Raw genomic sequence first — 922,746 nt, forward strand, 5'->3', positions numbered from 1 at the left:
CTCATTACGGAAGTGAATTGATGAAAGGGACGGTGTTCGCTCTACGCTGGACAGAAACGACGATGCCGTTCATTTTGTTTACGATGAATGCAGGGATTATTGCAGTACTTTGGTTTGGGCGCGGCCAAATTTCTACTGGAGATGCCAGTGTAGGACAGGTGGTAGCAGTCGTCAATTATTCCCTGCGGACGATTGGAGCTTTGTCTGCCTTATCTGGTATCGTTGTGGTATTTTCCCGGGCAACTGCATCTACAGGGCGGATTCGAGAGGTTTTGGAAACACCTAATGAAGAAGGACGCGAGCTGGAGACTGTTCCCACACAGGACACACGAATTGAGGGACAAGTGGAAATGGATCGGGTGAGCTTTCATTATCCGGGCAGTGATTTGGCTGTGTTAAAGGATATATCCTTTAAGGCACGACCGGGTGAGCGGATCGCTATTATGGGAGCTACTGGTTCGGGCAAATCCTCACTTGTACAGTTGATTACACGTCTGTATGAAGAAGATGCAGGTCATGTACGCTTTGACGGAAAGGACGCTCGTCAAATGGATGGCTCCATACTACGTGAGGCGATTGGCTACGTCCCCCAAGAGGTGCTGCTATTTACCGGCTCGATTCGGGATAATATTGCCTGGGGGCTAGAGCATGCCAGTCTGGAGCAGATTCAGGAAGCCGCGCGCATGGCACAAATCCATCATATGATTGAACGCTTGCCACAAGGCTATGACACCATGCTCGGACAGCGTGGTGTTAATCTGTCCGGCGGACAGAAGCAGCGGCTGTCGATTGCCCGCGCATTGGTGCGTCAGCCGGCAGTGCTGATTCTGGACGACAGCACAAGTGCGCTGGATGTGGGGACGGAAACCGCATTGCTGAATGCACTCGATGGCCTGTCCTGTACGACATTTCTCATCACGCAGAAGATCAGTTCAACTGCATCAGCAGATCAGATTTTACTGCTGGATGAGGGGCGTCTGATAGCTAGTGGAGACCATGAACATCTCATGAATAGCTCAGAACTGTATCGACGTATCTATGAATCACAATACGGAAAGGAGGAGTCGCATGCTCAAGGAACTCATTGAACCGTTCCGTCAGCCTACGCCGGAATCCGGTGTGCTGCGAAACCCGGCAGGTGCTGAGGGGCGAAGCAAGGCCAAAGCGAAGAACTGGTCTGGCACGGTAGGGCGAATATGGGCTTATCTGGCCCGTCGCAAGGCCAAGCTAATGCTGGTCCTATTCATGGTGTTGCTCAGCTCAGGGCTGTCGCTGCTGGCTCCATATCTGGTCGGTGTAGCGGTGGATGATTTTCTCGAAGGTCCGGGTGGGCGTACATGGATTTATTTCCTCGTCGGATTAGGGGCTGTATATCTGCTGAACTCGCTGACCTCCTGGCTGCAAAACATCTGGATGATTGAGATTGCCCAAGAGACAGTATACCGCATGCGTTTCGATCTGTTTTCACATTTGCATCGACTCCCCATTCCTTTCTATGGCAAACGTCAGCAGGGAGAAATCATGAGTCGTATAACCAATGATATTGAAAATGTCAGTTCTACGCTGAACAGCTCGGCTATTCAGATTTTCTCAAGCATATTGACACTAATGGGTACACTCACAGTGATGCTGTGGTTAAGCCCGCTAATGACTCTGCTAACCTTTATCGTAGTGCCATTAATGGCAGCCGGGATGCGCTGGATTACACGCCGCACCGGGCCTTTATATAAGGAACGGCAGAAGAACTTGGGCGAACTGAACGGATACATCGAAGAAACGCTGTCCGGTCAGCAGATTATTAAAGCATTTTCACAGGAAAAAAGAGTCATCCGTGGTTTTCGTGAGCGTAATGACCGCATTCGGCTGTCGGGCTTCTGGGCGCAAACGATTTCTGGCTTTATCCCCAAGCTGATGAATGGACTGAATAATCTCAGCTTTGCCATTGTAGCAGGGATCGGTGGAATTTTGGCCATTCGCGGCTCGATTACGATAGGGACGATTATCGTATTTGTAGAGTATGCCCGCCAGTTCACGAGACCGCTGAACGATTTGGCAAACCAGTGGAATACACTATTGTCCGCCATTGCCGGAGCTGAGCGCGTATTTGAAATATTGGACGAAGATGAAGAGTCCAAGGATGAACGCGGCGCAGTAAAGCTGAAGCATGTGGAGGGAGCTGTGCAGTTTACGGATGTTTCCTTTGGTTATGATGAGGGAAGCGCTACGCTGGAAGCCATCTCTTTTGAAGCTAAACCTGGTGAGATGATCGCGCTCGTCGGTCCGACTGGAGCAGGAAAAACGACACTGATCCAGCTCCTTTCCAGGTTCTATAGCCCAGACAAGGGAACGATTACGCTGGATGGGCGCGACATTACGACCATAGAGCGTGAAAGCTTGCGCTCCCGTATGGCGTTTGTGCTACAGGACACCTTCCTGTTTCAGGGGACTATTCGTGAAAATATCCGCTTCGGCAGGCTGGATGCCACTGATGAGGAGGTTGAACAAGCATCGAAACTGGCTAACGCCCACTCCTTTATCATGCGGATGAAGGACGGGTACGACAAGGTGCTGGAAGCGAACGGCAGCGGCATCAGTCAAGGGCAAAAGCAGCTGCTGGCGATTGCTCGTGCGATTTTGGCCAACCCTTCTATTCTGGTACTCGACGAGGCGACCAGCAGTATCGACACCATTACCGAGATGAAAATCCAGGAAGGACTGGAGCGGCTCATGCAGGGGCGGACAAGTTTTGTTATTGCGCATCGGTTGAATACCATTCGTCAGGCTGACCGGATTTTGGTCTTAAAGGAAGGCCGTCTGGACGAGCAGGGCTCCCATGAGGAGTTGCTGGCTTACAAAGGCTTTTATAGTGATTTATATTATGGTCAGTTGAGAAAACAAAGCTCATAAGCAGATTTGATCAACAGATTTACATGCATATTTAGAAAGGGCTACCGTGGGGTAGTCCTTTTTAAGTATGTCTTTTTACAGGTACGTATAATTAAAGACTTAACATAGATATTGCCCAATCCGTATTTGTGATCAGAGATGTTTGAAATGGAGATACTTACTGATTTCATATTTAATATACCCATACCCCGTATATGTATGTTAACATAGGCGTGTAACCATAAAATTCTACCTTAAAGGAGATATCATCATGAAAGTCGCAATCATGCTTTTCGATGGAATCACAGCATTAGATGCAATAGGTCCATATGATGTATTTGCCGCTACATTGAAATGTGAAGTGAAGTTTGTCGCTAAGAAAAAGGGATTAGTCAAACTGGACTCAAACATGGGTTATTTGCATGCCGATTACAGTTTTTCTGAAGTATCGTCAGCTGACATTCTTGTTGTTCCAGGTTGCAGTCCGCCAAATTATAAAACTCCAATGAATGACGAAGAAACATTAAATTGGATTCGCCAAGTACATGAAACTACAAAATGGACCACATCGGTTTGTAATGGCTCTCTGATTTTAAGCGCCGCAGGCTTGCTAGATGGAGTCATAGCCACCAGTCACTGGGGTTCCTTAGATCTGCTCCGATCTCTTGGAGCCATTCCAACAGATGAGAGAGTGGTCCTTCAGGGCAAAATCGTTACAGCAGCCGGTGTCTCCTCTGGTATTGACATGGCACTCCAGCTAATCGCATGGGAACTGGGCGAAGATATGAGTAAGGGAGTCCAGTTGATTTTGGAATACGATCCTCAGCCTCCGTTTGACACCGGTTCACCTAAGAAAGCACCTGCTATATTGGTAGAACAAATAAGAGGTATGCTACAAGAGTTTGCAAAACGGGAGCCTCATGTGTAAATCCAGCATCAAAAGGTCTCTTTCCGTATGAGCTTGGCTCAACTAGGTATGTATTTTTATTTACAATGGCCCCTATTTCAACTAATATGGTTTACACATAGTAAAGAGTTACATTGTGTAAACAATTGGAGGGGGCTACAACCATGAGCAGCTTACCTAAGTCTGCTACATTTCCACTTTTTATTTTGATGCTGAATCTGTTTATTGCTTTACTGGGTCAAGGCATGGTGATTCCCATTCTGCCTGAATATCTGAAACAATTTAATGCGGCAGGAGCTGCTGCAGGGTATCTTATTGCCGCTTTTGGAGCGGCACAGTTTATTTTTTCACCTCTAGGTGGTCAGCTTTCGGATAGATACGGGCGAAAATCAATGATCATCATCGGTCTATTTTTAACCGTCATTTCGGATCTCATGTTTGCTGTATCTACGGCATTGCCCCTTCTGTATATTGCCAGGTTTATTGGGGGGATGGGTATTGGATTAATGGTTCCTTCCAATATGGCCTACATTGCTGACATTACTACTCCTGAAACGCGCGCTAAAGGAATGGGGTACTTGGGTGCTTCCATGAATTTGGGAATGGTACTTGGTCCAGGGTTAGGCGGTATGATTGCTGAGTTGGGTATTAGGGTACCCTATTTTTTTGCTGGTGGGCTTGGACTTGTAGCAACGCTGCTTAGCTTATATATGCCAGAGACACTCCCCAAAGAACAACGAAAACCTGTTGGACAATGGGGCCGTAGGGAGCCCATTCGAAAGCAAATCCTGAATTCATTTCGGACGTCCTATTTTCGTTATCTTCTCCTCATATTGATTATGACATTAGGTTTGATGAATTACGAAACGGTATATGCTCTTTTTGTGGAACGAAAATACGGTTTTGATGCCACTAAAATCTCAATGATCATTACGGTTGGTGCCATCATAGGCATTGTGGTGCAAATATGGTTACTTGATTATCTCATCAAGAGACTTGGCGAGATGAAGCTCATACGCATCTCTTTGGTCATGACTGCCATAGCTTTACTTTTAATGATCATTAAAATCAATTTAGGTTATCTGCTGGTGGTATCGGCTCTGTTTTTTGCCTTTAATGCTTTCTTAAGGCCAACAGTAAGTACAATGATCGCCAACTCGGCTGGAGATCGTCAAGGATATGCTGCCGGACTGAATACGACGTATACCAGCCTAGGCAATATATTGGGGCCTATTTTAGCGGGTTTGTTGTTTGACAAACACATTCATATTCCTTATATTTTTGGTGCACTAATCCTTGCATCTGCCCTTTTCTTAACCTTTCAAACATCAAAAAATGAGAAACGGATGGTTGCTAATGACTGAGAACTGGCACCAAAATTTGAAAAACAAAAATCGGGAAGAACTCATTGCGTCTGCGAAGGAACTTTTTATGAAGCAGAGCTTTCTCAAAGTGAATATTAAGGATGTATGCCATGTGGCTGGTGTAAGTCGGGTTACATTCTATAAGCATTTTCAGTCTATGAACGAACTGATTTTTGAGGTCCAAATGGAGATCCTTGAGAGCATGACCGATTTTGTTAGAAGAGCACCTTCAGCCGACATGAATGGTAAGCAGATGCTTACTTCGATGCTTGATGCATGGATTGATTATGCGAGGCGACACCCGGAATATATCAAGTTTATTTTGTTATTTGATCTGCATTACGAAGCTTATGATTCAGATCATGAACTCAAAGAAAAGTACAATAATTTTATTAGTCGAGGAAAGGAACGACATTTCCTGATAGCTGCTCTGGAAGCCGGAATCCAAGATGGATCCTTAAAGTCGGATGATGAATCCTTAAAGACTGCTCATTTTATCTTCACGTCTATGATGGCGTTACTCCAGAAAATGAGTTTGACTTCCAAGGAAGATTGGAATAGCGAATTTCAGGATATAAACATTGCTAACCGATTTGTAGGGATGCTGGTTCAATATTTAAGTACAGAAAGTGATGAATCCTCTGTTTAAGACAGGTGGACACCATAGAATAACACGGCTCAGTCTGCTAAACTGTGGAAATAGAACGGGTACATATACGTTGTCATATTAGCCTTATTTATTTCGCGGAGGTGCGGGGATGAACGGAAGTCTGTTTGAGCCAGGACTGCGGGACGGGGATTATATTCCCCGTTTTTTTGCTTACTATTACAAGCAATGGCGTGACTATACGATGTCTTACCACGATCATCATTCCACTGAAATTATGTATATGATTTCTGGCTTGTGCAGGGTAGATGTACAAACTGGAAAGAATACGGAGGAAAGCATTACGCTGCGCAAAGGCGAGTTTATTATGTTGGACGCAGGCGTCCCGCATCGGTTGGTGGTGGAAGGAGAACAACCGTGCCGGATGCTGAATGTAGAGTTTGGCTTTAAGGAAGGGGTGAGGGTAGGACCGTCTATCCAACAAATAGCAGCGGAGGAGCAGGAAGTCACAGCCTTTATGTCACGTCCATTCCCGTATTTGGTACTATCCGACCTGGAAGAGGTATACTATGCGCTGAAAAGTCTCGTGCTGGAGCTCGATCAACGAAAAGAACAACCGGGTGCCATGGCAGAAATGCTTTTTATGCAATTACTCGTACGAATTGCGCGTCTACGGGAAGAGGCAGAGCGCAGCAATACACAGCAAACAGATATGTACGTTAAGCGATGCATTGAATTTCTCCATCTGAACTATGACCGGGATATTGCAGTCAAGGACATGGCCGCAGCCGTCAATTTGCATCCGGGGTATTTGCATCGAATTTTCAAAAAACATACAGGGCTAACGCTTACCGCGTATTTAACGATGCTACGAATGGACAAAGCCCGTATGCTGCTTCAACAAACGGACATTCCTATTCAAGAAATTGCCGATTATGTAGGTGTAGCCAGCAGACAGTATTTCCACATGTTGTTTAAAAAGCACACAGGCAAAACTCCTGTTGAATACCGCACCGCCGTCGAGCGAGATGTGAGGAATTATGCAGAGGAGGATGGGGACTAAAAAGAAGCCTCTGAACCATTGCCGATTTAGGTCGGTATGAATTCAGAGGTTGTATGATTTCAAGCATTATAAAACGTATCGGGCTTCTTGAAAGCTAAAGTTGGATTATTTTCCGAGCCACATATTTTCCATCTGTTCAAGCGATCTCCCCTTGGTTTCGGGAACCTTACGCCATATAAAGACTACGACGAACAACGAGATGGCTCCGAATATCCAGAAGGTATTGGACGGACCGGCTGAACTCAGCAGAGGAGGGAATGCCTGGGAGACCAGATAATCGCCGGCCCATAAGGCCATCGAAGCAATGGCGACAGCTTTGCCGCGAATGCGGTTCGGAAAGATCTCCGAGATCATGACCCATACAATTGGCCCAAGCGATATAGCGTAGGAGGCCACGTAGATCAATATCATGATAAGCACGAGCGGTCCAGTGGTTAGACCCATTTTGAATGCGGCTCCAATAATGATCAAGCAGAGGGTCATCAAAGAGGTACCGATCATCATCAGCACTTTTCGTCCCGCTTTGTCGATCAGCCATACGGATACGATGGTAAACAACACATTGATCAACCCGATCCAGATGGTCTGGGTCAAAGAAGCGTCCGTACCGAGTCCCATTCCTTTAAAGATGACCGGTGCATAATACAAAATGGCATTGATGCCGGTAATATGCTGCATAATGGCGAGCATGATACCGATAAAGAGAGCGATTTGAATACCAGGCGCGAACAATTGTTTAAATGAGTTGTTTTCATTTTTGAACGATTCCTTGATATCACGCACTTCCTGCTTAGCGGCTTCTTCACCGTGAATTTTCAGCAGAATCGGCAACGCTTCATAAGGTCGATTCTGTTTGATAAGCCATCTCGGGCTTTCGGGTATGAAGAGCATCAAGAGCATAAAGATCAGTCCCGGAACAGCTCCCACTCCGAACATCCAGCGCCAGGCTGTTGAGACACCCCAGGCTTCATCCCCCAAGCTAACGATCCATGAATTTTGAAAATAAACCAGGAAAATGCCCGTTACGATCGCCAGCTGATTTAAAGCAACCAAACGGCCACGGTATTTGGCGGGAGCGATCTCTGCGTTATACACCGGACAAATGGTGGAAGTGATTCCTATGCCGACGCCGCCGATCATGCGAAAGATAACATATCCGGTGAACGTATCTTGAATTGCAGAGCAGATCGAGCCGATGACGAATAAAAATCCAGCGGCCAGCAATACCTTTTTTCGGCCGATCCTTTCACTCATGTAGCCGGAGAGAGCCGCCCCCGTGATACTTCCTACAATCAGACTCGACACCGCCCAACCAACCTGAAATTCGCTCAGCGAAAAACGCTGCTGTAGGAATTCAACTGCTCCCGAAACTACCGCGATATCAAAACCGAACAGTATGCCTCCAAGCGCAGCTACGATGGATACCAGCGTCACAAAAAGCATATTGGGTTTTTCTGATTGAAGCGCTTTCTGTTGAGCGCTTTCATTATGGATGATTACTCCCATATGATCATCTCCCCTCCAGATTCCTAGAACCTCATTCCGTTCTTCGAGGAGAAGTATAACATGCGCTTATAAAAGAAAGGCCGGTGATCGTCTTCAATAAACGGACCTTTTCCCGCACGATTTTGGCTTCGGTTTCCGAATTGGAGACGGAGGGGCTAAATCTAGCATTACCTTGTCATTCGAGCTTAAAAAAATCCATGCCGATGGTCGGCATGGAGGAAGCTCTACGATTTTTGGCCTTTGAACTCCGTGGGAGGAACGCCTGTTATCTTCTTAAAGACACGGCTAAAATAGTTAGGATCCTTATAACCCACTTCAAAGCTGATTTCCTTCAGGGCAAGGTTTCCCTCCTTGATCAGGGAAATAGCTTTATCAATCCGTAGCCGGGTTACGAAGTCGATGAACGTCTCTCCGTATTCCTGTTTAAAAATTTTACTGAAGTAGTGAGGATTCAAGTGGACGAAATCAGCCACTTCTTCCAGTGAAAGATCATCGTTAAACCGTTCCTCAATATACATTTTTGCTCTGCCCAGCATAGTCAGTGTTTGAACCTCCCGCTGTTCGCGTATTCGTTGTAATGCTGACATGACGTACGTCTGCTGAAGCATTCCATTCTCCTCTTTGACGGCAAGTACAGAGGCGTTTCCAGCTTCTGACGACTTCAGTTCATCAAAGTGGCAGTAACCTCCATCGCGCTTGCGTAGAGTGGAGGCAAAAACGGCTTCGAAATAGGACTTGCGGAGTCCTTCCTCGCCGCTATGCAGCGAGCCGATTCCAATAGCCGTTTTTATGCCAAATTGCTGCTGGGCCAGCTCGGAGAGTTGCTGAACAAGATGCTTAATCAGCTGTTGCCAGTCGTTTTCGCTGGTGGCAGGCGGCTTTTGTAAAAAAGTGGCCACATGATGGTCGATCAGGGAGCTCACAATGGAATTGGGACCATGTGTTTTTACATAGCTTCGGAAATGATCGTAAATTTTCTTTTTGTCCTGCTCGTCTGCATATCCTTCAAAGGCAGCAATGATGGCGCTTCCCTGATCAAGAGGAAAGTCCAGCCATTCCGACAGTTGAGAAGCGCTCGAATCCACCGTCTGGTCGACCATAAGCATTAAAGCCAGCTCATTTTCTGCGAGCGGCATCAGCTGTGAGATTTTGTGCCTAAGCTCCAATTTTTCCGTGCGTGCTCGCTTCTCGCATTCAATTTCTTCAATCAGTCGTTTCAGTGTACTGATGATTAGTTCTCGCTTCGCCGGCTTCAGAATATATTCTTTTACGCCCAAAGAGAGTGCCTCACGTGCATAAGCAAAATAATCGTAGGCAGTAACGAGCACGAAGCGGGTATCAGGAAGGCGCTCCTTTAATTCACGAAGCGCTCCAAGTCCGTCGATTCCGGGCATATTGATATCCAGAATGGCAATATGGGGACGGTGCTCTTCTGCGGATTCGATCGCCATGCGTCCGTTGTCGGCATGAATAAACCGAAATACCCCCGGCATCGCCCGTTCCACTATCAATTCCAGGCCTTCTCTTTCCAAAGCCTCGTCATCCGCGATCAACAACCGATACATTCGTTTGCTCACTCTCCTTCTTGACTGGAATTTGTATTGTTATGGTAGTGCCTCGTCCAGTATTGCTACTGATTTCAACCATTCCTTCCTTTCCGTAGAATAACTGCAGTCGCCTAAACACATTCTGCATTCCAAGTCCTGTTGAACTGCCGCTTTCGGCTCCGCCTTCAAGACGGAGCACGGACAGTCGGGTTTCCTCTGTCATGCCCTTTCCGTTGTCCGAAATTTCAATTTGCACATTCTCGCCCGCTCTCGACAGCGTTAATGTGATAATGGCTCCGTGTTCCATATCTGCCACACCATGAAGAAAAGCGTTTTCAATAAACGGCTGGATCGTCAAGGCCGGAATTTGCTGCTGAAGTACGGAAGCGTCAAAGTGAAGATCAAAGCGAATTCTGTCCCGGAAGCGCGCCTGCTGGATGGTTACGTATTCGCTTATATGATCCAGTTCCTCCTGAAGCGTTACGGGCTTGTCCAGCTTTTGCAGACTGTACCGTAGCAGATTAGACAGCGAAACGATTAGGTCGCTGGTCTTCTCCGCCCCTTCCAGGATCGCCAGTTTGGAGAGCACATTTAAGGTATTGAACAAAAAGTGCGGGTTAATTTGATTTTGCAGGGCCAGAAGCTCTAGCTCCTTTACAAGCCGCCGCATTTCCAGACTCTGTTTATCCTTTTCGATAAGAATGCTCAAATCAGCGGACATTTGCGAGATGGCGTCTGACAGTACGCCCAGTTCGTCATCCCGTCGCGGCTGGGGCTTGATATTCAGATCGCCTGTAGCGATTCGCTTCGCCAGTCCGACAAGTCTGCCGACAGGACCAGTAATACTGCGAGAGACCCAGATGGCAAGCAAAACCCCCATCAGCGCGTTCATGCCGAACAACGCCACTCCCAAGCCGTTCATTTGCTCATTCTTGTTCCGAATGTTTTCGATGAGTGGCCGGTAATAAGCCAGTTCAGCATCGATCAGTCGCTGGCCCTCCTCATGAATATAGCCGACGTTTTTCTCCGCTTCAATATAATGTTCAAAAGCCGATTGAGGATCTTGTGCCTTTGCATCCAGAACTGCAGCTTGTTTCTGTTCAAGAAACGTGGCTAACAGATTCATGTAGTCCTCCTCGGCAAAAGAAGGATCAGTCGAGTCGGAGACTTTCTGGATTCTGCCTTTCAGCTGTTTCAATTGGTATTCTGTCGGGCCCTGCACACCCTTGTCGTCTCTTGGATTGAGCAGATAGGCATATAGGAGATTTAAGTTGCTCTCCGCCGATTCGGAGGTTTGCTCGATAAGAAGAATTCGGCCAAGCATTTCATCGTAGCTCTGTTGTACGACCTTTCCGCTTTGGAATACAAAATAAGCGATGATATTGGCGAACACAACTAGAAGAGGGATGAACAGAAGTAGTTTCGTTCTGATCGTCATCGTCTGTCATCTCCGGACATGTTGTCGGGAGCGTCCGCATGCACTTCATACACCCTGGTGTATGTTAATTCCTGGGGATCATGTCCCTTTAGATAATCATTCAGCAATTTTATCGCCTTAGCCCCCATTTCCATTGGCTGTTGAACAAGGGTCAGCTCGATTTTGTGATCTTTGATAGCTTTCAACGTCTCGGTCATATCGTCAAAAGCGAAAATTTGCAAGTTCTGCGCTCCGCGTCGTTCCGAGGCTTCCAGAATGCCAAGGCCGTCCAGTGCACTGAATCCGACCATGTAGCGAATCTGCGGAGAATGAGTGAGCATGTTCTGAGCTTGCTGGGCTGCCTGAAGACGTGAAATGTTGGAGGAGCGAATCTCCACAATGCGGAGCTTGGGATAGCGGTTAATCACGGAACGAAATCCCGCAAGCCTGAGCCGCTGATTCTCGACGCGCTCGCTGCTGATCATAACTCCAATGTCGCCACGCTCCCCAGAGGCCTTCGCCAACAGTGTACCCATCTGTTTTCCTGCTCCTTCGTTATCCGTTCCGACGTAAGCCAGCCTTCGGGAGTCCGGCTCATCTGTATCGATCGTGATGACAGGGATGCCAAGTCCAGCCGCTTTATCGATTAATCGGCGATATTCTGGATCATTTATCCCTTGAACCAGAATCGCATCCGCCTTGGCGGCGATCGCTTTATCCAGCAGTTTGATCTGCTCGGATGGATTAATACGGTCCGGTCCGATATAATCGAGCCTCATACCGTACTGGTCCGCTTCCTTTCGAGCTCCTTGTTCAATGGACCGCCAGTAATAATTGTCCAACTCTTGCGATATCAATACCACTTTTGTGTCGGAGCCCCTGTCATTTGGTGAAACCGTCTTCAATTGTTCTGCAAATTGGTGAATTTGAAGAGAAGACAGAGTGAATTGAAAGAGCAGCCAGGCAAATAGCAGGAAGACGGGGATAAGGATAAATGTCCATTTACGGTTTGACATGTCTTGCTCCTTTGGGAATATTTAAAGACACAACTCATTATACAGTAAACAAAAGAAGCGCACGCAGCTTCGTCAGCGGCAAGCAGCATCTGTTGATGCGAAAGTTAGGATTTTTGACACCTAATTACGAATCTGGTCATGATTTTGATAACGCTTTCCATTGGCATGTTGCTACAATGACGGTATATTACAATTCTAATTACCGGAGGTTGAATGCCGTGTCATTTAAAGTAGCTTTTATTGGAGCAGGAAGCATCGGTTTTACCCGTGGAATTTTGCGAGATCTGTTATCAGTACCGGAGTTTAACGATATTGAAGTAGCTTTTACGGACATCAGTCAGCACAATCTGGATATGGTTACTGAACTGTGTCAACGGGATATTCGTGAGAATGGCTTGTCCATACAAATACAGTCCTCTACGGATCGAAAGGTAGCTCTAAAGGATGCCAAATACGTCATTTGTACAATCCGTGTCGGAGGTCTGGAGGCCTTTGCGACCGATGTGGATATTCCGTTAAAATACGGTGTGGATCAATGCGTGGGCGATACATTATGTGCAGGAGGCATCATGTATGGTCAGCGTGGTATCGCTGAAATGCTGGAGATTTGCAAGGATATCCGCGAGTTAAGTGCACCGGATGTGCTGCTGCTGAACTACTCAAACCCGATGGCGATGATGACCTGGGCCTGCAACAAGTACGGCGGCGTGCGTACGGTTGGTCTATGTCACGGCGTCCAGAATGGACATCACCAAATTGCCGAGGCGTATGGTCTGGAGAAGCAGGATGTGGACATTGTATGCGCCGGAATCAATCACCAAACATGGTACATTCAGGCCTCACATAAGGGCAAGGATCTGACAGCCGGATTGCTGGAGGCTTTTGAACAACACCCTGAATTTAGCCGCACCGAAAAGGTACGTATCGATATGCTTCGTCGTTTTGGCTATTACAGCACAGAGTCGAATGGTCATCTCAGTGAATATGTGCCTTGGTATCGCAAGCGTCCGAATGAAATTGTGGACTGGATTGAATTAGGAAACTGGATCAACGGAGAAACAGGCGGCTATCTGCGTGTATGTACGGAAGGACGCAACTGGTTTGAAACAGATTTCCCCAACTGGATGAAGGAAGACCCACTGGAGTACAAGGAGGAGAGTCGCGGTGAAGAGCACGGCTCATACATTATCGAAGGGCTGGAAACAGGACGTGTATACCGGGGACATTTTAATGTCATTAATCATGGTGTAATTTCCAACTTGCCGGACGATGCGATTATTGAAGCCCCTGGATATGTGGATCGGAATGGCATTTCCATGCCGCATGTTGGAGAACTGCCACTCGGTCCTGCTGCCGTGTGCAATGTTAGTATTTCCGTTCAGCGTTTGGCTGTCGAAGCGGCTGTACATGGAGATGATAAGCTGCTGCGCCAAGCGTTTATGATGGACCCGCTAGTTGGCGCGGTGTGTAATCCGAAAGAAATTTGGCAGATGGTCGATGAGATGCTAGTGGCACAGGAAGCATGGTTGCCGCAATATAGAGCAGCGATTGCCGAAGCGCGCCAACGTTTGGTTGCAGGCGATCTGATTCCAACCCGATCTTATGAGGGAGCAGCACGACTTAAGGTGAAGACGGTTGAAGAAATGCAGCTGGATCGGGATGCCGCCAATAAAAATGCAGGACAATCTGACAAAGGCAAGGATCGTGAAAAAGTACAGAACAGCAATGCTTAACAGCTACTTGATACTATTGCAGTAACGCTCATTCCATGGACCTGCTTATGAGCAAAGATAGATTGAACAACAATAAAGGGGTGTTTTCATGGCCGTAGGCCTGAAACATCCTTTTTTGCTGTCGATAGGTTTAACGATAGGCATAGATAGCAGCCGACAGTTTATCATTGTCGATTTGGGCTGACGGAAATTAAAGAATACAGTCTTGTTTTTTATGAATCCACTCTTTTACTGTCGACTCTGAATCTCCTGAGAGCTTGTCATAACAGGGAAGTTCAACAAAGGATAGAACCGATCTCAGAAAAAGAGAGACCATGCCGAACGGGTGGTGTGGCAATTCATATGCCTAATTAATAATTGTAGTCCTTAATTTATTCAATTTACAGCAGATTTCCAGCTCACTATAATCTAACATAGGAGGTGACAAAAAGGGGAAAATGTGAGCGCATGGACAAATAGAAAGCGCTTACCTTTTGCAACTATGAACGCTACTTTTTCTAGGTAGAGAGAGTAGACGTAACACACATTTAATCATATAACAATCAGGTGCCGACATAGGAAGATTCAACAAAATCTACGGAAAGATAGGTGAAGCAATTGAAAACAAAGCAAGTGCTTCGTAAAGGAATGAAGTATGCTTTTGCGCTATCACTCGTCGCAAGCAGCTTTCTACCAGGTGCAGGATTTACGGATAAAATACATGCAGAATCCCATGTCGATAATCCTTACCAAGGAGCGACAAAATACGTTAACCCTGATTATGCGGCTAGTGTCGACACATCAATTGCCAAGGTTACGGATGCGGACCTGAAGGCAAAAATGCAAACGGTCAAAACATTCCCGACAGCCGTTTGGCTTGATCGTATTGCTGCTATTAACGGCAGTGGAGGCAAGCTTGGCTTGGAAGCACATTTGGACCAAGTATTGGCGCAAAAGAAAGGCAACACACCGATTACGGCGGAATTCATTGTGTATGATCTGCCCGGACGGGATTGTCATGCCTTGGCTTCCAATGGTGAATTGCCGCTGACCCAGGCAGGTCTGGAAACCTATAAAAAGGATTATATTGACAAAATAGCTTCTATTTTTGCAAATCCCAAATATAAGGATATTCGCATCGTAGCGATCATTGAACCGGATAGTTTGCCAAATCTGGTCACCAATCTCGATGATCCGAAATGTGCGCAAGCCAAGTCCACAGGGATTTATGAAGCTGGCGTTAAATACACAATGAATAAGCTGAACGAGATTCCTAACGTGTACAAATACGTAGATATCGGTCACTCCGGTTGGTTAGGATGGGATAACAACCGTTCAGCAACGGTATCTCTGTTTACAACTATTTTCAAAGATACTAGCAAAGGTCTGGCCAGTGTAGATGGCTTTATCACGAATACAGCCAATACTTCACCGCTGACAGAACCTAATTTGCCTGATCCAAACCTGAATATCGGCGGACAACCGATCAAATCGTCCAAGTACTACGAGTGGAATCCTAATTTCGATGAATCGGATTTCGCAGAGTCACTGCATAGAGATTTTGTCAATGCAGGCTGGCCAAGCTCGCTCGGCATGTTAATTGATACAGGCCGTAATGGATGGGGAGGACCTAACCGTCCGACTTCCGCAGTCGGCAATGATATTAACTCCTATGTAAACTCAGGTCGTGTAGACAAACGCTCACACCGTGGTAACTGGTGTAATAACAGCGGAGCAGGTATGGGAACGCCGCCACAAACGGCTCCAGCTGGCCATATCGATGCCTATGTCTGGGCGAAACCTCCGGGTGATTCCGATGGTTCCAGCTCACTCATCCCGAACGATGAGGGTAAAGGCTTTGACCGTATGTGTGATCCTACCTATACAACCAAGGACGGCACATTAACAGATGCTTTGCCGAATGCACCTATTTCAGGAGCTTGGTTCCATGATCAGTTTGTAATGCTGGTACAAAATGCGTACCCTGCAATCGTGCCTTCCACTGGTAGTGTAGACCCAGCTCCTACTGCTCCAGCTGTACCTTCAGGCTTAAAGGCTGCTGTGGGTAATGCACAAGTAACGCTGACTTGGAATGCGTCTACTGGTGCCGACAGCTACACGGTAAAACGTGCGACTAGCGAAGCAGGTCCTTTTACAACCGTTGCGCCTCTTGTAACGGAAAGAGAGTACACGGATAAGGGGCTGACGAACGGAACAACTTACTTCTATGTTGTAAGTGCTACGAATGCGAAAGGAACAAGTAAGGATTCTGCAACGGTAAGCGCTGAGCCAAAAGGTACACCGACAGATCCAACGAATCCTACAGATCCAACGGGTGATCTGGTTGTAATGTATCGTGCCGGGGACACGGATCCAGCGAATAACGCTGCCAAGCCTTTCTTTAATCTGAAAAATAAAGGGACAACACCAGTGAAGCTGAGTGAGCTGAAAATCCGCTATTACTTCACGAAAGATGGCAGCCAAGAGCTACAATCTGCGGTAGACTGGGCGCAAGTAGGTAATGATAATGTGCTGCGCACCATTAAAGACAACTATATTGAAATTGGATTCAGTGCGGCTGCCGGGACGCTTGCTGCTGGAGCACAAACAGGTGATATTCAGATCCGCATGAACAATAGCGACTGGTCTAATCTGAACGAATCCAATGACTACTCCTTCGATCCAACCAAAACTTCTTATGCAGAATGGAACAAAGTAACATTGTTCCACAACGATAAGCTGGTATGGGGAATCGAGCCTTAGGAATTGGGAGAATGTGTGTGCTTGAGCAATTGAAAAGTGAAGAAAAAAGGCTACGGCATAACTGCTGTAGCCTTTTTTTAACGTCTTTAAATAAAGAATTCGATGACCAAGGGAATAAGCATTCAAATTGTGTATAATGAAAAAAAGAATGCTGTTCTACTGTGGAGGACTATCATGAGCAAAAAGTTAATCTTAGATGTAGATACTGGCATTGACGATGCGCTTGCTATTGCGTACGCGGTCCATTCGCCGGAATTGGAGCTACTCGGTATTACAACCACCTTTGGCAACATCTCGGTGGAGGAGGCAACACGCAACTCACTGATCCTGCTAGAAAAACTGGAGGGAGAGGCTCCGGTCGTGTCGGGCGCTCACAAGCCGTATGCCCGAGAGCTGTTCAAGCCGTATTCCCGTCATATTCATGGTGAAGACGGCATTGGTAACCAGCTCAAAGGAGCGCCGTCCCGTCAGGCAGCGTCTGGAGATGCGGCTGATTTTATCATTGGACAGGCTCGTCGCTATGAAGGCAAGCTTATTCTGGTAGCTGTGGGACCGCTGACCAATCTAGCGATTGCTCTGGATCGCTGTCCGGAATTGCCTCAATTACTGGACCGCCTCATTATCATGGGCGGCGCAGTCACGGTGAAAGGCAATGTAACGCCGACGGCAGAAGCGAATATTTATGCTGACCCAGAAGCAGCAGCCTATGTGCTTGGAGCAGGCTTTCCACTTACACTCGTTGGACTGGACGTTACCATGCAGACACTGCTTCCCCAGCAGGAAGTGGACAAGTGGCGTGAGCAAGGGACTGAGCTTGCCATGTTTATGGCGGATATGACCGACTTTTATATGGAAGCCTATCGCCATTTCAGACCTGGTATTGCAGGCTGTGCATTGCATGATCCATTAGCCGTAGGGTTAGCTATTGACCCTAGTTTTGTGGAGACGCGTCCAATGCACATTGCCGTTGAGGTGGGAGATTCCGCCGAGGTTGGCCGCACCCGTGAAGTGCAAAATGAGAGTGAAGCTCAAGCGCTGACTACGGTTGATGTGGCACTTAAAGTAGACGCTGAGCGATTTTTGCGTCATTTTCTTAGCCGGGTGGTATAAAAAAATAATCTAAAGATTGCCGATGAACCTGCATCGGCAATCTTTTGTGCATACATGTTTTAATGGCTTTGATAGCTTTGATATAGAGGAGGGCTCTCCTCAATAAAATACCATATCATGTTAGAATAGGTAGAGTTAGAAAAACTGCCGGACCACAGAGGAGGAGATTCATTGTGTTTTCTGCTGCTCAACGACTGCCTTTGCTGGAACATATGTATAATCATGCCCCGACAGGAATCGTGATTTTGTCGAGGGAGGGGAAATGTCTGTACGTCAATCCCGCCTTTTGCAAAATGGTCGGATATGAGCAGGAGGAGTTACTGGATATCCGATATTACCATCTTTTGTATAATGAGGCTCAGGATCAGCAAGGGTTGAGGGAGGCCTATGCAGGCTGGCTCAAGGCTACGGATCAAGTCTACAAGACAGAGCTGCGTTTAAAGCATAAACGGGGAACAACCGTCTGGCTATCGCTGGAATTAACCATATTTGATGATGAGGCTACTGAACAATCTTATTTGATTGCGTATGCAATGAATGTCACGGAGAAAAAGGACATGGAGCAGGTGCTTTCGGACAATGAGGATTTGTACATGTTGATTACCGAAAATACGCCGGATGTCATCTCTTACAGCACGGCAGACGGCATACTTCAATATATTTCTCCTTCGGTGGAAAAACTCCTTGGCTATACGAAGCAGGAAATGCTCGGCAAAAAACGGCTTCAATTTTACCATATCGAAGATGCCGATTACATGCGTGTACATGGAATGTTCAAGGAAACAGGCATCATGAAGCGGCGTGTACGTCATAAGGACGGGCATTATTTGTGGCTTGAAGTATCGTACCGTATTATTCGGGATGAACAGGGCAAGATCAAGCGAGTTCTATCTATCGGACGAAATATTACAGAGCGCCAGAAGAGCGAGGAGAACCTGGCAAAAGCTCAACAGTTGGCGATGTTCGGCTCATGGGACTGGGATCTGGTCAACAATGTTATGCATTTTTCCAAGGAATTTCGCAGCATATTTGGCTATCGTGTCAAACCGGTGGAAACAAGTATTGACGCATTCATGAAGGCGGTTCATCCCGAAGATACAGAACGGATGAAGCAGATTATCAACAACGTGATCTTAAAGGGAATTCACGAAGAAACCTTTTACCGGATTGTATTGCCCAATGGGGAACAGAAGGTACTGCGTTCGATCTGGGAAGCTGAGATGGACGAGCATGCAGGTAAGCCGGTTCAAGTGGTTGGGATGGTACAGGATGTTACCGAGCATCGGGAAATCGAGCAACGTCTGCGTGAAAGTGAAAACCGTTATAAGTCACTATTTCAGCATAATCCACTTGGGATATGCGCCATGAATATGGAAGGTCATATTTTGAGTGTGAATCCGAGTCTGGAGCAGCTTACGGGTTATACGAGGGATGAGCTGCTTGGAGCTGAAATACTTGTCATGGCTTCTTCTGAGGAACAGGACAAAATCAAGCGTCATATAGAACTGGCTAAGCAGGGGGAGACACAAACCTATGAATCGGAATTCATACATAAGGAGGGGGAGCGTCTATTCATCAAGATGACGAATATCCCGATTTTCGTGCAAGAGGAAATTGTAGGCTGCTACGGGATTATAGAAAATGTCACCCCTCTCAAAAACTACATTGCTCAAATTGAAAAGCTCAGTAACGAGCATTCGCTTATTTTGAATGCGGTATCCGAAGGAATTGTGGGTTTGAGTACCGAAGGACATGTCCGCTTTATGAACCCGGCAGCTGTCGAGATGTTTGGCGTGGGATCAGCCAGCCCGCTGAACGGTTCATGTATAGACGTGATTCGCCATGCTGACGAAATAGGCAGCCATTTTCCAGACGAACAGGCTTCTATTCTCCAAGCGATTCGCAGCGGCGCTTCTTATCAGGCAGAGGAAGCTGTATTTTGGAAAAAAGACGGGTCCAGTTTTCTGGCCTCTTATCGAATCAGCCCTTTGATGGATAACGGCGAGCGAAAAGGAGCTGTGATGGTTTTTGTAGACAGGACGAATGAAAAGGAGATTATTCGGGCCAAGGAGTCTGCCGAACGCGCCGACCGGGCCAAGTCAGAATTCCTGTCTGTGATGAGTCATGAGCTCCGTACACCGATGAACGGCATTATAGGCATGGCCGGGTTACTGGCAGACACGGAATTAGATGAGGAGCAACGTAGCTATATCGATATTATTACCAGCAGTAGCAACGCTTTGATGCAGATATTGAATGAGATACTGGATTTGAGCAAAATCGAAGCTGGCAAAATGTCGTTGCTGCATGAGTCTTTTGTACTGGAGGATGTGGTTGGCAGTGTAGCTGACCTATTTATGACACAGGCTATGGAAAAAGGCATCCAGCTAGAATGGCATGTAGATCAGGAAATGCCAGGGATGCTGGTCGGTGATCATGTGCGTATCCGACAAATATTGGTGAACTTGGTGAGCAATGCGATCAAATTTACGGAGCGAGGGCATGTAAATATTTTTGTGGAGAGAAAGGCTTACAGCCGCCGTAAAAAGAAATGCCTGATTGAGTTTAGTGTAACTGATACGGGAATCGGCATCCCGGCAGACCGTCAGCATTTGTTGTTTCAGCCTTTTTCCCAGCTTCATCCGGCACTGAACCGGAAATATGGAGGGACAGGTCTTGGCTTGTCCATCTGCAAAAACCTGGTCAAGCTAATGGGGGGGTCCATTGGTGTAGATAGTGACGAGGCCAGAGGAGCAACATTCCGGTTCCAACTGGATCTAAAACTGCCGGAAGGGCACACATTTGCGAATATAAGCCGTGATCAGCCTTATGATTCAAAGGAAGGCTAAAAAGAAATAGCCGTGATGCATTCTGCATCGCGGCTATTTTTTGTAAGAAATGTCCAAAGAAAAGATTGACAAACTGTTCTAACTGTAATATTAATGATAGTACAGTTAGAACAGTTGAACATGTATACATGAATTTGAGCCAGTGTTGAAAGGAGGAAGTCCATGTTCGAGCTGGATATCCGCAGCCGTAAGCCGATCTACGAACAGCTTATGGAGAAGGTCAAGGAAATGATCGTGTACGGATCGCTTCAGCCGGATGAGCAATTGCCTTCTGTACGGGCATTGTCCGCTCAACTTACGGTGAATCCGAATACGATTCAGAAAGCGTATCGCGAGCTGGAACGCGAAGGATATATTTATTCCGTCCAGGGCAAAGGCAGCTTTGTCACGCCTACCCAGCAGCAGCCGCAACAAATAAAGCGGGATGAGATTCGGGCGGCATTGTTAAAACTGATGATCGAAGCTGTCCATTTCGGTTTTACACAGCAGGAAGTGGACGACATATACGTGGAAGCTATGCAAACAAAGGAAAGGGGGATGTCCCTTGATTGAATTAAGGGAAGTCACAAAGACATTTACAGAAGAAAAGGCTGTCGATCAGCTTGCCCTCACGGTAAAGAAGGGCTCCATTTTTGGACTGCTGGGCTCGAACGGGGCAGGGAAAACGACCTTGCTCAAAATCATTGCCGGGATTTACCGACCGGATACTGGCAAGGTGCTAATCGGTGGTCAGCCAGTGTATGAGCAGCCTGAAGTCAAGCAGCACATTCTGTTTTTACCGGATACCCCTTATTTTTTCCCGCAAGCGACAATTCGTCAGATGGCCCGGTTTTACCGCTCTATTTATCCAAGTTGGAGTGAGGAACGCTACACACAGCTTACGGATATTTTCAAGCTGGACCCGAAGCGCAAACTTCACCGCTTTTCCAAAGGGATGAAGCGCCAAGCCGCTTTTTTGCTTGCCTTGAGCTGCATGCCTGAACTGCTGGTTTTGGATGAACCCATTGATGGTCTGGACCCGGTGATGCGTAGAATGATCAAAAATCTCTTGTTCCAAGAAACCGCTGCACGTGAGATGACCGTCGTGATCTCATCTCATAATTTGCGTGAGATTGAAGACATGTGTGATCATGTCGGCATTATGCACCAAGGTCGGATGCTATTGGAAAAAGAGGTCGATGACCTCAAATCCGATACGCATAAGGTGCAGGTTGCTTTTCGGGACAGCATGCATGAGGAAGCTGTCTGTAGCCAACTTTCGGTCGTACATAAGGAGCGGAGGGGCAGTGTTCTGCTGCTTATTATCCGGGGTGAGCGAGAGCGGATTGCGGAGACGATTGAAGTGTATGAGCCACATGTATTCGATTTGCTACCGCTGACGCTTGAAGAAATTTTCATTTATGAAATGGAGGACGCAGGTTATGACATCCAACCGATTCTTCTGTAGCGGCGGCGTAATTCGCCAATGCCTGAGACAGCATGGCTGGATCGGTCTACTGTACTTGGCGGGATTACTGTTTACAGTACCGCTGTCATTGTTTATGAGCATTGGTGATGAACAACCACGAGTGGTTTTAAAAAGCTTGTTCGATAGTACAAACTCGGGTAATGAATTGCAAAAATTGATTTTAATGACTGTACCGGTGCTGGCAGGTGTGATGCTGCTTCGTTTTGTTCAGCGACAGGGGCCATCCGATTTGTATCACAGCCTACCTTTGCGTAGAGAGCAACTATTAACGTCACATTTAATTAGCGGTCTTATTCTTTTACTTGTACCTGTATGGCTGACTGCGGGAGTAACTGCTTGGGTTAACACGTCAGTCGAACTGCCTTATATTTTTCAAATTAATGATGTTGGATCGTGGGCTTTGGTCGTGTCCGTCCTTACGATTTTCTTGTTTACTTTTACTGTGTTTGTAGGGATTTGTGTGGGACAATCGTTGCTACAGACCGTAGTAGTGTATGTTTTGCTGTTATTGCCTCAGTTTCTATTCATGATGATAGGGCGTTTTCTAGAACGTAATTTATACGGATATGTGCGGGTGCGAGAAACCGTTGTTCAATATATTAATGGTGGGGAGTTTCGCAGCAATAATAATGTTTGGGAAAACTTATCGCCGTTTGTACGCATTATGGACAACTTGCCACAGCGCGCCTTTTCCTACATGGAGTTACTTGCCTATTTAGGTATCTCTCTGCTGTTTGTCGCCTTGAGTTATGGTTTGTATCGTAAACGCTTGGTCGAAAAGGCGACTCAGGCCATAGCATTTCCTTTCTTACAGCCTTTGTTCAAGGCAGGAGTCATACTATGCGCCATGCTTATACTAGGCGATTATTTTAATAATGCAGGTACAAGAGGAGCAAACTGGTCGATTTTTGGGTATGCACTTGGAGCTATTTTAGGCTATATCGTTGTAGAGATGGTCATTCGCAAGACGTGGCAAATTATGCGTGTTCGTGCTTTAGTGGAAATGGTCGTGTACGGTGTGATCATGGGGCTGGTACTATATATCCCGATTTCAGGTTGGTTGGGTTATGAGGGACGGATTCCAACAGCACACTCCGTAGAAAAAGTTTATGTGGGGCAAGAGGAGCCTCTAGGGGGAGATGCAGAAAAAGAAGCTTATTACTCCCAAGACAGGGCCTATATCGCCTCTGTGCTGAATTTACATCGTGAACTCGTACGTGCACATGCAGCTGGCGAGAAAATGTTGTCCAAAAACCTGGCCGTCGAATCGGCATTCATAGTCTACCGTTTGGATGATGGTTCCACCATGACTCGCCGCTATACATTCCCGGAGAAGCCTTTCCGGACAGAACTGACTAAAGTGATGGAAGCAGAGCCTTATAAAACGGTAAGATACAGGCTGGATAAGCTGCAAGGAAAAGCAGAGACGATTAATATCCAATCCGTAGATGATAGTGAAAGACGAGTGGTTTTAACCAATCCAAAAGAAACTCGTGAATTTGAAGATATACTCAGAGAAGAAGTATTAAATATGAGCTATAGCGAGATGCAATCAGAGAAATATCCATTGGGGAGTGTTTCTATTACAAATAAAGAGTCATCCTCTACCAATAACGAACCGAGCTGGCATCGTGAATTTTCATTTGAATGGCCGGCTTCCTATCACAAGCTTACAGGTTGGCTAGAGCAAAAGGGGTATGCGGATAAGGTGATCATTGATTCCAAGGATATTTTTTCGATACGGGCTGTTCCTATTATTGCTGAAGAGCTTGAACCTTATCAATCCAATCAGTATATTGAAGACTATAATCTATTTAAAAGCATCCAACAGAAGCATAAAGCAATAACGATTGAAGATCCGAAGCTCTGGAGCACTGTACTGGAAAAGCGCAGACCCTATAGCTATACTCCAAATATGGCGAAAGGCACTTACCTGGTTCAGGTCAAGATCAAACCTTTATTTAGTTCAGACCCCCATACACGCTATTGCTATTTTACTCCGAACGATATGACACCGGAGCTTGCCAAGGCATTACCAGCAATTCCTTAAGCTATAACGAAGGACATTATCTGGTTTGGATAGCATATGGACAGAGGTAGATGAACATGGGATGGTTCGGACACGACATATAACAACCTGATCGACGGGCAAGAGCTCCTCCACATTAGAACTGATATAAATAGAGACCAAAGCGTGTACAGTTCAATAGTGGAGGAGCAAAAAATATGAAATATACAGAAGACCGTGAATTTCTACAGTTGTTGGAGCATCATAGGCAGCCATTTTCCGGATGGGATTTTTCATTCATTTCGGATACGGGACGAGTGGCGAGCGAGCCTTTGGACTGGTCTTATGCCAGCAAGGCTTTGGCGTTGATCCATTCCTCCAAGGCGATGCTGGATATGGGAACAGGCGGGGGAGAGCTCTTGTCGCAGTTGAGCCCTTTTCCAGAGATCATATGTGCGATAGAGGCATATGCATCGAACATACCATCGCCAAGCAAAGATTGGAGCCGCTGGGTGTGCACGTGATGGCTATACATGATGACGATTCCCTTCCGTTTGGCGATGCCGGGTTCGATCTTGTGCTGAACAAGCATGAGTCATTTTCGCCAGCGGAAGTGCGCCGTATTTTGCGTCCTGGAAGTACGTTTTTGACTCAACAGGCGGGAGGGCTGGATTGTGCAGGCCTTAACGCCCGCTTGGGAGCACCTGATTACGTGTATGCGGACTGGACTCTTCCTCGGGCACTTGCAGGTTTGAAAAGCAATGGTTTTGAAATCGTAGAGCAGCGGGAACAGTTTCCGATACAGCGATTTTACGATATTGGAGCGATTGTCTATTACTTAAAAGTCATTGAATGGCAGATTGCAGACTTCCAGCCAGAGAAATATATAGAACAGCTGTATGGTCTGTATTTGGACATTAAACGTGATGGGTATTGGGACGTGAAGCAGCATCGTTTTTTGATCCATGCCAGAGCGATATAGAGAAGATTCGATACCAAAGAGGCCTTTCCCGTAGGGGAGGCCTTTTTTGCCATGTTTACCATCCTTTCGTATACTAATCTTTACCATAATTGTACAATGAAGAAGCAATGGCTTACAGACTCATTTCATTTATAAGATATAGGGGGATGTACATGTCTGAACCAAAGGAAGTTATAAGCAAGCCGAAAGAGGGCAATTCTGTGCGGATCGCATGGTTTTGGCCATGGCTGGTCGGTACGTTTATGTTTGGATTGTTTTCAGTCATGTTTAATGTTATTTGGAGTATGGTTGTGGCACCCCAAGTGCAGCTTCTGCTGAGGCATGAAGGTGTAACGGATACAACTGTGATTGTAATACTGCTTCTATATGCATGGATTATCGGTCTCATCTTTGCAGCTTATGGTGCCTTGAGTGCGCGTATGTCCAACATGGGCAAGCTTCCGTTGATGCTGACAGGGCTATTATCATTATTATGCGGGCTGTGGTTGTGGATTGTAGGAATACAAGGGTCAGGTGGTCAACCTGCTGAAGTGTCGGGAGGGGCGTGGGGGCTCTTTTCACTCTATCACGCTTGGGCGGAACCTGTATTGGAGGTATTGGGGTTATATACACAGCGTGGTGGAATCTGGTTTCTGCTGACGGCACTGCTGCCGATATTCGGCATGGTAGTCGGGGTTGGGGTAGATCGTTATCCAGCGGTGACTGACCAGAACGGAAAGGTGGACCATAGATGGCAATGGGTTGTAGCTGCAATATCTGCTACGTTCATGATTGTGCTAGTGATTACGCTCATGCTTCCTCAACGTCCGTACATTGCGGAGAGGGATTTTCCAGTAGTAGATGGTGCTACAGCAGCCATTCCATTCGCGCAGGATATGCTGCATGAATTGACTGGAATGAGCAGGGTTCGTGCGGCTCACGAGCTGAGATTCAACACAACACATCAGGCTTATGTCAATCTGATTGAGAAGAAGGCGGATCTGATTCTGGTGGCAGGACCATCCGATGAGGAATTGCGTCTGGCGAAAAGTCGGGGAATTCAAATGAAGCTTACACCTATCGGGTGGGATGCGTTTATTTTTCTCGTTCATAAAGGCAATCCGGTTAACGGACTTTCTTCGGAGCAGGTGCGCAGCATATATGAAGGATCTATTCGTAACTGGAATGAAGTAGGGGGCAAGAATCAGCCGATCGTTGCTTATCAGCGGGAGGAAAACTCAGGAAGCCAAACATATATGCAGAAGAAAGTGATGAAAGGTCAGGATATGGCTGAACCGCCGCGGGAACTCCGAATTGGTATAATGGGTGAGATGATTAATGCAATTGCTGATTTTGACAAGGATCACAACGCGCTCGGTTATTCATTTTATTATTTCGCAAATGTGATGCATAATCGTCAAGAGGTTAAATTTTTATCTATTGACGGAGTGGAGCCCGACAGAGAACACATTCGTTCGAAACAATATCCATTCACAGCCCAACTGTTTGTAGTTACACGCGAAGGCGAGAAGCCACGTACTTCGATGCAACGATTACTCGAATGGCTGCAAAGCGAAGCAGGAACTCAGGCCATTGAAAAAGGCGGCTTTGTTCCTGTAAACTCGTAATCCTATAACGATTCGAATACAGTCAGTATCGTATATTCACCGCAAGAGTGAAACCAATACAGCAGGGTAATACATAGAATATGCTTTGCTGTGAATACAATACCCGCGCAGCAAGTATATCAACAACATAAGGGGATGAACAAAAATGAAGAAAAAAACATCGGTTTGGGTGCTTTTGCTCGCCGTAGCCATAGTAGCAGCAGGTTGTGAAACAGGATCACAAACAGGACAAACGGCTCAGAACAACCCAAAGGATTCTACATCGGCACAAGTCAATGGTTCGGGAGCCACTGTAGATACACCGGAACAGCAGACTGCTTCTGACGGTAAAAGCAGCACATCCCCGTCCAGCACTGACAAAGCAGTGGAGACAGGAGGGCAAACGAAGACAGATGCTAGTATAGCGAACGTCCGCATGGACAACATTACCGCGCTGCGATTAATCGACGGCCAATCCGGCTGGATCGGCGGTAATGGATGGATTGCCCGAACAGACGCGGCTCCATCCGGTTCAGTCGGTTCAGCTTGGAATGTGCAGTATCAAGGCAAAGGTACGGTTCAACAGATTTTTGCCTTGAATGGAGAGCAGGCCTGGGCTGTTATGGAAGATAGCGGTTCACTGCTGGCAACTCACGATGGCGGCAAGCTTTGGGAAGCTGTCGGGACTGTACCTGAGCAAGGACAAGCGGGCTTTTTACACTTTGTATCATCCAAGGAAGGATTCAGTGGCAACCAATATACCAAAGATGGCGGACAAAGCTGGTCTTCGCTCCCCGTGCCTAGTCACATGGTAGGACAGCCATATTATCATGATCGACAAAACGGCTGGGCAGTAACCCAGAAAACAGATCGCTCGATCCAGATTTTGCACACCGTTAACGGGGGCCAAAATTGGACTCCTGTCATGTCGCGGACAACCGAGGGACCTCTAAACGGAGTAACTATTCGATCGGTAGAACGGGGCAACGCATGGATTGAGCTGGTTGGAGATACGGGGATGAATCAGACGTCGTATTCGCTCTGGCATACGGCTGATAGCGGACAAAGCTGGCGTACTGTACTGGCGAATTCTACTGCCGGCGGCGGTCCGGCACCGGGTATTGGCCAGCAAGACAATCAGGTTGCCAAAAATGAAGGAACGGCACCAGGCATGCTCTATGCGGTTAACAGCAGTACCGCTTTGATGGGTGGGTACTGTGCACCGTGTGACAAGCCTAATACGATTGGTTGGACCAATGACGGAGGCAAGACGTGGAACAATGGCAAACAAGGCTTTGATGGTTATGGCGGTCAGCAAATCGGGATGGCCAATGCCAAGGAAGGCTGGGCTATTTTCTCGGATTCAGAGCAGGCCCCGATCATGTATACCACCTCGGATGGCGGTCAGCACTGGACGCAGAGTCATGTATTTGACAAGCCTGTGACACCAGGCTCCTAAGGAGGGAATATAGTTGAGTCAACATAAGAAAAGTGCGATTACATGGACGGACGGTCGTGGAGTACCACTCATCGGGCAGGGCACGTGGTATATGGGCGAAAAAGCATCGCTTCGGCAAGAAGAGGTGCGTGCGCTTCAACTTGGCTTCGAGCTGGGGATGACGCTAGTAGACACGGCTGAAATGTATGCGGAGGGCGGCGCAGAAGAGATCGTCGGGGAGGCCATTCGAGGCCGCCGGGACGATGTGTATCTCGTCAGCAAAGCCTACCCTCATCATGCGGACCGTGAAGGATTGGCTCAAGCCTGTGAAGCAAGCCTAACCCGAATGGGAACCGAATACGTGGACATGTATCTGCTGCATTGGCGCGGGAATATTCCACTAGAAGAGACAATACAAGGTATGGAAAAACTGCGTGTGCAAGGCAAAATCCGCAACTGGGGCGTGTCCAATCTGGACAAGTCCGATATGGAGGAGCTATGGAGCTTGAGTAATGGCAAAGCCTGTGCTGTCAACCAAGTGCTGTATCACGCGGCTTCGCGAGGTATTGAATATGATCTGCTTCCTTGGAGCCGCACGCATGGGGTACCTGTAATGGCCTATTGCCCGATTGCCCAAGGTGGACGCCTGCGACGAGGACTGCTGGAGCATCCCGTTATGGGAGACATTGCTGCCAGCCACGGAGTAACTCCATCGCAAATTGCACTCGCATGGGTTATACGAGACGGTGATGTGTGGGCAATTCCCAAGGCGGTACAAGAATCGCATGTACGAGAAAATGCAGCGGCAGCAAGCATTCGGCTCACCCCTGAACAACTTCAACAAATAGACGAAGCTTTTCCTCCGCCAACGAAGAAGCAGCCGCTGGATATGGTTTGAAGAAGGAGGAGCCCGATGACAGAATCAGAGACAGAACTACACGAGGTAGATGATCATCTCGACTATGGATTATCCGTTGTATTTATCGGCTTTAATCCCAGCTTGAAATCAGGCGAGGTAGGACATCATTATGCTAATCCACGCAACCGCTTTTGGCGCATATTGGAGGGGGCTGGCTTGACGCCTCGCTTGTATGATCCATCGGAAGATCGGGAGCTGCTAAAGCTGGGCTACGGTTTTACCAACATTGTTTCCCGTCCCACCAGGGGAGTGGAGGACATTACCCGTGAGGAATACGCCGAAGGGCGTCTGAAGCTGCATGCGAAGCTAATGGAATACCGCCCCAAGGTCGCTTGCTTTGTCGGCAAAGGCGTGTACACCGAATATAGTAAAAAATCCAAAGCGGATTGGGGATTTCAGCCTGAACCACTAATTCCCGAAATGCATGAATTTGTGGCACCTTCGTCTAGTGGACTGGTGCGCATGTCGCTGGAAGAAATCACGGATATTTATCGCCGTCTCCAAGGGTTTCTTTCGTCAGAAGCCGTCTAAATGCAATTAAATATGTTAGATGCAGTGAGCATACAAAGAACCATACACTTCAACCCCTGCGGGAAAAAGTGTGTGGTTCTTTGTGCTGCTACTTTTCTATTGTAAGGTTTTGGTCTGCCATGCCTGTTCCACGGGAACATAAGGATACCCTAGATCACGGGCGACCGCTTCGTAGGTGATATGTCCATTCAGGACATTTGCACCGCTAAGCAGCGGCTTGCTTCTGCGAAGGGCCTCTTGCACACCAAGATCGGCAAGTTGGAGAGCGTAGGGGAGCGTCGCGTTCGTCAGAGCGAGCGTGGAGGTTTGCGGTACCGCGCCAGGCATGTTCGCTACTGCATAGTGAATGACGCCATGCTTGACATAGGTTGGCTGATCGTGTGTCGTGATATGGTCAATCGTCTCAACAATGCCACCTTGGTCAATGGCGACATCGACAATCACTGAACCGGGTTGCATTGTCTGCACCATGGCCTCTGTTACGAGCCGCGGGGCTTTGGCACCAGTGATCAGGACAGCGCCGATTAGCAAATCACTTTGCGCCACGGCTTCCGCAATGTTGGACGGGGTGGACACCAGCGTATGGAGCTGATTGCCAAAAATATCGTCCAGTTGGCGCAATCTTTGCAGGCTCAGATCGATCAGTGTAACATCTGCTCCAAGACCGATAGCGACCTTGGCAGCATTGGTGCCGACCACCCCTCCACCAATAATAGTTACTTTACCGCGTTTGACCCCCGGCACACCTGCCAGAAGGATGCCTTTCCCGCCTTTTGGTTTTTCCAACAGCTGTGCTCCGATTTGTACAGCCATTCGGCCTGCAACCTCGCTCATAGGGGTAAGCAACGGTAGGCTTCCTTCCACATTTAGCGTTTCATAGGAAATGGCGGCCACGCCGTTGTCTGTTAAAGCCCGGGCCAGTGCGGGCTCGGCAGCCAGATGCAGATAGGTGAACAAAATCAAACCTGGTCGAAAATACCCGTATTCAGAGGGGAGTGGCTCTTTTACTTTGATAATCAGATCCGCCTGGGACCACACATCTGCGGCTTGCTGAACAAGGATCGCACCTGCAGTGGCATAATCTCCGTCTGTAAAGCCGCTTTCAACCCCTGCATGGCTTTCTACAAACACTTGATGTCCGTGTTGAATCATTTGAGCAGCACCCGCAGGTGTCAGAGCGACACGATTTTCGTTGTTTTTAATCTCTTTTGGAATCCCAATTTTCATTCGTCTCACCTCTCCTAAAAATAATTGTTATCCAACGGCAAATGATTGTTTTTTAGAGCAGCTATGCTGCAGAATCAATGTTTGTTGATCGTGTTATCCAACGGCAAATGATTGTTTTTAGGGCAGCTATCCCTGCTATGGTTTACTGTTGGATGCGACCAAACGAGCTTAGAAAATTGCACTATCATTTGTATGCAGCTTGCTGATTAGTTACATGGACTCAAGCCGATAAATGCAATTCATGTTAGATTAGGTACAGTTTACAAGGGAGGAGACTCCTTCGCATCATACATTTTGTCGGATTATCTGACTTAAAGGCTCGACTTTTTGATGAATATATGTCATATAAAATGACATAAAGACATACACATAGGGAGAATGCCGATGAAAGGTAAAAAAACATTTACCATTGCGGATGTGCTGGAACGTCCTGTTTTCCGGCGGGCGAAGCTGGCAGCGGGGGAACAGGGCGTAAATCGCCGTGTGGGTTGGGTTCATGTGTTAGAAATCACAAATGTATCCCCCTTTGTGAGCCGTCATGACCTGATTTTGACGACCGGCCTGTGGTTAATCCGGAAGGGGGAAGAGCGCGCCGAGTATATGGAGCAGCTGATCCGCTCGGAAGCCGCAGGATTGTGTGTGGAGCTGGGCACGAGCATCCATGAGATCCCCTCTGAAATACTGGAGCTGGCGGAACGGCATCACTTCCCGGTCATCGTATTTGAGCAGCCGGTGCGTTTTGTTGAAATTACACAAGATATTCACTCCCTACTTATTAACCGACATCATGAACTATTAAAAGATCTGGAGCGATTTTCACGTCAGCTTCAGCAGGAAACCCTACGTAGCACCGATATGAACGCCCTCTTGCGTGTGCTTCATGACTATGCTGCCCGGCAGGTCATCTACATGTCCTCCATTGATACCAACCGATTCGTGCCCTCCGTCCAGCCGGATGTGGCGGACCATATTGCAGATTTTTATGCCAATGAAGTGGAATCAAGTATGACTGCCGATCGGGAAGGGCACCTGCTGTTTCACATGAATGAATCCACTGCCGTCTTGTTTCAGCCAGTTGTATGCTTCGGTCAGGTGTTTTCCGCTGTAGGTGTGGTACTGCATAATGAAGTGCCGACGGAAGAAATGTCGCTACTCATTGATTACACAGCCAAGGCGGCCGCTACATTGGTACTAAGAACACAGTTTCTTGAAGACCGATTGCTACGTAATCAAAATGAACTGATTCAGGATGTATTGAACGGCCAGCTTCCCAATGAAGAACAGGCCCAGACCCGGATGGGACTGCGTTTGTTAACGAAGGGTCGGTATTTATTTTGGGCAGGAGTCATCGAAGTAGAGCATCAGGACAAGGACGCAAGTCAGGTGCGCAAGGAATCCATTAATCAGGATGTATTAGTGCTGCTTCGTTCTCTGTTGAAAAAAGAAGCGTTGCACAATCTGTTGATGATGAAGGGAAGTCAATGCTACATCCTTTGTGCCAAGGAGGAATTAACGCTGCGTTCCGAAGCGCAGATGAAAAAAGTGCTGGCCCATACGGTCCAATATATTCAGAACTATGCCGCAGGACAGCTTGATAAAGTGCGCATTCATGCAGGCTTTGGTAAGGTAAGGCACCGCATGACAGAGACGGACCGCAGTTTTGAAGAAGCATATCAGGTCATTGAAGTCGCGCGAAGCGTCCCGGTCATGAAGGAGCGGCTATTTTACGACAGCATCGGAATCTATCAATTGTTGAAAGCAGTGCCTCGCATTCCTTTTCTACAAGAATTTGTACAGGACCATTTGGGTGAGTTGATTGCGCATGATCGTGAGCATCATATGCAACTTCTGGATACGCTGGATGCCTACTTTCAATGCCATGGCTCCAAACGTGATACCGCCGGAATTTTGTATATTCACAGACAGACTCTTTATAATCGGCTGGATAAAATTAACGAAATTGTAGAAGGTAGTTTGTCAGATTCTTACAAACGTCGCTGTCTGGAAATGGCACTTCTGGCTTACCGGATGCTTCAGGCTGAAAATTGATCCTAAATGACTAGCTCTATTTTCCATTCTACTCATTTACAATGCGTATTAACACTGAGATAATAGAAGAGATTACGGAAATATCTTGAAAGGGGATTAATATGAACATAAAAAAATGGATTGCCGTCCCTCTTATTCTGTTAATGGTAGCTTTGACAGGTTGCCAGGCAGTAGGCGGATTTGATGTAAGTAAAAATTTGTTGGGAACACTTGATGTGAAATCCCAGCAGACAACGGAGAAGATTTCTCTTAAATTAACTCCAAAAGAAGGAATCACGCAAGGAGATCAACAAATCGTAGATTTGATTAATTCGATTTCGGTGACTGTAGATGAAGCCAAGGTACAATCGGAGGAAGTTGCTTCCGCCAAGGGTACTTTGCATATTGATAAGTATAATTTGCCATTTGAGCTTGCTTTGGATCGCCAAGGTATGGCTATTCACCTGGAAGGTGCCAAAAAACCTTATTACATATCTTTGAACTCGCAAGAGGGTTTGAGCGGTCTGCCTGCTGGGTTTGATCCGTATGTATATTCCAAAGACGTAAGAGATCTGACCAAAACAGCCGCTGCACTTATGCTCAAGCATGCTCCTAACCCTTCGACCATTTCTGCAACATCTGTAACCGAAGAAGTATACGGTGAAAAAGACAAGGTGAAACTGACCCGTCTCCATACAGAACTGCGCGGTGATGAACTGGTTGCATTGGTAAAACCGTTCCTGACAAATCTGGCCAAGGATGAAGCTGGCTTAAAAGAATTGATCGGTCAAGCTATTGATGTGACTAAAACCATCGCTTCCGGCGTAGCTATTGAGGGTAGTGATAAAGTAACAACAGAACTGAATGAAAACAAAGAAAAGCTGGTCAACGAGGCTTACACTGAGGTTAAAAAGTATTTGGACCTGGCTGTGGCACAGTATGATGTAGGCGTCAGCACTATGTATACACAGGCACCTGAAATCAAAACAGTCCTGAGTGCCAACACGGTGCTGAAAAACGACATGTATTTTGATGAAAAAGGAAATGTTCGCAAAGCACTGACAGACTTGACAGTCGCGTTGCCAGATGTGGACGATCTTCCGGTGAAGTCCTTTACTATTCTGACTGAGACTCAAGCCTGGAACGTCAATGGTAGTGTAACGGCCGATAAAGTAGATCTTTCTAACGGCGTTATTGACTTGAATTCACAAGCTGAATTAACTCCGGGAGCGACGCTGCGCAATTTTGAAGCAAATTCTCCGATCTACAATATTTTAAAAAATGATTTGGAAATTACAAAAGTAGAAACCACTTTCGATCCTAAAGACGATTACTACGTTTTGGAGAATCGTGGAGGTACGGCCTTCATCCCATTGCGTGAACTGACAGGCGAATTGAGCTCGGAATTAAAATGGGATGCAGCTGCCAAACAAACAACTGTAATTGATGATATTACTGGTAAAACGATTAAGCTGAAAAGCGGCTCCAAGCAGGCTGTACTGGAAGGAAGCACATTGACGTTGCCACAAGCTCCATACACGGATGAATATGGCACATTGTATGTCCCTTTCAAATCTGTTGCAGAGGCACTTGGCGCTACTGTAACTCGTAACAATGCTGGAGAATATGTACTGAAACGCGATTAAGAAAGAAATCAAGGTACACCTTTCTTCTTTTTAACGGTTAGTGCATGGAATGAATCAGGTATAAATACAAGAACCAGCCCGGATTAGGGGCTGGTTCTTTTCTAGTTATATTGGTAAAATGCTCATAAAAGCGATTAAAATAAGCGCTTACAGATTAAAATTGTGCCATACTTTTTCACAGGGAAAATTGAGATAATTAAATCATCATTCTGTGTGGAAAACACATACAAGTAGGGGGATATACGATGAAAGATATGGAGCTATTGAATTCCAGCGAGGGACAGATGGTGCTTGCTCGAATGTACGGTCAACAACAAGTTTCCGAGCAAACCTCTCGATATCAATCACTTATACAGGCGTATCAGGAGCATTTTGGTGTAGGGGATATTGAACTATTTAGTGCTCCAGGACGATGCGAAATTGGAGGGAACCATACAGACCACAACCATGGGAAGGTGCTGGCAGGCAGTATTACACTTGATACGATCGCTGTAGCTGCTAAAGTAGATGAATCCGTTATAACCTTCTTTTCTGAGGGCTACCAAACGAAATATGTCATTGATTTAAACGACTTGGCGCCAAAACCGGAGGATGACGGTACGATACTGCTGATCCGTGGCATTGCAGCTGGTTTGCTTGAATTCGGGTATCGCGTTGGAGGATTTCAGGCTTATATATCGAGTAATGTATTCTCTGCTTCAGGATTAAGCTCTTCCGCTTCGTTTGAAATGTTGATATGCACAATATTAAATCATTTTTATAACGAGGGAGCGTTAGATACTGTTGCTAAATCCAAAATTGGTCAGTATGCTGAGAACGTTTATTGGAATAAGCCTTCAGGACTGCTCGATCAGATGGCTTGTGCCTATGGCGGCTTGATTTCCATTGATTTTGAAAATCCGAAGGAACCAATCATCAATCCAGTCCATTGGAATTTTGAACAAAACGGCTATTCCCTGGTTATTGTAAATACAGGTGGAAATCACGCTGATTTAACCGATGATTACGCAGCAGTGCCGAACGAAATGCGTGCTGTGGCTCAGTCTTTGGGCGCTTCTGTTTGCCGTGACTTATCGCCTGAGAATCTGTATGCCAATCTCAAGATGGTCAGGGAAAAAGCTGGGGATCGGGCAGTACTTCGTGCTTTGCATTTTTTTGAAGAAAATAAGCGTGTGGATGAGCAGGTAAAATCGCTGGAGGAAGGGCGCTTTTCTGATTTCTTAAGGCTGGTCACCGAGTCTGGTAATTCTTCCTGGAAATGGCTGCAAAACGTATATAGAAGTGGGATTGATCGGGAACAAGACGTATCGGTTGCACTAGCTTTAACCGAAATGTATTTAAAATCAATTGATGATAGCGCATGCAGGGTACACGGTGGCGGCTTTGCTGGTGTGATCTTGACGATTCTTCCCAATGATCATGTGGATGATTACAAGGAGTGGATCAGCGGAATGCTGGGAACTCCAGTACTCGTCGTCAACGTCCGTGAGGATGGTGCTGTTAATGTAAGCGAATTGATCAATGCTGAACCGACTCGTAGCGAGTGTACTAACTAGTCAGTCGAAGACTTTAACCTATGGGTTAAAGTCTTTGTTCTTTTTATGGCCGATACAGCTTAGACATGCGTTATAATAGAGAGATGGAAGTTCTAATGAAGGAGGGCCTGTCATGGCAATATATCCGTCCTGGTCCTATTCACAATCGAGGGCCCAAACGTTCGACGAATGCTTACGTAAATACTATTATCATTATTACGGCTCGCATAACGGCTGGAATTCGGCACAGGGCACTGAAGAGCAAGTTACGTTGTATCGGCTTAAGCAACTGAGCAACTTATATATTTTATTCGGGAATATTACGCACCAAATGTGTGAATCGGTCATACGCGGGTGGATGGAAAAAGGGGCTGTCCCGCGCACAGCATTTCTGGAGACCGCTATGAAGAACATGTTGAATGACTGCTACAAGGAATCGTTGCACCGTGAGCTATGGCTGCAAGATCCCAAAAATCGGGTCATGCTAGCAGAGATTTATTACGATGATGAAGTGCTTCCGGAACGGATTGCCCGGATTAAGGAGCGACAGCACGCGGTGGTACACAATTTGTACCGTACCGCGGTTTGGCGTGAGCTGCAACAGGGCCAGGCTCGAATCGTTGAGGTGGAAAAGTGGGATACGATGCTCCTACATGAGACAAAAGTATATGTCAAAATGGATTTGCTCTATCGCAGAGACAACGGAGATATGGTTATTGTAGATTGGAAAACAGGTAAGGAAGGCGACTTCTCCGACCAGTTATTTTTGTATGCTTCCTATGTGCAGGAGTATTATCAGCTTCCTTTGGAGAAGATTGAGGTGCGTGTAGAGTATTTGATGACAGGTGAGCATGAAGTATATCGTCCTACACCAGAGGATATCGACAAGGTAGTTGGCAATGTAGGACGTTACATCGAGGAAATGAAGTCCTGCCTCGATGATGATTACTATAATCGACCCAAGCCCGAGTCTTTCTTCACACCGATGCCTTCACGCAGAGTATGCGGAGGCTGTAATTTTCGTGAGGTGTGTAAGTACCGAGCGGTCTGAAATCGAAAAATTAACATCAAAACGGAGTAGGTGGAATGGTGCTGCACAACCGACAACGGTGGGAAGCACCATCCACCTGCATAATGGCTATAACTCTCTCAAATTATGAAACCGCTTTCCAATTCGGAGAATACGAGGTATGATAAGGGTATTATTGGAAATTGTGAAGGGGGACAATGGAAAATGCCGAATACAGGACACACACGTATTCTTTTTCAAGGAGATTCCATTACAGACGGAGGAAGGGGACGGAATGAGGACGCGAACCATTGGCTGGGTCAGAGCTATGTGTATCTGATCGCTGGAGCACTCGGGAGTCGACTGGCTGCTACACAGCCGGAATTTGTAAACCGGGGTGTTTCGGGGGATCGGGTTTCGGATTTGTATGCACGTTGGAATGAAGACACGTTTAGCCTACAGCCGAACCTGCTCAGTATTCTAATCGGAGTGAACGATGCCTGGCGGATCGTAGAGCAGGAGCCGTCCGGGGTGACGGACCGATTTGAACGAGCCTATTGCCACCTGCTGGAGGAGACGCGTGAAGTGATGCCTGATACCGGGCTGGTGCTGTGTGAGCCGTTTATTTTGAAAACAGGAGCTACCGAGGCGCGCTGGGACATTTGGCAAGAAAAAATAACGGGCTACCAGCGTATTGTGCGTCAACTTGCCGACAAATATGGGGCCGTATTTGTGCCGCTCCAGAGCATGTTGAACGAGGCCGCTACCAAGGCGGACGCTTCCTATTGGCTGCATGACGGGGTTCATCCGACAGCGGTCGGGCACCAGTTAATAGCTGATCAATGGATAGATATCGTACAAAAGAGTCCGTTGGCGATTCGTTAACAAAGTCATACATAGTCTATTCCTTGTCATTTTTGGGTAATACACGATTATGGACATCATTACTTATGTTATGGTTCCAACCAAAAATGAATGTCAAAGGGGGTGCTTCTTGCTTCGTCATCAACGGAGCAAGAGAGGGCTATGGAAACGATAAATATCATTCTAGTTATTTTACTTATCACCTTAACAGCTTTTTTTGTGGCCTCAGAGTATTCCATTATCCGTGTTCGGGTATCTCGTATCAATCAATTGGCCTCAGAGGGCAACAAAAACGCGAAAGCCGTTAAAAATATTCTGTCTCGGCTTGACGAGTACTTATCCGCTTGTCAGCTCGGAACCACATTAACTTCAATGGCGCTAGGCTGGTTAGGGGAATCTACAGTTGAGAAGCTGCTACATCCCCTGTTTGTGTTGGCGCATATTCCGGCTGGACTAACGGGAGTACTCTCCTTTTTGCTGGCTTTTCTGATTTTGACCTATTTCGAGGTGGTCGTGGGGGAACTGGTACCCAAAACCTTCGCTATACAAATTGCCGAACCGATGGCATTGTTTTTTGCCCGTCCGATTACGGTATTCTATAAAATAACGTATCCTCTGAATTGGGTGCTCAGTCGTTCTTCACGTGTCATTACGGGGCTTTTTGGGCTAAAAAAAGTATCTGAAGAAGATGCAGCACTCAGTGAAGCCGAGCTTCGACTGGCGTTATCTGAAGGGTTTCGTAGTGGTGAAATTACACCGACAGAATATCGATACCTGAACAATGTATTTGATTTTGACGACCGTGCGGCACAGGAAATTATGGTACCGCGCATCCACATCCGTTCTATATCTCACCAGGCAACGGTAGCCGAGTTTATGGAGCTGATCGAGGACAAAGTTTATAATTTTCTACCTGTAGCTGAACATGGGGACCGGGATCGTATTATCGGGATGATTCGTGTGAAGGAAGCTCTGCATGATTTGGCCCGTGGGCATAGCACAGGGAATACAACGATGGCTTCTTACATTCATCCGGTGCTTCAGGTGATTGAGACGGTTCAGGCTCGGGATCTGCTGATTCAGATGCAAAAACGACGTATTCCAGTAGCGGTGCTGGTGGATGAATATGGTGGAACATCTGGGCTTGTCACCCTGGAGGACATTATGGAGGAGATTGTTGGAGACATTCCTTCCTATACGGATACCGAAACCCCCGCAGCGCTAACACCACTCATAACAAAAACAGATGATCATCGTTACATACTCAAATCACAGGCGCTTATCCATGAGGTCAATCGGCGCTTGGAGACAGATATTGAGGTCGGGGACGTATATACGATTGGCGGTTGGATGCTTTCCGAACGTTTTGATATCCAACAAGGAGACAAGCTGACCAGCGGATTATGGGAGTTTACTGTACTGGAAAAAAACAGTCACCAAATAGACACGATTGAAGCGGTTAAAAAGGCGATTGTTGAACAGAAGGATGACAGTTATTCTCAATGATGGAAAATGGCATGGCGAAGCAATAGATCGCTTCAAATGTGGCGAATGGCCTGCAACGTAAGCGGCAGCGCGATTCGTCCGCTTTTTTGATGTAGTTTGCTGCCTGAATAGCATATTGTTTTTGTAGTTAGGTCAGGGGACTTAAGGATCTGCATCTTTATGCTTATAAATATAAGTGTCTGTGAAAAATACTACTAGAAATGTAGCAATTTTATGGTAAAATGGAATCAAATTTGAGTTTTTTGGGGTGGGCTACAGTACATGAAGATGTCACTAGGTACGAAAATGGTTACTGCATTTGTCTCAATTTCAGCAATAACCTATGGAACAAGCGCTTTTTTTATTTTTGTACTCAAGGACTGGCTTGCTCATGGTACACAGGAATGGGTATACACCTCGATCATTTTGTTATTGGGTGTCCTGTGGAGTGGCATTTTGGGCTGGTTGATCTCAAAATTACTTACACGGCCGATTGTTAGGTTGGCCAAGGCGGCAGAGGAAGCTTCGGCGGGCAACTTGTCTGTCGTCATTCCAGAGCGTCGTTCAGATGATGAAATCAAAGTGTTGTACGATGCATTTCGGCATCTGATGCTGAACATTAAAGATATGTTCAATGAAATCTCGTATAGCACCAGAACAACTTCGCAAAGTGCAGAAAATCTGAGCTTGGCTATTGTGCAGGCTACAGCGCAAATCGAGTCCATGTCTACGGTGGTAGAAGATATTTTGGATGGCGTGGAGCAGCAAAAGCAAGCTTCTGCCCAATCTATTAAAACAGCGGATCGAATGCTAGGCGATTTTAAAATGATGCGTAGCAAATCGGGGCATATGCTTGAACTGTCAGGCCATATGGAGCATTCGGTGGATTCGACACAGACTGTATTTTCATCCCTGATGGATGGCATGGGTGAGCTGACAGCTTCACATAGTCGTTCACAGCAGGTGATTGCACGACTGGAAAAAGAAGCTTCACAAATTGAAGCGATTACAAGCACGGTGAAGGATATTGCCGAACAGACCCATCTGTTGGCGCTGAATGCTTCTATAGAAGCGGCACGTGCGGGAGAAGAAGGGAACGGCTTTGCTGTAGTGGCGCACCAAATTCGTGCACTTGCCGCCCAAAGTACGGAGTCTGTACAGCAAATTAATGCGATCGTTAGCCGTGTACAGTCACAAATCGTAGAGACCGTGGAGTTGATGCATCAGCAAACGTCTTTGGTCAGTGCTGAGGCGGAACGGACAAGCTCTGTCGATCAGACGCTGAACCGTTTGAACGCTATTGTACGTGAATTTGTCGAAAGCATTCGCACCATGGAAGAAGCCGTAACAGAGCAGACGAATCGGGTGGATCAAACCTTTGAGCAGATTCATCGTATCCAGCAAATGTCAGGGGCGTTCTCTGAAGGTGCTCACAAAATTTATACGGCTGCTCATGAGGAGACGGCTATTATGCAGGAAATCTCATCCTCTTCCGAGGACTTGAAAGTGCTTACGAATAAACTCATGATGAAAACACGTGGAATCAACTATAACTAAAAACGTCATGTGAGACATGATGCATATCCATAAAACGTAGCTGCTACACACCGGAAAACGAAACAAAATGGTTCTCCGGTGTGTGGTGGCTATTTTTTAATTTCAAAAAACTCACATTGTTTTCTGGGATGGTAAGCCAGGTCACTGACGCTAGACTGCACAACGATGGTCTGATCGTCAAAACGGATTATAGTGCCGCCTGAGCCAATCAATTGGTCATCTTGAAATACCCGGATACGAAGATGGCGTTCCAGTGCCTCGCTGAAATCCTGATCTGTAATTAATCGGCGATTAATCGGCATGAGTGTTCTCCTTTGAATATAATATCTTTTATCATAAAGGTTAAGGTATTGAACAAGCAAGAAAGATGGCTAGAACATATTCGGCTATTTGGTATAAAATAGAAGGTGCAAAGAGAGAAAGAAATCGAAGGGGGCTTCCAATGGACTGGCTATGGTCAGGGTCTTGGTTCGATGCGTACGCACCGGAAGGGTTTGAAGCTTTTAGTCCGTCACATGGGTTGGCTATACTGGGGCTCATGGTATGCGCTTTGCTGCTGTGGCTGACTCGGGGATGGATTCGGTCGAATAAGCCTGTAAGTGAGGGAATTCGTTGGTTATTAATTACAATCCTCATTCTCTCAGAGCTGACTTTGAATATATGGTATGTGGCACAGCATATTTGGGATGTCCAGACATCATTGCCCTTAGAGCTGTGCAGTGTGACACTGCTGTTGTCCATCCTGATGCTTATGTTCCGCAACCGCTGGTTATATCCGGTGGTCCTGTTTGCCGGAATTGGGGGAGCACTCCAAGCAGTACTCACCCCTAATTTGGCTTATGCCTTTCCACACTATCGTTTTATCCATTTTTTTGTAGCTCATAGTGCTATTATTTTGGCTGCCCTATATATGACCTGGATCGCAGGACTCCGACCGACATGGAAGAGTGTAGGAGGAGTTATGCTATTTCTCAATGGCTTGGCGTTGATGGTGTGGATTGTAGACCGTGCGCTCGGTGCCAACTACATGTTTTTGACCGGAAAGCCGTCGACACCATCGATATTGGATGTTTTGGGACCCTACCCTGTTTATATTTTGGCAGAAGAGGTCATCGCGCTGCTATTCTTTTCTCTTCTGATGCTGTTGTTTGAGGTGCTGCCAGGAGGCAGGTTGTGTGTCCGCCTTCGCAGAGGAGATGTGCATGGTGCTGACAGGGCGCTATAAAATGGTTGTAAAGCCATGCAAAAGCAGCCTTTTCCACTAATGATGACTTGGGATAAGGCTGCTAAGAATGCCTGAGCAGTAGCTTATACGGGGACAACGATCCCCTTTATGCTTAACGCAGCAGCGATTCTGCTCCGTCTACATAGATCTCTGTACCCGATACATGAGATGATTCATCTGAGGCGAGAAACAGGACCAGATTGGCGACCTGCTCTGGCTCACCGGGAGCATCCTCCAGCGGATGCTCTCCGCCCTTCGGAAATTCGACTGGGATTTGTACCTTCTTCAAGTCTTCGGTAGGGTACGTGTTATCATTAATTTTCGTGTCGATAGCTCCTGGGCATATCGCGTTGACTCGGATTTTGTAACGTGCCAGCTCCAGTGCTGCCATTTTCATAAAAGCAACCTGAGCCGCCTTGGTGGAGGCGTAAGCTGAGAACCCAATACCCGAAAAGGTTCGGTTACCGTTGATGGAGCTGGTGATGATAATGCTGCCGCCGTGTTCTTTCAGGTATGGAACAGCATATTTAACGGTGGCGAAGGTGCCGCGTAGGTTAATGTTCATCGTGCGGTCCCATTCCTCCAGCTCCATGGTCTCGATAGGGGTCATGGTGCCATTAATGCCTGCGTTGGCGAACACGATATCCAGCTTTCCGTATGTTTCCGCGACTTTAGCGAACCCCTGCTGAATCATGTCTGGCTTGGCAATATCACATTCCAGCACAAGTGCTTCACCGCCTGCCTGCTCAATGATTGCTTTGGTCTCCTCTGCATGCTCAGGTGTCCGATCCAGCATGACTACCTTGGCGCCTTGTTCTGCAAAACGAATGGCGGTTGCTTTACCGATTCCTGAACCGCCGCCGCTGACCACTGCTATCTTTCCTTGCAATCTCTGCTCTGCCATTGACTATTCCTCCCATTCCGTTCATAAGCTAAACCTGACTCGTTATTCCAATACCTCTGAACGCTAATGGTGAAACAGTAACAGCTGTATTTCATCCCATTTGCGAAATATGGTAACATAGGCGAACCAGTAGGAACTTATAGCCCAAACCTGTAGATTCTGAGCAAGGATCGGAGAGGACGCGAGTGACGGAGGTGGATCGAATTGGATAATAAAAGAAATGACCGACCCGGATCGTCAGACTCTATAACACGAATCGGAAAAATAAAACCATGGGCTCTATCTGGTCCCAGTATTCAAATTGATCCGTTGTTTCCCTATTACGCCAATCGGTCACGGGATAGCATAGCGGATGAGATCGCCCTTGCGGGCTACCAGACCGTGCATTATTTTGTCGTGCGTGAAAATGAAGTGGACGGAGCGCTTGTTGCTGCTTTTCAGCGTAGAGGCATCGCGGTGTGGGCGATGGTGCTGGGCAACGGTTCATTCGGTGTGTCCCAGCTGCCGCCAGCGTGGAAGGAATGGCGCATGGAGCTGCTGCGCGAGCCCAATGACGGTTTTCAGCGGCTTTCGCATTTTGCCCAGGAATATGTGGAATGGAAAAAGAAAGCCGCTGCCCGGCTCGTCACCGATATTCCGTTTGATGGCTTTGAGGTGGCGGAGCCTTATTTCCCCGAATGGAACGGGCTGCGCAGTGGAGTGTACGGGGATATTGGGCCGCATGCACAGCGTGCCTTCCGCGCGCGCTACGGTGAGGATATTCCAAATTTTCGTGATAAGCATGCGCAGAATTACTACCGGAAGGTCCCGAAGCTGTACGCGCAGTGGGTCGATCTGCGCGTGGACGCCGTGAATGGGCTCATTTGTGAGCTGGTGAACGGCACAGGCGGTGTGCGTGATGTCCGGCCGGACATCTGCGTGGCGACCTGGTCGCTTGCTGTGAGCGGACGCGGCGATGTCCTCGGCCAGCTACGGGAATGGCAGGGGCTGGACGCGGTAGCCATGATCGGGAGCGTAGCCCCGGATATGCACGTACTCCAGACCCATTGGCCGGACTGGATGCGCCGCCGCCTGCCGCCACAGTATATTCGCGGCTATGCTCGCATCGCGCAGTCCACACGCGCCGCTTATCCAGGCTTGCCCCTCGGAGTGCAGGCAGATATCGGTTCGCTCGCGCGGATGGTTCGGGACCGCGAGTGGACGCGGCAATTCGGGGCTACCGCCCTGGAGGGCGGCTACAACGCCTGGACTGCCTATGAATACCATTTGGGAGGCTACATGTACGATGAGCCTCCCGTACCTCTTAAGGCGGAGCGTTCCGCCGAAGATGAGGTGATTATTTCTTTCAATAAGCGAATTGCTACGCCGTCTTTAGATGAGCTGCGTATTTGGAGCCGGGAGGACAACGCAGATTCAACTCGCGCTTTAAATCGCAAGCCAGCAAAGGTTTCACGAACACTGCTAGAGCTTGTAGATGCAGCAGCAGACGGAAACCGCCTATTGCTCCGTGTACGCAATTTACCATCAATGGCATTTAGTATGCGTATAGACGGTGTGCAGGATACACCAGAGCTGTGGCTACTCAAGGGAAGAAAGGCACATCGCAATCTTCCCGAACATGAAGTGAAGGTTCCTTAAAATTTGGGTAATAACAAACTAACAGCTGTATAACGGCTCATTTGCCGGAGCATCATGAATTATATATTAAGGCAACATCTTTTCATAACATCAACAATAGTGGAGTGAAAAAGGTATGTGGGATTGGGATTACCTGATTCGGGTCATGTTTGCCGGATTGTGCGGCGCATTAATCGGCTATGAACGTAAAAGTCGAATGAAGGAGGCTGGCATTCGCACGCATTTCATTGTCGGGATCGGGGCGTCGCTTATGATGGTGGTATCCAAATATGGTTTTCAGGATCAGACTGTATGGTCTAACCTGTCGCTGGACCCTTCCAGAATAGCAGCGCAGGTTATAAGTGGAGTCGGCTTTATCGGCGCAGGAATGATTTTTACACAAAAAAATAGAATCAAAGGGCTTACCACCGCTGCGGGCATCTGGACTACAGCTGGCATTGGTATTGCTGTCGGTGCAGGAATGTATGGGCTTGGCGCGGGTGTAACGCTGTTTATTTTGGCGGCTCAGTCTTTGCTCCATAGTCGTTTTTATCAGATGGCTACCCCGTCCACACGGCAAGTGGTAGTTCAGGTTGAAAATGAGCCGGGCGTACTGAATCAAATTAAAGAACTGCTGGAAAACAAAAAGCTGACCATTCACAGCTTTCACGCCGAGCGCATCAATAACGGTGAGCAGTTGATGGTTCATATGCTTCTAAAGCTGTCCCGGTCTGAGGGAGTAGAGGAATTGTTGTCACTGCTGCAAGAGATGGAAGGCATCCGCTCAGTCGAGACCAAATCCAATTAGAGGACTTTACTGCGTATCAGGTAACTTTTTGTCGAATGCTAACAGCCCATGTAACAGAAAAAAACTTTAAAAATAATGATTGAAAACGCTTCCTTTTGTGTATATACTCTTACTACATCCTAGAGACAGCAGCTTAGAAAGCATCAGGGGATAAGCAAAAACGACCTCATGCCTATGCATAAGGTCGTTGCGGTTATCCCGTTTTGAAAGATGGATTATTTTACTTTTACAGGTTCTGGATATTTTTTACCCAGCGTATCAACAGTAACTTTTTTCATCGTAGCCGGTTTGATGGGTTTGTCATTGCTATCCCGCTTGGAGTTGACGATAGCGTCGACCACGTCCATTCCAGACGTTACTTTACCGAAAGCGGCATACTGACCGTCGAGGTAGTCCGCATCGGCAACCATGATAAAAAATTGCGATCCGGCTGAATCCAGATCCGCTGAGCGGGCCATGGATAATACGCCACGTGTATGTTTGAGTGTATTGTTAACGCCGTTACTCTTGAATTCCCCTTTGATACTGTAGCCTGGGCCACCTGTACCGTTACCTTGCGGATCACCACCCTGAATCATAAAGCCTGGGATGACGCGGTGGAAAATGGTACCGTTATAAGCTCCCTTTTGCACCAAGGAGATGAAATTGTTAACCGTGTTCGGTGCTACTTCCGGATACAGCTCAAGCTTGATTTTCTTGCCATCGTTCATGACAATCGTGACAACTGGATGTGAAACAGCCTTGCTTTTGTCTTTAGTTGCAGCGGGAGTTGTGGTGCTTGTCCGGCTTGCAGCTTCCACATCGGTGGCTTTTGTGCCACATCCGGCAACCAGCACGAGCATGATGGCCAGCAGGCACAATGTGTACCATGGGCGTATCGATTTTCGGTTCATTGATATTCCTCCTGAAAGGTTGGATGGTGTAACATCCTAATTTATAGTTTGGGGACAGCGCAGAACACTTTTCCATTTACTATCATACCTTTTTTGTTGGGGATAAGGAAATACGGGTTTGAAAGCCGTATTCTTGACCCATACTGCTGCTATTCCCAAGGAAAGGGGCAGGATCATGATGGAGGTAGACAAAAAGCTGGCTAAAGGTCTCATATGGGGTATGGCGTTCAGTCTGCCGGTTTGGGTAGGAGTGCTGTACTCAGTACAACATATTCGTGACTGGCTATAACATAAAGTGTAAAGATAGGCCAAAACCGCAATGGTTTTGGCTTATTTATATTTGTGCCAGTCCAAATCGCTGTTATTCAACAGGTGTTCAAAGTTGTTGTCTAGCTTCTTTTGTTCAGCTTTTTTTGCTTCAAGGGCACGTTGCCGTTCGTCTTCTTTACGTTTGTCCTGTTCTGCTTGTGCTTCATTGGCTTGAGCCTTAAGCTTGTTCAGCACGTCCTGACTCAACAGATCCTTTAACGTAGCAGGCTTGTCCTGAGCCGCAGGAGTAGGGAAAGACGAATTTCTCTTTTTAGCCATGTCATCATCTCCATTCCATTCGATTATATCAGCTTCTTCGTGGTTGTTCCACGGTGAAAGGCTATGGTTTACGGTAGACTTTTCTAATTTAGAGGGTAATAATGGAATGAACAGAAGGGACGTGTGGCAGCATGCATCTGTATTGGAAGCGAAACCTGATTGTTTTGTGGATTGGAGTATTGTTTTGCAGCATGGCCTATTCCGTGTCGATTCCGTTTTTACCTATTTTTCTGAATACGGAATTGGGCGTTAACGATCATCTGGAACTATGGTCGGGGATTGCCTTTGGAGTTACTTTTTTAGCGAGCGCGTTGATCGCCCCGTTTTGGGGTTCACTGGCAGATAAGTATGGACGTAAGCCAATGCTGATTCGTTCAGGTTTTAGCCTGGCTGTATTGTATCTGGTATGTGCTTTAGTGACAGACCCATATGTATTTGTGGGAGTTCGCTTGTTTCAAGGGCTCCTCTCCGGATTTATTCCTGCGGCGATTGCGCTGGTCGGAACGAACTCGCCTGAAGAAAAAACGGGCTATGCCCTTGGCATTATGGCGACTGCTGGAGCGACTGGCAGCATTATAGGTCCGCTGATTGGTGGTGTGGTGAGCCATTATTATGGCAATCGAAATGCCTTTTTTTTCTCAGCGGCTCTTGTTCTGGTATCTGCGTTCATCGCGACATTTGGCACTAGAGAGGATAGCTTCAAGGGAACCAGTACCCGCTCGCATGTTCGGGATGATATCAAGGAAGCTATTGCGAATCGGCCGTTGTACTTTTTGCTTATTCTGGCTGGATTAAGTACCTTTTCCGTCATGATCTTGGAACCGTTAATTACGGTGTATGTGCTTGAAATGGGTGTGGACCGTAGCCATGCGTCTTTAAGTTCTGGAATTGTATTCTCAGCTGTAGGCATCGCGGCGGTGCTGATGGCTCCCCGATGGGGCCGGATTGGAGGAAAGATTGGCTTTGCCCAAGTGCTGCTGATTGGACTGATCGGTTCGGGAATCGGGAACATCTTGCAGTTTTTTGTAACCAACTTTGTTGGTTTTGGTGCGCTTCGGTTTGGATATGGATTGTTTTATGCGTCTGTCATGCCAGCGATCAATGCAATGACTGTGGAAGTCACCAAGCCGGAGTTTCGCGGACGAGCCTTTAGCCTGAATCAATCAGCTACCCAACTCGCGACGATGGCGGGACCGCTGATTGGCGGCATGCTTGGTAGCTGGATGCCCATTCGCTGGATCTTCGTATTAAACGGTGGCATCTTGCTGGTTGCAGCGTTGTTGCTATGGGCGAAGGGGAAAAACGTTTTCCCGCTTTCAGCCAAAAATAACGCAACGGATCAGAATATTCATTCTGCCGGATAGGACAACTAGATAATTATCCCAAACCCTTACTTTTAGTATATTATTCATAACCCTTTACACTGATCATATGACAGGGAGGGATATATTATGATAAGAGACGACATTTTGCGTCAACAGCTTGAGAATGCCCGTCAAAAGCTGTATATTTTGCAAGCAGAACATGGTTTTAGTCATGCCAGTGTGCTCAAACAGTCTGTAATTATGGATAACCTCATCAATCAATATAACCACCTTTTTTATATAAAGGAAAAAAAGCCGACTGCATAGATATAACCCACTGGGCGAGAACTTTTAGAAAGGCCACTCGCCCTTGTATTGTAGGACTGCAATATCTTTAGGTACGGCTTGTTTGATGTGCACTCATCAATACCCCTATAATAACAACCAAACCGCCAATGATTTGGCGCCATGTAATCGTTTCGTGCAATAGTAAAACAGAGAACAACACCCCAAATATCGGTACCAAATTCATTAAAGAAACGGAACTGCTCGGTGACAGCTTGATTAATCCGTAATTATAAAGCAAAAATGCGATAACGGAGCAGAACACACCTAGATACATTAGCAACATAAACGATCCCGTTGTCGGAGCCTGCCAACTATCCTTTTCTAATAGGGCTAACGGTATAAAAAAGATACTACCTGCAACGGTTTGATAAAAAGATAACGTCACCGGCGGATATTTGTCCACCAACTTGCGCGTCATGAAAGTGTAAAACGCCCACGCAAATCCGGTTCCAATCAATATTAAATTTCCGATGAGCTGATTCTTACCATCCGGGCTTTCGCCAACGGAGGTTAAGAAATATACCCCAATCATGGCCAGTGCTATACCGCAGATTTTATATTTGGATAATTTGACTTTATACAAAATAAATTCAAGCAGCGATGTAATTGCAGGATACGATGCGACAATTAATGCTGCGTTGGAAGCGGTCGTCAGGCTAACCCCTATATTCTCCATTGAAAAATAAAGAGTGATTCCCAAAACCCCACTAAACGAAATCGTAGCCAAATCCTTTGGCTTTACTTTGACATGTTCTTTTTTGATCAGCAGAACGATACCTAGTACGATGGAAGCTATGATAAATCTGGATAGACCCAAGGTAAGAGGAGGGAACGTCGTATAGGCTGCTTTGGTGGCAATAAACGATGTGCTCCAGATCAATAGGGCTAGAATCGTAGAAGTATAGTAAATCCGGTTGCTTTCGCTGTGATGAGCTATGACATTGTTCAAGTTATATCCTCCCTGAGTTCATCCCCTATGAAATATGATAGTGATAGTAGCTACTATAGTTACTACTATGAAAATGCTACTAAAAAGATAATTTGTATATCAGTTTTTGTCAAGGGGAAGTGATATAGTAAGGAAGAACATGAATTGAGGAGAAGACGTCATGAAATCAAAACCAAATATATTAGAAATTCTACGTGATTTGAATTTTAGTGAATATGAGGCCAAAGCTTATGTGACCTTATTGGAAAGCTCTCCACTTTCGGGATATGCCGTTTCATTGAACTCTGGAGTACCGAGATCCAAGATTTACGAGGTTTTGTCGGGAATGGTCAACCGTGGGGACATCATGGTAAGTCAAGAAAATACACCTCTGTATGTGCCGCTTCCTCCACATGAATTGATTGCCCAGAGAAAACGCAAAGCAGAACAGATTTTTAATGTGGCGCAAGAGAGTTTGGAGCAGTATACAGCATCGTTTCAAAACAGAGAGAACATCTGGAATATTTCGGGTTATGAAGCCATTATCAATCGCATCAACGAAGGCGTGAAGGGAGCAAAACACCGAATTTTACTGGAAATTTGGAAAGAGGATGCCGAGGTATTCCGGGATGCCTTAGAGCAAGCTGCTCAGCAAGGAATTGAGGTGATCCTTGTAGCCTATGGTGATCTTGACTTTGATTTTGCTACTGTTTACCGCCATGATATGAGTGAGGAGATTACGTCCGAAATCGGTGGTCGATGGATTGTGCTTAGCGTGGATGACCGGGAGGTTGTAGCTGGCATACTTTCACTTGGTGATGACAGCCGCGCTGCATGGACGCTACACCCGGGTCTTGTAATGCCGATTACGGAAGTGATTATTCATGATATTTATATCATGGAAATCCTATATGAGTTCCGTGAAGAATTGGAGGCAAAATTCGGCCCTAATCTAATCCATCTTCGCAATAAATTCGCTATGGGTCCGAATGGAAAAGGATATTATGTTCCTTTGACCGAAAAAAGCATTAAACGTGTATAGAGATTGTCCGAGGTTCGATATGCCAAAATAAAAGGCCCATGGAGTATGATTCCATGAGCCTAATTTATTGAATGCTGTGCTCTGTTATTTTACGGTTACAATCACACGCTGATAATGTTTCAAAGAATGTTTACCATTGTCCTGTACTTCTGCAATGATATGAATCGTATTTCCAGACTTCGCATCTGCCGGAACTGTGAAAATTGCTGTATTTGTGTCGCTACCTTGCAAATCAATCGTGTCTACGTTCTCGCCTTTAGCTACTTCTCGATGAAGCCCAAGCTGCATATCACCCAGCATTTCAGGTTTAACCTGCGCGGGTTGGACTTTAGAATCTTCATAGGTATCAGCTTCAAAATATCTCCACCACTTATAGGTTAACGCATCACCGTCAGGATCTGTCCCTTCTGCATGCAGAGTTATTTTCTCCCCTGGACTAGCTGTTAGGTCTAATCCTTCTTTAATGGTCAATGTTGGATTATGGTTGGCAGCTTTGTAGTCAGATGCAACAGCCCAATCTGCACGGGCAGCAAAGTCATTTTGAATATCATCAAACCAACGCATCAGAGAATACTCTGCTTCGAATTTTTTCGTATGCACATCATAATCTAACACCGTATTTCTAAATAATTTATCATTAACGACGCCGAAACGACCTCCCCAGCCACCATAGGTTGGGTTTTCCATACTCCGTAATCCGTTATCAATTAAATAGAAGAAGGATGGAGAATCTCCTTCAGAAATAAAGTCATACTTGTCGTATTGTGGGTTTTTCTTTAAGTAGGCTTCACTGCCTCTTTGTTCTTCATCCAATTCACCTTTGATGATATTGCCATCGCCCATCAAGGCATACATATTCAGCAGCTTGCCATGACCATCTTTAATATTTTTGAAGTTCCATTCCCCGTGCAACTTGCTGTTTACTTCTTCCGTGTGCATTTTCCAAGCATAAGCGAAATGCCAGAAGTTAGATTGATCATTGATAATTCTGATGTCAGGCCAATTTTTGGCGATGTAATTATTGTAGCTATCGTCTTGGTCCAAAATGATATACAGAACGAGTTTATCACTTACTTTTTTACGAATCGTTTCCCATTGATCTGTATTTTTATATTCGTCTTCAATGGATTTCAGAGCTCTGGCTGTGGTATTGGTTCCACCCCAGGTTTGTACATACAGATCTCTTTGGTCATCGTCCAGGAAAAGTGTTTTCAGGAAATTGGAACCTTCCGTTTCCTTGTCCATTTCACCTTTATTTGAAATATTTCCGATCTTGGTAACGCTTTTAATATATTCAGGTTTTGGATACCCTTCAGCATGTTTGATTAAGTTAGGGTAAATCTCTCCGTAGGCATCAATCATATCCGTTACCCATTGGGTTCCGGTCCATCTGACTGGCTTGATGCCGGCCTTTTCATCACCTGCATAATGATATACGGAGCTAGTCAGTACAATTCCGGACAAATCCATTTCGTTAGAGTAGAGAAGAAAGCGTATGACTGAGTTCATATCATCTACTTCTCCGTCAGTAGTAATAACCGTTCTAGCCTTGGTCGCTTTATTTTCCACTTTATTTCCCGCTGGTTGTTCTGTTGGAGCAGTGCTTTCATCCTTTACAACGGCTGGGGTCTTACCACTACAACCACTTATGATTAAAATACTTATCATAGCTAACAAAAAAATGCTTAACCCTTTTCTTTTTCTCATTTCTGTTCCCCTCTCTGAACGTTCCTATGATAATTTTTTAGGATTATAACCATGCAGGTATTCTTATTATTCAAGAATTGGGCATAAAAAAACCTAAACATATATATGTCTCAACAAAAGTCGAGCATATATACATTTAGGTTTTGCCTGCATGATCAGTCACAATCCTGATTAGATTCTACATCATAATCTGACAAAATGAAAGCGGTTTATGACTCTTAGCACAAAATTAGTTTTACGCTTTGAATAAACCAGATTCTTTAACTTCAGACAGGAAGTTGTGGAATTCAGGGATGTTCAGCTGTTGCTGAGCATCGGACAAAGCGACTGCCGGGTTCGGGTGAACTTCTACCATGATGCCGTCGGCACCAGCTGCCAGGGCAGCCTTGGCGCAAGGAGCCAGGATGTCCTTACGTCCTGTAGAGTGAGTCACGTCCACCAATACAGGTAGATGGCTTTCCTTTTTCAAAATCGGAACAGCGGAAATATCCAGCGTGTTACGTGTCCATTTTTCATACGTACGAATACCGCGTTCAATCAGCATGACTTGTGTATTACCACGAGAAACGATGTATTCAGCAGCATGAAGGAACTCTTCCATGGTGGCAGCCAATCCGCGTTTGAGCAGAACCGGAGTTCTGGTTTCACCCGCAGCTTTCAGCAATTCAAAGTTGTGCATGTTGCGCGCTCCAATTTGAATGATATCGATGTATGGGATCGCTTCCTCCAAATGTCTTGGATCGACGATCTCACTGATTGTAGCCAGTCCGAACTCGTCGCCAACGCGTTTGAGAATTTGCAGGCCTTCAATACCCAGTCCTTGGAAATCATACGGAGATGTACGCGGTTTGAACGCGCCACCACGCAGAATCGGCACACCGGCTTCCTTGAGAGCCGCACCTACCTCGCGCGTTTGTTGGTAGCTTTCCACTGAGCAAGGACCTGCAACCATGATGGAGGCTTTGCCGCCCACCAGTGTATCTTTAACCTTGATAACCGTGCTATCCGGCTGATTTTTGCGACTGACGATCAGATGTTTTTTGTGTTCTTCTTTTTGATAGTTCAGAGAAGCCTTGAAAATATTTTTGAACAACTGGCGAATCGTAGCATCATCGAAAGGTCCACGATTAGCTGCGATCAGCTTGTCCAGCATTTGTTGCTCACGCACTGGATCAAAGTCAGGTACCCCTTGAGCTTCTTTCAATTTTCCAAGTTGTCCCGCCAGTTCAGCGCGTTGGGACAGCAGCTCCAGCAATTGCAAGTTTGTAGCATCGAGCTGTTCCCGCAACAGCTCCAAAGAATTTTCATTGGTTGACATACAGTACACCCTTCCCGAATTTAAATTGTTTTTTCTTTCAGCCCTTAGACTTTTTGCAGAAAATAACACAAAAAGGCACTCGTCGCAAGGGACGAATGCCGTGGTACCACCCTAATTACAGAAGTATACATGCAAGTCGTCAACGTCATTCAATCGACGGCAGTAACCTCTGAGCTTGATGCCCGTAACGGGGGCTTCCGGAAACCTCTACTGCGGCCAAAGGACTAAATCCTTCTGTCGTCGGTTCAAGGCTCAACTCGGGAGTGAATTTCAACGCGGGATTGCGGTACGCTCTCAGCATTACGTACCTTTCTGTGGAAATCCGATGACGCTTACTTGTCTCCGTCTATGTCTTTGTTCATGGTATTCAAAAGATTTGACCTTATTTTAAACAAAGTGGATGCAGAAGGCAAGCCCTGATTTCCGATTCTAGTTTTTGCATTCCCTATCTGTGCTATCATCTTGCTTGATCCCTGGGTTCGGGCTTTGCTGATGCGACTCCTCGTGGGTTCTCTTCGGCTAAGGTATCGTCTGTATGGGTCTTGTCCGCAGTCCTGCGGTCATCCTCTTCTACAGGATTTAAGGCTTTATAGCGTTTGTACTCCATATCAGCCTGAGATATCGGATCTTTGTACATAGGAGATCAATCAACTCCTTTCGGTGTATACACTTCATTACCCGCATAGCAGGATGAGAAATCGCTTTCTTATATCCTATCATATGCAGTAATTAATCCAGAATATCGTCACTGTCCAGTTGCTCTTCTTCATCCCCGTCTGTACCGTTCAGTAAATCTGTACCATGCAGGAATTCAGCAGGCGCAGAAGGATCAACAGGACTGTTCGGTGTCAGTTCATCGGCATCAGGCACGTCCTCCAGAGGAGTATCTGGTCCCTCGATCAGATTCTCCCAGTTTGTTTCTGCATTTTGCAGGGAAGGCTCAAAATCATGATCCTGTAGCTCAGTCTTTTGATTGTCGCGATTTGCCATCTAACTCAGCTCCTTTGCTTTTTGTTGCTTATTTCGACCTTACCCAAACCGCAGAATGGCTAAACTTAGAGCTAGTGTGTCTGTAAGAAGTTAAAATCATGCGAATAGGGGTATGCTCTTTCTCAATTAGCGTTTTTTTGGTAACTGCTGTGATATGATAAAGAGGAGTTGGAGGGATATGAATTGGAATGGTACATGTTTGGTCCGATGGTTAGCCGAATTCGAGTAGGCCAAAAGGCATCTACTCCAGGCTATTCGCGTACCATTATTCGGCGTCCAGATGGTTTATATTGGACAGACGGCGGACAAGCCGGAAAAATAGTAGAAATACGCGATTATTTATTCTCCGATATTTGGACGATCTATGAGGATGAAGAATGTGAACCTTGGATAGGGCTTAGAGAGCAGATGGAGCAACGCGAACAGGAAATGATCATTAATCAATATGAAGATTTTACAAATAATGATTAAAAAGAACATGATACCCTTATTATGAAGAAGGTATGAACATCATCGTATAGAATAATATAATTTCAGGAAGATAAAAATGTTAAAACATATACAAATTTGTAAATCCTACTACGTAACTTTGAGGTGCTTAATATGAGGCATGTGCCCAAAGCTGTCGCCGCTCTGCTAGCGGTCATTGTGATACTATTGTCGCTGGACCACATTGGCTATGCGGCCAAAATGACCCCGGAAAGGGAGTATAAGATACCCTCCTGGGATATGAGATGGGGAGCAGAAGACGAGGATGGCTCTTTAGATGAGGTAAATGATCACAGTAAGGTCTGGATGCATATTGAAGATGATACACAGCTGCTCAAGCAGCCGGGCAATAGAGGCACCGCCTGGATTCGTATTAAGCTACCTTCGTTAAATGATGAAACACCAGCGGTGCTTTTTGAAAATATTTATGGCAGGCACATTACGCTGTATAAGGATGACACCAATTTTTATGAATCGTACCGTGGCTATAATTATGAAAATAATCGTATTCTGATTCCGCTGAAGCCAGAAGACAGTGGTAAAACATTATACATATGGACGGAAAGCAGTAAAAATAGACTAGGCATTATCGGAAATGTCATGGCTGGTGATTATCGTGACTTGTTGGGAAACCTGGTCAGAATGGATGTCTTGGATATTGTACTAGGCAGCACATTTATCTTTATCGCCCTGGTGCTATTGATTTGCTCGTTTTTCCTGTTCCGTCCAAGTATGGCGATGTGGCTGTCCCTAAGCGCGATTGTATTGTCCATCGGTCTGATGATTGTAACGTATTCACCATTTTTATATACGTTCTATCGCGGCTATGGCAAGCTGTATCTACAACTTTTTGATGTGGCGCTATTTATTCTGCTGCCTTCATTAGCCTTCTTTTTTGAGCAAAATATTAATTCGATTTTACTGATTCGGAAATTCAGAAAACTGTTAACCGCCTACTCTTTGTTCTGCTTCATCATCATGATTGTGAATTTAGGAGCACAGGAGCGACTTAACGATGTATATTATTTCTTCAGTGTAATCGTCCTCGGTATATTGCTCGTAGCTTTAATGGTACTTTTGGTATTTGCTTCGGTTCGCATGGCACTTAAGGGTGACCACGAAGCGATCATTTTATCGACAGGCTTTGCGTTTTTTGCAGTCATCTCTATCGCAGAGCTAAGCTGGTTCTTTATTCGGGACGGACACTACAATATGTTTTTATGGAAATGGGGCGTGTTCGGTTTTGTCCTGGCACTGATTGCGATCTTGGGCAGAAGGCTGGCAGAAAAGCACAAGCAGGTGGTCCGGTATTCCAGAGAGCTGGAGATGTTCAATAATGAGCTCCAACGTTCAGAGAAAATGGAGATTATTAGCGATTTGGCTGCATCTGTAGCTCATGAAGTGCGCAATCCGCTTCAGGTTACACGTGGATTTCTTCAGTTGATGAGCAAGCAAGAGGATGGTAAGAACAAAGACTATCTGCATATCGCTCTGGAGGAGTTGGATCGAGCGTCCGCGATTATTACCGATTTTCTGACTTTTGCCAAGCCGGAGTTTGACCATACCAAAACGTTGACCATATTGGATGAGTTCAAGCATATTGAAGGAATTATCAGTCCAATGGCAAATTTGCAAGGTGGCAAAATTTCGCTGGATATTCCCCAGGAAATCAAAGTGCGCGGGAATTCCTCCAAATTCAAGCAGGCATTTATCAATATTATCAAAAACAGTATTGAAGCGCTACGAGAACAGGGACATATTCATATATGGGCTTATGTGGACAATGGAGAAGCAGTTATTCATATTCGGGATAATGGTGAAGGGATGGATGCTCAGACCTTATCCAGACTAGGTGAGCCTTATTTTTCGAATAAGACTAAAGGCACAGGTTTGGGGATGATGGTGACCTTTCGGATTATTGAAACAATGAATGGCAAAATATCTTTTACAAGTGCAAAAGGGGTGGGAACAGAAGCGACCATCCGCTTCCCCGTAGCCGGATAACATCCGGCTTTTTTGCATTCGGAGAAAACGGAGGGAAGCTTGCTGAGCCCACCCGCATGAGATTAACAAGTATAGATTTAATAAGCTACAAGAACCAATCTACCACATCGCGCGAGGTTTCTGGGATGCAGCGAGCACGCCTGAAGGGTTTGGAGGGATAACCAGATAAAACTGGTCAGACGTTTCCTCTACCGTTTTGATTTGGATATGATCGGGGATCACGACTCCTAACACATCACGAATTGCAGATTTGGGATCAGCCATAAGTTTTTCTCTGAAACTGGCATCCTCCCAAGCTTTTTGAATGACTTGTGTTTGAAGAACTTCAGTAGCCATCAAAAATCACCCTCTCATTCAATTGGTTATATTTACCTAGCCAGTATACCACGAAAGACTCAGAAAAATCTAGCATTATTTCATATTTTTGGAGAGCCAATAATCCAGTCCGCCTCTTCGCAAATGTGAGCGTCCGCCTTCAATTTCTGCTGCCTCTTCGCTGAGCTCTGCTGCGATGGAATGTGCGAATCTACGCAGGCCGTGGATGGAAGGCTCCATCGTCTCTAGCTCCTGAACGGCTTGATTCGCAATGTTCACATAGCTGGCGAGCGCGCTGCGTACATAAATCGCTTCCTGAATTTGTTGTGGTCCTAGTCCTTCACAGTACGTCGTCTTCTGTTCGGCGCTGATATGGGACAATAAGCAGTTATAGCTATGTTCCACCAAATCTTCTGCCCAATCTGCCCAATCATCCGACATTTGGAGCACGAGCAGGGTCAAATCCGTCATCGTTGTAACGGTTTCGATCAGGTCGGCATGGTCTGAGAGCAGTAGAGCACCCGTTCCGGCCATTTTTAACGGACTTGCTTTCAATGCGACCTTATTTCTTTCACCTTGAAAATAGTCTTCTGTTCCTTCGGATATCACACTAACGGCCCATTCGTCCACATACGTTCGGGCATATGACCAAAAAGGAGAGGTTGCCGGAAAAAGGTCCTGATATACGTTCAAACACTCGGTATAGAAAAGCTGGCTTAAAGCGAGTTGCGTTTTACGGTTGTCTGCTGCTGTGTCCATCACATCATCCTGAATTAAATAATGAGCCATGACGAACACGTTGCCGAGTGACAGCTTGCGACATGTTTCGGGGGACAGCCCGGTCAGTTCCTGCAACCAAAATGGAAGCAAATAGCATATGTAATTACGCGTACTGTCTTCCCGCAACGGATTAAACCGTGCGAGGTAGTCTAACCCTTCTTGCTGAAAGGGAACCGGAAATGCGACCGTCCGTTCTTCCGCTTGACGGAATACCTTTTCCAATTCTTCTTTGTATGTAAAATACCATTCCATAGCTACCACCCGCATCTCTTATGAATGTTTTTGTAGCGACTTCTAGTTGTTACCCGCCATTGTACAACAGATTGCAATTTTCAAGAATTTGTTATTTTTAAGTAAGGGATGTTGTAAAAAACAAATGAATAAAAAAAGCTGAAAGAGAAAATATAGATGAAAAAGGATGAAAGGAGGGGCCACAACATGAAAAAACAATGGAAATTGACCGCTGCTATCCTATATGGAGGAGTGATGATGTATGGTACTGCGAGTGCAGGAGCATCCGGTACTGAATCGGGTAATCCGTTGCAAGCTCTCACTCCTAACGATTCTGTCCAAGGAGAAGCCCACCAGTGGAATGTTGAACCACAGGAGGATCACGGACACGGACATATGCAAAGACATAGACACGGCAAAAGGCCGGGCGGCTTGAATCATCATCTCAACGAGAAAGTAGCTAGGCTGCTGGGTATCACTCCTGTCCAGTTGGAGAAAGAGCTGGGACAAGGAAAATCGTTGGCTGAGGTTGCTAAAAGCAAAGGCATTCAAGAGGATCAGCTCATCGATAAATTGAAGAATGAAATGACCGTGGATTTGAAGCGGCTTGTGAACCGTAAGGGTCCGATTACCTTCGACCGCAAGTCCGGGACTTCGAATGAGGCTCAATTGAAGCGTTAGTCTGGGAGTAAAATTGTTTTACAATAAAAAAGGATGGGGGGAACCCATCCTTTCCTTATATTTCAACTTCCTTATCATTCACGATGTCATATTTAGTTACTTTACCAGTATATCTGTCTACGTAATAGAATCCATAAGTTGCAATGTGGTCAGGAAAATCTTCATAAGCTCTTAAAGAGTATTTTGTTCCTTCGATCCCTTCAACCATTACGTGTAAATTATATTTAGCGGCTTCGTTTTTTATTTTATTCAAAAGAATATCGAGTGCTTGATTTTCTGTAATAATATTTTGCTGTTTACCTAAATACAGTTTATTACCATTGATGCTGATTTGTCTGCTTTCTGCAACTCCAATATCCTTAACAGAGATGTACGTGTTTCCGTTGTAAATCAAGCCATCGGCAGTGTTCTTTTTTGTACCCTCTAAAAATATATCAAACTTTTTCACAACAGCATTTATACTTGTTCCAGATGCAGCCATTGCGGTTGCACCTGTAATCATCGTACCCATGATTAAGCCCACTAATAACCCCTTTAATTTGTCCTTCATTTTAATAACCCCTTTATGTATGCTAATTAAATAATACCCCAAATATCACCATACGAAGTGATTGTTGTGAGGAGAGTCAGCTATCTTTAAAAAGCTTAAAAAAATCAATGGTTTCATTAAAATCTTCATCATCTGTATAAATGTTCATGACCTTGCCTATTTCGATTGCAAAATCTACATACTTATTGGGTTTAGCAGATATGATATTCTTATGTATATAGGAAGATTACATATAGTCAGAATATATCATCTTGAAGAGTTTAAATCCATATTTTACGGCAATATCATTAAGTTTTGGTAATCTAACTTGTTGAATTTGGTCAATAAGGATTCAAAGTTAAAAAATAACCAGTCGCCTTGAAATAAACAGCGACTGGTTATGAGTTTTGCTCGGATGCGCGAGTGAAGTGAAACCTACAATAGCTTTTTAAGGTGGGAAATACGGCTATGTGACACGCCAAGCCATTCAGCATATTCGCCTTGCTTGGCTGTGGGATGCTCACGCATGAGAGTCTTCTTAGATGTTCAACCAAATGTTGTGCTGACGATCAATTGACGCTGTTTCCTTTCAAATCGTGTATGCATTTTTTACATAAAAATGAATCTCTAAAATAGCTTAAATCTTGGACCGAATGGCATAAGTGACAGCAGACACCAATATACTTCCGCATACTTAACAACCCTGTTTCAACATCCAAATAAAATTCTAAAGACTCGCCAGCTTGAATCCCCATAGAGGTTCGCAATTCCTTGGGAATAACAATCCGACCTAACGTGTCCAAGGGACGTGTCATACCTGTATTTTTCAAGTGACCTTCTCCTTATCATAATAATATATTATCCAATAATCTCCTAATAAAAAGATAAAAATCTATAAAGTAAAACTATTTATTGATGTTCCAAAAGATGGTATTATCATGAATGAAAAAACAATAATTATACTATTGGTTTCTAAACTATATGGATTATTGAAATGGGAATCTTATGAAGATGCTGAAAGGGTGGTTTATCCATGGAAATCACACCTACGATACAGGCAGAAGTTCAAACCTATCTGAAACGCAAAGGCTTAACCATGACCGAGTTTGGTCACACGATCGATTTGAATGTAGGTACAGTTAGTGGTATTGTGACGGGCAATCGATCTATGTCTGTTCACCAACTGGATAGTATTACTGTGGGAATGAATTTACCACCGGATTATTTTTACGAACGTTACATTGAAGAATGTATTGAAGAATGTCCGCTCAACTGGAAGAAAATTAGCCCGTTCCTGTACCGATGCATTGAGCTAGGGCGATTGGACTGCTTGCAGCGAGTTGTCATTCTGTTATTGGATAACCCTAATTATCTGCCATCGCTCTTTGAAGTCGCCGAAAATGTATACAAAGACGGTTACAACGAAGCAGCCGCTTACCTGTACAAAAAGGTAGCTGAAAGTGAGAAGCAACAGCATTCAGAGCGATTGGCAATCTGCCAGTATCGCTTGTTCCAAATCAACGTCGGACAGGATCGTGCTTTAAACCTTCAGGCTGCCATCGAATTTGCCCCTTTTGTGGATCGCTTAGACGAAATAGAGCAATTGGATGCTTTAAAAGATTTGGCGAATGTATATAGGTCATTAAGCATGTGGGACAAGGTATATGAATTCGCACATCGGATGGGTCAGTTAGGACAACTCCAATATCATCTGGTTCACAATTCCAAGCGAAAAGGAACAGAGCCACGAAAAAAGCTAAGTAGACCATTGTTTGTATACATAGTTTACGCCGAATTGTTGTGTGCTAACGCTTGTGATGCAAAAGGAGATCATGAACAGGCATTGGAACATATTAGGGGTTATGCTGATTTAAATTGGGTAAAAGAGCAGAACCCTGATACGCTTTATTGGAAACAGAAGTATCAACAATGGGCGAAAATTAATACTTACGTTAACAGGCTCATGTCTGGTGATATTAGTGTTCTGCCAGGTTACGTAGAACATATAGCTGCCGAAAAAGAGATCTTTTCCGAGCTACTAAACGTCCTTGAAGTAGCTAATCGCTATAATGTAGATGTAGATCATATTCTCCGGCGGTTTGAATCGCAAATTGTAGCGTATCAGGAGTCATCTTCTTCGGACATGTACACACAACAAGTGTTACCAGAAGAATACGTAAGGTTTTGGTACAAGATAGCCAAGTACAGCCTCAATAAAGGCAGATATACATATGGTTTCAAATGCTTATTAATCGCCTTTGAAAAAGCTGTTACAATTAACCATGTACTACTTATTGCCAATTGTTTTGGATTATTTCTTCATTTCAAAACAAATGCGGCTCCTAAAACACAAGCTCAGTTCCAATCTATTTATGAGGAGGTGTGGGAGAAAAATGATCAAAAAGATGGCTTTCTGCTTGGCGGTAACTAGTTTTTTACTGGTATTCACAGTACCAGCTCAAACTGCAAATCTAAGCCATGGCACGATCCAAGTTCAAGGACACGTTGGTGGATCTTGATCGAGCACTAATTCATTTACTATAGGCCAGCTTATTGCTGGTCTCTTTTTGTATTATTTTGTAATTTTTTGCTTCAAAATTGATCCTGACGTATTTGTACATCCTTTCTTAAAATGAGATTCATGAGGAGGTATGTAGGATGAACAAGGATGAAAAGGTAACGTTTATTCAACAAATGGACACGCCAGACAACACATGCATGATCTTTACGCAGAGTATGGCTTAGGACATGCTTGTGTACTGGAGCAGTCTATGCTTTTGGATGAACTGATTAATCAGTTCAACCGTATGTTTCAGACCAGGAAGCAGCCTCACCAAGTTTTGGACCAGATCCTTAACAACGACGATGGTATGCTGAGTTCATCCCCCCATTCCTATTATGCAAAACTGTGATTTCTCCCACGTAATGCTTATAATTATTCAATATAATGACTTATTTTAAAATAAAATACATATCCATGTCATAAAATGTTAATCAGTTTGGAACATGATTCATCACACTTAGACAGCAAAAAAGCAGAGCTTATTAGAGCATGTTGTTTGAGGATAATTTACATATAATTAATAATCCTTTATGGCAGGTGATAGATGAACATTTTCAAAACAAAAAGCGCCAAATTTATTTCTTAAGAAGTATAAAGGTGTGATGCGAGTTATAAGTGCGAGGTTAAAAGGTAAGGAAGTGATAGGAGCGATAGAGATTGTTCCGTTTCTTTTACACATTACAAATAAAAGAAAAAAATAAAAATATTGATTATGGAAATATTAAACATTATAATGCAAATAGAGTTATTATTATGAATTAATTTCCATAATTGAAGAAACGCTGGCCAGCTTTCGATTATAGCGTTACATTAAAATATGGAGAGTGAGTTTATTATTATGTTGAAGAAATCTAAGATTGCTCTTTCTATTCTACTAATGACCGTTTCCATTCCGAGCTTAGCAGCAAATGCTCAAGGGAAAGAATTTTCATCGAATGAATTTAATCAGTACATTAAAGATGCTATTGAGCAAGAAATACAATTATCAGTTCCTGCCGCTGCAAAAGGGATATCAACATTAAGCAACAAAGAATTTAGCCAATCTGTTGATAGCCTTTTAGAACAAGGAGTACTTAAACAGGATACAATTCAAAAAATTGAAAAGTTGCAGGATGCCGAAGTGGTTATATTGAATATCGACGAAGCTGGCGATCTGGTTGATGCTACTTCATCTAAACAAGGAGATATTAAGGAACAATTTGAAAAGAAAGTTACTGAAGTTACCGATTCAACCTACGTCAATAGTGATGATTATCTAGAAAACAAAAATAACGGGCGTAGAATAACTTTGCAATCTTCTCTTCCAAATAGAGGGAGTTCAGCGGGGAAAGAAACGGGAGCATTCCACCGCTTGCAAACCCCGGCCAGTAATTCATCAATTGTTTACAATGGAGTCATGGCTGATTCTGTAGTTTTGCCTTCATACCCAATAGCCGATGCATATGGAAAGGGTGAGGCAGCATACCTGTACACTGGTGTTGATGGGGTCGCAGAGGTAGGTTTTGAAGGTGTTGTTTCAAAGCAAACTCTGGCAGGATGGTATCCTGTTTTTCATGCCAAGGTACTTCATAATGTGAATGAGGGAGATGACAACGGTTATTCACAACCTCGCTCAACAGACACTACCTATACTTATCGGTCAAAGAAGTTCGATGGTGGTGCGACTATTAATGGTTATAAAGTATTTTATTATGCAGGCAAATCGGATGAGCCTACATTAACTATTAGAGAGCAAATTAACTATTCTAATATCTATGTAGTCAAATTTAATGGTTTGGGTACGACGGGGAGATCCGTTAAAAGAGTTACTGCTGTAGCAATGAATAATGCTGGTTCCCCTTATAGCTCCTTTTCATACGGTTTTAGTTCGCCAGCAATTTGGAACAATATGAGATTCCTAATTAATAATAGCGCTGGCACCAAGTACCCCGAAAATGTCACTAATTTGAGTGATGATGTTTGGAATCATGGTGGCCGAATTGATTATGTCAAGGATTCAAATTATGTAGAGAAGTACACTTTTTATAAACAATAAATGTAATTCTATTTGTAAAGGATTGATGCGTTATGTTAAAAAAGGTAGTTAACACGTTACTTATTTCCTTAATCTTCTTGGTGACAGTAAATCAGGCCAGTGCAGCTCTCCCTAAATATTTGTATAATCTTGTGATTAAAGTCAACAATGTTGAGGTTACATCCGATGCCAATCCTTATATTGAACGAGCAACCAATACAACTTATGTTCCCATTAGATTTGTATCAGAAAATCTAGGCGAAACTGTAAACTGGAACAGAGAAAAGAAAGAGGTTACAATCCGTTCGAAAGATGGTAAGACAGTGCGCTTAACAATTGGAAGCAAAGTTGCTTATGTGAACGAACAGCAAAAAATACTGCCTAGTGCTCCTGTAATGCCAGTATCTCCTAACCGTGTTATGGTGCCACTTAGATTTGTGTCCGAGGTTATGGGTGCTACTGTAGACAGTAGTAAGAAAGAAGAGACTCTGTACGTAAATATTACTAAGGCTAAATAATACGTGCTGTCTTCCCATTGATTTGAGTTAGATCGGTTGTTACTGGTTGAGGACTCAAAAATATATTAGTCTGTAATTCTTGCAAAATTCTAAATAAAAGATAAATATTTTAATTTAGCTAAAATAGGACATTCCCGTTTATTCGAGAATGTCCTATTTAAGTGTTGTACTATTGCTTATCAGATTAGCCAAGCTCCTGTGTGCTTTTGGAAGCACGTTTGGAGGAAAGGAACTGAAAATGAAGCCGCCAGTTCAATCGCTGTCTGCCTTTGGAGCCAACAATCCAGTTGCCGCCGGGCAGATGGGCAAAGAGCCAGCTGATGCCCAGAGAAGCACTTGCCACGACGACAAACGTAATGAGCGTAGCTGTAAAATGATGATCACCTAGTGCAAGCGGACGAGTGTAATGGGATATGAAGGACAGTACGAGCGCATGGGCCAGATAGCCTCCGAAGGAATAGCGTCCAACCCAGTTCAGCATACGACGAAACGGCTCGGAACGCTGGTCTTTTTGCAGATGAAGCAGTAGTCCGTACAATAAAAGCAGCTGTGAGACAATTAGCACGAAGGTGCTTGGCTTCAGATAGGTAGAAATATTGAGATTGATCGTATCGCCAGACTGGATCAGCATCGTGTGACCCATGAGCATGAACAGACCAATAAAGACAAATACATTCCACGGCAATGTCTGTTGGGCCAATCCCCGCCAGGTGTCTGTCATATAGGCGCATACTGCGCCCAGCATAAAATAGAAAAAATACATAACAAAGTTATAAGTGCGGTAATCTAACAGGGTCTGCCCCAAGGATGGCAACCAAGCGCTCCATGCAGACATGTCATAGTAGGACCATTGTAACAGCAACGCATAAGCCGCAGCAGCAATCAGCATCACAGCCAAAACAAGCTGCTTGCGCCTTTTGGTGCTAAAACGACGTAGAAACGTCCGAATCCGTTCGGTTGCTTTTGCAAATAAAGGAAACCAAATATAAAACTGAAAGATCATGACCACAAACCATAGATGATATCCGCTGACGGGGATGATCATTTCCTCGAACATGCCTTTGTAAAAGGATAAATTTACCCACTGCGCGGTTGACCAGTTCTGAGTACATACCCAATAAACAACTGTCCAGCAGAGAAAAGGAACATAAATATCTCGAAACCGTCTGCCAATATAACGGGAATAGCCAATCGGTTTGTTACCATTATAAAATAGCAGCGCCGCAGACAGGAAAACGAACGTCGGTGTGCCAAAACGTGTCAAATGGTACAGCATCGCGAGCATAACGGAATCCGGCTGTTGGATGTCGCTGCGATAAATATATTCGCCAATGCAATGCTGAAGCACGACAGCGAGGTAGGCAAGGCCCCGTAGTTCTGTCCACTCCGCGATACGCGGCTTGGTCATCCATATCACTCCTTTTCCTCAAGATTCGCACATGTTTTTCCTAGCACAATTGTAGGTATTGTACCGTAGGAACATTAGTGCAGGATTAACGCTACCTGAAAGTATAGAGAGTGAAGTGGTTCCAATTTAATATGATTGCGTTTACAATCTAAATAAAAACAAAGCAAATTTAAATTTAAGGATGCGCATAGGAAGAGGAGAGGAAGGATGAAGAAAACGCTGCTCGTGTACATGCTGTTGATTGCGGCCTTTGCTCTCTATGTGTTCAGATATGAACAAACCGGGCGGTTGAATGGAGCTTGGGAGGAAAAAGGGCTGCGAGGCAGTATCGGAGAAACGTATATGATGATTACGTTCCAGTCCGGTTTGGAATATTGGAAAAGCGGGCTCAAAGGCTTCGAGGATGCTGGGGATGCTTTGGGGGTAACTGTGGAGTACCGGGGGGCTACCCGGTATGATGCACAGGAGCAGACGACCGTTATTGAGCAGGCGATTGCCCGTAAACCCGCAGGCATTGCCATATCAGCGATTGATCCCCACTCCCTGATCCCGGTCATTAATAAGGCGCTGGATGCGGACATTCCTGTCGTGCTGTTTGACGCCGGAGCGCCGGGGAGCCGGGCGTATACCTTTTTGGGCACGGATAATTATAAGGCGGGCGTGACCGCTGCGGAAAAAATGGCAGAGCTGTTGGGACGTGAAGGCCAAGTCGCTGTTCTCACACTGCCTGGGCAGCAAAATCATGAGGAACGCTCGCGCGGCTTTCGCGATACCATTCAGCGGCAGTATCCTGCCATGAAGGTGGTGGAAGTGGTAGATGGTCGTGCTGACGTGATGGTGTCTAGGGATGAATCGCAAAGGCTGATGAAAGCTTATCCGAAACTGGCGGGTATTTTTGTGACCGAAGCCACCGGAGGAACAGGTGTGGGTGAGGCAGCACTGAGCCAAAAAAGCAGTCATCCGCTGAAAATTATTTCTTTTGATACGAACAAAGCGACACTGGATATGATTCGTGATGGGACCATCTCGGCAACGATTGCCCAAGGGACATGGAATATGGGCTATTGGTCACTTCAATATCTGTTCCATCTGCATCATCATTTGACAATTCCTGCACCTTCTTCGTCTGGAGATAACACCCCGCTGCCCGTGCGGGTGGATACTGGGATTTCCGTCGTCACCCGAGTGAATGTAGATGATTATTATGCAAAATAAATATTGGAAGCGCATCCACTTAGGGATGCATCAAATGATGCCGAGGTTACGTTTGCGCAATATGCCTTTACGCTATCAGCTCATGGTGCTGTTCTTGCTGTTTGGCATCGTGCCTTCACTGGGACTAGGCCTGCTGGTGAATTGGACGGTGGAACGGATTATTGAGCGGCAGGTGGAAAACCATACGATGCAGTTAATTGGCAAGGTGAACGAAGCACTCGATACCAAAATGGAAAATTTACAGAACATGACGTATCTGATTGCCTTTAATCCTGAAATTGGGGAGTTTTGGAAAGGACGGACGCTGGCTGATGGCCACGCGGGTCATACGAGTAGTGTGATGCCAGAAAGTCAGGCGGAGCAAGCACAGAAGCCTCTCCTTAACCAGGCTCCCGGCTCCAAGCAGGTTGTAAGTTCCGTACAGGAGCAGGATACCTTGTATGAAATGAAGCAATTTTTGCAGGGTTTTACCACTTTATATCCTGAAATTGCCGGGATTCTGATCGTGAACGAAAAAGGAGATTATATCAGCAATGAAATGTATGCTCGAAGTACACGCAGTCTGACGGAAGAAGACTGGTACACACAGGCGGCGCAGCATGCAGGGATATTCACTGTGCTGGGACAGCCAAGTCACCGTAATGTGACCACTCATGTCCGGTACAAGGACAGTGAAATTGTCTCTGTCGTCCGTTCGGTCACGGATTCGGAGACAGGACATGTACTGGGTGTAATTATGATTGATCTTAAGCTGCGGGCTGTGTCGCAAGCTGCCAGAGATGTAACCTTGGGCAAAAGCGGGTATGTCATGGTGACAGATGCCAAGGGACGCAGTGTATATATGCCAGATATGCCTTTGATTGAGCGCATTCCGCCGCAATGGTTCGGAACAGAGGATAGCGGGATGTTTACCCGTGAAGCTGGAGGTAGGGAATTGCTGTTCATGTTTCAGGCCTCCGAGTTCACGGGCTGGAGGACAGTGGGGGTATTCCCGGCACGTGAATCTACACTGGAAGTACGGCAAATTCAGTTCTACGTCGTCTGTTTTGTTTTCATTGTATGTCTGTTTGGCTTAACAGCATCCTTGCGATTGTCCAGTTCTATCGCGCAGCCAATTTTCCGGCTTATGTCTTATATGCGTACGGCAGAGACGGGGGATCTTACGGTTCGCCAATGGAGTGAGCGCGGGGATGAAATCGGAATGCTGGGCCGGAGCTTTAACCGGATGCTGGAGCAAATCCGCCGTCTCATGTCGCTTAGCGAACTGAGGGAACGACAAAAACGGGATGCCGAACTACGCAGTCTTCAAGAGCATATTAAGCCGCATTTTCTATACAATACGCTAGATACCATTCATTGGATGGCCCGAAAAAATGGAGCAGACGACGTATCCGATATGGTGGGGGCATTATCGAGATTGTTCCGCCTTGGACTGAGCAAAGGGGATGACTTTATTCCGCTGCGCTCTGAGATTGAGCATATCTCAAGCTATATGCAAATCCAGCAAACCCGTTATCGTGACCGACTTCGCTGGGAATTAAATGTACCCGACGGGCTGAAGGATCTGTTTGTGTTGAAGCTTATGCTTCAGCCTGTGGTGGAAAATGCGATTTACCACGGCATTAAGGCCAGACGTGGTCCAGGCACGATTTGCGTAGAAGCTAAAGCCGAGGACGGCAAGCTGCTGCTGACGGTACGTGACGACGGTGCAGGGATGACGGCGGAGCGTCTGTGTGAGCTGCGTGAATGGCTGGAAATACCGCTGGAGGCGATGGAAGGAAGACGGAAACAAAAGGAAGTTCGTACAAATGGCAGAAGCTACGGCATGTTGAATGTACAAGCGCGTATCCGATTGTCTTTTGGCGAGGAATATGGAATTACATTGGACAGTAAAGAAGGGACAGGTACCTGCGTTACAATCACTCATCCGTTGCTGCTGGATATGGCGCAACTGAAGAAGCCTTATGACAAAGGAGAGGGTCAGGATGACGAAATCCAAGGGAACAGACAACGCGACAACGGCGAGTCTGATTGACCAAGCCATACCAGAAGTGACGATAGGGACGGCTAAACGTTATCAAGTATTGATCGCAGATGATGAGCCGATCATTCGTGAGGGGATTCGGGACTGCCTAGACTGGACGGCTCTGGGCATGGAGGTTGTAGCAGAGGCCGAGGACGGTGAAGAAGCGCTGGAACTGGTTGGTCAGCTTAGCATCGACATCGTGCTGGTCGATATGAATATGCCATTCATGGATGGAATTGAACTGATTCGGCGGCTGCGGGAAGGACGCTCGGAGTGCCGTTGCCTGATCATTTCCGGGCATGATGAATTTGCTTATGCACAGGAGGCTGTCCGGCTTGGCGTAGAAGATTATATTCTGAAGCCGGTAAATGCGGATCAGCTTCACGCTGCATTGTCACGGCTTCGTCAGCGACTGGACGAGGAGTACAAACGCGCCGCCTATGTAGAACAAGCTGCCGGGCAGATTGAACGGAATATTCCGCTGCTGCGTCAGCGATTTTGTCTGGAATGGCTGGAAGGACAGCACACGGGAAAAGACGTCATGGAGCAGTTGGCGTTTTTACGTCTTCCATCCCGGCCGCCTGTTCAAATCGGTGCGGTACGGTGGCCTGCAGCAGAAGCACGGCAGACGATTATGCGTGAGAATGACCGCCAGTTGTTTCTTTTCGCGGCTGAAAATATTATTGGCGAACTGCTGGAGGATCGATCGCATGTGTTGTTTCGCGATGCGAACGGGCTGATCGGCATATGTCTGTGGCAGGAGGCACCTGAGACGATCGGTGCTTCTATAGAGCAGGCCATTGGACGCTACCTGAATATAGCGGTTCACACCCATGTGGAGTCCAACGAGGGTGGGCTGGAAGGCGCAATCGATGCGTACCGGGTGAGCCGGGATCGGGTGTACGGTGAAGCGCAGCTATCTCCCATCGTACGCCGGGCACGGCAGCTTATTCAGGAAGGTTATGCCGATCGGGAGCTGACGCTGGAAGCTCTTGCTTCGCGGCTACAGGTATCGGCTGTATATCTTAGCCGTGTGCTCAAAAAGGAGCTCAACGACAGCTTCGTGACCCTCGTCACGCGTGCCCGTATCCGCAAAGCAGTGCAGCTACTGGACTCTACGACATTGTCTGTGCTTGATATAGCAGAACGTACGGGATACGATAGTCAGCACTATTTTAGCACTGCTTTTAAAAAAGCCATGGGCGTGTCTCCTGTGCAGTACCGTAAGGGTGGGGGAATTCAGGAAAATTCGTCGGAATAGGAATGTTGGATTGCGGAATTGCCTTGCGCCCTCTCATGATAATCTGGCTAAAAAGTGTGTGTGTAATCACACCCGCACGTTCAGGGGTTTGTTACGCTGTAGATAACGAACAAATATCTATCAATATTTGGAGGAAAACGATATGTTTTGTTATCAGTGTGAACAGACGCCGAGTGGCGGGTGTAAAGTCATCGGGGTGTGCGGAAAAAATGAGACAGTAGCGAGCTTGCAGGATACAATGATTTTTGCATTAAAAGGGATTGCTGCCTATGCGACACATGCTCGTCAGTTGGGATATACCGATCCTGAGGTGGATCGGATCACGCATGAAGCGTTATATATGACCTTAACCAATTCTAACTTTAATGTACAAGAGCATTTGGAGATGGCAATGAAGGTCGGAAATGCAGCTGTACGGATCATGGATGTGCTGGATCGTGCCCATACGGATCGTTTTGGCATTCCACAGCCGATTACCGTCAGCCAAAATAAAATTGAAGGCCAATGCATCGTCGTGACCGGACATAATCTGTACGCGCTGGAGGAATTACTGCGGCAGACCGAAGGAAAGGGCATCAACATCTACACTCACTCGGAAATGCTGCCGGCGCACGGTTACCCGGCGTTGAAGAAATATCCACATCTCAAAGGCAATATCGGTAAAGCCTGGTATGATCAACGCAGATTGTTCGAGGAGTTCCCGGGCGCGATTCTTGCCACGACCAACTGTGTTATGCCGATTAAAGGCACATATGCAGACCGCTTCTTCTCTTATGAAGTAGCAGGGCTGGAGGGTGTTGCCAAAATTGTGAATGACGATTTCTCTCCACTAATTGAACGCGCGCTGGCCCTGCCAGCCGCAGATGTAGACTCGGAGCAGGTGCTTACGACAGGATACCATCATGAGACGGTCATCGGGCTGGCACCTGAAATCATTCAGGCCGTTAAAGACGGACATATCCGTCGTTTCTTCGTCATTGCAGGCTGCGACGCACCGGGCAAAGGCGGCAACTATTACCGCGAGCTGGCGACATCCTTGCCGAACGACACGGTCATTTTGACCACGTCTTGTGGTAAGTTCCGCTTTAATGATGTGGACTACGGCACCGTTGGAGATACTGGCATTCCGCGTTATATTGATTTGGGACAATGCAACAATTCCGGTTCTACTGTGAAAATCGCTCTGGCTTTAGCGGATGCTTTTGGTTGTACGGTGAATGAGCTGCCTGTCAGCATTGTGCTGTCCTGGTTTGAGCAAAAAGCAGTTGCCATCCTGTTAGGCTTGTTCAGCCTGGGCATTCAGGATATTCGCATTGGACCGAAACCGCCTGAGTTTATTTCTTCTGGTGTACTGGATGTGTTGGTGGAGATGTTTGGCTTGAAGCTCATTACGACCGCAGAGGAAGATATGAAAGCGATGCTGGCGTTGTCGTAAGAGGTAGGTAGGGAACTGCAGAGCGCAGTTCCTTTTTTTTGTTTCATCGTTCATCCATTCTAATAAATATATCCGTAAGAATCTTTAAGGCCAGCTCAGTATCTTTGGTTTCACGAGTTCTTAGGAGAGACAAAATGGCTTTTATACTCGAATCTTCTTCGGTAAGCTCATCATTTTCCTTCACATATGTAAGCAATTGATAGACGCCCACGTTCAATGCCTTCGCTATTTTCTCCAGATTTTTCAAAGATATATTTCTCTCCGCACGCTCGATGAAACCAATATAACTCGAATTGAAACCTGCTTTTTCGGCTAAAGCTTCTTGTGAAAGCCCTTTAGACTTTCGAATATCTCGAATACGTGTACCGACTAATTCTAATAGTTCTGACATGAATACACCTCTCTATAGTTAGAAGTGTAGAGAAAGAGTTACATCTAATTAATATGTGTTAGTAAGTAAATTGAATTAAAAACTACTATATAGTAATATTCATTATGAAGCTTATCCGATAGCTAGAAAATTATACATTTTAGTGGTCTCGTGATATGCTACGTTGCTCACATTTGTTTCGGGATTTTGCCAAACCCTTATTTATGAAATTCTAAATCAGGAGTTGATTCCCCATGAAACACTACTCCTTAAGTCCCCAACTACATAGTGATTCCGATTTCAAATTGCCTAAGTATAGTGACACCCACATATTGAATTGCATGATGGATTTTCAAAAGCTTGCCCAATACCAAATGCAGCTTGCCCAGATGATGCGTGATCATAATCAGTTGCGAAACTGCCTCATTCTTTGTGATCGCGCCATGTTTTCTATGGCAAAGGCCATTTATGTACATCGAAATCAAATCATGCCTTTATCCATTAGCCTATCCATAAACGATCTGCTCAGACTAATTCGCTCGGATGCTGAGCCGTGTTTAGATATGGTGCTGTTTATGGGTACCATGCATTATCTGGTTTCGGGAGAGGATGATCCATCCAAGGAGACGATGAAACAAGAGGAAGTAGACATGTTGCTTTATAAAACAGACTCTATTCTAGAACGTCTATCGCGGCGTATCATAACGAATCCATCGAAGCGGTATCCGTCTATTTTTAAAGAAAACCCGTTCAATTAAATTGTTAAATTTTTATCCATAACACCCGATTATTTTAGAGCTGATGATATAATGGCGAAAAGGGAGATATTGGCTAAGGCCAAAACTCTAAAACCTCCACATCAGAAAGGGTGTTATTTGATATGCCTACATACAACAAGCTGGTGCGGGACCGGATTCGGGATATCATTATGTCTTATTTTCACTCGTAAGAGGGAAGTTATGGCAGGAGTATGTAATGAAAATGTCGAATTATAGTTCTTTAGATATAGTTTATCCTTGATTAGGTAGGATATATGGATTATTTTAGATAGTGTAGTTACAGTTTATAACTGTGGAGGAATTTATTTATGTATACTAATAAAAATGAGTACCTTATTGATGTTTTAAAAAAATGTAAACAATCTTCAAAAGAAGCTGTGGAAAACCTGGAGGAATTTAGCGATTTCAAAAGATATATGCATGTTCAGAGACCTGTAGAAGTGGAATTGGAAGCAATAATTAATGAGGCCTATTCTGCCGAAAAGGCTCAATTAATTTTGGTTTGCGGTGGAGTAGGAGATGGGAAGTCGCATATTCTTTCATATTTAAAAGATAAATATGATTTCTTAAGAGATAAAAGTAGCTTTTATTTGCATAATGATGCTACTGAAAGTTTCTCACCTCGAAAGACATCCATTGAAACATTGGCACATGTGCTTAAACCGTTTTCTGATCAAGGTCTTCAAGAAGAAGGTACTCAAAGTATTATTCTAGCAATTAACTTAGGTGCTTTAAATAACTTCATTGATTCCGACGAAGGGAGATATTTCTCTCGTTTACGAGACTATGTATATCAAAAAAGGATCTTAGAGACTGTAATTGAAGATACTCCTGTGGATGACGATGATATATTTAAATTTGTAAATTTTAGCGATTATCACATTTATGAGCTCACTGAGACAAGGCCCAAATCAAGTTACATTAAGGGTATTTTTCAAAAAATCACTCAAAAATCTGACAATAATCCATTTTATCAAGCTTATTTAAGGGACTACAAAACTAACAAAGAGCTTTCCTTGAAGAATCCGATTATGCAGAATTACGAATTGTTTCAGCATGAAGATATACAAGAAAAGATTATTGATCTATTAATACAAGCAATGATAAAGGAAAAATTAATTATATCTACTCGAGCTTTACTTGATTTTATATATAACATTTTGGTTCCATCTTCTATGGAAAACATGAACTATTTACAAGTAAAAGAATATGTACAAAATCAAGATTTCAAGTCGTATATAGCATGTTTGCTAGCCTTTCAATTATTTGAAAAAACTGATACCTCGTCTATACATCGTGCTATAAATCAAATTAATCCTACACGAATCAGGACTGAACAACTAGATCAATATCTCATAGAATTTAAGTCTCGAAAAGATGGAGCTTACCTTTTTGCACAATATATAGACATCAACAGAATGCCTTATTTTGCAAGATCTTTTTTAGTGAATTCACCATGGAGAAATTCAGAAAGTAAAGATTATCAACAATATAAAAAAATGATTATTAAATTGTTTGTTTATTTGTATTATCTGATCCCTAAAGAGGAACATCTTTCTTTTCAAGATGATATTTATGATCAGTTCATGAAAAATCTGTATTATTGGAATAAACGGGAGTGGAGTAAGCTCGCAAAATTATATCGGGAAGATGTAAGAGAAGCCATATATAAATGGAATGGCGAAAGCAATGGTGGTGATCTTGTTTATATTCAAGTTGGACAACCTCAAACGAAATATTATGCTTTGCAAAAATTAGAGGTGGAACCACACGTTAATCAGTCGACTACTTTGATGGAAAAAGAGTTGTCTAAATTTTTAACAGTAATGACATTACAGTTTAAAGCCAGAAATTCTGTTTACTCTGAAGAAAACTCAATTGCTTCAATTGATATAGATTTTTCATTGTATTCCTTGCTAATTCGAATTAAAAACGGATATCGTCCTAATAAGAAAGATAAATTTCATTTTATTAAATTTGTCGAGTTCATTGGTAGACTAAGTAGCATAGGAAATCTAAAAGAGGAAATTGTGTTCGAAAGTAAGCAATTCGGAAAGATATCTCGGTATCGTTTGAAATTCGACTCAACGTTTGATCAATATTCGTTTATGGAGACGTGAATATAATGAATTATTATTTAAATCCAGATTTGATTAGGGAGAAATTTAAATTTACATCTTCAATTAGGCACAACCCCAAAATGGAATTAGAGCTTCTTCCTTATAATACAAAGTTTAAAGAGACACAATATAATTTCAGAGAAGTAGTTGGGGAATTTATTAGATTAGTTGGACAGAAGAAACTTCCTGAAGATGTGAAATCGGATGAGTTGGTTAACAAGGTGCTTGATACGATTGATTTTGAAAATATAAATCAGCGCAGTTTATTCAAGCAAATGATAAAAACCTTGTTTTTAGATGAACAGAATCAGTTATATCTATTCCATCCTAAGACTTTATATTATATAAATACTGCTGAAAATGAAAATAAAAAGCTCGCAATATTTTTGTACAATGTTTTATGGAATCATGAAGAGCCATTGTCTGTGGAAAATATTCAAGAAAGTTCAAATGATCTCATGAGTGAGTTGCTTTTTAAATCACTTCCTGAGTTAAGGGAAATAACAGAAAAACCCAAAAATTATGAAGTGTTATTACCTGAAATTTCAAAATTATTTATTCGAGATTTCAAATGGTTACTTACAAAGAGTGATTTGTTTACTATGCAGGTCGAAAAAATTGTTTCTTACTATTATTTTTTCTATGTTAGTCAGCTATCTCTAAGGAACGAAGGATTGTTTGCTTCTCTGGAAAAAGAAATTAAACCTATTTATTTTACTTTTGAAGGAGAAGAAAAACTATCTAAAACACGTGTGAGTTATGAATATGGTTGGAGAAGTTTGGAGAAATCAATAAATCGTATTTTTTCACACGTTAATTTTCTGAAAATTCTTAATCTTTCAAATGAAGGGACCATTCATACTTATCAAGATATTGCCTGTAGAATTCGTAATATGCCTCAAGAAGATCTTGAAATATTAGATCAACAAATTTTTCAACTGATGGAAGAGTATAAAAATAAACTTTCTGGGGATATAAAATGGGAGCTAATGGGTACAGTGAGGCGTCCATATGATATTCCTGTATTAAATAATATGTATTTGTTTTTTAATATGATCGATCATCAATTCAATCAAACTGGTCGTTCTAAGCTTTATAATGATTATAAACAGTGGTTTGTACATTTTTGTCAAAAATCATTTCTGAAATCACGAGGAAGATCTGGCAAGATGCTTATTTTAGATACAGATTATCTTTTATTCTTTACAAAATTGATTATCCAAGATATGCCTAAAATAAGATTGAAAAAGTTGTTTGAAGAATTCGAAGTAAGAGGCATTATTTTTGATCGTGATACTCAAATATCTATTGTAGAATATTTTGAAAAGCTTAATTTGCTTGAGAAAAAAAGTGATAGTGGGGATGCAATATATGTCAAAGCATTTTTATAATTATCTAGCTCACCAGATCCGAAAATTTTTCTCGGATATTAATGTTCAGCCGGGAGAAAAGTACCATATTCAATTTGAACGAACAGAACAAGTAGAAAACCTTGTAGAGCAAGTTGGTTTATTAGATTATGTAGAACCCTTTTTTATGCAAACAGAGGAAGAATTATTTCAAACCATATGCCTAGTTAATGATACAGTGAAAATTCTTATAGCTTCAAATATAAAAGATGTTACGCCGGATTTTTTGACAACTCTCCGTAATAAAGTAGGTACACAAGAAGAGCAATTTACTGATAAAGCAATGTTACTTATTCATAATTCAAGTTTAGATAGTTTGGTGCAAGGGATGACTTCGTTTTCAAAAGAAGGAATGCCGTTTCACATTAGCTCTATTGAAAGTAATTTGCAGGAATTAATGCAGGATTCGAATCTTTCCAAAGAAGAAAAAGTAATTTTACAATTTATTATGGAGTCAAATAAAGCCCAACAAGGTTTACATGAACAAATTACTTTGTTTGATTATGAGAATATTATGAACGTTCTAAATAATGAAAAATTAGAAGCAAAAGATTATAAAAAATTCAGTTTGTTTTATGACTCGGAATTGTTTCATACTCCCAGAACAGATAAACAGATTAAAGAACGCTTGAAAGATAATCAGTCTTTGTTTAGCGATGTCGAAATGATTCATCAGTATGGACCAATTGATGTGGGCCTAGAAAGACATTTTGATGAACAAGGTGTAAAAGCTCTGTCAGTTTCTGAATGGCAGGATACAGATTTTGGTACAGTTAGACGTTCTAATCAAAAAAAACTTGAGGGTAAAGGACTTGAGTATATTGAACCAAATAAAAAGTTATCGCTCGAAGGACTGACCTATTGGGAGAAGGCAGATGGTGAAACGAAAAGTAAGCAACGAAAAAGAAATATTATTGTATTTAATCCTGAGTTCAATAAAACAGTTACACTTGAACTACCCTTTAATGACTTTATAAAAAATCAGTACATTAGTAAAAATGAAATAAGGCAAAAATTAGACACGGAAGCGTCTGGAAAAAAAATCAAAGTTTGTTTACATCATGAACCTGGTCAGACAAGTTTTTATGGATTAAGGTACAAAACAGAAGTATCTCAGACTTACGATTTTAGAATTGCGATTGTTGAATCTAAGGAAAAATTAATCCAATCCATTCAAACTTCTTTTACAATTAATTTGTCTAAATCTAAAGGTTCTTGCCTCCTAATAAACTCTGATGACGATCAATGGATTTTAAATAAAGGTGCATCTGAGGTACTAAAGGTAGAGCTTAGCAGCGAAATAGAAAATAACCAATTTGATATGGCAGAGTCTGACGAGCTAGTTATCCATAGAAATACAGAGATAGCTAACGAAGAAGAGTTAATTCAGTTCGAAATACGATTACCCTATACTAAAATTCCTTTTGCAGTAAAAGATATAGTAGAACGTCCTGCTCCGATAAGTGGTTTCAATGTGTGGAAATTAAAAAGGGAAAAGCAAGCACACTTTGTGTACCGCTTAGAGAATGAAAAAATGAAGATTGTTCAAGGTACTCGTGAGACGTATGCGCAAGGAGACTTTAAAAAAAGCTTAGAACGGGAACTTAAACTAATTGAGTCTAACCACATGTATTTTTGTGAAGAAGCTGGAGAGGTTATACCTAAAGATATTTCAGTATCAGAGTATTTGAGAGATTCTTATTTTGATTTACTAAGATTTTTTAGAGCAAATGAGTTGCTTCCGAGTTTAGCCTTTTTTAATGATGAATATACGGCATTAGCCAAAAACTATGTTAATGCATTTTTAAAAGAGTTAAATGAATTGGAGAACGGTCAATCTTTAGATTATTTAAAAAGAGACCTAGCGTTGATTGGAACCGTTAAAAAGGGGTCTAAAGATCCGGAGTGGCTCTTTACTCCTTTGCATCCTTTAAATATTGCCTATCAGCTACAATTAAACGATCTTATAGGTTCGGAGGTAATAAATGACGAATTACTGCGTTCCTTAAGGCCAACTAACTTATTACCTTATGTATCATTTAATAAATCTAGATTATTTAAAGCTGTCGAGAACAGTGACTCTTATGAATGGTTGACCTACATTGATCAGAGTTTACCTAGATTTGAATCCTCTAAATTTTTTGTGAGTAAACTTGTGCAGGAGAAAATTATAGAGTTTACAGAGCATTTTTCTTATTTATTCGAATTAGATTATAGGGCTCCTCTGAAAATAAACACGATCAACATGGGAGATTGCCAAGAGATTTTACAGGGATTATTTGAATATTATAAACGTCAGCTTAAAAACAAGATTGAAAAAAAGGATTTATTACCTATTGAACTCAATATATATGCTGAAAAAGGAATCAACAATGTTTTTGAAGAAATGTCTCAGTATTCAGATGCTGATGAAATAGCGAAGATCTTTAATTTGAATCTAGATTTGGAGGGCTATCACTCAGAAGAACTCCTTAATATTTTCCGAGATCAGGTTAAGTTTTATTCAAAAGACGTTCAAATTAATAAATATGAATATAGTCATGTGACTTTTTATCAAATGAGCAAAATTGAGCAGGTTGCGACGAGTAATGCGTCAGAAATAATTACTGGGGTTTCACTTTTTGGATTGGTTTCAGGGATTCCATCTGTATTTATAAATGATGATTATAAAACAGGATTTGGTACAAAGTATTATCGAAAATCAGAGTCTCCTCTTCTCTCAATTGCCCCCAAACTAAATTCATTGTTACGTGTTGCTCGTACGCTGGACAACTATCAGGAAGATATGAATATAGTCACTGCAATTTCAGCTGATCATAAACAGAAGTTGGATTTAGTGTATGATTCAGCACATTGGGTTACCTTTATTGAGCCAAAAGTCGATTTAAGTTTCTTTAAAAATGATGATGCTCAAAAAGATCTGCTAGTGATTCACTATAGTGATCAATATACATCATCGAGTGGATTTGACGCGATAACAGTTACTAAACGTTCTAAACAATATGAGCGTCTTATTGAAGAATTCTTAAGATCTCAAAAAATTGAATGTAATAAAGAAGATTTGCCGCCAATTGTTAACTTCTTTAATGCTATAAATGGAAACTGGCTACTACGATTATTGGCTCAAAAAAATCAGTTTCCAAGAGAGAAAATTAGTATTATCTCAGCCGTGAAATTGGCACTTGCCTCATTAGCACATCGAGATATTATTTGGATTCCGATTTCAATGGAAGAAGTGCTTCGAATTTCAGGTGGTACAGGATTAAAGCAAGCAGACGGGCTGTTCTCGACTAAAAATCTGGGAAAATTCGGGTCTTATAGTGATGATCTTTTATTAGTTGGTATTGAAGATCAAAAAGGTGAACTTTTTGTACATTTGTTTCCGATCGAAGTGAAAATAGGTAATAACTCGTCTACTACATTTGACAAAGCAATTAAACAAGTAAAACAAACCAAAGGATTATTAGTAGAATTCTTAAATGATAAAAATTCATTTAAATCGAGATTATATCGTAACTTCTTTATTCAACTAGCAATTTCTAGTGCCGAAAAAATGAAACTTTATAATGTTTGGCCTGAACAATATTGGCAAAATATAACCAATAGCTATTTGAGAGAAAAATTATCAAATGATGATTACCAAATCTGTAACACACTGCAAGAGTATATTGGGGAGGGGGCAGTAATTTCATTTAAAAAAGATGTTGTTTTTACTGATATAAAGAAGACAGAGGAAGTATTAATATTTAATTATCCTGAACAAAGTGGGTACGACTTCCTTGTTAGAGGAATCGAGGAAATTAAAGACCATATACAAAGTGATTATGGTGATATTCCCAAGGATCAATTACTTTCAAATCTATATGTTTCTAAGAGTGACTATGTAAAAACTAATCAGAACGAGGATACCACGATTCCATTAATAGCTGAAGATTATAATGAATATCGAGTATCTAGTTATCAGGAAATAGCGTCAACTTTCGTAGAGTCAAAAGAGGTAGACACTAATAAATCATTTCCTACAAAACCATTAGAGGTTCTGTTCGGGCATAATGCACAAAGTGGACAAGAAATAAAGTGGTACCCGACTACAACAGATAAAGTTATGCATACGAATACAGGAATTATAGGCACAATGGGGACTGGTAAGACCCAATTTACAAAATCATTAATTACTCAGCTTTACCGAAATAGTAAAGATAATATTCACGGTACGCCGATTGGAATTTTAATATTCGATTATAAAGGTGACTACATTAAACCAGAGTTTGTTGAGGTAACCAAAGCAAAGGTTTATGATTTGTATCACTTGCCATATAATCCGTTATCATTATTTATCACAGATCCTGTTAGGCCCTTATTACCCATGCATACTAGTAATTCATTGACTGATACCATTACTAGAGCTTTCAACCTAGGATCAGTACAATCTATTACATTGAAAGATTTAATTATGGATGCGTATGCACAAAAGGGAATTCTTAAAGGGGATCGCTCAACTTGGAGCAACCCAGCTCCAACCTTTAAAGATATTTACGATTTATATTCTCAAAGAGAAGGAGTAAAAATCGATAGTCTCTATGCTGCATTAAAGGAATTATATGATACCGAAGTATTTGAGCCTGCTGCCGATCAAACAATTCCTTTGTTTTATATGGTTGAAGGGATTACTGTAATTAACTTGTCTGGCTTCAACGAAAGTATTCAAAATTTGGTAGTTTCTATAACTTTAGATGTATTCTATAACCAAATGCAAATGCAAGGTCATAGTGCGATTAAGGGGAACTATCGAGAAATTACGAAAATGATTTTGGTTGATGAAGCAGACAACTTCTTGAGTAAAAACTTCACATCAATTAAAAAAATTCTTAAAGAAGGTCGCGAATATGGAGTAGGTACTATTTTATCTACACAATTCCTTAGCCACTTTTCGACTACTGATAATGATTACGCAAATTATATCTTGACGTGGATAGTTCATAGCGTGTCTGAAATGTCTGCTAAAGAGATCAGGATGGTATTTAGCACGCAAAATAAAGCAGAGGAAGAAAATATTATGAGTAGAATCAAAGCTTTGCAGAAGCACTATAGTATTGTCAAAGTAGGTTCAGACCAACCGACATGGATGAGGGACCGCGCTTTTTGGGAATTGGATAAATAATATAATTTTAACACAAAACTTCATGAAAAAAGGAGGAGGCGTTACGGTATGGATAAGCAGCAATATAGTAAGCAGCATCTACCTGAAGTGGTATATCCTACGCATTTCCAACTAATTTCTAAAGTTAAAATAAATCGTGTCTTATATTTTAACTTTAGAAATCAATATAAATAAAATTTCATATATTTTTATATGTTTTTTACAAGAAGGTGGTTGAATAATGTTTGAACCAAAAGATTTTTTTAGTGCAGAAGAACATAGCATCAGAAGTCTACTTTTATATGAGGATCAAGTATTTCGTATACCAGATTACCAACGTAACTTTGCTTGGACAGTTCATGAACTAGAACAATTTTGGGAAGATCTTAAAACTGTAATTACTGAATCTTATAATATTACTAATTTTACTATAAAATCTATTAAACCTCATTTCTTTGGGACAATTCTTCTTACAAGAAACAAAAATCAATACGAGGTTACAGATGGTCAGCAAAGATTGACTGCTAGTACTATACTTCTTAAAACCTTGTATGACGTTTCTCTTCGTATAGAAAATATTCAGGATCAGTCAGGTATAAGTAGTTTAATCTTACCTTTAATTCAGAAAAATACGTATGGTGAACCTCATAGGCCCAGATTACAACTTGATTCTACAGTGGATAAGTTCTTTAGAGAATATATACTACTTCGTAATAATGCGGTAGAGCGATCAGAATATTTGACTAAACACCCGATTACAATTTCTAATTCTGCTTCGCAGAGATTAAAGAATCTCATGATTATTTTGAAGAAAGAATTAGTGGAGATTTCCCAGTCACTTTGTCACAGAATGAGTTGATTGAGAAGTTAAAATGCTATATTACTTCTTTTACACGATATTTTGTAGTTCTTCAATTGACCGTTAACCAAAGTGATACTGCATATAAAATTTTTGGCACGATCAATAATCGAGGACGCGATTTAACTGATTCCGATATTATTAAAAATGAACTTTTTATGTCAGTACTACCTAATCAAAGGGACCAACTTAAAGAAGGCTGGGATTCTATTTTGAATGTATAGAGAATGAAGATCTAACTGATTTTCTAAGATTTCAATATTCTTCTTCTATTGGTCCTGTAAAGCTCGTTAATCTTTATGATGCTATAACTGGCTATATACAAAATAATGACCCTATTGCTTATCTCGAAAATTTACTAACTGAATCTGAGTGGTATGCAAGAATCAATCTTATTGGTGGGGAATTTTGGAATAGAAATATAGCAGAAAAGCTAAAAATTATAAAAAGTAATTTAGGAATTTCCCATAGTATTCCACTTTTATTAACGGGAGCGGTTTTATATAATCGAGATGTAGAAAGATTTGAACGTCTGGTAAATGCCACCCTTGTATTTTGTTTCCGATTTTTTACAATTGGGAAAAATTCAGTATCAGATTTAGAACGAGAAATAGGTAATATGTCTAGATCACTTCGAAATCCACAAAACATAACTGGATTAGAACAGAAACAAAGGGGAGTAATTCCAGAGCATCGACATATTATAGATATTGACAGTTTGATTTTGTATATGCAAAGTCTTACTGATGATTTAACATTTGAGCGGAACTTCAGAGGATTTTCTACGAAGTCTAGCCCACTTGCCTATTATATTTTTAGTGAGCTAGAAAGAGCATATGTATCAGGAGTTACACCATTGCCACATGGTTCAGAGCAACATATAGAACATATTATGCCCAAAAAACCATCTAGATCCGTGAGTAGAATTAAAGAATGGGCACATGTTAGAAATCTTTCGGAATATAAAGAATATGTATACAGGCTTGGGAATCTCATTATACTAGAAAGTTTTATAAACCAAAATGTTGGTAATTCAGATTTTGAAGAAAAAAAATCCGAATACCAAAAATCGGGACTATACTATCCAAGCAAAATTATAATGGAAGAATACTGGGATTTTGATACGATAGAAACTCGACAAAAGCAAATGGCAAAAAAGGCCGTTCAAATATGGGGATATGAGAATGTCTGAAACAAAACAAGGATCTCGGTTTGATGTGTGAAGGCTAAATAATTATTCAATGATTATTCAAAATAAAGCAAATGACTCAAGGAGTATATAGCTTGAAGAGAGTGAACTAATAAATTTATCTAATTTATTAGTTCACTTTTTTTATGAACTATAATTAATTTAATATTTATTTGATCTGTCTAAAAAAAGCTAAGTCATTCTTATTAATATCTGGGCTTAAAGTAATTCTTATTGTCTGACGGACTTCCTCGAGCGACTTACCAGCAGCACTTAATACATGACTAGGTTTGCTAGAACTGCAAGCGGAGCCAGAGGAGAGAGCTGCAAAAGGGGAGAGCTTCTTTAAAAGCAACTCATTATTAACACCAATAAATTGTAAGCTAATTAAGCCGGGAATTTTATTTTTTTCGTCGCTATTAAATCTTATTTTGTCTCCTAAATTAGTTTTTAAGATGTCTGTTAGGTACTTTTCTAAGTCATTTAACTTTTTAATATTTTTATCAAGGTTTTTAAGAGCTAGCTCAGCTGCTTTCCCTAACCCTACAATATTATGCACAGCTAAAGTGCCACTTCGATAATTGTTTTCTTGACCTCCCCCATGGAGGAGAGGAGTGATACGCGTGTAAATCTCTTTGGACTGCTTTCGTATTATTGCTGCGCCTACGCCTTTTGGCCCACCGATTTTATGGCCAGAGAGAGATAAAAGTCGAACACCCTTAAGCTTATTTAAATCAATTTGGATTTTGCCTACAACTTGGGTAGCGTCTGTGTGAAAAAAAAGACCATTCTCTTCGAATACTGATGATAAATCTTCAATTGGATTTAAAGAACCTATTTCATTATTCCCCCACATAATTGAAGTAAGCATAGGATGCTCTTGAACAACTGCTTCTTTTACTTTTTGAATATTCACTCTAGCAAATTGGTCTACATCTAAATAATTAATCTGAAAATCATGTTCTTCTAAATAATTAAATGTCTCAATGACTGAGGGATGTTCTGCTTTTGAAGTAAGCATTTTTTTGTTAGCATCTGCCTGTCTTCCGTGATAATCAGCAATCCCTTTGATGATCATATTGTTACTCTCGGTAGCACCACTGGTGAAAATAACTTCATCAGCATCACACCCAAGAAGTTCGGCAACTTGTTCGCGTGCTTTGGAGACTGCCTTTTTAGCATTTTCAGCTAATAAGTAGAATTTACTAGAAGGATTCCCATACTCCTCTTGTAAATAAGGTAGCATGGTATTTAGAACTTCAGGATGAATTTTTGTCGTTGCGCTATTGTCTAAATAAAGCATAATATCAACAACTTTCAATTAAGATAGCAAAGCACGAATAAATTTTTCGTAATTTCCTGCACTTTTATATTCGGCAGCAAGTGCTCTAATTCCACGTTCTAAGTGAGCATTAAAATAACCTGGGAAGAACTCTTCGTCTGAGAGTTCTTTTCCTGCTGCTTGTGTAATCATTGCACGGAAAACATAATCGTATTCTCCAGTTACTGTACTACGATTAAGTGTAAGTCCATCAGTAAAATCTTTTGTGATAGGGGTAAGCTCAGCAGAAGAATCTCCAATTTTTAAAGACAAAGCTACTGCATAACGAATTAGTATATTTGGTGTAATACTTGTAGAAGCTTGGAGCTGCAAAAGTATATCTTTCGCATATTTAGATGTTTTTAAAGTGAAATTCATTAGAGGGCGTTCTCCCTTGTAATATTAAAGTATCGACCTTGAATGATCTCTGCTGTTTCTATAGTTTCGTTAAATTCCAATGTGTAGCAGATTGAAGTAATATCTTTAATTAGTTCAAATTGCTCAGAGGAAATTTCAGAGTCTGTAGTAAACATCAATACTTGATCTCCGCATCTAGGTATAAAATATTGAATTAATGCTCTTTTGTGATCTTGATCTAGACGACCAAAGAGAGTATCAAATACAAATGGAAGTTTCCATCCCGAAACTTTAAACATTGCCCAAATTACGGTAAGCATAAGCATTTCTTTTTCACCAGCAGATAAGCGTTCTTTGGTAACTTCTTGTTTCTCCTTATTATAAAGGTGCAATTCGAATGAAGAGTGATCTATATGCATCCGGTCAATATAAGATTTTTTTCTAAAGAGAATATTAATCATTTTTGTAGCTTCTTTGGCTACATCGTCAAGTTTTTTACGCCATTGTCTTTCTCTAAATCGTTGACTCACTTTTAATAGTTTTTCAGTCATCACATAGGAATTCTCTGATTTATGATAGTCTCTGATTTTTTCTGTTATCTTGTTAGAAGTAATTGTTTTTATGTGAATGTTTTCTTTTAAAATATTTACTTCATTGGTGGCAAGTTCAATTGTAAGCTTTAGTTGCTCAATTCTTTTGGTTTTATTTTCTATATTTTCGAGAAGAACTTTAAATTCACTAGCTTGATCGTTTTTTTCAACAGCTCTTCTAAGATTCTGTGCTTCTTCCAATAGCTTTGTATTAGTGTCAAATAATTCAATGAAATTCGAGATCTCTATAGTTTGAATCTGTCTATACAAGCTGTGAATCTCGCTTTGTTGTTCAAAGGAAGATCGATGGAGTAATTGAATATTTTTAGGCTGAATTAAATTAAGAATGCCTTCATACAGTCTATCAATATCTATCATTTGATATGTTGTAGTTGTCTGCAGATTGGTTAGCAATTCATTAAGTTTACTTTTCTCTAAGGTTGATGCAACAAACTCGTAAGATTCGTTTTCTTTTTCTAGTGAAAGTTGCTGATCAACCTGTTTTAATTGGGTACGAGCAATATAAAAAGGGAGTAATGAATTAGCAAAGGTACGAATTTTATCAGTATTTGCTTTTCTAGTATTCTCAATATTATTAATTTTTGTGACTAGCTCTTGACGTTTTTCTTGAATTAAACCACCATGAATTTCAAACTCTTTTTTATCTTTTTTAATCAGATCAATTAAATTTATAATTTCTCCTTCGCTATGTGAAATTAGCTCCTCAGTTTCTCCTAATTTTTGTTCTAGTTCACTGATTTCACTTACCAGTTTATTCTGCTCTTCAATATCTTTTGATGCTTCTAGATTTTTTTGAGAATATTGTAATCGGTAAGTTTGTAAATCTTTCTCTAGGTTCATAAAGAGGTCCAAATTAAAGAGAATCTTTCCTGACTCGCTTAGATATTCAGGAATCTTTTCCTCAGAAACAATTCTAGAGATTTCTTCACCGTCAAAAAGGCACAATTCAAATAATCTAGGAGGCATTTCTTCACGCAGTCGATTTTGGAAATCTGAAATTTCTTGTGCGTTTAAGTGTTTTCCATTTTTTTGAATCGAGAAATATTCTTTGATTTTTTGATTTTTGAACCTCCAGCTGCGAATTAAGGAGTAATGATTGTCTTGAAGATCTTCCGTAGAAGTATAATTAAGTAAAATCTGAAAATCATTTTCGCCTAATTGCAGAGCTTTGCGGTTCAATAACGAGCGTATTTTTCGGAAATATGGCTCATTATCGGTTATAAATCCGTAAGCCATCGAACCAAATAGTACAATTCGAAGAGACTCCAATATAGTAGTCTTGCCTGCGCCATTTTTACCGCCAAGCAAGATAATATTATTTTTAGATGTTGTTCTAAAATCAAATTTGTTTATGTTTCCGTAATAAGCTCCTATATTACGAAGCACCAATTTATTAATTTGCATTGAATTTTGTCCACCTTCTATAGATGTAAGAAATCCTGTTTTAGGGTTTTATCGAATGATTGAAATAGGCCTCGTCTTACTTTAACTCCTGAATAATCTTTTTCTACGGAAATTAATTGCTTGAGCACGCTGAGGTTAACTCCTTCTTCTTGGCAAAGTGTCTCAAGGTCAGTCAACTGGTCTTCCTTGAAAACCGGACGGTCATCATGTTCCCAATCAAAGTCTTCACCAGTTTCATCTTTTACGATTTGAGGTAATCGATCTTCCCATTGTAAGTCATCATGCCAATACTTACGAATAACTTTAAGTTCTTCAATAGTGATCAGCTCAATATTGGGGTCATGAAGCTTGCGTACGGCCTCCTGTGTACGAAGCAGTCTTCTTAAAATTTCCTCCCGAGCTTTAAGAGTGAAGGGGCCAACACCAAATCTCTTTGGGGTTTTGTCTTTATCATCATCTATTACAATAACATCGAGCTCTTCAACTGTAGCTAAATTAATATTGTTATTTTCAATATATTGTCTTATTTCAGATTTATAGATCTTAGGGTAGTTATCAATATCAGAAATCCCCCCCAAATTTGAAGTTAAGTATACTTCACCGTTCATACGATGCTTTTGTCTTTGTGTACGATCTTCTCTAATTTGCACTAAAAAGTTTCTAAACTCGTAAAGTGGTCGAAGCCAATCGACTCCATTATTAATAAATCCACTTAGAGCCTTATCTTCATTAACTACAGTACAAGTCCAGCAGCCAAATCGGCTATTTCCACAAGAACCAGCGCTTTCTTTAACTTCTTTATCTACTATAAGAGGACATTCACTACTTGAATCTTGATACAACTGAAGCAGCTCATTATTATCGTCTCCCCAAGGGGACTCATACTGTAACAAAAATTCCCATACATCATCGAGATTGAACGTACGGATTGGCGCAAATACAAAAGCATTCCGTAAAGTAGAATGCCGCATTAATTTCTTACCTTCAATAGTATGTGATTGCATTACAGCTGCGCGAGTCGAACTTTCAGAATCTCTTACACCGAGAAGCATGATGACTTCACCAAATTGATCTACTTTGTCTAGAATAAAACGATTTGCCGGATCAATCTTTAGACGGTCTGTACACCATCTGAACTTTTGACGAGGTGTTGGATATCCTTTTCCAATAATAGAAGCCCAAAAAGTTTGTTCAACTTTAGGACGGACCTTTTGGGTTTCAATTGGCAATCCTAATTCCAAAGCTTTACTTTGGATTCGTCCTAAAGTTCTAGTTATTTTATCGATTATAAGTGGGGTTTCCACTTGAGTGTCTGAAGAGATTACGTAAACCTTTTTACTCAAAGAGGAAAAATCAAGCTCGCTCAATGCTTGAAATACTAATTGTACAACAGCGGTAGAATCTTTACCTCCACTAAATCCAACTACCCATGGTCGTTCGTCAGCTAAATAAACTTCTTTAACCAGTTCTTTGGCTTCTACAAATTTACTTCCTGTATTAAATATATTAAGTTCCAAGAGAGGGAACCTCCTTAATTTTATTTTCAATTTTTTGTTCTTGTTCTGTTAATGGGAGTCCAATCTTTAATTTAATCAAATTTGCAGTCAATTGAATAGTTTCATTGGTTTTGTTGATGCGTCCAGTTTGTCCATAAGCGCGACCAAGCCAGTCTTTTTTATTGTCACGATTCCAATCAACATGTTTAAGCTTTTTAATGAATCCTTGCCATTCATCTGAATGATGGAAGTAAAGGTAATGTCCAACAATCCCCACAGCTTCTAAGAAAACACCATGAGCAATAACTGAGGTTGCCCTCAGATCTCTAGGGGTTGTTTTTTTATTTAATACATCTTCCCACTCTGTAATAGACTCGCAAAGTATAAGCCAGAAATGCTTAACGAATTCCTTTTCCTGCTCTGAAATCATCTGCCCTTTACCTTTACCTAAGAGTCTGCAGTTTGTATTAAAGATATGATTTAAGGCGAACAATTTAGGCGAGTTTTTAGATAAAGATACTCTTTCTCGGTCAGTGTAACGTTCAAGCAAAGGGATATCAGAAATCAGACTTTTAGTAATAAGTGATAGCTGATCACGGTGATCATATAAAATTCCGATAGATGAAGTTGTGTTAACTGCATGTCGATTTAAATCTGAAAACATTTGCTGAGAGCGAATGAGTCCTAGGTCTTGAAAGAAGACAACTGAAATTGTTTCATCACCTAGTTCAGGTGCAATTTTCAACGCTTCCTCAATTGCCGCTCGCCGATGTTGTCCGTCATTTATTAAGAACTTAGAATCGAGTGAGATAGTAAGGTATCCTATATCTTTAAGTTCTTTGGAGTTTTCCTGGAAAATCATCTCGCCATCAACAGAGGCAGTTAAGGAAGAGAATATGTAGTCAGTAGGGTTCTCAAGAATATAGTTGGTTATATCCGGGATTCTTGATTTATTCATAAGGCGTTGAGCGCGGTGCTCGGCTGGGATTTCTTCCTCATCAAATAAAAAAATCCTAGGAATTAATCGTAAAGGGCACATTACCGTGTAAAATTCTCTCCCAGCTTGGAAACCTCTAAGGGCGGGAAAACTATAACTGAAGTTCATTAGCATTCTCCTTCGTTACGTACGTAATGTTGAAAGATGTAAATTTAATTTTACTTTAATACGAACGAATGTTCAATATATTCGGGTTAAGAATTTTGTCTATTTATGATTGATTCACGGCTGACTAAATAAGATGTTAGAGAATTTTAAAAACATCCTCCCCCCCCCATCACAAAGGTTAAAATTTTATAAAAAAAGTTCAAAACCTGCAAAGACCTTTCCCGGCCTGGAATGATACCATGTGTTTGCACATAAAAAAAGGAGAGGTGCTCATTGCCTCACTTATGTAAGCGCTATCTAACTTCTAGTCTAATTAGCACTGACCTGAGGATTTTACAAAATCCTTACCTTCAAATGACCTGCATCACATGAGGAAAGGGGAACTTCATATGAAAAAAGGAGCTGTTGTCGTTTGGCTTCTGATTTTGGCCCTGATGCTTTCGGCCTGCAATCTGGCGGAGAGTGGAACGGGCAGCAAGGAAAAAGGCTATGTGGGTATTTCCATGCCGACCAAATCGTCCGAGCGTTGGGTAGGGGACGGGGAGAATATGGTTCGGTTGTTTCAGGAGCAAGGCTATAAAACGGATTTACAGTATGCCGAGGACGTGGTGGAAAATCAGATTTCCCAAATCGAAAATATGATCACCAAGGGCGTCAATGTCATGGTCATCGCTTCGGTCGATGGGAACACGCTGACGGATGTAATTCAGAAGGCACACGACCAAGGGATTCAAGTCATTTCTTACGACCGTCTGATTCGCAACACACCGTATCTGACGTATTATGCGACTTTTGATAACTTCAAGGTGGGCGTGTTACAGGCGGCATATATTGAGAAGAAGCTGGGCCTCAAAGAAGGCAAGGGCCCTTTCAATATCGAGCTGTTCGGCGGATCACCGGATGATAATAACGCATACTTCTTCTTTAATGGTGCGATGTCCGTACTTAAACCATACATTGATTCCGGCAAGCTGGTTGTGCGCAGCAAGCAGATGACGATGGCACAGATCGCTACGCTGCGATGGGACGGAGCTTTAGCACAGTCGCGGATGGATAATCTGCTGAGTGCCTACTATTCAGGGGCCAATCTGGACGCGGTGCTCTCCCCGTATGACGGCATTAGCATCGGTATCATTTCATCCCTCAAAGGGGTCGGATATGGATCTGCGAATAAGCCACTGCCGATCATCACGGGACAGGATGCAGAACTGGCTTCAATTAAATCTATTGTAGCTGGTGAGCAGACCCAAACCATATTTAAGGACACCCGCAAGCTGGCTGAGCAAACGGTCGTGATGGCCAACAGCATTTTACAGGGCAAGCAAGCGGAAGTGAATGACGTTAAATCGTATAACAACGGGAAAAAGGTAATTCCTGCGTACTTGCTTGATCCGATCTCGGTGGATCGGACGAATGTGGAGAAGGATATTGTCGGCAGTCACTATTACACCAAAGAGCAAATTGGTCTCAAATAAGAGTAAGAATCCAACCGAAAGGAGCGTATCCCATGACTGGAATCATTTTGGAAATGAAGGGAATTACCAAAACCTTTCCTGGCGTAAAGGCATTGGAAAATGTAAATCTCAAGGTCAAGGAAGGCGAGATTCACTCGCTGTGCGGCGAGAACGGTGCGGGCAAGTCGACGCTAATGAAGGTACTGAGCGGTGTATATCCGCATGGAACCTACGAAGGGGATATTATTTTCCAAGGCAAAACGTGTGAGTTCAAGGATATCAAGCAGAGTGAGGAATTGGGCATCGTCATTATCCATCAGGAGCTGGCATTGATCCCGTATCTCTCGATTGCGGAAAATATTTATCTGGGCAACGAGCGCGCTAGCGGCGGCGTGATTGATTGGAAAGAGACTTTTGTGGGGACACGCGATCTGCTGTATAAGGTCGGTTTGAGTGAAAATCCCAATACATTGGTTACGAACATCGGGGTCGGCAAGCAACAGCTGGTCGAAATTGCGAAAGCGCTCTCTAAAAAGGTGAAGCTGCTTATTCTGGATGAACCAACAGCGGCATTGAATGAGGATGATAGTGAAAATCTGCTTAATTTGATGCTGGAGTTTAAAAAACAGGGCATTTCCTGCATTCTCATCTCCCACAAGCTGAATGAGGTCGCAAAGGTGTCGGATTCGATTACGATTTTGCGGGATGGGAAGACGATTGAGACGCTGGATATGAAAAAGGATGAGGTCACAGAGGATCGGATCATTAGCGGGATGGTTGGACGCGATTTGACCAGCCGTTATCCAGAGCGTCATGCCAAGATTGGCAAAGTTGTGTTAGAAGTGAAGGACTGGACGGTGTATCACGAGCATCATGCAGACCGCAAGGTGCTGGATCAGGTGAATCTGAATATTCGCAGCGGTGAAATTGTCGGTATTGCCGGGCTGATGGGAGCAGGACGGACCGAGCTGGCGATGAGTATCTTTGGCAAGTCATACGGACGCAATATCTCGGGTCAACTGATTAAGGACGGTAAGCCGATCCAGAACAACACGGTTACGGACGCGATTAACAACGGCTTTGCCTATGTGACGGAGGATCGCAAGGAGTATGGCCTCATTTTAATGGATGATATCAAGCGTAATATTTCGTTAACTGGTCTGAGCAAGCTGACGAAGGGCGCTGTGGTCAATGAGCAGGAGGAAGTCGTCGTTGCAGAGGAAATGAAAAAAAGCATGAACATCAAAGCGCCGAGCATTTTACAGAAAACCGGTAATCTGAGTGGCGGTAATCAGCAGAAGGTAGTACTGAGCAAATGGATTTTTGCCGGACCGGATATTCTGATTCTGGATGAGCCGACGCGCGGCATAGATGTGGGTGCCAAATACGAAATTTATACGATTATTCATCGTCTTGCCGCTGAAGGCAAGGGGGTGCTGGTTATTTCGTCCGAGCTGCCAGAGGTACTGGGCTTGTGTGACCGGATTTATGTTATGAATGCCGGGCGGATCACCGGAGAGGTTAGCCGTGAGGACGCTTCGCAGGAAACGTTGATGAGATATATGACCAAGTCAGGAGGCGTGAAGCATGGAAACCATAACTAAACTTTTTAAAAATAACATCCGCCAATATGGCATGATGATTGCACTGGTCGTTATTATGATCTTGTTTGAGGTGCTGACAGGCGGCTTGCTATTGAAGCCGATTAATATTACCAATCTGATTCTGCAAAATAGCTACATTCTCGTACTGGCGATCGGGATGGTGCTGGTTATCATCACTGGGCACATTGACTTGTCCGTCGGCTCCATAGCCGCTTTTGTCGGTGCGGTTGCCGCCATTATGATGGTCGATTGGCAGCTTCCAGCGTGGGTCGCTGTGATTGCAGCTTTGCTGGTCGGAGCGTTAATTGGGGCATGGCAAGGGTTCTGGGTCGCTTATGTACGTATTCCGGCATTTATCGTTACCTTGGCGGGAATGCTGCTCTTCCGCGGATTAACAATGATCGTGCTGGAAGGCCAATCGATCTCTCCTTTTCCGGGGGGATTCCAGAAAATCAGTTCAGGCTTCCTGCCGGATTTTTCATCTACCGGTTATAACCTGGTATCCATCATTGTCGGCATTGCACTTACGGTATGGTTTATCGTGAACGAAATTCGCGAACGCCGCTCTCAGCTTAAATATGGATTTGAGGTTCCGTCACAGGTGTTATTTGTACTCAAATTGATCGTAGTGGCTGCTGTGATTAATCTGTTCACCTTCATGCTCGCGAGCTATGCGGGAATACCGAACATTCTCGTCCTGCTGTTCATCCTGATCGTGGTATACTCCTTCGTCATGAACCGTACAGTTATGGGGCGCCATGTGTATGCGCTGGGTGGAAATGAAAAGGCAGCGGGCCTGTCTGGTGTCAAAACGAAAAAAGTAACATTCTGGGTATTTGTCAACATGGGCGTACTGGCTGCCATTTCTGGTCTCATCTTTGCTGCACGTCTGAATGCGGCTACGCCGAGAGCAGGTACGAACTTTGAGCTGGATGCCATCGCTGCTTGCTTTATCGGTGGAGCTTCGGCGTCGGGCGGGATCGGAACGGTTTTTGGAGCCATTATCGGTGGCTTGGTTATGGGCGTACTGAATAACGGTATGTCTCTGATCGGTCTCGGTATTGACTGGCAGCAAGGGATCAAGGGCTTGGTACTGCTGCTGGCGGTTGCCTTCGATATTTACAACAAAAACAAAAGATCAGCTTAAGCTTATAATCAATATGGAAAAACAAGAAACCTCCAGTCCCACTTAACTTGTGGATGCTGGAGGTTTTTGCTTTGTTAGGTTTTATGACTATTAGCCAACCCAACTAAGTCGTCACCATTTGTCCGCCGTTCACATGCAGTGTTTGACCCGTAATGTAGGAGCCGTCATCCGAAGCCAGCAGCACATAGGCAGGGGCCAATTCATAGGGCTGACCGGCACGCTTCATCGGCGTATTGCTGCCAAAGGTGCGAATGACTTCAGGCGACTGCGTGGCCGGATTCAGCGGAGTCCAGATCGGACCGGGAGCAATGGCATTCACGCGAATACCCTGATCGACCAGATTATTAGCCAAAGCGCGCGTGAAGCTGACAATGGCTCCTTTGGTAGCTGAATAGTCAATCATATTTTTTTGCCCAACATAGGCTGTAACCGATGCCGTATTGACGATGCTGGCCCCAGCCCGCATATACGGCAATGCTTCTGTAGTCATATGGAAGAAGGAAATAATATTCGTGTCAAACGTGTCACGTAGCTGCTGTTCACTGATATCCAGATATGATTCGCGCACAAACTGAATCCCCATATTATTAATGAGGATATCAATACGACCGAAGGTTTCCATCGTTTTTTGAACAACCAGACAGCAGTTGCTTTTTAGCCTTAGATCACCCGGAATTAACAAGCAACGTCGGCCAAGCCTGTGAATGACATCACGAGTTTCCATCGCATCTCGATGCTCATCGAGATAGGCAATGACCACATCGGCCCCTTCCTTGGCAAATGCGACTGCAACCGCGCGACCGATGCCACTGTCCCCGCCGCTAATAATCGCCACCCGATCCTGAAGCTTTCCCGTGCCGATGTAATTTGGATTATCAAAAATAGGGCGTGGAACCACCAGGTATTCCAACCCCGGCTGTCTATATTGATGCTGGGGAGGAAAAGCAATCGGAACTTCTTTACATTGGGTTTCTGTACCATAATAAGGATGTTGATATTGCCAATTCATTTAATAATCCCTTCTTTTAGGCGTTTTGAAATCCAATATATTCAAATTGGGCGCAAACGGTGACTCAGGATGATCGCCTTATGCCGAAATCGTCGCTCCATCCACCGGAATATGGATACGTTTCTCCAGACCTTCACGGTGGATATGTTCCGCAAGCTCGGAGCGGGTCAGCACACAATGGTTGATTGCTTCCATGTGGACAGCCACGATTTGTGTATAAGGGGCATGTTGTGCTACCGTCGTTACATCCTGGGCAGTCATAATAATGGGATCACCCACCGTAAATCGAGCTCCTCCAGCGTTCACTATCGTCCAGTCAGGGCGGTATTTATCCAGTGTTTCCGCAACTTCACTGCACCAGATCGTATCCCCGGCCACATAGATGACAGGCTCGCCTGGAGCCTGAAATACAAAGCCAGATACAGGGCCCATCTGTTCCCCGATTTCTCCGGTTCCGTGATGCCCGATTGTACGAATAATCTCGATTTCTCCCACAGAATCAGCCACCGAAATCGGAGTAACCAGTGTAAAACCGTCAGCCATGATTTGTTCTTCATTTCCGGGCTGACAGAAGACGGGAATTTGTTTGTCCAGCCAGCGTACTGCTGCCGGATCCCAATGGTCTGGATGCAAATGCGTGACGATGACCACGTCAGGCTGTCCAAGCGTTTGCCATTGTGGTGGCAAGGGAACCAGCGGATTGCGGAGAGTGTTTTCCGTATTGGGAACTGGTGGATTTAGGCCAGCATCACTCAGCATCGGATCAATCAGAAATTTTACTCCAGCGTATTCGATCCATAAGGTTGCGTTGCGGATTAGTGTGATTTTCATATATGGAAGCTCCTTTGATCATAAATGTTTTTTTTGACCGAATGTATTTTCGGCCGTTCTTTGTTTCTGCTACAATCATATCTGACGCAAGATATGCAGGCTACGGCCTGCTGAAAGGAAAACCAGCATTCTCGTTTCATCATGAAAGGAAAAATAACTATGGAACTATTCGTACCTGATGAGACCGACCTGCGCATTCTTCATCATTTAATTGAAGACAGCTCTTTAACGCACAAGGAGATTGGTCAGCTTGTTCATTTGACGGGCCAAGCAGTAGGGGCACGTGTTCGAAAAATGCAGGATGCAGGCATTATTGAGGGCTATACACTGCGCTGGAACCCGGAGAAAATTGGGCAGACGATTCATGCCTTTATTACGGTTTTTCTGAATTCAGGAACGACTCACAGTGCTTTTCAGACTTTTGCACGGGAGCATTCCTCTATTGTCGAAATCCATCGGGTGAGTGGGGAAGGCTGTTATTGGATGCGGGTACGCATGTCTTCACAGTCAGAGTTAAATACCATGCTGGATGAACTTACGAAGTTTGGTAACTACAAATTGAGCTTTTCCATTGGCGAAATTTAATGATAAAAGCTTTCGGCATTTTGTGCCGAAAGCTTTTGTTTACGAGGGCTATTGAAGTCAGCGTTATAGGCTCATTTTAAAAATATGCTGCAAGCCGTGTTGGCCCATTTTTGTGTTACCTTCATCGATAAAGCCGCATTTGAGATATAGACTTTGGGCAGAAAGATTACGGGCATTGACGCCCAGTACAATCTCGCGAATATGCGGAAAGTGTCTAGAGATGAACTGTGGTAGCAGAAGCAGTCCTTGTTTAGCAAACCCATGTCCTTGATCTGCGTAGTTAATTGAAAATGCACGCAGTAGCAGTGCCACAGAAGTATTCGTATAGTCTGCTAATTCATCTCCATCGTATAAAATGAAAAATCCAACCGGCCTTCCAGTAGCCGTAATCACGACTGGATGGCGGTGTGGGTCTTCCTTGGCCAGTGCCAGCATTTCAGCTGGCATTCCAGTAAATTGCTTCTGCTCCTCGGGCAAATAAAAGGTATGCAAAATAGCATTATGCTCACAATGGTAAGGGACAAGCCCTACATTATTCATCATTACACTCCGATCTGTACAAATTTTAACTTACTATACATCTCGTTTTGCTAAAAAAAGAAACCTGAACTTGTCTTATTTACGTATATCCATACATAAACTAGCATAGTCAAAAGGAGACGTCTACGCTTATGAAGCAGCTTATAGAATATCGGGAAAGTCAGGATGTATTGCACCAAGAGCTGAAGCAGATTGAAAAGTGGGAGAAGGAGCAGAAGGATATTTTTTTCTGGGAAAAAATCGGCAGATGGCCCTTTATGCTGCTGGATCGGCTGACGCCCAAAATCATTAAGGACAAGCTGGAGCAGTTGCTTAACGAGCTGGGTAGCTTCATTCAAAATGGCGGCAAATATTTGGTGAAAGAAGAAACGGTTCTGAGCAAGCTGAACAAGACGGCCCGTGAATATATGATTCAGCAAAATGGCGCAAATTCTGCCTCGGATACGCAGGATCAGCCTCATGTCGGAGAAAACGCTGATTTAGAACATAACGCCCAATCCACGTGGGATTTGAAGCAGGCGGCTGAGCTCCCGCTAACGATCATGGATCAGACTGCGGACGAGATGACGTCGGGTCGCATTACCTTTGCCACTGCTCAGGGAGCAACCACGGGGATTGGCGGTGTGTTTACAATTGCGGCGGATATCCCTATTTTGCTTGGTTTGTCACTCAAGGTTCTTCAGGAAATCGCTTTGTGCTATGGCTTTAATCCCCATGACAAGCAGGAGCGTATTTTTATTATTAAATGTATGCAATTCGCTTCATCTGATATTGTGGGGAAGAAAGCTGTATTAGAGGAACTGGCCTTGTTCGATGATCCTTCACGTCAGGCACAGGTTTTTTCCCAGATGCAGGGTTGGAAAGAGGTCATTAACACCTATCGTGATCAGTTCGGATGGAAAAAGCTGCTGCAAATGGTCCCGATTGCGGGCATTTTGTTTGGCTCCATTGCCAATCGAAGCGCCATTAGTGACGTAGCTGAAGCAGGGAAAATGCTGTATCGGAAGCGCCGTATTTTGATGCGTTTGGCAGAAGTAGAGAATGGATTCGAACAGAAGTGAGGATTGGAGTAGAAGTGAAGAATGGAGTTCAAGGTCGTTGTTTATAAAGGTGTGCAGCGGCCTAGTTGGCCGCCGCACGTCAGCCTGTTACACTTCGGCTCCATTTTCTTCCGCCCAGCGATTCAGGGTTTTGTCTGTAGGAAGTAAGAAGGTTAAAATGCCGAGCAGTGGCAAAAAGCCGCACAGGAACATAATGTTGGTGATGCCTACTTTGTCGATCCAGTTGCCGAGCACGAGTGCACCCACACCGCCGAGGCCAAAAGCTAGGCCTGTAATGAGACCGGACACCGTCCCGATTTTGCCAGGCACGAGCATCTGGGCATATACGACGGTGACCGAAAAGCTGGACAACATAATAAATCCAATAATCGCCAGCAGGATCGCCGTCCAGAATTGGTTGGCATAAGGCAGCAGCAGCGCCAGCGGTGCAGCTAATACCATGGACAGAAAAATCATGTTGCGTTTACCAAACCGGTCTGCCAGCGGACCGCCAAAGAAGGTACCTAATGCTCCAGCTCCGAGGAACAGGAAAATGTACAGCTGTGCGTCAGCCAATGGCATTTTAAATACTTCCATCAGGTAAAACGAATAGTAACTGCCGACCGAGGTCGAATACCACGAACGAACAAATACCAGCAGAATGAGGACAATCATGGCAAACATAATACGGCTGCGCACTTCGGGTTTCATGCGGCGTGTCGCCGTTTTTTTGCGTGCAATGCCTTCTGTACGCAGGACGTTACCGTACCAGCGGGCAATAAACGATTGGACTACAATTCCGGCTGCCGCAATACCCGTGAACCAAATAGCGCCAAATTGCCCCAATGGGATAAAAATCCAGCTTGTGAGCATTGGTGCCAGCGATTGACCTGCATTGCCGCCAACCTGAAAAATGGATTGTGCCAATCCCCGGCGTGATCCTGCCGCCATATGGGATACGCGCGAGCCTTCCGGGTGAAAGGCGGCTGAGCCCAGACCCACGAAGATGACTGCGATCAGCACCGCTTTATAATCGGCAGCATAGGCGAGCAGCAGCATGCCGGTCAGCGTAAAGCCCATACCGATGGGAAGGATAGCGGGCGTAGGCCGTTTGTCCGAAAACAAGCCAATGACAGGCTGCATGATCGAAGCTGTAAAGTTGATGGCGAATGAAATCCAGCCAATCTGCGTGTAGCTCAGGCTCATAGATTCCTTCAGGATCGGAAAGATCGCTGGAATGACCGATTGAATCGAGTCATTGAACAGATGAACGAAACTGATCGCAATCAGAATCGCAAAAACGGTGCCTTTTGCTTGCGGCCCCTGGAGGGGGAGCGATTGGCCCGTTTCTTTATTTGTAGCAGATTTAGTAGTCATGGCAACCTCCGGGTATGTATGTATATTTTAAGATATAGGAAGCAATCCATTTGCAGCAAATGGCTGAAAGTGGAATAAAGTCCCCCTTTACTCATCGCTGCTTGCCCATTCTGCTGGATACTCTTTATTGCTCGATCCTTTAATTTACAACAGATTATCTTGCTCTGAGTGTATTGTATCTGTATAAGATATCCTTTACTTATTATTTTACTCTCTAATATGCATGAATTGGTTCTATGTGAATGTTGTTGATATTCCTTTTACATATAAATAAGCAAGAAGAATTTAACAAAACTAGGCTCTTTATTTAACAAACTTAAGATATGATTCTTTATGTCATACAACTTGTTGTATAGATAATAGCTCCGTAGAAACAGGATGAAGAGCACAAGAGAAGAGAGGATCTGATTTGAGAATGAAATTGCTAAGGAAACCACTATCAGTTGCATTATTATCTTTACCTTTACTTCTAGGTTCTCTAGGTGGAAGTTACGCGAGTGCGGCAACCCTACCAACAACGGTAACTCCAACAGAACCGTCATGGGGATATTTCGTAGATCATTACAAAAATAATAGTTCTGCTAATAAGACGGAAAGCTCCAATCCGACCCTCGGTCTGCTCTCTGAATTTAATAAGCTTTGGACTCCCGGGGCTACCTGGGACACAGGTACCAAATTAAACAGCAGTGTACTGGACGCTAATATTCAAAAAGTGGTCGATATTGCTGCCCGTCGCACTTCCAGTGAGGCCGATGCGGCTTATTTGGACGACCGTCGAAATCAGAGCTACAGTGTAATCGACGGTCTGGGTTCGCTCACTGATGTATATCGAAAGAAGGCAGGTGCCACGACAACAATCAACGACGTTCCGGCCGATGCCACAACTAAAAAATATGAAGATGAGGGAACAAATGCAGGGGATACCAGCTCCAGTCTCGGCAACGTCGTGAATCTGGTCAATACCTTGCGTGGGGACTACTCTACGACGAACCCGGCCAAATCTTACTTTAGTTATCCTCGTCCGTTCCGTTGGAGCGACAATTCAGTAGTTGTTCCAAGTCTGATCCCTGCCCTCAAATCTGATGCTACTAATGATGGCGGCTTTCCTAGCGGTCATACCAATGCTGCGTATCTCAGTTCTATTGCTATGGCCTATGCTATGCCGGAGCGTTATCAGGAATTACTGACACGAGCTTCGGAGCTGGGAAATAACCGTGTTGTTGCTGGCATGCATTCCCCGCTTGATGTTATGGGAGGACGCGTCATGGCAACGGCGATGGCTGCTGCCATCCTGTCTGATCCAGCCAATAGCAGCTTGAAGAAAGCAGCTTACCAGGATGCTCATAAACAATTGCTGTCCCAAAAAGGTACAGCCCCAGATCGTTTCAGCAATTATGCTACGAACAAAAAAAATTATAATGAACGATTAACGTATGGATTCAGTCAGATTAATCCAGCTACGACGCCCATGACAGTACCTAAGGGAGCTGAGGTGTTGTTAGAAACACGTCAGCCCTACCTTGACAGCACCCAACGCCGTTGGGTATTAGCCACTACAGGTCTTCCATCTGGTTATCCTGTGCTTGACGATGCCGAAGGATGGGGACGCTTGAACCTGTTTTCCGCTGCGGACGGCTACGGTGCTTTTGCCAATAATGTTACGGTGAATATGGACGCTTCCAAAGGCGGTTTCAATGCATTGGATCGCTGGCGCAACCATATTTCTGGTGTTGGAAAGCTGATTAAAAAGGGAACAGGTACGTTGAAGCTTATGGGTAGCAATACGTATTCCGGTGGTACGCAGATCGATCAAGGTATACTTGAAGGTAATTCGGAGACAGCTTTCGGAAGTGGTGCAATTACAAATAACGGGGGAACTCTTCTTAAAAACAATGCTGGAAAGCTGATTGTTGGCAGCAATTACAAACAAACAGCCAAGGGCAAGCTTGAACTCAATCTGCAAAGTAAAAATGATGTGCTCAAAATTAAGGGAACCGCCCAACTTAACGGGAAATTACGCCTGAATTTTGCTAACAAATATATACCAGCTAGCGGTGCCACCATTTTAACCTACGGTAAACGGAATGGAGCATTCTCTTCCATTGAAGCAGCAGGTTTGCCAAGCAATTATAAAGTGAAAATTGTCTATACAGCTGATCGTGTTCAGTTGAAAGTCACGAAGTAACCAAATAGGATAATAAAAAGAGCACCTTTGGAATACACCGGATAAACCATGAAGTTATCCAGTGCCCATTCTGAAGGTGTATTTTTTGTTCCAGTACAAAGCCTATTTTTCGGAGTTATTTATAGCCAAGGGTATAAAAAGGTCAAAATTTGACCTTAATGTAGTAAAATAATCGCGCTGTTTGAAAGCGCAGTCATGTTATTCTTAAGAAGCATATTAGTCCAAGTTTTAAAGGTTCAGACTAACTAAGAGGAACAGAGGAAAGGAAGAAGACTGATGAGTCTTGAGAAAGAATACGTTAAAATAGCCCAGGATGTCATAAAAGGACTTGGCGGAGAAGACAATATTATTTCTATGGCACATTGTGCTACACGGTTGAGATTGATTGTAAAAGACAGGGATATTATTGATGATGAATTTATTGAAAATATTGATAAGGCAAAAGGGGTCTTTTTTACCTCCGGACAATATCAAATTATTTTTGGAACCGGTACCGTGAACAAAGTTTACGAAGCGATGGTCGGCCAGAACGTATCTGCGACATCAAAGGCAGAGCTGAAAGAGAAGGCCTCCACGCAAGATGATAACTTTTTCAAAAGAATGATCCGGGTTTTCGGAGATGTATTTGTTCCCATTATCCCTGCATTGGTAGCTACCGGCTTGTTTATGGGAGTTAGGGGCTTGGTAACTCAGCCTGCACTGCTACAGTTATTTGGACTTACACCGGATGATATTTCTGCGAATTTCATATTATTTACGCAAATACTGACCGATACCGCGTTTGCATTTTTACCCGTGCTGGTCTGCTGGTCTGCATTCAGAGTGTTTGGCGGGTCGCCGATCTTGGGAATTTTGCTCGGACTCATGCTGGTAAGTCCTTCTTTACCTACTTCCTGGGATGTCGCTCAACATGTGAAGGAACCTCTTTTATTTTTGGGCTTCATCAAAATCGCAGGCTATCAGGGCTCCGTTCTGCCGGCGTTCATTATAGGGATCGTGGGGGCGATGATGGAGAAGAGAATCAGGAAATCCGTTCCCGAAGCATTGGACTTGATTCTAACACCGTTTCTGACATTGTTGCTCACACTGGTACTGGGCTTGTTCGTGATTGGTCCCATCTTCCATGAGGTAGAGGTTTTAATATTATCGGCCGTTACAGCTATTTTGAAATTGCCATTTGGTATTGGCGGATTTATTTATGGTGGCATTAATCAGATTATTGTCGTTACCGGACTGCACCATGCGCTCAACCTGATCGAAATACAGATGCTGGTGGATGGCGGCTGGAATATGGTTAACCCGATCAGTTCGGCATCTATTTGTGCACAAGCGGGTGCGGCGTTAGCTGTCGGTCTGAAATCGAAAAGATTAAAAACCAAATCTATTGCCTACCCGTCTGCCGTGTCTGCATTGTTGGGCATTACAGAACCTGCTATTTTTGGGGTGAACATTCGGTACGGCAAACCATTCATGATGGGCTTGATTGGAGGAGCGGTTGGAGGATTCTTCGCACGTATCTTTAATGTTCAAGCCACAGGCATGTCAATTACAGCTATACCTGGTTTGTTATTGTATCTGAATAATCAGATTTTCCTGTATGCTTTAGTATGTTTAATCGGTTTTGGTGTAGCATTTGCGTTGACGTGGATCTTTGGATTTAAAGAAAAAATAGAGAACAAATAGAGATCAAATAAAATTTGGTGGAGAAAATCATGGACAACAAAACATTGCTTGAAAAATTGAACAGTCTTTCAATAGAAGAGAAGATCGGCCAGCTCATCCAACTGACCGGCGACTTTTTTGAAGGAGACATGGATACGGTTGTGACGGGTCCTTTAAAAAAATTAGGGCTAAGCACGGACTATAATATTTATAACACGGGCTCCATATTAAACATTACCAACCCGGAAAAAATAATCCGGCTGCAAACCGATTATTTGGAGAAATCGGTTCATAAAATTCCACTGTTATTCATGGCGGATATTATCTATGGCTATCGAACCATTTTCCCGATTCCGATTGCCCAAGCATGTAGCTGGAACTATGAGGGGATAGAGAATGCGGCTTCGATTGCTGCTCAGGAGTGCTACGAGGAAGGCATTCATGTAACCTTTTCCCCCATGGTAGATATGGTTAGAGATCCTCGCTGGGGGCGGGTGATGGAATCGCCTGGAGAAGATACCTTGCTGGCACAGAAATATGCGCAAAGCGTAGTTCTGGGAATCCAGGGCAGCAATTTGGAAGGTACCGCCGTGCCAGCCCACAAAATTGCCTCTTGCGTCAAGCATTTTGCCGCTTATGGGGCGCCTATCGCTGGACGTGAATACAATGCCGTGGATCTATCGGAGCATGCATTGCGGGAATATTATTTACCTGGATATCAAGCAGCAATAGAAGCGGGTGCCAAGCTTGTCATGACGGCTTTTAATACCTTGAATGGTATCCCTGCGACTGGAAACGAGTGGCTTAACCGTGACGTACTAAGACAGGAAATGAAGTTTAACGGTGTATTGATCTCAGATTACGCCGCTATTGAAGAGTTAATCATGCATGGTTATGCCGAAGACGAGGCTTCCGCCGCCAGGCTGGCACTGTTGGCGGGTGTGGATGTGGATATGAAGACGGCAGTGTACGCTAATCAATTAAAGAATGTAATATCTGGTAACGACTATATGCTGGAGCTTCTGAATGAGGCTGTATACCGTGTCTTACAGCTGAAAAATGATTTGGGGCTGTTTGAGGACCCGTTCCGCGGATTACAGGAAATCGTTAAACGTTCAACCAGCAGCATTCTGTCAGACGAACATAAACAAGCGGCACTGTCCTTGGCAGAAGAATCCGTTGTGCTGCTGAGAAATGAAAATAATGTATTACCATTGTCCAAGGAAACGAAGGTAGCTTTAATAGGTCCCTATGCAGAAGAAAATTCTACCCTGGGTATGTGGGCGATCAAGGGAGAGCAGACAGACACTATTAATTTGAAAACAGGGTTGTTACAGCTTGTTGGCCCCGACAATCTCTCGGTATGTAGAGGAAGTTATCTGCTACCTCTTGATGCAAGGGAAACCTTCGATAAATATGCGGACAAACTGGCGGTTGAAACAAGGTCCGAGGAAGCTCTACTGCAAGAAGCCATTAGGAATGCAAATGAAGCAGAAGTCATTGTCCTTGCCTTGGGAGAAAGTATTTATCAGAGCGGAGAAGGTGGATCACGAACGAATCCGACGCTGCCAGAGCCGCAATTGAGATTACTTCATGAATTATGCTTATTGGGCAAAAAGGTCGTTCTGATCGTATATAGTGGAAGACCTTTGATCCTTACCGATGTTGTTGAAAAGGTTGACGCTATAGTTCAGGCCTGGTATCCAGGAACGATGGGCGGAGAAGCGCTGGCCAATATATTGTATGGGGAAATAAATCCGTCTGGGAAATTAGCGATGACCTTTCCACGTAGTGTGGGTCAAATTCCGATATACTACAACGAGCTGAATACAGGAAGACCGAATTTAAAGGAAAATGGCTCTTATCGCTTTGCGTCCCGATATATAGATGAAGTGAACGAACCCTTGTATCCGTTTGGTTATGGCCTATCCTATACCTCATTTGAATACAGCCTATTAACCGTCAGCCAAAAGGAAATGAAAACAAATGAGTCAGTGGATATCCGTATTTCTGTATCCAACACTGGAACGTATGCTGGGAAAGAAACGATTCAATTATATATTCGCGATAAATTTGCAAGTGTTGCAAGGCCAGTGAAAGAATTAAAAGACTTTAGAAAAGTATTTTTACAAAGCGGCAAGACTACAGTTGTGGAATTTTCAATTGATGAAGACATGCTCAAATTTTATGGGCGTGAAATGGAATACAAGAGTGAGCCAGGTGAATTTGAGGTTTATATCGGTTCAAGCTCACAGGACATTTTGCTAAGCTTTAGTTTTACTTTGTTACCGGAGGATAAACATGAATAAAAGCGACGCTTATCATCTTAAATATCATATTACTCCTCCTTACGGGCTATTAAACGATCCTAATGGACTTGCCTTTTTCAATCAACAATATCATGTGTTCTATCAGTGGAACCCCAAAGGAACCGAACATCGAAATAAATGCTGGGGCCATGTTGTTTCGAGCGATCTGGTGCATTGGCAAAGCAAGGGTGTAGCGCTGGAGCCTTCGGAATGGTATGACAAGGACGGCATTTATTCCGGAGGCGCCATAGTCCATGATGAAAAGCTGTATTTGTTTTACACAGGAAATGTAATCAGGGAAGATGGTGTTAAGGAAAGTTATCAATGCGTAGCCATTTCGGGAGATGGAGAGCATTTGCGGAAAATGGGTCCTTTGTTCGAGCATCCCAAAGGCTATACCAGACATGTCCGAGACCCGAAAGTATGGAGAGATCGGAACGGGAACTGGTGGCTGATCGTTGGCGCTCAAAGAGAGGATTTGACTGGGGATACGCTTATCTACAAATCTACAGATTTGTCTAATTGGGAATGCCAAGGATCATTTTTGGATCATGATCATGAATTCGGATATATGTGGGAATGCCCTGATCTACTTCAATTTGCGGAAAATGATATTTTTGTGTTCTCTCCTCAGGGCTTACCAGAAGCAGGCGAATATTATAGAAACCCTAACCAATCGGGATATGTTGTTGGGAAATTAACGAGTACAGGAAAATTCAACGGGAATCTTGCCAATTTTAAAGAGCTTGATCGGGGGTTTGATTTCTACGCGCCACAATCATTTAAGGTGAATGATAGAACCATTATGTTCGGATGGATGAGCGCGATGAATGAAGAAACGGAGAGGGCTGTTCCAACCATTCAGGAAGGCTGGATTCATGCGCTGACTCTTCCTAGAGAAATAGTGCTGTCTAACGGTGTGCTATACCAGAAACCATTGCCGGAATTACAATTGCTAAGAATGGATGGTGTGTATTCCAAGGAGAACATTCACAAAAATAGGGTTTGGCTGCTGCCTTCCCTGCAGGTGGAATGCACTGTTCATTTTTCGAAGCTTACAGAGAACTTCAAAATGATAGTCAGAAATGCGGTGGAAATTGACTATGATTCGGAAGAAAACAGTTTAACCGTATGGAGAACCAACTGGTTGACGAACCAGAGAGAGTACAGAAAAGCAACGTTAGCCAGTCAACTTGCAGGCATGCAAATATTTATAGAAAGCTCAAGTCTGGAAATCTTTGTGAACGAAGGCGAGGAAGTATTTTCTCTGCGTTATTTCCTGGAAGATACGGAACAACGCAGTGTGATGCTTGAAGCAGGAGACAATGAAGGAGAAATTGAGATTTATCAGTTGCAGGAATGTGACGCCATAATCAATCATTAAAACTTTATTCTTATCTTTTACCTGAGAGCTACAAGCAGGCAAGGAAAGGCTGTTCATTTCTCCGTTTGCGAGAAGAACTGCCTTTTTTTGTCTTAGTCATCTGAAGAGATTTCAGCTTGTGTAGGCATTTTACTATCGGTATAGTATGAGTATTAGAGTATATGACTGAATATAATTACTGTTGATTACTCATAGCTGGTTGATGAGGTGTCGTATGAAGAAAATATATGAACATATTGAAATAGACCGAAGAAAAATGATTAACCTCTTTATGTTTCAATCGACAGATACAGAAAGAGTCATCCCCATGCATTTTCACAGCAATATGGAATTAATCTATTGTACAAGTGGAAGTCTCAAGGTGTGGCATGAAGGAAAAATAACCATTTTGATGGAAAAGGATGCACTGTTCATTAATAGCAATGTACCGCACTCTACCCAAAGTATTACGGAAAACCAGGTCGTTGTATTACAATTTCCAGCTACCTTTTTTGCCAATGAACAAGTATTCATCCAATTAAATACGCAAGAGCAGCAAGTTGAACATACTATACTTTCTAAATTAAGAGAGTTATTTATGGATATATATAACCTGCATATTTCCAAGGGGAAATATGACTATATTTTAGAGCAAAGCCGAATTACTGAACTTAAATATTTGCTCGTTAATCATTTTAGTCAGGCAGCAGACCTACAGCCAGAGGTATTTAGTGAAAAGCAGCAAAAGATAAAGACCATTATGGATTTTATTAAAGAGCATTATGCTGAAAATATTAGTCTGGCAAAAACAGCCCGAATTTGCGGCTATTCGGAGGCTTATTTGTCGAGAATGTTTCATGAATATACAGGTCAGACGTTTACGGAGTACAAGCAAATTCTTTGTCTGGAAAAAGCAATCGATTTATTGGAAACAACAAATAAGTCACTTACAGAAATTTCTTACGAGGCTGGCTTTCCAAACGAAAAATCGTTTAGAAAAGCTTTCAGGGAAGTTATGGGTAAAACCCCTTATGAATATAAAAAATCAAAATTTGATCTGAGTGTGTAAACGACGCCACAAGCGCAAATTTTTTATGGATTATTTTGATAGACTAGAAACATAGGGGCTGTCCTTGAGTCATTTTATGACTATTGGGACAGCCCCTTATTTATATTTGTATGCGAATGAGCAGAGGGGATCAGCCTATCGATTATCCACCGTCTCTGGATACATATCATGGTTCATCATACGATGTTCTGCGATTTGCTCATACTTTGTTCCCGGCTTGCCGTAGTTGGTGTACGGGTCGATCGAGATACCGCCGCGTGGTGTGAATTTGCCCCATACTTCAATGTAGCGAGGGTCCATCAGCTTAATCAAGTCATTCATGATGATATTGACGCAGTCTTCATGGAAATCACCGTGGTTGCGGAAGCTGAATAGGTACAGCTTAAGGGACTTGCTTTCAACCATTTTAATATCAGGAATGTAGCTGATGTAGATGGTTGCAAAATCAGGCTGTCCTGTAATCGGACACAGGCTGGTGAACTCTGGACAATTGAATTTTACAAAATAATCGCGGTAAGGGTGTTTATTATCAAAGCTTTCGAGAATGGCGGGATCATAGGTAAAAGTGTATTGTGTGCCTTGATTGCCAAGTAGGGTAACGTCGGTCATTTCTTCGGGTTTTCTTCCGGTCATATTGAGTGAGGCTCCTTAAAGTTGGTTTAGTTTGGTAAAAGGGAGAGGGAGTTATGGTGGGGAGGTTCGGTTAGGCGACGCTTCGCGAAGGATTTGAGCTTCCGATCGCTGTTGAAATGGGATTCTTTCTGATAAAAGATCTATAGGTTAGAATCCCATTTCAAAGGCGAACGCTAACGCTTCTCCAGCTTCAAATCCTCCGCTCCGCTGCTGACCGCCGTCAACACCATAAAGTCCCTACCCGTTTACATGTGGGTTGGGCAGAAGTGAAATTTCGCTCCTTATATTAAGGAGCGTTATTTTATTGAGAAATCCCGTCCTTGCAGACGAGGGTTTCTCTCTTTTTATATGGCTTTGGGTGTCGAGGGTGTACTTTGACTAATTTGGTGTATCTTGTGTATCACATACAGCTCGCATGGAATATATTGTATATACGTGTTATACTCCGCGTTTGTTGCCCCATACGAGGGTGTGGAGCTGCGGGAGTACTCTTACATCATTGAGCCGGGAATCGTCCATGACACTGTCGATAAGCCATTCATAACGGTGTAAAAGAGACTCTGCGATCTGTCCGATGTTCTCCGTGTTCACATCTGGATTACCCGTCTGGAGGAACAACGGTACGTGTGGATAGCGCTCATGAACGGTGCGGGCATAGGCAAGATCGGTGTCATCGAAGATGACGACCTTCAGGCTGCATGCTCCAGCATATAATCTGACCGATTCATCCTCTGATGCCTTGGCGGACGTTGTGATGGAGACGTTTGTTGTAGACTTGGACTCTCCAGCCATCTTTCGGTTGGTCAGACGGGCTACGATATCATCCAGCACGTCCCAGTTAGTCGTCATGCCAGAGCTGGGCGGCTTCGGGGATAAGGTCACTTCATCGATATCGTACAGCCATTCCTGCCAACGGGAGCCTTGTGTTTCGACAGCGGTGGCAACGCCTTGACTGCGTAGCAGGGTAATCAGCGTCCCAAGCTGTGGCAGCAGGGCAGGGTTGCCTCCGGAAAGGGTCACATGCGAGAACCGTTCGCCGCCGATGGACTGTAGTTCCTGCCAAATATCAGTGGCACTGAGACGACGGATTTGATCCTTGGCGCTGCCGTCCCAGGTAAAGGCGGAGTCGCACCATGAGCAATGGTAATCGCAGCCTGCGGTACGAACAAACATCGTTTTACGACCAATGACCATACCTTCGCCCTGCACGGTGGGACCAAACACCTCCAGCACAGGAATAGGGGCTGCTTTAGCCCTGTCGGGGGTTGCCATAGGTTGGTGAGTAGTTACAGTATTACTCATCGTACATCCACTCCCGTCGAAATTCGGCGTAGCTGGTAGGTGTTTCGAACAGTCGTACAAATTCGGTACGTCCGCCTTCAACACGATTGCAGTATGCATCCGAGGTCAAGGCTGACTCCATTTGTTCAAAGATCCAGACGACCATGTTTTCTGCCGTTGTATTCATTGGCGGGAGCGTTTCATTCAAGTAACGGTGGTCCAGAAAAGGCTCAATTCGCTCTTTCCAGATCGTTTTGATATCACCAAAATCCAGCGTCAGACCTATTTCGCTCGGTATACCGCTTATGCCAAATACGACGATATAAGTATGTCCGTGCAGATTTTTGCATTTGCCTTCGTAACAGTGCAAATGGTGGGCTGCATCGAACGTAAATTGTTTGCTGACGAGAACACGCTTGCGGTGATAACGCAGCTGAGAGCGTTCAATGTCTGTCCCGAACTGTTGGAGCTTGTCGACAATACGAAAGGTACCTGGCTCACGCATGGCCTTCAGCTCCTTGGGACAAAGCGCCACGAACCGCGAGATACTGCTCCAGTCCGGCACGACGGAGATTGCAGGCAGGACACTCGCCACAGCCATCGCCAATGATACCGTTATAACATGTTAGTGTACGGGTTCTTACAAATTCAAAAGCTTTCAGTTCATCGGCCATTTGCCAGGTTTCGGCCTTATTCAACCACATGAGTGGGGTATGAATCACAAAGGGATAGTCCATCGAAAGGTTCAATGTAACGTTCAGTGATTTAATAAAGGAATCCCGGCAATCGGGATAGCCGCTGAAATCTGTCTCGCAAACGCCTGTAATGATGTGGCGCGCTCCTTTTTGCTTGGCGAGAACTGCTGCGAAGCTCAGGAACAATAGATTACGACCGTCTACAAATGTGCTAGGCAGTTCGCCTTCCTCTTGAGTAATGTCAATGTCGGTGCGTGTGAGAGCATTCGGGGCAAGTTGGTTGAGCAGGCTCATATCCAGTACCGTTTGCGGAACACCCAGCTCGCTGGCGATTCCGGCGGCCACTTCAATTTCCTGCTTGTGGCGCTGACCGTAATCGAACGTCACAGTTTCTACTTCGGCAAAATGTTTTTTTGCCCAAAATAAACAGGTTGTACTGTCTTGGCCGCCGCTGAATACGACGACTGCTTTTTCGTTTGTAAACATAAAAAAACCTCTCGATCTTCTTGGAATGGTGTAAGACACAGCGTCTTGTCACGTGGAAGAAGGAGAGTTCTTGAACCGGCTTCAACAAAAAACAGGCCTTGCCCCGCAAATTCATTTTTTAATGCGGAGGACAAAGCGTCGTTAGTTTTTTATAGAGGGAGTTCGCGAACCTCTCCCATGCATGACGCATGGATTTTCTTCATTAGCATCTGCCACAAGGACAGACAGCTTCTTCGAGTAGCATTGCCATTATAGCATGGCAGGGCTATTTGATAAACACTCCACCAAATGGAATGACTTCCCTTAAAAATCGTTTGATCACACCATCGTCGTTCATATCCTGCTGAAGCCGCCGATGATGCTCACCGGCATGAAATAGTACGGTACCGTGTCCGGTCATTTTAAAATGATAGTTCATATGTTGGCTGGCCAAATGGTTACCGTATACGGTTAACTCCAGCTTGGCGTTTTCGGGGTAGGCAATGACACTGCTTGCATCGACATAGATCGGCTCTGACGGATGAAGCTGTTCTTGACATACCAATCCCTGCGTCAAAATACCAATGTGACCTATACCGTCAAATTTCATTTTAATGACATCACGGCTAAACAACATGTTTTTCATGCTTAGCAGCTTGGTACGCATTTGGATGCCGGCGCTGTACCAGAACAGGTTGCGGAAATCGTATAGCAGATCGTCGCCTCCTTCAAGTTTGATCATCTTCAGACTGAAGCCAGGAGGAAGTGCGGCAATTAGCCGGCAAGCCCCTGTGAAATCGGCCTGAATCAGTTTGTGCTTGCGGTACATGCCTTTAATATTCATCAGCTTATCACTGCGACCTGAACTAGGGCCGCGATATGCGATGATTTGTTGCGGATGCAGAACGTGCAGCTTCTCCCCTTCAGTCAGGTCGAGCGTTACGACTGAACCGACGCTTTCATCATAGTGTTGTCCTGCTTGTATGTCCATTCAGGCCTTTCATCCTTTCAGGCAGTTAGTATCTTCCCGAACGTCGACGCATCCCGTAACGCAACAGTCGGATACCGATAAAATAACCGGCCAGCAGAATGATAGCCGTGATGATGAGCATTTTATTTCGGTGTGAAGCCTGATCGCGCTCGTTTTGAAGATTTTTTAGTTCTGTAACGGTGTCGTTCAGCTTGCGGTTTTGTTCCAGCAGTTGGGCGTTTTGCTTCTGATAAGTTTCGATGCTGGTACGGGCCTTTTCCAGATCTTCCTGTGTTTGTCGGTAGCTTTCCTTGAGCTGGTATACATCGCCGGGCAACCGCGAAAACTGCTCAAAGCCTTGATATACATCATCCCAATAAGCAGCATGAACTTCGGGTACACGGGTTACTCCAAAAATAAACAAAAGTGCTAAAGTAGCACAGACAATGCGGCGGTACAAAGCGAAGCGACAAGTTGCTCGTGCCAAGAGATGTCCCCCTTTTGATAAACCAAGATGTTAGATGATACAGATCATTACCCATATCACATGGTTACGTACAAGATCATGATTTGGATGCAGATTTTAGAATATACAGACGACAAACAAAGGGGAAGTATTCTCAAAAAAACTCGATATATTAGTTTAAGTGTACCTTAAAACGGGTATATCAAGGAAGCGGCAACATTCCGGCAGTTTTCCCAACAAACGAGAAAGAACAACCCGCACCTAGTCAGGGCTTGAATAGGAATATATAAGCTGAAATATATTAAAAATAGATATAGAAGGAGATTTTGAAAGATGAACGAAAGAGAACAAAACTATACAATTTTAAAAATCACTGTAAATGGAAAGCCATTATCGAAGGAGCTTGTCGTGGATAGCACTACTTTTGCCCCAATATCCGATATTTGCACAAAGACGAAAGCTTCTGTGACAGAAACTGCAATTTCATAAGTTTAACCATAGAAGTAGACTATCATGTAGCCCGGCAAAAGCCGGGCTATTTTTGCGTATTTATGTAATTAGAATGGATTAAAATGTTATTTGCCGAATTAGGTCCCCTTTCATAAAGATTACCATGTATAATTTTCACAATCAAACATATGTTCCCTGACAATATAGTGTCAGATAACATTGTTAATTTAGAGTTACATGTTCTTTTAGGGGGAATTTACCAGTGGTGAAGTCAATGCTCAATGTAACGTACACATGGGACAAAGAGTCTATATCGGCGAATGGGTCCAAACAAGTAAATCTACTGATAGAATGGGGCTATGGAGCTATACGTAAAAGAAAAGGGAATTTAATACCGAAAGCAGCGGGATGTGACCTTCAACTTCAGTTCAATCCAGAAAACGGGGTAAATCTATTAAAAGCTGAGGGGGTGAGACTCGGGTTTAAACAATCAGAAAACGGAGATTGCATGTGTGTTCACTGTGGCGATGTGCGGCGGGGAAAATATAGACAAGCTATTTTAACGTTTTCTATACCGGCTCACGCGTCCGGAAGACATACGATTGGAATGATCGAGTGGAGTTGGCGCAAGCCATCGCAGGAAAAGCGAACGCTGATCCGCACAGACCAGCTCTATATCCATTACACGCATCATCTTGGTCTGCTGAGCATGCCATCCAACCCGAAGGTGGAAAAATACATAAAGCTGAATGAGACGTCCCCAATTGTAAAAAAGGCATTGCGTATGTATGAGAAAGGGGATTCTGAGCGAGGGACGTTCATCCTTACGAGACAAGCAGATGAATTGCTTATATGTGCAGCTAGAAGCGAAGACATGGATTACCTTGAGGAAGCCGAGTTACTTCTGTCCATACGCAATAAATGGAGCGGGTCTTTTGTATCGTTTACAGCGTATAGCTCTAAGGTCTTTTTTAATAAGGAAATATCGTTAGGAGATGTTCATTTTACGAAGAGTGATAGGTTGAGATAGGTAATTATGCTAGTTTATTTGTGCAAATTAGTGAGTCTAATTTACTATCTTTTTGTAAAGGAGAGACTTCCTTGACTGATCGGTTGATACGTTTAATGCGGATTATTACTATTGTTCAGGCAAATCCAGGAATATTGGCAAGAGAGCTTGCCGAACGTTGTGAAACATCAGAACGTACCATATACCGAGATATGGAGGCGCTAAGCGCTATGCATATTCCGATTACGAATATGGGGCATGGCAAGGGGTACATTTTTATTAGCAATTTTGCTTTGTATCCTCTGAATTGGACAGAAGAAGAGGCAGAGGCTTTTACCAAGCTGGGAGAGATGATGGAAACGATAAAGCCTCTTTTACCGCCAGCTTTTGAAAGTGCTTATGAGAAAGTGATGGCCTCTAGTCAGAAAAAAAAGATGGACCAGACGAGCTTCGCGCAGGAAATGAAAAATATCATCCGGCTCGGCTCGACACTTGATCGGGAAAACCAGCCTTATCTGCTCAGGCTGATTGTTTTGGCGAGTCTTACGCAGCAGACAATTGAAGCGGAATACAGCTCGCCTCAAAATGAAGATGTATCACTGGTGCAAGTAGATCCTTATTGTTTGGTTCCTCAAGACCGGCGGTTCTATATGCTTGGTTTTTGTCATAAGCAATCCGCTATGAGAACCTTTCGGATCAGCCGTTTTCGGAATATGAGGATTTTGCCGTATACGTTTCAAAAAAATACATCTGAAATGGAAATGTTTTTTAAAGGCACCTGGTCGGTGACCAAAGGAAACCAAAATATTCGGTTTGTGGTACGTTTTTCTGCCGATTCTGTATATCGGGTCAAAGAAGAGGAGCTGTTCATCAAGCCTCTTCTCAAGGATTTGCCGGATGGAAGTTTGTTGTTTGAGGTGACGGTCAATCATGACCGTGAATTTCTGGATTGGCTCACATCCTATGGAGCTGAGGCCGAGATTCTGGAACCTTTACGGTACCGCAAACGTATGCAAGAAATGCTGCGAACCTGGGGGGCGTTTTACTTCGATAAAAAGGCAGGAAATCAAGAATAACAGGGGGGAAGATCCCCCGGAACGGGCCGGGGAGCTATCTGCTTAACGGTCCTTAAACAGGTTGGCGAGATTGCCGAAGGGACTGTACTGCTCCTGTTCTTCTTCTGGTGAAGAGTAGACGAGCTTCGAGCCGCGACTTTCCTCATCGTCGGCAGCATTATGAACTAATGTAAGACGATCAAAATGGTGTATGAAAACCTGAGCAGTGTTCACGGCATCATCCAGTGCCCGATGCTGTTGACCATCAAAGTCAATGTTGCACAATTCCAACGCCTGAGACAGGCTCAACTGACGATACTTTCCATTGGAACTAAACAGACGGGAAATTTGCTTCTGTATATCATTTGTATTATGAATCCAACCGAGATCTACATGATGGGTACGACAATGGGATACTAGCTTCTGACGGTCATCCGGGCCCCATGCGCACAAATAATAGGGCGAATCCGTACCGAGCCAGGCAATAAATTGCTTCACAGCTTCAGGAAAGAGTGGAGCGGCATCAATGTCTCGTTGAGTAATACCTGTGAATTGAACGGTATCTGTAGAGATTACAGGCCGATTCGATGGTCTCACAAAACTGTGAAATGTATCTGCAACGAATAGGCCATCATCTCCCTGAATAACTTTGACGGCACCGATATCAATGATTTCGGAGGAATATCTGGCATTACGGCTAACGGTAAATTCAAGATCATAAATAATGTATTGCATTTAATGGACTCCTTCCACACACATAACTGATCCCGATGGATACCGGGACAAATGTTCTCTGCCCGAATAACTCTTCTCCATCATACCTCTCGGTTCACAACTTGTCAGCGGTTAAAAGGCTTGCTTTCAAAAAAAATATGCGATGTCCAAATGAGCTTGGACTATCGCATATCTAAAAACTTCTGACATAAAGCAACATCCGAAACCACTTGGATTCCAGACGCTGCTTATGCAAGCTATTGAATTAGGCCGGGAGGTCTAACTTTTGCCCCGGATAAATGCGGTGAGGATTCTTCAACTTATTCAAATGCTGAAGCTGTTGCCAGGTAGTACCATGTTTGCGAGAAATGTCATACAGAGTATCCCCGGATTTCACAACATATACATGGCTATTGGCAGCTTGTGCAGTAGTCGATGCCTGCTGTGGCTTGCTAGTTTGAGATTTTGCAGGTGCCGATTTCACAGGAGCTGGTTTCGCAGCCGATGTAGAATTGGATTGCGGTATCTCCTGCAGAGGTGCTGGCGTCGTTGTTGGTGGAGACGGCACAGCTTGTGTGGCAGGGACAGAAGTTTTTCCGTCTGCCTTGGCTTCTTGAATACGGCCGTCTGCCTGTACTTGCAGGCTAGCAGAGCCCACTTTTTGCATATAGCGGATTAACGCTTCATCCAGCGATCCGAACATACCAGCCTGCGGGTATTTGGCGAACATCGTATATTGGTCACCACCTACGGCAGTAAAATCATTGGTGACCAGTGTGTATGTTGCCTCAGGATCAAGGGCCTTTCCACCGATCAGGATGGAGTGAACACGGCTGCCTTTGGCTGCTGAGGTGTCTATTTTGAACGAGATACCGGATACCTGAGGGAAGCCCCCGCTTGGTTCTGGATAGGAGGCTGTGCCATTTTCCAGTGCGGCCTGAATGTCAGAGCCTTTCACTTTCAGGGTAACGATCTGGTTGCCGAAGGGCAGTACGGTAATGATGTCTCCCTTGGTAACCGTTCCTGCTTTGATGGAAGCCCGGATGCCACCACCGTTCGTTAAAGCCACGTCTGCTCCCGAAATGTCACGCATAGCATCGGTGAGCAGGTCGCCGAGATTGGTTTCACCCGCACGTACCTTTTCGCGTGCGCCTTCGAGATCTACACTGGTTTGTGCTACAACTTCTTTAAGAATAGGTTCTTGTTCCTTCTGAATGGAGGCGATTAATGCAGCAATGTCAGCGTTGGGCTGCACGTCAGCAGCTTGAGTCGAATCGATCAGCTTGGCTTGCTTTTGGATAACCTTGCCGCCGTCTACCCATAGATCCACTACACCCAGATACTTGGTGTATTCACCTGCACTAGCGATTAACGTGCCATTGTCACCGACCAGGCCCTTTTCCAATACGGTATGGCTGTGTCCGTCGATGAAAATATCAATACCAGGCACTTCTTTCACGACCTTGAGGCTGGTGTCTTTGCTGGATGCATCTTGTCCCAGGTGACCCAGAGCAACGACGACATCTACTTTGCTGCGGATTTCGTCTACTACCGCTTTGGCTTCAGCCGCAGGGTCGGTGAATTGAATGCCCTCCACATTTTTAGGATTGGTTTTATATGCCGTTTCAGGTGTAGTTAGGCCGATAATACCGATTTTAACGCCATCGACTTCTTTAATAGTATACGGTTGGAACAAACGAGTTCCGTCCGTTTGCTTAATGTTGGCGCTCAGTACAGGGAACTGAATCTCCTTACTCAGCTCAACTAGATGCTTCCAGCCGTAATTAAACTCATGGTTACCCGGAACCATTGCATCATAGCGCAGCTTGTTGATTACTTTTACGATACTCTCACCATTGACCAGAGTAGCGAAGGTCGTTCCATGAACGGTGTCCCCATCATCCAGCAGTAATGTATTGGGATTGGCAGCGCGATATTGATCGATAATGCCCGCCAGCTTGGCGAAGCCCATTTCCTTGTCGTTGGCGACCACGTGGGCATGGGTATCATTCGTATGTAGGATGGTGATGTGTTTACCGCTGACTGGAGACGGTGTTGTTCCGGTTCCTGCTGTTCCCGCATTAGCAACTGGGTCCGCTGCTGCTGTGCCGAGACAACCAAGTAGAAGCGCGGCGGTCGTCAAGATCGACGAGAGTTTTTTCCATGAGTTCATGTTGTTCCTTCAACCTCCCATAAAATGAATGAATTAGAGAAACCGCTTACGTCCACATTTTATCAGATGATTGTAAAAATAACTCTTATTTTATATCAAAGCACTACATTTTTTTGAGATATCGGTTGTTAAATCCACCGTCTAGTTACCTATTATTATAGAGGCAATAATAGACAGCAACTCATAGAATAGGAACTATTGTTCTGTTTTGTGATCAAAAAAAAGGGCAGTCTCTTTGGGCAGCCCGATCCGGGGTAAATAGTGATCCAATGTTTCGTCAGCCAACGGTGGATTCCCTGCACTCAGCAACAGCACGGCAAAGCGATTAGCCTGTTGTTCAAATTTTCCTGGAGAAAAGTAGGAATGTTCCTCCATAAAAAAGCGGCTAATGCCTTTATGCAGTCGGTCATGTCCCAATTCATGCGCACAGACGAACCGTTCCCATTCTGGTGTAAGGCCGTTGTGAATGACGATAAATCTTCTGCGCAGCTTGTGATAATACAACCCTTTGGTTGTGGAACCCAGATCGCAATATCGGATATGGATGCCTAGGGCTTTCGCAATATCGAAGGGACAATTGGTACGGTATTTTCGGACAAGTTTGTGAATGAGTTCGTTCATGCGTTCACCTGCTATCCCTGATCTTTGCTCGCCCCGGGATCTGCGGGCTTTTTATGTTTGTTCATTTGCTTGGCTTCCCAGAACAGGCCTGTCAGTACGTCCTTGATCCGTTGACGGTCTTTTTCATCGAGCGGAATGCCATCAAACATTAATTCGTCGTCTTCCTCCAGCATTTTTTTAAAATCCCGGCGGTCTTTGGAGTTTGCCCATTCTGGTACAGTAGAACGATAAAGCTCATGCGGATTTTGCTCTATAGAATCATCATCTGCCCAATATCCGGCGGCCTTCATCATTTCGGTATAGGATACGCTGAGCGCGTCCGCTATTTTGCGGAGGGTGGAGGGTTTGGGAACTCCACGCAGTCCATTTTCGATGCGGGAAATTTGTGAATTACTAATACCTGCGGCATCTGCCAATTGGTTGATGCTCAATTGCTTGTGCTCACGCTGCTGTTTTAGGTAGGTTCCGAATGCTGGCTGTTCCACAATGGAGCTCCTTTCTGCAATAGAATCATAGATTCAGCTCTATTATACCATTAGGTAAATAGTAAAAGCACGTAATATGCCAAAAGGCATAGAAAAGTAGAGCGAATATCCTGTTTTTGGGGCTATATTGCTTTTTTTCACGATGGATACCTATCCTAAATAATGTTATGTTATACTCAAGATACGAACAAAAGGGGAACACAATGTAAACAAGTGCGTTTTTTATTTGAAAATACATCATTGTCAAAAGGCATAATATAAGGAGTGTTGCTTTTCATGAGAAATAACTTACCCGAATTAGACCGTCGCAAAACGCAGAATGCATTGGAGGGTGTATTTGAGAAATACCGGATTTATAAAACAATAACCTTTATGGATCGAGAAAGCTTTATTACTGCTGGCTATACGGATCGCCCGAACGGACCCACGAATGTAACAAGCGACCCAACGGCCCGAACTGCTGTATATAATGTAGATGCTCCTGCCGCCCGCTTGGCCTATTGCCAAATGGTGGATGCCGTAGTGAGCCGCTTGAATGAACGTGAACAGCTGCTCATCCGTGAACGTTATTTAAAGGATGACGACGTGTTCGATTACAAGGTTTACAATTATGTGCTGGACCCACCAGTCAGCAAGGATACGTACACGAAGCTTCGCACACGTGCTTTTTACAAAATGGCGCTAGCGCTGGCAGACCAAGGCGTTCTGAATCTGGCAAGCTTGCAAAAGGGTGCGGATCGAAGACTGGGGTAGGTAAATGCATAGGGGTCACAACCTGTGGCTCTATTAACCTAGACAGCAAGGAGTATGAACCGCAACGGTGAATAAGAAGCATAGGTCTCAATTAAAATAGGAACGGAGGACGGATGTATTGAGAAGTGAACCAGAAATGATGAATATCCTTATAAAGTTTGCTATGAACGATGCGAGAGTTCGATTGGTCACGATGGAAGGATCACGTACAAACTTCAATATTCCTCCTGATTCATTTCAAGATTATGATATTTCTTACTTTGTAACAGATATGGATTCTTTCAAGGAAAGTGATCAATGGCTCCACGTGTTTGGGGATAGGCTTATGATGCAAAAACCCGAGGATATGGAACTTTTTCCATCAGAACTAGGTAACTGGTTTTCATATATCATTCTTTTTGAGGATGGAAACAAATTAGATCTGACACTGATCCCTATAAACGAGGTAGAGGATTATTTTACGAATAGCGATGGTTTAGTTGAGGTTCTGCTCGACAAGGATGTGCTGATCCAAGAGGAAGTGATCGCGAACGACCATCAATATTGGATTAAAAAGCCCACGGCAAAGGAATTTGATGATTGCTGTAATGAGTTTTGGATGGTTTCAACTTATATCGTAAAAGGATTGGCGAGAAAAGAAATCCTGTTTGCTATTGACCATTTGCACGAGATAGCACGACCTAATTTGCTGCGAATGATGGCTTGGAAGATTGGCTCAGAGCAAGGGTACACCTTTAGTGTAGGAAAAAACTATAAATTTATAAATTAGTACCTTCCTAATGAAGACTGGGAAAGTTTACTATCCAGTTACTCTGAAAATGGCTATCGAGAAATGTGGGAGTCTTTACTTACTTGCTATGCATTGTTTAGAAAATACGCTAAGGCTGTGGCCAGAAGTTTGGAGTATGAGTATCCAGATTACGATGAAGCCATCACTAGGTATACTGCAAATATTTATAATTCATTGAATTGAACGATGTAATAACCGCCTTTTTAAAGGGCGGTTATTTTTTTGTGTGCACATCAACAATGAGATTAAACGCATTTTTAATATAAGAACAAATGTTCGCAAAATACCGCCTAACTTCATCCCTAGTCTCTACTTTTATCGTCCATTTCCCCGGCAACGCATTCGTTATAAGGGTGTAAGATTATATCATCGGGAATCAAGACAAGAGGACATACCGAAGACACACACCGTCAAACGTTAGCCGGCCAATAGGGCCGGTTTTTTCATGCGGTCATCGTCTTTGTCACTTCCCGGGAATTCGATGTATAGAAAGGAGGAGTCGTGTTGCCTAAGCAAGGGATGCTGCAATGCATGAGTACAAGGCTACGCCGGCTGAGAGCATGGAAGTGGAAAAAAGCCTGGCTAAACAGCCACAGCATGCGAGCACAGGATACGCAAGGGTGGCATGCCACAGGATGAGACAAGCCTTTAAGCAAAAGCTCATTGACATTATTCCGGCGCTGCAAGGGCGTGTATACGATGTTCAACCCCCGTCGCAGACGGCAGAGGAGCCGTATGCGGTTATGGTGCTGGGCGAGGAAATCTGGAAGTCTTCCTGGGCCGGTTACCGGCAGGTTGTCCGCATCAAGCTGTACGCAGGACAAGCGGGGCTGGCGCAGGCCGATGTATGGGCGAATACCCTGATTGCCGGACTGCACAGAGCATCGGTGACAGGTAAAGGTGAGGACACGTCTGCTTTTACCGCGCACTATTTGGGCGTGCGGGATGCAGAAATGCTGGACACGGTTACGGGCAAGGCCTATAGAACGCTGCGTTTTGGCGTGTATGTGCCTGAAACAGAAGGTGGATCGGCCGCTTCAGCACCTGATGCAGCACAGCCGGAAGAATGGCTGGCAGCACTGGTCGGCTGGACGCAGAAGCAACTGGGCGAATTGTGGTCGGTATACGCCGACGCATGGCCCGCACAGCCGGGAAGCCACGCGGTATTATGGCGGCTGAGCGGCTGTGAAACCCGGATGGCAGGAGCCTCCATGTATGAGCTCCGCAAACGGTTCATCGGGCATATCACTGCCCCGGTCACCACCGAAGAGAACCGCGCAGCTTCCGCGCTGGTCGAAGGCTTTGCCGCTCAAATCCAGCTTCCTCTGGAGCAGGACAAGGGCCGTTATATGTCTACGGCTGAAGCCTCAGCCGATTTGCAGGCGGATGCCATTTTAGACGGTCAGCTTCGGCTGACGCTGGTACAGCGGCGTATGCGTCCGGCTGAGGAAGCGGCATTGATTCGCAGAGTGGAAATTCATCCTATTTTGAAATGAGGTGGTCCGAGTGACCTTGGAAAGCCATGAGAAGACCCCGCTACATAGCGGGCAGGAAGCAAGTGGCCCACGCTATACGCTAGAGGAACTAAAGGAACACGCAGAACAATTGTTTTCTGTAAAAGTAGAAGTGCTGGCAGGCGCCTTTTTTGGCACACAGGACAAGCTGTTTACGGTAGCAGAAGCACACACTAAAATCGAACAATTTATGAAAGCGAAGGTGGATTAATTATGGCAGGCGGAACATGGGAAAACACGAATAAACCGGTATTACCGGGTTTGTATATGAATTTTCAGGCAGCAGCAGCTTCAGCGATTCAAGGTGGATCACGTGGTACGGTCGTTGTACCCGTCAAGGCGAATTGGGGTCCTGTACGTGAGTTTGTAGAGGTGGGCAGCGAAACGGCTATTAGCCAAATCTTCTCCGGCGGCAGTGAGAATGGTGCGACAGCATATTCCACGTTGTATCTGGCTTTGCTGGGCGGTCCGAAAAAACTGCTCGCTTATCGCTTGGCAGATGACACGGCTGCTGAAGCGTCTGTAACACTGAAAAGCGGTGGCGAGACCCCGACCGACGTGCTGCGTTTGAAGGCTTTGTACACAGGTAGCCGCGGTAATGGTTTTGCCGTAACGGTACAGCCAACTTTGGGCGACGAGCAAGCTCGTGAGGTGCGCCTCTATGAAGGAACCAAACTGCTGGGTACGTACAAAGGCAGCGACGGTACGGCTGCTTCGATTGCCAAAGCGCTGAACGAAAACAGCGAAAACGTATGGGTGAAAGCTGAGGTTGTCGGCGAAGGCGGCATTCCAGCGGATGTCAGCGGCGTACATCTGACAGGTGGCAATAGCGGCAATAGCAAGCTGGTTAATGCCGATTACATCGCCATGCAGGAAGCATTGGAAGGACAGGAGTTTAATGTGCTGGCCCTGGATTATGCAGCCGATCTGGCATTGCTGCAAAGCTTTGCTGCCTGGATCAAACGTGTCCGGAATGAAGGCAAAGGCGTCATCGCTGTATTCGGCGGTTCTGCGGCAGATGATGTGTCCAAAACGGCTGTCAGCTTGGCTTCTGCACGTTCTTTGGCACTGAACCATGAAGGCATCGTAAACGTGGGCACAGGCGTACGTCTGGCAGGTACGGACTACAGCTCCGCCCAAACGGCTGCCTATGTAGCCGGACTGATCGCAGGCCAACGGTTGAACCAATCCGCAACGTATGCAGTTACGCCTTTTGAGGATGTAACCCGCCGCTGGACACGTTCCGAGCAGGAACAGGCTGTCCGTAACGGGGTGTTCCTCCTGTTCTTCGATGGCCGTCAGGTCAAAGCGCTGCGTGGAATCAACAGCTTGGTGAACCCGTCTGCCGGACAAAACAATGCGTGGAAGAAAATCCGTTCCATCCGTGTCATGGATGCCATTAACGCTGACTTGCAGCGTGCAGCCGAAGAGACTTACATTGGCAAAATCAACAACACAGTAGAAGGCCGTCTGGCACTCATCGGTGCGATCAAAGAATACCTGGCACAGCTGTCGCTGAGCAACGTGATCGAGGCGGATGGCTACGATGTCATTCTCGATCCGGCTTACTACGGTGATGCGCCAGTTATCAAACCGGAGCCGGATCAAGTGTTCCTGCAATGGAATGTGAAGCTCACCGACGTGATGGAGCAGCTGTTCGGCACATTTTACGTGCAATAAATAAGCATTTTACGCGCCTAAGCATTTCGCAGGCGATCAGTAGGATTAAGGTAGCTTTTTAACAACGAGGGTTTTGTGAAATCCCGAACTATATTATGAATTATTTTGAGGAGGAAAAAGAAATGTTGGATGCTTCAAGAGTTATTTTAGGTACGTTTGGTCAGGCGCATGTGGATGGGGTGTGGCAGACGAATATCAATAAGCTGGAAGCCAGCGTGGAAATGGAAAAACGCGAGCTGAATCTCGTGGGCAATGAGTGGAAGGTGCATAAGCGCGGCATCAAAAAAGGGACGGGGACGATGAGTGGCTATAAAGTTACGTCCGATATGATTCGTCGTGGTTTTAATCGTTTTGAGATTATTACGAAGCTGGATGATCCAGAAGCTTTTGGACATGAAAGTATTCGTCTCATCCGTTGCACTGCTGACAAAATCCAGCTAGCCAACTGGACAGCAGGCGAGGAAGTACAGGAAGAAACGACCTTCACCTTCGAAGGCTATGAGCTGCTGGATCCGATTGTAGCGAACTAAATTGGTTAACGGGGAATTGGGATGCTGTCAGGTGTCCCGTTCCCCAAATGAAAATAAGAATTTGTGAAATTCTGAAATTAACAATAAGGGAGAATGACCTATGAGTTTGAATGAGAATATGACAGAAGAACAAATTTTGGACAGTCTGTTTGAAGCCGCTGAAAAACTACCGGAAGAAACGGTTCGTATCAAGCGCCTGGATATGAAAATTGTGTTGCATGGTCTGACCTCCAGTAAGGTGGACAGCATTCGTGAACGCTGTACGATTCGCCGAACCGTGAAGGGTGCCGTCGATGAAAAAGTAGATACCGAAACGTTCAACGCCTTGTTGATTTCGGAAGCTACCGGAAAGCTGGAAGTGAAGGGCCTGTCCCTTAATGGTTGGGGAGATCCCCGGATTACAAGCCGCTTGAAGCTGTCCGGTGGCGAACAGTCTGTCCGCCGTATGCTGCTGGCGGGTGAACTGGATGCAGTGGGAGATAAAGTGCTGGAACTGTCCGGTTTTGGCGTTGAGATTGCTGATCTAAAAAACTAATCGGCTCCGGGGGAATGACGACGATGCTGTACCACTTGTGGGTCCGGCACCACCTTCGTCCCGGAGACTTTTGGCGGCTTCCCCGCGGTGAGCGCATGCTGCTGCTGGCGTTTGCCGAACAGGAAATGGATAGCATTGCAGCTTCAAAAGCATAAACAAGGAGGTGAACATGATAGATGGCAGAAGCATTAAATTACCGCATGAACCTTGTGATCGATCCCAAAAACGTCATTAAGGCCAACAGAGAGTTGCGCGCAATGGAACGCTATTTTGAGCGAATTCAAGGACGTGTGTTAAAAATCGGCCGTACCCGCATGGCTCCGGAAATTGTCCTGAACGATATGGCCTCCAAAGGCTTGGATAATCTGTTAAACAAGATTAACCGGGTTAAATCTCAGATTATTAATGCCTCGGGGAATGTGAATGTGAAGGTAAATAGCGGCACTGCTAAAGCAGACCCGGTCAAGTCTGATAACAATCTGAGTACGGTTTTGAAAGCAAATACTACTGCTGTAGAGGCCAATACGAAGGCTATTGCGGATTTGAGTACTAAATTAGGTTCTCTGAAGATCGGTGGTGAGGCGAAAGAAGAAGAGCCTAAGGGTTTTTTTGAAAATCTTAAAGATACCCTGGGGGGTGTCAAAAAATTTGGCGAAGGTATGAAGGGATTTTCCGAAACTGGATCTAAATGGAGGGGATTGAAGCAAGAATGGTCTAATGCTGGACCAGTTACGGGAAATACAAGAAGGAAAAAATTAGTTAATGGAGCGAAAAAAATATGGAATAATAAAGGCAGTCTAGGTAAGGCTGCTGGTGAACTTATAGAAAGTGTCGGGGGTACTGGAGACATGTTAGAAGGGGTGATGGATTTTTTTAAAGGCGGTGGCGGAATGATTGGGAATATTAAAAGCGGTGGCAGTGCTGCTATAGATGCAGTTTCTAGCGCGGCTTCTAGTATTATAAACCCAAGCACTGCTGGCGCGGTTGAGGAAGCCGGATCAGGCTTGTTCAAAAACCTTTTAAAAGGCGGCGCGAAAAAGCTATTGGGACCATTAAGTTATGGGATGGATATTATGAATATCGCTCAGTCCGCTCCAGGCAAAGAACGCTCACAAGCCATAGGCTCTGCTATAGGCGGGGGAGTATTGGGAACCGTCGGCGGTATTGTAGGTTCAGTGATTCCAGGAGCGGGTACTGTTATTGGCTCTACACTGGGAAGTATGGCAGGTGATTGGATTGGAGGTAAAATTGGCGGATTAGTCTCAGATTATGGTCCAGCTATGATGGAAAAGGCGAAGTCCGCTGGTAAACTTCTTGGAGAAAAGGCTTCCCAGGTCAAAGGCTGGCTTTCAGATAAGGCTGGAGACTTTGGTAAAAGCTTTTCTGATTTCTTTTCTTTCGGTAAAAAAGATGAACCTAAGAAAGAGCCAGCTAAGCCACCTGAAGCTCCTAAACCTGCCGTACCACCTCAACCTGCTGTAGCTGTGGCTACCAAACCGTTAACACCTATGCCACCATTTCCGGGGTTACCACCCGGCTCTCAATTGATGTATGGACCTCAGCAACCAGGTGCAAAAGGCGTCCCTAATCTTTATGGACCGATGGCTATAGCTAACCAGGGAGTCAATCCAAACCCACTACTAAATACTGCGGCTCATGCGAACAATGGAGCCAAAGCTAAAGGCAAAGGTAATGGTAATCCGACACCTCAAGTAGTTCAGATTAGTCCTGAACAAATGGGAACACTGTCTGGCTTTTTGAAGGATTTTAAAACGGAAACCACCAACCAATTCAATCTTCCTGCGGGGGCTGTACAGGTCACTGTACATGAGAACAAGCTGGATGTGGATGGGCTTATTACGCAAATTGGCTACCGTCTCAAAGCTGAAATTCTGCGTGCAACGCAGAACACCAAGCCAGCAGGCGCTGGAGCTATGTAATGGAGTAGATGGTAGCAATGGGGAAGGAGGAAAGAGATGGAATTTAGTTTGACAGATGGTAAAGGGAAAAAATTTCAGTTTCCGGTGAATCCCGAGGAAGTGACGATCTCACGGCAAAAGGGATTTGATACAACGACAATTTTGTCCTACGGGGAGTTTGACTTTCCGCAAGGGGAGAAGGTGAAGGAAATCTCCTTCTCTTCTTTTTTTCCGAAGGAATACAATCCAGCGTACTGCACATATGAAGACATCCCTGATCCGCAGGAGGCCATGAACACGCTGAATGGCTTTTTGTTATCCAAGAGTCCGCTACGCTTTATCATTACGGAGACAGCTGTGAACGTACCCGTAATTGTAGCTTCTCATAATTCGACCTTTCGGGGCGGGGAATATGGGGATGTGAATTTTGATCTTTCACTGCGAACCTGGAGCGAAATGAAAGTAGCCAAAAAAGCTGGTACCGGTTCGAAGTCTGTGACAGTCAACAAAAAGCCTCGCACGGATATGAAAGAAAAAAAGAAAACTTACACGGTTAAATCGGGAGATTCCTTGTCCAAAATTGCCAAGCTGGAGCTGGGAGACAGCTCCCAATGGAGTCGTATTTATCAGCTTAACAAAAAGATCATCGGGAAAAATCCGAATGCGATTAAACCGGGTCAAAAGCTGGTGCTATCATGAGCTACAAAGTCATTTTACAGGATAAATATGATTTATCTCCTCTCGTGGAGAACATTAATTTGAGAGATTCGCTGGAGCAAATCGCCTATCAGGGGACGGTCAATTTGGTCGTTACGTCCGATATGCCTGCCATATCTCCAGGGATGTCAATCAGTGTTAGCGGTATTCCTTATGGTAAAAAAGACTATGTTCCTCTGTTGTCTCCAGCGGTGATCTGGGAAGTGGAAACCTCCAACAACGGGCTTAAACGTATGACGCTGACGCTATATGACCGTACGGTATATTTGGACAAGTCAGAGGATGAATATTTGCTCCCTGCCAAGCAGACGGCTACCCAGCGTTTTCAGAAATATGCGAGGGATTGGAAGCTGAAAATTGCTTCTTTGCCGGACACAAAAAAGCAGCTTGGGCGCGCCGTATACCGAACTCAGTCCATTTATTCTATGATGCTGGGCGATCTACGGGAAACAGCAAAAGCGGGAGGCAAGCTGTATCATCCACGCATGATTTCTTCCGGCTTGGAGCTGTACGAATTGGGCACGAACAAAGATGTGTACGTCTTGGAGAGAGTGACTGATACGACACAATCCCGTACGTTGGAAGGCGCAGCCACAAGAGTGAAGGTGCTGGCTACGGCGGCCAGTGAAACGGGGAAAGAGGTTCCTTCCAAGGTGATGGCGCTTGAGGAAAAGGACATTGCCAAATATGGAACACTTCAGGTGATCGTACAGGATGACGAGGTGAAATCGGGTGCGGCGGCACGTGAGTTGGCCAAAAGTAAGCTGAGAGGCATACAGCAGACGATATCGGTAAATGCGCCAGATATGAACACGATTCGAGCAGGAGACGCGGTAATGTTAGGTTCCATGAAGCTGTTGGTGATTTCAGTGAGCAGGGAATTGGGCAACCCAGGCAGTATGTCGCTGGAGCTTGGAACGTATGACGATGTAAAAAGGAGGTTTTACCTTGAATAAGGACCCCTACGGGCATTTAGCCACTGCGCTGCAATCTTCATTTCATAAACATACCAAGCAAGCGCTTAGTGGAGTAGGTGCAGTATTAGGTACCATCACCTCCACAGGACTCAAGCTGGATGATTTTAAACATGAGCTTCAGGATTATCTGGTCGCCGAGCTGCCGGGGCTGTTATCTGTACCACGTCATATGTACAAAGGTACCTCAACCTCGGTGGAATCAGAAAATTGGGAAGGCAAAGAGCTGAAAACTTCCTTTTATATTGGGGAAGATGAGCTGGAGGATGTAAATTTGAACCTGAACAAAGGACTTAAGCCTGGGGATCGTGTACTGGCGGTGCGGGTGAATAGTGGTAACGATGTGGTGGTCGTGTGCAAGGTGGTGAATGGACGTGGCTAATTTATTTCCCGAAACAGATGATATGGTTTGGACAGACACAGATGTGACTGACCCGGATGTGTTGGAGGATAACCGCGCAGTATTTGGGCGAAGCTGGCGGTTTGATTTTGAGGCTGGCGAGTTTGTCATGAGCCCTAGCCGTAAAATCGTGACTACAGGCGAGAAAGAAGCCTGGGTACAATGGTGTGAAAAAGCGATTCGCACTCCTCGTTACCGGCATGTGATCTATTCACCTGACTATGGTAGCGAGCTGGAGGAGCTGATTGGCAGCAGCTATGGGCACGGTGTGCAGGAAAGTGAAATTAAACGCATGGTCACGGAAGCGTTACTAGCAGATGCACGTACGGCTAGTGTGGATCAGTTCACGTTTCGCTGGGAAGGTGAGGCATGCCATTTTAGCTGCCAGATTACGAACGTGCGAGATGAAACGGAAATTGTGGGAAGTGTGGTGATCTAATGGCAGACTTGCCGGAATATTTGGTAAACCAGACGGAAGAGGAAATTTTAAATCGAATGCTGGAAAAAGTGCCTTCGGACATCGATAAGTCCGAGGGCTCTTTTATTTGGGATGCGCAGGCGCCGGTGGCATTTATGCTCTCTGAAGCGGCAATCTGGGCGCAGGAGTTGCTGCGTCGAGGTTTTGCCAGCACAGCAGCCAGCGATAACCCGGATTTTCGCTCGCCAGAGCTGGATTTGCGGACAGCAGAACATGGAGTGACACGGCGGGAAGCCGTTGCGGCCTCAGGGAAGGTCAAGTTCACAGGCACAGCGGGGACAATTGTCCCAGCGGGAACGTTGGTGGCGACTCCGGCAGATGATGTATCCGGGGAAGCCTCCATTGAGTATGCGACCACTACCTCAGTCACGCTGGATGAACAGGGTACCGGGGAAGCGGCCATTCGGGCGGTCAATCCTGGACGCAGCGGCAACGTGCCAGCGGGTGTCATTCAGGTGATGGCTACTCCGGTTAGCGGGGTTTCCTCCGTGATCAATACGGAGGAAACCAAAAGCGGCACAGACATTGAAAGCGACCAGCTGTTGCTGGAGCGTTTTTATGCCAAGGTGCGGAACCAGGGTACAAGCGGTAACAAGGCGCAGTATACCCAGTGGGCGAATGAAATTGCTGGCGTGGGTGGCGTGGAGGTTGTTCCGCTCTGGAAAGGGCCAGGAACAGTGGGGTTATATGTGCTGGATACGGACAAACGAGCTGCCAGTCCGGATATCGTGGCTGCAGTGCAAAAGTATATTGATCCGACCCAGGATGGACAAGGCGAAGGGCTGGCACCAGCAGGTCCTGTGGTGACGATCATGCCAGCGGCAGAAGTGGAAATAAACATTTCGGTCAAGGTTCAGCGCACCAAAGAGAAGCCGTCCACACTGGATGAAATCAAAAAGCTGATCGAAAACGGTGTGCGGACGTATTTGAAGCAGCTTGCTTTTTACAAGGCAGATCCATTGGTACGGTATACCCGGATTTCTGCTGTGCTGCTGGACATTCCGATTATTATTGATTTCTCTGATTTGAAAATCAATGGACAGAGCAATCAGAATATTGAGATTGGATCAGGTCAGGTAGCCGTGCTGGGGACGGTGAGCGTCAGTGAGTAACGATAAAACAAACAGTTTTGAAGATTTATTGAATAACACAGACCAGGGAAAACGCGCAAACCGTAGTGGCACTTTTGCTAAGCAGATAACTACTTTAGCAGAAGGTACAGAGGGCCAGATAGACAGCTTGCAGGGCCTTGAGCTATTTTCCTATCTTCCGGCCTATTATGAGAACTCCCGTGTAATGCACGTCGATATGAATGTAAAGGGTAGTGAAATAGATTCCCTATATCTCGCGCTGGATGAAACATTAGCCCAATTTTTTGTTCGCACCGCCACATGGGCGCTGGAAAGATGGGAGATGGAGTTAGGTATCCCGGTCGATTTGGAAAAGCCGTTGGAACATCGACGTTCTGTTGTGGAGTCGAAACTCCGTGGAAGCGGTAAATTTTCAGGAGACTTAATACGGAGAATCATGAACTCTTTTGGTGTGGAAGGGGAAGTAGACTTTCATCCGACGGAGTATAAGTTCGGTATAAGCTTTGAAAACCGTATTCCTGAAAATATGATTGATTTCAAAAAGATCATAGAGGATATTAAGCCTGCTCATCTTGCATTTTATATGAATAACAAAACTAGGCTTGCATTTCTTCATGAGGCTGAAATGGTTTCTCGTATTCGATTACGTTCGAGAGTTCGCTTTTTTGGTGGGAAGCCATGGTATTTAGATGGTGTCGAGTTACTGAATGGAATAGCCTCTTTGTCTGGATGGACAGAGGAGCCTATGCGATATTTGAACCGTACAAAACTAGTCATCCAGCATCGAATGGATCATTATCAGGAAGGCAACGTGAAAATTCGAAACCATTATTGGAAGTTAGATGGCAGCATGATGCTGGATGGAAGTCAGATGTTAAGCTCAACCGAAAAAGTCATTTCAATTTAAAAACATAAAATTTTTATTTTAAAAATAGGAAGGATGGTAAGTATGGCAGAACAAGTTCTAACAGTCACAACTGCTTATGCAAGGGAACAAATGGCGCGTGCCCGCGCTGAAGGAGGAACGCTGACAAAAGTGGTGAAAATGGCGTTTGGCAGCGGAGGCGTAGATCAAGCGGGGAAACCACTGCCTTTGGACGGAGCAGAGCAGGCTTTGAAAAAGGAACTAATCCAAAAGGAAATTACTAGTTTTGAATTCATTGCGCCTGCGACGATTCGTTATATTTGCTCACTAGCGGAAACTGAATTGGCGGGTGAGACTATTAATGAGCTTGCACTAGTAGATTCGTCGGGTAAGCTGACAGCTATTCGTACGATGACTAATAAAGTGAAAGATAGTGATATGGAGTTTATTTTTGAAATTGATGACATTTATTAAGGAGGATGAAGAAATATGAGCATACAACAACCACGCAGATTTGTTACTACCGATCAGGGACATGCAGACGTCCTGAATGGGCCGATTGATACACTTTATGCTAATGATCAGGAATTGGCAGCACAGGTTGAGAATATTAAAAAGGATCCGGCTGGAAACGGGGTTGCTTCCAAGGAAGCGTTAGACAATCATGCTAGCAATACAGATCTCCACGTTACCGCAGCCAAACAAGCGGCATGGAGTGCAGCAGAGGGGAATGCCAAGAAGTATACAGAGCAATATGCAGCACCAAAGCAGCATAGTCACCCGGCATCGGATTTGCCTTCTGCGTCAACACAAGCGAGAGGGATTGTGCAGCTTAATACTTCTACAGGGAGCACAGCTACAGATCAGGCAGCTACTCCCAGTGCGGTAAAGGCGGCTAATGATAGAGCGAATGAGGCTTACAGCCGGGCAGACCAGGCTTTTCAATCTGGCAATGACTACAAGCAACGCTTGGTAGCCGAAATCATTGCCAATGGAGGATCGGCTACAATGTCAGAGGACTTTAATAGTCTCATCTCGAAAATAGCACAATCTGCACAAATGAAATATAAGGTTCAAACGATTCAGCGGGGAACGGCTAACGGCGACCTATTCACGATGCCTGCTGGGTTTAACAGCCTGGCTTCCGGTTCACTCCTGTCATATGGCCCCGGGCTCAGTTCGGCTTTTTATATGTCCATGAGTCAGGACGCTACTGTTTTATTCTACATGCTGGATGGTTCCGGTAGACGGTTTGACTTTCCAGTACACCGTGAACCTTGGAAAAGCGGTTCTACCTACTACTGTACCGGATTCAAAATCGACAAGGCAGTAGGAACAGCTAGTGTTATTTTTTATACGGGATCGGCACAGCAGGGGACTGGTGGCCCGACGATATCAATCAACATCCCAGGAGACTTTAACTTAAAAGGTGGGGTCAAATTGCGCTGTGATATTACGGGCAGCATCACTTGGTACTATCAAAGTTATCTTACAGCTATCGGGTGGTAGGTGGTTGTTATGAGTAAAAGATTAACCAGCGTATCCAAATTGGATACGCTTTTTTTCTGCCCCCACCGTGATCGGGGGCTTATATTACGTCAGGAAATTTTTCCTGACCAACAGATACGGGGGAACAAACATGCATGAAAAGATCGATCAGATTTGGCTGGGGTTTTCCACGGGGACCTTGATCGGTTATTTTTTCGGGGGGTGGACTACAATGTTGACGTTGCTGTGGTGGATGGTCGTGATCGACTTTTTCACCGGATGGGCAGCGGCCTGGATTAATGGGGAGCTGAAAAGCCGCCAAGGGTATTACGGTATTTTTCGCAAGGTTACCGTGTTTTTGCTCATTACGGTAGCCCATCTAATCGACGGTATTCTCGGGGATGCACACTATTTCCGGGATGCCGTCGTTTTCTTTTATTTAGCGAACGAGCTGTTGTCCATTATAGAAAATGTGGGCAGAATGGGAGTGCCGATGCCGGATATTTTGCGGAATGCGGTAGCTATTTTTGAGTCCAAGTCGAGTAGGGAAAAAATAAAGCCATCCAACCCCTCCGACAAAGAAAATAAAGCTTCATAAAGTGCTGACTGTCGCCATTACAAAAAGGCAGAATACCTTATCGCCCTTTTTCGGCGTAAAAGTGGAAAAGCCCAGACCGTTTCCTTGGTCCAAGCATATGGATAACAGAGACAGCGTGCTACAACATTATGAATGACAAGGAGGGAACGCCTTATGCAGAATCGCAGCCCTAACGCTGCCGAAGGCATTGACGTGTCCCGATATCAGGGAACGATTGATTGGAAACGTGTGCGAGCCGATGGTAAATCGTTTGCATTTATTAAAGCAAGTCAAGGACAGCGTTACGTTGATCCGACATTTATCACGAATGCAAAAGGGATCAGGGCAGCCGGGCTTCTGCTGGGGGCTTACCATTTTGTAGATGCGACCAGTGTAAACGCAGCCAAAGCGGAAGCCAGACATTTCGCCGAGGTGCTGGATCAGGTAGGTGGTGCGAAAGCGCTGGATTTGCCAGCGGTGATGGATTATGAAAACAATCCGGGAAAGCTTAGTTCGGCTGCGATTCATGAGGTAGCGCTGGCATTTTTGACGGAATTTGAGCGAGTCAGCGGCCGTAAGCCGATGGTATATACAGGGAATGCTTTTGCTGCCCATTTTAAAGCTCCACTGGGTAGTTATAAACTGTGGATTGCGCGTTATAGTACACAAGTGCCTAATGATACTACAGCATGGAAGCGCTGGGACTTCTGGCAATACAGCGATAGTGGACGGGTTGAAGGCATTCAAGGGCCAGTTGATCTGAATGTATATGCCGGCACAGAGGCTGAGCTACGACAAGCATTTGCAGGAGAAGAGGGGGAAGAGCCAATGACAGCAGAGGAAAAAGCCGCATTTAAGGCCCTGCAGCAGCAGGTGGCCGCTCTTGAAAATAGCAAAGATGTGCTCAAGCAAACAATAAATGAACAGAGTGCTTATATTAAAAAGATGGATCAGCGAGTAGCTGAACTGGAGGCGCGTCAGGCGATGCCAGTACCGGTCTGGGCCAAGGAAGCGATGGCTGCCGCCGTTGCCGTTAATCCGGCAAGTCCAATTGTGGATGCGAAATTGCCAAGCAGTTATGATTTTTATCGCTTACTGGTCGTGTTGAACCGTCTGGGTGTGTTTAAAAAAGCCAAATGATCTTCGAAAGAACTCATCACTGCTTATCCCACCTTTAAATGAAATGAGTATAGCAATTACGCTCAAAGCCTAAATAGACAGGCGGTTAATGCAAGCCGCCTGCCCTTATGGTAAAGTGATGTTTCTTATGACCACTGAATAGGCTGAATCCCAAAAAGGGTAAATGCAAAATGCATCTTTTTTCGAAAAGCAATTCAATATCCTTCTGTCTAATCTGAGCAGTTTCAAAGTCCAAAGGTGTGAAATGAACATTCTGCTGACGAACCGTAAAATCAATGATTCGAATTAAGCTTGGTCATACATTACATATTCGGAATGAGGACGATTGCTTTTGAAATGATCCGCCAATTGAAAGAGCAGGAAGAACGCGTTGAGCTTTTGGCAATTCTGACACGCTATCACTGCAGCATGTTTACCAGCCAGATCGAGCTGTAACAGCCCCTGTATGTTTGTTTATTTCAGAACATACCTGGGAATTTGGATAAAAGGATGGGAATTGTATTGTTAAGGGGAAATGTATACCCATAAAGTGCCTGGCGATCATTTTTCCATCGTAAAAGGCGCTCAAGCCGTATCTGTAGGTTTGGTACTGAATACATTTTGAGGTAAGAACATGCTCCTGCCTGAAGATTGAGGACCACAGGCAGGAGCTTTTATTTGATATGAACGTGTGAGTTGATTTGTAATATTAATTAACATGATGTATAAAAACATAGGGTAATGTATGAAAAAAAACCTTGTCTGCTTCCAGATTTTATAGTAAAGTATCCAATAATCAACTTTGTATGAAACTAATATTCACTACCTGTGAGTATTTATCACACATTCTCCATGACCTAACACAATCCTCTTCCCTTTTATGATATTACATCTATTCCATTACCCTACTGCATCTCTAACACCACTAGATTATAAATGCTTTCTGTGCCTGTATCCTTCAATAAAAGCCTGTCCATAACCTACATACCTTCCCTACTATTACACCTATTTGATGAACTCGGAACCTGGGACTACAGCTTGAGGACAAGCTTGTCATGCCAATCCAAAGGAATTGGTATTCATCCGGTATCAACGAATTAACAATATATAAGGTGTGAAAGGGGTTCGCTGCATGAGCAAAAAGTACGTAAAACACAAAATCTGGACCGTACTGCTGGTACTTGCGCTAGGAACGGTTTTGGTGCTTTCCGGTTGTGGGGGATCAGGTGAAGGAGCAAAACCAGGAGCAGGACAACCGCCAGGTGGAGCGGGAAAAGGCGCGCAGGACACGTTGATCTATGGGCGTGGCGGGGATTCCGTAGCGCTAGATCCTGCCATTGTAACTGAAAGCGAGTCGTTAAAAATTGGAATGCAGGTGTTCGATACACTACTGGAATACAAGGAAAGTACCACGGAGATTCAGCCAGGGCTCGCAGAGAGCTGGGAAGTATCACCGGACGGACTTGTCTATACGTTCAAGCTGCGTCAGGGCGTAAAATTCCATGACGGAAGTGACTTTAACGCAGAAGCGGTTGTATTTAACTTTGACCGCTGGGTTGATCCGAAAAGTCCATACAAATTTGAGGGTGACTCGTTTGACTATTATGATTCTATGTTCGGCCCTGATGGAAGTAGAGTGATTAAGGAGGTTAAAGCGGTAGATGCGAATACCGTCCAGTTTACACTGAACAAGCCGCAGGCTCCTTTTTTACAAAATATCGCTATGCCATCCTTTAGTATTGCAAGTCCCAAGGCTATTAAGGAGAAAAAGGCTGATTTTAAGAATAATCCGGTCGGCACAGGGCCGTTTGTATTTAAGGAATGGAAACGAAACGATACGATCACATTAGAAAAGAATCCAACTTATTGGAAAGAAGGACAGCCAAAGCTGGCTAAGGTCATTGTTCGTTCCATCCCAGACAATACTGCGCGATTTAATGCTTTGCAAAACGGGGAAATTGACCTGATGGAAGATTTGAATCCGGATGATGCGAAGCAGTTGGAAGGTAACAGCGAGTTGGTGAAAATCGAACGTCCCTCCTTTAATGTGGCATACATTGGATTTAATTTAAAGAAAAAGATATTTAATAATCCTAAGGTGCGGCAAGCACTGAATCACGCAGTGAACAAACAGGCCATTATTGATGCATTGTTTGCAGGAGAGGCCAAGCCTGCGGTCAATCCGATGCCACCTACGTTATGGGGATATGACGAAAGCATTCAGGACTACACTTATGATCTGAATAAGGCTAAATCTTTGCTAGCGGAAGCGGGTTTCCCTAACGGACTTCCAGAGCCGTTAACCTTCTATGCAATGCCTGTATCTCGTCCATACATGCCTGACGGCAAAAAGGTAGCAGAGGCCATTCAAGCTGATTTTGAAAAAATAGGAGTCAAAGTCAATATCCAATCTCCAGAATGGGCTACGTATCTGGATGATCTTAAAGCTGGAGAGAAGGATGATCTGTATATGCTGGGATGGAACGGGGACAATGGCGACCCGGATAATTTCCTTTACACATTGCTGGACAAGGACACGATCCCAGGCAATAACCGCAGTTTTTATGTGAATGAGGAACTTCACAAAATACTGGTAAAGGCGCAGGTTGAGGTTGATCAAGATAAGCGTGCGGAATTGTATAAACAAGCACAAGTCATTATTAAACAGGATGCACCTTGGATTCCCTTGGTTCACAGCACACCGTTGATGGCAGGCAAAGCCAATCTTAAGGGTTTTGTACCTTGTCCGGCAGGTATTGAAGCGTACGGTAATATTTATTTTGAATAGCTAAACGCAAGCAGGCGGTGAATAGCATATGAACTCATATATTGTAAAAAGGCTGGCCATATTGATTCCCGTATTGCTGGGCATGACGCTTATCGTGTTTTCGATTATTCATGCTATTCCCGGTGATCCGGCGGAAACAATACTGGGGGACAAGGCCACGGAGCAGTCCAAACAGGCGCTGCGTGAGCAATTAGGGCTGAATAAGCCGTGGTTACAGCAATATGGGACCTATCTAAGTGAGCTGGCACGAGGGGACTTGGGCGATTCCATTCGTACCCGGCAGCCGATTGCCCGGGAAATGGTTCCTTATCTGGCGGCTACGCTGGAGTTGACGGTAGCAAGCATGTTTTTTGCCGTTGTCGTGGGTATGAATGCAGGCATCGTGAGTGCCTGGAAGCGTAACTCCTGGTTTGACTATGTCAGCATGGTCATTGCCCTGGTCGGAGTATCGATGCCGATTTTTTGGCTGGGCTTGATGGAGCAGTGGATCTTTGCTAATAAGCTGCATTGGCTCCCTTCCATTGGACGTATGAATTCTCGTGATCCGGTGGAAGCTGTGACACATTTAGCCGTGATTGATGCGGTCATAGGTGGACGTATGGATCAGGTATGGACTGTCATTAAGCATCTGATCCTGCCCAGTATTGCACTGGGAACGATTCCAATGGCGGTTATAGCGCGTATAACCCGTTCCAGCATGCTGGAGGTTATGGATGCAGACTATATCCGCACGGCTCGGGCGAAGGGGCTGGCATCTTTTCAAGTCGTGTACAAACATGCGCTTAAAAATGCTGCGATCCCTGTGCTGACTGTCATCGGTCTTCAGACTGGATCGTTACTGGGAGGTGCCGTACTAACAGAGACCATATTTGCCTGGCCTGGCATCGGACGGTACATTTTTGAAGCGATCAGCTCGCGTGACTATCCGGTTATCCAAAGCGGAATTTTAATCATTGCGTTCCTGTTCGTCATCATTAATCTGATTGTCGATTTGCTGTACGCCGTTCTCGACCGGCGTATTCGGTATCAGTAATCAAGTCGTCAATTGGTCAAAGGGGGGAGCATGTCCGATGTCGCAATTTTCAATCGAACCCAATAACATACCGACGACACGCAATACATTGGCGCAGTTGCCTGTGGTGTCGGGCCCTTGGAGAGACGCATGGAGAGCTTTCCGCCACAATAAAATGGCGTTCGTTGGTCTGAGCATTATTATCTTCTTTGTCATCATTGCTTTGATTGCGCCCTGGATTGCTCCTTTTGACTATAAAGAGCAAAACTTGGTGAGCCGCTTGCAGTCTCCTTCCGCAGAGCATTGGTTCGGTACCGATGATCTTGGCCGAGATTTGCTGACTCGTACGCTGTATGGCGCCAGAATCTCGTTGTGGGTCGGTTTCTTGTCCGTTATTGGTTCAATGATTGTAGGAACGGCTTTAGGATTAATTGCCGGATTTTATGGAAAATGGGCTGATATGATCATTTCGCGCCTATTCGACATCTTGCTGGCATTTCCGGGGATTTTGCTGGCAATTGCTATTGTGGCCATTCTGGGGCCTTCGTTGGAAAATGCGTTATACGCTATTGCCATTGTCAATGTACCAACGTATGGACGATTGGTTCGCTCCAAGGTGCTGAGTGTCAAAACGGAGGAGTATATTACGTCTGCCAGAGCGCTTGGAGCTAATAATCGGCGAATCATACTCCGTTATATTTTGCCTAATAGCCTGACGCCGATCATCGTACAAGGAACATTGGGGATCGGAACGGCTATTATTGAAGCAGCAGCGCTCGGATTTCTGGGCTTGGGTGCACAACCTCCTGAGCCCGAGTGGGGCAAAATGTTGTCCGATTCGCGGCAATATATCCAAAATGCGCCGTGGACAGTTATTTTTCCGGGGATATCTATCATGCTGACCGTATTGGGCTTTAATCTGATGGGTGATGGCCTGCGGGATGTTTTGGACCCGAGAGCGAAGCGTTAGGGTAAAAATAGCGAGGTATATAAACAGCATCATTCCGTCTACACCGTTTTCCATGCACATTTTTTAGTTTTACTTATATACTTCTATTTAAATAGAAGAAAAGAGGTGTTCCCTGAATCTGGTGGCTGGGGAACACCTTTTTTATATGACTTTGTTTACGTTTAGTGTACTTCGATTCATCCCGTTATGACCTGCAATCTTCTCCGTAAGTCATGTGAGCTTTCCTGTGACGTAAAAAAAATGTATAATCACTCCAATTGAGTACGTAGGGAGTGGGCTTTATGACATGGCAAAACAAAAGAGAACATCGGCAATTTGCGGAGCAGACACGGAGCGATGCTTCACGGGCAGCATATGAACGAGATTATTCTCGATTGATCCATTCACCGACTTTCCGTCGATTGCAGGGTAAATCACAAGTATTTGGCGCAGGCACAGGAGATTATTATCGCACACGGCTAACGCATTCTTTGGAGGTAGCACAAATTGCGCGTGAGGCAGCACGAAGCTTGCTGCGACGTCATCCAGAGGTAGAGTTGGAACAGGCGGATAACGCGGGACTGATCATTGACCCTGAGGTGGTGGAATGTGCGTCGATAGCGCATGACTTTGGGCATCCACCGTTCGGACACAAGGGAGAAGAGGTGCTGGACGGGATTTTGGATCAACTGATTGAGGCGAAGGTAGAAAAGATATCCGCTGCTGGTGGCTTTACGCCAGAGTCCAAGCGTGGACAGGAGGCCTATGCACGCGAGCGACAAATTTATGAGCATTTTGAAGGAAATGCACACAATTTCCGACTGATTATGTTTTTGGAGAAGCGGGAGAATGTAGATGGTTTGAATTTGTCGGACGCTGTGTTACTCGGAATCAACAAATACCCCTATCCAGGAATTCTGAACAAAAAAGGGTTGTACCTGCATGAGTGGGAATATATACGTTCGATCCGCGAGGATTGGGGCATTCCTGACGGTAAAAAAACGCTGGAGGCCCAGCTCATGGATCTGTGCGACGATATTGCTTATTCCGCGCATGATCTGGAGGATGGGATTAAGGCAGGGAAAATTGAGGTACACGAGCATTTCTTATATGATCCATATTTAATTCGTCTGATTACCGAGAAGATCACTACGCTGGAGGATAGTTTCTGGCAAGGCTGGCAACTGGCTGAGATTGAACAAAAGGTAGCGGCAGTGCTGAGCGAATTTTTGAAGGTGTGGAATGGCAAGATGCCGATCTGTGAACATGATTATTCTCGCACCCGCCGTGAGGTGAAGGCATACTGGGTCAGCCTGTTTGTCAGCAGCTTAGGTGTAATCGATGATGGAAACTGGAAAAAGGTAACCTTCGTACGGGAGGGAAGCGAGGATTTGGATATGCTGCGCACGGTGAGTGTATTAAAAAGCTTTGCTTGGGTCACCATGATCCGCGATCTGCGTGTACAGCGTCTGCAAAAACGCAGTGAATGGATGCTCAGACGGTTATGGTTGGCTTTTCTGGACCCTGAAACATCCAAGTCCATTATTCCGACCGATTGGCTCCAGCGCTATGAGCGCGACCAGGCCAAGGCCAAACCGATCTGGACATGGGAGCATATGGTCATTGATTATATTGCAGGCATGACCGATGCTTTTGCTGAAAAAATTTATAATGAGTTATATGGCCTGAAGGTAGGTTCCATTTATGATCTGGACTAACGTTTCATTTAACCCTATATAGTAGAAGAAACTTGTTTAGAACGGATAGAAGGGAGAGGAAAAGGCGTATATGCAACCTCAGTCTTTAGCTATTAACTCGTTGAAGCTCGGTGTGCTTGATATGGTACCGCTGCTGCCCGGCAACCGCCCGGAGCAAGCAGTTCAATGGGCAGCAAAGCTGGCGAAACAGGCGGAAGCATGGGGATATACACGCTACTGGACCTCCGAGCACCATGATATGGAGGGACTGGCTTCCTCCAGTCCGGAAGTGCTGTTGTCTCATATCGGGGCAGTGACGAGGACCATACAACTGGGGGCGCCTATTTTGCTTCCGCATTATAGTCCAGTCAAGGTCGCCGAATGGTTTCATCTGCTGGCTGCTCTATATCCAGGCAGAGTCGAATTGGGTCTGGGGAGGGCCCCTGGCGGGGGGCCTCATGCTTCGATGGCACTGAGCGGCAATTTTCTTCAACATGTGACCGAACTGCCACAGAAGATGGAAGCTCTATTGGCTTTGTTGGAAGGCACATATGAATATGAACAGACCCCCGTGTGTGCCCGTCCAATGCCAGAACAGCCGCCAGCGCTGTGGATGCTGGGTACCAACCGAAAAAGTGCCGAATATGCTGCACAGTATTCAACGGGCTATGTATTCGGCCAATTTATGAGTGAACAGCAAACGGAAGAAATGCTGAGCATTTACCGCTCTAGCTTTCAACCGTCCACACGGATGGACAAGCCCTGTACTATGGTTGCTGTAGGAGCAGTATGTGCGTCGACAGATGAGTTGGCTCAGCAATGGGCTGCTCAGATTTCATTGGGTGATCCGGCGATCCGAGCCAGTTGGCTGGTGGGAACACCATCTGTTATTGCCGAACGGTTGCGTAACTTGCAGGTCAAATATGACAATGATGAGTTTCTGTTGGTCACGCCCATTCCCGATTATGAGCAGCGGCTTCATTCCTACCGACTCATAGCGGAGGCTGTGAATGGTAGTCTTGATTCCAAATGAAAAGATGAAAAGAGAACTGACATGAATAAACAGAAAATTGATACAGATAAAATGGAACCCCGCTACATATATACCTATGCGTGTCATGAGACCGAGCGTGAACTGTGTCTTTTGGAACTAAAATGCTTGTTCGGTCAACAGCCTGTGCATAGTTCCATGCTGTCGTCCCATCTTCGGCTGGAGCCAGGGACCAGCCCGTTTATCCATCTTCGCCTGGATATCATCATCGAGGTGGACACACTGGAGGAGCTCTGTGAAGAGGCTTCCATGTTACAGCTTGAGGAAGGAAAGACCTTTAAGGTGCTGTGCCTTAAAGAAGGGGACAATGAGGCTGACTATGACGAGCGACGCGGGATAGAACGCCGGATTGGCGCACGTATTCACGGGCAGGCGCAAATGAAGATACCGGATGTCACCCTAGGAGTCATACGGGTAGGAGACCGGTGGCTGATGGGCATGTGCGAGTATAGCGACAGATCGTGGCAGGAGCGTCGCCAGAAGCCGCAAAACTATTCTACTGGACTACCCGTTCTGGTAGCTAGAGCACTTGTGAATTTGGCAGCAACGGATCTAACTGCATCTAAGGGAAAGTCTGGCTCTTTGAAACTGCTGGACCCGTGTTGTGGTATGGGCAATGTATTGATTGAGGCATTGAGTATGGGCAAGGATATCCGAGGCTGTGATATCAATCCGTTGGCGGTGCGTGGGGCCCGAGTAAATTTACGTCATTTTGGATATGAAGAAGATCTGGTGAAACTAGGGGATATGAACATGCTCACAGGTAATTACGATGCAGCTATATTGGATATGCCTTATAACCTGTGCTCCGTGCTCCCTGCTGACGAACAAAAAAAGATGCTAAGCAGTCTGAGGCGCCTGGCCGTGCGGGCCGTGATCGTGAGCACGGAGCCGATGGCAACATTGCTATCCGAGTCAGGCTGGACCGTTACGGAGCAATGCCGTATCTATAAGACAGGTATGAGTCGGGAAATCTGGATCTGCAAGTAGCTTGTTAATACTGAGTTTTGTAGTTAACCAAATTCAACGGCAGCTCCTGATCAGTAGCATAGGCTTTCAAATTAGTAACAAAAATATCTACCGCTCGTTCAGCATATCGGTCTGTATCCCCTGCAATATGCGGCGTAATCAGGACATGCTCTAGACTCCATAGTGGATGTGACGCAGGTAGCGGTTCTTCCTCGAATACATCCAGTCCGGCAAAAGCAATATGTTTTTGCTCCAGCGAGCGTACCAGCGCATCTGTATGAACAGTCTTGCCGCGACCGACATTAATGAAGAAGGCGCCTTTACGCATTGCTGCAAATGCTTTTTCGTCAAAGAAGTGATGGGTCTCTTCAGTGAATGGCAAAATATTAACCACAATATCCGCAGCGCCCAATGCTTCATGTAATTGTTCGTTTGTGTACATATGTTCTACATGGGGAGCTTCCTTGCCGGAACGACGAACCCCGATCACCCGCATGCCAAAGGCTTCTGCAATTCGAGCTGTTTCACGGCCAATTTCGCCAACACCTGTAATCAACAGCGTTTTGCCACGTAATTCCGTCAGTTGACCTTCCGGTGGCTGCCATGTTTTCTGACGCTGTAAGAGAGCCGCTTGCTGTAAATAACGGGTATGCGATAGCAGCATTCCAAAGATCTGCTCTGTAATTGGAATCGCATGCACACCGCTCGTATTCGTGAGTGCAATATCGCGCTTTTCCAGTTCGGCAAGCGGAAGCTTGTCAATCCCAGCCGACCAGGTTTGTATCCACTTTAGCTTGCTGTCTGGATGTAATGCTTCCTCGGTAATATGCTTGGACCAGCCTAGAATAACCTCGGCCTCACGAATTTGTTCAGACTCCAATTCCTGGGCTTTGCCAATAATCAACTCGTAGCCTGGAGCCGCTGCACGAACCTGTTTTTTTTGATCTTCCGTCAGTTGATGTAAACTTAAAATGCTTCCCATGATTCATAGCCTCCTCGATGTTTGATTCTTTGGAGTTTCCAATATATTCTGGCGAACCATCCCTTCAAGGATAACAGATTGTCGGAAAATTTGCATAAGATGGGTAGAAACAAGCCCGCGGTGTCATCATATATAACAACAAGTGGCTTTACCCTGATTAGGGACCAACCAAACAGCTACTTTTTGGGATATCCACGGGATATTCATTAAGAAAGGAGAAGAGGTAGATGAAAAATGAATCGCAAAGGCTCTTTACAGCGATCGCTCTCCCGGACGAGCACAAGAAGAAGTTACGTCATTGGGTGGAGCAGGATTTGAACAATTTGTCTTTTCGCAAATGGAGTGACTTCAGAGATTACCACGTGACCCTTCAGTTTCTGGGTGATGTGGCGACCTCGGTTATTCCACAACTTGAGCAGGCTCTCGTACATGCTGCGGCTGAGCATCGTCCGTTCACGCTCGGCGTGGGTGAAGCGGGCTTTTTTGGGCGTGAAGAGTTTCCGCGTGTACTGTGGAGAGGAGTGACCGGGCAGCGAGAGTCGCTGGATCAGCTGTACCAGTCCATACTTCGGGCTACCGAACCGCTGGGTTTTAAACCCGAGGAACGACCTTATCGCCCCCATATTACCCTAGCGCGTTCGTATACAGGAAAGGAGCCTATTTCAGCGTCTGTGTGGCAGTCAGATGACCGAAGCGGTGAGCCTTGGGAAGTGGGGGAATTTGTGTTATATGCAACACGGATGGGGCAAAAACCAATGTACCAAATAATTCAAACATTCCCATTAATGAGGTGAAACCCTTGATCTATCAGCGAATTTAGTGATATAGTGTTTCAGCGTTATTCAAAAAGCGCATTTTGGGTTACATATCTGAGGAATGTGCTTAAAGTTAACGGGAGGAACATTATGGAAATTATTAAAGAACATCGTTGGTTTGCACCTCTTTTGAGTGTGCTGCTTGTTTGTATATTGGGGATAGGCCTCTACGCTGAGGTTCAGCAAACACAGAATAATCATAAAAATGCACCTATGCAATCTCTGAGCTGGTCAGGGAACACTTCGATTCCTACATATGGCGACAGGATGGGGACCCATAACGGGTCAAACAGGACAAGCCCCATCTTTGTCGCTGCTCATGGGCAGCCAAGCTGGAAAGAAATTATGCCGACTCCGTTACCCGCTTCCCAGATGAAGCAGGCGGAACAAGCTCGGAATAACGTTGCTACAGGCAAGAAAAAGCCTGAGGTCCAGCATAGCAAGTCCGCAATCCTAACCCCTCCTACAACCATCTACTTTACGAAGACAAAAATGCTCACTCAGGATGACAAGGCGTTGTCTACCTGGAGCTACCCTGTCTCCGCTAAAGAACTGCTCCTGCTGCAAAAAATTGTGATGGCAGAAGCAGAAGGCGAACCGTACGAAGGCAAAGTGGCAGTTGCCAACGTTGTCTTAAACCGGCTGCGGTCAGCCTCATTTCCCGATACGATTCAGGCAGTGATTTATCAAAAAGCGCAATTTAGTCCGGTTGCGAACGGGCGTCTTCGTCGTGTTCAGCCTAATCAGGATTGCATCCGTGCAGTTACGGCCGCTTTGAATGGCCATAAAGCCGTGCCTGATAACACCTGTTTTTTCCTTTCGCTTACGTTGGCCCAGGACCTTACGGTTCATCATTCGCGTACCAAGGTGAAAACAATCGGTCATCATACCTTCTATAAATAAGCATATTGTATAAATCCCAAGAGCGACAAATAACAGCCCTTTCTAAACAACAGGGTTCAGATTTGTGAGCGTATTTTGTGTATGCAGGTGAAGCCGGTATGCAAAAGAGGTATAATAGGCAAAGGAAAGTAACCTAAATAATGAAAGTGATAAAGGAGGCGTAAATGTTATGAAAATCACATATTATGGACATTCAGTTGTGTTAGTGGAGGCAGAGCGGAAACGGATTATTATCGATCCTTTTTTGACGGGGAATCCTAAAGCAACCGTTAAGGCCGAAGATATTCAGGTCGATGCAGTACTGTTGACACACGGTCACGCCGATCATTTTGGTGATGCAGTTGAAATTGCCAAGCGCAATGATTGCCCTGTAATCGCGGTGGCGGAACTGGCTGAATATTGTGCATCCTTGGGAACCAAAGCTCACGGTATGAATCTGGGTGGTGGTCACCAATTTGACGGTTTTCATGTGAAATTTACGCTGGCGTTTCACAGCTCCTCTTTGACAGTGAACGGACAAACCATCTACATGGGAGAGCCAGCGGGTATCTTGTTGACTATGGGAGGCAAAACATTATTCCATGCAGGGGATACCGGCTTGTTTGGCGATATGCGTCTCATTGGAGAAACCAACTCCATCGATGCTGCAGTATTGCCGATCGGAGATGGTTATACAATGGGACCGGAGGATGCTTTGCTGGCAGCGAAATGGCTACGGGCAAGCCGCGTGATACCGGTGCATTACAATACTTTTCCCGGCATAGAGCAGGACGGAGACGGCTTCTGCGACCGTCTTCATAAAGAAGGTATTGAAGGGAAAGCATTGAAGCCAGGCGAAAGTCTCGAATTTTAATACGGTTTATCGATTTGCGGGAATGTACATGATGGTCCGTATGTATATTAAACTCCTTTGTCAGTCTTTTCTGTTCCTTGGGAATAGAAAAGACTGACTTTTTTAATGAATATTTATACATAAAAATGATATATTTTTGCATTGGTACGTTGAAGCTGTAATGTAAAAGATTTATTATCACAACCATAAAAACTTTGAATTGCTAACACAATAGGTCAATGATAAAATGATAGAACTAATTAGATTCATCAGTGGAATCGACGTGTTTTTCAAGTCAAGCCATTGCATAATTATTGAAAAACATGCGCATTCGGCGGACCGTACCGCCTTGAATACGTCTTATGTTTTTGTCCCCCATTCCTCGTAGTTGTTCTTTGATTTACCTCTTGTTGCCACTGTCTTCTATTCGGCCGCCTGTATTTCAGGCCAGCATGACTTTATAACAGAAAGGTTGCGTTCCATGAGACAGACAGGTTTACCACCCAAACAGGGACTATATGATCCCCAATTCGAAAAAGACGCCTGCGGCATGGGCTTTGTTGCCCACATCAAGGGAAAACCATCGCACGATATTGTAAGTCAGGCTTTGACCATGCTCGTAAACATGGAGCATCGGGGCGGTCAGGGAAGTGAACCAAACTCCGGTGACGGAGCAGGGATCATGATTCAGGTTCCGCATCTGTTTTTTCAAGAGGAAGCGGAGCGATTGGGCTTCAAATTGCCAAAGGCCGGACAATATGGCGTGGGTATGCTTTTTGTATCCAATGATCCCAAAGTTCGTGAGCTGCATGAGCAAAAGCTTAGAGAAATTATTGTGGACGAGGGCCAGAACTGTCTGGGCTTTCGCGATGTTCCAACTTATGACGAAATGCTGGGTAAATCGGCAAAAGCAGCTAAACCTAGCGTACGTCAGGTGTTCATCGGCCGCAGTAGCGATTTGAAGGAAGAACTGGATTTTGAACGGAAACTGTATGTCATTCGTAAACGTGCAGAGCTTGCTATTCGCTATAACCAAGAGGATATGAATGGTGAGTCGTTCTATATTCCAAGTTTGTCATGTCGCAAGGTTGTATACAAAGGAATGCTGACAACCGAGCAGGTAGGTAAATTTTATCTGGATTTGCAGGATGAGCGGGTGACATCGGCGATCGCGCTGGTCCATTCCCGTTTTAGTACGAATACGTTCCCGAGCTGGGACCGTGCGCATCCTTATCGTTTTATGATTCACAACGGTGAAATTAATACCATGCGTGGTAACGTAAACTGGATGCATGCGCGTCAGGCACAGTTTGAAAGTGAAGCGTTTGGCAACGATATCAAGAAGGTTAAACCTGTCATCAACCCAGATGGCTCGGATACAGCTATGTTTGATAATACGCTGGAATTTCTGTATCTGAGTGGACGTTCGCTTCCTCATGTAGCCATGATGATGGTACCTGAGCCTTGGAACAAGCATGAGACCATGGAGCCGAAGAAGCGGGCATTTTATGAATATCATAGCACCATGATGGAGCCGTGGGACGGACCTGCTGCGATGGCGTTTACAGATGGTATCCAAATCGGGGCGATTCTTGACCGCAACGGCCTGCGTCCTGCACGTTACTATGTGACCAAGGACGATCTGATTGCACTGTCATCTGAGGCGGGCGTATTGGATATTGCTCCTGAAAATGTGCTTTATAAGGATCGTCTCCGTCCAGGGCGTATGCTACTGGTGGATACCCAAGAAGGCCGCATCGTTTCTGATGAAGAGTTAAAGGAGCGCATTGCATCCGAAGAACCTTATCAGCAGTGGCTGGATGAGCATTTGATTGATCTGGATGATCTACCTGAAGCACTGGAGCAGCCAGAACCGAAACATGAAAATGTAAATCAGTTGCAACTCGCTTTTGGATATACGTTTGAAGAACTACGCAAACTTCTGGAGCCGATGGCACTTACAGGTGCGGAACCGATTGGCTCAATGGGGTATGATGCTCCACTGGCGGTATTGTCTGACCGTCCGCAACGTTTGTACAATTACTTTAAACAAATGTTTGCTCAAGTTACCAACCCGCCGATTGACGCCATTCGTGAAGAGATAGTGACGTCAACTGCAACGACGATTGGACCAGAGCGCAATTTACTGCATCCAGAACCGGAAAGCTGTCGCCAGATTCGGTTGGATTCACCAGTGCTGTCGAATGAAGAGTTTGCCAAAATTCGTCACGTACACCGTCCAGGCTTCAAATCCATGACCATTCCGATCTTCTTTGAAGCAAAAGAAGGTGCTGAGGGCTTATACAAGGCGCTGGAAGGACTGTTTGAGGCGGCTGACCGTGTCATTGACAAAGGTCATAACATTCTGATTCTGTCTGACCGTGGAGTGGATGCGGAAAATGCAGCCATTCCGGCGTTGCTAGCTGTTTCCAGCCTGCATCACCATCTGATTAAGCAGGGCACACGCACACGTGTGAGCATTTTGCTGGAATCCGGGGAACCAAGAGATATTCACCATTATGCGGTGCTTTTGGGCTACGGTGTGAGCGCGGTTAATCCGTATCTGGCGTTTGAAACGCTGGATGTCATGATTCAACAGGGCTTGCTGCGTGGCATCTCGCACGAAAAGGCAGTTAAAAATTATATTAAAGCGGCAACCAAGGGTGTCGTTAAAATATTGTCCAAAATGGGTATTTCCACGATTCAGTCGTACCGTGGAGCGCAAATTTTCGAGGCCGTAGGCCTAAAGCAGGATTTCGTTGACCGTTACTTCACTTGGACACCTTCCCGCATTGGCGGTATTGGTCTGGAGGAAGTGACGATGGAAGCGCTGGCCCAGCATAACCGTGCTTTCACTGATAAGGACGGCAATGACAAGGTGCTCGATTCGGGCGGCGAATACCAATGGCGCAACGATGGAGAAGAGCATTTGTTTAACCCGCAAACAGTGCATTTGCTCCAGCAGTCGGTTCGCTCAGGAGACTACGAGCTTTACAAGAAGTACACCAAACTAGTACAGGGTGAATCTGAACAACATTTGACGATTCGCTCCATGCTTCAATTGAAGCCTGCTGGTGAGCCTGTGCCGCTGGATGAAGTGGAATCTGCTGCATCGATCATGCGTCGCTTTAAAACAGGGGCTATGTCTTTCGGCTCCATTAGCCAGGAAGCGCATGAAGATTTGGCGATTGCAATGAATCGGATCGGTGGCAAGAGCAACACGGGTGAGGGCGGGGAAAACCCTGCGCGTTTCATCCCGGATGCTAATGGTGATTCACGCCGCAGTTCGATCAAGCAGGTGGCATCTGGCCGATTTGGTGTCACGTCGAACTACTTGGTGAATGCCGACGAAATTCAGATTAAAATGGCGCAAGGCGCGAAGCCGGGCGAAGGTGGGCAACTACCAGGACGCAAGGTGTATCCTTGGGTCGCCGAGGTACGCGGTTCAACGCCAGGAGTAGGCCTGATTTCGCCACCACCGCATCACGATATTTATTCTATCGAGGATTTGGCAGAGCTTATCTACGATCTCAAAAACGCCAATCCACGTGCTGACATTAACGTAAAGCTGGTATCAGAGGTAGGCGTAGGCACGATTGCTACAGGGGTAGCCAAAGGCCGTGCTGATATTATTCTGGTCAGCGGTTATGACGGTGGTACAGGCGCTTCCCCGCAAGGCTCCATCCGCCATGCGGGTATGCCTTGGGAGCTGGGGCTGGCTGAAACGCATCAGACGCTCATGCTGAACAACCTGCGCGACCGCGTGGTACTGGAGACAGACGGCAAGATGCTGTCTGGACGTGATTTGGTCGTAGCTGCCCTGTTGGGTGCGGAAGAATACGGCTTTTCCACAGCGCCGCTCGTGGCGTTGGGCTGTATTATGATGCGGGTATGCCAAATGGATACCTGTCCGGTTGGTGTGGCTACGCAGAATCCAGAGTTGCGCAAAAATTATATGGGTGATCCAGCCCATGTGGTGAATTTTATGCGTTTCATCGCAGAAGATGTCCGTGAAATTATGGCGGAGCTGGGATTCCGCACGATTCAGGAAATGATTGGCCGTACGGATTGTCTGGATACCGTGAACGCCGATTCGCATTGGAAGAAGAAGGGCGTAGACCTGAGCTTGCTGCTGCATGTTCCTGAGCTGGAAGACGGAAGTGTACGTTACCGTGTACAACGCCAAAACCACGGACTGGAAGAAACACTTGATATGCAGAAGCTCGTACCGATGGCTGCGAAAGCACTGGAGAACGGAACGCCTGTTGAGGGAACCTTGCCTATTACCAACGTAAATCGTGCAGTAGGTACGATTCTGGGCAGCGAGGTCACACGTAAGTATGGAGCAGCGGGTCTGCCTGAGGATACGATTCGCTTTAACTTTATTGGATCGGCGGGTCAGAGCTTCGGGGCCTTTATTCCGAAAGGCATTACGTTGAGCGTCGAAGGCGATAGCAATGACTATGTCGGTAAAGGGCTATCTGGTGGTAAAGTTATTGTAAAGAAATCTCACAAAGCGACCTTTAAGGCAGAAGAGAACATTATTATCGGAAATACAGCTTTGTATGGAGCGACCAGCGGTGAAGCTTATATTAACGGAATCGCAGGCGAGCGCTTTGCCGTTCGGAACTCCGGCGCACGTATTGTTGTTGAGGGCGTTGGTGATCATGGCTGCGAATATATGACGGGCGGACGTGTAGCTGTATTGGGTGAAACCGGACGGAACTTTGGAGCCGGGATGTCCGGAGGAATTGCATACGTCTATGATCCTGAAGGAACGTTCCTGAGCCGTTGTAATCTGGAAATGGTGTTGCTGGAAGATGTGGAAGATCCTGCAGAAGCAGCAGATTTGCGCGGCTTGATTCAGCGCCATGTCAATTACACAGGTAGTGAAGCGGGACAACGTATTTTGGATGAATGGCAGACTGCGATTCAGCAATTTGTACGGGTGATTCCAAAGGATTACAAGCGTATGGTTGAACAGATCCAAAAAGAAGAGGCGACCGGTTTGAGCGGGGATGAAGCTCTACTGGCAGCATTTGAAGCCAATATGCGTGAATTGGCGCGTACCGGGGGCTAAAAAGCAGACCCCCAAATTCACTAAAAAGGACTCGCTGAATACCGCTGTTATAGTCACGGCGGTACCAGCAAGTCCTTTTTTTAGGCTGATAAAAATGTGATTTATTACCTTGACAAACGTCATAAATTCTGACATTACCCCCAAAATGTTTTCCTGAAACGGTAAATATGTTATAAAAAGTACCAAATTTTTTGGAATGTAACCGTTTACGTAAGAGTTTATGTCTTGTTATTTATTTTTGGATTGGTTATGATTTTTTTAGAGTACGCAAACAAACCTAATATGCCCATCGTCCCTTCAAAACACAGAATAGGGTGACAGGATGAAGTTGAAGAAGTCAGCAGAAGACAAAATGATTTTTTTATACCGTTATGTATCATTATCTTTAACATCACTTGTTTTTCTGTTCGAAACATCTAGATTAATGGTATGGCAGAAGCTATTACTGATTGTTTTTCTATTTTTATCCGTTACAGCATTTACTTGGATTTACCGTAAATACAGACTTCATGATATGGTATTGAAATGCAGTATTGCACTAGAAACCGCAGGGATCATTTTGCTGTTATTCCCGACCGGAGGGATCAATAGCCCGTTCAAATGGTATGTGATTACTCCCATGCTGGTAGCTTGTGCTCATCTATCTATGAGGTACAGCTGGACGCTCCTACTTTCTTATATCGGTTTGGTGCTCACATTTTGTTATATCTTTTTTACACCAGGTCAATATTTTTTGTGGGATCTTATATTGCAGAACATTAATCTGTTTCTGGTATTGATCGTAACCACAATGGCAATGCAGGTTATTCGCGTCATGAAGGACGAACTGAAGGTGGCTAAAGAACAAGCCAATGAGACGATGGATCATATCAAGTCGATTTACCACATCATGGAGACAACCAGCCATAATGAGGCATTAAATTTAGGTCAGGTCATCTCGGATTACACTGTCAAGCTAACCAAGCAGAGCCGTGCATTTTTCTGGCTGGATAGTCAGGAGGAAGATGCGCCGGCAAGCAGCCAGACAGGCTGGACGGTAGAGGAAGAGGAGCAGCTATTCGAGGAACTGGAGAATTACCGGGAAGAGTTCAGGGAAGAGCGCGAACCATTTTTCAGACATCTGCCGGAATGGGGCGACTTTCTCATGATCACCGTACCGATGACGACCCGCTTTGTAGCGACGATTGGCCTCAAGCTGGGACCGGATCAAAGTTTGACAGGAAGACGCTGGCTTGTGCAACAACTGATATTTTTAGCTGAGCTGAGTGCTGTGTTTTTGGAGCGCTATGAGCTGGAGCGTATTGAGAATCAGTTAATTGTAACGAATGAGCAGAACCGGATTGCTAATGAAATGCATGACAATGTTTCACAAAGTCTTTTTGGTATTGTGTACGCAACCCATTCTCTCCGCCAGACCTGGTGCCATCAGCCTAAGGAGCAGGTGGAGGAACAAATTGATTTAATTCAGCAATCGGCCAACCAAGCGGTTAGAGAGCTGAAGGGGGCAATTCATAGTCTAAGCTCGAAAAAAAGCGGAGGATCAACTTGGTTGGGGACGGTGAAAAGTCATCTGCATACACTCTCCAAGCTGAACCATGTACAAATTGATTTTGACATTCATGGTGATCATTATTCACTTCCGTATTTGTACCAAAAGGCTTTGTTCCGCATCATTTCTGAAGCGGCGGGGAACGCAATCCGTCATGGATTGGCCAAGCGAATTGATGTGAAGTTAAAATTGACGCCCCAAGTGATTAGACTGTCTATTCATGACGACGGAGTAGGGTTTGAGACGGCGAGAATGGTAGCAGGAGGTGAGGCGGTCAGTGCAGGCGGAGGCCTGGGCATGATGAATATGGAATATTTAGCTCAATCGATGGGAGGCGAATTTGATATTTCAAGTCGAATCGGAGAAGGAACACAGATCCGATTGTCCATTCCGGTAAATGCTTATGAATGAGGATTTTACAAAATCCTTGAATACAATGTGTGAACATTCTGCAATACAAAATCTGCGGTAACAATCGGATACATAGGGATTATGCAAATCCTGAACTGTAGACAGGAGGCCGAATCATGAAAATTGTCATTGTCGATGATCATCCTTTAGTACGGAAAGGACTCGCTGCCGTTATATCCATGCAGCCCAATGTTCAGTTCGCGGGAGAGGCCCAGAATCAACAGGAAGCACTTGCAGTGATCGAGGAAACAGATCCGGATTTGGTGCTGCTGGATTTGAAATTAGCTGATGAATCAGGTCTGGATATTATCAAGATAGCGCGCGGACGCGGGTTCAGAAGCAAATTTATTTTGCTGACCTCTTCTGCAACACGTGAAGATTTTCTGAAAGCGGAGGAAGCCTCTGTGGACGGTTATGTGCTTAAGGAGGCTTTGCCTGAGGAACTAATTTACGCGATTCATCTTGTCAACAAAGGACGCAAATATTATGATCCGGCTATTCTCGAAAATAAGCTGCGTGAAGATGCGGGCAATCTCACGGACGACCTGACACCCAAGGAAAAGGAAGTGCTGGTCGAGCTGGGGCAAGGCGCTTGCAATCGTGAAATAGCATCCCGGTTATTTATCAGTGAGTTCACCGTCAAAAAGCATGTCAGTCAGATCTTGGCCAAGCTGCGATTGGCAGATCGTACGCAGGCAGCATTATATGCAAATGCGATTGGTCTAGCGAAGTACGAGCCAACCAATATGATGATGCGCTAACCCATAAGCTACGCAGTAGTTTCATATGCGAGTGGTATAGAGAAATCCTCAAAATCACCAACTTTGGTGGTTTTGAGGATTTTTTCATTTCTATTTACCATAATCGACAAAGTATGGTACAAAAGTATACCATGCCGTGTCCAAAAGTATACATCCCCCTTCCCCTGTAGTGAGGGAGAAAGTGCCGTTCGGTTCCATGTCGTCCATACAACGGATTGTTACAATTAGATCATACTTAAAATAAGAAGAGAAATTGTATGGGAGGGAGGATTTTTGTGGAGAAAACCATTTTGGATTATCTAGTCCTGATCAAAAAAAGATTGTGGCTGATTGCGATTTTTGTCATTCTCTCATGCGTAACGACTTACATTGTGAGCGACAATGTCGTAAAGCCAGTCTACTCCGCTTCAAGCCAACTGCTGGTTAATCATATTTCCGCCAAGCAGGGGAGTAACAATCTGAACGACGTCAACACAAGTCTTAATTTGGTGGAAAGCTACAAGCAAATTCTCACTTCACCTAAAATTATGGACGCTGTGGTAGCGACTCATCCTGAGTTCAATTTGACGTCGCAAAAGTTGGCAGAGAAGCTGCAGATTAAATCCTCGGATAAAAGTCAGGTAATTGGCTTGACGTTTGAGGCAGGGAATTATCCCCAGGCTGCAGCGGTTGTAAACGCGGTAACCCAGAAATTCGTACAGACGGTTCCGGGATTGATGGAATTAAATAATGTGAAAATTTTAAATGAAGCGGACCCGCAGGCTAATCCTGACCCGATTAATGGGAATCCGCTCATGAATATTGCGATTAGTTTTCTCGTATCGCTGATGATTGCACTGGGCACGATTGTGTTCCTGGAGAGCATTAACGGCACGCTGCGCACGGAAAAAGAAGCGGAGGCAGACATCGGCATTCCGGTAATTGCATCGATTCCCCTCATTCGCAAGAAGGACATCGATGGAGTGGCTGGAAATTCCAAAGAACGGGTAGGGGAGCGTAAATATGCTGCGATTGAATGACATGTTGATTACAGAAAGTAATCCATCATCGTATATCTCGGAATCATTTCGATCCCTCCGTACATACATCCGGCAGCAGGTGATTGGACAAAAGGACCGTGGAACGGTTCTATTGTTAACCTCGCCGGAAAGCGGAGCGGGAAAAACAACACTGATCGCCAACATCGGAGTTTCCTTTGCTCAAGAAGGCAAGAAGGTGGCTCTGGTGGATTGCAATCTGCATAGACCAGCGCTGCACGAGATATTCGGTATGGAGAATACCGGAGGTCTATCGGCTTATTTGCGCGGTGGGGCTTCTTCCAAATCTATCGTTAGGCATGGTGGACTGGAGCTATCGGTTGTTCCTGGTGGGGACAGTCTGTATAACGCAGCAGATTTACTCGGTAGCGAACGTATGGCAGAGCTGATGGAAGAGCTTAAACGTGAATATGACATCATCTTACTCGATTCGGCGCCAGCGCTGAATTATACGGATGCTCGTCTGATTGCAGGCTTGACGGATGGTGTGATTCTCGTTGCCAAGCATGGCCGGACCAAACGGGAAGATCTACGCAAAACAAAGCAACTCATGGAGCAGGCTAGCGCGACGCTGGTTGGAATTGTGATGAATCAGGTGAAGTAAGCAACACCAAAATTCGATGAAGCAAGGAGAATGAGTGCGATGATGAAAAAAGTGAAAAAGGCCATTATTCCAGCAGCAGGATTGGGAACGCGCTTCCTCCCTGCCACCAAAGCAATGCCTAAGGAAATGCTCCCGATTATCAATAAGCCTACGATTCAATATATCGTGGAAGAAGCGATTGCTTCTGGTATCGAGGACATCATTATCGTTACGGGTAAAGGTAAACGTGCCATTGAGGACCACTTTGACAACGCATTTGAGCTGGAATCCAAACTGCTCGAGGACGGTAAGCTGAAGCTTCTGGAGGAAGTACAGCGCTCTTCAGGAGTGGAAATCCACTATATTCGCCAGAAAGAACCCAAGGGTCTTGGACATGCGGTATGGTGCGCAAGACGCTTTATCGGGGACGAGCCATTTGGTGTGCTGCTGGGCGATGATATCGTGACAGGTCAGAAACCTTGCCTGCGCCAGCTGATGGATCAATATGAGGAAACACAAAATTCTGTGATCGGCGTGCAGCGGGTACCACAGGAATTCACAAACCGGTATGGCATCATTGAACCGGACCAACAGGACGGACGATTGTACCGAGTGAATAATTTTATTGAAAAACCGGCTCCAGGCACAGCCCCATCCGATTTGGCTATTATGGGTCGTTATGTGTTCTCGCCGAAAATTTTCAAATATCTTGATCTTCAGGAAAAAGGAGCTGGCGGCGAAATTCAGTTGACGGATGCGATCCAAAAGCTGAATCAGAGTGAACGTGTATACGCCTATGACTTTGAAGGCACGCGTTATGACGTAGGTGAACGTCTTGGATATATCTTAACCACTCTTGAATTTGCGCTTGCCAGCGATGATTTGAAGTATCCGGTTATGGAGGCCATGAATGAATGGCTGAAAAAAACCGAGAAAGCAACCACAGCGGGTTGAGAGGAGGTACGTCAGCATGAGCATGGAAAATTTACCGGAGGATGGCGAGGCTGTCATGTCAGGTAAAGCGTTTTACATGCCATACGGAAATACACAAATTCAGGATAAAACGTCCTACCTGGTCACAAAACGCCTCCTTGATATGCTGCTGTCTTTCGTCGGCTTAATTGTCTTGCTTCCACTGTTTGCAGTGGTGGGCATTTTGATTAAGCTCGAAGACCCAAAGGGAAGTGTATTTTTCAAGCAAACTCGGGTGGGCAAGAATGAGAAGTTATTCGATATGTATAAATTCCGTTCAATGGTGTCCAATGCCGAGGAACTGAAAAAGGACTTGATGGAGCTGAATGAAGTGAGCGGCGCCATGTTTAAAATTAAAAACGATCCTCGGATCACGAAAGTTGGCAGTTTTCTGCGCAAGACGAGTATTGATGAGATTCCGCAGTTGTGGAACGTGTTGGTTGGAGACATGACTTTAGTCGGTCCGCGCCCGCCGTTACCCAGCGAGGTTGAACAATACTCCGATTATGACAAGCAGCGTCTGATTGTAACACCGGGATGTACGGGTTACTGGCAGGTGAGCGCACGTAACAGTGTAGGCTTCGAAGAAATGGTGCAAATGGATTTGAAGTATATTCATGTTCGCAATACGTGGCTTGATCTGAAAATCATCATGAAAACAGGCGTTAAAATGCTGTTCTCCAAGGATGCTTACTGATGGATGCATTTAAGCGATGTCCCGCAGTGTCCGTCGTTATTTGCACCTATAACCGGGCGGACCTGCTGGAGAAAACGTTGATGTCTCTACTGAAGCTGGAAGACCTTGCACTGGCTGAGATCATTGTGGTCGATAACCGATCCACCGATCATACAGCAGCGACGATCAAAAGATTCACTGTTGCGCATGGTCAGCATATTCATCTTCGGTATCATTATGAGCGCGAACAAGGACTATCTGCCGCTCGTAATGCCGGCATTACGTTATCAAAGGCAGATGTCATTGCTTTTCTGGATGATGATGCAATTCCGTGTGTTACATGGCTGCAAACAATTATGTCGGCCTTTGGGAACAATCCCGAGCTTACGGCTATGGGTGGGAAAATTGATCCTAAGTTTGAGACGGAACGGCCGAACTGGTTGACAGGGCCGCTTGAACTGCCTTACACGATTATCGATCTGGGGAAATCCGTTCGGGAATATCCAGCGGGCCTGAATCCATTTGGAGCGAATATGGCTATGCGCAAAACGGCTTTCGCAGCCGTCATGTTCCCGCTTCACTTGGGCAGAAAGGGAGATATCCTATTATCTGGTGAAGAATCGTGGGTATTCGAGCAAATCCGTAAAAATGGTGGAACGATTATGTATCATCCGCACATGGCGGTAGAACATTTTGTTCCGGCTTCACGCTTAACGAGAGAATGGATTTTGAATCGCTACTATTGTCAGGGCATGTCTAATGCTGCTCAGGCTGCAGGTCTGCGCGGCAATGCGATGCTGATGGCAAAAGTGGCAGCCAAAGCGTTATACATCACGGTGGATTCCCTGCTGGCACGTACTGAGGGCAGGAAGCTGTTGAACCGGTGCAGGCTTGAAAATATCCGCGGAACGCTGGATACACTGCGCAACCGGAAAAGCGAGTCAGCTGCGGGGTGAAAGATTGAACATGAGTAACTATCCTTGGACTTCCAGAATTAACACCATACAGCATGTTTTTATTTTTCTACTAGGCGCTCTTGCTGTAGGAATTGCAGCTACCTATCAACCTGTGGTCAGTATTGCGGCGGTATGCTTACTGCTTTTGTTGGCTGTCTCTATCCATCATCCAGAGCGCATCAGCTATGCAGTTTTGCTGAGCACAGCGGTCTCGGTCGATTCCCTGTATCAGGGTGGCGTGTTCGGCATTGAGATATTGTCATTGTACAAATTGGGCATTTTGGCTCTGCTAGTGCCTTGCATGCTCGTGTATGGCATTCGTCTCAAGTTCAGCTATCCAGTCTGGGCATTGGTTGTCATGTTGGGGATTACATTTGGATTTTCAGCATGGTTGCCTTTGTTAACGACCTCGATTGCCGTCAAGGCGTTCGTGGGACTATCACTGCCCTTCTTTTTTTTACTGATCCAGTGGAAAAAGGATGTGGCGGAAAAGCATATTCGACTGATCAGTCTGTTGCCGATTATTAGTGTGGTCATTGGATTGGGCTTGCAGGTCCTAGGGTTGCATTCATTTACGGATGTGGAATTTACGGGCGCAGTCAGAGTACAAGGAGCGAATATACCGCCGCATTTGGCAATGCTCTCCTTTCTCGGAATTGCTGTCTCTCTGATTGAGGTCAAGCGTAAACCCAAGCAAGCCGCCTTTTATTACACAGTGTTGGCCCTGAACTTTTTAATCCTGATCGCCACCGGTACACGTGGGCCGATTCTGGCATTGTTATTAATGTTTGCTGTGTATCTGTTTGATATTGCCCGTCAGTACCTCAAGGGAAAAGTCAATTATTTGCTACCGCTGGCCGGATCGTTTTTGGTTGCTCTGGGGGCGGTGGCCCTGCAATGGAACAATTTAAAAAAACGCTCCTTCGAACGGGAGACCGACACAGGCATTGACCTGTCGGGACGCTCGGAGGCATGGGAATATTTTTTGAACAGAGTACATGATTACCCTTGGTCAGGCAGAGGCCTTGGCGCGGTAACGGTTGCGAACGACGGGACGTTATTCAATGGTTTTGTTGTACCGCATAACGAGTATATACGCTTTTATTTTGATACCGGATATATCGGTTGCGGGCTATTAATGCTTTCATTACTGATCGTGTTCGCTCTCATTTACCGGTCACTTGCCAAGTCTATCAAACCTTATTTTGCAACTTTAATTGCCGGTTTTTTGATCTACTCGTTTTCAGATAATACGTTGTCGACGGTTCAGATGATTATTCCGTTTTGCTGGTATTTGAACGCATTATACCAGACATCTACTCAAACCGATTTTCGCAAAGAGAAGTGATACGATGAGCAGAGTGAACATGTTCGATGTCAACTTTGATAATTATGATTTTAATGATCTACTCGAATTTATAGATACTTCTATTGAGCATCAGCGTCATTCCTACATTTTGACCTGTAATGTCGATCATGTGATCAAGCTTCGCAAGGATGATGAATTCCGCAAGGTATATTCGGATGCCGGAGCCGTAGTGGCTGATGGAATGCCTATCATTTGGGCGTCTAAGTTACTGAAAAAGCCCCTCAAACAAAAGGTGTCCGGCTCCGATTTGTTCACCCGGCTGGGAGAGGCTTTTGAGGATCGAGGCTATCGCCTGTTTTTTCTGGGTGCAGCTGACGGTATTCCTGAGAAGGCTATGCTTAATCTCCAGGAATCCTATCCAAACATGAATGTGGTGGGCTGCTATTCTCCTTCTTATGGCTTTGAGAAAAACGAAGAGGAGAACAGATACATTATCCAGTTGCTTCAAGAGGCTCGCCCAGACATCGTTTTTGTAGGTGTAGGAGCACCGAAGCAGGAAAAATGGATTTATAGATATTATGAGACTTACCGCGCTCCAGTTTCGATTGGGGTGGGAGCGACCTTTGATTTCCTGTCGGGAAATGTAAAGAGAGCACCGGAGCTGATGCAGAAGACAGGATTTGAATGGTTTTGGAGGTTGTCTCAGGAGCCTAAACGATTGTGGAAAAGATATTTGATTGAGGATTCCCAGTTCCTCGTTCTGCTGTTTAAAGAGATGTTCAAGCGGAAGCGGATGAAGGGAGGCCAGGGGTGAGAAACATGAGTCGGTTGGCAGATCAGCAGATTTCCTTCTGGCTAGGAAGTCGGCGTGGAATCGGCATGATCGGCATGGGGGTGCTGGCTTGTATGCTACCACTCGCCATCGGATTTGTCAGCGCCAAAATGAATCCCACCATGAGCCAGCAGGGAGCCATATTGCTGGCGATCGTTTTTCCGGCCTTCCTGCTGGCGATCTTGCAATCACGGCAATTGATTTCTTACACATTGGTGGTGTGGGCAGTAGGCCCGGAAATCCGCCGCATTGCAGATTGGCTGGAGGGAACGTATCACTCGGTTTCCTTATTGAGCGTGGCGCCGCTGCTGGTAAGCAGCATGCTGATCATTCCTGTGCTGCGGGGCATTCATCTGGCGGAAAAGCCATTAACCCGGATTGCTGTATTTTTCGGCATAGAGCTGGCCTACGGAAGTGTGGTCGGGTTATTCAAAAATGGTATTGTTTTTGCTTATGATTTGGCCAATTATGTGGTTCCATTGCTTCTATTGCCTTATCTTGCGATTAAGCCTATGAAAGCCAAGGAGTTGGACCGACTGCTGTATTCATACGCCAACATTGCTGTTCTAGTAGCGATATACGGCATTATTCAGTACTTGACGGTGCCTCCTTGGGATGCATTTTGGATGAATCATGTGGAAATGAATTCCATTGGCGTGCCAGAACCGCTTCAAATCAGAGTGTTTTCTTCCATGAACTCGCCCGGCCCATGCGCTATTTTCTTGGCAATGGCACTTGTACCAATGCTGATGGAGAAACGGTGGCGAGGCACTTTGGGATGGATTGGAGTCCTGCTAACAGTCGTTTGTCTCTTGGTCACGCTCGTACGTTCAGCCTGGCTGATTGCATTCGTCATGTTGCTGGCTTACATTCTCAGCTCATCCTCCAAAGGAAAGTGGAAGACCCTGTTTCAACTTGCTATCGTCGGCCTTCTTCTCTATATCATCGTTCCAAAACTTCCGGGGGCAGAAGGTTTGGTGGCTCGCATGCAGACGTTGACAGATATTCAACAGGATCATTCGTACAATGAACGTTTGGATCTACTGCATACTATGCTTCCGGCGATTACTAGCAATCCGGTCGGGCAGGGGATCGGGAGTGTAGGTATCGGAACCAAGCTTGATAACGGCGGCGATCTCGGTGAACTTGGGATTATGGATAATGGTTATATTGCCATTTTCCTCACCTTCGGTATTTGCGGAGCATTCTTTTTCTTCGGTGGTCTGTTCGTTATCATCAAGCGCCTTCTCGTCCGTATTGCCGAACGGAATTCCAGTCAGCCTTATATCAGACTGGCGTTGGCTACATGGGCCGGAGCTGTAGCCAGTCTAATATCGGATAATGGTTTCCCCGGTATGCGCGGCTATTTGATCTGGATGATGATCGGAATAGGACTATGGGCAAAAGATGTCATCGCGGAAAGAAGGTAAAGGCTGTGCAAAACTTACAAGCATTATCCGCACCTGTCCGGACACTATGGTCCACGGTGATTCGGTTTGCCAAAAGCAAGGATAACAGCTCTGCAGCAGTAAAAACGATGATATTCAGTATGCTGATTCTCGTCGTGAATATGCTGACTGGTGTGCTGACGGCACGATTCTTGGGTCCTACTGGACGCGGGGAACAGACAGCGATGGTGAACTGGTCCCAATTTCTTGCCTTCTGCATGAGCTTCGGTGTTCCATCTGCATTGATTTACAATGCCAAAAGGAAACCTGAGGAAACGGGTAAGCTGTATGGTCTGGCCTTGCTGCTGGCTACGGTATTCGGGGGAATGGCGACACTCGTCGGAGTATTTCTAATTCCTTATTGGCTGCGCTCTTTTTCTTCATCGGTCATACTTTTCGCGCAGTGTTCTATGATGATGTGTCCGCTCATAGCGATTTCACAGATCAATAATGCATTGCTTCAAGTTCGCTCGGAATATAAACAATACAATTTATTCCGGTACCTGGTACCACTAAGTACACTGCTGGGTCTGGCGATTCTGATCCTGACGGGGACGATGAATCCGTACACCTCAGCATTGGCTTACTTACTGCCAGGCTTGCCGATCTATATCGGTGTCACGATACGAATGATTCGGCTGTACAAACCAAAGGTGAAGAACAGCTGGACGCAATTTAAAAATCTCTTTACCTACGGTATGGGTTCATACGGGAATGATCTCATGGGGCAGGTTTCCACTTACATTGACCAGATTTTGATTGCAGGTCTGCTCAGACCTGCTGATCTCGGTTTATATGCGGTAGCGGTCAGCCTGGCCCGGATGGTGAATGTATTTTCAACCTCGATCATTGTCGTGCTGTTTCCCAAAGCCTCTGGTCTGGATAAGGAAGAGGCGGTGGCCATAACATTTCGGGCATTTCGAGTGACTTCAACGGCAACCTTTTTGGCTGCGGTGATGTTAATGCTGATTGCTCCGTTCGTATTTACATTGTTATATGGTCAAGAGTTTAAACAAGCGCTTACGGTATTCCGGTTTCTGGTGCTTGAGGTTGCTATCAGTGGAGGTACCATGGTGCTGGCACAACAATTTATGGCGTTGGGTAAGCCCAAACTGGTTACCATTCTACAGGGTGTCGGATTGGCGCTCGTCATTCCATTGCTGTCCATACTCGTGCCGAGATATGGATTGACGGGTGCAGGGATAGCAATGCTGTCTTCGGGGATTTTACGGTTCGTTTTCATTTTATGTAATGTTAAGTTCGTTCTAAAAATGAAAATTCCAAGACTGCTTATTTCCAAACAAGATTTTCAATGGCTCCGATCAACGATGTCACACTACATCCGGAAAAAGCCAGTTAACGGTTAGATAAAGAAGGAGGCACCCGCTAATGAACCACATGTCTAGCGTTCCCGCGGACAACCGGATATCCGTAGTTATTATCGCTCAGGATGATGGCATTCGAATTACAGCCGCCATTAAATCCTGTCAGCCCTTTGCGGACGATATCGTCGTCATTGACGGAGGGAGCAAAGACAATACGATTCAGGTAGCTGAATCATTGGGCTGTCGGGTGTTTTCCAACCCATGGCCTGGTTATGCCAAACAGCGCATGTTTGGTGTTGAAAAAGCGGAATTTGATTGGATTTTCCTGATTGATACAGACGAAGTAGTGGATGCAGAGTTGCTTGGTGACTTGTTGAAAGTAAAGGAAACGCTCCACGATCCGGCCAAGGCATATTCCGTATTTCGCATTGGCGATTTTCTTGGCAAATGGATGAACAAAGGTGAGTATTTGGTTCGTTTGTATAATCGGCGAATTTATGGCATTACGAATAGTCTTGTTCATGAAATGCCAGATGTAGCCTCTTCCCAGATCATCCATCTGGAGGGCGTTTTATGGCACTATGGCTTCCGCAGCATCAGCGATCATATGACCCGTTTTAACAAATATACGGATCTGGAAGCAGAGACGGCATTTAACAAAGGAAGATCCTTTCGGATTACCAGACTGTTGTGGAGACCGCCTGCCCGCTTTGTACAGAAGTATTTTGTTCAAGGCTTATACCGCAAGGGGTTGGCGGGTTTTGCCGTAGCCGTTTTCTGGGTGATGTATGAGTTTCTCGTCTGCTTCAAGCATTATGAGTTAACCAAGCGGCGAAAAAAGATTGAAGTTGTGGATGGCGGACAAACCGAGAAGAAAGGAGAAACCAGCTATGTCGTACAATAACGGATTTCGTATTGCGGCAACAGGGTTGAGCTGGCCGTCCTTGCAGCCAGGGGGTCTCAACACATATTTCAAATCCATCTGTGAGCAGCTTACGCTAGAACGCAATACGCTAGATGCTCTTATCTGTAGTGATGAGCAGCCTCAGGCGCCTGAACGCATTCGTATTCATTCAATTGGCAGCAAGCAGCAATCCATCTGGAAGCGCCGAGAGTTGATGCAAAAATATGCAGCAGAACTGTTCGACAAGCAACCGATAGATGTGTTGTATTCCCACTTTGCTCCCTATAGTGTCGGACCGGCACTGGAGGCGAAAAAAAGAGGAATCCCAGTCGTTACCACCTTCCACGGACCGTGGACGGAGGAAATGAAGATTGAAGGACAGGGAATTAAGCATTTCTTAAAAACAACGTTGGCCAAATCCATTGAAATGAAGGCTTATGGTCTGGCGGATAAATTTATAGTCCTAAGCGAGACTTTTCGGGATATTTTACACGAGCACTATAAAGTTCCACTTAGTAAAATTCATATTATTCCTGGTGCGGCGAATGTAGAAAGGTTCCATCCGGCAGAGGATCGGGAAGCTATACGGAAGCGGCTGAATTTGCCACAAAATGCGACGATTGTGCTAACCGTTCGTCGTCTTGTTAATCGCATGGGTCTGGTACAGCTACTCGAAGCATGGCGACGAGTAACTGAGCGTCATCCTGATCATCTGCTGCTGATCGGTGGGAAGGGCCCTCTGATGGAGGAATTGGCTTCCAAGGTGGCGGAATACAATCTTCATAACCACGTAAGGTTGCTTGGTTATGTGTCGGATGAGGAGCTACCATTGTACCATCAAGCCTCGAACTTGTTTGTTGTGCCAACACAGGCGCTAGAGGGTTTCGGTCTGATCACCGTCGAGGCGATGGCCTCGGGACTACCTGTGCTGGCTACCCCTGTAGGCGGCAACAAGGAAATCTTAAGAGGATTCCGTCCCGAGCTTTTGTTCCAGGGGACGGACAGTGAAGCCATGGCTGAAGGGCTGCTGCGTGTGCTGGATCATCGTGAACTTCTACCGAATGCAAGGGAATGTCGGGACCATGTTCTGAGCAGATACACATGGGGACATGTAGCAGAGCAGGTAGAAGAGGTGTTCCGACAGGTCCTTGACAGAAAGGCGGCGGCGAAATGATGAGAGTAGCTTATATTGACCATACGGCAAGATGGAGCGGCGGCGAAGTCGCTTTGTATAACATCCTGACGAATATCGGGGAACATATCGACCCGCTCGTTATTTTGGCGGAGGAGGGCGATTTGGCAGATCGGCTTCGGCAGCGTGATATTGATGTGCGTATCGTTCCACTAGATGATTCGATTCGCAATCGGGGACGAAATGCCGTTAATCTGGGTGCACCTGCAGCAGCCTTTCGGTTGCTGGCTTACGGCAGAAAACTTGCGCCATTGCTGCGTGAGGAAAAAGTCGTGTGTGTGCACACAAACTCACTCAAATCTGCACTGTATGGTGCAGTAGCCGCCAAATCGGCGAAGCTGCCGTTGATCTGGCATATCCGTGACCACATCGGTCCACCGTATCTGAAGCCGATTGTAGCCAAAGGGATTCGGCTCATGTCCCGCTTTTTGCCTAACGGTGTGATTGCCAATTCCAAATCCACGCTGAGTGCATTGGAATTACCCCCGGACAAAAAGACGCTCGTCGTCTACTCCGCTTTTGCCAAAGCAATTACGGCTCGTGATTCGGCTGCGCATTTGCGTGGCGATGACTCGTTTAACGTCGTATTGGTCGGCAGATTGGCGGAATGGAAGGGACAACATATTTTATTGGAAGCGGCACGTTCTTTTTTACCAGATCAGCGTGTGAAATTCTGGCTGGCTGGAGATGCGTTGTTCGGAGAAGAGGAATACAAACAACGATTGGAATCCACGATGCGCGAATATGGGTTGACCAACGTCAATCTGATGGGACACGTCGATGACATTCAGGGTCTGATGCAGCGCTGTGACCTGCTAATTCATACTTCCATTACACCGGAGCCATTCGGTCAAGTCATTATTGAGGGCATGGCTGCAGGTTTACCAGTGATCGCTTCAAACGAAGGTGGTCCCAAGGAAACGGTGGTACCTAATGAAACCGGACTGCTCATTGAACCGGGAGACCCGGCCAAGCTGGAAGAAGCCATCCGCTGGATGCTGGAGCATCCACAGGAACGTCAGCAGATGGGTGAGAGAGGGATGGAACGGGTCAAGAAACATTTTGTCATCGAGAACACTGTTAAGGATATAGTTCATTACTATAAGGGTTTGTTGGCAGGAGTCTGACCGACATTCGCGTTAAAGGATGATTCAGATGAAAATAGCGATAGCACATGATTACCTAATCCAAATGGGCGGAGCGGAAAGGGTAGTAGAGGTATTCCATGATATGTATCCGGAGGCTCCCATCTTCACAACGGTGTTCAGCGACGAGCGCCTGTCGCGCAACTTGAAGGATGCGGATATTAGAGCCACTTGGCTACAAAACATCCCAGGAGTGAAGACCAATTTCAAAGGAGTGCTGCCGCTGTATCCCATCGCTATCCGTGATTTTGATTTTAGGGATTTCGACATTGTTTTAAGCTCCAGCAGCGCATTTATGAAAAGCATCCAGGTACCCAAACATACGTTTCACATTTGTTACTGTCACACACCGATGCGGTTTGCCTGGGATTACGATACATATATGGCCCGGCAGTCCAAATCCAACCTGCTCAAAAATATGCTAAAGCTGTACATGAACAGGCTGAAAACATGGGATGCCAAAACTTCTCGCAACGTAGACCAGTTTATCGCCAATTCTTCCGTCGTCAAACGGAGAATTCTGCACTATTACCAACGGGAGGCAGATGTTATTTTCCCTCCTATCAATACATCCCGTTTCAAACGTGCTACAAGCATCGGTGACTATTATTTGATCGTATCCCGATTGGTGTCTTACAAGCGCATTGATCTCGCGATCGAGGCATTCAAACGTAACGGTCTCAAGCTGCGCATCGTTGGCGAAGGACCGGATCGTAAACGACTCGAAGGTATGGCTGCCCCGAACATTGAGTTCCTCGGCAGACTTGAGGACGAAGAGGTTAACAAGTTGATGGCCGAATGTCGGGCGCTTGTCTTTCCGGGGGAAGAGGACTTCGGTATTACGCCTTTGGAGGCGAATGCGGCCGGGCGGCCAGTTATCGCTTTTCAGGGCGGGGGAGCGCTGGATACGATTGTTCCTCAGGTGAACGGCGTATTTTTCCGCAAGCATCAAGTAGACGATGTGCTGGAGGCCGTCGCAAAGGTTGAGCAACATGCATGGAATGTGGACGATATCATTACCCATGCTCGCAAATTTGATGAAGATAACTTCAAGGATCAATTGAAAAAGTATGTAGAACAAGCCTATGTGAACTTTCTAAAAGGAGGATGAACGGAATGAAGCTGGCTGTAATCGGTACTGGATACGTTGGACTCGTCTCGGGTGTGTGTTTTGCGCAAAAAGGTAATGAGGTGATTTGTGTCGATCTGGAGCAGTACAAAATCGACATGTTGAACCGGGCAGAATCTCCGATTTATGAACCGGGTATTGAGGAATTGATCGCGTTGAATCTGGAAGCTGGCCGTTTGGAGTTCACCTCGGATTTGGCCGATGCGGTACGTCGCTCGGATATTGTCATTTTAGCGGTAGGTACTCCTTCACTGGCTAACGGCGAGGCGAATTTGTCTTACATTGAACAGGCGGCCGCTGATGTCGGCAAAGCCATGAACGGGTACAAGATTATTATGACTAAGAGTACCGTACCTGTCGGAACGAACGAAAAGATTAAGGATGTAGTGGCTCGTCATACGAGCCTGTCGTTTGATATTGTATCTGCGCCGGAGTTCCTGAGAGAAGGTTCAGCCATCAATGATACGCTTCATCCCGATCGCATCATTATTGGTTTGGACAATGCAGGTTTGCGTGAAACGATGGTCACCCTGCATCAGGTGTTCACAGATAAAATCTATGTAACGGATATCCGCAGTGCTGAAATGATCAAATATGCCTCCAATGCGTTTCTGGCAACTAAAATTTCGTTTATTAACGAGATTGCTAATATTTGCGAAAAGGTTGGCGCGGACGTTACCTGTGTGGCTGAAGGTATGGGCATGGACAAACGGATCGGTTCCTCCTTCCTGCAAGCAGGGATCGGATACGGGGGCTCTTGCTTCCCGAAAGATACGAATGCGCTCATCCAAATTGCGGGTAATGTAGACTATGAATTCAAGTTGTTAAAATCGGTGGTTGAGGTGAACACCGACCAGCGCTTTATGATTGTATCCAAGCTGCGTGAATCGCTGGGTCAGCTAAACGGCGTATCGATTGGCATTTGGGGCCTCGCCTTCAAGCCTAATACAGATGACATCCGCGAAGCTCCAGCACTGGAAATCGTAGAAACGCTCATTCAGGAAGGTGCTATTGTCAAGCTGTATGATCCCATTGCTATGGATAAATTCAAGGAGCGCGTGGATCATCCGAATATTAAATGGTGCTCCTCCCCGCAGCAAGCCGCCGAAAGAAGCGATGCTGTGTGCCTGCTGACGGATTGGGAAGAGTTCAAAGAAGTTGATCTCGTGCAACTGGGCTCTATTCTACACAAGCCAGTTCTGATTGACGGTCGTAACGTATTCACCGAGGAACAGATTCAAGGCTCTGGACTGGAATACTACTCCGTGGGTCGTCCGCGGATGAGTGGGTGGAACAGAGATAAAGTGGAAGCTTAAAAGTGACAGATTAAAAAAGTGACTGTGGGCGGTGGGGGAGACGCTACGCGTTCCATTTGATCTTCCGATCGCTGTTGCAGTGGGATTCTCTGGATTATATAAAACATTCCAAGGTAAGAATCCCATTGCAAAGGCGAACGCTAGCGCTTCTCCAGATTCAAATGGACCGCCTGCTTTTATCGCACAGAGTCACGATTCTTAATCTCCCATCTTATGGGATGGGAGGAGGAAGGGCGTATCGGAAGGAGCGGCACAGTTGAAGCCGCTCCTTCCGATTAAGGCGCCATGCGCTGTACCGCAGCGCCTCCTGTGGAGCAAGCCTACCATGCGGATACGCTATGTTGCTCCTGGAGCAAAGCTGCCATTGCGGTAGTCGAAGGCAATCTTAGCAAGGTGTTACGAAGCCTCGATTACTAGAAGCTTGCAAGCAAGGCAGGCAAACGCCGAGCTCCCGAACGTTTTTTACAGGCTGACCGGACTTAATAATGTCCGGTCGTGCCTTTTGCACCACAAGGTATGATCGATATGATGCATTTTTGAGTAGCGCAGGGATGGATTTGAATCTGAAGAAGCGGAGCGGTCGCCTGTGCCGTGGGATTCTTACATATAGATGTCTTACACAATCCGAAGAATCCCACGGCACAGCGATCGTAAGATCAAATCCAGCCCGTAGCGGGCTACTCAACCTTGCCTCATCCGATCGCCCACACATTATAGAGAGGAAGTGGAGAGTTATGAAGCTCGTACTTTTGTCTGGTGGTTCCGGTAAAAGATTATGGCCGTTATCCAACGATTCCCGTTCCAAACAATTTTTGAAGGTGCTGGAGAGCCCGGAAGGGATTTCGGAATCCATGGTGCAGCGGGTATGGAGACAATTGGGAGACAACGGACTATCCGAATCCTCGTTTATTGCGACAGGGAGAGCGCAGGTTGAAATGATCCAGAGTCAGGTCGGACCGAATACGCGCATCATAGTTGAGCCGGAACGCAGAGATACCTTTCCTGCGATTGCGCTGACAGCGACTTATCTATATTCCATTGCGGGTGTTTCGCCTGATGAAATTATAGCTATATTGCCTGTAGATCCTTATGTAGAGGATGCTTTCTTTGCTTCCGTAGCCCAACTGGAACATACACTTCAGGAGAGTGAAGGCAAGCTTGCATTAATCGGGGTTGTCCCTTCCTATCCTTCAGAGAAATACGGTTATATTATTCCGAAAAACGATGCCACTCAAGGTAGCACAGGCTATCGCGAAGTGAGCCATTTTCAAGAGAAACCCGACCGGGAGCAGGCGGAGCGTCTGATTGAACGCAATGCTCTATGGAACTGCGGGGTTTTTGCATTCAAATTAAGCTATTTGCTGGATATCCTGGCATCCAAGGGTTTGCCGCTGAATTATGAAGAAATGCAAAAGCAATACGCATCTCTGGAGAAAATCAGCTTTGACTACGAAGTCGTTGAGAAAGAGAAGGACATTGTTGTTCTTCCCTATGATGGTTTTTGGAAGGATTTGGGCACCTGGAATACGCTCACAGAAGAAATGTCTAATCAGCAAGTGGGCAGAGGTGTAGTAACGGAGGATTGTGTCAATACAAGCCTTATTAATGAGTTGGACATTCCGGTAGCGATCATTGGAACGAATGATCTGATTGTAGCCGCTAGCCCAGATGGTATTCTTGTGACCAATAAGGCAGAAAGCCCACGCATCAAGGAAGTGCTCAAGGCTCATGATCAGCGTCCAATGTATGAAGAACGTCGTTGGGGGCAGTATCGAGTTGTAGACTATGTAAAGTATGACGAGGGTAATGAGGTACTGACCAAACGAATCCGCGTACACAAAGGTAAAAATATCAGCTACCAGCTTCACTTCAAACGAAGCGAAATCTGGACCATTATTAGCGGCGAAGCGGAAATTATTTTGAATGAGAAGCTGCACAAAGTGAAGGCCGGTGACGTAGTCCGTATCCCTGAAGGAACCAAGCATAGTATTTTGGCTGTAACCGATGTGGATTTTATAGAGGTGCAGACTGGCTCTGAGTTGGTTGAAGAGGATATTGTACGCTTTTGCATGGATTGGAATGAAATTGCCCGTCATCAATTTATCTCATAATCGTTTTCGTAAAAACGAAATAAAGAAGATTTGATGAAAATTTATAACCCAAACTGTCGAAATTGGGCGAAAACCTGTAAATTCATGAACATGACCTATTAAATTTTGGTAAAAAAAAGTCGATACTTAGGTTAAGAAGGAATCCAAACTCCTTCCAACGATAAACGCAGCCCTGTCGAAAGGCAGGTACGCAAAGCTAAAGGGCCTTCCCGTAAGGATGGCAGCCTGGCTACCGAAAGGAAGAGCAAAAGTGAGATTCAATTTTATTCCTCTGTATCGACTGATACGTCATGTACTCCCCGTAGTTATAATTTTTTCTTTGTTTCCCGTCGGATTTGGTGATTCTCTGTCTGTGGTGAATGCCGCTTCATTACAACCTGTTAATTCGGACGCTTGTACTCAGGCCCGTGAACTATACAATTATTTACTCAGCATCTCTGGAAAGAAAACAGTCACTGGTCAGCATGATTATTTGGAAAGTCCAGATGAATTAAGCAACAAGGTCCAAAAAATCAGCCAGGCGTATGTGGGTCTGCACGGCTATGAGATGGGAGCCATCTCCGGTCAATCTGACGCTACAGAAGCAGCACAACGTAAAAATGTCGTCGATAGCGCTATTCGTTGGAGCAGAGCAGGTGGCATTGTGACGATGACTTTTCATGAAGCGCTGCCGGGTAGACCGCTGACTTGGGCCAATGTGCAGGCCAAAGTAAGTCAGGCGGAGTTCAATAAATACGTCACGCCAGGCACTACGCAGTATAACCTCCTCATTGCCGATCTGGATAAGGTCGCTGTATCGTTAAAGCAGCTTCGTGATGCAGGGGTTCCCGTATTGTGGAGACCTTACCACGAAATGAATGGTGACTGGTTCTGGTGGGGAAACAAAAACAATTTCAATCAGCTATGGAATATCATGTACGACCGTTTTGTTAACACGCATCAATTGAACAATCTGCTGTGGGTGTGGAGTCCCAATGCTCCCAATTCCTACACTGTCCCGTATACCCCAAAATATCCGGGGGATGACAAAGTGGATATTTTGGCAGTAGACATCTACAACAATGATTTTAAGCAAAGTCATTATGATGGACTGCTCGAGTTGGCACGGAATAAGCCGATTGCCATTGGCGAGCACGGTGAGATACCTAGTTCTGAGGTGTTGCAGGCTCAGCCAAAATGGGTGTATTCCATGACTTGGGGCAAGATGCTGACCGAGAATAACACAACCACTCAAATACAGGATTATATGAACGATGCGAAGAGTTTGACACGGGATGATGTGAAAAATGGGCTGGCTGCAATCCAACAACCTGGGACAGATGTACCGACCTTACCGGATGAGGGACAAAGTGAGCCTCTCCCAGCTTCACCAGTAGTGATTGCTCCTCCAGCTCCGACTCCTCCTTCCGTTCCTGATGTAGTATATGTGAACGGGCTGCGAGGCGAATATTTCAACAATATGAATTTGAGCGGCAGTCCTGTTTTGATCCGTACAGACAGCAAGCTGGACTACAACTGGCGCGCCATTGCTGCTGATCCAAAGGTAAATGCCGACCAGTTCTCGGTTCGCTGGACGGGTAAAATCAAGCCGCAATACTGCGAGACCTATACGTTCACAACCATATCCGATGATGGTATTCGTGTATGGGTGGACGGCAAGTTAGTGATCGATAGTTGGTTCAAACAAAGCTGGACAGAGCGAAAAGGCAGTATTGCTTTGGAAGCAGGTAAAATGGTAGATCTAAAAGTAGAATACTATGATGAAAAAGGCGATGCGATGGCACGTCTGATGTGGGAAAGTCAGCATGAAGCGAAAGCGGTGGTTCCCGGAAACGCTTTGTTTCTTCCTTGATAGATACTCTTTCCCGGTCAAAAATTTTGAGGAGAGAGGGTGTATCATATGATGAAAAAATGGTTGACCCATAGGTATACGGTCGTATTATCCGGATTACTAGGGGTCGCAGCTCTAGCCATGATCGCTTGGTTTATATACACGCCTTCAAAAAGTGTAGAATTGCAGACAGATAAGGTAGCGGCGGCCAGTCCAGTATGGAAGCTGGGCCAGAGGGATGACTCTTCAGCGGAATTTAAAGGAGTGGTCGGTAGGGATAATATCGAAATTTCTGTAGCAGCAGCTTCTACCGAATCATCTGCTAAAGGAACATTATCGGCGTTATCGGAAGCAGAGAGTACAACAGTTCCGGTATTGCTCAGCAGTGGAGATATTCCTCCCGGTTTGAATGCATCTACGAATCCAGAACTAACACTTCAATATAAGCTGAATCAGGTTCCTCCCAATGGTATGATATTCCGTGTTCGGATTTTGGATGCGGGCAAAGCTGTGCCGCAGATGGCTGTCTTCTCAAATCATCAGTTGTCCGGAATCATTCAGATTGCGGGGGTATCCGGTACTGGGAGTACCTATAATTTCAAAAACAACTACGAGCTGTATATCCCCAAAGAACAATTGCAAAGCGGTGTTAACGTACTCAAGCTAAAGACAGCGCGCTGCCTATACTGCTCCTCTGCGGAAGATAAAAATGTGTGGTGGACTTGGGATGACTTGAGCTTGGAGACGTTAGCTTCCCCTGCGTCCGAACCGGTACATGGGAAATATATACTGACTGGTACGAATGTGAATAATAAAGAATTTTATTATGATCAGGGTGCAGTTAAGCATCTACCATACGTTCTCAAATGGCTGGGAATTGCTTATAGCGGCAACGTCATGAGGGTAACCTGTGCCAGTAATGTAGGTAAGGCATGCACAGACGTGGACGATTACTATCAAACGTTAAAGCAGTATAATATGCAATCGTCTGCTTTGTATCTATACACAGGTGATATTAAGCTGCAAAAAGATGGTACTCTGCCAGAGACGGCCAAGCAAAAGTTGCGTGATTATGTAAAAAAATACGGTTCATACCTTCAATATTATGAAGTAGATAACGAACCTGGATTGTTTAATCGCTCCAAGGCGGTAGACCTGGCTGTGGCTAAATGGTTGAATACGGAAGGCAAGCAATTGGCACCGCATCTCAAAACCGTAGCGCCGGGTTGGGCCTACTGGCCGACATACTCTACCAAGGCGTGCAAAAATCAAACCGGAGGTACGCAAAAATGCGGTGATCCCGATGGATGGGAACGGGACCCGGCGCAGCGTAAACAGCTGGAGGAAGTCACCGACCTGACCAACGGACACGCCTACGGTGAATCGTATAATGAAGAGGGCGGGGGCAGCTTCGTTCAGAATTTGAAAACCTTCGGTGGTTCGAGCAACGGACTGGCGAAAAAGATGTTAAACACGGAGTTCGGTACTAATGATACGCATCGAGACAATCCTGATTATGGGGCTAGTCAGCCGCAAGCAGCGGCATTCGATCGGATTATGCGATCGCAAATCGGGTTTGCCGATATGTTTATCCAGCACGCTGCTTTTTATAAGGATTACACGCTGTTTAAAACGGGCTTTGATCTGCAAAGTCACAACCCAGCTAACACGGAAATTTATCCGTTTGGTCAAGGACAGGACACTCGCGTTAAAATTATGAGACGGTTGAGTCTAGCCTATGCCACGCATGGCAAACCGCTGACTTATACAATCCTGAATCCAGAGGAGACCAAGGATAAGATGGTCTATGTTCGCGCGGTGGATACATCCAAGCTTAAACCGCTAGCAGGTAGCGGCGCTACCTCGAACAAATTGCTGGTGAACTTAGTGAATTTCGAATCCACTACGCAGACCGTTCGTGTGCGGGTAACGATGCCGAAGGCTGGTTTGTACACGGGGGAACGTTTTGGAGCGGGTTCCACCTACACTCAGGCGCAGCGTTCCATATCAGGGCTGAAGGCTTCTCCTGCCCTTGATTTTGAAGAAAAGCTGGGTCCTGGCGAATCGGTACAATATATTTTGGAATTAAAAAGTACAGATCAAACCACGGCCTCTGCCCCAACAGAGGTAAAAGCAGCCTCTATTCAGGATGGGGTGGTAAAGATTAATTGGCTTCAAGCAGAAGGCATATCTTCCTATGATGTGTTGCGTGCTGACCGGATAGACGGTGCCTATCAGGTGATTGCCTCGCAAGTAGAAGGAAGCACGTATACGGACCGCACCGTAAAAGCTGGAAGTCATTACGTCTACAAAGTCCGAGCGACCGGAGGTACTCAGGTTTCTCAGGCAGCCGAGGTTGCTTAGTTACACTGGCATGCATATAGGACCTTACTTAATGAATATCCAACATCATTCCGAAAGAAAGCAAAAAAGAACCTATCAGGAGAAAATAGGACCTGACAGGTTCTTTTTTATTTGTAAATCGTTCTGAATTGCCAATACTTTACGTATAATGGAGAAAAAAATAAGAAAATCCTTTAATATTCTCGTCATAAGACGACAACATTGCAGGTATGTATTCATATATAATAGTTTTGTTCATGACTATACATACATGGTTTGTAGGGAATCTCTTTCTTTCCGGTGACCAAGACTAATAAAGAGAGGTTAGTGCTGAATGAACAAGGAAACAGAATTAGGGGGAAATGGCCCTCTTCTTCGAGACAACGCACGGAAAGCAGGCAAAGCAGCCATCCACTTGGACATCCGGAACGTTTTGCTCCAATGTGGTATCACGACACCAGAATGGCTGGAGGGCGACGCTGATAGAACTAAATGCCAGAAGGACAAGCACGTATAATTTTCAGTTGCTGGTCCTACTTGAGCCAAACATCAAGCAGCGGCGCTTTCTTTATTCCATCATTCGTTCCATTCGAACAAATGCGATAAAACGTTTGGCTTCTTCCTCAGACAAGGTGCGTCCGTCAATCGTTAGGTTAAAACGTTGCAGGATATCCTCGTCGGACAGTTCAAGCTGATCCACAAATTCCCTCACATCTGAATCCAATATGGCTGTCGGGTGGCTCGTACGTCCCACCAAATAATCGATGGTTACCTCGAAAATATCAGCGAGCTTGGTCAGGGTCTCAAAGTCTGGCTTGCGTCTATTTTTTTCATAGTGAGAAAGAGCCGCCCGCGTAATTCCGAGGGATTGCGCTAATTCCTCTTGTTTTAATCCCTTTTGTTCTCGTAATTCAGCGATGCGGGTTCCATAATTCATCTGTTTTTCCTCCTGAAGGCAAGGTTAAGAAAGGTAGAAAAGCAATTTTACGCTTGACAAGATACGTTTTGTATCATAAATTAATTATGAAAGTTACATAACGTATCTTTATTTCGTAGTGTTCACTTATATCTTCATTTATATACTCTACGAGGCCAACGATATTGAGCATGGTGTGCTTATTCGCTGGCTAGACCTTCTATGCGCTATTATACAACATTTTACTATAGATTAGAGGGTCATGCATCGTTCTTTTCCCCGTCATGCAGAGGATCAGTACAAGCGTTATTCCATCGAAAACAAGTCAATCAGGGAGGACTGGTCTTGTGCAGTTGAAAGAGTACATCCGTTTGATTCGCAAAAGAATGTGGTTAATTGGTAGCATTGTACTGCTGGTGTGTACTGTAGTAGGCATAAAAAATGTATATTTTACCCCGCAAGTTTATGAAGCTACCGCCAAGCTCATTATTAATCAGACGCCACGACCAGACCGTGCAGGTGTCGTCGATTACAGTGTAGTGCAAACCAACATAGCCTTAACGAACTCCTATAAACAAATTATGATCTCCTCGGCGATTATGGATCAGGTGGTCGCCAGCTTCCCCGATCTTAAGGTTACTCCGTCAGCTTTGGCGCAAAAATTAAGAGTAAATACCGCAGGTGATTCACAGGTCATGGATGTTACAGTCCGCGACTTATCGTATACGAAAGCTGTAAAAACCGTTAATGCGGTAGCCAAAGTATTCAAACGGCAAATCCCCTCTATCATGAAAATGGACAATGTCACCATCCTAAGCGAAGCCAGTCTGAATGATCCAGCAATTCCTGTGAACAATAATCCCGCTATACAGATTTTTATTGCTTTTGCCATTTCTTTATTGCTGGGAATAGGCTTGGCGTTTTTGCTGGAGGTATTGGATGATACATTTAAAAATGAAGAGGATATTGAAAAAGAACTCGGTCTGCCTACCTTATCCCTGATTACAAAAATGAAAAAAGAAGATAGACGCTCCGACAGCTCTACTACAACTCCTAAACAGGTAGGTGAGGGACAATATGCCGCGATTAATCAATAATCAACTCGTTACATCCCTACATGCTCAGTCTTCCGTTTCGGAGGAGTACCGCATGCTTCGTACTAACATTCAGTTTTCTTCTATAGACGAGCCAATTGAGGTGATGATGGTGGCGTCCGCTCAGGCGGGTGAAGGCAGAACAGTTACGATTAGCAATTTAGCTGTAACCTATGCGCAAGAGGGGAAAAAGGTGCTGGTTATGGATATGGATCTACGTCGCTCCTCCTTGCATCATATGTTTGGTTTGCGCAATCATACAGGCCTTACACGAGTACTTGCCAATCAACAGACATGGCAGGATGTGGTTCAGGAAACCGGAATTGATCATCTGCATGCGATCACGGCTGGACCGAATCCGCCCAATCCGTCCGAGATGCTCAGTTCCCGTAGAATGAAGGCTTTGTTGGTTGAGCTAAAAGAACATTATGACGTGATTCTGATGGATACGCCACCCCTGCTGTCTTTTCCGGATGGCCTCATTGTAAGTGCTATGTGTGATGGTGTCATTTTGGTAGTGCAGGCAGGGAAGGTCAAAAAGGATGTCGTTAAGAAGGCGAAGGCAAATTTAGAAAGAGTAAAGGCACGCATTCTGGGTGTAGTGCTCAATAACGTGAAGCGCCGCGCCGAGCGTGGTATGGAGGAACGCAATCTGACATGAATAAATCGCAGGGAATAAGAATATATAAAATTCTTTTAACAATGCATAAATAATATTTATTAATAAGGAGTGAGGTGATGAGACGTGTCTTCTTCCCGCTCGAACGAGGCCAAAGTGCTGAGCGCGTCAGTGGATGTATATCCGGTCGCTCATGGGCTTGAACGACGACAAGGATGGAGCGTATATCCGTTCGTGAAGCGAAGTATGGACATTATACTGTCTTTTATTGGAATTCTCGTACTGTGCCCGGTATTTCTGCTCGTAATTTTGTTGATCAAGCTGGAGGACCCCAAAGGAAGTGCATTATTTTATCAAATACGTATTGGTAAACATGAGCGGCCGTTTCGCATGATCAAATTTCGTTCCATGGTGTCTGATGCCGAAGCCAGATTGTCTGCATTGCTGGTGGAAAATGAAATTGAGGGTGCGATGTTCAAAATGCGGGACGATCCTCGAATTACCCGTGTGGGTCGCTTTCTTCGCCGAACGAGCATCGACGAACTACCGCAACTCTTCAATGTACTGCGTGGGCATATGAGCCTTGTAGGACCCAGACCCCCATTGCCAAGAGAAGTCCATGATTACACCATGAGGGATAAGCTGCGTCTGACGGTTACACCGGGCTGCACCGGACTATGGCAGATCAGCGGTCGTAATCATCTAAGTTTTGACCAGATGGTAGAACTGGATTTGGAGTACATATCTAGACGCAGTTTCCGTACGGATGTAATCATCATGCTAAAAACATTTCGTGTGCTGCTGGGCTCCAAGGATGCATATTAAAGTCATTTTAACAAAGAGGGGTAGGAGAGAAGGATGGAGCTTCATTCCAACATTTATGTGGCAGGGCACAATGGACTGGTGGGTTCCGCTATTGTCCGAGCGCTTCAGAAAGCGGGATATCGTCATATTATCACTCGCACAAGCCGTGAACTGGATCTGCGCAATAAAGAAGCTGTAGATCATTTTTTTGATACAGAGCCCGTGGATTATGTATTTCTGGCAGCAGCCAAGGTGGGCGGGATTTTGGCCAATAACGAATATCCGGCTGATTTTATCCGTGACAATCTACTTATACAAACAAATGTGATTGATGCCGCATACCAGAAGAATGTAAGTAAGCTGCTATTCCTCGGCTCTACCTGTATCTATCCGAAATTTGCTCCACAGCCGTTGCGAGAAGAATATCTGCTTACGGGTGAGCTTGAGCCTACTAACGAGGCCTATGCGATTGCTAAAATTGCCGGGATTAAAATGTGTCAGTCCTACAACCGTCAGTATGGAACCCGTTTTATTTCGGTGATGCCGACCAATTTATATGGTCCGGGCGACAACTTCGATCTCCAAACCTCTCATGTGCTGCCTGCGCTGATCCGTAAATTTCATGAGGCTAAACTGAATCAATCTCCGACTGTAGAAGTATGGGGCTCCGGTACGCCTCGGCGAGAATTTCTTCATTCGGATGATTTGGCTGATGCCTGTCTATTCCTGATGAATAACTATGAGGGGAATGAGATTGTAAATATCGGTGTGGGTGAGGATATTTCCATCCGTGAGCTAGCTGAACGAGTCAAGAATGTAGTCGGCTATGAGGGCGAAATTACTTTTAATACATCCGCTCCTGACGGAACGCCGCGTAAGTTGGTAGATGTATCCCGGATTTCCGGGCTGGGCTGGTCGGCGCGTATTTCACTAGAAGAAGGATTAAGGTCTGTATACCAGGCGTTTCAAGGTCTGGATCTGGTTGAACAATAAATAACGGTGGGGGAATTGGAATGAAAAAAGCGCTGATCACTGGGATTACCGGACAAGACGGGTCTTATCTGGCTGAGTTGCTGCTGTCCAAGGATTATGAGGTGTACGGGGTGCGCAGACGAACCAGCACGCCGAACTTTGAAAATGTAGCGCATATTCAGAATGACATTCACTGGCTTTCCGGTGATATGACCGATCTGGCTTCGCTGATTGAAGCCGTCCGTCAGTCCGACCCGGATGAGGTCTACAACTTGGCTGCTCAATCCTTTGTAGCGGCCTCATGGCCGCAGCCCTTGGCTACAGGGCAAATTACAGCGTTATCTGTTACCAATATGCTGGAGGCGGTTCGGATTGCCAAGCCGGATGCACGCTTTTATCAGGCATCAAGCAGCGAGATGTTCGGTAAGGTACTGGAGACACCGCAGACAGAAGCGACCCCGTTTTACCCACGAAGTCCTTATGGTGTCGCCAAGGTGTACGGCCATTGGATTACAGTCAACTACCGCGAAAGCTTTGATATGTTTGCTTGCTCCGGTATTTTATTCAATCACGAATCGCCCCGCCGAGGGCTGGAGTTTGTAACACGCAAAGTGTCGGATGCAGTAGCTCGTATCAAGCTGGGATTGCAGCAGGAGCTGCGCATGGGGAATTTGGATTCACTGCGAGACTGGGGTTTTGCAGGGGATTATGTAAAGGCGATGTGGCTGATGCTTCAGCAGGATCGACCAGATGATTACGTGATTTCCACGGGAGAAATGCATTCTGTGCGTGAATTGCTGCAAATTGCTTTTTCTCATGTAGGTTTAAATTACGAGGATTATGTCGTGATTGATCCGCAATTTGTTCGACCGGCAGAGGTAGATCTATTGCTTGGCGATTGTGCCAAGGCGAAAGAAAAGCTGGGCTGGCGATTGGAAGTCGGCTTCGATCAGCTCGTTCGTATGATGGTGGATGCAGACTTGGAGCGTGTAAAAAGGCAGGCTGCAGTCGAAGCTTCTGTCGTCGTGTAAGAGGTGGAGAGGCCACCCGCCTGGCCGGGGGGTCTCTTCGTTGTTGTACATGATTTCAGCTGTATGACACATCAACAGATCAACAGATCAACAGATCATAAAGCAATGTTTAAGGTCATTTTTCAAGATGGAGTAGAACCTATGACATTAGTCAAGAAACGTGCCAAACCGCGCAGAAGCTTGCTGGTGAATACATCCTGGCTGTTCGGTGACAAAATGATTCGCATGGTGTTCGGGCTGGCGGTCAGTATCATCATGGCGAGAGTGTTGGGACCAGAGGAACTGGGAAAATGGAATTATGCGGAATCCTTTTTCGGGATGTTCCTGATTTTCACGACCCTTGGCTTTGATTCTATATTAGTACGTGATCTTGTCAAACACCCCAAAGATGAGCACGAGCTATTGGGTACGGCAGTTCTGTTGAAGTTGTTAGGTACTCTGGTAGCGATTGTACTGTCTTTTTCCTTTATTTCACTGCTCAGACCGGAAGACAGTTCAGTACGGTTAATCAATCTGATCCTGGCCACGGCCTCGGTATTTCAGTTGTTTGATATTATCGATTACTGGTTCCGTGCGCAGATGTTGTCCAAATATACGGTTGTTGCCAAGAATACCGCCTTTGTCCTCGGTTCCACCGTCAAAATCATTCTATTATTGTCCGGTATTCCAGTTTGGGCAGTGGCGTTGTGTGCTCATGGAGAGTTTCTGCTGGGAAGCCTGCTGCTGCTGTATTTCTTCCATAAGGAAGGGCGGCGTGTGAACAAGTGGACGTTCCGCTTCGCAACTGCTCGGCGAATCATGAATCACAGCTGGCCGCTTATTTTGTCCTCCTCCGCTGTATATGTACAGGCACGAATTGATCAGGTCATTATCGGAGAATTGTTGGGAAACGAAGCGGTCGGGCAATACTCCGTTGCACTCCGACTCATCGAGGTGCTGGGCTTTATCCCGGTCGTGCTAACGACAGCTTATGCCCCGGTGGTGACGCGTTCCAAGCAGAAAGGAAGCGACGAATACAGACGGACGTTGTCTAACGTGTATCGGCTGATGTTTATATGCTTTCTTGTGACCTCAGTCCCCTTATTTTTTCTATCCCAATGGGTAGTAGTTGTGCTGTATGGGAGAGAGTTTGCTGAAGCAGGCTCGCTGTTGTCACTGTTTGCGATTCGTCTATTTTTCACCAACTTTAGTGTCGCCAAAAGCTTGTTTATCACCAATGAAAATTTGTTCAAATACACGCTGCTGACCTCGATAATAGGTGCGGTTACGAATATAGCCTTCAATTACGCGCTGATCCCATGGCTTGGTGTCCGAGGGTCCTTAGTGGCGACGATTTTGTCCTTTACGATATCTGTATTTCTATTGGATTTGTTGTTTAAGGAAGTCAAAGCCAATTTGGGTTGGATGATGAAGTCAATCCTGACCTTCTGGCATGTTCATATTACAGTACCGAAAGTTGGAGAGAACAATCATGATACCGATTAAACCATTTGTTCGGCATGAGGAACAGTGCCCGCATTGTGGAGACACGTTACGTGCTGGAGAGGTGCTGTGGCAGGGAATCCACGTATGTATCAGCACTAAGTGTGAGGGTTGCGGACGTGAATATCTTGAGGATATGAGGGTCGGTCATGCGACATATTCACCTTATCGTGTAGAAATGCCTGACTATATCCTGACCGGTGATGCGAAGTCAAGAAAATGGCTCGGAGAGCCTCTACGGCAATCGTTGATGAATCCATCCTATGATTTGGCAGTTGGTATGACCGTGCATAAAATGAAAGCTTCTTCGCGGGTGATCATCATCAACACTATAGATTATTTATATGGTCATGCGTTGCTTAAGCTGCTGAATGTTCAGCGCGAATACGAGCAATCACCGGAAATGGGGATCATCGTTATTGTGCAAAAATCGCTGGAGTGGATGGTGCCGGCATATGTGTCTGAAATTTGGACGGTCGATGTGCCGTTCAGCAAGGCGCGAAACTTTTATCCTCTGCTACATCATCGGATGATTGAGGAATTGATACGTTTTGATGAGGTGTATGTCAGCCCGGCATATTCACATCCCAGCCAGTTTGAAATTGAGCAATTTACAGGGGTCTCTCGTTATGACGAGGAACGTGAGCCGAAGCCACGCATTACCTTTGTATGGAGGGAAGACCGCTTGTGGAGCGGCAGCCATCATATTGCCAGAGCGGTACAAAAATTTCCACAACTCAAACGTGGCCTAAAACCGCTAATTTATCATCAACGCAGCAAAATCATTGGACTGTTCCGCAGACTGAGAGACAGCTTCCCTGATCATTGCTTTACAGTTGCGGGGCTTGGGCGCACGGGAAGCTTCCCAGCATGGATTGCTGATGAGCGCGTCTCACGCTTCGATCGGGATAGTGAAAAGCGCGTATGCGAGGTATACGCAGCCAGCCGATTAGTCATTGGTATTCATGGCTCCAATATGCTGCTGCCTTCTGCACATGCAGGTATGACGATTGATTTGATGCCTAAGGACCGATGGGGCAATTATGCCCAGGACATTTTATTTCACGAAACGGATCATCGGCTTACAGCCTACAAATATCGCTTTGTACCGATGGAATCGAGCGTGAGCTTGGTGGCGGATATGGCAGCTGCCCAGCTTAAAGGGGCAGACCATTTTAATATGCAGATGATGGAGGAAAGACAACGGCAGGGAGAACATTCAAGTTGGAGGGGAGAGGCCGCTTCGGGCAGGGTTTGATCTTGGAGCGGCTATTGTGGATGGAAGCCCGCTACGGGACGGGTTTGATCTTCCGATCGCTGTTGACGTGGGATTCCTTAGGTTGAATAAAGCCCTACAGAGGGCGGAATCCCCGTCAAAGGCGAACGCTGACGCTTCTCCAGCTTCAAATCCTTACCCACCGCTACCCACCGCCGCCAAAAAGATTTTCCCCCAGCCTATAAGGTGGGGGAGGTAAGAGCCGCCTGGCGATAGCTGCGTCCTATCGCAGCGAACTTTACACCGGGCATGTGTACCGATGCAATTAAGGCTCTGTATAGTCCTCTCACAAGGTGAAAGAGTTTGATAAATAGAGTACTCACGGTCAGCAACAATCAAGCCTAATTAAGGCATCTTGGTCAGCCTAGCAGTAGTATAGCCGTGCTTGCTTGTGAGCGTGCCATAACGTGCCAAGCTTACAAGTCGTTTGACGAAGTCAACGCCCTGCATGTATTCGCTCGCGTATATCGCGCAGCGGTGGCGCTTCATGCACAGCATTCCCTTTTTTAAGATGGGGTGACTTTATGGAAACGGCGGTTAGCAGCGGAGCGGTCCATTTAAATCTGAAGAAGCGCTAGCGTTCGCCTTTGCAGTGGGATTCCTACCTCGGAATGTTTTATATATTCAGGAATCCCAGTGCAACAGCGATCGGAGGATCAAATGGAGTGCGCAGCGGGCTCTAATCCCGCCTCCCATAACTCACCCAATATGAAATGGCAGGAGTACTGATGATGATTCCAAAAATATTGTATCTTCGCAACTTTGCCAGCAAGGTGAATGGAGCCTCATACAATTTGCAGGAAGTCGGCTTGGGTAAAGCGCTCGTCCGTAAAGGTTACGATTGCGATATTGTTTACTACAACGATCGTAAGGAGACCCATCTGGAACAGGTCTATCGGCACGAAGGATGCACCTTGCGCATTATTTGGCTGCACGGTTTCAAGTTTTTAAGCAATAGCATCTACAGGGATGTTCTCAAAGATTCTTTTCTGAAAGCTTATGACCTGGTCATTACAACAGAATACAACCAGATCATGACCTACCTGCTATCCCGCAAGTGCCCCGATAAGCTAGCGCTGTATCACGGTCCATATCGAGATAATACACATGCGCTGATTCGCAAACTGTACGATGTTATGCTGCTGCCTAAGGTGACAAAGTCTCTACGCCGAACCTATGTCAAATCCGATCTTGCCAAGCGCTATCTGGAGAATAAAGGCTTTGACAACGTGATAACGATTGGGGTCGGACTGGATCGCAGCAATGTAGAGAGAGGATTCAACAGTGACGACCAAAGCGGAGAACGTGAGGAAAACCGTGAGGTTGCGAATGAACTGCGTCGGATCGGTAATCGCCCGGTGTTGCTGTATGTTGGTGTGCTGGAGGAACGGAGAAATATACGTTTTATGCTGAATACGTTCAAAAGAGTACTCCAAAAGCATCCCGGCTGCCTTTTGTTAATGGTTGGGGATGGACGAAAGTTAGATACGGATCGTTATTGGGCTTATGCTGAGCAACTGGGGTTGACGGATAGTATTATACATTTTTCAAGAGTGGAGCAACGTCATCTGTGGCAGATTTACGGAGCAGCGGATGTGATGCTGTTTCCGACCCAATACGATATTTTTGGCATGGTGCTGCTGGAAAGCATGCTGTTCCGCGTCCCGATTATTTCTTCGGTGAACGGTGGCTCGGTTACCTTGATTGAGGACGGAGTGAGCGGAGTGATGTTGAGAAGCTTTTCGGAGGAGGAATGGGCTGGTCGTATAGACACGCTGCTGGATGATGCTGGGCTTAGACGAAGTCTGGCCGAGAAAGCGTTTCTTACGCTCGAGCGTATGTCGTGGGATCGGATTGCAGATGAAATCGTAAGCCAGCAGCGGATCAAACCCATAAGATCCAATCACGCAATGCAATCAACACAGGAAAGTGGGGCGGCCACGTGAGTCAACAGGTTACCAGACGAATGACCCCGCCTGTAAGCAAAGTACTGATCATCCATAACTTTTATCAGCAAAGTGGGGGAGAAGACAAGGTTGTCGAGCAGGAATCGGCTATGCTGCGTTCCAGAGGAATAGAGACGGAGCATTACTATGTGCATAACGACAGCATTCAAAGCAAAGGCTTGGCCAACATGGCCAAGCTGGCGGTAGAGGCAGCCTGGTCCTTCCCAGAATTCAAAAGGATCAAAGAGCTGCTTTTGCGGGTGAAACCGGATGTGGTACATGTGCATAATTTTTTTCCGGTCATATCCCCATCGGTCTATCATGCCTGTGAACGACTGGGGGTTCCAGTTGTTCAGACACTGCATAATTACAGGCTGATTTGTCCGGCGGCAACCTTTATGCGAGGGAATGAAGTTTGTGAAAAATGCCTGCACGGCACGCTGCTGCACTCCATCCGTCATGGATGTTACCGAGGCTCACAGCTGCAGACGATTCCGGTGGCGGTGATGATTAAGTTCAACGAGCTGATCGGCACATGGCAGCACAAGGTAAGTCGCTATATTGCGCTGACGGAGTTTGCACGGGACAAATTCGCCGAAAGCGGCATTCCGCTGGATCGCATCGCAGTAAAACCGAATTTTATCCATCATCAAACAGTCAAAGCCAAGTATGACCCCAATGATCGTTATTTGTTGTTCGTGGGCCGGATTTCAGCTGAAAAAGGGGTTCGCAATCTGTTGCAAGCCTGGTCACAGCTGGAAGATCGAGGTGGATTGAGACTGGTCATCATTGGCGATGGTCCGGAAAAGGCTGAACTGGCTGCTGTTTATTCGCAGGAAGACATTCGGTTTCTCGGCAAGCAGGATGGAGACACGGTGCTGGATTGTATGAGCCGAGCCATGTATGTGATGGTGCCTTCCATTTGGTATGAAGGTTTTCCGATGACGATTGTAGAGTCCTATTCCGTGGGAACGCCGGTATTGTGCAGCCGAATCGGCGCATTGGAGGAAGTCGTGGAGGACGGAGTGACGGGTTTCCTTTTTCAACATGATGATCTGGAAAATATAAAGACCGTGATTCGCCGTGCAGTAGCCTATGAGAACTATGCAGCTATGAGACAGAAGGTGGCAGAAAACTATGCAGCACACTATACGGAAGAAGTGAATGTGAAGCAACTGCTGGCGATATATAGCGAGGCCATGGAGGAATGTGATTATGAAGCAGCTGCCCCAGTATAGAGTCGGAAGGATTGCGAGCACAGATGTTGCAGCACTGACGTTTCAGGAGACGGTACATACGCTGGAACAATGGGCAGTCGGGCGAAAGGACCGCTATGTATGTATTTGCAACACCCATTCCATTGTCACGGCCGGGAATCATCCCGAGTTCCACGAAGCGCTCACTCAGGCTGATTTGTGTACTCCAGATGGTATGCCACTGGTATGGGCCCTCAAGCTGTACGGGTTCGAGCGTCAGGATCGAGTAGATGGTCCCAGTTTGATGCTCAAGCTGTGCGAACGTGCGCCACAGACGGAGGTGAGAGTATATTTTTACGGCAGTACGCCGGACACACTGGATAGCTTAAAAGACAGGATAGGACAGGATTGCCCTGGAATTCGTATCGCGGGCAGCTTTTCACCGCCATTTCGTGAACTTCAGCCAGATGAGGAGAAGCGGATCATTGAGGAAATCAATGCTTCAGGTGCGCATATCATATTCGTCAGTCTGGGCTGTCCGAAGCAGGAAATCTGGATGCATCGCAACAAGGATCGGATCCGTGGCGTGATGATTGGAGTAGGAGCTGCCTTTGACTATATTGCAGGCAAGGTTCGCAGACCGCCGCTAACGATACAAAGGCTGGGACTGGAGTGGCTATACCGTCTGCTCTGTGAGCCAAAGCGTTTGTGGAAGAGGTATGCCTATAACAATCCAATGTATATCTATCGTTTTCTCAAATCCTATCGGCATAATAAAAGGCTCACGCTCTCTCATAACCGGCATACAGGGAGTGGCATAGAGAAGTGAAGCAGGGCAAAAGTACAGTGAAATGAGACAGCATGTAAAAGGGGGAATTGCTTTGAAGCTATGTGTAATAGGTGCTGGATATGTCGGACTGGTGTCAGGGGTCTGTTTTGCAGCGCTTGGCAATACCGTCGTCTGTATCGATCAGAATGAAGACAAAATTCGTCAGCTGCGTGCAGGTGGAGTACCGATTTATGAACCAGGCTTAAAGGCTCTAATTAAAGATAATGTCGAGCAGGGCCGGCTAAGCTTTACAACAGATACCGCAGCTTCAGTGCAGGCAGCTGAAATTGTTATTTTGGCGGTAGGTACGCCTTCATTGCCGAGTGGTGAAGCCAACTTGTCCTATATTGAAGAAGCAGCGTGTGAGGTGGCAGATGCCATGAATGGCTACAAGATCATTGTTACCAAAAGCACGGTGCCTGTCGGAACGAACGAGCGTATTCAAAATTGGATCGCTAGTCGCACGAACTATCCTTTTGGTGTCGCTTCGGTTCCTGAATTTTTACGAGAAGGCTCGGCGGTCATAGACACTCTACAGCCAGATCGAATCGTCATTGGAGCTTCCGATCCGCATGTATCCGCCGTGCTAACTACTTTACATGAGCCGCTGACAACGAATATCTTAACCACGGATATCCGTTCGGCCGAGATGATCAAGTACGCGTCGAATGCTTTTTTGGCGACCAAAATTTCGTTTATTAATGAGATTGCGAATATTTGTGAAAAGGTGGGTGCAGACGTTACACGCGTGGCACACGGTATGGGCTTGGATCAGCGAATCGGTTCCTCCTTTTTGTCTGCTGGTATCGGCTATGGGGGTTCGTGTTTTCCCAAGGATACGCAGGCTTTAATTCAAATTGCAGGCAACGTGGATTATGAATTTAAGCTGCTGAAATCCGTGGTAGAAGTGAATCAAGGACAACGTTTTAACGTGATCCGCAAGCTGAAAGAGGCGCTGGGTGAGCTGGAAGGAGCTACGATTGGCATATGGGGTCTGGCATTTAAACCGAATACAGATGATGTAAGAGATGCCCCGGCGCTGGATATCATGCAGTCGCTACTGGAGGCAGGGGCGCACATTCGTGCATATGACCCGATCGCTACCGCTAACTTCCGCCGATTGCTGGACAGCTCGGAAATAAAGTGGGCCGATAGCGCACGGGAAGCAGCAGAAGGATGCGATGCATTATGTCTCTTGACGGAATGGGAGGAGTTTGGTGAGGTCGGACTGGGTGAGCTGAACGAGCTGATGAAGTATCCCATTATGATTGACGGGCGCAATGTGTACAGCGAAGAACAAATCAGACAATCTGCCTTTGCATACTATTCTGTCGGCAGGCCACAGATGAACAATCTGGATATAGATCGTCATCAGTCTGTAGTGAATCCGTAAAGGGAGGCTGCGTATGAAACGATGGCTGAAGGTGACATTGGGGGCTGTGGCGTTATTGGTTGTAGGAGGTGCCTCCTATACCGTCTATGTGTATCATTCCTTTAAAACAGCGGCAAATGCGATGTATCATCCGCGCAGCATCGTGCAGCCCGGAGCGGTCTCTACCCTTGCAACGGGCGGAGCAGGGCGCTCCGTAGGGACAGACACTGGATCAAGTACACCAAATCCGGCAGCCATCTCTCAGTTCAAGCCGTTCACCGTGCTGGTGCTGGGTGTTGATCGGCGACCGCACGATCCAGGACGATCGGATACGATGATCGTTCTATCTGTGAATCCCGCCAATGGTTCGATGTTGATGTTCAACATTCCGCGTGATACGCGAACAGAGTTGATCGGTAGAGGGCGTGAGGACAAAATCAATCACGCGTTTGCTTTTGGGGGCGCGGATATGTCGATCCGTACGGTAGAGCATTTTTTGAATCATCCGATAGATTACTATGTACAAATGAATATGGAAGGGTTTGCGAAAATGGTGGACCTTGTGGGAGGAGTGGAGGTCTACAATCCACTTGATTTTCAGTATGAGGGGCATCATTTTGCGCAGGGGAATTTGAACTTGAACGGAACTGAAGCATTGGCCTATGCCCGTATGCGATTTGATGATCCGCGTGGGGACCTCGGGAGAAACGCTCGCCAGCGAGAGCTGCTCAAGCAAATTCTTGCCCAGTCCATCAGCAAGGAAGGGCTATTGCGAGTAAAACCGATACTGGAGGCAGCGGGGGAGCAGATTCGCACAGACATTAGCTTTGACGATATGAAGACTTTTCTGACCCGGATCGGCCCGTCTCTTAAGCAGACGGATACCGTTGAGATAAAGGGACATGGGAGCAAAATCAAAGGTGTGTATTATTACATCGTAGATGAGCAGGAACGCCAACGTATCCATGGAGTGCTGGAGAAGCATTTGCTCACCACTCCCGCATCACCTTAGACATGACCTTAAGCAGACAGGTGTCCTCAGCGAGACCCGTTATTCTCTTCTAAACTCACCTTGTCCCACATACATCTGTAGAGTATTCGGTATAGTCCAACAGAGGAGGGACAGGTGTGCTGCTTAGAAGGAGAGCGGCTTCGGCGTTCGTCCGTAAGCTACTGTATTTTGTAATTATATGTGGATTGCTATGGCTGCTGTGGATGGGGCTACGTGGGGTGATGTCTACGGGGGAAGGGGATCAAGCCGTAGAAGCGCTGAACGAGTTCTACACGATGGAGCAATCGGGGAATTTTGGCGGCTCATGGGAGCTTTTTCATTCCCAAATGAAGAAGAAATTCGAGAAGTCCACGTATGTACAGCAGCGTGCGCACGTTTTTATGCAGGATATGGGGACGGATACGTTTACGTTTGAACTGGGAGAGCCGCAGGCTGAATATGACATTCGTACCGATTCGAATGGAGAAGATTTAGGGAAGGTCTACCGTATTACGGTCACTCAGCACTACAAGACCCGATTCGGTACTTTTGATATTGTACAGCCTTGTTATGTGACGCAGGAAGATGAGGAGTGGAGAGTGCTTTGGATTTACAAGGAAAAGGAACAGACGTGATAAGGTGCTCCCAAAGGTGTTTCTGACAGGATAAATATGGTACAATACTTCCAAAACCGGAAATGTACAGTAAAATGGATGACAGCTTCACTCCGGATGGAAGGAGTTTCATAGCATGCAGCAAGCGACAGGGCAGGTTCCCGTCATACGGATGGAGGGTGTGAGTAAAATCATTTCCTCAAAAGCGATCGTAGACAATCTGACACTGGAGGTTCCGGCAGGACAGGTATTTGGTTTCCTCGGACCCAACGGTGCAGGAAAAACGACCACCATTCGTATGATGGTTGGCCTGATTTCGATCAGCAAGGGTGATATTCATATTTGCGGAGACAGCATCAATACCGATTTCGAAAAGGCTGTTTCCCATGTCGGTGCGATTGTTGAGAACCCGGAGATGTACAAGTTTTTGACAGGCTATCAAAATTTGCAGCATTTTGCGCGAATGTCTCCCGGGGTGAGCCAAGAGCGTATAAATGAAGCGATCCGTCTGGTGGGACTCGGAAACCGAATTCATGATAAAGTCAAAACCTACTCGCTCGGGATGCGGCAGCGGCTCGGGGTAGCTCAGGCGATTTTGCATCGACCGAAGCTGCTTGTGCTGGACGAGCCGACCAATGGCTTGGACCCGCAGGGTATTCGTGAACTGCGGGATTATTTGCGTCAATTGACCCGTACCGAAGGAATTACCGTGTTTGTATCAAGCCATTTGTTGTCCGAAATGGAGCTTATGTGCGACCGAGTGGCCATTATTCAGAGCGGGCGGTTGGTTGATATTAAGCAGTTAAAGAATACAGAGGGAGAAGTGCAGACGGCGGAAATTGCTTTTGAAGTCAATGATGCTGAGCAAGCTTATACGCTTGCTGGAGCAGGGCGCGTCGAAGGCAATCAACTACTGCTTCACCTGGAGCGGGAACAGATTGCAGAGATGAACAGTCTGCTGGCTGCAAATGGAGTTAAGGTGTATGCCATTCGCCCGGTTGCCCGTACGTTGGAAGATCAATTTTTGGAAGTGACGGGAGGCGGGTCCATTGGCTGATTTCTTCAAGCTAGTACATAATGAAAATCTTAAAATCTACTTGCGTGTGCGTACATGGATCATGCTGGGGTTGCTGGCGGTCATCACCGCTGTGATTCCGATGCTGATTTCTCTGGTTTCCGATCAGGTTAGTGTGTGGGATGGCATCGCATTGACAACGTTGTTTACATTTTTCCTCAATACGACGTTTACGGTCATTGTAGCTGCTGATTCGGTGGCTGGCGAATTTACATGGGGAACGATTAAGTTGCTGCTCATTCGCCCTTGGACTCGCAGCAAAATTCTGTTGTCCAAGTATATATCGGTGATTTTGTTCAGCTTGCTTGGAACAATCGTTTTGGTCTTGATGGTTACGCTGTCCTCCTGGCTGATGTTATCGAAGGACGCACCAGCAGGCTCTGTTCCGCTGTTCAGTGATCCGATATCTTACGTAACGCTGAACTTTTTGTATAGCTATATCGCCTTATTCGTGACCATGGCTTTTGCATTTATGTTATCCGCGGTGTTTCGTTCGAGCGCTTTGGCGATTGGTTTGTCCTTGTTTATGATGTTCACCAAAACGGTGTATAACTCTATTGGCTTGTTCAGCACAGATCGTTTTGAATGGACCAAATACGTACTCTTTACGCATATGGATCTGAAAAAATATCTAGATATGCCGCCAGGTACAGTAAGTTCCAATCTAACCTTTTCGCTCGCCGTGCTGGCCGCTTATTATGTGGTATTTATCGCCATTGCCTGGGTGGTTTTCGTAAAACGCGATGTTTCAACCTAAACACGTATCTCTTAGCATGTGTGATTGAATAACACGAGGATTTTGGCAAAATGCTGAGATCACAAAAAGGAAGTCCAATGCCTAGCCATTTGGACTTCCTTTTTTGCTACATATTCTGTAAGTATGGGTATATTGTAATCTATTTTCAGCAAGAATCAATCAATAGGGTCGATTTGCGTTTAAAGAAGTAGAGAGAAACAGAACAGGGGGCGCATGATATGCTGCAAAATAATCGTTTTTTTCGTCTGACTTCAGGAATCGTCATGCTATTGCTTATCATTTACTTGGGCACCAAAGTAAGCTTTATATTCAGTCCTCTTGTATCCTTGGTCAGCTTGCTGGTTGTACCGTTGATGCTATCTTTTTTCCTCTATTATTTATTGAGACCGATTGTAGATGTCATGGAACGGAGAAAAATCAAACGCTCGATTTCCATATTGCTGATTTATTTGGTAATTGGCGTGTTACTGTTCCTCTTCTCATGGGGAGTGTGGCCTACGCTCCGTGATCAGGTAACCAATTTATTTGAGAACGCGCCGAAGCTTATTAAAAGTCTGGTTGATCAATTGAGCCAATGGCGGCATAATCAATCCTTGAGACAAGTGCTGCCTCCGGGTGAAGACCCGCTGTCACAACTGTCAGATACGTTAAACGAAGCTTTTTCAACGCTGTCAGATTATTCGGTAAAGCTGGTATCGTTCGTATCCTACTTTTTTATCGTATTGGCTACCTTTCCCATATTGCTGTATTACATGTTGAAGGAAGGAAGCAAGTTTGGCCCCAAAATGCTTAACTTCTTTCCTAAAAAATATCACAAGGACGCGCTGGAAGTGATGGAGGATATTGATAGTGCGCTCAGCAGCTTTATCGTCAGTCGAGTGCTGATCAATGTCGCGTTGGGCTTGATGATGTTCCTTGGATTTTTGATTATTGGTTTGCCTTATGCCTTGCTGCTGGCCGTTATTTCGATTTTCCTTAATTTTATTCCCTATGTGGGGGCAGTAGCTGCTTCTATACCTGTGGTTATCATTGGATTTCTCGAATCGCCTTCCATGGCGCTCTGGTCGCTGGTGGTGGTGATCGTTGCCCAGCAAATTCAGGATAATTGGCTGTCACCGATTGTCTTTGGCAAGCAGCTGGATATTCATCCGTTGACTGTCGTCATTTTATTGCTAGTTGGTGGCGACCTGCTCGGGATCTTGGGTATCATTTTGGTTATTCCATTGTATATGTGCGGCAAAATCGTCATACGCAAGGTGTACCATTTATTTTTGGAACGCAGAGTGGAGGATATTATGGAGTGATTGGAGGATGTACTGGATATATAGGAGTATAAGCCGGCCCTATCCCGCTTCAGGTTGTAGGGAGGCTTGGCTGTCCTCTATGTCTTGGCTGAAACCGGATTGATTTTCATCCTCTGATTTCTCTGTAGCCGTCGGCGATTCTGACTCTATGTCTTGGTTCATCATGGTTTGGTTCATTTGACTCGTGCCGTTCAGGATGCCACCTTCAGAAATGACCAATGTAGGGGTCGCCGTATTTCCATACAGTTCGCCTGTCGGTGTAATGGTCAGCCGTCCTTCCGTGGTGATGCTACCGAATACCTTGCCGGCAAGAATGACGTCCCGTGCAATGATGTCCGAACGTACAACTGCTGACTCTCCAATGACGACAGTGCGAGTGCTGTAGATATCGCCCTGGAAGTGACCGTCAATGCGAATGTTGGCCTCTGCTTCAATCGTACCTTCAAAGCTGGTGCCGTTCGCGAGCAGTGTATCCGTCGCCGGGGTGGAGAGCTTTTTTTTGGATTCCTTGAACATGATCGTTTTCCTCCAATCCTTTATTGTCGGTATTTTGCAAAATCCTTATTGTACATACAACAATGGATCAACAGGTTGGTTATGCTTGACGATCTGAAAATGAAGATGAGGTCCTGTACTTCTCCCGGTACTTCCCAGCAGGCCAATGGTCTGTCCTTTATGAACACGGTCCCCCGGAGCCACCTGCATACCGCTTAGGTGCATATACCAGCTTTGGAGTCCGTCAGGATGCTGAATGATGATGCACTTGCCGCGAGCTCCGCTGGAAGCAGCCTCCAGCACAGTGCCTGCCCCTGCTGCATAGACAGGATCACCGGATTGACCGGCAATGTCCACGCCTGAGTGAAAAGCGGATCTCCCTGTAAATGGGTCGCTGCGATAGCCGAAGCTGGAGGTCATGCGCCGCGAACCAACAGGCCAAATCGAGGGCCTTCCTTGTTCAGCAAGTGCCAGTCTGCGGGTCTGGAGCAGCTGCGCGGCTTGTTGGCGCTCCAGGTTCTGCTGTACGGCGTTTGCCTGTTGAATAGAGCGCGGAACCGTGCGTTCCACTGTGTCCAGCATAGCTTCGATTTCCTGAAAATCATCCATGGCCTGGCGGGCAAGAAGAGCTGTATTTTCATGCACTGCGATCAATTCGCCCCCGGTATGGCCGGAAGCATCCCAGGAGAGCGGGGTGATGGTTGATTTATTGCTGCTTGCGCTGGAGGAATTTCCGTGTTTACGAATGAATTGCTGCATTTGTTGTTCCAGCTCTGTTACACGCTGGAGACGTTCGCGAATACTGGTGGCTTGATTCGTCAGCTCCATGACTTCCTGCCGCAGTCGCCCAATGGCTGCGTCTTTGTCTGCTACCGTGACCTCCATCTGTAAACTCTGGACAGCAAGATTGGTTTCCATTTGGGAAATAATATGGGAAGAACGGATTTGCAGCCCGATCACGAGCGTAGATATTGATGCGATCACAAGGGTCGGGACGAGAATGACAGCGGCTGCGGAGCATTGTAGCTGCTTGGGCGGTTGCTGTGCATCCCGAATGACAAGCAGGGTCATCCGGCGATTTAGGCTTCCTTTTTTCATAATCGCTCCTTTCCGGACATCGCTCCTATAGTGCTTGGTTACTATCTATTCAGCTTAAGAGGCAAACATGTCAAAAAAATTGGAGCTTTGTATAAAACGTAGATATATAAGGAGGCTTAGACATGCTGTGGTTGCTGTTGGTTTTAATTATTTTTATTTTTCAGACCGGGACGATTCTGCTCTTTGAATTTCGCAAGCCGTCCAAAGCGGTAGCCTGGCTCTTTATTTTGTTTTGCTTCCCGCTTATTGGTTTTGTGGTGTACTATTTTGTTGCTCAGGATTATCAGAAGCGTAAAGTGGTTCGTAAAGCAGGATCGCAGCTATTTCGTGAATTCCGTGAACGTCTATGGGCGCAAACCAAGGTGATTGAAAACGTAGAGCAAATGCACAATCCCCATTTCAAACATCAGGAGCGTCTGTTTAACCAGTTAATTCGTATGTCGGAAAACCCGTTGACTGGCTGCAACCGTACACGTGTGCTGACGAACGGGGAAGAGACTTTCGAGGCCATGCTGACAGCGATGGAACAGGCACAACATCATATCCATGTGGAGTTTTACATATTTCGGGCAGACGAAATCGGAAAAAAATTTCAGGAAGTCATGATCCGTAAGGCACGCGAGGGAGTTAAAGTACGATTCATTGTGGACGGCGTAGGGAGCTACCATTTACCCTATTCGTTTATTCGTACTTGTAATGAGGCTGGGGTCGAATTTCATTATTTTCTACCGCCATTTTTCGCCACGCTGGACCGCCGGATTAACTATCGCAATCACCGGAAAATCGTGGTGGTGGATGGCACGATCGGATTTGTGGGGGGGATTAATGTAGGCGATGATTATCTCGGAAAGTACCCTAAAGTGGGATTTTGGAGGGATACGCATTTGCAGATTGAAGGAGATGGCGTTTATTTTCTGCAAAATGTGTTTCTTAGCGATTGGAAGTTGGCTTCGGGAGAGAGGCTGATGGACGTGAATTTATTTCCTCCACATACCTGCACAGGGGATGAGGAAGTACAGATTTTGAGCAGCGGTCCCGATCAGGTATGGGATACGATTCAGGAATTATGCTTTGGAGCGCTCACGGTTGCCAAAAAGCGGATTTGGATAACAACGCCGTATTTTATTCCCGATCCGGGAATTTATGAGGCGCTGAAGCTGGCGGCCGTCAGTGGCATAGATGTGAAAATTATTATTCCCTACCAATCAGATTCGAAATTGGTACACTTGGCATCACTGTCCTATGTACAAGAATTGCTGGAGGCGGGAGTGGAGTTCTATCAGTATCGAAAAGGATTTATTCACGCCAAAGTGGTGATTGTGGACGATTTGCTCGGCTCGGTTGGGACCGCTAATATGGACATGCGCAGCTTTTTCTATAATTTTGAGTTGACCGCTGTACTTTTTGCAACTTCGGCGTTAGAACGGCTTTCGGCAGACTTTGTAGAGGACATTTCCAACTCTTCCAAAATAGAATTGAACGTGTTTCGTAGACGCCCTCGATCTCAAAAAACAGCTGAAATTCTAACTCGCATGCTCTCTCCCCTCCTTTAGAGGCGGTTTTCGCCGTTTTTATCAATATAATCCCGCTTTATTGTGATTTATGTGCTTTTTGCTAACTTTTTTGCGCAAAATCACAGTTTTATGATATACTAATCATATAACTAAGCGCCGTAAAGGAGAGGGGACTGCGGAGAGCAGCCCCTTTTTCGGTCCAATATACCATACTGTAACGGGGGGATTTATATATGAGTGTAGTGAGCAAGGAAGTCCAAAATCTGTCTGATATTACAGATGTAACCGGAGAGTTGACCAAGATCAGCAAAATTCCAGCTAATCCAAAAAACAAAGTAAAACGCTTATTCCAGCGTGCAGCCATGATCGTGGTTGGTGCAGCGCTGATGGCAGTGGGATTGGAAATATTCCTGGTTCCTAACGGCGTTATTGACGGCGGCGTTACAGGTATTTCCATTATGGCCTCCAAGATTACTGGTTATCCGCTCGGTATTTTCCTGACCCTGTTGAACCTTCCATTTTTACTTATCGGCTACAAACAAATTGGTAAAACCTTCGCTTTATCCACATTATTCGGCATCGTCGTTATGTCCATCGGAACTGCGTTACTTCACAATGTAAGTGCATTGACTCCTGGGGAACCGCTGCTCGGCGCTATCTTTGGGGGTGTCATTCTCGGCGTTGGGGTGGGTCTTGTGATTCGGTCTGGCGGCTCGCTGGATGGCACAGAGATCGTGGCTATTCTCGTCAGTGAAAAAACTCCATTTTCGGTCGGTGAGATCGTACTGTTCGTTAATATTTTCATTCTGGGAAGTGCCGGTTTTGTGTTCGGTTGGCCGAATGCTCTGTATTCCATGATTGCTTATTATATTGCTATGAAAATGATTGATATTACGATTGAGGGTCTGGATCAGTCCAAATCGGTCTGGATTATTAGTGATAAGTACCGTGATATCGGAGATGCTCTGACGGATCGTCTTGGACGGGGTGTAACTTACCTGGAAGGGGAAGGCGGCTTTACAGGCGAGAGCAAAAAAGTGATTTTCGTCGTCATTACCCGACTAGAGGAAGCGAAGCTCAAGAGCATCGTTGAGGATTGGGACCCGCACGCCTTCGTTGCAATTGGTAACATTCACGATGTGAAGGGCGGACGTTTTAAGAAAAAAGGAATACACTAGCGCAAGGGGACAATTTCTCAGCCAATGGCTGCGGGGTTCGTCCCCTTTTTTGTGCTTCAAAGCATGGATCAGGTTGGATGTGTTTTGGAGCGCATATGTTTGAGGAGGTCCTCTACGGGCTGGGGAGGCACCTTGTCGATCAAGTCGCCTACCTGGTTTAATCGTTCCTCAATATTCAGCAAATGGTAGTCAAGTGGTGACACATCTTGCCGTACCTCTTCCCAGGTTAGCGGAGTCGAGACCGTAGCGCCGGGACGTGCCCGTGGAGTATAAGGAGCGGCTAGGGTTTTCCCCTGATAATGCTGCAAGTAATCAAAATAGATGGCTGTTCCGCGATCCTTCTTTAATCGTTCCAGTGTGAACAGATGGGGGTACTTTTCCGTCACAAATTGTCCAACCAACAGTCCGATGCTGCGAAGCTCGTCAAAGGTGATGCCTGTACGGATCGGGACGATAATTTGTACACCTGTGGCCCCGGAGGTTTTGGGGACAGAGTCCAACCCAAGGGAAGCCAACACTTCGCCTACAATGGAGGCAGCCTCCATAATACGTGGCTCTACCTCTCTGGATGGATCCAGATCAATCATCCATTCACAGGGCAGTGGGCTTCCTGTTCTGTGCAGAGAGGGATGAAATTCCAACGCAGCTTGATTACCGAGCCAGAGTAGTTGAGGCAGCTTGCCAAGCACAATATACTCAATGCCATCATGCAGAGCGGTTTCAATATAGTCTGGCCGAGGATGTGGGGCATTTTTCTGATAAAAAAAATCCCCATGGATACCATGTGGCCAACGGATGACAGTCAATAGACGCTGATGACAATATTTGAGCAGGAAGGGGGCCAATACCGCAAGCTTGCGAAGATATAGCGCCTTAGTTACACCTGCTTCGGGCCACAGCGGTTTATCCGGATTTGTGATTGCAATTTCATGACCTTCAATCGTAATCATACCTTTAACAACTCGTCCCATAGTGCTATGCTCCTTTGGCTAACATGCAGCAAGATCATTATTTACAGACAACTGGCAGCACTTCTACATCTACATAAGGTTTAACATGAGCGCGCAGCACAGAATTTATCCATCAAGGGGATTGACAAGATACATTATGTATCATAAATTATAATAAAAATACGATATGTATCTATTAAAATGTCTTGAGCAGAGGTAGAGGAGGAGTGTGCTTGATTGAAAAGCAGGGCGGAAAGCTAGTATTTCTGTTGAGTGTCCCTCGAAGTGGCAGCTCGCTGCTAACCGCCATTTTGCAAAACCATTCCCGTCTGTTTGCCACGCAGGAAATGTGGTTTCTGCTCAGTTTATATGATCTTCCTCAATCACATGCACGGCCATATGGAGGAACAGGAATACTCCGGCAATTTTTTAAAGGCATGGTCCCTCCACATGTATTGGAGCAGGCCTCTCGTTCGTATGCACTTGAAATATATAATGGCCTACTTCAGGGGACGACCGCTGATATGCTTATCGACAAATCACCGCGTTACTATACAGTGCTTGAATTTTTAGACCGTTTGTTCCCGGCTGCCCGTCGAGTGTGGCTTATCCGCAATCCTTTGTCCATCGTGGCCTCGTTTAAAAAGGTCAATCAGCTCCGAAGTGGGCACTTTAACCTTCTAAAGGAACTGGGGAGCCCGCATTTTAATATGAAAATGACAGATATTACGGTTGGTTTGTTCCGTTACGCTCATTATTTTGCCACGCCTCATCCACTTGCATACCCGCTGATGTATGAACAGCTCGTAGCCAATCCAAGGATGGAGATTGAGAAGCTGTGTCATTTTCTGGAGATTCATTATGAGCCTGGGATGGAAAGGTACGGGAACTTTGCGGATACGCCCCAATCCAATCTTTTTTATAGCATGGGAGCGGGTGATCCGTTTGTCATGGAGCATGAACAGGCGCATCAGAATTCGGTACATAGTTGGCAACATCTGTTAAGTACAATGGAAATTGAACTGTATTGCAGAAGTATTGGAGCTCGCTTGTTTAGGCAACATGGTTACGGAGAAGCGCTGGAACAGGCTGAGCAGTTGACGGGAGTCCGCTTTGAGGATGACCCGGATGTAGAGCTGTTGAGTCGGCGTACACACCAGTTCCTCCAACAAAGTGGCTTTGAATGGAAGGTAGCTTATCGGATGCTGGAAGAACAGGATGCAGATAACAAAGAATTCATGACAAATGCAACCTGTCATGCTGCACCTCACAATCCGGCAAGGATGGATATGGCACAGATCGTGAGTGATCGACGAATTCAATCGCTGGAAAACAGACTGGCACATAGCTTTGAGGAACGGAACAGGCTGATCGCGCAGCTTCAAAGCTATCAGCGCCCAAGCCAAGGGTTCCGGTCCCATTTATTGGTCCGAAGGTTCGGGCGCTGGGCGTCTGAAGTATTATCAAGTATCGGAAAAGAAAAGGGGGGAGAACGTGAGTGCAATTGCCGGAATCTATAGATTTGGGCATGAGTCTGTATGTGCTGAAGAAGGCGAAAAAATGATGCAAGCCCTGCAAAAATATCCTGCCGACTGCGTGTGTACTTGGTGTGAAGGTTCCATTTTTTTGGGATGTCATGCCCAGCATGTGACCCCCGAATCTGTTCATGAGCGTCTTCCCTTTTATGATGAGCTAAGAGATTTGGCTATAACGGCCGATGCGATCATTGACAATCGTTCTGAGCTGTTTGAACGGCTAGCAGTTGAGCAGGGGCGGCGGCTAGATATCACGGACAGCGAGCTGATTTTACTGGCATACGACAAATGGGGTGTTGATGCAGCAGGTTATCTGATAGGTGATTTTGCCTTTGTCATTTGGGATGCCAAGAAACATCGGTTATATGGTGCTAGAGATATGACAGGCAATCGTACGCTGTACACCTACCAACATGACGGAGGATTTGCGTTTAGCACGGTAGTTGCCCCGCTATGGGTTCTGTCCTCTCTGCGAAAAGAACTGCATGAACCATGGCTGGCCGAATTCTTATCCATCCGTGCCATGCAGGAATCCGTCGATATTGGGACAACCGCCTACAAGCATATTAACCTGTTGCCTCCCGCACATTGGTTTACCATGGAAGAGGGTAAGCAGACACTCCATAAATATGCATGTCTGGATGAGGTAGAGCCATTGCGGCTCAAAACAGGCGGCGAATACATAGAAGCTTTCCGCGAGGTATTCTCACAGGCGGTAACTGCCCGGTTACGGACGCATCGCGCTGTAGGTGCAGCCCTGAGTGGGGGATTGGATTCCGGAGCGGTTGCCAGCTTTGCCGCGCCATCGCTGCACTTACAACACAAGCCGCTACATGCCTATAGCTATGTACCTGTTCAAGATTTTACAGATTGGACACCACCTACATTGCTGGCAAATGAACGCAGCTATATTCAGTCCACGGCTCGCTATGTGGGTAATATTCATGAAAATTATATGGATTTTGAGGGGAAAAGCCCGTTTTCTGAAATTGATATTTGGCTGGAGTTGATGGAGGCTCCCTACAAATATTTTGAAAACTCTTTTTGGATCAGAGGTTTTTATGAGAAAGCACAGGAACATAATGTCGGTGTTCTGTTGACCGGGGCACGGGGCAATTTTACCGTATCATGGGGGCCTGCACTGGACTATTACGCCCGTCAGTTTCGCCGTTTGCACTGGCTGCAGTCCTTGCAGGGAGTGTGGCGGTACAGCAAACTTACGGGCAATCGTATGTCTCATCTACTGCCTGTGATGTTGAAAAAAGCGACTTCACTTGAAGCTCGTACATGGTTGCGACGTGGCAATCGAAGTCCGATTCCTTCACTGATTCACCCGGAGTTTGCCAAACGGATGAATGTAGAAGATATTCCTGTATTGAGTGGAACGGGATGGAGGAAAAATGCTGATCAGACAAGAAAAGAGAAGTTTTCAAATTTGGCAATTGCCAACAAAAATGGTGTCATGGCGACCAAACTTTCCCTCCGTTATGGTCTGTGGGAACGTGATCCGACCGGGGACAGCCGTGTCATTCGCTTTTGCTTATCAGTACCTTTTGAACAATATGTACAAAACGGCCGGGACCGTGCCCTCATTCGTAAAGCTATGCGTGATCATCTCCCTGATGATGTTCGGTTGAACCAGCGAGTACGCGGCGTACAGCCTGCGGATTGGCTACATCGTATGCTTCCTTGCTGGGACACGTTTATGGGAGAGTTGCAAGTGATGTGTCATGATTTACGAGCTGCTGAATATCTCAATATGGACTACATTAAGACGGCTATGGCGAAATACCGACATCCCCGTCCGGAGCAGGCATCTGATCCGAATATACGACTGTTCATGCACAGCCTGATCGTGTACCGTTTTCTCTGTGGATTGAACTGACTTGGATTTATCCGATCGGACGGTGTGCCATTCGTGGGAGGGGAGGTGATGAGATGAGTAAAAAAGAATGGCAGGAACCGACGATTGAGGTGCTGGATATTAACCAGACTATGGCGGGTAAAGGCTGGAAACAAATTGATTGGGTGTCAGACCATGATGCAGATCTGTATAATCCCAGCTAATGGATAATTATACATGAGCCGATGTTGGGCTGAGCTCCAGAAAGCTCACCGATCATGAGCCGTCTTTATTTCCTTCGGGTTAGGTTGGACCGGAAGAAATAAAGACGGGATTTTAAGAACAGGGGAGTGAGTCCTATCGTTCTCGACAGGAGTGCTCATACCATTTTGGGAAAATATACAGCCTTTGGACTCAGGATTGCCAGCGAGCTGACTCTGCCTGAGCTGATCCCGGCAGAACGGGAATTGGTAGAGGATGTGGTCATTCGACAGGTTGATTTGTCAGCATGGAGGGACAAACTGGAGCAGGCCAATTTTGTAATGCAGGGTGAACGTTTTATGTTCCTAATACCGGGCACGGCCATTTATGCCATCAAGGGAGGCAAGGAAATTGAGGTAAGTTTGTTGCCTGGAGCTGATCCTGACACTGTGCGGCTGTTTATATTGGGCACATGCATGGGTGTTCTACTGTTGCAAAAACGGATTTTACCTATTCACGGAAGTGCGGTCGTCATCGGAGATCGGATCTACGCATTTGTAGGTGAATCCGGCACGGGAAAATCCACGCTGGCTGCTGCCTTTAGACAGGCTGGCTATCAGATGATCAGTGATGACGTGATTGCCATAAACGTGACAGCTTCCGCAGCCATCGTATATCCGGCATATCCGCAACAGAAGCTGGGACTGGAAAGCTTGCTTCAATTGGAGGCATTACGAGAGAACAAGCATCTACGCCAAAGAAAGCACGTTTTTTCCCTAACTGACGACAATCCTATAAAGGAACAATACGGAGATTTGCGTAGGATTGCAGGTGAGTTCAATAAATATGCCGTGCCTGCTGTGGACGAATTTTATAATAATCGGCTTCCCCTGGGCGGCGTATTCGAGCTTGTAAGCGATCCTTCCAACGGTGAGTTGATGCGTGAAGGGGAGCCAGTGGCGGTTGCGGAACAGCCCTTGAACAGTCTGGAGTGCTTGCATACATTACTACAGCATACATATCGTAGGGCGATCATTCCGCGAATGGGTTTGAGTGAATGGTATTTTGATACAGCGGCCCGGATGGCTCGGAAAGTGGAAGGCTGGCGGCTGCTGAGGGACAGCTCCTTTTTTACGGCGTCCGAGGTTGTACAACGGGTACTTGAACTCATTCATAAGGAGGAAAAGAGTTATGGCAGCCATTAATCCAGCTAAGGATCATTATCGCGTCACGTATGGTGAAGAAGTCTATGTAAGTGATATGGACGGAGAAAAAGTGATGATGAGTATTCATACTGGAAAGTATTATAATTTGGGCTTCACAGGAGGAAGGATCTGGGAACTGGCTGAATCCAGTCCTTCACTTGGAGATATTGTAACTGTCCTGACAAATGAATATGAAGTGGACGAGGAACAGTGCAGACAGCAGGTACATACCTTTGTAGCTGAATTGGAGCGGGAAGGATTGCTGAGGCTCCTGCGGGAGTTGGACTAACATGCGGATACAACGGCTTCTTCTCTTGCCTTCAGAGGTTAGGAGATTGTTGCCGGAAGCCTGGCTGGAGTTGGGATGCGCGAGATTTCGCCAGCGTCGTTCTTTTGGATATTACTCAGGGGCTTGGGGGAAATGCATGGAAGAAACTCCCTGGCAGTGCAAGATCGGGCAGGAAAAGTCTATCCGTCACATTTCACAAGCTGTGGATTTGGCCAGCCGCTATACTCCTTGGCACAGTAGCTGTCTTGTACAAGCTGCCGCCGCTATGACGTTGCTGGTACGCAGAAAACTGGACTGCACACTGTATCTGGGCACAGCCAAAAATGCTGCGGGACAATTAGCTGCACATGCATGGGTACGCAGTGGGCCGATCTATGTTACGGGAGAACGGGAGATGGAGGCGTTTACTGTGGTGGGAATATTCGGGAGACGTGCTGGGACAGCTACAAATACGAGGACAGCGGATAAAGGCAGTTCTCTGTTTTAGTGCGATATAAAAGGAACAAAGAGCGTTCAAAGAATCGAAGGAGAAGAATCCATGACCACCAAGTCTATTTTGGAACTTGCGAATTGGAGTGAGGATCAAGAATTAACGTTGTTACTCTCTCTACTTCGTAAAGACGTCAATCTATGGCAGAATACGATGACTGCTTCCCAGTTGCAGGAGATCGATTGGTCCCGCTTGCTGCGTCTGACAGAACACCATCGTGTGATACCTACGGTGTATCTCCAGCTGAAAACGTTGAATCACCCGTTCATTCCCGCAGAATTGCTGCGAAACCTTCAGGCGCAATATCATCGAAACACGCTGCGCATGCTCCATCTTCAAGCAGAAGCCGAGCGTCTGACCAGGCTGCTCACAGCTCATGGAATCCGTGTGCTGATGCTGAAGGGTCCTGCTCTGGCGCAGCAATTGTACGGGGATGTTTCCCTGCGTACCTCTAAAGACATTGATTTACTTATTGCCCCGGATGACATGGATGAAGCGGAGCACTGGATGAAGGAAGCTGGGTATGCGTCCAAAAGCGGAGAAGTGCGCGTCCTTGGCAGTTGGAAGTGGAAGGATCATCATGCCTCCTTCCTACATCCGCAAAAGAGGGTCGAAGTCGAGTTACACTGGCGGCTTCACCCGGATGGGGGGCGGGAGCCCTCCTTTGATGAGCTTTGGGACTGTCGGCAAATGAGTAAAGCCCCAGCAGTTCGAGCCAGTCAGATGGCACGGGTGACTTCTGCCGACAGCAGGACGGTGACAACGTCCTGTATGTATACGCTTGGCAGCCAGCATCAATTTCTGTACCTCAGCGCACACGGAGCGCGTCACGGCTGGTTCAGGCTGCGCTGGTTGGTTGACATCGACAGGCTTGCGGTATGCGCTGTCGATTGGGGGGCGCTACTGCCGCTAATGCGCCGTTACGGGGGCCTGCCTGCGGGCGGGCAGTCTTGGGCACTGGCCGCTGCTCTGTTGGGTACGCCGATCCCGGAGCCGATGCGTCCGATATCGGCTACCCGGCAGGCGCACAGGCTTGCGCTGAGTGCGCTGGCCTTTATGCAGGCCAGTGTCCCCGCGCCGTACCCGGTTGCCAATGGAGCGGGTACAGGCAGACTCGTTCGGCCAGAGCTATTGCCCAGCGTAGCTTTGACCGAGTCAATGAATACCGCCCCTTCGGGTGGCGGTATTTCTGCTAACGGAACCTCGGGCGAAGCTGTTCTGTACGCCGTCAGTGACGCTGCTGGCATACCGAAAGATGCCAGCAGCATCCTAGATGACGCAGTGAATACAGTGGACACTGCTGTGAGTAGCCTTTCCAAGCCTGTAGGTGCTGCTACAGTCGCCTCCAGTCCAGCCATTGCTGGAGCTACAACAAAAGCGTTCACCCCTCAGCCAGTTAGCCGCGCTTACTTGCTTTCCTTAAAGGAGCCAAGACACAGACTATGGTATCTCATCAGCCGTTTGTTTCCTTCTACGAGGGATTCAGTCATTTTTCCACTACCGCGTCAGCTGCATTTCTTGTATATTCCTTTACGTCCATTTCTTTGGCTGAAACGGCGATTTTCAAAGCAATGACCTGATAAGGAGTGTACATGATGACTCACCTGCGATTATATATGACCAAGCTGTATGGCGTGAACGGCGGGGCGTTATTTCTTAATATTGGATGTATGATCATCGTCAGCTTACTGGAGGGTGTCGGCATTTATATGCTTGTTCCTATGCTGGCGGCCATCGGCGTATTTGGCGGTCATTCAGAAATGCCATTTCTGTCGGATGGATTTGATTATTTTTTGCCGTACATTCCTAAAAGCTGGCTGTTGCCGGGGATGTTAATGCTTTTCGTCGTGCTGCTTACCGGGCAGGCTTGGCTTCAGCGTTACCAGTCCATTCTTAACTCACGGATTCAGCAGCGTTTTATGCGATCCCTTCGAATAGATGTATACACTTCCTTTATGAAGGCGCAGTGGGCTTTTTATTTGCGTCAGCGAAAATCTGATTTTAGTCATGTGATGACAACCGAGCTGGCGCGTGTCAGTCAGGGAACGAATTTGCTCCTTCAACTGGTCACAGCCGTCATGTTTACGCTAATCCAGATTGCGCTGGCTTTTTGGCTATCCCCTTCTTTAACCGGGCTGGTGTTTCTGAGTGGATTGGCGCTGTTTGTCGTGTTCCGTCGCTCCATCCGAAATGCCAAACAATTAGGTGACCGTACCACTGAGCTGTCACAGATTTATTTTGCCGGAATTACGGATCATATGAACGGGATGAAAGATATTAAAAGCAATCTGCTGGAAGCAGCGAATATTCATTGGTTTCGCTCCCTGACGCAGCGCATGGAGGCTAATACGACTCAGTTTGTCCGGCAAAACGCGACCACACAGTTTTTTCATCGCATAGCGGCAGCTGTTTTTGTCGTTAGTGTCCTATTTGTGTCGCTTCAGTGGCTGCATGTTACACCTGAAAAACTGATTGTGCTCATCCTTATATTTTCCCGCTTATGGCCCAGGTTTTCCCTTATTCAAGCGAGCCTGGAATATATCATGTCTATGATCTCTGCTTTTGAGAGTGTAACCAAAGTGCAACAGGAATGCGAGGCTTTCTCAGATCCATCTTTAATTGGGCTTACATCCTCTGAGACTCATGTCCCATTCGATTCATCGGTATATCATCTATCATCTACATCTGCACGACAACCTCTATCCCTTCGTAATGGAATAGAATGCAGCCATTTGGATTATTGCTACGAGGGTGCAGCAGTGCCTGCACTACGTCATATTAATTTGTTGATACCCGCCCGCAGAATGACCGCCATTGTAGGGAAATCAGGAGCAGGCAAAAGCACAATGGTCGATGTGCTAATGGGTTTTTTACGCCCAACGGGGGGACAGATTAAAATCGATGGTCATGTGCTGGACGATGAATTGCTGCCGCTGTGGCGGCAGTCGTTTGGCTATGTGTCACAAGACCCGTTTTTGTTCCATGCGACCGTCCGTGAAAATTTGAAGCTGGCCGATAAGGATGCTAGTGAACAACAGCTATGGGAGGCGTTACATTTTGCAGCTGCAGACAACTTTGTTTCCAGACTGCCAGAAGGGCTGGACACAGTCATTGGTGATCGCGGGATTCGCCTGTCCGGGGGAGAGCGTCAACGGCTTGTATTAGCGCGGGCTATTTTGCATCATCCTCCTGTACTCATCCTGGATGAAGCGACAAGTGCGCTGGATGGTGAGCATGAGGCCGCAATTCAGGCAGCATTGGAACGGATGAAAGGTCAAATGACGTTGATCGTGATCGCTCACCGTCTGTCAACGATCAGACATGCAGATCAAATTGTTGTTCTGGATCAAGGCGAGGTCATACAGCAGGGGAACTACCACCAACTGGTAGAAGAGGAGCGGGGGGCGTTCAGTCAGCTACTTTCGTATCAAAGCAGTGTCAGCGTCGCGCCTTAGTCATAAGAGAGTCACCCTCCATGGATATACTGGAAATTTTGCAACAAAAAGGCGCTAATATTTTTTATTCTGATCCTTATGTTCCTGAATATAAAGTAATAAGAAAACAAAGCTTTAGTTTGAAGAGTATTGAAATTAATGAGGTCAAATCTTTATCCATTTTGGCATACCAATGTCTAATCTGTAAGCCTCACGGGGATCTTTTCGCACAAGAAATGAAGACGATTTATAAAGACTTGATAAATGATTTTGAAATACGGAAAATGACAAAAAGCTAATAACAACCCCCTTTTTAACAAAAGGCGTGCATCGATATTAATATCGATGCACGCCTTTATTGATGGTACTGCTCCATATAACCGCACAGCTGTCATCTCTGTCATCAACATGTCATCATTTTCTTTGTGACATGTTGGCGCTGATCAATTACGTTAGCGAGCATTGCATGTCACATGAAATAGTGAAGATTTGTAACTAGCTTAAATGATAGTGAGTGAGTGACAATTGGATTACTGAAGACGACCCAATATGCTTGTATGCAGAAAGAGTCGTACTTCAAAAAAATCAATGAGGTGAATACCAAATTTAAAATTAAAGGTTAAAAAGGAAATTATTAGGGCATGTCAAAAAACTAATAAGTAAGTATTTCAGGAGGTTTTTATGAAAAAGAAAATGATTATTGCACTTGGTGCTTCTGCTATAATAATGGCTAATTTTGTAGGAAGTACTTATGCAGATTCGAAAACAGTAGTTCCTGTTACAGCTCCCTACAATACAAATCAAATAGCGGAATGGTTAGAAGCACATGCAAAGCCTTTAAAAACAACGAATCCAACTGCACCTCTTAATGATTTAAAACCACTTAAGAATATGGTAGGTTCAGCTTCAATTGTAGGTTTAGGTGAAGCTACACATGGGGCTCATGAAGTTTATACAATGAAACACCGTATTGTTAATTATTTAGTATCTGAAAAGGGGTTTACCAACTTAGTTTTAGAAGAGGGATGGGACAGAGCTTTGGAACTTGATCGATATGTTCTTACTGGTAAGGGAAACCCAAGCCAACATCTATCACCTGCATTTAAGACGAAAGAAATGTTATATCTACTTAGTTGGATTCGGCAATATAATGCTAATCCAAAACATAAATCTAAAGTGCGTGTCATTGGGATGGATATTCAATCAGTAAACGAGAATGTTTATAATAATATCATAGAATATATAAAAAGAAACAATTCAGATCTTGTGCCTAGAGTAGAAGAGAAGATAAAAGGTCTTATTCCTGTAACAAAGGATATGAATACCTTTGATAGCCTTACGCAAAAAGAAAAAGAAAAGTATATTTCAGATGCTAAACAAATCAGTGCTTTATTAGAACAAAATAAAAGCTATCTAAATGGAAAATCCAAAGAGTTCGCATGGATAAAACAAAATGCCCGTATTATTGAACAATTTACTACAATGTTAGCGTCACCACCTGATAAACCATCTGACCTTTTTTTGAAACATGATATTGCAATGTATGAAAATGCGAAGTGGACTGAAGAACATCTAGGAAAAACCATTGTTTGGGGACATAATGGACACGTTTCGAAAACAAATATGATTCCTTTTATATACCCTAAAGTAGCTGGGCAGCATTTAGCGGAATATTATGGGGAACGGTATGTATCTATTGGAACATCAGTTTACGAAGGGCAATATAATGTCTATAATAATGACGGTGAATTTGGCCCATATGGAACATTAAAATCAGATGATCCAAACAGCTATAACTACATCTTTGGACATGTCAAAAAAGATCAATTTTTTATAGATTTACGTAAGGCGAACGGAGTGACAAAAACTTGGTTAAACCAACAACATCCCATTTTCGCTGGAATAACTACAGTAGGCCCTGATATACCAAAAACTGTTGATATATCATTAGGTAAATCGTTTGATATACTTGTTCAAATTCAAAAAGTGAGTCCATCTCAACTACATCAATAAATTTGTAATAATGTGGATCAACGAAAAATGTAAGTCATGTTATTCCATTAAAGGGTCATTAGATGGAATAAGTGTTTTCAAATTAAAGGGGATGTAGGATAGAAACACTTCGCCATCCCCCCTAAATGAAAATTTTCTGTCTCTACATTTAGTTATTTCCTTTCTGTAAAGCTCACGTATCTTTACGTTTAGCAGGGCTCCTTTTCTTTTTGACTGGAGCAGGAGAGATGACGTCGCCTGCTACAGCTTGCTGTGCTGTCACGGCTGCTGGTTTACGCGCAGGACGTTTTTTCGCAGCAGGACCAGGATCGGTAACGACAGGCTTCACTGCCTCAATACTGGCTTGGAGGGCAGCCATTAAATCAACCACATTGGTCTGAGGCTGTGTTGGAGCAATTCGCACCTCTTCACCAGCTACTTTATGCTGGATAAGATCCAGCAGACGCTCGCGGTACTGATCCGTATACTTTGCTGCATCAAAAGGGGTAGATAGCTGCTCAATCAGCATTTTTGCCATGGTCAGCTCTTTCTCTTTAACCTCCTCCTGTCCAGGTAAGTTGGGAACTTGAGCAATGGGACGGATTTCGTCCGGGTAAAACATGGTCTCCACCGCCAAGCATTCATCCAGCACGCGAATGGCTGCCAGACTGCTTTTCGAGCGGATGGAGATTTGGGCAATCCCGATTTTTCCGGTATCCTTCATTGCATTCATGAGCAGCTTATACGCATTGGAACCGGCCTGATCTGGGGACAAATAATACGTTTTCTGAAAGTAGATCGGATCAATTTCCTGTAAATCCACAAAGTCCAAAATCACGATATTTTTATCGGCTTGTCCGCTAACTTGCTCCAGTTCCTCTTTGTCGAACATGACAAATTTTCCTTTTTCATATTCGTATCCTTTTCCAATTTCCTCCCATTCAACCTCCTTATCACAAACAGGGCACTTCCGTACATAGCTCAATGGACTCCCACATTCCTTGTGAATATAACGCATGGAAATATCCTTATCCTCAGTAGCTGAAAACATTTTAACTGGCACATGAACCAGCCCAAAGCTGATCGCGCCTTTCCAGACTGTATGCATACCGCCAGTCCTCCTTTTTTTAGCCGCATATTTCATTTTCGATTCCGGACACCCGGGCTGTGAGCATTTCCTTTTTCACTTAGTATGCTTCGCACAAAGGATAGTATGAGGTGCAAATGAAGGCTGCGAATTGCTTTCACTTGCGCATGGTTTCGGTTTTTTTGGTGAATGTTAAGCCATATCCGATTCAAAAGGAGGTACACAATTGATGCCTAGAAAACCTTATCCTCAGCAGATCAGCCATCGTGTGGGGCAAAGTCATATTGCCTTTCGAGGGCCTGCTGGAGGCGAACAGGATGCATTGCCACCCGAGTTTGCCCTTTCACATGGAACGCCACCGCCTTTTCCCGTTGCTGTCGCTCATGTGGATATGGAGGCTGTAGTTTCAACTTCGCCTTCTCATAGCTTTCCTTCATTGGATGTTGAACGGATTATAGACGAAGATTAGGTGACCTATATTTCTAAATATTGCACAAAAACAATGAGCAGGGGGAGAACAGTATGAATGTGGAACGAGCAAAAGCCATTTATGATTCATCCGAAACGATTGCCGTCCAATTGGATGGCCAACCGATTTGGATTGAACATGTAGATGAAGCAAACGGAATGGCAACTGTACAGATTGGCAGCAGACCCGGCGATACACAAACTGTTCGTGTGGATCGATTGGAAGAACAATAGGAGAGGGAATTCAACCTAAAAAGGTTCGCTAATTGCTCAATGAGCAATTAGCGAACCTTATTTTATATAATAAGAGCATTGTGGAGACTAGTTAAACGCCAGACAAGCTAATTTGAAAGTGGAACTGGTTTTTACACTGTAATGGTCTTCAAATGTGGTGAAATCATCAACTCAGCCTCTGTTGCCATTTGAACATCTTCCACCGACAAACCTGGAGCAATTTCCTTGAGCATCAGCCCTTTACCCGGAATAACATCGATGACACCCTTTTCGGTTACGATGGTCTTTACCACATTTACAGCGGTTAGGGGCAGCTTGCATTGTTTCAGTATTTTCGGCGCCCCATTTTTGTTCACATGCTCCATGGCTACAATCACTCTCTTGGCTCCAACCACCAAATCCATGGCTCCGCCCATGCCCGGCACCTTTTTCCCTGGGATCATCCAGTTTGCAAGGTTGCCTTTCTCATCGACCTCCAGGGCACCCAAAACAGTAATGTCCACATGCCCTCCACGTATAATGGAAAATGAAAGCGCACTGTCAATAAAGCAGGCTCCTTTCACGGTTGTAACGTAGTTTCCGCCTGAATCGATACAATCGAGTCTTTCTTTTCCCGGAGCTGCTTTGGGACCAACGCCGACAATTCCGTTCTCCGCCTGCAGCATAATATTAATATTTTCCGGGATGTAGTCCACCGCCATGGTAGGTAATCCAATACCAAGATTGACCACTTCGCCATCTTTGAATTCCTGGGCGATTCTTCTAATAATCAATTCTCTATTATTCATTGTCTCCACCCACCTTTACAATCGCGTCGACAAATATTCCGGGAACGTTGATATGATTCGGGTCAATTTCTCCCGCCTTTACGTATTCGTCTGTCTGAGCAACTACATACTCGGCTGCGGTAGCCATCACCATATTGAAGTTGCGTGAAGTGCCGTTGATGACAAGGTTCCCCGCTTCATCAGCTTTATGGGCTCTAATGAGCGCCACATCGGCTTTGAGCGGTAGTTCGAGCAAATATTCTCTTTCGTCAATTTTAATTTTCTGTTTTCCTTCCTCTACAATGGTGCCTACACCTACTGGTGTTAAAAATCCACCTAAACCGGCTCCGCCTGCGCGTATTTTTTCAGCGAGTGTCCCTTGTGGGAAGAGTTGAACCTCCGCTTCTTTCGTCATCAGGAGCCTTCCTGTTTCGGGATTGGAACCGATATAGGATGCAAAAATCCGCTTGACTCTGCCACTTTTCACAAGTCTATAAATAGATAATTCCGTTGTGCCTGTGTCATTGGAAATAATCGTAAGATTATCAGCGGAATTGGTGTCGACAAGCGCACGCACCAGCTCCTCCGGAATGCCTCCTTGCATAAAACCTCCAACCATAACTGTGTCTCCGTCTTTAATTTTCTTAACTGCTTCTTCAGCGGAGTTTACTTTTTTATTCATGGTTCCGTCTCCTTATCTATTTTTTAGGAAAGCAAAATTTATTGGAGATAATCGTAGAGGACTCTTCCATATGGAAGTGTTAAATCGGCAATAAAATGTTTTCCGCCAACATAAGCTTTAACCGGCAAATCTGCCACCGGAGCGTTGACATGGGGGATCAGGCTTAATCTGGCAGGCCCTGACCAGGCGCCTTTTACAGTAATGTTTTCGAGATTATACGCCACTAACTGAGCAATTTTAGGGGTACCGTCAACGTCAGGAATTAATTTTAAATTAACTTGTGTTTTTGCGATGGCTTTAGCCGTTTCCTTTTCATCAAGAACGTTATATTTGAAAGGGGTGGTTCCCATGGCTACCAGGACGTTATTATAATGCAATGTACCCGTAAGCGTCTCTGTATCCTCGACGATCAGGCGAGGCTTCGCCCATTTTTTCGGAAATCCCCAGATTTCACGTCCCCCCAGAATAGCAGGTGCGTTATCCAGATACATTTGGGCAACAAAATTACACGGTTCTCCATTATAAGTACACGGAATGACAATCCCGCTTTCCTCATAGCTTCCTAAACCGGATGAATCGGGCATTTTGATCCATTCATAGGAAACTGTATTACTTCCATCCGCCTGAAGAGGTTCAGGGACCGCCTGTCTAATCGCAGCGGGATCGGATTCATAGGTAATAATAAAAAATTCCCGGTTGATGAAGCGACATGGTGGGCGTCCATAACTGCCGCTGGCCGCAGGCATGGATTGGAGTGAAAGTACATCTTTTTGATTCATAGCGATCTCCCTTCCTTTTTAAGAGGTATTTCAAGTTTAAGAGGTGTACCTAAAAACCATCTGGAACACGTGCTTTAAATGCGTGCATTCTCAACCAGCATCGCTATTCCCATTCCCGTTCCGATGCATAAGGAGGCTATGCCGTAACGTGAAGATCTTCGTACCATTTCATGAATCAACGTAACCAATACTCTAGCACCGCTTGCACCAACAGGATGCCCGATCGCGATCGCGCCACCATTGACATTCACCTTCTCTGGACGGATTCCAAGCTCTTTTAACACCGCTAATGCTTGTGCGGCGAACGCTTCATTAATTTCAAAGAGGTCAATGTCATCAATAGACATTCCCTGTTGCTTCAGAAGTGACGAAATGGCCTTCACCGGTCCCATTCCCATATATGCAGGGTCAACGCCCACAAGTGAATAACCCTTGATATATGCCAATGGTTTTAATGCATGCTCCTTACATTTGTCTTCCGACACGACCAGCATAGCCGCCGCACCATCATTGATGCCCGAAGCATTTCCGGCAGTAACCGTTCCGTTCTCCTTAAACGCAGGTTTTAACTGAGAAAGTTTATCTTTCGTCGTATTTCCTCTTATGTGTTCGTCTTCTGTGAAATAAGTAGTTTCTTTTTTGTTTTTGATCATGACCGGAACAATTTGCTCTTCAAAAACCTTCTTGTTTTTTGCTTCGACAGCCTTTATCTGGCTTTCATAGGCAAATTCATCTTGCTCAAGTCTTGAAATTCCATATTTTTCGGCAACATTTTCGGCGGTAATTCCCATATGGTAATGGTTGATCGGGCACGTTAGGCCGTCGGCGACCAAGGAGTCTACCAATTCACCGTTACCAAGCTTGTAGCCGTTTCTTGCTTTTTTTAGCAGATAAGGGGCGTTCGACATGCTCTCCATGCCTCCGGCCAAGACGATATCTCCTTGTTCCGCCAAAATTGAATTGTAGGCTAAAGCAACGGCATGAAGGCCTGAACCGCAAACCGTATTTATCGTTGATTCGGGTACATCAATGGGGATACCGGCTTTTAGTGCCGCCTGTCTGGCAGGATTTTGGCCATTGCCTGCTTGAAGAACATTTCCCAAATAAATTTGATCAATCAAAGAAGGCTCTAATTTACTTTGCTGTAGGCATGCTGTCATCACGGTTGCTCCCAATTCAGGAGCGCTTAGAGGTGCAAGGGTTTTATTAAAAGAACCGACCGCTGTTCTCAACGGACTTACTATCGCTACTTTTTTCATAAAAACTCACATTCCTTTCGCTGTGTTCGGACACAATACATCCATGACTGCACTTCAATTCGTACTTTCCGGTCCTAACCTACGAGACGTAGAAACTGCAAGATACATTTACATGCGGGCATATCATGGTGCCTAAGACAGTGAGTATGACGGTCCGATCGCCTTCTTTCCTTTCTGGAAATTAAAACCAGAATTATCATAGTTCTAATACAGATTTTGCTCAATGTTCAAATCTTTACATATATTCAAATACAGATGTTTATAGAGCCATATCGTCCACAATAAGTAGGTCATTCTAATTTTTTCTGTTAATTTCTTGATTTTTCTGAAAATTGTGATTAAAAATTGAATTTTATGTTAAATGAGAAAGTACAAATCAATCTGTGAAAAAAATTTCTTGGTAAATTTCATTTAGCTCATCGCAGGGGAAAAACTCCCTCTATATGTAAATTCGCAACCGACTTATAGCATCTAACCTAAAAAAGGCGCCTGAAAGAGCGCTTTTTATATTGTCTATGAAAAAGCTAGGCAGGTTGCCAAGATAGCGAGTCACTTGTGAACTGGATCAGTAAACTTATGTAGAATCCATATTGCCTGGGTCACCTATAGCACTGACGTTATAACGTCAGCGTTTTATATTTGCTCGTGTGAACAAAAAAAGAAGCCGACTGCTTGAAAGCAATCGGCTTGGAACGTAGAAATTTTATTTTAACAGCTCACGAAAAATGTACGTCTGCCGTCGTGAGCAAACGCGCAAAACGATTACCTAGCACCGCATTGTGATGAGCTACGATTTGTTCGCCGCTTAGTACCTTGCTATCAAATGTACTATGCGCATCCGATACGAGCACGTTGTGCTGGTATCCCAGACTATAGGCACTTCGGCAAGTCGTGTCGAGACAAAATTCAGTCTGCATCCCGGCAATAATCAGCTGGTCTGCAACCAATTCCTGGAGCACATCACGCAATTCAGTTTGGTAGAAGCTGTCCCAGGATGATTTACGGACAATTCGTTCATGAGGAAGAGGACGCACCACGTCGGCGATGGCCCAGCCTACACTGTTTTCCCGGAAATCCTCATCCGCTTCATCGGTATGCTGCACGAAAATGACCGGTGTGCCAGTAGCTCTGGCTTGGGTCAAAAGCTGCTGCAAATGCGCTACAACCTCCTGCTCACGATACAGCTTCTCATCATACATGAACATAGCCTGCTGAACATCAATCAAGAGTAAAACGGTTTGTCCCATCAGTTCGATTCCCTCCTTGTGTGTAACACTTAACTTACAATAGCATGTCTTCATGCCTTGCGGCGACATAAGGTGAACTATATAATAAAGAACAAGTTGGAACGGTCCGATTCGGACGAAAGGTGATTAAAAGAGATGACAATTTCGCAGGAACAGTTTGTATTCCGTTCTGTCTCAGAGACACAGACTGGGACATTAGCAGGCTTTTTGGCAGCCCAAGCGGTTCCCGGAACCGTGATTGTGCTGGATGGAGATCTGGGAGCGGGCAAGACTGCTTTTTCCAAGGCTTTTGCCAGCCATTTAGGGGTGCCGGGTATCGTAAATAGTCCAACCTTCACCCTCATTAAGGAGTACGAGGGCCGATTGCCTTTGTATCATATGGATGTATACCGCATCTCTCAGGACGAGGCGGAGGATCTGGGACTGGACGAATATTTTTACGGGACAGGAGTATGTCTGGTGGAATGGGGTAGTATTATACCGGATATGTTGCCGAATCAGCGGCTTCACATGTATATAGAAACAACGGATGTAGGGGAGCGCTTGATTCACCTGACCGGGTACGGCGAGCCTTATGAACAATGGTGCCGCAGCTTGCGGGAGAATGGAGTTTGAACCATGCAAAGAGAGCATACAGATGTAAATGAAAAGCCGCGTGAGCGGTTTTTGACGTTAGATACAGCGACGACTGTAATGGCGGCCGCCCTGATGAACGGAAAAGAGCTGCTGGGAGAAAGTAATGTTTATGGCGAACGCAATCACTCGGTGCATGTCATTACTGAGCTGGAACGGCTCTTGAGCGAAGCAGGACTGACACGCGATGATGTGGACGGTCTTGCAGTAGGTGTTGGACCGGGATCTTACACTGGTATCCGAATCGCGGTGACCGCAGCCAAAACACTGGCTTGGGCCTGGGGCGTTCCGGTGACATCGATTTCCACTTTGCAGGCTTTGGCTTGGGGTGGATGGAATCATGGTATCGAGATGCAGGGGCAAGAAGGTAAACATGAGTCTGCGAATAACGACTCGTCTGGGGCGCAGGCAGCAGATTGGATTGTGCCTGTGCTGGATGCGCGCCGTGGTCAGGTGTACACGGGGCTGTTCACTGCGAATTCAGTTAACGACAGCGGTAGCCCGCAACGGTTAGAGGCGGATGCCATCCGGTTGATGACTGCGTGGACCGATGATCTGATGCAACGTTTGGAGGTTTTGCCTGTCGAAGAGCGTCCTGCGGTTATTTGGCTCGTCGGTGAAACGACGATTCACGCCGAAACAGCGGAGCGCTTGCGTGCATGGAGCGAGCTTCGTATCGTACCGTATGAGCTGGAAGGAAAATGGGTTGGCCGCCTTGGGGCGGATAAGCTGCTTCGTCAGGAATATGACGAGCTACATACGCTGGTTCCGAATTATACCCAGCTGGCGGAGGCGGAAGCCAATCTGCTTCGTCAGCGCTGAAGAGGCGGTGAGCAACATGGCAAAGAACATACAGCGGGAAGAGAAGCTTGAGTTTCGCTTAATGCAACTGGATGACATCCCCGATGTGCTGGAGATTGAGCATGAAGCGTTCACGCTGCCGTGGACGGAGGAAGCCTTCCGCAATGAGCTGACGATGAATCATTTCGCTAAATATATGATTATGGAGCTTAATGGACGAGCCATTGGTTACGCAGGCATGTGGACGATTATGGATGAGGCGCATATTACGAATATTGCGGTTCGTGAGGCTTATCGTGGACGCAAGCTTGGGGACAAGCTGTTGGATGAGCTAATGCAGACCGCCTCTTATTTAGGGATGGAGCGTATGACCCTAGAGGTCCGGGTAACGAACCGGATCGCTCAGGGCTTGTATGAGAAAAAGGGCTTTAAGCCTGCAGGTGTGCGCAAGGGCTATTATTCGGATAATAACGAGGATGCCGTGATCATGTGGGCGGATCTCCCCGCACACGGGGCATCCGGTGAACAGGAAGGAAGCGTGCAGGAGCAATGACGCAAGCGGAAAAAGCAGGTCCAGGCTCTGCCTTGGGAGAGCCTTGTTATATACTGGCAGTGGAAACGAGTTGTGATGAAACGGCTGTTTCTGTCGTGAAAAATGGCACAGAGGTGCTTTCGAATCTGATCTCCAGTCAGATTGAAACACACAAAGCCTTTGGTGGTGTTGTACCAGAGGTAGCATCACGCAAACATGTGGAAAGCATTACCTATATGCTGGACGAGGCTATGCAAACATCGGGAATCAGTCCCCGCGAGATTTCAGCAGTTGCCGTGACGCAAGGGCCAGGACTGGTTGGCGCATTGCTGGTTGGTATAGTGGCCGCCAAGAGCGCTGCTATGGCGTTCGGCAAACCACTAATCGGAACGCATCATATTGCGGGACATATTTATGCCAATCAGTTGGAGCATGAAATTGTATATCCGTGCATTGCTCTCGTGGTGTCAGGAGGGCATACCGAGTTAGTGCTGATGGAGTCTGAAGGTCATTTTCAACTTATTGGTCGTACAAGGGATGATGCGGTTGGAGAAGCCTACGACAAAGTAGCGCGAGCCATTGGATTTCCGTATCCCGGCGGTCCCCATGTGGATCGTGTAGCCCATGAATCGGAGGAAGTGGTTACTTTGCCGCGCGCATGGCTGGAGCCGGATTCTTATGATTTTAGCTTTAGCGGCTTGAAATCGGCGGTGCTGAATGTAATTAACCAGACGAAAATGCGCGGAGAAACCGTTCATGCGGGAGCGATTGCAAGAGGCTTTCAAGAGTCGGTCGTAGAGGTACTGGTGGAAAAAGCGATTCGCGCTATGCGTGAATACAGTGCGAAGCAGCTGCTGCTTTGCGGCGGTGTTGCTGCTAATCGTGGACTACGTACAGCATTGCGGGAACGTTGTGAGCGTGAAGGCATCGAACTGCTTGTACCCTCCATGAAATACTGTACAGATAACGCAGCGATGATCGGTGCCGCAGCATACGCCAAGTGGAAGCGCGGAGAATTCACCTCATTGGATATGAAAGCTGATCCAGGGCTGTCTCTGGAAGAGTGGTCTGTTCAAACTTAATTGAACGAATAGAAAGGACACGACACATTTAGGGTCGTGTCTTTTTATTCCGTGCTATACAAATATAAAATTATAATTTCAAGAGGATAAAATACAGGAGTTTGAGCGAAAGAATGCCGGCATCTTATTTCCTCGCATAATTCGTCACGATGGTTCACGATGTTTCATGTTCCAGCAAAAAATGATGAAAATTTTATACTGCCCGAATAATGATGTGATTTGTCAAGTTGTGAACAAAGTTATCCACATGTGCCATTCAAAATGTGGATAAACAGGCTCGAAGCAAGCAGGCTAAGACTTTTAGGAGATAGCAGGATGGGGGATATTTTATAGCTATAGTGATTGTGAAATCTGTGGATAATGTGGATAAAAGAGTGGATAAATTTGGTTTTCATTTGAAATTGGCGTTTTATCAATAAAAAAATGGCCTAAAAGGCCATTTTTCAATACCGTCCCTGCACAAAAGCTGTGGATATTCTTGTGTACAAAAAAATAGAAGAGGGAAATGTGAAATTTTTATGGCTAAGATTTTATGCAGCAGCTTTTATGCCTCAAGCAGTTCCTCCCAGGATGCATAGGTTTCAGTCAATTCCTGTTTATGGGTGTTGAGTTGTGCCTGAATATCCTGAAGTGCTGTGTAATCCTGATAAATCTCAGGCAGGGTCATTTGTTCTTCCAACCCTACAATTTGTTCTTCCAGCGTTTTGATCTTGTTTTCCAATGCCTCCAGCTTGCGTTGACGGCTGCGTTCCTCGCTTTTGGCTTGTTTGTCTGCCGCATAGGTGGCCGCGCGTGATTTGGGAGTGGCCTCGTCTGTTGCGGATGCAGAGGCAGATGGGGCCTTGCCACGACTGCTCTGATTTGCCTCGAGAGCTTCCTGTGCGATTTCCTCCAACTCTTGTTTCTTGGCTACATAGTCATCATAATTCCCCAGGAAATGTTCTATACCTTCAGGATGAAGCTCAATGACACGCTCAGCCATTTTGTTAAGGAAATAACGGTCATGGGAGATGAATAACAGTGTACCGTCATAGTCCATCAAAGCCGCTTCCAGCACTTCCTTGCTAAATAGATCCAGATGGTTGGTAGGCTCATCGAGAATTAATACGTTGGCTTCGCGCAGCATTAGCTTGGCCAGGGATACGCGAGCTTTTTCTCCTCCGCTTAATGAAGCTACCTTTTTCAGTACATCGTCGCCGCTAAACAGGAAATTACCCAGAACTGTCCGAATCCGTGCTTCTTCCATATGAGGGTACTCGCTCCATAACTCCTCCAGTACGGTATTGGCGGGGTTCAGGTTTGTCTGCTCCTGGTCATACAGACCGATTTTAATTTTGGTACCCCAGTGGATGGACCCAGCAGCAGGTTTAAGTGAGCCGGTCAGGCATTTGAGTAAAGTCGATTTTCCGATTCCGTTCGGACCAATCAGTGCCACCGTATCTCCTCGTTTTAAGTCAAAAGATGCATGCTGAAATAAAGGCTTTTTCCCCTCATACGCTACGGAAAGATCACGCACCTCTAATACTTCCTTACCCGACATATAGGCAGTTTCAAAAGAAAAGTGGGCTTTTTTCAAATCGCCCATAGGTCGATCCATGCGCTCCATTTTGTCCAGCTGCTTGCGGCGGCTCTGGGCACGTTTGGTTGTAGAGGCTCGCACGATATTACGTTGTATAAATGCCTCCATCCGTGCGATTTCCTCTTGCTGCTTTTCGTAATGCTTGATGTTTGTTTCGTACTCGGCAGCCTTCAGTTCCATGTAGCGGCTGTAGTTGCCTGTATAGCGGGTGGAGCGATGGCGCTCAATTTCAATAATCGTCGTCACCAGTCGATCCAAAAAATATCGGTCATGTGATACGACCAGCAGAGAGCCGGAGTAGCCGCGCAAATAGTCTTCCAGCCAGGTTAGTGTCTGAATATCCAGATAGTTGGTAGGCTCATCGAGCATAAGAACATCTGGGGCGAGCAGTAGGATGCGCGCTAGCGCAAGCCTGGTTTTTTGGCCTCCGCTCAGGGTGGCTACAGGCGTCTCGGGTGCAAATGAACCAAAGCCCATGCCGTGCAGCACGCTGCGAATACGAGTCTCCATTTCATAACCACCGTGATCCTTGAACCAATCTGAGCGTCGTGCATACCGTTCGAGTAGATCGGCATAACGCTTTTCGTGCTGCGCATTGGCCGGATCGGCGATTTCCTGCTCCATTTGCCGAAGTTCCCGTTCTGCTTCAATCAGCGGTGTGAACACCAGCATCATTTCATCCCAGATCGAACGGTCAGAATTCAAGCCGCTATTTTGCGCCAAATAACCGATGCTGGTTTCCTTTGCTTTAAAGATTTGTCCACTGTCATAGGATATTTCACCAGCAATGATTTTGAGCAGGGTCGATTTGCCTGCACCGTTCACACCTACCAGTCCAATACGTTCACGTTCCAATATTTGAAGGTTAATCCCGTCCAGAACGGGCTCAATTCCATAGGATTTCGTAATTCCGGTTACTTGCAATAGCATAGTGTATCGTTCCTCCATTACATTTTGCACAGTTCTTCCTGCCTTTTTCGCAGGTACCTTCCTTCCAGTTTACATGAAATTACCCACTATTGCACTGCTTTCACCCCCTAAACCCTTGAGCCTCGTGTAGTCAATTTGTATAAACAATGATAAACTTAAACGAGAAGTGAAAAAGAATGAAAAAAACTTGCAACGTACAGCACTTACTGACAAATGGGACAATTGCAACGTTTCTAAAGATTATCGACGATTGTGCGGGAGGGCGGATGTGTGGATGTCTGTAATGTGAAGAACGCGCTACGTGTACAGCAACGGGAAGCGCGTGACTCCATGGACCCGCTGACAAGGCAAAAGGCATCGGCTGCGGCCTGTCGGCATGCAATCGAGGCATGGGAGCAGCTTAGAATAGACAGAAACGGGGATATGCTAACATTATTTAGTTATCTCTCTTTTGGCAGCGAGATTTCTACGACTCCCCTCATTGAGCATTGCTGGTCACAGGGAGATCGTGTCCTAGCCCCGAGAGTGGATTCGGTAACCCGAACCATGGAGCTGAGGGAGATGGATCGGTACGGAAATATGGTGCCCGGCGTATGGAACATCCCTGAGCCTGCACTGACATGCAAGGAATGGCTGCCTGAAATGTGGACGGGAATCGACTGGGTTGTTGTTCCCGGCTTGGCCTTTGATCGTCGTGGAGGCAGAATCGGCTATGGCGGAGGTTACTATGATCGCTTTACCGCACAGGTAGAGGCAGAGAAGCGTAATAACGGCTCTGTAGGTCCGCTTTATGTTTCTCTGCTGCTGCCGGGACAACTGTTGGAACAAGTACCCATGGAGCCAGAAGATTTGCGAGTGGACGTGTTGTTTACACCTGAAGGACGCTTAGATTGTAATTATGTAAAATCGACCAAAGATGAATGAAGTAAAGTTGGGTATGTGAAAGGAGCTGTGAGGGAGTCGTGGATTCCTTTACTCATTTTAATGAACAGGGACGGGCTCGTATGGTAGATATTTCGGGCAAAACGTCTACGGTTCGTACAGCAGTCGCCGTGACTCAGATTACGATGAACCCGGCTACATTGACGGCTGTAAAAGAAGGCAGAATCGGCAAGGGTGATGTTCTTGCTGTGGCCCAGGTCGCGGGGATACAAGGCGCGAAAAAAACATCAGACTGGATACCGATGTGTCATCCGCTAGCCCTGACAGGCGTGAACATTACTTTTTCCGATAATGGACATGATGTGCTTCATATTGAAGTTGAAGTGAAGACCGAGGGTAAGACGGGTGTAGAGATGGAAGCTTTGACAGCGGCTTCAGCCGCAGCGTTAACCGTGTATGATATGTGCAAGGCGCTGCAAAAAGATATGATCATCGGCCCTACCATGCTGCAATCCAAAACGGGTGGTAAGCATGGGGATTTTCAAAGGGAGGACCACCGGAAACCTTGACATAGACAACATTGTCGCCGAGAGGGTACTGTGATGTGATGGAGGATGCAGCGCGGCTGTTTCTGATTTTCAGAAGAGAAAGTATTCTTTCATGATAGGAGAAGGGTGATCTTATGGTGTGGAAAACGGCGATCCTAACAGCCAGTGATAAAGGGGCAAGGGGAGAGCGTGAGGATACAAGCGCACAGGTCATCCGGGAACTCGTCGAAGAAGAACTGGGCGGAGAGATTGTGGAATACCGGATCGTTCCCGATGAACCGGATGAGATTATTGCGGCTTTAATCGAAATGACCGATTATTTTCATGCAGACTTGGTGCTAACTACAGGCGGAACCGAACTGGCGATCCGTGATGTGACACCTGAGGCGACCAGACGGGTCGTGGAACGGGAAGTGCCAGGTATGGCGGAAGCCATGAGAATGATCGTGATGCAGAAAAATCCGGCGGCCATGCTATTTCGTGGAATCGTGGGGATACGCGGACGCACATTGATTGTCAATTTGCCAGGAACGCCCAAAGGCGTGCATGAAAATTTGGCAGCGATTATGGATCAACTCCCGGAAGCGTTGCTTATGGTGACAGGCCAGTTTCGGTAGAAGGCAGCCCGTGTGTGTGGTATGATACCTGTAAGAATTTATAAGGACGTATACGGACAGAGGTTTTCATTTTGTCCGTCAACATAAGGAGGATTACTACACATGCCCAATATTGGAGCACCGGGTTATATTTTGTTAATTATTCTGGCGCTGCTGCTATTTGGTCCAAACAAGCTGCCTGAGCTGGGCCGAGCTGTAGGGCGTACATTCCGTGAATTTAAAAACGGGGCACGCGATATTTTATCTGAAGATGAACGGACTGGGCGGAAAGAAAGCAAAGAAAGTGTGGTCCAAGCATCACAGACGACGTCTTCAGAAGTTCAACCTCAGCCTGAGGATAAACGCTTGTCATAGATTTAGTTATTCATTTTTGCTGCTTGTATAATGAACATGAGCCTCTTCTTCAGTGAAGGGCTTTATTTTTTAGGAAGCGCTGTCTGCGTTCCGTTCAGAAAGGAGAAATGGACTTGACCCCATCAGAGCATGAAATGCCGCTAATGGAACATCTGGGTGAGCTCCGCCGACGAATAATTTATGTGCTAATTGTATTTGTATTGGCACTGGCTGGTGGTTTGTTCGCGGCAGGTTCTGTCTATAACTGGCTTATTCGCTCCGGTTCGGCGCAAGCTTTTCAGTTAAATGCATTTTCCTTTTGGGACGGGATCGGTATCTATATGAAGATCGCTATGATCATTGGGATTGCAGTGGCGTTACCGTTTGCATGCTACCAATTGTGGAAGTTTGTCAGCCCGGGATTAAGGCCGCAAGAACGGAGTGCAACTTTGCGATATGTGCCTTATGTGCTGCTTTTATTCATTGTGGGCGCAGCTTTTGCTTATTTCATTATTTTCCCGATGGCGATTCAGTTTACATCGTCCGTCACCAAAAGTATGGGGTTGCAGGAAACGTACGGCATTGCACAATATTTCACCTTTATGTTTAATATTGTGTTGCCTGTAGCGTTGCTGTTTGAACTCCCCCTGCTAATCATGTTTCTGACAGGGATTCGTGTATTAACCCCGATGAGGCTTCGCAAATGGCGGAAGATTTCTTATTTCCTGCTTGTTTTTGTCGCTGTTGTTATCACTCCGCCGGATTTTATATCCGATTTTTTGGTGGCGATTCCGTTGCTGGTGCTGTATGAAGCGAGTGTATATTTGTCATCAGTCGTGTACCGCAAGCAACTGCGTGCACAGGAGGAACGGGAGGCCCAATTGCGTGTAGCTGCGGAATAATAAGACGGGTTCTGAATGGCTCAATAACTAATTTCTCTAAAATTGATCAGCATAGATGTCTTAAAAATAACCATTAGCCTTGAGTTAACGGTTATTTTTAGGATAGGTGGATATAATCGAGAATGGCTGCACATAAAAATTCCCATAAAAAATACATTAGGGACTTGAAATTCAATCTCAAGTTGAGTATCATAAAGTTGGTTGTTAGCACTGACGACTGTTGAGTGCTAATTACATACAACATAACAACCAAATTACAGGATAAACACTTAATAAGGAGGCTATTTTTCATGATCAAACCTTTGGGTGAACGCGTATTGGTGGAAGCAATTGAGCAAGAAACAACGACTTCCTTCGGAATCGTACTTCCTGACTCTGCCAAGGAAAAGCCGCAAGAAGGCAAAATTATCGCGGTTGGCGCAGGCGCATTGAAAGACGGTGCCCGTATTCCTCTGGAAGTAAAAGAAGGCGACCGTGTCATTTTCTCCAAATACGCTGGAACGGAAATCAAATATGAAGGTAAAGAATATTTGATTATGAAAGAAAGCGATATCCACGCGATCATCGGTTAACCGGAACCCGGACAAGACCTAAATATAGGAATTGAAACAAATCATTCATAATCCATAGGGAGGTTTATCACAAATGGCTAAAGACATTAAATTCAGTGAAGACGCTCGCCGCTCCATGCTGCGCGGGGTAGATGCATTGGCTAACGCTGTTAAAGTAACACTCGGACCGAAAGGCCGTAACGTTGTACTGGAGAAAAAATTCGGTAGCCCGCTCATCACTAATGACGGTGTAACGATTGCAAAAGAAATCGAGTTGGAAGATGCGTTCGAAAACATGGGCGCTCAACTGGTTAAAGAAGTAGCAACTAAAACGAACGATGTAGCTGGTGACGGTACTACTACGGCTACTGTTTTGGCTCAAGCCCTCATCACTGAAGGTTTGAAAAACGTAACTGCTGGCGCAAGCCCAATCGGTATCCGTAAAGGGATCGACAAAGCGGTTAAAGCAGCTGTTGCTGAACTGCAAGCTATCTCCAAACCAATCGAAAGCAAACAATCCATTGCTCAAGTAGCTGGTATTTCCGCTGCTGATGATGAAGTAGGCGAACTGATCGCTGAAGCTATGGAAAAAGTGGGCAAAGACGGTGTCATCACTGTTGAAGAATCCCGCGGTTTTGCAACAGAACTGGAAGTAGTTGAAGGTATGCAGTTTGACCGTGGCTACATTTCTCCGTACATGATTACAGATACGGACAAAATGGAAGCTGTACTGGACAATCCATATATCCTGATCACTGACAAGAAAATCACAAACACACAAGAAATCCTGCCATTGCTTGAAAAAATTGTACAACAAGGCAAGCCACTCGTTCTGATCGCTGAAGACATCGAAGGCGAAGCGCTGGCTATGCTCGTTGTCAACAAGCTGCGTGGTACATTCAACGCTGTAGCTGTTAAAGCTCCTGGCTTTGGTGACCGTCGTAAAGCAATGCTGCAAGATATCGCTGCCCTGACAGGCGGTCAAGTAATCACAGAAGAACTGGGTCTGGACCTGAAAACAGCTTCTGTGGACCAATTGGGTACAGCACGTCAAGTGCGTATTACAAAGGAAAACACGATTGTGGTTGACGGTGCTGGAAACAAAGCCGACATCGACGCTCGTGTTAGCCAAATCCGCACGCAACTGGAAGAAACTACTTCCGAGTTCGACAAAGAGAAACTGCAAGAGCGTCTGGCTAAATTGTCCGGTGGCGTAGCAGTAATCAAAGTCGGTGCGGCTACTGAAACAGAATTGAAAGAACGCAAACTGCGCATCGAAGATGCTCTGAACGCAACCCGTGCTGCGGTTGAAGAAGGTATCGTATCCGGTGGTGGCGTAGCGCTCCTGAACGTATACAATGCAGTTGCTGCTGTTGAACTGCAAGGCGACGAGCAAACAGGCGTCAACATCGTGTTGCGCGCTCTGGAAGCTCCAATCCGTACAATTGCTGCTAACGCAGGCGAAGAAGGCTCTGTTATCGTTGAGCGTCTGAAACGCGAAGAAGTAGGCGTTGGTTTCAACGCAGCTACTGGCGAGTGGGTAAATATGATTGACGCAGGTATCGTTGACCCTGCGAAAGTAACTCGTTATGCATTGCAAAACGCTGCTTCCGTAGCGGCTATGTTCCTGACTACTGAAGCAGTGATCGCTGACAAGCCAGAACCAGAAAAGGCTGCAATGCCTGACATGGGCGGAATGGGCGGAATGGGCGGCATGATGTAATTAGGGCCTTAAAACCCTGTAATACCGATATTTAAAGGGCTCCCGAAAGGGAGCCTTTTTTCTATACCATTGCTACACTATGAGGGCTCAAGTAGCTTGCAGCGGAGTTTCTGTAATTCGACAGTTTACATTCGTTCATTTGTTCTAACAGTTTCTATACATACTAGTTGATTAGCCAGTTTAACTTAATTGTCAGATCGCTTTATTGTGGTGTAGTATATATGCAAATTATCCAACGGGGGAAGTTTTGTGGAGCTTCATACTATATTAGCTTTTTTGGGAGCAGCAATTGTTCTCACCATTATGCTGGGTCCTGACAACGTGTTCACACTGACACAGAGCATAGCAAAAGGTAGGAATGCAGGGATATTTACTACTTTAGGCCTTTGCACGGGATTGTTGGTTCATATTTTTGCAGCAACTTTCGGACTCGCGGCAATAATTTATCAATCTTCCTTAGCGTTTGCAGCAATCAAATACGCTGGAGCAGCTTATCTATTATTTTTGGCGTATAAGTCATTTAGAGCAAAAGATACAAGTTTTGAAATCAAGAGTGGAGATACCTTGAGTTACAAGTCATTGTATAAAAAAGGTGTTATCATGAATGTGTTGAATCCAAAAATATCACTTTTTTTCTTGGCTTTTCTTCCTCAGTTCGTAAACCAAGAAAGCGGTAGTGTTTCTATTCAAATGCTAGTTCTTGGAGTGGTATTTTTAATGCAAACTTTAGTGCTTTTTATATTGATAAGTATTTTTGCTGGAAAAGTAGGCTCCTTTCTACGGAAAAATCCATCCTTTTCTAAAAAAATCAATTATATTCAAGGCTGGTTATTTACACTTATCGGATTGAAAATCGCATTTACCCAAAAATAATAGAAGGTAGTACTTTTCAACCCAATCATTAAGGACTAGCTGTTGAGTTAGTCCTTTTTTGTTGGAAAAGCATACAATCCACGCCGGGAACATGGTGGGCGGTCACCAGCAGTACAAGATCATGGACAACGAGTTGGAGCCCATACGGACAGGTCTATGCCTATCTTTTCCTAGATGAAGTTAACAGCCCAATCTTTTTGGTTAATTGCACAATAAGCTAATTTGACTAGACTTTGGAGGTGACCCATTAAATATGTTTCGACATTATTGTTGGCAAAAGAAAATGCATCGGAGAAAATTTAGAAGATGTACAGTTAAAAAATTCAAAGTTTTACCGAAGGTCATTGTGAAAGGAATTCCAGGGCCTCAAGGACCTCAAGGACCGCAGGGATCCCAGGGACTGCCAGGTCCACAGGGAGTTCCAGGTGCTCAAGGTCAGCAAGGACTACAAGGGCTACAAGGAATCCCCGGCCCCGCAGGGCCAGTAGGACCAGCAGGACCGGCAGGAGCAATAGGGCCAGCAGGAGCAACGGGGCCAACAGGGCCTGCTGGCATCGGGATAACAGACTTCTTAAGTGTTTTTAGAGCAGATCCTGGTACGGGGACTGACACGGTTCCGGGTAACTCACCCATTACCTTTACTGGGGTTTTAGCGAATGTAGGCGGTGCATTTACTTTCACTCCTCCATCTCCAACGATAACAATCAACGAGACGGGGAGCTACTTCATCTCATTTTCTATTCACAACCAAGGTGATGCCGACTTCAATCTCACTGTTAATGGAACTCCTATAACACCGTTACCGTTCTCAGGTAATGGTGGGGGGCCTACCGCAGGTGAGGTTATTATAACCGTTACAACAGTTCCAACTACAATACAACTGGTAAATGCCAACGTAACTCCTGCTCTGTTGCACAATAATATTAATACAACTATGACAATATTAAAGTTGACGCCTTAATATTGTTGCTTAGTAGTAGCTTATTCAGTAAAAGGTTTAAGGTTTATGTCTTTTATCCGGTCAGTTTGTCTAATTATTCAGAGACCTGAGTTATGGAGGTAGTGAAATGCAGAATGCCTAGAGAGAGAAGCCCTGAACGGGACAAATCCAGATAGATGTGATTGGAGAGCAGCGGGACGATACGACTAAGGACATCGCCCATTGCCGCTGCTCTTTCTGTTCCTGAAACGTCAGGTCCGCAAATAGAAGTCTATAGACCACTTCTGTTTTCGCGACCTTCCAACTTTAGTCGATACGCTGTTCTATATTCCCTTCCGCTAATGGTGGCTATTTACAAAAAAATCTTATTTTTCAGAGGGTTCTTAAAATCGTATATGATAAGTGCCAGTTTGACTAGGAGTTCCTTTTGAGTCGGATATATTTCAACAATGATCGAGTGGCACATTAGCTTCAAAAGGATGAATGTTAGGTATTGAAATATGGCTGATAACGCGTTAGTATTGTGTATCTGAGATTTCATCTGGAGGCACATTATGAATGATATATTGGCATTTACGATACTGCTCATCTTTATTGTCATGTCACCAGGGATTGATTTTGCATTAATAACAAAAAGAACTCTCACTGATGGCAAGAAGGATGGTTTCAAAATTGTACTAGGTTTAACTAGCGGAGCTCTCGTTCATACATTGGCAGCCGCATTGGGGCTTTCTTTCATATTAATGAAGTCGGCTGTAGCATTTGAGGTAGTCAAATATGCAGGGGCAGTTTACTTGATATATATGGGACTGTCTTCTTTTATAAAAAAAGGAAAGAGTAATTTGATTCAAGAGAAGCAAGAGAATTCTAGAAAATCGGCGTTTACACAAGGATTGGTTTCCAATGCACTCAATCCGAAGGTTGCTATTTTTTTTCTCACATTCCTACCGCAATTTGTTATACCGGGCTATAATTCCAGTTTGCAGTTTTTACTGATGGGCTCTCTTTATGCTCTACTTTCGATTATATGGTTTACTACAATCGTATTATTGTTAAGTTACATAAGAAGATGGTTAATGTCACCCAAAGTTCAAAATATTATCGATAAGGTCACGGGACTCGTGCTGATTGGATTTGGTTTAAATATGATCTTCAAAGTTCAAAAAACAGGATCATAAATAAAGGGACGGGCTATAGAAGCTCGTTCCTTTATGTTGGCTGGTTAAACGCCTTGATTGAAAGCGTTGACATGAATTTCAACCCTCTATATACTTAGCTTAGTTAATTGAAAATGAATAGCACAAGGATTGTTACTGTTACGCAGGCAAAACCTAAGGAACTAAATGCTAAGATCCAAGGATCTTATGTATTTTGTTATCTTAGGTTTTTTTGTTTATAGAAACATGAAGGTATTATGTCCACATCTGAGAGGAGCGACAAACTTGGAATACAAATATGAGCTAGTCCAGGCAGACCATCATTTTCCATTAAAAATTATAGCTCATTCCTCCAATGAACCAGCATACATACCTAGGCATTGGCACGACAGCATCGAAATATCCTATGTACTCTCAGGAAGAATCGACAATATCTATATAGATGGCATGAATTATAGCTCCAAAGAAGGAGATATTGTGCTCATTAATTCGAAAGCTATTCATTCCTTTTCTGTGGCTAAGGGCAAAGGTAGACAGGCTATAACCGTTCTGATTCCTTCTGGATTTATTCGGGAAAATATAAAGGATAGTAATCCCATTTTATTTGATTGTATATCCATTTTTGAAACCAACGAGCAGAGATTACAGCATTTTGAGGAGCTGCGTGATCTGTTAAACACATTATTTGTGGCTTACCTCAACCAGCACAATGACCCTTTAGTACATATTCACTTAACGTCTCTATCTTATAGATTGGTGTACCTTTTATTAATGCATTTTAGAATTGGCAACGAATCGATCCCAGGCTTTAACACGAATAAATATTTGGAGCGGCTGACATTGATAACTGATTATATCAAAGAAAATTACGATCAGAGCCTATCCCTGGATTCTATAGCCCAGGTTTTTGGATTGTCTCCCGAATATTTGTCCCGTTTCTTTGTAAAGCATGTAGGGTTGACGCTCTTTCAATATATCAATGCCATTCGTCTGGAGAAATCTTTCCGTGTTCTTATGAATACGGACCATTCTATTATACAAATTGCGCTACAACACGGATTTCCAAACGAGAAGTCTTTTGCCAGAGTATTTAAAAAGGTATATCAAGTGACACCGCATCAATATCGTAAAAAGCACAAAAGGCGTTCTGAAGCAAGGAGTCAGTAATTGAGTCAGTAATTGACCTGAATTAGGCTAATAAAAGGCAGGATGCAAATAAAAAAATCATTAAAATTAATTATGTAAGCGTTTTATTAATGGTTCTGGGAGGTAAGACATCATGTTTAAACAGTTTAAAAAGGTTGCTAAAACATCTATGTTATTCACTTTAGCTGTCAGTACGACCTTTGCTTTCAGCTCCGGTGCATGGGCCAAGGATGCCAAGGTACAGCCCACCTCATACCGGACGGTTGCGGAGGTGAAGGATTGGGGAGCAGCCATTACGAAGATCATTGTTAACCTGGGTAAGCCGGTACCCAAAGATGCAATAACAAAGGATACATTTAAGGTATATGTGGAAAGAAGCGACAATAGGTTGGTGAATTCCTTTATTGAGAAAGGCCACCGGAAGGTCACGAAGGCCTATGTATCGGACAAAAGTGGCAACCCTGTAAGTAAAACAGGAAGCTACGCTGTGTTGGAAATGGAAATTGGTCCAGCCGTAACTCTAAGCTCTGCCATTCATTATGATGCGGCGGGTTCCGGGTTTAACGCATGGAATGATAACAAATATACGATCACGCAGCAAAAGGCTATTAAAACCCAATCAGGAACAATTTCCGGATTGAAGATTGATACTTCCTCAGGTGAAGTCCGGAAGCTTGTTGATCAGTTTACAATTGGCAAAGCTACATTTGATGGGGTTACTTTAACCTACGCGAACTATGCACCGGCAAAAGACAAAGTGAAAAACCCTTTGGTAATCTGGCTGCACGGTATGGGAGAGGGAGGTACAGATCCGACGATTCCAATTTCGGGGAATAAGGCAGCGAATTTTGCTTCTAAAGATATTCAATCTTATTTTGGTGGGGCTTATGTGCTGGCACCTCAGACCCCAACCTACTGGATGGATGGCTTTACAGGCTTTGGAGACGGAACCTCGAAGTATGAGCATGCATTGATGTCGTTAATTAAGGATTATGTAGCCAAGAACAAAGACATTGATACAGATCGAATCTACATTGGCGGAGACTCCAACGGCGGATACATGACTATGCTGCTGATCCGTGATTATAAGGACTATTTTGCAGCAGCTGTAGTGGCGTGTGAAGCCTTGAAGGATAGCCTTATCACTGATGAACAAATTAATGACATGAAGGACCTGCCGATCTGGTTTGTCGCCGCCAAAACCGACACCGTAGTTCCACCCAACGATTATACGGTTCCGACCTACAACCGTTTAGTGAATGCCGGAGCAAAGGATGTCCATATGTCGTTGTTTGATAATGTAGTGGATACTTCTGGTTTGTATAAGAAGAGCGACAAAACACCGTATGAATACAATGGCCACTGGTCCTGGATTTATGTATATAACAATGAAGTATCGAAGGTGATTAACGGAAAGAAAACAACGATGATGCAATGGCTGGCCTCCAAGACATTGGACTGAAAAGTATAGCTATGTAAAATAAGATGCGGTGCTCACTTTGAGGTTGCGATTTCTCCTCTCACGAGTTAAATAAACTTGTGAGAGGTCTCTTGTATTATCTAATTCTCATGTCGTTCCTGCATATTTTTTGCATAGTCAACGGCGAGCTCACTTTGATTCTCCTTGAAATATTTGTGTTTCGTTCATGTTATTTTTACTCTTTCACTTATTTACCTCAATCAGCCCATCCGGCTTTTCTCGATTAGAGAGTAATTCAGATACAGTGACGAAGGAATAACCTCTTTTCTTGAGCTCAGGGAGAATAATCTTCAAAGCTTCAACGGTTTGTGTGCTTTGATGTACATAATCGTGCATGAGAACAATATCACCGTTACGGGCATTGCGAAGCACCTTATCAGCGATACGGTGTACACCGGGCTTTCGCCAATCTAGGGTGTCCTGATGCCAGGACCATAAAATAATTTTCAGTCCCTTCTCTTTGGATAGCTTGACGAGTGAATCGTTATAGGAGCCGCCTGGCGGTCTAAATAGATGGGCCCCTGCTCCAGTTGCCTGAACAATGCTCGCCTGACCTTGATTCAATTCGGACAGAGCTTTGTTGCGGGAAATATATTGAAAGGATGAATGAAGGAAGGTATGGTTGCCAACTTCATGTCCTTCCTCTCGTTCCCGTTTTACAAGGTGTGGCAGCTTTTCTACACGGCTGCCGACGACAAAAAAGGTTGCTTTCGCATCGTATTTTTGAAGTAAATCGAGAATGGCAGGCGTATTGCTTTCGTCCGGTCCGTCATCGAATGTGAGAGCGATAAGCTTACGATGGGTAGGAACTTCCCATACAATGTCGCCCCGTTCTTCGTAATAGGCTCTTCCCTTTGTAGGAGCGGGAGAGGCGCATGATGTGTCTTGTGTATTCGTATATGGAATGGGGCAAGGACTAATACTCAGCAAAGAAACAGCGATTCCAGCGCATAACAAACGGTTATATTTCATCAGGCTTCTTCTCCGTTCTGACGTATTCTCACATTAGCTTGCCAAGAAGAAGCGTATACCATTCCTCATTTTTTAGAATTATCTTCAGCATATTAGAACTCATGAAGCTTAGTATTGAAGGATATAAGCCCCAGAACAGGTCTTAAGGGTAAATACGGTAAATTAATGAGACTAAGTTCAAGAATGTAGCATAATGTAACAAGGGAACTTCTGCTTTTGCTCTCTCTGAATTAGTTCAAGACCTCTCATGAGTTAATTGAACTTGTGAGAGGTCTTGTTGGCGATTTTGTAAAAAAAGGATTATTACATCCCTCAAGATACTAAGTTAAACTTTTCAAGGTAGCTGAATAGCATCTAATATTAGTAACCCGTCTTGCATATTAATATTTTTTTTAAGCTGTTCTCTTAATATTTCTAAATGCTTACTGAGCAGCTCTATTTTTCTTTGAAATATTTTATTTGTTTTTCTTATTTTAAAGAGGTAGATCAACGCACATGAACATATAAAAATATGAATAAAGCAGAACCAGTAGATTATGGTTACAGATATAGTCCAGGTCCCTATCAGAATCCTCTCCTTACTTCGATTTTATTAGGTGTGTTGTTTCTGCCAAAATCTCATCCAATCGATGCATTGCTTTGTTTTGTTTTAAAGTGCAAATAATAAAAATAAGAGCAAAAATGAAGAGTAGTATTTCACTCCCTAAGAGAAAAAGTAAAGACATTTCATGAAGAAATAAATTGTCAAACATAAATTATCCTCCACATTAAATATATTTTCATATAAATTTATAATATGTTATTTCATCTTAGCATAATACCGTATTATACAAAGGAGAATCGAGTAAAGTCAGTATAGGAACTTAGAGGGAGAAAGATGCTATCTTGAACCTAATTCACTTCCAAAGAGTATTTTGCAAAATATGGTGGAAAGATGAGCGGATATGCTCGCTTACTTGTTGATAACATCCTGTGCCCATGTTAGGTTGTACATATCCATCCTTGGTTTTGCTGTGCAGTGGAGATCAGTCATTGTCCAGTTCTTAATCTTACGAAAAATGGAAGAGGTCGATGGGACAAGCCGCAAAAGTTGATGTGAGGTCATGGGGCTGCGACTCGTTCCTGAACTTCGAACAGGAGATGAGACGGGATGAAAACAGATGAAAAAGAGCTGCGAGCCATTAGTCTGACGTTAGAAGCCGGCGAACACATTCGATCCTGCATTAGGTGTACGTATGATTTGCAACAAAGCTCTCAGAAGATACCGCTTTGTGGAATGCTGGCAGTAACGTCCCAACGAATCATCTTTTATTCCTGCACTATGGGTATTCCTTGGATCAAGTTCATTAATTATCACCATATTTCGCTGGCTAATCTGGAAAAGGAATTGTCAGATACTAAGGGGAGCATCCTGCTGATTAATCAGGGTGTAAATGAGGTGTTCTGCCACCTGCCGAATAGAGAAGATATAGAGCGTTTTGTAGCTGTACTAGAGCAGGAAGCAGGCATCTCCTGTGAGAACTAATGATTATAAGAACACAAATAAATAAAACCTCCAACTTCGTAATGTGCCAAGGGTAGGCTCCTTACGGATTTGGAGGTTTTTTGTCTTTTGGTTAGACAGATTGGATGGATGGAGCGCTAGCTCAACAGGACTATAACCAACAAATTAAATAGCACCAGCGGCAGAATGACATTGTTATAGGCATAGGAGCGATAAGGGCCCGAGGTTTCTGAGGAGGGTGAGTGATACTGCTGAGGGACTCTCAGATACAAGTGATCCGCATCCATGTGCACAATCGTTCCTTCATATACATGATGATCCATCGTTTGTACCCTGACCGTGTGATTCATGTAGGGGCTCAATTGATAATGCAATTGATCATGGACTTTTTTGAGTTCGTGTTGGAATTCTGGTCTAGCTTGATATAAAGTTTGCGGACTGACGGTGTTGTACGGCATTCGCCTCTGACCTCCATACTCATAATAATGATATATCGTATGCGGAAAGCTGTGCCCTTGTGCAGGTACCTAAGTGAGACAGGTTTTACAAAGAGCCAAAACATTAACATATTACTCCAGCCCACTTGATGTTCCCTTTACATCAAAACGATACACTTACTGAGGTTGGTTTGAAAAGAAAGGGGCGTTCCGTTTTGGGTGAACTTAACAAATCTTTGGGACTGGGGACGAGGAGCCAGCAACGGACATCGTCTAAAGCTCGCATACGCACGGGTTCGCTAAAAATTCAAAGACTGCGCGAAAACGCGCTGGCGTATACCTTTTTGGCCCCATCGCTTATTTTATTTGCTGTATTTATGTTTTACCCGATGATCAAGTCCGTTTATCTCAGCTTGCATTCTACCGATCCCGCAGGAAATGTTGCAAATTATGTGGGGTTAGATAACTTTGCTATGCTTTTCAGCTCAGGTCAGTTTCTACAGGGGATTAAGGTCACGCTGCTTTTTGCACTACTGACGGTACCTGTGGGTATTTTATTGGCACTGGTACTCGCTGCCCTTACACACAGTAAATTACGTGGAATGCGAATCTTTCAGTTTGCATTTTCATTGCCCATGGTGTTGTCAGTGGGTTCATCTGCGGTCATTTGGAAATTCCTTTTCCATCCCACGCTGGGGATGTTCAACTATGTACTTTCCCTGTTACATATCAATCCGGTTCCGTGGTTGACCAGCCCTGATTGGGCGCTGTTCTCCGTAGCCATCATGACCATCTGGATGAATCTTGGCTTCAATTACATTATCTTATCGAGCGGACTTCAAGGGATTCCAGATGACATGTACGAAAGTGCCAAAATGGACGGAGCAGGACCGTTGGTCACGTTCTGGCGTATTTCTATGCCGCTGCTGTCACCGACGATCTTTTTTGTGACCGTAGTTTCGATCATTGGTGCCTTCCAGTCTTTCGCTCAAATTAATATCTTGACCAAGGGCGGTCCGGTGAACAGTACAAATGTATTTGTATATTCCATTTATCAGGAAGCTTTTGTTAATTTCCGGTTCGGAACAGGGAGTGCACAGGCCATTGTCTTGTTTGCTGTCATTTTGCTGCTTACAATGATTCAGTTTAAATGGGTGGAAAGAAAGGTGCATTATCAATGAAACAACACCTGAATTCAACATTACTGTATGTGCTGCTTACGATTGCAGCCGCTCTGATTTTGTATCCGGTTATTTATACATTTTTTATGGCGGTCATGTCACCGGAGGAAGCGAGCGCTTACCCACCGAGTTTTTTCCCGCATTCCTTTCATATGGCTAATTTTTCTGAAGTGTTTGAGATCGTTCCGATTGCAGCCTTTATCGGCAACACCTTTCTCATTTCGGGTCTGACAATGATTGGGCAACTGATTACAGCCAGCTTCGCGGCCTATGCCTTTGCCAAAATGGAATTCAAGGGGAAAAACTTCATTTTTAGCATGTTTGTTGCGACGATGATGATCCCTTGGGAAGTTACCATTATTCCCAACTATCTGACGGTACGAAGCTGGAACTGGCTTGATACATATCAAGGGTTGACGGTTCCTTTTCTGGCGACGGCATTTGGAACGTTCCTGTTAAGACAGTTTTTTCTCCAGCTTCCCAAGGAACTGTTCGAGGCTGCTCGTATGGATGGGTGCGGACATATCCGATATTTCCTGTTTCATGTGCTTCCGTTATCGCGCCCTGCGCTCGGAACACTGGCTGTGTATTCGTTCCTGAACATGTACAATTCATATCTCTGGCCTTTACTGGTCACAAATAGCGAGAATATGCGTACCGTACAGATCGGCATATCCATGCTGGAGTTTCAGGAATCGACTTCATGGAATCTGGTATTTGCGGGTACAGCACTTGTCATTTTACCGTCTCTGCTCCTGCTGATCTTTGGATTAAAACAGCTGGTGCGTGGAATGGCAGCGGGTGCGCTTAAAGGCTAATTATAGATGCAAAAGACAGCAACACCTGCGCAAGCAGCCTATATACAAAGCTTTAACACACAAGAGTACCAACATTTCATTCAAGAATCATTTAATCAAAGGGAGAGAAGAGAGATTATGAGATTTTTTCGTTTGAAAAGTGCTTTGACCCTGCTTATTCTGACTGCTATGGTCGTTGCAGCAGGCTGTAGCAACAATACAGCGGCGGAGAAGCCGAGTAATGGTAACGATACAGGGGCAGCAGCGGCTTCACCTGTAAAGCTGACTTGGTGGCATTCAATGTCTGGCAACGGTGAAAAAGCGATCAAGCAGATCGCTGCTGACTTTAACGCCAGTCATAAGGACATTCAGGTAGAGCCAGTATATCAAGGCAAATATGATGACAGCTTGAACAAGCTGAAAGCGTCGCTGGGTTCTAATAGCGGACCAGACATCATTCAAGTATACGAAATCGGCAGTAAATTCATGATTGATTCCAAAATGATCACGCCTGTACAACAATTTATTGATGCGGATAAGTTCGATTTGTCGCAGCTTGAACCGAATATTACACGATACTACACGATTGATGGTAAATTGAACGCCATGCCGTTCAATACGTCAAACCCGATTTTATATTACAACAAGGATGCTTTCAAAGCCGCAGGACTTGACCCAGCTAATCCTCCGAAAACGTATGATGAATTCGAAAAAGCCGCCAAAGCCTTGAGCAAGGATGGTAAATCCGGTGCATCGATTGCCATCTACGGCTGGTTTATGGAGCAACTATTTGCCAATCAGAACGCGGACTATGTGAACAATGGCAATGGGCGCGAACAAGCAGCTACGGAATCCTTGCTGAATTCGGATGCTGGTGTAAAAACACTGACATGGTGGAAGAAAATGATCGATGAAAAGGTCGTATCCAATCTGGGACGTAACTCGGACGATACGGCGAAGGCTTTTTCCGCAGGACAAATTGCGATGACACTGGACTCCACCGCTTCGCTGCGTAATATTGTGGAGCAGGTTGGCGATAAATTCGAAGTAGGCACAGGATTCCTGCCAAGAGCCAATGAAGCAAAAGAAGGCGGCGTGGTTGTAGGCGGCGCGAGCTTATACATCATGAACAACAAACCTGAAGCCCAGCAAAAGGCGGCATGGGAGTTCATTAAATTCGTCGCTTCCCCAGCAGTGCAGGCACAATGGAGTGTGAATACCGGGTACTTCCCAATCACGAAAGCGGCCTATGACGAGAAGGTACTCAAAGATAATATGGTAAAATATCCGCAATTCCAGACAGCGGTTGACCAATTGCATGCATCGGCACAATCCACTGCCACACAAGGCGCAGTAATGGGTGTATTCCCAGAAGCGCGTCAGATTGTTGAAGGTGCGATTGAGGCTGTTCTGAGTGGCCAGCAACAGCCAAAACAAGCTCTGGATCAAGCTGCACAAGAAATTACAGGCAAAATCGCGCAATACAATCAAACGGTGAAGAAATAGTCGGCCCTCCCTTAAAATCGGCTGATAATCCGTAGATGTGCCCCCTTATTAGCCGATTTTATGAAATAACGGATCGAATGAGTGACCCCCTCACTTATTCGATCCGTTTTTGCATTTTCATTTTGGAATAATCGTTTAGACGAAGTGTCTAAAATGGTCATTTTTGCACATTTCCTATTGCTGGATAACTGAAAATGGGCTTATAATAAATACATAATTTTTGTACTGGACGGTCAGTTCAAAAAAGGAGGAAGCATGAAACAGCAAACGAAGGAAATTATTTTTAACGGCGCACTCAAGGCTTTTTCCGAACGAGGATTTAACGATACAAATATGGAGGAAATTGCCAAGGTATGTGGCATAGCCAAAGGAACCCTGTACTACAATTTTAAAAACAAGCAAGAATTGTACATTTACATTTTGAAGATGGGAATGGAACGTTTTGTCCAGGATATCCATGAAGCGATGGCTCAAATTCCTATGGATCAGGTAGAAGTGAGGGTTCGCAAGCTGATCCAAGTACATATTGAGTTCATTGGGAGAGAGCCGGATTTTTGCCGTCTACTGGTCAGTAAGGGATGGGTCTCGCAGGAACAGCATTTTAATATTAGGCAGGTGCTGGCAGACTATTTTGATTTTATGGAGGCAGAGATTGATTCCGGCAAGTTCTATGGGAAAATTTCGAGTAAGCTGGATGCAAAAACGACTGCAAATTGTTTATTCGGCATTTACATTTTTACTCCGATGCGGTCGATGGTGTGGGGCGAAACAATGAATCTGCAGGAAGTTCGCAAAAGTACCGAAGTATTTGTATGTAACGCGCTGGGTATGCAACATTAAATAGACAAGTGGAGTGATGAGAACATGAAAGCCAAAAAATATGCGATTTACATTGTACTTATTATTTTAATCGCTGTAGGAATCTATGCTTTAACTGCTTTCCCACGAGGGAGCAGCAGCTTATCCGCAGATGAGTCTTCTTCTATCCCTACGGCTTATGTAGAATCGGATACGCTCAATGCCAGCTTTAAGATGGCGGGACGTATTGATCAGATGCTGGTGAATGAGGGCGACAAGGTAAAAAAAGGGCAGGTGATAGCCCATCTGGAAAGCCGTGAGCTGGAAGATAAGGTGAAGCAAGCACAGGCTGCATTGCTGGCAGCCAAGAGCAATGTGTCCAAAGCGAAAGCCAGCGTATTGCAGGCTCAAGCAGGCGTAGGCCAGGCACAGGCTACTGTAAGCGCCGCTCAGGCCAAGAAGAGCCAAGGTACGACAGCGGTCAGTGTGACTGCTGAGGCTTCCTCTAGCCAGATAGAACAGGCCCAAGCGGCTGCGAACGCCGCCAAAGCGAAACTGGATGCCCTCAAGAGCGGGGCAAGACCGCAGGAGCTTGAGCAATTGCAAGCATCTGTGAAGGTAGCGAAGGAAACGCTGGACCTGACTGTTAAAAATCTGGAGCGTGCTAAAAAGCTTCAAGAAGCCGGTGCAGCAACTCAGGCCTCACTGGATCAAGCGACATTGGAACATCAACAGGCAGTGGCCAAGTATAATGCAGAGTCACAAAAATTAGATATGGCACGGGAGGGAAGCCGTAAGGAGGAAATTACGGCGGCTGAAGCTCAATACCGTCAAGCCTTGGCTGCAGTGAAGGAAGCACAGGCAGGAGCGGGCAAAGTGGCTGTGCAGCAGGAAGATGTCAAAGCTGCACAGGCTTCGGTAGAGCAAGCGCAGTCCGCTGTGAAGGCGGCGCAATCGACGGTAGAGCAGGCACAATCTGCGGTTGAAGGTGCCAATGCACAGGTAGCTCAGGCGGAAGCTGCACTTCAGGAGGCTCAGACCTATTTGGGATATACTACGCTGCGTGCGCCCGAGGATGGGATCGTAAAATCCAAGTCGCTTAGCTTGGGTGAGATGGCTAGCGCAGGATTTCCGGTCTATACTATTGAAACATCCACACAGCGTTGGGCTAAATTCTATGTACCGGAAACGTCTCTGAACGGTCTTCAAGCAGGGGATACAGTTCAAGTTAAATTACTGTCAGGCGGTAAGGAGCTGAAGGGCAAAGTCATTCTGTTAGAATCGGCTGCGGACTTTGCCATTCAAAAACCGAGCCAAAGCTCCGGTGATAAGGATGTCCGTTCCTTTGGTGTGAAGGTAGCATTACCGGATCTTGCGGCTTCCGTTCCAACAGGCTCCACGGTCCTGTTTACAGGCAAAGGGGCGCAGTAATATGCAGGATTCACAGGAAAGACTTCGTATCCGCGATGTGTTTCGCGAGGAATGGCTGAGTATCTTCCGAGACCGCCGCTTTATGGCTATTCTGCTGATTACGCCAATTGTGTATACGATACTGTTCGGCTTCCTGTATTCGCATCAGCGGATTACCGAGATGCCTGTTACGGTGTATGACGGAGATAATTCACAGCTTAGTCGCCAAATCATTCAGGCGTTCGATGCGACTGATTCATTTGCCGTTACACGGCAAGTGACCAATCAGGATGATGTAGTCCGCCAGGTGGAGACTGGGGAAGCCAAGGTCGGAATTGTCATTCCAGATAACTTTACCACTCGGCTTAAGCATGGGGAAAATCCACCTGTGCTTACGCTGATTGACGGCAGTAATATGATGTATTCCAATAGTGCCAGTCGGATTGCCAATCAAGTCATTAGTAGCGTGAGTGCCGGAGTATCACTCAATTCCATGAAGCAAAAGGGAATGAACGCCGATCAGGCCGCTTCGACGCTGACTACCATCCCGTTCCGATCCAGAGTGCTATTTAACCCGGTATATGATTATAAGCTTTTCATGCCGTTGGGGGTTATTTCTGCGGCTCTCCAGCAGTGTTTGCTGCTAGGTATTGCGTTGTCCTGCACGCGTGATAAGGAAGCAGGGACTTGGGGAAGATTTGGCGCATGGAAAAATACCCCTTGGCGCTTGGCTATTGCCAAGCTGGCACCCTATTATGCGGCGGGAGCTTTCAATGTGCTGACTGTGTTCAGTATTAGCGCTCTATGCTTCGATATTCCGTTTAGGGGACAGGTACTGCCATTGATTTTGGTTTCGCTGGTCTTTAACTTTGCTTTGTGTGGATTAGGGTTCCTGTTCAGTCTCTTTTCCAAGACCAGAGTGGATGCTACGCAAACCCTGATGCTCATTGCTGTTCCTTCCTTTATGCTGTCAGGCTATACGTGGCCATTGGAAGCAATGCCCGGCTTCTTGCGAGGGCTTGCTGAAATATTGCCGCTGACCTATTATCTGGACGCTGTACGGAACATTACGCTCAAGGGACTGGATATCACATACATCTTTAAGGATTTGATTGCTCTGGGCGTCATTGGTTGTGTGAGTCTGTTGGTGGCCTTCGTGATCTATCCGTTATTCTTTAGACAACATCAGACGACAGCACAGCATGCCGATGTGCCGGCTCAAGAAGGGTTCACACTTAAAGGCTGAGAGCAGTTTTAAATATGGATATTCAAAAGGCAGATCAGGAGTAACCCTGATCTGCCTTTTACTTATTAGTATGATTTAAAAGCAGAAGAATTATTATTGCGTTTTGAGATCCTCAATAGAATCAATGGGCACATAGGATGGAACGACAAGTCCGGACATAACGCCAGTCATGCTGGTTCCGATGTCATCTACTTTATCCTTGTATGGAGCCCAATAATCAGCATGCGTCAATGGAAGCCAGGCGGCTGCGGTAGCATCTACACTTCCGCTAGCCACGCCTGTCCACATGGGGCCGATTTCCACTTGCAGGGCTGTTACTTTATAGCCCAATTTTTGTTCTAATACATCAAGCAGTTTCCAATCGGACAAGCCGTAGTCACTAATAGCTTTAGCAGTCAGCTTCATCAGTCTGGCGCCAGGGTCGGTACCGAAAATGCGGTAGCCAACCTCCTTGCCAAAGTCCCCAGTAGCGGCGGAAGCTGGAGCCGCTTCGGCTCCGTTATTGCAATTCAGTAATTGATTTAACATTCATGTAAGCTGGAACGACCAATCCGGTTTTAACACCAGTCATATTCGCACCTAGGTCGTCGAGCTTATCTTTGTATTTAGCCCAGTAATCTGCATGTGTTAACGGCAGCCATGCAGCCGGTGAGGCATCTACATCACCACTAGCGACACCCGTCCACATAGGGCCTGCTTCAACTTGCAGTGCGGTTACTTTGTAACCCAGTTTGTTTTCCATAATATATTTTAGCAAATTTGTACTCGCAATTTCCGAATCCCAAGCTACATAGCTTAGCTTGAAGGTGTCGCCATTGACAGTTTGCAGTCCTTGAGTCCATTCCTGAACCTTGTCGGCATGTTTCTCCGCCCAGTCTTTGGCAGCTTGCTCTGGGCTGGTTCCGGCCTGGATAGCGACCATCATTTCACCCATATCTTCCGCTGTCCATTTGAAACGTTTTAGAAACTCATAAGCAGTAGGAGCATCCTGCTGCAATCCTTTGCGGGCAATCGTATGAATACCCTCAGCTTCACCATAAGACTTTTGAGGGTCTTCCAAATATTTGAGATCATACTTGTTGAACATCCAGTGAGGAGTCCAACCGGTAATAATGATAGGCTTTTTCGCTTTGATGGCTTTGTCCAATGTGGCCGTCATGGCCGCACCAGATCCCTCAACTAGCTTCCAATCAGACAAATTGTAGTCTTGAATTGCTTTAGCCGTCGACTTCATAATGCCTGCCCCGGCATCAATACCAATAATTTTATAATCAACCTCTGCGCCAACCGTATTGGCAGCAGCACTACCTTTGCCAGCAGCGGAATGATCCGTTCCAACAAAATATTGAGATGCGCCAGCGATCAGAATAACTGCTGTAACTGCTGAGGTGATCCATACTTTTTGCTTGCTGGATACGAGGCTTTTGCTTCTTTTCGTCGGTTTAAACAGATTTTGCGTGAAGCGGTCAAGTACAATAGCCAGAACGACCACAGCCAAGCCGGCTTCAAACCCTTTACCAATTTGTAGCTGGGTCACAGCACGATACACAACTGCACCGATACCTTCCGCACCGATCATGGAAGCAATAACCACCATGGACAGTGACAGCATAATCGTCTGATTAATACCAGCCATTAAGGTAGGCAATGCCAGTGGAAGCTGTACTTTAAATAGCTTTTGCGCCGATGTTGAACCAAAAGCATCAGAGGCTTCAATGAGCTCATCCGATACTTGCATAATCCCCAGGTTGGTCATGCGAATGGTTGGGGGGATCGCAAAGATAACAGATGCGATAACACCTGGTACAACACCCAAGCTGAAAAAGGTAACCGCAGGGAGCAAGTACACGAACGCAGGCATCGTCTGCATAAAATCAAGCAAAGGCGTGATAATGCGTGATGCAGATTTACTGTATGCACACCAGATTCCGATCGGAATCCCGATAACAATGGATACAAGCGCAGACGTGATGACCAGTCCGAGCGTATTCATCGTTTCACTCCAATAGCCGAGATTATCAATCAGCAGGAAGCCGATGACAGTAAACAGTGTAAGCTGCACCCGCCCAATCATAAAGGCGATAATCCCGATAATCACGATGAACACCAGAGGGTGAGGAAGCATGAACAAGCCAGAGAAAAAGCCTACTACGGCTTCAATAACTGAAGAAATAACATTAAACAATCCAGCCAGATGAATACCCATCCAGTCTACAATGGATTGAATCCACTCAGCGATTGGCAGTTTCGGTATCATGGGCATTCACCTCCTTTGTAGTAGGTACATCTCCACTTAGTGCACCCAGTAAAGCTCCACGGACGATAACGCCCAGCAACTTCTGCTTGTCATCGACGACAGCCAGTGGCACCTTGGACGAGCTTGTAATTTCAAACAAATCATTAATGACAGTTTCAGCAGGAACCTGCGGTCCGTCCGTGATTAAAATATCTTCAATCTTTAAATTGTTGCGCAGTGCATGAACAGCATCCTCGGCATTAATAACACCCAGTAGCTTTTTGGTGCGATCAATGACGAATAGATTGGAAATCCCACGCTCCCGCATCAACTCCAGAGCTACACGCGGACCGCGGTCCATAGTGATGGTTTCTGGACGAAGCATGACATGAGCAGCCGTCAACACTTTGGACAGATCCACATCCTCGACGAAGCGGGCTACATAAGAGTTAGCTGGTTGGATCATAATTTCTTCCGGTGTACCAATTTGTACGACCACTCCGTCCCGCATCAATGCAATCCGGTCACCAATCCGCAGCGCTTCATCCAGATCATGGGTGATAAAGACAATCGTTTTCTTCATTTTATCTTGAAGCTCCAGCAGCTCATCTTGCATGTCACGGCGAATGAGAGGGTCCAATGCGCTGAAGGCTTCATCCATCAGGAGAACTTCAGGGTCATTTGCCAACGCTCGTGCCAGCCCGACACGCTGCTGCATACCGCCACTCAACTCATCGGGCATTTTATCGCCCCAGTTTTTAAGACCAACCAGTTCCAGCGCTGTTTGTGCCTTTTCCTGGCGTTGTGCTTTATCTACCTTTTGAATTTCAAGACCGTATTCTACATTTTCCAATACAGTCCGATGTGGGAACAGGGCGAACTTTTGAAAAACCATGCTGATGGTTTTACGACGAACTTCGCGGAGTTGTTCTTTGTTCATCTTACGGAGATCTTTGCCGTGGACCAGAATTTCACCGGAGGTAGGCTCAATCAAGCGATTTAGCATTCGCACCAAAGTGGACTTGCCGCTACCTGATAACCCCATAATTACGAAAATTTCACCTTGCTTAATTTGCATGTTGGCCTTGTTAACACCAACAGTAATCTGTTTTTCTTTGGCCAGCTTTTCTTTGCCCCAGCCTTGCTCCAGGAGCGGAACACCTTGCTCTGCGTGAGGACCAAAGAGTTTGCTGACATTTTTGACTTCCAAAATCGTCATACATACACCTCTTCTTTCTATACTTTGCTTGGTATTAACCCCATGTTGCATGATGGATTGAGTATAAAAATCATAATTCTGTACATCCTGAACGGTTAATGACAAAATTAATTGTAACAGAAGCATCACTTACATTTCAAACAAAAAAACTGTTCGTAAAGTACGTACAGAAAAAACTGTACAAACTTTCCTTCAATATGCTCCTTCGTTCTTTAGAATGCTCAAACATTCGGAACTTTACAACCGATAGTGCTTTTTTTAAAATAGACAATGAAATATGACCATAAGAAAAAGATTTATGTATATCCATAATTTTAAAAGTTTACTATCATTAGCAATTTTGCGAATTATGATTTTGAACGATCATGCTGTTGTAATATAGACAGAAGCTTTGCTTTTGAAACATTTCATTCAGTATTGAAAGATTTCATATATGGCGTCAAAGCTAATCCTTTACGGGTAAGTCGTTCATACTAGGTTGTGCAAAATGCTCTAAAATTAGGAGGTTGCAAGCATGAGCTTGTACCAGTTAGGTGATGAGCAGCAGGCTTCGCTGCAAAAAATTCGCAAACGTGTCATAGAAGCTATAGGTAAAAACATGGACCTATATGGGATTACTCTGTCTGCGGGGCATTTGTACGGTTTGCTTTTTTTTGCGGATAAACCGATGACGCTGGACGAGATGGGCCGTGAAATGGAAATGAGCAAAACGAGCATGAGTACAGGAGTTCGGACGTTGTTGGATCTTAAAATGGTGAACAAGGTATGGAGCAAAGGCTCACGCAAGGACTTGTATGAAGTCGAGTATGACTGGTATCAAACCTTTACTGACTTCTTCGCTATTAAATGGAGAAAAGCAGTAGAAACAAATTTACTCGTACTGCGCAAAGCCATTGACGAACTGGACAAATTGATGGCGCAGGGTGAAGAATACGAGGAATTTAAGACTATTCTTCAGCAAGACCGTATGAAAATGAAGCAGGCCGTGGCTTATTACAAGTGGCTAGACCGATTGATTGATTCGATGGAAAGCGAAGAAATTTACAAACTGATTCCGAAAGAAGAGGTTCGGGATTAAGCAAGATCCGCCCATCCTGTCTACAAAATGCCGGAGCGCAAAAGCGCTTCCGGTATTTTTTGGTTTGGTCCTGCGCAAAGGGTATAATAGAGATATGTAAAGATTGATAGTATACCGTTATGTTGAACATACAATATAAAGGAGGGTTCATGATGGAGAGTAATACAGTACATACTCGTCTAGGTCAATTACGTGGAGAAACAGGGAATGGATATCATGTGTGGAAAGGTATTCCATATGCACAGCCTCCTGTTGGAAAACTTCGTTTTCACGGGCCACAGCCTTTGGAGCCTTGGGAGGGTGTACGGGCTGCGACGAGTTTCGGATCCATCTGTCCGCAACCCATGCCCTCCGCTGAAAGTATGACCGGAAATCTGGTGGAACCGCCGGAGCAGTCCGAGGATTGCTTGTATCTGAACATTTGGACACCGGCTTCGAAGGCTCCTGAGAAGGGACGTCCGGTGATGGTGTGGATTCACGGCGGTGCCTTTGTCACCGGGTCTGGGATTATACCTTTATATGACGGGGAACGCATGGCGAAGAACGGGGATGTTGTCATAGTTACGATCAATTATCGGCTAGGACCGTTAGGATTTTTGCATTTGACTCCAAAGGGAAATGGGCTGACCTCAAATGCCGGACTGCTGGATCAAATTGCTGCGCTGGAATGGGTTAGGGATCATATATCTGCCTTTGGCGGCAACCCGGATGAAGTAACGGTGTTCGGTGAATCGGCAGGCGCGATGAGTATTGCTGCTTTATTGGCGATGCCAGCTGCTGATGGACTGTTCCAGCGTGCAATTTTGCAGAGCGGGGCAGCGCAGGTGTTGCCAACTGCACAGGCCGAGCAAGTGGCGGCTGTGTATTTGCAGCAACTGGGTGTGGACACTCAGCATCCTGAGCGATTGTTTGCGTTGCCGACAGAAGCGCTGATGCTCGCTATGGCCAAAACACATGAGGTCATCGGGCCAGGAATGGCGATGATTTATCAACCCGTTGTAGACGGGGTGACCTTGCCGGATCTACCTCTGTCGGCAATCGCCCAAGGTTCAGCAAAACAGGTATCTGTTATGATTGGAACGAACTTGCATGAAGGGAACTATTTTATCCGCAAAGAATCCCATCTGATGAACAAGCTAACAGCACGTCAGGCATTGGAAATGATGACAGGCATGTCCGACATAGGCGACCTGATAGAACCTTTTCCAGTTACCATTGAGGGACAGGCACAAATGTTGACCGATCTCATTTTTTGGCGTCCGGCGTTGGCTCTTGCCGCTGCACAGTCGGTGTATGCATCGGTATGGATGTACCGTTTTGATTGGACACTGCCGGGTCATCCTACCTTCGGACAAGCGGTTCACGGTGCAGAAATTGCTTTTGTTTTCGATAACCTGAAGCTGCTGGGTAAGCTGGGATTAGAGATTCAACCTTCCATGGAGAAGCTTGCTCATGATATGCAGCAGGCATGGGTTGCTTTTGCACGTGATGGGGAGCCTATGCTACCTGAGAGAGCATGGCCGATGTACGACAGGCAACAGCGAGCTACAGCCATTTTTCATCAGGATATTATGGTGGAACATGATCCAGAAGGGGATAGACGCCGCCAGTTAACGGGGCAGATGAGCATATAGGTAAATACGAGGCAACGTCTAAAGGAATCAACGAAAAAGCCTTCGCCCGTATTTTGTATGCGGGCGAAGGCTTTTGTTAGTAAAAAGATACAGTACTGCTGAGCTTTCAGTGGTGAAAATTTCAATAATAGCTGTGGAAGCTAAATCTTAAATCGCTTAACAAGCTCTTGCAGATCCTGTGCCATGTTGGACAACTCCTGTGAGGAAGATGCGATTTCCTCCATGGCTGCCATTTGCTCTTGAGCGGCAGCAGAGGTTGTCTGCGAACTGTCCGCCGAATTGCGGGATAGGCTTGCCAAATGGGTGACAGTGGCGGAAACTTCCTCTGTACTGGCTGAGATTTGTTCAGCAGCAGCGGACACACTTTGAATTTGTTCCACGATATGAGAAGTAGAGCGTTCAATATTTGTAAAAGCACCTTCTGCATCTTGGCTGATTCGTAATCCTTCACCTACCTGATTACGAACATTACCGTTCATCGTAGCGGTAGTGCGTTGAATCAAATCGAGCATCTGCGTAATGATCTGACTGATGGAATCGGCGCTTGCCTTAGACTGTTCCGACAGCTTGCGTACCTCTACAGCGACTACGGCAAATCCACGTCCAGCTTCGCCTGCTCTGGAGGCTTCAATAGATGCGTTCAGGGACAATAAGTTAGTTTGCTTGGCAATGGCAGCTATAGCCGCGTTCATTTGCTTCGCATCGTCCGAGAGCTGTGATAGCTCATCCATCAGGCTAGCCGTTTGGCTTACAGCTTCCAAAATACGGTCCATTTGTGTCCGCACATGGCTGATCATTTGACTGCCTTGAGCTACGTCCTGCTCGGTTTGTCCTGCTGAATCCACGATGGAGCTTGCCGATTCGGCAATCGTGCTGACACCCTTCGCCATTTCTTCAACAGCATTGGCGGTTTGCTCGGATGCCTCGGCGCTGGTCGCTGCATTTTCCGCGGATTCCATAACTGTTTCCGCTACATGTTGCACGGACTCCGTCGTTTGCTCTGTGCTCTCCTTGATTATCAGGGAAGAGGAAGCAAGTCGGGAGGAGGTTTGGTTGACTTCGGAAACCATTGAATGCAAGGAATGCGTCATCTGGTCAAAATTCTGTGCCAGCTCGCCGAACTCGTCCTTTCTAGACAGATTAACACGTTCGGTCAGATTTCCATCACGGACGATCCGTGTTCCTGCTTGCAGCTTTTTGAGTGGGATCAGGAATGAGCGGACCATAAGCACTATGATGATCGCAGCGGCCAGTATGGAAATAGCAATTACAATCAGGCTTTGCTTTAGAATCGGTTGGGCTGCATCACTGTAATCCTCCAGATCCGATAGTGCAACAATGTTCCAGCCGGTGAGAGGGTCCTTAAGTGTAAAGGCCAGCATGTCCCGATTCATAAATTGAATTTGCGACACAGAAGGAGTATCATTTTCTCCGGTTGCCGCCACTTCGGGAAGGCCCTCCATGGTGTCAGCCGGTTTTTTGCCTGTCTTAGTAAAGGCTGTCCCTGTCCCGGATACAACTTTATGTTCAGAATCAACAATAATAAGTCCTCCGCGTTCACCAATCTTCACAGACTCCAGACTTTCACCCATCTTGTCCAGATTCAAAGCCAATGCAACAGCTCCTTCACCATCTTTTAGCGTTGCCGATACATTAACTACTAAGTTCCCTGTCGTAACGCTGGCAACTGGAACACCGACAAATATGTTGCCCTTATGTAGCATCGCGTTTTTGTACCATTTTCTCTCCCTAGGGTCATAATCAGCCTCCTTTTTTATCGGCGAACGGATATATTCCCCTTTCGCATTGCCGAGGAGCGCGGCATCTAACTCAGGATGAGCTTTGACGATGACATCCAACTTTTTCTGAAGGGCTTCTTGGTTGGAACCAATGGAATCAGATTCGATTTCACTGGTAAGCACGTCTACGTCTTTTATAATCGGTGCTACATACTGATTAACATTGCTTCGGATCAGATACAGATTCGTGTTTACGGAATCAGCCATCTGCTGACTGAGCTGTGTCGTGGCCCCCTGGTAAGAAAAGTATCCAATAAGTACGCTTGGAATCAATAACACAGCCAAAAAAGATATTATTAATTTTGTCCTCATTAAATAAAACTGCCTGAAAAACCTGTTCCACCACGGAACTGTTTGTTTTGCTTTAGTCATGGTTTTTTCTCCTCTGTGTCAGATGATCATTACATAGTTTTATTCGACAGAAATCGACTAATTTTATAGATGTAATCTTTAAAAACGAGGAATAGTACACTTTTTTTGAGAAATTAGGTCTTTAGAACTAAAAATAATATGAATATGAATACATAAAAAGCCAAATCAGAGATGCAAAAGCATCTTCACGATTTGGCTTGGGTGAGCATGAAAGAAGATTAAGCTATTAATTTTTCTGCTGACGAGAAATCATAAACAGTGTAATCCAGATCAGCATAAAACCAGTCAATTGCGCTACGGTAACGATTTGCTGGAAAGCGATCCAGTTAATTACGACACCAACCATGGGGAAGCTCAATTCTGCCATTGTAGCATAAGAAGCTTTGGTTGTACTTAAGCCTTTGTAATACAGTAATAAACTGAGAAGACCCGGAAGCAATGCTTGCAGCAGCAAGTTGATAATTACAGCTGCGCCCGCCCATGTACCTGCAGGCATATTCCACGGAGCATGCTCCACCGAGGTGAGAACGATGAGCAGAGGGAGCGCCACCATGAAGCGAAGGGAGGTTACCGTCTCATATTTCATCGAACGAAGCAAGTAGCTGCCCATAACGGTCGAACCGCCCCACAGAACCGCTGCACCCAGTGCAAGCAGACTACCAACGTGAACAAAATCATGAACATGCCCAAAGGGAAGCGACCAACCGAAGGTCAAAAGATACGTTCCGAACAGAGCGATGACAATTAATATTCCAAAATGACGCGGTAGCATTTCCTTCAATATAAAGCGGGCCAGAATAATAGCAACCAAAGGCTGAAGCTTCTGAAGTAAAAGTACTGCATTCAGATCACCGTTGCTGAGTGCCATGGTGAAAATCACACTGGCCAGAGCCGAGCCACCCCATGAGACAAACAAAATAGCGAAAACCTGACGAAATCGTATTGTTTTGAGCTCCTCGCGATGCTTCCACAGCATCGGCGTCAGAGCAATAAAGAGCAGCACATGCTCCATCAGTACGATTTGTACTGAGGTAAATGACTTTAACAAAATAATACGAAACAGCGGGTCTGCACCCCACAAGGCCGCTCCGATCGCGACTAGCCAAAAACCGCTTTTCATGTGGGAACTACGATCAAAACCTTTGGATGATAATACAGTTGATGATTGACTCATACTTATTTAGCTCCTTGCGAATACAGGACCGGTGGCACAAAAACCCCCGTCCATGGCGAAGGCCATGCGAGACGGGGGTTGATCAAATAAACTTGCCGCTTTATGCAAGTTAAATGAAGTTACTGCAACACCATAGTGCAGTATTCATCGACTTTGCGGCATGTTCATACTTCGATCTTCTTCCATCCGGACTTTACCGTCGGCTTTGGCATCTCACCAAATCAGTCCGTATCCTGTTGCCAGATACAGAGTCGCGGGCTTAGCTCCATGAGCCATACCGCCGGTTGGGAATTTCACCCTACCCCGAAGATCCTTATTCCGTTTTTTAATTTCTCCTATAGAATATACCTGTTTTAGAATGAAGTCTAGTGAAAAATGTGTGTATATCTAACAAGGATTTTCATCTTTTTTTGAAAACGCTCTACTAAAATGCATATTACTAGGCAATATCCTTATACTCAATGCGCCGAATTGCCGCATAAGCCACAAGCATTCCCAGCACAGAGAAGCTGATTTGCACGGGAGCAATGGAGCTAAGTGTAGCGCCGTTATTATTGGAGAAAAGCAAGGCTACAATCAGGATCGAGGTCACAATGGTCGTGGGTACTGAGTATCTTCGCATTCCCATATACAGCGGAACTAATCCCATAAAGCTGGCGGCCACGGCATTGATTAGCGTCCGCGCGGATTGCTCGGCCAGTATGGAAAGAGTAAGCTTATCCGGTACAATTATGACAAATTGGTTGAGTAAATGGATCGCAGCCGTAATGATGATTTCCGATATAACAACAGACAAGAATGTAAACAGCAGCACAATTAAGAGTTTGGCGATCATTAGCTTTTGACGATGAATCGGATACATGAACAAGATTGTAATCGATTTGGACTTAAATTCTCCTACGATAAAACGGCACAGTAGAACGGAGGCAAATACAATAAATGTGGCTCTTACCATATTGTCCATGAGATCGAGAAGCTGAGCGTACTTTGTGAATTCGGGCACTCCTTCATTTTGGCTGTCCAGCGCAATAGTACAGAGCAACCCAAGAATGCAGGCGTTGGCGATCAGTGCTGAACGGATATAACCCGCCAGATGAAGCTTTTTCATCTCCAACTGTATTAATTTAAGCATGGGGCTCACCTCCATGTAACAGACGTAAAAAGTAGTCTTCCAGCGTACTGCTTTTCTGATGAATGGAATCGACCTCTACATCATTTAAGATGAGCGTTTTCGTAATTTGCTTCTGCGGTACACTCATATCGTAAATACGTATACTCTGTTCATTGAGTACCTTTATATTGTTCAGACTCAGATGATGCGAGAGGATGTAAGCCGCTTTTTTACAATCGTTGGTCGTAAATTCGATGTATTCCGTATTGGTATCCCGTACCTGTTCCATCGAAACTTCCTCAATCAGCCGTCCGTGATTAATCACGCCTATCGTGTCCGCAATCTGCTCTATTTCCGCTAAAATATGACTGGACACGAGCAGCGTCATCCCATATTCCTTGCATAGCATGTGGAATAACTGCCGGATTTCCTTGATTCCCACTGGGTCCAGACCATTAATCGGTTCATCCAAAATGAGTAACTCTGGCTTGGTCGCAATAGCTCGGGCAATTCCGAGACGCTGCTTCATCCCCAGTGAAAAGTCTTTTACCGGCTTGTCACCCGCATTCCGCAAGTTCACTAATTCCAGTGCATCCCGGACAGCCTGCTTATTATAATAGCCCATGTATTCACAATGAAGTTCGAGATTTTGCTGAGCCGTCAGTCTGTCATAAAAAATCGGGTATTCAATAATCGAACCCATCCGTCCGAGCAGATGATAAGACTTTGGCGTTAACTTTTCACCAAACAATTCAATCTCACCCGATGTCGGCTTGAGCAGGTTGGTAATCATTTTCATGATCGTTGTCTTGCCCGCTCCATTGGGACCGAGAAAGCCATAGGTTTCCCCCTTGCGCACATTCATACTGACCCCTGCTATAATTTCATTGCCCTTCATGGCTTTGGTCAGCTGATGTGTACGTACTATGTAAGTCATGGGTGTTCTCCCTTCGTATGCTGTTGATAATTCAAGAATAAAGGGCGAAATGTTCATTTTTCTTTCGTAATTCTTACAAATTTATTAAGTTGAGCAGTTCGCTTAATAGTTGATTTTCTTCAAGGTAAAAGAGAAGACAGTCTGCTCATAAGGTTTGCTGGTCAATTGCATTTCTCCGTTCATGCATTCAACCAGGCGCTTGGCAATCGTAAGGCCCAGTCCACTGCCCTGTACCGCCTTATTACGGGAATCCTCAAGTGTGTACATGCGTTCAAAAACCTTATCCTGCTCCGGCTCCTGTATGCCTTTTCCACGATCCCACACCTCTATACGCACCGTATCCTGCTGTTCTGACAGAGTTAGGCCTAGCGTTCGACCCTCTGCTCCGTAGCGAAGGGCATTCGAAATTAGATTGCTCAGCACCCGCCCAATGGCTCCTTCGTTCCCCAAGGCATGAATGGGATGCTCCGGGATATCAATATGTACCGTAAAACCCTGAGCCGTCAGCAGATCATAAAACTCCAAAATGCTGCGTCTGCACAGTTCTCCTATCTCCAATCGAGTCAATGGAATGTCCGTGTCGTTGGCTTCCAGCTTCGCCAAACTAAAAAAGTTTCCGATTAGCTCAATCGCTTCGCTTGTCTTTTGATGAATTCTGGATAGCAGCTTTATACGTTCTTCTGGCAAAATATCCGTATCACCATCCAGCATCTCGGCATAACCAAGCACAACCGTTAGCGGGGTCTTGAGATCGTGGGAAATGTTCGAAATCATTTTACGCATAGCGATTTGGCTTCGGTTGTAATCGGCTGATACTCTCAGATTTAAGTCTAGTAGTCGGTTAATTTCCGTCATGAGTCGTTGCAGTTCAACGTCACCTGTGACATACAGCAGCTTTTCGGCATGATTCACGGTCACGATCCGCTCTAGGGAGGTTCGGATATCCCTTAGTTTGTGCTTATAGGCTACACGTTCCCGCCAAAGCCATATGATAACGACTGACATTATGAGGACGACAATCCATACGGAAATGATTTCGATGTTCATATCAACCATTCTCCCATTTGTAGCCGATGCCCCACAGCGTCTTAATGTGCACAGGATGGGAGGGATCTTCTTCAATTTTCTCACGCAGGCGACGAATATGGACGTTAATCACGTTCTCATCACCCATATAATCGTCCTTCCAAATAAATCCGTATAATTGAGCTTTCGTAAATACCCGATTCGGATTGGATGCAAACAGCTTCAGAATATCGGATTCTTTGGCTGTTAGCTGAATTTCATTTCCATCCCGCATGACTGTAAAATGATCAAAATCAATGCGCAAATTTCCATAGGTCAACACTTGTGCTTGTGGCTGTTCCTCCTGCTGTTGCAGACGGGCATAGGTAGTCGATCGGCGGATCGCGGACTGAATACGAGCCGTCATTTCGAGCATTGAAAAAGGTTTGGCAACATAATCGTCTGCCCCGAAGCCCAGTCCAAGCGCTTTATCCACATCGCTGTCCTTAGCCGACATAATCAAAATCGGCACGGCACTACGGGTACGAATTTGTCGGATCACCTCCATACCATCGACCTTCGGCATCATCAGATCCACGAGTACCAGGTCGTAAGTGTGACGTTCAAAGGCAATAAGTCCTTCTTCTCCGTCATAGGCGGTAGTTAAATTGTAGCCCTCCTTGGTGAGTGCTTTGAGCAGCATTTCAGCAATGGATAGATCGTCTTCAATAAGTAAAATATGCTGTGACATAGGTGTGGAACACCCCTAATTTTTAGATTAAGCCCGTGTGACGAACTGTACCTGAATTATATAGAGCAGTGGAGGGGATTTCCATACAAAATATCCAACGAATTTGAATAGGGGGATTTTCGAAGGAAGGTTAAAGGGGTGTTTTTCCCAACCTCTCCAAAATAGTCTATAATCGGATGTTTGGTATACGGTGTTATAATTTCCGGGGCAAGCCTAGTGTGAGAAATTAGGTATGTCAGATCACGAGCTACGGTACAGGACCGTCAATAAAGGAGAGCAATGATGTTTGTTATACGGGGAACACAAAAACTGCTGAAGGAATGGGAGACTGAACCACTTCAAGTTGATATTTATCCGCCTTTGAATAGTTGGCATGCCAGCTTGTTTTTACTGAACCGGAGAAAAAATATTGTGTTTATGCATGATATTTCCCGCTTAAGCGTCACGCTGTTTGGGATTAAAAAATCGCAGTACAAAAACCTGCCGTCTCTTTTTGTACAAACCTTGAAGGAATTAATGATCAGCGAAGGGTTTGATGATCAGATCGTTAAGGCATACATACAGGAAGGCGAGCAGATGCTGGCGACTACGGCGAATAGACATAGTGTGATGGTAACCTTAGATGAGATTATATTTATTATGAAGGAACTGGACATGGAGCATGGGTGCGAGCTGGAAAAGAACCAGTGGAATAACCGGATTGTGTTTAAAACGGATCAATACAAGTACCCGATTGACGTTTTTAAAGAACTGCTGGAAAAGCATTATAAAGTGGAGAGTAGTTGAGAGTATAGCTGCTTACATATGGATAATTTGTTGTTCTAAGCTGTCCTGATTTCTAAAGGATTTCTTCTGATTAGGACATGCCAAAAGAGTATCCTCAAAGTTCATGTAGGCAGGGGATGTTTTTTTTATAACTCACAGGATAGTCATGCTTGCGATGAAATGAATCATAGCGCAATAAACCGTACACTTTGGTAGAATAAAATGATAAACGGTTCGACACCATGGTCAGACTTATAAAACGGGGGGTACATAACGAAGGATGAAGAGGATTGTTGATGTTGCCAAAGAAGCAGGAATTGAAGAAGAGCATCTGGAGACGTATGGCAAATATAAAGCGAAGCTGAATCCATCTCTGTGGGAGCAGTTAAAGGATCGCCCAAATGGAAAGCTGGTGCTGGTTACGGCGATGAATCCCACTCCGGCTGGAGAAGGAAAAACGCTGACAACCATCGGGCTGGCACAGGCACTAAATGCGATGGGGCATAAAACCGTTGCTGCGCTGCGTGAGCCGTCCCTTGGACCTTGCTTTGGAATGAAAGGGGGAGCCGCCGGGGGAGGACAGGCCCAGATTGTTCCGGCGGAAGACATTAATCTGCATTTTACAGGGGATATACATGCGATTTCGGCAGCACATAATTTGCTGGCAGCGATGATTGATAACCATTTATTCCATGGAAATGCTTTGCGGCTGAAGCCAGACCGAATCGTGTGGAAACGGGCTGTCGATATGAATGACCGGAGCTTGCGAAGTATTGTGACCGGATTGGGTACAGGGAATGGAGCGGTAAGAGAAAGCGGCTTTCTGATTACCTCGGCATCGGAAGTCATGGCGGTGCTATGCTTAAGTGAAAATATGGACGATCTTAAAGTACGGTTGGGTCGGATGGTGATTGGATATAACGAATCCGGTGAAGCGGTAACAGCAGAGGAGCTGCACGCGGTGGAAGGAATGGCTGTGCTGCTTCGTGAAGCATTAAAGCCTAATCTAGTGCAGACGTTGGAAGGCACTCCGGTTATTGTGCATGGTGGACCTTTTGCTAATATTGCCCATGGATGTAGCAGTCTGATCGGTACAAAGCTGGCGTTGAAACTGGGAGAGATCGTTGTCACAGAGGCGGGATTTGGGGCTGAGCTGGGAGCGGAAAAGTTTTTTGACATCAAGTGCCGCCAGTCCGGCTTGCAGCCGGATGCGGCTGTGCTGGTTGTAACCGCCAAAGCGCTGAAATATAACGGCGGTGTAGCTAAACATGAGCTGGATGCGGAAAATTTGGAGCAATTGCAACTCGGATTAGCCAATATGAGCCGACATGTACGGAATTTGCAAAAGTTTGGTGTGCCTGTATTGGTAGCGATTAACCATTTTGTAACAGATAGCGAAGCCGAGTTGGATTTGATTTTCTCGGAATGCCGCAAGCTGGGTGTACCCGCAGAGCTTTCACAAGTATGGGCGCAGGGAAGCCAAGGGGGAGAAAAATTGGCCCAAAGTCTGCTGAACTTACTTCAGGAGGATAAAGCCCATTTTGCCCCGCTATATGATCATACGCTTGATTTGCAAGCGAAAATTAGTGTCATTGCCAAGGAGGTTTACGGTGCGGCAGAGGTGGCTTACACGCCTGCGGCCAAACGGGCGTTGGCTGGTATGGAGCAGCTTGGTTTTGGACAACTGCCTGTATGTATGGCCAAAACGCCGTATTCTTTCTCAGATCAACCTTCCTTGCTAGGTGCGCCGGAGGGGTTCACCATTCACGTGTCCAGCGTATCATTGTCCGCAGGCGCAGGCTTTGTAGTCGTGGAAACAGGTAATACCATGACGATGCCAGGATTGCCCAAATCTCCAGCAGCTGAGCATATGTCGCTGGAGGCAGATGGGACTATTCAAGGACTCATGTAGCTTTTGAAAAATAGCAGCATTTCAGCATCAATGAACGAGCAGTTTGGGCAGTGCAGTGAGCAGCTTTTGCCGAGTCATAGCATCGCTCCAGTTCCAGCGGTCTGCTTCTACGAAATATACCTGGCCTTGACGCACAGCAGGGAGGCTGTGCCAGAGAGGGCTGTTGAGCATGCATTCCAGCGTATATTTGGAGTCTGGTGCTGTAGGGACGAGCATAAAAATGCGGTCGCCAGCGTAATTAGGCAGTTCGTTCGGATTAATTTCTGTGAAGCCCAGTCCCTCATCAAGCATCTTTTGGATTGGCTCGACAGGCTGGAAGCCGTGCGGGTGGTAGAGGGCCGATGAGAATCCGGACATGCCCATGACAAAGAGCCGATCGCCATGGTCGAAGATAAAAACAGAGGCGGTTTCTCCGGCTATGATATGCGTGCTGAGCTGCTGCCACATCGCCAGATTACGAGCGGTGAAGGTCGTTAACCAGCGTTCAGCCTCTTGTTCCTTATCGAGCCAGGCGCCAAGTGTACGCAGTCGTTCCTCCAGGGCGGCAAAGGAGTTGAAAGTGACGGTGGGCGCGATGCTTGCAATACGCTCATATTCCTGTTCATCCGAGTTGGCGATGATAATCAGATCAGGATCAAGAGCGCTGGTCAAGCGGGTATCTAGCGGAAGTCCCACGTCAGTTACGTTCTTAAGACGATGCTTATAGACGCTGTATTTACTGAGCCGCAGGCTTCCGCCGATGGCTGTGGCTCCTAACGCGAGCAAATCGCCCATCGTTTCTCCGTGATAGATAATGCGGCTCGCTCGACGAGGGATATGAATATGGTGGCCTGTCCAATCCTTAACGCACACAGAACCGGGAGTGGAAAGCGCATATTTACCCGGCGGAACCCCGGTCATTTGCCTAAAACGCCGATTAAAATAATATTCGTCAGAGAAACCCACCTGACGGGCAATTTCACGTAAAGGCCGTTTGCATTCCAGCAGCAGCCGCTTGGCATGGTTCAAGCGCAGCTCAGTGAGGTAATGCAACGGCTTTTTGCCCGTTATTTTGCGAAACAACTGGGAGTATTGCCATATGGAAACATTGGCCTGTTCGGCAAGCTGCTTGACAGTAATAGGCTTTTCATAGTGGTTTTCCATATATGCAAGGGTGCTTTCCACCGATGCAGGCAATGTCGGATTAGAGCCATCGTTATGCTTAATAGGGACGTGGGCTTCCTGCCACAGTAAGAGCAGCTCTTGAAACATGATTTGCTGACGCAATGCAGAGGTTTGTCTATGCGGCTGCATTGTTTGTTGGGTGCTATAAAATAACTCTTCGGCCAACTGAATAGGCTTGGAGGAAGAGGAGACGATGTATTCACGCGGTTCTGGCAGGACAGATCCATGATATATGGATGGCATACCCGTTGCGTTTTCAACCAAGGTCGCGTCCGATTGTGGCTCCACCGGCATTATAATGACCTTGAACGTGATTTTGTAGTATTCAGGAACAGTTCCATCCAAGGGAGCGATGCGATAGGATTCGCCAGGAGTTAACCAATACCCGTGACCTGTATGGAATACGTATTGTTCTTGACCCACATCCACCCTACCAGCCCCGCCGATGAACATAAGCAGACAGTGATCGGAATTTGATTGAGATATTAGTCCAACGGTAGGCTCGCTAACCAACACAATTCCCTTAAAATGAAAAAGCAGTGAGTTGGGTGCAGGTGAATTTACAGACGACGAAGGCTGATTCACGGTGTAAAGCTCCTTTTATTGAGAATGGTTATCATATATGCATAAGTATACCTCCTTTAGGTTCAACAAAAAAGAAGCCTATCAAAAAGACGATAGGCCTCTCCAATCTTATTTTATGAGCTTAGGCAATTCCTCCAGCAGCCATTCCCGAGTAGAAGCATCACTTTCGGTTTTGCCAATGTCCTGCATGTACACATGTCCCTGCTTGACAGCAGGGAGCTGAAGCCACAGCTTGCTTTTCATTAATCGTTCGGTGGATTGCTGGGCTTCTGAGCTTGGAGTGCTTAGTATGAATATCCGGTCTCCAGCGTATTGTCCGATTACTTCCTGTGATAATTGCACGAATCCTTTGTCCTCATCCAGCGCTTTCTGAATAAGAGGAGTAGGCTTGAGACCGTTCTCTTCATATAGTATCTGTGACAGGCCTGTCCGTGCCATGACGAACAAACGGTCACCGGGATAGTAGGTAAAGACCGAAGCTGTTTCACCAGGCTTAACACCTTGCGCATGAAGTTTGGTCCACATCTCTGCTTCCTTGATTTTATACTGGGCAAGCCAGTCCTCAGCAGCCTTTTTCTTGTTCACAATGTCTCCGAGATGTTGCAAACGCTCGTTCAGCGGAGCGAAGGTATCAAACATAATTGTAGGTGCAATTTTCGTTAACGCTGCGTATTGTTTTTCGTCCGTATCGGCGGTGATGATTAGGTCTGGTTGTAGAGCCAATGTTTTTTCTAAATCAATGGGAAATCCTAGGTCCGATACATTCTGAACTTTTTTCTCATATATCTTTCCCTCGATCATAGAAGTCGATGTACCAACAGCCTGTACGCCTAAAACCAATAGATCCCCATAGTTTTCTCCGAAGTAAGCTATGCGCCCAGGAGTCGTGGGAATGTTTACTGTATGTCCCTTATAGTCTGTGTAGGCACGAGTTGTGGCAGCTTCCGAGGTTGTAGATGCTGTTGTGTTGCTGCTTGCAGTCTGCTTATCAGATGCGCCGCATCCTAGCAGCAATGCAGCCATAAGAGAGAATAGGCAGATCAGAGCAGTGTATTGTCGAGCAGATTTTTTGTTAATCGTAGAGTTCTTGTTGATCATAGCAACCTCCGTATAATAGAATGATTCAGAGTATTGAAAATGAGAATTATTATCACAAAAGCAATGATAAGCGCTGGAACCTCAATACTCAATGGACAAACTTGGTCAATGAATCCGTTTTTGTACAAAATAAGTCTCATCTGTTTTAAGCTCATACAGGCTTCAACATTTTATTGATTTGTTCTTTTTTATAGTATGGAATAACGTTTTTATATATTTGAAAGGGGTTTTGAAATGGCATTGTTTATTACATATGTTTTACTAGGTTTCTCCATAGCATTACCTGTAGGTACCATTACGGTTGAAATGACGAAGCAAGGGCTAAAGAATGGATTCATGCATGGATGGATTGTGGGGCTAGGGGGAATGACCATCGATTTGTTATTAATTATTGGTTTATATTTTGGTCTGGCCTCGGTCTTATCCTTACCTGTTGTACAGGTAATCATGTGGCTCGTTGGAGCCATATTTCTGTGCTACTGGGGTACGACAGCATTAAAAATGCGGATCATGATATTGCGCTAGAAGGAGAGAAAAAGACGAAATCATTATTTTCTTCCTATAACAAGTCAATTTTTGATTGTTGGCTTAGGTATTTTGTTTGGTATTCTTATTCATGATTTAGGTTTGATGACCCTCGTAGCGACAACACGAAAAGCCATGAACCGAACCGCCATCAAGTGGGTTACAATTTGTGCCGGTATGGTTTTGATTGGTTTTTCAGTTTATTTCTTGTATGAATTTATGATCAGTCTCCAAAAGATTTTATAGCATTACACAAGGATACGCTCAAGCTTGTCATGCCAGTCTGCATAAATCGAACAAGTCCTTCATAGACATGTACTAATTCATTTAAAACATGTGCTGAAGGGGTTGATGACATGCGCCGGATTTCATGGATGCTTGCCATGGTCATGTGTGTAACGTTGCTGCTGGCCGGGTGCGGCAAGAAGAGCGCAGATGATGTGGTTAAAGATTTGAGTGACGTGGTGAGCGACCTGAACAGCTACCACGGTACAGCTTTAATGACGCTGCATACCGGCGACACGCCGCAGGAATACAAGGTGGATATTTCCTATCGCAAGCCGTCCTATTACCGAATTGCCATGACAAACGAGAAAAAAGATGTTACGCAAATTGTGCTTCGTAATGATGAGGGTGTATTTGTACTGACCCCCAGCCTGAACAAAAGCTTCCGTTTCAAGAGCGACTGGCCAAACAATCAGGGTCAGGTATATTTATATGAGACGCTGGTTCGCAGCATTATCGGTGATGCCTCCCGTCAGTTGGCTACTGACGATAAATCGTATGTGTTTGATGTGGCCGCGAACTACAACAGCCATGCGCTGGTAAGGCAAAAGATTTGGCTATCCAAAAACAACTATGCCCCTACTCAGGTACAGGTATCTGATGCAAATGCCAAGGTGGTTGTCGATCTGAAATTCGATCAATTCGCTTTTGATACGAAGTTTGACAAGGATTCTTTTGATATGGAGCGGAACATGGCTTCAGGAAAAACGAGTGCGGGTACCGAAAGATCGTCATCTTCAGGTGCAGTGGATTCCAGCGCGCCGCTTGATTCTTCCGGTGCAATAGATGGAACGACTGGCGTGACGTCCAGTGAAGCCGGACAAGAGCAGGGAACCGCAGGGAACGAAGCCCAGCAACCATCAGGTGAAGCGAAGGTGGATGGAACTGCCACAGATGATACGTCCAAGCCACAAGCAGCAGCTAACGCAGAGGCGCAGCAACAAGCACCGGGCACAGCGGATGCTGCAACTGGAACGTCAGCGGGAACGGATGCCGCAGAAGCTGTGATGGGTGAATTTGGCTTGATTGAACCGTCCTACACGCCAGCCGGAGTACAGATCAAGGATACGCCGGAGCTGGAGGATAATGGTACACATGCAGTGATGCTGCGGTATAGCGGAACGTATAACTATACCATTGTAGAGGCGCGTCCAAAAGATCGGGCAGTCGCACTTTCCGCAGGCGAACTGGTTGATATTGGAGGAAGCTTTGCCGTGCTGACAGGAAGTGAACAGCAGACGATGACCTGGATGAATGATGGAATAGAGTTCAGAATCACCAGTGCTGACCTGCCTGTGAGCGAAATGATACAAATTGCCGCTTCTATACAGGATCAATCGGGTAAATAAAATTTTATAGACGGATGCAGACGGTCTAGAGTGTAAAATGTGCTCTGCTACCGCCCGTATCCGTCTTTTGTTCATTCGCAGTCTAAGATGTGCATCGCTTGTATATCCTGTTCTATTGTAGAGATGGTAGAGGAGGCTGGTAAAGTCCCCCTGCCATTGACAGCCACGTCTCTGAACATTACCATTAACCTTTGGAAGCAAGGATTTTGCTACACTCGAATGGTAAAAGGTTACGTTACAGGCTAACAATTGAAGAAGGTGACTGGATTTTGCAAGCACAATACAGATCGACCCGGGCCGAAATCAACCTGGATCACCTTGGCGCCAACTATGAAGCCTTTCGCAAGGTATTGCCTGCGGATAAGCTTATGCTGGTCTGTGTCAAGGCTAATGCCTACGGACACGGTGCCGTAGAAATTTCAAAGGAAATGGAACGCCTTGGTGCGGATTATTTGAGCGTCGCTTTTCTGGATGAGGCTCTGGAGCTTCGTCATGCGGGGGTTGGACTGCCGATCCTTGTACTCGGCTATACCTCACCTGAAGCTGTCCAAACGGCTTGGGAGCATGATATCTCATTGACTGTGTTTAGTGAGGAAGTGCTGGAGGGTATCCGCAGACTGGACCGCCAAGGAAGCGAACGCAAGTTGAAGGTGCACATCAAAATAGACAGCGGCATGGGAAGACTCGGTTTGCTGCCTGGAGAAGCGGCCGTGGCTTTTGTCCGGCAGGCTCACGAATTAGAGCAGGTGCTGCTGGAAGGCATGTACACCCATTTTGCCCGCGCGGATGAAGAAGATAAAAGCTATACACTGCTTCAATATGATCGGTTTCGGGGCGTGGCGGATGCGCTAAGGGAACAAGGTATTACTTTTCCCATTATACATACGGGCAACAGCGCAGCCACCATTGATACCCCTTCCCTTTCCCCCAATATGGTGCGGATTGGCATCAGTATATACGGTCTGTATCCGTCTGATGAGGTTAACCGGCAAGTCATTGAACTGTTGCCTGTGTTGTCATTGAAGACAGCAGTGGTTTATACCAAGACTCTTCCTCCCGGCTGGGGAGTTAGTTATGGCACCCGGTATGTGACCTCTAATGAAGAGCGGATCGGCACACTGCCAATTGGTTATGCGGATGGATACTCCCGTATGCTAAGTGGGAAGGTCGAAGTGTTGATACGCGGTCGTCGCGTCCCTGTACTCGGTACGATCTGCATGGACCAGTGTATGGTATCCTTACAATCTTTCGCAGAGGATGCGGAAGAAATCCAAACCGGCGAAGAGGTTGTTCTCATCGGCCAGCAGTCCGGCGAAATCATTGCGGCGGATGAGCTGGCATCCAAGCTTGGTACGATCCACTACGAGGTGATCTGCATGATCGCAGACAGGGTTCCGCGTGTTTACATGCGAGATCATGTTCCTGTCGTTCGGGTGAACTCGCTTCTTCCAACCCGCTGGAATTAATTTCATAACGCAAATTACCGGATAAAAGCAGGAGTTTTCGTAGAACGTCCCGAAATATGTACAAAGGAAAGAAAAGAGCGCTATAACTGTCAAAAGACGCATTAGGCTCCGCTGACACTTGTATTTCGGGGATCAAACGCCTGTACGAAAACGAACTGCGTAGTTTATAATGGAATGCAGCATAGATGATATACGAATATCATATACATTCTCTTATATTCCGTTTGAATAAATTACCGGGAATAACGTTATAATGGTACAATGGCGACAAGGTTTTGGGGGTGGAAGAGAAGTTGGCCAATTTGCAGAACACCAAAAGAATAATGATCAGTTTGCCAGATCATCTCTTGCAGGAAGTGGACGGGATCGTAGCTATGGAAAATTCCAACCGCAGTGAATTTATCAGGCAGGCAATGAAGCTTTATGTAGGTGAACGTAAAAAACGTTACATTCGTGAAGCTATGCAGCGTGGATACATGGAAATGGCTAAAATTAACCTGACCATGGCATCCGAAGCCTTTCACGCGGAGGAAGATGCAAACAGCACCTTGGGCCGTACAGTTAGCGGGGTGTAATCCATATTGATCGTAAAGCGCGGCGACGTTTTTTTTGCAGACCTTTCACCCGTAGTCGGTTCCGAGCAAGGTGGCGTCAGACCTGTGCTGATCATTCAAAATGATATCGGCAATCGGTTTAGCCCTACCGTGATCGTAGCAGCCATCACTGCACAGATTCAGAAGGCAAAGCTGCCTACACACGTGGAAATCGACGCGGCGACGCATGGCTTTGATCGTGATTCTGTTGTTCTTCTGGAGCAAATCCGGACAATCGACAAGCAAAGGCTTACCGACAAAATTACCCATTTGGATGAAGAAACCATGCGCAAAGTGAGCGATTCGCTACAGATCAGTCTCGGTTTGATTGATTTTTAGTATGATGGAACGACGAGTGAAACGGGAAAGGACAGCGCTCTAGCGCTGTCCTTTTGCATGTCCGAAGAAAAATACTGGTAGGGCTTGCTTTTACGTCACCTGCTGGCGCTTTGAATCATTTTTTGTGATAATAAAAGACATGATGTATGACAAGAGCTGTGAGGAAGAAGGGATAAGTTTGTCTAACGAGGAAATGAAGACGGAAATTGGGCAGGAGCCGAACGAAGCAGAACGCCAAGAACGGATTGTCAAACAAGTGGCGAGAGAGCTGTCGCTGGCACTCAAGCAAATCCGGACAACGATCAGTTTATTGGATGAAGGAAATACAATTCCTTTTATCGCGCGTTATCGTAAGGAAATGACAGGAGAGCTGGATGAAAATCAGCTGCGTGAAATTGAAGATCGTGTGCTGTATTTACGTAATCTGGAGGATCGTAAGGTAGAGGTCATCCGCATTATTGATGAACAGGGCAAGCTGACTGAAGAGCTGCAGGCAGCTATCACCTCTGCGGTTAAACTTCAGGAAGTGGAGGATCTGTACCGTCCATATCGGCAAAAACGTAAGACTCGTGCCAGTGTGGCAAAGGAACGGGGCTTGGAGCCGCTGTCCATCTGGATTTGGGGTCAGCCGAAGCAGGGGGATGCTTTGAAAGAAGCTGAATCCTATGTGAATGCTGAACTGGGAGTCGAAACCCCTGAGGCAGCCATCCAGGGAGCCATGGATATTTTGGCCGAAAATATAGCTGATGATGCGGCTATTCGCCAATGGGTGCGTCGATACACGCTGGATCATGGAATGTTGACCTCTGAAGCGAAGGACACCGAGCAAGAGTCTGTGTATGAGAATTACTACAGCTATCGTGAGCTAGCTAAGAAAATGCCACCGCACCGTATTCTGGCGATTAATCGCGGGGAGCGGGAAGGCATTCTTAAGGTTGGACTAGAGGTAGCGCCAGATTCTATCTACAAATATGTGGCAGGTCAAGTGATTAAAGGATCGTCTGTGGTGGAAGACCTGCTGCGCAGTGTCATTGAGGATGCGTATAAAAGACTTATCGCGCCATCCATCGAACGTGAAGTGCGCGCTGAAATGACAGAGAAGGGCGAGCAGCAGGCCATCTCTATCTTTGCAGGCAATTTGCGCAGCCTGTTGCTACAGGCTCCGATCAAGGGCCGTCGCGTGCTTGGAGTCGATCCGGCCTATCGGACAGGCTGCAAGCTGGCGGTTGTCGATGATACAGGCAAGCTGCTGGAAGTGGCTGTCACGTATCCAACACCGCCGAACAACAAGAAGCGTGAGGCTGCTGAAACGTTCAAGCAGCTCATTGCCAAATATGGCATCGAGTTGATTGTCATTGGTAACGGAACCGCCTCACGCGAGACAGAGCAATTCGTAGCCGAAGTCATCGCGGATATCGGTGATAACAGCCTCGCGTATCTGATCGTCAATGAGGCAGGTGCGAGCGTATACTCTGCCTCTAAGCTGGCACAGGAAGAATTTCCTGATTTGGACGTAGCTGAGCGCAGTGCGGCGTCCATCGCGCGTCGTGTGCAGGACCCGCTGGCTGAGCTGGTCAAGATTGAACCGAAGGCTATTGGTGTAGGTCAATACCAGCATGATGTGTCGCAGAAACATCTGGATGAGAGCTTGAAGGACGTTGTGGAATCGGCTGTTAACCATGTCGGTGTGGATGTGAACACGGCTTCCTCGGCCCTGTTGTCTTACGTAGCAGGGATCAACACGACCATTGCTAAAAACATCGTGAAGTACCGTGAGGAAAACGGTAAATTCAGCAACCGTCGTCAGCTGCAGAAGGTGCCGCGTCTTGGTGCAAAAACCTACGAGCAATCCGTTGGCTTTATCCGTATACCGGGTGGAGAAAATCCACTTGATCGCACACCGATTCACCCTGAATCGTATGCTGTCGTAGACCGTCTGTTGGCGGAGCTGGGTATCAGTGCCCATGATCTGGGTTCAAAAGTTGCAACAGAAGCGTTGAATGTGTCTAATATTGAGCAGTTGGCTGCGAAGCTGGAAGTTGGTGTGCCAACATTGCGGGATATTTTGGACAGCCTCCAGCGACCAGGTCGTGACCCGCGCGACGAGCTGCCATTGCCTGTATTCCGCAAGGATGTGTTGAAGATCGAGGATCTGGCACCGGGTATGGAACTACAGGGAACTGTTCGCAATGTCATTGATTTCGGTGCGTTTGTTGATATCGGTATTAAGAGTGATGGATTGGTTCATATTTCACAGCTACGCAGTGGTTTTGTTAAGCATCCGATGGATGTTGTATCTGTTGGTGATAACGTAACCGTGTGGGTGTTGAATGTTGATTTGAAAAAAGGCAGGGTAGGTCTGACTATGAAACCTCCCGCAGATGCGCAGTCACAGGCATAGTGCCTTAATAAAGCTGTATAACCTTTTGTGAGGGTATAAAAAAAGCCGGAATCTCCGAATCATATCGGAGACTCCGGTTTTCCATTTCTGGATGTTTCTGCTTCTACCCGTTGTTGGCATCAAATTCTATACCAGGTGCTTTATGATAAAAAAACCAACAATCGTTCAACAGTTTGATTTGGCGTCGGTCCTTCTTGTAAAAGGCCCGCATAAGCTGGTTGCTGAGCCATTGAGGCAAGCCGATCTCCTCCTCTGCGTTACATCTGTATGTTTAGCATATGGGGTGGATACCTAAAGTGTGCTTATGAACCAGGGTTAGACTTCGGCCGTCATTTTATAATATGCTTGTCAGTATGAAGCAAAGGAGGGAAACCATAAGGATGGAGTCCGAGTCTCTGAGCAATTCAATGAATCCTTCCATGAGTAATAAAGAACTTCAAGAATGGGTAGAGCGCATCTCGCTGGAGAGTTTTGGCGTGCCGTTTCAACATCAAGCCACCTTTAACTCGCGCCTGTCTACCACAGGCGGCCGGTATTTTATGAAAAGCCATCATATTGAAATTAATCCACATCAACTCGCGGCTTATGGGTGTTCTGAGGTGGAAAAAATTATAAAGCATGAGCTGTGCCATTATCATTTGCATCTGCGCGGAATGGGGTATCAGCATCGTGATGCTGATTTCAAAGCATGGCTGGCTCGCGTAGGAGGAAGTAGGCATTGTCAGACTCTACCGGGAAGGGTGGGAAGAAAGCCTCAGCCTTATCGTTACAAGCTAGTGTGCGTTTCCTGTCAACACGAGTATTTGCGCAAGCGTAAAATGAACCCGCAGCGATATCGCTGTGGAAAATGTGGAGGTAAACTTCGTTTGTTGGCACTTGACGAAACCCCCTGATTCATGGTAAATTAACCATACTGTATGATAATTTACAGTAATGTTCCCTGATAGCTCAGTTGGTAGAGCACTCGACTGTTAATCGAGTTGTCACAGGTTCGAGTCCTGTTCGGGGAGCCATGGAGAGATACCCAAGTGGCTATAAGGGGACCCTCTGCTAAGGGGTTAGACTGCGTAAGCGGTGCGAGGGTTCGAATCCCTCTCTCTCCGTTGGTTTTTAAATGGAATAAAGACGCTCGTATGCATAGTATGATGTTTACGAGCGTCTTTTTCGTTAAGATATGTTTTTTTAGAATTTGTTATATGTAAGACGGACGTGCTGCGTACAGCATGAAGCTGCGTTAGCCTGAGTTGTACGCAGCACGCGACTAATTCCTTCTATTTCACGGCGTCAGCCTCGACGGTGTTGAGTAGGTTCAACAGAGCATGAGCAACGCCATCTTCCACATTGGTCAGGGTCACCTCGGAGCAGACAGCCTTAATGTCGTCTTTTGCATTGCCCATGGCAATACCTCTTCCTGCCATCGTCAGCATGGAAATATCGTTATAGCTGTCTCCGATCGCTACGGCTTCCTGCATGGGGATGTTCAGACGATTCGCGAGATAAAGCAATGCATTACCTTTAGACGCATCCTTATGCTCGACTTCAAAGTTGCGATCTGAGGAGATGACCATGTTTAGACCTTGAAAATCTCGGTAACGTTCACGTCCCCGGTCCAATTTGGCTTGATCAAAGGAGAAACAGAGCACATTATATATCTCTACATCCAGTGGAATCTGCTCATACGAAGCGATGCGGGTATGCCCGGTCTGTTCATATTGTTTTTCAGCTGCGTGTAATAAAGTATCCAGCGAAATATCTGGGTTGGCGCTCAGCAAGCGGTCCATTTCAACAGCAAGTAGCTGATGCCCCTTTTGTGGAGAATAAATAGCACGGTCTGTCATGACCTCATAGTAGAAATCGTTACCCTCAAGCCAGCTCAGCACTTCAAATGTTTCGCTCCGGCCCATAGGAGTAGAGGTTAACTGGCGACGATGCACATCGTGTACAGTGGCGCCGTTTGCTCCAATGACGGGAGTAACCAGCTCTGCTTCCTCTAACTTTGCCCAGGCATCATAAGCGGCTCTGCCAGTGGCAATCGTAACTTGAACACCTTGCTCCTGTGCCTTGCGGATCGCCCTTGCGTTTGCTTTGCTTATTTTTCCTTCCTCATTCAGTAGCGTTCCATCCATATCAATTGCAAACAGTTTCATTTCTCTCCAGCTCCTGTCCTTTGATATCTCTGTTATACATATTGCGTCTAGTTAGAGCGATTGGCTTCATATTTATGAGGGGACAACCACTTCAATATCATGGTGTTGCAAAATTTCCAGCATCGCTGGTTCTGGCAAGCGGTCGGTGATCACGATATTAACCTCAGACAAATCAGCAAAACGATACGGAAAATTGATTCCGAATTTCGAATGGTCTGCAAGGATGATCACCTGATCTGCCTGTTTCATCATCTGATGCTTCAGCATACCGTCTTCTTCATGAATCAGGCTTAGTCCGTGAGATGATATGCCTCCAATCCCGATAAAAGCTTTGTCTACAAAATAGTGAGACAAAGTGGCAATTACGGACGATCCGTATACATATCGGTGTTCTTTTTGCAGGCGGCCTCCCAATAGATGAATGGAGACACCGTCTTTTCCAGATAGTACGTCAGCCTGATTGATTGAATTGGTGATAACCGAACATTCCTGCACATTCAGTCTTTCTGCACACGCCTGTACGGTGGTAGAGGAATCCAATATAATACGATCCCTATCTCGTACCATACTGGCAGCCAATTGTCCGATCACTTGTTTCTCCTCAGAAACAGTGAGCAGCCTTTCGTTATAATTTCCAATTGGATCGTGATGCAGTTTAGGGAGAAGGGCGCCGCCGCGGGTGCGAATAATTTTTTGATGCTCCTCAAGTTTTACCAAGTCTCGGCGGGCCGTATCCCGTGAAACATTAAAAATTTCGCAAATATCATCCACCGAAATCCGTTTGTGAAGCTGTAAGTAATCAACGATTTTTAACATTCGTTCTTCCTGATACATAGAAAGCTCCTCTAATATATAATCATTTCGGTATCTTGTAAGTGATTATAAGTAAACATAAGTGATATTGCAATCATTTACCGTGGTTTTTCAGGAATTATCTATTTGTAGATAAGGAAATTTAAGTGGACGTGCATTTTACAATTATATAAAATAGCTTTTTTGAAATTTTTAAAAAATAAGTATTGCCATTTACTATTCTATTTGATATACTCTTTCTTGTCGCCAAGTTGGTGTACATTCATAAGGCCCGTTGGTCAAGGGGTTAAGACACCTCCCTTTCACGGAGGTAACAGGGGTTCGAATCCCCTACGGGTCATTGTTGTCTTTACAGACTACATGTTGCATGCTTAAGGGGAATTCCTGAGGTCTGGTTTAATGGCGGACAGCTTGGATGAACAGCATGAGCCATTAGCTCAGTTGGTAGAGCACCTGACTTTTAATCAGGGTGTCGAAGGTTCGAGTCCTTCATGGCTCACCATTTATATTTTGTTATGCGGTCGTGGTGGAATGGCAGACACGCTATCTTGAGGGGGTAGTGAGCGTACGCTCGTGGAGGTTCGAGTCCTCTCGACCGCATCAATGGATTAAACGGAAAAGTCTCTCACGTTAGAGGCTTTTTTTATTTGTGCATGGATGCAATTAAACAATGATTATGATGAAATAATGATTCCATAGTATAATATAACGCCAGAATGTTATAGAATAATAAATATATAAACTTATGAAGTGACGGTGAAAAATATGGACACTCAACTGTTAGGAAATATATCAGAAAATATTTTGGGCTTGTTTCCGATTGTGAAGAAGAAATTTTTCACCTACGGTCCGCTTGATTTTCCGTTGCATTTGTCGCCTAATAATTTTCAGGTGCTCATGCTTCTGCGTGAAGTGCGTTCGTCTACAGTATCCGATTTGTCCAAACAACTTAATGTCTCACGCCCAAACATGACTCCTCTGCTGGATAAGCTGGTGGAGCATGGGTTGGCTGACCGCCAATCGTGTGACTCGGATCGTAGAGTGGTGAACGTAGCCATTACAGAAGAAGGCGACGCTTTTTGTGAACAGGTATTTCATACCTTCTCTAATAAAATTCAAGAGAGACTCGTGTATTTGCCGGAAGAGGAATTATTGCACTTGAGTGAAACGTTGAACGAATTGAAGCAGATTTTACTTAAAATCGAAAACTCTGCTACGTGATTGGCGTAAGCGAGCTGACTTAAAGACCGCCCTTTCTTCGGAAAACAGGCGGTTTTTGTTGCATATTGTGGTATAATGAAAACCAACATACATAATTCGGTAATTTTAGCACACGTGATCTTTGAAATGGGAACAGGGGACATGATATCGTTATTTGGAGAGCCTGCTAGGGAGGAAGGAACTTCTATGCAATCTATTTACCAACGCATTGAGGAGCTCATTAAGGAACGAGGTATGACCAAAAAGGCGTTTTGCCAGCAGTTGGGCATTAGTACAGGGAACTTTGGAGATTGGAAAAGAGGAAAAACGACACCAGGCACGAATAAACTCATAGAAATCGCTTCTTTTTTTGACGCTAGTCTGGATTGGATTATGCTGGGTCGAGACGTGCAGAGTAAGGTGCTAAAGGAGTCGCAGGACCCTTATTTTTTTGGAGCTTCAGGGCAACTGAATTGCCAAGGGGTATCGCTAAGTGAGGCGGAAAGAGATTTTATACTTGAGTATATTGAATTTACCCGCTTTCGTAAAGAGAAAAACCAGCCCAATTCAACTACTGATTAATGTTTGCTGTGGGGTTTGATAAGGACATTTTAATGTGTACAATTGAAAATTAATTAGAAAAAGCTACAGTGTCGGAGGGGAAACGTTGTGGGAGATCAAACTATTTATCAGCGGATTGAAGCTTTAATTAAGGATCGAGGAATGACCAAGAAGGCATTTTGTGAAAAGCTTAAAATTAGCTCAGGGAATCTCGGTGATTGGAGAAGGGGAAAAACAACGCCAGGTACCGCCCATTTGATTCAGATTTCGGACTTTTTTAATGTATCGCTCGACTGGTTGATGAAAGGAATTAAGCCGGGGGAAGGCGTACTTCAGGAGCAGAAGGCTGCTTATTTTTTTGGAGTGATGGGGCCATTGAATTGCCAGGCTGAAGATCTTGAGACAGAAGAACAGAACTTTATTTTAGAATACGTTGAATTTGCGAAGTACCGTAAGCAAAAAAGGGAGAAGGACAAAACAAAACTTGAATAATCTATGGCTAAACGCCTGGGTGAATAACCCGTAAAACGAACTGAGGGTTCGGTTTACGGGTTTATTTGGTTTCCTGATAATATGGCGACGCATTGGTTGCTGAAATGCTTGTTCGGTTAGTGTGGTGTCGCCTCCTTATAATCGTTATCGTCGATATTCAGAATTGCAGCAACTTGTTTTCTGTACCTTTGTGCTTTACGGGTGCCGTGAATCAGATTGGACAAGCGTGAAGGCGGAATATTATGTGTCTCGCAAAATGTTTTCTGATCCAGCCGAAGCTCGACAAGCCTTTGTTTGATGGCCCACCCGAAGGAGGTGACAGGCATTTTGTTGTTCAAGAGAAATCGCCCCTTACGGATTCTTACGGAATAATTGGTGTGATATAATAATCATCAGTAAACATGTTAGAATTAACCATCTAAAACTATGATACACTTTTATACGTGTTTATACAATCTTAAATACGGTATTTCGTTAAAATGATTACTTAATTAAGTGCAAAAAGTGAAAATAATCCGATTGTAGTCTGTTAGTGGTGTGAATTTGGATACATGAATAAAAAATACTCTGCCACTTGAGGAAAAGGCAGAGTATTTTTATTGTGACTGCTAGATTGATGAAGCGACGCATCAGAGAGAGGCAGGAAGGTGTTTAAATAGGACTGAGGAGAAAAGGGGGCTAGATGCATTCCATTGGCTACTATGGCTCATATAGGGTGGCTGAGTGATGTAGGAACTGGTCCGATGTCTGTGAAAAAGGTAACGCTGAAATGAGCTTGGTGTAGGTTCGTTAAACTTCTTCCAGATGGTGAGCAACTCGCTGGTCATATGATCGATAAGAGTATTTTTTTCCTCGTAAGGAGGATTGAGCAGTCTGAAGGCATCTTCGATACAGAAGGATACCGCTGTGGCAAAATAGCCGTGAACGGTTTGTTCTATATCGGTTCCGAGGAGGAAGTTAATCCAAGTGTGGACAGTAGCGAGTGTGCCAATTGCATTGTATTGATTGAGTGCGTCTTTCAATTGATCAAATGCAAGCCAAGGATAAAGAGCTTTGGTGAGCTTGAGCAGACGCTGGCCTGAAAGTCGTGACTCTTTTACATACTGCGAGGAAGGATGCTGGGTGTACAGCATTTTATCAATAAGGGCGATCCGCCAACTGTCATTCTGCTGGATGGCTGCATACAGACTTTTGATGGCCATGCCGTCAAGGGTTGTAATTTGAGGGTACCAATCGTCTCGCATGTAATGTTTAAGATCCTGCAGACTGTTCAAGTGTCCGTTACGAAAACGTTCCTCCAGTCCATAATAACGGGTAAAACCACCAATGGGCAGGGAAGGGTCCAACAATAATGCGTAGTTTAGCAACCGGTTACCTTTATGCAGAATGGTTCGCCTCCTTGAAGTAAATATTTGTGTAATGTTATTTAACTTGAATATTGATTTGTAATAAAAAATCGAACATTTATGTAATATATATTTACACTTAAAGCTCTATTGTGTCAAATTAAATAATTTTATTGCTTATATATGTTAAATAAAATTACATTAAAAATAATTATAATATTCTTGTTTACAAATTGTTGCTGAGAGAGTATAATAAATCTGTTGCCTCAATACATTATGACATGCGGTCGTGGTGGAATGGCAGACACGCTATCTTGAGGGGGTAGTGGGCGTACGCCCGTGGAGGTTCGAGTCCTCTCGACCGCATTATGTGCAATACCCAGTTAAAAAAGCATCCTGACACGTTTTACGTGAAGGGATGCTTTTTTTGTTAAATACTTTTCATTATATCATCCCGTCACAGAAACGGTCGTATGGGCAACGGACTGCTCGTTAACTGTAATGAAGAAAGATTGTCAGTATTTCTGCAAAAGCTTCTTAATATCTTCTACAAGCTTATCTGGAGTGGTTTGCGGCGCATAACGCTTAAATACGTTACCTTCTCGTGTAATTAAGAATTTAGTAAAATTCCATTTGATCGCTTTGGAGCCTAATACTCCTGGAGCAGTGTGGGTCAGGTAGCGAAATAGAGGATGTGCCTGATCACCGTTCACATCTGTCTTGGCGAACATGGGAAAGGTCACTCCGTAATTGATTTGGCAAAACTCGGAGATCTCCTCGCTGGAACCCGGCTCTTGTTTGGCAAACTGGTTGCTGGGAAATCCCAAAATTTCAAACCCTTGTTCATGATACTGGTCATATAGTTCTTGTAGCGCCTTGTACTGGGAGGTTAACCCACATTTGCTGGCAGTATTCACGATAAGAAGAACTTTCCCTTCGTATGTGGATAACGGAATTTGTGCCCCTTGTAGGGTCTGTGCATCATATTTATATACGCTCATGATATCCCTCCTCATTCAATATTCTACAATTAAATTGCGAACAACTCAACAAGGGGTTGCAAGTTCAGAAGAGTCTAAGTCTACAGGCATTGTGCTATTGTAAAATCGTATTTTGTTCAAAACGGTAAATCGCACTTCAAATGGAGCAAGTTGAGGTGTTTCTTCTCACAAAAAAGGGTTCATTCGATAATTATCTAGTACATATAGCGCATTTTCTTTCTTTTTTATAAATAAAGGGCAACCGTACCATACCCTAGGCCAATATTGACATGCCTTTCATTTTCAAAAAGGGGTGAAATAGAGAGTTTTAAAGAGATAGGAGAAGCATATGTTGTTTGTAAGCGTTATCCTTAATCTTCTATGCTCTAAAGGGTGATTTATAGCCTTGTCATTGAGCTTTACAGTCTTCCTTGCACGGGTGTATGATTCAAGACGTAATTTCAAATTAACAACAATGAAGCAACAACGAATTGTCTAAAGCGCTGAATTTTGCAGTTGCAAAAACGGGGGAACCAACGAGTATATACTGCTTTGCAAGCCGTGTGTCTCATGGGGTGAATTTTCCGGCCAAGTGCCGTAAATAGGGCGACTCTCACGTCCGAATCCGACAGCTAACCTCGTAAGCGTACAGGGAGAGGCAACAAACCGCCGTGTGCAGCCATGGTTTATTTTATCATGGAATGTATGAAGCCGGAGGAAGCCTTTTTCCTTCGGCTTCTTTTTGTTGTCTTTTTATACCGGGAGAGGAGCTACTGATGGAAGGTCGGTTAATTATTGTCACTGCACCGAATGAAGCGGGCAGAAGTTTTGTGAAATTGCTTATGTTCAAAAAATTGGCGTTTGCAGTTCTCACAAATAGCACCCAGGAGGAACGACAGCTCAAAAAAATGGGTGTGGAGCACATTGTGCGCATCAATACGATGCAAGCGGGAAAATGGAATTTTCCTAAGAAAGAAATTGGTAGTGTGTATTTGTTCGAAAACAGCTTGAATCTAACTTGCCGTTTCCTGCAAATATGTCGGCCACTAACATCAGAATCGATCTATGTTATTACGCACGGCTGTAATCCACAAGGAATTTATCGGGGATTGGGAGCGGACCATGTGATCTACACATTGAACGGAGAGGTGGGTTTCCTGCTGAACGGATAAGCACTTATAACATAGCTGGTTTTATGATTTTATGATGGAATCGGAAATAACGATCTGAGGAGCGATATGGAGGGTATGAACATGATGGATTTATACATGCTGCTCGTAATGGCTGTGAGTTATGGAGTGATACTGCTGTTTGTACGCTGGTGTGACGCGCAGACCTCAAAAGGAGGGCGAAGAGGATGATCGTTGTGCTAGGGCTCACGGCTATTGTGTTCGTGTATTTAATCTACGCACTCCTGAATCCTGAAAAGTTCTAGTCAACTATAGGATCGAGCAGGCAGGAACAGCAGATCAAGAATGCAGCATCAGAGGTGCAGATTTTCGCAAACGTGTGCACTCAATGGATGATCTGAATCAGGTCTGTTGTTCCAAATGCAGGAGCATTTTAAGGAGGAATAGAGGATGGAGCTACTGCAAATTGGAATTGTGATCGTCATATTGTTGCTCTTGATAAAGCCGATGGGTACCTATATGTATCACGTATTTTCGAATGAACCGAATCGGACAGATCGGATTTTTGGTGGAACGGAAAAGCTGATTTATAAAGCTGTAGGCTTGAAGAAACAGGACAGCATGCGTTGGACCACGTACGCTATGAGTTTCATTGCAACCAATGTGGTGCTTGCGGGGATCAGCTACCTGCTATTGCGCTTGCAGGCTATACTCCCGGGCAATCCGGTTGGGAACAGTAATATGGAAGCATCATTGGCCTTTAATACGGTAATCAGCTTTATGACCAATACGAATCTCCAACATTATAGCGGAGAAAGCGGGCTTACGTATCTGACACAGATGGCGTTTGTCACGATGATGATGTTTACTTCGGCTGCTTCAGGGTTTTCGGTTGCTGCGGCTTTTATGAGGGGATTGACGCGGCGCGGTGAAGGGTTGGGTAATTTTTTTCAAGATTTTATTAAAGCCAACATACGAATTTTCCTGCCGCTTGCCTTTGTACTTACGCTAGTGCTGGTTGGGTTAAAAGTACCGCAAACGCTACAGCCTACGGCGGATATTACGACTTTAAGCGGTACACAGCAGCAGATTGCTATGGGACCCATTGCCTCATTGGAATCCATCAAGCATTTGGGCACGAACGGGGGCGGTTTTGCGGGAGCTAATTCTGCGCATCCTTTTGAGAATCCAAGTCCTTGGACGAACGTACTGGAAATTTTGGCAATGTGGGTAATGCCAGCTTCTCTGCCGTATACTTTTGGGTTGTTTGCCCGTAATCGCAAGCAGGGCTGGATTATTTTTAGCTCGATGATGGTCTTGTTCCTTATTTTTCTAACCATAACGTATGTATCGGAGAAGACGGGTAATCCGTTAATCCAGGCACTGGGTATGGATGCATCTCAGGGAAGCATGGAAGGGAAAGAGGTTCGTTTCGGCATTGGACAATCGGCATTATTCACTGCGGTCACAACGGCGGCAACGACAGGTTCGGTTAATAATATGCATGATACACTGACCCCGTTAGGCGGTATGGCTGCTTTAGGAGAAATGATGTTAAACGTCATTTTTGGCGGCAAGGGTGTCGGACTGATGAATATGCTGATGTATGCGATTCTGGGGGTATTTATATGCGGACTGATGGTCGGAAGAACCCCGGAATTTATGGGTAGGAAAATTGAAGGCAAGGAAATGAAACTGATTGCGATTGCCATTTTGGTACATCCGTTTCTTATTCTTGCTCCAACTGCGCTTGCATTTATGAGTCATTGGGGATACGATGCGGTCTCTAACCCTGGATATCACGGGTTGACTCAGGTGCTCTATGAATATGCATCATCTGCGGCAAATAATGGTTCGGGATTTGAAGGTCTTTCGGATAACAATGTGTTTTGGAACGTCACAACAGGAGCGGTTATGTTCTTTGGACGATATGTATCCATGATTGCATTGCTGGCTGTGGCGGCTTCGTTGAATGCCAAAGCGCCGACCCCGGTGACGACAGGCACACTGCGCACGGACAATAAGCTGTTTGGAGCCATCCTAATCGGAGTGGTCTTGTTGATTGGTGCGTTAACCTTTTTGCCGGTGATCGTATTAGGTCCTGTAGCTGAATTTTTGACCATGTGATGAAGAATGAGCATAGAAGGAAAATGAGAATGGATGAACGGGGTGCTTGATCATGAAGGAACAACGCAAACGCATGCTGGATAGAAGCATCTTGAAGCAGGCGGTCAAGGATAGCTTTATCAAATTAAATCCGATGATCATGATGAAAAATCCTGTCATGTTCGTCGTAGAGATCGGTACATTGGTTGTGTTGCTCATGCTGCTGCTTCCCGGTTATTTTGGAGCCGGTAAGGAAATGGGCTTTAACTTGGCTGTATTTATTATTCTGGTGTTCACGCTGCTTTTTGCTAACTTTGCTGAAGCGCTTGCGGAGGGACGAGGGAAGGCACAAGCTGCTTCCTTGAAAAAATCCAAGCAGGATTCACAAGCTAATAAGCTCGTCGGGAATGAGATTCAGGTGGTCAGCTCGACTGCATTGCGTAAAGGTGACGTGGTAATCGTCTCTCAGGGCGAAATGATTCCAAGCGATGGTGAAGTCATTGAAGGTCTGGCCTCGGTGGATGAATCTGCGATTACGGGAGAGTCAGCTCCGGTCATTAAGGAATCGGGCGGAGATTTTTGCTCGGTAACCGGCGGGACGCGGGTAGTCAGTGACCGCATTAAGGTGCGGATTACGACTGAGCCGGGTGAAACGTTTATTGATAAAATGATTTCGCTCGTGGAAGGTGCACAGCGGCAAAAAACGCCAAATGAAATTGCGCTGAATACATTGCTGATTAGCTTGACGATTATTTTTCTCATTGTGGTGGTGACGCTGGCCCCGATAGCCCGTCATTTTAAGATTGATTTGCCTGTTCCCGTGCTGATTTCGTTGCTGGTCTGTCTGATTCCGACCACGATTGGCGGACTTTTGTCAGCTATTGGGATTGCTGGAATGGACCGGGTTACCCAGTTTAACGTGCTGGCCATGTCAGGCAAGGCGGTAGAAGCCTCCGGGGATATCAATACGATGATTCTGGATAAAACGGGTACCATCACCTTCGGAAACCGGATGGCGAGTGAATTCGTGGTTGTAGATGGTATAGAAAAGGCAGAGCTAGCGAAATGGGCGGCAATGAGTTCACTAAAGGATGAGACGCCTGAGGGACGCTCGGTGCTGGAATTGATGCGCAAGCAGGATTACACGCTGGATGAATCTTTGGCAGCAGGTGGAACCTTTATCGAGTTCAAGGCAGAAACCCGGATGAGTGGTCTGGATCTCGTCGATGGACGAAAAGTACGCAAAGGCGCCGTGGACTCTGTCCGGCAGTGGATTGTATCGCAAAAAGGCAGTGTTCCGGCCGATCTGGAGGAAAAAGCGAATCAGGTAGCCGCAGAAGGGGGTACACCGCTGGCAGTGGCGCTGGATGATCGGATATACGGCATTATTTATTTGAAGGATACGGTGAAGCCGGGCATGAAGGAGCGCTTTGATCAGCTCCGGGAAATGGGCATCCGCACGATTATGTGTACAGGTGATAATCCGCTGACAGCAGCTACCATTGCACGGGAAGCGGGAGTGGACGACTTTGTAGCTGAGAGCAAGCCGGAGGACAAAATCGCGGTTATCCGCCGTGAGCAGGAACAGGGCAAGCTGGTAGCCATGACCGGGGATGGTACCAATGATGCGCCTGCGCTGGCGCAGGCAGATGTCGGTCTTGCCATGAATAGCGGCACAGTCGCTGCCAAGGAAGCTGCTAATATGGTGGATCTGGATTCTGATCCGTCCAAAATTATTGAGGTGGTCGCCATCGGTAAGCAGCTGCTTATGACACGCGGGGCATTGACAACGTTCAGTATTGCGAACGATGTTGCTAAATATTTTGCTATTATTCCGGCGATGTTCATGCTAGCTATTCCGCAAATGGGTGCATTGAATGTTATGGGACTGGGCTCCCCGCTATCGGCTATTTTATCGGCGCTTATTTTTAATGCAGTCATTATTCCACTTCTGATTCCGCTGGCCATGAAGGGCGTGAAGTATAAGCCCATGAGCTCGGATCGCCTGTTGGGACGGAATTTACTGATTTATGGCCTAGGCGGTATGGTGGTACCGTTTGCCGGGATTAAGGCCATTGATTTACTGGTACATTTGTGGATATAGCGCAGAAAGGGTGAGCGACATGAGTGGTTTTTATCGGATGTTGTCTGGACGCAGATTTGCTGCGCATGAGAAAGCTGGATCTGGCGAACAAGGTCATAACAAGCGTACAGGAACGGAGGCAGTGTCGGAAAATCAACCGGAGAGACAAGAGATGCGAGGAAGCACGGTTATTGGAGTGGCCTTGCGAACTTCTGTGCTAATGATCCTATTGTGCGGATTGGCATACCCGCTAGTCAGCACAGGGGTGGCGCAAGTCCTGTTTCCGCAGCAAGCAAATGGCAGTATGCTTCGTGACACGGGGGGGCGGGTGATCGGCTCTGAGCTGATTGGACAGACCTTTGCCAATCCGGCGTTTTTTCAAGGTCGGGTATCAAGTATCGATTATAATGGGGCTGGTTCAGGCTCAAGTAACTACGCACCCTCGAACCCGGCATTGGTGCAGCGGATCAAGGATTCTATTGCGGATTGGCAGAAGCATAACCCGGATGTACCCGTCAGCCAGGTTCCGGTGGACCTGATAACGAACTCCGGCTCCGGTCTGGACCCGCACATCTCGCCACAGGCGGCACAGGCTCAAATTCCGCGTATTAGCGGCTTGACGGGGATGGGGCAGGACCAGCTGAAGGCGCTGGTGCAGGAGCAGACAGAAGGCCGCAGCGCCGGAGTGTTCGGCGAGCCGCGTGTGAACGTGCTCAAGCTGAACCTCGCGCTTGAAGCTCAAGTGCAGACGAAGGCTGGCGAGCGTTGAGAGTATAATATTATTGATTTGTCTGATGATTAAGTTAAAATTATACTCACATATGATCAAGGAGGCGGTCCGAATGGTAACGATGAATAAGCGGACAGACTATAGAAGGACAGCGCCTAATCGTCCATAAACTGCGTGTTTTCTTCTTGATGAGGGCAACAAATAATATGCAGGAATATAAAATTATTAAAATGAATGATTTTTCATATCATCAGATTTCTCGGATACGAATGTTGGAACAGCGATGTAAAGATTCTGACGGATCAAGTTTGAGAGTGGGCATAGAAAGCCTTAAAGAAAACGGCGGGGATAAAGCATTCCTTTGTCAAATGGGCAGCCAGCTCATTGGCTACTTCAGTTGGTATACATCAGATGAAATCGAAGCTAATATTAACGCTATGGTTCATCCGGATTATCGGCGTCAAGGTGTGTTCCGCTCCTTAATGAACAAAGCTGCAGTAGAGATGCAAATACAAGGCATCAAAACATGTCGTATCAGAATCCCGTCCAATTCAAAACCTGGAATAGATTGTGTGAGGCACTTGGAGGCGAACTTTAGTACATCTGAATTTACTATGCATTTAGTTCAGTTCCGCTCTGATATGCTACGTCACTCCGGCTTAGTTTTACGACGAGAAGAAGCTCAGGATTTTGATTTTATGGTTAAATGTTCATCACAAGCTTTTGGGGATTCGGAGTCTTGGACAGAGAACTATTTTAAACATACGAGAGAACCAGAACGTGTTACCCACCTCGCTGTAGATAGACTGACACCAGTTGGCATGGTTCGAGTCAATCATATCCATACGGATACAGCAGTTATTCATGATTTCTGTGTACATCCATTATACCAAGGCAGAGGGTATGGCCGGGAAATTCTTGCTCGCGTGGTTAACATCTTGCTCGCCAGGCAGTACACTCAGATTCGACTAGGAGTGGTTACTCAAAATAAACGTGCCTTGAATCTCTACCGATCAATAGGGTTTGAGATTTCTGCTGAGTCTCATTATTATGTGAGTGCAATACACCATTTTAACGATTAAACTAGCACTTATTTATAGAGGACCAGAAAAAAGGGTGAGTAAAAAAAGGTATCTCGCTGCCGCATGGGCAAGCGAGATACCTTTTTATGATTTTGCTACCAATCAACCTGTAATTGTCTGAATAATAAGTACCACATTCAAGGCGATAATGACCCCGGTCACGATCCAGGTCAGCACTTTTTGCCATGTTTTGTTTGCAAATTCACCCATAATTTTTTTGTCACTGGTAAAGAGCAGTAATGGAATGATGGCAAAAGGGAGCTGAATGGATAAAATAACCTGACTTAGCACAAGCAGCTCCTCCGCACCTTTTTCACCTGCAATCGCAGTGACGATGACTGCCGGAATAATCGCAATAAGGCGGGTCACCAAACGACGTAACCAAGGTGAGAGACGAAGGTTCAAGAAGCCCTCCATCACGATTTGTCCGGCTAAAGTACCTGTCACGGTCGAGTTTTGACCTGAGGCGAGTAATGCCACTCCAAACAGTATGCTCGCAAGTGTGGTTCCCAGTAATGGCGAAAGCAGATAATAGGCATCACTAATCTCTGCTACATCTGTTCTTCCTGCTGTATGGAACACGGCAGCTGCTACGATCAAGATGGCTGCATTAATGAATAGAGCGAACATGAGCGCTATACTGGAATCCCAAGTTGCAAATGTAATAGCTTCCCGTTTACCTGCTGATGTCTGCTCATATTTGCGAGTTTGTACAATAGAAGAATGCAGATACAGGTTATGTGGCATTACGGTAGCTCCCATAATACCGATGGCAATATACAGCATGTTTGGATTCGTCAATATTTGTGAGTCCGGTACAAAGCCACCCAATACGCCGCCCCATTCCGGTTGTGCCAAAATGAGATTAATGCCAAAACAGCCGGCAATCGTGGCCATTAATACAATGACGAGTGTTTCCAATGCACGGAAACCTTTATTTTGCAGCAGCAAAATGAGCATAACATCAAATGCGGTAATGATGACTCCGTATAGTAACGGAAGACCGAACAGCAACTTCAGTGCAATGGCTGAACCGATGACCTCGGCCAAATCCATGGCTGCAATGGCAATTTCGCATAAAAGCCATAGGCCGATCGCGACAGGGCGACTGTAAGCATCACGGCACATTTGAGCCAAATCTTTACCTGTAGCAATACCGAGCTTGCCAGATAAGGCTTGCAGCAGAATGGCCATCAGGTTGGAGATTAGAATGACACTAAGCAGTGTGTAGCCGAATTTTGATCCCCCAGCGATGTCTGTAGCCCAGTTGCCAGGGTCCATATAGCCGACAGCGACCATATAACCTGGTCCAGCAAAGGCAAGAAACTTCCGAAACCAGGTGCCATCCTTCGGGATGCTCAAAGAACGATTCACTTCCGATAGTGAAGCGATTTCCGCGAAGTTGCCCTTTGAATTTTTCATACGCTTCACCTTCTTTGTTCATATTGAAATATATTATTAATGACATAGCGATTGCGTTATCCCTATTGTACACCCACAATAGTTTTTGTCTAGTGCAACTTTTATGTGGATAAGCAAATTTATCGTATTTTTGAAGCAATTGGCCATCCTAATTAAAACTAAACAATGGAAAAAACCAAGCTATATTGCTCTCAAGGGGCAGCTTGGTCGTTTTGAATTTTCTAAGTGTAGGCGGCCTTTCAAGTAGGGGCTTATAACATATAGTGTAAACACAAAAGAAGTGGAACTAAACGGTAAATAAAAGGGTTATTATTCCCTTTAAAATGATTCATTTTGCGTGGCTCGTTTAAAGTACATACGAGAAGGAAATCATGTATTAACATGACGAGGATTCCTGCGGAATGCAAATAAGATGGATGAAGGAGAGATGAAATCATGGAAGCGTTATACACAGCCTCAGCAACGGTACATGGTGGAAGAGACGGTACAGTGGCTTCTTCAGACGGAGTATTGAAGCATAAGCTGAGCACACCGAAGGAACTGGGTGGCGCAGGTGGAGACGCTACGAATCCGGAGCAATTGTTTGCGGCAGGCTATGGTGCATGCTATGAAAGTGCGTTGGCGAATGTGGCCCGTAAAGCCAAGGTAAAGGTGGACAATGTAGAGGTCACCAGCTACGTATCGATCGGTAAGGACTCAAGCGACGGCGGCTTCCAGTTAGCGGTGCGTCTGGATGTAAAAATACCGGGGATTGAGCGTTCCCAGGCTGAAGATTTGGCACGCCAAGCACATGATTTTTGTCCGTACTCCAAAGCCACTCGCGGTAATATTGATGTTGAACTCAACGTCATTTGACCGCATTTTTTAAAGATTTCACACACGGCCGCCGTTGGATCGGCGGCTTTTGCACCTAAATCTTGATCCGCTGATATGTGCAACCATTTGACATCACCGCCAAAATTCATTAAGATGTCATAGGTGATTCTGGTCATCAGGTACGAAACAAATTTGAAAAATACGGGTGATATGATGTCTTACAGACCGAATATTGTTAATTTCACGCTGGCTGGTAGCAACGAAAAGGAAGGGCTTTATGAGTTTAAAATGAGTTTGGCCGATGGAACGGAGTGCCGCGTTTTTTCTCAACGTAATCCGGAGTGGACTTTGACGAATATTAGTCGACTGCTAACGACACCTTGCCCGGTATGCCATAAGGATTTTATCTGCAAGTGTATGGATCAGTTCCATGAAGAGTTTTTAGAGCAAATTAATGCTAAACAGCTGTTTGAGAAAGCATTGAGCTAGTTTTTCGAACAGGTAAGGATTATACAGTTCTAGACAAGCGTCGGATATTTTCGACGTTTTTTTGTTTATAATTGAATCGTTGCGTTTTCATGCCGTTGATTTCTCTGTGGAGGTGAAGAACGTTGATGAACCAGTCTAGTCATATCCATATCGAACATTCCATTGTATTGGTGGATGGGGTATGCCACTTTTGTCAGGGAGCAACCCGCTTCATTATCAAACGTGATCCTAAGGGAATATTCCATTTTGGTTCCCTGCAATCCGAGGCAGGACAAGAACTTTTACGTGCAGGTGGACTGTCTACAGATCAACTGGATACATTCGTGCTGATTGAAGACGGTACGTATTATACGAGGTCAACCGCAGCTTTACGGATTGCCAAACGCCTTCGTTTTCCATATCCGCTGGCTTATGTATTCATCTTGATTCCCCGCTTTGTGCGCAACGCAGTCTATAACTGGGTAGCTCGTAACCGATATCGTTGGTTTGGCAAGGATGAAGAGGATCAATGTCAGATCCCCCCACCAGAAATTAGGCAACGATTTTTTTAGTTGCTTCTTTTGTGTTTATTTTTGCGGCGATCATTACGAATCAGCAATATTACAGCTACTGCGATCAGTAGAAGACCCGTAACCGATACATACACGATATGGCGTACATTGGGTACGTTGACCGACAATTTTAGCTCGTTAGACTCTAATGGAGCAATGTCCCAATAGAGTGTTTTTCCGTCATCCGACACACGGTCCGCATTACTGGAAGCAGGTTGGATGGGTAGGGAAAGGCTGAAGTTAAGATCCAGTTGCCTCTCTAGCAATTTGCGTGCGAACACATTCATTTGTTCTAATTTATCACTCAGGCCACGAGCTTCTTCAGGAAGCATCCGAGGTAGATCGAGCTTAAGCGTAAGATCCATATTGGTTGTGAAAAAATGCTGGCTCACTGCGCGATTTATTTCTAATCCCTCAGGCAGATTTGAACCCTGATCGGGATTTTTTTGGTTTGTACTCCAATCCCCTTGATAATGCCCCTTTATTTGATAACCCTTTCTCCCCTGCTCTGATAGCTGCTGTACGTCTACATTGTTGCTTTGTATACGTTGAATTAATCGATCGAGCAGCCCGGGATTGTCCAACATCATCAGTGTCTGGTTGTTTACACTGAACGTTGCATCCATATCTACACTTTGATCCAGATGAACATCTACATGAATGTCACCCCGAGCACAGGAAGTTAGGGCAAGCAGACAACACACCAGCATAAAAATGAGCATTATTTTTCGTAACTGTATTTGTCGACGTTTGTTCCGATAAGGGCTGTATCCTGTTGGGTTCATGACTTGCACCTTCTTTGTATGGTTTCTTTGGTATAGCGACTGGATATCTTCTATATATTACACATTCAGAGAGCCAAAATCGAACGATATAAAAGAATAGTTAAGATTTATATCTCAAAAATGTTTCCCTAGGTAAAAAGTTTAGTGTATACTCTAAAATATAGTATAGATAAAAAATAATTGTCTAAAGTAAATAGTTTGTCCCCCAAACAAATATTAAAAGGAGGATTTTGAAACATGAACAAGCAGTTTAAGAAGGCTTTGCCGCAATGGGTAGCGACGGTTGGAGTGTTGTCTCTGGTTCTAGTCCTAGCGACGGCATGTACAGATGCCAAGAAGACAGAGCAGGGAGCTGCGAAAGAGGCTGGGCAAAAAATAAAGGCTACAACTACCATCGGTATGATCTCTGACATTGTCGGGAAGGTCGGCGGTGCTCATGTGGAGGTCACGGGAATTATGAAGTCAGGTGTTGACCCACATTTGTACAAGGCTTCTCAGGGAGATATGCGCAAACTGGATGAAGCCGACATCATTTTTTATAACGGGTTGCATCTGGAAGGAAAAATGCAGGACATTCTGGAGAAAATCAGCAAGCAAAAACCCGTTATTCCCGTGTCCAAAAACATTGCTCAAAATCTATTGCGTGCAGCTAGCCCAGAAATGGGGTCTGAGTATGATCCGCATATCTGGTTTGATGTACAAAACTGGGTGTCTGCGGTAGAAACCGTCAGAGATGAATTGTCGGAACTGGATGCTGCTCATGCGGAGGATTACAAGGCCAATGCCGAAGCTTATCTCGCTGAGCTACGAGAACTGGACGATTACACGAGAGAGCAGATTGCCAGTATACCGAAGGCTCAGCGCGTACTTGTCACAGCACATGATGCCTTTGGCTATTTCGGAGACGCTTACCAGATTCAAGTAAAAGGCCTTCAAGGCATGAGTACAGAATCAGAGGCGGGCTCACAAGATGTGACCAAGCTGAGAGATTATCTGGTAGAGCATAAAATTAAAGCCATATTTGTAGAATCAAGTGTGCCGAGAAAGGCCATCGATGCCGTTATCCAGGGTGCAGCTCAGCAAGGTCATACCATAAAGGTTGGCGGCGAGCTGTATTCGGATGCTATGGGTGAAGAGGGTACAGAAGATGGAACATATATTGGAATGGTCAATCATAACGTGAATACGATCGTTAGAGCTCTTAAATAAGGAGGCGTAGACACATGGGACATTCACCACTTGTTGTTCGTGATTTATCGGTAGCATATCAAAAAAAGCCCGTTTTGTTCGATGTCTCCTTTGAGGTGCCGGAAGGCAAGCTGATTGGTATTATCGGTCCCAACGGAGCTGGCAAATCTACACTGATCAAGGCCGTGCTGGGGCTAATTCCAAAGCTCAGGGGTGAGGTGCTGGTCTACGGCAAGCCCTATAAGCAACAGTTGCTCAAGGTTGGATATGTACCGCAGCGGGAGTCGGTGGATTGGGATTTTCCGACGAATGCTCTGGATGTGGTTATGATGGGACGGTACGGCAGACTGGGCTGGTTTAAGCGTCCGGGAGCAGCAGATCGTCAAGCTGCGATGGAGAGTTTGGACAAGGTTGGAATGAGCGAATTTGCAGACAGGCAGATTAGTCAATTGTCCGGCGGTCAGCAGCAACGTGTTTTTTTGGCGAGAGCACTTGCGCAGGACGCTCAGCTTTATTTTATGGATGAACCGTTTGTCGGTGTGGACGCGGCAACAGAAAAAGCTATCATTTCATTGCTTAACGATCTGAAACAGCAGGGGAAAACTGTGCTTGTCGTTCATCATGATTTATCTACGGTCACGGATTATTTTGACCAGGTTATGCTGTTGAATGGGCATCTGATGGCGTTTGGAGAGACCGCAGATATTTTTACCGAGAGAAATCTGCAACGTACGTATGGCGGGCGCCTGAGTATACTCAAAACAGGTTCTGAATCCGGCACGATACTCGGAGTGAGGTGAGCAGTGTGACAAGCTTGGTGGCGCTTTTGACAGACCCGAACATGCAGTGGATTCTGCTAGGCTGCATTTTACTCGGTTTAAGCAGCGGGGTGATTGGCAGTTTCATGTATTTGCGTAAGCAATCGCTTATGGGAGATGCTTTGGCCCATGCGGCTTTGCCGGGGGTATGTGTGGCTTTTATGATCACAGGCACAAAATCCATGTTTGGATTTATGATTGGGGCAGCCATTGCAGGGATTGTTGCTACCTTTGCCATCAGTGCGTTAACCCGGTATTCGCGAATTAAAAGCGATTCGGCAATTGCAGCGGTGCTGTCCGTGTTTTTTGGCTTCGGCATTATGTTGTTGACCGAAATTCAGCATAGTGGTGCAGGCAACCAAAGTGGGTTGGATAAATTTTTATTTGGCCAGGCTGCGGCAATGGTGTTGTCTGATGTCTATACGATGGCGCTAATTTCGGTGGTGCTCATCGGAATATGTATATTATTTTTCAAGGAATTTAAGCTGCTCAGCTTTGATCCCGGCTTTGCTCGTGGACTTGGTTTTCCTGCAGGGCTACTGGATAAGTTGTTGATGCTGTTGATTGTCATTGCGGTGGTGGCTGGCATTCAAGCTGTGGGCGTCATTATGATGGCTGCTCTGCTAATTACTCCAGCCGTGTCGGCAAGATACTGGACAGAGAAGCTGGGTGTTATGGTATGCCTGTCAGGTTTGTTTGGTGCTATAGCGGGTCTGGGTGGGACCGTTATTAGCTCTCTGGGACAAAACTTGCCTACAGGACCATTGTGCGTGTTATGTGCGACTGTGGTATTTGGTGTAAGTCTGATCTTTGCACCACAGCGCGGAATGATTTCCAAGGCTATCGTTCGGTTGAACGCCAGAAAAAGTCTGGAACAGAGAGTCGGAGCACAGCCAAGGGAGGAGCGGGCCCTATGAGTTCATTTTATGTGATTCTGACGGGAATGTTAGTGGCAGGGGGATGTAGTATCGTCGGATGCTTTCTCGTGCTTCGGAAAATGGCTATGATCGGTGATGCAATCAGTCATGCGGTACTGCCTGGTATTGTCATTGCCTTTCTAATCAGTGGATCGAGGGATTCGGTGTGGATGATGTTTGGTGCAGCCGTGCTGGGGCTTCTAACAGTGTATCTGATTCAGCTATTCCAACAAAGCGGTCTGCAAAGTGATGCTGCCATTGGCGTGGTGTTTACGACATTGTTTGCTATCGGTGTACTGCTGATCAGCGTGTTTGCTTCCAATGCCCATCTGGATATGGACCACGTTTTGTATGGGGAAATTGCCTATGTCCCGTGGAATACGATAGAGATTGCTGGCTTCGATATAGGTCCGAGGGCTGTGTGGATTACGGGCGCGATGTTTTTGATCAATCTGCTCGTGGTAGGGGGCTTTTTCAAGCAATTTAAAGTCACTTCCTTTGATCCTGCATTGGCAGCTTCATTAGGCATTCCGGTTGTTTTTTTTCATTATCTGCTAATGAGTCTCGTATCGCTAACAACAGTGGCGTCATTTGAGAGCGTGGGTGCAATTCTAGTGGTTGGCATGCTCGTTGTCCCGCCTCTTACCGCTTATTTGCTGACGGAGAAGCTGTCCCGTATGATTGCATACAGCGTGGGAGTTGGAGCTATTAGCTCGATCGTAGGCTTTTATACAGCAACTGTATTGGATGCTTCTATTGCGGCATGTATGCTGTGTGTGTCGGGTGTGTTGCTGCTCTTGGCTTTTCTATTTTCCCCGTCTCATGGTGTGGTATGGCGAAAGTTATTTCAACAGCGAGGAATCGTTGGCGAAAATAGCAAGTGAGTCTCGTAGGAAGTGATCCTATATGAATTACTCAAAATAGCGTGCAGACGGGCATAAAGTGCCTGAATGCACGCTTTTTTACGCTTATGCTAAATTGTGCTGCTTTTTTTGAAGCAAGCTTGTTGGGTCATCTTGAATTAACCGGGACACGGGAGTACATTCTTTATAACCACACAAAAGGGTTCGGAACGAGCTGTTACGCTGCGGGGAGGAACGAAATTGGAGAGCTTCAAACGTAAATCACCAGAGGAAATACTGGATTCCATTAACAAACTGCATCGAGGCAGACTCAAAATATACATTGGTGCGGTCAGTGGCTCGGGCAAAACGTATCACATGCTGCAGGAGGGACAATCGCTGCAGCATGAAGGGATTGATGTTGTAATTTGTGCGGTATCGACTCTGCAGCGGCGTGAGACCGTGGAACAGGTCGGCTCCCTAGAGCGAGTACCCAGTATTCATTGGATGAAGGATGGCGAGGAGCAAAAGGATCTGAATGTGGAAGCTTTGGTGGCACGAAATCCTGAGGTGGTGCTGGTGGATCATTTGGCACATCATAACCGAAAAGACGCCTCATTTCCAACAAGGTTGGAGGATATACGGTATTTGCTGGAGATGGGAATTAGCGTCATTACGACGGTCAATGTTTATGAACTCGAAGGGATCACGGAGTGGGTATATCAGCTGACAGGATTTGAAGCGGAGTATACGGTTCCGGTTGATACATTGGAGCTAGCGGATGAAATTCGTTTAATTGATGCCACCCCGGAGATGATTCTGGAACGGCTGGCGAAAGGTTACATGCATACGCCCAATCCTGAGATGTTTCACCGGGGAAATCTGGGTAAATTGCGTGAGCTCGCTCTGCGATTGGTGGCAGAGGATGTGAATGATTCGCTGGAACGGCACCGAGAGGAGCTAGGCTTGCACGGGGCGTCAGGAGCCGCAGAGCGTATTTTGGTGCCTGTCCAGTATCATTGGAATGGGTCCATTTATGTACGCAGGGGGGAACAGGTGGCAAAGCGGTTGGGTGGAGATATGCTGGTGGTCTCCTTTGTCAGCTCGAAACGCAAGCTGTCCAAGGAATCAGCAGCCTTCAAGCGTTCCATTGAGCAGTTGGCCGACAAGATCGGGGCGACATTTGAAGAAATCCCGCTCCTTTCCCGCAGAAGGCTGCCACGTCAACTTATACATTATGCGGTGACTCACAATGTTACCCGAATTGTTATGGGGCATTCTCGTCAGACTCCATGGCAGGAGCTGGTTAAAGGATCACTGGTGAACGGAATTTTAAAACGAATGAAAAATATGGACCTGCTGTTGATTGCAGACCGAGCTGAGCAGGAGGGTGAACGGATTTTGCCAACGATGAGACAGGAGGAAGGAGATACTGACCCGTATCATCGTTTGAGTGTTGAGGAAGTACAGGCTGAGGAAGCCAAAATCCTGCGCGGCAAGCTCAAAGTATACATTGGTGCTGCTCCGGGGGTCGGCAAAACATACACCATGCTGAGAGAGGGAAATGATCTGCTGGAAAGCGGGATTGATGTGGTTATTGGATTACTGGAAACGCACGGAAGAGCAGAAACACTAGCGCAGGTAGGCTCTCTGGAGATGATTCCCCGCCAGTCTATCGAGCGTCATGGTGCACATTTGGAAGAGATGGACACTGAAGCCATTCTCAGGCGTAATCCTGAAGTAGTGCTAATTGACGAGCTGGCACATACCAACGTTCCGGGAAGTCTGAAATCTAAACGTTATGAGGATGTACTGGCCATTTTGGAGCAAGGTATTTCTGTTATATCCACAATGAATGTGCAGCATTTGGAAAGCTTGAATGACGCAGTAGAACAAATTACTGGCATTCGGGTGAGAGAGACTGTCCCCGACCATATGATGCGTCTGGCTGATGAAGTACAGCTTGTTGATGTGGCTCCCAAATCGTTACAGCAACGGATGCGAGAGGGCAAAATTTACGATCCTGCGAAGGTGGAGCAGGCTCTTAGCCACTTTTTTAAGCTGGGTAATCTAATTGCGCTGCGTGAACTTGCTTTGCGGGAATTGGCAGACGATGTAGATGAGCGGCTAGAATCCTGGGATCGGCACGAGTCACTTCGGGGACCGTGGCGCAGGGAGGAAGTGATTTTTGTAGGCGTGACGCTAAGCGAAAATGCTGAAAGGCTGATTCGCCGCGGTTTTCGTATCGCCTTTCGCCTGAAAGCTGTGTGGATTGTGACTTATGTTCATGTCGGTGAGTGTATACCGGAGAGATTGCACCCTCGTCTGGAACAACTAAAGTTGCTGACCCACCGACTGGGGGGAACCTTTGAAATTCGGCTTGTTTCCAGTCGACGCGAGATTGCCGACATTTTGATTGCTCCAGTGGAAGGATATTCAGGCACGCAGCTCATCGTGGGGCAGTCTTCCCGAAGTAGCTGTTGGGGAAAGACTGCGGTCGTGCCGAGGATTCTCCGTCAAGCACGTCATATGGATGTTCTTATCGTGGCGGATTATGACCCGGATATTAAGCTGGAGACAGATTATTAAAATGCCCAATCCATTCATAAATAGTCATATGCTGGTTACCGGTTATGCACTGCTTCCATAGTATATTCTATCTCAAAGAAATGGAGGCGAGTTTGAATGTATAAACATCGTAAGCATGATTGTCATTTTCCAAAGCCAAAAAAACGTGTTTTTAAGAAAATCATTAAGGTGACTGTGATTAAGTTTAAACCAAAATTTAAACGTGATCACTGGAAACATGAAGACTTTGATAAGAAATGTCATTGCCGGAAACGTCGTCATCATCGCCATCATGACTGTCATCGTCGTCACCACAAATTCTACTAAGATTAAGATCGTAGGGGGCGGGGCTAGATTGCCCGCCTTCTCCTAGTACCAGGATTTGAGGAAAATACTTTCGCAAAAAATACTTGCTCTAACATAGGTGCTATGCTATTCTACCAGTAAATAGATTGCACGTGACGGAAGCACCGTTCACCAACCGTATGTACTTACGGATGGATGGACGGTGCTTTTTTGCGTTCTTGTACTGGGAAAGGGGATGAGCGTATTGGTTCCGGTAAAAGTGGTATTGGCAGTAGAAGGCCGGGATTATATTGAGCCTCTGCTGAATTATGTTCACGGAAGCGAGTACGCCAGAAGGCTCAGGATAACGGCTTTTTCGCAGCCGGAGGCATTTCATCAATACATGATGGAAACCAGCGGAATGAAAAAACCAGATGTAGTGGTAGGTGAAATGTCCTTTCTGAATCTATGGACAGCTCGGGAAGATGCAGATATTCCTTGTTTGGTATTACATGAGGGAGAACAAGTAAGCGAATATGGGCAGCCTGTATTAAAATTTCAGCCTTTATCTGAGCTGGTCGGTTTTATTTTGGAAACGGCGAGACAGAGCTCGAATGGTCGGAAAAGTGTAAACAGTCGGGAAGGTGGAATGATTATCGGCATGGTGGCAGCTTCAGGCGGATTAGGCAAGACAACGGCCGCGCTCAATATGTCCAAGCAGCTGGGGAATGAGGGATATTCCGTATTCTATTTGAATCTGGAAACGGTGGATTCAAGCTCGTTGTTCACTGGTTCAGACAGTTCTAGCGGAACACAAGGAGAAGGAGGACTATCCAGACTGCTGTATGATCTCAAGTCGGAGGGGAATGAGGGCGCTTCGTTATCTGTGGCTTCCTATTGTGTGCATCGTCCTGAAATTCAGTCTGATACGTTTCAACCTGTCTATAATCGCAAGGAATTGACGGATATGACTTGTGATGAAGCGAAAGAGCTCATTCGAACGATTGCTGAAAGCGGGCAGTATGATGTAGTGATCGTAGATAGCGATTCTGAAAATGGTGACCGGGCTCAAGCCATATTTGAAGCTAGTCATAAGCTGATCTGGTTGCTGGCTGACGATTTAATGAGTATGCACAAGTGCGGATTATGGCTGGATGTTTTAGAAACTATGCAGCCTGAAGGGCTTGAAGCCATGATATGCAAAACCAGCTTTGTGGTGAATCGCTACATGGGAACTATGATCAACTCGTTACCTCGTGATTTCATGGAGCTGAACGGAGCGTTACCCTATATACCTTCATGGAAACAGATGCAGCATCGAGAGTTGTTGCTTAGTTCACCGATTTATCAGCGGGAAATCCGTCATTTGTGCCGCGAGCTGCTGGATATGGAGAGCGCAGCACAGCCGACGGCTGCTTGGTCCTAAGGGGATGATGACATTGAATGAGGAACAATTTAAGGCATTGCGCGCAGATATTCGGAACGGGCTGGACGTAACGTCCTCGGTAAAGGATACAGATTTAGTACGGCATATCGAAAAGCGAATTTTACATGACGTAGAGCTGGCAAGCTTAACTTCCCGAGAGAAGCATGCACTTGTCCGCAAAATTTTCAACTCTTTCCGTGGGCTTGATGTGCTCCAACCATTGATTGACGATCCGACCGTTACGGAAATCATGATCAACAGTCATCGGGAAATCTTTGTAGAGCGGGCAGGTGAGGTGATTCAGGTGTCCGATCAATTCGAATCCCGCGAACGACTGGAGGATTTGATCCAGACAATTGTAGCCGGGGTGAACCGAATTGTGAATGAGGCTTCTCCCATTGTGGATGCCCGATTAAAGGACGGATCACGTGTAAATATTGTGCTGCCGCCAGTTGCTCTCAAGGGACCGACAATGACTATACGGAAGTTTCCCGAGCGTCCCATGACGATGGATGATTTGATACGAATAGGTGCGCTCAATACAGAAGCCGCGGCTATGCTCAAAGACTTGGTACGTAGCAAGTACAACATTTTTATAAGCGGCGGAACGGGTTCTGGTAAAACAACTTTTCTGAATGCATTATCCCAGTTCATCCCTTCATCTGAACGGATTATTACGATTGAAGATTCGGCAGAGCTGCAAATTGTGACTGTCCCCAACCTGGTTTCCATGGAAACACGGAACGCGAACACCGAGGGGAAGGGAGAAATCACGATTCGTGATCTGATCCGTTCCTCCCTGCGTATGCGGCCCAACCGCATCGTGGTGGGTGAGGTCAGAGGGAGTGAGGCATTGGATATGCTGCAAGCAATGAACACGGGACACGATGGGAGCTTATCAACTGGGCACTCGAATAATATCCGCGATATGGTCAGCCGGCTGGAAACGATGGTGCTCGGTGGGGCAGAGCTTCCGCTTGGAGTAGTACGGCAGCAGATTAGCTCGGCCATTGATATATTTGTTCATTTGTCACGGTTACGCGACAAATCCAGAAGGGTGTTGGAAATTAGCGAAGTGATTGGCTTTGAAAATGGTGAGGTGACGCTGAATCCCCTTTATCGTTTCCAGGAACGCGGAGAAAGTAACGGACAAATCGTAGGGGGACTGGAACGTTGTGGTGGGGGTCTGCAACATACATTGAAACTGCAAATGGCCGGGATCAAGCCGGAAAGCTGGCACAGGGAAGGAGTATCGGCATGATAACAGGAAAGGCGACTGCCAAGCAAGTGTCACGTGAGATCCCTTCTCTGCCGGATTATACGGTGTATACATTATCGAATGTACAAAAGAGTCTGTGCATTCTCTTTAGTGGAGTGCTGTTCGCGATGATCGGATATCTATTTTATCACCAATGGATATTATCGTTGCTGTGCGCTGCTGGAGCTGTGGTGACACCTCGTTATTTTAGAAAGTTTTTGCTGCAACGGCGTAGGTCTGCCTTAAGCATTCAATTCAAGCAGGCTTTATACGCGCTTTCGTCTTCTCTTTCAGCGGGAAGATCGGTGGAGAATGGGTTTCGTGAGGCTGTAGAGGATTTGAGGTTGCTTAGCCCGGATGGTGATCACGATCTGATTTTTGAATTTAACATCATTACAGCCTGCCTTGAGATCGGACAGCCTGTAGAGGCTGCTTTGCAGGATTTGGCTCGTCGGGCTCAGATGGAGGATATTACGAATTTTGCGGATGTATTTGCGGCTTGCAAACGAACTGGAGGGGATCTGGTGGAAGTCGTACGACGGGCTTCAAATGTCATTGGTGAGAAGCTGGAAATTCAGCAGGAGATCGGTGTAATGATTGCGCAGAAACGTTTTGAATCGAGGGTTATGTTTGCAGCACCTTTTTTGTTTGTTTTGTTTATGACAGTGACAGCGGGAGACTACATGATGCCCTTATACAGCGGTACAGGTATGATTTTATCAACCTTTTGCTTACTTGTGCTTGGTGGCTGTCTCGTGTGGATCAACCACATTATGAAGATTGAAGTGTAAGGAGTGATAGGTGTGTTGATGTTGGTTTGTATGGTCATGCTGGTTCTGCAAGTGGGAGGTTGGGTGGTGCTGAACCAAATGTATGCTGCTAAGTATGCACATTTTCGCCATATGAAGCTGGAAGGACTGCGGCTGCAAAAACTTTCGGTGCCTTTTGTACACATGCTTCATGTCTCACGTGCCACTCATAGGCTGCCTTTGCTGATGTTCAAGCTACAGCGTTCAATACAGAAGTTGTATGGTATGCGCCACAGCGGAGAAAAAACGATGCTTTTTCTGGCAGAAATGTTGGGTTACGGATATATGGTGGCTGCTGGTGGAGCATTAATATCGCTTATGATGGGCGGGGAAGCGACTGGGCTGGTGCTTGGGTTGGGGCTCGGTGTACTGGTGCCAGTTGCGCTGGTCAGGGATTTGCATGGGAAAGTACAGAAGCGGGATCAGCAAATCTTAATGGAATTGCCCGAACTATTGAGTAAAATGATGCTTTTAGTTGGTGCGGGAGAGACGGTGCAACGGGCTTTGCTTCATTGCGTGGAACGTAAAGGGGCAGATACGGTACATCCATTGTATCGGGAATTGCGGCAGGCAGTGGGGGAATGGGAAAGTGGCTATTCCTTTCAACAGGCATTTGAACATCTGAGCAAACGTTGTGGTATTCAGGAAGTGACGATATTTACAACGACAGTTTTATTGAATATGAGGCGTGGCGGGAGCGATTTTGTAATGGCTTTACGTGAGTTATCTCAGACGTTATGGAGCAAGCGGACTTCAATTAGCCGTACAAGAGGGGAACAGGCTTCTTCAAAGTTAGTCTTCCCGATGGCACTAATTTTGCTAACGGTCATTGTGCTGGTGGGCGCTCCGGCTTTAATGATGATGAATATGTAGGAGGAATAAAGTGATGATGACAATTGTAGCGGGTAGTATTCGTAAATTGTACAAGAATGAGGATGGTTTGGGGACGTTAGAAATGATCCTGATCATTGCGATTCTGATTGCGGTGGCGATTATTTTTAAAGATCAGATCAAGAAAATTGTAGAAGGGCTGTTGAAAAAGGCAGATAAAAAAAGTAACGATTTTATGGATTCATAATGCTGCGCAAATTGGTACAAAAAGAGGACGGGAGCTTCTCCTTGGAGGCTTCCCTCGTCTTCCCCATTCTGCTGCTGGTCATTTTTATAATGTTATTTTTTTGCCTGTATATATATCAAAAATCTATATTGGTGCAGGTTGCTTCTACTGCTTCGGAACGAGCCGCTTACAGTTGGGATAATAGCTTTAAGGACCCACGTACAGGAGCATTTGCGCATGGGCAACGTGACTCTCTCTATTGGCGCTTGAAGGATGATGTTATGTTAGGCGCCCTGTTTGGCTGGACCGGAGCCAACAATCAGGAAAGTGTACAGGTACCAGGCGGCAATGAAGGAGGCTCATTACCTGCTCAGAAGCTGTCCAATGCAGAAAATAGAATGCCTGCGGGCATGCATGGGCAGATGACATATAAGAACAGTATGATTTACCGTAAGGTGACCACAGAGCTAAATAAGATCGTGAAGGTACCTTTGTTGAATCAGTTTTTAGATCATACAGATTTACAAGGAAAAATGAGCTCAGGTGTGGTGGAACCTGTGGAATGGATTCGTACAGTGGAGTTGGTCCGTTATTATGGTGCGAAGTTTATGGGCAGAGGCTCAGGTGAAAAGGTAGATCAGGCAATTGTAGGGAAAGTATTGATGCAATATGGGCAAAACGGTCAGTAAGGAGTAGGTAAACGGGAATGTAAACTGGAAAGGAGGAAGCGGGTGTTTGGTAAGGGACGTAATACAAAGGATGGGGAATCGGGGGCAGTCACGGTCTTCCTCATTCTGATTTTGGCGGTCATGTTTGGTTTTATTGCTGTATTTATTGATTACGTGAGAATTGCTGCGCTGCATGTACAGACTGAACGGCTGACCCATGCGGCGGTTCGATCAGTGATGTCTGCTTATGACCCGACATTACAGCAGGAGTACGGCTTGTTTGCTTATGGTAAAGGTGGTGGAGAGCAAATTATGGTCAAAGTGCTGAATGACAGTACGCGGCGTACGGCGCGCGCGCAAACGCTACCGCTAATGAATATGAAGCTGGATTCCAGTTCACTGCAAATGGAAAGGGAGCTTGGTAAATATGCCATATTTAACGAGCAGATCCGTGAAGAGATGAAGTATAAAGCGCCTGTCGATTTTACGATGGAAGTGCTAGAAAAGCTAAAGCCGCTCTCTCAAAATATGAAGGAGGCTTCACACACGGTAGATTTGCTGAAACGGCTGCAAAAGCTGTATGACAGACGAGAGGCCAAACTGGATGACATGCTGGAGAAACAGCGTAAGGCAGGAGCTTATATGGAAGAGGTTCGCAAACGGATTATTAAACAGAGGGGGACATATATGCCCAATCAGTATATATGGGACCCACTTGAGGTTGTAGCCGATATTGCTGCTCAATATAAGCATTACGTGCATGTATATGAGGATAACAAGAAGAGTGTGGACGATGTTAAAATCATGCAGATGGAGAAATATGCAAGGAGGGCAAGGACAGCACTGGATCGCCTGCGACAGGTCATGGTTCAGACTGGAGAGGAGCATGATAAGCTGCTTTTGGAAGCCAAAGAACCGTTGAATGAAGCTCGCCAGATTAATGAAGAAATGCGTAAAGTTATTGTCCAATATAAGCAGAGGGCGGCCAATGCAGGCTATGACGTGGTTTCGGCAGCCCCCACTCCAAGCGGAGCAGGCACCGGCGCCGATCCGTCTGTAGGAAGTGCCCGGCAAAAAGCAGAGGATCTGTTGGTTCCGAACAATGAATTTGAGCAATGGGAAGCAGAAATCGAAAAGCAATGGATTGCAATAAATACTGCTAACAATATAATAACGAGCATGAGACGTACACTATCTTTCTATACAGATCCATTTTTGAATGCAGACATGCTCAAGCAAGAAGTTGCTTCAACGCTCAAGGAGATAGATAAATACTTAAATGCGTATGCTTGGGCGGGAACCGCGAATGTACTCGACGGGGAAGCCAGAATGATGGATACGCGACGCGGCCCGGACAAAGAACGCAAGAAAATGGAAAAAGAGGCGAAAAACAAGCTCAAGCAAGCCTATCGGATCATTGAGGTTCTTTCTAAAGGTAAACAAAGTGCTGAGCAATTCCGAGTGGTGGAGCAGTATTACAATGAAAGTATTTCGTTTAATCAGTCTTCATCCAGTCCATCTGTAACCGCTGATTTGTCCTATGATACCTATGATGCAGCGGGGGCTTCCATGGATAGTATGGATGGTTTATACGAGGCAGCGTCCAACTTACTAACTCAACTGGGAGACGAGTTTTACCAGAATGAATACGCGCTTTCTTACTTCCATCATATGGATTTCAGCCGATTTGGCAGTTTGGCCAGATCAGGTGGAAATGTAGGTAACGCCGCACAGATTTTGGGGGATCGGCTGGAGGTAAATAATCAGGAAGTTGAGTACATCTTGTATGGGTTTCATAATCCGACGAGTAATCTGGCATCTGCCTACGGAGAGATTTTTGCTATGAGGCTTGCCATTCGAACGATGGAGGGGCTAGTTAAAAATAGCTCAAAAGGTAACCCGTTGGTCGTTTTGGCGGCAGCTTTGTTATATGGAGTAGAGAAGGCGATTGAAGATATGATCATGCTGGCACAAAAAGGGGATGTGCCTTTGTCTGATTTTCTGAAATTTCGAATGACTTACAAGGATCATTTGCGATTGTTTCTGATGCTTCATAGCAATAATGAACGAAAAATGTCTCGTATGCTTGCTTTGATTCGCTTGAATACAGATGTCAATCCCGCTGAGCGACGGACGTATGCAAAGGGTGAGGTCAAGAATGGGATGAGGCTGTGGTTTCTACCTGGAGTAATGAAGATGCTCGGAACCGCCTCCAAAGAAGGCGAAAGTATTAAGGGAAGTGTGTACTATGTCACGAAAACAGCGCATTTTTCCTATTAATCAGTATCTACGGCAGGTTTATGGACTGAAGCAGCCTGAACAAGGAAGTATTGTTTTAGAAGCGTCACTGGTGTTGCCATTGTTTTTGTTTTTTATTATTTTTCTAATTTATATGGTCCAAATGACGCTGGTCTCCACAGCCTTGCAGACTACTGCTTCAGAAACGGTTAAGCAGGTTTCGACTAAAATCTACCCGGTGTCTCTAGCCGTGGAGGCAGCGTCCGCTAAAATAGATGCAGCCCGCAAACCGCTAGATGAACTTCCTAAGTTATCTGTGAGTGAATATGCAAGCCAATTCGCTGCCCAACTGCCACCTCCAATCGGCGACTGGGTAGAAAGCGCTGTTCAAGGCGGTCAAAAGCCGCTGGAGGAGCTACGGGGACGCTTGACGGAGGCTGCACTTGATCCTGTTCTGAAGACGATGCTAAAGCCTTTTATGGAGAAAAGTATTCTGGAGTATGACCGTATTCATATAACGAGCGTTCATGTACCCTCTCTTACAGAAACTAAGGACCCTTATTTTAGAGTAGAGCTATCGTATGAACTACCGATGAAGGTTCCCTTTTTGTATCGCAACATTGTGCTCCAAGCGGCGGCTGAAGAACGTCTTTGGATTGGTGATACAGGAGAGGGAGCAGGTACAGATGATGCAACAGGGGATAAGGATGCGCAGCATTCCATACAGTTGCTCGTCAAGCCTGAACCTGCTGTGAAGGGTGTATACAATTTGATCAAGGCCAAGGTTGAACCTGGGACGAATGCTACCCTTTCGGTACTTTATAAGTCAGGTGAAAGCACAGCTCAGCACTTGGGCTGGACCTCAGCCAATGCAGAAGGAATTGTTGAATGGAACTGGTTTGTGGGAACAAACACAACACCAGGTCAATGGAGCTTTGTAATTGAAACGGAGGATGGCCAACGTATTGAGGTTCCGTTTTCTGTACAGAAAACAAATGAGGGATAGGCTATAGACGTATAGAGATAACTACATTGAAAAATGATTTGGCAGGCCTGCTAGTTTTCATTGTTGTAAAGGGGGAAGATCACATTGACGTGGATGTATATTGTGTGTGGAGTTCTGCTGGCGATCGCGCTAGTTACGGATTTACGAAGCATGAAAATACCTAATAAGCTTACGTTGCCCGGCATAGCGGTAGGCTTGCTGTTCAATACTCTGTTCGGAGGTTGGCACGGTTTTTTATTTGCTACTGCTGGTCTTGGCACCGGTTTTGGATTCATGCTGATTTTGTACTGGATGGGAGCTATTGGTGCAGGAGATGTAAAGTTGTTCGGCTTAATTGGAGCCTGGACAGGTGCTGCTTTTGCGTGGCAATCGGCTCTATATTCGATTTTTTTTGCAGGCATTATTGGTATAGGAATTTTACTATGGAAGAGGGAAACCATCATGAGATTGCGGCGCGTGGCGTTTAATTTAGGAGGATTTTTCCTGTTTCGCAGTGGTAAAGCACTGACAAGCGGGAGAGAAGCACACCTCAGGTTTCCTTTTATGACGGCAGTCATTCCGGGAGCGGTCAGTGCTTATCTTTACTTCTTGTCATGACGTGTCCGATTGGGGGGATCATGCTACCTCAGGGAATAAGAATTTGTTAAGGAGGTCATGAATTGTTTGGTTTAAGCAGGGATTTTGCTCGTAATGGCGGAACGTTTATGATACTAAACAAGGATGGCGGGCTCAAGACTGATGATTTAAATTCTGTACAGACCCGAATGATGATTGGCAATCGGATTCCCGGTCTGCTGGAACTTAGAATAAAAGAAGTCGATTTTCAGATCGAGTTACATTACGATATTTCGGGGCGACGTATGCTTTCCCAAGTATGGAAAGGTGGGAATGTGTCGACTTCCGATTTCTATCGAATTCTCTTTGAAGTAGTAGATGCTCTTCATCGTAGCCCACAATATATGTTAAATATCTGCCAGTTTATTTTGCACGAGGATTACATTTTTATAAGCAGTTCAGGTACAAGGGAGACCGTCAGTTTGACCTATGTTCCTTTGTGCAGTGTACAGTATGCGGAACAAACAGGTAGTTATTTTAAGCAGATGGTTATTCGTTTGAGGACTCGTGTGGCTCACCCTCAGGGAGAATCTATACAGCGCATACTTGATCTATGCGAAAGAAATGAATTTGAGTTGGGTGCGTTGAAGGAACTATTGTTGCAAGGGATGGCGGCCAGTGAACAAAGCATCAGCGGTCAGGATGAAGGTAGATCATCTGTTCATTTCTCTCATACCATACAGGGGAACGATGCAGATCGTGGCGGAAGAACGTACGGGCAAGAACATCAGGAGACTCTGCAGGAAATTCAGGAGCTTAAGCGGGTCAATCGACTCAAGCAGTCCACAAAATCAGAGGAAAATGTCGAGGTAGGGGCCGACAACGAAATGGAAGATGAGGAGCCTAAATTGCAACAATATAAAACATACATTGCTCTCGGGTGTCTGCTCGCCTCGGCTATCGTTTGGCGTTATATTTATTTGGATCATCCTGAGACGGTGTCCTTGCTTATTTCGATTGTGCTGACTTCGGTACTTGTCGCTGTTGCTTATATAAGCTGGACGGGGAAACTAGAGCGCAATCGAGCTTCATCTCATTTTTATAGTGAAGCAGTACCTGTAATGGATTCGGAATGGTTAGGAACTACCCCTCCAGCACAACGAAAAAATGACCGTTATCAGGTAGATAAGCTGACTGGGTTTGTAGCGGGACGCCATCATCAAGACAAGCCATCATTCAATTCGAGTGATCAAGGGCAGGAGAGCTGGCGTTGGACTTTTCCAGACTTAGAATCTAAAAGCATGGGAAGTCGAATGCCGGAGAATAGAGGGGAAGTAAGTACAAATTATGACTTACAGGAGCCATCGAGGAAAAGTGCCACGCGGGGAAATGAATTGGACGACAGCGATACCAGCGAGGCTTATTATAAGTCCTTGTCCGGGGTAACGGAGCTACTCAATACTGTATCCAAGCAGGAAACTGTGCTACTTCGTCCAGATCAAGACATACAGAGTCCAACTGTTCAGCACTCGCCGATTGCTTACTTGGACCGTAAGTTATCTGGGAGTGGAGAAACCGAGCGCATACGGTTGCAGCCAGACCAATTCGTTGGTGGCAGCTTTATCATCGGAAGAGATCCGCAATTGGCCCAGTTTGTAGAGCATACGGATGGAGTTTCCCGTTCTCATATTGAGCTTTGCATAGTTACAGGACGACAAAGCCACATTGTAAAGGATTTATCCTCGACGAACGGAACTGTGCTGAATGGAGCGCCTATGGTGCCTTATAAGGAGTATATCATGAAGGATGGAGACACTTTTAACATCGCTGGAGTCTCTTATACTTATCGATTGGATTCTTTTAAATCCTCTAATGCATCTTGAGTAAACGTTAAATGGACATAGTTAAGACTAAGAGAGGCCTGTTATATTCTGGGCTTCTTTTTTATAAATAGAAGATTATTCATAGGCCTAAAATGAGGCAATTCAAAGATCTCAAAGTTTAATTGATAGATTATGTCTAAATCAAAAATGAACCCTAAGCTGGTAGAGATACAAAGATACTATCTATCCTCCATAGAGTTCATTTTTTATTCAACGCTGCTTGTGAGGAGAATGGAGTTCCTCTAGCGCTTCCTTCAGTGAGGAATACTTAAACTTAAATCCGTGCTCCAGCGCTTTACGCGGTATTACCTTTTGACCGTCTAATACAAGCGTGCTCATCTCACCCAATAGCTTTTGAACGAGAAAGCTGGGAACGGGAAACCAGTGCGGACGGTGATATACCTTAGCTACTGTTTTCCCAAATTGGTCGTTCGTCATAGGGTGTGGTGATGAAGCGTTCACTGCCCCGGAAATCTCTGGTGTATGAATGCAATACGAGATCAGACGAACGATATCGGCAATATGAATCCAACTCATCCATTGATGGCCGCTACCTATTTTTCCACCGAATCCGAAGACGTAAGGCATCTTCATGAGTGAGAATGCTCCTTTTTTTCTGTCCAGCACTAGGCTGATGCGTAACTTAATTAGACGGATATCGGCAGGGTAGGCATTGGCAGCTTCCTCCCATTGCTCAACCACCTGAGACAGAAAATCTTCCGAACGGCGCGGACTTTTTTCGTCAAATGTTTCGGTCAAGGAGGTACCATAGGCGGCAACAGCCGAAGCCTGAATGATAACTTCCGGTTTTTTTTGCAGAGCATTCAACGCTTGAGCCAACCGGGCAACGGACAGCAGTCGTGATTGAAGAATTCTTTGTTTGGACTTGTCCGTCCAGCGCTGATTCAGCGTCTCACCTGCTAAATTAACGACCGCATCTGTACCTTCCAGTAATTCAGGCTTTTGTTTTAATTCGTTCCAGCTCATATACTGCAAGCGAGGGCTCGCTTCGTGTCCAACCAGCGGCTTGCGGGTAATGACTTTTACGGTATATCCGTCATCTAGCAGACTTTTGACCAGTGCACTCCCCACCAATCCAGTTCCTCCGCATACGATGATGTTCATGGAGTTATTCTCCTTCCAATTCGAAAAAAATAGTTCTGTTATAAAATATAACCCTTTTTGACGCAAAAGCTTCATATTGAACGTATCTTGTGTACGCTAAAGAAGCTCCATTCATGCTTTAATCTACCTACATTTCAATAACATATATTCTGATGTGCACTATGTCTGTAGGTTCTCTAAGGGAGTCATTTAAAAAAGTTGCCATAAACGCTATGTTGTTTGATTTCAATAATCACGTTAAAATGATTAAATTAAAATAAGACAAGCATAACAGGATAGGGGGATGAATCAAAATCATGCTGAAAATTGGTTCTCATGTGTCCTTCTCGGACAAGGGTCTGCTCAGCGCTACAAAAGAAGCGTCTTCTTACGGGTCCAGCTCGTTTATGATATACACGGGGGCACCTCAAAATACGCGCCGTAAGCCGATGGAGTCTATGTATTTGGAGGAAGGCAAGCAGCTAATGGCGGAAAAGGGAATGGAAGATATCGTGGTGCATGCTCCATATATCATCAATCTCGGCTCTTACAAAGAAAATACTTATGAGCTTGCAGTCAGTTTTCTTCAGGAGGAAATTCGGCGCACACATGCAATTGGTGTGAAAAATATCGTGCTGCATCCGGGGGCTTTTACAGATAAAGATGCAGAGTACGGAATTGGGCGTATTGCTGATGGTTTGAACGAGGTACTGAACGGTGTGAAGGAGATAGATGTCAACATTGCACTTGAAACAATGGCAGGCAAAGGCACAGAAATGGGTCGTAGTTTTGAGGAAATTGCCTCCATTATAGATAAAGTAGAACGCAACGAGCGTCTGACGGTTTGTATGGATACCTGTCACATTCATGATGCGGGTTATGACATTGTCAATGATTTGGACGGTGTACTGGAGCAATTTGACCGTATTGTCGGCTTGGATCGCATCGCAGTTGTTCACATTAATGACAGCAAAAACCCGGTTGGCGCTCATAAAGACCGTCATACGCCAATTGGATCGGGCTGGATTGGTTATCAGACTATTCATAATGTGGTACATCATGAAGCTCTTCAAGGACGTCCGTTTATTTTGGAGACGCCGTGGATTGGAAAAGAAGCCAAAACTCAACGACCAATGTATGAGGTTGAGATTGCCTTGCTTCGCGGTAATGTAAAGGAACGCTTTGGAGATGAGTTCTTGGGTCAGGTGGAGCAGCTGCATTCGTTTTTCAGAAAACAGGATGTGGATGTCCGTAAATTTGTACTGGATACCTGGACTCTGCTGAAAAATGATGCCAAAGCAAGAAAAGCAGATCCACGTGAGCCGCTGGAGCGTCTGTATGACATGATAACGGAAGCAGCACTCTTTCCAGAGATGAGCGAAGACCACATTAATCAACGGTTGATTGCCTGGTTTGCCGGCAGTCATCTGCCAGTGACGGTATAAGATGAGGGGGACTAATAGCCACATGGAACTTCACGTAAAACATCAGCCAAACAGCACTGTATCTACACATGAAAACCGTGCGCGCATGCTTGTATCATGCCCAGATGGGCCAGGTATTGTAGCGACCGTGTCCCGCTTTTTGTACGAGCATGGGGCCAATATCGTTCAATCTGACCAATATACAATGGACCCGTCCGGCGGTATGTTTTTTATGCGGATTGAATTTGATCTGCCGAATTTGAGTGCAGCCCAGTCGCAATTGGAGCAGGACTTTGTCGCTGTTGCGGAGCAATTCCGTATGGAGTGGACGATTTCTGCGGTCAGCCGCAAGAAAAAACTGGCTATTTTCGTTTCCAAAGAAGATCACTGTCTAGTAGAACTGCTGTGGCAGTGGCAGGCAGGGGACCTGGATGCGGATATTTCACTGGTAGTTAGTAATCATCCAGATATGAAGGAGTATGTGGAATCCTTTGGCATTCCATATCACCATATCCCGGTGACAGCCGACACCAAGCCAGAGGCAGAACGCCGTCAGCTAGAAGTCATTGGCGAAGAGATTGACGTGATCATTTTGGCCCGGTATATGCAGATTATTTCACCTAAGTTTATTGAGCATTATCGCAACCGGATTATCAATATCCATCATTCCTTTCTACCTGCATTCGTGGGTGGCAAGCCGTATGCCCAAGCTTATAATCGCGGTGTGAAAATTATTGGTGCTACTGCGCACTATGTAACCGAGGAATTAGACGGTGGTCCAATCATTGAGCAGGACGTACAGCGGGTAAGCCACGGAGATGATGTAAATGAGCTAAAACGGATCGGTCGCACGATTGAACGGGTCGTGTTGGCAAGAGCCGTGAAGTGGCATACTGAGGATCGTATATTGGTTCATGAGAACAAAACGGTCGTTTTTAATTGAACTTAACAATTTCAAATTCATGAAAACTTGTGAGTATATATGTCAGATTAAACAAAGCCCAGTGCATATGGGCTTTGTTTTTTTGTGTGGGGGTAGGTATTTGCATTATATCTGGAACCTATAAAAATTTTTTTGCGATTTCTTTATTTTTTAAATGATGTTAATACATAACGGGTATATTGATATGAGGGCTGTACTACAATTCGACCATTTCGACAATCATCTTTATAAACGATCTGGCAAACTTTCACGGCAAATGGTACAATACTTAAGAATGTATAAGTCATATTGAAACATTCAAGCAGATTCACTCACTTCGATAGCCCTGTTTCTATATTAGTACGGAGGCATTGGAGAGTATGACGGAATGCAATTGACATACTTTATACAATATGAGGAGGCAAACCATGACTGACCAGAATCAAGCGATTCAAAAGGATGAAAACTCCACCATCGACAATTTGTCCATCACAACTATCCGTACGTTGGCAATTGACGCCATCGAGAAAGCAAATTCGGGACACCCTGGTATGCCGATGGGCTCCGCGCCAATGGGCTACCAACTATTTGCTAAAACAATGAACCATAACCCAGATCACCCAACATGGGTGAACCGTGACCGTTTTGTACTGTCTGCAGGACACGGTTCCATGTTGCTTTACAGCCTTCTGCACCTGAGCGGATATGATCTGCCTATGGAAGAGCTGAAGCAATTCCGTCAATGGGGCAGCCTTACACCAGGTCACCCTGAGTTTGGACACACTGCTGGTGTAGATGCTACAACTGGACCTCTGGGACAAGGTTTAGCAATGTCCGTAGGTATGGCTATGGCAGAAGCACAACTGGGTGCAACATATAATAAGGACGAATTTAAAGTTGTGGATCACTTCACATATGCTATTTGTGGCGATGGCGATCTAATGGAGGGTATTTCCCACGAAGCGGCTTCTCTGGCTGGTCGTCTACAACTGGGTAAGCTGATCGTATTGTTTGATTCCAACGATATTACACTGGATGGCAAGCTTAATCTGTCCTCTTCCGAGAGTGTTGCCAAACGCTTTGAAGCTTACAACTGGCAAGTGCTGCGCGTAGAAGATGGTAACGATCTTCCAGCGATTCAAAAAGCAATTGAAGAAGCACAAGCCGATTCGACACGTCCTACGTTGATTGAAGTAAAAACAGTCATCGGTTACGGAAGCCCGAACAAACAAGGTAAAGGCGGACATGGCGGTACTCATGGTTCCCCGCTGGGAGCAGAAGAAGCCAAGCTGACTAAAGAATTCTACAAATGGGTATACGAAGAGGATTTCCATGTACCACAAGAGGTTCGCGAGCACTTTGCTAAAGTAAAAGAGCGCGGTATCGCAGCTAACAAAGCATGGGATGAACAATTTGCGAAATACAAAGCGGCTCACCCTGATTTGGCAGCTCAGTTCGAAACTGCTGTAAACGGCGATCTTCCAGAAGGTTGGGATCGTGACCTTCCGAAATACTCTACAGAAGACAAAGCGGTTTCAACTCGTGTAGCTTCTGGTAATGCACTGAACGGATTGGCTCCAAACGTTCCTTTCCTGACCGGCGGATCTGCTGACCTGGAAAGCTCCACAATGACACACTTGAACAACCTGACGAACTTTACGCCAGAAGATTACGCTGGCCGTAATATTTACTTCGGTATCCGCGAGTTCGGTATGGCTGCTGCGATGAACGGTATGGCTCTGCACCAAGGTGTAAAAGTATTCGGGGGTACATTCTTCGTATTTACAGATTATCTGCGTCCGGCCGTTCGTCTGGCAGCTCTGATGGGATTGCCTGTAACCTACGTTCTGACTCACGACAGTATTGCTGTTGGTGAAGATGGTCCAACTCATGAGCCGATCGAACAATTGGCTTCTCTGCGCATTATCCCGAACCTGACGGTCATTCGTCCGGCTGACGGTAATGAAACTTCTGCTGCTTGGGCTTATGCACTGGAAAACAAGAAAAACCCGGTTGCACTGGTATTGACTCGTCAAAACCTGCCAATCCTGGCTGCTACTGCTGAGCATGCACGCGAAGGTATCAAACGTGGTGCTTATGTGGTTGCAGATGCAGCAGACGGCAAACCGGTTGCTCAAATTCTGGCTACAGGCTCCGAAGTTCAACTGGCTGTTAAAGCACAGGAAGCACTGGCAGAACAAGGTATTCAAGTACGCGTTATCAGCTTCCCAAGCTGGGATCTGTTCGAAAAACAAGACAAAGCATACAAAGATTCCGTTCTGCTGCCTGAAGTTAAAGCTCGTTTGGCTGTAGAAATGGCGTATCCACTGGGATGGGAAAAATATGTTGGCGACCAAGGCGACATTCTCGGTATCAGCACATTTGGCGCATCCGCACCTGGTGACCGTGTAATTAAGGAATACGGCTTTACAGTAGAGAATGTTGTTAGCCGTGTGAAAGCTTTGTTGAAATAAAACATTGGAGCATCAGCAATTAGGAAGAGTTTGTTCATAAAGCAATGATCGTGTATTGCTGGCAAACGATTTACCTGCTGTGTAATCCATGTATCACAAACAGTCGTAACCTGAGTAAGGCTTACGGCTGTTTGTTTCATACATTTGTATTTTGCGAAAAAATGTCTTTGGATTATCAGTGGATAGAGTACGCAGATACAGTCAGATACAGTGTGTGTGTATTTTCATACTGAAGCTGGAATCCAAATTATGTTATGATGCACCATATTCATTCACCATTGAGAGCAGATGAGGGGATAACGAATGACACAGTTTGATGGAGCAAGCGTAGTTAAAAAAGCAAATGTTTATTACGATGGTCAGGTTACAAGCCGTACAGTTATCCTAGGTGATGGTAGTAAGGTAACATTGGGGATTATGTTGCCGGGAACATACGAGTTCGGTACGGATTCCCGTGAGATCATGGAGATTTTGGCAGGGGACCTGAGAGTGTTGCTTCCAGGTACCGAGGAGTGGCTGGAGATACAAGGCACATCAACCTTTCATGTACCTGCGAAGTCTTCCTTCAAGCTGGAAGTACGAAGTGTAACGGATTACTGCTGTTCTTATCCGGAATAATGAGCTGAAAAGGGTAAGAGCACTCAAGCTACAAGCCAAGTGTTCTTACCCTAAAGCTGTGTCATAAATACAAACACACAGCAGCATAGTTATAAAGAAAAGTACAGCTTACTCAAGAGGCTGACCACCAATGGTGCGGCCAATCCATGCTTCGTATGTCTTTACGACAGCAGATAGATCCTCGTCGCCATAGCCTTGTGTTTGTCCGGCTTGAAACAAGCTTTTGGCAATGGACAACATAGGCGTAGGGATGGACAGGCTGTCTGTTAGTGAGGCAGCGAGCTTCAAATCCTTGAGCATCAGGGCAAGTGAGAATTGGTTGCTAAAATCATGCTCGATGATTTTGCGCCCTTTCAGGTCAGCGGCTTTGCTACCTGCCGATCCGAGCTGTACCAATTCTAGGAAGCTGTCTGCTGGAATGCCGGATTTAGCTGCGATGGCAAAGCCTTCAGCCAGAGCGAGGTTATTTATACCGACCATCGTATTGTGAGCGAGCTTGGCCACGGCCCCGCTACCATTTGGTCCCATATGGAGCACCTTTTTGCCCAAGGTATCAAAAACATCTGATTGTGCCGCAATAGCTTCTGCATGACCGCCAACCATGAACACGAGTGTTCCATCTACAGCGGCAGGCTTGCTGCCTGTTACGGGGGCATCAATGAAGGAACAGCCCAGCTTGTCCGCTTCAGCTGCCAGTTGTTTGACCAGCTCAGGTGAAATCGTGCTGTTGTCCATCACGGTCATGCCAGCCGTAAGACCAGCAAACACACCGTCCTGACCGTAATACACGTCACGTATTGATTGATCGTCGCTGACCATGGTAATGACCAGGTGCTGCCCTTCGGCCGCTTCACGAGGGGTTGAGGCTGCACGTGCGCCTTGCTCTACCAAGGGCTCGCAGCGCGAAGCGGTACGATTATAAACTGTGACTCCGAATCCCTGCTTTAGCAGATTGGATGCCATCGGGGCGCCCATCGTGCCCAGTCCGATAAATCCGATGTTTTTCATTGCTAATCACCTTTCTTGTTGGAAGTTGCCGTCCGATGCAGATGCGAGTTCGGCTTGAATTGAATATTGAAACAGATTGATCTCAGTTCATTGTAGCATGGGCATGCTACCCTATCTACAGCAGGGTCTGTCAAGGCACAGAACACACAGGTAACGCAAGCTTGTCAGGCTCAGCAAATTAAAGTATCCTATTCCTAAGTCCTTATGTTCGTATTCATGGTCTTAGTAATACCAAACAGGAGGTTCCAAACATGTCTAAAAAAGTTATTTTTGATTACACTAAAGCTCTCTCCTTTGTGGGTCAGCACGAAATTGATTATTTTGCAGAGCCCATCAAGTTGGCTCATGAGCAATTGCACAACCAAACAGGTGTAGGTTCCGATTTCTTGGGTTGGATTGACCTGCCTACCAATTATGATAAAGAAGAATTTGCGCGCATCCAAAAGGCTGCTGCTAAAATTCAAAGCGATTCCGAGGTATTGATTGTAATCGGTATTGGCGGTTCTTACCTTGGAGCACGCGCTGCGATTGAAATGCTGTCGCATTCTTTCTACAATGCGCTGCCTAAAGATCAACGCAAGGGTCCAGCTATCTATTTTGCAGGCAACAACATCAGCTCTACATATGTGAATCATCTGTTGGAACTGATTGAAGGAAAAGACTTCTCTGTGAATGTCATCTCCAAATCAGGTACAACAACCGAGCCAGCTATCGCTTTCCGCGTATTCCGTGCGGCTCTGGAGAAAAAATACGGTAAAGAAGAAGCGCGCAAACGTATTTACGCTACAACGGATAAAGAACGTGGTGCTCTGAAGAAGCTCGCTAACGAGGAAGGCTATGAATCCTTCATTATTCCTGATGATGTGGGTGGCCGTTACTCCGTGCTGACAGCGGTAGGCTTGTTGCCGATTGCTACAGCAGGCATCAACATCGAAGAAATGATGCAAGGTGCAGCAGACGCTTCCAAAGAATATAGCAACCCGAATGTAGCTGAGAACGAGGCTTACCAATATGCAGCCGTTCGTAACGCTTTGTACCGCAAAGGTAAAGCAATTGAAATTCTCGTAAACTATGAGCCGTCTTTGCATTTCGTATCCGAGTGGTGGAAACAGCTGTACGGAGAAAGCGAAGGCAAGGATTATAAAGGTATTTATCCAGCTTCTGTTGACTTCTCGACAGACCTTCACTCTATGGGACAATTCATTCAGGAAGGCAGCCGTAACATTTTCGAAACGGTAATCCAAGTAGAAAATGTACCTAGTCACATCACCATCGAAGCAGATGAGGATGATCTGGATGGACTGAATTTCCTGGCAGGCAAAACAGTGGATTTTGTAAACAAAAAAGCATTCCAAGGTACATTGCTGGCACATACAGACGGACAAGTACCAAACCTGATTGTAAATATTCCTGACTTGAGCCCTTACTCTTTTGGCTACCTTGCTTATTTCTTCGAAAAGGCTTGCGGCATCAGCGGCTATCTGTTGGGCGTAAATCCGTTCGATCAACCGGGCGTAGAAGCTTACAAAAAGAACATGTTTGCGCTGCTCGGCAAACCGGGCTTCGAAAAAGAAAAAGCTGAGCTTGAAGCAAGATTGTCTGAATAAGGGAACTGTAATCACCGATTCGAAACAGGGTTTCGGTCAGAAGCATTATAGTGTATAGCAACATTCAAGTACAGGAAAGCAGTTCGCCAGCTGCCAGAAGCGGGGAACTGCTTTCTTGTAAAATGAAGTAAGGAAGGTTAGACGTGTATGTTGGAACAATACCGCACCGTACGCGGTGCCGGCAACAAGGAAATTGTAATCCGAAAATCCCGTTTTATCGGCCATATTCAGCCTGTTCAAACTGAGGAAGAAGCAGTTGCTTTTATAGAGCGCATCAAAAAAGAGCATTGGAATGCCACTCATAATTGTTCGGCCTATATGATTGGGGAAAGAGACGAAATCCAAAAGCAATCGGATGACGGAGAACCGAGCGGGACGGCTGGTAAGCCTATTTTGGAGGTTATCCGCAATCAGAAACTGAAAAATGTCGCTATTGTGGTTACCCGTTACTTTGGCGGAATTTTGCTGGGAGCTGGCGGACTGATTCGCGCGTACTCAGATGGTGCTGTTGCGGCTATCGAGGCAGGGGATGCGATTACACGTGTGCTGCATCGTGAAGTTTTTGTGGAATTGGATTATACTTGGTTGGGCAAAGTGGAAAATGAATTACGCAATCGCAGCATCCGTACTGGAGAAACGATGTTTACGGATAAAGTTACCTTAACCTGTCTGCCGCTGGCTGGTGATGCGGAAACCTTCTGCAACTGGATAACCGACTTGACACAGGGACAATCGCTTGTGTCGGAGGGAGAGCAGCTTTACTTTATTGAAGGGGAATAAATAATATGGCTAGAAGAGCAGTAGAACAGGAGTTGTCAAGAGGGCGGATTCTGGAAGCGGCCAGGCACTTGTTTATCACCAAGGGCTACCGTGCGATTTCAATGCGCAGCATTGGCCAGCATCTGGGCTACAGTCATGGTTCGTTATACTATCATTTTAAAGAGAAGGCTGAACTGTTCTACGCCATTGTGATTGAAGATTTCAATACATTGCGTGGGATTCTACTGCAAGCAGCAACAGGCACGCCTGATGATGGCTTGAGTAGATTGGAGTACCTGATGCTGGAATATATCCGTTTTGGCTTGGAAAATCCATATCAGTACGAAATTATGTTCATGATGCACGATGAAGAACTATTTGCATACTGTCGTACAGAGCAAAACCGTTGTGTGGAATTATTTGCGTCTATGATTCGCCAGGAATTGAGTGGTCAGGGACATTCGGAGGAAGAATGCTCAAGAGTACCGAAAAGTCTGTTTTTATCCATGCATGGCTTTGTGTCATTTTATATTCAGGACGGTTTAACATTTGAAGAGATCAGGCCCGCTGCTTTAGCACATGTAAAGCTGCTGTGCAGACACCTATGAGCGTACCTGCATTCACACGCTTCAGCCATGAACATGTAGGGCGCTTTTTTGGGTGTATGCACTTCATGACGGTGACTTATCATTACGGTACTTTGCGAAAGCGACTAAGAATTTAACAGACGATGATGTATCCAGCGGGAGAACATCATCGTCTTTTTTTTGCATGCCTCCGTCAGCCCTTCATAATTTTCACATGGTATTGGCGTCTGCGTGGGCCGTCGAATTCACAAAAATAAAGACCCTGCCATCGTCCAAGCAGCAGCTTTCCATCATGAATGATAACTGTTTGTGAGGGGCCTGTTGTAATGGATTTTAGGTGGGACGCCGTATTTCCCTCCATATGACGATATTGGGGATGTTCCCAGGGATAAACCTCATCCAGCCTTAAAATAACATCATGTTTGACATCTGGGTCGGCATTTTCATTAATGGCGATGCCGGCTGTCGTGTGTGGGCAATAAATTAGGGCTGTTCCTTGCTGCACTCCGCTTTTTTCGATGAGTGCCGCAACCTCACGTGTAATATCACGCATTTCATCTCGCCGTGTAGTGGATAATTCAAAAGTATGCAACATAAATCCATCTCCTTTCTATGTATTACTTTACCCTTTTCATTCTTAGATAATATATAGAGTTGACGAAAATTACTTTCCTTTGATAAAGTATCACATAAGAAAAACAAAGTAAGTTTATTGGAATAATTGATTGAATGTTTTCAAATGAGGTGCGTGCTTTGCGGTAAGCAAGGCTGCTGCTGTTCCTAAACTGGTCCAGAAGCGGAAAGGAAGTGTACGGATATGCATGTGGAAGTAAGAGGATTAAACAAGCATTTCGGTAATTTTCATGCGGTAAAGGACGTATCTTTTGATATTCAGACGGGCCATCTTATTGGTTTGCTCGGTCCAAGCGGCGGGGGGAAAACCTCTATTCTTCGTATTTTGGCGGGGCTGGAGCAACCGGATGCAGGAGAGATCCACTTTCATGGAAAAAGAGTAAATGAGCTGGCACCACAGGAGCGTGGAATCGGATTTGTATTTCAAAACTATGCTTTGTTCAAGCATATGAGCGTGTACGACAATATTGCCTTTGGTTTGAAAGTGAAAAAAATCTCCAAAGCCCGCATCAAGGAAAGGGTCACTGAGTTGGTCGAACTCACGGGGCTCAAAGGCTTTGAGCATCGTTATCCGCATCAGTTGTCAGGTGGACAGCGACAACGGGTTGCTTTTGCGCGTGCTTTGGCACCGGAGCCTCAACTACTGCTGCTGGATGAGCCATTTGCCGCTATTGACGCCAAGATTCGTCAGGAGCTGCGCACCTGGTTGCGAGAGTTGATTGAGCGGGTAGGTATTACCTCCATTTTTGTCACTCATGATCAGGATGAGGCGATTGAAGTAGCGGATGAAATTATGGTGATTAATCAAGGTCAGCTGGAGCAGAAGGGAACACCTTGGGATATCTATAAAAAACCGGGGACCCCATTCGTGGCTTCTTTTATTGGGGAATCCACGGTGATTGAACAAGCGGGTAGTCTCAGAGGCTTCGAGGAGGCTGCCGGAGTGGGAACACGTGCCTTGATTCGTCCAGAGTACATTGATGTCGGACCGAGTGAGGAATTTGTGCTCCTGTCGGCGACCGAGGAAGGCATTGTGAAGCATTTACATTTTCGTGGGAGTGAATGGATGGTTGAAGTCCAGGTCGGGGATCAGCGTCTCATGACATACCGCTCGCTGGAGAAATCTACGCTGGAACCTGGTCAGCAGGTGCGAGTGTTGGTACACCGGGCCTATCTATATAATGAGGAGTCCAGCTGGATGGTGGAAAACCGCCTGAAGGAAGACCCCATGCCTATTATCATTTAAAATAAAACGATCACATATAAGGGGGGTGTCTGGCCTGTTTTACGGCTTTGGACATGCTCCTTTTGTCGTTGGTCGCTGGGATGATTTACGCAGGCTTGATATGTTCGTTATAATAAGAGTAAAAACACCCAGATAGATAGGAGTTAAATCATGAATCGGCTTATTTTTCTTGGCACGGGGGATGCAATGGGGGTTCCGCGTGTATATTGTGATTGTCTCGTGTGCACAGAGGCACGCACGACAGGAACGAATGTAAGGTTGAGATCGTCTGTGCTGATCGAAAGCGAGACAGAGGATTTTATGATTGATTGTGGCCCCGACTGGCGTAGACAGTTAGAATTGCGCAGTCTGCGTTTTATCTCTACAATCCTCGTGACACATGCACATTTTGATCATATTGGAGGATTGCCAGAATGGGCGGATGCCTGTCGCTGGACCGGGAACAGAGGGCGCTTGTACGCTCCACAGGAAGTGATCGACACGATCCTGCGTCAATTTTCCTGGCTCCCCGGGAACCTGGATCTTATTCCAGTAGATCAGGGAGTTCAGCTTGGCGGATGGAACATCCGGGGATGGCGCGTGAATCACGGAAAGAACGGATATGCTTACGCTTATCGGTTGGAAAAAGGCGGCTTCTCATGGGCCTACTGTTCAGATTCGATTGGACTGAATGAGGCGGAAATTTTGCCTTTACATAATCTGAATTTACTCGTATTGGGGACAAGTTTTTACCATGAGGAAGCGGAGTATGCCACTCGCTCGGTATATGACATGCTGGAGGCTCAGGAGCTTGTAGGAAGACTGAAGCCCGGAAGTACGGTGTTTACACATATGTCCCATGATGTGGATATCACATACAACTACGGGTTGCTGGAAGGGATCAGTTTGGCACACACAGGCATGAGTTTGCCGTTAGAATAACGATGGTTTTACCTTTACATCGTTCGACTGATGCGTAGAAGTGTGGAGATCCCTTCTTTAATTTGCAGCTCATTGGCGTAAGAATAGGACAGCCGTATATGCGTCTTACCCTCTGCGCCGAGGGGATCAAATACATTGCCCGGGACAAAGGAAACGGACTCTTGTATACTTTTGGCAAGCAGCTCATTAGGTTTTATCGTAGAAGGTAGCTGGAGCCACAGGTTGAGTCCCCCCGCTGGGCTGGTCCATGTCCAGCCGGAATCGCAGAGGCTGGCCTCCATCGTTTCCTTACGGATCTGGAGCGCGATACATAGCTTTTTAATATGTTGCTGCATACGTGGGGATTGAAAGTATTGTAAAAACAGCTTTTGATTCAGCAGCGGCGATCCATTGTCCACCAGTGCTTTTTCGCTCAGCAGGCTGTCCATAAGCTGACGCCGACAGGTCACGGCTGCGATTCGCAGACCGGGCGCGACATATTTGCTGTAGCTGCGAATATAGACGACGCTACCCGAGATATCATAGGCGAAAATCGGAGAAGGCGGCTTTTGCCCAAAGCTGATATCATAGGTGCTGTCATCCTCGACAATAAGGCAGCCGTAACGCTCGGCCAGTTCGGGCAGACGTTTGCGCTGCTCATCGGGAATCGTAAAGCCGGTCGGATTGTGAAAGGTCGGATTTATATAAAAGAGACGTGGTTTTTCCGTTTTCAGGCACCATTCAACCTGGTCCATATCATAACCTTCCGGTCGTATATCAGTCACAGTCAGACGAGCGCCTTGTCTACGAAATATTTCCATGGCGGGACCATAGGCCGGCCGTTCGATTAGTACACGGTCTCCTGTACGGATCAGAGATCGGGCAACCAAATCGATGGCTTGCTGTGCGCCGGAGGTAATCAGTACTTCGTCCGTGGATACTGCAAAATGCTTATCTGTGCTAAAATGCTGCGCCATGGCATCACGAAGCTCAGCGTCTCCTTGTACAGCAGAATAGGTAGCCGCGATTTTTGGATGCTTTTCAAACACCTGCATCATTAATTCTTTCCAATATCGGTTGGGTAGGAGAGAGGGATCAATCAGGGCCTTGGAAAATTGGAAATCCGCATTCACGGCATGGACTCGGGTGAGTCCATCCATCCCCCTCCAGACGGAAACAGACGGGTCGTCTGCCGCATAAGTGGATTCCGATTGGAAAAGCCGCTTTGTGGATGAACGTTCCGAATAGGCAGTATATGTTCTCAATCCTGCTGCATGGGAAGCGTGAGCGTAATATCCCGATTTATCCTTTACATAGATACGCCCTTGTTGTTTTAACTCCTGATATGCCCGGAATACGGTTAACCGATGCACACCCAATTCCTGAGCCAAACTTCGCACCGACGGCAATTTAGCGTCTGTTGGCCAGTCCCCGCGATCAATCCGTACATTTACGTAATGGATGACCTGCTCATACAGCTTTAAGCTCGGATCTGTCGAGATATGTTCTGTTGAAAACAATAATTCGCTGTTATCCTTGCCCATGCTGTCCACGCTCCTTTGTGTGTATTGTACTATACAGCACTTCCAAAACGTATACAACTGTTCTGTGGTTGCCCATCTGTTCTGTCTGTCTCCTTGTATGCTTGTGAGTAACAGAAGGGAGAGAGAAGTGTCATGATTGGTATCGCCTTTACAGTTATGTGTCTCATTTTTGGCACCACATTTTTGGCTATCAAAGTGGGAGTGGAAGCCGGACTTCCGCCGTTTCTGTCGGCAGGTGCACGTTTTATGGCAGCAGGGGCGATCTTGTTTATTGCGATGAGGCTTTCAGGAAAGGTTCGATGGTCGTTATTATGGCGTAAGGAAATGCTGCTGATTGGGACGGGAACGACCTTCGGCACATTCTCAACACTGTATTGGGCAGAGCAATATGTCAGCTCGGGAATCGGTGCTATTTTGTCAGCCACCGGACCGATGATGATTGTGCTCATGCAGTCTGCAATATTGCGGCAGAAAACGACAAGAATTACGCTCATGGGTTGCATGATCAGCTTTCTCGGGGTCGTACTGGTAGTATTGCCCGGCTTGGCGGTCCAAATCAGCGGTCTGTGGCTGGCAGGTTGCATGGCCATTTTGATAGGGGAGCTGTGCTATTCGGGAGGAGCTCTGTATTCCAAGCGAGTCATGGATGCGTTTCGTGATACGAACCCGATTGCCTTAAATGCAGCACAAATGTTCCATGGTGGTTGGATGCTGTTAGTACTGTCAGCTTTTACAGAGCCTTGGAATTCTGGCGGATGGAATCTGCTGCCTGCCATAGGCTCTCTATTTTATTTGATCCTGTTTGGTTCCATGATTGCGCAGACACTATTTTACTGGCTTATGGCGCGTACGAATCCATTGTTTCCGACCACATGGCTCTACATTTCACCACCGATTGCTGTAGGCCTGGGTGCTTTTTTGTATGGAGAACATGTAAGCTGGTGGATGCTGGCAGGAGTGCTGCTCATTGTGACCGGGTTGATGTGTATGAATAACGGAATTATCCGTCTGGTGAACAGACGTAAGGTACGTTCTGCTGCCTGATACTTTGAAGCAATCAGGTTAGATATGATCTGACACAAAGAGCCTCCAAACTGCCGTATGTTAATGAACCTGCGGCGTTTGGAGGCTTTGTTGTTGAAATACTTTATTTAAGTATTACGGAAACAGTCACTTTCTGCTTATTCAACATTGAGTACGAATTTGTCGATGGCGTGCTTAACACCGTCTTCGTTATTACTGCGAGTAATGTAATCAGCCAGCTTTTTCAAATCAGGAATCGCATTCTCCATCGCTATGCCAAGACCGGCACATTCCAGCATTTCATGGTCATTCCAAGAGTCGCCGATCGCAATGGTCTCCGACAGATCACAGCCAAAATGGTTTGCAAGGAAGGCAAGGGCGTGGCCTTTGGTGCCTTCATGATGCATAATTTCCAGGAAATGAGGCTTGGATTTTGTAATATGCACTTCACTGCCAAGCAATTCGCGAAGTTCGGGAATTAATTCGTCTAATACTTCTGGCTCGTCGATAATTAGCAATTTAGGAGCCGGTTGCTCTATAACTTTACTGAACACAGGCTCTACAAAATATTCCGTGTTGTTCAGCTCGGTGTAATCTTTAATTTTCTGATTATCTTCACGTGTATACAATTTGTCATCGATATACGTTTGTAAATGCAGATTGCGTTCCACGCAGAATTCATACAGACGACGTGCAGCCACGAGTGGAACATAACGCTCATACAGCACGTTTTCGTCGAGCAGGTTTTTAACCAAAGCTCCTTGGTACGTAATAATCGGTACATTCAACCCCGTCTGACGTGCAATTTTGTGAGCGGAGGCATAAGCTCGTCCAGTAGCGAGAGTAACCACCACACCTTTAGCTACAGCAGCTTCCAATGCCTGTTGTGTCGCTGGAGTAACTTCTTTCTGGTCATTAATGAGAGTATCATCAATATCAATGGCAATTAATTTATACATATCGGTATTCTCTCCTTTATCTCTATCATGGGGCAATATTAAAATTGTATCTTATAATATTCAAAATGACAATATCGCATTGAAAAAGGGACGACGCCCATAAGAGCCTGTCCCCTTATAACCACTGAAGTATTGGCTTGAAACCATGGAAAAAAGTAACGCTTAGTCTTCCAAAAATACAAGTCCAACAAAGTCGTCCAGCTCAATATTACCAAAGTAATGCTTCAAATCGAGAGAGGATAAGGCTTGACGGACCTCACCTTCATCATAACGCTTGCCGCGCAAGATATTTTCAATATCAGCAACGTCACCTACACCGAAGAAATCCCCGTAGATTTTAATATCACGGATGTACCCTTCCTTCAGATCCATGCGGATATCTATAATACCGACCGGGAATTTACGTGTGTGCTTGATATTGCTCTCGGGGGATAGACCGTAGTTCCAATCCCACGATTGATAGCGCTCTTTGGAGATTTCATGGATTTTAGCCCAATCCGCATCGGTGAGCTTATATTGAGGCACCTGATCCAATTCTGAGCCAAAGATGGACCGCAGCAGTTCCTCGCGAAATTGTTCTATGGTCATCTCACGGTCCATCAGTTCGCTGATGTTAGCCACGCGGCTACGGACGGATTTTGTGCTTTTGGATTTAAATTTTTCGGGATTGGCGTGCAGCGATGCAGCCACATTGTCCAGATTCAGGTTGAACATCAATGTACCATGGCTGAACATACGTCCACGTGTGGCAAATTGAGCGTTTCCTGAAATTTTACGTTCTCCGACTTGCAGATCGTTGCGTCCTGTCATTTCGGCTTCTACTCCCATTTGGCGGAGGGCGTCAATCACAGGTTGCGTAAATTTGAGGAAATTATGAAAGGACTCCCCGTTATCCTTGGTAATGAAGCTGAAATTTAAGTTACCGAGATCATGATATACAGCCCCGCCGCCGGACAGGCGACGAACGACTTGAATATTGTTGTCTCTCACAAACTCAGCGTTGATTTCTTCAACGGTGTTTTGATGCTTGCCTATAATAATAGAAGGCTGATTAATGTAAAACAGCAGATAGCTGTCGTCCAGCGGTAAATGCTTGAGCGCGTATTCCTCAATGGCAAGATTAATAGCTGGGTCGTGTATGCCCTGGTTGTCGATGAACAGCATGTCCATTCCTCCGTATATACAAACTGTGTATTTTATGTGTGCCTCCCCCTATTGTAACCCAAGTGAGCCATGCACAAAAGCTCATTTGCATTGACGGGACGCAAAAAGCAGCCTCATAATGGAGCTAAATGATTGAAAACGGGCGGAAAGGATATGAGGCAATGATAGAGGTTTACGGTCATGGCGGGGACAGGGAAACAGCTGCCGCGACATTTGGTGGAGCTGCGGCGGATTTTGTGGATTTTAGTGCGAATATTAATCCGCTTGGTCCGCCACCAGAGGTGCTTGAAGCACTGCAAAGCTCATTGGGCACGGTGATTCGCTATCCAGACCCTGGACACCGCCACTTTAAAAATATGCTCGCACGGCGGCTGCACGTTCCACCGGAGTCGTTGAGCATCGGTAACGGCGCGGCTGAAAGCATGGCGCTGCTGCTATTGGGCCTGGCTCCCAAGCGTGTGGGCACAGTGGAGCCGTGTTTTTCGGAATATGCCGAGCTGGCTGGCAAATTCGGAGCCGAGATTCATCGGGTATACGGGAAGGCTTCGCTTCAATGGAAGGCGGACGTGAAGGACATCCTTCAGCTCATGGAGCAGGTAGATGTATTGTTCCTTGGGCAGCCGAATAATCCGAACGGTGTGCAATATGGCGAGCAGGAGCTATATGAACTGGCAGAGGCGGCTGGCAGAACAGGTACCGTGCTGGTAGTAGATGAAGCATTTATTGATTTTATCCCACTGGAACGGCAAATCTCACTACTGCCTGTACTGGAGCGCTATCCTCATGTGATTTTAATCCGATCGATGACCAAATTTTATGCCATTCCTGGCTTGCGATTGGGCTATGCGATTGCTCATCCGGACTATATCCGGCAAATGACGTCCAAACAGGTAACCTGGAGTGTTAATGGATTGGCGTTGCTGGCTGGAGAGGCATGTCTAAGAAGTGGGCAAGCTTATGAGCGCCGCACACAGGAACTGATTGCTACGGAACGCAGCCGCTTGCTGACTGCTTTTGCGGAATGGGGCTGCGGTGTCGTCCCCGGCGAAGCCAATTACGTGCTGGCAAGGGCGCCGGGAACGTGGAGTGCATCGGCTATTCAGCAGGCGCTTGGACAACGTGGGATTCTTATACGTAGCTGTGCCATGTATCCTGGGCTGTCGGCGAGCCATTTTCGAATTGCAGTCAAGGACGCCGAAGCCAATAATATGCTGCTGTCCGCACTCAGTGAAGTGCTGGAGGAGGAGCAGGGGCGTGATAGTTAGCTTGATCATAATGGCAGCCTATTTGCTGGACAGGCTGATCGGCGATCCGAGATGGTTGCCGCATCCAGTCATCGGGATGGGACATGCCATTTCAGCATTGGAAAAAGCGATTCGTCGTAAGGTCCGCAGTGACCGGGGATTGAAACGTGCGGGTATACTGCTTCCACTCATTGTGGCAGGAGGCTCATTTGGGCTTGCTTGGGGGCTATTGCGTGTGCTTGCCTGGATTCACCCATGGTTGTCTGTCGTCGTAGAAATTGTTCTGGTTGCAACCACAATTGCTTCCAAAGGACTAAAGGACGCAGGACTGTCAGTATACCGAGCGTTGCAGGCGAATGACCTGACTGTGGCACGTCGGGAGCTAGGCATGATTGTCGGGAGGGATACGCAGCAGCTTGACGAGCCTGAAATTGTGCGTGGTACCGTCGAAACAGTCGCTGAAAATATCGTGGACGCCATTATTTCCCCGCTTTTTTATGCCCTGATCGGGGGAGCCCCCTTGGCACTGGCATATCGTGCCGTAAATACGCTCGACTCAATGGTTGGCTACAAAAATGAAAAGTACCTGCATTTAGGCTGGGCCTCGGCACGTCTGGACGATGTAGCTAACTACATTCCGGCTCGCCTCACAGCAGTTATGCTTGTGATAGCGGCGTGGTTGTATCGGCTGGATGCTGCAAGAAGCTGGCGAACAGTCAAGCGAGATGCCCATCTGCACCCAAGCCCAAACAGCGGCTTCCCCGAATCAGCAGTGGCAGGTGCCTTGGGGATTCGTCTTGGTGGCTATAATGTGTATCACGGCGTACGCTCCTTTCGGGCATATATGGGCGAAGGGATACGACCGCTGGAGTCGAAGGATATCCGGCATACAATCCGGCTGATGTTCGCCGTATCCACTATGTTTGTAGGGTTGTGTTTGTTGGGCGCTACGGGGTGTTTTGCCTTGGGATGGATGCGGTGAGGAGTGACATCATTTTGAAACAAAATACAGAAGGGAAAAGAGTGCGAGAATGTGCACTAAGTCCGAACCCACAACAGGATATTGAGCCGAATGATGCTAAAGAAGATCTGCAGTGGGACATGGAGCTCGTGCTAGTTCGTCATGGCACAACCTTATGGAATAAGGAACGTCGATATCTGGGACATGCCGATTTGGGTTTGCTGTCTGGAGCAGAGCAGGAATTAAAGCCTTTACGGAAAAAAGTGCAGGGCCAGTCCTTTGCTCGAATCTATTGCAGTGACTTGATGCGATGTCGCCAGACTTTGCGGATCATTTTGCCGGAGTCAGCATTGACGACTGAACGTTCCCTATCTGCTATGCCTCCTATCATGGAGCCACGTCTGCGAGAACTTCATTTTGGCGAGTGGGATGGAAAAACGTATGACATGCTTAAGGATGTGGCGTTGTATCGCGCTTGGATTGATGAGCCGCAACGAATTACTCCTCCTGGAGGAGAGCCTTGGATCGATTTCGTGAATCGTCTGCGCGAATTTCTAGACTCTCTGTATGCGTGGCGTACTGCTATGGACGTTCAGTCCATAGGGTTTAATGCCGCGCCGTCCTCTGTTTTGATTGTTACGCATGGTGGTGTAATTCGTCAGTTGGCTTGTATGCTTATGCCAGGCCATGATTTTTGGAGTCTAAATCCGAAGCCGGGAGATGCATTTAGGATTCGGTTAAGGTTGACTGGACCGCACAACTATATCGCAAGATTGCTTTCTCATTAGGTTAAACACGGCGAATAAAGCGGCTGTTTGGGTTGTAAGCTAACTCTTTTTAACCTATAATCATCAAGTAAAAGAACGGCTTGACTACCATTACATCAAATATCCAGCAGACGAGGTCGGCGCTGTGTGAGGAATCTACTGTTTTCCTTCACTGCGCTGTTAAAAGGGAAGTCGGTGTGAGTCCGACGCGGTCCCGCCACTGTAAATGGAAAATTGCCCATTAGCCCTGTTTTATGTGCCGTCAAGCACATGAAAGAATATCAGGACATGCATCTTCCATAAGTCAGGATACCTGCCCGTCCGCCTGTCACCATAATCCTTCGAGGAAAGGATGACGTGTTCTCAGTGACTGTCCATGCGGAAAGAAGCTGCCCGCCTGCGCACGATCTGTGCTAACGTGACCCCTGTGTCCTAATATGAGGATACGGGGTTTTTTGATAGGAAAAGAAGGCTGGAATGAGGAAATACGGATGATGTTCAAGTAACGCTCTTAACGATTTTTGTATGAAGGGGTGCAAATCATGGCAGTAAAGAAAATAAAGGTATGGACAACAGGTCTATTGGCGCTGATATTGGCAGTTGTGCTGAGTGCATGTGGCGCGGATGGAAAAAATGCAGAAAATAAAGAGGGCCAAGCTCCTCCACAGCAGCCGGGACAGACCGTAACCGCACAAGAGCCTCCGGGCAAAACGGTTTACCCGCTAACGGTTAAGGATGCAACAGGACAGGAATTTACATTCAAAAAAGCACCGGACAAGATTGTTTCCGTCTCCCCGGCAGAAACCGAGGCGCTGTTTGCTATCGGACTGGACAAGGAAATTGTCGGTGTCTCCGACTACTCTGATTACCCGGAGGCAGCTACGAAAAAGCCTAAAGTGGGCGGTATTATGAAACCGAACGAAGAGGCGGTCATTGCTGCGAACCCTGATGTCGTTTTTGCAGGGATTTCACTTAGTGAACAGGCTACGACTAAGCTGCGTGACATGGGGATTATGATTTTTAAAACGGAACCGAAAACCGTTGAAGATGTCATAGCTAACATCGAATTGTATGGGAAAATCACCGATCATCAGAAAGAAGCAAGAGCGGTGACCGACAAGATGAGAGCAGATGTAGCGGAAGTAAAAGAAGGAGTTAAAAATATCGGCAAAGGGCAGAAGCTGCGGGTATACGTCGAATTTTCACCAGGCTGGACAGTGGGTAAAGGCGAATTTATGGACGAGCTGATTACATTAGCAGGTGGTGAAAATGTAGGTGCCACGCAGAAGGGCTGGTATCAAATCAGTGAGGAAAATATTATAGCTACCAACCCTGACGTGATTTTGTACAGCAAAAGTGTGAAGGATGACAAAACAGGCCAAACCCTCGGCGATATCATTAAAGCTCGCAGCGGATGGGATCAAATATCGGCTGTTCGTAACAATCGTGTATTTGCCGTGGACGATAATTTGATCAGCCGTCCAGGTCCACGTGTAACGGAAGGACTCAAGGAAGTGGCTAAGGGCGTGTACCCTGAAATTTTCAAATGAACCGCAAACTGATCGGTTTTGGGGGGACAGGTCTTGTCTTGCTGCTGCTGACGTTGCTGCTCTGTCTTGGCATCGGCTCGGTCAGTCTTCCGGTCAGCCAGATCACAGGTATTTTGATCAACCACCTACCGTGGTTAGGTGATACGTTTACACCGGATTGGAATACATCCGCAGAGCAGATTATTTTGAAGGTCAGATTGCCAAGAGTGTTACTGGGAATGTTGGTCGGAGCAGCGCTGGCGCTGGCGGGAGCTGGATTTCAGGGTGTATTGCGTAATCCCTTGGCTGATCCCTATACCCTTGGGGTATCCTCGGGAGCTTCGGTAGGAGCGGCAGTACTGATTTATTGGGGGCTTCAATTTTCATTTGTGGGTATATGGACCCTTCCGCTAGTCGCATTTATAACCGGCATGCTGACGCTGTGGATGGTGTTGACGTTGGCGCGTGAAGGTGGGAAAATTCCGACCCAAAGCCTCATTTTATCAGGTGTGGTGATGCAATTTTTTTGGGGAGCCATTGTTTCTTTTCTGACAGCCATGTCGAAGGAAACAGTCAATGAAATATTGTACTGGACGTTGGGAAGTCTTAGTCTGCGAGGTTGGTCATATACGGGAATTCTTTTACCTTACGTGATCGTTGGGCTGGTGTTTCTATGGAACCGGGCACGGGTGCTGAATATTCTGGCTTTGGGTGAACGTCAAGCGGCTCATATGGGGGTTCATGTAGATGCGACGAAGCTATATGTCCTGATCATATCTACCTTGCTGACAGCCGCCGCTGTCTCGGTATGCGGAGTCATTGGCTTTGTCGGACTCGTTGTACCACATATCATTCGTCTGGTGACAGGTCCTGATTACCGGATGATCGTTCCGTTATCTGCACTGGGTGGAGCTATTTTTATGGCTTGGGCAGATACGGCAGCTCGTACGCTGTTAGCCCCGACGGAAATTCCTTTGGGCGTGATGACAGCCTTTGTGGGAGCACCGTTCTTCGCATATCTCCTGTACCGGAACAAGAAGCTGCGCAGGGGGGATCTGCTGTGACCGAACCAAGTGAATTACTAAAGGTGCGTGCTCGAGCATTAGAGGTAGCGGGCCTGAGCCGTGCTTATGGGGATTTCCATGTGCTAAAGAATGTTAGCTGGAACGTAGACGAAGGAGCTTGGTGGGGGATCATTGGTCCGAACGGGAGTGGAAAATCCACGTTGCTGCATCTGCTTTCTGGTGTAGACCAGCCGACCTCTGGAAGTGTTCATATCTATGGTAAAAAGATCGATAGCTACAGCAGAAAAGAGCTTTCGCGACTTGTAGCTGTACTCCAACAGGAGGGGATTCCTTCAGTAAGATACACGGTCAGGGAAGTTATAGAAATGGGACGGTTCCCTCATCAGGACTGGCTGGGCAGGGAAAAGGGAGTCGATGTAGAGGCGATCACGGATCGGGTTCTAGCACGATTGAGTCTAACTTCATTAGCTGACAGAACATTGGATCGCTTGAGTGGGGGACAGCGACAGCGTGTAGCTTTGGCGAAAGTGATGGCGCAGGAGCCACAAATATTGCTGCTGGATGAACCTACGACCTATTTGGATTTGCGCTATCAGCTTGAATTTATGGAATTGCTGGCAGAATGGCGTCAAGAAACGGGCGTGACAATCATTGCTGTCTTGCATGATCTGAATTTGGCGGCTCAATTTTCTGATAATTTGCTCATACTTAAGGATGGAATGGTTGAAGGATTGGGAGCTTCAACGGATTTGCTAACAGAGGATCGGATTCGGCGTGTATATGGTGTGGAGCCTGTGATGCTTCCGCATCCCGATAGCGGTGTGCCGCAGCTCTTGCTGCGCAGAAACACTGCGTCTATTGCAGATCAATAGGAGATTGTAAACATACTAAAAAGAGCAGGGAGTGGAAGGTATGAACGACAAGCTGCGTCAGCTGATCGATAGCATAGCCCAGCCGGATGGAGTGGCGGCTTCGGCAGCGTCAGCACATTTGGACCAATTAACAAAGCCACCTGGAAGTCTTGGAAAGCTGGAGAGTTTGGCCATCCAGTTAGCAGGAATTACTGGCGTGGACAAGCCTGAATTTGATCGTAAAACAGTGATGGTCATGGCTGCGGATCATGGGGTGTGCGAAGAGGGAGTTAGCGCCTTTCCAGCTGAGGTTACGCAGCAAATGCTCTATAACATGCTGTCAGGCGGCGCAGCAATTAATGTGCTGGCACGTCATGCGGGCGCTGATGTCCAGGTAGTAGATGTTGGCGTGAATGCGGATGTCTCTCACCCGGATTTGGTGAATCGTAAGGTGCGTATGGGCACTTCGAATATGGCTAAAGGGGCAGCGATGCTGCGTACGGAAGCGGAACAGGCGGTTTTGGCCGGAGCTGAAGCCGTGGCAGAAGCGGTTAAAGGTGGCACAAGACTATTCGTTACCGGAGAGCTGGGCATCGGGAATACGACAGCCAGCGCTGCGGTCGTATGTGCGCTCACTGGGCTTGAGCCGGAAGTTATCGTAGGCCGGGGGACGGGGGTAGATTCGGCGGGGCTTACCCGTAAAATAGCTGTTGTCTGCCGCGCATTGGATGTGAATCAGCCGGATGCCAATGACGCGCTGGACGTGCTGACCAAGGTTGGCGGTCTGGAGATTGCCGCCCTGGCAGGCGTCATCCTCGGCGCAGCCGCACATCGCTGTCCAGTGGTGCTGGACGGCTTTATTTCCGGCGCGGCTGCCCTTGCTGCACGCGCACTTGCGCCTGTGAGCGCGGCGTACATGCTTGCTTCGCACGCCTCAGACGAGCGCGGACACGCGGCAGTGCTTCGCCAGCTCAAGCTAGAGCCCATGCTCCATCTGGACATGCGGCTCGGTGAGGGTACGGGCGGTGCGCTGAGCTTGCACCTGATTGATGCGGCGTGCCGCATTATGCGCGAAATGGCGACCTTTGCCGATGCAGGCGTATCGGACGGTCAGGGAGCCGCGCAGCGATGAAGGCGCTCGTGACCGGCGGGGCACGCAGCGGAAAAAGCGGCTTTGCCGAGCGATTATGCATGGCGCGCGCACCGCGCGCCTGCTATATTGCAACGGCCCAAGCTTACGATGTAGAGATGAAGGAGCGCATCGCTCTTCATCGGCTCCAGCGCGATTCTGCTAGATATGACTGGCAGACGCTGGAGGAAGCGCAGGCGCTGCCGGAGCTGCTGCGACGGCTTGGCGGCGCTCAAGCGTCGCAGCCTGCGCCTATGGTGCTGGTCGACTGCCTGACCCTGTGGCTGTCGAACGTGCTGCTGGCCGCGGGTGAGGAGGGCGAAGCTGCGGCCAGAGCCGCCATGGACGAACTGGCGGCAGCTGTGGAGCAGTATCCGGGGTCGCTCGTCATTGTAACCAATGAGGTCGGTGACGGTATTGTACCAGAATATCCGCTTGGAAGGCTGTACCGGGATTTGAGCGGGATGATGAATCAGCGGATGGCCCGTCTTTGTGATGAAGTGTTTTTAGTGACGGCGGGCATTCCCGTAGAACTTAAACAGCTGGAATATAAGCTATGAGCCGTGAACGTCAGGCTGTTGCTGCGGCTTTTCAATTTTTGTCCCGTCTACCGGTCAAGGCGGAGCTGGATTTTTCCCCGGAATTGCTGAAGCGCAGTGCTAGCTATTATCCGCTGGTTGGAGTGGTCATTGGCATTATTGTCTGGGGCTTTGCGGCGCTTACGGCTATGGTGCTGCCACCGCTGCCGTGTGCGATTCTTACCCTTGCTGTCTGGGTCTGGTTGACGGGCGGACTGCATCTGGACGGGTGGATGGATGCGGCTGATGCCTTATTCAGCTACCGGTCCCGCGAACGGATGCTGGAGATTATGAAGGATAGCCGTGTAGGAGCGATGGGGGTTATTGCTTGTGTGCTGCTACTCATGCTCAAGGCTGCTTTACTGTATACCGTGCTGGTTGAACAAAATGTGTCCGGCTTGTTGTTGCTTCCGATGGTTTGGAGCCGCTGGTTTATGGTACATGCAATGAAGCGCTGGCCTAAAGCCCGTAACGATGATGGACTGGCTGCGCGTTTTGCTGATATGAGTGGTGGACGTGCCGGACTGGCCGTATTTTGGGCTATAGTCGTGACGCTAGGTGCTGCCGCAGGCCAATATATACTTGCAGGACCAGCTACAGCAATAGAGGGATCAGGAAACCTGTCGTTAGCAGGGTCACACTTACAGACGCTCCTTTCGTATGCTGAAAGCCTTCCAATCTGGATAGGCTTTGCGTTGCTTCCGCTCCTGGCTTACGGAGTTGGAACCTTTACAGCAAACCGTATTAATCGCCGTCTTGGGGGACTTACAGGAGATATATACGGAGCTTTGAACGAATTGCTGGAGACGGTTTTGTTGCTGTTTATTGTCGTTTTGTACGGGTTGTGATCCAATTTGAAATGAATTCGTTAAAGGGGAAGAGGCAATTGTCAACTTTCGAACCGTCCCGAACCAACCCGGCAGCTATATTAATGCTTCAAGGAACAGCGTCGGATGTGGGCAAAAGCGTGGTGACGACTGCGCTGTGCCGGATCTTTCTGCAGGACGGCTACCGTCCCGCACCGTTTAAGTCACAAAATATGGCGTTAAACTCTTATGTTACCGAGGACGGCAAGGAAATTGGACGTGCACAGGGAGTACAGGCCGAAGCTTGTGGTATTGAGGCGACGACCGACATGAATCCGATTCTGATTAAGCCGGTCAAGGATATGCACTCACAAATTGTTGTACACGGTGTACCTTATGCCTATATGAGCGCCTCCGATTACCGAAAGGATTTTTTGCCACAAGCCAAGCACACCGTTATGGATGCGCTGAATCGGCTGCGCGATACCTATGATATTGTGCTTATGGAAGGGGCAGGCAGCCCGGCAGAAATTAATTTAAAGGACCGCGATATTGTAAATATGAACCTTGCAGGCTGGGCGGATGCTCCAGTATTGCTGATTTCAGATATTGACCGGGGTGGTGTCTTTGCCTCTCTGGTAGGGACTATTGAGTTGCTGGAACCCCATGAAGTACAGCGTATCCGCGGGTTTATCATTAACAAATTCAGAGGCGATTTGTCCCTGCTTCAACCAGGATTAGACTGGCTGGAAGAACGGACAGGCATTCCTGTACTCGGTGTTCTGCCCTATTTACCGGACATTCGCATTGAAGCAGAGGATTCGGTCGTACTGGACAAGAAGCCTAAGCGGTCAGCAAAGGATAAAGAATTAGATATTGCAGTAATACGGTATCCGCGTATTTCTAATTTTACAGACACGGATGCTCTGGCCGCAGAGCCAGATGTGAGCGTGCGTTATGTCACGGAGGCCGGACAATTGGGCGTACCAGACGCTATTATCTTACCGGGAACCAAAGACACCATCGGAGACCTGCTGGAATTGCGTGAAAGAGGGCTGGAGGAAGACATTCAAGCGGCCATGAAGACGGGACGCACGCAACTGGTTGGTATTTGTGGGGGCTACCAGATGCTGGGCACAGTGCTATTTGACCCCGATGCCGTCGAATCTGGGTTGCCGCAGCAGGCAGATGGATTAGGTTGGCTAGCTCTATCCACGACCTTCTTAAAGGAAAAGCAAACCGTTCGCGTTCAAGGGACCCTGTCTAATCATTGCCCACTTTTGCTATGCACTGCATCTGATTCAAGTTCTGCCTTCAAGCCAGTTATCGAAGGTTATGAAATACATATGGGTGTTACGGAGTATGTCACGGAACCACATGTATCTATAGACAGGACTCGAGACTCAACGAATATGAAAACATTATTCCAGATTCAGCGTGGGGAAGGGATCGCCTTTGAGGAAGGTTGGGGTACGATAGACGGTAAGGTATGGGGAACCTACTTGCATGGTGTGTTTGATAATGATCGTTTTCGCCGATCATGGTTGGATGGACTGAGACAAGCCAAGGGCTTGGCAGCTTTGGATAGCACTTTTACTGTACGTGAAGCCAAGGAACGAGAGTTTGACCGTGTCGCAGAGGTGGTACGCGCTCATTTAGACATGGAGCAAATTTATCGCATTTTGGGGTTGTAATCATAAACTTCTTCATGGAAGAACCTTTAAATCTAAATCGCTTTTAAAAAATAAAGAGGTATCTCTGCAGTCATTTTTGTGACTGAGAGATACCTTTTTAGGATATCAGCTTACTTAATTTTAAATTTCTGAACTGCCTTTTGCAGCTCAGTTGCTTGTTGGCTTAATTGACGAACAACCTCACTGTGACTCTCCATTTCATTCAGTTGCTCATCGGCATTTAAACCGATCTCCTGAATCATATGTTGTGCGTTGGCAGCGATGAGAGCTGTCTCTTCCACGGAAGCAGATACTTCCTCCGAGCTGGCGGATACTTGCTCCGTTGCTGCGGATACGGTTTGAATCGTAGCGTTGATCTTTTGCATGAGCTCACTTAGCTGGTTAAAAGCGAAACTCGCCTGCTGAACCATTTCCGTTCCCGAGTGAATCTCACGGCTAACCTGGGTTACAGAGTCTACAGATTGCTGCGATACTTCCTGAATGGTAACCAAATAGTCTGAAATTTCCTGTGTTGCTTCTTTGGATTGCTCTGCGAGCTTGCGAACTTCCCCGGCAACTACAGCGAAGCCACGTCCATGTTCGCCCGCGCGGGCAGCCTCAATGGAAGCATTCAGGGACAACATTTGAATCTGCTTTGTAATATCGAAAATTGCAGAAACGATGCTACCAATAGCTTCTGAGCGTTCATTCATACTATGTATGTATCGAAGCGACTCATCAGCAGCATGTCCTACCTGTGACATTTGAGCTACAGCTTTTTGAGCAAGCGTATTCCCGTTAACCGTTTCTTTCGTTGCTTCACTGATTTGGTCAGATACATCATTGGCAGAGGAAGCGATATGCTGCACACCTTGAGCAATCTCCTCCATAGCCTGTGCATTTTCAGCAGCAGCAGAAGCGATGCTGTTGCTGCCCTTGGCTACTTCTTCAGCGGCAGCTGTAGAGTCCTGGACTTTTACACTCATAGCCTCAGTTCGACGAAGTAGCTCGTCCGACCCTTTAACCACTGCACCTGATGTAGTAAGCACATGGCCGATCATTTCTTTCAAGTTAACAGACATAGATTGGAAGCTGCGGGCAAGTTGAGCAATTTCATTAACTCCTTGAACCTTTGTTTCTTGCGAAAGATCACCTTGGGCAATTTTTTCGCTATGACGAACCAATTCAGCAATGGGCTGTACAACTTTACGAATGACAAGGGTAGAAATAACTCCTCCCAGTATAAGTGTTACCAGTGTAATACCAATGCAAATCCATAGAATTTGTTGGGATTTTTCCTGTACGAATCCAACATCTTCGTTCACGCCCAGAATCAGATTACTGCCTGATATGGCAAAGAAGGCGGTTTTGTGTACTCCGTGCGAGTCGCTGTAAATACCACTGATATTCATCTCGCCTTGTTTGGCTTCTTTAATATCCTCAACAGGAACGAGAGTATCCTTGACCTTATATGCTGATTTTACGTTTCGTGCGACAACTTCGGCCTTACCATCATCCTTCAGCACCGCAATGTATGCCGATTCTAATTTGAGGGTGTCGACCTTGTCCTGAAGATAAGATTCCATCTGTATAGCAGAGCTGGAACCAGAACCGCTTCCTTGCTGAGCTTGAACGGCTAAGGAAATATTGAGATCCTGATACACATTTTTAGCTCCAGTTTCTAGCAATTGGTCTACTTGAGGCATGACACTGCTATTAATGATACTCATGGAAACTGCATAAAAACTGATGCTGAACAGAAGAGACGCAAAGAACTGAATCAGCAAAAACATAATTCGCAGCTTTGCGCCAAGGGAATGATTAAAACGCTTCATGAAAATTCTCCTCTCACATGATGGTGATAAAACAGACGAATTGCCCTGCTTGATGTAGGTCGCTTGTCCAATGAGAAACTAGACACGCCATGATCTACTTGTTTTCCTTTCTTTGCTTGAAGAAAAGACTGAAAATGTTCGGATTCTATGTATATTTCAGCTGTATTCAAGGGACAAGAATGAGAAAGGGAAGTAATCCATGATTTACTAAAAAGTAGGTTAGACCTATTTTACATAATTAACAGACGGTTGAATAGTCATATTTGCCCAAAAACAAACAAAAAATATATAACTATGGTCTTGGGTGTTTAGATGTAAGTTTGATGTAAATTATCAGGAGTAAGAAACTAAGAAGCTTTACTCGTGCTTTTATAACTATTGTAAAAAAGAAGGAATATAAGTAGTATAAGGAATGCCACTTTTTACAAGCTTCTTCTAAGCTTGCTTTAATAAGTTCGAATGTTGTCTTTAATATACATATAAAAGGGGAAAAGGCAGTTATGGATCGGGAATTGCTTTCTAAGGAAATAAATTTGGAGGTAGAAGGAGAAGATAACCAGGAGCCGACTATAAATAAAGATAAAGTGAATAGAGGAGGGAATCCGTTCAGCCGCCTGTTTGATTTTATCTCAGGTGTATTCACTCCGCTCTTGCCATTGCTAATTGCTGGAGGCATCATTCAGGTGATTGCGCCTGTTTTATTACTCTTAGATTTTTTTTCTGATACTCAAGTTTCCACTGTTTTAGGGTACGTTGGTGGTGTCGTATTTTATTTTTTGCCCATTATGATAGCGGTAAATGCGGCAAGAAAGCTTGGTAGCAATTTATTTATTGCGGCGGCAATTGGGGCCTGCTCATTTCATCCTGGTATTATGGAACTATTGCAATCCGGCCTAAAAATGAATTCAGACGATTTACCCGTGGTGTAGCCACAGTATGTTGCTTCTTTTATACTGATTCTTATTGTTGTCTGGCTTGCATCGAAGATTGAAAAGGGATTGAGTAGGTTCGACTGCTATTCAATTCAACTACTGGTCGTTCCGACATTGACGCTTATCTTGATTGTGCCTTTATTGCTGTTTGTTTTTGGTCCGCTGTGGACGACCCTGGCACATCATTTGTCGGATGGTTTTGCTTCACTGTTTGACGATGCGGACGTATTTGCAGGTCTGCTGTTTGGTGGGACGATACCTGTGCTCCATTTTGCGGGCATGCAATATATGATGTCGATGAACATAATAGAATCCATGGCTACGAATGGCTATGATTCTATTACCCCTGTTGTTGCGGCGGCAGTCATGGCTCAGGCAGGCGCGGCCTTCGGTGTATGTGTTAAATCCAAAAATGCCAAAGTCAAAATACTTGCTGCTTCCACAGGCCTGTTGGCTATGTTTGGAATCATTGAACCGGCATTATACGGCGTTAATGTGCGCTTCAAAAAACCGCTTATCGCGGGACTGGTTGGCGGGGCTATTGGTGGGGCGTGTATGTGTCTGTTTGAAGTGAAGTTGACTGCTTTTGCAGCCTTATCTGGCTTGCTTAGCTTACCCCTGTTTTCCGACACTACATTTGTTTACGCCATTTTGAGCATGCTGATTTCGTTTGTTGCCGCTGGTGTAATTACGTATTTTATGGGCTTTGTGGACGAAAAAGAGGAGCCATCAAAAATTGCATCCGCATCCCGTATCCGTGCTTCCTCGGATTTGAATGTGGAAAAGAGCTCTAACAATTAAGGTGCAACGCAGCGGCTAATTACCTCATGTAAGTGTTTACAAAAAAATCTTGTCAGCTCAGTGTTTATATGATACTATGATGACAGTTAATCAAAACTTCACAATCATGGATTGTTACTGAGCATATCGGGCAAAACCATAAACAGACACTATGTGTCAGTTTTGGTTTTGCCTTTTTTTACTACTCCAAGCGGCTTAAGGTGATGGAATGAAGATAGCAAAGGTGCTGAATAATAACGTCGTAACGGTCATTGATGAACAGCAGAAAGAATTAGTCATTATGGGAAGAGGAATTGCTTTTAAAAAAAACACAGGCGATGAGATTGAAGAGGGGAAAATCGAGAAAATTTTCAAGCTTGAAAGTACCGAGGTTTCCCGTAAATTGATGACCCTGATGTCTGATATCCCTATTGAGTATGTTGAAATTTCTGATGAAATCATCCAGTATGCCAAAACGATACTTGGTGTAGAGTTGCATGACAGCATCTATATTTCGCTGACAGATCATATCCATTTTGCCATAGAGCGTTACCGTTTGGGTATGGACATCAAGAATGCACTTTACTGGGAAATCAAACGAATGTACCGCAAGGAATTCGCGATTGGGACCAAAGCATTGCACATGATTCAGGACAAGCTAGGGGTTACACTTCCAGATGATGAAGGGGCGTTTATTGCCTTACATTTGGTTAATGCACAGCTGAACAGTGAAATGCGCGAAACGATAACCCTGACTAATATAGTCAAGGATATCATAAACATTGTAAGCCGCTTTTTTGTAATGGAGCTGGATGAAGAGTCGTTAAGCTATTACCGCTTTATTACACACCTCAAATTTTTTGCCCAACGGGTTATGAACGGAACTCCTGTACAAAATACAGATAATTCGCTTCATGATATGGTTAAGGTACAATATAAGGACGCTTATGCTTGTGCGGAAAAAATAAGAGATTATACGTCTAAGATCTATGGTCGAAGCTTATCCCAGGATGAGATGCTGTATCTCACGATTCACATCGAACGCATCATTAAGAATCAATGATTTTATGGATGATCAGGGATTTAGGATTGCTACTTCTAAACAAGAAGGCAAAACCTGAATGCTGAAAGAAGATTGGCTTTTATAAAGCTGTCTGCTTTCTGTATTCAGGTTTTTTTTATTCCCAATTTTCACACTATATACCTTAAATAGAAAAGAGGAATGCCTCATGGATCGAAATCAATTATCCAAAGAGATACTTACATTGGTCGGTGGAGAAGAAAATGTAGAGCAGGTCATTCACTGCATGACGCGCTTGCGCTTCAACCTTCATGATGATAAGAAAGCTCAAAAAGAGCAGTTGCAAAAAACGGATGGTGTCATGGGAGTCATGGAGAGTGGCGGCCAGTTTCAGGTGATTATCGGAAATGATGTAGCTAATGTATATAAATCATTGGTGAGTAACATGTCCAAGGCACCGCAAAGTGAAACAGGCGCAAGCACTGCATCCAAGAAAAAACAAAACCCGATCAGCCAACTGTTCGACTTTATTGCGGGTATGTTTACACCTATTTTGCCGGCGATCACCGGTGCAGGTATGATCAAAGGGATTATTGCCCTATTGGTAGCTATGCACTGGATGTCTGATAAGAGTCAAACCTATACGATTTTAGCCGCAATAGGTGACGGTGCGTTCTACTTCCTGCCGATTATTTTGGCTGTGAGTGCGGCTAGAAAACTCGGTAGCAATATGTTTATTGGTGCGGCGATTGGTGCTTCAATTTTACATCCAGACATTACAGCATTACTGGCTTCGAATGTAAAGGTTAGCTTTATTGGTCTTCCGGTGACAGCGGCCACGTATTCGTCGACCGTTATTCCAATTGTTATCGCGATCTGGCTGGCATCCTATGTTGAAAAATTCATTGATAAGTATACTCATGCATCATTGAAGTTGCTTGTTGTTCCAACACTGACTCTATTGATTATCGTACCTTTGACGTTGATTGCTGTAGGGCCACTCGGTTCCATTATTGGTAATGGCCTGTCAGGTGGTATCTCTTGGTTGTTTGAAAATACAGGTGCGCTTGCAGGTCTGCTGCTGGGCGGTACCTTCTCCCTGATCATTATGACAGGTATGCACTACGCATTGGTTCCAATTATGATCGGATCGATTGCAACGTTGGGCTATGATTACATGATTCCAATTATGGGAGCAGCTAACTTGGCTCAGGCTGGTGCAACACTCGGCGTATTCTTGAAATCCAAAAATGCCAAAGTCAAAACAGTGGCCTTCTCCACGAGCTTGACAGCTATTATGGGTGTAACCGAGCCTGCAATGTATGGTGTGAATATGCGGTTCAAAAAACCGTTTACGGCAGCGTTGATCGGCGGAGCTGTCGGTGGCGGCTTCATGAGTTTGTTTGGCACAAAAGCGTACGTCGTTGGGGGACTCGTTGGTTTGCCTGGTCTGGCTATGTTTATTGGACCGACTTTCTTGTACGCAATTCTTGGTCTTATTATTGCATTTGTGGTTGCTGCGATTGTTACCTATGTGATCGGTTTTACAGATGAAAAGGATGAAGAAGCGCCACAAGCAGCAGATGCTGCTGGCGACATCTCTACTGAGAAAGTAGCACAATTTGCGATGAGCTCACTGCCAAAAGGTGAGACAATCCCGGTATTCAGCCCAATTAAGGGTGAAGTTAAGCCGCTCAGTGAAGTCAATGATCCTGCATTTTCTCAAGAAATTATGGGTAGAGGCTGGGCTATTGAACCCTCTGAAGGTCGGGTTGTTTCCCCAGTTGACGGCACAGTGTTCTCCATTTCCAAAAGTGGGCATGCTGTAGGCTTGGTGAGTGATTCAGGGCTTGAAATGCTCATTCACGTAGGGATGGACACCGTTAAACTAAAAGGACTGCATTTCACGCCTCATCTTAAAGCAGGAGACCGCGTGAAGGTAGGTGATCTTATACTGGAGTTTGATCTGATAGAAATACGCAAGGCTGGTTACGAAACGATAACGCCTGTTATTGTTACGAATGTAGATCAGTTTAGCGAGTTGGAGCGCGCCGGGAATCAGCATAAAGTCGTTAAGGAACAGGAACTGTTATATACAGTGATCGTCTAACAGCTAAAGAAATCTACGTATAAATTGAAAACGAATGGTTGTGTTCAAGATAACAAACAGCAAGCCTTCATCTTACGAAGGCTTGCTGTTTGTCGTTTTCATAAAATCTAAGGCTAAAGCAGTTTTATTATTTTTATTTCAATAAAACCTACAAAAATAGTTGGCTTTGTGATATAGTAATCTTCGGATTGAAGGGTCACTTTAGAAAACATCTTACGTTTAAGTTTGGAGGAAAAGATATATGGATACCTTCTTTATTATTTTAAATGTTATCGTGCTGCTTGCACTGCTCGGCGTGTTGGTCTGGATGCAGAAAAAGCGCATCTCTTTTACAAAAAGAGTATTTACCGGGCTCGGCTTCGGACTGATCTACGGGGCTATTCTTCAGTACGCTTATGGGGCTGGCTCAGAGGTCATTACCAAATCGGTCGATTGGTTCAACCTTGCAGGTAATGGTTATGTCCGTTTGCTGCAAATGGTCGTGATTCCGCTTATCATGGTGTCGATTATTTCGGCTATTATGAATTTGAAGGGAAGACAGAACCTTGGCAAAATAAGCGTGTCCATTATTGCAGTGCTGCTGATCACAACGGCGATTGCAGCATCAGTAAGTATTGTAACCAGCCTGTCTTTTGATCTAAAAGCAATTGAGATTCAAAGTGGGGAAAAGGAGCAAGCGCAGGGCCTGAAGATGGAAGAACGCCTGGGAACAGTCCAGGATATGACTATTCCGCAGCAGGTGCTGGAATTTATTCCTTCGAATCCTTTTGAAGATATGACGGGGGCACGCCGTACATCGACGTTGGCGGTGGTTATTTTCTCAGCCTTTATCGGGGTGGCAGTACTCGGATTGGATCGTAAAAAACCGGAGCAGGCGCAAACTTTCCGCAAAGTGATCGATGCAGTGTACGCTGTAGTGATGCGGATTGTAACGCTGGTGCTAAGATTGACGCCTTACGGTATTTTAGCACTGATCACGAAAGTTGTAGCTACGACAAATCCGGATGAAATCTTGAAGTTGATCAAGTTTGTACTCGCTTCTTATGTGGCTTTATTGGTCATGTTCGTTATTCATCTTATTTTGCTGGCCTTGTTCGGCTATAATCCAGTGACATATGTGAAAAAGGTATTGCCTACACTGGTTTTTGCGTTTACGTCTCGTTCCAGTGCAGCGACCATTCCATTAAATGTTGAAACACAAACGAAAAAACTTGGTGTGTCCGACGGCATCGCCAATCTGTCCGCGACTCTGGGAGCAACCATTGGGCAAAACGGCTGTGCAGGTATTTATCCTGCCATGCTGGCGGTCATGATTGCTCCAACGGTGGGCATAGATCCTACAAGCTGGGATTTTATCCTCACGCTTATTCTGGTTGTTACGGTCAGTTCGTTCGGCGTGGCAGGTGTAGGTGGGGGTGCCACTTTCGCTTCCCTGATCGTGCTTTCTACCCTGAATCTTCCCGTGGCCTTGGCAGGATTGCTCATTTCGGTTGAACCGTTGATTGATATGGGGCGTACCGCGTTGAATGTTAATGATTCGATTACCGCAGGTCTTATCTCAGGTAAGGTACTGAAGGAGAACGATCAAGACGTGTTCAACAACCATGGCATGGATCTGGATGCAACGGCGCACTCCTAAGTAAAAGACAGACGGATGGTGTACATTGCAGTCTCATATCGCATCTATCTCATATGTAACACCTGCAGTGTGCACCTCCATACTCAAAGCCGACCCTAAGGTCGGCTCTTTATTTTGAGCTGGTGGCAGTGTAAATTATAGCTGTTCACAAATCCTAATCTATGATACATTAAAATAATGTTTTTCTGGCTTGTCCGGATGAACCGCGGTTCGCAACCATCCCGCGCTATCAAAACTAGGAGGATTTCATGTTTAATCTGTTATGGGGGGCAGGATTTGTCCTCGTCAATTTTATGTTCTTTTTGCTATGTTATCGGTTGTTTGGTAAAAAAGGGCTGTACGCCTGGATTGGCGTTGCTACTGTATTGGCCAACATTCAGGTAACCAAAACCATTGATCTGCTCGGCATTACCACGACATTGGGAAATACAATGTATGTTTCTATGTATATGGCCAGCGATTTACTAAATGAAAAATATGGGCCTAAAGAGGCACGAAAAGCTGTGTGGTTCGGCTTTTTCACTCTGATTATGACGACAATCACGATGCAGATGGTGCTGTTATTTGAGCCTACTGCAACCGATTTTGCCCAGACACCGATGCAACAGCTCTTCGGATTGTTGCCAAGACTTGCGCTTGCCAGCTTGACAGCCTATGCGGTCAGTCAATTGCTGGACGTGCGTCTATACGCCTGGATTCGCAAGTTTTTCCCGGAGCGTCATCAGCTCTGGATTCGCGGCAATGGCAGCACGATGATCAGCTCGTTTATAGACACCCTCATTTTCTGTAGCATTGCCTTTTACGGCTATGCGTGGGGGATATGGCTCGAACTGCTGTTCACCACCTACATCTTAAAATTTGTACTGACTGCGGCGGGTACACCGATTTTATACATCGCACGTAACTTCCGCTTGATAGAAGAGGAGGGGCAGACCCTCAAGCCATGATTGGCTTGGGGTTGCCCCTCTTTTTTATACTTTTGACATATCAATATAAAGAATAGCAATAGATTAGCCCAGCACGGTCAGTTCCTTCGGATAAGAGGTCAGCACTTCCACACCCTCAGAGGTGACCAGAACGTCATCTTCAATCCGCACACCCCCAAGACCTGGCACATAGATGCCGGGTTCGATCGTGAACACGAAGCCTTCATGAAGCAGATCGCTATTGCCTCCATGTACAGATGGGTATTCATGAACACTCATGCCAAGACCATGTCCAACCCGATGGTTAAAAGCAGGGCCATATCCAGCGGCTTCAACAACGGCTCGTGCTGCCTGATCTACGGATGCGCAGGAAACTCCCGGGCGAATGGCGGCAATTCCGGCTTCGTTTGAGCGAAGAACTGTATTATATATCGTTTCCAGCTCAGTCGACAGCTTGCCAATGGCAAAAGTGCGTGTAATATCCGAAGCATAACCATCGGAATATACACCCATATCAAACATGAGCAGATCGCCGTGTTGCAGCTTGCGGGTCCCTGGGACACCATGAGGCAAGGCTGTTTTGGGTCCAGACAACACTGTAGTGTCAAAGGATGGACCATCTGCACCGAGTTTTTTCATCTGGTATTCGATTTCGGCTACCAGCTCGACTTCGGTCACCCCTTCGCGAACATGGGTTAGGCCGTGACGAAGAGCATCTTCCACCAAACGAGCTGCGTGTTTCAGACGTTGTACTTCCTCAGGAGTTTTTCTCACGCGCATGTCTTGAAGCACCGGACCCAAGTCAACATATTGAGCAGCGCCAATGGCAGTATGTAGTTGTTCGTAACGGAGGACGGAGACGTGTTCCTTTTCCAGTGCGAATGCTTTCACTCCGGTACCTGTGCGTTGGCGTAACAGATCATACGGATTGTCTGTATCGGTGTGGGTGGATATACGCGTCACCGAGGAAGCAGCTTGGGCAGCTTCTGCGTCCAGGGCTGGTACAATTAGTTCTGGTTCTTGGTCACGAAGCAGCACGAGCCCTAGAAAACGCTCATGCGGATCACTGGCGAAGCCTGTCAGGTAGTAAATATGTTTGGGATCGGTCACAAGTAGGCCATCCCAAGCTTGTGACTTCAGTTCATCATACAATCTGGTAATTTTATCATTCATAGAGTCTCATTCCTTTCTGTCCATTTATTCATTATAGCTCTTATTACATCATAATTTATATGGCTTATTCTCTTGACTGACTTAATGCTTGCAGACGTGCCTGCACATTCTGATCATAGTAACCACCATGGTAGCAGAGTACCTTATCTACATCCAATACGGTCAGTTTATCGAGGCTCTTCAGAGCCAACGGCATATCCGGCGTAGCCGACTCAGCGGGACCGACCAGTTCACCCTCGACTACACGCAGTTCATCTGCTGCCAACAGTAGCTTGTGTGCAGGCACATACAAGCTGATATGTCCGGGCGTGTGACCAGGTGTATGAATAATCTGTATGCCTCCACAATAAGGCAGATGTTCACCGTCCTCAAGCATATGAGCAAAGCGCAAATCTGGCAGGCGGCGAATCATATCCTCTGCTTGTTGCTTGAGTGCAGGCTCCATCAGATTGATGCGTTCTGGCGTCAGCTTTATAAATGGTCGTTCTCCTGTCATATATGGAATGTCATCTTTATGGGCCAGCAGGGCAGTGTTCGGTAGCAAGTCCAGCAGTGCTTGAACATTTCCGATATGGTCAATATCCTGATGCGTTATAATAATTCTTTTCAGACGGCTTATATCCTCACCCACATCTGAAATAGCCTTGCGCAGAGGCTCCAATTGGCCGAGCATGCCCGAGTCTATCAATGTAAGTCCATCCTCGTCCTTGAGCAGTACAGGATGAATGATCGAATTTCCAAAAAAAGGTCCCATAGACACTTCCAAAATCAAAATTTGAGTTCCAATATTCATATTAAGCTGCTTCGGATTCCTTTGACTCCGAAGCATACCTCCCGTCTCATGTTGTTAAAATTGGTTAATGTAGCGCTGGCTTATGTTCAAGCTCTATTATAAGACCCTTTGGGGTTAATCCGCAAAACAACTCGATATGGCTGTTCAGACGCTTGTCCTGTACAATAAATAAATCATCACAATAGGGGGCAGATACGATAATGAATACGGACTCATCTTTTTCTATTGAATTTGCGCGCATGGAGGATCTTCCCGATATTGTGGATATTTATAATTCCACGATTGCAGGGCGAATGGTCACGGCAGACCTGGAGCCTGTGACAGTGGAGAGCCGCATTCCATGGTTTGAAGCTCATCAGGAAAACCACCGCCCTTTGTGGGTACTAAGACAAAAGGGGACCGTTGCCGGATGGGCCAGCCTTCAGTCCTTTTATGGCCGTCCAGCTTATAACGGTACAGCGGAAATTAGCATTTATGTCCATGAGGATTCTCGTGGAACCGGCACTGGAAGCCGTCTGGTACAGCATTTGCTAAATGAATGTCCTAGACTAGGAATTACAACGTTGTTGGGTTTTGTATTTGGTCATAATGAACCGAGTATTGCGCTGCTGCGGAAGTTTGGCTTTGAGCAGTGGGGATACTATCCACGTGTTGCCGTGCTGGACAGCATAGAGCGAGATCTGGCTATATTAGGTAAGCGAGTAGATTAATATTGAGCTACACAAAAAGGCTGTCCCCACCATCGTCTCATACACTGTCAGTGTAGTGATTTGGGGTCAGCCTTTTTTACTAGCTATTACTTCGCCTTGAACGCTGAGGTTTAAAACGAATGCTGTGAAAGATTTGATTAAGCACCTCAGACAGCACCAATCCGACTGCTATCGCCCCAGCGACCATCAGCGTGCTCATGGCCAGCTCCAGTGCCTGAGGATAATGTTGTTGTACGAACTGGCGCATGGCATTATAAGCCATTCCTCCTGGCACGAGGGGAATCATGCCTGCCACGCTGAAAATAATCACAGGCATTTTGTACAGTCTGGCAAAACCTTGACTGACAATGCCGATAAGGATCGTGGCTATAAGGCTGGCGCTCACAGGTCCCATGCTATCCGTGGTTGAATAATAGACAAGCCAGCCCAGCATACCGACAAAACCACACTGCAGCAGCGAGCGTCGGGGGGCGTGGAACAGTATACCGAAAGCAGCGGTGGCAATAAAGCTTGTGAATAATTGTGCAAGCATAAGCTTGAATCTCCTCCAAATTACATATAAGAAATGATAACCGCAACACCAGCTCCAATGGCGAAAGACGTCAGGCAAGCATCTGCACCTTTGGAAAGCCCTGAGACAAGGTGCCCGGACATTAAATCCCGAAGGGCATTTGTAATTAACAAGCCCGGCACCAGTGGCATGACCGAGCCAATGATAATTTTATCCATCATCTGACCCCAGCCGACGATTACTAACAGAGCTGCCAGCAAGCCGATTAGAAAAGATGCAGAAAATTCAGAGAAAAACTTAACCTTAACGAGTCTGTGAAAATATTGTAAGGCTGCAAATCCGATACCGCCGCACAACACAGCTCCGGGGAAATCTCGCCACATTCCACCAAACATGATCATAAAGCAACCGCTGGCCAACGCTGCAGCGATCAGCTGTACACGATTGGAATAGCGGAGGGGACCACGTTCAATTTCCGAAAGCTCTTTTACGGCTGCGCTGGGAGACAAGGTGCCTGCGCTGATTTTACGTGAAATGGAGTTCACCTCGGTCACCTTGTGCAAATCTGTAGTCCGCTCTACGATCCGGATTAGCTTGGCAGGTTCCGAATCATTAATGGCAAAAAAAATTCCAGTTGGCGTTACATAGCTATGGGACTGGGATATGCCATAGGCCGAAGCAATGCGGGACATCGTGTCTTCAACACGATAGGTTTCGGCTCCATTTTGCATCATCAGTTTGCCTGCCAGCAGACAAACCTCAATGATTTCAGGAGTAGGATAGGAATGATTATTCATGCTCGCTCTCTTTCATGCGTCCCGGGTCGTTCGACCCTGTTGTTTTCATTTATTGTAGCACAAAAAGCCGCCTTTTCAGAGGCGGTTAAATTGGGGAATCTATGGAGTTTATCGAGATTCTATCGTATCGGGAATAACGGTATAGTAGGACTCCTCTAGGTATGTTGCGGCCTCAGACAAGCCCATCAACTTAAGCTGTCCTGTTACAAAAGCACGAAGGGCTGAATGGGTGAACAAATGCCGTGTCTGAGCATCGCGAATAAAGGCCAGTCTGGCTTCACGCGAACCGCTACGGAATAACTCACGTACAGCTTCGCCTTGTTGTTCCCAAAGAAATGGCTCCGTTACGTTCAAGAAGTCGCTCTCCATAGTAGAGCTACGCTTCATAGAAGAAGATGCCTGAATACCCAAGCCATTCAGCGTAGGAGCAACTTCATTTTGCTTACGATCTGCTCGCAAACTGTCGATGTAGGCGGCCATATCTTGAATCGGCAGAATGCCAAAGCGCTCCCGAAAGCGTTCGCGTACAAATGCGGTACGTTCATCCACAGCCTGCAGAGGACGCTGAATAGCATGTCCAGAATAGTCTGCTCCACTGGCATAGTATCGTTTTAATGAACTGTTTTCTGTATAAACAACGCTTAGAAAATCCTGCAAATGGCGGGCAACCACCCATACCCCCGTCCAATCGACGGGAGAAACGCACACAATCGGAGCCTGTGAAAGGTCCTTTTCAAGACCAAAATCGGTTAAAAAGCCATAATGTATCCCGTCCACTCCAGCGTGGGCAAAAGGAAGAACATCAGGCGGTGTAGCCATATATCGCGGAGCGCGGCCCTGTTCCATAATCAATCCCAAATCAAAACTCAGAGAATGCCGGTTCGCTTCAAGCTCCTGCTCAAACTCTATAAGTGCCTCAATCAAAGGTGTGGCTGATCCGTAGGCTAGGTTAGAACCGGAATCCATTGTGTATACCTCCCTTATCAAGTACATCTGTAAAGCATTCATCCCTAAAAGGTACGTGATTTTACACGAAATGTAAACCTGTATGATGAATATTTTCAAAAATGTGACCTTTTACCCGTGTGTTGTCAAAATAAAACGCTTTCGTTCAAACCAGGACAAGATACCTATGTTAGCGCAGTAGAGAAGTAAAGTAAGTTTGCGAAAATGCAGTTTTTTCAGTGTATGTGATCACCTGTGATGTGTGAATGCGAGATACAGGTTGGGAAGGACAGGGTGCAACGGAATAGGTCAGCGGGTATAATATCAGGACAAGGTAAGAGGAGCGTCATCCAAAGATTTAACAGAAAGAAGTGGGCGTATGAACTTGCAAAAGAAGGCTGTTTTTTTTGATGTAGACGATACGATGTACGATCATTTGCACCCTACACGTGATGCATTGCGTACAGTATTAGGATTAAGTGAGCGTTTTCCATATGAGGAAGTCTACCACCGTATTCGCTATTACAGCGATTTACTATCGGCTAAAGGAGGACTATTAGAGGGGAAAGCAGGGCAGGATGAATTGGATGATATGAGGGAAGGTCGTTTTATTCTGGCCTTACAAGAATTCGGGGTAGATATTACCCGTGAGCAGGCAGTGCATGTCCAACAAGAATACTTGGATCGTCAGTACCGAATCGAGTCTTTTGAGGGGGCTACCTCGTTAATTGATGAGTTGAGCTCGGCTGGCTATGTGGTTGGTTTGATTACGAACGGTCTTGAAGAACACCAGATGAGCAAAATTAAAGCCATGACACTGGAAAATCATGTTGCGGCAGAGCATATTTTTGTGTCTGGGACCGTAGGTTATGCCAAGCCTGATCCGCGCATTTTCGAAATAGTGAATGAACGGACAGGAACTTTAGCAGAACATTGCTGCTACGTTGGGGATTCCTGGCGTAATGATGTGGCGGGAGCTATAGCTGCAAATTGGCAGGTCATTTGGTTCAATCACAGGAACGCTTTCCCGGAATCTGATGTGTCGGGGGCCTATAAAACCGCTTCAAGCTACGCAGAGCTAAGAAGGCTGCTCCTGCCGGACGCACGTTAAACACGGCACATATCGTGTAATCCAAAAGAATCTAGCCTATTTTGAAGCTATTTCAAAAGCTGGTCCGTAATACTATTTATCTGTTATAAATAATTCATCTAAAATGGGTAGAACAGAGAAGGAGGGATCGCGCATGGTAGAACCATGGAGGCAGGCAGACGACATCATAAGTCAAGTGACCGTATATAGTACGGAGGATAATGACCCAGTTACCATTAAAACAGCCACCCAAGGCGTACGCTGTATTGGCATTGGGACAGATGCGGCCGTATTTACACTCGATACGTTGCCAGGCTACGCGTTCAAGGTGTATTCAGACATGGCGATCGAAAAAAAAGATGCAGAGGCCGATGTATATGAGCGTTTGCGAGGGTCTGATTTTTTTCCTCATTATTACGGAAAAGGCGATAAGTATATTGTCATTAGTTACGAATCTGGTGTTACATTGCTGGATTGCCTGCTACAAGGAATTCCGGTGCCAGAGCAGGTCATTCTGGACGTGGAAAAGGCGAGGGAATTTGTTAGGTCCAGGGGACTGAATCCCCGTGATATTCATCTCAAGAATGTACTCATGCAAGACGGACGCGCCAAGGTATTAGACGTATCTGAATATGTAAAAGAAGGCGATGACAAGCGTTGGGAGCATTTGGTGTGGGCGTATCATACGTTCTATTCCGGTTTCTCCGAGGTTAAGGTTCCTTCATGGATTTTGGATACGATCAAAAAATGGTATTACAAGCTGGACAACTCCAGCATCAACCTGGAGGAGTTTGCCCAGCGTGCCAGTCAATTGTTTTCGAGATGGAAATCATAACCGCTATGAAGGGTATCAAAATACAGACCTAGCCTTCTATACAAAAGGATTGCACCCGCTTTACGGGAGCAATCCTTTTCTTTTATCTGAAATCTCTAGGTACTCTTCTGGCCGTACCGCTTGCAATCGCGGCTTGAATCACCTTTTTGCGCACCTGTTGTACGGCGCCTTCGTTAAATACACCCGGGATAATATATAGTTTGTTCAATTCATCGGGACGGATTGTGCTGGCAATGGCTTCTGCGGCCGCCAGCTTCATCTCTTCGTTAATTTCACGGGCGCGGCAATCCAGTGCTGCTCGGAATATGCCAGGGAAGCAAAGTACGTTGTTAATCTGGTTAGGATAGTCTGAACGTCCGGTGGCGATGACCCCTGCAATGTCCTCGACATCCTCTGGGTTAATTTCGGGAACCGGGTTAGCCATGGTGAACAGGACAGGAGCTTCCTTCATACGTTTTACGTCTTCTCGTTTCAATATTCCACCTGCCGACAGACCGATAAATACGTCCGCGTCCTTCAGAACCTCAGATAGCGTGCCGGACAGTCGCTCCGGGTTGGTATGCTGCGCATACCAGTTCCACATCGGATGCTCATAGGTTTCATCAGCGGTAAGCGCACCGTGACGGTCTACACCAATGATGTTGACTGCCCCCGCAGATAGCAAAATTTTGGTACAGGCGACCCCTGCAGCCCCGATACCGCAGACAACAATTTTAACGTCAGACAGGGCCTTGCCGACAACCTTGAGCGCATTAATCAGCCCTGCATACAAAACGACGGCTGTGCCATGCTGATCGTCATGAAAAACAGGGATGTCCAGCTCGTCACGTAACCGCTGTTCAATTTCAAAGCATCGTGGCGATGAAATGTCCTCCAGATTAATACCGCCAAAGGCTGGCGCCAGTTGCTTAATGGCCTTAATGATTTCTTCGGTGTCCTGCGTATCCAGGCAGATCGGGAAGGCATCTACGGACCCAAGCTGCTTGAACAGCATGGCTTTGCCTTCCATAACCGGCATGGCTGCATACGGGCCGATGTTGCCGAGTCCGAGAACAGCGCTTCCGTCAGAGACGACAGCGACAGTGTTGCGCTTGATTGTTAATCGGAAAGCCTTGTCCTGCTCCTCATGAATTGCCATGCATACGCGCGCCACATCAGGAGTGTATACCCGGGATAAGTCGTCGCGGTTTTGAATTGGGACCTTGGGCTGCATTTCAATCTTGCCCCCGAGATGTAAGAGGAAGGTGCGATCAGAGATGGACAGCACCTTTACACCTTGAGCTTTTTTAATCCGGGCGATCATTCGGTCGATTTCTGCTGGATCAGCAATGGTGACTGTAATATCTCTCACAGTGGCCTTCTCAGAGGTGCGGATAACGTCAATGGCAATGACATCTCCGCCATGTTCATTTACCAACGTAATCAATTGACCAAACTGGATGTGCTCGGTGGAAATTTCCAGTCGTAAAATAATATTTTTACCGCCAATACCGCCTTGCATACAAATTCCTCCTTTGTCTTTCATAACAAAATAGTGAGATCAATTGATTGCGCTTACAATGGGGAGCGAACCTAAAATCTGGCTGATAGTTTAAATTAGTGGTTTCTTCCCCTATCATAGTGAACATTCTTCCACTTGTACAGATCAAGCTGAGTAATATCTATGATTTTGTATCCAAAAAGGACGAAAGCCCGGCTGAATTTCAGCCCAAGCAATCGTCCTTTGTTCAATGAAATGATCCATTTTTGGTTTACGTCATATTTTTGCCGTAGTAAATTTCGTCCATTTCGATTTTGAGTCGTGTTGATATATTTTGTTGTTCTTTTTCACTCAGACTTTCCTTTGTGTAGCCGAACAGATAGTTGTCCAGATCAAATTGTTTTAGCTTGCATTTGGTATGAAAAATATTTTCCTGATACACGTTTACGTCGATCATGTCATACTGATTGCGCACTTCATCGGGAATATAGTTTTGAATCGAGGCAATGTCATGGTCGATAAAAAGCTTATGACCATTCGTATCACGTGTAAAGCCGCGTACCCGGTAATCAATCGTCATAATGTCAGTGTCAAAAGAATGAGTCAAATAGTGAAGTGCCTTGAGTGGGGAGATTTCCCCACAGGTAGAAACATCAATATCTGCACGAAACGTGCTGATCCCCTCGTCTGGGTGATATTCAGGGTAGGTGTGCACCGTAATATGACTTTTATCCAGCTGTATCACGACAGATTCAGGTAGGGGACCTGGTGATTCTGCATACGATTCATTCGGTACCTCCACAATCGGCCCTTCTGATATAAGCACGGTCACGCTCGCTCCTTGAGGGACATAATCCTGCTGAGCAACATTAAGTACATGGGCGCCGATAATATCGGATACATTTTTTAAAATAGCTGTCAGTCGATCCGAGTTATATTGTTCATCAATATATTCAATATAGGCCTCGCGTTCTTCTTTGGTTTTGGTGTAACAAATATCGTACATATTAAAGCTCAATGATTTGGTCAAATTGTTAAATCCGTGCAGGGTAATCCGCTGTTCCGGTGTTATGGTCATAAGCTATTTCCCCTTATAGTCGCAGTATTCATACGTAATATTCCCAATACGCCTTTTCATATACCGAATCATAAAATCAGCTTTGTAGCGGATAAAATAAAGACTTGAACAAGTATGTCTTACCCGTTTGGCATCATTAAAAACAGGCAGATTCACTTGAGATCCTCTCGATTTTACATGTATGGGAATTAAACGTTAATATACTTTATTTCTTACTCAGCAATTTTTAAGTAACAGAGCTTATAATGTGGACTATGTATACAGGAAAGGAACGAAATTGACAGTGGATTCGTAATGTAACAGAAGATTTAGGTTCGTAATTCCTGAATTTAATGTATCTTATCTTCATAATGCCCAAATCTTAACCGAATATGATTATAGACCCTCAAAAATAGTGACTTTGTACATTGCGTAAAACGAGAAAAGCAACTTCAGCTACTGACATGCGTATAATGAAATAAACGTAACAAGCTAAGAATTGAGATGTTAAATGAATTTTTGATAGCAAACTCATTTTATAAACCTATCTCATGTTACTGTAAGAAAACGGTGGAAGGAGTATCAAGATGCTGGCTTTGTCCGATCCGGTCTGGACCCTGCTCCAAGGCCCCTACGGCTCTTCTCAATACGTCCCAGAAATGTTAAAACAGCTCCAAGCCGGATATGATGGCGAAATAGCTGACACCTTGTATTGGGAGGAACTATATCACCAAAATACGTTGTATACTTGTACATTTGCGGCTGTACCTTACCTAGTAGACATTGCGCTAAAAAGTTCTGATATAGGAATTCGGGCAGATATATATACCATTTGCGGAATATTTGAAGCGAAGAATAATAATCCCTTACATACCAAAATTCCATTAGAATTTGCAAGGGATCAGGTGGAAGTGGATTCTAACCTAGCAGAATATATTTACGTGCAATATCAAAGTGCCATCGTTCGCCTTGCAGAATTGACGGAAGAAATGGTGCTCTATGCGAAAGATCACGAAGGAGACGTCGGCAAGCGATATGTTCTCGCAGCGGCGGCTGCCTTTGAGGGGTATCATTGCGTAGCCTATATGCTGCAAACCTTTGATACAGGTGACGAATATATGCTGGATTGTCCTCATTGCGGTACCCCGCTCTATATTTGGCCTGATGAACGGAGTGAGATTCTCGTTGTCTATGATAAAGACCCTGTAAATTCAAGCAATCTAATTTCCTATCCGATCCGCTCCCGTTCATTGGATCATAGAGATGCAAATATACAGTGGTTGCACGAATATGCTCAAAAAATAGATGAGAAATTGCTTCTTGCCCAGTTACCCTACTTAAACGGTTGGGTAGAATGTCCGGTGTGCCATACGCCTATCTATATATGGGATGAGTTAATGAAAATGGCTGATGGTGTTCGGAGGTATACCGCTTAACTCATAAAAAAAGGGGATTGTCTTAGGACACCCCCTAATTTCTTCTTGTATTTTGACACTCTTCCTCGCGTGTTTTACTTCAGTCTACTCCCAAAACGGATTCAAAAAGGATTTAGGAATGTCGGATTCAAAACGCAGCAATACTCCAGTGACGGGATGAATAAACGACAATACCTGTGCATGCAGACCAAGGCGGCCGATCGACTTGCTTTTGGAACCGTATTTTTTATCTCCAACAATCGGATGACCGATATCCTCCATATGCACGCGGATTTGATTTTTGCGTCCGGTCTCCAAACGTACTTCCAGCAAAGTAAAATGACGATTGGCCTGAAGTCGCTTGTAATGAGTGACTGCATGCTGTCCATCATTCGGATAAGGACTGGAGTACATTTTCAGCGTCTTGCTTTCTTTCAGCCATGAGGTGATTGTGCCCGCGTCTTTTTTAACCTGTCCTTCTACGAGAGCAATGTATGTTCGTTCATACACAACTTCCTTCCACGCTTGTTGCATTTCCTGCTGTATGGCTTCGCTTTTCGCAAACATCATCACTCCTGATGTATCCCGATCCAAACGATGCAGTACAAAAATACGGTTGTACGGATGCTCGCGTCGTACGTGGGCTGTAAGCTGGCGATAGGCTGTGACTTCCTGTTCCTGCGCAGAAGCGACAGAAAGTAGCCCGGCATCTTTATGGATCACGATAATAGCTTCGTCCTCATGCAAAATACGCAGCCCGGTTAGCGGCACCACAGGAGCTACCTTTTCCTTGGAGAGTGCGACAGTTTGTCCTTGCTCCAGCGGGAAATTATGCACAGTACGAGGAATACCGTTGACGGAAACTTGTCCACGAGCCAATGCCGATTTAATGGAATTACGACCCATGCCAGTCACATGCTCAACTAAAAAGCTCAATAGCTCAGCAGGCTCCTGAACGATGTATGTTTTGGCAGGGGCTTTATCCGAAGTATGGGTTCTCCGTGGAGCTTCCGGTCTATAGGAGCCGGATTTTCCGGCGGGTTTGTGGTTGCGTCTGGAATGGCTTGTGTTTGAAGTTGGTTTTGTATGATTTTTCCTTTGAGGTTTCCGATTATTCATGGGTTCTTTCTCCTTCTTGGAGCCGTATCTCTTCATAGTTGTGGACCATTTGCGGCACCGTGTTCACTATATCATGAGAAAACTGCGAATGCCATAAGAGACTAAAACCCGATGGACACACTTCCAGCGGTTGAACATTACCCTTAACCCCGGTAAACTAAAGGTAACGAAAGAAAAGCCGATAGGCGTCGAGGACGCTAGAAATATGAGGAGTTTTGAAACTATGAGTGTACAAGCACCAACATTGGAACGGGCGCAGGACTTGCTGCAAAAATTTTATGGCTATCCCGATTTCCGGGAGGGACAAAAGAAAATTGTGGCTAGTATGCTGGAAGGCAACGATACACTAGGCATCATGCCGACAGGTGGCGGAAAATCGATATGCTACCAGATTCCCGCGTTGTTGCATGAGGGGCTGACCATTGTTGTGTCACCACTGATCTCGTTAATGAAAGACCAGGTGGATGCGCTGACCACGATGGGGATTGCAGCTGCCTACATTAATAGCACGTTGAGCGGTCGAGAAGTCAATGACCGCATACGCGCCGCACGGAACGGAGATTTGAAGTTGCTGTATGTCGCCCCTGAACGATTAGAACTGGACTGGTTCCGTGATGAGATGGCTCAGTTACCGATTTCCTGCGTTGCGGTAGATGAGGCTCACTGCGTATCCCAGTGGGGTCATGATTTTCGTACCAGCTATCTGGCTGTGGCTCCATTCGTGGACGGGCTGTATGAACGTCCAATCGTAGCTGCGTTTACAGCAACGGCTACACCGCAGGTTATGGATGACATCGTACGCCTGCTTCGTCTGCGCTCACCGGAAACGTTCGTTACAGGTCTTGGAAGGACGAACTTGGCGTTCAGTGTGCTGCGTGGGGAGGACAAACGCAGCTTTTTACTGAATTATGCCCGTGAACATGAGGGTGAATCGGGCATTATTTATGCAGCGACACGTAAGGACGTGGATGATTTATATCAACGCCTGCGCGACGCTGGCATGGCAGCCGGACGTTATCATGCAGGAATGACAGATCAGGAACGTGCAGATAGCCAGGAAGGGTTTCTGTACGACGATATCCGTGTCATTGTCGCAACCAATGCCTTCGGTATGGGCATAGATAAATCAAACGTACGCTATGTCATTCATTACAATATGCCTAAAAATATGGAGGCGTACGTACAAGAGGCAGGACGCGCAGGACGTGATGGCGACCCGAGTCAATGTATTTTGCTGTTCGGACCGCAAGATATAGTGACCCAGAAGTTCCTGATTGAGCAAAACCCTCAGGATGAAGACCGTAAGCGCAACGACTACCGTAAGCTCCAGCAGATGGTTGATTATTGCTACACGACTCGCTGCCTGCGTTCGGCACAGCTAGAGTACTTTGGAGAAGCGGAGGAGCATGAAGCCTGCGGCATATGCAGTTCGTGCACAGATGAGCGGGAACTGGTGGATATGACCATAGATGCGCAAAAGATTTTTTCGTGTATTCATCGAATGCGGGAACGGTATGGGGTTTCGATGGTGGCCTCGGTGTTGAAGGGCTCGCGCAACAAAAAAGTGCTGCAGTATGGTTTTGACAGCCTGCCAACCTACGGTGTGATGGGCAACCGCACAGAAAAAGAAATTGCTGAAATTATCAATGTTCTTGTGTCGGAAGGCTATCTGATGCTGTCCGAAGGACAATATCCGGTCGTACGCTTGCAACAGCTTGCTGCTGAAGTGCTGAGAGGTCAGCGGAAAGTCATGCAGCGTGTGGTACGGCATGCCACTGCTTTTGCTGGTGGAGCGGGGTCACGCGGACGAAAGGGACGCGACACCTATCCTGCCGCGGTCAACGAAACCGTGTTCGAGCAATTGCGCCTGATCCGCCGCGATCTGGCCGCTCAGGAGCATGTACCGTCTTATATCATCTTCAATGATGCCACGCTGCGAGAGATGAGCGTAGCGAATCCACAATCCGAGGCAGACATGCTGCGGATCAAGGGTGTTGGTGAAGTGAAGTTCCGCAAGTATGGCAAGCCGTTTCTTGATTTCTTTCAAAATCAGGGGAATACCGGAGGCATGGTAAGCGAGGATGACATTTTTGCAGACGATGTGTACGAGGATTTTGAATAGCTAAACTAAGGATATAAGAGTCCATGCAAACTTATAGAAGGTTGTGACCTATGAAAGTCATTTTATCAACGTTAAACGCTAAATATATTCATACCTCATTGGCCATCCGATGCCTCAAAGCCTACAGTGAAAAGGATTTTGATATCGAGCTGGCGGAGTATACAATTAAGGACCCGGTGATGAACATCGTATCCGATCTGTTTCAACGAGGGGCAGATGTCATCGGTTTTTCTTGTTATATTTGGAACATTGAAGAGACGATTAAAGTTATTGATGTGTTGAAAAAGATTATGCCCGAAGTCAAAATTGTCTTGGGTGGCCCGGAGGTATCTTACGATACAGAGCACTGGATGAAGCGCTTGGCGAATGTCGATTTTATCGTTGTTGGTGAGGGAGAGGAAACCTTCCATCAACTGCTGCAGGAGCTGGAAGGGGATCGCAAGTTTCATTTTGTATATGGACTGGCTTACCGTAAGGGAGAAGAGGTCATTATCATGCCGGGTCGCCCTAAAGCGGATTTGAACGAGCTGCCGTCGCCATATCGTTTTGCAGAAGATATCCCGGAACTCGGGAAACGGGTTGTCTATTTTGAAACGAGCCGGGGCTGTCCGTTCAGTTGCCAATTTTGTCTGTCCAGCATTGAGGTCGGGGTGCGTTATTACGATATTGAGCGCACCAAGTCGGATATTCTGTACCTGATAGACAACGGGGCCAAATTGATTAAATTTGTGGATCGAACCTTTAATATTAAACGCGATTATGCGCTGGAAATGTTCAAGTTTTTGATTGAAAATCACCGTGGCTGTGTCTTCCAGTTTGAGATTACGGCAGATATTATGCGTCCCGAGGTGTTGGATTATTTGGCGGAGAATGCGCCACCGGGTGTATTTCGCTTTGAGATTGGTGTCCAATCAACGAATGACCCCACCAATGAACTGGTTAAGCGCCGCCAGAACTTTACCAAGCTTTCCCGCACCGTTACAAAGGTCAAGCAAAGCGGGAAAATCGACCAGCATCTGGATCTGATCGCCGGATTGCCGTTGGAGGACTACAACACATTCCGTAAAACGTTTAATGACGTTTTTGCGCTTGGACCGGAAGAGCTTCAGCTTGGCTTCCTCAAAATGCTGCGTGGTACAGGTCTGCGCATTGATGCCGATAAGTATAACTATACGTATATGGATGTTGCGCCGTATGAAATGTTGAGCAATGACGTCCTTTCCTTTGCCGACATTGTACGGCTCAAACGCTTGGAAGATGTATTGGAAAAATACTGGAACTCTCATCGTATGGACCATACGGTGAACTACCTGATTGAGCGTGAATTCTCGTCCGCCTTTGATTTCTTTCAGGAATTCGGAGACTACTGGGAAGGACAGGGCTGGCAAAAAATCGGACATCAGCTCGAAGACTTGTTTACGCGTCTCCAATCTTTTTTGGAATCGCGGGGAACCAAGCGCATGGATATGGTGCTTGGGCTGATGAAGCTTGATTATTTCCTAAACCATAAATATAAGCCACGCAAAATCTGGTGGGAGCATACCTTGGAGAAGGATGATTGGTCTAGCTATATGAAAATGATCCTACAGCACCCGGATGAGCTGCTGTCCCCTGCAGCGCTAGATGTGAGCAAGGAGAGTGCTGGTGAGACGGATATGGCTAGTCAACAGCCGCAGCCATACCGCGAGATGATCCCAGCCTTTGCTTCCTTGAAACTGGGTGAAAAGGAACTGCAAAAGCACGCTGTGCTGGATGTGCTACCGTTCAGTCTGGATCATATCCTGAGTGGTGGTAGCCCATTAACAGCCGAAGGCCGCACACTGCTGCTTGTAGTCTATCAGCAAAATGGACAGCAAAAACCGCTCTACTACACCATGCCGATTGGCAAAAATATCGCCGCGATATAATATAAACACCACAAGACATCAACTCTTGGAATACCAGGAGTCGATGTCTTCTTTTTTTTATAAAATATAGATGCCCCCTTCAATTTTTTACATTCAGGAAACCTAGTGCTTTACGATTTTTTACAAAACCAATATATGATGAATTTATCATATATGAATATTAAATTTATTGGAGTGTGACCTTGTGAAAAAGCGTTCCATGAAAAAGAGTATCCTTGCGTTAAGTGCTGTGACTGTTTTGACTGTACCCTTATTATCTGCTGATATCCCTAAAGCTTTTGCAGCCGCGACTCCTACGAAGTCCACTGTCGCAGAGTCCAAGGCACAGAAGGCTACATCAGTTAAAGCGGATGCCCCTAAAAACGTCATTCTTTTTATCGGTGATGGTATGGGAGAAGCCAGTCGCAACGCGATTCGCTTAGCAACGGTTGGAAAATCGGGATTGCTTGAAATGGACAAGATGCCTGTAACAGGCCTGGTTAGCACGAGTTCAGGGGACAACCTGGTTACAGATTCTGCCGCCGCTGCGACTGCCATTGCAACAGGTGTGAAAACGTATAACGGCGCGATCGGAATGGATTTGAATAAAAAACCAGTGACAACCATTATGGAGCTGGCTAAAAAAGCAGGCATGTCTACAGGAGTAGTGACGACAAGCCAAGTGACAGACGCGACGGGCGCTGCCTTTGGTGCGCATGTCGAGAAGCGTTCTGCTCAAAGCGAGATTGCCAAGCAGTATATTGAGAAAAGCAAGCTGGATGTGATTCTGGGCGGGGGTGAGGATTTCTGGTACCCTGCAGGAACAGCAGGCAAGCATCCAGATGCACCGGCAGAAGATCCTGAGGAAGCTAGTAAGGGGACGCAAGGAAATTTGGTGGAGCAAGCGAAGAAGTTGGGCTATAGCTATGTGACAGATCAGGCCGGAATGAAAGCAGCCAAAGGATCTAAACTGCTAGGGCTGTTCGCCAATGAAGAAATGTTTCAAGCTCACAACAAACTAGGCAATTCTTACAACCCAACGGTTTCTTTGCCGGATATGACAGCCAAAGCGCTTGATGTTCTATCCAAAAACAAAAAAGGCTTTTTCCTGATGGTAGAGGAAGAAGGAACGGATGAGATGGCGCATGACAATGAAGGTGAATTAACCATTAAAGCTGGGCAGCAGCTGGATAAGGCTGTTAAAGTAGCTAAAGACTATGCCAAAGCGCATCCAGATACTTTGGTGTTAGTGACGGCAGACCATGAGACAGGCGGTTTGGCCATTGAAGGCGAAGATGCAGAGGATGAATCCGGTGAAGGTGTTTCCAAAGAAGACGGTCCTTTTACCGTAAAAGGCTCTGATGAGAAGTTTTATATCGACTGGACCACCGGAGGGCATACATCCGTTGATGTAGCGCTAACTGCAATGGGTCCGGGTTCCTCCCAATTTAGCGGGAATTACCCGAATACAGCCATTCATGACAAGCTGGTTAAGCTACTTCAATTAAAAAAATAGCCCAGGGTTGAAGCTGCCCGTAAGAGGTTTTCCATATTGGCAATATGGTTTTTCTTGTGATAAACTATAGCCAATAAGTATATACTAAAAAAGAGTGAGGATGCTCTAACATCCTCACTCTTTTACAACAGCCGCTTATAAGGACGGTGGCTGTAGGGTTGGATTAGTAGGAATAGACCGCTAACCTTTTCCAGAGGGCGGTCTATTTCTTTTTGTTGAAGGAAATAATCAAGATCACCAACGTTGCAAATTGAATCATCAACATCAGCGTATCTTTAACCTCCACAGGCATCACCTCCTTTGCAGGAGATTAGCCGACCGCCCATCTAAGCCATTCTGTTGTTAGTTTATAGTATATCATATGGATAGTATTGCTAAAAAGGGCGAAAATGAAAACACCTGTTTCTAGGCGTTTTTTTGTATTATGAACATGCCGAATATACTCAACCTTTAATCCTCCGTTGTTTTCTTCCCCCACACAAATTTCATTATAAAAAATATAATTGTCAGCATAATGAGAAGCAATGCCACCTGCAAGCCATAACGATGAATCAATTCTCCTGCTGCTTGTACATGATCGCCAAAGAGACGTCCGAGCAAAAAGAAGATCAGTGTCCAAATCAAGCCCGTTGAATAAGAAAAGAGGGCATAGCGCCTAAAACTCATTTTATTGATCCCCACAATATAAGGGACAATGTGGCGAACGATCGGCAACAAGTAGCTGATGCATATCGTGAAGTTTCCATACTTATGTACTAAATTTTCTGAAAATGTAATATACTTGTCCATTTTTTTCTTTCGGCGCAAACGATCCAAAATGGGTGTACCCAAGCTTCTCCCCAACACATAACCTAAGGATAGGCCTGATACAACCCCGAGATATACAATTAAAAAAGCAGGTAACGGATGAAGTATCCCCATGCTTGTTACTGCCCCGCCAGTCATCACTATAACCTCGTCTGGAATGGGCAGTCCCACAATTCCGAGCCATAGAGAGAAGAATAATGCTGCATAGCCATATTGTTCGATAATGGAAATTAAATATTCAACATCCATCCCCATACTCCTTTCTTAAGCTTTCTTTCGACATACATAGACGAATGCGGGTGGAACGTTCATAGGTACAAACTTGATTTCTTCAATATCAAACCATTCACCTAACTGCTGCTTCATCTGTTTAGAGTATTGAAAGGCGACAAACATTCCTCCATCCCTGAGTGATAGATGAATTTGTTCCACGATTTGATCTCGCATTGCTTGTGGAAAGTTGAAGAATGGCAGCCCGCTAATTATACAGTCAAGCTGTTCAATTTGGGCATTTTGCATAGCAAGCTGAAGCTCACGAGAGTCGGAATAGCACAAATAATTCGGGAATCTTCTTTTTAAACTTTGCTGCATAGTCGGGTCCTTCTCAAAAAGCAAAACCTTGGGTTGAATTTTTTTCGTAGACGGGATGTATTGGGTAATTGCGCCTGTTCCAGCCCCGAGCTCAGCCACGGCATGAACTTCACTCCATGGAATGGATTCTATCATATTTTTAGCTAAAAATCTGGAACTGGGTGTTATGCTACCCACATATGCAGGCGAGTACAAAAATTTGAACAGGAACATAAGTCTCTCGTGAACCAAATGACTAATACGGATCATACACCTTTCCCCTACCTTTAATTTTCAATATACGTTCATTTATTCTCTGCTAAGAGTAACAAATTATCCCTTTACTTGCTCCTGTCTGGAGTAGGGCTCAGTTCCCCGTCTTGCGGAGGGGACTTTCCTTGACTATAGTCTAGGAAAAAAGAAAAGGAGTAGGGTATGGGTCAGTCTGTATTATTCAGCTAAAATGAAGCAGCTTCAGCAGCAAATTAAATAAATTGAAGCCCAGATTGCACAGCAAGGTGCTCAATCCAGCAGCACGTCAACACCAAAATTGGAAAAGTCCGCTCCAAGCAATATGGAAATGACTCGTACCAGCAGCTCGAATGGCAGTGATATTACTGGGGTTGGAAAATCACAGGATATTTCTATTTAGTCATCCTCTCTCTTCTCCTGTAAGCCAGACGTTGGATAGAAAAGAAAGCAGGCTCTCTGTTACATAGGGAGCCTGCTTTTCCCGTTTTAATTTAGTTCAAAATGAATCATGTGACTAAACATAAAAAAGTATTACAATAAATAACAGTGGCAAGATGAAAGGTTCTTAACTTTAATATTTTATAGATTGTATCAGTAAGTGTTAGTATACATTCTAAATTGGAGGATTTAAGACATGACGTTGGAACCTCAATGGAGTCGAAGTACTAGGGATGAAGCGCGTTTAGTCAGAAATAAGTTGATTGAATTTAATGCGAAACACGTTCCTGCAGATATTCGAACCCATTACGAAGAAATTAATCTTACGCTCAAAAATGAAGTCGGTCAGGTAATCGGCGGTCTTCTAAGTGTACTTTGTTGGAACTGGGTGGAGGTTGATATTTTGTGGGTAGATCAGGGCCATAGAGGAAAGGGCTACGGTTCGCAATTACTTAGTGAAATTGAACAAATCGCTAGAGATAAAGGATGTACTTTGATACAACTGAATACCTTTTCTTTTCAAGCACCTGAATTTTATGAAAAGCAGGGGTATGAAGTAGTCGGTGTCATTGATGAGGCTCCTAGAGGCTTTAAACATTATTATTATAAGAAAAATATCTACTGAGGACTTCATAAATGCGCGTACAGATCAAGGAAGTAAATCAAGATGAAAAGATTATCATTCGTAATATTGGCGAGGAAAAGATATACGGCTACTGGACATATTTTCGGCATGAACTGACCTCGGGATATGCGTATGTTGTTCCGTATGAACAAAGCTTGGAAAAGTTAATTCCCGGCTGTGTCATTTCGGTCGAGACTTCTTCATCCAGTATAGAAGGGTTCAGAAGACTGAGGCCTACAGAAAAGACAGGCATTGTTCGACCTCAACCAAAGCTAGGTGACTATTGGATTCAAGGGATGATACAACAAGTGATGCAAGGCGAAGCAGGCGGGATAGACTGCCTGGAGATTGTTGTAGGAGAGGCTACGTTTGTTTTGGATTCTGACGAATTGAATGGTGATATCCACGTTAAAGCGGGTGACGGTGTCGCCTTTGAAATCATAGGTCTACAGTTGTTTGACGAGGGACTGTAATCGTTCTATGGTGAATACCATATTCAACCAAGATATGTCGGTGAGAAAGTTAAAAGCTAGATCATAGAGCATGTGAATAAAGAAAGGTATGACCGGATTGAGTACAGAAGTGACACACAAAATATATACCATGTGCATGATTCAAGATGGAAACAAGGTATTGCTTATGAACAGACCCAATCGAAAGGGGTTTCCGGGTTATATTGCTCCAGGAGGAAAAGTAGAGTTCCCAGAGAGCATTGTGAATGGAGCCATTCGCGAAGTAAAAGAGGAAACAGGCTTAACGGTTACGGAAATTGTATTTAAAGGAATCGACGAATATTGTGATCCAAGTCAAGGACTGAGATACATGGTCTTTAATTATCTGGCTACAGCAACGGAAGGTGAACTATTAAAAAATCCCCCTGAGGGAGAGCTGCTGTGGGTAGATATGAAGGAAGCACTAAATTTGCCGATGCAGGATTGGTTTAAGCGGAGATTCCCATTGTTTTTCGAGCCGGGAACCTTTGAGGTTAGTTCCGTGTGGCTGGCGGAGACGGATGAAACATTGGAAGCAACGATAAAGAACTATGGTGTGTAGAGATGACGAGGCCATTAGCAGATGCATGGCGTGCTTAATGAGGGGGCGAAGAGTGGGATGCAGAACGTCAGATTGGTCGAGCCGGATCGGCGCTGGAAGGATGCTTATCTTTCATTTTATGAGGAATGGAAAAAAAGCCAGGAGCAAATGGTGCCTTGGGTGATTTCTATAGAACCGTATGATTTTGAAGGTATGCTGACGTTTTTAAGTCAACAGAAAAACGGAATTGGCTTGTCTAAGGGCTGGGTTAAAAGTTCGACATACTGGCTGATGGATGCAGATGACCAGGTCGTCGGAGCAGTGAATATCCGTCATGATCTTAATGAGCATCTGTTAAATGCAGGCGGTCATATCGGTTATGGTATCCGTCCTTCTGCACGAGGGAACAGGTACGCTGTGACTATGCTGGGTCTGGCATTGGGCAAAGCAAAAGAATTGGGTATTTCCAAAGCCCTCGTTGTATGCGACTCCGATAATATCAGTTCCAAAAAAACGATTCTGCGAAACGGCGGAATACCGGACAAGGATTACATAGAGGAAGATGGCAACCGTGTAAACCGGTTTTGGATCGAGCTTTAAGTGAGGGAGGGGAACGCAAAAACTTATGAAAATATGGCCTGAATATGCGCAAAATATCATTGTCGGTGTCATTTTTCAGGGACAGTGGAATTGGTATGTGACGGAAAGAGAGTATTGGTTTTTGAATACCGAGATGGAGGAACGGTTTGGTATCGCTATTTTGGATGAGACCACAGCGGGAGCATTTTTGGAACACATCTGTGAATATAAGGTGGCTGCGGGAGAACTCACGACAATGCTCCAAATGCTAGATGATGCAATCCAGCATAAGGATGAAGTGTTGGAATTCTGTCCTGCTTTGTATGTTGATTTTGACCAGAAAGTTCTCTACTCCCTATTTCCAGAGCCAGCTTCTTTCGAACACTATGTCCCGGTGGGGTGGAAAGGGGAATATCAGAACTTTTTGGAAGTGGTCCCTCCTGCTGAACGATATTGGATGATCCACGGAAGTGACTTTTTCAAAAAATACACCTAAAAAGATAAAGGAGGAAATGAACATATGAATTCTTCCATGCATGAATTTAAGATCATTTCCAAGCACAGAATGTACGATCAATACTTGGTTAAGCTGCGGGCATGCATCAAGCTTTTGGATGAACCCATGTTATGGTTCGCTGATGAATCGGAACAGAACAGAACAGTATTGGAGGAATTGTCCATCATATAATGGTGCATGTGCGTAGAAATGCAGTCAAACTCATGGACCCGACGATTACATACAAGCAAGGGATGGAGGATAGTTTCAAGCCTTCAGTACAAAACAAAGAACAGCTTATGGATAAAGTTGAAGATGCTTTTTCTTTCTTCTTGCAGCATTGGACAACACAGGCGATATAAATATGTATGACGTTTACCATGTGGTGGAGCATACGGCTTATCATTTGGGACAGATCATAGATCGAGTTCAGAGACTGGCAGGTCACCGTTTCCAATTTGTACAGACTGGACTGAATGAAAAAGCATTGCATGCAATAGTGCAGCAATCCTTGCCTGATACACAAGATTAACCAAAGCAATAGCCAGATAACTGTATAAAATGTAGTTTCAAGGACACGAAATCCTCTGTAACAGATATGTTTTTATTTCTTAATTGATATTGATAATTATTATCACTTATAATAGAAGCAGACATAATACGCTATGATAGGGAGAGTTGCAGAGTGACAGAGTCCTTGGAATTATATGATGTAACGATCATCGGCGGCGGTCCTGCCGGTATGTATACCGCGTTTTATAGTGGCATGAGAGATATGAAAACCAAGCTGATCGAAGCCAAGCATGAGCTAGGCGGACGGATGCGCATATACCCGGAGAAGATGATATGGGATGTTGGCGGGGTAACCCCAATTTTATGTGAAAAGCTGATTGACCAGCTGGAGCAGCAGGCACGAACGTTCGAGCCTACGATTGTATTGGCGCAACAGATTACGGGGATGGAGCGGCAAGAAGATGGTACGTTCCTGCTGACTTCTGCCACAGGGGAACAGCACTGGACGCGTACGATTGTTCTGGCCGTAGGCTATGGTATTCTCAAAATGGCTAAACTGGAGATTGAAGGTGCTGACCGTTACGAGGTTACAAACCTGCATTATACCGTACAAGAGCTGGAGCCGTTCCGGGATAAGCATGTCCTGATTTCCGGTGGAGGCAACTCGGCGGTAGATTGGGCGAATGAACTGGAATCTATTGCGGCGAGTGTGACAGTTGTACATCGTCGGGATCATTTTGGCGGACATGAGAAAAATGTAGCCCGTATGAAATCATCTTCGGTCCGTGTTCTCACACCTTACGCGGTAAGTCAGTTACATAGCAACAACGGAGAGACGATTGAGCAGGTGACGATCAATCATGTAGATACGGGCGAAATAGAGATGCTGAATGTTGATGCAGTTATCGTAAATCATGGTCTGAAATCCGATTTCGGTCCCCTGCGAGATTGGGGACTGGATATGGGAGAGTGGCATGCCCGCGTGAGCGACAAGCTGGAAACGAATCTACCGGGGATTTTTGCTGCAGGCGATTTTGTCGAGTACGGAAGCAAGCTGTATCTGATTGCAGGTACGTTTACAGATGCTGCTCTTGCCCTCAACAGCGCCAAGTTGTACATTGATCCGACAGCTGATAAAGCCGCATATGTATCTTCTCACAACAGCCGATTCAAGGAAAAAAACCGCGAGCTTGGTGTCGTGGAATAAAATAAGGCAATCAGTTTATTAGGAAAGAGCTAAGATAGACAAGTGCCAAAGAACTTCCGTTGACTACGATTGATGTGGTGTTGGAGGTTCTTTTTTTGTTAGGTTACCGATTTCTGATGCTAGAGGTTGGATGCTATACACACTATAGAATAAAATGAAGATAGCCTGTCCTTTTCCGCCGTGTACATAGGAGTGGGATTAGAAAAGATAAGGAGCGTGAAAAAATGAGCTTACAAGAGGTGCTTGAACGCCAAGCGATTGATCTACCTGACGATACGCTGGAAGCTTTACTAATCCATAGCAAGAAGCAGGAAGGGCGGAAGGTTCAGCTACGATTGCTAAGTGAACAGGAGCTTGCCGAGAGTATCGAGTGGATGACGCAGATCGAGGTGTTCAAACATATCGTCCCACTATGGACCGATGATCATTCTAATTATGTAGGTCTATATGTAGAGGGGCCACTAGCATATAAATTATGTTACATCAATCACGAGGAAACAGATTTGTCACCGATGTACCGAAGTACAGCTTCGCTGATTGCAGAGTTAGAGCAAAATCCAGCGCTCGATTGGGAACAGCTGCGTAAGGATTACCCATCTGGCGAGCACATAAGCACCGAACAACTAGCGGAAGATATTCGCTGTATGAATGAATTACAGGCTATACTGGAAAAGGACTCATCTATGGACGATGATGTGAGGTGTCAGCTTCTCTACAGCTTAATGGCGATTACGCCTGTCAGTGAAGTGGATTCATTGCTTCCTTATGTGGATGATGAAGATATATATGTACAGGAGCGTGCATGTACTCTTTTGGGATATCATGGGTATCAACTCACGGCCGAATTGTTAAAAGAAGTGATGAAGCATGGTAGCCCGAATGGGAAGCTAGCAGCCCGTAAGGCGCTCTCGATGATTCGCGCTAAGCAATTGGACAAGCATATAAAAAAATAAACCAACCTACATAGCAAAAATGGACGGGATGGAAAGGTGAGTTATGAAGAGACGAACAGAGCAGCAGGAAGCGATGATGGTAGATATTATTCAAAAGGCAGAGCCGTATGTACAGCAGCAGTTGGAGCATGACCACAGTGGTCACGATTGGTGGCACATTGACCGCGTGAGGAAGCTGTCCATTGAAATTGCTGCAAAAGAAGGTGCAGATCCGTTCGTGTGCGAACTGGCAGCACTGTTGCATGATGTAGCGGATGAAAAATTAAATGAATCCAAACAAGCGGGGATGGATAAAGTTGAGCAGTGGCTGCATGTGCATGTAAACGATGCGGATGTGATCACACACGTGATGACCATTATTTCTACAATGTCCTACAATGGTGGACAAAATCCGCCTATGAAAACGCTGGAAGGTCAGGTTGTACAGGATGCAGATCGGTTGGATGCCTTGGGAGCGATTGGGATTGCAAGAACCTTTATGTATGCAGGCTCCAAAGGCAGTATCATGCATGAACCGGATCAAGACTATTCACAGTATGAATATCGTGCCGTAGGTAAAAGTGCTATTTACCATTTTTATGAAAAGCTGCTCAAGCTTAAGGATTTAATGAATACCGAATATGCCCGAGAGCTGGCGGAGGTCCGGCATCAGTGGATGGAGATGTATTTGGAGCAATTCTATAAAGAATGGAATGTAAATGATATCCAACAGAATAGGGGAGGCTGATGCTTCCTAATTGCAAAGATTCGAGGGGAAGAAAGCCCTCTTTTTAATAAATATTAGAAAAAATATTGCAATACGCCGATTTCTCTCCTACTATTGATAATAGTTATCAATGATAATGATAATTATTATCTGTAAAATCAAGTAGGTAGAGGGGAGTCTTTCAGATTATGAAGAAGTTTGCAGTATGGATGTGTACCTTATTATCGGCAAGTTTGCTGTTGACAGCATGTGGTGAAAAAGTTCAGGAGGTGGATAGCTCAGTTCAAAAGAATACCAATGCATCGACACAAACGTCTGTTTCTGACGGAGAAAGTGCCAAGACGATTACATATTTAGATAAGACTTATAAGATGGCCAAGACGGATCATATTATTGTAGCTAGCCTGGAAGCAATGGAAGATGCAGCGGTCCTGGGAGTAAAGCCAACTGGGGCGGTTACTACGGGCGGAAAATTTCCTGAGTACATGGAGAAAGCGATGGAAGGAGCCGCAGATGTTGGTGACCGAATGCAGCCTAGCGCTGAAACGATCCTGAAACTGAAGGCAGATGTGATTCTTGGGAGTTCTAAATTTCGACCTGCGGTGGCAGAACAGCTAGGGAAGGTCGCTACATTGATTCCTGTCTCCCATATTTCAACGAACTGGGAAGCGAATCTGCTAATGTTAGGGCAGCTTACAGGCAAAGAGGCGAAGGCAAAAGAGATCCTGAACAAGTACAAGCAAGATGCGGAGGCGGCCCAACAGAAGCTAAAGCCAATATGGGAAAATAAAAAGGTACTCATGGTACGGATTCGTACAGGGAATCTGTATGTATATCCTGCAGATGTATATTTTAATCCTTCGCTGTATGCTGATCTAGGAGCTAAGGTACCGGAAGAGTTAAATACAGTTAAAGCACAAGAGGCGGTTTCTCTGGAGAAATTGGCTGATATGAACCCGGATTATCTGTTCGTGCAATTCTCGGAAGGAGAGAACAAGGACCAGCCGCAGGCATTGGCAGATTTGGAGAAGAATCCGATTTGGAGCAGCATCAATGCCGTCAAGGATGGGAAAGCCTTCGTCAACATTGTAGATCCGAATGCTCAAGGTGGTACTTCATGGAGCAAACTTGCCTTTTTGGAAGCGGTTATGAACCGACTTTCGCAGTAAAGGTAGGAACATGGGAAAAAAGTTAATCTCTCCTTACCTTATCATCTTCGTTTCTCCCTTGTTTATCGTTTTAACGATACTGCTGTCCGTGATGTACGGAGCTAAGACGATAGAATGGGAGACGATAACGGCTACCTTTTTTCATTTTGATGCTGGGAACGTGGATCATCAGGTTATTTTACACTCTCGTCTGCCTAGAGCGGTCGGCTCTATATTGATTGGTGCTTTTCTCGCGATTTCAGGAGCCATTATGCAAGGTATGACGCGGAATTTCTTGGCTTCACCCTCAATTATGGGGGTGTCGGATGGGGCGGCGTTTGTGATCACCTTAATGATGATCCTTGCACCGAACTCCACTTCGATGGGCCTGATCGGCAGTTCTTTTGTGGGATCGGCTCTGGGGGTGACTATTGTGTTCGGTTTAGCCTGGATGATTCCCGGCGGTCTTGCTCCGGTTCGTATGGCCATTTTGGGAACGATCATCGGCACGTTTTTAAGCAGCTTGTCGGCCGTTCTCTCCATTTATTTTAATGTATCGCAAAATGTAAGCTTTTGGTTTAACGCTCGTCTGCATCAGATGGATCCCGAGATGATCCAATTGGCAATTCCCTTTGCGCTTGTGGCAATTGTGGGAGCGATGCTGCTGGCCAAGCCAATAACACTGCTGTCTTTGGGCGACGACGTGGCCACAGGTCTGGGACAGCGGGCATTACCGGTCAAGCTGGGGTCCATGCTCTGTGTAGCTTTGCTGACAGGTGTTTCTGTTGCGCTGGCAGGAAAAATTGCCTTTGTAGGCTTGTTGATTCCGCACATTACCCGATATTTAATCGGAGTAGATTACCGTTGGGTCATCCCATGTTCTGGTTTGATCGGTGGTGTTTTTTTGGGCATGTCTGATGTGTTGAGCCGTTTTCTTAATTATCCGTTCGAAACACCTATTGGTGTGGTTACCTCGGTCATTGGCATCCCTTTCTTTCTGTACTTAATACGTAGAAAAGGAGGGGGAGAGCATGCGTAAAATTAGTGCGAAACGGCTGTGGCTCGTACTTTCAGGCGGGGCTGCGCTCATTTTAGCAGCCTCCTATATTAGTCTGACTCATGGAGAATTAGACATGACCCTTCGGGAAGTAATTCAGACATTGTTCCGTATTCACCCTACTCCGCAGTTGGATTTGGTGATTTTTGATTTTCGGCTACCACGCATTGTGATTGCGGCCTTGGTCGGCTTAGGTCTGGGGATTGCTGGGGCGGCGGTACAGGGAGTTACACGGAATGGCTTGGCCGATCCCGGCATTTTAGGCATTAACGCAGGGGCGGGAGCAGCAATCGTCATATTTATGTTCTTTTACCAAGGACAAATGGAAATGACAGGCTGGATTGCGGCGTTGGCTATGCCCTTTTTTGGCTTGATTGGAGGTTTGTTGGCTGCGCTGTTGATCTATTTATTTGCTTGGAAAGCAGGACGTCTGGATTCGCAGCGACTGCTACTTGTAGGTATCGCGATTGGCTCGGGCTTCGGTTCCTTAAGCTTATATCTGTCGCTGAAAATGAAAGCCTCGGATTTCGAGATGGCGACAGTATGGATGTCGGGCAGTATTTGGAGTGCTGATTGGAAGCTGGCTGCTGCCGTAATTCCATGGCTTGTCATATTAATTCCTGTTATTTGGTTGAAATCGTATGTGCTGGATCTATTTCAATTACATGAACATACAGCTAAAAGTCTTGGCGTTGCGACCGAAAAGGAAAAGTCTATTCTCCTGCTGTCCAGCATTGGACTGGTGAGTGCCTGTGTGTCTGTTTCTGGAGGAATAGGCTTTGTAGGATTATTGTCTCCTCATATCGCCAGAAGGCTTGTTGGCCTTCATCACCGTTTTGTGATTCCCGTATGCGGTATGGTCGGTATGGTACTGGTGCTGTTGTCTGATTTTGTTGCCAAAACGGTGGTCGCGCCTGCGGAAATTCCCGTTGGACTGATTATTGCGGTGATCGGGGTCCCTTATTTTGTAGTCTTGCTTATGAAAAAAACGGTCTGATTTCATTCGAATTCGGGCTCTAAAGGAGGTTGTTCCCATTAAAGATCTATCTACGCAAGCTTATCATTCCAGCGATGCACATGGAGCTGTGTATGTTCCTCGCAGTCAGCATCGAGTAATGTACTCGCAGGTTGAAAACCGTGAGTATCATATTTATATTGCCATTCCTGCCGAGGAACCTCCTGTATCTGGTTATCCCGTTATTTATGTGCTGGATGCCAATTCTGTTTTTGGAACCATGGTGGAAGCGGTGCGCGTTCAGGGGAGACGACCTGACAAAACGGGGGTTGTTCCAGCTATCATTGTAGGAATAGGCTATCCAACAGAGGCTCCCTTTCATCCTTCACGATATTACGATCTTACACTGCCTGGGACGGCTGTGGAGCTTCCGGTAAAGCCAAATGAAGATGCCTCTAAAGAAAGCGGGGGCGCCGATCATTTCTTGTCATTTATTGAAGATGAACTTAAGCCAATGATCGAGCGTGATTTTCTTATCGACCGCAACCGACAGACGATCTTCGGGCATTCGCTTGGAGGACTGTTCGTATTACATACCCTGTTTACAAGACCAGACTCTTTTCAGGTGTATGTGGCGGGAAGTCCGTCTATACACTGGGGCGGACAAGTTATTATGGATGAAGAGAAACAGTTTGTAGCTTCTATAGCTCAGAAGCATTGGAATAAAAAGCTGTTGATTGCTGTAGGCGAGTTAGAGGCCGGACATTTTACTGGCATGCAGGAAAAGGCCAGGGACTTAGCTACGCGTTTAACGACTAGGGACGATCTAGGACTACACGTAGAGTACCGAGAATTTACAGATGAAGGTCATATATCAGTGCTGCCTGTTTTAGTTAGCAGAGCAGTTCGTTTTTGCTGCTGATTCCAGTTAAATATGCAGTTAGGTATAAATTTTTAAAAGTGTACTTATAAAAAAATGTAAGAAATCTGAGGCTGTTTCCTTTAACCGAGCGTATCGGAGAGGAAACAGCCTTTAGTTTTTTATAAATGTCATATTGATATTATGGATTGTTTGTGTTATTTTATTGTTAATAACAAATTGATAATAACAATATAGAAATAATAAAAAATAAATACTGTAAAGAAAGCGAGGAAGCGCTGATGTTTGGATTTAATTTTGTTAAATTTCAGCCCAGTGAGTATGTCATGAAGGTGAAGAACGGGAAGGTGGTTCGAGAGGGGGTTGGGTTATCTTTTTATTACTACGCGCCGACCACCTCGGTCGTTGTCGTGCCTGTCTCTTCCATTGATGTACCGTTTATGTTTGAAGATATGACAAATGATTTCCAAGCGGTGACCGTGCAGGGGCAACTGACTTATCGGATTGTGGATTACCGCAGAACGACGCAGATTTTAAACTACACGTATGATTTGAAGGAACGACGCTACATTTCGGACGATCCAAGCAAGCTAGCCCAACGGGTGATTAACATTGCCAAGGTGCTTACCAAAAAGTATTTGGAACGTGTCCCACTTAAAGAAGCGGTTCAGTCCAGTGAACGTCTGGCCCAAAACATGACGAAGGATATTGCTCAGCATACTGAAATGGAGAAACTGGGCATTGAGGTCATGGGGCTGTCCATTTTGGCGATTTTACCCAATAAGGAGACGATGAGAGCACTGGAAGCGCAGGCGAGAGAGGAAATTCTTCGCAGTGCGGATCACGCTTTGTATGAGCGTCGTAACGCATCCATTGAGCAGGAGCGGCGTGTGAAGGAAAATGAGCTGAATACGGAAATTGCGGTGGAGACGAAAAAAAGGCAAATCCGCGAAACCCAACTGGATGCCGAGCGTTCCGTAAAGCAAAAGCAAAGTGAGATGAAGGAGGAGCAGTTGCGGTTTGACACGGCCTTGGAAGAGAAAAAGCGCGAACTGATTGAGCTGACCGTAACGAATAAAAAGGCAGAAGCCGATGCCAAGGCCTATGAGCTGACAGCGGTGATGAAATCGTTGCAGGATGTCGAGCCCAACGTACTTCAAGCTATGGCCAACATGGATATGAGCCCGGATAAGCTGATTGCGATCGCCTTTCAAGAGCTCGCAGAAAATGCAGGGAAAATCGGCCAATTGAATATTACGCCTGATCTGCTGCAAGGTCTCATGTCAGATACGGGAACAAGTGGATCAGCAGGATCGAGAGGGTCTGGAGGAAGAGCACGATGAGTAGCCGAATGACTGAGCAGAAGATTATTTTGGTGAAGCGTAAAACGCGACTGGAGGAACTGATTGTCCGTTACAATACGGTGCAGCAGGCTCGCTTCTTTATGGAACGGCTGGGTGCGGATTTCAGTGATTATGTGCTGGAGGATGAAAATTACCGCAGGGCGGTGGCAACGGCGACGTCCGAGTTATCGGCCTTGGGGCGTGTCCAGATTGTGGAGCGGGAGCATGTGCCGAACTTTATTTTTGGTCAGCAGGATACGGTGGTGGTACTGGGTCAGGATGGGTTGGTAGCTAACACGTTAAAGTATTTGACCGAGCAGCCGCTAATCGGCGTAAATCCAGATCCATTGCGCTGGGACGGGGTATTGCTGCCGTTTACTGTATCTGATCTGCGCTGGGTGGTGCCGGATGTGTTCGTGAACAGACGGCCGATTAAAGAGGTTACGCTGGCTAAGGCCCAACTGAATGATGGCCAATCCATATATGCCGTGAACGATTTGTTCATCGGGCGCAAAACTCATGTTTCTGCGAGATATGAGCTGAGATTGGAGGATCAGGTAGAGCAGCAATCGTCCAGCGGTATTATTGTTTCCACCGGGTTGGGGGCGACAGGCTGGCTGACCAGTGTGCTGGCTGGAGCTGCCGGGATTGTCGGCAGTGCTACACGGCATCCGGTCTCACTGACTCCAGATCACCTGATGTCAGATGCAGCTTTCAGTCAGGAGGGTGCAGTAGAAGGAATGGGGCATGATCATCGTGCAACCTGGAGCTCGCCCTCACTTTATTTTACGGTGAGAGAACCATTCCCCAGCCGGACGACTGCTGCGGAGCTGGTATTTGGACAGGTGGCAGTTGAAAGACCGCTGCGCATTGCTTCGCAGATGCCGGAGAATGGAGTTATTTTTAGTGATGGAGTAGAAAGCGACTTTCTGGAGTTTAATGCTGGCATTGAGGCGACCATTGGACCGGCGGAGAAAAAAGGGCATCTGGTGGTGTAGAGGTTTGTACAGGACGGCAATGGGTAATTATGAGTAAGGTACAACCATCAGATGAAATTAAAAAAGGAGGAATCAACATGAGCGACCACACTCAAGACGAAGCGAAAATCCGCAACAAGAAGAACGAGGACGGAGATTCCTTGATGGAGAAAACGAAGCTGGACAATGGCGTGGATATCGAGCCTGAGGCTGATGAATGGATTGCGAAGCCCTCACCAGTATCATACGATGATACGAAATCCTCTTCGCAGAAATAAGACTCTTGCGTCTCAATAGAGCAGTGATGCAAAGACAGATGATCCTTAACCGGGTCATCTGTCTTTTTTACATAATTAATTGAATCTGGAATATACCTTCCATACTAGCTCACGACGGCTGCTTACCTCTGTTTTCAAGAAAATGGCTTTCAGATGATCCTGCACCGTGTAGGCCGTAATATGAAGTGCACTTGCCAGTTCCTTGGTAGAAAAGCCTTGGACAATGAGCCGGACAAGCTGTCTCTCTCGTTCAGTCCATGAGTAGATCTCAGCCATAAGCGGCAGCATGTCCGTTGCTTTAGCAGGCTCAAACCATACGGCCAGTTGCTTCTCGCCCATATGCTCGCGTCCGCCTTGCAGGAGAGTGGCTCTGATCGTGACCCAAGGGGTTTCAGCATCTGCGGAAGGGACACATAGTCTGGCTGGTGCAGTAGAAGTGGATAGCGCTCGCAAGCTTACCGCCCGAACAGAGACCGGCAGCTCGCCATCATGGATTCCCTCCTGCTGCCGAAGCAGCTTTAGCCACTGTTCTGCTACTATATTGGACGAGAGGGGTTCTAGTTGAGTGGAAAGCGTCAGAACACCTGGCTCAAGTTCATGTTCCATAGCTATAGCGGGGGCTGGAGATACACCGACACTGGTTTGACGCAGATGGTAGGCTATGGATGGCGCTAACGCTTCAAGTAGTTGTTGTTCTTCCGTGCTGAATACAGGCTTTCCATAGTGGCGGAACAACGTAAGAAATCCCCAACAGCTTCCTTTGTACATAAATGGAATACGCAGCTCATCGCCGAATCCAGCGGGTTGCAAAACATTTCTAAAACGTGTGCTGCGATCCGGCTGGCCTTGTGTAGACCCATGAAGCGTCGCGATGGACTGTCCTTCTCGCACCAATTGATCGTATTTCATGATATCATCGTGCAGATATTCGTATTCTAGCAGTTTGCTATGAATGTCCTCTACACCCGACTCCGTAAGTGCACCCGTGGAAAGCAGCGTCCGCGGATCTACTGAGGTACAGCATGCCGCATCAAAAGAAACCTGAGTACGCAAGCGGTCGATTAGCGTGTGCTTGTATGTAGGAGATGAGGGTGACTTATTTCCCATTTCCTTGATTGGTTGTTGATCATTCTTAAGCTGTGCAAATTGCGTATAATGTGCGTTCATTCGTTTACTCCTATCGTGAAAGCTGGAGATTCTTAAAGTGCCTCTTCCTAAATCCCATATTTATGGGATGGTGGATATTCGTATTGTCTTTATAATTGAGAATGATTCTTAATTAAATATACAATAAATGAATGGTCGTTGAAGATCAAGGCTAAATGTTTGGAGGAGAGCACATATGAAACAACCCCATATTGGAAATACCGACTCAAATCAACCTATGAGCTGGAATCATCCGAATGTACATAAATATGCGGATACGATTTCTTTAAAAATACCTGGATATACCCATCTGTATGAGATGACAGATTGTTTGATAACCGCACAGCTTGAAGCGCAGGCTCATACCAGGAATATCGATCCGAACGTGCTGATTGTCGGAGCTGGGGGCGGTCAGGAATTGATTACGCTCGGAGGGCGGCATGAGGCATGGTCCTTTACGGCAGTTGATCCCTCTGAGCACATGCTGGATTTGGCACGTCAACGTGTGACACAAGCGGGCATCGGTTCACAAATATCATTTGTTACAGGCACGTTGGAAGAGTTGTCTGGAGAATCGCCTGAAGAACAGCACGAAAAGTACTGTGAAGAATTATCCGATGAACCAGTCTATGACGCTGCTACCTGCCTGCTGGTGCTTCATTTTCTTCAGAGCTTGGAAAGTAAACAGTCATTGCTGCGCCATATATCCGCACGACTCAAGCCGGGTGCACCTTTTTGTCTAGCTTCTATTAATGGGAATCCGCAGGATACTTCTTTTTTCATCCAAATGCAGGCATGGAAAGGTCATATGCTGAGTCAGAACATTTCACTGGAGGACTGGGAACGATTCGCTGCTTCCATCGGCCGCGAGTCAAACCCGGTGTCCAATGCAGCAATTCAGGAACTGTTGATAGATGCAGGCTTTACCCACATCACCCGGTATTATGGTGCTTTTTTAGTGAATGCATGGTTTGCGGTTAAAGAGGGAGAGACGGCTTATGACAAAGGATAACATCATCATTATTGGCGGGTATGGCCATGTTGGAAAAATTGTATGTACAGAGTTAAGTGAAATGTTACCCGGCAAGGTATTTGCCGCGGGCCGCAGTCTGGAACGTGCCACTGCATTCAGCCAACAATCGAATGGCAAGATACGACCCTTGCAGCTTAATATTCATGAACCGATGGACCCGTCGATATTAAAGCAAGCCAAAATGGTTATTATGTGTCTGGATCAGGACAATACAGCCTTGGTACGCACCTGTCTTCAGCATGGGGTGCATTACATGGATATTACTGCGAATGCGGCCTTTTTGAGTCAGGTGGAGCAGTGTCATCAGGAGGCCCGAGCTTATCAGGCCACTGCGCTGTTAAGTGTAGGATTAGCTCCGGGGCTGACCAATCTATTGGCTCTGCAAGCGACACAGCTCATGGATCAGACGGATGAATTGAACATATCATTGATGCTGGGTTTGGGTGATCGACACGGTCAGGCTGCGATTGAGTGGACTGTAGATCAGATTCATACCGACTTGGAGGTGATAGAACAGGGACGCCCAGTGACTCGAAGAAGCTTTACCGACGGCATAGTGGCAGACTTTGGTGCAGGAGTGGGTCGTCATCGGGCGTATCGGTTTCCTTTTTCGGATCAGCAGACACTTCCACGTACACTCGATGTTCCTACGGTCAGCACACGCCTGTGTTTCGATTCGCGCTTGACCACTCGGCTTCTGGCAGGGCTGCGGACAATAGGAATATCAGGTCTGCTCCGAAAGCCAACGGTTCGTGAGGCAGTAGTTCGCAGCTTTGGCAAGGTGCACTTTGGAGGAAATGCTGTAGCGGTTAAGGTAGACGCCCAAGGAACTCTCAATAGCAAGGAGACGAGGGTTGAATGCAGGCTAAGGGGACATCATCAGTCTGATTTAACTGCTAAAGCTGCCGTCTTTGCAGCGCTTGCTCTGTATCGTTCAGAACTTCCATACGGTGTTTTTCACATGGAGCAGGTTTTTTCGTGGGATCGCATGCGGGCTTGGCTGGGACAGCAGGTGGACGTAGATATTCAGGTGAACGGACAGCAAGTATAAAAGTCATATATTCTGAAAAAAAAGACTCTCATATCATCCAAGCTTATTCAGCAATGCCTTGCGGATAGGTCTTGGATTTCTTTTCCTATTGGATTACACTAGAAAGAAGTACATATTTTTGGGAAAGAGCATAGGCGATGATATGAAATGTGGAGCCCCTATGAACATAGCAGACAGCGATGGAGGTGTTCAAGCCAAGATGGATATCGCTTTTATTATCGATTTATTACGTAAAGACGATGTAACCTTAACCCCAGGCTTATCCACCCAGGAGATTACTGAAGTCGAAGACAGGTATGATATTCACTTTCCGCCCGACTTAAGAGAGCTGCTGATGAACGTTCTTCCAGTCGGTAAAAGCTTCATCCCATGGAGAGATACGTCACCACAGCGAATGGGTGTCATTCGGCAAAGGCTGAATTGGCCGCTCGAAGGTATGATTTTTGATGTGGAGCAGAATATATTCTGGCCTTCCGAATGGGGAGAAAGACCAATAGATGTGGAAGAAGCCGTTGATACATGTAAACGTGAGTTTGTCCGTGTGCCCAAGCTGATCCCGATCTATGGACACCGTTATATCCCGGAGAAGCCCTGTGAAGAAGGAAATCCGGTATTTTCAGTGTATCAAACGGATATTATCGTGTATGGAGAAAGTTTGCAGGAGTATTTTAAGCTGGAATTTGGGGAGAAGACTTACGAACGGATTAATTTTGAGGCGGTAAAAACAGTTCGCTTTTGGAGTGATTTATGTAGTTGAATTTCGAATCGTTAGGAAGTTAATGATCATCATTTTCTTGTCCATTTTTTTCTTGCTTATTATGATTGGAGTTATTCAATTTGTTTCGAGCTGATCGGTATAAATTTACGGACAGAAAGGAGCTTGTTATGTCTATAGAAGCCATTATTTTTGATCTGGATAATACACTGATTCACCGCAAACAGGCATTCGCGGCATATACGGAGCGCTTTATAGAACGATTTATTGTGGCAGAAGAACCGGCCAGCCGTGCGGCGGTCGTTGAACGAATACGTCTGGCGGATCAGGACGGCTATCGGGATAAAAGGGATCTGTATACGGAGCTGCATGCAGACCTGAAGCTGAAAAATCCCGATACGACAGTACAGGAGATGCTGGGCTTTTGGTATGGTGAATTTCATAAATTTACGGTACTGATGGACGGAGCCAAGGAAGTGCTGTCTGAACTGCGGTCTCGGGGCTTGAAGCTTGGTATTATTACCAACGGCTCACACCGTTCACAGCAGGCGAAGATTGACCGGGTGATGCTGAGAGATTACGTGGATTCCATTATCGTATCAGGCGGAGTCAACGTCGAGAAGCCTAATCCTCGAATTTTCGAGTTGGCACTGAAAGAGCTGGACATTGCCGAACCTGGTCATGCTTGTTATGTAGGCGATCATCCGACAAATGATATTCGGGGTGCGCAAAGCGCAGGATTGCATACCATTTGGCTGGAAGGCTTTATGACGTGGAATGAAGTAGGTATTGTACCGGATCATCAGGTTGGGAGCCTACGTGAAATCACAGGCTGGCTGGATCGTCTCAGTTATCCATCGAATATGGAGGAGGGAGCATCTTGAGTACCGAGCAGCAACCGAATCCTATTCTGTTATCGTTCCCGGAACAATTCCAGACGGAGCGATTAACCATACGCGCTCCGCAGTGGGGCGATGGAGCAGCGGTCAATGAGGCGATACGAGAGAGTGTACATGAGCTGCGGCCCTGGCTTCCTTTTGCCAGAAATCTCCCTACGGTAGAGGAATCTGAAATCCGTTCACGCCAAGCCAGACTTAAATTTCTGGATCGATCTGACATGATGCTGTACATATTTGATACGGCTTCGGGACAATTTGTAGCCAGCAGCGGTCTGCATCGTATTGATTGGGATGCACGAAGATTTGAAATTGGATATTGGCTCAGAACATCATGGACCGGAAAAGGTATTATAACCGAGGCTGTGCACGGTATTACGGATTTTGCCATACAGCATTTGCATGCCAATCGGGTGGAAATTCGTTGTGATTCCAGAAACACGCGCAGTGCCAAGGTAGCAGAACGTGCAGGTTTTACACTGGAGGGAATTTTAAGAAACGTCGAGTATGATGAAGAGGGAAGCATGGCACACCAAATGGTTTTTGCCAAGGTGCGTGGTGTTGAATTTTAGCAAGCGATTGTATGATATTGCGGGGGGGTTATTATGATTCATGATATGACGAAAAATACAGACAAGTTGGTGTGCATACAATATGACATCAGCTTAAGGTTCAGCAATCTTGCAAGCGCTATCCCAAGAGAAGGATTGACAAAGTTTACAGCAGCATTGCGGAGATTTTCCAGTGTCAGGAAAAGTAGTTTAGTATGAGAAAACTGCGTAAGAGCAGCAATTGGGAAATTAATCGGGAAATAAAGGGAAAGTTCCACTGGAAGACCCGCGCTGCGTATCTGGTTGCCGTGCTGGTCATGATCTTGTTGGGCTTGGGAAGCAGAGCTTTCTCCACCAGGTTACCTGCATTCGTTGCCAATCAATTTGGGGATGCCTTGTGGGCGTGCATGATTTATTTTGGACTGAGAATGTTGTGGGTGAATCGTCGGTTGTCTGTAGCCCTTTGGGGCAGTTTGCTGTTTTGCTTCGCTATTGAATTCAGTCAGATGTACCAAGCTCCCTGGATTAACCACATTCGGGGGACGACCCTGGGCGGCCTAGTGCTGGGCAAAGGGTTTCTGACCGTGGATCTGATCAGGTACACGGTTGGTATTGTGATATCCTGGGCACTGGACCAAGGCTGCCAAAGGCTGGCGGGGATCAATAGACGTATAGATGATGGCAAACCACTCAAATAATCTAAGAAGCGAGGGTTGCGCTTGAAACAAAAGAGAAGGCGTCACAGGTTGTTCGGTAAGATGATTGAGTTATGCGCAGGGTTCAGCTTGTTGTTTGCAACCATACTTATTCCAGGGCAGGCATTAGCCGAAAAGCAGCTTGCGGCGCCTCTTCGTTTTGATTTTGGCCCTGGGGATGTAGCTGACGGCTACATTCAGGTCACTGCCAAGGATGCTTACACGCCTGAGCGTGGCTATGGGTTTACCGATCTTTCCAAGGTAAATGAAGAAAATCGTGGTGGAAGTGATGCTATACGCTCAGATTTTGTTCGTGTTCAAGGCTCAACATTTGTCGTCAATTTACCACCTGCGGATTACACGCTTTCTCTAATTGCCGGAGATACTGCCGGAAACACAGACATTACGGTTAAAGCCGAATCCATTGTTAAAGTAGAGCCTACCGCCAAAACAGCAGGACAATTTGTCGAGGCTGGGTTTGAGCTAGCACTCATCGACGGTCAGCTCGAATTGTATTTTTCGGGAAATGAAGCGAAGATTAACGCCTTGGTTATCACTCCCAAGGAAGCTCGAACGGCTGGAGAGTATCCTTCCGTATACCTTGCGGGAGATTCTACGGTTCAAACCTATAAAGCCTCGATGAAGCCTCAGGCGGGCTGGGGGCAAATGATTGCTCCGTTTTTTACAGATGAAACTATTTTTGTGAATCGTTCTATTGGTGGACGTAGCACGAAGACCTTTTTGGTTCAAGGGCGGTTAGATGATATTTTACGGAATATCCGTCCAGGAGATTATCTGTTCATACAGTTTGGGCATAATGATGCCGCGATCAATAATCAGGAGCGCTATGTTTCACCTGCCGATTATAAAGTTTACTTGAAAACGTACATCCAAGGAGCAACTCAACGTGGTGCGGTACCTGTGCTAATTACTCCTGTAGGTCGCCGCGATTATGATGCAGCAAGTGCTTCGTTTCGGATGAGTTTCCCGGAATATGTGCAGGCGATGAAGGAAACAGCATCAGAGACGGGCGTTGCACTGATCGATCTTAGTCAATTGAGTGTAGCCTACTATGATACACTAGGCCTGGAAGGAACACTTCCACTATTTTTACATTTGGAGCCAGGTGTGTATCCTGCATTTCCTGATGGCGTGAAGGATGATACACATTTTCAGGAGTATGGTGCAGAGCAAATAGCCCGCTTGGTAGCCCAAGGGGTTCGTGATTTGAATATTCCTTTATCCTCTAATGTAAAGACGGAGAATCTGCAATAGCACCGAGTTTCCATAACCATGATATACTCAGAAAATAAGCTGGCCCTACCCAAACCCAGCAGCATGATTTAGGCTTGGGTGGGGCTTTAATGTTCTGGACTTTAAGGAGGAAGTAGTATGACAGTCGCTCAACTTCATAATCTTATTAACGGTCAACTCCTGCATAATCAGCATCGGAGTTTATTTTATATGCGCGAGGGTTCTGTTCTGTTAGGACCTTCAACGGAAATGACGTACTGGCTGACGCAGCGAAGCTCGGAACTGATCCTCATGCTTAAAAGCTTGAAGCGCCAGCATACGTATCATGTTTTTGTGAAGGATGTAGCGGCCCAAATACTGTCCCAGTTTGTAAATACCAATCAGTATCTACATTTTCACGCAGATCATGCGAGGGAGCTTACGGAGCTGTATGATCGATTCTTCACCCGGATTGAAAAGCTGTTCCAAAAGAAGTCTATAGCAGGGGCAACTCTGGAATTACTGTTCCAGCAGCATTATGGGCATTTGAGATATTTTTTAACTCGTACCAATGGAAGTGAAATGTTTGCTAAGTATGCAGAGAGTGAGTATACTTTTTGGATACCTTGTGAGGAATATACACCGGAGTTGCAAGCAAATCTGCTAGGATTGGACATTGCTCGTTTGCAAGAGCCTGTTCTAGATGTTGGCTGCGGATCAGAGGCACGGTTGGTTACTTATTTACGTGCCTACGGAATTGAGGCATACGGAACAGATCGGCTGGCTGAAACAGACGGTTGTATCATCCGAGGAGATTGGTTAGCGACTACTTATGCAGAAAGTAGATGGGGAACGATCGTTTCACATATGGCATTCTCCAATCATTTTATGCATCATCATCTGAAGGCAGATGGTAATATCCATGAGTACGCTCGTAAATATATGGAATTGCTTAAAGCCATTCGGCCAGGAGGGAGCTTTATCTACAGCCCGTGCCTCCCGTTTATGGAAGAGCTTTTGGATGCCCAAATGGGTTATCAAGTAGAGTATTTCCAGTCATATGAAGGTTTTAGAGCTACGAAGATAACGCGTATACATTCATAAGTGCTAGTATCAGCCATTTGTCAGATTCACTCTTGGAATGGTAGTATAAGGATAGATATTACTCTATTTGGGATTCTGTTAATGATCAGGATTCTCATGTCGTTGATTTGATAGCTCAGTTGCCCTGAATAATAAATTATTGTATAACTAACGGAATTTTTCAGGGAAGATTAAACCATATTTTCCTAAAAGCCGATATATGGAAATGAGGCGAGAACACACTGTTATTATGCCCGCCGCAAAATGGATGTAATAATTGGGTTAGGAGAGTAGAAGAAGTGTCCGATCTGTATACAAAAAAAGAAGTAGAAGATTATGTAACGAACGTGGTTTTCGAACGACCTTTAGGTGTAAGCATTTCAGCTATTTTACTGATTTTTAATGGAGCACTCCTGTTGGTGACACAGCTATTGACGCTCAATGCACTAAATGAAGCTTCTACGTTATTAGGCATGTGCAGGGGCATGTTTCAAGGATTTATCGCGTTGCTCGGTTTGGCAGGAACGGTTGCTGGTATTGGTATGTTGTTCGGTAAGAAGTGGGCTTGGTGGCTGGCATTATTTTATTTTACATATGAGACCATGCGTTATGCGTGTGCAATTCTGTTTATTCCCGATGTCTCCCCAATGTTAGGCGGTGCGCAGCTAAGTCCTGCTCTATACTACGTTAAATATGGAATGCGTATTATTTGGAATTTATTGTTTACGTTGTTTATGTGCCGTAGTACCGTGACTGGCTTTTTTCAAACAAGTGAAATCAACAAGTGGAGAGCATGCATCGCATTATTCTTCATCAATGGAATGATGGTGGGGATTGGCTGGTGGTTGACAAGATAGGTTTTGTGATATAAAGGAGGAGATGAATGATGACAACGGAAACGTTTCCGGTTTTGGAAACCGGTCGGCTTCGTTTAAGACAACTTACATTAGGAGACGCGAGGGATGTATTCACCTATTTTTCCAGAGATGAGGTCACAAAATATTATGATTTGGAAAGTTTTACGGAGGTAGAGCAAGCTGAGAAATTTATTCGTTCCATGCTAACCAGATACGAGAAGCAAGCGGGTTTTCGTTGGGGAATTACGTTAAAAGAAGCTCCTGAGCAGGTGGTGGGTACAATTGGATTTCATAACTGGCAGAAGGAGCACTCTCGTATTGAAATTGGCTATGAGCTGGCGCCGGAATATTGGCAACAAGGGCTGATGACAGAAGCGTTGAGAGCGGTAGTGGATTATGGCTTTCAATTGCCGCAGGTTCACCGTATAGAAGCCTTCATTGATCCAGATAACGAAGGCTCCAGACGGCTGCTGCTCAAAAGTGGCTTTACTAAAGAGGGTCACCTGAGAGATTACTTCTATGAAAAAGGTCAGTTTGTTGACGCTGTTGTTTTTGGCTATCTTCGGACGGAGTTTCCCGTAAGTTTATAAATATCCTTTGTCTCCGTAAGGCTGGAGTCGATCAAGCCAGGTCTGCTCCAGCTTTGCCAGTGCATCTTTGACATCAAAGAATTCCGAATCTTTTTTCTTCAAAACGTCCAGCACTTCAAATTCAAACGAATCTTCGCCATATTCATTCCATTCCTGTTGTAGTGGTTTGTTCTTAAATCCACCCATTTGCAGCTCAAAACGCCGTCCATTCAGCGACTTTAAATTCGGCGTGGAAGCGACAAAAATTTTCCCATTGCGTGTATTGCGAATACAATAGATTCCTGCCTCTGTCTTCATCTCCATGTATTGCTGAACTAGTTCTTTTCTTCGATCCATTGTCCAATCCTCCTATTTTATAAGCGCCTAGCTTCAAGATTCCTTCAACCAATATTCACTGCCATCCGGTTTGCGATCCAATAGACCGTATTCAATCATATATCTTCGCACCGTGACATAATCGTCATATACTTCCTGTAAAATCGCATTGATATCTTTCTCATGATATATTTGTCCTTTTACAAAACGGTCTGCAATTTCACGCAGCACAATCAGCTTGTGCTTTTCTTGCATTTTAAAGGTCTTTAGGCGCCCGTCTGTACCCTTCGGAAAATACTTCGTGAGTACCTTTTGTCTCTCGTCTTCCGTAATGTTGTAGCGTTCATCTACCATCCGTGCTCGTACGGGTACTTCTACCATGGCGGGAGCGTGATGGTCTTTCTCCTTTAACAGTTCCATTAATGTGAGAAATACTTTGGCCTGTCGTTCTTTTTCCTTGAGACCAAAGCGATGATTGCGTATGGTAGATGCGCTGCCGATTCCGGTTTCCTTTTGAATGTCCGCATCACCCATGCCTTGATAAAATAACTGAAGTAACCGATTCTGGTGATCCGTCAGTCCGGTCAGCTTTTTGTCCAGACCGATCAAATAGTTAAACACCGAACCGTACGTCCGCTCAATATGAAGACGCATATACCGTTCCGCGTCATAAAATACCCCTTGATCCTGATATATGATGCCTTGTTCATATCGTTGTCCGTCCAAGAGGCAAATTACCTGCTCCCCTTGGCGAATATATCCACGCTTCAGTTCTTCGATACCAGCATTCCAGAATAGTTCGGAATGGTCCATTTTAGCAAACACCTCAATTAAATGATGATTATTTTATAGACAATATAACATTTTGTTTACTTAAAATCAATGAGTGTATATGTGTTTACGATCCCAAACAATGTTCGCTATATACAAAAGAGACATAGAATTGTTATCATATCTAAATTATTGAATTGGATGAAGACGGGATAGTTGCTAATATCGTAATAAGGTGGATTGGTAAACTATGAACAAAGTACGATTAGAAGAAGTCATAGAAAGTGGAGATTTAAAGGAAGCTTTGAAGATAATAGAGGATGTGGGTGAAACATTGGATCATTCATTAGCTCCAATATTATTGAGATATTTAGCAACGACGGATAGTGTATTGCTGAGGAATGCAATCGCTGTTACGTTAGCTGATCTAGGAGACAGTGAAGCAGTGTTACCACTTATCGATTTGTTAAGAAGTCCCGAAACGAAAGGGAATAGAGGCACGCCTTTATATGCTCTAGAATTTTTTGATGTATCTAATCATGTTGTGATGCTGGTAGATTTACTGGATGATAACTTTGAAGTGAGTAGACAATCTTATCAATTGATAAGTAACGTGCAAGATAAAATTACTAAAGCTCAAAAGGATATATGCAGACAAATGATAAGAGGAAAGCTGGAAGATCATAAAAATAAATATAAGCGAGACTTTTTGCTGAATCTTTAGAACTTTTTACATGATTTTATATTTGAGAGGTCTGGTTGAAGTAGTGAAGATAATTAAAAAGCCAGGGGATTTCAATCCTTAGCGGCTTCAAAATAATTGAGAAGCTAAAAATGGTAACTTAAATGCTCATTCCTTGAAAAAATAGTGAGGAGATATGGTATGAAACATAGATTTGCTGTCATGGATGATGAAAGCGGGCTCACAGTTGGTTATTGTGGAGATGTGGTTGGGCTAACGGGTGATATTATGGTCGAAACGTATGAAAAGGTCATTTTTGAACAATTTGTCTTAAATGAGGAATTCATAAGAAACATAGCAAAGACCAAACAATCTGTATCCAACTTGTACATTGTAATTTTAAATGATGAAGAAAAAGGGATTGGAAGCTATCATTATCACCTACCTGAGTCCTACATCATCCATAAACTAAATTATAATAAAGAAAATTTCAATCTGGAGTTAACAGGCATACTTGAAACGAAGCCGTCCTCTGTAGAATTAAGATTATGGGAGTTTTTAAAGGGAACTCAGCCCCATGAAAATAATATATGGCATACCTTCTCTAAAGAAGAGCGATCCGGATGGCTAAACGTGACCAGAATACATTCTGCATCTAATTATTTTGCCAGACGGGATAAACGAGGAGAAGTTTACACCTTAGACGGCGAATACATATCTGATTTTACAACATTTTTTATAGCACTTGGTGAAGCGATTAATGGGCCGGGAGGGTACTTTGGATTTAGCTTGGGCAGTATATCGGACTGTCTCTGTGGAGGTTTTGGGGCAGTAGGTCCGTTCACAATCCATTGGAAAAACGCACATTTTTTCTTGGAGAAATTTCAGGAAAAATGGGATCAAGAAGAGAGATGTTATGGATTATCATCACAACAATATTTTAAGGATCTTCTAACGATCTTAGTATCAGGTGGCGTCACCGTGAATTTTTCTTCGAATTAAGATAGCAAAGCAAGAAGGGATTTTGAAATGGAATATAAATTAATGCACCCCCCTTTTTGCACATAGATATTTGGGAATGGTATCTAGGGAATGTACAGATTCAAAGTGAAAGTGCTTTGGAGTTAGAAGAGGATCATTCAGGAACCAAAGTCTTATTTTAGCGTAAATCGTCCTGTTATCACTGGTTTGACTAAGGAAATAGATATAATGCTTTATTGGAGATTTATCATACGTGGGAGAAATATATTTAAAATCGCCTTATAGAAAGGGATTACGGTGTGAAATCTAATTGAGTGGGAAGATCGGTAAAAAAGTATTTTAAATATTATACAAAGAACAGAGAGCCGTTAACATGTTAACGGCTCTCTTTGTCGTCTTCTGGCAAGTATTCGATCAGTTCACCAGGGAGTACGCCAAGGGTTCTACAAAGTGTATTCAAGGTTGGAAAGTCAATTCGGGCGTTTGCGTTGGAGGCCAAAGCTTTAACCGTATTTCTATTAATTCCCGTAATAGAAACAATATCTTTCTGTTCGAGTCCACGATCCTTCATAATTTTATCAAGAGAAAATCTAATCACAACAATTCCTCCAAGAAGTAATCAAGTAAACTAGTTGACATGTGTAAAACAGAGGTGTATATTTGTATCAAGTAATCTAGTTAACAAGATTATAAGTAAACTAATTTGATGCCTTCATAGTATCAAAATGCTTTAAAATTAGCAACAGTCACTATATTGATAATCCTAACAAATAAATGCGTGAGGAGGCTTAAAAAACGTATAGAAGTTTCCATTTGAAATGCATTTAACAACGTTATGAAATTATTTTGAATGTTTTTTAAAAGGATAGATTGTAATACAGGTTAATATTTCATCGAACTAAGCTGTGATAAATGAAAGATTGGAGCGAGGATGTATGACAGAATCGGTAATAGAATTGGAACGGGTATCCATGGTTCAGGGGCCGTATGATTACCCTCATATGTATGAAATATGCGAAGGAGTTCTTTATGACCGTCAATATTTCTTTTACCTCGAAAATGGCATACTGTGTTTGCGCCATGTAAAGAAGGTGGAGGAATCATATCATACACATCTTTACCTGGATGGAGAGAGCGGAGGCTTGCAACTGGCAGAGGGTGTACAAGGGGAAGTTATGCAAGTTGTCACGGAGATCATTGAGCGCTTGCGTAACAAGGATGGACTGACATTTTTATTCGATGAACTGCTGTGGCTACATGGTAGGGGCCCTATTGAATTAAACCTTTTCAAAAAAAGATGAAGTGACTTTAGGCAGCAGGCAACTTGCTACAAAAAAATCCTTCTATATTTTACATTATTGAATTTTCCGAATAAAAAACAGCTTATGATTTTAGCGAATGTATCAGTTGTTGGCTAATGAATACGAGCGGATTCCGAGTTAATATGGTCAATTCCACCAAAACAGTACCAACAGATGGAGTAAAACCAAAATCACTTCCCAATGATACGTTTTGCTGCTGCTCAGATGTAGGTGGCTGAGGTTCTTCCAAGCCATATTGCTCTACTAGTCTCTCTTTCGTTTTTTGATCTATGACAAAGTCATTCTGTGCAAAGGTATAGCACATAGGAATGCTTAATTGTACTAAAAAAAGTAATAGTGCTGCGGAAATGATTATTTTTTTGCTCTGCATGGTTAGCTCCTGTGATCTCAGATTTTGACCTATACTTCTTTCGTCACTCAGACTAAATTATGCCTTTACAGGCTTTTATGACCAGATTATAATGGTAAATAACAGCAACGATTTACATACACTGATTCATCGGGGTATAGCGCAGCCAGGTAGCGCGCGCCCTTGGGGTGGGCGAGGTCGTGGGTTCGAATCCCGCTACTCCGATTATAATCCAAATGTCCTGCGGGTGCGGATAGTGCGCCTGCCGGGCATTTTTTTGTATATTACATAACCTATTGATCTTTTGTCTCTACTTGGTTTTGAAGCTAGTGTTATAACAAAAGTGTGTACTTGTGAAGTATTGAGGGGAGATAGGATGAAGCCACTTCTGCACGGGATTCGTAGGCAAAAGTGGCATATCAACAATCCCCCCATACTATCATTTATGACTTTTTAATTTACTTATAGAGATTCCTGAAAGGCCTTAGAAGAAGTGCTGTAATCAGCATAACGGGGAAGCACAATAGTGTAGTATATGCCTACCATAACGGTACAGACCCCAACTAATAAAAACAAGAGCTCAATTGAAATAAATGAAGGAAAGCTTACAGCAATGAAACCTAATGTAAGTGACTGGGACAGCATCATTAACGGATTAATCAAACCTTGCACACGTCCCATCATTTGAGGATCTACAATACGAGGCAGCCATCCTCCTATACCGATGTTAATGAACGGAAGTATCAGTGCAATGACAAAATTGATAATCAGAAAAGCATAGAGGTGGTTAACAAATCCAAGTATGCACATACCTATTCCGGCAACCAGAACTCCGGCTGCAATCATTTGGTGTAGCTTTAGCTTGGCGGAGATGAGCGAAGCGATTAGGGTACCAAGCAACACACCAGCCCCGAAAATAATACCTGTCCAAACCATATACTGTTCATAGTTGCCTGGAGCTAGCTTATATTTAAGAATAAACATTGGTAAAACGCTAAAACCACCATTTAAAATACCGAACATAAAAAAGCCTGAAACCAACCAAAGCAATAGTCTGTTGCGTAATATGTAAAGAAACCCTTGTTTAAAATCAATCATGACAAGTTTGAATTTTAATTGTTTAAATTGATGTGCCCCGTTCGGAAGGCGTACTTCCTTGGGAATTTTGCAGGAACGAATAAGCAGTGCAGACACAATAAAAGAAACAGCATCAATGAGGATGGCTCCAGTAATTCCAAGGTGCCAGTAGACGACGGCCCCTAAAGTTCCTCCAAATAACATGAAGAGACTTCCCATCATTTGATTGAGGCCTGCGGCAATGGTGTAATCGTCTTCGGTTAATATTCCCTGTATAATGGCACTTTCGGCTGGAAAGAAAAATTTGGAGATAGCACTACGGATGAAGAGGAGGGCAAATACCAAAGGAATCGAATCGATCCAAATAAAAATAAGCAAGCATAAGGATAAAAAAGCGCTGATCCAGTCACAATTAACAGCAATTTTTTGTCTGTCCATCCGATCTGCCAGCACTCCAACCACGAGAAATACTACCAGCATCGGGAGCGAATACATTAACTCGGCAAGCGTTGCATAGTAAGGCTGATTTGTAAACCGTTTCAACAAATAAAACATGAATGCAGTAACCCCGATAATTCCCCCCATTTGTGAGGCGAAGGTTGCCAGAAAAAACCTGACATAATTCTTGTTTCTGAGTATTTGTTTTAGTCCAGTCACAGTTCCATCCCTTTCGCTTTCAAAGCGGTTTTTAGATGCCTAAGTAAAATAATAGTGAAAAGTAGGAAAATTGTACAGAAAAGTGACTTTAATGTCACTATAAGTTTGAATTTGCATCGTATCGGCAACTTAAATAACCAGCCATCGGTGATATCCGACGGCTGGTTATTTAAGTTGCCATGTGTTTGATTACTGACTCACAGAAGGGTGTCAATCTCCCATTTCAATAGAGTTAGATCCTCGCCATTTGTAATGATCACCTTTTTATACCAGCCGCAGATTTTAGTTTGTGATTAGGAATCATTTTATATCACATCCTATTTTTTAAATGATCAAGGCTACAGAATTACAGAACAACCCGATTCATCTCATTTACGCATGGATATGTTGAGAAAAAGGAAATGCTCATAGCTAGAAAACTTTATACAATGGAAGAGAAATAAGCACTGTGAAATTCGACTTTTGATGATGGATTTCATATAATGTGAACATAGTGTGAATTACTCAAATTAAAGATTTAACAAAACATCAAAATGAAAATGATTTCCGTCCAGCTATGAATTTCAAAATTTGACGGAGGGAACGAGATGACAATGGAAGAGAGCAGCAGACAGGTACCTTGGCAGACGTATTATGGACCTAATCTAGGTTATGTGCAGGACCAGTATGAAAAGTATGTAGCGGACCCCGGAACAGTTGATCCGGCTTACCGCGAGCTGTTTGATCAATGGGGCGAGCCGCCACAATCCGAATATTCGGCTGCTTCCATGATAGACAACAAGTTGCAAGGCCCCCCTACAAGTGCTCTGGGGCACCTTGATTCAAACATATTACAGAAAGCGGTTACAGCGGGTAAAATGGTGTGGAATATCCGTGAATACGGACATTTGGCCGCCCAAATTGACCCACTGGGACTGGATGCAGAGCAGGATACACGTTTGCTTGATCCAGCATCTTACGGTTTAACTGAACAAGACCTGAAGGCTTTTCCAGCCTCTTTAATATGGGATAACGCTCCTGCGGGAACACTGAACGGATGGGAAGCCATTCAACGGCTACGTGTAGCATACACAGGACCGATAGCCTATGAATTTAGTCACATTCATAACGAGGAGGAACGTAGCTGGTTGAATAGCTATGCTGAATCCGGTTGGTCCTCCAAGCCACTCACAACACAGGAACGCAAGTCGTTGCTGGGTAGATTGGTAGAAGTAGAACAGTTCGAAGAGTTCTTGCATAAAACATTCGTCGGGCAGAAGCGTTTTTCCATCGAGGGTAATGATGTGCTTGTCCCTGTACTCGACGAGATTATTCGTCTAACCACAAATGCAGGAGCAAGTCATGTCCTGATGGGGATGGCGCATCGCGGCCGTCTGAATGTATTGGCACATGTGCTGGGCAAGCCTTACAGCAAAATTTTCTCTGAATTTCATCATTCACCGAATAAGGATCTGATTCCGTCGGAAGGTTCCACTGGAATTAATTACGGCTGGACTGGGGATGTAAAATACCATCTGGGCGCAGACCGTTTTGTAAAAGATGGAGAAGCCGTGCAAGCCCGTCTGACATTGGCGAACAACCCAAGCCACCTGGAATATGTCAATCCGGTTGTCCAAGGTTTTTCGCGCGCGGCGCAGGAAGACCGCAGTGAAGCGGGCTATCCGAAGCTGGATGTCAGCAAAGCAGCTACCATTATTATGCACGGTGATGCGGCGTTTCCGGGTGAAGGTATTGTAGCCGAATCACTCAATTTCACCAATTTGCGCGGCTTCCGTAATGGCGGTACAGTGCATATTATTGTGAACAATCGTCTGGGCTTTACGACAGAGAGTGTTGATTCACGCTCGACCCGTTATGCCAGCGATCTGGCTAAGGGCTACGAAATTCCGATTGTACACGTGAACGCGGATAATCCCGAGGCTTGTATTGCAGCGGCTCGTATGGCTGGCGAATACCGCAATCGTTTCAAGAAGGATTTTCTGATTGATCTGATTGGTTACCGTCGTTATGGTCACAATGAATCCGATGATCCTGAAACAACACAACCACTAGTGTATCGTAAGGTGAAGAATCATCCGACGGTTAGCAAATTGTATGCTCAAAAGCTGATGAAGCAGGGCATAGTTGATGAAGCATTTAGTACTGCTCTGATTGAGAAGGTCCAAAACCGACTGAAGGAAGCACATGAGCATGTGAAGAATCAACCAGAAGAGGAACCTGAATTTACAGCTGTGAAGGGGAAAAAAAATCAGAGCTCTCCGGTCCGTACTGCGGTTGAACTGAAAAAGCTGCGCCAAATCAATGAAAACTTGCTCAAATGGCCACAGGCTTTTCATGTATATCCGAAGCTGGAACGAATTTTACAACGTAGAAAAACAGCTCTGAACGAGGGTGAAAAGGTAGATTGGAGCTTGGCGGAGACGCTGGCCTTGGCCACCATTCTAGCAGACGGCAAGCCTATTCGTATGACAGGTCAGGATGCGGAGCGTGCTACTTTTGCTCATCGTAACCTTGTGCTGCATGAGCCCGAAACCGGGCGTACACATTGCCCGCTGCATACATTGCCAGAAGCACGTGCTTCGTTCAGTATTCATAACAGTCCATTGTCTGAGGCGTCAGTCCTCGGCTTCGAGTATGGCTATAACGTGTTTTCTCCTGAGACGTTGGTCATTTGGGAAGCGCAATTCGGCGATTTTGCCAACTGTGCGCAGGTTATTTTTGACCAATTCATTTCCGCTGGCCGTGCCAAATGGAGACAGAAATCCAGTCTGGTGATGCTGTTACCGCATGGTAGCGAAGGACAAGGGCCAGAGCATACGAGTGCACGTCTGGAGCGTTTCCTCCAGTTGTCTGCACAAAATAACTGGACTGTCGCCAATTTGAGCAGCGCTTCACAGTATTTCCATCTGTTGCGCCGTCAGGCTGCATTAAGCGAAAGTGAGGAAGCTCGTCCGCTGGTGATGATGTCGCCGAAAAGTCTGATTCGCAACAATCGTGTCGCTTCGCCTGCTTCTGAATTCAGTGAGGGAACATTCCGTCCTGTGTTGGAGCAACCTGGTCTGGGATCACGTCCAGATCGGGTAGAGCGCATTGTACTGTGCAGTGGCAAGATTGCCATTGATCTAGAGGAAGCGCTGGAGAAGGATAAGAACGGGAACGAGGCAGAAGAGTGGTTGCACATTATTCGTGTGGAGCAGCTATATCCTTTCCCGGCAGAGGAAATTCGGAATATTTTCAGTCGTTTCCCACATGTGAAGGAGTTCGTATGGGCTCAGGAAGAACCTAAAAATATGGGGGCCTGGAGTTACATGGAGCCTCGTCTGCGGGAGGTTGTGCCACAGGGAGCGGAAATTCGCTACGCAGGCAGACCAGATCGTTCCAGCCCGGCGAGTGGTTATCAGCAAGTACACAGCCTAGAACAACAGCGAATTATTCAATCGGCGTTGAAGCAGGATTCCAAAAACAATATTACACTGGGGAGGTAGCGGCTGTGAGCGACATTATAGTGCCAGCAATGGGAGAATCCATCACGGAGGGAACAATCTCCAAATGGCTTGTGAAGGAAGGAGATTCCGTAGGACAGGGAGATGTTCTACTGGAGCTGGAAACGGATAAGGTCAATCTGGAAATTAGTGCGGAAGAAGCAGGTGTGGTCCAGAAAATCCTTCGTCAGGAGGGGGATACTGTGGTTATCGGTGAGGCTGTTGGCTTGATTGGAAGCGGCAGTGGTGCGGAAGCAACTGGTGCCGGAGAAGCCGCAGCGACTCAAGCGCCTGAAGCGCCGTCCGTAGCAACTCCACCAACTTCCGTAGAAAGCGGTGGTAAAGCAGTAGAAAAGTCTGCACCGGCAATTCCCTCCAATAGCGACGGAAATGGTCAGACGGCATCACCATCCGCCCGGAAGCTGGCGCGTGAGCGTGGGATTAATCTGGAGCAGGTACAGGGAAAGGACCCGCTTGGACGTGTGTTCCAAGAGGACGTAAAAACGCATAATGGTGCTGAAGTATCACGTACAGCATCTGTACCTGCGCCTCCCGTTGCCAGCAAGCCTGTGTCCCCGTCTCCATCTCAAACAGAGTACAGCAAGCCTGTGGAGCGGCAGCGGATGTCCCGTCGGAGAGCGACGATTGCCAAGCGTCTTGTTGAAGCACAGCAAACAGCCGCCATGCTTACTACTTTTAATGAAGTGGATATGACCGCCATTCTTGATGTGCGCAAACGCCGTAAAGATAAGTTTAAGGAGAAACACGATGTAGGGTTGGGTTTTATGTCCTTCTTTACGAAGGCAGTGGTTGGCGCGCTCAAGCGCTTCCCTACTGTGAATGCAGAAATCAATGGCGATGATATCGTACTGAAAAAATACTATGATATTGGGATTGCTGTATCTGCTAAGGAAGGTTTGGTCGTTCCCGTTGTCCGGGATGCGGATCGTCTTGGTTTTGCTGAAATCGAGAAGAGTATTGCCGATTTGGCTAGCAAAGCCCGTTCCAATTCACTTTCCCTGGCAGACCTGCAAGGAGGAACCTTTACCATAACCAATGGGGGTATTTTCGGTTCGCTGCTGTCTACACCAATTCTGAATACACCGCAAGTGGGTATTTTGGGCATGCATAAAATCCAGCTTCGACCGATTGCCATCGACGAGGAACGTATGGAAAATCGTCCAATGATGTACATCGCGTTGTCCTACGACCACCGTATAATTGATGGTAGCGAGGCGGTCCGTTTCCTGGTAACGGTCAAAGAATTGCTGGAAGATCCCGAATCATTGTTGCTGGAAGGATAAAAATAAATCAGGCGAGTGCATCTCCTCTGAACGTGCATGACAAAAGCGGACTCTTGCGGGTCTGCTTTTTTTCCTGCATAGTACTAACATAAGGCTATAGACATTGCCGACATTCAGATACAAAAGAAGGGCGGGAACTGTTTTGGACAAAGACTTGCGCTACCCGATTGGACCGTTCGTGGTTCCAGAACCCATTACAGAAGAACAGCTGATCACATGGATCGACGACATTGCTGAATTGCCTGGACAACTGCGTCAGGCGGTTGAAGGACTGAATGAGCAGCAGCTAAATACGCCTTATCGCGAAGGAGGATGGACGATTCGGCAGGTGGTCCATCATTTGGCAGACAGCCACATGAACAGCTATATCCGTTTTAAGCTGGCGCTGACGGAGGATACACCGACAATCAAACCTTATGATGAGGGGCGTTGGGCCGAAATACCAGATGCCAGGGAGCTTCCACTGGAACCTTCGCTGCAATTGCTGGAAGGACTACATGAGCGGTGGGTGACCATGTTGCGTTCGTTGGGGGAAGATCAGCTACACCGTACGTTTATTCATCCTGAATCGGGCCAGACGATCCGTCTGGAACGAAACATTGGTATCTATGCCTGGCATGGCAAACATCACACAGCTCATATTACTTCCCTGAAAGAACGAAATGCATGGTAATTAACTCAAAAATGATGCCCTGATGAAATATGAAGGAATACAAAAGAAACCTTTAAAGCCACTTTAATCGTGCTTTAAAGGTTTCTTTTGCTAATTCCTCACTAGGATGATGACTTGGGTGAAGCTGATAAAGTGGATGCTTCGGAGGCTCCTGACAAAACGGAAACTGAGGTTTCCCCTGTGTTAATATGACGGTCGAGCCAGTCCAAGATGTCGCTCATTACCTCATCTCGATTTGTTTCATGCAGCATCTCATGGCGACCATCAGGATAAAGACGATACTCCACGTCTTGAAGCTCCAAGCTTCGATACATATCCACTAGCGACAACACACCTTTTCCGAACAAGCCCACCGGATCACGATCCCCGGCAAAAATATAAACGGGCAGTTTTGGATTAATTTTTTGCAGCGAAGAAGGCCAGTGGATTTCTTGCAAAAGCCTAAAAAAATCAAGGAAAAAGCCTGTCGTGCAAATAGCTCCGCAAAATGGGTCGTGCACGAACTGATCTACTTCCTCAGGATCACGGGACAGCCAGTCGAACGCTGTGCGTACCGGACGAAAGGCACGGTTAAAGCCGCCAAAGACCATAGCGTTGAGCAGCATGCTGCGATGATCCATTCCTTGCAGTTTGGCTTGCAGCAGGGCAACCTGCTCTCCGAGTTTCAGCAGACTACGTCGTCCGTTGGTTCCCGACAAAATAAACCCGTGATACGTCTGCTGATCATCATACATAATTTTCTGGGTTAAAAAGGACCCCATGCTGTGACCCAGTAAAAAACGAGACTGATCAGGGAATTCCTTGGCCGCAATTTCGCCTAGCTCCAGCATGCCTTTGGCCATTCGATTGAATGCATTGGCTCCCGGCACACCGAGCTTATCAGGATCACCAGCTGTGCGTCCGTGGCCGATATGATCGTTGGCATACACAACGTAGCCAGAAGCGGTAAGTTTTTCGGCCAGCCGAAGGTAGCGGTAGGACGTCTCACACATGCCATGCGAAATTTGAACGATCCCCTTGACGGGAATATTCTGCTCGGGTAGCCATCGGTAAGCAAAAAGCTCTGTTCCGTCATCTTCAGCGATGGTGAAGGTGTATTCCCGCATGATTAGACATCACATCCTTTAGGCTTTAAGGAAGATAAGATCTAAGTACGGTCATTCCGTCATTCAGCGTGTAACCGCCCAGATTGGCAGGGAGCAGGAAACAATCTCCAGCTTTACAGGAAAGAGACTCCGTATTACTGTCCCATGTTATGGTTCCACTGCCTTTGCAAATTACAAGGATAGTGAAGCTATCTTCTGTTGTAGAAAGTGTCCAACTTCCATCTACGATACCCTTTTCTACAACAAAATACTCACAGGATGCCAGTTGGAGCCATTCTCCAGGCTGCAAGCCGTCTGTTTTCATCGTTGTTGCGCCTGCACCTTCGTAAGAGGTTACATTCAGGGAGTCCTCGATGTGCAACTCACGAGGTTTGCCGTCCAGACCGGGACGATTGTAGTCATATAAGCGATAGGTTGTATCTGAATTTTGCTGAATTTCAGCAACCACAACACCCGCACACAGTGCATGCACGGTTCCAGCGGGGATGAAGAATGTATCGCCTGCTTCAACTGGCACCTGACGCAAACTGCCCATGATATCTCCGCTTTCAAGAGCTGTACGCAGACTTTCTCGGGTTACACCTTCGGTCAGACCATAAATAATTTTGGCATCCGGCTTGGCATCAAGCACGTACCACATTTCAGTTTTTCCTAATTCTCCAGCTGGAAGCCCAGCGTAATCATCCGTCGGATGAACCTGAACGGATAAGTCATCATTACAATCCAGTAGCTTGATCAAAAGTGGGAAACGTCCGCCTTTTTTCGATACGCCCTTTGCCCCAAGCCAATCCTGTCCGTAGGTTTCCCGGATTTCATCTAGTCCTTTTCCAGCCAGCTCGCCATTGATGACCGTTGTTGTTCCGTTTGGATGATCGGCAATCATCCATCCTTCACCAATATGTCCTTCTGGTGGGGTCAGACCAAATTGTTCTAAGGCTCGTCCTCCCCAAACTCTCTCTTTGAACTCAGGTTGAAATTGCAGCGGGTATGGCTTTAGCATGATTTCTCTCCTCCATAATGAGTAATGAGTACGATCTAACAGAATGAGGCAATCAAAACGTGCCGCTGGGCAATAGACCAGGATGAATAGACCCATATGGCGCTAAAAATATATGTAAGGCGGCTAAGAAAGTCGCTCATTACCTAAACACACGAGTTTAATAACCCGACATTATTTTTTTTCAACCGCCACTACGTAAGGTGAAGCGTCTCGTTGTAATTGACGGTAAATAATGCTTTGACCGCTGGAGACTGGAAGGGCGGAAGCCCATTGCAGGACGGCTTCTGCTTCTTCCCTGCCTCCGGCGTGCCCTGGATATAATACGGCAGTCAGAATCCCACGCGGCCGCAGCAATTGCAAGGCAGCTTCAAGTGCGACGAGCGTGCTGTCTGTATGCGTGATGACCGTAGGATTGGCGCCTTCGGACGGCAAGTAGCCAAGGTTAAACATGACCGCAGCCACTTTGCCATGCAGTAGGTCCGGAACGGCCTCCCGCATTTGCTCATGGCCCTGCAGCAGTAGTGATACTTCTGCTAATGAAGGGGAAGAGTCTTCTTCCAGCCGACGACGGGCGTAATCCAAAGCTTCCTGCTGGATATCGAAGCCGTAGATATGGCCGCGTTTGCCAGCAGCTTTAGCCAGAAACAACGTATCTGCGCCTGTGCCGACAGTGGCGTCTATAGCAGTATCGCCTGGCTGCACCCGCGCGGCTACTAATTGATGAGCATAGCTCAGAACAGACAGGAATCCCATTTAAGATTTCCTCCAGTATTTTCCCTGCCACGTTTCACGTGATTTCAGTTCATTATCAATTCCGTTAAGCACTTCCCATTTTTTAAGCGACCACATGGGCCCCATCAGTAAATCGCGTGGTGCATCTCCGGTCAACCGATGAACGATCATTTCAGGGGGGAGAAACTCCAGCGTATCTACAATGAGCTTAATGTACTCGTCCTTTTCCAGAAAGCGTAGCAATCCTGCTTCGTATTGCTTAACCATTGGCGTTTTACGCATGAGATGCAGCAGATGGATTTTGATGCCCTGCACATCCATAGCTGCTACTGCGCGTCCTGTATCGAGCATCATTTCATGTGTCTCCTGCGGTAGACCATAAATGATGTGGGCGCACACACGGATATTCCGCTTACGTAGCTTTTCTACAGCATCCAGATAGCACTGAGTATCATGAGCACGATTAATCAGCTCAGAGGTCGATTCATGGACAGTTTGTAGGCCCATTTCGACCCACAGGTACGTGCGTTCGTTCAGCTCGGCTAGATAATCGACTACATCATCAGGCAGGCAATCGGGACGTGTAGCGATGGACAGACCGACAACACCGGGCTGCTCCAAAATAACCTCAAAATATTCTCGTAGTTCCTCAACCGGGGCATACGTATTGGTGTAAGCTTGAAAATAACCAATATATTTAGCGTTGGGCCATTTTATATGCTGGCGATCCCGAATCGTATTAAACTGGGTGACCAAATCATCGCGGCGACGTCCGGCAAAATCACCGGATCCGCGTGCACTACAAAAGGTACACCCCCCTTTGGCAATGGAACCATCGCGATTTGGACAAGTAAAACCCGCATCCAGCATGACTTTAAACACTTTATTTTGAAATTGCTCGCGCATTTCGTAATTCCATGTATGGAACCGTTTATCTCCCCACAGGAGAGGAGCAGGCAACAAATCTGTTTTCATGGGAGGACTCCTTTTTTTACGATCACCCTATTGTAACAAAATTCAATCTTAAATGGGAATCACTTGAGCGAGAAAGTCATTAAAAAGTGCGGATTTTAGGGCTTTTCGGATTGAAAAAGGTTACACAATATGTTATATTGTAAGCGGTACCAGACATATGATAAAAGGACTGTTTTTAATCCTGAAGATAAAAAGTTATCAATTGCTAATGATTATTCTTCAGGGAGGCAGCTATGCTGTTTCTATCGCCTGTTTTAGGGGAAGTGCATGTCGGTTCCATCACAAATAACCCGTGAGGTGATCTTTTATGAATACGCAGGATAAGACGCGTATGGATAAAGTTACTGTTGAGTTAACCTTTGATGAGGCGTTAGCATTGACTGGTGTCCGTTTTGGGCAGGATCGTCAGATTGGAACGGCTGCACGTCAAAAAATCAGAGCCGCTTGCCAAAAGACAATTGATTTTTCACCTGTTGATAGGGTAGACTATGAACAATTAAATTAGTTGGACCCCAATCCAAATATATTGAAAAAGGAATTTCATTTCCGTATCTTCAAGCGGGGGTGGAATTCCTTTTTCCTTGATAACAGAGTATATGGAGGAGTAACATGCGTTTACGCGGAAGAAAAGGAATACGTGAAAGTCTGGAAGAACAGCAGGATCTGGTCATCTTGGAACCAGCACAGTATAAGGGGAAGTGGCAGCAGCTTTTTGGTAATGATCGTCCTATTCATGTGGAATTTGGTATGGGTAAAGGGCAATTTATAAGCCAAATGAGCTACCGAAATCCAGAGGTTAATTATATTGGCTTTGATATGTATGATGAGCTGGTTCGCCGTGCTACAGAAAAGTCCCGTCTGGCCTGGAGTGATTCAGAAGTTGTTACACCGCCTAATATCAAATTGGCACTGGCAAACATTGAACAGATCGAGAGTGTTTTTGAACCAGGAGAAGTAGAACGCATTTATCTGAATTTTAGCGATCCCTGGCCTAAAGCCAAGCATGCTCGCCGTCGTTTGACGCATCCGCGTTTTTTGGACAAGTATCGTCAACTTTTGAACAGCAAAGGACAAATTCATTTTAAGACGGACTCGGAGACATTGTTTGAGTTTTCTCTAAATTCATTCGCTGACAGCGGTCTGCAAATGACGAATATTTCGTTAAACCTTCATCGTGATGGAATCAATGAGGAGCATGTCATGACAGAATATGAACAAAAGTTCATGGGTAAAGGTATGAATATTCATCGTGTCGAGGTGCTGATTGGCAAAGACGCTTTGGAAGAGTACGAAAAAATACGCCTTGAAAAATACGGAAAATAAAAGCAGACAAAATAAATAAACTAAACAAGACAGGGTGCTTCCTTTTAGGAAAGCACCCTGTTCGGTTCCAGTATATCCAAAATACTCTGTGCGCTCTGAAGAGGATAATATCGCGCTACATTATGAATGTGCTCCTGTCGCTTGCGAACGATTTCTGGAAAATCGTATAGCAGCCGGTTCATCCATTTAACGACAACATCCAGCGAAGTAATCGGTTCTCCGAAGCCTTGAGCCGTAAAGTACTGACAATTTTCCTCCTCCTGTCCAGGGAGAGGTTTGTGAAACAGCATCGGAATCCCTTTGGCCAACCCCTCGGAACATGTCATTCCGCCGGGTTTGGTAATGAGCAGATTCGATACCTCCATTAATTTGTCGATTTCCCGTGTGAATCCGAAAATATGAATATTTGGATGATTAAACCGGGGATCTAGCTCCATTTTACGACGGATTTTATCATTATGCCCCAAACAAAAAATAAATTGAATATTTTCTCTCCAATCGGTAAGCGAACGATGTATGACTTCGTCGTTCATCAGGCCCCAGCCGCCGCCCATAACAAGTACTGTCGGAATGGGTTTAAGTCCAAATTGTTCTCTAATTTCATCGTGCCCTGGATGTTCCCAAAAATTAGGATGAACCGGAATGCCGGTCACCTGGATTTTTGATACGGGTACTCCGCGCGCGCGCAGCTTACGCATGACTTCAGGCGTAGATACAAAGTACCGGTCAACCTCAGGACTAATCCATGTTCCATGTGCATCGTAGTCTGTTATGACGGTACACAGCGGGACATGTAAGCCTAAGCGCTTCAAACGTGAAATAACCGCGCTTGGGATGGGGTGAGTACATACCACCAAATCGGGACGAAGCTGCCGGAGAATATTTCGGGTCTGTGTGTAAAACAGACGGTGCAAAGCGAGCGTTGTAAGACGGTTTAATGATTTTTTGTATTGATGACGGTAAACCAATCCGACTAGGCGAGGCTGCGATACAACAGTTTTCTTGTATGCTGTAATAATAAGCGGGGCCATTCTCGGATTCAGAAAGCTCCCCAGCTCCAGTACTCTTGTCTGCACATCCGGAGAAAGCTTCCGCAAGCTGCTTGAGAGCGCGTAGGCAGCTTGAGTATGTCCGGCACCGAAACCTTCCGATAATAATAACACTCGTTTTTTAGCCACTCTCATTTCACCTGTTCCTGCTGGGATGTTCTCAATCATACCATATCGGCTTTAAGGCCAGAATGCAACCGTTCCTATTGCTGCAGACGTTCCGATGACTGCTCCTGCAAGTACATCCGTGGGATAGTGAAGCCCCAGATAAATTCGAGAAAAACCTACAATTATCGCTATAGGCAACAGCAACAGTGCTAGCATGGGTGACTGCAGCATAAAAGGGACGGTAGCTGAAAAAATAGCGGTCGTATGCCCTGATGGAAAAGAATGATCCGACAAGGGATTGCGGAATGTATTCGTACCTGGTAGTGCCAAGTACGGGCGTATCCGCGGGTACAGCTTTTTAACGATAGCTACGGGGATGTGACTGACCGCAAGAGCGATAGCTCCTTTCATGCCGGAGTCTTTCCATGGATACGGAGCGAGCCACCAAATCAGAAGCGTAGAAGCTATTGTAAAGGTAGCCCCGCCTAAATGTGTGAGATAATATAGCCAAAAGTTCAAAAAACGGTTGTGTAAGCGCCCGTTGATCCATTTGAACAATCGCTGCTCCAGATTAACAAGTTTTACGACTAGACGTTGCATTTGGTTTCCTCCGGTTGCCGGTTCAGGTCTGTCGGCAAATATTTTGAATCAATTTGACAGAATCAGATCTTAAGTAATTATTCTCTTGCTCTCATCATATTTTTAAACGCTGTTCATTTCAAGAATCACCACTTATCTGGTTCAATTCTACACAAAAATGTTAATGGAATATAAGCTGTATTGTATAACTTTCTTTGCGTTCATCCGTCTAATAAGATAGAGTGATTAGAAGTGGTTGCTAATTGCCCACAAAAAGGAGGGACCAAAGAAATAAAAAGTTAGCAAATGGATGAAAATAAGACCTAAGCGTCATGAATGAGAGGTCCAGCGCCGCATTCTCGGTTCAAACGGGAATTTGTCGTGTTTTTTTGCTGCTGAGACCCGTTTAGGGGCTTTGACAAAAGATTGAAAACCAACGAAAATCGTAATGGCATTCCTGTGTCAGCCAAAAGGGGGCTGCGCAGAGCCAAAGAAGAAAGCAAGGGTCGGGTCAAAACTACAGAAAAGGCGCACAAAGCGCCGCAACTTGCGCTACACAGATAGAAAACAGACAAACGCAAGATTTTTAAAGGGGTATAAAAAGGGGGTAACAAGAGATCATGTTAGACGCTATTTTCGTGACGCTCCAGATTATACTGGCGGTGATCGCAGTCTATCAGTTTGCATTCTCCTTGTTCGGATTGGTTCGTAAGAAAAGGAAAGAGCAGGCGGCTCCAGAAAAATCATTTGCCATTCTAGTGGCTGCTCACAATGAAGAACAAGTTGTCGGAGCATTGATGGAAAATCTAAAGCAGCTTGACTATCCAAAGGAGCTGTACGACGTATTCGTAATCTGTGATAACTGCACAGATAAGACAGCGGACATTGTTCGTGCTCACGGCATGAATGCATGTGAACGTACGAATCCAAATTTACGCGGTAAAGGCTATGCTATTGAGTGGATGCTCAAGGAGCTATGGGCTATGCCGCGTCAATATGATGCCATTGTCATGTTTGATGCCGACAATTTGGCGCATACCAATTTCTTGAGCGAAATGAACAACGACTTGTGCTCAGGAGCCCGTGTTATCCAGGGATACATTGATACTAAGAATCCTGAGGACTCTTGGATCACAGCAGCATACGGGGTATCTTATTGGTACATCAACCGTTTGTGGCAGTTGTCACGTCACAACCTGAATATGGCTAATTTCCTTGGTGGTACAGGCATGTGCTTTGAAACAAATCTGCTCAAGGAAATGGGCTGGGGTGCAACAAGTCTGGTAGAGGATTTGGAATTCACCATGCGTTGTACACAACGCAACGTATATCCAAGATTTAATTACGATGCCAAGGTGTATGATGAGAAGCCGTTGACATTCAAAGCTTCTTCCAGACAGCGTCTGCGCTGGATGCAAGGTCACTTCACGGTTGCTCGTCGTTATTTCTTCCCGTTGTTGTGGCAGAGTATCAAAGATAGAAGCCTGATTAAATTCGATATGGCTCTTTATGGTCTGAACGTGTATATCGTACTGTTTACCTTCTTGATGACAGTAGCGATGTGGATAGATATTGTATTATTTGGTGGACCCAATATTGAAAATATCTACGTACAATTCCCTGCGTGGACCGGTTTTGTGGCTATAAGTCTGAATATTATCACCTTTTTGATCGCGATGATCTTGGAAAAGGTCACGTTCAAAAAAGTATATCTGTACTTGCTGCTGTTCCCAGTCTATCTGGTTTCGTGGTATCCGATTACGTTCTATGCGTTCTTTACACAGAACAACAAGCAATGGAGCCACACCCAGCATACACGTGTTGTTCGTCTGGAAGAGGTACAGAGCAAGCAAGGTTAATGCTCGTTGAAGTAAAACTATGTAACCTACAGAGGACGTGTACACCTAATTTTTATAAAAGTATTGACGCCTCTGTAGTAGCATGATATGATATTCAAGTATGTTAATTGAAAAGTATGGATTAACAAGCAGAAGGTCCGACTTCTCACCTGTCCGGTATTGCCGGCTGGTCATGATCCAATGATTTGTGAATTGAACTTTCATGATGAATTGAGTATCAGACAGGGATGTCGGCTGCATAGTCGTCATCCCTTTTTTGTGCTTAAACACAATACAACAATAACAGGTTCTGGAGGTGGAGGGTTATTAGTAAGGAACATATGATCAATGATGAGATTCGAGTGAGAGAAGTACGTCTAGTTGGTGCAAACGGGGAACAAATCGGGATTAAACCGACTCGTGAAGCTTTGCAAATGGCGATTGACGCAAACTTGGATCTCGTGAACGTGGCGCCTCAAGCGAAGCCGCCCGTGTGTCGGATTATGGATTACGGTAAATTCCGCTATGAGCAACAGAAGAAAGAAAAGGAAGCCCGTAAAAACCAGAAGATCGTTGACATCAAAGAGGTATGGTTCCGTTCCAACATCGAGGAACATGACTACCAAACCAAGTTTCGCAATGTGGTGAAGTTCCTGAATGAAGGGGACAAGGTGAAATGCTCTGTTCGTTTCCGTGGTCGCGAAATTACCCATGCTAATGTGGGGCAAAAAATTCTCGAACGTGTGAAAACGGAAGTTGCTGATCTTTGTACCGTGGAGCGCCAACCCAAGCTCGAAGGACGCAGCATGATTATGATATTGGCTCCAAAGAGTCAATGACAAATTAAGGAGGAAGTTCAATGCCAAAAATGAAAACACATAGCAGCCTTAAAGGCCGCTTCAAAATTACCGGTACTGGTAAAGTAATGCGTTACAAAGCTTACAAAAACCACTTGCTTTCCCACAAATCCAAACGTGCAAAACGCGTTCTGGGTACTAACCCTGAGATGGCACCTGGGGACGTTAGACGTCTGAAACAAGGTCTTGCTAACCTGAAATAGCATTAAGCACGGCAATAAATAAAGTATAAACATTATTTGGGAGGTCTTTTGATATGGCAAGAGTAAAGGGCGGATTCGTCGTTCGTCGTCGTCATAAAAAAGTATTGAAGCTTGCTAAAGGTTATTTTGGTTCCAAACACCGCATTTTTAAAACAGCTAACGAGCAGGTAATGAAATCGCTTGTTTACGCATACCGTGACCGTCGTCAGACGAAACGTAACTTCCGCAGACTGTGGATCGTGCGTATCAACGCAGCAGCTCGTTTGAACGGTTTGTCTTACAGCAAATTGATGCACGGTCTGAAATTGGCTGGTGTAGACATTAACCGTAAAATCTTGGCTGATCTTGCAGTTAATGATATTAATGCATTCAACTCTTTGGCAACTGTTGCTAAAGGCAAAATCAACGCTTAATTAAGGCGTGAAAACCGCGAAAGTGGTAACAAAGGTGTCCCGAGCAGTACGCTGTGTAGGGACGCCTTTTTTTGTGCATACTTAACACTAAAAAGAACTTCATTTTCTTCAAAATACGAATAAATATGACGTGTGATGGTAGAATGTATGGATTTATTGATTTTGTAACGCTTACATTTTTAGGATTATAAAAAAAATTGACCCAAGGTTATTAATTGTCTAGATTTTAGCCGATCATAATTGTATAATCTCTAAAGTAAGTCTTCTGTACGATCTGTCTCGTCAGTAAATGACATGAAAATGCAAGTACATTTTCTAAAGAAAAGAGACAGTCCAGGGATCTAACACTAAGGGGGAACAGTATCAGCATGAAGAAAATGTTTAGTATGTCTTTGGTTATGCTGCTGGCGATCTCGGTCATTCTCGCAGGCTGCGGTAACAAAAATCAAGGTGCGTCCAACGCAAATGGTGGAGAAGCAGGCGGTTCTGCCAAAGCATCGAATGTCCAACTTGGCATGGTTACAGATGTGGGCGGAGTAAACGACAAATCGTTTAACCAATCTGCTTGGGAGGCACTTCAAGCTATTGAGAAAGAATCAGGGGCTAAAGTTAAATACCTGCAAAGTAAATCCGACCAAGATTATATTCCTAACCTGAACCAATTCGTTAAGGGTGATTTTAACCTGACTTGGGGGATCGGTTTTAATTTGGCGAATGCAATTGGACAAGTAGCAAAAGACAATCCAAACAAAAATTTGGCCATCATTGACAGTGTTGTGGATGCGCCTAACGTAAAATCGGTTGTATTTGCTGAAAATGAAGGTTCCTTCCTGGTGGGGGTTGTAGCTGGTAAGCTTACCAAAACTAACAAAATTGGTTTTGTGGGTGGACAAGACAGCCCGTTGATCAAACGTTTTGAAAAAGGGTTCGAGGCAGGGGTTAAGGCTGTAAATCCAAATGCAAAACTGATTGTGAATTATACAGGTGCGTTTGATAAGCCGGATCTCGGTAAGGCTGCTGCTGCAACGATCTACAACGACGGCGCTGATATTATTTTCCATGCAGCTGGTGGATCAGGAACTGGCGTATTTAACGAAGCACTCGCACGTAAGCAGCAAGGTCAGCAAGTATGGGTTATCGGCGTAGATAAAGACCAATCACTTGAGTTTGGTGATGAAGTAACACTAACTTCGATGGTAAAACGCGTAGATGAAGCAGTAAAACGCGTATCCCAGGAAGTAATTGACGGTAAGTTTAAAGGCGGTGTCGAAACACTGGCTTTGAAGGATAACGGAATTGGTTTGGCAGATACATCTACGAAAAACGTTCCTAAAGACGTGCTTGATCTTGTAGAACAATACAAGCAAAAAATCATTAAAGGTGAAATTACAGTTCCTTCGAAATAAGTTAGATGAAGAACATAAAGGTGGCGACAAGGCTGGTTTATACGACTAGCCTTGTTCTTACGTCTGGAGTTATAAGATTATAACGGTCAATATCAGCTCATTGGAGCACATACTATAAAGTGTATAAGGGTGATCTCATGGATGCAGCGACCCCCGTCGTTGAGTTAAAGCAAATTACAAAACGATTCCCCGGCATCGTTGCCAACGACTCCATCAGCATCAAGCTGCATAAGGGAGAAATTCATGCCCTTTTGGGTGAGAATGGCGCGGGTAAATCTACGCTTATGAATATTCTTTTCGGACTGTATCAGCCGGATGAAGGGACCATTGAAATGGGAGGGAACCCCGTAGAGATTGATAGTCCAAATAAGGCGATTGATCTGGGGATCGGCATGGTACATCAGCATTTTAAGCTCGTACAGCCGTTTACCGTAACCGAAAATATTGTCCTTGGGTCGGAGCCACGTAAAGGTCTGAAAATCAATTATAAAAAGGCTGCCGCAGAAGTACAGCGGTTGTCTGAACAATACGGACTTCAGGTAAATCCGAATGCCAAAATTGAGGATATCTCTGTTGGTATGCAGCAGCGTGTGGAAATTATCAAAACACTCTATCGTGGTGCAGATATTCTAATTTTCGATGAGCCAACAGCGGTGCTGACACCACAGGAAATCTCTGAGTTGCTGGACATTATGAAGCGCTTAGTAGCTGAAGGAAAATCAATTATTCTTATCACTCATAAACTCAAAGAAATAATGCAAATTGCAGATACGGTTACGATCATTCGTCGAGGTAAAGTTATTGATACGGTCAAAACCTCTGAAACAACACCAAATGAGCTGGCGGAGAAAATGGTGGGCCGTCGTGTGTCCTTTAAAGTGGATAAGAAGCTTGCTCAACCAGGACAAACTGTACTGGAGATGAACAAAGTAATCTCTAAAAACAAGGATGGCATTCATGTACTGAATGAATTGAACCTGCAGGTCAAGGCCGGCGAGATTTTAGGGATTGCCGGAGTAGATGGCAATGGACAGAGTGAGCTGATTGAAGCTTTGACAGGATTGCGCAAAGTGGATAGCGGAAGTATCCGTTTGCTCGGAACAGAACTGGCAAATCAGCCACCACGCAAGATTTCAGAGGCAGGCGTATCACATATACCGGAGGACCGCCATAAGCATGGATTGGTGCTCGATTTTTCCATGAGTGAAAATATGGTGCTGGAGACGTATTATCAGGCGCCTTACACTAAAAACGGCTTCTTGAACAAAGACGCAATAGAAAAACAGGCAAAAAGTCTTATCGAGAAGTTCGATGTTAGAACACCAGATATTCATACCAAGGCAAGATCACTATCTGGTGGGAATCAGCAAAAGGCTATCATAGCGCGTGAAATTGATAAAAATCCAGACCTTCTCATTGCGGCGCAGCCTACGCGTGGGCTGGATGTCGGAGCTATTGAATTTGTGCAGAAACAATTGATTGCCCAGCGGGATCAAGGTAAAGCGGTACTGCTTATTTCTTTTGAGCTGGACGAGATTATGAATGTATCCGATCGAATAGCTGTTATCTATGAGGGCAAGATTGTCGGGGAAGTGCTGCCTGAAGAAACGAATGACCAGGAACTGGGACTGATGATGGCAGGAAGTGCAGTGAAGAAAGGAGTAGAGAATGGTTAACCTATTGAAAATATTCACAAAAGACTCCTTTGTTCTGGCTCTGGTCTCTATTATTTTAGGCCTCCTTCTGGGTGCTATCGTGATGTTGATTGGCGGGTATGATCCTATTGTGGCTTATTCCGCTTTGTTTAGTCGCGTGTACGGAGATTCCTACAACTTTGGCGAAGCGATCCGTGAGATGACTCCTTTGATTTTAACGGGCTTGGCATTTGCTTTTGCGGCCCGTGCCGGATTGTTTAACATCGGTGGTGAAGGTCAGTTTTTGGTCGGCATGACAGCTGCTTCGATAGTAGGTATCAAACTCCATGGGCTGCCTGCTATCATTCATGCACCGCTGGCTGTGATCGCAGGAGCCGTTTTCGGAGGCTTATGGGCAGCGATTGCTGGCTATTTGAAGGCCAAGCGAGGCGTGAACGAAGTTATTACCTGTATTATGATGAACTGGATCGGTCTGTATTTGGCTAATTTGGTGATTAATCAGTTCGCACTTATGGAAGGCGAAAATCGCTCTGTGGATATCCAACCTTCCGCTTCCATTTCCATCGAATGGCTGTCCCAGATGATGGGGAATGCTCGGGTTCATTGGGGCACCGTTATTGCTGTGCTGGCAGCAGTGTTTTTCTATATTTTCATGTGGAAAACAAAGCAGGGCTATGAGCTTCGGGCTGTCGGATTTAATCAGGATGCATCCCGTTATGCAGGCATGAACGTAAATCGTAATATCATAAAAGCGATGTTTATTAGTGGTGTTTTTGCCGGATTAGCTGGTGCTTTTGAAGTGCTGGGGGTTTTCCATTATCAATCTGTCATGGCAGGATCACCAGGAACCGGTTTTGACGGTATCGCTGTGTCTTTGATCGGGATGAATAATCCGTTCGGTGTACTACTCGGTTCTGTGTTGTTCGGAACACTTACGTATGGTTCTGCGGGGATGAGCTTTAGCGCGGATGTACCGCCAGAAATTATCCGGGTAGTTATTGGCTCGATTATTTTCTTCATTGCGGCCCAAGGTATTGTGCGTTGGGTTGTAAAGCCGCTCTACTCCAAGCGGAAGAAAGAGAAGGTGTTGTAAAATGAGTTGGTTAACACTTGGTGAATTAATCCATACAACGCTCGTTTTTGCGACGGCGATTATTTTTGCGTCTCTTGGCGGAGTTTTTTCGGAAAAATCCGGTGTAACGAATCTGGGATTGGAAGGACTTATGGTATTTGGGGCGTTTGCAGCAGGTGTTGGCGGATTTTATGCCGAGCAAGCGGGGCTAGGAGGCACCTCTGCGGCCTGGGTAGGTGTGCTGTCAGCTGCAGTGTTCGGTATTTTGGTTTCACTGATTCATGCTGTAGCCTCTATTACGTTTAAAGCTGATCAGGTAATCAGCGGGATTGTCATTAACTTCTTGGCAGCAGGTAGCACATTGTATATGGTTAAGCTGTTATTTGAGGGTGACGGTGACACAGGTCGAATTCAAGGCTTTAACGAGATATCCATCCCTTATCTTGTGGATATTCCGATTGCAGGAAAAGCATTCTTTCAAGCCTATCCAACGACATATCTAGCTATTCTATTAGTTATAATTGGCTACTTTACTTTGTATAAAACACCGTTTGGCTTACGTTTGCGTTCAGTAGGGGAGCATCCAGGTGCTGCTGATACTGTGGGGATCAAAGTCAATCGCCTTCGTTATATCGGTGTTATGATTAGTGGTGCGTTGGCTGGGATTGGTGGGGCTACAATCACTTTGACTACAACCAATATGTTCTCACATAATACGGTTTCGGGGCAGGGCTATATTGCTATTGCAGCTATGATTTTCGGTAAATGGAATCCGCTCGGTGCTTTTGGCGCAGCAGTGTTTTTCGGTTTTTCACAAGCAATTCGCAACTATGTGCAGCTGTTCGCATGGTCGCAAAGTATTCCCCAGGAAATTATTTTTATGTTGCCGTATCTTCTGACGATTATTGTGCTGGTAGCGGCAGTTGGACGTTCACGCGCTCCGGCCGCTTTGGGTCAACTGTATGATCCAAGCAAGCGTTAATAATCCATAGACAGCTGAATGTTTTAAATATACACATTAATGTATATGAAAATCTGGTATCTGCATGTGCAGGTACCAGATTTTTTTACATTGTGCAGGCATTTAAACATACGCTTCTGGCATGAATGGAATAGACTGTGCTATGCAGATTGGACGGACGCTCGGCCCCTGTCAGCTCCAGTCTATTTTGTGGTGGTGGTGAGCTATCAAGGAGCCGTTCAATCTGTCCATCCGTTGAGAAAGAGGAGGAAATACGATGAAACAGGCAGTAACCAGAAAGCAGGTGGAGAAGCTTGTTGGCAAAGTCATCTTCGCTACACGTAAGGATGGCTCCCGGGTCAGCGGCAAGCTGATTCGCATTTCGGGTAACCGACTGATTCTCCAACCAAACCGTAAGAAAAAAGTAAATACGAAGGCGATTATTCCTCTGGTGCTTTTTGATTTGCTTGCCATTGGCACAGCTCCATACGTTGGTGCCTACGGTGGCTATGGTCCAGGTTATGGAGGACCAGGATATGGTCCACAGTATGGACCAAATACAGACGGGGGCTACCCCGGGGTAGGCTATCCGTTTTACCCCAACTTTTTTTAGTTTTACAAAATCATAAACCCGAAAGCCATACTTTTCACAATGACTTTTCGAGTTCGTGACATCGGCTTAGAGCCACGTATCGTAGCATGTGGTATTGATGACGTAGATAAAAATGGATCCCTCGCACATTGTCTTCGTCCACCATCACTTTAGCGCGCTTGCAACGTCGCAATCGACCATATTGCTCAGCATACTCCAGCAACTTTTTTCCGTATCTTTTACCTTGATGAGCCGAAGAGATTGCGATCAAATCAATGTATAATAGTTCTCCATGCAGCATAACATGAATGAAGCCAACAACCTGTGCATTATCCGGTCTGCAAGCTACAAAAGTGATGCCCCGGTTTAAGCGCCGGGGTAATTCTTTGCGTATTTGATCCATTTCCTGAGCACTTAAATGCGATAGAGGGACAAGCTCTTGCTCGATTAGACGAAAGATCATATTGTCATCTTGGGCGCAACGTTTGCGAATCATAAACGGGCCTCCTTTTTTACCCTTTTAACAAGACATGTCATGGCTTTGGAGGAGTACAAATTCTCACTGTGCGGTTTTTTTTATAATATGCGGGTACCTCTTACAAGCGTGCGACTTAGAGGGGCTTAAACAGAGAAACATAAATTTTTATGAAATCTGGGTATTGACTATCCCAGATGGGGGACATATAATGTGTCTAAACATTTGAAAGAATGACATGAACACAACGGCAATGAAGAGGACGAAGTGATTAGGGCTCTTTTGTTCAGAGAGTGAGGCATTAGCTGCAAGCTTCACCAAAATCCCTTTTTAACGAGCTCACCTTGGAGCTGTTTTCCTGAAAAGTATCTGGGCTCCATGAAATTAACGGGGCGCTGGATCGCCTATTAGGGAAAATCGTACGGTCTACGTTACAGACGCCAGATATGGAGATCCTTTGAGATTTCTGTACCTGCCAAGGTTCGATATTGCGAAATATCGGGCAAACACGGGTGGTACCACGGAAGCTACAGCCTTTCGTCCCTCAGTAACAGCAAGTCTGTTCTAGGGATGAAAGGTTTTTTTGTTTTTACAAATGTCAGCTGTATGTAAATTTTGTAAAGGAGGATGACCAATGAGTGCACAAATTCCTGAAGTTAGGTCAACCGATGAATTACGTGAAAAGTGGATGAAGCCTGAAGTGATTACAGGTTCGGAAATTTTACTCCGTAGCCTTTTGCTAGAGGGAGTGGAATGTGTCTTCGGATATCCTGGTGGTGCAGTGCTTTATATCTATGATGCCATGTACGGCTTCAAGGATTTCAAGCATGTCCTCACTCGTCATGAGCAGGGAGCTATTCATGCGGCAGATGGTTATGCACGGGCAAGCGGTAAAGTTGGTGTCTGTATCGCGACTTCCGGACCTGGAGCGACAAACCTGGTAACTGGCATAGCGACAGCTTTTATGGATTCGGTGCCGTTGGTGGTCATCACAGGTAACGTTGTATCTTCCCTGATCGGTACAGATGCTTTCCAGGAAGCTGATATCACGGGAATTACAATGCCGATTACGAAGCACAGCTATCTGGTGAGAGATGTAGAGGATCTGCCGCGAATCATCCATGAGGCATTTCATATTGCCAACACAGGTAGAAAAGGACCCGTGCTGATTGATATTCCGAAGGATGTCTCCGCAGCCCAGACGTTGTTTGTTCCACAGACGGAACCTGTGACCATGCGGGGTTATAACCCGAAAGTATTGCCCAACAAAATTCAACTAGACAAGCTGACTCAAGCTATTGCCGAAGCAGAACGTCCATTCATTCTGGCAGGTGGAGGAGTTGTATACTCCGGTGGACATGAAGCACTTTACGAGTTTGTTCGTAAAACGGAAATTCCGATTGCGACAACATTGCTTGGATTGGGAGGATTCCCAAGTGGACATGAACTCTGGACAGGGATGCCGGGAATGCACGGAACATACACCTCCAACCAGGCGATTCAACAGTCAGATTTGCTAATCTGTATCGGTGCCCGTTTTGATGATCGGGTGACAGGCAAGTTGGATGGATTTGCTCCTCAGGCAAAAATCGTACACATTGATATCGATCCTGCTGAAATCGGAAAAAATGTTGCTGCGGATATTCCAATTGTAGGCGACGTGAAGGCAGTATTGGAATTGCTGAATCAGGATGTGAAACGCGCGGATCTGGCGGATGCATGGAGAGCGCAAATTCAGCAATGGAAGGCCGACAAACCTTTTTCTTATAAGGATTCTGAAACAGTGCTTAAACCACAATGGGTTATCGAATTGTTGGATAAAACGACCAAGGGCGGAGCAATCGTTACGACGGACGTAGGACAGCATCAAATGTGGGCAGCACAGTATTACAAATTCAATCAGCCACGCTCATGGGTCACCTCTGGTGGACTGGGTACGATGGGATTTGGTTTCCCTTCTGCCATCGGCGCTCAGATGGCCAATCCCGACAGATTGGTAATATCGATTAACGGAGACGGCGGCATGCAGATGTGTTCGCAGGAATTAGCCATCTGTGCAATCAATAACATTCCGGTCAAAATCGTAATCATTAACAACCAGGTACTTGGAATGGTTCGGCAATGGCAGGAATTGATCTATAACAATCGGTATAGTCACATTGATCTGGCTGGCAGCCCGGATTTTGTGAAATTGGCCGAAGCATACGGTGTTAAAGGACTGCGTGCTACGAATAAGGAAGAAGCACGTCGGGCTTGGCAGGAGGCGCTTGATACACCCGGACCGGTCGTTGTCGAGTTTGTAGTCAGCAAGGAAGAGAATGTATATCCGATGGTGACGCAAGGTTCGACCATTGATCAAATGCTGATGGGGGACGAATAAAATGACGACAAAAAATACCATTGCTGTACTGGTAAATGATCATCCCGGCGTTTTGCAGCGTGTGTCCGGACTGTTTGGTCGCCGTGGCTTTAACATTGAGAGCATAACTGTGGGTCAATCGGAGGAAGTTGGATTATCCCGTATGGTCATTGTGACTGTAGGAGATGAGAACAACTTGGAGCAGATTGAAAAGCAGCTTTACAAGTTGGTGGATGTGATCAAGGTCATCGATCTCAGTTCCAAGCCGATGGTTGCTCGGGAATTGGCAATGATTAAGGTAAAGGCTGAACCGCCTCAGCGACCAGAAATTATGGGCGTGGTAGAAACGTTCAGAGCAGCTGTAATTGATGTTGGAACGACGAGCTTGATCGTTCAGGTCATTGGCGATACCGAAAAAATTGATGCGATGATCGAGTTATTGAAGCCTTATGGTATTCGCGAGTTGACCCGAACCGGGGTTACAGCTATGATACGTGGCAATGCATAGTATAAAGCTTTAACGATTTACCGCTTATTACGCATTACATCATTAAAGAACCGCCCGCATAAGAGCGGGTGCTCGAAGAGATTTATATATACCAATCATGAGGCGTAGTCTCTTGGAGTACCCGCTCATTATGAAGGGTCCAATTAAAAGGAGGAAATTAACCATGGCAGTTACAACGTACTACGAAAAAGATGCAGAACTCAGCGTATTGAAAGGAAAAACAGTGGCCGTAATTGGTTACGGTAGCCAAGGACATGCTCAAGCACAAAACTTGCGTGACAGTGGTGTAAATGTTGTTATTGGTTTGCGTGAAGGCAAATCAGCTGATGTCGCAAGAAACGATGGTTTTGAAGTTCTGAACGTAGCTGATGCAACAAGCCGTGCAGATGTGGTTCAAATTTTGTTGCCTGATGAAACTCAAGCTTCTGTCTACAAAAATGAAATCGAACCTAACCTGAAAAAAGGCGCAGCACTTTTGTTCTCCCATGGTTTCAATGTTCATTTTGGACAAATCGTAGCTCCTAAAGATAGCGATGTATTGCTAGTTGCTCCAAAATCCCCAGGACATATGGTACGTCGTACCTATGTAGAAGGATTTGGTGTACCGGGGTTGATTGCAATTGAGCAGGACGCAACAGGTCAAGCCAAAGAGATCGGTCTTGCTTACGCAAAAGGCATTGGCTGTACACGTGCGGGCGTAATTGAAACCTCCTTCCGTGAAGAAACGGAGACGGACCTGTTCGGTGAGCAGGCAGTATTGTGTGGCGGTGTGAGCGCACTCGTAAAAGCGGGCTTTGAAACATTGACTGAAGCGGGATATGCTCCTGAGATGGCATACTTCGAATGCTTGCATGAGCTTAAGCTGATCGTTGACCTGATGTATGAAGGTGGATTGGCAACAATGCGTGATTCCATCAGTAATACAGCGGAATATGGCGATTATGTAACTGGACCACGTGTGGTAACAGAAGATACGAAGAAAGCCATGAAGGATGTATTGACTGACATTCAACAAGGTAAATTTGCTCGTGACTTCATCCTTGAAAATCAATCTGGACGTGCATTCCTGACGGCTACTCGTCGTAATGAAGCTAACCATCCGATTGAAGTAGTGGGCGGACAATTGCGTGAAATGATGCATTGGATCAAAAAGTAACAACCTTTTGTACTATAAGCTCGACAACATGAATTATTATAAATATTAAATTACAATGCGGCCCTGCTTATTGCGTGAGCCGCATTGTAATTTAAGGGTCCAAATCCTGAGGAGGTGCGTTAGGTTGCGCAAAATATATATATTTGACACAACGTTGAGAGACGGAGAACAGTCACCTGGCGTGAACTTGAATACTCGTGAGAAAGTGGAGATCGCTCATCAGTTGGAAAAGCTGGGGATCGATCGTATGGAGGCTGGGTTCCCGGCGGCTTCTCCGGGTGATTTGGCGGCTGTGAATGCAGTAGCAAAAGCTGTAAAAAATTCAACCGTTATTGGCCTTTCGCGTGCAAGGGAACAGGATATTGATGCGGTTCGTGAGGCACTTAAGGGAGCACAGGACCCGTGTATCCATATCTTTTTGGCAACCTCGCCAATTCACCGTCAGCATAAGTTGCGGATGGAGAAGGCACAGGTATTGGAAACTGCTCGTGCAGCCATTCGCTACGGTTTGAAGTATTTGCCAAAAGTGGAGTTTTCATTGGAGGATGCAGGGCGTACGGAGCTTGATTTTGTAGTTGAAATGGTCACCATGGCTGTACAGGAAGGGGCTTCTGTCGTCAATATTCCAGATACGGTAGGTTACCTAACACCCTACGAATATGGAAATATATTCAAACATATTAAGCAAAATGTGGTCGATGTGGAGAAGATTCAATTGAGTGCACATTGCCACAATGACTTGGGAATGGCGACTGCTAATACGCTTGCTGCCATCCTGAACGGCGCAGATCAGATCGAGGGAACCATTAACGGTATCGGAGAACGTGCTGGAAACACGGCCATTGAGGAAATCGCCATGACACTAGAGACGAGGCAGGAATTTTTCCAAGCCAAAACATCTCTGCAACTGTCTGAAATTGCACGCACGAGCCGTTTGGTTAGCCGTTTAACGGGGATGGTCGTGCCGGGCAACAAGGCGATCGTGGGTGCCAATGCTTTTGCGCACGAATCAGGTATTCACCAAGACGGCATGCTGAAGGAAAAGACGACCTATGAAATTATGACACCGGAAAGTATTGGTCTGAAAGAAAGCAAGCTGGTACTGGGCAAGCATTCAGGACGTCATGCTTTCCGTGAGCGTTTGATCGAGTTGGGCTACGAATTGAACGAAGAAGATTTGAATCGCGCTTTTGGTCAGTTTAAGGATTTGGCTGATAAGAAGAAGGAAGTATCGGACGATGATATCTTGGCATTGCTGGAAGAAAAATTGGCGGATGCACCTGAAGTCTTCAAGTTGGAAACCATTTTCGTAACTTATGGGAACAAGGCTACGCCTTCCGCACAAGTGCGCCTGGTTAACGATGAAGGTCAGGTAATCGAGACAGAAGCTGAAGGAAATGGTTCAGTTGATGCGATCTATAATGCGATTGATCAAGCCAGCAGCGAGAGTGTTGTACTTTCTGATTACTCCATCAAATCTGTTACCCATGGCAAGGACGCTCTAGGTGAAGTACATGTGGTGCTGACTCAAAACGGAATATCTGTACAGGGACGCGGGGTAAGCACCGATATTTTGGAAGCAAGTGCACGAGCATATGTGGATGCACTGAATGGTTTGATCGACAAGCGTAAAAATTACAGCAATCGCGTAGACTATAAATCCTAATTTTATACAGGCCTAAAAAATGAAGGATCGGATGTTTCCGGTCCTATTTTCTTATTCTCTGATGAAAAAATCAGCTTATAGGCTAAGCCTATTAAATTGATAGATTCTATATCTTGGTCAAAGCCGTACTATTTATGTTACAAAGAATGTATGAGAAATACGGCTCTATGGCTGTATAACAAGAGGAGTGTACGTGATGGCAGACGTTAAAAAGATTGCAGTAATAGCGGGAGACGGAATCGGACCTGAAGTGGTGGCAGAGGCAGAGAAAATTTTGAAACGTACGGAAGAAGTGTTTGGCCTCTCATTTGAAACAGAGCATGCACTGTTCGGCGGGATTGCCATTGATAAGAAGGGGACTCCATTGCCGCAAGAAACACTGGCCGTATGTCAATCTGCAGATGCCGTGCTGCTGGGAGCGGTAGGAGGACCACAATGGGACAACAATCCTAAGGAGCTTCGTCCTGAAACCGGCTTGCTCGGTATTCGCAAAGAGCTTGGTCTGTTTTCAAATCTTCGTCCTGCTGTCGTTTTCGATTGTCTCAAGGACGCGTCTACATTGAAACCAGAGGTATTGGAAGGAACGGACTTGATCGTGGTGCGTGAACTGACGGGCGGTATTTATTTCGGTGAAAAGTACAGACGAGAGAGTGCTCAGGGTGAAGAAGCGGTCGATACTTGCGCATATAATGTAACAGAAGTAGAGCGTATTGTTCGCCAATCTTTCGAAATTGCACAGAAACGTCGCAAAAAACTCGCATCGGTGGATAAGGCTAATGTACTGGAAACTTCTCGTTTATGGCGGGAAGTCGTAAACCGGGTCGCTGTAGATTATCCAGATGTCGAGCTTGAGCATGTATTGGTCGATAACTGTGCCATGCAATTGCTGCGTCGCCCATCCAGTTTTGACGTTATCGTAACGGAAAATATGTTTGGTGACATTCTTAGTGATGAAGCAGCTATGCTGACTGGGTCCATCGGTATGCTCTCCTCTGCATCACTGGGAGAAGGCAGCTTCGGTCTGTACGAGCCGGTGCACGGCTCGGCGCCTGATATTGCAGGTCAAGGACTGGCGAATCCTATTGCAACGATTTTGTCCGTTGCTTTGATGTTCCGCCTCACCTTCGGGTACGAGAAAGCAGCTGACGCTATTGAGAAGGCGGTAGCTGAGGTACTGGATGCAGGACACCGTACGGCAGATATCGCAGTGGATAAATCACAAGCGATTTCGACAGCTCAAATGGGTGACTTGATCGCAGCAGCTATTCGCTAAATTCTCCGGAAACGCACCCGTTCTGAAAAAAAGCTTCCTATTATATAGTGAGGTTATACAGTATAATTATATAGCAAATGTTTGACACAGTAGCTCCTGAGCAATCAGGAGCTACTTGCATATCAGAAAACCCTCAAAATGTGAATAAAGCGTGAATTTTTAAGCTAGTTTAAAATAATTATAAAAAAGTAATGGTTATAATATTGACTTTGATTTCAGCGAATGATAACATTTATCAAGTAGGTTGTTTATTACAAAACAGATGATTGAGAAAAACACAAATGGATGTTTTTCTTACATATTTTAAAGGAGGATTTCACATTATGGCAGAAAGATTGGTAGGAAGACCCGCACCTGATTTTGCATTGGAAACAGTATCTGGAGACGGTCAAGAATTTGGCTCGGTGAAACTTTCCGATTACCGTGGCAAGTGGCTCGTATTTTTCTTCTATCCTCTGGATTTCACTTTTGTATGCCCCACAGAAATTACAGCATTGAGTGATGCTGCTGACCAATTCAAAGAGCTGGATACTGAAATTTTGGGTATCAGTGTAGACTCTGTGCATAGCCACAAAGCATGGATCAACACAGCTAAAGAAAACAACGGTCTGGGCAAACTGAACTTCCCATTGGCTTCTGACATCACGAAAAAAACAGCAAGCGACTATGGCGTTCTGATCGAAGAAGAAGGCGTTGCATTGCGCGGCTTGTTCATCATTGATCCAGAAGGCGAATTGAAATATCAAGTGGTTAACCACAACGATGTAGGCCGCAGCGTAGAAGAAACATTGCGTGTACTGCAAGCTTTGCAATCCGGTGGCTTGTGCCCAATGAACTGGAAACCAGGCGATAAAAATCTGTAATATTAGCTTTACAAGTTGAACTTAAACAAGCAAGCCCCCAACAAGCGGTTACTTTACCGTTGTTGGGGGCTTGCTTGCCTGCGCGATCAAGCGGAAGATATGGGAATAGCCTGTCTGAATCATATAATACAGAGTGAAGTAACAAATAATTATGGAAATGTTGCTGTGTTCTGGAGGAATTTTGCCTGATGAAAGCGAATAAGGTATTGTAGAAGATAAACAAGGCAGAACAGGTTTTGTTCAGAGGAGGCTGAGCCCGGATGAGTTATTGCTGTGGAGCAAGCATGGTAGGAACCAAGGGAACGCTGAAGCATTACCGCACCCAAGTCCATAATGTTCCTTTGCTGTTTTGCCCGGTATGTCGTCGCATTGAAGTTCATTATAAAGTCGAAAATGAGTATGAAATTTTGGCTGAGTATGCACATGGAGATGGGGCATCCGAGATTGATTTTCAGGATTATGTCATGGAAGACGATGACACGATATTCGAAAATTGTGTAAATCGTGAGAGTGAAGATGCATTTGAAATTGTGAAGCGCCAAATTGACATGTCGCTGGATTTATTGACGGTAGCCAAACAAATGAACGATGAGAAATGGCAGGGAGAGCTTAAGAGAAGACTGGCTGTTATGAGTCAAAGACGATCCCGGCTTCAACATAATAAGAGCGGCAGTTGACATCCTACACACCAAAGAAGCTCTCAAATCTGGAGAGCTTCTTTGGTGTGTAGGGCGCTTATTTTAACTTATTCTTTTATTTGGGTAAGTTGCGCAGATATTATGACGAAAGAAAATAGGATAAAAATGTGGATTCGACACTTTTTCCGATTGACTGTGATCCTTAATGTTGTCTATCATAAAATAAGACTCGAATCGCAAAAAATGGTCGGAGTTGATTGAAACTGTTTTCTACACCATTTGAAGGGTAATCGATAGATACCTTTCTCTTCTTCAAGAATATTACACGTCCGATACGGCCAGTTTATCATTCCGATACAAGGGGGAAGCCTGGCATGATCAGTGAATTCCAAGAAGCCTTGCTTGATACCGTGGGAGCTTGCCCTTCCACACAGATCGCCAATAATAAGTATGAAAATGTACTGGAGAACCTGGATAGTGGTATCATGCTGTTTGACAGTGACGGGGTACTGACCTTTATTAACGTGCAAATGGCGAGATTACTGGAGTTACCACGTAGTTCGCTTGCGGGTCGCAACCTGATGCAAATTTTGCATCATCCTGAGTTAAGTCGGTTTAAGAAGAAGAAAATCATGCGGATTTACAAAGAAACTATCTTTCATAGAAAGCGCTATCACGAGTTGATTGATGAGTATGGTCGGCATTGGTTGATAACAGTGACCTACGGTGATCAGATGGATGGCGATTTTTTGTTTAGTGTAAAGGATGTGTCGGATTATAAGCAGATTGAGCAGACGGCGTATCAAAACGATAAGCTGGCAATGTTGGGACGTATTTCAGCCTCTATCGCCCATGAAATCCGTAACCCACTTACTGCAATCCGGGGTTTTATTCAATTGCTTCGGCCGCACTTGGTGGAGTTGGGCAGGGATGAGTATGCTCGCATTATTTTAACCGAAATTGATCGTGCAAACGACATTATTTACGAGTTTTTAAATTCGTCCAAGCCTTCGGCTCCGCAAAAAACGGCTGTATCTGTGATGGGACTGTTGAAAGAAGTAGTGATGCTGACAGAAAGCGAGGCGTTGATGAAGGGCTGCCAGATCGCACTGGATGAAAATGATGAGCTCATGAAGGTTTCCATTGACGTGAAGCAGATTAAGCAGGTTATCCTCAATATGATTAAAAATGCGATGGATGCCATTGAAAGCATCAGCGGGGAACGAGAGGGATTCATTGTTATCCATACAGTGCTTGAGGGCTCTTATGTCCACATCTGCATTGAAGACAACGGGTTAGGCATGGATCACAATACATTATCGCGTTTATTTGATCCTTTTTTTACAACAAAAGAAAGTGGAACCGGCCTGGGATTGGCTGTGAGCTATCGTATAATCAAAAATCACGGAGGATTCATTCATGTAGACAGTAAGCATGGAAGCGGTACACAATTTAAAATCACACTTCCTGTAGTCTAATATGGTGAGATTTTCGCAGAGGGATCCTGTACATACTATTTCTGTTGTGGTGTGCAGCGTTGGGGTATAGGTATCACCTAATTGAAAAATGTCGTCTGAAGCGCATGATCTGAAAAGATGATGCGCTTTTTTGGTACTGTAAGCTCGTGTATTTGCGCAAATGCGAAAATAAATTCATGGATATAGAACAAAAAAATGATTCACCTTTCACAGATTAAATGCTATTATATACCAGAATACAACATTTTTTTTGATACTATAGACTTAAACAACGGCTTCCAAAGCTGTCGAACGTCTTAGATGATCGGAATTTCCGATATGCAGGGGGCTGAAGAGGCTGAATGAATATACGGCTGGAAGTAAAAAAATCGATAGGCATTGGTATTGCCGCCATAGTTTTGTTTGTCTTAGTTCAGTTATTTCACGTAACTTTGAATAAAATATACTCCTACAATGTATTTTTCTTGTTATATCCGATTATAGGGTTTGCTTGTGCGGCGGTTTGTTTTTCTATTTTTTATCAATCTTGGTCCGTTTTGCTGGAACAGTTAACTTGGCAGAGACTTCTTATTGCCCCAACGTTTCTGGTGGCTGGTCTGCTTTATCTGGTTCATATCGTTTCGTTTAGTTTCGTAAGCCTGACGGACCTTGCTTTGTCTCCGGGCATTTCGTTGTGGCTACTGTTTGTAAATCGTGCCTTTACCTCTGTCATGCTTCTATTCGTTTGTTCTCTCCCATTTAGAAAGACAAAGTCTGAATACAAGACAGTGGCTTTATGGGCAGGGATAGGCTGTACGTTGCTGATTCTAGGAGTTATTAAGGCATATGATGCAGGCTTACCGGATCTACGTATACGGTACGAATTAGGCAACCTGGGTTGGACATTGAATCTGGTTGTCATGTTACTGCTGATGCTTACATTTATTTTTGGAGTACGAAAATATCGGAAAGTCCGCCCCGCAGAGTTAGGCATGTTGCTTATGGTTCGTGGGATCGGGCTGTGCGTAGTGAGTCAGTTGTTCTATTTATTTTCTGAGCAAATGAGTGATATCAATCATCTTATAGGACTTTTGACTAACGTGATTGCGTTTTATAATCTGTTGAGCGGTCTGGTCAGGCTTATGGTTCTGGTACCTTATCGGGAAAAACAGGCGGCAGAATCTGAGTTTAATCATATTGCTTATAACGATGATATAACAGGCCTACCCAATCGGCGGCGTCTTTCCCAACGCTTGGATAAAATATTGCGCAATTCATTGAAATCTGATGAGACAGTAGCGCTTTTAGTGCTAAATATTGATCGCTTCAAAGCGATTAATGATTCGCTTGGGCATACGGCAGGCAATTATTTGCTGTATGCGGTAGGCGAACGTTTGGGGCATTTTTGCCGTGAAGGTGAAGCAGTCTTTAGCATGGGTGGAGATGAATTTGCCTTTCTTCTAATGGGCTACGAGGATTCAGATGCCATGCGAAATCGCATAGATGATATGGTGAAGCTGTTCGATCAGCCTTTTGATATTAATGGGGAGTCTTATCATGTGATGGTGAGCGTTGGCATAGCTTTGTACCCGTCGGATGCGAATCAGAGTGAACAACTTATTCAGCAGGCGGATACTGCTGTTCATAGTGCCAAGGAGCAAGGAGTGAATTTTCAGCGGTATGCTAGTGCGATGCAGATGCGAGCGCATGAAAGGCTCCAGTTGGAGAATGATTTGCGGCGAGCGCTTGAAAATGAAGAGTTTTCATTGGTGTATCAGCCACGTGTCCACCTGCAAAGTGGCGAGCTAACGAGTTTGGAGGCGCTGGTGCGTTGGAATCATCCTCATCGCGGGATGGTAATGCCGGGTGATTTTATTCCCGTAGCTGAAGAAAGTGGCCTAATCGTGCCCTTGGGGGAATGGGTGTTGCGTGAGGCATGTCTCCAAAATAAGCAGTGGCAGGAACTGGGGTATCCATCGATCCCGATTTCGGTTAATTTATCCATGCGCCAATTTCAGCAAAAAAAACTGGTGGATGTCATTCGGGGAATATTGGCCTATACGAAACTGGACCCACGCTATTTAGAACTGGAGATTACCGAAAGTATGACTTTTGATAAGGACCGAGCCTTTGAACAGTTGAAAAAAATAAAGGCTATCGGTGTTGCAATCAGTATTGATGATTTTGGAACAGGCTATAGCTCATTGCATTATTTGAAGAATCTTCCGATTGATCGTCTGAAAATTGACCGTTCCTTTGTAAATGAGGTGCTGGTTGACAGCAAAAATGCGGCCATTGTATCTACCATTGCCTCTATGGCCCACCATTTGAAGCTGAAGGTTACGGCTGAAGGGGTGGAGAATGAGGAGCAGCTTCAATTTTTGCAGGCGCAGGATTGTCATGAAGGGCAGGGGTATTACTTTAGCCGCCCCATTCCGGCAGAAGTTTTTGAGAAATTGTTTTTACGTAAACCTGTGAATTGGCTGGCTCAGGATGGCGTGTAGTATGCTTGCATTTTGCAGAAAGGTAAGTTATACTAAATACCATCCTGATTCAGTTAGTTGACAAAGGTTTGTGCATGTCATACATAAGAATCAAGATGTTATATAATGCGGGTGTAGTTCAATGGTAGAACTTCAGCCTTCCAAGCTGATAGCGTGGGTTCGATTCCCATCACCCGCTTACGATTTTAAAAATTTTGAAACCCTTGTGATTCAAGGGTTTTTATTTTGTTTTCAATAAAATATATTTTAGCCGGGATACCAATGAGGAATCCCGGCTTTTTTGTGTTCCTACGAACTATTTTCACGCTGTTAAATAATACAATATTAAATATTTCTCTTATATGCTATAAATAAACAGATAAATAGAACTATTTACCATTTTACGAAAAAAGTATAGTCTCATAATTGGAATTTAATATAAAAGAAGGATGGTGTAGCTGCGATGAGAAAAATCTCTTTTCTTATAGCTTTAGCCTTTGTGCTTTTTACCTTCTCAGCAAGTGCTACGTTCGCTGCAACTGATTTCCCAAATACGTCAACGAATGGCATGTTTGGTTTTGCTGGACAGGCTAAAAGCGAAACTGGAGCTTTAAAGCCTGCTACAACAGGGGGCAAAAATGGTCAGGTCATCTACATTAATAATCTAAACGAATTGAAAAATCAGCTAGGGGATTCAACTCCCAAAATTCTGGTCATCGAAAAGAATATTTCTGCTTCTTCTAAAACTGTGGTCAATATCGGTTCTAACAAATCGCTAATCGGCTCTTATGCGCAAAATAAGCTAGTCAATATTCATTTAAAAACAACAGCTAACTCGGGAAATGTGATCTTTCAAAATTTAACTTTTGAGCACAGTGCCAGCATTAATGGTAACGATGATATCCAGCTATATCTTACGGCGGGCACAAATTATTGGATTGATCATGTTACTTTTGCAGGTCATAATTATAATGCAAATGGCTCGGATCTGGACAAGCTTTTGTACATAGGGCAATCGGCTGATTATGTAACCATTAGCAACTCCAAATTTGCTAATCATAAATATGGCCTTATTCTGGGTTATCCTGATGACAGCAATAAAAATTATGATGGCATGCCCCATATTACGATTGCCAATAATTATTTTGAAAACTTACTTGTACGTGGTCCAGGTCTGATGAGATATGGATATTTTCATGTGAAAAATAATTATATTAATAATTTTCAGTTGGCTTACACAATAGCAACCAATGCACGAATTTATTCCGAAAATAATTATTTTGGAAAAGGTAGCGAAAAGGGTGGTATTCTGGATGATAAAGCCAATGGGGAATTCAAAGATGTAGGTAGTTTTCCAGCTATCACCAAACAAAAATCGCCTGTGACCCGATGGAATCCGAGCAAGAACTACAGCTATCAAGTTCAAACTCCTGAATATACTAAAGAATTCGTAACTAAGTATGCAGGTTCGTCCAATACAACGTTGGTGTTTGGAAAATAAAACGGGTATTGCAAAAATACTGTGATCTGCTATACTGGCTGCAAGTAAGTATCCCATAAAAAGGAAGGTAACCATACGTCCGATGAAGTAAGCACACTGATTTTCCTACTCAACTGCACGTTACTGGCAGGCGGCTGCAAGCTGCAACGGGAGAAGTGTGTCTGAAATGAAAGTAGGGACGTATGCGTATATTTCCGAAACGGGATTTGTTTTTTTCGTTCGCGGTGTTATTTTTCATATGCATAAGTTCTGAAACAATTCATAACAGTCATTCTATATTCCCGTATGCAAGCCGCAGCCTTCTGCGGCTTTTTTATTGCTTCTGGTGTGAAAGCCGGACTGGGAAAGGATGATCGTGGTATGAAAACCATTTTGCGAGTTCGCAATGTAGTCAAAGAATGGAACGGGACAGCTTTATTTGAGAATGTGTCGCTGGATGTGATGGAAGGAGAACGGCTCGCGCTGTTTGGAAGAAATGGAGCAGGTAAAACAACACTATTGCGAATATTACTGGGAGATGAAGCGCCAACCTCTGGTCAAGTAGAGCATGATTTGCCGCTGGAAGAACGCGGCTGGCTGAAGCAACAGGATACGGTGGATGGGTCTCTAACCGCACTGGAGGCCGCACAGCAGGCCAGCCCTAGGCATTGGCGTCTCAAGCAAGCGTTGGGACAGCTGGAAGCTGATCTAGCCGATGATGGAAAGGATATGGAGCAGCAACTGGAGCGTTACGGCGAGCTGATGGATGAATACGAACGCCTGCAAGGCTTTGCTTGGGAGTCTGAGGTGGAAAAGGCGCTCACCCGAATGGGAATGCCTGCACAGACGTGGTCCATTGCTTATGGTGATCTGAGTGGCGGACAGAAGACGAGAGTACGACTGGCTGGCCTGATGGTCAGGCAGCCCAAGCTGCTGGTACTGGATGAGCCAACAAACCATTTGGATGCTGAAAGCTTGCTCTGGCTGGAGCAGTGGCTGTCCTCGTATCTTGGAACACTGCTGTTTGTATCGCATGACAGAGCCTTTTTGGATCAGGTGGCTACGAGTATAGTTGAGCTTACATCCACAGGTATTGAGCGCTATAAAGGCGGTTATAAGGAATATAAAGAGCAAAAGGAGCGGGAACTGCGAGAGCAGGAGACGAGCTATCGGAAGCAGGAACTGGCGAGACAGGCGCTGGAGGAAACGATTCGAAATTACTGGGAATGGTTTCAGCAGGCGCATCGTGGCGCATCCAAGGTTGAGATGGCCATTACGCAGAGTTTTTACAAGGCCAAGGCTAAAAAAAATATTTCCCGTTATCATGCGAAGGAGAAGGAACTGGAGCGACTGGAGGCTAACAGGGTAGAGCAACCGCGTGAAGCTCCGTCTTTGCACATGAAATTAAGTGACAGCGGGTTTCAGGCTAAATATTTGCTGCGTACTGAGCAGGTTGACTTTAGCTACGAAGACCATGTCATCGTGAAAAATCTAAATCTGAACGTTGCACGTGGGGATCGATTGGCTGTTCGGGGGCCCAATGGAATTGGCAAAACCACGCTGCTTCGGTTATTAACAGGTCAGCTCGAACCGAAGACGGGAAAAATAACAGCCAACCCACAGTTGAACATCGGGTATTTTTCACAGGAGTTGGAGCAGCTTCCGGAGGATCAGACGTTGCTCGACAGTCTACTTGCACTCCCAACAATGACCCAAACAGAAGCGAGAACGGTGCTGGGCTGTTTTCTATTTGCCAAAGAGGACGTATTCAAAAGGATCGGAACGCTCAGTATGGGAGAAAAATGCAGGGTAGCTTTTCTGCGTCTGTACTTTAGTGGAGCCAATCTGCTGGTGCTGGATGAACCGACGAATTACTTTGACATTGAAACCCGTGAAATTGTAGAGGATTCTTTACGCCGATATAATGGGGCGTTGGTACTCGTCTCGCATGACCGGGAGCTGGTGCGTTGTACGGCAACTCGGTTACTCGATATGAAGCCGGGCGGCGGATATGAAATCTATGAAGGGACGGCCGACGAAAAACAAGAAGATGAACGGAGCCGTATCCGAGAGCCTAAGGATCAGGAGGAGCGGGAGGAACGTCTTCGATTACAGTTGCGTCTTACCGAACTGATGGGAATGACGGGGACGAATGAAGAAAATGAGGAGCTCTTGAGCGACATCAGGCGCATTCGTGCCAAGCTAGATCAGTTGAATGATCCCGATATCTGAAGGAATGAAATATAGGCGCTGCTTGCCAAAGTGCAGTAGTTTGCATATAATAATGAGCAATAGTTCGTATTTTGAAAATGTCTTGATGGAGAAGAGTAGACAGTGTCCGATTGAACAGGGAGGAAGCGCCGTAGGATTGAGAGCGTTTCTGCAAATATTGGGCTGTTGAAGTTCGCTCCGGAGCAGTTCCTTGAACCTCAAGCGTCATGTAAATGTCGGTTGTGCAAGTAGGGGATACCGGTTCACGACCGTTACAACGTGCAGAGCGAGACGATGATGCATAGCATGAATGATCACCCGTACTGATTGCCACAAGGCAACGCATCGGGTAGCTGAACTTCATTGTCTAACGAGGGTGGTACCACGGTCTTTTCGTCCCTTTTCGGGAGAAAAGACCTTTTTTTGTTGTCTGAAAAGCTGGATATGAAGAAAGGGGACTGAACAGGCGATGAGCGAAACCATCCAAATGAAGGAACATTTGCTGGCCTTGAAGGAAGAAGCACTGGAAGTATTGGAGAAGGTGGCAACACCCAAGGAGCTGGCTGATCTACGAGTTAAATATTCGGGTAAAAAGGGTGCACTGACCGAAATTTTGCGCGGTATGGGCAAGCTGAGCGCGGAAGAGCGTCCAGTTGTTGGACAGGTAGCCAATGAGGTGCGCGAGGCGATTGAAGAGGTCGTTAACCGTAAGCAGGACGAGTTCACGAAAGCAGAAACGAATGAGCGCTTGCAAGCAGAAAAAATCGACGTTACGTTGCCTGGACGCGCAATGCCGCAAGGCGGGCTTCACCCACTTAACAAAGTGATCGAGCAAATCGAGGATATTTTTACAGGTATGGGATATCGAGTGGCTGAGGGTCCGCAGGCAGAGACCGATTATTATAACTTCGAAGCATTGAATCTGCCTAAAAATCACCCGGCACGCGATATGCAGGATTCATTTTACCTGACCGAGGATCTGTTGATGCGTACTCATACGTCACCGGTTCAGATTCGCGCGATGGAGGCGATGAAGGGTGAAACGCCTATTAAGGTAATTTGTCCAGGTACGGTATTTCGACGTGATGATGACGATGCAACACATTCCTTCCAATTCCACCAAATTGAAGGTCTGGTAGTTGGGAAAGACATTCGTATGAGTGACTTAAAAGGAACCTTGCTGCAATTTGCACGCGAAATGTTCGGGGAATCGACCGAAATCCGGTTGCGCCCAAGCTTCTTCCCTTTCACCGAGCCAAGTGCTGAAGTAGACGTGACTTTTGTAAAGAAAAACGGTGAACGCGTGTGGATTGAAATTTTGGGCTGTGGTATGGTGCATCCGAAAGTGCTGGAAATGGGTGGCTTTGATCCCGAGGTGTACAGTGGCTTTGCATTCGGTATGGGTGTAGAACGGATAGCCATTTTGAAATACGGTATTGACGATATTCGTCATTTTTATAACAGCGATCTGTCGTTCTTGAAGCAGTTTGCGCGTCAATAAACAACTATATCAAGGGAAGTGAACCCATATGAAAGTATCATTCGAATGGCTGTCCGAGTATGTATCACTGGATCAAGTGAGTGCGGAGGAGCTGGCAGAAAAAATCACCCGTTCGGGCATTGAAATTGATGGAGTCGAACATCGTAACCAGGGAATTACTGGCGTCGTTGTAGGCTATGTCAAAAGCAAGGAAAAGCACCCGGATGCGGATAAGCTGAATGTGTGTATTGTCGATGCGGGTCAGGGAGAAGACTTGCAAATTGTGTGTGGTGCCAAGAACGTGGATGCAGGTCAAAAGGTACCCGTTGCAGTTGTAGGTTCCAAGCTTCCAGGAGATTTCCATATTAAAAAGGCCAAGCTGCGTGGTGTTGTGTCCATGGGCATGATCTGCTCGGCCAAAGAATTGGGCATGAATGATAAGCTGTTGCCAAAAGAGTTGCAGGAAGGCATTTTGGTACTGCCAGAGGATGCTGAAATTGGTACGCCAATTACGAAGCTGCTTGCCCTGGATGATCAGGTGCTGGATTTTGATTTGACACCCAACCGCTCGGATTGCCTGAGCATGCATGGAGCTGCATATGAAGTAAGTGCCATTCTAGGACGTGACATTTCGCTCGCTGACCCTGCTAAGGATCTGGTGGAAATTAGCGATGCTGCGGGAGATCATTTGTCCGTTAAGGTAGGTACTCCTGAACTGTGCACACACTATGCAGCGCGTTATATCACAGGTGTTAAAGTGGGCCCTTCCCCGTTATGGATTCAAAACCGTCTAATGGCGGCAGGTGTTCGTCCGATCAATAATATCGTAGATATTACGAACTACGTTATGCTGGAATATGGTCAGCCGTTGCATGCTTTTGATGCGGATAAGCTGGAAAATGGAAATATTGAAGTTCGACTTGCTCGTACAGGCGAAACTTTGATTACACTTGACGATCAGGAGCGTAAGCTAGAACCACATATGCTGCTGATCACAGACGGTGTAAAGCCAATTGCATTGGCTGGCGTGATGGGCGGAGCCAATTCCGAGGTTACGGATGCGACAGTCAGCATTGCGTTGGAATCTGCGAAGTTTGACGGCGGTACCGTTCGCAAAACATCCCGCCAACTGGGACTGCGCTCGGAAGCAAGTCTGCGTTTTGAAAAAGAGATTGATCCAGGAGCTGTTATACCTGCTGTAAATCGTGCAGCTGCGCTGATTCAGCGTTATGCAGGGGGCACTGTACACCAGGGCATCGTAGAGTCTGCTTCTGCAAAAGCTAAAAACCACATAATCAAGCTGTCGCTAGATAAAATAAACCGATATTTGGGAACCGAACTGTCCCTGCTTGAGGTGAAGACGATTTTGGGTAGACTTCATTTTGGATGTGGCGATGCAGAACAAGGGGTGCTGGAAGTTGAAGTACCTACACGCCGTGGAGATATTACCATTGATGTGGACTTAATCGAAGAAGTGGCACGTCTGTATGGCTATGACAATATCCCAACCACGCCGATTGAGGGACCGACAACTCCAGGAGCTTTGACGGCATCGCAATCTCTGCGTCGCTCCTTGCGCAGATTACTGGCTCATGGTGGCTGGCAGGAAACGATCAGTTACTCTTTTGTGCATCCGCAAAGCACAGCTTTATTTAATGCTCTGACAGAAGGCAGCCATCCGGTACGTTTGGCCATGCCTATGAGCGAAGACCGTAGCGTTTTGCGTACGAGTATCATTCCGCAAATGCTGGATACAGCGGTGTACAACATGAATCGCAAGCAAGATAATCTGGCGATTTTTGAGATGGGAACTGTATTTTATACAGAAGAGCAAACATTAACCCGCCAGCCGCAGGAAATTCAAGTGCTGAGTCTGCTGCTGACTGGAGTGCGCCGTGAAAAACAATGGAACATCGGAGCCGAAAAGGTTGATTTCTTTGATATTAAAGGTGCGCTTGAAACGGTGTTTGATTATTTCGGACTAAGTGCCAGCATTCGTTATGTGGCTGACCAACCACAAAGCTACCATCCAGGACGTTCCGCTTCGGTATGGCTGGATGTGAATGGTAGCTCCCAGCGAATTGGTACGATTGGGCAGATTCATCCTGAACTGCAACAGTCCTATGGGCTGAACGATACGTATGTAGCTGAAATCGCGTTACAACAGCTCATTGAGCACGCAAACTCCCATATTCAGTTTAGAGAGCTGGCTCGCTTCCCGTCCGTGGAACGTGACATTGCCCTCGTGGTGAATAAAGACGTCGAGGCAGGTGAACTGCTTCGTGTTATTCACGCTGCAGGCGGAGAACTGTTGCAGGATGCACGGGTGTTTGATGTATTCACAGGCAGCAAGCTTGGTGAAGACAAGAAGAGCGTGGCTATTTCCCTGACCTATCGTCATTGGGAGCATACGTTGACGGATGAAGAGATTAATGCGGCGCATTCTCCTGTCGTTACGTCTCTGGAACAAACTTTTGGAGCGGAATTGAGAAAGTAGCAGGAAATGCGGGAAGCCGTATCGAATCTTAGTGACAGAGGTTCGATACGGCTTTTTGGCCTATCATCATAGAAGCTCTCTACTCTGATATTCACCCGCTGCGGGGAAGCCGGACTAATAAGGTTGAACGCTTCACGGAAGGCGGGTTACCCTAGTACCGGACACATCTTAGAATCAACATACAGTAGTATTGAAGGAGGGCATAATTGTGACTACACCAGATCGTACTCGCGTCACTGTAGAGATCTACGGTACTTCTTATAAACTTGTCGGCAGTAATAGTGATTATATGAAGCAGGTTGCCAATTACGTAGATGAACGTATGCACAGCATTTCTCAAGCTCATTCGCGTCTGGATATGCCCCGAATTGCCGTGCTGGCTGCGGTTCATATGGCTGAAGAAGCTGTACAAATCCAGGAGATTCAGAGCCACATGAACCGCTTGGCAGCTGAACGGGCGGAGCTCCGGGGAGATCTGGCCCAACTCCAGACGGCTCTAGGGGAACAGCAGCAGAAAAATACAGATATGCATCAAGCGCTTGTTCAACTAAGGGAAGAAAAAGAAACAACGCAGAAGAAGCTGATGGAGACCGAATCTGCATCAGCCAAGGAAATTGCCGAACTAAGGGGAAAGCTTGAACAGCAGGAGAAAAAAGCGGCTGAACTTGAAAATGCACAAAAACAAGCTAAGCGTGAATTGGAAGAATCTCGCCAAGAAGCTTCTCGTAAGCTGAAAGAGCAGCAAGAGGCTGCAAATGCGCGTGTCCGGCAGATAGAAGAGCAATTGAAGAAGGAAATAGCCGAAACGGCTAAACAAACTGAAGCTAAGCTTTCCGCTGCAGAAAAGGCTCATCAGGAGCAAAAGCGTATAGAGCTGGACAAGTTGCGATCTACTTTGCAGCAAGAGCATAGCCAGAAGATAAGCGAATGGGAGACCAAGTGTTCCGGGCTGAATGAGCAGCTGGAGCAGGAACGTAAACAGGCTGAATTGGCTCTAAATGAGGAAAAACTCCAGCATGAGGAAGCACAGAAACGTGCCGAGGAAGCTGCACTGGAGCAGGAGATTCGGATGGAGGAGCTTCAGGAGCAATTAGAACAAGTACAAGCAGGAAATGCAGAGCTTTCTTCTCGTCTGGAGAAGGCTCAAGAGCAGGCTACAGCATTGGAGCAACAACAGTCCGAGCTGGAGGATAAGCTGCAAGCACAGCAACAGGCGGCAATAGAGCGGGAGCAGGCAGATACGCTTGCGCGTGAAGAACTGCAAAGCAGGTATGATCAATTGGTGGATGAAGCCAAGGCTACGCAGCAGCAGGCGGCTAAACTGGAGGAAGAGCAGCGGCGGATGCAGAAGCTGCTGGAGCAAGCTCATGTATCTTCTCGCAAGCTGCAAAGCGAGCTGGCTACGCTGGCTGAAAGTGAGAAGTCATGGAAGAAGCTTGCAGAAGAACGTCAGTTGGCAGCCGACGAGTTGGAGCTTTCCCTGCTGGAAGCGCGTGAACAGAAGGAAGCGATAGAGGAACAACTGCAGCAGACTGTGGCTGAGGTTGAAGCTGCTAATGATAAATATGCTTCACAGCAGCAACGTCTGGTTCAACTTGAAGCGAAAATTAAGGAGCTATCACCTGAGCTGATTCGTGTTCAGGACGAGCTTGAGAAAGCCCAAGCCCGAGAGCAAGAGGGCGCGAAGGCGTATCAATCGCTTCAGGAGCAATATGGAAGCATGAAGAGCCGAGCTGGACAATTGGAGCAACATATTAAGCAACTCCAGCAGGAAAATCATGACCGGCAAAATGAACTGGAACATGCTGAGAAGGCATCTCTAGAATGGCAGCTTAAATACGATCAGTTGAAAGCTGAAGCTGAACGTCTGGAAGCTGAAGATGCTGCCCGTAAGGAAGAATTTGCTTCTTGGGAACGGGAAATAGCAGTAACGATTGAACAAAAAGAACAACTTCAGGAGGAGATTCGTTCCGCGGTTGAAGCTGCCAACACCGCGAAGGCTGAACAGCAGTCCGTGGAGCAGGAACGAATGGCCTTGCAGTCTGAGTTAGACGAAGTGGGTCAAAAATATGAAATGGCAGCTCATCAGCTTCGTTTATTACAAGTACAACAGGATATAGACCGAGAAAATGCAGAGAAGATTTCGACTGAATTACGTCAACTCAAGGAAGAATATACCAAGCTTCAAACCGAGTATAATGAATGGATTGAACTTATCGAACAGGATCAGTAGATACGGATTATAATTGTAAGGCAATCCCCGGCTGCTCATGGCCGGGGATTGTTTGTTTATGGTATCGCTTAAGAAGTGTTAATGACAAAAGCTGTCCTTGGGCAGGATGAATCTGCTTCGGGACAGCTATGTTGGAAGGAGCTGCCGGAATTATTTTGCTTCCTTGCGCCCAGCTTCAAACGGTGTCGATACCGGAATGAACAAATCGATAATCCCGATAACCAATGCAGCGAGCAATGCGCCCATAATCGAAACACTAACATGGGCCACGACATATTGAGCGACCCAGATAACCAGAGCGCTCACTAGAAAACCAACGATACCGCGTCCAAATGGGGAAACGCGTCGACCAAATATCGCCTCGACGATATAGCCAATCAAGGCAATGACAATGGCAAGGATCAGCGCACTCCAAAAGCCGCCTACACTAAATCCGGGAACGATCCAGCTTACGACCATCAGAACCAGAGCGGCAACGATGAAACGTACAATGTGCCCAAGAATGCTCACGGAATAACCTCCTTTGTTTTTTGAATTAACAGGGTTAGACAAAGGTTAGTGTATGGCATGAAGAGCTTTCTTATGTGTAAAGCAGAGTTGGCAAATAGCGTAAGTTTGCTGCTTTCGGTATAATATAGATATAAGTGAAAGGAGCAGTGAAGTTGGACTCTAAAATTTTCAAAACCCTTGAATATCAAAAAATTCTAAATAAACTAAGTCACTATGCCCAAACGGCAACGGGACAACAGACAGCCCTTCGATTACAGCCCAGCGATGATTTGGAGCATATCAAGAAATTGCTGAAAGGTACGGATGAGGCCTATGCTGCTGATCGGCTGAAAGGAGTGCCTTCATTTAACGGAGTGGTGAATATCACACCTACGGTGAAGCGTGCCCGTATTGGAGGAACGTTAAGTCCGCAGGAGTTACATGGTATTCGGACAACAGTTCAAGCTGCACGCCGTATACAGGTGTATGTAACAAGTTTGCATGAGGAAAATCCTGTTGAAACATTGCTGTATTGGAGTGAGCAGCTTTCGGAACAAAGAAGTTTGGAAAACTCCATTAAAGGCTGTATTGACGAAAATGCAGAGGTGCTGGATTCTGCCAGTACAGAGCTATCACAAATTCGCCGGGAACTGCGCTCTGGTGAAGTGCGTATTCGTGAAAAGCTGGATTCCATGATTCGTTCCTCAACTGTGTCCAAAATGCTTCAGGATCAGTTGATTACAATTCGTGGAGATCGGTTTGTCATTCCGGTCAAAGCCGAATACCGTTCTTATTTTGGCGGAATTGTGCACGATCAATCCGGGTCTGGCGCAACATTGTTTATCGAGCCTGAATCCATCGTGGCCATGAACAACAAGCTGAGGGAGACCAGGCTGAGAGAAGAGCGTGAAATTGAAGTCATTTTACAAAAGCTGACCGCACTTGTCGCAGAGCAAGCGGATATGTTGCTGTATGATGTGGATATTTTGGGCAATCTTGATTTTATTTTTGCGAAAGCTCGTCTCGCTCGTGAAATGAAGGCAACGCTGCCCTTAATGAATGATCGTGGGTACTTGAAGCTGAAAAAGGGTAGACATCCTCTCATTCCGTTGGAACAGGTTGTTCCTATAGATGTGGAGCTGGGTAATTCGTATACCTCCATTATCGTTACTGGACCGAATACAGGGGGGAAAACCGTTACCCTGAAAACCATAGGTCTGCTAAGTTTGATGGCGATGTCTGGACTGTTTGTGCCTGTTGAGGATGAAAGCCAGCTATGCGTATTTGATGCAATCTATGCTGATATTGGTGACGAGCAGAGCATTGAGCAGAACTTGAGTACATTTTCCAGTCACATGACGAATATTATTAGCATCTTGAAAAATATGACACCCAAAAGTCTTGTATTGCTTGACGAGGTGGGGGCGGGAACAGATCCGGCAGAAGGTTCGGCCCTGGCTGTATCTATTCTGGAGCATATACATGCTCTGGGTTGCCGTATGGTGGCGACGACTCACTATAGTGAATTGAAGGCGTATGCCTATGAGCGCAAAGGAATTATTAATGCAAGCATGGAGTTTGATGTCGCTACATTAAGCCCGACTTACCGCCTTCTGGTTGGTGTACCTGGGCGAAGTAACGCTTTTGCCATTGCTGAGCGATTGGGATTACCGGGACGTATACTGGACTATGCCCGTGGTGAGGTAACGGAAGAAGACCAGCGCGTCGAGCACATGATTGCGTCATTGGAGCAGAACCGTTTGACCGCTGAGCAAGAACGGGAAAAAGCAGAGCAGTTGCGCAAGGAAATGGAAGTATTGCGTACTCGTCATCAGGCTGAGCTGGATAAGCTGGAGTCACAACGGGACCGTATGTTGGAAAAGGCTGAAGACGAAGCAAGAGTTCTCGTGGATAAGGCTCGTAGTGAAGCAGAGAAAATCATTACTGATTTGCGTAGATTGGCTCAGGAAGAAGGAGCCTCGGTTAAGGAGCATAAGCTGATTGCAGCTCGTAGAGAACTGGATGAGGCAGAACCCAAACAACGTAAGAAAAGCGCAGTCAAACGTCCGGCGACTCCGCGTACTCGTTCCATCATGGCTGGCGATGAAGTATCAGTTCACAGTCTGAATAAAAAAGGTCACGTGGTTGAACTGTCTGGCAGCAAGGAAGCTATCGTTCAACTGGGCATCATGAAAATGAAGGTTAGTCTGGATGATCTAGAGCTGCTGCAACCTGCCCCAACGACTACTCCAAGGGTTCAAAAGCCAGTGACTGGCGTTAAGCGCACACGAGATCATAACGTGCGAAGCGAACTTGACCTTCGGGGGGCAAACGTAGAGGAAGCGCTGATGGAAGTGGACCGCTTCATGGATGAAGCGTTTTTGGCCAATCTGGGTCAGGTATACATTATTCACGGCAAAGGTACGGGGGTCCTGAGAACCGGTATTCAGGAATACCTTCGCAAGCATAAGCATGTGAAAAGCTACCGTATCGGTAACTACAATGAAGGCGGCACGGGTGTAACGGTTGCTGAATTAGAATAGATCTGGGTTGCTGATCGGAAATGCTTGGTAGAACGGGAGGGACGAGGTGAAGATGGCGATTGATGAATTGCTATCACATCCGTTGGGGATGATGCTGGGTTATTTCTCCGTGGCGGTGCTGGAGTTAATTGTATTTTTGTCCTGCTTTGAGCTGGTAACCCGTTATAAATGCTGGGAAGAGATCAAGCGAGGCAATGTTTCGGTAGCCATGGCAACGGGTGGGAAAATGTTCGGTATTTGCAACGTGCTCCGCTTTGCGATGGAGGCGAAATCCAGCGTGTATGATACGATGATCTGGTCATTCGTTGGTTTTTTACTGCTACTTGCCGCGTACTTTCTTTTTGAATTTCTGACACCGGTATTTTCTATCGATCAAGAGATTAAAGAGGATAACCGTGCGGTTGGCTTGTTCTCCATGATTATTTCAATATCGTTATCGTATGTGATTGGTGCGAGTGTAACTTGACACATCCTGTATACTAGAGCTTGGTATACGCATTGGAACGGAAGGATGATAAAGCTTGGAAATGACTATTTGCCCATGGTGTAACATGGAAATTATCTGGGATGAAGAATTAGGACCTGAAGAAGAGTGTCCTTATTGCCATAATGTTCTGAAAGGATACTCAGACATCACCGATGATGAAGAGGAGTCTGAGCCTGTTTCTCCATCTGTTCACAGACATACGGATGGGCATGAAGATGTGACACACGATCATGCGGCTTCTGCAACTCCGCCGCTCCATGCTCATGAAAAAGAAGACCTAAAGGGTTATCGTACATTGAGTATTCAGCTCGGTGATGATGACGAGCAGGATATATTATACGAGGCAGAGGATGAAATCGTATCTGAAAAGCCAGCTGATGCACCGTTGTTGCAGGATAATGAGCTCCATAAGCTGCCTGTGCTGCATACTTTACAAAAATTCGAAGAAAGCGGTGCGGATCTTATGGCGTATGAACAAGGTGCTGAACAATTACTCGACAGACAAGATGAGGTTCTTGAATGTTCCCAGTGTGGAGAATATATGCTGCATGCGGGTTCGCAAACCGTAACCAGAGAAGGCTTCGAACCATCGATGTCTCCAGTTCTCGGCAAGCCTGTTCTGGATCTGCCGTTCGTCTTAAATGTTTATGTGTGTCCTAGCTGCTTCCATGTTCAGCAGACTTTGTCAGAGAATGACCGACTGCGAATGCTGGAGAAGCTCAGCGGTATTTCCAATAATTAAATAGCGATTCCCCGGATAGGTCCAAGCTCAATACGGGCATGTTAAATCAAAGAAATCTTTGAACAAGCTGGCTCGTAATAAGCTGATTGGTGATTTTTCCGTTAGGGGGAACTGCATTGAAATCAAACCTGAACGGACAATCCATTCTGCTATTAAGCTTGAATGGATTGTTTGTGTTTGCAGCAGCATTGTCCGGCACATTTCTTAATGTGTATTTGTGGAAAAGCAGGCAGGATTACGCGATGATCGGCTGGTTTAATGTCAGTCAACAAATTGCGCTGGGAATTATGGTCTGGGTAGCTGGAAAGTGGGTCAAGGAACATAACAAAATGAATGCTCTGCGCGTGGGAACTGCATTGTCCGGTTTATTTTATCTCATCGTGTTGTATACGGGACCGCAGGCTGTAAACTACATATGGCCGCTTGGAATGTTGTTGGGTGCAGCCTTAGGTTTATTTTGGCTAGCGTTTAATGTCATTTTTTTCGAAGTCACGGATCAGGCAAGCCGCGATCATTTTAACGGATGGGTGGGTCTGCTGGGCTCGTTTTCAGGTATAGTGGGTCCGTGGCTCTCTGGTTGGATTATTGCACGCATGGAGGATGACGCGGGTTATCGCGTGATATTCAGTATTTCCTTGGCCTTTTATGTTGTAGGAGTGGTGCTGAGCTTCTTTCTTCGCAAGCGTAAACCGACAGGAAAGTACAATTGGAAGGAGCCTAAGCAGCGATTGTCACAAAAGGGGAGTATGTGGCGTCCGTTGTCGTTATCGCTTATAACACAAGGCATCCGTGAAGGAGTGTTTGCTTTCCTGATTACGCTGCTCGTATATGTAGTTACTCAACAGGAATGGAAGCTAGCACAGTTTTCACTTATTACATCGGGGGTTTCATTTTTCAGCTTTTGGGCTGTTGGAAAATGGCTCAAGCCACACCATCGCTCGGCTGGTATGCTGTTGGGTGCTGTGCTGTTGGTGATCGCTCTTTTACCGTTATTGTGGCGTATGGAGTATAGCACACTGCTGATTATGGGGATTGGCACCGCCCTATTCATGCCCTTGTATTTAATTCCTATGATCTCTGCGAGCTTTGATCTAATGGGTACGAGTGAAGGAGATGCTAATCAGAGAGTGGAACTGGTTGTACTGCGCGAACTATGCTTAATGATAGGTCGGTTGACAGGAACACTCATTTTCTTGGGTGTCCTAAGTATCAGCAAGGCTCCTACGGCGATGATCTGGCTGTTGATTGGACTGGCATTGATGCCAGTGATTGGGTGGATTTTTATGCGAAGTGTGCTGAAAATGGAACAAAAAACAAAGCAAAGCAAGTCCCATTCCCATGCACGACGCTTGCACAAGCAAACCGAATAATTGAAAATTCAATACCAATAAACCTCCAAATCCGTTTATATAGGAAAAGGAGGTTCTTTTGTATCCAATTAAATTATCGGTTCCGTTGTTTCGGGCGAGGGTTTGGTAGGACGAGTCAGAGAATAAAGCTCCATTTCAGGTCGGTGTATGCCCGTCAGTTCATCAGCCAATAGCTGTGCTGCCATCATACTCGTGACTGCTCCATTCCCTCCGTAACCCTCCAGAAAGTAGCAATTTGGAAAACGCGGATGTGGACCAATATACGGCAAGCCGTCATGAGAGGAACCAAATACAGCTGCCCAAGCATAGTCGATCTGAAGTGGGACACCGGGGAAAAATTCCTTTAGCGATTGTAGCAGCTTTTGCTGTTGATGTAGGAGCCTGATTTCGCGCTGGCTGACGTCCAATATAGGTTCATCCAAACCACCAATAATGATCCGTCCCTCTGGAGTGGAGCGCATATATAGATAAGGACGAGCAGTTTCCCAGATCAGACACTGCTCATGCCATAAGGGAACATCTTCGATTGGATTGGTGACGATAGCATAAGAGTTCTCTAGAACGGCCCCGCGATCGGCTTTAATCTCTTGTGTTTCATAACCTGTTGCAAAAACAACTTTTTTTGCTCGGATCATTCCACCGCTTGTATGACAAACGACCTCATTATCGTTGAAATCAAAATGCTTGGCTTCCGTATGCTCATATAAGCGAACACCAAGACGGTTGGCAGATTGCAGTAGCCCCTGGGCAAAACAAAATGGATTCACTTCAGCATCTTCATGTGTGTACAACGCTGCTGGTTTTCGAAAAGGAAATCGCGCAGCAACTTGTTGCTCATCCCAGAACTCCACTGGAAATCCAAACCGGGTTAGCTGTTCGTACTCTTTCTGAAGCATCAGTACATCCTCCCACGTACTTGCATAGTACAGGCTGCTGCGCCGAATAAAAGTAGGGTCTGTATCCAGTGTGGTGGACAGCATTTCTAACTGATCCAGAGCATCTTTGCACATGCGGTAAAACAGTACACCGTTCGTTTCACCAAACGTGTGGATGCAAGAGGTTAAGGTCTTGTCATTACTATATTGTAGCAGTCCTGTATTGGCCGAAGAGCTTCCGTGTACCAGCTTGCGTTTGTCAATAACCACGGTGTCTACCTGTCGTTCTCCCAATAACCTGGAGCAAATGGATCCGCTCATCCCTCCCCCGATAATCAATACATCACAATTTAAATCCTCTGCCAAAGGCGGAAAATCAAGCGTCTGCTCCAAGGTATTAGGCCAATATGTTTTCCCGCTTATCAATTCCATATAAAATAGCACTCCTCATAGGTAATATGTAGTATCTCTTATGCGTACATAGTATTTCGCCAAATGGACAAGATAACCAGCGTGCAACAAAACATTTAAGGAGGCACTGAGATTATGCAATCTACGAACATGCAACCTTTAACAGGCAAAGAGCTGGAGTACATCGCGGACTCTATTTCCAATGAACAACTACTGCTCAAACAATGTGCGGCCACAGCAGCGTCTATTCAGCAACCAGCCATTCAACAAGCCTGTATGCAACTGGCAAGAACTCATGAGCACCACTTGAATGTACTTTTTAATGCTCTTCAACAGCATCAGCAGCTTGCTCCTATGCAACCGCAACAGTAATTTGGATCACCAATAAAGGAGGTAGACAGGATGTATTCACAAAACAATATGTCATTTATGCCCGAAGAAGATTTGCTCTATACCATTCTAGCCGATATGAAACGTACAGTGCGCGAGTACACAACGGCGACGACAGAATCCAATTGTCCTTCTGTTCGTCAGATGTTCACCGACCTTACAAATGATACATTGCGTATGCAAGGTGATTTGTACCATCTGATGAGTCAGAACAATATGTACTCTACCCCGTCTAAAGCATTGCGCTACGATTTGGACAAACAGATTCAAGAAGCTCGCAAGACCCAACAGGAATGCCATCAGTTCATTCAGCAAAAGTCGGCATCCGCAGGAGTATATGGACAATCGATGCACCAGCAAGGCCAGTCTGCTCACCAAAATAACCCTTATTATATGTAAACGGGATTTTCCGTTTTTGAAGCAAATTCCCATAACAGCCGTCCATCTGCCGGGTTTACCGGAGTGGACGGTTTTTCTTTGCAGGTTTAAAGTGCGTATTGTATGATGTATAGTAATCTCTTTCGATGGAGGCCTTATATAGAATGACAGAACTGAATGAATTGAAATTAAAAGTACTGGAATTGTTAAAAGAAGATGCAAGAAGAACACCGACCCTTTTGGCTACTATGCTAGGGGTTGACGAGCAGGATGTACGCACCTCAATTAAAGAGCTCGAAGACCAACATGTGATCGTCAAATACGCTGCTGTAGTCAATTGGGACAAAGTCGACGACGAAAAGGTTACCGCTTTGATCGAAGTACAGATTACACCTGAGCGTGGAAGAGGATTTGAAGGGATTGCAGAACGGATTTATTTGTATCCGCAAGTAAAATCTGTTTATCTTATGTCCGGAGCATATGACTTGCTGGTAGAGGTAGAGGGCCGAAATCTCCGTGAGGTTGCTAATTTTGTGTCGGAGAAACTGTCGCCTATTGACTCGGTTTTGTCTACCAAGACTAATTTTACGCTAAAAAAATACAAGCAGGACGGAATTATCTTTGAGGACCATCAGGAAGATAATCGTCTGATGATTTCGCCGTAAAGGAAGATCATGATGAATCTCAAAACAGAAGCATTTACAGACAGTAACAAGGCCATGAGTTCTTATTTATCCCCATTGGTACGCGAGATCCCATCATCGGGTATCCGTAAGTTTTTTGACCTGGTGGGTGGAAACAAGGACATTATTACCCTGGGGGTAGGCGAACCGGATTTTACAACCCCTTGGCATATGCGGGAAGCCTGTGTCTATTCATTGGAGCGAGGCTTCACCAGCTATACGTCTAATGCGGGAACGCCAGAACTGCGTGAAGCGATTAGTGAGTATTTGAATGAGCAATTTGACGTCCGCTATGATCCTAAAAATGAGATTATCGTAACTGTTGGAGGTAGCGAGGCGATTGATCTTGCGTTGCGCGCCTTAATTGTACCTGGCGATGAAATTCTCGTGCCTGAGCCGTGCTACATTTCCTATTCTCCAATCACTTCGATTGGAGGCGGGATTCCGGTCGGCATTGAAACGTTTGCCAAGGATGAGTTTAAGCTGACGGCTGAGGCGCTGGAGGCAAAAATTACACCTAAATCCAAGGTGCTAATTTTATGCTATCCGAGCAACCCGACCGGGGCTACGATGACTTATGAAGATTGGCTTCCGATTGCGGAAATCGTGGAAAAGCATGATTTGATCGTCATCTCTGATGAAATCTATGCCGAATTAAATTATGGGGATAAGCATGTCAGCTTTGCTTCGGTACCGGGTATGATGGATCGTACGATTCTCGTCAGTGGTTTTTCCAAAGCCTTCGCCATGACCGGCTGGCGTATTGGATATACTTGCGGGCATCCTGATTTGATTGCTGCTATGCTCAAAATCCATCAGTACACCGTCATGTGTGCGCCTTCTATGGGGCAAGTTGCAGCACTGGAAGGCTTGCGAAATGGTATGGGTGAGAAAGATCGAATGGTAGAAGCCTATAATCAGCGTCGCCGTCTGATGGTTGAGGGATTCAGAGAGATTGGTCTGGAATGCCATGAGCCAAGAGGGGCTTTTTACGTTTTCCCGAGTATTCAAAGCACAGGACTCAGCTCGGATGAATTTGCACAGCGCCTATTGGCAGAGGCCAAAGTTGCGGCTGTACCGGGCAATGTGTTTGGTTTGGGAGGCGAAGGGTATCTTCGTTGCTCATACGCGACTTCTGTTACCCAGCTGACGGAAGCTTTGGATCGAATTGGTCATTTTGTAGAAAAAGTGAAAAAAGAAGGTTAAAATTATTTTTTTATGGGTAATTCATAGAAAATAGTCTTTTATTTCTAAATTTCTATGCTATAATTTGAAATCGGAAGCAGGAAGTTCAATTTTTCAATTACAGGAGGAGTGCTCATGTCATATGTTGGATATAAGTCGCCGAGTTCAATAGGATACGACATTTCCCTGGAAGATGAAATTTTGTTCCTGCGCAATGAGATGATGCGGACGTTTCAGGAAGAGCAGTCCTTCACCTCTGATCTTGTCATCGAGATTAGCTGCAAGCTTGATTTGAAAATCAATGAATACATGAAGCTGTATGGTACGGAATGCAGGGTGTAACTGTGTGAAGTCACCATAGCTATGAAGAAGGCCGCAGGGCCTTCTTTTTTTGCGTTCACAACTTATGATATATTAATGGCATGGAAGAGGGGGCGTACATATGAGAGCAGGGCTAAAAAGGCTATCGCCATGGATCATCGGAATCATAGCACTTGTACTATTGGCTGGATGTGGGGGACGGGACAAAGACAGCTTCTCCATATTTATTATGGATAAAGGGGATGCTTCAGTCATTCGTGACGAGCTGGCACAAAAGCTTAAGGAGAAGCTGGGCGAACAGGCTCCGACGATCGAGATTTCAGTCAGCCCATTGTATAACCAGCAGAAGCTGGTCGTAGAATATGCGGCCGGAGAGCATGATTTGTTTCTTTTACCGGAAGAGGACATGAAGTTGTACGGACAGAATGGCTCGAATCTACCCTTAGATGATGCCTTTGACAAAAAGACGTATACCCGGGGTGTGTTCGAGGGCGGCGTATTTAAGAAAAAAGAGCAAGGGGAAGAAGGAACGGATGTAATCAAGGAAACTCATTTGTTCGGAATTCCGGTGGAGCAGATGAAGATGTTTAAGGGCCTAAAATATAACTCAAACACATTATTTGCTACCGTACCGCCACGCACAAGCAATAAGGAAGAAGCCATTAAGGTGCTGAAAGCACTCACGGAATGATAAAGGGGATGGAATGATATGGGTATTTATACCAGAACAGGTGATGAAGGACAAACCTCTGTGATCGGCGGTCGGGTGTCCAAAGATGACGATCGTGTGGAGGCGTACGGTACCATTGACGAGCTGAACAGCTTTGTAGGACAAGCGATCAGCTTTGCCGAAGGGGAAAAGTTTGCGGATATTCGGACTCAATTGGAAGAAATTCAGCAGGAGCTGTTCGATTGTGGCTCGGATTTGGCGTTTGTTAAAATCAGTGAAAGTAAATATAAGGTCAAAGACGAGCTGGCAGAGCGACTGGAAGGCTGGATTGATGCATGCCAGGAGGAAAATCCGAAGGTGGAGCGCTTTATTATCCCGGGAGGCAGCACATTATCTTCGACGCTTCATGTTTGCCGCACAGTTTGCCGTCGTGCGGAACGTCGTGCTGTTACACTAGGTAAGCACACAGATATCAATCCTGCGGTACGTCGGTATTTGAACCGCTTGTCCGATTATTTCTTTGTTGTGGCTCGCACAGCAAATGTACGTCAGGGTGTACCTGATGTCGAATATGTGCGCAGCAAAAAAGTGTTCCGCAAATAAGGAGGCAATCGGGAATTTGTGATGAGCTTGTACTATGAACCTATTGTATATATGATCCCTCCTGAGGAGGAGGGCATGCTGCTGAAGACCATTCTACAAAAACGTATGAACATCTCTCGCAAGCTCATATCCAAACTCAAGCTGACCGAACAGGGGATCATGCTGAACGGGATACGTGTGTATATCAGCGTAAAGGTGAAGTCCGGGGATCGAGTAGAAATCCGCATGGAGCGCGAGCGTTCCGATGATATTTTACCCGAACCTATTCCTTTTGAGATTTTGTTTGAGGATGAACATCTGTTAGTAGTGAACAAGGCGGCGGGTATGATTGTCCATCCGACTCACGGTCATTACACCGGGACGCTGGCGAACGGGGTTGTGCATTATTGGCAGACCAAGGGAGAGCTGTTTCGGTTTCGTCCTGTTCATCGTCTTGATCAGGAGACGACGGGCGTACTGGTTGTAGCTAAAAATCCGTATGTCCACCAGCATATTTCCGAACAGATGATTGCGGGAACGGTGGACAAGCGCTATACGGCTTTGGTACATGGACGCCCTGAGCAGCAGGAAGGCAGGGTGGACGGACCGATTGACCGCAACCCGGATAATCCACATTTGCGCATGGTGACCCCGGATGGTTATCCTGCTCTTACGCTATATAAGCTAGAGGAAGTATGGAACGGAGGAAGCCGCATCGGTCTAAAGTTGGAATCCGGACGTACGCACCAAATTCGGGTGCACATGACATATATCGGATGTCCGTTGATTGGAGACAAAATGTACCGGATGACACCCGATGACGCTGTGCAACGTGAGCGATATGTTCAGCTTGATGCGAGAATGCCACGACAAGCCCTACATGCTTCGGAGTTGTCCTTGGTACATCCTGTGGCAGGGGAGCGAATGACATTTTGCGCTCCTCTGCCGGATGATATGATCAGAATGCAAGAGCTGTTAAAGGCTCAATATCCTGAATAAAATAATCGACAAAGTTTGAAACCAAATGGAGGTTAATCTAGCAATGAGTCAACTGAAAGTTTACCAGTATTCAAAATGCAGCACCTGTCGTAATGCAGTGAAATGGCTGCAAAACAAGGGGCATGAGACGGAACTGATTCCTATTTTTGAACAACCGCCTGGCCCGGAGGAATTGGAAGACTTGATTAAAAAAAGCGGGCTGGAGTTAAAAAAGTTTTTCAATACGAGCGGTGAAGTATACAAAGAGTTAAAGCTGAAAGATAGGCTTGGAGAAATGAGCCGTGAAGAGCAAATTTCGCTTTTGTCCTCGAATGGAAGATTAATTAAACGCCCGATTGTAACCGATGGGAATAAAGTAACGGTAGGATTCAAAGAGGAAACATTTGAGGGGACATGGGGAGCTTAGTAAAGCCCAATTTTCCACCACGATATGTTATACTGTGGGGGTTAAATATTATGATGAATGGGAGTAATACAATCTGTGACACAACGCAATGAACAATCCGTAATGCTGGTTGATGGCATGGCCCTGCTTTTTCGTGCTTATTATGCAACCGCTGCAAACGGTTATATCCGTCGTACAAAAGCTGGAGTACCAACGAACGCCATATATGGTTTTATTCGATATTTTTGGGATGCAGTCCAAACCTTTAATCCTACACATGTCATTTGCTGCTGGGATATGGGAGGAACGACGTTCCGTGGGGAACATTTTGCTGCGTATAAGGGCAACCGAGCCGACGCGCCAGATGATTTGATTCCTCAATTTACTTTGATCCGTGAAGTGACGGACAGTCTCGGCATACCCAACATTGGGGCGGAAGGCTTTGAAGCGGATGATTGTATCGGTACGCTCGCACGCCATTATTCGCAAAATGAGGACATGGATGTGATGATTCTATCAGGCGATCATGATTTGCTTCAATTGGTAGATGAGCGGACACGGGTCATTATTATGAAAAAAGGGCATGGAAATTATATGATATATACCCCGGAGACGCTGCTGTCTGAAAAGGGGCTTAAGCCGCGCCAAGTGGTCGATCTCAAGGGCTTGATGGGTGATGCAAGTGACAATTACCCGGGAGTACGCGGAATCGGTGAAAAAACGGCCCTCAAGCTGGTGCAGGAATATGACTCCATTGAAGGCATTCTGGAAAATCTGGATCAATTGACACCATCGGTCCGTAAAAAGATTGAGAGTGATTTGGATATGCTGCATCTTTCACGCAAGCTTGCTAAAATTCACTGTGATGTGCCTGTTGCGTGTGCTTTAGACAGCTGTCTGCTGACGCTGGATCATGTGCAAATTGTCGATAAATTTGAGCAGCTTGAAATGAAAAGCTTGTGCACTTTGATGGGTGTCGCAACCGGATTATAATGAAGCTGTTAGGCTTGTGCTGTGCATTTCAGGTGGACTAAGTTATACAGGGATGCTGGCGCTTGGTGCGTTAGTGTCCTTATTTGTATGAACTGACTGAGCTTAGATATATAACCATGTGAAGGATTTTATACAATTGTCATAAGGGGATTGACCTTAGGCTCGTTTCAGGTGAATATAATGGAGAGAGATCATGGAGAGGGGATTACAGCAGCTATGACAGTATTGGGAGCAATTGAGGCAGGCGGTACCAAATTCGTATGTGGAATCGGAAATGAACGAGGGGAGGTATTGGAAAGAGCAAGCTTTCCAACAACGACCCCAGCAGAAACCATGGAGAATGTCATTGCATTTTTTGAAGGCAAGGGGATTGAAGCGCTGGGCGTAGGCTCATTCGGACCGATTGATCCTATCGAAGGCAGTGATACATATGGTTATATAACTACAACGCCAAAGCCGCATTGGGGAAATTATAATCTGATTGGCAAGCTGAAGGAGCATTTTGATGTACCTATGGGATTTGACACGGATGTGAATGGAGCAGCACTGGGGGAATCCATTTGGGGTGCGGCTAAAGGATTGGACAACTGTCTTTATATTACAATAGGTACAGGCATTGGAGCGGGTGCTTTGGTTGGCGGAAAGCTGGTACATGGATTATCCCACCCGGAAATGGGACATATTTTGGTACGTCGTCATCCAGAAGATAACTACGAGGGCACATGTCCATATCATGGAGATTGTCTGGAAGGGCTGGCAGCGGGGCCGGCGCTTGAAAAAAGATGGAAGGTTAAAGGACATGAGCTTTCTGTGGATCACCCGGCCTGGGAAATGGAGGCGCATTATCTGGCACAGGCTCTAATGAGCTATGTATTAATCCTGTCACCGCAAAAAATTATTATGGGCGGCGGAGTAATGAAGCAGGATCAATTGTTCCCGCTCATTCGTACCAAGCTTCAACAACTCTTGAACGGTTACGTACAGCATCCAAGTCTGACTTCAGAAATTGAGCAATATATCGTATCTCCGGGATTGGGTGACAATGCTGGATTGTGCGGAGCTCTGGCTTTGGCCAAGGAAAAGCTGAATTCTTAGAATTTATGGTTGACGGTACTCCAAGGTCCGGTTATCATATAGGCAACAGCATAGTACGGATCAAAAGGGAAGCACCTTTCTTGCGAATACGCGGGATAGGTGCTTTTTTTGCGTTTTTGTATTGTGCGGAACAGTAATTCAACCATCTGAGGGAGGAAGAATCATGGAGATTGTATTTCTAAATCGTTTGTCTAAACGGAATGAGCAGGGCTGTGAGGAATTTGCACAGGTATGGATCGGGCAACATGAAGGGGGATGGAGTGCAGGCTGGAGCACGCACCATGTCCCGGATGAAAGTATAGACGACCTTTGGTATGAGGGCAGTTTGTGGCAGGAATTACTGCATGTATACCGTCATGAGCTGGCGCTCAAGATGGCTGAAGGCTACAGACCTCTAATTCATGGCGTTTTTCATGAACAAGAAGGATCATCAGGACGTGGACAAACGTTACAAAAGCTGTATTGCTATAGTGATTTGTTTCCGCGTGATGAGGTGTATGAACAATTGACGATGTGGAGACGGCAAAAAGCAGCAACTGAGCGAAAAGCACCTTATTTAATCGCTACGAATCGACTACTTCGACTCATCAGCGTCTATCTTCCTCATACCGAAGAAGAATTGTTAGAACTGCCTGGAATGGGCCAGGGTAAGGTGTCGCAATATGGGACGGAGCTATTATCTATTACGAAGCAAAATGATCGGACCACGCCCTTTCCGTTGAACTGGGTAACAGAGACACTGGAAGAAGAAGCTTTTTTGTCATGGCTGTACAAGCAAAAAGAAAACCAGTACAAACAGGAACTAAATAAATTTAGCCTGACTAGAGCGATTATCGAAGGCATTTCGGACGGTCTTTCACTGGAGCATATCGGCATGAAGACAGGCTTGCACCGCAGAGAAGTGATTGAAGCTGTGGAGCATTTGGATAGAGATGGAATGGATATGGAGAAGCTGATTCGCAAGGAATTGGCACATGTATCTGAGGAGGAGCAGGCCGCCATTTGGTCTGCTTTTGCAGAGTTGGGAGATACGTTGCTCAAGCCCATTATGTTAAAAGTATATGGAGAAGAAAAAGCGACGGAAGCCGGATTGGATCAAATTTATGAGCGACTGCGACTGATTCGTATACGGTTCCGCCATCAGCAGGTGCCTGACCGACATGTTGGATAATATAGAGACAATTGGAAGTGTCCTAAAGTACAAATAAGGCCCAACATAGCAAAAAGCAGCAACGAGTTCCTCATAGGACTCGGCTGCTGCTTTTGATGACCAAGCTTGAAAACCGAAATAATTCAAACCCAATCCTTTTTGCGAAAAATACAGAACATACTGACACCTAATGCCACCATAATCCCAATGACGACAAAATAACCATAACGTGTATGAAGCTCAGGCATATTATCAAAGTTCATCCCATATATTCCGGTAATGACCGTCAACGGCATAAATACGGTTGTAATGGCGGTAAACACACGCATAATTTCATTAGCACGGTTGGCGATACTTGACTGATAAGCTTCTCTAAGGTTCCCCATCAAGTCGCGATAAGTTTCGAAAGTCTCCGAAATTTTCACAGCATTTTCATAAATGTCGCTAAAATATTTTTGTAGTTGATCGTCGATAAGACGCAAATCCCGTTTGTTCAGGGTATTGATGACTTCCTTTTGCGGGCCGAGCACTTTTTTTAGCCATAGAATCTCACTGCGCAAGCCGATGATTTCGTTCAAGTGCGACTTTTTCGTATGCATTAGAATGTCTTCTTCCAGCTTTTCAATGCGAACTTCAATCCGGTCACCAACCAGAAAATAGTTGTCAACGATCAAATCGACCAACAGATACATAAAACGGTCAGGCTGGCTGACTTCCTGCTCCCATAGCATAGGCTTGAGAGTACGAAGCTCATTGATTTTCTGCTTGGTCACCGTAATGATAAAATGACGGCCGAGAAAAATGTTCAAAGCGCGCAAAAATATTTCTTCATCATCGAAACGAATACTATTTACAACGATAAAATAATGGCTTTCATAAATTTCAATCTTTGGACGCTGTTCTTCTTCACTCAAACAGTCTTCTACTGCAAGATCATGCATAGAGAATAAGGGCTGTAGCACTGTCAGATCCTCGACATCGGCATCAATCCAATAAAAGCCTTCTGCCGGTGCAGTGAGCGCCATTTCAATTTCTTCGACAGGGGTAAAAACCCCGTTGTTGACCAAACGGATTTTCATATATGTCACTCCTTATGCTCCGTCGTAACGGAAGTACGTTTACCTTAAGCATAAGGAATGGACTCAGTTAGCCAGTTAGCCGGTGCGGGTAAGCGTGCATACTATCAAAAGCAGAAGGCTTTTGGAGCATGCAGAGCCTGGCGTCCCGTCTTTCGGCAAGCTGAAGTCATTCCTATGCTGTTGTTCAGGGATCGCCGCCTATTCGGGCTCGGGTCGCCTTCCATTCCGGATTCACCTCACAAATGTTCTTTTTTAGGTTGCCACAGCATCACAGAAAACACTCTAATCTACACTGTTGCACCATATTTTTGCCTATTAGCACTTGTATAGTATAACGCTCGGCCTACGGCCTTTCAAGCGCAAAATCATGGGCTAAATCAACAGCAGTCATATGAGCTTCTGCAACAGGGGGGATATGATTTAACCTATGGAAAAGGTAGACAAAATGTGAATGCAGGGCACAAATTTACAAGCCTATCTTGACGAAGCCCAGCCGATGCATTAAAGTGAACAACAAGAACTTTGTGAACCCAAAATGAATATAGCGAAATCTTATCAAGAGCAGGTGGAGGGACTAGCCCGATGATACCCGGCAACCGGCGATTTTAATCGCACGGTGCTAATTCTTGCAGGACTCGCGCTTTGTACAAAAAAAGCGTAGCCCTGACAGATGAGAGAGGCGCATATGGATACAAATATGACCTTTCTCTAACTGAGAAAGGTCTTTTTATTATATGCCCGGCATCTCTACCAGACGATTTTCGCACAACTTACCGATCAAGGAGTGAGTTTACATGCCGATTAAGATTCCAGATACGCTGCCTGCTAAGGAAGTACTGGAGGGCGAAAATATTTTCGTAATGGACGAAAGCCTGGCTTATCATCAAGATATTCGTCCGTTGCGCATCGCCATTTTGAATTTGATGCCTACGAAGGAAACAACGGAAACCCAACTGTTGCGTCTGGTCGGCAATACGCCGTTACAAGTGGATGTTACGTTGGTACACATGAAATCTCATGTATCTAAAAATACATCGCAAGAATATTTGAACATGTTCTATAAAACATTTGATGAGATCAAGAACAGTCGTTTTGACGGCATGATTATTACAGGAGCCCCCGTTGAACAGCTTGAGTTTGAGGATGTGACCTACTGGGAGGAGATCCGGCAAATCTTTGAGTGGACGAAAACAAATGTTACTTCGACCATGCATATCTGTTGGGCCTCACAGGCTGGCTTATACCATCATTTCAATGTTCCGAAATACGGGCTCGACAACAAATGCTTTGGGGTATTCCCACACACCGTTATTAAACCTAAAGTGAAACTGCTACGCGGCTTTGATGAACTGTTTTATGCCCCCCACTCTCGGCATACAGAGGTTCGGCGGCAAGATATTGACCATATTGCCGAATTAGAAGTTTTATCCGAATCCGAAGAAGCTGGAGTGTACCTGGTAGCCACGCTTGATGGTAAACAAATTTTTGTAACAGGGCATTCTGAATATGATCCACTTTCGCTGAAATGGGAATACGACCGCGATGTGGCCAAAGGACTAGATATTGACGTTCCCAAAAATTATTTTCCTAACGATGATCCTGAACGCATACCGCCCTCTATCTGGCGGGCTCATGCCAATTTATTATTTTCAAATTGGCTTAACTATTATGTATACCAAGAAACACCTTATGATATCGGACCTCAGATTTAAAAAGGGGCTTGTAGTTTACCCTCATACAGTACCACCTTGCAGTAGCGCAGCAGTATAGTCTTGGACATCCATTTTTGCAGCATATGTTATAGCACCTACTATGGAAGTGAACAGGAGGATTCATATGAGTGAGAAACAGTGGAAAATCGAAAGCAGATTGGCACAAATCGGTTCAGTAGAGGAGCCAGTAACCGGAGCAGTTAATTACCCGATTTACCAATCTACGGCGTTCCGCCATCCCCGTCTGGGTCAAAGCACAGGGTTTGATTACATTCGGACGATTAATCCCACGCGAAAGGTACTGGAAGAGGCTGCTGCTGCACTTGAATCTGGAGATGCAGGCTTTGCTTGCAGCTCAGGTATGGCAGCGCTGCAAACTGTATTTGCTTTGTTTGGACAGGGAGACCACCTCATTGTATCGCTGGATCTTTATGGCGGGACCTATCGTTTGCTAGAGCGTATTTTATCCAAATTTGGTGTGACCGCAAGCTATGTGGATACAAACGATCTCGAAGCACTCCAACAGTCATGTCGACCGAATACCAAAGCTGTATTCATAGAAACGCCTACAAATCCGTTAATGATGATAACTGATATTCAGGCGGTGGCTGCATGGGCATCACAACATGAGTTGCTTACTATTGTAGATAATACGCTGCTAACACCATATTTCCAGCGGCCATTGGAACTGGGTGCGGATATTGTGGTACATAGCGCAACCAAATATTTGGGCGGGCACAACGATGTGCTGGCAGGGTTGATTGTAACCAAAGGAAAAGAACTGTCAGCTGAAATTTCCTTCTTGCACAATTCCATAGGGGCTGTGCTTTCCCCGAGCGACTGCTATCAGTTGATGAAGGGGATGAAGACGTTAGCGCTGCGTATGGATCGACATGAGCATAATGCAACGGTGTTGTCTAATTATTTACTGACACACCCTGCAGTGGCGGAAGTATTTTACCCGGCGCTTGAGGGGCATCCGGGTCGTGAGATACAAAATAAACAATCCAGCGGGAACACGGGTATTTTCTCTTTTAAAGTAAAGGATGCTCGCTATGTTGAGCCTTTGCTTCGTCATATTAAGCTTATTGCGTTTGCCGAAAGTCTGGGCGGTGTAGAATCGCTAATGACTTATCCTGCTGTGCAGACACATGCGGACATACCGGCAGAAATTCGGGATGCAGTCGGGGTAGATGACAGGTTGCTTCGTTTCTCCGTAGGTATCGAGCATACAGATGACCTGATTGAAGATTTGCGTTCGGCACTGGAAGCGGCACGTCAAGAAGTAGAAGGAGGGGAGCAGCAATGATAGAGGATGCGAGGAAGATCGGAGAGGATCTGGACAAAGGGCGGAAATTCGCAACCAAGCTGCTGCATTTTGGCTCTGAAATTGACAGTGTTACAGGGGCATCGAGTGTCCCGATCTATCAAGCTTCGACCTTTCACCATCATGATATTTTTAATCCTCCACAGCATGATTATAGCCGTTCAGGTAATCCGACACGACAAGCTTTGGAAGATTATATCGCCTTATTAGAAGGCGGAGCTTGCGGTTTTGCCTTTGCATCAGGTATGGCTGCTATCTCCACTACATTTATGCTCTTATCCGCTGGTGATCATGTCATTGTTTCAGAGGACGTATATGGAGGAACATATCGACTGCTGACCTCCATCTTGAAACGGATGAATATCGAAACGACCTTTGTTGACATGACGGATCTCAACCTTGTGAAAGAGGCGTTGCAGGAAAATACAAGGGCTGTGTATATGGAAACCCCGTCTAATCCGACACTCAAAATTACCAATGTAGCTGGAATAACCTCTTGGGCAAGGGAAAATGGGCTTCTGACGTTATTGGATAATACTTTTATGACACCTTATTATCAACGTCCGATTGAGCAGGGAGTCGATATTGTATTGCACAGTGCGACCAAGTTTCTGGGTGGACACAGTGACGTATTGGCAGGGCTTGCGGTAGCTCGTACCGAATCGTTGGGGAGACAAATCAAGCAGCTTCAGAATGGATTAGGTACTGTGCTGGCACCGCAAGAGTCTTGGCTGCTCATGCGTGGTATGAAGACACTGGAGGCGCGTATGGCTCACAGCGAAAAAAGTGCAGCTAAGCTTGCAAATTGGCTAAACGAGCGCAATGACATTGAAGCGGTATACTATCCCGGCTTGGAAAATCATCCAGGGCGTGCGGTTCATGAGAGTCAATCGAGCGGTTATGGTGCAGTAATATCGTTTGATGTGGGTTCTGGTGAGCGTGCAAAAGAGGTCCTCAGTCGCGTACGTATTCCCATTGTTGCGGTGAGTCTGGGAGCTGTGGAAAGTATCTTGTCGTACCCAGCAATGATGTCACATGCGGCTATGCCGAAAAGTGTACGATTGGAGCGGGGGATTACAGATGGACTACTCCGTTTCTCCGTAGGTCTGGAGGACATTGATGACCTAATCAGTGATCTGGATGAGGCGCTGCGCTAGAGCGTTACACATCCGTAGCAGCTAATGTTATACGATGGAAGCAAGTAGGTACAGACCTAAGCAGCAGGTTTCCGTATTTCAGGAGGCTTGCTGTTTTTATATGAACGACATGAAAGACAGTGTGAAAAAAGGCACTTTTCAGTCTAAGTATGGTTCCTTACCAAAAGATATGTTAGTATTATCATTAGGTTTTACTATGCTAAATAGCACAGACAACATACAAGGCTAGTCATGAACATACATTACGGCAGGGTTCGAACGCAGGTTTGTGAAAGCATTCTCGTTCATAAGTCCTGTCTTTCATTTCGTCGCCCTGTGACAGCGAAGGAGGATACACCATGAGTGTAATCGACCATATTTTAGATAAAGCCCTACGCGGCGAACGCTTGAATTTAGAGGATACCGTTGCTTTGTTCGAATCAGACGAGGTCGAAAAAATAGGTCATGCGGCGAATAAAGTCATGAATCGCATGCATCCCGATCCCATAAAAACTTTTGTCATCGGACGGAATATTAACTATACGAACGTGTGTGACGTATACTGCCGCTTTTGCGCTTTTTACCGCAGACCGGGTTCCGATGAAGGGTATGTTTTGCCGGATGAGGTGATTTTTCAAAAAATTAAGGAAACGCAGGATGTAGGTGGCACCGAAATCCTAATGCAAGGCGGTGTAAACCCAAATCTGCCGTTCAGCTATTATACTGATTTGCTGAAAGCTATTAAAGAACGTTTTCCCGATATCACCATGCACTCCTTCTCACCAGCTGAAATTCACAAAATGAAGGAAAAATCCGGTCTATCCATGGAGGAAACGATCCGGGCCATTCATGAAGCTGGATTGGATTCACTACCGGGCGGAGGCGGAGAGATTTTGGATGACCGCACACGCCGCAAAATCAGCCGTCTCAAAGGCTCCTGGCGTGATTGGATGGATGTTATGCAAACAGCTCACAAGGTTGGGATGAACACGACGGCTACGATGGTGATCGGCTTTGGCGAATTGATGGAGGAGCGTGCGCTGCATCTGCTGCGTGTCCGTGATGCTCAGGATGAATGTATTGAAAACAAATATAACTCTGAAGGATTTTTGGCCTTTATTCCTTGGACCTTCCAACCAGACAACACTAATTTGAAGAAGGAACGCCAGACGCCAGAGGAGTATTTGAAGACAGTAGCGATCAGCCGTCTTGTTTTGGATAACATCAAGCATATCCAATCTTCATGGGTAACGATGGGACCGGAAATCGGTAAAAAATCACTGTACTACGGTTGTGATGATTTTGGCAGCACCATGATTGAGGAAAACGTTGTTTCCGCTGCAGGCGCAACGTATAAGGTTAACATTGAATCCATTTTACAGTTGATCCGTGAAACGGGTCACATTCCCGCACAGCGCAATACCCGTTATGATATTATTCGTACTTTTGACAGTGCCAGCAGTATTGAGCATGACTTTATTATGCAAAATTAATATCAGCTAATATATCATACATTACAAAACGCTTATCTTTCACTATCCTATGTACAAGGATAGTGAAGATAAGCGTTTTTGTGCGGAAGAGTGAATACTACAATATCTTTAATCTTTTTTCTATTATGGTTAATATATTTGGGCTTTGCTACGTTTCCCATCGCTTCATATACATGATCTCAGCCTGTGGGTCTGCCATTTGGATGGCCGCCTTAAAGCGCTGCAAATCCAAAAGATGAACACTATAAATGATAACCATTTGTTCTTTTTTATCTGATTCGCTTTTAATCTTGCCCTTTATCTGGGCGGCAGAACCTTCGATTGGTGTGCTGTGTAAACGCAACCTGCGATATATGGCCTCTTCGACAGTTTGCTGTTTTTTGCTGACAACACAGACCATGCGTCTCAGACCAGTAAACATCAGCCGGGTCGTTTCATAAGCAGCGAGACAGGATAAGGCAGAATAGAGAGCTGGCTCCCATCCTAGCACAAAACCAGCCGTAATGAGCAGCAGGCCATTACACAACATTACAATCTGTATTAACGGAATTTTCCGATGAATTAGCAGCAAAGTGGATGGACGGCCATCGTCAGACTTGCTGAGTCCTAGTGAATCAAGTAGCCCCCCGTGACGAGCGGTCAGCGCTGCCCCAAGCCCAATACAGATTCCGCCTCCCAAAGCACATACGACCGGATGGCCACTCACTGCCGGAAAAGGCGAGAGAATGATGGCTGAGCCTGAAAAGGCAAACAAGCCTGGGAGTGCGCGAAGCAGCATGGGCTTGTGAGTAGACAAAGAAAACAGCAGCATTAGTGGCAAGTTCAAAACGAATAGCAGTAACCCAAAATGCTCCTGTGTATAAAGCGACATGAGTCTGGAGATTCCTGTTACGCCTCCAGCGATCATATCATGCGGATGTAAAAACAATTCCAGACCGACGGATGCCGTAATTCCGCCAATCACCGTATAAAAGACAGGGAACCTGCTCGCTTCTCCTGAAGCGGGCTTTACAAGCCGCCTCATAGAGTTTCGGCATGGTTTACAGCGTGCGGCATGGCCTTCCCTCCTATGGATTTCGTATCCAGCTTTTACAGTTACGCCGATTTGCTTTCTTCCTTTCGTAAACGAGGGTCCTTAAATTTGAATATCTTGTTTAGCATATTAAAGATAGGCTTTGACTGCTTTGTCAGAAGCGGTCCAAGAATGGCCAGTATGAGTACATAGATGGCTGCAAAAGGTTGAACAATATCAAGCAAACCGCCTTCTTTACCCAAGTTGGCCATGATAATCGAAAATTCGCCTCGCGCCACAATAGTCAAACCGATATTTGCGGATGCTTTGGGAGATAAGGACGCCGTACGCCCGGCCAGCATTCCCGCCCAAACGTTACCAAATAGTGTGAGAAGGACGGCTGCTAATGCAAGCCATATGGCGTTTCCTCCTAAGGACAGCGGATCAATGGACAGTCCGAAGCTGAAGAAGAACAGGGCACCGAAGAAATCGCGGAAAGGAACAATTAAATGCTCAATCCGTTTGGCGTGTTCCGTTTCGGCCAGTACCAGACCGACTAGCAGGGCTCCAATAGCTTCCGCTACATGAATCGTTTCCGAAAAACCAGCCACCAGAAACAGTGAGCCAAAAACAACAAGTCCGAATACCTCATTGGAGCGGATACGAAGAATCCGATTTAGCAGAGGGACAGCCTTTCGACCGATGATAATAACTGCAAGCATAAAGCCAAGCGCGATGAGTGCCGATAGCAGTACGCCCCCGAGCGAGGAAGAGTCGCTAAGAACCAATCCGGAGAGGATGGAGATATAGACAGCGAGGAAAACATCCTCAAACATAATAATACCTAAAATCATTTCTGTTTCAGCATTAGCGGTACGCTTGAGATCGACCAACACCTTGGCTGCAATCGCACTGGATGATATTGTCGTAATTCCGGCAATAACCAGTGTCTCTGCTACAGGAAAGCCGCTCAGGAAGCCCAGAGCCAGCCCCAGTGTAAAGTTGATGCCTATATAAATGGTACCGCCCACAGCAATGGAACGACCTGATTTAATTAACCGACCTATTGAGAACTCCAGCCCTAAGTAGAAGAGAAGAAACAGCACTCCGATTCTCCCCATGAAATCTATAAACGGGGCGCTTTCGATAAACCGAAAATCAAAATGCCATAGCTCCATCGCATGCGGTCCAACCGCCATTCCGATCAGAATATAAAAAGGGATGACCGAGAAGCGCAGTTTGGAGGATATCAGCCCCACTGCAGCGATTAGAGCAATAGCCAATCCAACCTCAAATACCAGATGATCCATCCAATCACCCGCTTCCGTTCATAAGGATTTGTTTAAAGCGTTTCTGCTGATCGCGTTCTCCAACAACAACTACAGTGGCATCATCGCTAATAATCACTTCAGGGCCAGGATTTACATATTTTTTTCCCTTTTTCTCCACAATGGCAATAACCGTGGCACCCGAATTTTGCCTTATATCCAGCTCCCCGATGGATTTGCCAACACTTGCATAGTGGGATTCCACTCTGTACCATTCGATAATAAAATCGTCAAATGTCATTTCTACACTTTCGAGCTGCTTGGGCTTATAAGTCATACCACCGATGATGGAGGCTACCAATCGTGCTTCCTGATCATTTAGGGTCGTCATAGAAATGCTTTGTTCCAGATCCTCGTAATCAAAGTGATATAGCTCACGTCTGCCATCATCATGAATAATAATGACAATTCGGTCGCCGCTCTCCGCATCGATTCGATACTTAATTCCGATTCCTGGCAAAATAGACTCTCGAATATCCATTTATAAAGCCTCCTGTATAATGCGTTTATTTAAGTGAATGATATGGGAAATAAATCACATACTTTGGGAGTGACATGAAAAATTGAGTGAATTAAATTTTAAATAAAAAACGGAAAATTAAATTTTACGATTAGATGAATAGGAAAAGTTAGCAAAGAGACATGCAAATATGGTGATATGCATGCTAAAAGGAGGTTAAGCCACATAACTAGAGGTAAATTTGATGGGGAACAAGAACAATTGTTTCTTTAGCTTACAGATGATAGGAATAAAAGGCAGACGTAGCTTAGGAATGCTCATTAGCAGCACAAGCGCTATCAAAATGACAAAGGGAAGTGATTTAGCCGCAGCAATCACCAGATGCAGTAATGGGGAGGATTTGCGCACCGCTGGTTTGGAATGATGTTCCAGACCGTGGGAATCCGTTTCTAACGAAGTAACATCAGCATGAAGCATAAGTGAAGATCCCGAAGTAAACTGAAGGGATTGAGTGGTATCTTCCGCATGAAACGTCACAGGAAGGGACAAAATCTGAACGAGGCTCAATATGACGATCATGAATGTACGCAGCATGTTCAGCATCGTTGACATCTTATCTCTCCCTCTTGTGAAAAATTCATATCACTATAACCTTAACATACCCCGCCCTAAATATTCAAACGCCTTTCGGTTTTTACCTAATCACGGTAATTGTTTATAACACGCTGAACGTCTCTTTGAAACCTGATCAGCCTCTTTTGCATATGTCTTTTTGTTTCCAGTCGTTCACTTCGTATAACCCTTCAGAGGCCGCCATATACTGAAAGCAGTGATCGAAAGGAGTGAGCCAATGGAACTGTTTACAGTGTGGACCAATACAGACGGAGATCAAGAAACCGACCGTTTTTACGAAGTGGTCAAAAGTAGAACCAAGGGACTACATATGTCACGGCGCGGATTTCGATTCACTTTCAGACAGCTGGACAACAAAGTGGCATGGACCTGCAAGGGCACTGAAAGCAATTCGGCGTTTGAAAGCTTTCTTCCCTGTGTATACAGCATCATGTCTTCGGCCATAGCGGATTATATTATCGAAGTCAGGGAGTGGGGGATACTCAATCATATTCTCGACAAAGCCTGCTCGTTGCTGGAGAAAGAGGACGTTGGACAAATTCGTAGCATGATTCGCTCACTGTTAAATGATGATGGTCCCCGAGGACGTTTAAAGCGCCATGGTAAGCTGACCACTCTCCTGGAAAAGGACTTTAAGGAGCTTCGTGTAATCAATTTGGAAGGGCTTATTCAATTCAGACTGCATGCGTATAAAAAAGAGCTTGAAGAAATCGTTGACTATGCCATGGAAGAATTCTGGGCAGATCGGCAATATGAAGAATTTATGGGGCTACTTAAATATTTTGTGTTTTTTCAGGAGAGCAAAGTTCCACTCGTGCATGTACTTCACCAAGGCGGGCATGATTTTACCATTCTCGATAGTGCCATGGTGCCGATACCGACTCCTGATGCAGATGATATTATTGTGGAAATGCCCGGTATTGAACTGGAGATGGAAGTTGAGGATCGAATCGTCAGTACCCTTATTTCGATATCTCCTGCTTCCATTATATTGCACACAGACGATGAGCACACCCCTATTGTGCAAACGCTCCTGCATATTTTTGAAGACAAAGTGAAGCTAAGCAGACTTTATCCGGGGCAGGATGTTCAAAAATAATTAATAGTTCGTATAAACTCATGGATTTCTGGAAAGCCTTTGCCTCAAGGGGAGGTTTTTTATGAGATCCATGTTGGTATGGAAACGGGTTTTGGGAGCCATGTTAATCGCAATCTGTCTGGTATTGCCCGGCAATGAGGTTTACGGTCACAAAGAACCGGTCCAGCATAAGAAATGGCAATCCGCACCTGTTATAGCTCCACGCGAAGAGCAGGTTATTACGACCATGACGGTCACGGCAACAGGATATACAGCAGGCTATGAATCCACTGGCAAACGGCCGAATCATCCCGGTTACGGTATTACGTATTCCGGTGTAAAAGTGCGTCGTGACAAAAATACACTGTCCACGATTGCGGCTGATCCGAAAATGTTTCCTTTGGGCAGCATATTGTACATTCCAGGTTACGGCTACGGTATTGTAGCAGATACAGGTTCAGCGATTAAGGGCAATAAAATTGACTTGTATTTTAAAACAATCCGGCAGGTGTATTCTGAATGGGGCAAGAAAGATGTGGATGTTCAAATCATAAAAAAAGGAAACGGAAAATGTACGGAAAAAATGATAAAATCGCTGCAAAAGGCGATAGAAACACATAAGACCATTCCGCCCGAGACACTGGATGCTTCCATATAATCCTTGAATATTGTTTTTCCTGACTTCACATACTATGTTTCGGGATGAGCTTATCCCGCAAACCATACTGGGAGGTTGAGGAATATGCCAAATCAAGGCGGTAGTTCTTTTATGAACAAAGGCTTCAAGGTAAACACAGGAAATCAGTTCAAAGCGGAATTTGCACAAGACGATACGGTGGGCGTTGTTTCTCAAAAGGTGAAGCAGTCTGAACAAAATAAAATTCAAGACAACTTCCAAACACCAAATGAGAAGTATGACGAAGAATTTGCAACAGATCAAGGCGGTACAAGTGCAGTAGCACAAAAAGTTCAAAACTCCAGTCGCAGCAAAATTCAAAGCAATGCACAAACACCGAACGAAAAGTTCGACGAGAACTTTAACACAAAATAAAAAGCATACTCAACACGAAATGCTCCGGATTGAATTCCGGGGCATTTCGCGTTGAGTAAAAGTGGCTAGCTACAATAGGTCTAAGGTTTTATCTCCTTTTTAATTTTTTTTAAGGTGGAATTAAGGTTTAAAGTGCAAAATAAAGTCAGCTAAACAACACCACCTTGAAGCATAGGGTTTGGGAGGAGATATACAATGGACGAATTTAAAAATAATAATTCCGGGCGCCGGAACGACAATGATCAGGTTGATAACGATAAAACAACTCGGCCAAACGATTCAAATGGTTCCTCATATTACTATTCCTATGGCCCTTTCTCCTCAGTGCAGTCGGACGGACAACGCAGGGAAGGGCAGTCGGTGGAAGACGTTGAGATTACGCCACCGCAAGCAGTGAGACCGCTTCCTTCCTCTTATCAACGTGCTATGCCTGAGCAACAGGAGGGTTCGGGTCGGAATAGCGGCAACTGGCAATTTAAACCGAATAAGCCCAAATCGCAGGTAAAAACGATTTTGTTATCTTTTTTAGCCGGAATGCTGGTCATTACGGTATTGATGTATACAGCTGACCGAACCAATATGTTCACACCGGAGACAGCGTTGACTTCGGCGGCAGCTGAAAGCGGAGAAACGACGAATTCGGGAACCACTAACTCGTCTCCAAGCGCAGTTCCGGCTGTGATGCCTTCAGGTACGGCTGATGTTCAATCTGTTGTGGCCAAGGCTGGCCCGGCAGTCGTCAAAATTGAAACACTTGCCAAGCAATCTAGTGCTGGCAGCGGCAGACAAAGCAGTCCTTATTACAATGACCCGCTATATCAATACTTTTTCGGTAACCAGTATGGTGATAGTGGCAGCAGCGGTAATAGTAATGAAAATGAAGGCAACAGCAGTGGACAGCTGACTCCGCTGGGTATTGGTTCCGGTTTTATTTTTGATAAATCGGGTTACGTCCTGACTAACAACCATGTTGTGGAAGGCGCAAGTGTGGTACAGGTTACAGTAGAGGGAACCAACAAGCCTTACGAAGCCAAAGTCTTGGGCAAAAATGCAGATTTAGATTTGGCAGTTCTTAAAATTGAAGGAAAAAATAACTTCCCGACCGTAACCTTGGGAGACTCCGATAACGCTAAAGTCGGCGAGTGGATGGTTGCAATCGGTAACCCAGAAGGCTTTGAACATTCGGTAACTGCCGGTGTGCTAAGCGCGAAAGAGCGTACTATCACCATTAATAGTGAGTCAACTGGAAAACCGACGCAATACAAGCATCTCATTCAGACGGATGCATCCATTAATCCTGGTAACTCTGGCGGACCGTTGTTAAATCTGCAAGGGCAGGTTATCGGTATGAACGTAGCTGTTAGTGCAGATGCACAGGGGATCGGGTTTGCGATTCCGTCCAATACGATTTTGGAAGTCGTTGATAAGCTGAAAAATAACCAACCTATTCCGAAAGAACCTGTACCTTTCATTGGTGCAAGTCTGTTAAACTTGAGCCCTGAAGTAGCTAAGGAATTAGGTACATCTCTGACTGAAGGCTCGGTAGTTCGGGATATTATATACAAATCACCAGCTTATCAGGCTGATCTGCGTCCTTACGATGTAATTATCGGAGCCAATGGCACGCCTTATAGCACATCACAGGAGTTAATTCAATTCATCCAAAAACAAAAAGTGGGTACAGCACTTACGCTTAACATCGAACGAGCCGGGCAGAAAAAAGATATTCAGCTAAAAATAGGAAATAAAAATGAATTTAGCTCGACTCTTCAGCAGTAAGAGAATAACTCTAGAATTGAACACGAACGTAAGAAACGGAAGGTAGACGACCCTTCCGTTTCTTGCTGTATGCGGTGGCAAGATGCTACACGCGTCTACTCCTGCTACAATAGAGGGAAAAGAAGAAGAGATAAAGGAGTTTGATCGTGTATGCGCTCTACTATTCTGATCATTGATGATGATGAAAAAATTGTATCCATGCTGCGCAGAGGGCTGGCATTTGAAGGTTATGAAGTGCTGACAGCCGCCAATGGAGCAGAGGGATTAAATAAAATGCTGACAGCTGAACCTGATTTGGTCGTGCTGGATGTAATGATGCCACAGGTCGATGGTTTTGAGGTTTGCCGTCGTATGCGGGAGGGAGGGAGCACGGTACCCGTCCTAATGCTTACAGCCAAGGATGAGGTGCAGAACCGGGTAAAGGGTCTGGATCTGGGGGCTGATGATTATCTCGTGAAGCCGTTTGCTCTGGAGGAGCTGCTGGCCCGAGTGCGAGCACTTTTGCGGCGTAAAACTGAACAGCAGGACAATAATGGGAATCGGCTTACCTTCGAGGATTTACAACTGGATAATGAATCTCGTGAAGTGGTTCGTGGTGGCAAACGCTTGGAACTGACGGCCAAAGAGTTTGAACTGCTGCATTTGTTCATGCAAAACCCGAAACGCGTTCTGTCGCGTGATCTGATTATGGACAAAATTTGGGGCTATGACTATAGCGGGGAATCGAATGTGCTGGAAGTATATATTGCCATGTTGCGACAGAAAACGGAGCAGGATGGTGGCAAACGGCTTATTCGTACCATTCGGGGAGCTGGCTATATTTTAAGAGGTGATGTGTAATATGTCTATTCGGTGGCGGCTGACAGCTTGGTATTCGAGCATCTTGGCTATAGTGCTTGTCATTTTTGGTCTGGCTATTTACGGACTAGTATATTACTACACATATAATGAAGTGAAAAGTCAGCTTATGACTCAGGCGCCACAGATTAACAAGCAATTACGCCTTATTATAAAAGGGGGATTGTTTGAGGTCCCTAACCTGGATCTGGGATTGGAGCAGGGGCGTGGAATAGACGACTCACAGCTCTATGTTCAAATTTACAATTATACGTCCGGTGTAACCAAAACGACCCAAAATATGAAAGACCTCAGTATCACCTTCCCTGTTCCGTCTACAGCGACAGGAGCAGTTCAAAATGAGGGGATTCGGCGTGTGAACGTAAATGGGGATTCCTTTATGATTATTCAACAGCCGATCAAATCCGAGGAGTTGGGCTTGGTGGTCGGGCTGCTACAGGTAGGACAATTCACGGGCTCTCAGGACCGACTTATGAACAGGTTACAAAATGTGCTTGTATACGGTTCGTTGTTTGCATTACTCGCTGCTGCGACCTCAGGTCTCTTCCTGGCTCGTAAATCTATGAAGCCGCTGGTCAAGGTCATTGAGGGGGCCAATCAGATTCAATCGAGTAATGATTTGAGTGTTCGGATTGAATATGACGGTCCGCCAGATGAAATCGGACAATTGATCGGGACTGTTAACAACATGCTGGGGCGTACAGAAGTGTTCTACAAGGAACTTGAAGATGCATATGGTGCGCAGCGCCGCTTTGTGGCCGATGCTTCCCATGAACTGCGCACACCCTTGACGACGATTCGTGGCAACGTTGATTTTCTGCTCAAAATGTGGACCACCGAACCGGGAGAGCGACCGAATATGGATGAAGCCATGATTCGCGAGCTTTCCATGGAGGCGCTGAATGACATGGCGGATGAAGGCAAACGAATGAGTCGCTTGGTGAGCGATATGTTGTCACTCGCAAGAGCAGACACAGGGAAAACGTTCGATAAGATGCCTGTTGCGCTGGAGCCGCTCGTAAACGAGGTTGCTCGTCGTGCTCAGTTTTTGGAGCGAACGGCCGAATGGAATGTGGGCGACTTTTCGTTGTTGAATGGTATTTATATGAACGGAAGCAAAGATTATTTGCAGCAAATGCTATTCATTTTCATTGATAATGCATTTAAATATACACCTGAAGGCACTGTCCGATTTGATGCGATTGTATATCAGGGACAGGTGGGGCTACGGATCAGTGATACGGGCATTGGGATGGACAAAAGTGAGGTTCCCTTTATTTTTGACCGGTTTTACCGGGCAGATGAATCACGTGGCGTGACGGAGGGGATTGGCTTGGGATTATCTATTGCCAAGTGGATTATTGATGAACATCAGGGGTCTGTGGAAGTGGTTACGCGCCAAGGAGAAGGAACGACCTTTGTCATTTGGCTTCCAGTCAGCTTTTCCGCGCCTTTGGAATAGGCTATAATAGGAGGGGAACTACATCATAGAATTGGCCGGTAGAGGCATAAAAGCCCACAGCTGTCCATATATTGGAGCTGTATACTGTGTCGAAGAAAGTGGGGGCTATTTTTGGAGGTACTCAGAATTTCGCCCCGGGGTTACTGCTACGGCGTAGTCGATGCCATGGTATTGGCTCGTCAGGCAGCCAGAAATTTGGACTTACCCCGGCCTATTTATATACTAGGCATGATTGTTCATAATAGTCATGTCACCAATTCCTTTGAAGACGAAGGGATCATTACATTGGACGGACCGAACCGCATGGAGATTTTAAGCCAGGTAGAGAGGGGTACTGTCATCTTCACTGCTCATGGCGTATCACCAGAGGTTCGCAAGCTGGCACGAGACAAGGGATTGACTACGGTTGACGCAACCTGCCCTGACGTGACGAAGACACATGATCTGATTCGGGAGAAGTCTGCCGAAGGCTATCAGATCATTTATATTGGCAAAAAGAATCATCCAGAGCCAGAGGGAGCTATCGGTATTGCTCCTGACCATGTTCATCTGATTGAAAAGGAAGAAGAGATTGAAAGTCTTTCACTGTCAGCAGACAAAATCCTGATTACGAATCAGACGACCATGAGTCAATGGGACATCAAGCACATAATGAAAAAGCTTCTAGAAAAGTACCCAGGTGCCGAGATACACAATGAAATCTGTTTGGCGACGCAGGTACGTCAGGAAGCGGTAGCTGAGCAGGCAGGACAGGCGGATCTGGTAATCGTGGTCGGTGACCCGCGAAGCAACAATTCCAACCGATTGGCTCAGGTGTCAGAGGAAATAGCTGGTACCACGGCTTATCGTATATCTGATATAACTGAGCTGAAGAGGGAGTGGCTTGAGGGCGTAGCCAAAGTAGCCGTAACATCAGGGGCTTCAACACCTACGCTGATTACCAAAGAAGTCATTACGTATTTGGAACAGTATGATGCGGATAACCCGGAAACATGGGAGATTCGGCGAACCATTGATATGAAAAAGCTGCTGCCTCCGGTACGAGAAAAGTCAAAAACGACGAAATAATATATGATTGATTACAGCCGTTATTCGGATACAAGCATCCGGATAACGGCTTTTTTACATTGCTTAAGTGCCGATGTTATTCAATTGAACCATGTTTCCTAACTCGAAAAATAGAATAATTCGGGACAATTAAGCCTTGACGAGTCGAACTAAAACAGGTATAGTTGCTTTAATGAATAAAAGCTTAAAAGCGAACAAGCGTCTAAGTGTCATAATGTTATCCTATGTGGTTAGTAAAATACGGTTTATAGAGAGGGAGAAAACAATGATCGTTATCGCTGGTGTTCAAACACCTGAAGAACATATCCAAGCTATTGTCGAAGTTATTGAAAAAGAAGGATTGCAGGCTCATGTATCCCGAGGATCGGATCGTACGATTATCGGACTGATTGGTAGCGTAGAGCCGAAGCTGGCAGAACATCTACGCCAAATGAAGGGTGTAGAAAATGTGGTTAAAATATCGAAGTCCTACAAACTGGCCAGCCGTGATTTTCACCCGGAAAATACGGTGATCTCCATCAAAGGTGTAAATATCGGCGGCGGCGAGCTTGTCGTTATGGGGGGACCATGTGCTGTTGAGTCTGCTGCGCAGATCGATGAAATTGCCGGATTGGTCAAAGCTGCAGGCGCGCAAGTCCTTCGTGGAGGTGCTTTTAAGCCGCGTACAGGGCCATACAGCTTCCAAGGAACGGGTGTAGAAGGTTTAATCATGATGGCTGAGGCGGGGCAGAAGCACGATCTCTTGACCATCACAGAGGTCATGACACCTGAATACGTAGACATCTGTGCGGAATACGCCGATATTCTGCAAGTAGGTACACGTAATATGCAAAACTTTGATTTGCTACGCAAGCTGGGTACTTGCGGCAAGCCAGTATTGCTCAAGCGCGGTTTCAGCTCAACTTATGATGAGTTTTTGAATGCTGCCGAGTACATTTTGGCAGGCGGCAATCCGAATGTTATGTTGTGTGAGCGCGGTATTCGTACATTTGAAACCTACACTAGAAATACGCTCGACTTGTCCGCGATCCCTGTTTTGCAACAATTGAGCCATTTGCCGGTCATTTCCGATCCTAGCCATGGCACAGGTAGACGTGAACTGGTTGTTCCTATGACGAAGGCTTCGGTAGCTGCCGGAGCGGATGGTTTAATTATTGAAATGCATACAGACCCTGACAACTCGATGACGGGCGATGGTGTACAGTCCCTATTCCCGGATCAATTTGCAGATTTGCTAAAAGATTTGGAATTGTTAGCTCCTGCAATTGGAAAAACATTCCACACACCTAGTGCCGTATCTTAAAACTAATTATTAACATTAATGCATAAAAGTTTTGCCGCAATGCAGTAAATAAGAGTAAAATCACCTAAAAGCCCGATGTTTCGGGCTTTTTGTATTGTTCAAATGTTATCAAGGGCGTAAGCATATCTAACATTAGTTTAAAAAATACCTTACATAGCTATTGACCCGTGTCATGTTTGAGATTTATAATGACGACAGAAAAAAACATTCGATCATGAACATTTCAGGGTTGTATAAGACTTAATGTTCGGAAAAATTGGGAGGAAGAAGACATGTCCGTTGAAAACGTATTGAAAACAATTCAGGAAAATAATATTGAGTGGGTAGATTTTCGTTTTGTAGATTTGTCTGGTCGTGCTCACCATATTTCATTGCCAGCTTCCGAAGTAGATGAAGAAACATTTGTTAACGGTGTTGCTTTCGACGGTTCTTCCATTCCCGGCTATCGTGGCATTGAGGAATCCGACATGGTTATGCTGCCCGATCCAGAAGCGGTTTTTATCGACCCTTTCACTCAGCATCCTACACTGAATATCCTGTGTGACATTGCTACGCCAGACGGCGAAAAATATGACCGTGATCCTCGTGGTATTGCCAAAAAAGCTGAAGAATTTCTGCAATCTGCAGGGGTGGGCACAGCGGCATTCTTTGCACCTGAATCTGAATTTTTCATCTTTGATGATGTTCGCTACGAAAGCGGCATGAACAGTTCCTCCTTCTTCGTAGATTCCGAGGAAGCAGCTTGGAACACGAACCGTAAGGAAGAAGGCGGCAACCTGGCCTTTAAAGTGGGCGTGAAGGGCGGCTATGTACCTGTAGCACCAGTAGACACCCAACAAGACATTCGGAGTGAAATGTGCCGTTTGCTTGAAGAAGCCGGTCTGAGAATTGAGCGCCATCACCATGAGGTGGCCACGGCAGGCCAAGCGGAAATCAACTTCCGTTTTGATACACTCAAGAAAACAGCAGACAACCTGCTCGTTTATAAATACATTGTACACAACACAGCTCGTCAATATGGTAAAGTGGCAACATTCATGCCGAAACCGATTTTTGGGGACAACGGAAGCGGTATGCACGTTCACCAATCTATTTTCGATGGTGACACTCCTTTGTTCTACGAAAAAGGTGGCTATGCTAATCTGAGCGAAATGGCTCTTCATTACATTGGCGGTATTCTGTACCATGCACCTGCATTGATCGCTTTGACCAACCCAAGCACCAACTCGTTCAAACGTCTTGTTCCTGGCTACGAAGCGCCGGTTAACCTCGTATTCTCCAAAGGTAACCGTTCTGCGGCTGTACGTATTCCAGTAGCGGCTGTAACGCCTAAGGGCTGTCGAATCGAGTTCCGTACACCAGACTCCACAGCTAACCCATATCTTGCTTTCTCAGCAATGCTGATGGCGGGTTTGGATGGCATCAAGCGCAAACTGAACCCAGTCGAATTGGGCTATGGTCCACTCGACACTAACATCTATGAGCTGTCTGACGCTGAAAAAGGCAAAATCCGCAGTGTACCTGGTTCACTGGATGAAGCTCTGGACGCTCTGGAAGCCGATTACGAATTCCTGACTGAAGGCGGCGTATTTACGAAGGACTTTATTGATAACTATGTAGAGTTCAAACGTTCTGAAGCGAAATCGGTGAACATCCGTGTTCATCCACATGAATACAGCTTGTATTTTGATTGCTAATACTACATGGTCAGCATAGCTGATTTGAATAACACTCATTAGCCTGCGGGGAATAGTTGTTGTTCAAGATAGGTCTCCGGTCTTATGCCGGAGACCTTTTACCATTATGATAAATACTACAAAATAAAGATGTTAAATATATTAACATTCACAGCTTTGTCACATCATAAAGGAATTAAGAAACATTTTTATACAAGTCTTGAACGCATTTATGAATACTGCTATCATAGCGATAATATCCACACCAGAGTAGAGAAGGGATGGGAATTTGTTGAGTAAGAGAGCCTACAATTTTAATGCAGGACCGGCGGCATTGCCGCTCAAAGTACTGGAACGTGTACAAGCTGAATTCGTTGATTTCCAGGGGACAGGGATGTCCATCATGGAAATGTCTCACCGTGGAGCCGTGTATGAATCTGTCCATAATGAAGCGCAGGAACGTCTGTTATCTCTGCTAGGCAATCCACAAGGCTACAAGGTGTTGTTCCTGCAAGGGGGCGCAAGCACGCAGTTTGCCATGCTGCCTTTAAATTTCTTAGGTGAAGGACAGATCGGAAGCTATGTAATGACAGGCAGCTGGTCGGACAAGGCATATAAAGAAGCTAAGCTATTGGGCAAGGCTCACATTGCCGCCTCCTCCGCTGATGAGAAATACATGCGTCTTCCGAATGTGGATTCCTTGGATTTACCTGAGAATACTGCATATGTGCATATGACGTCCAATGAGACGATTGAAGGTACACAATTTAAGCAATTCCCGGATACGGGTTCCGTACCGCTGATTGTGGACATGTCCAGTGATATTTTTTGCAAGCCTTTTGATGTTACTCAATTTGGATTGATTTATGCTGGTGCGCAAAAAAATCTGGGACCTTCTGGTGTAACGGTTGTGGTTGCCCGTGAAGAGCTGCTTGCTTCCTCACCAGGCAATATTCCTACGATGCTGCGTTACAGTACTTATGAAAAGAATAACTCTCTCTACAATACTCCCCCATCCTTTGCCATATACATGGTGAATGAAGTGCTCAAATGGATCCAGGAGGAAGGCGGTTTAGAAGGCATTGAGCGTGTGAATCAGCAGAAAGCTGCTCTGCTATACGACCGTATTGACAGAAGCGAAGGCTTCTATCGTGGTTGTGTGGATAGCGCTGATCGTTCTATTATGAACGTAACCTTCCGCCTTGCGAATGAGGATCTGGAAAAACAATTTATAAAAGAATCCGAACAAGCGGGCTTCATCGGATTGAAGGGGCATCGCAGTGTAGGAGGGCTTCGCGCCTCGATCTACAATGCGGTTCCACTGGAGAACTGTCAAGCATTAGCCGAGTTTATGGATGGATTTAAGCAACGTAACAGTTGATTATACAGACATATATTTCGATACACGATATTGATATCAAAAAAGTAAAAATAAAGCCTTCCCTGAATGTGTATAGGGGAAGGCTTTTAGTGGTGTAGGGAAATTGATATTTTTTTGTCGTTTGATGTCTATATCCCTCTGATTTTGTTAAAATGAAGAAAGTGTATGCTTTCAGCATACACATTTTGGTTAGACTTTAGGTTATTTGTCTAACGAATTTAATGATGAAAGGAACGAAAAACTGATGCCATTACATATTGTGCTTGTCGAGCCGGAAATTCCAGCTAACACAGGGAATATTGCCAGAACGTGTGCAGCAACCGGAACTCATCTGCATCTGGTTAAGCCACTGGGCTTCCGTACCGATGATGCTACGTTAAAACGGGCTGGGCTTGATTATTGGTATGCTGTTCACATTGAGTATCACGAGTCTTTTGCTGAAGTACAAGAGAAATATCAAGAAGGTCGCTTCTTTTATGCGACAACAAAGGCAAAACAGCAGTATAGTGATATTGAATTTCAGGATGGAGACTTTTTGGTATTTGGTAAAGAAACGAAAGGTTTGCCTGCTGAACTGTTAGCTGCTAATCCTGATACATGTATCAAGATGCCTATGTCAGATAAAGTAAGATCTCTAAACTTGTCGAATTCCGCTGCGATTATCGTATATGAAGCACTGAGACAATTGGATTTTCCAGGTTTATCGTAACGAACATCAATCGATCAAGTATAAATGCGAATAAAGAACCAGGACCTTAGTTGCTGATAAAAGTTGCATTATTAATGCTCGAAAGTACATGACAGTAGAGCTTAAACAAAGGATATGTGGTCATAAATTTGCGGGAAATCTCTGTGAAGGCTAATGATAATTGGCTTTCCGGTCGATAAAAATATTATAGACATTCTGTACCATACTTTGATATGGTTCATGATTTTATGAAAAAATGTAATAAAATTTCCTGCGATCAGCAGGATTCGACAAAAAGACAGCGAATACTACATAAAGAATAGTGTCTTTGTACCTAGTTTTTCGCCTGGAAAGAAAATTGTAAGCCAATACTCAATAGGAGAGGTGTACGATCACGATGAAACCTGCCGGTGTGGTACGTAAAGTTGATCAGTTGGGGAGAATAGTTCTGCCTAAGTCATTACGTAAAAGATATCAAATGAATGAGGGAGATCCTGTCGAAATTTTGGTTCAGGGCGACCATATTATTTTGGAGCGTTATCGTCCAAAATGTGTATTCTGTGGCTCAATAGAACAAGTGAACGATTTCAAAGAACGTTATATTTGTGCTCAATGCCTGACAGAAATGACACAGTACTCCTCCTAAAATGAGGCAAAAGCATCACGACATTCGTTCGTGATGCTTTTTTTCGGATAGAGCTATGCCTGAACAGCATATATTTAATTGGATAGTAAACTACACTACACCTAACTATTTATAGAACAAAAAATGAGTAGGGACTGGACGCAGATTACCATCTGACGGTTTGTTTACGATTCGGCCGTTTAGTATAAGGGACGATGAACCGCCACCGTCCAAATTATAAGCATCCTGAACACCCAGATTGTACATCTTCCCTTGGAGTTCTTCGAGCGTTGCACCTGAACCCCCGCTTTCATTGTAGCCGTCTACGACAATAATGAGCAACTGATCATCTTTATAGTTGCCAATGACTGTACGTGGAGCCCGCTTGGGAGAGACTTTCCATTTGTCAGGAATAGGCACTTTTTGTCCCTTTTGCAACAGAACGGGAACAAAGGTAGCTCCAAAGGCAGGTTTTAAGCTGTCAAGAGCACTTTGATTGTAAAATTTGCCCCCAATAAGCTTGCCATCGTTACTCAATCCGACGAATGACAAGTCCTTGAAACTCGACTGAAAGCCAGTAAGATAGCGGCCGTTTAAGACAGTAGTGCTTAAAGGATAGCGTTTGCCATCTCCATCGGCAAAGCCGCCTGCGTTGATCCCTGCAATAGCTCCGTGTCTCAAGACTGCACGCATGGTCGTTTCTGAGCCACCCAATTTGTCATTTCCCAAAGACATTTTCATTGCCGTAGGATCTTTAAGTTTGACTTTCATAGCGTATCCTTGATAAATCCCCGGGTTTACTTTAAACAATTCTATAGTAATCCGGTTGCTATCTACCTGGTAGTAGGGAACACCCAGTTTGGCAGTGATGCGCCGATTATAGATAACCGCGGGTCGCTTGGACTGCGCAGAGGCAGTCACGACAAGCTGATTCATCGTTTGGGTCGTTTGTTTGTAGAGCTCAGACGTCCGGCGAATCGTAGATAAGGTATACGTTGCTGTTTGCTTGGCTTCATCAAGCTGCTTGCCTACTGATTGCGTTTGTAGAGTAATTTCGACTTTTTGCAGACTCGGAGATGTAGATTCAGGAAAGCTCAAAGGGGGATGCACTAACAAAATACACCCTAACAAACCGATAAAAGGAGCAAGGGCCAACATAAAGAACCGGTTTACTAGCTTTGCATCTACATTCATTTTAGCAAGTCCATTTTTTTCTGAAGTGTATTGAGCTGCTGCTTGACTTCATTTAATTGAGTATACAGTTTATTGCTATTATCGGTCTTATTATTGGCATTATCCTTTGTAAAGGTCAGTAGTTCGTTGAAGGACTGAACCTTGCCCTGCAATCCGCTAACTTCCTTGGAAAGTGCAGTCAGTTGCTTTTCATAGTCGGATTTGAGTACTTGAATCTGTTGGTCTGTATGGGTTTGCATTTCGTTTAGCATTTGCTGCTTCAAGTGATTGCTATACAGATAGGTTGCGAGAGCACCTAGTATAATAAGAAGAAACCAAAATAGCAGAAAAGTCTTTACGGGCAACCCCTTTCTTGAATTGCTCCGCCGGGCTTCGGCAGGAGGACGTTCAGGTGAAGCTTGCATGTGATTTTCAACTCCCGTGTAAATTCAAATTTCCAGTCTTTATTTGCAGTACCAATTCTATCATGGGCCTATTTATTTCGCAAAAGCGAAATAGTCATATAGAAATATTGGAAAAAGAGATTGCATCGGAAGGAAGTCCTAGGATACAATTTCCTTAAATCGTTTTCGCTTCCTATACGTTCACATTTACGCAATTTCTACATAAGCAATCTCTAGTTTTGTGATTACTTTCGCTAAATATGTATTTTTTTGTAAATCAGGAGGTTTAGATATGAGAAAAGTATGGCAGGTGGTCATCATAGATATCCATCCTACAAGTATGCTGGGAACAAAGCTTATTTTGGAAGACCAGCAGGATTTGCTTGTTAGAGGGATGTCTTCCTCCGGCACAGAAGGCCTGGAGCTGGTTTGCTCCATTCGCCCGGAAATTATTTTAATGGACTATAGGTTGCCTGAGGGAACGGCGGAACCGTTTTTGACACAAATGCGGGTCTTGTCTCCGGACAGCCATATTGTTATTATGACGGATGAGGACAATATTACGTTGTTCCAGCAGTTAATCTCGCTTGGTGCAAATGGAATGCTATCCAAGCAGGCATCACCGAGCCAGTTAATTCACCTGATCAACGGTTTGCGCGAAGGATTCGCTTCATTACCAATGGATTGGATTCGTTGTGGAAACTGGCCATTTATGCCGTTAATGGCTTCTGAGCCTTTTGACGAATTGACGCAAACCGAAGTTTTTATTATGGAACGTATTGTACAAGGAATTACATATGACAAAATTGCTATCGAGATTGAAGTTAGCCGGCGCTCCATTGATAATTATTTACGTAAAATTTATGCGAAATTAGGTGTGTCCAGCCGGGCGCAGGCGATTGAACGTTATGCCTTATATGCGCGTCAGATGAAGCAGTTATATGCTTGACGCGTCAGCCCGGAGATCATGACTATTTTTCAGGAGAAGGAGGATGTTCATGCAATATTCCTTTGCTTCACGAACGGCTGCGATGTTGGCTTCTCCAGTGCGTCAAATCCGGGAAAATGCGAGAAGACATTCCTTTATATCTTTGGCTGAAGAATTGCCTGCACAAGAGCTGTTTCCGGTGAAACTGTTGGAAGAAGCGGCTCATGATGTGTTTGGCTCCGGCCCTGACGCCCTCCAGTATGGTGAACCGGAGGGCTATTTTCCGTTGCGGGCATGGCTTGCGGGAGAGTGGGAACAGCGTAAAGGAGTAAGAGTACCGCCAGGTCAAATCCTCCTCACCACAGGCAGCCAGCAGGCCATTGACTTGATCGTAAGGCTGATGGTGGATGAGCGCGATCCGGTATTGGTCGAGAACCCGACATCCCCTGGATGTTTACAGGTGTTGTCTATGCAAGGGGCGCAGGTCGTTCCTGTAGAATCAGATGGGGAGGGCGTTATTCCCGATAAGCTTGAAGCTTTAATGATCCATTATCGCCCCAAGCTTTTTTTTGCTACGCCTACATTTACGAATCCGACAGGCTCCTTATGGAGCGCGGCTAGACGGCAGGAAATTTTGGACCTGTGTAGACGTCATGAGGTGTTGGTCGTTGAGGACGATTCTTACGGTGAATTGCATTTTAAGCAAAAAAACGAAACCCATGATAAGAGTCCGCATGCCCAGAGCCGAAAGTTTGCAGAGGCTTACCCCTCACTATTCGCGCTGGATCATGCAGGTCAGGGCGGTCAAGTGCTATATATCGGTTCATTTAATAAAACAGTTGCCCCTGCACTGCGAACTGGCTGGGCGGCTGGTCCTGCGCCGCTGATTGAAGGGATGTACGCCTTGAAGCAGCTGGCTGATGTGCAATCCAGTACGATGAACCAACGGTTGCTGTTCCAATTGCTGACCAATTCGCGTTTTCAATGGCACGAGCACTTGGCAATGTTGAACAAGGAATATTCAACTCGGCTCCAATTACTCTTAGAGCTGCTCAAGCGTCCGTTTTGGAAAGACGTGACGTATCATATTCCATCTGGTGGGATGTATGTGTGGGTGAAATTGCCCGCTGGGCTGGACAGCGCCTTGCTGCTCAAAGCGGCGCTACCCAAGGGCGTAGCCTTTATGCCAGGTGCGTTGTGTGCAGTTGGCGATGAAGGTGCGTCCCATATTCGCCTTAACTTTAGCCACCCGGGCCGGGAACAACTGCTTATGGGCATGAATTTAATCGGTGAGACGATCGGTGAATTTACTGCGCGAAGCTAGTCAAAACAACTATCCAAGGGTCAGTCATCCCCTGCCTCCGCTACAATGGTGAAATAACCGATGGGTGCTTCCGCGATCTGCTGCTGTTCACTATCCTCGTTAAACTCTGCCGTCATTCCAGCCGCCGTTTCAATCCCTTGCTGCTGGAGTACTTCCGCATACTCGCTCAAGGCGGCTTCACCGAACGGAGTCAGCCGATAACGGCCGCGGGCTACACGTTCAAACCAGTCGTAGTAGTTGCGCTGGAGTACGGCAGCAGCGTCGCTGACGGCTGCTGTACGGGCGAGCTGCGCTGGGGCGGCTTCCCCCAAGCCCTGCAAAGCAGCGGCTACGCGCAGCGCTTTTTCCCGGTAGGCGGTGACCAGCTTGCGCCGGGTGCTTCCGCCGATATTGTGGTCACCGCTGCGTGCGTGAAATTCCCGCAGCAGCTTTTCCTTGCGTGAGCCACGGCGAATGGTAGTCGCTTTGTGACCACTATCGCTAGATGCCACGGGCTTACACAGCACCTCAACGAGCGGAGGTTTTGTTTTAAAATGCGTGATGGTGAGCAAGCCAAGCCCCAACTGGCGGCACAGTCCGACCAGCTCACTCCAGCGTTGATTCACCGCCCCTTTTTTGGCACGATTCCGTTCTACAGCCACATATACATTGCTGCTTAACTTCAAGCGCTGCATGCCTTGCAGTACCAGCGCCAGGTTAAACGTCTTTTTTATCTCCACAATTAGAGGTGCTTGCTGCCCTGGCTTGATTCCCACCAAATCGCAGTTGCGCACTTCTCCTTTGACTTCATATCCCAAGTTCTCAAAAAAGGCTTTGACCGGGGCGTACAGCTCCGTCTCATGCCGAACCGCCATGGATTCTCCCGCTCCTTTATCCCATTATTCCGAGCTTATATTGTACCATAATGCGTCAGGTCCGCGTCGTTGTTGTCTATTTTAGCATAGTGAATCCCTTTGTTTTTGGAAAAAGCCTAGAGACCTGTCACAAAAAATAGGTCAATTCTGAAATCAATCTGCATAGGTATGTATTACACTTTTTTTAAGAGGATCGCATTATATCCTGAAAGGCGTGACGAGTGTAGCCATAATCATCAAGAGTGGAGGATAGACATTACGCAGTCATGGGAGGAACCGAGCATGAATATTTTTGACCGCCTTGCGGAGTACCGAGCGGAGAACAACCGTTTGGCCTGGAACGGCACTTTTAGAGAGTATATCGAGATACTCAAGAAAGACCCGACACCGGCGATGACCGCTCATGCACGGGTTTACAAAATGATTGAATCTTTTGGTGTAGAAGAGGTTGGGGGACATAAGCGATATAAGTTTTTTGAGCAGGAGATTTTTGGGCTGGATCGTGCACTGGAGAAGTTGGTGGAGGAGTACTTTCATTCCTCAGCCAGGCGGCTCGATGTCCGCAAGCGTATCCTGCTTTTGATGGGACCTGTCAGCGGAGGAAAATCGACACTGGTCACTTTGCTAAAGCGTGGTCTGGAGAAGTTCTCAAGAACGGATCAGGGAGCCGTGTATGCCATAGAGGGCTGCCCTATGCACGAAGACCCCCTTCATCTTATTCCTCATGAGTTGCGCCCCGAATTCGAAAAGGAACTGGGTGTGCGAATTGAAGGTAATCTGTGCCCATCCTGCCAAATGAGATTACGTACGGAATTCGATGGTGATATCGAAAAGGTGCGTGTGGAACGGGTATTTATATCGGAAGAAAACCGGATCGGCATAGGTACGTTCAGCCCTTCTGATCCGAAGTCGCAGGATATTGCCGACTTGACAGGCAGTATTGATTTTTCCACCATTACAGAGTATGGTTCCGAATCTGATCCACGCGCCTATCGATTTGACGGAGAACTGAATAAAGCGAATCGCGGACTGATGGAATTTCAGGAAATGCTGAAGTGCGATGAGAAGTTTCTGTGGAATTTACTGTCTCTGACCCAGGAGGGGAATTTCAAGGCCGGTCGGTTTGCGCTCATCAGTGCAGATGAATTAATCGTAGCTCACACCAATGAGTCGGAGTATAAAAGCTTTATTGCGAATAAAAAGAACGAGGCGTTGCAATCGCGGATGATTGTAATGCCAATTCCCTATAATCTCAAAGTGTCCGAGGAAGAAAAGATTTATGCCAAGCTCATTGAGCAAAGTGACATGCGGCATATTCACATCGCTCCTCATGCGCTGCGAACGGCAGCCATTTTCTCTGTGCTCACCCGGTTGAAAGAAACCAAGAAGCAGGGTATGGATTTGGTTAAAAAGATGCGCATGTATGACGGCGAGGAGGTCGAAGGCTATAAGGAGGCCGATCTGAAAGAGATGCAAAATGAGTTTCTGGAAGAAGGCATGTCCGGCGTAGATCCAAGGTACGTCATTAATCGTATTTCCAGTGCGCTGATTAAGCAAAATGTGGAATCCATCAATGCTCTGGATATTTTACGAGCCATTAAGGATGGTCTGGACCAACACGCTTCGATCACAAAGGAAGAGCGGGAGCGTTATCTGAATTTCATTTCCGTAGCTCGTAAGGAATATGATGAATTAGCGAAAAAAGAAGTACAAAAGGCCTTTGTGTACTCTTTCGAAGAATCTGCCAAGACGCTGTTCGACAACTATTTGGATAACATTGAAGCTTTTTGCAATTGGGCGAAAATCCGTGACCCGCTCACAGATGAGGAACTCGACCCGGATGAGCGGCTTATGCGTTCCATTGAGGAGCAAATCGGGGTGTCGGAAAATGCGAAAAAGGCATTCCGTGAAGAAATATTAATCCGTATTTCCGCCTATTCCCGCAAGGGGCGAAAGTTTGAGTATCATCATCATGATCGGCTGCGAGAAGCCATTGAAAAGAAGCTGTTCGCCGATTTGAAGGATATTGTGAAGATCACAACCTCGACCAAAACGCCTGATGCTAATCAGCTCAAACGGATGAATGAGGTGATTAAGCGACTGATTGAGGAGCATGGCTACACTGGAGCCAGCGCCAACGATTTATTGAGGTATGTAGGCAGCCTTCTGAATCGGTAAGGTGAAATAAACAATTGTGTAAAGAAGCTATGGATTGAAATGGATGGTGAAGAGAATCCGACAGGCACAGAGCATTTCAGGTGCTGACGGGTTCTTTTTTTGTATGAATAGAGAGTTGGATTTATATGTTTTTCTGAAATTAATATGTAAACAATCACAATCAATCTTCTGCTTTTTTAACATTTTCTAAAAAGTTGCCGATAAATATGGTAATGTAAAATCTATGTAAACTATTATTTGGAGGAATTTATGATTCATGTCGCTGAGAGTAGATTAAAACAGATACAGTATATTGGCATTACTGATGGCGATTTGGCTTTATTGCATCATTATCAGGGGCTATTCCAATCTATTGTAAATGAAGTAGTGGATCGTTTTTATGAGCATGTAGAAAAGGTTCCTCATCTCATGTCGATTATCTCTAAATGGTCGAATATTGAGCGACTAAAGCAAACCCAACGTGAATACTGGCTCTCTCTCGCAAATGGGAAAATAGATGATCAGTTTATCGAGCACCGTCTTTTTGTGGGGCAGGTACATTCCCGGATCGGATTATCTTCCGATTATTATTTGGGTACGTACATTGCTTATCTGGATATTGCAGTAGACATTTTAAAGCGTTCGGGGATAGAGGATTGGTATTCTATTGTGCACGCCCTTTCCAAAATGTTCAATCTGGATTCCCAACTTGTGCTGGAAGCTTATCAGGAAAAGGAAAAGGAACAAGTTAGCGAGCTCGCCGATGAACAAACGCAGATGCTGACTGTGGTGTCCCGAATTGCACAAAATTTGACGGGAATGATTGCCGAACTTAGGGAAAATACGGATAATATCGCGGAGAGTGCCTGCACCACTGCTTCTTCGCAGGAACATACGGAGGAACTGGTACTGCAATTAAGTGATGAAATTAAGCATATTGAACAGATGAGCAGTACCATTCGAGAATTATCCGATCAGACTCATCTGCTGGGACTGAATGCGGCAATTGAGGCAGCCCATGCGCAAGAAGCAGGGCGTGGATTTCAAGTGGTGGCGCAGGAAGTGCGAAAGCTGGCATCTAATTCAAAGCAAGCACAGGAGCAAATTCAGCGCAAGGTGCTGGATATTGCCCGTATGCTTGACAGTGTGCAATCCGAAACCGCTGCCACAACAGCCAGTGCCCGGCAACAGGCCTCCAGCTCGGAGGAATTGGCTTCATTCACAAAGCTAATTGAAAACATGGTGAAGGAATTGGAAATGCTGCAGCACTCCTCGGAAATGCTGGAGGTGTGAGATGTGGCTTGAGCAGTATATCCTCGGGAACTGGAAGTTTATGGGCGTAGCTGGCTGGATACTGGCAAAGCGACGCTCTTCCTGTTGGCAGTCCAGTCAACACAACAGAGGAAGTGCATATTCCTATGAAAGAATGACTGAATTTTTGAAACAAGGAATTAGAGGAAGCTTTTTTTCCATTCCATATGAGCCGCAAATACTCTTTTCCATAACTCGTCCCGTTCCTGGTGGCTGTAGTTAACGAGCGGCTCACCAAATACATCTGCCAATACTTCCAGCCACTGCGACTTCTTATCCAGCTCTATTTTTTCCAAACCGTTTAGCCCGCGTTTTTTCCAAATACATCCTCTGAGTTCATTCGCTTCTAATGCTTGTCTTTGCCGAATTAGAAACAGGTTAAACCATGGAGATTCCACGGAGCGGCTATAGAAATGATGTTTCGGCTTAAATTCTTCCAAATCCTGAACAACCGTAGGGGCAAAATCAACGCCAACAAATGAAGCAAGCGGGTCATGTTCTAAACGCCAACCTTTAGTAACAACTTCAGATTCCATAACTTTATAACGAAGTGGGGGTTGTTCATAAGTCCCCATAAGGAGTGGAAGAGGCTCATATGGCATATCGCCCAGTCCGACATCTACAATCCATACTTCATCTTCTTGCTGCTCATTTAGCAAGTTCACTGTTAGTCCAAGATGAAATGAATTAATGCGTGGCTCAGCTCCTAAGGGTTGTACCCCAGCCTGATGCAGAGAAACTTTGTACCCTAGTGAATGTAGTAGCGCACTAAAGGCACCATTCAGATGAAAACAATAACCACTTCTCCCATGTAGAATGAGTTGAACGGACTCTTGAAAACCAATGGCAGCCGGCTTTCTTGCAAAAATGTCCAACGTTTGCCATGAAAGCTGTTTTACATGTGCCTTATGCAGCTCCACTAAATAGGATAGGGTAGGAGGCTGAACTTCGGGAATTCCGATTCTGTTCAAATAAGATTTTATTTCTTCTTTTGTCATGGTGTACATGTACAGTCACCTCTATTGTTAGTTTGCCAAATTCCTTCTCGAAACAAATGAGCATTGATTCTTAGCATCATTGTAAAAGGGGGGAGTGCTGTGTACAATGCTATAAATTTTTGATTGTACCGGTACAATCAGAAGATCGATTCGTTTAGTAACATGCCGATTTCCCATGGATGGCTGCCAGAACATAAAAAAACAGACCTTATTACCGGGTCTGTTTTTGCTGAGTTGCAAGCCAACAGATTATAGTAGTGATCTAAGTTCACGCCGGTATTTGTTTAAATGCACAAATGACGGAATGACACGTTTGGCAGAGCGAAATCCACCTATTCTAAGGTTGCGAACGACATGATAGGGAGAAATCAATAAGGCGTGAAGCAGATGCAAATCCTGGGTGCTCAAGGGTCGATATCGTTGATAAAAGTCTATCGCGCGCAGCATTTTTGTCGCGTTCCAAAGACAATTCCGATGAAGAAGATGGGAGAGATCTTTCATCCTTACGTGTAGGGAACAATTTTCAAAGTCAATCAAATGGATTTTGAGCTGCCTGTCTTTGACCAAATTGGGATAGTTATAGTCACCATGTATTAATGCAGCTACTTTTTGCTCCTGCTGGATTGCTGCTCGAACTTTGGGCTGCTGTAGACGATATAACACTTCTTCACAAAGAGCTAGGAGATGTGCTGTGCCTTTGTGAGGACTGAGGCGTTTTTTATATTCAGCTATTTCATCGCTCAAGCCTTCATAACGGATTCTGGTAGGCGGCGCTTCCGTGACAGGAAAGCCTACGGCACTGGTGTGGAATTTGGCTAAAGTAGAAATTCCTTTTTTGAAGTCTATTCTTTTTGTAAATTCCGGTCTGGGTCCATGAACCCAATTCGTTAGTGTATACGAAACACCTTCATAGGTCATGTAGGCTGTTTGCTGTATGGTTGGATAGACCTTTTGGCTACGTGTAAACCCGCGCTCATCCAGATAGGACAAGACACGTGTAATAAAACGAATCTCTTCTTCGGGGAATTTGTAGGGCTTTAAGCAATAAGTTGTATTAGCGGTTTCAATCTTGTGAATGTCCTTCATTTGGCGACTACGCTGAATTTTGATTCCGTACATTTGCTCAACGCTCGATAAAATCGACATTTTGCTCCTCACTTTCTTTTATACACGGGCCCATTCCTGCAAAATATGGATGATTTGTAATCGAAGAGGCCACGACTGATCCCAGTTGTCTAGGATTTCGCGGTCTCTTGAACGATTCGGATGTCGGGAAGCATGCCAAGCTTCTCGTGGCAGTTTATATAAAGCTGTAACAATCTTCCGCTCAGTTCGGCTGAGTGGTTTGCGTTTTTGATATCCCCTCAGCAAGGATTGCACAAATTCAGGATTGAATTGAGTCGTATTCATAAGAGCCTTTGCCAAATCAGCATAGACTGAGCCAATTTTGGCCCGATCCCAATCAATGATTTTGAGATGACCGTCATCTGAAATAATGACATTCGGGGTGGTGATATCACTGTGTATCAAGGAGGGGTGCCGACGTTCTGTCCGAAGCAGTCTTATAATGGATGCGTCCTGCAAATCCTTCCATGCACGCCTGGATAAACGTTTGCAGTTCTTTCCATGAGTGTTGTACCAGTTGCGGTAATCTCTATTCTGACGGCTGATTTTTGTCATTTTTTTTTGGAAAAGACGGTCTTGGTTTTTCCATATCCTCAATTGTTGAATGGTCGGAGGGGACTTTCCCTTCTCCATCCGATGCAAGCCGGTGGATGTAGCGTGGAGTGTGGCAAGGGCCACTCCCAGTTTTTCGAAATCTTCAGCGGTTTCCAGGCCCCGTCCTTTGATCCACTGACTTACATAAAATGGCGTTCCTTGATGTAATGTCCATAGCTTGCCGGAATGAGTGGGGAGCCAGGTGGGCATGTAGGTATACTTTCTCTTTTTCAAAAGCCTTATATAGCTCGCAGCTCGTTCCATCTGTTGAATCGTATTTGAACGAGCCATCTTTGAACGACTAAAGGGTTTTAATGCATAAGTTCCCTTTTTCGTTTTTACTTGGATTACTGCATTCTTTCGGTACAGTGATGAGACTAAGCTTGATTTTAAGGGGATCAGGCCGAAACGACGGGTGATTTCGCGAATCTGTGCTTTTGTATAGGATTTCGCCATAAGAACCTCACTTGACTTTTAATTGAGAAAAAGGTAATCCTCTGTTAGTTATCAGTCTATTCATGAGGAAATAATAGGTGCAGTTTTATGGAGCTCTTCTCTTACTTTTCCTGTTCACATTCGTCAAAAAAACGGAGCAGCGAAAGTTCGTTGCTCCGTTTTCATTTGCTCTGTATTACGCAAGCCTGATTATGAATGATTGATCAGTTATCGTTGTCATCTTCTTCGTCTGTATCCACGATCGCTCCAGACGATGCATGGATTTCAAGCTCGACAGTTCCTTCGTTGGTGAGTACCTTGACCTCATAGATGAACTGTCCCTCTTCCTTATCTAATTTAGAAGACAGAAGGGTACTCCCAGGCACGTGCTTAAGTGCAATTTGTCCAGCCTGTTTTTCAGTTAGGGTGACGTGGTTGGGCTTGTAAAAAGAAGACTCGTCATTCGAGTCATGATCAAGCTCAGAATGGGAACGGATGGTTTTTCCGGTATAAGCATCAATATTTATATCCCAATCTTTATCCCCTTGCTGGAGATCCACTTCATAGTAGACTTTTCCGTTCTTGTGTTCCAGATCGACATCCTCAACTTGCGCGTTGTTTCCCACAGCCTTCTTGGCAATGTTGGCAGCAGCAGTCGCTCCAATTAGCCCCGTAGGTTTAGCTGCCCATACGGCATTGGCCGAGACGCCCGTAACTGTAACTCCAAGCAGAACCGTGGCTGCCATTATTCCTAATGTATAGTTTTTTTTCATTACTAATTCCTCCTTGAACTGTATGCTTGAATACAGCTTAACCCTTGAACATGAGAGGAACATAATAGAATCATGAGAAAACAATGAGAAAGCATGGCAAGATCATCAGGGTCTCATGACTCGTCGTGATCCTGTTTTTCTTTTTCCCAAGTGATAGAGTCGATCGAGCCTGATACTGCATTGATCTGCACCACTGCCTCACGCCCATCTTGTACCTCAACCTCAACAAGATAATAGAGGCCCTTGTCATTGCGTTGCAGTTCAATATCATCGGATGTTCCATTCACTGCTTTTGCAGCAAGCTTGGCTGCTTCATTCTCTGTAATGACAAGAGAAACCGGGTCAGGTTTATGGACTGGATTTGATTTGTCACTGGGCTGTGTGGAACCGGGGGTGTGATCTTGGGGTTCCTGCTTTGCATCTGTATATATCTGTGTTCGCTTTATGGATTGGATGACACCATCATAGGCATTGACTTTTATTTCGTACTTCCCTTTGGCGCGTTCCAGCTTGATCACATAAAAATTATCCAAACGTTGAGATTCGAGCACCTCGCCGGGATACTGTTGCAATACAGATTGGACCACAGCTTTTTCTTCCAAGGGCGAAGCTGCTAACGATCGTGCCCAGGGCCACTGTAAAAGGCAAATGGTGATCAATATAGCCGCCAACGTACCGCCAATCATCCAGGCATAGATTGCTTTCATCACTTTTCCCTCCTTGGCTTATTATTCTGGAACAGTAGGGAGGATAACCGTTGCAGTTGTTCCGTTTCCCTCTATGCTTTCTAGCCCAATTTGTGCTTGAATAGCCTGAGCAATTGCTGTAGCTAATGATAAGCCTAGCCCGGCCCCACCTTCCTCGCGGCTTCTGGCTTCGTCCACGCGATAAAAGCGGTCGAAAACTTTAGATAACTTTTCTTCAGGGATTCCAATTCCTTGATCTGTGATTCTTATGCAAGGTTGAGCCGTACCGTCCACAATATCAATCATCAGGTGTATCGGTTCGTCACTATATTTGCGTGCATTATCCAAAAATATAAATAGAAGTTGTTTTAGTTTATTCTCGTCCGTATAGGCGATGCAGTCTGTTTGTACATCCAGTTGAATTTGTCGGGCGAAAGCATTTTCAAATGTAGCTTTCAGTTCTGTCCCTACTTTGGTCAAGCGTACAGGTTCTAACGTGACATTCCATTGTTCTTCGTTTCTGGCTAATAGAAGAAGCTGCTCTGCCATATCCTTCATTCGGATCGCCTCCGAATGGATCGCTTCAACGGATTCGGCAAAAATGCTGGGGTTCTGCAACCCCCTCCGTTTAAGCAAGCTGGCATAACTTTCAATAATGGTAAGAGGGGTTTTCAATTCATGGGACGCATTCGAAACGAATTGTTCTTGGCGAACGAAATTCCGCTCTAGTAATTCAATCATGTCATTAAACGTTTCTCCCATTTCGACCAACTCGTCGCGTGATGACGAATTGAGCGGAAGCCGTTTGAATTTCCCGCTACGTTGGATCTCTTTCATCGTGCTAATCATGGATGTAATTGGATGTGTAATCAATCTGCCCAGCAGTCTTCCCGATATCACGACAGGAATAAGCGCAATTCCCGTGACTGCAATTAGTACGATTCTGAGTACCTGTAGCGTTTGCATCGTTGGTTGCAGACTTTCAGTCACCTGAAGATTGACCACCTCTCCATTCGACCAAATTATGGGGACCGATACGAGAATATAACGGTTGCTTTCATGGGTAATGATGCGAACCTGCCGTGTTTCTTTGAAAACGCCCTTCATCAAGCTGAGAGACTGCTCTGATGAAGAGGTGATAGGGGCAAGAAAATCGCCTTCCGGCCTCATCAGCCGAAGCATGCCATCCAGCGGCACATAGGCTCGGAGAAGATCCTCAGCGGCTACGGATACTGGAGCGCGTTGAATGCCATGAATCATGTTTTCTGCCGCGGCTTCTACCTGGTTTTTTCGACTGTCTATCGAAAGTTGGCTGAATAGAAAATAGACTGAGAAATTAATGGCCACAAGTAAAACCCCGAATAATAACGAGGTGTACGCATGGATTTTGTTCTGCAGCTTCATAATGATTCCTTCAGAACATAACCAATTCCGCGTACAGTATGAATCAGCTCAGGGAGCTGACGCGTGGGGTCGATTTTATTCCGCACGTAGCGAATATACACATCGACCACATTGGTATCACCAATATAATCAATGCCCCATACATTCTCCAGTAATTGTTCACGACTAAGTACCTGCCGCTGATGTCGGAGTAAATGAACGAGCAAGTCAAACTCTCGCGGCGTAAGCTCAATGTTGTGCTCTCCACGAAGAACTTCACGAGTACCTTCATGAAGACGTAAATCCCCAGCACTAAGCCATTGATCTGCCACTTGTGAAGCCATATCTTTCGTGGCACCTACCCTGAGCGCAGCCCTTACACGTGCAAGCAGCTCTTCAATCACAAAAGGTTTGGTAACATAGTCATTGGCTCCCAAATCGAGTCCCTCGACTTTATCCGCAATGGAACTTTTAGCCGTTAGTAAAATGACAGGAACGTTCGCATCATGTTTACGAATCCTTCGAAGGAGTTCGATGCCATTAAGACCGGGAATCATAATATCCAGCAAAACCAGATCCCAGCTACCTTTGCAATAGGTCTCCAGCCCGTCAATTCCGTTTTTTTCTTTACTTACTTGATAGCCTTCAAATTCAAGTTCGATCTCTAGAAGTCGGGCAATCTTCTCTTCGTCTTCTACGATCAAAATGGATTGGTTCATAATCATGCCCTCCTGTAGGCGAATAGCCGATACGGAAGTATTTTAGCATATACGGACAGGTAAGACACTTCAAAGCACAGAACTGGGAGAGAAAGAGCTTAGCATAATGCGTTATAATTATGGAACATCCCTTCGGTCAGATGTGGCCCCTATCATAGAAAGGGCATTGGAAGGACGGGCCGAGCTGGTGCAGGCTGGTGCGCTGGATGAACTCTCGTTGAACTACATACACAGTATCTATCTCCATCACCGGGAGAACATGTATTAACCTCGCGCTTAGCGACCGGGGAGTGAGTGGGTCACATGGCAGTGATTTACTCAAAACATTATTTTATTATTTGGAAAACAGGGGCAGTCTGAATAGATACAGCAAATTATTTTTTTATACATCGTAATTCGGTAAAATACAGACTGGAACGGATACGCGACATGACGGATTTTGATCTTAATGATTCCCGCGAGCAGTTTATATGCCATACATGTCTGATTCATTATTATTTGCGGAAGCATAAATAGTCGAACGTTTTTTTGAGGCAGGGAGGGAAGGACATGGATAAAAGAATACTGATAGCGGACGATGAGGCGAGTATTCGGAATGCACTGGCCTATGCGTTAGAGCGGGAAGGTTTTTTGGTGGAAACTGCCGTGGATGGAGCGGATGCATTGGAAAAAGTGCGTTTGTTCCACCCGGATGTGCTCATACTGGATGTGATGATGCCCAAACTGGGCGGATATGAGGTGTGCCGCCGGTTGGAAAGCCGGAAGGGTATCGGTATTTTACTGCTAACCGCCAAAAACGATATCGTCGATAAGGTGCTCGGACTGGAGCTGGGAGCGGACGATTTTATGAGCAAGCCGTTTGACCTAAGAGAACTGCTCGCACGTATTAAGGCATTGGTACGGAGACTGGAACGAGAAGGAGCGCCTGCGCCGGAAGGAACGGAAATAATACTGGACCCGTTGCGAGTGCGTCCGTCCAGTCGAACGGCTGAACTCGGAGCAAAAGCATTGGATCTGACCCCTAAGGAGTTTGATGTGCTGGCGCTGCTGGTGTCCCATGCTGGAAGGGTATATACGCGGGATGAGTTGCTGGAACAAGTATGGGGCATAGATTATGCAGGGGGAACGCGGACGGTGGATATTCATATTCAGCGCTTACGCAAGAAACTGGAGCCGCACCAGTCGATGCTACAGACCGTGTATGGAATCGGCTATAAGGCGGAGAAAATGACGTGAACGAGCATCATTCACTCCATCCACAAGGAAGCTTACAGTCTACTGACCCGCAGAAGCGCCAACGTAAGCGTACAGGCTTGAGCCTGCGCTGGAAATTTCCGCTGGTACTGGCGGCTTTGCTGCTGTTTACTGTCGGTGTGCTGAGCTGGCTCGTACTTACTGGTATTCGTGCTAATCAGACAGACCAAATGGAACGCGGCTTAAAGCGTCAGGCGGAAATCGTGGAGATGCGCGTAAAACAGTCTTACCTGTTGGGAGTTCACCAATCGCCCGAAGACTTCATGAAGAAGCAAGCGCCGCAGCTTGCTGTGGAACTCGGTGTATCCAGTAATATGCGTGTTATTTTATATGATGGCCAGGGACATGAGGTCGGAAATTCTCTACCACTGGCTTATAGAACAGATGTCAGCCAGGCGCTTTCTTATGCGCTCCAAGGGAAAATTGCGTATATTACGGAAGGTAGCTCAGTTACTTATTTGGCTCCGCTTCAAGGTCCGGACGGCTTGCTGGGAGTGGTACAGCTTCATAGCTCAACAGAAGCACAGCAGCAGTTTTATCAGACCATTGCCCGCTTGTTTTTATGGACAGGAGGTGTGGTGCTGATCTTGAGCTTTATTCTGGGATTAGGCTATGTCAGCCGCCAGACGAGGGACATCGGACGACTGACTCGCGCTTCTGAGCAGATCTCGGCAGGGCACTATCCAAAAGTTCGATTGCTGCGACGGCAGGACGAGCTGGGAAGGCTGGATGAAGGGATGCTCCAGATGAGTCATGTGATCCGGGCTAGTATTGCCGCGCTCGAAAATGAAAAGCTTCGGCTGGAAGAAGCAGTTCAGCGTTTGAGAGAGCTAGAGCAGCAGCAAAAGACTTTTATTGGCAATATCAGCCATGAATTGAAGACTCCGTTGACCTCTATTCAGGCTTATGCCGATTTGCTGGATATGTATGGGGATGATCCCGAATTGGTGCGTGAAGCGAGAGAAAGTATCGCGAAGGAAACAAAACGGTTGTATGAGCTTGTCGAGGATTCACTGAGACTAGCTGTGCTGGACAAATATGATTTTGAATTACATACGGAGGAAGTGGAGCTGCATTCGCTGCTCGAAGATGCAGGTAGCCGAATCCGGGGGAAAGCTGCGGCGCGTGGACTGCATTTTTCGATGGATACCATTCCAGCCAAGGTGTGTGGAGATCCTAAGCATCTAATGCATATTGTACTGAATTTGCTGGATAATGCAGTAAAATACAATCAGGCCGAAGGCTGGATCACGTTATCGAATCGAGTGGAAAAGAACACCGTGATAGTGTATATACGCAATTCCGGTCCATGGATTCCTAGGGAAGAATGGGACATGATTTTTGAGCCGTTTGTTACCTTAAGCCGTGATCGTTCTCGCCAGGACAGTGGTACGGGACTTGGCCTGCCTTTGGCACGCAGACTGGCGGAGCGCATGGGTGGAGAGTTGCAGCTTACAGCTTCGGGGGATACTGGATTGGAAAATAACAATGGTCATTCAGGTGCAAGTGGCAATGAATTTTCGCTCAGGCTCCCCCTGTTGGTTCATAATGGTTCTCAGTAGTTAGACTTCTCGATAGCTATGGAGCCGAAAATATTGTCTTATTTACAATTTGGAAACAATTCGATGTATTCACGAGATGTTCCGGCATTAAGCTGGGGGTAACGTTAACAAGGAGGTCGTTGTACATGATGAAGAAAAACCTAGACAGCTACGGGCAAAAGAACGACCTTCCTCGGCTCGAACATCCCTATGCACGCTTTTTCAGACACAAAGTTGCAGGGCTGCTCATGACTGGCTTGATCGTTGGAGGATTGCTCAGTGGCTGCGGCATAAAAGGCGCAGGAGAGCCCCATCCATCATCTGATATGAAAATGGGGCAAAAGCTCACTGTGATTGAAATGGATGCGGCTCAGCAACAAGTATCGGACGAGCTGGTGGTACAGTCCATCGACAGGTTGGGAGATGTCTACGCGAGGTCATGGCTGAATGATGAAGAATTAATTGTGGAGCGTCAGAATCAGTTGTGGATTCATAATGTAAAGACCAACAAGGAGCGAGTTTTAACACCAGGTCGTAACGCTTTACAGTTACTTGCAGTGGTTTCACCGGATCAGCGTCATGTCTTTTTCACGGAAGGCAGCACCAGCAGCAAGTATGATATTCAGGGCTATATTTTAGAGCTAAGCAGCGGCAAGGTTACAGCGGTTGGCCAGCTGGACATGACTAACGAAGTGAGCTGGGGCGATAAGGATCATCTCATTACAGGTACACCAGACGGTAAGATACATCTGATTGGTTTGGACGGCAAAGCTGAAGAATTGAGTTTTCAAGATCCGAATCGCTCAGAATTAATTGCTCATGTGGAAAAAGTGGGTAACGACATATTTTATACAGGCAATGATAAACAAGGGTATCCGGTACTGAATCGGTTCTCTCTCAATCATCCTCAAGCTGTGACCATTGCAGAGGGGGCCATGTCTTTTGCTGTGTCGCTTGATGGTAAATCTATTGCCATTGAAAAGCGGAAATGGAATACATCCGAACCAGCCCGTATGATCATTTTAGATGAACAAGGCAAAGAGAAAGGGATCGTGGGTCAAGGTACTTTAATGAGTCGTGGAAGCTGGTCCAGCGACGGGACCAAGCTTGCCTTTTCCATTTATGATGAGGATCAGCAAGGAATGAGAGGGCTGTATGTGTTTGATCAATCCACGGGTAAAACCACTCCCGTTACGACCGATATCCAATCCTATGACAGCCCAACAGTGTGGAGCCCTTCCGCCCGGTTTTTATCCATGTACCAAAACATTTCAGAAGGTGGAAAACAACTGAATCAGAGCTACATCGTCGAATTTAAGAGGAAGTAGTTTCTGAATTCAGTCGTACACGAGGCTCATCGTTGACAAGGAAATCATACCAGCGGTTGCGAAACCGAACCTGAGGTCCATCAGCGGGGACGTGTGCCTCCATTCGCAGCGCTTCTGGAATTGGACGCGGATGCTGACTTTCTACCACGGCCCGATCCTCTTCCAGCACCTTGCCACTGTATCTGGAAAAAAAGTGGCTTAAGCCTGGTACAAATCTGGAAAAATTACGTCCAGCCAGTCCGTAGATGACCGTTAATTCTTGCTCAATCGGAGTGAAGGTGACGAAATTAATAAACTTGCTGCGTCCTTCCTTGGCGGGAGTCATAATCCATTGCTGTGGAAAGGTATATTGTAATAGTCCATTCCCGTTTTTCACTCGAATATGATTGTCATCCGCTTCAAACTCGATATGAATGTCGGTGGAGGAATTTTTACCGATCGTTTTGTTATGGACAATTGGCAAATGAGCGACATCCAGCACGCTTTCCACAACTCTCGTCAGATGTGCCTTCCACACGGAATCGTAGGGAGACAAAATAAGAGAGGGGTCCTCCAGCTCGGGGAAAATCTCCAGAGGAGGTGGGGAGGTAGATGTGCCCAACCCTGAGTTTATCTCAGACTTTGAGCCAACAGCCTGGGGATATACCCACAGCAGGCCAGCTTTTTCAATCGCGGGATAGGCATAGGTATGAGCAAACTCAGGAATAGCTCGTCCCGGATGTGCCGGAATATCCACACACTGTCCACTCTCATCGAAAGACCATGCATGATAAGGGCATGTGATTTGCCCGTTTTGACAATAGCCGAGCGACAAATCAGCTCCACGGTGCGGGCAATAAGCATGGATGGCATGTACCTGACGATGATCATCACGGTACAGGACAATATCTTTGCCAAGCAGACGCTTCTTAAGCGGTTTATTTTTTAGTTCCTTGGACCAGCCAACGGCGTACCATGCGATCGGGAATACCTGCTGGTCACTTTCACGTACTTCACGAAAGCTGGGATGGGTGTGCATCTATATCAACGCTCCTCGTTCTGTTTCTAATGTATGACCCGCGGGTCATTTATTATATAATTATAATACACTCCTGATCCAAAACGAAACAGGCGTCCTGAAATTGGCAAGAAACGAAGGCTGCTTAAGGTTGTATGAAATACTAAAAAAAGGCGCATTTCCCTCTTCGGAATGCACCTTTTTTTTAATTACGCTGGCTATTCGATTGTGTATCACTATACAAATTTGCGATGATGTTTCTTACCGTCATATGAAAATAAGGCGAGCTTACCCTCAATCGTCGTTTCCAAATGAACGGTACGCCCCCACAGCTGGTACACATACGGAAGTGTGCGCTCCATATATTTTAAATCCAGCTCAATGCCTTCGTACTGATGCTTGAGCTTCAACTCACCTGTATGCTGATAATCCCCGTCTTCAACAACGATATAAGGGGAGCCGCCATTTACACGTGAAAACACAAGCTGATCCCGTATGTTTTCCCAGGATTTATCGGTAATTTTCCAATCCGGCCCCCGTTTCTCAAACACGTACAAATCTAAATCCTCTGTTAGCTGCTTGGTCATGTAATTGCGTATAAAAGAGGTGTCCGAATCAAATTCTCGCACCTCGAACATTTTAGCTCGGCCCTCGCCCGGTTTGCGTCCTTGACGCTCTTGCTCCTCACGGGTCGGGTTATCCCATCGCTTTTCAATATCTTCAAATATTTTCAGTCCCAAATAATATGGATTCAAGCTTTGCTTGGAAGGCTGCACAACGGAAGCATTTAGCATGGCAAATTCAACAGTTTCATCCCCGGTCAAATCCAGTTCTCTGACAATCCGTTGATGCCAATAAGAGGCCCAGCCTTCATTCATGATTTTGGTCTCCATTTGGGGCCAGAAATACAGCATTTCGTCCCGCAGCATCGTCATGATGTCCCGCTGCCAGTCCTCCAGTACCTCAGAGAATTCCTGAATAAACCAGACGATATCTTTTTCAGGCTCCGGTGGGAACTGGCGTACCTTGATCCCCTCGGTCTCGGCCGAATCATGCTGCTTTACTGTGTCCAGTGACCACAGATCATCGTAAGGTCCGATGGGACGCTGGTGTTTTTTAGGTTCTTTTTGCTCCTTGATTTTGAGTTCCATATAGCGTTGTTTATCCAGATGTCTTGGTTTGATGAGCTGTGGGTCTACATGCTCCTGTATCGCCAGTACAGAGTCAATGAAGGATTCCACGGCCTTGGAGCCGTACTCCATTTCATAGCTGCTGATCCGTTCCGCGGTGGCAGACATGCTCTCGACCATATTGCGGTTGGAGGCCGAGAAGCGGGCGTTGTGTTTGAAAAAATCGCAGTGTGCCAGTACATGGGCGACAATCAGTTTATTTTGCACCAAAGAATTTCCATCCAGCAGGAAAGCGTAGCAGGGATTGGAGTTAATGACCAGCTCATAGATTTTACTCAATCCAAAATCGTACTGCATTTTCATCTTGTGAAATGTTTTTCCGAAACTCCAGTGGCTGAAGCGCGTGGGCATACCATACGCACCGAATGTGTATACAATATCCGCCGGACAAATTTCATACCGCATCGGATAGTAGTCGAGACCGAATCCATTTGCAATCTCCATAATTTCTGATATCGCGTATTCCAGCTCTTTCTGGTCGGTACTCATCCCACCGTTCCCCCTTCCCGTTTGCGAAAAAAGGTGCGTAGGGCTTGGTATACCTCACCTTTTTCCTTGATGACATAGTACATAAACTGATCTGCCTTAATATTCTTATAGGCTGACATCAGCGTACTGCTGCGATTATATTGGTTCACCTCTCCATAGCCGAACATATTGCTGCGCTTCATAAGCTCCTCAATTAGTTTCACACACCGTTCATTGTCTGAGCTTAGGTTATCGCCATCGGAGAAATGGAAGGGATAAATATTATAAGTGGAAGGAGGATAGCGCTTGTCGATAATCTCCAATGCTTTCAAATAAGCAGAAGAGCAGATTGTTCCGCCACTTTCACCGCGAGTAAAAAATTCTTCCTCCGTAACCTCCTTGGCTTCGGTATGATGCGCAAGAAAGACAATTTCCACCTTTTCATATTGGCGGCGCAAAAAGCGAGTCATCCAGAAAAAGAAGCTGCGGGCGCAATATTTTTCAAAAGATCCCATGCTGCCTGAGGTGTCCATCATAGCTATAATTACCGCATTGGATTGGGGAATGGTTTTCTCTTCCCATGTTTTGTAACGAAGATCGTCCGGACTAATATGATGAATGCCCGGATTCCCCTCACGAGCATTGCGGCGCAGATTTTCGAGTATCGTTCGCTTCTTGTCAATGTTCGCTTGCATGCCTTTTTTGCGTATATCATTGAATACGATAGATTCAACCTCAATTTGATCCTTATCTTTTTGCTGCAAATGCGGTAATTCCATTTCCTCGAACAGCATATCTTCGAGTTCTTCTATGCTGACTTCAGTTTCCATAATATCGTGTCCTGGCTGGTCGCCTGCTTTCTCGCCTTTACCTGGCTTCTGGGAAGCAGGATCACGTCCGATGACATCCCCCACCTGACTGTCGCCATCCCCTTGACCTACATGCTTTTGCTTTTGGTAGTTATAAATGAAGCGATATTCATCCAGACTGCGAATGGGCACTTTGATAATCTGTTGACCGTCCGACATTATAATATTTTCTTCCGTTATCAGATCGGGTAGATTTTGCTTAATGACATCTTTGACCTTCTGCTGATGGCGTTGCTGATCCTGGTACCCTTTGCGATGCAGCGACCAATCTTCACGGGATACGACGAATGAATATGGCTGGCGTGGTTCCGTCATTGTTAGGCACCCCCCAAGTGGATACACGGCACAGTTTGGCCTTGTTGGTTATTAAGTATATTCACGGGGATGTACGATATGTGATGGAACTCGATTTAAATTCTGCCCGTTTGCTTTTATAATGAAAGTAAAAAATGTAAAAAAAGAATGGAGAACCTTGGTTATGGAAGAAATTGCAGTGCTTATCGTAGACGATGAACAGGGACTGCGAGATATGCTGACAACGGTATTAAAAAAAGAAGGATTTCTTCAGGTTAAGCATGCAGCCACGGGTCAAGAAGCGCTGCAAATCGTGATGGAATCTCGAATTGATGTGATCGTGCTTGATGTTATGCTTCCTGATCACGATGGGTTTGAGGTGTGTCGTCAGATGCGTCTATATACGGAAGCTCCTATTCTTTTTTTGACAGCAAGAGATACAGATTTGGACAAATTAATGGGCTTTGGTATTGGAGGGGACGATTATATCACCAAACCATTTAACCCGTTGGAAGTCGTAGCGCGTATGAAAGCTCGAATGAAATATCGAAAAGTGACAACAGCGGACATGAAGCCTGCCTTACGAACCTTAGATTTTGGATATTTTTGTCTGGAATTGGAATCAGGTGTGTTGTATGTGCAAGACCAAGAGGTCGATTGTCCTGCGCGTGAATGGCTGCTGCTGGTATTTTTGTGCAAGCATCCTAACCGTATATTCAGTGTGCGTCAGCTATACGAAGCACTATGGAGCGAGACCTTCCTTGGTGATGAAAAGACAGTAGTCATTCATATCTCTCGTTTGCGAAAAAAAATAGAACCTGATCCCAAGCATCCGCAATTTTTAGTTAATGTAAGAGGGCTAGGTTATAAAATGATATCAGTCAAGAGGGGGGAGCAAGAATGAACTCTCTGATCAAGATGTCCTTTCGTTTTATAAAAGTAACATTATGTTTTGCTCTAGCCTATGTTCTTTGTTTTCTTATCTGTACTGTTATATATATTTTTATAAAAAGTACATTTGGTACATCTCATAATATGAATATTGATCTCTTCTGGATCGGACTTGGAATCATGCAGAGCCTTGTGTTTATAGTTGTCTATGGATGGTATATAGGCAAACCCTTGGTGTATGTAATTAAATGGATTGGAAATATAGCAACAGGGGAATTCCAGGCACCGCTAAGTGAGCTAGAACTGCCAGAGCGCAAAAAAAATCAGAGAAATAATTATAAGCCTCCGTATCAATTGTATAAAGAAGTTTTTGAACAAATGAACATCTTATCTGCTCAATTGCGCAGTAATGAGGAAGAGAGAATAGAAATAGAAAAGCGAAAACAGCAGTGGGTAGCAGGCGTAAGCCATGATCTCAAAACACCATTATCCTATATTGAAGGATATGCAGCCATGCTGACTACTCAAGAGTATGATTGGTCCGATGAAGAAAAAAGAAGCTTTAGTATGGCTATCAGTGAGAAAGTGACGGAAATGAAGCAGTTAATTCAGGATTTGAATGCTTCTATGCAGCTCAAGGAGGGTGCCTTGCCGATCCAACTGAAGAAGGAGGACATTGTGGAGTTTCTCCGCAATACAGTCATAGATATCGCTAACCATCCTTCGGCCGAGCAGTACGAATTTTCTTTTATGTCATTGGAGGCAGTATGTACCATGCCCTTCGATAGTAAATTATTAGGTAGAGCGCTGAAAAATTTTTTGATGAACGCAATCATTCATAATCCTTCAGGTACACATATTTCAATGGATGTAAATAAAGAGAGCGATAAGCTTCATATTTCGATCGAAGATGATGGAAAAGGAATGAATCCAACTGAATGTATACAGGTGTCTCATTCCAAAGAGCATGGCATACCTATTGCCAAAAGCTTTATTGAAGCTCATAACGGAACGCTTCATATTCTTCCGGGAAGTAAAAAGGGTACCAGGGTGGAAATTACTTTGCCGCTAAATATGTAACTCTTTAACATCTGTGCCTTCACATTTTGGAGTCCGCTCGTTTTTTTGCCTGTTGTTTAGGAACTGTTTACCTGATGTTAACTTTCCTTCTGTAAACTGTATGTAACTAAAACTTCAGCATTAAAAGTCGAGAGGAGATCAGGAAATGTCTGAATATATAATACATACACAGCAGCTAACCAGGCGTTTTGGAAAACGAGAATTTGTCAAACAAATAAATCTCCAGGTACCTGAGAAGCAAATTTACGGATTTTTGGGACCAAACGGGGCGGGAAAAACGACCACGATTCGTATGCTACTCGGGCTGATTAAATCCACATCCGGGGAGATTGAGATTTTTGGGAAAAAGCTCAAGGATCATCGCATGGAAATATTAAAGGATGTAGGTTCTCTGGTTGAATCACCTGCCTATTATGCCCATTTGTCTGCATATCGAAATTTGGAAATCGTTACAACAATGCGTGGGCTGCCGACCCGAAAAATTCATAAAGTGCTGGATTTGGTGAGATTAAGCAAAGATGCGTATCGACCGGTAAAAGGATACTCCTTGGGGATGAGGCAAAGGCTAGGAATTGCCATGGCGTTGATTGCTGATCCCAAATTGTTGATTCTTGATGAACCGACGAATGGTTTGGACCCGTCTGGTATCCAGGAAATTCGGGAGTTAATTATGAGCCTGCCTGATGCTTACGGAATGACGGTATTGGTTTCGAGCCATCTACTAAGTGAAATCGAACAGATCGCAACCTATGTAGGGATTATTAATCAAGGAGAAATGATTTTCCAGGGAACGATGAAAGAACTTACAGACAAAAGCAAGCCTCAATTATTCATTGAAACCCAAAATCCTGTTCAGGCTGCTGGAGCCCTGATGCAGCATGGATGGATTGCCGGAGCTGAATCCATGGAGCAAAAAGAGGTCATAACTCCTATTGTGGATCGGCAACAATCATCGGAGATGATCAAAGTGTTGGTAGAGCACAATCACCCCGTCTATCGGGTAAGGGAGAAGAAAAAAACATTGGAGGAAATATTCCTGGAGCTGACGGGTAAGGAGCGAAGTTTATGATACTCCAAGTTATCAAGGCGGAAGGATATAAGCTGAAAAAAATATGCTGGTGGCTTCCTCTAATACAGGGCTGTGTCCTTACAGGGATGACTGTCATGGAATGGTATCTCTACTTTCGTCAGGGGCCAGGAGGGGTCTATGCTGGTTTTGCGGTTATGTTTATGTTCATCTCGTTTGTGATGCTGCTTAGCGGTACACTTCTAGCAAGTATTATGGCGGGTACAGAGCATGATACCCAAACATGGAAGCAGCTTATGGCCATGCCGGTTCCCAGAAGCTACATCTACTTATCCAAAATGTTTTGGATTGTGATTCTGCAGTTTGGTACTGCCTTGATTACGATAGCAGGGATGAGTCTCATCTGGGTGCTGTATACAAACGAGTCCATTCCTTGGCGAGTTATGCTGCTGCAGCCGATTAACGCCAGCTTGGCTACTCTGCCTGTACTTGCAATTCAACTTTGGTTGTCTACGCTTTTTACTAATCAGGCATTCCCGTTAGCATTTGGCATATTTGGTTCTATTGCCAGCTTGTTTTTGGCACGAACCAGTATTCTTTGGATTAAATTATTACCTTGGTCGTATCCGGCTCTATCAAGTCCTCTAATTAAGGGATACGTAATGTGGGTGATCATTGCTTTATGTGCAGGGGTCATCTTCACAGGACTCGGTACTCTACAGTTTAGAAAGCATGAATTCAAATAGGAGGAGGAGAAGTATGGGATCCATTTTACGCGTGGAAGCGATGAAGCTTCAATGGGTCATGGTATGGATTCTCATTATATTAGATGCGGTTATCAATTCTTTAATGGGAGTCCTGGAACTGAACGATTTGAAGCAGTTTTATGAGCCTAGCTGGTTAATGCTATACACCTATGCGGCGCAATTTCACTCGATGTTTTTTTATCCGCTTTATTGTGGAATTATCGCTTCTCTTTTGTGCGCATACGAACATCGAGACGGGGGATGGAAGATTTTATTGAGCAGTCCATATCCCCGTCAGCGAATCTATTATGCAAAATATATATTGCTCATTCTCATCCTGTTTCTTGATCAGCTTACATTCATAGTAGGATATTTTGTAGGTGGGTATATAGCAGGTGCTCCAGGAAGAATCCCTTGGTTGCTCGTCCTTTCTACCGGATGGAGAGGGTGGTTCGGGATTCTACCATTGGCAGCCCTCCAGCTTATGCTCTCGGTGAAAATTCGCAATTTTGGAGCTTCACTAGGAATGGCTATTTGCTGTGTGGTGCCTAATATTGTTATGACAGGCTTTCACTCTTCCATAGGCGCATGGTTTCCTTTTACGATTCCTTATTATATCATGTTGCCGCAAACAGCGAGCTATGCTCCTAGAGTTGAGCCTTATAGTCTTGGTTTGATTGTACTTTTTACGTTTTTAGCCTATCTATTTGCTGGAAGAAAGATGTTTGTGAATAGAGATTGGCTGTAGCTAGTATTACAACCACAAAAGTCGAACTACAGCCATACTCACAATACCGACAACCACAGTAGCCAGCAAATTTTTGCTCCACAAAGCGGTCAACAGCGTAGGAAGGACCGCTATAAGTACTTGTCCATTAAGAGTGACCGTGGTTTCGGTTCGTACGAGCAGATTTTCCATGACCAGTGCCGTGAAGATGCAAATGGGGATGTAGGACAGCCACTGTAACACAGGTTTGGGCAACGTCAGTTTTTGCAGCACGACGAAGGGGATGATTCTCGGAATTGCCGTGACAATCATGCCGCCGATAATGATATACAGGACAATGGGACTAATATTCATTTGTCGGTTAACACTCCAATCGTTGCGGTGATCATGGTCGCTACAATGACTGCGATATGTGATGGCACCCACCAGGACAAAAGGTACATTAGAACGGCCATACATAGCACAAGCAGCAGGCGATGCTTGAGTTTGGAGGTCTGGACACTTTGGAGCTGGGAAATGAGTAGGGCCAGAAACATTGCAGGTAAGGCAAAGTCTAGACCAAAAGCTTCCGGCTGGGAAATCCAATTCCCTAGCACTCCACCAGCCACACAGGAGGCAATCCAAGCGAGATAAGCTGTAATATTAAGTCCGTTCATCCAGCGGTCACTGACCTGCCCGCCTTTAGCCAATTTATCCGACGCTACCCCAAAGGATTCATCCGTCAAAAGGATACCGATGCCTATGTTTTTCCACAGTGAGTATTTAGAAAAGTAAGGAGCCAATGACGCACTTAAAAGCAGATGGCGAGCATTCACAATAAATGTCGTTAAAATAATGACAGACGGAGGACTGGCTGCCGCCAGCATCGAGCACATAATAAACTGGGAGGCGCCTGCGTATACAAGCGCTGACATCAGACCAATTTCCATGGTGCTAACCCCTGATGAAGCGCCCACAATGCCAGCTGCGAATCCAATACATACATAACCAAGCAGTGTAGGAATACAATCTTTAACCCCTTGTAAAACGCTCAGTGAATCGGGCTTCGTTCCGCTCAATTCCGAAGCTATGGACATGTTAACCTTACCCCCAGTGTATAAATTTTATAATAGTATATAACGGAAATTGCGAAGTATCAATATATTATACAATTGTATGTTATATTGAATAATCCCTATAGCGAACAAGTAGTTCGTAAAAAAAGGGCGCCCCAGTCAGTTCATGACTTATGGGACAACCCTAAGGTGGTGGCTTATATAAGCTCTTGCCGTTTTTTCAGATATCCGTAGAGAATCATTCCCGAGACCGCGCAGATGGCTGCACATAGACCAATAACTCCATATCCCGCCTGAAGCCCGCGCAGTATGCCAAGCTCAGTGGTTGCGCCGTAGACTATCTTGACCCCTTCGATTACCCAGCCGATCACATAGTTGCCAATGACACTACCTATGCCCATCAGTGTGACGACGAACGTAATAGCTGTATCACTGTCTTTCGGATATCTCCGTGCTATGAACGCCATCACGGTCGGATAGATCATTGCAATGCCGGCACCCGATGCGGCAAAGAGAAACGCCAGTCTCTCCCCACCCGCGATTGCTGCAAACGTGCATATCGCTGAGAAGGCGGAGAATAGAATCGTCGAAAGTACAAACCCCATCCGGTCTGTGAGCGGACCAAGCAACAGGCGCCCCAACGAGAAGGTAAGAAAAAACGCTGAGAGCATGCTGGACGCCTTCACCGTGCTCCATGAATACGCTTTCTCTAAAAAGTTGACTAGCCAGCCCCCAACTGCGAGCTCAGAGACTACTCCAAACGACAGGATCATTACCATCATCCAGAGTGCCGGATCGCGGGTTAGGGTCTTGAGTGAGGTCCGTTCCTCATGCTGCAGATCGTCTCCCGGGAAGGTGCTGAGCAGCGCGGCCACAATCGGCAGCAGGCAGAGCGACAGCATAGCCAGATACATTCCCCGCCAGTCTAGCGTATGTCCAAATACCGTCAGTGACATGACTCCCGTCGCCAGCAAAGGGGCGACTGTTGAGCTAAGCCCATAGAAAAAGTGAGACAAATTCATCATCGTGCCGGTATTTTTCACAAAAATCCTCGCCCCCAAAATTGCGAGTGCAATCTCCAGCATGCCGTTCCCGATATACATCAAGAAGTAGGACGAAGCGAAGAACGGATACGTGTGCGACAGGTAGATGAACACTCCCGAGATGATCATGGAAGCAAAAGAAATGATGCTGACCGCCTTGATTCCCCACTTACGGACAAGGACGGCGGTGAACGAGCAGGCAATCAAATAACCAAGTGCGTTTAGAGACAACAATGTTCCGAGCTGCTGTTCATCCAGATTGAAGTCGAATTGAATGCGTGGAATGGCAGGACCTTTTATATTTTCCGAGATACCAAATACAATAAAGCCAATAAAAATTGTCGCCAGCTGCATCATGTACATGTGGCGGGACTTGCGGGTTTGCGGATTCAAATTTAGTCCCTCCTAGATAGTCAACGTTGATTTTCTCGCCTGTTGGGTGTTCAAGGATGGAAAAGTCACAGCATAGCAGCCTCCTTCAGGATATTACAGTAGTTTTGAAAAACGTTTTAGTAAGTGAAGTTTAAGGACATTTATAGTTAATGTCAACAGTAAATTATAGCTACAGCGGACACATTTGTGTATTCTTCATATATAGACTTTTGGATACGAGGAGGTATAATTCGGTGGATTCAATGCAATATATTATTGGTTCTAATTTGGCTCAAATTAGGAAAACTAGAGGACTTAGTTTGGATAAGGTGGCTGAACTGACAGGGGTTAGCAAAGGGATGCTGGCTCAAATTGAGAAGGGAAAATCCAATCCTACAGTAACCACGCTTTGGAAGATTGCGAACGGCTTGCACGTATCCTTCTCCACCTTTCTTAAAGAAGACCCGCCGCAAATCACGAAGATTCGGAGAGCAGATTTGCATCCGGTTATTGATGAGGAGGGTAACTATTTTGTTTATCCTGTATTCCCGTATCACTCGGAAAAGAAGTTCGAAGTGTTCACCGTAAGTCTGAAGCCAGGCTTTACACATCAGGCAGAAAAGCATCTCGGAGAGGAAACAATTCTCATGATTCGTGGAGAAATGTACTTTGAAATGCAGGGGCAACAGCTCCAACTGAGTGCAGGGGATGCGGTACAATTTCAAGGATCTGATATCCATACCTATCGTAATGATTCGGATGAGGATGCCGATTTTTATGTATTGATTTATTATGCGGATTAGTGGGATGATTAATGTAGTCTACAACAGACTTCCACACAGGATTCTGCAAAATCCTGAGATATAAAAAGAGAGCAACGAGGAAAAGAGAGGAAAGAACCCATGGAAAGCAAGTACATCCGAGAAACCTACTGCTTTAAGACGTCCCGAGTATTTCCCAACGATATCAACAATCATAACACGCTTTTTGGAGGCCGATTGATGTCGTATATCGACGATATCGCATCTATTGCTGCCGCCAAGCTGTGCCGTACGAACACAGTTACAGCCTCGACGGATTCGGTAGATTTTTTGCTGCCTATCCACCCGAGCGATTCTGTCACGCTGGAAGCGTTCGTAACTTGGACAGGCCGCAGCTCGATGGAGGTGTTCGTAAAGGTGATTCGCGAGGGATTGATGACTGGCGATCGCAAAATTGCAGCTACCGCCTTCCTGACCTTTGTGGCATTGGACGAGAACAATCGTAAAGTGACCGTCCCACAGGTGATTCCGGAAACAGAGGAGCAAATACAATTACACCAGACGGCTCCATCGCGCGCAGCCATACGGCGTCAGCGGAGGGAAGAAAGCAAGCAGCTGGCTAGTTTTCTGACGACAGATTTTCCGTGGGAAGTGTAGTGTACTAGACATCACCCATTTTACCGTTTTAGCATAAAAAGGAGCCGTTTTCCGTTAGCGATCACTACGACTGTTCGGATGACGGCTCCTTTTGATAAGGATCTGAGCTATTCCACTTTGACTACACGGAAATGCTGGTTCGTCCCGCCATTATCGCCCCATTGAATGGCTTTGGCTCCATCGGCAGTGGCACCTTCGGAAATGTCGATTAGCTTGCCCGTTGCCCGATTTTTCAGCTTGTAATAGCCTCCGGTTACGGATACGAGCTGCCAATGCTGGCTGGACCAGCCTCCATCATTCCACTGTTCAATAACTGCGCCGTCCGATGTAGCACCGCTTTCAACACCAATCAGCTTCCCGCTGTTCCGATTCACAATTTTATAATATCCGCCGCCTGCATCCTTAAGCTGCCATTGCTGGCTTGGCGCTCCGGAATTCGCACGCTGCTCTAAATCTGCTCCGTCTGTCGTCGCATTGCCAATGATGCCTAGCGACTTGTTGCTCTTGCGGCTTACCAGCTGATAATAACTATCCGGGTCGATGACCATCGGCGTAGTTACGCCCTCCACCACACCACTGGCGGTATCAATGTTAATACTGTCGAACCAATCCATGGCTAATGAGGTTGCAGTTGGAAAACGCAGTGGCAGCCACACATATTGCGAATCCTGCACAGGACCGCTCCACGCCCCAGCCCAACGGTCGCCTAAGTACAGATACGAGGTCGTCTGCGTACCTTCAACAGGAATGACGTAGGCCGACTGTGAGCCATAGGTCGTACTATCCCCGAAGTTCATCGTATTGCTCCAGGTTCCTTCAATGCTGGACGCGGTAGCATACTTGGCCTGATTCGGATTCCAGCCGGTTGCCCCGGATGTAATCAGGAAGTAGACGTCTCCTTTTTTGAACATCGCCGGAGCTTCACGATATTGTCCTGGCCAAAGTGTAGTCACCAGCGATTCAACTTGAAGGAAATCCGGTGTCAGACGATAAATGTTCAGATCCGCGTTTACCCGGGTAGCCGAAATCAGATATGCAGTACCGTTATCGTTGTATACGGTCATATCGCGCGAATCATAATCCAGCGGACGGAAGCTGCCCTGATACGTATAATCACCGTCTACAGTATCGGATGAAGCAACTGCTACTCGGGCTTCGTTGTAATTAATCCCGTTTTCCTTGTGCATCCATAATACGTATTTGCGTGTTTTTTCGTTATAAATCACTTTCGGACGTTCAATATTCGACACATTCAGCTCTGCCGCCGAACTGCTGGTCAGCACGTTTTTACGAAACTCCCAATTTTTTAAATCAGAGGAACGATAGGCGGAGACCGCCTTGAACGTTCCATTCGGATTACGATTTTCACCAAACCAATAATAATAACCGTCCACTTTAATCATCCCGCCCCCATGGGCATGGACCACGTTTCCATCTGTATCTTTAAACTGAACGCCATTTACTACATTCGCTGAAGCAGCTGAAGCGATCTTAGGTGAAAACATCTGAAAAATGCTTAACGAAAGCAAAATAGTGAGCATAATACACAGCAAGCGGGCAAAATCATATCTCATTGTTTCGTCCTCCTCTGCATGGTTATTTTAAAGCGCTTTCATTAATAGCTATGAAGTAGTTTTGATAGAGCTGCTTATCCCAATTGTATCCATATTGAATTGAAAGTGCTAGAGTAGTATATTGACCATGTATATGGCAAGCGTCATCCCAATTTAACAGACTTTAATCAACTGGTGAGTGTTACAAACTGGCTAATATCCATTAGGTATACAGGAGGCGACCATGGAAATATACGCAATTGATACAAGTAAGCCGGAGGCTGAGCGACATTATGAATTACTGGTAAATCAGGTTTCACTGGAAAAACAGCACAAGTTGGATCGTTTTTTACATCGAGAAGACGCTTTGAGGGGATTATACGCCGATGTGCTACTAAGGTGGTTGGTTTGTCGGCAATTAAGAATACCAAATGCCAGCCTACGGTTTACATACAATGCTTTTGGCAAGCCCTCCTTGTTGAATGCGCCGGCATTCCATTTTAATGTTTCTCATTCGGGAAAATGGGTAGTATGCGCCATTGATGATCACCCGCTTGGTATTGACATTGAACAGCTCCGTCCTATTGATTTTGAGGTAGGCAGGGTATGCTTTTCAGACACAGAGTACGATGCATTAATGCAGCAGGATGCAGAGAGTCGTTTAGCCTATTTCTACGATCTTTGGACGCTTAAGGAAAGTTTTGTGAAGGCTGAAGGGCAGGGGCTAACGCTGCCATTAAAGTCATTTTCATTCGAGTTGGAAGCACGACCGTCTATAGGCTTCACGACAGAAGGTTTTACTACAGAGTATTGTCATTTTAAGCAGTATGAACTGGACCCAGATTATAAAATGGCTGTCTGTGCAGCTCATGATCATTTTGCACAAGAGGTACAGCAGATAGATATAAATAAACTACGCTTGGAAGTAGCAACTTTGGCGTAATATGCTGCAGATCAAGCGTATAGGTGGAAAAAAGGAGATGAGTGGCGTTGACATTCGTTTTGTTCAAACACGGCAGGTTATATGGGGACTGGGCTTCCAAAGGAGACTCCATCGTTGTACAGCATGGCCGCATACAGGCTATTGGATATGCCCGGGAGCTTGAATTACAGTTGTCCGGTAAGGAGTACGAGACGGTGGATTGGGAGGGTGCCAATGTACTGCCGGGCTTAACTGATGCCCATATGCATTTGTCTATGCATGGTATGAAGCTGGCTATGCTGGATTTTACATCAGCTACTTCTAAGGACGAGATGCTGGCTATGCTGCGCAAGCGGGTCGCTGTAACACCGCCGGGAGAATGGATTTTAGGACTTAATTGGAACGAAAACGCATTTATTCCTGTTGAAATTCCAAATATAGCTGAGCTGGATGCCATTACAGATCAGCACCCGGTATATCTGACTCGTACGTGCTTTCATACGTTTTTGGCCAATTCAGAGGCATTTCGGCGTGCAGGTATTCACGAGAACACCCCTAATCCGGCTTCAGGAGCCTATGGACGAGACGCAGAGGGGCGGTTAAATGGATTGATTTATGAGGAAGCATCCTTTGCCTTTACAAGCGTGCAGCCAGAGCCGGATTATTCAGCGAAGAAGGATACGATGCGGCGGGCTTGTCTGGATGCGCTACGGCTGGGTCTGACTGCTGCGCACACGGAGGATTTGCGTTTTTTGGGCAGCATAGAGACGATGCAGCGAATTTACAAGGAGCTGAGAGAAGAAGGTCTTGCTTTTCGCACACACCAGCTCATCTATCATCCATTTATGGAAGAAGTGAAAGTACAGGAGCTGCGTGCAGGTACCGGAAATGAGTGGTTCAAAATCGGTGCGATTAAAATGTTTGCTGATGGCGCTATTGGTGGGAGAACGGCTTTATTATCCGAACCTTATAGTGATGCTCCACATACGTGTGGAATGGCGATTCAATCACAGCCAGAGCTGAATCAGATGGTGGCAGCAGCCAGAGCCGCAGGCTTTCCAGTGGCTGTACATGCCATCGGAGATGGGGCGGCGCATATGATTTTGACAGCAATGGAGGCCCATGGACTAACGAAGGAAAGCGGGGTGCCGGATCGTCTGATTCATGGGCAGGTGCTAAGGGCTGATTTGGTCAAAAGAATGGCGAAGCTGCCGCTGATTGCAGACATCCAACCACGTTTTGTCGCAAGTGATTTTCCCTGGGTGCTGGAACGGGTTGGTAAAGAACGGACCGAATATTTGTATGCCTGGAAAAAGCTGCTGCAAGCAGGCATTCCGTGTGCTGGAGGCAGTGATGCGCCGATCGAGCCCCTAAATCCATTTCTGGGTATACATGCGGCAGTGACTCGCGCCAAGCCGGAAGAAATGCATGAGGGCTATCTTCCCGCTGAGAAGCTGGATGTTCACGAAGCCATTCATCTGTTTACTATGGGAAGCGCCGTAGCGGCTGGGGAAGCTGATGAAAGAGGGACAATCGCTGAAGGCAAAGCCGCTGACTTTACCGTTATTGACCGCGATGTATCGGAAAGTCACCAGGCTTTGCTTGATGTTAAGGTACGAATGACCGTTGTGAACGGGCAAGTTGCATATCGGTCGTAGGCTGGTAATACGTATGTATTGAAAAAGCCTTCAACTTCACTTTTTACGTGAGGTTGAAGGCTTTTGAATTTTTACAAGCCAAGCTGTATGAAGCGGTCCGCATTTTTCACACTGGCCCACAGGTCAGAGCTTGCGCCGCCTGGATACCAGTATGCGAAGCCAGCAAATCCTTCATCCTGACCCAAGCGGTACTTACGAGTGAAGGATCGCCCTTCTTCCAGCCATAGCTTATGAAGCTGAGTATCTTTGTAAGACACGGTATACTGCTGAATATCCTCGTTCCAGATCGGTTTGGAGGAGATACGGGATACCAGCAGATTTTGCTGATTTAGTGAAATATCAGAGGAAGCGATTGACTGCCCGCTAGCGTTGAGAGTCCAATTCCGTGTAAACAACGGCAACGCCAAAATTGCTTTTTTCGGATCGGTGGTTTGTACAAAGCGTCGTACGCTTTCACGCAGCCATGGTAGTGAGGACACGGAGCCGGGGATCGAGCTTCCCCCCCAATGCTCGTCATATCCCATCAGGATTAGATAGTCTGCAGCAGCGCCAAGTCTTTGATAATCAAAAGCGGCAGTCCAGTCCGTTCCGTAATCAGGAGATACACAGAGCGCCAGTACTGCATTTTGACTTTTCAACTTCACTTTTAATTGTTGGACGAACAATGTAAGATAGGCACGGTCCTGACCATCTACATTTTCAAAATCAATGACAAGCCCGTCTAAACCATGTACAGATACAGCATTGGCGAGCTGAGTTATGGTTTTAGCTCGTAGAACCTCACTGGACAGAATTTGGTGCGTCAACGCCAGATTGGAACGGTTGCCCACCATAGCCCAGATTTTTTTTTGATGCTGTTTGGACCAGATAAGCAGCGAAGAGTTAGTGTAATCGCTGATACTGCCCGTTTCGTTCAAGAAAAACCAGCGTGGTGACAGGGTGTTGATGTTGGATTGAAGCACCGTATTTTCAAATTGCTGAACGGTTTGGTCATATTGCCAGCCTAATCGAATGGAAGAAGCGGTGGAAGCAGCTTGGCGAGCATGCTGTGTTGAATACGCCAGCAGACGCTCTAATAATGCCGCTGTTTCTTCACGAGTGAGAGAAGATGCCGGGTGGAAATAGTTGTTTTCACCTTTCATAAAGCCGTAACGATTCACGGTGGTTACCCCTTCAAGAGCCCAATCTGCAATTTCGTCACGATCGGTGAAAGAGGATGTGGTGCCAACTGATCCACCCGAAGAGCGGATGAGACGTGCAATCATTAAGGCTGCTTCTTGCCGGGTTATAGGACTGTTGGGTTGGAATGTGCCGGACGTTCCTCCCTGGACGATATCGAGCTGCGAAGCCGCTTCAATCCAGCCGTAGTACCACGCTTGTTTGGGAACATCACGGTAGGAGGAAACAGCTGCTTGTACAGGCTTCAGAGCGAGGGCACGGTCCAATGCGGTAACCCACTCAGCTCTGGTAACGGCCTTTTTCGGAGAAAAGTAACCAGATTGGGTACCGTTCAAAATTCCTTTAGCGTGCAGGGAAATAATAGACTGATAGGCGTAGCTGTGTGAAATATCTCGAAAAGCTACGCCGGATGCTGCTGCCGGGGCAGCTAAGTATGAAGTGAATGCTGTGAATATTGTAATGGCTGTAGTTGCTGATAGAGTAAACCTGGTTAGCCAACGCGATCGTTTGGAACTCATCCCCAATAACCTTCTTTTTTATGATAGATTGTAAGTGTATATATTGTTACTCGACGAATAATACTATCAAAAAGAGGAAAGTTATTCATTGCTAAATTGCTGGAAAAATACCAAAAAACCCGCTACCAATAGGTAACAGGTTTGATATTGGATAAACTATGCTTTTTTGGCATACATAATACCGATCGTTTGTGGACCACAGTGACTGGATATAACACAGCCTGCTGTTGTTAGTAGTACCTCTTGTGCGTTCGTTTCCTCTTCCAGACGTGCTTGCAGCATCAGCGCATCTTCCTCAGCCAAAGCGTGCACGACAATGATCATATCGTTATCCATCAAATCCCGCTGGTTCAGGGCATTTTGCAGCATTTGTTCTAGTGCTTTTTCACGTTTGCCGCGGACCTTGTAGGCAGGCGTCATTTTTCCATCAATCACTTTGATTACCGGACGAATTTTGAGCAGACTGCCGATCAGGTTTTGCATGCCTGAGCATCTTCCGCCTTTATATAGATATTCGAGTGTATCAATCACAAATTCCGTGTCGATTAGCGGTCTGGTTGCCGTCAACATGTCTACAATCTGCTCTATCGTACTACCGTTTGCTGCCGCGCGAGCAGCTTTCATTACAAGCAGGCCAAAGCCGCACGAGAGATTCAGAGAATCAAAAACCGTAATGCGACCTTCTGGAAATTCGGAGGCAGCGAGCAGCGCATTCTGGTACGTCGATGATAGCTCGGAGGAAAGACTGATATATAAAATGTCATCTCCTTGTTCTATGTAGGGCGTAAAGGCTTGAATAAAATCTGCCGGAGAAGGTGCGGCGGTACGAGGTAAGCGTCCCTCGCGGCTGACACGCTGAAATAATTGTTCCGGGTGGATGTTCACCCCATCTTGTAATGCTTCATCACCAAATACTGTATACAATGGCACAATGCTAATCTCGTACTGTTGACGCCAGTGGGCAGGAACATCACTGGTACTGTCTGCAAAAATTTTAATTTTGTTCATACATTAAATCCTCTCTGTGAGATGCAGAAAAATCATAAAGATTGCACGGAGGAAGGATAAATATCCGCTGTGCTATTCGGAATCGAAAGACCGATGGCAAGTAGGGCAATAAAGCCTACAATAATGAGGGCATTAATGATTAATCCAGTAATAGCAAAGGTTTTCTTACGGTTTTTTAACGCAATGCCGATGATTCCGACCACAAGTCCGCTACAATTGAGCAGCAGGCTGCCTAAAAAGATGAAGGGAATCAGCATCGTTCCGGTTTGCTGCAAAGCGACTTCCGGGTTCATTGTTTGGTATTGGCTGAAATGAGCCATTAGATTAATGACCATAATAGCCAGAATAATATATCCGATCAGACTGACGAGCGACATAATAAAAGAGGCAATTCCGGGACCGGAATGCTTGAGCTTAACCGGAGGCTGGAACACAGGAGCTTCTGAAAAAACAGGGTGCTCCTCAGACGCAGCAGGCTTGTGCAAATTAGGATCTTGGTAACTCATTTTTTCAACTCCTTGAACATAGTCCGAACAGGTACTAATTTTCCACAAAATAAACAAAAAAGCAAGCCACTTTACACATTACCCTCCAATAGACAGGGTTTAATCATCAAATTTGGTATGCGGTTTGTTCCCACACACTGGCTGGTAAACTTCATGCTGTTTCGATAAAATAAGAAGAGCATTCGGGTAAAAGGATCAGTGAAAAGGAGTATAGAAACATGCAGCGAAGATGGATAATGGTAGGATCTATAATGATGATGTTGGCGGTAGCCATCGGAGCGTTCGGGGCGCATATTGTAAAAGCACAGATCGACGCGGATGCATTGGCCATATATGAAACCGGTGTGAAATATCATATGATTCACGCTGTGGGTTTGCTGATCATTGCGTTGGCTGCCGGACAATGGGGCCCTTCGCCCCGCTTAAGATGGGCCGCACGGCTGTTGTTCACGGGTATCATTTTGTTTTCTGGCAGTCTGTATGTGCTAAGTTTAACTGGAATCCGTGTACTGGGCGCAATCACCCCCTTAGGAGGCGTGTGTTTTATTGCTGGATGGATATTGTTGGCATGGGCTGTTACCGGTGTAAAGAAAGAGGCTTAGAAAGCTTATCGATCCATACTAAAAAAGAGTATCGGCAGGAAAACGCAAAGTTTTTCCACCGATTCTCTTTTTTCATGCCTAGTTGTTTTGGTGAGATATTACATTTACGATGTAATTTCATCAATTTCATTCATTTTAAAGGAGTACACTTGCTTCTCATCGACATGATACACACTCAGCAGGTTATTATCATGATCCAGGTTGAGTATGCGGCATGGAATGCTGCGCTGTCCGCCATAGCGGTTTACGACTAACCGTACAAGCGTATTATCATGTATATAGCGTTTGATCCATTCGTACGTACTAAGGTCTTGTTGTGTTGCAGGCTTTGGCTGTACGTGGGATTGTTTGATCTCTTGAATAACGGGTGTCTTGTTCGTAATTGCGGCTGATTTCTTTTTGGAGAATTTTTCCGCAAGCGTAGCGGCTGCATCAGACGGGGTATTAACAGCCGACTGTTTTTTTAGATACAATGCAGCTTCAATTAAATTGCCAAGTTCGATACCAGATTGAATCCGACTATCCGCAATTTGTTCGTTTTGGCTCAAGAGATTAAGCAGGAACTGAAGGGCCTCTACGTTCGAACGACCTTTAACTAATACATCAACATTAAATAAATAACTGGTTTCGTCTTGATTTGATTCCTTTTTCATACATCCTCCAGCCCAAGCCCTGGGTAATTAGTCTTTTGTAGTATCTATCAATATATCATTAAAATGTAATCTGTCATAGTGCCTAAGGCCCTGTTGTTGAACGCTAGCAAAAATAAGTTCTATATAAAGCTCTATGAGTAAAATTTTTCCTTAATACACAGTAAATATATATTTTAGCATGTGTGTACATGAATGAGGACTGTATATGAGAAGAATTAATAGAGCAAAAGTATGCATATATCGAGAATAAGTGAGGCGGGGAATGAAATCAAGTAATTTAAATTTTAAATATTTTACAAAAAAGTATAGCGTGGCATATCTTCATAGAGGATCTTTTTCCGCCGAGAAGAAAAATTAAAATCCCCCTTAACGAAAGAGGGATTTGGCATATCGAAAACATGGTATATTATAGTAAGCAATTAAAAGCAGATTTTATTCGATTAAAATGGGATTCGTTGTGATTGAATATGATAGTCATGATCGACTGCCCAACTTACAAGACCACTCCAGAAATTTTCACAGACTGAAATGATCTTTGTTGGTTCTGTTAAATCTCCGGACATAACCAACTTAACCAGATGATCAAAACCTTCTGGACGACTCGGCAATTCCAGTGCTTCTGGTAGAACCATTGAGCCCGTTGAGAAAAGCTTCTGATTGTGTAACCCAACTAACATAGCCCCATATTGGGCAAACTGCATGATCAAGTACGGCAAGTAGCTATGAGGGCCATTTATACTGATATTTCTGAGCTTTCCAATAAACTCGTACATTTCACCTACAAGCACTTCGTTGATGGCATGTCTGAAATCTTCCTTTGTTGGGGATTCGGCAGCTTCCTTTAATGTGGAAAAAAAGTCTTTAGGGTCATACAGACGAAGTGGGGAAAAGAAGGGTCCATGTGTCAACGGCCACGTACCCTCAACAGTAGAGGCGGTTTTCAGAAGAATGTCTGAACGACAGACGTTCACCTCGGCTTTCCAAGGACCCGCCGACCATTCATGGCTAAAATCTACGGGAGCGTTGGATTCACTTAGTACACAAAACATTTCAATATCTGAGAAAGGGCCGTCCGTACCTTTGGCCACAGAGCCATAGACCCCTATAGCTAGAATTTTGTCTTTGTATACTTCATGTAACCTAGCAGCTATTTCATGGCACGTCTGAAGCCTCTCATTTCGGGAAATGTGGACAGGTCCATTCATGTTCATTTGTGATTCTCCCTCCGCTTTTAGCAAGCATGGTATAGAGCGCTGTGGGGAAATAGCGACAAGTGAAAACATCTATTTTATCAGTAGTGTGGTGACTTATGAAGCCCTTTGTTAAGAGAACTAAAAACATCACGGTCAATAATTTTCTTTTTCATTGTGTGATTAATGAAATGCCCAGTAGAGATTTTGTCAGTCTTAGAATATACTCTTCCAAAACTTCATTTTTTGAAGTGAGCTTTTCATGGAAGGGGAACTGGTCCATCAACCTTCATAAACCCAATACTTGTGTCCGTATCATTAAATATGCTATAGCACTCGGATGGGATTACAGCCAAGAAAAGAAACAGATGAAAATGGATCAGGCTGATTTTCTTATAGCCGAACTAGGCTTAGAGGACTAAGGTGAAGTGTTTGATTGTACGAATGATAAAAGGAAAATAACAAACAAGAGTTTATAAAAGAGGGTCGAATAGGCCCTCTTTTATATACGAACTAAGAGACTTGTCCAATCTACCGATTCGCTTTCAGCGAGGATTTAATTTCACTTGTGAGCCCTTGCCGCCTGTTTGGATTCCAGTTTCCTTTACACCGACTTCCTTCAGATCGCCCAGTAGACGCTCCAGCACCGCTTTAGCGACAGGTGCTTCTTTTGCGCCTGAGGCCTTAACGACCAACTGTACCGGTTTGCCGGAACGCAGATGTTTGTCTGCCTGCCGCAGCTTCGTGTCATAATCATGCTCCTCAATATGAGCAGTGAAGCGAAGCTCCTTGACCTTTTCTTTACCGTTGTTCCCTGCGGCTCGGCCGTTATTTGTTTTGCTTGCTGCGGCTTTTTTTTGCACAAGCGCTTTTCCTTTGCCCTTTGCAACCAAGCTGCACGGTGGCGGACTACTCATCAGTGAGGTGCAGACCAGGTCCACTCCCTTGGATCGGGCCATAGCCAAGGCTTCTGACTTGGAAACAACGCCGAGCTTCTCCCCTGAGAGTCCAGTGAGCACCACCTCGTCAGCTTTAATTTGCTCGTTAATTAATACTGCCACTTCAATGTAGCCTCCCTTAAAACATTGATAAAGTTATCATATACGGAACCTGTATGCGATTCAATTGAACTTCGACATATCCTTATTGACAAAAATCACTAACCCCTATACTCTTTTACTGATAATGATTATCATTTTCCAATGCATATACATACAGGGGTGATTGAGAGAAATGAAAAAGATGTGGAATGGCCTATTGTTATTTGTAGTTTTTGCGATTGTAATGGCAGGCTGCGGTTCGGCTGGGAATAGCTCGAAGACGGAAGGGGCTGCAGGGGCTGAGCAGACATCTACAGCAGCTGGTCCGGTTACGGTTAAGGACGACCATGGCGAAGTCAAGCTGGACAAGCCAGCGGAACGTGTCGTCGTGCTCGAATGGACGTTTACCGAAGATCTGATTGCACTTGGCGTACAGCCGGTCGGGAATGCGGACAATGCCAATTACAAGCTGTGGGTGACACCAGAGGCGAAGCTGGCTGATACCGTAACGGATATCGGTACACGGGGCGAACCCAATCTCGAAGCGATTGCGGCGCTCAAGCCGGATCTTATTATCACTAACGCTGATAACAATGCAGCGATCTATGCGCAGCTTAAGGGAATTGCACCGACGATAGAGTTCGATCCTTACAAGGGGAACGGCTATGATTACGACCGTATGGTCGAGATTTTCAAGCAAATCGCGGTGGCTACCGGTAAAACAGAACAGGCTGATAAAGTCTTAAGCGAACTTGACCAGCACTATGTAGAGGCAAAGGAAACATTGGAAAAAGCGGGCAAAGCAAACTTTCACTATGCGCTGACACAGGCCTTTACAGCTCAAAACGCTGCCAGTCTGCGTATGTTCAAGGATAATTCGGTTGTAGCGGGAACGCTCGCGAAAATCGGCCTGGTGAACGACTGGAAGTCGGATCAGACCGAGAAATACGGATTTATTACCGTAGGCATCGAAGCTCTTCCAGCTGTACAGGATAGTAATTTTATCTACATTACGCAAAAGACGGACGATATATTTGGCACCGCCATGAAGAACAACACGGTATGGAACGGACTGAACTTTGTTAAAGAAAAACGCACCTACCCGCTGGACGGTACAACATGGACTTTTGGCGGACCGATTTCTTCCAAAGTACTGGTTGATCAAGTAGTCGGAGCTCTGACGAAATGACCCGAACGGACACAACGGGTTTATCGAAGACTTGGCGTGTAGGAAGCATCTTTGGGGGCGGCTTGGTCGTCCTCATCGTGCTTTTTTTTGTAAGCTTGTGTTATGGGGAGGCTTCGATCCCGCTCCATACAGTCATCGAGGCGTTGACCCAGCGTCAGAATACGCTTGAGCATAACATGGTTTGGGATCTTCGGATGCCGCGTACGGTCATTGGAATTCTGGCTGGCGGTGCGCTGGCCATCGCGGGTGCTTTGCTTCAGGCCATCACCAAAAATCCACTGGCAGCTTCTGATACCCTAGGGATAAACGCTGGTGCCTACTTTGTGGTCGTACTGGGCGCGGTGATGTTTCCCGGATTGCTGCACCAGGCGCCATTTCTATTTGCCGCTGCTGGCGGTCTGCTGGCAGCGGTGCTGGCTTACTTTATGGGCGGGGGGAGAGCTGGAACTCCGATTCGGTTGGCGCTTGCCGGCTTGATCGTATCCATGGTTCTTGGTTCGTTTACCGGAGCGCTGCATATCTTTTATTCATTTGAAACACAGGGGCTGTTTCTCTGGGGTTCGGGCTCACTGGTGCAAAATGATTGGAGTGGGACGACTTACGCTTGGCCTTGGGTCGTAGGACTCTCGGTTATTGCTGTTATGCTGTCTAGGCAGTTTGATGTGCTGGATCTGGATGAGTCCACATCCACATCCCTTGGACAAAAGGTTAGCTTAACCCGGGCGGTGGGAATTGTACTGGCGGTTCTGCTGTCGACCATTACAGTCAGCGTCATTGGTCCCATCGGATTTGTAGGTTTGGTGGCTCCGCATTTGGTGCGCCTAAGCGGGTTGAAAATGCATCGTTGGGTGCTGCCCGGTTCCTTCCTCTGGGGGGCACTGCTGTTGATCGGTGCAGACGTGCTGGCGAAAATGATTCACAAATCAAGCATGGATCTGCCAACCGGAGCGGTCATGGCCTTGATTGGGGCACCTTGGTTGATTTGGATGATTTTGCGGAAAATGAAGCTGCCATCCGGTATCGGCGGACAGTCTTCCATGAACATAGGTGTGCGCTCTCGGAAATTACCGTTTGGCAGACTGGCTACAATATTTGCGTGCTGTGCCGTGCTGCTAACGGTATTCAGCCTGATGTTTGGAGGATTGCGCATTCCAGTGGGGGATTTGCTATCCGGCCTGTTTGGCGGGGAGAGTGCGAATTCGGCTTTGCTTCAATTTAGAATACCACGTACGCTGGTGGCGGCCGGGGCTGGTATCGCGCTTGCGGTCAGCGGCGTCTTGATCCAACTAGCGGTTCGTAATCCTTTGGCGGATGCCTCGATCATTGGAGTTTCTTCAGGGGCTGGTTTCGGTGCGCTTGCAGTGATTATCGTGTGGCCTGGGCTGCCTATTTATATGCTGTCCATCGCGGCGATTGCTGGAGCGACAGTGTCGGCAGCGGTGATCTTCTTTTTATCGTGGAACAAGCACTTAAATCCGTCAGTGGTCATCCTGCTTGGGATTGCTGTATCTGCGATCGGATCAGCTGGTATTCAGGTGTTGATCATCCAAGGTTCGCTCTGGGGTAGCACAGGCTATATCTGGCTGACTGGTAGCACGTACGCTCGAAACTGGGGGCAGGTGGCAACCATTCTGGCCTTTCTACTCGTGTTGTTGCCAGTAGCATGGTGGCTGGCTCGCCGTTTCGATCTTTTGGTATTTGACGATAGCAGCGCTATGGGACTGGGGCTTCCGGTGCGCCGCACCCGGCTGTGGGCGATGGTAGTAGGTGTGCTGCTGGCAGGTGGAGCAGTAGCCTGTGTGGGTACAATTGGCTTCATCGGGCTCATTGCTCCGCATATCGTGCGTACGTTGATCGGGCACCATGTACGCCGTTCCATTGTTCTGTCTAGCATCTTGGGAGCGGTCATGCTGGTGCTGGCGGATACGATTGGACGGACTGTGCTTGCGCCGACCGAAATTCCTTCTGGATTGCTGATTGCACTAATCGGTGCACCGTATTTTCTGTACTTGATGTACCGCTCGAATAAGAGTAAATCTGTGTAGTTGAGATGACACGAACAGGCTGTTTCCAAGCGGATTCTCCGTGAGGAAGCAGCCTTTATTATTTTTTTCTATGTAATCATCTGAATTAAATATTTACAAATCTAATAAAGTAGATATAATGTGAAGTATGGAACCGTCATTGATTTATAAAGCTTTGTCGAACGAGACTCGTCGTCTGATTATGCAGTGGTTAAAAAAACCAGAAGATTATTTTGATGAACAGGCTTATTTAAAGCAAGGACTTAATTTTCAAATTGGGGTATGTGTGGGCGATATTCAGGCCAAATCAGGACTGGCACAGTCTGTAATCTCAAGTTATTTATTAACGATGCAAAAATCCGGTTTGTTAGAGTCTGAGCGAGTAGGGAAGTGGACGTACTATCGTCGAAATGAAAAAACAATACAGGAATTTGCCGAGTACATCCAAAAAGAACTATAAACAGAAAGGAGTTTTTTTTCACATAACATATCTACAAATCTATATATATGATTAATTGGAGGCTTATATTTAAATATGAAAAAGGTTAACCCGTTACTTATTATCATTCTAGCTTTAGGCGTGTTCGGCATTATTACAACGGAAATGGGGATTATAGGCGTTCTTCCCCAAGTCACTCAAAAATTCAATATATCAGCTTCCCAGGCTGGTTGGCTCGTCAGTATATTTTCTTTCGTTGTTGCTATCTCAGGGCCGTTTTTGACCTTACTCGTTTCTGGCATGAATCGTAAAGTTATTCTATTAATAGCAGTATTCAGTTTTGTTATTTCAAATCTTGTCTATGCCTATACTACTCATTTTGAGGTCATGCTCATTTTTCGTGTTCTTCCTGCAATATTTCATCCTGTCTTTTTTTCAGTTGCCCTCGTGACCGCATCTAATCTTGTTCCCCCTGAAAAGAGCAGTAAAGCCGTCACCAAGGTTTTCGCCGGAATCACGGTAGGATTTGCTTTTGGCGTACCCTTGACTTCTTATCTTGCTGAGAAAATAGCGTTAGAAGCTGCTTTCTTGTTTGGAGCTGTCGTAAGCATGATTGCATTTGTAGGAATCCTCATATGGCTTCCTTCTCTACCTGTTCAGGAAAAAATGTCTTATGGCAAACAGCTAAGTGTATTACGCAAGCCTCAATTATGGTTCAATATTGTGTCAGTTATTTTTATCTTTGCAGCTATGTTTTCAGTGTATAGCTATTTTGCTGAATATCTTGGAGAAATAACCCGTATGAACGGGTCATGGATCAGCATAATGCTGATGGTCTTTGGAATCGTTATGATTTTTGGGAACTTTTTATTTGGGGGATTACTACATAAAAATCTGACAAAGACTGTCATCACGTTCCCGTTGCTATATATGGTCATTTACGTACTCACCTATGCTCTGGGTACTTCTTTCCTACCGATGATTGTGGTTGTGCTCATTTGGGGGGCCGTGCATTCTGGGGGGCTTATTAATAGTCAAACATGGTTAACCACTGAAGCAAAAGGAGCTCCAGAGTTTGGTAACAGCCTGTTTGTCTCATTTTCTAATCTAGGTATTACGATAGGGGCTGCCACGGGCGGGTGGTTTATCTCTCACTTGGGAATACACCAGCTCATCTGGAGCGGACTGATGTTTGCGCTGCTAGCATTTTTATCGATTATTATAAAAATAAAATTGTTCAATTCAAATGCAGCGGAAGCCAACGTGCGTTAAAATATTGAGAGACATTAGAAGAGTACTCTACATTATGACCATAAAATGATACATGGGGTGATGTTGATTGCATTTCGTATGGACTTCGATCTTAATGACATTCGTAATCATTAGCGGGATCTTGGCGTTGCTCATCTGGGGAGTGCTATCCTTAATTAAGCGTTTTCGCTAATCGTAATAAAGGAGTAGACATCTCTATGTGTTGAAATTACATTATCTATGGGGAGGAATCTGATGGATATTCGAATGTATCACGATCTGGAGGCTCAATTGGAAGAAGCGATTTGGGCTCTTGGAGAGGAAGCAGCTCTTACACTCCCTATAGATAGCGGTATGGCTGAGGAAAAGGCACAGAAGGCTTGGGATCTAATCCCTGAGCCAAAGCATACATGGGGCATTACAGGTGTAACCTTGCATCACTATGTTCAAATACTCAACTATAACAGCCATATGGAGCGATCAGTAGAGCTTTTAAATGAGGAAATTTTAAATTTGGAAGGTTCAGGGTACCGAATTATACATGCAGAGCCTTACATTCTAATGGCGGAAACGCTTCTTCTTCAGTGCAAGCCCCTATTAGCTCATGAATATCTCAAGAAAGCATACTCGATTGGGAGTGCACGGGCATTTCGGGATCAGCCCAAGCTTTATTTCGAAATGGCGAAAAGTAAAGCTCTGGATGAACAGGAGATATTACTTCGGTTTAAAGCATTGGATGTGAATGCCAAACTTTTGAGCGAATTAAAAGATAGCCAATAAACAATGTTATGGGCTTATCTTTTACATTTGAGGAGGACGATTGCTTTGAAATTAAAAGAAGTGCTCTTAGGTACACACAGCTTCGAAGCGATGAAAGCTTTTTACGGCTCTCTTCTGGATTTGCAGGTTGTAGAGGAGGGTCCATCGCGGTTGTCGTTCCAAGTAGGTGAATCGGTGCTTGCTTTTCAGGAATCCTCCCATATGGAAAATGAGTTTTACCATATTGCCTTTACGATTCCAACAAATAAATTTATAGAAGCCAAACAGTGGGCTATCAACCGAGGAATTTCGTTGATTTCAAGGCACCAAGAAGATGAGTTTTTTTTCGAAAACTGGAATGCAACCGCGTTTTACTTCTATGATCCGGATCAAAATCTCGTTGAATTCATTGCCCACCATACACTCGATAATGCAGTCGCTGAAGTTTTCGGATCTCACTCGATACTTCGTATAAGCGAGATTGGTCTTCCGGTCGATGATGTCCCAGAGGGTTCTAGAATAATTACCGAAACGTTCCAACTTAATTCATGGGGAGGGGCTGGACAGAAATTTGTACCGCTAGGGGATGTGGAAGGTTCCTTTATTGTTACAGACAAGCAACGTCCCTGGTTTCCTGATGATAGGCTTCCGACCGTGTTCAGCATCCGTGTCTTGTTTGAAGGTACATGCTCTGCCCGTCTTTCGCTTCATAATGGGTCGTATGAATTGAGATCAACCTGAGTTAAGGCTTCATCTCATCGCCACCACCCTGGATTTCTAGACTAGATCAATAAGAGGAAAATCCGGGGATTACCATACATATAGGAGAGAATAGATGAATATTAGATTGCTAAATTCAAATGAAAATTATCCCTTAGAGCTCTTGTTACTAGCTGATCCTTCGCGCCAACTTGTTGAGGAATATTTGAAAAGAGGTCAGTGTTATGTAGCAGAAATTGACCATCAAATTGTGGGAGTCTATGTTCTTTTACCTACAAGACCTGAAACAGTTGAGTTAGTGAATATAGCAGTCTCAGAAGAAATGCATGGTAAAGGAATAGGCAGACTATTAGTGACACATGCCATTGAAACAGCTAGGGCACAAGGCTATAAAACGTTAGAAATTGGTACAGGAAACTCTAGCATTGGACAGTTAGCTCTCTACCAAAAATGTGGTTTCAGAATTGTAGGTGTAGATCTAGATTTCTTTGTCAGACATAACTATGTAGAAGAAATTTATGAGAATGGCATACAGTGTAGAGATATGATTCGTATGTCTCAGGATTTGTAGAGCTTATTTTCTTTGCAAACCCTTCAAAGGTATCTTAAGTAAGGTTCTGAAAGGTATATGATATTGTGCCAAAAGATGGTACAATGAATTGCGGAAAGGCTATACAATCATTGGATTGCAATAGTCCTTTTTTAATGAGTTGATATCCTACTAAGTTCCTGACAAGGGGTGGTTACTTTGTACAACACAACAACCACGATACTCACAGAGATAACAAAACATATGAAAGATCATGATTTAATCCTAAGTGATTTAGCTAGAGAAGCAGAAATGAATCCGGGCACCATGAGCAGTATTATTAATGGGAACCGCACACTTTCAGTGGATCAGTTAGATCGAATTACACAAGCGATGGGCTACCCCGTTGGTTACTACTATGAACGCTATGTGTCTGAGTATTTAGCGGAGGCTAATCCGAATTGGCGTCGGATGAGTCCTTTCATACATAATTGTGCGAGACTCAATAAATTGGACTGCATTCATGATGTGGTTAATTTATTGATGGATAAACTAGGCTATTCAGAATCTTTATTTGAGCTTGCCGAAGAACTTTTTAGAGAAGGGCTTTACGAAGCGGCAACTATTCTATATGAGAATGTGGCTCTAAGTGAGAAAAAGCAATATTCAGAACGTCTGGCTATGTGTCAGTACCGTTTGTTCCATACAAGGCAAGGAGATAATCAAGAGAAAAACTATGAAGCAGCCGTTCAATTTGAAATATACGTTGATCGACTAGATGAGATAGAACAGTTAGATGCCTTAAAAGATCTGGCGAATACATACCGTTCATTACGAAAATGGGACAAAGTAGAATTATTCGCTAAAGCTTTGGGAGACAAGGCAAAAATTCAATATAACATGGAGCAACAACGGCATCCATCCAAAAAAGAAAATTCAAAGAAACCAAGTTTTCCTCTGTTTGCGTATTGGGCTTTTTCTCATTTACTTCGTGCAGAAGTTTGTGAGGCACATAAAAATTATGAGAAGGCACTTCAGCATACGTACAAATATGGTGACTTAAGTTGGGTGAAAGAAACTGATGAAACTACTTTGAAGTGGAAAATGAGATATAAAGAATGGTCTAAAGCTAATACTTATGTAAATAAACTTCATGCTGGTGAAATTGCTGTTTTGGCTGATTATGTAACATTTTTTTCTTCAAGGAAAGAAGAGTTGCTTTCCGGATTAGATAACATACTTGAAGCTGCTAATCGATATCATCTAAATGTTGATCATATTCTAAATCAATTTCAAACGGAAATTTTAGCTTTGCTGGATAAACCTGAGTGTGTAGGTACGTACAATCAACAATTAGTTATAGAACGTTATGTTCATTTTGCAAATGAATTAGCGGTTTACTACTTTAACAAAAATAATTTTGCAGATGGATTTACTTTTTTGTTAAATTGTTTGGAAAAATCTACATTAATCAAAAATAAGTCGTATATAATTAAGTGTGTAAAGATGTATGAGTCCTATCAGGAGTGTGCAGCATCTGAGACGAAGATAGCATACAGAAATTTAATTAATGAGGTGGATAATAATGAAACGTGAAGTAATTCTATCTTTTTTAGTTACTAGTTTTATACTAGTAGTAGTAGTTCTCCCTCTTCAGTATCAAGACAGGGGGTCTATTTATGAGCCCACTGGACAACACGGAGGAATGTGAGAATAAAAAGGTCTCCAGTATAGGACACAGTATAACCTAAAAATATACTATTATTAAGTGGTTAGATGGAATGATCCGTCTAGCCTTTTTATTGCGCGTTTTGCTGTATATAAGCAATATGAGGAAATCTTCTTTTGAGAAATATATGTAAAAAGTGCAAAAATGTAATGTGTGCTGTTGTAAACAACGAAGGGTATATGACTTTGTTCCAAAAGACAATGATGGGCTAAAGTAATTTTTACTAACTGTTTCTCTTTACATGGTTTAATTATGTATCATATGCCGAGTCTACGTTGAAAGGGTGGCTTATCTATGGAGATTACACCTACGATTAGAGCAGAAGTTCAAACCTATCTGATAAGGAAAAGCTTAACCATGACCGAGTTTGGTCACATGATTGATTTGAATGTAGGAACAGTTAGTGGCATTGTGACGGGCAACCGATCAATTTCAGTTCACCAGCTAGATCGCATCACTATGGGAATGAATTTACCACCAGATTATTTTTATGAACGTTATATTGATGAATGTATTGAAGAAGAACCGCTCAACTGGCGAAGAATCAGCCCTTTTTTGTACCGATGCGTGGAGTTAGGACGACTTGATTGCTTGCGAAGAGTTGTAGGTATGTTGCTAGATAATCCTGTTTATCTTCCTTCACTTTTTGAAGTGGCCGAGGATTCTTATAAAAAAGGTTATACTGAAGCAGCGGCGTTCCTTTATGAAAATGTAGCAGAAGGGGAAAAGTATCAGTATTCAGAACGCTTGGCAGTTTGCCAGTATCGATTGTTTACGATTCGTATTAGAGACGATCAAGAGAAAAACTATGATGCAGCCGTTCAATTTGAGCCTTACATTGAACGGTTAGATGAGGTAGATCAGTTAGAGGCATTAAAAGACTTGGCGAATACATATCGTTCGGTACGAAAATGGGATAAAGTAGAACTATTCGCTAAAGCTATGGGAGACAAGGCAAAAATTCAATACAAACTGCAACAACAGCGGCATCATGTACACAAAGATAATTCGAAGAAACCTAATTTTCCTTTGTTTGCGTATTGGGCATTCTCGCATTTACTTCGTTCACAAGCATGTGGTGAGAGGAAAGACTATGAAAAGGGACTTCAACATATTAAAAAATACGCTGATTTAAGTTGGGTTACTGATACAGATGAAGAAGCTTTGAAATGGAGAAAAATGTACGAAGACTGGGCAGTAGTAAACACGTATGTTAATAAGCTTCTTTCTGGTGATAAGAGCGTTCTTTCTGATTATGTAGCTTATATTTCTTCAAGAAAAGATGAGATTCTTCCCGCACTTGATATTATGATTGAGGCAGCTAACCGATACCATTTTGATGTAGATAATATTTTAAAGCAATTCGAAGAAGAAATCATCTCCTTTCTGGAGCAGAAAAAAGTTGAGGGATTGTATACTCAACGATTCACAACGGAGCGATACACTCATTTCGCAAGGGAATTGGCGATCTATCTTTTGCGCAAGGGGAGGTTTTCAGAAGGCTTCACATTTTTGTTTAGCTGTTTGGAAAAGTCTGCTGAAGCTAATAATAAAATACAAGCAATTAGATGTATGAGTTTGTTTACACATTTTAAAGAACATGCATCTGCTCACACGAAGGAAGTCTATGGAAATCTGATTAAAGCGGTTAACGAAGAGGAAGAGTAAGCTGATCCCACCATTCCAATTGTTAAGTTCAAAACTACGCCTGACACTGATTCCTGAGTTGCAGGGTATGGTTGTTCGAGATTTGAAAGCTAATAGTGCTGCTCATTGATTCAAATAACTTATAACAAGGGAGTATGATACTTAAGACATAATAGAATCTGTTTATTTCAGTTCAAACGTCACATGGATTAAAAGGAAATAACAGGATAGCAGATGGATTTCCCTAAATCACCCCTTCTGATAAGATTATTTCCATCAAAATTAAAGTGGGCGTGGTAGAATGGGGAGAATATTAGTTCCACCTGACAAGCTAATGGAAATAGCTGATCAGTTCTTACAAGGACAGCATGAAATGGAGCGTATGCTGAACTTTTTGAGTGGACGAATTGATTTTGTTCAACAAGGCTGGTCAGGAGCTACCCGAGAAAGATTTTTTCAAGAATTTCAGGTTTCTCGACAATCCATGAATGTGACGATTGAACGACTATCGACAGTAGCACAAGAACTTATTTTTATTTCAAAAAACTTTACACAGGTGGACGGGGAAAAAGTCGTATTGGATGTGCCGTGGCTCGGAGCCTCTGTTAAAACGGCTTCCACAGGTGAAGGTTGGTTACATAAAATTTTTGAACAAATCGGACGAGCTGAGATCACCAAGGCTGAAGCCCAGATGGAAGCTAGCAAGCTTCAAGGAGAAATCCTCTGGGATACTGCACAGGGAGCAAAAAGTGCTATTCAGGAAGATTTAACCTTAGGGATGTTACCTGATAAAGAACGGGATTATGATCATCCCATGGCAGCTAAAGTAGGTGAAATTCTCGGTCATGTAGCTACAACATTGCAGGGAGCTGGTGAGGTAGTAGCTGGAATAGGTGGAGAAGGATTATCAGTTGCAGTTTCATCTACAGGTGTAGGGAGTATAATCGGAGTACCCGGATTAATTGGATCGGCAGCTTTGACGGCGCATGGAGCTACAACGGCGGTTAAAAGTGCAAGTGGAGTAGGAGAAAAAACAGCCGAATTGTGGCAGATGGCGAAAGGAGAAGGCGGAGGCTCATCAAAATCTACCCCTTCTTCGGGAGCTAAGGCAGAAAAGGCTCCACATGTGATCGAGGGAACCCACAATAATAATATGGGTAGCATAATTAAGGAAGGAAATAAGACAAAATATACAAACCCTGCTGGCAATGAATTGACATGGGTTGATCAACATCCCAAAAATATTAACCGGGATATTGAGAACTTTATGAATAGCTCAGATGTAGGAAAGGCAACTGAAGCAAAAGTAGCTGGCTTTTTAAAAGAAGAACGGGAAGTCACAGGTTTTGGACAAAAAATATTAAAGAAAGATGGTCAACTTGCAGGTGATTTAGATGTAGTTACAAAAAATGAATTAATTGAGGTTAAGGCTTCAATTAAAGCAGTTAAAGAAGGACAACTTGAGAAAATGACAATTACAACTGATAAGCTTTATTTTAATCCAGAACAGAAGAAAGTTATACTTTATATTGATAAGCCTTTGGGCAATCTATCTCAAAGCAATATAGAAAAATTAGATAATATCAAGAAACTAGGAGTAACTGTTGTAAATTCCTTGGAGGAATTAAGAAAGGTGGTTAAGTGATGGGGAGTTCGGCTTTTATTTTAATAGAACGAGAAAAATATACACCTGAGAAATTACTAGGAGATGCAATCGTAGCTGCCTTTCATGCAGATGCTGGATTATATTTTGACAATGATAAAAAATATAAGAACGAGCAGTTTTTTTCAACAACTCTAAATATTTCTTATAACCCACTAGGTACTGAAAATAACCAGCAGTTTATATTCTATATTGACGGAATTGAAAATCACGAAATTAATTATGAGCATGATGAGGATGTTAGTGGATTAGATTCAAGCTTGTCCTTGTACCAAGTAGGATATATTGAAGATGTTTATGGTGTTGAAGAGCTTATTTTTCGATTTATATATGAATATCTCAAACTTAATCCTACTGACTATTTTTGGATTCCTGATTATGATTGGGTTTACAGTTGGGAGGATATGCAGAAGTTTAGATCTCTGCCTTATGATCCAAACTGGTGCTATAAAAATCCTAAATCAATATAATTTACAACGATTAATGAATATCTATAAGCTTGCTCCTTTAACAATAAAATGGGAGCAAGCTTTTTTCATAGTAATTTATCTGATAAAGAAGATAATTTGCATGCACCTAAGAATTAAGAGGCGGGTTTAAACAGGAGAGTCTTCAGTCAGGCTACTAACTTAGCGATATGGGTAAAGTATACGGAAGGTGCGTGAATGTTATGAAGTATGATACATTCTTAAAATTATGGGAAGAACAAAATAGTCTAATGAGACTATTGTTCTGTGAAAATAAAGTGTTAGACTGAAAAACAAAGCATTAGACCGTGAAAAATAAAGTTGTAGACTGGCAGCCGGCGTTAGCCGACGGGCAGGATAACGCAACCATTAGATGGACTTATGGTTCTCATATGATACAATTTATCCCAGAAGTATCTTCGCGGGTTAATGAAAAGCAGCGGTGACGAACTAATAGGAGACCAACACAAAAAAGTGGTGGTTTTATGGATATGCAATAGTTTACTATAGGATCTTATTCCTCGGTTCGTCTGAACCGATTGTAACGGAGATTCATGAAGTACCTGGAGAGATGGAAATAAAAGTGTTACCTGACAATGGACAGAGCGGGATTGGAAGAGCGGAAGTGAAGTGGCAAAGCCCGTAAGCGTAGGTCACAGCTCATAATACGAACGGAGAACTATAGCTTAACCAAGAAATTACTGGAAAATGCGGAGGATAATTTGGATCGCAATTCGCTGGAATCGAGCGAAGATTCACTTCGCAGACAACTGGTGGCACTACGCGCCGAATGGAACTTGGTACTAAAAGGAGGGGTAGGACACATGCGAGAAGAACAGGAAATATTCGTGGGCAAAGGGTATAATAGGTCGTACGCAATTGCTACGGGTCTACCGATTTTAAATATTAGGGGTAGTTATCGCGTGAAAGTAACGGCCAACTACCGTTTCCGTGGGTGACAACGGGCATCAAGATTGATAAAGAACAGATGTTGGAAACCGTTATGAAGCAGAAGACACTCGAGTATTTGTTCAAGATGCAGTTCAGTAAGGAGGAAATGACCGACCGCAATTTGGTTGTAGGCTGTTATGAATACAAGAATCCGAATGACAAGGAACAAATAACGCTATATGCGCTGGTTTCGTTGAAGGAATTTCTCGCGAGATACGGCGATGAACGGGCATCAGAGATTCTGATGCGAGTTGGCTGCGCATACGAGAAGATTATGGAAGAATGCGATGAAGCCATTGAAGAACACTATGCAGTGTTGCGCCGGGCACTTCATTTGAAGAATCTGAGGGATAAATATGACGTCGTTTACGAGTGGGTTGAAGAGGAAGGGCAAAAGACGTACATAAACAGATACACCAAATCGAGTTATACGAAGATTAAAGCTGAATCATTCGTAGAGTTGACCAAACTCTATGATGAACAACGGAAGAAGGATGCAAAGAAGACGTTCTCGACTCTGGAGCCGTTAGAAGCATTCATGCAAGCATAAGAAAACCGCCCCTTTACGGGGCGGTTATTCAACATTTCATCGAACGAAGATTCGAGGAATATCCAGCGATAGAGAGGATTCTCGACAGTCGTCGGAAAGTGCTGTCCCGTACACCAGATATGGTCGAATGGGGACTGATGGAAGACGTTGATCCAGCCAATTATTTCGGCAAAACCATAAAGGTGGAACGATTTAAGGCGATTGGAAGCCTAACGATTCAGGGAGAATTTATCGACCTCGGTGTTTCTTACTGACGGCAAGCCGATCGGTAGCACCGAAACGGTTGTAGATATCAACGGGGGTGGCATGTTCTCGCTCCCTAGTGGCAAGCCGCTGCAGAGTATAAGTGGCAAGTCCTTCGAGGCGTGGCAGCGCGACTAGCTGGATCGGTACGGCGGATGACAAGAACCTCATCTTGTATCAAATAAAAATTATCAAAACAGCCAGTCTTATCGCATGAAATAATTTTACACCACTTGTTACGCTAACAGAGAACGTTAGTTCAATAAACCAGCGGCAGTCTAGGACTTTATTTTCAGGTCCTTGACTGCCGCTGGTTTTATATTTGGGTCAGTCTAAAACTTATTATTCCAAGTCTGACGATTTAGCAATTCAGAATCAGCTTAGGAGCAACAAATCCAGTCTAAATCTTTATTTTCATCGGATAACTATTAGAGAGAGGAGGGATTTAAGAATCGGAAATTTTTATCATGGATTTGATAAGAGGTATTTTCAGTTATTTTCATTGTGGGCTGGGACTTGCAAAAATATTGGAGGCTTATAACAGATACAGTCTAAGAGGTTTTTTAATTGGAGCTACATCTTTCCTTATCGGAGGTTTGGGGCTTTACTTACAAGGCGCTATGTATCATTGGATAAGTTATTATAGGTAGACAAATATTTTATTAAAGGAGTATACAATGCTAACATCAAAACAAGAAGAGAGCCTTAGTAAATTTATAAGTAAGATTCTGAGGCATACACCAGAACAGTTTGGTCTTGAGCTAGACCATGAGGGTTATTGTGACATTCAAGACCTGATGCAAGGAATAAGATCAGAGAACAGATGGTCTGATGTCAGTGAGTCGGATATCGAGCAAGTAGTAAGCCATTGTCCAAAGCAGAGATATGAGATGGTTAATGGGTACATAAGAGCTAATTACGGGCACAGTGCAGGCAGATTGAATTATAAGGAAGCTACTCCACCAACGATTCTCTATCACGGTACAAACACAAAGGTAATCCATAACATTTTCACCGAAGGAATTAAGCCAATGGGCAGAAAGTATGTACATCTGTCTGAATCCCTTGAGTTTGCAATTTTAGCAGGCAAAAGACGTGGGGAACTGGTGATTCTCGAAGTAGACACAGCAAAGGCATTGGCTAATCAAGTGAAGTTTTATAAAGCCAACCATGGTGTTTGGCTTGCTGACCTTGTACCCCCACAGTATTTAAAGAAGCTTGAATAAAACGTAAACCCAAAACATTAACGATGATCACAAAGACTAGACAAAATCATTCCATATAGTCTCTGTGATATCACCTATTTTGCTGTACATACATAATCCTCCTAAAATTTTGAATGTATCCACGGGTGTCCACACTTACCCGCAAATGTCGCATAAAATATCCCGGATGAACAAAGAGGAGGTGTATGTAACCATGATACACATGGAACTCATTCAAGTGGGTGAGCATACATTTATCGGAGTCGAGGTCTAACTGCCTAAAACAACCCTGTTGACGATCTCCAACTCCCGTGGTTACATCATGTGTGGTGCGTCTAAGATGTACCGAATTTGGGGCAGTGAAATTTTCCGCTGTTTAAGCCGTAAAGTAAAGCGGGACAAGCTTTCATAGCAATTTTCAATTTACTGATCTGTACTGATTCATTCTATTAAAATCTTATAAATGACTGAATTTTGTGACCGCATTTGTGACCTTTTGAAGGGGGACAAGCATGTGACTGTGCATTTTACTCCTGTGAGGTCTGCTCAAATGGTTGTTTGAGTTGAGCCATAAAAAATCTATTAAAAAGAAGATATTTGTATATGGACAAAATGATCGTACGGTATAGCATTCTTTGGAACAGTGGTTTTGGAAAGTTTATTCTAGAGAAAAACTGCAACTGTGAATTGTGAAATGACCTTAAAAGATTACGAGTACCGACAGGAGAGCAAAGTAAATGAGATAAGCTCAAAGGAGAACGTTAAGCCAACGCAGATTAAAGTTACTGGGATTTTGAGACTTCCATATTCATAAAGTGAATAACAGCTTTAGAATGAACATGAGAGCGTATAACAGGTATATATGTTCAATGTACAACGTATTGATACCAGTTCATCAGCTACACATTAACAATAATTGAAATTGAAAGGCAATAAGATATCCTTCTTAAAGAGAATGATAGGGTAAACTTGTTGTCACTGAACACTCGTCAAGTAAACAAAATACAATACTTCTTCACAAAAGGGGGGGGGTTATCAAATTTTATATTTACAATAAATAACAATTTATTAAATGACAATAAAGAAAGAACCTGTTTCTTCCAAAGAGAATATTGTATATTTTTTATTGCAAGATACAAACGTTGGAGGAGGAGTAAACGGTTTAATTTATACACAATGTTTTCGAGAAGTTTAGCTAATCTATTGTAAAATCATTAGATTAATTGGTAATTTTGATTCTCAATTTATTTCCTAAAGGAGATGTTAAATGTGAGAAAATTTCAGAAAATATCAATCTCTGCTTTTGCTTCCTTGATGATGATCTTAACACCTATACAAGCCGTTTTTGCTGACGAAGCCGTTACTAATAATACCCCTTCAGCACAGGAAATTCAGGACGTTGGAACTTTTGATTTTCAAGGAACAGAATGGGGAGATATCGGAAGTTCAACTCAGGATATATATATGACTGGGGCTATCAAGATTGTGGTTAATGCTTCTTCTACCAAAAGTTTTCCAGTTTATGCTGTCGACCCAAATGGTGGTGAAAAATTTTTAGGACAAATAAAGGGTAAAGAATATATAAAAACACAACTATATGGTTACTATAAAATTTACGTAGGTGGAAATATAAACGATGGATCATTCTACGTTTATTATTAAAAATCATTGGTTTTGCTTCACTATGAGAATATCGATAATAGTAATTTAAAGAGACTAGTCGGAAGGGAATTCCCTTCTGACTAGTCCTATTTTAATTGCTTAAACAGACCCTCAAAATATGTTTCTTACGATTCGATTTCAAATTTGGCAGAAGCACATACCACAGCAGCCGTTCGTATTCAACCACATACAAGCCCAACGGAGTCGTTAATGTGTTCGCTGGCATTGCCCTCCTAAATAATAGACGAGCCTTTAAAGTTAACATATTTTTGAATAAAACATCAATTTTACCATCCGGTTGTCCACATATTGACGCTGACTGGATTTTTCTGTATCCAAATGCGTCATTGGGAAGCTTTCACGGGGTCATAGCTGATAGTATTGTTTACATAACGAAATGGGTGTCATCAAGTGTCACCCAAAGGATAATTTTGCTGATGGTAACCTTAACTTTCCAACCTCCAACTGTGACGCTTCGTTTCGGGTAATCCCAAAGCAAGTTTACATACAATCTTCACATTCAACTTTGCGTTCTGAAAATAGCGTGACACTGAGTAACGCTATAATTGGACTCGTGTCCATTGTGGACGTGCGTTGCCAATCCAGACATGGTGAATTTCATATCGTAATTCTAACCCTCTGAATCGAAAGGTATGAAAGCTAAACTCAATTATCGTGAAACGCGATATTCGAAATCCTATGCATGTGGAACGAAATTTCGTTTCCCCTTGTTACATAGTGAAGCTTGTTGGCGTATTGAGTGAATTGGCTGAATATTGTTTATCCAGAGGCCAGTACGAAAAGGGAGTTCGGTTCTTATTAGATGGTATGAGGAAATCAATTATAATTAATGATGAACGCTCAATCCTTCGTTACAGGATAATTGTCGAACGTTATCAGAAATTTGTCCTAACTGAAGCCAAGACGGAGTATCATAATTTAGAAAGCTATGCACGACGACTTTCTTATTAGTATTAGTCATAAGTACACAATCAACGAGTAGTCAAGTTACAACTATACCATCGGCAGCTCAAAGTGGTTGGTTTCAAGTTTAGAGCTGGCACATTGGTAGTTAGTACATTTGTATAAATAGTTCGGAGCGTTTGTTCATATGCATTAAACCATGAAAATTAAGTGAAGGTTAGACGGGCTGTCCGTCTAACCTTTTTATTTTGTAAATGTGACAATGAATTGTTCGCATTTTTTAAAAATTATTATAAAAAATCCTTTTTTTATGAAAAAAAATTATTGTAAATCAATATACAACATTGTACATTATATCCTGTGTCTATCAAACATTGGGAGGTTTTTAGATGAAAAAGCATTTAGCAATTGCGGGGTTGGCCTTAATTATAGGTATGGCTCCTCTCACCTCAGTAAAAGCAGAAGGTAGTGCTGTACCATTGGATAAAGAGATCATCAAACAACAAATTGACAAGGATCGTATTGATCAAGTGAATTACCATCTTAATGAACTTGCACACCTGAACAAGACAGATCAGAATGACTACTTAAGCGAGTTTGGTATTAAAGTGAATAAAAAAAGCATTTCTGCATCTGAGTCTACATACAATAATGAATCATTAAAAGATGAGTTTGAAAACATTTTGGATAATGCCTATATTTATACAATGGATGACAATGGATTTGTGTATGACAAAAATGGGGAAGTTGTTAATGAAATTGATTTAAATAAAAAGGAAGAGGGTGTAGAAAACAATATTGCTCTACAAAGAGCAACTATCGATCCCAATATTTTAGGCTCTAATAGTGGAGCTTTTGCTAGACAAGTAACGGCTACTGGATATAAAGGTATTAGAACAACGTTTACTTTACCTTCCTATCCTGCAATTAATGCACCTAATGGAAGTGTAGCTGGATATTTATATAATGGTATAGATGTGCTTTCTTCTTCTTATTTGAGTGGGTTTAAGCTTGAAGCTGGGTTACAGTATAGTCAAGCACAAAACAGCTATACTGCGGTTATTCATCCGCAGGGTACGCTACAGAATCCTATTCCAGATGGTTCCACTAGTGTTCCTCCTAGATACAAAGCAGGTACTAATGTTATAAGCAATGTTTTTTATGATACTACTACTTCGCGTTTTAAGTACTTTGTGAACGGAACTAATGTTAATGGTACAAATCAGTACCTTCTATTTACTTATTCAAAACCACTGAGTAGCTCTGAGGTTTCTAATTTAGTTGTTAAAAGAGTTACAGCTTTAGCTAAAGAGAATTATTCTGGTGGTGACATTGGTAAAGTAACGGTTAATTATTCTGGTACTGAGGTTACGAGAATAGATGGATCAACAACTGATTTGACACAAGGCATTTTAAGTAGTCACACGTATAATGGAAAAACGTTTGGTACGTGTGATACGCCTAGTGGAGCAATAAGTAAATCTGGTAGTGTACCTTACCAAACAGTAACAGTTAATACTGTAGGTTTCTAAGTATATTGTAGTGTTAGGTCAGTGCCTGTATATGTTTTGAAATAGGTATTGACCTAACTAAAGTTATCAGCTACTTAATGAAAAGGTTTGGAGGGATATTTATGAGAAAAATAACATTCTTTTTATTGTCTTTTTCTTTGTTTTTTGTTTTTGGAGCAAGCATACAAGCAGCAGGTGTTAGTGATTCAATAGCTAAAAAAGCAGACCATGCGTACAACTCAAACCTTAAAAACACTGCTTTAACAATCTCATATAAGCAAAAAGGGAAACAATTTAATTATAAGTCCCGATATATACCTATAAAAGATTTGTTTGGTGGTTATGTCGATTCAGTTTCATGGGATGCTAAGAAGAAGGTAGCGCTTGTAGCAAATCAAGGTAAAGTGTTTGTATTGAATGTCTCGGGGAAAGAAATAACTCCTTTAAGTAACCAAATAGTTGCACCGACAGAATGGACACGTATTTCAAAGGGGAGCGTTGAAATAAAAGCATCAGTTATCGCTTATGTTTTTGATAGATACGGTAACACTTATAAAGATAAAGAAAGAGAAGCTTGGAGAGAAAAACTTGATTTTTTAGATATAAAAGAAACGGATGGTTTACCTGGTATAAGAGATGGCTATCTTCATGTTTCTCTAACATACAATGACAAATGATATTTAATTAGGTGTAGTCAACTTAATGACTACACCTTTTTTGATGTTTGTGGAATATTTTACCACAGTTATACACATCTTTAATTGTACATACAGTCTGGTTACAATTTTATCAAATAGGTTGCATCTGAAAGACAACTGTAGAAAATTTCGAACTCTGGTATTCAAAAGCTAAGGGCTGACATGTAGGAAGTTAGCACGTTTGTATAAATAGTATGGAATGCTTGTTCGTCTCTAATCTTGAAAAGATGTGGTTATGAATGTTAGAAAAATGGTACTTCTAATCATTGCGGCTAGTTTTTTGTTTATCGTTATTATACCTGTCCAGTCGATAGCCATCAGGTTAATCCATACTATGATCCAATTGGTGGAGCATGAACGTAAATAAAATTTGAATGAAAAAGTTTTGAAATAATGCAATCCTAAAATGGGTTTAATTGCGAACCCAACAGGTTACCGCAGAGGATTTTAATCATTCCTAAAACGAGTCAATGGGAAGCAAAGCAGATCATTAAATCATAAAAAATTTAAGTGAAGGTTAGACGAGATTGTCCTTCTAGCCTTTTTTTGTATGTATGGTTGTAACGTATTGATGTTTTCCTCGAAAATAGTCTCAAAAATAAAGCCCTCCTTTTACAAGGAAGGCTCTTGCCTTTAGAAAGCTGTGATACAGCATCCCCAAACAGTAGCAAAAAAAACATAAAATCAAACAATCGCTAAGACGGAAAAGCCAGCTATCTTCCAAGCCTTCTTCTTATTCATGTTACCTCCTTGATTATTGAATTATTGGGAAGGCACATGCAGATTATTGACCGTCCACAGGTTTAAAAGGGAAAAGACAATAATGATTTCTTTAAAATCCTAATTATGATAAAAATAGTTTTCTTTTTCATTAGTTTAAATTGAATACCCAACCATCAAGTTGAGCCTTGCTATTACCATAGGTAATAGGCAATTTATCAGTAAGAATAACTAGTTTTTTTCAACTTCAATAAAAACACACCCTTTTCAATATTTTTTAACCACCATCTAATCGCACCTTAAAAAAGAAAATATTTGTATTTTTTATAAATAAAGTTTGTTGCCATAATAAGAGGAAAAGTCAAATAATTTTACATTTTGGCAAAAACTCAAGAGGATATTGCAAACGATTTGAACATAACAACTGAGCAGCTACATAACCATAAAAAATTCCTGAGTTGCAGGATATGGTTGAGGGGCGAAGTTTAGGGCTAATAGTGCCACGTTAATAAATGTATCTTATAACAAGGGATTATAATACTTTAGACATAATAAATTTGTTTATTTCAGCCCATTGGTCACATAATATAAAAAGGGAATATCAGGATAATTGGTGGATGTCCCTAAACATCTCCTTCTGATAATATTATTTCCATCAAAATTAAAGTGGGCGTGGTAGAATGGGGAGAATATTAGTTCCACCTGACAAATTGATGGAAGTTGCTGATCAGTTCTTACACGGAAAGCATGAAATGGAGCGTATGCTGAATTTTTTGAGTGGACGAATTGATTTTGTTCAACAAGGCTGGTCAGGAGCTACCCGAGAAAGATTTTTTCAAGAATTTCAGGTTTCTCGACAATCCATGAATGTGACGATTGAACGACTATCGACAGTAGCACAAGAACTTATTTTTATTTCAAAAAACTTTACACAGGTGGACGGGGAAAAAGTCGTATTGGATGTGCCGTGGCTCGGAGACTCTGTTAAAACGGCTTCCACAGGTGAAGGTTGGTTACATAAAATTTTTGAACAAATCGGACGAGCTGAGATCACCAAGGCTGAAGTCCAGATGGAAGCTAGCAAGCTTCAAGGAGAAATCCTCTGGGATACTGCACAGGGAGCAAAAAGTGCTATTCAGGAAGATTTAACCTTAGGGATGTTACCTGATAAAGAACGGGATTATGATCATCCCATGGCAGCTAAAGTAGGTGAAATTCTCGGTCATGTAGCTACAACATTGCAGGGAGCTGGTGAGGTAGTAGCTGGATTAGGTGGAGAAGGATTATCAGTTGCAGTTTCATCTACAGGTGTAGGGAGTATAATCGGAGTACCAGGATTAATTGGATCGGCAGCTTTGGCAGCGCATGGAGCTACAACGGCGGTTAAAAGTGCAAGTGGAGTAGGAGAAAAAACAGCGGAATTGTGGCAGATGGCGAGAGGAGAAGGTACTCCTTCTTATGGGAAGAAATCTGTTCCATCAGGTCCTTACCGTGAAGTAGACGGTTACCCTGTAAAAGTAAAACACGGTGATCAAGAGAAGCATATTGTTGGGACACCCAACTACAAACAAGACTTAGCAAATGGTAAAAACAAAAGTATTCTCTATGGTGACAACAAAACTGCACAAGAATTACTTGATAGTTATTCTGGGAAAGGTGATATGTTTAAAGCCGGATGGGAAAGGATTGATTTCGGAAAACCTATTGGGAAATACTATAATAGAGATACTGGTATGTTCGAGGAAACCACAAAAGGAATTATTCATTACGGTAAAGATGGCGCACATATTGTACCAGCAGCGCCTTAAACCAAGGAGGAATATATGGGATATGATTCTTTAATTAAAGCTATTATTTCAGTACCAAAAGAAGAATTAACTATTCATTGGGAAAATGGGTTAAAGATTATTGGTACTAGAGACACCATCTATGAAACAAACAATGGCTTAGATGAAGATGATAATGAGTTCCTTGAATATGATGCTGCGGTTGTTGAAGTTAAAAAGATAGTATCTAAGCCGATTAACGATGAAAGAAGTATATATAAATGGTTACAAAAAGGAAAAAGCTCCTTTATTGAAATTTCTCTCCATGACGACCCCCCTAGCATGATTACATCTTTAGATGGGTCTATTATTTGGAAAAATGAATAGCTTAGATCATCCTTAATTGAGTTTTTTCACTAAATTGAGGATGATCTTTCGTTTTTATTTGTTTTCATGATGCTTATAATTATAAGTTCCATGATCTACTCCTTAAATGGGGGCCAGGTTATACTGAATAATTTTACCCTGCTCCTTTTTAATTGGAAGAATAGAAATAACTCAGTTTTCTTTTATTGTTTTTTTATTATATTTACTCTTGCCTTCATTTCCCTTATGATAATTATACTATTACCAGACAAGGGGATACATATGAAGAAAGCTATTCTACTATTATTAATGTTTGTTGTTTTAATTCCATCACAAGTATTGGCAGCAACATCTACAAAAGCAATGTCAACAAGTGAAATCGAAAAATTATACTTTGAGAATTACAAAGATCGTGTAAAGGAAATTAAAGTTGCACAAAAAAAGCTCAATGCTGTCCTGGGGGCAGAAGTTCGTGAGTTAACTCAGAGATTAAACCAAGCAACTGCGCGATATAAAAACGAAGTGAAAAATAAGTCTAGTAAAGTGGTAATAGCTCAAGCCAAGGCTGATTGCGATAAATTAAAGAAGCAGCTCAGCGTGGCAAAGGTGGAACTAAGTAAAAGTATTAAAAATTACAAGCGAGAAAGTGACCAAGTTTTAAAGGATATTGCAAAACAAAAAGCAGACCTTATAAAATTCATTAAGAATCACACGGCAGGAAAAGATAAACTTACGGAGTCTGAATTTAGCAAGCAAGTTAATGGATATATTATGTCGATTGACAATTCATTTACTGGAGCTTTAAAAACATTAAGGGAAGCTGAATAATAGGAAGTGAGGCAGCAGGTATTACCTGTTGCCTTTTTATTTAGACTCATTTTTGTTTCTAATCTACTATATTTCTTTGAATTTTAATGGTAAATTGTACCTATTCGTTGTATTATAAGCAAGTGTGGAAAAGAGTTGAATAGCTAAGGAGGAGCAGAGTTGTACATATTTATAGTTGTTGGTGTCATTGCTGTATTACTTGCTTTGGTTCTGTTACGTTTTCTTAAAAGGCCCAAAGTCCAAGAGCGATATAAAGTAACGCAGGATATTGATCCTTACAAAATCGGCATAAGCGAGATTGATCGTATGGAAGATGGCAAGGATTTTGAAATTTATTTGTGCAAGCTGTTCAATTGCTTGGGTTATAGTGATGTGTATAAGACACAAGACAGTAGAGATTTTGGAGCAGATTTGGTATTTACAGATCGTGAGGGATACCGTAATGTCCTTCAGGCCAAACGGTATGCAGTCACCAATCCTGTTGGGTTGGGTGCGGTTCAAGAAGTGTATAGCTGTATGCGATTTTACAGAGCTAAGAAATCTATTGTGATTACTTCAAGTAAATACACAACCTCGTGTGAACAGTTAGCCAGTTATAATGGAGTGAAGCTGCTGGATCGCAATGATTTAATTCGAATGATTGAGCTATTCAAAGAACAACAGCACAGCAAAGTAAAAGATATCATCGAAGGAGAGCCTTATTTGAGTCTAGATTCATGGGATGATTATAGGGATAACAGTAAAGTGATTAAAAAGGATCGTAAGACTGAAAAATACCAGAAACAAACTGTGTTGTGACGAAGGAAAACGGGACCGGAACGGATAGGAATACCCCCTTACCGGTCCGGTTTTTGCTTTATCAGCAGTAAGTCCCCGTCAGCTTCTTTCCAAAATTCACCCAAAACGATATAGGGCTTCTCTTTTTTATCTATCTTTTGTAATGATTCCAATTCTAAACATGTACCTTCAATTGAAATATTCTCAACTACTTCAAAATGCTTTTTTACATCGCTTGGCAGTTGAAAATCTAATGACGCTTCTACCTGTTCAATTTTATGTAAAGATGCGCCGCCATCCAAAACATCCGAATTACTGTAAACGTTTCTAAGCGAAGTCGCAAACTTTGGATATGTCTGGAATACTTGTGGTATCTTTTTGTTAAGATGGTCAAGTAGAATTTTATCCTGCTCTTTTTGAATCTTGCAAAAGCTTTGAATTCAGCTCCATAGTGTTGTTGGTATAGATCGGAATTTTCGAATGGAATGTTTCTCGCCTAAAGATATTCGACGGCTCTCTTTTGGCTGGCAAGGATAGGCACCCATCGAAAGTCGTGCTTGATGGGTTTGAGTTTAAGAAAAACACCACGGGATAAGTGCTTTTCCAATTGAACTTTATTTTCTTCCCACCATGCTTGCCGCTCTTCTGGAGACAGCTCGCATTGAGCTAATTGAACGAATGTCTTTTCAAATTTTTCTACCAATTCACAACCCTCCAAAAAACATCAAGCTATTGTCTTTATTCTTATGGTAGTCTGTTTTCTGGAAAAAGGGAACTAAAGGGTGCTATTCAAGAAGATTTAACCTTTAGGGATGCTGCCTAATTAAGACGGAAGACTAATTTGGACTCACAATATAGAGCATTAGTGAATGAGGCGCTGGAAGGGTTTGCGGATTGATATGATCTCTTAGCTTTCTGGCTGATTATTCGGATAAGGAAATCAATGATTAGTCCAGTCAGAAAAAAACAAAATGGATAGTTACAGATTAAAGAATGAAGATGAAGATTAAAAAACGACGAATTTATGCCTTTAGACATAGGTAGAAAGGTTAATCCTTCATATAACAATTAGGAATTAAGTTCATTTTCCACAAATCGGAATAGTGTTACTATGTCATAACGAACTCATGACTAGAGGTAAATTATGACAACCATTAAAGTGACACCTGAGCAACTTATGACGGTCTCCAAGCAGTTTGAGTTAGCACGGCAAACGACAACTCAAATGAATAGCAATTTAGTACAACAAATTTTATCTATGGGACAATTGTGGGAGGGACTGACTAAAGAACACTTTTACTATTCCTTCCAGAAATCTCAGAAGAATATGAATGACTTTGTTACCCTGGTGGATTCTATTGCTAGGGAGTTACGTCACCATGCAGATAAATTCAGATTAGCGGACCTGATGGAAGCAGGTAATATTGATGCAAGTTGTTTACCGCCTCCACCGAATTCATGTGCTGTTCCTGCTCCAGATACGCGGAATGCGTTTCAGAAATCGGTAGATAGCTTAACTGAACTAGGTCAGGATTTTGTAGATGCTAATTCAGTACGCTATGAGAAAAAGTTTGATTCGGTTTGGAGCTTTTTAGATTATATGTCGTATGGTATTCCAAAAGGAATGTATCAAGGGTATATGGAACGGGCAGCTAAACAAAACGATTCATGGAATGACATGCTCAATTTCGGTACATTTGGAATAACGGGTATGATTCAGGGAGCATTTAATCCTACCAATGCGTGGTCGAAGGAACACTGGGCTAATATGATCGGTACAGCAGGATTGTTTGGAGGAGTTAGTTCGGTAATCAAACCCAAACTTGGATTGAAATCATCCATTAAGTATGAGATTCCAAAGAACAATACAAATTCAAAATTGGGTAATTCAATAGAAACTGAACCTAAAACAGAAGTACAAACAGGTGGAAGAAACGATCTTTCAATTGATGAATATTATCGTAGAGAATCTAAAGCAGATGAGATGTATGATCAAATCAGAGCTTCTGATAATGATGTAAAAGCAATAGCTGAAAACTCTGGAATGAAGGAAAGTAGAGTTCAAAGAATCAAAGAACACGTTTTCATAAATGAACATATAAAATCAAGTGGTTATGGCAGATTTCATTCTGATTACGAAATAGCTCAAGCATGGGACAGATTACAAAAAGGATTACAAACAGAAAAAGATATGGATTTGCTTAACCATGAATTGTTTGAATCCAGATTTGAGGGTATATTTAAAACAGACTATGAGACTGCTCATAAAGCTGCGGTAAGGTCGGGTCGTCCATGGGAAATAGAGTAAAGGAGATTTTATAATGGGAGCATTTGTTTTACTTTTTAAAGAACATGAAGATGAGAATGTAGTTATTTATAGATATGGCCCTAATGAACACATTATGGGGAAAATTCAATTGAACAAAGAGACTAAGTTATTCTCTGAAATTGAACCTTTACCAGATCCGAGCCATTCAAATAAATTTTATTTTGATAGGGCTGCACAGAGGATGGCACGTTGCTTCGTTAAAGAAGGGGGGATATTTCCTGATAAGATGACATTTGAATCATAAAGTAATTCAATAATATGAACCGAGCTTGCTCCTTTGATAATTAAATGAGAGTAGGCTTTTTTTCATAGCAATCCATCTGGTAAAGAAGAAATTTCTCATCTGCCCTAGAATAAGACACGATGTTAAAAAGGAGAATCTTCAATTACTCGGTTAGTTAAACGAAGTAACTTTCAATTCGTGATCCCTCAATTCGGTGAAATGCTCAATACTTTCAATCATGGTGGACTAATTAAAGGATGGAAAGCTATATCTAAAATTCCAGATCAATATATAAACAAATATTTTAATTAGAAGGAGTATATCATGTTAACGCCAAAACAAGAAGAGAGCCTCAGTAAATTTATGAGTAAGATTCTTAGGCATACACCAGAACAGTTTGGTCTTGAGCTAGACCATGAGGGGTATTGTGACATTCAAGACCTAATTCAAGGAATACGATCAGAGAACAGATGGTCTGAGGTCAGTGAGTCGGATATCAAGCAAGTAGTAAGCCATTGTCCAAAGCAGAGATATGAGATGGTTAATGGGTACATAAGAGCTAATTATGGACACAGTGCAGGCAGATTAAATTATGAGGAAGCCACTCCACCAACGATTCTCTATCATGGTACAAACACAAAGGTGATCCATAACATTTTCACCGAAGGAATTAAGCCGATGGGGAGAAAGTATGTACATCTGTCTGAATCTCTTGAGTTTGCAATTTTAGCAGGCAAAAGACGTGGGGAACTGGTGATCCTCGAAGTAGACACAATAAAGGCATTAGCTAATCAAGTGAAGTTTTATAAGGCCAACCATGGGGTTTGGCTTGCTGATCTGGTGCCGCCACAGTATTTAAAGAAGCCTGAATAAAGCATAACCCTAGAACATTAACGATGATCACTAAGACTAGATGGAACGATTCGTCTGGTCTTTTTGATATCGCCTATTTTGCTGTACATACATAATCCTCCCAAAATTTTGTATGTATCCACGGGTGTCCACACTTACCCGCAAATGCCGCATAAAATATCCCGGATGAACAAAGAGGAGGTGCATGTAATAACCATGATACACATGGAACCCATTCAAGTGGGTGAGCATACATTTATCGGAGTCGAGGTCAAACTGCCTAAAACAACCCTGTTGACGATCTCCAACTCCCGTGGTTACATCATGTGTGGTGCGCTGGATGTCGGATTGCTCAATGAACGGCTGGCGGATCGGAAAATTCTGGCCGCACGTGCTGTAGGGGTAAAAACACTAAAGGAACTGTTGGAAGCACCAATGGAGTCAGTGACGACGGAAGCTGAGCAACTTGGAATTAAGCCGGGGATGCCAGGCTATGAAGCATTATTGAAACTGGTGTAAGAAGCCTAGTGATAATTGTTGAATAGAAGCAAAAAAGAAAAAATAAAAAACCGGGCGCTACGGCTCGGTTTTTTGTGTGAAATTTTTCATTCTATCGAGTGAAGTATTTGAACTATTTGAATTATATACAAAGTGTATAATATAACCTGCAAGAACAATTAATCGGCAAACAAAGCGGTGAGGTTGTCGCTAAAGGGTGCTTGGACAATCCCTTTTTCGGTAATGATGGCGGTAATGTACTCATGAGGTGTAACGTCAAAAGCCGGGTTGTAGACTTTGATGCCTTGTGGGGCAGTTCTTTTCCCAAAGCTCTCGGTAACTTCCTCCGCAGAACGCTCCTCAATCGGAATATCTGCGCCTGTAGCGGTCTGTAAATCAATGGTAGATAGTGGTGAAGCAACGTAAAAAGGTATGCCATGCGCCTTCGCCAACACTGCCAGGCTATAGGTGCCGATTTTGTTGGCCACATCCCCATTAGCGGCGACTCTGTCTGTGCCGACAATGACAGCCTGCACCCATCCTTTAGACATCACCATGCCTGCCATATTGTCACAGAGCAGGGTGACATCTATGCCTGCCTGCTGAAGCTCAAAGGCGGTCAGGCGCGCACCCTGTAATACGGGGCGAGTTTCGTCAGCAAATACTTTCAAATGGATGCCGTTCTCCTGAGCCAAATACATAGGCGCGAGCGCTGTTCCGTATTTGGCTGTTGCCAACCCGCCCGCATTGCAATGAGTGAGCACGCCCATCCCGTCCTCGAACAAAGGTAAAGCATGGATGCCGATTTGGCGACAAACCTCTTCATCCTCTGCTTGAATGGCTACAGCTTCACGCTCCAGCCCTGCATTCCAGTCTTCGATCTGGCCTACCTCAGCCTCTGTGACGAGTTCCCCGGCTCGCTTCTTCATACGGTCCAGAGCCCAGAACAGATTCACGGCAGTCGGCCGTGAGGTAGCCAAATGTCCGCACACCGCGTGCACATGCCCCAGCCACTCAGCAGCGTCGTTGCCGCGATAGGAGGCAGCACCCAGTACAACACCATACGCTGCGGCCATCCCGATGGCGGGGGCGCCCCGTACCTTCATGGCATGGATGCCCTCCCACACTTCCTCGGTCGTGAATAAATCCAGCATGACTATCTTTTCCGGCAGTAGACGCTGATCCAGCATGGACAAGTGGTCACCTTTCCACACCAGCGAAGATAGAGCTTGTCCAGACACAGCTACTTCTCGTGAGGATGCGGGGATCGATTCTTTATTTTCACTCATATTCTTGATGCTCCTTTAGTCTGGGTCGCTGTTACTGTCCGAACAATATCTCCTAGTTCCCGGATCGAATGAAGCTCGCGATTGCGGAGAACCAAGGTTTTTCCGATCGATAAGGCGAGACGTTCCGCAGCTTCCTTGATATCAGGATCGGCAATGGTATCGATATCCGCCACATGCGACAGACTGATGATCCGGCGGATTACTTTGCACCCTGCAAAGCCAATCGTATCTTGCAGCACTTTCTGAAGGTATAAGTCCTGATATCCGGGTGTACGTGCCAAATGATCGGTGACGTGCTCGTTCCACAGTGTACGAAACCTGCTCTCAAACTGCTCCCATACTTGAATGGCAGTCTCCAGGAGCCAGTCACGTCGTTTCTCTAGAGCCTTCTCGCCAGAAGTCCATCCGGGCTGTGCTGCGTAGTTCAACAGCAGATTGGCGATGACCGCTCCGATATCAAACCCCATGGGGCCGTAGAAGGCGAATTCAGGATCAATGATTTTGGTCGATTCAGCCGTTACAAAAATGCTGCCTGTATGGAGGTCGCCGTGTAGCAGTGCTTCTGTTCGTGTCATAAACTTTTCTCGCAGCAAAGCCACTTCTAGATGAAGCACCTGATCTGTACGAAGTGCCTCTGCTTCGTCTTCAATGTATACTCCATAGTTGTTATTATCTGAAAACCGGTAGGGTTCATCCAAAATCAGATCCTCAGTTATTTTGCAAAGTTCAGGGTTAATAAAGCGTTTAACCAGCTCTTTTTTAGACTGCTGATTCATGCCCAAATCTGAGGTGAAAAAGAGCGTGCGCGCCAGAAATTCCCCAATATGTTTAGCAAAAAGAGGGTATGTGTTGCCTTCGATTAGTCCCTTGCGCATGATTGTGTGTGAGCTAAGATCCTCCATTACGGTTAACGCAAGCTCATCGTCATAGCCTAGTACCGCAGGAACCAATTCGGGGCAAAGCTGATGCTCTTGCTGAAGTGCTTCGCGTTCAATACGGGCGCGATCCAGCGATAACGGCCAGGATTCACCCACAATTTTTACATAGGGAAGCGCCTGCTTGGCAATGATACTCTTGTTAGATTTGGAATCTGTAATATGAAAAACCAGATTTAAGTTGCCATCACCGATTTCTCGGCATTCCAGATGAGCTTCCTGACTAAAAAATCCGGGAATGTTCTTCACGAATTCGATTGCTTCTTCGGTCGTTAAGGGATGATATTTGGACAATGAGGTCACCTCCGTAAATTGCGCACATGTAAATGGTAGGAAAAACACCACAATATTAAACCAAGTATTTTGATAGGATAGAGAAAGTATAACGAAAATCACTGAAGTTTTGTACATTTTTTTTATGATGGATTGGAAGAGGTAAACTCTTCTTTTTGTTTCGTCTCTGTATAGAAAGGGTAAATATGAAACAGACGTCCGGCAGGTGATATTCAAATGTCCGCTGGCGTCTTACCGTCAGCAGGGACGGTGATGGATACGTAAACGCTTCTGAAAGTCAATTTGATGAAAAAGGAAGGGATTTATGATGGCTAAAACAACAAGTAACTCGAAAAATACGCAAACCAAATCGGTGGAGGAACTTTTAAACCGTCAAGTCGCTAACCTCAATGTGTTATATGTAAAAATTCATAACTATCACTGGTACGTGAAAGGCTCCAGTTTTTATACACTCCATGTTAAATTCGAAGAATTATACAATGAAGTGACATTGAAAATGGATGAAATTGCCGAGCGCTTGCTCGCCTTGAAAGGTTCTCCTTCCGCAACATTGAAGGAATACCTGGAGCTGTCCTCAATTCAAGAGGCTACTGGTAATGAAGATGCTCCGAAAATGGTGCAAACCCTGATTGAGGACTTTGCAACGGTATGTGAGGAGTTTCAGGAAGGTATCGAATTGGCGGAAAGCAACTCCGACCAACCTACTGCAGATTTGCTGATCGGCTTTAAAGCAGATTTGGAGAAACACATGTGGATGCTTCGCTCTTATTTGGGCTAACCCATTAGGCTTACGCACTAAAATAACCCCTTTACATGTAAAACGCTACTGACGTCAAGCTGTCAGTAGCGTTTTTATGGCTAAAAAAGAGATTATGTATCCCATGGTTTTTGTACTACACTATAACTATATAATCATTCGAAGGATGTATTTTGCCATTTGTGTGCTTGGTAGGATGAACATTTTATGAAGAAAGGTGGATAACGTGCGTCTGTTGGTTGCACCCTTAAAGATATTTATTATAAAATAACTTGAGAATCATTGAGAATCAGTTTAGAATGATTATAAATAAATTTTTAAATATTACATTTGCTTGGCTTGAAATCAGGGGGCTCCCCTGTTTAAATATACTTTCTGATTTCGACACCACACTACATTTTTTGGAGGGTATTGCGAATATGGCTACAAACTTTAAGATTGAAGGTCTCAAAGCGACCATTGAAGGTAAAGAAATTTTGAAGGGTATTAACCTCGAAATGAAGGGTGGAGAAATCCACGCTATCATGGGTCCTAACGGAACGGGTAAAAGTACACTTGCATCTGCTTTGATGGGTCATCCTAAATATGAAGTCACAGATGGCAAAGTAACTTTGGATGGAGAAGACGTGCTGGATATGGAAGTGGATGAGCGTGCACGTGCAGGATTGTTCCTGGCGATGCAGTATCCAAGTGAAATTGCAGGAGTAACAAACTCTGACTTTTTGCGTAGTGCAATCAACGCGCGCCGTGAAGAAGGACAAGAGATTTCCCTGATTAAGTTTATCCGCCAAATGGAAGGCAAAATGAAAGAGCTTGAAATGAATCCTGAGTTTGCTCACCGTTACTTGAATGAAGGTTTTTCCGGCGGTGAGAAAAAACGGAATGAAATTCTGCAAATGATGATGCTTGATCCGAAAATTGTCGTTCTGGACGAAATTGACTCCGGTCTGGATATCGATGCTTTGAGAATCGTAGCTAACGGTGTAAATGCTATGCGTTCTGAAGACCGTGGCTTCCTTGTGATTACTCACTACCAACGTCTGTTGAACTACATCAAACCAGATTATGTACACGTGATGATGCAAGGGCGTATCGTTAAATCCGGTGGTCCTGAGCTTGCTGAGCGTCTGGAAGCAGACGGTTACGACTGGATCAAGGAAGAGCTGGGTATCGTTGATGAAACTGTAGGACAAGAGGCGTAAGCCGGAAGCGAGGAGGAAAACTGATGACAACACAAACAATCCTTCCGGTAGATTCCGAGCAACTGCGTGTTCTGTCCGAACGTAATGGCGAGCCATCTTGGCTAGCCGAAGACAGACAAAAAGCACTTGAGCTTGCAGGCCAACTGGAGCTTCCGGTATTTGAAAAAACAAAAATCGAACGTTGGAATTTAAACGATTACGGTCAACATAAACTGAGCGAGGTCATTGCATCTGTAGGTCAGGTTCCTGCAGCCATTGCTGATCTGGTCAAAGAACAACAGGAGGGCGGTCTGATTATCCAGCGCAACTCCGGCGTGGTATACGTGAAGCTGAGCGAGGAACTGGCGGCGCAAGGCGTCATTTTCACGGATTTGCAAACGGCGGTTAAAGAGCATGCTGATTTGGTTAAAGCTCATCTGAACACTGTTATTAAGGCTGAAGAAAATTCGTTATCCGCATTGCATGCAGCACTCTGGAACGGTGGAGTATTTGCTTATGTGCCTAAAAATGTAGAACTGAACGTACCGCTTCAAGCTGTGTTCCTCACGGATGATGCGACTGCAACATTTGCGCCGCATGTGCTGCTCATCGCTGAAAACCATAGTTCCGTGACATACGTAGACAACTATGTATCTGCGGATTTGGCGGCACCTGTTCTTCATAACGGTGCGGTAGAGGTTGTTGCGAATGCAGGTGCTAAAGTACGTTACGCGACAGTGCATCAGTTTGGAGAGCAAGTAACGGATATTTCCATTCGTCGTGCCACGCTCGGAAATGACGCTGCTATCGAATGGATTGTAGGCGAAATGAACAACGGCAATACAGCGAGCAATACCATGTCTGTGCTCAAAGGCAATGGCTCTAACTCGGATGCCAAGGTTATTGCTGTAGGTTCTGGTTCACAAAAGCTGAACTATACAACACAAGCACAGCATTTTGGTAAAAATTCCGCTAGTCAGATGATTACACGCGCAGTTATGCGTGAAGAAGCATCTTCCATCATTAACGGAATTACGAAAATTGAAAAAGGCGCTACTAAAGCAGACGGTCAGCAAACGGAGCGTGTACTGATGCTCAGCCCGAAAGCACGTGGTGACGCTAACCCGATCCTGCTGATTGATGAAGATGATGTAACGGCTGGACACGCAGCCTCGGTTGGTCAGGTGAACCGTGAGCAAGTGTATTACTTGATGTCCCGCGGAATTAGCCGTGCAGAAGCTGAACGATTGATTATTTATGGCTTCCTGGCACCAGTCGTATCTGAAATTCCGCTCGAAGGACTTCAACATCAGCTGCAAAGCCTTGTTGAAAGGAAGTTAGGCCAATGAACACTGCATTGATCCGTGAACAGTTCCCGATTTTACATCAGGAGATTAACGGTCATCCGCTGGTTTACTTGGATAATGCGGCCACTTCGCAAAAGCCGCTAGCGGTCATCGAGGCGATCAAGCACTACTACGAATTTGATAATTCGAATGTACACCGTGGTGTGCATACCTTGGGGAGCCGTGCTACGGATGCTTATGAAGGTGCGAGGGAGAAGGTAGCCCGTTTTCTGAATGCCAAGCGCAGTCAGGAAATCATTTTTACACGCGGGACAACAACCGCGCTGAATCTGGTGGCTTCTTCTTACGGTAGAGCTAACTGTAAGGAGGGTGATGAAATTGTCATCACACCCATGGAACATCATAGTAATTTGATTCCATGGCAACAGGTAGCCAAAGCCACAGGTGCGACTTTAAAATATATTCCGCTTCAAGAGGACGGTAGCGTTGATCTTGCAGACGTGGAGAAAACCGTCACAGAACACACAAAAATTGTTGCGATTGCGCATGTCTCCAATGTGCTTGGCGTTGTGAATCCGGTCAAAGAGATTGCTGCTATTGCACATCGCAGAGGTGCAGTTATCGTTGTCGACGGTGCACAAAGTACGCCACACATGAAAGTAGACGTGCAAGACATAGATGCTGATTTTTATGCTTTCTCTGGTCACAAAATGTGTGCTCCTACAGGAATTGGTGCACTCTACGGCAAGAAGGCGTTGCTGGAAAACATGGAGCCCGTTGAGTTTGGCGGTGAGATGATCGACGATGTGGGATTGTATGAATCCACATGGAAGGAACTACCTTGGAAATTCGAAGGTGGCACCCCGATTATTGCCGGAGCAGTTGGCTTGGGAGCTGCCATTGATTTTCTGGAAAGCATCGGACTAGACGCCATTGCACAGCATGAGAGCCGTCTATCGAATTATGCACTCAAACGTCTCCGTGAAGTGGAGGGGTTGACGATCTACGGGCCTGCTGAACGTCATGTCGGGCTTGTAACATTCAACTTGGATGATGTGCATCCGCATGATGTAGCTACTGTACTGGATAGCAAAGGGGTGGCCATACGTGCGGGCCATCATTGCTGCCAGCCATTGATGCGCTGGTTGAAAGCCAGTGCAACTGCACGTGCCAGCTTTTACCTCTATAACACGGAAGAGGATGTCGACGCTCTGGTCAGCGCCTTAATCCAAACGAAGGAGTATTTTGGCGATGCAACTTGATGACTTGTACCGACGCGTGATTATGGATCATTATAAAAATCCGCGCAATCGCGGACGTTTTGAGGACGATGCTGTTACGGTGGATTTGAATAATCCTACGTGTGGTGACCGGATATCCCTTCAACTCAAAACGAAAGACGGCGTAGTCGAGGATGCCCGTTTTACAGGCGAAGGCTGCTCGATTAGTATGTCCTCGGCTTCGATGATGACAGAAGCGGTCAAAGGAAAAACGATTGATCAGGCCTTGGATATGGCGAGTCGCTTCTCCTCCCTGATGAAGGGCGAAGCGGTCGAATTTGATGATTATGAAGAATTGGAAGCTTTGTCAGGGGTCAATAAGTTCCCGGCTCGCATTAAATGTGCGACATTGGCTTGGAACGCGCTGCGCAAAGGGATTGACGAAGATAAATAATTTAAATAGAACAGAGGAGGTTTGAGAAACATGGCCAAGAAAGCACCGGAAATGGAAGAGTATAAGTATGGCTTTCGTGACGAGCACAAGTCCATTTTCCAAACAGGTAAGGGTCTCACTCCGGAAATTGTAAAGGAAATCTCCAAAATTAAGGGTGAACCGGATTGGATGTTGGAGTTCCGTCTGAAAGCATTGAAGCAATTTGAAAAAATGCCAATGCCAAAATGGGGCGGAGACATGGATGAACTGGATTTCGATGATATCCAGTACTATGTAAGACCTTCCGAGAAACAAGGGAAGACGTGGGAAGAGGTTCCTACAGAAATTAAGGAAACCTTTGATAAACTGGGGATTCCTGAAGCGGAGCAAAAGTTTTTGGCTGGTGTATCTGCGCAGTATGAATCCGAGGTTGTCTACCACAGCATGCAAAAGGACCTGGAAGAGCAAGGTGTCATTTTCATGGATACCGATACGGCGTTGCGTGAGCATCCTGAGATTCTGAAAGAGTATTTTGCCACAGTCGTACCTCCTGCAGACAATAAGTTTGCGGCACTGAACAGTGCAGTATGGTCAGGCGGTAGCTTTATCTACGTACCTAAAGGTGTAAAATGTGAAGTTCCATTGCAGGCTTACTTCCGTATCAACTCGGAAAACATGGGTCAATTTGAGCGTACGCTCATTATTGCTGACGAAGACAGCTTTGTGCATTATGTAGAAGGCTGTACGGCTCCAATCTACAGTACGAACTCGCTGCATAGTGCTGTGGTTGAAATTATTTGTAAGAAAAACGCACGCGTTCGTTATACAACGATCCAGAACTGGGCACCTAACATTTACAACTTGGTAACCAAACGTGCGGTTGCTGAAGAAAATGCAACGATGGAATGGGTTGATGGAAACATCGGTTCCAAACTGACAATGAAGTATCCTGCCGTTGTATTGAAAGGTCGTGGAGCGAAAGGGATGGTCTTGTCCATCGCTGTTGCAGGCAAAGGCCAGCATCAGGATGCAGGTGCGAAAATGATCCACTTGGCACCAGATACTACATCCACGATTGTATCCAAATCGATCAGTAAGCATGGTGGTAAAGTAACGTATCGCGGATTAGCTTCCTTTGGTCGTCAGGCTCAAGGTGCAAAATCGAATATTAAGTGTGATACGTTGATTTTGGATAATCAGTCAACTTCAGATACTATTCCTTATAATGAGATCATGAATGACGATATTACACTTGAGCACGAAGCAACGGTGTCCAAAGTATCGGAAGATCAACTCTTCTATCTGATGAGCCGTGGTCTGACCGAAGCTGAGGCAACACAAATGATCGTTATGGGCTTCATTGAGCCGTTCACCAAAGAACTACCGATGGAATATGCAGTAGAAATGAACCGCTTGATCAAGTTCGAAATGGAAGGTTCTATCGGTTAAAACGTGGTAACCCTTGGTGAGACAAGGTACTTGAGCTAATTAAAGCTGTTAAATAGGAGTCGTGCCGATTTTGTGCCGACTCGGATTCACTTTTAATGTAGAAGGCGAACTTTTTAAGTTCGTCTTCTTCTTTTTTCTGTGATGCCTAAGTCCATAGGCCTTATTTCTACTACATAAAAAAATTTATGCTTAGGGCCGCAGATAGTTGCCTAGCACTTATGTATGTCTGCTTAATAGGATGTTGTGAGCGACATAAATATAAGGAGGCATATCAACAGATGCAGAAGAATAAACCTGTAGTAAAGAAGAAAGCAATCTTTTCAAAACAGACACAGAGGCATGTACATGAATTTGAAGGTAGTACCAAACTGGCTGAAGAAGGCGCAGACCGACATAACCACCGCTTCGCAGGTGTCACTGGGCAAGCGATTCGAGCTGGAAGAAGTCATGTCCATGAAATTGATCTTACAAAAACTGATTTCGTGAACCACTTTCATAATTTGAGAAGGATTAGAACAGGACCAGCTATTCCAGTCGGAAATGGAAAACATGTACATTTCGTTACGGGCCAAACCACATTAAATGATGGTCATGTACACCAGTTTAATTTCGCAACATTGATTGAGGAACCTCTTATTTAATGAACGGTGGTTTGACAGAAGTAGAGGCAACAAATGATCGTGATGAGCTTTATCGAGCCTTTTATCAAATAACTGCCGATGGAATATGCGGTGGAGATGAACCGTTTGATCAAGTCCGAGATGGAAGGTAGTATTAGCAAAAAGCCCTGCTAACCTTAATTGGTCGGCAGGGCTTTTTGCTCTTACATTGATTCTGTATTTCCTGATTAATGCCTGAATTTGATTGAATACCTTATGATACATCGCTTATTCTAATTTTAAGTATATAATTTTTTTATTTTTATTCTCAGTGTCACCAATGAGCAATCTAATGTTGTAAAGACTCATCGGGTTACTTATTTATTTATCTGAAGTTTTATGGTCTAAGTCATGATGCAACTCGGTTGCTGGTATTTTGGCATTATAGACCTGTCCTTTGGCAACGGGGTTAGAGATGTATACATAGCTCCCGGTTCCATCCGGCGCACTTCCTGTTGCCCACAGACCTTCACTAGATTCCTCTCCTTCTGACAAGTTCCAAAACTCATATGCTTCAGGCTGGGATTCTTGCTCTGCTTCAGGAGGAAAGGAAGCCGGTACCACAACACCATTTTTTTCTTCTAATTCTTGGATTGCTGACATCCATTGATACTGATGATAACGGTCACGTGCTAGCATTTTCCGTAATGTAGCCCTAACGCTTTCATCTTGTGTCATATGATATAGTCTTGCTACTTGCAATCGACCTTGACTCTCTGCATGCAAGTTGGACCGCATATCTGCCAAAAGATTACCACTAGCAACAATGTAAGAACCATTCCATGGAACTCCATTGGAATTAGTAGGCAATCCGCCAAGACCGCTGACCAGTAGGTGTTGCGGGTTAATTCCCCCCATAATGGCAGCTGTAACAGGGTCTTTGGCAGCTTGCTCCTGATCTTCTGGTTTAGCCCCATCAAGTAATTGACCAATTAAAGCACACAGCATCTCCACATGCCCTATTTCTTCTGTTCCAATATCCATTAACATATCTTTATATTTTTCATCACCGCGACAGTTAAACCCTTGAAACAAATATTGCATCATCACGGTCATTTCTCCAAATTGGCCTCCCAAAACTTCTTGTACCTGTCGGGCAAATAGAGGGTCAGGTCGCTCTACTTTCACTTCGAACTGCAACTCTTTTTGATGTCTAAACATAATTAGTCCTCCTATAGGTTAAAGCAGTTTAGTGAATCCAAGCTATATTAACCCATTCAAGGCGCAATAAAACGAGGATCTGCCTAACAACAATAACCCTAATACTAGACTAGAAGTCTTTTTATTGAATTTCTTATTTCTTTGGTTTGTATAAAAAAGATAAAAAAAGGGTAGTATATGTTTCACTTCAAAATAAAAACTCTAAGGGGGTTTTGGTATTGTATTTTTATAAAGAAGATTTAATTAACTTAATAGTACCCGATAAACCCGACCCAGCTGCTGCAAAAGTGATTCAAGAGGTATTGGGTGGTCGATTTGGAGAAATGCGTACTATGATGCAGTTTTTCTTTCAAAGTAATAATTTTCGTGGTAATGCTGTACAGTTTAGAGATTTGATACGAGGAGTTTTTCTTGAGGAGCTTAGTCATGTTGAACTGGTCCAACATACCATAAATCAACTTCTGACTGGCTCAGGCGAAGACCAAGCCGGCGATGCTGGAGTTGATCATGCTCCTTTGGATGAAGCGATAAAACATGCCAATCCTCATCATTTTATTATGGGAGCTCAAAGTTCCTTACCCGTTGATGCAAGTGGTAATCCTTGGTTAGGTAGTTATGTCTATTCCCACGGTAATCTGATTAGTGATTTGCTTGATAATCTCGTACTCGAATCTACAGGGGTTCTGCAAAAATCCCGAATTTACGAAATGAGCTCGAACAAAACATTCCGGGAAACATTGGCTTTTTTGATTGTACGGGATAATGCTCATCAAAATGCGTTTGCCAAAGCATTAGAGACACTTGGAGTAGATTGGGGGAAGTTGTTCCCAGTTCCAAACTACGATATTAACAAGTATCCAGAATGTCGAAAGTATGTTGAAATGGGCTTTCACAATGCACAGTTTAATTTTCGATTGGATTCTACTCGTATCGGAGAAATATTCAATGGACAAACTCCAAGCAGAAACGGTGGGGATTTGAGTGTCATTGACCCTCCAGAAGGCTTCCCTCTTCCGTATATGCCTGAATTGCCTAATGAACATAGCCCAGGCCTACAAGATCTTAACTCCTAGGATTAAATATAAAAATACAGATAGTAATTAGGCTTATATCCGTAATACAAAAAGAGGCTGTCCTTTGTAGGAAAAACCTACGGATTAAGGACAGTCTCTTTTCATTCGTGTAGCCTGTGCTTCGGTAAATCATTCCGTACAAACAAAGTAACGCCGGGTGGCAGTGGCAGATCAGGATTCCAGATAAATCTCATCAATGGATACATGGCGTTCCCTGGACAAATCTATATATTCATCATCGTTAATTCTTACTAAGGGCCTGAAGTAATCGACAGGATTGTTCAGAATAATGGTTCCTGTCTGGCCTGTAGTCAATAGAACTTGCTTATTAATAAAATTCGGAAGCATATGTCTGATGAACACTTGAGTAGTTTCTGGATTCAGATGTCCAAAACTCATACTGTGCAGCTCGCGTAATACGGTGAGTAACTCCTGCTTCGTCTGATACACACGGTTGGAAATCATCGCGCTGTACACGTCGGCAACAGCCGTTATGCTGGCAAAAGGATGAATCTCTTCTTTGAATAGTCCATGGGGGTATCCACTTCCGTCTTCACGTTCATGATGCTGCAAGGCGACAATTGCTGAAATCTCATCGCTGGTTGAATTGCGAATAATATCATAGCCATACTGAGAATGCTTTTTCATCTCATGAAATTCTTCTGGTGTCAGTTTATCCGGTTTGTTCAAAATTTCATCCGGTATCATTGACTTGCCTATATCGTGTAAATATCCAGCTTTACCAGCGGCATATGCCTCTTCTTCTGTATATCCTAGCCAAGTGGCAATGTAATATGACAGTATGCCTACTTGGAGGGAATGATTATAGGTATAGTGGTCTCCCCGTTCCATAATTAACAGCAGAGATACGACATCTTTTTGGCGAGCCAGTTCTGAAACGAGAGGGCCGAACAGCTCATCAACTCGATATTCGTCAAATTTTCCAGTTGAGGAAGCTTCGAGGAACATGCTTTCAAAGCCACTGATCGTCTGCTCTATGAGGGGAACGGCGCGTTTAAGGGACTCGGGGGAAGCTGGAACATCGGGGGCAAAGCCAACCGGAATGCTCGTAGAACCAGCATCAATGTCGATATAATCGACACCGTGCATAATGAGCTTGGAAATATCGTCATGCTGAAGCTCGGTGCCCTGTATCATGACAGGCACACCATGCCCATTGTATGTATCGGATTTGAGTCGATCGCCCGGCTTGGCATCGGTAACGTGAACTCTCATGCGCTAACCTCCTTATTGTCGTAAATTTGTCGAAAATACGAAACAAACTTAATATATCAAGAATTATATGGGATGACAACGACTAATTTACTATTATTCCAAGCTGTAAAATAGGTCCGAAGGACCCGTCTCCTTTAAGTTACATATAGAAGGCAATGTCAATGATTTTCACTATCTATGTCCACCTCATATGTACCATATTGCTAAATAACATGGTATGCTTAAACATTAGAAGCTCCAAAGTCGATATATAAAATATAGAGGAGGGCGGTTATGGAGATGACGACTCGGCAAACGTTGACCATTTTGCATACGAATGATATCCATAGTCATTTTGGCAGTATGCCTTCGATAGCCGCGATGATCAATGAACGAAGAGCTGCATCAGGGGATGCGCTTCTTGTGCTGGACATAGGAGACCACATGGACCGGATGGCCCCCGAAACGGAAGGAACGCTCGGTGGGGCAAATGTGGATGTGATTAATCTGACAGGATACGATGCAATTACGATCGGTAACAACGAGGGACTGACTTTTACCTCGGATATGATTGAACAGGCATATGCAGGCATTCATTGTCCAGTCGTATGTGGCAATCTGACAGAGCGTGCCACGGGAAGGATTGCTTCGTGGATGAAGGAATCCGTTATTTTGAACAAAGCAGGAATCAAGATCGGTTTACTCGGTGTGACGGCTCCTTTTACAGAGTTTTATCAATTGCTGGGTTGGGATGTGCTCGATCCGTTTGAGATGCTGGGGAAGCAGATCGCGGCACTCAGAAAGCAGGTGGATGTGGTGGTCGTGATGTCTCACCTGGGTTTACCCTCTGATGAGAGATTAGCATCCCTGTTTCCTGAAATTGACGTTATTCTTGGTGGTCACACCCACCATGTGCTGGAGGAACCGCTTCAGATCGGGAACACCGTTCTATGCGGGGCCGGGAAGTTCGGAACGTTGCTCGGTGAAGTGACACTAACCCGTAACCATAGTCTTGAACCGTTTCGAATTACCTCAGGCGGCGTAGTTCCTGTGGATCAGACGCTGTTGGACGAAAAGGTAGCATCGGCCATTGTGTTGCATCGCAGACAAGCAGAACGCGCCATGGAGAGCACGGTGGCAGTAACGGATCGGGAACTGGAAATCGCCTATAATGAGGAGTCCCCTTTCGGGAATTTGCTGGCACAATCGGTGTCCCATTTTACAGGAACCGAAATTGCCCTCGTCAATGCAGGTCAACTGCTCGGTCCCTTGCCTCAAGGAGATATTAGCAAAGGAATACTACATTCCTTATGTCCATCACCGATTAATCCCTGTGTTATGAAGTTGCGGGGAAAAGACATTCGCTTGGCACTGGAGCAATCCCTGCTGCCTGAATTTACAGACAAGCCCCTGACGGGCTTTGGCTTCAGAGGCAAAGTGCTTGGCACGATGTGTGTGGAAGGATTGACCATTCAGTATGATCCAGACCGTGCTCCTTATGAAAAAGTGACGGACATTCGTGTAGCGGGTCGACCCTTGGAAGAAGATGAGGAATACACAGTGGGCACGTTGGATATGTTCACTTTCAAAGCAGGCTATAAAGTGCTTGCCAACGGAACAGATCTCCAATTTATGCTTCCAGAATTTTTACGGGATTTGATTGAAATGGAGTTGAAGCGTCCGGGCGCGATGGAAGAATGTTTTGCAGCTAGGTGGCTTCAGGTATCAAAACAATCGGGAGAGGATTAAGCTGCGACTGGTACCTGTTACATTATTGAGAGCCGGCATGAAGCTGGGCAAAAAAATATACAATGAAAATGGAATGGTGCTGCTCTCGGAAGGTGTTGAGCTTACTTCGCGATTGATTGAACGTCTAGGCCAAGTCGGAATTGGATATGTATACATTGAGGATGCAGTGACAGAAGATATCGTCATACCTGAGATGATCCATGAACAGACAAGGGCGGCGGCGCTACAGGAAATCAAAAAGCAGTTTCAGGGTTTGTCATCCTACTCCGTAGATCATAAGCACAAATATTTTGGCAAGTCCTTTTATAAGGTCATGGAATCCATTCTGGACGATATTGGAGGCCGCCAGGATGCCGTCATTATGTTGATGGATATCGGGGCCGCGGATCAGGATTTATATCATCATTCTTTGAACGTATGCCTATACTCACTAGTCCTGGGAATATCCAATGGCTACGATAATAACCAGCTCATGGAGCTAGGGATAGGTTCATTACTGCACGATATCGGTAAAATGAAGATTTCACCTCAAGTCCTCTATAAGCCGGGTAAATTGACGGACGAGGAATATGAGCACATGAAAACACACACAGTGATCGGCTACAAGCTACTTAAAGACGAACCGGGGATTCCCTTGTTGTCAGCTCATTGTGCATTACAGCATCATGAGCGTATTGACGGCAGTGGCTACCCACACGGTTGGAAAAAGGACCAAATCCACGAATATGCGAAATGGATCGGTCTGGCGGACTCGTATGACGCGATGACGGCAAGTCGGATATACAAGCAGGCTTTGTTGCCTTATGAAGCGATGGAGGTACTATACGCCGGGGCAGGAACGCTGTATGAGCAGCGGATGCTGGAAGCCTTTCGTGACTGTGTAGCTATTTACCCTCTGGGGCTGTCTGTGATGCTCAACACAGGGGAAGAGGGAGTTGTAGTGCGTATACATCCCAAAATCCCGCAAAGGCCTGTCATTCGTATTGTAAGAGACCGGGATGGGCAGGAACTCAAGGCGCCTTATGATGTGGATTTGTCCGTATCCCTTTCGGTTATGATTACAAACACATTAGGCGCTGCTACCGGCCCTTTCGGAGGAGTACACGTAGATTAGCGGAGGATGTGGAAGAAAGCATGCAGGTACTTTACACATCATGATATGATAATTATACGTCTTTTGAGGTTAATAACAGAAATAAGGTGAAAACATAATGACAGTTCTACAAAATAACACGCTACCCCAAATATCGCCAACGTATGATCCGTGGGACCCGATTGTCTCACTGCGTACACGTGGTCGTCATTTGCTTACAAGTGTGGAAATGACCGTAACACATTTATGTAATATGCGCTGTGAGCATTGTGCTGTCGGTGACATGCTGGTTATGAAGGAGGCCCCTTTCCTTCCTTTAGATCTGATGCTGAAGCGGCTGGATGAAGTTGAGCATCTGGAGACAATAAGTATTACAGGCGGAGAACCTGCTTTGCTTGATAAAACAGTGGACGATGTGATCGTTCCACTGTTGAAGTATGCTAAAGAGCGCGGTATTCGTTCGCAAATCAACTCCAACCTGACGTTGGATATTCGAAGATATGAAAAGATGCTTCCGTATCTGGATGTCATGCATATATCGTTTAATTATTTAAATGCAGACGATTTTTATGAAGTGGGATTCGCAAATACCGGACGTCCGACTCCACGCGCGGGTGCTGTGCGCCTGTATGAAAACATGATAGAGAATGCACGCAGATTGAGCGAAATGGGGATGTTCATTTCAGCTGAGTCCATGATTAATTATCGAACACACACGAAGCTAGAAGGCATTCATCAGTTGATCAACGAAATGGGATGCCGCCGACATGAGGTTCATCCGATGTACGCGTCGAATTTTGCCTCTGCCTTGCCTGTACTGTCCCTTGACGATATGCGGAACTCGATTGATAAGTTGCTGGATGTACGGAATCAGGATATGTGGATGTTATTTGGTACACTACCATTCTTTGCTTGTTCAGAGCGGGAGGAAGACCGTAAATTGCTTCGCCGCTTGCGACAAGAACCGAATATTACGGTGCGTAATGATCCAGACGGAAGAAACCGTGTAAATGTGAATATGTTCACGGGTAGCGTATATGTGACTGATTTTGCAGACATTCCAGCTTTCGGAAACATTCAAGAAAACAGTCTGGATAATATTTTCGGTGAATGGCTGAATGAGCATCCGCTGAATCAAACCGTGAACTGTCATTGTGATGCGGCTGCGTGTTGCGGACCGAATCTACTCGTAGCGGATATGTATTACAAGGGTGTTGACTTTAAATCAAGAAAAGCATTGCAATTATAAGCATTTTTACTTGATTCCAATTACAGTTTTCAATCATAAATACTGAATTGAATAGCTTGCAAGTCGAATGGTGCAAAATGCTAACTAAAGAAATGGGGAGTTCGTATTGGATGGTCATACCGAGTTTCATTGGGGATTGCTAGGGGTGAATCTCTTCTTGGTACTGCTGCTTGTCTTTCTAAACGGTGTTTTTGTGGCCGCAGAGTTTTCGCTGGTCAAAATGCGCCAATCCCGATTGACGCAGCTCCAAAGTGAGGGTCATCGCCTGGCAGGCTATGCGCTGAAGGTAAACCAAAAGTTGGATGCTTATCTGTCTGCCACCCAATTGGGCATTACGCTGGCTTCATTGGGACTAGGTTGGATTGGTGAACCAGCAATATCCGGCTACCTGATAGAGCCACTCATGCACAAACTCGGTGTAACTGACGGTACACTGATTACAACGGTATCCGTTGTCGTCGGATTTTGCGTCATTACTTTTTTGCATATTGTATTGGGCGAGCTGGCTCCCAAGTCTTTGGCAATTCAAAAGACCGAAGGTGTGGCATTATTTTTATCGGCGCCCTTGCTGCTTTTTTATAAGGTCTTTCTGCCTGTAATCTGGGTGTTGAATGTTGCCGCAAACATGCTGTTACGGGCATTCGGTATTCAGCCGGCGAGTGAAGCCGAAGCGGCGCATTCGGAGGAAGAGATCCGTATATTGATGAATCAGAGCGCCAAAAGCGGTGTAATCGATAAAGATGAAATCAAGCTGATGGATAATATCTTTGATTTTTCTGATCTGCTTGCCCGTGAGATTATGTTGCCGCGTACAGATATGGATTGCTTGTACACGAATTTGTCGTTTAAGGAAAATCTGAAGATTATCAGTGAGACCAAGCATTCCCGTTACCCGGTAGCGGTCGAGGATAAAGATCAGATTATCGGTTTTGTCCATATTACAGATCTTCTGCTTGCTGAGCAGGGCGAGCAACTGGATCTGGCCTCGGTGGTGCGTCCTATTCTGAATGTGCCTGAGTCCATGGAAGTAAGTCATGTGCTGCGCCTTATGCAGAAAAAGCATTCCCAAATGACTCTTGTAGTGGATGAATACGGCGGAACCGCCGGTCTGCTGACAGCGGAGGAAATTCTAGAGGAAATTGTCGGGGATCTCTATGATGAGTTTGAGGATGAACGTCCAAGCGTGGAAATGAAGGAAAACTTCATCTCTGTGGACGGTCGTATGCTCATTGAGGATGTGAATGATTTGACTGGAGTGAACATTGAAGACGACGAGGTGGACTCCATCGGAGGCTGGCTGTTTAAGGAATTGGAAGGCAGTCCGGTGAAAGGGAAGAAAATAGAGTTTTATAATCTGACCTTTGAAGTGGAGGAAGCAACAAGGCTTCGCATCATGAGAGTGAAAATTCACCGTAAAACTGAGCCTGTCATTGAAGATGAGCTTTCTAACGATGAGGAATCCTAATCCACAGAGATAGCCATGATTAGTTCAGATATGCAAGTTATATAGAGTGCTGAAGAAAGAGCCTTTAAATCCACGTTACCGTGGTTTTAAAGGCTCTTTCTGAGTTAGTTACTGCTGCATTCAATCGAAATATAGATAACGGGGAGGATGCCCTAAACAACTTGACCAGCAGTTTCTATAGTTTATGTTTTGAACAAAAATTTGTATCTTATTTTTTGGTTCGAGACTTGGGCGATGCGGCATATGTTGAATAGTAAAGCAGATGGATCAATCAAAGGAGGTCCCGGCCTGTGAAATTTCCACAGCAAGGTCAGTATGCCCCGTTTGTCGGCCCGTTCGATCCGTGTCCACCCGTTCTATGCAAAACTTATGTGCTTCCGCCAAACTTGTTTATACAATTTCAGCCCCCTGGTCTGCCGCAGTTCAGTCCAGACGAGGCGCTGACGAAAGGAACGCTATGGCCATTGCTTTACAGTCCTTATGAGCCTAGGAGAAATCAGGGGGGAGGCGAATAGAATGGAGAATCCAAATCAGGGTCAGTCCCCAAACCAATTTCAACAGCCAAATCAGCCTGAGAGTGGACATCAACAGCCAAATCAGCCTGAGAGTGGACATCAACAGCCGAATCAGTCTCAAAGCCCTTATTCAAATTCATTTCAATACCAGAATCAATCTCAGAACCCGTATCAATACCAGAACCAGTACCCAAACCAAGTTCAGGGTTATAGTCAAGCTATCCCCCCGGCTCAGGGCTATACATCTCAAACCAAGCCAGTTGATGCCCAGTTTTATGCGCTACTGGAGAAGCTCCAAGCGGTGGATTTTGTACTAGTGGAGCTGAATTTGTATCTGGATACACACCCGGATGATTTGCAGGCCATCGAACAGTTCAACAAGCTGACACAGGAAAGAACGGCGATTGCTAACGAGTATCAACTCCTATATGGACCCTTACAGAATTTTGGTCGTGCCTATTCCAAGTATCCTTGGGAGTGGAGCCAATCACCTTGGCCGTGGCAGGTATAGGTAGGGAATCGTACAACCTTTTGTATAAAGGAGGAACATAAATGTGGGTATATGAGAAAAAACTGCAATATCCCGTACGTGTCAGCAAATGCGACCCTCACATGGCTAAGTTGCTTATGGAGCAGTACGGGGGAGCGGATGGCGAGCTGGCAGCGGCTTTGCGCTATCTGAATCAGCGGTATACGATTCCTGATAAAGTCATCGGTGTATTAAATGACATCGGGACAGAGGAATTTGCCCACTTAGAGATGATTGCAACGATGATTTACAAGCTGACGAAGGATGCGAGTGTGGAGCAATTAGAAGCGGCTGGTCTGGGCGAACATTATGCGGCACATGATCGTGCATTATTTTATGAAAATGCGGCGGGCGTTCCTTTTACCGCGGCCTATATTCAAGCCAAAGGCGATCCCATTGCCGATTTATATGAGGACATTGCAGCAGAGGAAAAGGCGAGAGCTACATACCAGTGGCTGATTGATTTGACAGACGATGTGGATTTGCAGGATAGTTTGAAGTTTCTGCGTGAACGTGAGGTAATTCATTCGCTGCGCTTCCGGGAGTCAGTAGAAATTTTGAAGGGAGAAAGAGACCGGAAAAAGGTGTTCTGAGGGGGTCTCGTATGACGAATAGGAAAGACCATCTGCAAGCATCAAGTGCAGGTGGTCTTTCCTATTTATAAAACCAGTAACTTGTAAACAAAGAAAATTATAACTAAAGTCGATTTCTTGTAAAAGGAATCGACTTTTTCAATGACGCCCAACAGAATATTATTTCTGCTCTAGCTGTGCAAAATACTGTTCATTATATAAAACACTTGGATGAGTAGGATGATGCAACTGAGCTATGCGGTGATGCGATTTTGCCTGTTCGATGTCGCCGATTCGGTCGTAACACAGGCATAATTGCAAGTGTGGAAACCAGGTATAGTACGATGAATTGGTTAAAGCCATTACATCTTGCGAGGGCTCGATCAGCGTCGCTTGACGAAACCAATAAATGGCTTGGGCATACTGCTCATCTTCAATGAATAAATTGCCGAAAGAACAGCAAAACTGGGCGCGTGGTACATCGAGGGTAAGTGTACGGAGTAAAGCCATTCGTTGCTCCTTTTTTTGTCCTTGGCGACCGTAGCAATCCGCAAGCTTAAAGCAAGCAGCAATCCGATCTTCTATCCATCCTTGATTTAGCCCTAGATAATGATCGTACTGCTGAATGGCTTCTAAAGTAAGCCCGTTATCATATAATTCATTGGCGAAGTAGTAGTGATCTCGTTCAGAAAATACGGTGCCCCGCTCCTTATGCTTGAGATATATGTGCAAATTACGATCGGTATAAGCTCGTGTCTTCTTATGAGTCACCGCCATATTACTGTGAAAGGTGCTGCCTGTTACATTCAGGAATTCGTGAACAAATCCGGTCCATCTGAATCTGCGATCACGCCGTACAATTCGGTTTCTTTTGAGCTTATACAATGGCTGTCCTTGTTCATCTACGGATAGCACATAATCCATTGTAATGCTGTCATAAGAGAGGGTGGCTTGTTTTTTCCAGTTGAGAAAGGATAGTCGATCTTTTTCTTCCAGTATGTCATCGGCATCCAGCCAAAATTGATATTCTTGCGTGGCTTGATCAAACGCATAATTTCGGGCAGCGGAGAAATCATCGCACCATTCAAAATGGTATATCCGAGCGTTGAATGCTGCAGCGACCTCTTGGGTTCTGTCCGTAGAGCCAGTATCAACGACAATGATTTCATCCACCAGGTCATGGACTGATTTCAGACAGGTATGAAGGGCTTCTTCTTCGTTTTTGACAATCATACATAAGCTGACAGTCACCATGCTCTTTGTCCCTCCCAAAAAACTTGGTATAATTTCTATTTTATTAGGATAGCTTGCTCATTATGTAGTAATTCGGCTTGAACATGTAAAGGGGATATGATGATCATAAATTCAGTTCTGCTCTAATAAATTAGAAAATCAAAGCTGGATGTTTGGGGGAAGGGTATGGATTGAAGATGTGGGTGATGTTCCGGGTTAGGATGTGCGACAGGATGGGTTTTATCGTTGAATCGGGAGATTGTATTTTGTATTGATGTCGTTTTCATTGATATTTCTAGGGGTAAGCCCATTCATACCACGCTCACTCCCATATCGCTTGGTCGCAATTATGGTATGCGTTAGGACATGGAGGGGGAACGGTTATGAGGCTTTCGCCTGATGGAGGCGTTGACACATGCGTATACTAATCGGCAGCCCGGTGCACCAGAAGCCGGAAATTTTGTCTTTGTTTCTTCAAGCTTTGGAGCGTCTGGAGGCACCTGACGTGCTACCGGATTATTTGTTTGTCGATGATAATGACAATCCGACTTCAAGCCAGTGGCTAGTTGACTTTTCCAATCGACTTCCAGGTCGGGTTTTGCCCTTGTTAACAGGCTCGCAGCAAGTGGAGAACCGAAGTGATGAGCACACTCATTATTGGCCGCCTGCTCTCGTCTGGAAAGTGGCTGGCTTTAAAAATCGTCTTATTGAATATGCACTTCAGCACAATTATGACGCGTTGTTTCTAGTCGATTCAGACCTGGTTCTCCATTCTCGTACCTTGTGCAGGCTGGTAGAGACGGAGAAGGATATTGTATCAGAGATTTTCTGGACACGCTGGCAACCGGAAGGACCGCTATTGCCTCAAGTGTGGGTCAGTGATGAATATAACTTGTTCCATCGTGAAGATGGCGAAGTGTTGTCGGCAGAGGAGCGAGCGCAACGTGAGTTGCATTTTATACACCAGTTGCATGTTCCAGGTTTGTATGAGGTGGGTGGTCTAGGCGCGTGTACCTTAATCCGCAGACGGGCGCTGGAAGCAGGGATTCATTTTGGTAAAATCAAAAACGTTTCTTATTGGGGAGAAGATCGACATTTTTGTATTCGAGCGGCTGCATTTGGATTTCCACTTTTTGTAGACACACACTATCCGGCAATGCATCTATATCGGGAAGCCGATCGAATGAAGGCAGAACAGCTATTATTCACCCTAAAGTACTTTACATCGAACCGCCCAGAGCATGTAACACATGCGGAACACTCCGATATTTCTCCAAGCTCTCCAGCCTTCAATCGTCCAGCATCGTCAAGAACCCCTAAATTCAATGAACCTCCAGTTATACCCGATGATCTCCGCGAAACTGCTGTCTTTGCCAAGTACACGGCAGATTCGTTTGTTGTACCCCCGGCGTTCACTGGTCCACGACAAAGTGAGCTTTATACACCGCCTGTCTCTAATCCTAAATTGACGCTGACCATGACGGTATGCAATGAGGCAGATCGCAAGCTTACAGACGTGCTGCTGAGTCACCGGGAATACATTGATGAAGCAGTCATTATTGATGATGGTAGTCATGACGATAGCGGAGCGTTGTGCCGGGAAATCTTACAAGGAATCCCTCTGCGTCTGATCCGCAATGAAACACCCTCTTTTATCAATGAAGTCGAACTTCGAAAGCAGCAGTGGAGAGAGACATTGGCTTCTTCTCCCGAATGGATATTAAGCATGGATGCTGACGAAATGTTCGAATCCCGCTTTGCCCAAGGGGTACATTCTTTGTTAGCGGGAACGAAAGCGGATACGATTTGTTTCAGGTTGTTTGATATGTGGTCTTCGACGCATTACCGTGATGATGACTATTGGCAGGCTCATCGGTATTACCGTCCTTTTTTAATTCGATATAAAGAGGGGTTCCCTTATAAATGGAAGGAGCAGTCCTTGCACTGTGGGAGATTACCCGAAAATGTACTTGACCTTCCCACAGAGATCAGCAACTACCGTATTCAACATTGGGGTTGGTATACACCTGCTATTCGCATGGCTAAATTTGAGCGGTACCAGCTGCTTGACCCAAGTGCTCGTTATGGATGGAAAGAGCAATATGAATCCATTTTGGACCCGAACCCACGACTCACGCTCTGGGTGGATCAGGACAACAAAAATACAGAAAAAGAACCTACATCAGAATATGAACCTGACCATCAGGTGAACGCCTTGGATGTCGCCAAGGTGGCCAGTGTACAGGTCATGAACAAACCCGAACTACAAATAAAAAGTGAAGCCAAGGACACCTTTTATGCTACGGAGAAGGGGAAAGGAGCAGAGCAGAGTGTAAAATGCAAACTGTGTGGCTCATCTGACACGGTAGTATTTCATGATTATCAACGCTTTACCTTGATGGGATGCGGCTCCTGTGGATTGGTTTTTCGTAAGGATGTAGATCATATTCAGTCTGAGGAAATGATAGCAGAGATTTATAATGCCGATTGGGTTGCTATGCGGGATAGTGCGGCGACGTCCACCTATGGGGATCATGCTCTTTTTGGACTTATGTTGCTCGATATGTTCAGTCCCAGAAAAGGAAAATTGCTTGAGATTGGCTCAGGCACCGGAGAATTTATCCATGCTGCCCTTCAAGCTGGCTGGAATGCAGTGGGCATTGAGCCGTCCAGTGACTCGCGTGCCTATGCCAAATGCAAATATGAGGTGGAATTATTACCGGGTTATTGGAACGGTGAAACAGAATTAGATGCTCAAATACAACAAACTGTGGAAATTCACCGAGATCATGAAGATCAGGAAGAGATTGAGGCCGAAAGTCCAGAGGAAGAACTGGATTTATCCTTGGAGCACCAATACGAAGCCATCGCATGCTGGCATGTGCTGGAGCATATCGCGGACCCGATCACATTTTTGACGGATTTGCGTGATCAGCTTCAACCTGATGGAACGTTATATATTACGGTGCCCAATAAAAACTCGTTTACCAACGAGGCCTATGGCGTTCACTCGCCTTTATTTACGGAGGAAGATCATTTGTACCATTATTCGGATCATACACTGACGCTTTTGCTGGAAAAGTCCGGCTTGCGCCCGGTGGCTTTGTTCACCCGCCAGCTTCCTGCTGGTTTGGATGCCTTGCTGCAAGCACATCCTTTGTACGGTAAGCTTGCCTTTACAGAGCAAATGGGATTGTTGGCTAAGCTTCAAGGTGAGAAACGGGGTCATGAATTATGCTGTGTAGCAAGAGTAATCTAAACATCTCCAAAGGAGGCTACATTCATGAATATGGCTGACCCGTATTTGTCTCGCTTTTTTGTATATTCTGATCCCAACTCGTCCAACATGATTTACAGACTCCCTCAAAGCTGGTGGAGTCGTCCCTATGAGTATGAGTGGTGTCTCCAATTTATGTCCGGGCAAGATATAGTATTGGACGCGGCATGTGGAATCCCTCATCCATTCAAATTTGAGCTGGCCCGTCGTTGCGCTCAGGTCTATGCCTGCGATCTGGATATACGAATCGTTTCTGTAGATGCTATCTTGGCCGAGGTGCGGCGGGATATTGGGGAGGAGGCCGCTGAGCGCATTCAGGAGATTTTACCCGTTCGGCTCCACCCCGCCCATGCCAATCTGACTTCCCTGCCCTACGAAGATTCCAGTTTTGACAAAATTGTATGTATTTCAGTGTTGGAGCATTTAACGCCCGATGAATCTTTGACAGCCTTACGTGAATTTCATCGAACTTTACGGGATGACGGAATGCTTCTATTGACGTTTGATTATCCTACAGTGGACCTTTCAGCGATGGAACAGTGGATAGAAGAGGCGGGGTTTTCGTATTGGAGTGGGGTGGATCTCAAGCTTCCACGGGGGGCTTTACACACGGATATGTGGGGCGGTTTACATTGTTTTAGGACGGTTCTAAAAAAATATAAGAGTTAACGGTATGCGCAATGAGGTTTACACAGACCTCTCTTATTGCTTATCATGAGAGGGGTTGGAGTGTAAACTTACATAGGAAAGGAATGACTGATAACTACATGAACAATGCACCTGTGTTGAAGAAACCTGAGGCTATGGTATTTGATATGGACGGTACCCTTTTTCAGACAGAGACGCTGTTGCTTCCTGCGTACCACAAGCTGTTTGATACGCTGCGCGCCGAAGGGCTTTATGAAGGAGAGACACCTCCCGAGGAGCTTATTTTGAATAGTTTGGGTATGCTGCTGGATGAAATCTGGAGAAGAGTGATGCCAGAAGCTAGTGAAGCAGCTCACAGAAGAGCGGACGAGTTGTTGCTTCAGCTGGAGCTGGAGGGGTTGAAAAATGGAAGTCATGCTCTGTATCCACATGTAAAAGAAACACTCCAGGCACTTCATGAGCAAGGTGTCCGATTATTTGTAGCCAGTAACGGGCTGGAGGATTACGTAAAGGGGATTGCTGCAGCGTATGAAATGGTTCCTATTTTTGAAGGACTGTACAGCGCTGGAGAATACAGTACGCTTTCCAAAGTAAATTTGCTAAAAATTCTGTTGAACAAGCACGATATTTCGAATGTATGGATGGTAGGAGATCGTTCCTCAGATGTGGAAGCCGGCAAAAAGAACGGACAGACGGTGATCGGCTGTGCTTATGCTGGATTTGGTGTGAATGATGAGTTGGAAGGGTCTGATGCGATTATTACGGACTTTACGCAGTTGCTTACGCTTTATAAAAACGCCGAGTAACTGTGAAAACACAGATAAGGGTTATAAATAGATGTGGTGTACCATATAAATCATACATGCAGACGATGTTGGGCAGATAACAAAACAAAGGAAGGCAGCCACTTAGGCGGAGCCTTCCTTTGCTTTACTCTCTGTCTTATCTTCTGTTTGTTCTTCTGCTTTTTGTTCCGTCTGCGGCTTCGGATTAATCTGAGTGTGGTAGACCCACAGGGCGTATTCCATAGGCTTGGTGATGGCACGACGATAGGTTTCTTTTTCACCAATTCGTGAAAATACCTCGCGAGCCGGCTTCGGGTTGACCTCAAGCACGTAGATATGACCGTCCTTATTGATTGCCAAATCGAGCGCAAGCTCACATAATGCCCCATAGCTTTCTTCCAGATACGCAGCAATGTCCAGTCCGAGCTTTTCCCCTTGCTTGATGATTTTCTCTCTGTGGCCTTCATCACGAATCCATTGCGTCAGCAATTGCTTCATCGGTACTGCCTTGCCTCCGCCATGCAGGTTGGAAGTGACACTCCGATGTGCCCCGATGCGCCCGGCACATCCCGTTAGCTCCCATACTCCCTGGCTATTTTTCTGTACCAGCATACGATAATCATGGACCCTGCCATTTGGCAACTGCACAGGAATTCCTTCCTGAACAATGTAGTTATCCATGTTCCAGCTGCTCAGACGCGGCTCCAGACGATCCAGACGTACCCGTTGCTGGGGAATAATATGGCGCTTACGATTGCGTCCCTCAATCAGATACAGGCCGCTCTGCTTGTTAACAGGCTCAATGCGTAAAATGCCGCGGCCTCCCGTGCCGTTAATTGGCTTGAGGTATACTAGTGAATTCTGTTTGAGCATCCGCTTTACACTATGAAATCCATCAAACGGCTCTGTAGCAGGCAGATGGGGGCGAAAGGCAGCCTTTCTCGCAAGCTGCTGATGAATGGCCCATTTATTGCTCAGCGGTCGGTTTAAATAAACAAGGTCTGTATACTGCAATCGGAATTTCTTTAATTGACGATACCGCTCACTGCGTTGCACTCGGCAGCGGTCGAAAATCATATCGGGAAATTCTCGCCATTTTCGAGTCCATTTACCGCTGTGTGGATCATAGATTTGGGCAAGGAGCAGTCTGCGATCCTTATGGACATCCGCAGGAGTGAATACATACATATCCAGTCCCAGCCTTTTTCCTTCTGCGATCATGCGTTCATATATGTCACGTTCCTCCAGTTGCTTCTTACTGTTCAAATACAAAGTCATGATGCCTAGGACAGGTTTTGGCACAGCATTCCACCTTCCTCTGCCGTCTGCTCATCTTCGGATAACTCCCCATAAAATATTAGCGTGGGCTTCCCCGTCGGTCCAGTCGTCATTTCATGAGCAATAAGTCCAGCGCCAAAACAGGTTTTGAGACTGGCCATATTGTCGGTGGCTACGCTGCACGTCAGACGGCGCAGCTGTTGGAGCTGGGCGGACAGCAGTCTAGCGCCCAGTCTGCGGCCCCGGTAAAGCGGACGAACAATCACGATGCAAGCATCCTTCCCATAATTCAGAGCGAGGGAAAATCCCGCAATCCGCAGCCCCTTCTCCGTGCGCACATATGCGCACAGGAGGGAGGAGCCAGGGTTGTTCAATTGCTCCGGCGTTAAAACAGCCAACTGCCGCAGAGCATTGCGAGTAATGCGCATACCGCCCGAACTGCGAGCCAGAAACAGCAACTGTCGTCGTCTCAGTACCCAACTCCGGGCAGGCAAATGTTGAACATCGCTAATTTGCGGCATGATTCCACTTCCTTGAGATTATTTCATTCGTTCAGCCAAAAAGGAGCTGTACTGAAATATACGTCTAAGTGATTTTTGACGGATGTCCGGCTCGTCGAATTTCATCGGCTTGGCATTGGCTTCAAAAAACCAGAGGGTTCCGAGGGTGTCTACGCCCAAATCCATGGACATTTCACCGTGAGAAAGACCGGATGCGCGTTCAATTTGACGTGCAATCTGAATGGCCGTACTTTTAACTTTATTCAGCAAATCCGTGCTGTCCTCAGGTCCAAAGAGGGAGGATAGGAGCTTGAATGGGTCCTCCACACTTCCCCCACGCGGGACATGTGTTGTAATACTTCCCTTACCTGCTAGTCTGGCACCGACTCCGGTAATGCTCCATGCGCCACGGGCATTTTTTTGCACCAGAATGCGCAAATCGAAGGGTTTTTTCTGATAGGTTGCCAGATCGATACCCTGCTGAATGATATAAGGGGAGTTGCCTGCTTCCCGGCGAATACGTCCCCATAACCGAGACAAGGATACAGATCGGTAGGTTATGCTTTTTTTATCATGTTGAATGGTCAACCTGTATGCCATCAGATGCTCTGGGTTGAATCTGAGAATCATAATTCCCTTGCCGGCTTTACCGTTTTCCGGTTTGAGATACAGATATGGATATGCAGATAGCATTTTTCCTAAGGATGACAAATTACTTAACCGTTTGGTAATTGGAACAAGTTGACGAGTGGATTCCGAGGTACGAAGCCATTTGAACAGTTCCCATTTGTTAAAAAAACCCGGATTGTACAACTCGACGCCTGATGCGTGTGAAATTTCATCCAGCTTTGTGCGCACAGATGTTTTAAGTTCATAATTACGGTTAGGGATACGATTATAAATGACCTGTGGAGATGGGAAATTTTGCTCCTCCCATATCTGTGAGTTTTTGTTGTAGATGTAGCCCTTCACTGTTTCGTCATCCAGCTTCAAGTCTCTGACAGTAACAATGTACACCTGGTACCCCATGCGCGTTCCTGTTTCCAGAATATCCCTGAAGTTTCGCTGGTTGCCCTTGAAAAATTGTTCATCGTCGTGCACTGTCAATACAGCAACAACTGGTTTTTGCTCCGCCCGGGTATTCATAGTTCCTCTTTTCTGCGGAATTTACTGAGGTAAAGACAGTGGTCCAAAATATGCTCCACGGATGCTTTACCCTCCGCACGCAACGATGGATGCTGAAAGATGGATCGGCCTGGCTTAGAATTGGCTTCAAACATCCATACCTTTTCATCCTGATCAATGCCCAGGTCGAATCCGATTTCACCCAGTAGATGCTGATGGTGATATTCAATGGCTTCTGCTAGCGTAACTGCTACATTCTTGGCGCGTTGAAGCACTTCACCCGCCCGGTCTCCGAATACCCGACCGAGCGCTTGCTCGGGTGTCATCAGGGAACCGCCATTTTTGATATGAGTCGTGACACTGCCACGTCCGGCTTTTTTGGCTCCAATGCCAACGACGACCCATTGGTTATTGCCGTCTTTGTGCATATGAAAACGGAAATCAATCGGGCAATTATCAATCTCGATCAGCTGAATGCCCTGCTGAATGACGTAGCCCTTTAGCGTCTGGCCCTTATTGGAGTGAAGCATCCTTAGCATGGAGTTAAAAGAGGCAAACCGCAGCAATACATTGCTATTTTTCTTCCGGTACCTTACATAGTATCCTTGCTTGGGGACATAGGACAGACGATAGATTCCTTTGCCGAGACTGCCGCTACTTGGCTTGTAATAAGCAAATTGATGCCGCTCCAGCATACCTCGGATGCGTTCAGAGCTGGGATTCATATAGGATTCAGGGACATAGCGGTTAACCTCTGGATTATTTTCCAGCAGATGATAGATATCGGATTTATTAAAAAAGCTCCAGTTAAAGAAAGGAATTCGTTTGCGGGAAAAGCGTTCGCGTAGTTGATTGATCGCTGGGGAAAAATCAGAGCGGCGGCTCGGCAAACGATTATAAATTACGTCCGGCAAAGGTACGAGTTTACGTGTAAACTCCCCGCTTGATGACAGAAAATAGCCGTTAATCGTATCATTTTGCCAGTTGATATCCCGTGGGGTGAAGGCAAAAATATAAGATTTTTTACTACCTTCCTTCAACAGTTGCTTAATAAAGCCTGTGCGTGATCCGAAAGGGCGTGTGGTGGAGCTAGTAGCATCAGACAATACTCCAATCAACGGTCCAAGCTGAACATCTCCGTCCAGATTCCGCAAATAGATAGACCCGCTTTTGGGAACACGGATTGCGTTGCGCAAGCCGGAGGTCAAGTATAGATGACGTCCCGCCTTCTGAATGGGTTTGACTGTCGCGGGAATCTGATCTTTGCCAAGTCGCAGACGAATGGACTTGGCTCCAGATAACTTAAGGCTTTTCAACAAGGCAGTGGATATATACGCCACCTTGTCGGGCTGCTGTGAGAAATGCACATTGCAATGCGTTAAACTCATCTGTTTATCCTCCTATACCGTATGTTCAAGGGAGGCGCCCGCGCCCTTTGGCCCTGTCGCTTTGGAATGGGTCATTAAATATCGAGCATATTCGAGCGGGCGGTTGACCGACCGAAAAGCACACTCTGGCTGACGAGTCTGAAAAAAGGAAGCCCGACCAGGGCGGGAATTAACCTCCAACAGCCAGATATTCCTGCTCCGGTCAATACCATAATCAATTCCCAACTCGCCAAGGCGGCCATAGCGTTCCTCTAGCGCCCCGGCAATGGTCAAGGACAGTTCCATCATCTGCCCGATGATGAGACGTGTGCTGTCCACGCCAAATTGTTCACGAAGGTAAGACTCTGCCGGATGGGCTTCGCCCCCACCGTGCAGATTGGAAGTCAGAGTTCCTTTTCTGCCTTCTCTCACGGCAAAGCCCGTCAGGCGCCAACAGCCGTTGCCGTCCTTTTGCATGAGCGCGCGAACATCAAAGGGATGATTGCTTTGGCTTGTTAATTTCAAATAAGGCTGCACGATATAGGCGCGTTTGTGTGCAATACCGTCGATCCATGACAATCCTGCATCCAATTCAGAAAACAAGCGGCGGAACGGGCGGTTTTGAGAGTTCCTGCCTTGTACGTACAGTCCCTGACCTCCTTCTGCCAGCCGGAGATACAGCGTGCCCTTGCCATGTGTTCCGGACTGTGGTTTCATAAACAACTCCGAATGGCATTGCAACCACTCCACAAGCTGGGTCGTATCCCGGTATGGGGCTGTAGGCGGTACAAAGGGCCGCACTTTATCTACCGTATGCAGAGCGCGATACACCTGCCATTTGCCAGGCAGGTTACGTGACCAGTAAATGAGCTTGCGCGATTTTTGCTCCGCTATGTTTTCCAGTGCGCGCTTCACATTCTGGCTCTCATAGACATGGAGACAGCGGTTATAAATAATATCCGGTAAGGGATAGTGGCCGAATGTCCATACTCCAGCACGATAGACATAACCCCGTATGGAATGATCTTCAGGTGAAACTCCTTGGGCGGTAAACGCCATTACACTAATACCAGAGCGCCTGCCCAACAAACTTAGCCTGCGGCAGAAATCGGCTTCGGTAATAGGGGGAGTAGCGTCCTGCTTTCGGCTAACAAGCACGCCCAGCATGCCTGGCATAACAAGAGACACCGACAACAGCTCCTTTGGCAGCCGGACTCTGGAAGAGATAGATTCATTTGAATCCGGCTGAATAACAGCAGTATTCAATCATTTTTTTTACGGACGGACGGGTTTTCTGATCGTTCAACGGCGTATTGTCATTTTTTGATGGTTTGGAATTGACCTCCAGCAACCAGATACGCCCCGTGCTGTCAATCGCCAAATCAATACCAAATTCCGCGAAATGGGCGGGAATTGCCTTTTCTACTCCGCTTGCGATATCCAGTGCTGCTGTTTTGAGAGAGGTAAGACCATTCGATTTAACAGTCGCGGGCAGCGTGGTTTTGGCCAGTGCTTCCTTGACTGTACTGAGCGTACCGCCTCTTGCCAGATTGGATACAAAGTGGCTGCCTCCGGCGATCCGAGCGACAATGGATGTTACGGTCCAGGTTCCAGACGCATTTTTTTGTACAAGCGCGCGAAAATCGACCGGACGTTTACCGTGATCAATCAAGGTAAGACCCTGTTGCAGCTGAAAGCGTGTTGATTTCATTTTTCCCGCTAAGCTTTTGTACAGTTTATCGACGTTGGCGTACGTTTGCTTTCGGGGTGTGCCTGCTGTCGTGGATAGTATTGAAAAGGTACCATCGGTTTGCTTGTTAATGCGCATAATGCCTTTACCCAGGCTTCCGCGCACGGGTTTGAGAAAAACAGAGGGATACTGGTTGCACATTTTTTTGAAAACGGCAAAGGTTTGCAGCAAATGGGACTCGGGTAAATACTTGCGTAGGGAAGAATTCGATTTGAGTGCATCAAACACTTCATTTTTATCCAAAAACTTTTCATTAAAAAAGGCCGTGCCGTACTGCGATTTTACTTCTTTCATGAAATGCTGTACGCTAGTTCTGTTCTCGAGTTTACGGGAGGTAAGCCGGTTATTGACGACATCGCCGGCAGGCATGACCGTCTTTTTCCAGCCTCCGTCATACACCCATCCCTGAACTCGCCCGGGCTGACTTCCGATATGCTCCGGGGTGAAGAAATACACATATGCTCCTTGTCTGCGGCATTCCCCGACTAGTTCACGGCAGAACAGGGTGATCGACCCGAAAGGCTTGTCGGGCTGTTCGGGATAGTCCCGACTAACCAGCACGCTAATAAGTGGGCCCACTCGAAGTGTCCGGCGGCCTCGGCTGTAGGTTACTCGCAGATTACAACTGTCATGACTGGCATGAAGCCCCATTTTTCGGGCCAGCACGCTTCCCACGCGTAGGCCGCTGTATCGGGGTACCGATATGACGGTAACCTCTTGGCGGAACGAACCGAAGGCGAGCTGAACGGGGTGGCCTGCGGATATTTTCCATTTGCGAAGCAGGGACTCGCCGACCATGAGTACGTCATCCTGCAAGATGCCCGATCCGATGATTTGAATCGTTGTTTTTTTGATGGACATCGTGGATCTCCTTCCGGGCAGCAACTTGATGTCTTGAAAGTAACGGGAAACGTGAATGGGCTGTAATAGCACTGATTCATCATATGAGGACATATATACCTTGGTGATTGACGGACAATGTGAAATGTTGACACAAAACTTGTAATGGAGGAATGAATAATCATGAATATCTATGACAAAGCCCATGATTTAGCGAAAGCATTGAAGGAAAGCAAAGAGGTAGAGGAAATTACGTCAGCGATGAAGCTGATTGAAACGGATCCAGAAGCCAAGAAAATGCTTGACGATTTCCGTGAACGCCAAATGGAAGTACAACAGCGGATGATGAGCGGCGATATGCCAGCACAGGAAGAGATGGAAAAGATGGAAAAAATGTTTGAGGTGCTCAGCTTGAACCTCAATATCCGTCGTCTGTTCGACGCTGAACGTCGTCTGAGCGTGATTATTGAGGACGTAAATAAGATTATTGCAGACAGTCTTCAACATTTGTACGGTTCGTCTCTGTAAGTTTGTCTCATATTCCTTCCTGTCCTCTCATAGACTAGATACATAGAGTCACAGGGAGAGGAAGGGATACGATTGGGTTCATTTAAAAAATGGAAACACGGTTTGTACACACTGATTGCATTGGCTATGGTATTGGTCGCATTACCACGCATCTCGCTGGTAGGTGGTTTGAATTGGGTCAACGGCTTTGGGATGGTATGGGTACTTTTTGCGTTGCTTGTCATCGGAGCGAATCTGCATTTTTTGCTGGGTGTAGATGAGGAAAAGCGCAAAACGCTGGAGCGTGTGCGACGAGCCAAAATGCAGCAGTGGCAGATGAAATGGGATAATAAAGCTGACAAAGGTAATATGCTGTAAGTGTTTCTCTTAGTACGAAGCGGTCTCTTGTAACAAGGGACCGCTTTTTTGTTATTTCCAAAGCAAGGATATCCTAATAACAAGGGTCTAAAACAAAGGGGTTTTGTGGTATAATAGATACAGAATGATACAGATTGAACGTTGGGGGTGTAACAGAGTTGGACGGGCTAGATGAAACAGTTACGAAGCATGAGCAGCTATTGCGCCATATCGAGCAGTTGAAAATAGGCTCCAAAATTTCTGTACGCAGGTTAGCTAAAGAAATGAGCGTTAGCGAAGGTACGGCTTATCGGGCCGTGAAAGAAGCAGAGAATTTGGGAATTGTCATTACCAAGGAACGGATCGGGACAGTACGAGTGGAGAAGCGTCCACGCGGCTTGTCTGAGCAGCTGACCTTTGCGGATGTCGTGAATATTGTAGAGGGACATGTGCTGGGCGGAAGCGAGGGTCTTGAGAAGCCGTTGCACAAGTATGTGATCGGGGCGATGCGCGAGGAAGCCATGGCTCGTTATATTGACGCAGGTAGTTTGCTGATCGTAGGTAACCGAGAGGATGCACATTCGCTTGCATTAGAGCAAGGGGCAGGTGTGCTGATTACAGGGGGATTCGGTACGAGTCGGGAGGTTAAGCAGCTTGCAGACCAGATCAGTCTGCCGATTATTTCCTCGCGCCATGATACATTTACGGTGGCATCTATGATTAATAGAGCGATATTTGACCGACTGATCAAAAAGAAAATTATGTTGATTGAAGACATTGCGGCCAGCAAACCGAAAACGCTGACCTTGAAAACCAACAGCACACTGACCGAATTTGAAGAGCTATCGGCGAACACGGGATTTCATCATTTTGCCATAGTGGATGAATGGAATCGTTTAATTGGTATCGTCAGCCGTAAAGATGTGGAAGGACTTCAACCTGAGCATACGATGGATAAATGTATGATCCGTAACCCAATTACGGTTACTTACCAGACCTCGCTGGCTTCTGCTGCTCAAATGATGGCATGGGAAGGTGTAGATTACTTGCCGGTCGTGGACCGCAACCGTAAGCTGCTCGGGTCCGTTACACGGCGTGAGGTGCTGGAAGCACTGCGTAACGCCCAAAAGCAGCCACAACTTGGCGAGACCTTCGACCAGCTGATCTGGAACGGTTTTGCTGAGGAGCGTAATGAGGATGGATCATTATTTTTTCGCGGTTTTATCATTCCACAGATGGCTACCAATTTAGGGACGATCTCAGAAGGCGTACTGGTCAACGTGATGACACAAGCGGGCTACCGGGCAGCTAGAGATATGAGCGGCAAGGATTATGTGCTGGATAATTTGACGACTTATTTTATTCGACCGGTACAGATTGAGGATGCTGTCGTTCTTCGTCCTTTACTGCTTGAGATGAGTCGCCGCACCTGCAAGCTTGAAATTGCGATTTCTCGGGAAAATCATTTGGTGTGCAAAGCAGTGATGACGCTTCAATCCATTGAACATGGTTAATCCACCTCTGGATTGAAGCAGAAGATGGAGTTAAATAGATCGACTTAGTGGCTTTGAGGCAGTCGTTCTTTGGCCTCCAGCCAGATTTGAAGCACACCTTCCATTACAAGCATCGTTTTGACCTGGATTGTATACTCCTTGTCACGAACGGTGTATTTTTTTTGGTGCAGCAACATACGTACCAGCTTGCTGTCAGAATCAATCTCAAACATATCTCTGCCGCGCAACACCTCCAGATCACGACTGACGCGGCGAAGAAGCTCTTTCAGATTAATAGAGTCAATTTTCTCAGCCGAAGATTCCTCCGCGATCAGCTTGATTTCTTTGATGACGGTTTGGCGCTTGCTGTATTTACGTAATGTTTTGTTGTCCTCTTCAGCTTGCTGGAGCTGGAATTGAAGATCCTGGTTGTTCATCCACAGCTGATTGAAGCTCGCATGCCAGATGGCATTGTAGATCATTCCTCCCGTAATCATACCGAGTACAAAAACGGAGGATAATTGCATAAAAGGACGCAGGCGCTCAAAGGGAGGGACTCTCATAGTTGTTTCACCTCACGGCCGTCCGTTGCCGCATACCCACTTGACCAGCTCTGCACCCATATGAGCGCCTAAAAAGGCGAAAATCAAATACAATATCTGCTTAATGGCAGGTGACAAATTACCATCCAACATATTGCTCTCAATGACCCGGATCGGGTCCATCGTTCCTCCCACAGCGGCGGCAAGCGCCCATATTTTAATCCTTCCTGCAACCTCCAGCATCGTCTGGGTAGGCGGCTGAAGCGATACTACAGCTCCCATTCCGCCGAGCATGGCTCCTCCGAGCACGATGCCGAAAGCAATGAAGAAGTCGAGAATCGCTTTGGATATAAAAGTGCTCATGCTCTTTTCCTCCTTGGGTATACGAATCAGGACCGCGCTTGTCCGCACAGGTCTGTACTTTTATTCTATGGGCGCTACTAACGTGGATATGATAAAATAGTTTGAAGAAAATCAAGCGGTGAAGGGAAGAGAAGCGCATGAGTTCATTTGTGCATTTGCATGTTCACAGCGAGTATAGCCTGCTGGACGGCGCGGCTCGTACCGCGGAATTGGTCAAACAGGCATCAGCTTATGGAATGAAGGCGCTGGCTCTTACAGATCATGGGGTCATGTACGGTGCCATTCCTTTTTATAGAGCATGTGTAGAGAACGGCATTAAGCCGATTATTGGATGTGAGGCTTATATAACGGCAGGATCGCGCAAGGAGCGTGGCAGCCGGAAGGATCAGCCCATATATCATTTAATTTTGCTCGCCAAAAATAAAACAGGCTATCAAAATCTGATGAAGCTGTGTTCCATTGGCCATTTGGAGGGTTTTCACTATAAGCCGCGCATCGATATGGATGCTTTGGCTGCCCATCATGAAGGCATCATATGCTTGAGCGCTTGCTTGGGCGGAGAAGTGCCGCAGCAATTGCTGCATGGCCGGGAAGCCGAAGCACGACGTGCGGCGGAACGATACCGTAGCATTTTTGGTGATGATTTTTATCTGGAACTTCAGGATCATGGTCTGTCGGAGCAAAAACGCGTAAATCCTCAATTGATCGCACTGGCGAAGGAGCTAGATATTCAGCTAGTGGCGACGAATGACGTGCATTACTTAACCGAGCCGGATGCTGATGTCCAGGACGTTCTGATCTGTATCGGGACAGGGAAGACAGTTGACGATGAGGAGCGCCTGCGTATACCAACACGTCAGTTGTATCTGAAAAGTCAGGAGGAAATGGTTCATTTATTTCCACATGTAGCAGAAGCCATCGCCAACACAGTGCGTATTGCTGAGAAGTGCGAGCTGGAGCTGGAATTCGGCCAATCTATTTTGCCTGAATATCGCCCGCTGCCGGAAGAGATGACGTCTTCGTCCTATTTGCGCAGTTTGTGTGTGCAAGGGCTGGAGCGTCGCTACGGAAGCGATCCTGTATGGGAGCAGCCGGAGGAGCGAGAAAGACTGGACCAGCGGCTGAACTACGAATTGAATACGATCGACAGTATGGGCTTCAGCGATTATTTCCTGATTGTATGGGATTTTATCGCTTTCGCTCATAAGCATAAGATTGCAACCGGTCCTGGGCGAGGTTCCTCGGCAGGAAGTTTGGTGGCCTATGTGCTTAATATCACGGATGTCGATCCGATAAAATACAACTTGCTCTTTGAACGGTTCCTGAACCCTGAACGGATCAGCATGCCGGATATAGATATTGATTTTAGCGATGAACGCCGCGACGAGGTTATCGACTATGTAGTACAGAAGTACGGAAATGAGCATGTAGCGCAAATTATTACCTTCGGGACGTTAGCGGCCAGAGCCGCAGTCCGTGACGTCGGCCGTGTATTGAACGTGCCGTATGGCGAGGTAGACAAAGCGGCCAAGTTGATCCCGGCGCAGCTCGGCATTAATATCCGGCATGCGCTGGAGATTACCCCCGAGCTGAAGGCGCTGTATGAAACGAAGCCCAAGACACGTGAACTGCTGGATATGGCGATCAAAGTAGAAGGAATGCCTCGTCATGCTTCGACACATGCGGCGGGTGTTGTCATCTCGCGGACTCCATTGACCGATGCGGTTCCGCTGCAAGAGGGGAGCGAAGGGGTTCCTTTAACGCAGTACTCGATGGAAAATCTGGAGCGCATTGGTTTGCTGAAAATGGATTTCCTCGGACTGCGTACGCTCTCCATTATTGAACGGTGCATGCGCTGGATTGCGGAACAGCATGGAGAAACACCTGACTTTAGCCGTGTTCCCGACGATGACCCGCATACCTATGACTTGCTGGGCAAAGGAGATACAGGAGGCGTGTTCCAACTGGAGTCGGCCGGTGTACGCCGGGTACTCAAGGATTTGAAACCGAGTGTTTTTGAGGATATCATTTCTGTCCTGGCTTTGTATCGTCCGGGCCCGATGGGTTTTATTCCTAACTTTATACAGGCTAAGCACGGACAGATTGAGGTTTCTTATCCGCATCCTGATCTTGAACCGATCTTAAAGGATACGTACGGTATTATTGTGTATCAGGAACAAATCATGCAGATTGCTTCGCGCATGGCTGGCTTTTCTTTAGGAGAGGCCGATCTGCTGCGCCGCGCGGTGTCCAAGAAAAAGCGCGAGGTACTGGATCTGGAGCGGGGCCATTTTGTCGAAGGCAGTATTAAACAGGGGTACACGGAGGAGGAAGCTGGCAGGGTTTACGATATGATCGTCCGTTTTGCTGACTACGGTTTTCCGCGTGCCCATGCAGCTGCTTATGGTGTGCTAGCATTCCAGACGGCTTATCTTAAGGCCCATTATCCAGTACAATTCATGGCTTCCATGCTGACGGCCGTCATGGGAAGTCATCGAAAAGTGGCTGAATATGTCGTCGAATGCCGCCGTATGGATATCGCAGTGTTGCCGCCTGATGTGAATGAGAGTGGGGTGCTGTTTACCCCATTACAGCAGGGTGATATCCGCTTTGGACTGGCTGCCATTAAAAATGTCGGCACACAAGCAATGGAAAGCATTCTTGCTGTTCGTAAGGAACGCCCTTTCGACAGCTTGCTCGATTTTTGTCGACGCGTTGATTTGAGGGTGTGTAATAAGAGAGTGATTGAATCGCTCATTCAGGCAGGGGCCTTCGATTCATTGACAGGCCATCGAGCACAGTTGCTTGCCATGCTTGATGAAACGGTGGATGCGGCTGCCAAATGGCGCAAGGAACGTGACGATTTGCAAATTGATATGTTTGGGTTTGTGGAAATGCCTAATTGGGATATTGAATATCCCAATGTACCCCCATTTAGTACCAGCCAGCAATTAGAGCTGGAACGCGAACTGCTGGGACTGTATTTGTCCGGGCATCCGCTAGATGATTTTGAGTCGCTACTGGAAAGCAGCCAAGCGGATCGTCTGATGGAACTGAGCGACGTGCCAGATGAGACGGTTATTGTGACCGCAGGCATGGTGGTGTCACTCAAGACGATTACGACCAAACAGGGAAAGGCCATGGCCTTCATTGAGCTGGAGGATCAGATTGAGCGCTGTGAGGTTGTGCTGTTTCCTGAGGTATGGAAGCGAAGCCAGCAGTGGATTGAAAAGGGTGCCTTGCTTGCACTCCGTGCCAAGATGCAGCAACAGGACGAGCACTTCAAGCTCCTTGCGGATGAGGCAGCCCCGCTGGCGGAAGACGCGCTGGCAAGGCTTCTTCAGCGCCGGCGTACCGGCGCACGTTCGTCCGCAGCAGCTGGAACATCCATGCCAGCTACTGGCAGTCTGGGCGGGAGAGCACCGCGTATGTCGCCCTCGCCTTCGGCAGTTGCTCCATCGGCGTCGCCGCAGCAAAAGGCGGCTCGTCCCGTGGCGGCCCCCTCACAACGCGGAGGCGAAGCGGCTCACGGTGAGCAGGTGCCTTCCCCGCGCGCTTCGGAACCGTCCGCCCGTCAGCGGGTGTTTGTCAAAATCACCCGCCAGGCCGAGGAGGACGCCAGCTTGCTGGTCAGCCTCAAGGCGTTGCTACAGGAGCACCCCGGTGCTGTGCCTACCGTACTTTTTTACGAGAGCAACCAGCGTCTGCTGGCGTTGAGTGATGCTTACAGCATTAAGCCTTCTCCTCAGCTTTTTGATCGAATGGAATCGATGCTGGGTGAAGGCACCGTGAAAGTCAAATGACAGACACACAGCAACCCGCCCTTATTGTAACGGTTTAATGAACATTTTCCTTCCCTTTCGCATACACTTGGAAAACTGGCGGAACAGGAGGTTCAACACGTATCCTGCACCATAAGGTCCCGCACGGTGGAAGAATAGAACTGCATGGTGAAAGCGGGAGGGAAATTATGTCCTATGAATATGCAGAAACCTTATTAAATCGTAGAGGCATTCGGATCGAGTCCATTGCGGACATTGTTTTTCAGCTTCAGCTAAAATATTATCCTCATTTGACTATGGAAGAATGTGTAGAAAGTGTCAAAGCGGTTTTGCAAAAGCGAGAGGTACAATATACACTGCTGACAGGCATTGCGCTCGATGAGCTGGCCGAAAAAAAACTTCTTCCCCAGCCACTTCAAGCCATTATGGAGGCGGACGAACCGCTGTATGGAGTGGACGAGACAATGGCTCTAGGCATTACGAGCGTGTACGGCATGATCGGCTTGACCAGTTTTGGCTATCTGGATAAAGAAAAGATTGGAATTATCGAAAAGCTGAACCAAAAAGGCAGTGGTATTCATGTGTTTTTAGATGACCTTGTCGCCGGATTGGCTGCTGCCGCTTCTTCGCGTATTGCCCATCGGAGCCTTCATGCCAAGCATTATCCAGCATCATTGGATGTTTAATTGGCCTGAATAAACAGAATTAATGATTATCTAGGCCCTCCGACGGAACTTGAATGATCAGGAGGGCTTTTGTTGCGGGAAAAAAGTAAGGTATGTTATCATGAGTCTATTATATGGGCTCAAAACTTGAGGCTTAGGGGGTAGAAACAAGGCATGTGGACGGTGATATATATTGCACCGACGGCCAGACTGGCTGACATGATTAAGCTCAAACTGTCTGAAGAAGGTTTTATGGTGCAGACCCGGGCCATCAGTGCATCCAAGCAACAGTTTGAGATACTTGTGCCTTCGGGTGAAGTCGAAGAAATACAGGAAGTGCTTAATTCGATTTTGCGCCCTTGAGTCCGGAACGGCGGAAGTGATACAGCAGCATGAATGGAACAAAGGATGCACGATCGGCGGTAATGTTGTATTAACAGGCGTTGACGTGTGTATGAACATAATGCTTAGAGGTGCCGCATCGACGGCAGAGGACCTTGTATCGGTTACGGCTGACAAATAAACGGCTGGAGAGGTGTAGTTGTGTTTAAAGATTTATTCCAAAAGAAGCGTAAATACGCGACCATCCCTTCGGAACGGGCGCTGAGCGGCGATCAAGCGGACATGCCGGATCGTCCCAAACGGGAAATTCCCGAAGGTCTTATGACCAAATGTGGCAAGTGTGGAAGTATTCAATACAGCAAAGAGTTAGAGAAAAATTTGAAAGTGTGTCCGGTGTGTGGATACCATATGCGTTTGAATGCGATAGATCGTATTCGCATGGTGCTCGACGAAGACACGTTTACGGAATATGATGCCGATATGATTTCGGTTGATCCGCTGGACTTTCCGGGCTATGCAAGTAAGTTGGAGCAACAGACCCTGAAATCTGGCCTGCGCGAGGCTGTCGTTACGGGCGACGGCCTTATTCATGGGCTTCCTGTTGTCGTAGCGGTGATGAGCTTTGACTTTTTTACTGGTAGTATGGGCTCGGTCGTAGGAGAGAAAATTACGCGCGCCATTGAGCAGGCGATTGATAAGCGCTTGCCGCTTATTATCTTCTCCACATCCGGTGGGGCACGTATGCAGGAAAGTATTATGAGTCTGATGCAGATGGCCAAAACAAGCGCTGCTCTCGCTCGCCTGGACGAGCAGGGATTGCTTTATATTTCTGTGATCACTGATCCGACTACAGGTGGAGTCTCCGCCAGCTTTGCTATGCTTGGAGACATTATTATTGCAGAGCCAGGTGCTGTATTCGGTTTTGCAGGTCGTATTGTAATTGAGCAAACGATCAGACAAAAGCTACCGGATGATTTCCAAACTTCCGAATTTAATTTGCAGCACGGACAATTAGATATGGTTGTACATCGCAAGGAACTGCGTGATACCCTTGGGCAACTGCTTGATCTGCACAGTGTGAAAGGGGAGGAATAAATGGCTGGCGAATTGCCTTATGAAAAGCCCCTGGTCGAAATGCGACAGAAGATCGAAGAACTCAAGCAATTCGGACAGGATAAGCAAATTGATTTTACTGATGAAATCAACCGCCTGGAAGAACGTTATCTCCAGATGGAAGAAGAAATATATTCTAACATTACAGCATCGCAAAAAATGCATCTGGCTCGCCATCATCAAAGGCCAACGTCCCTTGATTTGATCGAGCAGGTGTTTACGGACTTTATTGAATTGCATGGCGACCGCTTGTTCGGAGACGATCTGGCGGTTGTGGGCGGGATTGCCAAGCTAAATGGTATTCCGGTGACCGTCATTGGCCAGCAACGTGGTAAGGATACGAAAGATAACATTGCACGCTTTTTTGGTAGTGCCCATCCGGAAGGATTCCGTAAAGGCTTGCGGCTGATGCAGCAGGCTGACAAATTTAAGCGTCCTATTATTACATTTATTGATACGAAGGGCGCTTATCCGGGTAATACAGCAGAGGAGAGAGGTCAATCGGAAGCGATTGCCCGCAATTTGCGGGAGATGGCAAAGCTTTCGGTGCCTGTTATTTGTGTGGTCATCGGCGAGGGTGGAAGCGGCGGTGCGCTTGCATTTGCAGTGGGTAACCGTGTGCTGATGCTGGAACATGCGATTTATTCGGCCATTTCTCCAAACGGCGCAGCCTCGATTCTATGGAAAGATGCTTCTAAGGCGGATCAGGCAGCTGAAGCGATGAAGATTACCGCTAATGACCTCCTGCGCATGGAGATTATCGAGGATATTGTGCCAGAGCCGAAAGGGGGCGCACATCGTAACTATGAAGTGACCGCTGCCGCGATCAAGGAGTTATTAGAACGTCATTTGGCAGACCTTGCGAATATGAGCTGCGATGAATTGAGGGAAGACAGGTATCAAAAATTCCGGAAAATAGGCCAATATACTTTCTTAAAACCTTCGGAATCTGAACCTATGTTGTAATACGCTGGAAACGGGTAACAATAAATATGACGAACTTCCTATACAAATAGGAAAAAGTGTAGTAGATTTAATTGTTGGAAAAAGATATAAAGAGTAGCACCTTTGAAAACGGAGGAAAAACCCAAATGCGCAAAACTAAGATTGTATGTACCATCGGTCCTTCCAGTGAGTCATTGGAAAATGTGAAGAAACTGATTATGGCTGGTATGAACGTAGCCCGCCTGAATTTCTCTCACGGTGATTTCGAGGAGCATGGCAACCGGATTAAAAACATCCGTCAAGCTTGTAAGGAGCTTAACAAAAATGTTGCTATTTTGCTCGATACGAAGGGGCCGGAAATCCGGACAGGAAAGCTCGAAGTTGAACCTATTGAGCTTGTTCAGGACGAGTTCATTACGCTGACAACGGAAGAAATTCTCGGTACGCAAGATCGTATCTCCATTACGTACAAGGATCTTCCCTCGGACGTGGAGCCCGGCTCCACCATTCTGATCGACGATGGTCTGATCGGACTCACCGTTATTGAAGTATCAGGCACTGAAATCAAATGCCGCATTGTCAATGGCGGAACGATCAAAAGCAAGAAGGGCGTTAACGTTCCAGGCGTTGCTATTTCATTGCCTGGTATTACGGAGAAAGATGCGAATGATATTATTTTCGGTATTGAGCAGGACATTGATTTCATCGCGGCTTCTTTTGTTCGTAAAGCAAGTGATGTACAGGAAATCCGTGAATTGCTGGCGAAGCACAACGCAAGCCACATTCAAATTATCTCCAAAATAGAAAATCAGCAAGGTGTTGATAACCTGGATGAAATTTTGGAAGCTTCGGATGGTCTGATGGTTGCCCGTGGTGACCTCGGTGTGGAAATTCCTGCTGAAGAAGTGCCTCTGGCGCAAAAATTGATGATTAACAAATGTAATGTAGCTGGCAAGCCTGTTATTACAGCAACACAAATGCTGGATTCCATGCAACGTAACCCGCGTCCGACTCGTGCGGAAGCAAGTGACGTAGCCAATGCTATTTTTGACGGAACAGATGCAATTATGCTATCCGGCGAAACAGCTGCTGGGAAATATCCAGTAGAATCTGTATTGACCATGTCACGTATTGCCGAAAAAGCTGAGTCTTCTCTGAACTACCGTGATTTGTTCAAAAAACAAAGAACGGCTCAAGAAATTAGTATTACCGAAGCAATCAGCCAATCCGTTTCTATTTCTGCACTTGACCTGCATGCCAAAGCAATCCTGACGTCCACACAAAGCGGAACAACGGCGCGTATGATCTCTAAATACCGTCCAGAAGCTCCGATTATCGCTGTGACAACACAGGAAAGAACAGTTCGCCGTTTGGCTCTGATCTGGGGCGTACATGCAGTACAAGGCAGACCAATCGTTGACACAACAGATAGTCTGTTTGACAATGCGCTGGAAGGTGGCCGCAAATCTGGCCTCGTTAAAGAGGGCGATTTGGTTGTGATTACAGCGGGCGTACCTCTTGGTGATTCCGGTTCCACGAACCTGATCAAAATTAGCTGCGTACCAGCACAAGCGTAATTGTAGTCTCCGCGAGTAATACTGGGACGACATTTACTCATTTCAATAAGTAGAAGAGCATTCAGGTCTTATGGATCTGAATGCTCTTTTTTTGTTAGCTAGTTCTTATTCCTTCTCGTCTTATAAAATCAAGGAATGCTTGTTGCATCATGTTCCTGTGTGTATCTTGTTGATACACAATGTTTATTAGATAATGACTCCTTTTACTGTCAGCTTCGGGATAAGGAAGCCATTCCACCGTGGGGACAGTATGATCCTCGCTACGAACTCCGCAGGCAGGGAAGAAGGCAAGCGCTTCTCCACCACTTACCACTTGCTTTACTGCCTCCCAAGAGTTGATTTCCAGATGGGATTTAACTAGCGAGGAATAGGAATCTACAACGGATGCTCCGTTATATTTTACCCATATGTGCTTATCCAGCGTATCGGGCCCATTGATGTCCAGTGACTTGGGTGTCTCAGCCGATGCAGAGCGTATAATCCCCACCTGATCTGAAGCCACTGGTTCAGCCACCGTATTTTCCAGAACAGATTCTCTACCGTCGAGAAAAGCAAAATCAATATCTCCCTCTTTCAGTAGCTGCTTGATTACATCCGGAGATTGAATCTCTAACTGAATACGACATTCTGGATATTGCTGTGCAAATTCAGCCATGATAGTTGGGAGAAGATACATGCCTGAAATCGACTCTGCGCCCAGATGTAAGAGGCCCTGAGATTCTTCTGTCAGTTCATCTACAGCTTGTCTGGCCTCTTGCTCAAGTGAGAGAATCTGCTTTGCGTAAGGCAACATTTTTTTACCAGCCTCGGTTAGCATAATTCTGCCTTGTTGGAGAGAGAACAGAGTCGCACCTATTTCCTTTTCCAGACTTTTCATATGAAAGCTGACGGTGGGCTGTTTGATTTGTAAAGTTTCGGCCACCTCCGTCGCTTTATGATATTTATCGACTAGCACTAAGATGCGCAATTTTAAAATATTCATAGAATCGAACAGCTCTCCTTATTAGATATTTATGCGTGAATTTAAACTATAGATTAATTATATACCGGAAAATAATTTATCTATCAATATTTTATATTTGTTTTACAAAACCTAGTCGTTCGTCTAACATTCCAGGCCTACAATGTAAAAGTGTTGATGGTCATAAATAAAAAACCGTCACTTAACTAAGGGGAGGACAATAAAAAATGTTGAAAAAATGGCCGTTCATTCTGATGACTCTCACCATGGTATTTGCACTTGCAGCTTGCGGATCAGGTAACAATGCTGCACCACAAGGAGACGCTGCTGCAGGAACAGACAATAAAGCAGCTGCTGAACTGACAGGTAACATTCTGGCTGTTGGCTCCACTGCACTTCAACCATTGGTAGAGCAAGCGGGACAAAAATTTATGGCTGTCGATAAATATAAAGGCATTGCGGTTCAAGTGCAGGGTGGCGGTAGCGGTACTGGCTTGACTCAAGTTTCCGGTGGACAAGCGGATATCGGTAACTCTGACGTATTTGCAAAAGAAAAGCTGGAGAGCGGCGCAGAAGAGCTGGTCGATCACCAAGTAGCTGTTGTAGCTATGTCAGCGGTAGCGAATCCTAAAGTAGGCGTAACAGACCTGAAAAAAGATCAACTGGTACAAATCTTCACAGGTAAAATTACGAACTGGAAAGAAGTTGGTGGTGCAGATCAAAAAATCGTGATCGTGAACCGTCCAAGTAGCTCCGGTACTCGTGCAACCTTTGAAAAATACGCGCTGGGACAAAAAACAGAAGATCTGCCAGGCTCCATTCAGGAAGATTCCTCTGGTACTGTGAAAAAGCTGATTGCTGAAACACCTGGTGCGATTGGTTACTTGGCTCTGTCCTACATCGACAACACAGTTACTGCTTTGAAGTACGACGGTGTGGAAGCTAACGTTGAAAATGTAGAACAAGGTAAATATCCAGTGTGGGCATATGAGCATATGTACACTAAGGGTGAGCCAAAAGAACATGTAAAAGCATTCCTGGACTATATTCTGTCTGATGAAATCCAAAAAACAGACGTTGTAGACCTGGGATACATTCCGGTATCAGGTATGCAAGTGAAACGTGATGCTGACGGTAATATCACGAAATAAGGAGAGCGATCTCCTGTTCGGATGAACGCAGCTAACGCGAGTATATTCACGAAGAAGAGGCGGACTAGCGTCCGGCCTCTATTCTTCGCTTAAAGGAGTTACAGTATGGAACCAATTGAAGGGAAGGCATACATGGAACAGAATAAACGATCCCGAGTTATGAAAGAAAGACATTACTGGGAAGAATGGACCGGCCGCATCTATACGTCGGTTTGTGTCGTTTTTTTAGTTGCAGTCATTGTCTCCATCGTATATTTTGTTGCCTCCAAAGGTGTAGCTACATTTGCGGTGAATGGAGTCAGTCTGCGAGAATTTTTCTTTGGAACCAAATGGAGCCCGGATGGTGAACCCAAGTCCTTCGGCGCGCTTCCGTTCATTACAGGTTCTTTTGCCGTAACCATATTAGCGGCCTTAATTGCCAGTCCGCTTAGCTTGTGCGCAGCTTTGTTTATGACGGAAATCGTGCCGAAATCGGGCAAACGTATCCTTCAGCCTGCCATTGAATTATTATCCGGCATTCCGTCGGTTGTCTATGGCTTTGTCGGCTTGACCGTAATTGTCCCACTGTTGCGAAACGTGTTTGGGGGACAAGGGATTGGCATTCTGGCAGGTTGCCTTGTGTTGTCGGTTATGATTTTGCCGACGATTACGAGTATTATGGCGGATGCGTTGTCTTCCCTGCCGGGGGGGCTGCGTGAATCCTCTTATGCGTTGGGTGCTACCCGCTGGCAGACGATTGCCCGTGTTATTATTCCGACGTTGCTGCCTGCTCTTTTAACAGGAATTATTCTCGGCATGGCTCGTGCCTTCGGAGAAGCGTTGGCTGTACAGATGGTCATCGGAAATGCTCCGCACATACCGCATTCCTTGCTGGAATCCGCTTCGACCTTGACCAGCGTCATTACACTTAGCATGGGCAACACAGCGATGGGCTCCGTTCATAACAATGCACTCTGGAGTATGGCGCTTGTTCTTCTGCTCATGACATTTATTTTCGTGCTGCTGGTAAGGCTGCTTGAAAGGAGAAACCGGGTTTGATGAAAGCTAAAACGACCGACAAGATCGCTACATTTGTAATCTGTTTCTTCGCCTTGTTCATTGTTGCACTCTTGGTGGGATTATTGGGCTTCATTTTGGCCCGCGGAGTCAGCCATATTTCTTTTGATTTTCTAACTAGTGCTCCGCAAACGTTACGTGCAGGTGGAGGCATTGGTCCGCAACTGTTTAATTCTGTATTTTTGCTAATCTTAACTTTGATTATCACCATTCCAATTGGCTGGGGCGCCGGCATTTACATGGCGCAATATGCAAAGCCGGGGAAAATTACAGACTTCATACGACTTGTCGTCGAAGTATTGTCCTCATTCCCGTCGATCGTCATTGGATTGTTTGGACTATTACTCATCGTCAATACATTTAATTTTGGCTTTTCCCTCTTGTCTGGGGCTCTGGCTTTGGCTGTATTCAATCTGCCGCTGATGGTTCGTACAACTGAGCAGGCTTTCCGCGCTGTACCGAAGGAGCAAAAGGAAGCTGGACTTGCGCTCGGATTGTCCAAGTGGAAAATCATTACCTCCATTTTGTTGCCAGCAGCGCTGCCAAGCTTGATTACGGGTACCATCTTGGCCGCAGGCCGTATTTTTGGGGAAGCCGCCGCATTGCTGTTTACAGCAGGGATGAGTACACCGCCGCTTGATTTTACCGATTGGAATCCATTGCATGCCAGATCGCCTATTAATCCGATGCGACCTGCCGAAACATTGGCTGTTCATATTTGGAAGGTCAACAGTGAAGGCATTGCTCCTGACTCCAAAGATATCGCCGCAGGCGCTTCTGCGGTATTGGTGCTGCTCGTTCTGGTCTTCAACTTGAGTGCAAGATGGTTCGGAAGAGTCGTTTACCGTCGGTTGACAGCTGCCAAACGAATGGATTAGAAAGGGGATGGAGAACAATGGAACATGTGATTACACGAACGGCAAAAACCGCCGTACCAACAACATCCGTTCAGTCTACACGTTCAGAACAACTTGCGGGGCAAGCGCCGCATCCATTCAGTACTGAGGATTTGAGCATTTATTATGGCAGCTTTGAGGCTGTGAAAAAAGTAAACTTAGCCTTTCCTGAGCAGACCGTGACCGCCCTGATTGGGCCTTCCGGTTGTGGTAAATCAACTTTTTTACGCTCCCTTAACCGGATGAATGATGAGATAGCGTCTTCTTCTACAACAGGTCACATTTGGATGGACGGACAGGATTTGACGGCACCAGAGACGGACGTAATCAAGCTGCGTCAGCAAATTGGCATGGTGTGGCAACGGCCTAACCCTTTTTACAAATCGATTTATAATAACATTGCGTTCGGTCCTAAATACCGGGGAGTGCGCAAAAAGAAGCAGCTCGATGAAATCGTCGAAAGCAGCCTGCGTAAGGCGGCTTTATGGGATGAGGTCAAGGATCGTCTTCACGATTCGGCTCTCGCTCTGTCTGGCGGGCAACAGCAGCGGCTTTGTATTGCGCGTGCACTTTCTGTCCAACCGAAAATTCTGTTGCTTGACGAGCCAGCTTCCGCGCTGGACCCTGTGTCTACAGGCAAGGTGGAAGAGCTTATTACCGAATTGAAAAAAGAACTGCGCATCGTTATTGTGACGCACAATATGCAGCAGGCTGCACGGATTTCTGATTATACTGCCTATTTTTATGTCGGAAGTTTGGTGGAACATGGGAAAACAAACGATATCTTCACCAATCCTGAAAACGAGCTGACTCAAGAGTATATTATGGGTCGCTTTGGGTAAGCCGTGCAGTTTGACGTCTTGTTCTATATATGAAACATAAAAACCTCTTGCTAATCTAGTATTAGTAGGAGGTTTTTTATGTTAGTTTAGTAAACTATTGCATTTGTATATAATAAAATATATTGATTATTTGGTTATATTTTCATATAATACATGTGTTTAATAGTTCTTGAAATACCACAATCCAATTAAAGGAGAGGTTTGCAATGAGGTTTAACGTTAAAAAATCTGTCAAATGGATTGCTTTTTCTGGAATGGCTATTACCCTAACAACTGGACTTATGAGTCCAGCGTGGGCGGCAACAGAGCAGGATGTGACTGATGCAGGAGCGAGTGTCACTCAAGCCGTATACAATGATGCAAACGTTTACAAAACTGCTGTTGTTCCACTGGCTAGTGTGAATGTGAGTAGTTTGCTGGACAAGTATCGCGATTTTAGTAAATTTTCTACGGGGAATACATCCAAGGACACTACGCTTGCCTTGAATATTGTATCGTGGCAATTGCCGCATGGTGGATTCTTCAAAGCGATGGAGAAGAATTATAAATCCAAATGGGATGGCAAGGCTGCACGCTCTACATGGAAGAGCAAGGATGGTGTTGAACTCGGCACGTTTGATAACGAGGCCACGACAACCGAGATTCGCTTTTTAGCGGATGTGTACAAAAAAACCAAAAATAAAGACATTAAGAACAGTGTACAAAAAGCAATTGACTTTGTACTAACCTCTCAATATTCCTCCGGTGCCTGGCCGCAGGTATACCCTAAACGTGGTAATTATTCTGATGCCGCAACCTACAACGATGATGCTATGGTTAGAGTGATGGTACTGGCAGATGACATTGTAAACAAAAGGCAGCCGTTTGATAGCGATATTCTTGACAATACATATCGCTCCAGACTTCAGCAGGCTCTGAATAAAGGCGTACAGTACACACTTAAAGCTCAAATTGTAAACAATGGCACACCAACGATCTGGGGAGCACAGCATGATCCGGTTACTTATGAATCTGTACCCGCGCGAGCATTCGAGCTTGCTTCCAAAACAACTACGGAATCGGTAGGCATTACGGCATTCTTGATGTCTCAACCGCAGACGGCTGAGGTGAAAAAAGCTGCTCAGAGTGCCTTGAAATGGTTTGACACGAATCGGATCGACGGTATGAAATACAACCGTCAAGGTCCAGAGTTTTTCCAAAAGGATGCTTCAAGCGTGATGTGGTATCGTTTCTACAATGTGGAGGACAATAAGTATTTCTTCTCGGACCGAGATGGCAAAAAGTATACGGACATCATGAAAATTAGTGAAGAAAGACGACTTGGTTACGCCTGGGCGGGAAGTCAGGCGAAGAGCTTACTGAAACTGGCTTCGGAAAGTGGATATTATAAACTGTCCAAGCCGTTGCCACAATAATAAAGCCATCATTGTAAATGCTTTGAGAGGGAGAGCCATATGGTTCGGCCCTCTTTTTGTTCCCAGACGGTAAATATGGTTTAATGGAGAGAGGGCAAAATAGAGATAAAGATGCACAAAGATAGGAGAGCTTGTATGACTCAAGAGGAGAAACAAACGCAATTACGATGGTACGGCGCATCTCTACGTGTCCGTTATCAGGAAAGCGACCAGATGGGGGTCGTGTATCATGCGAATTATTTAAACTGGTTTGAGATCGGGCGTACGGAAATGATCCGGCAGGCAGGCTTTAACTACCGGAGCATGGAAGATCGAGGAGTTTTGCTGCCAGTTATTGAAATCAATGCGAAATATACGAGCCCTGCTCGATATGATGATTTAGTTACTATTTATACCGCTATTACGGACTTCTCCAGACTACGTTTGAACTATACTTATGAGGTTCGACGGGTAACGGATGAGGAGCACCAAAACAATGTGGGAAAGGTATGGACAGAGGCTGACACGCTGCCGGGAGAACTGCTGGTCACAGGAACGACACGACATGTGTGGCTGAATACCGATTGGAAGCCCGTTCGGCTCGATCAGGCACTGCCTGAGTTGTACACTGCGTTAAGGTCTGCTTTTACAGGCGGGGAGGGACAGAAGTCATGATGATGCGTAAACGTCTGTGGCTGTTGCTGCTGCTCATTCCTTTGGCGGAGCTGTACGGGTTTATATGGGTAAGTCACTGGATTGGAGCGGGGAAAACTATTCTGCTCATTATTCTGACGACCTTGATTGGCGCTGCCATGATGCAATTTGAAGGTCGAAAGGTGATTGCCGATGCCAAAAATGAAATGAACCGGGGGCAAATGCCCGGCCGTAAAATGCTGGATGGATTATGTGTGTTTTTCGGCGGGAGCTTGCTGCTTATCCCTGGATTTATAACAGATATTATTGGTTTCACGTTGGTGTTTCCTTTAACACGAGTATTGTACCGACGTTTTTTATTAAAGTGGCTGGAGAAAAAAATGAAAAACGGCAGTATTACGTTTCGGCGGTTTTGACTGAGCTGCCGCTATCCCTCTCCATGACCTAACGGACTCTTCCGGCAAGAATGTAGTTGCGCAAGTCCTGAATGACATTTGCGCGATGCAGTGCATCAAGAACGATGAGTGATACAGGTCCAATAATGAGTCCTAAAACGCCAAACAGCTTGAGCCCGATGAACATACCGATGAGGGTGGGAAGCGGGTTCAATCCCACGCTGCTGGCCAGCACCTTAGGCTCCACGATCTGCCGTCCAATCAACAGGATGGCATATAGGATCGACAATCCAACCCCTAGTGCCAAATTACCTGACATATACGCATACAGCGTCCACGGAATCATCACAATGCCAACCCCTAAATAAGGTAACAAGTCCACCAGCCCGATCATCAAACCGATGGTAAAGGCCGATTCCACACGCAAAATGAACAGCCCAATAATAACCGTTAATGCCGTAATGGAAATAATAATAAACTGTGCACGCAAATAGCCGCACAATGCTTTACGCAGATCGTTCCAAATATCTGACAATGGTTTGCGGATCGTATCAGGAACCGTATTCGAAAGTATTCGACTATGTCGATCCCAATCCTTACTAATAAAAAAGGCCGCTAATACAATAACCATTAGCACAGCTCCCATATTAGGCAGAGAGGTTAGCAAATTTAAAACCCCATTAAAAAATTGACCGACTAGCGTAGTAACAGCCGAACTGACAGTTTGAGTCGTCTTATCGATATTGCTGTTAATGGTGTGCTGGTAATCGGGATTATCCCGAATAAAATGGTTGATTTCAACAATTATATTTTGGATCAAATCGCTTTGAGTCCAATCAATAAACAGGCTTTTAAAACGCTCAATATGCCCGTCAAAAGTCATGGCCAGCTTAATCAATTCTCGAACGATGCGGGTGATTGCAGCAGACAGGATGATTGCGATTCCGCCTAAATATACAAATAATGAGACCGTGACAGCCGTCCAACGTGGCATACGAGCCTTGTTACGCAAAAAAACGACCAGTGGGTTCATAGCATAAGCCACAAGCCAGGCGAATAGGAAAGGATAAACGAGAGGGAACAGCATATATATGCCCAGCAACAGAGCTACAATCACCATCATGACCCATAGAGCACGAAATATGCGATTCAGGATTAACCGACTCAAGCTCTCACGACTCCTTTCTTTTTGATGGCACTCCTTAAAGGAAGTGCTCTACTATACTTATGCGGGAGGAGGGTAAGACAAGACCTATGTAAAAAAGTGCAAATGAAATCATATATTTTGTAAGGGGTTTCAAAAATTTCTTTATAGAAGCGATAAAACATTTGAATGTGTTGGAATAGCCCTCAATGTTCACATAAACGACAAAATCCAGTATAGTAAAAGAAAGTTTAAATATTGACATATGGCGTTAACATTACTCAGCTAACTAAAAGACATATCTTACTTTTGAAAATGTTTACATTGCAAGTCCGTTCACAATGTTTTTACAAAGGAGAGATGTAACGATGACAGCGACTAAAGGTCTGGAAGGGATCGTAGCGACCACTTCCTCCATAAGCTCTATCGTAGATGGCGTTCTCACGTACCGGGGTTATAACATTGATGATTTGGCTGTTAACGCCGATTTTGAAGAGGTAGCTTATTTGTTGTGGTTTGGAAAATTACCTGACCAGGAGCAATTGCAAGAGCTTCGCAGCCAGTTAAGCGAATATGCTGCTATTCCGGATGAAATTATTACTCAATTAAAGTTATACCCGAAAGAATTGAGCACAATGGCTGCCTTGAGGTCAGCTGTATCGTCTCTTGCTTTGTATGACCCAAAGGCGGATGATATGTCAAGAGAGTCCAATGTGACCAAAACCGTCAAGCTTCAGGCGCAATTGCCCACAATTGTGGCAGCCATAGCGCGTATACGCGAAGGCTTGGAACCAATTGCGCCTAAAAAAGGTGTTTCCATTGCTGAAAACTTTTTGTATCAGCTGACTGGCAAGGACCCGGAGGAGACGGCTATTAAGGCGTTCAATCAGGCTCTCGTGCTGCATGCCGATCATGAATTGAATGCTTCGACCTTTGCTGCGCGTGTAACGGTAGCCACTTTATCCGATATTTATTCCGGGATCACGTCTGCCATCGGGGCCTTAAAAGGACCGTTGCATGGTGGAGCCAATGAGGCTGTTGCTAAAACGTTGGAGGAGATTGGCGGTCTGGATCAGGTGGACTCCTATATTCAGGCCAAACTGGATAACCGCGAAAAAATTATGGGCTTCGGACATCGTGTCTATAAAAACGGTGATCCGCGTGCCAAGCATTTGCACAAAATGTCCCGCGAACTGGGAGAAATGAACGGCGACACTACGTTGTTTGATATGTCAGTTCGAATTGAAAGTATTGTAACAGGGCAAAAAGGCTTGAAACCGAATGTGGATTTTTATTCTGCTTCCGTATATACCCAGCTGGGTATTAAGAGGGATTTGTTTACTCCTATCTTTGCTATGAGCCGTGTATCGGGGTGGACTGCACATATTTTAGAGCAGTATGAAAATAACCGTTTGATTCGTCCTCGTGCCGAATACACAGGCCCAATGGATCAAAAATATGTGTCACCAGAGTTGCGCTAACCTTTGGAGGAAGATTGAGGTTGTATACCCTGAATTTAAAAAATAAGGTACAATAGAAGGGTCGGCGAGAGATGTACGTTTTTGTCTATGATAAAGATCATGTCTTTCGTCCTGTACCCATTCATATCTGAGGAGGAAAAGGAACTTATGGCGAAATTTGAAAAGTTTGAGCTCCCAACTGAAGGCGAAAAAATTACGATTGATAACGGTCAACTGCAGGTTCCAAACCATCCGGTCATTCCGTTTATCGAAGGTGACGGCACAGGTCGCGACATCTGGAAAGCTTCCAAGCGCGTACTGGACGCAGCTGTAGAAAAAGCATATAACGGCACGAAAAAGATTGCCTGGTATGAAGTATTCGCTGGTGAGAAAGCTTTCAATACATACGGCGAGTGGCTCCCTAACGATACGTTGGAAGCCATCCGTGAGTATATTGTAGCCATTAAAGGTCCACTTACGACACCTATTGGCGGTGGTATCCGTTCATTGAATGTGGCATTGCGCCAAGAACTGGATTTATACGTTTGCCTGCGTCCTGTCCGTTACTTTAACGGTGTCCCGTCTCCAGTAAAACGTCCTGAGTTGGTGGACATGGTCATTTTCCGTGAGAACACAGAAGATATCTACGCAGGGATCGAATATGCCGAAGGGTCCGAAGACGTGAAAAAGGTGATTCAGTTCCTTCAGCAAGAGCTGGGCGTGAATAAAATCCGTTTCCCTGAAACTTCAGGAATTGGGATCAAGCCAGTGTCTTCCGAGGGGTCAAAGCGTCTGGTACGGGCAGCTATTCAGTATGCTGTTGACCACGGACGCAAGAGTGTAACGCTCGTACACAAAGGTAACATTATGAAATTTACCGAAGGTGCCTTCAAGAACTGGGGCTATGAAGTAGCCGAGCAAGAATTTGCAGATAAAGTATTTACTTGGGCCCAGTATGATGTCATCAAGGAAAAAGAAGGTGAGGATGCGGCAAATGCAGCTCAAAAAGCAGCTGAAGATGCAGGCAAAATCATTATCAAGGATGTGATTGCTGATATTGCACTTCAGCAGGTGCTGACTCGTCCTTCTGAATTTGATGTCATTGCTACGCTGAACCTGAACGGGGACTATCTGTCCGATGCTCTTGCTGCTCAAGTTGGTGGAATTGGTATCGCGCCAGGTGCAAACATTAACTATGTAACCGGGCATGCTATCTTTGAAGCTACACATGGTACAGCTCCCAAATATGCTGACAAAGACGTAGTGAACCCGGGTTCCGTAATTCTGTCCGGCGTCATGCTGCTTGAACACTTGGGTTGGAAAGAAGCAGCTGACCTGATTTACAAAGGACTGGAGACGTCCATTAATAAGAAAATTGTAACTTATGACTTTGCCCGTCTGATGGATGGTGCTACACAGGTGAAATGCTCCGAGTTCGCGGATACCATTATTAGTAACCTGTAAGGAAGGGGAATACTACTTGACCATTCAACGCAAAAAAATATCCATTGTTGGCGCCGGTTTTACCGGTGCCACTACCGCATTGCTGCTGGCTCAAAAGGAGTTAGGTGATATCGTACTCATCGATATTCCGCAACTAGAGAATCCGACTAAAGGCAAAGCGCTTGATATTTTGGAAGCTGGTCCAGTGCAGGGATTTGACACCCAGATCATGGGCACTTCTAATTACGAGGATGCAGCCGACTCGGATATCGTCATTATTACAGCCGGGATCGCGCGCAAGCCGGGTATGAGCCGTGATGATTTGGTCAATACGAACGCAGGAATTGTAAAATCCGTATGTGAGAATGTGAAGAAGTATGCGCCCGATTCTATCGTCATTATTCTGAGTAATCCGGTCGATGCTATGACCTATACTGCATACCAAACGCTTGATTTCCCGAAAAATCGGGTTATTGGTCAATCAGGTGTGCTGGATACAGCCCGGTATTGTACCTTTATTGCACAGGAACTGAACGTTTCGGTTGAAGACGTGCGCGGCTTCGTTATGGGTGGTCACGGTGATGATATGGTGCCGCTCGTACGCTATTCCAGCGTGGGAGGTATACCTATCGAAAACCTGATTTCTCAGGAACGTATCAAGGCGATCGTACAACGTACACGAGTGGGCGGCGGAGAAATCGTTAACCTATTGGGTAATGGCAGCGCATATTATGCTCCGGCAGCTTCGCTTGCGCAAATGACAGAAGCGATTGTAAAAGATAAAAAACGGATTATTCCAGTCATTGCTTACCTGGAAGGAGAGTATGGCTATCAGGACTTGTTCCTCGGTGTGCCTACACTTCTTGGCGGTAATGGCATCGAAAAAGTGTTCGAGTTGGAATTGACAGCCGAAGAAAAAGCAGCGCTCGATGAATCCGCTGAAGCGGTTCGCAATGTGACTAAAATAGTCAACCTATAGATACAATTTTCTACTAAAACGGTATACTTTTACTTGAAGAGGTGTCCAAAGCCATAGTTATGGCTGCCGGCACCTCTTTTATTTTTAATAGTCTATTTGTTTTCTCCTTTTCCTGTAATGTTGAAAATTTCATTTTGGATTTATACCCTCCCCTAATCTAAAACTTTCCCTGTCGTATTCCTTTGCTTTGACCCACTTCCCCGGTATAATAGAGTTCATATGCATTAATAGTTACATAGAAAAGCATGTCCCAAAACATTGCAAAGATGCTAGTCATTCGTTGGAATATGATCGATCTATGGAAAAAACAGTTTGTAAGAAAACAAAGAACTGGAGGTTGTGAAGAATGTTTTTTATTCACATTATTGGATCACTGGCAATGGGCTTTTATTTATTGCTTCCCTTCGTCGTGGGTAAAATCGACAAATTGGCTCCAAGCGCGCAGGAGGGGACGATATCGGCTGTGCAGCTATTGAACCGTCTGGCTCAATTTGCACTAATCCTTGTGCTTATTAGCGGCATCTATATGATTTTTGATTGGAAGTCTTATTCGGTAGCATGGATCGTAGTCGTGTTGCTGTTGTTTCTTGCTATTTCTGGTATCGCAGGTGCTATGGGTAAGCCATTACGATTGTCACTGGAAGCGGTTCGCAACCAACAGCCGTTTACGCAATACGCTGGTAAAGTGCGAATGTTCAGTACGCTGTTGGCCGTCTTCATGATTTTAATTACGTTTTTAATGGTATACAGCCATATTATTTAATGCATTTGATGAGCGGCTAGATTTGAATAATGACAAAGGCTAAAACTGAAAAAAACGGTCTGTGCAGATAAGCATAGGCCGTTTTTTGTGTGTGCTCACATAGCTGGATTTTTCTTTTTTCGTTTAACGGATAAGTTTGTGTGGTAAATCAGGAGTAGAGTGGATGCAAATGTTGCATCCTAAAAAATATCTGATATTGAAGGGAGAATGTATAATGGCTAAAAGCAATCAACCCCAGCAAACCTTGCCCCCACAGCATCAAGATCAACAACCGGGGATTGAATCCAAAATGACACCTGCACCTCAATTTGAGAAACCAACTTACAAAGCGGCTGGCAAGCTCACAGGCAAAGTTGCACTGATTACTGGTGGAGACAGTGGAATTGGGCGGGCTGTAGCGGTCACGTATGCCAAAGAAGGTGCGGATGTAGCTATCGTCTACTTGAATGAGCATAAGGACGCGGAAGAAACCAAACGTCAAGTCGAACAGGAAGGACGCAAATGCGTGTTGATTCCTGGCGATATCGGAGATGACCAATTTGCCAATAAAGCGGTGCAACAGACGGTGAACGAACTGGGCAAGCTTGATATCGTCGTGAACAATGCGGCCGAGCAGCATCCACAGCAAAAGCTGGAGGATATCACCAAAGAGCAGCTGGAGCGCACTTTCCGTACGAATATCTTCGGTATGTTCTTCCTGACACAAGCGGCATTGCCGCATTTGAAGAAAGGGAGCGCGATCGTCAACACAACGTCGATTACCGCGTACGCTGGGAATAAAACACTCATTGATTATTCATCCACCAAAGGGGCAATCACATCATTCACTCGTTCTCTTTCGCTCAATTTGGCGGAACAAGGGATTCGGGTGAACGCTGTAGCCCCAGGGCCGATCTGGACACCGTTAATCCCTTCTACCTTTGATGCCAAGACGGTCAGCGAATTTGGAGGAGCACAGCCTATGAAGCGCCCGGGTCAGCCGGAAGAATTGGCGCCAGCTTATGTGTACCTTGCTTCAGACGATTCGTCTTATGTAAGCGGGCAGGTTATTCATATCAATGGCGGTGAAGTTGTAAACGGATAAGAGGATAAGGAAAAGGTTGGGGCAGTCTTATGCTCCGGCCTTTTTTCTTTTCACAGTGGAACATAATGAAGGTAGCCTGTAGAATGAGGTTAACTTACATAAAAGGATGGGCAAATTTCTATGAAATCGTTTCGTTTCAGGCTTACCCTGATCATGCTGGTTTTGATTGGCGTATCTGTCCTTGCTGCTGGAATCACGATGGGACAAATTTTCAAAAATTCGAATATGAAGGTGCTAGAGGAGAACATGGGTCGCGAGATTGACCTGCTTCGCGCAACCTTCCCATTTGTTAATGCTGATGCCCTATCCAGCACGGATTATATCTCCTATTATTCTCAGAAGGCGAAGGAAATTGCCCATCTGACCGATTCGCGAGTGACCTTCATTCGTAAGGACGGAACGGTGGTGGGTGATTCGTTAAGTGATCCGCGCAAGATGGAAAACCATGCATCCCGAGAAGAAATACAGCAAGCCACGTCAGAGGGAATCGGTCGGACAATACGCTACAGTGAAACTTTGCAACGAAACATGCTATACGTCGCTGAGCCTGTTGTATCGGACAAGGGCTTTGACGGATATATCCGTTTGTCCATGAGTCTGAAAGCGGTGGAGGAGGGAGTGCAGCGCGGCTGGACGGCCATCGGGATTGGTCTTGTGTTGCTGTTTATTGCTGCTGGACTGATGAGCTATCGTATTGCTCGTAGCCTCACCTCGCCCATTGAACATATTACAGGAGTAGCCAACCGCATTTCAGGACTGGATTATGACGCAAGGGTCGGTGTACAGCGCCGGGATGAGGTAGGACAACTGGGTGAAGCCATTAATCGCATGGCCGACAGTCTCCAAAACCAAATGAAAACGATACGTGACAATGAGGATCTCCTCCAGAGTGTTATGAGTAATATGACAGGCGGGATTCTAATGATTGATGCTCGTGAGTGTATTGCGCTTGTCAACCGTGAGTCTGAGCGAATGCTCGGTGTCGTGGGTAAGCGGGTGACAGACAAGCCGTATCATGAACTGAAAAAGCACTACGAGCTCACAAAGCTAATTGAGGGCAGTATACAAAGCCGAGAAAGACTGCATGGTGAGGTGCACTTGTACAATCCCGAGGAACGACTCGTTTTGCTGGATGGTGTCCCTATGTATGAGGATGAAGGAGGATACCGGGGGATGCTGTTCCTTTTGCAGGATATTACAGCTATTCGACGGTTGGAAAATATGCGAAGCGAATTTGTGGCAAACGTTTCTCATGAGCTAAAAACACCGATTGCCGCAGTCAAGGGTTTTGCCGAGACATTGCTTGGTGGTGGGGTTAAGGATGAGGAAACGGCCCGTTCCTTTTTGCAAATTATATATGACGAAAGTGAACGACTGAATCGACTGATCGGCGATATTCTGGAGCTTTCCAAAATCGAGTCCAAACGGTCCCCTCTGGATTGCTCTCCGATTCATATCTCATCATTCATAGAATCATTACTGGAAAAACTGAACAATGTAGCTGCCAAAAAAAGAATTACGCTGCACATGGATATCCCGGATGAACTGTTTATGGAGGCAGATGAAGATAAGCTTCAGCAGATTTTCCTGAACCTTTTGTCTAATGGCATTAACTATACCCTTGATGGCGGCAAGGTAAAGATCAAGGTTATAACGCTGCAGCGGGACCATGATACGGAAAAGGTCGTATTTACAGTCAGTGATACGGGTATTGGAATACCGAAGAAGGATTTGCCACGTATCTTTGAGCGCTTTTACCGGGTGGACAAAGGACGCTCACGCAACTCGGGTGGAACGGGGTTGGGATTATCCATCGTCAAGCACTTGGTCGATCTGCATCATGGTACACTCTCGGTCGAAAGCGAGCTTGGTTTGGGTACGACGTTTACCGTTGAATTACCGTTATTGCAACAGGAAGAATGAACTATAACATTTTTTACATTGTGTTAACAATGCCGTGATAAAATAAACGGGTGTCGCATGAGCATGGAAAAGATTTCAGGATTTTGACTAATGCGCCTTTAACAGGTAAACAGGAGATGAAGTTATTAATGGGACAACGTTTGCTGGTTATTGAGGATGAACCAACGCTTGCCAGATTGCTATCCTACAATTTGATACAAGAAGGTTTCGAAGTGGACACGGAGGATCATGGCAGTGCTGGGTTTGAAAGAGCCTCCAGAGAATCCTACGATTTGATCCTGCTGGATTTGATGCTGCCGGGGATGAATGGACTGGACATTCTGAGCAGACTTCGCCATCAGGGGCTGACGACACCTATCATTATTCTAACCGCTAAAAACGGGGAGGCTGAGGTGGTCCAAGGACTGAAGTCGGGTGCTGATGACTACATCACAAAGCCTTTTGGCGTTTCTGAGCTGTTGGCCCGTGTAACGGCTGTGCTGCGAAGAACATCCGGAGGGGATGAGGGAGTGTTGTCTGAACAGAAGGATGGCTCCAAAATTCAACTGGGCGAGCTGGAAATCTACCCTGAAAAATATGAAGTCATTCTTGGAGGTCAATCCATCAGCTTAAGACCCAAGGAATTTGAGGTGCTTCTCTATTTGTCCCGCAAGCCAGGCGTGGTTCTGACTCGGGATGATCTAATGAATGCCGTGTGGGGCTTTGACTACATCGGTGGTCAACGGACGGTGGATGTACACGTCAGCTCCTTACGTAAAAAGCTGGAGCTTGATCCCGACTCGGTTCATATTGATTCGATCCGCGGAGTGGGGTATAAACTGGTTGTAAATAAAAAAAGAAGCGCTTCTCATTTGTTATAAATGAGGAGCGTTTTTCTCTTTCCAGGCCGTAGCAGCAACTTTTATGTTCATTTTGTGATTTTACATTTCGTTGACAAAACTAGCCATTAAAATCAACAAATGACCGATATGATGTTCCCGTCACTCCAAGTAGTTAAAAAAAGGGGACTTCAGAACGATGATAACGGAACCAAAGACCCAGCCGAGTTCCACTGCCGTGATTGAACGTGAAACGTTTAAGCCGATTACTACCTATGTGCCATGCCGGGAGGTTCCGATCATTGGCACGGATATGTCTTGCAAAGAACTGTTAGCACTCATGAAAACACAGGAAGATATCCCCTGTGTCATTGTCGTGGATAAAAATGATCTTCCTTTGGGCATTATCATGAGAGATGCGTACAATCGTCATTTTACGGGCAGGTTTGCTGCGGCATTGTTCTATGACAAACCGGCTTCCCTATTTGCCGATCCCAATACATTAATTGTGGATCTGAAAAGCCCAGCAGCAGAAATTGTAGAACTGGCGATGATGCGTGAAGATCAGCGTTTTTACGATTGTTTATTGATAAAGGAAGGGACTAGATTACTCGGTGTACTCACAATTCGTGATATCCTGTCTGTCGTTCAGCGAATGCAAAGAGAAGCAGACGAAAATCGCGGCGATGTGATTCGACATAGCTATGACGGAGTCCAGCGTATTCGGATGACTGTTTTGGATGCAGCGAAAGAGGCCGATGACAGTGTGCAGCTAACTCGCTCAATGAGTGAATTATCCCGCCGTGGTAAAGTGGAACTGGAGGATGTTCTGCTTTCTTATCATGCAGTGACGGAACAAATGAAACGCCAGCATGAGCAGATGACGGCCTTAACCCAATCGCTCAATGATATTGCGGGCATGGCCTCATCCATTCGTGCGCTGGCAGATCACAGCGGACTGCTGGCGATCAATGCGTCCATTGAAGCGGCCCATGCTGGCGAACACGGGCGTGGCTTTCAGATTGTGTCTCAAGAGGTTCGGAATATGTCACTCCAGACCAAAGCTTTTTCTGCACAGATTCCCGGCTTACTCTCTCATATCGAGCAAATGCTACGTGACACTGCTGAACTGACAGATACGAGTATGCAGCAGATTCATACAGGCTCTAAATTTATATCTGCTGGAACCCAAACGTTTGCCAAATTATTGCAGGCAGTCGATGAAATTGAGGCTAAAAATAGTGAAATGTCCCGCTCCGCAGAAGAAGCGGCCTCGAATGCAGCCGGAATTGCACAGGAGCTTGAGCTCATGCTGAGTTCTTGATCATTTTACATACCGTTAACAAATCCACCACACTGAATTTACACACAGCTTATATAATCTTCATATTGTGCAAATCAGGTGCAATGCTTGAGGACCATAACTGCAACACGAAGGAGATCATAAATCCATGAATGATTCCGTAATCCGGATTGATAAGCTGAATTTGTATTATGAAAAATTCCACGCGCTGAAACATATAAACCTGGATATTCCTGAAAAGACGGTAACAGCCTTCATCGGCCCATCCGGCTGCGGCAAATCAACCCTACTGCGTACGCTGAATCGGATGAATGATATGATACCGGGAACGCGTATTGAAGGCACCGTGAGCATCGCAGGTCAGGATATATACGGCGATACTATGGAAGTAGAAATGCTGCGTAAACAGGTGGGAATGGTTTTTCAACAGCCTAACCCGTTTCCTAAATCTATTTATGATAACGTGGCCTACGGCCCGCGTCTGCATGGAATTCGGCAAAAGGACAAGTTAGATGAATTGGTGGAGCAAAGCCTGCGGCAGGCGGCACTTTGGGAAGAGGTTAAAAATTTCCTGAAGCGTTCTGCTCTGAGCTTGTCCGGCGGACAACAACAACGGCTTTGCATTGCCCGGGCGCTTGCTGTACAGCCAGATATTTTACTTATGGACGAGGCGACATCTGCGCTGGACCCGATCTCGACGATGAAAATTGAAGAACTGGTTCAAGAATTAAGAGACATGTATACCATCGTCATGGTGACGCATAACATGCATCAGGCAGCGCGTGTGTCCGGCCGAACTGCGTTCTTTTTGAATGGTGTTGTAGTGGAAGCAGCGGATACAGAGACGATGTTTTCCACGCCACAAGATTCACGTACGGAAGATTATATTTCCGGGCGTTTTGGCTAAGCCAAACTGATGATTATGCGAGAAGGGGTGACTTCGAAATGATACGTAGAAAAGGTTTTGATGAAGGATTAGAAGAACTGAGAGCCGTCCTGCGCGAAATGGGTGCACACGTTTCGAAGGCGCTCGATCAGGCTATTGAATGTTTGCAGACCAAAAATACAGAAATGGCCCAGCAGGTAGTCAAAAATGATGCATCCCTCAATACAATGGAAGAAAATATTTTGGATATGGGCTCCAAGCTCATTATTACCCAGCAGCCGGTAGCGAAGGATTTACGCCGGATCATTGTTGCATTTAAAATTTCCAGTGATTTAGAACGAATGGGTGATTTGGCACTTGATATTGCCAAGGTCACACTTCGCTTGGAAGGGCAGCAGGCGATGAAGCCGTTAGTGGATATTCCACACATGGCTTCCATTGTTAAAGAAATGATCGATGATGCGATCAAATCCTATTTGGATGAAAATACAGATCTGGCCTACAAAATGGCTAAAGAGGATGATCGGGTGGATTCCTTGTACAGCCACATGATCAGCGATCTATACGCTTTTATGGTAGAAAAGCCAGCAGAGGCTTCACAAGCGATGCTGCAACTGCTTGTAGGACGATACATTGAACGAATTGGTGATCATGCTACGAATATCGGTGAAAGCACTGTATATCTCGTGACAGGAGAGCGACCAGATTTGAACCAGTAAGACTTTTAGTATATAGCGGTTGTTTCTAATCCAGATTTGTCTTGAGCAAAAGGCAAATTTGGCTAGGAAACAGCCGTTTTTTTCTGAAAAAGAGTCTTGTATGTTAAGATAGTAAGAGGAATGCGTAATACGTAAGAACGTTACGAATGCATTGATGAACTTGCGAGGTGCGAAATGGATAAACTCATGCTTATAGATGGTAACAGTATCATATACCGGGCGTTTTTTGCTATGCCGCCGTTGACGAATTCAAGCGGACAGCAGACGAACGCGGTGTACGGATTTACGACAATGTTATTGCGGCTTTTGGAAGAGCACAAACCAACCCATATTTTGGTTGCGTTTGATGCTGGCAAAATTACGTTTCGCCATAAAGGGTATGAGGATTACAAAGGTGGACGGGAGAAAACGCCGCCGGAGCTGTCCCAGCAATTTCCGCTGCTGAAAGAGTTATTGACCGCCTTCGGCATTGCCCAATTTGAACTGGATGGCTATGAGGCAGACGATATTATAGGCACCCTGTCCAAAACAGCGGACGAAGCGGGTTTTAATGTGCTGGTTGTGACCGGCGACAAGGATATGCTTCAATTGGCTTCAGACCATGTCACGGTCGGCTTGACCCGCAAAGGGGTTACCGAGGTGGAAACGTATGGACCTGAGCAGATTCAGGAACGTTACGGCTTGAAGCCGCTGCAAATCATAGATCTTAAGGGCCTGATGGGCGATACGTCGGATAACATTCCTGGCATTCCGGGTGTGGGTGAGAAAACAGCGCTCAAGCTGCTGCATCAATATGGATCAGTTGAAGAGGTGCTGGCGCACACGGATGAGCTGAAGGGTAAAATGAAAGAACGCGTGGAGACTCATGCTGACGATGCGCGAATGAGCAAGGATTTGGCGACCATTTATCGGGATGTAACGTTGGACAAGCAGCTGGAAGATGTGGTTTTCAGCGGGCTACAGGCAGAGACGGCTGGACCAGCTTTGGCGAAGCTGGAGTTCAAGTCCCTGCTGGAGCGTTTATCCTTTTCGGGCGAGGTCGGCAGTGCTGGAGTCGGCGTAGAGGAAGCCGTAGCAGACGTGACTGTGCTGGATGAACAGCGGATCAGCGAATTGGTAGAAGTGCTGAATAACGTAGATGTGCTGCATGTTGAGACGCGTGGTGATAATCCGCATCATGCTGAGATTGTAGGCTTGATATTTGCCGCAACAGGGCGTCAGTTTTTTATGACACTGGAAGTTCTACAAAGTGATGCAGCTACCCCTATTCGCGAATGGCTTGCCGACCCTGAACGCAAAAAACGCGGTCATGATCTGCATCGTACGGACTTGGCTTTACACTGGCATGGAATTGAGTTTGCTGGAGCTGAGTTTGATGTACAGCTGGCCGGATACTTGCTAGATCCGACAGACGCGAATCAGACATTGAGTGGACTGGCAGCCAAGTATGGCTTGTCATCGATTCGTCCAGACGACGAAGTGTTTGGTAAAGGAGCTAAATATAAAGTTCCTGACGTGGATGTACTATCCGATCATGTGGCGCGCAAGGCAGCGGTGATCGAAGCATTGGTGCCCGTTCAGCAGGCGGAACTGGAAAAAACGGAAATGCACAAGCTGTTCCATGAACTTGAGATGCCGTTATCCCGCATTCTGGCGGATATGGAGAAGCAGGGTATTTTGGTGAATGTAGAGGAACTGCGCGCTTTGGGGAAAGAATTTGAAGCCCAGATTGCAACGTTGGTGGGTGAGATCTACAGCATTGCAGGGGTAGAGTTCAATCTGAATTCGCCCAAGCAGTTGGGTGAGATTTTGTTTGATAAACTGGGTCTGCCCGTTATTAAAAAGACAAAAACAGGGTACTCGACTGATGCAGAGGTGCTTGAAAAGCTTGCGCCATATCATGATATTGTGCAAAACATATTGCAATATCGCACCATTGCCAAACTTCAATCGACGTATGTCGAAGGATTGCTTAAAGAAATTTCGGAGAAGACAGGCAAAGTGCATACGTATTTCCGGCAGACGGTTGCAGCAACCGGACGTTTGAGCAGTCAATTTCCGAATTTGCAAAACATTCCGATCCGTCTCGAAGAAGGACGCAAAATCCGCAAAGTATTTGTCCCATCGGAGCCGGGCTGGTCGATTTTGGCGGCAGACTATTCACAAATCGAGCTGCGGGTGCTGGCTGATATTTCGGATGATGAGCGTTTGAAAGAGGCTTTTGTTCACGATATGGACATCCATACCAAGACCGCATCCGATGTGTTCGGTGTCCCTGCAGAAGCTGTAGACTCCGATATGCGCCGTTCTGCAAAGGCGGTCAACTTTGGGATTGTTTACGGGATTAGTGACTATGGTCTGTCGCAAAATTTGAATATTACGCGGAAGGAAGCGGCTCGCTTTATCGACCAGTATTTTGACGTGTTCCAGGGGGTTCGCCGTTACATGGATGATATTGTGAAGGATGCGAAGAGGGATGGATACGTAAAAACGTTGTTGGAACGCAGACGATATTTGCCAGAGATTAACGCCAGCAATTTCAATCAGCGTTCGTTCGCCGAGCGTACAGCAATGAATACGCCGATTCAAGGTACCGCAGCCGATATTATCAAGCTGGCGATGGTGCAGATGGACGCAGCGCTGCGTGAACGTAATCTTCGCAGCCGTATGCTGCTACAAGTACATGATGAGCTTGTATTCGAGGTTCCGCCTGAGGAAATGGAAACGATGAAAGAGCTTGTCCCGGCTACTATGGAAGCTGCATTAAAGCTGGCTGTGCCGCTTAAAGCGGAAGTAAGCTATGGCAGCAACTGGTATGAGGCCAAATAAGATATTTCAATGAGTAGATAGTCCCAATTTGACGTTGCTTCCGTTATAATATAGGGTGAGGTGAAGACATCATGCCGGAATTACCGGAAGTAGAAACCATTAAACGAACACTAAACGAGCTTATCGTCGATAAACATATAGATCATGTAACCGTAAATTTGCCGCGTATTATCCAACGTCCCGATGATATCCACGCGTTTGCGATGGAATTGGCCGGCCACCGGATTACTGGGGTGGAAAGACGTGGTAAGTTTCTGCGGATTTTGCTGGACGGGCTGGTGCTTGTCTCCCATCTTCGAATGGAAGGACGCTATGGATTGTATTCACAAAATGATCCTGTGGAAAAGCATACCCATGTCATCTTTCATTTTAAAGATGGTACAGAGCTACGTTACCAGGATGTGCGTCAGTTTGGCACGATGCACTTATTTCCGGCAGGACAGGATTTGCTGGAAAAGCCGCTGAACAAACTCGGTTTGGAACCGATGGACGAGGCTTTTACACCTGAAATGCTGCGTGCCGCTGTTGGAACTCGTTCGACTTCGATCAAGGCAGCGCTGTTAAACCAGTCATATGTGGTAGGCATTGGGAATATTTATGTAGATGAATCGTTATTTAAGGCAGGGATTCATCCGGCACAGCCAGCCAAAAGCCTAACGGATAGCCAATTTCGCGTACTGCATGAAGCTATTGTCTCCACGCTGGGCGCGTCGATTCAGGTTGGTGGCTCGTCTATCAAATCATTCGTTAACGGACAGGGCAAAACGGGTGATTTCCAGCATCAGTTGCAAATTTATGGACGTAATGCGAAGCCTTGTATTAACTGTGGTACATTGATCGAAAAATCCGTCGTAGCCGGACGTGGCACACATCATTGCCCGATCTGCCAGCCTTTGCGCTAAACAGGCATAGTCACCTCAAGCCCATCCCTCTCATATATTGTTCCAAGTACCAATACTGCGAAGGGAGTCGGTTGCTGTAAGGCCCAGCCTTCGCAATGGGAGGGAATTGGAGTGGCTAATCATTGGGGAGCCCTGCTGTTACTGGCATTTGCGCTAAGTTTGGACAGTTTCGGAGTCGGTGTTACATATGGTCTGCGCAAAATGAAAATTCCACTGTTGTCGATTGCTATCATCTCCATATGTTCAGGTTTGGTGATCGGCATATCCATGCAGCTCGGCGCATTACTATCCCGTGTCCTGTCTCCTGTATATACGACGGTTTTCGGCGCTGTCATTCTGATCTGTATTGGCTGCTATTCTTTGATTCAGGCTCTGCAACGCAAGGAAGATTTGACGGAGGAAGCAGCGAAAGTCCCTGGGGATCTGCACCTTGCGGAACAGGTTGAACTAGGGAATATATCAGCTCTTGCAGAGAAAAAAAGTGCTGAGAATGCCAATACAGAGTCTCTAACCTGCTCAGGAAGAGGTCTATCGACAGAAACTTCTTTGGAGCTACAGCAGGAGGAACGAACGTTATTTTCGCTGGAGTTCCGCAAATGGGGGCTTGTGATTCGAATTCTTCGAAGCCCGTCTGCTGCGGATATGGACCGTTCCGGCAGTATATCTGCTACCGAAGCAGTTTGGCTAGGTATTGCATTATCAGTAGATGCGTTCGGAGCGGGATTAGGTGCAGCCATGCTTGGTTTTCAGCCCCTGTCTACTGCGCTGGCTATTACGTTATTCAGTGGTGTATTTTTGATTGCTGGTATGAAGGCAGGGTTCTTCCTGTCAGCATTTCGATTTATGAAGGCGCTCGGTGTATTGCCGGCATTATTACTGATTATGATGGGTATATTGAAGCTGTTATGAGGTGAAGAGCATGAATATCGGATTAACCGGAGGAATCGCTACCGGAAAAAGCACCGTGTCGGCTCTTTTGGTCGCCAAGGGTGCGCTGCTGATCGACGCAGATGCCATTGCCCGGGAAGTCATGCTTCCGGGGCATCCGGTGCTGGCGGCGGTCATACAGCATTTTGGACAAGCTATAGTGAACAGTGACGGAACCCTGCACCGCAAAAGACTGGGAGAGATTGTATTCGGAGACCCTGTACAGCGACAGGCACTTAACGATATTACGCATCCTGCTATTCGTGAGGAAATGCGTCTACGCATGGAAGCTTATGAACGGGAGCAGCCGGACAAGCTTGTTTTGGCAGATATCCCCTTAATGTATGAGTCTGGGCTGGAGAGCCTGTACGAGGAAATTATGGTTGTATATGTACCACGTGATGTTCAGCTCCGACGTCTGATGCTCAGAGACAGTCTGACAGAAGAGCAAGCCGAGCTTCGCTTGTCCGCACAAATGGATATCGAGCAGAAAAAAAGTTTGGCTGATATTGTTATTGATAATAGCGGAACACAGTCCGAGACGAAGCGGCAAATTGATCAGTTTTGGCAGCGAAAGGGACTTGCATGAACATTTTACGTAAGAAAAGAGTCCTGCTCATTTTGTTTGTCGGATTTGTCCTGATTCTGTTCCTCAACTCGAATTGGATGTCCTGGTTTTACCCGATTCAATATAAGGATGAGATTCGGCAGTATTCACAGACCTATGAAGTGGACCCATTTTTGGTGGCGTCTATTATCCGTGTGGAAACAAATTTTAAAACCAGCAAGCAGTCACATAAGGGTGCACTGGGGCTTATGCAGATTATGCCGAACACCGCCAATTGGATTATGGAGAGTGCCCAGATTCAGAAGGTCCCGCTGGACAGTGTCAAGCACGAGCCCGGCACCAATATTGAGCTGGGGACCTGGTATCTGCATAACCTGTCTATGAAGTTTCAGGATAATCCTGTGGTCATCGTAGCGGCTTATAATGCTGGTCCAGGTAAAGTTCAGGAGTGGCTGGATCAGGGGGTGTGGGATGGCAAAGAAGAGTCCATTAAGCAGATCCCTTTTGGTGAGACACGGCATTACGTACAGCGAGTCATCTACTACTACAGGCAATATACAAAAATTTATGATGTATTTTAAGTGACAGGTTAATGACAACATGAGCCTTTTCGCTTTAAAATGAAAAAAAGCGCAGGACAGGCTGTTTTTAGCAGCCTATCCCTACACTTTTTCGTATTACTTCTTGATTATTACCGAGATTATTGGTATTGACCTGCCAATTGTTGTTCGGCGATCGTTACGAGGCGTTTTGTGATGTAGCCCCCGATCGAACCGTTCTCATAGGAAGTCATGTTACCTTGGTATCCATCTTGAGGAATGCTGATACCCAGCTCTTGAGCGATTTCATATTTCATTTGCTCCAGAGCACCGGAGGATCTGCTGACTACCAGGTTGTTGGAGTTGCCATTGTTTCCTTGTGCCATTGTTGTTCACCTCCTCGCGACGTGGTAAACATATTATGATCCGTTTCGACAAAATTATTACTTAAAAGCTTCGGGAATTTATTGGAAAAAGGAAGTGATGAGATTATGAAGTGCCCGTATTGCGCTTACAACGGCACGAAAGTGTTGGATTCGCGACCAGCGAATGATAATAAGTCCATCCGCCGCCGCCGCGAATGCGAACAGTGTGCCAGGCGTTTTACCACCTTTGAAATGGTGGAAGAGACCCCGCTGATGGTCATCAAAAAAGATGGCAGCCGTGAAGAGTTTAGCCGTGATAAAATGCTGCGCGGTCTCATTCGTGCCTGTGAGAAGCGTCCAGTATCAGTTGAGCAGCTCGATCTGATTGTATCTCAGGTGGAGAATGCCATTCGCAACACAGCAGCCACAGAGGTGGATAGCCAGCAGATTGGTGAGCTGGTCATGGAACAGCTCTATCCTGTGGATGAAGTCGCCTACGTGCGCTTTGCGTCCGTCTATCGGCAGTTCAAAGACATTAATATGTTTATGAAGGAACTGAAAACACTGTTATCCAAAGATACAGACAGCGACTAATCGCTGACTGTATCTTTTTTAGGGCGATGGTAGGAAGAGAATTATAATTTTTTTATAAAAGTATTGACACAGGGTCGAATATTTTATATGATATAGAAGTCGCTTGAAACGTTAATTCACTTACATGTGACGGGGCCTTAGCTCAGCTGGGAGAGCGCATCGCTGGCAGCGATGAGGTCAGGGGTTCGATCCCCCTAGGCTCCACCATAATATTATATGGACTCTTAGCTCAGTTGGTAGAGCAGTTGACTCTTAATCAATTGGTCCAGGGTTCGAGTCCCTGAGAGTCCATCCTTTAGAAAAAACGGCAGAGATGCCGTTTTTTTGTTGTTTATATATCTATTCCCGGTTTAACCGAGGATAGGTATGGGTTCAAGCGGGTTTAGAATTTCGAATGCGAATGAAGTCGGGGATTTTGAAAAAGGGTTTGGTTGATTCTTTCACTATTCTCTGGTACGACGAGCTTAATAAAATAGGAATACTGGAGCCCGTAGGCACGATACCTAAGTATAGAATCTTTAGATGGGGTTTTATAAACATATTCAAAAGAAATATGGCAAAAAAAGAACATCGCTGTTTAATACTGACTAACAAAATCAGCAAGGATTTTCAGGTACTCACCATTCACCAATTTTCTTGGAGCGAATACAGCTGTTAAAAAAGTTAGAGATTTTGAACGCGCGATTTGTTCATCCATCATGGAATGGTCAACTTCTGGCAAATGAATGATAGACAGCAACTCTGGAGATATCTTTTGGCGATATACTCGCTCGGTGTCTTTTACATCTACGTTTGTATCTTTTCCAGCCAGAACCAAGAGTACAGGAGATTTAAAGTGGCTTAATTCTTCCGTAGAATCAGAACGAAAATTTTTTCCTATAAAACTCCATCTTTCTTTGGAAATGATATCGTCAGGATCGGCTATGCTTAGGTACTCTTCATAGGTAGCATGATTTTTCAATAATTGCAGAACCTTTTGGTCGTAGTTCAGTCTCTTTTTAATTTGCTGCGGGCTAGCTCCTGCTTGTTTCAACTCTTTCCTGGTGTTAAATTGCCCTTGTGTAATCCAATTCACAGCCGGTGATACAAGGATGCTGAATGCAATATCATGTTCCTCTTTAACAATCTTCGGAATGACCCAGCCTGCTTGACTGGCTCCCCATAAGCCGATTTTGTGCTTATCAATCATTGGTAAGGTTTTGGCCCAGTCAACTGCATATCTAATCTCCTGTGCCCGGTCCTTCATGCTCTGCTCCAGCCAATCGCCTGAAGCGCCGTTAATACCGGGCTTATTCAGGGATAAGGAGGCATAACCCTTAGAAGCAAACCTTTCCCACAGTGGTTTGTATCCATCATCATAGGTGTCATTGATTGGACCATCTCCATGGACAAAAACAACCAATCCAATCTTTCCCGAGTAGTTCTTAGGCAAAGCCAGTGTACCTGTTAATACTCCTTTGGGAGTCGCAATTTGTATTTTTTCTTCCGTCATCTTGTAGGAATTTTGATATAAACAAACAATATCAAGGCAACAGCCAGACCAGCCGCAATACCAAGGGTAAGCTTATACGTTTTTTTCAATGCTGTTCTCTCCTCGAATGCAGTTTTGTTCTTTCCAACTCATTAGTTGCGATGACTTGAGCGAATCGCCAAATGATCAATGTAACACTCATCTATGGCGGGCTTATATTCCAGCGCATGCATGCCTGTCAAAAATTTAAATATATTGAAGCAGCCAAACTGTTTTATAAGCGGAGCCAAAGAAACGAGATTTGTTTTAGGAAGTGAAGAGGAGGGAGCCTTCCATTTGAGTGAAAGGACACCAACAACATCCTCATTCTCTTTGGCCACAAATTGTTTCATAGATGTAGAGTTAGGATGTTGAACCCAAACCTGCATTAAAAGTCGCTGTATATCTTGATCCTCCAGTGTGACAAGAGCTTGAAATTTTGCTTTAAACGATTCCACTAAGAGCTTACATACGGCTTCATGGTCTTGCTCTTGATAAGTAATAATGTCAAAAGATGGTGGACTCATGTAACCTCCTCCTGCACATCAGAAATTTGTACTTGAATCTCATATTGCAGCTCGTTGCTGTCGAATAGAGATAAATAGGATTTTTCCACCACAATGATTTTGCTTAGGCATTCATATTGGTGCTGGGTTGCATAATGCTCCAGTTGTTGGACTTCGTGTTCGATCTCAGCATCTTCAGTGACGGAGAAGTGCTTATAGAGATAGGTGCCTTCTTCCAGAATATAGTCAGCTGCTCCTGATGTCGTTTCATAATATAGCTTCACCTGTCCAGAATCAGATAGATAATGTAGATCATTTTCAAATAATTGTGGTGGGGCAGGCCGCTGCTCAAATAGATTCCTGGCCGTGAGTTCTTGATCACTCTCCAATGCAAACCACAGCTTTAAATGTCGAGTGCCCTGTAGCTTGATCCGATACTCATTGTCCTGCTGGGTGAGGTTATGATGTTCTTTTAGCACCTTATGAATAAACTGTTCGAGCAGCTTTAGGTTAGCGATTTCATCCTGTATCTTCTGCAACGAATGTTTTAAAAGCTGGTTGTAATCATCGGGAGTGTAGGAAGTCATGCATTCTTCAATGTGGCCGACAGGGATATTTAATTTACGTAGCATTAAAATATGGGAAAGTTGATAAATTTCATGAAGTCCGTACATTCGATATTGATTTTCATCTGTGTATAACGGATAAAGGATACCCTTTTCTTCAAAATACCGCAGCTGATGTACAGATACATTCATGAGCTGAGCAAGCTGACTAATCGTAATGTGTTTTTTCAATGACAGGTCTCCTTATTGATAATTGAATAACTTCACTATAAACCTTAGGTCAGACCTAAGGTCAATAGAAAATGTCCGCAGAGTTTACCTCTCGTTCATAACCCGTTATAATCATAAGATTAGTGAGCATAAACCAAATGTTCAGGATGAAGGTTAGAATGGGGAAATCATGTTGAAGACATTTAAGAAGGTATACATTGAGATAACAAGCATTTGCAATCTTGCATGCAGTTTTTGTCCTCAGACACAACGTGTCAAAAAATTTATTGATCCGGAAGTCTTTCGGAATGTGCTTGATCAGGTCAAGCCGCATACGGATTACATTTATCTGCATGTCAAAGGAGAGCCTTTGCTCCATCCCAAAATTGATCTTTTGCTGGAGAGTGCGCATGAGAAAGGCTTAAAGGTCAACATTACCACCAATGGTACCTTGCTGCCGAAGACCGGACATAAGCTGCTTGGTCAGCCGGCGTTACGGCAGATGAATTTTTCTCTTCATAGTTTTGACGGACATGAAGGTTCTGTGGATCGAGAGGGTTATTTGGGTCATATTTTCACGTTTATCAGAGAAGCAGTGAAGCACAATATTATTATTTCATTCCGTCTCTGGAACCTGACTCAAGATAATTTGACTAATGTGCAGCGTCAGCGCAACCGCGAGACATTGGAGCAATTGGAGCAAGAGTTTGGACTGGATTATCGGATTGAGGAAAAAGTAATACCCGGCAGTGGGGTCAAAATTGCTCCCAATGTATATTTGAATCAGGATTACGAGTTTGAATGGCCTAGCCTGAGTGCTCCGGAAGATGACGGAAAAGGCTTTTGCCATGCGCTTCGCAGTCAGGCGGCGGTATTGGTGGATGGAACAGTGGTCCCTTGCTGTCTGGATGGAGAAGGCGTCATTAATTTAGGAAATGTGCATGAGCAAACTTTTTCCGAGATCGTGGAAGGTGAGCGTGCAAACCGTCTGTACTTTGGATTCTCCAAGAGAGAAGCAGTGGAAGAGTTGTGCCGAAAGTGTGGTTATCGTAAACGATTTGGAAGCTAATCATATCGGTGGAAATCCAAGCGACAATTCAATGTTTCACAAAAAAGATAGCCCTTTACAGGGCTTTTTCTTATATTTGCATAAGGTAATAAGCAGTGGTTTTGACGATCTAGAGGAAGTTAGACGTTATTGATTGCTTGTGAGAATGATTATCAATTATAATAAATTTAATTCTATTGAATTGGGCGGGATAAGCAACACATCGGTTTGGATGGGGGCTGAGCGGTAGTAATGAAGTTGAACGATCACATTTTGTTGTGGAATCATGTGTTTATACAGGTGATGGATGTTCGCCATAAGAAAATGGATAAAAGGGAAGAATTGCGGAGCTATAGACTTCCGGTCAGTGCGTTTTTGTATACAGTGCGCGGAAGTGCGCAGGTATGGCTGGATGACAGCGTTCATAGGGTGGATCGTTTTCATGTTCTGTATGGGGGAAAAGGAATGTGTCTAAGCCTCATAACGGAGGATGTGCTTGAATATTACATTATTCTGTACAAGGCAACTTTGGCCCTGCCTGGTCGTAACGAGATCGCACAATTGCTGGGAAAAGAAAATCCTTTTCAGAATCAGTATGCTTTCGCACCTCAGCCCCTTAAGCCTGACCTAGTAGCGCAAGCTGTAACCTATATTCGTGAACATTTTAATCGACCTATAACACTAGAGTCCATTGCGGAGGAGCTAGAGTGCAGAAGCGGACACTTATCAAGGTTGTTCAAAAGTAAAATGCACACCAGTCCAATTCATTACTTGGGTCAGATACGGGCAAATCGAGCGGCAGAGCTGCTAATGCAGACGGATGCCACTTTGCAGGAGATCGCAGAGTGTGTGGGATATCCAGATGCTCATTCATTAAGTCGTAGTTTCAAGAAATATAAGGGACTATCTCCTGTACGATTCAAAAAAGAGCGGCAGCAGCATACCCAGGAGCAAGATCAGGATATGCCCCAAACGATGCTTCAATATGCCCTTCAGCGGACAGCTTTCACACGTTATACTGATATTGATTATCAATATCGATATCATATTTTTTTTAGGATTTCAAGCTGTGATAGTCACATAGAAAAAATCCGCTTTACACAAAGATTTCTAAGTGTTTGGCGGATTTTGTGATGTCTATATTTCTTCTTCTCTGTATGTTTTGGTGTATCTTTGAAATTCAGATTTTTGATTATCGTAATAATCAGCTCTCGTCCAAAAAATAATTTGAGAGAAAGAATCGGTATGCTCTAAATAAGTGATTAAATATACAACTTTCACTTTATCGTTCTCTGTCCATACTTCGTATTGCAAGCCTTGATTCCCGTTAATATTGACCTTTATTGGTCCCGTCAATATTATCCCTTTTCCAGACCTTTTAAGTACTAATTGAGCTGAAAACTCAGCGTATTCTTTTAATGTGATCATGAGGATTTCTCATAAGGCAGTTCAGATTTCCAATCCTTGATGACCGCCATGTACGCATCGTTTTTCTCATACCAGGCTTGAATTAACGCATCTGGATTAAGAATTATACCAGTCTTCCATACATAAGGGAGACGGATTCGTTGCTGGGCATCTTCGCTTTTAAAAGTTTTTAAAATAGTTGTTGAACGAAGATCAGGCTCCACTTGTGAGTCGCTTAATATTTTTAAGGAGCTGGCTATTGTCGCAAATTCGTGATGTTTTTCTATAGCTGAGCCTCCCCTTGAATAGATCAATACTTGAAGATAATGCTGTTTGCACTCAAACATGGCACTGAAGTAATAGACCTGTTGGCCCTGGAAATTCCCACTATAATCGGCTGTTCTCGCGGTTGTGGAATCAATCTGGATTGGGGTAGTATCCACAGCCTTAAAGTTTTCTAGGCCCAGTGCGGAGATTTCTTCACGTTGCTGTACGAATTCGTCGAGCGTCATATTATTTGCAAAAGCTGACTTGGGGACACGGAAAACCAGACCTACGTTCTTTTTTCTTTGTCACAAACACTAAGCACCGAATCCAGTTATCCTTGTTTAAATTTACGCCAGCCAGCGGGAATGGTGAGAGCCACAAGATCCTTATCCGAGGTAACGGTATGAGCTGACGACTCTTTGACGTGTGGGACAGGTTGACTTTCTTTGTCCACAACGGCTGTATTATGAGTCGTATTGTCTACATTAGACTTCATTTGGACTGTAGTTACAGCATTTTTGGAATTACAACTGGTAAGAATGAATAGTGCTATAAGTGCAATAATATAAAATCGAAAATAGGCAAAACTGAATCGCATGGAAATAACTCCCTCTGTTTCATATTTATAAAGGGAATTTTGTGTAACGATTGACAATTGGAGTGACATTTATATTCGTGGTGATGGCAATGTTCCCAGATACATCACTGTCTGCTTCCAGATAGATTCGGATAATAGACATAGGAATTCCTCCATTCCCAATATTCCAGATGTATCTCATAGTTTATGTAAATATTCTAGCTATGGATTGGATGGGGAGGAGTCTCCAGATTATTTCATTTTGCTCAAGCTTCTTTGTGCCCGAGTTACTATTCGCTTTGTTTCCTTTGTATCAGAAGCCGTCAACCATGTATCACAAACCTGAATTACCCATTCCGGGTTAGTTTTGCTGGCATCATTCAGCCAATTGCCCACCGAGTCTTGAACATATTTGACTTGGTCGGATTGAACCACTTCCAAAAGTGGAAGGGCCAGCTCGGGATGTTCTTTTAGTACAGGGATGTGCTTGGCCCAAACGCCTTGTGGCCGGGTTAATTCTATAGCAAAACGACGTATGTTAGCATCCTCATTTCGCACCCAGCTGTTTAACAGCGCAAGTGCCTCATCCAGTTGCAAGGATACGGTCTCTCTCATTGCCATCCAGGCAATTTCACGTACTCCGAAATGGGAATCCGCTGCAAATGGTCGAATGCCAGTTAATTTTTCTTCTAGACTTAAACGGGAATCAATCCCGATGATGTAGGCAGCCCAACAGCGAATGCTGTCTGAAAGATGGGAGGCCATCGCCTCAAAGATACGAGTACGCTCTTCTAGCGCTTGTTGCTCCAAAACATGAAGCCACGCTTGTGCTATTGCGGGTATCATTTTCATGATCTTTTTTTCCTTCAGATGATCCAATTCAGTCAAGAAGACATTGAATGATCGTTGTAATCCAAACTCATCAAGAGCGTTCCGCAGAAGTACAGCATGATCCACAGCCAGCCATTCAGTAAGATTCACGGTCTCAAGCTGTCCCTGCTGTAGCAGTTGAAGTACATCGATAGGAATATCTGTTCCTTTGCGAGCCCCTTTGCGGTGTAACATTTCATCACTCCATATCGTATATTTGCTGGTAGGTATACGATAATTCTTTTGTCAGGAGGAAAGATGTAATGTAGCTTACAACTTCACTAGCTTTTGACGATGGATGTAAATTGTCTTAAAGCCGGTTTTAATGACTTTTTCTTTGACGAGATCCTGTAAAGCGGTTGTTACAGCCTCACGGGTGGCCCCAACCAAATTCGCTATTTCCTGGTGAGAAAGCGGAAAATCAATTTTATAATACTCATCATGGCTTTGAAGGGAAAATTGATCGCATAATTTTAAAAGAACATATAAAATTTTATCCTGTAAATTTCCCAAGGCTAAATGCTGGGCCAGACTGCTCATTCCTGAAATTCGGTCACTTAACACCTTGATCATGTTCATCATGAACCGTGGATGTTGTAATAAAAAATGCTCAAATCGGTCTTTGTCCATCCGACAGATATCGCATTCTTCTATCGTCTCTATATACATATCCCTTGTCCCTAATGAAATCATATCCATTTCACCAAATACATTCCCCTCATTGAGGATATCCAATGTAAATTGCTTACCGTCAGCATTTAGCTTATATAGACGTACTTTTCCCTTCTTCACAAAATAAAGTCCCTCGGAAAAGGTATTTGGGGTTTGAATAAATGTGTTTTTTGGTAGAGTCGTAATGGAGGTCATTTGATCCATTTCAACCAAATCTTTTTGTGAGAGACTATGCAGCAAATTGAATTGGGATAAGTATTGAATGCTGTTCATATGTTCTCCTTTTCGTTGCATCAAATATAAAGAATCATACTACAATTATAGCTTCTATAAGGTATTTTCACCTATACTCTCAATTGTTTGCATTAGAGTGAGGGAATACAATGATCCAATTAAAAGATATTGGCAAATTTGACGTTCTTCCAGAAATCGCAATGCATATTGTAGAAGGCAATATGTCGGCTTTACGCCAAGCGTTGACCGAAGGCTGGGATATCGAACAAGAAATTAAACTCTGCAAATATACGACGTTAAGTCCATTAGACCTTGCGCTCATCTGCGAGCAATTGGATGTGTTGAAGCTGTTGGTGGAGCAAGGTGTTCAACTTAATGCAAAAGATCGTCCCGCATTTTTAACATCTGTTCGTTATTGTTCAGAAGAAATTGTCCGCTATGTGGTGGCTCATGGGGCCAAGCTGGACGGAAAAAATCAGGTCAAAGCCGGTGCTTATGAGCAGGCCTATTATGGCAATAAAAAGAATATCCCGCTGATTCACGAACTTGGCCTTGATATAAAGGAGCATGGGGGAGCAACGCTGCGCAACGCAGTTAGTAATAATGACCTGAACACTGTAGCACTACTGTTGGAGCATGGTGCAGATATTAATTACAACGCCTCTAATATGGTGTATCCCTATAAAGCGACTCCTTTAACTGTGGCAGCACGAAATAATGATTTTGCGATGGTTAAGTACCTGGTAGAGCACGGGGCAGACGTGACACTGGCAGAAAAAGATGGAAATCGGGCATATACAATTGCTGTTAGCAATAAGAACGTGGAAATGGCAGACTATCTAAAGTCTGTGGAACCACCAGCGTTTCATAATCTGGAGAATAAACGGCATTCCTTAAAAAGCTACAAGCTTCCGAAGGATCTTATAGCATTTCTAATGGGGGATCAGCTTCGTGTGGACCTGCCAGAAAATGATTTAGGTATCCAATTTGTTAAGTTTTTCTCTTTCATAGATACGGTTGAGATGAAGGTAGGTCGGCAAAAGCTATTGCGTTTGTCTCTAAAAGTAGATAACTATTCGGATATCCTTTTGGTGTGGAATCCCAAGCACAAGTGTCTTGTTTATTATGACGAGGAGCATCAGGAATATGCGGATGTATGCAGCTTTGCTGAGTTTCTTACGCATCCGGAAGATTATCTGGAGAAAATAATTGAGGATGAATATTTATCATAACGAGGTGAGGCGTGAATACGTGTATGTACGTAGTCATGGCTCTTGTTGAGTTAATTCAAGCTTGCAGCGCAGACCCTCGCGTCCAGAGCATAAGAAAGTTTTATGATTTGCTGGCTGAAGAATCGAGAATTACAGCTACAGCAATCCAGACCGTGGGGAGCAAAGGGTATGATGGTTTTGTTATAGGAATCGTTAAGGATTGAGCGTTAGGGGCGTTAAGCGTTTCAAAGAGCTAAACACAGAGGACGAGTTCCGGTGTTTAGCTCTTTTCTGGGTCCAGAAGGTTGAAACGAATTGCACGGATAATGGTAAAATGGTGCAGATTAAAGTGTCAGAACGTTTTTGAACGTTTACTGCTGAATTCCTGTGTAAGAAGAATGAATTTACATAAAAGCAGCTGGATTTTCTTTAAAATGTAAACGCAATCATGATGATTGGGGCAGGAATTCACCATTTTGTAAAAAAATGAAGTTGGGATGAATTTTTTTGAATCTTTTTGAAGAAAAATGATTGTTTTTTATCAGGTTTGTGGTACGATATGAACAGTTGGGGGAATGAAGATGCTGACGGAAGAAAGATACAAGTTAATAATACAGCGCTTACAAGAACGTGGTGTTGTAAAATTGCAGGAATTGGCTGATCTATTGGGAGCTTCTGAGTCTACGATTCGGCGTGATTTGATAGATCTTGAAGGCCGTCAGTTGTTAAAGCGGATTCATGGCGGGGCAACCTTGCTGAATCAGAAAAGTCAGGAACCTGGCATGGAAGAAAAAACATTCAAAAACGTTCAACAAAAAAACGCAGTCGCCCGTATGGCAGCCAAAGAAATTTTGGATGGTGAATGTATCTATCTGGATGCGGGAACAACAACGATGGCGATGATTCCTTACATTGAAGCTAAAGACGTGACGGTTGTGACGAATGGTCTCTCCCACGTAGAAGCACTGGTAAGCAAACGAATTAGAAGCTATCTACTGGGAGGGATGATGAAAATTCATACCAAAGCCGTAATCGGGAGTATTGCCCTACAGAATCTGGACAATTTTCGATTCGACAAGTGCTTTCTGGGAACGAACGGGGTAGATGTGGAGATGGGGTATACCACTCCTGATCCTGAAGAGGCGCTGATCAAGCGGCGCGCCCACCAGTTGTCCGGCAAAACCTATGTGTTGGCCGATTCCAGCAAAATTGGAGAAGTAACCTTCGCCAAACTGTTCGAACTCAAGGAAGCTATCCTTATTACTGAATCGGTGCCGGAACGTTCACGCCAATCCATCGCACAGAAAACTAAGATAATCGAGGGATAACAATGATATATACAGTAACGCTGAACCCTTCCATTGATTATATCGTGGAAGTTGACGATTTGAAGCTCGGTGATTTGAACCGGATGAAACGTGATTTAAAACTGCCTGGAGGCAAGGGAATTAATGTATCACGTGTACTGAACCAGTTGGGAGCTGACAGCACGGCGATTGGTTTTCTCGGAGGGTTCACAGGCAGGTTTATCGACGATACATTGCGGGAAGAATCCATTAAAACTGATTTTGTAATGATCGAAGATGATACACGGATCAATATTAAGCTCAAGCATGGTGATGAAACAGAAATTAACGGTTTAGGACCTGCGATTCGCGAGCAGGAGGCCGATGCATTGGTGCAAAAGCTGGCGAGTCTTCAGAAAAATGACATTGTCGTCTTGTCGGGCAGCATCCCGCCATCCCTTGGAGGAGACTTCTACGAACGACTGATTCGTGTGTGTCAGCAAACCGGGGCTGAATTCGTCATCGACACCACAGGTGAGGCGCTGATGAAGGCTTTGGTTCATAAACCCCTGCTCATTAAACCGAACCACCATGAGCTGGCTGAGTTGTTTGGCGTAACTATTCATTCAGAGGAGGAGATCGTCACTTACGGTCGTAAACTGCTGGAAGCAGGTGCAAAAAATGTACTCATTTCCATGGCAGGAGAAGGGGCTTTGTTCATTACGGCAGATGAAGTGTATCACGCAAATGTACCAGCAGGAACGGTGAAAAATTCTGTAGGCGCAGGTGATTCTATGATTGCTGGATTCGTGGGTACGCTGGCTCTTCAAGGCGATCCGATCGAAGCATTCCGGGCAGGAGTGGCATCCGGAAGCGCAACCGCGTTCTCCGATGATCTGGCTACGAGAGATATAATTGAACAATTACGGCCGCAAGTCACAATTTCAAAACGGTAATCTGATTGCATCATGAGCTTATTATGCGTGTGTCTACACGCTGATCGAACTTAGGAGAGTGTGAACAATGAGAATAACAGACCTGATGATTAAAGAAACGATGATCATGGACCTGCAGGCTACGACAAAAGACGGTGCGATTGAGGAACTCATCGCCAGCCTCGAAGCAAGTGGACGTATTAATGACCGGGCCTTGTTCAAAGAAATGATTTACAAACGCGAAGCTGAATCCAGCACTGGAATCGGCGGCGGTATTGCGATGCCGCATGCCAAGACGAAAGCTGTGAATGAAGCGACCGTCGTTTTTGCCAAAAGCAGTAAAGGCGTAGAATTCGAATCGCTGGATGGTGAGCCAGCGAAGGTATTCTTTATGATTGCAGCCCCAGAGGGTGCAGCAAATACACATCTTCGCACACTGGCTGCCCTTTCTCGGCTGCTCATTGATACCGATTTTATCGACAAGCTGATGAATACACAAACACCGGATGAAGTAACAGAGCTATTTGACACCAAGCAGGCGGAGGAAGAAGCTGCCAAGAAAGCAAAAGAAGCCAAGAAAGAGGCAGCCAAAGCACAGCAAACGCCGGACGTTATCGTTGGCAACCCGGATTCTGACGAGTTTGTGGTTGCGGTGACCGCTTGTCCTACAGGAATTGCGCACACGTTTATGGCTGAAGACGCTCTCATTAAGAAAGCGAAAGAAATGGGTGTAAATATCCGGGTAGAAACGAATGGCTCGGAAGGCGCACAAAACGTACTGACAGCGGATGAAATCCGTCGTGCCAAAGGCGTCATTGTTGCAGCTGACAAGAAGGTTGAAATGGCCAGATTTGACGGTAAACCTGTATTGCAAAGACCGGTAAGTGACGGTATCCGTAAATCTGAAGAACTGATTCGCAAAGCGCTGAACGGCGAAGCGCCGATTTACCGTAGTGAAGGTAAAGGCAGCGTTGAAGAGTCGAAAACCGAGAAGACCAGCGTGGGCAGTAAAATTTACAAGGATTTAATGAACGGTATTTCTCATATGTTGCCATTCGTTGTCGGCGGGGGGATCTTGTTAGCGATTTCCTTCTTGATCGAACAAGTGGCAGGAGAAGATAATGTACTTTTCCAACTGCTGCAAACGATTGGCGGGGGAACAGGTGCGTTCCACTTCCTGATTCCGATACTGGCCGGATTTATCGCAATGAGCATTGGAGACCGCCCGGCACTGATGCCAGGTATGGTCGGTGGTTTGATGGCTGTAAACTCCAATGCCGGGTTCCTCGGCGGTCTAGCAGCTGGTTTCATGGCCGGTTATGTAGTTATCTTCCTGCGTAAAGCTTTTGCAGGTCTGCCAAAAGCTCTGGATGGTTTAAAACCAATCTTGTTATACCCTGTATTTGGACTCCTAATTTCAGGCGCGATTATGTTCTACCTGTTCGATCCAATTTTTGGTGGTATTAATACGTGGCTTGTCAATGTTCTGAACAATTTGGGAACAGGCAATGCGGTTATTTTAGGTCTGATTCTGGGCGGAATGATGTCAATCGACATGGGAGGACCTTTCAACAAAGCAGCATACGCATTTTCGATCGGTGTCTTTACTTCCAGCGGCAACACAAACGGGGCTATGATGGCAGCTGTTATGGCAGGCGGTATGGTACCTCCGCTGGCGATTGCATTAGCTTCGACGTTCTTCAAAAATAAGTTTACCGAGCAAGAGCGCAAATCTGGCTTGACGAACTATGTACTTGGATTGTCCTTCATTACAGAAGGAGCCATCCCTTTCGCGGCTGCTGACCCTCTGCGTGTCCTGACCTCTTGTATTGTAGGTTCAGCGATTGCTGGTGGTCTGACGCAATTCTGGCAAATCAATCTTCCAGCACCGCATGGCGGGATTTTTGTAGCAGCGCTTGCCAATCATGCTTTGCTGTTCTTGCTTGCAGTGGCGATTGGCTCCGTGATTTCTGCGCTCATTCTGGGACTGTGGAAAAAGGCAGTTGAAACGAAATAACGTGTATCGCAAGAATATAAAATAAAAAGAGGGACCAACCTCCACTTGGTCGTATCATAGCAAAACCGCTAAACACTCGTATAACGATGTGTTTAGCGGTTTTTTTGTGGGTGGGCCGAAAATATTCACATATATCACATTTGAACAATTTAGCAGGATTATAGTCTGATTAAATCAGGTTCAGTTCCTGAGCTTTAAGCAGTGCTTGGGTTCGGGAGCTGACTTGCAGCTTTCCGTAAATCCGATGTAGATAGACCTTTACACTACCGACCTTCAAGCTTAATGCCTGGGCAATTTCTAGGTTGGAAGCGCCTGTGGCCACATGACGTAGAACCTCCAGTTCTTTGGGGGTGAGCGGGTCATATAGCGGTGAAGCAGTTGGACTTCCATGTAGCTGTAAATTAGAAGGGAACTGCTCAAGCAGTAGGGTTACATAAGGAGCAAATTTTTCTTTGGAGTTCTGCGTACTCATATAGCATTTTAATAATTTTTGCATTAGAATTCCTTCGTCTACAAAGCTACGTACATAGTTGTTATTCATGCCGTTTACTAAAGCTTCCTCCAGATATGCATAGGCAGCAAAATGATGTTCAAGCTGATGTTCAATGAGTGCCTGCATAATGGAAATCTCAGTTATACTAACCAGGCAGGATTCTCTTACACCTTGTGGTTTTAGCCTCTCCAGGATATGAAGTGCTTGCTCGTATTTCCCCTGCGCCACATTGAAGCGAACCAGTGCCATGTATTCCAATTGTTTATGAATCGTTGGCCGTTTACTTTCAGTGATTCCCAAACGGATCAGAACATCTTCTGCTTGCCGCAGTTGTCCGTTTTGGAGAATCAAGCAGGCATGACAAGCTTTCAGTGGACTGATCCACTGAACGTTTGGTTTATACTCCAGAAATCGAATCGCTTCCTCAATGACCTCTTCTGCTGCAAGTGTCCTGCCTTGGGCAAGCAGCAATTTGGCATAAGTGAGTCGATTAGGGACGAACAAACCGGGAATCTGTCCGATCCGTGCCACTCGTTCTGTTTGCAGCAGAAGCTGCTCAGCCTCATCCAGCCGATTCCACTCATAATATCCTTCAGCCAGAGACTGTACGATATAATGATGAAACGGGGAATCCTGCCAACCATGGGATTGAAGAATTCCCGTGATTCGTTCAGCAATCCGCTCAGTTTCAAGGGTAAGCACACCTTTCAGCCCAAACCGGGTTTTGCGGATAAACGGTTCAGTCGTATTGTAATTAAAGTGATAAAATATCGGATCTTTCGGAATATTTCCTGTGATCTGTTCTGCATAGGAGAACCAGTTCTCATAATCCCCGGTAGAGAATGCCAAATTGGCTCTAACGAAAAAGATACCGGTTAGTAACTCTTCGTGAACATCGGTCTGCTGCATGTCAAGCATGGCGTTCTGAATGATGGAGAGTTGCTGCTGAGCCAAATCAAAATGACCCGGCACAATCAGTACAAAAGCATAAATCAGAGACAGACGCAGTGGAAGTGCTGCTCCGCTTTCTTGCAAATTATTAAACCATCGGAGAAGGGTAGTGAATTCCCCCCTCTGTAACACACTGAAAATTTGTCGCTCTAGCAAAGAGACTGCCCACATATTCTCTTTAGCTAAAATAGCATGTTCGATAGCCTCATCCAGCAGGTTTGCTTGGGCGAAAGCCTCGCTTGCCTCAAAATGCTGTCTTGCCATTTGCCCAGCTTCTGTGCGGTCCAATTCAGCTTGCAAAAAGTCAGAGAACAAATGATGATAGCGAAACCATACATTTTGATCATCCAGCGGGATGAGGAACAAATGTCGTTTTTTTAAATTTTCGAGCAGATTAGCCGCTTCAGCTTGCCCGGTTATTGCATGACAAATTTCCGCGTTCATACGGCTGAGCATGGAAGTATACAGCAAAAAACGCTTGAGATTTGGCTCTAGCCCTTCAAATACCTCACTAAATAGGTAATCTGAAACTTTTTTGTGCTTACCAGAAAAGTCACCAATAAAGTTTTCAATATCGTGATGGGCGGTCAAGGAAAGCGATGACAGTCTAAGACCTGCGGCCCACCCTTCCGTGATGGAAGCCAGTCGAGTCATGTGGGCTTGGGATAAAGGAATTTCAGCTATATCTGTATAAAAGCTTACGATTTCTTCTGCACTGAACTGAAGGTCATTGTAACCAATCATGATACATTGTCCGTTTAACTGCCACCTGGCGGTTGGCAGGGGAGGCTCTTCGCGGCTAACAATCACAAGGCGAACAGAGTCGGGCAAATACTGAACCCAATATGCCAAGCTTTCATGTACAATCGGTTCCGTGATGACATGATAATCATCTAAAACCAGAACGCTAGTGGTAGATAAAGACTGGAGCTCATGGATGACAGCCTCTACCAAGTTGGTTACTGAAATTTGAGAAATATTTTGAAAAAGCGGATCAAGCTGTTCTAATAACCCTGGAGAACAGCTTTGGTCCAGAGTATAAGCAATATAGAGCCAGAAACGGGCCAGATCGTTATCCCGTTCATCCAGCGATAGCCAGCCTGCCTTCAGCTTCTTATGCTGCAGCCACTGACTGACCAGTGTTGTCTTACCTGATCCAGCAGGCGCACTGATGCTGGCGACACGCCAAGGCTCATGATCCAATGTATACAAAAGGCTTTGCCTTGTCAGGGATTGAATCCCTTTGAGTGGGACCGATATTTTGGTGGAAAGTAACAGTGAAGATGTTAAAGGGTTCATAAAACCTCCGTACCTTTTACAATATACATAATTTTAAGTATACACGGTTTTGAGCGTACGAGAATATATGCCGTTGTTAACCAAAGATAATATCGTCCGGGAATTTCTTATGCTAAAGTTAAAATTATGGTATCCGGTATTTGAACGGTTATGGATGAAAGGGGAGTTTATTTTACATGGAGGGCTTAAGGCGCTTCTTGAGAGTGTTGCTGGTTTGTATTTTATTGCAGGGAATGATCTTTTTGGCAGCGGATTCCTCCGTTTATGCGGATTCACCAGTCCTGGACCAGCAGCAAACGCAAGGAAATGGTAGTATATGGGTGGACTCAGTCAACAAGCGATGGCAAACGTTCACTTCAGGTTACACAGGCTATTTGTCGGGAGTTGAAATTTATAAGACAAAAAGCTATGGGGATACAGGTGCAATTATTGCCAAAATATACACTGCAGATGGCACGAAATTACTCGCAACTCAGAAGATTGCAGCCGGGGATGAGGCAGGCTGGTTATCAGTTTTCTTTACTACCCCACCAATGTTAGTACGAAATGTGATGTATCGCTTGGAATTAAGCACCGTGAACGTCGGAAGCAGCGGTTTTGGTTGGTACACCGCCAACAATAATCCTTATGCTGGTGGCAGCGGGCATAATATTTGGAGTTTGGACTATCAGTTCAGAACCTATATGTTGCCAGATAAGAGCCTATCCCCATCAAACAGTATAATCCAAAGTACCGCCCTAAGTATGATCGCCAATGGGACTAGTACGGTTACCATAGATGTTCAGCTAAAGGACGTTGACAACAATGACTACACGGTTGGCGGAGATGTAACGCTGACTACAACGTTGGGCACATTAGATCCTGTTCAGAATTTGGGGAATGGCCGCTATAGGGCTCAATTCACTTCCGGTACATTAACAGGTACGGCCAACGTTCAAGCGTACTTTAACGGTACTCCGCTGAAGAGCCTGGATATTTCATTACAACCAGGTCCGCTGTCAGTTACGGAGAGTTCTGTCTCGGCGACTCCAGCAAGTGTGCGTGCCGATGGCAGCAGCCAAGCATTGATTACAGTGGTGTTGAAAGATGACCATCGTAATTTGATTGCGGGTAAGCAGGTTCAACTGGTCGCTATTAAAGGACAATCCGTGATTGAAGCAGTCTATGGTACGACGAATGCTGCAGGTCAGGCTCAATTTGCGGTGAGCAATGTCGCAGCCGAGACGGTGGAGTATACCGCTGTTGAAGCAAAAAGCCATACATCGTTGAACCAAAAGGCTTTAGTGACGTTTACGTATGACCAAGTTCCGGCGATCACTTTGGAAGCTGATCCTTTGCAACCGACCTACGGGAATGTGAATATTACAGTAAATGCATCCGTCTATGGGGATTATAATGCTGTAAATACGGTAAAATGGGCAGAAGGAATTGGAGAACTTGATGATTTCCAAACCCAAGGAATAGAGGTTGTAGATAGACAATTCACAGTAAGTTCGAACGGCTGGTATTCGGTATATGTCCAGGATCAGGCAGGGAATGAAAATGTCGCATACATCAACATCAGCAATATTTTGTCTGTAAGTGATAATGCTGATTTAGCTGAGCTGCAGATTTCAGGAATGGGAGGACAGGTACCGTTTGCCTATTCACCGCTTGAAACCCAATATGCTGTGACAGTAAGCCATGATGTATACGCTATACAGCTTAGAGCTGCTGCGGCAGATTCTGGCGCTGTCGTACACGTGAACGGAAGCCGGTTTTCCGATAAGGAAACGGGGACTGAATATGTGTTGGCAGTCGGGAAGAATACGTTTACGATTCTCGTTGAGGCACAGGATGGGAAGACTCATCAGATCATTGTCGTAGATATTTGGCGGGCAGATAAGCAGAAGGACGAAGATAACGATAAGCATAAAGACAAGAAGTCAGACGAAGTTACCAGCTCGGGTGCCAGTGCGGCTATAGCGAACGTCGCTGCAACGACACCGACAATTCCGGTATCCATCAATGGACAATGGTTTAACGAGTTGGCTACTCTGAATCTGGATACGGCAAGGGGAGGGACGGATGCGACGATTTATCTGGAACCAAATGCATTAAGTCAACCTTTGAGCCAGCTGCAGATCCCGGCACAGATTAGGATATCGCTGGACAATAAAGTGCATCAAACGACACTTATTGTTCCTAGGGAAGTCGTAGAAGCTCTAAGGAACAACGGAGCGACGATCAGCTTACAGACACTGCAAGGACAATATAGTGTGCCGATGAGGTCATTGCCGTACTCACTTAGCAGTACGGAAGTTCGTTTGGTTATTGGGTACAGTTCAGAGGAGGTCACAGCGACCATCAAACAAGCAGCCGTTCAGGATGGATACCAGCTGGTAAGCGACCCTGTCATATTCTCTGTATTTATAGTGGATGGGGGCGAAACCAAGCAGATCGAAGCGGCTGACCTGAATACAGAACGTTTAATTTTTCTGCCGGAGGGGGCTGCTAATTTACCAACAACGGCTGTTGTGTCAGATAAGCAGGGAACGCACCCAGTACTTACATTATTCAGTGGGCAAAACGGAATGAAGGCAGCGGCTATTCCTAGCTTTACGAATGGAACTTATGCGCTCGTATCTCAAAAGAGCAAGTTTGTTGACTTAAAGAGCAAGCCTTGGGCTCAGTCTGCTATCGAAGACATGGCATCCAGAATGATCTTAAAAGGATTCGATGAATCGCATTTTCAACCTGATGATTGGGTGACTCGTGCTGAATTGGCTACTATTCTGGTTAGAGCGCTTGGCCTACAGGAGAAACCAGGCAGAACGAGCATCGAGTTTAGAGATGTTCAGGTGTCTGATTGGTTTTATCGAACGGTTGTAACAGCACAGCAATACGGTATCTTAACTGGATACAATGATGGGACATTTCAACCAGATCATGCGATTACCCGCCAAGAAGCGATTGTAGCTTTGGCTAGGGCCATGCGGATCATCACAGAGGAATCTCCTCGTAATGAGTCTGATATTACTGAATGTTTATCTCCATTTGAGGATCAAGAACAAGTGGCTGAATGGGCACGCGAACCGCTTTCCTGGGCGATTTATACGGGGGCATTGCAAGGAGACGGAACAAACTTACAGCCTCATCAAAGGCTTACCCGTGCTGAAACCGCAATTTTGGTGCAGCGCATGCTTAAAAATGCCAAGTTGATAAATTAAAATAACGAAGCGTAACAGGTACTTCCTACAAAGATTTTGCACCATAGGGAATTAGAATAACCCATGTTTATAAACAACAAGCGACCGGAATTTCCGGTCGCTTGTTTTATGAGCTTTCAATATTTTTAACTCCAATGAGAGTCATTTATTCCCCACTGCTTTTTAACCAATTGCATAAACAGCCTTCGGGTCGAAGTCAGATATTGTGGGTGCTGGTTGTTTTGTAATAGTCCGATGGGAATATTCGGGTCTGTTAACTGGAGAGGGATGGTGACCAGTTCCTTTTGCAAAGGCATTGACGATAGAACCACTCCAACCGATGGAATCGTATTTATGAATGAGGGTATAGACGAAATTTGACTAACGGTATAAAAAAACGGCATCGACGGGAAACGGGAAAGCTCTTTCTCCAGTCGTATATGGTACAGGCAGTTCTTACCTCCGACGATAAGCGGATACTCATACAGATCTTCGAGCTGAAGCTCACTTTTTTCCGCGAAGGGATGACTACGGGACACAATAAAAGCAATTTGCTCGTGATACAAAGGTTCAAAATGTAGGGAAGGAATCGAGTGAGGTTCCCCGGAAATTGCAAAATCCAGCGTGCCGTCCATCAAGGCTTTGGAGAGCGTATCCGTGTTTCCCACTGTAAAATGGCACGTCATATTCGGTTTATGCTCTCGAAACTGTCGTAGGATCATAGGCAGTGCGGTAGCAGCTACCGTTTCAATCACACCGATATGGAGCGTGCCAATCTCTTCTTTTTTCAGAGACTTCGCCTGGTCTATTACAAAATTCCAATGCTGAATAAGCCCGTCAACCTCTTCGGCATACATTTTTCCTGATGCGGTTAACTCCGCATCCCAGCCTCTTTTAAAAAGTGGAAATCCCAGCTCTTTCTCTAGTCTCTGGATTTGGCTCGTGACGGTAGACTGCGCGTAGTTTAATTTGGCGGCAGCTTTTGAAAAGGTTCCTTCTTCAATAATGGTACGAAATGTAGTTAACTCTTTCAAATCCATATAGACTCATCTCCATCGATAAAAATGAATTTATTTATGATTATTTTCAATTATACAGATGGAGGTGAGGGGAGTACAATCATCTTATCGCAACGGATAGGAGAGATGAACATGCCATTTGTACGAGTAGGTTATTTGGAGCAGCAATACACAGAGCACGAGCTGCCTGGCATTAGCCGCTGTATCATGAATGCTTTGATCGAACATTTTCAGGTCCCGCCCAAGGATTACTTTCAGGTTTTTCATGCCCATAAGCAGAGCGAGTTTTATTATAGTTTCGATTATTTGAATATACCCAGAACAGACAAGCTGCTGTACATCCAAATTACGATGGGATCGGGTAGAACTCCAGAACAAAAAAAGAGTTTTTACCAAAGGTTAGCCGAGCTCATCTCTATTGAATGTAAAGTTAGACCGGAGGATGTATTTGTGACACTGATAGAGACTGAATTAGAGGATTGGTCCTTTGGCAACGGACTCGCCCAAATGATCTTATGAAGCATAAATTAATCAGATCGAGTGTTCGGGAAACGATAGGTAATTTTGCACCTGCTTTTGTAAGCTATACGGAGGATGTCCTTTTTGGCGATGTATGGAGGAGAAGTGAGCTATCTCTCAGAGAACGGAGCTTCATTACAGTTGCCGCTCTGGTAGCGGGTGAGCATGTGAATCAGCTTCCTTATCATCTGAACTTGGCCAAGGAAAACGGGATTTCGGAGGAAGAACTGGTTGAGGTCATTACACAGCTAGCCTTTTACGTAGGATGGCCCCGGGCAGCCTCAGCAATTCAGGTTGCCAAAGATGTATTTTGCAAAGAAAAAGAGCGTTAAGCATGAACTTAAAAAACCGCTGAGCACGAGAGATTCCGAGTGTTTGGTGGTTTTTTGGTATAATTGTATTGTTATTCTGCTTTGAAAGCGGTATAGTAACAGTAATTGAATGAGGGGTGAAGTGCCCTTCGGGATTGTTACTGGTAAGCAGGCGATACCCAAATAATGACTAATGGACTTAGTCGTTATTTGGTTTTTTTTGTTATTCCAACTTTGTTATTACATCAATGAGGTGAGCAGCTAGATGATCATCCGGCAAATATTTAACAACAATGTCATTCGGGCCGAAAATCAGGTAGGTCATGAGTTTGTTGTCATAGGGAACGGTCTGGGTTTTAAAAAGAAAAATGGACAAAGGGTCGATGAAGAAAAAATAGAAAAAACCTTTGTATTGAAATCCGATAAAATTCCGCAAAAATTAATTGATCTCATTGGGGAGACATCTGTAGAGTATTTAAAGGTGGCGGATGAAATTGTAGGCAGCGCCAAAAAAGAAATGGGAGATATTTTTAGTGATAATATCTATATTTCGTTGATTGACCATATCCAATTTGCCATCTCTCGATACAGAAAATCTGTGGGGCTTAAAAATTCACTGTTATGGCAGATCAAAAAATTTTACAAAAAAGAATTTATGATCGGTATGAATGCATTGGACATTATTCATGCTCAATTTGGCATTCAAATGGATGAACATGAAGCAAGCTTTATTGCCATGCATTTTGTCAATGCAAGACAAGACGGTCAGGGCATGAAACAAACGGTTGAGATTACTGAAGTCATTGATGACATTTTCAATATTGTAACCGATTACTATCAGATTACACTGGATGAAACCTCATTTAATTATTCGCGGTTTATTACTCATTTGCAGTATTTTGCCCAGCGCTTGCTGAGCAATGAACAAGAGCAATTAGCTTCAGGGGATAACTTCTTGTATGACCAAGTCAAAGAAAAATACGAGAAGGCTTTTCAGTGCACCCAATTAATTAATCAATATCTGGAATTAAAGCATGAAAGTGCGATGTCGATTGACGAAAAAGTGTATTTGACGATTCATATACAGCGTGTAACCTCCAGAAACGATATGGTTGATTCATAGAAAAAAAGCTTGCAAACGATTTCGGAGTGTTTTATAGTAGGCTCACAACTTAAATCTAAGGATTGTTACTGATAAGCAGGCGATACCTAAATGAATGGCAGTGATCATTTTTTATGATCATGCAGGCCTTTCGTTTAGGTATTTTTTTGTTTTCAGGCAATCTGCCCAAGAGGAGAATGAACATGGACCATAAGAAAATGGGCGAGGATATCGTACGTCTCGTTGGAGGAGAAGAAAATATCAATGGGCTTGTCCATTGTGCTACACGGCTCCGATTTGACCTGAAGGATTCACGAAAAGCTGAAAGAGAAGCGCTTGAGAAACACGAGGGAGTCATTACTGTTGTTGAAAGCGGAGGACAATTTCAAGTCGTAATTGGCAGCCATGTTGCCTATGTATATACGGAAATCATGAAAAACATGGATTTTGGGTCAGACACCTCTACGGCTCACGAATCCAGCGGAAAGAAGACATCCGTCATATCCACAATCTTTGAGGTTATTTCCGGCAGCTTTTCCCCGTTGATTCCGGCGATGGCAGGCTCGGGGATGCTGAAAGCACTCTTGACGGTTTTGACCTTGCTGGGCTGGATGTCCGCAACAAGTGATACCTATCTGATCCTGTCTGCTGCCGGGAATGCTGTATTTTACTTCTTGCCGATTTTACTGGGGATTACGCTCGGTATAAAGCTGAAAGCGAATCCTTATGTAGCTGGTGTGATCGGTGCAGCTCTCCTCGAACCCAACTTTACGGGACTGATGGACAAAGGTTCTGATGTATCGTTTTTGGGAATACCGGTGGTCATGATGAACTACTCAGCGAGTGTTTTTCCGATATTCATATCTATCAGCATCTATGCGTTGGTAGACAAATTTTTGAAGAAAATCATTCTTAAGGATTTGCAGCTATTTTTAGTTCCGATGTTGGCTTTAATGATTATGGTTCCTCTATCTGCAATCGCATTTGGACCGTTCGGTACAACGGTAGGGGATTGGATTTCTTCGGGGGTGACATGGTTAATCGGTGTAAGCGGCATTTTATCAGGGATTGTGCTTGGCGGTTTTATGACCTTTATGGTCGTCTTCGGACTACACTGGGGCTTTACCCCGATCACGATTCAAAATATCGGTGTTGGCGGTGATCCGATTGAGGCCATGGCTGCGGCGGCTGTATTTGCTCAAATTGGTGTCGCATTTGGTATCTTCCTAAAGGCGAAAAAAGATAAAACACTTAGAACCCTTGCGGGTTCCACGAGTATTACGGGCTTGCTGGCGGGTGTAACAGAGCCGATTGTGTATGGTCTGGTGCTTCGCTTTAAACGAGTCATTCCGATTGTCATTATCGCAGGGGCGATAGGCGGTGCCATCAATGGACATTTTGGAGTGAAAATGACGGCTTATGTGTTTCACAACATTTTTGCGATTCCAGTCTATACGCCTACCTTGGTTTACGTGATTGCCATTGCATGCTCGTTGGCGGTAGCCACGGTGCTGACTCTTATTTTTGGGTATGAAAGTAAGGTGAAGGGGGAGACGGCAGCAACCGTTGAGGCCGTTAAGACGGAAGAGCCTCTACCAGCTGTTACAGAAACTAAGGCTGTTGACATCAAGAAAGAAACGATCTACAGCCCGATCACAGGCAAGACGACACCCCTGAGCCAAGTGAACGATTCGGCATTTTCTACAGGGGCAATGGGAAAAGGGTTAGCCATCGAACCTTCTGTCGGTGAGGTTGTAGCGCCCATAGATGGAGTTGTAACGTCGCTGTTCCCCACAGGACACGCCATAGGCTTGACTTCCAAAGCAGGTACAGAGATATTAATTCATATCGGAATTAACACCGTTGCGCTGAAAGGGAAGCATTTTAATCCGGTCGTTCAAGAGGGAGATATCGTAAAACAAGGGGACTTGTTAATCCAATTTGACAGAGAGCAGATTATAGAAGCAGGCTACGAAATCGTAACCCCTGTCATCGTCACACTGACGAAACATAAAGTGGACGTATTTGAGACCAATCAGGAGCAGATTCAGAAAAATGAAGTATTGTTAACGTTGGTTGTATGATACAGGAAGCCTAGCATCACATACAGGAATTGCAAAATCAGAAGGATATAACGATAACTGGAGGGACTATAGCATGAAACATAATCAATTGAAGGCATTTCCTGAAAACTTTTTCTGGGGAGGTTCAACTTCCGCCTATCAAGTAGAGGGTGCATGGGACGAAGATGGAAAAGGACCCTCGGTCATTGACATGGCTAACCATGTTGAAGGGGTTACTGATTTTAAGGTAACCAGTGATCATTACCATATGTTCAAGGAAGACGTAGCTCTGATGGCTGAAATGGGCTTTAAGGCGTACCGCTTCTCGATCGCCTGGACACGCATCTATCCACAAGGCGCGGGCGAAGTAAATCCGAAGGGAATTGCATTTTACAGTTCATTAATTGACGAACTCATTAAGTATGGTATCGAACCCATTGTTACCATGTATCATTTTGATCTACCCTATGCGCTTGAACAACAAGGCGGATGGTCCAAGAGGGAAACGATTGATGCCTTCGAGCAGTATGCCAAAACGTTGTTCGAGAACTTTGGGGACAGAGTCAAATATTGGCTCACCATTAATGAGCAGAACATGCTGATTCTCCATCCCGGTTCTATTGGTACATTAGATACAAGTCTGGAAAATCCGCAAAAGGTACTGTACCAACAAAATCATCATATGTTAGTTGCGCAGGCGAAGGCGATGGTACTGTGCCATGACATGCTGCCTAATGCGAAAATTGGCCCAGCACCGAATATTGGGGTCATTTATCCAGCCAGTTCCAAGCCTGAAGATACGTTGGCGGCTGACAACTATGCAGCCATTCGCAACTGGCTCTACTTGGATATGGCTGTATTCGGCCGCTACAATCATATTGCCTGGAGTTATTTGGTCGAGAAGGGCTATGAGCCTGTCATTGAAGAAGGGGATATGGACATTTTAGCGAAGGGGAATCCGGACTTTATCGCCTTTAATTATTATACCTCTCAAACCGTAGGAGAAAGTTTGGATGATGGAAATGATTTTTCACATACAGGCGATCAGCATGAAATTGTGGGTGAACCCGGAGCATACCGGGGCTCTGTGAACCCCAACCTGCAAAAGACGGAGTTTGGTTGGGAGATTGATCCGGTCGGTTTTAGAACCACCTTTCGCCAAATATATTCTCGCTACCACCTGCCTTTAATCGTGACAGAGAACGGCTTGGGCGCTTTTGATAAGCTGGAAGAAGGGGATATAGTAAACGATCCTTATCGTATTGACTTTTTCAAGAAGCATATCGAGCAGATTCAATTGGCTATTACAGACGGCGTAGACGTATTTGGCTTCTGTCCGTGGTCTGCGATTGATCTTGTGAGCACCCATCAGGGCTCCAGCAAGCGTTACGGGTTTATCTATGTGGATCGTGAGGAATTCGATCTCAAAGATCTGCGCCGTATTCGTAAACAAAGCTTCTATTGGTATCAAAAGCTGATCGCTACAAACGGTGAAGTCCGTTAATTAATATAGCCGTGCAAAAGCACCTCCTTGAAATGGATGTTACCATTTTGAGGAGGTGTTTCTACTCCCCCTTTGCCCAGAAGCGTGATCATGTATTATATAATAGAAGAAACACAAGCGGAAAGGACATCATGCATTGACCCTACAACAATTAAAATATGTCATCGAGGTTGCCAATCGTGGCTCCATGAATGAGGCGGCGAAGCGGTTGTTCATTTCCCAGCCCAGTCTGTCGAACGCGATTCGCGATCTGGAGGAAGAAATTCATATCACCATTTTTGAGCGTACCAATAAAGGCATTTCTTTGTCCAAAGAAGGCGTGGAATTCCTCGGATATGCGCGTCAGGTCGTTGAGCAGGCGGAGCTGCTGGAAAATCGCTATCTGGATGCCAAGCCTTCACCACAGCATTTTGCTGTGTCCACGCAGCATTATGCTTTTGCAGTGAATGCATTCGTAAATCTGGTGAATCAATATGGACAGGATGAATATGAGCTGGCTTTGCGGGAGACCAAAACCCATGAAATCATACAGGATGTCAAAAGCCTGCGCAGTGAGATCGGAATCCTGTATCTGAACGAATTTAACGCCAAGGTCATCAACAAGCTGCTAAAAGATGCAAATCTGCAATTCAACAGCCTATTTACGGCCAAGCCGCACATTTTTATCAGCGCCAATAATCCGCTATCCCGGCAGTCTAGCGTGACCATTGACCAGCTTCATCCTTATCCATATTTGTCCTTTGAGCAAGGGGAGTACAATTCCTTTCACTTCTCCGAGGAAATTCTGAGTACGTTGTCGCACCCCAAAAGCATTCGCGTCAATGACCGGGCGACTCTTTTTAATCTGCTTATTGGCTTGAACGGCTATACCATTTCTACTGGGGTGATCAGTGCGGATCTGAACGGTAACGAGATAATTTCCGTCCCTCTGGAGTGTGACGAGTCTATTAATGTGGGCTGGATTTGTCATAAAAACGTCGCGCTCTCCAAGCTGGCTACTGTCTATGTAGAAGCGTTGCATGAGGCAATAGGGGAATAAAAAAGTTTGATATAGCTTTAGGCTATAACTAGCTATAGTTTATTGGAGTTACCTTATAGCTGAAAATGTATGTTATCTTTCTTACAACAACTTCACTACTGAAGCGAAAAAGGAGATAACCCTAATGAGCAGCATCCTTGACAATGCATCCCAACGTAAAGTGACCCCTTTCAGACATGACATGGTCGGCAGCTTTTTGCGCCCGCAAGCGATCAAAGATGCCAGAATTCAATTTCAAAATAATGAAATCTCTGCGGACGAGCTGAGAAAGATTGAAGATGAAGAAATTATCAAGCTGGTCGAAAAGCAAAAATCCGTAGGACTTCAAGCTGTGACGGATGGTGAATTCAGACGGTCCTGGTGGCATCTTGATTTTATGTGGGGACTAGACGGCGTGGAAAAGGTACAGCTTGCAAATGGCTACCAATTCCAAGGTGTAGAAACAAGAGCGGAAACCGCACGCTTGTCCGGTAAAATTGGACATTCCCATCATCCTTTCATTGAAGATTTCAAATTCCTGAAGCAAGTCGCAGGAGAGGATGCTATCGCCCGCCAAACGATTCCGGCACCTGCGCAGTTCCTGGCTGAGCTGTTGCGTGGAGAAAATAAAGAAACAACCGATACGTATTACAGCAATCTGGATGAGCTGGTAACGGATATCGCCAAAGCCTACAAATCTGTGATCCAAGCGCTGTATAATGAAGGCTGCCGCAGCTTGCAACTGGATGATTGCACATGGGGCATGCTCTGTGATAAAAACTATTGGGAAGCCAGACAGCATGCGGGTGAAAATGTGGAAGATACCAAAAAGCTGTTCGCTCGCGTGAATCAGGAAACCGTGAAGGATCTTCCAGCCGATTTGGTCGTTACAACCCACGTATGCCGTGGCAACTACCATTCCACCTGGGCATCTTCAGGCGGCTATGAGCCTGTAGCCGAAACTTTGTTCGGCATCGACAACATCGACGGTTACTATCTCGAATTCGATACCGACCGTGCAGGTGATTTCACCCCACTTAAGCATCTGAAAGATGAAAAACAGGTCGTACTGGGCCTCGTTTCCTCCAAAACAGGTGAGCTGGAAGACAAACAGACGGTCATTAACCGCATTAAGGAAGCGACTCAATTCGTAGACATCAACCACATCTGCCTCAGCCCACAATGCGGCTTTGCTTCCACAGAAGAAGGCAATATTCTGACCGAAGAGCAACAGTGGAAAAAGCTTGCTTTCATTAAAGAGATTGCGGACGAGATTTGGAAGTAAGGGTTTAGTTTAGGGGAATAAATTGGAGAAATTCGTAATACAAGACACGCCACTTGGGGGCGTGTTTTCGTTTGAGAGCCCGCTAAATTTGATCAAATTCCCTTATGGTTGCATTTCATCCTTGAGGGCTTTTATTATAATAGCTAACGCTGTAATATCTTCTTAAAGGAACGCCAGATATTTTTGAATACAAGAGAAATATGGAGGGGAAATCAGTGAATTACTTTTTATTAATTACTACACGAACAAACAAGTTCAATACTGATGATATCAAAGGGCACTATGACCATCTGGAAAAGTTAAAAAAAGAGGGAGCACTTGAAAAGTATGGTCCATTTAGCGATGGAACAGGAGGAGCCTATTTAATAAAAGCAGCATCACTTGAGGAGGCGACAAAGATTGGTAATTTAGATCCGCTCATTCAAAATGGTTCTTCTACATTGACAATAAAGGAATGGCTGTTGCGTTAGTTTTCATCTGCGAAGAGTGATAATCCATCTAAGAAGGTCATAACAAAAAACTAATGTGCCTCTCTGACATTGAATAAAAAATGAGGACTATGATTTTCTGAAAATGAAAAGTATGGTCCTTTTTTTATTTCCCAAGAAATTGCTCTCACAATTTTTGAGAATCTTCTTAGTTGATAATCTCCCGTATCACATTCCTCGCCAAACGTACTTTCTCTGGACTTGATTTTTGAAGTATGTTTACGATTTCTTGTATACCCTCTTCATGCTTCGTAACCTTAATATCCTCATTTACATAAGCGAACAGCTGAATCAAATTAACATCCAGTGCATCAGCAATTTTAGCTATGTTTATTAAAGATACGTTTTTTTCTCCACGTTCAATCTGCCCTATGTATGAAAAATGGAACCCGCCTTTTTCTCCAAGTGACTCCTGAGACAATCCTTTTTCTTTTCGCAAAGCACGTATTCTGGCACCCACTAATTTGAGAACTTCTTTATCTTCCATCGTCTACACCTCACTATTCTAAAAGTGTAGACAAGATATCTAAATGAAAACACTAAACATTAGATATAATAAATATTTTAGATATCTATAAGTATTATTTTGGAGTATAATAATACTATTCTTGAAATTCTCTGGAGGAATAGATATGAAAGAAGCTCCTTCTGCCTATATTCCAAGTCCCACTCAACCATCCAGACTCGTGCAACACCTACATCATTCCATAATCGATTTTCACACCTTAGCCCAATACCATATGAAACTAGCTCAAATTCTGCATAGGCATCACCAATTCCAATGCTGTATTATCCTCTGTGACTGGGCGTTAACCTCCATGGTAAAAGCTCTATATATGAAAGAAACTAATAGCATTTTCCCTCCGGGACGCTTGTCCATGGCGGATTTGCTGCATTTATTACATACTGACACCAACCCGGGATTGGATGTTGTCGTATTTATAGGCACCACTCAATTTCTTTCATCCCAGTTAGAAACTTCACTTCTTCAAAAGATGAAGCACAAGGATGTGAGCAGGCTGCTGTGCAGAACCGACGACATTCTCTGCCAGTTGTCATCCCGAGTGATTAGCGATCCATCCGAGACGTATCAGTCCATTTTCTGAATAGTCCTTCCTTGGCAAATAAACTTGCCGATTCGCCCGGTCGTTATCCGCTTTTCTACATACAATGAGAGTAAGCTTTAACGCAAGGAGGGATTTAGACATGGGTCAAGTAGGTTACGGTGGAGCATGGACATCCACAGGTGCTATTTTGGTATTGTTCATTTTGCTGGTGATTATCACCAAATCTTTTCTGATCTAACAGCAGGGTTCGGATCGCCTAAAATTCACAGAGTGGCCCTTTTTCACGACAGCGTGAGGGAGGGCTTTTTTAATGCAGAATGGATGATAGCCCTAGTATGTTGTCTGGCCCTATAAGCATTGTTATACTTTACATACAGGGATAATTTCCCTCAAATATAGCAATACGGATAGCGGAGGAAGTGGAAAAACGGAAATTCGCTGACCATGATCAGGAGGATCGCATGATGAACACGGCAAGCAGCCCATTTCAATTTACGACAGACACGGCGACTCTTTGCCTATTTGATACGCAAGCTCTGAAGCATCGCTTGAACGATGAGCCGGATTGGTGGTCCATCGAAGAGGACGAGCTGGGGGAATTAAATGAGGGAAACGCTGCTTTTTTGAATTTGGGAGCGGACGGGACGTATGAGGTTGTGATAGCAGATCATATTGAGCAGCCGACGGTGCGGCTGTTTTTGAAGATTCCCTCAGGGAACATATTTATTGGCGCAGGAGAGGAAGCCACAGGTGGTGAGTTGCAACCTGATTGTGTATGGGGAGGGTCATTCCTGTCTGTGCAACCTGGACTTTATGAATGCTTGGCCAGCAGAGAAAATAACCGTATTTATCTTTCTTTAAAAAAAGGAAGCGAAGGCAGCAATAGCTTTACCAGTCTGATTCGATTGTAGGTTGCCCGATCAACCCGTAACGGATCAGACAAGCTACTCGAACAGGTGGAAGCCGATTAACCGAGACTGGGAAAAAGGAAAAAGCTATCCCACGGCTTGCATATCCGTGAAGACAGCCTTTATTCGTCTATTGATACTTTACAATAATGGCGTTGCTGATTTGGCGGCCGGGTGTAGTGAGATAAGAGCCGTTGTAGTACAGTCCGCTGGAAGCACCGCCATCCAGATTCATGGCCTGATAAGCGCCAGCCTGCTTCATCATTTGGGCGAGCTGCGGAATGGTCGCTCCGCTTGTGGTCAAGAGGATCAGCTTATGATCCCTAGTAATTCCAAGTGCGCTGCGGGCGCCCCCGCCTGTTAATATTTTAGGGTCCTTGAAGCCTTCTGCTTTGACATTCAGGGAAACTTGACCGTTCGTGACCAGACGAGGTCCAGCTTGAAGAGCACCTTCGACGCTACCTTGGGTTAACCGTTGTTCAAAGGCAGAGCCCGACACAAGCTCGGCTAAATGGTTAGCATCGTAGGTGAAGACAGTGCGTTGATCGCCGGAGCTTTTTTTCAACATCTTGCCATGGCTGACCAGATAGCCGTAAGGTGTCTTGTAGGAGCTTTTGGTATAGGCGTCAAAGAATGTGCCATTCATGGCTACAACCGCTTGATTGCGTTTGGCAAGACTGCTTAAGTTCTCCACTTTACCAAGGGTATCACCTGCCAGTGCTACGTCTAAACTCACCTTGGGATGGAGCATGGAGATGATGACCACCTTAGCGGAAAAGGTACGAGATCCAACCTTGAAGCTTTTATGAGCTGTCGTGATGGGGGTAGTGCTTCCGGGTAGCTTGCCAGTAAGTACCGGAAGCGTAACAGACGTTGCACCTTGCGTAATACGCACAGCTGAGTTTTCTTTTAGCCATAAGACTTGCAGATTTAGATGTTGGCTGATGAACTGTAAGGGTACATAGGTAGCGCCGTTGTCGGTAAAAGGTGCATTTTGCATACGAACCGTTTGATCATTCACTTTAGCAGTAGATTGTCCCGTAAATAATGTAAGCCGGGTATTGCCTTGCGCAATTTCTATTTTTTTGTCTGCTGGGTTCAGGTTGAGCGTGATCCCTTCATAGCTATTCAGGAGACGAAGCGGGATGAAGGAGTGGTTATTCTGATCCACATAAACCAGCATAGGTGCTGGTGCAGCAGCGTAGATCGGAGTTACAAGTAAGAGCATAGACAGAATAATAAGTGCGGTGATTCTTTTCATGAATAGATCAATCTCCTTATGTAGTCTTAACTATTGACGAGGTGCTTGTACTTATATCGGGTTTTATGAGTAATAAATGTATGTTACGCGAATTAAGTGTGGACTGATATAGAAACGGGGTGTGCTGGAGATGAGCAGGTATGAGAAAAGACTTGAAGATTACCGTCGTAGGGAACGCCTGTCTTATCGTGTATTTCATGGATTGCAGGAATTGGTGCGCTGCGTGGGACAACTGCATAATAACTGGTTATATGTGAATGTGGATCAATGGGATCAGGACCCTGTTCATACACCGATTTATTATCTGGATGAGCATTGGCTGGAGGAATGTGCAGAGGACGGTACGGCTGCAACCAACGAACAGGACGAGTATATTCCCATATGGATATCAGATCGTCAGGTTCAAACTTGGTTTGAGCTGGCCACCTTTGAAAGTATTGTGGAAGTTCTTAAGGCTGCTAGACAGCCAGTGACGATTCAGATGGTGATTGTGGCGGTCAAATATTACGAAAAGCACGATGCCTACCTGGACTATGAGGAGGTAAAAGCAGTGACAGACCTGTGGTCTGTGTTGACGAAGGTGAGAAATTACCTAACAGAATGAATAAAGCCTGTAGAATAAACGGGGCATACATAGACGACTGGGATGGGGGAGCAGAATGAGTTGGTTGAATCATGAAATAGCAGCAGAGTGGCGACAGGAAGGAAAAAGGTATGCTACAGATATGAACGAATTTGTCAGAATTGGTATGGCAAGCCAGTGGCAGCAGGAGCAGTCAGAGCCAAAGCAGGACGAACGCTCTAAGCTGGCCAAAGATATTTTTCGTATGATTCAGGCGGCGAATCAGGCTGGAGAAACAGAGCGGTTACGCCGGGAGATTCCGGCTGCATCCTGGCCGCTTACACCAGTGTTTGAGGAAGCCTTGCAAGCCGTTAGGCCAATAGCTTTTATAAATGAAGACAATGAAGTCATTCTACATGCAGGTAACCCTCGGGAACGCGGTAAGATCTATGTGACGGGAAAAGATGGAACCAGGCAAATCCCCGGAATGCACCGAGTAGGTTGTTCGCCGGACGGGAGTTATTTTGCGTTGGTGGATGGGAATGGGATTCGGATTGTTCGACAACCGGACCGAAATTTACAAGGGGAAGAGACAGCGTTTTTTCAGTGGAAGGATATACAAGCCTGCTTAAAAGCGTCTATTCCTGACTTGGAATGCTTGGCAGATGAGGAGCACCCTGAGGATATATTAGATGAAGTGATTCCGTTTGGCGATGGGCAGCGCATTCTTCTGGTTTGCGGTTACGGCGTTTATTTGCTGGCTGGTGATCAGGTGGATTTGATCCATCCCAAGGCGTCTGAACGAAGAGAATTGGGGTTGGAAGACACGATTGTGGATATGGCGCATGGAGCTGTGTCGAAGGATGGACGCTGGATCGCTTATGGCAGCCAGATGAGCGAGCATTTGCTCATGGACTTAACTGATAAGACGGTGCATACATTGGAGCCAGGCTCCAGCTATCCGCATTATGCTCTATTTTCCAAAGATGGTCTGGATGTCTGGTACAATGCCTGTCATTTCTACAACGGTGCCACCATTCAGGTGCCGATTGCTGAAGTGGAGCAGGGTCTTGCTCTAAATAGGGAAGAATGGCCGATGATGAATGAAGAAATGCGAGTATACGCTGCAGCAGCGCTGACACAAGGATCTATTCTAGGTGATGCCTACGGATATGTCCGTTTTATTGATAGAGAGGGGCGTGAACTTTGGCGCTATTTTGTCGGCAGTACGATAGCCGGGCTGGCAGTTACATACGATGAAGGTATGTTGGCAGTTGGAACGTATGGAGGTATGCTTCATTTGATTGATTTGCAGAGTGGCTCAAAGGATGAATATAGCATTGGCACTGCTCCAATTCACGAGACAGAGCGTTGGTTGCTCTGGCGTAGTTATGAGCCATTGCGCTGGTAATACTAATATTCCGCAAATGGTGAAAAAAGCAAGTTCTGATAAGCTGAATATAAAAAGAGTAGTGGTATATGATTGCAATGCTATTTTCATATAAAGACGCATGAGGCATACACCTATGATGCAAAATGCGAATAAAAAGAAAGAGATGTGAGGACATGGACAAGAAAGCGGATATTCGCACATCCATGAAGGAGTTATTTGCACAGATGGATGAAGCCTTTTTTATGGATGTGGAAGAAAATGTACCGTTCGAGATGCGTGACGGGGACGTCGATGAGGAGGGGTGGATTAAGTGGAAGCCTCTTCCTTCACGGATTACAGAACAGGAAGTTCGGGAGATGGAAGAAAAATATCATTTTGAGCTGCCGCCTCTGTTGAGGAATTTTATCATGTCCTACCATTATGTATCTTTACAATTCGATAATGAATCTATTCCGGGAGTATACTGGAGTGATTGTACGTTTGTAGAGTTTCCACGTTTGCCAGTAGGTCAAGGCTTAAAGGCATTTTGTGATTTGATCGATCAATGGTCACCTTTGCTGTCAGCAGGCTATATTCCATTTGCAATTGCAGAAGACGATCAGGGCCCTGTATGTTTAAATGTAGGCAGCAGACATAAGGACGGCGATTATCCTATTGTCTGGTTCTTTCATGAAGATCTCCGGCATTTGGATGAGGATGAGCTACAGATTAGGAGTAATCTGCTTCCCCATGTGCAGGGGCTGTTTCCATCCACTGTCGAAATGTTTAACGTTATGTTTAAGCAAATCAGGCACTAACGATTCCCTGAAATGGAATTTTACTGTGCAGATTAACCGAGATATTGACATAAAAAATGAGGAATGTTATAAAAAAGGTAGGCTAGCACTCGAATGGTGGGAGTGCTAACAAAGTTGAATCGTTTGCATAGCTCTTATCCGCTGGCCTTACATAGGTTTATATTTGAAAGGAGATATCCGAATGGAGAAAAAACAGTTTCAGGCTGAGTCCAAGCGTTTGCTCGAAATGATGATTAACTCGATTTACACGCAAAAGGAAATTTTTCTTAGAGAGCTGATCTCCAACGCAAGTGATGCGATTGACAAAATCTATTACAAAGCACTGACAGACGAACAATTGGTCTTTGACAAAGAGAATTATTATATTAAAGTAATTGCCGATAAGGATCATAGAACGCTAACACTGCGTGATACCGGGATTGGGATGACCAAGGAAGAACTGGAAAATAACCTGGGCGTCATTGCTAAAAGTGGCTCACTGGCATTCAAAAATGAAAATGAGTCCAAGGATGGTCACGACATTATCGGTCAATTCGGCGTCGGCTTCTATTCAGCTTTCATGGTAGCAGATGTAGTTACAGTAACGACCAAGGCTTTGGGAAGCGATACTGCTTATAAATGGGAATCCACAGGTGCTGACGGTTATACCATTGAGGCGGCTGAGAAAGACGAGGTCGGAACCGAGATTGTTCTGAAAATCAAGGAAAACACCGAGGATGAGTCCTACGACGAGTATTTGGACGAGTACCGTTTAAAAGCACTTGTTAAAAAATACTCCGACTTTATCCGCTATCCGATTAAAATGGATGTTACAGGCAAGCGTCTGAAAGAAGGAAGCGACAACGAGTTTGAGGATTACAAAGAAGAACAGCGTATTAACAGCATGGTGCCCATCTGGAGAAAAAATAAAAGCGAGCTAACCGACGAGGATTATCAAAATTTCTACGCGGAAAAACGCTATGGCTACGACAAGCCGCTTCAGCACATCCATATCAGCGCAGACGGCGCGGTAGTGTACCAAGCGATTTTGTTTATTCCTGAAAATATTCCGTTTGATTTCTATTCCAAGGAATATGAAAAAGGTCTGGAGCTGTATGCTAACGGTGTGCTGATCATGGAGAAATCTCCTGATCTGCTGCCGGATTACTTTAGCTTTGTGAAAGGTATGGTTGACTCCGAAAGCCTGTCACTCAACATTTCGAGAGAAATGCTGCAGCATGACCGTCAGCTGAAGCTGATTGCCAAAAATATCGAAAGCAAAATCAAAGGCCAGCTGTTGACTCTGCTCAAAAATGATCGGGAGAAATATGATCAATTCTACAAATCATTTGGCAGACAATTGAAATTTGGGGTCTACAACGATTACGGCAGACATAAAGAAACTCTTCAGGATCTGCTTATGTTTTACTCCTCTACAGAGAAAAAGCAGGTTACTTTGGATGAATACGTATCCCGTATGCCAGAGGATCAAAAGTATATTTATTATGCTTCCGGGGAGTCCAACGAGCGTATTGAAAAGCTGCCGCAGACCGAATTGGTGGCTGATAAAGGCTACGAAATCTTATACTTCACTGATGATATTGATGAGTTCGCTATTAAAATGCTCATAAGCTATAAAGAGAAAGAATTCAAATCCGTATCGAGTGGCGATCTCGGCATTGAGTCTGACGAAAATGAGAAAGAAACAGAAGCGGAACAAAACGACAACAAGGAGTTGTTTGAGTACATGAAGGGCTTGCTGGAAGGCAAAGTATCCAGTGTTAAAGCCTCCAAGCGCTTGAAGACACACCCGGTATGTCTGTCCGCTGACGGCGAAGTAACCATTGAGATGGAGAAAATTCTGAACGCCATGCCGAATAACGCCGATGTTAAAGCGAATAAAGTGCTGGAAATTAACGTAAACCATGCGGTATTCAACTCTTTGAAAGAAGCCTTTGCCGAGGATAAGGAGAAAGTGAACCTCTACACGGCATTGCTGTATAATCAGGCTTTGCTGATCGAGGGCTTGCCGCTGCAAGATCCGGTTGAATTCACAAACGATATTTGCAAAATCATGATTTAATATGCTTTATTACGATATAGAGCCGTTCCCGTATCGGGGGCGGCTTTATTTATTATGACACTTCTTAAAGCTGCATAAGAGGTTGTATAGCGCTTACAGTAGAAGCATAAGGCCCTGCACTATGCCGACTAATTAATACCTAGGAGGGCGATTGTATGAGTCTGGATCGAGATCCATTGAACCCCCAAAATTTAAGTCGAAGTGAGCTTATACAGTTGGTGGAAAAAATCATCAGAGGTGAGGGAACGGAGGAGGTACTCGACAGCATGCTAACCGTAGTCATGCAAAATACACCTCATCCAGGAATTGGTGATTTAATCTACTGGGATGATCGTAATTTGAGTGCGGCAGAGATTGTAGATGAAGCATTACGTTATCAGCCCATTATTTTACCACCCCATGAATCTTCATCATAGGACGGGAAGGGGTGGTATTTTGTTTAAAAATAAGATAATATGATTTCTTTAAGCCATATGTATTATATTCAAGAAAACTTCTACTAAAGGTGTGCTGGATTCCTTGAATGTATGGGGAAATGTTTGCTTTCTGCTCGCTTTCCGGAGAATTTATGCCTAATTTTGGGGTTTGTAAAGTTTTTGTGACATACTCCTGTGAATTTTGACACAGCAAATTGTCGTTTTTCTTGATTATTTGGTGGGATGTCTTTATAATCATTTTGTTTGCAAGAATGATTAGCGATTAGCGTATGGAATAAGGAGGTTATTTATTTTGGGAAAAGCATTGATTATTGGCGCCGGTGGCGTGGCCAGCGTTGTGGTGCATAAATGTTGCCAAAACCCAGATGTATTTGAAGAAATTTGTATCGCAAGCAGAACTGTTGAAAAATGCGATGCGCTTAAAGAGAAGCTGGGTGGAGGTCGTACGAAGATCCAAACGGCTCAGCTTGATGCTGACAACACCGACATGGTCATTGACTTGATTCGAAGCTTTCAACCGGATGTAGTTATCAATGTGGCTCTCCCTTATCAGGATTTGACGATAATGGATGCTTGCCTTGAGACAGGTGTTCATTACGTTGATACGGCGAACTATGAACCGCCGGATACGCCGAAGTTTGAATACAGCTGGCAATGGGCCTACAAAGAAAGATTCGAAAAAGCAGGTATTACAGCTCTGCTGGGCAGCGGTTTTGATCCAGGCGTGACTGGAGTATTTACGGCTTATGCTCAAAAGCACTATTTTGATGAAATTCATACAATTGATATTGTGGATGCGAATGCAGGGGACCACGGATATCCTTTTGCAACTAACTTTAATCCGGAAATCAATATTCGCGAAATTACGGCGAAAGGCCGTTACTTTGAAAACGGAGAATGGATTGAAACTGAGCCACTTTCTGAGAAAAAAGTATACGATCTTCCTGAAATTGGACCGAAAAATATATATCTTTTGTACCATGAAGAACTGGAATCTCTTGCAGTGAATATTAAAGGCGTGAAAAAAATCCGCTTCTGGATGACGTTCTCGGACAATTATCTGAATCATTTGAACGTACTTCAAAACGTAGGCATGACTTCGATTGAGCCTATTGATTATGAAGGACAACAAATCATTCCACTGCAATTCCTGAAAGCTATTTTGCCGGACCCAGCTTCTCTGGGACCAAGAACAAAGGGCAAAACAAACATTGGCTGCATCATCCAAGGCGTGAAAGATGGAAAGCCAAAAACCTATTATGTTTACAACGTTTGTGATCATGAGGAATGTTATGCAGAGGTTGGCTCCCAAGCCATTTCTTACACAACAGGTGTTCCGGCTATGATCGGTGCAATGCTCATCATCAAAGGTCTCTGGAAAAAACCAGGCGTTTACAACGTTGAAGAATTTGATCCAGATCCATTCATGGAAGCACTAAATAAACACGGATTGCCATGGCAAGAGAACTTTTCGCCAACGTTGCTTGATTGAGGTCTGTGATGAATATTGATATTACTGGGCTCCCATCACCTTGTTATCTTGTTGACGAAAGACTTCTTGTCAAAAACCTTGAGGTTTTGAATTCTGTACAAGAGCGGACAGGCTGCAGTATTCTGCTCGCTCTTAAGGGGTTCTCGATGTTTTCGACCTTTCCTCTGGTTGGCAAATACTTAAAAGGCGTAACCTCCAGTTCGTTGTTCGAGGCAAGACTCGGTCGCGAGAAAATGGACAAGGAGGTTCACGTATACGCACCTGCTTATGTTGACAGTGAATTTGATGAGCTATTGGAGTATGTTGACCATATTGTTTTCAACTCCTTTGATCAACTGAATCGCTTCAAAAGCAGAGTGCAAGGCGTAACTTCCAAAAAAATCGACATCGGCATTCGAGTAAATCCGGAATATTCGGAAATCGAAACTCCGCTGTATGATCCTTGCTACAACAACTCCAGAATGGGTGTGACTCTGGCTAACTTTAGACCTGAGGATCTGGATGGCGTGGACGGTATTCATTTTCATACGATGTGTGAACAGAATTCAGATACGCTGGAGCGCACCATTAAAGTCGTGGATGAGAAATTTGGGCCATACATTAAGCAAATGAAATGGCTCAATTTTGGCGGCGGTCACCATATTACCAGAGAAGACTATGATCTGGACACACTGGTACGCTGTATCCAATATTTTCAGGATAAATACGGTGTGCAAGTTTATCTTGAGCCAGGCGAAGCTATCGCTCTGAACACCGGCTATCTGGTTGCGACTGTACTGGATACGATGAAAAATGGAATGGATATTGCCATTCTGGATACTTCGGCTGAATGTCATATGCCTGATGTGCTGGCTATGCCTTACCGCCCGAATATCATTGGTGCAGGTAAGCCTGGTGAGTATGCACATACTTACAGACTTGGTGGACTTACGTGCTTGGCTGGAGATGTGATTGGTGACTATTCCTTTAAAGAGCCATTGAAGCCGGGAGACAAGCTTGTATTCTGCGACATGGCCCATTACACAATGGTTAAAAATCACATGTTTAACGGAGTCAACCTGCCAGCCATCGCGAGCTACAATGACGAAGAAGGCATCAAGGTAATCCGTCAGTTCTCCTACGAGGACTTTAGCTCGCGTTTGTCGTAAGACTTACACAGGGGTAAAAGAACTGAATGCGCCGAATGCAATGACTTAACTACAAAAGCCTCGCCCCTTTAAAAAAGGGTGAGGCTTTTTGGTGTAGTTAGGATTTTTTAGTCTTTATATGTGTCTGTTGCATGTATCCAATACGACAACAGGCATTAAAGAACGATACACAACTTGAAAAGTTACATAAATTTAATTAGCCTACCTTACAACTTCAGAAGAGACTTTATAGTCAAACATTTTTCCTCCAGGTTGAAGTCCGTACGCATTGACGGTTAGGTAGTAATCTTTACCTTGTTCAAGAGTTGCATTTAAAAAATATTGACCATTTTTTGAACTTTTGATGCTTTGACCATTACTTTCGAAGAGGGTTAGCTCCAACCAAGAATCGGGATATCTGTGTCCCTCAATTGTGAAGTGAACTTCTCTTGAGTTATTTTCTGCCATTATTTTATATACATCGTAGTTTTCCCACATCCCATGCTTCTCTTCACCGAGGGTTCCAATAACCCCATCACCTATAAAATAATAGTTAGCTTGTTCAAAAGTATCATTTGGCTCCTGTTCATCATATTCAAGTAAAGGGGCAATAGTTGATTCCTTTGCAACTGGTACAGAATCTGCTTCTGCAGCTAAGGCGACACTGGCAGAAGTACTCAAAATAAGTGTAAGACCTAATGAAGCTAACAACGTTTTTTTCATGAATAAAATACCTCTCTTTTTTTGAAATTTATATTCATTTATATAAATATATTAGTAATGATTTCTGGATTATATATATTCTTCAATAGATATAGGATGTACATGCAATAAGTAATATAAGTGTATATAAAAATTTTTTTACAAAGTGATAGTTTCCAGCATGCAGAGGTACAAACGATCCATATACAAAGAAGATATGAACGTAAACCGTCAGTGCTTCCACGACGATATAGCTGCGTTTGTCGTAAGATATTAGGTGCCCCTAAATGTAAATGTAAAACATAGTCCTTGTCAAAGAAGGAACACGTTTTTTTGTTAACTTCAATTTATCCTTTAATCTACTTGATAGTAGAAGTAACTTTATAGTCGAATAATTGTCCTAACTCAGCACCGGGTGTTTCTACGACCAGGTAGTACCATTTGCCAGCTTCAAGATTTTTACCTAAAGAGTATTCACGATCATTTGCATATCTAATGAAGTGTCCGTTACTGTCAGCCAAACCAAGTCTCAGCCATGTATTAGGATATATGTCCCCTTGAATATTAAATTGATACCAACCAGACTGAAAGGCTTTAAACTTATAATAATCGCTATTGTCATAACCTCCATCGATGTGTTTGCCTATTTCCCCATAGATGTCAACTCCCACCAGTATTTCACTAGCTTCATCGAACCAGTTATTAGGCTCTCTGTCAGTCCCATTTCCAAAGAGCTGGATAGATTCCTTTTGTAAAGCGGGTGCTCCTTCTTGAGCTTCTTGAGCAGATGCAACGGCGGTGGATGTGCTTAATAGAAGTGCAAGACCTAGTGCAGAAAAAACTACCTTTTTCATTTAATAATCTCTTCCCTTCTTTTGTTTTTGTGGGATTTATATGTTATGTATTACTAATCCCATCCAGTATTATATAGTGTATTCCAATAAATTGGAATAAAAATGGAATAATAAACAAAAATATATATATATTTGTCACAATTATGTGTTTTTACAAATTTATTCGCTAAACTTCCATTAAGAATTAGTCAACTTGCTGTATACTATAAAGCTCATCTTAATATGCTTTCATGAAAAGGGGCATTCTATTTCAGGGGTAACAAAAGCTATGTTATACTCAATAATTGGAGGTGAGAAAAATGTTCGACCCGACCGTTTTTGATAATTTAAAAGTAGCTATGGAAAATGCGGTTTACGATCTGGATAATTTGGATTCACGTATTAACATTACGCAGCGAATCGATAGATTGGAGATGTCGGTAATGTCGCGTGAATTTGGCGTACAGTTCAGTCTGAGAGAACAGCCAGGTGTGACGGCAGAGCTTCAACTAAAGATGGATTTAAACAACCTGGCTGCAGAAATTTTGGAAATAGAAGAGCAAACGCCGGGATGCAGTTTGTTGCTGTATTTTAATATGAAGATTCGAGAGATGGAGACACAATGCAGCCGGATTGAAAATCTACTGACCGACATTTGGAAGCCTGATCTTCGGCCAGTACAGACATTAAGTCAGATTTACGGAGAGAAGACATCTACATACCAAAACAGGATTGAACTCCGATTTTCCAGGCAAATTAACGAAGATCAGATGGAGGATATTCCAGAGTTGTTGGAACATATGTTGCTGACGCTTATGGAATTAAACAAGATATAATCATCCCTCTTTCTCTTAATAAAAGACAGCCTTTCATTTGGGGGATTTAGAGGTAAAGGAGCTAGGGATACATGATGAATGAACACGATTTTTCTGAAATATATGCGATTATGGAGTCTTCTTTTCCAGCATCAGAATGCAGGACGTTTGAGTCCCAAAAGGCTTTATTGAAACATCCTAGCTATCGTATTATCACTGAAAAAAATGAGCAGGGGAATATAGTCGCTTTTTTGGCGGGCTGGGAATTTGAACATTTTCGGTTTGTAGAGCATATCGCGGTAGATTCCCATATACGAGGTGGCGGATTAGGCAAAAAGCTCATGAGTATATTTGTCTCACAGTCTGATCAGCCGGTAGTGCTGGAGGTTGAGCCGCCAGTGGACGAATGGTCACGGAGAAGGATCGGCTTTTACGAACGATTGGGGTTCCATTTAAACCATTTTGAATATGTACAGCCCCCTTTAAGAGAAGGACAGGCAGATCTGCAGCTTCAGATTATGAGCTATCCAGGTGCGTTGTCTGAATCGGCGTTTGCTCCGTTTAAAGAGATTTTATATACCGAGGTTTATGGGCTTAAATAAGAGACTATATGGTTAGTTGTGTTATATAAAAGTAAAAGGCTCTGCTTGTTCCGTATGGATACGGAAGCGGAGCCTTTGCTCTAAAAAGCTAGAGGTGCTTCATTATCATTAATGTTTTGTCCATATCATCACAAATTCCTTCTCATCAGTTTCGGCATCCACTGATTCTGCCTGAATGGTAAATCCATTTTTAGTATAAAAGTTAAATGCTTTCGTGTTGGACTGGTACACTTTTAATTGAATTTTATCATGCTGCTTCTTAACCCAGTCTAATAGTAATCTGCCATAGCCTTTTCTTTGAGAATCAACACGTATAAACAGAGCAGCCAAGTATCCGTCCATCATGGAAACGAAGCCGCCGATCGTATGATCATCTTGTATGATAACGTAGTTCTGAGCGAGGGGAAGGTACTTGTTCTCCATCTCGGCAGCTTGAGATGTCCAATACTGTGGAGCAATAAAATGATGGGCTTCTACGGAAGCATCCAGCCAAATGGCTACCAGTTCCTTCAACTCTTCTACATTTGCGGGTCTAATCGACATCGTAACGCCTCTTTTCACATTATGTAATCTTAAAGTATGATGCTGAAATAAAAAAGACCGTCCGTGGACGGTCTTTCTACCCGTGGCGCTTAATTAAAGCCTTGATCCGTATCCCGCGCCTCCGTCAACTCTGCAAATTAGAGAATAACGGACCGGGTAAGGGATACGCTCAACATATGATTATTGATGTTGACGCACCTCCTTTCCTGATGCGTTCATCTTACCATATCTGGTTGGTGATATCCAGTGATTTTCTTATATTTGCAGGAATTATTCATAGAAAATATAATATAAAACGGCTTGCTTTTAAGCTTTATTCAATATATAATCTTAATTACGGTGATTTAAAATATCGCCATCAATACATAGTATGCGGTCGTGGCGGAATTGGCAGACGCGCACGGTTCAGGTCCGTGTGGGCTAACCCCCCGTGGAGGTTCGAGTCCTCTCGACCGCATTATACCTAACAATTACAGGTTCTTGGGTTGGCTGGATGCCACCAAGAGCCTGTTTTCTATGGTTAAGATACGTGCTGTTAAACAGCCATGCCATTTTATTTATGCTGGAATATATATTTGATATAGTCCTTTGCACTCTGATTAATGTCTTCGTCACTTGCTTGAAACGAGGCTGCGAAGACTGCGAAATAGGGTAATGTTACGGCGCCCACATGTACTGCGCTTGCTTTAAAGGGGGCTATAACTTCATCTACCGTAAATGTAACGGAACCCGTAGATAAGTAGTTTTCTTTTTTGTCGCCAATCGACATGGCGATCCCTAGCTTTTTTCCTTTTAATTTATCACCTTTTGAACCATAAGCCCATCCATGGGTGAAAACATCATCAAACCATTTTTTTAATAAAGGAGGGTAACTATACCAATATAAAGGGAATTGAAATATGATATGGTTGTGTGCTTCAAGTAACTTTTGTTCTTTCATAACATCAATATTCCAGTTGGGATACTCTTTATAAATTTCATGAATTGTAATTTCACTGGTATATTGAAGCAATTCTTGTCTCCATCTTTGATTTACTCTGGAATTTTCAATATTCGGATGTGCTAAAATCACGAGAGTCTTCATTATAAATCACCTTTCTTACATAGCATCATTTGCTTTTTGTTGATACGTATTATTATTCTGTACGCTATAAAAAAAGTAAATACACACAATAAAGTAATATAGTTACTTGAAAGTGTGCATGGTTCTTAGAGTGAAGATATGTGATTATAGAATGAATTAGATAAATTTAGTTATTTTAGTGTTAAAGAGGTGGTCGTATGAAACAATATAATTTAGGCATAGAAGCAACACTTGAGATCATCGGAGGTAAGTGGAAATCCTTAATCATATGCTTATTAATGTCTGGTAGAAAGAGGACTAGTGAATTACAGCGTAGTATTCCAGGCATTTCTCAAAAGGTTCTTATACAGCAACTTCGTGAACTTGAGAAGGATGGGGTCATAGGCAGACATGTGTATAATCAAATGCCTCCAAAAGTGGAGTATTATATAACGGAATATGGAATTACAGCAAATGAAATTATTCACCTAATGTGTGCCTGGGGAAGGACTAATATCAAGATAAGACAACGGCAAGGAGAAGATGTGATGTTGCTGGAAAATGAGTCAAAATGAATAGTAGAGTAAAAAGAGCGCTGTAGGCTATGATGTTTACGGCGATTTTCTTTTTTCTAGAGTCGGCAGTTCGTGGGATAGCTGTTGTCGTAGTATATGACGAGTTGCCTTCAAGCACTATGTTAAATGTTGAGCCGCAAGCTGATTTGTAATATAGTTATGACTGACAACCATTCCATCAATATTAAATGAATGCCAAAGTAGGGGGACCCTTGCAATGATTATTAAACCGAAAATTCGTGGTTTCATATGTACGACTGCGCATCCTGCAGGATGTGCGGCTCATGTTAATCGCCAAATCGACTACATCAAAAATAGCACGTCACTACAAGGAGCCAAAAAGGTACTCGTGATCGGAGCCTCCACAGGTTATGGACTGGCTTCCCGCATTGCTGCGAGCTTCGGTATGGGAGCTGACACTATAGGAGTATCCTTTGAACGTCCTGCTTCAGAGGGACGTACGGCTTCGGCAGGCTGGTACAATACAGTGGCCTTCGAAAAAGCGGCCAGAGCAGCTGGTTACATAGCGAAAAGCATTAATGGAGATGCTTTTTCCCATGAAGTTAAGCAGGAGACGTTGAAGCTGGTCAAGGAAAAGTTGGGCAAGGTAGACCTGATCGTGTACAGTGTCGCCTCACCGCGACGGACACATCCTGATACGGGAGAAACCTTTAATTCCGTTCTCAAGCCCATTGGACAGCCGTTTACGAATAAAACGGTGAATACCAACACAGGTGTCGTGTCGGAAATTACGCTGGAACCAGCTACGCAGGAGGAGATTGAGAACACCATCACGGTTATGGGTGGCGAAGATTGGTCCTTATGGTTAAAAGCGTTGGAAGAAGCCGATTTGCTGGCTGAAGGAGTAACCACACTGGCTTACTCGTATATTGGTCCTGAAATTACGGAGGCTATCTATCGTAAAGGAACGATTGGCCAAGCTAAAAATGATTTGGAAGCCACAGCGCATACTTTAACAAAGCAACTGGAGCCTTATCATGGGAAGGCCTACGTTTCAGTGAATAAAGCTTTGGTTACACAATCCAGTTCGGCTATCCCCGTAGTGCCTCTGTATATTTCCTTACTGTTTAAGGTCATGAAAGAAAAAGGGCTGCACGAGGGATGTATTGAACAGGCGCAACGTCTGTTTGAGACACTATACAGTGGGGCCACTGTGGAAACGGATGAAGAAGGACGTATTCGCCTGGATAACTGGGAAATGAGAGATGACGTGCAGCAAGCTGTTAAAGCAGCTTGGTCTGAGATCACTACCGAAAACGTATCCGAACTGGGTGATCTTGAGCAATATCGTCTGGATTTTCTTCAATTGTTTGGATTCGGTTTTGATGAAATTGATTATGAACTGGACGTTGATCCAGAAGTTTAAGTAAATAGTTCCAAATCAAAAACGGGTACTCTCAAGCTGCAAATGGCTTGTGAGACCCGTTTTTTTATGTATGCAGTTAAAATTAAAATGGTCTGGCTTTCAACAGAATTCATTGAGAATTGGACGTAGAAAGCGACTTCCGGTGCAGCAAGCGAAAAACGGCAATGGTAATGATAATCCCTGCAATGCCAAAAACCGTGACAGAAGTCAGTGCACGATAAGCTTGCCAGCCGAACAAAAAAGCAACCCCACTACCAAACGTTGTACCTGCCAGTAACCCGAGTGCACAGGCAATATCTGTTCCAAATTTCATAATATTGTTCCTTTCGAATGGTTGAATTGAATCGTAACTTGTACGTTTTTTCTGGACTTGTATCTACATTTGTGCGTACAATTAAATAGTAATCGTTTTCAAACGGAATCTATTTATTAGTATGGATCATTCTTGTACAAATTATTCCTTTTCAGGAGGCTGATGAAATGAATATGAATGAGCAGATCAAGCTGTGGAACGAAGAGGCGCAGGCTAGTAACGCTGATCATCCTCACCGAAAGGTTGAATTGTTTATCGAGGTGCGGGATGGAGCACTTGAATCCATTGCTTCTTATTTGAATCAACAGAATTATCAGCATGTTACTCTAGTAGAGGATGAGCATACTTCAGCGGCAGCAGGGAAAAAAGTAGCTGAATTAATCCGTGAAGCAGGTTTGACAGTTGATGTAGTTCGGCTGCCTCCGAATGCGGTAGGGGATGTTATTGCTGATGAAACTTATATCATGAAGGTTCTGCTGGGTGTGGCGGATCAAAGTCAGGCTGTGCTTGCTGTAGGGTCAGGTACGATTCATGATCTGGTTCGCTTTGTGTGCTATAAAATGAATCGTCCGTTCTTGTCAGTCCCAACGGCTGCATCTGTAGATGGTTTTACCTCAGCGGGGGCCCCATTAATTGTGGATGGCAGCAAGCAGACGTTCCAAGCCGTTCCGCCGGAGGCGATCTTCGCTGACTTGTCCGTACTGGCAAATGCCCCTCAAGTGCTGACTGCCGCGGGTTTTGGTGATATGCTCGGCAAGTTCACCTCATTAGCGGACTGGCATGTGTCCAGAGATTTGGGAAACGAGCCGTATTCACCTGTAGCTAATCGAATTACCGAGGAGGCTTTACGTGCTTGTGTAGAGCATGTCAATGAGATCGCGGCAGGCAGTAAGGCGGGGGTCGAGGTGTTGATGAATGCGCTGATTGCATCCGGTATTTCGATGTTGATGATTGATCATTCACGTCCTGCCTCAGGGGGAGAGCATCATATTTCTCACCGAATTGAAATGGATTTTATTGCAGAGGGGCGCAAGCAAGTTTTGCATGGTGCCAAGGTGGGCGTTGCATCCGCTTTACTGTCTGACATGTATAGGGAATTGGCTGCCAATCAGGATGTGGAGGCTTTCAAAGTATATCGGACTTTGCCTACATCGGAACAGATGCGTGCATGGCTAGCTCAGGTTGGAGGTCCGTCTACCATTGCTGAGCTGGGGGTTACGCAGGAACAGCTTGCTCGTGCTTTGCGCACGGCACATACTTTGCGTGATCGTTATACCGGACTCAAGTATATGAATGAACATCAGTTGCTTCGTTCATAATGTGTGTTACACCTACATCAGAGTCCTTAGATACTCAGTTTAAGCATGAGGAAGGGATTTGTGAATGGGTTTATGCCTTCGGCATCTATACAACGATATTATGCTCCTGTAACACTTGTATGTACAAATGAATGCTATACTATAATTGTGGAATACGAATAGGTACATGATATGGCAAGTACGGAGGAAATGATGGCGCCCAAATATATACAAGTTAAACAGGAAATTTTATCATGGATTCATTCATCCAAACTGGAGCCGCAAAGCCAGCTTCCTTCTGAACATGAAATGTCTGAACAATTTGCAGTTAGTCGGCAAACGGTGCGTCAGGCGCTGGGTGAACTGGTACAGGAAGTTTGGCTGTTTCGCATACAGGGTAAGGGAACCTTCGTCGCAACACGGGATCATAAACAGCCCGAAGATCCACGGACGATTGGAGTTGTGACAACTTATATATCGGATTATATTTTTCCATCCATTGTACAGGGAATTGAATCCAAGCTAAGCCGGCAGGGCTACAAGCTGCTGCTATCAAGCACAGGCAATGACCCTGAACAAGAACGTCAGTGCTTGGAAATGCTGCTGAGTCAACCACTGAGCGGAATTATTATTGAGCCGACCAAAAGCGGGGAACGTAATCCCAATTTGAACTATTATTTAACCGTAGAGAATCGCCAAATCCCTTATTTAATGATCAATGCGCGTTATGAGGAGATGGATGGACCTTGTTTGCGTTTGGATGATGAAAAGGGTGGTTTTTTGGCGGCAGAGCATTTGATCAAGCTGGGGCACCAGCGATTGGCCGGATTTTTCAAAACCGATGATATGCAAGGAATTCTGCGGATGAAGGGATTTGTAGCCGCTCACCGTAAATATGGAGTGATGTTACATCCAAACGCAGTAACGACGTACCGGACTGAAGAAAAAAATGAGCTTCCGTTACAACGCGCATCGCAGCTGTTGGCGATGGAGACAGGGGAACGTCCGACCGGATGGGTGACCTATAATGATGAATTGGCGGTGCGGCTGTTGGATATTGTACGTTCGGCGGGCCTCAGTATTCCCCAGGATTTGTCACTGGTTGGGTTTGATGATTCATTTTTGGCGACAGCCACGGAAGTCAAACTTACAACCATTCGGCACCCCAAGGAAGAATTGGGGTTACGTGCCGCCGATACCATGCTATCGATGATTGAAGAAAAGGGGTATCGTGAAGAAGAGCGTCAGTGGATTATACCTCCAGAGTTAATTGTACGCGAATCCACGGGGCCAGCTTAGGAAATATTTAGTAATTTTAAGTTGATGGTATGTTACTGGATACACGGAGCAGCCTGTTTTCTGGATTGCAGAAAAGGGGCTGTTTTTCTATACATTTTGAAAATGTGTACATAAATCTGTCAAAAAGATATATAAAAAGGGTTGATTGAGTTGTACGTACAAGTGTGCGGTGAGAGTGGTGCCAGAAATGCAGGTAAGAAGAGTGACCTATACATGTTAGAAACATTAAAACAGGACGTTTAGGAGGCCAAACTGGCAGCCGTGGCTGCGGGAGCTGAAGCCGGGGGATATGACGATATCGTCGAAGCAGCGCGTCATATGGCACGTGTACGGGACGAGAGCTTTAAGCCAATCCCTGAGAACGTGGACATCTATAATAAGCTCTATGAGGAATACAGCCGTCTTCACGACTACTTTGGATGTGGGAGCAACCCAGTTATGAAAAGGCTGAAGGCCATCAAGGCAGAAGCTGGACGTTTAACTGAAGCGGCAAGCACTCATTCCTAAGAAGTTACAAATTATAAGCAAGAAGCATTTAAATTTTGCTATCTAAAAAGCACAGTACGCCAGAATCGGCAGACTGTGCTTTTTTGCTTTTATATTCTGTAAATCACATGATGTGAAAGCCTTATGCATGAAAGATGGTAATGCGTTCCTTTCAAAGACTTTCATGAAAGTTTCAATCGTTTCGTTTTAAAGGACATTGTTACTTTTTCAGCATGGCATCAGCAAACAAAATGGATTTTGGAATACGGAAAAACTGTTCCGCCTGATCCTGGAAGGTTTGTGAAGGAACGGTACCCTGATGCAACCATTTCCGAAATGTACCCGGATGAACGCCAATCCAATGACTGACATCGGTCACCGAAATATCATGTACCATGCACAAACCCGCCAAAATCCGGTTTTTAACCGGAGAACGAGTTACAGTCCGTTTCATAAAACGGGACGGCGATGGTTGACAAATAAGCGGTGAACGCCGGACAACCTCTTCATTAAATAGAATATGGTGTGGATAACCAAGTGTGTTACACGTCTTTTCCAGATTAGTGTTGCCGGGAATACGGCCTTCATATACCCACGCGCTGACGCTGCGAGAGGAGATGGAGAGCTCCTCGGCAAGTTGGGACAGTTTAATGTCATTAGCCATCAAAACGGCAAGCAGAACGCGATTGCGTACTTGACAGCGTGTTGGTTTGCGAAAACGTTTGACACGCACGCCTTTTCCCAAATATTTGCGATTGATCAGAGACCACGCCTGAATGGAATGTTTGTCTTGTTGTTTAGGCATATACCCTCCGATTTTTTTTAAACACATACTACTATACCCGAAGGGGGCTTTGCAAGTGACTCCTCTCCTGATTTTCTTTTAATCCCATGGGCTTAACCGGTTTATGGAAAACAAGGTCCATTTGGCCTATAAAAATGGAAGTTTAAGGTGTCGATATATTAAAATGTGACATTTTTTATGGAAATGGAGGTAATATGTTCTTCTCTTATGATTGTAAGGTTGTACAGAGAGAAAAGTGGTTTTTTACAGCCCAACATGCAATTTTTTTGACGAGAAAAAGGGAGGTTATACAGCTAGATGATTTGTAAAAAGGTAATGGTATGGTTTCTGACGGCACTTTTGGCAACGAACACTTTGCTGTGCTTGCCTAGTGTGGCAGGAGCGGAAAAACAAGATTTAAAGGACGGAATGCAACTAAATCATGCGGATCAAGCAGATTTGGTACAGAAGGAACAGGGGCTCACGAATGAAACAGTTTCTTTTGAGCCGCCAACTTCTGCGACAAACAGCGTGTATAATGCACTCATGATGAGTTTGGCAGCGGTGGAGTATACGTCAATCGTTATCGACCCTGGAGAAAGTTATGAATTTCAGAATACAGATACAGTTAGTAAATCTATATACAGCAACGCTTCTCAGTCAAAAGGTATTCTGTACGATAGTGTGAGCTACAAAGAGGACGGAGATATTAGCACTGTCCATATGGACTATGGCATAAGCCCCATTGGTGTTCCTGGGGGAGGTACAGCGTTTATTACGAATACAGGGACAGCAGCATTAACTGTAAAAGTAACAGACGTCTTCACCTACAGTACATCGGAGGACCCAGCATTAGAGCGAGTTACGCTCTCTAAGAATGAAAGCTACCGGATTGTGAATGAAGGATGGACAGCCCGTTCCATTCAGCATGATGGGTCAAATACTGACAATCGCCGTTTTGATTACGCAAAATACAAGGCAGACGGAACCTTATCCGCTTCCGCCCTTAATAGTATTGCTCACCCTACTTTGGCAGATGGCGAGGAACTGATTATTACAGGCTCCACTGCAAATGCGGTGACCTTCGGATTTCCATACGGCAAATACACTATAGAAAGCACCGGTGAGCCGGCTTATGCGCGGGTTACCTTAAATCAGGGGGAAAGCTACCAGTTTATCAATGTGGGAACACGATTGGATACGGTGGAAAGTGATGGTACATCTAAAGATAAACTTGACTATGTTGTTTATCTGGCAAACGGAACAGAGGCTTCACGCGGCAGTAGCACTACGGCGAAGCCGCAGATTGCTGTGGACAGATATGCGGTAATTACCCAGGTCACTGCAAACCCGGTGACATACGGGGCCCCTTATCGCAATTTCATTGCTCGCCCTGTGGGTGGTGATGCCATCAGCCGTGTAGAGCTTGAGGTGGGCAAGAGCTACATTTTCCATAATAACGGTACACTAATGAATCCGATCTACAATAACTCCAAAAAGGTAGGAAGCTTGTTCGACTATGCGATTTACAAGCCGGATGGAACGGTAAATTCCTCTGGTTTTAACAGCCAGTCAGGTCCTATGATCCCGCCATCGGGATATGCCATTGTGACTGTAATTGGCCCGAGTCCTATTACCTTTGACTATACAGATGATTTTTCTTGGGAAACCAGCAATGATCCTGCTTTTTTGCGCGTAACACTGTCCAAAGGCGAAAGTTATGCTTTCACTAATATTAGTGATCATTTGAGGAATCTGCACAACACAGCCAGTACCGTTAAAGGGAAATTTGATGTGGTCCTGTATAAAGCAGATGGTACAGAGCAATCCAGGCGCAGTACTGGGAAATCAACCTTTTTGGTGGGTGCAGGTAAAAAGGCCAGCGTGACGGTAACCAGTGATACGCCAATCACGTTTGGTGGAATCTATCGGAGCTTTAAGGCCAGCGGAGATGATGATGGTATCAGGCAAACGACTTTGGAGCCGGGAGATTCGTATATTTTCCGCAATCATGATAGCAAATCAAATTCATTACGGCATGACAAAAGTAATGGAAGTGCACGCTTTGATTCAGCAAGCTATCGGGGACTTCGTTTACTTACATCAGATCATTTCAACAATACAGTGGACCCAGAGATTGTTGCTGGCGGTGAAGCCATTGTCACCAATGTATCCGATCGGCCAATCACCTTTAGTTACAGCAGTAAGATAGAGGCTATGCTTAACGCACAGGCTGCCTTCCATCGAATTACACTAAAACGCGGTGAAAGCCAAAAATTTATAAACGTTAGCACTTTGGATAAGGCCCTGGACGTCATTTCAGTCAGCGGTATGAAATGGAATTACATTAATTATAAGGCAGATGGAACTGTGTACAGCCAAGCTAATGATACGACTCAATTACCATTAGTACAGGCTGGTGGCTACGCCATTGTAACGACGGTTTCTGATGTGCCAGTTACTTATGGAGCTGTATTAGGAATATTCGATGTTGAGGCTGCCGATGTGCCAACAGGCAATCAGGTTACCATCAAGCAGGGAGAAAGCTATGTATTCCATAATACTGGCTCACAGGCTTCCTCATTAACCACAGATGCTTTAGACACAAGCCGTCTCTATGACTATGCCATGTATGGAGAAGGTAGCGGTGTGAATTCCAAGGTGGATAGAGCAGGTATGAGTGTTTCTTTACCTGAAATCTCACTTGGCGCAGGAGGTACGCTTGTTGTAACCGTTACTTCACCGCAAACTGTAACCATTCATTTCAACAATGACATTAAAGCAGATCCAAGCACAGAACCAGCGTTATTAAAAACATCTTTATCTGGTGGCAAGCAGGAAGTATGGATCAATCGCGGGAGCCAGGAAGCACCTGTCTTGACGAATGCAAAGGCAACGGGTGGAACGTATCAGTTCACTGTTGCAGATCGTGCTGGAAAAGTGATCAGAGAACATAAAGAGGCGACAGACAATCAGCAACAAGTGCCAACTAACGCAAATATTCATCTAACAGTAGCAGCAACTACTCCTGCTGTTAACTTTGGAGCGCCTTATCGTGTATTTGTTGTAAAAAATAACGATGACAGCAAGCTGGACGAGCTCATTGAACTCATAGAAAAGGAAGCTGACTTTACGGCGGGTCAGCAAGGGAAATATCGTTTTATACCCAAAGAAGACGGAATTTACCGCTTTGCGGTGAAGGAGAAATCCAACTTTGCTGCACAGCAGCCCATTGTAGCCTTGTTTACAGACCCTGATTTTAGTAGCCAGCTTGTCTCCTCAACAGAGCAAGCACAAATATATGGTTGGGATTACACGGTCTTAGAGTATGAGATGAAGGCAGGTCAAACGGTTTATGTGAAGCTGTCAGAAATTAATAGCGGTGCATTACAAACCGTAATTAAGGCAGCCCATATGGCGCTTGGCAAGGACACTTCATATGAATACGGCAAAGGAAACCGACTGAATAAAGTTATTTTATTCACCGGTGACCAAATTCAATTGGATTATGATTTAAACGGAAACGTCATTAAACGGACGAAAAAGGTATTTCCTTTTACAGATTAAAAGGATGCTCTTGGCTTCGAAAAAATATAACAGATCATTAGATGTATAGGCATTATTAATAGGGGTGAGCGAGTGTTTAAACGTTATATTTGTAGTCTACTATGTGTGCTGATGTTGCTGGGTCCATGGAGCACATGGGCATATGGAGAAGAAGGGCAGAGGGAGGCAGCAGCTTCTCAGTCTTCTACGTCTTCTACTCCACAGATTATTACCAGAGCATGGCTTGCACAGCAAACAGGTAAGGATCAGGCGTGGGTCAATGCACAGTTATCCAAAGGCTATACTTTATATGATATTTATAAAGCATGGCAAAAAGATGGTGGAGAAAACTCATTGCCAGAACAAAGTCCAAGCTTGTGGGTACAGCAGAATGGACTGACATTGAGTACAAATGCAAAGATGGAGCCGTCCGATGAGTCGGCTGCGCTGAAGGAGGGGGAAAAGCCCGCTCAGGTCACCCAGGATGAAAAGCTAACTCAACATCCACTAGATAAGGAAGAGGGTAAAGCGCCGGCTCCAGACACGACTGAGATGGATATCCCATCTATACCCCGAGTAAATGATTCCGTATATGCTCCGACTTCAGGAGAAAACGGACTAATCGGGCAGGATTTACTTAAACAGAGTTTGTTTCAGGTATCTGCTACAACAGATGTGTATGCTCCTTTTGATCAGGTGGCGATTGCACAAAGCAGGTTGAGTGATGATACGTCGCGTTATGGAATGGATTATGGTGACAACAGTGTGTCCACCGCTTCAGGACAGCTCGTTGTTCAAAATACGGATTTGGTACTGCCGGGGTCATTGCCCTTTGCACTGACTCGTGTGTATAACAGTTCATTGGCAAGTAACCAGCTTGGTGTGCAGCAAAATGAAGGGTTGTATACAAACACAAGTGCGATCCGCGAGGAAGAAGCAGCTTCTGGTCTGGGGAGAGGCTGGAAATGGGATCTTCCTCATATACAGAAACAGGATGGTAAACGGTATTTGTATATTCCGGGAACAGGCTCCTATGAACTGCGAGATGATTTGCAGCTAGAAGGATATGCATACAAAGATCTGAAGATCAGTACAGATCAAAGCGCAAGTGTGCAGGGAGTAAGCAGTGCATACAAAATAGCAGTACTGAATGGAAACGACTATTATCTCGATCAGGACGGTTATTTGATTTTGATCCAGGATGCGTATAAGAATCGAGTAGAATTTGATTATACAAGTTCTGGTGGAGCAAAACTTATTCGTTCGATTCGAAACAATGATGGCAAAGAGCTTGATTTCACTTACAATGCTGGACAGCTTGTTGTTAAAGAGCAGGGCACGGACCATCAGTATACCTATCGACAAAGTAGTGAGGGAAGCAGCAAGGTGCTGTCAGAAGTATTGGATTCTCTTTCCCGAAGCACAAGCTATGCGTATACATTCATGGATGCTCCTTTTAATGTGGTCATAGATGGTGAAGGAAAGACTGGAGCCCTAAAGCCCAATGAAACCGCGCTCCTTACACGAATTGTACGACCTACTTCATCGATCACAGACATTCGCTATGAAGCCTATAACAAGCAGATAGGCGTGTACGGTACACAAGGCGTGTTCAAGGTGGCTTCACGCGCTGATATGTACAGTACAACTGCCGGCGATCGTTTTTTAAATAAAATTGATTTCGCGTATTCCGGAGAAGATCTAGCCAGTTATGGCAAAAATGCTGAGTGGACGGTGGTTGCCAAAGGGACGCGTACAACAGAAACCTTCCATTTTGGTAAAGTCTTTAGAGGAGATAACACACCAGACAAGCTTGTTCTTAACCGCTATGATCAAGAGGGTGATTCTACCGGCTATCATATAAATTACACATATAATGATGCCATGGACTGGAATTTGCCTGTGCAAATGCAAGAGTCGTATACGGAGGGAGGTTCTTCGTCAGAACCTGTAACCACCTCCTATGACTACAATGAATATGGTCTTCCACTAAAAGTATCCCAAAGTACCGGATTGGAGACTGTTCATACGTATAAAACCTCTAGTGAGCCTTTTTTCTGGGTTCAACCTACCCAGACGATTACTAAAATAAGTGAAGGAAAAACTGGAACGACAGTTCGAACCTATAAAGCAGAGGGCGCATTGTATGAACTGAAAAACTATGAAGGTGCAGAGCAAGGGAAACTTTTATCACATACCTATACTTTTTACAATGCAAAAGGGAATGTAAGCGGTCAGAAAGTTCTCATAGATGACAGAAACTATACAGATGTTTCTATTGATTATAAGTCGCCATATGGATCACAGCTTCCAACAAGGCAGCTTTTGCCTAAAGGTGTTGAGTATACGTATGACTACTATCCGACTGGAGAAATCAAGTCCCAAACAGATGCCAAGCGCAAAACAGAGTCCTATGTATATGACGCTTTGGGACGTGTAACGAAGGTTACTTATCCAGATGGAACTCAAACCGTCGTGGTGTACAAGGATGATGCGAATGATGTCACTGTCACAGGACCCGATGGTGTCAGCGTCGAAAGATTGTATAATCCGTTCGGGCAGATGCTTCAGCAGCAAGTGGGTGATGCAATCTATGGTTATGGTTATGATGAGCATGGAGATTTGGTAGAAAGCACGGATGCCGAACAAGCAACCACTCGCTATGCCTATGATGCCTTTGGACGACCTGTGAAGACGACCTATGCGGATGGAACAACAGATACTGTGACGTATAACGCGGCGGATCGTTCTGTCACTCAGACGGATGCGTCCGGTTATCGTGTGCGTGAAGTATCAGATGCTTTAGGTCGTGTGACTTCCACACAAGAAGCTAAAAATGGATCATTTCAGCCGCTGGAATCGTTAGCTTATAATTATGCGGGTATGGTTACTAGCCGGACAGACGGTAATGGTCAACGCACGCTCTATGATTACGATGCTCTGGGACAAATGACCTCGGTTACCGATCCATCCGGACAGCAGGTCAGCTATATGTATGATCTGGCCGGAAATTTGAAGACCGTTCAGTATCCTGATGGGCAAAAGAATGTGTATTCGTATGATGAGTTGGGCAGACGTACGTTACTTGAGAAATCAAGCGGAGGAACTACGTTAAATATTTACGATACGGATGGAACCGTCTCCCGTATGTTGACAGGAAAATCGGAGGCCATTACCTTTCAATATAACGCTGACGGATTAGTTACCGAAGCGGCAGGTCCTGATTTTAAAACCAATTACACCTATGATAGCGCAGGACGAAGAAAAAGCATGACAGATGGTCAGGGAACGACCACCTATACCTATGATCCAGCAGATGGGTCGTTGACTGGGCTGAAGTATCCTGATGGTACGCACATCAGCTATGAATACAACAAGCAGTCTCGTACAGGCTATGTGCTAACAGATGCTGCTGGCACGTCTATGCATGTTCAATCCAAGCTGGACAGTGTGGGCCAAGTTACTCAAATGGACATTAGCGCTGGGGCTGGTATAGCAAATGTGCAAAGCTTGGGAGAAGCGAGTGCTGCTGCGGGCGGATCATTGGATCATATGACATTTGAGTATGCTCCGAATGGGTTGCTGAAAAGTCAGTCTTCAAGCAGAGGATTGAATACGCGATTCAGCTACAACGGACTGGATTTATCCGGGGTTACGGTAGAACAAGGCGGTACGGCGCTGCACCAATTTGGTTATGAGCGGGATGGGAATAAAAACATCATCGGACGTACACAAAACGGAACAACAGACCAGTTTGGATATGACCCGTCAAACCGTATTGCCAGCGAAGCCGCTGGTGAAAAGAATAAGACCTATGGCTACGATCCGAATGGAAACCGAAGTGCTGAAGGCAGTGGCAAAGTGTTCGGCATGAAAAATGCTGAATATACGTATGATTCTGCCAGCCGTCTGACAAAGGTGAGCGGTGAAGGCAAAGAGGTAGGTTACAGCTATAACGGAGACGGTCTACTGTACGAGCGTACAGAGGGCGGCAAAACGACTCGGTATTACTATGACGAAGAAGCGAAGCTGATTGCGGAGGCCGAAGTCCAAGGTGGAACAGCCAAGATCACCTACGCTTACGTATATGACTTGTCCGGTCAACTGTGGGCTAGACAGGAAAAGGCAAGCGGACAGTTGCAATATTATCAGCTGAACGGTCACGGTGATGTGGTAGGCTTAAGTGATAGTTCGGGGAAGGAACTGAATAGCTACAGCTACGATATCTGGGGCGGCCCGGAGAAGGTCAAAGAGACCGTTCCGAATGTGCTGCGTTATGCTGGTGAGTATTGGGATGATACGACCGGGCTACAGTACCTACGGGCTCGCTGGTACGATCCGGGTACAGCCCGTTTTATGGGCGAGGATACGTATCAGGGCGAGATAAACGAACCGTTGAGTTTGAATGGATATACGTATGTGCATAATAATCCATTGACAAACAGTGACCCGACCGGGAACTGGTGCACAGCAACGGTTAGAGGGAAATATTATTCCCACCCTGGATATTGCAGTGGCTCAGGTAAAAATGCAGACTATATTCCAGATTCCATTTCTATTAATTTTGGTCGGTCTATTTACGCTGCCGGGGTGAAACAGGGGACATGGTATCCTAAAGGCGCGGCTCGTGTTAAATGGGATAAATCAGGTATATCTGATGCAGTAATGGGTTGCTACTATGATGTACAGTGTGCAAGTTTTGTAAGTGGTTCTCTTGTAGAAGGACCTGCAATAGCTAAAGTAACTAAAGGCAAAAGCGCCAGTACGGGCAAAACAGTAAAAGATGTTATAAGTAAATGTAATTGCTTTACAGCAGGTACGAAGGTTCAAACAGACGAAAGGGAGAAGAATATCGAAGACATTGAGGTCGGAGATAGGGTTCTTTCCAAAGATGAAGCAACGGGTAAGGTAGCTTATAAAGAGGTTACGGCTACGTTTAATCACAAGACGGATGAGATTTACCAAATTAAAGTGGGTAACCAAGTTATTGAATCGACCTTCAATCATCCTTTCTATGTGGAAGGCAAGGGGTGGGAGTTCGTCAAAGACCTTAAACTCGGTGACTTGCTTGTTCAGAGTGACGGGAATACACTCAAGATAGAAAGCATTAAAGTGCAACACAAGCACGTCACGGTTTACAACATGACGGTTGATGAGTTCCATACCTACTTTGTCAGTGACCTTAATATTTGGGTTCATAATATAGGTGCGTGTGGATACACCAGTATTAAGAGTAAAGGATTTAACAAATCGTACGATAAACTTTCCAAAAATATACAAGAAAAGGCAAATGCGGCTTTTAAACAATTCAAGCAGAATCCGGACCATCCAAGTCTGAATTTTGAGTACCTAAATGGTGCTCCAAGCGGTAGAAAGTACGTGTCTGCCCGAGTTGATGGTTCTTATCGGGCTTATGGAATAATTCGAGAAAACGGTGTAATTGAGTGGCTTGGAATAAACAACCACGACTACAAGGCCGTCATTAGGGAATTAAATGCTGCTTTTTGAGTGTAAGGAGGAGTCCTATGGGATGGAAACATATTGTTCTAGAGGCAAATTGTTTCTATGAAGAAAATGAAGTGAATCATGATTCAAAATGTTGTAAGGGAAATATAGGTGTCCATTGTTTAACTTACAACCAAGATGGTCATCAAATTTGTCCTAATTTGGTTTTCGGTAAAAGTAGGACATCTGTTATTGCAACCGATAAAGATGGTAATGCTGTGGACTCTTCTACGTTCTGGACCGACGAGAAATTAAGTCCTGAAGAATGGGTGAGAAGAGAAGAGGAATGGCTAGATGAGAAGAGAAGAGTAATGAATATGGATGATGATTGATAAAATTTAATGTAAATTTTGGGCAAGAGAAAGACCTTGAGAGTATGCCATCTCAAGGTCTTTACTTTACCCCCACCCAGTGCCGAATGAATTGGACGGCTAAGTCCAAACGAATTTAAGCTCTATAACTCCTTTCCGAGTGGGTGTTGCCATGGAAGGAATCTATACCTCATTGGGATGAGCCGAATCAGACACCGCCGAAAATAATGTGGTTTTCGGCAATGCAAAAGGAAGATATTATTAAAGCAATTGACATTGATCATTTATTTAGATGTATTGTCATTAAAAAAGGTTCAGATTTTAAACAACATTTCAATGTTTTATTTCATCAGGAATATTATTCATCTATTGATGAGGGAGACTATGGCTTTACAAATAAGAATTTATTTCTTGACAATTATCTGGATGAAGTTAAAAAGAGATTTGAAGTATCATTAATAGAATAGGCAACTGGAGAGACCTTGAGGACGACAATCCTCAAGGTATTCTTTATATCACTACCTAGTACCAAGTAAACGGGTTAAATGATACTCCTCTACGACACTCCATATTCTATTAGATATACAATACCTTCAGATACCACTGCTATTTTGCTCCAAGCACTTTACCTTCATTTTCATCCGATAGGCCCCTAATTCCATTAAAAGGATATACTACTCACTTGTATTCTTTTTAACTCAGTCGATTTATTCACAACTTTGTAACTTATTTGGTAAGATGGATTGCGAGATTGTTTTCAAATTGTTTTACTATATTTACCTACTATAGTCTGTTAATCTATTAATATGTATAGGGGGCCAAAAGACGTCCGGTTCAGTCGATTGAGATGCGTTTATGTTCTATATGTTGAGTGAATGTCTATATTGCCATGTCTATATCGTCATGTCTGTATAACTTCATAGACAAGCTAGAGATAGCTCCCGCACATTATAAAATACAGCACAGGATGGTGTAATGATGAAGCTTTTAAAAGTAAAATGGATGGCTGTATGCTTGATGGCAATCTGTTGTTTGGGGTTGCTAGGTATACATACGAATACAGCGAGTGCACAAGCGAAGGCTCCTTTGCTTGGGGTTAATGATGTGTTGCTAGATTCGAATACGATTAAGCCTGTAATGGAAAATGATAAGTTGTATGTTCCTATCGTGACACTGGGGCAAAAGATGGGCATTTCTACTTCGGCCAATGGAAATACATTGGTGCTGACTGGGCATAATCGCAGCTTTACGCTGGATTTGAACAAGGGTGATGTGTTTGAGCGTGGAGGACGTACGATGGTGCCAATCCGCACTTTGACCGATGCGTTTGGCTTCACTATTACGATTCCTACGAGTAATGTGTATCGAATTCAGAATGCAAACGCTAGTTTGTCTGATGCTCAGTTCTTGAATACATTCGCGGCAGAAATTAAACAGTATGCAGCTGTTAAGCCAGGCAAAACTAGCAATACAGGCAGCACGGAAAATGCCAAGCCTTCCAGCCGTACAATCTATTTGAGCTTTGATGATGGTCCAACGGCGCACACGTCGCAGCTGCTGGATATTCTGGACAAATATAATGCCAAGGCTACGTTCTTCATGTTGGGACCTGAAATTCGTCAACATAGCGCGGTGATGAAGAGAATGGTAGACGCAGGGCATGGTTTGGGTCTGCATGGGATGACACACCAGGTGAAAAAGATCTATGCATCCCCGGCAGCGGCACTGGCAGAGATGAATCAGGATAATGAGATTTTATTTAAGGCCACAGGGAAACGCACTTCTTTGATTCGTACACCTTATGGCAGCAAACCCTATTTGAAGAAAGCATACCGTGATCAACTGACGGGTGCAGGCTATCATATTTGGGACTGGAACATAGATTCGAATGATTGGCGTTATACTAAAAATCCGGAGCATTTTGTACAGACGGTCCTCAGTGATATTAAGAGATTGAAAAAGCAAGGCAGAACACCAGTCGTTCTTATGCATGATAAGCCATCTACGATCAAGGTGCTTCCACAAATCATGGCAGCCTTGCAGAAAGAAGGATATTCGTTCGAGCCGTTAAATGATAACCTGACTCCGCTTAATTTTTGGAATGATCACCGTTAATTGAATAAACTTGAAAGGAAAGCAGGCTGCCCTACTTCAATTTTTTGAGAGGGGGTAGCCTGTTTTTTTATATAAAGGATAAGCAGAAACCAAGCGTCATGGATAAAGTAGATGCACAATTGTTATATTCCCTCAAAAAATAAGTAAGGCACCTTTATCGCTCCTTTATAGGGGCTTTGAAGGTGCTTTTATTGTATTTGCTCGGAAATGGTGAATTTCACAGCTTGTTTTATATGAATCTATGAATTGATATCTATGTACAGGTTATATGACTTTACGGGTGACGACGTCGCTGCATATATTGCAATAACCGCCCCGAGAGGAGGAGCAGGTATGAATATTAATCCGAGTATGTTTAGTATGATTTGTGCCACCGCAGGAGCCATTATTACGTTTGCCTTTGGCGGCTGGAATCAGCTTATGGTGCTATTCACCGTTGCCATGGCTGTTGATTATGTAACTGGAGTCGCTGCTGCCGTGAAGACTGGGCAAGGGTTAAGTAGTAAAGCTGGCTTTTGGGGGTTGGCGAGAAAGGCTTTAATGCTCATGGTGATTTCTTTGGCACATCATATGGATCTTCTGATGGGTACGGAAATCATGAAGGGGGCGGCAACGTATTTTTATTTATCCAACGAATTGATCTCGATTACAGAAAACTGTTCACGAATGGGTCTGCCGCTTCCACCGAAGCTTAAGAATTTTTTTGCCCTACTAAAGGACAAGGAGTCTGATGGTAAAAATGGTGGAAAAGATCGCTAAGATTACAAAGTTTCTTTCCGTATGTGGGGCGTTATGATAAAATTTTCAAGAGAACATTTTTAAGATAAGGAGCCTATCGCATGATTAAACATATTGTTTTGTTCAAATTGAAAGATCGCTCCCCTGAAAGCATTGAACATACGGCATCTATTTTGCGCAGCATGAATGGCAAGATCAAAGAGCTGCTGTCACTCGAAGTAGGTACGGATGTGATTCGTTCGGAACGTTCTTATGATATTTCCCTTACCGCTGTGGTTGAAACACTGGAAGACTTGCAAACGTATCAGGTACACCCTGTTCATCAGGAAATTATTGTACACATGAATGAAGTGAAGGATGTATCTATCGCAGTTGATTATGAAATCTAAAGCGGTTACTGGAGGTGCAGAACTTTGTATTATGTCAACCGGGAACAAATTGAGCTTCGACTAGGGGCCGTTCCCGACATTGTCGCCGGGCTTCGCCAGACATCCGCTGCCTGGAACGGCGATTTGTTGCAGGGGCTCGTGCAGGAGCGTTGCCTTCATCTGGCCATTGAGACGGTAACAGACGTAGGAAGCTATATCATCGACGGTTTTATTATGCGTGACGCCAGTAGCTATGAGGACATTATCGGTATCATTCATGAGGAAGGTGTATTGGAAGATACCGTGTTTCATTCACTATTAGAGCTGGTAGCCTTGCGCAAACCCTTAGTACAGGAGTATTTCCATTGGGACCGGACAAGCCTTCACCCACTTACACTTAAGCTGCCTGGGTTGCTGGAGCTTTTTGTATCTAACGTGCACGATTATTTAAATAAGGAATTGGGTCCTCAGCCCGAGGGAGTGTAAAGGCAAAAGTGACGGATAAGTATATCGTACCCGAAATGCCCACTAGGCGCATGATCTTGACACTATTGAAAACCCAGGGACCTGTGGGCGTCGGAAGCTTGGCAGCTCAATTGGGCATTACCGAAATGGGGGTGCGCAGGCATCTCAAATTGATGGAGCAGGATGGTCTGATTGTGGCTACGATCCTGAGACAGGCGATGGGACGTCCGACGTTTTTATACAGCCTGAGCGATCAGGGAAGCGAACAGTTTCCTCGTAATTATGATCATCTGTTACTGGAACTGTTAGAGGAGCTGGATGAAGAGCAGGGAATGGAAGCTGTTCATTCGTTGTTTGATGGTAGAAAACGTAAAATGATGAAGCGCTACGCCCCTCACATCGAGAGTGAGTCTACACTAGCTTCACGTGTAGAAAAGCTTTCGGGCATCCAGAACGCTTCAGGTTATATGGCAGAGTGGCGTGAGGAAGAGGATGGAAGTTACTCTATTATGGAGTACAATTGTCCGATCTCTCAGATTGCCAATCGTTACCGCAAGGCTTGTGAGTGCGAACAGCAAATGTTTGAGGAGCTGCTTGATGCCGAGGTTGTCCGTGAGGATTGTTTGGCGGATGGAGGCCGTTGCTGCTTGTATCGTATCCGCTCCAAAAATAAGTAGAAATTTTTCTGGCTTGTTCTCTGTATCATGACAGGCTCTCCATGCTTATAATGCATTAACAGATGGGCATTCGCCCGGGCACAAGGGAGAGATGAATATGAAGGAGAACTACAAAAGCTTTATCCGTGGCGCGTTAGCAGGCAGCATTGCTGGTTCGGTTGCTGCGTTGTTATTTGCTCCTAAGTCAGGTCGCGAGCTGCGTCAGGATATTACAGACCAGGCACGTCATGTGAGTGACAAGGGGCAGGAGCTTGCAGGGAAAATATCAGACACCTCCATGGAGTATACTGACAAAATTAAGGAGACAGCCTCAGCCGTCATTCACGAAATAGGTCAATGGCGTAAAAAGAGTGATATTGTTCCAGAGGTTAGCATTTCATCTCTGCCTGATCAAGAGAATAAGGAAGAGGATGCTTTGTAACTGTCCGTATATCGTAGGCGAAACAACTGACTATGACTTGAGTTTGTGGCTTCTCCCGTTGGGATGAAGCCTTTTTGTTGATCGCTTCTTCGTTTTAGGGTAATCTTTGGGGGTACCTTTTACTCCAACACGACATAAGGTATGTAGCAACGGATAGATTTCTGAGATGAAATAACTCATATTTAAACAAAAAAAGGAAGCGGTGTGTACGTGCAGCAAGCGATTGCAATATTGGATTCCGGTGTAGGAGGTCTGACGGTTGTTAAAGAAGTCATGCGTCAGCTTCCGCGGGAAAAAATCATTTATTTTGGAGACACTGCGCGCACCCCGTATGGTCCCCGACCATCGGAAGAGGTTAAAAAATTTACAGAGCAAATGGTTGATTTTCTGATTCAGTTTAATCCGAAAGTCATTATTATTGCTTGTAACACAGCAACGGCTGCGGCATTAGAGTATATAAGCCAAAAGGTATCCATTCCGGTGATCGGAGTTATCCACCCTGGAGCTCGTGCTGCGATCAGCGCGACCGCTACCGGGTATGTCGGGGTGATCGGAACTGTCGGTACGATTCGAAGCGGAGCATATACAACTGCGCTCAAGCAGTTGTCTCCCTATGTAGACGTGGTAAGCCACGCTTGCCCTGCACTTGTGCCTTTGGTGGAACAAGGGTTGTTCCGCTCCAAGACAACATCGCAGGTTGTGGAGGAATCATTGAGGCCTATTCAAACGTATCCGATTGATTGTCTGATTCTTGGTTGTACGCATTATCCTTTTTTGAAGGAAACGATTCAGGAAGTCATGGGTCCTGCGGTGAAGCTTATTAGCTCGGCAGATGAAACTGCACGAGAGACGAGTACCATTTTGTATAACAAGGGCAAGTTAGAGGCCGGGGACGAAACGCCGGTGCATCAGCTTTTTTGTTCCGGTGATCCAGAGTTGTTCCAGCGCATTGCCGCACAGTGGCTTGGGGAGCAGATTCGGCAAACGCCTGTTGTCTGGCAAGTCACCCATCTGGATTAACGAGACAACCAACTTTTTTGTCATTGGACAAAAGAAGTTGGTTGTTTTGCTTTTCGCTACATCAAGACACGCAGCGTCTGCATAACATGCAGTAAGGCAGATGGAAGGGGCGTAGTAAGATGAGGGAATATATCGTTCAAAAAGGAGATACATTGCACCGGGTCGCCTCGGCTTTTAAACTATCCGCGGATACTTTGATCGCAGATAATCCGTGGGCCGCCACGCAACCCTATCTGATTTGTGGTCAATTGCTATATATTCGTCCGTCTACGGATCGTAAATACGTTATTCAGCCTGGGGAGAATGCAAGACAGATTGCCAAACAGTTCGGTGTAGAGCTTGATGAGCTGCGGCTCGCTAATTCGAGGCTTGCGGAGCATGATTTTGTGGAAGGAAAGATAATTATTATTCCTGATGACCATCAGGATCAGATTGTACGGTTACGTGGAGAGTACAGTTATGAAGATTTAAAGGAAGACCTGGAGGCATTGGCCCACAAATATCCGTTTATTGAAGTTGGCAGCATTGGCACCAGTGTCATGGGGAAGGATATCCCTTATATACGGATTGGGCAGGGAACGAGGAAAATTCATGCCAACGCTTCTGTACATGCTAACGAATGGCTGACGACGCCTTGTTTGCTGCGTTTTATAGAACAATATGCACAAGGGATTAATGGGTCTGGAGAACTTGCTGGGAATTCTCAATGGGTGTATGCGGGCTCTCCGATGAAATTAATGGAACATACATCCTTATGGGTGGTACCGATGGTCAATCCGGATGGAGTAGAACTGGTGCAACAGGGTATACTCCCCACTCATCCGCTGTATCATGAACTCAGAAAGTGGAATGAAGGACGTGCTGATTACCGCGGCTGGAAGGCCAATATTCGCGGTGTCGACCTCAACGATCAGTTTCCGGCGTATTGGGAGGAGGAGGTGCGCAGACGCGGTAAAACAGGTCCATCTCGACGAGACTACGCAGGACCTGCACCTTTGTCTGAGCCAGAGTCCAAGGCCCTTGCGGATTTAACGGAGCGCGAACAGTTCGACATGGTATTATCCATACACAGCCAAGGACAGGAAATCTATTGGAATTATCGGGATCTAGAGCCTAAGGAGAGCCGAGATTGGGCATTGCAGCTGGCTGCCGCAACAGGGTATCGGGCGGTAAAGCTGGGGGGAAGCGATGCAGGGTATAAGGATTGGTTTATACAGCGGTTTGGTAAACCGGGATTTACCGTTGAAGTCGGTCTGGGCGTAAATCCGCTGCCTATGCGTGATTATGACGATATTGCAGCAGAAGTTGGCATGTTAATGGCGACGGTGCTGTCATGGTAACAGATCGGACCCGCTGAAACGTATTGCATTATTTGCGCGTATTAGGAGGAGCACGTTTTTTACACGTGTTCCTCTTTACTTGTCCCTTCCATAGGGTATATATACTTAGGAGCATTGGAAATGGAGTGAACAACCTATGAAGTGGAAAAAACTACTATCTCTCCGTCAGTGGTCACATGTATTTCGTCGTATTCCCCGATTGATTACCTCTTCGAGGATTCCTTTGGGTGAAAAATTACTTTTTGCGGTGCCTGTATTGCTTTACTGGATACTGCCTGATGTCATGCCATTTATGCCCATCGACGACATTGGTGTGACGTTATTGCTTATGAATTGGTTCGTCACCCGTGCTGAACGAAAATATCCTGATGTGATTGAAAAACAGCACGTACGTGTTCGATAGATGTAAACTTATGATTTTCGTGATTGCGATTTTTTGCGATTTTCTTTACAATAGGAATATTGCCTTGTGCTATGCTGCACAACTTTTTTTCATCAAGGAAAGATGCTAATTTTTAGGATTGTTGATTTTATCCGCTAGGTTGTGTGGTGTGGATATATTTCCATCGACCACATTGCATTTAATGAATATGAAGGAGATGAAGTTTAATGAACTGCAAAATTACTCGCAATGCAGCTAAAGTATTGAAGCTTGAATTGGATAAGGAAGAGAACCAAGGGAAGAGCCTGCGCGTTGTTATTACTCATGCTCATGGAGATCATGCTCATTACGGGCTAGATTTGGACACGCCTAAGGAAACAGATACTGTTGTATCTACAGATAAAGGCATTGATGTAATTTTGGAAAGCGGTCAGCCGTTGCTGGATGGTGTAAAAATTGATTACTTGTACTTCCCCGAAGAAGGATTTGTTATTACTAACCCTTCCCAAGGTAATCACGGCGATCACTAAGCCGGAGCTCGGAGGGATGACAGATGGCCAATGATATTCGCGTATGTGATGAGTGCAATCATATCCGCTTAAAAACGATCTTGCCTAAGTTGAAAAAGATGGCACCTGATGCCGAGATCAAAATCGGTTGCAAATCGTATTGCGGTCCTTGTGGAAAACGGGCGTTTGTGTATGTAAATGGACGTTATGTGAGTGCGGCCACAGAGGATGAAGTATTAGAGAAGGCTGCACGTTTTATAAAATAGTTAGAGTGCGCAGCGTTTCACCTTTTGAATAGTTTCCCTCCTTCTGATCCATGCTAACAGTTGTAAACCATGCCCAGAAGGAGGAGTGAATCATGGCCCAATATGATTCCAATCTCGACAATCACAGTGTCGAGGCTCAAACACAAAACTCGGTGGATAAGCTTCATAATGCCGTGTCACAGGCATTGTCACATCCGGCTGAGCAGCTGATTGAGCAGGCAGAACAATCTCGCACTCATGCAGAGCATGCTATACAGCAGGCAAAGGATAGCCTTGGTGACGATGCAGTAGAAGTTGCTGAGGAAATGCTTGGTGAAGAGGTACAACGTCTTGATCAGGCTAAAAAAACGCTGCGTTCCTGAATAATTTTAATGGTAACGAGCGCAGTCCAATGACTGTCAATAACAAAAATCCCGATCCATCAGCTTGTTAGGGCGGTGGATCGGGATTTTTGTTATATATCAGGCAATTATGCAATCGATATTTTTGTTACTTCTTTGCTTGAGTCTCCCATTCGCGAATAAGATCGTATGTGATAACCTGATCGGATATGTTCAATCGATTGAGAGCTTCAGTATAGCCCGGCCCACAGGCGTTCACATCTGTAGGTTGGCCTGTAGTCATGTTGTAACAGGTTCCCTTGGAGAATGTACCATCCTCAGATGGAATGTAATACACTCGTCCATCCGTGAAAGCACCAGTACGCAGCACAACCATACGAGGCTTTCCGCTAAACAAATCGTTACCCATAAAATGATACGGTTTTGTAGAAATCCCAAGTAGATGCATTACGGAAGGCGTCAGATCCAACTGACCTGCCGGTTCTGTATACGTACCCGCCTGACTTCCGTCAGGAAGATGCACAAGTAATGGCACTTGGTTCATGATTTTCTGCATGTCTAAATCCGTGAGTGGCTTGCCCAAAAGCTTTTCATACAGAGCTTTTTCTTTAATGGAATTGTCATGATCCCCATAGAACATTAGAATCGTATTATCCCACAATCCATCTTTCTTCATCTGATCTACCAATTCACCCAAAGCCTCATCCACATAATGGACGGATTTCAGATAGTCTCCGAACATCGTACCTTCAAACTCGCCAACATCCAAATCTACAGCGTCAGGTGACAGGTTGTACGGATGATGGCTCGAAATACCGACCATATAGGCGTAGAACGGCTGCTTCACTTCGGTTGTGAGATCGTTGAGCGTTTGTCTAAAAAAGGATTTGTCTCCCAGGGACCAGCCGAGGGGCTCATCTATTTTAAAATCCTTTTTACTGTAGAACTTGTCATAGTTCATTGCCTTATACATTGTGTAACGGTTCCAGAAGCTGCTGTCGTACACGTGAAACGCATTAGGACTATAACCTGTATCCTTCAAGATGGAAGGCAACGTATCGAATTTATGGTCCGCATAACGGATAAATACAGAACCCGTAGGGAGCGGATGCAGCGAAGCGTGGGTAGAGAAGTCTGCGTCCGATGTACGACCCTGTGCAGTTTGATGGAAATAATTATTGAAATACATACTTTCTTTCGTCAGTTTGTCAAAGTTAGGCGTAATTGCTTGACCGTTGATCTGTTTGCCGATAAAAAAGTTCATGAACGCTTCAGCTTGGATGACCATCACATTTTTGCCCTTATACTTGCCGTAGAGTTCATTTTTTACCTGAAGTAATTTCTGGTGTTGATTGAACCATTCTTTATCTTTATCGGATTCCACCTGAGCCAATGTAGGCTGTGGCCCAAGATGGTCCTGACCGTAGCGGTAGATATCATATCCATGAAATCCGATCAATCCGGTTACGTTGTACAAGGCCATTGACCACCAGTTGCCGACAAATATGCCGGTTGCCCAAGTGGAGGTATATATTTTGATCGGTCCAAATGTCAAAACATAGCCAATCAGGAAAGCCAATGCCCCCTTGGAGAAGCGAAACAGAAATTTTTTTGTGAAAGAGCTTCGTGATGCTTCCAAGTAATGATCATTCGTTGTAAACCGACGCCGTAACGAAGCCACGAATATGACATACGGAATGAATAAAATCCAGTCTGCAAAAAAGAAAATATCCCACCAGTTCATAAGGGATGCGATGCTTCCACCCAGAGAATCAACTTGTCCAGCTTGAAGCAAAACGGGAATCGTAATGAAATCCTGGAAATACCGATAATAAACCATATCGGAATAAATGAGCGCGGTGAGCAATATATCGAGCACCACAAGAGCAATCAAACGTCCGCGACGTGGCAGCCATAAGGTCCAGAAGCTTACAAGCAACAGCGACCCAATAGCAATGACATAATCCAGCGGATTCATGTCGATATTTTGGGCATGCAGGTTATAGTGAATCAGTACAAGCTTGCCAATCATAAGTACAAAAAACAGAACTAAACCGAAATATTGAGACAGCAGCAGCCTGCTGAACATGTTACCAGTGCGTCTTGCACTGGTCGTGCGAATAACCAACACTTTACCCCCTCCGGCAGAAATGTTCGGCTAGTATAAACTACACATTAACGTAATGTTAAAACCGAAATGCCTTTAATTATTATAGCGCTCATCCTGCGCATTTCAATGATTAAGTAAAGAAATACGGCACAAATGAGGCCAGGACAACGAACAAAGGGTTCGTTGTCCTGGCCTATAGCTTGAATATTTAGGACTGCAACGGCGAAGTATCTTTGCGGCGCGGAGGCAGAGGACCCAGATACTGATAGTATTGGCATTCAATTCGTCCGTTAAACAGCTTACGGCGCTTGTCGGCTTTGCGGCCCCAATAATGCTCAAATTGCTTGGTGGAGCTGATGGCAAAGAAGGACCAAGTCTTCATTTCGGCTGCCGTTCGAGCGAGCGTACGAATCAGTTTTTCCACCTCGGCTTGCTCGCTCAGTCTTTCGCCATAAGGGGGATTTGTAATCATCACACCATACTGGCCCTCAAGCCTAACCTTGCTGGCAGGCAGCACCTTTAGTGAGATGTCTTTAGCAAAGCCTGCTGCTTTTACAGCTGCTTCAGCAACTTGTATAGCGCTAGGATCGATATCGCTACCTGCAATTTCAAAAGGAATGTCATCACGAGTCAGATCCATCGCCTCATCGCGAGCCTGATCCCATAATTCTCTGCCAATGACAGGCCAGTCTTCCGAGTTAAAGGTACGTCTCAGGCCTGGAGCAATGTTCCATGCTTGCATAGCAGCTTCGACCAATAAAGTACCGGAACCGCAGCACGGATCATAGAATGGTCGATCCGGGCTCCAGCGACTAAGCTGAATAAGAGCGGAAGCCATTGTTTCTTTGAGTGGCGCCTCTGTAACAAGCTTGCGGTAGCCTCGTTTGTGCAGTCCTGGACCAGTTGTGTCCAGCGTTATCAGTGCACGGTCATTCAATAGAATGACCTCAATGACGTAACGAGGACCATCTTCAGCAAACCAGTCTGTATGGTAGGTTTCCTTGAGTTTCTCTACGATCGCCTTCTTGACGATTCCTTGACTGGCTGGTACGCTACTAAGCTGTGATTTGTGTGAACGTCCCTCTACAGGAAATTCACCATCTACAGGAATCCAATCCTGCCAAGGCAATGCTTTGGTACCCTCGAACAGCTCGTCGAAGGTAGTTGCAGCAAATTCGCCCATTTTAATAAGAACGCGGTCAGATGTGCGAAGCCACAGGTTGCATCGGCATATATCCTTATAATCTCCGGAAAAAACGACGCGGCCATTCTCGACGGTCAGATCCGTGTACCCCAGTTCTCTGAGTTCTCGGGCCACAACGGCTTCCAGTCCCATCGGCGCAGTTGCAATTAGTTGCAGTTGAGTCATTAAACGTATTCACTCCGTCTCATAATCATGTAAGCTTGGTTCAATCCCTATAGTATAGGTCATTGTACTCGAAGAGACAAATCGTTAAGGCAAATAATTTACGAAGGACACCGTGTCCAACCTGCGTTATGATAAAGCAAGAAGGAGAGATGAAACGTGGAAATCACACCTAATATGACACCTGAACAATATGTAGACCAGCTGGTACAGGAAGATGAAGCGCTGCGCAGCATTAGGGAGGCTATTGTTAAAGAAGGGATGCCGGAGGTATCGGTTGCTCACCCCTATGGAAAGCTGTTAACCTTTCTTATTGAAGTCTCTGGTGCACAGCAAGTACTGGAGATCGGAGCATTAGGAGGATACAGTGGATTATGCCTAGCCCGTGGGCTTGGAGAGAAAGGTAGCATCGTGTCTCTGGAGCTAAAAGAGGCGTATGCAGCGCTGGCTCATCAACATATGAAAAACAATGGCTACGGTGATCGTGTCGAGTATCGTATTGGACCCGCAGTGGACAGCCTGAAGAAGCTTCAGGAAGAAGGAAAGACTTTTGATTTTTTCTTTATTGATGCGGATAAGGAAAATTACCCAGTGTATCTGGAGTATGCGATTGCACTGGCCAATCCAGGCGCTATAATTGCCGGAGATAACTGTTTTCTTCGGGGACGGACACTGAACACAGACAAGAACGGACCTGCCGTGCAGGCCGTGAGACGTTTTAACGAAACGATAGCGACGGACCCACGGCTAGTCAGTACGCTTTTGCCAGCTTATGATGGATTGGCATTGGCACGAGTGAAGTAACGGGCGTCCCTAAGTGAAGCTATACCAAAAGAACCTCCTTATCCACAGTAACGTGGAGCGGAGGTTCTTGTCTGTTGAGGCAGGCTGTCCTACCTGAAGAAGGTTGTCTTACCTGAAATGAGGCGTAGCCTTACGATCAAAAAGCTTCATACGTACCCAGATTATATTGACGATCAGCAGCACACCAGACATAATGAACAGTCCTTCGATGCCGATAAATCCGGAAAGCACTCCGCCAATGACCGCACCCAGCATATTTCCGAGCGCCAGCGAACTGGTATTGAATCCGAAAGAGCGGCTTTCCATTCCTTCCGGTGTGTAGGTGCGAATCAGCGCATTTACGCTTGGTAGCAGACCACCCATAAACACACCCATGAAAAAACGGATAATGACAAGCTGCCATACTTCATTGACAAAAGCCTGCGGAATGAGCATAACTGCCGTTCCGAGCAGTGCGATTGTCAAGATCTTGTGTGCCCCTATTTTGTCACTTAATCGTCCAAGGAGCGGTGCAGCTACCATATTGGATACGCCTGTAATAGCGGTAACGAATCCGGCAACCAGTGCAATTCCTTCTGCCGAGCCATATAGCTTTTGCACATACAAAGGTAGCAGAGAAACTGTACTGATCATGGCAAACTGGAGTAAGAACGTTACGGTGAACAAAGCCGGAAGCTGGGGCGTATGGCTTAGTTCCTTTAATCCGGCAAGAACTGAAATTTGTGGAATTCGTGCGGCTTCCGCTTTGCTGAAATTTTCTTTAACCAAAAACATTGCCATTAGAGAGGCTAGGAAAATAAGAACTCCTGTAATGTAAAAGATGGGTCTGAATCCGACCCAGTCAGCCAAAAATCCACCTAGCAGAGGGCCGAGGATCGTGCCAGCCATTTGACCGGATTGCATAATTCCCATAGCAAATCCGGTTCGCTCTTTGGGAGTGGTACCCGACACTAGGGAAATAGAAGCTGGGTTGAAACCCGAAATTGTACCGTTTAGCAGACGAAGCGCCAGCAGTTGCCATGGGTGAGTGACCAAACCCATACACCCGATGACCAGAGCCATGCCAAAGCCTGAGCGAAGCAGCATGACTTTACGTCCATATCGGTCGGCCAGCTTGCCCCATAATGGCTGGAATATAAACGAGGTCAAAAAGTTAGCTGCAAAAATAACTCCTGCCCACAGTCCTATATCGTGCTCGCCCTTCACATGGAGGTCTTGAGCCAAATATAAGGCAAGGAACGGAGTAATCATTGTAATTCCCGCATTGACCAGAAACTGACCGAACCAAAGCACAATGAGATTGATTTTCCACGTCTCCCACGTTTTCAATGTGCTTTCACTTCCTTTCTGCCATTCTCATCCTGTTGTAAAGGTACTTATTCATGTATAACTTACCCGGAGCTTTAAAAAAGCCATTTCTCTAGTATAGCACACTTCATTGAAACTTTATCCAAATGTCATGGGTTTGTCATGGTTTGTTTGAGAGCGGCGGTTGTTACGACTCTTGAAAAAGGGCATAATAAAATATAGTATTTATGATTCGAACTGGAGGCTGAAGTCATGACCTACAATGATACTTTTATCCGCGCTTGTCGCAAGCAAGCTGTGGATCATATTCCCGTATGGTACATGCGGCAAGCCGGAAGGTATGACCCTGAGTATCGCAAAATTAAGGAAAAATACACGCTGCTTGAAATTTGTCGCCAGCCCGAGTTGGCCGCAGAAGTAACGTTGATGCCCGTGCGCAAGCTTGGGGTGGACGCTGCAATTTTATATTCTGATATTATGAATCCGGTAGCCTCGCTAGGGGTTGATTTTGATATTGTCAAAAATATTGGCCCGGTTATTGATAATCCGATCCGGTCAGCTGCAGACGTAGACAACTTGCGTCCGATTGATGTAGAACGCGATTTGGGTCATATTTTGGAAACCATCCGTATTTTAGACCGTGAGTTGAACGTGCCGTTGATCACGTTTGCTGGAGCGCCTTTTACTATTGCAAGCTATTTAATAGAAGGAAGACCCTCCAAGGGATATATTCGCACCAAAGCGATGATGTATGGAGAGCCTGAACTGTGGCATCGTTTGATGGATAAGCTAGGAGATATGGTTATTACATACGTGCGGGCCCATATCGCTAACGGTGGTAAGGCTTTTCAATTGTTTGATAGCTGGGTAGGTGCACTCTCGCCTTATGATTTTCAAACTTTTGTGTTGCCGACCATTGTACGTATTTTCCATGAGTTATCTGATCTGAATGTGCCTAAAATTTATTTTCCGGGCGTAAGCTCCGGTGAATTGCTTCCGCATTTGAGCGGGGTAAAAGCCGATGTGATTGGACTGGACTGGCGGGTAAGTATACCTGAAGGCCGTCGTCGCTTGGGTAACAGTTTTGGAGTACAGGGGAATTTGGACCCGTACGTGCTTACTGCGCCGATGAATGTGATCAAGCAGTACGCAAAAACCATTGTAGATGAAGGCATTCTGGAGCCGGGTTATATTTTCAATCTCGGTCACGGCTTATTTCCTGAAGCCTCGCTAGATAAGCTAAGAGAGCTTACCAATTATGTACACGAGTATTCTCGCTCTGTTTTGTCAAAGAACTAATTACAACTAGAAAAGATAAGAGGGATCTGCTAATGAAAACCAAAGTGGGTGTACTGGTCATGTCCTACGGGACGCCGGAGAGTCTGGACCAGGTTGAAGCGTATTATACACATATTCGCCGTGGTCATGCTCCCTCACCGGAGCAGTTAAAGGAATTAAAAGATCGCTACGAAGCCATTGTGGGCGGCGTGTTTCCGTTACGCCAGAATACAGATCGACAGGTTCACAACTTGCAGGAAACCTTAAATCGGGAAAATCGCAACCCGGACATAGAATTTGTTTGTTATCAAGGGCTCAAGCACGCCAAGCCGTTTATTGAGGATGGTGTCGAAGCGATGGTGCAAGATGGCATTCGTACGGCGGTGGGTGTCGTGCTGGCTCCGCATTATTCCGTTATGAGTGTAGGCTCTTATATCAAGCGTGCACAGGCTAAGGCCCAGGAACTGGATCTGGCCATATCGTTTGTGGAGAGCTATTATCTTCATCCAAAGCTGATCAAGACGCTGACTGAGCGTGTGAACGCAAAACTGACGCTTTTTGAAGAAGCGGGAGCCAAGCGGGACGAGGTTCGTGTTCTGTTCAGTGCGCACAGCTTGCCTGAGCGGATTTTGGCTATGGGTGATCCTTATGTGGAGCAATTAATGGCTACTTCGCAGGCTGTTGCGGATAAGGCAGGGATTACCAACTGGCAGTTTACATGGCAAAGTGCTGGCCGTACAGCAGAACCATGGCTGGGACCAGATATTTTGGATACCATGCACAGTCTTAAGGAAGAGCAAGTGGAGTATGTGCTGGCTGCGCCAGTCGGCTTTGTTTCTGATCACTTAGAGGTGTTATACGACCTGGATATTGAAGCACAGGCTTTGGCGAAGGAATTGGATATGCGTTTTCAGCGTATTGATTCGCTCAACAGTGACCCACTGTATATGGAGACGCTTAGTGATGTCATCATAGACCAATTGAAAAAGGGATGAGGGCATAATGGAGCAAAAGGTACGTAATATTGTAATTGTAGGCGGAGGCTTGACCGGGCTTAGCACTGCTTTTTATACACGAAAATTGTACAAAGAAGCTGGCTACACACCTCGAATTACGCTGGTGGAGAAAGCTTCCGTGCTAGGCGGGAAAATTGAAACATTGCATAAAGATGGTTTTGTCATCGAAAAGGGGCCAGATTCCTTTCTGGCCCGTAAAACGGCCATGATCGACCTGGCAAAAGAGCTGGAGCTGGATCATGAACTGGTAAGCACGAATCCTGAAGCTAAAAAGACATATATTTTGCATGAAGGTCGGCTTCATCCGATGCCTCCTGGGCTGGTGCTGGGCATTCCAACAGAACTGAAACCCTTTTTACGTAGTGGCTTGATCTCTTTAGGTGGAAAAATGCGGGCAATGATGGATTTTGTCATTCCACCTCGTCGTGAACCGGGAGACGAGGCGCTGGGTGATTTTATTGAACGCCGGCTGGGCAAAGAAGTGCTGGAGAATGTAACCGAGCCACTGCTGGCGGGAATCTATGCTGCCAACATGAAGACGCTAAGTTTGCAGGCAACTTTTCCGCAGTTTGCAGAGGTGGAGCAGCAATACGGAAGCCTCATTCACGGAATGATGACAGGTCGAAAACCTGCTGAAACGCATACAGGTACGAAAAAAAGTGCTTTTTTGACCTTCCGCCAAGGCTTGCAAAGTTTGGTGCATGCTTTGCTGAATGATTTGTATGACTGTGATTTACGCACCGGAATTGCTGTTACCGAATTCACCAAGACGACAGAAAGTGAAGGTAGCCGCTATCGCGTTATGTTAGACAATGGGGAGATGCTGGAGGCGGACGATATTTTTGTAACGACTCCTAACTTTGCTGCTGCGCCGCTACTGCGAGAGCACGTAAATGTGACTGCACTGGAAGCTGTAAAATATGTATCCGTAGCGAACGTAGTCATGGCCTTTGATAAAACAGATATTGAGAACGTCTTTGACGGCTCTGGTTTTCTGGTTCCTCGCAAAGAAGGACGTAGTGTCACAGCTTGTACATGGACCTCTGCCAAGTGGCTACATACCAGCCCGGACGATAAGGTGCTATTGCGTTGTTATGTAGGGCGAGCAGGAGCTGAAGAAACAGTGGAATTACCGGATAATGAGCTGATTGCGGTGGTACGCAAGGATTTAAAAGAGATGATGGGAGTTACAGCAACTCCGCTGTTCACGGAAATTACACGTCTTCGTCATTCCATGCCGCAATATCCAGTAGGGCACCCACAGGCTATAGCTAATCTGCGGGAAGAGCTACGCAGTGCGATGCCAGGGGTGTACGTATTAGGCGCTGGCTATGATGCGATCGGATTGCCTGACTGCATTCGTCAGGCCAAGGAATGGGCCTCCAATGCGGTTCAAGCGGCACAGCAGGAAGCCATCAAGGTACAGGTGTAAATCTTCAATGATGAACCCTTCGCGATCAGGCGAGGGGTTCTATTTATATTGAAATTTGATATATAATGGAGAAGGTGTAAAATTCGCCAGCTAATAAGGAATTCATGCATATGGTATAGCATAGAAGGAGTGAAGAATGTACCCTCCCAGGTCACAGAGAAATGAAGGTCGAAAGAGAGCGAGAAAACCAAAAATAGGCAAGGCTTGGATCATTACGAATCTGGTTCTGCTGCTAATGATCGTAGGTCTTTTCGGTTATTATTACATATTTGAACGCGATAGCAGTGGTTCTCTTGCGGAAAACGCCAAGTATTCGCAAACTGAAAAGAACATCCCAACGGGATCTGCTAATGATGAGTACTCTATTCCCTCAGAAAGTGAAGACGTTAATGAAACCAAGGAATCTACTCTTCCAGACACAAGCAGTCGTCCCGTGACAACGCCCAACACTAATACCTCCGAAGGCAGCTCTTCAGCAGGAGCAACATCATCCTCGGAGAAAGACGAGCAAGTACAGGAGGATTCGCCAAACAAGGATGTAAACAACGATGAAGCAAATTCGTCAGCAATTACACTTCACTTCATAGGGGATGTGCAGTTCTCTGGTAAAGTTGAGCAGAGGCTGGAGCAGAACGGGTTTGATTTTCCATACCAATATCTCGGAAACTTGTTCCATAAAGACGATCTAACGATTGCCAATCTGGAAACACCGGTGACCACTAATGGTGTTGGTGCGTTAAATAAAACGTATGTGTATAAATCTTCTCCCAAGGCGCTGACTGCAATGGCAGCGGCAGGAATCGATGCTGTAAATTTGGCCAACAATCATATTTTGGATCAGGGGACAAGCGGATTACTGGATACACTGAACTATTTGGATGAAAAGGGTATAGCCCATGCTGGAGCCGGGCGCAATGCAAAAGAAGCGTATGCACCGCATTATTTTGAACGTAATGGGATTAAAATTGCGTTGTTGGGGGCTACGCGTGTCATGCCTGAAGCCAACTGGAACGCGGGGATCAAACAGCCTGGTGTAGCAGGAGCTTATGATTCGACCGCGATCGTAAAGTCCATTCGTGAGGCACGAACTCAGGCTAATTTGGTGATTGTGGTTGCCCATTGGGGCAAGGAGCGGGCCACTGCACTTGAGCCCCATCAAACCGAGTTATCACACGCTTTTATTGACGCCGGGGCGGATCTTGTCGTTGGCGGGCATCCTCATGTGCTGCAAGGGATGGAGCAATATAAAGGCAAATGGATTGCATACAGCACAGGCAATTTTATTTTTTCTAAATCAACGGTGCCAGCCACCTGGGATACAGCGATATTTCAGGCCACCTGTACCCGAAACGGGGACTGTAAAATGAAGCTGACCCCTTACCGGGCGGAGCTGGGTCAACCGATACCATTGAAAGATGCGGAGGCCAGCAAAATTTTGCAGAAAGTAGCGGCACTGTCACCAAGCAATGTCTCGATAGGTGTGGATGGTACAGTAAGCGTTAAGTAGCAGTAAGAAAGAAATTGTTAATATGGACATGGACGGAATGATCGTATAAGCGGCTCCTTTGTGAATGGAGGTCATACAGAATGAATCATTTGTGCGTGGCTCACCGCGGCTTCTCGGGGATGGCTCCCGAGAACACGATGGCAGCCTTTAAGCTTGCGCTGGAACAGTCTTTTGTGCACTGGATTGAACTGGATGTACAGCTGTCAAAGGACGGTGTTCCAGTGGTTATCCATGACTTTACGCTGGAGCGAACGACGAACGGTACGGGACGAGTAAAGGATGCAGACTGGAAAAATTTACAACGACTCGATGCAGGTAGCTGGAAAAATGCACAATATCACGGGGAATCTATTCCTTCCCTCGCTCAAGTGCTTGATTTGTGCCAGGGACGTGTATCGCTCAATATTGAGCTCAAAACTGCTGGTGATATGTATCCGGGACTAGAGAAAGCCGTCATTCGGGAAATTATAATGAGGGGGATGGAGGGTGAGGTGGTCTTGACCTCCTTTGAGCGTGCGGCCTTGCGCCGAGCAAAAGAACTGGCACCCGAAATCCGTACCGGTTTGATTATTGATGCGCGTCCAGACGATTTGGCAAAGCAATTAGAAAATTTACAATGCACATTTTTATCTATGGGTTATCCACGGTTGGACCGAAAGCTCTTGAAAGATTTGATCGCACGCGGTATTACGGTCATGGCGTGGACGGTGGATGACCGGCGTATCATGCGGAGATTGTCCTCATTACATCCTGAATTGATGATCTGTACCAATTGGCCGGATCGCTGGGAGCAGGTTTTTTTGCTTTCCAAGCCCCGGCTGTGGCACTATATACGTAAACTTATTCGTTAATCAATTGGACTACATACGCAGAAAGGGTGACGGATCGTAATGAACGTGGAAATTCGTAATGTTTATTGTGTCGGACGCAATTATAAGTTGCATGCGGAGGAACTGGGGAATGATGTTCCCACAGAACCGATGATTTTCTTGAAACCATCTCATGCGGTTGTGCCATTGGATGGTGCTAAGCTGGAGCTTCCTCAGGATAAGGGAGATATTCATTTTGAGACTGAACTGGTGGTGGCTGTAGGACGTAACTACGAACCAGGCATGACCGCAGATGCGTGTCTGAACGCTTTTGCGTTTGGCATTGATTTTACCCTGCGTGATGTACAAAGTACGCTCAAGAAAAAAGGTCATCCATGGACTGCTGCCAAAGGTTTTAAATCGTCTGCACCTGTGACACCGTTCTTGCCTTTAGAGAGCTTGGACATGCTGGAGCAGCAGGATTTTTCCTTGTTCAAAAATGGACAGGAGGTGCAGCGTGGGCATGTCAAGGACATGATCTTTTCTATCCAGCACATCGTTGAATATATAGCGACTCAATATGGACTGGGTGAGGGTGACATTATTTTTACAGGCACTCCGGCGGGCGTAGGGCCTACAGCGAGCGGGGACCACTTTGAGCTTTATTGGGGGAGTGACCGTCAGGGAAGCTTCATCATCGGCTAAATCTACAGACGGCATTAATGAAGATAATTAAAAAAGTATGTTTTTGATGATTGGGAGGTACGAGTAACTCCCGTAGGCAAGCCTTGTGAAGGCCGTGTCCTGTGCGAAAGCATGGGGCACGGCTTTTATATAAGCGTATAGCATTGTACAATGATATACAGAACCTACAGAACTAAAAGCGAAAAACAGAGATTCATCTCAAATGCGGGGGTATATCATGGACTGGATCATTGGGTTGCTTTCCGCTGCTGTAGTGGCGGGGGCTGCATTTTATAAAAAATCCTTAACCTTATCCGGCTTTGCTGCGGCTGTACTGATGGGAACTGTGTATTATGGGGCGGGAAACCTGTTTTGGTTCGGCACATTGCTCTTATTCTTTATCACGTCCACCCTATTGTCGAGGTTCAAAAAGGAACGCAAGGCTGAGCTCGAAAAATCGTATGCCAAAACAGGCAATCGGGATGCAGGACAAGTGTGGGCTAACGGGGGATTAGGCATGCTGCTATGCCTAGGTCATGCGATATGGCCTCATGTTGCCTGGCAACTGGCATTTGTCGGTGTCATGGCTACGGTCACCTCCGATACATGGGCAACGGAATTTGGAAGCCTGAGTCGTAAGCCGCCTCGTTCGGTGCTTACCGGGAAGGTGCTGGCACCCGGAACCTCAGGAGGAGTATCTGTATTGGGAACGGCTGCGGCCTTGGCCGGTGGCATACTGATCGGTATAGGCGCATGGGGTTTTGGACACGCCGTAGGAATGCCGGAATTGCCATTATGGCTGTGGGCACTGATCGGAGGGTTATCCGGCAGTGCTGGAGCCTTCGCTGATTCCTATCTTGGTGCTACAGTGCAGTTGATGCGTTCCTGTCCAGTGTGCAAACGGGAAGTAGAAGTAGATTCGCATTGTGGTCAAGCGACAGTTTATCTACGTGGCTGGCATTGGATGAGCAATGATCGGGTGAATAGCATTAGCTCTATTTTCGGCGGATTGGTCGCACTTGCAGGGATTTTCTTTATACTCTGATCATGGGGCAGGAGATCGTTCTAGAGAATAACTGTGTGCTTCAATCATGGTTTCAGGAGGTGCAAAGATGGGGGATATGCACGGAGATAAATATGAAGCTATTTTGGACGCCGCTTACACTGTCTTCGGCACCAAAGGCTTTTATGAAAGCAAAATTTCCGAAATTGCAGAACAAGCGGGTGTAGCTAAAGGCACGGTATACTTGTATTTTAAAAGTAAAGAGCAGCTATTTACAGCAGTCACACGTAGAGATTGCGAACAATATCTAGCCGAAATGCAAGGTGCATTAGTCAATCGTGCTTTGGGAGAGGGACTGCTGCGGATGGCGAATTTGCATCTCCACTATTATTACAAACGCAAGCAGCATACTAAATTATTTTTTATGACTCCGAATAGTGACCCTGATCTCATGGAGTTTATGCGGGGATTTATTCAGGACTATACCGATCTGGTCAAAAATAAACTGGCGTCAGAGGGTGTGCCGCAGCCCGAATTTCATGCCAAGGCATTCATTGGTATGATGGAACGCCTAAAAATGGATATTTTGTTGAACCAAAATTTCCGTGAATGTGACGTGGTTCAGACGGCTGCATTGGCTGCTAATCTATTTATGCATGGCTGTGAAGCCGGAGTAAAAAAATTCTGACATGTTATCATTGAAAACCGTACTGACTTTGTTCAGCTAACGGTTTTTTTAATCATTGCCTGTGTCTGTGTTAAAATAAACAAGATGCATCACAAAATTGGGGAAGAGTAGGGAATCTGCAATGAACATTATGACCGTTGAACATATAACAAAAAGCTACGGCGAGAAAATGCTGTTCGAGGATGTTTCCTTTGGTATGGATGAGCGTGACAAAATAGGGGTTGTTGGTGTAAATGGTACCGGCAAATCAACGTTTTTACGTGTAATTTCAGGCTTGGAGCCGCCAGATGATGGTAATATTGCAGTAAACAACGATGTGCGAATTCAGTATCTGGCACAAAATCCGGAGTTTGATCCTGAAATGAAGGTACTCCAGCATATTTTCCATGGCAATCAGCCTGAAATGAAAGCAGTGCGTGAATATACGGAAACCATGGAGTTACTGGAGTTGAATCCAGGTAGCGAGGAGCTCCAAAACCGACTGTTGCGAGCAAGTCAACAGATGGATACGTTCCAAGCATGGCAGCTGGAGAGCGAGGCCAAAAATATTCTTACCCGACTGGGGATCACCCAGTTTGAGTCTCGTATGGGTGTTCTCTCCGGTGGTCAGCGTAAACGGGTTGCTTTAGCTGCGGCTTTGATCCAGCCTTGTGAGCTGCTCATTCTGGACGAGCCTACCAACCATATTGATAATGATTCCGTTGCGTGGTTGGAGCAATATTTGCAAAAGAGACGCGGTGCGTTGTTAATGATCACGCATGATCGCTATTTCCTGGATAGAGTTGCTAATGTCATGTTAGAGCTGGATCATGGTCGCCTTTTCCGTTATGAGGCTAACTATACCCGTTTTCTGGAGCTGAAGGCAGAACGCGAGGAGCGGGAAGCGTCTTCGGAACAAAAAAGGAAGAACCTGCTGCGTAATGAGCTGGCCTGGATTCGCCGTGGAGCAAAGGCACGTTCGACCAAGCAGAAAGCGCGTATTGACCGATATGAGCAGCTTAGGGATCAGCAACCGGAAGCTCGTTCTGGATCTGTAGATATGTCCGTTGCCTCCACACGTCTGGGTAAAAAGATATTGGAGATCGAGGAGCTGTCCAAATCGGTAGATTCCCGTAAGCTGATTCAGGATTTGAGTTACATTGCGGTTCCTGGTGATCGTGTGGGCATCCTGGGACCTAACGGTAGTGGAAAATCCACTCTGCTCCAAATGATTGCCCAGCGTGTAGAACCAGATTCCGGCAGGGTTGTATTGGGACCAACTGTGAAGCTTGGTTATTTTACTCAAGAACATCAGGAAATGGACGAATCCTTGCGTGTCATTGAATATATTAAGGAAGAAGCCGAAGTGATTCGTACTGCAGACGGTTCGACGATTACAGCTGCGCAGATGCTGGAGCGGTTTCTGTTTGCACCAAGTGCGCAATGGACGGTTATTTCTCGTTTGTCCGGGGGCGAAAAACGTCGCTTGTATCTGCTGCGTGTCCTTATGTCCGCACCAAATGTATTATTGCTGGATGAACCGACAAATGATCTCGATATTCAGACTCTTTCCGTTTTGGAGGACTATCTGGATGAATTTCCGGGCGTAGTTTTTATCGTTTCTCATGATCGTTATTTCCTGGATCGGACCGTGGATAAAATACTGGCATTTGAAGGGAATGGACAGGTACGTGTACATGTAGGCGACTATAGCGAGTATGCAGAATGGATCAGTAAAAATGTACAGCCTTCTGCGAATACGTCTGTCTCGACGGGGACGGCTTCCTCAAATCGGTCTTCTGCACCTAAGTCTGCGGGTTCTTCCGAATCAGTCAAGGGGACAAGTAAAACCAAGCTTAAATTTACTTTTAAGGAACAGCGGGAATATGAGCAGATTGATGAACTGATTGAACAAGCCGAACAGAAATTGGCCGACATTCAGCGACAGATGGAGGAATCTTTCAGTGATTCGGCACGGTTGCAGGAGCTCATGGTTGAGCAAGCGAAGGCCGAACAGCATCTAGAGTACCAGATGGAACGCTGGACCTATTTGAATGAGCTAGCCGAGCAAATTGAACAAAGTAAATCTTAAAAATAAAAGCAAGTCCCCATTTAGATGGAGGCTTGCTTTTTTTGTAGAAGTAGAAGTAGAAGTATGTGCACCTGTTTTCCATGCAGCATAAAATGGTTAGGCTGTTACATAAGCCGCGAGCAGACGGGCAGTGTTTAATACGGCCTGCTTATGCGTGCGCTCCATTGCGTGAGAGGCGTGTACGCCAGGCCCGATCAGTGCGGCACGAATGTTATTGCCTGCTTTAAGCGCAGCTGAAGCGTCTGAACCATAGTGCGGATAAATATCTACCGCATACGGAATATTCAGCCCCTTAGCCAGCTCAATCAGGCGGGTCGTCATGTTGTAGTCGTAAGGGCCTGAAGAGTCTTTGGCACAGATGGAAACGTCCGTTTCCTTGCAGCTCAGATCTTCACCTATGCAGCCCATGTCGACAGCAATCATCTCACTGATTCCTTCGGGTATGTAAGCCGCTCCGTGCCCCACTTCCTCATAGTTGGAAATGAGCAATTTAACAGTATGTCGAGGCTTCCAGCCTCCATGTACAGCCGATTCTAATAAACCAAACAGTGCCGCTACGCTGGCTTTATCATCCAAGTGCCGCGACTTGATAAAGCCACTGGGCGTTAGAACTGGGCGCGCATCGAACGAAATAAAATCGCCCACCGCAATACCGAGCTGAAGTACGTCCTCTTTCGACTCGACAAGCTCGTCAATCCGTACCTCCATATGGCTCTCCTTGCGCTCAAAGCTTCGTGCATCATCATGAACGTGCACGGATGGATGGCTGGACAGAATAGTGCCCGTATACGTTTGTCCACTTCTAGTATGAATAAGGCAGTATTCGTTCTCAATGCTGTTCATCATGAACCCGCCCACAGATGTCAGGCGTAGAGTACCTTGCGCTGTGATTGAACGTACCATCGCGCCCAATGTATCCACATGCGCGCTAAGCGCCACTGTACGGTCCGTTTCTTGACCTTCCAGAGTCAGGATAGCACCGCCTTTTGCATTCCATTCGATGGGTACCCCTAGCTTTTCGGCTTCCTTACGAATCAGCTCCATCACATGATGTGTATATCCACTGGGACTGGGCGTGTTCAAAAGCTGATTTAAAAAGCTCATGATATAGTTTTCATTTAATTGAATTGTCATTTGTTGCTCCTCCTCATTTGGACAACCGATCAGGGTTAGAGGACGGTTGCTCTATACCTGGGTCGGATGTAGACACCGTGCTGGAAGAACCAGTCGTGTCATTGGACACATTCGCGTATGCTTCCACTGCAGATGTGTGCTCTTCTTGTAGTGTATGAAGCTGATTAGTCAGACGTTTAATCTCTCTCTGAAGCCTATATTGGCGGAAGATACCGAAAGAACCGACAATAAGTCCACCTAAAAGAGTGCAACCGAGAATAAGTAGAATCAAAGGAATGCTAACCCTGCTAAACAGAAGGTTCACTTGAACCGAATTGACATTAATAACAGCAAAAACAGCTGTTAACAAAGCTATAACAAGTGCTGCAATCAAAGACCATTGTGTTTTCAAAATGCCACCTCCTCCCGTTACATTATAAAATCCCTTGTCCGCCATGGACAAGGGATTTATCCGTGCATCTTTATCAAGCAGGATTCGAAGTGTGTACGGTTTTACTTTCCTTCAGTTAGCTTTTCCATTTCCGTAATGACTTCTTCGAATACGCTCATGGCTTCGCGAATCGGCTGCGGAGAGGACATGTCAACGCCAGCTTTCTTCAAAATATTGATTGAATAATCACTGCCACCGCTCTTTAGGAAGCCTAAGTAACGGTCAACGGCTGGCTGGCCTTCTTCTAGAATCTGTTTGGAAAAACTGGTTGCTGCCGAGAAGCCGGTAGCATATTTGTAGACATAGAAGCTGTTATAGAAATGAGGGATTCGTGCCCATTCCATTTCTATGTCTTTGTCTACCTTCATGCCAGGTCCGTGATATTTCACATTCAAATCATAGTAAATCTCCGACAAAAGTTGCGGTGTAAGGGATTCTCCCTCTTCAGCACGCTCATGTACAATCTTCTCAAATTCCGCAAACATCGTTTGACGGAATACTGTTGTACGGAATTGGTCCGCATAGTAGGTGAGAAGGTACATTTTCTCTTTTGGATCGGTAGACTTGTTCAGCAAATAATCCATCAGCAAGGCTTCATTAGTAGTGGAAGCCACTTCAGCCAGGAAAATGGTGTACTGTGCATCCCGGTACTTCAATGCGTTGTCTGAATAGTACGAATGCAGCGCATGCCCCATTTCGTGCGCAAGCGTGAACATGCTGTTCAGGTTATCTTTATGGTTCAGGAGCACATAAGGGTGGGTGCCATAAGCTCCCCAGCTATAGGCGCCTGTACGCTTATTTTCATTTTCGTAAACGTCAATCCAGCGCTCATCATAGCCTTTTTGCAATGAAGCCAGATAGTCTTCGCCCAGAGGCTTAAGGCCTTCTTTGGTTTGCTTTTTGGCGTCCTCATACGTAATGTCCATCTTGTATTCGTCCACAAGCGGAGCGAATAAATCATACATATGAAGCTCATCCACACCTAAGAGCTTTTTACGCAGCTTAATATAACGGTGAAGCAGGGGCAAGCTTTCATGAATCGTATCAATAAGATTCGTATACACTTCCTTCGGAATATTATCACCGTATAGTGACATTTCTAGTACGGAAGGGTATTTGCGTACACGAGAATAAAAAATATTTTTGTTCACATTGGCACTCAATGTAGAAGCAATCGTATTTTTATTTTTGGCATATGTGTCATATACCGCTTTAAAAGCACGTTCACGTACTTCGCGGTGTGGACTTTCGAGAAATTGAATGTAGCTGCCATGTGTCAGCTCGACCTCTTTGCCATGCTCATCCTTGATTTTCGGAAACTTCAGATCCGCATTGTTAAGCATCCCGAAAATTGTTTGCGGGGCTTGGGCCAGATTGCCAACTTGAGCGAGCAGTGCTTCTTCTGTTTTGCCTAAAATATGTGCTTTTTCCCGTTTCATTTCTTGCAGTGTAAACTTATAATCCGAAAGCTTCGGATCTTCAATGAAGGCATCAAGCTGATGATCGGGCAGCGCCAAAATTTCAGGTGTCACGAATGAAAGAGACTCGCTGACTTCCACGCCTAGTTTTTTAGCTTTTTGCGAAAGACCCTGATATGTAGGTTCAGCCGTATCTTCATCATGATGGAGATGGGCATACACATATACACGCTCGGTTTTAAGCGACAGTTCATCTTCGAGTTTGAAACAGTTGCCAATCGCTTCGGCCGAATTGAGCTTGCCTTGAAATTGAGCAGCCTTTTTGGCCAATTGTTTGACTTCTTCATATTCTTGATCCCATGCCTTGCGGTTGGGGAATAGGTCTTCCAGTTTCCATGTATTTTCCACTGGCGCATCAGCGCGTTTTACAATTTCACTCATGGAGAGCCTCCTCTGATCGAACGTAATGTGGGGTAGGGCTGCGGGGGTAAGGGACGGATGCCAAAACGAAGAAACCGCCACGCTTACCGTAAGCAGCAGGGCAAGAGGTTTTACAGGATGCATGTAACGGCATATCCTCCTTATACCATGGCTTGTTATGCCATAGTATGACCTTTTGCCCCTGAAAGTATAATTTTCCTTACTGTGGGTTGGAACCTATATTTAATAAGCTGTATACAATAAGATAAAAGGCAAGGCAAATCATGATTACGGCAGTGAGGGCCATCCACTTTTTGAGAGGAGTCGGTATCGTTTCACGCTTCATGATCAGCACTCCGCCCAGCGTGAAGGCCAGAATAATGAAGATGAGATAGCTGTTGGACACCATGAATAGGCTACACCTGTTTGAAAGCGTTCATGATCCGCTGCCACTCTTCCTCATTATCTTGAAAGGACTGCTTGGGAAAACGATTTTCAGCCCAATGCATCAGCGCCGGACGGCTCAAAAACGTGTGAGCTTCCTCGCCCCAATCATCAGATATTTCCCGCAGAACGATGTAACGGCCCTGCACCTCGACAGTCATCATATTCCACTTGTCTTTTTTGTATATTTCGTGTTTTTTCATCATATGCATGTCTCCGATTTTATAGATGTTTTGGTTCATGATACCGCAGTTTCTGCCGCAAAAGCAAATCATTCCAGACCGTAAAACCCGGAAAAACACCAATTGCAATGTGAAAAAGCATGAAGTATAATATGGATATTCGCCATAGATGGCGGTATTTTTAGGAGGTTGTTCACTTGAAAGGTACAGTTAAATGGTTTAACGCAGAAAAAGGTTATGGCTTCATCCAAGTGGATGGTGGCGAGGATGTATTTGTACATTTCTCCGCAATCCAAGGCGACGGTTTCAAAACTTTGGAAGAAGGTCAAGATGTTGAATTCGAAATTACTGAAGGCAACCGTGGACCACAAGCAGCTAACGTAATCAAACTGTAAGTGTAACTGAATTGTAAGAAATGTTCCGTTTTTACGGATGTCTTATATATTACGGTTAAACAATGAATTGAGAGCGCAGTTCCTTACATTTAAGGGAACTGCGCTTTTTTGCGTAAAACGTCTATGATATGAGAAGGTTGAGCCGGAATAGGGTATTATACGTAATAAAACTAAGCGTGAGTTATTTTAAGTTGAGGGAGTTGAGAAAATGAGTGCAGCAGAGGCTAGTCGTAATCCTTCCCTGATTGAAGGTCCCATTGCCAAAACACTGTTTATGTTCTCTTTGCCGATGCTGTTCGGAAACATTCTGCAATCCTTGAATGGAACAATCAATTCAATCTGGGTTGGGAAGTTTCTGGGAGAAGCTGCGTTGACTGCCGCTTCGAACGGAAATCTTATAATGTTCTTTCTGATCAGCTCGATTTTTGGGGTCACCATGGCGGCCACTATTCTGATCGGACAACATATCGGAGCGGGTGACATAGCAGAAACAAAGCGTGTAGTAGGTACAAGCGCTGTCTTTTTCCTGGTGCTCGCTTTTGCTATAGGTATTATTGGATTTTTGGGCTCACCTTGGATTCTTCATGTGCTCAATACGCCTGCCGAATCAATCGATATGGCGATCACCTATACGCGAATTATTTTCGCGGGTATGCCCTTTTTGTACGGCTATAACTACATCATGACCGTAATGAGAGGGGCTGGAGATTCCAAAACACCATTTTATTTTCTGCTCGTTTCCGTCGTACTGGATGTTTTACTCAACCCACTGCTCATATTCGGATGGGGGCCGATCCCTGCTATGGGCATCGGAGGCTCCGCCACAGCTACCCTGATTGCTCAAGGGATCAGCTTTGTGTTGATTCTCATTTACTTATATCGTGTAAAATATTTTCTGCGCATTACATCTTCAGAGCTTCGCTTACTTCGATTTGATTGGAAGATTATTTGGACCCTTATTCGTAAAGGAGTCCCGATGGGACTGCAAATGATTGCTGTCTCCACCAGTGCGATTGCTTTAATGAACCTGATCAACGGCTACGGGACAGTCGCAGCGGCAGCCTATACAGCAGCCAACAATTTGTCCAGTTATGTGCAGATGCCGGCCATGGCACTAGGTGCAGCCGTATCTTCCTTCGCCGCTCAAAATATCGGAGCCGGACGCTGGGATCGAGTGCGAAGGACAACCTGGATTGGGATTGTGTATAATTTTGTATTGACTGGTGGGGCCGTAATATTCATTTACGTATTTAACCGTCAAGCCTTACTGATGTTTCTTCCTTCTACGGGAGGGGCATTGGAACTGGGGATGCAGATTAATCTGATCACCTTGTGGTCTTTTGTTATATTTGGTATTACCAATGTCATTACAGGCGTTGTTCGATCTACGGGCTCTGTAATGGTACCGCTGTTCATTACCATTATCTCATTATGGGGCATTCGTATACCTTTGGCCTATGCATTTGTCGATGAGTATGGTCTAGATGCTGTATGGTGGAGCTTTCCTATTGGTTTTACGATCTCCGCCGTAGCAGTTATTATCTATTACGCTTTCGGAAAATGGAAGCAGGCTAGCATGGGAGAGGGAAACCAAGGCATGAAGCTGGCCGAGGACAAGGGCTAGATAGGACATTTCTACTATTTACGATTAAAGTTTTATAAAGGTGGATCTTGTTTCACTCCTATTTTTGGCTAATTCAGTGGCACGGGTACAAAGCGTTTTAGTGAGAAGAGCTCATTTTTCTTGAATAGTAAAGAAAAAAGTGAGGTTGTTCATTTGTGCTAAAAGGTCGATCATATTATAATGGATATGGTTTGGATAGGTATAATTACGTAGACAACAATGTGGAGGCACCGTCATTTGAGTTATGTTGAGCAAGGACGTTATCAAGTACCGAGAGGCCCCATAGGTCTAATGAGCCGAATGTACAAGCACATTCTCCCTGAAACGAAACAAGAATTGAGTAACTGGAAGAGCAAGGCCGAACAAATTCCGGACCCTGAGCTGAGAGGCCAAGCGCTTGCGAGCATAGCAGAGAAGACGTTTCACTGCGTAGGGGGAGCGGTTTATGCTGCAGCCAATATGTCTGACCGGCAGACGCTAATTCCGCTGATTGTGGCGTACCAGACGATTAGCGATTATTTGGACAACCTGTGTGATCGCAGTACGTCTATGGACCCGGATGATTTCAGGTTGCTGCATCAGTCTATGCTGGATGCGGTTAATCCGACGGCTAGGCCAGTGAATTATTATGAGTTGCGTCGTGAGCAGGAGGATGGCGGTTATTTGACCGGGCTGGTGACAACCTGTCAGTCTTGTATAAGCAGGCTTCCGGGCTATGAGGCGGCAATGCCTTACGTTCAGGATTTGGCGCGATTATACACGGATTTGCAAGTATACAAGCATATTAAACCCGAGCTGCGGGAACAAGCGCTTTTGGACTGGTGGTCGATTCATAAAGACCGTACACCCGAGTTGCGCTGGAACGAGTTTGCTGCGGCTACTGGCTCAACCCTAGGGGTCTTTATGCTGTTTCTTGCTGCCAGCGACCAGCATCTCACAGATGCGGGGGCTGCCTCAATACATGCATCGTATTTTCCACATGTGTGCAGTCTTCATATTTTGCTGGATTATCTAATCGATCAAGACGAAGACCGGAAGGGCGGAGATCTTAACTTTTGCAATTACTATGAAGATACCGACATGATGCTGGACCGGATCGCCTACGTTGTGAATCGGGCGCGGGCTGATATTGCAGATGTCCCTGCCAGCTCCTTTCACCGGATGATTATCGAGGGATTGCTGGCTTTATATTTATCCGACCCCAAAGTTAGTGAGCAGCAGGATGTTCGCGCTGTTTCGAGACGTTTAATGAAAAATAGTCCGCTCATGCGTTTGTTTTTCCTATTAAACAGTCGATGGATAAGAAGGCTTATATGATTATTTTGAGGAGGTCATAAATCATGACAGCAGTTAAGAAAATTGCAGTACTAACAAGTGGTGGAGATTCACAAGGGATGAACGCGGCAGTTCGCGCCGTTGTGCGCAGTGGCTTGTATTTTGGATTGGAAGTATTCGGGATTCAACGTGGATATCAAGGCCTTTTGAACGATGATATTTTTCCAATGGACCTGAGAAGCGTCGGAGATATTATCCAACGTGGGGGTACTGTACTTCAATCTGCAAGATGCCTGGAGTTTACAACTGAAGAAGGTCAGAAGCGTGGCGCTGAAATTTTGCGTAATCGTGGAATTGACGGCGTAGTCGTCATCGGTGGCGATGGTTCTTACCAAGGAGCTAACAAGCTGACCAAGCAAGGCATCAAAACTATGTGTCTTCCAGGAACAATTGACAATGATATTTCCTTCACAGACTACACTATTGGTTTTGATACGGCGGTTAGTATTGTAGTGGACGCAATCAACAAGCTGCGTGATACGATGTCTTCCCATGAACGTTCTTCCATCGTGGAAGTTATGGGACGCCACTGTGGCGATATTGCTCTCCATGCGGGTCTGGCTTCCGGTGCAGAAACGATCTTGGTACCTGAGGTAGAATTTGACCTGAATGAAGTATCCGATCGAATGAAGCAAAACTTCAAACATGGCAAACGCCACAGTATCATTATCGTTGCTGAGGGTGTAGGCAAAGGCGAAACAGTAGCAAAAGTAATCCAAGAAAACTGTCCGGATTATGAACCTCGTGTTACTGTGCTTGGACATATTCAACGTGGAGGTACACCAACCGCATTTGACCGCAACCTGGCAAGCCGTTTGGGTGACTTCGCTGTTCGTCAATTGATTGAGGGTGTATCTGACAAAGCTTGCGGTACGATCGACGGTAAGCTGGTAGCTACAGATATTGGCAAGGTTGTAAGCACCAAAAAAGATTTCAACATGGAGCTTTATGAGTTGGCTTTGCGCTTGTCCCAATAATAAGAACCTTTACGTTTAGTAAGATTGGTTCTGAAATGGGGAAAGATTTAAATTATGCGGATGACCTGAGTCATCCGCTATTTTTTTAGCTTTGAATAGGGCCAGGAGGTAATCAAATATGTATTTATTTAAAATGGAAGTAGACAGTTCGGAAGGAGCTTTGACCGTCATTCTTGCTGCTGAGAATGAACAACAGGCATTTGAGGAAATGGATCAACATGTGGAGAGACACTTTTTATATCCCCCCGAGTTAAAAGAGGTGGCTATCGTAGAGAAAAAACGAATAACTGCAGGTGTAGCATATGTAATCGAGACACGCAAAGACTAAACAGCCTTTGCGTGTTTTTTTTGTTCAGCAAAACGATGTTGCACTCTCACCAAGCGCCAAAGAAGTAAAATAGCGCCTACGGCCAGACCTGTAATCAAGCCAATCCAGTAGCCATAAGGCCCCCATGTGGTCCAGCGTGCGAGTATATACCCTACAGGAAGCCCGATCACCCAATAGGACAGGAAAGTGAGTAAAAAGGCCGGATTGACATCTTTATACCCACGTAGCGCTCCTTGTGTCGGTGTAGCGACAGCATCAGAGATCTGAAAGAAAATCGCATAGATTAAAAAGTGCTGGGCCAATTGAATGACCTGCGGGTCGGTAGAGTAAAGCCGAGCGACCTGTTCACCCCAAATGAGCAATACAATAGCTGTAATCAATGATAGACCTACAGCGCTGCTAATGCCCATTACGCTATAAGTTTTGGCATCTCGTGGACGAGCAGCTCCGGTTTCAAAACCGACCAGAATCGTAAGTGCCATGCAAATACTGAGTGGAATCATATACAGCGTAGATGCAAAGTTCATGGCTGCCTGATGAGCGGCTATGGTAGCTGTGTTATAGCTGCTCATGAAGAGCGTGACAGCCGAAAAGACGGCAGTCTCAAAAAATATAGCAAATCCAATAGGTACCCCGATCTTGATAAGCTCTTTTAAAGCACTGGCTGCAATCCCGTATATTTTGCTGAAGATTCGGTATTCAGCAAATATTTTTCCCCGATGTGCAGTAATACCAGCGACCAGCATAATAATCCAGTAGGTGGTAGCCGTTGCTACCCCGGAGCCTACACCCCCCAAACGGGGGAAACCCCAGTTACCATAAATAAGTAGATAGTTCAATAAAACATTGATGGGCAATGACATGAGCGTAATGAACATCGTAAAACGGGTTTGTCCCAGTGCATCCATAAAGCTTCGAAGCACAGTATAGGCAAATAGAGGGACAACACCGAAGGCCATCGCACAAAGATAGTACAGAGCCACATTATGAACTCTCAATTCCAGATTCATACCGTTTAAAATAGGCTTTACCAAAATGGTGCCAGCAATTAAAACGACGATGGATAGGGCGAGAGACAGCCAAAGAGCCTGAATGACATAGTAGGAGACTTTATCTTTGCGCTGTGCACCCACCAATTGGGATACAATGGGGGTAATAGCCATAAGTATGCCATTAAGGCCTGTTTGTACAGGAACCCATAGGCTTACTCCGATAGCTACTCCGGCCAGATCGGCAGGGGAAAAGTGTCCCGACATATTCGTATCAAAAAAAGTCATGGCAGATAGTGCAAGCTGGGTAATCAGAATAGGGAGCAAAATGTAAAAAAGCTGCTTCCATTTCTGTCCCATGGTTAGAGTCAATTGCATTTTTGTTATCCTCATTTACTAGGGTTTGATTATTTGTATATATCATAACATGTAAATTTTATTGTAAGGGATACTGTAACAATTGAACAGTAATAAAAAAGACTGCATCCGTTCGTCAAACAACGGGGCAGTCTTCGATATAAAGATATAAGTTCTAACATTCATATAAAATAAAGAGAAGTTCAGAGGGATAGTTATTTGTAGGTTACTCCGCTTGTATAGCGGTTAGTGGCATTCCAGAGTAAATATTCGTCCACCTTCATGTCCTTAAGCGCGCGAATTTGATCCTCGACTTGTGTTTTCCCATATTTGGCATAATGCCCGCTTCCCAACCAACTTGCGGTAAAATCCTGAATCCATGGACGAATAATTGGCTTTAGCTTGCCTGTAGGATCCAGTTTTTTGTGTGTATCGACCATGGAGCCTTTGATCGTCTGGTAGGGGTTTTTATCTGGGTCCTTTACACCGAACCAGCCTGTTGTGTAGTGACTTGGATAAACCATCGGTGAAATGACATCCACGTTTTCAGAGATTTTAGTGAAATCCTGTCCGATACCCTCGGCAGCAGGAACGGATGCGGCATATCCGAAAATATCTACCGATACCCTCACACCTAATGGAGCAAGCTCTTTGCGGGCATACTGTACGAATTCAGCGACTGTATCCGAGCGGGACTGATCGGATTTGGTATATTTCAGTTTGTCTGCTCTTTTTTCAAAGCCCTCAGGAAAACGTACATAGTCAAATTGGATTTCCTTAAAACCGAGTTTTGCTGCTTCCTTAGCAATGGCGATATTATAATCCCATACTTCTTTATTATAGGGATTGACGAACCCATCTCCCTTGCCGTTTTTCCAAACAGAGCCGTCAGCATTGCGGAAGGACATCTCAGGATTTTTGTTGGCCAGTACCGTATCTTTAAATACAACAATACGGGCAATCGGATAAACATTATGTTTTTTCAAACGGTCCATCAAGCCGGAAATATCCTGAATGAATTTTTGTGGCTTGCCCAATTTCAGAAGCTCGGGGTTGGTCGTTGGATAAGTAATGTAACCTGCATCGTCTTTAATATCGATAACCATGGAATTGAGCTCTGTCTTGTCCAGCAATTCGAGTAGCTGGGTCATACGTGAACCGCCTGCACTATAGGCTGTGACATAGATGCCCTTAATAGCTGGCGCGGTCGGCTGTGGGTCAATTTTAACCGGCGGATTGGAGGCATCTACCTTTGTATTACTGTGTTGTGCCTGGATCATGGCACTGCTAATTGTCGTTGCCACCGTATCTTTTACATTTGGAGCGGTGGCTGACGGGTTCCCATTTCCGCCTATTCCCATTGCTAATAGCATAATTGCCCAAATCATATTCATTTCCTAACTCTCTCCCTTATGTATGGCGCTTACCTGATTATACGTAAAGTCATGGATTGAAAAAACAACACGCTTGTAACCAATACTGGCATCATCAGGCATAGTCTTACATGATTAACCTAACTATCGATCGATGAATCCGTAAATAGGCATAATTAATGCCGCTCTCTTCACGGTTGTGGATGCAACCGGAAGAAGCGGCATTTGGCAAAAAGATTTATTGAAGATAGTTATTGTCTTGGTGCTCACAAATACTGTACTGAATAATTTCAAGCGCATCCGTTGGCTTGAGTATGGACAACCCGTCTCGAAGCACAATCATCGAGTTTAGCTCATTCTTTTTGAGAGAAGGGAGCATTTCCGGGTACCATCTTAAGACAATGTCGGACAGTTTTACCGTTTCCATTTCCACAAAAATCACCCTTTCCTGCTCGGAATCATTCCAAAAGAATCATTCAATACGATTCGGAAAAGCAAAGTGCCTGTGAAATAGCAGGTAAAGCTGGTCTTTATATACTATGGGAACAGCGCACGTATAGTGTACCACAAAAAAAGTATTTTGACACTTGGGTTTGTGCTTATCTTCGGCGGAATGAACCCATTACTCCAACCGTTTCCACAATATTGACAAAAGCAGAAGGGTCTACTTCCCTAATAATACGTTTTAATTCAACAAGCTCGTAGCGTGTCGTAACAGTCATCAGCATGTCCTTTTCGGTATGTGAAAATGCACCTTCAATTTTTATTTTGCTGACACCTCGTGGCGTGGTCAACATTCGGCTGAGTAGCTTGTCAGTGTGCTCTGTAATGATGTAGACGGTGATCTTCGTATGACTTACATAGATTTGATCCAACACTTTACCAGTCACAAAAATGGATAACATGGAAGCCAGTGCAATATTCCAATCATCGTTCAAATATCCCGCTGCGAGAATGACCAGTCCATTCATGCCTACAAGTACAGTTCCGACGGGGAAGTCCCGATAAGTGGTGACGATGGAACCGATAATGTCAAAACCGCCTGTAGACCCTCCTACCCGAAAGGAAATTCCCACTCCAATGCCTACCATGACCCCTCCAAAGACAGAGGCCAACAGGGGATCAGACACAACAGAATGTACGGGTACCCAGGCCAAAATCCACGTGGTAACGATAACCGATAGAATGCTCAGACTAATAAAACGCTTGCCTAAAATAAACCAGCCTGCAATAAGCATCGGGATATTGATGATAAAATACATGGTGCTGATATCAAATTTTGTGAAATAGCCAATTAGCATGGAAAGTCCGGCTACTCCCCCGCTCAGCAAGTGATGTGGGACGAGAAACAGATTAAAACCGCATGCTATGGCAGCGGCTCCCAGAATAACAGTTAAGCAGTTTAACACTATTTTTAACAACTTTTTTTCACCTCATTTTAATTATACAGAAAGCAACTTACTGGTATTCATGAATTGTTCTGTGCTATAATGCGATGTGGATATTCTTGAGTAGGGACCTATGTCCAGAGAAACACTTAAAATTTAAACTGTTTTAAAAAGGGTAAATTCGTTTAAGATGTATCGGATAGGGTTCCCCGAATTCATTACAAAAAGATGCAGTTATAGAGTTAAATAAACTGTCACTGTATTGGGGAAAACTTATACAATAATATCGCTACTTAAGAATACAGACAACATTGTGGATTGTCCACCACATCCACCATTATGAAGGAGTTTGAATAAATTTGACGACATTTGCAGAATTTGATCTTGAACCGAAGGTAATTCAGGCGATTACGGAGCTGGGGTTCGAAGAAGCAACACCTATTCAATCCAAATCCATCCCGATTGCATTGCAAGGGAAAGACATGATTGGTCAAGCCCAAACAGGTACGGGTAAAACCGCTGCGTTTGGTATTCCGATGATCAATAAAATTTCTAAAAACGATGAAAAAATCAGAGCCCTGATTATGGCTCCAACACGTGAGCTTGCTATTCAGGTGGCTGAAGAAATCGAAAAACTCTCCCGCTTTAAAGGTCTTCGCACTTTGCCGATTTATGGTGGACAAGATATCGTACGCCAGATTCGCGCTTTGAAAAAGAAACCTCAAATTATTATTGGTACACCAGGACGTTTGCTCGATCACATTAATCGTAAAACCATTAAGCTGGAAGACGTAAACACCGTTGTTTTGGATGAAGCAGATGAAATGCTGGATATGGGCTTCATGGAAGATATTCAGTCCATTCTGAAGCAGGTTCCGGACGAGCGTCAAACGATGCTGTTCTCGGCTACAATGCCTCCTAACATTAAAAGATTGGCTGAGCAATTTCTTAAAGATCCTGAGCATGTATCCGTTATTCCTAAACAAGTTAGCGCTCCGCTGATTGATCAGGCCTATATTGAAGTTCCTGAGCGTCAAAAATTCGAAGCATTAAGCCGTTTGATCGACATGGAATCTCCAGAACTTGCTATCGTATTCGGTCGCACTAAGCGCCGGGTAGACGAGCTGGCTGAAGCTCTGCAAAAACGTGGTTATTCCGCAGATGGTTTGCATGGTGACTTGTCCCAAAACCAGCGTGATGCTGTTATGCGTAAATTCCGTGACGGAAGTATTGACGTACTCGTAGCGACTGACGTTGCTGCCCGTGGTTTGGACGTTTCCGGCGTAACTCACGTTGTGAACTTTGACCTTCCGCAAGATCCAGAGAGCTATGTTCACCGTATCGGACGTACTGGACGTGCGGGTAAAGAAGGGGAAGCATGGTCATTCGTAACGCCTCGTGAAATTGACCATTTGCATTTCATTGAGCGTGTAACACGTCACCGCATTCCACGTAAGCCTCTCCCAACATTGGCAGAAGCTCTGGAAGGCAAACAACGTATCATCGCAGAACGCCTTCTGGAGGTTGTGGAAAAAGGTGAGCTGAACGAGTACAAAGGTTTGGCTATTCAAATGCTGGAGCAATATGATTCTGTACAACTCCTCTCCGCAGCTCTGAAGCTGATGACTGGAGAGAAGAGAGAGGCATCTATTGAGCTGACTCCGGAAGATCCGATTCGTGCAAAACGTCGTAAACCAGACGTGCGTTCTGGCGGACGCAAGCCTTCCAACTATAGTGGACGCAGCAACGGTGGTTACAATTCCAACCGTGGCGGCAGCGGCAGTAAAGGTGGATACGGCGGTTACAACCGTGGCAAAGAAGGCGGTGGCTACAACCGTGATTCCGGAAGCCGCTATAGTGGAGATCGCAAACCACGCCCAAGCAGCAATGGTGAAACTCGCCGTCCTGCAAGACGTGAAGATTCCTCTTCCGAATAATAAGAAATGAATGAATAAAAAGTCGAAGCTGATGTTAGCTTCGACTTTTTTTTGAGATCAGTATGTATGAAGTTTAAGGGATCTGCTTTAACGGACCTCGTATGGATTTCACTGGCGCTTTAGGGCTGAAATACGGTATGATAGAGTCAAGAGCCGGAATTAACAGGCATAGCAACATAAGTCTTGGAACTGCCAAGGCTTGCGGAGGGAGAGACTAACATTGGAATTTAAAGGAGCTATGGGGGGGATTTACCGCCTTACCGAATGGATTACCCGGCTGGCGGCTAGCAATTTGTTGTGGGTGTTATGTTCATCGCCTTTTGTATTCTGTCTCATACTGAAATTACTGGTTATGAATCAGAATCTGGCGAATGAATCGTTACAAATGAACTGGGCGATGGCTATTTTGGCACCGCTTACTTTATTTCCAGCAACATCAGCTTTGTTCACAGTGGTTCGCAAATGGGTGATGGGCGATACCGATACAGGTGTGTTTCGTACCTTCTTTAAAGGATATAAAGAGAACTATAAGCAGAGTCTGATTGGGGGTATCTTTTACACGCTATTGTTTGTCGTCATGTATGTGGATTACACTGTATATATGACACAGCTCAGCAACTTGCAAATCGTGGGCGTTATCATGCTGATCCTCATTATTATTTTGCTTGTGTCTATGTTTAACTTCTTTTCGATGGTAGCTCATTATCATATGTCTACCGGACAAATTATTAAAAATGCGGTTTTATTGACGCTGATTCGACCCTTCCGTGTATTTTCTACCATGCTCGGCAGCGCCGTTGTGATATACATTGGAGTTAAATATCCCGTGCTTTTCTTATTCTTCATCGGCAGTGTAGTTGCATGGTTCGCTTTTTTTAATTTTTACGGAACCTTCCTCAAAATGCAGGATCAAATGGAGAAGATGAAACAGAAAGACGAGGAAAAGACAACCATTGAAGACAAGAAAAGTAATAACCTCTAAAAATAAAACATATTTCTCCTAGCATTTACTTTCTAAGTGAGAAGCGCTATAATAAGGTCACATCCTGCGATGCACGTTACGGTCATTTGTTGTTTTGAACCAATGACAATGTCTAGGGAGATCTATACGAATGAATAGCTGAAAAGCCCTGTCAATTGCTGACAAGGGGACTTCAAAAGTTTATTCTGCGGTCACCCACCTGCTAAAGCAGGTTCAGAAGACGCTATGGTCGGACGGCATCGGCGGGTACTCCATAATGTAACGAGCACACTCTGATACTGCTTATGCAGAAACAGGGTGTTTTTTGTATGCAACAATGTTAAACTAAGACATGAGGTACTAAGGTCGTATACCACAGGCATGATCGGACTCATTTTCGGTTGTTTATCGTGTTATATAAAGCGCTTGCAGCAGAGGAAGCCGATGTGTCGTATGTTAGGTAGCGATTATCGTGAAGGAGGAAATGTCTTGTCGTTGAAGAGGACTCTGGTAGGGATTGTGCGCAGCCAAGAAGGTACAAGCGACCGGGTCAAGGACCCCCAAATGAAGACACGCTATTATAACTTATCGAGAGACAAGGCTTGGGAAGAAGTATCATCTATCCTGAAAAAGATTCCTGGCTATAAGGTACTCCATGAGGTAGCATCCGTAGGTGAGATTACGTTGGAGAAGCGAACGGCCTTCGGCAGAACCGTCGACATTACCGTTTCGATTTTATCTGTCTCGCCAGTTCGAAGTGCGGTGGATATTTATTCTGCTTCACGCGGATCGTTAGGGGACTTGGGTGCGAATTACCGCATTATTTTGCAACTGTTCGCTATGATCGACAATAAGCTGTCTGCTTATAAGGTCGTACAGTAATAGCAGGTTGTGGGAGCAGTGATGTGGTATACAAACATCAAAAAAAGCGAGGAAGGCAATCCTTCACTCGCTTTTTTAATATTCGGTCCTGATTTAGACGAGTTTTTTTACGGCTGCAATCGCTTGATCATAGTCAGGATGCTCGGCCATTTCGCTCAAGTATTCTACGTAAGCGATTTTGTCATTTTGGTCAATGACAAAAATAGCTCTATGATCCAAATGGAATTCCTTAATGAATACACCATAAGCTTCGCCAAAGGAATGATCTTTGTAGTCGGACAGTGTCAATACGCGATCGATACCAGCCGCACCGCACCAACGTGCTTGAGCGAAAGGCAGATCCACGCTGACAGTTAGTACCACAACTTGATCCCCCAGGGAGTCTGCTTCCTGGTTGAAACGTCGAGTCTGTGCATCGCACACGCCTGTATCTAGAGAAGGGACAACGCTAATCAGTTTGACTTTGCCTGCAAAGTCTTGAAGCGTAGCTGCTTCCAATAAGTCTTTCTGTAATTTGAAATCAGGCGCCTGATCTCCAATTTTCAGTTCAGGACCTATGAGAGTCAAAGGATTGCCTTTAAAAGTAGCAACTCCTGTACGTTCTTGTGCCATATGTAATAGCCTCCTTTGGTTTTTGGCATTGGTTATCGTTGCCGAAATCTATTATAATCTTTTATAAAAGACATTGTCCAATTTGAATAAGGTGGAGACACCCCATGAAGGAAGGATTGCCTTGATTTTTTTACGTTATGAGAACTGGAAAAGTTATTTGCGGTTTTACCCGGTAACCTGTCTGATTTTGCTTATCAATATTGTGATGTTCATTGTACTGACCGTGCAAGGTGGATCGGAAAATAGCTTGACGCTGATCCGGTATGGGGCTTTGATTAATGAGGCGCCCTTCACTGACCAGCTGTGGCGGTATGTGTCAGCTATGTTTTTACATGCAGGGTTTGATCATCTTTTGTTTAATTCCTTTGCAATACTTGTATTCGCTCCTCCACTGGAGCGTTTGCTCGGGTCCTTACGATATGTGTTATTGTATCTGGTCACGGGCATTGTAGGGAATATACTGTCCATTGCACATTACAACATGCTGGCGGAAACAACAGTCTCTGTAGGAGCCTCAGGAGCGATTTATGGCATCTATGGGGCGTTTCTGTACGTTGCCTTGTTCCAACGTTCCTTGATGGATGATGCTTCGCGCAAAACGCTGTACACGCTGCTTGGGTTTGGTATTCTATTTTCTTTTGCTGTAGCGAACATTAACTGGACCGCTCACTTTGGGGGATTGCTCAGTGGGTTTTTCTTTTATGGATTGTTGATTAGATTGACTGGCCAGCGCAAACGTCACTAAAGACAGCTTTATCGTAAGTTATCAGGGCAAGAAAGAGGATGATGTTCGATGGACATCTTCTTTCGTATGTTGAAAAACAGATTGGAGCGAATATCGGAGTGGAATTACGACAGTTGCAATACTTCATGAAAGTAGCGCAAAAAGAACACGTCACTCAGGCGGCCGAGGAGCTACATGTGGCGCAATCTGCGGTAAGTCGGCAAATTCATCAGCTTGAAGAGGAGCTGGGAGTTAATCTTTTTATGCAAAAGGGTCGCAATCTGCAGCTTACGCCAGTGGGACAGCTATTTTGCAAACGAGTGGAAACGATCATAAAAGATCTGGAGCGGGCTGTTTTGGAAGTGCATGAGTTTTTGGACCCTGAGGGGGGCGAAATCCGTATCGGTTTTCCGCACAGTTTGGGAATTCATCTTATTCCTACGGTGGTAGCTGAATTCCGTAAAAGGTATCCCAATGTTAAATTCAGATTTAAACAAGGGATGTACCCGAGTTTAATTCGTGATGTGTTAGCGGGTGAGGTAGATTTGGCTTTTGTATCTCCTTTTCCAGATCGACATGATCATGTCGAGGGGGACGTGGTATTAACCGAGGAGCTATTTGCGGTTCTCCCACCTAATCATCCTTTAGCTTCAGCCGAACACATCACATTGAGCCAGCTTAAGGGGGAAAAATTCATCTTGTTCAGAGATGGGTATTCGTTACGCCCGATTGTTTGGCAGGCCTGTCTGGAGGCTGGATTTACGCCGGATATTGCTTTTGAGGGCGAAGAGACAGATACGATTCGCGGTTTGGTAGCTGCGGGGATGGGAGTTAGTCTTTTGCCTGAAATGGCACTGTTTCAGACTAACCCGCTTCAACCTGCGAGGGTGTCGATAGTTGATCCAGAGGTGACGCGAACAATTGGCTTGATTCATCGCAGAGATGATAAACTTCCATTAGTCGCCAAATCGTTCCGAACTTTTCTATTGCAATATTTTGGCCTTCAAGGTAATGCTGCTACATCGAACAAAAAGGCAAAAGCAGATTGAGGGCATTAAGTATAGTGTATGGGTTTGAGATCAAGAAAAAAAGGTTGTTCCTCTACCGTCATTGGCGGAGGAACAACCTTTTTGCAATACAAGTGATTAATCCCGGCTGTTAAAGATGCCGATTAGGCGGATCAGTTCCAGCAAGGAAACGAGTGCTGCGGCCACATAAGTCAATGCAGCAGCATTCAGAACTTTAGCTACACCACGTTCTTCATCACTACGGATAAATCCTTCAGAAACCATGATTTCCCGTGCGCGATTAGAAGCATTAAACTCAACTGGCAATGTAATTAATTGAAAAGCAACAGTAGCCGAGAAGAAGATAATACCCAAACCGATCAGGTTCGTAAAGCTAAATAAGAAACCGGCAATCAGCAGAAACGGTGCAATCCCGGAAGCAAAGTTTACGATTGGAAAGATCCGGTGGCGAAGTGCCAGCATAGGATAATGCTCTTTATGTTGGATGGCATGACCGACTTCATGGCAAGCCACAGCAACCGCAGAAATGGATTTTTCGTAATAAACGGGCTCAGACAAGCGCACCACTCGTTGTATCGGATCATAATGGTCAGATAGCGCGCCAGGTACTGGCTCAATAGGCACATCGTGCAAGCCATTACGATCCAGCATGTGCCGAGCTGCATCATAACCAGTCAGTCCATTTTCGTTTGGAACATCAGACCATTTGTTAAACGTACCTTTTACACGAAATTGCGCCCATAAGGATAATCCGAACGCAAGAATAATCAATATATACATACCCATCATAAAGCAACCCTCCATTATTATTCATACTACTAGCTCGGGTATCTACATCATAGAACTATGCTCCAACAGATACTTCAAAGCCTCAATACAAGCAGCGCTTTGTGGCAAAAGACCGGTAAGCAGCTTGCGAGCTTGGACGGGCTTGAGCTGTCCGAGAAGAGGTTGTAGTTCATTGACTTCACGCTCTAGACGCTGCATGTGCATTTCTAGACTCGTTAGTTTGTCAGTAACGTGCTCTTCTCCTGCAACGGAGTTCCATTTAATCAGTGTCTGTCTGATTTCCTCGAGGCTATACTTCTCTTGTTTCATTTGGTTAATACGTTCAAGCCTGTTTAAGGTTTCATCATTATAAAGCCGATAATTTTTCAATGATCGTTCTTCAGGCGTGATCAAACCGAGTTTAGTGTAATAATCAATCGTTCGTTCGCTGACACCAGCCGCTTTGGCTAGTTCACCAATTCGATATAGCTTCATATCCCCATCTGTCTTCACCTCGCGCTCTTCGTTCAATCTTCAATAATAACATCTTAAACCGAGAGTTTATAAAGGATATTTTACATGATCCTCAACCATACAGTCAAACGTTATGCTTTTGATGAACACAAACGAGCTATTTATATAGTCAGAAAATATGACATGAAAGATTTAAAGGCTTATTTTTTTAACATAATAAAAAAAATCTTGTCAACTTTCATGTATTCTGCTTATAATGACAATAAGAATTTCACGAAATGTAAAGAAACCTAACATTCGAGGGAGTGGTCTTCATGAGAAAAAAGTGGTTAGTTGTATTATTGGCCATGCTGACGGTTCTGGCTTTTCCTGTAGGTGCGTTCGCTGCTGACGGACCCACAAATATCCAACTTCAAGCTGGACTAAACACGGCCTTTACGTTCTTGGCATTTATACTTGTGTTTTTCATGCAAGCGGGATTTGCATTGCTGGAGGCAGGCTCAACACGAATGAAGAATGCGGGTCATGTCGCTGGTAAAACGATTCTCACGACGGGTGTTGCGGCTTTGTCTTTCTGGGCTCTCGGATTTGGCTTCGGCTTCGGCAATGATGGTGGTAACGGATTTATGGGGCTGACGGGTTTCTTCATGAGCGGGACAGATGCTGCTGCATCGTTTGATACTCTTTCAGGTTTGGATGTTCCAATTACGATTATGTTTTTGTTTCACTTTGCTTTTGCTGCGGTATCTCTTTCGATCGCATGCGGGGGGATGGCAGAGCGTGCAAAATTAAGTGTATACATTATTTTCGGTATTTTGTTCTCTATCGTGATCTATCCAGTTGTAGCTCACTGGGTATGGGGCGGTGGCTGGCTTGGCAAGTTGGGAATGCAGGATTACGCTGGTTCAACAGTAGTCCATTTGACAGGTGCTACGGCGGCACTCGTCGCTACGCTGCTGCTCAAACCGCGTCTGGGCAAGTTTAATAAAGATGGCAAGCCGAACATTATCCCTGGTCATAATCAGGTGTACTCTATCTTGGGTGTTATTATTCTCTGGTTTGGCTGGTTTGGATTTAACCCAGGTAGTGCTGTTTCTGCGATGAATGACGGATTCTTTGGATATGTAGCCCTGACTACAAATATTGCTGCGGCGGCAGGCGGGGTTTTCGCATTGCTCGTATCTTGGATGGTATACGGAAAAGCAGATATTCCAGCTATGCTAAATGGTGTGCTGGCAGCCTTGGTTGCCATTACGGGTTCTTGTGCCTTTGTGGCACCTTGGGCGGCATTGGTCATTGGCGCAGTTGCAGGAATCGTCACTTTCTTTACAGCGCAATGGTTTGAGCGTGCGAGAGTAGATGACCCGGTATATGCTTTCTCCGTACATGGGGTTGCAGGGATGTGGGGCGCGGTATCCACAGGGTTGTTCGCTACTCCTGAGCTTGTAAAAATAACAGGTGTAGGTCAATCGGGCCTGTTCTATGGTGGTGGTTTTACGCAATTAGGAGTACAGTTGCTTGGACTGATTGGCACTTTGGCATTCGTATTCGTCATTTCCTTCATTATTCTGGGTGCGATGAAAGCAATTATGGGGATTCGCGTTACGGAAGAGGAAGAAACGATGGGACTTGATATCAGTGAACACGGTACGTACGGCTACCCAGAGCAAATGAAGTTAGTTACTGAAGCTGAAAAGCGTTCTGGAATTGTCAGCTAATATGTAAAATATAAAGAGCCAGTATGGGTGAGCGGAGGAGATGGAAGTATGGAACTGCAAAATATGGCCTCTTGGGTGAGTTCCGCCGAAGCGATTGATCATGCAGACACACCTGAGTCGTTAAGGCAGGCCAGGATCGATTCTCAGAAATGTCTGCTGGCTTCCCAAGCCTCCGCTCCGTTATCTGACTGGTTACGAACGGCGAATGAAATGCATGACCGCATCGTGGCCAGAGCTGTACAAATGTGCGAAAAAGGGATGGTTGAGGATGGCTTTGGGCCTCCTCCCGTCCCTTACGCATTTATAGCCTTCGGAAGCATGGGGCGCTCGGAATCGACGCTGTGGAGTGACCAGGATAACGGTATGATTATCAGTGACCTTGTGTCTGCTGACAAAGAATTGTATTTCAGCGAGTTTGGTCGCAGAGTGTCTGCGATGCTAGAGTATTTGGGATATCCCAAATGCGAGGGGAAAGTGATGTGCTCGGAGCCATTGTGGCGCCGAACATTGTCTGGATGGCAAGAACAGCTATCCAAATGGTCCGAAGATTTTGCCTGGGAGCCGATTCGTTATCTCATTATCTCGTCCGACATGAGACATATTGTAGGCGATGAGCAATTGTCTGCAGAATGGAAGCGAAGTTTTTATAAGTTGTTCCGCAAACATCCCGATTTACCTTCAGCGGTACTTAGGAACACGGTAAGGCATAAAGCGACACTTAATATTTTAGGTCAAATTGTTACCGAGCGGTTCGGTGAGCATGCAGGCGATTTTGATGTGAAATATGGGTTATACATTCCGTTGGTGAACGCCGTCCGTTTTTTGGCATTGCAACATGGTGTAGAGGAAACTTCTACCCTGAAAAGGCTCAGGCGTCTCGCATCACTTGAAGCGGCACCATTACCTTTACTCGATGCTTGCGAGCGAGCCTTTCGGATCGCACTTCAGCTTCGAATGGCTACTCCAGTGAAGGAGAAGGATGGATTGCTTCTCAGCAATGGCTATCTGGCTGTCAAGCCGCTGAAGCAAGGTAAAGGGTGGCATGAGCTGCGCGAGGCTCTTTCGACAGTACGACGGCTGCATCGTGCGCTGCAAAGGCAGTTGCGATTTATGGAAGGGAGAAGGTCATGAAGGAACCAGCGCAGGGAGGTGGCTTCTGGAGTGCTCTCCGCAGAGGAGGAGTACCGTCTGCGATCGCATCTGTAATGGGGGCTCCTACGGCTCAGCAGATGGCGTTTATTCGGTCCTTAACGCGGGAACAACGGCGTTCTGAAGTATTGCGTACCCCGCTGGAGCGTTTGGAGACGGTAGTTTTTGATCTGGAGACGACGGGTTTTTCGGCACAGCATGGAGATGAGATTTTGTCGTTCGGAGCGATTCGGGTAGTCGGGGATACGATTATGGAAAAAGAGCAGTTTTATACGCTTGTTAATCCACGGACAGAGATTCCTAAACACATTACGGAGCTGACTGGGATTACCCGGGAAATGACGGATGAAGCTCCGCCGCTTATGAATGGACTGCATGACTTTATGTCCTTTGTAGGTGGGCGAGTGCTCGTAGCGCATGCTAGCGCTCATGATAAGGCCTTTTTAAATGCTGCGTTATGGAAAACATCTAAAGTTCAGTTAACTCACCGTGTACTAGACACAATGATGCTCGCTAAATGGCTGGAGCCACAGCAACACCAAACCTATAGTTTAGATGAATTGCTGGCATTTCAATCCATTCCGATTGAAGGGCGACACCATGCGTTAGAGGATGCGAAGATGACCGCTAAGCTATGGGTGGCGTATGTTCAGGAAATGCTGAAGCGTAATGTGACCAATTTGGCAGATATCTACGCGCATTTAAGCCATGCCTGATTTAGTGCAAGGCAAGGCATGACATCTGACACCACATAATAACAGCAAGTTCACGATTATCGTGGGTTTGCTGTTTTTTTGCGTTCTATTCAGATTTAGAAGATTAGAGGTGGGAACCGTATGGGCATCCTATGGGAAGGATAGAGGTCATTAATGTGAAAGACAGGTGATAAGACTGTGAAAAGATTTCTTTTCATAAAAGCGATAATTGTGCTGGTGGTGGTCGGGTCTTCATGGGGAGTTATTGCAAACACGACCTATGCAGCAAACCTGCTTGTGAAAGTGACATTGGAAGAAAAATACAAAGGTAAGAAAGAGTTCGAAATTGAGAAGAATGTAGGGAATGAATCGGATTTAGCAGAGGCAATGAAAAGAATCAAACCTGGGCAACAGCTTCCTTCTATGATTTTAAAGGGGTTAAACGGCAAGTCCTACGATGTAGGGGCTTCGCGGAATAAAGCAATGATTATTAGCTTTTGGGCTTCATGGTGCGATCCGTGCCGATTAGAAGCGCCTATGCTGAATGAATTGTATAGTAAATATAAACAAGATGTAGATGTGTATGGCATCAATGTAACTCGCTATGATCGATTAGAAGATGTGCAGAAGTTTTCTCGTTCTTTGGCTCTTCGATTTCCTATTTTACTGGATGAACAAGGAGCACTTTTTGAACAATTTGGAGGAGCGGCTTTTCCAACTCATGTAACGATTGACCATCATGGACAGGTACGAGAAATCATAATCGGTATGCTCGGTGAAAGGGAATTGGAGGGTAAAATAAGAGCTCTTCAAAAAATAAAGTGACTTTGGGGTCCGTTTAGACTGCCAAAGTCACCTTAGTAGCTCATGCTTGTACTTGATTAGTGGTTAACTAAACCGTGATGAGTAAGCTCTGTTTGTTCATTTTTTGGAGTTGGCGCTTCCAGCAATGCGTAACGGAAGCTGTCCAAGAGAGCTTCCCAGCTCGCTTCAATAACATTTTCGGATACACCTACGTTACTCCAGACATCCTCATAATTTTTGGACTCAATGAGCACGCGTACCTTGGCGGCGGTGGCGTCTTTTTCGTCGAGCACACGCACCTTGTAATCAGCCAAATGCATGTCTCGCAAGGCTGGGAAATATTGAGAAAGAGCCTTGCGAAGTGCGTTATCAAGTGCGTTGACAGGACCATTACCTTCAGCTGCGGTATAGACACTTGTCCCTGCAACATTCAGCTTTAAGAAGGCCTCGGAGACGACAGATCGCCCAGCTGTTTTTTCCACCAGCACCTTAAAGGATTCAAATGTGAACATTTCCTTCACCTCACCGCCGGCTTCACGAATAAGCAATTCCAGCGAAGCATCTGCGCCTTCAAACTGATAGCCCTGATGCTCAAGTTCTTTGATACGACTAATTACGCCACGTGCCTCATCACTGGACGGATCAAGGGTGATGCCCAGTTCCTGCGCCTTGGATACAACGTTGCTTTGTCCGGCCAGTTCGGAGACCAAGACCCGCTGCTTGTTCCCCACCAGTTCGGGAGCGATGTGCTCATAAGTTCGTGAGTCGCGCAGAATAGCTGACACGTGAATGCCTCCCTTATGGGCAAAAGCAGCATTGCCAACATAAGGCTGGTTTACAGGCAGATTAACGTTGGCGACTTCGCTCACAAAGCGAGCTGTATTGTGGAGTTGTTTTAGCTTCTCGGGATCTAGACAGTCGTAGCCCAGCTTGAGCTGCAAGTTCGGAATGACGGAGCATAAGTTAGCGTTACCACATCGTTCACCATAGCCATTGATGGTACCTTGGACCTGCCTTGCGCCTGCTTGAATTGCACTGAGTGAGTTGGCTACTGCCAATTCGCAATCATTGTGTGTGTGAATGCCCAACTGTGCCGTTAGCTGGCTTTGCAGCGTAGTAACAATTTCCTGTATTTCATGTGGCAGGGTACCGCCGTTGGTATCACACATCACGAGCCAATCCGCGCCTGCTTCCTCAGCTTTTTTCATAACGGCGAGTGCATACTCGGGGTTGTTTTTATATCCGTCAAAAAAATGCTCGGCATCGAAAATAACCTCCATGCCCCCTTGCTTTAAAAAGGCGATAGAGTCATAAATCATAGACAGATTTTCCTCCAGTGTTGTCTGTAAAGCAGTGTGTACATGGAAATCCCATGATTTACCGACTAGAGTAGCCGCCTGAGCGCCGGATTCCAGAATCCGTTGCAGATTGATATCCTGCGCTGCGATGCTATCTTTGCGGCGTGTGCTGCCGAAGGCGACAATCTTTGCCTGAAGGCCCAGCTCCTGTACCCGTTTGAAAAATTCAATATCCTTGCTGTTGCTCCCGGGAATCCCGCCTTCAATATAGTGAACACCGAGATCATCGAGTTTTTTGGCGATTTTCAATTTGTCATCAGCAGACAAGCTAATTCCTTCTCCTTGAGTGCCGTCTCGCAGCGTTGTGTCAAAGATAGAAATAGCGGTGGACATGAGGGACTCCTCCTTCGCGGATTGCTCAGATTAGTGATGCTCTGCTTTTTTAAGCAAATTATTTTAGTTGTTTAACGCTTAAAAACAGGAAAGCGTTAGTTTGTCATGTTCGTATGATAGTCGATTATAACAACTAATGACTTCAAATGTAATATATAATTATCATTTTCGAACACAAAACCTATATTTTTTATGTAAAATAGGAATAGCATTCAAGGGTAACCAGAGTATAAAATCAAAGGACGTATTCCTGATATAACGAGTGAATTTACAGTTAAAAAGAAGGGTTGAGCATGAAGGATGTGAGTGCTTATTATCCGGTTGGTGGACGAGTTATTCTGCATGTGGATATGAACGCATTTTATTGTTCTGTTCATGCAGCGGAGGAGCCGGAAAAATATAAAGGATTGCCTACCGCAGTGGCAGGCAGTAGTGAGCTACGCAAAGGTGTAATTGTAACCTGCTCTTATGAAGCACGGCGATTGGGCATTTCAACAGGAATGGTTGTTCAGCAGGCTCGCCGGATTTGTCCGCAGCTCATCGTAATACAACCTGATTTTCATTTGTACCGTCGTTATTCCAAAGCATTTATGAGCATTGCTTATTCGTATACGCCTATGCTGGAAGCAACTTCAATTGATGAGTGTTATTTAGATATCTCCGGTTCCAAGCAGTTTGGAACACCTTTGGATATTGCCGAGGAAATTCAGCGTAGGGTTGATGAAGAGCTAGGCTTGCCTTGCTCAATTGGGGTAGCGCCCAACAAACTGCTGGCCAAAATGGCTTCTGATCTGAAAAAGCCACGCGGAATATCTGTTCTACGTTTGCGTGATGTACCCAACATTTTGTGGAACCTTCCATGTGGTCAATTGTTTGGTGTGGGTCGCAAAACGGCAGACAAGCTTCTACAAATGAACATTCGCACCATTGGGCAACTGGCTAAGGCGGATGAACACATGCTAGTTAGCATATTTGGTGTAACGGGTTCTTGGTTAAAATTGGCGGCAAATGGAATTAATCATTCTCCAGTCAGCACTGAACGGGAGCCGAACAAATCCATCGGTCACACAACAACCCTGCCTATGGATGTAGTAAAGTTGGAAGAAGCCCAAAGGGTACTACTTAACATTAGTGATCAGGTAGCCCGGCGGCTTCGACGGCACGGTATGCTGGCAGGAGGGATCCAACTGACGATTCGGACCCCGGATATGAAGACCTTTACGCGTTCTCAAGTCAGGAGTACGCCTACGGAAAGTGCAGAAGAGATATATAAGGAAGCTTGTGCATTGTATCGTCGCCATTGGGGAGAGGATAGGCCAGTACGTTTGTTGGGGATTACGCTGCAACAGCTCATTCCTAAGGAGGAAGCGGCTGTTCAATTAGATCTATTTGAATACCAGGACCAGCCCAAAAAAGAAAGTTTACTGAAAACGATGGATGCACTGCGTGATAAGTTTGGTGAAAATGCGATTTTGACTGCGGGGATGCTGGGAGATGATCCTTCGGTACTTCTTCGTAATTCCAAGCTGCGCGGAACTTCGCTGCAAAAAGACAATCTGCCCACTCCAGAATGACTTCGGGGAGGGTTATTGTTAGTATCAGTAACACACGCTATAAGCGTTTTTTGCATGAAGGATAAAGGAAAATAATTTGTAATAATATTGGGTTTGTATTAATATGTGAATAGAATGCAAAAGCTGGTTTGTTCGATTGTATAGGAGGAAGAGAAAAGTTATGGCTAAATACACTTGGGTAGAAAAAGATACATGCATTGCTTGCGGAGCCTGCGGCGCTACAGCACCAGACATCTATGATTATGATGATGAAGGTTTGGCTGAAGTGATCTTTGATGGGGATGCAAACCAAGGCATCAAAGCGATTTCAGAAGACCTGTTTGATGATATGCAGGATGCTTGTGATGGTTGCCCTACAGATTCCATCAAAGTTGCAGACGAACCGTTCAATAAAGAAGGTTAAGTTAGTTTTTTTGGACAGGCATAGCACCGACAGTACCCTTCACCGTCTAACGGTGAAAGCATGCTGACGGTGCTGTTTTTTTATGTGCTGTCCATCAGGTCCATTGTGACCGATATACATAATAGTAAGCATGCAAGATTACACGATCAGGAGGATCCGATGGACCATTCGCCTCATCTTAAATCGTATGTAAAAAAGCACCCTGATAATAAAATGGCCTGGTATTTACTCGGTAAAGAGTATGAAAGCAGTGGTCAGGAGGGTAAAGCAAATTATTGTTTCAATCGTGCAGGGGAAGTGTTCGAAGCCTTTGAGCATAAACAGATTCCGGCAGACGTATGGATGGAATATCAGGATAAACTGGTTCAGGTGTCCAAGGAGAAGGAGCGGAGAACCGCTCGAACACGTCACCTTTTAACGGCCTTAATGGTACTTCTGCTCATTTGGGTCCCTTCAGCAAATTCACCGAGCACTTCACCTGAGAGCGCATCCGTTCCGTCCGGAACTGAGCATGCAGCGATTGATCATCTCGAAGTTGCTAAAGTGGCTACTGCAGATCCGAGGGAGAGGGCACAGAACGGTGAGACTTATGCTGGTGGTGTGTTTACGGCTCAAGCCAGGCAAGGGAGTGGGGCTGGAACAACGCTTACGGATATGTTAGCAAAGACGAGCCGAATGCCGTCCAAGACCACAGTGCTGGGCATGGAGCAGAGCGGGGCATGGCTGATCTGGAGAGAAGGCATGAAGCCGTTACTTAGTGTACAGAACAAGGGAAACGGCGGATTAGCTGTTCAGTCTTACGACGCCGCTGCATGCGCTTGCAAGCCATCGGACAGTGAGAAACTCCGCATAAAAGGTCTAATATGGGCTGCCGGACAGGAAGAGCTGGCTGTGCTGAACAGCGCCATGCGTGCTTTTCGCTCGCAGCATCAACGTCTTCCCCAGAGTCTTGAGGAACTGACCCGAGATTTTCCCAATAACACGATGTACGGTACGACTGACGGGATGAAGAAGGCTTTTATACCTATGCGTAATTTACTTGCTTCTCTAGGACAGGGAGCAGGGAAGGTAGAAGGTCCGAGCGATGGCTCAGCGGCTGAAAAAAGTTTATTGCTGGCATCGTCATTGCACGGACGGCCTTTTCTGGGGCAGCCGCTACGAATTGTGATAGACAAATCCAAGCACAGGCTAGCATTGGTGAGCGGCAATATAATTATTCGCAACTATCCCATCGGTTTGGGCGGAGAAAGAACACCGGAAGGGAAATTTGTGATTACCGATAAAGTCGTAAATCCGAACGGCAGATCCAACGGTGAGTTTGGCAGCCGTGGTATGCAGCTGTCTGCAACAAATTATGCCATCCATGGTACGAACGAGCCAGACAGTATCGGCAAAAATGAGTCGCTGGGTTGTGTCCGCATGGGGAAGGAGGACGTGGAGGAATTGTTTGCACTCGTACCTTCAGGTACGGAGGTGGTCATTGGTAACGGGGGACTGCCTGATCAAGTGCTTGTACCTGATTCCCGATTTACGAGTGAGCCGCAGCACGACCAGACGAATCCCCGCAAAACCTATCACTGGCTAAATTAAACGTTTTGATGCCACTGCTACATGTTGTTTAACGAGTACCTGCTTGTGCTAAAACAATGACCAGAACAATCACAATGATGAGTAGAACAAAGCTGACGGCGGTCCATACAATCGCTTTCTTGTTCACCTCATCCTTTTTCTTTTGCAGACTGGGCGGTTTGCGCTTGGTCTTCATATCAGCAATCCCTCTTTTCTTGCGGGCTAAGATCCTGTCTTACTATGTCCATTGTAAATGGTTTGATTATACATTTTCAATGACATCTCCATGACAACTGAATTGTTCTGATATTGGACCTCGCAAATTACTTTCTTTTTGGTATGGAAAAAGCTAAACTATTTTGTAGAGATGTTTTTTTAGGATTGTGCAAGGGCATAGAACGGAGTGGATGAATCGTGTTGTATCGAAGGATTGCGAAACCTGTTTTTTTCAAAATGAGTCCAGAGAGGGCCCATCATGTAGTCATTGACGGCTTAAAACATGCGGGCTCACTTCCCGGTGGAGCGGCGACGTTGCGAGGGATGTATGGAGTCAAGGAAACGGAAGATCTTGCCGTTGATCTGTTTGGCATTCATTTTCCCAACCCGATTGGACTGGCTGCGGGACTAGATAAAAATGCTGAAGCGGTTGCCGGTTTTTCTTCCATCGGTTTTGGTTTTATGGAAGTAGGCACGGTGACACCTGTCGGACAGCCCGGCAATGATCAGCCCCGTTTGTTTCGACTGCCCCCCGATGAGGCATTAGTCAACCGGATGGGCTTTAACAATCTGGGTGCTGAGAGCATGGCCCAACGTTTGGCTACCCTAAAACATCGACCTGTACCGGTTGCTGTTAATATCGGCAAAAATAAAGTCACGCCAAATGAGGATGCCCATAAGGACTATGAGAAGTGTATTTCCGCACTGTATCCGTATGCGGACTTCTTTGTAGTGAACATTAGTTCGCCCAATACCCCGGATTTACGAAAACTCCAGCATGGCAGTGAACTGAAGTCGTTACTGGAAGCGGTTCGGGCAGAGATGGGGGTTCAGGCCACAAAGTATGGTAAAGCCAAGTCTGTACTGGTCAAAATTGCACCAGATGTATCGGACGAGGAATTGGAATATATGACGGATGCGATTGCAGCCAGCGGAGTGGATGGTATTATTGCGACGAACACGACGATATCCAGAACTGGCCTGACGCATCGAAATGCAAGAGAAACCGGAGGGTTGAGTGGTAAGCCGCTACGTGACCGTTCCACAGAGGTCATTGGACGGGTGTACCGCCAGACGGAAGGGAAGCTGCCCATTATTGGATCAGGCGGTATTTTTACCAGTCGTGATGCCTATGACAAAATTAAAGCAGGCGCTAGCCTGATTGAAATTTATACAGCATTAATCTACGAAGGACCGGAAGTAAACCGGGCTATACATGCCGGTCTGCGTGAGCTGCTTCGAAAGGACGGCTTTAGACACATTACCGAGGCTGTTGGTGCAGCTCACAGATAAAAAAGTGTTGTCGGAAGAGACAGGAGGTACGGGGATGGACGGAAGAGACTGGGGAACATTTTTGCTGCCATACGATCAGGCGGTGGAAGAGCTTAAGGTCAAGTTCAAAACAATGCGTGCGGAGCTGAAAAAGCGCGAGGAATACGCTCCTATCGAATTCGTAACCGGACGGGTTAAAAAAATATCCAGCATCCTCGATAAGGCGAAGAGATTACAGGTTTCACCTGATCAACTGGAGACGGGGATCGAGGATATTGCCGGCATTCGCATTATGTGTCAATTCGTAGAGGATATTCGGCGGGTAGCCGAATATATTCGAAGACGTAAGGATTTGACGGTATTGTATGAAAAGGACTATATCACCAATTATAAAGATAGCGGCTATCGCAGCTTTCATATGATTGTGGAGTACCCGGTTCAGACAGCAGTGGGGTTAAAGATCGTGCTGGCCGAAATTCAAATCCGTACGTTGGCTATGAATTTTTGGGCAACCATAGAGCATTCTCTTAGCTATAAGTATCGTGAGAGCTTGCCGGATGATATGCGAGCCCGGTTGAAAAAAGCGGCTGAGGCAGCCTTTGTGTTGGATAATGAGATGTCTTCCATCCGTCTTGAAATATTGGAAGCACAGAAGAAGTTTGAGGATGAAGCCAATATTGTATCCAAAGTGCTAACAGGCATGCACCGTCTGTATTTCTACCATAAAATTAGTGAAACGATTGAGGCGCAGCGCAGATTCAATGAACTGTGGGAGCGGCACGACATGGAAGGAATCAAGCAGCTGCATGATGAGGTCAAAGAGATGCTGGAAGCTTCAACTAAGGAAGAAGACAGGGATGAGTTTTAAATGGTGAACCCTTCCTATGAACCGTTGTACGTGACTTATTTGGTATACTTCAATCGGGATCGGGATTACTTTGAATGTCATGAGGTACTGGAAGAGCTGTGGCTTAAGCTGGACCGAGACCCTGTATATAAAGGTTTGTTGCAAGTTGCTGTAGGACTGTATCATTTTCGCAATGGTAACTATCGTGGTGGATACATGATGCTGGACAGTGCGGTACACAGGTTGGAACATGCTTCTTCGCAGGCGCTGGGCATTAATATGGCGAAGCTGGTAGATGAGGCGCGCGCTTGCGCCCGGCAGCTTGCTGAAGCTGTTATGGAAGGTTCGGAAGAGCTTCAACGTCAACCGCCGATTTATCGGGACTTGACGATTGAAATCATCGAACCTGGGCTGCGTCGGGCCGTGGAGAAGGCAGCGTTGTCCGTTCGGGTCAACGTCCCTCAGCAGAGAGGTCCTCGGCGTGGCGAAAAGCATGAGCAGCGTCAGCAGGCGCTGGAAGCTTCGATTAGGCGAAGACAGGCTGCTGGCAGCTTACGCTCAGCTACGGTGGAAACGAAGGATGCGCCTTGATGTTGTAGCGCATAATAAACGAGCAGCCCGATCCGTTTCACAGGGATCGGGCTGCTTTATCATTGTCGGGCGTGAGACATTTGTCTAAGAGGTTACGTTCTTTTTATATTTCTCAAAAAAGGCTTTGAAATCGTTGAGTGTGTAGCCGTTGTCTGAAGGGCTTTCCTTCAACCCACCAACCATACGTTCCTTTTCCACGCCTTTTTCGTAATAAACAAGCGTGGGAGTATACTCAATCTTGTACTTGTCCCAGCCGGCCTCATACTCACGTAGGTTAAATTCGTGCATCGTGATATTCTCTTGCTTGCTCAAAGGCATGAGCTTAGGAGTGGTGGCGCGGCAGTGAACGCAGTCGGACGCGAAATGATAGACGAAAAAGCTTTCCTTTTTGTCAATTTTACTTTGTAAATCTTCTGGTTTAATAATTTGCTGGTAGTTCGGATCATTTAGCAATTCCTGGGTAGCAGGATTTAAAGAGGCTGTGGAAACGCCGTACAGCTTGTTTTTAGTACCTGAGTTTAAAGCGAGCAGCACTCCAAGCAAAATGACAAGCACAACAAAAAAGCCAATGACAGGTATAAGCTTTTTTTTGTTGGATTTTTGTGCGTTCAATGGAATCTCTCCTATCAAAATCTAAAATATGTAACTATGAACTTCATTATTATACAACATTACAGCTTGTAGTGAAAGTTTGTAAATCACACAGATACTGCCGGATAGCAGGTTGATTATGGTACAATAAAATTTATTTTAACAGGACAGGATGATTACGATTATGGGTGTACAGCTCCCCACAGCATTTGTAAAGCGCATGGAGCAACTGCTCGGCGATGAATTTGAGGCTTTTATGGCTGCCTATGACCATACGCCCCATGCCGGGATTCGCGTCAATACATTAAAAATTCCGGTAGAGGATTTTAAGGAACGCTCTCCGTTCGAACTGCGGCCGATTCCGTGGTGCAGCACAGGCTTTTACATTCCCCACGGCACTAAGCCCGGACTACACCCCTACTATCATGCTGGGTTGTACTACGTACAGGAACCGAGCGCGATGTCTCCGGTTGAACTGCTCAATATAGCTCAGAATGAGGCAGTTTTGGACTTGTGCGCTGCACCGGGAGGGAAATCAACCCAAATCGCAGCCAAACTGCAAGGAAGCGGCGTACTGGTGACCAATGATATTAGCGCCGATCGAACCAAGGCGTTGGCTAAAAATGTGGAATTGTACGGTGTGCGCAATGCCGTGGTATTGAATGAAAGCCCGGATCGTATCGCAGATGCCTTTCCTCATTTTTTTGATAAAATTTTAATTGACGCACCTTGTTCGGGAGAAGGCATGTTCCGTAAGGATGAGGATATGGCCAAACAATGGGAAACACATTCGGTGGAAAAATGTGTGGTCATGCAACGGGACATTTTGCGTGTAGCAGCCTCGATGCTGAGCGATGGGGGAAGAATTGTTTATTCGACCTGCACCTTTGCCCCCGAAGAAAATGAAGGAATGATTGCAGAATTTCTGCAAGCTAACCCCGATTTTAACGTAATCCCTGTCCCTTCGGAAGCAGGTTTTGCACCAGGCCACCCGGAATGGATGAATGAAGAGATTGCATCGGCACATCCGGAACTGCGAGGTACAGCACGCCTCTGGCCGCATCTTGTAGAGGGGGAAGGCCATTTTATTGCTGTATTGCAGCATCAGGGTCGTGGTCGCGTCGCTTCGACAGCAGATCATACTGAATCAGGGGATCTGGCTCCAAATACCAACAAGAACGACAGAATATTAAACATAGAAGCAGCATATCCGCAGAAGAGGCAACATTTGCAGGTCAAGGAAGCGCTCATCCCAAGTGGCCAAGGAAGACGTGCGACGGGTGAGTCGATGCGAGCCGGAAAAGGTATAGGCGGAAAGTCAGGCAAAGGAAAGGCTACGCGCGGCTTTGATGGCAACAAGTCTCGTACAGGCAAAGAAAATGCAAAATCTGCTGTACGCTCTCCACTAGATGTGCTGGAGTCCTATCACCAATTTGTCCAGGAGCAGTTGGAGGTTTCATTTGCAGGCTATACGGTGGTCTACGGAGATCGCATTTATCAGTCGCCGCTGGCATCACATCGTTTGGACGGGCTTAAGGTAGTACGTCCGGGCTGGTTTATGGGAATCGATAAGAATGGTCGTTTTGTACCTTCACATCCGCTGGCGGTGGCTTTGCGCCCTTCTGAGGCGGTTAGAAGTATCAACCTTTCCAGTTCGGATGCTGAAGCCATCCGGTATTTAAAAGGGGAGACCTTGTCCATCCCTGTTGAGAGAATGGAGCTTCGGAATGAAGTCCAACCCAAAGGCTATACTCTCGTGTGTATTGATGGTTATTCGGCCGGGTGGGGCAAATGGCAGGACGGCATGCTTAAAAATGAATACCCTACAGGCTGGAGGTGGACATCGGTATGAGTGGAAAAGGAAGACAAACTCAGCGTTTGGACAAAATTTTAACCCATATGGGCTATGGTTCCCGTAGTGATATCAAGAGACAGGTAAAGCAAGGGATGATCACGGTAAACGGACAGATCATCAAGGATAGCGGCTTACAGGTTCATCCATACCAAGACCAAATTGAAGTGAACGGCGAACTTGTTGTATTTCGAGAGTATATTTACATCATGCTGCACAAGCCCCCAGGTGTCATATCTGCAACCGAAGATACGAGGGAACGAACAGTGCTGGATTTGCTGAGTGCGGAGGAACGACATTTTGAGCCATTTCCAGTAGGGAGGCTCGATAAAGATACAGAAGGCTTATTGCTGTTGACCAACGACGGCAAGCTGGCGCACGAACTACTGTCTCCACGGCGTCATGTCCCCAAAACGTATGAAGCTACGGTGTCAGGGCATGTCACGGAGGAGGATATTCATCAATTTGCAGCAGGAGTAGAACTGGACGATGGGTATGTCACCCTTCCCGCGCAGTTGACGATTCTTCGGCATGAACAGCCGCATCAGGCAGATGGAGAAATCATTTCCTATATTTTGCTTGTGATTCATGAGGGTAAGTTTCATCAGGTGAAGCGCATGTTCGAGGCGGTTGGTAAAAAGGTGACCTACTTGAAAAGAACAGCCATGGGGCCATTGAAGCTGGATGATCAGCTTCCACTAGGCAGCTATCGAGAGCTAACTAGCGAAGAGCTGGCATCGATCGGCCGTGATATAGCATCTGCAACATCAGAAGTTTGATGGCGAGATCAAATACAAATGACGCACAGGCTCGTACGAGATTCCTGTGCGTCATTTTATGTTATAGATAAATAGACAAAGCATTTTCAAACCTAACCTTCACAACGAATCGTAGGCAGCGAATTATTGTGCGCGTGCTGCCCGACTTTGTTTCACTTCCGCTGCCTTATAAGCTGTAACCTTGTTTTTGCCTGTCGTTTTGGATATGTACATGGCTTGATCGGCCTGCTTGACGAGTTCATCCGGGTTCATTTCCTTCTTTACTGTACTGTGTCCGACACTGATAGTGACAATACTTTCCTCAGCGACCCGTTCGCGGATTCGTTCTGCAACATGTCCGACCTTGGCCCGCCGATCCACAACCATCGCGACCAGTTCCTCGCCACCGTATCGTCCGGTCAGCCCGATCTCATCCAGTTCCTCCTCCATAATCTGTGCGACCTGCTTGAGAACTTCATCCGCACGAGCATGGCCCTGCGTATCATTCAGCTTTTTGAAATTGTCAATATCGCAAAAAATGACCGACACGCGGATTCCCTGGTCCATATATCGCCGTAGTCTTCCCGAAAAATATTTACGGTTATACAGTCCTGTAAGGCCGTCGGTAATGGAAGAACGATAAATCCTTTGCAGTAGCTCCACAATCCGTTCAAACAAGATGATGAATAGCGTAGTATAGTACAGCAATGGTAAAAATGACATCCACAGGACTGTGCTTGACCCGTCTGCTTCTTCAGGGATGTCATTTCGCAGCCAGAGAAAACCAAGCCAGAGCAAGTAAGCGAATAAGCCTGCCATAAATTTCTTTGGCTGTCCGATTCGTGGGGTGATGAACAGAAGGCTTAATATAAGCACCGACACTCGATAAAACAGAGTGAATCCAACCAACTTCACTGGGCTGACCCAAGTGGGCAACAAACCTAAAGTCCAGGCCATTACCGGCAGTAATAATAACGCAGCCAGCAACAGCAAGACCCATTTTTCCACAAGCTTTAGCTTTCGGTAAAGCTGAAATACAGCGGCATTAATGAGCACGAAGGCAAATGCCTCCAGAGCATTTTTCCACACGATTCCCTGCAGTTGCATTTGGCCGCCGCCTGCCGAATAGAGATTCATCGCTTCATATGTCATAATAAAAATAGCGGCAACCGAAAAAAGGATATAGGCTTTTTTTCGTTGTCTGCTATATATGATCACGCACATTAGCGCCATCATGAGTATAATATACAAACCGCAGGCTGCACTTATGGCCCCGGCCAGAGATGGGGAGCCCAAGGTTCCCAATAAGGACAACAACGTCAACATCACCGACTCCATTTGTAAAATTAATCTATCTATTGAACGGACGATATCGTTCCGATACAATAGACAGGATTTATTCCAGTTAAAATGTTATAATTTTCTTTTGTGCCTAACATTTATTCTCAATATATCATCTTTCAGAAAATCCGGAAACCTATACATATATCCTGTGTTCCGGGCAGTTTATGCTTGAAAGGGGAAGCACTCATGAAATTGCTACAGGCTCTATTTTTCCCACCCGAGCAACCGGGAGGCGTTTCATCCATGATTCCATATTTGCAAGAGCGATTTACGTCCCCCCGTTGGGAAATGGAGCTATTTTCAATCCCTAAACGGATTCGTAACAAGGGTAGGGACGAAGTAACCTTTGATACCTTCGACTGGACGAGATATGAGCAATATCCAATCGTTCAAAAATATATTCAGACGTACCGCGATTATTTGTGGTGGACTCGGCTTCGTATTCAGAAGCCCTTTGACCTTATTCACGCTCATCATCCGATTGCCGGGCTCGCTATGAAAAACGTATTTCCTAATATACCGCTCGTACAGACGATTCACTCTTCCTATGAGAAGGAGTTAATTCTAAACGGGAAAATAGAGGAGAACGGGCCTGAACACCAATTCTTAGTGTCGCTGTACCGAGAAATGGAGCAGAAGGCGGATCGCCTGATAGCAGTATCGCAATCTTTTCAGCATTACTTAACACCTTATGTACAGTATCCGCAAGATGTTGTGGTTATTCCAAATGGATATGATGAGAAGCGATTTAAGCCCATTCCTCACGAAAATGAAGTGACACAGCTCATAACCGTTTGCCGACTTGTTCCCGCCAAAGGACTTGATATTCTATTACAGGCTTGCGCTGAGCTGAAAAAAAGAAATCAGGAATTTGTACTCCATATCATTGGAGATGGTCCGATTCGGCCTGAGCTGGAAGAAATGGCACGACAGCTAGATATATACCATGAGACGATTTTTTATGGATATACTCTTCACCCGGAAGAATTTATGCCTTTTTTTGATGTATTCGTATTGCCTTCGCGGGCGGAGGCCTTTGGCTCCGTATTTGCAGAAGCGGCGTTGAGCTGTCTGGCATTGGTAGGTACAGAAGTAGGGGGAATACCGGAGCAGATTGAAAATGGGGTAAATGGTCTGCTCGTGCCACCTGATAATCCGAGGGCACTGGCAGACGCATTAGAAAAGGTCATCGCTGACCCTGCTTATCGTTATGAACTGGCTAGATCCGCCTGCGACAAGGCTAAATCAAGCTATTCATTAAGTCGTGCTGTTAACGAACTGAAGAAAATGTATTTGAAATTTCCACACTAACCATGACGGGTATCACCTGGTTTGGAATCAGAATGCCGAAAGCTGGAGCGAGGACGTGAGGAGCGGAAAGGTCTTCCGCGTCCTGCTAAGATCAGTTTACTGACCCACATCAGACTGAGCATTCCAAAAATAGGATAAAGCACAGATAACAGTGAGCTGAAGCCGAACTGACTGATTAAAAAACAGGTGAGCATAATGAATAATGTAATGAGCTTGGGCGAAATTTGGACATGCTGACGAATTTGTAGACTGACTCCATAAATGTCGGCCACAAAGGTGCTAAAGATCTCCATGAAAATGAGTAGAATGTATATGATTTCAACAAGGGCGCCTAGACGATAAGCGATGCTTCCCATAGGGATTTCAAATTGCTGAATGCCTGGCATTTGCGCTGACATGACAAAATGTGCAGCCATCAGCATAAAGCCAACACCAATTCCGCCCAATACACCGCCCCAGCGGATGGTTCTACGGGAGAAAGTTTGACTGCCTAGAGGGACAAGCACAGCCTGAGCCATAGCTAGATTGAAGGACGTGTACAGGAGCGGAGAGATCCATGTTCGCAGCGCACTGTGATCTGTCGTATTCGTAATAAAGCTTTGCGGATTGGGCATGGAAAGAGTGCTGTGAACAAGCAAAAGAGATATGGTGATCATCAGCGGGACAACAATGGTGTTCATATGCAAAATCGCTTTAATACCTTTATTCAGCAGCAAGTAAGTTCCGATTAGTGTAATGAGCAGTCCAGTTTGGTAGTGCAGGTGAAGGTGCTCCACAAAAACAGAGCCGGCTCCTGCCAGCATGACGCTATTCACGCCAATCAACACAATAAGTGTGAATATGCTGATCCATTTTCCGGCATTGGCACCAAAAAGGTGCTTGTTCAGATCCTCGTAGGAGCGGGCTGAAATATCATGAGCGATCAGCATCATTTTCGTACCTAGCCATACAAATAGGAGTGTGGACAGCATGATGGTGATTGTAGCCCAACGTCCATATTGCGTAAAAAATTGCAATATCTCTTGTCCGGTAGCGAAGCCGGCACCGACGATTGTACCAATGTATGTAAAAGCAATCTGAAAAACATGAATATTACGTTTCATTCCCAGTCCCCCCTTGCCTGCCTGCTTGAATAACGCTGCAGCGAGCATATAATACAAACTATGTTCAACTGAAATAGGACATGACTGGATGAGACTGAAAATAATTATACTGCATTTAATGAATAGCTTGACGGGAGCGTAATTTATGGGTCAAATCCTTGCATGGATACTGGAATACGGATATTTGGCGATGTTCGGCCTGCTTGCCCTTGGAGTAGCTGGTATGCCGATACCCGACGAAGTGCTGATGATTGCCTTCGGTGGGCTCGTGTCTCAAGGACACTACAACTTTATTGCCGCGCTGGCAGTCACATTTTTCGGTAGTATGACAGGCATGATGCTTAGCTACACATTGGGTCGTCTGCTGGGCAAGCCACTATTGCACCGATACGGTAAATGGGTGAGGCTTACGCCTTCTAGGATAGCCTCTTCGGAAAATTGGTTCGGACGCTATGGGACCTGGGGAATTTTGTTCGGATATTTTGTCCCCGGCTTAAGACATGTATCATCTTATCTGGCAGGTACAACCCGTTTAGGTGTTTTTCGCTATATCGGCTATGCATCGGCAGGAGCGTTGCTGTGGTGCGGTACATTTTTAGGGATCGGACATGCGGTGGGCATGCACTGGGAACAGGTGGCGAAGCTGATGGAGAAGGTGACGCACCGGGTAGGCCTGATCGTTATTCTTTTAATCGTTTTGGGAGGAATCACCGCATGGTTCTGGAACAAACGTAAAAAAAATGTCACATGAACGCATGGAAAGCAGGCTATAGCTTGAAAGCGGCAGGTGAAGTATGGTACTTTTACCGCATAGGAATGCCGTGGGAGGTCATGGAATGGAAGTATTAAAAAAACGAATTTTAAATGAAGGCGTGATTGCGTCAGATCAGGTGCTAAAGCTGGATGGATTGCTCAATCACCAGGTTGATCCAGAGCTGACAATGGAAATGGGACGAGAGTTCGCAGCCCGTTTCCGGGAAGAGAAAATCACCAGAGTAGTGACCGTGGAATCCTCAGGCATTGCCATTGGGTTTGCGACAGCGTTGGAGTTGGGTGTACCGTTAGTATTTGCTCGTCGTAAAAAGACTTTATTAGCTGATCCAGATGCGCTGTGTGAGCGTGTGCCTTCATTTACAAAAGGTATTGTCACCGATATTATGCTGTCTCGTCAATTTATTCATGAGCATGATCGTGTGTTGTTCATTGATGATATTATCGCTAATGGCGATGCGGCTCGAGGCATGGTTAAAATTATTCAACGCTCTGGAGCGGAGTTGGTTGGATTCGGAGTTGCGGTTGAAAAAATGTTTCAGGCCGGAGCGAGAACCATCCGTGAGCAGGGCATCCGTGTAGAATCATTGGTTAAAATTTCGTCATTGGCTGACGGTAAGATAGAGTTTGCTGAATAGTAACAATTCGAAAGCCTGGATCCTTATTTCTAATAATAACCTTTGCATGAGCATCAATTTCGCTTATAATATAGATAAGGTTTGGGAGAGGAGGCAGCAACATGGGGAATGAACAATTGACCGAACAGTTTTTTCTGGAAAAACTGGCAGCGGCTAAAGTGCATTTTGAACGCGCCTTGGATTGTAAGCATACGGAATTCGACGATTTGTATCCCTATATGATTGAACATCCTCAGTTTTTTTGGTATAAACGCTATGTGGCCTGGTCTGAGTTGTTGACGTTGGTTAACCTATGCGAAGAGTTATCCTTCTCTTGGAAAGAAGAATTTACTGCTCACCAAGTGGAGTATGTAGAACAGCGAGTGTTGTCTGCACAAGTGCTGGACTTCTGGTACGAGAAGAACGATACAAAAGAACATGATCACAGTGTAAATCAGTCGGGATAATTTGTTGCTCTGTTGGCAATCCATATAAGTAGTAAGCGGAAAGAGACCTAAATGATTCGTTTAGGTCTCTTTTTAAACTTTTTTCATGTGTATAAAATTATGGCCGTTGTGTTGAAAAAATGGATAAGGAGGGGACATGGATGATAATGGACGAAGAATTGGATGCTTATCGACTCTCTGGTGAAAAGGTACGCGTTGTACGCGATGGATTGGAGTCCAACGATGTGGTTGGCATTGTACTGGCATGGGATGATGAACAGGTGCTTATTCGCCGCCAGAATCGACGTGTGGTCAAGCTGGATCGCAGTTATACATACCAGCCGTTCAGCGAGCCGCGTCACAATCCAGTAGATCTGGATTAAGAAACGAGTTCCAAATGGGGATTGGATAAAAAACTGGGTGTTTCATTAGGCATACAGAAACTCTAAACCGGACACAGTAATGAAGGAAAACTCAACAGAGAGGGCGTGCTGTGTCAATGACGGTTATGGACGAAAAAGTACATGCATACAAGGATCAAATCAGCCATTTGGAAGATAAGTTGCCCGAGGTAGTTCATGCCTATCATCGCTTTACCGGAGAATGTTTCCAAGCTGGCAATTTAGATGAAAAAACCAAGCAACTGATTGCGCTAGGTATTGGCTTATTTGCCAACAATGAAGTGTGCACGTTTTATCATGTGAATGAGGCGCGTTCCAAAGGAGCCAGTGACCAGGAGATTATGGAGGCCGTTGCTGTAGCTGCTGCAGTTGGTGGAGGACATGCTCTAAGTCAAGGGGTTACCCGTGTACAGAAGGCGTTACATTAAAGCGAATCATTATACAGATATACTCATACTCGTAATAGCGAACTTAGATTATTCTAAACAAATGATAGTTATGGAAAGAAGCTTCCGAGCACAGTTGGTGCCTGCGGAAGCTTCTTTTTGCGTGTAGTGCGGGGATTATGCTCTTTTGCTTGCAGCAAAAGCAGCAGGGCGAGGGGATTTATGCTTATAGGCAGAAGAAGATGCAACCCAACTTCGCCCGACAACGCGTAGGGGTTTGGGGGTTGAGTTATTGGGTAATTGGGGGCGATATTTCTCTGGTAAAGGTAGAGACGCCGTATGAGGCATAGAGGTAGGGAGCCCCAAATAAGCTCGCATTCGTTCATACATTTCTTTGCGGAATGCGGACATAGGCATACTGAACTGCTCTTTGACGTCTTTATATATATAGGTGGCGTGAACGCCGGAGTGGTTTTGTTGGATGTCTAGAACACGAACGTGATACTTTTTAAATTCATGTTTAATTTCAGATAGCAGGATTCCGGTACGATCTATTCCTGCGTTAACCATTTCGACATAAAGATCAGGGGTTTTCAGTACGCCGCTTTCTTCAAGAATGAGGCTGTCACGCTCAAATACTTTCTGAATAAAGGTAAGGAGCAGATAACTTTTCACAAGAGAGCATGGATGCTGATTAGTATCTGGAGAGATCATTACCATTCACCGCCTTAGGGAAATGTGATAATAATTCATAGTTATTGAAGTGAAGGAACCTATGTTCCTGAGAACCTATGTTCTTATATTATCGTATTATTCCTTTTTTATCAAGTGAAAATAAAAGGTTTGACAACTTTATTTGAGCATGGTATGATCTATCTTGTCGCTAAGAAAGATTGATTCTTTCGAGATAGACGACAAATATATATGCGGTCGTGGCGGAATTGGCAGACGCGCACGGTTCAGGTCCGTGTGGGCTAACCCCCCGTGGAGGTTCGAGTCCTCTCGACCGCATCCATTTAGAAAAGGTTTATAGAATTGCTCTTGTAGCAGTTTTATAAGCCTTTTCTTATATTCGGAATTATTGCAGATTTCCCAGCAAGGATTCCATTACAAGGACTTGCACTTTGTTCGAGTTGATGAGCAATTCTTTTATATATTTCATTTTTAAGATATGATAGAAAATAACATGTTTTATGATGAAGCTATTGAAAGGTTGGATGAAAGATGGAAAAAGCAACTTTTGCAGGCGGATGCTTCTGGTGTATGGTGACTCCGTTCGAGGAGCAGCCGGGCATCCAAGGTATTGTCTCAGGCTATACTGGAGGGATGATTGCCAATCCGACCTACGAACAGGTTAAAACAGGAACAACAGGGCACTATGAGGTGGTGCAGATTACATTTGATCCTGAGCTGTTTCCTTATGAAAAGCTACTTGAATTGTATTGGCCGCAAACAGATCCTACCGACGGAGAAGGTCAATTTCAGGACCGAGGCACACAATATAAACCTGCAATTTTTTATCATACGGAGCAGCAACGAGAGCTTGCACAACAATCCAAGGAACAGTTGGCACAAAGCGGACGTTTTGATAAGCCAATTGTAACGGAGATTCTTCCCGCTTCGATTTTTTATCCGGCAGAGGAGTATCATCAGGATTACCACAAAAAGAATGTGAGGCATTATAAGGAAGATCGAGCCCAATCTGGTCGTGATGAGTTTATCGACAAAAACTGGTGAATAGCTTTAATATACGTTATTACGCACACTATAAGGCAGATCAGAGATTATATCTCAGATCTGCCTTATACATATTTAAACGGTTTTACTCACACAATGAAGGGACAGAGAAGGAGGCTGACCCGCAAATGAGTACACGACGGAAGTTGCAACTGAGAAATATAATAAAAAAAGCTTTAAAGGCATCACGCAGCCGGAAGGATTCGTCTTATGCGCTTATACACCATGCAAGATCTAGAATGCAAATAATTGTAGTGCTTTGTATTTCAGTCTGTATGTTATTTATGGACTGTAGAACTACTTTTGCTGAAGCGATAGACCAACAGAACCAGTGGCAAAAGAGGGTTGCCGTCATTATTGACGATCTAGGAAACAATATGAAAGGTACCGAGGAGATTTTAAATTTACCCGTCAAAATCACCGTTGCTGTAATGCCCTTCCTGCCAACAACCAAACAGGACGCTATGGAAGCGCATAAGCGTGGTCATGATGTTATCGTCCATCTTCCAATGGAGCCCAAGCAGGGCAAGCCTGAATGGCTTGGACCTGGAGCAATCAAGGCTAATATGACGGATGCAGAAGTACGCGCCAAGGTGACAGCAGCTATTAAGGATGTTCCGTATGCCATAGGAATGAATAACCATATGGGCTCCAAGGTCACCTCAGACAAGCGCATTATGTCCGTTGTGCTTGATGTGTGTAAGGAACATGGACTATTTTTTGTTGATAGCCGTACTAATTATCGGTCAGTGGTGCCTGAACTTGCTGCTAAAAAGGGAATGCCGCCAGTGCGAAATGATGTTTTTTTGGATGATGTTCATACACTCGCCCATGTGAATCGGCAACTTACCAAGGTGGTTGAATGGTTGGCTGAGCACGACACCTGTGTAACGATTGGACATGTCGGCGTGTCTGGCATGTATACCTCTTCAGGACTTCATTCATCGGTTCCCAAATTAAAGGACCATGCACAATTTGTCGGCATTAGCGATCTGGTGCGTGATGTATGGGGATGGACAGGAGACCCAGCCACGAATACTACCATGCCGTCAGATGCGCAATAATGCCTTCGGCTATAGCTTGAGCAATGCTTTTTTGACCGGGATCCCCGGAAAGCATGGCTCGGTCCTGTTCATTGCTGATAAATCCGGTTTCCACAATTACAGCGGGATGCTGGATTTTATTTAGAAGATAAAAGGGTTTTCCGTACATGGTTTGTCTATTCATGCAAAATAAGCGGTTTAATGAATGCTGAATCCGTTCAGCTAACAGATAGCTGCTGCCTTCATCCTGATACAGTACAATGGGTCCTTTTTTTTCGGCCCGTTTTGCCCAATTGACATGCAGGCTTACAACCACAGCAGTGGGCAGTTGTTCTGTCAAGCTTTTACGTTGGGCGAGGTCTTTAAGATGCCGTGATTTGGACTGCAACCAACGGTTATCATCACTCAGTGCGTAGTCCTTGTCCCGATTCAGAACAGCAGGGTAACCCTGGGAGCGTAAGATCAGGTACAGTTTTTGAGCAATAGCAAGATTAATATCTTTTTCCAGAAGTCCTTTGTGACTTGTTCCACCATCCACACCACCATGACCTACATCAATCAGGACGACGGGTTTGGCAAAAGCGTGATAGGACCGGTTAAACTGGATTTCTGCATGCTTGTTTGTCTCGGTGCTTTTCTCATCAGGCTGTGTAGTTGCATAAGCTAACGGGGGAAATATAGCACTGCAAAGGATACAAAAACTTAAGCCCAGCCCAATCAGCCATATCCTGTTTAACTTTTTATTCAACACGTTCTATTCCTCCAATGGACGAATTGATTGTTTACTGAGAACCATGCATAACAGACATCAAACCTAAAGAGCATTGCTGCCTTTAAATAGAACCATTAGCCTTGGGGTAACTGTTAGTTGAAGATAGTATGTTCCATTTAAGGGGAACCATGCATAGTTATTCCCGCAAGGGTTAGAGCTACTGGAAACTGTGCAAGCTAGTGGTATCTGCACCTAATGTGTAATTTGATATTTCCAAGCATGGTGATCGGAAGTGATAAGTGCAGATGGAGGAGGTAATGAGGATGGCGAAGAGTGACGAGCTGGTGACGTATATAACACAGCGGATTGTGCGTTATATGGAAACGCCGCGTGATGTTCGACGCAGCCAAAAGCAAGCCAAGGAGCCGTGGGTGAGCAAATGGTTTGGTATGTTGCCCCTCGCTCTCAAAATGTGGATAACATCCACACGCAGAGGGCGAAGAGAGCAACGTTAAACACGCCAAAGAGACCACAAGAGGCATGAGAGAAATGCCATTTGAGGTCTCTTTTTATGTTGTTCTAAGGATAATTTCAAATACCTTTTTATGGTTACTGAAATAACTAAGATTTCAAATACAAAAATTCACCATAGGGCAACAACTTTTGTAGTGGCACAAATCGGGAAAGTCCATCGTGGTAGGTCAATGCATATAAAATGGGTTCGGACGGATGATCAGGAGAAATCCAAGCTTGATACCCGCTAATGGACAAGGGTCCCCCAAAGGCAAAATTGATACTTGTAGCAGAAAAAATCATACGTGGTGAATTACTTAACGCGTCCATAAATTGGCCTGTGTCATGAATGGAAAGTTCTTGCTTAGGTTGAAGCCAGCCCAGATCCTCATAGGGATCGAAAGGATCAGACGACACAGTAACTGCTTGTGCCTGAGTTTTCAAAAAGGGTATAGATGAAGAAGTCGCGTTGTTCTGGAGCTTATGCTTCCAGCTCCCATCTGCTACTTCAACAGGTAGCGGATCGCCAGTAACAGCATCAATACCTATTTGGCTACCCGTAGAGGAACGCACCAGCCAGTAGGCTAATAGAGGTTCCTCATACATAGGTGTAATTTGCAGCTTGTCGATAGAAGAAAATTCGGTTTCTGTGAGGGACATAAGAGATTGACGAAGTACATCCATACTATAAGGTCCACCTGGTCCATTCCCGTATTCGTTGAGTTGATAAGCGCCGCTTGGGTCAGATCCGATAATCAGGTAGCCAATATATTCTCCTGCATGGTTCACTTGAACAAGCCAGCTATGGGTCCCGGGTCCGAGCGGATGGTAGCTGAGCTCGGCGTCTTTCCACGAAGCAAAAGGGGGCTGCGACGATAGGGATTGTACGGTGTCGTCCGCTGTTCGCTTCACGCCCTCGGGCACTCCTTGCTGCTGATTAGGAAGCTTTGACGAAACGTCCCCAGGGGAAGCGGAAGGAGCAGTAGGACTCATGGATTCCATTGGAGGACCCCACGAGCTTTCATTGTTGATGGGTGCTGGGCTTAAATTGCTTTCTGAAACGGCTGAGGGGGCAGCATGAATGGAAGTGAACGGACAGACTGCGGACAGGCCGATCAGGACAGCTGCGATCATACCTACGCTATAGTGCCCGGAATGATTTTTCTTCAATGGAATCCACCTTTCTGTCGGATGGCTTGCCGACGGAGGCATTCTTTTTTAACTAGCATACAGCCTGTCCGATGAAAAGACTGCTGCACTCTGTCGGTGCAAATGTCGTATCCAGGTTCACTTTTTGTTGTCGATACATAGGAGATAGGCTTGACTATGCTTGTAGTTGCGGCAGTGGAAACTGGTGTAGGCTGAAGCAAGATGTTACAACTTGACGACATGTCTGCAATTCTTCCGCGAAGGAGCGTGAGATATCAGTTACCGCAGATGAAATATCCCGCAGTTAATGGCGGATACGAGTACCTTTGGCTCATATTGCCATACCATTTCTTTACGGCGAGCTTGATGCTGTTCCATAACGGATTCTTTTTTATCCTCTTCCTCTTTCTGTTCCTTGATGAGATCATCGTAGTAGTGGTCAATAACCTCTAGTTCCTCGCGTAATCGTTCCTTCGCCTGCTCAGCCCAGCTATAATCTTGCTGTCGGAGCTGTTCGGTGAGATAGCTTTCAAGCGAGGCGGAAGCCTCAGGTACAGATAGCTGCGCTGGCTGTACATGCATATTGCCTGCCAGCAGCGGACTGAGTTGCCGGTTGCCGAGTATGGCGCCAAAGTCGGCTACAATAGTGCCACTTTTGAGTGAAATCCCTAGCCACTGAAGTTCTTCACGCTTCAAATCGCAGGCAAACTCAATCTTGTAGCAGACGCTGAGCCAAGCTTCATAGACTACAGGAGAACGGGCAGACAACTGACGAGCATCAGGCTGCTCGAACAAATAAACATATTTTCCTCCATCCCGAGCGGCTTCAAAAATTTGATGCAGCCGACGGCTTCCGTATCGAAGCTCCTCCTGCATAATACGGCCAGGCCCTAATTGCGGCAACGTCGGTACATGACCAAAGTACCGTCCCATGACCTGATCTTGTGCTGCATTGCCCGCTTTAGGAGCTGGCGGGGTCTGGGCCGCTAAACGTTCCTGTTCCGTCCGATAGGCTTCCCCATCAAAGATGAATGTGAAGGACATCGTCTGCGCTGGAACGCCAGTACGCTCTACATAGCCCCAATAGTAGGGGCGGTTTGTCAAGGCTTTATCTGCCTCTGGAGATAGCTTGACGGTAACATGGTGGGGAGACCTCTCAATGATGCTGCACCCGGTAGCTTCCAGATAGGTGTGGACAAAACGCTGGACTTGCTGTGCATTCATAGTCAAGGCTAGCGACCTCCTTTCACACTGCGTCGAGCTTTGGTCGGAGGAACTGCATCACTTGCTAAGCCTAGCAAATCCTCGGTGGTATTCGAGCTTACGCCTGTTAGCCGTCCCTTAAGCTGCTTTGTTCCAGTTGACTTATCGGTTGCTTCGTTTGGAATGACTGACGGGTCTGTGCGCAGTTGCTCCATTTCTTGTTTAATAGAATCCAGCGAGTGACCCAACTGTTGCATTTTTCTGCGAATTTCATCATCACTGCTGGATTCTAGCATGATTTTATATAAACTTTTTTCAATGGATTCTTTTTTCTCAAACTTTTCCAGAATAACGTCCAATCCGCCAATGACCATTTCAAACATATTAATCTTTTCATGCAGCAGGTGTAGGATATGCTCCTCAATCGTTCCGGTTGTAGACAGGTTAAAAATATTTACATCATGCTTCTGTCCAAGTCGATGCACCCGTCCAATCCGCTGTTCCACGCGCATGGGATTCCATGGCAGATCGAAGTTAATCATGTGGTGGCAAAATTGCAGATTAATGCCTTCGCCGCCTGCTTCAGTGGCAATCATGACCTGAATGCGACCACGGAACAAATCCATCATCCAATCCTTGCGGCCCCGGTTCATACCGCCTCGGTAAGGAACAGCAGACAGCCCGCGATCACGGAAATAGTTTAGCAAATACTCTTGTGTGGCCCGATATTCTGTAAAAATAATCACTTTTTCGTTCATCTTTCGGATGAGCTCAAGCGCTTTTTCTGCTTTGGAATTGGCCTTGATCGCTTTAATGTGTGCGACCAAGTCCCAGACACGATCACGTAGTGGGGAGTCTGGAGCCATCTTTTTGGACAAATTGACCAGCGTGACGAACACAGCATCCCGGCTACTGCACACTTCCCGTTGAAGGGTAACAAGAGACAGCATGCTGCTTAAATTTCCGCCATTCGCCTGATATTGCTCTTTGACAAAAGAGGTCACCCCATCGTAAAGCGCTTGCTCTTCTGGCGAGAGTTCCAGGTGAATGTTGGAAACATTTCGTTTAGTGAATTGAACCGGACCTTCCCCGCGACGATTGCGGATCATGACTTTAGACAGTTCATCCTTAAGCTGATCTTCATTTTTGGGCAGACGTTTATCCACAACAAAGTTTGCTGAAAAATCGCCTTGTCTTCCCAATTGACCAGGCTTGAGTAACGTGATCAGATTAAATAGCTCAGATAGATCGTTTTGTACAGGTGTGGCTGTCAGGAGCAAACAATATTTTTTACGCAACTTCATAATGAACTGGTAGTTGGATGTTTTTTTATTCTTCAGCTTATGAGCCTCGTCAATAATGAGCAGATCATAATCGGTATCTAGCAGGATGTTACTATGTGGCTCCCGTTTGGCCGTATCCATAGAGGCCACGACGACCTCGGAAGACCAGGAATACGCTTTTTTCTGGGCGACTGCGGGAATGCCGAATTTGCTATTCAGCTCACGCACCCATTGCAGGACCAGAGAAGCGGGTACAAGAATAAGCACTTTGGAAGCCAGTCCGCGAACCAGATATTCCTTAAGGATCATTCCAGCTTCAATCGTTTTGCCTAGGCCGACCTCATCGGCAAGAATGGCACGTCCAGACATCTCAAACAGTACTTTCCGAGCGGTATCGAGTTGATGGGGCAGTGGAGTGAGGTCTTGCAAATGCTGAAGACATTGAAGTTCATCAAAGCTCGGCACCAGCTTGGCCTTTTCCGCCTCGATTGCCAGCTGATACAGATCCCAATCTCCCCAAGGACCTCCCTTGTGCAGGCGTTGGTCCAGCTCGTCCTGCCAGCTGCGGTCAAATTGTACCGGAACAGGCAATGGTGCTTGGCTTTGTGCGTGCTGGGAACTTGTCGGTTTGGCTTTCATGATGATTCCCTCCCTCCTAGTAGTAGCACCGTTGAAGCTCTTGGCTCTGTCACATATATGACATCTATTTTGCACAGATCGTAGATGTAGTATGGACGGAAAAAGATATCTTCATAACAGGAGGGATAAAATCCTTTAGCTGCCTTCCATTAACTTTTGGAGTTTACTTTCCGTAGAAGTTTGCGCATTGGGGGTATAAATGCTGCAACGGAGATCGACACTGCCTTGTACTTGAAGGGAAGTCAGGTCAAATAACATTTTGCCAGCCTTGGCATGACGAAATTCAATGAGCACTTCTGGAGCGGAGCTTACCTCACTCTGATTCCAAAGCTCGTTAAACTCTGGGTAGGCCTGACTCATGTTTTGTATAAATTGAGCATACCAGGGGTCTGTCACGTATTGCCCGTAATAAGCGCGGAATATAGCGAGAAACCCCTTTACAAAGTGTTCCCAATTCACAGCCAGACTTTTAAACTCCTTTTTGGTAAATAGCAGTTCGATCATATTGCGCTGCTCGTGTGGTAGCTCGGCAAAATCCATAAAAACATGAGCAGCAGCTTCGTTCCAGCCGACAATATGGCAGCGCCGATCTGAAATTATAGCAGGACAGTAGTGCAACTCTTGTACGATCTTTTGCAAAGACGGAGAAATGATCGCCTGCTCTGCAGGAGTAGGAAGGTTATGAGACCCGGCTTCCAGCGCTAAATCGTACAAATATTTACGCTCATCCGTGTTCAGCTGCAAGGCAGCAGCAATAGCATCCAATACGGAGGCGGATACCTTAATATCCCGTCCCTGCTCCAGCCAGGTATACCAGGTTGTACTGACACCTGCCAGCTGAGCGACTTCTTCTCTGCGTAAACCTGGTGTTCTGCGACGTGACCCTGGAGGAAGACCAACCATATGCGGATGTAGGCGGGCCCTTTTTGTTTTCAGAAAAATAGATAGTGCTTCCAGACGTGCTTCCGTTTTCATTAGATATTTCTCTCCATTCGATGAGTGTATCTGAAGTAATTAAATCAGGCGCTTACTATAGTAGTGTTCATTATACCAGGATAAACAAACACTTGTAATAGGATAAGACGAGGGTAAAATGAGGATTATAAGTAAGCCATCAAGCAGGAGGAATGAATAGCTTATGCAAAGAGTAGTGATAACAGGTATGGGTGTCGTTTCGCCATTGGGCAATGAAGTAGGCACGCTGTGGAACAATTTGCTGGAAGGCAATTCAGGTATACGTAAAATAGATTCATTTGATGTGTCCGATTTAAAAGCACAAATTGCTGGACTGGTACAGGATTTTGATGCAGAAAAGCAGTGGGGCCGTAAGGATGCCAGACGAATGGATCGATTTACTCAGTTTGCATTATATGCGGCAGAGCAAGCGCTCAAGGATTCTGGTCTGGAGCTGGATCACACTGATCTGGAGCGTGTAGGTGTCTATGTGGGGTCAGGAGTCGGGGGTTTGGATTCGTTGGTAGATAATGTGGACGTGCTGTTACATCGTGGCCCGGGTCGAGTTAGCCCAACGCTGGTACCTATGATGATCTCGAATATGGCTGCTGCACAAATAAGTATCGCCTTCGGAGCGATGGGTCCTACGCTTTCACCTGTAACGGCTTGTTCTATTGGGAACACTGCAATTGGAGAGGCGTTTCGGACCATTCGTACAGGAGATGCGGATGTCATTTTTGCCGGTGGAGCTGAAGCGGCGGTGTCTCGATTGGCTTTGGCAAGTTTCGCTAATGCAACTGCCTTGTCGACACGTAACGAGGAGCCTTCCACAGCAAGTCGGCCGTTTGACAAGAATCGGGACGGTTTTGTCATGAGCGAAGGAGCAGGCATCTTGGTGCTGGAGTCGCTGGAGCACGCTACCCGGCGTGGTGCAGAAATCTATGGTGAGGTCATCGGTTATGGAGCGAGTTCGGATGCCTATCATATGGTTGCACCGCATCCTGAAGGAACCGGAGCTTATCTAGCAATGAAAGCGGCCCTTCATTCGGCTCGAATCTCCCCTGAAGAAGTGGACGTGATCAGTGCTCACGCAACGAGTACGGCTGTAGGGGATATCGCTGAAACCTTGGCGATTCACAAGCTGTTTGGTGACTATGCCTATCAGATTCCGGTAACCGCGAATAAGTCCATGCTAGGTCATATGCTAGGAGCCGCAGGCGGTATCGAAGCGATTGCGCTTGTTCAAAGCCTTCGAGAAGGTATCATTCCGCCAACGATGCATCTGGACAATCCAGACCCTGTTTGTGATCTGGATTATGTGCCTCACGAAGCACGCAAGGCTTCGCTAAATGTTGGGTTATCTAATTCTTTCGGCTTCGGTGGTCATAATGCGGTCATTGTGCTGAAACGCTATGAGTCATAATATGTAATGAGTATTGAAGCCTCAGATGCTATATCCGGCTGGATCTAGCATCTGAGGCTATTTTAATTTAGGCATCATAGATTTAATTTAAATAATAGATAGAGTAAGATGGAGGAAAACATTTGGAGGGATGAAGCCATGATTATCATCAGGAACATAGAGCCAGCAGACGCTGAAGCGTATTGGAATTTAAGACTGGAAGCCCTAAAAATGAATCCCGAAGCTTTTGGAACCTCTTATGAGGAAGCTGTACAAGTTTCGTTATTTGATATAGTGAAGCAAATACAAAAAAAGAGAGATCATTACATACTTGGTGCATTTACAAAGGATCATCAGCTGGCTGGCATGACCGGGTTTAGAAGAGAACACAAAATTAAGACACGGCATAAAGGAACGATTTGGGGAGTGTATGTACCACCGATTTACCGAGGCCAGGGGATCGCTAAGAAACTTTTATTGGAAGTTATCAGTCGAGGTAGAAAAGTGGAAGGATTGAAGCAAATCAATTTGAGTGTGGTGGCTGCCAATCAAGCAGCTGTTGAACTTTATAGAAAATTGGGATTCAAAACTTATGGTATTGAAAAGAACGCTTTGGAATATCACGGTCAGGGATATGATGAGGAACTCCTGGCTTATTTTTATTAAGGGTGAAAGGTTTTGAAAACATGAAAATTGATCGATTGCTTTCTATCGTCATTTTGCTGCTGAAAAGAAATAGAATACAAGCAAAGGAACTCGCTGATTTATATGAGGTTTCGATCCGGACGATTTATAGAGATATTGAAGCGATTAGTCTGGCTGGTATCCCCGTAGTAACTTATCAGGGAGCAGGTGGGGGAATCGGCCTGATGGAAGGATATCGCCTGGATCGTAGTATGTTGACGGATCATGATATCAAGGACATTGTGATGGGCTTGCAGAGTTTGTCCTCGTCGTTGGGCGGTCCCAACGTATCCCGGTTACTTCATAAATTTGAAAGCATTATACCCGAGTCTGAAAAAGAGCAATTTAGTGTCCGTACCACACAGTTTATCGTCGATCATTCGGGATGGGGAAATCAGTCTGTCCAGGAAGCTAAATTAATCAAGGTAAAAGAGGCAATGAGTCAAGCGCGTACGGTTGCTTTTACCTATCGCAATGCGGAAGGAGCCCGAACGGAACGGAATGTGGAACCGCATACGCTTGTGCTGAAAGGGCAACAATGGTTTGTGTATGCGTATTGTCCTGACAGGGGGCAGTTTCGGTTGTTCAAGCTTTCCCGTATGAATGAGCCTGTGGTTACAGAGACGGCTTTCACCCGCAGGGATCTTTCTAATGAAGTGCTGCCGTGGAATGAGGGGCGGATGACGGCATCCAGGGCTGTACAACCGTTTACGCTACAATTTAACCGCAACTCAAGACATCTGGCGGAGGACTGGTTTGGTGTGGAAGCATTGAACGAGCAGGAGGAAGGAATTTACACGGTTTCGGTTCCGTTTCCTGAGGATGCGTGGGTGTACAGATTTATTTTAAGCCTCGGACCGGATGTGGTTGTTAAAGAACCGGCTCATTTGCGAGACAAGATTCATAAGCTGGCGTTGCGTATTGCGTCTAATTATGAAGAAGGTTATGAATTATAGAGTAAATCTTAGATTAAAGTAAAACGAACCTGACCCATAGTTGTCAGGTTTGTTTCGTTATACTGGTGGCATACCAGATACGAATTGGCGAAAGGGGATTTACGAGAATGGATAAAGCTTGTCAAAGTTGCGGGATGCCACTGGAGCATGAGGGTCAATATGGGACGGATGCACAACATAATAGTACAGATGAGTATTGCAAGTATTGTTACAAGGAAGGTGCATTTATACAGCCTGACTTGACAATGGAGGGAATGATCCAGCAGTGTGTGCCGATCCTGGTAGAAGAGGGAATGCTGGCAGAAGAAGCGACTTCGATGCTGCGTAATCACCTACCAAACTTGAAGAGATGGCGATCTTCAGAGGATGCAGAGCTTCAATTTGATGGCCCCATTCGGGAGGAGTACCGAGGTGAAATCCATTTAATTGGACTAAAAGCACGCACAAATAATCAGAAGGAACAAACGTCCCAGGGGATCATTCCAAACATGTGGGAACGTTTTGTAGGTGAGGATGTGGCAGGCCGGATCAGAGGTCCTCAAGGACTTGCTTCCGTCTATGGTTGCTATACTGACTATGAAAATGGAGCTCTGGGCGAGTATACATTTTTTATCGGAAAGGAAGCGGCTGAGGATTTCCAAGCTCCTGACGATCTTGAAGAACTTGTAATTCCGGCTGCACGCTACGCTATTTTTCAGGCAACCCATGAACCTTCTTCTGTCTTCCGTGTATGGCAGACAATTTGGGCATGGGCCGCCACGGGACAAGGGGAGCGGACCTACACAGGTGATTTTGAAGTGTATGGCAATCCAGATGAACCTGTTTTGATTTATATTGCAATCAAGTGATGATTTACAGTTATAGAAGAGAACCGTCTAGGCCGTTGTTGAGGCCCAGGCGGTTTTTGTTGATTGAATCCATAGGGGTTTACCATCAAGTTGAACGTCGAGTCACCGTCCAAAAAATGAGAGCCAGAGCACTGACACCCGCCCCCAATAGGCAAACTCCGTTCCACCCAGCATAGGTATACATGTGAGTGGAGGTAATAGCTCCAGTGGCGCTGCCGATGGAATAAAAGATCATGTAGCCTGCGGTAAGTCGACTCCGTGCTTCAGGACGAACGTTGAAAATCAAGCTCTGGTTAGTGACATGCACAGCCTGTACGGCCAGATCCAAAAGAATGACACCAAGAGTTAAAGCGAATAGAGAATGCTCGGTGTAGCGTATAGGTAGCCAGGACAGCAGCAATACAACTAGTGCGATACCTGTCGTTCGTTGTCCCAAGCCTTGATCAGCAAGCCGCCCTGCTTGTGCTGCTGCTAATGCTCCGGCGACTCCAGCCAGGCTGAAGGCCCCAATAGCAGTATGTGAAAGAGAAAATGGGGGGGCACTGAGCGGTAATACAAGCGAAGTCCACAATATGCTGAACGCTGTGAAAATAAGCAGCGCAAGGACGGCACGAATACGCAGAATTCGTTCTTGGACGAACAGTGTGATAACCGAGCGAAGCAGCTGCCCATAGGAAAGTGTGGCGCTTGTGGGTGCGTTCTTTGGGAGCACTCGCAACAGCGCTACAGCCATAAACAGCGTAAGTATAGCAGAAACAAGGTAAACTGAACGCCAGCCTGCCAGATCAGTTAATACACCGGCAACGGTTCGTGCGAGTAAAATGCCGATAACGACTCCGCTGGTTACCAGTCCTACGACCTGCCCGCGTTCAGTCGGATGAGCCAAGGTCGAGGCGAATGCCACGAGTGTCTGAGTCACTACAGCCAGCAGTCCAACCATTGCCATTCCCATAAGCAATATTGTACGGGTAGGGGCAAAGCTAACCAGGATTAATGCCAGCACAGATAGCAGCATCTGTCCTGTAATCAATCGCCGCCTGTTCAAGAGATCGCCAAGCGGGACGAGCAGCAGCAGTCCTAACGCATAACAAATTTGCGTGACGGTAATAACGATACCGACCGATGGGTGTGTAATGCTAAACTCGTGCGCCAGCGCATCCAGTAAGGGCTGTGCATAGTAAATGTTAGCGACAGCCAGCCCGCAGGCGATAGCAAACAACAGTGCCACAGACCGGGATAATACCGGAACTGGGGCTATTTCGGCAGTATTGGCTAGCGTTTGATGGGGGAGAAGTAGCGCTTTTTCTTCTGACGTCTTCATTTTCACATACCACGTCGCTTTCTGTAATTTATATACCGACTAGCATAATATACTGATCGGTATATAACAAATTTAGGTCACTATAACTCTCGTTTATAAGAATTGTCAAGAGTTTAACCCGTACATATTTGACAGCCGATTCTGAAGATCATACAATCTTAATATACTGAACGATACAAAAAGAAGGGGTTAAATATGGTTAGACCACGAGAATTTGATGAAGATCAAGCGTTGGATGCAGCGATGCAAGTTTTTTGGGAAAAGGGATTCGAGGCCACGTCTTTAAGTGATTTGACCTCCCGTATGGGAATACAACGTCCCAGCATATATGCTGCCTTTGGGGATAAAAAGCAATTATTCGAAGCTGCGCTGCGTAAATATACACAATCTCATGCAGCTTGTGTACGGGCTAAACTGCAAAATAGTTCATCTGTAAAAGAAGCATTTTACAATTTTTTTGGAGGAGTGGTGGCGGAAGAGTACGAGAAGGAGTCTAACAAGGGATGCTTTTGCATCAATACAATGGTAGAGTTAGCCCCTCATGATGAGAGGTTTGAAATTTTAACCAGAGAACATCAGATGTATCTTTCTGCTGTCTTTCAGGAGACCCTCGAACGTGGTATTCAATCTGGGGAGCTCGAGGTGAAAATGGATGCACGAGCTTTGGCACATACTTTAGTCTCTTTGTTAATCGGGATAACTGTGATGATGAAGTCACGCCCAGCGCGTTCTTTTGTGGATCATGCGGTTGCGACCGCACTTATGTTGCTGGATGGAAAATAACTTAGGATGGGAGAACACCTGGATGCCACACATAAAAGCTATTCAAACGCCGCTTGGTGAATTGCATGGACGGGATGCGGTCTATTTGGATCAGATTCATATGAATTATGCGAAAAAAGAGCTGGTTTTGAAGGGAGAGATTAATGGGGGTTTAGCGCCAGAAGCAGTAGACGATTTTGTACCTTATGAGCTTATATTTACAGGAGTCTACTACTTTAATATGATTGAACTGGATGTGGCTATAGACATGTCTGAGCCGAAGTATACGCAAGGTAGCAGTTTTGATGAGCTTACAGATACACCATTATTAGCTACAATAGCTAGTGCACGGGGGAAAAATCTTAAACACTTTCTGTTGAAAACCTATGATGATATATTCGAAATCGCTTGTAGAGACTATAAGATGACTATATAAATAAAGCTGATTTTTAGAAGAGGAGGGGGAGCGATGGATATCCAGATTGCAATTAGCTTTAGAACTGAATGCACGCAGTATTGCTTTTCCCAATATTAGCACAGGTATCTACCGATTCCCAAAAGAAAAGGCGGCCGAGATTGCTATACAGGAAGTGACACGTTTTGTACAGGAACATGCTGGGTTGAATGAGATTATTTTTGTTTGTTTTGATGCGGAAAATGCTCAGTTATATAGCCGTAAGCTACAGTCACCTAAAGATTAATTTTTTAGTATACATACTTAAGCTCCTTATTTAACTTAATCCAACGAATGAATTGATGTAAGAGTGCTCAACTGGAGGTGTGTTATGCTGGCTAAACTGGTAAATAAGATCCCGCGGGATTGGCTTGTATTCATGTATAAGCATACGCCGTTCACTCGATTGAAAAATGCTTTGGTGTACCGGGCACAACATAAATTTTTAGTTGCTGTGCTGGGCATTTTCACGAATGAGGCCGGGGAAGTGCTGCTATTACAGCACGTATACCGGAAGTAGCCGTGGGGGATTCCCGGCGGCTGGATGGAGCTAGAGCAGCCGGGAATCGCCCTGCGGCGTGAAGTCCGGGAAGAAACCGGGCTGGAGGTAGAGATCACCTCTTTAGCGCAAGCCCAGTTTGGCCAGTTGCCGAACCGTGTGGATCTTATTTTTACAGGCCGGGTGACCCCGGGTACCTTTCGACCAAGCGCTGAAATCTCCGACATTTGTTACTGCCGCGTAGGAGAATGGCCGGAAGGTTTGCCAGCACACCAGAAAAAGCTTATTCAGAAGCTGCTGAAGTAAAAGTTCACCCATGCTCATGTTCAGTTCATGCTATGGAAAATCGGTTTACAGGCGTTTTAGGAATACGCTGATGCGTTCCAGGGCCATTTCAAGCTGTTCACGCGATGACGCATACGAGCAGCGGATAAAGCCTTCGCCGCCTGGGCCAAAGGCGGAACCCGGGACCGTTATAACTCCTTGTTCTTCCAGCAGTCGCTTGGCAAACTGTTCGGAGCTTAACCCTGTATGCGTAATGGAGGGAAAAGCATAGAAGGCACCGTTTGGTTCATGACATGGAAGTCCTGTCTGACATAGGCCAGCAACGAACCATTTTCGACGTTGATTGTAGGACTCCATCATACGATCTTTCTCCTCTAGCCCGTTGCGCAGGGATTCAATCGCGGCAATTTGCCCGATAATAGGAGCACACATGGCTGTATATTGATGGATTTTCAGCATGGCTGAAATCAACTCTCTCGGACCGCATACATAGCCGACCCTCCAGCCTGTCATGGCAAATGCTTTGGAAAAGCCGCTGATGAGCAGGGTTCGTTCTTTCATTCCTGGCAGAGAAGCGAAACTTACATGCTGTTGTCCATAGGTCAATTCTGCATAAATTTCGTCCGATATGACGATAAGATTATGCTCCTCAACCAGACGGGCAATGGGTAGCCAATCCTCATAGGTCATCACCCCGCCCGTCGGGTTGTTCGGATAACAGAGAATAAGCACTTTGGATAGTGGAGTCAGCTTGGATTTGAGCTCCTCAGCTGTCAGCTTAAACTGCTGGTCCGCAGACGTTTCCACCGTTACGGTATGTCCTCCGTTCAAAAAGGTGATAGGCGAATATGAAATATAACAGGGAGCTGGTATGAGTATTTCATCGTGTGTTGTGATGAGAGCGCGTAGCGCCAAATCCAACGCTTCACTGCTGCCAACAGTGACCATGATTTCATCTGCCGGGTTATAGGATGTGCTGAAGCTGCTCTCCAGATATCCGGCAATTTCCTCGCGCAGCTCAGGGAGACCTGCATTGGGTGTGTATGAGGTTTTACCATTTTCCAGTGCTGTGATACAGGCCTTTCTCACATGTTGAGGGGTTACAAAATCCGGTTCACCGACACCAAGCGATATGATATCTTTTCTGCCTGTACTATATTCAAAAAACCGACGGATACCTGAAGGCGGCATTTCCCGTACAGCCGGAGTCAAAAAATCAGTTATAGATACTGCTGTCGATACATTTGTCATGTTGATTCCTCCTTATTGAAAAACAAAAAAACCCGCCCCTGTAAAAGGGACGAGTTTATACCCGTGTTACCACCCTAGTTTCATTCCATAGGAAATGACACTCTGTTCACGTATCCATCAATACGTGTTCCGGTTAACGCTGGAAAGGCGGCAGAGCTTACTTCAGGTTCAGCCCGCTTCTCAGAGATGGCGTTCAGCTACCCTCGGAATGTTGGCTTTCACCTGCCCCAACTCTCTGCAAATCCGCTGTATAGCTTACTCGTTCTCGTCATTGAAATTTGTTGCCGTATCAATTTAGGTGTAATTATAAGCACAACATTTCAGAATAGCAAGTCTTTTTTTATAATTCTGGAAGACAGAAGCATCATCATTGACGACTGGAAGATAACGTATATAGTGGTATCATGGGGAATTCTGCCTCAAAATTTCACTGTGTTAAGACTATATTGGCTAGAGAGGGATGGTGTCCATATGAACGTATTTGAAGGCTTTAACGAAAAGGTTTTGCCTGAAGGATGGGGATGGACCAACGAACCAACTGTATGGAGCTTCGATGAATCCAAGGCTTTACAAGTATCTGCACCTTCACAGGCAGATTTTTTTAGAGATCCGTCCGGCGCAGTTATCAAATCGTCCGCTCCTTTTTTGCATACCACCCTACATGGAGATTTTACAATATGGACGAGGGTTCGTGTCGATATGAAGCAGCCCTATGATTCAGGATGCTTGATGGTGATGGCTGATGATACTCATTGGGCTAAGGTATGCTTTGAATACTTTGAGAATACCCCCTCGATCCTTAGTGTGGTCACACGGGATACATCCGATGATTGTATATCGGGGGCGATGGATGCTTCTAATCCATATTTGCGAGTAACACGAGCTGGAAATTGCTTTGCCTTTCATTATTCCTCGGATGGTCAACATTGGAAACTGGCCAGATATTTTGGCATGAATGTTCCCAGCCAGCTAAAAGTTGGGGTTGTCGCACAATCTCCGGTAGGGGAGGGGTGTAATGTTACCTTTGACGCTTTGACGATAACAAAGCATGTGTACGGGGATATACGAAACGTGGAATAAATAAAAGCCCTCTTTCTCTATATGAAAGCGCTATAGGAGAGAATTGAAGAGACGTAAATACGCGTTCTTAGGCAGGAGGTAGATGGAAGTTTGCTGTTAAGAAGGAAGGGTTACAAGCTGCCCGGTTTGTTGGGGGTGATGTTTGTAGCTACGTTGGGCTGTTTCGGACTCATTATGTATTTACAGTCTACAAGCGGGACGAGAATATATCAATTTCTGTATTGGGATATATTTCTGGCATGGGTTCCGGTGTTTATTTCATTGTTCATGGTGGCGTTATCCAGATTGCGAAATGCAAAAGTGAGAAATATTCTTTTATTTTTCGCCGCATGGGTATGGTTGTTTTTTCTGCCGAATGCTCTTTATTTAGTGACCGAACTACTCCATGCATTCCGTTTGTATGATGTGAATCCTGGTACGCGTTTTTGGTTGAACACTCAATTTTGGCTAATCTTATTTACGTCCTTTTCAGTTGCTGGAATTGGTCTTTTTCTTACATCCCTTTGTGTATTGATGATCCACCGTATGTTGAGGAAGATTTGTTCAGGCTGGCTTGCATGGGCTGTAGTTTTTGTGATGTTATGGCTGGCCAGCATAGGTGTGTATATAGGCAGATTTGTCCGCTGGAATAGCTGGGATGTGTTGCTGCAACCGCTGGTGCTTTTTGCGGATCTTTGGAGATGGGCAGTACATGCAGGGGAGAAGCTTCATTTGCTGTCCTTTAGCTGGCTGGTGTTTGGGATGGCAATCATCTTTTATCTATTTATTTATATTTCTTTAAATGAAGATTAGGGTTTAGGCCGAGGACATGTATTCAATGAATACAGACTTCGGCCTTTTACCTGTGACAAGTTAAGAGTTGGAGTTATCTTCTTCGTGTACATCGTAAAGCACGCGCACAAGCAAATCTTGGCCGAAATTTCCGAATCTTTTACCAAAAATAGTGAGTCCTCCTTTGTTTTGCGATTGATCAGATACGGATAAACGCAGTGTAATATCGCTTTTGTAATCAAGTCCAATATCGTCTATGGTGACTTCTGATATGCGGCACCCGTCAATGAAGCTTCCATGCTGATTGATGCGAATTAACTTCAGCATGCCGTACTGATTCAAGTGTGGAGGCCACCAATCGGGATTGAGAACCCCGGGAACAGCTCCAAAATCGCCTGGGCTCGTCCAGTGACCGATGGCAATACCATTTATATGAAAACAAATATCAGACGGATAGTCCTCACAATAACATGGTGCTTCTGATCCCAGCTCTGCGGAAAATTGAATTTCAGTAAAGGATTGATTCGCTTTCAAGTAGTTAGGAATGCGGTATTCCAGAAAGCCTTCTGCCATCCAGATCATTTCAGAGTCCAGTCGCGCGGGATCTGCAAAATAGCGTGGATCATCAAAATCGCCGATAATGCTGTCTTTAGTCACTAATCCACAAGTAGGAACCGCCTGGTAGTTACTATAATGACCGATGCGAATTTCTACCTCATACACATTTTTTTGTTCTCTGCTGCGTAGATCTACCATTAGCTTTTCCTTATTTAAATAGCACATTTTTCGGGTCCCGTGTTTACCGCTTACCGTATTGATTTCCACAAGTCCACATTCTTCCAGTTTGCGAATGTGCATCGTAATGGTGCCGTTGCTCAAATTCAGTTTGCTCGCAATATCATTCATACTTTGTCCCTGAACAGCAAGTAACTCAAGAATTTGAATGCGGATTTCCGAGCCAAGTGCTTTGAAAATATCTAACCCCGACATTAAGTCCTTAATATAAATCATACCTATAGCCCATCCTTATCTATAAAAATGTAATGTAAGCGCTTATATTTTTATTTTGATTTATGTTAAAATAAAATCATAAAGAAGTAAACTGCTTTTCTGTAAATTTTTTTTACTAAAAGAAGAAGAGAGGAAATGACGTTCTAACATAAAGTGTTTTTTATAAAATAAATCGTATTTAAGTATTTTATTTAGTATTTATTGCGAAAATATACTTAAATGCGATTTAATTTTGCTTTTAAAGTTATTCCAATCTATGTTTTATAATTATTTAAAAAGATTGAAAAATGCATTGACGAACCGTAGAATGGCGTGCTATATTTTATTTGTAAACGAATTCATTATTGATAAATGTAAATGTTAATTATATGGTACATGAGAGGGATGATAATCACAGCGGCAATCAACAACGGGTTGTGTACCGCACAGTTAAAGATTAGGCCGAGTGGTATGAAGTTATTTTAACACTTAATGTATGCGGTTTCATTTAATTTTAGGAGGGGTCGCGTTGACAAAGAAAAAAGGTTTTGCACTAACAATGGTTGTTCTGTTGTTGATGGTTGCTGCATTGGCGGGCTGTAGTGGAGGAAATTCCAGTAGCGATGGAAGTAAGGAATTGACTTTCATGTTCCGTGGAGGAACGGATGAGCAGAAGGCTTATAAGGATGTTATCAAAAAATTTGAAGAAGAACATCCTGGTGTAAAGGTTAAAATGGTCGTGACAGCAGCAGACCAATATGCTACAAAGCTTAGAGCTGCAATCACAGGTAACAATCTTCCAGATATCTTTTATTTTGCCCCTGGAGATTTGAAAGCTTATGTTAACAGTGGGGTGTTGAAGGATCTGACACCTTATATTGAGAAGAGCAAGGATATAAACCTGGATAACATTTGGAAATACGGTGTAGATTTGTATCGCTATGACGGTAAAATGGCCGGTCAAGGAAATATTTACGGTATGCCGAAGGACTTGGGTCCATTCGCTTTGGGTTATAACAAAACCATGTTTGAAAAAGCAGGTGTTCCATTGCCTGACAAAGACAAACCTTATACATGGGATGAGTTCATTAAGGTTAACCAAGAGCTGACCAAAGATACTAACGGCGACGGCAAACCAGATCAATACGGAACAGGTTTTAACGTTCAGTGGGCATTGCAAGCCTTTGTATGGAGTAATGGCGCTGATTGGCTGGATGAGAGCAAAACCAAAGTAACAATTGATGATCCGAAATTTGCGGAAGCGCTTCAGTTCTTTGCTGATATGCAAAACAAATATAAAATTACACCTGGCATTGAACAATCACAAACATTGGACACATATCAACGCTGGATGAAAGGCGAAATGGCGTTCTTCCCAGTAGGGCCTTGGGATATGAGTACATTTGAAAAACTGCCATTTGAATATGATTTGTTGCCTTTCCCAACTGGATCGACTGGCAAACCGGCAACATGGATTGGTTCCCTGGGTATCGGTGTTTCCTCTAAAACAAAATATCCGGATGAAGCTGTAGAATTGGTTAACTATCTGACCACTTCCAAAGAAGGCATGAAGCAGCTCGTAGATGCTAAGGTACAAATTCCGAATCTGCTGGATATGGCTGATGAATGGGCCAAAGATACAAAAACCAAGCCTAACAATAAGCAGGAATTTATTGATATCGTAAATGATTATGGACGCTCATTACCAGGCAACTATACGTATAACGCAGAATGGTACGATATTTTCTTCACAGATATTCAACCTGTGCTGGATGGCAAAATTACGGCAGCAGATTATGTGAAGCAAGAGCAACCGAAGATGCAGAAACTGCTGGATAAAGCGGTGGAGCAAGAGAAAAAATCACAGAAATAATGCGTATATAGAGGAAAAAAGGATGATGTTAGTGGCTGAATATCATGCTGCTAACATCATCTTCATTCCAAATCAGAAACAGAGGTGAGCCCTGTGATAACCAAATCTAATCTCTACCGCAAAGAGAAGATATATGGATACTTATTTATTCTTCCGCCTATTCTCGGTCTGCTAATCTTTACGCTGTTCCCGTTTGTCTATTCGTTATACGGCTCTTTTACAGACTGGGACGGATTGGGACAAATGAACTTTATTGGGTTGGACAATTTTAAGGATTTATTTAGCGATGAGCTCTTTTACAAATCGATGTACAATACTCTTTTCTTAATGTTGGGTATTCCAATCGGTCTCGTACTGGCTTTGCTGCTGGCATTGGGGCTGAATCGCAAGATTCCAGGCACGACGACATTTCGTGTGATTTATTATATCCCGGTCATTTCTTCGTTGGCTGCTGTTTCTATTATGTGGAACTGGGCCTACAACGGAGATTATGGTTTGGTGAACCAATTCCTTGAGTTGTTCGGTATTAAGGGACCTAACTGGCTGATGGATAAGGATACAGTCAAACCGGCCCTGATTCTCATGACCGTATGGAAAGGTCTCGGATATACAATGTTGCTATATCTGGCCGCACTGCAAAGTGTATCTCGCTCTTATTATGAAGCAGCAGAGCTGGACGGAGCTAGCGGATTCCAAATGTTCCGCAATATTACATGGCCAATGGTCAAACCAGTAACCTTCTTCCTGGTCGTTACCAACATTATTGGTGGTTCGCAAATCTTTACTGAAATGAACATTATGACACCTACAGGGGGTCCGGAATATTCATCCGCCTCAATTGTCTTCTATATTTGGGATAAGGCATTCAAAAACCTGCAAATGGGATATGCCTCCGCGATGGCTATGATTCTCGGCATCTTCATTTTTATCGTAACTTTGATTCAATTTAAAATGAATGAAAAATCATCCTTTGATGGGGATTGATTTTCGCGGAAAGGAGTGAAGCTGGTTATGTCCCATAGTCAAAAAACGAAAGTTACCAATATCATTATCTTTATTGTACTGGCGATTGGAGCGATTGCGATGATCGCGCCGTTGCTTTGGATGTTGTCCACTTCGGTAAAAGAAAAGCAGGATGTCTTTGCACTTCCACCAGTATGGATACCAGAGGTGTTTCAGTTTGGTAAGTACAAGGAAATTTGGGAGGCAGGCCCCCTGTTAAGCGGGATCAAGAACAGTGTGATTGTGGCTGTAAGTGTCACGGTTGTGGGTACTTTCACCTCTAGTGTGGCCGCTTTTGCATTCGCAAAGCTGAGATTCCCTCATAAAAATAAGCTGTTTTTGGCACTCATCGCATCCATGATGATTCCTTACCCAACAGTTATGATTCCACAGTTTATGATGTTCTCCAAACTAGGCTGGGTAGATACGCTGTTGCCTCTGATCGTTCCCGGCTTGTTCGGTAATGTAGTCATGATCTTTTTCTTGCGGCAATATTTGCTCAGTGTACCGGATGCTATTATCGAAGCTGCTAAAATTGACGGAAGCTCTTATTTCCGACTTTATTCGTCGATTACGTTCCCGCTCATTAAGCCTGCAGTGGCGGCACAGCTAATTTTATGGTTTATGGGCATTTGGAACGATTACTTGGCACCGATTATTTACTTGAACTCACCAGAAACGCAGACATTGCAGCTGGTTATCGCGAATTTTAATGCGACTTATGCCATTCAGACAGACTATCCGCTTATAATGGCAGCTTCCATTATAGCTTTGTTACCTGTGTTGATTATATTCCTAATCTTCCAGAAACAAATTATTGAGTCGGTTGCCATTTCAGGTGTCAAGGGTTAATTGACACTTGCACTTGGACGATTCGGATGAATGCTGTAACGCAGTCACCCTATGTATTGAGTAAAGGAAGGAGGAGAATAACAGTTATGGTTATGCTGCTAATGCTGGGCCTATCCGGCTGTGGGGATAACACTCCGGACCCTGTATATCCGCAGGCTCCGCCTCCTGATCGCTTGTATGATCAAAGTACGATAGACGATGAACAGCGCTGGACTATCAACAATGCTCATGACCCAGCGATTATCAAAACAGATCAGGGATATTATGTCTATTCGACGGATGTAAAGACAGGTGGAGAATTGAGACCGGGTGTCATGGTTCGGAAATCGAACGACCTGATTCACTGGAGCTGGGTTCAATATGCTTTACCCGGCATTCCAAAGGAAGCGGGGGCATGGTCATCAGCAACGAATCTGTGGGCCCCGGACGTCATAAAGATGGGCGATACCTATCGAATGTATTATTCTGCCTCTACATTTGGCAGCACACGATCAGCCATTGGGTTGCAGACATCCCATTCCCCGGAAGGACCTTGGAAGGATGAGGGGCTGGTTATTAAAACAGGTGAGCATGACAAGCTGAATGCAATTGATGCTAATCCGGTACTAGATGCCGACGGAAATCCATGGATGGTGTACGGATCTTTTTTCGGTGGGATTTATATTACACGACTTGATCCGCAGACTGGAAAGCTCAAGGAATCTGGCTATGGTCAAAATATCGCTGCCAGAGATCGGGCAACCGAGGACGGAGCTGTGGAAGGACCGTACATTGTGTACAATCCTGTGTTCCGTAAATACTACTTGTTTGTCTCGTATGATTCTTTGTTCGAGGACTACAATGTTCGTGTTGCCCGCTCGGATTCTATCACAGGCCCGTACGTGGATATGAATGGACATGACATGGCGGATACCAGTTATTTGCCTCAATATGAGATTGGGAACAAGATACTGGGTGGTTACCGTTTCAGCGAAGGAGAGGGCTGGGTTGCGCCAGGTCATAATTCCGTGCTGAAGGACGGGGATGATTACTACATTGTTCATCATGCGCGGGGAGAAACGGATAAGAGCTGGCCCTACTTGCATGTGCGCAAAATATTGTGGACGGCTGATGGTTGGCCTGTCGTATCGCCGGAACGGTATGCGGGTGAAAAGGAGCAGGATATACCCAAAAGGCTATTATCTGGTAACTGGGAGCGCATCGTGATAAGGCAGGAGGTAGACGGTCAGGTGGAAGCTGAACCGCTTCATCTGGAAGACGGAGGGCGGGCAACCAGTGGTTCTCTGGAAGGTCACTGGAGTTTTGATGGCAGACGTACTCTAACAATGAATTGGAGCAATGCGTCCGAAGGATCAAAGGAGGAACTGCTATTGCTACCTTCATGGGACTGGGAGCTCGGTCGCCATACTCTTATTTTCACGGGTATGAATGAAAAAGGAATTTCCATCTGGGGAAAACGTATCACCGATTAATCATATGAATATGAACTACATATTACACATAGAGGAGAGAAAAACCATGAATCAACCTGTATCCTTTAATAATCCGGTCATTGAGCAACGTGCAGACCCATGGATTTACAAGCATAGTGATGGGTACTATTATTTTACCGGATCTGTGCCAGAGTATGACCGCATTGAGGTTCGGCGGGCACGTACTATTCAAGGCTTGAATACAGCAGAGCCAGTGGCAGTGTGGCATAAATATGAAACGGGTCCGTTAAGCGCGAACATTTGGGCACCGGAAATTCATTATATTAACAACAAATGGTACATTTATTTTGCAGCAGCTCGTACCACAGAAACGAAGGAAGGTCTGTTTGACCATCGTATGTTCGTGTTGGAAAATGATTCAGCTAATCCTCTGGAAGGCGAATGGGTGGAAAAGGGACAGATCAAAACTCGCTGGGAGACGTTTGCTCTCGATGCGACAACCTTCCAGCATAATGGCGTTCTATATTATGTATGGGCTCAGAAAGACCCGGACATCGTTGGCAATTCCAATCTGTATATTTCAGAAATGAGCAATCCGTGGACGCTGCGCGGTGAGCAGGTCATGATCTCTACACCAGAATTTGACTGGGAAGTCATCGGTTTTAAGGTAAATGAAGGAGCAGCCGTTCTGAAACGGAACGGTCGGATTTTTATCAGCTATTCAGCTAGTGCCACAGACCACAATTATTGCATGGGCCTGCTAACGGCAGACGAGAATGCCGACTTACTTGACCCGAAATCGTGGGCAAAATCTACTTCACCAGTATTTTGCACAAATGAGGAGACAGGTCAATTCGGACCTGGTCACAACAGCTTCACTGTTGCTGAGGATGGTAGTGACGTTATCGTATATCACGCCCGCAATTACAAGGAAATTACAGGAGACCCACTGTATGATCCAAATCGTCATACACGAGTTCAGCGTTTGAACTGGAATGAGGATGGAACACCTGACTTTGGTATCCCGGTGCCAGATGGCGTTTCTGTCGGATAACCCAGTCGAAATATATGTAGATGATTGACGTGTCACACAGCGACACAATAATTTTATAACAACGCAGGAAAATGATTTTGCTGCGTATAACAATGGTGATGAGATATCTTCTGCCTTAGGCTGGAAGGTATCTTTTTGCTTTCGAGCGGGAGAAGCGGATTGAAAGCTATGGAGACTATAAATCAGGTTATATAAAACCCAGAACATGTCAAGCGACTAATTGATACAAATGTTTAATATTTTCCACGAGATGGAAGCTACAAATGTATGGTAAAGTGTAGGGTATACAAGATATTTCCCAAAGTCTCCTGTGCATACCGAATCCGAATCACACGAGGTGAGAAAAATGTTACAATCGTTAAAAGCCATTGCTAATTACAGGAAAGAAAATGATCTGGCCTGGGATACACCGACTTGGCTAAAGCTGCTTGTTTCGGCTGAGGAGCGTATTGTAAATTTGGAGCGTATTCGATCCATAGGTGAGTTAAAGGATGCTAATCCTGTACTGGATTATGTAGAGCGCACGTTGCTTATTTTGGACGGGCTTCCATTGTCATTCTGGGTTAAAGAGTTACTGGAGGAAGTATTGGTATGGTCTGAGACAGCCAAAGGAGGCACAGTCCGCGAACGGCTACGCTGGCAGCATGAGGGCATTAATTTATTTGTACATAATATTGGCTCCTCCCAGCTGTATGTCAGACAGGCTCAAGCAGAGTCACCTGCTTACCCGCGCAACAGCATGACCCGGATTCTGATTGAAACGCATGGATTAATCGGACAGTATATACGGGGAGAAATACCTTTTGCAGAAAATCGACTGCTGCTCGAAATCACTCGTAAGGGCTGGCTGACCCCGGAGGAATTGGAGCTTGTGTTACGAGCACTAAACGAGTGCATTATCGCCGGTGTAGATCCTGCATTATGGGAGCAAGTACGCGGTGAAGTGGAGCAGCTAATCGGCTGGATTGCCTGGGATAACGCACCTGTAGTCTGGAGTGTAAAGGAGCGACTGGAGAGATTGCGGTCAGTTTCGATTCATGAAGGGGAGCCGTTTGAGCAGGCTTACGCCGAGCTGGAGCGGGAGCTGAATGTAGAGAAGGCGCTGGCTCCGCTGGAGAATCGGACACTTTGGTATGTAGAATCAGCTTTGCAGGATTTTTCACTTCAAGAACTAGTTAAGGTATTTTTGCTCACGTTGAGGGATGGTACAGGGCAGGAACAGCCTGCAACGGTAAGGCATATCAGTTTTGAATCACTTATGAATACGATGTATTATGACTATCGTGGTGTTAAGAAAATTAACGTATACAAAAAAAGAATGATAGAAAAATATTTAAGCGCACTGTCCTGGCAAGATATCACAAAAGGAAAACGGAAGCATAATCCTCATTTGAGTGTAATCGTGGAGCATAAAGAGGAGCTGCCAAGTACCGTATTTTTTAATTTTGTATTTTCATCAGCGGCTGAAAAACTGATCGATTTTTGTATTGAGGCAGAAAAGACGCCTCTGTATGACAAAGCAGTCCTGCTGCTGTTTGATCTGTTCGGATTACGGCGCGATGCTTATGATCGCTTTCACAATGAGGAAACGTACCTTACAGATATGAACCAGACCGCAGATTTCAAAAGGGTCATTCTAGATTACGTGACTGGAACCCGTATACTGGATATCGGACCTGGCGGGGGCGTACTGCTGGACCTGATCGAGCAGGAAAGACCGGACTCGAAGCCGTTGGGTCTTGATATTTCTGTGAATGTGATTGAGGCCCTTAAACGTAAAAAGCAACTGGAGCACCGCCGTTGGGATGTCATCAAAGGTGATGCGCTTCGACTGGAAGAATTTGTGGAAACGGAGAGCATGGACACGGTTATTTTCTCTTCGATTCTTCACGAGCTGTATTCCTACATCGAACGAGATGGGAAAAGGTTCAATTTACAAACAGTGGAGGCTGCTTTGCAGAGCGCCTATCGTGTACTCGCACCTGGCGGGCGCATTATCATTCGTGACGGTATTATGACCGAACCAGTAGAGCAGCGCAGACGCATTCGATTTTTGGAGCCGGATGGAATGGAATGGCTAATGCGATATGCGCAGGATTTTGCGGGTCGCCGCATTGAAATAGAGCGCATAGGTGAGCATGAGGCTGTTTTACCGGTAAATGATGCAATGGAATTCCTGTATACCTACACATGGGGGGCGGAAGCCTATGTGCATGAAGTGCAGGAGCAGTTTGGCTATTTCACTCCGTCACAGTATGAAGAATGTATTCGTAACACACTTGGATCACAAGTGATTATCCGGTTGAGCCGCCACTATTTGCAGGAGGGCTATGCCGAAGCGTTGTCCAGTCGTGTTGAGTTTATGGATGAGCAGGGTCAGCTGGTTCCTTTGCCAGACAGCACCTGTCTGATCGTGATTGAGAAGCCAAAGCATAGTGATGAAGCAACTAAATGATTTATAATTTAAACAAGAGAATGCCTTCTGAGTTGTGCCAAGCGCACTGGGAAGGCATTTTTTTGGAAAACGAATGGAGGTGCGATCATGTCCGCGCAGGTAGTGATATCCGAATATAATCCGCAGTGGGTAGCAGAGTACATACAAGAACGGGCAAAATTGATAGAGGCTCTCGGAGACGTGTGTGTCGGCGTAGAGCATATCGGTAGTACATCCGTTCCTGGTTTGGGAGCCAAGGCTATTATCGACATTATGGTTGGAGTAGAAGATTTGGCGATGATTCAATCCGAACAGCGAGAGCGTTTGCTAGGTATTCAATATGAATATGTACATAAGCCTGATTTTCCAGAGCGAGCTTTCTTTCGCCGTGGAGAATGGGGAGCTGGGACCCATCATTTGCATATTTACAAGTATAAAGGAGAGCATTGGGAGAACCATCTATTGTTCAGAGATTACTTGAAAGCGCATCCTGAGAGCCTGCGAGCGTATGAGACTTTAAAAAAAGATTTGGCTCACCAATTTAATCATGACCGTGTAGCGTATACCGAAGCCAAAGGACCTTTCATTCGGCAGATCGTTGAGCAAGCGAAGCTTGAAAGACAAAAACAGAAACAAATGGAAGTTTAGTACGTATGGACAAGGTGAGGAATGATGAAGAATATGATGCTTGATGCACAGGTAACGCCAAATGGTTTAAAAGACAGAATGATGCTGCTGTCAGCACTGGATATTATATTGTCTCCAGAAGATTGGTTACGCACGTATCGTATGCAGTCTGAATGGTCTGGTGATGTGTGCCTGGGTGAGGTGGACAACGGCGCTGGAGATACGATTCATATGCTATGGACGGGTGGAGGTGTGCTATTAAAAGGGTTTGCCCACGAATCCCCTGTAAGTCCTCATGCAAGAGACGAATATGAGGTCTGGCCGGGCATGTACGACGGTGTACCTGATGATATGATGGAGCTTTTGGAAGATGAAGCGCTGGAGAAGGAGGACGTTACTTTTTGTATGTGGAGGGAAGCGGGAGATAACGAGTGGCGTATGGGCAACGTGAACATTCCTGAGGAATATGACGATGGCTCATCCTTTTTGCTGGGGAAAATTATAGTTACACCGGAGGAATATCAGGATTGGGCTGAAAGTTACTATGAGCTGCCGATTTCTCTAGGGGTGGTAAGCCAGATTTTCAACGGCGTTCCGATCACTGCACAGATGATCTCTGCGCTTGATCCACAGCGTAACGTTAGGGAAGCGATAAAGGAGCTAAAACAGCTTGGCATTCAGGTGCATGAAAGCTAAGAATACAGATTTGTTTTTCTTGACAAGTTTTGTATATAATACAGGAGAAATGGCTGGGCTAATTACCTCGAATTAAAGGAGCTGTGTTGAAGATGTCCAAACGTTTGATTCCTTACATCACGATGGATGGAAATGCAAAAGAAGCAATCGAATTTTATGAAAAGGCATTGGATGCTCAACTGCTTTTTATTCAAACCTTTGGGGAAATGCCGGAAAACCCCGATTTTCCCATTCCCGCAGAGGTCAAGGAACGTGTGGGACATGCCACCCTTAAAGTGGGCGAGACAGAGCTCATGTTTTCGGATACCTTTCCCGGATCGCCGTTTAGCAGCGGAAATCAGGTGAGTATCTGTATTACAACCGATAGTGTGGAGCAAGCTCAAAAAATGTTTGATGCTTTACAGCAAGGAGGGCAGGTGGGAATGCCTTTGCAGGAAACCCATTTTAGTCCAGCTTATGGGAATGTAACAGACAAGTTTGGTGTCACCTTTCAAATGTTCACAGAGGCTCGGTCTTAATAAATGGAAAACGGCTCGGTCCGCTACTTAAGCGATCTAGCCGTTTTTTTGCGTGCATGTCCTTCGTCTGAAAAATAAATATACATACATAAAGGTATGGGGAGTGTTTGGATCTCTTTTTTTATGTATCGCTCAATTCCTAAAATAATTATTTTAATATTGTTGAAATAGAAACAAAAATACATTATATTAAATTGTTAATGCACCAACGGGTGGGAGGACAGTCCATGAACAAAGAAGAACAGGTCATAATGGGTTTCAGGGACTTATATAACAAGATGGTTTGGCTTAATAAGGACAAGATGGAAGACAGTCTTAAGGGTTATAAGCCTTCTGAAGTACATTGCATGGAATACATTGAAAAAAATGTACATTCCAACGTGACAACACTTGCGGAGTCCCTTTATATGACTAGCGGTGCCATAAGTAAAATAACTAAGAAGCTCATAAAAAAAGGCCTTATCGAAAGCTACCAGAAGCCGGATAACAAGAAAGAAATTTATTTTAGGCTTACTGAGCAAGGGAAAGTAGTCTATAAAATCCATGAGGAACTGCACAAGGAGTTTCAAGAGCGGGATAAAGCCGTATTTGAGCAGGTAACCGAGGAGCAATTTGACAATATGCTTAGCTTCTTGGAAAAGTATAGCAGGCATTTGGATGCAGAAATAAAGAAAAAGGATATAGATATCAAGTCGAAATAAATTTGAATAATGAAAATCAAACCACAGGCAGCCGGGCTCTATTGAGAACGGGCTGCATTTTTTTATTATTATTTTGTTTCCAGGGAAGAAAAAATATGATACGATAATTTTGTTTCCTAGGAAGTAAAATCACAACTTTTGAGGGGAGAATTTAAGTGTTCAAATTTAGATCACACCATAAACAGACCACAGAACAAACCGTAGATAAACACGCTTTAATATTCGGCCTTATCTCTGTGTTTCTTTGCGGAATAGGTTTCAGTATCATAACACCTGTCGTCCCATTCTTAGTGCAACCTTATACAAGCAATCCGGGAGAACAAGCTATAGTTGTTACGCTGCTGACCTCTGTTTATGCATTCTGCGTATTTTTTGCGGCTCCCGTACTTGGAGTTTTGAGCGACAAATATGGCCGTCGTCCATTGCTCTTAGTATGCCTTTTGGGCTCCGCAATCGGGTACTTGGTATTTGGCATAGGAGGAGCTCTATGGGTACTATTTGCTGGGCGCATCCTAGAAGGTATAACAGGCGGGAGCATAAGCACAATCTTTGCATATTTTGCAGACATCATTTCTCCAGAACAGAGAACTAAATACTTTGGATGGGTGAGTGCGGTTGTAGGTGTAGGCACTGTTATTGGCCCAACTCTAGGCGGATTACTTGCCAAGTTTGGTTATTCTGTACCCATGTATTTTGGAGCAACCATCACTTTGTTGAATGTTGTTTATGGATTCTTTTTTATGCCTGAGAGCCTGGACAAGAAACATAGACTGAAAGAGGTTACCTTTGTAAGGCTGAATCCATTTACACAGCTTGCAAACGTACTTTCCATGAAAAACTTAAGAAGGCTACTTGTCTCAGCGTTCTTACTTTGGATACCCAATGGATCTTTACAGGCAGTTTTTTCACAACTTACAATGGATACCTTCGACTGGAAGCCTGCACTAATCGGACTTATATTTTCAATTATGGGCTTCCAAGACATCATTTCACAAGGTTTCATCATGCCCAAGCTTTTAAAAAAACTTAGTGATAAACAGATAGCCACTCTTGGAATGGTCTCAGAGATTATAGGCTACAGTCTTATTGCGTTATCTGCTTTGTTCTCATTCTATCCTCTTATTATCGCAGGAATGTTTATATTTGGTTTTGGTGATTCGGTCTTTGGGCCATCATTTAATGGGATGCTCTCCAAGTCTGTCAATTCTAGTGAACAAGGAAGGATTCAAGGAGGTAGCCAATCTATTCAGGCTTTAGCAAGAATGATTGGCCCTATCATTGGAGGTCAAATCTATGTATCACTTGGTCATGCCACACCCGCTTTTATGGGTATGATTCTTATAGCAGTGGCAATACCAGTTTTATATAAGAGAACGGATGTGAATATGTAAACTACCGCTCGAAGCTTTCCGTAATCACCTGCATAGCAGGTAGTTTTAAGAAAATAATAGGGTTTCAGAACTTAGGAACAAGTTCTGAAACCCTATTTGTTTACAGTATCGCCTTGCTAAATAAATTTTACGTATGTGTACTTAAACGCCAAAGTTAAAATCATCATCTGTCAGCGGCTCTACATTCATTGCCCGTACATAGCCGTTTCCTTTTTTAGAAAAGAAATCGTGCTGCTTGGTATGGGTGCTAATGCCGTTGAATACAATGGGATTGACTTCTTCTTCTTCAAAAAGTGGGTCAAATCCCAGATTCATCATGGCCTTGTTGGCGTTGTAGCGCAAGAACACTTTAACATCGTCTACGAGTCCAATAGGGGCATAAATCTGCTCGGTATACTGTTCCTCATTATTGTGCAAGTAGCGCAGCAAACCTACCAGCGTCTGGTAGAGATCGCGTTGTTCTTCCTCGTCCAGTTCCGCATAAATCTCCTGTGCCAGTACACCTACGTAAACACCGTGAATACTTTCGTCCCGCAGAATCAGGTCGATAATTTCCCCGCTGCATGTTAGCTTGCCCTGACCCGCCAGATAGAGAGGGTAGAAGAAGCCGCTATAAAACAAATAGCTTTCTAATAGTACCGATGCAGCCATCGCGAGATATAGGTCTTTCGGTGTATGGATGTTCATATAATACTGACGAATGGTTTCTGCTTTGGTTTGGAGATGGGGATTTTCTTCCACCCAGCGGAATACACCGTCAATTTCTTCTGTGGAAGCGAGGGTGGTAAAGATGCTACTGTACGACTTGGCATGAATTTGCTCCATCATCGCCATAAAGCTTAATACCGCTTTGCGTTGTAGTCCGTCTACATGCTCCATAATTTGCGGCATCCCCACACCGCCTTGAATGGTGTCTAGCAGAGTCAAGCCGCCCAGCACCTTCATGTAGGCTTCTTTTTCGATATCACTGAGGGTTACCCAGGACATTTTATCGTCAGACAGCGGAATTTCATCATCCGTCCAAAATTGCATAATATTCTGATTCCAGAACATCAGTGTGAAATCATCGTCCGAGCGGTTCCAGTTTACGGCTTGTATACCTGTCATTGTTAGCATTCTCCCTTCAGCTTGCGAGATTCCCTAGAAACACACGTGAGATGTTACCGGAGAGTCATCGTATGCTTGACATACGGAAGCTGTATCCGTGAGGGTTTGTCCAATCCTGAAAAGGTCTGAACCACGCGCTGGATACAGCTTCTAATGCCAAGCATTCATATCTATTCAAAATCTAATTTTATTTTATAGCTTGTTACCATATATGCATTAAATAGAGCAAGTGAGGCACTCTTCCACAGACAGCTTTTTGGTACGTGTGTAGTATAACGATTTAAGTCCTTTATGTGCGGCGTACAGATAGCAACGTGCTAACTGACGCGTAGTCACGTCACTGTTCACATGGAGTACAGTCGAAATACCTTGGTCCACGTGAGGCTGGATTTCCGCAATTAGATCAAGCACTTTGAACTGGTCCATTTGATAAGCGGATTTGTAAAAGAATACATTATCCTTTTGCAAATACGGCATCGGATAGTAAGTCGTTGAATTCGCATAGGTACGAGTTTCAATCTGCTCGACAATTGGCATAACGCTGGACGTTGCATTTTGAATGTACGAAATGCTGGCAGTGGGAGCAATCGCCATACGATAGGCGTGATACAGACCGTTCTTCATGACGTCTGCTTTAAGTGTGTCCCAATCCGCTGGAGTCGGAATATAAATATCCTTGAACAGCTCTTGCACACGTGCCGTTGTCGGACGATAATCTGTGTTCAGATATCGGTCAAAATATACACCTGTCGCATAATCCGATTCCTCAAATCCATAAAAGCTTTGTCCGGTTGCTTTTGCGATTTCCATACTCTTTTCGATGGAATGATAGTTCATCGTCATGAAGAAGGTACGGACAAAGTCCTTCGCTTCATTGCTTTCATATGCAATTTTGTTCTTGGCAAGGTAGCCGTGCAGATTCATGACACCCAGACCGACGGAGTGCATTTCACGGTTCGCTTTCGCAACACCTGGTGCATTAGCCACTTGGGTCATATCACTGACCGAGGTGAGAGCAATCATACCCTCGTGAACGGACTCGCGGATTTTGCCGTGCTCCATCACATTTACAATGTTCAGGGAAGCCAGGTTACAGCTTACATCCCGGCGAATGATATCCTGTTGTCCATAGTCGGCAATCTCAGAAGTTTCCTGCAACTGGAAGATTTCCGTGCACAGGTTCGACATTTTGATTTGGCCCACGTTTTTAAGAGCATGTGCCTGATTTGCGTTACTTTTGTTCATAATATATGGATAGCCAGACTCCAACTGAATCATAGCAATTTTCGTCAGCATATCACGTGCGCTCATCGCTATTTTTTTCTTCACTCGATCGTCAGCGAGCAGCGTATCGTACATTTCATCCAGATCCATGTCGTCCAAATGTGTTCCATAAGCCTTGAACACACTATAAGGGGCAAATACATGCAACGGTTCATTATCTTGTGCCAGCTTGTAAAAGCGGTTTGGCACCAGCAATCCGATCGAAAGTGTCTTGAGACGTACTCTTTCATCGGCATTGATTTTTTTACTATCCAGGAACTCCAGCACGTCCCATCCGAAAATGTTGTAATAGGCAGCGCCAGAGCCTTTACGTTGACCCATTTGATCCGCGTAGGAGAAACCGTCTTCCATCAGCTTCAGCACAGGCATAATGCCTTTTGCTGCGCCTTCAACACCTTTAATCGCCTCGCCGCGTGACCGTAGCTTCGACAGGTTAACTGCAACACCGCCGCCAATTTTGGACAATTGCATGCAAGTGTTAAGTACATAGTTGATTGAGTTCAAAGAGTCATCCATCTCAAGCAAGAAGCAGGACACCAATTCCCCACGGCGGCTTTTACCAGCGTTCAGGAAGGTTGGTGTAGCTGGCTGAAGACGTTGCTCCATCATCGAGCGGGACAACAGGCGCGCCGTATCGGCGTTGCCGCGTCCCAAATGCAGGGCGACAGCAGCCACCCGGTCAGGGTAGTGTTCCAGATAGACTTTACGGTCGTTGCTCTTCATTGCATAATCGGTATAAAACTTGGATGCTGCCATATAGGAAGGGAATTTAAAATTATAGCTATGAGTGATATGGAAAATTTCATTAATTTCTTCAGCCGTGTAGCTGTTGTAGAAATTTTCGTAATAATCATTCTCAATCATATACAGTACTTGAGCAGCTGTGTCAGCAAACTTCAAACTCCGTTCCTGAACTTCCTTCATAAATTCTGCTACAGCCTCTTGGTCCTTTTCCAATTGGAAAAAGCCGTCTGTATCGCGTTTCATCAACATGTTGTTCAATTCAATATGCCGCAACTCGGCTCACCTCCTGTTTAAAACGCTCTACATCTCCGAACGTTCCAGATAATTCAAATTTGCTAATTACAGGGACATTATAATGGTCGGCAATCAAATCCGCACTTTTGGCAAATTTCTCACCCCAGTTACGGTTGCCGCTTGCAGCTACACCAACAAGGTTTTGTGCATTTTTTTTCAAAAATGAAGACACCCTCTCAGGTATCTGTCCAAACCCGGTTGTATATGTAATGAGAATATAAGGTTCTTCTATAGTCATTTGCTCCTCGATCTGAACCGCCGGAAGCTTGAGTTTATTTATAAATCTTTTTACATTGCCGGTCTTGGAATCATAAGCAATCAGCATGGTGTGCAACCTCCTTAACAATTAACGAAAAAAAGAAAACGGCATTGCCAAGAGACCCATCATAGCTGTAATCCCTTGCTGGCTGCGCCATTTAAGATTTTTGACTCTATATTTACATGTATTTTCATACCTTTATCTTCAAGATATCGGGCATAAATACGTTTTTTACACTATATTTAGAGTACATTCTCTATTTTATATCTATATATAGTTTTGTCAATCGGTCTAGAGAGGCTCAGAGGACCCAGATCGGGTGTAAGTCCAAGCAGGGTGCGGAAAAGAGCGAAAGAACTTTTTTTTCGTAAGTATGTTAAAAAAGTATTGGAGTTTTTGAGGCTAAGGTTGTACGATTTGTCAATGGGCAATAGAATGGAAAATTTACATTTTACTGTAGAAAGGATGAAGCAAATGGGAAGTGGTTTTATGGAATTTCAATCGTTTAATATGATTTTTTTTGTCGTGTTTGGACTCATTGCTTTTGTAATCATTATGGGAATTGTCAAATCGATAAGTGCGGGTCTTTCCAATCAAGCAGCCGAACAGGTCCAACGTTCATGCAAGGTTGTGGATAAGCGAACGAGAGTGCGTGGGGGATCAGGCGATTTTTCAGCTTCGACCGATTACTATATCACCTTTGAATTTGACGGGGGTGAGCGTAAGGAGCTGGAGGTGAAGGATACGGACTTCGGAATGATTGTAATCGGGGATCGCGGTGAGGTTCATTATAAAGGTACACGTTTCCTAGAGTTTGTGAGATTAATGGGAGCGTAAAAGGGGACAGGGTGTTAGAGTATTACCAGAACCAATACATATAGGGAGGAAGCTGACGATGCCACATCTCATTGGAGCACGAATTGTATTAAGAGAGTACCGTCAGGAGGATATACCTGATATTCGAAGATGGGTCAATGACCCGGAAATCACACATGGGTTAAGCGACGTATTTATCTATCCGCATTCACAGGCTAATAGTGAATCTTTTGTACAGATGATGATTGACGGCAACTCTGAGATCAAGGGCTTTATCATTGCTCATAAAGACACATTGGATTATATTGGACAACTCGATTTATTCAAAATCAACTGGGTGAATCGGCACGCCACCCTTGGGATTGTGATCGGGCGTGACGGTGATCTGGGTAAGGGATATGGGCGGGAAGCGATACGATTGATACAAAAATTTGCATTTCATTCGCTGAACCTGCACCGGCTGGAGCTGGAGGTCTATGCGTTCAATGAACGTGCATATCGTTGCTATCTGGCATGTGGCTTTAAGGAGGAAGGCCGACTACGGGAAAAGCTATTCAGGGAAGGACAGTACTATGACATCATTCAGATGGGGATGTTGCGAAGTGAATATGAGGCTGTAGAGCAAGCAAAGGAACCCTGAAAGTGAGGCCACATAAGCTATTTTACTCCGTCAGTTTTCTTCAATTTTTTATGAGTGAAATCACGGGGACTACACTCATCCTATTTCTGTTAGCTAAAGGACTTTCTCTGCAAAGTGCAAACTTCTTGCTGGTTGTATTCTTTGTAAGTATTTTTCTGTTTGAAATACCAACAGGAGCTATTGCGGACAAGTATGGAAGAAAAATTTCTGTTGTCTTGGGGCTTTGTTGTTTTCTAGTTTACAGTGTGTTGTTCGTTTGGACAGATCATATCGGGCTGCTTGTGTTTGCACAAGTCTTTGGCGGTCTGGCAGTATGCTTGCAATCAGGCTCGTTGGAATCCTGGGTTGTGGAAAATAGTGATAAGCCGATGGAAGTTCTTTTTACAACCTCTAACAGCATACAGTACATTTCGGGATTTATTTGTGGTTTGTTGGGGGCCTTCCTCGCAACTTATAACTATTCACTTCCTTGGGTAGCCAGCATTGCATCTATTATTCTATGTATTTTTCTATGCTGCTTTTATATGAAAGAGAAGAATATTACCGATCGAAAAACATCTACTACTCGTATTAAAACGATTATCGGGGAAAGTGTCCGTATCGGTTTTGAAAATAAGTCGATCTGGATTGTGTTTATCATTGGTTTGTTTATCAGCTTTTCGAATTCGGCGGGGAATACCTTTCAACAGCCACGTCTGGTCGGTCTTTCTGAACAAGGGATTTGGATTATGGGGTTTATTAAGGCAGGCTATTCACTATGTATGACTTTGGGAAGCTATCTGGTTCGAAAGCTAGGCGCACGTTATAGTGATGTACATATACTCATGTATGCTTGCGGGATGATTGGGATATGGCTCATTTTAGCGGGTGCTTTCAACACGTTTTATCCTGTACTGCTTACCTTTTTTATCTATGAAATTGGGCGAGGGATGTACCCGGTTGCCAAACAAATTTTTCTGAACAAAAGAATCTCCAATGAGTATCGTTCAACACTGCTATCTCTGGATTCAGCCATTTCCCAACTAGGCATGTGTATAGGTTTAATCGTGACAGGCATCGTAAGCCGTAATTTTACCAATCTTGCTTCGGATTAAACACCTATTCAGATATCTTGGATGCTGTGTGGCGGGATTGCATTGATTCCAATCTTTTTGTTGCTTTATGTCCATCGGGGGTCAAGGAAAAATAGTTCTTGGAAAGAAAAAGCAACAAAGCAGAATGTTTAATGCAAACAGGGCTGAACAGGTTCTGGCTGTCAGCCCCTATGCACCTTCATGAGTAATCAGACTCTATTTCTCCCCGTACCATAGCTTCAGACGATTCTGGATCAGGCCAGTGTAGATTTCTTCAGCCTTTGGTACACCCGCCTGATCCAGCTCTTGGAGCATGCGGTCATACACAGCATCGAATTGATCTGGCTTGGCGAGTACGGCCTCAGGAATCCGTTTGCGTACAATGTCCTGCGACTTCTGATAAATAACATTGTAATTTGTATTGGTCGGAACAGGCATGTTGTAGGCAGCACCCCACTCTTTTACCGGAAAATCCTTCTCGTTCGGGAATAGGTCTTTCCATGTCCGGGCTTTATATGCCTGAAGGGATTCTTTTTCTGCTTGGCTATAATTTTCGGTAATCATCTCCGGATAATTGGTTGTGTAATAGTTGCCAGTAGGGTCCTTAACGCTATCGCCGTAATGAGGTCCCCATATCCAGTACAAACCGATACCTGATTCTCTGCTAAAAGAAGCATTATCATTGTTTTTGCGTTCTTGCACAGCTGCAGGAATGACTCGTTTGCCGTTCTCTACATTGTAGTGCTGGCCTTCAATTCCCCAATTACGTAAAATTTGTCCTTCATCCGAGGCCAGGAAGTCCAGAAACTTGATCGCTCGCACCGGATTTTTGCATGAAGTTGTGATGCCAATCCCAGACGCAGTATCGAAACCAATGGGCTGAAGGGAATGATCCTCGTATTGCTCATTTAAAGTGACCGGAAAGTGGGCGTAGGTGTATTCATCCTTACCTGCTGCCTTGAGCGCATTTTCGGCATCCTGGTAGTTCCATTCCTGATCAATTAGTCCGATGACGCGACCTGCGGCGATTTTGGATTTGTACTGATCACTTTTTTGTACAAAAGTATCTTTATCCAACAGACCTTCATTGTACATATGGTTTAACCAACGGAAATATTCTCGCTCCTCTGGGCGTTTGTAGTGAAGAATGGCTTTGTGTGTTTTAGGATCAATATAATATTCCCCGTCGTCTGGTCCACCTGTAGCCGTAACTGCCGGGTTTGTCACAGTAATCTGCATTTTCCAGTCTTCAGCATCGAGCGATAAGGGGATGGTAGGCTGGCCATTGGTAGTAGGGTATTTGGCGACATAATCTTTAAGTGCTTTTTCAAAATCTTGAACGGTGCGAATTTTGGGGTATCCGAGTTTCTTAAGAGCTTGATGCTGGATTTCGAAGCCTGCTTGTGCATCAAACGCGATGTGATCTACGCCCAAATTGGTTGGGATGGTGTAAATGGCGGGATCTTCACTACTATATTTAATACGGTTAAAATAATCTCCATACACTTTCTTAATGTTAGGACCGTACTTATCAATCAGGTCGGTTAAATCAATGAGTGCCCCGGCATCGACCAGTTTTCCAATGTCTCCTTTGGGGTACACGAGATCAGGGTACTCTCCGCTAGCAGCCATTAAAGCAAACTTTTCCTCGCCTCGACCATTAACAGCATGTTCGGCATTTAGTGTAACACCCGTTTTCTTGATAATTTCCTGCCCGACAGCGTCCTTCATGTTGTTCCAGTTGGAGCTTGAGTCACCGCCAAAGAACGTTAATGTAATGGGACTGGTGTCATCGGGGTCTTCCTTTTCTGCCGTACCACCTTTGCTATTCGCGCAGCCCGTTGTAACGAGCAGCAGCAAAGCCAGAAGCAGGATGGAGCATTGTTGTACCGACCTGTTCGTGAACATCTGCAAATCCCCCTTAATAAGTATGATTTACACAATGTAAGTGCTTTCATTAGTAAATTGTAGGAAATAAAGAACCTTACGTCAAGTTATTTATGTTTATTTGTTATGTGTTTTGTTTTTTATTAAGCAAACATATTTAATGAAAGGTGTGGATTTGTGCCAATCCATCGTTTGATGATCTAAAACAAAGTATGCTACGATGGTACCAGTTTATAGGCATACCTGTATATTTAGAAGACTAAAGTAGAAAAAGATTTCGAATAGGGTTGGGTGAGGAGATGCGTGGAAAAGTAACATTGCAGGAAATTGCGGATGCGGCGGGTGTTTCAAAATTCGCTGTTTCGCGTGCACTGTCAGGCAAACCCGGTGTAAGTGAAGAGACGAGGGCGCTGCTAGTTAAGCTTGCTGCCCAGATGGGCTATTTTCGTAGTCATCCCAAAATGACTGGGGTAGAGCCTCGGGACACAGATGCCAGAGAATGGTCGGGTACGGTGCTGGTGTTATTTCCGAATATTCGGTACCAGAATCGGGAGTCCAGGTACTGGGGACCTGTATTTGAAGGAATTTCCGAGCGTCTGAACCGCAAGGGATTGGATATGATCACGCTAACGGAGCCTTCAACTGATGATACGTTTTCTTTACTGAACCCAGAGGCCATAAAAGGGATTATCACTGTGGGAACGATTTCAACTACATTATTGCTGAACATTTATCGAATGGGTATTCCGGTTGTCATGGTGGATCATTGGGACTCTGCATTTTTGAGTGATGCGGTGTTTACGGATAATCGCACTTGCATGAATGAATTAATGAAGGATTTGCTGTGTAGGGGCTATGCCCATTTTCAGTTTGTAGGCCATATTGACGACGCTCACAGTTTCTATGAACGTTGGGAAGCTTTTCGGTCCGCACTCGAAATGAGCGGAGTAGAATTAAGGCAGAACAAAGCCCTTATTTATGGGGGGGCGCAGGCACTTGCTGAGGAAATGGACAAGTTGTCCGAGGATGAGCTACCAGAGGTTTTTGTTTGCGCTAATGACGTGACTGCTTCGCAAGTCGTGGAAGTGCTGAAAGGAAAGGGAATTGACGTTCCTAGGCGGTGCGGGGTGACCGGGTTTGACGATACGAATGATCAAATGCCAATTTATGCCACGGTGAGAGTGGATAAGGAACTGTTGGGGATGCGGGCGGTAGACCAATTATTATGGCGCATCATGAACCCAAACTCGCCTGTGGAAAAAAAGTTGCTACACGCTGATCTACTCGTACGGGAAGTTCATGCGCCACGGATTAGCCAGGAAAATGATGATCGGGATCGTCCATTTAGCACAATTAGATATAGTTGATGTCTGGATATGTGAGATGAATTCGATCCACAGTGAAGACGAGGAAGTCGCTTTTAGCCTGTTTAGGGGTAGAGGGCGACTTTTTATTTTGTGCTTTATCGATTGTTCCAAAAAAACAATTGACTAACTTGTTAGCTTAATGTTATTTTTGTTATGTTAATGAGTGATCCAGATGTTCCCAATCATCTTTATAGGGAGGCTTGCGACGATGATTAATGTGATAGGGTTGGATGGCTGGAGGTTTAGGGAAGCACAAAGTGATGAGTGGCTCAGTGCGAAAGTGCCGGGTTGTGTGCATACCGATCTTTTGCGACATGGCAAAATTCCTGATCCTTTTATCGGTATGAACGAGATGGAGGTACAGTGGATTGATAAGCAGGATTGGATATACGAAGCCTATTTTGAGATAGATGCCAATCAGCTTCAATGTCAATGTGTAGAACTGGTGTTGGAAGGCCTGGACACATACGCAGATGTAAGAGTAAATGGTCAAGCTGTCTTGTCGGCCAATAATATGTTTCGGGTATGGAGACAGGATGTGAAGGCATTTGTTCAGCAAGGGAAAAATCAGCTGGAAATCCATTTTCGCTCTCCGATTGCGGAAGATGTGCCTAAGCTGGAAAGATTGGGCTATGGACTCCCCGCACCGAATGATCAGTCCGAGATAGGTGGCTTGTCTGATAAAAAAGTAAGCGTTTTCGCTCGTAAGGCTCCCTATCACTATGGTTGGGATTGGGGACCGAGGCTGGTAACGAGCGGAATTTGGAGAGAGGTTCGGATTGAAGCTTGGTCCGGACTGATCGTGAGAGACTTGTTTATTCGACAGGACGAAGTGAGTACGGAGAGAGCTGAACTCACGGCAGTGGTAGAAATTGAAAATGCAGATGAGATTAGAGATGCCGAGTTGTGTATTTCTGCTGACGGCAGGGTGTGGTCCAAGTCGGTTCGTCTTCTGAAGGGAAAGCAGACAGTAGAGCTAGAGCTGGATATGAAGGAGCCAAAGTTGTGGTGGTGCCGTGGGCTGGGGGAGCCGCATCAGTATACGTTTGTAGCCGAATTGAAGGCGCAAGCACAGGAAGCGGTAATTGCTGAGAAATCAGTGAAAACGGGACTTCGTTCGATCCGTCTTATACGTGAGCGGGATACGGCAGGCGAGAGCTTCTATTTTGAGCTGAATGGAATCCCCGTGTTTGCAAAAGGAGCCAACCATATTCCGAATGACAGCTTTGCTGCCGAAGTTACGTTGGAACGATATCGGCATGAAATTGCCAGTGCAGCCGCCTCAAATATGAATATGTTGCGGGTGTGGGGTGGCGGTATTTATGAAGAAGACGTATTTTATGACCTTTGTGATGAATATGGCTTACTCGTGTGGCAAGATTTTATGTTTGCATGCAGCATGTATCCGGGGGATCGGGCTTTTTTGGACAATGTAGCGCAGGAAGCCGAAGATAACATCAAGCGATTGCGCCATCATCCTTGCATTGCGTTATGGTGCGGCAATAATGAGATTGATTCCGCATGGGCGCATTATGAAGAAAATGCGGGCTGGGGCTGGAAAAAGACCTACACGCCTGAGCAACGGGAACGCCTATGGGATGATTATGAAACGCTCTTTCACCGGATTTTACCGGAGGCGGTAAATACCTGGGCTCCGCAGACGGCATATTGGCCCTCCTCACCGCTAATTGACCTGACCGGAGATCGAAACCAGCATGCTCATCCGTCCTCAACAGCAGGAGACATTCATTATTGGGGAGTATGGCATGCGTCTGAGCCGTTTGAGAATTATCACATACATGTGGGCCGTTTTATGAGTGAGTATGGTTTTCAGTCCTTTCCTGAATACAAGTCTGTTCGCACGTATGCGGAAGAGAAGGATTTGGAGCTGGAATCTGCGGTGATGCTGGCACATCAGAAAAATGGTTCGGGCAATCGTCTGATTCAAGAATACATGGGACGGTACATGCGGCAGCCCAAGGATTTTACATGTTTTCTTCTCATGAGCCAAGTTTTGCAGGCAGAGGCGATGAAAATGGCCATAGAGGCCCATCGTCGTCACAAGCCCTATTGCATGGGGACATTATACTGGCAGATGAATGACTGCTGGCCTGTTGCCTCCTGGTCGAGCATGGACTATTTTGGTCGTTGGAAGGCGCTTCAATATACGGCTAAACGCAGCTTTGCCGATGTGCTGTTGAGTGCAGTGGATACGGAACAGGGGAATAAAGAACTGCATCTGGTTAACGATACGCTAGAGCCGATAGCAGGTACGCTGCGGCTGACGCTTTTGCATATACGTGGTAGCCAGGCTATTCGTGAAGAGAACATTAAGGTAGAACAGCAAGCAGGCGGCGCAGGGATCGTACATATACTGCCTACCGACCAATGGCTGAATGGCCTGGATCGGACGGAGCATATGCTGGTCGCACGTCTGATACAAAACGGTGAACAGGTGGCCTCCAGCGAAATTTATTTTGCAGGCACGAAAGAGATGGATTTACCGCAGGCTAAAATTGAAGTGACAGAGATACAGGGAAGTGGGGGCAGTAAGTTCATGCTCTGTTCGGATACACTTGCTAGACATGTGTGGTTGACCGCAGAGCAGGAGGGGATTTTCAGTGACAACCACCTGGATCTGGCTCCCGGTATTCCCAAAACGGTGGAATTTCTGACCTTGCGTAACGGTGCCTCCGCATTTGAGGCAGCTGCGCCAGGTGCATTGACGGTACAATCATTGGTCAATTGGATACAAGGGTAGAGGACGGTAAAAGCTTATCCGCCTTGAATATATTAAGCATCTGTCTCCCGGGGGCATAAGGTCAACTCCGGGAACAGATGCTTTTTTAACTTCATTTTATGCAGAGTGGAGCGCTTCCATTGAGCTTGAAGCCATTGTGGTGTACACTGTCCAGAACAGGTGTAAATTGGAACGTCAGGAAGGATGGACGGTTACAAGGAGGGAAAGTAACATATGTATGACCGTTTAAGATCGTTAAATTATCCAGTCAAACTTTATATTTTTATAGCACTGGCCTTATGTTCCGTAATCAGTACATTGTGGATCATTAACGTGCGATTGCCCTCAGGGGGCCGCCCTTATCTTTTTATTTGGTGGAATATGATGCTGGCCTGGATTCCTATGCTGCTGACGCTTCTGCTAGATGTCATCCATTGCTCGTGGAGACGGGGAACGAGGGCATTTATGCTCTGGATCATAGGGGCTGGCTGGCTTTTCTTTTACCCCAATATACCCTATTTGATTACAGATTTGCTGCATGTATTCGCCAGATATCCATTTCTCGGGGAGCAGCGTTTTTGGGGCAATCCGTACTTTTGGAATCATGTATTAGGGATGCTGCTGGTAGCTGTGCTTGGCCTCACCATGGGGGTTGTATCGCTTGAATCCGTACGACAGTTGGTGCAGCGTGCTCGGGGCGGGCTTGTCAGCTGGTTGTTTATGCTGGCGGTACTCCTGCTAAGTAGCCTGGGTATTTATATTGGTCGTTTCTTTCGAGGAAACACATGGGATATTGTGTCTGCGCCGTCCCAGTTGTACACACAAATATCTTCCTTATGGGCAGACTCTTTGCAACGCACGCATTTTGTGGAGTTTAGCGGGATGGTATTCGTGATTATGCTCGTTAGCTATGTATCCACGATGTGTGTGGTCTGGATGGGGAACAGCCGCCGCGACGAATGGCATCGCTGGTAATTACCATGGGGCTGAGTGGCTAAATATCATCATAAGATAAAATGTAAAAGCAAAGGAGGAATAGCTACAATGAACGGACAGAACCGATCTGATATCCGCGCTGGTCTTCAGGTGGATATTGTGCTTAAAAAGGATCAGCCCACGGGTAAGCTGACGCGAGGAACGGTGAAGGATATTTTGACCAATTCCCCGCGTCATCCGCATGGAATCAAAGTACGTTTGGCAGACGGGCAGGTTGGACGTGTCAAACATATTGTAATAAAAGAAGGATAGAGCTGTAGGCTTAGGAGGGATGATGTATGAATCAGGCAACGGCATGGTCTAAAAATGATCGTTACCCGCTTGTTTTACTTGTACTGCTGGTGCTTGCTCTCATTTGGTCCTTGGTTCGTCCGGCGGATTATTTTACATGGGTACTGGAAGTTCTCCCAGCCGTTTTGGGAGCTGTACTGTTGGCTGCTATTTACCGTCGATTTCGGTTTACCAATCTGGTATACACCCTAATCGGGCTACATGCATTGATCCTGATTATCGGCGGGCACTATACCTATGCCGAAATGCCGCTGTTCAACTGGATTCGGGATACGTTTGGGCTGGAGCGCAATTATTATGATCGGCTTGGGCATTTTGCGCAAGGTTTTGTGCCTGCACTCATTGTCAGGGAAGTGCTGCTACGTAAGACGGCTTTGGGAAGCGGAAGCTGGCTCACTTTTCTAACGGTGAGTGTATGTCTTGCGATCAGTGCTGTGTACGAACTGATTGAGTTTGCCGTTGCCAAGGCAACCGGTACAGCGGCAGAGGCCTTTTTGGGAACACAGGGAGATATATGGGATACTCAATGGGATATGCTTCTTGCGTTCATCGGTGCCCTGACAGCGGTGATTTTGTTAAGCGGGGTACATAACAAGCTGCTCAAGCAGCTAAAGGTGTAGCAGGGTTTCTTGAAAGTCCGATATTTTTGAGGGTTATATTCGCGTCATAGGGAGGCTGTCGAGATGCAGGGTCGCTGCATCCATATAGCTGTCGAGCAGTCGCCCAAAAATACGGTCCCACGTCTGCTCCAGGCTGTATGCTCTACCGGTTCTGGACAGAAAGTCGCGAAGTGGGGCATCCTCGTACAACAGGAGTACAGCTTTGGCAAAGGCAGCGGCGTCCCCAGCTGGACACAGTAGCCCTGTTTTCCCATCGATTATATTGTCTTTGACCCCGCCTTCATTCGCGCCAATCACGGGTGTGCCGCTGGCCATAGCCTCCAACACGACGTTACCGAAGGTTTCTGTAGTGGAGGGAAAGAGGAATACATCGGCTGCAGCGTAGAGTTCAGCTAATTCCGGTCCTTTTACAAAACCAAGCCAGTGAACTGCGTGCTTTGGCACCCCGATATCTGTTGCAGTTTTGTACTTAAACAATGGGCCATCTCCTGCAATGACCAGTACTGAGGCTGCGCGGACGTCGTCGGGTAACTGGAGATAGGATTCCAGTAACGTGTCTATCCCCTTTTCAGGTGCAAGTCTGCCCACATATAAAATCACAAATGCGTCTGCACGAACGCCCCATTTTTCCCATATAGCTTCGCGATTCATTGTGGGCTGGAAGCGGTCGGTATCAATTCCTCTACCCCAGATTTCGAGCTGTCCCATTCCTTTATTGCGTAACAATTCCATGGTTGACCGAGAGGGGACATATACCCTTTCACAATGTCTGTGAAACCAGAGCATGTATTTCCATAATGCAGGTTCAAGCCAGCGAAGCTTGTAATATTCGAGGTATTTATCAAAGTGGGTGTGATAGGAGGCGACGAGTGGAATATGGTGTTTGGCAGCGTAGCTTGTTCCGTACAGGCCCAGGTTGAACGGAGTAGCGACATGAATTAGATGCGGGGAAAAGGCTGATAGGCGCTCGTTGATTTGTTTAGCGTTAGGGATCGCAAGTCTGCATTCCCGGTACAATAAAAAGGGAATACTTCGAAATCGCTCCACTCCCGGCCCCGAGGACAGATGATGGTGATGGTCTGCCTCCGGTGCGAAGACAAGCGTAGATACCCCGTGTGTCTCCAAATAGTCAATCCATCGTTCCAGTGTCAGAGCAGCGCCATTAACATCAGGCGTATACGTGTCTGTAAATAATGCGACTCGAAGCATGCCTTCATTCCTCCTCCGCCATTCTCATTTATCCTATGACGTTCCAGGGGAGTCCGCTTGGAGGCTCCGGCTTTTATTGTGTCATGATTTTGTTTACGGGCTTGCTGGGTTTTGTAAAAGTTGGCCTTTGGACGGGCGCTCTTCTCAGATTTTACTAATCCATGGCACGATAAGTTCCTCTTGTGAGGTTGATGCATATCGGTTATTTCTGTTGATATGTATTCTAGAGGAACTGTACATTTCATAAATATTCCTGATCTCCGATGGTTTTGGGTAATAATAAAACATGGACTTTGTCTTGAAATTTCATTATAGTAATTCGGTATGAATAAATTTGAAGGGTAAGCAGGAGGGATGGCTTTGGCTTTTGGAGCACGGGTGTTAAAAACGGGAATCGCAGTGACGCTCGCCCTTTTTCTGAGCACGCTTTTGAACACCCATTCGCCTGTGGGGGCAGCGATAGCCGCTATTTTTGCCATGCAACCGTCGATATATAGGTCGTGGCGTTATTTTCTGGATCAACTCCAAACAAGCACATTAGGTGCAGTCATGGCGTTGCTGGGCGGAATGGTATTTTCGAATGAGCCGATTGCGGTCGGGCTGGTATGTGTATTGGTACTTATGATATGTCTGAAAATAAACATGGCTGATACGGTTGGATTGACACTCGTGACCGTTGTTTCTGTCATGGAAGCTTCAGGAGACTGGAAATTTGCGGTAACCCGCTTTGCGCTGACTCTGATCGGGATTGTGTCTGCTTTTGTCATCAACATTACCGTTTTTCCTCCCAAACCGAAAAGGCAGTTCATCAATCAGATTCAAAATGTATTTAACAGCATGTCCTTGCTGCTGCGAACTGCCATTTCCGATGAGATTAAGGAGTCTGTCTTTAGAGAGGAAAAAGGGAATTTGGAGGGAGCTATTAAATCACTCTCGGACAAATATCATTTGTTCGAAGAGGAGCAGAAAAAGCTCAAGCGCACCAAGTTTAGTCAAACGAGACAAATGGTTGTATACAAACAAATGCTCGAAAGTTTACACAAAGGATACGAGGTCTTGGATGCGGTGGAAAGGCACTACTTCCAGTCTTTACGTCCAAAGGGAACAGATGCGTTTTTTGACGATCATCTGGAGCGGCTGATTCGTTTCCACGAGCACGCTCTGCTGAAATTCGAAAATAAACTGAAACCAAATGAGGATGAAAGTGAATTGTTTCAGCAGGCCAACGGTGATTTTATGAAGGATGCCATTACACGTTTTGACCATTGTCAGGAGGGAATGCTGCGGCTTTCCATCGTAGCTGCGACGATGTACGACTATGGTCATCAGTTGGAGCGATTGAGTAGACTGGCCGATCATATTCATCCTGTGGAAGAGAGTCGATAGGCGATTTCGAAAAAAAGAAAAGGCGACCGTATTCATCAATCTGATGGACGGTCGCTTTTTTATGTAATGAATTCGAGGATGTAGGAACAGGCTAATGGAAGAATGCCAGAAAACACAAAAAAAGCCCACTAGTTGCGAACAGGGACTGAACTTGCTACAATAGAGGATGCTATGTTTTACATAGTAAAACTGTATTGCATAAGTTGTTAATACACTTCTTGTTACATTATAGCATGCTTCAAAGGAATAGTCAATTTTCCCGGATCAGGGGGATGCGATGAGTATGCCCGGGTCCATAATAGAGCATAGTTTGTACGCAAGGGAGCCCTGCGCGGAGCAGGAGGAAACGGAACAGGAGCGATGTCAGTGACTACTGAGCAGCAATGGAATGAGGAACAACGAAGAGTAGAAGATGTGACCGCAGTAATTAGCGGTCGTATTCGGAAGCTGGAGACAGAGGTTGGTTCTGTGCGCGGCGATGTCGTCGATATGCGTAAAGACTTCTGGGATGAGGTAACGATCAATTTCAGTGAGGCGGATGATGTGGGAGAGACGTCCACCAGTTTGCGTCAGCAGTCTGAGATTTTGTCTGAGCGGGAACGAAGACACAAGCATTCCACTGAGGCGTTAGGCCGTTTGAAAAAGTTGCTTGACTCACCCTATTTTGCACGCATTGATTTTGCTGAGGAAGGGCAGACGGCGGAACGTATTTATCTGGGTATTGCCTCCCTGCTGGATAATCAGGATGAGGAGTTTCTGATCTACGACTGGCGCGCGCCTATTTCGAATCTTTATTACGATAACATGCCAGGCCCCGCTTCTTATAAGACCCCAGCAGGAGAGATGAACGGAGAACTGACGCTCAAACGCCAGTTCTCAATCCGTGATGGGCAGATCCGCTTTATGTTCGATACAGGTGTCACGATTGGAGACGAACTCCTTCAAGCCGTATTAAGCCGGAGCTCGGATGCTCAAATGAAAAGTATTGTCGCAACCATCCAAAAGGAGCAGAATCGGATCATCCGTGATGATCGAAGCCGGATGCTGATTGTTCAGGGGGCGGCAGGAAGTGGCAAAACCTCTGCTGCGCTTCAGAGAGTAGCGTATTTGCTGTATAAATATCGAGATCGCTTGCGAGCGGATCAGGTCGTGTTATTTTCGCCAAACCCCATGTTCAACAGTTATGTTTCGACAGTATTGCCTGAATTGGGTGAGGAAAATATGCTTCAGGCCACATTTCAGGAATATTTGGAACGGCGTTTGGGCCGGGAGTTTCAGTTAGAAGATCCTTTTGAGCAGCTGGAATATGTGCTATCAGCGTCGTCACAGCCTGGGTATGAAGCTAGGATGGAAGGGATCCGCTTTAAGTCATCCAAGACGTTCTTGCATGTGATTACAGGCTACAAAGCGCACCTAGAACAGGAGGGAATGCGTTTTAAACCTGTCCGTTTTCAGGGACGTGAGGTGATTTCAGTCGAGCAAATGGCAAGCAAGTTTTATGAATTCGACTCGGCTGTGCGGCTGGCGAACCGATTGGAGCTGTTGCGCGATTGGATGCTCAAAGAGCTGGCCCGCTTTGGTAAGGAAGAATGCTCCGCTCCTTGGGTGGACCAGCAGATGGATCTGATGGAGCCCGAGGATTATCAGCGTGCATATAACCGTATGCGCCGTAAATCCAAGAATAAAGGCGATACCTTCGACGACTTTACGCGTGAAAGAGAAATATTGGCGCGTATGGTGGTCAGTGACCGCCTAAAGCCCCTGCGCAAGTGGATTAAGGCACTTCGCTTTGTGGATACAACCCGTCTATACAGCGAGCTGTTTATGAACGAAACGTTATTAAGTCAACTGTCGAATCATGCAGAGCTACCCGTCAGCTGGAGTGAAATTAGTCGGCAAACTCTGAAACGAATTCAGGCTGGAGAATTAGCATATGAGGATGTCACGCCCTTTTTATATTTGCGTGAGCTGATGCTGGGCTTTCGTTCTAATAGCAACATCCGTCATGTGTTTATTGATGAGGCACAGGACTATTCACCATTCCAGCTGGCTTTCTTCAAACGATTATTTCCACAGGCTAAAATGACAGCACTGGGCGACTTTAATCAGGCCATCTATGCCCATGCTTCGGTGCTTCAGGATGCAGAACCATTATATGATCTGTATGGAGCAGACCAGACCGAAATGATTTCCCTGACACGTAGCTATCGCTCAACACAGGAAATTGTAGAGTTTACCCGGGGGATGGTAGCAGGGGGGGAGCATATTGTTCCATTTAACCGAAAGGGTGAGAAGCCTCTGGTAACCGAGGTGAACTCGCGTGAAAAGCTGCATCAACTGATTGCAGGGAATGTTACAAAATTGTTGGCAGAGGGCTATGAATCCATCGCGGTGATCTGTAAAAACGCTGATGAGAGCGCAGCAGCCTACGAAGCGCTGGAAGGAGAACTGCCAGTAAAGCCAAAATTAATAAAGAAAACAACCCCAGCTTTTGAAAAGGGAATTCACATCATCCCGGCCTACCTGGCGAAAGGCGTGGAGTTTGATGCGGTTCTCATTTATGACGGATCGGCCCAAGAATACGAGCGTGAAAGTGAACGTAAATTGTTCTACACAGCCTGTACGAGAGCGATGCATTTGCTGCATATATATAGCATGGGGGAGATTACGCCATTCGTGAGTTCGCAGGAATCGAAGACGTATATCCGTAAAGTGGAATAAAGTGACCCTTCTTTAGGGGCGGCTGGCATTATTGAGCGTATTCCAGTAACATAAGCAAATAAGCCAAACAGGTAAGAAGCATAAACGGAGGTTACAAACGTAATGGACATGAAAAGTGTATTTCAACGCCCGCCGCTGGCGGACTGTGTACCCGAGTTGATAGCTACAGCTAGAGGGGAGCGCAAGGCATCGCTGGTGATCCGCGGAGGAACGCTGGTCAATGTGGTATCGGGCGAATTGTTACCGGGCATGTCTATTGCTGTGCAAGGCTCTCGTATTGCATACGTCGGTAGAGACGTTAGCCATACAATTGGAGAAGACACCGTAATCATTGAAGCGGAAGGCCGCTATATGGCACCAGGTTTGCTGGACGGACATTGTCATATCGAAAGCACACAGCTCACCGTAACTGAATTCGCGAAGGCTGTACTGCCGCTGGGCGTGACGGGCGGTTTTTTTGACCCACATGAAATTTCAAATGTGCTAGGTCTAAAAGGGCTTCGTCTGATGCTGGACGAAGCACGCACGACACCGCTGGCAGCTTACATGCAGGTAGCTTCCTGCGTGCCTTCTACAGGCCCGGAGCTGGAAACGACAGGTGCCTCTTTTGGCCCGGCGGAAGTGGCAGAGGCTCTAAGCTGGGGTCCGGATATGATTGGACTGGGCGAAGTTATGAATTTCCCTGGCGTCGTCTATGGAGACGACGTGATGATCGGGGAAATTCAGGCCACGCTTCGCGCCGGCAAAGTGGCGGATGGCCATTTTACCTGGGCCTCTGATGATTGGCGGCTACCAGTTTATGCAGCCGCAGGAATTACGGGCGATCACGAATGTGTTACGCCCGAGGATGTAGCCGAGCGTATCCGGCTCGGCATGTATGCCAAGATGCGGCAAGGCTCCGCATGGCATGATGTGGCCGAGACGATCCGTGCCAGCACGGAAATGGGTCTCGACACGCGCCGCATGATGCTGGTGACGGATGATCGCAGCGCGGAATCCCTGCTCCATGAAGGGCAGATGGACTTCGTGGTGCGTCATGCGATTGCGCAGGGTGTTAAGCCTGTAACGGCCTTTCAGATGGCAACGCTGAATACGGCAGAGCGCTTTGGCGTGGCACGGGACATTGGTTCGATTGTTCCCGGTGCGATTGCCGATATTATCTTGCTGGATGGCCGCTTGGCTGAAGTGAATGTGACGGCTACCATCGCAGCGGGCCAACTGGTGGCCGAGCACGGACAAATGGTCGCTGATTGGGAAGGCTTTGTTTATCCTGCGGAAGTGATGAATACGGTCCATTTGGGGCGAGAGCTGAGTGCCGCTGATTTTCGTATTGCCGCCCCAGTACAGGAGGGGAATGTACCTGTACGAGTAATTCGTGTCACGGAAAATCATGTGGATACGAAGGAAGTGCGGATGACCGTTCCGGTGCGTGATGGTGAAGTTGCATCAGATCCTGCGCAGGATTTGTGCAAAATCGCCGTTTTCGAGCGGCATCATGCCAGTGGCAGCCATGCGGTGGCATTTGTGACAGGCGTTGGCTTCACCGAGCCGGCCGCGATTGCCATGACCGTAGCGCATGATAGCCACAACCTACTCGTCATTGGTAATGATGACGAGCTCATGACCCAGGCGGCGAAGCAGGCCGTTGCCCTGCGTGGCGGAGTGGTGGTCGCATCCGCCTCGGGTGAGACGCGCTTCCCGCTCCCGATCGCCGGACTGATGTCCCCAGCTCCGTTTGCAGAGGTAGCTGCGCAGTCCGAAAGCATCAGCCGTGCACTTCAGCAATCCGGTTGCATGCTGAACAACGCGCTGATGACACTGTCGTTGCTCGCACTGGTCGTAATCCCTGAAATCCGTCTGTCGGATCAGGGACTTGTCGTGATCGGAGCCGACGGTATACGCAAGGTGTCTCTTTTCGTGGAAGAGGACGCTGAGGAAGCCTGATAGAACACGTCCCTAGGGGTTATCCTGCAGGTCTGCCCAGACCTGAGGGATAGCCCCTGTTTTCTTATAGAGTCCGAAAGGTATCATTGATTCCTTAATCAACGTTCGAGGTGGGAGTAGATGCAATTATATTATCGTTCATTAGAAAAAATGGCTCATCAAGCCTCGATTATAGATCAGGATTGGAACAGGTTTGTAGAGCAAACCCGCGTGAGGCATGTTCAGCAGGGGACATATCTTATTGAAACGGGGGAAACTGTGAAACATGCCTATTTTTGTTCGGAGGGATTATTCCGTTTGTTCTATACATTGGCAGATGGCAGAGAATATAATGTTGGTTTTTCGCCAGAAGATGATTATGTAACCTCTTATGGCGCTATGGTCCAAGGTAAACCATCTACCTATACGATAGAGGCAATGGAAGATTCGGTTGTTATTGAAATTCCATATCACGTACTGAAGGAGCTTATGGATACAAGCCATATGTGGGAAAGGTTCGTGCGCAAGAGTGTAGAAAGACTATATATTCGAAAAGAGGAACGGGAACGTGAATTACTGTATCTTTCTGCTAAGGAACGTTATGATGCCTTTCTTCTCAAATATCCCGGCTTGGACAAACGAATTGCACAATACCATATAGCTTCATACCTAGGTGTGTCCCCCGTCTCACTTAGTCGTTTGCTGCGCAGCGATCCGCATTAACCTATGTTAATGCGGCATGGCAGACAAACAGCGTACAATAACGATAAATCCATTCAAGTTTCACTAAAAAGGAGATAGGCATATGCGTTATATGATGATTGTATTACTGGAATTCTACCCTTCCTGGTTGGCTCTTCCTCGGGAAGAACGCCGTAAACATGCGGGGGCCTTGCAGGCTCGTATTCAGAAGTACAGCGAACATGTTCAGGTTCGTTTTTTCGATGCAGAAGCACTGCCCGGAAAGGACTATACGGATTTCATCGTATGTGAAACGGAGGATATGAAGCAATATCACTATATGTGGGAAGAAATTCGTGATTCGGAGCCGTATACCAAAGGATATATGAAGATTAAAGATGTAGTAATGGGGATGGAAAATGCATTTCAGTCCTATGAGTCCGAAATGCTACAGATGGACAAATAACTCCCCGTATCTTTTATTATGTAAAAGTAGGAGTTGAGCTTGTACAGGTTTTAAACAAGGCGAGTTCCCATGCTGTTTTATTCAGCTGGGAATTCGCCTTTTATCTTTTGAAAATGATAATCAGAAAAACCACTTTATGCAACTGTATTACTTATAACCTTCAGAAATCCATTATTTGTTGCATTATTAATTAACTGATCAACAGATTTTGCTGCGCTATCGCTAAACAAGTACCACACATCTTTGGATACGTCATGAATCAAAAACTTGGGATACCCGACTAAAAGTTCGGAAGGAAAGGACTGGATTAAAGAATACACATCAAAACGAGCTAAGCTTTTCCCCTTTTGATCTAAAAAATCGTATTGTGCATTTTTATAATAAGACCCAGGTGTGTCAATAGTGAAGCTCCAAGAATAGTTTTCAGGTGCTTCGACCTTTTCACCTTTGTTTTTTGTGAAAATATTATAAATGGTTTCATGATATGCATTGCCATGAATTTGCTGAACTACGCCGCCCAATATCATATGGTATTCCTGTTGAAGTGCTTTTACTTGTACACCGTTTATGAACAATGGTTTAGTATCCACCGTCACTGTATAGTTGCTGTAATTGACATTGCAGCCAAACGTCTCTGCAATAAAACGAAGTGGAACATATATGCGGTTATTTTTCGTATATGGTTTTACATCAAGCAGTATCGTTTTACCGTTTTTCTCCGCTGAGCTTCTGCTTATTGCTAACTTTACTTTCATATCGCTCTTAGCGAGAATAACCTCGGAATTGGACCACTCGACGCTAGCCCCCAAACTTTCGCTAATAACACGTAAAGGTACCATTGTACGTCTGTTCTTCATTTCTGGCTTCGCATCGGTCGCAATAGCCACACCGTCAATTTTGATTTGATTTTGTGCTGCATATGTAGTGGACGATGAAATACATAAAAAGAAAGCGAGAAAAAAACTGAAGAATGCTTTGTTCATCAAAGATAGCCCCTTTTTTGATTAAATTTGTTACACAATAACTTTCCCTCATATTCAGACGCGACTGGATAAAATTTGTTGCGTTTTCTAGTCATTAACTTAACGTAACAACCAGTTTGTACTATTTAGTTGACTTCCGATATTTACCAACCAAAAACTTCTAATCTTCCTGGAGAATTATGTCGATAACATTGAATATTATTCATAAAATTTACAAAGTAAATCCTTAGGGGGAAAGTTAATGAGAATACAGCTAAAAGTTGCGATTTCTCTAGCATGTTTCATGATGTTTATAGGTTGTTCAGCTTCACCAGTATCACAGCAGACGACCAAGATTACATTTTTGAACTCTAAATCTGAAATAAAAACCCAATTAGAAGAAGTAGCAAAACAATACAATCAAGAGCATCCTGAAGTATCTTTAGAAATTATAACCGCTCCTGAGGGGACATCTGCATATCAAAAGTTGATGTCGATGTACGGTTCAGGAAGCCCTGCTACCATGTCAATGCTTGATCCGGGCGACACGCAGACATTTCTGGATAAAGCTGTTGATTTAAGTAAGGAAAAATGGGTTGCCGATACGATAGAACATGGACTTGATACTGTCAAGAAAAATGATGCTGTGCTAGGGTTTCCATTTGCAGTTGAAGGCTATGGATTAATTTACAATAAGAAAGTGCTGGACAAAGCAACAGGGGGGGCTTTTGATGCTTCCTCGGTCAATAGTAGAAGCAGCCTAAATTCATTAATGGTTAAAATTCAGAAATCGGGAGTAACACCGGTCATGCTCTCACCAATGGACTGGTCTCTCGGCTCTCATCTTCTAGCTCTGGCTTATTCTGTTCAACCTGGGGGTTTTCCAGAGTTTGTTAAAGGTATGCAGAGTAACTCCATCGATATGTCCCAAAACAATGTAATGTCTGGATGGGTACAAACTTTAGATCTGCTCAAGGATAACAACATCAACAAGCACTCGCCTTTGGACAGTACGTATGAAGATGGAGCCAAAGCTTTGGGAGAGGGCAAGGTAGGGCTTTGGTTTATGGGCAACTGGGCTTGGAATGGAATAAAGACCAATGATACGGCAAATGAGGAATACGGTTTTTTGCCTCTTCCGTTAAACGATAATACGGATGATCCCAACAATTCAAAAATCACAGTTGGTGTGACAAAGTATGTATTCATCGACTCCACAGCTACTACGCCGCAGCAGCAAGAGGAAGCTAAGAAATTTTTAAACTGGCTAGTATACGAAAAGTCTGGACAGGAGCTTTTGGTTAACAAGGCCAATGTTATACCGGCGTTCAAGAGTATTGACCTGGTGCCTTCCGATCCCTTGAGTAAATCGATCAAGTCATATATGTCGAGCGGAAAGACGCTGCCGTTCATGGCAACCCTTCCACCTGACCATGGGGGCATCACAGGAGCATCTATCCAAAGCTACCTCAGTGGAAAGATAGATAAGATAGAGCTGTTGCGCCAAATACGCATATACTGGAAAGCTCAGCAGGGATGATAAGAGACAGTCACGGGAGGAAGATAAGGGTGTTTAAATTAACGTTAAAGAAAAAAATAATTAGTGCAGCGCTCATACTGGTAATCGTACTGTCCCTTTCAAGTGTTATAGGCGTCATTAAGATGTCGGAAATGGGAGAGGCTTCTGATAAGGTAAATAACAGGTCTTTACCTGCGGTCATTCTTCTTCAAGGTATGGATAAGCAGATTACAGAAATCGATAGACTCACCGTTCGAATGATAATCGAAGAGGATGCAGCCGTTCGCAGCACTTATCAAGAAGAACTAACCAAAGCTACAGCTTCAATGGATAAGAGTGTTAATAAATATCAAAGTTTAGCCTCAACGGCAGAGGAAAAAGAATTGTTCACCGACTTTTATGGTCAGTGGGCAATGTATCTTCGCCATCTAAAGGTGGTTTCTGCGGCCATGGAAGAAAACGACAAGGTGATGGCCTACATGATCATCCATGGAAATTCCTCTGTTTATAAGGCAGCCTTAGACGATGTAAATAAACTGAAGCTACTTAATGAGCAGTATGCTACGGATGCAGCTAATCAATCGAGTCAATCTTACCATTCAGGCCGAATTTTGATGATTTCTTTGACTACCATATGTACGATCCTGGGAATTATCGGTTCTTTTTTACTGGCTCAATCGTTCACTAAGCCTATATTAAAAATAGCGGAACAGATAAAGCTGGTAACAAGGGGGAACCTGCAAGTGGAACCCCTTAAGGTCCGATCCAAAGATGAGGTCGGGGAATTGGCATCCGATTTTAATGAAATGTGCGATTCACTGCGTAACCTTTTAAAGGAAGTTGTGGATAATTCCTTACTGGTTGCTTCTACGGCTGAACAGTTAACGGCCAGTGCAGAACAGACAAGCATTGCTACCGAGCAGATAGCTATAAGTGCCACTCAAGTCGCAGAGGGATCACAGACACAGCTTGCAGATATAGCTGAAACGCTGAATTACACAGTAGATGTTTCTAAAAGTGTAGAAAACATAACCAATCGATTTGTGAATGTAGCTAATCTCACACTCCAAGCACAAGAAAAAGCAACCAGTGGGAAAACCAAAATGTCTTCCACTGTCTCTCAAATAAGAGATGTGCATACCAAGGTAACTCAATCCGCTGAAGTGGTAAATATTTTAGGAGAAAAATCTGCGGAGATTAGACAGATCACAGCTATGATCAGTGATATAGCAGCCCGAACCAACTTGCTTTCACTCAATGCGAGTATAGAAGCTGCAAGAGCAGGAGAGCAGGGAAAAGGATTTGCAGTTGTCGCTTATGAAGTACGCAATTTGTCGGCACAAGCAAGTGAAGCAACCGGCAAGATTTCCTCTCTGGTCAACGAAATCGCATTAAGAACAGACGAAGTTGTAATTTCGATGAATGAAGGTGTTCAATCACTAGATGAAGGTATGATGCTTGTCGAAGGTGTCGGTAACGTCTTTTCTGAAATTGTCGGTGCCGTTGAAGAGGTGAGCAGTGAGGTAGACACTGCGGCTGTAGAAGCAAGATCCGTAAATGAGGGAACCGTTTCTATGGTGGAATCAATGAAGAAAATTGCCGAAATCTCCGAACGTGCAGCCGATTCTACTCAAACAGTCGCAAGCGTAGTCGAGGAAACTACCGCTTCCATGCAGGAAGTGTCTGCAGGTGCTAACATGCTTGCCAAGCGGGCGGAAGAGATGAATCAAACGGTGTCTGTATTCAAAATTTAAAGTAAATTGGCGGTAGTCTTGGACGAGAAAAACAAGTCCTCGACTACCGCTGTTATATTCAACTCTTGTGTTGGAATTAATTTACTTATATTTATGAATGAACTGCTTCAGCTTTTTTAGAAGCTCTTTTCAGATCCTGTTTACGGCGTTCCTCTAGGTATCGTTCTCCATTTTTCTTGTCAGCTGTCAGCGTAAAGCAGGAAATGAGGGTGAACAGACCTGCAATGGAACCCAAAATAACATAAGTGATCGGGAAATTCAGAACTTCATACATATGTCCGACAATAGGCGAGAAAACAGATACCACCAGAGAGCCCATAAACAGATACAGCAGGTACATGGTGGACGATAAGCGCTGGTCAAAGTTGACGGTAATGTACTTGAAGATGGCGACCAGAATCAGCGGTTTCTCCAGAGAGTGAATCATTTTCATCGCAGCCACCCATATGGAACCGAACGGCAGTGATGAACCGATAATACGCAACGACATGATCGCTCCGGCAATAATCAATGCCCATTTGGCAGTCGTTTTGTTCACAAACCATGGGGTAACAAACAGGAACACAAATTCCAGGAATACTTGCACAGCACTTAAGTCGCCAAGGAATTGATTTCCTTCTGCTTTGGAACTGAACTGAGATACGAAATAGGTGGCAAATTGTTGGTCATATACCTCATAAATTTGGGTCACGCCAACCATGAATAGCATCAAAAACCAGAACTTTGTGGTGCGTACGAGATGCAGTACGTCAATGAGCTTCAATGATTCAGTTTTCTGCTGCTCCTGTCCAGAAATTTCGACTTTGGTCAGGAAGATACAGATCATGGCAACAACAGCGGATACGGAGGCAATCCAGAAGGTGAGATTCACATTGATATTGATGACTCGCCCCGCAACAAAAGTAGCGGCCGCCCATCCGAGTGAGCCCCACATACGAACTCGTCCGTATTCAAACCCGTATTTGCGTGACACTTTGTCCATATAGGAATCGACGACACCGTTACCTGCATTAAACACGAGGCCGATAAATAGTGCACCGACAATGGCACCAATGACGAACTGCGTTTGAAGCAATGGACCGTACACATAGATAAAAAAAGGCCCGACGAGCAAAAGAATTGTAAAGAGTATGTACAGCAGATGTTTTCTCAAGCCCAGCTTGTCGGATAAGTAACCAAATAGGGGTTGCATGATCAAGGCGACGATTGAGTTAGCCGCATATAAAAAACCTGTGTAGGTTTCAGAAATCCCCAGGCTTTGTCCCAGCCAAATGACAAAAAAAGACATGGCGGCAGACCATGTAAACAGATACGCGAAGTTAAAAACGCTCAAAGACCAGTAGTTGCGTTTTGCCAAATTCCTCATGTTTAAGCACCCTTTCCAATTGTAGCTGCTCAATATGTTGATAACGTCATTAAGCATTGTCTGTACTATTAATTGTAAGGACGATTCAATTGAATCCATAGGGCATTTTCCCAAGATTTCCTGTGCTTTTTGCAATCAATTGCTAGTTGGGTTGTACAGAGCTTTTCTCATCTTGTAAGAAATAAGTCCTACGTGTAAAATTCTTTATAGTTCATTGAGCACATGTTTAGCGGGAGGAAAAACATGGAAATGAGCGAAATTGTTCTAAGGTCTGGCTGACATGGTCATACTGGTAGCACGATAATTGCTAAAGCAAGGGGATGAAGTGGTTCTTTCGCAAGTACAAAGTTACTTGAAACCATGAACGTATATAGAGTATTGTGTAATGATGAGTGATCGAAACCCACATCTTGAATAACGTTCCTACACCAGTCGGGAAGGGTTAGCGGATGGCTATCCCAACTTGGTGCTGCTATGCTCTATTAACATGTAGTAAACAAAATAAAAAGAAAATGAATGATAACAAAATGTTGTGATTTCATGGTTGGAGGATTTATGATGTCAAAAAGTGTTTCTTCGTCCTTTATTATTATTATAGGATCGATGCTATTTGCCTTATTTTTTGGTGCAGGGAATCTAATCTTTCCACCTATGCTTGGTCAAATGGCTGGAAAAAATGTGTGGATAGCCAATGCGGGTTTCTTGGTTACCGGAGTAGGCTTACCGTTACTAGCCATCACTGCCTTTGTTTTTTCGGGCAAAAGCAATTTACAAACTTTAGCGAGTCGTGTACATCCTGTATTCGGGATTGTTTTTACAACGATCCTTTATCTAGCCATTGGTCCTTTATATGCAATTCCAAGAACCGGTAGTGTGTCGTTTGAAATTGGAGTAAAACCTTTTTTTTCAAACCATACAGATCATCCTGTCGCACTTTTTGTATTTACCATTCTTTTTTTTGGACTTGCATGCTTGTTATCACTTAACCCTACAAAAATTATTGATGTCATCGGAAAGTTTTTAACACCCATTAAATTAACATTCATTGGGATTCTGGTGGTTGTAGCTCTTGTTCACCCCATCGGAGCATTCCAAGCACCTGCCGGAGGCTATACTTCGCACGTCTTTTTCAAAGGCTTTCAAGAAGGTTATTTAACATTGGATGCACTTGTAGCCTTTATTTTTGGAATTATCATTGTGAATGCAATTAAGGAAAGAGGAGTTACTGCCAAAAAAGAGCTAATGATTATTTGTGCCAAATCGATAACGATTGCGGTTGTACTTTTAGCTTTTATCTATACGTCTCTTGCCTATATGGGAGCTTCTAGTGTTGAAAAATTGGGTGTTTTAGAAAATGGCGCTGAGGTGTTAGCCAAGGTTTCATCCTATTATTTTGGATCTTATGGTTCCATTTTATTAGGCTTAATGATTACAGTAGCGTGTTTAACGACAAGCGTAGGGCTTATTACGTCCTGTTCTTCCTTTTTTCATACATTATTCCCGAAAATATCCTATAAAAAAATTGCTCTCATGCTATCTATATTTAGTATCCTTGTAGCTAATATAGGTTTAACACAGCTCATTAAGGTTTCGACGCCCGTGTTAATTGCAATATATCCTATTGCTATTTCTCTAATATTTTTAACATTTTTACATTCTGTGTTTAAAGGAAAGTCAGAAGTATATCAAGGCAGTTTAATATTAACCTTCATTGTTAGTCTATTTGATGGCTTGAATGCTGCTGGAATCAAAATCAAAGTAATTAATGACTTTTTTACTCAAATTCTTCCGTTATATGATGTAGGATTAGGCTGGTTAATTCCCTCTGTTTTAGGAGGAGTAGGAGGCTATATCTTCTACTATATTAAACGAAAAAAAATTGTCCTTATACTTATGAAGCCAAAAAATAAATGATTTGCTTATTCGGTGAATTGGACATGTATAACAAAAAGAAAGAACGAACGGAGAACTGGATCTTCCGTTCGTTCTTTCTTTTTGTAACTTTACTGGCTTCTATTCAAATCAAAATCATGCTTTTTAGTCTGTTATAGCAGGGACAGCAAGCGCCTGATCTGCTTCGTGCTGCTTGCGGTATAGCGAAGGAGTCAGACCGTTCCATTTTTTAAAGGTTGCAATAAAATAGCTAAGATTTTCAAATCCCACATCCAGCGCAATATCAACTACTTTGCGGTCGCTTTGCTCTAGCAACCTGCAAGCCTTCTGAATCCGCTGATAGTTGATATATTCAACCGGGCTCTTCTGCACCATCTGCTTGAAGAAACGACAGAAATGTCCCTCACTCATACCAACCTCATCTGAGATCTCTCGCAAACGAATGGGCTCATGCGCATGACTGTTGATGTACGCCAGTGCTTTTTTGATCCGTTCGACCTTGTTGCGTTGACTCGCCATAACCACGTCTTCTCCGTCAGCCGGAATCATGTGTGGGAACAGGCAGGCAATTATGCTATAGAGCTGCGCCTTGGTCGCCAGTTCACGGGCAGGCGCATTCTGTTCATGGCTAGTGATAATACGTTTCAACGCGGTCAATAGCTCCTGCTCCCAAGGCTGCACACCGCGAATGTGAGGGGGAGGGACGAGCTTTTTATTGATAAATGGTTCAATAAACTGTGTCTGAACTGTATCTTGCGTGCGGCTGTGCAGCATATCCGGGTGAAACACCACTGCAGAAAATATACAGCGAGGACTTTTTTGTAAATAACCGGCGTGAAGCTCGCCACTGTTTACAAAAAAGGCTTCACCTTCGCTAACCTCCGTATAGACCATATCTGTCTGAAATACAGCGCTCCCCTGTTCCACTACGATAAACTCCATTTCCTCATGCCAATGGGACTCCAATATACTATTTCCGTTCAATTGCTCTACGCTCGGATACACGCTGACTGGATACATGGGATTGCCGTGAATACGGTTTTCTCTTAACATTTCCCTTTGCATTTCACTGATTCCTTTCGGCACACTGATTTATATAGAAAACATCAAAATATTGATACTAAACGTCAAAATAAAAGAAGTAAACCCTTACATAAATCAATATTATTATAGTAAGGATTTCGAAAAAATCCAATCAGCGATTTGGGAACAAGGAATATAAAAGTCGAGATGGAGGAAGAGACAGATGAAATTTACTGATGGCTATTGGTTGGTTCGCAAGGGCTATGAAATACAAAATCCTGCTGAAATCCGTGATATCGTGACGGATGATGCTTCCATGACGGTATATGCAGCGACTCACGGGATTGAACACAAAGGCGATACGCTGAACGGAGCGTTACTGAAAGCGACCTACAGCTCTCCCATGCCGAATGTTATTCGGGTGCGTCTGAACCACCATAAGGGACGGGTGCATCATGGGCCAGACTTTGAAATTCATACCTTGCCGACAGAGGTGGATATTACGGTGGGTGAGGATGTAGCGGTGCTGAAAAGCGGTGATCTCAGTGTGCGAGTCGGTCGTGGAAAGAGCTGGGACGTAGGCTTTTATGTCAAGGATCGTAAAGTCACAGGCAGTGGGCATCGGGGACCGGGCTATATTACGGACCCACAGGACCAGCCATTTTTCCGGGAGCAGCTGGAGCTGGGCATCGGGGAGTACGTATACGGTCTTGGAGAGCGTTTCACTCCGTTCGTGAAAAATGGTCAGGTCGTTGATATTTGGAATGAAGATGGCGGGACCAGCAGTGAACAAGCATACAAAAACATTCCATTTTATTTATCCAATAAAGGGTACGGTGTATTCGTCAATCATCCGGAAAAGGTATCTTACGAGATTGCATCGGAAAATGTTTCGAAGGTACAGTTTAGCGTTGCTGGCGAATCGTTAGAGTATTTTATTATTGGTGGAGCTAATCCTAAGGAGGTACTGGACAATTATACCAAGCTGACAGGCAAACCTGCATTGCCACCGGCCTGGACCTTTGGTTTGTGGCTGACCACTTCGTTTACGACCGATTATGATGAAGCGACAGTAAACCATTTCGTCGACGGGATGGCTGAACGGGATCTTCCACTCTCGGTATTCCATTTTGACTGCTTCTGGATGAAGGAATACCAATGGTGCGATTTCCAGTGGGATCAAGATATGTTCCCAGATCCGGAAGGTATGTTACAGAGATTGAAGGCTAAAGGACTTAAAATTTGCGCATGGATCAATCCGTATATTGCAGAAAAGTCCATTTTGTTCGATGAAGGTATGGAGAATGGCTATTTGGTCAAAACAGCTGATGGCAGCGTGTGGCAATGGGACATGTGGCAGGCGGGGATGGCGCTGGTTGACTTCACGAACCCGGCTGCAGTCGCCTGGTATCAGGATAAGCTGAAGGTGCTAATCGATCAAGGCGTGGATTGCTTCAAAACCGACTTTGGTGAGCGTATTCCAACGGATGTAGTTTATTATGATGGCTCTGATCCAATGAAAATGCACAATTACTATACGCATTTGTACAACAAAGCTGTGTTTGATGTGCTGGAGGAAAAGCTGGGCAAAAATGAAGCCGCATTATTTGCACGTTCTGCCACAGCAGGGGGACAACAGTTCCCAGTTCACTGGGGCGGAGACTGCTCGTCCACGTATGAGTCGATGGCAGAATCCTTGCGGGGCGGATTATCGCTTGGTTTGAGTGGCTTTGGCTTTTGGAGCCATGATATTAGCGGCTTTGAACTAACGGCTGCGCCGGACTTATACAAACGGTGGGTACAGTTTGGACTGTTATCCTCCCATAGCCGTCTACACGGAAATGTGTCATACCGTGTTCCTTGGCTGTTTGACGAAGAGTCAGTCGACGTGGTGCGCAGCTTTACCAAACTCAAATGCTCGCTGATGCCACACCTGTATGCTTCTGCTGTGGAATCCTCGGTGAGGGGACTGCCGATGATGCGGGCTATGGTATTGGAATTCCCGCAGGACCCTACCTGTGCAACGCTGGATTTACAATACATGCTGGGGGATTCCATTTTGGTAGCCCCGATCTTTAATAAAGAAGGCAATGTACACTATTATGTACCCGAGGGACAATGGACGAATTTGCTAACGAATGAAACCGTGTCTGGCGGTCGTTGGGTCAACGAGCATTATGATTTTACAACCTTACCTGTGCTCGTGAAGCCAAACACATTGTTGGCCATCGGTCATGAGGATCGTCGTCCGGATTATGATTATGCAGATCAAGTGGCGCTTCATTTGTTTGAGCTCGGCGAAGGGCAACAGGCTCGTTCGGTTATCGTGAATACATCAGGCGAAGAAGAGCTCACGGTTACTGCCAGTCGCAAGGATTCTGTCATTATGGTGAAGGCAGAAGGTGCCGTTAAACCGTGGTCGTTGGTACTGCGCGGTATCCATGAGGATGTTAAAGTGGAGGAAGGCAGCAGTCTGGCAGGAGAACAGGGGGTAATCATTACACCAGCCTCCAGCGGACAACAAGAGCTTACTATTCACTTGGGCTAGGTCAGGAGTCCATCTGTAGATGGATAGATTATAATATAGCGATTATATTGCGAAAAAAGGGGCTTGCCTGATACAAAAACAGGCAGGCCCTTTTTGATGTGTCATTCCGATCATATCTTCAACTTTAGCTTTGATATCAAACCCTATGCATTCTGCTGAAGTAGGAGTGGTATAAAGTACTGCCGGAAAATATCCACAGGAGTCCGCTTCTTTTTATATGTGTCAGCCGTGAGGACAACTACCAAGTCATAGGACGGGACCACAATAATATATTGCCCACCAAAGCCGAGTGCGTAAAAATAGTCTATTTCCGTTCCTGTCTCTTCATTAGAAAAGGAAGAAGCCCACCAGTGACAGCCGTAATATGCTTTTTGTGGTTTGGAGGCTGGAAGAAATGGACGAGTCGAATATCGGACGGTCTCCGTCTGGATGATCTGCCGTCCTTCCCAGCTTCCTTCGTTCAGATAAAGTCGCCCGAATTTAAGCATGTCCAGCGGTCTGAGATGCAGCCCGAAGCCTCCGGTGTGAGTACCTTGCGGATCGGTTTCCCAATGATAGTTATCGATACCGAGCGGCTGGAATAATTGCTCCTCGGCAAATTCAGCAACTGCTTGTCCAGAGGCAGAACGCAGCAAGGTGGCCAAAAGTTGAGAACAGCCAGAGCTGTACTCCATTCGCGTACCTGGTAAATCCGATAATGGCTGTGAAAGCACAAATTGCACCCAATCAGACGTTTTGCTCATGGTAGGAAAAGAATTTTGTCCCCCAAATTCCGTCCAGTTAAAGCCAGCAGACATCGTCAGCAGGTGTTCAATCGTAATATCACGCTTTCGAGGGTCACTATCTTTGGCCAACTGGGGGAAAAATTCGAGGATCGGTGTCTCTGGTTTGGGTACCAGTCGTTGATCCATAGCAATACTAACTAATGCGGAAATCACACTCTTGGTACAGGAATTTATTTTATAGAGTTGGTTGGCAATTTGAGGTTCACGGTAGTAATCCATGATCATGTTTCCCTGCTGCTCAATAAGACAGCTGCGGGTTTCCAACTCGTTAAGTACGTGAATAAGCGGTTTGAGCTCCAGACTTTTCATGCAGTTCCTCCTTGAGGCTTTTAGCATACCATTACATAGTATATCATTTTTAACCATCCGAATCCGACAAGTACAAACGGATAATAGTTCTTATCTTTTTCCCTAATTTGAATTTTTTTGTTTTTTGATATTGATAAATATATATATGTTCACTAAAAAGACACAAATATATTTAAAAATCTATACACTTTTTCACTTTCATTTAAAAAAACAGACCAATAAAACGATATATAGTAAGTTGAACATTTTATTTTGAAACAACTGGGGGACCAATTCATGAACTTAACAATTAAGGCCAAAATGATTCTCAGCGCGATACTGATCCCAAGTGTGATTGCTGCCATGCTGCTGACCAATTACATTTTAAGTGTACATAGTGAGAACGAGTACAAAGATATTATGAATCGTGAAGAGACGATTGCATATAACTCCAAGTCTCTTCAATTTTTGTTAAACGGGATATCCAATGATGAGCGGGCATATTTGCTGACACGTGACGAACAGTATGGGAACGAGATCGGAAACAAGCAGAGTGAGGTTGCAAAGTTGTTACAGGAGACAGAAGTCCTGCTCAATACAGGCAATGAGGATACAAAGAAGAAGATGACTGATCTCAAAACAGGGATAAATACCTATATGAATCAGGTTCATAGTCTACTGACTACAGCGGGGTATAAGAGTACGAGAGATGATGGCTTCCCGCCATTTTCTGAATTGCTCGATGATTTTGAAAACGAGCGGGTTTTGCGTAAGCAACTTGATACCAAGGTGATCGCATTCGTCAAAGCTCAAGAAGAGATGGTAACGGTAAAAGTACAGCAGGCGCACCAAACGATGACGAATACAACTTTGATTACAAGCATTGTAGGGCTTTTGGTTATTATTTATAGTATTGCTCAATCTATCGTTTTGATTCGTTCGATTCGTCCATTACACCATATGAATGAGCAGTTGTTGCAAATGTCTCAAGGTGGAGGAGACTTGCGAAGTAGACTGGATATTACGTCCAAAGACGAAATCGGTATGATTGCGAGCTCCTACAACAAGCTTATTGAAGGGTTCCGCAATATCATTGTGGATGCTCAGGATACGGCTCGTACATTAACGGTAACCGCAGAGCGTGTTAACGTTAGTACTGAGGAAATGAATCAGGCCAATCGTCATACCTCCGGTGTCATGGAAGAGCTTGCGACGGGTATGGAGCATCAGGTCGATGATATTACACAAACTACAGATACCATGAAAGAACTTGCCTACGAGCTGGAACAGATTGCTGCCACTAGTGAGCAGGTATATGAATTGTCTGATACAGCCGCTAAAGATGCAGTAGCAGGGGAACAATCTATAGGTCAGGCTATGCGTCAGATGGAAAAGGTAAGCGATAGTGTAGACAGCTCTGCACGTGCTGTGCGTTCACTTAGTGAACAGGCAGAGCAGATTGGCATGATCGGATCTGTTATTACCGGAATTGCCAAACAGACCGGAATGCTGGCGCTTAATGCGTCGATTGAAGCAGCCAGAGCGGGAGAACAGGGCAAAGGATTTGCTGTGGTGGCCTCTGAGGTAAGAAGATTGTCCGATCAGGTATCGGTTTCAGCAGCAGAAATCACACAGTTTGTGCAAAACATTCAGGAGCATGTTGGGCATGTCGCTTCAACCATGCAGTCTGGAACAATTGAAGTGCAATCTGGCGTAAAGGTCATGCAATCCGCTGAAACCGCATTTCGTCAGATTGGAAGTTCCATTCAACAGGTCAGCGAGCAGATTCACAGTGTAAACCGGTCTGTAGAACAAATGTCCGGTGGATCAGAGCGAATGGTGAAGGCGGCGGAACGCATACGTGAAGTAGCGGAGCAGACGGCAGGAGGAACCCAAAGCGTCAGTGCGGCGGCTGAAGAGCAACTGGCTTCCATGGAGGAAATTGCATCGTCCATTCATACTCTGGCGGATATGTCGCAATTACTGAACGCAAGGGTCGGTGGTTTTAAAGTATAGCCGTATAAATTTCCACCAATGTAAACACAATAACATCTGTTGAATGAATCTGAACAGCTGTGTTATTACTTTTGCAAAGGTGGTAACGGGATGCAACAAAATAAAGGGAATCTGGTTGCATTAGGTTCCATCCCACTGATGATGACGCTGGGCAATTCCATGTTGATTCCTGTTTTACCAGAAATCGGACGTAAGCTACATGTAAGCTCCTTTCAGATTAGCATGTTGATTACAGTCTATGCGGTCGTGGCCATTTTACTAATACCGATTGCGGGCTATCTATCTGATCGATTTGGCCGTAAAGCAGTGATTGTTCCTTGTCTGATTCTGACTGTGATTGGAGGGGGCATTTCTGCGGTGGGAGCATGGCTGCTTCATGACCTGGCAGCATACTGGACCATTATTGCAGGTCGTCTACTTCAGGGGGCGGGAGCGGCGGGGGCTTTTCCTATTGTCATTCCGCTTGTGGGTGACCTGTATGAGAATGAGGATGAAGCCAGCAAAAACCTGGGGGTAGTCGAAACCTACAACACATTCGGTAAAGTATTAAGTCCGATTCTCGGTGCTGCGTTGGGAGCCGTCCTATGGTTTTTGCCATTGGCAGTGATTCCGGGTCTCTGTTTGATTTCGCTTATTTTAGTGATTTGGCTCATCCATGTGCCCAAGCGTAAGAATCAACCGATTATGCTTCGAGAATTTGTGGGAAATGTGAAGCAGGTGCTTGCCGAAAAAGGACGCTGGCTCTATGCTATTTTTGCTATGGGCGGTATTTGTATGTTTGTCATTTTTGGCGTCTTGTTCTACTTATCCGACATCTTGGAAAGTCGCTATAACCTCCATGGCGTCTGGAAGGGCTTTGTGCTGGCTATACCGCTTATTTCCCTCTGTCTGTGCTCTTATTTGGGTGGCAAGATTATTGGCAAGCACAAAAAACGTATGAAATGGATCGGTTTCGGAGGTTTGGCCATATTAACGATCAGCTTTGCCATTCTCGGATTTTTTCAACATATTTATGCAGTGGTTGGTCTGTTTACGCTAGGAGGCGGCGGTATCGGGCTCGCACTCCCTTGCTTGGATGCCCTGATTACCAAGGGAATTGAAAAAGAGGAGCGCGGAACCATCACATCCTTGTATAGCAGCATGCGCTTTGTCGGGGTATCTTTAGGTCCTCCGGTGGTATCCTTGCTGATTGGCCGCAGTGGGCATGGTGTGCTTTTTGGCGTCATGGCCGCAGTGGGGGGGATTGCAGCTCTGCTGATGCTGTTTGCGGTCAAGCCAGAGCAGGATGAACCAGCAGGCGACCAGTCCAGTGACCGTATACATGTGAAAAAGAGCATGACAAACGTGTCCCGAGAAAAGCCTCTTTCTTCTAAGCTAAGACACAAGACTCCAGCGAAATAAAAAATCTGTTTAAAAGTGAATATGTTAGAAATGAAAAGAGCACCCGTTGCCCATGATAACCATGGTAATGGGTGCTTTTGATATTTGAGCAAGTAGAGATTAGTACTCATTCTAAAGAATAGTCTTATCCCTCCAGAGAGACATTTGATTTAGGCTTGCGGCTTGCGATGATCTGAATGACATAAATGAGTAAGAACAGCACAACAAACAGCGACGAAAGACGATACATCCATGCATAATCACTGGCTTTGGCGATAATACCAAGGATAAGCGCTCCGGCTGCGACCCCGAAATCGAGGGAATTGAGAAACATACCGTTTGCCATGCCCCTCTGTTTAGGTGACACGACCTGAATCATCCAGGTTTGTAGCGTTGGCTGCATAACACCAAACCCGATACCATAGCAAAGAGCAGACAGATACATAAAGACGTCGCTGTGTGCATAGGAAAGCAGGATCAGACCGCCAATGAGAAACAGCGAACCGGGGATAAGTAGTGCCTTTGCCCCTTTTTTGTCATATATTCGGCCCGAGAAGGGGCGTACGATCAGTACGGATACTGCATTAAACAGGAAAAAATAAGCTGGATGCGCCAGGTTAGCTTCATCTCCGTAAAGCGCCATAAAACCGAGCAACCCGCCATAGGTGATAGACATCAACATGTTCAACAAGGCGGGAATCCACAACTTACGGTTGAATGCCGGTTTGCGCCCTTCTTCCAAAGGAACCATAGGTGGTTCGATGTGCCCCTTTGGTAGTGTGCGAATGAGCCAGTAAGCTAGAGGGAAAATGACAACAATGACAGCGGAAGTCGAATAGGCAAGCAGATTAAAACTGCCGTATTGCAGCATCGAAATACCGATGGTTGGGCCAATAGACATCGCTAAACTAGTGGACAAACTAAAAAATCCCATTCCTTCACCGAGACGTTTGGGAGGGATGACGTCAGTAACCATTGTTGGAAAGGCGGTGCTGCTCATACCAAAGCCAATCCCAAACAGCATACGCATGAGCAGGAGTACCGCAATTGTCGGTGAAACACTGTATCCCAGCGTTCCTGCTAATGCAAGCAGCAGTCCAACGAAAATCAGGGCGCTGCGATGTCCCTTTTCCAGCATACGGGCAGAAAAAAGCCTTGCGACAATTGCGCTTAATGCGAACAAAGTTGTAACGAGACTGACCTGCACGGAGGTAGCATGGAATGCAATTTTCACATAGGAAGGAATGGAAGACACAATCATCTGTAGTTCCAGAAACAAAAATAAATTGGAAACCGTAAGAACGATAAATTCCTTGGTCCAAAGAGGTTGCTTGCCTTGTTGCATATTAATCGTTCTCTCCTTGTTTTTCTGATTCGGTCATGTTGGTATGAATTTGTAAAAGAATGTGGCGAAATTGCTTCAGATCAGCAGAGGAAATTCCTTTTACAAAATCGTGGTTGGCATCGCGTTCGACGGGGAGGGTCTCCTCCACAAGCTGCCGGCCTGCTTCAGTCAAATGAAGCAAATAGGCCCGGCGGTCCTGTGGGCTATTCACACGCCGCACCCAACCCTTCTTGTCCAACAAATCAATAATACGGGTCGTGGTGGGCTGATCCTTTACAGCCTTAGCTGCAATTTCTTTCTGATTTAAACCCTCGGCCTGATAGATTTGGTACAGAACCGACCATTGCTCTGGGGAAATATCATAAGGTTTAAGACGATGCAAGAGCTGTTGACTCATTTTGCGATGAGTAATCCCGAGCAACATCCCAATAGAACAATCGGGAGGCAAATTGTTCATATGGTACTCCTTTCTATTTTCCGTACAGGGATACTTTGAAATTAATTAGTTGTTATAACAATTATATGGACGACAAGTTGTTTTGTCAAAAAAAGTTGTTCAGCGTTTGGTAAATAGGCATTCCTTATTCCACTATATTTTTATCTCGCATACGTGGGAAAAAGAGCAAAAAAACAGCCCGTAAAAAACGGGCTGTTGAGAGTGCAATATAGTTTGCCATGACTGGCGAATTAAGCTTTAGGTACGGTTTCCCAATCCTTAAGGAAGCGTTCGATACCACTGTCTGTCAGCGGATGTTTCCACAAAGAAGGAAGCAAGGAACCTGGAATGGTGGCGATATGTGCACCAGACAGAGCAGCATCTTCTACATGCTTAATGTTACGGATGGAAGCAGCGATGATTTCGGATTTCAGACCATGAATGTCCAAAATTTGTCTCAGATCACGAATCAGCTTCATACCGTCAACGGCGATATCATCCAGACGTCCCACAAACGGGCTGATAAAAGTAGCACCAGCTTTGGCTGCCATCAAACCTTGAGCTGCGGAGAAAATCAATGTTACATTCGTTTTGATTCCGTTCTTGGTCAGCTCGTTACAAGCGTACAAACCGTCTTCGGTCATAGGAAGCTTGATCACCACGTTAGGTGCCCACTTTGCGATGTCATAAGCTTCTGCGAGCATATCTTCAGCCTTCAGGCCAATTACCTCAGCACTTACGGGACCTTCAACGATACTGCAAATCTCCTGAATGACTTCCTTGAACACTCGACCTTCCTTAGCGATCAGGGAAGGGTTCGTTGTTACACCATCAACCAGACCCAAACGTTCAATACGTTTGATTTCTTCAATGTTACCAGTATCCAAGAAAAATTTCATTTGATTTTCCTCCTCAGGGTTATATAGTACATAATACATATCATATGGCGTACATTAGCTCATTTAAATGTAGCATATTGCACACGTTAAACTTATAATTAGTATGTATTACATTTTTAATTGTGACACATTTTAAATTTGAAAACAAGCGGTCTTTGATTAAAATTTGATGAATTGTCGAAACATGCTGAAATTGACCGACCTAAGCTCATTTATAATGTATACTACCCCATTCCATAAGGAGGTAATCATTATTCAACTGTCAGAAAGACAGCGGGAAATTGTAGATATTGTCCAACGTCTGGCGCCTGTTACAGGGGATAAAATTGCTGAAGAGCTGGGACTATCGCGGCCGACTTTGCGTTCTGACCTTGCTTTGCTCGTTATGCTTGGGCTAGTAGATGCCAAACCAAAGGTGGGCTACTTGCCAGGGCGTTATCCAAACTATGATAGCCATATCGGCAGTATGCTCAAAAAGCTGACTGTGGCAGATATACTGAGTGATCCGATTTTGATTTCAGGTGATGCTACCGCCTATGATGCGGTGTTAATGCTGTTTCAGCAAAATACAGGCACGCTGATGGTTACAGGAGAGGAGCAGGAGCTCATTGGTATCGTTACCCGCAAGGATTTGCTGAAGGTCATGCTGGGACATACTGATCTTCACACTGTCCCGGTGACCGTGGCCATGACTCGCCGGGCCCAAATGACGACGCTTGCTCCTGGAGATTCTTTACTGGAAGCAATATCGAGACTGATTCGGCATCAGATTAATTGTCTTCCTGTTTTGGACGAGCAATGTACCTCCTCGGCTCCAGTTCAGGGGCTGGTAGGGCGGGTTACGAAAACGGATATTATGAACGCCATTCTAAATTTAACGGAAGAAAAGACGTAAAACATGAATAAGGGGGTCTTATATGTACTGGTTGGCCATGCTGACGATGCTGATTGACCATGTCGGACTTGTGTTTTTTCCGGCAGATCCGGCTTGGAGAATTGCCGGCAGGGTTGCTTTTCCAATCTATGCGTACGCCCTCTATATGGGCTATATCCGTACCCGAAATATGCGGAGCTACATGCTTCGCCTGCTCGGGCTGGCCCTGATCTCCCAGGTGCCCTATATGCTGGCGTTTGATGTGCATAGACCCAATGTGATCTGGACGCTACTGGCGTCGTTGCTCGCGTTGGCTGCTGCATCTCGCATGCAGCAGTGGGTGGCTGTAACGGGTCTGTACGTCCTCACAGCCCTGTTCATGGAGCTCAGCCAGATGGATTACGGAGCCTATGGTCTGCTGCTTGTTCTCATATATCGATACACCCGTTCATATAGGATGATTGCTGCCCATTTTGTTTTGAATGTTGTGTATGATATGGTACACCATGCGAATATTCAGCACTTTAGCCTGCTTTCCAGCATTCTGATCGTATGTTTTGCCACGGGCGAGAGCGGATTTGATCGTCGGGTACCGCGATGGTTATGGCGCAGCTTTTATCCGGTACATCTAGCTGTTATTGCGCTAATTCGCATCTGGCCCTAAACTCGAATTCATACAACAAAAGAACCTTTACAATCCCAGAATGATTGTAAAGGTTCTTTTTATCCTTAAATTAACTATCGTGTTCAAGATGCCTCATTTGGACCTTGGGCAAAAGGAAGTGGGCGAAGGGGAGCCCCTTCTTTCATATATTGCACCAATACTTCGGGAATATTGTGTATTCCACCTGCATTGACGCGATAGCCGTTCGTTTGCCCTGGCGAGTTAATTCCTCGTTTCACCGTAAACGTAACGTCAATTCCCAAGGAGCGGCAAATTTCCAACGTCTCCTTGGTATACCCGCCATAAGGAAAGGCCAGTACATTCTGATCATTGTGTAGATGTTTGAATAGCTTCTTGTCAGCCATATCCAAATCGTTATAAACCCGCTGTTTGAACTCATCCTCGGTTTCCATTCGTCCCAGCTTTTTTGAATATACCGGACCCATCAGAAGCGGTTTTTGCTTGGTGCGCTTTGTGTTGGAGTATCCGTAAGCATGCTGGTCATTGGTATGATTGTAAAAATCAATGCCCTCTGCATGCATCTGATGAATTTGGTCCCATGTCAGCTTGGGTATACCTATATGTTTAGGATTGCTGATGGTGGATGTAATGAGAAAATTGGTGGCCGGAACATGATATTTCTTCAACACGGGAAAAGTGTCTGTATAAAAGGATTCATATCCGTCGTCAAATGTCATAAGGACCGCATTAGCAGGAACCTTGCCTTTATGTAAAATAAAATCCGTATACTCTTTCATGGTGATCCAATGGAAGCCATTGGCTTTCATTTCGTCCAATTGTTTCGTTAAATTACTAAGCTTGAGAGCACCGGGATCAGGTGGAGTTTTGGTTACTTCATGATACATCAGGACAATTACTTTGTTTTGGTAATATACTCTATCTGGTGTAGGCGTCAGTGAAAATAAATGGCGTACCAGTCGATCTGCATTAGCAGTGCGTGTACGATGAGTTCCTTTGACTACAGGTGTGTGATAAATGTTACGTGCTTCATGCACCAAAATCCCTAGAATAGCTACCAAGCTTATGATGAGCAATGTTCTTTTTAAAAAAGTGTGTTTCATTGAATGACATCCCCCGCATGTAAAAAATTCTGAAAGTATAGAGGTTTATACTAAATATGAAACTAGCAAAATCTAGTCTATCATACCGAAAACACGCGGGGGAAATATCACAACTTTGTTACCTCTGTGTTGCTTGTACAGATACCGAAGATGAGGCCGGGAAGTAACCGATCTCGACCGCATGCTGGATCATATTGCGAATAAACTCCAGGTTGGTTACCGGACACTGTACGCCAGCTTGTTCCAGCAGAGCTGTGGTTACAGAGCAGCCGTAACGGTAAGCCGAATCCTTGGCGCCATCACCTTCGAGTTGTCCCATAGCAAGGTGAAGTGCATCTTCCTGAATGCCAGAAGACGGATTCAGCAGCCAAGCGCTGTAATCATCAAAAGGCAGGGTTTCTACTGCGTAACCGAGCTGGTTTACCATAGCGATCAGTTCATCATATGGCAGTGGGTTCGGATTACAGATGTGGAAAATGCGGTTTGCACTTTTTTGCTTGACTGACAGTTCTACGATAGCACGGCTAGCATAATCAATTGGTGTAAAGTCTGTATGCCAATCGGCTTGTGGCGCTTTGCCCAGCAGCAGCATCGCCTTCATCATGCGATAATAAGCATTGCTGTCGATATTACGCTGGAAGCGTCCGTTGGCCGAATGGGCGGTCAAATTACCCGCACGGTAGATCGAGACAGGCGTACCTGCTTGAGCTGCTTGGAACAATAACTTCTCCGCCGCAAGTTTACTGTTCGTGTACAGGTTGTCCACGTTCAGTTCATCTGGGAAGGCAGAGAGCTCTAATGTCGATTCCCATTTTCCTTCGTTTGCAAGATCCTCCGGTATTCCCATAGTAGAAACATGATGGAAGGAGACTCCTGGCTTAGCTTGAGCGATTTTTAGCAGTTCCAATGTTCCAGTCACATTCGTGCGATCGAAGGCTGCCGAATCACCAAAATGGCGAACGTCAGCGGCGCTGTGAATGATACCGTCGATGTGGTGCTCTAGCATATGGCGGTCGACAGAAGAGAGACCCAGATCCGCTTGCTCTAGATCCCCATAGATAGCCTTAACCCGTCCTTCCATTAAGCTGGAGATATCTTGACCAAAATATCCTGTCAATACGGATTGAATACGCTCAAAGCCAGATGGACCGTCCTGAGAAGGTCGTACCATTGCGTATACTTTGGCTTCTGTCCGGTGGAGCAGGTCATACAGAATGTGTGAACCCAGATATCCTGTGGCTCCGGTTAATAAAATCACGCGCAAGTCGCGGATTTCAGCTAAATCTGAAGCGCCAGGCAACTCAATAGGATGTTCATTCAAATCTGTTTTTTCCTGAGAAATCGCGAGTGACTTGCGCTGTGGCGCTTGTTCTGTACCTAATTGCTCTACATATTCAGCAAGCTCACGAACAGTTTTATAGCGGAAGAAGTCTCCAATACGCAGCGCGCCATAACGCGGCTTCAGGATAGCCAGCACATGAATGACACGAAGCGAATCGCCTCCGATCAGGAAGAAATCGTCGGTCGCGCCAATGTTATGTTTACCAAGCACTTGTGTCCATGCTTCGGCAATGAGTGTTTCAGTTCCTTCACGGAGAGGTTCTCCGCCGGACGTAAGATCAGACACTTCAGGAAGTGGGCGCAGAGCCAACTTTTTACGATCGATCTTGCCAGTTGGTGAAATAGGCATAGCTTCCAGATGAATGACATGGGTCGGTACAAAATAGGAAGGCAGCTTGCCACCAATATAAGACTGAATAACGTCCTGTGCAATAGACTGTCCGTCCGAAGTGGTGAAATAACCCACTAACATGTTCTGATCTGTGTGATCCTTGACGGCGACAACAGCTACGTCCTGAACACCTGGATGTTTGGAGAAATGGTCTTCAATTTCTCCTATTTCAATCCGGTTCCCCCGAATTTTGAGCTGCGAGTCCTTCCGGCTTACGTATTCAATCGTACCGTCTGGCAGCAGCTTGGCGATATCACCCGAACGGTACATTTTTTCACCCGGGACAAAAGGATTGTCCACGAACGATTGGGCTGTACGCTCCGGCTGATGGAGATAACCGTGGGCCAACGCAGGCGTAGCAATACATACTTCACCCGGAATATTGACTGGGCAGAGCTTGTTATCGTCGTTAACGATATACACTTTGTAATTGTAAATCGGCTTGCCGATCGGAATATTAACGACATGCTCAGGTACAGCGCCACGGACCCGATGGGTCGTCGTCGCTACGGTGCATTCGGTTGGTCCGTATACGTTGACGATGTCTGTGTCTGTACCGAATTTGCTTTGGAACGCCCGAACTTGTGAGCCATACAGTGCTTCACCTGCTACAGTAACAATTCGAACATTTGCGAGTTTGCGATAACCTTCATCTGACAGGTACGTAGATAGCTGATTAAAGAATACGGTTGGCAAAATAGTAATAATCGTTGTGCCTGTACGTTCGATGGCTTCAGCAAATTCCTCCACAGATACGCGCTCTTCGGAAGACAGCAAGTACAATTTTGCCCCGTAAAACAAGGCTCCAATTGTATCCCACACTGAAGCATCGAAGCTATAGGTAGCGAATTGGGTCAATACATCCTGAGGCGTAATGTCACAATCGCGTTGCACGACAGCTCCTAGGTTAACGACACCGCGGTGAGCGATCAGGGCACCTTTTGGCTTGCCTGTAGAACCGGAGGTATAGATAACATAAGCTAGATCATCTGGACTTACTTCAACGTTTGGATTGCTGGCTGCATAACCTGCCAGTGGTCCGTCAATAGCTAATATCTCTTTTACGGTTTCGATTGACCCGCATAGTTCAGCCGCTTGTTGGGTGAGCGCAGAAGTTGTTAAGACAAAAGGAGAACGCGTGTCCTCGACAATGTAGCTGCTCCGGTCAGCAGGGTGAGCGGGATCAACGGGAACGTAGACGCCTCCGGCTTTCAGGATGCCGAGCAGGGAAATAACGGTCTCCAAGCTTCGTTCCATGAAGATGGTCACGAATTCACCCTTGGTGAGACCTTTGGATAACAAAACACGTGCGACTTGGTTAGCACGCTCGTTCAATTCACGGTACGTATACTCCCCCGTATGAGAAGCAATAGCTGGACGATCAGGGTATTGGGAGGCGGCTTCTTCAAACATGCCGTGAATCGTCTGATGCTCAGGATATTTTACGACGGTATTATTTAAAGCTTCGTGAGCAGCTCGATCTGCGTCCGATAATATGTCAATGGAATTTACAAGTGCATGGCTTTTATTTAGTGCACCACGTAGAAGGGTTACGAAGTATTCAGCGTAGCGGACCACCGTTGTTTCCAGCAAGAGTGATTGGTCATACCGAATCTGTATTTGATAAGTGCCATTGCTCTCACGAACAGCCCAGTCCATAATACGGGATTCTACACTGCCGTCTGTAGGTAGTGTCATTGAAAATGAAGTATCGGCTTGCGGTTCTGCCAGGAATGCATTAGGCTCACGGAGCATCTCCTGAAACAAGCTTGCCAGCTCATGAAAAGTCGTTTCTTTTTCAACTGTCAATGATGCTGTAAGCAGACCGGATCGAGGTACAAAAGTAGAGAAAGAAACTTCTTCCTCTGCGGATAGACGATATAACCATGCAGTATACGCTGATAAGAGCACCGCTTGTTTGTCTTCCGCAGCTTTTTGTTGATTCAGTTGTTCCGAGATGGATGTTTCTAACTCTACTTGATAAGTAGAGGGTGTATACTTGCGCTGTATACGTGCAAAATCCAAGGGAACTAGGAATGGGGATGGAGCTGTCTGTGTGCTGTTTTGTAGTAATGAAGCCATTACGCTAACCTCCTGAATGTTTGTTGTCTTAATATAAGTGGTGAATTTAATAAATGCCTCCGATCCCTTCAAATGGATGAACAGGAGGGAGGCATTACCGAACGACTTACTTATGAAATATGCATTGAAATTGATAAATAAATATTAAGATTTGGTACGGTTTGTGTCTGCAATTTTGAAATAAGATGTAATTTCTTGGAGCTCTTCAGACATGGACGTCAGCTTATGGGATGACTCGATGATAGAATCCAGTGAAGCTTTTTGTTCCTCTACCGTTTGCATGATGTGAACACTGTTATTGGCTGTTTTGGTTACGGTGGAGGAAAGATCGTCTGCTGTCGCAGTCATCTCCTGTGTTCCTGCAGATATTTGCTCAGTAGCACTGGATACTTCTTGGATTTGCCATGCTAGATTTTTAGTTGCTTGAAGAATATCATTGAACAACTCGCCTGCTTGTCCAGCAACGACGATACCGTTTTGAACTTCAACGTTTCCTTGCTCCATCGAATTCACAGCTTGTCCGATTTCACTTTGAATTTCTTCAATTAGAGACGTAATTTGTTTAGTTGCCTCCGCAGATTGTTCTGCCAGCTTGCGTACTTCATTGGCCACAACGGCAAAGCCTTTACCTTCTTCACCGACACGCGCAGCCTCAATAGAAGCGTTCAGGGCGAGCAGGTTCGTTTGACTAGAAATACCTGAAATGGTGCTAATGATATTGCCAATTTCCTGTGAACGGCTGTCCAGCAACTTGATGATACGGGAAGTATTCGTTACTGAATCGGTAATCAAATGCATTTGTGATGATACCTTATCTACGATCTCGTTACCTTCATTAGAACGCTTCTCTACCGAATTGGCTTCTTCCGCCACATTGGAAGAACTGGTAGCAATATTTTGGATGACTGATGCCATTTCAGCCATAGCTCGTGCACTATCGCCTGTCGCTTTTTCCTGTGCACGGATATTATCCGTAATTTCATTGATATTTTGGTTGATGATGTTGGAATTGATTCCGTTTTGCTCGCAGATTGCAAGTAATTCCTTCGCAGATTCATTGACTTCATCAGTAGTCTGCTTCACTTTGGTCATAATGCTGTTAATATGGCTTACCATATCGTTGAAGTTCTGATTCACGAGTCCCAAATCATCCTGACCAGCATGGATTTGAACATCCAGGTTTCCTCTGCTTACTTCACTGATACCGTACATCAGTTGCTTGATCGGAGACAGTGTGCGTTTCACTACCCAGTATTGAAGCGCCAGGCAGATCAGTAGGAATATCACCAAAATGGTGGCGCCGCTAATGAGCAGCTTGGTCAATCCGGCAGGTACAGCACCAGCATCAGCATCGACAGCAAAATAGGCAAAGATTTTTCCACTAGAATCTTTAATCGGCGTCATCAAAGTCGTCCATGTACCAAAAGAGTCATCGTAGAAACTGGTGAATGTGGGTTTGCCCGAGTCCAGCATACTAGTTACACCTACAGCCACCACATTGGGCTGCTCGTACATAGCGCCGACACCCATCTTATCTTTTTCAAATGATTCTCTCAGATCTGTTGGCATTGCCACAATGGATGTCTGATTGCCATTTTCCAGCTCTGTTCCGAAAATATAGGCGTGAGAGATATTCGGATTCGTCGCCATGATGTTATCTAGATAGGTACGAAGTTTGGTTTGAATGGGTCCATCATAATTTTTTTCTTGAACCGCTTGGGATACTTCATCGGAATTAATGCCCTGCGCCCACTTCAATGTGATTTTTTCCACTTGCCCATGCAATTGGTCAATCAAAATCGTACGTTGGATCAAATAGCTAGACACAATAAGGACTAGCCCGATCAATACGATATTGAAGAAGGATAATAATAAGTTTTTGGTGAAGAATGATAAGCTACTCCACTTTTTCAAAATGTTCCACTCCCTGGTAGTATTTTTGTATATGGTATTGAACCGCTTATCGAATGAGATAATCAAGTCCCCCTTACAAACACGATAAATAGAGATGATTGACCCTTGATTTTTTCGAAATAGGTCTTAAGTCTTTTTCAGACAAGTATAATATCCCTATATATATGTCGTACAAAAAGCTCATGAAATGAATACCTAACGCAATAAAAAATTAATTTTTAATAGGTAAAGGTTGTGTGTATTTCAGTATTTTCCAATTTATACTCCTGCTTGAAATTCGAGTTCATTTCAGTCCATAAGCAACTATTCAACAGAAACCATCATACTTTATAATAGAGTCAAATGCACTTATCAATTTGGGACATTTTTCATATTTGGAGCCGTGAATTCTTGATTTATCGCGGTTTTCGTGAATTGTTTGCGAAATGAGTCCATGTATCTATACATAAGAGAAGGGGGACGAGAAGAGTGTCCAAGCTTACGATTTTAAAGGTTGAGAGCGATCATGCGGATCTGCATCATTTGATTCATAGGCTGGATGAAGACTTGTTGGAAAGGTATCCTGCCGATCAAATTTACTTGGTGGATTTTTCCAATCCGAAAGTTAAAAATATGATTTTCGCTGTTGTGTATATGAATGAAAAACCAGTTGCTTGCGGAGGGCTTAGGCCTATAGATGCGGAAGAGATGGAGCTTAAAAGATTTTATGTCGATTCCTCTTATCGCAGACAAGGAATTGCAGTTAGCCTATTATCTTTTCTGGAAGAGGAAGCCAGAAAGCGGGGAGTTGTAAGGATTAATCTAGAGACCGGAGCAGCTCAACCTGAAGCCATTGCTTTCTATACCAAGCAGGGATACGAACCTATTGAACGATTTGGGGAGTATGAACACGATGAAAATAGTCTATGTTATGGTAAAAAGCTGTCTCTGTCTTTATAAAGCGTTCTCATATAAAATAGATGTTGGTCAATACTAGCCTATATAGCGGGAGAGATGATAATGAATTTGAAGCAAAAAGCGGCCGAAAAAGCAGTAGAGGCGATTCAGGAAGGCATGAAAGTAGGACTTGGTACAGGCTCGACAGCCTATTGGGCTATTCAAAAAATCGGAGAGCGTGTGGCACAAGGATTACATATACAGGCTGTAGCTACATCCCAAGCCTCGGAGGATCAGGCCAGGGAGCTGGGAATTCCCATCATTCCGTTTGATCAAATTGGAAGGCTTGACGTTACCATTGACGGTGCAGATGAGGTGAATGAGCAACTGGTATTAATAAAAGGTGGAGGCGGTGCTCTGCTGAGAGAGAAAATTGTGGAAAGCAATACCGACCGATTAATCATTATCGTGGATGAGTCCAAGGATGTGAAGGTACTGGGCGCATTCCCTTTGCCGGTCGAGGTGGTACCTTTTGCCAGTGAATGGACGTTGGAGGCTCTGCGGCAGACAGGCTGTAAAGCAGAATGGCGTATGAAAGACAGCGAGCGCTTCCTTACGGATAACGGTAATTATATTGCCGATTGTCACTATGGTACGATCGAGAACCCGCAGGAACTGGAAATTCGCTTGAATCAAATTCCGGGTGTAGTCGATAATGGACTGTTCATTAACATGGCGGACCAAGTTATTATCGCGAGAGCGAATGGACAAATTGACGTCCGGAATAAATAATGTCTGGTAACCGTCTGTTTTATAATGTGGCATTCGTGTTATTGATATTGTATACAGGGCTTCTATTCTATTGGATGTTTCTCGGTTTTGGTCGTACATTGCGGCCAGGACCTCCGTATTCATATAATATGGTTCCCTTGGATACGATCGGTCGATACTGGCGGGCCATGCATTCGTCCCCTTTTCGGGTATGGGGTGTTAATTTGTTTGGGAATATTGGTGTGTTCATTCCCTTCGGTGTTCTTTTGCCGATCATTTGGGTGTCTATGCGCAGGGTAGGCAGGCTGCTGTTCGTGGTGGTGGCTGCATTGGTCATTCTCGAAGTAACCCAAATGCTGCTGGGCGCAGGTACGATGGATGTGGATGACATCATACTGAATGTACTCGGAGTATTATGCGGACGTGTTGCCTACGTATTTTTACGTAAAAAATTAGGAATTGAATCATAATCGCCCTGCTCTCGATATCAGTGCTTAATAACTGGTCGAGGGCAGGATTTTTTACATTAATGAGCGGCAACTTTCGCATAATAGATGGTAATTTCCTTCAATACAGACCGTAAAAGCAGGGAGGGAAGCGCTTAAACTTGACAAAAGTACGCAATTAAGATATCTTGGAATAAAGATATGAGTAACGGAGGCTGTTAATATGTCTGTAAAACCAGATGATCAGGACTTAGCGCTTAATTTGTTCGTTGTTCTGGCTCGTGCCTATAATTCGGTTACGTCTCGCACGAATCGGGACATTCATAGTCATGGATTAAATACAACTGAATTTGGTGTGCTTGACCTGTTGTATTATCGTGGACCCCAGCCTTTGCAGAAAATTGGAGAAAAGGTGCTGATCTCCAGTGGGAATATTACGTATGTGGTGGATAAACTCCAGAAAAAAAACTTGCTTACCCGCCGTGCGTCACAAGATGATCGGCGTGTAATTTATGCAGAATTGACTGACGATGGACGTCATTTTTTTGAACAAATATTCCCGCAGCATCATCGTGTTATTATGGAGACTGTGGATGGCTTATCCGTGGAAGAGAAGGAGCAGGCTATTCATCTACTAAAAAAGCTTGGACTAACAGCTGAGGGACAGAAGAGTAACGGATCATAAGTGTTGCCTATTCTGGTTAAATCAGCTTTGAGATAAAATACCGACTTTTCGGTATTTTATTTTTTTGTCTAATTTTGGGCAGTAGGGACGCAAATCAGGTATAATTGTCTAATAGTCTCGATCTGAGGTCGTCCCTAGAATCTGTTTCATATACAAATACCTTGTCGGGGAAGGAGCTGTACATGAGTATACAGCAATATACCGCAGGTGAGTCGCTATTGATGCAAGCAGGAGATTTGGCTGAGCTGGTTACCCATAAACAATACGAATTACAGCCAGATCTTTTGGAGCGCTTTGGGGACAACGGTAAAATAAAGACAAAACAGGACTCCATATATAGTTTAAACTATTTAGCTGAAAGTGTAATCGTGAACAGTCCTATTTTATTTACGTATTATGTTTCCTGGTTAAAGAGACTTCTAGAAGGTTTCGGCATAACCCAAGAAGATTTGATCATCAATTTTCAATTAATTCGGGAGACGTTGGTAGAGCACTTTCATCACGGGGATAAGACGGTGGTGCTGGAGCATTTGGAATTGGGGTTACAGCAAATTGGGAAGAAAGAGGGGTACGCCTCTTTTATTACAGATGATAATCCCTATGCTGCCGAGGTGGCTCAATATTTGGAATATTTACTGTTAGGTAATCGCAGACAGGCTTTGGATTGGATCGTCCATTTGCTTGATGAAGGTATGTCTATTCAACATATTTATAAATATATTTTTCAAATTTCGCAATATGAGATAGGTCGTCTGTGGCATGAAGGCAAAATTACGGTTGGCCAAGAACATTTTTGTACTGCCGCGACTCAGTTTATTATTTCCAGCCTGTATCCCAGATGGATAGGTGCTGGAAATAAGGGACGCAGCCTCGTAGCAGCATGTGTAGGCAGCGAGCAGCATGAAATAGGTCTGCGTATGCTGGCTGATATATTCGAGATGGATGGTTGGGATACGTACTATTTAGGTGCCAATGTACCTGATCGGAGTCTGCTTCAGGCCATTGTGAGTTACAACGCAGATGTGGTGGCTATCTCAGCTACCATGGCTTACCATGTCCATCTGGTGAAAAATTTGATTACTCTTATCCGCCAAAATACAACGACGAGTCATGTGAAAATTTTGGTCGGTGGCTTGCCCTTTAATCTTGATTCACACCTATGGCAGGAAGTGGGAGCGGATGGATATGCACCAGGTGCGGAGGAAGCGCTGAAGGTAGCAGAAGACATACTTTCGCTCAAGAGATAATGTTAGTGTTGGCAACCCGTAAGTCATTTTGTAAAGGGGGCCTTTTAATATGAAGGAACCGACAGCAGAAATGGCTGTTCTGCGGAGAACGGTCGAACAATTGACGGATGAGGTTCTGAAAAGCAAAGCTGAGGAAGAAAAGCTGCTGAATGAATTTTCAGCAATGAACAACGAACTGGTCAATCTGCAGCGTCAGCTTGCCAAAAGCAATGCAGAATTAAAGCAAACAAAGGAAGAAGCGATACGGGCTAATGACCTAAAGAGCACTTTTCTCGCCGTCGTTAGTCATGAATTTAGAACGCCAATGAATGGAATCCTGGGGATGATCGAATTGTTAGCTTCATCCAAACTATCTCCAGATCAGCGGCAGGCCATCGGAGTGATACGTGAGTCGGCCTCTCTGCTGCTAAACATGATTAATAATCTGCTCGATATATCCAAAGTAGAAGCAGGACAGATGGAGCTGGAGATCGGAAATGTCAGAGTCCAGGCGATTATGAGCCATGTTGCCCAGTTGTTGGAGCCGCAAATTTATCAGATGGGCAACCAGTTGAGTATAGAGACTGATCCTGGCGTGGCAGAGCATCTCGAAGGAGATTCGGCAAGGATCATGCAGATCTTGCTTAATCTGTTGAGCAATGCGAATAAATTTACAAGCGAAGGGAACCTTGTTGTTCGGACAAAATTGGTTGAAGAAACTAAAGATGCCCAACGTGTTCGTTTTGAGGTGCAGGATTCGGGCATCGGGATTTCACAGGAGGATCAGGACAAGCTGTTTCAGCCGTATGTGCAGGCTGGTGAAGGCAGCGCCTCCCAATATGGAGGAACAGGACTGGGGCTGTGGATATGCAGCTCATTTGTGAAGCTTATGCAGGGAGAGATTGGGGTCGTCAGCGAAGAAGGTGAAGGCTCCACGTTCTGGTTTGAAATTCCCTTCAGGAAGGCATCAGGACAGACAGATGAATTAGAGGACCATGAAAATGGTGAACTGACGGCACGTAGCGAGTTGCTTCGTGAGCATAGTCATTCTCAAGTTATTTTGGTGGCTGAGGATAATCGGGTGAATCGTCAAGTGGTGCAATTCCAGCTTAACCACCTGGGATTCCAGCATATTGACTTTGTCGAGGATGGACAAGCCGCAGTAAGAGCGGCCTCTGAACGATCCTACGCCTGCATTCTAATGGATCATCATATGCCTTTGCTAAATGGTCACGATGCAGCTAAAGCGATCCGCCAGTGGGAAGCAGAAAACCAACAGCCGCCTGTGCCGATCATTTCTTTGACCGGAAATGTGTCCGAGGAAGACCAGGCTCGTGGGCGGGAGATTGGTGTCAACGATTACTTGCCGAAGCCGGTGACGATTGAGAATCTCACAGAAAAGCTGGTCAAATGGCTACCCATTCCAGATTCCGAGCCTATTTTGGATGAGGATGTTATTCGTGAGATCATGCTGCTGGACGAGGATGGTAGCACGGGATTACTTGAGTCATTGGTTGAAATGTATACTAGTGATACACCTGCCAAGATCAACAAGTTAAAAGAACTGGTTGCCGCAGGTGAAGCCACAAAAGTAGTAGAGGCTGCTCATGAGTTGAAATCAGGCAGCGTGAGTCTGGGTGTCGGGCGTTTGTCCAAATTGCTGTCTGATATTGAACAGCTTGCATGGGAGAACCGACTTGAGAATGTACAAGTGAAGTTGTCTGCGCTCCAGTCTGCCTATCAGGCAACATGTTTAGAGCTGGAACGTTATATTGACCAGTCCAGACTGAGCCCCCCTTGTTAGACTTGTACCTAGAAGGAGGACCTAAGGTATATATGAAAGAACAGCTGCGTTCCATTCATCCGCTGGCTTGGACAATTATAACGGGTACGATTTTTGGTCGAATGGCGACCTCTATGAGTATCCCGTTTTTGTCTATTTATTTGACCACCCGTCTAGGGGTGTCCCCGTTTCATACAGGGGTAATCGTATCGGTCAGCTCGCTGGTCGGCATTTTTGCCAGCTTTTACGGTGGATATATTTCAGATCGGATCGGACGGCGTAAGGTGATGCTGGTATCCATCGCGAGTTGGTCGCTTGTCTTCGTCGCTTTTGCGTTGGCAGAAGCGGCTTGGGCCTTTTTTGTCATTAATGCTCTGAATGGGCTGTGCAGATCCTTGTTCGAGCCAACTTCGCGGGCGCTACTATCAGATGTAACCCCCAAGGAGAAAAGATTGCTCGTCTATAACATGAGATATGCGGCGATTAATGTTGGTGTGGTGGCAGGACCGCTGCTTGGTTTGATGTTGGGATCGGCATCTACAGGTACGCCGTTCATGGTAGCCGCTGGTGTGTATGCTCTGTACGGGGTGCTACTGTTGATCCAGTTTACTCGGTATGCATCGGATCTGCATGTAGGTACAACAGCGGGAGAAGCTCCGCTGAGGATGGGCGAGGCGTTCCGAACAGCCAGCAGAGATCCCATATTTATGCCGATTCTGCTGGGTACCGTATTCTGCGTAATGGGTTATGCTCATTCCAATTCGACGATGCCTCAATTTTTGTCTTCGTCCTTCGAGGAAGGTACCCGGTGGTTTACATACATGCTAACGGTCAACGCGGTTTGCGTCTTGGCTTTTCAGTATCCACTGGTGCGGCTGGCAAACCGCTTTTCTCCAGTGAATTCCTTAATCGCAGGGAATATATGTATTGCAGTCAGTCTGCTGCTGTGCGGTATGTTAAATTCAGGCTGGATGTTTATACTGGATATGGTGCTGTTTACAGTAGGTGAAGTGTTATTATTCACGATGCTGGACGTACTGATTGATCAAATTGCTGATGCTCAATATAAAGGGACCTACTTCGGTACGATCGGCTTTAATAATTTGGGCAGTGTACTGGCTCCTTTATTTGGCGGCTGGTTGCTGGATATTTACGGTCAAACGGCACCGCTTGCCGTTTTTGGCCCGGTTGCCCTGTCGGTTGTGATTGGGATTCCGTTCCTGCTGGTTGCACGCCGCCGTTTGGCGCAGCGTACATCCCGGCTCGCGGCCCAAGGAGGAGATTCCGTGCAGCAACCGTCATCATAAAAAAGGAGCTGGATACAGGATGCAGTCGGAAGAAGATGTGCTACGAATTATACAGTATATGAATGATCCACAGGTCTTGCAAGACTTGCGCTATGTGCGAGAGTTGAAGCTTCCGCAAGGCTGTATAGCCGCAGGCTATGTACGCAATCGTGTGTGGGACAAGCTTCATGGCTATACAACGGCTACGCCTCTAAACGATATCGATGTTATTTATTTTGACCCTAAAAATACGCTAGAGGAACGAGATGGGTTTCTGGAGCATTCCTTGAACCGCAAACAGGCGGGACGCAACTGGTCTGTCAAAAATCAAGCTCGAATGCATCTTCGCAATGGGGAAGCTCCGTATTCCTCGATAGAGGATGCAATGAGTCGCTGGCCAGAGACGGCAACAGCTGTAGCCATTCGCTTGAATGCCAAGGATCAAATGGAGGTCATTTGTCCGTATGGGTTGGAAGATCTGCTGGATATGCGGGTACGTCAAAGCCCCTTGTTCCGTCACACTACGGCTTTTCGTCAGCGTGTGTTTGAAAAACAGTGGCTAGATAACTGGCCGTTGCTTATTGTGGAAAGTTAAAGTATAACTTCATTTCAGATGATAAGGAGAGACGACTAACGATGTTTAAAAATATAAAACCAGACTCAGATCGTGAGGAGGTGCTGGAACTGCTTACCTACGCCGTGCTAGATCATCCTGAACGCGGAGAGACAGCTTTACGTGCGTATCAAGCCTCGGATGAATGGAAGTTGTTCGGAGTGGAAGATGAAGGACTTATTGTAGGTGTTGTCGGTTTTGAGGAGCGGAAGGATGGAACGATCGTGCTCCATCATCTGGCTGTGTTGCCTGAAAATCGTCATAGAGGCTACGGCAGAGGGATGTTGCTTACGCTTATTAAGGAGCGTAGCCCGAAGCGACTTACGGTGGATACGGATGCGGAGGGGGCTGATTTCTTCCGCAACGTGGGCTTTGCCGTATATGGATCTGAGGATTTGCCAGATGGTGGGCAATTCCATTGTGTATATGAAATAGACGAAGAATAAGCGAATCTCCGGGTCCCGCTTCCTTTTTTCTACATAATATATGTTATGTCGGAGGGAGGTGGGTTTCATTGGCGTATCACTACACAGCGATTGGAGATTCTTTAACGACAGGTGCAGGGACGTTGCTGAGTGGCGGCTTTGTACCTGTCTATCGGCGAATGGCGGAAAGACATCTCCGTACGCCAGTCAGTTACGAGAATCTGGGAATCAACGGATTGACATCGCAGAAGCTGTTGTCCATGGTCCGCAACAATCCGCTTTTTCGGTCGGCAATCAGTCGGGCTGAACTCATAACGGTGACGATCGGCGGGAATGATCTGCGTCCATATATCAGTGCACTAGCTGGAGGCCCAGGCTCGTCGGGTTCTTCCATTCCGCAAGCGCTGAATCATACCAAAGAACATGTACGCCAAATTGTACATGCCCTGTATCAAATAAAATCCGGTCAGCGTGAGCCATTTATCATCCGAATGGTAGGATTATATAATCCTTTTCCAGGGGTAAGGGAGGCGGGTGTATATGTGCGCCAATACAACTCGTTTCTCTATACATTGGGCGGACCGAATTACCGGGTAGCGAATATTTATCCCATATTCGAAGGTAATGAACGGGCACTGCTTTCGCTGGACCGGATACATCCGAATAGCCGTGGTTATCGTGTAATTGCGGAAGAGCTGAATCGGCTTGGTTATGCGCCGTTACGATGAGTATGAGAGGATGCTCTGGGTCGGAAAAGTATAATAAAGAAAGAGGTTCATCATGGCAGGTTAACTGTTCATCTTGAACCTCTTTTTTTGCGTTTCAGAGTGCGATTTAGCTGATTATTTTACGGAATAGACTGCGTGCAGCCCACTTGCGCTCACTTCGTTTGCGGTATTTGGGCAGAGAACGATAGACAGCAATAGACTGGTTAAATGCAGCGATTGCTTCATCCTTGCGTCCCAGCATACGGTACATCAGGCCTGTCAGATAATAGCCCTCGCTGGAAGAAGACTGAATTTCCTGGAATTGCTGTAGATAGTGTAATGACTTATTTACGTCGCGTTCCTTGAAAGCTGCGGCCAAATGCAAATAGGGTTCACCGTATTGCACTCGCGGGTTAATGTCCAGTGCCTTGAGTAAATGCTGTTCTCCATCCTTCAGATGGGTTGTGTGTACCTCAGCCGTACCCCGAGCGTTCCAATAATCTGCTGAATCTTCATATCGGGATTGAATTTCCAATAGTAGCTCCAAAGCCTGCGAGTATTTCTTGCTTTCGATCCAAATTCGAGCCAAATCAAACTTGGCAGCCACATCGTTGGTGTTTAAGGCAATCTGTTGACGCAATCGTGCTGCATTGCGCCTTCTTTTCCACGGTTTGCTGATGCTGGGCAATACACCGACAAAGCTGCGATCCAATATATAGATCAAGATTAAGAGTACGAGCATTGCCAAAAACGGGTTACCGAGCAAACTCCACAGTAGAGAGAAAATCAAAAATTTCCCAATCATTCTGCTCCAATCCTCCTGTATATGTGGATATCCATACTTTCCACATTATAGCATAGGGATACTTTAGGGGCATTAGCATGATGAGATTTCGGGGATGATAGCTTTCTATGTTGGTGGGGGATTGGTAGAGTATACATCGTTTGGATTGATGCTTGTGAAAATGTCGTATGTTCAAGGACTCCTCTCTGTATTGAAGAGCATGAGAAGTATCAGCATTACATTGAGTGACTGGAGACAACTTGGGAATATGCAGATGAGTTAGTTGCATTGACACATCCTATTATTATTCCCGCCAAAAGGTTGAAAGATCGGCCTTATCCAAAATATTAAACTCGATCATTTTCTCAAGTAATGAGTAATCAACTGAACTGGACTATCCCACTGGATACGTACCAACTGCTTGGTGTGATTATAGCCAGCCTGCACAATTAACTCAGAAAAATGATTAATCCCTGCCTTTTCAGGGGCAACGGCTAGATGATGTTTGGCTACGCTAAAGCCAACTAATAAATGTGCCGTGATCCGTAAACATAGGCTACAGTATCCCTCAGACACGTTCTTAACAACACCTATTTCTAACTATATAGTCAAAATAGCTTAACGATCATTTTATTGTAGTAACATGCTTCTCAAGGAGCGATTTTCTGTTAAAAAATACAAAAACATTGTTTCGTACGAGAGAACTTTTTATATTCCGATATATTCCTCAGCAAGGATAGAGTACAGATATGAATCATGAAATCTGCCTTTATAATACCAGTGTTCACGCATCAGACCTTCATGTTGCATTCCGATCTGTTGCATTACCTTCTCAGATGCCTTATTTTCTGGACGACATGTTGCATAAATACGATGGACACCAAGTGTACTAAATCCAAATTGTAACAGTCCTCGTGCCGCTTCTGTTGCATAACCCTTTCCTTGATAATCTGGATTTAAAACATAGCCCATTTCTGCATTAGTATCTTTGACATGAACACCAATACCACCGATCAGGATTCCATTGTTTTTCAGACATACGGCTAATTCGTAGTCTTGTCGTGGCTGTTCCTGCTGTGAAGCTAAAACTTGTTCTATATATGCCTTTGTATCTTCTTCTGTATTGGGTCCCCATGCTGTGTGCGTTGTAACTTAAGGCAATGACGTGTAGGTATGTATACTTCCCCAATCGGATTTGCAAATATCACGAATGATGAGCCGATCTGTCTCAAATTGCATAATGATTCCCTCCTGTCTATCATTAGCATACATATTCGTGTTTTCTGCACAATCTATTAAACCTATTTAAGCAGATGTGAGGGGAAAGATTCAAGATTTTAAGAGAAAGTGTTAAAGAAGAGGATCGAATTACGTGTTAAACAAGGGGAACGAATCAATCCTTTTGCCGCCTGAACGCAAACCGCAAGGGAGGCGTCCGGCAAAAGGCAAACAGAAAAAATTGAATGTGGTACTGAAATAGCCTGTTGTTATTGGCTAGCCGATCCGTCTTAAAACAGCCTGCGGGCTGTAACGAAACGTTTCTGCCATTTATCGTCAAACGTATCAAAATGAACGCCACGTTCTTTGGAGAAAGTATGCAGCAATTTGTTGTTCCCTGCGTAGATCGCCACATGACCGATTTCCAGCCCACGCGCACTGAAGAACAGCAGGTCGCCTTTGCGCAGCTCGTTTAGTTCAACCTCCCGGCCTTCTTTAGCCTGATCGTAAGAGACACGGGGGAGGTCGATAGAGAGCGTACGCCGGAACACTTCCCCAACAAAAGAGGAACAATCAAAGGTCGATGTCTGTCCGATTGCTGCGCCGAATTCATAAGGGGTACCGAGGAATTTCTCACCGTAGGCGATCAGTTTATCTCCCTGCAGTTCCGCTAGGGATGGGCTGGAATAGTCGCTGTATTTTGGTTTTGCCGATATGTATCCAGTCAGGTTGTCTTTTGTGCGTACTTCCAGCCAGAGAGCATTGACCTCGCGGATGACATGAACCTTTTCACCGATTGGAATAAGCCGCAGGGAAGGGGAAGCTTCTGATGAATCCGGTTTGCTGCGCAGGTTGACTCCGGAAAGAATCGTTGTGAAAAAGTCTTCTTTAGAGGCAATTCTGATCGTCCGGGTTAGAGCGTCCCATTTCACTGTGCTCCCGAGTGCTTCGCTCACAAAACGCAGTGGTATCATTGTGTTGCCCTTAACAATCTGTCCGGGAACGTTCAGGGACAGCATTTTGCCGTTGAGGGTGGCGGTGACTTTTCCGATACGATAGGTGAGCGTCGTGTCGTTTTTGGTTGCTGTTACGGTTTTGCTAGATCCGTTCCAGGAAAGCACAGCTCCTTGCGCCTCAAACAACTGACGCATAGGGACGAGCGTTGTCCCGTCTAGCAGTAGCGGTTGGGCAGAAAGCTCAAGCGGGCGGTCATCCACATAAACGGTTGTTACTGGAGTTAGCGTTGCCGACTTGGCGTAAGATGGGGTTGCTTGGAGCAGCGATACTGCCAGCAGAGCCAGCCATACTTTCTTGTTGATTGTCATGCTGTCATCACCTCGTTGTTAATGAGTTCATCTAAGTTGTACGAGACTGCCTCTGATTAGTTGTGTACCAATTATTGGATTTATCCAAAAACCAAAATAAACAAAAATAAAACAAAGAAATATCTGTGTTTTTATATTGACATCAAAATTAAATAAAGATAGAATTACAAATGTGAAATGTTTCACTTTAGAGTATTTCTGTATTTAGCGAGGGATCAAAAGTGAATCCTTAGGAGGCAGATTTTTATGAGCGCACATGTATTTTTTGTACCATCTATCAATCTGATGGGAAAAGGCTGTTTGCATGAAGTTGGACCCTATATAAAAGAACTACATTTAAACAAAGCACTGGTCGTGACCGATAAGTTTCTGATGAAGAGTGGAATTGCAGGCAAGGTCACAACTTTGCTGAATGATATTGGCTTGGACTATGTAGTATACGATGAGGTCAAGCCCAATCCGACCTGTAAAAACGTACATGATGGCGTTCAATTTCTTCAGGAAAACGGCTGTGACTTTTTAATTTCCATTGGTGGAGGATCTCCACAGGATACGGCCAAGGGAATCGGCATTATTGCTACCAACGGGGGACATATAACCGAGTATGAGGGCGTTCATCAATCTAAGCATAAATCGCTACCCATTGTCGCTATTAATACAACGGCAGGAACATCCGCTGAAATCACAATCAATTATGTCATTACGGACGAAGAGCGCAAAGTCAAAATGGTTATGGTTGACAAGAATAGCGTAGCTACGATTTCAGTCAACGATCCTGAACTGATGGTAGACAAACCCGCCGCATTAACGGCAGCTACAGGACTAGATGCTTTGACCCATGCCATTGAAGCTTTGGTTACTCCAGGGTCCTATCCTGTTACAAATGCGACCGCGTTGGCAGCAGTAGAACTTATTTTTAACAACTTGGCCCGTACAGTGAGCGACGGTCATGATATAGAAGCACGTGAACAAATGGTTTACGCTATTTTCTTGGGAGGACTTGCATTTAATAATGCCGGATTGGGTTACGTCCATGCTATGGCCCATCAGCTAGGCGGCGTATACGATTTGCCTCATGGGGTTTGCAATGCCATGCTGCTGCCAATCGTGGAGGAGGAGAATGCCAAGCATGTGCCAGAGAAGTTTCGTGCCATCGCTAAGGTGATCGGTTTTGAAGAGAAGGGGAAAACGGATAAAGAATGCGCAGACTATGTAATTCAAAGAATCAAAGACCTGTCGAAGGAAGTAGGGATTCCAGCCAAACTTTCTGAACTGGGTGTAAATGAGGTGGATTTGGATCTGCTTGCCGAGAACTCCATGAAGGATGCTTGCGCTCCGGGCAATCCGTTCATACCTAGCAAAGAACAAGTTATTGAAATGTTTAAGAAAATTCTATAAATAATAATGCTATTATTTTGTTATATACTTTAAGGGCTGTCCCAGGAACTGATTAAGAACACCGGGGACGGCCTTTTCGCATTTTCTGCTTTTCTTATAAACGCTAATACTTTTCCAGTATAGTCCAGACAACGATCTGATCCTGCTTGTTATTGTGGGGATATACAAAACTAGCTTTTGCATGATTTATTTTGTCATAATATACTATGGCGTTTAGGCTTTGGGCGGAGTCGTAGCTTTGATCCAAGAAATTGTTACCCAATTTATTTTTCACATGCTATAGACAATCAAGAAATTTTCAAAATATGTGTGATCGGCATCTTTCGTGTGTTTATCGTTAAAATCCGGATTCTTTCTATAAGCAGTCAAATCAATCTCCGCACTATTCATGCTTAATGGAATATTGTTTATTGTCAATTCCGATAGATCCGTTGATTTTATCGATATCTCCTTACATAGATCTTCTGTGAAATATGCGGTTAAAGGATCAGGATAATAATACATATAATGAAGCTTTTTTTGGGGATTAGCTTAAGCATAGTTTGAAGACTCCTTACTATCACAGAGATTAGCATGGTTTATTTTATCGCAAATATTGGAGTATACTATTTAATTGTAACAAGTCGATGAATGAGATTAAAGAATTTTTTTGTTTTGGGCTAAGAGACCTCTGAAGGTGTAGGGGGAAGGTATAATAATTCACAAATATTTCATTGTTATTATCGTTGGCAATTCTTTATAGTACATAGTATCCATATTTAGTTTAACGTCGAGATAATGAAATTAATTTCCTTACTCAGTGATTACCTGCATGTATTCAGAATAAGAATTACGGCAGCGCTTACGGGAATAAGGAAAAAGGCGATGTGGCAATGGAAATGCCTGATTGAGCTTTTCTTGAATATGATGAACGCGGATTCTAGTGAAAAATAACATAATGTGAGGGTGTACTGGGTGAGATATAAAATCATAGCAGATAGTTGCTGCGACTTAACGACAGAGCTTAAAGAAAAGATGCAAGTAACTACGATTCCATTAAACATGACATTGGGTGAAAAATGCTTCATAGATGATGATACATTGGACTTGCCTCAGTTTATGGAAGAAATGAAAGCCTGTACAACCAAGATTGGTTCCGCTTCACCGTCACCTATGCTATATAAGGAAGCCTTTCAAGGCGCGCATACTTCTTTTGCCATTACATTATCCAGCAACCTGTCCAGCTCGTATTCCAGTGCATTGGTCGCAAAGGATATGGCGGAAGAAGAAGGGGCAGATGTTCATGTATTCGATTCGAAAAGCGCATCGGCTGGACAACTCTTGTTAGCTCTAAAATTACGCAAGCTGATTGACGAAGGATATCATAAAAGCGAGATTATCTCTTCTTTGGAGAGCTTTATCAGCAAGATGAAAACCTATTTTGTGTTAGAGAATTTGGATAATTTGGTCAAGAACGGACGAATGAATAAAATTACTGGAAAGATACTTTCATTCTTGCATATCAGGCCTATTTTAGGTTCAGACGGTGACGGAAACATCGCATTATTTACTCAAGCCCGTGGTCAGAATCAAATCATTGAAAAGTTGGCAGATACCATTGAAAAAAGTGGTCGGAGTACCGAAGGAGAAAGCATCGTTATTACTCATTGCAATAATCCCGGACTGGCACAAAAGTTAATGAATACCTTGAAGAACCGCTATCAATTTAAAGATATTCATATTGTGCCCACCAGGGGAATTAGTTCAATGTATGCCAATGACAAAGGGATCATTATCGCCTTTTAAAAAGTATTCAGGGTTTATCCTCGCGCGATGGATAAACCCTTTTTAGTATATTGGGGCTTTGCATGAGTCTAAGCCTATCCCAATTTTCTAATGAGGACAGAGGCGTTTACGCTGGCTTGAGTTCCTCCGGCCTGTGTTTGCAGGGTAACAGCAGCAGTAGAGCTATGGTTACGCAGAGTAAGGACATCACCGCATGCCAGAGCAAGGATGGCTTGCCCTGTGTTTTGCTGTGTCCCGGCTCCTGAGCCGTACACGGTTCCCTCAGCCGGTGCACCATTAATAAAGATGGCGAATTGGTTGGGCTCTACTCCCGACACCGAAAAGCGGACTTCATACTTCCCTGCATCGGCTACAGCAATTTGTGTAGTCCCTGGAAGGTGAGCAATCCCAGGTGTAAGTATGCCGTTCGTATCGAACATGACCTCCCCTTCAATCGAAACGAGTTGGGGCCTCACATTATAAATGTAACCGAACTGCGCTAAATCACCTGTGGTTCTGGAATCCCCTTCAGCATCATGATTAATATTCACATGTACAACTTGCTTTTTGACAATGATGTCTTTACCAAACGATTTCCGTTTTGAGCGGCCTCTTTTTTTGGGGGGCATTTCCTCAAACTTTTTTTCTAGCTTATCAAACCAGGCACGGACAAAAACGTCTTTTTTACGGCCTTTTTTTCGGTTCAATTCTGGACGACCCAATACAAACACCTCCATATGGTTTGTTGTATAGTACTCCATTCATCTAGAGGAGGCATGGATATCTGTCCTGTGTTTCATAGGAAACAATCTATTTTGACTAAAAACAGGCTTCTGTACAAGGTACATTCGTCTAGTATGTAAAAGCACCTCCAAATGTATCCTTGGTTGTCATCTAAGGATACACTTGGGGTGCCAGTAGTAGGTTAATATCATGATGAAGCGGTTTGAAGCCGCTTTTTGCGTACATATAGGGAGTACAGGATACCGCCAAGCAGGCACAGGATACAAGCAAATCCCGCCAGTAGCTGAAGCTACTGCTCCTCCACGATCCATACTGTTTCCAAGCCATAAGGGCAGCAGGGCCCCTCCGACTCCGCCTGCACCGATAAGCAGGCTGGTGGTCGATTCTTCTGTACCTGGCATCATTTTGCTGGCAAAAACAAGAGCGATGGAAAAGATGCCGGACATGCCGAGTCCCAGCAGTACGATAAGGACAAAGGCACCAGCAGTGCCTTGGATCAACGGGAACACACACAGCAGCAGGGTCGCTGCCAGTGAGCTCAGAGCGACAAAGACACCGTAGCCGTATCGATCGGCAATGTAGCCTGTAAATAACCGTCCGAAGGCCATTGCCAACCAAAAGCAGGTGACACTGAGTGCTGCTTCGGCTTGTGTGAGACCGAGTCGCTCGATAAACATGGAGGGCAGGAAATTGGCCAGGCTCATCTCAGTCCCTACGTAGATAAAGAAAAAAACGATAAATAATGCAAGTAGCTTCCAATTGCCTATAGGGCTGCTAATAGAAGCCTTTACGGTAGGTGACTCCAGTGAATTAGTGGAACGCTTATGGTAGTCACCTCGGTGTTCCTGTTCGTCCAATAGAGCGTCCAGTGTGCCGAAGGACCCGCGCAGCCAAGCTATAGTGGCTACGGCTGCAAACAAGGAGATGATGGGAAATGCCAGTCGCCACCAACCTAGAGCAATGAATTGGCTAGCGATAGCGGGCATAGCCAAGGCGCCGATCCCGAAAAAGACTTCCAGACGGCTCATAGCCGCGCCCGTTCCTTGAGTAATACCTCCAATAACAATAGTACCAATGAGTGCTTCTACCATCCCAAAGCCAAATCCGGCTACTGCCCCGACGGCATATAGCCAGCCCCAGGGCGGCAGAAGTGAATACAGCACTTCAGCCGCACACAGCAGGAGTAGAGCAAATACCAGACTTCGGCGTTTGCCGAACGTCCGGGCAAGCCACGGTGACAGTAGGACTCCAGCCAGAAAGCCGGAAAATTGAGCGAAAATCAGGCTTCCGCCATCCGTATAGGTTCTACCGTAATGCTCTAGCAACACGGGCAATAGGGAGCCTACAACCACATGTGCTAGACCAATTAAAAAATAAGACAAGCTGCCGATCCATAGCAGTCGTTTCATGATTAACTCCTTTGGTACTAAATTACCTTTATGCAGTAAAGTGAGTGGTATAAGTCAGATTGAATTGATTATGATAGCTCCAGCACTTGAAAGCCATAGCCTTCAATAGAAATATCTCCTTCCAGGAATTTTCCGCTGATCAGCTCTTTTCCTTTTTGGTCATCCAGATGATATTGCTGTGTCTGGGCATTATGGTTCAGAACAAATAGATACGACTTTCCATCTTTGGACCGCATAGTGGCTTCTATGCCCGCAGGAGCACGCAGCAGGGATGAAATCCCATTTTGCTCACAAATGTAGCCCAGCAGACCATCAAGGAAAGGTTCCTCAGGGTCAGTAGCGACATACCACGCTTCACCTTGACCAAAGCGATTGCGTGTCAGTACTGGCATGCCCTGATAGAAATCATCGCCGTATTCCGCCAGCACCTCGGCTCCTTCGCTATGCAGCAAGTCGCAGAGCAACCCACACTTATATTCACCTTCTAATACGCCCACTTTTTCTTTCAATATAATGCGGTTGTGTAATTCAGGCAGAAGCGCATCAATTTCCTCCACCCAGATCCCGAGTAAATTACGCAGTTTACCAGGATATCCTCCGGTTGTAACCAGATCGTTTTCATTTACAATGCCACTGAAAAAGGTCGTTAAGAAGGTGCCGCCACGCTCTGTGAATTGTTCCAGTTTCTCAGCAGTACCCGGCTTGACCATGTAGAGTACAGGCGCGATAATGAGATCATATTTTTGGAAATCTGTATCCACAGAAATCAGGTCTACCTGTACGTTACGCCGGAAGAGGGTAGCATAATACTTATGCACCTGATCCAAGTATTTCAAGGCGACAGAAGGGCCGCTTGACTTTTCCAAAGCCCACCAATTGTCCCAATCAAACAAAATAGCTACTTTGGCATGAACAGTCGCGTCAAGCAGCGTGTTGCCTAAAGCGCCGAGCTCATTGCCAAGCTGTGCCACCTCGCGAAATACACGTGTGTTCTCATGCCCGGCATGCTCAATTACGGCCCCGTGGAATTTCTCGCAAGCACCGATCGAGCGGCGAAGCTGGAAAAACATGACCGTATCCGCGCCATGTGCTACAGCCTGATAACTCCATAAACGCATAACGCCAGGCCGTTTAAGTGAGTTATACGCCTGCCAATTCTGTTGGCTCGGTGTTTGCTCCATCAGCATAAAGGGCTGCCCATCCTTCAAGCCGCGCATCAGGTCATGCGCCATCGCCGTATAGCTTATCGGGGTATTAGCCCCGGGATAGCTGTCCCAAGATACTATATCCATGTGCTTAGCCCACTTAAAATAATCCAGCTGCTTAAAAAAGCCCATCAGATTGGTTGTTACCACGGCATCGGGAATATGTTTTTTAATCGCGTTATATTCCAGCAGGTAGCAATCCAGCATACTGTCTGAATTGAAGCGCGCATAATCAAGGGATATGCCCTGAAATGTGGAGTGATTTTCTCCCCAATGCTCACTCAGATTATTTGGAGGTACAATTTCATCCCAATCATAGAAGGTGTGACCCCAGAAGGAAGTATTCCACACCCGGTTTAGCTCTTCCAGTGATCCGTATTTTTGTTTGAGCCACACTCGGAACGCTGCGGCACAATTGTCACAATAGCAATCTCCGCCATACTCATTGGATACGTGCCACACGAGGATCGCAGGATGGTCTTTGTATCGCTCTGCAAGTCGGTCAGCCATCTGCTCGGCGTATTTTCGATAGGTTGGACTGTTCGGACAAGAGTTATGTCGTCCTCCGAATTTTCGCTTACGCCCGTCAGCATCGACTCGAAGAATGTCGGGATAACGGGTAGCCATCCAAGCAGGATGCGCTGCCGTACTAGTAGCTAGACAAACGAAGATATCGCTTTCATAAAGATTATCAATCAACTGATCCAGCCACTCAAAATGATATGTGATTTCGTCAGACTGAATTTTAGCCCATGAGAAAACGTTGAGTGTGGCGATATCAATTCCTGCCTGTCTGAACATCCGTAAATCCTCCTGATGCGTGGCCTCATCCCATTGCTCAGGATTGTAATCCCCACCGTAAAATACTTTAGGAAGTTTGCTGCTTATCATGCCAATCACCTCTGTATATAAGAATAATCCTATCTTATAATACAAATAAATGCTTTTAAATATAATAAAATGAACATGTATATAACAATATGGATCTACATGAGAAATAGATACCGCATACGCCGGAGGTGCTTATTATGATTTTGACTCCCCATCATTTGCGATTTTTCCTGACTACTCGTGAGCACTCTTTACCCCTTTTTATTGAAAGTATCGGATTTAATAGCAGACAGGAGGATGTTTCCCGTCCAGAGGGCTATCCTTGCTTTCACTGGATTCAGACGGTGTCAGGTGAGGGGATGTTTACATATAAAGGGGGAACCTTCCGTTTGGGTGAGCAGTCCGGGGTTCTGCTACTGCCTGGTGAAGCCCATGCATACAGACGGGCGACCAAGGTATGGCGAACGTTATACATCACATTTGACGGACCCATCGCCGCGGCTGTATTGACTGCACTCGGATTGAAGCATACGCGAGGGTACCATTGGGACCCGGATAGCGAGCTGCACAGCTTTGGGGAAAACATGCTACACTCCATGGTTAGTGAACGTGATTTGTCTGGATTAGATGCTTCGGCCAATATGTACCGTTTTCTGACTCTGCTGCGTAAACATGGACAACATAGCTCGATGCCTTCCTTATCTCATAATGTGGAACGTTTAACCCCTGTACTGACCTTTATGGAGCAAAATTATGCCAGCCCAGATGTGGGTTTAAGGGATATGGCTGTTATGATGAATGTCAGCGCTCGTCATTTAAATACATTGTTTAAGCAAGCGTTCGGTGTGACTTCGTATGCTTATCTGATTGTAATTCGGTTGCGGAAGGCTAAGGAAATGATGACAGAGTATCCGCAATTAACGGTAAAGGAGATTTCGGAGCGCGTAGGCTTCCGAGATGTCAGTCATTTTGTGGCAACTTTCCGCCGGGCGGAAGGAATTACGCCGGAAAGGTTCAAAATACTGTATACATAAGGGTATTTTATCGAAATACTCTTTCTTACTCGGGAATGCTCTTTTTAGGGAGCATTCCTTATTGTTTTTTTCTGGATGAGGGAGTATAAAATAATAGTTCATTTGTTTCATCAATCTGATGTGCAGGTGACATAATAAATATACGATTCATAGTTCTTTTGCAAAACCCTCATCCAAAGAAGGAGTCAACGAAATGCTAAGTAAAGTCAAAAGGTTATTAATCGGTCGTCCGCGAAAATCGACGGCCCTTGAAGATGAGAAACTGAATAAGCTCAAGGCACTGGCCATTCTGTCCTCAGATGCATTGTCCTCTGTAGCTTACGGAACGGAGCAGATTCTGCTGGTTTTAATTACAGCGGGCTTTGCTGCCCTATGGTATTCCATCCCTATATCCATTGCGGTATTGGGTTTGCTTATCATTCTGATCCTGTCGTATAGACAGACCATTTTTTCCTATCCTGGTGGTGGGGGAGCCTACATTGTTGCACAGGACAATTTAGGAAAGAGTCCGAGTCTGATTGCAGGCGGATCTCTGCTGGTCGATTATATTCTAACGGTAGCTGTTAGCTCATCGGCAGGTACAGATGCCATTACATCGGCGTTCCCATCGTTACATGATCATCGAATCGCCATTGCTTTAGTGATGATTATCTTTTTGACTATTATGAACTTGCGCGGGGTGACGGAATCTGCCTCGGTGCTGGCTATACCGATTTACTTATTTGTTGTTGCCATTTTTGTTCTGATTATTAGTGGTATTATTCACTATCTGGCAGGAGGAGCCCATGCGGCGGCGCCGCAATTTGGAGCTACGGTATCTAACGTCAGTCTGTTTCTCTTACTGAAAGCATTCAGCTCGGGCTGTTCGGCGCTAACCGGTGTAGAAGCTGTCTCTAATGCCATTCCGAACTTCCGCAAGCCTGCTGCCAAAAATGCGGCAACTACATTGATGATGATGGGCTTGATTCTCGGTTGTATGTTTATCGGAATTAGTTTGCTGGCTTATTGGTACGGTGTTCGTCCTAATCCGCAAGAAACAGTCATTTCGCAAATTGCGAATGCTACTTTTGGGCGCGGTGTGATGTACTACATCATTCAAGGTGTGACGGCGCTTATCTTGTTTTTGGCGGCCAACACAGCCTATTCAGCCTTTCCGCTGCTCGCTTTTATGCTCGCTAAGGACAAATACATGCCGCATATGTTTATGGTTCGTGGAGATCGACTCGGCTATTCTAACGGTATCCTGTTTTTGAGTATCTTCTCGGCATTGCTGGTCATCGTTTTTGGTGGCAATACCGAAAATCTCATCCCGCTTTATGCTGTAGGGGTTTTTATCCCGTTTACCCTGTCTCAGCTCGGTATGATGATTCGATGGATTCGGCTCAAACCTGCTGGCTGGGTCGTCAAGCTGGCTATTAATACGGTTGGGATGTTAACCACGCTGTCGATTACGCTCATCTTTATCTTCACTAAGTTTAGCCAGGTGTGGGTAGTCTTTATCTTCCTGCCTTTGGTACTGTATTTCTTTATGAAGATCAACAAACATTACAAAAATACGGCTGAACAACTGCGCATTGATATCACGAAGGACAAACCTATGGTCAAAGGCAATACGATTATTATTCCGGTGGCAGGCATCACACGAGTCGTTATGAATACCATCAGCTATGCCAAGACCTTGTCGGACAATGTGGTTGCTGTATATGTGGGTGTGGATGATGAAGCGATTCAAAAAATGGAACAGAAGTGGGAAGAGTGGGATGTAGGTATACGTTTAGTAGTGCTGAGATCCCGTTATCGCAGTATCATTAATCCGCTCCGCAAGTTCATCGATACAGTAGAGTGGAAAAAGGCAGACGAGGACCATATCACAGTTCTCATTCCACAATTTATCACTAAACACTGGTGGGAAAATATACTGCACAATCAGACCAGTTTGCTGATGAGAGCTTATTTAATCAATTACAAAGACGTCATCGTAACGACCGTACCTTTTCATTTAAACAAATAAAATCATATTGATATTAATGCCTCATCTCCCGTTTGTTTTTGGTATAACGCAAGGGAATAGGGAACAGCTGAATTATTGCATGATAAAATCAACACTTTTTGACCGCATCTTGGTGCGGTCGGAGGGTGTTTTTTTACATAATGGGGATATTTACTTGGGTGATACATTTTGTGTATTATGGATACAAAACGTATCATCAAGAATTGTTATGGAGGGATACGATGCCCGAAGACAAGGGTAAGATGGAACAAGATAAGTTGCAATTTGTAGATACGTTAAGGGCGCTGGCGATTATCGGAGTGTTACTTGTGCATGTCAGCCAGTATGTGGACGGATTAAACGGTTGGTTGCAAAAAGGCTTGAGCATAGGAGCCAAAGGAGTCGCTTTATTTTATATGGCCAGCGCTTTTACGCTGTTTCTATCTCTGAGCAGGCGTTCGAGTGACAAGAGAGAAGGAATGCTGGCCTACCTGTTGCGTCGTTTTTTTCGGATTGCACCCATGTATTACGTGATGTTAGGGATCTATTTAGTAGTCAATGGGACGGGTCCACGATTTTGGCTTGGAGATGAGGAGGGAGTCACTGCCACTAATATTGCAGCCCATGTTCTGTTTTTGAATGGTCTTAATCCATATTGGATTAACAGCATTATCGGTGTGGAATGGTCCATTGCGGTGGAATGCATGTTTTATCTGTGTATCCCCCTCTTATTTAAGTTGATTCGATCTGTCCGCCATGCAATTTGGTTTGTCGTGACGATGCTTGTGGCAAGCTTCTGGTTAAATATGATGTCTGCTCAATATCCATTGATTAGTGATAAATCTTTATGGGGGCATTATCTGTATTTATGGTTTCCGAACCAGTTGCCCGTCTTTGGGCTGGGGATATTGTTGTTTTTTATTTGGAAAGACGAGCGTCATTGGAAAAGTGTAGACCGGGTCAGTGGGGGGCTGCTGCTTGTTACTGTGTTATTTGCGTTTTTTGGAGGTATAACGGATTATCTCATAGGTGTCGGGTTGATGCTGGGAGCGTATGCTTTGTACCATTGGCAGCCGATGTGGCTGCTTAATCAGGTGTGGTCATGGATCGGCCGCCTTAGCTACAGCATGTATTTGACGCATATGCTGGTCCTGGGCCTAATCGTACAGATTAAATTACCATTTACTCCCTTAGTTAGCCTCACACTTCTGTTCACCATAACGTTGCTATTCACCGCCGGACTTTCCTGGTTTACCTACACGTGGATAGAACAGTCTGGCATCCGATTAGGGAAAAAGCTTATAGCACGTATAAAATTTGTACGCGAGCAGGAAGATTCGGTCAAAGAAAGTGTTGCCTAGTTGCAACTTGAAGCAGCATCAGATAACATTTGGTTGAAGTGCTTGAATAAATCTACGAAATTATTGAAAAGACCTCTTGAAAAGTAGCTCCCAGCCCTTTATATTCGATGTACATCCAAGTTTTTGAATACACCGATGAGGTTTGTTGGAATTGTAAAGGAGATGCACGTATGCTTTTGGAGCCACTTGGCTTTTTATTTTTCTCTACACTGGAAGGAGTAGCTGTTTTTGCGCTAATTCTCAGTATCTTTAAAGTTAGAATGACTCCTTATCTATGGCAGGCTATTTTTGTGAATTTGATTATGAACCTGCAGAGCTATTTGCTTCGAGAGGAATTTTCACTCTCCTATTTGGTACCTGTTGTTAATATGCTGCTTTTTATTTTTTTACTTGCTACGGTGGTAAAGATTCCGATTGTTTGGTCAGGCATTATGACAGTAACAGGTTATTTTGCGTATGCCGTTGTTCAGTCGGTACTTCTGAAAGCCATGTTCGGCAATCTGCCGGTTTCTGAGCTGCAGGACGGGTCATTGAAGGGCTATCTGTTACAAGTGGCTAGCGCAGCGACAGGACTGCTAATTTCATTTATTTTGTATCGAAAAGAGATCGGCTTTTCCCCGAATTTCAAAAAACTTAAGTTTAAAGAGGAATATGGTATTGTCATCACACTGATCATTCTGTCTCTCATTTCAACCTCTATTGTGCTTTACTATAACGAGGTATGGTTGAGTATGATATTTTTTGCACTGGTATCGGGATTTTTTATCTACTATGCAGTCGGAAAGGAATACCGAGATGATTGAAACGATGGCTTTCAAACTTGCTAACCAGATTAAACGTACTGTGCCTGATCATCCGGCCTCCGTCCTGGTACTTAAATACGCACTTGCTCTCATTCTGAATGCATCCATGATCATCGTGTTGACACTATTCGCCTCATTCTTCACGGGGCGAATGGTAGAAGCTGTAACGATTCTCGTCGCTTTTGCCTTGCTGCGTCAAGTATCTGGTGGCATTCATTTGAAAACGGGTATGGCATGTGTGCTGGTGACCTCTGTAGCTTTTACATACATATCTTGTATTTCCTTAAATAATGGGTTGACAAACCTGTTTACCGGAATCGCTCTCATTCTTGTTCTATGCTTTGCCCCGTCGAGAATTGAAAAGCAGTCGCGCATTCCAGTCCGGTTTTATCCCCTCTTGCGATTATTATCTTCCTTGCTTGTATGTACTAATTTTGTTATTGGTTCTTCTGTAGTGGCTGTTGCTTTTTTGGTTCAGAGCCTAACCTTGATTCGGGGAAGGAGGTGAGTAGAATGGTGAAAAAAGTAGTATACGGGTTAGCCACATCGTTGTCTATGTTCGCGACATTTGCTGTATCGCTGGCAAGTTATGTGTACGTTTATCAAGGGGATACACCTGAAGAACTGCTGAAATAAGCAAAATGCAGAATAGAAGAAAATAATACATAGAGCTGCTATGAAGCAGCTTCTTTTTATGCAAAAAAAACAGGCGCTCTACAAAAGAGCGCCCGAATGGGAGAGGAGAAACCGGACGAAGAGCTTATGGGGAAACGTAAGTCTTCTCCGCGGTTGTCTACGACATTGGTTGAATGCCGATATCTTAAGGATGCCCAGGAGATGGTTTTTTATACCTGCTTTATCACTAAGTTTTTCAAACGGCGGTGCATGTGGTACGATAACGTCATAATCTTTATATGGTTATGAACACATATAGAAAATAGGTGAGTTTCAGCGTGAGAGTGGTATCGGGTAGTGCCAAAGGAAGGCCGTTAAAGGCAGTTCCCGGCACCGGGACGCGACCGACCACGGATAAGGTCAAGGAAGCGCTATTTAGCATGATAGGTCCTTATTTTGATGGAGGAGTCGCGCTTGATTTGTTTGCTGGCAGCGGCGGCCTGGGTATAGAGGCGCTTAGTCGGGGAATGGACAAGGCAGTTTTTATTGATATGGAATCCAAAAGCATTGATGTCATTAAAGAAAATTTGCGAAAAACTGGATTGGAAGGAAAGGCAGAAGTGTTCCGCAATGATGCCGGACGAGCGCTCAAAGCGCTGGCAAAACGTGGAGCTCTTTTTGATGCTGTTTTTCTGGACCCGCCTTATCGTCTCAAGCATGGGGATGAATTGATGAGCCGCATGGCTGAGCTGGACTTGCTTCGTTCAGGTGCAATTATCGTACTGGAGTATGAATCGGGACATGAGTATCCGATAAGTTTCGGACCGTTTGAACAGGTTAGAAAAGCGGTCTATGGTGAAACGGCGTTATCCATTTATTACTTTGCAAATGACGCTTTGTCAGGCGCCGACGAACATACAGAAGCCGAAGGGGGCAAATTCGGCATCACCGAATCAGACGGGGAGGACCATCATGATTGAGCATAAACCACGTATTGCCGTATATCCGGGAACCTTTGATCCCGTGACGATGGGGCATCAGGATATTATTCAAAGAGCGGCTCGACAGTTTGATTTACTGATCGTCGCAGTTCTTAACAATATCAGTAAAAATCCGCTGTTTTCACTTGAGGAGCGAATGGAGCTACTGCGGACGGTAACTCGCGATATTCCGAACGTTGAAGTGGACAGCTTCCGTGATCTGACAGCCAATTATGTACGCCAAAAAGGGGCTCAGGTTATTGTCAGAGGAATCCGGTCAGTGACTGATTTTGAATATGAGCTGCAATTAGCCTCTACAAATCATAAGCTGAACCCGGATGCGGAAACAATCTTTATGATGACCAACCCGGCTTATTCATATCTGAGTTCCAGTATGGTGAAGGAAATTGCGCATTTTGATGGCAAGGTCGTAGATCTGGTATCACCAGAGGTGGAGGACGCACTGCGTGCCAAGGTTAGCGCGAATCGCGGTGGCTCCACCATGAAGTCATAAAGGAAACGGCGAGCAGAGCAGTTATAATCGCACTCAGAAGTGCAACGGACAGAACGGTTAGCTGCCATGGGTACACGGATGTTCCTTCTATTTGTGTTAATAAACTGCTGGCTCCGGCCATGACAGATTGCGCACCGGAATCATTTACACTTTCCGCAAAAGAAGATACAGAACTACGATTGATGTAAGCAGGAATTGTATTACTGACAATGCGGCTAAGCGGAGTCCATGCTGCCAAGGTCAGTCCAAAAGCAATGATCCCATGGAGCACGCGTGATAAGGTGAAGGTGATACCCTTGTCGGAAGGTCTGGTGACGGCGGTAATTTGAAGCCAGCCGCACAAGCCGCCCCAGCCCAACACAGCACTGATCAGCGCTGCTTGTGTACGGAGATCATTGGGCAGACGGCTGATTTCATAGGAACCCAGATGGATTTCCATCCAGGCAGGCCACACCATAGTAAGCGCCCCTTGACCTGAGTATAGGGTCAGCAGCCGAATCAGTACGGAAAAGAAAATAATGAATCCACCTGTCACCATCAGCGTCTGTACAGCATGGGATACGGTTTCGCCTAACAGTTTTCCAAAACCGCGGCCGTCCCGTTCTCTGGCAGAGCGGGTAGCTTCCCATGCGGATCGGATCAGGGAGGTGCTAGTGCGGGAAACAGAGGCGCGCCGGATGGCAGCTGGCGTTTCCCGTTTTTTTGATTTCCTGGACGATTCAGGCAATCTGGCTGTGATCCAGCCCGCCAGCAGCCCGGAAATCCAGTGAACGGCAAGTAACAGCCCGCCTACAGCAGCATTGTGCAGCAGTCCTGTACCAATGACGAGCAGGATCGTAATCGGATTGCAGAAATGAGCGATAGCGGTCAGACGTCGAAGCTGAAGCGCGGTCATATCCTCTTGCTGTGCCCATTGGCGTACCGCTTCCGCAGCAGCCGGAAATCCCGCAGTTAGGCCGAGGGCCAACACCCAGCCGCTTCGTCCCGGCAGTCGGAACCAGAATCGCATGAACGGCTCCAACAGAACGCCTAGACCATGTACTAGACCAAAGGCGATGAGCATTTCGGATAACATCAAAAAAGGCAACATGGCCGGGAAAATAATGCTCCACCATAATTTTAGTCCCTGGGTAGAGGCTTGAAATACTTCTTCTGGTGAGGCAACAATAGCTACTACAAGCAGAATGGCTCCGAGGCCAAGCAGCAAGGTTGTCCAGTAAGGAGCAGGGCGGGCTTCCTTTTGCATCAAAGAGTTCACCTCTCATAAATATACTAAGGAGAGTTGGATGCTGTCTCCAGCGTTTATGGACGTTCATTATCTGGGTATAGGTTGCTCGTACACGTTGTCGTAAACAATGTATGCTTTTTTGGAAGGATTGAGAACAGGTGGTGCACAAGCACTTGAGTAAGATAGGAGAAGTTAGGCTGCAAGGGGGAGAAGCAATGAAGCGAATAAACCGGAAAAGAGCTTTATTTACAACCGGTTATGTCTTGATGCTGGCTGCAATGGTCTATGTGCTGGTTTATATGCCAACCCCTTATCTGATCTATGGACCAGGTGGGGCAAATGAGATCAAACCGATGGTTAAAGTACAGGAAGGTGATAGCAGCGAACGGGGGAGCTTTATGATGACGACGGTATCGGCGAGATATGCCAATGTCATCATGCTAGCTATGTCCAAGCTGGACAGCAACTCGGAGATTCAGCGCAAAGAGGATCGTCTGCATGGCAGAAGTGAAGATGAATATGCAGCAGAGCAGGTATGGTATATGGGGGATTCCCAATCTTCCGCGATGGAGGCTGCCTATACCCGTGCTCATGTTCCCTATCGCATTGTGCCGGATTATGTGTATGTATTTAAGGTTCCGGGACCAAACAGCGTGTTTGAACCCGGAGATGAAATATTAGAGTTGAACGGTACGAGGGTAACTGATAATCGTTCCATTCGGAAGGCCTTGGATGATGAGAAACCGGGAACGATGGCTAAAGTAAAGCTAAAGCGCGATGGAAAGTTGCTGACAGTGCAAGCTCCATTAACGACCATCACGGACAGTGAGACGGGAAAACAACGTTCCGGTTTTGGCGTCAGTATTGCCACGGTACAGAAGGTAGAGCCGAAGGATGGGCGTAAAACGATTCATTTTACATCCACGGATGTCGGTGGTCCTTCGGCAGGTTTGATGTTTACTATGGAAATTTATAACCAGCTGACACCAGGTGATTTAAGTAAGGGATATCGTGTAGCTGGTACGGGTACTATTGATAAGGACGGTCAGGTTGGAGCGATTGGTGGCGCCAAGTATAAAATTGTCGCTGCTGACCGTCAGGGCGCGGAATTGTTTTTCGTCCCGGCAGATAATTATAAAGAGGCCAAAGCCAAAGCAGAGCAAATCGGAACCCAGATGAAGCTTATCCCGGTTCGCAAGCTTGGCGATGCGCTGAATTATATGGCAAGGCTACCTATTAAACCATAAGGGGCGGTCGCAAGTAATCTGCATACATGTCACGGATGACGGGACGCGGCATCCCGGCTGCATGTATGGCGGCTGCGGCAGTATCCCAGTCCAAATGGGAATGTGATCCGGCAGAAGGCTTGACCCATACTGGCAGGGCGGCTGTGTCTTTCATTCGCGCCAGCAGCTCGCGTCCAGCCTTGTTAAAGCCGAGCACGCGGATATAGCCGGGACCTTTCGCCAACTCAGTTGGAGTCATATCAGCCTTGGCATGATTCAGCAAAATATGTGTACACATCCGCTGGAGCTTCGTACGAGTATAGCGCTTTGTCTTGACAGCGGCAAACAGGGCTTCCACAGAGGGCTGGGGCAGCGTGTACAGCGATTGCTGCAGGCGATGCTCCAGCCCTTCGGTGACCTCGTGCAGCTCCGCCAGCTGTTGCGGGCTGCGCGTGATCAGGGCGTTCAGCAGCGGCTGGCAGAACGCTTCCCAATGTAGCGGCGCGCGTTCGGCTTGCCACTCCCGCTGCAAAATTCCCAGGGTCGCCGCAGGTACGTACGGCGACGCGGCCTCCGGCCCGCCGTCTAGCAGCAGACGGCGGATGGCCGTGGCGCTGGCGATGACACCGTCCGCAGGCGCCACTGTCTCATGGTAGCCCGATCCAGTGCGGGCTACCGTAAAGGGCTTGATTGTGCTGCCCAGCCGTTCCAGCGCAATCAAGTAATGCAGTCCAAGCGTATTGTTGGGCTGCTGCATGAGAGCGGCGAGCGCAGCACCGTCCGCTCCTTCGGCCGCCAGCGCAGCTGCGGCACCTGCGTAGGCGGCGGGATAGCTCGCGCCCTTGCTCAGACGCTGGGCGATGCCGGCCTTGAGTTCGGCCGGCTCTGCCGCCAGCACGCGAGCCAGCGTGTGCAGCGGGGCGATGTCTCCGCTCTCGCTGCCGAAGCAAAGCGCATCGACGATGCCCGTCGCGCAGAGCAGGGTCACTGCGCCGCGTGCAAACCATTCTGCAGGCTGGACGGCATAGGCTACAGGCAGCTCCAGAACCAGGTCTACGCCCATAGCAAGTGCCATTTCGGTGCGTGACCATTTATCTGTAATCGCGGGTTCGCCCCGTTGAAGGAAGGGACCACTCATCACAGCCACCGTGCGCTGTGCACCAGTGATACGAAGGGATTCCTTCCAGTGATGGACATGTCCGTTATGCAGGGGATTATACTCTACAATTATACCGAGTGTTTTCAAGACTGTATGTCGGCTCCTTTCTTTACGTAGCTTAATGGATAACTATTTGAATTCGTGGTTTACTACCAGCGAATGCATGTTTTCAGGCGCTATCTGATATTTCATCATGCACTTGAACAAGACCATTGAGACCTGGAGCAAAAAGCTTTATACTCGCATTATTGTACACGAAGAGTGGCGGGGGTACGAATACTCCAGGTACATGATGAATACAACACATTTTTGCATGCGCATAGATCTTACTGAACCATTGGAAAAACGATGGATTTGTAAGTGGTGTAAAGTGAAAGGTGTTGACAAACGACTCGATCAGTCGTTATAATAATTTTTGTTTGTTTGGAGTGATAGTGATGCAACTATTTTTTCGCAAAGTAGCAACAAGTGACGGTCCTTTTCCTATCCGTGAATCTCTTAATGTGAGCGAATTGGTGGATGATCGTGCTGATGTTACAGCCGTTTCCCCGCTGGAGACCGACTTGGTCGCCGTTAGTCTGGGTCAAGGCTCGATGAGTGTGGAAGGCACGTTGACCGCTGGTCTGGACATGCTTTGCTCACGCTGTTTGAGCCCGATGCACGAGGATTTGAAAATTGAATTCCGTGAACGGTTTAAGCAAACCTCGTCTTCAAGTGTTGAAGAGGAGGATGAAGATGGCGATTTTATCGCAGTGACGGAGGATTCCTTCGACATTGCACCGTATTGTGAAGAACTGTTTGTACTGCATGTGCCGTTTGCGCCTGTATGCAGTGAGGATTGTCAGGGGATCGCGCCAGCGGCCGGACAAGACTGGAGCCTTGGCTCTGACGACAGTAACGATGGTGATACGGAAAAGATTGATCCGCGTCTGGCAGGGCTTAAAGATTTTTTTAAATGAGAATTGAGTTCAATTCTGAAAAAATCATCATCCGCTTGTGCCGGGAAGTTATTGAACCGATACGTGGATGTTGCAGGCTTGATTCACCGGCTGTAAGATCATTGTCTTCTGGCATTTTCTTTCGGTCTTGAATGAGATAAGAAGTCATACCCGTCATACGGGGTTGATCTGTTTAAGGAGGTGGGAATAATGGCAGTACCTCAACGGAGAACATCCAAAACTCGTCGCGACAAACGTCGTACTCACTTTAAACTGGAAGTACCAGGTATGGTGAAATGCTCCGAATGCGGCGAATTGAAACTTGCTCACCATGTGTGCAAAGTTTGCGGAACGTACAAAGCTAGAGAGATCATCTCTCAATAATGTCCGATAAGCGGATTCTTTGGAATATTCGCAGAGAAAGTAGCGCTTCACTACAGTGAGGCGCTACTTTTTTTATCAGCATGCTTTCTTTTTGCGTCAGCATGCTATATACTGTTTTAGTACCAGGTTCTAAGAAAGAAGGGCCTAAGAGGTTCCTTTATACATACAAGAAGACAAACCGGCTTGGAGTTTAGCCGTTAGAACGTGAAGTAACCTGAACTGTCGGTTGAATGGCAGTTTACTGTAGGGAAAGGAGGCGTCACTGATATCGAACGTTTGCCGAAGAGACAGAGACAGCAACGGCTGACTCAATTAATTGATGATAATCCGTTCGTGACGGATCAGGAATTGACAAGACAGCTGAAGGTAAGCATTCAGACCATTCGGCTGGATCGGATGGAACTGGGGATCCCGGAATTACGGGAGCGGCTAAAGCTGATGGCTGAGCGCTCCTACGATCAGGTTCGTTCCTTGCCTTTACATGAAGTAATTGGAGACATCGTTGATCTCCAGTTGGATCGAAGTGGTATTTCGATTTTTGAAATCAAAGAGGAACATACTTTTTCACGTACAGGCATTGCGCGGGGACATTATGTGTTTGCACAGGCCAATTCATTGGCCGTTGCCGTAATTAACGATGAGATAGCATTGACCGCTTCAGCGGATATTCGCTTTGTTCGTCCGGTTCATTTGGGTGAAAAATGCATTGCTAAAGCATATGTACGCTCAAATCCAGAACAAAAAGGGAAGGCCAAAGTGGAAGTGTTTGCCTACGTAGGAGAAGAAATGGTATTCCAAGGCAACTTTGTCATTTATCGCTCCACGGAGGAAGAGTATAGCGAAGGAGGAAGTCAGCATGCGGATCGCCATTGATGCCATGGGGGGAGATAATGCTCCTGAGGCGACAGTAGAGGGCGCGTTATCTGCGGCAGCGGAATGGAAAGATACAGACATTACGCTGGTTGGTGACCGGGAACGGATTGAATCGGTTTTGAACGGCAGGGCGCTGCCAACGAACCTCACCATTCGCCATACGTCCGAAACGATAGATGCGCAGGACGAGCCTGTAAAGGCAGTGCGTCGTAAAAAGGATGCCTCTATGGTCGTAGCGGGTCGAATGGTTAGAGAAGGCGAAGCGGATGCCATGATATCCGCAGGTAATACAGGCGCTCTGATGACTACAGGATTGCTAGTGGTTGGAAGAATGGAGGGCATTGAGCGTCCTGCTCTTGCGCCGATGATACCGACGATTGATGATCAAGGTATTCTGGCGCTGGACTTGGGGGCCAATATGGATGCTAAGCCTGAACATCTTGCCCAGTACGCACTGATGGGGAGCTTGTACCGTCAGAAAGTTCACAGAGTGGCTTCTCCAAGGGTAGGGCTGCTGAATGTTGGGACTGAAGCAGGAAAAGGCAATGAACTAACCAAATTGGCGTTCCCTCTCATTGAGCAGTTACCTGTCAATTTTGTGGGGAATGTTGAATCCAGAGATGTATTAACCGGAAATTGTGATGTACTGGTGTGCGACGGATTCGCCGGAAACATTATGCTAAAATCGCTAGAGGGAACAGCCGGAGCGATATTTTCTCTCCTTAAAGAGCAGTTCACCAAATCCTTAAAGACCAAGCTTGCGGCAGCCTTGATTATGCCTGAACTTCGCGGCCTGAAAGGGAAACTGGATTATAAAGAGCACGGCGGGGCTCCTTTGTTGGGGTTGAGCGGACTCGTCTTAAAAAGTCACGGTTCGTCTGATGGCATTGCCGTCAAAAATGCGGTAAGGCAGGCTCGTACGGCCTTGCAAAACCGGTTGGTGGAAAGTATATCCAAGGAAATCAGCAGGAAGTGAGTGACGATATGAATAAATTACGGCCGGTTGGTGTTATCGGAACAGGGAAATACGTACCTGAGAAAATTCTGACCAATAAAGATTTGGAAGAAATCGTTGAAACAAGTGATGAGTGGATTGTTAGCCGTACAGGGATTCAGGAGCGCCATATTGCTGCTCCAGAGCAGGCTACATCTGATTTGGCTTATGAAGCAGCAGTTAAGGCGTTGGAGTCTGCGGGTATGACGGCACAAGATCTGGACCTGATTATAGTAGCTACGGTTACACCGGATATGGCGTTTCCGTCAACTGCTTGCATTCTTCAGGACAAGTTGGGGGCCAAAGGCGCAGCGGCTTTTGATTTGTCTGCTGCATGCTCGGGTTTTGTGTACGGGCTGGCTACGGCAACGAGCTTCATTAAGACAGGGATTTATAACAATGCGCTAATCATTGGTGCAGACTGTCTTTCCCGGATTACAGATTATACTGACCGCAACACCTGCGTGCTTTTCGGAGATGGAGCAGGAGCTGTAGTGATTGGTGAAGTACCTGAAGGTAGAGGGTTCCAATCCTTTGATCTGGGGGCTGAAGGCGCTGGAGGCACCTTGCTCAAGTTGGAAGCTGGAGGCTCACGTTTGCCTGCGAGTGCGGACACACTGGCAAATAAACAGCACTATATTTACATGAATGGACGCGAAGTGTTCAAGTTCGCGGTTCGCGTTATGGGAACAGCAACGGTTGATGTGTTGGAAAAAGCAGGATTGTCCAAAGACGACATCGATCTGTTCGTTCCGCATCAAGCCAATATCCGAATCATCCAATCAGCAATGCAACGTTTGGATTTGCCTGAGGAAAAGGTAGTTATTAATGTTAATAAATATGCAAATACATCCGCAGCATCCATTCCTCTCGCTCTTGTGGAAGCAGCTGAGGAAGGCCGCATGAAGGAAGGCGACCGTATATTAATGGTGGGCTTTGGTGGCGGTTTAACTTGGGGGGCGTCAGTTCTCATCTGGTAATTAAGTGGAATTTTTGATATAATATTGAATTTGTCTGGTGTTTTACAGAAGAAGCATTGGATACAGAGAGGTGCATGCACGATGGGCAAAACGGCATTTATATTTCCTGGTCAAGGTTCACAAGCTGTAGGTATGGCTAAAGATGCTTATGAAGCAGTTCCGACTGCAACAGAAGTATTCCGTAAAGCCGACGAACGTTTGGGTTTCGCGCTAAGCACACTGATCTTTGAAGGGCCTGACACAGCCTTGAAGCAAACATCCAATACGCAGCCTGCGCTGTTAACGGCGAGCATTGCTTTGTATGAAGCGTTCAAGGAAAAGGGCATCCGCCCTGATTATGTGGCTGGGCACAGTCTAGGAGAGTACAGTGCGTTAGTGGCTTCCGGTGTTCTCACATTTGAGGATGCAGTTGAGACTGTTCGTGCACGTGGTCAGTTTATGGAGCAGGCCATTCCTGATGGACAAGGCGGGATGGCTGCTGTGCTGGGAGCTGATCGTGAAGCATTGGCAGCATTGTGCCGTGACATCACGGAATCTGGTCAACTGGTTGAGCTGGCCAACATTAACTGTCCCGGACAGATTGTTGTATCCGGTACACAGGTGGGCGTAGCTGCCGTCGCTGAACGTGTGAAGGAAGCAGGCGGCAAGCGGGCTATTACTTTGGAGGTCAGCGGACCTTTTCACTCGTCATTGATGAAGGAAGCGGCGGACAAGCTCTCCGATAAATTGAAGACTGTGAAATTTGCCGAAGCCGAGATTCCGGTTGTAACCAATGTGACAGCAAAACCTGTACGTGAAGGAAGTGAAATTCGCCAACTGTTGGTGGAACAGGTCTATTCCCCGGTACTATGGGAAGATAGCGTAGCATGGCTGCTGGAACAAGGGGTGGACACCTTTGTTGAGTTCGGACCGGGAAGTGTTTTGACCGGACTGGTTAAAAAGATTGACAAAACGGTTAAGCTGTATAACATGAGTAGCCTGGAGTCGTTTGCTTCTATAACAGAAGCCCTGGAAGCCCGTTAAAAGTATTAATGACTACCTTTACGGGTTAAATACTTGCAAAGGAGGATAATGATGTCTAAGCCATTAAGTGGAAAAACAGCGCTGGTTACGGGAGCATCGCGCGGAATTGGCCGTAGTATCGCACTGGCGCTGGCTGAAGCAGGTGCTAATGTTGCAGTAAACTATGCTGGCAGTGAAGCGGCTGCGACTGAGGTAGCAGAGCTGATTCGTGCTAAAGGTGTGCAAGCTATTACAGTTCAGGCTAATGTGGGACGTGCTGAAGAAGCTGATCAGTTGATCAAGGATGTGATTGGTGCTTGGGGCAAGATTGATATCCTGGTGAATAATGCTGGCATAACAAGAGATAATTTAATCATGCGGATGAAAGAAGAGGAATTCGATCAGGTGATCGAAACGAATCTCAAGGGTGTGTTTAATTGTCTCAAAGCGGCGACACGCCCAATGATGAAGCAGCGTTCCGGCCGAATTATCAATATCTCTTCCGTTGTTGGTGTACTTGGTAACGCAGGACAAGCCAACTATGTTGCTGCTAAAGCGGGAGTGATTGGTCTTACTAAATCCTCTGCTAGAGAGCTTGCTTCAAGAGGAATTACAGTCAACTGTGTGGCTCCTGGATTCATTGATACTGAAATGACGCAGGTGCTGGCTGATGATTTGCGTGACAATATGCTTAGCGGTATTCCGCTGGCCCGTCTTGGACGGCCTGAGGAAATTGCAGATGTGGTGCTGTTTTTGGCCTCGGATGCTTCCTCATATATGACGGGCCAGACTTTGCATGTGGATGGCGGCATGTATATGTAGTTCATGTTGCCAATCCGCATGCCCCGATGGAGAGTAGTTAATGAAAACTCTCTTCTATGGCATTTTAATTGTAATTTTCGTATAATACCATAAGGAGGAGGTGAGCCGGATGTCCGATGTATTGGAGCGCGTAAAACGCATTGTCGTTGACCGTTTGGGAGCCGACGAAGCCGAAGTTACACTTGAAGCATCTTTTAAAGATGATTTAGGCGCTGATTCTCTCGATGTAGTTGAATTGGTTATGGAATTGGAAGATGAGTTTGATATGGAAATCTCTGATGAAGATGCAGAGAAAATTACAACTGTAGGTGAAGTTGTGAAGTACATACAATCTCATACCTAATTCATGTCATCAAAAGTCCCGTTCTGTTACAGGCGGGACTTTCTCCTAATTATACAGATTGAACTAAAGACGGAATTGTCGCATGTTTTTGAATTTGCTCAGCTTCACTTCGTCAAGGGCTGAGTATAATGCGGCATTACTAACTTTAGTTGATTCTATATTATTTTTGTACACAAGCGTGTTGCGATCTAAAAATACAATTGCAGTAGACATAGAGGTGATTATCTTTGAAACAACGTGTTGTCATAACAGGAATGGGTGTAATCACTTCGCTGGGACAGGATTTGAACACACTATGGGATAATCTGATGGCTGGTAAATCCGGTATCAGTAAAATCGAAGCTTTCGATACAAGTGAGTACACTACGAAAATAGCCGCTTCCATTAAAGATTTTAATCCAGAGGATTATATCGATCGTAAGGATGCGCGTAAAATGGACCGCTTTGTACAGTTCGCGGTTGCTGCTAGTAAATTGGCGCTTGAGGACAGCAAACTTGTAATCGGAGAGAATGTGGATGCCGAGCGTGTTGGTGTATCTGTTGGTTCTGGTATTGGCGGATTGGGTACTTGGGAAGATCAGCATAATGCATTGATCGAAAAGGGACCTAAACGCGTAAGCCCTTTCTTCATCCCGATGATGATTGCTAATATGGGTTCCGGTCAAGTTTCGATTTCACTTGGTGCTAAGGGCCCCAATACATCACCAGTTACGGCTTGTGCCACAGGCAGTCATGCCATTGGCGATTCCTTCCGCATGATTCAGCGTGGTGACGCTGACGCTATGATTTGCGGCGGTGCCGAAGCGACGATTCGCCCGATTGGTATTGCTGGATTTTGCTCCATGAGAGCGATGTCCACACGTAACGATGAGCCGGAAAAGGCAAGTCGTCCATTTGATACCGAGAGAGACGGGTTTGTTATGGGCGAAGGCTCTGGTGTTCTGATTTTAGAATCGTTGGATCATGCCTTGAAGCGTGGTGCACATATTTACGGCGAAGTGATTGGCTATGGCCTTTCTGGCGATGCCCATCATATGACGGAGCCGGATCCAGAGGGAGCAGCACGCTGCATTAGAATGGCGATCCGTGATGCTGGATTGAATCCTGAAGATATCGATTATATCAATGCGCACGGTACATCTACACCGGTTGGCGACAAGTCGGAAACAGAAGCAGTCAAGAAAACGCTAGGAGAGCATGCCTATAAGGTAGCGATCAGCTCAACCAAGTCGATGACAGGGCATTTGCTGGGTGCAGCGGGAGGCGTTGAAGCTGTAATCTGTGGTCTTGCGCTTCAACATCAGACGATTCCGCCAACGATTAATTTGGATAATCAAGACCCGGCTTGTGATCTTGATTATGTACCTAATGAGCCGAGAAAAGCGGAACTGAATGTGGTCATGTCCAATTCCTTTGGTTTTGGCGGTCACAATGCTACAGTTATTCTAAAAAAATATGAAGCGTAAGGGGTCAGTTCGTTGAGTGGAGACTTGAAGCAATTACAGCAGAAACTTCATATTCAATTCAACAATCGGCAGCTTCTGAAGCAGGCCTTTACGCACGCTTCCTACGTAAACGAACATCGGTTCAGTCAGCATGCAGATAATGAGCGTCTGGAATTTCTGGGTGACGCTGTTCTGGAGCTGACGGTGTCCGAGCAATTGTACAATCAGTACCCTAACCGGCCCGAAGGCGAATTAACCAAGTTGCGTGCAGCTATTGTCTGTGAGCCTTCTTTGGTGAAGTTTGCTGTCGGGCTTGAGTTTGGGCAGTATGTACTGCTTGGAAAAGGTGAAGAGCTGACAGGCGGACGTACTCGTCCTGCTCTGTTGGCTGATGTGTTCGAAGCGTTCGTAGGCGCGCTTTATTTGGATCAGGGTCTGGAAGCCGTCCGGTCGTTTCTAGAACGTTATATATTTCCTCAAATTGTATTAAACGGTAAGCTTCAGATGAGTGATTTCAAAACAGAGCTTCAGGAACTGACACAGCATCATAACATGGGGATGCTTGAATACAAGATTGTCGAGGAACGCGGACCTGCCCATGAGCGTGAGTTTGTAGCCGAGGTATATATGGACAGCGAACGGCTGGGGGCAGGTACAGGACGCTCCAAAAAAGAAGCTGAGCAGCAAGCGGCGGCAGTTGCTTTAAACCGTTTGAAGCTGGCGGAATCGTAATCGGTACCTGAGCGGCCCGAACGGGTGACGCAAGCAGAGGACACAAAGTAAGAGCAAAGGGCAGTCCGCGGGGAGTCCCGGCCCGTAATGGCGAATGGACTGCGTTTTGCTCTTTTTTCGTGGCTTTACTGCTATAACGTGAGTGTCGATACTGTGCTTTTTCCACATTAGTCTTATGCTACAATAGGGATAATTCATATCAATCAGGTCAATGGTGTTGTACAAGCATATTTGAATGTTAGAGGTGAGATTGAGGATGTTTTTAAAGCGCATTGAGCTGGCGGGCTTCAAATCGTTTGCAGATAAAACGGAAATGGAATTTGTCCGCGGCATTACGGCAGTCGTCGGACCCAATGGAAGCGGGAAAAGTAATATTTCCGACGGAATTCGTTGGGTGCTGGGCGAACAGAGTGCCAAATCACTGCGTGGCGGCAAGATGGAGGACATTATTTTTGCAGGTAGTGACGCTCGTAAGGCAGTTAATTACGGTGAAGTATCGCTTACACTGGATAATGAAGATCAGGCGTTGCCTCTGGATTTTGGTGAAGTGACGGTAACGCGACGTGTGCATCGGAGTGGGGATAGTGAATATTTCATTAATCGTCAATCATGCAGACTTCGTGATATTACAGAGCTGTTTATGGATACAGGGATTGGTAAAGAAGCTTATTCGATTATTGGGCAAGGACGTATTGAAGAAATTCTGAGTACCCGATCTGAGGATCGACGGGGTATTTTTGAGGAAGCCTCGGGTATTGTAAAATATAAATCACGTAAAAAAGATGCGGTTCGCAAGCTGGATGAAACAGAGCAAAATTTACTGCGTATTCATGATTTGGTCAGTGAACTGGAGGATCAGATTGGACCTCTTAAGGAGCAGTCTGAAAAGGCGATTCATTATAAAGAGCTGCGCAGTGAATTAAAATCAAAAGAAATTTCGATGTATGTTCATCAAATTGAACAAATTCACACTTCATGGAGCGAAGCAACTTCCAAACTAGCTTTGTTGCAGCAGGAGCAACTTCAATTGTCTACAGTGGTGTCCCGCCATGATGCAATGCTGGAAAACGACCGTAATGAATTGCGGCAACTGGAAGAGCAAGTAGAACGTCTGCAAAAGGATCTGCTGCAATACAGTGAAGCTACGGAAAAAAGTGAAGGCTACGGTGAATTGCTCAAAGAGCGCACACGCAATTTGGAGGCCAATCGGGAACAATTGATCTTATCACTCAGCACAAGCGAATCACGGCATTCCGAACGCAAAAGCGAACTGGATCAGCTAAACGAGAAGCTGTCAGCACTGAATGTAGAGTTGGACGAGTTGCGTGCGCGCCTGTCTGATGAAGAGGCCAAACTGATCGGCGTAACAGGTGGAATCAGCCAAGAGCAGGAAGAAAGCCTTAAGGGTGGTCTGCTGGAGCTGATGAATCAGATGGCACAGGCGCGTAACGAAATTCGTTATACCGACCAACAGAAGGAAGCGTTAGAACGACGAGTGAATCGAGTGAGTGATGAATCCGGCAAATGGGAAGCCCAGAAAGCTGAACTTGAACAGCGCAAAAAAGGATTGGAAGCAACGATTCAGAAGCTGGGACAGGAAATTAGCAGTTTGCGCAGCGGCTATATTCAGGGAAGTGAACAGTACCAGGCTCTGCAAAAACTACTGGAAGAAAACCAGGGCACCGTTCGTAAATGGGAACAAAAACGAGAGGCTCAAATTTCACGGCGAGATACGATGAAAGAAATGCAGGATGACTTTGACGGCTTCATGCTCGGAGTTAAAGAGGTGCTAAAGGCTTCACGCAAGGGAACTTTGCACGGTGTGCATGGAGCGGTAGCGGAGCTCATTCGAGTACCTGAGCATTTAGAGCATGCAATGGAAACTGCTTTGGGTGCTTCAGTTCAGCATATTGTGATGGAAAATGAATCGGTATCCAGACAGGCGATCAGTTTTCTGAAGCAACGTCAATTGGGCAGAGCGACATTCTTGCCTATGGATGTTATCCGTCCGCGCCAGATCGGTGCGGGGGAACGCCAAATTGTGGAGAGCGCTGAAGGCTTTGTCGGGATCGGTGCAGATCTTATTCAGTATGATGATCGATATGCCGGAATCGTAGGCAGTCTCTTGGGGAATGTGGTCATTGCCCGTACGCTGGAAGATGCCAATCGTATTGCAGCCCGTTGCCAATATAGGTATCGTGTCGTCACGCTGGAAGGCGATGTTGTCAATGCAGGTGGTTCCATGACTGGGGGGAGCCAGTTCAAGAAAAATGCTAATCTGCTAGGCCGTAAACGTCAGCTGGATCAGTTGGATCAAGACATTCTAGATACGGAACAGCAAATTGCAAGGTTGCGTCAGAGTGCAATAGATACCAAACGACAGTTGGAGGAGACACAGACCCGTCTGGACGAACTGCGCCAGGGCGGTGATGTGAAACGGACCGAAGAGCAGCAGATGGCAATGGAGCTCAAACAACTTGAGCATGAACTTCGTCATGTTCTGGAGCAGGTAGCTGCGTCTGGTCAGGAGAAAAAGGGCTTTGACCAGGAAATCAAGGAGCTGGAGGCTTCCCGTGCAGAAGCACTGGTAAAGTTAGCTGCGCTGGAGGAAGAAGAGAAGAAAACGCATCAGGCCATTCACGCTGCCGAATTTGCGCGTAAAGCGAATGAATCAGCCAAAGAGCAGCTGCAAGGAGAGCTTACCAATCTCAAGGTAAGAGAAGGCAAGCTGGACCAAGAGCGCTTTTCATTGGAAGAGCAGATTCGCAGATTGCGTGGGGATTATGATACCCTTGGTAAGGATTCAAGACAAAACAAGACCTTGCTTGCTTCCATCGAAGCGGATTTGCTCACCAATGAGCAAGAGACCGTGAAACAGATTGAGAATCTCAATCAATACCGTTTGAAAAAGGAAGAAGCTGCACAGCAATTGGAGTTCAAACGGGCTGCACGCAGCAGCTTGTCCAAAAAACTGGAAGTGGCTGAGAATGACACAAAAGAACAGCGAATTCAGCTTAAGTCGGTGGAGGAACTGCTTCGCCAAACAGAAATTGGAGTCAACCGACTTGACGTGGAACTGGAAAATGTTTTGAAAAAATTAAGTGATGATTATGAACTCAGCTATGAGCTGGCCAAGCAGCGTTACCCTATACCAGAAGATATTGAAGGTACGCAGAGTGAGGTGGAAAGGCTCAAACGCGGGATCTCTGCACTGGGTGAGGTCAACCTGGGCGCCATTGAAGAATACCAGCGAGTACATGAGCGTTATACGTTTCTCGATGAGCAAAAGTCTGATTTGGTAGAGGCTAAGACAACGCTCTATCAGGTTATTCGTGAAATGGATGATGAAATGTCCAAACGCTTCAAGACCACATTCGATGCAATTCGTCGCGAATTTGGAACGGTTTTCTCCAAGCTGTTCGGAGGTGGACGTGCAGACCTTGTGTTGCTTGACCCGGAACGATTGCTGGAGACAGGAATTGATATTGTAGCTCAGCCTCCAGGTAAAAAGCTTCAAAACTTGCAATTGTTGTCAGGTGGTGAACGAGCTTTAACAGCAATGGCTTTGTTATTTGCCATTTTACACGTTAAACCTGTTCCATTCTGTGTACTCGATGAAGTAGAGGCAGCATTAGATGAAGCAAATGTGGTGCGTTTTGCTCAGTATTTACGAGAATTCTCAGAGCAGACACAGTTTATCGTAGTTACACACCGTAAGGGCACCATGGAAGAATCCGATGTGCTGTACGGGGTTACGATGGAAGAAGGCGGGGTTTCTAAACTTGTTTCTGTCAAGCTGGATAACGATGAAGCTGAGATTGCCTGACATCAAATAACATACTTTCAGATTAACGGAGGGAATCCATGAGTTTCTTTAGAAAATTAAAGGAAAGCATCGCAAGCAAAACGGAATCGGTCACAAAGCAGTTTAAAGACGGCTTGGAAAAAACACGTAAAGGTTTTGTTGAAAAAGTAACGGACCTGATGATTCGCCGTAAAAAAATTGATGAGGAATTTTATGAGGAACTGGAAGAAATTCTGATCGGAGCAGACGTAGGTGTCAATACGGTTATGAACCTCATTGAAGACTTGCGGGGAGAAGTGAAAAAACGCAAAATCGAGGATGCATCCGAGTTACAGCCTGTACTGTCGGAAAAGCTGTCTGAGTTGCTGCGGGGCAATGACAATAGTCAGCTCAAAATGAATCCAGACGGGATTACAGTCATTCTATTCGTAGGCGTTAATGGAGTCGGCAAAACAACGACCATTGGCAAGTTAGCTCACCGTTTTAAACAAGAGGGCAAAAAAGTATTGTTGGCTGCTGGAGATACGTTCCGGGCGGGCGCGATTGAACAGTTGGAGGTTTGGGGTCAGCGGGCAGGAGTAGAGGTCATTAAACAGCATTCTGGTTCTGATCCAGCTGCGGTTATGTTTGATGCCGTACAGGCTGCCAAGCAGCGTCAAGTAGATGTTTTGTTGTGCGATACAGCTGGACGTCTTCAGAATAAAAGCAATCTGATGGAGGAATTGAACAAAATATTCCGCGTTATCCAGCGTGAAATTCCAGACGCACCTCATGAAGTTTTGTTGGTACTTGATGCGACGACTGGACAAAATGCACTTAACCAAGCCAAGCTATTTGGTGAGAAGAGCGGCGTAACCGGTCTGGTACTGACAAAATTGGATGGTACAGCAAAGGGTGGGATTGTTGTTGCCATCCGTCAGGAATTGAATTTGCCTGTTAAGCTGGTGGGTTTAGGTGAAAAAGTGGATGATCTTCAACCGTTTGATTCAGAACAATTCGTTCATGCCTTGTTCGCTGGCTTGATCCAAGAAGAGGCTGTCGAAGCAACTGCTAGTGGCGAGGAAGAGCAGAATTAATCCGTTCGATTAGACTTGCTTATAAGTCTGGGACTAGGGAGTGCTTCTGTTGCTGCTTAAGTCGGCTCAATTGTATAATGAAAGCAAAAGGTTTGATGATGCCGGGATAAATTTCTTGTATAAAAATATTACTCAGGAAGCCGGGTGAAAAACGATGGCAAACACCTATACTTATTCCCGACGGGAAGAAGTAGCTAACGCGATTACACATGGTATTGGAGCCGTTTTAAGTGTGGCGGCGCTTGTGCTACTCATTGTTTTTGCTAGCATGAAAGGAACTGCTTGGCATGTCGTAAGTTTTACAATTTACGGGATTACTATGCTGTTGCTGTATACCAATTCCACGTTGCTTCATAGCCTGCGTGAAGGAAAATTGAAGGATTTGTTCGAAATATTCGATCATTCTTGTATTTACCTGTTCATTGCAGGTAGCTACACCCCTTTTATGCTCGTTGCCTTGCGGGGTACTTTGGGATGGACGCTGTTTGGAGTCATTTGGGGGATCGCTTTGTTTGGTGTACTGTTCAAGGCGTTCTTCACCAAACGCTTCCTGTTTATGTCTACCGTGTTTTACATTATAATGGGCTGGCTCATTACAATTGCCTGGAATCCCCTGATGGCCATTGTTCCCGCCGGAGGGATGACGCTATTGTTCGTAGGTGGTCTTATGTATACGTTAGGCACGATTTTTTATGTGTGGCGAGCATTTCCATATCACCATGCAATCTGGCATCTGTTTGTTTTAGCAGGCAGCATACTTCATTTTTTGGCTGTTCTGCTGTATCTTACGCCGGTAAGGGTGTGAGTGAGAGGGGCGAAAAAGCCGATCCATACTCCCGTTAAGGGCTGTGGATCGGCTTTTTTTTGTATGACAAGGGATAACGCTTGACATCTTCTTTTCTTTTATGTATGATAAGGAACGTTGAAAAGAACTGTAAAGTGTTTTTCCTTGACGATGGAGGTATACACGATGAGTCAGGAGAATCGGCTGGAAAAGACAAACCGGATTAACCGACTGTTTGACTTCTATGAACCTCTACTTACAGAGAAGCAACAGATGTTTTTAAAATATTACTTCCATGATGATTTTTCTTTAGGGGAAATTGCATCGGAATTCCAAATTAGCCGCCAGGCAGTCTATGAACATATTAAACGTGCTGAACAGGTATTAGAAATGTATGAGGAAAAGCTTGGATTGCTAAGTAAACATGAACGTAGAATCCAAGATTTAGAGGAACTGAATGCGACGTTATATGATGCATTCGGTAAAGTTGGTAAGCCCGATGAGGGTACATTGCAACATGTCCAACAAATTGTAAATCGCCTGCAAGAATTGTAGGATATATAAATGAAGAACTAACAACCCTGGTAGACAAGGAGGTGCGAAAGTATGGCATTTGAAGGATTATCGACTCGCTTGCAAAATGTATTCAGTAAACTGCGCGGCAAAGGAAAAGTGTCTGAGGATGATGTAGCTCAGGCGATGCGTGAAGTGCGATTGGCTTTGCTTGAAGCGGACGTTAACTTCAAGGTTGTAAAGGACTTTATTGCCAAGGTAAAGGAGAAGTCCGTTGGTAAGGAAGTTATGGACAGCTTTACGCCAGGTATGGTCATTATCGACATCGTAAACAAGGAATTGACCGAGTTGATGGGTGGCAGTCAGGCCAAGCTTGCCAAAGCAAACAAACCGCCTACAGTCATCATGATGGTGGGTCTCCAGGGCGCAGGTAAGACGACGACGTCAGGTAAGCTGGCGAAGTTGCTGCAAAAGCAAAACCATCGTCCATTGCTTGTAGCTGGCGATATTTACAGACCTGCCGCGATCAAGCAGCTTCAGATTCTCGGTGAGCAGATTAACGCACCTGTATTTACATTGGGAGACCAGACAAGCCCGGTGGAAATCGCAAAACAGGGTTTGCAGCATGCTAAGGATAACGGTAATGACTACGTTATTATAGATACTGCCGGTCGTCTTCATGTTGATGAAGAACTCATGGAAGAGTTGCGCCAGATTCATACTAATGTCAAACCAGATGAAGTTCTGCTGGTTGTAGATAGCATGACAGGACAGGATGCAGTTAACGTTGCGGAGCACTTTAACAATAGCCTTGAGTTAACGGGAGTTGTACTGACAAAGCTGGACGGCGACACTCGTGGGGGTGCAGCCTTGTCGGTTAAAGCTGTGACCGGATGCCCTATCAAGTTTGCTACATTGGGTGAAAAGCTGGATGCGATGGAGCCATTTCACCCTGAACGGATGGCTTCACGGATTTTAGGTATGGGTGACATGTTGTCCCTAATTGAAAAAGCCCAGTCCAATATCGACGCAGATAAGGCGAAGGAAATGGAACGGAAAATGCGCAATGCCGAGTTTACTTTCGAGGATTTTCTGGAGCAAATGGATCAGGTTAAGAAGCTTGGTCCAATCGACCAGATTCTTGATATGATTCCTGGCATGGGCAACATGAAGCAAATGAAAGACATCAAAGTGGATGACAAACAGATGGGCCGGATTGAGGCTATCGTTCATTCGATGACTACACAGGAAAAGCAAAACCCAGACATGATTAATCATAGCCGTCGCAAGCGGATTGCTGTAGGTAGTGGAACATCGCTGGCTGAGGTAAATCGTCTCATTAAGCAATTTGACGAAATGCGTCGTATGATGAAGCAGTTCTCAGATATGATGGGACCTAAGGGTGGCAAAAACAAGGCTCTGAAGCAGCTGAAGAGTATGGGCAAAGGTATGAAGTTTCCTTTCCGTTAAAAGGTCGATAGACCTTTGGATTATGGGATAGCAATATACAGTCTACTTTTTGAAGGAGGTGAATTTTCGTGGCAGTTCGTATTCGTCTGAAACGTATGGGTGCACATAAAGCTCCTTTCTATCGCGTCGTGGTATCTGATTCTCGTTCCCCGCGTGACGGTCGTTTTATCGAAGAAATCGGTTACTACAACCCTATTACAGTACCAGCGGTTGTAAAAATTGATGAAGATAAAGCGCTGAAATGGTTGCAAGATGGTGCACAAGCATCCGACACAGTTCGCAACTTGCTTAGCAAAGCGGGCGTGTTGAAAAAGTTTCATGAGCTTAAAACACAGAAATAAGGTGCTGATACGGAGGGTCAACCATGGAAGAATTAGTGATAATCATTGCTAAGGCTTTAGTCGATCATCCGGATGATGTGACCGTGAAGACCTTGGAGAAGGATCGACTTGTAGTGTATGAGCTTAGTGTACATCCTGAGGATGTGGGCAAGATCATTGGCAAGCAGGGACGTATCGCCAAGGCGCTTCGCACTGTGGTTGCATCAGCAGCCGTTAAGATGGATAAACGGGTTACCGTAGACATCATATCTTAAAGATATACGAAAGTGGGTTAGGATGTATGTCCTAACCCTTTTTCGTACATGATGAAGATGATATGGAGCGGAACCGATCACATGCAGGAGGAACACGATGCAGCAAATGTTTAATGTCGGGAAAATTGTGAATACACATGGAATTCGCGGTGAGCTAAAAATATTAACGACAACTGATTTTCTTGAGGATCGGTTTGCCAAAGGCAGCGAGCTATTGATCGTTCCAGCAGATGGCAAAGCACCGATTCCCGTAACTGTAGAAACAGCGCGTTTTCAAAAAAATATGGTTATCGTAAAATTTAAGGAATATCACAACATCAATGATGTTGAAAAATATAAAGGTACTTTGTTGAAGGTCTCTGCTGAACGGCTAGGAGAATTGGAAGAAAACGAGTTCTATTTTCATGAAGTAGTTGGTATGGAAGTAGTAACGGAAGACGGAGCTGAGCTCGGTGTGGTAAAAGAAATTTTGACACCGGGAGCCAATGATGTATGGGTAGTCCAAATGCCTAAAGGTAAGGAACTGCTATTGCCGTATATAGAGGATGTTATTTTGGATGTAAACGTGCGTGAAAAACGGGTTACAGTACGGTTAATGGAAGGTCTGCTGTAATGCGGGTGGATGTACTGACCCTGTTTCCAGAGATGTTTGATGGAGTTTTTAATGCAAGCATTCTGGGAAAAGCAAGGGATAAGGGAATTGTATCACTGCAAGCGGTTAATTTTCGCCAGTATGCCGGCAACAAGCATGGGCAAGTGGATGATACGCCCTATGGTGGTGGGGGCGGCATGGTTTTGAAGCCTGACCCTATTTTTGCTGCCGTGGAGGCGCTGTTGGATAAATCAGAGCAACCAGCATTTGAAACTGCCGTTGAAGGTATTCGACATGAAGATGCCGAACATAACGCAGACATAAAAACTCCGCGTATTATTTTGATGTGTCCACAAGGAGAGACTTTTACGCAAAAAAAAGCGGAAGAGCTGGCCAAAGAGGAGCATCTTATTTTTATATGTGGACATTATGAGGGTTATGATGAGCGTATTCGAGAGCATTTGGTGACGGATGAGCTTTCGATCGGAGATTATGTATTGACTGGTGGCGAGCTGCCAGCCATGGTCGTCATCGATAGTGTGACACGGTTATTACCAGGAGTGTTGGGGAATGAAACGAGTGCGGTAACAGATTCGTTTAGTACAGGACTGCTGGAATATCCCCATTATACCCGGCCTGCTGAATTTCGGGGCTGGAAAGTGCCGGATATACTCTTATCCGGGCATCATGTCAATATTGACTCTTGGAGACGACAAGAGGCGTTACGTCGCACGATGGAACGTCGACCGGACTTGCTGGAACAAGCTGAACTGACAAGCAAGGATCGCGCATGGATTGAGGAGCAGCACCAATCGGACAGTTCGGGGGACAAGCGATAAAGCATTATTAACATGAGTGGATTTGAAAGCAGACAGTGACCTGTTTTATAATGAAGTCAATTAAATAATGTTTGGTCAAATCCCTTTTTGTTGTTGCAATGCGGTAACCTCCATGATACAATACATCTGTTGTGTGTAATACGGTGGTCCTCTGTGGATGATGAAGGAAGCAGAAGAGTTTCCAGAAGAAACATGAACACCTGTACGGAAGGAGGGAGTCATAGATGAATATCGTCCAAGCGATTACTGAAGAACAACTGCGTAAAGATCTGCCTAACTTTCGTCCTGGTGACACTTTGAAAGTGCACGTGAAAGTTATCGAGGGAACTCGTGAGCGTATCCAGTTGTTTGAAGGTGTAGTAATTAAACGCCGTGGTGGTGGAATCAGTGAGACTTTTACAGTTCGTAAAATTTCTTACGGTGTAGGTGTGGAAAGAACTTTCCCGCTTCATTCCCCAAAAATCGATAAAATCGAAGTGGCTCGCCGTGGTAAAGTGCGTCGTGCGAAGCTTTATTATCTTCGTGAACTGCGCGGTAAAGCAGCGAGAATTAAAGAAATTCGTCGTTAATACAACGAATAACGAAAGGGGCTTGGTTACAAGCTCCTTTCGTTTTTTCTACGTACATAGGGAACTGTGGATTATTGACCGTAAAGAGAGGACAGTGAGCTATGGAGCAAGAAGTAGGACAAGGAGCTGTGCAGCAGCCAACTGAACAGAATGGTACGCCCAAGCGTAAACCGAAAAATGAGATTTTTGAGTGGCTCAAGGCCATCATTATTGCGTTAGTGCTTGTCTTTTTAATCCGCTGGCTTCTCTTTAAGCCTTTTATTGTGGATGGCCCGTCGATGCAGCCTAACTTTCATACCGGAGAACGCGTCATTGTAAATGAAATTTTGTATGATTTTCGTGCTCCTAAACCGGGTGAAGTGATTGTGTTCCATGTCCCGGAAGAAAAAAGAGACTTCATCAAGCGCGTCATTGCCGTTGCGGGTGATACGGTCAAGGTAGAAGGTGACACGATTACAGTAAATGGTAAGCCGATTCAAGAACCTTATCTCAAGGCTCCTTTGGAAGAAGCACATCAAAATGGAGAACTTTACAATAAGTTTACCAATTTTCCAAATGAAAAGTTTAAGGATGGAAAAGTTCCAGAAGGGCATATTTTTGTTATGGGCGATAACCGTTCCAATAGTACAGACAGTCGGATGATTGGATATATTGATTTGAAGGAAGTCGTGGGCCGGGCTGATGTCATTTTTTGGCCGGTGAAAGATATGCAGTGGATTAACCACTAGAAATAACTAATAAGCAGCATAGCTGCCGTAACCCTAACTAGGAGCCTAGGGGTAAATGTAGGGGTTACGCTCAATGGGGTGATGACGGTGACGATTCAATGGTTTCCTGGTCATATGACCAGAGCGCGCCGCCAAATTGAAGCAAAATTAAAGCTGATTGATTTGGTTATTGAGCTGATTGATGCTCGGTTGCCGCTTTCCAGCCGAAATCCGATGATTGATGATATTTTGCAAGGCAAGCCGCGAATGATTATTTTGAACAAGGCAGATTTGGCGGACCCTGTCGTATCACAGCAATGGATTGCCTACTTTAAGGAGCAGGGGCATGTGGCCTTTCCGGTGGACGCCACGACAGGGACGGGGCTTAAAGAAATTCCGGTTCAGGCCAAGCTGTTACTTAAGGAAAAAATAGACCGGCAGATTTCGAAGGGAATGAATCCGCGTCCTATACGTGCTTTGATTGTCGGTATTCCGAATGTCGGCAAATCGACATTGATCAACCGAATGGCAGGACGTAATATTGCAGTTACGGGTGATCGTCCAGGAGTAACGAAGGCACAACAGTGGATCAAGACCGGTGAAATTGAGTTGTTGGATACACCAGGTATTTTGTGGCCTAAGTTTGAGGATCAGAACGTCGGCTATCGTCTGGCAGTTACAGGTGCGATCAAGGAAGAAATTCTAAATGTAGAGGACATTGCCTTTTTCGCGACAAAATATTTTGTCCAATATTATTGGGATACCATGGCAGAGCGTTTTGAGCTTACCGAACGTCCTGAGGATACAGAAAATCCAGATGATATTGTGAGCGTTATGGAGGCTATCGGACGTAAGCGTGGCTGTATTGTTAGTGGCGGGCGTGTAGATCTCGAAAAGGCGTCAAAAATTATTTTGCGTGAGCTACGTGCAGGGAAGCTGGGACGATTCAGTTTAGAAGCACCATATTGATAGAGCTGGTACATCTGATATACATCACTGCATTTTGTGGCAAGGAAGAACCTTCCCCATCTCTCCGGAGAGGAGGAAGGTTTTTTGGTATGTAAAGGTAGATAGAAAAAGGTTTTGAACGGTAGAGGTCTGTGGTAAGCTGAATTCAATCGCTAGAGCTACGGCAATTTAATGAAGCTTAAACTACGTAAAGATGGGCAGGTATTGAATATGGAAGCTAAAGAGAACGCAGTAAAGGACATGCTGCACTATGAAAAAAAATGCTGGGAACAATCTTGTGAGCGGATTGCAGGTATTGATGAGGTAGGGCGTGGATGTCTGTTTGGAGATGTTGTGGCGGCAGCAGTCATTTTACCAGTCGGTGAGTTATTGGAGGGGGTAGACGATTCCAAAAAATTGACGGACAAGAAAAGAGAAGCCTACTACGAACTGATTATGGAGAAGGCGGTTGCTGTAGGAGTTGGTTATGTAGACGCGCGGATGATTGATGATATCAATATTAAACAAGCAGCTCGTTTAGCAATGAAAAAGGCGGTTGAGGCTTTACATGTGTCTCCTGATTATTTACTTGTGGATGCAGAAAAGGTAGATGTACCAATTCCTCAGCTATCCATCATTAAGGGAGATGCGAACAGTCAGTCTATTGCGGCAGCTTCTATCATTGCCAAGGTGACCCGTGATCGGCTATGCAAAGGTGAATGGGATGCGAAATATCCGGAATATGGGATTGGTATACATAAAGGTTATGCTACCAAGTTGCATAGAGAACAAATTTTGGCGCTAGGGCCTACAGAAATGCATAGACGCAGCTTTTTAGGCAATTTGTTGACCGAGCAACCGACGTTGTTTGATCTGTAGATACTTATTATGAATCAGGACAATACCGATATAAAGTATATCTAATATTACAGACCCTTTTGAATAGGGGGAGAGTGAGAGGAGGGGCGATATGAACATCGGATCTGTATTCCGGGGATTACTTGGAGATGTGAAGGCGGGAGAGGCGAAAAAACTTGATATGCAGCCAGGCCAGGTCGTAAGAGGAGTCGTATTAAAGGTGTCTGAGGACGGCGACGAGGCTGTATTGCAAATACAGGGTTCTCAAGTCAGGGCAAAGCTGGAGACCCCTCTTCAACCTGGACAGACTGCAACGTTGCAGGTACAACCGGCTTCTTCCAACGGAATGACTGTACTTAAGCCTCTGAATGATGCAGCCAATACGCCACAGCAAACCGTAGCGCTGACAGACGTATTGGAATCGGTAGGACTGCCGGATACAGCTCAAAATAGGGAGCTTATACAGGCAATGCTAAAGAATGGTGTGCCGTTGACATCGGAAAATGCGGCTTCTTTACAAGAAGCCTTGTCGAAGCAAAGCGGCAATGTACAATTGGGAACGTTTGTGCAGGCAGCGGCAGTTGCCTTTCAGCGGGGACTTCCATTAACGGCCGAAAGCATAAATGGATTGCGTCAAACGATGTTTGGGCCTCCTTTAAATGATCTGTTGTCATCATTGGAGCAAGAACTTGAAGCGGTGTTAAAGCAGCAAGGACAGGGAACGCCCACTGACCGTTCAGTAGGAGAAGCAACAATAAAAAGCGCTGACCGAACGTCAGCTAGTCCAACAGGTACTTCTTCTGTGGTGATTGCAGATGGACAGGAAGGCCAAGCACTTACATTGTCGAAGGATGCTTCTGCCTCTGCCACTGCAAAGCAGGCAGAAACGGGACAACAAGCCATGGGCGGCAAGGAATTATTAAAAGGGACTCAGGCAGCAAATCTCGCTGCTACAGTGAGCGAAGCGAGTGTTTTGGCTACAGATTCGGATACTCCGGCGGGATCTACCGCAATTGCAGCCAACGGGACTGCTTCAGAAGAACCGAAAGCAGGTAGCGGACGAGGAGCGACAGTGGTATTGGACGCTGGTGCAAATGCGCCTAAATCAGGCGCTGCTGATGCATTAAATGGCTCCCGCGTCAAGGCCGAGCAACAACAGCAAGCTACTGCGGCAGGTACGCAGCTTAAGGATGCCGATGGTGCTCCAGCTCCGGCCACGGCAGAGCCTACGGGAACGAAGTCTGCCTTAAACGCAGTCACGGCAGACCGTCCGTCTGCACAGCAAGCTGCTGGCTCTGCGCCGCCCTCCGCGGCAGGCAATTCGGCTACGCTAGAGGCGCCGATCCAGCGGCTGCGTCTCCTGCTGCAAGAACTGCGCGCAGCAGTGCCGCCTGAACTGAGCTCGGCTGCGCCAGATCAGTCCACGGGAGAGGGAGCGCAGCCAGCGGTTGGGGCTTCGCGGACTGCGGATGCCGTTGCTACACAGTCAGCGAAGCCCAGCACGCAGCTCAGCCCTACGGAGGACCCGTGGGTAGGGCGTATACTGAAGCTGCTCGGTGCAGAGCACGAGCAGCAAGTACACCGCTCGACTGCGCAGCTCGCACAAGGGACGGGGGCACGTACGGAGCCGCCCGAGGGAGTACCGCAGACGCTGCCGGGATTAGCGTCTACGGCAGACGACTCCGTGTCAGCGGCCGCAGACACGGTTAAAGGAGCGCTGCTCCAACTAATGAGCAGTGACGGCCTGCCGCCTGCTTTGAAAGATGCGGCACAGCAGGTTGTACAGCACCTGACAGGTCAGCAGCTACTGCTCAATACAGACCGAACGGCGCCTTTTGCACAAGTCCACATGTTTATACCGTTCATTGGACCGGATGGTCGTGAAACAGCTACAATCCAGATTCAGTCCCGCCGCGGCAAGCGCGGAGAACTGGATGCTTCCAACTGTCGTCTTTGGTTTGATTTGGACATGAAAGGGCTTGGTCCGACGCTGGTGGATGTGCAGGTTGTAGATCGGATTGTAAGTCTCAAGCTTCATAATGATCAGGCTTGGGCGGCTTCGCTGCTAGCCAGTGGACGTGACTCCATTCACACCGCGCTGGAGTCGCTAGGCTACCAACTTCTAACGCTGCGAACCGAGCCTATGCCCATAAGGACTGAACAGAGCAGCCCCACCTCTTCCGAGGTACAAAGCTATGTGCCTCAACCGTACAAAGGAGTCGATCTTAAAATATGAAAGAGCCCTTGGAGCCTCCTTCACCTTCCATGAAGAAGGCGGTCGCCCTTAAATATACGCCTGGTGAGAGCGAAGCGCCGATTGTCATTGCCAAGGGGAGCGGCCGTATTGCGGACAGTATTTTAGAAAAAGCCAAAGAGCATGGTGTTCCTGTTCAGGAGGATGCTGCGCTGGTTGAAGTACTGTCCAAACTTGATTTGGACGAGCAAATCCCTGCTGAGCTCTATCAGTTGGTAGCGGAGGTGCTAACCTATATATATCAAATGGATCGGCTTGCTCCAAGAGATGACTGGTGATGGGGCATGACATGAAGACGAGAGGCAAGGATCAACGGAAAGCCAAAGGAGTGATGGGCGAAGAGGCTGCGGCTTTGTTTTTAGAAAACCTGGGTTATCGTATCCTGGAGCGCAATTGGCGATGCCGCAGCGGGGAAATAGATCTCATTGCCAAGCAAGAGCACATACTCGTGTTTATTGAAGTACGTAGCCGAAGTAGCTCCAAATATGGAACACCAGCTGAATCAGTTACCGCACGTAAAATAACCCAGGTTCGCCAAACAGCCGTAGTATACTTGCATATGAACGGAATTGGAGATGCTCCAATCCGTTTCGATATGATTTCTGTACGATTATCTGATGAAACGGCTGTTGTTACGGACCATTTTATAGATGCATTTTAAAAGAGTAAGAACTTTTACGAAGGTTGGAGCGCATGAGTGAATTCATATGTACAGGTTGACAGAAAGGAAAGCTGCAGGTATATTTTACTGAGAATAGTTATCATTTTAATTCTATAATGAATATCTAATCTAGTCGTTGTACCTGTGAAGGAGGATTTACGTGACAAAGCATACCTTTAGTGAACATGTCATAGATGTAATTCAGGAACGCCGGACGATTAAACGATTCAAACCCGACTCTATTCGGGTAGATACGATTAAAGAACTGCTGGACGTCGCGGTATGGGCTCCTAATCATAAAATGCGTGAACCTTGGCGCTTTCTGTTGTTTGCTGGTGATGGACGCAAAAAGCTTGCAGAGGCAATTGCCGCTGATATCGGTAAGGATAACAAGTTTGAAAGCGGGATTTTACACAACCCGATACAGCTTGTAGTGGTGATGGAAGAAGACCCGCGTCAAGCGGTTTGGGATGAAGATTTTGCAGCGGTCAGCGCGCTTGTACAGAACTTTATGCTTGCTGCATGGAGCAAAGGAATCGGAACGTTTTGGGTGACAAAACCATTTCTGTATTCGCCTAAGTTCCGTAATTGCTTGGGAATTCAACCAGGTGAGAAGGTAATTGGAATGATATATGCAGGCTATCCTGATGTTATCCCGGAATCAAGACCACGTACTCCAGTAGCCGATAAGCTAACCTTAATTGACAAATAATCTGTCGTCAGATAAGCTTAGTTGAGGGTTTGAAATTAGGGTGGAGAGCTAAGTTTAGAACATTATATTTGCAATAAATGAAAATTTGGAAGCACCTTTTTTCATATAGGCAATGATTCCCGAGCGGGACATTTCAATATGAGGAGAGGTGCTTTTTTGGTATGTATGGAAAATTACATGGAGCTTGTCTGTATGGGATAGATGGCGTTCTGATCGAAGTTGAGACTGATTTGTCCAATGGCTTGCCTCAAACCGCGATTATCGGATTGCCGGATTCAGCGATTCGAGAGGCAGTAGAGCGTGTGAGAGCAGCAATCAAAAATTGCGGTTTCAAATATCCGTCCCAGCGAGTCACGATTAACTTAGCTCCTGCAGATTTGCGTAAGGAAGGCTCATCTTTTGATCTTGCGATCGCTTTAGGCTTGCTGACAACCAGTGAGCAGGTTGTTTTACCAGTGGGGGAACGAACGCTGTTTATTATTGGCGAGCTGGCGCTAGATGGCAGCATTCGTCCTGTAAATTGGGGTTTGTCTATGGTTGATCTGGCCAAGCGAGAGGGATTCGATCCGTGCTGCTTCCTCAGGAAAACGCAAGCGAGGCTCGTCTAATTACAGATATACGTATTTACGCTATATGTCATACGCCATCTGGTGGATCTTATCCCGGTTAATGATCATGCACAAGGCATCCCAGACGGCCAAGTGACCGATCAAAATTGTACTGCAGTAAGCAAGTCATAATCCGTTCCTATGACCATTTATCCCGAGGGGAGCATATAGCGTTGTACGAGCAAGAAGAACTAGCCAGTAATATGGAGGATTACAGCGATGTGCTGGGTCAGTTATACGCCAAACGTGCGTTAGTCATCGCTGTAGCGGGAATGCATAATATTCTGCTGATTCATAAAAGCGTCAAATTTACGGTCAGCAGATCTTCTCCAATCGTGCAGCTCTCCTTCGTTTTTCGTTCGCTCACTCCAATCAAGTTTACGACCATAGCCCTGACATCGTGAGGGCTTTTTTTATTGCCTACTGATAAAGATGGTCATTTTTTCCAATCTATTTGTCTGTTTCGATTCTATAAAAACTAGCATATTCTATATTATTACAAAAGAAGGGAAGTTGATTCGAATGGGAAAAGTAAATTCTTCTAGAAAAATTCTGAAACCTACGCGTCGCCTAAGAACTAAAGCAGGTACCGCATTCATTTTTAGTCTCAACAATGTAGGTCCGCATTTGTTCCAAAGTCGCTTGAACCTGGCTGGGTTTGTTAATTCCTCAAGTAGGGTACTTGTCTCGATCACGGAAATTGGTATTTTTGGCGGTCAAGTTAAGCCGTTTCAAGGAGCTGCTACCATGACGATCCATAACGTCGTTCCGCATGACGACGGTATAGTAATTGTACGTGGGAATACTGGCTGGGGTAGTCCCCTCAATATACGACTTTCAGTCGTGGTTTTTTAATCGTTCAGACCTGCTGAACGCACTTCCTCACGAGTGAAAACTGAAAACTACCGCCACTACGCGAAAATAAAATGTCGAATTCGCGGCAACGCACAGAGCAAAAAAAACCTGACATCTCAGGTTTTTTTTTGCTCCTGCAATTTCTCATCAGACTTATCTATCAGGGATCGCAGGTTATCCATGATGATCCATCCTATACTTAGGATAAAGTATATCAATAAAGAATGGAAGCAGTACTCCCGCCTACGACGGCAATAGGAAACGCTCGTCAAGCCTTCGGCTTCTCCTCTTCGCGCCTACCCAAAGGGAGACGGCTTACTTGTCTTCTTTTTAGAGTTACATCATCGTGGAAAGTAAACTCGACAATACATCGTTCCTGATAAAGTTTAAATTGATATTATTTATGGATTTTTAAGATAATCACAAATATAATATCCTTCTTATCGGACCGCCGGTTGCTGGAAAAACGATGCTCATCCGCAGGTTGCCCTCTATCCTGCCGCCTTTGACTGAAAAGGAGTCGATCTTAAAATATGAAAGAGCCCTTGGAACCGCTTTCTCCTTCCATGAAGAAGGCGGTCGCCCTTAAATATACGCCTGGTGAGAGCGAAGCACCGATCGTCGTTGCCAAGGGGAGCGTCCGTATTGTGGATAGCATTTTAGAAAAAACCAAAGAACATGGTGTTCCTGCTCAGTAGGATGCTGTGCTGGTTGAAGTGCTGTCCAAACTTGATTTTGGACGAGCCCCGTAATTAAGACCACGTACTCCAGCAGCTGATAATAACCTTAATTGACAAATAATCTGTCGTCAGATAAGCTTAGTTGAGGGTTTGAAATTAGGGTTGAGAGCTAAGTTTAGAACATTATATTTGCAATAAATGAAAATTTGGAAGCACCTTTTTTCATATAGGCAATGATTCCCGAGAGGGACATTTCAATATGAGGAGAGGTGCTTTTTTGGTATGTATGGAAAATTACATGGAGCTTGTCTATATGGGATAGATGGCGTTCTGATCGAAGTTGAGACTGATTTGTCCAATGGCTTGCCTCAGACCGCGATTATCGGATTGCCGGATTCAGCGATTCGAGAGGCAGTAGAGCGTGTGAGAGCAGCAATCAAAAATTGTGGTTTCAAATATCCGTCCCAGCGTGTCACGATTAACTTAGCTCCTGCTGATTTGCGTAAGGAAGGCTCATCTTTCGATCTTGCGATCGCTTTAGGCTTGCTGACAACCAGTGAGCAGGTTGTTTTACCAGTGGGGGAACGAACGCTGTTTATTGGCGAGCTGGCGTTGGATGGTAGCATTCGCCCTGTGAATGGGGTGTTGTCCATGGTTGATCTAGCCAAGCGAGAGGGATTCGATTCCGTGCTGATTCCTCAGGAAAACGCAAGCGAGGCTCGTCTAATTACGGATATACGTATTTACGCTATACGTCATCTGGCGGATCTTATCCCGGTTAATGATCATGCACAAGGCATCCCAGACGGCCAAGTGACCGATCAAAATTGTACTGCCAGTAAACAAGTCATAATTCGTTCCTATGACCATTTATCCCGAGGAGAGCATGTGCCGTTGTGTGAGCAAGAAGGGCTCACCAGTAATATGGAGGATTACAGTGATGTGCTGGGTCAGCTACACGCCAAACGTGCGTTAGTTATCGCTGCAGCAGGAATGCATAATATTCTTCTTATGGGGCCGCCGGGTGCTGGAAAAACGATGCTCATCCGCAGATTACCCTCTATCCTGCCGCCTTTGACTGAAAAGGAGTCGTTAGAAGTGACCAAGGTATACAGCGCAGCAGGAAAATGGAAGGAGTCATCGCCTCATCTCATGCATGTTCGTCCCTTCCGTGCGCCTCATCATACAATCTCTGCTGCTGGATTGGTGGGCGGAGGAGGCATACCCAAACCAGGAGAAATCAGTCTTGCACACCGAGGAATTTTATTTCTGGATGAGTTGCCTGAGTTTAACCGTCATGTGCTAGAAGTGCTGCGGCAACCTTTGGAAGACCATCATGTTACAATCAGTCGTTCACGTGCAGTGTTTAGGTATCCGGCGCATTTTTTACTTGCAGCTTCTTTAAATCCGTGTCACTGTGGCTTTTTCGGCAATAACACGGAACATCATCGCTGTACCTGTTCACCTGCAGCAGTAGCTCGATACCGTTCACGTATTTCCGGTCCATTGCTGGATCGAATTGATCTTCAGCTTGAGGTCTCACAACCAAAGGATTGGCGAGAGGAAAAAGAATCACTGTCATCTGCTGACATGAGAAAGCAGGTGTTGGCTGCTAGAGCAATACAAATCCGCAGATACAGCAAGCTTCCTTTTTCATGGAATAGTGAGCTGTCCGGTCAGATGCTGCGTAATTATGCGGTATTGGAACAAAATGCAGCAGAGCTACTTGAACAGACCATGGATGCACTTGGTTTAAGCATGCGTGCGTATGATCGAATTCTCAAGTTGTCCCGCACCATTGCAGACTTACATGAGTCAGAGAAAATTACGACTTCACATGTGGCTGAAGCTATTCAATATCGCCATCTGGATAAAGCAAATGTAAATTTTTCTGAAATGTAAAAAGACGATAGAATTAACAGTTACCGCACGATCATTTTTATGAAAAAGTACTTCTAAGAAAAATATGCGAGAGAATGGAAAAACGGAAAAAAGGACAAAAAAAAGCTCCAGGCAAAAAGACCTGGAGAAGCAAAAAAGATTATGACAATAGTGATTATACTATGGGTATATCACTTTCGTATATACGATTATGCATCATCTCCCATGTTACTTGATGGAAAAACAACAAGCCCGTTGACCAATACGGTTAAGGGGCTGTTGTGAAATTTATTCTATCTCTAAGTTACAAAACGTTCAGCTTCACTTCAATATTACCGCGGGTAGCGCGGGAGTATGGACATTGTTCATGTGCGCCTTCTACCAGTTTTACCGCAGTTTCATGATCAACGCCTTTAACCAGCACGTCAAGGTTTACGCTGATTCCGAAGCCGCCGTCTTCGACTTTGCCAAAATGGACCGTAGCTGTGACTTCGGTACCTTCATGTTTTACACGCTGCATGCGAGCAACCATATTTAAAGCACTATCAAAGCAAGCAGAATAGCCTGCTGCGAACAGTTGCTCTGGATTTGTACCCGCACCACCAGCGCCACCCATTTCTTTTGGAGTATCAATATTTAAACGAAGTTCAGGAGAAGAAGACTCGATAGATCCGTTACGTCCACCAACCGCTTTTACTGTTGTTTCATACATTTTTTGTTGAATGGTCATCATAATTAAATCACTGCCTCTCGCTCAAATTATATTTTACACAATTTAATTTAACAAAATAATTATTGTTTGTAAAGTATTTTAGGCAATTAGAATGTATTTTGTTATATAATGTGCTAAAATAATGACGAAAGTAGGTGATTAGACAGCATGGAAAACAACTCTAATAAAGATGCAGCATTGAAACTTGATAATCAGTTATGCTTTGCCATATATGCATGCTCCAGAGAAATTACAAAGTTGTACCAGCCTTATCTGGAAAAGCTTGGTGTGACGTACTCGCAATATTTGGTGCTTATCGTGCTTTGGGAGCGTGAAGAGTGTACAGTGAAGGAATTAGGTGAGGCGTTATATTTGGATTCCGGCACACTAACTCCACTATTAAAGAGGTTGCAGAACGCCGGGTTGATCGATCGAAAGCGTTCCACTCAAGATGAGCGTAAGGTGCTGATTTCTTTGACGACAGAGGGAAGAGCGTTGCGGGATAAAGCCCTGTCTGTACCAGGATGTATACAGGAAAAAACAAGTATGACTCATGATCAATTTGAGTCGCTTCTGCTTGAGTTCAATGATCTGCTCGATCGTGTTCATCTAGCGAATGTACAAATTGAAAAATCATAGCAGGTACTTTCAGTTGCTCTTGCGAATTTTACGGCATGAGTTGTTCTTAACTGAAAGGAAAAATGCCTTTTAAGTCTAATGACATAAAGTGCCTCTCGTTGTGGATTAGGTAATCCCATTTTGTGGAGGTGCTTTTTTGTGTGAATTTGTATTAAAAATAAATATCCAATAATATCCAAACATTCGATTTTGGGAATGATAATGATATCAAAATACTGTAATTCATGAGGTTAAATTATAAGGAAAGCGTTTTAAAAACATGTTACAATGATGTAGGTTTAGTATAGATTTCCTTGTGAACCGCCCTTGTTGCAGTCATGTTGATAGGAGGATTCCAGAATGAATATCCATGAATATCAGGGTAAAGAAGTGTTAAAGCAGTACGGAGTGGCTGTACCGAACGGCAAGGTCGCCTATACGGTGGAAGAAGCCGTTGCGGCAGCAGAATCGCTTGGAAGCGCTGTTACGGTCGTAAAAGCACAAATTCATGCTGGTGGACGCGGTAAAGCGGGTGGCGTAAAAGTTGCCAAAGGCTTGGATGAGGTGCGGACTTTTGCTTCTGAAATTTTGGGTAAGGTGCTAGTGACACATCAGACCGGACCTGAAGGTAAAGAGGTCAAACGCCTTTTGATTGAGGAAGGCTGTGATATTCGCAAAGAATATTACGTAGGTGTTGTCGTGGATCGTGCGACTGGACGCATCGTGATGATGGCCTCCGAAGAAGGCGGTACGGAAATCGAAGAGGTGGCTGCGGCTACTCCGGAGAAGATTTTTAAAGCAGTTGTTGATCCAGCAATTGGGCTTCAGGTGTATCAAGCTCGTAAGCTGGCGTATGAGATTAATATCCCCAATGAGCTGGTAAATAAAGCAGTTAAGTTTATGCTGGCGCTTTACGAAGCTTTTGTGGACAAGGACTGTTCGATTGCAGAAATTAATCCCCTAGTTGTTACGGGTGATGGGAATGTACTGGCGCTGGATGCCAAATTGAATTTTGATTCTAATGCGTTGTTCCGTCACAAGGATATTTTGGAATTGCGTGATTTGGATGAAGAGGATGAGAAGGAAATTGAGGCATCTAAATATGATCTAAGCTACATCGCTTTGGACGGAAATATCGGCTGTATGGTCAATGGTGCGGGTTTGGCGATGGCCACGATGGATATTATCAAATATTACGGTGGCGATCCGGCCAATTTCCTAGATGTTGGAGGCGGTGCAACGACGGAAAAGGTAACCGAAGCGTTCAAAATCATTTTGTCCGATCCGAAGGTAGAAGGTATTTTCGTCAACATTTTCGGCGGGATTATGCAGTGTGACATCATTGCGAACGGCGTCGTGGAGGCTGCCAAACAGTTGGGGCTGACTCGCCCGCTTGTTGTCCGTCTTGAAGGAACGAATGTTGAGCTCGGCAAACAGATTTTAGCGGAATCCGGTTTGAATATTGTGGCAGCCGATTCCATGGCGGATGGTGCCCAAAAAATCGTTGAACTTGTTCAATAGCCTGTTTGCATTCCGATATGCCGAATAAACGATAGGGGATGTGAAGATCGTGAGTATTTTGGTCGATAAGCATACAAAGGTGATTACACAGGGGATTACGGGAAAAACGGCGTTGTTCCATGCCAAAGGTGCACTTGATTACGGTACACAGATGGTAGGTGGCACCTCTCCAGGTAAGGGAGGCACCGAGGTGGAAATTACACTGGAGAACGGACAACAGGTCAAACTGCCAGTGTTTAACACAGTAAGCGAAGCTAAGGAAGCTACGGGTGCCACTGCTAGCGTTATTTACGTGCCGCCGGCTTTCGCAGCGGATTCCATTTTGGAGGCTGTGGATGCAGAACTGGACCTCGTGATTTGTATCACAGAGGGGATTCCGGTACTTGATATGATCAAGGTCAAACGTTTTATGGAAGGCAAAAAGACTGTTCTGATTGGCCCTAACTGTCCGGGTGTTATTACGCCAGGAGAGTGCAAGATTGGTATCATGCCAGGTTACATTCATCTGCCAGGTCATGTAGGTGTTGTGTCACGTAGTGGTACTTTGACCTACGAGGCAGTGCATCAGTTAACCACTCGAGGTATAGGTCAATCTTCAGCGGTTGGTATTGGCGGTGACCCTGTTAAAGGTTCAGAATTCATTGATATTTTACATCGCTTTAATGAGGACCCCAACACTCACGCTGTCATTATGATCGGAGAAATCGGTGGTACAGCCGAGGAAGAGGCTGCCGAGTGGATCAGGGACAATATGACGAAGCCAGTCGTTGGTTTTATCGGTGGGGTGACTGCGCCTCCAGGCAAACGGATGGGGCATGCAGGTGCCATTATTTCTGGCGGAAAAGGAACGGCAAAAGAGAAGATTGCTACGCTTGAAGCCTGTGGGATCAAGGTGGCACCGACTCCTTCCGAGATGGGCTCGACACTGGTAAGTGTGTTGGAAGCACGTGGTATTTTGAATTTGTGTACGACACATTAAATCGTGTTTCTTCATTAATATACAGGCTGTAAATCAGCATCGAAATTTACTGCTGGCTAGTGTATAATGAAAGAAAGGTAAGCAACCTTTTTATCTTCTGAAACAGGGGATGAAAAGGTTGCTTTTTTTTGCGTTGAGACAGGCTTATCAGGGAAACGCTTGCAAAATGATTCATTGTGCCACAAAATAAGGAAGGGTTCACTCTTCCATGAATGGGGGAACCACAGTTTGGAAGAAAGATGGCTTTTATTAGGTCTACATGAGTTAGAGGGAATCGGAAGAAGAACAATTCAGCGTATTTGGTCGAGTGAAGTTCGTTTGCATGAGCTACTGCATTTTAGCGAACAAAAGTGGATTGAGATAGGCTTAAGTCCCACCCAGGCACGCATTGCGGCACACTGTTACGATGAAGAATGGGTGCATGAACGATATCAGCGACTTCAATCCAGTGATATTGGTATGGTAACTTATGTGGACGAAGATTACCCCCTATTAATGAAGGAAACAGTTGACCCACCTTGGGTAATGTATACAAAAGGGGATCAATCGCTTTTGCACACATGTTCTGTAGCCATGGTAGGAACTCGTGTTCCTACTGCGTATGGTCGTAGAGCAGCGGAGATACTAACAGAGGAATTATGTAATGCAGGGATTACAGTGGTTAGTGGATTAGCGAGAGGGATTGACAGTATTTGTCACGAAACAGCCCTGCGCCGGGGAGGAAATACGATTGGTGTGCTTGGAACAGCGATTGATCAAATTTATCCTCCCCAAAATGCCTCTTTGTTTGCAGAGATGGCTAGTAAAGGCCTGATTGTATCGGAGTATCCTCCAGGTACGAGGTCACATCCCGGAATGTTTCCGCAACGTAATCGCATTATTGCCGGTTTAACGAAGGGGACACTCGTTGTTGAAGCAGACGCTAGAAGCGGTTCCTTAATTACAGCGGATGCTGCGCTGGAGGCAAATCGAGATGTGTTTGCTGTTCCTGGACCCATTACGTCACCGAAGAGTAAAGGTACGCTGAACTTGATTAAGCAAGGAGCCAAAACGGTCACTGAAGCTTCGGATATTATTGAGGAGTATGAAGCAGATTTGCGTACAAGGCAGGTTTCTTCATACAATAGAGAACAGAGTCTTAATCTTAAGAAGGTCTCTAAAGCATCAGAAAGTGAGACTTCTGAGGAAAAGCGTATAGTGGTGCTGCTGGAACAAGGAACCATGACACTGGATGAACTGATTGATGCTACGGCATGGGATTTTGGACTTTTACACGCAGTTCTGTTATCGTTAATCATAAAAAAAAGGATCGCTCAGCTAGCGGGCACAAAATACAAGCTTATTTAGTAGTTGTTTTTGTCAAATCCTTAGTTAGTAAATGCGCAAAATTCAATTTTAAACATAGCTGGAGGGAAATATGGCGTTTATCCGCATCGCGGATTCCTACTTTCCCCACTTCCTGAAATGTGTTGAATTTATAGCTCGTACTAACGAACTATAGCTTACCACATTTCAGGAAGTCTATCATATTCATGTGTGTAATTGAGAGGAGGAAGAGCCTATGGCGGATTCACTCGTCATCGTGGAATCGCCTTCCAAGGCGAAGACGATCGGCAAATACTTAGGCAGCAAATATATCGTCAAGGCTTCCATGGGTCATATCAGGGATTTACCTAAGAGCCAGATCGGCGTAGAGGTCGAAAATGATTTTAATCCCAAATATATTACCATTCGAGGTAAAGGCTCTATTCTAAAAGAGTTAAAGGATGCCCGGAAAAAAGTGAAAAAAGTATATCTGGCGGCTGACCCGGATCGCGAAGGTGAGGCTATTGCCTGGCATCTGGCGCATGCGCTGGAACTGGACGATACGGCGGATTGTCGTGTGGTGTTTAATGAAATAACGAAGCAGGCTGTCAAAGATGCTTTTAAGACCCCACGCAAGATCAATATGGATTTGGTTAATGCGCAGCAGGCACGACGGATATTGGATCGACTTGTCGGCTACAAAATTAGTCCATTGCTCTGGAAAAAGGTAAAGAAGGGTCTATCAGCTGGGCGTGTACAGTCGGTTGCAGTGAAAATTATTTTGGACCGGGAAAACGAGATCAATGAGTTTGTACCGGAAGAATACTGGACGATCACAGCTAAACTAGCTATTAAAGACAGCACTTTTGAAGCGAAATTCCATAAGCTGCGCGGTGAAAAGAAAGAGCTCTCCAGCGAAGCGGATGTACAAGAAGTGCTGAATGCTATCGGAAAATCGTCTTACAAGGTGCGCGATGTGAAAGAGAAGGAGCGTTTACGCAATCCGTCTCCTCCATTCACAACAAGTTCCTTGCAGCAAGAGGCGGCTCGAAAGCTCAACTTTCGGGCCTCTAAAACGATGTCTGTAGCGCAGCAGCTGTATGAGGGTGTGGATCTAGGTAAAGAAGGGACTGTGGGTCTGATTACGTATATGCGTACGGATTCCACACGAATCGCCACTTCGGCTCAAGAGGAAGCGAAAGAAGTTATTATTCAAAAATATGGCGAAGATTTTGTGCCTGAAAGTCCTCGTCAGTATTCGAAAAAATCGGCTAATGCTCAGGATGCGCATGAAGCGATTCGTCCAACCTCCGCCTTGCGTGAGCCGGAAACCGTTAAGCCTTTTATGAGTAGAGATCAGTTCCGATTGTACAAACTGATATGGGAACGTTTTATGGCGAGTCAGATGGCTTCCGCTATTATGGATACTTTGTCGGTTGATATTGAAGCAGGCGAGACGATATTCCGGGCAGCCGGTTCGAAGGTTCGCTTTCCAGGCTTCATGAAAGTGTATGTGGAGGGGAATGACGACGGTAAAACCGAAGAAGATAAGCTGTTGCCCCCACTTCAGCCGGGCGATAAGCTGAAAAAGGAATCTGTTGAACCAAAGCAGCATTTTACACAACCGCCTCCTCGTTATACGGAAGCACGACTGGTGAAGACACTGGAGGAATTGGGTATAGGACGCCCGAGTACGTATGCACCGACCCTGGAAACCATTCAGAAGCGCGGTTACGTTGCTATTGAGGAGAAGAAATTCTTCCCTACCGAGCTGGGAGAGTTGGTCATTGAGCAGATGGAAGAATTTTTTCCAGAGATTCTGAATGTAGAATTTACAGCGAATATGGAAGGTGATCTTGACCACGTCGAAGAGGGCGAAGGTGATTGGGTCAAGGTGTTGAGCGACTTCTACGAGTCATTCGAAAAGCGCCTGGAAGTGGCTGAAGAAGAAATGAAAGAAATTGAAATCAAGGATGAAGTATCCGACGTCATCTGTGACAAGTGTGGCAGTCAAATGGTATATAAGCTAGGCCGCTTTGGTAAATTTCTGGCCTGCTCTGCCTTCCCGGATTGCCGTAACACCAAGCCAATTGTCAAGGATATCGGGATGAATTGTCCTACATGCGGTGAGGGACATGTCGTCGAACGACGAAGTAAAAAAGGACGTGTCTTTTACGGATGTGACCGCTACCCAGAATGTGATTTTGTATCCTGGGATAAACCGTCCATTAAGCCTTGTCCAAGTTGCAGTGGCCTAATGGTCGAAAAACGTACTAAACAGGGGACGAAGCTCAACTGCACCGTCTGCGATCACAGCGAAATGCTGGAAGAGAGCGATGAGAGTGTAGAGACTTCTTAAGAACAAAGATAGCAGGGGGATTTAAAAGTGAGTGAACTACAAAAGGTAACGGTCATCGGAGCAGGTTTGGCGGGCAGCGAAGCTGCCTGGCAAATTGCAAGCCGTGGAGTGCCAGTTAAGTTATATGAGATGAGACCGGTTGTAAAAACACCCGCACATCATACAGATAAATTTGCCGAACTTGTATGTAGTAATTCCTTGCGCGCAAACGGTATGACGAATGCAGTAGGCGTATTGAAGGAAGAAATGAGAATACTTAACTCTTTGGTTCTGAGTGCGGCAGATCGCCATGCTGTTCCAGCTGGTGGGGCATTGGCAGTGGATCGTGATGGATTTTCCGGTCATATTACAGATACGCTTCATCAACATCCTTTGATCGAGGTCGTTAATGAAGAACTTCAAGAACTCCCGCAGGACGGTATCGTGGTCGTTGCCACGGGACCATTAACTTCTCCAGCTTTGTCAGAACAGATCAAAACGCTGATGGGAGAGGAGTATTTTTATTTCTACGATGCGGCAGCTCCGATTGTAGAGAAGGACTCCATCGATATGAGCAAGGTTTATCTGGCTTCCCGTTATGATAAAGGAGAAGCTGCTTACTTAAATTGTCCGATGAACGAAGCGGAATTCGATGCTTTCTATGAGGCTTTGATTACTGCTGAGGTGGCACAAGTCAAGGAATTCGAAAAAGAAATCTACTTCGAAGGATGTATGCCTATCGAAGTAATGATGCAGCGCGGGAAACAAACGGCATTGTTCGGACCAATGAAACCTGTAGGTCTCGTAAATCCCCATACAGGAGAACTACCCTATGCAGTTGTTCAGCTTCGACAAGACAATGCTGCAGGTACGCTATATAACCTGGTTGGTTTCCAGACTCACCTCAAATGGGGGGAGCAAAAGCGTGTGTTTTCAATGATTCCGGGACTCGAAGAGGCAGAATTTGTACGTTACGGCGTGATGCATCGTAATACCTTTATTAATTCTCCCCAGCAGCTTCACCCAACTTATCAGTTCAAAGGAAGAAGTAATCTGTTCTTTGCCGGACAAATGACTGGTGTAGAGGGTTATGTAGAGTCGGCGGCCTCAGGTTTGCTGGCCGGTATAAATGCAGCACGAGCAGCACGTGAGCAGGAAATGTTTGTATTTCCTGCGGAAACGACACTAGGCAGCATGGCACGATACATTACAACTGCTGATTTCAAACATTTCCAACCGATGAATGCAAACTTTGGTCTGCTTCCAAAGCTGGAGACTCGCATTCGTAACAAAAAGGAAAAGAATGAAGCTCTCGCTAATCGCGCGTTGGAAAGTTTACGCGGTTATATCAACCAAACGGGAGTTATGTCAACAGAAGTACAGGCATAAGGATGAAGGAAAAGGAGGAGCGCGTTATGGATATGTCCTTTCATGCTACCACCATCTGTGCTGTACGCCATAATGGCAAAGGTGCTATTGCGGGTGATGGGCAGGTAACGTTCGGCAACAGTGTTGTGATGAAGCAGACGGCTAAAAAAGTGCGCAGGTTGTATCGTGGTCAGGTCGTTGCGGGATTTGCGGGTTCGGTGGCCGATGCTATCACATTGTTTGAAAAGTTTGAAAATAAGCTGGAGGAACATCACGGCAATCTTCAAAGAGCAGCTGTAGAACTGGCTAAGGACTGGCGGCAGGATCGTGTACTACGCAAGCTGGAAGCACTGATGATTGTGATGGACTCATCCGGGATGTTACTCATTTCTGGAGGCGGAGAAATTATTGAACCCGACGATGATGTGTTGGCCATTGGCTCGGGGGGTAATTTTGCTTTGGCAGCTGCCCGTGCTTTCAAACGTCATGGCTCTGGTATGGAAGCAAAGGACATGGCACGGGAAGCGTTAGAGGTTGCTTCGGAAATATGCGTGTATACGAACAGTCAGATTATCGTGGAAGAATTGTAAATCGGCTCTGAGTATTCAAGGGTGGAGGAATGCAAAATGAATAATCAATCGTTGACGCCCAGACAAGTGGTATCCGAGCTGGATAAGTATATTGTCGGACAAAAGGAAGCTAAAAAATCTGTTGCTGTTGCCTTGCGCAACCGTTATCGGCGTAGTAAACTGCCGGATGATATTCGAGATGAAATTGTGCCTAAAAACATTTTGATGATTGGACCGACAGGTGTGGGTAAAACTGAAATTGCACGTAGACTTGCACGGCTTGTGGGGGCTCCTTTTGTCAAGGTAGAGGCGACCAAATTTACAGAAGTGGGTTACGTTGGTCGTGATGTGGAATCCATGGTGCGGGATCTGATGGAAACCTCTATCCGTATCGTCAAGTCGGAACGGACAGAGAATGTGAAAGACAAAGCGGAGGACATGGCAAATGAACGGATTGTCAATATCCTTGTACCTGCAGAAAAATCAAATAAATCGCAACGCAATCCTTTTGAAATGCTGTTTGGCAATAACACAGGGACTTCGGTAGAAGAAGAACCTCCACAACAGGATGGAACCTTAGCAGAGAAGCGACGAAAGGTTAAATTTGATCTGTTGTCCGGTAAGCTTGAGGATGATGTCATAGAGATTGATGTGGAGGATACCGCACCCAATATGCTCGATATGTTTGCTGGGCAAGGGAATGAACAAATGGGTATGAATATGCAGGAGATGTTCGGAAGTTTCCTGCCTAAGCGGACAAAGAAGCGCAAGCTACCAATCAAGGAAGCCCGCAAGGTACTGATTCAAGATGAAGCAGCCAAGTTGATCGATATGGATGATGTGATTCAGGAGTCTGTGAAGCGTGCTGAGCAATCGGGTATTATTTTTATTGATGAAATAGATAAGATTGCCAGCCAAGGCAAGGGAAGTGGCCCTGATGTGTCGAGAGAAGGAGTCCAGCGCGATATTTTACCTATTGTCGAGGGCTCTACCATTATGACCAAATACGGCCCGGTAAGAACAGATTACATTCTGTTTATTGCTGCAGGGGCTTTTCATGTGGCTAAACCATCAGACCTGATCCCAGAGCTTCAAGGTCGTTTCCCCATCCGGGTTGAGCTAAGTAGTCTGACCTTGGATGAGTTTGTGTCGATATTGACGGAGCCTAAAAATGCGCTGACCAAGCAATACACCGAACTGCTCCGCACCGAGGAAATAGAAGTCGAATTTTCTGCAGAAGCGATCCGTGAGATCGCTAGTATTGCCGAGTCCGTTAATCGCAACACCGAAAATATCGGCGCACGGCGTTTGCATACCATCCTAGAGAAGCTGCTGGAGGATCTGTCATTTGAAGCACCAGAGCTTACATTGGATCGTATGATTATCACCCCGGAATATGTGCGTGAGAAGCTGGGAGATATTGCCCAAAACAGGGACCTTAGTCAGTATATTTTGTGAACTGAGTGTCTAAAAATAGGGTGTGTGGTCCAGAATAACACTATCTTGCACCGTCGTTTAGTCCTAGACACAGGTTAAGTTGATGATTTTTCTGTCTATTCCAAAAGTAGGACGTATAATCTTTTACAGGTGTAAAGTGCTAAGAAAACATTCATTTCCTTGAAAAAAACCTGAAAAATTTAACATTTTATGCATCTAAAGCCCTCTTTTTTAAAAAAGATAGGGCTTTTTTCTTATTGTAATTAGGTCCCAACTCTACGAAACTTAGAATATATGACAGAAAGTTAAGATTTTCTACTTAAGACCTAAAAGAAATGTATAATTATGAAATTTTATTGTCGAAAAAAAGTGAAAAATCTTGTTTTATTGAATCTTACTTTGGAGTAGACGCTGGAGGGAGGAGCTAAATGAATCTGCTGGGTGATATAAGCTTTCAAAAGCTTCAGGCAGGTGTACAGGCGGCCAATACGAGACAACGTGTGATGGCCGATAATATTTCCAATGCGGACACCCCGTATTTTAAGCGTTCGGAGGTTTCATTTGAAGAACTGCTTCAGCAGCAAATGGGCGGTGATGTTACGCCATTACGTGGAAAAGTAACCAATTCAAGACATTTTCAAATAGGACCTGTGAACTCCATTCCTGATGCCGAAGTTATCAAAGATGGGTACTCGGTCATGAATAACAACATGAACAACGTAGATATAGACAGAGAAATGAGTCTTATGGCTGAAAATCAACTAAGATATAATACCTACATCCAAGAAATTAATGAGCGCATCAAAATGATGAGAACAGCGGTAGAAGGGAGATAGGACGAGGTGAAGATTAACAACGGCTTTGATATTAGTGCATCTGCTCTTACGGCCCAGCGGTTGCGGATGGACGTTATATCGAGCAACATTGCCAACGCAGAGACGACTCGGGCGAAGGTAGAGAATGGACAAGCAATTCCATATCGGAGAAAAACGGTTGTTTTGGAGCCGAACCAATCTGGCTTTGCCGATGTTTTGAAGGCTCAAATGGAAGGAAGTAGTACAAGCGCCGCTGGCGTTAAGGTTTCGCAAATTCAGGAAGATCAGTCACCTTTGAAGCCAGTGTACAATCCGGGTCATCCGGACGCTGATAAAGATGGCTATGTATATATGCCTAATGTAGACATAATGAAAGAAATGGTCGACATGATTTCCGCTACACGCTCATACGAAGCCAATGTAACAGCTCTGAATGCTTCAAAGGCGATGGTTTCCAAAGCGCTTGAAATCGGTCGCTAAGATCCAGGACTACTAACTACTTAATAGGGAGAGTAAAACATGATTCAGAACGCCATGTTTAACGTACAGACACCGGTAATACAGCAGATTCAATCGCCTAACAATGAGTTGACGAAAGCGACGCCTTCCGAATCCTTGAAGGATTTTGGCTCCTTCCTAAAGGATGCTCTCAATGAAGTAGGGCAGCAGGAAGCCGCTACACACCAGATGTCCGACCAATTCATGGCAGGCAAAGTTGATGTAGATCAAGTCATGATCACTTCACAACAAGCGCTGCTTTCCCTGCAGCTTACTACACAGGTCCGAAACAAAGCGATCGAAGCCTATCAGGAGATCATGCGTACACAGATGTAAAGTGAGGGTTTAGCAAAGTTTCGGATGGGGTGACGGAGTGAACGAGAGAATCGCCCAATACCGGGATAAGATTTCCGGGTATTGGAATAATTTTAGCAAAAAACAGAAGATATTACTTGTTTCGACATTAGCATTCATCATTATCGCCATTGTAGTGCTAACGATGCAGTTTACCAAAACCGAGTATGAAGTGGCCTTCCGGGATTTAAATGCAAATGATGCCGCCGGGGTCATTAAATATCTCGATTCTGCGGGTATACCGTATCAGCTTAATGCTGGTGGGACACAAATTTCAGTCCCAACTGCTAGTGCAGATAAGGCAAAGGTAGATGTTGGCTCCCAAGGCCTGATACAGAAGGGGTCAATCGGCATGAGCGCCTTTGACCAGTCCTCCTCGGCCATTGGCATGACGGAGAACGAATTCAATGTGAAGTACAATAACGCATTGAACGGCGAAGTACAGCAACTGTTGGAACGGATGGACGGGGTCCAAAGCTCCAAAGCTGTCATTAATATGCCCAAGGAAAACATCTTTGCCGGACTTGAAGAAAAGGACAAAGCCTCTGCTTCGGTTCAAATGGAATTCGAACCTGGCTTTACTCCCAATCAGCAAGCGATCGACGGATATTTTAATCTGGTAAAAACGGCTGTACCGAATTTGCCAGTAGAAAACATTACGATCACCAATAAAGAGTATGAGTTGATTCCAACAGCCAAGGGCGGCCAAGGCGGACTCACGAGTGGTGTTCAGGAAAACATGGCTCTACAGAAGAAGTTTGAGAGCGATGTAAGGAATAATGTTCAACAATTTTTGTCGAAAATTGTTGGAGACGACAAGGTAAACGTGCTCGTTATGTCCCAGCTAAATTTCGACAAAGTAACATCAAAGGAACAAATGGTCACACCTGTTGACCAAACGAAAATGAAGGGTATTGAAATCAGTGCCCAACAAATTCAGGAAAGTTATACGGGCAGTAGTGGACAGACCGGAGGAGTTGCAGGGACAGGAACGCAGGATGTCCCGGGTTACCCTGGAGGAGCCAATTCGGGCAATACCAGCTCGGATAAGAGTTCAAGTACGATTAACTATGAAGTTAACCGAATTGCAAGGGATATTATCCAAAGTCCGTACACTGTAAAAGATTTAACCATTAATGTAGCAGTTGAACCACCAACAGGTCAGCAAACGTTGGATACTGCAACTCAGACAGCAATTCAAAATATTTTGGTTAATATTGTAAGAGCGTCGCTGGCGAATTCCGGTACTACTTTTACAGACGCTGATTTGGCTAAAAAGGTTTCAGTGTTCTCACAAGCTGCTCCGGCGCCTACGAGTACCAATACATTCTTCTCAGCTTCCAACCCGTGGATGTGGGGCATCGGAGCTGCAGTTCTGGCACTGTTGGCGGGTGTAATCTTCTTCATCGTACGCAGTCGTCGTAATCAGGAAGAAGAGTTGGATGAAGAATTGCAACTCATGCCAACGCCGACGGAATTCCCGTCCATTACCATGGAAAGTGTGACAAATGAAAGTCAAGTGCGTAAACAGCTTGAAAGTCTGGCGAAAAAGAAACCCGACGAATTCGTCAATCTGCTTCGTACATGGCTGGCTGACGAATAGAGGTGAGTTCATTGGCAAAGGCAAGCAGTCAAGGTTTAACGGGAAGACAGAAAGCAGCTATTCTTTTGATCACAATGGGGCCAGAAGTATCTGCACAAATATTCAAGCATTTGCGTGATGAAGAGATCGAGCAACTTACATTGGAAATTGCCAATGTACGGAAGGTCGATGCCATTGAAAAGGACTCCATTATGGCCGAGTTTCATCAAATTTGTCTGGCTCAGGAGTACATTTCCCAAGGCGGTATTAATTACGCCAAAGAAATATTGGAAAAAGCGCTCGGATCGCAAAAAGCTGTTGAGGTCATTAATCGTTTGACAGCGACATTACAGGTGAGACCTTTCGATTTTGCTCGTAAGGCGGATCCGAACCAGATACTGAATTTTATACAAAATGAGAATCCGCAAACCATTGCTCTCGTGCTTTCATACTTGCAGTTCGAGCAAGCAGCGGCAATTCTATCGTCCCTGCCACAGGAAAAGCAGGCAGAAGTGGCCCGGCGTGTTGCTGTCATGGACAGTACATCTCCGGAAGTCATCTCTCAAGTGGAGAGAGTATTGGAACAAAAGCTCTCGGCAACTGCAACGCAGGATTACACGAATGCAGGCGGTATCGAGTCTATCGTTCAGATTTTGAATGGGGTAGACCGCGGAACCGAGCGTACAATTCTCGACTCGCTTGAAATTCAAGACCCTGAACTGGCTGAGGAAATCAAGAAAAGAATGTTCGTTTTCGAGGATATCGTCAATGTGGACAACCGGTCCATTCAACGCATTATCCGCGATATCGACAATGCAGACTTGCAATTGGCGCTTAAAGTGTCGAGTGAAGAAGTACGCGATGTAATTTTCCGAAATATGTCGAAACGTATGGCAGAAACCTTCAAAGAGGAAATGGAGTACATGGGACCGGTGCGGCTGCGTGATGTGGAAGAAGCACAGACACGTATCGTATCAACGATCCGCAGATTGGAAGAGGCCGGTGAGATTATAATTGCACGCGGCGGAGGAGATGACATCATTGTCTAACTTGATTAAATCTTTCCAATATGTGCCTGTAGAGGCTTTGAAAACGATTGATGTGGCACATACGTACGTGCCAGAAACGACGGATGAAGAAATCACAACCGAATTTACGGAGCCAGAGCCTCAGCGAGATTATGAGGCAGAACGGCTCCGAGATGAAATGCTGAATGATGCTAAGGACTTCGCCGAACGTCAGGTACGCGAGGCAGCTGAAGAAGCGGAACGAATGCTTCAGGAAGCACAGCAGCAGATCGAAGATTGGTGGCAGGAACGACGCGAGCATGACGAACAGTTGATTCAGTCGATAAAAGCAGATGGATTTCAACAAGGATATGAAGAAGGACAGAAGTTAGCCGAGGCTGAGCTTCAGACGAAATCGGAACAGATGATGGAAGAAGCACAAGATATTCTGCGTCAGGCCTATGAGATTAAGGAACAACTGATTCAGGAAGCCGAGCCTTTTCTGGTTGAACTGAGTAGTGCGATTGCCGAGAAGGTCATTGAAAAACAGCTTAGTCTTGAACCAGAATATACGATTGAGTTAATTCGCAAAAATTTGGCTCGTAAGCGAGAAAAAGGAATCATTACATTGTGTGTGTCGCCTCAGCATTTCGCATTTGTGCAAGGTGCGAGGGAAGAATTGTCATTAACTGTCGATTCACAGGCAGAACTGCAAATTATTCCTGATGGTACCGTAAAGGATCGCGGTTGCGTCATTCGTTCTTCTTTTGGAAGTGTGGACGCCCGGATCGATACGCAATTAGCTGAGATTAAAAAGGAACTACTGCGTCTGGCACATGAGAATGAGGAGCGAAGACATGAAGGGGCTTAATGCGCAGCGCTACATGGATCATTTGCGACAGCTGGACCCAGTTCGGGTGAATGGCAAGGTTACACAGGTTATCGGCTTGATGGTTGAATCGGAAGGTCCAGACGCCAGCATCGGGGACGTTTGTTATATTTATCCGGGCAAAGCGGCAAAGCCATTACAGGCAGAGGTTGTTGGCTTCAGAGACAATAAAGTGCTTCTGATGCCACTTGGAGAACTACAATCCATTGGTCCTGGCTGTGATGTCGTAGGAACAGGAAAGCCACTGAATGTGCAGGTGGGATCGGAACTTTTAGGCAAAGTGCTGGATGGTTTGGGCCAGCCTTTGGATGGTTCACTGATTCCCTCGCGAATGGCGAGATATTCAACTTTCAATATACCGTCTAATCCGCTGAATCGTCCGCGTGTACAGGAACCCATTAGTATCGGAGTACGTGCAATTGATGGATTGCTTACGATTGGTAAAGGACAACGGGTTGGTATTTTTGCGGGTTCGGGTGTAGGTAAGAGTACTTTGATGGGTATGATTGCCCGTAATACGGAAGCCGATGTGAACGTAATTGCCTTGATCGGAGAACGTGGACGCGAGGTGCTGGACTTTATTGAACGGGATTTGGGTCCAGAGGGACTTGAACGCTCTGTGGTCATTGTGGCAACGTCCGACCAGCCTGCGTTGATCCGCATTAAGGGTGCACTTATTGCAACGACGATAGCGGAATATTTCCGGGATCGCGGCTTGAATGTCATGCTGATGATGGATTCAGTTACCCGGTATGCGATGGCCCAGCGTGAAGTCGGTCTAGCAGTAGGGGAGCCACCAGCAATGAGAGGATACACTCCTTCTGTGTTTGCTAGTCTGCCTAAGCTTCTGGAACGTGCAGGGACAGGACCTACTGGCTCCATAACCGCATTTTATACAGTGCTGGTTGATGGTGACGACATGAACGAGCCGATCGCGGATGCGGTGCGTGGGATATTGGATGGACACATTGTCTTGAACCGTGGGATTGCGAACAAAGGACATTTTCCCGCAATTGATGTGTTAGCAAGTATTAGTCGGGTTATGAAGGACATTGCACCACGAGATCAGATAGATGCTGCCGAAAATATTAAGCGCTTGATGGCCATTTACAAAGATTCAGAGGACCTCATTAATATTGGGGCTTATCAACAGGGTTCGAATGCAGAAATTGACGAATCTATGGAGCGCATACGAGATATATGGGATTTTACAAGACAAAGAACAGATGAAAAGGCTGAGCTGGACGAAGTACGAGAACGTTTGATTTCTGAATTTACGAGGAGATGAAGGTTGAACGATGAGATTTCAGTATTCCTTTCAAAAAGTTGTAGACTTGAAAACGAACGAAAAGTCACAGGCCGAATGGCTGCTTTCCAGTGCTGTTGGACAATTGCAGGCTGAGGAGCAGACATTAACACAGCTTATAGGCGAAAGGAATCGGGTCATATCAGCCATTCAAAAGGCTGCCGAAGATTGCGCGCCACTCTCTAGCATTCAGGAATTACAAGCTTATGTCAATCATCTGGACCAATGTATTACACGCAAGCATAGGGATGTTCAATATGCGCAGCAAAATGTGCAAAGCAAACAAACCGTTTTGACCGATAAAATGCTGGATGAACAAGTTTGGCTGAAAGCGAGAGAGAAGGCCAACGTGAAATTCCAACAGGAAATGCTCCTGCGCGAGCAGAATGAGCTGGATGAAATGGCTTCCGTGCGATTTGCCATGAAAGCCCGGTAAGCGGAACGTCATAGGATACGCATATCAGCTGCCTGAGGAGGAAGACGATGGCACAGAAGTTAGCAGAAGATGAACTGGATATGGATTTAGGGAAAGAATCAGGCGGGGGATTTGAACGGTTTATGTTTTTCCTGATTCCGATTGTTTTCACAATCGTTCTGGTCGGGGTCTTGCTTACACTGTTCAATATGGACTTCAGAAGCGAAATGATTTCATTAGGGAACAAAATACCGATTGTTAAAAATTGGATTCCTGAACCGAAGGATAAGGCAACCCAGACAAAAGAGGCAGATCAGAAGGCACAGTCTGAAAGTTCTGAAGCAACCATTCAGCAGTTAAAAGCGGATTTAGCCAAGCAGACGGAAGAACTCAAAAAGGCTACGGCTGCTAAGACGACACAAGATAAAAAGGTTACTGAACTTCAGAATCAGGTCAATACACTGCAATCGCAACAGGAACAACAGTCGCAGACGGGTCAACAGGGACAGGTTGGGCAGCAGGGACAAGCTGGTACGCAAACTACAGACGGAACAACAAATGAAGATCCTTATGTAAAACAGACCAGAGAACTTGCCAGCATGTATGAAGGAATGACGGCAAGTAAAGCTGCACCGATCATGGAGAATCTGACTACGGAAGAGACCGTGCAGCTGTTAAGTTATATGGACCCTGCCAACAGTGCGAAGATTTTGCAAAAGATGGACGCTAAAAAAGCAGCGGATATTACGATGGCTCTGAAAAACGTAACACCATCTACAGATTTATCGGTAGCGGCGTTGCAGTCCCGTTTGAAAAAGGATCAAGGCAGTACAGCTGGAACGACGAGTAAAAGTCTGCAAAGTACTCAAATCAGCAGCACATTTGCTTCCATGGACAAGAAAAGTGGTGCCGAACTTATTTTACAAACTTACAAAATCAGTCCAGATAAGGCGTTAAACATATTAAATACAGTAGATGATTCGACACGTGCTTCTTTACTGCAAAATATGTCTGCGAAAGATGCAGGTCAAACCGCGAAAATTTTGAATAAACTGATGGGCAGTAAGTAATTTAAATTGAAGGGAGGTGAAAAATATATGACCCTTATTTCTCAAAGTGTATCTCTTAGCTCTAGTCAAACAGCAAGCAGTACGACAGCGTCAGCAACAAGTACAACCACGGCTGCTGGAGCAACCACGGGTGCCTTTAATCAAACACTGACGCAGATGATGACAGGCGGGCAAACCGGCTCAGCTGGAACAGATGCAAATGGTTCTCCATTAGTTATGGTATTACCGCTTATTGCAAACGGAGAAGCTGCGGAAGCTCCAACCGAGCCGCTGGTTGAAACATTAGCTCCTTTGCTGCAAAATCTCGAAAAGCTGGATGATCAGGTAGTTGCCGATCCTGCCCTGCTTGCAACTCTGCAATCATGGATTCAGCAAGTACAACAGTTTTTGCAAGGAAATGGAACCAATCAACAGGCAGACGGCGGGGAAACGGCAGAGGCTACAGGCTTAACAGCCTTGGCAGCTAATCCGGCAACTCTTCGGTTTGCATTACAGGACGCTTTGTCACAACTTGCCAATGTAGCAGAGCAGGCTTCGGGCGACCAAAAGGCTAAAGTGACACAGTTACTACAATCGCTTCAAAGCGCAACGGCTGGGACAGGAGCTATTTCCGATGAGCAGTGGAATGGAGTAATGAAAGCTGTGGAACTTGCTGATAGTGGAGATTCACAAGCGGTTCAGCCTTCTGCACAACGGGCAAATGGTGCTCAGACCTTAACTGCAGCATCTACAAACAAACAGGTTACCCCTCAGCAGCAAGCAAGTCAGGGTGAAAATAGCCAGCAAGGCTCAGAAGGACAACGTTCATCAACAAATCTTCTCGTTCAGTCCGCAGTTAAAACGACTGTAACGGATGAAGCGGGTACTTTCGTAGATGTAGCTGAGCAAGCGGATCCGTCAGCAACTGATAATCAGACTCCGGTGATCACGACTGCGGGGCAGCTTTCGGTGCAAACGCAGGGAACAACACCTTCGGCTCCAGCTCAACCGGTCGTACATGTACGACAATTCGCCAAGGAGATGACTGAGTTTGTAGTGCAGAAACTTGATATTGTAAAGCACACCGGTTTGACAGAAGCAACCATCATGCTTCGTCCAGATCATCTGGGCCAGCTGGAGGTTAAGCTGACGATGCAAAACGGCCATCTGGTTGCCCAGTTTATGACTGAGCATAGCGGCGCGAAGGATCTGCTGGAACAGCAAATGTCGCAGTTGCGTACGAGTCTTCAGAGCCAAGGTATTCAAGTGGATAAAGTAGAAGTAACGCACAATGAGTCGCTATCCTCCCATATGTATCAGGATGGACGCGGTTCTGGAGCTAATCAGCAGCAGCAATCTAACCAACGTTCTAAAGCTCGAGGTAGAGAAGAGAGCGAGGATGCTTTGAAGGTAGCTGAAATGACAGAAGAGCTTCGTAACTGGACAGCAGAACAACGCGCTGATGACATGAATCGGACAGGCTCCTTTACAGCACAAGCGTAATGATGGAGGTGAGAACACAATGACGACTACAGACAACAATGTATCCACCAGTAACGTCTGGCCGAATTACAATGTGAATAATGTCAAAACAGCAAGTGCCAAGGATACTAAGACGATGGGTAAAGATCAATTTTTAAAAATCTTGATCACTCAGCTACAAAATCAGGATCCAATGCAGCCTTTGGAGGATAAAGAATTTGTCGCCCAAATGGCACAGTTTTCCTCGGTGGAACAACTGATGAACATTTCTACCCAGTTGACTGCATTGGGACAGTCTTTGGGTACAGCTTCTGGTTTGATAGGAAAAGAAGTTAGCTGGATTGAGCCGGGTAAAAAAGATTCCATAACAGGTGAAACAGGCGCAGGTACAGTGAAAAGTGGAATCGTAGATTCCATCGTTATTCGTGACGGTGTGCAGTATGCCAAAATGGGAGCGGCTGAGGTAGCATTAAAAGATGTAACATCAGTAAGCCAGGCTAACACAACGGCTCCTGTTACAGATACGTCAGATACTTCATCTTCTTCCTCTACTGGAAGCGGTGAGAACTCATGAATGACAGGATAACGGTTGGACGTCTTTTTCCTACCAACGTTCCTCCGGCAGCGATTTCTCAAAACCGAGTAAATTCGGTAACCAAGGACACCAAGCCGTTTGGTCAGGTGTTGCAGGAACAGGTGCTCAAGCTCAGCAACCATGCAGCCAAGCGACTGGAGCAGCGAGGAATAGAGTTGAGAAGTGACCAAATGGCGAAAATTAACTCTGCTGTGGATAAGGCTGCTGCCAAAGGCGCTAAAGAATCTTTAATTTTAATGCAGGATATGGCTTTGATTGTTAGTGTGCCTAATCGAACAGTTGTTACTGCGATGGACAAGCAGTCCATGGAGGATAACGTATTTACGCAGATAGATAGTGCTGTAATTATTTCATAAAAAGTGGCTGGCCCGAATAGGAAAGCCATGAAAAAGCCGCGGATCGACTGATGCGGTCAACTAAGCAACCAATCAGAGGAGGATTTATACTCAATGTTGAGATCAATGTATTCAGGTGTATCGGGCATGAAGGGCTTTCAAACAAAGCTGGACGTTATCGGTAACAACATTGCAAACGTAAATACTACAGGCTTCAAGTCCAGCCGAGTGATGTTCAAGGATATTTTGAGCCAAACCAGTTCGGGCGCAAGTGCACCTGATGCTACGACAACTGCAGGTCAAAATGCCAAGCAGGTTGGTCTAGGGGTGTCCGTCAGCTCAATTGATACGATGCATCTTCCAGGTAGTGCAATGACTACAAACAATCCAACGGATTTGCGGATTAACGGTGACGGTTTCTTCCTGGTCAAAATGAATGATGCACAGGAAGTCCCTTATCTGACTCGTGCAGGTGATTTTCATGTAGACGCGAACCGAAATCTGGTGACCTCCGATGGGTTTTTCGTAGGGGATGCAGGTGGAGATCCTATCACACTTGCTGACAATGTTACATCATTCTCCATTTCGCAGGACGGTACAATTGTACAGCAATTGGATGACGGAACAGTTGACAATGGTACGCAAATTGGATTAGCCAGAGTCACGAACCCAGAAGGTCTGGAAAAAATCGGAGGAAGCTTGTACCGTACTACGGTCAACTCAAATATTGATGCAATTGAGCCTGGAGTAGCGAATGCAGATGGTCTTGGAGCTATTATCGCGGGTCAACTGGAAATGTCCAACGTTGATCTGACAGGCGAATTCACCGAAATGATCGTGGCTCAGCGTGGATTCCAAGCGAACTCACGTATCATTACGACTTCGGATGAAGTGCTTCAGGAAGTTGTAAACTTGAAACGATAATCTCATTTAAACGCGGAGGAGTAGAGGCTCCTCCGCACCTATCAGGAGGTTGGTGTTACGATGATCCCGTTAACGCGGCTGAACGGCTCGCCTATGTGGCTTAATGCGCTGCTCATTGAGACTGTGGAGGAAACACCGGATACATACGTCACTTTGGTGACGGGGAAACGGTTGATTGTATTGGAAAAAGCGGCAGATGTCGTCTCCTTGATCAAGGGTTACAGCCGTGAAATCGGCATGCATGCCGCCACGATAAAAGTGCAACAAATGGAGGAAGACGAATGAAGAAGATGCTGCCATGGCTCATTACAATTTTACTCGCGATTACTTTGATTGCAGGCGCGGCCTTTGTACTTATACCAGCGCTTAGCGGGAAGAAGTCGGAAGTCATACCGAATGCGCAAGCCGCTCAAGCAGAACAACTTCCAAGATTGTCAGCAGATGAATTGGTGGAAGTAAGCTCTGAAATTACCGGTATCAAAACGAATTTGGCAGACGCAGATTACATTGTGCAGATGAATCTTGCTTTTCAATTGAACGATGCCAAAGCAAAAGAAGCTTTTGAAAAAATCAAGGACATTAGTATTAAGCCCATCGTTATTCAATTACTTGCAGACACCAAACCTGATGAGCTCAGAACGGCTAAAGGCCGGGATCAGTTCAGTGACAAGCTGACGGATCTCATCAACAAGTCGCTCCCTGAAGGTCACCTGGGGAACGCCAAAATTACAGACTTTTTGCTGGCAGCCATTTGATTCCAGGTGATCTTGTCAGGAACACGTAAGGGGGTGAATAACATTGGTGGATGTACTGTCACAAGGGGAAATTGATGCCCTTTTAGCAGCTCTCTCATCCGGTGAAATGGATGCGGAAGAACTCAAAAAGGAAGAAACCCAAAAGAAAGTTCGCGCTTATGATTTCAAGAGAGCGCTTAGGTTTTCCAAGGACCATATACGAAGTCTGACGCGGATACACGAGAACTTTGCCCGGTATCTGACCACTTATTTTTCAGCACAGCTTCGTACTTTTGTCCAGATTAATGTCGTTCAGGTGGAGCAGCTTCCATATGATGAATTCATTCGCTCCATTCCGAAAATGACCATTCTAAACATTTTTGAAGCTGAACCACTGGAAGGCCGAATGGTGCTTGAGGTTCACCCGAACGTAGCTTATGCCATGCTGGACAGGCTTCTCGGAGGAACAGGTTCGGCACCAACTAAGGTTACCGCATTGACCGAAATTGAGACGACGATCATGGAGCGAATTTTCAGCCGTACCTTTGATAGCCTGCAAGAGGCTTGGAAAACGGTACTGGACATTGAACCACGTCTAGAGGCTATGGAAACGAATCCGCAGTTCATGCAGATTGTTTCGCCGAACGAGACGATTGCTCTGATTTCGCTTAGCACCAAAATTGGTGATACCACAGGGATGATTAACCTCTGTATCCCGCACGTGGTATTGGAACCTATTATGGCCAGACTGTCCACGCACCAGTGGTTTACATCCGAAAAGAAATCAAGGGCGCCTGAAGAGATCGACGCCTTGAGATTACGGGTCACCAAAGCAGAGCTTCCTATTATTGCGGAGTTGGGTGAATCCCGGATAAATGTAGCCGAGTTTTTGGGCCTTTCGGTAGGAGATGTCATTTCATTGAACAAGCCAGTCAAAGAAGGGCTATCCATCCGGGTAGGCGAGAAATTGAAGTTTATGGGAAGTCCCGGCATGGTGAGAGATCGTGTTGCCGTACAAATTGATGAAATTGTCAACGAAGGAGTTGAAGAAATTGACGAGTAAAGACTATTTGTCCCAGGAGGAAATTGATGCCTTGCTGAAACAGTCTGAAGCGGGGACGGATTCTACTCCCGCAGGCAAGACCGTTGACGATTTTCTGACTTCTCTGGAGCAGGATGCTCTCGGGGAAATCGGTAATATAACGTTCGGCAGCGCAGCTACGGCTCTTTCCACACTGCTCGGTCAAAAGGTGGATATTACGACACCTAAGGTTTCAATTATTACACGTTCTGAATTTGAAACTGCATTTCCAAAGCCGCACGTAGCCGTACATGTAAATTATGTCGATGGATTTGAAGGTATTAACTCGCTCGTAATTAAAAAGCGTGATGCGCAGGTTATAGCGGATTTAATGCTTGGTGGTGGAGGAAATCCGGCAGATGAAGAATTGAATGAAATTCACATCAGTGCCGTGCAGGAAGCGATGAATCAGATGATGGGATCATCTGCGACCTCCATGTCTACCATGTTTAATCGTTTTGTTAATATCTCTCCACCAGGAATTGATATATTGGACCCTCTGCACGGTGATGGAGTATCCAGCCTGCCAGATGAAGAGACGCTGATTACAGTATCCTTCCGGTTATTAATTGGAGATCTGATTGACTCTACGCTGATGCAACTGTTACCTGTTAATTTCGCCAAAAAGATGGTGAGCATCTTAATGAATGGCGGAGAGGATGACGAGCAACCGCAAGCGTCCGCACAGCAGGCAGCTGCAACAGCTGCTCCCGAAGCGCCGACACAAGCTAGTACTCCGCAGCCACCATCTGCACCAGCCTACCAACAGCCGCCTGCAGCCGCGCAGGCGCCGCAAGATGCAGGCTATGGGCAACAACCGCCGATGTATCCTCAAGACCCGGGATATGGGCAGCAGGGCGCTCCAGGTTATGGAACACCGGGTTATGGAATGCCAGCAGGTGTGCCACCACAAGCGCCTTATGGGACGCCTCATCATTACGGGGCCGTACCGCCGGGACGTAATGTAAATGTGCAGCCTGTACAATTTTCTAACTTGCAGTCCGGTGGATTTCCGCAAGTGGATGAAAACAATTTAAATTTATTGATGGACATTCCCCTTAGAGTCACCGTAGAATTAGGAAGGACCCAAAAGCAAATTAAAGATATTCTGGAGCTCTCACAAGGTTCAATTATTGAACTGGACAAGCTTGCCGGGGAGCCGGTGGACATTATGGTTAACAACAAACTGATTGCCAAGGGCGAGGTTGTCGTAATCGACGAGAACTTTGGCGTGCGTGTAACGGATATTGTAAGCCAATGGGACCGAATTCAAAAATTACAATAAAAGCATAATTTAGGGAGGATTTATTTCAGATGGCAAACCGTATTTTGATCGTGGACGATGCTGCATTTATGAGAATGATGATTCGGGACATCCTGTCCAAAAATGGATTTGAAGTAGTAGGAGAGGCCCAGGATGGATCACAGGCCATTGAAAAATTCAAGGAGCTTCGTCCGGACCTGATTACGATGGATATCACGATGCCTGAGATGGACGGCATTGCCGCTCTGAAGGAAATCAAACAAATTGACCCGAATGCAAAGGTTATCATGTGTTCCGCGATGGGGCAGCAAGCTATGGTAATTGATGCCATTCAAGCTGGCGCAAAGGATTTTATCGTTAAGCCATTCCAATCGGATCGGGTTATCGAAGCCATCAACAAAACACTGGGTGTGTAAGGCGCATCCAGTATGGATACACAACAGGGTGCCTCTGACGCTTTGAGTACATCCAGCAATATAGGAAACATTGCTTGGGTCCTTTTCGTGCTAATCTTTATCATCGTACTGATCGTGTACTTGATACGGTTTTTGAGTAAAAGAAATCAGAGCTGGTTCAGCAACCGCTCCGTTCGCATACTGGGAGGCGTGGGGCTTGGCCCCAATAAATCCCTTCAGCTTGTTGAAGTTGGTAGCAGTGTGTACCTCATTGGTGTGGGAGAAGATATCCGGCTTGTTGACAAAGTATCCGATCCTGAAGAAGTGGAGCAAATTTTGGCCGCACTGGAGCAGGAAGCTTCTCTGCAGCGCGGCCCGATTGCCCCGCTATTCGCTAAAATTGCGGATAAGCTTCGCCGGAACAACGCGGCACAGCAGCAGCAACCTGAAGAGGAGACGTCTTTTCATGAGATGTTTGAATCCAAGCTTCGGCAGATGCCGAATCGCAAGGATAAACTTGAAAAGTTGCGCAATGAGGAGAATACTACAGATCGGTCGGGAGATTCATGAGAAAAAAGATTATACTAGCATGTTTGCTGCTTGTCTTGTTCAGCTTCATTTCGGTGACGGCGGCCTCTGCGGAACCGATTCCGAACATTGATATTCAAGTCGGCAATTCGGACAAAGGACAGCCCGGTGCCACCTCGCTGTCTATTATTTTACTTATTACTGTCATTAGTGTAGCGCCCGCGTTGCTTGTACTTATGACAAGTTTTACGCGTATCGTGATTGTACTTGGCTTTGTGCGGACTTCACTGGGAACTCAGCAGATGCCGCCCAATCAGGTGCTTGTTGGACTGGCCTTGTTTCTCACCTTATTTATTATGGCACCGACCTTCTCAGCTATGAACGAAACTGCGCTTCAGCCGTATCTCAAGGGGGATATAACACAGTCTCAGGCATTGGATAAGGCTTCGGTACCGATTAAGACTTTTATGTTCTCTCATACACGTGAGAAGGATCTACTGCTCTTTATGAAATACACCAAGATGGAAAAACCAAAGAATTATCAAGATATTCCACTAACGGTGATGGTTCCGGCTTATGCAATCAGTGAGTTGAAAACGGCATTTCAGATGGGCTTTATGATTTTCATACCCTTTTTAGTTATAGACATTGTAGTGTCCAGTACACTCATGGCTATGGGAATGATGATGCTACCACCGGTAATGATCTCGCTTCCTTTTAAAATACTGCTCTTCGTACTTGTAGATGGTTGGTATTTGGTCGTCAAATCATTACTTCTGAGTTTTAATACATGAATACTTTCTGCAAGGACAGCAATCAAGGAGGACGGCAATGACTTCGGAGTTTATTATTTCCCTGGCTGGGCAAGCGGTGTACATTGTACTCAAGGTGAGTGCTCCGATGCTGATTTTGGGGCTAGTCGTGGGTTTGATTATAAGTATTTTTCAAGCGACAACTCAAATTCAGGAGCAGACACTGGCCTTTGTTCCGAAGATTGTCGCCGTATTGCTGGCATTGCTTTTGTTCGGGCCCTGGATATTGACCACATTAGTGGACTTTACGTATAACATTCTGGACAATCTGTACAAATATATAGGTTAGGCTGAAAGTGATGAACATATTGTTGCAGAGTTTTCCTGTTTTTTTGCTGATTTTTTGTCGGATTACCTCGTTTTTTGTAGTAGCGCCTATTTTTTCAACCCGAGGGGTACCTAATATCTTTAAGGTCGGAATTTCAGGATTTCTAGCTTTGGTCGTGTATCTTACATATGGTACGCATCAACAGGTGCCGACCGATGTAGCATATGTGCTGTTAGTAGGGCGTGAGGTGCTGATCGGGTTGTTGCTGGGGTTTACTGCATATTTGTTCATGACAGCGATCCAAACCGCAGGTTCATTTATAGACCTACAGGTGGGATTCGGAATGGCCAGTGTATTTGATCCCATGACAGGGGCTTCAACGCCTCTTACGGGTAATTTCAAGTTCGCCATAGCTGTATTGTTCTTTTTGAGCATCAACGGGCACCATCATCTGCTAAACGCTATTTTATACAGTTATGATTGGGTACCACTGACAAATGATTTTTTTATAAAGCTGTATGGTGGCAGTGTAACTGAATTCCTGGTACGTTCTTTTGCGGAATCATTTATGCTGGCCTTTCAAATTGCTGCTCCCATTGTAGTAGCTACCTTTTTAACGGATGTGGGACTCGGTTTTTTAGCTAAAACAGCACCGCAATTTAATATTTTTGTTATTGGTGTGCCGCTTAAAATTATTGTGGGATTGTTCATGTTACTGCTTCTCATGCCAGGTTTTGCTTTAATATTCGAAAGATTGTTTTCTGTGATGTTCGAATCCATGCGCAACTTGTTGGATATTATGGGTAATCGTCCTTAATGTCTGGTCTGGAGGAACGTAGTTTGTCATTTAAATATGCTATGAACCTGCAGTTGTTCTCAGGGGAAAAAACGGAAAAAGCTACACCCAAGAAGAAACAGGATGCAAGACAAAAAGGGCAGGTTGCCAAGAGCATGGAGTTGCCCGCTGCTGGTGTCCTGCTAGTTACGTTTTTTTGCCTCATGATTTTCGGCGGGTATTTTAAGGATCATGCGGTCCGCTTGTTTCGGGATATTTTTGTGAATCGGCTGTCTATGGAAGTAACACCGAATACAACGCTACTCATGATGGGTGAGTATGGTGTGCAAATCTTGATTATGCTGGCTCCTATTTTTGTGGGTGCCATTGTCATCGGGATCGCAGCGAATTACATGCAGATCGGTTTTTTATTAACCGGAGAGGGCATTACACCCAAGTTTAGCAAGATTGACCCGATTAAAGGCTTCAAAAATATTTTTTCCATGAGGTCATTGGTTGAATTCCTGAAATCTGTTTTAAAAATGACCGTAATTGGTTATCTGGTGTACAGCGTACTTTGGAAAACAAAGGCTGACCTCCCCAAACTAGCTGAGATGTCCGGCGATCAGATGTTGAGTTTTACGGCTTCATTAACCATGGAACTGGGACTCAAAATTGGTGTGGTGCTGTTCATTCTATCGATATTGGATTATATGTATCAACGTTATGAGCATGAGAAAAATCTGAAAATGTCCAAACAGGACATCAAGGATGAGTACAAGAAAATGGAGGGTGACCCGCTGATCAAAGGGAAAATTCGCGAGCGGCAGCGCCGTATGGCTATGCAGCGTATGATGCAGGAGGTTCCTAATGCAGATGTCATCATCACCAACCCTACGCACTTTGCTGTGGCTTTGAAATATGACGGTTCGGAGATGGAAGCGCCGCAGATTATTGCGAAAGGACAAGATTATGTCGCGCTCCGAATTAAGGAAATTGCCAAGCAAAACGGCGTTATAACGATGGAAAACAAGCCGCTGGCGCGGGCGCTGTTTCAAAGAGCCGAAATCGGGGATGCGATACCAGCTGATCTTTTTCAGGCCGTTGCCGAAGTGCTGGCGTATGTATATAAATTAAAAGGTAAAGTGAAATAAAGGGATCGGAGGCCAAGAGACCCGTGAAAATAAAAGATATAACCGTCCTTGCAGGCGTCATCGGTATCGTTCTTATGATGATTCTCCCGATCCCTTCATGGCTGCTGGATGTTCTACTCGTCATTAATATTTCTATTGCTTTGATGATTCTACTCGTTTCAATGAACACGAAGGAAGCTTTACAGTTCTCTATCTTTCCTTCATTGCTGCTCATTACAACGTTGTTTCGTTTGGCGCTCAACATTTCTACGACCAAACTTATTTTAGGTGAGGGTCATGCCGGCGAAGTAGTTGCTACGTTCGGTAGCTGGATTGCAGGCGGCCAAATTGCCGTCGGCTTTGTTGTCTTTCTCATTCTTGTGGTCGTACAGTTCATTGTTATCACCAAAGGATCGGAGCGGGTAGCAGAGGTGGGCGCCCGGTTTACATTGGATGCGATGCCAGGTAAACAAATGAGTATTGATGCTGATTTGAATGCAGGTCTGATTAATGAGCAACAAGCCCGTGAACGACGCAGTAAAATCGAACGGGAAGCTGATTTTTACGGAGCTATGGATGGTGCGAGTAAATTCGTTAAAGGCGATGCGATCGCCAGTATTATCATTTTGATCATTAACCTGGTGGGCGGCTTTATTATCGGTATGGCCGTTCAGGGAAAAGGATTTCAAGAAGCGCTGTCAACGTATTCTGTTCTCACGATTGGTGATGGATTGGTCAGCCAGATTCCCGCGCTGCTCATATCCACGGCATCAGGCTTGATTGTTACGCGGGCTACGTCGGATGGCAACTTGGCAGAAGATTTAACCGGACAGCTCTTTTCATATCCAAAATTGATCTACATAGTGGCTGCCACCATTGCATTATTGGGTCTCTTCACGCCTATTCATATCATTACAACTCTTCCACTGGCAATTCTATTGTTTTTCGCAGCCCGAAGAATGCAAGGCAATATGGAACGCAAGCAAATTGCTGATGAACAGCTGGAGGAGGAGCAACAAATCGAAGAGGTGCGTAGTCCGGAAAGTGTTATCAATTTGCTTCAAGTAGATCCGATTGAATTTGAGTTTGGGTACGGATTGATTCCGTTGGCGGATACACAGCAAGGCGGTGATTTACTGGATCGAATCATTATGATTCGCCGTCAATGCGCCTTGGAGCTGGGGTTGGTTGTGCCGGTCATTCGTATTCGGGACAACATTCAGCTCAAGCCTAACGAATATGTAATTAAAATTAAAGGCAATACGGTAGGCGGCGGAGAACTGTTGTTGAATCATTATCTGGCTATGAGTCCGGGATACGACGACGACTCCATCACAGGGATTGAAACAACAGAACCGGCCTTCGGATTGCCTGCGCTCTGGATTGACGAGAACACCAAGGATGTTGCTGAACTGTCAGGTTATACGGTGGTTGATCCACCTTCAGTTGTAGCTACTCATCTAACAGAGACGATCAAGAAACATGCTCATGAGTTGCTTGGCAGACAGGAAACACGTTCGCTGGTTGACAATCTTAAGGAGAATTATCCAGTGCTGGTGGACGACCTTATTCCTTCTGTGCTTGCGATTGGGGACGTACAAAAAGTGCTGGCCAAGCTGTTGAAAGAAAAAATCTCTATTCGCGATATGGTGACTATATTCGAGACACTGGCTGACTATGGTACTTATACAAAAGATCCAGACGTGCTGACTGAATATGTTCGTCAAGCGTTATCACGACAGATTACGCAGCAATTTGCACAGCAGGGAGAAACGTTGCGCGTTATTACCGTGGGACCAGGATTGGAGAAGAAAATTGCTGAGAGCGTGCAGCAGTCGGAGCAAGGTAGCTATTTGGCGCTTGATCCGGTGTCAACGCAAACGGTGTATCAAAGGATGATGGAGCAAATCAACCGTCTCATTCAATCTGGACAACAGCCTATTGTGTTAACGTCACCGACAATACGTATGTATTTGCGGCAAGTGATGGAGCGGACGATGCAGGATGTCCCGGTGCTGTCGTACAGTGAGCTGGAGCCGAACGTTGAAATTCAAAGTGTCGGGGTGGTGAACTTATGAGAGTGAAACGATATCTAGTGGATACCATGCCAGAAGCCATGCTGCAAATCAGGGGTGACTTAGGAACAGATGCCGTCATTTTAAGTACAAAGGAAGTGAAGGTCGGCGGTTTTATGGGGATGTTCAGTAAAAAGAAAATTGAAGTGGTTGCTGCAGTTGAGGAGCAGCAACCTCAAAAGCCTCGGCGGGCTGAACGCTCGTCACACCAGCTTGCCCAGGCTGCTTCGCCTCTAATGAACACCCCTGAGAAGCCGGAAAAAACATCAGTACCTGTGGTCCCCAGACAAGCAGCTCCAGAAGCTTATCGACGGGTTACACAACAGATAACCGGTAGTTCCAAAGAAGGACAAGCTGATTTAACGGTTAATACAGAACAAGTTGCATCAGCAACTGAGCATTTGTCGCCTAGGTCTGCTAATAATTCAGAGACTCTATCTCAGGCATTTGATCAAGAAGTATCGCTTTCGAACCTGAAATCATCCAGTGAGCTGCATAAACGGCCAAGCGAAGCAAGTGTTTCAGACAAGAGTGGAGCAGAGGAAAATCAGGCATTGCTTAATGAATTGCGGGAAATGAAGGCGATGATGACTCGGTTTTCCAGAAACTCTTCAATGGAAAGTACTTGGCCTGAGGCGCTACAACAGATTTGTGAGCATGTGTTGGAACAGGAAGTGGAACGTGATTTATTGGAATATTGGATCGAACAGGTATATGTGCGTCGAAGTGAGCATTCTTTTGCGCCTGAAACTTTTGATTGGGAACAAGCCTTTCGTGAGGAAGTGACCAGTTTTATACAGACAAGACTGGATAAAGGGATCTCCCAAGATACCAAAATTGTGTATGTTGCAGGCCCTACCGGAGTAGGAAAAACGACAACCATTGCGAAGTTGGCAGCGGAACAGTTGTTCAAGCATCATCGCAAAGTTGGATTTATTACTTCTGACACGTACCGGATTTCAGCCGTCGAGCAACTGCGTACATACGCTACGATTTTGAATGTACCGCTTGAAGTTGTGCAATCTCCCGGTGACGTCCAAAGGGCTATTCAACGTCTGGAGCATTGTGACTTAATCCTCATGGATACTGCAGGGCGAAATTATCGTAATGAACTGCTTGTATCAGAACTGCAAAGTCTGCTTTCACCTATTAATGAAAGTGAAACGTACCTGGTACTTAGCCTGACATCCAAAAGCAGGGATATGCTTAATATAACTGAACATTTCAGTAAGTTTGGTCTTGGTAAGGTTGTATTTACCAAGATGGATGAGACAGGCAGTTGTGGCGGAATGTTTAATCTTTTACACCAGTTTCCGATGCAGTTGGCCTATATTACCAATGGACAAAATGTTCCTGACGACCTGCTTCATCCCGATGCAGAAATGGTGACAAGTATGCTGCTTGGAGCCAAAGGATCACCAGGAGTTAACGGAGATTCCATATGAGTGATCAAGCCCAATCACTTAGACAAATGGCTTCATCCTTGGATAAGTATCGATTAGCCCCACGTCATCGTCACGCAAAAGTTATAACGATCACCAGTGGTAAAGGCGGGGTAGGCAAATCCAATTTTACGCTGAATTTTGCTTTGGCCCTGCAATCTCTTGGTCGAAAGGTACTTGTGTTTGATGCTGACATCGGTATGGCTAATATTGATGTGTTGATGGGGGCCCATTCACAATATAATCTTCTTCACCTGTTGAAACGTGAAAAATCAATTGAGGAAATTATTCAAACGGGTATAGGTGGTTTGCCTTATATTGCTGGAGGCTCAGGCTTAAGCGAACTGTTTGCGTTATCAGATGAGAATCTGAATTATTTTGCCGAAGAAGTAGAAAAAATGGCAGCAGACATGGATTATATTCTTTTTGATACAGGTGCAGGTTTATCCAAAGAAAATCTTAAATTCATCACTTCAGCTGACGAATGTATGGTAGTAACCACCCCAGAGCCAACGTCCTTAACAGATGCGTATGCACTAATTAAAGTCGTCAATGGGTTGCAGAAGGATACGGTATTCAAAATTATAGTCAATCGTGCCGATAACGATAATGAGGCCCGTCAAGTTGCCGATAAGATCGCACTTGTTGCGAAACGCTTTTTGGAGATCGAAATCCCGCTGCTTGGCCATATCAGTGATGATACTCATGTCATGCAGGCAGTCAAAAGACAAGTGCCATTTATGGTTGCTTTTCCGGGATGTGCGGCTTCAAGAGATGTACTAAATCTGGCACACCGTTTTGCAGCAATGCCACAGGTTCCACAACCAGGTGCATTGAGTGGAATTAAAGGATTTATGCAAAAATGGTTGCGGCGTTCTATGCATTGATTTTTGATGAGAGGAAACAGGGGTGTTTAACATGTGTGCTTACCGGGTGCTGGTTGTAGATGATTCGGCCTTTATGCGCAAAATTATTACAGATCTTATTGTAAGGGATGAGTCGTTCAACATCGTAGGTACAGCCGCCAATGGCAGAGAGGCTGTAGAGAAAGTGAAAGAATTGCAGCCTGATTTGGTCACCATGGATGTCGAAATGCCTGAAATGAATGGTCTTGAAGCGTTGCCATTAATTATGGCAGCCCATCCGCTACCTGTCATTATGCTGTCAGGCATCAATGAACAAGGCATGAAGGAGACCATCATGGCTTTGGAGGCAGGGGCTTTCGACTTTATAAGAAAGCCTTCCATTGCTCATGCTCAAGATATTGAGCAGGTGAGCAAGGCGTTGCTCGAACAAATGCATACTGCTATGCAAGCAGTACGCAGCCGCTTGGAGCGCAAGGAAGCGAATGAGCGCAAAGCTGCATTGGAACAAGCAAAAAAAACGCCAATGGATAAGCCACCTGGGCAGGCTGTGACTGAGAATCGAGCTGGAAGTCAAGCTTCGGTAGACAAGTCTCCTGTTGTTCCGCTTGCTCCTCAACCTACTGCATCGGCTCAGCCAAAGAAAGATGCTGGGAAGTCCGTCCCAACAGCTGCCAAGCAGGAAACTAAAAGACAGCTGTCTGGAACATCTGCTACAGGTGGCCGTATAGACAAGCCAGCTGTTCAGCCAAGGAAACCAGTGCAAGCACCTCATGTGCAGAAGAAGGAAGACTTGTCCCAAAGTACGGGAAGAACACCGGGGCAACTGAAAAGCTCTGATCCGGCCGCTGGCAAATCGATACAGAGTAAGGATAAAGCAGGGCTTATCAAGCCGGAGTCACGGAAGACGGTAACTTCGTCAGCTTCTTCCACTCCTGCGGCTGCAACGCCTCCAGTAACAGCACCTACACCTACAGCTCCAGCCGCACCAAAGGGATTGTCACTTAAAAAAGGTGTGCATACATCCAGCTTTCGAAAACTGGTGGCGGTCGGATGTTCTACGGGCGGACCGCGTGCGCTGAAGACGCTGTTGGAGCGCATTCCTGGAGATTTTCCAGCTCCGATCGTTATTGTTCAGCACATGCCCCCGAACTTCACTCGTTCGCTAGCACAACGTTTGAATACGTTGAGCCCACTACGCGTTGTGGAGGCTGAGCAGGGAATGACGCTAGAGACGGGAACAGCCTACATCGCTCCAGGGGGATATCAGCTAAGAATTGTGCCTGGAGCCGGTGGTAAATACACGGTGTCACTGAAGATGGAGGAGGCTCGCAATGGTCACCGTCCTTCCGTAGATACGATGTTCGAATCGCTGCTCTCGTTAACCTCGCTGGAAAGACATCTAGTATTGCTAACTGGAATGGGGAGCGACGGGGCTAAAATGATGAAAAAGCTTTATGACGCTGGGGTTCAATCCACATTTGCTGAAAATGAGGAGACTTGTGTAGTGTATGGAATGCCCCGCTCAGCAGTTGAATTAAAATGTGTGCGCCACCTTCTGCCAATGCAGGAGATCGCCCCCAAGCTTGTACAAGTTGTGAAATAATCGGAGTGTAACTCATGGAGGAGGTGTCTCACAATGGACATGAACCAATATTTAAACATGTTTATTGATGAGTCGAATGATCATCTGCAATCTCTTAACGAAAATATGCTTCAACTGGAAAGCAACCCAACCGATCTAGGCATCGTTCAGGTGATTTTCCGTTCTGCCCATACCCTCAAAGGAATGGCTGCTACGATGGGGTTTGAAGACCTGGCATCGCTCACTCACCAAATGGAAAACGTTCTTGATCTGGTACGTAACAACAAGCTGGCGATGCATGAATTTATATTCGATACCTTATTTAAAGGATTGGATGCCCTGGAATCCATGGTGCAGCACATTACAGAGGGAGGCGATGGAAAAGCGGATGTCTCCTCTATTGTATCTTCATTGCAATCCATCGTGAGCGGGGATTTCCTAAAGTCCGGCTCAAATGCCGCCACTGAAGAGTCTCCTTCTACAAAAGCGGTCACTAACGATAGTGCTGGATTGGTTTTGGACCAATTCCAGTATTCTGTACTGGAGCAATCGATTTCAGAAGGGCATCGTGTTCACTATATACAGGTAACAATCAGTTCAGAGAGTCAGTTGAAGGCAGCACGTGCCTTTATGGTATTCAACACACTGGAAAACTCTGGCGAAATTGTCAAGGCCTATCCGTCCGTGCAGGATATCGAGCAGGAAAAGTTCGAACAAAGCTTCTCGTTATATTACATAACGCAGAAAGAAGTTGGGGAGCTGGAAAAGGAAATCGCGGGTATTTCTGAAATTGACACGGTCTCAGTGGTGCAACTGGATCTGGAATCGCTTAAACAAATGAGCGAAGTTACTGCTGGACTCGCTGAGACAGCGGCAGTACAGGAAGCACCTGTTGCCGTGCAGTCACCCGCTCCATCCCAGCCGCAGTCTCCAGCTGCGGCCTCTGTCGCCAAGCCAGCTGCAGGTAAAGCGCCAGCAGCCAAGGCGGCTGCTCCTACGCACAACCGTACGATTCGCGTAGATATTGAACGGCTGGATGTACTTATGAACTTATTCAGCGAGTTGCTCATTGACCGTGTGCGGTTAGAACAGTTAGCCAGTGAGGCTTCCAATCCAGCACTGACAGAAACGGTTGAGCATATGAGTCGTGTGAGCAGTGATTTGCAAAATGTTGTTCTTAAATTGCGGATGGTACCTGTAGATACTGTTTTCAATCGTTTCCCGCGTATGGTTCGCGATCTGGCCAAGTCGCTGGATAAAAAACTGGAATTAGTTATCACTGGAGCAGAGACTGAAATGGATCGGACGGTTATCGACGAAATTGGCGATCCTCTGGTGCATTTACTTCGTAACTCCGTGGATCATGGCATCGAGTCGGTAGCCGACCGGATTGCAGCTGGCAAACCAGAAACTGGAACGGTTCAACTGCGTGCTTTTCATAGTGGTAATAACGTATTTATCGAGATTGAGGATGATGGGAACGGGATTAACCGTGAGAAGGTACTGAACAGTGCTATTTCCAAAGGGATTTTGACAGCAGAACAAGCAGCCTCCATGACCGACGAGGAAGCCTATCAGGTATTGTTTGCTCCGGGCTTTAGTACAGCGGCAGTTATTTCAGACGTATCAGGACGCGGCGTTGGTCTGGATGTTGTTAAATCCAAAATTACCGCTCTGGGTGGTAATGTTACGGTTCACTCCACATTGGGGCAGGGCACTAATTTCTCTGTACAATTGCCGTTGACCCTATCCATTATTGCAGCCATGATGATACAGATCGGTTCTGAAAAATATGCGATTCCTTTGTCTTCCATTGTGGAAACTGCGATCGTCAAACGTAAGCAAATCCGTTCTGTGCATGGCAATAAAATGATTGCTTTCCGCGATTCTCATATCCCGCTTATCTCCTTGAGTCAGCTGTTTGAGGTACCGGACTTCAACGAAGATGAAGAAGAAGAGACAGAGGTCGTGGTCATCCGTAAGGGTGACCGTCTGGCAGCTCTTTCCGTACAGGACTTTTTGGGACAAAGTGAAATCGTCCTTAAAAATCTGGGCAAGTATCTTCCAAACATCCAAGGAATTTCAGGTGCTACGATTCTGGGTGACGGTCAGGTTGCTTTGATCATTGACCCGAATGTTTTCATTAAATAATGTCTTCATTAAAAATGAAAGAAATGTGAGATTGCTGACATCAATAAGGAGGGTTTTTAGACATGGGAGAAGAAATTAAAGTTATCGTATTTAAGCTTGGTGAAGAGGAATACGGTGTTGAAGTAGAAAAAGTCCAATCTATTGAACGCATGGTGCCGATTACACGGGTTCCGAGAACTTACGATTTTGTTAAAGGCGTATTCAACATGAGAGGCGTGGTTATTCCCGTTATTGATCTTCGTGGCCGTTTTGGATTACCTGAAGCTGAATATACCGATCAAACCCGTATTATTATCGTTGCTGTAGGCGAGATGCAAGTCGGCTTTATCGTGGATTCAGCGAATGACGTTATTGACCTGAATACTGACAACATTGAGACACCACCGGAAGTGGTTGGCGGAGTTAAGGCTAAATACCTCCGCGGAGTTGCTAAAATTGGCGAAGAACGTCTGTTGATTATGCTGAACTTGTCCGAAGTTTTGAACCGTAGTGAAATGAACCAACTGGAAGGTTTAGAGGATTAATATATGGAGAATCTGGGAAATCTTGAAGACTTCAAGTTGGATGTATTGAAAGAAGTCGGCAACATTGGCTCGGGGAACGCTGCTACAGCGCTCTCCCGGCTTCTCAATAAACCGGTCGATATGGGTGTGCCCAAAGTGCAAATGCTGCCCTTTGAGGAAATTGCGGACAAAGTCGGCGGAAATGAACAACTTGTTGTTGCAATATTTTTTAGAGTCGAAGGGGAAGCCCCTGGTAATCTATTTTTCATATTGCAACCTCAGGCGGCGAAAAGCTTACTTTCCCGTTTGGCGAATATTCCTTCGGACGACGAGGATAGCTTTAACGAAATGGAACATTCAGCTCTGTCGGAGATCGGTAACATTTTAGCAGGCTCCTACCTTTCTTCGTTGGCGGATTTCACACGTTTATCCATGTATCCAACAGTCCCTGCGCTGGCACTGGATATGGCAGGAGCCATTCTCAGCTACGGACTGCTGCAGTTTGGGCAGA

858 protein-coding genes, 12 tRNA genes, 1 other RNA gene, 15 pseudogenes, 6 riboswitches and 2 other annotated features (2 of these 894 running past the window's edge) are annotated in these 922,746 nt (G+C 45.3%); of the genes and pseudogenes, 664 read left to right on the top strand and 222 right to left on the bottom strand.

Going from position 1 to position 922,746, the window contains the following annotated elements; all coding sequences use genetic code 11:
• The 6 genes from ACN6NF_RS05190 to ACN6NF_RS05215 form a co-directional block, all read left to right on the top strand.
• Positions 1-1,088 carry the 3' portion of an ABC transporter ATP-binding protein gene (locus ACN6NF_RS05190; protein ID WP_474317510.1) on the top strand. The gene continues 649 nt to the left of window position 1, outside the view, so the window shows 1,088 of its 1,737 coding nt (coding positions 650-1,737); the start codon falls outside the window, past its left edge; the stop codon is at positions 1,086-1,088.
• Entirely contained in the window at positions 1,069-2,907 is a 1,839-nt protein-coding gene (locus tag ACN6NF_RS05195) for an ABC transporter ATP-binding protein (RefSeq protein WP_474315771.1), read from the top strand. Before ACN6NF_RS05190 ends, ACN6NF_RS05195 begins: the two co-directional genes overlap by 20 nt.
• Before the next feature lie 250 nt (positions 2,908-3,157).
• Positions 3,158-3,814: a DJ-1/PfpI family protein gene (locus ACN6NF_RS05200; RefSeq protein ID WP_474315774.1), complete on the top strand. Its 657-nt coding sequence runs from the start codon at positions 3,158-3,160 to the stop codon at positions 3,812-3,814.
• Positions 3,815-3,957: 143 nt separating this feature from the next.
• The gene (locus ACN6NF_RS05205; RefSeq protein ID WP_474315776.1) at positions 3,958-5,157 is read left to right on the top strand and encodes an MFS transporter; all 1,200 of its coding nucleotides are present in this window, start codon (positions 3,958-3,960) and stop codon (positions 5,155-5,157) included.
• On the top strand, positions 5,150-5,806 hold the full coding sequence (locus tag ACN6NF_RS05210; protein WP_474315779.1) for a TetR/AcrR family transcriptional regulator: 657 nt from the start codon (positions 5,150-5,152) through the stop codon (positions 5,804-5,806). The genes ACN6NF_RS05205 and ACN6NF_RS05210 overlap by 8 nt, the downstream gene beginning before the upstream one ends.
• A gap of 109 nt (positions 5,807-5,915) precedes the next feature.
• Positions 5,916-6,827: a helix-turn-helix domain-containing protein gene (locus ACN6NF_RS05215; RefSeq protein ID WP_474315781.1), complete on the top strand. Its 912-nt coding sequence runs from the start codon at positions 5,916-5,918 to the stop codon at positions 6,825-6,827.
• 105 nt (positions 6,828-6,932) lie between these two features.
• Here ACN6NF_RS05215 and ACN6NF_RS05220 read toward each other — a convergent pair whose 3' ends face one another.
• The 4 genes from ACN6NF_RS05220 to ACN6NF_RS05235 all read right to left on the bottom strand — a co-directional run bounded on the left by ACN6NF_RS05220 (position 6,933) and on the right by ACN6NF_RS05235 (position 12,313).
• On the bottom strand, positions 6,933-8,333 hold the full coding sequence (locus ACN6NF_RS05220; RefSeq protein WP_474315784.1) for a sugar porter family MFS transporter: 1,401 nt from the start codon (positions 8,331-8,333) through the stop codon (positions 6,933-6,935).
• Between the two features lie 224 nt (positions 8,334-8,557).
• Positions 8,558-9,898 (bottom strand): response regulator, encoded by a 1,341-nt coding sequence (locus ACN6NF_RS05225; RefSeq protein ID WP_474315786.1) that lies wholly within the window; start codon positions 9,896-9,898, stop codon positions 8,558-8,560.
• Positions 9,873-11,318 (bottom strand): sensor histidine kinase, encoded by a 1,446-nt coding sequence (locus tag ACN6NF_RS05230; RefSeq protein ID WP_474315789.1) that lies wholly within the window; start codon positions 11,316-11,318, stop codon positions 9,873-9,875. Before ACN6NF_RS05230 ends, ACN6NF_RS05225 begins: the two co-directional genes overlap by 26 nt.
• Positions 11,315-12,313: a substrate-binding domain-containing protein gene (locus ACN6NF_RS05235; RefSeq protein WP_474315791.1), complete on the bottom strand. Its 999-nt coding sequence runs from the start codon at positions 12,311-12,313 to the stop codon at positions 11,315-11,317. The genes ACN6NF_RS05230 and ACN6NF_RS05235 overlap by 4 nt, the downstream gene beginning before the upstream one ends.
• A 218-nt stretch (positions 12,314-12,531) precedes the next feature.
• Between ACN6NF_RS05235 and melA the strand changes: the two genes are divergently transcribed.
• From melA to ACN6NF_RS05295, 12 genes and pseudogenes are all read left to right on the top strand, one after another.
• Positions 12,532-14,046 carry an alpha-galactosidase gene (gene melA / locus ACN6NF_RS05240; protein WP_474317512.1) on the top strand — a complete coding sequence of 505 codons (1,515 nt, stop codon included), beginning with the start codon at positions 12,532-12,534 and terminating at the stop codon, positions 14,044-14,046.
• A gap of 588 nt (positions 14,047-14,634) precedes the next feature.
• On the top strand, positions 14,635-16,788 hold the full coding sequence (locus tag ACN6NF_RS05245; protein WP_474315794.1) for a glycoside hydrolase family 6 protein: 2,154 nt from the start codon (positions 14,635-14,637) through the stop codon (positions 16,786-16,788).
• A gap of 174 nt (positions 16,789-16,962) precedes the next feature.
• Positions 16,963-17,898, top strand: coding sequence for a nucleoside hydrolase (locus ACN6NF_RS05250; protein ID WP_474315796.1), 936 nt, complete (start codon positions 16,963-16,965; stop codon positions 17,896-17,898).
• Positions 17,899-18,071: 173 nt separating this feature from the next.
• Positions 18,072-20,747, top strand: a complete 2,676-nt coding sequence (locus tag ACN6NF_RS05255; RefSeq protein WP_474315799.1) for a PAS domain S-box protein — start codon at positions 18,072-18,074, stop codon at positions 20,745-20,747.
• 162 nt (positions 20,748-20,909) lie between these two features.
• A complete protein-coding gene (locus ACN6NF_RS05260) occupies positions 20,910-21,299 on the top strand; it encodes a GntR family transcriptional regulator (protein ID WP_016821396.1) in 390 nt (129 codons plus the stop codon).
• A complete protein-coding gene (locus tag ACN6NF_RS05265; protein ID WP_013369686.1) occupies positions 21,292-22,194 on the top strand; it encodes an ABC transporter ATP-binding protein in 903 nt (300 codons plus the stop codon). The genes ACN6NF_RS05260 and ACN6NF_RS05265 overlap by 8 nt, the downstream gene beginning before the upstream one ends.
• The gene (locus ACN6NF_RS05270) at positions 22,169-24,265 is read left to right on the top strand and encodes a DUF6449 domain-containing protein (RefSeq protein ID WP_474315802.1); all 2,097 of its coding nucleotides are present in this window, start codon (positions 22,169-22,171) and stop codon (positions 24,263-24,265) included. Before ACN6NF_RS05265 ends, ACN6NF_RS05270 begins: the two co-directional genes overlap by 26 nt.
• 176 nt (positions 24,266-24,441) lie before the next feature.
• Positions 24,442-25,205: pseudogene (locus ACN6NF_RS05275) on the top strand (class I SAM-dependent methyltransferase).
• 152 nt (positions 25,206-25,357) lie between these two features.
• Complete coding sequence (locus ACN6NF_RS05280) at positions 25,358-26,812, top strand: PstS family phosphate ABC transporter substrate-binding protein (protein WP_474315805.1); 1,455 nt, start codon at positions 25,358-25,360, stop codon at positions 26,810-26,812.
• Positions 26,813-26,957: 145 nt separating this feature from the next.
• A complete protein-coding gene (locus ACN6NF_RS05285; protein ID WP_474315808.1) occupies positions 26,958-28,250 on the top strand; it encodes a WD40/YVTN/BNR-like repeat-containing protein in 1,293 nt (430 codons plus the stop codon).
• Between the two features lie 13 nt (positions 28,251-28,263).
• A complete protein-coding gene (locus tag ACN6NF_RS05290; RefSeq protein WP_474315809.1) occupies positions 28,264-29,127 on the top strand; it encodes an aldo/keto reductase in 864 nt (287 codons plus the stop codon).
• A gap of 15 nt (positions 29,128-29,142) precedes the next feature.
• Positions 29,143-29,679, top strand: coding sequence for a mismatch-specific DNA-glycosylase (locus tag ACN6NF_RS05295; protein ID WP_474315812.1), 537 nt, complete (start codon positions 29,143-29,145; stop codon positions 29,677-29,679).
• Between the two features lie 96 nt (positions 29,680-29,775).
• Here the strand turns inward: ACN6NF_RS05295 and ald are convergent, their stop codons facing one another.
• A complete protein-coding gene (ald, locus tag ACN6NF_RS05300) occupies positions 29,776-30,906 on the bottom strand; it encodes an alanine dehydrogenase (protein WP_474315815.1) in 1,131 nt (376 codons plus the stop codon).
• A gap of 384 nt (positions 30,907-31,290) precedes the next feature.
• Here ald and ACN6NF_RS05305 point away from each other — a divergent pair, with 384 nt between their 5' ends.
• The 7 genes from ACN6NF_RS05305 (at position 31,291) to ACN6NF_RS05335 (ending at position 41,030) form a co-directional block, all read left to right on the top strand.
• Positions 31,291-32,955: a PucR family transcriptional regulator gene (locus ACN6NF_RS05305; RefSeq protein WP_474315816.1), complete on the top strand. Its 1,665-nt coding sequence runs from the start codon at positions 31,291-31,293 to the stop codon at positions 32,953-32,955.
• Between the two features lie 101 nt (positions 32,956-33,056).
• On the top strand, positions 33,057-34,580 hold the full coding sequence (locus tag ACN6NF_RS05310) for a copper amine oxidase N-terminal domain-containing protein (RefSeq protein ID WP_474315818.1): 1,524 nt from the start codon (positions 33,057-33,059) through the stop codon (positions 34,578-34,580).
• A 245-nt stretch (positions 34,581-34,825) separates the two neighbouring features.
• Positions 34,826-36,136 (top strand): galactokinase, encoded by a 1,311-nt coding sequence (locus ACN6NF_RS05315; protein ID WP_474315819.1) that lies wholly within the window; start codon positions 34,826-34,828, stop codon positions 36,134-36,136.
• A 112-nt stretch (positions 36,137-36,248) separates the two neighbouring features.
• Positions 36,249-37,166 carry a PD-(D/E)XK nuclease family protein gene (locus tag ACN6NF_RS05320; protein ID WP_474315821.1) on the top strand — a complete coding sequence of 306 codons (918 nt, stop codon included), beginning with the start codon at positions 36,249-36,251 and terminating at the stop codon, positions 37,164-37,166.
• Between the two features lie 183 nt (positions 37,167-37,349).
• A complete protein-coding gene (locus ACN6NF_RS05325; protein ID WP_474315823.1) occupies positions 37,350-38,009 on the top strand; it encodes an SGNH/GDSL hydrolase family protein in 660 nt (219 codons plus the stop codon).
• A gap of 141 nt (positions 38,010-38,150) precedes the next feature.
• Complete coding sequence (locus ACN6NF_RS05330; protein WP_474315826.1) at positions 38,151-39,494, top strand: hemolysin family protein; 1,344 nt, start codon at positions 38,151-38,153, stop codon at positions 39,492-39,494.
• 261 nt (positions 39,495-39,755) lie between these two features.
• Positions 39,756-41,030 carry a methyl-accepting chemotaxis protein gene (locus ACN6NF_RS05335; protein ID WP_025364187.1) on the top strand — a complete coding sequence of 425 codons (1,275 nt, stop codon included), beginning with the start codon at positions 39,756-39,758 and terminating at the stop codon, positions 41,028-41,030.
• Between the two features lie 89 nt (positions 41,031-41,119).
• Here ACN6NF_RS05335 and ACN6NF_RS05340 read toward each other — a convergent pair whose 3' ends face one another.
• Positions 41,120-41,332, bottom strand: a complete 213-nt coding sequence (locus tag ACN6NF_RS05340; protein WP_025675499.1) for a hypothetical protein — start codon at positions 41,330-41,332, stop codon at positions 41,120-41,122.
• A 140-nt stretch (positions 41,333-41,472) separates the two neighbouring features.
• Here ACN6NF_RS05340 and ACN6NF_RS05345 point away from each other — a divergent pair, with 140 nt between their 5' ends.
• Positions 41,473-42,255 (top strand): YwaF family protein, encoded by a 783-nt coding sequence (locus tag ACN6NF_RS05345; protein WP_474315829.1) that lies wholly within the window; start codon positions 41,473-41,475, stop codon positions 42,253-42,255.
• Positions 42,256-42,367: 112 nt separating this feature from the next.
• Here ACN6NF_RS05345 and ACN6NF_RS05350 read toward each other — a convergent pair whose 3' ends face one another.
• Entirely contained in the window at positions 42,368-43,159 is a 792-nt protein-coding gene (locus ACN6NF_RS05350) for an SDR family oxidoreductase (protein WP_474315830.1), read from the bottom strand.
• Between the two features lie 204 nt (positions 43,160-43,363).
• Here ACN6NF_RS05350 and ACN6NF_RS05355 point away from each other — a divergent pair, with 204 nt between their 5' ends.
• Positions 43,364-44,797, top strand: coding sequence for an N-acyl-D-glucosamine 2-epimerase (locus ACN6NF_RS05355; protein ID WP_474315833.1), 1,434 nt, complete (start codon positions 43,364-43,366; stop codon positions 44,795-44,797).
• 115 nt (positions 44,798-44,912) lie between these two features.
• Positions 44,913-45,584, top strand: coding sequence for an MgtC/SapB family protein (locus tag ACN6NF_RS05360; protein WP_025678842.1), 672 nt, complete (start codon positions 44,913-44,915; stop codon positions 45,582-45,584).
• Positions 45,585-45,799: 215 nt separating this feature from the next.
• On the opposite strand, the gene ACN6NF_RS05365 is transcribed toward ACN6NF_RS05360, so the two are convergent.
• On the bottom strand, positions 45,800-46,477 hold the full coding sequence (locus tag ACN6NF_RS05365; protein ID WP_474315835.1) for a peptidylprolyl isomerase: 678 nt from the start codon (positions 46,475-46,477) through the stop codon (positions 45,800-45,802).
• 330 nt (positions 46,478-46,807) lie between these two features.
• Complete coding sequence (locus ACN6NF_RS05370; RefSeq protein WP_474315837.1) at positions 46,808-47,065, bottom strand: YqkE family protein; 258 nt, start codon at positions 47,063-47,065, stop codon at positions 46,808-46,810.
• Between the two features lie 131 nt (positions 47,066-47,196).
• Here ACN6NF_RS05370 and ACN6NF_RS05375 point away from each other — a divergent pair, with 131 nt between their 5' ends.
• Both ACN6NF_RS05375 and ACN6NF_RS05380 read left to right on the top strand, forming a co-directional pair.
• Complete coding sequence (locus ACN6NF_RS05375) at positions 47,197-48,429, top strand: MFS transporter (protein WP_474315840.1); 1,233 nt, start codon at positions 47,197-47,199, stop codon at positions 48,427-48,429.
• 87 nt (positions 48,430-48,516) lie between these two features.
• Positions 48,517-48,696, top strand: a complete 180-nt coding sequence (locus ACN6NF_RS05380) for an aspartyl-phosphate phosphatase Spo0E family protein (protein ID WP_474315841.1) — start codon at positions 48,517-48,519, stop codon at positions 48,694-48,696.
• 67 nt (positions 48,697-48,763) lie between these two features.
• On the opposite strand, the gene ACN6NF_RS05385 is transcribed toward ACN6NF_RS05380, so the two are convergent.
• The gene (locus ACN6NF_RS05385; protein ID WP_474315843.1) at positions 48,764-49,666 is read right to left on the bottom strand and encodes a DMT family transporter; all 903 of its coding nucleotides are present in this window, start codon (positions 49,664-49,666) and stop codon (positions 48,764-48,766) included.
• Between the two features lie 160 nt (positions 49,667-49,826).
• On the opposite strand from ACN6NF_RS05385, the gene ACN6NF_RS05390 reads away from it, so the two are divergent.
• Entirely contained in the window at positions 49,827-50,687 is an 861-nt protein-coding gene (locus ACN6NF_RS05390; RefSeq protein ID WP_474315845.1) for a TrmB family transcriptional regulator, read from the top strand.
• Positions 50,688-50,771: 84 nt separating this feature from the next.
• Here ACN6NF_RS05390 and ACN6NF_RS05395 read toward each other — a convergent pair whose 3' ends face one another.
• The 3 genes from ACN6NF_RS05395 to ACN6NF_RS05405 form a co-directional block, all read right to left on the bottom strand.
• Positions 50,772-52,394, bottom strand: coding sequence for a DUF1593 domain-containing protein (locus ACN6NF_RS05395; RefSeq protein ID WP_474315847.1), 1,623 nt, complete (start codon positions 52,392-52,394; stop codon positions 50,772-50,774).
• 235 nt (positions 52,395-52,629) lie between these two features.
• Positions 52,630-53,712 (bottom strand): bifunctional 3-deoxy-7-phosphoheptulonate synthase/chorismate mutase, encoded by a 1,083-nt coding sequence (locus tag ACN6NF_RS05400; RefSeq protein WP_013369718.1) that lies wholly within the window; start codon positions 53,710-53,712, stop codon positions 52,630-52,632.
• A gap of 84 nt (positions 53,713-53,796) precedes the next feature.
• Positions 53,797-54,070: a binding site (T-box leader), on the bottom strand.
• Between the two features lie 371 nt (positions 54,071-54,441).
• On the bottom strand, positions 54,442-54,702 hold the full coding sequence (locus ACN6NF_RS05405; RefSeq protein WP_013369720.1) for a hypothetical protein: 261 nt from the start codon (positions 54,700-54,702) through the stop codon (positions 54,442-54,444).
• 183 nt (positions 54,703-54,885) lie between these two features.
• Here ACN6NF_RS05405 and ACN6NF_RS05410 point away from each other — a divergent pair, with 183 nt between their 5' ends.
• Together ACN6NF_RS05410 and ACN6NF_RS05415 are read left to right on the top strand one after the other, a co-directional pair.
• Positions 54,886-55,173, top strand: a complete 288-nt coding sequence (locus ACN6NF_RS05410) for a hypothetical protein (protein ID WP_474315851.1) — start codon at positions 54,886-54,888, stop codon at positions 55,171-55,173.
• 132 nt (positions 55,174-55,305) lie between these two features.
• Positions 55,306-57,195 (top strand): ATP-binding protein, encoded by a 1,890-nt coding sequence (locus ACN6NF_RS05415; RefSeq protein ID WP_474315853.1) that lies wholly within the window; start codon positions 55,306-55,308, stop codon positions 57,193-57,195.
• A 99-nt stretch (positions 57,196-57,294) separates the two neighbouring features.
• On the opposite strand, the gene ACN6NF_RS05420 is transcribed toward ACN6NF_RS05415, so the two are convergent.
• Together ACN6NF_RS05420 and ACN6NF_RS05425 are read right to left on the bottom strand one after the other, a co-directional pair.
• Positions 57,295-57,531 carry an NHLP leader peptide family RiPP precursor gene (locus ACN6NF_RS05420; protein WP_025678851.1) on the bottom strand — a complete coding sequence of 79 codons (237 nt, stop codon included), beginning with the start codon at positions 57,529-57,531 and terminating at the stop codon, positions 57,295-57,297.
• A gap of 75 nt (positions 57,532-57,606) precedes the next feature.
• On the bottom strand, positions 57,607-58,542 hold the full coding sequence (locus ACN6NF_RS05425) for a hypothetical protein (protein ID WP_474315856.1): 936 nt from the start codon (positions 58,540-58,542) through the stop codon (positions 57,607-57,609).
• A 186-nt stretch (positions 58,543-58,728) separates the two neighbouring features.
• Between ACN6NF_RS05425 and ACN6NF_RS05430 the strand changes: the two genes are divergently transcribed.
• Complete coding sequence (locus ACN6NF_RS05430) at positions 58,729-59,202, top strand: hypothetical protein (protein ID WP_474315858.1); 474 nt, start codon at positions 58,729-58,731, stop codon at positions 59,200-59,202.
• A 55-nt stretch (positions 59,203-59,257) separates the two neighbouring features.
• On the opposite strand, the gene ACN6NF_RS05435 is transcribed toward ACN6NF_RS05430, so the two are convergent.
• Both ACN6NF_RS05435 and ACN6NF_RS05440 read right to left on the bottom strand, forming a co-directional pair.
• Positions 59,258-59,752: a hypothetical protein gene (locus tag ACN6NF_RS05435; RefSeq protein ID WP_474315859.1), complete on the bottom strand. Its 495-nt coding sequence runs from the start codon at positions 59,750-59,752 to the stop codon at positions 59,258-59,260.
• Between the two features lie 414 nt (positions 59,753-60,166).
• Positions 60,167-60,561: pseudogene (locus ACN6NF_RS05440) on the bottom strand (AbrB/MazE/SpoVT family DNA-binding domain-containing protein).
• Between the two features lie 203 nt (positions 60,562-60,764).
• Here ACN6NF_RS05440 and ACN6NF_RS05445 point away from each other — a divergent pair.
• The 4 genes from ACN6NF_RS05445 to ACN6NF_RS05460 all read left to right on the top strand — a co-directional run bounded on the left by ACN6NF_RS05445 (position 60,765) and on the right by ACN6NF_RS05460 (position 64,826).
• Positions 60,765-62,162 carry a helix-turn-helix domain-containing protein gene (locus ACN6NF_RS05445; protein ID WP_474315861.1) on the top strand — a complete coding sequence of 466 codons (1,398 nt, stop codon included), beginning with the start codon at positions 60,765-60,767 and terminating at the stop codon, positions 62,160-62,162.
• A gap of 283 nt (positions 62,163-62,445) precedes the next feature.
• Positions 62,446-62,643: a Spo0E family sporulation regulatory protein-aspartic acid phosphatase gene (locus tag ACN6NF_RS05450; RefSeq protein WP_474315863.1), complete on the top strand. Its 198-nt coding sequence runs from the start codon at positions 62,446-62,448 to the stop codon at positions 62,641-62,643.
• A gap of 468 nt (positions 62,644-63,111) precedes the next feature.
• Complete coding sequence (locus tag ACN6NF_RS05455; RefSeq protein WP_474315866.1) at positions 63,112-64,329, top strand: hypothetical protein; 1,218 nt, start codon at positions 63,112-63,114, stop codon at positions 64,327-64,329.
• Between the two features lie 32 nt (positions 64,330-64,361).
• A complete protein-coding gene (locus tag ACN6NF_RS05460; RefSeq protein ID WP_474315869.1) occupies positions 64,362-64,826 on the top strand; it encodes a copper amine oxidase N-terminal domain-containing protein in 465 nt (154 codons plus the stop codon).
• Positions 64,827-65,010: 184 nt separating this feature from the next.
• Here the strand turns inward: ACN6NF_RS05460 and ACN6NF_RS05465 are convergent, their stop codons facing one another.
• Entirely contained in the window at positions 65,011-66,234 is a 1,224-nt protein-coding gene (locus ACN6NF_RS05465) for an acyltransferase (RefSeq protein ID WP_474315872.1), read from the bottom strand.
• Between the two features lie 207 nt (positions 66,235-66,441).
• Between ACN6NF_RS05465 and ACN6NF_RS05470 the strand changes: the two genes are divergently transcribed.
• From ACN6NF_RS05470 to hcp, 4 genes are all read left to right on the top strand, one after another.
• The gene (locus tag ACN6NF_RS05470) at positions 66,442-67,449 is read left to right on the top strand and encodes a substrate-binding domain-containing protein (RefSeq protein WP_474315875.1); all 1,008 of its coding nucleotides are present in this window, start codon (positions 66,442-66,444) and stop codon (positions 67,447-67,449) included.
• Between the two features lie 34 nt (positions 67,450-67,483).
• Positions 67,484-69,484 (top strand): cache domain-containing sensor histidine kinase, encoded by a 2,001-nt coding sequence (locus ACN6NF_RS05475; RefSeq protein WP_474315878.1) that lies wholly within the window; start codon positions 67,484-67,486, stop codon positions 69,482-69,484.
• Complete coding sequence (locus tag ACN6NF_RS05480; protein WP_474315881.1) at positions 69,435-70,736, top strand: response regulator; 1,302 nt, start codon at positions 69,435-69,437, stop codon at positions 70,734-70,736. The genes ACN6NF_RS05475 and ACN6NF_RS05480 overlap by 50 nt, the downstream gene beginning before the upstream one ends.
• Positions 70,737-70,878: 142 nt before the next feature.
• On the top strand, positions 70,879-72,171 hold the full coding sequence (gene hcp, locus ACN6NF_RS05485; RefSeq protein WP_016821355.1) for a hydroxylamine reductase: 1,293 nt from the start codon (positions 70,879-70,881) through the stop codon (positions 72,169-72,171).
• Between the two features lie 43 nt (positions 72,172-72,214).
• On the opposite strand, the gene ACN6NF_RS05490 is transcribed toward hcp, so the two are convergent.
• Positions 72,215-72,562 carry a helix-turn-helix domain-containing protein gene (locus ACN6NF_RS05490; RefSeq protein ID WP_016821354.1) on the bottom strand — a complete coding sequence of 116 codons (348 nt, stop codon included), beginning with the start codon at positions 72,560-72,562 and terminating at the stop codon, positions 72,215-72,217.
• A gap of 233 nt (positions 72,563-72,795) precedes the next feature.
• Here ACN6NF_RS05490 and ACN6NF_RS05495 point away from each other — a divergent pair, with 233 nt between their 5' ends.
• From ACN6NF_RS05495 to ACN6NF_RS05530, 8 genes are all read left to right on the top strand, one after another.
• Positions 72,796-73,299, top strand: coding sequence for a hypothetical protein (locus ACN6NF_RS05495; protein WP_474315886.1), 504 nt, complete (start codon positions 72,796-72,798; stop codon positions 73,297-73,299).
• Between the two features lie 329 nt (positions 73,300-73,628).
• On the top strand, positions 73,629-75,440 hold the full coding sequence (dptF, locus tag ACN6NF_RS05500) for a DNA phosphorothioation-dependent restriction protein DptF (protein WP_474315888.1): 1,812 nt from the start codon (positions 73,629-73,631) through the stop codon (positions 75,438-75,440).
• Positions 75,441-75,445: 5 nt separating this feature from the next.
• The gene (dptG, locus tag ACN6NF_RS05505; protein ID WP_474315891.1) at positions 75,446-76,831 is read left to right on the top strand and encodes a DNA phosphorothioation-dependent restriction protein DptG; all 1,386 of its coding nucleotides are present in this window, start codon (positions 75,446-75,448) and stop codon (positions 76,829-76,831) included.
• Complete coding sequence (dptH, locus tag ACN6NF_RS05510) at positions 76,812-82,010, top strand: DNA phosphorothioation-dependent restriction protein DptH (protein WP_474315894.1); 5,199 nt, start codon at positions 76,812-76,814, stop codon at positions 82,008-82,010. Before dptG ends, dptH begins: the two co-directional genes overlap by 20 nt.
• 48 nt (positions 82,011-82,058) lie before the next feature.
• Positions 82,059-82,184: a hypothetical protein gene (locus tag ACN6NF_RS05515; protein ID WP_474315897.1), complete on the top strand. Its 126-nt coding sequence runs from the start codon at positions 82,059-82,061 to the stop codon at positions 82,182-82,184.
• A gap of 46 nt (positions 82,185-82,230) precedes the next feature.
• Positions 82,231-82,848, top strand: a complete 618-nt coding sequence (locus ACN6NF_RS05520; RefSeq protein ID WP_474315900.1) for a DUF262 domain-containing protein — start codon at positions 82,231-82,233, stop codon at positions 82,846-82,848.
• Positions 82,830-83,072: a GmrSD restriction endonuclease domain-containing protein gene (locus ACN6NF_RS05525; RefSeq protein ID WP_474315902.1), complete on the top strand. Its 243-nt coding sequence runs from the start codon at positions 82,830-82,832 to the stop codon at positions 83,070-83,072. Before ACN6NF_RS05520 ends, ACN6NF_RS05525 begins: the two co-directional genes overlap by 19 nt.
• A gap of 395 nt (positions 83,073-83,467) precedes the next feature.
• Positions 83,468-84,040 (top strand): HNH endonuclease family protein, encoded by a 573-nt coding sequence (locus ACN6NF_RS05530; protein WP_474315904.1) that lies wholly within the window; start codon positions 83,468-83,470, stop codon positions 84,038-84,040.
• Between the two features lie 166 nt (positions 84,041-84,206).
• On the opposite strand, the gene ACN6NF_RS05535 is transcribed toward ACN6NF_RS05530, so the two are convergent.
• The 5 genes from ACN6NF_RS05535 to dndB are packed head-to-tail and all read right to left on the bottom strand — an operon-like array spanning position 84,207 to position 90,331.
• Complete coding sequence (locus ACN6NF_RS05535; protein WP_474315906.1) at positions 84,207-85,358, bottom strand: cysteine desulfurase family protein; 1,152 nt, start codon at positions 85,356-85,358, stop codon at positions 84,207-84,209.
• Positions 85,359-85,736: a DndE family protein gene (locus ACN6NF_RS05540; RefSeq protein WP_474315908.1), complete on the bottom strand. Its 378-nt coding sequence runs from the start codon at positions 85,734-85,736 to the stop codon at positions 85,359-85,361.
• A complete protein-coding gene (gene dndD / locus ACN6NF_RS05545) occupies positions 85,736-87,730 on the bottom strand; it encodes a DNA sulfur modification protein DndD (protein WP_474315910.1) in 1,995 nt (664 codons plus the stop codon). Before dndD ends, ACN6NF_RS05540 begins: the two co-directional genes overlap by 1 nt.
• A 17-nt stretch (positions 87,731-87,747) precedes the next feature.
• Complete coding sequence (gene dndC, locus ACN6NF_RS05550; RefSeq protein WP_474315913.1) at positions 87,748-89,247, bottom strand: DNA phosphorothioation system sulfurtransferase DndC; 1,500 nt, start codon at positions 89,245-89,247, stop codon at positions 87,748-87,750.
• A complete protein-coding gene (gene dndB, locus ACN6NF_RS05555) occupies positions 89,237-90,331 on the bottom strand; it encodes a DNA sulfur modification protein DndB (protein ID WP_474315916.1) in 1,095 nt (364 codons plus the stop codon). Before dndB ends, dndC begins: the two co-directional genes overlap by 11 nt.
• A gap of 389 nt (positions 90,332-90,720) precedes the next feature.
• Between dndB and chvE the strand changes: the two genes are divergently transcribed.
• Genes chvE through mmsB form a run of 3 tightly spaced genes read left to right on the top strand, consistent with a single transcriptional unit; the run spans position 90,721 to position 94,536 of the window.
• Positions 90,721-91,806, top strand: a complete 1,086-nt coding sequence (chvE, locus tag ACN6NF_RS05560; protein ID WP_025678893.1) for a multiple monosaccharide ABC transporter substrate-binding protein — start codon at positions 90,721-90,723, stop codon at positions 91,804-91,806.
• A 32-nt stretch (positions 91,807-91,838) separates the two neighbouring features.
• A complete protein-coding gene (gene mmsA / locus ACN6NF_RS05565) occupies positions 91,839-93,389 on the top strand; it encodes a multiple monosaccharide ABC transporter ATP-binding protein (RefSeq protein ID WP_474315920.1) in 1,551 nt (516 codons plus the stop codon).
• Positions 93,373-94,536, top strand: a complete 1,164-nt coding sequence (gene mmsB, locus ACN6NF_RS05570; protein ID WP_474315922.1) for a multiple monosaccharide ABC transporter permease — start codon at positions 93,373-93,375, stop codon at positions 94,534-94,536. The genes mmsA and mmsB overlap by 17 nt, the downstream gene beginning before the upstream one ends.
• 103 nt (positions 94,537-94,639) lie before the next feature.
• Here mmsB and ACN6NF_RS05575 read toward each other — a convergent pair whose 3' ends face one another.
• Both ACN6NF_RS05575 and ACN6NF_RS05580 read right to left on the bottom strand, forming a co-directional pair.
• Positions 94,640-95,545, bottom strand: coding sequence for an SDR family oxidoreductase (locus tag ACN6NF_RS05575; RefSeq protein WP_474315924.1), 906 nt, complete (start codon positions 95,543-95,545; stop codon positions 94,640-94,642).
• A gap of 78 nt (positions 95,546-95,623) precedes the next feature.
• Positions 95,624-96,376 carry an MBL fold metallo-hydrolase gene (locus ACN6NF_RS05580; protein ID WP_474315927.1) on the bottom strand — a complete coding sequence of 251 codons (753 nt, stop codon included), beginning with the start codon at positions 96,374-96,376 and terminating at the stop codon, positions 95,624-95,626.
• 159 nt (positions 96,377-96,535) lie between these two features.
• On the opposite strand from ACN6NF_RS05580, the gene ACN6NF_RS05585 reads away from it, so the two are divergent.
• Positions 96,536-96,961 carry an Lrp/AsnC family transcriptional regulator gene (locus ACN6NF_RS05585; RefSeq protein WP_017426389.1) on the top strand — a complete coding sequence of 142 codons (426 nt, stop codon included), beginning with the start codon at positions 96,536-96,538 and terminating at the stop codon, positions 96,959-96,961.
• A gap of 63 nt (positions 96,962-97,024) precedes the next feature.
• On the opposite strand, the gene ACN6NF_RS05590 is transcribed toward ACN6NF_RS05585, so the two are convergent.
• Complete coding sequence (locus tag ACN6NF_RS05590; RefSeq protein WP_474315930.1) at positions 97,025-97,501, bottom strand: GNAT family N-acetyltransferase; 477 nt, start codon at positions 97,499-97,501, stop codon at positions 97,025-97,027.
• 131 nt (positions 97,502-97,632) lie between these two features.
• On the opposite strand from ACN6NF_RS05590, the gene ACN6NF_RS05595 reads away from it, so the two are divergent.
• Positions 97,633-98,562: an EcsC family protein gene (locus tag ACN6NF_RS05595; RefSeq protein ID WP_474315932.1), complete on the top strand. Its 930-nt coding sequence runs from the start codon at positions 97,633-97,635 to the stop codon at positions 98,560-98,562.
• Between the two features lie 87 nt (positions 98,563-98,649).
• On the opposite strand, the gene ACN6NF_RS05600 is transcribed toward ACN6NF_RS05595, so the two are convergent.
• Positions 98,650-99,918 (bottom strand): MFS transporter, encoded by a 1,269-nt coding sequence (locus ACN6NF_RS05600; RefSeq protein ID WP_474315934.1) that lies wholly within the window; start codon positions 99,916-99,918, stop codon positions 98,650-98,652.
• 415 nt (positions 99,919-100,333) lie between these two features.
• Here ACN6NF_RS05600 and ACN6NF_RS05605 point away from each other — a divergent pair, with 415 nt between their 5' ends.
• The 5 genes from ACN6NF_RS05605 to ACN6NF_RS05625 all read left to right on the top strand — a co-directional run bounded on the left by ACN6NF_RS05605 (position 100,334) and on the right by ACN6NF_RS05625 (position 108,506).
• Entirely contained in the window at positions 100,334-102,103 is a 1,770-nt protein-coding gene (locus tag ACN6NF_RS05605; RefSeq protein WP_474315937.1) for an acid phosphatase, read from the top strand.
• Positions 102,104-102,379: 276 nt separating this feature from the next.
• Positions 102,380-103,786, top strand: coding sequence for a sucrose-specific PTS transporter subunit IIBC (locus ACN6NF_RS05610; protein ID WP_474315940.1), 1,407 nt, complete (start codon positions 102,380-102,382; stop codon positions 103,784-103,786).
• A 29-nt stretch (positions 103,787-103,815) separates the two neighbouring features.
• Positions 103,816-106,074, top strand: a complete 2,259-nt coding sequence (gene bglX, locus ACN6NF_RS05615; protein ID WP_474315943.1) for a beta-glucosidase BglX — start codon at positions 103,816-103,818, stop codon at positions 106,072-106,074.
• A complete protein-coding gene (locus ACN6NF_RS05620; RefSeq protein WP_474315945.1) occupies positions 106,067-107,458 on the top strand; it encodes a glycoside hydrolase family 32 protein in 1,392 nt (463 codons plus the stop codon). The genes bglX and ACN6NF_RS05620 overlap by 8 nt, the downstream gene beginning before the upstream one ends.
• 214 nt (positions 107,459-107,672) lie before the next feature.
• The gene (locus tag ACN6NF_RS05625; protein WP_474315947.1) at positions 107,673-108,506 is read left to right on the top strand and encodes a helix-turn-helix domain-containing protein; all 834 of its coding nucleotides are present in this window, start codon (positions 107,673-107,675) and stop codon (positions 108,504-108,506) included.
• Between the two features lie 135 nt (positions 108,507-108,641).
• Here the strand turns inward: ACN6NF_RS05625 and queF are convergent, their stop codons facing one another.
• From queF to ACN6NF_RS05655, 6 genes are all read right to left on the bottom strand, one after another.
• Positions 108,642-109,139 carry a preQ(1) synthase gene (queF, locus tag ACN6NF_RS05630; protein ID WP_474315950.1) on the bottom strand — a complete coding sequence of 166 codons (498 nt, stop codon included), beginning with the start codon at positions 109,137-109,139 and terminating at the stop codon, positions 108,642-108,644.
• 438 nt (positions 109,140-109,577) lie between these two features.
• Positions 109,578-110,441, bottom strand: coding sequence for a 7-carboxy-7-deazaguanine synthase QueE (queE, locus tag ACN6NF_RS05635; RefSeq protein WP_474315952.1), 864 nt, complete (start codon positions 110,439-110,441; stop codon positions 109,578-109,580).
• Entirely contained in the window at positions 110,434-110,925 is a 492-nt protein-coding gene (gene queD, locus ACN6NF_RS05640; RefSeq protein WP_016821333.1) for a 6-carboxytetrahydropterin synthase QueD, read from the bottom strand. Before queD ends, queE begins: the two co-directional genes overlap by 8 nt.
• Positions 110,918-111,601, bottom strand: a complete 684-nt coding sequence (gene queC / locus ACN6NF_RS05645; protein WP_474315955.1) for a 7-cyano-7-deazaguanine synthase QueC — start codon at positions 111,599-111,601, stop codon at positions 110,918-110,920. Before queC ends, queD begins: the two co-directional genes overlap by 8 nt.
• Before the next feature lie 135 nt (positions 111,602-111,736).
• A riboswitch (PreQ1 riboswitch) is annotated at positions 111,737-111,780 on the bottom strand.
• Positions 111,781-111,866: 86 nt separating this feature from the next.
• Entirely contained in the window at positions 111,867-112,571 is a 705-nt protein-coding gene (locus tag ACN6NF_RS05650) for an AIM24 family protein (protein ID WP_474315957.1), read from the bottom strand.
• A gap of 25 nt (positions 112,572-112,596) precedes the next feature.
• The gene (locus tag ACN6NF_RS05655; protein ID WP_474315959.1) at positions 112,597-113,037 is read right to left on the bottom strand and encodes an SH3 domain-containing protein; all 441 of its coding nucleotides are present in this window, start codon (positions 113,035-113,037) and stop codon (positions 112,597-112,599) included.
• Between the two features lie 312 nt (positions 113,038-113,349).
• On the opposite strand from ACN6NF_RS05655, the gene ACN6NF_RS05660 reads away from it, so the two are divergent.
• The 3 genes from ACN6NF_RS05660 (at position 113,350) to ACN6NF_RS05670 (ending at position 115,551) form a co-directional block, all read left to right on the top strand.
• Positions 113,350-113,505 carry a hypothetical protein gene (locus ACN6NF_RS05660; RefSeq protein WP_474315962.1) on the top strand — a complete coding sequence of 52 codons (156 nt, stop codon included), beginning with the start codon at positions 113,350-113,352 and terminating at the stop codon, positions 113,503-113,505.
• A gap of 223 nt (positions 113,506-113,728) precedes the next feature.
• Positions 113,729-114,496 (top strand): hypothetical protein, encoded by a 768-nt coding sequence (locus ACN6NF_RS05665; RefSeq protein WP_474315964.1) that lies wholly within the window; start codon positions 113,729-113,731, stop codon positions 114,494-114,496.
• A 71-nt stretch (positions 114,497-114,567) separates the two neighbouring features.
• A complete protein-coding gene (locus tag ACN6NF_RS05670) occupies positions 114,568-115,551 on the top strand; it encodes a helix-turn-helix transcriptional regulator (RefSeq protein ID WP_016821327.1) in 984 nt (327 codons plus the stop codon).
• 42 nt (positions 115,552-115,593) lie between these two features.
• On the opposite strand, the gene ACN6NF_RS05675 is transcribed toward ACN6NF_RS05670, so the two are convergent.
• From ACN6NF_RS05675 to ACN6NF_RS05690, 4 genes are all read right to left on the bottom strand, one after another.
• Positions 115,594-116,265 carry a 3'-5' exonuclease gene (locus ACN6NF_RS05675; RefSeq protein ID WP_474315967.1) on the bottom strand — a complete coding sequence of 224 codons (672 nt, stop codon included), beginning with the start codon at positions 116,263-116,265 and terminating at the stop codon, positions 115,594-115,596.
• Positions 116,266-116,509: 244 nt separating this feature from the next.
• Positions 116,510-118,417, bottom strand: coding sequence for a 5'-nucleotidase C-terminal domain-containing protein (locus tag ACN6NF_RS05680; RefSeq protein WP_474315969.1), 1,908 nt, complete (start codon positions 118,415-118,417; stop codon positions 116,510-116,512).
• Between the two features lie 195 nt (positions 118,418-118,612).
• A complete protein-coding gene (locus ACN6NF_RS05685; RefSeq protein ID WP_216975045.1) occupies positions 118,613-119,038 on the bottom strand; it encodes an ImmA/IrrE family metallo-endopeptidase in 426 nt (141 codons plus the stop codon).
• An 11-nt stretch (positions 119,039-119,049) separates the two neighbouring features.
• The gene (locus ACN6NF_RS05690) at positions 119,050-119,523 is read right to left on the bottom strand and encodes a helix-turn-helix domain-containing protein (protein ID WP_013369769.1); all 474 of its coding nucleotides are present in this window, start codon (positions 119,521-119,523) and stop codon (positions 119,050-119,052) included.
• A gap of 276 nt (positions 119,524-119,799) precedes the next feature.
• Between ACN6NF_RS05690 and ACN6NF_RS05695 the strand changes: the two genes are divergently transcribed.
• From ACN6NF_RS05695 to ACN6NF_RS05820, 26 genes and pseudogenes are all read left to right on the top strand, one after another.
• The gene (locus tag ACN6NF_RS05695; RefSeq protein ID WP_090888190.1) at positions 119,800-120,276 is read left to right on the top strand and encodes an ArpU family phage packaging/lysis transcriptional regulator; all 477 of its coding nucleotides are present in this window, start codon (positions 119,800-119,802) and stop codon (positions 120,274-120,276) included.
• Positions 120,277-120,394: 118 nt separating this feature from the next.
• Positions 120,395-121,249, top strand: a pseudogene (ant(6), locus tag ACN6NF_RS05700) (aminoglycoside 6-adenylyltransferase).
• A 321-nt stretch (positions 121,250-121,570) separates the two neighbouring features.
• A complete protein-coding gene (locus tag ACN6NF_RS05705; RefSeq protein ID WP_258013951.1) occupies positions 121,571-121,705 on the top strand; it encodes a hypothetical protein in 135 nt (44 codons plus the stop codon).
• Positions 121,702-122,562 (top strand): hypothetical protein, encoded by an 861-nt coding sequence (locus ACN6NF_RS05710; protein ID WP_231124955.1) that lies wholly within the window; start codon positions 121,702-121,704, stop codon positions 122,560-122,562. The genes ACN6NF_RS05705 and ACN6NF_RS05710 overlap by 4 nt, the downstream gene beginning before the upstream one ends.
• 10 nt (positions 122,563-122,572) lie before the next feature.
• Positions 122,573-122,791: a YqzN/YkzM domain-containing protein gene (locus ACN6NF_RS05715; protein WP_016821321.1), complete on the top strand. Its 219-nt coding sequence runs from the start codon at positions 122,573-122,575 to the stop codon at positions 122,789-122,791.
• A 2-nt stretch (positions 122,792-122,793) separates the two neighbouring features.
• Entirely contained in the window at positions 122,794-124,260 is a 1,467-nt protein-coding gene (locus ACN6NF_RS05720; RefSeq protein WP_019686367.1) for a phage tail sheath family protein, read from the top strand.
• 122 nt (positions 124,261-124,382) lie between these two features.
• Positions 124,383-124,790 (top strand): phage tail tube protein, encoded by a 408-nt coding sequence (locus ACN6NF_RS05725; RefSeq protein ID WP_016821317.1) that lies wholly within the window; start codon positions 124,383-124,385, stop codon positions 124,788-124,790.
• A 100-nt stretch (positions 124,791-124,890) separates the two neighbouring features.
• Complete coding sequence (locus tag ACN6NF_RS05730) at positions 124,891-125,325, top strand: phage tail assembly chaperone (RefSeq protein WP_007429164.1); 435 nt, start codon at positions 124,891-124,893, stop codon at positions 125,323-125,325.
• Between the two features lie 23 nt (positions 125,326-125,348).
• The gene (locus ACN6NF_RS05735; protein ID WP_019686368.1) at positions 125,349-125,480 is read left to right on the top strand and encodes a hypothetical protein; all 132 of its coding nucleotides are present in this window, start codon (positions 125,349-125,351) and stop codon (positions 125,478-125,480) included.
• A 21-nt stretch (positions 125,481-125,501) separates the two neighbouring features.
• A complete protein-coding gene (locus tag ACN6NF_RS05740) occupies positions 125,502-127,265 on the top strand; it encodes a hypothetical protein (protein ID WP_474315974.1) in 1,764 nt (587 codons plus the stop codon).
• Between the two features lie 36 nt (positions 127,266-127,301).
• Positions 127,302-127,943, top strand: a complete 642-nt coding sequence (locus ACN6NF_RS05745; protein ID WP_474315977.1) for a LysM peptidoglycan-binding domain-containing protein — start codon at positions 127,302-127,304, stop codon at positions 127,941-127,943.
• Positions 127,940-128,917: an XkdQ/YqbQ family protein gene (locus ACN6NF_RS05750; protein ID WP_474315979.1), complete on the top strand. Its 978-nt coding sequence runs from the start codon at positions 127,940-127,942 to the stop codon at positions 128,915-128,917. Before ACN6NF_RS05745 ends, ACN6NF_RS05750 begins: the two co-directional genes overlap by 4 nt.
• Entirely contained in the window at positions 128,910-129,317 is a 408-nt protein-coding gene (locus ACN6NF_RS05755; protein ID WP_474315982.1) for a hypothetical protein, read from the top strand. Before ACN6NF_RS05750 ends, ACN6NF_RS05755 begins: the two co-directional genes overlap by 8 nt.
• Positions 129,304-129,774: a DUF2634 domain-containing protein gene (locus ACN6NF_RS05760; RefSeq protein ID WP_474315985.1), complete on the top strand. Its 471-nt coding sequence runs from the start codon at positions 129,304-129,306 to the stop codon at positions 129,772-129,774. Before ACN6NF_RS05755 ends, ACN6NF_RS05760 begins: the two co-directional genes overlap by 14 nt.
• The gene (locus ACN6NF_RS05765; protein ID WP_474315987.1) at positions 129,774-130,925 is read left to right on the top strand and encodes a baseplate J/gp47 family protein; all 1,152 of its coding nucleotides are present in this window, start codon (positions 129,774-129,776) and stop codon (positions 130,923-130,925) included. The genes ACN6NF_RS05760 and ACN6NF_RS05765 overlap by 1 nt, the downstream gene beginning before the upstream one ends.
• The gene (locus ACN6NF_RS05770) at positions 130,918-131,811 is read left to right on the top strand and encodes a putative phage tail protein (protein ID WP_474315990.1); all 894 of its coding nucleotides are present in this window, start codon (positions 130,918-130,920) and stop codon (positions 131,809-131,811) included. Before ACN6NF_RS05765 ends, ACN6NF_RS05770 begins: the two co-directional genes overlap by 8 nt.
• Before the next feature lie 42 nt (positions 131,812-131,853).
• Positions 131,854-132,243 carry a phage tail-collar fiber domain-containing protein gene (locus ACN6NF_RS05775; RefSeq protein WP_040101931.1) on the top strand — a complete coding sequence of 130 codons (390 nt, stop codon included), beginning with the start codon at positions 131,854-131,856 and terminating at the stop codon, positions 132,241-132,243.
• Positions 132,244-132,258: 15 nt separating this feature from the next.
• Positions 132,259-133,278 carry a phage tail protein gene (locus tag ACN6NF_RS05780; protein WP_474315993.1) on the top strand — a complete coding sequence of 340 codons (1,020 nt, stop codon included), beginning with the start codon at positions 132,259-132,261 and terminating at the stop codon, positions 133,276-133,278.
• Between the two features lie 130 nt (positions 133,279-133,408).
• Positions 133,409-133,855: a phage holin family protein gene (locus ACN6NF_RS05785; RefSeq protein WP_474315995.1), complete on the top strand. Its 447-nt coding sequence runs from the start codon at positions 133,409-133,411 to the stop codon at positions 133,853-133,855.
• Positions 133,856-134,008: 153 nt separating this feature from the next.
• Positions 134,009-134,974 (top strand): glycoside hydrolase family 25 protein, encoded by a 966-nt coding sequence (locus tag ACN6NF_RS05790; RefSeq protein ID WP_474315996.1) that lies wholly within the window; start codon positions 134,009-134,011, stop codon positions 134,972-134,974.
• Positions 134,975-136,085: 1,111 nt separating this feature from the next.
• On the top strand, positions 136,086-137,741 hold the full coding sequence (locus ACN6NF_RS05795; RefSeq protein ID WP_474315997.1) for an ABC transporter substrate-binding protein: 1,656 nt from the start codon (positions 136,086-136,088) through the stop codon (positions 137,739-137,741).
• 28 nt (positions 137,742-137,769) lie between these two features.
• The gene (locus ACN6NF_RS05800) at positions 137,770-138,774 is read left to right on the top strand and encodes an ABC transporter permease (RefSeq protein ID WP_025364249.1); all 1,005 of its coding nucleotides are present in this window, start codon (positions 137,770-137,772) and stop codon (positions 138,772-138,774) included.
• A gap of 37 nt (positions 138,775-138,811) precedes the next feature.
• On the top strand, positions 138,812-139,723 hold the full coding sequence (nikC, locus tag ACN6NF_RS05805) for a nickel transporter permease (RefSeq protein WP_474316000.1): 912 nt from the start codon (positions 138,812-138,814) through the stop codon (positions 139,721-139,723).
• Between the two features lie 281 nt (positions 139,724-140,004).
• Positions 140,005-141,420, top strand: coding sequence for a deoxyguanosinetriphosphate triphosphohydrolase family protein (locus tag ACN6NF_RS05810; RefSeq protein WP_474316002.1), 1,416 nt, complete (start codon positions 140,005-140,007; stop codon positions 141,418-141,420).
• A gap of 70 nt (positions 141,421-141,490) precedes the next feature.
• A complete protein-coding gene (locus tag ACN6NF_RS05815) occupies positions 141,491-142,432 on the top strand; it encodes an MsnO8 family LLM class oxidoreductase (protein WP_474316004.1) in 942 nt (313 codons plus the stop codon).
• A gap of 21 nt (positions 142,433-142,453) precedes the next feature.
• Positions 142,454-143,440, top strand: a complete 987-nt coding sequence (locus tag ACN6NF_RS05820; RefSeq protein WP_474316007.1) for an RNA methyltransferase — start codon at positions 142,454-142,456, stop codon at positions 143,438-143,440.
• Between the two features lie 4 nt (positions 143,441-143,444).
• Here ACN6NF_RS05820 and ACN6NF_RS05825 read toward each other — a convergent pair whose 3' ends face one another.
• Positions 143,445-144,401, bottom strand: coding sequence for a D-2-hydroxyacid dehydrogenase (locus ACN6NF_RS05825; protein ID WP_474316010.1), 957 nt, complete (start codon positions 144,399-144,401; stop codon positions 143,445-143,447).
• 227 nt (positions 144,402-144,628) lie between these two features.
• On the opposite strand from ACN6NF_RS05825, the gene thpR reads away from it, so the two are divergent.
• The 24 genes from thpR to ACN6NF_RS05945 all read left to right on the top strand — a co-directional run bounded on the left by thpR (position 144,629) and on the right by ACN6NF_RS05945 (position 176,378).
• Positions 144,629-145,195, top strand: coding sequence for an RNA 2',3'-cyclic phosphodiesterase (thpR, locus tag ACN6NF_RS05830; RefSeq protein ID WP_474316012.1), 567 nt, complete (start codon positions 144,629-144,631; stop codon positions 145,193-145,195).
• Positions 145,196-145,306: 111 nt separating this feature from the next.
• Complete coding sequence (locus tag ACN6NF_RS05835; RefSeq protein WP_474316014.1) at positions 145,307-146,119, top strand: cell wall hydrolase; 813 nt, start codon at positions 145,307-145,309, stop codon at positions 146,117-146,119.
• Positions 146,120-146,288: 169 nt separating this feature from the next.
• Entirely contained in the window at positions 146,289-146,972 is a 684-nt protein-coding gene (locus tag ACN6NF_RS05840; RefSeq protein ID WP_474316017.1) for a metal-dependent hydrolase, read from the top strand.
• A 460-nt stretch (positions 146,973-147,432) separates the two neighbouring features.
• Complete coding sequence (gltB, locus tag ACN6NF_RS05845; protein WP_474316019.1) at positions 147,433-152,031, top strand: glutamate synthase large subunit; 4,599 nt, start codon at positions 147,433-147,435, stop codon at positions 152,029-152,031.
• A gap of 322 nt (positions 152,032-152,353) precedes the next feature.
• Positions 152,354-153,991, top strand: coding sequence for a sensor histidine kinase (locus ACN6NF_RS05850; protein ID WP_013369810.1), 1,638 nt, complete (start codon positions 152,354-152,356; stop codon positions 153,989-153,991).
• A 116-nt stretch (positions 153,992-154,107) separates the two neighbouring features.
• Entirely contained in the window at positions 154,108-154,752 is a 645-nt protein-coding gene (locus tag ACN6NF_RS05855) for a response regulator (RefSeq protein WP_013369811.1), read from the top strand.
• A gap of 275 nt (positions 154,753-155,027) precedes the next feature.
• Positions 155,028-155,771 (top strand): YveK family protein, encoded by a 744-nt coding sequence (locus tag ACN6NF_RS05860; protein WP_474316022.1) that lies wholly within the window; start codon positions 155,028-155,030, stop codon positions 155,769-155,771.
• Complete coding sequence (locus ACN6NF_RS05865) at positions 155,755-156,393, top strand: CpsD/CapB family tyrosine-protein kinase (RefSeq protein ID WP_474316024.1); 639 nt, start codon at positions 155,755-155,757, stop codon at positions 156,391-156,393. Before ACN6NF_RS05860 ends, ACN6NF_RS05865 begins: the two co-directional genes overlap by 17 nt.
• 42 nt (positions 156,394-156,435) lie before the next feature.
• Positions 156,436-157,326: a UTP--glucose-1-phosphate uridylyltransferase GalU gene (galU, locus tag ACN6NF_RS05870; protein ID WP_025364257.1), complete on the top strand. Its 891-nt coding sequence runs from the start codon at positions 156,436-156,438 to the stop codon at positions 157,324-157,326.
• 16 nt (positions 157,327-157,342) lie between these two features.
• Positions 157,343-158,041 carry a sugar transferase gene (locus tag ACN6NF_RS05875; RefSeq protein ID WP_474316027.1) on the top strand — a complete coding sequence of 233 codons (699 nt, stop codon included), beginning with the start codon at positions 157,343-157,345 and terminating at the stop codon, positions 158,039-158,041.
• Complete coding sequence (locus tag ACN6NF_RS05880; RefSeq protein ID WP_474316029.1) at positions 158,041-158,976, top strand: glycosyltransferase; 936 nt, start codon at positions 158,041-158,043, stop codon at positions 158,974-158,976. Before ACN6NF_RS05875 ends, ACN6NF_RS05880 begins: the two co-directional genes overlap by 1 nt.
• Positions 158,977-158,986: 10 nt before the next feature.
• Positions 158,987-160,324 carry an O-antigen ligase family protein gene (locus ACN6NF_RS05885; protein ID WP_474316032.1) on the top strand — a complete coding sequence of 446 codons (1,338 nt, stop codon included), beginning with the start codon at positions 158,987-158,989 and terminating at the stop codon, positions 160,322-160,324.
• A 4-nt stretch (positions 160,325-160,328) separates the two neighbouring features.
• Positions 160,329-161,099 (top strand): WecB/TagA/CpsF family glycosyltransferase, encoded by a 771-nt coding sequence (locus ACN6NF_RS05890; RefSeq protein ID WP_014599532.1) that lies wholly within the window; start codon positions 160,329-160,331, stop codon positions 161,097-161,099.
• A gap of 5 nt (positions 161,100-161,104) precedes the next feature.
• Positions 161,105-162,547, top strand: coding sequence for an O-antigen ligase family protein (locus ACN6NF_RS05895; RefSeq protein WP_474316035.1), 1,443 nt, complete (start codon positions 161,105-161,107; stop codon positions 162,545-162,547).
• A gap of 5 nt (positions 162,548-162,552) precedes the next feature.
• The gene (locus ACN6NF_RS05900; RefSeq protein WP_113050677.1) at positions 162,553-163,932 is read left to right on the top strand and encodes a lipopolysaccharide biosynthesis protein; all 1,380 of its coding nucleotides are present in this window, start codon (positions 162,553-162,555) and stop codon (positions 163,930-163,932) included.
• A gap of 22 nt (positions 163,933-163,954) precedes the next feature.
• On the top strand, positions 163,955-164,794 hold the full coding sequence (locus ACN6NF_RS05905) for a glycosyltransferase family 2 protein (RefSeq protein ID WP_474316038.1): 840 nt from the start codon (positions 163,955-163,957) through the stop codon (positions 164,792-164,794).
• Entirely contained in the window at positions 164,781-165,968 is a 1,188-nt protein-coding gene (locus tag ACN6NF_RS05910) for a glycosyltransferase family 4 protein (RefSeq protein ID WP_474316041.1), read from the top strand. Before ACN6NF_RS05905 ends, ACN6NF_RS05910 begins: the two co-directional genes overlap by 14 nt.
• Positions 165,965-167,113: a glycosyltransferase family 4 protein gene (locus ACN6NF_RS05915; protein WP_016821251.1), complete on the top strand. Its 1,149-nt coding sequence runs from the start codon at positions 165,965-165,967 to the stop codon at positions 167,111-167,113. The genes ACN6NF_RS05910 and ACN6NF_RS05915 overlap by 4 nt, the downstream gene beginning before the upstream one ends.
• Positions 167,114-167,141: 28 nt before the next feature.
• Positions 167,142-168,242, top strand: a complete 1,101-nt coding sequence (locus tag ACN6NF_RS05920; protein ID WP_165080446.1) for a glycosyltransferase — start codon at positions 167,142-167,144, stop codon at positions 168,240-168,242.
• Between the two features lie 5 nt (positions 168,243-168,247).
• Positions 168,248-169,576, top strand: coding sequence for a UDP-glucose dehydrogenase family protein (locus ACN6NF_RS05925; protein WP_474316045.1), 1,329 nt, complete (start codon positions 168,248-168,250; stop codon positions 169,574-169,576).
• Between the two features lie 734 nt (positions 169,577-170,310).
• The gene (locus ACN6NF_RS05930; RefSeq protein ID WP_016821248.1) at positions 170,311-171,687 is read left to right on the top strand and encodes a sugar phosphate nucleotidyltransferase; all 1,377 of its coding nucleotides are present in this window, start codon (positions 170,311-170,313) and stop codon (positions 171,685-171,687) included.
• Between the two features lie 155 nt (positions 171,688-171,842).
• A riboswitch (cyclic di-GMP riboswitch) is annotated at positions 171,843-171,924 on the top strand.
• Between the two features lie 13 nt (positions 171,925-171,937).
• Entirely contained in the window at positions 171,938-173,539 is a 1,602-nt protein-coding gene (locus ACN6NF_RS05935) for a glycosyl hydrolase (RefSeq protein ID WP_474316047.1), read from the top strand.
• Positions 173,540-173,587: 48 nt separating this feature from the next.
• On the top strand, positions 173,588-175,882 hold the full coding sequence (locus ACN6NF_RS05940) for a hypothetical protein (protein ID WP_474316049.1): 2,295 nt from the start codon (positions 173,588-173,590) through the stop codon (positions 175,880-175,882).
• Between the two features lie 313 nt (positions 175,883-176,195).
• Positions 176,196-176,378, top strand: a complete 183-nt coding sequence (locus ACN6NF_RS05945; protein WP_474316053.1) for a hypothetical protein — start codon at positions 176,196-176,198, stop codon at positions 176,376-176,378.
• A gap of 51 nt (positions 176,379-176,429) precedes the next feature.
• Here the strand turns inward: ACN6NF_RS05945 and ACN6NF_RS05950 are convergent, their stop codons facing one another.
• Positions 176,430-176,798, bottom strand: a complete 369-nt coding sequence (locus tag ACN6NF_RS05950) for a helix-turn-helix domain-containing protein (RefSeq protein ID WP_474316054.1) — start codon at positions 176,796-176,798, stop codon at positions 176,430-176,432.
• A gap of 326 nt (positions 176,799-177,124) precedes the next feature.
• Here ACN6NF_RS05950 and ACN6NF_RS05955 point away from each other — a divergent pair, with 326 nt between their 5' ends.
• The 16 genes from ACN6NF_RS05955 to ACN6NF_RS06030 all read left to right on the top strand — a co-directional run bounded on the left by ACN6NF_RS05955 (position 177,125) and on the right by ACN6NF_RS06030 (position 194,139).
• Positions 177,125-177,874, top strand: a complete 750-nt coding sequence (locus ACN6NF_RS05955) for a YveK family protein (protein ID WP_474316056.1) — start codon at positions 177,125-177,127, stop codon at positions 177,872-177,874.
• The gene (locus ACN6NF_RS05960) at positions 177,855-178,532 is read left to right on the top strand and encodes a CpsD/CapB family tyrosine-protein kinase (RefSeq protein WP_025678062.1); all 678 of its coding nucleotides are present in this window, start codon (positions 177,855-177,857) and stop codon (positions 178,530-178,532) included. Before ACN6NF_RS05955 ends, ACN6NF_RS05960 begins: the two co-directional genes overlap by 20 nt.
• Positions 178,533-178,616: 84 nt before the next feature.
• Positions 178,617-179,315 (top strand): sugar transferase, encoded by a 699-nt coding sequence (locus ACN6NF_RS05965; RefSeq protein ID WP_474316057.1) that lies wholly within the window; start codon positions 178,617-178,619, stop codon positions 179,313-179,315.
• Positions 179,316-179,348: 33 nt separating this feature from the next.
• Positions 179,349-180,287 (top strand): GDP-L-fucose synthase, encoded by a 939-nt coding sequence (fcl, locus tag ACN6NF_RS05970; RefSeq protein ID WP_474316058.1) that lies wholly within the window; start codon positions 179,349-179,351, stop codon positions 180,285-180,287.
• 20 nt (positions 180,288-180,307) lie between these two features.
• Entirely contained in the window at positions 180,308-181,297 is a 990-nt protein-coding gene (gmd, locus tag ACN6NF_RS05975) for a GDP-mannose 4,6-dehydratase (RefSeq protein WP_474316059.1), read from the top strand.
• Between the two features lie 141 nt (positions 181,298-181,438).
• On the top strand, positions 181,439-182,782 hold the full coding sequence (locus tag ACN6NF_RS05980) for a flippase (RefSeq protein ID WP_474316061.1): 1,344 nt from the start codon (positions 181,439-181,441) through the stop codon (positions 182,780-182,782).
• Positions 182,769-184,037, top strand: a complete 1,269-nt coding sequence (locus ACN6NF_RS05985) for a hypothetical protein (protein ID WP_474316063.1) — start codon at positions 182,769-182,771, stop codon at positions 184,035-184,037. Before ACN6NF_RS05980 ends, ACN6NF_RS05985 begins: the two co-directional genes overlap by 14 nt.
• 749 nt (positions 184,038-184,786) lie before the next feature.
• The gene (locus ACN6NF_RS05990; RefSeq protein ID WP_474316065.1) at positions 184,787-186,001 is read left to right on the top strand and encodes a glycosyltransferase family 4 protein; all 1,215 of its coding nucleotides are present in this window, start codon (positions 184,787-184,789) and stop codon (positions 185,999-186,001) included.
• A complete protein-coding gene (locus tag ACN6NF_RS05995; protein ID WP_474316068.1) occupies positions 185,998-187,239 on the top strand; it encodes a glycosyltransferase family 4 protein in 1,242 nt (413 codons plus the stop codon). Before ACN6NF_RS05990 ends, ACN6NF_RS05995 begins: the two co-directional genes overlap by 4 nt.
• Positions 187,217-188,026, top strand: coding sequence for a WecB/TagA/CpsF family glycosyltransferase (locus ACN6NF_RS06000; RefSeq protein WP_474316070.1), 810 nt, complete (start codon positions 187,217-187,219; stop codon positions 188,024-188,026). The genes ACN6NF_RS05995 and ACN6NF_RS06000 overlap by 23 nt, the downstream gene beginning before the upstream one ends.
• A 52-nt stretch (positions 188,027-188,078) precedes the next feature.
• On the top strand, positions 188,079-189,419 hold the full coding sequence (locus ACN6NF_RS06005; protein WP_474317514.1) for a UDP-glucose dehydrogenase family protein: 1,341 nt from the start codon (positions 188,079-188,081) through the stop codon (positions 189,417-189,419).
• A gap of 13 nt (positions 189,420-189,432) precedes the next feature.
• Positions 189,433-190,410 (top strand): LCP family glycopolymer transferase, encoded by a 978-nt coding sequence (locus tag ACN6NF_RS06010; protein ID WP_474316072.1) that lies wholly within the window; start codon positions 189,433-189,435, stop codon positions 190,408-190,410.
• Between the two features lie 116 nt (positions 190,411-190,526).
• Positions 190,527-191,024 carry a hypothetical protein gene (locus ACN6NF_RS06015; RefSeq protein ID WP_474316074.1) on the top strand — a complete coding sequence of 166 codons (498 nt, stop codon included), beginning with the start codon at positions 190,527-190,529 and terminating at the stop codon, positions 191,022-191,024.
• 115 nt (positions 191,025-191,139) lie between these two features.
• Complete coding sequence (locus ACN6NF_RS06020; protein WP_474316075.1) at positions 191,140-192,060, top strand: ABC transporter ATP-binding protein; 921 nt, start codon at positions 191,140-191,142, stop codon at positions 192,058-192,060.
• Positions 192,053-192,835, top strand: coding sequence for an ABC transporter permease (locus ACN6NF_RS06025; protein ID WP_016821229.1), 783 nt, complete (start codon positions 192,053-192,055; stop codon positions 192,833-192,835). The genes ACN6NF_RS06020 and ACN6NF_RS06025 overlap by 8 nt, the downstream gene beginning before the upstream one ends.
• A 218-nt stretch (positions 192,836-193,053) precedes the next feature.
• Positions 193,054-194,139 carry an AI-2E family transporter gene (locus ACN6NF_RS06030; protein WP_025364270.1) on the top strand — a complete coding sequence of 362 codons (1,086 nt, stop codon included), beginning with the start codon at positions 193,054-193,056 and terminating at the stop codon, positions 194,137-194,139.
• Positions 194,140-194,178: 39 nt separating this feature from the next.
• Here the strand turns inward: ACN6NF_RS06030 and ACN6NF_RS06035 are convergent, their stop codons facing one another.
• Entirely contained in the window at positions 194,179-194,655 is a 477-nt protein-coding gene (locus tag ACN6NF_RS06035; RefSeq protein ID WP_474316077.1) for a bactofilin family protein, read from the bottom strand.
• Between the two features lie 45 nt (positions 194,656-194,700).
• Complete coding sequence (locus tag ACN6NF_RS06040) at positions 194,701-195,732, bottom strand: M23 family metallopeptidase (RefSeq protein ID WP_474316079.1); 1,032 nt, start codon at positions 195,730-195,732, stop codon at positions 194,701-194,703.
• Positions 195,733-195,854: 122 nt separating this feature from the next.
• On the opposite strand from ACN6NF_RS06040, the gene cls reads away from it, so the two are divergent.
• Both cls and ACN6NF_RS06050 read left to right on the top strand, forming a co-directional pair.
• Positions 195,855-197,285, top strand: coding sequence for a cardiolipin synthase (gene cls, locus ACN6NF_RS06045; RefSeq protein ID WP_474316081.1), 1,431 nt, complete (start codon positions 195,855-195,857; stop codon positions 197,283-197,285).
• A 194-nt stretch (positions 197,286-197,479) separates the two neighbouring features.
• Positions 197,480-198,424 carry a YitT family protein gene (locus ACN6NF_RS06050; protein ID WP_474316083.1) on the top strand — a complete coding sequence of 315 codons (945 nt, stop codon included), beginning with the start codon at positions 197,480-197,482 and terminating at the stop codon, positions 198,422-198,424.
• Between the two features lie 68 nt (positions 198,425-198,492).
• Here ACN6NF_RS06050 and ligD read toward each other — a convergent pair whose 3' ends face one another.
• Positions 198,493-199,395: a non-homologous end-joining DNA ligase gene (gene ligD, locus ACN6NF_RS06055; protein ID WP_474316086.1), complete on the bottom strand. Its 903-nt coding sequence runs from the start codon at positions 199,393-199,395 to the stop codon at positions 198,493-198,495.
• Between the two features lie 212 nt (positions 199,396-199,607).
• Between ligD and ACN6NF_RS06060 the strand changes: the two genes are divergently transcribed.
• The 10 genes from ACN6NF_RS06060 (at position 199,608) to ACN6NF_RS06105 (ending at position 210,384) form a co-directional block, all read left to right on the top strand.
• Positions 199,608-200,894, top strand: coding sequence for a sulfotransferase family protein (locus ACN6NF_RS06060; RefSeq protein ID WP_474316088.1), 1,287 nt, complete (start codon positions 199,608-199,610; stop codon positions 200,892-200,894).
• Positions 200,869-202,794 carry an asparagine synthase-related protein gene (locus ACN6NF_RS06065; RefSeq protein WP_474316091.1) on the top strand — a complete coding sequence of 642 codons (1,926 nt, stop codon included), beginning with the start codon at positions 200,869-200,871 and terminating at the stop codon, positions 202,792-202,794. The genes ACN6NF_RS06060 and ACN6NF_RS06065 overlap by 26 nt, the downstream gene beginning before the upstream one ends.
• Before the next feature lie 53 nt (positions 202,795-202,847).
• Positions 202,848-202,976, top strand: a complete 129-nt coding sequence (locus ACN6NF_RS06070) for a paeninodin family lasso peptide (RefSeq protein ID WP_013369856.1) — start codon at positions 202,848-202,850, stop codon at positions 202,974-202,976.
• Between the two features lie 126 nt (positions 202,977-203,102).
• Entirely contained in the window at positions 203,103-204,158 is a 1,056-nt protein-coding gene (locus ACN6NF_RS06075) for a serine kinase (RefSeq protein WP_474316093.1), read from the top strand.
• Positions 204,145-204,447: a lasso peptide biosynthesis PqqD family chaperone gene (locus ACN6NF_RS06080; protein ID WP_474316096.1), complete on the top strand. Its 303-nt coding sequence runs from the start codon at positions 204,145-204,147 to the stop codon at positions 204,445-204,447. The genes ACN6NF_RS06075 and ACN6NF_RS06080 overlap by 14 nt, the downstream gene beginning before the upstream one ends.
• 1 nt (position 204,448) lies before the next feature.
• Positions 204,449-204,934, top strand: a complete 486-nt coding sequence (locus tag ACN6NF_RS06085) for a lasso peptide biosynthesis B2 protein (RefSeq protein ID WP_474316098.1) — start codon at positions 204,449-204,451, stop codon at positions 204,932-204,934.
• Positions 204,935-204,985: 51 nt separating this feature from the next.
• The gene (locus tag ACN6NF_RS06090; protein WP_474316100.1) at positions 204,986-206,512 is read left to right on the top strand and encodes a nucleotidyltransferase domain-containing protein; all 1,527 of its coding nucleotides are present in this window, start codon (positions 204,986-204,988) and stop codon (positions 206,510-206,512) included.
• Between the two features lie 20 nt (positions 206,513-206,532).
• A complete protein-coding gene (locus tag ACN6NF_RS06095) occupies positions 206,533-208,392 on the top strand; it encodes an ABC transporter ATP-binding protein (RefSeq protein WP_474316102.1) in 1,860 nt (619 codons plus the stop codon).
• A gap of 20 nt (positions 208,393-208,412) precedes the next feature.
• On the top strand, positions 208,413-208,670 hold the full coding sequence (locus ACN6NF_RS06100) for a hypothetical protein (protein WP_474316105.1): 258 nt from the start codon (positions 208,413-208,415) through the stop codon (positions 208,668-208,670).
• A gap of 382 nt (positions 208,671-209,052) precedes the next feature.
• Complete coding sequence (locus ACN6NF_RS06105) at positions 209,053-210,384, top strand: erythromycin esterase family protein (protein ID WP_474316107.1); 1,332 nt, start codon at positions 209,053-209,055, stop codon at positions 210,382-210,384.
• A 172-nt stretch (positions 210,385-210,556) separates the two neighbouring features.
• Here the strand turns inward: ACN6NF_RS06105 and ku are convergent, their stop codons facing one another.
• On the bottom strand, positions 210,557-211,471 hold the full coding sequence (gene ku, locus ACN6NF_RS06110; RefSeq protein ID WP_474316110.1) for a non-homologous end joining protein Ku: 915 nt from the start codon (positions 211,469-211,471) through the stop codon (positions 210,557-210,559).
• Positions 211,472-211,679: 208 nt separating this feature from the next.
• On the opposite strand from ku, the gene ACN6NF_RS06115 reads away from it, so the two are divergent.
• The gene (locus tag ACN6NF_RS06115) at positions 211,680-211,919 is read left to right on the top strand and encodes a hypothetical protein (RefSeq protein WP_013369863.1); all 240 of its coding nucleotides are present in this window, start codon (positions 211,680-211,682) and stop codon (positions 211,917-211,919) included.
• 53 nt (positions 211,920-211,972) lie between these two features.
• Positions 211,973-212,152 (top strand): H-type small acid-soluble spore protein, encoded by a 180-nt coding sequence (locus tag ACN6NF_RS06120; RefSeq protein ID WP_474316113.1) that lies wholly within the window; start codon positions 211,973-211,975, stop codon positions 212,150-212,152.
• Between the two features lie 131 nt (positions 212,153-212,283).
• On the opposite strand, the gene ACN6NF_RS06125 is transcribed toward ACN6NF_RS06120, so the two are convergent.
• The 5 genes from ACN6NF_RS06125 to ACN6NF_RS06145 all read right to left on the bottom strand — a co-directional run bounded on the left by ACN6NF_RS06125 (position 212,284) and on the right by ACN6NF_RS06145 (position 216,886).
• Positions 212,284-212,940: a 3-oxoacid CoA-transferase subunit B gene (locus tag ACN6NF_RS06125; protein ID WP_474316116.1), complete on the bottom strand. Its 657-nt coding sequence runs from the start codon at positions 212,938-212,940 to the stop codon at positions 212,284-212,286.
• Entirely contained in the window at positions 212,933-213,601 is a 669-nt protein-coding gene (locus tag ACN6NF_RS06130; RefSeq protein ID WP_474316120.1) for a CoA transferase subunit A, read from the bottom strand. Before ACN6NF_RS06130 ends, ACN6NF_RS06125 begins: the two co-directional genes overlap by 8 nt.
• Before the next feature lie 38 nt (positions 213,602-213,639).
• Positions 213,640-214,380 (bottom strand): acetoacetate decarboxylase, encoded by a 741-nt coding sequence (locus ACN6NF_RS06135; RefSeq protein ID WP_474316122.1) that lies wholly within the window; start codon positions 214,378-214,380, stop codon positions 213,640-213,642.
• 74 nt (positions 214,381-214,454) lie between these two features.
• Positions 214,455-215,639, bottom strand: coding sequence for an acetyl-CoA C-acetyltransferase (locus ACN6NF_RS06140; protein ID WP_474316124.1), 1,185 nt, complete (start codon positions 215,637-215,639; stop codon positions 214,455-214,457).
• Positions 215,640-216,355: 716 nt separating this feature from the next.
• Positions 216,356-216,886, bottom strand: a complete 531-nt coding sequence (locus ACN6NF_RS06145; RefSeq protein ID WP_474316126.1) for a cysteine hydrolase family protein — start codon at positions 216,884-216,886, stop codon at positions 216,356-216,358.
• 135 nt (positions 216,887-217,021) lie between these two features.
• Here ACN6NF_RS06145 and tsaE point away from each other — a divergent pair, with 135 nt between their 5' ends.
• From tsaE to tsaD, 4 genes are read left to right on the top strand one after another with little or no spacing between them, the layout of a single operon-like run.
• Entirely contained in the window at positions 217,022-217,501 is a 480-nt protein-coding gene (gene tsaE, locus ACN6NF_RS06150) for a tRNA (adenosine(37)-N6)-threonylcarbamoyltransferase complex ATPase subunit type 1 TsaE (RefSeq protein ID WP_290408930.1), read from the top strand.
• A gap of 3 nt (positions 217,502-217,504) precedes the next feature.
• Positions 217,505-218,341, top strand: a complete 837-nt coding sequence (tsaB, locus tag ACN6NF_RS06155; protein WP_474316129.1) for a tRNA (adenosine(37)-N6)-threonylcarbamoyltransferase complex dimerization subunit type 1 TsaB — start codon at positions 217,505-217,507, stop codon at positions 218,339-218,341.
• A gap of 16 nt (positions 218,342-218,357) precedes the next feature.
• Entirely contained in the window at positions 218,358-218,873 is a 516-nt protein-coding gene (gene rimI / locus ACN6NF_RS06160) for a ribosomal protein S18-alanine N-acetyltransferase (protein WP_013369872.1), read from the top strand.
• Positions 218,870-219,934, top strand: coding sequence for a tRNA (adenosine(37)-N6)-threonylcarbamoyltransferase complex transferase subunit TsaD (tsaD, locus tag ACN6NF_RS06165; protein ID WP_474316130.1), 1,065 nt, complete (start codon positions 218,870-218,872; stop codon positions 219,932-219,934). Before rimI ends, tsaD begins: the two co-directional genes overlap by 4 nt.
• Before the next feature lie 544 nt (positions 219,935-220,478).
• Here tsaD and ACN6NF_RS06170 read toward each other — a convergent pair.
• Complete coding sequence (locus ACN6NF_RS06170; protein WP_474317516.1) at positions 220,479-222,443, bottom strand: ABC-F family ATP-binding cassette domain-containing protein; 1,965 nt, start codon at positions 222,441-222,443, stop codon at positions 220,479-220,481.
• Positions 222,444-222,713: 270 nt separating this feature from the next.
• Here ACN6NF_RS06170 and ACN6NF_RS06175 point away from each other — a divergent pair, with 270 nt between their 5' ends.
• The 12 genes from ACN6NF_RS06175 (at position 222,714) to ACN6NF_RS06230 (ending at position 233,577) form a co-directional block, all read left to right on the top strand.
• Positions 222,714-223,367, top strand: a complete 654-nt coding sequence (locus ACN6NF_RS06175) for a 5-formyltetrahydrofolate cyclo-ligase (RefSeq protein WP_474316133.1) — start codon at positions 222,714-222,716, stop codon at positions 223,365-223,367.
• A gap of 38 nt (positions 223,368-223,405) precedes the next feature.
• Complete coding sequence (gene moaC, locus ACN6NF_RS06180; RefSeq protein ID WP_017426496.1) at positions 223,406-223,894, top strand: cyclic pyranopterin monophosphate synthase MoaC; 489 nt, start codon at positions 223,406-223,408, stop codon at positions 223,892-223,894.
• A 113-nt stretch (positions 223,895-224,007) separates the two neighbouring features.
• Positions 224,008-224,490: a MogA/MoaB family molybdenum cofactor biosynthesis protein gene (locus tag ACN6NF_RS06185; RefSeq protein ID WP_013369877.1), complete on the top strand. Its 483-nt coding sequence runs from the start codon at positions 224,008-224,010 to the stop codon at positions 224,488-224,490.
• Positions 224,491-224,592: 102 nt separating this feature from the next.
• Entirely contained in the window at positions 224,593-224,844 is a 252-nt protein-coding gene (locus tag ACN6NF_RS06190) for a twin-arginine translocase TatA/TatE family subunit (RefSeq protein ID WP_474316135.1), read from the top strand.
• 113 nt (positions 224,845-224,957) lie between these two features.
• Entirely contained in the window at positions 224,958-225,725 is a 768-nt protein-coding gene (gene tatC, locus ACN6NF_RS06195) for a twin-arginine translocase subunit TatC (protein ID WP_474316138.1), read from the top strand.
• Positions 225,726-226,015: 290 nt separating this feature from the next.
• Entirely contained in the window at positions 226,016-226,297 is a 282-nt protein-coding gene (groES, locus tag ACN6NF_RS06200) for a co-chaperone GroES (protein ID WP_007429271.1), read from the top strand.
• A gap of 73 nt (positions 226,298-226,370) precedes the next feature.
• Entirely contained in the window at positions 226,371-227,999 is a 1,629-nt protein-coding gene (gene groL / locus ACN6NF_RS06205; RefSeq protein WP_016821196.1) for a chaperonin GroEL, read from the top strand.
• A 249-nt stretch (positions 228,000-228,248) separates the two neighbouring features.
• Positions 228,249-228,872 (top strand): LysE family translocator, encoded by a 624-nt coding sequence (locus ACN6NF_RS06210; protein WP_474316140.1) that lies wholly within the window; start codon positions 228,249-228,251, stop codon positions 228,870-228,872.
• A gap of 253 nt (positions 228,873-229,125) precedes the next feature.
• A complete protein-coding gene (locus ACN6NF_RS06215) occupies positions 229,126-229,833 on the top strand; it encodes a collagen-like protein (protein WP_474316141.1) in 708 nt (235 codons plus the stop codon).
• A 533-nt stretch (positions 229,834-230,366) separates the two neighbouring features.
• Complete coding sequence (locus tag ACN6NF_RS06220; RefSeq protein WP_474316144.1) at positions 230,367-230,990, top strand: LysE family translocator; 624 nt, start codon at positions 230,367-230,369, stop codon at positions 230,988-230,990.
• A gap of 264 nt (positions 230,991-231,254) precedes the next feature.
• On the top strand, positions 231,255-232,136 hold the full coding sequence (locus tag ACN6NF_RS06225; RefSeq protein ID WP_474316145.1) for a cupin domain-containing protein: 882 nt from the start codon (positions 231,255-231,257) through the stop codon (positions 232,134-232,136).
• Positions 232,137-232,248: 112 nt separating this feature from the next.
• Positions 232,249-233,577, top strand: coding sequence for a prolyl oligopeptidase family serine peptidase (locus ACN6NF_RS06230; protein WP_474316148.1), 1,329 nt, complete (start codon positions 232,249-232,251; stop codon positions 233,575-233,577).
• A 201-nt stretch (positions 233,578-233,778) separates the two neighbouring features.
• Here ACN6NF_RS06230 and ACN6NF_RS06235 read toward each other — a convergent pair whose 3' ends face one another.
• The gene (locus ACN6NF_RS06235) at positions 233,779-234,567 is read right to left on the bottom strand and encodes a polysaccharide deacetylase family protein (RefSeq protein ID WP_474316150.1); all 789 of its coding nucleotides are present in this window, start codon (positions 234,565-234,567) and stop codon (positions 233,779-233,781) included.
• A 1,150-nt stretch (positions 234,568-235,717) separates the two neighbouring features.
• On the opposite strand from ACN6NF_RS06235, the gene ACN6NF_RS06240 reads away from it, so the two are divergent.
• Complete coding sequence (locus ACN6NF_RS06240) at positions 235,718-236,092, top strand: hypothetical protein (RefSeq protein WP_474316152.1); 375 nt, start codon at positions 235,718-235,720, stop codon at positions 236,090-236,092.
• A gap of 116 nt (positions 236,093-236,208) precedes the next feature.
• Here the strand turns inward: ACN6NF_RS06240 and ACN6NF_RS06245 are convergent, their stop codons facing one another.
• Positions 236,209-236,529 (bottom strand): hypothetical protein, encoded by a 321-nt coding sequence (locus tag ACN6NF_RS06245; RefSeq protein WP_474316153.1) that lies wholly within the window; start codon positions 236,527-236,529, stop codon positions 236,209-236,211.
• 194 nt (positions 236,530-236,723) lie between these two features.
• On the opposite strand from ACN6NF_RS06245, the gene ACN6NF_RS06250 reads away from it, so the two are divergent.
• The 6 genes from ACN6NF_RS06250 (at position 236,724) to ACN6NF_RS06275 (ending at position 243,446) form a co-directional block, all read left to right on the top strand.
• The gene (locus tag ACN6NF_RS06250) at positions 236,724-237,689 is read left to right on the top strand and encodes a carbohydrate ABC transporter permease (protein WP_063207904.1); all 966 of its coding nucleotides are present in this window, start codon (positions 236,724-236,726) and stop codon (positions 237,687-237,689) included.
• Positions 237,686-238,507 carry a carbohydrate ABC transporter permease gene (locus ACN6NF_RS06255; RefSeq protein WP_474316155.1) on the top strand — a complete coding sequence of 274 codons (822 nt, stop codon included), beginning with the start codon at positions 237,686-237,688 and terminating at the stop codon, positions 238,505-238,507. Before ACN6NF_RS06250 ends, ACN6NF_RS06255 begins: the two co-directional genes overlap by 4 nt.
• A gap of 117 nt (positions 238,508-238,624) precedes the next feature.
• Positions 238,625-239,992, top strand: a complete 1,368-nt coding sequence (locus ACN6NF_RS06260) for an ABC transporter substrate-binding protein (protein WP_474316158.1) — start codon at positions 238,625-238,627, stop codon at positions 239,990-239,992.
• A gap of 255 nt (positions 239,993-240,247) precedes the next feature.
• Positions 240,248-240,832 carry a TetR/AcrR family transcriptional regulator gene (locus tag ACN6NF_RS06265; protein ID WP_474316159.1) on the top strand — a complete coding sequence of 195 codons (585 nt, stop codon included), beginning with the start codon at positions 240,248-240,250 and terminating at the stop codon, positions 240,830-240,832.
• A 24-nt stretch (positions 240,833-240,856) separates the two neighbouring features.
• Complete coding sequence (locus tag ACN6NF_RS06270) at positions 240,857-242,221, top strand: HlyD family secretion protein (protein WP_019686543.1); 1,365 nt, start codon at positions 240,857-240,859, stop codon at positions 242,219-242,221.
• A 1-nt stretch (position 242,222) separates the two neighbouring features.
• Positions 242,223-243,446 carry an ABC transporter permease gene (locus ACN6NF_RS06275; RefSeq protein ID WP_474316162.1) on the top strand — a complete coding sequence of 408 codons (1,224 nt, stop codon included), beginning with the start codon at positions 242,223-242,225 and terminating at the stop codon, positions 243,444-243,446.
• A gap of 93 nt (positions 243,447-243,539) precedes the next feature.
• On the opposite strand, the pseudogene ACN6NF_RS06280 reads toward ACN6NF_RS06275, so the two are convergent.
• Together ACN6NF_RS06280 and ACN6NF_RS06285 are read right to left on the bottom strand one after the other, a co-directional pair.
• Positions 243,540-245,703 (bottom strand): annotated as a pseudogene (locus tag ACN6NF_RS06280) (glycine betaine ABC transporter substrate-binding protein).
• Positions 245,678-246,901 (bottom strand): quaternary amine ABC transporter ATP-binding protein, encoded by a 1,224-nt coding sequence (locus ACN6NF_RS06285; RefSeq protein WP_017426515.1) that lies wholly within the window; start codon positions 246,899-246,901, stop codon positions 245,678-245,680. The pseudogene ACN6NF_RS06280 and the gene ACN6NF_RS06285 overlap by 26 nt, the downstream one beginning before the upstream one ends.
• A gap of 514 nt (positions 246,902-247,415) precedes the next feature.
• On the opposite strand from ACN6NF_RS06285, the gene ACN6NF_RS06290 reads away from it, so the two are divergent.
• Both ACN6NF_RS06290 and ACN6NF_RS06295 read left to right on the top strand, forming a co-directional pair.
• Positions 247,416-247,979, top strand: coding sequence for a GbsR/MarR family transcriptional regulator (locus ACN6NF_RS06290; RefSeq protein WP_016821179.1), 564 nt, complete (start codon positions 247,416-247,418; stop codon positions 247,977-247,979).
• 152 nt (positions 247,980-248,131) lie between these two features.
• Positions 248,132-249,613 carry a carboxylesterase/lipase family protein gene (locus tag ACN6NF_RS06295; RefSeq protein WP_474316165.1) on the top strand — a complete coding sequence of 494 codons (1,482 nt, stop codon included), beginning with the start codon at positions 248,132-248,134 and terminating at the stop codon, positions 249,611-249,613.
• Positions 249,614-249,753: 140 nt separating this feature from the next.
• Here ACN6NF_RS06295 and ACN6NF_RS06300 read toward each other — a convergent pair whose 3' ends face one another.
• From ACN6NF_RS06300 to ACN6NF_RS06325, 6 genes are all read right to left on the bottom strand, one after another.
• Positions 249,754-251,784, bottom strand: a complete 2,031-nt coding sequence (locus ACN6NF_RS06300) for a methyl-accepting chemotaxis protein (RefSeq protein WP_474316168.1) — start codon at positions 251,782-251,784, stop codon at positions 249,754-249,756.
• Between the two features lie 226 nt (positions 251,785-252,010).
• Positions 252,011-252,958 carry a DMT family transporter gene (locus tag ACN6NF_RS06305; protein WP_474316169.1) on the bottom strand — a complete coding sequence of 316 codons (948 nt, stop codon included), beginning with the start codon at positions 252,956-252,958 and terminating at the stop codon, positions 252,011-252,013.
• A 170-nt stretch (positions 252,959-253,128) separates the two neighbouring features.
• Positions 253,129-253,273: riboswitch (FMN riboswitch) on the bottom strand.
• 124 nt (positions 253,274-253,397) lie between these two features.
• On the bottom strand, positions 253,398-254,090 hold the full coding sequence (locus ACN6NF_RS06310; RefSeq protein WP_474316171.1) for an ABC transporter permease: 693 nt from the start codon (positions 254,088-254,090) through the stop codon (positions 253,398-253,400).
• Positions 254,083-255,006, bottom strand: coding sequence for an ABC transporter ATP-binding protein (locus tag ACN6NF_RS06315; RefSeq protein ID WP_474316173.1), 924 nt, complete (start codon positions 255,004-255,006; stop codon positions 254,083-254,085). The genes ACN6NF_RS06310 and ACN6NF_RS06315 overlap by 8 nt, the downstream gene beginning before the upstream one ends.
• Before the next feature lie 102 nt (positions 255,007-255,108).
• Complete coding sequence (locus ACN6NF_RS06320) at positions 255,109-256,053, bottom strand: sensor histidine kinase (protein ID WP_474316176.1); 945 nt, start codon at positions 256,051-256,053, stop codon at positions 255,109-255,111.
• A 1-nt stretch (position 256,054) separates the two neighbouring features.
• Positions 256,055-256,762, bottom strand: a complete 708-nt coding sequence (locus ACN6NF_RS06325; protein ID WP_474316178.1) for a response regulator transcription factor — start codon at positions 256,760-256,762, stop codon at positions 256,055-256,057.
• 282 nt (positions 256,763-257,044) lie between these two features.
• Between ACN6NF_RS06325 and ACN6NF_RS06330 the strand changes: the two genes are divergently transcribed.
• Together ACN6NF_RS06330 and ACN6NF_RS06335 are read left to right on the top strand one after the other, a co-directional pair.
• A complete protein-coding gene (locus ACN6NF_RS06330) occupies positions 257,045-257,548 on the top strand; it encodes a DUF6933 domain-containing protein (protein ID WP_474316181.1) in 504 nt (167 codons plus the stop codon).
• Positions 257,549-257,807: 259 nt separating this feature from the next.
• Positions 257,808-259,439 (top strand): formate--tetrahydrofolate ligase, encoded by a 1,632-nt coding sequence (locus ACN6NF_RS06335; protein WP_474316183.1) that lies wholly within the window; start codon positions 257,808-257,810, stop codon positions 259,437-259,439.
• Positions 259,440-259,466: 27 nt separating this feature from the next.
• Here the strand turns inward: ACN6NF_RS06335 and ACN6NF_RS06340 are convergent, their stop codons facing one another.
• Both ACN6NF_RS06340 and ACN6NF_RS06345 read right to left on the bottom strand, forming a co-directional pair.
• A complete protein-coding gene (locus tag ACN6NF_RS06340; protein ID WP_474316185.1) occupies positions 259,467-261,188 on the bottom strand; it encodes an ABC transporter substrate-binding protein in 1,722 nt (573 codons plus the stop codon).
• Positions 261,189-261,296: 108 nt separating this feature from the next.
• Positions 261,297-262,286: an ABC transporter substrate-binding protein gene (locus ACN6NF_RS06345; RefSeq protein WP_474316187.1), complete on the bottom strand. Its 990-nt coding sequence runs from the start codon at positions 262,284-262,286 to the stop codon at positions 261,297-261,299.
• 234 nt (positions 262,287-262,520) lie between these two features.
• Between ACN6NF_RS06345 and ACN6NF_RS06350 the strand changes: the two genes are divergently transcribed.
• From ACN6NF_RS06350 to ACN6NF_RS06375, 6 genes are all read left to right on the top strand, one after another.
• A complete protein-coding gene (locus ACN6NF_RS06350) occupies positions 262,521-262,811 on the top strand; it encodes a LysE family transporter (protein ID WP_474316189.1) in 291 nt (96 codons plus the stop codon).
• Between the two features lie 356 nt (positions 262,812-263,167).
• A complete protein-coding gene (locus ACN6NF_RS06355; RefSeq protein WP_474316191.1) occupies positions 263,168-264,445 on the top strand; it encodes an outer membrane lipoprotein-sorting protein in 1,278 nt (425 codons plus the stop codon).
• Between the two features lie 269 nt (positions 264,446-264,714).
• A complete protein-coding gene (alr, locus tag ACN6NF_RS06360; protein WP_474316194.1) occupies positions 264,715-265,911 on the top strand; it encodes an alanine racemase in 1,197 nt (398 codons plus the stop codon).
• 293 nt (positions 265,912-266,204) lie between these two features.
• Positions 266,205-266,486 carry a CopG family ribbon-helix-helix protein gene (locus tag ACN6NF_RS06365; RefSeq protein WP_007429334.1) on the top strand — a complete coding sequence of 94 codons (282 nt, stop codon included), beginning with the start codon at positions 266,205-266,207 and terminating at the stop codon, positions 266,484-266,486.
• 6 nt (positions 266,487-266,492) lie between these two features.
• Positions 266,493-266,843, top strand: coding sequence for a type II toxin-antitoxin system PemK/MazF family toxin (locus tag ACN6NF_RS06370; protein ID WP_007429335.1), 351 nt, complete (start codon positions 266,493-266,495; stop codon positions 266,841-266,843).
• Between the two features lie 178 nt (positions 266,844-267,021).
• Positions 267,022-269,244: a Tex family protein gene (locus tag ACN6NF_RS06375; RefSeq protein ID WP_474316198.1), complete on the top strand. Its 2,223-nt coding sequence runs from the start codon at positions 267,022-267,024 to the stop codon at positions 269,242-269,244.
• Positions 269,245-269,347: 103 nt separating this feature from the next.
• On the opposite strand, the gene cmpA is transcribed toward ACN6NF_RS06375, so the two are convergent.
• Positions 269,348-269,482, bottom strand: coding sequence for a cortex morphogenetic protein CmpA (gene cmpA / locus ACN6NF_RS06380; protein WP_016821163.1), 135 nt, complete (start codon positions 269,480-269,482; stop codon positions 269,348-269,350).
• A 142-nt stretch (positions 269,483-269,624) separates the two neighbouring features.
• Here cmpA and ACN6NF_RS06385 point away from each other — a divergent pair, with 142 nt between their 5' ends.
• The 3 genes from ACN6NF_RS06385 (at position 269,625) to ACN6NF_RS06395 (ending at position 270,347) form a co-directional block, all read left to right on the top strand.
• Positions 269,625-270,137, top strand: a complete 513-nt coding sequence (locus ACN6NF_RS06385; protein WP_474316200.1) for a SprT family protein — start codon at positions 269,625-269,627, stop codon at positions 270,135-270,137.
• Between the two features lie 44 nt (positions 270,138-270,181).
• A tRNA-Asn gene (locus tag ACN6NF_RS06390) sits at positions 270,182-270,257 on the top strand.
• A gap of 1 nt (position 270,258) precedes the next feature.
• Positions 270,259-270,347 (top strand) — tRNA-Ser (locus ACN6NF_RS06395).
• A 168-nt stretch (positions 270,348-270,515) separates the two neighbouring features.
• Here ACN6NF_RS06395 and ACN6NF_RS06400 read toward each other — a convergent pair.
• The gene (locus tag ACN6NF_RS06400; protein ID WP_474316201.1) at positions 270,516-271,391 is read right to left on the bottom strand and encodes a Cof-type HAD-IIB family hydrolase; all 876 of its coding nucleotides are present in this window, start codon (positions 271,389-271,391) and stop codon (positions 270,516-270,518) included.
• Between the two features lie 72 nt (positions 271,392-271,463).
• Positions 271,464-272,225 carry a DeoR/GlpR family DNA-binding transcription regulator gene (locus ACN6NF_RS06405; protein WP_474316204.1) on the bottom strand — a complete coding sequence of 254 codons (762 nt, stop codon included), beginning with the start codon at positions 272,223-272,225 and terminating at the stop codon, positions 271,464-271,466.
• A gap of 247 nt (positions 272,226-272,472) precedes the next feature.
• Here ACN6NF_RS06405 and ACN6NF_RS06410 point away from each other — a divergent pair.
• From ACN6NF_RS06410 to ACN6NF_RS06435, 6 genes are all read left to right on the top strand, one after another.
• Positions 272,473-272,544, top strand: a tRNA-Glu gene (locus ACN6NF_RS06410).
• Between the two features lie 86 nt (positions 272,545-272,630).
• Positions 272,631-272,706: transfer RNA gene (locus tag ACN6NF_RS06415), tRNA-Lys, on the top strand.
• A gap of 15 nt (positions 272,707-272,721) precedes the next feature.
• Positions 272,722-272,804: transfer RNA gene (locus ACN6NF_RS06420), tRNA-Leu, on the top strand.
• Positions 272,805-272,969: 165 nt separating this feature from the next.
• Entirely contained in the window at positions 272,970-273,425 is a 456-nt protein-coding gene (locus tag ACN6NF_RS06425; protein WP_474316207.1) for a MarR family winged helix-turn-helix transcriptional regulator, read from the top strand.
• 186 nt (positions 273,426-273,611) lie between these two features.
• A complete protein-coding gene (locus ACN6NF_RS06430; RefSeq protein WP_474317518.1) occupies positions 273,612-273,986 on the top strand; it encodes a helix-turn-helix domain-containing protein in 375 nt (124 codons plus the stop codon).
• Between the two features lie 87 nt (positions 273,987-274,073).
• Positions 274,074-274,457: a helix-turn-helix domain-containing protein gene (locus ACN6NF_RS06435; RefSeq protein WP_016818371.1), complete on the top strand. Its 384-nt coding sequence runs from the start codon at positions 274,074-274,076 to the stop codon at positions 274,455-274,457.
• 116 nt (positions 274,458-274,573) lie between these two features.
• On the opposite strand, the gene ACN6NF_RS06440 is transcribed toward ACN6NF_RS06435, so the two are convergent.
• Complete coding sequence (locus ACN6NF_RS06440; protein ID WP_013369935.1) at positions 274,574-274,795, bottom strand: Rha family transcriptional regulator; 222 nt, start codon at positions 274,793-274,795, stop codon at positions 274,574-274,576.
• A 291-nt stretch (positions 274,796-275,086) separates the two neighbouring features.
• A complete protein-coding gene (locus ACN6NF_RS06445; RefSeq protein ID WP_474316210.1) occupies positions 275,087-275,824 on the bottom strand; it encodes an urease accessory protein UreF in 738 nt (245 codons plus the stop codon).
• Between the two features lie 262 nt (positions 275,825-276,086).
• Between ACN6NF_RS06445 and ACN6NF_RS06450 the strand changes: the two genes are divergently transcribed.
• Positions 276,087-276,169, top strand: a tRNA-Leu gene (locus tag ACN6NF_RS06450).
• A 149-nt stretch (positions 276,170-276,318) separates the two neighbouring features.
• Here ACN6NF_RS06450 and ACN6NF_RS06455 read toward each other — a convergent pair.
• Positions 276,319-276,804 carry a glutathione peroxidase gene (locus tag ACN6NF_RS06455; protein WP_474316212.1) on the bottom strand — a complete coding sequence of 162 codons (486 nt, stop codon included), beginning with the start codon at positions 276,802-276,804 and terminating at the stop codon, positions 276,319-276,321.
• 470 nt (positions 276,805-277,274) lie between these two features.
• A riboswitch (cyclic di-AMP (ydaO/yuaA leader) is annotated at positions 277,275-277,446 on the top strand.
• A gap of 113 nt (positions 277,447-277,559) precedes the next feature.
• Here ACN6NF_RS06455 and ACN6NF_RS06460 point away from each other — a divergent pair.
• From ACN6NF_RS06460 to ACN6NF_RS06485, 6 genes are all read left to right on the top strand, one after another.
• Positions 277,560-277,955, top strand: coding sequence for a hypothetical protein (locus ACN6NF_RS06460; protein WP_137078080.1), 396 nt, complete (start codon positions 277,560-277,562; stop codon positions 277,953-277,955).
• Positions 277,956-278,140: 185 nt separating this feature from the next.
• Positions 278,141-278,218, top strand: coding sequence for a K(+)-transporting ATPase subunit F (kdpF, locus tag ACN6NF_RS06465; protein WP_080561203.1), 78 nt, complete (start codon positions 278,141-278,143; stop codon positions 278,216-278,218).
• A gap of 145 nt (positions 278,219-278,363) precedes the next feature.
• Positions 278,364-280,040: a potassium-transporting ATPase subunit KdpA gene (gene kdpA / locus ACN6NF_RS06470; protein ID WP_474316215.1), complete on the top strand. Its 1,677-nt coding sequence runs from the start codon at positions 278,364-278,366 to the stop codon at positions 280,038-280,040.
• A gap of 52 nt (positions 280,041-280,092) precedes the next feature.
• Positions 280,093-282,123, top strand: coding sequence for a potassium-transporting ATPase subunit KdpB (gene kdpB / locus ACN6NF_RS06475; RefSeq protein ID WP_474316218.1), 2,031 nt, complete (start codon positions 280,093-280,095; stop codon positions 282,121-282,123).
• A gap of 19 nt (positions 282,124-282,142) precedes the next feature.
• Positions 282,143-282,871, top strand: coding sequence for a potassium-transporting ATPase subunit KdpC (kdpC, locus tag ACN6NF_RS06480; protein WP_474316219.1), 729 nt, complete (start codon positions 282,143-282,145; stop codon positions 282,869-282,871).
• A gap of 167 nt (positions 282,872-283,038) precedes the next feature.
• Positions 283,039-283,914 carry a GNAT family N-acetyltransferase gene (locus ACN6NF_RS06485; RefSeq protein ID WP_474316222.1) on the top strand — a complete coding sequence of 292 codons (876 nt, stop codon included), beginning with the start codon at positions 283,039-283,041 and terminating at the stop codon, positions 283,912-283,914.
• A gap of 102 nt (positions 283,915-284,016) precedes the next feature.
• Here the strand turns inward: ACN6NF_RS06485 and ACN6NF_RS06490 are convergent, their stop codons facing one another.
• On the bottom strand, positions 284,017-285,336 hold the full coding sequence (locus ACN6NF_RS06490) for an Nramp family divalent metal transporter (protein ID WP_474316224.1): 1,320 nt from the start codon (positions 285,334-285,336) through the stop codon (positions 284,017-284,019).
• A gap of 435 nt (positions 285,337-285,771) precedes the next feature.
• Between ACN6NF_RS06490 and ACN6NF_RS06495 the strand changes: the two genes are divergently transcribed.
• The 3 genes from ACN6NF_RS06495 to ACN6NF_RS06505 all read left to right on the top strand — a co-directional run bounded on the left by ACN6NF_RS06495 (position 285,772) and on the right by ACN6NF_RS06505 (position 287,192).
• The gene (locus ACN6NF_RS06495; protein ID WP_474316227.1) at positions 285,772-286,191 is read left to right on the top strand and encodes an organic hydroperoxide resistance protein; all 420 of its coding nucleotides are present in this window, start codon (positions 285,772-285,774) and stop codon (positions 286,189-286,191) included.
• A 123-nt stretch (positions 286,192-286,314) separates the two neighbouring features.
• The gene (locus tag ACN6NF_RS06500) at positions 286,315-286,641 is read left to right on the top strand and encodes a hypothetical protein (protein ID WP_017426537.1); all 327 of its coding nucleotides are present in this window, start codon (positions 286,315-286,317) and stop codon (positions 286,639-286,641) included.
• 125 nt (positions 286,642-286,766) lie between these two features.
• Positions 286,767-287,192 (top strand): thiol-disulfide oxidoreductase DCC family protein, encoded by a 426-nt coding sequence (locus ACN6NF_RS06505; protein ID WP_025364320.1) that lies wholly within the window; start codon positions 286,767-286,769, stop codon positions 287,190-287,192.
• On the opposite strand, the gene ACN6NF_RS06510 is transcribed toward ACN6NF_RS06505, so the two are convergent.
• Positions 287,189-287,977 (bottom strand): DUF3153 domain-containing protein, encoded by a 789-nt coding sequence (locus tag ACN6NF_RS06510; RefSeq protein ID WP_474316229.1) that lies wholly within the window; start codon positions 287,975-287,977, stop codon positions 287,189-287,191. The genes ACN6NF_RS06505 and ACN6NF_RS06510 overlap by 4 nt on opposite strands.
• 237 nt (positions 287,978-288,214) lie before the next feature.
• Between ACN6NF_RS06510 and ACN6NF_RS06515 the strand changes: the two genes are divergently transcribed.
• From ACN6NF_RS06515 to ACN6NF_RS06585, 15 genes are all read left to right on the top strand, one after another.
• Positions 288,215-289,186, top strand: a complete 972-nt coding sequence (locus ACN6NF_RS06515) for a metal ABC transporter solute-binding protein, Zn/Mn family (RefSeq protein ID WP_474316231.1) — start codon at positions 288,215-288,217, stop codon at positions 289,184-289,186.
• 14 nt (positions 289,187-289,200) lie between these two features.
• Positions 289,201-289,965 (top strand): metal ABC transporter ATP-binding protein, encoded by a 765-nt coding sequence (locus ACN6NF_RS06520; protein ID WP_474316233.1) that lies wholly within the window; start codon positions 289,201-289,203, stop codon positions 289,963-289,965.
• A 5-nt stretch (positions 289,966-289,970) separates the two neighbouring features.
• Complete coding sequence (locus tag ACN6NF_RS06525) at positions 289,971-290,900, top strand: metal ABC transporter permease (protein WP_474316235.1); 930 nt, start codon at positions 289,971-289,973, stop codon at positions 290,898-290,900.
• The gene (locus ACN6NF_RS06530) at positions 290,897-291,784 is read left to right on the top strand and encodes a metal ABC transporter permease (protein WP_016820689.1); all 888 of its coding nucleotides are present in this window, start codon (positions 290,897-290,899) and stop codon (positions 291,782-291,784) included. Before ACN6NF_RS06525 ends, ACN6NF_RS06530 begins: the two co-directional genes overlap by 4 nt.
• 219 nt (positions 291,785-292,003) lie before the next feature.
• Positions 292,004-294,331: a histidine kinase gene (locus ACN6NF_RS06535; protein WP_474316237.1), complete on the top strand. Its 2,328-nt coding sequence runs from the start codon at positions 292,004-292,006 to the stop codon at positions 294,329-294,331.
• A 520-nt stretch (positions 294,332-294,851) separates the two neighbouring features.
• The gene (locus ACN6NF_RS06540; RefSeq protein WP_474316238.1) at positions 294,852-296,021 is read left to right on the top strand and encodes a P-loop NTPase family protein; all 1,170 of its coding nucleotides are present in this window, start codon (positions 294,852-294,854) and stop codon (positions 296,019-296,021) included.
• 13 nt (positions 296,022-296,034) lie between these two features.
• Entirely contained in the window at positions 296,035-297,282 is a 1,248-nt protein-coding gene (locus ACN6NF_RS06545; protein ID WP_474316240.1) for a CpaF family protein, read from the top strand.
• Positions 297,279-298,070, top strand: a complete 792-nt coding sequence (locus ACN6NF_RS06550; protein WP_474316241.1) for a type II secretion system F family protein — start codon at positions 297,279-297,281, stop codon at positions 298,068-298,070. Before ACN6NF_RS06545 ends, ACN6NF_RS06550 begins: the two co-directional genes overlap by 4 nt.
• A gap of 18 nt (positions 298,071-298,088) precedes the next feature.
• Positions 298,089-298,961 carry a type II secretion system F family protein gene (locus tag ACN6NF_RS06555; RefSeq protein ID WP_474317520.1) on the top strand — a complete coding sequence of 291 codons (873 nt, stop codon included), beginning with the start codon at positions 298,089-298,091 and terminating at the stop codon, positions 298,959-298,961.
• 13 nt (positions 298,962-298,974) lie between these two features.
• Entirely contained in the window at positions 298,975-299,166 is a 192-nt protein-coding gene (locus tag ACN6NF_RS06560; RefSeq protein ID WP_474316244.1) for a Flp1 family type IVb pilin, read from the top strand.
• The gene (locus tag ACN6NF_RS06565) at positions 299,166-299,834 is read left to right on the top strand and encodes a TadE/TadG family type IV pilus assembly protein (protein ID WP_474316246.1); all 669 of its coding nucleotides are present in this window, start codon (positions 299,166-299,168) and stop codon (positions 299,832-299,834) included. The genes ACN6NF_RS06560 and ACN6NF_RS06565 overlap by 1 nt, the downstream gene beginning before the upstream one ends.
• 42 nt (positions 299,835-299,876) lie before the next feature.
• A complete protein-coding gene (locus ACN6NF_RS06570; protein ID WP_474316248.1) occupies positions 299,877-302,093 on the top strand; it encodes a hypothetical protein in 2,217 nt (738 codons plus the stop codon).
• Positions 302,062-303,057: a pilus assembly protein gene (locus ACN6NF_RS06575; RefSeq protein ID WP_474316250.1), complete on the top strand. Its 996-nt coding sequence runs from the start codon at positions 302,062-302,064 to the stop codon at positions 303,055-303,057. The genes ACN6NF_RS06570 and ACN6NF_RS06575 overlap by 32 nt, the downstream gene beginning before the upstream one ends.
• A gap of 84 nt (positions 303,058-303,141) precedes the next feature.
• Positions 303,142-303,654 carry an A24 family peptidase gene (locus ACN6NF_RS06580; protein WP_474316252.1) on the top strand — a complete coding sequence of 171 codons (513 nt, stop codon included), beginning with the start codon at positions 303,142-303,144 and terminating at the stop codon, positions 303,652-303,654.
• A gap of 62 nt (positions 303,655-303,716) precedes the next feature.
• A complete protein-coding gene (locus tag ACN6NF_RS06585) occupies positions 303,717-305,495 on the top strand; it encodes a DUF6382 domain-containing protein (protein ID WP_474316255.1) in 1,779 nt (592 codons plus the stop codon).
• A gap of 210 nt (positions 305,496-305,705) precedes the next feature.
• Here the strand turns inward: ACN6NF_RS06585 and ACN6NF_RS06590 are convergent, their stop codons facing one another.
• Complete coding sequence (locus tag ACN6NF_RS06590) at positions 305,706-306,620, bottom strand: TIGR01777 family oxidoreductase (protein ID WP_474316256.1); 915 nt, start codon at positions 306,618-306,620, stop codon at positions 305,706-305,708.
• Positions 306,621-306,916: 296 nt separating this feature from the next.
• On the opposite strand from ACN6NF_RS06590, the gene ACN6NF_RS06595 reads away from it, so the two are divergent.
• From ACN6NF_RS06595 to ppnP, 4 genes are all read left to right on the top strand, one after another.
• Positions 306,917-308,044 (top strand): deoxyribonuclease IV, encoded by a 1,128-nt coding sequence (locus tag ACN6NF_RS06595; RefSeq protein ID WP_474316258.1) that lies wholly within the window; start codon positions 306,917-306,919, stop codon positions 308,042-308,044.
• 22 nt (positions 308,045-308,066) lie between these two features.
• Positions 308,067-308,966, top strand: coding sequence for a formyltetrahydrofolate deformylase (gene purU / locus ACN6NF_RS06600; protein WP_474316260.1), 900 nt, complete (start codon positions 308,067-308,069; stop codon positions 308,964-308,966).
• Positions 308,967-309,373: 407 nt separating this feature from the next.
• A complete protein-coding gene (gene tkt / locus ACN6NF_RS06605; protein WP_474316262.1) occupies positions 309,374-311,419 on the top strand; it encodes a transketolase in 2,046 nt (681 codons plus the stop codon).
• A gap of 303 nt (positions 311,420-311,722) precedes the next feature.
• Positions 311,723-312,037 carry a pyrimidine/purine nucleoside phosphorylase gene (gene ppnP / locus ACN6NF_RS06610; protein ID WP_474316264.1) on the top strand — a complete coding sequence of 105 codons (315 nt, stop codon included), beginning with the start codon at positions 311,723-311,725 and terminating at the stop codon, positions 312,035-312,037.
• Between the two features lie 108 nt (positions 312,038-312,145).
• Here the strand turns inward: ppnP and ACN6NF_RS06615 are convergent, their stop codons facing one another.
• Entirely contained in the window at positions 312,146-313,045 is a 900-nt protein-coding gene (locus ACN6NF_RS06615) for an NAD(P)-dependent oxidoreductase (RefSeq protein ID WP_474316265.1), read from the bottom strand.
• Between the two features lie 251 nt (positions 313,046-313,296).
• Between ACN6NF_RS06615 and ACN6NF_RS06620 the strand changes: the two genes are divergently transcribed.
• The 3 genes from ACN6NF_RS06620 to ACN6NF_RS06630 all read left to right on the top strand — a co-directional run bounded on the left by ACN6NF_RS06620 (position 313,297) and on the right by ACN6NF_RS06630 (position 316,019).
• Positions 313,297-314,652 (top strand): glucose-6-phosphate isomerase, encoded by a 1,356-nt coding sequence (locus ACN6NF_RS06620; protein ID WP_013369975.1) that lies wholly within the window; start codon positions 313,297-313,299, stop codon positions 314,650-314,652.
• 147 nt (positions 314,653-314,799) lie between these two features.
• The gene (locus ACN6NF_RS06625; protein WP_025364336.1) at positions 314,800-315,432 is read left to right on the top strand and encodes a YigZ family protein; all 633 of its coding nucleotides are present in this window, start codon (positions 314,800-314,802) and stop codon (positions 315,430-315,432) included.
• Positions 315,433-315,437: 5 nt separating this feature from the next.
• A complete protein-coding gene (locus tag ACN6NF_RS06630; protein WP_025364337.1) occupies positions 315,438-316,019 on the top strand; it encodes a TetR/AcrR family transcriptional regulator in 582 nt (193 codons plus the stop codon).
• Between the two features lie 172 nt (positions 316,020-316,191).
• Here ACN6NF_RS06630 and ACN6NF_RS06635 read toward each other — a convergent pair whose 3' ends face one another.
• On the bottom strand, positions 316,192-316,593 hold the full coding sequence (locus tag ACN6NF_RS06635) for a secondary thiamine-phosphate synthase enzyme YjbQ (protein ID WP_013369978.1): 402 nt from the start codon (positions 316,591-316,593) through the stop codon (positions 316,192-316,194).
• 222 nt (positions 316,594-316,815) lie between these two features.
• Here ACN6NF_RS06635 and ACN6NF_RS06640 point away from each other — a divergent pair, with 222 nt between their 5' ends.
• Positions 316,816-317,877, top strand: coding sequence for a sulfate/molybdate ABC transporter ATP-binding protein (locus ACN6NF_RS06640; RefSeq protein WP_474316269.1), 1,062 nt, complete (start codon positions 316,816-316,818; stop codon positions 317,875-317,877).
• A 150-nt stretch (positions 317,878-318,027) separates the two neighbouring features.
• Positions 318,028-318,798: an MBL fold metallo-hydrolase gene (locus tag ACN6NF_RS06645; RefSeq protein WP_474316272.1), complete on the top strand. Its 771-nt coding sequence runs from the start codon at positions 318,028-318,030 to the stop codon at positions 318,796-318,798.
• 14 nt (positions 318,799-318,812) lie between these two features.
• Here ACN6NF_RS06645 and ACN6NF_RS06650 read toward each other — a convergent pair whose 3' ends face one another.
• Complete coding sequence (locus ACN6NF_RS06650; protein ID WP_474316274.1) at positions 318,813-320,321, bottom strand: aminotransferase-like domain-containing protein; 1,509 nt, start codon at positions 320,319-320,321, stop codon at positions 318,813-318,815.
• 132 nt (positions 320,322-320,453) lie between these two features.
• Between ACN6NF_RS06650 and ACN6NF_RS06655 the strand changes: the two genes are divergently transcribed.
• Positions 320,454-321,365, top strand: coding sequence for a DMT family transporter (locus tag ACN6NF_RS06655; protein ID WP_474316276.1), 912 nt, complete (start codon positions 320,454-320,456; stop codon positions 321,363-321,365).
• Positions 321,366-321,502: 137 nt separating this feature from the next.
• Here ACN6NF_RS06655 and ACN6NF_RS06660 read toward each other — a convergent pair whose 3' ends face one another.
• Together ACN6NF_RS06660 and ACN6NF_RS06665 are read right to left on the bottom strand one after the other, a co-directional pair.
• On the bottom strand, positions 321,503-322,303 hold the full coding sequence (locus tag ACN6NF_RS06660) for a Cof-type HAD-IIB family hydrolase (RefSeq protein WP_016820665.1): 801 nt from the start codon (positions 322,301-322,303) through the stop codon (positions 321,503-321,505).
• 162 nt (positions 322,304-322,465) lie between these two features.
• Entirely contained in the window at positions 322,466-323,467 is a 1,002-nt protein-coding gene (locus tag ACN6NF_RS06665) for a lipoate--protein ligase (RefSeq protein WP_013369984.1), read from the bottom strand.
• Between the two features lie 161 nt (positions 323,468-323,628).
• Here ACN6NF_RS06665 and cobD point away from each other — a divergent pair, with 161 nt between their 5' ends.
• The 10 genes from cobD (at position 323,629) to ACN6NF_RS06715 (ending at position 334,051) form a co-directional block, all read left to right on the top strand.
• The gene (gene cobD / locus ACN6NF_RS06670) at positions 323,629-324,732 is read left to right on the top strand and encodes a threonine-phosphate decarboxylase CobD (protein WP_474317523.1); all 1,104 of its coding nucleotides are present in this window, start codon (positions 323,629-323,631) and stop codon (positions 324,730-324,732) included.
• Complete coding sequence (gene cbiB / locus ACN6NF_RS06675; protein WP_474316279.1) at positions 324,722-325,693, top strand: adenosylcobinamide-phosphate synthase CbiB; 972 nt, start codon at positions 324,722-324,724, stop codon at positions 325,691-325,693. Before cobD ends, cbiB begins: the two co-directional genes overlap by 11 nt.
• 14 nt (positions 325,694-325,707) lie before the next feature.
• On the top strand, positions 325,708-326,460 hold the full coding sequence (locus ACN6NF_RS06680) for a histidine phosphatase family protein (RefSeq protein WP_474316281.1): 753 nt from the start codon (positions 325,708-325,710) through the stop codon (positions 326,458-326,460).
• 100 nt (positions 326,461-326,560) lie between these two features.
• Positions 326,561-326,774, top strand: a riboswitch (cobalamin riboswitch).
• Between the two features lie 207 nt (positions 326,775-326,981).
• Positions 326,982-327,989 (top strand): ABC transporter substrate-binding protein, encoded by a 1,008-nt coding sequence (locus ACN6NF_RS06685; protein ID WP_474316283.1) that lies wholly within the window; start codon positions 326,982-326,984, stop codon positions 327,987-327,989.
• On the top strand, positions 327,986-329,032 hold the full coding sequence (locus ACN6NF_RS06690) for a FecCD family ABC transporter permease (RefSeq protein WP_474316286.1): 1,047 nt from the start codon (positions 327,986-327,988) through the stop codon (positions 329,030-329,032). The genes ACN6NF_RS06685 and ACN6NF_RS06690 overlap by 4 nt, the downstream gene beginning before the upstream one ends.
• Positions 329,029-329,865 (top strand): ABC transporter ATP-binding protein, encoded by an 837-nt coding sequence (locus ACN6NF_RS06695; protein WP_474316288.1) that lies wholly within the window; start codon positions 329,029-329,031, stop codon positions 329,863-329,865. Before ACN6NF_RS06690 ends, ACN6NF_RS06695 begins: the two co-directional genes overlap by 4 nt.
• 40 nt (positions 329,866-329,905) lie before the next feature.
• Entirely contained in the window at positions 329,906-330,976 is a 1,071-nt protein-coding gene (cobT, locus tag ACN6NF_RS06700) for a nicotinate-nucleotide--dimethylbenzimidazole phosphoribosyltransferase (RefSeq protein WP_474316290.1), read from the top strand.
• Positions 330,973-331,533, top strand: coding sequence for a bifunctional adenosylcobinamide kinase/adenosylcobinamide-phosphate guanylyltransferase (gene cobU, locus ACN6NF_RS06705; protein WP_474316293.1), 561 nt, complete (start codon positions 330,973-330,975; stop codon positions 331,531-331,533). The genes cobT and cobU overlap by 4 nt, the downstream gene beginning before the upstream one ends.
• Positions 331,530-332,399, top strand: a complete 870-nt coding sequence (cobS, locus tag ACN6NF_RS06710) for an adenosylcobinamide-GDP ribazoletransferase (RefSeq protein WP_474316296.1) — start codon at positions 331,530-331,532, stop codon at positions 332,397-332,399. Before cobU ends, cobS begins: the two co-directional genes overlap by 4 nt.
• A gap of 38 nt (positions 332,400-332,437) precedes the next feature.
• Positions 332,438-334,051 carry a cobyric acid synthase gene (locus tag ACN6NF_RS06715; RefSeq protein WP_474316299.1) on the top strand — a complete coding sequence of 538 codons (1,614 nt, stop codon included), beginning with the start codon at positions 332,438-332,440 and terminating at the stop codon, positions 334,049-334,051.
• Positions 334,052-334,161: 110 nt separating this feature from the next.
• Here the strand turns inward: ACN6NF_RS06715 and ACN6NF_RS06720 are convergent, their stop codons facing one another.
• Positions 334,162-335,865 carry a methyl-accepting chemotaxis protein gene (locus ACN6NF_RS06720; protein ID WP_474316302.1) on the bottom strand — a complete coding sequence of 568 codons (1,704 nt, stop codon included), beginning with the start codon at positions 335,863-335,865 and terminating at the stop codon, positions 334,162-334,164.
• A 500-nt stretch (positions 335,866-336,365) separates the two neighbouring features.
• On the opposite strand from ACN6NF_RS06720, the pseudogene ACN6NF_RS06725 reads away from it, so the two are divergent.
• The 5 genes and pseudogenes from ACN6NF_RS06725 (at position 336,366) to ACN6NF_RS06745 (ending at position 343,294) form a co-directional block, all read left to right on the top strand.
• Positions 336,366-337,598: pseudogene (locus ACN6NF_RS06725) on the top strand (PTS transporter subunit EIIC).
• A 208-nt stretch (positions 337,599-337,806) separates the two neighbouring features.
• Positions 337,807-338,640, top strand: a complete 834-nt coding sequence (gene licT / locus ACN6NF_RS06730) for a BglG family transcription antiterminator LicT (RefSeq protein WP_474316304.1) — start codon at positions 337,807-337,809, stop codon at positions 338,638-338,640.
• 166 nt (positions 338,641-338,806) lie between these two features.
• The gene (locus tag ACN6NF_RS06735; protein ID WP_474316306.1) at positions 338,807-340,708 is read left to right on the top strand and encodes a beta-glucoside-specific PTS transporter subunit IIABC; all 1,902 of its coding nucleotides are present in this window, start codon (positions 338,807-338,809) and stop codon (positions 340,706-340,708) included.
• A 241-nt stretch (positions 340,709-340,949) separates the two neighbouring features.
• Positions 340,950-342,347 (top strand): L-cystine transporter, encoded by a 1,398-nt coding sequence (locus ACN6NF_RS06740; protein ID WP_474316309.1) that lies wholly within the window; start codon positions 340,950-340,952, stop codon positions 342,345-342,347.
• A 248-nt stretch (positions 342,348-342,595) separates the two neighbouring features.
• On the top strand, positions 342,596-343,294 hold the full coding sequence (locus tag ACN6NF_RS06745; protein WP_474316310.1) for a queuosine precursor transporter: 699 nt from the start codon (positions 342,596-342,598) through the stop codon (positions 343,292-343,294).
• Positions 343,295-343,357: 63 nt separating this feature from the next.
• Here the strand turns inward: ACN6NF_RS06745 and ACN6NF_RS06750 are convergent, their stop codons facing one another.
• Both ACN6NF_RS06750 and ACN6NF_RS06755 read right to left on the bottom strand, forming a co-directional pair.
• Complete coding sequence (locus tag ACN6NF_RS06750) at positions 343,358-344,446, bottom strand: M24 family metallopeptidase (protein ID WP_474316312.1); 1,089 nt, start codon at positions 344,444-344,446, stop codon at positions 343,358-343,360.
• A gap of 64 nt (positions 344,447-344,510) precedes the next feature.
• A complete protein-coding gene (locus tag ACN6NF_RS06755; protein WP_474316315.1) occupies positions 344,511-345,239 on the bottom strand; it encodes an MBL fold metallo-hydrolase in 729 nt (242 codons plus the stop codon).
• Positions 345,240-345,439: 200 nt separating this feature from the next.
• On the opposite strand from ACN6NF_RS06755, the gene ACN6NF_RS06760 reads away from it, so the two are divergent.
• Complete coding sequence (locus tag ACN6NF_RS06760; RefSeq protein WP_474316317.1) at positions 345,440-345,949, top strand: N-acetyltransferase family protein; 510 nt, start codon at positions 345,440-345,442, stop codon at positions 345,947-345,949.
• Positions 345,950-346,028: 79 nt separating this feature from the next.
• Here the strand turns inward: ACN6NF_RS06760 and ACN6NF_RS06765 are convergent, their stop codons facing one another.
• The 3 genes from ACN6NF_RS06765 to ACN6NF_RS06775 form a co-directional block, all read right to left on the bottom strand.
• A complete protein-coding gene (locus ACN6NF_RS06765) occupies positions 346,029-346,481 on the bottom strand; it encodes a threonine/serine exporter family protein (protein ID WP_474316319.1) in 453 nt (150 codons plus the stop codon).
• A 20-nt stretch (positions 346,482-346,501) separates the two neighbouring features.
• Positions 346,502-347,257, bottom strand: coding sequence for a threonine/serine exporter family protein (locus ACN6NF_RS06770; protein ID WP_474316320.1), 756 nt, complete (start codon positions 347,255-347,257; stop codon positions 346,502-346,504).
• Positions 347,258-347,365: 108 nt separating this feature from the next.
• Positions 347,366-348,223 (bottom strand): hypothetical protein, encoded by an 858-nt coding sequence (locus ACN6NF_RS06775; protein ID WP_474316321.1) that lies wholly within the window; start codon positions 348,221-348,223, stop codon positions 347,366-347,368.
• Between the two features lie 358 nt (positions 348,224-348,581).
• Between ACN6NF_RS06775 and ACN6NF_RS06780 the strand changes: the two genes are divergently transcribed.
• Both ACN6NF_RS06780 and ACN6NF_RS06785 read left to right on the top strand, forming a co-directional pair.
• The gene (locus ACN6NF_RS06780; RefSeq protein WP_474316322.1) at positions 348,582-349,313 is read left to right on the top strand and encodes an HAD family hydrolase; all 732 of its coding nucleotides are present in this window, start codon (positions 348,582-348,584) and stop codon (positions 349,311-349,313) included.
• Between the two features lie 133 nt (positions 349,314-349,446).
• Positions 349,447-350,127: a serine/threonine protein kinase gene (locus ACN6NF_RS06785; RefSeq protein ID WP_474316324.1), complete on the top strand. Its 681-nt coding sequence runs from the start codon at positions 349,447-349,449 to the stop codon at positions 350,125-350,127.
• A gap of 82 nt (positions 350,128-350,209) precedes the next feature.
• Here ACN6NF_RS06785 and ACN6NF_RS06790 read toward each other — a convergent pair whose 3' ends face one another.
• Both ACN6NF_RS06790 and speD read right to left on the bottom strand, forming a co-directional pair.
• Positions 350,210-351,628: an NAD-dependent malic enzyme gene (locus ACN6NF_RS06790; protein ID WP_474316326.1), complete on the bottom strand. Its 1,419-nt coding sequence runs from the start codon at positions 351,626-351,628 to the stop codon at positions 350,210-350,212.
• Between the two features lie 250 nt (positions 351,629-351,878).
• Positions 351,879-352,685, bottom strand: a complete 807-nt coding sequence (gene speD / locus ACN6NF_RS06795) for an adenosylmethionine decarboxylase (protein WP_058711818.1) — start codon at positions 352,683-352,685, stop codon at positions 351,879-351,881.
• Positions 352,686-353,251: 566 nt separating this feature from the next.
• Between speD and ACN6NF_RS06800 the strand changes: the two genes are divergently transcribed.
• Positions 353,252-354,100 (top strand): hypothetical protein, encoded by an 849-nt coding sequence (locus ACN6NF_RS06800; RefSeq protein ID WP_474316329.1) that lies wholly within the window; start codon positions 353,252-353,254, stop codon positions 354,098-354,100.
• An 84-nt stretch (positions 354,101-354,184) separates the two neighbouring features.
• Here the strand turns inward: ACN6NF_RS06800 and ACN6NF_RS06805 are convergent, their stop codons facing one another.
• Positions 354,185-355,198: an RluA family pseudouridine synthase gene (locus tag ACN6NF_RS06805; protein ID WP_474316332.1), complete on the bottom strand. Its 1,014-nt coding sequence runs from the start codon at positions 355,196-355,198 to the stop codon at positions 354,185-354,187.
• A 223-nt stretch (positions 355,199-355,421) separates the two neighbouring features.
• Between ACN6NF_RS06805 and recQ the strand changes: the two genes are divergently transcribed.
• From recQ to ACN6NF_RS06820, 3 genes are all read left to right on the top strand, one after another.
• Positions 355,422-357,320, top strand: coding sequence for a DNA helicase RecQ (gene recQ / locus ACN6NF_RS06810; RefSeq protein ID WP_474316333.1), 1,899 nt, complete (start codon positions 355,422-355,424; stop codon positions 357,318-357,320).
• Between the two features lie 50 nt (positions 357,321-357,370).
• Entirely contained in the window at positions 357,371-359,227 is a 1,857-nt protein-coding gene (locus tag ACN6NF_RS06815) for a B12-binding domain-containing radical SAM protein (protein WP_474316335.1), read from the top strand.
• A gap of 184 nt (positions 359,228-359,411) precedes the next feature.
• A complete protein-coding gene (locus tag ACN6NF_RS06820) occupies positions 359,412-360,722 on the top strand; it encodes an alkaline phosphatase (RefSeq protein WP_474316337.1) in 1,311 nt (436 codons plus the stop codon).
• A 202-nt stretch (positions 360,723-360,924) separates the two neighbouring features.
• Here ACN6NF_RS06820 and ACN6NF_RS06825 read toward each other — a convergent pair whose 3' ends face one another.
• From ACN6NF_RS06825 to ACN6NF_RS06835, 3 genes are all read right to left on the bottom strand, one after another.
• The gene (locus ACN6NF_RS06825; protein ID WP_007429455.1) at positions 360,925-361,014 is read right to left on the bottom strand and encodes a putative holin-like toxin; all 90 of its coding nucleotides are present in this window, start codon (positions 361,012-361,014) and stop codon (positions 360,925-360,927) included.
• A gap of 158 nt (positions 361,015-361,172) precedes the next feature.
• The gene (locus ACN6NF_RS06830) at positions 361,173-361,778 is read right to left on the bottom strand and encodes a DedA family protein (protein WP_474316341.1); all 606 of its coding nucleotides are present in this window, start codon (positions 361,776-361,778) and stop codon (positions 361,173-361,175) included.
• Positions 361,779-361,793: 15 nt separating this feature from the next.
• Entirely contained in the window at positions 361,794-362,369 is a 576-nt protein-coding gene (locus tag ACN6NF_RS06835) for a class I SAM-dependent methyltransferase (protein ID WP_474316343.1), read from the bottom strand.
• A gap of 616 nt (positions 362,370-362,985) precedes the next feature.
• On the opposite strand from ACN6NF_RS06835, the gene ACN6NF_RS06840 reads away from it, so the two are divergent.
• The 18 genes from ACN6NF_RS06840 (at position 362,986) to ACN6NF_RS06925 (ending at position 375,538) form a co-directional block, all read left to right on the top strand.
• Positions 362,986-363,414: a GNAT family N-acetyltransferase gene (locus ACN6NF_RS06840; protein WP_474316345.1), complete on the top strand. Its 429-nt coding sequence runs from the start codon at positions 362,986-362,988 to the stop codon at positions 363,412-363,414.
• Positions 363,415-363,425: 11 nt separating this feature from the next.
• On the top strand, positions 363,426-363,887 hold the full coding sequence (locus ACN6NF_RS06845) for a hypothetical protein (RefSeq protein ID WP_474316347.1): 462 nt from the start codon (positions 363,426-363,428) through the stop codon (positions 363,885-363,887).
• An 88-nt stretch (positions 363,888-363,975) separates the two neighbouring features.
• On the top strand, positions 363,976-364,467 hold the full coding sequence (locus tag ACN6NF_RS06850) for an NUDIX domain-containing protein (RefSeq protein WP_474316350.1): 492 nt from the start codon (positions 363,976-363,978) through the stop codon (positions 364,465-364,467).
• A gap of 57 nt (positions 364,468-364,524) precedes the next feature.
• Entirely contained in the window at positions 364,525-365,046 is a 522-nt protein-coding gene (locus tag ACN6NF_RS06855; protein WP_474316353.1) for a GNAT family N-acetyltransferase, read from the top strand.
• Between the two features lie 25 nt (positions 365,047-365,071).
• The gene (locus ACN6NF_RS06860; RefSeq protein WP_474316356.1) at positions 365,072-365,521 is read left to right on the top strand and encodes a hypothetical protein; all 450 of its coding nucleotides are present in this window, start codon (positions 365,072-365,074) and stop codon (positions 365,519-365,521) included.
• Between the two features lie 24 nt (positions 365,522-365,545).
• Positions 365,546-365,713: a hypothetical protein gene (locus ACN6NF_RS06865; RefSeq protein ID WP_474316359.1), complete on the top strand. Its 168-nt coding sequence runs from the start codon at positions 365,546-365,548 to the stop codon at positions 365,711-365,713.
• 8 nt (positions 365,714-365,721) lie between these two features.
• On the top strand, positions 365,722-365,883 hold the full coding sequence (locus ACN6NF_RS06870) for a hypothetical protein (protein ID WP_474316361.1): 162 nt from the start codon (positions 365,722-365,724) through the stop codon (positions 365,881-365,883).
• A gap of 2 nt (positions 365,884-365,885) precedes the next feature.
• Entirely contained in the window at positions 365,886-366,053 is a 168-nt protein-coding gene (locus tag ACN6NF_RS06875; protein ID WP_474316362.1) for a hypothetical protein, read from the top strand.
• Between the two features lie 153 nt (positions 366,054-366,206).
• A complete protein-coding gene (locus ACN6NF_RS06880) occupies positions 366,207-367,241 on the top strand; it encodes an NAD(P)/FAD-dependent oxidoreductase (protein ID WP_474316364.1) in 1,035 nt (344 codons plus the stop codon).
• A gap of 224 nt (positions 367,242-367,465) precedes the next feature.
• On the top strand, positions 367,466-368,194 hold the full coding sequence (locus ACN6NF_RS06885) for a HEAT repeat domain-containing protein (RefSeq protein WP_474316366.1): 729 nt from the start codon (positions 367,466-367,468) through the stop codon (positions 368,192-368,194).
• 43 nt (positions 368,195-368,237) lie between these two features.
• A complete protein-coding gene (locus ACN6NF_RS06890; RefSeq protein WP_474316368.1) occupies positions 368,238-368,921 on the top strand; it encodes an HD domain-containing protein in 684 nt (227 codons plus the stop codon).
• Positions 368,922-369,088: 167 nt separating this feature from the next.
• A complete protein-coding gene (locus tag ACN6NF_RS06895; RefSeq protein ID WP_474316371.1) occupies positions 369,089-370,069 on the top strand; it encodes an ABC transporter substrate-binding protein in 981 nt (326 codons plus the stop codon).
• 10 nt (positions 370,070-370,079) lie between these two features.
• The gene (locus ACN6NF_RS06900; protein ID WP_474316373.1) at positions 370,080-371,087 is read left to right on the top strand and encodes a FecCD family ABC transporter permease; all 1,008 of its coding nucleotides are present in this window, start codon (positions 370,080-370,082) and stop codon (positions 371,085-371,087) included.
• The gene (locus ACN6NF_RS06905; RefSeq protein ID WP_474316374.1) at positions 371,080-372,102 is read left to right on the top strand and encodes a FecCD family ABC transporter permease; all 1,023 of its coding nucleotides are present in this window, start codon (positions 371,080-371,082) and stop codon (positions 372,100-372,102) included. The genes ACN6NF_RS06900 and ACN6NF_RS06905 overlap by 8 nt, the downstream gene beginning before the upstream one ends.
• A 118-nt stretch (positions 372,103-372,220) precedes the next feature.
• Complete coding sequence (locus ACN6NF_RS06910; RefSeq protein WP_474317526.1) at positions 372,221-372,982, top strand: alpha/beta hydrolase; 762 nt, start codon at positions 372,221-372,223, stop codon at positions 372,980-372,982.
• Positions 372,983-373,221: 239 nt separating this feature from the next.
• On the top strand, positions 373,222-374,283 hold the full coding sequence (locus ACN6NF_RS06915) for an SPFH domain-containing protein (RefSeq protein ID WP_064963941.1): 1,062 nt from the start codon (positions 373,222-373,224) through the stop codon (positions 374,281-374,283).
• The gene (locus tag ACN6NF_RS06920; RefSeq protein WP_474316376.1) at positions 374,280-375,281 is read left to right on the top strand and encodes a diacylglycerol kinase catalytic domain-containing protein; all 1,002 of its coding nucleotides are present in this window, start codon (positions 374,280-374,282) and stop codon (positions 375,279-375,281) included. Before ACN6NF_RS06915 ends, ACN6NF_RS06920 begins: the two co-directional genes overlap by 4 nt.
• 77 nt (positions 375,282-375,358) lie before the next feature.
• A complete protein-coding gene (locus ACN6NF_RS06925; protein WP_013370039.1) occupies positions 375,359-375,538 on the top strand; it encodes a hypothetical protein in 180 nt (59 codons plus the stop codon).
• A gap of 75 nt (positions 375,539-375,613) precedes the next feature.
• Here the strand turns inward: ACN6NF_RS06925 and ACN6NF_RS06930 are convergent, their stop codons facing one another.
• Positions 375,614-376,705 (bottom strand): helix-turn-helix transcriptional regulator, encoded by a 1,092-nt coding sequence (locus ACN6NF_RS06930; protein ID WP_474316378.1) that lies wholly within the window; start codon positions 376,703-376,705, stop codon positions 375,614-375,616.
• Positions 376,706-376,880: 175 nt separating this feature from the next.
• Between ACN6NF_RS06930 and ACN6NF_RS06935 the strand changes: the two genes are divergently transcribed.
• The 10 genes from ACN6NF_RS06935 to ACN6NF_RS06980 all read left to right on the top strand — a co-directional run bounded on the left by ACN6NF_RS06935 (position 376,881) and on the right by ACN6NF_RS06980 (position 385,388).
• A complete protein-coding gene (locus tag ACN6NF_RS06935; protein ID WP_474316381.1) occupies positions 376,881-377,696 on the top strand; it encodes a class I SAM-dependent methyltransferase in 816 nt (271 codons plus the stop codon).
• Positions 377,683-378,768, top strand: coding sequence for a saccharopine dehydrogenase family protein (locus ACN6NF_RS06940; RefSeq protein WP_474316383.1), 1,086 nt, complete (start codon positions 377,683-377,685; stop codon positions 378,766-378,768). The genes ACN6NF_RS06935 and ACN6NF_RS06940 overlap by 14 nt, the downstream gene beginning before the upstream one ends.
• 160 nt (positions 378,769-378,928) lie before the next feature.
• Positions 378,929-379,525 carry an SMI1/KNR4 family protein gene (locus ACN6NF_RS06945; RefSeq protein ID WP_474316385.1) on the top strand — a complete coding sequence of 199 codons (597 nt, stop codon included), beginning with the start codon at positions 378,929-378,931 and terminating at the stop codon, positions 379,523-379,525.
• Positions 379,526-379,653: 128 nt separating this feature from the next.
• A complete protein-coding gene (locus ACN6NF_RS06950) occupies positions 379,654-380,367 on the top strand; it encodes an HAD family hydrolase (RefSeq protein ID WP_474316388.1) in 714 nt (237 codons plus the stop codon).
• Positions 380,364-380,951, top strand: coding sequence for a GNAT family N-acetyltransferase (locus ACN6NF_RS06955; protein ID WP_474316390.1), 588 nt, complete (start codon positions 380,364-380,366; stop codon positions 380,949-380,951). The genes ACN6NF_RS06950 and ACN6NF_RS06955 overlap by 4 nt, the downstream gene beginning before the upstream one ends.
• Positions 380,952-381,145: 194 nt before the next feature.
• Positions 381,146-381,628 (top strand): ribosomal maturation YjgA family protein, encoded by a 483-nt coding sequence (locus ACN6NF_RS06960; protein WP_474316392.1) that lies wholly within the window; start codon positions 381,146-381,148, stop codon positions 381,626-381,628.
• Positions 381,629-381,688: 60 nt separating this feature from the next.
• On the top strand, positions 381,689-382,900 hold the full coding sequence (locus tag ACN6NF_RS06965; protein ID WP_474316395.1) for a rhamnogalacturonan acetylesterase: 1,212 nt from the start codon (positions 381,689-381,691) through the stop codon (positions 382,898-382,900).
• A gap of 117 nt (positions 382,901-383,017) precedes the next feature.
• On the top strand, positions 383,018-383,962 hold the full coding sequence (locus ACN6NF_RS06970; RefSeq protein WP_474316396.1) for a class I SAM-dependent methyltransferase: 945 nt from the start codon (positions 383,018-383,020) through the stop codon (positions 383,960-383,962).
• 278 nt (positions 383,963-384,240) lie between these two features.
• Entirely contained in the window at positions 384,241-384,798 is a 558-nt protein-coding gene (locus ACN6NF_RS06975) for a hypothetical protein (protein WP_474316399.1), read from the top strand.
• A 29-nt stretch (positions 384,799-384,827) separates the two neighbouring features.
• On the top strand, positions 384,828-385,388 hold the full coding sequence (locus ACN6NF_RS06980; protein ID WP_474316402.1) for a GNAT family N-acetyltransferase: 561 nt from the start codon (positions 384,828-384,830) through the stop codon (positions 385,386-385,388).
• On the opposite strand, the gene ACN6NF_RS06985 is transcribed toward ACN6NF_RS06980, so the two are convergent.
• On the bottom strand, positions 385,383-385,724 hold the full coding sequence (locus ACN6NF_RS06985) for a GIY-YIG nuclease family protein (RefSeq protein WP_016820599.1): 342 nt from the start codon (positions 385,722-385,724) through the stop codon (positions 385,383-385,385). The two genes, ACN6NF_RS06980 and ACN6NF_RS06985, sit on opposite strands and share 6 nt — an antisense overlap.
• A 33-nt stretch (positions 385,725-385,757) precedes the next feature.
• A complete protein-coding gene (locus ACN6NF_RS06990) occupies positions 385,758-386,516 on the bottom strand; it encodes a DUF2087 domain-containing protein (protein WP_430210510.1) in 759 nt (252 codons plus the stop codon).
• Positions 386,517-386,724: 208 nt separating this feature from the next.
• On the opposite strand from ACN6NF_RS06990, the gene ACN6NF_RS06995 reads away from it, so the two are divergent.
• Both ACN6NF_RS06995 and ACN6NF_RS07000 read left to right on the top strand, forming a co-directional pair.
• Positions 386,725-387,198: a HEAT repeat domain-containing protein gene (locus ACN6NF_RS06995; RefSeq protein ID WP_474316404.1), complete on the top strand. Its 474-nt coding sequence runs from the start codon at positions 386,725-386,727 to the stop codon at positions 387,196-387,198.
• A gap of 159 nt (positions 387,199-387,357) precedes the next feature.
• A complete protein-coding gene (locus ACN6NF_RS07000; RefSeq protein ID WP_474316407.1) occupies positions 387,358-388,158 on the top strand; it encodes a barstar family protein in 801 nt (266 codons plus the stop codon).
• A 355-nt stretch (positions 388,159-388,513) separates the two neighbouring features.
• Here the strand turns inward: ACN6NF_RS07000 and ACN6NF_RS07005 are convergent, their stop codons facing one another.
• Positions 388,514-388,735, bottom strand: coding sequence for a helix-turn-helix domain-containing protein (locus tag ACN6NF_RS07005; protein ID WP_164965397.1), 222 nt, complete (start codon positions 388,733-388,735; stop codon positions 388,514-388,516).
• Between the two features lie 337 nt (positions 388,736-389,072).
• On the opposite strand from ACN6NF_RS07005, the gene ACN6NF_RS07010 reads away from it, so the two are divergent.
• Complete coding sequence (locus tag ACN6NF_RS07010; RefSeq protein ID WP_474316409.1) at positions 389,073-389,438, top strand: hypothetical protein; 366 nt, start codon at positions 389,073-389,075, stop codon at positions 389,436-389,438.
• Positions 389,439-389,520: 82 nt separating this feature from the next.
• Here the strand turns inward: ACN6NF_RS07010 and ACN6NF_RS07015 are convergent, their stop codons facing one another.
• Complete coding sequence (locus ACN6NF_RS07015; RefSeq protein ID WP_474316410.1) at positions 389,521-389,829, bottom strand: hypothetical protein; 309 nt, start codon at positions 389,827-389,829, stop codon at positions 389,521-389,523.
• Between the two features lie 130 nt (positions 389,830-389,959).
• Between ACN6NF_RS07015 and ACN6NF_RS07020 the strand changes: the two genes are divergently transcribed.
• Positions 389,960-390,033: transfer RNA gene (locus ACN6NF_RS07020), tRNA-Pro, on the top strand.
• Positions 390,034-390,270: 237 nt separating this feature from the next.
• Here the strand turns inward: ACN6NF_RS07020 and ACN6NF_RS07025 are convergent.
• Complete coding sequence (locus ACN6NF_RS07025) at positions 390,271-391,542, bottom strand: MFS transporter (protein WP_474316413.1); 1,272 nt, start codon at positions 391,540-391,542, stop codon at positions 390,271-390,273.
• 587 nt (positions 391,543-392,129) lie between these two features.
• Between ACN6NF_RS07025 and ACN6NF_RS07030 the strand changes: the two genes are divergently transcribed.
• The 3 genes from ACN6NF_RS07030 to ACN6NF_RS07040 all read left to right on the top strand — a co-directional run bounded on the left by ACN6NF_RS07030 (position 392,130) and on the right by ACN6NF_RS07040 (position 397,001).
• Positions 392,130-395,027 carry a 2-oxoglutarate dehydrogenase E1 component gene (locus tag ACN6NF_RS07030; protein WP_474316417.1) on the top strand — a complete coding sequence of 966 codons (2,898 nt, stop codon included), beginning with the start codon at positions 392,130-392,132 and terminating at the stop codon, positions 395,025-395,027.
• Between the two features lie 5 nt (positions 395,028-395,032).
• On the top strand, positions 395,033-396,328 hold the full coding sequence (gene odhB / locus ACN6NF_RS07035) for a 2-oxoglutarate dehydrogenase complex dihydrolipoyllysine-residue succinyltransferase (RefSeq protein WP_474316420.1): 1,296 nt from the start codon (positions 395,033-395,035) through the stop codon (positions 396,326-396,328).
• Positions 396,329-396,470: 142 nt separating this feature from the next.
• Positions 396,471-397,001: a YfiT family bacillithiol transferase gene (locus tag ACN6NF_RS07040; RefSeq protein WP_447249986.1), complete on the top strand. Its 531-nt coding sequence runs from the start codon at positions 396,471-396,473 to the stop codon at positions 396,999-397,001.
• A gap of 101 nt (positions 397,002-397,102) precedes the next feature.
• On the opposite strand, the gene ACN6NF_RS07045 is transcribed toward ACN6NF_RS07040, so the two are convergent.
• The 4 genes from ACN6NF_RS07045 to mnmL all read right to left on the bottom strand — a co-directional run bounded on the left by ACN6NF_RS07045 (position 397,103) and on the right by mnmL (position 400,814).
• Complete coding sequence (locus ACN6NF_RS07045; RefSeq protein WP_474316423.1) at positions 397,103-398,107, bottom strand: alpha/beta fold hydrolase; 1,005 nt, start codon at positions 398,105-398,107, stop codon at positions 397,103-397,105.
• Between the two features lie 25 nt (positions 398,108-398,132).
• Positions 398,133-399,107 (bottom strand): type I phosphomannose isomerase catalytic subunit, encoded by a 975-nt coding sequence (locus ACN6NF_RS07050; RefSeq protein ID WP_474316425.1) that lies wholly within the window; start codon positions 399,105-399,107, stop codon positions 398,133-398,135.
• A 171-nt stretch (positions 399,108-399,278) separates the two neighbouring features.
• A complete protein-coding gene (gene mnmM, locus ACN6NF_RS07055; RefSeq protein ID WP_474316427.1) occupies positions 399,279-399,860 on the bottom strand; it encodes a tRNA 5-(aminomethyl)-2-thiouridylate-methyltransferase MnmM in 582 nt (193 codons plus the stop codon).
• Positions 399,861-400,814 carry a tRNA modification radical SAM protein MnmL/YtqA gene (mnmL, locus tag ACN6NF_RS07060; protein WP_474316429.1) on the bottom strand — a complete coding sequence of 318 codons (954 nt, stop codon included), beginning with the start codon at positions 400,812-400,814 and terminating at the stop codon, positions 399,861-399,863. It abuts the gene before it with no gap.
• Positions 400,815-401,121: 307 nt separating this feature from the next.
• On the opposite strand from mnmL, the gene ACN6NF_RS07065 reads away from it, so the two are divergent.
• Positions 401,122-401,319, top strand: a complete 198-nt coding sequence (locus ACN6NF_RS07065) for a hypothetical protein (RefSeq protein ID WP_474316431.1) — start codon at positions 401,122-401,124, stop codon at positions 401,317-401,319.
• A 104-nt stretch (positions 401,320-401,423) separates the two neighbouring features.
• On the top strand, positions 401,424-402,137 hold the full coding sequence (gene trmB, locus ACN6NF_RS07070) for a tRNA (guanosine(46)-N7)-methyltransferase TrmB (RefSeq protein ID WP_474316432.1): 714 nt from the start codon (positions 401,424-401,426) through the stop codon (positions 402,135-402,137).
• 44 nt (positions 402,138-402,181) lie between these two features.
• Here trmB and ACN6NF_RS07075 read toward each other — a convergent pair whose 3' ends face one another.
• A complete protein-coding gene (locus ACN6NF_RS07075; protein WP_474317529.1) occupies positions 402,182-403,315 on the bottom strand; it encodes an MGDG synthase family glycosyltransferase in 1,134 nt (377 codons plus the stop codon).
• Positions 403,316-403,366: 51 nt separating this feature from the next.
• Positions 403,367-403,894 (bottom strand): phosphatase PAP2 family protein, encoded by a 528-nt coding sequence (locus ACN6NF_RS07080; protein ID WP_474316433.1) that lies wholly within the window; start codon positions 403,892-403,894, stop codon positions 403,367-403,369.
• A gap of 405 nt (positions 403,895-404,299) precedes the next feature.
• Here ACN6NF_RS07080 and ACN6NF_RS07085 point away from each other — a divergent pair, with 405 nt between their 5' ends.
• From ACN6NF_RS07085 to ACN6NF_RS07130, 10 genes are all read left to right on the top strand, one after another.
• Positions 404,300-404,437 (top strand): hypothetical protein, encoded by a 138-nt coding sequence (locus ACN6NF_RS07085; protein ID WP_013370070.1) that lies wholly within the window; start codon positions 404,300-404,302, stop codon positions 404,435-404,437.
• Positions 404,438-404,493: 56 nt separating this feature from the next.
• Positions 404,494-405,732: a glycosyltransferase family 2 protein gene (locus ACN6NF_RS07090; protein ID WP_474316436.1), complete on the top strand. Its 1,239-nt coding sequence runs from the start codon at positions 404,494-404,496 to the stop codon at positions 405,730-405,732.
• A gap of 320 nt (positions 405,733-406,052) precedes the next feature.
• Positions 406,053-406,550, top strand: coding sequence for a translation initiation factor IF-3 (gene infC / locus ACN6NF_RS07095; RefSeq protein ID WP_007429515.1), 498 nt, complete (start codon positions 406,053-406,055; stop codon positions 406,548-406,550).
• Positions 406,551-406,570: 20 nt separating this feature from the next.
• Positions 406,571-406,771: a 50S ribosomal protein L35 gene (gene rpmI, locus ACN6NF_RS07100; RefSeq protein WP_042205713.1), complete on the top strand. Its 201-nt coding sequence runs from the start codon at positions 406,571-406,573 to the stop codon at positions 406,769-406,771.
• Positions 406,772-406,824: 53 nt separating this feature from the next.
• Complete coding sequence (gene rplT, locus ACN6NF_RS07105) at positions 406,825-407,184, top strand: 50S ribosomal protein L20 (protein ID WP_007429517.1); 360 nt, start codon at positions 406,825-406,827, stop codon at positions 407,182-407,184.
• A gap of 368 nt (positions 407,185-407,552) precedes the next feature.
• Positions 407,553-408,590: a BMP family lipoprotein gene (locus ACN6NF_RS07110; RefSeq protein ID WP_474316439.1), complete on the top strand. Its 1,038-nt coding sequence runs from the start codon at positions 407,553-407,555 to the stop codon at positions 408,588-408,590.
• A 137-nt stretch (positions 408,591-408,727) separates the two neighbouring features.
• Positions 408,728-410,266, top strand: a complete 1,539-nt coding sequence (locus tag ACN6NF_RS07115) for an ABC transporter ATP-binding protein (RefSeq protein ID WP_474316441.1) — start codon at positions 408,728-408,730, stop codon at positions 410,264-410,266.
• On the top strand, positions 410,259-411,338 hold the full coding sequence (locus tag ACN6NF_RS07120; protein ID WP_474316443.1) for an ABC transporter permease: 1,080 nt from the start codon (positions 410,259-410,261) through the stop codon (positions 411,336-411,338). The genes ACN6NF_RS07115 and ACN6NF_RS07120 overlap by 8 nt, the downstream gene beginning before the upstream one ends.
• Position 411,339: 1 nt before the next feature.
• Positions 411,340-412,299: an ABC transporter permease gene (locus tag ACN6NF_RS07125; RefSeq protein WP_010349245.1), complete on the top strand. Its 960-nt coding sequence runs from the start codon at positions 411,340-411,342 to the stop codon at positions 412,297-412,299.
• A gap of 256 nt (positions 412,300-412,555) precedes the next feature.
• On the top strand, positions 412,556-412,891 hold the full coding sequence (locus ACN6NF_RS07130) for a hypothetical protein (protein ID WP_474316446.1): 336 nt from the start codon (positions 412,556-412,558) through the stop codon (positions 412,889-412,891).
• Positions 412,892-412,925: 34 nt separating this feature from the next.
• On the opposite strand, the gene ACN6NF_RS07135 is transcribed toward ACN6NF_RS07130, so the two are convergent.
• Positions 412,926-413,366 (bottom strand): GNAT family N-acetyltransferase, encoded by a 441-nt coding sequence (locus ACN6NF_RS07135; RefSeq protein WP_013370078.1) that lies wholly within the window; start codon positions 413,364-413,366, stop codon positions 412,926-412,928.
• Between the two features lie 613 nt (positions 413,367-413,979).
• Here ACN6NF_RS07135 and ilvB point away from each other — a divergent pair.
• From ilvB to ACN6NF_RS07210, 15 genes are all read left to right on the top strand, one after another.
• Complete coding sequence (gene ilvB, locus ACN6NF_RS07140) at positions 413,980-415,725, top strand: biosynthetic-type acetolactate synthase large subunit (RefSeq protein WP_474316448.1); 1,746 nt, start codon at positions 413,980-413,982, stop codon at positions 415,723-415,725.
• Position 415,726: 1 nt separating this feature from the next.
• A complete protein-coding gene (ilvN, locus tag ACN6NF_RS07145) occupies positions 415,727-416,212 on the top strand; it encodes an acetolactate synthase small subunit (protein ID WP_013370080.1) in 486 nt (161 codons plus the stop codon).
• A gap of 163 nt (positions 416,213-416,375) precedes the next feature.
• Positions 416,376-417,368, top strand: a complete 993-nt coding sequence (gene ilvC / locus ACN6NF_RS07150) for a ketol-acid reductoisomerase (RefSeq protein WP_013309387.1) — start codon at positions 416,376-416,378, stop codon at positions 417,366-417,368.
• Positions 417,369-417,492: 124 nt separating this feature from the next.
• The gene (locus ACN6NF_RS07155; RefSeq protein ID WP_474316449.1) at positions 417,493-419,034 is read left to right on the top strand and encodes a 2-isopropylmalate synthase; all 1,542 of its coding nucleotides are present in this window, start codon (positions 417,493-417,495) and stop codon (positions 419,032-419,034) included.
• A gap of 196 nt (positions 419,035-419,230) precedes the next feature.
• Positions 419,231-420,307, top strand: a complete 1,077-nt coding sequence (gene leuB, locus ACN6NF_RS07160) for a 3-isopropylmalate dehydrogenase (protein ID WP_474316451.1) — start codon at positions 419,231-419,233, stop codon at positions 420,305-420,307.
• Positions 420,308-420,630: 323 nt separating this feature from the next.
• Complete coding sequence (locus ACN6NF_RS07165) at positions 420,631-421,170, top strand: peroxiredoxin (RefSeq protein ID WP_013370083.1); 540 nt, start codon at positions 420,631-420,633, stop codon at positions 421,168-421,170.
• Positions 421,171-421,430: 260 nt separating this feature from the next.
• On the top strand, positions 421,431-421,847 hold the full coding sequence (locus ACN6NF_RS07170; protein ID WP_064963921.1) for a hypothetical protein: 417 nt from the start codon (positions 421,431-421,433) through the stop codon (positions 421,845-421,847).
• Between the two features lie 335 nt (positions 421,848-422,182).
• Positions 422,183-423,286: an ATP-binding protein gene (locus ACN6NF_RS07175; protein WP_474316452.1), complete on the top strand. Its 1,104-nt coding sequence runs from the start codon at positions 422,183-422,185 to the stop codon at positions 423,284-423,286.
• Between the two features lie 341 nt (positions 423,287-423,627).
• On the top strand, positions 423,628-425,769 hold the full coding sequence (locus tag ACN6NF_RS07180; protein ID WP_474316453.1) for a bifunctional diguanylate cyclase/phosphodiesterase: 2,142 nt from the start codon (positions 423,628-423,630) through the stop codon (positions 425,767-425,769).
• A 107-nt stretch (positions 425,770-425,876) separates the two neighbouring features.
• Positions 425,877-425,947, top strand: a tRNA-Gly gene (locus ACN6NF_RS07185).
• A gap of 264 nt (positions 425,948-426,211) precedes the next feature.
• Positions 426,212-427,249: a pectate lyase family protein gene (locus ACN6NF_RS07190; protein WP_474316455.1), complete on the top strand. Its 1,038-nt coding sequence runs from the start codon at positions 426,212-426,214 to the stop codon at positions 427,247-427,249.
• A gap of 360 nt (positions 427,250-427,609) precedes the next feature.
• Positions 427,610-429,460 carry a ribosomal protection-like ABC-F family protein gene (gene abc-f / locus ACN6NF_RS07195; RefSeq protein ID WP_474316456.1) on the top strand — a complete coding sequence of 617 codons (1,851 nt, stop codon included), beginning with the start codon at positions 427,610-427,612 and terminating at the stop codon, positions 429,458-429,460.
• Positions 429,461-429,908: 448 nt separating this feature from the next.
• Positions 429,909-430,940: a phenylalanine--tRNA ligase subunit alpha gene (pheS, locus tag ACN6NF_RS07200; protein ID WP_474316459.1), complete on the top strand. Its 1,032-nt coding sequence runs from the start codon at positions 429,909-429,911 to the stop codon at positions 430,938-430,940.
• A 28-nt stretch (positions 430,941-430,968) separates the two neighbouring features.
• Positions 430,969-433,416: a phenylalanine--tRNA ligase subunit beta gene (gene pheT / locus ACN6NF_RS07205; protein ID WP_474316460.1), complete on the top strand. Its 2,448-nt coding sequence runs from the start codon at positions 430,969-430,971 to the stop codon at positions 433,414-433,416.
• Between the two features lie 208 nt (positions 433,417-433,624).
• The gene (locus ACN6NF_RS07210; protein WP_474316462.1) at positions 433,625-435,649 is read left to right on the top strand and encodes a cell division protein ZapA; all 2,025 of its coding nucleotides are present in this window, start codon (positions 433,625-433,627) and stop codon (positions 435,647-435,649) included.
• Positions 435,650-435,799: 150 nt separating this feature from the next.
• Here the strand turns inward: ACN6NF_RS07210 and ACN6NF_RS07215 are convergent, their stop codons facing one another.
• Entirely contained in the window at positions 435,800-436,159 is a 360-nt protein-coding gene (locus ACN6NF_RS07215) for a phage holin family protein (protein ID WP_063209932.1), read from the bottom strand.
• Between the two features lie 152 nt (positions 436,160-436,311).
• Here ACN6NF_RS07215 and ACN6NF_RS07220 point away from each other — a divergent pair, with 152 nt between their 5' ends.
• The 4 genes from ACN6NF_RS07220 to ACN6NF_RS07235 all read left to right on the top strand — a co-directional run bounded on the left by ACN6NF_RS07220 (position 436,312) and on the right by ACN6NF_RS07235 (position 441,280).
• Entirely contained in the window at positions 436,312-438,681 is a 2,370-nt protein-coding gene (locus ACN6NF_RS07220) for an endonuclease MutS2 (protein ID WP_474316464.1), read from the top strand.
• 52 nt (positions 438,682-438,733) lie between these two features.
• On the top strand, positions 438,734-439,147 hold the full coding sequence (locus ACN6NF_RS07225; RefSeq protein ID WP_014599569.1) for a DUF350 domain-containing protein: 414 nt from the start codon (positions 438,734-438,736) through the stop codon (positions 439,145-439,147).
• 55 nt (positions 439,148-439,202) lie between these two features.
• On the top strand, positions 439,203-439,910 hold the full coding sequence (locus tag ACN6NF_RS07230) for a hypothetical protein (RefSeq protein WP_474316466.1): 708 nt from the start codon (positions 439,203-439,205) through the stop codon (positions 439,908-439,910).
• 116 nt (positions 439,911-440,026) lie between these two features.
• Positions 440,027-441,280 carry an MFS transporter gene (locus ACN6NF_RS07235; protein ID WP_474316469.1) on the top strand — a complete coding sequence of 418 codons (1,254 nt, stop codon included), beginning with the start codon at positions 440,027-440,029 and terminating at the stop codon, positions 441,278-441,280.
• Between the two features lie 68 nt (positions 441,281-441,348).
• Here ACN6NF_RS07235 and ACN6NF_RS07240 read toward each other — a convergent pair whose 3' ends face one another.
• Positions 441,349-442,587 (bottom strand): NAD(P)/FAD-dependent oxidoreductase, encoded by a 1,239-nt coding sequence (locus ACN6NF_RS07240; RefSeq protein WP_474316471.1) that lies wholly within the window; start codon positions 442,585-442,587, stop codon positions 441,349-441,351.
• A gap of 114 nt (positions 442,588-442,701) precedes the next feature.
• On the opposite strand from ACN6NF_RS07240, the gene ACN6NF_RS07245 reads away from it, so the two are divergent.
• The 12 genes from ACN6NF_RS07245 to ACN6NF_RS07300 all read left to right on the top strand — a co-directional run bounded on the left by ACN6NF_RS07245 (position 442,702) and on the right by ACN6NF_RS07300 (position 451,418).
• Entirely contained in the window at positions 442,702-442,938 is a 237-nt protein-coding gene (locus tag ACN6NF_RS07245; RefSeq protein ID WP_474316474.1) for a hypothetical protein, read from the top strand.
• Between the two features lie 30 nt (positions 442,939-442,968).
• On the top strand, positions 442,969-443,355 hold the full coding sequence (locus ACN6NF_RS07250; RefSeq protein WP_474316475.1) for a spore coat protein: 387 nt from the start codon (positions 442,969-442,971) through the stop codon (positions 443,353-443,355).
• A 143-nt stretch (positions 443,356-443,498) separates the two neighbouring features.
• Positions 443,499-443,999 carry an Lrp/AsnC family transcriptional regulator gene (locus tag ACN6NF_RS07255; protein ID WP_013370105.1) on the top strand — a complete coding sequence of 167 codons (501 nt, stop codon included), beginning with the start codon at positions 443,499-443,501 and terminating at the stop codon, positions 443,997-443,999.
• Between the two features lie 12 nt (positions 444,000-444,011).
• Positions 444,012-445,223: an aminotransferase class I/II-fold pyridoxal phosphate-dependent enzyme gene (locus ACN6NF_RS07260; protein ID WP_474316477.1), complete on the top strand. Its 1,212-nt coding sequence runs from the start codon at positions 444,012-444,014 to the stop codon at positions 445,221-445,223.
• 114 nt (positions 445,224-445,337) lie between these two features.
• Positions 445,338-445,544, top strand: a complete 207-nt coding sequence (locus ACN6NF_RS07265) for an aspartyl-phosphate phosphatase Spo0E family protein (protein WP_063209923.1) — start codon at positions 445,338-445,340, stop codon at positions 445,542-445,544.
• A gap of 100 nt (positions 445,545-445,644) precedes the next feature.
• On the top strand, positions 445,645-446,214 hold the full coding sequence (locus ACN6NF_RS07270) for a hypothetical protein (RefSeq protein ID WP_474316480.1): 570 nt from the start codon (positions 445,645-445,647) through the stop codon (positions 446,212-446,214).
• Positions 446,215-446,232: 18 nt separating this feature from the next.
• Positions 446,233-446,796, top strand: coding sequence for a cob(I)yrinic acid a,c-diamide adenosyltransferase (locus ACN6NF_RS07275; RefSeq protein ID WP_016820526.1), 564 nt, complete (start codon positions 446,233-446,235; stop codon positions 446,794-446,796).
• Between the two features lie 21 nt (positions 446,797-446,817).
• Positions 446,818-447,774, top strand: a complete 957-nt coding sequence (locus tag ACN6NF_RS07280) for an RluA family pseudouridine synthase (protein ID WP_474317531.1) — start codon at positions 446,818-446,820, stop codon at positions 447,772-447,774.
• A 43-nt stretch (positions 447,775-447,817) separates the two neighbouring features.
• Positions 447,818-448,180: an arsenate reductase family protein gene (locus ACN6NF_RS07285; protein WP_474316481.1), complete on the top strand. Its 363-nt coding sequence runs from the start codon at positions 447,818-447,820 to the stop codon at positions 448,178-448,180.
• Between the two features lie 75 nt (positions 448,181-448,255).
• Entirely contained in the window at positions 448,256-449,152 is an 897-nt protein-coding gene (locus ACN6NF_RS07290; RefSeq protein ID WP_474316482.1) for a 5'-3' exonuclease, read from the top strand.
• Between the two features lie 216 nt (positions 449,153-449,368).
• Positions 449,369-450,247, top strand: coding sequence for an ROK family protein (locus tag ACN6NF_RS07295; protein WP_474317534.1), 879 nt, complete (start codon positions 449,369-449,371; stop codon positions 450,245-450,247).
• Positions 450,248-450,410: 163 nt separating this feature from the next.
• Positions 450,411-451,418, top strand: coding sequence for an HRDC domain-containing protein (locus tag ACN6NF_RS07300; RefSeq protein ID WP_474316484.1), 1,008 nt, complete (start codon positions 450,411-450,413; stop codon positions 451,416-451,418).
• A 122-nt stretch (positions 451,419-451,540) separates the two neighbouring features.
• On the opposite strand, the gene corA is transcribed toward ACN6NF_RS07300, so the two are convergent.
• Complete coding sequence (gene corA, locus ACN6NF_RS07305; protein WP_013370115.1) at positions 451,541-452,476, bottom strand: magnesium/cobalt transporter CorA; 936 nt, start codon at positions 452,474-452,476, stop codon at positions 451,541-451,543.
• A gap of 549 nt (positions 452,477-453,025) precedes the next feature.
• Positions 453,026-453,153: riboswitch (SAM riboswitch) on the top strand.
• Positions 453,154-453,270: 117 nt separating this feature from the next.
• Between corA and metA the strand changes: the two genes are divergently transcribed.
• The 4 genes from metA (at position 453,271) to mqnC (ending at position 458,144) form a co-directional block, all read left to right on the top strand.
• Entirely contained in the window at positions 453,271-454,188 is a 918-nt protein-coding gene (gene metA / locus ACN6NF_RS07310) for a homoserine O-acetyltransferase MetA (RefSeq protein ID WP_474316486.1), read from the top strand.
• Between the two features lie 124 nt (positions 454,189-454,312).
• The gene (locus tag ACN6NF_RS07315) at positions 454,313-455,497 is read left to right on the top strand and encodes a PLP-dependent transferase (RefSeq protein ID WP_474316487.1); all 1,185 of its coding nucleotides are present in this window, start codon (positions 454,313-454,315) and stop codon (positions 455,495-455,497) included.
• Positions 455,494-456,672: an aminotransferase class I/II-fold pyridoxal phosphate-dependent enzyme gene (locus ACN6NF_RS07320; RefSeq protein WP_474316488.1), complete on the top strand. Its 1,179-nt coding sequence runs from the start codon at positions 455,494-455,496 to the stop codon at positions 456,670-456,672. The genes ACN6NF_RS07315 and ACN6NF_RS07320 overlap by 4 nt, the downstream gene beginning before the upstream one ends.
• Positions 456,673-457,010: 338 nt before the next feature.
• The gene (mqnC, locus tag ACN6NF_RS07325) at positions 457,011-458,144 is read left to right on the top strand and encodes a cyclic dehypoxanthinyl futalosine synthase (RefSeq protein ID WP_016820516.1); all 1,134 of its coding nucleotides are present in this window, start codon (positions 457,011-457,013) and stop codon (positions 458,142-458,144) included.
• A 148-nt stretch (positions 458,145-458,292) separates the two neighbouring features.
• Here the strand turns inward: mqnC and ACN6NF_RS07330 are convergent, their stop codons facing one another.
• From ACN6NF_RS07330 to ACN6NF_RS07345, 4 genes are all read right to left on the bottom strand, one after another.
• Complete coding sequence (locus ACN6NF_RS07330) at positions 458,293-459,168, bottom strand: YitT family protein (RefSeq protein ID WP_474316490.1); 876 nt, start codon at positions 459,166-459,168, stop codon at positions 458,293-458,295.
• A 71-nt stretch (positions 459,169-459,239) separates the two neighbouring features.
• Positions 459,240-460,466 (bottom strand): cation:proton antiporter, encoded by a 1,227-nt coding sequence (locus ACN6NF_RS07335; protein WP_474316491.1) that lies wholly within the window; start codon positions 460,464-460,466, stop codon positions 459,240-459,242.
• A 4-nt stretch (positions 460,467-460,470) separates the two neighbouring features.
• Complete coding sequence (locus tag ACN6NF_RS07340) at positions 460,471-460,965, bottom strand: cation:proton antiporter regulatory subunit (RefSeq protein WP_474316492.1); 495 nt, start codon at positions 460,963-460,965, stop codon at positions 460,471-460,473.
• 195 nt (positions 460,966-461,160) lie between these two features.
• Positions 461,161-461,556, bottom strand: coding sequence for a hypothetical protein (locus ACN6NF_RS07345; RefSeq protein ID WP_474316494.1), 396 nt, complete (start codon positions 461,554-461,556; stop codon positions 461,161-461,163).
• Between the two features lie 238 nt (positions 461,557-461,794).
• Here ACN6NF_RS07345 and ACN6NF_RS07350 point away from each other — a divergent pair, with 238 nt between their 5' ends.
• The 12 genes from ACN6NF_RS07350 to ACN6NF_RS07405 all read left to right on the top strand — a co-directional run bounded on the left by ACN6NF_RS07350 (position 461,795) and on the right by ACN6NF_RS07405 (position 474,567).
• Entirely contained in the window at positions 461,795-462,676 is an 882-nt protein-coding gene (locus tag ACN6NF_RS07350; protein ID WP_474316497.1) for a putative sporulation protein YtxC, read from the top strand.
• 61 nt (positions 462,677-462,737) lie between these two features.
• Positions 462,738-463,313 carry a 3D domain-containing protein gene (locus ACN6NF_RS07355; RefSeq protein WP_474316500.1) on the top strand — a complete coding sequence of 192 codons (576 nt, stop codon included), beginning with the start codon at positions 462,738-462,740 and terminating at the stop codon, positions 463,311-463,313.
• Between the two features lie 84 nt (positions 463,314-463,397).
• Positions 463,398-463,706, top strand: a complete 309-nt coding sequence (locus tag ACN6NF_RS07360; RefSeq protein ID WP_474316501.1) for a hypothetical protein — start codon at positions 463,398-463,400, stop codon at positions 463,704-463,706.
• 195 nt (positions 463,707-463,901) lie between these two features.
• On the top strand, positions 463,902-465,485 hold the full coding sequence (locus ACN6NF_RS07365; protein ID WP_474316502.1) for a S1C family serine protease: 1,584 nt from the start codon (positions 463,902-463,904) through the stop codon (positions 465,483-465,485).
• A gap of 150 nt (positions 465,486-465,635) precedes the next feature.
• The gene (locus ACN6NF_RS07370) at positions 465,636-466,325 is read left to right on the top strand and encodes a response regulator transcription factor (RefSeq protein WP_474316504.1); all 690 of its coding nucleotides are present in this window, start codon (positions 465,636-465,638) and stop codon (positions 466,323-466,325) included.
• Position 466,326: 1 nt separating this feature from the next.
• Positions 466,327-467,805 carry a sensor histidine kinase gene (locus ACN6NF_RS07375; protein WP_126666749.1) on the top strand — a complete coding sequence of 493 codons (1,479 nt, stop codon included), beginning with the start codon at positions 466,327-466,329 and terminating at the stop codon, positions 467,803-467,805.
• A 111-nt stretch (positions 467,806-467,916) separates the two neighbouring features.
• A complete protein-coding gene (locus tag ACN6NF_RS07380; protein ID WP_474316506.1) occupies positions 467,917-468,873 on the top strand; it encodes a 4-hydroxy-3-methylbut-2-enyl diphosphate reductase in 957 nt (318 codons plus the stop codon).
• A gap of 265 nt (positions 468,874-469,138) precedes the next feature.
• Positions 469,139-470,176, top strand: coding sequence for a 3-deoxy-7-phosphoheptulonate synthase (gene aroF, locus ACN6NF_RS07385; protein ID WP_017426658.1), 1,038 nt, complete (start codon positions 469,139-469,141; stop codon positions 470,174-470,176).
• Positions 470,177-470,448: 272 nt separating this feature from the next.
• Complete coding sequence (glnA, locus tag ACN6NF_RS07390) at positions 470,449-471,873, top strand: type I glutamate--ammonia ligase (RefSeq protein WP_063209902.1); 1,425 nt, start codon at positions 470,449-470,451, stop codon at positions 471,871-471,873.
• A gap of 268 nt (positions 471,874-472,141) precedes the next feature.
• Positions 472,142-473,233 (top strand): 3-phosphoserine/phosphohydroxythreonine transaminase, encoded by a 1,092-nt coding sequence (gene serC, locus ACN6NF_RS07395; protein WP_474316508.1) that lies wholly within the window; start codon positions 472,142-472,144, stop codon positions 473,231-473,233.
• A 244-nt stretch (positions 473,234-473,477) separates the two neighbouring features.
• The gene (gene trmL / locus ACN6NF_RS07400; protein ID WP_474316510.1) at positions 473,478-473,942 is read left to right on the top strand and encodes a tRNA (uridine(34)/cytosine(34)/5-carboxymethylaminomethyluridine(34)-2'-O)-methyltransferase TrmL; all 465 of its coding nucleotides are present in this window, start codon (positions 473,478-473,480) and stop codon (positions 473,940-473,942) included.
• A gap of 376 nt (positions 473,943-474,318) precedes the next feature.
• The gene (locus ACN6NF_RS07405; RefSeq protein WP_014599574.1) at positions 474,319-474,567 is read left to right on the top strand and encodes an AbrB/MazE/SpoVT family DNA-binding domain-containing protein; all 249 of its coding nucleotides are present in this window, start codon (positions 474,319-474,321) and stop codon (positions 474,565-474,567) included.
• 105 nt (positions 474,568-474,672) lie between these two features.
• On the opposite strand, the gene ACN6NF_RS07410 is transcribed toward ACN6NF_RS07405, so the two are convergent.
• A complete protein-coding gene (locus ACN6NF_RS07410) occupies positions 474,673-475,740 on the bottom strand; it encodes a phosphodiester glycosidase family protein (protein WP_474316514.1) in 1,068 nt (355 codons plus the stop codon).
• Entirely contained in the window at positions 475,737-476,144 is a 408-nt protein-coding gene (locus ACN6NF_RS07415; protein ID WP_016820499.1) for a hypothetical protein, read from the bottom strand. Before ACN6NF_RS07415 ends, ACN6NF_RS07410 begins: the two co-directional genes overlap by 4 nt.
• 271 nt (positions 476,145-476,415) lie before the next feature.
• On the opposite strand from ACN6NF_RS07415, the gene ACN6NF_RS07420 reads away from it, so the two are divergent.
• Complete coding sequence (locus ACN6NF_RS07420) at positions 476,416-477,072, top strand: response regulator transcription factor (protein WP_016820498.1); 657 nt, start codon at positions 476,416-476,418, stop codon at positions 477,070-477,072.
• Between the two features lie 49 nt (positions 477,073-477,121).
• Positions 477,122-478,375, top strand: a complete 1,254-nt coding sequence (locus ACN6NF_RS07425) for an aminotransferase-like domain-containing protein (RefSeq protein ID WP_474316515.1) — start codon at positions 477,122-477,124, stop codon at positions 478,373-478,375.
• A 20-nt stretch (positions 478,376-478,395) separates the two neighbouring features.
• Here the strand turns inward: ACN6NF_RS07425 and ACN6NF_RS07430 are convergent, their stop codons facing one another.
• Positions 478,396-479,229: a DUF2161 domain-containing phosphodiesterase gene (locus ACN6NF_RS07430; protein WP_474316517.1), complete on the bottom strand. Its 834-nt coding sequence runs from the start codon at positions 479,227-479,229 to the stop codon at positions 478,396-478,398.
• A gap of 282 nt (positions 479,230-479,511) precedes the next feature.
• Here ACN6NF_RS07430 and ACN6NF_RS07435 point away from each other — a divergent pair, with 282 nt between their 5' ends.
• On the top strand, positions 479,512-481,407 hold the full coding sequence (locus ACN6NF_RS07435; protein ID WP_474316520.1) for a PrkA family serine protein kinase: 1,896 nt from the start codon (positions 479,512-479,514) through the stop codon (positions 481,405-481,407).
• A gap of 249 nt (positions 481,408-481,656) precedes the next feature.
• Positions 481,657-482,679 (top strand): protoglobin domain-containing protein, encoded by a 1,023-nt coding sequence (locus tag ACN6NF_RS07440; RefSeq protein ID WP_474316521.1) that lies wholly within the window; start codon positions 481,657-481,659, stop codon positions 482,677-482,679.
• A gap of 158 nt (positions 482,680-482,837) precedes the next feature.
• Here the strand turns inward: ACN6NF_RS07440 and ACN6NF_RS07445 are convergent, their stop codons facing one another.
• The 7 genes from ACN6NF_RS07445 to ACN6NF_RS07475 form a co-directional block, all read right to left on the bottom strand.
• On the bottom strand, positions 482,838-483,704 hold the full coding sequence (locus ACN6NF_RS07445; RefSeq protein ID WP_474316523.1) for an arylamine N-acetyltransferase family protein: 867 nt from the start codon (positions 483,702-483,704) through the stop codon (positions 482,838-482,840).
• A gap of 240 nt (positions 483,705-483,944) precedes the next feature.
• Positions 483,945-484,841: a phosphotransferase gene (locus tag ACN6NF_RS07450; protein WP_474316525.1), complete on the bottom strand. Its 897-nt coding sequence runs from the start codon at positions 484,839-484,841 to the stop codon at positions 483,945-483,947.
• Positions 484,842-484,859: 18 nt separating this feature from the next.
• The gene (locus ACN6NF_RS07455; RefSeq protein ID WP_474316527.1) at positions 484,860-485,870 is read right to left on the bottom strand and encodes a phosphotransferase; all 1,011 of its coding nucleotides are present in this window, start codon (positions 485,868-485,870) and stop codon (positions 484,860-484,862) included.
• A 203-nt stretch (positions 485,871-486,073) separates the two neighbouring features.
• Positions 486,074-486,622: a PepSY domain-containing protein gene (locus ACN6NF_RS07460; RefSeq protein ID WP_474316529.1), complete on the bottom strand. Its 549-nt coding sequence runs from the start codon at positions 486,620-486,622 to the stop codon at positions 486,074-486,076.
• Between the two features lie 113 nt (positions 486,623-486,735).
• Positions 486,736-487,329, bottom strand: coding sequence for a PepSY domain-containing protein (locus ACN6NF_RS07465; protein ID WP_474316530.1), 594 nt, complete (start codon positions 487,327-487,329; stop codon positions 486,736-486,738).
• A 21-nt stretch (positions 487,330-487,350) separates the two neighbouring features.
• Positions 487,351-488,712 carry a sensor histidine kinase gene (locus ACN6NF_RS07470; RefSeq protein ID WP_474316531.1) on the bottom strand — a complete coding sequence of 454 codons (1,362 nt, stop codon included), beginning with the start codon at positions 488,710-488,712 and terminating at the stop codon, positions 487,351-487,353.
• A complete protein-coding gene (locus tag ACN6NF_RS07475; RefSeq protein ID WP_474316532.1) occupies positions 488,709-489,410 on the bottom strand; it encodes a response regulator transcription factor in 702 nt (233 codons plus the stop codon). Before ACN6NF_RS07475 ends, ACN6NF_RS07470 begins: the two co-directional genes overlap by 4 nt.
• Before the next feature lie 106 nt (positions 489,411-489,516).
• Here ACN6NF_RS07475 and ACN6NF_RS07480 point away from each other — a divergent pair, with 106 nt between their 5' ends.
• The 5 genes and pseudogenes from ACN6NF_RS07480 (at position 489,517) to ACN6NF_RS07500 (ending at position 493,533) form a co-directional block, all read left to right on the top strand.
• Positions 489,517-489,678 carry a hypothetical protein gene (locus ACN6NF_RS07480; RefSeq protein ID WP_474316533.1) on the top strand — a complete coding sequence of 54 codons (162 nt, stop codon included), beginning with the start codon at positions 489,517-489,519 and terminating at the stop codon, positions 489,676-489,678.
• 31 nt (positions 489,679-489,709) lie between these two features.
• Positions 489,710-489,926, top strand: a pseudogene (locus ACN6NF_RS07485) (helix-turn-helix domain-containing protein); the annotation flags it as partial.
• Positions 489,927-489,959: 33 nt separating this feature from the next.
• Positions 489,960-490,646 (top strand): response regulator transcription factor, encoded by a 687-nt coding sequence (locus tag ACN6NF_RS07490; protein ID WP_474316534.1) that lies wholly within the window; start codon positions 489,960-489,962, stop codon positions 490,644-490,646.
• A complete protein-coding gene (locus ACN6NF_RS07495; protein ID WP_474316535.1) occupies positions 490,643-492,226 on the top strand; it encodes a sensor histidine kinase in 1,584 nt (527 codons plus the stop codon). Before ACN6NF_RS07490 ends, ACN6NF_RS07495 begins: the two co-directional genes overlap by 4 nt.
• Positions 492,227-492,351: 125 nt before the next feature.
• Positions 492,352-493,533 carry a WD40 repeat domain-containing protein gene (locus ACN6NF_RS07500; protein WP_474316536.1) on the top strand — a complete coding sequence of 394 codons (1,182 nt, stop codon included), beginning with the start codon at positions 492,352-492,354 and terminating at the stop codon, positions 493,531-493,533.
• Here the strand turns inward: ACN6NF_RS07500 and ACN6NF_RS07505 are convergent.
• The 3 genes from ACN6NF_RS07505 to yhbH all read right to left on the bottom strand — a co-directional run bounded on the left by ACN6NF_RS07505 (position 493,520) and on the right by yhbH (position 497,372).
• Entirely contained in the window at positions 493,520-494,551 is a 1,032-nt protein-coding gene (locus tag ACN6NF_RS07505) for a Rieske 2Fe-2S domain-containing protein (protein ID WP_474316538.1), read from the bottom strand. The two genes, ACN6NF_RS07500 and ACN6NF_RS07505, sit on opposite strands and share 14 nt — an antisense overlap.
• A 215-nt stretch (positions 494,552-494,766) precedes the next feature.
• Positions 494,767-496,209 carry a SpoVR family protein gene (locus ACN6NF_RS07510; protein ID WP_474316540.1) on the bottom strand — a complete coding sequence of 481 codons (1,443 nt, stop codon included), beginning with the start codon at positions 496,207-496,209 and terminating at the stop codon, positions 494,767-494,769.
• A complete protein-coding gene (gene yhbH, locus ACN6NF_RS07515) occupies positions 496,206-497,372 on the bottom strand; it encodes a sporulation protein YhbH (protein ID WP_016820483.1) in 1,167 nt (388 codons plus the stop codon). Before yhbH ends, ACN6NF_RS07510 begins: the two co-directional genes overlap by 4 nt.
• A 163-nt stretch (positions 497,373-497,535) precedes the next feature.
• On the opposite strand from yhbH, the gene ACN6NF_RS07520 reads away from it, so the two are divergent.
• The 5 genes from ACN6NF_RS07520 to ACN6NF_RS07540 all read left to right on the top strand — a co-directional run bounded on the left by ACN6NF_RS07520 (position 497,536) and on the right by ACN6NF_RS07540 (position 501,843).
• Entirely contained in the window at positions 497,536-498,255 is a 720-nt protein-coding gene (locus ACN6NF_RS07520; protein WP_447250000.1) for a response regulator transcription factor, read from the top strand.
• A gap of 179 nt (positions 498,256-498,434) precedes the next feature.
• Positions 498,435-499,322 (top strand): sensor histidine kinase, encoded by an 888-nt coding sequence (locus tag ACN6NF_RS07525; RefSeq protein ID WP_474316543.1) that lies wholly within the window; start codon positions 498,435-498,437, stop codon positions 499,320-499,322.
• A 145-nt stretch (positions 499,323-499,467) separates the two neighbouring features.
• A complete protein-coding gene (locus ACN6NF_RS07530; RefSeq protein ID WP_447250002.1) occupies positions 499,468-500,391 on the top strand; it encodes an ABC transporter ATP-binding protein in 924 nt (307 codons plus the stop codon).
• Entirely contained in the window at positions 500,388-501,095 is a 708-nt protein-coding gene (locus tag ACN6NF_RS07535; RefSeq protein ID WP_474316546.1) for an ABC transporter permease, read from the top strand. The genes ACN6NF_RS07530 and ACN6NF_RS07535 overlap by 4 nt, the downstream gene beginning before the upstream one ends.
• A 13-nt stretch (positions 501,096-501,108) precedes the next feature.
• Complete coding sequence (locus ACN6NF_RS07540) at positions 501,109-501,843, top strand: ABC transporter permease (protein WP_474316548.1); 735 nt, start codon at positions 501,109-501,111, stop codon at positions 501,841-501,843.
• 6 nt (positions 501,844-501,849) lie between these two features.
• Here the strand turns inward: ACN6NF_RS07540 and ACN6NF_RS07545 are convergent, their stop codons facing one another.
• The 3 genes from ACN6NF_RS07545 to ACN6NF_RS07555 form a co-directional block, all read right to left on the bottom strand.
• Positions 501,850-502,176 (bottom strand): AzlD domain-containing protein, encoded by a 327-nt coding sequence (locus ACN6NF_RS07545; RefSeq protein ID WP_474316550.1) that lies wholly within the window; start codon positions 502,174-502,176, stop codon positions 501,850-501,852.
• On the bottom strand, positions 502,173-502,898 hold the full coding sequence (locus ACN6NF_RS07550; RefSeq protein ID WP_016820470.1) for an AzlC family ABC transporter permease: 726 nt from the start codon (positions 502,896-502,898) through the stop codon (positions 502,173-502,175). The genes ACN6NF_RS07545 and ACN6NF_RS07550 overlap by 4 nt, the downstream gene beginning before the upstream one ends.
• 176 nt (positions 502,899-503,074) lie before the next feature.
• Positions 503,075-504,313, bottom strand: a complete 1,239-nt coding sequence (locus ACN6NF_RS07555) for an MFS transporter (protein WP_017426681.1) — start codon at positions 504,311-504,313, stop codon at positions 503,075-503,077.
• A 233-nt stretch (positions 504,314-504,546) separates the two neighbouring features.
• On the opposite strand from ACN6NF_RS07555, the gene ACN6NF_RS07560 reads away from it, so the two are divergent.
• Both ACN6NF_RS07560 and ACN6NF_RS07565 read left to right on the top strand, forming a co-directional pair.
• Positions 504,547-505,095 (top strand): helix-turn-helix domain-containing protein, encoded by a 549-nt coding sequence (locus tag ACN6NF_RS07560; protein ID WP_474316552.1) that lies wholly within the window; start codon positions 504,547-504,549, stop codon positions 505,093-505,095.
• A 99-nt stretch (positions 505,096-505,194) separates the two neighbouring features.
• Positions 505,195-505,710 carry an acyl-CoA thioesterase gene (locus ACN6NF_RS07565; RefSeq protein WP_014599583.1) on the top strand — a complete coding sequence of 172 codons (516 nt, stop codon included), beginning with the start codon at positions 505,195-505,197 and terminating at the stop codon, positions 505,708-505,710.
• A gap of 107 nt (positions 505,711-505,817) precedes the next feature.
• Here ACN6NF_RS07565 and ACN6NF_RS07570 read toward each other — a convergent pair whose 3' ends face one another.
• On the bottom strand, positions 505,818-507,284 hold the full coding sequence (locus ACN6NF_RS07570; protein WP_474316553.1) for an RICIN domain-containing protein: 1,467 nt from the start codon (positions 507,282-507,284) through the stop codon (positions 505,818-505,820).
• A 223-nt stretch (positions 507,285-507,507) separates the two neighbouring features.
• Between ACN6NF_RS07570 and ACN6NF_RS07575 the strand changes: the two genes are divergently transcribed.
• Positions 507,508-508,206, top strand: coding sequence for a 4'-phosphopantetheinyl transferase family protein (locus ACN6NF_RS07575; protein ID WP_474316554.1), 699 nt, complete (start codon positions 507,508-507,510; stop codon positions 508,204-508,206).
• Positions 508,207-508,253: 47 nt separating this feature from the next.
• On the top strand, positions 508,254-509,843 hold the full coding sequence (locus ACN6NF_RS07580; RefSeq protein WP_474316555.1) for an amidohydrolase: 1,590 nt from the start codon (positions 508,254-508,256) through the stop codon (positions 509,841-509,843).
• Positions 509,844-509,914: 71 nt separating this feature from the next.
• Here the strand turns inward: ACN6NF_RS07580 and ACN6NF_RS07585 are convergent, their stop codons facing one another.
• The 3 genes from ACN6NF_RS07585 to ACN6NF_RS07595 all read right to left on the bottom strand — a co-directional run bounded on the left by ACN6NF_RS07585 (position 509,915) and on the right by ACN6NF_RS07595 (position 513,054).
• The gene (locus tag ACN6NF_RS07585) at positions 509,915-511,540 is read right to left on the bottom strand and encodes an S-layer homology domain-containing protein (protein WP_474316556.1); all 1,626 of its coding nucleotides are present in this window, start codon (positions 511,538-511,540) and stop codon (positions 509,915-509,917) included.
• 156 nt (positions 511,541-511,696) lie between these two features.
• On the bottom strand, positions 511,697-512,548 hold the full coding sequence (locus ACN6NF_RS07590; RefSeq protein WP_474316558.1) for a DegV family protein: 852 nt from the start codon (positions 512,546-512,548) through the stop codon (positions 511,697-511,699).
• 32 nt (positions 512,549-512,580) lie between these two features.
• Positions 512,581-513,054: a hypothetical protein gene (locus tag ACN6NF_RS07595; RefSeq protein WP_165081513.1), complete on the bottom strand. Its 474-nt coding sequence runs from the start codon at positions 513,052-513,054 to the stop codon at positions 512,581-512,583.
• Positions 513,055-513,272: 218 nt separating this feature from the next.
• Between ACN6NF_RS07595 and ACN6NF_RS07600 the strand changes: the two genes are divergently transcribed.
• Positions 513,273-513,656, top strand: coding sequence for a DUF423 domain-containing protein (locus ACN6NF_RS07600; RefSeq protein ID WP_474316560.1), 384 nt, complete (start codon positions 513,273-513,275; stop codon positions 513,654-513,656).
• 104 nt (positions 513,657-513,760) lie between these two features.
• On the opposite strand, the gene ACN6NF_RS07605 is transcribed toward ACN6NF_RS07600, so the two are convergent.
• Together ACN6NF_RS07605 and ACN6NF_RS07610 are read right to left on the bottom strand one after the other, a co-directional pair.
• Positions 513,761-514,309, bottom strand: coding sequence for a hypothetical protein (locus ACN6NF_RS07605; RefSeq protein ID WP_165081517.1), 549 nt, complete (start codon positions 514,307-514,309; stop codon positions 513,761-513,763).
• 440 nt (positions 514,310-514,749) lie between these two features.
• Complete coding sequence (locus tag ACN6NF_RS07610; RefSeq protein WP_474316562.1) at positions 514,750-515,520, bottom strand: ANT(4')-I family aminoglycoside nucleotidyltransferase; 771 nt, start codon at positions 515,518-515,520, stop codon at positions 514,750-514,752.
• 98 nt (positions 515,521-515,618) lie between these two features.
• Here ACN6NF_RS07610 and ACN6NF_RS07615 point away from each other — a divergent pair, with 98 nt between their 5' ends.
• Complete coding sequence (locus ACN6NF_RS07615) at positions 515,619-515,921, top strand: hypothetical protein (RefSeq protein WP_474316563.1); 303 nt, start codon at positions 515,619-515,621, stop codon at positions 515,919-515,921.
• Between the two features lie 123 nt (positions 515,922-516,044).
• Here the strand turns inward: ACN6NF_RS07615 and infC (ACN6NF_RS07620) are convergent, their stop codons facing one another.
• Positions 516,045-516,560: a translation initiation factor IF-3 gene (gene infC, locus ACN6NF_RS07620; RefSeq protein WP_474316566.1), complete on the bottom strand. Its 516-nt coding sequence runs from the start codon at positions 516,558-516,560 to the stop codon at positions 516,045-516,047.
• Positions 516,561-516,732: 172 nt separating this feature from the next.
• Between infC (ACN6NF_RS07620) and ACN6NF_RS07625 the strand changes: the two genes are divergently transcribed.
• The 17 genes and pseudogenes from ACN6NF_RS07625 to ACN6NF_RS07705 all read left to right on the top strand — a co-directional run bounded on the left by ACN6NF_RS07625 (position 516,733) and on the right by ACN6NF_RS07705 (position 533,567).
• Complete coding sequence (locus tag ACN6NF_RS07625; protein WP_474316567.1) at positions 516,733-517,728, top strand: ABC transporter substrate-binding protein; 996 nt, start codon at positions 516,733-516,735, stop codon at positions 517,726-517,728.
• Entirely contained in the window at positions 517,725-519,773 is a 2,049-nt protein-coding gene (locus tag ACN6NF_RS07630; RefSeq protein WP_474316569.1) for an iron ABC transporter permease, read from the top strand. Before ACN6NF_RS07625 ends, ACN6NF_RS07630 begins: the two co-directional genes overlap by 4 nt.
• A 127-nt stretch (positions 519,774-519,900) precedes the next feature.
• On the top strand, positions 519,901-520,212 hold the full coding sequence (locus ACN6NF_RS07635) for an ArsR/SmtB family transcription factor (RefSeq protein WP_014599587.1): 312 nt from the start codon (positions 519,901-519,903) through the stop codon (positions 520,210-520,212).
• Between the two features lie 75 nt (positions 520,213-520,287).
• Positions 520,288-521,463: an MFS transporter gene (locus ACN6NF_RS07640; RefSeq protein ID WP_474316572.1), complete on the top strand. Its 1,176-nt coding sequence runs from the start codon at positions 520,288-520,290 to the stop codon at positions 521,461-521,463.
• Positions 521,464-521,697: 234 nt separating this feature from the next.
• Positions 521,698-522,222 (top strand): hypothetical protein, encoded by a 525-nt coding sequence (locus ACN6NF_RS07645; protein ID WP_474316575.1) that lies wholly within the window; start codon positions 521,698-521,700, stop codon positions 522,220-522,222.
• A gap of 45 nt (positions 522,223-522,267) precedes the next feature.
• Positions 522,268-522,942 (top strand): VOC family protein, encoded by a 675-nt coding sequence (locus ACN6NF_RS07650; protein ID WP_474316577.1) that lies wholly within the window; start codon positions 522,268-522,270, stop codon positions 522,940-522,942.
• A gap of 94 nt (positions 522,943-523,036) precedes the next feature.
• Positions 523,037-523,492 (top strand): N-acetyltransferase family protein, encoded by a 456-nt coding sequence (locus ACN6NF_RS07655; RefSeq protein WP_474316579.1) that lies wholly within the window; start codon positions 523,037-523,039, stop codon positions 523,490-523,492.
• 222 nt (positions 523,493-523,714) lie between these two features.
• Positions 523,715-525,046, top strand: a complete 1,332-nt coding sequence (locus ACN6NF_RS07660) for a helix-turn-helix domain-containing protein (protein WP_474316582.1) — start codon at positions 523,715-523,717, stop codon at positions 525,044-525,046.
• A gap of 427 nt (positions 525,047-525,473) precedes the next feature.
• Positions 525,474-526,847, top strand: a complete 1,374-nt coding sequence (locus ACN6NF_RS07665) for a helix-turn-helix domain-containing protein (RefSeq protein ID WP_474316584.1) — start codon at positions 525,474-525,476, stop codon at positions 526,845-526,847.
• A gap of 280 nt (positions 526,848-527,127) precedes the next feature.
• Positions 527,128-528,471 (top strand): WXG100 family type VII secretion target, encoded by a 1,344-nt coding sequence (locus ACN6NF_RS07670; protein WP_474316587.1) that lies wholly within the window; start codon positions 527,128-527,130, stop codon positions 528,469-528,471.
• Positions 528,471-528,959, top strand: coding sequence for a hypothetical protein (locus tag ACN6NF_RS07675; protein ID WP_016820446.1), 489 nt, complete (start codon positions 528,471-528,473; stop codon positions 528,957-528,959). The genes ACN6NF_RS07670 and ACN6NF_RS07675 overlap by 1 nt, the downstream gene beginning before the upstream one ends.
• A gap of 719 nt (positions 528,960-529,678) precedes the next feature.
• On the top strand, positions 529,679-529,915 hold the full coding sequence (locus tag ACN6NF_RS07680) for a hypothetical protein (RefSeq protein ID WP_474316590.1): 237 nt from the start codon (positions 529,679-529,681) through the stop codon (positions 529,913-529,915).
• Positions 529,912-530,457 carry a hypothetical protein gene (locus ACN6NF_RS07685; RefSeq protein WP_474316591.1) on the top strand — a complete coding sequence of 182 codons (546 nt, stop codon included), beginning with the start codon at positions 529,912-529,914 and terminating at the stop codon, positions 530,455-530,457. The genes ACN6NF_RS07680 and ACN6NF_RS07685 overlap by 4 nt, the downstream gene beginning before the upstream one ends.
• A 98-nt stretch (positions 530,458-530,555) precedes the next feature.
• Entirely contained in the window at positions 530,556-530,711 is a 156-nt protein-coding gene (locus tag ACN6NF_RS07690) for a hypothetical protein (RefSeq protein WP_474316594.1), read from the top strand.
• Positions 530,712-531,377: 666 nt separating this feature from the next.
• Positions 531,378-531,926 (top strand): RNA 2'-phosphotransferase, encoded by a 549-nt coding sequence (locus tag ACN6NF_RS07695; RefSeq protein ID WP_123796962.1) that lies wholly within the window; start codon positions 531,378-531,380, stop codon positions 531,924-531,926.
• 193 nt (positions 531,927-532,119) lie between these two features.
• Positions 532,120-532,239: pseudogene (locus ACN6NF_RS07700) on the top strand (YunC family protein); the annotation flags it as partial.
• A gap of 935 nt (positions 532,240-533,174) precedes the next feature.
• On the top strand, positions 533,175-533,567 hold the full coding sequence (locus tag ACN6NF_RS07705) for a hypothetical protein (RefSeq protein WP_123796963.1): 393 nt from the start codon (positions 533,175-533,177) through the stop codon (positions 533,565-533,567).
• Positions 533,568-533,658: 91 nt separating this feature from the next.
• Here ACN6NF_RS07705 and ACN6NF_RS07710 read toward each other — a convergent pair whose 3' ends face one another.
• The gene (locus ACN6NF_RS07710; RefSeq protein ID WP_260148403.1) at positions 533,659-533,793 is read right to left on the bottom strand and encodes a hypothetical protein; all 135 of its coding nucleotides are present in this window, start codon (positions 533,791-533,793) and stop codon (positions 533,659-533,661) included.
• 1,087 nt (positions 533,794-534,880) lie between these two features.
• On the opposite strand from ACN6NF_RS07710, the gene ACN6NF_RS07715 reads away from it, so the two are divergent.
• From ACN6NF_RS07715 to ACN6NF_RS07745, 7 genes are all read left to right on the top strand, one after another.
• Positions 534,881-536,023 carry a hypothetical protein gene (locus tag ACN6NF_RS07715; protein ID WP_107735294.1) on the top strand — a complete coding sequence of 381 codons (1,143 nt, stop codon included), beginning with the start codon at positions 534,881-534,883 and terminating at the stop codon, positions 536,021-536,023.
• 101 nt (positions 536,024-536,124) lie between these two features.
• Complete coding sequence (locus tag ACN6NF_RS07720) at positions 536,125-536,679, top strand: hypothetical protein (protein WP_474316597.1); 555 nt, start codon at positions 536,125-536,127, stop codon at positions 536,677-536,679.
• Between the two features lie 256 nt (positions 536,680-536,935).
• Positions 536,936-537,067, top strand: coding sequence for a hypothetical protein (locus ACN6NF_RS07725; protein WP_474316599.1), 132 nt, complete (start codon positions 536,936-536,938; stop codon positions 537,065-537,067).
• Between the two features lie 1,033 nt (positions 537,068-538,100).
• Positions 538,101-539,228 (top strand): WXG100 family type VII secretion target, encoded by a 1,128-nt coding sequence (locus ACN6NF_RS07730; RefSeq protein ID WP_474316602.1) that lies wholly within the window; start codon positions 538,101-538,103, stop codon positions 539,226-539,228.
• Positions 539,229-539,243: 15 nt separating this feature from the next.
• On the top strand, positions 539,244-539,573 hold the full coding sequence (locus ACN6NF_RS07735; RefSeq protein ID WP_474316604.1) for a hypothetical protein: 330 nt from the start codon (positions 539,244-539,246) through the stop codon (positions 539,571-539,573).
• A 261-nt stretch (positions 539,574-539,834) separates the two neighbouring features.
• Positions 539,835-540,380: a hypothetical protein gene (locus ACN6NF_RS07740; RefSeq protein ID WP_474316605.1), complete on the top strand. Its 546-nt coding sequence runs from the start codon at positions 539,835-539,837 to the stop codon at positions 540,378-540,380.
• A gap of 159 nt (positions 540,381-540,539) precedes the next feature.
• On the top strand, positions 540,540-541,178 hold the full coding sequence (locus tag ACN6NF_RS07745; protein WP_474316607.1) for a restriction endonuclease: 639 nt from the start codon (positions 540,540-540,542) through the stop codon (positions 541,176-541,178).
• Positions 541,179-541,216: 38 nt separating this feature from the next.
• Here the strand turns inward: ACN6NF_RS07745 and ACN6NF_RS07750 are convergent, their stop codons facing one another.
• A complete protein-coding gene (locus ACN6NF_RS07750) occupies positions 541,217-541,459 on the bottom strand; it encodes a hypothetical protein (protein ID WP_474316608.1) in 243 nt (80 codons plus the stop codon).
• Between the two features lie 194 nt (positions 541,460-541,653).
• On the bottom strand, positions 541,654-541,860 hold the full coding sequence (locus ACN6NF_RS07755; RefSeq protein ID WP_290409050.1) for a hypothetical protein: 207 nt from the start codon (positions 541,858-541,860) through the stop codon (positions 541,654-541,656).
• A 441-nt stretch (positions 541,861-542,301) separates the two neighbouring features.
• On the opposite strand from ACN6NF_RS07755, the gene ACN6NF_RS07760 reads away from it, so the two are divergent.
• From ACN6NF_RS07760 to ACN6NF_RS07775, 4 genes are all read left to right on the top strand, one after another.
• Entirely contained in the window at positions 542,302-543,465 is a 1,164-nt protein-coding gene (locus ACN6NF_RS07760; protein WP_474316609.1) for a WXG100 family type VII secretion target, read from the top strand.
• 13 nt (positions 543,466-543,478) lie between these two features.
• On the top strand, positions 543,479-543,730 hold the full coding sequence (locus tag ACN6NF_RS07765; protein ID WP_190298961.1) for a hypothetical protein: 252 nt from the start codon (positions 543,479-543,481) through the stop codon (positions 543,728-543,730).
• Between the two features lie 303 nt (positions 543,731-544,033).
• Positions 544,034-544,582, top strand: a complete 549-nt coding sequence (locus tag ACN6NF_RS07770; RefSeq protein ID WP_474316611.1) for an RNA 2'-phosphotransferase — start codon at positions 544,034-544,036, stop codon at positions 544,580-544,582.
• A gap of 195 nt (positions 544,583-544,777) precedes the next feature.
• A complete protein-coding gene (locus tag ACN6NF_RS07775; protein ID WP_017425931.1) occupies positions 544,778-545,080 on the top strand; it encodes a YunC family protein in 303 nt (100 codons plus the stop codon).
• A 158-nt stretch (positions 545,081-545,238) separates the two neighbouring features.
• Here the strand turns inward: ACN6NF_RS07775 and mtnA are convergent, their stop codons facing one another.
• Both mtnA and mtnK read right to left on the bottom strand, forming a co-directional pair.
• Entirely contained in the window at positions 545,239-546,348 is a 1,110-nt protein-coding gene (gene mtnA / locus ACN6NF_RS07780; RefSeq protein WP_474316612.1) for an S-methyl-5-thioribose-1-phosphate isomerase, read from the bottom strand.
• A complete protein-coding gene (gene mtnK / locus ACN6NF_RS07785) occupies positions 546,345-547,577 on the bottom strand; it encodes an S-methyl-5-thioribose kinase (RefSeq protein WP_474316614.1) in 1,233 nt (410 codons plus the stop codon). Before mtnK ends, mtnA begins: the two co-directional genes overlap by 4 nt.
• 307 nt (positions 547,578-547,884) lie before the next feature.
• On the opposite strand from mtnK, the gene ACN6NF_RS07790 reads away from it, so the two are divergent.
• From ACN6NF_RS07790 to ACN6NF_RS07825, 8 genes and pseudogenes are all read left to right on the top strand, one after another.
• Positions 547,885-548,355, top strand: coding sequence for a Dps family protein (locus ACN6NF_RS07790; protein WP_474316615.1), 471 nt, complete (start codon positions 547,885-547,887; stop codon positions 548,353-548,355).
• 398 nt (positions 548,356-548,753) lie between these two features.
• Entirely contained in the window at positions 548,754-549,536 is a 783-nt protein-coding gene (sufC, locus tag ACN6NF_RS07795; RefSeq protein WP_017425928.1) for a Fe-S cluster assembly ATPase SufC, read from the top strand.
• Positions 549,537-549,559: 23 nt separating this feature from the next.
• The gene (gene sufD, locus ACN6NF_RS07800; protein WP_474316617.1) at positions 549,560-550,864 is read left to right on the top strand and encodes a Fe-S cluster assembly protein SufD; all 1,305 of its coding nucleotides are present in this window, start codon (positions 549,560-549,562) and stop codon (positions 550,862-550,864) included.
• Positions 550,861-552,084, top strand: a complete 1,224-nt coding sequence (locus tag ACN6NF_RS07805) for a cysteine desulfurase (RefSeq protein ID WP_474316620.1) — start codon at positions 550,861-550,863, stop codon at positions 552,082-552,084. Before sufD ends, ACN6NF_RS07805 begins: the two co-directional genes overlap by 4 nt.
• Positions 552,074-552,496, top strand: coding sequence for a Fe-S cluster assembly sulfur transfer protein SufU (gene sufU, locus ACN6NF_RS07810; protein ID WP_013309555.1), 423 nt, complete (start codon positions 552,074-552,076; stop codon positions 552,494-552,496). The genes ACN6NF_RS07805 and sufU overlap by 11 nt, the downstream gene beginning before the upstream one ends.
• Before the next feature lie 30 nt (positions 552,497-552,526).
• Positions 552,527-553,924: a Fe-S cluster assembly protein SufB gene (gene sufB, locus ACN6NF_RS07815; protein ID WP_016819590.1), complete on the top strand. Its 1,398-nt coding sequence runs from the start codon at positions 552,527-552,529 to the stop codon at positions 553,922-553,924.
• A gap of 278 nt (positions 553,925-554,202) precedes the next feature.
• On the top strand, positions 554,203-554,565 hold the full coding sequence (locus ACN6NF_RS07820; protein ID WP_474316623.1) for a YmaF family protein: 363 nt from the start codon (positions 554,203-554,205) through the stop codon (positions 554,563-554,565).
• Positions 554,559-554,718 (top strand): annotated as a pseudogene (locus tag ACN6NF_RS07825) (Fe-S cluster assembly protein SufB); the annotation flags it as partial. The gene ACN6NF_RS07820 and the pseudogene ACN6NF_RS07825, both read left to right, overlap by 7 nt.
• A gap of 186 nt (positions 554,719-554,904) precedes the next feature.
• Here ACN6NF_RS07825 and ACN6NF_RS07830 read toward each other — a convergent pair.
• On the bottom strand, positions 554,905-555,744 hold the full coding sequence (locus ACN6NF_RS07830; RefSeq protein WP_474316625.1) for a manganese catalase: 840 nt from the start codon (positions 555,742-555,744) through the stop codon (positions 554,905-554,907).
• A gap of 218 nt (positions 555,745-555,962) precedes the next feature.
• On the opposite strand from ACN6NF_RS07830, the gene ACN6NF_RS07835 reads away from it, so the two are divergent.
• Entirely contained in the window at positions 555,963-556,817 is an 855-nt protein-coding gene (locus ACN6NF_RS07835) for a manganese catalase family protein (protein WP_474317538.1), read from the top strand.
• 171 nt (positions 556,818-556,988) lie between these two features.
• Here the strand turns inward: ACN6NF_RS07835 and ACN6NF_RS07840 are convergent, their stop codons facing one another.
• Entirely contained in the window at positions 556,989-558,053 is a 1,065-nt protein-coding gene (locus ACN6NF_RS07840; protein ID WP_474316627.1) for an HD-GYP domain-containing protein, read from the bottom strand.
• Between the two features lie 273 nt (positions 558,054-558,326).
• On the opposite strand from ACN6NF_RS07840, the gene ACN6NF_RS07845 reads away from it, so the two are divergent.
• The 7 genes from ACN6NF_RS07845 to ACN6NF_RS07875 all read left to right on the top strand — a co-directional run bounded on the left by ACN6NF_RS07845 (position 558,327) and on the right by ACN6NF_RS07875 (position 565,225).
• A complete protein-coding gene (locus ACN6NF_RS07845; protein WP_474316628.1) occupies positions 558,327-559,781 on the top strand; it encodes a bifunctional metallophosphatase/5'-nucleotidase in 1,455 nt (484 codons plus the stop codon).
• Positions 559,735-560,895 carry an HD-GYP domain-containing protein gene (locus ACN6NF_RS07850; protein WP_474316630.1) on the top strand — a complete coding sequence of 387 codons (1,161 nt, stop codon included), beginning with the start codon at positions 559,735-559,737 and terminating at the stop codon, positions 560,893-560,895. Before ACN6NF_RS07845 ends, ACN6NF_RS07850 begins: the two co-directional genes overlap by 47 nt.
• Before the next feature lie 97 nt (positions 560,896-560,992).
• Positions 560,993-562,123 (top strand): radical SAM/CxCxxxxC motif protein YfkAB, encoded by a 1,131-nt coding sequence (gene yfkAB, locus ACN6NF_RS07855; protein WP_474316633.1) that lies wholly within the window; start codon positions 560,993-560,995, stop codon positions 562,121-562,123.
• A 106-nt stretch (positions 562,124-562,229) separates the two neighbouring features.
• Positions 562,230-563,588, top strand: coding sequence for a hemolysin family protein (locus ACN6NF_RS07860; RefSeq protein WP_474316634.1), 1,359 nt, complete (start codon positions 562,230-562,232; stop codon positions 563,586-563,588).
• A gap of 290 nt (positions 563,589-563,878) precedes the next feature.
• Positions 563,879-564,103, top strand: a complete 225-nt coding sequence (locus ACN6NF_RS07865) for a spore coat associated protein CotJA (protein ID WP_474316635.1) — start codon at positions 563,879-563,881, stop codon at positions 564,101-564,103.
• A 1-nt stretch (position 564,104) separates the two neighbouring features.
• The gene (locus ACN6NF_RS07870) at positions 564,105-564,614 is read left to right on the top strand and encodes a spore coat protein CotJB (RefSeq protein ID WP_474316637.1); all 510 of its coding nucleotides are present in this window, start codon (positions 564,105-564,107) and stop codon (positions 564,612-564,614) included.
• Between the two features lie 41 nt (positions 564,615-564,655).
• On the top strand, positions 564,656-565,225 hold the full coding sequence (locus ACN6NF_RS07875; RefSeq protein ID WP_474316639.1) for a manganese catalase family protein: 570 nt from the start codon (positions 564,656-564,658) through the stop codon (positions 565,223-565,225).
• 159 nt (positions 565,226-565,384) lie between these two features.
• Here the strand turns inward: ACN6NF_RS07875 and ACN6NF_RS07880 are convergent, their stop codons facing one another.
• Complete coding sequence (locus ACN6NF_RS07880) at positions 565,385-566,458, bottom strand: glycosyltransferase family 2 protein (RefSeq protein ID WP_474316641.1); 1,074 nt, start codon at positions 566,456-566,458, stop codon at positions 565,385-565,387.
• 394 nt (positions 566,459-566,852) lie between these two features.
• Between ACN6NF_RS07880 and ACN6NF_RS07885 the strand changes: the two genes are divergently transcribed.
• The 3 genes from ACN6NF_RS07885 (at position 566,853) to ACN6NF_RS07895 (ending at position 571,168) form a co-directional block, all read left to right on the top strand.
• Positions 566,853-569,696: a methyltransferase domain-containing protein gene (locus tag ACN6NF_RS07885; RefSeq protein ID WP_474316642.1), complete on the top strand. Its 2,844-nt coding sequence runs from the start codon at positions 566,853-566,855 to the stop codon at positions 569,694-569,696.
• A gap of 24 nt (positions 569,697-569,720) precedes the next feature.
• Positions 569,721-570,383 (top strand): class I SAM-dependent methyltransferase, encoded by a 663-nt coding sequence (locus ACN6NF_RS07890; protein WP_474316644.1) that lies wholly within the window; start codon positions 569,721-569,723, stop codon positions 570,381-570,383.
• Positions 570,384-570,466: 83 nt separating this feature from the next.
• Positions 570,467-571,168 (top strand): HAD family hydrolase, encoded by a 702-nt coding sequence (locus ACN6NF_RS07895; protein WP_474316645.1) that lies wholly within the window; start codon positions 570,467-570,469, stop codon positions 571,166-571,168.
• A gap of 102 nt (positions 571,169-571,270) precedes the next feature.
• Here ACN6NF_RS07895 and ACN6NF_RS07900 read toward each other — a convergent pair whose 3' ends face one another.
• From ACN6NF_RS07900 to ACN6NF_RS07925, 6 genes are read right to left on the bottom strand one after another with little or no spacing between them, the layout of a single operon-like run.
• The gene (locus tag ACN6NF_RS07900; RefSeq protein WP_019686837.1) at positions 571,271-572,449 is read right to left on the bottom strand and encodes a YheC/YheD family endospore coat-associated protein; all 1,179 of its coding nucleotides are present in this window, start codon (positions 572,447-572,449) and stop codon (positions 571,271-571,273) included.
• Positions 572,431-572,946 (bottom strand): GNAT family N-acetyltransferase, encoded by a 516-nt coding sequence (locus ACN6NF_RS07905; RefSeq protein WP_474316648.1) that lies wholly within the window; start codon positions 572,944-572,946, stop codon positions 572,431-572,433. The genes ACN6NF_RS07900 and ACN6NF_RS07905 overlap by 19 nt, the downstream gene beginning before the upstream one ends.
• A gap of 18 nt (positions 572,947-572,964) precedes the next feature.
• Entirely contained in the window at positions 572,965-574,071 is a 1,107-nt protein-coding gene (locus ACN6NF_RS07910) for a YheC/YheD family endospore coat-associated protein (protein ID WP_474316650.1), read from the bottom strand.
• Positions 574,068-575,438: a YheC/YheD family endospore coat-associated protein gene (locus ACN6NF_RS07915; RefSeq protein WP_013370328.1), complete on the bottom strand. Its 1,371-nt coding sequence runs from the start codon at positions 575,436-575,438 to the stop codon at positions 574,068-574,070. The genes ACN6NF_RS07910 and ACN6NF_RS07915 overlap by 4 nt, the downstream gene beginning before the upstream one ends.
• A gap of 12 nt (positions 575,439-575,450) precedes the next feature.
• Entirely contained in the window at positions 575,451-576,605 is a 1,155-nt protein-coding gene (locus ACN6NF_RS07920) for a YheC/YheD family endospore coat-associated protein (RefSeq protein WP_474317541.1), read from the bottom strand.
• Positions 576,606-576,648: 43 nt separating this feature from the next.
• A complete protein-coding gene (locus ACN6NF_RS07925; RefSeq protein ID WP_474316652.1) occupies positions 576,649-578,028 on the bottom strand; it encodes a YheC/YheD family endospore coat-associated protein in 1,380 nt (459 codons plus the stop codon).
• 162 nt (positions 578,029-578,190) lie between these two features.
• Between ACN6NF_RS07925 and ACN6NF_RS07930 the strand changes: the two genes are divergently transcribed.
• The 3 genes from ACN6NF_RS07930 to ACN6NF_RS07940 all read left to right on the top strand — a co-directional run bounded on the left by ACN6NF_RS07930 (position 578,191) and on the right by ACN6NF_RS07940 (position 580,385).
• Positions 578,191-578,535 carry a YlbF/YmcA family competence regulator gene (locus tag ACN6NF_RS07930; RefSeq protein ID WP_016819612.1) on the top strand — a complete coding sequence of 115 codons (345 nt, stop codon included), beginning with the start codon at positions 578,191-578,193 and terminating at the stop codon, positions 578,533-578,535.
• A 72-nt stretch (positions 578,536-578,607) separates the two neighbouring features.
• Positions 578,608-578,892 (top strand): hypothetical protein, encoded by a 285-nt coding sequence (locus tag ACN6NF_RS07935; protein WP_474316654.1) that lies wholly within the window; start codon positions 578,608-578,610, stop codon positions 578,890-578,892.
• Between the two features lie 158 nt (positions 578,893-579,050).
• Positions 579,051-580,385, top strand: a complete 1,335-nt coding sequence (locus tag ACN6NF_RS07940) for a DRTGG domain-containing protein (RefSeq protein WP_474316655.1) — start codon at positions 579,051-579,053, stop codon at positions 580,383-580,385.
• A 44-nt stretch (positions 580,386-580,429) separates the two neighbouring features.
• On the opposite strand, the gene ACN6NF_RS07945 is transcribed toward ACN6NF_RS07940, so the two are convergent.
• Both ACN6NF_RS07945 and ACN6NF_RS07950 read right to left on the bottom strand, forming a co-directional pair.
• Positions 580,430-580,927: a sporulation membrane protein YtrI gene (locus ACN6NF_RS07945; protein ID WP_474316656.1), complete on the bottom strand. Its 498-nt coding sequence runs from the start codon at positions 580,925-580,927 to the stop codon at positions 580,430-580,432.
• Between the two features lie 12 nt (positions 580,928-580,939).
• Positions 580,940-581,269: a YtrH family sporulation protein gene (locus tag ACN6NF_RS07950; RefSeq protein ID WP_013309582.1), complete on the bottom strand. Its 330-nt coding sequence runs from the start codon at positions 581,267-581,269 to the stop codon at positions 580,940-580,942.
• A 137-nt stretch (positions 581,270-581,406) separates the two neighbouring features.
• Here ACN6NF_RS07950 and ACN6NF_RS07955 point away from each other — a divergent pair, with 137 nt between their 5' ends.
• The 6 genes from ACN6NF_RS07955 (at position 581,407) to pyk (ending at position 589,693) form a co-directional block, all read left to right on the top strand.
• Complete coding sequence (locus ACN6NF_RS07955) at positions 581,407-585,072, top strand: DNA polymerase III subunit alpha (RefSeq protein WP_474316658.1); 3,666 nt, start codon at positions 581,407-581,409, stop codon at positions 585,070-585,072.
• Between the two features lie 167 nt (positions 585,073-585,239).
• Positions 585,240-585,737 carry a phosphatidylglycerophosphatase A family protein gene (locus ACN6NF_RS07960; RefSeq protein WP_474316659.1) on the top strand — a complete coding sequence of 166 codons (498 nt, stop codon included), beginning with the start codon at positions 585,240-585,242 and terminating at the stop codon, positions 585,735-585,737.
• A gap of 153 nt (positions 585,738-585,890) precedes the next feature.
• Positions 585,891-586,079 carry a hypothetical protein gene (locus tag ACN6NF_RS07965; protein WP_007429680.1) on the top strand — a complete coding sequence of 63 codons (189 nt, stop codon included), beginning with the start codon at positions 585,891-585,893 and terminating at the stop codon, positions 586,077-586,079.
• A gap of 180 nt (positions 586,080-586,259) precedes the next feature.
• Positions 586,260-587,153, top strand: a complete 894-nt coding sequence (gene accD, locus ACN6NF_RS07970) for an acetyl-CoA carboxylase, carboxyltransferase subunit beta (RefSeq protein WP_474316660.1) — start codon at positions 586,260-586,262, stop codon at positions 587,151-587,153.
• The gene (locus ACN6NF_RS07975; protein WP_474316661.1) at positions 587,154-588,137 is read left to right on the top strand and encodes an acetyl-CoA carboxylase carboxyltransferase subunit alpha; all 984 of its coding nucleotides are present in this window, start codon (positions 587,154-587,156) and stop codon (positions 588,135-588,137) included.
• A 125-nt stretch (positions 588,138-588,262) separates the two neighbouring features.
• A complete protein-coding gene (gene pyk / locus ACN6NF_RS07980) occupies positions 588,263-589,693 on the top strand; it encodes a pyruvate kinase (RefSeq protein ID WP_064963839.1) in 1,431 nt (476 codons plus the stop codon).
• Between the two features lie 94 nt (positions 589,694-589,787).
• Here pyk and ACN6NF_RS07985 read toward each other — a convergent pair whose 3' ends face one another.
• The gene (locus ACN6NF_RS07985) at positions 589,788-590,675 is read right to left on the bottom strand and encodes a LysR family transcriptional regulator (protein WP_474316663.1); all 888 of its coding nucleotides are present in this window, start codon (positions 590,673-590,675) and stop codon (positions 589,788-589,790) included.
• 206 nt (positions 590,676-590,881) lie between these two features.
• Here ACN6NF_RS07985 and ACN6NF_RS07990 point away from each other — a divergent pair, with 206 nt between their 5' ends.
• The 7 genes from ACN6NF_RS07990 to ACN6NF_RS08020 all read left to right on the top strand — a co-directional run bounded on the left by ACN6NF_RS07990 (position 590,882) and on the right by ACN6NF_RS08020 (position 597,063).
• Positions 590,882-591,805, top strand: coding sequence for a phosphate ABC transporter substrate-binding protein (locus tag ACN6NF_RS07990; RefSeq protein WP_013370342.1), 924 nt, complete (start codon positions 590,882-590,884; stop codon positions 591,803-591,805).
• A 105-nt stretch (positions 591,806-591,910) separates the two neighbouring features.
• Positions 591,911-592,843, top strand: a complete 933-nt coding sequence (gene pstC / locus ACN6NF_RS07995) for a phosphate ABC transporter permease subunit PstC (protein ID WP_013370343.1) — start codon at positions 591,911-591,913, stop codon at positions 592,841-592,843.
• Positions 592,843-593,739, top strand: coding sequence for a phosphate ABC transporter permease PstA (gene pstA / locus ACN6NF_RS08000; RefSeq protein ID WP_016819623.1), 897 nt, complete (start codon positions 592,843-592,845; stop codon positions 593,737-593,739). The genes pstC and pstA overlap by 1 nt, the downstream gene beginning before the upstream one ends.
• 17 nt (positions 593,740-593,756) lie before the next feature.
• Positions 593,757-594,599, top strand: a complete 843-nt coding sequence (gene pstB, locus ACN6NF_RS08005; RefSeq protein WP_474316666.1) for a phosphate ABC transporter ATP-binding protein PstB — start codon at positions 593,757-593,759, stop codon at positions 594,597-594,599.
• A gap of 206 nt (positions 594,600-594,805) precedes the next feature.
• Positions 594,806-596,014, top strand: a complete 1,209-nt coding sequence (gene pelA, locus ACN6NF_RS08010) for a pectate lyase (RefSeq protein WP_474316668.1) — start codon at positions 594,806-594,808, stop codon at positions 596,012-596,014.
• A gap of 135 nt (positions 596,015-596,149) precedes the next feature.
• The gene (locus tag ACN6NF_RS08015) at positions 596,150-596,668 is read left to right on the top strand and encodes an acyl-CoA thioesterase (RefSeq protein ID WP_474316670.1); all 519 of its coding nucleotides are present in this window, start codon (positions 596,150-596,152) and stop codon (positions 596,666-596,668) included.
• The gene (locus tag ACN6NF_RS08020) at positions 596,665-597,063 is read left to right on the top strand and encodes an FxsA family protein (RefSeq protein WP_013370347.1); all 399 of its coding nucleotides are present in this window, start codon (positions 596,665-596,667) and stop codon (positions 597,061-597,063) included. Before ACN6NF_RS08015 ends, ACN6NF_RS08020 begins: the two co-directional genes overlap by 4 nt.
• A 28-nt stretch (positions 597,064-597,091) precedes the next feature.
• Here the strand turns inward: ACN6NF_RS08020 and ytvI are convergent, their stop codons facing one another.
• Positions 597,092-598,210, bottom strand: a complete 1,119-nt coding sequence (gene ytvI / locus ACN6NF_RS08025) for a sporulation integral membrane protein YtvI (protein ID WP_474316671.1) — start codon at positions 598,208-598,210, stop codon at positions 597,092-597,094.
• Positions 598,211-598,554: 344 nt separating this feature from the next.
• Between ytvI and citZ the strand changes: the two genes are divergently transcribed.
• From citZ to ACN6NF_RS08100, 15 genes are all read left to right on the top strand, one after another.
• A complete protein-coding gene (citZ, locus tag ACN6NF_RS08030; RefSeq protein WP_474316673.1) occupies positions 598,555-599,667 on the top strand; it encodes a citrate synthase in 1,113 nt (370 codons plus the stop codon).
• Positions 599,668-599,814: 147 nt separating this feature from the next.
• Positions 599,815-601,110 carry an NADP-dependent isocitrate dehydrogenase gene (icd, locus tag ACN6NF_RS08035; RefSeq protein WP_474316674.1) on the top strand — a complete coding sequence of 432 codons (1,296 nt, stop codon included), beginning with the start codon at positions 599,815-599,817 and terminating at the stop codon, positions 601,108-601,110.
• 16 nt (positions 601,111-601,126) lie between these two features.
• Positions 601,127-602,068 (top strand): malate dehydrogenase, encoded by a 942-nt coding sequence (gene mdh, locus ACN6NF_RS08040; protein ID WP_474316677.1) that lies wholly within the window; start codon positions 601,127-601,129, stop codon positions 602,066-602,068.
• Between the two features lie 346 nt (positions 602,069-602,414).
• Complete coding sequence (locus tag ACN6NF_RS08045) at positions 602,415-602,831, top strand: hypothetical protein (RefSeq protein ID WP_474316679.1); 417 nt, start codon at positions 602,415-602,417, stop codon at positions 602,829-602,831.
• A 214-nt stretch (positions 602,832-603,045) separates the two neighbouring features.
• Positions 603,046-603,915 carry an SDR family oxidoreductase gene (locus ACN6NF_RS08050; RefSeq protein ID WP_474316680.1) on the top strand — a complete coding sequence of 290 codons (870 nt, stop codon included), beginning with the start codon at positions 603,046-603,048 and terminating at the stop codon, positions 603,913-603,915.
• Between the two features lie 120 nt (positions 603,916-604,035).
• Positions 604,036-605,838, top strand: a complete 1,803-nt coding sequence (gene pnpS / locus ACN6NF_RS08055) for a two-component system histidine kinase PnpS (protein ID WP_474316681.1) — start codon at positions 604,036-604,038, stop codon at positions 605,836-605,838.
• A gap of 128 nt (positions 605,839-605,966) precedes the next feature.
• Positions 605,967-606,698, top strand: a complete 732-nt coding sequence (locus tag ACN6NF_RS08060) for a response regulator transcription factor (RefSeq protein ID WP_013370356.1) — start codon at positions 605,967-605,969, stop codon at positions 606,696-606,698.
• A 157-nt stretch (positions 606,699-606,855) separates the two neighbouring features.
• A complete protein-coding gene (locus ACN6NF_RS08065) occupies positions 606,856-607,980 on the top strand; it encodes a methyl-accepting chemotaxis protein (RefSeq protein ID WP_474316684.1) in 1,125 nt (374 codons plus the stop codon).
• 127 nt (positions 607,981-608,107) lie between these two features.
• A complete protein-coding gene (gene pstB / locus ACN6NF_RS08070; protein ID WP_474316686.1) occupies positions 608,108-608,866 on the top strand; it encodes a phosphate ABC transporter ATP-binding protein PstB in 759 nt (252 codons plus the stop codon).
• Between the two features lie 38 nt (positions 608,867-608,904).
• On the top strand, positions 608,905-609,564 hold the full coding sequence (gene phoU / locus ACN6NF_RS08075) for a phosphate signaling complex protein PhoU (protein WP_019686846.1): 660 nt from the start codon (positions 608,905-608,907) through the stop codon (positions 609,562-609,564).
• Positions 609,565-609,738: 174 nt separating this feature from the next.
• Positions 609,739-612,393: a DNA polymerase I gene (polA, locus tag ACN6NF_RS08080; protein ID WP_474316687.1), complete on the top strand. Its 2,655-nt coding sequence runs from the start codon at positions 609,739-609,741 to the stop codon at positions 612,391-612,393.
• Positions 612,394-612,464: 71 nt separating this feature from the next.
• Positions 612,465-613,295, top strand: a complete 831-nt coding sequence (gene mutM / locus ACN6NF_RS08085) for a DNA-formamidopyrimidine glycosylase (protein WP_474316688.1) — start codon at positions 612,465-612,467, stop codon at positions 613,293-613,295.
• Between the two features lie 111 nt (positions 613,296-613,406).
• Positions 613,407-614,204 (top strand): MntP/YtaF family protein, encoded by a 798-nt coding sequence (locus tag ACN6NF_RS08090; RefSeq protein WP_474316690.1) that lies wholly within the window; start codon positions 613,407-613,409, stop codon positions 614,202-614,204.
• Between the two features lie 10 nt (positions 614,205-614,214).
• Positions 614,215-614,811, top strand: coding sequence for a dephospho-CoA kinase (coaE, locus tag ACN6NF_RS08095; RefSeq protein ID WP_474316692.1), 597 nt, complete (start codon positions 614,215-614,217; stop codon positions 614,809-614,811).
• The gene (locus tag ACN6NF_RS08100) at positions 614,808-615,371 is read left to right on the top strand and encodes a lytic transglycosylase domain-containing protein (protein ID WP_019686848.1); all 564 of its coding nucleotides are present in this window, start codon (positions 614,808-614,810) and stop codon (positions 615,369-615,371) included. The genes coaE and ACN6NF_RS08100 overlap by 4 nt, the downstream gene beginning before the upstream one ends.
• 119 nt (positions 615,372-615,490) lie before the next feature.
• Here ACN6NF_RS08100 and ACN6NF_RS08105 read toward each other — a convergent pair whose 3' ends face one another.
• Complete coding sequence (locus tag ACN6NF_RS08105; RefSeq protein ID WP_013309613.1) at positions 615,491-615,715, bottom strand: alpha/beta-type small acid-soluble spore protein; 225 nt, start codon at positions 615,713-615,715, stop codon at positions 615,491-615,493.
• A gap of 105 nt (positions 615,716-615,820) precedes the next feature.
• Between ACN6NF_RS08105 and nrdR the strand changes: the two genes are divergently transcribed.
• The 3 genes from nrdR to ACN6NF_RS08120 all read left to right on the top strand — a co-directional run bounded on the left by nrdR (position 615,821) and on the right by ACN6NF_RS08120 (position 616,579).
• Positions 615,821-616,288 carry a transcriptional regulator NrdR gene (nrdR, locus tag ACN6NF_RS08110; RefSeq protein WP_013370366.1) on the top strand — a complete coding sequence of 156 codons (468 nt, stop codon included), beginning with the start codon at positions 615,821-615,823 and terminating at the stop codon, positions 616,286-616,288.
• A gap of 131 nt (positions 616,289-616,419) precedes the next feature.
• Positions 616,420-616,495: transfer RNA gene (locus tag ACN6NF_RS08115), tRNA-Ala, on the top strand.
• An 11-nt stretch (positions 616,496-616,506) separates the two neighbouring features.
• Positions 616,507-616,579, top strand: a tRNA-Lys gene (locus ACN6NF_RS08120).
• A 286-nt stretch (positions 616,580-616,865) separates the two neighbouring features.
• Here the strand turns inward: ACN6NF_RS08120 and ACN6NF_RS08125 are convergent.
• The 3 genes from ACN6NF_RS08125 to ACN6NF_RS08135 all read right to left on the bottom strand — a co-directional run bounded on the left by ACN6NF_RS08125 (position 616,866) and on the right by ACN6NF_RS08135 (position 619,101).
• The gene (locus ACN6NF_RS08125) at positions 616,866-617,780 is read right to left on the bottom strand and encodes an alpha/beta hydrolase family protein (protein WP_474316694.1); all 915 of its coding nucleotides are present in this window, start codon (positions 617,778-617,780) and stop codon (positions 616,866-616,868) included.
• 131 nt (positions 617,781-617,911) lie between these two features.
• On the bottom strand, positions 617,912-618,325 hold the full coding sequence (locus tag ACN6NF_RS08130) for a hypothetical protein (RefSeq protein WP_474316697.1): 414 nt from the start codon (positions 618,323-618,325) through the stop codon (positions 617,912-617,914).
• The gene (locus ACN6NF_RS08135) at positions 618,322-619,101 is read right to left on the bottom strand and encodes a helix-turn-helix domain-containing protein (RefSeq protein WP_474316700.1); all 780 of its coding nucleotides are present in this window, start codon (positions 619,099-619,101) and stop codon (positions 618,322-618,324) included. The genes ACN6NF_RS08130 and ACN6NF_RS08135 overlap by 4 nt, the downstream gene beginning before the upstream one ends.
• A gap of 169 nt (positions 619,102-619,270) precedes the next feature.
• Between ACN6NF_RS08135 and ACN6NF_RS08140 the strand changes: the two genes are divergently transcribed.
• Complete coding sequence (locus ACN6NF_RS08140; protein WP_474316701.1) at positions 619,271-620,149, top strand: radical SAM/SPASM domain-containing protein; 879 nt, start codon at positions 619,271-619,273, stop codon at positions 620,147-620,149.
• Positions 620,150-620,380: 231 nt separating this feature from the next.
• Entirely contained in the window at positions 620,381-621,262 is an 882-nt protein-coding gene (locus tag ACN6NF_RS08145; RefSeq protein ID WP_474316703.1) for a helix-turn-helix domain-containing protein, read from the top strand.
• Positions 621,263-621,265: 3 nt separating this feature from the next.
• On the opposite strand, the gene ACN6NF_RS08150 is transcribed toward ACN6NF_RS08145, so the two are convergent.
• From ACN6NF_RS08150 to ACN6NF_RS08170, 5 genes are all read right to left on the bottom strand, one after another.
• The gene (locus ACN6NF_RS08150) at positions 621,266-621,556 is read right to left on the bottom strand and encodes a hypothetical protein (protein ID WP_474316705.1); all 291 of its coding nucleotides are present in this window, start codon (positions 621,554-621,556) and stop codon (positions 621,266-621,268) included.
• Complete coding sequence (locus ACN6NF_RS08155; RefSeq protein WP_474316706.1) at positions 621,553-622,047, bottom strand: hypothetical protein; 495 nt, start codon at positions 622,045-622,047, stop codon at positions 621,553-621,555. Before ACN6NF_RS08155 ends, ACN6NF_RS08150 begins: the two co-directional genes overlap by 4 nt.
• Positions 622,048-622,133: 86 nt before the next feature.
• A complete protein-coding gene (locus tag ACN6NF_RS08160; RefSeq protein ID WP_474316707.1) occupies positions 622,134-622,400 on the bottom strand; it encodes a hypothetical protein in 267 nt (88 codons plus the stop codon).
• A 231-nt stretch (positions 622,401-622,631) separates the two neighbouring features.
• Positions 622,632-623,444 carry a DNA alkylation repair protein gene (locus ACN6NF_RS08165; protein ID WP_474316710.1) on the bottom strand — a complete coding sequence of 271 codons (813 nt, stop codon included), beginning with the start codon at positions 623,442-623,444 and terminating at the stop codon, positions 622,632-622,634.
• Between the two features lie 75 nt (positions 623,445-623,519).
• On the bottom strand, positions 623,520-624,194 hold the full coding sequence (locus tag ACN6NF_RS08170; RefSeq protein WP_474316713.1) for a Crp/Fnr family transcriptional regulator: 675 nt from the start codon (positions 624,192-624,194) through the stop codon (positions 623,520-623,522).
• A gap of 110 nt (positions 624,195-624,304) precedes the next feature.
• Here ACN6NF_RS08170 and ACN6NF_RS08175 point away from each other — a divergent pair, with 110 nt between their 5' ends.
• The 5 genes and pseudogenes from ACN6NF_RS08175 to ACN6NF_RS08195 all read left to right on the top strand — a co-directional run bounded on the left by ACN6NF_RS08175 (position 624,305) and on the right by ACN6NF_RS08195 (position 629,604).
• Entirely contained in the window at positions 624,305-625,387 is a 1,083-nt protein-coding gene (locus ACN6NF_RS08175; protein ID WP_474316715.1) for an ankyrin repeat domain-containing protein, read from the top strand.
• Between the two features lie 47 nt (positions 625,388-625,434).
• A pseudogene (locus ACN6NF_RS08180) lies at positions 625,435-625,590 on the top strand (methyltransferase); the annotation flags it as partial.
• 357 nt (positions 625,591-625,947) lie between these two features.
• A complete protein-coding gene (locus tag ACN6NF_RS08185) occupies positions 625,948-626,694 on the top strand; it encodes a DeoR/GlpR family DNA-binding transcription regulator (RefSeq protein ID WP_474316717.1) in 747 nt (248 codons plus the stop codon).
• Between the two features lie 2 nt (positions 626,695-626,696).
• Complete coding sequence (gene pfkB, locus ACN6NF_RS08190; protein WP_474316718.1) at positions 626,697-627,608, top strand: 1-phosphofructokinase; 912 nt, start codon at positions 626,697-626,699, stop codon at positions 627,606-627,608.
• A gap of 67 nt (positions 627,609-627,675) precedes the next feature.
• A complete protein-coding gene (locus ACN6NF_RS08195; protein ID WP_474316719.1) occupies positions 627,676-629,604 on the top strand; it encodes a PTS fructose transporter subunit IIABC in 1,929 nt (642 codons plus the stop codon).
• Positions 629,605-629,773: 169 nt separating this feature from the next.
• Here ACN6NF_RS08195 and ACN6NF_RS08200 read toward each other — a convergent pair whose 3' ends face one another.
• A complete protein-coding gene (locus tag ACN6NF_RS08200; RefSeq protein WP_474316720.1) occupies positions 629,774-632,347 on the bottom strand; it encodes a winged helix-turn-helix domain-containing protein in 2,574 nt (857 codons plus the stop codon).
• 176 nt (positions 632,348-632,523) lie between these two features.
• Here ACN6NF_RS08200 and ACN6NF_RS08205 point away from each other — a divergent pair, with 176 nt between their 5' ends.
• Positions 632,524-635,556, top strand: a complete 3,033-nt coding sequence (locus ACN6NF_RS08205; RefSeq protein ID WP_474316722.1) for an S-layer homology domain-containing protein — start codon at positions 632,524-632,526, stop codon at positions 635,554-635,556.
• 125 nt (positions 635,557-635,681) lie between these two features.
• Here ACN6NF_RS08205 and ACN6NF_RS08210 read toward each other — a convergent pair whose 3' ends face one another.
• Positions 635,682-636,575: a LysR family transcriptional regulator gene (locus ACN6NF_RS08210; protein ID WP_474316723.1), complete on the bottom strand. Its 894-nt coding sequence runs from the start codon at positions 636,573-636,575 to the stop codon at positions 635,682-635,684.
• A 111-nt stretch (positions 636,576-636,686) separates the two neighbouring features.
• On the opposite strand from ACN6NF_RS08210, the gene ACN6NF_RS08215 reads away from it, so the two are divergent.
• From ACN6NF_RS08215 to ACN6NF_RS08250, 8 genes are all read left to right on the top strand, one after another.
• Positions 636,687-637,073 (top strand): tautomerase family protein, encoded by a 387-nt coding sequence (locus ACN6NF_RS08215; protein ID WP_474316725.1) that lies wholly within the window; start codon positions 636,687-636,689, stop codon positions 637,071-637,073.
• A complete protein-coding gene (locus ACN6NF_RS08220; RefSeq protein WP_474316726.1) occupies positions 637,070-637,405 on the top strand; it encodes a carboxymuconolactone decarboxylase family protein in 336 nt (111 codons plus the stop codon). Before ACN6NF_RS08215 ends, ACN6NF_RS08220 begins: the two co-directional genes overlap by 4 nt.
• 244 nt (positions 637,406-637,649) lie before the next feature.
• Entirely contained in the window at positions 637,650-638,507 is an 858-nt protein-coding gene (licT, locus tag ACN6NF_RS08225; protein ID WP_474316727.1) for a BglG family transcription antiterminator LicT, read from the top strand.
• Positions 638,508-638,689: 182 nt separating this feature from the next.
• The gene (locus tag ACN6NF_RS08230; RefSeq protein ID WP_474316729.1) at positions 638,690-640,570 is read left to right on the top strand and encodes a beta-glucoside-specific PTS transporter subunit IIABC; all 1,881 of its coding nucleotides are present in this window, start codon (positions 638,690-638,692) and stop codon (positions 640,568-640,570) included.
• Between the two features lie 73 nt (positions 640,571-640,643).
• A complete protein-coding gene (locus ACN6NF_RS08235; RefSeq protein WP_474316732.1) occupies positions 640,644-642,053 on the top strand; it encodes a glycoside hydrolase family 1 protein in 1,410 nt (469 codons plus the stop codon).
• Positions 642,054-642,189: 136 nt separating this feature from the next.
• Complete coding sequence (locus tag ACN6NF_RS08240) at positions 642,190-643,092, top strand: LysR family transcriptional regulator (protein WP_474316735.1); 903 nt, start codon at positions 642,190-642,192, stop codon at positions 643,090-643,092.
• A gap of 124 nt (positions 643,093-643,216) precedes the next feature.
• Complete coding sequence (locus ACN6NF_RS08245; protein ID WP_064796203.1) at positions 643,217-644,356, top strand: 5-methyltetrahydropteroyltriglutamate--homocysteine S-methyltransferase; 1,140 nt, start codon at positions 643,217-643,219, stop codon at positions 644,354-644,356.
• Positions 644,357-644,556: 200 nt separating this feature from the next.
• Entirely contained in the window at positions 644,557-644,826 is a 270-nt protein-coding gene (locus ACN6NF_RS08250; protein ID WP_424993721.1) for a YciI family protein, read from the top strand.
• A 166-nt stretch (positions 644,827-644,992) separates the two neighbouring features.
• On the opposite strand, the gene ACN6NF_RS08255 is transcribed toward ACN6NF_RS08250, so the two are convergent.
• Positions 644,993-645,331, bottom strand: coding sequence for a helix-turn-helix domain-containing protein (locus ACN6NF_RS08255; RefSeq protein ID WP_474316737.1), 339 nt, complete (start codon positions 645,329-645,331; stop codon positions 644,993-644,995).
• Between the two features lie 349 nt (positions 645,332-645,680).
• Between ACN6NF_RS08255 and ACN6NF_RS08260 the strand changes: the two genes are divergently transcribed.
• The 3 genes from ACN6NF_RS08260 (at position 645,681) to ACN6NF_RS08270 (ending at position 646,822) form a co-directional block, all read left to right on the top strand.
• On the top strand, positions 645,681-645,950 hold the full coding sequence (locus ACN6NF_RS08260; RefSeq protein ID WP_474316740.1) for a hypothetical protein: 270 nt from the start codon (positions 645,681-645,683) through the stop codon (positions 645,948-645,950).
• A gap of 100 nt (positions 645,951-646,050) precedes the next feature.
• Positions 646,051-646,149 carry a hypothetical protein gene (locus ACN6NF_RS08265; protein ID WP_019686874.1) on the top strand — a complete coding sequence of 33 codons (99 nt, stop codon included), beginning with the start codon at positions 646,051-646,053 and terminating at the stop codon, positions 646,147-646,149.
• Positions 646,150-646,375: 226 nt separating this feature from the next.
• Entirely contained in the window at positions 646,376-646,822 is a 447-nt protein-coding gene (locus tag ACN6NF_RS08270) for a DUF6386 family protein (RefSeq protein ID WP_474316743.1), read from the top strand.
• 127 nt (positions 646,823-646,949) lie between these two features.
• On the opposite strand, the gene ACN6NF_RS08275 is transcribed toward ACN6NF_RS08270, so the two are convergent.
• A complete protein-coding gene (locus ACN6NF_RS08275; RefSeq protein ID WP_474316744.1) occupies positions 646,950-648,080 on the bottom strand; it encodes a phosphodiester glycosidase family protein in 1,131 nt (376 codons plus the stop codon).
• Between the two features lie 130 nt (positions 648,081-648,210).
• Here ACN6NF_RS08275 and ACN6NF_RS08280 point away from each other — a divergent pair, with 130 nt between their 5' ends.
• The 7 genes from ACN6NF_RS08280 to nspC all read left to right on the top strand — a co-directional run bounded on the left by ACN6NF_RS08280 (position 648,211) and on the right by nspC (position 655,971).
• The gene (locus ACN6NF_RS08280; RefSeq protein WP_474316746.1) at positions 648,211-648,684 is read left to right on the top strand and encodes a DUF7716 domain-containing protein; all 474 of its coding nucleotides are present in this window, start codon (positions 648,211-648,213) and stop codon (positions 648,682-648,684) included.
• A gap of 55 nt (positions 648,685-648,739) precedes the next feature.
• Positions 648,740-650,053 (top strand): WD40 repeat domain-containing protein, encoded by a 1,314-nt coding sequence (locus ACN6NF_RS08285; protein WP_474316748.1) that lies wholly within the window; start codon positions 648,740-648,742, stop codon positions 650,051-650,053.
• A gap of 155 nt (positions 650,054-650,208) precedes the next feature.
• On the top strand, positions 650,209-650,832 hold the full coding sequence (locus tag ACN6NF_RS08290; protein WP_474316750.1) for an SMI1/KNR4 family protein: 624 nt from the start codon (positions 650,209-650,211) through the stop codon (positions 650,830-650,832).
• 181 nt (positions 650,833-651,013) lie between these two features.
• Positions 651,014-652,894, top strand: a complete 1,881-nt coding sequence (gene htpG / locus ACN6NF_RS08295) for a molecular chaperone HtpG (protein WP_474316752.1) — start codon at positions 651,014-651,016, stop codon at positions 652,892-652,894.
• A 155-nt stretch (positions 652,895-653,049) separates the two neighbouring features.
• Positions 653,050-653,310 carry a bacteriocin immunity protein gene (locus ACN6NF_RS08300; RefSeq protein WP_474316754.1) on the top strand — a complete coding sequence of 87 codons (261 nt, stop codon included), beginning with the start codon at positions 653,050-653,052 and terminating at the stop codon, positions 653,308-653,310.
• 313 nt (positions 653,311-653,623) lie between these two features.
• Positions 653,624-654,823 carry a saccharopine dehydrogenase family protein gene (locus ACN6NF_RS08305; protein ID WP_013370430.1) on the top strand — a complete coding sequence of 400 codons (1,200 nt, stop codon included), beginning with the start codon at positions 653,624-653,626 and terminating at the stop codon, positions 654,821-654,823.
• A gap of 8 nt (positions 654,824-654,831) precedes the next feature.
• Positions 654,832-655,971: a carboxynorspermidine decarboxylase gene (gene nspC / locus ACN6NF_RS08310; protein WP_013370431.1), complete on the top strand. Its 1,140-nt coding sequence runs from the start codon at positions 654,832-654,834 to the stop codon at positions 655,969-655,971.
• A gap of 201 nt (positions 655,972-656,172) precedes the next feature.
• On the opposite strand, the gene ACN6NF_RS08315 is transcribed toward nspC, so the two are convergent.
• A complete protein-coding gene (locus ACN6NF_RS08315) occupies positions 656,173-656,673 on the bottom strand; it encodes a hypothetical protein (protein WP_474316758.1) in 501 nt (166 codons plus the stop codon).
• 338 nt (positions 656,674-657,011) lie between these two features.
• Positions 657,012-657,506, bottom strand: coding sequence for a hypothetical protein (locus ACN6NF_RS08320; RefSeq protein WP_474316761.1), 495 nt, complete (start codon positions 657,504-657,506; stop codon positions 657,012-657,014).
• A 299-nt stretch (positions 657,507-657,805) separates the two neighbouring features.
• Here ACN6NF_RS08320 and ACN6NF_RS08325 point away from each other — a divergent pair, with 299 nt between their 5' ends.
• The gene (locus ACN6NF_RS08325) at positions 657,806-658,321 is read left to right on the top strand and encodes a hypothetical protein (RefSeq protein WP_474316763.1); all 516 of its coding nucleotides are present in this window, start codon (positions 657,806-657,808) and stop codon (positions 658,319-658,321) included.
• Between the two features lie 71 nt (positions 658,322-658,392).
• Complete coding sequence (locus tag ACN6NF_RS08330) at positions 658,393-658,902, top strand: GNAT family N-acetyltransferase (RefSeq protein WP_474316765.1); 510 nt, start codon at positions 658,393-658,395, stop codon at positions 658,900-658,902.
• A gap of 108 nt (positions 658,903-659,010) precedes the next feature.
• On the opposite strand, the gene ACN6NF_RS08335 is transcribed toward ACN6NF_RS08330, so the two are convergent.
• On the bottom strand, positions 659,011-659,445 hold the full coding sequence (locus ACN6NF_RS08335; RefSeq protein ID WP_474316767.1) for an N-acetyltransferase: 435 nt from the start codon (positions 659,443-659,445) through the stop codon (positions 659,011-659,013).
• A gap of 372 nt (positions 659,446-659,817) precedes the next feature.
• Here ACN6NF_RS08335 and ACN6NF_RS08340 point away from each other — a divergent pair.
• Positions 659,818-659,902: transfer RNA gene (locus tag ACN6NF_RS08340), tRNA-Leu, on the top strand.
• Between the two features lie 96 nt (positions 659,903-659,998).
• On the opposite strand, the gene ACN6NF_RS08345 is transcribed toward ACN6NF_RS08340, so the two are convergent.
• Positions 659,999-660,529 (bottom strand): NAD(P)H-dependent oxidoreductase, encoded by a 531-nt coding sequence (locus tag ACN6NF_RS08345; protein WP_474316769.1) that lies wholly within the window; start codon positions 660,527-660,529, stop codon positions 659,999-660,001.
• A gap of 197 nt (positions 660,530-660,726) precedes the next feature.
• Between ACN6NF_RS08345 and ACN6NF_RS08350 the strand changes: the two genes are divergently transcribed.
• Both ACN6NF_RS08350 and fabV read left to right on the top strand, forming a co-directional pair.
• The gene (locus ACN6NF_RS08350; protein WP_474316770.1) at positions 660,727-661,083 is read left to right on the top strand and encodes a winged helix-turn-helix transcriptional regulator; all 357 of its coding nucleotides are present in this window, start codon (positions 660,727-660,729) and stop codon (positions 661,081-661,083) included.
• Positions 661,084-661,300: 217 nt separating this feature from the next.
• Positions 661,301-662,470, top strand: a complete 1,170-nt coding sequence (gene fabV / locus ACN6NF_RS08355; RefSeq protein ID WP_474316772.1) for an enoyl-ACP reductase FabV — start codon at positions 661,301-661,303, stop codon at positions 662,468-662,470.
• Positions 662,471-662,579: 109 nt separating this feature from the next.
• Here the strand turns inward: fabV and ACN6NF_RS08360 are convergent, their stop codons facing one another.
• Complete coding sequence (locus tag ACN6NF_RS08360; RefSeq protein ID WP_016819686.1) at positions 662,580-662,783, bottom strand: hypothetical protein; 204 nt, start codon at positions 662,781-662,783, stop codon at positions 662,580-662,582.
• A gap of 167 nt (positions 662,784-662,950) precedes the next feature.
• Here ACN6NF_RS08360 and ACN6NF_RS08365 point away from each other — a divergent pair, with 167 nt between their 5' ends.
• The 3 genes and pseudogenes from ACN6NF_RS08365 to ACN6NF_RS08375 all read left to right on the top strand — a co-directional run.
• Complete coding sequence (locus ACN6NF_RS08365) at positions 662,951-664,102, top strand: sn-glycerol-1-phosphate dehydrogenase (RefSeq protein WP_474316774.1); 1,152 nt, start codon at positions 662,951-662,953, stop codon at positions 664,100-664,102.
• Positions 664,103-664,294: 192 nt separating this feature from the next.
• The gene (locus ACN6NF_RS08370; RefSeq protein ID WP_474317543.1) at positions 664,295-665,380 is read left to right on the top strand and encodes a substrate-binding domain-containing protein; all 1,086 of its coding nucleotides are present in this window, start codon (positions 664,295-664,297) and stop codon (positions 665,378-665,380) included.
• A gap of 246 nt (positions 665,381-665,626) precedes the next feature.
• A pseudogene (locus ACN6NF_RS08375) lies at positions 665,627-665,887 on the top strand (FGGY-family carbohydrate kinase); the annotation flags it as partial.
• A gap of 199 nt (positions 665,888-666,086) precedes the next feature.
• On the opposite strand, the gene ACN6NF_RS08380 reads toward ACN6NF_RS08375, so the two are convergent.
• On the bottom strand, positions 666,087-666,671 hold the full coding sequence (locus tag ACN6NF_RS08380) for a helix-turn-helix domain-containing protein (RefSeq protein WP_013370447.1): 585 nt from the start codon (positions 666,669-666,671) through the stop codon (positions 666,087-666,089).
• Between the two features lie 297 nt (positions 666,672-666,968).
• On the opposite strand from ACN6NF_RS08380, the gene ACN6NF_RS08385 reads away from it, so the two are divergent.
• The 16 genes from ACN6NF_RS08385 to ACN6NF_RS08460 all read left to right on the top strand — a co-directional run bounded on the left by ACN6NF_RS08385 (position 666,969) and on the right by ACN6NF_RS08460 (position 684,675).
• Positions 666,969-670,217 (top strand): hypothetical protein, encoded by a 3,249-nt coding sequence (locus tag ACN6NF_RS08385; protein ID WP_474316776.1) that lies wholly within the window; start codon positions 666,969-666,971, stop codon positions 670,215-670,217.
• A gap of 72 nt (positions 670,218-670,289) precedes the next feature.
• Complete coding sequence (locus tag ACN6NF_RS08390; protein ID WP_474316779.1) at positions 670,290-675,704, top strand: polymorphic toxin-type HINT domain-containing protein; 5,415 nt, start codon at positions 670,290-670,292, stop codon at positions 675,702-675,704.
• Between the two features lie 17 nt (positions 675,705-675,721).
• The gene (locus ACN6NF_RS08395) at positions 675,722-676,033 is read left to right on the top strand and encodes a hypothetical protein (protein WP_474316781.1); all 312 of its coding nucleotides are present in this window, start codon (positions 675,722-675,724) and stop codon (positions 676,031-676,033) included.
• A 143-nt stretch (positions 676,034-676,176) separates the two neighbouring features.
• Positions 676,177-676,479: a hypothetical protein gene (locus ACN6NF_RS08400; protein WP_474316783.1), complete on the top strand. Its 303-nt coding sequence runs from the start codon at positions 676,177-676,179 to the stop codon at positions 676,477-676,479.
• Positions 676,480-676,990: 511 nt separating this feature from the next.
• A complete protein-coding gene (locus ACN6NF_RS08405; RefSeq protein WP_306459333.1) occupies positions 676,991-678,127 on the top strand; it encodes a polysaccharide deacetylase family protein in 1,137 nt (378 codons plus the stop codon).
• A gap of 333 nt (positions 678,128-678,460) precedes the next feature.
• Complete coding sequence (locus ACN6NF_RS08410) at positions 678,461-678,886, top strand: phage holin family protein (RefSeq protein WP_016819695.1); 426 nt, start codon at positions 678,461-678,463, stop codon at positions 678,884-678,886.
• A gap of 80 nt (positions 678,887-678,966) precedes the next feature.
• The gene (locus tag ACN6NF_RS08415; RefSeq protein WP_013309679.1) at positions 678,967-679,254 is read left to right on the top strand and encodes a Dabb family protein; all 288 of its coding nucleotides are present in this window, start codon (positions 678,967-678,969) and stop codon (positions 679,252-679,254) included.
• 24 nt (positions 679,255-679,278) lie between these two features.
• Complete coding sequence (locus ACN6NF_RS08420; RefSeq protein WP_474316786.1) at positions 679,279-679,719, top strand: DUF86 domain-containing protein; 441 nt, start codon at positions 679,279-679,281, stop codon at positions 679,717-679,719.
• Positions 679,720-679,727: 8 nt separating this feature from the next.
• Complete coding sequence (locus ACN6NF_RS08425; RefSeq protein ID WP_016819697.1) at positions 679,728-680,375, top strand: helix-turn-helix transcriptional regulator; 648 nt, start codon at positions 679,728-679,730, stop codon at positions 680,373-680,375.
• A 97-nt stretch (positions 680,376-680,472) separates the two neighbouring features.
• Entirely contained in the window at positions 680,473-680,796 is a 324-nt protein-coding gene (locus ACN6NF_RS08430; RefSeq protein ID WP_474316790.1) for a YtxH domain-containing protein, read from the top strand.
• Positions 680,797-681,006: 210 nt separating this feature from the next.
• Positions 681,007-681,816, top strand: coding sequence for a glutamate racemase (gene racE / locus ACN6NF_RS08435; protein WP_327196939.1), 810 nt, complete (start codon positions 681,007-681,009; stop codon positions 681,814-681,816).
• Between the two features lie 119 nt (positions 681,817-681,935).
• Positions 681,936-683,156, top strand: coding sequence for a M14 family metallopeptidase (locus tag ACN6NF_RS08440; protein WP_040101674.1), 1,221 nt, complete (start codon positions 681,936-681,938; stop codon positions 683,154-683,156).
• A gap of 136 nt (positions 683,157-683,292) precedes the next feature.
• Positions 683,293-683,559 carry a hypothetical protein gene (locus ACN6NF_RS08445; protein WP_017425861.1) on the top strand — a complete coding sequence of 89 codons (267 nt, stop codon included), beginning with the start codon at positions 683,293-683,295 and terminating at the stop codon, positions 683,557-683,559.
• A gap of 206 nt (positions 683,560-683,765) precedes the next feature.
• Entirely contained in the window at positions 683,766-684,068 is a 303-nt protein-coding gene (locus tag ACN6NF_RS08450; protein ID WP_013370462.1) for an iron-sulfur cluster assembly accessory protein, read from the top strand.
• A gap of 23 nt (positions 684,069-684,091) precedes the next feature.
• Complete coding sequence (locus ACN6NF_RS08455) at positions 684,092-684,313, top strand: YuzB family protein (protein ID WP_013370463.1); 222 nt, start codon at positions 684,092-684,094, stop codon at positions 684,311-684,313.
• A 92-nt stretch (positions 684,314-684,405) separates the two neighbouring features.
• A complete protein-coding gene (locus tag ACN6NF_RS08460) occupies positions 684,406-684,675 on the top strand; it encodes a hypothetical protein (protein WP_013370464.1) in 270 nt (89 codons plus the stop codon).
• Positions 684,676-684,802: 127 nt separating this feature from the next.
• On the opposite strand, the gene ACN6NF_RS08465 is transcribed toward ACN6NF_RS08460, so the two are convergent.
• On the bottom strand, positions 684,803-686,785 hold the full coding sequence (locus ACN6NF_RS08465; protein WP_474316793.1) for an LTA synthase family protein: 1,983 nt from the start codon (positions 686,783-686,785) through the stop codon (positions 684,803-684,805).
• A 187-nt stretch (positions 686,786-686,972) separates the two neighbouring features.
• Positions 686,973-688,133 (bottom strand): THUMP domain-containing class I SAM-dependent RNA methyltransferase, encoded by a 1,161-nt coding sequence (locus ACN6NF_RS08470; RefSeq protein ID WP_474316795.1) that lies wholly within the window; start codon positions 688,131-688,133, stop codon positions 686,973-686,975.
• Positions 688,134-688,289: 156 nt separating this feature from the next.
• On the opposite strand from ACN6NF_RS08470, the gene ACN6NF_RS08475 reads away from it, so the two are divergent.
• On the top strand, positions 688,290-688,934 hold the full coding sequence (locus tag ACN6NF_RS08475; RefSeq protein WP_474316796.1) for an O-methyltransferase: 645 nt from the start codon (positions 688,290-688,292) through the stop codon (positions 688,932-688,934).
• Positions 688,935-689,042: 108 nt separating this feature from the next.
• Here the strand turns inward: ACN6NF_RS08475 and ACN6NF_RS08480 are convergent, their stop codons facing one another.
• Positions 689,043-690,263 (bottom strand): MFS transporter, encoded by a 1,221-nt coding sequence (locus ACN6NF_RS08480; RefSeq protein WP_474316798.1) that lies wholly within the window; start codon positions 690,261-690,263, stop codon positions 689,043-689,045.
• 231 nt (positions 690,264-690,494) lie between these two features.
• Here ACN6NF_RS08480 and hemE point away from each other — a divergent pair, with 231 nt between their 5' ends.
• The 9 genes from hemE (at position 690,495) to ACN6NF_RS08525 (ending at position 700,730) form a co-directional block, all read left to right on the top strand.
• The gene (gene hemE, locus ACN6NF_RS08485; RefSeq protein ID WP_474316800.1) at positions 690,495-691,541 is read left to right on the top strand and encodes a uroporphyrinogen decarboxylase; all 1,047 of its coding nucleotides are present in this window, start codon (positions 690,495-690,497) and stop codon (positions 691,539-691,541) included.
• 32 nt (positions 691,542-691,573) lie between these two features.
• The gene (hemH, locus tag ACN6NF_RS08490) at positions 691,574-692,515 is read left to right on the top strand and encodes a ferrochelatase (RefSeq protein WP_474316802.1); all 942 of its coding nucleotides are present in this window, start codon (positions 691,574-691,576) and stop codon (positions 692,513-692,515) included.
• Positions 692,516-692,522: 7 nt separating this feature from the next.
• Positions 692,523-693,968 (top strand): protoporphyrinogen oxidase, encoded by a 1,446-nt coding sequence (gene hemY, locus ACN6NF_RS08495; RefSeq protein ID WP_474316805.1) that lies wholly within the window; start codon positions 692,523-692,525, stop codon positions 693,966-693,968.
• Positions 693,969-694,104: 136 nt separating this feature from the next.
• Positions 694,105-695,475 (top strand): CapA family protein, encoded by a 1,371-nt coding sequence (locus tag ACN6NF_RS08500; protein WP_474316808.1) that lies wholly within the window; start codon positions 694,105-694,107, stop codon positions 695,473-695,475.
• 80 nt (positions 695,476-695,555) lie between these two features.
• Positions 695,556-696,326 (top strand): glycerophosphodiester phosphodiesterase, encoded by a 771-nt coding sequence (locus ACN6NF_RS08505; protein ID WP_474316811.1) that lies wholly within the window; start codon positions 695,556-695,558, stop codon positions 696,324-696,326.
• Positions 696,327-696,365: 39 nt separating this feature from the next.
• Complete coding sequence (locus ACN6NF_RS08510; protein WP_474316813.1) at positions 696,366-696,989, top strand: fumarylacetoacetate hydrolase family protein; 624 nt, start codon at positions 696,366-696,368, stop codon at positions 696,987-696,989.
• Positions 696,990-697,206: 217 nt separating this feature from the next.
• Positions 697,207-698,013: a DUF92 domain-containing protein gene (locus tag ACN6NF_RS08515; RefSeq protein WP_474316816.1), complete on the top strand. Its 807-nt coding sequence runs from the start codon at positions 697,207-697,209 to the stop codon at positions 698,011-698,013.
• A 67-nt stretch (positions 698,014-698,080) separates the two neighbouring features.
• Positions 698,081-698,659 (top strand): TetR/AcrR family transcriptional regulator, encoded by a 579-nt coding sequence (locus ACN6NF_RS08520; RefSeq protein ID WP_474316818.1) that lies wholly within the window; start codon positions 698,081-698,083, stop codon positions 698,657-698,659.
• Positions 698,660-698,780: 121 nt separating this feature from the next.
• Positions 698,781-700,730, top strand: a complete 1,950-nt coding sequence (locus ACN6NF_RS08525) for an ABC-F family ATP-binding cassette domain-containing protein (RefSeq protein WP_474316820.1) — start codon at positions 698,781-698,783, stop codon at positions 700,728-700,730.
• Between the two features lie 96 nt (positions 700,731-700,826).
• On the opposite strand, the gene ACN6NF_RS08530 is transcribed toward ACN6NF_RS08525, so the two are convergent.
• From ACN6NF_RS08530 to ACN6NF_RS08550, 5 genes are all read right to left on the bottom strand, one after another.
• Positions 700,827-701,864 carry a M42 family metallopeptidase gene (locus ACN6NF_RS08530; protein WP_474316823.1) on the bottom strand — a complete coding sequence of 346 codons (1,038 nt, stop codon included), beginning with the start codon at positions 701,862-701,864 and terminating at the stop codon, positions 700,827-700,829.
• A gap of 13 nt (positions 701,865-701,877) precedes the next feature.
• Positions 701,878-702,300, bottom strand: a complete 423-nt coding sequence (locus ACN6NF_RS08535; RefSeq protein ID WP_164965297.1) for a LapA family protein — start codon at positions 702,298-702,300, stop codon at positions 701,878-701,880.
• A 56-nt stretch (positions 702,301-702,356) separates the two neighbouring features.
• On the bottom strand, positions 702,357-704,153 hold the full coding sequence (gene pepF, locus ACN6NF_RS08540; protein ID WP_474316825.1) for an oligoendopeptidase F: 1,797 nt from the start codon (positions 704,151-704,153) through the stop codon (positions 702,357-702,359).
• A 199-nt stretch (positions 704,154-704,352) separates the two neighbouring features.
• On the bottom strand, positions 704,353-704,541 hold the full coding sequence (locus ACN6NF_RS08545) for a hypothetical protein (protein WP_016819720.1): 189 nt from the start codon (positions 704,539-704,541) through the stop codon (positions 704,353-704,355).
• A 7-nt stretch (positions 704,542-704,548) separates the two neighbouring features.
• Entirely contained in the window at positions 704,549-704,782 is a 234-nt protein-coding gene (locus ACN6NF_RS08550; RefSeq protein ID WP_014599632.1) for a hypothetical protein, read from the bottom strand.
• Positions 704,783-704,955: 173 nt separating this feature from the next.
• Here ACN6NF_RS08550 and ACN6NF_RS08555 point away from each other — a divergent pair, with 173 nt between their 5' ends.
• The 5 genes from ACN6NF_RS08555 to ACN6NF_RS08575 all read left to right on the top strand — a co-directional run bounded on the left by ACN6NF_RS08555 (position 704,956) and on the right by ACN6NF_RS08575 (position 709,417).
• Positions 704,956-705,153 (top strand): cold shock domain-containing protein, encoded by a 198-nt coding sequence (locus tag ACN6NF_RS08555; protein WP_016819721.1) that lies wholly within the window; start codon positions 704,956-704,958, stop codon positions 705,151-705,153.
• Between the two features lie 208 nt (positions 705,154-705,361).
• Positions 705,362-706,777 (top strand): MATE family efflux transporter, encoded by a 1,416-nt coding sequence (locus ACN6NF_RS08560; RefSeq protein ID WP_474316826.1) that lies wholly within the window; start codon positions 705,362-705,364, stop codon positions 706,775-706,777.
• A gap of 237 nt (positions 706,778-707,014) precedes the next feature.
• Positions 707,015-708,094, top strand: a complete 1,080-nt coding sequence (locus tag ACN6NF_RS08565) for a tetraprenyl-beta-curcumene synthase family protein (protein WP_474316827.1) — start codon at positions 707,015-707,017, stop codon at positions 708,092-708,094.
• A 23-nt stretch (positions 708,095-708,117) separates the two neighbouring features.
• Positions 708,118-709,089 carry a 6-phosphofructokinase gene (gene pfkA, locus ACN6NF_RS08570; RefSeq protein WP_016819724.1) on the top strand — a complete coding sequence of 324 codons (972 nt, stop codon included), beginning with the start codon at positions 708,118-708,120 and terminating at the stop codon, positions 709,087-709,089.
• A 118-nt stretch (positions 709,090-709,207) separates the two neighbouring features.
• Positions 709,208-709,417, top strand: a complete 210-nt coding sequence (locus ACN6NF_RS08575; protein WP_474316829.1) for a DUF3906 family protein — start codon at positions 709,208-709,210, stop codon at positions 709,415-709,417.
• On the opposite strand, the gene ACN6NF_RS08580 is transcribed toward ACN6NF_RS08575, so the two are convergent.
• The 4 genes from ACN6NF_RS08580 to ACN6NF_RS08595 form a co-directional block, all read right to left on the bottom strand.
• Positions 709,414-710,784 carry an MATE family efflux transporter gene (locus tag ACN6NF_RS08580; RefSeq protein WP_474316831.1) on the bottom strand — a complete coding sequence of 457 codons (1,371 nt, stop codon included), beginning with the start codon at positions 710,782-710,784 and terminating at the stop codon, positions 709,414-709,416. The genes ACN6NF_RS08575 and ACN6NF_RS08580 overlap by 4 nt on opposite strands.
• A 194-nt stretch (positions 710,785-710,978) precedes the next feature.
• A complete protein-coding gene (locus ACN6NF_RS08585) occupies positions 710,979-712,157 on the bottom strand; it encodes a putative glycoside hydrolase (protein ID WP_474316833.1) in 1,179 nt (392 codons plus the stop codon).
• A gap of 217 nt (positions 712,158-712,374) precedes the next feature.
• On the bottom strand, positions 712,375-712,563 hold the full coding sequence (locus ACN6NF_RS08590; protein ID WP_014599634.1) for a hypothetical protein: 189 nt from the start codon (positions 712,561-712,563) through the stop codon (positions 712,375-712,377).
• Between the two features lie 172 nt (positions 712,564-712,735).
• Complete coding sequence (locus ACN6NF_RS08595; protein WP_474316835.1) at positions 712,736-713,557, bottom strand: YitT family protein; 822 nt, start codon at positions 713,555-713,557, stop codon at positions 712,736-712,738.
• 326 nt (positions 713,558-713,883) lie between these two features.
• On the opposite strand from ACN6NF_RS08595, the gene cshA reads away from it, so the two are divergent.
• The 4 genes from cshA (at position 713,884) to ACN6NF_RS08615 (ending at position 717,304) form a co-directional block, all read left to right on the top strand.
• Positions 713,884-715,461 (top strand): degradosome RNA helicase CshA, encoded by a 1,578-nt coding sequence (cshA, locus tag ACN6NF_RS08600; RefSeq protein ID WP_013370492.1) that lies wholly within the window; start codon positions 713,884-713,886, stop codon positions 715,459-715,461.
• A gap of 220 nt (positions 715,462-715,681) precedes the next feature.
• A complete protein-coding gene (locus ACN6NF_RS08605) occupies positions 715,682-716,443 on the top strand; it encodes a YesL family protein (protein WP_474316837.1) in 762 nt (253 codons plus the stop codon).
• 58 nt (positions 716,444-716,501) lie between these two features.
• A non-coding RNA gene (ssrS, locus tag ACN6NF_RS08610) (6S RNA) lies at positions 716,502-716,696 on the top strand.
• A gap of 215 nt (positions 716,697-716,911) precedes the next feature.
• Positions 716,912-717,304 (top strand): DUF1499 domain-containing protein, encoded by a 393-nt coding sequence (locus ACN6NF_RS08615; protein ID WP_474316839.1) that lies wholly within the window; start codon positions 716,912-716,914, stop codon positions 717,302-717,304.
• Positions 717,305-717,397: 93 nt separating this feature from the next.
• On the opposite strand, the gene tpx is transcribed toward ACN6NF_RS08615, so the two are convergent.
• Entirely contained in the window at positions 717,398-717,916 is a 519-nt protein-coding gene (gene tpx / locus ACN6NF_RS08620; RefSeq protein ID WP_013370495.1) for a thiol peroxidase, read from the bottom strand.
• A 121-nt stretch (positions 717,917-718,037) separates the two neighbouring features.
• Here tpx and ACN6NF_RS08625 point away from each other — a divergent pair, with 121 nt between their 5' ends.
• Complete coding sequence (locus ACN6NF_RS08625; protein ID WP_016819731.1) at positions 718,038-718,661, top strand: rhomboid family intramembrane serine protease; 624 nt, start codon at positions 718,038-718,040, stop codon at positions 718,659-718,661.
• 98 nt (positions 718,662-718,759) lie between these two features.
• Entirely contained in the window at positions 718,760-719,689 is a 930-nt protein-coding gene (gltC, locus tag ACN6NF_RS08630; RefSeq protein WP_474317546.1) for a glutamate biosynthesis transcriptional regulator GltC, read from the top strand.
• 96 nt (positions 719,690-719,785) lie between these two features.
• Here the strand turns inward: gltC and ACN6NF_RS08635 are convergent, their stop codons facing one another.
• Complete coding sequence (locus ACN6NF_RS08635) at positions 719,786-720,457, bottom strand: zinc metallopeptidase (RefSeq protein WP_013370498.1); 672 nt, start codon at positions 720,455-720,457, stop codon at positions 719,786-719,788.
• Positions 720,458-720,499: 42 nt separating this feature from the next.
• Complete coding sequence (locus tag ACN6NF_RS08640; protein WP_023988024.1) at positions 720,500-720,931, bottom strand: MerR family transcriptional regulator; 432 nt, start codon at positions 720,929-720,931, stop codon at positions 720,500-720,502.
• Positions 720,932-721,224: 293 nt separating this feature from the next.
• Between ACN6NF_RS08640 and ACN6NF_RS08645 the strand changes: the two genes are divergently transcribed.
• The 4 genes from ACN6NF_RS08645 to ACN6NF_RS08660 all read left to right on the top strand — a co-directional run bounded on the left by ACN6NF_RS08645 (position 721,225) and on the right by ACN6NF_RS08660 (position 725,297).
• On the top strand, positions 721,225-722,628 hold the full coding sequence (locus ACN6NF_RS08645) for an ammonium transporter (protein WP_474316843.1): 1,404 nt from the start codon (positions 721,225-721,227) through the stop codon (positions 722,626-722,628).
• Between the two features lie 48 nt (positions 722,629-722,676).
• Positions 722,677-723,759, top strand: coding sequence for a DUF294 nucleotidyltransferase-like domain-containing protein (locus ACN6NF_RS08650; protein WP_474316845.1), 1,083 nt, complete (start codon positions 722,677-722,679; stop codon positions 723,757-723,759).
• Entirely contained in the window at positions 723,756-724,493 is a 738-nt protein-coding gene (locus ACN6NF_RS08655) for an exonuclease domain-containing protein (protein ID WP_474316848.1), read from the top strand. Before ACN6NF_RS08650 ends, ACN6NF_RS08655 begins: the two co-directional genes overlap by 4 nt.
• A gap of 177 nt (positions 724,494-724,670) precedes the next feature.
• On the top strand, positions 724,671-725,297 hold the full coding sequence (locus ACN6NF_RS08660) for a TlpA family protein disulfide reductase (protein ID WP_474316850.1): 627 nt from the start codon (positions 724,671-724,673) through the stop codon (positions 725,295-725,297).
• Positions 725,298-725,353: 56 nt separating this feature from the next.
• Here ACN6NF_RS08660 and cimA read toward each other — a convergent pair whose 3' ends face one another.
• Positions 725,354-726,967 (bottom strand): citramalate synthase, encoded by a 1,614-nt coding sequence (cimA, locus tag ACN6NF_RS08665; protein ID WP_474316852.1) that lies wholly within the window; start codon positions 726,965-726,967, stop codon positions 725,354-725,356.
• Between the two features lie 293 nt (positions 726,968-727,260).
• On the opposite strand from cimA, the gene ACN6NF_RS08670 reads away from it, so the two are divergent.
• From ACN6NF_RS08670 to ACN6NF_RS08680, 3 genes are all read left to right on the top strand, one after another.
• Positions 727,261-728,541: a DNA polymerase IV gene (locus tag ACN6NF_RS08670; RefSeq protein WP_474316855.1), complete on the top strand. Its 1,281-nt coding sequence runs from the start codon at positions 727,261-727,263 to the stop codon at positions 728,539-728,541.
• Positions 728,542-728,701: 160 nt separating this feature from the next.
• Entirely contained in the window at positions 728,702-728,944 is a 243-nt protein-coding gene (locus tag ACN6NF_RS08675; protein ID WP_430191205.1) for a ferredoxin, read from the top strand.
• 159 nt (positions 728,945-729,103) lie between these two features.
• The gene (locus ACN6NF_RS08680; RefSeq protein WP_474316858.1) at positions 729,104-730,534 is read left to right on the top strand and encodes a L,D-transpeptidase; all 1,431 of its coding nucleotides are present in this window, start codon (positions 729,104-729,106) and stop codon (positions 730,532-730,534) included.
• A gap of 28 nt (positions 730,535-730,562) precedes the next feature.
• Here the strand turns inward: ACN6NF_RS08680 and ACN6NF_RS08685 are convergent, their stop codons facing one another.
• Positions 730,563-730,709: a hypothetical protein gene (locus ACN6NF_RS08685; protein WP_013370508.1), complete on the bottom strand. Its 147-nt coding sequence runs from the start codon at positions 730,707-730,709 to the stop codon at positions 730,563-730,565.
• Positions 730,710-730,927: 218 nt separating this feature from the next.
• On the opposite strand from ACN6NF_RS08685, the gene ACN6NF_RS08690 reads away from it, so the two are divergent.
• From ACN6NF_RS08690 to ACN6NF_RS08700, 3 genes are read left to right on the top strand one after another with little or no spacing between them, the layout of a single operon-like run.
• The gene (locus ACN6NF_RS08690; protein WP_474316861.1) at positions 730,928-732,022 is read left to right on the top strand and encodes a quinone-dependent dihydroorotate dehydrogenase; all 1,095 of its coding nucleotides are present in this window, start codon (positions 730,928-730,930) and stop codon (positions 732,020-732,022) included.
• 34 nt (positions 732,023-732,056) lie between these two features.
• Entirely contained in the window at positions 732,057-732,869 is an 813-nt protein-coding gene (gene yjbM / locus ACN6NF_RS08695) for a GTP diphosphokinase (RefSeq protein ID WP_013370510.1), read from the top strand.
• Entirely contained in the window at positions 732,870-733,439 is a 570-nt protein-coding gene (locus ACN6NF_RS08700) for a DUF309 domain-containing protein (RefSeq protein WP_474316864.1), read from the top strand. It abuts the gene before it with no gap.
• A gap of 84 nt (positions 733,440-733,523) precedes the next feature.
• Here the strand turns inward: ACN6NF_RS08700 and ACN6NF_RS08705 are convergent, their stop codons facing one another.
• Positions 733,524-734,051 carry a thioredoxin family protein gene (locus ACN6NF_RS08705; protein ID WP_474316866.1) on the bottom strand — a complete coding sequence of 176 codons (528 nt, stop codon included), beginning with the start codon at positions 734,049-734,051 and terminating at the stop codon, positions 733,524-733,526.
• Positions 734,052-734,214: 163 nt separating this feature from the next.
• Here ACN6NF_RS08705 and ACN6NF_RS08710 point away from each other — a divergent pair, with 163 nt between their 5' ends.
• Together ACN6NF_RS08710 and ACN6NF_RS08715 are read left to right on the top strand one after the other, a co-directional pair.
• On the top strand, positions 734,215-735,882 hold the full coding sequence (locus ACN6NF_RS08710) for an RsmB/NOP family class I SAM-dependent RNA methyltransferase (RefSeq protein ID WP_474316868.1): 1,668 nt from the start codon (positions 734,215-734,217) through the stop codon (positions 735,880-735,882).
• Positions 735,879-736,661 carry a pseudouridine synthase gene (locus tag ACN6NF_RS08715; protein WP_474316870.1) on the top strand — a complete coding sequence of 261 codons (783 nt, stop codon included), beginning with the start codon at positions 735,879-735,881 and terminating at the stop codon, positions 736,659-736,661. Before ACN6NF_RS08710 ends, ACN6NF_RS08715 begins: the two co-directional genes overlap by 4 nt.
• A gap of 123 nt (positions 736,662-736,784) precedes the next feature.
• Here ACN6NF_RS08715 and ACN6NF_RS08720 read toward each other — a convergent pair whose 3' ends face one another.
• On the bottom strand, positions 736,785-737,966 hold the full coding sequence (locus tag ACN6NF_RS08720) for a GGDEF domain-containing protein (RefSeq protein ID WP_474316872.1): 1,182 nt from the start codon (positions 737,964-737,966) through the stop codon (positions 736,785-736,787).
• Between the two features lie 204 nt (positions 737,967-738,170).
• Here ACN6NF_RS08720 and ACN6NF_RS08725 point away from each other — a divergent pair, with 204 nt between their 5' ends.
• On the top strand, positions 738,171-739,295 hold the full coding sequence (locus tag ACN6NF_RS08725; protein ID WP_474316873.1) for a glycosyltransferase family 4 protein: 1,125 nt from the start codon (positions 738,171-738,173) through the stop codon (positions 739,293-739,295).
• On the opposite strand, the gene ACN6NF_RS08730 is transcribed toward ACN6NF_RS08725, so the two are convergent.
• A complete protein-coding gene (locus tag ACN6NF_RS08730) occupies positions 739,292-740,398 on the bottom strand; it encodes a YkvI family membrane protein (protein WP_474316875.1) in 1,107 nt (368 codons plus the stop codon). The genes ACN6NF_RS08725 and ACN6NF_RS08730 overlap by 4 nt on opposite strands.
• A 145-nt stretch (positions 740,399-740,543) precedes the next feature.
• On the opposite strand from ACN6NF_RS08730, the gene ACN6NF_RS08735 reads away from it, so the two are divergent.
• The 5 genes from ACN6NF_RS08735 to ACN6NF_RS08755 all read left to right on the top strand — a co-directional run bounded on the left by ACN6NF_RS08735 (position 740,544) and on the right by ACN6NF_RS08755 (position 743,061).
• Positions 740,544-741,149: a DedA family protein gene (locus ACN6NF_RS08735; RefSeq protein WP_474316876.1), complete on the top strand. Its 606-nt coding sequence runs from the start codon at positions 740,544-740,546 to the stop codon at positions 741,147-741,149.
• Positions 741,150-741,234: 85 nt separating this feature from the next.
• Positions 741,235-741,807, top strand: a complete 573-nt coding sequence (locus tag ACN6NF_RS08740) for a xanthine phosphoribosyltransferase (RefSeq protein WP_016819754.1) — start codon at positions 741,235-741,237, stop codon at positions 741,805-741,807.
• Positions 741,808-741,908: 101 nt separating this feature from the next.
• The gene (locus tag ACN6NF_RS08745; protein WP_013370520.1) at positions 741,909-742,253 is read left to right on the top strand and encodes a hypothetical protein; all 345 of its coding nucleotides are present in this window, start codon (positions 741,909-741,911) and stop codon (positions 742,251-742,253) included.
• A 140-nt stretch (positions 742,254-742,393) separates the two neighbouring features.
• A complete protein-coding gene (locus ACN6NF_RS08750; protein ID WP_063209269.1) occupies positions 742,394-742,615 on the top strand; it encodes a hypothetical protein in 222 nt (73 codons plus the stop codon).
• Between the two features lie 116 nt (positions 742,616-742,731).
• Positions 742,732-743,061 (top strand): carboxymuconolactone decarboxylase family protein, encoded by a 330-nt coding sequence (locus tag ACN6NF_RS08755; RefSeq protein WP_474317549.1) that lies wholly within the window; start codon positions 742,732-742,734, stop codon positions 743,059-743,061.
• 135 nt (positions 743,062-743,196) lie between these two features.
• On the opposite strand, the gene ACN6NF_RS08760 is transcribed toward ACN6NF_RS08755, so the two are convergent.
• Complete coding sequence (locus tag ACN6NF_RS08760; protein WP_474316878.1) at positions 743,197-743,733, bottom strand: YhjD family protein; 537 nt, start codon at positions 743,731-743,733, stop codon at positions 743,197-743,199.
• Positions 743,734-743,945: 212 nt separating this feature from the next.
• On the opposite strand from ACN6NF_RS08760, the gene ACN6NF_RS08765 reads away from it, so the two are divergent.
• The 3 genes from ACN6NF_RS08765 (at position 743,946) to ACN6NF_RS08775 (ending at position 745,820) form a co-directional block, all read left to right on the top strand.
• Positions 743,946-744,030: transfer RNA gene (locus tag ACN6NF_RS08765), tRNA-Leu, on the top strand.
• 213 nt (positions 744,031-744,243) lie between these two features.
• Positions 744,244-744,756, top strand: a complete 513-nt coding sequence (gene msrA / locus ACN6NF_RS08770; protein ID WP_474316880.1) for a peptide-methionine (S)-S-oxide reductase MsrA — start codon at positions 744,244-744,246, stop codon at positions 744,754-744,756.
• A 128-nt stretch (positions 744,757-744,884) separates the two neighbouring features.
• Complete coding sequence (locus tag ACN6NF_RS08775) at positions 744,885-745,820, top strand: divergent polysaccharide deacetylase family protein (RefSeq protein ID WP_474316881.1); 936 nt, start codon at positions 744,885-744,887, stop codon at positions 745,818-745,820.
• On the opposite strand, the gene ACN6NF_RS08780 is transcribed toward ACN6NF_RS08775, so the two are convergent.
• Entirely contained in the window at positions 745,795-746,550 is a 756-nt protein-coding gene (locus ACN6NF_RS08780; protein WP_474316882.1) for an N-acetylmuramoyl-L-alanine amidase, read from the bottom strand. The two genes, ACN6NF_RS08775 and ACN6NF_RS08780, sit on opposite strands and share 26 nt — an antisense overlap.
• Positions 746,551-746,834: 284 nt before the next feature.
• On the opposite strand from ACN6NF_RS08780, the gene ACN6NF_RS08785 reads away from it, so the two are divergent.
• Entirely contained in the window at positions 746,835-747,026 is a 192-nt protein-coding gene (locus ACN6NF_RS08785; RefSeq protein ID WP_474316883.1) for a YqzE family protein, read from the top strand.
• Between the two features lie 106 nt (positions 747,027-747,132).
• Here the strand turns inward: ACN6NF_RS08785 and ACN6NF_RS08790 are convergent, their stop codons facing one another.
• The 4 genes from ACN6NF_RS08790 to ACN6NF_RS08805 all read right to left on the bottom strand — a co-directional run bounded on the left by ACN6NF_RS08790 (position 747,133) and on the right by ACN6NF_RS08805 (position 752,273).
• Entirely contained in the window at positions 747,133-748,194 is a 1,062-nt protein-coding gene (locus ACN6NF_RS08790; protein ID WP_474316885.1) for a hypothetical protein, read from the bottom strand.
• Positions 748,195-748,452: 258 nt separating this feature from the next.
• A complete protein-coding gene (locus tag ACN6NF_RS08795) occupies positions 748,453-749,403 on the bottom strand; it encodes a YqhG family protein (RefSeq protein WP_474316887.1) in 951 nt (316 codons plus the stop codon).
• A 2-nt stretch (positions 749,404-749,405) separates the two neighbouring features.
• Entirely contained in the window at positions 749,406-751,298 is a 1,893-nt protein-coding gene (locus ACN6NF_RS08800; protein WP_474316888.1) for a DEAD/DEAH box helicase, read from the bottom strand.
• Between the two features lie 135 nt (positions 751,299-751,433).
• Positions 751,434-752,273: a helix-turn-helix transcriptional regulator gene (locus ACN6NF_RS08805; RefSeq protein WP_031463261.1), complete on the bottom strand. Its 840-nt coding sequence runs from the start codon at positions 752,271-752,273 to the stop codon at positions 751,434-751,436.
• 163 nt (positions 752,274-752,436) lie between these two features.
• Here ACN6NF_RS08805 and fabF (ACN6NF_RS08810) point away from each other — a divergent pair, with 163 nt between their 5' ends.
• The 4 genes from fabF (ACN6NF_RS08810) (at position 752,437) to ACN6NF_RS08825 (ending at position 756,142) form a co-directional block, all read left to right on the top strand.
• Positions 752,437-753,675 carry a beta-ketoacyl-ACP synthase II gene (fabF, locus tag ACN6NF_RS08810; protein WP_474316891.1) on the top strand — a complete coding sequence of 413 codons (1,239 nt, stop codon included), beginning with the start codon at positions 752,437-752,439 and terminating at the stop codon, positions 753,673-753,675.
• 138 nt (positions 753,676-753,813) lie between these two features.
• Positions 753,814-754,320 carry a GNAT family N-acetyltransferase gene (locus ACN6NF_RS08815; protein WP_474316894.1) on the top strand — a complete coding sequence of 169 codons (507 nt, stop codon included), beginning with the start codon at positions 753,814-753,816 and terminating at the stop codon, positions 754,318-754,320.
• A 20-nt stretch (positions 754,321-754,340) separates the two neighbouring features.
• A complete protein-coding gene (locus ACN6NF_RS08820; protein WP_474316896.1) occupies positions 754,341-755,294 on the top strand; it encodes a helix-turn-helix transcriptional regulator in 954 nt (317 codons plus the stop codon).
• Positions 755,295-755,401: 107 nt separating this feature from the next.
• On the top strand, positions 755,402-756,142 hold the full coding sequence (locus tag ACN6NF_RS08825; protein ID WP_474316897.1) for a zinc ribbon domain-containing protein: 741 nt from the start codon (positions 755,402-755,404) through the stop codon (positions 756,140-756,142).
• A gap of 85 nt (positions 756,143-756,227) precedes the next feature.
• Here ACN6NF_RS08825 and ACN6NF_RS08830 read toward each other — a convergent pair whose 3' ends face one another.
• A complete protein-coding gene (locus ACN6NF_RS08830; protein ID WP_474316898.1) occupies positions 756,228-757,463 on the bottom strand; it encodes an MFS transporter in 1,236 nt (411 codons plus the stop codon).
• Positions 757,464-757,658: 195 nt separating this feature from the next.
• Here ACN6NF_RS08830 and ACN6NF_RS08835 point away from each other — a divergent pair, with 195 nt between their 5' ends.
• The 5 genes from ACN6NF_RS08835 to ACN6NF_RS08855 all read left to right on the top strand — a co-directional run bounded on the left by ACN6NF_RS08835 (position 757,659) and on the right by ACN6NF_RS08855 (position 759,484).
• Positions 757,659-758,246, top strand: a complete 588-nt coding sequence (locus ACN6NF_RS08835) for a TetR/AcrR family transcriptional regulator (RefSeq protein ID WP_474316900.1) — start codon at positions 757,659-757,661, stop codon at positions 758,244-758,246.
• 22 nt (positions 758,247-758,268) lie between these two features.
• Complete coding sequence (locus ACN6NF_RS08840; protein WP_474316902.1) at positions 758,269-758,661, top strand: hypothetical protein; 393 nt, start codon at positions 758,269-758,271, stop codon at positions 758,659-758,661.
• 46 nt (positions 758,662-758,707) lie between these two features.
• Positions 758,708-758,926: a macro domain-containing protein gene (locus ACN6NF_RS08845; RefSeq protein WP_474316904.1), complete on the top strand. Its 219-nt coding sequence runs from the start codon at positions 758,708-758,710 to the stop codon at positions 758,924-758,926.
• 84 nt (positions 758,927-759,010) lie between these two features.
• On the top strand, positions 759,011-759,199 hold the full coding sequence (locus ACN6NF_RS08850) for a hypothetical protein (protein ID WP_474316907.1): 189 nt from the start codon (positions 759,011-759,013) through the stop codon (positions 759,197-759,199).
• A 24-nt stretch (positions 759,200-759,223) separates the two neighbouring features.
• A complete protein-coding gene (locus tag ACN6NF_RS08855) occupies positions 759,224-759,484 on the top strand; it encodes an NUDIX domain-containing protein (protein ID WP_474316909.1) in 261 nt (86 codons plus the stop codon).
• Positions 759,485-759,529: 45 nt separating this feature from the next.
• On the opposite strand, the gene ACN6NF_RS08860 is transcribed toward ACN6NF_RS08855, so the two are convergent.
• Positions 759,530-760,714 carry an aminotransferase class I/II-fold pyridoxal phosphate-dependent enzyme gene (locus ACN6NF_RS08860; RefSeq protein ID WP_474316910.1) on the bottom strand — a complete coding sequence of 395 codons (1,185 nt, stop codon included), beginning with the start codon at positions 760,712-760,714 and terminating at the stop codon, positions 759,530-759,532.
• 42 nt (positions 760,715-760,756) lie between these two features.
• Positions 760,757-760,995 (bottom strand) — a binding site (T-box leader).
• 190 nt (positions 760,996-761,185) lie between these two features.
• On the opposite strand from ACN6NF_RS08860, the gene ACN6NF_RS08865 reads away from it, so the two are divergent.
• Positions 761,186-761,794, top strand: coding sequence for a DUF1349 domain-containing protein (locus ACN6NF_RS08865; protein ID WP_474316913.1), 609 nt, complete (start codon positions 761,186-761,188; stop codon positions 761,792-761,794).
• A 90-nt stretch (positions 761,795-761,884) separates the two neighbouring features.
• Positions 761,885-762,586 carry a DUF1361 domain-containing protein gene (locus ACN6NF_RS08870; protein ID WP_474316915.1) on the top strand — a complete coding sequence of 234 codons (702 nt, stop codon included), beginning with the start codon at positions 761,885-761,887 and terminating at the stop codon, positions 762,584-762,586.
• Positions 762,587-762,646: 60 nt separating this feature from the next.
• Here ACN6NF_RS08870 and ACN6NF_RS08875 read toward each other — a convergent pair whose 3' ends face one another.
• Positions 762,647-763,576, bottom strand: coding sequence for an ArsR/SmtB family transcription factor (locus ACN6NF_RS08875; protein WP_017425808.1), 930 nt, complete (start codon positions 763,574-763,576; stop codon positions 762,647-762,649).
• A 508-nt stretch (positions 763,577-764,084) separates the two neighbouring features.
• Between ACN6NF_RS08875 and ACN6NF_RS08880 the strand changes: the two genes are divergently transcribed.
• The 11 genes from ACN6NF_RS08880 to ACN6NF_RS08930 all read left to right on the top strand — a co-directional run bounded on the left by ACN6NF_RS08880 (position 764,085) and on the right by ACN6NF_RS08930 (position 776,136).
• Positions 764,085-765,428: an ABC transporter substrate-binding protein gene (locus ACN6NF_RS08880; protein ID WP_474316918.1), complete on the top strand. Its 1,344-nt coding sequence runs from the start codon at positions 764,085-764,087 to the stop codon at positions 765,426-765,428.
• 93 nt (positions 765,429-765,521) lie between these two features.
• Positions 765,522-766,412: a carbohydrate ABC transporter permease gene (locus tag ACN6NF_RS08885; RefSeq protein ID WP_016819168.1), complete on the top strand. Its 891-nt coding sequence runs from the start codon at positions 765,522-765,524 to the stop codon at positions 766,410-766,412.
• A gap of 27 nt (positions 766,413-766,439) precedes the next feature.
• Positions 766,440-767,282, top strand: a complete 843-nt coding sequence (locus ACN6NF_RS08890; protein ID WP_019686936.1) for a carbohydrate ABC transporter permease — start codon at positions 766,440-766,442, stop codon at positions 767,280-767,282.
• An 86-nt stretch (positions 767,283-767,368) separates the two neighbouring features.
• Positions 767,369-768,754: a family 43 glycosylhydrolase gene (locus ACN6NF_RS08895; RefSeq protein ID WP_474316921.1), complete on the top strand. Its 1,386-nt coding sequence runs from the start codon at positions 767,369-767,371 to the stop codon at positions 768,752-768,754.
• 46 nt (positions 768,755-768,800) lie between these two features.
• Positions 768,801-769,769 (top strand): glycoside hydrolase family 43 protein, encoded by a 969-nt coding sequence (locus ACN6NF_RS08900; protein ID WP_474316924.1) that lies wholly within the window; start codon positions 768,801-768,803, stop codon positions 769,767-769,769.
• A 346-nt stretch (positions 769,770-770,115) separates the two neighbouring features.
• A complete protein-coding gene (locus ACN6NF_RS08905) occupies positions 770,116-772,224 on the top strand; it encodes a class I SAM-dependent methyltransferase (protein ID WP_474316925.1) in 2,109 nt (702 codons plus the stop codon).
• A gap of 87 nt (positions 772,225-772,311) precedes the next feature.
• Entirely contained in the window at positions 772,312-772,851 is a 540-nt protein-coding gene (locus ACN6NF_RS08910; protein WP_474316927.1) for a GrpB family protein, read from the top strand.
• A gap of 24 nt (positions 772,852-772,875) precedes the next feature.
• The gene (locus tag ACN6NF_RS08915; protein WP_474316928.1) at positions 772,876-773,526 is read left to right on the top strand and encodes a hypothetical protein; all 651 of its coding nucleotides are present in this window, start codon (positions 772,876-772,878) and stop codon (positions 773,524-773,526) included.
• A gap of 92 nt (positions 773,527-773,618) precedes the next feature.
• Positions 773,619-774,044: a VOC family protein gene (locus ACN6NF_RS08920; protein WP_016819177.1), complete on the top strand. Its 426-nt coding sequence runs from the start codon at positions 773,619-773,621 to the stop codon at positions 774,042-774,044.
• Between the two features lie 227 nt (positions 774,045-774,271).
• On the top strand, positions 774,272-774,745 hold the full coding sequence (locus tag ACN6NF_RS08925) for a MarR family transcriptional regulator (RefSeq protein WP_474316929.1): 474 nt from the start codon (positions 774,272-774,274) through the stop codon (positions 774,743-774,745).
• 155 nt (positions 774,746-774,900) lie between these two features.
• Positions 774,901-776,136 (top strand): MFS transporter, encoded by a 1,236-nt coding sequence (locus ACN6NF_RS08930; RefSeq protein ID WP_474316931.1) that lies wholly within the window; start codon positions 774,901-774,903, stop codon positions 776,134-776,136.
• A gap of 141 nt (positions 776,137-776,277) precedes the next feature.
• Here ACN6NF_RS08930 and nrdF read toward each other — a convergent pair whose 3' ends face one another.
• The 3 genes from nrdF to nrdI all read right to left on the bottom strand — a co-directional run bounded on the left by nrdF (position 776,278) and on the right by nrdI (position 779,890).
• Positions 776,278-777,243, bottom strand: coding sequence for a class 1b ribonucleoside-diphosphate reductase subunit beta (gene nrdF, locus ACN6NF_RS08935; protein WP_013370558.1), 966 nt, complete (start codon positions 777,241-777,243; stop codon positions 776,278-776,280).
• A gap of 216 nt (positions 777,244-777,459) precedes the next feature.
• Positions 777,460-779,544 carry a class 1b ribonucleoside-diphosphate reductase subunit alpha gene (gene nrdE / locus ACN6NF_RS08940; protein WP_474316932.1) on the bottom strand — a complete coding sequence of 695 codons (2,085 nt, stop codon included), beginning with the start codon at positions 779,542-779,544 and terminating at the stop codon, positions 777,460-777,462.
• The gene (gene nrdI / locus ACN6NF_RS08945; RefSeq protein ID WP_474316933.1) at positions 779,531-779,890 is read right to left on the bottom strand and encodes a class Ib ribonucleoside-diphosphate reductase assembly flavoprotein NrdI; all 360 of its coding nucleotides are present in this window, start codon (positions 779,888-779,890) and stop codon (positions 779,531-779,533) included. The genes nrdE and nrdI overlap by 14 nt, the downstream gene beginning before the upstream one ends.
• Positions 779,891-780,298: 408 nt before the next feature.
• Between nrdI and ACN6NF_RS08950 the strand changes: the two genes are divergently transcribed.
• Genes ACN6NF_RS08950 through ACN6NF_RS08960 form a run of 3 tightly spaced genes read left to right on the top strand, consistent with a single transcriptional unit; the run spans position 780,299 to position 782,374 of the window.
• Entirely contained in the window at positions 780,299-780,661 is a 363-nt protein-coding gene (locus tag ACN6NF_RS08950) for a DUF2500 domain-containing protein (RefSeq protein WP_474317552.1), read from the top strand.
• A 58-nt stretch (positions 780,662-780,719) separates the two neighbouring features.
• On the top strand, positions 780,720-781,280 hold the full coding sequence (locus ACN6NF_RS08955) for a GNAT family N-acetyltransferase (RefSeq protein WP_474316934.1): 561 nt from the start codon (positions 780,720-780,722) through the stop codon (positions 781,278-781,280).
• A gap of 2 nt (positions 781,281-781,282) precedes the next feature.
• On the top strand, positions 781,283-782,374 hold the full coding sequence (locus ACN6NF_RS08960; protein ID WP_474316935.1) for an MFS transporter: 1,092 nt from the start codon (positions 781,283-781,285) through the stop codon (positions 782,372-782,374).
• A gap of 195 nt (positions 782,375-782,569) precedes the next feature.
• Here ACN6NF_RS08960 and ACN6NF_RS08965 read toward each other — a convergent pair whose 3' ends face one another.
• A complete protein-coding gene (locus ACN6NF_RS08965; protein WP_474316936.1) occupies positions 782,570-784,261 on the bottom strand; it encodes an ABC transporter substrate-binding protein in 1,692 nt (563 codons plus the stop codon).
• 278 nt (positions 784,262-784,539) lie between these two features.
• Between ACN6NF_RS08965 and ACN6NF_RS08970 the strand changes: the two genes are divergently transcribed.
• The 5 genes from ACN6NF_RS08970 to ACN6NF_RS08990 all read left to right on the top strand — a co-directional run bounded on the left by ACN6NF_RS08970 (position 784,540) and on the right by ACN6NF_RS08990 (position 790,254).
• Positions 784,540-785,607, top strand: coding sequence for a LacI family DNA-binding transcriptional regulator (locus tag ACN6NF_RS08970; RefSeq protein WP_474316939.1), 1,068 nt, complete (start codon positions 784,540-784,542; stop codon positions 785,605-785,607).
• A gap of 208 nt (positions 785,608-785,815) precedes the next feature.
• Complete coding sequence (locus ACN6NF_RS08975) at positions 785,816-788,368, top strand: beta-mannosidase (RefSeq protein ID WP_474316940.1); 2,553 nt, start codon at positions 785,816-785,818, stop codon at positions 788,366-788,368.
• Between the two features lie 213 nt (positions 788,369-788,581).
• Positions 788,582-789,322 carry a DUF1361 domain-containing protein gene (locus ACN6NF_RS08980; protein ID WP_474316941.1) on the top strand — a complete coding sequence of 247 codons (741 nt, stop codon included), beginning with the start codon at positions 788,582-788,584 and terminating at the stop codon, positions 789,320-789,322.
• 69 nt (positions 789,323-789,391) lie between these two features.
• The gene (locus ACN6NF_RS08985) at positions 789,392-789,595 is read left to right on the top strand and encodes a YwbE family protein (protein WP_474316943.1); all 204 of its coding nucleotides are present in this window, start codon (positions 789,392-789,394) and stop codon (positions 789,593-789,595) included.
• Between the two features lie 26 nt (positions 789,596-789,621).
• Positions 789,622-790,254, top strand: coding sequence for a DUF2238 domain-containing protein (locus ACN6NF_RS08990; protein ID WP_474316944.1), 633 nt, complete (start codon positions 789,622-789,624; stop codon positions 790,252-790,254).
• Between the two features lie 33 nt (positions 790,255-790,287).
• On the opposite strand, the gene ACN6NF_RS08995 is transcribed toward ACN6NF_RS08990, so the two are convergent.
• A complete protein-coding gene (locus tag ACN6NF_RS08995) occupies positions 790,288-791,463 on the bottom strand; it encodes a glycosyltransferase family 4 protein (protein ID WP_474316946.1) in 1,176 nt (391 codons plus the stop codon).
• Positions 791,464-791,817: 354 nt separating this feature from the next.
• On the opposite strand from ACN6NF_RS08995, the gene ACN6NF_RS09000 reads away from it, so the two are divergent.
• From ACN6NF_RS09000 to ACN6NF_RS09020, 5 genes are all read left to right on the top strand, one after another.
• Positions 791,818-792,849: an FUSC family protein gene (locus ACN6NF_RS09000; RefSeq protein ID WP_474316948.1), complete on the top strand. Its 1,032-nt coding sequence runs from the start codon at positions 791,818-791,820 to the stop codon at positions 792,847-792,849.
• 360 nt (positions 792,850-793,209) lie between these two features.
• Positions 793,210-795,570: an RNA polymerase recycling motor HelD gene (gene helD / locus ACN6NF_RS09005; RefSeq protein WP_474316951.1), complete on the top strand. Its 2,361-nt coding sequence runs from the start codon at positions 793,210-793,212 to the stop codon at positions 795,568-795,570.
• 102 nt (positions 795,571-795,672) lie between these two features.
• Positions 795,673-797,514 (top strand): adenine deaminase, encoded by a 1,842-nt coding sequence (locus tag ACN6NF_RS09010; RefSeq protein ID WP_474316955.1) that lies wholly within the window; start codon positions 795,673-795,675, stop codon positions 797,512-797,514.
• Positions 797,515-797,634: 120 nt separating this feature from the next.
• Positions 797,635-798,216, top strand: a complete 582-nt coding sequence (locus ACN6NF_RS09015; RefSeq protein WP_474316957.1) for a Crp/Fnr family transcriptional regulator — start codon at positions 797,635-797,637, stop codon at positions 798,214-798,216.
• Between the two features lie 82 nt (positions 798,217-798,298).
• Positions 798,299-798,640, top strand: coding sequence for a darcynin family protein (locus ACN6NF_RS09020; protein WP_474316959.1), 342 nt, complete (start codon positions 798,299-798,301; stop codon positions 798,638-798,640).
• A 134-nt stretch (positions 798,641-798,774) separates the two neighbouring features.
• Here the strand turns inward: ACN6NF_RS09020 and ACN6NF_RS09025 are convergent, their stop codons facing one another.
• Entirely contained in the window at positions 798,775-799,623 is an 849-nt protein-coding gene (locus tag ACN6NF_RS09025; protein ID WP_474316960.1) for a copper amine oxidase N-terminal domain-containing protein, read from the bottom strand.
• Between the two features lie 241 nt (positions 799,624-799,864).
• Here ACN6NF_RS09025 and ACN6NF_RS09030 point away from each other — a divergent pair, with 241 nt between their 5' ends.
• Both ACN6NF_RS09030 and ACN6NF_RS09035 read left to right on the top strand, forming a co-directional pair.
• A complete protein-coding gene (locus tag ACN6NF_RS09030) occupies positions 799,865-801,142 on the top strand; it encodes an ABC transporter substrate-binding protein (protein WP_474316963.1) in 1,278 nt (425 codons plus the stop codon).
• A 29-nt stretch (positions 801,143-801,171) separates the two neighbouring features.
• Positions 801,172-802,875, top strand: coding sequence for a methyl-accepting chemotaxis protein (locus ACN6NF_RS09035; RefSeq protein ID WP_474316964.1), 1,704 nt, complete (start codon positions 801,172-801,174; stop codon positions 802,873-802,875).
• 91 nt (positions 802,876-802,966) lie between these two features.
• Here ACN6NF_RS09035 and ACN6NF_RS09040 read toward each other — a convergent pair whose 3' ends face one another.
• Positions 802,967-804,241, bottom strand: a complete 1,275-nt coding sequence (locus ACN6NF_RS09040; protein ID WP_474316967.1) for an oligosaccharide MFS transporter — start codon at positions 804,239-804,241, stop codon at positions 802,967-802,969.
• Positions 804,242-804,799: 558 nt separating this feature from the next.
• On the opposite strand from ACN6NF_RS09040, the gene brnQ reads away from it, so the two are divergent.
• On the top strand, positions 804,800-806,155 hold the full coding sequence (brnQ, locus tag ACN6NF_RS09045; protein WP_474316969.1) for a branched-chain amino acid transport system II carrier protein: 1,356 nt from the start codon (positions 804,800-804,802) through the stop codon (positions 806,153-806,155).
• A 123-nt stretch (positions 806,156-806,278) separates the two neighbouring features.
• Here brnQ and ACN6NF_RS09050 read toward each other — a convergent pair whose 3' ends face one another.
• Positions 806,279-807,199 (bottom strand): AraC family transcriptional regulator, encoded by a 921-nt coding sequence (locus tag ACN6NF_RS09050; protein WP_474316972.1) that lies wholly within the window; start codon positions 807,197-807,199, stop codon positions 806,279-806,281.
• Positions 807,200-807,380: 181 nt separating this feature from the next.
• Between ACN6NF_RS09050 and yicI the strand changes: the two genes are divergently transcribed.
• Entirely contained in the window at positions 807,381-809,705 is a 2,325-nt protein-coding gene (yicI, locus tag ACN6NF_RS09055) for an alpha-xylosidase (RefSeq protein ID WP_474316974.1), read from the top strand.
• Between the two features lie 143 nt (positions 809,706-809,848).
• Here the strand turns inward: yicI and ACN6NF_RS09060 are convergent, their stop codons facing one another.
• Positions 809,849-810,799, bottom strand: a complete 951-nt coding sequence (locus ACN6NF_RS09060; RefSeq protein WP_474316976.1) for a serine hydrolase domain-containing protein — start codon at positions 810,797-810,799, stop codon at positions 809,849-809,851.
• 276 nt (positions 810,800-811,075) lie between these two features.
• On the opposite strand from ACN6NF_RS09060, the gene ACN6NF_RS09065 reads away from it, so the two are divergent.
• Positions 811,076-812,794: a methyl-accepting chemotaxis protein gene (locus tag ACN6NF_RS09065; RefSeq protein WP_474316979.1), complete on the top strand. Its 1,719-nt coding sequence runs from the start codon at positions 811,076-811,078 to the stop codon at positions 812,792-812,794.
• Positions 812,795-812,884: 90 nt separating this feature from the next.
• On the top strand, positions 812,885-814,195 hold the full coding sequence (locus ACN6NF_RS09070; RefSeq protein ID WP_474316982.1) for an MFS transporter: 1,311 nt from the start codon (positions 812,885-812,887) through the stop codon (positions 814,193-814,195).
• Between the two features lie 124 nt (positions 814,196-814,319).
• Here ACN6NF_RS09070 and ACN6NF_RS09075 read toward each other — a convergent pair whose 3' ends face one another.
• From ACN6NF_RS09075 to fsa, 3 genes are all read right to left on the bottom strand, one after another.
• On the bottom strand, positions 814,320-815,519 hold the full coding sequence (locus ACN6NF_RS09075; RefSeq protein ID WP_474316984.1) for an MFS transporter: 1,200 nt from the start codon (positions 815,517-815,519) through the stop codon (positions 814,320-814,322).
• Between the two features lies 1 nt (position 815,520).
• On the bottom strand, positions 815,521-815,976 hold the full coding sequence (locus ACN6NF_RS09080) for a MarR family winged helix-turn-helix transcriptional regulator (RefSeq protein ID WP_013370591.1): 456 nt from the start codon (positions 815,974-815,976) through the stop codon (positions 815,521-815,523).
• Positions 815,977-816,206: 230 nt separating this feature from the next.
• Entirely contained in the window at positions 816,207-816,854 is a 648-nt protein-coding gene (gene fsa, locus ACN6NF_RS09085; protein WP_013370592.1) for a fructose-6-phosphate aldolase, read from the bottom strand.
• Positions 816,855-817,038: 184 nt separating this feature from the next.
• On the opposite strand from fsa, the gene ACN6NF_RS09090 reads away from it, so the two are divergent.
• Positions 817,039-817,749 (top strand): CBS domain-containing protein, encoded by a 711-nt coding sequence (locus ACN6NF_RS09090; protein ID WP_474317555.1) that lies wholly within the window; start codon positions 817,039-817,041, stop codon positions 817,747-817,749.
• Positions 817,750-817,771: 22 nt separating this feature from the next.
• Positions 817,772-818,392, top strand: a complete 621-nt coding sequence (locus tag ACN6NF_RS09095) for a TraX family protein (RefSeq protein ID WP_474316987.1) — start codon at positions 817,772-817,774, stop codon at positions 818,390-818,392.
• An 83-nt stretch (positions 818,393-818,475) separates the two neighbouring features.
• On the opposite strand, the gene ACN6NF_RS09100 is transcribed toward ACN6NF_RS09095, so the two are convergent.
• The 3 genes from ACN6NF_RS09100 to ACN6NF_RS09110 form a co-directional block, all read right to left on the bottom strand.
• Positions 818,476-819,474, bottom strand: a complete 999-nt coding sequence (locus ACN6NF_RS09100; RefSeq protein ID WP_474316989.1) for a polysaccharide deacetylase family protein — start codon at positions 819,472-819,474, stop codon at positions 818,476-818,478.
• 118 nt (positions 819,475-819,592) lie between these two features.
• The gene (locus tag ACN6NF_RS09105) at positions 819,593-823,288 is read right to left on the bottom strand and encodes a non-ribosomal peptide synthetase family protein (protein WP_474316991.1); all 3,696 of its coding nucleotides are present in this window, start codon (positions 823,286-823,288) and stop codon (positions 819,593-819,595) included.
• A 144-nt stretch (positions 823,289-823,432) separates the two neighbouring features.
• Entirely contained in the window at positions 823,433-825,202 is a 1,770-nt protein-coding gene (locus ACN6NF_RS09110; protein ID WP_474316993.1) for a methyl-accepting chemotaxis protein, read from the bottom strand.
• A 468-nt stretch (positions 825,203-825,670) separates the two neighbouring features.
• On the opposite strand from ACN6NF_RS09110, the gene ACN6NF_RS09115 reads away from it, so the two are divergent.
• The 10 genes from ACN6NF_RS09115 to ACN6NF_RS09160 all read left to right on the top strand — a co-directional run bounded on the left by ACN6NF_RS09115 (position 825,671) and on the right by ACN6NF_RS09160 (position 834,041).
• Positions 825,671-826,141, top strand: a complete 471-nt coding sequence (locus ACN6NF_RS09115) for a GNAT family N-acetyltransferase (protein WP_474316997.1) — start codon at positions 825,671-825,673, stop codon at positions 826,139-826,141.
• 60 nt (positions 826,142-826,201) lie between these two features.
• Entirely contained in the window at positions 826,202-826,870 is a 669-nt protein-coding gene (gene rpiA / locus ACN6NF_RS09120) for a ribose-5-phosphate isomerase RpiA (protein WP_474316998.1), read from the top strand.
• A complete protein-coding gene (locus tag ACN6NF_RS09125; RefSeq protein WP_474317001.1) occupies positions 826,870-827,319 on the top strand; it encodes a VanZ family protein in 450 nt (149 codons plus the stop codon). The genes rpiA and ACN6NF_RS09125 overlap by 1 nt, the downstream gene beginning before the upstream one ends.
• Before the next feature lie 199 nt (positions 827,320-827,518).
• A complete protein-coding gene (locus tag ACN6NF_RS09130) occupies positions 827,519-827,980 on the top strand; it encodes a MarR family winged helix-turn-helix transcriptional regulator (protein ID WP_013309820.1) in 462 nt (153 codons plus the stop codon).
• Positions 827,981-828,162: 182 nt separating this feature from the next.
• Positions 828,163-829,227: a cobalamin B12-binding domain-containing protein gene (locus ACN6NF_RS09135; RefSeq protein ID WP_474317004.1), complete on the top strand. Its 1,065-nt coding sequence runs from the start codon at positions 828,163-828,165 to the stop codon at positions 829,225-829,227.
• A 49-nt stretch (positions 829,228-829,276) separates the two neighbouring features.
• Entirely contained in the window at positions 829,277-831,010 is a 1,734-nt protein-coding gene (locus ACN6NF_RS09140; protein ID WP_474317006.1) for an ATP-binding protein, read from the top strand.
• A 32-nt stretch (positions 831,011-831,042) separates the two neighbouring features.
• On the top strand, positions 831,043-832,296 hold the full coding sequence (locus ACN6NF_RS09145; protein WP_474317008.1) for an MDR family MFS transporter: 1,254 nt from the start codon (positions 831,043-831,045) through the stop codon (positions 832,294-832,296).
• A 19-nt stretch (positions 832,297-832,315) separates the two neighbouring features.
• The gene (locus tag ACN6NF_RS09150) at positions 832,316-832,870 is read left to right on the top strand and encodes a nucleotidyltransferase family protein (RefSeq protein ID WP_474317010.1); all 555 of its coding nucleotides are present in this window, start codon (positions 832,316-832,318) and stop codon (positions 832,868-832,870) included.
• Positions 832,871-832,911: 41 nt separating this feature from the next.
• Positions 832,912-833,334 carry a GNAT family N-acetyltransferase gene (locus ACN6NF_RS09155; protein ID WP_474317014.1) on the top strand — a complete coding sequence of 141 codons (423 nt, stop codon included), beginning with the start codon at positions 832,912-832,914 and terminating at the stop codon, positions 833,332-833,334.
• Positions 833,335-833,402: 68 nt separating this feature from the next.
• The gene (locus ACN6NF_RS09160; RefSeq protein WP_474317015.1) at positions 833,403-834,041 is read left to right on the top strand and encodes an SGNH/GDSL hydrolase family protein; all 639 of its coding nucleotides are present in this window, start codon (positions 833,403-833,405) and stop codon (positions 834,039-834,041) included.
• A gap of 106 nt (positions 834,042-834,147) precedes the next feature.
• Here the strand turns inward: ACN6NF_RS09160 and ACN6NF_RS09165 are convergent, their stop codons facing one another.
• The 4 genes and pseudogenes from ACN6NF_RS09165 to ACN6NF_RS09180 form a co-directional block, all read right to left on the bottom strand.
• Positions 834,148-834,825, bottom strand: coding sequence for a tetratricopeptide repeat protein (locus ACN6NF_RS09165; protein ID WP_474317016.1), 678 nt, complete (start codon positions 834,823-834,825; stop codon positions 834,148-834,150).
• Positions 834,826-835,108: 283 nt separating this feature from the next.
• Positions 835,109-835,360: pseudogene (locus ACN6NF_RS09170) on the bottom strand (iron chaperone); the annotation flags it as partial.
• Between the two features lie 152 nt (positions 835,361-835,512).
• Positions 835,513-836,043: pseudogene (locus tag ACN6NF_RS09175) on the bottom strand (GNAT family N-acetyltransferase).
• Positions 836,044-836,312: 269 nt separating this feature from the next.
• Positions 836,313-837,347, bottom strand: a complete 1,035-nt coding sequence (locus ACN6NF_RS09180; RefSeq protein WP_474317018.1) for a stalk domain-containing protein — start codon at positions 837,345-837,347, stop codon at positions 836,313-836,315.
• A 246-nt stretch (positions 837,348-837,593) separates the two neighbouring features.
• Between ACN6NF_RS09180 and ACN6NF_RS09185 the strand changes: the two genes are divergently transcribed.
• Together ACN6NF_RS09185 and ACN6NF_RS09190 are read left to right on the top strand one after the other, a co-directional pair.
• Positions 837,594-838,745: an iron-containing alcohol dehydrogenase gene (locus tag ACN6NF_RS09185; protein WP_474317020.1), complete on the top strand. Its 1,152-nt coding sequence runs from the start codon at positions 837,594-837,596 to the stop codon at positions 838,743-838,745.
• Between the two features lie 954 nt (positions 838,746-839,699).
• Positions 839,700-840,530, top strand: coding sequence for a DegV family protein (locus tag ACN6NF_RS09190; RefSeq protein ID WP_013370617.1), 831 nt, complete (start codon positions 839,700-839,702; stop codon positions 840,528-840,530).
• Positions 840,531-840,604: 74 nt separating this feature from the next.
• Here ACN6NF_RS09190 and ACN6NF_RS09195 read toward each other — a convergent pair whose 3' ends face one another.
• The 3 genes from ACN6NF_RS09195 to ACN6NF_RS09205 all read right to left on the bottom strand — a co-directional run bounded on the left by ACN6NF_RS09195 (position 840,605) and on the right by ACN6NF_RS09205 (position 844,758).
• Positions 840,605-841,231, bottom strand: a complete 627-nt coding sequence (locus ACN6NF_RS09195; RefSeq protein ID WP_474317559.1) for a BclA C-terminal domain-containing protein — start codon at positions 841,229-841,231, stop codon at positions 840,605-840,607.
• A 168-nt stretch (positions 841,232-841,399) separates the two neighbouring features.
• Positions 841,400-842,662, bottom strand: coding sequence for an MFS transporter (locus ACN6NF_RS09200; protein ID WP_474317024.1), 1,263 nt, complete (start codon positions 842,660-842,662; stop codon positions 841,400-841,402).
• A 68-nt stretch (positions 842,663-842,730) separates the two neighbouring features.
• Positions 842,731-844,758 carry a beta-galactosidase gene (locus ACN6NF_RS09205; RefSeq protein WP_474317027.1) on the bottom strand — a complete coding sequence of 676 codons (2,028 nt, stop codon included), beginning with the start codon at positions 844,756-844,758 and terminating at the stop codon, positions 842,731-842,733.
• A gap of 137 nt (positions 844,759-844,895) precedes the next feature.
• Between ACN6NF_RS09205 and ACN6NF_RS09210 the strand changes: the two genes are divergently transcribed.
• The 8 genes from ACN6NF_RS09210 (at position 844,896) to coaD (ending at position 851,995) form a co-directional block, all read left to right on the top strand.
• Positions 844,896-845,732, top strand: a complete 837-nt coding sequence (locus ACN6NF_RS09210) for an AraC family transcriptional regulator (protein WP_019686969.1) — start codon at positions 844,896-844,898, stop codon at positions 845,730-845,732.
• A 193-nt stretch (positions 845,733-845,925) separates the two neighbouring features.
• The gene (locus ACN6NF_RS09215) at positions 845,926-847,743 is read left to right on the top strand and encodes an APC family permease (RefSeq protein ID WP_013370622.1); all 1,818 of its coding nucleotides are present in this window, start codon (positions 845,926-845,928) and stop codon (positions 847,741-847,743) included.
• A 221-nt stretch (positions 847,744-847,964) separates the two neighbouring features.
• A complete protein-coding gene (locus ACN6NF_RS09220) occupies positions 847,965-849,083 on the top strand; it encodes an acyltransferase family protein (protein ID WP_474317030.1) in 1,119 nt (372 codons plus the stop codon).
• A 170-nt stretch (positions 849,084-849,253) separates the two neighbouring features.
• A complete protein-coding gene (locus tag ACN6NF_RS09225; protein WP_474317032.1) occupies positions 849,254-849,886 on the top strand; it encodes a hypothetical protein in 633 nt (210 codons plus the stop codon).
• The gene (locus ACN6NF_RS09230) at positions 849,879-850,394 is read left to right on the top strand and encodes an accessory gene regulator ArgB-like protein (protein WP_474317035.1); all 516 of its coding nucleotides are present in this window, start codon (positions 849,879-849,881) and stop codon (positions 850,392-850,394) included. The genes ACN6NF_RS09225 and ACN6NF_RS09230 overlap by 8 nt, the downstream gene beginning before the upstream one ends.
• 5 nt (positions 850,395-850,399) lie before the next feature.
• Positions 850,400-850,522: a cyclic lactone autoinducer peptide gene (locus ACN6NF_RS09235; protein WP_474317036.1), complete on the top strand. Its 123-nt coding sequence runs from the start codon at positions 850,400-850,402 to the stop codon at positions 850,520-850,522.
• A gap of 317 nt (positions 850,523-850,839) precedes the next feature.
• Complete coding sequence (gene rsmD, locus ACN6NF_RS09240) at positions 850,840-851,481, top strand: 16S rRNA (guanine(966)-N(2))-methyltransferase RsmD (RefSeq protein ID WP_474317038.1); 642 nt, start codon at positions 850,840-850,842, stop codon at positions 851,479-851,481.
• On the top strand, positions 851,474-851,995 hold the full coding sequence (coaD, locus tag ACN6NF_RS09245) for a pantetheine-phosphate adenylyltransferase (RefSeq protein ID WP_016819264.1): 522 nt from the start codon (positions 851,474-851,476) through the stop codon (positions 851,993-851,995). Before rsmD ends, coaD begins: the two co-directional genes overlap by 8 nt.
• Here the strand turns inward: coaD and ACN6NF_RS09250 are convergent.
• Positions 851,958-853,241, bottom strand: coding sequence for a nucleoside recognition protein (locus tag ACN6NF_RS09250; RefSeq protein ID WP_474317041.1), 1,284 nt, complete (start codon positions 853,239-853,241; stop codon positions 851,958-851,960). The genes coaD and ACN6NF_RS09250 overlap by 38 nt on opposite strands.
• Positions 853,242-853,438: 197 nt before the next feature.
• Here ACN6NF_RS09250 and ACN6NF_RS09255 point away from each other — a divergent pair, with 197 nt between their 5' ends.
• Positions 853,439-854,470 (top strand): SepM family pheromone-processing serine protease, encoded by a 1,032-nt coding sequence (locus ACN6NF_RS09255; protein ID WP_474317043.1) that lies wholly within the window; start codon positions 853,439-853,441, stop codon positions 854,468-854,470.
• On the opposite strand, the gene ACN6NF_RS09260 is transcribed toward ACN6NF_RS09255, so the two are convergent.
• Complete coding sequence (locus ACN6NF_RS09260; protein ID WP_474317045.1) at positions 854,460-855,695, bottom strand: nucleotidyltransferase; 1,236 nt, start codon at positions 855,693-855,695, stop codon at positions 854,460-854,462. The two genes, ACN6NF_RS09255 and ACN6NF_RS09260, sit on opposite strands and share 11 nt — an antisense overlap.
• A 350-nt stretch (positions 855,696-856,045) precedes the next feature.
• Here ACN6NF_RS09260 and ACN6NF_RS09265 point away from each other — a divergent pair, with 350 nt between their 5' ends.
• From ACN6NF_RS09265 to ACN6NF_RS09420, 32 genes and pseudogenes are all read left to right on the top strand, one after another.
• Positions 856,046-856,567 carry a YceD family protein gene (locus ACN6NF_RS09265; RefSeq protein ID WP_058829466.1) on the top strand — a complete coding sequence of 174 codons (522 nt, stop codon included), beginning with the start codon at positions 856,046-856,048 and terminating at the stop codon, positions 856,565-856,567.
• Positions 856,568-856,756: 189 nt separating this feature from the next.
• On the top strand, positions 856,757-856,930 hold the full coding sequence (gene rpmF, locus ACN6NF_RS09270; RefSeq protein WP_013370634.1) for a 50S ribosomal protein L32: 174 nt from the start codon (positions 856,757-856,759) through the stop codon (positions 856,928-856,930).
• A gap of 276 nt (positions 856,931-857,206) precedes the next feature.
• Positions 857,207-857,803, top strand: a complete 597-nt coding sequence (fapR, locus tag ACN6NF_RS09275; protein ID WP_014599659.1) for a transcription factor FapR — start codon at positions 857,207-857,209, stop codon at positions 857,801-857,803.
• Positions 857,787-858,779, top strand: a complete 993-nt coding sequence (plsX, locus tag ACN6NF_RS09280) for a phosphate acyltransferase PlsX (RefSeq protein WP_474317048.1) — start codon at positions 857,787-857,789, stop codon at positions 858,777-858,779. The genes fapR and plsX overlap by 17 nt, the downstream gene beginning before the upstream one ends.
• An 8-nt stretch (positions 858,780-858,787) precedes the next feature.
• Positions 858,788-859,777: a beta-ketoacyl-ACP synthase III gene (locus ACN6NF_RS09285; RefSeq protein WP_016819270.1), complete on the top strand. Its 990-nt coding sequence runs from the start codon at positions 858,788-858,790 to the stop codon at positions 859,775-859,777.
• Between the two features lie 81 nt (positions 859,778-859,858).
• Entirely contained in the window at positions 859,859-860,800 is a 942-nt protein-coding gene (fabD, locus tag ACN6NF_RS09290) for an ACP S-malonyltransferase (protein ID WP_474317049.1), read from the top strand.
• A 51-nt stretch (positions 860,801-860,851) separates the two neighbouring features.
• On the top strand, positions 860,852-861,601 hold the full coding sequence (gene fabG / locus ACN6NF_RS09295) for a 3-oxoacyl-[acyl-carrier-protein] reductase (protein ID WP_474317051.1): 750 nt from the start codon (positions 860,852-860,854) through the stop codon (positions 861,599-861,601).
• A 109-nt stretch (positions 861,602-861,710) separates the two neighbouring features.
• Positions 861,711-861,944 (top strand): acyl carrier protein, encoded by a 234-nt coding sequence (locus tag ACN6NF_RS09300; RefSeq protein ID WP_007429985.1) that lies wholly within the window; start codon positions 861,711-861,713, stop codon positions 861,942-861,944.
• A gap of 227 nt (positions 861,945-862,171) precedes the next feature.
• Positions 862,172-863,410 carry a beta-ketoacyl-ACP synthase II gene (gene fabF, locus ACN6NF_RS09305; protein ID WP_016819273.1) on the top strand — a complete coding sequence of 413 codons (1,239 nt, stop codon included), beginning with the start codon at positions 862,172-862,174 and terminating at the stop codon, positions 863,408-863,410.
• A gap of 12 nt (positions 863,411-863,422) precedes the next feature.
• Positions 863,423-864,121: a ribonuclease III gene (gene rnc, locus ACN6NF_RS09310; protein ID WP_013309856.1), complete on the top strand. Its 699-nt coding sequence runs from the start codon at positions 863,423-863,425 to the stop codon at positions 864,119-864,121.
• Between the two features lie 256 nt (positions 864,122-864,377).
• On the top strand, positions 864,378-867,947 hold the full coding sequence (smc, locus tag ACN6NF_RS09315; RefSeq protein ID WP_474317054.1) for a chromosome segregation protein SMC: 3,570 nt from the start codon (positions 864,378-864,380) through the stop codon (positions 867,945-867,947).
• A gap of 38 nt (positions 867,948-867,985) precedes the next feature.
• Entirely contained in the window at positions 867,986-869,002 is a 1,017-nt protein-coding gene (gene ftsY / locus ACN6NF_RS09320; RefSeq protein WP_474317057.1) for a signal recognition particle-docking protein FtsY, read from the top strand.
• Between the two features lie 154 nt (positions 869,003-869,156).
• Complete coding sequence (gene trhA / locus ACN6NF_RS09325) at positions 869,157-869,807, top strand: PAQR family membrane homeostasis protein TrhA (RefSeq protein WP_013370644.1); 651 nt, start codon at positions 869,157-869,159, stop codon at positions 869,805-869,807.
• Between the two features lie 165 nt (positions 869,808-869,972).
• Positions 869,973-870,341 carry a YlxM family DNA-binding protein gene (gene ylxM, locus ACN6NF_RS09330; protein ID WP_474317060.1) on the top strand — a complete coding sequence of 123 codons (369 nt, stop codon included), beginning with the start codon at positions 869,973-869,975 and terminating at the stop codon, positions 870,339-870,341.
• Between the two features lie 51 nt (positions 870,342-870,392).
• Positions 870,393-871,769 (top strand): signal recognition particle protein, encoded by a 1,377-nt coding sequence (gene ffh, locus ACN6NF_RS09335; RefSeq protein ID WP_025676852.1) that lies wholly within the window; start codon positions 870,393-870,395, stop codon positions 871,767-871,769.
• A 68-nt stretch (positions 871,770-871,837) separates the two neighbouring features.
• Positions 871,838-872,110, top strand: a complete 273-nt coding sequence (rpsP, locus tag ACN6NF_RS09340) for a 30S ribosomal protein S16 (protein WP_013370647.1) — start codon at positions 871,838-871,840, stop codon at positions 872,108-872,110.
• A 23-nt stretch (positions 872,111-872,133) separates the two neighbouring features.
• Complete coding sequence (locus tag ACN6NF_RS09345; protein ID WP_013370648.1) at positions 872,134-872,364, top strand: KH domain-containing protein; 231 nt, start codon at positions 872,134-872,136, stop codon at positions 872,362-872,364.
• Positions 872,365-872,461: 97 nt separating this feature from the next.
• Positions 872,462-872,977, top strand: a complete 516-nt coding sequence (gene rimM, locus ACN6NF_RS09350) for a ribosome maturation factor RimM (RefSeq protein WP_474317062.1) — start codon at positions 872,462-872,464, stop codon at positions 872,975-872,977.
• Positions 872,977-873,795 (top strand): tRNA (guanosine(37)-N1)-methyltransferase TrmD, encoded by an 819-nt coding sequence (trmD, locus tag ACN6NF_RS09355; RefSeq protein ID WP_474317065.1) that lies wholly within the window; start codon positions 872,977-872,979, stop codon positions 873,793-873,795. The genes rimM and trmD overlap by 1 nt, the downstream gene beginning before the upstream one ends.
• Before the next feature lie 224 nt (positions 873,796-874,019).
• Positions 874,020-874,364 carry a 50S ribosomal protein L19 gene (gene rplS, locus ACN6NF_RS09360; RefSeq protein WP_007429998.1) on the top strand — a complete coding sequence of 115 codons (345 nt, stop codon included), beginning with the start codon at positions 874,020-874,022 and terminating at the stop codon, positions 874,362-874,364.
• A 101-nt stretch (positions 874,365-874,465) separates the two neighbouring features.
• Positions 874,466-875,092, top strand: a complete 627-nt coding sequence (gene lepB, locus ACN6NF_RS09365; RefSeq protein WP_474317068.1) for a signal peptidase I — start codon at positions 874,466-874,468, stop codon at positions 875,090-875,092.
• Positions 875,093-875,179: 87 nt separating this feature from the next.
• Positions 875,180-876,040, top strand: a complete 861-nt coding sequence (ylqF, locus tag ACN6NF_RS09370) for a ribosome biogenesis GTPase YlqF (protein WP_474317071.1) — start codon at positions 875,180-875,182, stop codon at positions 876,038-876,040.
• A 171-nt stretch (positions 876,041-876,211) separates the two neighbouring features.
• Positions 876,212-876,898 (top strand): ribonuclease HII, encoded by a 687-nt coding sequence (locus ACN6NF_RS09375; RefSeq protein WP_474317073.1) that lies wholly within the window; start codon positions 876,212-876,214, stop codon positions 876,896-876,898.
• A 91-nt stretch (positions 876,899-876,989) separates the two neighbouring features.
• Positions 876,990-879,113 (top strand): prolipoprotein diacylglyceryl transferase, encoded by a 2,124-nt coding sequence (locus tag ACN6NF_RS09380; protein WP_474317076.1) that lies wholly within the window; start codon positions 876,990-876,992, stop codon positions 879,111-879,113.
• Positions 879,110-879,409: an EscU/YscU/HrcU family type III secretion system export apparatus switch protein gene (locus tag ACN6NF_RS09385; RefSeq protein WP_474317078.1), complete on the top strand. Its 300-nt coding sequence runs from the start codon at positions 879,110-879,112 to the stop codon at positions 879,407-879,409. The genes ACN6NF_RS09380 and ACN6NF_RS09385 overlap by 4 nt, the downstream gene beginning before the upstream one ends.
• The gene (locus tag ACN6NF_RS09390) at positions 879,409-879,792 is read left to right on the top strand and encodes a YraN family protein (protein WP_474317561.1); all 384 of its coding nucleotides are present in this window, start codon (positions 879,409-879,411) and stop codon (positions 879,790-879,792) included. Before ACN6NF_RS09385 ends, ACN6NF_RS09390 begins: the two co-directional genes overlap by 1 nt.
• 160 nt (positions 879,793-879,952) lie before the next feature.
• Positions 879,953-880,504: a nitroreductase family protein gene (locus ACN6NF_RS09395; RefSeq protein ID WP_474317080.1), complete on the top strand. Its 552-nt coding sequence runs from the start codon at positions 879,953-879,955 to the stop codon at positions 880,502-880,504.
• A 161-nt stretch (positions 880,505-880,665) separates the two neighbouring features.
• Positions 880,666-881,405 (top strand): annotated as a pseudogene (locus ACN6NF_RS09400) (magnesium chelatase domain-containing protein); the annotation flags it as partial.
• Between the two features lie 229 nt (positions 881,406-881,634).
• Positions 881,635-881,967, top strand: a complete 333-nt coding sequence (locus tag ACN6NF_RS09405; RefSeq protein ID WP_474317082.1) for a hypothetical protein — start codon at positions 881,635-881,637, stop codon at positions 881,965-881,967.
• Between the two features lie 427 nt (positions 881,968-882,394).
• A pseudogene (locus tag ACN6NF_RS09410) lies at positions 882,395-882,493 on the top strand (ATP-binding protein); the annotation flags it as partial.
• Between the two features lie 7 nt (positions 882,494-882,500).
• Positions 882,501-882,662: pseudogene (locus ACN6NF_RS09415) on the top strand (EscU/YscU/HrcU family type III secretion system export apparatus switch protein); the annotation flags it as partial.
• Between the two features lie 267 nt (positions 882,663-882,929).
• Positions 882,930-884,549 carry a YifB family Mg chelatase-like AAA ATPase gene (locus tag ACN6NF_RS09420; protein WP_474317085.1) on the top strand — a complete coding sequence of 540 codons (1,620 nt, stop codon included), beginning with the start codon at positions 882,930-882,932 and terminating at the stop codon, positions 884,547-884,549.
• Between the two features lie 283 nt (positions 884,550-884,832).
• Here ACN6NF_RS09420 and ACN6NF_RS09425 read toward each other — a convergent pair whose 3' ends face one another.
• Positions 884,833-885,261: an organic hydroperoxide resistance protein gene (locus ACN6NF_RS09425; protein WP_474317088.1), complete on the bottom strand. Its 429-nt coding sequence runs from the start codon at positions 885,259-885,261 to the stop codon at positions 884,833-884,835.
• A 147-nt stretch (positions 885,262-885,408) separates the two neighbouring features.
• Here ACN6NF_RS09425 and ACN6NF_RS09430 point away from each other — a divergent pair, with 147 nt between their 5' ends.
• The 38 genes from ACN6NF_RS09430 to ACN6NF_RS09615 form a co-directional block, all read left to right on the top strand.
• The gene (locus ACN6NF_RS09430) at positions 885,409-885,879 is read left to right on the top strand and encodes a MarR family winged helix-turn-helix transcriptional regulator (protein ID WP_474317091.1); all 471 of its coding nucleotides are present in this window, start codon (positions 885,409-885,411) and stop codon (positions 885,877-885,879) included.
• A gap of 339 nt (positions 885,880-886,218) precedes the next feature.
• A complete protein-coding gene (gene sucC, locus ACN6NF_RS09435; protein ID WP_063208976.1) occupies positions 886,219-887,379 on the top strand; it encodes an ADP-forming succinate--CoA ligase subunit beta in 1,161 nt (386 codons plus the stop codon).
• Between the two features lie 49 nt (positions 887,380-887,428).
• The gene (sucD, locus tag ACN6NF_RS09440) at positions 887,429-888,358 is read left to right on the top strand and encodes a succinate--CoA ligase subunit alpha (protein ID WP_013370665.1); all 930 of its coding nucleotides are present in this window, start codon (positions 887,429-887,431) and stop codon (positions 888,356-888,358) included.
• 228 nt (positions 888,359-888,586) lie between these two features.
• Entirely contained in the window at positions 888,587-889,705 is a 1,119-nt protein-coding gene (gene dprA, locus ACN6NF_RS09445) for a DNA-processing protein DprA (protein ID WP_474317094.1), read from the top strand.
• Between the two features lie 214 nt (positions 889,706-889,919).
• Positions 889,920-892,022 carry a type I DNA topoisomerase gene (gene topA, locus ACN6NF_RS09450; RefSeq protein ID WP_474317096.1) on the top strand — a complete coding sequence of 701 codons (2,103 nt, stop codon included), beginning with the start codon at positions 889,920-889,922 and terminating at the stop codon, positions 892,020-892,022.
• A gap of 27 nt (positions 892,023-892,049) precedes the next feature.
• Positions 892,050-893,390: an FADH(2)-oxidizing methylenetetrahydrofolate--tRNA-(uracil(54)-C(5))-methyltransferase TrmFO gene (gene trmFO, locus ACN6NF_RS09455; protein WP_474317098.1), complete on the top strand. Its 1,341-nt coding sequence runs from the start codon at positions 892,050-892,052 to the stop codon at positions 893,388-893,390.
• Positions 893,391-893,416: 26 nt separating this feature from the next.
• The gene (gene hslV, locus ACN6NF_RS09460) at positions 893,417-893,959 is read left to right on the top strand and encodes an ATP-dependent protease subunit HslV (RefSeq protein WP_013370669.1); all 543 of its coding nucleotides are present in this window, start codon (positions 893,417-893,419) and stop codon (positions 893,957-893,959) included.
• Between the two features lie 36 nt (positions 893,960-893,995).
• Positions 893,996-895,396 carry an ATP-dependent protease ATPase subunit HslU gene (gene hslU, locus ACN6NF_RS09465; RefSeq protein ID WP_017427922.1) on the top strand — a complete coding sequence of 467 codons (1,401 nt, stop codon included), beginning with the start codon at positions 893,996-893,998 and terminating at the stop codon, positions 895,394-895,396.
• Between the two features lie 407 nt (positions 895,397-895,803).
• Positions 895,804-896,211, top strand: coding sequence for a flagellar basal body rod protein FlgB (gene flgB / locus ACN6NF_RS09470; protein WP_474317101.1), 408 nt, complete (start codon positions 895,804-895,806; stop codon positions 896,209-896,211).
• A 6-nt stretch (positions 896,212-896,217) separates the two neighbouring features.
• The gene (gene flgC, locus ACN6NF_RS09475) at positions 896,218-896,670 is read left to right on the top strand and encodes a flagellar basal body rod protein FlgC (RefSeq protein ID WP_013370672.1); all 453 of its coding nucleotides are present in this window, start codon (positions 896,218-896,220) and stop codon (positions 896,668-896,670) included.
• Between the two features lie 39 nt (positions 896,671-896,709).
• Positions 896,710-897,024 carry a flagellar hook-basal body complex protein FliE gene (gene fliE / locus ACN6NF_RS09480; protein WP_007430020.1) on the top strand — a complete coding sequence of 105 codons (315 nt, stop codon included), beginning with the start codon at positions 896,710-896,712 and terminating at the stop codon, positions 897,022-897,024.
• 37 nt (positions 897,025-897,061) lie between these two features.
• Entirely contained in the window at positions 897,062-898,645 is a 1,584-nt protein-coding gene (fliF, locus tag ACN6NF_RS09485) for a flagellar basal-body MS-ring/collar protein FliF (RefSeq protein ID WP_474317102.1), read from the top strand.
• A gap of 11 nt (positions 898,646-898,656) precedes the next feature.
• The gene (gene fliG, locus ACN6NF_RS09490; RefSeq protein ID WP_045243858.1) at positions 898,657-899,673 is read left to right on the top strand and encodes a flagellar motor switch protein FliG; all 1,017 of its coding nucleotides are present in this window, start codon (positions 898,657-898,659) and stop codon (positions 899,671-899,673) included.
• Positions 899,666-900,502 (top strand): FliH/SctL family protein, encoded by an 837-nt coding sequence (locus ACN6NF_RS09495; RefSeq protein ID WP_474317104.1) that lies wholly within the window; start codon positions 899,666-899,668, stop codon positions 900,500-900,502. The genes fliG and ACN6NF_RS09495 overlap by 8 nt, the downstream gene beginning before the upstream one ends.
• A complete protein-coding gene (gene fliI, locus ACN6NF_RS09500) occupies positions 900,489-901,808 on the top strand; it encodes a flagellar protein export ATPase FliI (RefSeq protein ID WP_016820950.1) in 1,320 nt (439 codons plus the stop codon). The genes ACN6NF_RS09495 and fliI overlap by 14 nt, the downstream gene beginning before the upstream one ends.
• A gap of 10 nt (positions 901,809-901,818) precedes the next feature.
• The gene (gene fliJ / locus ACN6NF_RS09505) at positions 901,819-902,262 is read left to right on the top strand and encodes a flagellar export protein FliJ (protein ID WP_149032767.1); all 444 of its coding nucleotides are present in this window, start codon (positions 901,819-901,821) and stop codon (positions 902,260-902,262) included.
• Between the two features lie 47 nt (positions 902,263-902,309).
• Entirely contained in the window at positions 902,310-903,311 is a 1,002-nt protein-coding gene (locus tag ACN6NF_RS09510) for a MotE family protein (RefSeq protein WP_474317106.1), read from the top strand.
• A gap of 27 nt (positions 903,312-903,338) precedes the next feature.
• Positions 903,339-904,793 carry a flagellar hook-length control protein FliK gene (locus tag ACN6NF_RS09515; RefSeq protein WP_474317108.1) on the top strand — a complete coding sequence of 485 codons (1,455 nt, stop codon included), beginning with the start codon at positions 903,339-903,341 and terminating at the stop codon, positions 904,791-904,793.
• 19 nt (positions 904,794-904,812) lie between these two features.
• On the top strand, positions 904,813-905,346 hold the full coding sequence (locus tag ACN6NF_RS09520) for a flagellar hook capping FlgD N-terminal domain-containing protein (protein ID WP_474317111.1): 534 nt from the start codon (positions 904,813-904,815) through the stop codon (positions 905,344-905,346).
• Positions 905,343-905,723, top strand: a complete 381-nt coding sequence (locus tag ACN6NF_RS09525; protein ID WP_016820954.1) for a TIGR02530 family flagellar biosynthesis protein — start codon at positions 905,343-905,345, stop codon at positions 905,721-905,723. Before ACN6NF_RS09520 ends, ACN6NF_RS09525 begins: the two co-directional genes overlap by 4 nt.
• A gap of 93 nt (positions 905,724-905,816) precedes the next feature.
• Positions 905,817-906,626 (top strand): flagellar basal body rod protein FlgG, encoded by an 810-nt coding sequence (flgG, locus tag ACN6NF_RS09530; RefSeq protein ID WP_017427928.1) that lies wholly within the window; start codon positions 905,817-905,819, stop codon positions 906,624-906,626.
• 60 nt (positions 906,627-906,686) lie between these two features.
• On the top strand, positions 906,687-906,911 hold the full coding sequence (locus ACN6NF_RS09535; protein ID WP_013309896.1) for a flagellar FlbD family protein: 225 nt from the start codon (positions 906,687-906,689) through the stop codon (positions 906,909-906,911).
• Positions 906,908-907,381: a flagellar basal body-associated FliL family protein gene (locus ACN6NF_RS09540; RefSeq protein ID WP_013370684.1), complete on the top strand. Its 474-nt coding sequence runs from the start codon at positions 906,908-906,910 to the stop codon at positions 907,379-907,381. Before ACN6NF_RS09535 ends, ACN6NF_RS09540 begins: the two co-directional genes overlap by 4 nt.
• A 43-nt stretch (positions 907,382-907,424) precedes the next feature.
• Complete coding sequence (gene fliM / locus ACN6NF_RS09545) at positions 907,425-908,423, top strand: flagellar motor switch protein FliM (RefSeq protein WP_013370685.1); 999 nt, start codon at positions 907,425-907,427, stop codon at positions 908,421-908,423.
• Entirely contained in the window at positions 908,413-909,726 is a 1,314-nt protein-coding gene (fliY, locus tag ACN6NF_RS09550; RefSeq protein ID WP_474317116.1) for a flagellar motor switch phosphatase FliY, read from the top strand. The genes fliM and fliY overlap by 11 nt, the downstream gene beginning before the upstream one ends.
• A gap of 29 nt (positions 909,727-909,755) precedes the next feature.
• On the top strand, positions 909,756-910,121 hold the full coding sequence (locus ACN6NF_RS09555; protein WP_013370687.1) for a response regulator: 366 nt from the start codon (positions 909,756-909,758) through the stop codon (positions 910,119-910,121).
• A 12-nt stretch (positions 910,122-910,133) separates the two neighbouring features.
• On the top strand, positions 910,134-910,670 hold the full coding sequence (locus ACN6NF_RS09560; RefSeq protein WP_013370688.1) for a flagellar biosynthetic protein FliO: 537 nt from the start codon (positions 910,134-910,136) through the stop codon (positions 910,668-910,670).
• Positions 910,667-911,422, top strand: coding sequence for a flagellar type III secretion system pore protein FliP (gene fliP / locus ACN6NF_RS09565; RefSeq protein ID WP_013309901.1), 756 nt, complete (start codon positions 910,667-910,669; stop codon positions 911,420-911,422). The genes ACN6NF_RS09560 and fliP overlap by 4 nt, the downstream gene beginning before the upstream one ends.
• A gap of 37 nt (positions 911,423-911,459) precedes the next feature.
• Entirely contained in the window at positions 911,460-911,729 is a 270-nt protein-coding gene (fliQ, locus tag ACN6NF_RS09570) for a flagellar biosynthesis protein FliQ (protein WP_007430038.1), read from the top strand.
• A gap of 10 nt (positions 911,730-911,739) precedes the next feature.
• Positions 911,740-912,525, top strand: a complete 786-nt coding sequence (fliR, locus tag ACN6NF_RS09575; RefSeq protein ID WP_474317121.1) for a flagellar biosynthetic protein FliR — start codon at positions 911,740-911,742, stop codon at positions 912,523-912,525.
• On the top strand, positions 912,525-913,637 hold the full coding sequence (gene flhB, locus ACN6NF_RS09580; RefSeq protein ID WP_474317124.1) for a flagellar biosynthesis protein FlhB: 1,113 nt from the start codon (positions 912,525-912,527) through the stop codon (positions 913,635-913,637). Before fliR ends, flhB begins: the two co-directional genes overlap by 1 nt.
• A gap of 23 nt (positions 913,638-913,660) precedes the next feature.
• Entirely contained in the window at positions 913,661-915,694 is a 2,034-nt protein-coding gene (gene flhA, locus ACN6NF_RS09585; RefSeq protein ID WP_040101567.1) for a flagellar biosynthesis protein FlhA, read from the top strand.
• Positions 915,691-917,136 carry a flagellar biosynthesis protein FlhF gene (gene flhF, locus ACN6NF_RS09590; RefSeq protein WP_474317126.1) on the top strand — a complete coding sequence of 482 codons (1,446 nt, stop codon included), beginning with the start codon at positions 915,691-915,693 and terminating at the stop codon, positions 917,134-917,136. Before flhA ends, flhF begins: the two co-directional genes overlap by 4 nt.
• Positions 917,133-918,020, top strand: a complete 888-nt coding sequence (locus tag ACN6NF_RS09595; RefSeq protein WP_474317128.1) for a MinD/ParA family protein — start codon at positions 917,133-917,135, stop codon at positions 918,018-918,020. The genes flhF and ACN6NF_RS09595 overlap by 4 nt, the downstream gene beginning before the upstream one ends.
• A 31-nt stretch (positions 918,021-918,051) precedes the next feature.
• Complete coding sequence (locus ACN6NF_RS09600; RefSeq protein ID WP_474317130.1) at positions 918,052-919,602, top strand: chemotaxis protein CheB; 1,551 nt, start codon at positions 918,052-918,054, stop codon at positions 919,600-919,602.
• A 33-nt stretch (positions 919,603-919,635) separates the two neighbouring features.
• Complete coding sequence (locus ACN6NF_RS09605; protein WP_474317132.1) at positions 919,636-921,732, top strand: chemotaxis protein CheW; 2,097 nt, start codon at positions 919,636-919,638, stop codon at positions 921,730-921,732.
• Positions 921,733-921,794: 62 nt separating this feature from the next.
• Complete coding sequence (locus ACN6NF_RS09610; RefSeq protein ID WP_013370696.1) at positions 921,795-922,256, top strand: chemotaxis protein CheW; 462 nt, start codon at positions 921,795-921,797, stop codon at positions 922,254-922,256.
• A 3-nt stretch (positions 922,257-922,259) separates the two neighbouring features.
• Positions 922,260-922,746, top strand: partial view of a chemotaxis protein CheC gene (locus tag ACN6NF_RS09615; RefSeq protein ID WP_013309909.1) — the 5' portion only. It continues 140 nt past the right edge of the window; only the first 487 of its 627 coding nucleotides appear in the window; it begins with the start codon at positions 922,260-922,262; its stop codon lies off the right edge, out of view.

Source organism: Paenibacillus sp. TSM33, from assembly GCF_056099025.1.

Bases quoted from the DNA above. Each gene is read 5' to 3' on its own strand.
- ACN6NF_RS05195 (WP_474315771.1), top strand. From the start codon at position 1,069: ATGCTCAAGGAACTCATTGAACCGTTCCGTCAGCCTACGCCGGAATCC.
- ACN6NF_RS05200 (WP_474315774.1), top strand. From the start codon at position 3,158: ATGAAAGTCGCAATCATGCTTTTCGATGGAATCACAGCATTAGATGCA.
- ACN6NF_RS05205 (WP_474315776.1), top strand. From the start codon at position 3,958: ATGAGCAGCTTACCTAAGTCTGCTACATTTCCACTTTTTATTTTGATG.
- ACN6NF_RS05210 (WP_474315779.1), top strand. From the start codon at position 5,150: ATGACTGAGAACTGGCACCAAAATTTGAAAAACAAAAATCGGGAAGAA.
- ACN6NF_RS05215 (WP_474315781.1), top strand. From the start codon at position 5,916: ATGAACGGAAGTCTGTTTGAGCCAGGACTGCGGGACGGGGATTATATT.
- ACN6NF_RS05220 (WP_474315784.1), bottom strand. From the start codon at position 8,333: ATGGGAGTAATCATCCATAATGAAAGCGCTCAACAGAAAGCGCTTCAA.
- ACN6NF_RS05225 (WP_474315786.1), bottom strand. From the start codon at position 9,898: ATGTATCGGTTGTTGATCGCGGATGACGAGGCTTTGGAAAGAGAAGGC.
- ACN6NF_RS05230 (WP_474315789.1), bottom strand. From the start codon at position 11,318: ATGACGATCAGAACGAAACTACTTCTGTTCATCCCTCTTCTAGTTGTG.
- ACN6NF_RS05235 (WP_474315791.1), bottom strand. From the start codon at position 12,313: ATGTCAAACCGTAAATGGACATTTATCCTTATCCCCGTCTTCCTGCTA.
- ACN6NF_RS05250 (WP_474315796.1), top strand. From the start codon at position 16,963: ATGAGCAAAAAGTTAATCTTAGATGTAGATACTGGCATTGACGATGCG.
- ACN6NF_RS05260 (WP_016821396.1), top strand. From the start codon at position 20,910: ATGTTCGAGCTGGATATCCGCAGCCGTAAGCCGATCTACGAACAGCTT.
- ACN6NF_RS05270 (WP_474315802.1), top strand. From the start codon at position 22,169: ATGACATCCAACCGATTCTTCTGTAGCGGCGGCGTAATTCGCCAATGC.
- ACN6NF_RS05280 (WP_474315805.1), top strand. From the start codon at position 25,358: ATGTCTGAACCAAAGGAAGTTATAAGCAAGCCGAAAGAGGGCAATTCT.
- ACN6NF_RS05285 (WP_474315808.1), top strand. From the start codon at position 26,958: ATGAAGAAAAAAACATCGGTTTGGGTGCTTTTGCTCGCCGTAGCCATA.
- ACN6NF_RS05295 (WP_474315812.1), top strand. From the start codon at position 29,143: ATGACAGAATCAGAGACAGAACTACACGAGGTAGATGATCATCTCGAC.
- ald (WP_474315815.1), bottom strand. From the start codon at position 30,906: ATGAAAATTGGGATTCCAAAAGAGATTAAAAACAACGAAAATCGTGTC.
- ACN6NF_RS05305 (WP_474315816.1), top strand. From the start codon at position 31,291: ATGAAAGGTAAAAAAACATTTACCATTGCGGATGTGCTGGAACGTCCT.
- ACN6NF_RS05310 (WP_474315818.1), top strand. From the start codon at position 33,057: ATGAACATAAAAAAATGGATTGCCGTCCCTCTTATTCTGTTAATGGTA.
- ACN6NF_RS05315 (WP_474315819.1), top strand. From the start codon at position 34,826: ATGAAAGATATGGAGCTATTGAATTCCAGCGAGGGACAGATGGTGCTT.
- ACN6NF_RS05320 (WP_474315821.1), top strand. From the start codon at position 36,249: ATGGCAATATATCCGTCCTGGTCCTATTCACAATCGAGGGCCCAAACG.
- ACN6NF_RS05325 (WP_474315823.1), top strand. From the start codon at position 37,350: ATGCCGAATACAGGACACACACGTATTCTTTTTCAAGGAGATTCCATT.
- ACN6NF_RS05330 (WP_474315826.1), top strand. From the start codon at position 38,151: ATGGAAACGATAAATATCATTCTAGTTATTTTACTTATCACCTTAACA.
- ACN6NF_RS05335 (WP_025364187.1), top strand. From the start codon at position 39,756: ATGAAGATGTCACTAGGTACGAAAATGGTTACTGCATTTGTCTCAATT.
- ACN6NF_RS05340 (WP_025675499.1), bottom strand. From the start codon at position 41,332: ATGCCGATTAATCGCCGATTAATTACAGATCAGGATTTCAGCGAGGCA.
- ACN6NF_RS05345 (WP_474315829.1), top strand. From the start codon at position 41,473: ATGGACTGGCTATGGTCAGGGTCTTGGTTCGATGCGTACGCACCGGAA.
- ACN6NF_RS05350 (WP_474315830.1), bottom strand. From the start codon at position 43,159: ATGGCAGAGCAGAGATTGCAAGGAAAGATAGCAGTGGTCAGCGGCGGC.
- ACN6NF_RS05360 (WP_025678842.1), top strand. From the start codon at position 44,913: ATGTGGGATTGGGATTACCTGATTCGGGTCATGTTTGCCGGATTGTGC.
- ACN6NF_RS05365 (WP_474315835.1), bottom strand. From the start codon at position 46,477: ATGAACCGAAAATCGATACGCCCATGGTACACATTGTGCCTGCTGGCC.
- ACN6NF_RS05370 (WP_474315837.1), bottom strand. From the start codon at position 47,065: ATGGCTAAAAAGAGAAATTCGTCTTTCCCTACTCCTGCGGCTCAGGAC.
- ACN6NF_RS05375 (WP_474315840.1), top strand. From the start codon at position 47,197: ATGCATCTGTATTGGAAGCGAAACCTGATTGTTTTGTGGATTGGAGTA.
- ACN6NF_RS05380 (WP_474315841.1), top strand. From the start codon at position 48,517: ATGATAAGAGACGACATTTTGCGTCAACAGCTTGAGAATGCCCGTCAA.
- ACN6NF_RS05390 (WP_474315845.1), top strand. From the start codon at position 49,827: ATGAAATCAAAACCAAATATATTAGAAATTCTACGTGATTTGAATTTT.
- ACN6NF_RS05395 (WP_474315847.1), bottom strand. From the start codon at position 52,394: ATGAGAAAAAGAAAAGGGTTAAGCATTTTTTTGTTAGCTATGATAAGT.
- ACN6NF_RS05400 (WP_013369718.1), bottom strand. From the start codon at position 53,712: ATGTCAACCAATGAAAATTCTTTGGAGCTGTTGCGGGAACAGCTCGAT.
- ACN6NF_RS05405 (WP_013369720.1), bottom strand. From the start codon at position 54,702: ATGGCAAATCGCGACAATCAAAAGACTGAGCTACAGGATCATGATTTT.
- ACN6NF_RS05415 (WP_474315853.1), top strand. From the start codon at position 55,306: ATGAGGCATGTGCCCAAAGCTGTCGCCGCTCTGCTAGCGGTCATTGTG.
- ACN6NF_RS05420 (WP_025678851.1), bottom strand. From the start codon at position 57,531: ATGGCTACTGAAGTTCTTCAAACACAAGTCATTCAAAAAGCTTGGGAG.
- ACN6NF_RS05425 (WP_474315856.1), bottom strand. From the start codon at position 58,542: ATGGAATGGTATTTTACATACAAAGAAGAATTGGAAAAGGTATTCCGT.
- ACN6NF_RS05430 (WP_474315858.1), top strand. From the start codon at position 58,729: ATGAAAAAACAATGGAAATTGACCGCTGCTATCCTATATGGAGGAGTG.
- ACN6NF_RS05435 (WP_474315859.1), bottom strand. From the start codon at position 59,752: ATGAAGGACAAATTAAAGGGGTTATTAGTGGGCTTAATCATGGGTACG.
- ACN6NF_RS05445 (WP_474315861.1), top strand. From the start codon at position 60,765: ATGGAAATCACACCTACGATACAGGCAGAAGTTCAAACCTATCTGAAA.
- ACN6NF_RS05450 (WP_474315863.1), top strand. From the start codon at position 62,446: ATGCATGATCTTTACGCAGAGTATGGCTTAGGACATGCTTGTGTACTG.
- ACN6NF_RS05455 (WP_474315866.1), top strand. From the start codon at position 63,112: ATGGAGAGTGAGTTTATTATTATGTTGAAGAAATCTAAGATTGCTCTT.
- ACN6NF_RS05460 (WP_474315869.1), top strand. From the start codon at position 64,362: ATGTTAAAAAAGGTAGTTAACACGTTACTTATTTCCTTAATCTTCTTG.
- ACN6NF_RS05465 (WP_474315872.1), bottom strand. From the start codon at position 66,234: ATGACCAAGCCGCGTATCGCGGAGTGGACAGAACTACGGGGCCTTGCC.
- ACN6NF_RS05470 (WP_474315875.1), top strand. From the start codon at position 66,442: ATGAAGAAAACGCTGCTCGTGTACATGCTGTTGATTGCGGCCTTTGCT.
- ACN6NF_RS05475 (WP_474315878.1), top strand. From the start codon at position 67,484: ATGATGCCGAGGTTACGTTTGCGCAATATGCCTTTACGCTATCAGCTC.
- ACN6NF_RS05480 (WP_474315881.1), top strand. From the start codon at position 69,435: ATGACGAAATCCAAGGGAACAGACAACGCGACAACGGCGAGTCTGATT.
- hcp (WP_016821355.1), top strand. From the start codon at position 70,879: ATGTTTTGTTATCAGTGTGAACAGACGCCGAGTGGCGGGTGTAAAGTC.
- ACN6NF_RS05490 (WP_016821354.1), bottom strand. From the start codon at position 72,562: ATGTCAGAACTATTAGAATTAGTCGGTACACGTATTCGAGATATTCGA.
- ACN6NF_RS05495 (WP_474315886.1), top strand. From the start codon at position 72,796: ATGAAACACTACTCCTTAAGTCCCCAACTACATAGTGATTCCGATTTC.
- dptF (WP_474315888.1), top strand. From the start codon at position 73,629: ATGTATACTAATAAAAATGAGTACCTTATTGATGTTTTAAAAAAATGT.
- dptG (WP_474315891.1), top strand. From the start codon at position 75,446: ATGAATTATTATTTAAATCCAGATTTGATTAGGGAGAAATTTAAATTT.
- dptH (WP_474315894.1), top strand. From the start codon at position 76,812: ATGTCAAAGCATTTTTATAATTATCTAGCTCACCAGATCCGAAAATTT.
- ACN6NF_RS05515 (WP_474315897.1), top strand. From the start codon at position 82,059: ATGGATAAGCAGCAATATAGTAAGCAGCATCTACCTGAAGTGGTATAT.
- ACN6NF_RS05520 (WP_474315900.1), top strand. From the start codon at position 82,231: ATGTTTGAACCAAAAGATTTTTTTAGTGCAGAAGAACATAGCATCAGA.
- ACN6NF_RS05530 (WP_474315904.1), top strand. From the start codon at position 83,468: ATGTCTAGATCACTTCGAAATCCACAAAACATAACTGGATTAGAACAG.
- ACN6NF_RS05540 (WP_474315908.1), bottom strand. From the start codon at position 85,736: ATGAATTTCACTTTAAAAACATCTAAATATGCGAAAGATATACTTTTG.
- dndD (WP_474315910.1), bottom strand. From the start codon at position 87,730: ATGCAAATTAATAAATTGGTGCTTCGTAATATAGGAGCTTATTACGGA.
- dndB (WP_474315916.1), bottom strand. From the start codon at position 90,331: ATGAACTTCAGTTATAGTTTTCCCGCCCTTAGAGGTTTCCAAGCTGGG.
- chvE (WP_025678893.1), top strand. From the start codon at position 90,721: ATGAAAAAAGGAGCTGTTGTCGTTTGGCTTCTGATTTTGGCCCTGATG.
- mmsA (WP_474315920.1), top strand. From the start codon at position 91,839: ATGACTGGAATCATTTTGGAAATGAAGGGAATTACCAAAACCTTTCCT.
- mmsB (WP_474315922.1), top strand. From the start codon at position 93,373: ATGGAAACCATAACTAAACTTTTTAAAAATAACATCCGCCAATATGGC.
- ACN6NF_RS05575 (WP_474315924.1), bottom strand. From the start codon at position 95,545: ATGAATTGGCAATATCAACATCCTTATTATGGTACAGAAACCCAATGT.
- ACN6NF_RS05580 (WP_474315927.1), bottom strand. From the start codon at position 96,376: ATGAAAATCACACTAATCCGCAACGCAACCTTATGGATCGAATACGCT.
- ACN6NF_RS05585 (WP_017426389.1), top strand. From the start codon at position 96,536: ATGGAACTATTCGTACCTGATGAGACCGACCTGCGCATTCTTCATCAT.
- ACN6NF_RS05590 (WP_474315930.1), bottom strand. From the start codon at position 97,501: ATGAATAATGTAGGGCTTGTCCCTTACCATTGTGAGCATAATGCTATT.
- ACN6NF_RS05595 (WP_474315932.1), top strand. From the start codon at position 97,633: ATGAAGCAGCTTATAGAATATCGGGAAAGTCAGGATGTATTGCACCAA.
- ACN6NF_RS05600 (WP_474315934.1), bottom strand. From the start codon at position 99,918: ATGACTACTAAATCTGCTACAAATAAAGAAACGGGCCAATCGCTCCCC.
- ACN6NF_RS05605 (WP_474315937.1), top strand. From the start codon at position 100,334: ATGAAATTGCTAAGGAAACCACTATCAGTTGCATTATTATCTTTACCT.
- ACN6NF_RS05610 (WP_474315940.1), top strand. From the start codon at position 102,380: ATGAGTCTTGAGAAAGAATACGTTAAAATAGCCCAGGATGTCATAAAA.
- bglX (WP_474315943.1), top strand. From the start codon at position 103,816: ATGGACAACAAAACATTGCTTGAAAAATTGAACAGTCTTTCAATAGAA.
- ACN6NF_RS05620 (WP_474315945.1), top strand. From the start codon at position 106,067: ATGAATAAAAGCGACGCTTATCATCTTAAATATCATATTACTCCTCCT.
- ACN6NF_RS05625 (WP_474315947.1), top strand. From the start codon at position 107,673: ATGAAGAAAATATATGAACATATTGAAATAGACCGAAGAAAAATGATT.
- queF (WP_474315950.1), bottom strand. From the start codon at position 109,139: ATGACCGGAAGAAAACCCGAAGAAATGACCGACGTTACCCTACTTGGC.
- queE (WP_474315952.1), bottom strand. From the start codon at position 110,441: ATGAGTAATACTGTAACTACTCACCAACCTATGGCAACCCCCGACAGG.
- queD (WP_016821333.1), bottom strand. From the start codon at position 110,925: ATGCGTGAGCCAGGTACCTTTCGTATTGTCGACAAGCTCCAACAGTTC.
- queC (WP_474315955.1), bottom strand. From the start codon at position 111,601: ATGTTTACAAACGAAAAAGCAGTCGTCGTATTCAGCGGCGGCCAAGAC.
- ACN6NF_RS05650 (WP_474315957.1), bottom strand. From the start codon at position 112,571: ATGGACATACAAGCAGGACAACACTATGATGAAAGCGTCGGTTCAGTC.
- ACN6NF_RS05660 (WP_474315962.1), top strand. From the start codon at position 113,350: ATGAACGAAAGAGAACAAAACTATACAATTTTAAAAATCACTGTAAAT.
- ACN6NF_RS05675 (WP_474315967.1), bottom strand. From the start codon at position 116,265: ATGCAATACATTATTTATGATCTTGAATTTACCGTTAGCCGTAATGCC.
- ACN6NF_RS05680 (WP_474315969.1), bottom strand. From the start codon at position 118,417: ATGAACTCATGGAAAAAACTCTCGTCGATCTTGACGACCGCCGCGCTT.
- ACN6NF_RS05685 (WP_216975045.1), bottom strand. From the start codon at position 119,038: ATGAACGAACTCATTCACAAACTTGTCCGAAAATACCGTACCAATTGT.
- ACN6NF_RS05695 (WP_090888190.1), top strand. From the start codon at position 119,800: ATGAGAAATAACTTACCCGAATTAGACCGTCGCAAAACGCAGAATGCA.
- ACN6NF_RS05710 (WP_231124955.1), top strand. From the start codon at position 121,702: ATGAGACAAGCCTTTAAGCAAAAGCTCATTGACATTATTCCGGCGCTG.
- ACN6NF_RS05720 (WP_019686367.1), top strand. From the start codon at position 122,794: ATGGCAGGCGGAACATGGGAAAACACGAATAAACCGGTATTACCGGGT.
- ACN6NF_RS05725 (WP_016821317.1), top strand. From the start codon at position 124,383: ATGTTGGATGCTTCAAGAGTTATTTTAGGTACGTTTGGTCAGGCGCAT.
- ACN6NF_RS05730 (WP_007429164.1), top strand. From the start codon at position 124,891: ATGAGTTTGAATGAGAATATGACAGAAGAACAAATTTTGGACAGTCTG.
- ACN6NF_RS05735 (WP_019686368.1), top strand. From the start codon at position 125,349: ATGCTGTACCACTTGTGGGTCCGGCACCACCTTCGTCCCGGAGACTTT.
- ACN6NF_RS05740 (WP_474315974.1), top strand. From the start codon at position 125,502: ATGGCAGAAGCATTAAATTACCGCATGAACCTTGTGATCGATCCCAAA.
- ACN6NF_RS05745 (WP_474315977.1), top strand. From the start codon at position 127,302: ATGGAATTTAGTTTGACAGATGGTAAAGGGAAAAAATTTCAGTTTCCG.
- ACN6NF_RS05750 (WP_474315979.1), top strand. From the start codon at position 127,940: ATGAGCTACAAAGTCATTTTACAGGATAAATATGATTTATCTCCTCTC.
- ACN6NF_RS05760 (WP_474315985.1), top strand. From the start codon at position 129,304: ATGGACGTGGCTAATTTATTTCCCGAAACAGATGATATGGTTTGGACA.
- ACN6NF_RS05765 (WP_474315987.1), top strand. From the start codon at position 129,774: ATGGCAGACTTGCCGGAATATTTGGTAAACCAGACGGAAGAGGAAATT.
- ACN6NF_RS05775 (WP_040101931.1), top strand. From the start codon at position 131,854: ATGGCAGAACAAGTTCTAACAGTCACAACTGCTTATGCAAGGGAACAA.
- ACN6NF_RS05780 (WP_474315993.1), top strand. From the start codon at position 132,259: ATGAGCATACAACAACCACGCAGATTTGTTACTACCGATCAGGGACAT.
- ACN6NF_RS05785 (WP_474315995.1), top strand. From the start codon at position 133,409: ATGCATGAAAAGATCGATCAGATTTGGCTGGGGTTTTCCACGGGGACC.
- ACN6NF_RS05790 (WP_474315996.1), top strand. From the start codon at position 134,009: ATGCAGAATCGCAGCCCTAACGCTGCCGAAGGCATTGACGTGTCCCGA.
- ACN6NF_RS05795 (WP_474315997.1), top strand. From the start codon at position 136,086: ATGAGCAAAAAGTACGTAAAACACAAAATCTGGACCGTACTGCTGGTA.
- ACN6NF_RS05800 (WP_025364249.1), top strand. From the start codon at position 137,770: ATGAACTCATATATTGTAAAAAGGCTGGCCATATTGATTCCCGTATTG.
- nikC (WP_474316000.1), top strand. From the start codon at position 138,812: ATGTCGCAATTTTCAATCGAACCCAATAACATACCGACGACACGCAAT.
- ACN6NF_RS05810 (WP_474316002.1), top strand. From the start codon at position 140,005: ATGACATGGCAAAACAAAAGAGAACATCGGCAATTTGCGGAGCAGACA.
- ACN6NF_RS05815 (WP_474316004.1), top strand. From the start codon at position 141,491: ATGCAACCTCAGTCTTTAGCTATTAACTCGTTGAAGCTCGGTGTGCTT.
- ACN6NF_RS05820 (WP_474316007.1), top strand. From the start codon at position 142,454: ATGAATAAACAGAAAATTGATACAGATAAAATGGAACCCCGCTACATA.
- ACN6NF_RS05825 (WP_474316010.1), bottom strand. From the start codon at position 144,401: ATGGGAAGCATTTTAAGTTTACATCAACTGACGGAAGATCAAAAAAAA.
- thpR (WP_474316012.1), top strand. From the start codon at position 144,629: ATGAAAAATGAATCGCAAAGGCTCTTTACAGCGATCGCTCTCCCGGAC.
- ACN6NF_RS05835 (WP_474316014.1), top strand. From the start codon at position 145,307: ATGGAAATTATTAAAGAACATCGTTGGTTTGCACCTCTTTTGAGTGTG.
- ACN6NF_RS05840 (WP_474316017.1), top strand. From the start codon at position 146,289: ATGAAAATCACATATTATGGACATTCAGTTGTGTTAGTGGAGGCAGAG.
- gltB (WP_474316019.1), top strand. From the start codon at position 147,433: ATGAGACAGACAGGTTTACCACCCAAACAGGGACTATATGATCCCCAA.
- ACN6NF_RS05850 (WP_013369810.1), top strand. From the start codon at position 152,354: ATGAAGTTGAAGAAGTCAGCAGAAGACAAAATGATTTTTTTATACCGT.
- ACN6NF_RS05855 (WP_013369811.1), top strand. From the start codon at position 154,108: ATGAAAATTGTCATTGTCGATGATCATCCTTTAGTACGGAAAGGACTC.
- ACN6NF_RS05865 (WP_474316024.1), top strand. From the start codon at position 155,755: ATGCTGCGATTGAATGACATGTTGATTACAGAAAGTAATCCATCATCG.
- galU (WP_025364257.1), top strand. From the start codon at position 156,436: ATGAAAAAAGTGAAAAAGGCCATTATTCCAGCAGCAGGATTGGGAACG.
- ACN6NF_RS05875 (WP_474316027.1), top strand. From the start codon at position 157,343: ATGAGCATGGAAAATTTACCGGAGGATGGCGAGGCTGTCATGTCAGGT.
- ACN6NF_RS05880 (WP_474316029.1), top strand. From the start codon at position 158,041: ATGGATGCATTTAAGCGATGTCCCGCAGTGTCCGTCGTTATTTGCACC.
- ACN6NF_RS05885 (WP_474316032.1), top strand. From the start codon at position 158,987: ATGAGTAACTATCCTTGGACTTCCAGAATTAACACCATACAGCATGTT.
- ACN6NF_RS05890 (WP_014599532.1), top strand. From the start codon at position 160,329: ATGAGCAGAGTGAACATGTTCGATGTCAACTTTGATAATTATGATTTT.
- ACN6NF_RS05895 (WP_474316035.1), top strand. From the start codon at position 161,105: ATGAGTCGGTTGGCAGATCAGCAGATTTCCTTCTGGCTAGGAAGTCGG.
- ACN6NF_RS05905 (WP_474316038.1), top strand. From the start codon at position 163,955: ATGAACCACATGTCTAGCGTTCCCGCGGACAACCGGATATCCGTAGTT.
- ACN6NF_RS05910 (WP_474316041.1), top strand. From the start codon at position 164,781: ATGTCGTACAATAACGGATTTCGTATTGCGGCAACAGGGTTGAGCTGG.
- ACN6NF_RS05915 (WP_016821251.1), top strand. From the start codon at position 165,965: ATGATGAGAGTAGCTTATATTGACCATACGGCAAGATGGAGCGGCGGC.
- ACN6NF_RS05920 (WP_165080446.1), top strand. From the start codon at position 167,142: ATGAAAATAGCGATAGCACATGATTACCTAATCCAAATGGGCGGAGCG.
- ACN6NF_RS05925 (WP_474316045.1), top strand. From the start codon at position 168,248: ATGAAGCTGGCTGTAATCGGTACTGGATACGTTGGACTCGTCTCGGGT.
- ACN6NF_RS05930 (WP_016821248.1), top strand. From the start codon at position 170,311: ATGAAGCTCGTACTTTTGTCTGGTGGTTCCGGTAAAAGATTATGGCCG.
- ACN6NF_RS05940 (WP_474316049.1), top strand. From the start codon at position 173,588: ATGATGAAAAAATGGTTGACCCATAGGTATACGGTCGTATTATCCGGA.
- ACN6NF_RS05945 (WP_474316053.1), top strand. From the start codon at position 176,196: ATGAACAAGGAAACAGAATTAGGGGGAAATGGCCCTCTTCTTCGAGAC.
- ACN6NF_RS05950 (WP_474316054.1), bottom strand. From the start codon at position 176,798: ATGAATTATGGAACCCGCATCGCTGAATTACGAGAACAAAAGGGATTA.
- ACN6NF_RS05960 (WP_025678062.1), top strand. From the start codon at position 177,855: ATGCCGCGATTAATCAATAATCAACTCGTTACATCCCTACATGCTCAG.
- fcl (WP_474316058.1), top strand. From the start codon at position 179,349: ATGGAGCTTCATTCCAACATTTATGTGGCAGGGCACAATGGACTGGTG.
- gmd (WP_474316059.1), top strand. From the start codon at position 180,308: ATGAAAAAAGCGCTGATCACTGGGATTACCGGACAAGACGGGTCTTAT.
- ACN6NF_RS05980 (WP_474316061.1), top strand. From the start codon at position 181,439: ATGACATTAGTCAAGAAACGTGCCAAACCGCGCAGAAGCTTGCTGGTG.
- ACN6NF_RS05985 (WP_474316063.1), top strand. From the start codon at position 182,769: ATGATACCGATTAAACCATTTGTTCGGCATGAGGAACAGTGCCCGCAT.
- ACN6NF_RS05990 (WP_474316065.1), top strand. From the start codon at position 184,787: ATGATTCCAAAAATATTGTATCTTCGCAACTTTGCCAGCAAGGTGAAT.
- ACN6NF_RS06000 (WP_474316070.1), top strand. From the start codon at position 187,217: ATGAAGCAGCTGCCCCAGTATAGAGTCGGAAGGATTGCGAGCACAGAT.
- ACN6NF_RS06010 (WP_474316072.1), top strand. From the start codon at position 189,433: ATGAAACGATGGCTGAAGGTGACATTGGGGGCTGTGGCGTTATTGGTT.
- ACN6NF_RS06020 (WP_474316075.1), top strand. From the start codon at position 191,140: ATGCAGCAAGCGACAGGGCAGGTTCCCGTCATACGGATGGAGGGTGTG.
- ACN6NF_RS06030 (WP_025364270.1), top strand. From the start codon at position 193,054: ATGCTGCAAAATAATCGTTTTTTTCGTCTGACTTCAGGAATCGTCATG.
- ACN6NF_RS06035 (WP_474316077.1), bottom strand. From the start codon at position 194,655: ATGTTCAAGGAATCCAAAAAAAAGCTCTCCACCCCGGCGACGGATACA.
- ACN6NF_RS06040 (WP_474316079.1), bottom strand. From the start codon at position 195,732: ATGAAAAAAGGAAGCCTAAATCGCCGGATGACCCTGCTTGTCATTCGG.
- cls (WP_474316081.1), top strand. From the start codon at position 195,855: ATGCTGTGGTTGCTGTTGGTTTTAATTATTTTTATTTTTCAGACCGGG.
- ACN6NF_RS06050 (WP_474316083.1), top strand. From the start codon at position 197,480: ATGAGTGTAGTGAGCAAGGAAGTCCAAAATCTGTCTGATATTACAGAT.
- ligD (WP_474316086.1), bottom strand. From the start codon at position 199,395: ATGGGACGAGTTGTTAAAGGTATGATTACGATTGAAGGTCATGAAATT.
- ACN6NF_RS06070 (WP_013369856.1), top strand. From the start codon at position 202,848: ATGAGTAAAAAAGAATGGCAGGAACCGACGATTGAGGTGCTGGATATT.
- ACN6NF_RS06080 (WP_474316096.1), top strand. From the start codon at position 204,145: ATGGCAGCCATTAATCCAGCTAAGGATCATTATCGCGTCACGTATGGT.
- ACN6NF_RS06085 (WP_474316098.1), top strand. From the start codon at position 204,449: ATGCGGATACAACGGCTTCTTCTCTTGCCTTCAGAGGTTAGGAGATTG.
- ACN6NF_RS06090 (WP_474316100.1), top strand. From the start codon at position 204,986: ATGACCACCAAGTCTATTTTGGAACTTGCGAATTGGAGTGAGGATCAA.
- ACN6NF_RS06095 (WP_474316102.1), top strand. From the start codon at position 206,533: ATGACTCACCTGCGATTATATATGACCAAGCTGTATGGCGTGAACGGC.
- ACN6NF_RS06100 (WP_474316105.1), top strand. From the start codon at position 208,413: ATGGATATACTGGAAATTTTGCAACAAAAAGGCGCTAATATTTTTTAT.
- ACN6NF_RS06105 (WP_474316107.1), top strand. From the start codon at position 209,053: ATGAAAAAGAAAATGATTATTGCACTTGGTGCTTCTGCTATAATAATG.
- ku (WP_474316110.1), bottom strand. From the start codon at position 211,471: ATGCATACAGTCTGGAAAGGCGCGATCAGCTTTGGGCTGGTTCATGTG.
- ACN6NF_RS06115 (WP_013369863.1), top strand. From the start codon at position 211,680: ATGCCTAGAAAACCTTATCCTCAGCAGATCAGCCATCGTGTGGGGCAA.
- ACN6NF_RS06120 (WP_474316113.1), top strand. From the start codon at position 211,973: ATGAATGTGGAACGAGCAAAAGCCATTTATGATTCATCCGAAACGATT.
- ACN6NF_RS06125 (WP_474316116.1), bottom strand. From the start codon at position 212,940: ATGAATAATAGAGAATTGATTATTAGAAGAATCGCCCAGGAATTCAAA.
- ACN6NF_RS06130 (WP_474316120.1), bottom strand. From the start codon at position 213,601: ATGAATAAAAAAGTAAACTCCGCTGAAGAAGCAGTTAAGAAAATTAAA.
- ACN6NF_RS06135 (WP_474316122.1), bottom strand. From the start codon at position 214,380: ATGAATCAAAAAGATGTACTTTCACTCCAATCCATGCCTGCGGCCAGC.
- ACN6NF_RS06140 (WP_474316124.1), bottom strand. From the start codon at position 215,639: ATGAAAAAAGTAGCGATAGTAAGTCCGTTGAGAACAGCGGTCGGTTCT.
- ACN6NF_RS06145 (WP_474316126.1), bottom strand. From the start codon at position 216,886: ATGGGACAAACCGTTTTACTCTTGATTGATGTTCAGCAGGCTATGTTC.
- tsaE (WP_290408930.1), top strand. From the start codon at position 217,022: ATGACAATTTCGCAGGAACAGTTTGTATTCCGTTCTGTCTCAGAGACA.
- tsaB (WP_474316129.1), top strand. From the start codon at position 217,505: ATGCAAAGAGAGCATACAGATGTAAATGAAAAGCCGCGTGAGCGGTTT.
- rimI (WP_013369872.1), top strand. From the start codon at position 218,358: ATGGCAAAGAACATACAGCGGGAAGAGAAGCTTGAGTTTCGCTTAATG.
- tsaD (WP_474316130.1), top strand. From the start codon at position 218,870: ATGACGCAAGCGGAAAAAGCAGGTCCAGGCTCTGCCTTGGGAGAGCCT.
- ACN6NF_RS06170 (WP_474317516.1), bottom strand. From the start codon at position 222,443: ATGCTATTGCAAGTAACCGGAATTACGAAATCCTATGGAATTGAGCCC.
- ACN6NF_RS06185 (WP_013369877.1), top strand. From the start codon at position 224,008: ATGGTGTGGAAAACGGCGATCCTAACAGCCAGTGATAAAGGGGCAAGG.
- ACN6NF_RS06190 (WP_474316135.1), top strand. From the start codon at position 224,593: ATGCCCAATATTGGAGCACCGGGTTATATTTTGTTAATTATTCTGGCG.
- groES (WP_007429271.1), top strand. From the start codon at position 226,016: ATGATCAAACCTTTGGGTGAACGCGTATTGGTGGAAGCAATTGAGCAA.
- groL (WP_016821196.1), top strand. From the start codon at position 226,371: ATGGCTAAAGACATTAAATTCAGTGAAGACGCTCGCCGCTCCATGCTG.
- ACN6NF_RS06215 (WP_474316141.1), top strand. From the start codon at position 229,126: ATGTTTCGACATTATTGTTGGCAAAAGAAAATGCATCGGAGAAAATTT.
- ACN6NF_RS06220 (WP_474316144.1), top strand. From the start codon at position 230,367: ATGAATGATATATTGGCATTTACGATACTGCTCATCTTTATTGTCATG.
- ACN6NF_RS06230 (WP_474316148.1), top strand. From the start codon at position 232,249: ATGTTTAAACAGTTTAAAAAGGTTGCTAAAACATCTATGTTATTCACT.
- ACN6NF_RS06235 (WP_474316150.1), bottom strand. From the start codon at position 234,567: ATGAAATATAACCGTTTGTTATGCGCTGGAATCGCTGTTTCTTTGCTG.
- ACN6NF_RS06240 (WP_474316152.1), top strand. From the start codon at position 235,718: ATGAAAACAGATGAAAAAGAGCTGCGAGCCATTAGTCTGACGTTAGAA.
- ACN6NF_RS06245 (WP_474316153.1), bottom strand. From the start codon at position 236,529: ATGCCGTACAACACCGTCAGTCCGCAAACTTTATATCAAGCTAGACCA.
- ACN6NF_RS06255 (WP_474316155.1), top strand. From the start codon at position 237,686: ATGAAACAACACCTGAATTCAACATTACTGTATGTGCTGCTTACGATT.
- ACN6NF_RS06260 (WP_474316158.1), top strand. From the start codon at position 238,625: ATGAGATTTTTTCGTTTGAAAAGTGCTTTGACCCTGCTTATTCTGACT.
- ACN6NF_RS06265 (WP_474316159.1), top strand. From the start codon at position 240,248: ATGAAACAGCAAACGAAGGAAATTATTTTTAACGGCGCACTCAAGGCT.
- ACN6NF_RS06270 (WP_019686543.1), top strand. From the start codon at position 240,857: ATGAAAGCCAAAAAATATGCGATTTACATTGTACTTATTATTTTAATC.
- ACN6NF_RS06275 (WP_474316162.1), top strand. From the start codon at position 242,223: ATGCAGGATTCACAGGAAAGACTTCGTATCCGCGATGTGTTTCGCGAG.
- ACN6NF_RS06285 (WP_017426515.1), bottom strand. From the start codon at position 246,901: ATGACGATTTTGGAAGTCAAAAATGTCAGCAAACTCTTTGGTCCTCAC.
- ACN6NF_RS06290 (WP_016821179.1), top strand. From the start codon at position 247,416: ATGAGCTTGTACCAGTTAGGTGATGAGCAGCAGGCTTCGCTGCAAAAA.
- ACN6NF_RS06295 (WP_474316165.1), top strand. From the start codon at position 248,132: ATGGAGAGTAATACAGTACATACTCGTCTAGGTCAATTACGTGGAGAA.
- ACN6NF_RS06300 (WP_474316168.1), bottom strand. From the start codon at position 251,784: ATGACTAAAGCAAAACAAACAGTTCCGTGGTGGAACAGGTTTTTCAGG.
- ACN6NF_RS06305 (WP_474316169.1), bottom strand. From the start codon at position 252,958: ATGAGTCAATCATCAACTGTATTATCATCCAAAGGTTTTGATCGTAGT.
- ACN6NF_RS06310 (WP_474316171.1), bottom strand. From the start codon at position 254,090: ATGCTTAAATTAATACAGTTGGAGATGAAAAAGCTTCATCTGGCGGGT.
- ACN6NF_RS06315 (WP_474316173.1), bottom strand. From the start codon at position 255,006: ATGACTTACATAGTACGTACACATCAGCTGACCAAAGCCATGAAGGGC.
- ACN6NF_RS06320 (WP_474316176.1), bottom strand. From the start codon at position 256,053: ATGAACATCGAAATCATTTCCGTATGGATTGTCGTCCTCATAATGTCA.
- ACN6NF_RS06325 (WP_474316178.1), bottom strand. From the start codon at position 256,762: ATGTCACAGCATATTTTACTTATTGAAGACGATCTATCCATTGCTGAA.
- ACN6NF_RS06330 (WP_474316181.1), top strand. From the start codon at position 257,045: ATGTTTGTTATACGGGGAACACAAAAACTGCTGAAGGAATGGGAGACT.
- ACN6NF_RS06335 (WP_474316183.1), top strand. From the start codon at position 257,808: ATGAAGAGGATTGTTGATGTTGCCAAAGAAGCAGGAATTGAAGAAGAG.
- ACN6NF_RS06345 (WP_474316187.1), bottom strand. From the start codon at position 262,286: ATGATCAACAAGAACTCTACGATTAACAAAAAATCTGCTCGACAATAC.
- ACN6NF_RS06350 (WP_474316189.1), top strand. From the start codon at position 262,521: ATGGCATTGTTTATTACATATGTTTTACTAGGTTTCTCCATAGCATTA.
- ACN6NF_RS06355 (WP_474316191.1), top strand. From the start codon at position 263,168: ATGCGCCGGATTTCATGGATGCTTGCCATGGTCATGTGTGTAACGTTG.
- ACN6NF_RS06385 (WP_474316200.1), top strand. From the start codon at position 269,625: ATGGAGTCCGAGTCTCTGAGCAATTCAATGAATCCTTCCATGAGTAAT.
- ACN6NF_RS06400 (WP_474316201.1), bottom strand. From the start codon at position 271,391: ATGAAACTGTTTGCAATTGATATGGATGGAACGCTACTGAATGAGGAA.
- ACN6NF_RS06405 (WP_474316204.1), bottom strand. From the start codon at position 272,225: ATGTATCAGGAAGAACGAATGTTAAAAATCGTTGATTACTTACAGCTT.
- ACN6NF_RS06425 (WP_474316207.1), top strand. From the start codon at position 272,970: ATGGACACTCAACTGTTAGGAAATATATCAGAAAATATTTTGGGCTTG.
- ACN6NF_RS06430 (WP_474317518.1), top strand. From the start codon at position 273,612: ATGCAATCTATTTACCAACGCATTGAGGAGCTCATTAAGGAACGAGGT.
- ACN6NF_RS06455 (WP_474316212.1), bottom strand. From the start codon at position 276,804: ATGAGCGTATATAAATATGATGCACAGACCCTACAAGGGGCACAAATT.
- ACN6NF_RS06460 (WP_137078080.1), top strand. From the start codon at position 277,560: ATGGAAGGTCGGTTAATTATTGTCACTGCACCGAATGAAGCGGGCAGA.
- kdpF (WP_080561203.1), top strand. From the start codon at position 278,141: ATGATCGTTGTGCTAGGGCTCACGGCTATTGTGTTCGTGTATTTAATC.
- kdpA (WP_474316215.1), top strand. From the start codon at position 278,364: ATGGAGCTACTGCAAATTGGAATTGTGATCGTCATATTGTTGCTCTTG.
- kdpB (WP_474316218.1), top strand. From the start codon at position 280,093: ATGAAGGAACAACGCAAACGCATGCTGGATAGAAGCATCTTGAAGCAG.
- kdpC (WP_474316219.1), top strand. From the start codon at position 282,143: ATGAGTGGTTTTTATCGGATGTTGTCTGGACGCAGATTTGCTGCGCAT.
- ACN6NF_RS06485 (WP_474316222.1), top strand. From the start codon at position 283,039: ATGCAGGAATATAAAATTATTAAAATGAATGATTTTTCATATCATCAG.
- ACN6NF_RS06490 (WP_474316224.1), bottom strand. From the start codon at position 285,336: ATGAAAAATTCAAAGGGCAACTTCGCGGAAATCGCTTCACTATCGGAA.
- ACN6NF_RS06495 (WP_474316227.1), top strand. From the start codon at position 285,772: ATGGAAGCGTTATACACAGCCTCAGCAACGGTACATGGTGGAAGAGAC.
- ACN6NF_RS06505 (WP_025364320.1), top strand. From the start codon at position 286,767: ATGAACCAGTCTAGTCATATCCATATCGAACATTCCATTGTATTGGTG.
- ACN6NF_RS06510 (WP_474316229.1), bottom strand. From the start codon at position 287,977: ATGAACCCAACAGGATACAGCCCTTATCGGAACAAACGTCGACAAATA.
- ACN6NF_RS06515 (WP_474316231.1), top strand. From the start codon at position 288,215: ATGAACAAGCAGTTTAAGAAGGCTTTGCCGCAATGGGTAGCGACGGTT.
- ACN6NF_RS06520 (WP_474316233.1), top strand. From the start codon at position 289,201: ATGGGACATTCACCACTTGTTGTTCGTGATTTATCGGTAGCATATCAA.
- ACN6NF_RS06530 (WP_016820689.1), top strand. From the start codon at position 290,897: ATGAGTTCATTTTATGTGATTCTGACGGGAATGTTAGTGGCAGGGGGA.
- ACN6NF_RS06540 (WP_474316238.1), top strand. From the start codon at position 294,852: ATGAGCGTATTGGTTCCGGTAAAAGTGGTATTGGCAGTAGAAGGCCGG.
- ACN6NF_RS06550 (WP_474316241.1), top strand. From the start codon at position 297,279: ATGATAACAGGAAAGGCGACTGCCAAGCAAGTGTCACGTGAGATCCCT.
- ACN6NF_RS06555 (WP_474317520.1), top strand. From the start codon at position 298,089: ATGTTGGTTTGTATGGTCATGCTGGTTCTGCAAGTGGGAGGTTGGGTG.
- ACN6NF_RS06560 (WP_474316244.1), top strand. From the start codon at position 298,975: ATGATGACAATTGTAGCGGGTAGTATTCGTAAATTGTACAAGAATGAG.
- ACN6NF_RS06565 (WP_474316246.1), top strand. From the start codon at position 299,166: ATGCTGCGCAAATTGGTACAAAAAGAGGACGGGAGCTTCTCCTTGGAG.
- ACN6NF_RS06575 (WP_474316250.1), top strand. From the start codon at position 302,062: ATGTCACGAAAACAGCGCATTTTTCCTATTAATCAGTATCTACGGCAG.
- ACN6NF_RS06590 (WP_474316256.1), bottom strand. From the start codon at position 306,620: ATGAACATCATCGTATGCGGAGGAACTGGATTGGTGGGGAGTGCACTG.
- ACN6NF_RS06595 (WP_474316258.1), top strand. From the start codon at position 306,917: ATGCTGAAAATTGGTTCTCATGTGTCCTTCTCGGACAAGGGTCTGCTC.
- purU (WP_474316260.1), top strand. From the start codon at position 308,067: ATGGAACTTCACGTAAAACATCAGCCAAACAGCACTGTATCTACACAT.
- tkt (WP_474316262.1), top strand. From the start codon at position 309,374: ATGACTGACCAGAATCAAGCGATTCAAAAGGATGAAAACTCCACCATC.
- ppnP (WP_474316264.1), top strand. From the start codon at position 311,723: ATGACACAGTTTGATGGAGCAAGCGTAGTTAAAAAAGCAAATGTTTAT.
- ACN6NF_RS06615 (WP_474316265.1), bottom strand. From the start codon at position 313,045: ATGAAAAACATCGGATTTATCGGACTGGGCACGATGGGCGCCCCGATG.
- ACN6NF_RS06620 (WP_013369975.1), top strand. From the start codon at position 313,297: ATGTCTAAAAAAGTTATTTTTGATTACACTAAAGCTCTCTCCTTTGTG.
- ACN6NF_RS06625 (WP_025364336.1), top strand. From the start codon at position 314,800: ATGTTGGAACAATACCGCACCGTACGCGGTGCCGGCAACAAGGAAATT.
- ACN6NF_RS06630 (WP_025364337.1), top strand. From the start codon at position 315,438: ATGGCTAGAAGAGCAGTAGAACAGGAGTTGTCAAGAGGGCGGATTCTG.
- ACN6NF_RS06635 (WP_013369978.1), bottom strand. From the start codon at position 316,593: ATGTTGCATACTTTTGAATTATCCACTACACGGCGAGATGAAATGCGT.
- ACN6NF_RS06640 (WP_474316269.1), top strand. From the start codon at position 316,816: ATGCATGTGGAAGTAAGAGGATTAAACAAGCATTTCGGTAATTTTCAT.
- ACN6NF_RS06645 (WP_474316272.1), top strand. From the start codon at position 318,028: ATGAATCGGCTTATTTTTCTTGGCACGGGGGATGCAATGGGGGTTCCG.
- ACN6NF_RS06650 (WP_474316274.1), bottom strand. From the start codon at position 320,321: ATGGGCAAGGATAACAGCGAATTATTGTTTTCAACAGAACATATCTCG.
- ACN6NF_RS06655 (WP_474316276.1), top strand. From the start codon at position 320,454: ATGATTGGTATCGCCTTTACAGTTATGTGTCTCATTTTTGGCACCACA.
- ACN6NF_RS06660 (WP_016820665.1), bottom strand. From the start codon at position 322,303: ATGTATAAATTAATTGCCATTGATATTGATGATACTCTCATTAATGAC.
- ACN6NF_RS06665 (WP_013369984.1), bottom strand. From the start codon at position 323,467: ATGCTGTTCATCGACAACCAGGGCATACACGACCCAGCTATTAATCTT.
- cobD (WP_474317523.1), top strand. From the start codon at position 323,629: ATGATAGAGGTTTACGGTCATGGCGGGGACAGGGAAACAGCTGCCGCG.
- ACN6NF_RS06685 (WP_474316283.1), top strand. From the start codon at position 326,982: ATGGCAGTAAAGAAAATAAAGGTATGGACAACAGGTCTATTGGCGCTG.
- ACN6NF_RS06690 (WP_474316286.1), top strand. From the start codon at position 327,986: ATGAACCGCAAACTGATCGGTTTTGGGGGGACAGGTCTTGTCTTGCTG.
- cobT (WP_474316290.1), top strand. From the start codon at position 329,906: ATGAACGACAAGCTGCGTCAGCTGATCGATAGCATAGCCCAGCCGGAT.
- cobU (WP_474316293.1), top strand. From the start codon at position 330,973: ATGAAGGCGCTCGTGACCGGCGGGGCACGCAGCGGAAAAAGCGGCTTT.
- cobS (WP_474316296.1), top strand. From the start codon at position 331,530: ATGAGCCGTGAACGTCAGGCTGTTGCTGCGGCTTTTCAATTTTTGTCC.
- ACN6NF_RS06720 (WP_474316302.1), bottom strand. From the start codon at position 335,865: ATGAAGCGTTTTAATCATTCCCTTGGCGCAAAGCTGCGAATTATGTTT.
- licT (WP_474316304.1), top strand. From the start codon at position 337,807: ATGAAGATAGCAAAGGTGCTGAATAATAACGTCGTAACGGTCATTGAT.
- ACN6NF_RS06735 (WP_474316306.1), top strand. From the start codon at position 338,807: ATGGATCGAAATCAATTATCCAAAGAGATACTTACATTGGTCGGTGGA.
- ACN6NF_RS06740 (WP_474316309.1), top strand. From the start codon at position 340,950: ATGGATACCTTCTTTATTATTTTAAATGTTATCGTGCTGCTTGCACTG.
- ACN6NF_RS06745 (WP_474316310.1), top strand. From the start codon at position 342,596: ATGTTTAATCTGTTATGGGGGGCAGGATTTGTCCTCGTCAATTTTATG.
- ACN6NF_RS06750 (WP_474316312.1), bottom strand. From the start codon at position 344,446: ATGAATGATAAAATTACCAGATTGTATGATGAACTGAAGTCACAAGCT.
- ACN6NF_RS06755 (WP_474316315.1), bottom strand. From the start codon at position 345,239: ATGAATATTGGAACTCAAATTTTGATTTTGGAAGTGTCTATGGGACCT.
- ACN6NF_RS06760 (WP_474316317.1), top strand. From the start codon at position 345,440: ATGAATACGGACTCATCTTTTTCTATTGAATTTGCGCGCATGGAGGAT.
- ACN6NF_RS06765 (WP_474316319.1), bottom strand. From the start codon at position 346,481: ATGCTTGCACAATTATTCACAAGCTTTATTGCCACCGCTGCTTTCGGT.
- ACN6NF_RS06770 (WP_474316320.1), bottom strand. From the start codon at position 347,257: ATGAATAATCATTCCTATCCTACTCCTGAAATCATTGAGGTTTGTCTG.
- ACN6NF_RS06775 (WP_474316321.1), bottom strand. From the start codon at position 348,223: ATGGATTCCGGTTCTAACCTAGCCTACGGATCAGCCACACCTTTGATT.
- ACN6NF_RS06780 (WP_474316322.1), top strand. From the start codon at position 348,582: ATGAACTTGCAAAAGAAGGCTGTTTTTTTTGATGTAGACGATACGATG.
- ACN6NF_RS06785 (WP_474316324.1), top strand. From the start codon at position 349,447: ATGGTAGAACCATGGAGGCAGGCAGACGACATCATAAGTCAAGTGACC.
- ACN6NF_RS06790 (WP_474316326.1), bottom strand. From the start codon at position 351,628: ATGCAAGGCGGTATTGGCGGTAAAAATATTATTTTACGACTGGAAATT.
- speD (WP_058711818.1), bottom strand. From the start codon at position 352,685: ATGACCATAACACCGGAACAGCGGATTACCCTGCACGGATTTAACAAT.
- ACN6NF_RS06800 (WP_474316329.1), top strand. From the start codon at position 353,252: ATGCTGGCTTTGTCCGATCCGGTCTGGACCCTGCTCCAAGGCCCCTAC.
- ACN6NF_RS06805 (WP_474316332.1), bottom strand. From the start codon at position 355,198: ATGAATAATCGGAAACCTCAAAGGAAAAATCATACAAAACCAACTTCA.
- recQ (WP_474316333.1), top strand. From the start codon at position 355,422: ATGAGTGTACAAGCACCAACATTGGAACGGGCGCAGGACTTGCTGCAA.
- ACN6NF_RS06815 (WP_474316335.1), top strand. From the start codon at position 357,371: ATGAAAGTCATTTTATCAACGTTAAACGCTAAATATATTCATACCTCA.
- ACN6NF_RS06825 (WP_007429455.1), bottom strand. From the start codon at position 361,014: ATGCCTGTGGAGGTTAAAGATACGCTGATGTTGATGATTCAATTTGCA.
- ACN6NF_RS06830 (WP_474316341.1), bottom strand. From the start codon at position 361,778: ATGGATGTTGAATATTTAATTTCCATTATCGAACAATATGGCTATGCA.
- ACN6NF_RS06835 (WP_474316343.1), bottom strand. From the start codon at position 362,369: ATGATCCGTATTAGTCATTTGGTTCACGAGAGACTTATGTTCCTGTTC.
- ACN6NF_RS06840 (WP_474316345.1), top strand. From the start codon at position 362,986: ATGACGTTGGAACCTCAATGGAGTCGAAGTACTAGGGATGAAGCGCGT.
- ACN6NF_RS06845 (WP_474316347.1), top strand. From the start codon at position 363,426: ATGCGCGTACAGATCAAGGAAGTAAATCAAGATGAAAAGATTATCATT.
- ACN6NF_RS06850 (WP_474316350.1), top strand. From the start codon at position 363,976: ATGACCGGATTGAGTACAGAAGTGACACACAAAATATATACCATGTGC.
- ACN6NF_RS06855 (WP_474316353.1), top strand. From the start codon at position 364,525: ATGCAGAACGTCAGATTGGTCGAGCCGGATCGGCGCTGGAAGGATGCT.
- ACN6NF_RS06860 (WP_474316356.1), top strand. From the start codon at position 365,072: ATGAAAATATGGCCTGAATATGCGCAAAATATCATTGTCGGTGTCATT.
- ACN6NF_RS06865 (WP_474316359.1), top strand. From the start codon at position 365,546: ATGAATTCTTCCATGCATGAATTTAAGATCATTTCCAAGCACAGAATG.
- ACN6NF_RS06875 (WP_474316362.1), top strand. From the start codon at position 365,886: ATGTATGACGTTTACCATGTGGTGGAGCATACGGCTTATCATTTGGGA.
- ACN6NF_RS06885 (WP_474316366.1), top strand. From the start codon at position 367,466: ATGAGCTTACAAGAGGTGCTTGAACGCCAAGCGATTGATCTACCTGAC.
- ACN6NF_RS06890 (WP_474316368.1), top strand. From the start codon at position 368,238: ATGAAGAGACGAACAGAGCAGCAGGAAGCGATGATGGTAGATATTATT.
- ACN6NF_RS06895 (WP_474316371.1), top strand. From the start codon at position 369,089: ATGAAGAAGTTTGCAGTATGGATGTGTACCTTATTATCGGCAAGTTTG.
- ACN6NF_RS06900 (WP_474316373.1), top strand. From the start codon at position 370,080: ATGGGAAAAAAGTTAATCTCTCCTTACCTTATCATCTTCGTTTCTCCC.
- ACN6NF_RS06905 (WP_474316374.1), top strand. From the start codon at position 371,080: ATGCGTAAAATTAGTGCGAAACGGCTGTGGCTCGTACTTTCAGGCGGG.
- ACN6NF_RS06910 (WP_474317526.1), top strand. From the start codon at position 372,221: ATGTACTCGCAGGTTGAAAACCGTGAGTATCATATTTATATTGCCATT.
- ACN6NF_RS06915 (WP_064963941.1), top strand. From the start codon at position 373,222: ATGTTTGGATTTAATTTTGTTAAATTTCAGCCCAGTGAGTATGTCATG.
- ACN6NF_RS06920 (WP_474316376.1), top strand. From the start codon at position 374,280: ATGAGTAGCCGAATGACTGAGCAGAAGATTATTTTGGTGAAGCGTAAA.
- ACN6NF_RS06925 (WP_013370039.1), top strand. From the start codon at position 375,359: ATGAGCGACCACACTCAAGACGAAGCGAAAATCCGCAACAAGAAGAAC.
- ACN6NF_RS06930 (WP_474316378.1), bottom strand. From the start codon at position 376,705: ATGAACGCACATTATACGCAATTTGCACAGCTTAAGAATGATCAACAA.
- ACN6NF_RS06935 (WP_474316381.1), top strand. From the start codon at position 376,881: ATGAAACAACCCCATATTGGAAATACCGACTCAAATCAACCTATGAGC.
- ACN6NF_RS06940 (WP_474316383.1), top strand. From the start codon at position 377,683: ATGACAAAGGATAACATCATCATTATTGGCGGGTATGGCCATGTTGGA.
- ACN6NF_RS06945 (WP_474316385.1), top strand. From the start codon at position 378,929: ATGAACATAGCAGACAGCGATGGAGGTGTTCAAGCCAAGATGGATATC.
- ACN6NF_RS06950 (WP_474316388.1), top strand. From the start codon at position 379,654: ATGTCTATAGAAGCCATTATTTTTGATCTGGATAATACACTGATTCAC.
- ACN6NF_RS06960 (WP_474316392.1), top strand. From the start codon at position 381,146: ATGAGAAAACTGCGTAAGAGCAGCAATTGGGAAATTAATCGGGAAATA.
- ACN6NF_RS06965 (WP_474316395.1), top strand. From the start codon at position 381,689: ATGATTGAGTTATGCGCAGGGTTCAGCTTGTTGTTTGCAACCATACTT.
- ACN6NF_RS06970 (WP_474316396.1), top strand. From the start codon at position 383,018: ATGACAGTCGCTCAACTTCATAATCTTATTAACGGTCAACTCCTGCAT.
- ACN6NF_RS06980 (WP_474316402.1), top strand. From the start codon at position 384,828: ATGACAACGGAAACGTTTCCGGTTTTGGAAACCGGTCGGCTTCGTTTA.
- ACN6NF_RS06985 (WP_016820599.1), bottom strand. From the start codon at position 385,724: ATGGATCGAAGAAAAGAACTAGTTCAGCAATACATGGAGATGAAGACA.
- ACN6NF_RS06990 (WP_430210510.1), bottom strand. From the start codon at position 386,516: ATGGACCATTCCGAACTATTCTGGAATGCTGGTATCGAAGAACTGAAG.
- ACN6NF_RS06995 (WP_474316404.1), top strand. From the start codon at position 386,725: ATGAACAAAGTACGATTAGAAGAAGTCATAGAAAGTGGAGATTTAAAG.
- ACN6NF_RS07000 (WP_474316407.1), top strand. From the start codon at position 387,358: ATGAAACATAGATTTGCTGTCATGGATGATGAAAGCGGGCTCACAGTT.
- ACN6NF_RS07010 (WP_474316409.1), top strand. From the start codon at position 389,073: ATGACAGAATCGGTAATAGAATTGGAACGGGTATCCATGGTTCAGGGG.
- ACN6NF_RS07015 (WP_474316410.1), bottom strand. From the start codon at position 389,829: ATGCAGAGCAAAAAAATAATCATTTCCGCAGCACTATTACTTTTTTTA.
- ACN6NF_RS07030 (WP_474316417.1), top strand. From the start codon at position 392,130: ATGACAATGGAAGAGAGCAGCAGACAGGTACCTTGGCAGACGTATTAT.
- ACN6NF_RS07045 (WP_474316423.1), bottom strand. From the start codon at position 398,107: ATGCGGGAATACACCTTCACCATCGCTGAAGATGACGGAACAGAGCTT.
- ACN6NF_RS07050 (WP_474316425.1), bottom strand. From the start codon at position 399,107: ATGCTAAAGCCATACCCGCTGCAATTTCAACCTGAGTTCAAAGAGAGA.
- mnmM (WP_474316427.1), bottom strand. From the start codon at position 399,860: ATGGGATTCCTGTCTGTTCTGAGCTATGCTCATCAATTAGTAGCCGCG.
- mnmL (WP_474316429.1), bottom strand. From the start codon at position 400,814: ATGAAAACAGATTTGTTGCCTGCTCCTCTCCTGTGGGGAGATAAACGG.
- ACN6NF_RS07065 (WP_474316431.1), top strand. From the start codon at position 401,122: ATGAATACGCAGGATAAGACGCGTATGGATAAAGTTACTGTTGAGTTA.
- trmB (WP_474316432.1), top strand. From the start codon at position 401,424: ATGCGTTTACGCGGAAGAAAAGGAATACGTGAAAGTCTGGAAGAACAG.
- ACN6NF_RS07080 (WP_474316433.1), bottom strand. From the start codon at position 403,894: ATGCAACGTCTAGTCGTAAAACTTGTTAATCTGGAGCAGCGATTGTTC.
- ACN6NF_RS07090 (WP_474316436.1), top strand. From the start codon at position 404,494: ATGTTAGACGCTATTTTCGTGACGCTCCAGATTATACTGGCGGTGATC.
- infC (WP_007429515.1), top strand. From the start codon at position 406,053: ATGATCAATGATGAGATTCGAGTGAGAGAAGTACGTCTAGTTGGTGCA.
- rpmI (WP_042205713.1), top strand. From the start codon at position 406,571: ATGCCAAAAATGAAAACACATAGCAGCCTTAAAGGCCGCTTCAAAATT.
- rplT (WP_007429517.1), top strand. From the start codon at position 406,825: ATGGCAAGAGTAAAGGGCGGATTCGTCGTTCGTCGTCGTCATAAAAAA.
- ACN6NF_RS07110 (WP_474316439.1), top strand. From the start codon at position 407,553: ATGAAGAAAATGTTTAGTATGTCTTTGGTTATGCTGCTGGCGATCTCG.
- ACN6NF_RS07115 (WP_474316441.1), top strand. From the start codon at position 408,728: ATGGATGCAGCGACCCCCGTCGTTGAGTTAAAGCAAATTACAAAACGA.
- ACN6NF_RS07120 (WP_474316443.1), top strand. From the start codon at position 410,259: ATGGTTAACCTATTGAAAATATTCACAAAAGACTCCTTTGTTCTGGCT.
- ACN6NF_RS07125 (WP_010349245.1), top strand. From the start codon at position 411,340: ATGAGTTGGTTAACACTTGGTGAATTAATCCATACAACGCTCGTTTTT.
- ACN6NF_RS07130 (WP_474316446.1), top strand. From the start codon at position 412,556: ATGAAACAGGCAGTAACCAGAAAGCAGGTGGAGAAGCTTGTTGGCAAA.
- ACN6NF_RS07135 (WP_013370078.1), bottom strand. From the start codon at position 413,366: ATGATTCGCAAACGTTGCGCCCAAGATGACAATATGATCTTTCGTCTA.
- ilvB (WP_474316448.1), top strand. From the start codon at position 413,980: ATGAGTGCACAAATTCCTGAAGTTAGGTCAACCGATGAATTACGTGAA.
- ilvN (WP_013370080.1), top strand. From the start codon at position 415,727: ATGACGACAAAAAATACCATTGCTGTACTGGTAAATGATCATCCCGGC.
- ilvC (WP_013309387.1), top strand. From the start codon at position 416,376: ATGGCAGTTACAACGTACTACGAAAAAGATGCAGAACTCAGCGTATTG.
- leuB (WP_474316451.1), top strand. From the start codon at position 419,231: ATGGCAGACGTTAAAAAGATTGCAGTAATAGCGGGAGACGGAATCGGA.
- ACN6NF_RS07165 (WP_013370083.1), top strand. From the start codon at position 420,631: ATGGCAGAAAGATTGGTAGGAAGACCCGCACCTGATTTTGCATTGGAA.
- ACN6NF_RS07170 (WP_064963921.1), top strand. From the start codon at position 421,431: ATGAGTTATTGCTGTGGAGCAAGCATGGTAGGAACCAAGGGAACGCTG.
- ACN6NF_RS07175 (WP_474316452.1), top strand. From the start codon at position 422,183: ATGATCAGTGAATTCCAAGAAGCCTTGCTTGATACCGTGGGAGCTTGC.
- ACN6NF_RS07180 (WP_474316453.1), top strand. From the start codon at position 423,628: ATGAATATACGGCTGGAAGTAAAAAAATCGATAGGCATTGGTATTGCC.
- ACN6NF_RS07190 (WP_474316455.1), top strand. From the start codon at position 426,212: ATGAGAAAAATCTCTTTTCTTATAGCTTTAGCCTTTGTGCTTTTTACC.
- abc-f (WP_474316456.1), top strand. From the start codon at position 427,610: ATGAAAACCATTTTGCGAGTTCGCAATGTAGTCAAAGAATGGAACGGG.
- pheS (WP_474316459.1), top strand. From the start codon at position 429,909: ATGAGCGAAACCATCCAAATGAAGGAACATTTGCTGGCCTTGAAGGAA.
- pheT (WP_474316460.1), top strand. From the start codon at position 430,969: ATGAAAGTATCATTCGAATGGCTGTCCGAGTATGTATCACTGGATCAA.
- ACN6NF_RS07225 (WP_014599569.1), top strand. From the start codon at position 438,734: ATGGCGATTGATGAATTGCTATCACATCCGTTGGGGATGATGCTGGGT.
- ACN6NF_RS07240 (WP_474316471.1), bottom strand. From the start codon at position 442,587: ATGGAATTGATAAGCGGGAAAACATATTGGCCTAATACCTTGGAGCAG.
- ACN6NF_RS07245 (WP_474316474.1), top strand. From the start codon at position 442,702: ATGCAATCTACGAACATGCAACCTTTAACAGGCAAAGAGCTGGAGTAC.
- ACN6NF_RS07250 (WP_474316475.1), top strand. From the start codon at position 442,969: ATGTATTCACAAAACAATATGTCATTTATGCCCGAAGAAGATTTGCTC.
- ACN6NF_RS07255 (WP_013370105.1), top strand. From the start codon at position 443,499: ATGACAGAACTGAATGAATTGAAATTAAAAGTACTGGAATTGTTAAAA.
- ACN6NF_RS07260 (WP_474316477.1), top strand. From the start codon at position 444,012: ATGAATCTCAAAACAGAAGCATTTACAGACAGTAACAAGGCCATGAGT.
- ACN6NF_RS07265 (WP_063209923.1), top strand. From the start codon at position 445,338: ATGTCATATGTTGGATATAAGTCGCCGAGTTCAATAGGATACGACATT.
- ACN6NF_RS07270 (WP_474316480.1), top strand. From the start codon at position 445,645: ATGAGAGCAGGGCTAAAAAGGCTATCGCCATGGATCATCGGAATCATA.
- ACN6NF_RS07275 (WP_016820526.1), top strand. From the start codon at position 446,233: ATGGGTATTTATACCAGAACAGGTGATGAAGGACAAACCTCTGTGATC.
- ACN6NF_RS07280 (WP_474317531.1), top strand. From the start codon at position 446,818: ATGAGCTTGTACTATGAACCTATTGTATATATGATCCCTCCTGAGGAG.
- ACN6NF_RS07285 (WP_474316481.1), top strand. From the start codon at position 447,818: ATGAGTCAACTGAAAGTTTACCAGTATTCAAAATGCAGCACCTGTCGT.
- ACN6NF_RS07295 (WP_474317534.1), top strand. From the start codon at position 449,369: ATGACAGTATTGGGAGCAATTGAGGCAGGCGGTACCAAATTCGTATGT.
- ACN6NF_RS07300 (WP_474316484.1), top strand. From the start codon at position 450,411: ATGGAGATTGTATTTCTAAATCGTTTGTCTAAACGGAATGAGCAGGGC.
- corA (WP_013370115.1), bottom strand. From the start codon at position 452,476: ATGAAAATCCGTTTGGTCAACAACGGGGTTTTTACCCCTGTCGAAGAA.
- metA (WP_474316486.1), top strand. From the start codon at position 453,271: ATGCCGATTAAGATTCCAGATACGCTGCCTGCTAAGGAAGTACTGGAG.
- ACN6NF_RS07315 (WP_474316487.1), top strand. From the start codon at position 454,313: ATGAGTGAGAAACAGTGGAAAATCGAAAGCAGATTGGCACAAATCGGT.
- ACN6NF_RS07320 (WP_474316488.1), top strand. From the start codon at position 455,494: ATGATAGAGGATGCGAGGAAGATCGGAGAGGATCTGGACAAAGGGCGG.
- mqnC (WP_016820516.1), top strand. From the start codon at position 457,011: ATGAGTGTAATCGACCATATTTTAGATAAAGCCCTACGCGGCGAACGC.
- ACN6NF_RS07330 (WP_474316490.1), bottom strand. From the start codon at position 459,168: ATGAGGCGGCTTGTAAAGCCCGCTTCAGGAGAAGCGAGCAGGTTCCCT.
- ACN6NF_RS07335 (WP_474316491.1), bottom strand. From the start codon at position 460,466: ATGGATCATCTGGTATTTGAGGTTGGATTGGCTATTGCTCTAATCGCT.
- ACN6NF_RS07340 (WP_474316492.1), bottom strand. From the start codon at position 460,965: ATGGATATTCGAGAGTCTATTTTGCCAGGAATCGGAATTAAGTATCGA.
- ACN6NF_RS07345 (WP_474316494.1), bottom strand. From the start codon at position 461,556: ATGTCAACGATGCTGAACATGCTGCGTACATTCATGATCGTCATATTG.
- ACN6NF_RS07350 (WP_474316497.1), top strand. From the start codon at position 461,795: ATGGAACTGTTTACAGTGTGGACCAATACAGACGGAGATCAAGAAACC.
- ACN6NF_RS07355 (WP_474316500.1), top strand. From the start codon at position 462,738: ATGAGATCCATGTTGGTATGGAAACGGGTTTTGGGAGCCATGTTAATC.
- ACN6NF_RS07360 (WP_474316501.1), top strand. From the start codon at position 463,398: ATGCCAAATCAAGGCGGTAGTTCTTTTATGAACAAAGGCTTCAAGGTA.
- ACN6NF_RS07365 (WP_474316502.1), top strand. From the start codon at position 463,902: ATGGACGAATTTAAAAATAATAATTCCGGGCGCCGGAACGACAATGAT.
- ACN6NF_RS07370 (WP_474316504.1), top strand. From the start codon at position 465,636: ATGCGCTCTACTATTCTGATCATTGATGATGATGAAAAAATTGTATCC.
- ACN6NF_RS07375 (WP_126666749.1), top strand. From the start codon at position 466,327: ATGTCTATTCGGTGGCGGCTGACAGCTTGGTATTCGAGCATCTTGGCT.
- aroF (WP_017426658.1), top strand. From the start codon at position 469,139: ATGATCGTTATCGCTGGTGTTCAAACACCTGAAGAACATATCCAAGCT.
- glnA (WP_063209902.1), top strand. From the start codon at position 470,449: ATGTCCGTTGAAAACGTATTGAAAACAATTCAGGAAAATAATATTGAG.
- trmL (WP_474316510.1), top strand. From the start codon at position 473,478: ATGCCATTACATATTGTGCTTGTCGAGCCGGAAATTCCAGCTAACACA.
- ACN6NF_RS07405 (WP_014599574.1), top strand. From the start codon at position 474,319: ATGAAACCTGCCGGTGTGGTACGTAAAGTTGATCAGTTGGGGAGAATA.
- ACN6NF_RS07410 (WP_474316514.1), bottom strand. From the start codon at position 475,740: ATGAATGTAGATGCAAAGCTAGTAAACCGGTTCTTTATGTTGGCCCTT.
- ACN6NF_RS07415 (WP_016820499.1), bottom strand. From the start codon at position 476,144: ATGCAAGCTTCACCTGAACGTCCTCCTGCCGAAGCCCGGCGGAGCAAT.
- ACN6NF_RS07420 (WP_016820498.1), top strand. From the start codon at position 476,416: ATGAGAAAAGTATGGCAGGTGGTCATCATAGATATCCATCCTACAAGT.
- ACN6NF_RS07425 (WP_474316515.1), top strand. From the start codon at position 477,122: ATGCAATATTCCTTTGCTTCACGAACGGCTGCGATGTTGGCTTCTCCA.
- ACN6NF_RS07430 (WP_474316517.1), bottom strand. From the start codon at position 479,229: ATGGCGGTTCGGCATGAGACGGAGCTGTACGCCCCGGTCAAAGCCTTT.
- ACN6NF_RS07435 (WP_474316520.1), top strand. From the start codon at position 479,512: ATGAATATTTTTGACCGCCTTGCGGAGTACCGAGCGGAGAACAACCGT.
- ACN6NF_RS07440 (WP_474316521.1), top strand. From the start codon at position 481,657: ATGATTCATGTCGCTGAGAGTAGATTAAAACAGATACAGTATATTGGC.
- ACN6NF_RS07445 (WP_474316523.1), bottom strand. From the start codon at position 483,704: ATGTACACCATGACAAAAGAAGAAATAAAATCTTATTTGAACAGAATC.
- ACN6NF_RS07450 (WP_474316525.1), bottom strand. From the start codon at position 484,841: ATGTCGATTTTATCGAGCGTTGAGCAAATGTACGGAATCAAAATTCAG.
- ACN6NF_RS07455 (WP_474316527.1), bottom strand. From the start codon at position 485,870: ATGGCGAAATCCTATACAAAAGCACAGATTCGCGAAATCACCCGTCGT.
- ACN6NF_RS07460 (WP_474316529.1), bottom strand. From the start codon at position 486,622: ATGAAAAAAAACTATACATTAGGAATAATGGCAGCCACGGTTCTGCTT.
- ACN6NF_RS07465 (WP_474316530.1), bottom strand. From the start codon at position 487,329: ATGAAAGCAATCTATGCCTGGATGATTGGCGGTACGTTGGCGGCTATA.
- ACN6NF_RS07470 (WP_474316531.1), bottom strand. From the start codon at position 488,712: ATGAAGCTGCAGAACAAAATCCATGCGTACACCTCGTTATTATTCGGG.
- ACN6NF_RS07475 (WP_474316532.1), bottom strand. From the start codon at position 489,410: ATGAACCAATCCATTTTGATCGTAGAAGACGAAGAGAAGATTGCCCGA.
- ACN6NF_RS07480 (WP_474316533.1), top strand. From the start codon at position 489,517: ATGCGTTATAATTATGGAACATCCCTTCGGTCAGATGTGGCCCCTATC.
- ACN6NF_RS07490 (WP_474316534.1), top strand. From the start codon at position 489,960: ATGGATAAAAGAATACTGATAGCGGACGATGAGGCGAGTATTCGGAAT.
- ACN6NF_RS07500 (WP_474316536.1), top strand. From the start codon at position 492,352: ATGATGAAGAAAAACCTAGACAGCTACGGGCAAAAGAACGACCTTCCT.
- ACN6NF_RS07505 (WP_474316538.1), bottom strand. From the start codon at position 494,551: ATGCACACCCATCCCAGCTTTCGTGAAGTACGTGAAAGTGACCAGCAG.
- ACN6NF_RS07510 (WP_474316540.1), bottom strand. From the start codon at position 496,209: ATGAGTACCGACCAGAAAGAGCTGGAATACGCGATATCAGAAATTATG.
- yhbH (WP_016820483.1), bottom strand. From the start codon at position 497,372: ATGACGGAACCACGCCAGCCATATTCATTCGTCGTATCCCGTGAAGAT.
- ACN6NF_RS07520 (WP_447250000.1), top strand. From the start codon at position 497,536: ATGGAAGAAATTGCAGTGCTTATCGTAGACGATGAACAGGGACTGCGA.
- ACN6NF_RS07530 (WP_447250002.1), top strand. From the start codon at position 499,468: ATGTCTGAATATATAATACATACACAGCAGCTAACCAGGCGTTTTGGA.
- ACN6NF_RS07535 (WP_474316546.1), top strand. From the start codon at position 500,388: ATGATACTCCAAGTTATCAAGGCGGAAGGATATAAGCTGAAAAAAATA.
- ACN6NF_RS07540 (WP_474316548.1), top strand. From the start codon at position 501,109: ATGGGATCCATTTTACGCGTGGAAGCGATGAAGCTTCAATGGGTCATG.
- ACN6NF_RS07545 (WP_474316550.1), bottom strand. From the start codon at position 502,176: ATGAATATTAGTCCCATTGTCCTGTATATCATTATCGGCGGCATGATT.
- ACN6NF_RS07550 (WP_016820470.1), bottom strand. From the start codon at position 502,898: ATGTCCATAGCTTCGGAATTGAGCGGAACGAAGCCCGATTCACTGAGC.
- ACN6NF_RS07565 (WP_014599583.1), top strand. From the start codon at position 505,195: ATGGAAAGCAAGTACATCCGAGAAACCTACTGCTTTAAGACGTCCCGA.
- ACN6NF_RS07570 (WP_474316553.1), bottom strand. From the start codon at position 507,284: ATGAGATATGATTTTGCCCGCTTGCTGTGTATTATGCTCACTATTTTG.
- ACN6NF_RS07575 (WP_474316554.1), top strand. From the start codon at position 507,508: ATGGAAATATACGCAATTGATACAAGTAAGCCGGAGGCTGAGCGACAT.
- ACN6NF_RS07585 (WP_474316556.1), bottom strand. From the start codon at position 511,540: ATGAGTTCCAAACGATCGCGTTGGCTAACCAGGTTTACTCTATCAGCA.
- ACN6NF_RS07590 (WP_474316558.1), bottom strand. From the start codon at position 512,548: ATGAACAAAATTAAAATTTTTGCAGACAGTACCAGTGATGTTCCTGCC.
- ACN6NF_RS07595 (WP_165081513.1), bottom strand. From the start codon at position 513,054: ATGAGTTACCAAGATCCTAATTTGCACAAGCCTGCTGCGTCTGAGGAG.
- ACN6NF_RS07600 (WP_474316560.1), top strand. From the start codon at position 513,273: ATGCAGCGAAGATGGATAATGGTAGGATCTATAATGATGATGTTGGCG.
- ACN6NF_RS07605 (WP_165081517.1), bottom strand. From the start codon at position 514,309: ATGAAAAAGGAATCAAATCAAGACGAAACCAGTTATTTATTTAATGTT.
- ACN6NF_RS07610 (WP_474316562.1), bottom strand. From the start codon at position 515,520: ATGAACATGAATGGACCTGTCCACATTTCCCGAAATGAGAGGCTTCAG.
- ACN6NF_RS07615 (WP_474316563.1), top strand. From the start codon at position 515,619: ATGAAGCCCTTTGTTAAGAGAACTAAAAACATCACGGTCAATAATTTT.
- ACN6NF_RS07625 (WP_474316567.1), top strand. From the start codon at position 516,733: ATGAAAAAGATGTGGAATGGCCTATTGTTATTTGTAGTTTTTGCGATT.
- ACN6NF_RS07630 (WP_474316569.1), top strand. From the start codon at position 517,725: ATGACCCGAACGGACACAACGGGTTTATCGAAGACTTGGCGTGTAGGA.
- ACN6NF_RS07635 (WP_014599587.1), top strand. From the start codon at position 519,901: ATGGAACCGTCATTGATTTATAAAGCTTTGTCGAACGAGACTCGTCGT.
- ACN6NF_RS07640 (WP_474316572.1), top strand. From the start codon at position 520,288: ATGAAAAAGGTTAACCCGTTACTTATTATCATTCTAGCTTTAGGCGTG.
- ACN6NF_RS07645 (WP_474316575.1), top strand. From the start codon at position 521,698: ATGGATATTCGAATGTATCACGATCTGGAGGCTCAATTGGAAGAAGCG.
- ACN6NF_RS07655 (WP_474316579.1), top strand. From the start codon at position 523,037: ATGAATATTAGATTGCTAAATTCAAATGAAAATTATCCCTTAGAGCTC.
- ACN6NF_RS07660 (WP_474316582.1), top strand. From the start codon at position 523,715: ATGAAAGATCATGATTTAATCCTAAGTGATTTAGCTAGAGAAGCAGAA.
- ACN6NF_RS07665 (WP_474316584.1), top strand. From the start codon at position 525,474: ATGGAGATTACACCTACGATTAGAGCAGAAGTTCAAACCTATCTGATA.
- ACN6NF_RS07670 (WP_474316587.1), top strand. From the start codon at position 527,128: ATGGGGAGAATATTAGTTCCACCTGACAAGCTAATGGAAATAGCTGAT.
- ACN6NF_RS07675 (WP_016820446.1), top strand. From the start codon at position 528,471: ATGGGGAGTTCGGCTTTTATTTTAATAGAACGAGAAAAATATACACCT.
- ACN6NF_RS07695 (WP_123796962.1), top strand. From the start codon at position 531,378: ATGCTAACATCAAAACAAGAAGAGAGCCTTAGTAAATTTATAAGTAAG.
- ACN6NF_RS07710 (WP_260148403.1), bottom strand. From the start codon at position 533,793: ATGCCAGCGAACACATTAACGACTCCGTTGGGCTTGTATGTGGTTGAA.
- ACN6NF_RS07715 (WP_107735294.1), top strand. From the start codon at position 534,881: ATGAAAAAGCATTTAGCAATTGCGGGGTTGGCCTTAATTATAGGTATG.
- ACN6NF_RS07720 (WP_474316597.1), top strand. From the start codon at position 536,125: ATGAGAAAAATAACATTCTTTTTATTGTCTTTTTCTTTGTTTTTTGTT.
- ACN6NF_RS07725 (WP_474316599.1), top strand. From the start codon at position 536,936: ATGAATGTTAGAAAAATGGTACTTCTAATCATTGCGGCTAGTTTTTTG.
- ACN6NF_RS07730 (WP_474316602.1), top strand. From the start codon at position 538,101: ATGGGGAGAATATTAGTTCCACCTGACAAATTGATGGAAGTTGCTGAT.
- ACN6NF_RS07735 (WP_474316604.1), top strand. From the start codon at position 539,244: ATGGGATATGATTCTTTAATTAAAGCTATTATTTCAGTACCAAAAGAA.
- ACN6NF_RS07740 (WP_474316605.1), top strand. From the start codon at position 539,835: ATGAAGAAAGCTATTCTACTATTATTAATGTTTGTTGTTTTAATTCCA.
- ACN6NF_RS07760 (WP_474316609.1), top strand. From the start codon at position 542,302: ATGACAACCATTAAAGTGACACCTGAGCAACTTATGACGGTCTCCAAG.
- ACN6NF_RS07765 (WP_190298961.1), top strand. From the start codon at position 543,479: ATGGGAGCATTTGTTTTACTTTTTAAAGAACATGAAGATGAGAATGTA.
- ACN6NF_RS07770 (WP_474316611.1), top strand. From the start codon at position 544,034: ATGTTAACGCCAAAACAAGAAGAGAGCCTCAGTAAATTTATGAGTAAG.
- ACN6NF_RS07775 (WP_017425931.1), top strand. From the start codon at position 544,778: ATGATACACATGGAACCCATTCAAGTGGGTGAGCATACATTTATCGGA.
- mtnA (WP_474316612.1), bottom strand. From the start codon at position 546,348: ATGAGTGAAAATAAAGAATCGATCCCCGCATCCTCACGAGAAGTAGCT.
- ACN6NF_RS07790 (WP_474316615.1), top strand. From the start codon at position 547,885: ATGGCTAAAACAACAAGTAACTCGAAAAATACGCAAACCAAATCGGTG.
- sufC (WP_017425928.1), top strand. From the start codon at position 548,754: ATGGCTACAAACTTTAAGATTGAAGGTCTCAAAGCGACCATTGAAGGT.
- sufD (WP_474316617.1), top strand. From the start codon at position 549,560: ATGACAACACAAACAATCCTTCCGGTAGATTCCGAGCAACTGCGTGTT.
- ACN6NF_RS07805 (WP_474316620.1), top strand. From the start codon at position 550,861: ATGAACACTGCATTGATCCGTGAACAGTTCCCGATTTTACATCAGGAG.
- sufU (WP_013309555.1), top strand. From the start codon at position 552,074: ATGCAACTTGATGACTTGTACCGACGCGTGATTATGGATCATTATAAA.
- sufB (WP_016819590.1), top strand. From the start codon at position 552,527: ATGGCCAAGAAAGCACCGGAAATGGAAGAGTATAAGTATGGCTTTCGT.
- ACN6NF_RS07820 (WP_474316623.1), top strand. From the start codon at position 554,203: ATGCAGAAGAATAAACCTGTAGTAAAGAAGAAAGCAATCTTTTCAAAA.
- ACN6NF_RS07830 (WP_474316625.1), bottom strand. From the start codon at position 555,744: ATGTTTAGACATCAAAAAGAGTTGCAGTTCGAAGTGAAAGTAGAGCGA.
- ACN6NF_RS07840 (WP_474316627.1), bottom strand. From the start codon at position 558,053: ATGAGAGTTCACGTTACCGATGCCAAGCCGGGCGATCGACTCAAATCC.
- ACN6NF_RS07845 (WP_474316628.1), top strand. From the start codon at position 558,327: ATGGAGATGACGACTCGGCAAACGTTGACCATTTTGCATACGAATGAT.
- yfkAB (WP_474316633.1), top strand. From the start codon at position 560,993: ATGACAGTTCTACAAAATAACACGCTACCCCAAATATCGCCAACGTAT.
- ACN6NF_RS07870 (WP_474316637.1), top strand. From the start codon at position 564,105: ATGGAGAATCCAAATCAGGGTCAGTCCCCAAACCAATTTCAACAGCCA.
- ACN6NF_RS07875 (WP_474316639.1), top strand. From the start codon at position 564,656: ATGTGGGTATATGAGAAAAAACTGCAATATCCCGTACGTGTCAGCAAA.
- ACN6NF_RS07880 (WP_474316641.1), bottom strand. From the start codon at position 566,458: ATGGTGACTGTCAGCTTATGTATGATTGTCAAAAACGAAGAAGAAGCC.
- ACN6NF_RS07885 (WP_474316642.1), top strand. From the start codon at position 566,853: ATGCGTATACTAATCGGCAGCCCGGTGCACCAGAAGCCGGAAATTTTG.
- ACN6NF_RS07890 (WP_474316644.1), top strand. From the start codon at position 569,721: ATGAATATGGCTGACCCGTATTTGTCTCGCTTTTTTGTATATTCTGAT.
- ACN6NF_RS07895 (WP_474316645.1), top strand. From the start codon at position 570,467: ATGACTGATAACTACATGAACAATGCACCTGTGTTGAAGAAACCTGAG.
- ACN6NF_RS07905 (WP_474316648.1), bottom strand. From the start codon at position 572,946: ATGCCGCAAATTAGCGATGTTCAACATTTGCCTGCCCGGAGTTGGGTA.
- ACN6NF_RS07910 (WP_474316650.1), bottom strand. From the start codon at position 574,071: ATGAATACCCGGGCGGAGCAAAAACCAGTTGTTGCTGTATTGACAGTG.
- ACN6NF_RS07915 (WP_013370328.1), bottom strand. From the start codon at position 575,438: ATGAGTTTAACGCATTGCAATGTGCATTTCTCACAGCAGCCCGACAAG.
- ACN6NF_RS07925 (WP_474316652.1), bottom strand. From the start codon at position 578,028: ATGTCCATCAAAAAAACAACGATTCAAATCATCGGATCGGGCATCTTG.
- ACN6NF_RS07930 (WP_016819612.1), top strand. From the start codon at position 578,191: ATGAATATCTATGACAAAGCCCATGATTTAGCGAAAGCATTGAAGGAA.
- ACN6NF_RS07945 (WP_474316656.1), bottom strand. From the start codon at position 580,927: ATGAGAGTCCCTCCCTTTGAGCGCCTGCGTCCTTTTATGCAATTATCC.
- ACN6NF_RS07950 (WP_013309582.1), bottom strand. From the start codon at position 581,269: ATGAGCACTTTTATATCCAAAGCGATTCTCGACTTCTTCATTGCTTTC.
- ACN6NF_RS07955 (WP_474316658.1), top strand. From the start codon at position 581,407: ATGAGTTCATTTGTGCATTTGCATGTTCACAGCGAGTATAGCCTGCTG.
- ACN6NF_RS07960 (WP_474316659.1), top strand. From the start codon at position 585,240: ATGTCCTATGAATATGCAGAAACCTTATTAAATCGTAGAGGCATTCGG.
- ACN6NF_RS07965 (WP_007429680.1), top strand. From the start codon at position 585,891: ATGTGGACGGTGATATATATTGCACCGACGGCCAGACTGGCTGACATG.
- ACN6NF_RS07975 (WP_474316661.1), top strand. From the start codon at position 587,154: ATGGCTGGCGAATTGCCTTATGAAAAGCCCCTGGTCGAAATGCGACAG.
- pyk (WP_064963839.1), top strand. From the start codon at position 588,263: ATGCGCAAAACTAAGATTGTATGTACCATCGGTCCTTCCAGTGAGTCA.
- ACN6NF_RS07985 (WP_474316663.1), bottom strand. From the start codon at position 590,675: ATGAATATTTTAAAATTGCGCATCTTAGTGCTAGTCGATAAATATCAT.
- ACN6NF_RS07990 (WP_013370342.1), top strand. From the start codon at position 590,882: ATGTTGAAAAAATGGCCGTTCATTCTGATGACTCTCACCATGGTATTT.
- pstC (WP_013370343.1), top strand. From the start codon at position 591,911: ATGGAACCAATTGAAGGGAAGGCATACATGGAACAGAATAAACGATCC.
- pstA (WP_016819623.1), top strand. From the start codon at position 592,843: ATGAAAGCTAAAACGACCGACAAGATCGCTACATTTGTAATCTGTTTC.
- pstB (WP_474316666.1), top strand. From the start codon at position 593,757: ATGGAACATGTGATTACACGAACGGCAAAAACCGCCGTACCAACAACA.
- pelA (WP_474316668.1), top strand. From the start codon at position 594,806: ATGAGGTTTAACGTTAAAAAATCTGTCAAATGGATTGCTTTTTCTGGA.
- ACN6NF_RS08015 (WP_474316670.1), top strand. From the start codon at position 596,150: ATGACTCAAGAGGAGAAACAAACGCAATTACGATGGTACGGCGCATCT.
- ACN6NF_RS08020 (WP_013370347.1), top strand. From the start codon at position 596,665: ATGATGATGCGTAAACGTCTGTGGCTGTTGCTGCTGCTCATTCCTTTG.
- citZ (WP_474316673.1), top strand. From the start codon at position 598,555: ATGACAGCGACTAAAGGTCTGGAAGGGATCGTAGCGACCACTTCCTCC.
- icd (WP_474316674.1), top strand. From the start codon at position 599,815: ATGGCGAAATTTGAAAAGTTTGAGCTCCCAACTGAAGGCGAAAAAATT.
- ACN6NF_RS08045 (WP_474316679.1), top strand. From the start codon at position 602,415: ATGTTTTTTATTCACATTATTGGATCACTGGCAATGGGCTTTTATTTA.
- ACN6NF_RS08050 (WP_474316680.1), top strand. From the start codon at position 603,046: ATGGCTAAAAGCAATCAACCCCAGCAAACCTTGCCCCCACAGCATCAA.
- pnpS (WP_474316681.1), top strand. From the start codon at position 604,036: ATGAAATCGTTTCGTTTCAGGCTTACCCTGATCATGCTGGTTTTGATT.
- ACN6NF_RS08060 (WP_013370356.1), top strand. From the start codon at position 605,967: ATGGGACAACGTTTGCTGGTTATTGAGGATGAACCAACGCTTGCCAGA.
- ACN6NF_RS08065 (WP_474316684.1), top strand. From the start codon at position 606,856: ATGATAACGGAACCAAAGACCCAGCCGAGTTCCACTGCCGTGATTGAA.
- pstB (WP_474316686.1), top strand. From the start codon at position 608,108: ATGAATGATTCCGTAATCCGGATTGATAAGCTGAATTTGTATTATGAA.
- phoU (WP_019686846.1), top strand. From the start codon at position 608,905: ATGATACGTAGAAAAGGTTTTGATGAAGGATTAGAAGAACTGAGAGCC.
- polA (WP_474316687.1), top strand. From the start codon at position 609,739: ATGGATAAACTCATGCTTATAGATGGTAACAGTATCATATACCGGGCG.
- mutM (WP_474316688.1), top strand. From the start codon at position 612,465: ATGCCGGAATTACCGGAAGTAGAAACCATTAAACGAACACTAAACGAG.
- coaE (WP_474316692.1), top strand. From the start codon at position 614,215: ATGAATATCGGATTAACCGGAGGAATCGCTACCGGAAAAAGCACCGTG.
- ACN6NF_RS08100 (WP_019686848.1), top strand. From the start codon at position 614,808: ATGAACATTTTACGTAAGAAAAGAGTCCTGCTCATTTTGTTTGTCGGA.
- ACN6NF_RS08105 (WP_013309613.1), bottom strand. From the start codon at position 615,715: ATGGCACAAGGAAACAATGGCAACTCCAACAACCTGGTAGTCAGCAGA.
- nrdR (WP_013370366.1), top strand. From the start codon at position 615,821: ATGAAGTGCCCGTATTGCGCTTACAACGGCACGAAAGTGTTGGATTCG.
- ACN6NF_RS08125 (WP_474316694.1), bottom strand. From the start codon at position 617,780: ATGACGGAAGAAAAAATACAAATTGCGACTCCCAAAGGAGTATTAACA.
- ACN6NF_RS08130 (WP_474316697.1), bottom strand. From the start codon at position 618,325: ATGAGTCCACCATCTTTTGACATTATTACTTATCAAGAGCAAGACCAT.
- ACN6NF_RS08140 (WP_474316701.1), top strand. From the start codon at position 619,271: ATGTTGAAGACATTTAAGAAGGTATACATTGAGATAACAAGCATTTGC.
- ACN6NF_RS08145 (WP_474316703.1), top strand. From the start codon at position 620,381: ATGAAGTTGAACGATCACATTTTGTTGTGGAATCATGTGTTTATACAG.
- ACN6NF_RS08150 (WP_474316705.1), bottom strand. From the start codon at position 621,556: ATGATCACATTAAAAGAATACGCTGAGTTTTCAGCTCAATTAGTACTT.
- ACN6NF_RS08155 (WP_474316706.1), bottom strand. From the start codon at position 622,047: ATGACGCTCGACGAATTCGTACAGCAACGTGAAGAAATCTCCGCACTG.
- ACN6NF_RS08160 (WP_474316707.1), bottom strand. From the start codon at position 622,400: ATGCGATTCAGTTTTGCCTATTTTCGATTTTATATTATTGCACTTATA.
- ACN6NF_RS08165 (WP_474316710.1), bottom strand. From the start codon at position 623,444: ATGTTACACCGCAAAGGGGCTCGCAAAGGAACAGATATTCCTATCGAT.
- ACN6NF_RS08170 (WP_474316713.1), bottom strand. From the start codon at position 624,194: ATGAACAGCATTCAATACTTATCCCAATTCAATTTGCTGCATAGTCTC.
- ACN6NF_RS08175 (WP_474316715.1), top strand. From the start codon at position 624,305: ATGATCCAATTAAAAGATATTGGCAAATTTGACGTTCTTCCAGAAATC.
- ACN6NF_RS08185 (WP_474316717.1), top strand. From the start codon at position 625,948: ATGCTGACGGAAGAAAGATACAAGTTAATAATACAGCGCTTACAAGAA.
- pfkB (WP_474316718.1), top strand. From the start codon at position 626,697: ATGATATATACAGTAACGCTGAACCCTTCCATTGATTATATCGTGGAA.
- ACN6NF_RS08195 (WP_474316719.1), top strand. From the start codon at position 627,676: ATGAGAATAACAGACCTGATGATTAAAGAAACGATGATCATGGACCTG.
- ACN6NF_RS08200 (WP_474316720.1), bottom strand. From the start codon at position 632,347: ATGAACCCTTTAACATCTTCACTGTTACTTTCCACCAAAATATCGGTC.
- ACN6NF_RS08205 (WP_474316722.1), top strand. From the start codon at position 632,524: ATGGAGGGCTTAAGGCGCTTCTTGAGAGTGTTGCTGGTTTGTATTTTA.
- ACN6NF_RS08210 (WP_474316723.1), bottom strand. From the start codon at position 636,575: ATGGATTTGAAAGAGTTAACTACATTTCGTACCATTATTGAAGAAGGA.
- ACN6NF_RS08215 (WP_474316725.1), top strand. From the start codon at position 636,687: ATGCCATTTGTACGAGTAGGTTATTTGGAGCAGCAATACACAGAGCAC.
- ACN6NF_RS08220 (WP_474316726.1), top strand. From the start codon at position 637,070: ATGAAGCATAAATTAATCAGATCGAGTGTTCGGGAAACGATAGGTAAT.
- licT (WP_474316727.1), top strand. From the start codon at position 637,650: ATGATCATCCGGCAAATATTTAACAACAATGTCATTCGGGCCGAAAAT.
- ACN6NF_RS08230 (WP_474316729.1), top strand. From the start codon at position 638,690: ATGGACCATAAGAAAATGGGCGAGGATATCGTACGTCTCGTTGGAGGA.
- ACN6NF_RS08235 (WP_474316732.1), top strand. From the start codon at position 640,644: ATGAAACATAATCAATTGAAGGCATTTCCTGAAAACTTTTTCTGGGGA.
- ACN6NF_RS08245 (WP_064796203.1), top strand. From the start codon at position 643,217: ATGAGCAGCATCCTTGACAATGCATCCCAACGTAAAGTGACCCCTTTC.
- ACN6NF_RS08250 (WP_424993721.1), top strand. From the start codon at position 644,557: ATGGAGGGGAAATCAGTGAATTACTTTTTATTAATTACTACACGAACA.
- ACN6NF_RS08255 (WP_474316737.1), bottom strand. From the start codon at position 645,331: ATGGAAGATAAAGAAGTTCTCAAATTAGTGGGTGCCAGAATACGTGCT.
- ACN6NF_RS08260 (WP_474316740.1), top strand. From the start codon at position 645,681: ATGAAAGAAACTAATAGCATTTTCCCTCCGGGACGCTTGTCCATGGCG.
- ACN6NF_RS08265 (WP_019686874.1), top strand. From the start codon at position 646,051: ATGGGTCAAGTAGGTTACGGTGGAGCATGGACATCCACAGGTGCTATT.
- ACN6NF_RS08270 (WP_474316743.1), top strand. From the start codon at position 646,376: ATGAACACGGCAAGCAGCCCATTTCAATTTACGACAGACACGGCGACT.
- ACN6NF_RS08275 (WP_474316744.1), bottom strand. From the start codon at position 648,080: ATGAAAAGAATCACCGCACTTATTATTCTGTCTATGCTCTTACTTGTA.
- ACN6NF_RS08280 (WP_474316746.1), top strand. From the start codon at position 648,211: ATGAGCAGGTATGAGAAAAGACTTGAAGATTACCGTCGTAGGGAACGC.
- ACN6NF_RS08285 (WP_474316748.1), top strand. From the start codon at position 648,740: ATGAGTTGGTTGAATCATGAAATAGCAGCAGAGTGGCGACAGGAAGGA.
- ACN6NF_RS08290 (WP_474316750.1), top strand. From the start codon at position 650,209: ATGGACAAGAAAGCGGATATTCGCACATCCATGAAGGAGTTATTTGCA.
- htpG (WP_474316752.1), top strand. From the start codon at position 651,014: ATGGAGAAAAAACAGTTTCAGGCTGAGTCCAAGCGTTTGCTCGAAATG.
- ACN6NF_RS08300 (WP_474316754.1), top strand. From the start codon at position 653,050: ATGAGTCTGGATCGAGATCCATTGAACCCCCAAAATTTAAGTCGAAGT.
- nspC (WP_013370431.1), top strand. From the start codon at position 654,832: ATGAATATTGATATTACTGGGCTCCCATCACCTTGTTATCTTGTTGAC.
- ACN6NF_RS08315 (WP_474316758.1), bottom strand. From the start codon at position 656,673: ATGAAAAAAACGTTGTTAGCTTCATTAGGTCTTACACTTATTTTGAGT.
- ACN6NF_RS08320 (WP_474316761.1), bottom strand. From the start codon at position 657,506: ATGAAAAAGGTAGTTTTTTCTGCACTAGGTCTTGCACTTCTATTAAGC.
- ACN6NF_RS08325 (WP_474316763.1), top strand. From the start codon at position 657,806: ATGTTCGACCCGACCGTTTTTGATAATTTAAAAGTAGCTATGGAAAAT.
- ACN6NF_RS08330 (WP_474316765.1), top strand. From the start codon at position 658,393: ATGATGAATGAACACGATTTTTCTGAAATATATGCGATTATGGAGTCT.
- ACN6NF_RS08335 (WP_474316767.1), bottom strand. From the start codon at position 659,445: ATGTCGATTAGACCCGCAAATGTAGAAGAGTTGAAGGAACTGGTAGCC.
- ACN6NF_RS08345 (WP_474316769.1), bottom strand. From the start codon at position 660,529: ATGAAGACTCTCGTGATTTTAGCACATCCGAATATTGAAAATTCCAGA.
- ACN6NF_RS08350 (WP_474316770.1), top strand. From the start codon at position 660,727: ATGAAACAATATAATTTAGGCATAGAAGCAACACTTGAGATCATCGGA.
- fabV (WP_474316772.1), top strand. From the start codon at position 661,301: ATGATTATTAAACCGAAAATTCGTGGTTTCATATGTACGACTGCGCAT.
- ACN6NF_RS08360 (WP_016819686.1), bottom strand. From the start codon at position 662,783: ATGAAATTTGGAACAGATATTGCCTGTGCACTCGGGTTACTGGCAGGT.
- ACN6NF_RS08365 (WP_474316774.1), top strand. From the start codon at position 662,951: ATGAATATGAATGAGCAGATCAAGCTGTGGAACGAAGAGGCGCAGGCT.
- ACN6NF_RS08370 (WP_474317543.1), top strand. From the start codon at position 664,295: ATGGCGCCCAAATATATACAAGTTAAACAGGAAATTTTATCATGGATT.
- ACN6NF_RS08380 (WP_013370447.1), bottom strand. From the start codon at position 666,671: ATGCCTAAACAACAAGACAAACATTCCATTCAGGCGTGGTCTCTGATC.
- ACN6NF_RS08385 (WP_474316776.1), top strand. From the start codon at position 666,969: ATGATTTGTAAAAAGGTAATGGTATGGTTTCTGACGGCACTTTTGGCA.
- ACN6NF_RS08395 (WP_474316781.1), top strand. From the start codon at position 675,722: ATGGGATGGAAACATATTGTTCTAGAGGCAAATTGTTTCTATGAAGAA.
- ACN6NF_RS08405 (WP_306459333.1), top strand. From the start codon at position 676,991: ATGAAGCTTTTAAAAGTAAAATGGATGGCTGTATGCTTGATGGCAATC.
- ACN6NF_RS08410 (WP_016819695.1), top strand. From the start codon at position 678,461: ATGAATATTAATCCGAGTATGTTTAGTATGATTTGTGCCACCGCAGGA.
- ACN6NF_RS08415 (WP_013309679.1), top strand. From the start codon at position 678,967: ATGATTAAACATATTGTTTTGTTCAAATTGAAAGATCGCTCCCCTGAA.
- ACN6NF_RS08430 (WP_474316790.1), top strand. From the start codon at position 680,473: ATGAAGGAGAACTACAAAAGCTTTATCCGTGGCGCGTTAGCAGGCAGC.
- ACN6NF_RS08440 (WP_040101674.1), top strand. From the start codon at position 681,936: ATGAGGGAATATATCGTTCAAAAAGGAGATACATTGCACCGGGTCGCC.
- ACN6NF_RS08445 (WP_017425861.1), top strand. From the start codon at position 683,293: ATGAAGTGGAAAAAACTACTATCTCTCCGTCAGTGGTCACATGTATTT.
- ACN6NF_RS08450 (WP_013370462.1), top strand. From the start codon at position 683,766: ATGAACTGCAAAATTACTCGCAATGCAGCTAAAGTATTGAAGCTTGAA.
- ACN6NF_RS08455 (WP_013370463.1), top strand. From the start codon at position 684,092: ATGGCCAATGATATTCGCGTATGTGATGAGTGCAATCATATCCGCTTA.
- ACN6NF_RS08460 (WP_013370464.1), top strand. From the start codon at position 684,406: ATGGCCCAATATGATTCCAATCTCGACAATCACAGTGTCGAGGCTCAA.
- ACN6NF_RS08470 (WP_474316795.1), bottom strand. From the start codon at position 688,133: ATGACTCAACTGCAACTAATTGCAACTGCGCCGATGGGACTGGAAGCC.
- hemE (WP_474316800.1), top strand. From the start codon at position 690,495: ATGACCTACAATGATACTTTTATCCGCGCTTGTCGCAAGCAAGCTGTG.
- hemH (WP_474316802.1), top strand. From the start codon at position 691,574: ATGAAAACCAAAGTGGGTGTACTGGTCATGTCCTACGGGACGCCGGAG.
- hemY (WP_474316805.1), top strand. From the start codon at position 692,523: ATGGAGCAAAAGGTACGTAATATTGTAATTGTAGGCGGAGGCTTGACC.
- ACN6NF_RS08500 (WP_474316808.1), top strand. From the start codon at position 694,105: ATGTACCCTCCCAGGTCACAGAGAAATGAAGGTCGAAAGAGAGCGAGA.
- ACN6NF_RS08505 (WP_474316811.1), top strand. From the start codon at position 695,556: ATGAATCATTTGTGCGTGGCTCACCGCGGCTTCTCGGGGATGGCTCCC.
- ACN6NF_RS08510 (WP_474316813.1), top strand. From the start codon at position 696,366: ATGAACGTGGAAATTCGTAATGTTTATTGTGTCGGACGCAATTATAAG.
- ACN6NF_RS08515 (WP_474316816.1), top strand. From the start codon at position 697,207: ATGGACTGGATCATTGGGTTGCTTTCCGCTGCTGTAGTGGCGGGGGCT.
- ACN6NF_RS08520 (WP_474316818.1), top strand. From the start codon at position 698,081: ATGGGGGATATGCACGGAGATAAATATGAAGCTATTTTGGACGCCGCT.
- ACN6NF_RS08525 (WP_474316820.1), top strand. From the start codon at position 698,781: ATGAACATTATGACCGTTGAACATATAACAAAAAGCTACGGCGAGAAA.
- ACN6NF_RS08530 (WP_474316823.1), bottom strand. From the start codon at position 701,864: ATGACAATTCAATTAAATGAAAACTATATCATGAGCTTTTTAAATCAG.
- ACN6NF_RS08535 (WP_164965297.1), bottom strand. From the start codon at position 702,300: ATGGCGGACAAGGGATTTTATAATGTAACGGGAGGAGGTGGCATTTTG.
- pepF (WP_474316825.1), bottom strand. From the start codon at position 704,153: ATGAGTGAAATTGTAAAACGCGCTGATGCGCCAGTGGAAAATACATGG.
- ACN6NF_RS08545 (WP_016819720.1), bottom strand. From the start codon at position 704,541: ATGGTGTCCAACAGCTATCTCATCTTCATTATTCTGGCCTTCACGCTG.
- ACN6NF_RS08550 (WP_014599632.1), bottom strand. From the start codon at position 704,782: ATGATGAAAAAACACGAAATATACAAAAAAGACAAGTGGAATATGATG.
- ACN6NF_RS08560 (WP_474316826.1), top strand. From the start codon at position 705,362: ATGAGTGCAGCAGAGGCTAGTCGTAATCCTTCCCTGATTGAAGGTCCC.
- pfkA (WP_016819724.1), top strand. From the start codon at position 708,118: ATGACAGCAGTTAAGAAAATTGCAGTACTAACAAGTGGTGGAGATTCA.
- ACN6NF_RS08575 (WP_474316829.1), top strand. From the start codon at position 709,208: ATGTATTTATTTAAAATGGAAGTAGACAGTTCGGAAGGAGCTTTGACC.
- ACN6NF_RS08580 (WP_474316831.1), bottom strand. From the start codon at position 710,784: ATGCAATTGACTCTAACCATGGGACAGAAATGGAAGCAGCTTTTTTAC.
- ACN6NF_RS08585 (WP_474316833.1), bottom strand. From the start codon at position 712,157: ATGAATATGATTTGGGCAATTATGCTATTAGCAATGGGAATAGGCGGA.
- ACN6NF_RS08590 (WP_014599634.1), bottom strand. From the start codon at position 712,563: ATGGAAACGGTAAAACTGTCCGACATTGTCTTAAGATGGTACCCGGAA.
- tpx (WP_013370495.1), bottom strand. From the start codon at position 717,916: ATGGCACAAGAACGTACAGGAGTTGCTACTTTTAAAGGCAATCCTTTG.
- ACN6NF_RS08635 (WP_013370498.1), bottom strand. From the start codon at position 720,457: ATGATGGGTATGTATATATTGATTATTCTTGCGTTCGGATTATCCTTA.
- ACN6NF_RS08640 (WP_023988024.1), bottom strand. From the start codon at position 720,931: ATGAAGCTATATCGAATTGGTGAACTAGCCAAAGCGGCTGGTGTCAGC.
- ACN6NF_RS08645 (WP_474316843.1), top strand. From the start codon at position 721,225: ATGAGAAAAAAGTGGTTAGTTGTATTATTGGCCATGCTGACGGTTCTG.
- ACN6NF_RS08650 (WP_474316845.1), top strand. From the start codon at position 722,677: ATGGAACTGCAAAATATGGCCTCTTGGGTGAGTTCCGCCGAAGCGATT.
- ACN6NF_RS08655 (WP_474316848.1), top strand. From the start codon at position 723,756: ATGAAGGAACCAGCGCAGGGAGGTGGCTTCTGGAGTGCTCTCCGCAGA.
- cimA (WP_474316852.1), bottom strand. From the start codon at position 726,967: ATGTCCACCGCTATTTCTATCTTTGACACAACGCTGCGAGACGGCACT.
- ACN6NF_RS08670 (WP_474316855.1), top strand. From the start codon at position 727,261: ATGAAGGATGTGAGTGCTTATTATCCGGTTGGTGGACGAGTTATTCTG.
- ACN6NF_RS08675 (WP_430191205.1), top strand. From the start codon at position 728,702: ATGGCTAAATACACTTGGGTAGAAAAAGATACATGCATTGCTTGCGGA.
- ACN6NF_RS08680 (WP_474316858.1), top strand. From the start codon at position 729,104: ATGGACCATTCGCCTCATCTTAAATCGTATGTAAAAAAGCACCCTGAT.
- ACN6NF_RS08685 (WP_013370508.1), bottom strand. From the start codon at position 730,709: ATGAAGACCAAGCGCAAACCGCCCAGTCTGCAAAAGAAAAAGGATGAG.
- yjbM (WP_013370510.1), top strand. From the start codon at position 732,057: ATGGACGGAAGAGACTGGGGAACATTTTTGCTGCCATACGATCAGGCG.
- ACN6NF_RS08700 (WP_474316864.1), top strand. From the start codon at position 732,870: ATGGTGAACCCTTCCTATGAACCGTTGTACGTGACTTATTTGGTATAC.
- ACN6NF_RS08710 (WP_474316868.1), top strand. From the start codon at position 734,215: ATGGGTGTACAGCTCCCCACAGCATTTGTAAAGCGCATGGAGCAACTG.
- ACN6NF_RS08715 (WP_474316870.1), top strand. From the start codon at position 735,879: ATGAGTGGAAAAGGAAGACAAACTCAGCGTTTGGACAAAATTTTAACC.
- ACN6NF_RS08720 (WP_474316872.1), bottom strand. From the start codon at position 737,966: ATGTTGACGTTGTTGTCCTTATTGGGAACCTTGGGCTCCCCATCTCTG.
- ACN6NF_RS08725 (WP_474316873.1), top strand. From the start codon at position 738,171: ATGAAATTGCTACAGGCTCTATTTTTCCCACCCGAGCAACCGGGAGGC.
- ACN6NF_RS08730 (WP_474316875.1), bottom strand. From the start codon at position 740,398: ATGAAACGTAATATTCATGTTTTTCAGATTGCTTTTACATACATTGGT.
- ACN6NF_RS08735 (WP_474316876.1), top strand. From the start codon at position 740,544: ATGGGTCAAATCCTTGCATGGATACTGGAATACGGATATTTGGCGATG.
- ACN6NF_RS08740 (WP_016819754.1), top strand. From the start codon at position 741,235: ATGGAAGTATTAAAAAAACGAATTTTAAATGAAGGCGTGATTGCGTCA.
- ACN6NF_RS08745 (WP_013370520.1), top strand. From the start codon at position 741,909: ATGGGGAATGAACAATTGACCGAACAGTTTTTTCTGGAAAAACTGGCA.
- ACN6NF_RS08750 (WP_063209269.1), top strand. From the start codon at position 742,394: ATGATAATGGACGAAGAATTGGATGCTTATCGACTCTCTGGTGAAAAG.
- ACN6NF_RS08755 (WP_474317549.1), top strand. From the start codon at position 742,732: ATGACGGTTATGGACGAAAAAGTACATGCATACAAGGATCAAATCAGC.
- ACN6NF_RS08760 (WP_474316878.1), bottom strand. From the start codon at position 743,733: ATGATCTCTCCAGATACTAATCAGCATCCATGCTCTCTTGTGAAAAGT.
- msrA (WP_474316880.1), top strand. From the start codon at position 744,244: ATGGAAAAAGCAACTTTTGCAGGCGGATGCTTCTGGTGTATGGTGACT.
- ACN6NF_RS08775 (WP_474316881.1), top strand. From the start codon at position 744,885: ATGAGTACACGACGGAAGTTGCAACTGAGAAATATAATAAAAAAAGCT.
- ACN6NF_RS08785 (WP_474316883.1), top strand. From the start codon at position 746,835: ATGGCGAAGAGTGACGAGCTGGTGACGTATATAACACAGCGGATTGTG.
- ACN6NF_RS08800 (WP_474316888.1), bottom strand. From the start codon at position 751,298: ATGAAAGCCAAACCGACAAGTTCCCAGCACGCACAAAGCCAAGCACCA.
- ACN6NF_RS08805 (WP_031463261.1), bottom strand. From the start codon at position 752,273: ATGAAAACGGAAGCACGTCTGGAAGCACTATCTATTTTTCTGAAAACA.
- fabF (WP_474316891.1), top strand. From the start codon at position 752,437: ATGCAAAGAGTAGTGATAACAGGTATGGGTGTCGTTTCGCCATTGGGC.
- ACN6NF_RS08815 (WP_474316894.1), top strand. From the start codon at position 753,814: ATGATTATCATCAGGAACATAGAGCCAGCAGACGCTGAAGCGTATTGG.
- ACN6NF_RS08820 (WP_474316896.1), top strand. From the start codon at position 754,341: ATGAAAATTGATCGATTGCTTTCTATCGTCATTTTGCTGCTGAAAAGA.
- ACN6NF_RS08825 (WP_474316897.1), top strand. From the start codon at position 755,402: ATGGATAAAGCTTGTCAAAGTTGCGGGATGCCACTGGAGCATGAGGGT.
- ACN6NF_RS08830 (WP_474316898.1), bottom strand. From the start codon at position 757,463: ATGAAGACGTCAGAAGAAAAAGCGCTACTTCTCCCCCATCAAACGCTA.
- ACN6NF_RS08835 (WP_474316900.1), top strand. From the start codon at position 757,659: ATGGTTAGACCACGAGAATTTGATGAAGATCAAGCGTTGGATGCAGCG.
- ACN6NF_RS08840 (WP_474316902.1), top strand. From the start codon at position 758,269: ATGCCACACATAAAAGCTATTCAAACGCCGCTTGGTGAATTGCATGGA.
- ACN6NF_RS08850 (WP_474316907.1), top strand. From the start codon at position 759,011: ATGCTGGCTAAACTGGTAAATAAGATCCCGCGGGATTGGCTTGTATTC.
- ACN6NF_RS08855 (WP_474316909.1), top strand. From the start codon at position 759,224: ATGGAGCTAGAGCAGCCGGGAATCGCCCTGCGGCGTGAAGTCCGGGAA.
- ACN6NF_RS08860 (WP_474316910.1), bottom strand. From the start codon at position 760,714: ATGACAAATGTATCGACAGCAGTATCTATAACTGATTTTTTGACTCCG.
- ACN6NF_RS08865 (WP_474316913.1), top strand. From the start codon at position 761,186: ATGAACGTATTTGAAGGCTTTAACGAAAAGGTTTTGCCTGAAGGATGG.
- ACN6NF_RS08875 (WP_017425808.1), bottom strand. From the start codon at position 763,576: ATGATTTATATTAAGGACTTAATGTCGGGGTTAGATATTTTCAAAGCA.
- ACN6NF_RS08890 (WP_019686936.1), top strand. From the start codon at position 766,440: ATGTCCCATAGTCAAAAAACGAAAGTTACCAATATCATTATCTTTATT.
- ACN6NF_RS08895 (WP_474316921.1), top strand. From the start codon at position 767,369: ATGGTTATGCTGCTAATGCTGGGCCTATCCGGCTGTGGGGATAACACT.
- ACN6NF_RS08900 (WP_474316924.1), top strand. From the start codon at position 768,801: ATGAATCAACCTGTATCCTTTAATAATCCGGTCATTGAGCAACGTGCA.
- ACN6NF_RS08905 (WP_474316925.1), top strand. From the start codon at position 770,116: ATGTTACAATCGTTAAAAGCCATTGCTAATTACAGGAAAGAAAATGAT.
- ACN6NF_RS08910 (WP_474316927.1), top strand. From the start codon at position 772,312: ATGTCCGCGCAGGTAGTGATATCCGAATATAATCCGCAGTGGGTAGCA.
- ACN6NF_RS08915 (WP_474316928.1), top strand. From the start codon at position 772,876: ATGAAGAATATGATGCTTGATGCACAGGTAACGCCAAATGGTTTAAAA.
- ACN6NF_RS08920 (WP_016819177.1), top strand. From the start codon at position 773,619: ATGTCCAAACGTTTGATTCCTTACATCACGATGGATGGAAATGCAAAA.
- ACN6NF_RS08925 (WP_474316929.1), top strand. From the start codon at position 774,272: ATGAACAAAGAAGAACAGGTCATAATGGGTTTCAGGGACTTATATAAC.
- nrdF (WP_013370558.1), bottom strand. From the start codon at position 777,243: ATGACAGGTATACAAGCCGTAAACTGGAACCGCTCGGACGATGATTTC.
- nrdI (WP_474316933.1), bottom strand. From the start codon at position 779,890: ATGCTGATTGCTTATGATTCCAAGACCGGCAATGTAAAAAGATTTATA.
- ACN6NF_RS08950 (WP_474317552.1), top strand. From the start codon at position 780,299: ATGGGAAGTGGTTTTATGGAATTTCAATCGTTTAATATGATTTTTTTT.
- ACN6NF_RS08955 (WP_474316934.1), top strand. From the start codon at position 780,720: ATGCCACATCTCATTGGAGCACGAATTGTATTAAGAGAGTACCGTCAG.
- ACN6NF_RS08965 (WP_474316936.1), bottom strand. From the start codon at position 784,261: ATGTTCACGAACAGGTCGGTACAACAATGCTCCATCCTGCTTCTGGCT.
- ACN6NF_RS08970 (WP_474316939.1), top strand. From the start codon at position 784,540: ATGCGTGGAAAAGTAACATTGCAGGAAATTGCGGATGCGGCGGGTGTT.
- ACN6NF_RS08975 (WP_474316940.1), top strand. From the start codon at position 785,816: ATGATTAATGTGATAGGGTTGGATGGCTGGAGGTTTAGGGAAGCACAA.
- ACN6NF_RS08980 (WP_474316941.1), top strand. From the start codon at position 788,582: ATGTATGACCGTTTAAGATCGTTAAATTATCCAGTCAAACTTTATATT.
- ACN6NF_RS08985 (WP_474316943.1), top strand. From the start codon at position 789,392: ATGAACGGACAGAACCGATCTGATATCCGCGCTGGTCTTCAGGTGGAT.
- ACN6NF_RS08990 (WP_474316944.1), top strand. From the start codon at position 789,622: ATGAATCAGGCAACGGCATGGTCTAAAAATGATCGTTACCCGCTTGTT.
- ACN6NF_RS08995 (WP_474316946.1), bottom strand. From the start codon at position 791,463: ATGCTTCGAGTCGCATTATTTACAGACACGTATACGCCTGATGTTAAT.
- ACN6NF_RS09000 (WP_474316948.1), top strand. From the start codon at position 791,818: ATGGCTTTGGCTTTTGGAGCACGGGTGTTAAAAACGGGAATCGCAGTG.
- helD (WP_474316951.1), top strand. From the start codon at position 793,210: ATGTCAGTGACTACTGAGCAGCAATGGAATGAGGAACAACGAAGAGTA.
- ACN6NF_RS09010 (WP_474316955.1), top strand. From the start codon at position 795,673: ATGGACATGAAAAGTGTATTTCAACGCCCGCCGCTGGCGGACTGTGTA.
- ACN6NF_RS09015 (WP_474316957.1), top strand. From the start codon at position 797,635: ATGCAATTATATTATCGTTCATTAGAAAAAATGGCTCATCAAGCCTCG.
- ACN6NF_RS09020 (WP_474316959.1), top strand. From the start codon at position 798,299: ATGCGTTATATGATGATTGTATTACTGGAATTCTACCCTTCCTGGTTG.
- ACN6NF_RS09025 (WP_474316960.1), bottom strand. From the start codon at position 799,623: ATGAACAAAGCATTCTTCAGTTTTTTTCTCGCTTTCTTTTTATGTATT.
- ACN6NF_RS09030 (WP_474316963.1), top strand. From the start codon at position 799,865: ATGAGAATACAGCTAAAAGTTGCGATTTCTCTAGCATGTTTCATGATG.
- ACN6NF_RS09040 (WP_474316967.1), bottom strand. From the start codon at position 804,241: ATGAGGAATTTGGCAAAACGCAACTACTGGTCTTTGAGCGTTTTTAAC.
- brnQ (WP_474316969.1), top strand. From the start codon at position 804,800: ATGTCAAAAAGTGTTTCTTCGTCCTTTATTATTATTATAGGATCGATG.
- ACN6NF_RS09050 (WP_474316972.1), bottom strand. From the start codon at position 807,199: ATGCAAAGGGAAATGTTAAGAGAAAACCGTATTCACGGCAATCCCATG.
- yicI (WP_474316974.1), top strand. From the start codon at position 807,381: ATGAAATTTACTGATGGCTATTGGTTGGTTCGCAAGGGCTATGAAATA.
- ACN6NF_RS09060 (WP_474316976.1), bottom strand. From the start codon at position 810,799: ATGAAAAGTCTGGAGCTCAAACCGCTTATTCACGTACTTAACGAGTTG.
- ACN6NF_RS09065 (WP_474316979.1), top strand. From the start codon at position 811,076: ATGAACTTAACAATTAAGGCCAAAATGATTCTCAGCGCGATACTGATC.
- ACN6NF_RS09070 (WP_474316982.1), top strand. From the start codon at position 812,885: ATGCAACAAAATAAAGGGAATCTGGTTGCATTAGGTTCCATCCCACTG.
- ACN6NF_RS09075 (WP_474316984.1), bottom strand. From the start codon at position 815,519: ATGCAACAAGGCAAGCAACCTCTTTGGACCAAGGAATTTATCGTTCTT.
- ACN6NF_RS09080 (WP_013370591.1), bottom strand. From the start codon at position 815,976: ATGAACAATTTGCCTCCCGATTGTTCTATTGGGATGTTGCTCGGGATT.
- fsa (WP_013370592.1), bottom strand. From the start codon at position 816,854: ATGAAATTTTTCTTGGATACTGGTAACATTGAAGAAATCAAACGTATT.
- ACN6NF_RS09090 (WP_474317555.1), top strand. From the start codon at position 817,039: ATGCTGAAATTGACCGACCTAAGCTCATTTATAATGTATACTACCCCA.
- ACN6NF_RS09095 (WP_474316987.1), top strand. From the start codon at position 817,772: ATGTACTGGTTGGCCATGCTGACGATGCTGATTGACCATGTCGGACTT.
- ACN6NF_RS09100 (WP_474316989.1), bottom strand. From the start codon at position 819,474: ATGAAACACACTTTTTTAAAAAGAACATTGCTCATCATAAGCTTGGTA.
- ACN6NF_RS09105 (WP_474316991.1), bottom strand. From the start codon at position 823,288: ATGGCTTCATTACTACAAAACAGCACACAGACAGCTCCATCCCCATTC.
- rpiA (WP_474316998.1), top strand. From the start codon at position 826,202: ATGAATTTGAAGCAAAAAGCGGCCGAAAAAGCAGTAGAGGCGATTCAG.
- ACN6NF_RS09125 (WP_474317001.1), top strand. From the start codon at position 826,870: ATGTCTGGTAACCGTCTGTTTTATAATGTGGCATTCGTGTTATTGATA.
- ACN6NF_RS09130 (WP_013309820.1), top strand. From the start codon at position 827,519: ATGTCTGTAAAACCAGATGATCAGGACTTAGCGCTTAATTTGTTCGTT.
- ACN6NF_RS09135 (WP_474317004.1), top strand. From the start codon at position 828,163: ATGAGTATACAGCAATATACCGCAGGTGAGTCGCTATTGATGCAAGCA.
- ACN6NF_RS09140 (WP_474317006.1), top strand. From the start codon at position 829,277: ATGAAGGAACCGACAGCAGAAATGGCTGTTCTGCGGAGAACGGTCGAA.
- ACN6NF_RS09145 (WP_474317008.1), top strand. From the start codon at position 831,043: ATGAAAGAACAGCTGCGTTCCATTCATCCGCTGGCTTGGACAATTATA.
- ACN6NF_RS09150 (WP_474317010.1), top strand. From the start codon at position 832,316: ATGCAGTCGGAAGAAGATGTGCTACGAATTATACAGTATATGAATGAT.
- ACN6NF_RS09155 (WP_474317014.1), top strand. From the start codon at position 832,912: ATGTTTAAAAATATAAAACCAGACTCAGATCGTGAGGAGGTGCTGGAA.
- ACN6NF_RS09165 (WP_474317016.1), bottom strand. From the start codon at position 834,825: ATGATTGGGAAATTTTTGATTTTCTCTCTACTGTGGAGTTTGCTCGGT.
- ACN6NF_RS09180 (WP_474317018.1), bottom strand. From the start codon at position 837,347: ATGACAATCAACAAGAAAGTATGGCTGGCTCTGCTGGCAGTATCGCTG.
- ACN6NF_RS09185 (WP_474317020.1), top strand. From the start codon at position 837,594: ATGAGCGCACATGTATTTTTTGTACCATCTATCAATCTGATGGGAAAA.
- ACN6NF_RS09200 (WP_474317024.1), bottom strand. From the start codon at position 842,662: ATGAAACGACTGCTATGGATCGGCAGCTTGTCTTATTTTTTAATTGGT.
- ACN6NF_RS09205 (WP_474317027.1), bottom strand. From the start codon at position 844,758: ATGATAAGCAGCAAACTTCCTAAAGTATTTTACGGTGGGGATTACAAT.
- ACN6NF_RS09210 (WP_019686969.1), top strand. From the start codon at position 844,896: ATGATTTTGACTCCCCATCATTTGCGATTTTTCCTGACTACTCGTGAG.
- ACN6NF_RS09215 (WP_013370622.1), top strand. From the start codon at position 845,926: ATGCTAAGTAAAGTCAAAAGGTTATTAATCGGTCGTCCGCGAAAATCG.
- ACN6NF_RS09220 (WP_474317030.1), top strand. From the start codon at position 847,965: ATGCCCGAAGACAAGGGTAAGATGGAACAAGATAAGTTGCAATTTGTA.
- ACN6NF_RS09225 (WP_474317032.1), top strand. From the start codon at position 849,254: ATGCTTTTGGAGCCACTTGGCTTTTTATTTTTCTCTACACTGGAAGGA.
- ACN6NF_RS09230 (WP_474317035.1), top strand. From the start codon at position 849,879: ATGATTGAAACGATGGCTTTCAAACTTGCTAACCAGATTAAACGTACT.
- ACN6NF_RS09235 (WP_474317036.1), top strand. From the start codon at position 850,400: ATGGTGAAAAAAGTAGTATACGGGTTAGCCACATCGTTGTCTATGTTC.
- coaD (WP_016819264.1), top strand. From the start codon at position 851,474: ATGATTGAGCATAAACCACGTATTGCCGTATATCCGGGAACCTTTGAT.
- ACN6NF_RS09250 (WP_474317041.1), bottom strand. From the start codon at position 853,241: ATGCAAAAGGAAGCCCGCCCTGCTCCTTACTGGACAACCTTGCTGCTT.
- ACN6NF_RS09255 (WP_474317043.1), top strand. From the start codon at position 853,439: ATGAAGCGAATAAACCGGAAAAGAGCTTTATTTACAACCGGTTATGTC.
- ACN6NF_RS09265 (WP_058829466.1), top strand. From the start codon at position 856,046: ATGCAACTATTTTTTCGCAAAGTAGCAACAAGTGACGGTCCTTTTCCT.
- rpmF (WP_013370634.1), top strand. From the start codon at position 856,757: ATGGCAGTACCTCAACGGAGAACATCCAAAACTCGTCGCGACAAACGT.
- plsX (WP_474317048.1), top strand. From the start codon at position 857,787: ATGCGGATCGCCATTGATGCCATGGGGGGAGATAATGCTCCTGAGGCG.
- ACN6NF_RS09285 (WP_016819270.1), top strand. From the start codon at position 858,788: ATGAATAAATTACGGCCGGTTGGTGTTATCGGAACAGGGAAATACGTA.
- fabD (WP_474317049.1), top strand. From the start codon at position 859,859: ATGGGCAAAACGGCATTTATATTTCCTGGTCAAGGTTCACAAGCTGTA.
- fabG (WP_474317051.1), top strand. From the start codon at position 860,852: ATGTCTAAGCCATTAAGTGGAAAAACAGCGCTGGTTACGGGAGCATCG.
- ACN6NF_RS09300 (WP_007429985.1), top strand. From the start codon at position 861,711: ATGTCCGATGTATTGGAGCGCGTAAAACGCATTGTCGTTGACCGTTTG.
- smc (WP_474317054.1), top strand. From the start codon at position 864,378: ATGTTTTTAAAGCGCATTGAGCTGGCGGGCTTCAAATCGTTTGCAGAT.
- ftsY (WP_474317057.1), top strand. From the start codon at position 867,986: ATGAGTTTCTTTAGAAAATTAAAGGAAAGCATCGCAAGCAAAACGGAA.
- trhA (WP_013370644.1), top strand. From the start codon at position 869,157: ATGGCAAACACCTATACTTATTCCCGACGGGAAGAAGTAGCTAACGCG.
- ylxM (WP_474317060.1), top strand. From the start codon at position 869,973: ATGAGTCAGGAGAATCGGCTGGAAAAGACAAACCGGATTAACCGACTG.
- ffh (WP_025676852.1), top strand. From the start codon at position 870,393: ATGGCATTTGAAGGATTATCGACTCGCTTGCAAAATGTATTCAGTAAA.
- ACN6NF_RS09345 (WP_013370648.1), top strand. From the start codon at position 872,134: ATGGAAGAATTAGTGATAATCATTGCTAAGGCTTTAGTCGATCATCCG.
- rimM (WP_474317062.1), top strand. From the start codon at position 872,462: ATGCAGCAAATGTTTAATGTCGGGAAAATTGTGAATACACATGGAATT.
- trmD (WP_474317065.1), top strand. From the start codon at position 872,977: ATGCGGGTGGATGTACTGACCCTGTTTCCAGAGATGTTTGATGGAGTT.
- rplS (WP_007429998.1), top strand. From the start codon at position 874,020: ATGAATATCGTCCAAGCGATTACTGAAGAACAACTGCGTAAAGATCTG.
- lepB (WP_474317068.1), top strand. From the start codon at position 874,466: ATGGAGCAAGAAGTAGGACAAGGAGCTGTGCAGCAGCCAACTGAACAG.
- ACN6NF_RS09375 (WP_474317073.1), top strand. From the start codon at position 876,212: ATGAAGCTTAAACTACGTAAAGATGGGCAGGTATTGAATATGGAAGCT.
- ACN6NF_RS09380 (WP_474317076.1), top strand. From the start codon at position 876,990: ATGAACATCGGATCTGTATTCCGGGGATTACTTGGAGATGTGAAGGCG.
- ACN6NF_RS09385 (WP_474317078.1), top strand. From the start codon at position 879,110: ATGAAAGAGCCCTTGGAGCCTCCTTCACCTTCCATGAAGAAGGCGGTC.
- ACN6NF_RS09390 (WP_474317561.1), top strand. From the start codon at position 879,409: ATGGGGCATGACATGAAGACGAGAGGCAAGGATCAACGGAAAGCCAAA.
- ACN6NF_RS09405 (WP_474317082.1), top strand. From the start codon at position 881,635: ATGGGAAAAGTAAATTCTTCTAGAAAAATTCTGAAACCTACGCGTCGC.
- ACN6NF_RS09420 (WP_474317085.1), top strand. From the start codon at position 882,930: ATGTATGGAAAATTACATGGAGCTTGTCTATATGGGATAGATGGCGTT.
- ACN6NF_RS09425 (WP_474317088.1), bottom strand. From the start codon at position 885,261: ATGATGACCATTCAACAAAAAATGTATGAAACAACAGTAAAAGCGGTT.
- ACN6NF_RS09430 (WP_474317091.1), top strand. From the start codon at position 885,409: ATGGAAAACAACTCTAATAAAGATGCAGCATTGAAACTTGATAATCAG.
- sucC (WP_063208976.1), top strand. From the start codon at position 886,219: ATGAATATCCATGAATATCAGGGTAAAGAAGTGTTAAAGCAGTACGGA.
- topA (WP_474317096.1), top strand. From the start codon at position 889,920: ATGGCGGATTCACTCGTCATCGTGGAATCGCCTTCCAAGGCGAAGACG.
- hslV (WP_013370669.1), top strand. From the start codon at position 893,417: ATGGATATGTCCTTTCATGCTACCACCATCTGTGCTGTACGCCATAAT.
- hslU (WP_017427922.1), top strand. From the start codon at position 893,996: ATGAATAATCAATCGTTGACGCCCAGACAAGTGGTATCCGAGCTGGAT.
- flgB (WP_474317101.1), top strand. From the start codon at position 895,804: ATGAATCTGCTGGGTGATATAAGCTTTCAAAAGCTTCAGGCAGGTGTA.
- fliE (WP_007430020.1), top strand. From the start codon at position 896,710: ATGATTCAGAACGCCATGTTTAACGTACAGACACCGGTAATACAGCAG.
- fliI (WP_016820950.1), top strand. From the start codon at position 900,489: ATGAAGGGGCTTAATGCGCAGCGCTACATGGATCATTTGCGACAGCTG.
- fliJ (WP_149032767.1), top strand. From the start codon at position 901,819: ATGAGATTTCAGTATTCCTTTCAAAAAGTTGTAGACTTGAAAACGAAC.
- ACN6NF_RS09510 (WP_474317106.1), top strand. From the start codon at position 902,310: ATGGCACAGAAGTTAGCAGAAGATGAACTGGATATGGATTTAGGGAAA.
- ACN6NF_RS09515 (WP_474317108.1), top strand. From the start codon at position 903,339: ATGACCCTTATTTCTCAAAGTGTATCTCTTAGCTCTAGTCAAACAGCA.
- ACN6NF_RS09520 (WP_474317111.1), top strand. From the start codon at position 904,813: ATGACGACTACAGACAACAATGTATCCACCAGTAACGTCTGGCCGAAT.
- ACN6NF_RS09525 (WP_016820954.1), top strand. From the start codon at position 905,343: ATGAATGACAGGATAACGGTTGGACGTCTTTTTCCTACCAACGTTCCT.
- flgG (WP_017427928.1), top strand. From the start codon at position 905,817: ATGTTGAGATCAATGTATTCAGGTGTATCGGGCATGAAGGGCTTTCAA.
- ACN6NF_RS09535 (WP_013309896.1), top strand. From the start codon at position 906,687: ATGATCCCGTTAACGCGGCTGAACGGCTCGCCTATGTGGCTTAATGCG.
- ACN6NF_RS09540 (WP_013370684.1), top strand. From the start codon at position 906,908: ATGAAGAAGATGCTGCCATGGCTCATTACAATTTTACTCGCGATTACT.
- ACN6NF_RS09555 (WP_013370687.1), top strand. From the start codon at position 909,756: ATGGCAAACCGTATTTTGATCGTGGACGATGCTGCATTTATGAGAATG.
- ACN6NF_RS09560 (WP_013370688.1), top strand. From the start codon at position 910,134: ATGGATACACAACAGGGTGCCTCTGACGCTTTGAGTACATCCAGCAAT.
- fliP (WP_013309901.1), top strand. From the start codon at position 910,667: ATGAGAAAAAAGATTATACTAGCATGTTTGCTGCTTGTCTTGTTCAGC.
- fliQ (WP_007430038.1), top strand. From the start codon at position 911,460: ATGACTTCGGAGTTTATTATTTCCCTGGCTGGGCAAGCGGTGTACATT.
- fliR (WP_474317121.1), top strand. From the start codon at position 911,740: ATGAACATATTGTTGCAGAGTTTTCCTGTTTTTTTGCTGATTTTTTGT.
- flhB (WP_474317124.1), top strand. From the start codon at position 912,525: ATGTCTGGTCTGGAGGAACGTAGTTTGTCATTTAAATATGCTATGAAC.
- flhF (WP_474317126.1), top strand. From the start codon at position 915,691: ATGAGAGTGAAACGATATCTAGTGGATACCATGCCAGAAGCCATGCTG.
- ACN6NF_RS09595 (WP_474317128.1), top strand. From the start codon at position 917,133: ATGAGTGATCAAGCCCAATCACTTAGACAAATGGCTTCATCCTTGGAT.
- ACN6NF_RS09600 (WP_474317130.1), top strand. From the start codon at position 918,052: ATGTGTGCTTACCGGGTGCTGGTTGTAGATGATTCGGCCTTTATGCGC.
- ACN6NF_RS09605 (WP_474317132.1), top strand. From the start codon at position 919,636: ATGGACATGAACCAATATTTAAACATGTTTATTGATGAGTCGAATGAT.
- ACN6NF_RS09610 (WP_013370696.1), top strand. From the start codon at position 921,795: ATGGGAGAAGAAATTAAAGTTATCGTATTTAAGCTTGGTGAAGAGGAA.